The sequence below is a fragment of the Mucilaginibacter sp. SJ genome (assembly GCF_028993635.1).
In the GTDB taxonomy this organism is placed as follows: Bacteria; Bacteroidota; Bacteroidia; order Sphingobacteriales; family Sphingobacteriaceae; genus Mucilaginibacter.
The window spans coordinates 3,688,055-4,610,800 of record NZ_CP118631.1; the positions used below are offsets into that span (position 1 = coordinate 3,688,055).

Below are 922,746 nucleotides of genomic sequence, written 5' to 3' on the forward strand. Positions count from 1 at the left end.
CTGGTAATTTTTTTCGAGCCTTACCTTGATCCTCATGTACCATTCCAGTACAGGGCCTTTGTACAAATAATTATAAAACAGTTGTTCTTTATGATAGGCAGGCTGTTCAATTTCAGCACTTAGATTTTGGTATTCATCCTTAAAATAACGGCTGATGTTTTTGGTACGCTCCGCATAGCCTGTACCGAATGAAGCATCACCGGCAGCAATACGAGGCAGGTATTTTATAGTTATTGTGCCATTCTTCAGCAGGAAATCACCTTTGGTCATGTTGTAGCCGGTTCCGTGCAACATGATGGGCAGGATATCCATACCTAATTGCTCGGCCAAAAAGAAAGCCCCTTTATGAAAACGCTTCATTTTGCCATCAGGCGAACGGCTGCCTTCCGGGAAAATCACCATCGAGTATCCTTGTTTAACTTTTTCGGCCAGTTCTTCGATATTCTGCTCCACTCCTTCGGCCACTGGGAAGTAGCCCGCCATCCGCACCACTGCGCCAAATACCGGCGAATTCCATACCCAGTGATTGGTAAACAAGATCAGTTTAGGGTGCTGCATGATCAGTACCAGGATATCTAAAAACGATTGGTGATTGCTGATCACCACAGCAGGTTTCTCAAAACTGTCCTTGTTAACCACACGCTTACACAGGTTAGGCATAATGTACATCATCGACCAGCAAAACTTTGACAGGATAGCATGATAAACATATTTGCTCCTTGGCCCTTTAAACGGGTTGAGCTTGATAAGGAACAAGCCGATCAAGCTTGATAACAAACATCCGCTTACGAAGTAAGTGAAGGCAAAAACCGAGATTACGAAGCCACTCAAGGTCCAGGGAAATTGTTTTTTTCGCACCCGGTTTCTTATAAGGAGGTTAAACAAAAACGGGATCAGGATCTGAGCCATTACCACTACGCAAACTATGCCGATGATGGAGATCAACGCGATAGAACGCAAGGCCGGGTGTTTGGCAAAGATCAGCACCCCCAAACCCACAACCGTAGTAATGGCTGATAGAAAGATGGACGACTTGTATGACGATAAATTCTTTTTGCCCGTTTTATATTCCTGCAGCAATCCATCCATAATAAACAGGCTGTAATCATCGCCCAAACCAAATATCAGTGCCGATATAATGATGTTCACGATATTGAACTGAATGCCCAACAAGCCCATCAAGCCCAAAATCCAGATCCAGGAAATAAACATCGGAATAAAAGAAACCAACGTAAGTTCGATACGCCCGTAAGTGAGCAGCAATACCGTAAACACCAGTAATGACGACATCACCGCGATACTGGTAAAATCATTGTTGATGATACCAACAAAACGGTTTGTTAAGTATTGCTTATCGACAACGGTAACATTTGGCGAATTTTCGAACAGGTTGTACAATTTGGCTTTATCAGCTTGTGAGATCTTAACCAGTGTAATTACCCCTGCCCTGCCCGGTCGCTCGGTTATGTAATCATCCAACAAACTTTTGCGGATGCCGGCCATTTCATCCTGTCCAACCGGCTCAAAATTTTTATTGATGAGTTCCTTAAAATGGTCAAAAGCGGATGGTTTGAAACCTAAGGCAGCGCCTTCATTAACCAATACAGCCATTAACTGCTGTTTTTTTGCAGGTGTCCAGTAGTTATTCCAACGGGCAATGCGGGCTTTTTGCAGGGAATCGGAAATAATGAGCGATGATACACCGGAGTATTTTTTGACGATGTTTTTTTCTTTCAGTAATTCTATCTGTGCCGAGAGCTTTTCGTTAGTCCGGAGAGCATCATCCAATGTTTTGCCTTCGGCCAGGAAATAAACCGATTGCAGGGCGTATTTATTAATAGCGTTCAGTTTAGCTTCGGATGCTTTGAGTTTATCGGCCATGAAATTCATGCGGTTCATGTCCGTTTCAAAGCTTACGTTCCGGGCAGTATAGCTAAATACTACGGTAAGGATGACAATAGTCGAAATAATGAATTTATTATACTCTGGATTATAGGCCGATAGCTTATCAATCCACGAAAGCTGCGCTGTATGCTGATCTTGTTCTTTTTTGGAGGCGATAAAATGCGGCAGGAACACCAGCGAGCAAAACGAAGCGCCGATTAAGCTAAAGGCCGCAAACAGACCGAGATCTTTCAGCATTTCCGACTTTACAAATTCCAGGCACAAGAAACCGCCGATGGTTGTAAAACTCCCCACGGTAAGCGGCATAGCCAAATCGCGGATCACCTGCTCAATACTGCGGGTATGCCTGTAATGGTTAAACACATGCAGCGAATAGTTAACCGCAATCCCCAACACCACCGAGCCCGTACCCAAAGCTATTACCGAAATACTTCCCTTAACAAAATACACCACCGCCAGCGAAAACAATGCACCAAACAAAACCGGCACCAGGATCACCACCGGGGCCCGCTTTTTCCTGAAATAAAATCCCAGGAATACAATCAGGAAAACCACTGTAATGCCCTGCGTAAACATCGAATCCCTGCGTAATTGCAAGGCATTACCTACCGATACAGCTGTGGTACCAAAGTAACTGCAATTGATGATCTTGAAATTTTTTGCCTGCAGGCTATCAATAACCTGATCGATACCTTTAAGCATTACCGCGTTTTCGCCGGTATTATTGGGCGAGCATTTGGGGGTGATGAACAGCAGCAGGTTTTTATGATCTTTGGTCATCACGTAGCTATCGTACAGTTCAAAATTTTCGTCGTACTGCAGCTGCTGTAATTTTTTGAGGCCGAGATATGAGATGCCAACCGGGTCGCTGCTGATCATGCTTTTCAGCGCCAGTCCCGCTGGCGAGGTCAGCGTGCGCAAATCGCGGGCAAGAGTTTCTTTAACCTGATCCGAGCGGATCAACGTATCAATGTTTAGATAGTCACGCTCGGTAAGATAAATAGGCAAGTTTTTATTGATAGTGCCGAAAAGCGCCAGCACCAACCCGTCATCAACCTTTGCATTGATCTTACTTACATACCGTGGAAGTTTTTGCTGAACGGTTTCGGTAAAATTATCGGCAAAGGCGATAAGGCTATCGGGCTGCAGTTGTGTGGAATCTTTTAACGATACCATCACTATCAGCTTATCAACAAACTTGGAGTTTTGAAAAATATAGTTGAGTTTCTCTATCTTTTTATCCTTCGGCAGTATTTTGGAAATATCCTCCTCAAACCTTATCCGCGAAGCAAAAAAACCGATAAGCACAAAACTTAACGCAAACACAGTATAAAACAGTGGCTTGCGGATATTGAAATAATTATAGATGCCTACCAGGATTTTTTCCATGAATTACAGAGCGGGGACAGGCCTCCGCTTAAACAGCTTTAGTAACGCAAAAGTGAGCAATCCTGCTATAATACCTGCAAAAATTGCCAGCGAAATGCTGCCGTAAAGATATTGTTCCAAATGTCCGCCGATGGATTTAAGCGAAATTTTATCCAAAGGGATATCCACATCCTTTCCCCCCATCCAAAGGCTGCCGGTTTTGTAACTCAAAAAAATAATAACCGGGATCATGGGCGCAACGCTGATGTGGGCTGCCGTAACCACAATGGCTTTATTGAGCCTAAACAAAAAGGCCAGCGAAATAGCCACCAAAAGCTGAAAGCCCCAGATAGGCACAATCCCCATAAAAACGCCAAAAGCTACAGATTTAGCTTTTAACTGATGCGAGTGTTCAGGGTTAAAAAACAGGTTTTTGAGCATTAGCTTAGCTTTTTTTTTATCAAAAAGCGTCCTGAAAAAATCGCGGGGTTTGATGTATGCGAAAGTGATGATTACCAAAATAGTATTCAAAACGCTGATGCGTGAAAAATCCTGAAAGGGGCGAAAATGCGATACCCGTATTTCTTTCGGGGCATAATAAACCTTTACCGGAACCCAATCTATCTTGATGTTTTTCCAGGCGGCACGAACTATTACCTCAATTTCAAACTCGTATTTACGGGTGATAAATTTCGTGCTTTTTAACAGGTGAATGGGGTACAAACGGTAGCCCGATTGTGTATCAGGGCATTTGATCCCTGTCTCCACCCAAAACCAAAAGTTGGAAAACTTATGTCCAAAACTGCTTTTACCCGGCACCGACGATTGCTCCATATTACGCGAACCAATGATCAACGAATCCGGTTCCTGTTCCAGTTTTTCAATAAAAGCAGGCAGGTCGGTAGCAAAATGTTGCCCGTCCGAATCAATGGTGATAGCATGTTGATAACCTTGTTCAGTAGCAAATTCAAATGCTTTGCGTAAGGCCCAGCCCTTGCCTACATTCTGGGTATAGCTAACTAATTGTATTTGCGGGAATGATTGGATAATGGCAGGAGTACTATCGGTCGAGCCATCATTTACCACAATAATCTGATCGGTATAGGCCAACACATCGGTAATAACAGCGGCCAGCGTGCCCTGGTTATTATAGGTGGGTATAATAACGCATACCTGTAGTTGTTTAAACTTTGCCTGTAAAAGTTGTAAGTTATCCGTCATATAATCAATCGCACGTACCGGCTTCAGTCCAGGTTTTTATCAATGGGTTTTGTGGGTTTACGTTTAATGTTTTACAAAGTTATTCTTTCAGCTTAAATTAAACGTTAAATTTTTGTGTGGAAGTTATAAATCATGTCATTAAAAAAGCCACCCCTATGAGAGAAATTATGTAAATAATGCAGATCACCGAGTCGACAGAGCTTACCTTTTTGTTTTCGATCAAGTCGGTATCGCTATTCTTTTCCGGTACAACAAACTCCCGCCCCTGTATTTTTATACTGAAGTATCTTAAAAACTGAAAAAGCAACAATAGAGGCAACGTGTTAGCTAATGCAGCAAACAAATCCGCTTTATGTCCCTGCAATCCCTGGCTGTCTTTAAATGCTAAATACATAACCAGATGAACTACCCCAAAACATACCCAGATCAAATATGATGTAAAATTTCTTAACGAAACATATAACAAAATATACAGGCAAGTCTGAGTAAACACAGCGTAGCCAAAAACGGTTTCATTTTGAATTTTATTCCCGCCTTCAAAACAAAGCCATATAATATATAAAGTTATAGAAGCGTAAATTAAAAAGGTAGCTATTTCCCATCGTTTAAGGGCCTCGTAATGGATAAATGGCTTAAGTGCTTTAACTTTTTTCATTCAGCAATAAGGGCTGCAATCAAAACTATCATTTTTTTGCAATTATAAATAACAAATAGCTTTTAATAGGCTTCACAATACCTGCCGGCCGGAGGCCGTTTAATAATTGCCACTCGCCCGTTAGGCGAGCGGCGGCAATGTTGTTTTCAAATCCGAACATTTACCTTATTTTCGCCCTGATTTTGTGGAAAAGAGTAATCAAACCTTATTAAATAAAACTACTGTGCCCATACTACAGGTTGGAGGAAAAACCCTTACACTGGATGATTTTTACCAGGTAATTTTTAATAACACTGCAATTGCACCCAACGAACAGGCACTGCAAAAGGTAGAAGCCAGTTTTACTTTTCTTGGCAATTTTTCATCCAACAAGCTTATTTACGGCATCAATACAGGCTTCGGCCCGATGGCGCAATACAAGGTGAGCGATGAAAACCGCCTGCAATTGCAGTACAATCTCATCCGCAGCCATGCTTCGGGCGGCGGCGGTTTGATGCAACCCCAACTGGTGAAAGCCTTGATGCTTGCCCGGCTTAACAGCTTTATGCAGGCACACTCCGGTGTGCACCCCGAACTCGTAAACCTGCTTGCCGAACTCATCAATAAAAACGTCACCCCATGCATATTGGAACACGGCGGCGTAGGTGCCAGCGGCGACCTGGTACAGTTAGCCCACCTTGCCCTGGTTTTAATTGGCGAAGGCGAGGTGATTTACAACGAAAAAGTACAACCAACAGCTTCAGTTTTTGAACAGCTAAATATTAAACCACTGCAAATCCATATCCGTGAGGGACTGGCCATTATCAACGGTACTTCGGCCATGACCGGGATTGGATTGCTGAATATTATCCGAGCTAAAAAACTGCTGGGCTGGTCGGTAATGTTATCGGCCATGATCAACGAGGTGGTGGGTGCTTTTGATGACCATTATTCGCACGAGCTAAACAGGGTTAAACATCATACAGGTCAAAATGCTATTGCCGCGCAATTGAGGGAAATCCTGAAGGATAGCCAAATGACCCGCAGCCGCTCAGAGCATTTATACAATCCCGAAAATATTGATCAGGAAGTTTTTGAGGATAAGGTGCAGGAATACTACTCGCTTCGTTGTGTTACGCAAATTCTCGGTCCGGTGTATGATACAATTGCTCAGGCAGAAAGCGTGGTTGTAGATGAACTGAATTCCGTAAACGACAACCCAGTTATCGATCACGAAAACCATAACATCTTCCACGGTGGTAATTTCCATGGGGATTATGTTTCGCTGGAGATGGATAAACTTAAAATTGCCATTACAAGGCTTTCCATGCTATCAGAAAGGCAGCTGAATTATCTATTGAATGATAAGCTGAACCAGAAATTTCCGCCGTTTTTAAATTTAGGCGTATTGGGTTTCAATTTCGGAATGCAGGGTATGCAATTCACGGCTACCTCAACCGTTGCCGAAAACCAAACCCTTTCGTACCCCATGTACGTACACAGTATCCCAAACAATAATGATAACCAGGACATTGTAAGCATGGGCTGTAACGCGGCCTTGTTAACCAAAAAAGTGATCGATAACAGTTTCGAGGTGCTGGCTATTCAGGCCATGACCCTGCTGCAGGCTGTCGACTATCTTGATTGCGCAAACAGCCTATCCACCCAAACCAATAAAGTTTATACCGGCTTGAGGACAATATTCCCTACATTTATTGAGGATAAACCCAAATACCAGGATCTGCAACAAGTTAAAGCTTATTTTGAAATGGCCGAAATATTTCCTGCATTTATTAAACCTTTTAACACCAAAAATATCATATGAAATGTGCATTAGTAACCGGCGGCTCAAGAGGAATTGGCAGGGCCATTTGCTACAAAATGGCCGCTATGGGTTATTATGTACTGGTTAATTATAAAGGCAATATCGATGAAGCCAACAACACCCTCGCCCAGATCAGGGAAAATGGCGACGATGGCGAGCTGTTGCAATTTAATGTTGCCGACAAAAACGACATCCAGCAAAAATTAGGCGGCTGGATAGAAACCAATACCGAAAAGAACATTGAAGTTTTAATAAACAATGCCGGCGTTAAAGACGATGGCCTGATGATGTGGATGACCGACCAGCAATGGGATGGCGTAATAAACACCAGCTTAGGTGGCTTTTTCTACGTTACCCGTTTGGTTTTGAACAGCATGCTGGTAAAAAAGTACGGCCGCATTGTTAACGTGGTATCGCTTTCAGGGTTAAAAGGTTTGCCGGGACAAGTTAATTATTCGGCGGCTAAAGCGGGAGTTATTGGAGCAACTAAAGCGTTGGCGCAGGAGGTTGGCCGCAGGGGAATTACCGTAAATGCCGTAGCTCCGGGTTTTATTGCAACTGATATGACCGCCGGGCTTGATGAAAAGGAATTGAAAGCGATGGTGCCATTACGTAGGTTTGGCACTCCGGAGGAGGTTGCCCATGCTGTAGGGTTTCTGGCTTCGCCGGAAGCTGCTTATATTACAGCTGAAGTGCTTTCGATAAACGGTGGGCTGTATTCGTAAATAAAACGAAAACAAAGTAACCGCCGCCGCTCGGCTCCAGCCGAGTGGCAACTATCAAGCGGCCTCTGGCCGCCGAAGCGAAAGAAGGCCAGAGGCCTGGAAATAATCACCACTCGGCTGGAGCCGAGCGGTGGCAAATTTTGGAGAGTAATTAACTCTTAATATAAACTTAATTATAAGCTATTAAGATACAGGTATTTTAATAGCCGAAATTTGGAACATTAAACAGACGTAGCATATACAAAAACAGATTAAGTTCTATTTTTTTGTATTTTTATCACATTTTGTTGACTATGTACTATCAGTTTTTGCTCAAATATGAATAGGGTTGTGATAACAGGGATGGGTATCTATTCGTGTATTGGGAAAAATCTTGATGAAGTTAAGGAATCCCTTTATACCGGCAGGTCGGGCATTGTATATGATGCTATTCGTAAAGATTTTGGTTATCGCTCGGGCCTTACCGGTGCGGTTGAAAAGCCCAACCTTAAAGGTACGCTTGATCGCCGGGCGCGTATCATGTTGCCCGAGCAAGGCGAATATGCCTACATAGCCACCGTTGAGGCATTACAACAAGCAGGTATCGACGCCGATTACATCGCCCAAACAGATGTAGGCATTTTATACGGTAATGATAGTACGGCAAAAGCAGTTATTGAAACTACCGATATCATCCGCGAAAAAAAAGACACCATGCTCATTGGTTCTGGTGCGGTTTTCCAAACCATGAATTCCACCGTTACCATGAACCTGGCTACTATCTTTAAGCTTCGCGGGGTTAACTTTACCATCAGCGCGGCTTGCGCCAGTGGTTCGCATTCTATAGGCATGGGTTACCATCTTATCAAAAGCGGTATGCAGGACTGCATCATTTGCGGGGGCGCACAGGAACTAAGCCATTATTCAATGGGGAGTTTTGATGCGCTTTCGGCATTTTCTGTAAACGAATCAGATCCCTCCAAAGCTTCCCGCCCCTTTGATCGCGACCGCGACGGCCTGGTTCCAAGCGGCGGAGCAGCTACTGTGATTTTGGAAAGCCTGGAATCGGCCCTGAAACGAGGCGCTACTATTTTTGGCGAGATTGTTGGGTATGGTTTTTCATCAAATGGGGGGCATATTTCAAACCCAACGGTTGAAGGGCCGGTACGCTCGTTGAATATGGCATTAAAAGATGCCGGCATACAGGCTTCTGAAATTGACTATATCAATGCTCATGCCACCTCTACTCCTGCCGGTGATGCCAGCGAGGCTAAAGCCATTGATGAGGTTTTTGGCGATTATAAGCCACTGGTAAGTTCAACCAAATCCATGACCGGCCATGAGTGCTGGATGGCGGGCGCAAGCGAGATCGTTTATTCGATGCTCATGATGCAAAACTCATTTGTAGCACCAAATATTAACTTTGAAAACCCCGACGAGGATTCGGCGAAGCTCAATATCGCTGCTGAAACCGTCGAAAAAAATATAGATACATTCCTGTCAAACTCATTTGGGTTTGGCGGCACTAATTCGTCCCTGATTATTAAAAAATATAATTAAACCAGCCACTATGCAAATTGAAGAAATTATTGAAAGAATTAACAGCTTCCTGGCCGAAGAATTTGAGGTAGATGCAGATAAAATGCTCCCCACTGCAAACCTGAAAGAAACGCTCGACCTGGATAGCCTTGATTATATAGACCTTGTTGTAGTAATTGAAAGCAACTTTGGGTTCAAAGTAAAACCTGAGGATTTTACGGGTATTGTTACGTTCCAGGATTTTTACGATTATGTACTATCACGCGTACAACCTAAGGAGCTTGCATAATGCCCGCCTGGCAGGGAAAATCTAAAGGCAGTACCCTTGGCTATCGCATTTTTGTAAGCGTTTTAAAAAAAGCAGGTGTTAAGCCCGCTTATTTTATGCTGAGGCTTGTGGCGCTTTACTATTTCCTGTTTTCGTGGCAATCATCAAAAAGCACTTACTATTATTTCCATAAAAGGCTTGGGTTTAGTAAAGTCAGTTCTATTCTGAAGCTTTACCGAAATTATTACCTGTTTGGGCAAAGCATTATTGATAAAATAGTGATTATGTCGGGGATTCCCAACAAGTTCACTTTCAATTTTGACGGGATCGACAACCTACGGCAGATTGCCGCCATGAACAAGGGCGGATTACTGCTTAGCTCGCACATTGGCAGCTGGGAAATAGCAGGTGAACTGCTTGACCATATCAACACCCGCATTAACATTGTAATGTTTGATGGTGAAGACAAACAGATCAAGCAATACATGGATTCGGTAACCGGCGAGCGGAAAATAAACATCATCGTTATCAAAAACGACCTGTCGCATATATTTAAGATCAATGCAGCATTCCAGAACAACGAGCTGGTTTGCATGCATGCCGACAGGTTTATTGAAGGCAATAAAACCATAACAAGGGGGTTTTTAGGTGAGGACGCAAAATTGCCGGCAGGACCTTTTGTTATGGCCGAAAAGTTTAAAGTGCCGGTAACCTTTGTTTACGCCCTTAAGGAAAGCGCGCTGCATTACCACTTTTTTGCCAGCCCGGTAAAAGATTATTCGGGCTTGCCCAAAGGCGAAGGCATACAACAGCTGATAAACGATTTTATAATCAGCTTTGAAAACAAGGTAAAAACATACCCCGAACAGTGGTATAATTATTATAATTTTTGGCAATAGGCAATGACTATACCAACACAGGATATTTTAACGCTGATCCCCCAAAGGTGGCCCTTTGTGATGGTTGATGAACTGGTATCGTCAAACGATGACACCACGCAAACCACTTTGCTGGTACAGGCCGGAAACGTTTTGGTAAACGATGGTATTTTAAGCGAAGCCGGCCTGGTTGAAAACATTGCCCAAGCAGCCGCCGCAGGAGCCGGGTATGTTGCCCGGCAATTCGGCAAACCTGTAAAGCCGGGCTTTATAGGCGCTGTAAAAAACCTTGAAGTATTTGCCTTGCCAAAAGTTGGCGACACCATAGAAACCGAGGTAAAAATTGAGAACCGGGTATTTGATGTAAGCATCATCAAAGGAAAAATCACCTGCGAGGGCAGCACCATAGCCCAATGCGAAATGAAAATATTTATACAATCCCAACAATAATATCAACCATGAAAAAAACCGCAATTAAACTGAGTTTATTAATAGTTTTATTAACCGCCTTTTTAAAGCCCGTATCAGCCCAAACCAAAGCCGAGGTCTTTGACAAAAAAACACCCATCACCTGGCTGGGCCTGGATTTTTCGCAAATGAAATTCATTGGTTCAGAAGCTGCTTACAAAGGAGAAGTGATCAATGCTGAATTTGTTGGCAAATACATCCCGGCCTGGGCAAACTTCTTCATCATCGAACCAAAAAAATACAACCCGGCAAAAGCAGTTCATCGTGATACGGTTCATTTTGCAATGAACGTTACAGAAAAGGTAAACAACTCCCTTACCAAAAACTTTTTCGACTCAAACCCTGGCGATTTCAAAGTACTGACCGAAAAAGATATTGACGCGTTGGTTAAAAACTATGACTTTATGGGTAACAAGGGCATCGGCATGCTGCTAATTGTTGAAGGTATGGACAAAGGCCGTAAAGAGGCCGGTGCCTGGATAACTTTTGTAAACATGAACGACAAGACTGTACTATATACCGTTTTCCGTACGGGCAGCAGTTTTGGCTTTGGCTTTAAAAACTATTGGGCTCACCCATGGTACGAGATCCTGAAGGATTTTGGCAAAGATTTCGATCTGTTCAAAAACTACTAAGCCATCAGCATTTTGCAGCACTCGTTAACAAATACGATTGAGATAGAGGTCAAATTCAGCGATGTGGATATGCTGGGTGTGGTTTGGCATGGCAACTATATCCGCTATTTTGAGGATGGCCGCGAAGCTTTCGGCAGGCAATACGGACTGGGTTATATGGACGTGTATAACGCGGGCTTTATTGTACCCATAGTTAATCTGAACTGCGACTATAAACGTTTTTTACGATATGAGGACAAGGTGATCATCGAAACCATCTACACGCCAGCCCAATCGGCCAAGATCAATTTCAATTACCGGCTGCTCAAAGCAAAAACCGGCGAACTGATAGTAAAAGGCTCTTCCATGCAGGTATTTGTGCACCGCGATAATTTTGAGCTGCAGCTCACCAACCCGGATTTTTTTGTGGATTGGAAGCAAAAACAAGGATTAATATAACACAGCGCCCAGATGAAGAAGGTTTACCTTGTTGCCGATAATATTTACTCGCCCCTGGGCGCTACCACAGTGCAAAACTTTGAGCACCTCGTTAACGGCGTTACAGGTGTAAGGCAACATGATGATAAAGCCCGGTGTAACGAGCCTTTTTTCGCATCGCTATGTGAGAAAGGATATTTTCAAACCGATGAACATTTGACAAAATTCGAGCAGATGCTCATCGCTTCGTTAACCGAAACCTTGTATGGAGTTGATAAAAATATCTCCGACAAAAAAACTGTTCTGATCATTTCTACTACGAAAGGCAATATCAGCCTGCTGGAAACAGAGAAACCCGGTCCAGATTTGGAAGAGCGGATAGCCCTACATACTTCAGCCAAAAAAATAGCCAAACATTTTGGTTTCGTTAACGAGCCAATGGTAGTTTCACATGCCTGTATTTCCGGCCTTATTGCCATGATCACCGGGATGCGGCTGATCCAATCCGGGCAGTACGACCATGCGGTTGTTGCCGGAGCTGATGTGATTTCAAAATTTGTGCTTTCCGGTTTTCAATCCTTCCAGGCCGTTAGTCCGGGGTTGTGTAAGCCTTTTGATGCAGAACGTGACGGTATCAATTTAGGGGAGGGCGCGGCAACCGTTATTTTATCAGCAAAAAAACCAGAGGACGAAGTTATTGAATTGGTTTCGGGAGCTGTTAGTAATGATGCAAACCATATTTCTGGCCCATCACGCACCGGCGAAGAATTATATTACGCCATCGATAAAGCCATGAATGCTGCAGGTTTGAAGCCCGAAGATATCGACTTTATATCTGCCCATGGAACCGCAACAGTTTACAACGACGAAATGGAAGCAAAGGCTGTAACATTGGCCGGCTTGCAGGATGTTCCGCTTAATAGCCTGAAAGGGTTTTACGGGCACACTTTGGGGGCTTCGGGGTTGATAGAGGCCATCGTTTCTGCTCAATCGCTGAAGCAAAACATGATAATTCCCACAAAAGGCTTTAGCAAACAGAGCGGTGCTAACCCGGTAAATGTTTGCACCCAATTGATATCAAAACCGCTTAACAGCTGCCTCAAAATAGCCTCTGGCTTTGGGGGATGCAACGCGGCTATAATCTTAACCAAATCACAAAAGGATCTTTTATAATGAACACAGAACAGGTAGATGTATTGGTAATAGGCGCCGGTCCGGCGGGAACGGTGGCCGCTTCTATCGTACACCAGGCAGGCTTTAAGGTAAAAATTGTAGAGAAACAGCTTTTCCCGCGGTTTGTGATTGGCGAAAGCTTGCTGCCACGATGCATGGAAGCGCTAACCGAAGCCGGCTTTGTAGATGCCATAAGCGAAAAAGGCTTTCAGCAAAAAGCGGGTGCAAAGTTTGTGAAAGACGGTAAGATCTGCGACTACCAGTTTGCCGATCAGTTTACTCCCGGCTGGAACTGGACCTGGCAGGTGCCCCGTGCCGATTTCGACAAAACTTTAGCCGATACTGTTGAAAAAATGGGCGTTCCTGTTCATTACGAAACTACCGTTACTAATATTGTTTTCAACGGCCAAAACTCGGTAACTACTTTGGAGGATAAAGACGAAAATCAAGCAGAGATTTCGGCTCGTTTTATCATCGATGGCAGCGGTTATGGCAGGGTGATCCCAAAATTGTTCAACCTCGACAGGCCATCAACCCAGGTACCGCGTAAAGCCTTGTTCGTGCATACCATCGATAAAAAACGCTCTATGGCCGATGAGCCAAACCGCATTACTATTGTAGTACACCAACCGGGCGTTTGGATCTGGATCATCCCTTTTGCCAATGGTGTTACCTCACTGGGTTTTGTAGGCAATCCCGAATTTTTTAAACAATACGAGGGGACCGACGAAGAAATTTTGCGCGGGCTGATCGCATCACAACCTTATTTTGCTGAGCGTTTTGAGAATGTAGAATTTGCCTTTGCACCAAGGGTTCTCGAGTCATGGTCGGCCACAACCAGTAAATTTTATGGTGATGGCTTTGTGCTAACGGGCAATGTAACTGAATTTCTTGATCCCATATTTTCATCAGGCGTAACACTGGCTACAGTATCGAGCCAAACAGCCGCGCACCTCACGATCCGTACGCTTAAGGGCGAACAGGTGGATTGGGATAAGGAATATATGGAGTATATGATGCAGGGAGTAAACACCTTTCGCTCATACGTTACAGCATGGTATGAGGGCGTACTGGATACCATATTTTTTGCCGATAACCAGGATCCTCGCGTCAAAAGCATGATCTGCTCGGTATTGGCGGGTTACGTTTGGGATATGGATAACCCTTACGTAAAAAACCACGAAACAGCCTTGCACAAACTGGCCCGTACCATTACATTAAGAGATATGGTAGCCACTGATAACAGCTGAAAGCGGAACGCTCAAAGCTTAAAGCCTGATACATTTTATATAAATTGAACAAGCAGTATTACATATCATCTCATTGTACCATCAGCAGTAATGCTGTACGCCATGATGGCGCGTTGTTGTTTGAGGCGGAATATACTGATGTTCCCGGCTTTTTGTTATCTGCGTACCAGCTCATCGGTGCAAAATATCCCAAGTTTTATAAAATGGATAATTTGGCCAAACTGGGATGGCTTGCCGCCGAGGTTTTGTTAAGGGATTTTGATGCGGCCGGATATCAGTCAACAGACATCGGCGTGGTATTAACAAATACCAGCTCCAGCCTGGATGCTGATAAACGGTATTATGATTCGGTGCAGGACATAGCAAGCCCGGCGCTGTTTGTTTATACATTGCCCAATATCGTTATCGGGGAGATCTGTATCCGTCATCATTTTAAAGGCGAGAACGCTTTTTTTATTTTTGAGCAGTTTAATGCGGATTTTATAGCGGGCTACGTTTCCAATTTGCTGGACACCCAGCAATTGCAGGTCTGTATTTGCGGTTGGGTTGAACTGCTTGCTAATGAATATAAAGCGGTTTTGTTTTTAGTTGAGAAAGAAAAAAAAGAAGGCTCGATGCCTTTTACCATAGAAAATATTAATAAAATTTACAGCCCCCACCCAAACCCTCCCCGGAAGGGAGGGCTTTTAAAATAGAAGCGTTTTAAAGTCTCCCCTACCGGGGGAGATTTAGAGTGGGCTTAACACTTACAATATGGATAAATTAATGGCCGATCTGAAAGAGCAGATCATTGAGCAGTTAAACTTACAGGATGTGAAGCCGGAAGATATAGGCGACGATCAGGCGCTTTTTGGCGATGGCCTGGGGCTTGATTCAATAGATGCGTTGGAGCTGATCGTACTGTTACAGCAGAAATACAAGGTAAAACTTTCCAATGCTGAAGATGGCCCGAAAATCTTCCGTTCAGTACGCACCATTGCCGAATTTATTGAAAGCACTAAGACCCCGAACGCCTAAACAATGGAGCAACCTGTTTTTATAGCCGGCGTGGGGGTAATTTCGGCTATAGGTAATACCGTGGCCCAAAACCTGCTGTCGCTTGAACAGGAAAAAACAGGCATCGCCCCTATCCAATACCTGGATACCGAACACCGGGATGAGTTTCCGGTTGGCGAGGTTAAACTAAGCAATGATGAACTTGCGGAAATGTCGGGATTTAAACCGGGCATCAGTCGCACGGCTATGATGAGCTTAATTGCGGCTAAAGAAGCTTTAGCTGACACCGGACTTGCTAAACTTTCAGCTTTACGAACAGGCTTTATCTCAGCCAATACCGTTGGCGGCATGGATAAAACCGAAGATTTTTTCAGGGACTTTTTAGGCGATAACACCAAAGGCAGATTACGGAACACCTTTAACCACGAATGCGGAGCTATTACCAATTTGGTTGCCGATCAGTTGGACATAAGGCATTATGTAAGTACCATTAGTACGGCTTGTTCTTCATCGGCTAACGCCATTATATACGGGTCAAGGCTCATCAAAAACAATATGCTTGATGTTGTTATAGCCGGCGGCACCGATGCCCTCACCCGCTTTACACTGAATGGCTTTAATACGCTCATGATATTGGATCAGCAACCCTGCCAGCCTTTTGATGCCAACCGTCGCGGCCTTAATCTCGGCGAAGGGGCTGGTTATGTGTTACTGGTATCTAAGCGGGTAGCCTCATCGATTAAAAAAGAACTGTATTGTACCTTAAGCGGCTATCATAACGCCAATGATGCGTATCATCAAACAGCTTCATCGACCGAGGGTACGGGATCATTACTGGCAATGGAAGGTGCGCTTAAAAAAAGCGATTTACAACCTACCGATATCGGCTATATCAATTTGCACGGCACAGGTACGCAAAATAATGACAGTTCGGAGGGAGCAGCCATCAGCAGGCTATTTACCGGACATTCGCCAAAAATGAGTTCTACCAAAGCTTTTACGGGGCATACGCTTGGGGCAAGCGGTGGCATTGAAGCCGTATTTTCGGCTTTGGCGGTGCAGCGTGGGTTAGTATATCCTAATCTAAGGTTTGAAACGCCGATGGAAGGCCTGCCTTTTACGCCCGAAACCCGGTTTTCAAAACAACCGGATCTTAAACACGTGCTCTCAAACTCTTTCGGGTTTGGCGGTAATTGCTCATCATTAATATTTTCAAAACTATAGGTGATGTACATTAGGGCAGCAAGCAACATATCGCCTCAAAACACCTTCGGTAATCAGCCCTTTCTTTCAGAACTGGCAGAATATACCGGCGACAGGCTCACTTGTATCGAACCTGACTATAAAACCCTCATCGATCCGAAACTCCTCCGGCGCATGAGCCGCATCATTAAAATGGGCGTGGCTGCCGGCACTGCCTGTTTGCATGGAGCCGGAATCGATATACCGGATGCCATCATTACCGGAACAGCTTATGGATGTTTGGAGGATACCAATACCTTCCTGAGCAAAATGGTGCAGCAGAACGAGGAAGCGCTTGCTCCCACGGCCTTTATCCAATCCACCCATAATACCATCAGTGCGCAAATAGCCCTGCTGCTGCAATGCCATAATTATAATAACACCTTTGTAAACGGCGGGGCCTCATTTGAAAACGCCCTGCTTGATGCCATGATGCTTTTGTACGAGGGCGAAGCCTGTAACGTGCTGGTTGGCGGCATTGATGAGATCACCGTAAACGGCCACGTTATTTTGCACCGGATGGGCCTGTATCGGCGTGGGCTTACTTCAAATCTTGAGTTGCTTCAATCCTGGGGCAAAGGAACAATGGCTGGTGAAGGCGCTGCATTGTTCCTGCTATGTGATCAGTCATCAGGCAGCGACTGGGCTAAAATTGATGGGGTTTCCGGCTTTTATAAACCGCGCAACATTGCTGAAATCCAGCAACAGATCAGTAATTTCTTATCCGCCCAAAATGTTTGCGTTGATGATATTAGCCTGCTCATAACCGGCAAAAACGGCGATGTAAAAAATGACAGCATTTATCAGCAGATACAACAAGCTGTTTTTATCGAAACGCCTGCCATGGGCTACAAACACCTTTGCGGCGAATACCCAACATCGTCCGCATTTGCATTATGGCTGACGGCGAATATCCTCAAAACGGGAAGTGTTCCTGCGACCATCGGACAGGCGACAACACCTGTCAAAAAGATCCTCATCTATAATCATTACCAAATGATCCATCACTCGTTAATTCTGCTCTCGGCATGCTAAATTTCAGGAATACCAATATCGTATTTGGTTGTCTGCTGGTATTGCTGGTGGTGGCCGATCTGCTGTATGGAGTATCTTTATGGGCTTGTGTGGCTTTAGCTTTTGTGTACCTGCTCATCCTCTTTTACGGCTGTTATTACATCGGCTCCAACTTTTTTATACAAGTGATGTGTTCCGCAGAAACTGATAAAAAAATCATTACCATTACTTTTGATGACGGGCCGGATAGCGTTAATACCCCGCAAATCCTGAACATCCTGCAAAAGCATCATGTACCTGCCGCCTTCTTCTGCATAGGCAACAGGATAGCCGGTAAAGGGGCTGTTTTGAAGCAGATTCACGAGCAAGGCCATATCATCGGCAACCATAGCTTTTCCCATCATTTCTGGTTCGATCTGTTTTCATCTGCAAAAATGCTGGATGATATGAGATTGATGGATCAGGCTATGAAACAGGCGACCGGCTTAACCCCGCTCCTGTTCAGGCCGCCATACGGGGTTATTAATCCCAATCTTAAAAAAGCTGTTATCAAAGGAGGCTATGTGCCCATTGGCTGGAGTGTACGCTCGATGGATACGGTGATTAATGATCCTCAAAAACTTTTAAACAAAGTTGTGAGCCGTTTAAACCCCGGCGCGGTTTTCCTGTTTCATGATACAGGCGCCGCAATAATCTCGGTTCTACCCCTGTTTATTGAACAGGCTAAAGCACAGGGATATCAAATAGTGCGGCTGGATAAAATGCTAAATTTACAGGCTTATGCGTGAGATGATAAAAAATGATATTTCAGCTTTTAGCTCCCCTCTCGAGAGGGGGCGCGGAGGGAATGAGCGGGAGCAGGGGTGTGTTTTTGCGCTGTTTATTAACAAGTCGCATAAACACACCCCTCCACCCCTCTCAAGAGGGGAATCGCGCTGGCCCCTGCTTTTCAAATGGGTAATAATGTTAATGGTGATTGCTGGTTCGGCCATCACCGCTCAGGCCCAGCACGCAGGCTATACCCAGCTATCAGATCTCAGCAAATTCAAACAGCAATTTGCCGATGTTGCTGCAAAAATCAATAGCATTAAAAGCGATTTCACCCAGGAAAAAAGCCTGAGCATGTTATCGGAAAAGATCACATCGAAAGGCAAATTCTGGTACCGGAAACCCAATATGCTGCGGATGGAGTATACCCAGCCATTCAGCTATCTCATGATCCTGAACAAGGACAATGTGTACATTAAAGATGGACAAAAAGAAAACAAGGTATCCACCCGCTCCAACAAAGTATTTAAGCAGATCAACAAAATCGTTGTCGATTGTATACAGGGAACGGCACTCAATAGCGGCGATTTTAAATCGGCGGTATACGAAAACAAGGGCACCTATTTAGTTTCTCTATCCCCTGTCAATAAACAACTGAGTGACTTTTTCAAAACCATCGAGATCACTGTTGATAAAAAAGATTATTCGGTAAACACCATCGAAATGCTGGAAGGTACGGGCGATAGCACTACCCTGCATTTCACCAATAAAGAGATCAATGCCAATATCCCGGATGCGTTTTTTGCTATTAAGTAGCTGCCTGCTAATGCTGGCTGGCTGCTCATCGGTTTACAAAAACCTGAAGCCGACCGAAGGCAATGTACGCGAGATCAAAAAATTCGCGCCCGATTTTACCAATGTGCTTTATAAAACCGGGGTGGATGTAATTGGCGGGCATCATTTAAGCGGCCTGTTGCTGATTAAAACCCTACCCGATAAAAGCGTACGTATGGTATTCAGCAATGAGATGGGTTTTAAATTCTTTGATTTTGAATTTAAACCCGACGGCGGCTTCAAGGTGTATTATATCATAAAGCAAATGGATAAACGCCCGGTGATCATCACCCTGCAAAAAGACTTTGAACTGGTGATGATGCGTAAGCAAAACCCCGAAACAGGTTATATGCGCAAAGATGATAACTATCTGTATTATGTTTTCCCGCAGGAAAAAGGCGCCAACTATTACATCACCAATAAAACCGGAACAGAGCTAATCCGCATGGAACGCTCATCCGACAGGAAACCCGTGGTGCAGGCCATTATGCATGGCTTTCACAATGGCATTCCTGATACCATTGGCATCAGCCATAAAAACTTTAAATTTAATATCGGTCTTAAACGTTTGGAAAGATAGATGCTCAACAATACTTTTTTCAGTTTTACCACTCCCACAACTGATGGCGACTTGCTCAAAACAACCATCAGCCTTAACCCTGCGCATGATATTTTTAAAGGGCATTTCCCAGGCAATCCCATTGTGCCAGGTGTGTGCATGATGCAGATGGTCAAAGAGATTCTGGAAAATCAGCTCGGCAAAAAGTTGAGACTTGTTAAGGCTGATAATATCAAGTTTCTGTCGTTCATCAACCCTAATGAATATCCCCAGGTTGGGTTGGAGATAAAGATGAGTACCGTTGATGAGCAGGTTAAGGCAGATGCGCAACTGGTAAATGATGGTGTTGTGTTTTTGAAGTTTAAGGGGACGTTTAAATAAAAAATGTCATTGCGAGAAGCTGCTGGGGACGAGCGTTGGACGCGACGTGGCAATCTCGTAGCTATGCATAAATACATTGCAGGTTCGCTCTGCTTTCGACGAGATTGCCACGCTTCGCTCGCAATGATATAGTTTTATATTAACAGGCGAATATCAATTCTGCGCAACAGTCTTCGCACTTTTCCCTAACCTAATGGCTGCCAATAAATAGTAAAAAGCACCAAAGGCCGAATACCCTGCCAAATTTGCAATCCCCATATTAGGCGAGTGCGCCATTGCTATAAATGACACACCGGCAAGCATAGATTGCCCCCCACTTAATATCATTGGCCATTGGCCGCCAAACTCTTTACGTCTTTTTAAGCCCAATACCAATTGGATTAATCCTGTTAACAAAGCCCATCCGCCAAATACAATTAACGCGGCAGGCACTCCTTTGGTTATAGCAAAACCTACCGACAGGGTTGTAACGATGCTAATAGCAACGTTTACATATTGCGGTGTTACCGATGTTCCGTTGCCTTGATTAGCACGGATATCAAGGAATGTACCTACAACATCCCATAACGGATAGATCACAAGCAGTATGGTTGCTGCGGTAAATGAAGTTTTAGCCAATAACGATACCAATATTACCCAGGTAACTGAAAATGCTACCCTTGTAAAATAAAGCTTACGCAACTCGCGGGCTGTATTAGCCGCGGCTGAAGTTTCTATGATCAATGTTTTATTTGCTGACATGACTTTAAATTTTTATTTCGTTTTGTTTGATGAAGCAAAGTTGGGCACAAAACGAGACCGCAATTTTCACTTAGGTGAAAATTGGGAGGGGCAATTGTCAGCAGAGTTTCGTTTTTAAGGCTTTTGCTGTGATAGTCGCTTCTTGATGCGGGTAAGAGATGGGTTTTTAATGCCTAAATAAGATGAAATATGATATGCGGGAATGCGGCTTACGATATTGGGATGCTGCGTTATCATTTTCAAATAACGCTCTTCGGCTGTATTAAATAAAAACTCTTCGGTACGGGCTTGCGATTGGTTAAAGAATAATTCGGCAACCAGGCGACCGAAGCGTTGCCAGCCGGTTGGAGTGGAGTAAAGATATTGAAGATCATTATAGTTGATGGAGATGATCTCGGCATCTTCCATAGCCTGGATATAATATGCGCAAGGGTATTGATTGATAAAACTGCGGAATGATACCAGGAACTGCCTTTCCGAAAAAAAGTAGATGTTCTTTTCTTCCTGTGTTTCGGGGTGTACGTAGTAGATCCGGAACAGACCTTTGTTAATAAGCGCAAGATCGGTACATACAATGTTCTGCATGTTAAAAAAATCGCCTTTCTCAATTTTACGGGTGCGCCAATACGGCAAGCTAACCGCCACATCGTTTTCAGACATACCGGCAAAATTGCCAAGAAGTTCGTTTAATACCTGTTGCTTATCGGCCATAACTAACAAAGTGCAATAAGGTTAAATATCGGCACAAAAAATCATACTAATTTTCACCGGGGTTAAAAACAACTGATTTTATTTTCTTATTTTACAATCAAACTAAATTGAATAAAAAACAATCACTAAATCAATCAACACAATGAAGCATATAAATACATCTCCCCATGTTAGTGAGTTTGATAGAGATCACCCTGTTCCTGGCGGTTATTATATTGGCCGTTTCAGGTCCCCGGAAAAGAAAAAAGAAAGACAATAACATCAACACGGATGCCCTTCTGCGTTCCGAATACCACATTACCGAAAACGGGAAATTGGAACATGTAAGAAGTGATACATAACATCAACCCTCTTCACGGGATACCACTTTAAATAAAACAGAACCGCCGCTAAACAATTTGCGGCGGTTTTTTATTTAATTTACGGAATTATAAACCTCATCCCCGTCCCGGCTTGAAACATATCTGCAGCTTTTTATTTTTTAGTTTAATTTATAGCAGCCTGTTTGCGCAGATAAAAGTTAGCGGTAAAATTGTCGACAATTCTAAAGTTCCTGTGGCCTTTGCTGTGGTTAACCTGCAACAGCAAAATTCAGAGCAAACAAGGGTAGTGCAAACCGATTCCATCGGGCTATTTAGTTTTACTGACGTTGATAAAGGCACCTATCATTTAACTATCACCTTCACCGGCTATCAAAAAACCAAACTTAAATTAAACTTGCAACAAGATACCTCGGTATCTATTACCCTCGCTGATAATACCACACAGTTGAACGAAGTAACCGTAACAGCAGGCAAAGCCTCTGTTGAAAACAAGGGCGATAAGCTGGTTTACAATGTATCCACCAGTGCCACATCGGCAGGAGCTGATGTACTTACGGTTATTGGTCGCGTGCCGGGTATAAAAGTTGGTGATAATGACCTGAGCATTGTTGGTAAAGGCAGCGTTAAAGTTATGATGAACGAAAGATTGGTTCAACTGGCTGGAACCGATCTGCTCCGTTATCTGCGCTCATTATCTGCAAGCCAGGTAGGCAGTATTGAGGTAATTAAAAATCCGGGAGCTGCTTATGATGCTGAGGGCAACGCCGGATTGATCAACATCACGCTCAAACATAGCAAAAAACATGGCTATACCGGCAGCGTACAAATTAATGATAAGCAATGGATGCATAGCCCGGCCTCGGTTTATGGTACCAGCAATTACTGGTGGTTAAATGCCAGCGGCGATATTAACTACAATTCGGCCAAACTCTCCGCATATGCCAGTGTTAATGTTGACCATGACCACGAACTGGAGGGCTTTGAAACCGATATTTACTATCCTAAGCAAACCTGGCTGCAAACAGATACCGGCAACTATCGTTACCACAATTTAAACTTCATTGCCGGGGCCGATTATAGGTTTAGTCCAAAAGTAACTGCCGGGGTAAATTACCAGGGAGGTAAGAATACCTATGACGGATCCGACCATGTGAATAACCCCATCATTAACAACACTACCGGTGCTATCGATTCAACATTAAGAACCTATGCCACCTATCACCCGGTGGCTATCAGCAATGCGGTTAACCTGCATAGCACCATCAGCCTGGATACATCAGGTGCTAAACTGGTACTTAATGCCGACTATTTTAACTATTACCGCACCGACAGATCGGACTTTGAGAGCAACACTTACCTCGCTGACGGATCATTGAATGCAGCCAGTCGTAATCGCTACCATGATACCAATAAGCAGGACATCAACATTTATACATTCAAGGCCGATGCGCTTTTGCCAACCAAATATGCCCGCTTTGCTTTTGGCTGCAAACTGAGCTTTATCAATAATTACAGCAACGCTTTTTATTATAAAAAGGCAACCAACGATTCGCTAAAGTATGACCCGAACTTAAGCAATGAATTTACCTATACCGAAAATACCCAATCTGTTTACGGCAGCATAAACCGCGAGGATGGTAAATGGAAGTACCAGGCCGGCTTGCGGGCAGAGCACACCGAAACCAAAGGCTACTCGCACACGCTTAACCAAACTACCATTAATAATTACACAAGGTTGTTTCCATCAGCAACGGTGAGTTACCAGGCAGCTGTTAATCACAGCTTATCACTAAACTTTGGCAGGCGGGTTAACCGGCCAACTTTCTGGAATCTTAACCCATTCAAGAGCTTGTTTACAGCCTATAGCTATGGCGAAGGCAACCCCTATCTTCAACCAGAATATAATGCCAATTTTGAGCTTTCGCATACCTATAAAAACAGGCTTACTTCGGCTATATTTTTAAACGTTACCAACAATGGTTTTAACAACGTAACCATTGCCCGGCCAGATACTAATTTGGTTTATACCACGCCCCTTAATTTTATTAAAACTTACCGGGTAGGTATTTCCGAAAATTATTCGATACAATTGCTTAGCTGGCTTGATAATAATAACCAGTTCACTTTTTATCATACCGATGCAAAATCTGCATTGGCTGCAGTAAATGGGATCAATGGCTTCGGGGCGTATATTGCGACCAACAACAACCTCTATTTTAATGCCGATAAATCATTTTCAGGTGCAGTTAATTTTTGGTACCAGTTCCCGGAGGTAGATCATATAGGCAGAAGTGATGCTTACTACAAACTCGATCTTGGCATTAAAGCTTCGGTTTTAAAAAAGAAGGTTGATGTTTCATTTGTGATGAACGATATTTTCAGGAGCAGCGCGTCAGCTGTTACCACAACCGTTAACGGGGTAAGGCAAAAGTATACCAACTTCCAGATTAACAGATATACTTTGCTTGGCATCAGTTACCGTTTCGGCAACAGCCAAAATAAAACCGAAAAACAGGATACCGGTAACCAGGATGAGAAAGGCCGGATCCATTAAAAGCAAAAGGGAGCTCATGCGGACTCCCTTTAAACAATCACGAAACAAAAGCAAGGTTACATTTTGCCTGAGCTGTCTTTGCCCATTTTACCTTTACCCATTTTACTTTTTGACATTTTATCGTGGCTCATTTTGTCCGAACCCATCTTGTCTGATGCCATTTTATCATGGCTCATTTTGTCCTTGCCCATTTTATCAGTACTCATTTTGCCTGAAGCCATTTTATCGTGGTTCATTTTGTCTTTACTCATCTTGTCCTTTTTCATTTTACCGGTGTCGCTTAGCATAATAGTATTATGCACAGGATTTAATGTTTTAGCCTGTACATTAGCTGTAATGCCGGCAATAGCAAGGGTAGCGATAAGGGCGCCCGAAATAATTGATGTGATTTTCATGTTTGATTTTTTAGTTGATATTTGCCGCTTAGTCGGCTTGAAGCATGAAACCTTACAAAATATTTTGATTTTATTTAGAAAGCCATCCGGTAGGCCATCAATCAAAAAAATTGGTGAAATTCGTGCACATTCAATTTACGCATATTAAGATTATTTTATGACGATCAGCGAGGCGCAACAACTGGTAGATAACTGGATAAAAACAACCGGCATCAGGTATTTTAACGAACTTACCAATACCGCTATTTTAATGGAAGAGGTTGGCGAAGTGGCCCGGATCATGGCGAGGCAATACGGCGAGCAATCATTCAAAAAATCAGATACAGAAGTTAACCTGGCCGATGAAATGGCCGACGTTCTTTTTGTACTCATTTGCCTGGCCAATCAAACCGGCATCGACCTAACCGAAGCCCTGGAAAAGAACATGGAAAAGAAAAGCATCAGGGATGCAGAGCGGCATAAAAACAATGAAAAATTGAAGTGATTAAAATTAAATTCCACAATATTCAGTTAAACAAAATTAAATTTCGCTTGTTTTCTATTTAATATAATTTAATAAGGCAAAACTCGTTTAATCTAAAACAATTAAACAACCTTATTATGAAAACCTATTTTATACTGTCGGTAAGTTTTTTACTTGTACTGACATCCTGCGATCGTCAAAAAGAACAAAAAGCAACGATTGCCGAAGTGACGTTAGCGCCCGCTCCTCCTGCAGAAAAATCTGATATGGAAGCATTTAAGACACCGGCAGTTGTTGACGATAATCACGCTTCTGCCAATACAACAATTACCGACACCGCAAAAAAAATCATCAAGGAGGGAGACATACGTTTTGAAACCGGCAATCCGAAGGCGGCGAGGCAAAACATCGTTTCATCGCTCAAAAAATTAGGCGGTTACCTTGCCGAAGAAAATGAGACCAACAGCGGCGAAACCAATCAAAAGGAATACAGCCTCAAGATCAGAGTACCCTCTAAAAACTTTGATGCTTTTTTAAATGGCCTAACTTCCAGTGCAGATCATATCGACTCCAAAAACATTCATATAAGGGATGTAACTACACAATTCATCGACGTTAAGGCACAAATCAACAATAACAAACAGTTGGAGCAGCGTTATTTGCAGTTGGCTGCTAAAGCCACCAAAATGACCGACCTCCTGGCTGTTGAAGATAAGCTTGCCGCTATCCGTACCGAAATTGATTCGGCACAAGGGCAGTTGAACTATTTGAGCAGCCAGGTTAGTTATAGTTCGTTGGATATCAGTTTTTACACCCGGCAGGGTACCCTGGTAAACAACGGCAATGGTTTTGGCTATAAATTTAAAAACTCGCTGGGTACCGGCTGGGAAACCATGCAAAACATGTTCTTTTCAATAGTATCTCTGTGGCCTTTAATATTTGTTGCTTTAATTGCTTTCCTGTTAATCATCCGCTGGAAAAAACGGAGGAGACCAAATGTGTTAACAGAGGCATAAATAATATCCTTAAAGTTAATTTTATATTAAAATTATAAAAAGGAAAATACAAAAAGGTATTAACCGATGAAGATTTAATTAAAAGGGTAGAAACTTTATTAAATTATTTAATAAATGCTTGATAAGTAGAAATTTAACACCTAATTTTAAGCACCTAATTAATTGATCATGATCCGTGTACGGTCTAAAGTTGTACTGTTGGTTGCCCCCCATGTAGTTGGCCTTGAAGTATTGCCTAATAACAAGGTTTTTAAACATATTTCAACTGTTCCGGCTATTTTTCCATCCATACACGATATCAAACCCAACCTGCTCATACTTGATTACGACTATCTTGTTAAAGATATCGAAAAGATCCTCCGCCGTTTAAGTACAAACATTGCATACAAAAACATCAGGATCTGCTGCTATAAAAACAAATGGCACTCCAAGGTTGATCCTTTCCTGAAAACATTGGGCGTTGACCATATTTTTTATGCTGAAGATATGCAGGATGAAGTCACCAGGAAAAGCGCATTTGACGCCATTGGCAATGTTATACTGGACGGGACGTTTTTTAATTTATTAAAGCCGGTGCATTGAGTGCCCGTTTCTCTCAAATATCATTGCGGGCGCGGCGTGGCAATGACCTGTTTTTATTCTTATATCATGGCTCTTGTCATCCTGATTCTTGAGCCGCCTTGTTTCACCCTTAAATCACCACATCCCCCTCAAAAACCCTTACAGCCGGCCCTTCTAAAAAGATCTCCGTAAAAGCTCTGCCATCATAATCAAAACGGATATTAAGGTTTCCTCCTAATACTTTTATCGGGGTGGTAATATGCCCGGTTTGCTGTTTGTGCTGCGCCATGGCCAGGGCAACGGCAGTTACACCCGTTCCGCATGCAAAGGTTTCATCCTCTACCCCGCGCTCAAAGGTGCGTACAAAGTAGCCTTCCTTCATTGGTTCAACAAAATTTACGTTAATACCATTTTTACGGTAGGTAGCATTGTTGCGGATGGCACGGCCTTCCTGGTAAACGTTGCGCTGTTCAAGCCCGTCAACCAGTTTTACGTAGTGTGGCGAGCCGGTGTTGAGCACATAAGCATCGGCATCGGTATTAACTTCGTTTACATCGATCATTTGCAGGCTTACCCAATCGCCTTCGTCTGAAATTTTGGCATAATGCGGGCCATCTACCGCCAAAAATTCCGTTTCCGATTTAATAACGCCTAAAAATTTGGCAAAGGCCACAATACAGCGCCCGCCGTTGCCGCACATGCTGCTCGGCTGGCCGTCGGCATTGTAATAAATCATCTCAAAATCGTATCCGTCTTTGTTTTGCAATAGCATCAAACCATCACCACCGATACCGAAACGACGGTCGCACAGGCCCGAAATCAGCTTAGGATTATGATGATCAACGCGGTTATCGCGGTTATCAATCAAAATAAAATCATTGCCTGCGCCCTGGTATTTATAAAAATGTATCTTCACAATTATCCTGTTAATATCAGCCCCTTTAGTCTTCAACAAAACCCGTGCTAACAATTAAAATAGCCGATGTTTATGTATTTAACAAATTTTAACAAAAAACGGGATAACTAATCATTGATTATCTCGTCTATATGGTATTAAATTTGATCTGTAAAATAAGTAAACTTAATAATAAGAAAGGCAAATAATAAATGAAAAAGATTGGTTTAACACTAATAACCGCTTTTGTTGGAGGTGCGATGGCCTTAGGAGTATACAAGGTTATCGAAAACAAGTACTCTGACAACCTGAGCTTCGAAGACAAGCAAAAGGTATATTTTACAAGTAACCCGTCAACCCCGGTTTCATCAACTGGCGACCTGGATTTTACCCAGGCAGCGGCGGCAGCTACCCCGGCGGTGGTTTACATCCGCACCACCTACACTAACAAAGGCAGCGGCGGACAGGACCAACTGGAGCAAATGTTTGGCGATATGTTTGGTCAGCGGGTGCGTCCGCAAGGGCCGCAAATGGCATCAGGCTCCGGGGTTATCATTTCGCCCGATGGCTACATTGTAACCAACAACCACGTGGTTGAAAAGGCCGATAAAATTACCGTTGCCACTAATGATCACCGTACTTTCAGCGCCAAAGTTATCGGCACCGACCCAAGTACAGATCTTGCCCTCATTAAAGTTAGTGCTAACAACCTGCCAATTGTAAAATTAGGTAACAGCGACGATGCTAAAGTTGGCGAATGGGTTTTAGCTGTAGGTAACCCTTTTAACTTAACATCAACCGTTACAGCCGGTATCATCAGCGCCAAAGGCCGTAATATTGGTATCATTGGCAGCGAAAACAGTGATGACGACAACCCGTTCGGCCGTACCCGCAACCAGTCGACTCCTAAGCTGAACAAAGCTATCGAGTCGTTCATCCAAACCGATGCAGCTATTAACCCTGGCAACAGCGGCGGCGCCCTGGTAAACACCCGTGGCGAACTGATTGGTATCAACGCCGCTATCGCTTCACATACCGGCTCATACGAAGGCTATGGCTTTGCTATCCCGGTTAACCTGGCTAAAAAAGTATTGAACGATATCAAGAAATTCGGTACAGTAAAACGTGGCTTTGTAGGTGTAACTTTCACCGAGCTTAATCCCGACGTAGCCCAAAAACTCGATGTAACAACCACCAACGGTTTATACGTTAACGACCTTGTACCGGGCGGCGGTGCCGAGCAGGCAGGTTTACGCAAAGGCGATATCATTGTTAAGGTTGAAGGTCAGCCGGTTTATGAGTCATCTGATCTGCAGGAACGTGTAGGTCGTTTACAACCCGGCGATAAGATCAATGTTACTGTACTGCGCGATGGTAAAGACAAAGATTTCGCCGTAACGCTTAAAGGTGATGCCGTAGCACCATCAAACCGCATCGCGGCATCTAAATCGGCCGAAGAGCTGTTTAACAAATTGGGTGCAAGCTTCCACGCTTTAACCCCTGCCGAAAAAAACAGGCTGCATGTTAACGCGGGCGTACTGGTAACCCAGGTGCGTGAAGGTGGTTTATTTGACGCTGCCGAAATACCCGAAGGCGTTGTGATCACCAGTATTAACAAACTGCCGATTAGCAGTATCGAAGATATTGACAAGGCAATTGTAAAACCTATCCAGGGCAATATCATCATTGCCGGGATCTACCCCGATGGTTCGCACTTTAGCAGCGCATTTCCGGCTCAATAAGCTTTTTTAAGTGATTTTGCATACGGAAGCTCCAGTCTCTTTTGAGATTGGGGCTTTCTTTTTGTGGGGGTTTAAGGATCAAATGGGCCTTTTGTGGTAATTAACTTACATCGTCCGCTCTTGGCCGCGGGGGCCTTTACTTTACCTTAGATGCAAAGTAACCAAACATCAAGACAAAAAAATGCTTCCTCCCGCGGGCCATACTCCCCGGCCCGCTTTTTTGTCGGGTCAGCGCACTTTTGTTTTGGAGATTATAATAACTTTTTCCCCTAATTAAACCCAACGTCTTCATCTTATTTCTTGACTCTTACCGTCTTGCTTCTTTCCCCTTACTGTCTTGCTTATATCCCTTCCCGTCGGCAATTGAGCGGGCCACTGTTGGTCAGATACAACTAAGGCCTATTACCGGTCAACACACTTAAAACAAATTAATCCCAAAACTCCATCCAACCCAACCACTCCAATTCCTGTTATCACGGATAAAAGAATGGTGCAGGTCTCGCGCATAAGCGTAACCATCAACAGGCGCGCGCTGATCTGAATAAAGAAAATTTAACGACGGCCCTGCGAAAACGGAAAACCTGCGGCTTACTTTATATGTAAAATCAAGGTTGAATTTGTTAAGCTGATTGGTTTTTAACCATGTACCCTGATACAAATAGCTTGAACCAATTTCGGTGTTGATAGCCAAACGTTGTCCCAATCCAAACTCCCTACCGAAGCCTAATCCAAAAGAATATAGTTTGCTGTTGCCATCAACCCGCATAGCGCCCTGCCAAACGGTGTACAGTTTGCTGTTGCCGTTTTTGAAAGCGAGGTTAATGTTTTGTGTTTCGTTTGTGGAGATAGCCAGTTTATGATAACCGCTGTTAACAATATTCAGCAGCCCAATACTAAACCCTGATGAGGTATCGGCAATGTTTACCAGCGCCAATTGCACCCCGGTAAGGTGTTTGGCATAATTGAACAAGCCTGCCACTTGCAAACCACCAAATTTTTGCTGCGCGATATTGCCGATCCCGCCAAGTTGGAGCGCATCAGAATTTTTACCGGCAATATTGCCTATCGCCCCTAACTGAATGCCCCTGACTGATCCGCGGGTATGGTTGTAGAGCGTTGATAATTGCAAACCATTCATGTTTTGTTTTACGCTGTTATGGAGCAGGGCCAGCTGAATGCCCCGCACGTTACCCAGCACGTTATTGTACAAGCCGCCAAGCTGAATGCCATTTACTGAGCCGCCCACCACATTAAAGATCCCGGCTATTTGCACCGCGCCAACATCGCCTTTATCCAAATTGAAAATAATGCCCATTTCAAAGCCATCAACCCCGGCATTATAGCCGCCTACAGCATTGAGGGAAACCACATTTACTACCTGTCCGCCGAAGTTGCCGTGGGTGCTTACGCCCGGTATGGCCGAAGCCTGGAAGGGGGCTTGTGCAATTAACCCGCCGAGATTGGCCGCCTGAATCTGCTGTTTGGTGGAAAGGAACAACCTGCCCAGCGAAGTATTTTCGACACCCGAATAATCGTCACTAAGGATATACCCCAGCAGGCTGCGTTTTTTCTTCAGGGTGGTGTCGGTGCTCCTTACGTTAACATCTGCTAAAAAAGTAACCGTAGTATCCTTATAAAACTCTTTGCTTATTGTTAAGGTGATCGGCTGGCCTTCGTTGCGGACGGTCATATCAAAATGGCCTTCCTTGTCGGTCAATACCGATTGCAATTGTTCGTGCGAGTATACACTGGCATTAGGCAGGTTATGACCCGTTTGCTCGTCGGTTACGGTACCGCTGATGTTGTAGTTGTCGCCATCTGTAGCGGCCTTGTCTGTTACTATGGTGAGTTGTAAGGGCGCATATCTCAGGATAATAAAATTCTTTGTTTCACGGTACTCAAAGCGATAGCGAAGCATGTGGTCAAGCACTTCTTTAATCGTCCAGTTATCAGCATTGATGGTAACCAGACTGTCGGTTTTTACAATGTTGCTGTTGTACGAAAAGTAGAAGTTGCCTTTTTGTTCGATGGTTTTAAGCACCGTGCCCAGTCGCATTTCGGTTACATGGACGGATATGTTTTTGGAGAGGATGGAATCGGCATGAGCGGTTAAGGCCGAGAGAAGCAGCAGGCAGATGGCGTAGCTTAGGTAATGATGTAGCTTATACAACATAAATATCTAACGTGTATATTAAATTATGTCATTGCGAGTGAAGCGTGGAATCCCGCAGCAATTATTCCACCACATCATTGCCTTGACGGCTTCCAAACGGGCTGTCATGGGTAGCCCGTCGAAGTATGGCGGGCAGGCCTCTGCGCACGAGTCTTCGACAGGCTCAGACTGACAGGCCCTTTTTGTCATTTCACCTTCAGAGGCCCCGGATTTAAATCACTCAGTATGACAGCGCACCATATACAATATTTTACTTCAACACAACCCCCTTTTTCCCGCGCTCTACTTTGATCTTGAACGTTTCGGAGATCACAACCAATACCTGATCTAACGACTGATCTTTAAACACCGTAGTGATAGGCAGGTTGGCAATGGCTTTATTGCCGATAACAATGTGCGCCCCGTACACTTCGTTTAATGAACCTACCAGCTCATTTAGCGGGGTTTCATCGCAAACCAGTTCGTGGGTTGCATAGTAGTTATATAAACGTCCTTTGATGCTTTCTTTAGCCTGCAGGCCATCCTTGCCGGTAACCAACACCTTTTCGCCGGGGTTAAGGTTTACGCTTTTTTTCTTTTCGCTTACGTTAACTATGCCCGTTTCAACAATAACCTGCGTTTTGCCATTGCGGCTCTTTATATTGAATGACGTGCCAACCACCCTAACCGTTACACCGTTCACCCTAATTATAAAAGGTTTGGTTTTATCGGGCGTAACTTTAAAAAACGCTTCACCCAGCATAGTCACCGGGCGGATTTTGCCGGTAAATTTTTCTGGGTAAATAAGTGTGCTATGACTGTTCATGGTAACTACCGAACCATCGGGCAGGGTTTGCGCACGGGTTTTAGACTTGCTGTCTATCTTAACAAAAGCAATTGCCTTGTTATCATAATAATGACTTAGGGTTAGCCAGGCCACCGTGCAAACCAGCAGCAACGATGCAGCTATACCCACCCACCAGCTGGTTTTCATTTTGTGAATCTGTGCCGGTTGGGTTGGCGTTGTGACTGTATCGCTGATCCTCTTTTGCAGCCGGAGATAGGCCGCATCCTCATCCAGCGTTTTGGCAGAGGCAATTTGCCGGCTCTCATCCCAGATCAGTTTAAAATTATCATACTCCTGCCTGTTAGCCGGCGAATCCGCTATCCAGTTCTGTATAGCCTCCACCTCGGCGGGCGTAGCTTCGCCAACCAGGTGTTTCACCAGCAAATCATCATCTATGGGCATACCGGTATAGCTCATACAAACCAATTAATTAGTAACAATAAAATTATAGGTAAAAACTCGGCCAGTTTTTGGCGCATTACCCGCAGCGCCTTGCCCATCTGGTTTTCGATGGTTTTGATTGAGAGGCCCATCTGATCGGCAATTTGCTGGTATTTCAACTGCTCAAACCTGCTGAGTTGAAAAATGATACGGCACTGCTCGGGCAGTTCGCTCAGGGCTTTTTCAATGTGCTTTTGCAGTTCGGCCGAGAGCAGTTTTTTTGAGGCCGAATCATCGTTGCCAACCTGCTCCATCTCATCGGCATAATAAACACCAAAGTTGGCGCGCACCTTCTGGTGTTTTAAATAATTCAAACTTTCGTTATGTACCGAGCGGTACAGGTAAGCCTTGATACTGCCATCGGGTTTAAGCTGATCGCGTTTTTCCCAAATGCGGCAAAATACGTTTTGTACTACCTCTTCGGCCATTTCATCATCCTTTAAAAAAGTGTAGGCATAGGCATGCAGACTTTTAAAGTGATCTTTAAAAAGCCGTTCAAAAGCCTTCTGGCTTCCCTGTTTAATTAAACCAATGGCCGTGCTATCGCTGTATTCCACTTTTAAGGTGCAGATGTTAGCGCTAAAGATAGCTTGTTTGGCCGTTAAATTCATAGAGCCCAAATGTTAAAAAATCAATCAGGCCAGTTGAATCTGGATAGTATACAGCGAATGATGAATATCCACCTTGCTGCACACCCCGTTGGTATAGCTGTAAAAGTTATAGTTGCCATCGGGCAGGTCAATGCGGTACACGTGCGGGCTCACCTGCTTAACCTGCAAAAACTGCTGAAAGTTATCAGAGTATACCTGTGCCTGGTCGTTAGGCTCATGGCAGTACAGCAGCATCAGGTTGGCGGCTATTTGTTTTTGATCAACCGTTTTGCCGCATTTGCCTTCGGCGGTGGTTTGGTAGCCCGAGGCCACGGCTTTGGTTTGGCGGTTGCATTTTTCTGAACCATTGACATTTCTGCACACCTGCGAACTCATGAGCTTGCCATTGTTAAAAGTGCTCTCCTCCTGGATCTCCACCTTGATGCTGAAAATGAAGCGCATTTTTACCTCGGAGATCATTTTGAGGTACAGCTCATCGCCCTGGCGTTTTTGATACAGGTTCATGTGGCCAACCACCTTGCCGCTGTGCAGCACATTGTACTTAACCGTTTGTTCCTGCGCAAGGGCACCTACAGCAAGACACAATAATGCCACCACCATAGCCGCCCATTTTAGCGGACCGAAGATATTGAACGTTGGAAAAGTTTTATTTTGAAGAGCAGGCCGGATATATTTTTTAAATAACCAAATTATTAAAGCGGGTATCATGGGTTGTCATTTTAAAGTGATTGAATAAAGCTTTTAACGCGTTTACTTTATTACAACACTCTAAACTTTTACCCCTATGCCTTTGCATTATTTTGTTCGATTAATTAAATTACTACTATGCCTATATGAATTATATAATTTCAAATATATGTAAAAAAACGGGTGTCCCAATTTTTTGATTCCCCACAAAAAAATGAAAATAGCGCGCTGTCCTTTTTTGCGAAAATAAGCGTGTTCCATTTTTTGAGTGTGAAAACGCGAAACACATTTTTTATGAAACATACTGATAATCAAACAATTAATATTTCGACTGAAACAATGATAAAATACTGACAATCAATTACTAAAACTTTTAGGAGTGAAATATGGCCTTAATTGAGGCAGCGCCGGCAGAAGGATTTTTTTGGTAATTTTTTGATGTTTTTTAACGAAAATGGCTTTAGGCGATGTGGGTTGGTTGGGATGCTGACAATATAGCGCCACCAATTTTGTGAGGTTTAAGAGCTATTTTATACTAACCATTTTGCTGATGTCGGCAAAATGGTTAGCGGCTATTTGATATCTGCAACGGTTTGAAGAATATACATAAACGAAGCCAAATCCATTCCGTTATCAACGGCCTCATCTGTGTACTCCGCACTTTCAAATTCGTGGAAGGTATGGTCAAGTTCGTTATCCCATGAGCCGAAATGAAGGTCGGGCACTCGCCACTGATCTGCATAAAACCAGTGGTGGGATATGAGTTTCGAGCGGATTAAATCTTCCAATGCAGATAACTTAATATTTTGCGGGTTATCAAATACAGTGCTGTTGAAGTTTTTATAATTACCGCCATCGCGGTAGAGGTATTTGAACTTGATGTTGGGCACCCCGCAAGGTATACCGAATTTTGTTGTTTGTCAATCGGAGATAAGTGAACTTTTAGGGTTATCCAACAGCAAGCTTACCGCTCTCTTTCCAAATATAAGCCGGCATAGGCTCGTTCAATTGCCACTCAATGTTCATCGGTTTTGATCCGCTTGATTTTATAAAGTTAGCTTGTCCTAAAAACACGTACGACATAGTGAATCCAAACTCATCGTCGTTTTGCTCTCTCACAAAAAGCAAGATTTTCTTATCATCATCTTTATGGTTTATATAAGATAATCCTTTAAGCGATTCTGGAGATGTTGCATTTTGTGATTGCCAATGGAAAAGATATTCGTTTATGGCATAATCATCATAAAGAGTTGTTGGTGAATATTCTTTATCAGATTTTTTTAATGTTACAAAAAACGCTTCCGTATTTAATTCTTTATTTAATGCAACCCCCTCCCTGTTAGATGATGCTTTATCAAAGCTATGTAGTTGCATGGCTACTAAAATTTGGTCGCGATTATAACGACTATGTACTTGTAAAGGGAATGGGAAATCTAAAGCTATAGGTTTTTCTACAAAATCGACCCTACTTATTAGAATATCTATCACCTCTTGAAGTTCAGCAACCATGATTGGATTATTGCTAATTTGTAGCATACTTTTTTCGATAGAATCAAAGCCAGCGTCTGGCCCTGCTTTTTGCCAAACATCGTAATAGAACATTAAAAGCATTTGCTGCTGCACCGAATCCAAGCTATTGATAATAAATCTATTATCAATTAATGACTTAATAAAATGCAAGTAACTTACGGAATTACATTGCAATAGTTTTCTGGCGATAGATCCAGTTAAAACGGATTCATTAGGCTCGTCAAAGTTACTAATAGCTCCAGCCTCTGCGCATAGCCTTTTCCATCCAAGCTTTTTATTTTTATAAATTAAAGGGAGGTCAATATTCTGAATTCTAATAAAGTTTTTTAACGTTAATGGCAAGGCTATTTGCAAATGAAAGCTTCTGATTTTATTTATTAGTTGTGTTCTATTAAATCCTATTGCAGCTGTTATGTTTTTTAGAATAATTTCTTTTGCTTTCTTTTCGAGTACTATTGAACAGCCTAAAGGTAAATGAGGAAATTCATCTTCTATCTCAGTAATAATTGACGTATGCGTTTTACCAATAAGCGCTCTGAATTTGTGCTCAAAATCGTACTCCGGTCTTGAGTTTCCAACAAAGTCAAGAACGGTTAAGCAATCTTTGGTGTTGGCAAGACGCAAACCTCTACCTAATTGTTGAAGGAAAATAGTAAGACTCTCGGTTGGTCGTAAAAATAAAACGGTGTCGATTTCCGGAATATCAACCCCCTCATTAAAGATATCTCTCACAAAAAGGTAATTAATTTCTTTTCGTTTAAGCCGGGCTCGCAATTCATCCCGATTGTTGGATGTTTCAGATGTCAAATAGTCAGCCTTTAATCCCGCTAAAGTAAACTTCTCGGCCATATAGCGAGCATGATCCTGACTGACACAAAAGCCCACAGCCGTTACCTCGTTAATATCTGTTAGATATTTTTCGCAATTGGCTAAAATTTCGTTAACTCGCCTATCATCTTCAGTATAAAGCTTTGTAAGTTCATTTATCTCATATTTGCCGTTTTTCCACGATAGTCGTGACAAATCAACACTATCAGAAAGTGCAAAATATTGAAACGGAGAAAGTAGCTTTCTATTCAAGGCTTCGGGCAGCCTTATTTCTGCAGCTATTTCATCACAAAAATCCTTAAGCACATCTTCACCGTCACCTCGCTCGGGGGTTGCTGTTAAGCCTAACAAAATTTGAGGATTGAATTTTTCAAATATGGAACGATAGCTTGACGCAGGAGCATGATGTACCTCATCTATGATTATAAAATCATAAAAATCGGGCAACAGAGTTAAGTCTTGAATTTTATTATTAAGACTTTGCACAGACGCAAATACATATTCATAGTTAGTTGGCGTAATGCCATCTACCCACAAATCACCAAAATTGGAGTCTTTTAAAACATGCTGAAAAGTGTTTTGAGCTTGTTCAAGAATTTCTTTTCTGTGAGCTACAAAAAGCAAGCGCGCCCTTGGATTTGAGTTTTTAAACCGCTTATAATCAAAAGCAGAAATCACTGTCTTGCCGGTGCCTGTTGCAGCCACTAAAAGATTTTTAAATCTGTTATGAACAAATCTTTCGGCATGTAGCTTTTCTAATATTTCTTCTTGATAAGGAAATGGTTTTAAATCAAAGAAAGTTGTATTAGATTGCTTATCGTATGACTTTTGTTGTTTTAACGCTGTTTCGAGTTTGAGGGCATCTTTGCCTGGTATATAAGTCTCAAAATCTTTGTCAACCCAATAAGTCTCAAATGTTTTTTTGAACTTATCTATGATATGGCTGATTTCTTTAGAGGTTACTTTTAAGTTCCATTCCAGTCCGTTAGTAAGTGCTGATCGTGAGATGTTTGAAGAACCAATATATCCTGTGTTGAACCCCGTTTTTCTTAAAAATAAATATGCTTTAGCATGTAGGCGCTCATGATCAGAGTTATAGGATACCTTTATTTCTGTATTAGGCAATTTGGATAAGAACTCAATTGCTTTCACATCAGTAGCTCCCATATATGATGTGGTTATAATCTTTAACTTCTTGCCACCATAGGTAAATTCTTCCAATTCGTCTTTAAATATCCTGATCCCAGAATATTTTATAAAAGAGACTAACCAACAGATTTCGTCAGATGAAAGAATTTCTTTTTTTATTTCGCTTTCTAATGAAACGCCCACATTGTTACCTGTGAAAAGTTCACTCTGACTTAATCGGGTATATGGAGTAATTAGCTTTACACGCTCCTCTAATTTACTATGAGGATTATCTAACGTAGAAAATACAGCATTGAGAATTTTACCTTCATCTTCAATTAAATTACCCGTTAAACTAATATCGGGCAATGCGTTTATCAATAGGTCGATTATCTTATTTGATAATTCAATCTGTTTAAATACTTTATCATCGCCCTTGATCTCATTGAGCGCAAACTTTATAGTCTCAGATAAATAGATGCTGAGATATCTGGACGCTTCTTCTTTATCAAGTAATGTGCTTTTAACAAAAAAGGTATCGCTGCTAACGGTTTGTAATTTATTGGAAATGAGTTTTGTAATAAGCTGCTCATACAAGCCTAATTCAAGTGTCGACATTTAGGTTTCTATATAATATTTAACAATCGCCACATCCGCCTCCGCCCAATCCAAAGCTAATAATTCATCTTTAGGCAACCATTTAAAATCAAGATGCTCTTTTAACACAATCTGCCCCGAAGTAATTCTACAAACAAAGGGAATTAGCTGTATGGTAACGTTAGGATATTGGTGTGTATTGGCCGGCAAAGAGGCTACTATTTCCACATCCACATGAAGCTCTTCCTTAATCTCGCGGATGAGGCAGGCTTCGGCGGTTTCGCCGGGTTCAATTTTACCACCGGGGAACTCCCATTTTAAAGGCAGGCTCATGGCTGCGCTCCGCTGGGCAGCAAAAACAAGTCCGTCAGCATTAACAATGATAGCGCATGTTACTTTGATCACGTTTCTAAGATAAGAGTTTGGGGAAAGAAACAAGACGACAATGTGAAGAAGCAAGACAGCAAGAGTCAAGAAACAAGACAAAGAGGGAGAACACCCAAGATGGCAAAGTCGGGAAACAAGACAATCTGGGAGAAAGACACAAGAGGGCAAGAGTCAGGAAACAAGACAATAAAATGTTTAATAAAGGACAAAAGTTATTATATCTCCAAAACAAAAGCGCGCTGGCCCGACAAAAAAGCGGGCCTGGGAGTATGGCCTTGCGGGTGGAAGCATTTTTTTGTCTTGATTTTTTGGTTACTTTTTCATCAAGGAAAAAGTGACTGGCCTCCGCCCGGCCAGGAGGGCGACGATGTTTGTTAGTTACAACAAGGTTTAAACGTAATGATGTATACCAATTTACCACTCCTTTTCCACCCCACAAAACCAGAACTAAAATATGGAGTTTAGGGTGTATGCCCCAAAACAGCAAATTATATTCCTCGTTTATACCATGTATTTTATTTACCATGGCATAACTTTGGTATATCAAACGAATACATCAAACCATGAAAGCAATAATTTTAAAAGACTTTGGCGGGGTTGAAAACCTGGTACCTGCCGAAATACCTGTACCAACCATAGCTGCCGATGAAGTGCTGGTAAAACTGAAAGCCATCAGCATAAACCCTGTGGATGTTAAAACCCGCTCGGGAAAAGGCGTTGCAGGGCTTATTAAGGACGAGTCGCCGATTATTTTGGGCTGGGATATTTCGGGCGAGATCACCGAAGTGGGCGCGGATGTTACCGGCTTCAAACCCGGCGACGAGGTTTTTGCCATGATAGATTTCCCCAAAACCGGTAAAGCCTATGCCGAATATGTTAAGGCAAAAGCTAATGAACTTGCACTGAAACCAGCCGGCGTCAGTCATGAGGAGGCTGCGGCGGCTACACTTGCCGCGCTTACCGCCTGGCAGGCTTTCCACAGCAACGCGCCTGTTAACCCCGGCGACCGGGTATTGATCCACGCCGCATCCGGAGGGGTTGGTCATTACGCTGTGCAGATAGCTAAACATTTGGGCGCCTATGTTATTGCTACTTCTTCGGCTGCCAACCGCGATTTTGTGTTGGACCTTGGTGCCGATGAGCATATCGACTATCAGGCACAGCCCTTTGAAACCGCTACCAGCAATATCGATTTTGTGCTTGATACCATTGGCGGCGAATATATTGACCGCTCGCTGCAGGTGATGAAAAAAGACGGCACCATTATAAGCATCGTTTCCGGCATGAACGAAACCGTTACCCCAAAAGCCAATGCGCTGGGCATTAACGGCCACAACACCAGGGTAAAACCCAATGCCGAAAACATGGCCACCATTGCCGGTTTGCTGCAAAAAGGGATCATTAAATCGCACGTATCCAAAGTGTTTCCGTTTGAGCAAATGGCTGATGCGCATTTGCAGCTGGAAAGCGGGAGGACCGTTGGGAAAGTGGTGTTGGTGTTTTAAATAGCCTTAGTGGTATTTAACTAACATCGACCCGCTCAATCGCCGCGGGTTGGCTGTTACGTTTTTCGCGATTGTTTATTTTTTTTTGAGCTCAAGAGGGCTTCGCCGTCTGTCTTGACACAAAAGTAACCAAAAAGTCAAGTCGGCAGGAAGGCTTCTTTGCCGCACGGGCCTTTGCCCTGCAAAGCGGTCAGAACCACGGGCTGCAATATTTTGCCCCTGCTTTGCCCGCTCATAGCCTTCGCTTCTGCAAAAACTTGCTATGCCCCTGCAGCCGCACAAGGCCACCATTGTTCTGCCCGCTTTCGCCGAAGCTTACCTGCCGACGGGAGGGGGGAAAGAAGCAAGACAGTAAGGAGAAAGAAGCAAGACGGTAAGAGTCAAGAAATAAGATGAAGACGTTGGGTTTAATAAGGGGAAAAAGTTGTTATAATCTCCAAAACAAAAGTGCGTTGGGCCGACAAAAAAGCGGGCCTGGGAGTATGGCCTGCGGGGAGAAGCATTTTTTTGTCTTGATTTATTCGCAAGGTTGTTTTGCTTTGTAGGTGCTCATGAGCTCGCTCCGCTCGGTTTTTGGTTACTTTTTCATCAAGGAAAAAGTAACTGGCCCCCGCCCGGCCAAGAGGGCGACGATGTAAGTTATAAACCACTAAAGCCCTTTCCTAACCTCAACGCCCTCCCACCAATGAACAAATGAACTACTGAACAAATAAACCAATCAATCCAAATCCCCATTTCCAAAAGTATCTCCCTGATTAATATCACCGGTGTCGAAACCTTTTTTAAACCAGTACATGCGCTGGGCACTGGTACCATGGGTAAAACTATCGGGTTCTACATGGCCCTGTGCTTGTTTTTGTAATCGGTCGTCACCTATGGCGTTGGCCGCGTTCAGGGCTTCTTCAATGTCACCTTTATCAAGCACGTTTTTCATGGTTTTTTCGTAATGCGCCCAAACGCCGGCATAAAAGTCGGCCTGCAGCTCCAATTTTACAGAAAGCTTATTGTATGCGCGTTCGCTCAAACGCGACCGTGCCTGATCCATTTTTTGTGAGATCCCCAAAAGGTTTTGTACATGATGGCCAACCTCATGCGCTATTACATAGGCCTGCGCAAAATCGCCGGCGGCACCGAAACGGTTCTTCAACTCATCGTAAAAAGAAAGATCAATATATACCCGCGAATCGCCGGGGCAATAAAACGGGCCGCTTGCCGAACTGGCATTACCGCAAGCCGACTGTACATAGTCGCTAAATAGTGTTAAACGCGGCTTTTCATAAGTACGGCCCATGTCGTTAAACAGTTTTGTCCAGATATCTTCGGTATCGGCCAAAACTACGCGCACAAATTTCTTGCCTTCATCTTCGGGACCGTTATTAACGGTTTGCTCCTGCCGGGCCGGCTGGTTGGTTGCTACCTGGTTAAACAGCGCCGAAGGATCGACCCCTGTAAAAAAATAAATAGCGGCCGCTATAATACCAAGTACGCCACCGCCAATGGCTAACCTGCCGCCGCCACCGCCGCGTTCATCATCTACGTTATCGCTTTCGCGTCTGCCAAACCATTGCATATGCCCCCCGGCCCCCTAAAGGGGGGGCCCCTAAGCACAATAATAAAAAAAGGCCTCGTTTGTTTGAACGAGACCTAAAGTTTTTTACTCCCCTTTAGGGGAACCGGGGACGAGATTATTTCACAATCTCAAACACGGCCTGGATCTGGAAACTTAGTTTGATGTTTTTGAAACTGATATCCGAATCACCAACATTGCTATCTGCCGATGCTTTGAATGTCATCATATTGGCGGCATACATGCGAGGCTGCGGGAAGCTGCTGTTATCGCTTTCGGTAATATTGATAGCGCCGCCCAATTTTTCGCCAAGGGCAGCCAACAGGTAGGTTGCTTTATCGCGTGCGGCCAATAGGGCTTTTATTTTAAGGTCGCGCTTTAAATCGGCCATTTTTGAATAGTCGTAGCTTTCAATATTGGTAGCCTGAATCCCTTTAGGATCAATTTTCGACATGATTTGGTTAAACTTGTTCAGGTCGCGCACACGCAGGCCGTATTGTTTGCTGGCCAAAAAGTCGGGTGCTTTTTTCTTTTGATAGGTATTGTTCCAGGCAGATACATTGTTCACCGTAAAATCTGACGATGGAATGCCGGCGTCTTTAACGGCTTTTTCCAGCTGATCTTCCAGGTCGTTAATGGCAATGTGCTTTTTGCCGTCCATGTATTCCTGTAGTGATATGGTCACGTTTATAATATCAGGAGTAACCTCCTGCTCGGCAATGCCGGTAACTTCAATTTTACGCCTAAGGTCAACGTTTTGGGCAAATGCGCCAATGGTAGTTGCTAATAGTGCGGCAAGGATAAATAGCTTTTTCATGTGTATATTATTTGATGTTATGACTAAGGTAACGTGTATTTAGTTTAATGTGTAACAGCAAGGCTACAATTAATTGCTAAGCCACTGGTATGCTTGTAAATAAACCGGTGGGTGGTTTTGTTTGAGGGGTGAAGTTAATTCCCTCCCTGGGGAGCATAGTGTCGTCAATTATGGAATAAAAAGCGGGGGAGCGTGCGATTCCCCTCTTGAGAGGGGCGGAGGGGTGTGTCCTTGCTTTGATAAGCCGATTGCAGAAACACACCCCTGCTACCGCTCGTCCCTTCGCACCCCCTCTCAAGAGGGGATTTTCAAATCATTTGTTCAATCCCCTGCTTAAGTTGACGGCTATGCCTTCCGGGGGAGGCGCGTTGAAATGCGCGGTTGCAGGCAGGGGTTTCTGAGCTATCCGTTAATAAAAACATTCTACAGAAACCCCTTCCTACACCTTCCCCAGGGAAGGAATCGCACGCGCCCCTTCTTTTTATATCTCTTCAATACCCAAACCCTTTATCTTTTTAATAGTTATACTACAACGCACTAATTTATTTGGTTATGAGATCGATATGGAAAGGTTCGATAGGTTTTGGGCTGGTGAGCATCCCTGTTAAATTATATTCGGCAGTACAAACCAGCTCGCTTGATTTTGATATGCTGGATAGCCGTGATCATGCACGCATCCGTTTTCAGCGGGTAAACGAAAATACCCACAAGGAAGTCCCTTACGATAAAATTGTAAAAGGCTATAAGCTTGATGAAGATTACGTGATCATGGACGAACAGGACTTTGAGGATGCAGCCCCCGAAAAAAGCAAGGTGATTGAAATTGAAAGCTTTGTAGATATTGCCGATGTAAACCCCATGTTTTACGAAACATCATACTATACCGAGCCCGATACCAAAAACAACAAAGCCTATGCCCTGCTTATCCAGGCACTTACGCAATCAAAAAAAGCAGGGCTGGCCCGTTTTGTGCTGCGCAGCACCGAAAGCCTTTGTATCGTTCACCCGCTTAAAAATGTACTGGTAGTAACCCGCATCCGTTTTGGACAGGAGATCCGTGACACGGAAGACCTTAACCTGCCCGATAAAATTGAGGTAAGTAAAAAGGAACTGGATATGGGCCTCACCCTGATCAACCAGTACGCCGAAGATTTTGATGTGTCTAAATTTAAAGACGAGTATAATGATGAGCTGCTCAGGATCATCGAGGCCAAATCAAAAGGCAAACGCGCCAAAGTTAAAAAGCTTAAGCCCCGTAAAACAGGTAGCGATGATTTGTACGACCAGCTGATGGCCAGTTTAAAAAGCAAGAAAGGGGCTTAATGAAGCCGGAAGTACGGAGTTGAAAGTTTTAGGTCTGTAATTGAATTATTCCTCAAAAAGAGTCAACATGTGTTGTTTTCAGAACTCATGATTGGAAATGTTTGGAAAGCTGTTTTTTTAAGAAGATAAAATCCTTCAGACAATACGAATGAATTATCCTAATAATTAATTTTATTTTTAAAAGAATAAATTTTGGCTTTGTGTTTGTAGTGTTTATTTCACAAAAACATTAAAACATCTATCATGGCAACTACTAAAGTAAAAACACCCGAACAAACTAACGATGTGCAGGAATCGGCACTGAATGAATTATTTATTGATGAATTAAAAGACATTTACTGGGCCGAAAAACATCTTACAAAAGCACTGCCCAAAATGGCTAAAGCGGCAACATCCGATGAATTACGCTCGGCTATCGAAAACCACCTGGCCGAGACCGAACGGCAGGTGATTCGTTTGGAAGATGCATTTGCTTCTATTGGCCAAAAAGCGGTGGCTGTAAAATGTGAAGCGATGGCTGGCCTCATCAAAGAAGGTGAAGAAATTATATCAGAAACCGAAAAAGGCAGTATTACCCGTGATGCCGGTATTATTTCTGCAGCTCAAAAAATTGAGCATTACGAAATAGCGTCATACGGCACCCTCCGCACGCTGGCCGGTGTGCTGGGCTATGACCATGCGGCCGAATTGCTTGATTCAACCCTGCAGGAAGAAAAAACCTGCGACAGCCTGCTTACTCAAATTGCCGAAGCCGGTATCAACCAGGCATCAAAAGCCGAAAAAGCTTAACGTTTATTAGTTTTTTAAGAGCGGTCGTGGGGGAATTATTCCTCGCGGCCGTTTTTTATTTGAGCGTGTTGTTGCTAATCGATGAACTTAGTGCATAAGATTTTTCCTCGTTCATCGTCGAAATAACATGTCACTTTATATTAAGCAACACCAACGTTAATTACATATTAATTAAAGCATTTCCACAAACAATAAGCGGCAAACACGGTTTACCAACAAAAAACCGACGCCCTATGAAACAATTCCTCCTGGTACTATTCGCCTTTTTATTTTGCTTTTACGATGATGTTTTTGCCCAGGATAAATTAGATGGCGTTTATGCCGGATGCGAGTTTTCGCCAAGTCCGATATTTGGCGGAGGCATGAACAGAACTGACGTAGCTATATTGTTCAGACCTGATGGTACTTTCAATTCTTCGCTTAACAGTGCCGACTGGCAAACCAACGTGAGCGGGCATTACACCATAAGCAAAGGAGAAGTAACACTTAAATATACCAAAAGCTCGTCTGTTTATGGCATAACCAAATATGGAAGCCTTTCCAATTATGCACATGAACTGTTTAAACTTCAGGGGAACATTATACCTCCGGGCTATTACTCGTTCATCAGCGCTATGGGCGGTGGCGGCGCGGCCTATGGTACAACTTATGTAGGCGCTTTAAGCACACAGGGATTAAATTTTGATGGCAAGGGGCATTTTAGCAATTCGCGCTATTCGGGCTCGGTTGTAGCCGGCGAAAATGTTGGCGGTGGCAGCTCAAGCAGCCGGGACGGCAGTGGCACCTATAAAATAAACAAGGGGGTACTTACGCTTACTTATACCGATGGCCATACCGAGCTACACAGCTTTTTTTGTGATATGGGCGGTAAAACACGCATGGCTGTAGTTGATGGGCGGGTATTTTTTGTAGACAATGATGACAATACCACCGCTAACAATACCAAATCATCAACCGTGGCTAAAAAAACTTCCGAAAACTCCGCCACAAATACAAGTAATGCCACCGTGCCAAATGGAAAAACTCTGCTTTTAAAAGCCAATGCCGCCCATGGAGGCGACAAACTGAATGCATTGAAAACCGCCCGGTTAACGGGTTCCGTTTCGGGGTTAAAAGTTGTTGAGCTGATTGATATTCCCAATAACAAGGTGCGCGTTGAAATATGGAAAAACGGCAAACCGGTTTCGGTGCAACAAACCGAAGGCAGTAACGGATGGCAATGGAGCAGCGGCAACAAGTCCGATCTTCCGGCCAATAACGTTGCCGAGATAAAAACCGCCCTGTACACCGGGGTTATTGGGTTACGCAGGTCATCGCTTGATCAAATGCAGATCATCAATACACAAAAAATCCCCGATAATGATATGTATACGGTGCAATGCAGATTAAATGGCAACGAATACGTGTTTGCTATAAATAATCAGAACCAACTAATGGCTTACGGCTATAAGGTAGGCGACAAAACCCTGTTCGCGATGCTGTCAGATCTTCGGCCGGTACAGGGTATCACCATTCCGTATCGTGAGGCCACAACAAGCGGTCAGCAAAAGCTCAATATTCAATACGACAACATGGATGTAAACCCTGTTTTAGACGGGCAAAGCTGGGCGGTACCGGCCGGAAACTAAATTCTATTCAGGTAGATAATTTATTGGGCTTCAGGTACAGGTAATCATTCTTAAAATCGAGGATCATATTGAACCGTTTTAACAGACCGTTCCCCAAATAGTTAATCTCAAAACCCATCGGGTTTTTGCTGCTCAAAATAAGCGTTGGCACATTGGGAACCATGAACCCGTTAAGCCTGAACAAAGGGGCTTCCACTATTTTGATCTCATATTTTACCCCGCGCGGATCGCTGATGGTGGATGACTTGATGAGTTTAAGATCCCTGGGGAAATTATTTTTAACAGCCCATTCACTATCCAGGATCAATGACTGTTCGGATCCGGTATCCATAGAAAAATTGCCGGTGTATTTTTTGCCGCCTATTTCAAACGTACCGGTAACATATGGGAACGAATGGATAAACCCAATCTTCGAGCGTTTATAACCTTTTAAGTTTTTAGGCGTTTCATCGCGGATGATGATACGGTTGTTATCATAATCAACTTCTACCTGTTTACCCTCAAACAGGTTCCAGCCAAAGCGCCCGTCCATATCCCTTGAGGTTAGCCCGGTTGGTAATATCTCCTGGTTGCGCCAAACAACAGTGCCCATTTGTAGCTTCAGGGCTTTTTTCAATTCATTAAAGTTCGGTTTCGCCTTGCCGGCCAAAACATCAGCCTGGTTGGGCAGCAGTTTCGTTTTATTTAATATAGCATCCCGTGTTAAATGAAAATCAAATGAGCTTACATCAAAATGCAGGTTCAACGTATCGGTATCGTTCATAACGGCCTTTACCGCAATGGCATTATAAGCCGTAAGCTTAAAAGGGATCGTGTCGTTTTTGTTGAGATTGACTTGCTGTTCGTTTGGAGGCGGTATAGCGCTGGCAATTTGCGTATAACATGAATCCTTACCGTTAAGCAGGATAACGAAGTTATACCTTGTGCCGGGCTTAACCTTTACCCTTATCGAATCGATATCTGTATAAAATGTAACCCATTTAGTTTCCCGGGTTCTATCGGCAGTATAAACGTCCGGTCGTGTTTTTGGCGAAAGCGACCATGCATTTTTATCCAAAAATCCGCCGTCATTAATCGCTACTTTTTTGGAGGTGGCTTTGATTACCGGCAGTTTCGACTGGCCAAACACAAGCCCGGCAGGCAGCAGGAAGATAAGCAGCAGAAAATATTTCATCGTTTTTATGAGGTAAGGTGCCTAAAGATACACCGGGAATAAATCTTTACAAAACACAACGTTAAATGAACTGCATCTCCCCCTTAAAAAACACAAAATTTAAAACTTTTCAGTGGTCACAGTTATTATACTAATATCTATGAAAATCATTAATTAAAACAAAGTATTATGAACTCACTCCTGTATATCATTGCAGTCATCCTTATAATAGGATGGGCAATCGGCGTATTTTTTACAACGGTAGGCGGCCTGATCCACATTTTGCTGGTGATAGCTATTATCGCGCTTCTGTTAGGCGTAATCAGGCGGTCGACAGCTATATAAGGCTGCTAAAAATATAAAAACAGACAGGCTATCTCGAAAAGATAAGCTACCTGAACCTTGATTCGCTTGATTTGCAGATTGCCTGATAAAATCAGAAAGTCTTTAAATCAAATGGATCAGGGTTTTTTGTATACTTGTTTAAATCATCAGGGAGAAATCTTTAATCAGGAGAATCAAGGTTTGAAAAATATATACATTTTATTACTTATGGCAGTTGTAGCCACCATCAGCGCATGTTCGCCTAAAGTTCAACCCTTCGCTGCCACGAATAAAGTATACCACAACCAAACTGATTCATTAGTAGAGGTAATTAGCCGCGAGCAGCCGGCCATGCTGGTTGACAGCGCGGGGGGCGCCATTCCTTCTGAGTGGGTTGGCACCGTGAATTTCAACCTGCGCAAGCCCAACTATGTCATTATACATTACACTGCCCAGGATTCGGTTAAGCAAACCCTCAATACTTTTACCCTGGTAAAGCCACAGGTAAGTGCCCACTATGTGGTAAGTAAAGATGGCAAGGTTTACCACATGCTTAATGATTACCTGCGGGCCTGGCATGCCGGCATCAGCAAATGGGGTAGTATTACCGATATGAACAGCTGTTCCATCGGCATTGAGATAGACAATAACGGGCACGAGCCTTTTAATGAGGTACAGGTAAAAAGTCTGCTTGCTTTATTGGCTCAGCTCAAAAAAACCTACAACATTCCGCAGGCAAATTTTATCGGGCACCAGGATATAGCACCATTGCGCAAACCCGATCCGGGGCCATTATTTCCCTGGAAATTGTTAGCACAAAAAGGCTTTGGTCTTTGGCGCGAAGAACTGCTTGAACTTCCGCCCGATAATTTCGATTATGCTACCGCGCTTAAACTGATCGGTTATGATATCAGTAACCTCCCGGTAGCCATTGTTGCCTTTAAGCGGCACTTTGTACAAACGGATGAAACACCGGTAATGACTCAGCTGGATTTGAATATTCTTTATAACGTTTACAGGAAATATTAGCATTGACTTAACTGGATTTGTAAATACGAAATGGTATTAAGCAAAAAGGGGCTGTCAGTCTGAGCCGGTCGAAGACTCGTGCGCAGAGGCCCACCCACCATGCTTTGACTGGCTCAGCATGACACCCTATTTTAACTTATCATAGGTAAAGCATCATTTATAACAACATGCTTTTATTTAACTTTAGGGTGCCAACTCAATCTCAACATTACCGTGCAAATAGCGCCACATCCATTGCTTTCGGGTATTGTTAAGCACTATTTAATTATAGCGCATAATCAGCATGTTGCCATGAACTACCGTCTGTTTTCGGACGGCAACCCCGGAATGGTGTTTCATAGAAAAGAACCTTTACTCCAATACAACCAGCAACACACGGTTGCCAGCAAGCAACCCGGCAGTTTTGTTTACGGGCAAATAACCCGCTATAATGATATTATTTCGGCCGGTGAACTGGCTATGCTGATTGTGGTTTTGAAACCTAACGCTTTGCTACCATTACTTGGTGTAGCCGCAAATGAACTAAATGACAATACCGTATCATTAAAAGACCTCTTCGGGCAGGATGCCCTTGATTTGGAAGACCGCATTGCAAATTCCATTAACCTCGCGGCAGCAGCTACCCTTGCCGAACAATTTTTACTAAAAAAAATAGCCTCCAAAGCTAAACACGCAGGTATTACAGATCAGGCCATAAACATTATTCATGCAAACAAGGGTATTATCGGCATTAAAAACTTATTGGATGTGATGCCTGTAACCGAACGGCAGCTTGAGCGTAAGTTCAATGAGGAAGTTGGCATATCTCCTAAAAAATTCATTGATGCCGTTAAGTTTCAAACCTATCTTAAACAACTTCAAAAGCTATCTTCAATAAAAGAGCTAAGCTCATTGAGTTGTGCCTGCGGATACTATGACCAGGCGCATCTTAATAATTTTTTCCGGAAACATACAGGCCTTACTCCCCTTCAATACAAAGCCAATCATCATCTGTTGGCTATAAACTTTATGCCGCTCGTTTAAATTGCGTTTGTCGGTTTTTTACAATGCTTTTCGGTATGGCTCTGGTAGTTTTGAAAAAAGATGATCAGCGTATGGAAAACCTAACAATCGCCACTGCTCAATTTGAAAACAGAAGCGGTGATAAAGCCTATAATTTATCAGTTATTGAGCAAATGGCGGCGTCTGCCGCCGCAAAAGGAGCAAAAGCAATCGCTTTTCATGAATGTTCCATAACCGGCTACACCTTTGCCCGGAAACTTAACAAAGCACAGATGCTTGATCTGGCCGAAGAAATTCCGGAGGGACCGAGCATCGCTGCGTTAACCGAATACGCCCGACGATATGATATCGCCATACTGGCCGGTTTGTTTGAAAAAGACAAAGATGATAACTTGTTCAAGGCATATGTATGCGTTGACAAAACTGGGCTCATTGCCAAACATCGCAAACTACATCCATTTATCAATCCTCATCTTTTGCCGGGCACTGCGTATACTGTATTTGATTTATACGGATGGAAATGCGGAATCCTTATTTGTTATGATAATAATGTTATTGAAAACGTACGCGCAACCACCCTGCTTGGGGCGCAAGTTATTTTCATGCCGCACGTAACCATGTGTACACCATCAACCCGGCCCGGCGCCGGTTTTGTTGACCCGGAATTATGGAAAGACAAAGAAGCAAATGCTGTATTACTTCGCCAGGAGTTTGACGATCTTAAAGGCAGGCAATGGTTAATGAAATGGTTACCTGCCCGGGCATATGATAACGCAATTTATGCAGTATTCGCCAACCCGATAGGCATGGATGATGACCAACTGAAGAACGGCTGTTCTATGATCCTCGATCCTTACGGCGATATTATAGCCGAATGCCGATCATTAGACAATGAGCTTGTTTTGGCTGAGCTAACCGCCGATAAACTAACCAAAGCGGGTGGCTATCGTTACATCCAGGCCAGGAAGCCCGAACTATACGGGGATATTATCGGCCGTGAACATGAAAGCTTTCAAAAAGTGGTTTGGCTTTGATATTAGGCCTCAACAACTTGTGCTCATTTGTAATGAGTGCTAATGTGGTTTGTCGATTGCATCGCCAGTCGCGTTATAAACGCTAATCCATGTTAAGCACTCGTTGAAAACGAGCGCAAGGAATAAGAAATGCATAAAAAACGCCCCGGCATAGGAATTACCGGGGCGTTGTGCTTTTTACCCCCCCCTTTAGGGGTCGGGGGCTAATCAATCCACTCAAACTTAGTATAAGGCACAAGCACTTCCGGTACTTTAATACCTTTTTCAGTTTGGTTATTCTCTAACAAAGTAGCAACAATACGCGGCAAGGCCAGTGCGCTGCCGTTTAGCGTATGTGCCAACTGTGTTTTACCATCAGCATTCCGGAAACGCAGTTTAAGCCTGTTGCTCTGGAAAGTTTCAAAATTTGATACTGATGAAACTTCCAGCCAGCGTTGCTGTGCCGCGCTCCAGGTTTCCATATCATAAGTTAAAGCAGAGCCAAAGCCCATATCGCCGCCGCAAAGACGTAATACGCGATATGGTAAACCTAACTTCTGTAAAAGGCCCTGTACGTGGCTGCTCATCTGTTCCAATATCTCGTATGATTTATCCGGATGCGCAATAGTCACGATCTCCACCTTATCAAACTGGTGCAAGCGGTTCAGCCCACGTACGTGTGAACCATATGAACCGGCCTCGCGACGGAAACATGGTGTATGACCACAGTTACGCACCGGTAACTGATCTTCTTTTAATATCACCTCGCGGTACAAGTTGGTAATAGGCACTTCGGCAGTAGGGATCAGGTACAGGTTATCGATACCTACATGATACATCTGACCTTCTTTATCCGGCAATTGTGAAGTGCCAAAGCCAGAAGCTTCATTCACCATCAGCGGCACACTTACCTCGCTATAGCCTGCTTTTTCGGCTTCATCAATAAAGTAATTGATCAGTGCGCGTTGCAGCTTAGCGCCTTTGTTTTTATATACAGGGAAACCGGCGCCGGTTATTTTAACGCCGAGTTCAAAATCAATCAGGTTGTATTTAGCGGTCAGTTCCCAATGCGGTAGCGCATCGGCAGGCAGCTCAGGCTTTGTGCCGTTCTCCAACACTACCTCATTATCTTCGGGAGTTAGGCCTTTAGGTACCGAGCTATGCGGAAGATTGGGCAGCAATACCAGTTTTTGGTAAAGTTCTTCTTCGGTAATAGTAAGCAGGTCGCCGAGCTTTTTGATCTCTTCTTTCCATGCGCCGGTTTTGCCCTTAAGGCCTTCAGCTTCTTCTTTTTTACCGGCACGCATCAGCTCGCCTATTTGTTTTGCAGCTGCATTGGCCTCGGCCGAAACATTATCCATACTGGTTTGAGTGGAGCGGCGTTTGTCGTCCAGTTCAATTATTTCATCAACCAGTTGGGGCTGTTTAAAATTTTTTACAGCCAAACGTTCCAAAACCTGTTCCCGGTTATCACGGATATAACTAACTTGCAGCATTATTTTATTTTTTAGGCAAAGATATAAATAAGTCCATAGTCCATAGTCGATAGTCCATAGTAATTTACGTTAGGGGTGTAAACACCGGAACGATGAAGAGCCATGGGCCATCGACTATCAACTATCGACTCAAACAACATGAACAATCCCATAGGCAAACTGTACTTAGTCCCCACCCCGATAGGTAATTTGGAGGATATGACCTTCAGGGCTATCCGTGTGTTAAAGGAGGTGGACCTGATACTGGCCGAGGATACCCGTACCTCCGCCCCGATGTTGAAACACTTTGAGATCCATCAAAAAGTATTTGCGCATCATCAGCATAACGAGCATCAATCGAGTAACGAGATCATTAAGTTTTTACTGCAGGGGAAAAATATCGCGCTCATTTCGGATGCAGGCACACCGGCCATTTCCGATCCGGGCTTTTTCCTGGTACGGGAAGCTTTAAAGTTTAATATCGCTGTAGAATGCCTGCCAGGCGCTACGGCCTTTGTACCTGCCCTGGTAAATTCGGGGTTCCCTACGGATAAGTTCTGTTTCGAGGGATTTTTACCATTAAAAAAAGGCCGCCAAACCCGGTATAAGTTTTTGGCCGAAGAAGAGCGGACCATCATACTATATGAGTCGCCCCACCGTTTGTTAAAAACACTGGACGAGATGGCAACCTATTTTGGGGCCGACAGGCAGATCTCGGTATCCCGCGAGCTTACCAAAATGTTTGAAGAAACTGTTAGGGGCACTGTAGTTGAAGTAAAACAATACTTTGAAACGCACCCCATGAAAGGCGAGTTTGTAATGTGTGTGGCCGGAGCAACAGCTAAAACGGCAAAAGGGAAATATGAAAGGGATGAGGAAGAAGAGTAAAACTTCAACTCTCCCGCATGTCATTGCGAGGCACGAGGCAATCGCATGCTATACAGAATTGCTTTGCTTCCGTGCGATTGCCACGCTACGCTCGCAATGACATTTTACAATTTTAAATATAAGCGACAACAGCATAATTCTTGTCACTCTACATGAAAAAAAATCTACCATTAGCCATACTATCTGGCTTGCTTTTATGGATAGCCTGGCCGCCTACCCCCTATACTACATTTTTACTTTTCATTGGCTTTGTGCCCATGCTGCTGGCTGTAGAAAATATCATCAATGATGACAGACCCAAAAAAGGCAAACGGGTATTTAATGTAACTTTCATTGGCTTTTTTATCTGGAACTCATTATCTGTTTACTGGGTTTACAACGCGCTAAAGATGGTAGGCGAAGTTGTAGCTATTCCTATCACACTTATCCCCTATTCGCTGGGGCCGCTGTTAATGGCGACAGCTTTCTGGCTATACTACAGGTTGAGGCTCGTCGCCCCACGCTGGATAGCACTGATAGGTTTAATCTGTTTCTGGATCGGGTATGAATACCTGCACCAAAGCTGGGACCTTTACTTTCCGTGGATGACGCTGGGCAACGGCTTTGCCGTATCGCACCAATGGGTTCAATGGTATGAATATACCGGCGTATATGGCGGCACTATATGGATCTGGGCAGTGAACATCCTGGCATTTTTAATTTATACAAGCCTTCGCGAAGCTCAGACCAAACGCCACAGAATGGCACTGATTACGGCGATTGTATTTGTTGTAACAGCGCCTCTTGGCTATTCATTATCGGTTTATCATAACTATGTTGAAGAAGTAAACCCATCAAATATCGTTATCGCCCAGCCCAATATAGATCCGTACGAGAAAAATGGCACCATCCCCCCAGCTTTACAACTTGATATCCTGATCCAGCTTTCAAGACAGGCGGCGCAACCCAATACCGAATTTTTTATCTGGCCCGAAACAGCTATCCCCGCGCCTGTTTATATTAACGAAGAACAGATAGGCCAAAATGATTTTGTTAAGCAAGCCCAGCTTTTTTTACGCAAATACCCTAATGGCAACCTGGTTACCGGCGCCGAAACATACAGGCTATATAACAACAGGGCAACACCAACGGCAGTTCCCTCGCCATGGGGCGGCGACCAGTTTGCTGATTTTTACAGCACAGCCCTCAATATTGAAAATGGCGACAGGATTCAAACTTACCATAAATCACGGTTAGTACCCGGAGCCGAATCCCTGCCTTTTGGCGATGCGCTCTCATTCCTGAAACCTGTATTTGAACATTTAGGCGGCGCTACCGGCAACTACGCTCCCGAACAGGATGCAAAAGTACTGTATTCGCAAAGCGGTATCGGGGTAGATCCGGTTATTTGCTATGAATCGATATGGGGAGGCTATATTGCCCGTTCGGTTAAAAAGGGAGCACAGTTTATTGCCATTATTACCAACGACGGCTGGTGGGAAAATACCTCGGGCAAGGATCAGCATTTAGACTATGCCAAACTTCGCGCCATTGAAACCCGCCGCTGGGTTTGCCAATCGGCTAATACCGGTATTTCCGGGTTTATCAACCAGCGCGGCGATGTGGTTAAACATACCGAATGGTGGACTAAAACCTCGATCAAGCAAGATGTCAACCTTAACAGTGAGCTCACATTTTATGTTAAACACGGCGATTATATCCCCCAAGCCGGCAGTATATTTGCAGGCATTGGCATATTATTTTTACTGGGGATGAGATTGAGGAAGAAGCAAACCTTAACGGTTTGAAAACTCAACCCATAAATGGCTAATCAAGTACTGACAGCGTGGTTTTGATAATATCATCAAAAAAAGCCTTATCGGCGGTGGCTTTGGCTGACACCTGCATGCCCCTTACCGCATTCATAATGAACCGGGCCAGCGCAAGGGAATCCTGGGAGTTACGAATCTCACCGCTTGCCTGTCCTTTTTTTATGGCACTAAGAATCGCGTTTTCAAACTGCTGCTCATTCCGGCAAATCAGGTCCTTAACCTCAGCATCCAGCGACGCCAGTTCAATTTCGGCATTTACCATAAAACAACCTTTACGTTGCTCATCCTTTAACAAATCGCGCATGGTAAGCTCTAAAAGCTTTTTTATAGCATCTTTGGCCGACGCTGAATTATTGATAATATCACACATCTGGTTTCCACCTGCCTTTTGATAGCTATCCAAAGCTTTAATGTATAAAGCGTGTTTATCACCAAAAGTATCATACAGGCTCGAACGGCTTATACCCAAACCGTCAACCAAGTCTTGCATAGACGTGCCATTGTAGCCCTTATGCCAAAAAATGCAAACGGCCTTGCTCAATACCTCGGCTTCATCAAAATCTTTACTTCGTGCCATAACAGAAAAGCTTTACCCGTTTTGCAGGCAAAGCTATTCATTTTTAATTAATTGTTTAGTCTTATACCCCGTTTGTGCTTAACGGGCTTTACTGGCATAATTATCTTACCCCACCACTTGCAAGGATAATTTCGCCGGTTAACCAGCGTGAATCATCAGATGCCAGGAATACAGCAACAGGGGCAATATCATCCGGCTGACCGATACGGCCAAGCGGTGTAGTTTTTTCAAGCTCAGCCTGGAAATCGCTTCCTATAAAACCCGCTGTGTGTGTGCCTTCGGTTTCAACCATGCCAGGGTTAATAGCATTTACACGGATCTTTTTAGGGCCAAGCTCTTTTGATAAAACTTGTGTAATAGAATCAACCGCACCTTTAGTACCTGTATAAATAGCACTTTGCGGCGGAGTAATACGGGTTACCGTTGAGCTTATGTTAATTATGCTGCCGCCTTTATCGCCAAAGCTATTTACCGCTCCCTGGGTAGCAAGCAATAAGCCCAGTACATTGATATCAAACTGGCGGTGAAATTCTTCTTCGGTTACAACTTCTATCGGTGTAAATTGGTAAACACCTGCATTGTTCACCAAAACATCAACACCACCGAACGCCTCTTTGGTTTCGGCAAAAAGACGGTCAACGTCGGCCTTCTTTGCCACGCTGCCTTGTACGGCGATAGCTTTGCCGCCTTCGGCGGTAATTTCGGCAACCACTTTATCAGCACCATTTTTATCTGATGCATAATTTACTACTACTGCAGCACCTGCCGAAGCCAGACTTTTAGCTATACCTGCGCCAATTCCTTTTGAAGCTCCTGTTACTACTGCAACCTTGTTTTCTAATTTTTTCATTTTCTGGAAGATTAATTTAATTTTGGATCAATCGTTCCACAAATATAAACTCATTTTGGAACATTCATTCCTAAATTAATTTTTATTAGGCTGGGATGACAAATGGAGTTGGCTAATATGGCGGCGGCGCTAAAGACAGATAACCTACAAAACTGCGTTCCACGAAGAGTTAGGAATGGTGAAATATTGAATTATTTAAATCCGGGGCTGTAGAAGACGAAATGACAAAAGAGGGCCGGGTCAGTCTGGGCCTGTCGAAGACTCGCGCGCAGAGGCCTGCCCACTATGCTTCGACAAGCTCAGCATGACCCGATTCTAATTTTGTCGCGGGTATAATTCTGCCTACTCTTCTGTTGCCATTTCATTCCTCTTCAGAATAAAAGCCATCAGGTCATTTATAGGATGCTTAATGATTTTGCCGGTTTTTACACCGTGCAAGTGGCAGAGAGAGACAAGCTCTTCAGAAAATGAATAAGCTATGGAGCCCACAAAGTGGCATTTATACTTGTGGTATTCGGGGTACGATTTAATATTGGTTTCAATAAACTCCACCAGCCCATCAACCAGCATGGAGTGCCCGTATTCGGTAGTTTTTATTTCGCTTACAAACTTACTGAACGATGCCAGGTAGGTATTGGCATTAGGCTTTTGATACACATTTTTGATCACGATCTCCTTGTTCAGGTGGTAAGCCTTATCAAACTTCTGGCTGATATCATACGGCATATTACCATATAAAAAATCAGTGATCAGCTTTTTGCCAAACCAGGTGCCTGAGCCCTCATCGCCCAAAACAAAACCAAGGCCATGCTGTCCGTCGTAAATGTCTTCACCATCAAAAAAAGAGATATTACTACCGGTGCCCAGCACACAACAAATCCCTTTTTCCTGGCCACAGGTTGCATAAGCGCATCCCAGCAGGTCGCTGTCAACGCTGATGTAAGCTTTATTAAAATGTGTGCTCAGGGCGTTTGATACAATCTCATGCCTGTCGGGACTGCTGCAGCCTGCACCAAAAAAGTAAATCTCCGAAATCTCGGCAGCAAGCGCAACCATATCCGGGGCCTGTTCAAGGATGATACGGGCAATCTCTTTTTCGGTTAAAAAATACGGGTTTAGCCCGGCGGTAAGGAACGAACGGGTTTCCTGGTCTGAAACGGTCAGCAGCCAATCGGTTTTTGATGATCCGCTATCTGCAACTAAGATCATTGACAAATTTCTTCAAGCGCTTTAACAGTAAGTGGCTTATGAATAAACTGTGTAATATGCTTATTATCTTCCGAGTCCCTGATATCAGTAGGATCAAGCGATGACGATAACATATATATTTTTATCCCTTTTTTAGCGATATCCAAACCGGCAAATTCGTGCAGAAACTCAAACCCCGTCATTATTGGCATCCTGATATCTAAAAAAATAACGTCGGGGTTTACCGATCCGCTTTTTAACGACTCAATGGCCTCCATTGGCGATTGACGCACAATAATATTTTCGGCAAAGTTGCTACTTTCCAAAACCCGGCGCGTTATAAAGCTATCAATGTAGTTATCATCAATAAGCATACAGGTTTTGAAAGGGGCGGTCATGATTCAAAAATAAGTTTTTAAACTTATTATTAAAATATTTTTTATTTGATGTTAATGCTGTTTGTTATTTGTTTTAACATGATCTCGGCCTGCTTACTTTGGTATTGCGCGGCAAAGAATTTTGATTGCGCGTCAAGGTAATTGCGCTGTGCCTCCCTTACCTCAAGCGGGGTAATGTTACCTAACTTATATTTATCAAGCGTAATATCCAGGTTTTTTTTGTTAAGGTTTACATTGGCTTCTTCCAGTTTTACCAGGTCAAGGCCCGAAAGATATGCCACAAACAAGCTGTTGATCTGGCTTTCAATATCCAGTTTGGTTTGTTTGGCAGCAATGCCGGCATTGTCAATCTGGATCTTTGCATTCTTTTCGCGCCTGTTTTGGTTAAAGCCATTAAAAATGTTGATGCTTGCAGTGAGGCCGTAATTAAAGCCATGCACATTTTGCGACAAGGTAAACCCTGCCGGTGTTTTGCTGTTGGTAAAGGTATAGCCCGATGTTACCCCAACCTGCGGATACCGTGTAGCGCGCACCTGTTTAAGGTTGATCTCGGCAAGGCGCTGGTTTATTTGCGCCGATAGTATTGCCGGATTTTGCAGCTGCGCGTTGTTGAGCACATCAGCCAGCGCCAGTTTTTCATCAACTATAATAGTATCGGCTACAGAAAAATCGGTTTGCAGATCGCGGATCAGTAATTGGTTAAGCTGTATTTTAGCTGTCTTAAATTGCTGATACTGGATCACCAGGTTACCGGTATCCGTATTCAGGTTTACCTGGGCATTTAACACTTCCAATCGCGAAGCCCTTCCTACTGCAAACTTATCATTGGCAATACGTAACTGTGTGCGGGAAATGTCAATAGCTCCTTTTAATGCCTTGATCTGTTCGTTCTGACTGATCAGATTATAATAGGTATCGATAACGCCGGCCACTGTTCTTTGTATGGTATCCTGTAATTGCAGTACACCCAGTTTATCCATCTGTTTTAGCTGATCGTAATTTGCAAACATGGCAAAGCCATCAAAAATTGTCCAGTTAAGGTTTACCCCATAATTGTTATTGGAGTTTTTGGCATTACGGATATTGTTAACCGTACCATCATTACGGGTTTGCTTAGTTGTTTGGCGGCTGTTATTGTCGTTAAAGTCGCCGGTAACCACAGGCAAGATCCCTGCATTACCAAGTGTAACATTATTTGACGCTATGGTTGAGTTGTTTTGCGACAACTTAATATTGTAGTTGTTTTTCAGCGCTATTTCAACCGCATCTTTTAAAGTAAGTAAGGGCGCATCCTGCTGGGCCAACGCAATGGTTGATATCATTACAAAACAACAAACCAGGCAGGCTATTTTCTTGATCATCATATTATGTTACAGGTTTTCGATCAGTTTAGGTTCTCGTTGGTGCGGGTGACGGGCAGCTTCGGCCATTTCAGCTTCTGCAGCCAGGTCCTCAGGGTCGTGGTCATGGTCTTTACGGGTTTTAGCAGCCAGCAGCAGGTACATCATCGGAATAATATAAAGCGTTAACACCAATGAAAACAGCATCCCCCCCATAATCACAATACCTAATGAAACACGGCTTTTTGCACCGGCGCCCAGCGCAAACGCAATAGGCACAGACCCAAGCACCACGGCTAAGCTGGTCATTAATATTGGGCGTAAACGCGCCGTTGCCGCTTCAATAACTGCTTCGTATTTGGCTACGCCCTGTTCCATTCGTTGGTTTGCAAACTCCACGATTAAGATCCCGTTTTTAGTTACCAGCCCCACAAGGGTGATGATCCCGATCTCGCTGAAAATATTGAGGGTTTGATTAAACAACCACAGCGATAAAAATGCCCCCGAAATAGCCAGCGGCACAGTGAGCATCACGATAAGCGGGTCCATAAAGCTTTCAAACTGGGCTGCCAGTACCAGGTAGATCAGCAGCAAGGCAAAGCCAAAAGCAAAAAGAATGTTCGACGAACCTTCGGCATAGTCACGTGAGGGGCCGCTTAGCGCGGTACTAAAAGTATCGTCAAGTAAGCTTTTGGAGATCCTGTCCATTTCCTTGATACCATCGCCTACGGTATAACCCGGGGCAAGACCGGCCGAAAGCGTTGCCGATTTATAACGGTTAAAATGGTAGATGGCCGGAGGCGTGGCGCCCTCGGATGTCTTAACTACGTTATCCAACTGCACCAAAGTCCCTTTTGAGCTGCGTACATAAATTGATTTCAGATCAAGCGGCTGATCGCGGTTAGCGCGGTCAACCTGTGCTATTACCTGGTATTGTTTACCATTTATCAGGAAGTAGTCGAGCCGGCCGGCACTATAATATAGTTGCAGCGTTTGGGCAATATCATCAACCGAAACACCTAAGTCACGGGCGCGCGCACGGTCGGTAACCACGCGTAACTCGGGTTTAGTAAATTTCAGGTTAACATCCGTTCCCTGGAAAACCGGGCTTTTTGATACCTCGGCAAAAAACGTTGGCAGCACTTTACGGATCTTTTCAAAATCCTGGTTCTGGATAACATATTGCACCGGCAACGATGTTTTTGATCCGGAACCACCGCCGCTGATAGTTTGCTCCTGTACCACAATGGCACGGGCATCGGGCATTTTGCGTAGTTTACCATTCAGCCAGTCGGCAAGTTCCTGCTGAGTGCGCACACGTTTATCAGGAGCAACCAGCCCTACCCTTCCAAAGCCTGTATTTGAAGCACCGCCGCCGCCAAATGATGGCGAAACAATTTCAAGGTTAACATTAGCCTCCGGAATTGAATCCGCAACCAGGTTAGACACCTTATCCATATACCGGGTCATGTACTCATAAGTTGCCCCCTCCGAACCGGTAACGCTGTAACGGAGCAAACTACGATCATCAAGCGGAGCAAGCTCTGACGGAATAACATTTACCAGGATCCCGATGATAACGACAGATGCTGCCAGGATAACGAACGACACCCATTTGCGCTTCATAAACTTAATGAGCGATTCGGTATACGAGGTAGTCATGTTAATAAAAAACGGCTCCGTTTTTTCGTAAAACCTTGATTTTTTTTGGTTTTTACGGATCAGCTTTACGTTAAGCATCGGTGTTAATGAAAGGGAAACAAATGCCGATATTAACACCGCACCGGCTACCACCACCGCAAACTCGCGGAACAAACGGCCGGTGAAACCCTGTAAAAACACAATAGGTAAAAACACAGCCGCCAGCGTAACCGACGTGGATACTACCGCGAAAAAAATCTCGGCCGAACCTTCAAAAGCCGCTTTACGGATAGCCATTCCAGCCTCTACCTTTTTATAAATATTTTCCGTTACTACGATACCGTCATCCACCACCAGGCCCGTTGCCAGCACTATCCCTAAAAGGGTTAAGATATTGATAGAAAACCCGAAGATGTACATGATAAAGAAAGCACCGATCAATGATACCGGGATATCTATCAGCGGGCGGAAAGCTATCAGCCAATCGCGGAAGAAAAGGTAGATGATAATTACCACCAGTATAAAGGCCACGATCAGCGTTTCCTGCACCTCAGATATCGACTGGTTAATGAACCTTGTATTATCCAAAGCCACTTTTACCGAAATATCGGGTGGAAGGTCTTTTTTGATCTGTTCTAAACGGGTATAAAAATCCTTGGCTATCTGTACATAATTAGCCCCCGGCTGTGGTACCAGGGCCAGGCCAACCATCGGCACCCCCGATTCTTTAAATATGGTTTCCTCGTTTGCCGAGCCCAGCACAGCATAACCAATATCGCTCAGCCTGATCACCCTGCTGCTGTCGGCACGGATAATGAGGTTGTTAAAATCCTTTTCAGTTGCCAGTTTACCTAAGGCCCTGATGGTAACTTCGGTATTATTACCTTCAATTTTACCGGCAGGCAGCTCTACGTTTTCTTTAGCTAAAGCCGCACCGATGTCGGTAGCTGTAACGCCAAGTGCCGAAAGCTTGTTAGGGTCTATCCACAGGCGCATGGCATACTGGCGCTGTCCCTGTACGTTAATGGTACTTACACCGGGGATGGTTTGCAACCCTTCCAGCAGCACATTTTCCGCATAATCATCCAGCTGGTTGATGTTACGGGTGTCACTGCTCACGGTAAGGGTAATGATCTGGTCGGCGCTGGCATCGGCCTTGGTTACTACCGGCGGGGCGTTAATATCCTGCGGCAGCTGGCGCTGGGCCTGGCCCACTTTATCACGCACGTCATTTGCAGCGGTTTCCAGGTCGGCATCAAGGTCAAACTCAACGGTGATGTTGCTTTGACCAACCGAACTGGTTGACGATATGTTGCGGATGCCCGGAACACCATTAATGGATTTTTCGAGCGGCTCCGTGATCTGCGATTCAATTACATCGGCATTGGCACCGGAGTAACTGGTTGATACCGAAATAATGGGTGGGTCGACCGAAGGAAAATCCCTCACGCCCAAAAACTTATAGCCGATAATACCAAATACAACAATAACCACAGACATTACTGTTGCCAATACCGGCCGCTTAATACTTACTGAGGATAAACTCATATTGGTTTATTTAATAACTTTTAAAATTTTCAAAGGCACTTTTGGCCGCATTTGGATCAGGCCCGATACTACCACACTGTCGCCAGGCTTTAAGCCTTCAATAACCTGGATCTTTGTATCGGTTCGCAGATCTGTTTTTACCGGTTTTGACATGGCTTTACCATTGTGGTAGATCCAAACCAGGCTGCTTTTCAAATCGGGAATAACCGCCTCTGTTGGCAGCAAAATGGTTTTAGGAATTTGATCAAGCGTTAAATTGATCTTGGCAAAGCTGCCCGCGGTAAGTATTCCTTTAGGGTTAGGTGCCTTAGCGCGCACAGTAATAGTGCGTGAGCTTGCATCAATTGAAGGGTCAATGGCATATACCGTACCCACAAAACTCTCCATCGAGCTTTCTGTCTTGAACCTGATCTTACTGCCGGGGCCAAGTATAGAAAGGTACCTTTCAGGCACAGCAAAAGTTACTTTTGCCGGATCGATATTAACCAGATCGGCAATAGGCGATGATGGCGAGAGGTAACTGCCCGGGCTCACATTCCGTAAACCGATAGTCCCCGAAAAGGGCGCACGGATCTCGGTACGGGCAATCTGCGCCTTAATTACATTTGCGGCAGCTTTTAACGAATTTAATGATGTTAATGAAGTATCGTATTCCTCCTGGCTTATGGCTTCTTTTTGAAGCAACTGGCGGTTACGGCTTTCCTGTTGCTTTGCCAATGCCACCTGGTACTGGTTTTGCTGCAACGATGCTTCCAGGTCCTGGTTGTACACTTTAACCAGCAACTGGCCCTTTGTTACTTTAGTACCTTCATTAAAGTAGATCCCGGTAATATTACCTGCTGTTTGGCTTATCAGGCTTACCTTTTCATTGGCATCAATGGTGCCGGTAATATCAATAATGTTGTTTACGGCGGTATCTTTAACTATCATTACTTTAACCCCTACCGCGCCGCCGCCTTTTTTCTTATCGCCCTTGCCCGAAGCCATAGCCGCGGCCGATTTCTTTGCCCCTTCGCTAAAAAATTTATTGTAAATTAAATAGGCAACCAGCAGGGCCAGCGCCGTGTAAATAATATATTTCGTTTTCATACTTTGTTTAATCCGTGTGTGATTTAGCTTGTAGGGTTGTTTCGGGTGATACCAATGGTTTTAAATTTTTATGCATGCGGGTAAGTACGCTTTCAAATACCTGCATATCGGCTTCGGATATGCCTTCGGTAATATCCGCGTTGATGGCTTCAAATGTTTCGATGATCTGCGGAACGGCCAATTTTGCCTTATCGGTAACGCGGAGCAATTGCTGCCGCCTGTCGTTCGGGTTGTTTTCGCGGTAAACAAAGCCTTTTGCGGTAAGCAGGTTAATGATGCTTACCATGGCCGATTTATCCTTGCCCAGCAGGTTTGCCAGCGCGTTTTGGGTAAGTTGCCCGTCATGAAAGTAAATGAGCGAAAGTATATAATGGTACCGGGTAACATCCAGGTGAATGGTATGCTTTACCAGTACATTCAGATACAGTTTACCTAAGCGTATCAGCTTGCGCGAAATAGGTTCAATCAGTTCCATTTACTTAAAAATCGATGTAAAACTAATAGCATAATATCAACAATAGTTGCATGTATCAACCATTTTACAACGGTGTTTAGGGCGCTGTAAGGCCACATACATAACTGATTATATAATATTTTATAAATTGCGACCATGAAACTGACCAACCTACGCACGCTATTTTTTTTAACGCTTTTTATTATGAGTACTACCATCAGCGAGGCCGCCGCCAACGCTCAGATTACCTACAATGTTTCGTTTCCTGAAGCCCAGGCCCATTATGCTGATATTGAAATGCATATTACCGGCCTTCAGCAAAACACCCTTGAGCTCAAAATGCCGGTATGGACACCGGGCTCATACCTGGTGCGCGAGTTCGCAAAAAACATCGAATCATTAACTGCTGAAGCTAACGGCAAACCCGTTGCAGCACCCAAAATCAATAAGAATACCTGGCAAATTGTTACAAAAGGAATTTCGTCGGTAACGGTAAAATACAGGGTTTATGCTTTTGAATTTTCAGTACGCACCAGTTTTATAGATGCCTCACATGGCTTCCTTTCAACCACCGGCATCTTTGTTTACCCGGCCAATATGCAGCATTCACCCGCTGTTATCCACATCAAACCATATAAAAACTGGGATAAAGTTTCAACCAGTTTGGAAATGGTAAATAACGATCCGTTTACCCGTTTATCACCCAATTTTGATGTCCTGTTCGATTCGCCTATTGAAGTGGGCAACCAGGATGTTTTTGGCTTTGACGCATCAGGCGTTCATTATGAAATTTGCATGTATGGCGGCGGCAATTACGATAAGGAAAAATTAAAAGCCGATATCCACAAAATTGTGGACCAGGAAGCGGCCGTTTTTGGCGAAAACCCCAATAAGCGTTATGTATTCATTGTGCACAACCGCTTAAGGAACGGCGGAGGTTTGGAGCACTTAAGCTCAACTGTATTAGGGGCATCGCGCGATAGCTATGCTAATGATAAAGGCTACCAAAGCTTTTTGGGCCTGGTGGCCCATGAGCATTTCCATTTGTGGAATGTAAAGCGCCTGCGCCCTGTTGTGTTAGGCCCTTTTGATTATGACAATGAAAACTATACCACCAATTTGTGGATAGCCGAAGGTTTTACCGAGTACTACCAGGGTATCATTGTACGCCGTACGCAGCTGTTCCCGGTTCAGAATTATTTTGATGTTTTGGAGGGCGAGTTCAATGTGCTTGAAAACCTGCCCGGAAAGAATGTACAAACCCTTGCCGAATCAAGCTTTGATGCCTGGATCAAGGCTTACCGCCCTAACGAAAACTCTAACAATACCACGATATCATACTACAACAAAGGGGCAATCATTGGTATGATGCTCGATCTGGAGATCATCAACGACAGCAAAGGCAAATACTCGTTAGATGATGCCATGAAGTACATGTACACCCAGTATTATAAAATCAAAAAGCGCGGTTACACCGATGCTGAGTTTAAAGCTGCCTTTGAAAAATTTGCAGGTAAAAAACTTGATGATTTTTATGCCAGATACATCAACGGCCTAACCCCTATCGATTATAATAAATACTTAGGTTATGCCGGTTATAAAGCAGAGGATGAACTGGCCGATAAAAACGATGCTGCTTTAGGTATCACTACTACTACAACCGCAGCTAAAAAAATTATTGTTACGAGCGTGCAACGTGGTACTGCCGCTTATATCGATGGCATTAACGTAAACGACGAAATCACCGCTATTGACGGAACGCCGGTTACTGATGCTGCAACTATGATTAATGGTAAAAATCCCGGCGATAAAATTGAAGTTACTGTAACCCGCGACGGGCAAGCTATGACCTTACCGGTTACCCTGCTGAAAAGCAACCGCGTTAAATACAATATTGTTACCCTTGATAGCCCAACCGAACAGCAAATGGTTGTGAGGAGGAAGTGGTTAAGTATATAACATTGCTTTTTTATAAAGAAGGCCGGCTGAGCTGAAGTGCCCCCGAAAAGTTAGACACTATTTTGGGGGCAGTGTAAGCTGGCCTTCTTTGTTTAATGTTGGCGCCAATTAAATATTTATTAATTAAATTTGTATATGGAAACATTCATTGTACATCCTGAAAACAAAGAACAATCAGCCGCTGTCAAAGCTTTTTTAAAGGCACTCAAGATCAATTTTGAGAAGCATGAAACGGGTTTATACAATACCGAATTTGTTGAACAGGTGTTAGCGGGTGAAACAGCACGAAAAGCTGGTAAAAAAGGCGTTAGGGTAAACCTGAGCCACTCAAATATAAGCTAACTGGAGAGTGGTCAAGGCGCATAAACTCCGAACATCGTATTATCTATGATGTGGTTGATGAAACCATTAATGTTTACTCTTTACGAGGGCATTATGAATGATAACATCAATGAAACCGCGAAAAAGTTGGTCTTTTTTGTTAACCAACCCAATTGTCATCGTGAACCATGACGTAATTAAAATGGGTGTCATGCTGAGCCCGTCGAAGCATGGTGGGTGGGGCCTCTGCGCGCGTCCTTCGACAGGCTCAGGATGACAGGCCCTCTACATGTATCATTAAATCTTTAAAGTCCCACGGATTTAAACACACAGCATGACGGTGAAAGGTTAGCATTTTAGAATATCCCCGTCAACAAAAAAATCAAAATATTAAAGCATAAATTATATTTTTATAGCTTATGCCCTCTGCAACCTCATTAAAAAAAATACGCCCTATACAGCTTGTCGCTGTTATTTTTTTTACTGTATCCGGTGGCCCTTACGGCCTTGAGCCGCTATTAAGTTATGCAGGCGATCATGGCGCGCTAATCATCCTGCTCATAACCCCGTTAATGTGGGACGTCCCAGCCATATTTACCGTGCTTGAGCTTAACAGCATGATGCCTATTACCGGCGGCTATTACAAATGGGTAAAATATGCCCTCGGCACCCACTGGGGTTTTGTTGAGGGCTGGTGGACCTGGCTCTATACTTTTGTCGACCTTGCCATTTACCCGGTGCTTTTTGTGCAATACGCCGGTTTCTTTTTCCCTGAATTGCTAAATTTTCAGATTCCGGTTTGTTTAGTGATCATCTGGGCATCCGCCGGGTTAAATATTTTAGGCATTATGCCGGTGGGTAGGGTTTCGCTATTTTTAAGTGCTGCTGTACTTGCGCCTATTATATTAATGATAGCATTAGGTATTTATCACCACAGCGGACCGATGCACATCCCTGCCACTTCGTTAAAAGGGCTCAGCTTCCCGTCGTTTGGTATGGCTTTGTACACGGTAATGTGGAACTGCCTGGGCTGGGATAATGTAACCACCTATGCCGAAGAAGTTGAAAAACCCGTACGCTCATATCTTATTTCAATTTTTACAGCTTTTGCGCTGGTAATGGTGGTATACTTCTTTGCCATTTGGGTTGCCCAGCAATCGGGCATTAACCACGATACATTAACCGAAAATGGGTTTCCTGCATTAGGCGTATTGATTGGCGGGCACTGGCTTGGCATAGTAGTAGCAGCGGGCGGGATGGCCAGTACCCTCGGCATCTATACCGCTGTGTTATTATCGGTATCGCGCGTGCCGCAGGTAATGTCTGAAGATAATTTACTTCCAAAAGGTGTTAACAAACTACACTCTCGTTTTAAAACACCTTTTGTTTCCATCATCATTTGCTCCATAGTTGTGAGTTTTATGGTACTGTGGACCTTTGCCGATCTGCTCATCATTGATGTAACCGTTTACGGTGCAGGACTTTCTTTAGAGTATATCGCCCTCGTAAAACTTCGCGTCAAGGAGCCGATGAAAGAGCGGCCTTTCCGGATCCCGCTTGGCGTTACCGGCCTGTGTCTGGTTTTGCTGCTACCATTTATTGTTTACAGTGTAGCGCTTGGCGGGGCATTGAGCTCGACACCAAAAGCGCTTTCCGCGGCTATATTTGCACTGGTTGCATTATCAAGTGCGGAAGTGGCCTGGCAAATTATTAAACTAAGCAAGCCTGAGCTGAAGCAATAATAATACACGAATCAATTGGCCATCTAATACAATTAATTCCAACTTCGCAAATCGTGGTGCAGAAACAGGGCAATCGTTTTTAAAACAATTCGATCTGTTTTACAAATCTCACACTGAAAAATTTTCACACAAATGCTTTGCAAGCTGTCCACAATTAATCGAATTACACGAATCTCAAATTAATTCAATTCGTGTAACTCGATTAATACGTAAAAATTAGTGTGAAAATTTTCATTTATTGTTTTTCAATATACAACTGGTTAAAAGCTATTTCCCTGAGTGAGGAAAGAAAAATTCGTGCAATTCGATTAATTCGGAAAAATTTGTGGCGATAATTTCTTCAACGTTTCAATGATTGGATAATTGACGGGGATTTGCGTAAATTCGATCCTTTCCCGAAAACTCATATCATATGAAAATCAAACACCGATACCTGATGCTTATTGGTGGCCTTGCTATTTTTGCAGGCTGCCAGAATAATAAAAGTGTGCCGGCCGAAAAAGCTATTACCGCCGCCGAAATAAAGAAATACATTTCGGCTTTAGCCAATGATTCCATGATGGGCCGCAAACCTTTCACCGCCGGCGAAGACAAGGCGATCAAATACATTTCGGAGCAGTTTAAACTGGCCGGGCTCGAACCGGGCAACAAGGGCAGCTATTTCCAGGATGTGCCCATGGTGCAGATCACCAGTACGCCATCTCCTGTAATGGAAATAACAGGCAGTAAAACGCCGCTCAGCCTGCATGCCACTACAGATTTCGTAACCTTCAGCCGCCGCGAGGTTGATTCGGTAACGCTTAAAAACTCACCGCTGGTTTTTGCCGGGTATGGTGTTGTTGCTCCCGAATATCACTGGAATGATTATGCAGGACTTGATGTTAAAGGCAAAACGGTTGTTGTACTGGTGAACGATCCGGGATTTAAAAACGGCGATCCAACCTTTTTTAAAGGCGATACCATGACCTACTACGGCCGGTGGACTTACAAGTATGAGGAAGCCGCGCGGCAGGGTGCTGCAGGGGTGCTTATCATCCACCAAAAAGAACCTGCAAGTTATGGCTGGGAAGTGGTTTCCAACAGTAACACAGGCGCCAAGCTTTACCTGCAGCAAAAAGACAAGCATATGAACCGCTGCAAGGTTGAAGGCTGGATCACCGAAGATATGGGTAAAAAACTTTTAGCTGAAGTGGGCATAACCGGCGATTTCCGTGCATTGGCCCGCAAAAAAGATTTTAAGTCCATCCCGCTTAAGCAATCAGTTACTTTAACTATCAATAACCAATTAAAATATTCCACATCGCACAATGTGATCGGCACACTTAAAGGTAGTTCACAGCCGGGCGAATATATATTATACACCGCCCATTGGGACCACCTGGGCGTAGGTAAGCCTAACGCCAAAGGCGATAGCATTTACAATGGCGCGGTTGATAATGCCGACGGGGTTGCCGCTATTATCAGTGTGGCCAAAGCATTTAACAAGGCCAAAGAAAAGCCCAAACGCTCTATTGTATTTTTAGCTGTTACAGCCGAAGAGCAGGGTTTACTGGGTTCGGAATATTATGCTACCCATCCCATTTACCCGGTTAACAAAACAGTTGCCGACCTCAATATGGATGCCCTTGGCGATTACGGTGAAACCAAAGACATAGCTGTAACCGGCAAAGGCCAAAATGATTTGGAAGATTATGTTGACGAAATAGTAAAAGCACAAGGACTTAGCACTGTTGGCGACAGGCACCCCGGCTCTGGCAGCTACTACCGGTCGGACCATTTTAACTTCGCCAAGGTTGGTGTACCGGCCCTTGACATTAACAATGGCAGCATCAGCGCAATACATGATGGCAGCTACGGCGAAGCCAAACAAAAAGATTATGGCGACAACCGCTATCACCAACAGGCCGATAATTATACCGATACTATGGATGCCACAGGCATGGCACAGATAGCTAATATCCTTTATGAAGTTGGTACTAAGCTGGGCAACGAAACAACCTTCCCCGGCTGGAAAAACGGTTCGGAGTTTAAGGCGATAAGGGAAAAGTCGATGAAATAAAAAATGTTCATGTCATTGCGAGCGAAGCGTGGCAATCTCGTAGCCAATGCATGTCCGATCTGTATAGTTACGAGATTGCTTCGTCGTTCCTCCTACCCATGACATAATTAAAAATGGGTGTCATGCTGAGCCTGTCGAAGCATGGCGCGGTGGGCCTCTGCGCGCGTCCTTCGACAAGCTACCAGTCGAAGCATGGTGGATAGGCCTCTGCGCGCGAGTCTTCGACAGGCTCTGACTGACAGGCCCTCTTTTGTCATTTCACCTTCAGAGGCCTCCGGATTTTACCTCCTCAATGACATAACTGTTTAAAGTTCGTCCTAACAAAAAAATCCACCCCGTAACAGAAGGTGGATTTTTTTTGATATATAGTGAAACTATACCCTTAAAGGGATTTAGTTGCTCATTTTAGCTATGTTGAAGCTTTCGTAAGCCATTTGCCTGTTATAATCGTTGGCGATAGTTTTATAGTTGATCAGGTCGACAATGGTACCGATGAAACAAAAACCAGCTGTGAAAAAATAAAGGATACCCATACCGATCTGATCAGTCATGAAACGCTGTACACCTGATACACCAAGGAAACCGGCAAGCGTTGCAAACATGATATCCTGTGGGTTACGCCTTTTACTGGCATAAAATGACATAAAAGTGCGGGCCTGATCTTCTGTTAATGAGGCAGTGGCCTGTTGCAGAAATGTATATTCTTCGGGAGTGATACCGTCGAAAGACATATATGGATTTTGATAAGCGTTCATCTTAGTAAGTTTTTTAAAGTTTGTGATTGTTTTATGATATAAAGGTACAGCGCGCCCGGTAAAACGCCTAAGGGAGATAGGTTAGCGGAGATAAGTAGTCGGTGAAATGATGAGTTTTGGCGGTAAAAAGTGGCCTGGAAATCTTATCGATGATAGGAGTAGCAATAAAATGTCATTGCTGTAAGAAACCACCTGAGAAATCCCGGAAAAAACCGTGATGACGTATAAAGTATATTTTGGCGATAGTGCGCTGGGGCCGCGTTAGTGATAGGAGCGGATACCGGCCAATGTCATTAAGTTAAGAGATTGACAAGCTGCACCAGAGGTGCAAAAGGTTTGTAGAAACCATTTTGAATAGATTTTTGGTGTGCCAGCGGTACACAACTCCGGTGTTCCGTACCTCTGGCACGGTTGTTATCGGTATAATATTTTGCTACAAACCTGTTCCCCCTCTGGGGGATTTTCCTTAACTTAATGACATTGGGATACCGGCCTTGTGGCTAATGCCTGTGCAGTATGAGCGGATAGCACGCAGGCAACGCTCCAATTTATAATATCGATCAAAAACGCACCTAATTTAGGTAAGGCTCTTAAACTGATTCCTTTCCAGCAGCCTCGCTTTGGTAAGCACATAAATCCGGTTAAAGATCACGGCCACGGCAGGGATGCCAAGCCAGTGGGCACGGAACGAACTGCTGATATCGCCATGGAAAAGATAAATAATACTATGCCCAAGGCCACAGCCGGGACACCAGCCAATGCCCATTAGTTTAAGTGGGCACAGGGTAAAGTGCGATGCTTCGGTCGGCGAGGTCATCGCCAATGAAAGCATCGCCGCTATCCAGAACAACAGTTCAAAATATTTTGAAAAAAACCGCTTAATCAAGTTTGTTCGCTTTGTTGGTGAATAATAATGATACCGCGAAGGCGAGCAGTACCCCAACTATTAACGCACCAAAAATCCGTTCAGAAAAATCCTTTATGTTAGCACCCGCCGACGATACGTAGCTGATATAAAGTATTGAGCCGAAAACGGCGATGATGCCGCCTACAATTAATATTTTAAAGCTTTGAAAAAGGGCTTCCAAAAAGCCCATCTGGCCATTACACTCGTTTTTTCGATAACTCATGATACCGAAAAAAAGCCCGATAGCCGGTATAATAAATGAAAAGTATTCGACTGGGGCCACAACGTCTTTTTGCGGCATAACGCCAAGCCGTGGCATAGCAAAGATCCAGATAATACTTAGTACGCCGATGATACCCCCTGATAACACTGCATTCTTCATAATTATATAATTAAGATTGATTTATAAATCGGTATGCGCGTTTACATACATAAATTTATCATTAAAAAGTAAATAAGCCCTCATATTGTTTGCATTAATTTTTAGCCCAACGCTTTTTTATTTTGGCTTTTCTTTTTTGTTTATCTTTGCCGCGATTTGAACATCCGTGATATATTAGACAGATATAAGGCTGATGACCGGATAAAAGCGTTGGCTACCGCGCTTAACGCATCAAAAAATCCAAGGGTACAGCTACGTGGTTTGGTGGGATCAAGTGATTCGGCCATGGCGGTAGCATTGTATTTTTTGCAGCACAAACACATGGTATTTGTACTGCCCGACCGCGAAGAAGCAGGCTATTTCCAGGCCGACCTGGAAAACCTTACCGGTAAAGAAGCCCTGCTGTTCCCTTCATCATACCGCAAACCATTTGAATTTACCCAGCCCGACAGCAGCAATGTGCTTGCCCGTGCCGAGGTTTTGAACGAACTTAACCACAGCACCGAATATGGCCAGCTCATTGTAACTTATCCCGAGGCCCTGGCCGAAAAGGTGATCGATCGTTCATCGCTTGAAAAAAACACCCTCGAAATAGCTGTTGGCAATAAGCTCAGCATCGATTTTATCAACGAGTTTTTGATAGAGTATGATTTTGAGCGCGTTGATTTTGTATATGAGCCGGGGCAATTTTCCATCCGTGGCGGTATTGTTGATATCTTCTCTTTTTCGCATATGCTCCCCTACCGGGTGGAGTTTTTTGGTGATTTCATTGAGTCGATCCGTACGTTTGAAATCGAGAGCCAACTATCGGTTGAGCATGTTAAAAGCATTACCATTGTTCCCAACGTACAATCTAAATTTCTAACGGAGAATAATATCTCCCTGCTTGAATATGTTGAAGCAGGTACACAGGTGTGGATCAAAGACGTTCAGTTTACGCTGGACATTATCCAAACCGGTTATAAAAAGGCTGTAAACCTTTGGAAAGCCCTCTCTGCAGATGAAAAAGCACAAAACCCTGATTGGATAGACCCCAAATTTGGTTTTACCGACGAAAAGCTAATAGGCGATCAATTGCATGATTTCCCTGTGGTAGAGTTTGGAAAGCAGTTCTTTTACCATGACGCTACCACTATCAATTTTGATATGCGCCCGCAGCCATCGTTTAATAAGGACTTTACGCTGCTCATTCATAATTTCAAAAACAATGAGGCTGACAAGATAGAGAACTTCATCTTTACCGATTCGGCCAAACAGGTTGAGCGTTTATACGCCATTTTGGACGACCTGGACAAAACGGTAAAATTTACACCGGTAAGCATCTCCATACGCGAAGGCTTCATTGATCACGAGCAAAAGATAGCCTGCTATACCGATCACCAGATCTTTGACCGTTACTATAAATACAAAACCCGCAAGGGCTACCAACGTTCCCAAGCTATTACGCTCAAGGAGCTCCGTGACCTTAAACCAGGCGACTATGTTACCCATATCGACCACGGTATAGGCAAATATGCGGGTTTGGAAAAGGTTGATGTGAACGGCAAACAACAGGAAATGATCCGCCTGATTTATGCTGATAACGACCTGCTGTATGTGAACATTAACTCACTTAACCGCATCTCCAAATTCAGCGGTAAAGAAGGCTCTGTTCCCAAAATGAACAAGCTGGGTACCGACACCTGGGAACGTTTGAAGAAAACAACAAAAAAAAAAGTTAAGGACATAGCTCGCGACCTGATCAAGCTTTACGCCCTTCGTAAAGCCCAGCATGGCAACGCCTTTTCGCCCGATAGCTACCTGCAAACCGAGCTGGAGGCATCATTCCTGTACGAAGACACTCCCGACCAGGAAAAAGCCACTGCCGATTTCAAAAAAGATATGGAGTCGCCCCACCCTATGGACCGCCTCATTTGCGGCGACGTAGGTTTTGGGAAAACTGAAGTAGCTGTCCGTGCAGCTTTCAAAGCCGTTGCCGATAGCAAGCAGGTGGCCATTCTGGTACCAACAACCATCCTGGCGGCGCAACACTATAAAACTTTTACCGACAGGCTCAGGGGTTTTCCTGCCAACATTGATTATGTTAACCGCTTTAAATCAACCAGGCAGATCAAGGATACTCTGGAGAAGCTAAAAGAAGGGAAAGTAGATATTATCATAGGCACACATCGTTTGGTAAGCAAGGATGTGAAATTCAAAGACCTTGGCCTGATGATCATTGACGAGGAGCAGAAGTTTGGCGTATCGACCAAAGAGAAGTTGAAACAGATGCGCGCCAATGTGGATACGCTTACTTTAACGGCTACCCCAATTCCCCGTACGCTGCACTTTTCGTTAATGGGTGCACGTGACCTTTCTATCATATCAACTCCGCCGCCAAACCGCCAGCCGGTTGTTACCGAGCTGCACGTATTTAATGATAAGTTAATTAAGGAGGCTGTTGAATTTGAAATTGACCGCAGCGGGCAGGTGTTCTTTATCCACAATCGTGTTGCCGACCTGCCGCAACTGGGCGGCATGATCCGTAAGCTGGTTCCTAAAGCACGTATCGGCATCGCTCACGGCCAATTGGAAGGTGACGACCTGGAAGATGTAATGCTTAAATTCGTAAACCACGAGTATGATGTGCTGGTGGCTACAACCATTATCGAAGCCGGGTTGGATATTCCCAATGCCAATACCATCATCATCAACTACGCCCATATGTTTGGCTTGAGCGACCTGCACCAGATGCGCGGCCGTGTGGGCAGAAGTAATAAAAAAGCGTATTGTTATTTGCTAAGTCCGCCTTTGTCAACGTTAACCAGCGAGGCCCGCAAACGCCTGAGTGCCATTGAAGAGTTCAGCGACCTGGGCAGCGGCTTTAATGTGGCTATGAGGGATTTGGACATCCGCGGCAGCGGTAACCTGCTTGGCGCCGAACAAAGCGGCTTCATTGCCGAAATAGGCTTTGAAATGTACCACAAGATTCTCGACGAGGCTATACAGGAACTTAAAGACGATGAGTTTAAAGGCGTATTCCCCGAGGATAAGCCCCGCCCCTACATTTCTTTTACCCAAATTGATACCGACCTGGAGATCCTCATCCCCGATGAGTATGTAACCAATCTCTCCGAGCGATATAACCTGTATACCGAGCTTTCCAAACTGGAAAACGAGGTAGAATTACAAGCCTTTCAACAAAAACTGAACGACCGTTTTGGGCCTGTACCTGAACAGGTTAACGGGCTGCTTAATACCCTGCGGTTGCAATGGCTGGGCAAAGCAATTGGCTTTGAAAAGATCTCACTCAAGAAAAACGTTTTGCGTGGCTATTTTATCACCAACCAGCAATCAAGTTACTTTGAAACCGAGGCATTCCGTAATGTGCTCGACTTTGTGAAGAATAACCCAAGGCGCACTAATTTGAAAGAGGTTAAAAACACGCTCCGTTTGGGCATTGAGGGAATTGATAGCGTTGACGAGGCGGTGAGGATGCTGAGCGAGGTGGCGGGGATAATATAATCAACCCCTGTTGTCGTGGGGACACTACAACATACTATCTTTCTTCTCCCGCGTTGAACATATGTTTTGGATTAAACATTGCTAAAAAAAGTTGTCGTGAGGACACGACAACCGGGAGGGGAAAGGCATGGAAAATTGTACCCCGTTGCCGTGTCCCCGCGGCAACAGGTATGCAAAGGAACTTACATCACATCCATATAATGTATTAACCAATCAAACTTTTTATCCTCCTGCCCGTAAAACGAACATGATGAAAAGTAATAGTTATTTGGATCATCAGTTAAATTCCAATGTGCCTGTAATGGGTTGAGGTGAATGTAATCCAGCTTTTGCTCTAACATTTTCCGATCAAACACCCTTATGGGCAACGAGTTGGTTTGCCAAAACAGGTAGTTTCTGTTTTTAAATCCGTCTTAAACTTTACCAGTAAAGGGTTATCTGTCGCTCGCAACTCATGCAAAAACTGATGCCCCGTAAACTTCATAAAACTGGCAAATGGCTTTTCTTTGCCATTCATTTGCGATCCGGATCAAATCAAGTGGATGTGATTTGGCATGATTACAAAGCCATAAATTTCTATTTTCTTTTGCTTAACGAGATGAATCAGGCTATTTAAAACAATGTGTTTAAACTTATCGGATTGAAGCAGTGGAATCCACTTGTTGATTGTCGCGGTATAAAAATAGATCTCATCAAATTCCATTAAATAAACTTAATAAGAATTAGGGAATAATTGTATTTCAGGCATGTTGTCGTAAGGATACGACGGATATTATAAGCAGTAAAACACCGAAAACAATAAATATTCTTTTCATCGAAATACAGGCCACTTAAATATTACTGTTCAACCTATAACAATAAAGCTACCGATTTTCAAAGGTAGCTTTACTATAAAATAAGTCTCTCTGTAAATTAATAAACCGCTAAGCTGTAATTAAGCGTTTGTCCTTCTTCCAAAAACAAATTCGGCGCTTTTGCTTTATCCGAATCGTTGATAACGCCGTCGTTATTGGTATCTTTAAATTTCACTGAACCGATGGTCGCTGCAGGTGTTTGTTTAGGGCTGCTGTCAATATCGGCCTGGGTTTTAAAAATACCTATCGGAATCAGTCCGTTGTAATAGCTTTTCTGGGTTCCCTTTTCAGCAACAATGTAATACTCTCCTATATAGTCAACTACTGCAGTCGCTTTCCCTGACGCATCTGTAGTAAGTGTATATGAAGGTGCTTCCCCGGTATTGGGTTTATTTACACCATCATACAGTTTTACTGTTGCACCTGCCGATGCAGCGCCGGTTTGGCCATCAGTTATGGTAATAGCAACGGTTGAAGTACCTGGCCCTTTTTTATCACATGAAGAAAACAAAAACGATGCTGCTATGCAGCCTGATAAAAGTAAAGATGTATATTTCATAAATCCTAAAACGAAACAAGGGAGCTATTGTTTTAATCAGTTGTTAAAAAAATTACCCGTAATGTACTATGCCTCAATAGCAACTGTCACATTTCCTGTTCTGGTATGCTTATTCCTATCCTACTTTTTTATAAATATCCTTTAAATTACGCCCCAATTCTTTATAATCGAGACCATAACCTATCACAAACTCATTTTCAATTTCAAAGCCCACATACTTAAGTTCTTCGATCTTTTTTTGCAGGGAAGCAGGTTTTAATAATAACGAGCATAGCCTCAATGAGGCAGGCTCCCTTTCTTTCAATTTCTGGATTAGATAGTGAGCCGTATTGCCCGTATCAACAATATCTTCAATAATAAGTACATCGCGGCCCTTAATATCAACCGTTAAATCAATATCTTCCCGTATTTTTAGCGTACTGGAGGTGCCGCCATAGTATGATGCTAATTTGGTGAAGTTAATTTCGCAGGGAATGCTCACTTGTTTGATCAGGTCGGCTGTAAAAAGAAAGCTGCCGCTGAGTACCCCTATAAAAACGGGTACGCTATTATTATAATCTTCATTTAATTGTATGCCAATGGCTTTAACACGTTCTTCAATTTTTTCGGCAGTTAGTAGTATCTCAAATTCCAGATCGGCTATTTGTTTTGTCATTTGGTTTAGTTTGTTTTTTAAAGGCAGTATAGTTCCGCCGTTTACATTTAACCCCGGCGAAATTTGATTTTAAGCGCCTAAAATACTATTAATCACTTACAATAGCGTGAAAAATAATTGTGACATATAAGCTTATCTTTGCAGCCGAATGATTGACTATCAACTTTATACTTTGCCTAATGGTATCCGCATACTGTATAAGTACTGGCCATCGGCAATTACACATTGCTGCTTTATTGTAAACGCGGGATCGCGCGATGAAGCTCCGGGACAGGAAGGCCTTGCCCATTTTATTGAGCACCTGCTGTTTAAAGAAACCGAACGCCGTAACACCAGCCAAATCCTCAACAGGCTTGAGCTTGTTGGCGCCGATCTTAACGCTTATACCACTAAGGAATATACCTGCATCCACGCATCATTGCTTAACCAGCATCTTGACCGCACTATGGATCTTTTTGAGGATATATTATTTCATTCCACGTTCCCGGATGATGAACAGGAGAAAGAGCGCGGTGTCATTTTAGATGAAATAGCCTCCTATCTTGATCAGCCGGAAGAAGCCATACAGGATGATTTTGAAGAGCTGCTGTTTAAGGAGCACCCTATGGGGCAAAACATTTTAGGGACGCCCGAAACCGTTGGCAGGCTTAACGGGGACGACATCCGGGGGTTTATAGCGGCAAACTATAATACAACCGAAATGATCTTTGCTATACACGGCAATTATGAGTTCAGGAAACTGGTGGCCATGTCTGAAAAGTATTTCGGCCATGTGCCTTTAAATGAGCTTCAAAAAAATCGGGTAAAGCCCGTACAAAGTACGGGTAGTGTCCATATCGTTAACAAACCTATCTCACAAACGCACTGTATTATAGGCACACAGGCTTATTCATTGTCGCATGAGCATAAATGGGGCTTATTATTGCTTAACAATCTCCTGGGCGGGGTGGGCATGAGCAGCAGGCTCAACCTCGAGATCAGGGAAAAACATGGTATAGCATATACCGTCGAATCAAATTACACGCCTTTAACTGATACCGGCATCTTCTCTGTTTACTTTGGTACCGATACCGAAAAAGCGAACAAAGCTTCAAAACTCATTCATAAGGAGCTGAAAAAGCTGCGTGAACAAAAGCTGGGCACATTGCAATTGCACCAGGCCCGGCAAAAGTTTATCGGGCAAATAGCATTAGCGGAAGAAAACCGCATGAGCCTCATTATTGCCATGGCCAAAAGCATGATTGATTTTAACCGTGTTGACACACTCGAAGAGATCTTTGCAAAAATTAACCAGGTAAGTGCCGAGCAATTACTGACCATTAGCAATGAAATTTTTGATAATAACCGCTTGATCACTTTGCTATTTGAGCCTAAGCAATAATCCTTTATTTTTGCAAGATGAAGTATCCTATCATTGCCTACGGTGATCCTGTTTTAAGAAAGAAAGCAACAGCTATTGAGCCCGACGAGTATCCGCATATAAAAGAACTGGTTGAAAATATGTTTGAAACCATGTACGCGGCCCGTGGTGTTGGCCTGGCAGCGCCGCAGGTAGGCATGTCAATGCGTTTATTTGTTGTGGATGCCACCCCCTTTGATGATGACGAACCGGAACTGAAAGATTTCAAAAAAGCGTTCATCAATGCTACCATACTGGAAGAAACCGGTGAGGAATGGGGTTTTAACGAAGGCTGCCTGAGCATTCCGGATATCCGCGAGGATGTATACCGCAAGCCGGTTGTACGCATGTCATATTATGATGCAGACTGGAAACACCATGAAGAAACTTTTAAGGGCATGGCCGCACGTGTTATCCAGCATGAATATGACCATATTGAAGGCAAACTGTTTACCGATAAGCTAAGCCCGCTGCGTAAACGGCTTATCGAAAAGAAACTTAACGATATTTCAAAAGGCATGGTTGATGTTGATTATAAAATGAAGTTTCCCAACATTAAAAAAGGAAGATAATTCTTTACCCAAAGCATATGAAGAGCCGCTACACAGCGGCTTTTTCTTTTTGTATGTTTTTATAAATATTTAACTACGCCTGTAAAAATTACAATACTATACCACTGCATTAAACCAATCGGCGTAATTTCGGTCTTTGTTTTGGCATTTTTAATGCGTTATATTTACACAACCAATCATAAAAATCATAAACCAATGACTACCAGACGATCTTTTCTAAAAACTTCGGCGCTACTTTCAGCAGGCCTGTTGGCAGCTCCTAATTTGTTTGCATATGATAAAAAATATATAGGCTTACAATTATATACTGTGCGTGATGCAATGGCTGCCGACCCTGTTGCTGCATTGGCAAAGGTTGCCAAAACAGGTTTCACATCTGTTGAAGGTGCAACTTATACCGGTACCGAATTGTTTTATGGCATGCGCCCCGGCGATTTTGCAAATGTTTTAAAACAAAACGGCCTCATCATGCCAAGCGCGCATTACCGTTTAGGCGAAGAGCTGGTTAACGGCGAACAACAAAAAGGAACCATCATGAACGACTGGAAAAAAGCCGTTGATGACGCTGCCGAAGCCGGTGTGCAATACATGGTTTGCGCATATCTTTCACAATCTGAGCGCGGCAATCTTGACCATTATAAAAACGTGGCCAATATGCTTGATATAGCCGGCGAAACCTGTAAAGGCGCAGGTATCCAGCTTTGCTATCATAACCACGACTTTGAATTTATACAGGAAAACGGTAAATACCCATACGAGATCCTTTTGGAGAACACCGATAAAAACCTGGTAAAAATGGAAATGGACCTGTATTGGGTTAATAAAGCAAACCAGGATCCAATCGCCCTTATTGATAAACACCCGGGCCGTTTCCCGCTGTGGCATGTTAAGGATATGGACAAAACCCCTGAAAAGAAATTTACTGAAGTTGGAAACGGGGTTATCGACTTTAAAAAGATCTTTACCCAGGCTAAAAAATCGGGCCTCAAATATTTCTTTGTTGAGCAGGATGTTTGCCCGGGCGATCCGTTTGTGAGCATTGCACAAAGTATCAGCTATATTAAAAAGAACCTGGTGTAATATTGCTTTTACACTGATATCCTGAAGGCCTGCATTTAAAACAAATGGCAGGCCTTTTTTATTCTACAAGGGCAAATTGATTTATAACACATTTAACGGCAAAGGAAAATGAGCGCAACCATAATCAAATACCTCATAGTCATTTTGATGGCTTCGCTTCTTTTTGCCTGTGTTGCTGAAGCGCAAACCGATAAACAGCCGCTTCAGGTTACACAGCGGCATGTTACCTGCCTTTAAAGGTTGGGCGGGACCTGAAGCTCAATGATGAGCGGTTCTCTTTTTGCCCCTGTTCCTACGCTCCCTGAACCGGTTAAAGAAAATAAAAGCCAGCAAACAAAGCACACAACCGCAAATGCCATTCAGGCGCAGGCCATAATCGTTGCCCGGGTCTTTTCCGTAAATGGTTAAAAACGCAAACAATGCAATACCCAGTGTTTGGCCCAGTTTTACAAACAGGTATTTAACCGCAAAAAACATCCCCTCGCGATTCTCGCCGGTACGTTTAGCCTCGTTCTGTGCTATTTCGGCAAGTATTGCATTGGGCAAAATACCCAGCGAGGCCAGCGGAAACGATGCACTGATAACCAGCGTATAGATTTGCACCTGCGGTGTAAATGGAAGTTTGCCCAGGAAAAATATCGCTACAAAAATTAAACTCAGTAACCCGAACGAAAAAAGCACAATAGGTTTTTTGCCGATCTTTTGCGACAGGTAATTAACCAGCGGATAAAACAGCAGTGATACCAATACCATAGTAGCCATAAGCTCCCCGCCCATAGACTCGGGCAGATTTAATAACGATTTTAAAAAAAACAGTAAGCCGCTTGATATGATGCTTAATGCCATATAGTACGAAAAATCGGATATCAGGTAATATTTGAAATTCCGGTTTTGAAAGGTTTTTTGAATAGCCGGCAGCAGCGACAAATGCGAGGGGTGACCGTTTGAATACCGTTTTTCGTCAATAGCGAATACAGGTACGAGCATTACCAGCCCGGCAAATATGGCCAGCCCCCAAATGGTGTACTGTACGGAGGTATCGCGATTGGGGATACCGGCAAAGCGTTGTACCCAGTCGGCAAAGTTATTGACCATGGCCGATAGGATAATCCCTATTACAAAACCCACCTGCTGTAATGATGAAAGCTTAACCCTTTCGCTACCCGTGCGTGTAAGCTCGGGCAGCAGGGCGTTGTACGGGATAATATAGGCCGTAGCGCCCATAAAAAAACAGATGAGCGTAAAGGTAAGCCAGTAAGCGTTATGGATACTTTCGCCTTTTACCATGGGGTAAAAGGTTAATCCGCAAAATAAAGCGGCAGGTAAAACAGCCCATTGCATAAAAGGGATGCGCCGCCCACGACGGTTTTCGCTTTTATCACTTAGCGAAGCAATAAAAGGATCAAAAAAAGCATCCACCAACCGCCCGGATGCTGTGATTACCGACATGATATTGAACAGGCCAAAAAGCAGCAATTGAGGTACCAGCGTAGTAAGCCCGGCATTGTTTGGCGGCAGGTAAAAGTAAGGCAGCATCACAATGATAATATTGGTCATGATGCTCCATCCTATCATTCCGCAGGCATAAGCAAGCTGTTTGGAAAGTGGTAGTTTATTGGCCGGCATTTAATGCAATATGCAAATATTACATCAATATATAATGGCGGTTTACCATGCGGATTGAAAAACAATAAATAAAAAATTTTCACACTAATTTTTACGTATTAATCGAATTACACGAATTGAATCAATTTAAGATTCGTGTAATTCGATTAATTGTGAAGAGCTTGCAAAGCATTTGTGTAGAAATTTTCAGTATGAGATTAGTAAAACAGATGGAATTATTTTAAACGCGACTTCCCTGACCTGTTCTTTACAACCCTGCATAATAATCATAACCCTGTTCGGCCCAGTAATCCCGGGGGCGGTTATTGCTGAAAGTAATGCTGCCTATCCGTTTCAGGTTTTTGATGCCATATTTTACAGGAATAATGAGCCTTAGCGGTGCGCCATGCTTTGGAGGTAAGGGTTTTTCGTTAACCTCATAGGCCAGCAGGGTTTGCGGGTGCATAGCGCTTGGCATGTCAACGCCCACGTAATATTCCTTGTCGGGCGTTTCCATGCCAACATACTCAAACCGGGTTTCGGCATCAAGCTTAAAGTGAGCTATAAAATCGCTGAATTTTACACCGCCCCAGTGCGAAATCTGGTCCCAGCCCTCTACGCACTTAAAATCATAAATAATCTCCGTTTTAGGGAGCTTTCTTATTTCGTCAATACCGATATTCAAAACCTCACCGCTTTGTTTTTTTACCGACAATTTCCAGTTGTCTACATCAATCAAACCCTCCGAGCCTATATCACTGTTATGACGCACTACTTTGGCGGCCATTTCTTTAGGATAAGTTTTAACCCGGTTTTTATTGCTGTATAGCTGGCGAACCACCTTTTCATTGGCATTAAGCACCGCACGCAATGGCTTGTGGGCATCTCCTGTTATGCCCGGCACCTCATTGGGTGAAGTATACAACCAGCGCCAGCCGCCATATGCGGCACCTCCCAATACCAGGAAGCTGCCGAAGGAGATAAAATTGCGACGGCTGATCTTTTGCTCAACGGTAAGCTCCTTTTTGGGGCCTTTATTTTTGCTGAAAACCTTATTCAGTTTTTTCGTTAGTTTCATCGTTTTGAATTTGAATAGCGGGCAGTGGTTTTTCATCTATTACCTCAAACCCCGAGATAACCGATCTGAAGTTGTTCCAGCCGGCAAGTATTACCTGAACAACATGCACCAGGAAAAACAATACATAACCAATGGTGAGCACAAAATGCCAGATGCGGGCCAAATGGTAACCTCCGCAAATCCAGGCCAGGTAATTAAATTGCACCGGCTTATAAATAGCCAGTCCTGTTATCAGCGAGCCAAAGCCCATGACAATAATTGCTGTGTAGGCAATGCGCTGGGCTGCGTTGTATTTATTTTGAGGGGGAGCCATTTTGCGGATATGCAGGTCGTGCAAAACCACCAGCCAGGCTTCTTTAAACGAGTGCCGGTTTGGCACCAGCTCCCTCCACTGGCCCGATATTATGGTATATGTAACATACAGAAAGCCGTTCAGCGCAAAAAACCACATAAACAAAAAATGGAAAGCCATACCCTCGGCCAGCCGCCGGGGAATGTGCAGCGCATCATAAAAGCCCTGCGGAAAAAAGCGAATAAAAGTAACACCGAAGAGCGTGAAAGTGTAAGTATCATTGGCCCAGTAAATGAGTAGTCCGCTCCAGATCATGATGGTAAGGATGGGAAAGTTTACCCAATGCGTCCAGCGCATTAACAGCGGGTGTTTCTCTTTAATTATCTTCATCTAAATGCTCTTAATGCCATTCAACACAACTATTGTATGTTTTTATCTTGTTGCCCAACATCTGCTGTTATTTTGAACAGGCTTTTCGATGCTGCCAAAACAGCGCCGTTGCTTGTATTTTGCACAAAACCTATTACTTCCCATCCCCGGGCCTCAACCCCGGCAGGTAAAGCAATAGTTGCGCTGCCATTGTTTTTGTTTAAAGGCATGGTTTGCAGGTTTCGTACAATTTGAGCGTGGGCCAATGTCCGGCCGCCGTTTTCACCACGCTCAACTTTTACAACAGCTTGTTTTTGAACCAATGCCAATGATATCACACTACGTGCGTTCCCGGTATTGCCTTCAACTTTGTATTGTACCGAAGCTGTGTTATTCGCGTTAAGAGTAACACTTAAGTTTAATTGAACATTGCCGCTCCCCTGCAAGCCGCTTTTAATAGCACTGCCTAAACGCTCCTCCTGCGAGCCTACAAACTCCGTTTTACCATTAACCACAATTTGCGGTGTGTAAACCTGCGACAGGTTTAACCAACGCGCATATTCATTTTGCCGTTTGGAATAATCGGCACTGCTAAAAACGTCTTTCCAGCCCAGGCGGTTCCAGTAATCAACATGATAAGCCAAAATGTAAACCGGCTTATCCCCTATTTCTTTTTGAACTTTAGCTACCAGGTCATCGGCCGGCGGGCAGCTTGAACAGCCTTCGGAAGTGAACAGTTCTACCAAAGCAAAACCTTTACCATTAAACTTTAAATTATCGGCCTGGCTGGTTTTAGCTCCGCTTTTGCAATTTATAAATGCAACTGAAATGATTATTGCACCTATAACAAACGGCATAAACGCGAATACTTTGATCTTTCTCATTTCACTTAGATTAGATGATATACGTTTTTTACTGCTTTGTCGGGTTTATGAGGATAACCTTACAATAATTTCTTAGTTTTTGGCTGATATAAATATCGGCATAATAAGCTCAAATCAAGACATGTAGCGTAACTTAGTAATCAGCAGGAAGGCCTTGGATTAAAATAAAATAAATTTGAACTTATTTTGTAAGGATTAAGCCCCGCGCCCGACTAAACCTGTAATTGTATTAGCATTACCGCATTTCATGTTAACCGAAACTAATGTATTAAACCCCCATAAATGGGTTACCGCCTATGCCGATTACCTGTACATATACGCCATTGTACGCATCAATGATGAGGATACGGCCAAAGACCTGGTACAGGAAACTTTTTTGGCAGCCCTTGAAAAAGTGGACCGGTTTGAGGGCAAAAGCACCGAACGAACGTGGCTTACCGCTATACTTAAAAATAAGATTATTGATGTATACCGCAAAAAATCGTCTGGTTTGGCTATAGCTTCGGCTAATAAAGCAGCTCAGGAGCAGGATGATTTTTTTGAGGAAGACAATGGGCACTGGAAAGCTGAATATGCTCCTCAGCGCATCGCGGCAATGGATGATCAGGACCCATTGTTAAAAAAAGAGTTGAACGGCATCCTGCAAAAATGCCTGCAAAAATTACCTGCCCTGTGGAATGCGGTATTTACCATGAAACACATAGACGACGCGGCTACCGAAAATATTTGCACCGAACTGCATGTTAGCCAGGCCAACTTCTGGGTTATCATTCACCGGGCAAAAGTTAACCTGAGAGCTTGCCTTCAAAAAAACTGGAATTAAACCGAAATGAGCTATTTAAAAAAAATTATATATAACTGTAAAAAAGCTACTTTTCTCATCGAAAAAAAGCAGCTTAAACGGCTTAGCTTCCGAGAGGAAATGGAACTTCGCATTCACCTGGCTGGTTGCGGCGTGTGCGTATTATACAATAAACAAAGCCGCGTTATTAATGATATGGTGCAGCAGCTATTTCATAATTCGCTAAAAAACGAGCTGAAGCTTGATGATACTTTTAAAGCCGATTTGCAGGCAAGGATTGAGGAGGGATTGAGGTAATAAGATTTTTCACGAATGAGAAGAGCGAATTAAAAATTTCTACACGAATTATTTGCACATTATACACAATTATTCGAATTACACTAATTCAGGTTGTATCGCTTAAATAATTACTCTTTGCGATTCGAAAGATGGTTTACCAAAGTTTAGAACGATGCCAAGTTTAAGACCGGAAGCTTTCAGGTAGTTTAGTGTTTGTTTAAGATGCGGATCAATAATATTACCGCTGGTTTTTACTTCGAGTATGATGTTATCATAAACTACAAAATCGGCAAAAAAGTAGTGCTTTAACTCCTGTTCTTTATAGATTATTGTATAAGGTTTTTCACGCGTAAATGGAATATCAAGCCTGGTAAATTCTATTTCAAGGGCATCCTTATAAACAGCTTCAATGAATCCGTGTCCCAAAACTTTATGAACTTCATAACAAGCGCCAATTATTTTAAATGATTCCTCTTTAAATAAGATAGCCATACGTTGATAAGGTTTATTATACTTCGTTTAATCGAATGTATTGATTTTGATTTAACAATTCGTGTAATTAGTTAATTCGAATAAATTCGTGTAGAAATTTCTTTTCTATGTTATCAACAACTCTGAACCCATCCTTAATGATTATCCCTATCCTTCGTATCCATTATAATAGTTACCGGGCCATCGTTCAATAAGCTGATCTTCATATCGGCACCAAAAATGCCCGTTGCTATCTTTTTGCCAGTTAATGTTTCAAGCGTTTGAACCATTTGTTCATACATCGGGACAGCCTTATCCGGCTTAGCTGCCCTCAAAAACGACGGGCGGTTTCCCTTTTTAGTTTGGGCAAAGAGGGTAAACTGGGAAATCAACAGTATATCTCCATTAATATCGCCAAGGGCTCTGTTCATGAGGCCGTTCTCGTCGCCAAAAACACGCATGCCCGTAATTTTATTGGCCAGCCATTGCAGGTCTTCGGCGGTATCGGCATCTTCAATTCCTAATAACACCAAAAATCCGGCGGCTATTTCACCCGTTATCTTTCCGTCTACTGTGCAGCTTGCCTGGGTAACGCGTTGTAGTACAACTCTCATATTTTTTACACGAATTAATTTATGTTGGTCACAATTTAGGCGAATTTCACTAATCATCTACCTTATATAAAGTAATTCGTGCAATTCGATCAAATTCAAGTCATCATAAAAAGCATTCGTGTCAATTCGTTATCATTAGTGCAATTAGTGCTAATTCTATTCGTGTAATTAGTGCGTAATTAATTAAGTTCGCAACCGCTATTATGTATATCTAATTAATAGGATTTAAAATGAGTACAAAAAAAGGCTTCACTACCACCATATTACATGCCGACCGGCTTGGCAAACCCGAGCATGGTTCATTACATAAACCCATCCACACTTCTGTAACCTACGGGCACGAGGATGTACAGGACCTGGTTGATATTTTCCAGAATAAAAAAAGCGGTTATGCTTATTCGCGCCAGGGCAACCCTACTATTACCGCCCTGGAGCAAAAGGTAACCCAAATGGAACATGGGGTATCAAGTATCGCTTTTTCAACTGGTATGGCAGCTATTTCGGCAACGGTAATGGCCCTTATAAAAGGCACCGACCATATTGTGGCCAGCTCGTTCTTGTTTGGGAACAGCCGCAGTATTTTCCAAACATTTATTGATATGGGCATCAGCATTGATTTTGTTGATGCTACCTCGGTTGATAATGTACACGCAGCAGTAAAAACAAATACCCGCATGGTGTTTGTTGAAACCATTGCCAACCCGGCTACTCAAATTGCCGACCTTAAAAATATTGGCGATCTGTGCGAAGAAAAAGGCATTATGTACGTGGTTGATAACACCATGACCTCGCCATACCTGTTTAACCCGGTTAATGTTAAAGCCAGTTTGGTGATCAACTCGCTTACCAAATACATTGGCGGTCATGGCAACGCGCTCGGTGGCGCGGTTACGAATACCGGCTTGTTTGATTGGGCAAACTATCCAAACATTTTCCCGGGATTTAAAGCAGCTGTAAAACCAGAGAACCTGGGTATGACCCAGATCCGTAAGAAAGGATTACGTGACGCCGGCGGTACTTTATCACCCGAGGCCGCGCACACAATATCTGTCGGCGCCGAAACCCTGGCCCTGCGCCTTGACCGTGCCTGCAGCAACGCTTTGGCACTGGCTAAATACTTCGACAACCACCCGAAAGTTAAAAAGGTATTTTACCCGGGCGTTGAATCGCACCCTCAGCACGCCCTTGCCGGCGAGCTTTTTTCGCGTTATGGCGGTTTAATGAGCATCGAGCTTGATGAAAGTATCGACTGCCTGGCATTTTTAAACAAACTGAAACTGGTTGTAAAATCAAGCAACCTTGGTGATACGCGTACCCTGGCCATCCCTGTAGCGCAAACCATTTTCTTCGAGCTTGGAGCCGAACGCCGTGCTGAAATGGGCATCCCCGAAAGTATGATCCGCCTGTCGGTTGGTATTGAAGACCTCGACGATTTACTCGACGATTTCAAAACCGCTTTAGGCGAATAAATATTAGGCCTTGTGTTATCCACAAGGCCTTTTTATTGCCCCCGCCAACACCTTTCTTATTTACATTTTAAATAACTTTGATTAGCCATAGGGGCCAATAAATACTTGCCGAATAAACAGACTATTGTTGATGTGCTGGTGAAGGAAGCGGCGGAGAAGTAAGAGTATCAATAAAAATTTGTCATTTCGACCCTCGGGAGAAATCGTATGCATCACGCTGAGCAAACTATACAGAGCGGTTTACATGGCGAATAAGATTTCTCTTTCGCCCCGACACACCACCCACCTTTGCTCTATCGTATGATAAGAGTTGAGTTTTTTCCTGATTCTTGATTCTAACAGTCCTGACTCTTTCTTCCTGCCTCCTGACTCTAAAAGTCTTGATTCTCAAATCAGGCTCTTGTATCATTACCATTATAAATACTCAGGTAGCTTTCATAGCGGGACAGCGTTATCTCGCCCTCTTCCAAAGCTTCAAGCACAGCGCAGCCGGGTTCATTGATGTGGCGGCAATTGTTAAAACGGCATCGGTTCATCCGTTCACGCATTTCGGGGAAGAAATGGCTGAGCTCCTGTTTCTCTATGTCGATAACGCCCAATTCGCGGATGCCGGGGGTATCTATAATAAAACCGCCCTGCGGCAGTTCAAACATTTCGGCAAAGGTGGTGGTGTGCATGCCTTTGTCGCTCCAATCGGATACCATATGTGTACGCAGGTCCAGTTCGGGCAGCAACGCGTTGATCAGGCTTGATTTACCCACGCCCGAGTGGCCGGAAAACAAGGTAACCTTATCTTTCAACAGATCCTGCACCTGGCTGATATTTGTACCCTCAATGGCTGAAACTTCGAAACATGGGTAGCCGATATCTTCGTAAATAGCTTTATAATCAGCTAAAACCTCCAATCCTTCATCGCTAAAAAGGTCGAGTTTATTGAATACCAACCGCGCCGGGATATCGTAAGCTTCGGCAGTCACCAAAAAGCGGTCGATAAAACCGAGGGAGGTACGCGGAGAAGCCAGTGTTACTACCAAAATGGCCTGGTCAAGATTGGCGGCAATGATCTGGGCCTGCTTGCTCAGATTAATGGCCTTGCGGATAATATAGTTTTTGCGTTGTTGCAGGTTGGTGATCACGCCATCTTCCCTGTCGGGCTCCATTTCAAAATCAACCACATCGCCAACGGCAATAGGGTTGGTTGTGGTAATACCTTTAATACGAAACTTTCCCTTGATGCGGCAATCTATCTTTTGCCCATCGGGGGTTTGTACCTGGTACCAGCTTCCGGTTGATTTTGTAATTAATCCCTGCATGTTATCGAACTCCAAAAGTAGCAAATTTTTGATTTCGGATTTCGGATGTTCGATTTCGGATTTATTTAGTAGGATTAAGGGAAACGCTTAGCATTCTGTCAATTCTTTAATTCACCCAAATTCCCGTTCAGACAAAAAACATTCTGCTAATTCTCAAATTTTGAAAATTCTGATTCAGATAATAGTCGAAACACGATATTCCGTTTACAAAACTCTCAAAACACCGCTTAACTACTTGACAATTATTACGAAAATCATAATTTGTTAAATATTCCTTGCAAATCAGAAAATAATCTACTTACTTTACAGACATTATATATGACAATTTACAACACCATTTCTACAATTATTATTACCACCGGTATAAACCTCGGAGGAAGATAATCGTATGGTGTAAAACATAAAATGAAAGCCAAAAGAAAAACCTTCCTCCGCAAAGAGGAAGGTTTTTTTGTTACAGAACGATTACTAACCCATAAATGAAAGTTTTAAAATTCGGAGGTACTTCCGTTGGATCTGTAAGCAGCATCCAAACCCTGTTAAGCATCCTGAAGGATGAAGTAAAAAATGAAGAAAAGCCGGTGGTGGTATTATCTGCCATGGGCGGTGTAACCAACCTGCTTTCGGCCATGGCCGAAGATGCGGCAAACGGCAAAGAGTTTACCGCAGGCTTAGCCGAATTGGAGAAACGTCACTTTGATACGGTTAAAGCCCTTTTGGATGTGCAAAACCAAAACCCGGCGCTTACCCGTTTAAAAATTCACTTCAACCAGCTGGAAGAACTTTTACAGGGCGTGCTTACCCTTCGCGAACTTACCCCGAAAACGCGTGATCAGGTACTGGCCTTCGGCGAACGTTGCTCAACGCTGATGGTGAGCAAGGTTGCAGCCCAGCATTTTGGCGATGTGCTTTTTGTTGATGCTGCAGATGTGATCAAAACCGACAGCGCCTTCGGTAACGCTAAGGTAAATACCGAACTTACCGAAAGACTGGTACAAGGCCTGTATGCCGAAAACAAAGGCAAAACACTGATCGTTACTGGTTTCATCGCCTCAAACGACGCCGGGCAGACTACAACTTTAGGCCGCGGAGGTTCTGATTATACCGCGGCTATCTTCGGCGCGGCATTAAACGCGCAGGAAATTCAAATCTGGACAGATGTTAACGGTATGATGACCGCCGACCCGCGGATGGTGAAAAAAGCGTTCTCCTTAACCGAGCTTACTTATACCGAGGCTATGGAGCTTTCCTACTTCGGCGCCAAGGTGATCTATCCGCCAACCATGATCCCGGCTTTCCTTAAAAAGATCCCTATTGTTATCAAAAATACTTTTGAGCCGGAGTTTGAAGGTACCGTGATCCGTCATGACTGCAAGGCTTCTACCCTGCCAATCAAAGGAATCTCATCTATCAACAATATCAGTATCCTCAATTTAGAGGGCAGCGGTATGGTAGGCAAATCAGGCTTTAGCGGCCGCTTGTTCTCCTTGCTTGCCCGCGAGCAGATCAACGTGATCCTGATCACCCAGTCATCATCTGAGCATAGTATCACCTTCGCGGTACAGCCACAGGATACCGAAAGGGCTAAACAAGTTATCGAGCAGGAGTTTGAACTGGAGCTTGCCGCCAAAAAATTGGAGCACCTGGTTATTGAAAAGAATCTGGCCATCCTGGCCATTGTTGGCGAAAACATGAAACAAACCCCGGGCATGTCGGGCAAGTTGTTCCATGCACTTGGCCGTAACGGTGTAAACGTAAGGGCCATTGCTCAGGGTTCGTCAGAATATAATATCTCAGTGATCATCTCGGCCAATGATTTGTCAAAAGCATTGAACGCAGTACATGACGCCTTCTTTGTACAGCTCACCAAAACCCTGCATGCATTTTGTTTAGGTACCGGCAACATTGGTAAAACGCTTTTTAATCAGCTTAATGCCCATAGCGAATACCTGAAAGACAACAATGGTATCCAGGTTAAAATAGCGGGGATCAGCAATACCCGCAAAATGACATTCAACAGCGATGGTATCTCTTTAGACACCTGGCAGGATGTTATTCAATCGTCGCCTTACGAGGCAGATCTGCAGGGCTTTATCAACCGTATGAAGGAAATGAACCTGCCTAACTGTGTATTTATTGATAATACTGCAAGTCCTATTCCCATCGGTTTTTACGAGGAGGTTTTTAAAGCCAATATCTCGGTGATCACCTGTAATAAAATAGGTAACTCGGGCAGCTATCAGCAATACCGTATGTTTAAAGATACCGCCCGTGCGCATGGTGTCGATTTCTTTTACGAAACCAACGTTGGCGCTGGCTTGCCTATCATCAATACTCTTAAAAATCTGATGAACAGCGGCGACAGGGTGCAGCGTATCGAAGCAATACTTTCGGGCACTATATCGTTCATCTTTAATAACTTTAAGGGCGATGCTAATTTCCACGATGTGGTGAAAGAAGCGCAAGACAAAGGCTATACCGAACCAGACCCGCGTGACGACCTGAGCGGTAAGGACTTTATGCGTAAAATGCTCATCCTTGCCCGCGATGCCGGGTATGCTATGGAAGAGGCCGACGTTGAAATAGAAAGCGTACTGCCAAAAGCAAGCCTTGAAGCTAAAACCGTTGAGGATTTTTACAAAACCTTAAAAACCGAAGACGCTCATTTTGCCAAACTAAAAGATGCAGCCGAAAAAGACGGCAAAGTATTGCGTTACATTGGCAAGTTAGAGGACGGTAAAGTAACTATCACCCTGCAAATGGTTGATGAAAACCATCCTTTCTACATGCTTTCGGGCAGTGATAACATCATATCCTTCACTACCGACAGGTACCGCGAGCGCCCGCTGGTTGTAAAAGGCCCCGGTGCAGGTGCCGAAGTAACCGCCGCCGGCGTATTTGCTGATTTAATAAATGTGGGCGCTAATTAGTTTAAAAATCCCCTCTTGAGAGGGGGCGCGGCAGGAAAGCGCGTTAGCAGGGGTGTGTTATAGGAGCGATAAGTGGCATGCAGAATAACACACCCCTACACCCCTCTCAAGAGGGGAATCGCACTGACCCTCGCTTTTTTTGCTTCGGCATTAAACCAGAAAGCGACAAATAATAGTTTGATATTTTAAATAATGGAAAATACAATAAATGATTTAAAGAAGCCAACTCCGTCAGCCCCCCCTTTAGGGGGCGGGGGGGGAATTAAGGTTTTCGCCCCGGCAACTGTGGCTAACGTTGTTTGCGGTTTTGATGTGCTGGGCTTTGCGGTTGATGAACCTGGCGATGAGGTGATCATGCGAGTGACCGGCAAACCGGGCATTACCCTCAGCAAAATTACCGGAGATGATGGTCGCCTGCCGCTCGATCCGGCGAAGAATACCGTGAGTGTCAGCGTTCAGCATTATTTACAAAGTGTTGGCCGTACCGACATTGGTTTAGATATCGAACTGCACAAAAAAATGCCTATCGGCAGCGGATTGGGTTCAAGCTCGGCCAGTACAGTTGCCGGTTTGTTTGCTATCAAAACCTTATTAGGCGATGATTCCGACCCTATAGAACTGCTTCCTTTTGCTATGAAGGGCGAGGAAATGGCCTGCGGTCATGGCCATGCGGACAACGTTGCTCCTGCCCTGTTTGGTGGTTTTGTGCTGATCCGTAGTTATGAACCGCTTGATGTGGTAAGGCTGCCGCATCCTAAAAACCTGTGGTGCGCCATCGTATTCCCTGATGTGGATGTACCCACGCGTGAAGCAAGGCAAATCATTCGTAAAAACATCCAGATGAAGGATGCTGTAACCCAATGGGGCAATATTGCCGGCTTAGTAAGCGGTTTATTTATGCAGGATATCGACTTGATTGGCCGCAGTATGAAAGATGTGCTCGTTGAGCCGGTACGCTCTATGCTAATCCCTGATTTTTATAAAATGCGTGAAATGGCCATGGGACTTGGCGCGGTAAGCTTTGGTATATCAGGCTCAGGTCCTTCAGTATTTGCCTTTACCAAAGACGAAGCCACCGCACGAGCCATCACCCAAAAGCTGCAACAGCACTTAACCGGTTTAAAAATCGGATCCAATAGCTACGTGTCAACTATAAATGACGCCGGACCGAAGGTTTTGGGGTAGCCTTAAATCCTTCGCAATGACATCGATTAGATGAGCTCCAATAAACTTAAAAAATCCGAAATCGAACATCCGAATTCCGAAATCAAAAAATGAAACTCTACAGTACCAATAATACCCTATCTAAAGTATCGTTCAAAGACGCGGTTTTTAACAGTATGCCGCAGGATAAAGGCTTATACATGCCTTACAGCATCCCGCGTTTGGATGCTGATTTTATCAACAACCTTGATAAATATACACTGCCCGAAATCGCTTTTAAAGTAGCACAAAATCTGCTTGGCGACTCTATTCCGGAGGCCGATTTGAAAGCCTTGATCGATGATGCCATTAACTTCCCTGCTCCTATTGTAAAGCTGGAAGACAATGTATATGTCCTCGAGCTTTTCCACGGACCATCGCTTGCATTTAAAGATTTTGGCGCTCGTTTTATGAGCCGCGTAATGAGCTATTTCCTTGAACCCGGCGAAAAACAACTGGACGTACTGGTTGCCACAAGCGGCGATACCGGGGGTGCCGTAGCCCTTGGCTTTTTAGGCGTACCTAACACCCGTGTTACTATTCTTTACCCTAAAGGCAAGGTAAGCGGCGTGCAGGAGCAGCAGCTTACCACAAACGGCCAAAACATCCGCGCCCTTGAGGTTGACGGCACTTTTGATGACTGCCAGGCATTGGTGAAACAAGCTTTTGTTGATGAGGAATTGAATGCAAAATTCCGTCTTACATCTGCTAACTCTATCAATATTGCACGTTTGGTACCGCAAACGTTTTATTATTTCAACGCCTATGCACAACTGCTAAGGCAGGGCATTAAAAAAGTAGTATTCTCGGTACCGAGCGGCAACTTCGGCAATATAGGCGCTGGCCTGTTAGCCTGGAAAATGGGCTTACCTGTCGAAAAATTTATTGCGGCTACCAATGTTAATGATACCGTGCCTGAGTTTTTAAAAACCGGCGTTTATCAACCCAAACCATCAGTAGCTACGCTTTCAAACGCCATGGATGTAGGTAACCCAAGCAATTGGGTACGTATCGCCGACCTGTTTAAAAACGATACCGAGGCGCTTAAAGAACTGGTTGTTGGCTTTAAGTACGACGACGAGGAAACTGTAAAAGCTATCAACTGGGTATTTGATAACTATAATTATGTGGTTTGCCCACACACCGCTATCGCATGGCAGGCCCTTACTGATTATAAACAGGACCATGCTGCTATTGATACAGCCGGTGTATTCCTGTCAACCGCGCACCCTTGCAAATTCCCGGATGTTTTCAGCGATGAGGTTGCTGCTAAAATTGAAGTACCCGAGCAGGTAAAAGAACTGGAATCAAAAACCAAACTGGCAGTAGCCATCAGTAAAGATTTTGCTGATTTTAAAGGCTATCTTTTAGGGGTTAATTAATTTCAGTATTTTTAGCTGCTGGAAAACCAACAACTACCCGTTATTGCAGAAAACTGAGTAGGCCTGTCAGTCTGAGCTTGTCGAAGACTCGAGCGGAGAGGCCTACCCGCCATGCTTCTACAGGCTCAGCATGACACCCTTTTTTGGTCGTGAGAAAGCTACGCAATAACGGGCAGTTGAAATATGGCCGGCTTCAATACCGAAACATACAATGCTTAGCAAAACCTTGATATTTCCCTGCCTCCTGGCAGTTTGCCTAACCGCCTGCAGCCGTAAACAAAAGTTCGACCGTGATAAATGGGATGATGGAGATGGCCTTACGTTCGCTTATCGCCCGGGTATGGTTAATGACCTGATTGAAAGTAAGCAGCTTAATAATCTTAAATATCAACAGGTGATCCACTTACTCCACCGCCCTCAATTAAGCACTAAAGACAGCATGGTATACGACCTTGACCGAGAATACAGCAAAGGCAAATTGATTTATACCCAAACGCTTGTTGTTTTTTTGAAAGATTCGGTAGTTACCAAGGCCGAGGTTCATGAAACCCACGCAAATAAAAAATGATCAACACCATAATATTCGATCTGGGAGCCGTTTTAATTGACTGGAACCCGCATTATATGTATCGTACCCTGTTTACTGATGAACAGGAAATGATAGACTTTTTGGCTGATATCTGTACTTCCGACTGGAATGAGGAGCAGGATGCCGGCCGGTCCTTACAGGAAGGCACAGATCTGCTTGTTGCCCAATTTCCGGAACATGAGGCTAATATCCGTGCTTTTTATTCCCGCTGGATAGAAATGCTTGGCGAGCCTTTTCACGATACGGTAGAGATCTTCAAACAATTAAAAGAAAGCGGTAAATACAAAATCTACGCATTGACCAACTGGTCGGCCGAAACTTTTCCGATGGCCCGGGAGCGTTTCGATTTTTTAGGCTGGTTTGATGGCATTGTGGTATCCGGCGCCGAAAAAATGCGTAAACCCACCCTTGCCTTTTATCAAACGCTGCTTGATCGTTACCATGTAAATGCTGATGAGGCTTTATTTATTGACGATAATTACCGTAATATTTTAGCGGCAGAAAAGATGGGCATCAAATGCATCCACTTTACATCGGCCGAAGCTTTGGAGGTAGAATTGAAGGGGCTGGAAGTTTTGTAAATTATAGGGATGCAAGCGATTGGGTGGTCGCCTGCGAGGGCACAGCCTTCGGGTATAGGTACTATCCAACCGTCATTGCGAGGAACGAAGCAATCCCCAATAAGCAGGGGGCTATGCAGTTTCGCCCTGTACAGTTCGCGATTGCTTCGTTCCTTATAATGACGTGATCGTAAGTTATTGATTATTAGGTGTATCTTTTTTGATGAATTTTATAACATGGGCGTTGCCTGCGGCCCGGGCTTTCCGTTGCAAGTCCTCGCCTTTCCTGCCCGCAACCTCTCTACGCGCTCCGGGCTTTACACTGCAATCCCTAACGCGGCCCACGCGCAACACCGCTAAAATATATTTTACATGTCATTACGTTTTTTTTCAGGGCTTTCCTGATGGTTACTCGGGATGGTAAAAATGCCATTTATCCCTTCCTGCGTACATCTGTGATGAACGCACGTTTATGAACAATACGTATTTATTTCTGCGGGGTAACTATCCATGCTACAATTACTATAGCCAGTATCCCGCCTATAATCAAATAACTTAACGGGCGGGCAAAATTCAAAGTCCAGCCCGTGTACTTAATTCTTTTGGGCACAATGATCCGACTATCATCTTTGTTGTAATAAAATACGCCGTATTTATAATTATTACTATTCTCTGGAGGTTCCATCGGTATTTATCCAAATAACTCGCTACTCAAATACCTGTCGCCCCGGTCACAGCAAATAAATACAATAACGCCTTCTTCAAGCTCTTCAGCTAATCGTATTGCCGCAGATAGTGCACCGCCGCTGCTCATGCCTGCAAATACGCCTTCAACCTTAGCCATTTGTCGGGCCATTTGAGTAGCTTCTTCCTGCGAAATATCCATTACCCTGTCAACCCGTTTGGCATCAAAAATCTTGGGCAGGTATTCCTCGGGCCACCTGCGGATACCCGGGATGGAAGACCCTTCAACCGGCTGGCAGCCCACAATCTGAATATCAGGGTTTTGCTCCTTAAAATATCTTGAACAGCCCATGATGGTGCCCGTGGTACCCATCGCGCTTACAAAATGGGTGATCTTGCCTTCGGTATCCCGCCAAATTTCCGGGCCGGTAGTTTTTACATGGGCCATATAGTTATCCGGGTTAGCAAACTGGTTCAACAGAAAATACTCACCGGTAGCGGCTTTTTCTTCAGCATAATCGCGGCAAAGCTCTATCCCTTCAAGCAACGTAACTTTAGCACCAAAGGCTTCCATGGTAAGCGTACGTTCGCGGGTGGAGTTGGATGGCATCACCAGCTCTATTTCCAGATCAAACAACCTTGCAATCATAGCCAATGCAATACCGGTATTGCCGCTGGTTGCTTCAATGAGCTTAGTGCCGGGTTTAATATCGCCGCGCTCGATAGCACTCCTGATCATGTTGAGCGACGCACGGTCTTTTACGCTGCCGCCCGGATTATTGCCTTCCAGCTTGGCGAAGATCCGCACTTTTGGATTTGGGTTCAGCTTTTTAATTTCTACCATAGGCGTGTTGCCTATCAGGTCTATCAATGAAGCCATTATATATTTTTTATGGTAAATGTTCTATTTCTTGTGTCCGAACAATTTAATGCTCAATCTTTTCAGTACCCTGTGGTTAGGTGTGTGGTATACCCTTGAATTTGGCGGCAAACTCTTGGTGAGCCAAACGTTTCCTCCTACCACACTGTTGTGCCCGATGATGGTTTCGCCGCCTAAAATGGTAGCCCCCGAGTAAATCACCACATTATCCTCCACCGTCGGGTGTCGCTTGGTATTGGCCATACTTTTATCCACACTTAAAGCACCTAAAGTAACGCCCTGGTACAGCTTTACATGCTTACCTATTTTACAGCTTTCGCCAATAACAATACCGGTGCCATGATCTATATAGAAATACTCGTCTATTTTGGCAGCAGGATGAATATCTATCCCTGTTTTAGAATGCGCATATTCTGTAAGGATCCTTGGCAACAGAGGAATATCATCGATATAAAGGCTGTGCGCCACCCTGTAAAGCGAAATAGCATAAAAGCCCGGATAGGTACGGATCACTTCAAATTCGCTGCGAGCGGCAGGGTCGCCATTAAAAATGGCCTGGATGTCGGTATTCAGGACGCGGAACAACTCGGGAAGGCTTTCGAAAAATTTTTTGGCCAGCTTTGAAGTATCGCAATTGCTGCAGGCTTTAGTGGCGTGCATAATTTCGCACAGTTCGTCTTCAAGCCTAAAAAACTCATCCTTCAGTTCCTCAATCGAGGCATATTGTTGCCCGGTTTGTTCGGGATACAGCAAATGGATCACTTTTAGTGCCCATGCTGTAATTTCCTTGTTTGAAGGCACGGCCTCCAGCTTTTGCTGTTTAGCAAATATATGTTGATAAAAATCCTGACTCATGTTTTATGGTAGGGTTGTTTTGGGAAAACAACCAATAACAGTACAAGTTTATATAAAAGATTGTTGTTAATATGTAAAATGAGCCAGATAATTGATATTTGACTGTAAACATCAATGCCGAACCTATGAAAGATCAAATAATTGAAGCCGTAACGGCCTTGTTCAGCGGAGCTGATGAACGCGACTGGACCAAAGTTAAAAATGCACTTGCCGAAAATGTTGAGCTTGATTATAGCTCCATGACCGGAAACCCGGCAAGCCTTGTATCATCCAATAATATCGTAACGGCATGGCGCGGCTTTTTGCCCGGCTTCGAAAAAACCCATCATCAACTGGCCGATTTTTATGTCATGCAAAACGGATCGGTAGCGCTTGTACACTATTACGGCAAAGCCGAGCATTTTATTGGTGATGAGCTTTGGATTGTTGAAGGCACTTATGATACCGAGCTCATTGAAACCGATGGCAAATGGATCATCACCAAACATAAACTTAACCTCATTAAACAGGATGGCAATATGGATTTGCCGGCACTGGCGGCAGCGAAGGTATCTGAGCAGAGCTGAGGCAACAATAAACAATAACGTCAGGTTCGCTACTAAGCCGAAAAGGCTAAAGCAATTGAAGACTTACGAAGTTTTTTAAACTTCGTAAGTTTGGATTCTACAACAAAGCTTAACTATAACGAACCTTCTGCCATCCTATTCCGCCGGCTTAACCCAGCCTGTAAAATCACGGATATTATGATGATCAACAAGCCTGCGTAAAAGGATAAATTAAGTTGCCGGGATTCATTGAATAAAATCATTGCCAGTAAAATACTGTAAACAGGCTCCAGGTTAAAGGTTAGGTTAACCGTAAAGGCAGACATTTTCCTCAAAACCTCGGCCACCATAACATACAGCCCAACCGTGCAAAAAAGCGATAAAAGCAGCAAATAAATTACATCCAATGTGCCTGGCATTATCGTTTTTGAAGGAAAGAAGTAAAGATATAGCGGTGAGGCCAGTATCAGCGCGACAGATCCGGCCAGCATCTGATACAAGTTCATAACGGTTGAATCATACTTTTTAACCAGACGCTCGTTCAATATGGTATAAAGGGATGCCAGGAAAGATGATATTACACCGAGTATGATCCCCGTTCTGAATGAGGTATCAAAATGAAAGATCAGGCCAATACCCGCCAGCGTAAGCATACTTAATAGTAACTCGGTTATATTGAAAGGTTTTTTGTTGATAAGCGGAGACAGAAATGCAGTGAAAAAACTGGTGAGGCAATAGCAAACTACGCCTACCGAAACGTTGGAATATTTGATGCTGGCATAAAAAAACACCCAGTGAAAGGCAATTAGTAATCCAGCCCTACCCATTTCCGTTATGTTACTCCATGAGTACTTAAATTGCGGCTTTTTGAGCCACACAATAACAACCAGGAATAAAAAAGAAAATAGTGTACGGTAACAGGTGAGAAAATATTCATTTAATGAGACCAGCTTCCCAAATACGCCTGTAAAACCCGCCAGAATGACGGCTATATGTAATAGAATAAGTGTTTTTTTCATTTTTTGCTAAAATAAGATAGATCGGACAAACACAATGACTCATGCAATTGTCCGCATTGAATTAAATTGTTGGGAAAATAGTGTTGGAAAAAGCTCAAATACAGTTGCATAACAACTGGTTTTGATTAGCAAAAAAGAAAGATTGGTGGATCATTAAAAAAAGGCTCCGAGATAAGAAATGTCGGAATAAAGGATGTGAGGTTCTCCCCCGTGCCATATTTAATGTTTGTTGCTATCATTCGTTGATGAACCAAAGATAGAAAAAGTTTTGTTTTAACTAAGATTTGATATTTACGCCCGCGCAAAAAGAATGAACGCCGAACTCAAAATTGATACCGCCCACGGTAAAGGCACAGCCATCGGCCTTAAACTATTCCTTTAGCGTATACCCCATAATAGGTATAAAGAAAGCCGGGATAATTTAGGAAATTAGCATTTTATATTTACCGCAAAGCATGCTCCAGATAGTTTTATTAGAGGATAATTTACATTACCGGCGCGGGCTGGAACAGATTATTCATGATATGAGCGGCGTAACTTTAATTGGTTCTTATACCAATGCCGAAGCCGTATTAAAAAAAATTGACCAGCTTAATCCGGATATCTTTATCGTTGATATAAACCTTGAGGGCATGTCGGGCATTGAGTTTATACGGCGGGCCAAGCCTTTTGTCCCCGATGCCGAATTTTTGATGTGCACCATCAACGACGACAATACCAATATTTTTGAATCCTTAAAGAGCGGCGCTACCGGCTATATGCTCAAAGAATCTTCGGCCGATGAGATCAGAAATGCCATCACCGAAATCGCGGCCGGCGGTTCGCCCATGAGTGCCTATATCTCGCGAAGGGTCATTGCTTCATTCAATACCGACGCTGATAAACCGCCCGCCCCTGCCACCGAAAACCTCACCGAACGCGAGGTTGAAGTACTTAACCTCCTGGCGCGCGGACTCCAGTACAAAGAAATCGCCGATCGCCTTGATATCTCCACCGGAACCGTTAAAAAACACATCCGCAATACCTACATCAAACTGCAGGTTCAAAACAAAGTAGAGGCTATTAATAAATTCCGCGCAATCTGATATACCACTTTTTCAGTATTGCAGGCCTTAATGGTTAATGATAATTTAGCCTCATAAAGAAACTAAAAGGCCTTGTTAATATTAACTTCCCTGTTAGTGCCTTTTAAAGCCTAAACCTTATCACATAATTCGTTGCCTCCCGGCTTCGCATAGCACTTGTTATTCACCTTTGCACAATTCTGCCTAAAAGATCAATCCCACTTTAACAATCGAGTAGGAAGTAAGGGAGTGAAATTCTCCCTTACCGTCCGCTCACACCACCGTACGTACCGGTCTGGTATACGGCGGTTTGTCAGAATATAGATAACTGGTGTTTAGTTTTCCAAAAGTATCTGTTCTCGAACCCTGTGTATCCTAAGTTATTAAAGTACAGATTGTTAAGCGTGGTTTGCAGTATGGGGCTGTGGGCTACCCGACAGTATCCCTTACTGCTATTTCCCCACTCATAAGCTTTCCTTTTCTTAACGCCCAGCTTTATTAGCCGCTTCACCCTTGCTTTTGGTAGCTTCCATTGTTTCCATTGGCATATCCGTAAACGGGTTCGTACCAGTTCATCCAACATTCGCATCTGCGATTTTGCCGTGGCTATCCAAAAATAATTTATCCAGCCCATGATGACCGTCTCCAATTCTCTTATCTTTTCGGCTATTGGGTTCGGGTGCTTCCGCTCCGTATGCCGGCGAATCTTACCTTGAATCCGTTTTACCGTCAGATTCGATAGCCGTATCTCCCATTTTCCTTTGCTGCGATAGAAAGAGAAGCCTAAAAGCGTGCTTTTCGCCGGGGCGCTGACTTTCGTCTTTGTCCTGTTCACTTTTAGCTTAAGCTCCTTTTCTACGTACCGGATAATACTGCCTTCTACCCTATGAGCTGATTTCCAGTTCTTAAGGTAGATGCTGCAATCGTCGGCGTACCTCACAAAGCTGTGCCCGCGCCGTATAAGTTCTCTGTCCAGTTCATCTAACATAATGTTGGAAAGTAGAGGGCTAAGCGGTGAACCCTGTGGGGTGCCTTCCAATCGGACGCTTGAAACCCCGCCTTCCATAATACCGCTGCGCAGATAGCTGCCGATCAACGCAAGGATGCGTTTATCTTTTACCTTTCTTGATAGCGATCCCATGAGTTTGTCGTGGTTGACACGGTCGAAGAACTTTTCCAAGTCCAACTCTACTATCCTTGTTTTACCTTCATTGAGGTACTCCTGGGCCTGCATGACCGCCTGACGGGCGTTCTTGCCTGGCCTGAAACCGTAACTTGTTTTGGAAAACTCCGGTTCGTATTGCGGACTTAGCCATTGACTGATGGCTTGTTGAAGGAGCCTGTCGATTACGGTTGGTATGCCTAACATCCGGCGACCGCCTGTGGGCTTGGGGATTTCTACTTTCCGTACCGGGCTTGGTTGATAACTGCCCTCTAAAATACTTGTTTTGAGCGGACGCCAGTGCTCGTTCAGGTAGTCGCGAAGTTCATCGGTCTGCATACCGTCAACCCCACCAGCGCCTTTATTGCTCATTACCTGTTTCAGCGCTTTGCTGATGTTCCTGTAATCAAGTATTTCTTCGAGCATACTTCTTTTAAAAAAAAACATTTGTTTCCGGCTTACAGCCGCCTTGTTCGCATGTCGCACCTCAACTCCTCCTGCACTTTACTTTCGGCTTCCGGCCTATCCTCCTGCAGGCAGTTCGCTTATGGGGTTCCGTTGTTAGCGGTGACGACACAGAGCCATCAGCGTCTTGGCCAATTCTAACATGCAGTCCTTCATCCTTTTGTGAGACCTCTCCGCTTTGCGGAGCTCGTTTCGGAACTAATATGACGTTTGCTGACTTCTGCGCTTTACGAACTCGTCGTTACGCAGACCTCCCAGGGTAAGTGTGTCCGCTTTCCGTTCATGTAGCCTCTGCATTTACGTTATAGTATCCTGTACAGTGTCGGGCTTTTGCTTCTTTTGCAGCATCACCCATACTATCCCGCCTGATATGCAGTTTCTGTTCGTAGGCTCGAACTTTTGCCGCTGGCTTCCTTCAGATTTGTGTTCACACACTTTCTCCTTGCCTTAAGCTAAGACTTCCCACTGTAATGCGTCTTCGGGACTTGCACCCTATAGATGACACACGTGCCTGGCACACAAAAAGGGGCAAACAACCAATTGGTCATTTGCCCCTTCTTACTTTGTTCAAAACTATTTTGTGCAACCGGCACTACCGCCGGTTGCCTGTGCCTTAAAAGGCAATGTCTTAGTTTAAATACTTTGTGATATCCTCAGACAGCGGCGTGGTTTGCGACCTGAAACGGTGGATCAGCTTACCATTTTCGTCTATCAGGAATTTTTCAAAATTCCATTTGATATCGCCGGTAAAATCCGGGTTTGGAGCAGTTGTTAAATATTGGAATAAGGGATCAATATCCAAACCTAAAACACTAACCTTGCCGCTCATGGGAAACTTTACGTTAAAGTTTTCTTTGCAAAAGGTTTTAATGTCCTGGTTAGTGCCCGGCTCCTGGCCGCCAAAGTTATTGGCCGGGAAACCTACTACAACCAGTTTACCTTTGTATTGCTCAGATAATTTTTCCAGGTCGGCGTATTGTTTGGTGAAGCCGCATTTTGAAGCCGTATTTACGATCAATACTTTTTTACCTTTGTATTTAGCCAGGCTAAAATCTTTGCCATCAATAGTTTTCAGCTTAAAATCATATACTGAAGAAGGTGCGGTGGCAAATAATAAGGCGATGATGAGTGCCAGTGTTTTCATGGTTTTACAGTTGATTTTTATAATCTTATATAAAAGTAAAGCTAAAAATTTCTTTTAGCTAAGTACTCATCTTCTTTTTGTGTCATTTTTTGTTTTGTAACAACACTTTTATCAGTATAACCTAAAAGGTGCAGCGCGCCATGAATGATCACCCGATGAAGCTCATCTGTTTCACCGGTTTTAAATTTGGCTCCGTTTTCACGGATGCGGTCTATCGAAATAAAGATATCGCCAATAATATCCCCCTCAACTTCCGAATTATCAAAAGTTACTATATCAGTAAAAGTATCATGATCAAGGTATTGCTGGTTTATTTGCAACAGGTAGGCATCTGAGCAAAAAATATAATTAAGTTCTTTTAATTTAAAACCTTCGGTGATTACTGTATCCCTGATCCACTGTCTTAACTGCGCTTTTTGTTTTGGCTTAAAGGTTGTGTCTTCTTCAAAAAAATTAATCGCGGGCATCAGATCTTAAAATGAAGTTCAATTTCATTGCCCGAGGCGTTAAAAATACATTGATCGGCAAGGTGCTTAATGATAAACACACCGCGCCCGGTCAGGTTCTCGAGATTTTCGGGAGCCGTGGGGTCGGCAAGGTTATTATAGTCAAAGCCAGGGCCTTCATCGGTAACAGTCCAGATAACACGCTTGGATTCAACCTCGGCATTAACAATCACCTTTTTAGTCTCGTCCAGCCTGTTCCCATGCATAATGGCGTTAATAACCGCTTCGTTAAGACAAGTCATCATGTTGGCAAAAGTATCTTCCTCAACATGATATTTATCAGCAATTTCTTCTATCAGCTGCTCAAGCAACGTTATGCTCTCCGTTTTTGACGGTAGCTGCAACGTATATAGCTCACTGGTTTGAACATTTGCCTCTTCCATATTATTTGGCATTAAGTTGATCAAAGTAAGATTTTATTTTTTGTTTATAATACAAATTAAGTGCCGGAGATACCGTTCTGATCTGCTCCGTTTGCTTTGCTTTTTGTTGCTGGTACCCCTGCAGCGCTTTTATATATCCCGGCGGCAAATCTTTACCCGCATTGCTCTCTCGTTGCTGATCCTGATCTCGTTGCTGCTCGGCCTTTTCGGCCTCCAATAACCGGGTTTGTATTTGCTGCTGCCTTTTTAGCGCATCATCTGTAATCTTCCTGTTTACGAGATCACGTTCGGTTTGTTCCATTTCTTTCGAAATTTTATCCAAATTGCCTAATCCGCCTGTCCCGTCTTTATTTTCGTCCCTGTCAATTTGTTGCAAAGCCTGCCGTATCATCTGCTGCTGACGTGCCATTTTAGCAAACTGCTCACTCATATTACCGCTATTTCCTTGCTGGCCCTTACTCTGGTTGCCTTGTTGTTGCATCTGCTCCCTGGCCTTTTGCATATTTTGATTGAGCTGCTGCTGCATCTTTGCCAGCTGCGATATCGACTGTTGTTTGCCCTTGCCTCCCTTACCGCCTTTATTCATCATTTTTTGCATTTGCTCAAGGGCTTCGCTCAGCATCAGGGCCAGGTTATTCATGGATGTCATGGCGTATTGCTGGTTACGATTTGCCTCCAATGTACGCCTGTCGCCCAAAAACTCAAGGGCCTGGTCAATATGGTCGTTAATGCTTGCAATCTCCTTATTTACTGTCGATTGAATCTGCGGCACCCTTCTGCTGATGGCGTACAAGCTATCTTCGGCTGTTTTCAGGTTGTCTTTGATATCTTTTTGGTTTTGCGATAAAGTAACATATGATGGATCTGTAGGATTGGTGTTTTTAAGCGTTTGCATCAGTTTTTCCTGATTAAACGAACTATTAACCAAACTCTTTAACAATTCCCTAAGCTGCTGTGCATCAACAGCATTCTCTTTTGATTCGCCTTCGTCGCTATCCTTTTGCATTTTTGCGGCAAGCTCCTTCATTTGCTTTGCTGCCTGCTGCTGCGATTTTGACGCCTTTGAATTATCTTTTTTTTGCAGGTCGCCGGCACTTTGATCCATCTGCTGCTCAATATCTTTGGTTTCTTTTTCGGGGTTTTGATAGTCGGATTTACGTTCGGATTGCTCGTTGGCCTTCTGCAGTTCGTCAAAGCCTTTCTTCACATCCTGAAAATCCCGCTTCAGTTTATCCTGCTGTTGCTGCAGATTCTTCTGATCGGCACCGGGCTGTTTGGTTTGATCAGATAGTTTTTGCTGCTCATCGGCCAGCTTATTCAGCTGATCGAGATTTTGATTGAGCTTTTGCTCAAACTCCAGCTTTTTGTAAAGTTCCAGCACCCGGTCCAGCTCCTTTTTTAAGGATTTATTATCCATCTGCATTTTGGATAACTCATCACGGGTAGCATCTTTCTGTTGTTCATTTAACATTTGCTGCAGGTTTTGAAGCAACTCTTTTGTTTTTTGATCAAGTACGTTATTAAACAGGTCTTCTATCTGTTTTTGCTTAGCCCTGATCTCTTCGGTTTGCTGCTGGTTTTCCTGCCGGTTGTATAAATTCTTTTTATTATCGGCCTGGATATCTTTTACTAAATCTTCCAGGTCTTTCCGTTTTTGCATCAGGTCTTCCACCTGTTTTTTCTCATCAAACGAGAGCGTGTTTTTGTTCAGCAGGTTTTGATTTAACTTTTGCGCGTCACGTTCAACCTGCCCGGCCAGCTTAATAGCCGAAGCCATTTTTTCTTTTATGGCTTTCGAGCCGGCATTTAACTGCTGGTTAATCTCCTTGCTATCGGGGATATTTAGTGTATGCTTTGCTGTACGGGCTGTTTTATGCCCGGTCACGTCGTCGTTATCGGCGACCTCAAAAAAGTAGCTTACATGATCGCCGGGACTAATACCCATGTCCTTCAGGTTCCAGTAGTAAAAGAACCCGGCTTGTGTTTGGGACAGATCAGCATTAATCTTTTTGGTAAACTCCTTTGCTTTATTATTGCCTGAAGCCTCAATACTGTAATGAAACGTTAGCGCCGAAAAGCCATGATCGTCCTGGATCTTGCCATTAAAATAAAACGCTTTCATGCTTACCGAATCTGGCTTTTCATCAACAGTAATGGATGGCGCTTCATCGGCAACAATACTGATGCGATATGTGGCCGAGTCACTATAACTTACCTGTGTATTAACCGGTAAAAGTTTGTAAACCGAAGTTTTCAATATCCGCTCCCGGTGTTCAAACAGGTTTGGTCCATGTTGTACAGCAGGGTGGCTTTGCCCATTTATGTCAAACATCAAGGCACTGGCATTTTGGGTATGCAATTGCCAATTTACTGTTGTGCCGGCAGGAATAGTCAAATCACCGGCGTTAAGCAGTTTTTCATTTTTTTTACGGAGATAGGCCGGGTAATTCAGGTCAACATCAAAATGAAGCAAGGCCGGTTTTTGATTCACTTTAATTTCATAAACTGCCGAGCTAAACCCATTTCCCGAAAATTTAAACCGGGTGTTTTGCTGCAGGTTGCTGAACTGATAATGGAAGCGGCTAAGGCTCTCCTTATCAAGCTTAAAGGTATTTTCCCCGGTTTCAACATAAACATCGGCAGGCAATTTATCGCCTTCTAATTTAAGGTCGAGCTTTAAATCACTCCCCTGCACAACTGAAAGTGTTTTGTTCAATACAATAAACCTGAACGGAGCAGCAGGAACAAAATATTCGTTATGCCTGATCAATCTTTTAGTACTTTCGGTCAGTACCGATGGCGCCGCCAATGCAATGATGATAATTACCCCGAGCGGACCAAGTGCCCATTTTAAATATTTAGTGTTTTCTTTCAGATTGATAGCCGAAGGAAAGCTTACCGGTTTAAGCGCTTCTATCTTTTGGTTGATACTGGCCTCGATAAGCGCGCGGTGGTTTTCATCCTCTGACGCCAGCCTTTTAAGCTGCAGGGTATTGAGTAGCTTATCATGAACATCGTTAAAATGCCTGCCAATAATTTCGGCTGCTTCATCATGCGTTAACGTTTTACCTAATTTAAGCCAGGCCAATAATGATGGTAAAACCAGCCAGCAAACAAGCACTGTATTGAGCAAGATAAAAAAGTAAAAAAGGATAGTACGCAACAAGATGTTAAAATTGCCGAAATACTCGCTCAATGTGATAACCACGTAAGCCGTGAATAGGCCTGCTCCTAAAAATATCAATCCACGCAAAAAATTATTGAAATAATACTTCCGGATGAAAGTATTGATTTTGCCAAGCAAAAGTTCATAATTTTCTGTCGAGGCCATACTACAGGTGGAAAAACGTTAAATACACACGCTTTATTAAACGCAAAAGCCATGTATTATATATAATACGTGTTGGTTTAAGTTAAAAATTAAAGCAATAATAATAAAATGTTAATTGTTTATGACAATAAAAATTGATTCCCCCGCTTTATTGGGAAATACATGGTTTTAAAGAATGATGATGGGAAAAGCCTGGAGCAATCCTATTCCTGTTCTTCAACTGTTTCTTCTTCCTCAACCTCTGCGGATTCGAGCTTATGCAGCCAGATGCCGGCTATCCCGGTCATTGAATATGGAAATATAATTACTGCTATTGAAGACACCGCGGAAACTTTTTTCTCAAAAAGCAATTCAAAAAACGGGAGCATAGTAATTATCAGTATAGCTATAGTTAAAGCCTGTTTTATATAAAACGGAGCTCTCTTTTTTGATAAAGAGTATACGGCAACCCAAAATATAAAGGCAAAGGGAATAGTAATCAGCAAAACCATGTCTGCAAAAATGATGTAATCTTTTTGGATCTCTTCAATAAGACTAATTTCCGGGTTCTCGATAATAAACCATGACAGCACAAGGTGCAGCAATGGCGCTATGATCACCATCAGCAACCAAACTTTTAAGCTATATATAAATGACCTGTTCATAATTTAGCAAGCGCGCTAACAAGATACATAGCAGTCAATAAAATAACAAGGATACCCCGGTTCATAAACGGTACACAATTATCATTTAGCACAGCAATTATAACCATGATAACCCGGTAAATGCTTTTTTACATACAGATGGTGCGCTGCCATACCCGCCGATGTTAAAACAACGCTGATTTAAGGGCCACGCCATTAATTTAAAAGGGGGTACAGTAAAATATAAAACTGCTTTTTCATCCAAAAATTATATCTGCAACAGCAGAAATTTCTCTCCTAAAATAGCGCAGCAAAAATTTCGATTTTCAGCGGAAAAACGCAGGATTTGGACCACAAATAACAAGTACGATTATTTATTTTAAATTTCCACATTAAATTAACCCCGGGTTAATTGCCGCAATATAAATTAACATAAAAAAGGGTGTTTTCACGGATTGTTGAGCGTATAGTTAATTATTACCTTGCATTAATTTAGCCACGGCCCTATCATGACCATTCCGATCCAACTCGATAAATCCATATTGGACTACTTTAGTGTAGGTAGCTTTTGGCAAAATATTTTATTTTATGCCACTATATTTTGCCTTTTATATATTAACATTTTTTTAACCCGTCGAAAGAAAAGTTATAAGCTGCAGCCAGTTGGGGACTTACCTGACGAAAAAGATGAGTCTGCGCTGCCGTTGGCAGATAGCACCGGGCTCAAAACATACGCCGCTTTAAATAATGAAATAGCGACACTAAGAAACGAGCTTTCGGCACTTGGCGAAGAACTGGAGCTTTCGTACATGAAATCGGAAAGACTTAATGGCCAGTTATCGGAAATATTGGATAGTGTTGAATTAACAATGCCCTACGATCATACCCTTTGGGATTGGTCGCTGGATTTCAGCAGCAAAGAGATTACGCTTTCCGAATATGGGCTAAAGATCTTCGGGTTTCCCGAAAGCACAAAGCCAATTTTAAATGAGGCTATCGATATTATTGATCCCCGGCAACGTTCGGTGCTTATGGATGCGGTTGAAAACTCATTTAAAACCGGCGTCGATTTTTCAATAACCTGCCTTGTTCATCCATTAAACGGCAGCCGGCCAAAAGAAATAAAGGCAGCAGGCAGGGTTTATTATAACGAGTATGGAGCACCGGTAAAACTATCCGGGAAATTTTCAATTACCCATACCAAGCCACTAATGAAGAGGTGATTGTGCTTTACAGGTTCCGTTTCCAGGCGGATCTGCAAGTGTTCAATTTTTAAAAGTGTGAACACTCGCCATCTTTCCATAAAAAAATATCGCTGATTGTCAGATACTTGCGTTTTCGCTAAAATGCTTTAAAAGCCGACTTGAACAAACCGCCTTTGATAATCAATTGGTTATGAATTTTCATTTTTAAACGTTGAACACCTGGTTTTTAAAAATTGAACACTGACAAGATCGTGTCAGTTTATTTGGAGGGGATGGCCCGATGGCGAAAGAAAAAACAAGGGTGAAGTATTAGAAATTCACACCCTAATTTTACTTATTAATCAAATTGCACCAATCTTAAACATGTAGGATTTCCTACAAAAGCTGATTTCTATTTATCAGATGGATCCGAACTAAATTTATAACTTAGAAATCCATTGACTCTCAAATGAAAATTATATTAATTTCTGTAATAATAGTGGTCATAGCATTTATTTTAAAGGCTTGTATCAATACAACAGGTCAGCTTGCAAAAAACGCCACGCGTCCATCAAATGATAAGAAGCCTACCATTGCAAAAGAGAATGATAAACTAATTATTGTTAGCAATGTGCATCAGGAAGACGTTAAACGTGCATTAACGTCGTTTTGCAATATCTACAATAAAGACAGGTTCATAGCATTGCCAAGAGTTGCCACTTTGTCTTCAAATTCTTTTGCTATAACATTTCCTTATGATACAGACTTCATTACCTTCTGTTTTGCGATTAATTTTCTTAAATATCCTATTGATATCAAATGGCAATCAAAGGTGACAGCATGGGTTACAACGAAAGAAACTGACGACTGGATAACAGACAAAAGCAAAAACAAAAAGGTCATGCTCTTTCTCGCAGATGACGACAATGAATATGACAATGTTTTGATGACTACTGAAGATAACATTGGATATAAACTTGGCTTTGCTGTAGGTGAAGAAAAGCAACTGCTTTCAATGCCCAGAGAGCCATATAAAGCTCCCTCTATACAAATTAAAAATCTCGAAAGCCTACCGTTCGAAGACATCGAATAAAGAAAAGATAAAAGTTGGATAAGGAATTGTCAGAGAAAGCTATGCTTATTAAACCATTAAGAGTGTTAACAATTATTTATCAACCACACATCATTTAGTAGACACAAACAGGTCAAAAAATACTAACAAGAGATAAAAACAGCTTATAACGCTTAAAGAAAGCATTTGCATTTTGAAATATACTAACAACAATTATATTTGCAGCCCGGCCATACATTTATTTCGGGATGTAGCGTAGCCCGGTATCGCGCCAGCATGGGGTGCTGGAGGTCGTGGGTTCGAATCCCGCCATCCCGACATGAAAACAAAGATTAAAGAGCATATTTGAGAGGTGATTTTACCGATTGGATATGCTCTTTTTGTGTTTTAAAACATGAGGAATACAGAGGCTTTTCTCTCCGCTCATTGTTGTGCTCTATGCTGCCATATATTATGAATTTAATTGCCACATACCTAACAGCGAATATCGCAAAAGGTTACTTAAACAGACCTGAAAACAGGGAACTCAAACCCTCAAGGCCCCTCTAAATCCTCTTGCAGCATAGTATGACTCCGCCCCGTTGTGGTAAATAAATATGGTACCATAACGGTAATCGGCAAAAATGGCGCCGCCGAGCTTCCTGATATCGGCCGGTGTTTTGATCCAGCTTGAGGTTTTGGTATCAAACTTTCCAAGCTTTTGCAATTCGCGGTATTGGTCTTCATCTAAAAGTTCAATGCCCATATCCTTCGCCATTTCAACAGCGCTGTTTCCGGGCTTGTGTTCTTTTCTGGCTTCCAGCGCTTCATGATCGTAGCAAACACTTCTGCGGCCTTTGGGGCTTTCTGCAGCACAGTCGAAAAAAATATATTCGTCCGTATTTTTATCGTAAGCAACAACATCGGGTTCTCCGCCGGTTAATTCCATTTCATTAAGTGATTTTAGCTTTTCGGTATTGGCTTCCAGTTTGCCTTGTACCCGAGCCCATTCTATACCCGTGTGGCGGTTCATGTTTTTCTCAAAACGGGTTTTTAGTATGCCGATAAGTTCTTTCTGTTGTTCTGGTGATAGCTTCATATTTATTGCAGGTTATGGTTTATTGGTTTTCAGGTAATTCTTCAATTCCCCTTTTGAGAGGGGGCGCGTAGGACAGCGCGGTGGCTGGGGTGTGTTTATGCGATTGCCTTTTCAAAGCCCCCCCCCTACACCCCTCTAAAGAGGGGAATCGCACAGGCCTCCGCTTTTTATTCTTCAAAACGGGCTGTACTACAAATCATTCAATCCTTTACCATTAAGGATTTGCGGCATCCATTTTTCAACTCTTGCCTCGCGGGTCGAGGCTTGTTTGGGTTGGGAAAAATGAAGGAGATATGCTTTTTGCCGTCCGGGTGTTAATGCTTCAAATGCGGTTTTAAGGGCGGGTATGGTATTTAATTTTTGTTGAAACTCCTGAGCGACGGCAAAATCTTCCGTCTGCTTTAAATTTACTTTTAGTCCTGCCTTTTCCACCTCAATGGCTTCATAAATATAGGCTTTCAGGATACTTCTTTGTCCGGCTATTTCCCCGGCATTGGTAAACCTGATTTGCCGCGCAGCTTGTACGTTTTTGGTTTGCTGAATAAGGATGTTATGGGTATCACTTAATAAAGCTCCCTTGAAAAATAAAAGCGCGCAATATTCTTTAAATACATGGATCAAAACGATGTTGCTTTCCCGAAAGGTATAACAGGGACAGCCCCATTTTAATTCTTCGGTCAATCCGCAATCAAGAACAACCGATCTCAATTGCTCTACTTCTTCCTGCCACTTCCCGGCTTTATTAAAATAAAAATCAACTTTGGGGTTCATGTTGCTTATAATTGGTTATCCGAAGTTACTCTTCTTTCGGCAGGTCTGAAATACCATGATATGATTGTCAGTACCAGCAACAGCAATGCCGGAAATATTTCAGTCACCGCATTACCCGAGGCTATATGCGAAATTATTGCGCCCGACATGGCGAAGAAAAAGCCTGCGTAAGCCCATTCCTTTACTACCGGAAATTTAGGGGCAAGCACCGCTATAACGCCCAAAACTTTCCAAACACCCAATATCGTCAAAAAATAGTCCGGATAGCCCAAATGGGCCACGCTGTCCGCCCCTCCTGCCCCGGCCTTCGCTTTTAATAGCTGCACCATTCCTGTTGATATCATTCCTAAAGCAAGCCATATGGTGGCTATCCAATAAATAATTTTATTCCGTTTCATGATGCTGTATTAATCATTTTACTTAATACATCCTGTAACCTGTTGTGTGCCATGTTTATGCCATAGGCAAAAGGCAGCTTAAGCATCTGGTCCCTCAATTCGGGCGTTCGGTAAACCACATGCATATTGAGTTTGCTGGTATCGCCGGTAAGTTTTTCAAACTCCAGGAACTCGAGTTGCACATCAAACGGCGCGTTGTCCATTTCAAACGTACGGGTGATTTTTTGCCCGGGGATAAACTCATGAATTGTTCCATTGGCTTTGAAAACAACGTTACCATGCGGATCTTTTGTTTCAAATTGCCAACTGCCGTGCTTTTTATTTTCAAGCTTCAGCACTTTTGTTCCCATCCATTGCTCAACAATTTCGGGCTCCATATAGGCTTTAAAAAGCAGTTCCACCGGTAAGTCAAATACTCTTGTAATGGTTAAATCCTGTTTGCCGTTTTCAGCATCTATTTTTGTTTTTTGTTCCATGTTATTTGCCTTTATAATTTTTCATAATAGTTTCTAATTTGTTGAACCTGTCTTCCCACATCGCGCGGAACGGTTCAATGAAGTCGGCCACATCTTTCATTTTTTCTGCATTGATATGATAATAGATCTCCCTGCCGTTTTGCTCCTGTTTAAGCAGCTCGCACTCGGTAAGTATTTGAAGGTGTTTGGAAACGGTGGGCCTGGCGGTATCAAAGTTTGACGCAATTACACCAGCGGTCATTGCTTGTGTGGCAACCAGTAAAAGGATGGCCCTTCGGGTTGGGTCGGCTATGGCTTGAAATACATCTCGTCTTAAATTCATCGTGTAGCTATTTGACTACAAATATAAATGTAGCCATTTAACTACGCAAGTTTTTTGTTTATTTTTTTACGGAAATCTTTTTCGGATGGCGCTGAACATCAAGCCGGAATATCTGTCAAAAAAACATTAATTTATTTTCTGAACGTAATAAAACGGGCCGATTGCTTATTTTGTAATACATTCTTAACACGCCTTCGCTTAAAAAAGTGTAATTTTAGACCTTCTTAGCAAGGTTATACTACTGGTAACAGTAAACTATAATAATTTAATGGGTATGAATGCCATTCACAATAAAGATATTGGGACCAAACAAAAAGCGCTGGCCATTAATCTTAACCCCGAAATTTATGGCTCATTTGCCGAAATAGGTGCCGGACAGGACGTAGCAGCAAACTTTTTTAAAGCCGGGGCATCATCCGGTACCATAGCCAAAACCATGTCGGCCTATGACATGCTTTTTTCAGATGCCATTTATGGGGTACAGCAAACCCGCCGTTATGTAAGCGAACCGCGCCTGATGGCCATGCTTGGTCATGAATATGGCCTGATCATTGAGCGCCTTGGTACGCAGCGTGGTGACACTTCAACTTTTTTTGCTTTCGCGGATACCATATCGGCCCTCAATTACAACAAAACAAATGAAGGCCACGGTTGGATGGGCGTACGCTTTCAACTGGAGCCGAACGGGCAGTACAATGATGTGGTGATCCACGTTAAGCTGCTGGATAACGATAATAACCTGCAACAGCAGGCTGTGGGGATATTGGGTGTAAACCTGATGTATGCCTGCTTTTATTATAATGAGATTCCACCGGTATTCCTGCTTTCGCTGATGGATAATCTCTCGCGCGACAGGATCCAGATAGACATGATCCGCTTTGAAGGACCAAACTTTACCAAAGTTGATAACCGGCTCATGAGCCTTCATCTGGTAAAATACGGCTTTTCGGATGCGGCGCTATTTGGGCCCGACGGTAAAAACCTGCAACCATCCGAAGTTTTATACAAAAAGCACATCGTAATGGTGCGCGGCCGTTTCCGTCCGGTTATCAACGTGCATATGGATATGTTGAACACCGGTGTTAAGCAGTTTTTGCAGGAATCGGATGTTGATAAGGAAAATGTTGTTGTCGTTACCGAGCTTACCCTCCAGGCCCTTAAAGAACGTAACGCCGATATCAATGCCGATATAGACGAGAAGGACTTTCTCGACCGTGTAGATATCCTCGGCTCGCTGGGCCAAACGGTGATGATCTCTAATTTTCACGAGTATTATAAATTGGTGGCTTATCTTTCAAAGATCACCAAACTTAAAATGGGCGTGGTGCTTGGTTTCCCTAACCTGGAGTACATTTTCTCGGAAGAACATTATAAAGATTTGCCGGGTGGCATTTTGGAGTCGTTCGCTACCTTGTTTAGCCGTAAGGTAAAATTGTTTATATACCCTACCCTGCGCGATGGCGTGATCTGGAATTGCCTGCGTTTTTACCTTCCGCCACACCTGATTGATCTGTACCGCTACCTGATAGCCAACAATAAGATAGAAGACATCAGGCATTATAACGAAAATAACCTTAACGTTGAAACCGACAATGTGCTTGAGCTGATAAAACTGGGCGCCGATGGCTGGGAAGAGTTTGTGCCACCCGAGGTGGCTACGATAATCAAAGAGCGTCGCCTGTTTGGATATGCCTCCGGTTTGGAACCGGTAAAAACACTTGAAGCCCCTCCACAAGATGGTGATCGGACTGAAATTGATATAGCTTAAAAGCTAAAAGCAGAAGGCGAAAAGCCAAGAGCCGGGAGCTTGCTCTATATAAAAAGGGCTGGTGAATTATTTCACAGCCCCTTTTTTCACTTTACTCATGTATTCTGAATTACTACGGCAAAACAGAAGGTCTTTGTTCAAGTATGTACCTGATTCTTTCGCCCTGTCCAATTGTATCGGCTTTTGAAGAAAGGTCTTTACCGTTTAATTGCTCATAATTTACCACAACACTATTTCCCGACGAAGCGGTTTTAATCACTTCAACCGATTCAACATCCGAAGGGATCTTCGCGCCAAACCAATGATCGTCATCCTGTTGCTTCCAGGTTACTAATGTAAATACTTCATTAGCGCCAACTGTTTTGTTTCCGTCAATTGCCGATTTCAAAGCCAGGTCATTCCCGTAAAGTGTTGAGGCTGTACCTTTGGTCTTATTAACAAATGAGGTAATTACCTTGAGCCCATCCAGGTTATATTTCGGAGATGATGGCAGCGCGGCTTTGGTGTTGTATAATTCAACCGGTTTGTTATCGGAGCAGGCCGCAAACATTAAGCTGCATACAGCAAATAAACTATATAATGCTTTCATGGGTTTAGTGTTTAATTGGTTGGGTAAATACAAAATCCTCGGCAGCCATCGGCTTGTGGCAATTCATACATTCTGTGGTAAACATGACATTTGAACCGCCGTACGGCACCATCTTCGGGGTCTTAAACCTCGCCCAGCCCCAACCATAGGTAGATGCATATTTTTTATCGTCTTTTATCATGTACTCCACTTGTTTAAACTCGCCGGTATGGGTGGTCCCGTCCTTGTCCTGTAGTTGTGCCCAGGCCACTTTGGCAAATATGGCGCCGTTTGGCCATGGGTGGATCTTGTTTTCTTTGATCGCTTTAACGGCAATAACATTACCGAAGATTACGCGCAGGGTGTTATTATCAAAACGCTCGGTAGTACTGATGGGCTGCCAGTTTTTATAATCGGGGATGTAAGAGATGCCGTTGGCCGCTGTCGGCAATTTGCTTACTGCTGTTTTGTTTTTTTGCCAATGCTGATATTGCCTGTCGGCGGCATTGATAACCGTCGTATCGGCAGGCTTGCTGTGCACCATTGAAGCAAGATAATTCTTCAAAACAGCAAGATCGGCTGCGGATACTTTTGCGCCGGTATGAACAGCGGTATAACCCGGCAAAGGCATTGCTCCGGCTATTATCTGATTTACCGACTCCCAGAGTTTGCCTTTCTGATCGGCCGGCGCGAGCTTATTCCATTCGGAAAAATTAAGGTCGGCCCTGCCCTGTTTGATATGGGATGCCACCCCCCAGTAAATGGGAACTATTTTATCGTACCAGCGTAAATTGGTGTTGTTTGAATGGCAATCATAACAGGCACGTTGAATAATAGCCTTAACATCTGCCGGGGCTTCCAGGTCGCCCGTTACCGGCGGATTAGGAACATCCGGGCGCACAAACTGGATGCACAAAAAGCCTGCAAATAAAATCAGGATGATAAGGAACGCTTTTCGTTGATACAAGGGTTTTCTGTTGGTTTTCATAGCCATTCGGTTTGCAATGCAAAGAAAACTACAATCCTTTATAATAAATGTAACAATTAGTTGGGCGGGTGCAAATAATCGTTAAATAAGGAAAAAAGGAAGTTGAGACTACAAATAGCGTTGCTTTTGCGCTCATCCCCTTTGATATAAACAAGGACGTTTTTAATATTTGGTAAAATAGTAGTTTTGCAGCCATGAAGCTGTACATAAAAAACATGGTTTGCAGCCGCTGCAAAATAATGGTGAAAACCGAGCTGGAAAAAGCCGGGCTGCAGCCTGTTTCTGTTGAGCTTGGTGAGGTAGAGATTAAAGAAGCCCTCACCCCAATTCAACTTAAACGATTGGAAACATCGTTAAACACCCTTGGGTTTGAACTCATCGACGATCAAAAGAGCCGTATTATTGAACAGATCAAAACCCTCATCATTGAGCATGTGCACTACGCCGAAACACAATCGCCCTTAAAGCTTTCGGCGCTGCTTACTTCAAAACTTAATTATGATTATGGGTACCTGAGCAACCTGTTTTCGGCTGTTGAAGGCACAACCATCGAAAAATACTACATAGCCCAGCGTATTGAAAAAGTGAAGGAACTCCTGGTTTATAATGAACTTAGTCTTTCCGAAATCGCGTTTCAATTAAGCTATAGCAGCGTTGCCTACCTATCCAGCCAGTTTAAACAGATAACCGGGATGACACCATCTGCCTTTAAAGCCCTTCAGGGTAGTAAACGCACAAACCTGGAAGACATATAAAGCACGAATTTTTCGAATTGAAACGAATTACACGAATTTATTCCGCAATGGTTCGTGTAATCCGATCAAATTGTGGCCTGCTTTGCTGAGTGATTTAAATCCGGAGCCTCTGAAGGTTAGATGACAAAGAGCACCTGTCAGTCTGAGCCTGTCGAAGACTCGTGCGCAGAGGCCTGCCCGCCATACTTCGACGGGCTCAGTATGACACCCATTTTTTTACGTTGTCATGGGTAGCACTCGCGCTAACCTGTAAATCTTATAAATCATAACCATAATACCGTAATACCTTCCCTGCCGGCTCATGGTAATTTTGTATCAGCAAATACAAATTATCATGACACATACATATAATATCACGGGCATGACCTGCACCGGTTGCCTGGCTAAAGTGCAGGGCCTGTTACAGCAAGTTCCCAACATCGAAAAAGTTGAGATCTCTTTAGCCGAAGGTACTGCCGACATCACGATGAAAAAGCACCTGCCGACTGCCGACCTTAAACAGGCACTCGCCGCTTATCCTAAATACCAGCTTAGCGAAGCAGAGGTAAATCATCACCACTTGAGTACGACAGATGCTGCTGAAAACCGCACCTGGCTGCAAACCTACAAGCCGATCCTGCTCATTTTTGGTTATATTTTAGCAGCAGCAATAATTGCCGGAAGCCATACAGGCGGATTTAACATCACTACGGTCATGCGCGTTTTCATGAGCGGCTTTTTCCTGGTATTCTCCTTTTTTAAACTGTTGGATATCGCGGGCTTTGCCGATAGCTATGCCATGTATGATGTGGTGGCCAAACGCTGGGGCGGATGGGGCTACGTGTATGTTTTTGTTGAACTGGGTTTAGGCCTTGCCTTTGCACTTAATATTGCGCCGGTAACGGTTAACGCTGTTATGGTTGCGGTGATGAGCATAAGCCTGATTGGTGTGCTGCAAAGTGTTTTCAGCAAAAGACAGATCCGTTGTGCATGCCTTGGCGCGGTGTTTAATTTGCCCATGAGCACAGTAACCATTATTGAAGATGGACTGATGATTGTAATGGGTTTAGTGATGTTGGGAATGATGTAAGGCAGCCAGCAAATGTCATTTCAAGAGAGCGGAAGAGGGTTTCCTCTTCCTGTTCGTTGAAATGACATTTTTTTCGTACTTTAATCTAATGCAAAACACTGCACAATTCCTTCTACAAGATTGGTTTAATATTACTGGTCGCGGATTAGTTATCGCCGGACAGATTATTCGGCGAACAATTGCAGCCGGTGATTTCGTTTGCTTAAATGACGAGGTCGTCAAAATAAAAAGCGTAGAAATTGGCGACCAAAGTTCCGGCCAATTTTTTATTGGTTTGACCCTGGAAATAGAAAACCAAACCCCAATATTATCCTTACTCAAAAAATTAAAGGGAGAAAATTTCTTGATATTAACAGCGACAGCCGTCCATTAACCCGCTTACATCCTAAACCGCAAAGCAACCGAGCGTCCCAAAGCTTGCGCAAATTCGGGGTCAATTACCGGGCCTTCGCCTTTTTGTACCCATACACGGCGGGCGTCTTTTTGAAGGATTATTTTCTCACCATTTAACAGGATCTCAAGTTCGCTGGTGGTTGGGGTAATTGGCGAGGTATTAATTTGATACACGTGGTCGGTATCGTTAAAAGTTATTCTTAGTGGCAATCCCATCTTTATCTTCTCTACGGTAAACATACGTATCCCATGTTACAAAAGCAACAACAGGCGGCGGGCAATAACAAATTTCTACATTAACAGGTTAATTTACAGATCATTATTTTGCACATTTAATCAGGCCGCCAGCTGTAACTGAACCTTATGGATCAGGCTGTTCATGCCAAAAGGCTTGTGCAAAACATCATCCGGCGCCCCTTTTTGCGGTTCCTGTGCTTCGGTTTCTTCGTTTTCTGAACAAACAATTACACGAAGATTTTTAGTGGCCCGGTTCAATTTAATGAGCCGGCATAGCTCACGGCCGTCCATGCTTTTATTAACAATATCCAGGATCACCAGGTCGGGGTGGCATGCTTTTATAGTCCTGAAAATTTCATGGACATGGGTTGACGAGGCTACTTCGTAACCTTTGCCGAGCAAGATGTAGGTCATCACCTCTATCATCAGCTCGTTATCATCAATTATCAAAATTCGTTTTGCCATACACCCAGCCCTGCTTTCTATATCAATATTATGCAAACCGCATGCCACTGATTAACTTACAGTTAACTACTTGCCGTCCAGTCCGGGGGCCATTCCTGATCGAGCCCTCTTTTGTAATGATATTTTGACAATTATAGCCTTAATGTTTAAACACAATTGATCTGTTTTATTACATTTGGCCTATAGGAATAGATTTAGCGAGCGAAAATGGACAATATCAATATCAAAAAACTGGCAAAGGAACTCAATATCTCCACATCAACCATCTCGAGGGCCTTTAATGGAAACACTGATATTAATAAAGATACCAAAGAGCGGATTTTAGCCTACGCCAAACAACATAACTATTTGCCCAACCATTATGCCAGTAACCTCCGCGATAAAAAGACCAAAACCCTGGCTGTTATTGTTCCCGAAATAGCTAACGACTTTTTTTCGCAGGCTATCAATGGCATTGAAGAGGTTGCCCGTAAAAAAGGGTTCTACATTTTACTTTACCGCACCGACGACGTTTTTGAAAAGGAAGTATCGTTTGTAAATTACCTTAACAATGGTAAAGCCGATGGCATTATCATGTCGGTATCCGGCGAGGCAAGCGACCACAACTATCTGCGCCAGCTGGAAAAAAAGCATGTGCCTGTCGTTTTTTTCGACCGCGTTTATGAGGATATTGAGGCCGCCAAAGTAACTACTAACGACTATGACGCCAGCTTTGCCGCAACCGAACACCTTATTAAAACCGGGTGCAAAAAGGTTGCTTACCTGGTGGTTAACAAAAGTATTTCGATAGGTAAAGTGCGGATGCAGGGTTATATGGATGCGCTGGCTAAGCACAAGATCGTGTTTGATGATACCCTTGTTATTGATTGCAGCAACGATGAAAAGGAAAATTATAAGATTTTGAAAAAGGCCTTACAGATAATCAAGCCTGATGGTATTTTCAGTTCGGTTGAACGTTTGGCCTTTGCCACCTACTACGTTTGTAATGACCTTGGCATTTCGATACCTAACGATCTGAAAGTGATTAGCTTTTCAAGCCTCAGGGTAGCCCCGCTCCTTTCTCCTCCTCTTTCAACCATAACGCAACCCGCTTACGAAATGGGCGTAAAGGCAGCAACTTTACTGTTCGATGTGCTGGAAAACAACGGCTCCGCTCCTAAAAAGCAACATGTATTGAAATCAAAGCTGTTTATCAGGAAGTCGTCGTCGGGTTCATAGATCATGGTTCATAGTTCATAGATCATGGTTCATAGATCATAGTTAATGGCTAATGGAAAGAAGATTCGATTGGATTCATAGGTCATCATTGCTATGCATTCATGTCGATCACTAATTTACTCCACCCTTTATTTCCCGCGTTTTTTATCTCTTTTTTACGCTGCTCCATTACCTTTTTTATGCGCGAGCTGTAAGCCCAGCAGGTGCTTTGGCGGATAGAAAGAATTTCGGAAAGTTTATGTGACGAGATCTTACCCTTGGTTGAATACATCAGGAAAATCATATAAAAAGCTTTATTGATGGGGATCCGGGTATTTTGCAGTATGGTGTAAGCTATCACCGACTCTTCATAACCACATTTTGAACACCGGCGACTGTAAGGCAGGTGCCCGCTGCCATAATGTGTATTGCTGCATTTGCGGCAGGCATAACCGTGCTCCCATTTCAGGTCGGACAGGAATTTAAAACAGGTTTCCCTGTCGGGATAAATACGGCTAAACTCTTCAAAGTCAACTTCGGTGAGCATTACCCTATCGTGGGTTACTTTTTCAATATCATTATGCAGGATAATGTTGTCTTTTTCAAGGAGCACATTCATACGCGAGATCTCTTCGGCCTGTTGTTGCAGCAGCTCATTAACTGATTTAAGCTCCTCGTTTTGTTCCGCTATCATTGATGACTTTTCAACCAGCTCTCGGGTGCGCTCCTGCACCTGGGCTTCAAGGCTGCGGTTCAGGGTATCTTTCAGCTCTTCGTTTTGTTTCATCTGGGCTATAATATCCTGCTGGGCAACATCCTTTTCCTTTTTAAGGATCCGCACTTTATCCCCTATAGCAAAAGAGATGAACAGCATCTCCATAATAAAACAAATACTAAGACTGTAGTAATCAAACTCGGTAACAGGCAGCCACCAGATATTTAGTGCTATACAGCTTTTAATAACAAAGCCGGTAAGTAAAAACGTATACCCGATAACAAAGAACCGCGCCGGTTTGTATCCTTTTATCAACACATAACAGCCCGCATAAAAAGAAATGCACAGCGGCAAAAACTCGATGATCTTGTAGTTAAACCAGGCCATATTAATAGTAATGCAGGCCAGGAAATAAATGCACCTGAAAATGATCACCCACTTGATCACTTTATTTAAACGCGGGGCATTAACTTTTAAATTGAGCAGGCTTTGAGCAAAAAGGATGGCAAAAATACTGGCCGAGAACAGGGCGATACCATACGCGTAATTGTTCCAGCCGGGATAGTTTGGCCAGATGTACTGGTAAGCTATGCCATCGGCACACATTTCATAAAGGCCGATGCTGAGATTATAAATGATGTAATACAGGTATTGCACCTGGCGCATGGCTATGAACATCATGAAATTGTACAAGCCAAAAACCAGGATCATACCGTAAAAAACACCAAAGAAAAAATATTCGTCGAGCGCGTAACCAATAAAGCGGCTTACCGTACGCAATACCATGATCACATTAACCGAATGCCCCGAACGGATACGGATATAATAAACGTCATCTGGGCCCTGGTTGCTGTTGATATTAAAGCTAAAGTTTTTGTGTTTGTAAAAGCGCGCGGCAAAAGGACGACTGCTGCCAAGCGAGGTTGCCCGGTAAGCATTTTTAACGGGCGAATAAACGGTAATACTGTCGATAGTTTGATCAAAAAACTCCAGGATCCAGTTGTTGCTGGTGGCATTGGCCTTGCCAATTTTTATGCGGTACCAATAAGCCGAATTGTTGTGATGGGTAACGGGGGTTGGTTCATAGTTAACTGCGAATTTGCCTGCTAAGTAAGCGTCGCGAATATCATCGAGGCTGAGTTTTCCGGTTGTATCCTCAAAATATACTATCTGTTTATATTCAAAAATATGCTGGTTAACTTTGTCATTTATTTGAACCGTGGTTTGAGCTATGCCTGTTGAAAAGCATAAGCAAAACATTATAATACCGATAAAAAATCTCAGTAAAAGTTTAAACATAGGCTTGGGAAATGGATGTATTCCGCACCTGTAATGGTGGTTTCACTACAGGCGCGAAAGAAATGGTTGTTTGGTTAGCGTCAGGCCGGATACAATTATAATATTTTTATTTTTCTATTCCTATTAAAAGTACATTATACAGTTATTTAAAATGTTAATTTTTAGCTATTTGTTGTTAATATCCGGGCATTACCATCCATAAATAGTCACAGGCCCGTTTACTAAAGCTCCCGAAGCGGCTTTTCCATCTATTTTATATTAAAGGACTACGGCTAAAAAACAACAATAGCATTTTTTATCAGGAGTATTTTTAAAGTCCGGACGCGCGGCGTTTGACAATTTTATCCCTGTTAAAATTTGATTTATCAGATAACTTAACATGACTAATATATGAACCGCTATTGGTTATAACAAGCGTATATTTGTAGTGTTAGGGCATCAAAATATCGCTTCTTAAAAATCACGATGTGCTTCATTACCAAAACGAAAACTGTTGCCTGAAAGCTAAAAACTATAAAACCGATGCAAAGCGAACATTACAATACCGGGCTAAAAAAAAGCATATTCTTTTTATTGGCCCTGCTATTTACAGCAAGCTTAACCGTAAACGCCCAAAATATCCGGGTGGCGGCTGCTGCTAACCTGCAGCCGGTAATGGAGGTTTTACAAAAAGATTTTAAGCAAAAAACAGGAATTACCATTGATGTCATTATAGGCTCATCGGGTAAGCTGGTGGCTCAGATCAGCAACGGAGCGCCGTTTGATGTATTTTTATCGGCAGATATGACCTTTCCCGAAACGCTGTTTAAAAATGGTTTGGCAAAAGAAAAACCGGTAGTGTATGCCTCAGGCAGCCTGATCATTTGCAGTACGCAAAATATTGGTTTTGAAAACTGGGAACGCCTGCTGCTTTCGGCAAGGATAAAAAAAATCGCCATAGCAAATCCGGCTATAGCGCCTTATGGTAAAGCCGCCGAGCAATCGCTCAGGGATAAGGGGATTTTGGATGATGCCAAATCGAAGGCCGTTTATGGAGAAAGCATATCGCAGGTAAATACTTACATTACCACAGGCGTGGCCGATATCGGCTTCACTACCCAATCGCTGGTAAAGGAACTGGGAAATAAAACACCGCTGTTTTATATGGTCGTCGATCCCAAAACTTACGATCCCATACTGCAGGGTATCGTGATCCTGAAACACGGAGCGACTAATCCTGCGGCCGAAAAATTTTATAGGTACATTTTAAGCCCGGCGGCTAAAAGTATTTTTAAAGCGTATGGTTATAGGGTGCAATAATTTGTATTTTTATCGATGGACCTATCGCCCATATGGCTCACATTAAAATTAGCAGGCATCAGCACCTTGTTATTGCTGCTTATCGGGCTGCCATTTGCCTGGTGGCTTTCAAGAGGGCGGTCTTTTATCAAGATCGTTGCCGAAGCTATTATTACCATGCCTTTGGTGTTGCCGCCATCGGTACTGGGCTTTTATCTGCTGCTGGCTTTCAGCCCGCAGCATGGTTTAGGGAAATGGCTGCATGATACTTTTGATGTACAACTGGTTTTTTCTTTTCCGGGGTTGGTCCTGGCTTCGGTAATTTATAGTATGCCTTTTATGGTGGGACCTGTAAAATCTGCTCTGCAGCAATTGCCGGTTTCATTAGCCGAAGCGTCATACACATTGGGAAAAACCGAATGGCAAACTTTCAGATACGTTCTACTGCCCAATATTAAGCCGTCATTATTAACAGCCGCGGTTTTAACTTTTGCCCATACGCTGGGAGAGTTTGGCGTTGTGCTGATGATAGGCGGCAATATCCCCGGAGTTACAAGGCTGGCATCCATCGCGGTGTACGATTCGGTAGAGAAGATGGACTATGCCTCGGCCAATAATTATTCGTTGATTTTATTCTCCATTACGTTTATTTTGGTGATAGCTGTTTTTATATTCAATAAATATCAGGCGAAAGGCCCTTTAGCATGATCAGCGTAGATATTGAAATAAAACTGAAAGCCTATCATGGCGGGCAATTGCTGAAGATAAAACGGCAGTTTGTTTCCGGGAGCGTTACCAAAATTTGGGGGCCTTCGGGAGCCGGAAAAACCACATTGCTTAAAATGATAGCCGGTCTGTCATCGCCCCGAAAAGGGAAGATCATAGCGGACGGAATTACCTGGTTTGATGATGACCAACCGATCAACTTATCGCCGCAAAAAAGGCATATCGGCTTCGTATTTCAAAACTACGCCCTGTTCCCAAACATGACGGTGCAGCAACACCTGGAGTATGCCAGCAATGATACCGGCTGGATAAAGCGCCTGCTGCAATTGGGACAACTGGATAACTTTACCACTCACAAGCCCGATCACTTATCCGGCGGGCAACAACAGCGGCTGGCGATTTTGAGGGCATTGGCTACCAAACCAAAGCTGCTTTTAATGGATGAACCGTTTTCGGCACTGGATAGTAAAATGAAAACTACACTGATTGCTGAACTTAAGCTTTTACTTAAGCAATTAGGGGTTACTACTATTGTAGTAAGTCATAATTTGCAGGAGTTGGAAATGTTTGAAGGGGAAGTGATGGATTTTGATGATGAGGTTTAAATCTCTTATAAATATTTTTCGACTTGCGCTCGTTTTTAACCTACCGTGTACCCATATCTTTTAATTATTATTATGAATTAAAAGAAGATGTCATTTCGACGAACCTGTTGGGGAATGTGCGGATGTGGTAAGGAGAAATCTTATACGCCATGCAGGCCGCTATGCATGGCGTATAAGATTTCTCTTTCGCTTCTATGCTTAGGCCTGCCCAGCTCTATCGAAATGACATTTTTTTAAAGATATGGGTACACGGTAGGTTTTTAACGAGTGCTTAATGTGGTTTGGCGTTTGCAACGCCATTTCCGGCGCTTACGTTACAAACGTAAGCCCATTTTAAGCACTCATCACAGATGAGCGCAAGTTGTAGGATTAACAACCAAAATCTTAATGATTATTTACTACTACTCTTATCCCCATCAGATATCGACTTGATGAGGCTACCCCATGCCAGCGGGTTTAACAGCGGATTAGGAGTAAGGGAGTGCGAATTCAGGATGCTGGTGTGCATAGCCTGCGCATTGGCCGATTGTATTTCCTGGGCATCGCGGGGCAAAGTATTGTACAGGGCCGATAGGGTTGCCTTGCTGATATTTTTGCGGGCAATCTCCAAATCGTCGTCAGCAAGTTTTATAGCCAGGAAATCTTTTTTAAACTCATCTGTAGTGGCCCATGGAAACACGTGAAATGTAGGCAGGTTGATGATCTGCGCTTTCAGGGATACCTGGGTAGTATAACTTTCATTTGGCAGATTGGACGGGATAACCACTGTAACCGGGGCATAACCAACACAGGTGAAGCGAAGGGTATCGCGTTCATGTACTACAAATGAAAAGTATCCCTTATAATTTGATACGTTAATGATATTATGTGCCGAAGTATTGGTAATGGTTACATAAGGGATAGTGATCTTTACGCTATCGGCATTATGAGTAATACCGGTAAACTGCACAACGGGGCGGTCTTTGCTTTGTGCAAAAGCGCCCATTGAAACAAATAACAGCAGTAAACCAAATAAATATTTCATAAAACCATTAACTACTTAGCTCAACATATATTACGCTGCGCAGGCCAAAATAGTTTTTAAACTTCATCAAAAGTAAGTCATATCCCCTAATTGGACCGGGGATTTAACAAATCTTAACAACTACCTTAAATTTTCGGGAAGCACGGCATTGGGGTCATCAATGTCCGTTAGGTTTATGGCCTCAATGGCAGTAATTTCGGGCACAGCTTTTTTAATAGCCTGCTCAATACCTGCTTTAAGGGTCATGATACTCATTGGGCATGATCCGCATGAACCCAACAACTTTAATTTAACAACATTTTCAGGAGTTATCTCCTCAACAGAAACATTCCCCCCATCAGCCTCCAAATACGGACGGATAGTATCTAAAGCTGCTTCAACCTGATTTAATAAACTCATTTTTATTAATTTATAACGTTATGTAAAGTTATTAATTATTTACAATATTTTCTGCACTCAACGCTTTGGCATTTGATATGGCCACCTGCTGGGCAACACGCTCGGCCATTTTCACAAAGGCAGCGGTCATCGGGCCGTCTTCTTCAAGCACCGTTGGCTTACCGGCATCGCCCGAATCACTGATGCCTTTAATCAGCGGGATTTCGCCCAGGAACGGAACATCAAGCTGTGCCGCCAGTTTTTGTCCACCGCCTTTACCAAATATGTAATACTTGTTTTCGGGCAGTTCGGCAGGTGTAAAGTACGACATGTTTTCAACCACCCCCAGTATAGGCACATTAATAGCCGGCATCATAAACATACCAATACCTTTTTTTGCATCGGCAAGCGCTACATTTTGCGGCGTGGTAACAATTACAGCGCCTGTTACCGGGAAACTTTGCGTTACTGTAATGTGGATATCGCCCGTGCCCGGAGGCAGGTCGATCACCAGGTAATCCAGCTCGCCCCAGTCGGCATCATTGAACAGTTGTTTTACCGCGGTTGATACCATTGGCCCGCGCCATGGCACCGGCTGGTTAGGATCGGTAAAGAAACCGATAGACAGTAATTTGATCCCGTATTTTTCAATCGGCTCAATTCGGGTTTTGCCATCAACCTGGCTGGCCATTGGACGGGCGCCCTCCAGGCCAAACATAATGGGTACCGACGGGCCATAAATATCGGCATCGATCATCCCAACTTTTGCGCCCGATTTTGCCAGACCTAAAGCAAGGTTTGCCGCAACCGTTGATTTACCAACACCACCCTTGCCCGAAGCTACGGCAATGATATTTTTTACACCCGGAACCCCGGTGTTTTTTTGAGTAGTTACACGCGAGGTCATGTTGATATTGATAACGGCTTCTTTGCTTACAAAATGCAGGATAGCATTACGGCAGGCATTCTCAATCATGGCCTTAAGCGGGCAAGCCGGTGTAGTCAGGATCACCGAGAAGCTAACGTTGTTGCCATCAATATGAATATCCTGGATCATGTTAAGCGTTACCAGGTCTTTTTTCAGATCCGGCTCTTCAACATTGCCCAGTGCCTGTAAAACTTGTTCTTTAGTAATTGTCATAATATGAGGCAAATTTATGAAAACAGGTGGTTGATTAAGTTTATCAGGAAACAATTTGCAAAAACAACCGTTTGCAGGGGATAAGATTTAGTTTAGTTTTGGATAAAATTAACAAATGAAGCGCCTTAATCCTAAATATATACGCATAGCCGCATACATTCTCGTTCCCTTAATTCTTATTCTGCTTATCGGCGGATATGTTGCCTACTCAAAACGTGGAGCCCTGCTCGAAAAAGCCATCGACAAAGCTAAATTAAAAGCAAAGAGAGATTATAATTTAGATGTAAAAATAGGATCGGCAAAGTTCACAGGTCTCAGCACCGTTTCATTCTCGGATATCAGCATCGTACCAGATGGCCGCGATAGCTTATTGAACATCAAAAACTTTGTGGTAAGTGTACGGATAATGCCGCTGGTGCTTGGTGAGGTAAAACTATCAGATGTGGTATTGCAGGATGGCTTCATTAGTCTTGTTAATAAAAACGGCGTTAAGAATTTCGATTTCCTTTTCAAAAAGAAAAAGGATTCGACAGCCACCAATACCAAAACCGATTTGAGCCATCTTGCCGATAACCTGATCAACCAGCTGCTTTATAAGATCCCGGATAACTTATCGCTCCATAATTTCAGGATCAGTTTTAAGAGCGACAGTGATCAGCTTAAACTTTTAGCGCAAACAGCCCTGATCAAAGACGGGCAGCTGAGCTCAACCATAAAGGTTAATGACGGGGAAGCCACCTGGCATTTCGCCGGCAAAATGCATCCGTCGGATAAGGATATCGACGTAATGCTTTATGCAGATGGCAAAAAAGTAGAGCTGCCTATCATTGAAAAGAAATTTAACCTGAAGCTCAATTTTGATACGCTGCAAACCAAACTGACCGAGGAGGATCACAGCAGCGGTGAAACCAGGATCTCCGGCTCATGGTCGGTTAAAAACCTGCTTATTCGCCATCCGGGCATTTCGTCTACTGATATTGTATTACCTGCGGCGGCAATTGATGCAGATGTTAAAGTAGGCACTAATTATGTATCTATCGATAGTACTTCGCTCATCCATATAAAAAAATTAACCGCGCACCCATACGTTAAGTATACGCTTAACCCGGTAAAAATTTATGAGCTGAAGCTCAATACCGGCTGGCTTAATGCGGCCGATATTTTCGATTCGTTTCCTACGGGGATGTTTGACGCCCTTGACGGCATCCAGGTTGCGGGCAAGCTGAATTATCACATGAATTTTTACATGGATTCATCAAAGCCCGACGATTTGATATTTGATTCGGGCATGGATAAAGATAACTTCCGGATCCTGAAATTTGGACGCACCGATTTAACCAAGCTTAACAGCCCCTTCGTATATACACCGTATGAAAAGGGCAAACCAATGGCCCCACACCTGATAGGCCCCGAAAACCCGGAGTTTACGCCGCTGCAGCAAATTTCGCCCAATTTGAGAAACGCGGTAATGACGGCCGAAGATCCATCTTTTTACACCAATCATGGCTTCGTAATGGAGGCCATCCGTAAATCAATAGCTACCGATTTTAAAACAAAGAAATACAAACGCGGCGGCAGCGGGATCTCACAACAGCTGGTTAAAAACGCCTACCTGAGCCGGGAGAAAACCCTGTCGCGCAAAATAGAGGAGATCCTGATTGTATGGCTTATTGAAAACAACCGCATCATGACCAAAGACAGGATGCTGGAGGTTTATTTTAACATTATTGAATGGGGCCGTAATATTTACGGTATTGGTGAGGCCTCCCACTATTACTTTGGCAAGTCACCGTCTGAACTGAGTTTGGGAGAAAGTATTTACCTGGCCAGCATTGTCCCCTACCCCAAAGGCGGTTTGTACGCTTTTCAGCCTGACGGTACCTTACGACCGGGACTGCATGGCTACTTTAACCTGATTGGTAAACTGATGGCTATGAAGGGGTATACCGCCCGGGATACCAATGCTTATGGATTTTACGAAGTGCGGTTAAGGGAGAGCCTGCGCCGCCAGATTGCCCCTGTTGATACTGCTACCGCCGATAGCCTTATGAAACAGGGCGGAGCAGATGACGATGGTATTTTACCTGTTATTGAAGAGCCTGTAAAAAGGCCTAACTTTTTCCAGCGCCTTTTTGGTAAAAAAGATACCACCGAAGAAAAAGCCGAGGAAAAATTAAAACAAAAAGAACAAACGATAAAGGAACAGCTCAAAGCCCAGATAGAAGCACTGAAAGCCGAATATAAACTCAAGATTGACGCTGTAGATACCACCGGCGGCCGGACACGAAAAGAAGTACGGCAGGAAAAACGACGGCTGAAAGATGAAGAACGGGAAAAGGAAAAAGAATTGAAAGATAAGATGCCGTAGGCATTATCTTGTTCTATGCTTAGCTCCTGAAATTAGTACCGATTTCTTACTTTTGCCGTATGGGTATCACCAACTTAACGGCATTTTTGATCGCATCTTTCCTGTTCATTATTTCACCCGGCATCGATACCATTTTTATCCTGAATAAATCAATAGCACAAGGATATAAATCCGGTGTCTATGCAACATTAGGGATAACTACCGGCGTTCTGGTACACACTACCCTGGCCGCATTTGGTTTGTCGCTCCTATTATCGCAATCGGCTATGGCGTTTAGCTTTGTTAAATTTTGCGGCGCTGCATACCTGGTTTATCTCGGTATGGTTAAGCTTTTTTCAAAAGAGAGCATCGTGAAGGAAATTAGTCCGACTCAACACGCTTCCCCTAAAAAAACTTATATGTCTGCCGTGTTCACAAATGTGCTTAATCCCAAAGTAGCTATCTTTTTCCTGTCGTTTTTTCCGCAGTTCATCCAGCCGGCTTATATCAGCACCGCTACACCATTTATTTTCCTGGGAAGCATTTACGCATTTATAAGCCTGTTGTGGTTTATGGTACTCACTTTTTTTGCAGGCTCGCTTTCGTCCAGAATCCGTTCAAATCCTGCCATTAGCACCTGGCTTAATAAATTCTCGGCCATCGCTTTTATGTTGATGGGCATAAGAATAGCATTCACAAAACGATAATATCATTGTTTTAAATCTATTCCTGTCTAAATATATCTGCGCATATATAGCCTGTGGCCAAACCCTCTCCCTTTTCCTTAAAATTAATTGTGAAGTAAGCGTATCACAAAAAAAATTTCATCGCAACAGAAACGTTGCACAGGCCATTTAAACTAATTTTTGTCCTTTTTAACACTGTGACGCAAGCGTATTAAATAATACATAATACACTATAAATCAATTAATTATGAACATTTTTCTTGGTTGATCCGTTTAAATTACTGTAGATTTGTAATGCCAATTTTAAGCTACACATAGCCCTTCTTCATGGAAAACAGTATCGGTCGGGCGTATTTGCCCTGAGCAATGCTTTGATATTCTTAAGCAACAGTTAAATATTGTTACAAATATTGAATTGTTGCATAGGGGCTTATGTGATATTTTTTTGAATATCAAATCAACTAAATAAACAACTCAATGAAAATCAATTACCAATTAAAGCGGCTCGCAGTCCTCACCCTGCTCTCCGCCGCTGCTTTTTACTCCTGTAAAAAGAATGTAAACAACAACGAAGCGCCCGATCAAAAAACAAACGGCACCGTAGCGAGGGCCGCTAACGAAGTAGTGAACGCCTGGGTTACCACTGCCGATCAGTCAAAGCTTTTACAGGCACAAGCCAGTTTCAATTTCGCTGCCGATGCCGGTACCAATGCAACAACCATTACAGTGGACGAAAACCAAACCTACCAGGGAATAGACGGTTTCGGCTTTACTTTAACCGGGGGCAGTGCCGGACTACTTAACGGCCTCGGCGCCAACCAAACCAATGTGCTTAACGAGCTTTTCGGCACAGCTAACGGTCAGATCGGGATCAGCTATATTCGGATCAGCATCGGTGCTTCCGATCTTAGCTCAAGCGATTTCACCTACAACCAAACGGCCGGCGATTTTAACATGAACAACTTCAGCATCAGCGTCGAAAACCAGGACCTGCTACCGATTTTGAAAAAGATCATCGCCATAAATCCGTCTATCAAAATTATAGCCACTCCCTGGACAGCCCCTACCTGGATGAAGGTAAACACCACGGGCAATAACGGCTATACCGGCGGCAGCCTCAATACAGCAGCAGGTTATTATGACGCCTATGCCCGCTATTTTGTAAAATACCTGCAGGCCATGCAGACTCAGGGGATTACCATTGATGCCATTACCCCTCAAAATGAACCGCTTAACCCATACAATAACCCAAGTATGGTAATGCAGCCGAATGAGCAGGCCAATTTTATTAAAAACAACCTCGGCCCGCAAATCAGGGCGGCAGGCTTTCAAACCAAGATCATTGCCTATGACCACAATACCGACAGGATTGACTATCCCGAAACCGTGTTAGCTGATGGCGGCGCTAATCCCTATGTTGACGGTTCCGCTTTTCATCTGTATGCGGGCAATATCAGCGCCCTTACTGATGTACACAACGCCTATCCCAACAAAAACGTTTATTTCACCGAGCAATGGGTTGGCGCACCAAGCAATTTTGGCGGCGATTTGTCATGGCATGTTAATACACTCATTATTGGCGCTACCCGCAACTGGAGCCGCAATGTTTTAGAGTGGAACCTGGCCTCCGACCCAAACAACAATCCTCATACACCGGGTGGCTGCAGTACCTGCCTGGGAGGTATTACTGTTAGCGGTACTTCTATCACCCGTAATGTTGGTTATTACATTATCGGTCACGCATCGCGTTTTGTACGGCCGGGAGCTGTGCGGATTGCCTCTAATTTATCGGGCAGTATCCAAAACGTGGCCTTCAAAAATTCTGATGGCAGCAAGGTACTTATCGCGCTTAACAATGGCTCATCAAGCGTAAGTTTTAAAGTTAAATGGGGCGCGGAATCCTTTACTTACACTTTAGCCGCCGGCGCTGTAGCTACCTTTAAATGGACCGGCACCCAAAGTTCAGCATCAGGCCCGCCCATAGGTTCAGTCATCACCCTTAAAGGCTTTAATAACCTGTACGTAAGCAGCGAAAACGGCACGCAGGCCATGAATTGCAACCGCGCTACAGCATCAGCATGGGAACAATTTACCGTAGTTGATGCAGGTGGGGGCAAAATAGCATTGATGGCCATGAATAAATACGTATCGTCAGAAAACGGGACACAGGCCATAACCTGCAACCGCACAACTTTTGGCGACTGGGAAAAATTTGACTGGATCCCCACAAACGATGGCAAGGTTACCCTCCGGGGCAATAATGGCAAATTTATATCCAGCGAGAACGGTACACAACCCATGACCTGCACCCGTGCAACAGCATCAGGCTGGGAAGCTTTTGGTGTAAACCAATAACTACTTACGAAACCAATCAATTATTTACCAATACTATCATTATGAAACAACTTTTAAATTTTGCGAAGAGTGCCGCTACTGCATCGGCATTCATGCTTTTAATTTCGTCCTGCAGCAAGGATCTGAACAAAACCTCACCTGCCCTAAAAACAGCCGGTGAAACAACAGTATCTACAAGCACACCAAGGGCAGGCACACTGGTATGGAGCGATGAGTTTAACGGCACCAGTGTTAACACCAACAACTGGAATATTGATAACGGCAACCCCAATGTCAATAATGAAAAAGAATATTACCAGTCAGCAAACGCCACGGTGTCAGGCGGTTTCCTTACCATTACTGCCCGCAAGCAATCCGTTGGAGGCCAGCCCTATACATCGGCCAAATTGACTACAGCAGGTAAATTCCAGCCTACTTACGGTCGTATTGAGGCAAGCATTAAGCTGCCGGCAGTACAAGGTACGTGGCCGGCGTTCTGGATGCTGGGCGCAAACATCGGTACTGTAAACTGGCCGCAATGCGGCGAAATTGACATTATGGAGCAGGTAAACACCTCCAATACCATCTTGGGCACTATGCACTGGTACAACAACGGCGGCCACGTACAATATGGCGGCAGTACCACCACAACGCCAACAGGTTTCCACACCTACGCGGTTGAGTGGGATACCAACTCTATTCGCTGGTATGTGGATAATACGCTGTATGTAACCGGTAATATTGCCAATAATATCAATAATACCGGCGCATTTCATAATCCTTTCTTTATTATCCTTAATCTGGCCATCGGCGGCGATTTGCCTGGTAATACCATTAACGACGGCGCATTGCCTTGCAACATGGTGGTTGATTATGTACGGGTTTATGACCTGTCAGGTAGTAGTACAAACCCTCCAATCGGCCAAACCATTACTTTAAAAGGTTTTAATAACTTATATGTTAGCGGTGAAAACGGAACGCAAGCCATGAATTGTAACCGCGCCACTGCATCAACATGGGAGCAATTTACCGTAGTTGATGCCGGAGGCGGTAAAATTGCTTTAAGGAGCATGAGCAAATATGTAAGCAGCGAAAACGGTACGCAAGCTATTACCTGTAACCGCACTACCATAGGCGACTGGGAAAAATTTGACTGGGTGCCTACCACTGATGGTAAAATTACTTTCAGGGGCAACAACGGCAAGTTTATTTCCAGCGAAAACGGTACACAACCCATGACCTGTAACCGGGCAACAGCATCGGGCTGGGAGGCCTTTGGCGTAAACCAGTAATTTAAAATGATATATTTAGCCTGCTCTTTTTAAAAGGGCAGGCTTACTTGCTATATAAACCTGCCATGAAAAAATTTACCATCTTTTGCTTTCTGTGGTTAATAATAGGCTTGCATACATTATATGCTCAGTCGGCCGGGAGCAAATTGGAGTTTAATGTCACTGATGGCTATCAGCGTGAAAATTTTCACTGGTCGATAGCCGGCAATAGCAATGGTCAAAACCCCAATGTTTTTTCGGAGTTGAAATGGACAAAGATGGGCGGGCAAAGCATTGCCGCCTCATTACAGTGGAACGTATACCAAAAAATTTCTTTTTATGCCGATTATACTCGACAGTTTATAACCTCAGGTACGGTAAATGATGCTGATTACAGCACTGATAACCGCAGCAATAATACTTATAACGAAACTTTTGAAGCAGGTAAAGGGAATACGCAGAGCCGGGCGCTTGGTGTCGGGTACAAGCTGATTGATAATGAGCTATTTAGCTTTAGTCCTTACGCAGGATACAGCGATAACCGGCAATCCCTTTATTTATATGGTAGTGGTAACCGCTTTCCGAACTTGAACAGCAGCTACCAAACTAAATGGAAAGGCGTATTCATTAAAGCCATTGCATCTTTAAAACTTACTGAAAAGCTGAAGGCTAATGCCGATATCACCTATAACCAGGTAGGTTATAGTGCGCGGGGCAATTGGAACCTCATTACCACTTTTCAGCACCCGGTTAGCTATCGGCACCATGCTAACGGGTATGGCCTAAATATGAACGGCGCGTTGGCTTATTCAATCACAAATCACATAGCCATTCAGGCTGGTGGCGGATATCTGCATTGGCAAACCGGTAACGGTACTGATGAACTTTATCTTAACAGTGGCGAGGTGGATAAAACACAGATGAACGGGGCGTACAGAAATGGCTTTAGGGTATTTGGGGGCTTGAAGATTTCATTTTAATTATTTAAAAATCGCCTGAGTTCGGTGCTGCATTAATATAACTATCTATATTACAGTTAATTAAATGCTATATACAACTGTCTCCCCCCGGTTTATATCGCCGGCACGGCTATAGACCGCCGAAAAGGTTCCACGTGGCACATTGGTGCAATTACGGGCATAAATTAAATATTTATTTTGCTTTTTGTAAGGATGGTATTTATCATTTAAATGGCATCGGTGGTGGCGATGAATGAACTAAACAAATGACATCTGCATCACGTTACTACAATGATAATATTAACTTAATTTCCTTATTATCAATTATTTAATTATTATCCTTCTGCTTATCCGCCGCTTCCTTGGCAGCTTTCTCCTTTTGTTTCTGAGCTTCTTTGGCGGCTTTCTCTTTATCCTCCTGAATCTGCTCTTTTGCCTTGCGGATACTGTCCTGCCGCTTTTGTTCCAATTTCTTTTTCTTATTAAAGAACCCCCTCAGCAAAAAGTTATGCTGGGCCGCGGTCAAATCTTCATTAAGGGTGTTGGTAGTTTTGTGAACGGTTTTGATGGTAGTACGGGCCTGTTTAACGGTACCCTCCAGGTCGCGGGCCATTTTATCATTATTAAGCAGGCGCCCAATGCTGCCTTTCCCGCTGTTGATCTTGGCGACTATGCCGGTTAAATTTTCGGTTAATGATTCGGCGTTATCGGCCACACGGGTAAGTTTATTAATGATCCTGTCCACATCAACCGGGTTTATCGAACTTAAACGGCCGCCATCTTCAATCTCTTCGTGGCTTACAATACCACCTGGCGCTATCACCACCAGCTTATCCCCCATCAAACCATCACTGCCTATGCTAAGCTTCGAATCTTTTTTTATAAACTTTTTAACGCTTTTATTCAGTGTAAGATCAACCCTTACCGAGCTATCGGTTACGATATTGATAGATTGTACCACTCCCACATTAATACCCGCAAAGCGTACATTATTGCCCACCTGCAGGCCGCTTACATTTTTAAACCGGCCATAAACATGAAAGGTAGAATTGAACAGGCTCTTTTGGTTTCCTATTAAAAATACAGCTACCAACAGCACTGCCAATCCTAAAAAGGTGAACAGTCCTATTTTTATTTTTTGAGATGGTGTGGTTTTCATGCTGATACGTTAAAAAATGATCTGACCATTTCGTTGTCTGATTTTTCGAGCTCTTGGTACGAACCCTCGGCTATATATTTACCATCATCCATTACCAGGATCCTGTCGGCCGTAATGCGGGCACACTCCATATCGTGGGTAATAATGACTGATGATATTTCATACTTCCGTTGCAGCCGGTTAATCAGCTCACTGATCTCACGGGATGTTATAGGATCAAGCCCGGTAGTAGGCTCATCATACAACATAATTTCAGGGTTAACAATCAGTGTACGGGCCAGTCCTACCCTTTTCCGCATACCGCCCGACAGATCTGATGGCATTTTATCTATGGCATCAAGCAAACCAACTGCATCCAGCACCCCTTCAACCTTTTTATTAATTTCCTTCCGGTCTTTCAGCTTCAACACCCTGGTAAGCGGAAACTCCAGGTTATCCCTCACCGTCATAGAATCATATAAAGCCCCACCCTGAAAAAGGAAGCCTATCTTTATCCTAAGCTGTTTAAGCTCATCATCATCCATCGTGGTAACATCTTCACCAAATACTTCCAGGCTGCCGCCATCGGGCTGTAACATACCTACAACGCACTGAATAGTAACCGATTTTCCCTGGCCTGATTTCCCAAGCACCACGATATTTTCACCTTTTTTTAAGTCAAAACTGATATCTTTAAGCACCTGCTTTTTACCAAAGGATTTTTTGATCCCCTTGGCACGGATCACCACTTCTTTTTTTTGAGCTGATAGTTCCTTTTCGGCTTCAGTATGTTGGTTTGCTTCTTTCATCTCATTTATAAAATAACAAACTGGTGATCTGAACGGCTATCGCATCAATAATAAAAATCCACAACGAGGCAGTTACCACAGCCGAGTTTGCAGCTATGCCTACACTTTCAGTGCCTTTATCCGAGTGATAACCTTTATAACATCCCACAAAACCAACTGCAAACCCAAAAAGCACCGTTTTTGCAACTGCAGGCAGCAGATCCGAAAAATCAAGCGAGGCTATGCATTTATTGAAATAAAGGGAAAAACTGATGCTATCGGTGAAGTTGAGCGCCAGGAAACCGCCAAAAAGCCCAATAGCATTACCTATAACGGTTAACAACGGAATCATAAAGCTGGCGGCCAGTATGCGCGTTACCACCAAGTATTGGACCGGATTGGCGCCTGATACCTCCATAGCGTCAATCTGTTCGGTAACTTTCATACTGCCCAGCTCGGCACCAATACTTGAAGCTATTTTACCGGCACAGATGATAGCGGTAATCACGGGCCCTATTTCACGTACCAGTGATACCGAAAGAGTTTTAGGCAGCATACTTTCGGCACCAAGTTCAACCAGCGATGGCCTGAGTTGCAAAATAAGCACCAACCCCATAATAAAGGAGGTAATACCCACCAGCATCATTGACCGGTAGCCTATTTCGTAGCATTGCCTTACAAACTCCGACCATTCAAAGCCGCCGGCAAATATGTTGCGGAAAAAACGCGAGAAGAACACCACATAGTCGCCTATGCCTTCCAGCCATTTCCTCCATCCGCTTAGTTCCTGCTGTGCTTCCATCAGTGAATCTTAAATAATAGTAAACAACAACAAAGCAATGCTCAATTGTTTTTGAACTTTCAATAATATTCACTTTATGGATTCAGGTAAGTACTGATTATGACATCGGTACGTCAATGATCAGGAAACGGGATGGCTCTTGGGCTATAATTGTAAGTGAACTTGTATCATAAACGCCCAGCGCATCTTTTTTGTTTAAAACCTGGTTGTTTATTTTAGCCGCTCCATCTAACACAAACACGTAAGCGCCGTTGCCTTTGGTTTTGATATCATAATTTATTGTCTGCCCTGCCTCAAACTCGCCCATCGAAAATGTGGCATCCTGGTTTATCCAAAGTGTGTTTTCACTTCTTTCTGGAGAGATCAATGTGGTTAACTCATTCAATTTAAAACGGTCTTTAAAACTCATCTGATCGTAACGGGGCTGGATATTCCTTTCTTTAGGAAAAAGCCAGATCTGAAGTGTATTTGCCGCTTCTGTATGCGATGCATTGTATTCTGAGTGATATACACCGGTGCCGGCCGACATTACCTGCACCTCTCCCGCATTCACCACCCCGGTATTACCCATACTGTCCTTATGCTCAAATCCCCCCTTTAAAGGTATCGTTATAATTTCCATATTGTCATGAGGATGGCTGCCAAAGCCCCGGCCTGCAGCAATAATATCATCATTTAATACACGCAAAGCGCCAAAGTTCATCTTATCTGGATTATAATATGATGCAAAGCTGAATGAGAAGTTTGCTTTTAACCAGCCTATATCATTGTGTCCCCGTTCTGATTCGGGATAAAATATTGTTTTCATATTGCTTATATAATTACATGTTTAAACACACAATATTTATTCCACAATTTAATTATGCGTATTTTTGCGAAAAATCAATAAGTAATGGCAAAAAAAACTGTTATTGCAGGCTCAAGCGGACTTATTGGCAGTCATCTCCTGCAAATTTTATTGGAACAAGCCTATTATGATGAAGTATTGATCCTGGTAAGAAAAAAATTACCTGTTCAGCATCATAAATTAAAACAGCTTGTTATTGACTTTGAACAGCCCGAAACATACAAAAACGAGCTGAATGGCCACGCTTTGTTTTGCTGTTTAGGATCAACTAAAAAGAAAACGCCCGATTTGGCAGTCTATCGCAAGATAGATCATGATTATCCGTTATTACTGGCGCAACTGGCTAAGCAAAATGGAGTTGAGCAATATCACCTGGTATCGTCGATAGGTGCAGATATCAATGGGGTTAACTTCTATACCAAAACTAAAGGGGAAACTGAAGCCGATATAAGAGCTACAGGAATCCCGGCAGTACATATTTACAGGCCATCTTTTTTAGCGGGCGACCGACAAGAGAACAGGCCAATGGAAAAGTTTGTGAACGGCTTAATGAAGATTATAAATCCATTGCTTTTTGGCGGATGGAAAAAATACCAAAGCATTAAGGCATCTACTGTTGCCATGGCCATGTATCAACAATCAATAAAACAAGCGACTGATGTATTTATATACGAGTCGGATAAAATAAAACAACTATCGTGAGTACTTATCTTTCTGCCGAGAACCTTGGCCACCAATTTCATGACAACTGGTTATTTAAAAATGTAACCATAGGGATTAACCGCGGCCGTAAGGTTGCGCTTGTAGGCGTTAATGGTGCCGGCAAATCAACCTTATTAAAAATTTTAGGTGGTACTATAAAACCTACTGAAGGTAAGGTGGTACAGGCCCGTGACCTAAATATGGGTTACCTGGAGCAGGATCCAAATTTCAAAAATGCCGTTACCATCAGCGACTATATTTTTCATGCTGATGATGTGCAGCAGCAGCTCATCCGCAGGTATGAGGAACTGATGGAGAACGACCCGGAAAATACCAAGGCCATTGAAAAGGTAATGGAAGAGATGAGCGAGGTTGATGCCTGGGAGTACGAGTACAAGATCAAAACTATTTTAGGCCGGTTAGATATCCATCATCTCAATCAGCATATCACTACCCTATCGGGCGGACAAAAGAAACGCCTGGCCTTAGCCAAGCTGCTTATTGAAGACCCAGAAGTTTACATTTTAGATGAACCTACCAACCACCTGGATATTGACACGATAGAATGGCTGGAGAAATTACTCACTGAAGGCAATAAAACCATATTGATGGTTACGCACGACAGGTATTTCCTGGATAATGTGTGTAACGAGATTTTAGAGATTGACAGAGGAAAAATTCAACCTTACAATGGCAGCTACGGCTATTACCTTGAAAAGAAAGCCGAGCGTGAAGCAGCGGATGAAGCGGCATTTCAGAAAAACTCCAACCTGTTGAGGAAAGAGCTGGAATGGATGCGCCGCCAGCCCCAGGCACGTGGTACTAAGTCTAAAGCACGTATTGATGCTTATTACGACCTGGAAGAAAAAACAAAGAATGGCGGGATCCGTGACAAAGTCGAGCTGAGCGTTAAAACAGCGCGCCAGGGTAATAAGATCATGGAAATGGATCACCTGTATAAATCATTCAACGGTAACACTTATATCAATAATTTCAGTTATATATTTAAAAAAGGCGACAGGATTGGTTTGGCCGGTAAAAACGGTAGCGGAAAGTCAACCCTGTTAAATATCATTACCGGTGCCTTACAACCAGATAAAGGAACTGTAGTTAAAGGAGAAACCACAGTAATAGGCTATTTCCACCAGGCAGGCATTACTTTTAAGGAAGACGAACGCGTAATTGATATTGTAAAGAACGTAGCGGAATTTATTACCATGGCCGACGGTAAAACTATTTCAGCTTCTGCCTTGCTTACGCTGTTCCTCTTCCCTCCTGCCAAGCAATACGGTTTTATATCCAAACTAAGCGGTGGTGAAAAGAAACGCTTGCAGCTAATGAGCATCCTGATGAAGAACCCGAACTTCCTGATACTGGATGAGCCCACCAACGATCTGGATATCGATACGTTAAACGTATTGGAGGAGTTTTTGACCAATTACGGCGGTGTATTGATGATGGTATCGCACGACAGGTATTTGCTGGATAAGCTAACCGATCAGCTTTTCATCATGGAAGAAAAGGGCCATGTACGCATCTTTAATGGCAACTATTCATCATACCGTTTAGAGTTAGAAGAGGCAAAACAACAAGCTAAAAAACCTGCTCCTGCAGTGCAAACAACTGCTCCAGCGGCTAAAAAAAGCAAGTTAAGCTATAAAGAAGCCAAAGAGTTAGAAAATATTGAAGGTGAGATCAACACCATTGAGGCAAATATAAAAGATAAAAATGAACAATTAAACGCTTCAGGCATTGATCCTAAAAAGCTTGATGATCTATTAAAGCAAATAGATGTTTTAAATAAACAGCTGGACGATAAAAGCGCCCGTTGGATGGAATTAACCGAGCTAAACGAAGGATAATGAAAACATCGGATATTATAGCATCAATAGGTGTAATTATACTTTTAATAGCATTTCTGTTAAATTTAACTAAGAAACTGCCTACTGAAAGCAAGCTTTACAGCCTTTTAAATCTTATTGGAGCAGGCACATGCTGCTATGCCTCATATATAGTAAATTTCTACCCTTTTGTGGTATTAGAGGGCGTTTGGGGGCTTGTAGCCTTAATATCATTATTCCGGGTTCCACGTGGAACATCTGTTTAATTAAGGTAATTTTGCAACTAAATCTGAAACTCCAAGCAATAAGTTAAAAATAATAGAGAGGAAAATCAGCGTAAATAAATTAAAGTTCCACGTGGAACAAATCTTGAATTGAAGTACCATTAAGTCAAGATTAGACTTAAAACCTGCGACTCAAGACTTACCAAAAGTGGAACAAGGAGGATAAAATGTTTAAGAAATATAATGTAGTAGTAGTAGGTGCCGGGCATGCAGGCTGTGAAGCTGCCGCTGCCGCTGCTAACTTAGGTTCATCAGTTTTGCTGATAACCATGAATATGGGCACCATTGCACAGATGAGTTGTAACCCCGCGATGGGCGGCGTTGCCAAAGGACAAATAGTGCGGGAGATAGATGCTTTGGGTGGATATTCGGGCATTATAACTGATAAAACATCTATCCAGTTCCGGATGCTTAATCAATCAAAAGGTCCTGCCATGTGGAGCCCGCGTGCTCAAAGCGACCGTATGCGGTTTGCCGAAGAGTGGCGTTTATCATTAGAACGCACCCCTAACGTTGATTTTTGGCAGGATACTGTAACTTCGCTCCTGGTAAAAAACAATACAGTTACAGGTGTACGCACTTCTATAGGCATCGAAATTGAAGCGGATGCTGTTGTATTAACTAACGGAACCTTCCTGAATGGTGTGATCCATATAGGCGAAAAAAGATTTGGCGGAGGTCGTACAGGCGAAAAAGCTGCCACCGGTTTAACCGAGCAATTGGTTGAATTAGGCTTTGAAGCAGGCCGTATGAAAACAGGCACCCCACCCCGTGTAGATGGCCGAAGCCTTAACTACAGCCTAATGGAAGAGCAATGGGGCGACCCTGTAAGAGGAAAATTCTCTTTTACCGACGTGCCGTTTATAGAAGAACAACGTTGCTGCTGGATCACCTATACCAATACCGATGTACACGAAACTTTGAAAGAAGGCTTTGAAAGATCACCCATGTTTACCGGTCGGATCAAAGGTTTAGGTCCCCGTTATTGCCCATCAATTGAAGATAAGATCAACCGTTTTGCTGAACGCGACCGTCACCAGATTTTTGTTGAACCGGAAGGATTAAATACCGTAGAAATCTATGTAAATGGTTTCTCTACCTCCCTACCGGAGGATGTGCAATACAAAGCGCTTATCAAAATACCGGGTTTTGAGAATGCTAAAATGTTCAGGCCGGGTTATGCTATTGAATACGACTTCTTCCCTCCTACACAATTAGGCTTAACCTTAGAAACTAAACAGATCAGCAACCTTTACTTCGCCGGACAGATCAATGGCACTACCGGTTACGAAGAAGCAGCGTCACAAGGTTTCATTGCTGGGATCAACGCGCACCAAAAAATTAACGATAAACATGAATTGATCTTGAAAAGAGCAGAGTCATATATAGGTGTTTTGATAGATGACCTGGTAACTAAAGGCACCGAAGAGCCTTACCGCATGTTCACTTCAAGGGCAGAACATCGCCTGTTATTGCGCCAGGATAATGCCGATATCAGGCTCTCTCCTATGGGTCATGAATTAGGTTTGATCAGCGACGAGCGTTTAGAAAAGGTAAATCAAAAGGTAAAAAACTCTGATGATATTGTGGCGTATACCAAAAGCAAGTCCATCGATCCATCAACAGTTAACAACCTGATGGAAGAATTGGGTACGAGTCCGCTTGCGCAAAGCACCAAACTATTCAATTTGTTGAGCCGCCCACAGGTAACCTTTAATGAGCTTAAAAAAGCCGATGCTTCTTTAGCCGAGCTACTTTCGGCCTACGATAAAGAAACTATTGAGCAGGCTGAAATAAAAATCAAATATGAGAGTTATTTCATCAAGGAGATGGAGATAGTGGACCGGATGAAAAAAATGGAAGACCGTGAGATCAATCCAAATTTTGATTATCACACGTTGGTATCGCTCTCCAAAGAGGCGCGCGAAAAATTGATGAGGATAAAACCACGCACTTTGGGCCAGGCTTCAAGAATTTCGGGCGTTTCACCCTCCGATATTTCAGTTTTGATGGTTCATGTATCGAGATAAAACGTAAATATCTGATAATTAATTAATTATAAAAAGTCCTTTAAAATCAATTATTTTTAATTTTTAATAGTACTTCTCATAAAAACATAAAAATCGCTTATATCGCCTAAAAACTATGTTAAACACAAAAACGGCTATTTTTTACAAAAATTCAATACTGATTTTTATTGTTTTATTCATTTTTGGATGCGCAGCCCAACAACCTCCGCAAGGAGGGCCGCGCGACCAGACCCCGCCCAAATTGGTGAAGGCAATTCCCGGAAATAAAACCCGGAATTTTGCTGCCAAACAAATCGACCTGGAATTTGACGAATTCATCAAACTCACTAACGCTTACCAGGAAATCAGCATGAGCCCGGCCATGGAAAAGCAACCCGAGTATTCATCAAACAAAAGGAAACTAAAAATTGAGTTTAAGGACAGCCTTCAAAAAAATACTACCTACGTTATCAACTTTGGAAAGTCAATACAAGATGTAAATGAAAGTAACATCCTTAAAAATTTCACTTATGTTTTTTCGACAGGTAACCATATCGACTCCTTGAGCATCACCGGTTCGGTAACTAATACCCTCACCCAGGAAAAAGAGAAAGATGTACTGGTATTTATTTTCCCGGTGAAGCAGGACACACTCTTCGGAAAAAAGAAGCCGTCTATTTTTGCCCTCACCGATTCGTCAGGAAATTTCGCTTTGAATAATTTAAGGGAAGATGACTATCGCATCTATGCCTTAAAAGAAGCAAGTCCCGATAAAATTTTTAACCGCGATGAAGAGTTGATCGCCTTCCTGAAAAAACCCATTCATCTCCGGGCGGATACTTCTAATGTCCAGCTAAACTTATTCAAGCAAGATCCTGAAAAATTCAGGGTATCCGAAAAACGTTTTGATACTGATGGTAAGTTATTACTGGTATTTAACAAGGGGCTAACACAGCCGGCCATTAAAGTGATTTATCCTGCCAATGTGGATGATAGAAAACAGGTATCGTTTTCACGTACAAAAGATACAGCATCTGTTTATCTGCGTAATATGAACTTCGACTCGCTGCGTGTGGCCATATTTGACAAAGGCAAGCCTATAGATACCATCTATCAGCTTAAACGTAAAAATGAAAGCTTTACACGTGTTGTAACAACAAGCTATAACATGGGTAATGACAGTAAATTAAAACCCGGCGGCAATTTAGTGATCACGGCAAGCATCCCTATCGAAAACTTTGACCAATCGCAAATTACCTTAAACGAAGATTCTGTAGCTACAAGTGATTACACCATCCAAAAAGATACAGGCAACTATAAACTGCTAAATTTAAAATACCGATGGCGGGAAACCAGTAAATATGAGCTCATACTCAATGAAGGTGCATTGACGGATATTTACGGTGATAAAAACAAACGCCTGTCTAAAAAATTCCAGATCAATAAGCTGGATAATTATAGCCAGCTCACGGTAAAACTAACTGTGCCCGATACCGCCAAAGCCTATGTGGTTGAGTTATTAAGTGAAGACAAAAAATTAATTCAAAGCGACCCTATTACCAAAAATACCTCATTGGTATATAAAGGGATCCTGGCCGCTAAATACTATGTTAGGATCATTTACGACGAAAATAAAAACGGCAAATGGGATAGCGGTAATGTAAGGTTGAAGCGACAACCCGAAAATATCTGGCTAAATGAAAAGCTCATCACCCTGAGGCCAAACTGGGAAGCGGAGGAACCGGTGACTATTCCAAAAGAAAAGGTTACTCCTTAAACCAGCCCGAATACATGATATAATTTTGAGGCAGTTGCTTCAACATAGCCCTTTGCTCATCAGTAAGGGGCTTTATTTTTTTTGCGGGGACACCGGCATATAGATATCCAGATTCGCATATGGTGTTTTCCAGCACTACAGCGCCTGCAGCAATGATCACAAACTCATTTACAACCGCGTGATCCATCACAATAGCGCCCATACCTACCAACGTATGATCATACAAAGTACAGCCGTGTACAAGCGCCTTATGCCCAATAGAAACACTATTACCTATGTTGGTAGGCGCTTTTAAATAAGTAGCATGGATCACAGCACCATCCTGGATATTGGTATTATTGCCAATTTTGATGTAATGCACATCCCCCCTGATAACCGCATTAAACCAAACCGAGCAATTATCACCCATCACCACATCCCCCACTATAGTACAGTTTTCGGCAATAAAACAATCCTTACCCCAAACAGGGCTTTTATCTTTTACAGGTAGTATTACAGGCATATCTCTAATTAGTGAATTATTGATTTAGTGAATTAGTGATTTGAATAATTTTATTTATGTTTGGATATTATAAGCGAAAATAGCTCAGTCGGTAGAGCGTCAGTTTCCCAAACTGAAGGCCGCGGGTTCGAATCCCGTTTTTCGCTCAAATTTTTAAAGTCTCCCCTTCAGGGGAGATTTAGAGGGGCTAAAACACAGTATCCTTTACCTCTGCGGCATGATCAGGATAGTCAGTAGTATAATGTAATCCCCTGCTTTCCCTACGCAACATAGCCGATTTTACGACGATAAACGATACCTGTATCAGGTTGCGCAGTTCGCAAAGTTTTACGGAAAGCTTTGTTTTCTTATAGAAATCTTCAGTCTCTTCATATAATAATTTCAACCTGCGTAAGGCCCTATCCAGCCTGAAATCCGAACGAACGATACCCACATAATCATTCATCAGCTTCTGCATTTCGCGTACGTTGTGGGTAACCAGGATATCTTCGTTTGACAGCTGCACGCCCTTCTCATCCCAATCCGGGATATCATCGGGGATTACATTATTTTTAAAATTCTTAATTGCGTCCTCGTAGATCCTGTGTGCAAAAACCAACGCCTCCAATAACGAATTTGAAGCCAAACGATTAGCGCCATGCAGACCTGTTGACGAACATTCGCCGCAGGCATACAACCTTAATATAGACGACTGGCCAACATGATCAACCAAAATACCACCGCACATATAATGGCAGGCCGGCGCAACGGGGATCATATCTTTGGTCATATCAATACCAATTTCCAGGCATTTAGCATAAATATTAGGGAAATGGTTCAGGATATCTTTTTTACTGCGATGCCTTACATCTAAATAAACAAAGTCTTCACCCGATTTTTTGATCTCGGCATCAATAGCCCTTGCCGTTATATCACGGGGTGCCAAAGATTTACGCTCATCATACTCGTGCATAAATTCTTCGCCGTTAGTGCGCTTTAACACGCCGCCAAAACCGCGTACAGCCTCAGATATCAGAAAAGAAGGATATTCGCCCGGATTATACAAAGCTGTTGGATGGAATTGCATAAACTCCATATTACGTACTTTACCCTTAGCACGATAAACCATAGCAATACCATCACCGGTAGCGATGGTTGGATTTGTGGTAACCGCATAAATATGTCCGGCACCACCAGCAGCCATTACCGTAACTTTAGATAAGATCTTTTCGACGATCTTGGTTTCGGTATTAAATGCGTAAATCCCGAAACAGGTGATATCAGTACTTGATTTACCTACCAACTCGCCCAAATGGTGCTGCGTAATTAAATCAACCGCAAAATAATGTGTAAGTATCTCAATATTAGGGTTTTTATGAATTTCCTCTAAAAGTGAACGCTCTATCTCCCAGCCAGTTACATCTTTGTAATGTAACACACGAAACTCGGAGTGTCCCCCCTCTTTAGCAAGGTCATAAACACCCTCGTTTGTCTTATCGAAATTGGTTCCGTAATCAATAATCTCATTGATCCGCTCGGGTCCCTCTTTAACAACGGCTTCAACAACTTCGCGGTCGCAAAGTCCGTCTCCACTTATTAAGGTATCCTGGATATGCTTTTCAAAAGAATCTTCTTTTTTATCCACAACCACCGCAACGCCCCCCTGGGCATATTTGGTGTTGGATTCGTCTTCGTTAGATTTTGTAACTATCAGTACCTTACCGTGCTTCGCGGCTTTGAGCGCAAAACTTAATCCGGCTATCCCTGAACCCACTACAAGGAAATCAACATTTCGGGTCATATTTTAGATGAATGTGTGTAAAAGTAGTACTAATGTTAATAACAGCTGTATAACCTGTTAAGTTTATGTAAACAAAAAGTGAAAAATGGTTTACAGTGTGTATAACTCCCTTTCTCAGGTCGAATATCAATATTTTTTGAGCGACTTTTACGACGCTTTCATCATAAAGCTAACATTTTGTCAACCCTGAAAATATTAACATAAAACTTTTTCAAATAAAAATTGATTGTCATACCTATCTAAAAATCAGCGTTATTTTTGGTGGAAAAATGTGTATAAGTGTTAATAAATTGTGAAAACTAACTTTTAAAACAAAAATTACTCCGACTTTTGCACATTACCAACACCCTAATAAACAATAGTTCTTTTTAATTTAAAAATTAGTTGTTATTAATTGAATTGTGGAAATGAATACCTTCGAAGAAATAAATCTGAAAGGATACGTGGATGAAGAAATTAATCCGACGCTTGACCTTTTCGCCGAAATTGAAAAATTAAAAGAGCAAAAAAATGCGGTGATCCTGGCGCACTATTACCAGGATGGCGATATCCAGGATATTGCCGATTACATTGGCGATAGTTTGGGATTATCTCAACAAGCCGCCAAAACGGATGCCAATATCATTGTTTTTGCAGGTGTACATTTCATGGCCGAAACTGCCAAGATTCTGTCGCCAACCAAGAAGGTTTTACTGCCGGATATGAAGGCAGGTTGTTCATTAGCAGATAGTTGTCCGCCACACTTGTTTAAAAAGTTTAAGGAAAACTATCCCGATCACCTGGTGATCACTTATGTAAACTGTACGGCCGAACTGAAAGCTTTAACCGACATTGTTTGTACATCAAGCAACGCTGTGCAGATTGTAGAGAGCTTACCGAAGGATCAGAAGATCATTTTCGGACCTGATAAAAACCTTGGCGCGTACGTAGCCAAAAAAACCGGTCGCGACCTGGTATTGTGGAATGGGGCCTGTATGGTTCACGAGATATTTTCGAGAGAGAAGATCACTAAACTGAAAGAACGCCACCCGGGTGCAAAGCTGTTGGCACATCCTGAATGTGAGGACGTTATACTGGAAATGGCTGATTATGTTGGTTCAACAACCGGAATTTTAAAATATGCCGGCAGCCACCAGGACAAGGAATTTATAGTAGCGACAGAATCGGGCATTTTACACCAGATGCAAAAGGAAAACCCGGATAAAATATTTATTCCGGCACCGCCAAATAACAACTGCGCATGCAACGATTGCCCGCATATGAAGCGTAACACACTGGAAAAGTTATACCTGTGTTTAAAAAATGAAACGCCTGAGGTAACTGTACCACAGCATATCATTGAAAAAGCTGTAAAACCGATTGAGCGCATGCTTGAGATTTCGGCACAGCTGGGATTATAAGCGGGGATTTCACCGATTAAGGAGATTTCACTGATTTTTTGTTGGTGAGATTGTTCTTTGATGAAACTTATAAACCGGGTAATTGTGGAAAACCAGGAGGATTTTTATAGATTTCTTTTTTGGATAAAATGCCCCTGATGTGGTAAAAAGGCCAAAAATAAAAAAAATTTTCCCGCCAAAGGCGGATATTAGGTATGACGGTTGCGGCCCGAGAAATTGGGTTATCCACATTATTGTTAAGAAGTATAAAAGCTAAAGGGAAATTCGAGTATATATATTTGTCGTCCGTTTTTGGAGGGGAGAAATTTTTGGTGTGTATAGGCCCTAAAATTGTAAAAAAATTTTCCCGCCTTCGGCGGAAGATGTGAAACCGGGTTGCGGCCCGAAAAATAAGATCGGTGAAATCAAAGGTCATCGGTGAAATCGCAAAAACTATGTTTGAAAATCAGGATAGAACCAATTTAGAAGAACTTGGCGAGTTTGGCCTTATCGGGCACCTTACAAAAAATATTAAGCTTACCAACGAAAGCTCAAAAAAGGGCGTTGGCGATGATGCCGCCGTACTTGATTTTGCCGGCAAAAAAGTGCTGATAAGCACGGATATGCTGTTGGAAGGGATCCATTTTGATTTGGCGTACACACCGCTTAAGCATTTGGGTTACAAAGCGATACAGGTAAACTTAAGTGATATTTATGCGATGAACGGTATAGCGTCGCAGGTTACAGTGTCTATCGGCATGTCGAGCAAATTTCCGCTCGAAGCCATTGAGGAGCTTTACCAGGGGATCTATATCGCCTGCGAAAAATATAATGTGGATTTAATTGGTGGTGATACAACATCATCCAAGCAAGGTTTAGTGATCAGCGTTACCTCGATTGGCTACGCCGATGAAGCTGATATTGTATACCGCTATGGTGCCGAAGAAGGCGACCTGATCTGTGTATCAGGTGATTTAGGCGGCGCTTATACCGGCCTGCAACTGCTGGAGCGGGAAAAGCTGATCTACATGGAAAATCCTAATATTCAGCCAGATCTGGAAGGAAAAGATTACATTGTTGAGCGCCAGTTAAAGCCGGAAGCCCGCCGGGATGTGGTGGAACTGCTGAAAAGTATAGAGGTAAAACCAACCTCTATGATCGATGTATCCGACGGTTTGGCTTCCGAATTATTACACATCTGCAAGCAAAGCAACAAAGGGTGTAACCTGTACGAAGAAAAGATCCCGCTTGACCCTATGACATTTGAAACGGCCCGCGAATTTAACCTCGACCCTACTATTTGCGCTCTAAGCGGAGGTGAGGATTACGAATTATTGTTCACCGTAAAGCAGGCTGATTATGATAAGATCAAGTTTAAAATGGATATCAGCATCGTCGGTTATATCACCGAACCATCGGCCGGCTGTAACCTGATCACTAAAAGCGGTACCGTACATGAATTGAAGGCCCAGGGCTGGAACGCGTTTAAAAAATCCGAATAATGCTGCAGGATATTTTCGATAAATTTTACCTCAACAATCATCCCGATGGCAAGCCGCCCGGGGCTTTTGTGAAGGGAATTTTATTGCTTTACCTGGGCTTGCTGATCCAAACATTGAATAATTACCTGGACGGTTTCAATTTTTCGGCCATCCTGTTTGTTTTCGTAGCTGTAGGATTTTTGATCTTTGTTACCGGCGAAGGAAAGAAATGGGCAAGGATCATTCTTTCTGTTTTGATACTGCTGAATGTTTTTTTCCTGGGATCATCATTGTTATACAGTTTTGGAATTTTGCATGATAGTTCAGTTCCAAAAAAAAGTATTGAGATGCCGGTTTACCTCATCATTTTAACCCTCGCCGAGATCATTGTTGAACTATGGGGATGGGCGCTGATGTTTACCAAAGAGGCCGATTGGTGGTTTAACAGAAAAAATAGTTAATCATTTATAAGACTCTCGTAGCCACCGCTCGGCTCCAGCCGAGTGGTAACTATCTAACGGCCTCTGGCCGCCGTGAATAAGCATGGTGTATACAGGCCAGTGGCCTGGAAAAAATAGCCACTCGGCTGGAGCCGAGCGGCGGCGGAAAGACATAATTAAAAAATGTCATTGCGTGCGATAGCGTGACAATCTCGTAGCTGTGCTGTCCGGAATGCAAATCCGCCCTGTATGGCGACGAGATTGCCGCGTCGCTCCTCAACTAAAACCCTTTGCTGCTCCTCGCAATGAAATGATTTTTTAACTACTTACTCATCCCCTATATATTTTTGATCGATCTGCTTATCCGCTTTAGCGCCCAATTTTTTGATCTTTTCGGCGGTAGTAGTCAGGTTGCCCCTACCCTCTGATAGTTTATTGATAGCATTATTATAGGCCGATTGCGTTTGGTTGATATTTTTGCCAATGCTATCCATATCACTCAGAAAACCAACAAACTTATCATACATATCGCCGCTTAAACGGGCTATTTCCAATACGTTACGGTTTTGGCGTTCCTGTTTCCACATGCTGGCAATGGTGCGCAGGGTGGCTAATAATGTCGACGGACTAACGATCACAACTTTCCTGTCCCAGGCATAATTAAACAGCTCACCATCCAATTGTACGGCTATGCTGAAAGAGGATTCTATCGGTACAAAAAGCAACACAAAATCCGGCGAATTGATCTTGTATAAATCGTGATATTTTTTGGCAGACAGACCGGAAACATGTCCCCTAATGGATTCTACGTGAGCCTTGGCAAATAGTTTTCGGTCATCTTCAGTATCGGCGTTAACCAGTTTTTCGTAGGCTATCAGTGATACTTTGGAGTCGATAATGAGGTGCTTTTCATCGGGCAGATCGATGATTACGTCGGGTTGATATCTTGTGCCGTCGGGAGCTTGCATCGCAGCCTGGATGCGGTATTCCTGGTCTCTGACGAGGCCTGAGCGTTCCAGTACCCGCTCCAAAATTACCTCGCCCCAATTGCCCTGTTTTTTGTTATCTCCTTTAAGCGCTTTGGTAAGATTTTGGGCCTCGTCACTAATCTGTTTGTTGAGATCCATCAGCTGCGTGATCACCCCTTTCAGCGTGTTCCGCTCGGCCGCTTCCATGTTATAAACTTTCTCTACTTTATCTTCAAAAGCCTTCAGGTTTTCTTTTAGCGGGTTAAGGATAACATCCAAATTACTGCGATTGATATCGGTAAATTCCTTCGATTTTTCTTTGAGCAGTTTTTCGGCCACATTTTCAAATTCGCGTTGAAATTGGGTGCGGATCTGCTCTATCTCGGCCTTTTGCTCCTGCAGTTTTTCCTGCTGCGATTTATAGTAGGCCCGGGCGCTTTCTAATGATTGATTGGCCTGCGCCAACTGGGTGCGCTCGTATAAAAGCTCGTCAATAAGACGGTTCTTTTCCTCCTTTAAAAAGTTGGTAATGCTTTCTTTTTCAGTAACTAAACCGTTTGATTTCTCCTCGGCTTTGGCTAATAAAATTTTAAGCTGATCATGCTCATACCGGAGTTTGCTCAACTCATCAGCGGAGATCAGCTCAACTGCTTTTGGCCTTTTCAGGAATAAAAAAACAGCAATCAGCAGGATGATCAGGGATACAATTACTAATATAATACCGGTCATTTATTTGATAAAAATATTAGCAAAGTAAAGTATTAAAAACAACAAATGCTAATAAATTAATGCACCGGATGCACGGCAGAATCAGTATCACCATGAAGACTGGTTGTATCCGATGAATTAGTTATAGATGTGCTATCGCCGGTTGTTGACGTTTTTGCTGAATCGGCAGGGCCGCTGTGGCCTTTGGTTGCGCTGGTATCGTTTTGGCGATTATCTTTATCGGCGCTATGACATGAACTCAGGATTAGGCCTGTTACAAAAAACAAAACAAATAGTTTTTTCATAGGGGTGTTGTTTAGTGTGTTTAACAATGTCGTGTAGTGGAAGTTTCTAATATGCCTTAATGGCTATTTGCAAAATTTTTTAATGTTATCAGGTGCAAGCTTATTGCCAAGTGCCGAAGCTTTATTAAAATCGGCACAGGCGCCTGTGTTGTCGTTCAGCAAATGTTTGGCATAACCACGATTATTATAAGCGTCGTCATTTTTGGGGTCCAACAATAAAACCTGGTTGTAATCGGCAATGGCTCCTTTATAATCATTAAGGTTTCGTTTACATAGTGCACGATTGTAAAAAGCGTTTGAATACTGGGGATCGAGTTTTACTGCCATGTTATAGTCTAACATGGCATTTTTATAATCCTCAAGATCAAATTTAGCATTGCCCCGTTTTAAATAACCGTCAGCATCTTTAGGTTCTAACGTGATGTATTGTGTATAATCATCTATTGCAGCGTTAGGGTCATTCAAACCGTCCTCGGCTAACCCGCGGTTATAATAAGGGGCTGAAAATTTATTATCAATAGCAATAGCTTTGGTAGCGTCTTCTTTAGCGCCATAATAATCTTCCATATTTATTTTAGCTAAACTCCGGTTATTGTAACCATCAACATCGTCAGGTTCAAGATTGATATATACAGAATAATCAGCAATTGCGTCTTTATTAAGCCCAAGTTTTCGCCTTGCATTTCCCCTTGCGAAGTAAGCTTCTGAACGATCCGGCTCTTTTGATATTACAAGGTCAAGGTCTGCAATTGCACCTTTATAGTCTTTCGACGCATTTTTTGCGAGAGCCCTGTTGTAATAGGGATCGGTCTGTTTTGGATCAAGCGCTATCGCCCTGTTATAATCGGCAATTGCTCCTTTATAATCCTCAAGGTGTTTTTTGCAAATTCCGCGCTCAATAAAAGCATCGGGATCTTTGGAGTTTAAAAGGATTACCTGATTGTAATCAAGGAGAGCCCCTTTATAATCTTCTTTTTGCCGTTTGGACAATCCACGATTATAAAATGCATCCGCATTCCCTTTTCTTAATGTAATGGCTTTAGTATAATCAATAATTGCTTTATCATAATCTTTAAGGGCATAATAGGTACGGCCGCGATCAAAAAAGGTTTCTTCGGTTTTTACATCTATGGAAATACTTTTGTTCAGATCATTAAGCGCGTCTTTTAAATTATCAAGATTTAAATAAGCAGCGCCTCGTTTATGATAATAGTCGGCATTGTTTGGTTCTTCAGCGATAGCTTTAGTATAATATTTAATACTGCTGATATATTTTAAACTATCTGTGTTGGTTTGAGCTCCTGCCAGTAAGGGTATAAAAAGAGGAATAAAAAGCAGTTTTTTCATTTGTGTGATAAAGTAATTAAGCAGGATAAAAATAATATTTTATTTCAGAATCAGCTGGAAATAAGATGGAGCGAATTTTGTTCGCTGGTATAAATTAAGCATATTAACAAATAAAACCAATTATGAAGCAACTGATTTATGGGATATTGATAAGCTTGCTGTTTGTGTCCTGCTCAAAAAAGAGCACAGATCAACCACCGCAGCCCCACACTATAAAAGTTACGGTAAGCGGAGCAGATGCCTTTAATGTTTCATTATCCGAATATAAAACAACGGATAGCAGCCCTAAAATAGTTGATGCGAAAGCTATTACAAAAGGATCATCATACAGCTATACAGCTACATTGAATCAAAGCGACCAGGTAACCCTGGTTGTTGCATCAGACGTTAGCAATACCGTAACCTACAGAATTTATGACAATGATAAAATAGTTGTACAGGATACCGACAGGGAAGTGTTGACGCATGGCTCGGTTACCGTTACCTATAATGTCCCTTAACATAAATTATTGGGCTTTCTCTATCCTTAACCCCACATCGCTGATTTCATGAAGGGGGTTATCACGCATGTTTTGTTCTATCCGAAAACGGTAAACGCCTTTTGTGGGGAAATGATAATCTTTACGCAAAAGCACCTGGTAGCTGTACAGGTTACCTGATCCCTTGCCCAGCCATTCGCCATCGGGATTGGCCAGCTTTACTTCAAAACGCGTAGTATGCGTTTTTTTATCGGGCGAGATTTGATTAACCAATACAAATATGTTGGAATATTTATAGTTGCCCGTAACCCGTAAATTGAGATATTGATTATAGGCAACTTTTTCATCATCAACTTTAACATCAAAGTTTACGTGGTTAACGTACGACCAGTTATGATCGGCGATTTCGGTGTTGGTATCAATGATACTGTTAGGATCGATACAGGAACCGGCAAACATGGTTACCAATAACAATGCTGCCGGGTAAATGATATTTAAAGCCCGTTTCATTCAGGTTTTGCCTGTTGATTATTGTTGTTATTATTCCGGTTTGGGCGGTTTGGCCTGCGACGCCTGTTGTTATTACCGCTTCCTTCACCCTGTGGTTTTCCTTCGCCTTGTGGCCTCGGTTCACCCTGTGGTCTCGGTTCTCTCTGAGGTTTGGCTTCGCCTTGAGGCCGGCCCTCTCCCTGCGGTCTGTTTTGCTGCGGAGGTTTGTTACCCTGCGGCCTGTTGTTATTTTGCGGCTGCCGGTTTCCTTCAGGACGAGGCTGCTGGGCCGGTTTTTCCTGCGAATTACCCGATCCCTGCTGAGGCTGCTGATTAGCCGGTTTGCCCTCGGCTTGCGCCTGGCTTCCGGGTTTCTGGTTTTTATTGCGGTTTTTGTTCTTCTTTTTATTGTTGTTGCGTCGTTCGTCGAGGCGGGTAAGACTATCCTGGCCAACCACGTTTTCGTAATCGAGCGTTTTTGCCGCAGGTGTTTCAACTTCAACAATTTCACCGAGGTCTTCTGGGATCACACCATCTTTATTCTGCTGCTGAATCTCTTTAACCTTTTTTATTGGCAACGGTACCCATGATTCTTCTCCCGGGTAGCTAAACCACATTATTTTTTTAAAGATGTCGGTTTTCTGCAGGCGGGCATCCCCTTTTTGGGTTTTAAGGGTGTTTACATTATCAGGGATGTATTTTAAGGCATCCATGTAAGTATCCAGCTCGTAGTTGAGGCAGCATTTCAGCTTGCCACACTGGCCTGCCAGTTTTAGCGTATTTAACGACAGGTTTTGATAGCGGGCTGCCGAAGTAGATACCGTTTTAAAATCGGTAAGCCAGGTTGAGCAGCAAAGCTCCCGGCCGCATGAACCTATGCCGCCTAAACGGCTTGCTTCCTGCCTCATACCAATCTGCCTCATCTCGATACGGATGCGGAAAGTTTCGGCCATTTTCTTGATCAGTTCCCTGAAATCAACGCGGCCTTCGGCCGTATAATAAAATGTAGCCTTGGTTTTATCGCCCTGGTAATCCACATCGCTCAGCTTCATGCTCAGGTTAAGGTCAAGCGCCAGCTTGCGCGATTTATGCATGGTTTCCCATTCCATATCTTTGGCGGCTTTCCATTTGTCAACATCGGCAACGGTAGCTTTACGGTAGATCTTTTTTACAACATCGGCTTCTTTTACATGGCGTTTTACCATCTGCATGCGCACCAGTTCGCCGGTAAGCGAAACATGGCCAATATCATAGCCACCAGTGGTTGCTTCAACGGCCACCAGTTCGCCGGCTTCGAGGTAAATATTATCGTTGTTTAAATAAAACTCCTTGCGCGAGCCTTTAAACTTAACTTCAATAACCTGGAACGGCTTATAGTTAGTAGGCATGTCCATGTGGGCAAGCCAATCGTAAACATCTAATTTGCTGCAACCATTAGTAAGGCAACTGCCGTTACTTTTGCAGCCCGCAGGCGAACATCCGCCACCTGTTGAGCAACTTCCACATCCCATAATTAACTTGGCATATATTGATTCCCCGCAGGGACATTTTTATTTATTAGTATTTTAATAATTTGTAAAGATACATCTAAAAATAAGATTTTGGGGTTAGCGTTGCGCTCCACATGATAATGCGCCTTTTCCAGCTCATCAATAATCATTTGCGATTTGCCTATATTCAATACACCGCTCATTTTTTGAGCCGTGTCCAGTTCCTTTGCCGGTAAATGTACCAGGCTACCCGCTCCGGCAATGAGTAAACAGCACTCGCGGATGAAGCTGGTACCGTAACGCAAAAAGTTTTTTTGGTTTTCGCGCCCCATTTTGGCAAACTGCTCCACAAAAGCCATCACCTCTATGCCTTTATTGCCAAAGCAATAGCGCAGCCATTGTACAAACAGCTCGTGATAGCTTTTGTTATCCTGTTGCAGCATGGCCAGTGCTTCGGTCATGTTGCCATTGCTCAGGTAGGCAATTTCGGCAGCGGCTTCTTCGGTTTGGTGATGGGTGCTTATTAAATGTGCCTTAATTTCATCATACTCCAAAGCTGGTATTTTAACCAGCTGCGTACGCGATAATATGGTGTTCAGGATCTGATCCTGGTTTTGGGCAACTAACAAAAACAGTGTATTAGGCTGCGGTTCTTCAATAATTTTAAGCAGAGCATTCCCCTCTTTGTCGAGGTATTCGGGCAGCCAGAGGATCAGGATCTTATACTCCGATTCAAAAGGCTTAAAGCTTAGTTTTTTAATGATCTGGTGACATTCGGCAATATTGATATTGGCCTGTTTGTTTTCGGCATCCAGGTATCCGCGCCATATGTCCAGGCTTAAATATGGGTTAGCCGTTAAAGCGCCGCGCCATTGCTCAATAAAAGTAAGCGCTGTATCATCTTTATGTTTTGCAAAGAAAGGGTAAGAAAAATGCAGGTCGGGGTGCATCAGTTTCTGGTACTTCCGGCAGGAAGAGCATACCCCACATGAGTCACCGGGCTGCTTGTCTTCGCAGGATAGGTACTGCGCATAGGCAACAGCAAGCGCCAGGCTGCCCGATCCTTCGGGGCCTAAAAATAATTGCGCATGGCTTACCCGGTTCTCACTCACCGTGTTAAGCAATCGTTGCTTTGTTGCTTCCTGTCCTACTATTTCTTTAAACTGCATTTGGTGCAAAATAGTAATTTGATTTTAGATGTGAGATATGAGATGTGAGATTTGAGACAGAATGGCATAGCAGAGCGTCCTTACTTGATGGAAAGCAGGGAGTGACAACCATCATATTAAAAAAATCTCACATCTCATATCTCACATCTCATATCTTTACCAAATGAAATCTCATGTCTCACATCTCATACCTCATATCTAACATGAGAGTAATGGCATTTGATTATGGAACCAAGCGCATCGGCATTGCGGTTACCGACCCTTTGCAGATCATCGCGACGGGCCTTGATAACATCCACCCCAATAATATCATCGAGTTTTTAAAAAAATATCTGCAAACAGAACAAGTGGAGCGATTTATTGTAGGCGAACCGAAGCAGATGGATAATACCCCTTCGCAATCGGCCATTCATGTAAAAGGTTTTGTAAACCTGTTAAAGAAAACATTCCCCGAAATCCCTATCGAAATGGTTGATGAACGCTTTACCTCAAAAATGGCTTCAGCAACTATCGCTCAGAGTGGGATGAATAAAAAGAACCGGCAAAATAAGGAGCTGGTGGATACGATATCGGCGGTGATTTTACTGCAGAGTTGGATGGGGACGAGATTCTGAATGGTGTTTGAAATTATTATCCAAAACGGCTTTTGTGATGCGGATGATCATTTTCTCCATCCGGGGAAAATGGTATCAGATAAACTTAGAAGCGGTTTAAAACAAACAACCACATCATTTTGAGTTTAAAAACCCAGCGGATTTTTAAGGGGAAATGGCGTTATTGATTATTAAGTGTTTTTTTTAAATCTATTTTGTGATATGGGCGTTGCCTGCGGCCCGGGCTATCCGCTGCAAGTCCTCGCCTTTCCTGCCCGCAACCCATCCCGCGCTGTGGGCTTTACGCTACTATCCCTAACGCGGCCCCGCGCAACACCCTAAAACATAGCTTACACGTCATTACATTTTTTTTAGGATTTCCCTGATGGTTTCTCGCAGTAACTCTTTTTTATTAGTATTAAGATGAGTTTTTTTTATTGTAAGGATTTGTTAATCAGTTAGAAAAACGCATTTAAGCACCATTAAAAATAAAATTCGTAGTTTTGCAGGATGGATATTCTCCCTAATGCCTTACTGGCTTACTTAGATGACCATTGCGACCCGGAGCCGGAGGTGCTTAAAAAGCTCAACCGCGAAACGCATATCAAGGTGTTAAAACCTAACATGCTATCGGGGCATTACCAGGGCAGGCTGCTTAGTTTTTTAAGCAAAATGGTGCAGCCTAAGCGCATCCTGGAGATAGGTACCTATACAGGCTACTCGGCTATTTGCCTGGCCGAAGGTTTGGCCGACGACGGCACCCTCCACACCATCGAAGTTAACCGCGAAATGGAGGAGATCATCACTTCACATCTTAAACTAACAAATGTTGAAAACAAAATAAAGCTGCATTTTGGGCAGGCAGAGGCCATTATTGCTGATTTACAGGAAGATGTTTTTGATTTGGTGTTTATAGATGCCGATAAAAAGAATAATTATACTTACTTTCAATTAGTTTTTGACAAAGTCAGATCCGGAGGATTAATAATAATTGATAACGTTTTGTGGAAAGGAAAGGTGTACGGCACCGAAAAAGATGCCGATACTGAAGGAATCCGCAAACTAAATGACCAGATAGCTGTTGATAGCAGGATAGAAAAATTGATCCTGCCGGTACGCGACGGGCTGCTGGTTATCAGAAAAAAATAAATTATGAAGAAAATCTTACTGATTACAACACTGTTGATTTCAACATTAGCTGCTTCAGCACAGAAAAATACCTCACAATCTTACATTGAAAAGTTCAAAGATGATGCCATTAAGATCATGCACGAAACCGGGATCCCGGCAAGCATCGTTTTAGGTGTAGCCATGCATGAATCGGGCTGCGGCAACAGCACCATAGCACAAAACCTTAATAATCAGTTTGGAGTAAAAGGTTACAATACCGTAGTTTATACCAAGCACAACAAAAAAGTTCGCACCTCTTATAAAAGATACGATTCGGTTTTTGATTCGTTCCAGGACTTTGCACGTATCATGACCGAGCGCAAGCAGTTTAGCCACCTGGCCGACGCGCTTACCCATTATGATTATAAAGGATGGGCAAAAGGTATTCAGCGTGCCGGTTATGCCGGTAGCCGCAAATGGGCATCGCAGGTTTTAGGTATCATTAACAGGTATAACCTCAATGACCTGGATGAAAATCCGGCAAACCAAACGCAATTGGCCGACGCAACAACTAAACAGCAATAATTACGTTTATAAAATCTTAATTTGGCCCCTGGTTATATGCCACATAATAAGATTTAAGCCTCATGCGAAAAATTATATACCTGTTCATTGCTGTAGTCTGCTTTAGTTCATGCTCTGCCCGCAAAAAAACCACGACAGTATCAAACCGCGATGCCAAACGCAATAACAGTAATATCCAAAAGGCCAATAAGGATGCTATTGCCAATTACCGGTCGTATAATTCGTTAGAATATATTGACCGTTTTAAGTCCATCGCCATCCAGGAAATGAACCAGTATGGTATCCCGGCCAGTATCACCCTGGCGCAAGGCTTGTTTGAATCGGGCGCGGGCAATAGTGACCTGGCCAAATATGCCAACAACCACTTCGGCATAAAATGTACCAGCGATTGGACCGGCAAAAGTTATTATAAGGATGACGACAACGTGAATGATTGTTTCCGCGTTTATGATAATCCGGAAGACTCCTTCCGTGACCACTCGGCGTTTTTAAAACGTAAAAATTACGCTAAACTTTTTGAGCTGGATAAGAACGATTACGAAGGCTGGGCATATGGGTTGAAAAAGGCAGGTTATGCCACCAATCCTAAGTATCCGCAGTTGCTGATCAATATTATTGTAAAATATAACCTCGATCAGTACGACCGCCCCGAAGGCGAGATTGCTAAAATTAAACGGGAGGACCGTGTGTTATCGCAGATCAACGACAGCATTGGCAAACCCGTTCAGGATACCCTTTCCAAAACCCCGCCAGACGATAAGATCTACACCGTAAAACAAGGCGATACACTATACAACATATCCAAACGTTTTGGAATAACTGTTGATGACCTGAAAGCGTTAAACAGCATGAGTGACAATGGCATTAAAATTGGCCAGAAGCTTGTTGTCGTAAAATAGAGAGTCAAGACAACAAGAATCAAGAGTCAAGAGAATTTGAGATTAGTTATCACCGAATATTTATCTTGATTCTTGACTCCTGGTATCTTGGCTCTATCCTCCAAAGGTTAATTGTTGTTAAATTGTATGATCGCCCGCAGTACAACACGTATTTTTGCCCCCGCAATGAAATTGTGGATGCTCCTGATATGTTTTGTCCTGCCCGCGGCAACGGCTTTTGCCCAGCAAAAGACCGTTGATGGGGTTGTGTTTGATCAAGACAGCAAAGACCGCATAGCCAAAGTAAACGTTCAGAACATCACCACCGGCAAATCCATTTACAATACCTTTAAAGGCGAATTTAAAATAGAGGCCCAACCGGGCGATGTGCTTGTTTTTACAAAATCAGATCATCATCCCGATACTTTAAAGGTTCAAAACACGGAATCACTGGCCATATACATGAAACGCATGGCTATCCAGCTTAAAGAAGTTATCGTGCGTGATACCCTGCTTAACCCGCAAAAACGGCTGGCTGCAACCAAAAACGATTATACCAAAATCTTCGGCCCGCTTAATAATAAGGATCTGCTGAGCTTTGGGCCGGGTGGTGCCGGCTTAAGTATCGATGCGCTTTACAATTCATTAAGCCGCAGCGGCCGTAACGCCGCCCGCCTGCGCGAAACTATTGAAAAAGATTACCAGCAAAGTGTTATTGACTATCGTTTTAACCGAACTTATGTTGGCGCTATAACCAATTTAAAAGATCAGCAGCTTACCGATTTCATGGTGCGGTACCGCCCCGGCTATTATTTGGTGAAAACGGCAAGCGATTATGAATTTATAGCCTCCATTAAAACCAACCTCAACCGTTTTTTAAAGTATAAAAAACGACCGTATTCCCTTACGCCGCTTGTTACACCCGATGACAGCAAGAAGGAGCTTGGCCGTGAATAAGGCAGATAAACCTTAATACAAGGTTCATTTTAATATCTGGAAATTCCAATATTTTTGCCTAAAAGTCGTTTGCCAGACTAAACCCTGAAGCAACATTTTTGTTTATTGTGGGTAAAAAGGAGATTTTTGCTTTAATTTGTTTACTATGTTAAAAACAAAACCGGGATTACTAATACTCGCATTATCAGTCACGTGTGTTTTATCAGCAAAAGCACAAACAGATACCCTGAAAAAAGATAGTGTTAAAATAGACACTGCCGTACTTAATAAATACCGGATAAATTCCCGCAAAAACGCCATCCCCACCCGGGTTCGCCCCATACAGATCCAGCGCGAAATGGTACCTGTTACCATGCTCGATTACAAAGTAAACTACTGGAAAAAAGCCGTCACCTTTGGGTTAAACTTCAGCCAGTCGGCATTTAGCAGCAATTATGCGGCCGGTGGTGTAAGTGCAGTAGCATTGGGCTCCAATTTTATTTATCATACCGAATATAACAAGGCCCCATTTAGTTATGTATCAGAGCTTAACCTTACTTACGGGGTATCAAAAAACAAGGGCCAGGGCAAACGTAAAACGCAGGACCGCATTTATTTTGATAACAAAGTAGCGTCTCAACTATCAAAAAGCTGGTACTTTTTCGGGGCGTTAACTTTCGAGTCGCAATTTGATAAAGGCTTTAACTATATCGATAACGGTAACGGAACTTTTACCCAGGACTATATTTCTAATTTCATGTCGCCGGGCTATTTAACCGAATCTATCGGTTTTGAGTACAAGCCAACCGGTTGGTTCGATTTGCGTTTAGGCACTGGTACCGCAAGGCAAACTTTTGTACTGGATGATAAGATCCACATCAAGAAGCCCGATAACTACGGTGTGGATACGTTAAAGACCGTTAAAAATGACCTCGCATTCCAGGTTGTAGCGCTGTTTGATAAAGATATTGCCAAAAACATCCACCTTAATACGCGTTACGCGCTGTTTATCCCCTATGCTCAATCGCCTAAGTTCATCACACACCGTGTCGATTTGGTGTTATCGGCAAAGGTTAACAGACTTATCAGCGCAACAGTTAACGGCACTTTGCTTTACGATAAACATACCGCCTCCGCAGCCCAGGGCTATGAAGGTATTGGATTGGGAATGTTGTACCGGTTCCCGTAACTAATTCATAAAATATTATAAACAAAACAGGCTTCATTTTTATGAAGCCCGTTTTGTTTTAGTGAAGTATAAATGAGCTGCAAGTTAATGTGCCAAGTGGTTATTTAATATAGTTCAAAATCATACCTTTGTATCCTTATAAAAAAGATTAAAGTTTTTTAATATAATGTTTGAAAATCTTTCGGATAAACTCGACAGGGCGTTCAAGGTCCTGAAGGGTCAGGGAACTATTACTGAAATAAACGTGGCCGAAACCATGAAGGAGATCCGCAAGGCCCTTCTTGATGCCGACGTTAACTATAAAACCGCCAAAGCATTTACCGATGATGTGAGGCAAAAGGCGCTTGGTAATAATGTATTAACATCCATTTCGCCGGGCCAGCTGCTCACCAAGCTCATGAACGATGAGTTGACCAACCTGATGGGCGGTACTACTTCTGATTTGAGTTTTCCGGCAACGCCTACCATTATATTAATTGCAGGTTTGAATGGTGCGGGTAAAACAACCTTTACCGGTAAGCTTGCCAATTACTTAAAAACACAACGCAACAAAAAACCATTACTGGTTGCTGACGATATTTACCGCCCCGCGGCTATCGATCAGCTGGAGGTTTTAGGCCAGCAAATAGGTATCCCGGTGTATGCCAATCGCGACTCGAAAGACCCGGTTGCTATTGCCCGCGAAGGGATAGCACAGGCTAAACAGAACGGCAATAACGTGGTGATCATTGACACCGCCGGCCGTTTGGCTATTGACGAGGCCATGATGGTGGAGATTGAGCAGGTTAAAGACGCCGTTAAACCACACGAGATCCTGTTTGTGGTTGACTCTATGACCGGTCAGGATGCTGTGAATACCGCCAAAGTGTTCAACGATCGGCTGGACTTTACCGGTGTGGTATTAACCAAGTTGGATGGTGATACCCGAGGTGGCGCTGCATTATCAATCAAATCGGTTGTTAATAAGCCTATCAAATTTATTGGTACCGGCGAAAAGATGGAAGCGCTTGACGTTTTCCACCCCGATCGTATGGCATCGAGGATCCTGGGCATGGGCGACGTGGTGTCGTTGGTTGAACGCGCTCAGCAGCAGTTTGACGAGAAAGAGGCAGCCGAGCTACAAAAGAAGATCCGCAAAAATAAGTTCGACTTTAACGACTTTTACGGCCAAATCCAGCAGATCAAAAAAATGGGTAACATGAAAGATCTGATGGGCATGATACCGGGCGTGGGCAAAATGATGAAGGACGTTGAGGTTGATGATAATGCGTTTAAAGCGATAGAAGCCATTATTCAATCGATGACCCCGTTTGAAAAAGCTAACCCTGAAACCATTAATCAAAGCCGCCGTAACCGTATAGCCAAAGGTTCGGGTACCGATTTACAGGAAGTTAACCGCCTTATGAAGCAGTTTGATGATATGAAGAAAGTGATGAAGCAAATGAGCAACCCCGCAGCCATGGCCAACATGATGCGCAGGATGCCGAAGATGTAATGCTTAACATACCAGATAAAAAGAACGTCTCTTGCTAAAAGTAAGGGGCGTTTTTTTTGCCCCTGTGCTGACGAACAAAATGAACATATGTATAATTTATTATACACAATTTCACACTTTCTGGAGTCGGAAGTCATTAAAATGTCATTTACTGTGCAATGGCACTTACTTTGATTTACTACAGCGAACAGATGAGGGCTTAAGTTTACCCCTCCCTCATATATTAATAACTAAAAAACTAATCATGAAAAATTTAATTAAACCCGTTTTATTGACCGCCGCGTTATTTGCATTTAAAGTTGGTTCGGCCCAGGTTAATCTTGGAGCAACTACCGCAACTAAAATAGCTACGCGGGTAGCTACACCAACTGTGAATGCTGCATCTATAGCGCAAAAGGCGGTTAACACAACCTCAACCGTAACCAACCAGGCTGCAACACAAGCTCAGAATGTAGCAGCGCGGACAGCCGCTCAAACCCAGGCTACCACCAACCAGGCCGTAACAGGCGTTGCCGCCAGTGAGGCCGCTAATGTTAACAGCAACGTTGCCTCAACCGTAAATGCTACCGCAGGGACAACTGCTGCACAAGCCGGTGTTAGTAGCAATACCTCAGCCGCAGGTACTGTGAACGCAACCGGAGTAACAGCAACAGGCGAAAAAGCATTAACCACAAGCGAAGGTGCTGCTGCCGCTAACACTACCGAAAAAGTAAGCAGCAATGCTGCCGCTTTAAGGGCCGGCGCTACAACAACTACAGGTAAAACAGCAGTGGCCGCGGGTAATAGCGCCGATGCTGTTAGCAAAAATGTGAGTGTTACCTCGTCCGGTAACCTGAACAGCACAGGTAACGTGGCAGCGGGCTCTAAAAAGCTAAATGCCGGGTTCTCAAATAGCAGCGCTTCCAGTACTGCTGTAAAGGCGGGAAAGAAAAGCGTTACTGTTAAAACTTCGGGCAAGAGTTCAGCCAAGCTGAGCGCTGCCAAACAGTAATAGTATTTACATACATTAAATCAAAAGGCCGGTACCGGCCTTTTTGATTATCCGCACTTTTTTTATTCAACATTAGCCATGAAAAAACTTAAACTTATCCTGCTGCTGGCTTTGACCGGCCCTGCGGTTTGTGCCCAGCAAAAACCTGATACCGCGGCAAAAACAAAAGAGTTGTTTGTAAATGCGGGTTTGCAATATCTTTCAAACCTTACCTATGCCGGCCGGCGCGATGAAAGCAGTGTCCCGGTGCTTCTGCCCTCGGTTACATTAGTTAGCAAGCAGGGCTTTTTTGTAAGCGCTATCGGCTATTTTGATCTTAATGGCTCCAAATCTGGCACCGAAGGCCTTAGCGTTACACCGGGCTATGTTTTCGCGTTTGATGCAAAACGGTATTATGGAGGCAACATATCGGCCACTAAATATTTTATCACCAAGAGCAGCCCCATTATACTTTCTTCATTTAATGCCACGCTCGACGGGCAGTTGTATGCCAATCCGGATGATATTGTAAAATTTACCGCGGGCATCAGCTATAGGTTTAATAAAAATAACAGCAACGACGTTGTTAATACGGCCGAATTATCAAAAGAAATTTTTGCCCTGAAAACAGGCGCGGATAAAAAAAGCGGGCTAAAAGTTACTCCTACCGCCACGCTTTATGCCGGTACACAATCGTTCTACCAAACTTATTATACCGAATCGCAGGTTACCCGCTCTATAGAGCAGCCCCAGCAGCAAACACCTATTAATATCCTGTTTCCCAATCAGCCAAAGCAAGCTATTATAACGCAAACGGTAACGCAGCAAAACCAGCGCGAGGTAAGGCAATATAAGCTGCTTGCTTTCAGCGGATCGTTGCCTTTAACCTATACTATTAACAAGTGGCAAATCCTCTTTACGCCGTACCTCATTAAGCCATTTAACCAGGTTGATTATGTAAAAAACACCAAAATGAACGGGCTTTACTTTTTGTTCACCACAGGGGTTAATGTAACGTTTTAGCAATGTAAAAATGTGATAAACCATATAGCCGGGAAAGGCTGATAACAGCTTGTTTTTATTAGCTTTGTTGCAGTACAAAACAAACTGAACCATGGCTATGCGCAGGATATTTTTTGTTCTTTTATTGTTACCGGCCCTGTTTACCATGCCGGCATTTGCCCAGGTTCCAGGGGCGCAGATTGATGTTAAACATTATACGTTTGATATTAAACTTAATGACGCCGATAATAATATAAAGGGAAAGGCCACGGTTTCGATAAGGTTTTTGAACGGCGCCGAAGGGTTTAGCCTTGACCTCGTGAAAAAGAATGCTGCGGGCAAGGGCATGCTGGTATCGGCAGTAACCGAAAACGGGAAGCCGGTAAGGTTTACCCAGGACGATGAACAGCTAAAGATCAATACCCGTGCCTATAAAGGGAACACCCGCGATTATACGATAAGTTACAGCGGAACCCCGGCCGATGGGTTGATCATCTCGACCAACGCGTTCGGGCACCGTACTTTTTTTGGTGATAACTGGCCTAACCGGGCCCATAACTGGCTGCCCTGCGTTGATAATATTGCCGACAAAGCCACGGTTGATTTTATTGTAACCGCGCCCGATCATTACCAGGTGGTATCAAACGGCCTGCAAACCGAAGAAAAGCAACTCGACGGAAAGCTCAAACTAACCCATTGGGTTGAAGCCGTTGCGCTGCCTACCAAAGTAATGGTTATTGGTGTAGCTGAGTTTGCAGTTGACCGCCCCGGTGATGTTAATGGAATCCCGGTTTTTACCTATGTTTTTCCGGAAAGTAAAGGGGTTGGGTTTAAAAGTTATGCTGTAGCTAAAAACATTCTCCCCTACTTTATAAAAAATGTTGGCCCTTACAGCTACGAAAAATTGGCCAACGTGCAGTCGAAAACCATTTTTGGCGGCATGGAAAATGCCAGTGCCATATTCTACTTTGAAGAATCGGTTAAAAGTCCGGATATAGAAGAACTAATGGCGCATGAAATTGCCCACCAGTGGTTTGGCGATGGCGCCAGCGAGAAAAGCTTTGGCCACCTTTGGTTAAGTGAAGGCTTTGCTACCTATATGACCAATCTTTATCTCGAAAATAAATACGGGACCGATACCTTAAAAACACGCCTTATCGGCCAGCGTAAAAAAGTGCTGGATTTTGAAAAAGAGCGTTTAACGCCCGTGGTTGATACCGCTGTTAAAACAAAATTTATGCAGCTGCTTAATGCCAATAGTTACGAAAAAGGCGGTTGGGTACTGCACATGCTGCGGCGCAAACTGGGCGATGATGTTTTTTGGAAAGGGGTTAGAAACTATTATTCAAAATACCAGGGCAGCAATGCCAATACCGATGATTTGAGGCGGGTAATGGAACAAACCAGCGGCAAGGACCTGAAACAGTTTTTTATGCAATGGCTGCGCAACGCCGGGCACCCAAATTTGGCGGTTAGCTGGAAGTATAATGAAAAGGATGGTTACATTACCATAAATGTAACCCAAAACCAGACCTATGTTTACAATTTGCCGCTGGAGGTGTCTGTTGACGGGCAACTGTTAACTGTGCAGGTAAAAGAGAAATCGACAACAGCCCGTTTCCGGGTAAAAGCTAAACCGGCAGATGTTAAGGTGGACCCGAATATAAACCTGCTGGCATCGTTTGAGGAAAAGAAATAGAAGCGGTTTTAAGGGGGGATTTTGTGTCTTCTTTTCTTGTTATAGATAGTTATAAATTAAATATATTTTTTGATCGGTATGAAAAATATGGGCGTTGCCTGCGGCCCGTGCTATCCGCTCATACTGCACAGGCATTAGCCACAAGGCCGGTATCCGCTCCTATCACTAACGCAGCCCCCTGCACTATCCACAAGATAAATTTATGGCATAATAGCTAACCCAGCTACGCCGCTATCACCCTGTTGATCACCTTTTCCAGGTCTTCCAGGTCAAATGGTTTGGCTAAGTAACTTTGGGCGCCGGCATGGTTGGCCAGGATCTGGATATCGCTGTTTGCCGAAAAGTAAATTACCGGTATTTCTTTAAGTCCTTCGGTTTTTTTGAGGGTTTGCGTGGCAATGATCCCGCCCGAATCGGGGATCCAGTTATCCATCATGATCACATCTGGCAAAATGCCCGAAACCTTTTCAACAATGTTATTGCAGTCGCTAAATGTGTGCACTTCCCACCCTTGTTCCTCCAAAATATAACTGCAAATAGAAAGGATGTCCTCGTCGTCATCAAATATGACAATTTTTTTAGATGGAGTATTCATTGGATAGTTGTACGTGAATTTATAGAAATGTTTTCATAAAAACAAATGTTTTAAATTGCAAATTAAATTTGCGCAGTTAAACAAGACTTTATATCGCCCTGATTTAAATTAACCCCATGGGTAAACTACTTCTTAACCACTACAAAATTTAATTATTGACTTTGTAACCGATTAATTACTACGTTTTATTAAAAACAGTAATATTTTTACTCATCCAATTTTAACAGCCGTATTAATTCCTGTTATCCAACAAATAAACCTGTAAATCCTGTTTCATGAACATGCAAATCAAATCGATTTTATTGGGCGCCATGCTGCTTGGCCCGGCTGCTGCAATAAACGCGCAAACAAAGGCAAGCTTGTGGCTTACCCGGGCCGACAGATCGGCACTTTTTGAGCAGCAAAAGGAGCCGCTTATTTTTAAAACCGGGGAGCCCGGCGGCATCACTATTACTGTTAATGATAAGCAACATTACCAGCCGATAGACGGGTTTGGATTTGCATTAACCGGGGGCAGCGCTATGCACATCATCCGCATGAGTGCCGACAGCCGGGCCGCGCTGCTTAAAAATCTTTTTGCGGTTACAGGGAATGATATTGGTATCAGTTATTTAAGGCTGAGTATTGGTGCATCCGATCTGAATGAGAAAGTATTCTCCTATGATGATATGCCCAAAGGCCAGACAGATCCAACGTTAAAGCATTTTAACCTTGGCCCGGATAAAACCGATGTGATCCCGGTAATGAAACAGATCCTGGCAATTAATCCGGCAATCAAGGTATTGGGTTCGCCATGGTCGCCGCCGGCCTGGATGAAAACCAATAGTGATACCCGCGGCGGCAGATTAAAACCCGATTGTTACCCGGTGTATGCTAACTACCTGGTTAAATATATCCAGGCGATGAAGGCCAATGGAATTAATATTGATGCCATCACCATTCAAAATGAGCCATTACACCCTGGTAATAACCCCAGCTTGCTGATGGTTGCGCCCGACGAAGCCGACTTTATCAAAAACAATCTTGGCCCGGCGTTTAAGGCGGCAGGTATCAAAACAAAGATCATTGTTTACGATCACAACGCCGACAGGCCCGACTACCCTATTTCGATATTGAACGACCCGGCTGCCCGTAAATATGTGGATGGTTCGGGCTTTCACCTGTATGGCGGCGATATCTCGGCCCTTACCGATGTGCACAACGCCCATCCTGATAAAAACATTTACTTTACCGAGCAGATGACTGTTGAGCCCGAAAATCAAAGTACCATCAACATTGCCTGGCCGGTAAAAAGCCTGATTGTTGGCGCAACCCGCAACTGGAGCCGCAATGTACTGGAGTGGAACCTTGCCGCCGACTCTGAATATAAGCCCTATACCGACAGGGGCGGCTGCCCAATGTGCCAGGGCGCCGTTACCATTGATAAAAACCAGGTAAAGAAAAACATCGCTTATTATTCAATTGCCCACGCTTCCAAATTTGTACGTCCCGGTTCAGTACGTATTGCATCAAATAATATAGATACTTTACCTAATGTGGCTTTCAAAACCCCCGATGGCAAAAAAGTACTTATCGTGGCCAACACCGGCGATGGCGCGCAGGATTTTAACATCCAGTACCAGGGAAAAGTATTAGCTGTTAAACTTGATAAAGGTTCGGTTGGAACGTATATCTGGTAATATAAACCGGTTCAGGAAAAATTTAAATGCACAACAACATGTTAACATCGTTAATAAAAAACATAAAGGTAAGCTCAGGAATTAAAGTTTTGCTTGCCGCGGCTCCTGCATTATTTGTCTCGTTACAAGGCAATGCGCAAACAGGCTTTTTAAAAGCCGAAGGCAAAAAAATAGTTGATGAAAAGGGGCAGAATGTATTGCTGCGAGGGATGGGTTTAGGGGGATGGATGCTACAGGAAGGCTATATGCTGCACATTAACAAAGACAGCCGGCAGTATCGCATTCGCGAAAGGCTGGAAGAGCTGATGGGCCCGGCCGAAACCAGGGAGTTTTATGATACCTGGCTGGCCAACAATACGCGCAAAATTGATGTAGATTCGATGAAACGCTGGGGATTTAATTCTATTCGCCTGCCGATGCATTATAACCTTTACACCTTGCCGGTTGATAAGGAGCCCGTTGCCGGTAAAAACACCTGGCTGGATAAAGGGTTTAAAATGACCGACGATCTGCTGGCCTGGTGTAAAGCAAACCACATGTACCTGATCCTTGACCTGCATGCCGCTCCCGGCGGACAAGGCAACGACCTTAACATCTCCGACCGCGACCCGGACAAACCATCGCTTTGGGACAGCGAGGCTAATAAGCAAAAAACCATAGCCCTTTGGCGTAAACTGGCCGAGCGGTATAAAAACGAACCTTACATAGGCGCTTATGATATTATCAACGAGCCAAACTGGGGTTTTGACGATCCTCAAAATGATAAAAACGGACTGAAGGAAAAAACAAACGGTCCGCTAAGAAAACTGATGGTTGATATTACTGCTGCCATTCGCGAGGTAGATAAAAAACACATTATTATTATTGAGGGCAACGGTTGGGGCAATAACTATAACGGTATTTTACCCCAATGGGATAAAAACATGGTGCTGAGCTTTCATAAGTACTGGAATTTTAACGATCAGAAGTCTGTCGATCATATCGTAAAAACACGCGACCAGTATAATATCCCCGTATGGTTGGGCGAAACCGGCGAAAACTCAAATACCTGGCTTACTGAAGCTATCGGCTTGTTAGAAAAAAATAACATTGGCTGGTCATTATGGCCGTTAAAAAAATTGGGCATCAACAACCCGATGGAGATCCGTTCAAATCTGAACTATGATGATGTGGCGAGGTACCTGAACACCGGCAGGCATAAACCTAACGAGAGCAATACGTATAGCGGCACCCTTGAGCTGGCTACGTATGCTAAATTAGAAAATACCATTATCCATCATGATGTCATCGATGCTATTTTCAGGCAGCCGCATACAAGCGTTACCAAGCCCTTTAAAGCCAACAGAATTGGCAACGGCACCGTGATCAATGCTGTTGATTATGACCTGGGCCGCAACGGTTACGCTTATTTTGACACCGATACCGCCGACTATCATACTTCCGGTAAACCCGGTGTTGGGAACAAGGGACATGTGTACCGGAACGACGGTGTTGATATCAGCAAAGATTCTACGAAGTATGAAAGTTACTATGTAGATCATATTGAAACTAACGAATGGACACAGTACACAATACAGGTTAAAACACCGGGCATATACTCCCTAAGCCTCAAAGTGGCATCCGCCACCGATGATGCCAAGCTATCTGTTTTAGTTAATAATATAACCCAGGCAAAAGAAGTGGTAGTGCCCAACACCGGCGGGTTAAAAAAATGGCAGGTTATTGCTGTAAAAAACATTGTTTTAAAGGCCGGGAGCAACAAAATAAAGGTATTAGCTAACAACGGAGGGTACAACCTGCATTACCTGCAGTTTTGGAAAGGGAAGTAAATACAGGGGCACTACTTATTTAAACAGCCGGGGTATATATTATTTGCTCCGGCTGTTTATTTATCTAAGATGTTACAAATGATTTTTTTCCTTTACCGGCACAAATATGCAGGGTTTGCCTGCGGGCAATAGCTAATTGCACCTTCGGGTTTAACCCGTAATTTTTTAATATTATTTTCTGATAAAAAGGTATTGTAAATAACTGTTTTTATAGTTAAATTTATTATATCAATTATCAATGTCACCTAACATAGGGAGAAGTCGTTATGAAAAAACAAGCTACGATAGTTTGTCAGCCTGATAAGACTGAAACTACCCAACCACTACAGGTAAATTGCCCGCCATCTCATCAAAAAATGTATCGCGATCACACACATTGCGATCATGTGCATGGCAGGGTTAACAAATTTCCAATTGGCAGCAACCGCGGGCCATGCTTCTTTTAAGTTAACCGGCTATTTAATATAATAGTACAGTTAGCTGTATGGCTTAAAGTTTTGCAGGTAAACTGCTAAGCTGCATAACCCAATTTGCCCATGCCGGGTATCAGCCCCGGCTTCGCCGGCAAATGATTGTTTTGTATTGCACGCTATTAAACTCCAAATCAGCTGTTGTGTAGGCCAGCTTTATATTGGCCTACTGGTTAATGTATTTGTATTTTTTTCGTCCATCCTGTACTTCAATTGTTTTAATAGTACTTACCGGTATTGCTTTTTTCAGTGAAAGAATCCTTGACTGGATACCGATAACAGAATCCTGGATAACCCAGGTGCGGTCGAAGTAAAAGGTTGATCGCTTGCCATTGATGTCTGTAAAACGTATTTCAATAGATGGCCCGTTCTTTAACTTGTAAGGAGTTCCGTCTTTATCGAAACATTTAATCGAATCAATAGGATAAACACTATAGGTATGCTTATGCCCAAGGGGATCCTGGGCGGTAACCTGTCTTAAATTCACCGTCTCCAGGGTTGGCACCTGCTCCAGGAAAGTACCAACAGGCATGTAATAGGTTTTGCAGGAGCTTGAAAAGATAGTTAGTGCAGCGATAGTGGTAAGGAGTAAAGGTTTGGTTGTCATGTAGTTTATATGTTAAAAGCTTTTTAAGGCCATAATTTTTTCAGCGCTGTTTTAAGCAGTTTGTTACTGGCGCAAGTATGAAGGGCAGGCAAAGAGAGGGTGGCTACTTGGGCCTTATTGGTTTTTCTATAATTTAAGCCAGTAACGGATCGACTAATAAAATATCAACCAAGCCTGGTAAATCATAGTAATCCCGTGCGCTGCTGTATAAGTAATCTTCAGGTTTTTCTACAAATCCAGCCTCTACTGGATTGTTATGAATGTAATCTAATTTTTGATGCAATACTTTATGGTTAAACAGCATAATGGGATGATTGTCCTGTTGCCATAATTGAAACTTTAAGTTATTGCTATTTTTCGTTCCGGCGCGTTTCATCATCCATAAAAGCCATTCCTTTCGGCTTTCAATAGGATTGTTTTCAATTGTACTTCGTAATATGGCTGCGGTGTGTTTTTTCATATCACGCAATATATCCTCCAATTTATTACTGTTGCTTCCAATAATCATGTGAACATGACTGGTCATAATACACCATCCATATATTTCAAGACCCTTATGCTTTTGACAATGCCTCCAACTGTCAAGCAATACCTGTTTGTATTCATTTCTTATGAAAAGGTCTATCCAATACACAACAGAAAAGCTTACAAAGTATAATTTATCCTGATCGTGAAATTTGTATTTGGTACTCATATTTTCGAATATTTAGCACAAGTAGCCTTTTCACACTTGCCATCCCTTCATACTTGCGCCAGTGGGGGCTGATCTAATCATTCACTTCGTAATACTCATCATCTTCGTTCTCCTGATATTTTTTATAGTTTTTCATTGCAGATACAGCCGTTATAAAGTCGCGTTCTATTCTTATATCAAACTCTTCTTCTTCAAAAAACTTATTGCAATGAGGGCAGAGGTTATCTCCACTATACCCATAAACATTAACAACATTCAAATTAGCTTTGCCGATATCATTACCTCCCCAAATCAGTTTTTCACCCAGCTGATATACGAGTTGCCAGGTATCGCCAAAACGAAATTGAATAACAACCGGGCGTACCTGATCGCAGCTTCCACATTTTATTTCTGTTTTTAAAATATTAAAAGTCCCCATAAGAACGACAGTTACCCAGCCCAGCCCTCTCTATCCAAACTCCTGAAATGGATAGCCTCAGCCAAATGCTCCAGTTTAATTTCCTCACTTCCGGAAAGATCGGCAATGGTGCGGGATACTTTCAGTATGCGGTCATAAGCCCTTGCCGAGAGGCCGAGTTTTTCCATCGCTTTTTTAAGCAGGGTTTGGCCCGCCGCGTTGATTTTGCACAGGTCGCGGACCATTTGAGGGCTCATTTGCGCATTGGCATGCAGATCGGGACGGTTGCCGAAACGTTCTACCTGGATTTCCCTTGCCCTGATCACCCGTTCGCGGATGAGCTCGCTTTTTTCGGCAGCGCGGTCGGATGATAGTTCGCTGAAGTTAACCGGTGTTACTTCCACATGCAGATCTATCCTGTCCAGCAGCGGGCCTGAAATTTTGCTCAGGTATTTTTGCACCATACCCGGCGGGCAGATGCATTCTTTTTCGGGATGATTATAATATCCGCATGGACAGGGGTTCATACTTGCCACCAGCATAAAACTGCTGGGATAATCTACCGTAAATTTAGCGCGTGATATGGTTACCCGGCGCTCTTCGAGCGGCTGGCGCATTACTTCCAGCGCGCTGCGTTTAAACTCCGGCAATTCATCTAAAAATAAAACGCCGTTATGGGCCAAAGAGATCTCGCCGGGGGCAGGGTTGCTTCCCCCTCCTACTAAAGCTACATCGCTAATAGTGTGGTGAGGGCTCCTGAACGGGCGAATGGTTACCAGCGCATCGGCAGCGGCAAGTTTGCCTGCCACCGAATGGATCTTGGTGGTTTCTAACGATTCATATAAGCTCAATGGCGGCAAAATAGAGGGCAGCCTCCGGGCCAGCATGGTTTTACCTGCTCCGGGCGGACCGATCAGGATCACATTATGGCCGCCGGCCGCGGCAATCTCTAACGCGCGCTTAATGTTTTCCTGGCCTTTTACCTCGCTGAAATCACTATCGTAATTGCAAAGACTGTCGTAAAATTCTTCGCGGGTGTTTACTATTTCGGGCTTAAGCTCGGAGGTGCCATTAAAAAAGCCAACAACATCTTTAATGCTTTCAACACCGTAAACTTCAAGGTCGTTAACAATGGCTGCTTCGCGGGCGTTTTGTTTGGGGAGGATAAAACCTTTAAAGCCATCCTTCCGGGCCTGAATGGCAATAGGCAAAGCACCTTTAATAGGCTGCAGGCTCCCATCGAGTGAAAGCTCGCCCATGATGATAAATTTATCTAATAGCCCGGCGTCTATCTGGTTAGATGCTGCCATAATAGCAACGGCGATTGTAAGATCATACGCTGAGCCCTCTTTACGGATATCTGCAGGGGCCATATTAACCACAATCCGCTGGCGCGGCATGCGAAAACCATTTGTCTGTAAAGCAGTTTCTACGCGCTGCATCGATTCGCGAACCGCATTATCGGGTAGCCCAACAACAAAATAAGCTAATTTGCCGCCACTTATATTCACCTCAACTGTTATGGTAATAGCTTGTATCCCATAAACCGCGCTTCCAAAAGTTTTAACCAACACAGTGATAAAAGTTTAATTGAAGCGAAAGATATAGAATTTTGATGAAGTGATAAAGTGTCACTATATAAAACAAAAAACCCGCCGGTACCGGCGGGCCTTCTTATTATCACATTGTTTAATCTCATCGTAAAAACGTTCCGGCCTGGCAAACAACCAGCAGCATGGTGCAGGAAACAATCACACAAACCATCAGCATTATTGACCACGTATTAGGATTGTGTTTGCTAATGCGCGCAAAAGCGGCATTCACCTTTTTAAAGTAGCGGCTGTTCAGCAATACAAAATAATTAAGTACAAACGCGCCTGTGGCGCCCAGTAATATCATTAAGCCGGATACCGGACTTAACTGAAACCAGCCGGCGGTTAAAAATAACTGTGCAACACTTACTAAAATGGCCAGCAAAATGATCATCAAGAAGCTTGCTCCAAAAAGGGCGTTGGCTTTTGGCAATCCGCCGTGACCAAAGTTTTTAACATTCCACCTGTAAAACGTTACATAAATGGACTTGTAGGTTTCTGCTGCTTTCATAATGTTATGGTTTTAGGTAATTAATTCGGTACAAAATAATATTACTTGCACAATATTGGTTTAAAAACGAAACAGGCAAAATTTTATTGCGGATATGCTTGATTTTTATCGCATTTATATTCCTTTATTTGGTTTGATGTTTATATCACAAAAAAACAATGCGGAGAAAGAAATAATTTTATTCTGCATTGCCCCGGGAGAAAGAGCCGCTTTGGTAAAATCAATGTTACAATACCCAATATCCCCGCTTTTTGTAGCATATCAGGCAATATTAATGCTGCTTTCATGTTATTAGAGCACATTTATAGCATATAATGCTGCCGTGCAGGGTTATGGGTGTTGTGGTTAAGCAGGGGGAGCAGTTTTATGCTTTAAACGTTAAGCTTGATATTTGTCGAATACGCGTCTATCAAAAAAATTAACCAACATGCTAACATCTAAACCCTATAAAACCTCATGATTTAAGTTTCCTATTTACCACGGCCCTACATCACCTATAATACAATTTAATTAACCTTACCTGTCTGCACCTAAACCGGGATGAAAACCATCTTTCTTTCATTAATACTGTTATGCCTGTTTTCCGGGGCCTTTGCCCAAAAGGCCACAATAAAAGGGAAGGTCACCGATTCCCTGAATAAGCAAGCTCTTGAGTTGAGTACTGTTGCCGTTGTCGACCTGAAAGATACCTCGCTTATAGCTTATACCCTTAGTAAAAAGAACGGGGATTTTGAATTACAGCGCCTACCGGTTGATAAGCAGGTACGACTGGTTATTTCCTATGCCGGGTATCAAAACTTTATCCATAATTTTAATTTTAAAAAAGGCGATATAGTTGATCTGGGCAATGTTACCCTCAGCAGTAAGATGCTTAAGGAGGTGGTGGTACGTGCAGAGCGGGTTCCAGTCAAAGTAAAAAAAGATACCATTGAATTTGATGCTGCCGCTTTCAAAACCCGCCCCAATGCCGCCGTTGAAGAATTGCTTAAAAAGCTTCCCGGCGTACAAATAGATGGCGACGGAACCATTACCGTTAACGGGAAACAGGTAAGCAAACTGCTGATTGATGGCAAGCAGTTTTTTGGCTCGGACCCTAAGATCGCCACCAAAAACCTTGACGCGGCCATTGTTGCACAGGTTCAGGTTTATGACGACCGGGAAAACGATCCCGATCATTTGGTAAGTGAAACCCAGGTACAGAAGATCATTAACATCAAACTTAAAAAGGCCATTAAAAAAAGCGTTTTCGGCAAGGTATTCGGAGGTGTGGGTTCGCGCGACAGGTACGAGGCCGGCGGATTGTTCAATATGTTTCGGGATACTTTGCAGGTAAGCCTCATTGGGTTAAGCAATAACCTTAATCATACAGCTTTCTCTCGCGATGAGCTTAATGCCGAGGGTGGTTTTGACCGCAGCGGGGGTAACACATCCTTTAACGGCGGCCGAAACTGGGGCGGCGGCATTGAAAAAATTACGTCCGGAGGGTTTAACCTTAACCAAAACTATGGCGAAAAGCTAAAGCTTAACCTGCAATATTTTTATACACAGCGGAACAACAAAATTGAATCAGCCAATTTTCAGCAGCAGTTTCTGAAGGATACAACGCTGTTAACCCGTGCTTCAAGCAGCAGGTATGCAAACAATCATACGCACACGATAAGCGGACTTGTGGAGTGGAAGCCTGATACTATCCGCAACTTGCGCTATAATCCGTCATTAAGTTATAATTCTAATAATAGCAGCTCCTCGTCGTTGGGCAATACTTCAAATAATTTTGATATGCCAGTGAATAAATCGGTATCAGGCTCCGTGGGCGACTGGCATTCAACGCAATTTAACCAAAGCTTTTATTTTCATAAACGATCTAAGAACAAAAGCAAGGAGTCGTTCACTATCTCGCATAACCTGAGCATTAATCCTAACCACAATAACAATTTCAATAATAATGATGTAGTTAATTATCAACGCCCGGAATTATCAGATAGCTTGCATAGGTTATCTACCCGTACATCAAACAATGCTTCGGGCAATCTCGATTTTAGTTACCGATACCCGCTAACCAAAAAGCTTATTGTTGATGTCATCACATCGGGCATATATAATAAAACCAGCGACCAGGTTTTTACCTTCGACCGTAAAACAGGCGGCTTTGATTCGCTGCTCAACAATCAAAGTTCCGACCTTAAACGGGATCTGTGGACCGAGAACATTAAACCGGGGATCACTTATCAGCTCAATAAAAACACACAGATCATCGCCGGGCTTAACACCCAGTGGCAGCAGATCAATAACAATTTCGCGACCAGCAGGCTTGTTCAAAATTATTTTTTCCTGTTGCCAACAGTCCGTGTCGAAGCTTATGGAATATTCTTGAGTTATGAGCGCCGTGTTAACCAGCCGGGGGTATCAAACCTGCAGCCTATTACTATTGTTTATAGCCCGTTGTACAGCTACACAGGTAATCCAAATTTGATGCCCGGTATAAGCAATACCTATTACTTTAATTTTTTCAAATACTTTAATAACAGTCAGCTGGGTATTTACTCGTACGGCAACATTTCTTCGCAAAAAAACATGGCAATTACACAGCAAACCATTCGCTCAGACGGAGTGCAAAATAGTACCACCGTTAACCGCGACGGCAGGCCGAGCTATAATTTTTCAGTTGGTGTCTCTAAAGGGTTTAAAAAGATAAAAGACTGGCAGCTTGGCACATCAGCTAATTTTAATGGCAACTATTACCAAAACCTCAACCTGCTGAATAATATAGAAGGCTGGCAAAATACCGTTGTATACGGATTGCATGAAAATATTAGTGTTAACTGGAAAGATGTGATTGACCTGAATACCGGCTTTGGTTTTACCCAATCGAACTCTAAATATCATTATGACGATTTCAGGACCATCAGGGTAGGCTCTTACAATATAAGCAACAGCCTGGTGGTAAGGTTCCCTAAAAAAATCATCTGGGAAACCAGGCAGGATTTTAATTATAACAACCAGGTTGCGGCGGGTTTTAAAAAAGGGGTTAACGTAGTGAGTTCGTCCCTGGCCCTGCAAATGCTTAAAAAAGACCGGGGAGAACTTAAACTTTCCGTTTATGATCTCTTTAATCAAAACGTGAGCGTGTACCGTTACATTAACACCAATTCGGTTAACGATGTGCAAAACAACACACTGAAGCGATATTTCCTGGTTACTTACAGTGTTAAGTTCAATAAGTTAAGCACTAAGTAACAAAAAAAGCAGGTTGCTTTAAAGCAGCCTGCCTATGCTTTTAGAAAGATTCCCTTTTTGGGCAATGATTCTTTTATTAATACACGATGATCAGGTAACCTGTTTTATGTTTGGTTTCGTCTCCTGTTTTATAATTAAGCAGATAGAAATAAACACCTGGTAATTGGAGTTTGCCTGTTTTGTTCGAGCGTCCGTCAAATATCCGTGCATTGTTATCATAATTCCGGGCCTCGTATACCAGCGTCCCGCTCCTGTCCATAATCATCAGCTTATTATCGGGATGGGCATTGATGCCAGCAATCACCAGATGGTCGTTAATGCCATCACCATTGGGTGAGATCACCTGTTGAACCGTTACATCATCGTTAACAGGAACAATGCTTTCTGAGGAGGCGTAGCTTGTTGATAAATTATTTCCGGTGTTTACAATGCCTAACGACCCGGTTGCTCTGGTCGCTGTTATTTTGTATGTTTTAATTGTGGTGCCATCTTGCGCGGTAACCTTGGCGGTTATCACATTTGAACCCACGTTAAGGTGTACCGTAGCCGACCCTGTTCCCGGTGCTCCCGCTCCTCCATTGATGGAGATCATGCCGTTGGGTTCGGCAGTTGTAGCCATTACGTCAAGATCCGTTATAAAGTTAGCTACCGAGGCGGTGTAATTTGCCGTTGATGGGCTGAATGAAGGGCTTAACATACCCTGACTTATGCTTAATGAAGCAAGATTTGCATTGGCCGATGCTGCACGGGTAACAGCAAGGGTATAAGTTTTAGTGGTTACTCCATCCTGGGCGGTTACAATGATATTGGTGTTGCTGGTTCCTACGGGCGGATTTAGAATGATGTTACTGCCCGGGCTTATTGTACTGTGCAAATCGCTTGGTGTCGCATGCACGGCTACCGACCCTGTATTATTCGGAACAGCTATTGAATAGCTGGTAGTGGCCGTTGCAAACGCGGGTGTAAGGGAGCCTTCGCTTGTGGTTAGGCTTGCAAGGCCGGCATTTGTTGATGGCGGCATCACCGTTACCATCAGTTTATAAGTTTTGATTGTAGTACTATCGGTAGCCAGCACCTTCAGGGTAATGAGGTTTGTACCTGTTGTTACCGGTACATTTATGGAGTGGCCATAGGCTACAGCTGTTCCGTTTACGGTTACATATGCGTATTGATTATCAGCAGTTGGAGTAACGCTAACAGCGAGTGTTGCATAAGGTATGGTCGCTGTATAGTTGGTTGTGGTTTTTAAAAAAGCAGGGCTCAACGTACCCGGGCTGACTGTCAGATTACTCAGGTTTGCATTGTTGGTTACCGGCGGCCCGGCCCGGTTAATCGTAACTGTAACTGTTCGTGTCGCGCCCGATTCGGCTGTTACCAGAAGGCTGAAAGTATTGGCACCAAACGCAAGAGCATAGCTTTTGGTGTATATTTTAACCTGCTGCCCGCCTTGTATAGCAGTTGTAAAAGGAACCGATTGACCGTTTATGGTTATGCTTGCGGCATAAGACAATGGCTGAACAACTATTGTTGTTGTTGTTATGGTATAAGGAAGCGATTGTGTGTAGCTTGTGCCGGTATTGGTAAATGACGGCGAATAACTGCCGGTATACAGATCGAGGTATCCCAGGTAGTTATTGGTATCCAAAGCCCGGTTAACTGTTAGGGTATATATTTTTACTGTGGTGCCATTCTGCGCCGTTACTGAAATTGTAATGGTATTTGCTCCGGGGTTAAGCTGCAGAAACGGCGATACCTGACCTTTAGCTCCGTTGATCCGCACTACCGCGCCGGTATCTGAAGGGATGGCGGCGCTGATTTTTATTGATGTGGTTGTAGTTGGTACATCTATCGTGTATGCCGTTACCGATGGATCAAATGCTGGGTTAAGCGTTGGGATAAACGTTTTGGTGATTACCGTTAATGAGGCCAGATCGGCATTAGCTGAAGGTGCAGGGCGGGTTACATTGATCTTATAGGTTTTTACCGTGGTTCCGTTCTGTGCCGTTACTTTTACTGTGATTGTATTGATGCCTACAACCAGGCTGATATTACCCGAAGCAGTGCCTGAAGCAACCGCTGTTCCATTTACGGTTACCGTGGCATTGGCCTCACTTGTGGTTGGGGTTATTGTAGTGGCAGTCGCATTCACTGTTGAGGTATAGGTGGTAGTTGCTGACGCGAATGCAGGTGAAAGCGATCCGCCGCCAATAGCCAGGTTAGCGAGATTGGCGTTGGTTGATATCTGCCTGGTTACCACGAGGGTATAGGTACGTAATGTTACCCCGTCTTCGGCGGTTACTACCGAGGAGATCGTGTTGTCTCCCACTATCAGCGGAATCACCTGCGATTGTGTGCCTGATGCTACCGCTGTTCCGTTTACAGTGATTGTAGCCGCGGGATAATTTACCGTAGGGGTTACCTGGTAAAGCGATATCGCATTGGGTACCGTAGTTGAGTAGCTGGTTGTTGCCGGGGTGAAGACCGGGGTTAATGTGCCGTTGCTTACCGTGAAGTTAGCCAGGTTGGCGTCATGAGATAATGGCAGCCTAACCACGTTTACTTTGTAGGTTTTAACTGTGGTCCCATCCTGCGCGGTTACTTTTAACGTAATCGTTGTAGTGGCATTGGCCGTTAGCATGACCGCTCCCGATGCTGTTCCTGGTTGAACGGCTACCCCGTTTACCGTTACTGTGGCGTTGGCTTCACTAACTGTTGGTGTTACTGTTACCGATTGGGTTGTAGCGCTTACTGAATTGGTATAAACCGTTGTACCCGAAGCGAATGCCGGCGACAAGTTGCCGCTGCTTACACTAATACCCGAAAGATTGGCATTGCTGGATACCGGGCGGGTTACATTAATGGTATAAACTTGCAGCGTTGTTCCGTTCGGAGCGGTTACTACCACCTGGATAGGGTTGTTTCCCACTGTTAAGGGAACATAGGCCGATGGACTGCCCGAAGTTACCGGGTTGTTGTTTACGGAGATAACTGCACTGGCTTGGCTCGCTGTTGGCGTTACCCTAAACAGAGATACGGCATTGGCTACCGATACCGAATATGTGGCGGTACCTGGGGCAAACACAGGGCTCAATGTGCCGTTGCTGATTGTAAGTGACGAAAGGGTAGCATCTGACGGTGCGGCCCGTGTAATGAACAGCGAATAACTCTTGGTTGAAGTGCCATCAGGAGAGGTTACATTGACCAGTACCGCGTTTTGGCCAACCTTTAACGGGATAGCCGCTGATGCTGTGCCCGATATTTCCGGAGTACCGTTTACGGTTATTGTTGACCCTGCCTGTGTAGCCGATGGTGTTACCGTTAACGAGCTTACCGCATTGCCTGCCGATACCTGGTAGGAGGTAGTTCCTGTAGCAAATGCCGGGGTCATTGTGCCGCTGCTTAGCGAAAGGTTGCTTAGGCCGGCCTCTGATGAAGCCGCGCGCGTAACTGTTATTTTATAAGTTTTTATGGTACCGTCTTGCGAGGTTACCCGGGTGGTAATTAAGTTGTTGCCAACCAGCAACGGCAAACTTCCCGATTCGGCCCCGCTATTTACAGTTATGCCATTTACTGTTACGACCGCCGCCGCTGCACTGGTTGTAGGAACTAAAGTGATCGAGTTCACTTCAAAGCCGACAGAGGCTGTATAATTAGCAGTAATCGTCGAAAACGACGGGCTAAGCGTCCCGCTGCTCAGCGAAACTCCTGCGAGGTTCGCGTTTGCTGGCGTGGAGCTGGCCCTGACCACATTTACATTATAGGTTTTAGTTTTTGTGCCGTCCGGGGAGGTCACTACTATAGTGATGGCATTGCCGCCCGGGTTCAATGCAATAGCCTGCGATGAACCCGTACCCACGGCCGCTCCGTTTACTGTAATCGTTGCGCCGCTTATCGCACTTACCGGTACCAGCATCACCGAGGTTACGCTGTTGACCACAGAGGCCGAGTATGCTGTTGTGCCTTGCGCGAATGAAGGATTCAGCATGCCCGCGCTGAGGGCAAGGCCGCTTAACCCGGTACTGTCTGGCTGTATAACCGAAAGATTCACAATTGCTGTTACGCTATCAGCTATATTATGTCCGGTTACTGTGTAGTTTGCAGGGGCGCTCAGCACTGTTGGTGTTCCGCTAATAGTGCCTGTATTGTTGTTAAATGATAACCCTGCAGGTAATTGCGGAGCTATTGAATAACCACCATCAGGAGCTGTGATACCTGTAGAGGTGGCAGCCAAAGGGCTGATTGCCTTATTTAGAATATATGATTGCGGGCTCACATATTTAACCGTTGGTGGTAAAACATATTTTATATTTACGGTATAGGTTTGAGGGGCACCTCCACTTTGCGGAGTTACTACAATTGATATTGGGTTATTGCCCGGATTTAAAGCGATACTTGCCGAGGGGCAATCCGATGTCGTTGTTATGCCATTGATTTTTAATATAGACTGCGCATCGGCGGTAGTTGCTGTAATTGTAGCTGATGAGGTGCTAACGGGAGCTGAGTAGCTTGTTACCCCTGGTGAAAATACAGGACTTAACGTAGCCGAGCTTACTGACAGGCCCGAAAGCTGATTTGAAAGCACTTCAATATTGACCGTTGCCGAACCGCTTCCGGCAAGGTTGTAACCGGTCACAAGGTAATTGCTTGCTTGTTTGCTTTGTAAAGGAGTACCGCTGATAACTCCCGTAGCACTGTTAAAGCTTAATCCTGTCGGTAATTGATGATTTAAATAATATCCGCCTATCGGATTTAGTCTTAAGATAGTGTTGGCAATAGTAGAGACAAGATAAACTTTGCCTACTGTATCCGTAAATACATTTTCATAAGCGTCCAATTCATCCGATAAAAGCTGCGATGTTCCATCCGGGCGAAACATTGTTAAACCTGAAATGAAATAGAAGGCCTCCCAATTTGCTTCACCATTCATATTGTATCGATAATCGAATCTATAATCGTTCCAACTGAAAAAAATATTGTCGGAAGCATCAATAGCAAAACTATCAATATCATTGTGCTCCTGGAGCAGCTTAACAATGTTCTTCCCATCCGGGCTTATTTTAAGCAAGTAAACTCTCTGATCTTCAACATTGCTTTCCAATACATAAATATTTCCTTGGGCATTAACTACAAGATTAGTTATCAGGTTATCACCAAAGTTGGCGAAAACCATACTTCGGCCGTCAGGAGTTGTTTTGGTAATGGAGTTGTTCGATACAATGGTATAGCTATTGCCAAACGCATCCGTGTTTGAACCTTGTGTAAGTCCGTTATGCCAATTACTTTCCTTTATAAGCGTATCGGGCTTTGAATTATAAGTTGGATTGCTGGGGCCCGCACCTATAGGAACCAACGGTATAATAGTTTGATTGGTTGTATAGCTATTGGGTGTATGGTAATTAAAAGAGGGAATAGCGGGAAGCCCGACCTGCAAATTAAGGTTGGCAGACACGCTGCCATTGCTGTTATAAGCTGTAATAATATAATCCTTTGCTATTGATGTCGCTTTAGCGTCTCCGGCGATAACGCCCGTGTTGTTATTAAATGTAAGGCCCGGGGGTAGAAATTTATTGAGATAATAACCACCGGTCGGTTTAATTTCCTTTAATGTTTTGCTTGTAGCATCAACAATAAAAATATTCCCCTGCCCATCAATTGATATCCCCTCATATATATCAGAGCCCAATCCTAAATCAGGGGTTGTATTACCGGCGGAGGGGTACATTTGTATACCGCTATTTTGGGAAATGTAGATATTGTTTGTAGCATCAATAGCGATGTTGTGCCCAATAACTATTGGCATTGTAGTATAAATCTGGGCTTTTTCTTTTGTAATGAATTTGAGTAAATAAGTGACGAGTTCCGGATGATTAGTACCTACCGGATTTTCCCAAAGGTCGTCTGTATTTGGTAGTTCGTAAATATTACCTTGGTTATCAAAAGCAATACCTCGGGGTTGTGCATCTAATATCATCACTTTGGTATATGTGCCGGGCAAAAATTTGTATAGCACTTCGGCATTCGCATAAAGTGAGCCAGCGCTATCAAAAACCAAACTGGTTGCTGTTCTGTTCCCGGTACTTGTATAAATAGGTGTTGGTGCTCCACTGCCGGCTACTATCTTAACAATAATAGCCTTACCTGCATCGTTTAAAGCGCCGGCATAGATATTTCCCGAAGCGTCTATGGCAACGGATTGCGGTTTATTTAATGAAGCGATGGTAACCGGGGCTCCTCCGCCTGATGGTACCTTTTTTATTGCATTACTTCCGTAGTCTGCCACATAAATATTCCCCAATGCGTCAAGTGCAATACCTCTCGGGTCACTGAAACCTGTAGCTAATATTATAGGAGGGGCATAAGCCCTGGGCGAGACCCCGTTGCTTATCGGAGTTATAGGTGTTCCGTCATAATTTATCGGACTTACATAACTGAGTGTTGGAGCCTGTGCCCCGGCAGTTGAAAAAATGCCCGCCGACAATCCGATCGTAGCAATTAACGGAAAGGCCCAGGATTTAAAAAGGGTTTTTGCACAGTCAACTATTGAGGTGTCGTCCCTAAAAGATAGTGATAATGTTTTCATAAAAATAAGTTTAGGATATAATAAGAGGTTATCAGGTAGATGTACGGAATGTCAAAAATGCCCGCGCGCGATATTTTTCAGCGCTGAAAAACATCAACTAATATACTGAATATTAATTAAGTAGTTTCTATCGATTTAAATTATTTAAGGTTTTTTAACCATTGGTTACACTTGCTCATTAACAACGTCTTTAAATGCCAAATCTGGGTCTGTTTAACCTCCATTAACTTCGCTTTCATTTTGTAATTCAACGTTGCCGGTTTTTCTTTTATGGTGATGATGGTTAATCGAACCGGAAGTGTTAAGATCAACAGGTTAAATACTAAGTAAAAGCAGTGTAAGTAGTTAAAAACCTGTTAAAAGCAAGAGCCCCTTTTGAAACATCAAAAGGGGCTCTTGCTTTTAAGCCAGGTTTTTTGTTAGAAAGGGCCTGGACCTCCCCCACCAGGGCCTCCGCCATCGCGGTTGAACCTGCGCTGGCCGGGTTGCTGAGCCGGGGCCTTGCCTGCAAATTTTTGCAAACGAAGCGTGAATGTTAGCAGGTAGTAACGCCCAAGCCTGTTTACAGTAGATTGCGTAGTGATATTGCCATTTACAACCGATGTATAACCTGTGTTTTGGTTGAAAAGATCATATGCTGCCAAACGGATGGTGGCGCGGTGATCTTTCAAAAAGCGGCGTTCAACGTAAGTATTCAGAATGTTAGGGTTTTTAATACCAAGACTGGGGTCATAACCATAATTTACGGTGCGGGTAAAGTCATAGCTTAGGGTCCAGTCTTTCCAGAAATAATTTTTGCCGGCCAGCCCTAAATTTAACGTGCGGAAGTTTGAGCTGCCATCAATAAGCGTACTATGGATAGAGTTGGTTGTTTTATTGATGCCATAGCTGCTGCTTGCCTCTGCATCAATAACATCAACAATATTTACCCTGAATTTTAAACCGGGGGTAAAGTTGAGGTTTTTGGCTATGTTTTTTAATGGGGCAGCTGATGCGGCAACGTTATTGCTATCGATGCTATTTGAGAATGCCACGCCATTGGTGTAAGTTAAAGCGCTATTAAATTGCAGGGTAAATTTACGCTGGGCCCACGGTTTGGCGTATACCACATTGGCAGTGCCCGAATAGTAACCATCCGCATTTAAATAGTTGGTAAGATTAGTGCCCTCAAAGCTTTTTAGCGATGGATCTGCTGCTAACACGGCCTTACTAAATTTGCGGGGATAAGAAATAGTGTTTTGTACTATTTTATTTTGTGTTGCGGTAAAGTTGAAATTGGTAAAGAAAATGTCGCCGGTTTGGAAACTGAAATTGTTATATCTCAATGAAAAATTATTGGCAAGTTCCGGCTTCAGGTTAGGGTTACCCTGTACCGGGTAAAGCGCGTTTGTAAAATCAATAACCGGCTGCAGCTGGCTGAATGTAGGCTGGTTGCTCGATCCGTTATACAGAAAGTTTAAAGCTTTTCCCCTCGAAAAATTATAGCTGAAACGGGCGGTTGGGATCACGTTAAACGTGGTTACGTGCGTAGCCGAATCGTTTTTAAGATTGAGGCCGTTTAATGCCGCCGGTTGTACGCCAATACCCAAAGTAACGTTGTATTTCTTTTCAATAAAGCGGTAGTTCAGGCCAACACGGTTGGTTGTAAAATTGTATTTGTAGTTGTTGCTCAACCTGTCGTAATGGTCATATGTGTTGGCGGTACTAAGGGTATCGGTTTCCCTGTCGCTTGTGGTGTTTGAGCGGTTAAAGGCATAATTTAACTCCAGGTACCCCCGCTTGCTTAGGGGCTCAATGTAGGAGATGTTTGTACCAAAGCTGGTTACGCGGCTATCGGTATAGGTTTGCTGATTGGCAGGCGCCTGGCGGGGTGCTCCATCGGCATAATCATAAGTCGGGTTATCGAACTGCGATGTTTTTGACGTATTAGCGCTGATGTTAATGCTTAAGTTGCGGCCATGCCCGTTGAAGCGGTGGTTATACAAGGCGTTAATGCCATAGCTTGGCGTTGTGCCATCAGTATGCGACAATGAAGTATATGACGGATGTGCTATTCCATCAATAGTTGTTGATAAGGATTCGTTAGCATCAGTATTAGTGCTCAAATAGGTGAAGTTTGGTACAACTTTTAAGTAATTAATAGTATCGGGTTTCCACTCGAGGTTAAAATTAAAGCGATGGTTAATAGGGTTATCTGTTTGGTCGCTTTTTTGCGTACTTATACTTGGTGATTGAACGTTGTTGGTTTGGATAGATGAACTAATGGTGTTGGTAGTATTATCAGTATAGCTGTAACTCCCGTAAACAGATAAGCTTTTACCCCACTGATCGCGGAAGTTGGCACCGATGGCATGCGCGTTGGTGATACCGTTTGCACTGGTTGTGGAGCTGCTTGAGCCACGCAACGCGTTGCCCCTGCCGCCTCCGCCGCCGCCAAAACCACCACCTCCCCCGCCGCCCGATGTTGGGCTACCGTAAGTAAATGTATTTACGTTGGTATTGTTAATGGTACCCAATACGGCTATTTGTTGTTCATTATTGAAGTTGAAAAATTTCAGATCACCTATATAACGGTTGGCGTTGGTGACGCCGGGGTCTTTAGGTAAAAAATCCTCGCCGTCGCCGGCTGTGGCCTGGCCAAAGTAGCCATGGTTTTTATCTTTACGAATGGTGATGTTCAGGATCTTATCCGGTTCGCCGGTTTTAATGCCGGTGAGGTTGGCCTGGTCGCCGTAGTCGTCAATTACCTGGATGCTTTCAACCACATCGGCAGGCAGGTTCTTGGTTGCTGTTTTAACATCACCCCCAAAAAAATCTTTTCCGTTAACCCTTACTTTGGTCACCGATTTGCCCTGCGCGGTTACGTTGCCGTCTTTATCCACATCAACGCCGGGCAGTTTTTTTAATACATCTTCAACAGGGGCATTTTCGCGTACAGGATATGCGCTTACTTTATATTCGGTAGTATCTTCTTTTAATATTACCGGGTTAACACCTACAATGGTAACCTGGTTAAGCATATTGGTTTCGGTTTTTAAAACTATAGCGCCAAGATCAACCGGTTGGGTGCCGGCATCAAGCGAGTAATGTTTTTTAATTGCAGTAAAACCGATTGACGAAATGGTAAGTGTTAGTTTGTTGCCCTTTACCACCGGGAACGAAAATTTACCGGCTGCATCAGCGATAGCTATGGTGCTGTCGCCGCCGTTTGAAACCAGTTTAACACTGCTGCCTGGCAATGAAAGTTTGGTGGAGTCGACAATAGTTCCCTTTACCTCCCGCCCTGTTTGAGCGTAGGAACCAAAGGCAAATAAAAGAGTAAAACTTAAAATAAGAAATAGGGGTTTCATAAACGTTTTTTCGGCGTGCAATTATTGTTTTTGTGTGTATATAGACGCAATTAAACTGCAAATGTTCAACTTAAAATCTGGTAAAAGCCTAATCAATATATTATTGTTACACATCGGGCCTGTAATTGCTTATCAATCATATTATTGTTACAAATTATTATGCAAAAAAGGCCGGAATATCCGGCCTTGCGGTTGTTACAAAGATCAGTCAGTCAATTATAAGCGGCGGGATGTGCTAAATGAGCTACGTTTAGAGGTTTTGGGGTTTATTACGAATATGTGAATAATTAGTTTCAATATTTGTTGCAGCAAATACCAAATAATGCTATTGATGCGTTAATAATCCACACAGGAAATAAACTATTGTTTAAAATGAATTTATATGATAGTAACATTGTGGCATGAAATTTCGTTATACTTAAACCAAACATTGACCTATGAACAATATTAGAAATTCGCTGCATTCAAAAGTGCACAAATGGATCGATACGATCGGTTTTAGGCTGAATACATCACAAACAAACAGCAAAAGTCAGGTTACAACCAATCATTATTTTTTTGAAACCTTTAATTTTTTCGAAAAATCGAAGAAAAACAGGCCCGAGTTAACAAAGTTTTTATGCTTTGATGCTTACGGCGAAAAAATAAACGTGAAGTCGCTGCTTGATTTGCAGGTCGCCTTTTTTGAAAATATAAGCCAGCTTAAATAGGTAAATGACTTTTCATACCCTGCCGCATAGTTGTTTTAAGTCATCAGCGTTTTGTTAAAATAAATCCATAAATAAAAAATCCCACCCTACAAACAGGGCAGGATTTCAAGAAGGATTTTTAAGGGCCGTGCCAGATTAGTTTTCAACATTGGTACGTGGCCAGCAGTTCATGCTTCCTGTTTTTTCATTCAGTATATCCTGGTTAGCGGTGTTGATACCTTTAACCATCCCCCCTACAATATTTACAACCGGCCTTGTTGGATTAAGGGCTTCCTTTATCCTAAGGTGAAGGTCGGCATAATGAGCTGCTGTTATGGCATCGCCGCCTTTTGGCAGGCCGGTATCAATTTTCTTTAATTCGGCACGTACCATAGGCCTGATATCAGACAACGCGATGTTGATTGGAGTAAAGCCCCAGCTTGCCAGCTGCGCGCTTGATACACCCGGGAACGCGAAACTTGCATCTGTATTTAACAGGTTTTTCAGGTTTTCGATATAACCCCTTTGCAGGTTGCGCTGATAGCTGTCGGGCTTGGTTGTGCCGAATACGCCCGTATGCAAATCGGTTAGTAACTGCGCAACGGTATAGGCATTAGCGCCGTTTTTGGCTTCATTATCATACATCCGCGCCAGCCTTGAGGGATTTAGTTCATTGCCCAACAATGAAACCTGCATAGCCTTAATACGGTTTATCATAACGCCGTTATCAAACTTGGCCAATTCGGCTTTGTTAATTAGCCATAACGGGGTTGCGTATAATTGCTGGTTTAAAAATAAGGCGGCTTCGCGCTGGCGTTCTTTACTCACAAAATCATAAACCGCGCCTTTTTGATCATATGTTTTAAAGTTTTCGTTCATGCCGCCAATATTGGTGGTAACATGCCCCATATAACGATAGTACTGACCTAAAACCTCATTATATAATTCATTAAGATCGGCATAGTCCTCATCTTTTTTGTACGACCATTTTTCGAGGTTTGGCAAAATCCGTTTCAGGTTGGCAATGCCATAGGCGCTGGCTTTCATGGCATTATCGCCCAAATCTTCGTTTTGCAGGCGGGGGTCGATGGAGGTGCCCTGGCGGCCGAAATAGTAAACCGGGTTACCGGCGTTTTTGTTAGTCCACACGGCTAATGTTTCCTTTTCCTGCTCGGGCGTTTTATTGCCGGGGAACCAGGTATATCCCCATTTTATTGCCCAGTTATCATATTCGCCAATTTGCGGATACAGGTGCGTAACGCCATCGCCGGGTTGGGCTATGTAGTTAAAGCGGGCATAATCCATAATAGATGGTGCTGTACCATGTTTATCGGTAAAAGTTTTTGAGCGCAGTGAATCAACAGGGTAAGCGTAGCTTGAGCCAAAGTTGTGTGGCAAACCTAAAGTATGACCAACTTCATGCGATGATACAAAACGGATCAGCTCACCCATTTGATCGTCAGCAAATTGTGCATGGCGGGCTTTGGGGTTTACCGCTGCCGTTTGGATCAGGTACCAATCGCGCAATAGCTGCATCACATTATGGTACCAGCCAACATGGCTTTCCAGGATCTCGCCGCTGCGCGGATCGGCCACGTGGGGGCCGTAGGCGTTTTCTACGTCCGAAGCAAAATACCTGATCACGCTGTAGCGGGCATCCTCGGTGCTAAATTGAGGGTCTTGTTTTGCTGTTGGGGCTTCTTTAGCGGTTATGGCATTTTTAAAACCGGCGGCTTCAAACGCTTTTTGCCAGTCGTTTACGCCCTGTATTAAGTATGGCACCCACTTTTTAGGTGTAGCCGGGTCAATGTAAAATACAATTTGCTTTTTAGGTTCAACCAGTTCGCCCTTTGCATAAGCAATAGGGTCTTTAGGCTCTAATTTCCAGCGGTGGATATAAGCGGTAACCAGGGCTTTCTGCGCATTGGTGCCATAATCTGTTTGGCGCTGGCCAAAAAAGCCTACACGCGGGTCCATGATCCGTGCTTTCATTGGTATTTTGGGCAGCAAGAGCATGGAGGTGTTCAACTCAAATGTAATGGCCGCATTACTGTTATCGGTCGGGGACTCGCCGGCGCGGTAGGTTTTTAGCGTACGCGCCTCAACATTTATCGGGAAGCTTTTAATGGTGTCGATATACGAACGTGAGTTATCAACCCCCATGGTTTTATAAGCCTTTTTGATATCGTCAGACAAACCAATAGCGGCAATATCGCCGTTGTAAAAATCGGTAACATCAATTAAAACGCCGGTAGTGTCTTTATTAAAGGCTTTTACCTCAAAGGACGCCAGTATAGCATCAAGGTTTGAGTTTTTAACCGATTGGTACATATCGCTGGTGCTATCGGCACGCAACGAATAGCTGGGCACCCGGATAAACACCTGCTTATCGTGCTTTTCCCATTTCCAAACCTGGTTGTTGATTTCTTCGCCGCCGTACTGCTGGCCAAATGTTTTGAGGCCGCCCGGTGTTTTTACAAAGCGGGTAACCACCAGCATTTCGCGGTTAATTAATGAATCGGGTATTTCGTAGTAATATTTGCCATCAACCTTATAAGTATTAAAAAGGCCGCTATCAGCCTTTGTTTTAGCGGGGATAAGGTCGCTAAACTTTTTAATACCTTCCTTTTTGGGGGTTCCGGTTGTTGCTGTCGCAACGGTTCCGCCGGGCGTGGTAGTGGTTTTTAGGGTAAGGCTTTGGTTTGCAGCTTGCTTCCTGGCAGCGCAAGAGCCTGCCAAAACCGCAAGTGCCAATACTGAGCCGCGTAAATAAATACCCGGCAACGGATGTTTTTTCATTTATTAAAAATAGTTTAAACCGTAAACTTATATAAAAAACAGGGCTTTTTTAGCCGCAAAGTGTTTTATCAATAATAATTTTACAGGTATTATTAATTATATCCTGCGTTTTAATGTCAGTACAACTTTATCAACCCGTTTGTCATGGTACACCTCAAGCAGCAGGCTTCTATCGTCCTTTGATTTGAATATTTCATCAATATCCTGGAGGTTCATTCTTGAAACAGGTTTAAAATTTACCGATATGATTTCGTCGTCGCGCTCAAGGCCAATTTCATCGGCTGCCGAACCGGGTTCTACGCGGCTGATGACGATCCTGTCGAGGTGGTCGCCCGCGGCATAATACTCAAGGCCGCTCATGTCATGCTCAAACGGATCGTTATAGGTTGAGCCGGGTTTTAAATACATGGCGCTGTCCGGATAATCAAGAATAACGGTAAACCGCTTTAAGATCCCAACGCCGAGGTTTCCATCGCGCTTCACCGACAGGTTGGTTTGGTTATTGCTATCATCAGGAAATGAAGCTATTACTCTTTTCATCCTGAATTTACCCAAACTGAATTCGTCCATCCGGCTTATAAAGCCATTTATTGGTCCGTTTAGGCCGATGCCCAGGTTGGCTGAAGCAATAAATTTTTGCGGGAGGCCATAGGTTTTTATATAACGCTCAATTGATACCGGGTGGCCGGCCCCAAGGTCAACAACCAGCTTGGTTTTAATAGGTGCTATGCCTGGCATCATAACCCGCGCATGTACATAGGCCTTCCTGTCTTCGACAGACATGGGTATCTTATTCGCTTTTCTGAAAGGTTTAAGGTCTTTGGGCCTGCAAACGGTAACTACGCTGTCCTGGAAACTGATCTTTACAGCCAGGTTGTTAAAAAACTCGTAGCCCAATAAGCCATGAATAGGCATGCCTGCATAGCCCGAAAGGTTAAAAATATCTTTTTTTAATATGGCGGCTGCGACATCGTAGCTAACCAGCCCCGGTATGGCAATATCTAAGGTTGAGGTTACATAAGCTTCCGAATCTTCTCCTTCGCCAAGCCCCGGGATTTTTAATGTACGTTTGTTAGGAATACTGATAGAATCGGCTAATTTAGGATCGGTTATGATCATGAGGCCTACGCCGGTATCCAATATAAAGTTAAAGGGCCCTTTGTGGTTGATCTTAAGTTGAATGATCATCAGGTTTCGCTCCAGCTTGAACGGGATATTCACCTTTTTTTTACGTACATCAAGATCAAAGTACTGGGCCCGGGCTGTGGTTGTAAGGCAAAATGTTAACACAAATGCCAGCCACAATGCTCCCGGATGGCGTAATTTATAATATAACTTGTGTAACAAAGTGGTTATAGTTGGTATATTAAATTTACGAGATTTATTTGTTAAAAAATTATTTTATTATGCGAAAGTCAACAATTTCATTTCTGTTAATTGTTTGTGTTTTATCCCTTTGTTGTGATATTGTTTATGCCCGTTCCATAAAAAAACGGAAGGTTAAAAAGCTGTTTAAGCGTTCGCAGATTGTTAATGATCATTTTACCGGGTTTGCTCTTTATGACCTGGATGAGCATAAGATGATATATGAATTAAATGCCGATAAATATTTTACGCCTGCATCCAACACCAAGCTTTTTACTTTTTATACCTGTTTGAAAATGCTTGGCGATTCTATCCCGGCATTGCGTTATCAAACCCGCGGTGATTCGCTGATATTTTGGGGTACCGGCGATCCTTCTTTTTTACACAGCGATTTGAAAGGAATAAACGGGCTTAACTTTTTGAAGAACAGCAGTAAACACCTTTTTTATTCGCCCGGTAACTATACCGGTGAGTTTTTTGGTGCAGGATGGGGCTGGGACGATTACAATGATTATTACCAGGCCGAAATAACCGCCCTGCCAATTGAGGATAATGTGGCTCAGCTTTACGCAGATAATGACGGTAACATGCAGGTAAGGCCGCAATATCTAAAACGGTTTTTAAATGCCGATATTAATTATCGCCCGGGCCAGTTTAAAGTTAAGCGCGATTTTATCAGCAATAATTTTATGTACCCTGCCGGCGAGATACCCAAAAACTACAAACAGGAAATCCCATGGAAAACAAGCCTGCAATTGACCATGGCCCTGCTGCAGGATACGCTTAAAAAGCAGGTATCCTTATTGCAGGAACCAATGGCTGCCGATGCCCGGATTATTTATAATACCAATGCCGATTCCGTTTACCGGCGGATGCTGCAGCCGAGCGATAATTTTATTGCCGAACAATTGCTGCTGGTGTGCTCATCGGTAAAGTTTAATACCCTCAGTACCGATTCGGCGATCAATTACTCAAAAGCACATTTTTTGAATGACTTGCCCGATGTGCCGCAATGGGTTGATGGCTCGGGATTGTCGCGGTATAATTTGTTTACCCCCAGGGATCTTGTTGCCCTGCTGCTCAAAATTCAGGAGGAGGTGAAAGATGAAAGCCTGTTACATAGCATGATGCCGATAGGCGGCGTAGCAGGTACAATTAAAAGCGCCTATAAAACCGATAACGGGCAGCCTTTTGTTTGGGCAAAAACCGGGTCGTTAAGCAATAACCATAACCAAAGTGGCTACATAGTTACCCGTAAAGGCAAACGCCTGGCTTTTGCATTCATGAACAATAATTTTACCCGGTCAACCCGTGAAATAAGAGATGAGATGGTGAGGATCATGACGTACATACATGATAAGTTTTAATCCCTTTTATCGATCCCGAAATAAGTACCATAGCCGTTAACTTAAGAGGTTGCTTCAGCGTAAATGCTTCAAGATCCCCTCTCGAGAGCATAGCCGTCAATTTAAGGAGTAGTATAAAAATTTTTAAGAGCAAGAATCGGCCAACCAAACCTGACAGGGTTATTTAAACGCTTAAAAGCGGAATTATTTGACCATGGATTTCTTGATACCCTTGCTAAAAACACGGGAGTGATCAAACGTTTAAGGAAGATAAGCGGATCAGATCTTCTGGATACGCTGCTATTTGACAGCAATCAATCATTTAATGGCATGAGTATGCAGCTGATGTTAAGGCATTCACTTAATATATCAAAACAGGCTCTGCATCAAAAGTATAATGAAGGGCTGACGGAGTTTATCAAAGGGGCTCTGGAGCGACTTTTAGCGATAGAATTGCCTTGTAGAGAGATACAAGGGCTTGAGATCAACATCAAAGATTCCACACGTTTTGCCTTACCGGAGGCAATGGCGGATGTTTATCCGGGGACAAAAGGCTGCGGGATAAAAGCTGGCGCGGCCCTGCAGTTTGAGTTTGGGATCAAAAGTGGAAGTTGTGATATCAGGCTAACACCGGGCAATTGCAATGACCAGAAAGAAAGCCACCTCGATCAGCAGATGATTCGACCGGGTGTATTATACATGAGAGACCTGGGTTATAGCCATATTGCTTATATGAGCAACATTATCGAAAAGAAGGCATTCTTTGTCAATAAGTTAAGCCCCAAAACATCGATACACATTCTGCGTAATGAAGTATACCAGGAGCTGGACCTGACCGCTTTACAAAAATCAGGAAAAGCATTTGACGGTTTAGTTTATATTGGAAAAGACGAGCTACCTGTCCGGATGATTATTGAACCGGTAAGTGATGAAATAAAAAATAACCGGATAAGCCATACCGATAAATACAACAAAAAGAAAGGCCATCAGACAACAGCGCTTTTCAAGCTCAGAGCAGGCTTTAATTTCATTGTAACCAACCTGGATAGCACTTACAGTGCCGAACTGATCCGGAAACTCTATCATCTCCGCTGGCAGATCGAGTTGGTGTTCAAAGGCTGGAAATCATCGTTGAAGATCCATCAGATGCCTAAAGGAAATACCCACCGTATCACCTGTGCACTTTACAGCAAACTATTATGGGCTATGTTAAGCTGGAAGATAACAATGTCAATCGGTAAGATCGGCGAGGTAAGTATCCTCAAGGTACACAGTTTTATAGCATCAGGTATGCAGGAGCTAAGGCTGCAATTGTGGGGATTAAGCAGTAAGTGGCTGGATATGCTCGAACAGCTTCCGTTTTACAAACTGCTTAAAGAGCAGAAAAAAGGACGGCTCAAAACAGAGGAAATTGTAATAATTATTTGATAATCAATATATTAAATGCTATCTTTAGGTGTAAACAAAGAGAAAGGCAGAACCCTTTACCGATCTGCCTTTCAAAAAAATAGAAATAAAACTATGAGAGCAAAAATACATAAAGTTTGCCTTTACGGGCAAACTACGTTCTGCCCTCAATCTCAAAAAAACAAACTCTTTTTTATTGCTTTCGCTTAAATTGACGGCTATGCTCTCGAGAGGGGGCGGGTTGGAAAAGAGCGGGAGCAGGGGTGTGTTATACAAGCGATAAGTCGCGCGTAGAGTAACACACCCCTCCACCCCTCTCGAGAGGGGAATCGCACTTCCCCTCGCTTTTTAGGCGTTTTTCTCCTTAAGTTTAAGTTAACGGCTATGGAAACAAGTTAGAGATGAAAGGGGATAAAACCAGGAAGAGGTTTCGTGAAAACGAAACCTCTTCCTGGTTTATATCTATTCTTACCCTTTAGGGGCCAGTGGATTAACCTTTTACACGCTCAACGTAAGCGCCGGTAGCGGTATCAACCTTAACTTTATCGCCGATGTTGATGAATAGCGGTACACGGATCTCCGCGCCGGTTTCAACGGTGGCATTTTTCAAAGCACCGCTTGAGGTGTCACCTTTTACAGCCGGTTCGGTGTAAGTGATTTCCAACTCGGCCGAACCAGGGATAGAACCCATGATAGGCTCATCACTTTCAAAGGCAACAATTACGTTCATGCCTTCTTTCAAAAATTTAACCGCCGGGCCAAATAACGCCTTTGGTACGTTATGCTGATCGTATGTGGTGTTGTCCATTACTACTAATGAATCACCCTCGTCATACAGGTATTGATAATCATTGGTTTCAACGCGGGCTATGTCAACCTCTTCATCGGTACGGAAACGGTATTCAACCAGTTTACCTGATTTAACGTTGCGCATACGGGCCTGGTAAAACGCGCGTAAGTTGCCCGGGGTACGGTGTAAAAACTCCTCAACCTGAACTAATTCGCCGTTGAAGCGAAGTACATTTCCATTTTTAACATCTGATGCCTTAGCCATAAAATAATATTGAGGCGCAAACTTAGGAATTTGATTTGAGATTTTTAAACCTATACCATTTAAAATGCCGTTAATCTTTTAGCTATCAGCTATATCTATGATCTAACTTCTTTTGAAGACCCAAATATATAACCCAATATCGCAGTTAATATAGGTAATAACAAGTTTAATAAAATGGTTTTGCTTGTTTCAAGGACAAAGTCACGATAAGCTTTTTTCTCAGCGATAATAGTTGCTATAAGCTTTTCATCTTTGGAGGATGACAATCCTTTTAGAGCCCCTGTTGCATCAAGTTCCTTAACAAAGAAAAAAATGATCAAAAAAACTATAAACGTGAATATAATGCCAAATGCTATCTTGGCAAGGTCAAGCCCTGCCTGTTCAATTCCCGACAGGGGTTTTCCTGGCGGAGGCGGCTGCGGTGTGTCTTTAGTAACGCCGACCAAAGATACAGAAGTAATTCCGGCAACCTCCTGCACCTCTGGCGCAGCAGCTGGGGTAATTTGTTTTACACCACTTAAATCAACAGCTGGCATATTCGTTATGCTATTTTATTTTGCCGTTATTTTATCCAGAACCGGCATAGCCAACTGTTTAACATCCTCCCCCTTTTTATCAGTAGAAAGTATTACCCTGCCATTTTTTGCCTCTTCTACCGCCCAGTTCAAAATGGTTAGCGCCTCTGTTGTAATTTTTGAAGTTTTTAAGTCCCCTAAATTTTTACTTAGGTTTTTCATAAAATCATCGTCAATATTTAGTCTAATTTCCATGGCATTTAAATTTAACAATTAAATATACGGATAAATTTTGGATAAAAAAAGGAATTTTATAGGATATTTCTGGAGCTTCCAGACTTAACACCAATGCCATATCTAAACCTTATAATCCACAATACTCAATCTGTGCGTACAGAAGCCATACTCATGCTCCTGGTTGGAGCATACTATCGTAAGGCGACCGGCGGCAAATTGCTGTACAAGACTTAGATACCAATCAACGCCCTGGGTATCAAGGTTGGAGGTGGGCTCATCCAACATGAGCATGGGGGTATCGGCGCAAAAAGCAAGGGCCAGCTTAAGGCGCTGCTTCATTCCCGACGAGAAATATTTAATAAGCTTATTGGCACTTTTAGGCAGGTTAAGCAGCGCAATAACCTGCTCTTTATCTATCCCCGGCTTAAAGCTTTTAAATTTAAAATGAAAATCGATCATCTCGCTCATGGTAAACTCTTCTATCAGCTCAAGATAGGGAGCAGCAAGGCTTAAATGAGTAAAAACGGTATCTATTTCAACCGGCTTGCCTTCGTTAACAAATTCAATTTTACCTGTAGAAGGCGAAAGGCTCCCGTTTAAAACCTGCAGTAAGGTTGATTTCCCGGAGCCGTTGGGGCCAAGGATGGCATATGACTCGCCGGAAGTAAAGGTATAATCTACTCCCCTGAAAATCCAGTCGCGGTTAAAGCGGCGGCCGATGTTTTGGAGGGTGATGGTCATAGGGAGCTTATGGTTGATGGTTCATAGTTCATAGCCGAAGAACCTGATTTGTAGCTTATGGTTGATGGTTCATAGCCAAAGAACCTGATTTGTAGCTTATGGTTGATGGTTCATAGTTCATGGCCGGAGAACCTGATTTGTAGCTTATGGTTGATGCAATACAGAATCAGACAAGTGTGCGGCTATGAACAATGAACTATAACCCATCAACCGTTTAGGTATTCCCAAACCCTTTCATGATACCGCGTTGCGAGTTTTGGAGGAAGTTGATGATCTCATCGCGTTCTACACTTGGGGTAAACTCGGCCTCGATGATATCAAGCGCTTTGGTTACGTTATATTTTTTAAGGAATATGATCCGGTAGATCTCCTGGATTTCGGCTATTGTAGCGGCCGAAAATCCCCTGCGGCGCAAACCTACAGAGTTGATACCTACATATGACAGCGGCTCACGACCAGCCTTGGTAAACGGAGGAACGTCTTTACGTACCAGCGAACCGCCCGAGATCATGCTATGCGCGCCAATTTCAACAAACTGGTGCACTGCAGACGAGCCGCCGATGAAAGCGTAATCATAAACCGTAATGTGGCCTGCCAATTGCACGGCGTTGGCAACAATTACGTTATCGCCAATAACACAATCATGCGCTACGTGTACATAGGCCATCAGCAAACAGTTGCTGCCAATGGTAGTGGTATTTTTATCAAGCGCGGTACCGCGGTTAAGAGTAACACACTCACGTATAGTAGTGTTATCGCCAATAGTTACGGTGCTTTGCTCGCCTTTATATTTTAAATCCTGCGGCGGGGCGGATACTACCGCGCCGGGGAAGATCCGGCAATTTTTACCTATCCGGGCGCCATCCATAATTACGGAGTTGGAGCCTATCCAGGTACCTTCGCCAATTTCAACATCCTTGTGGATGGTAACGAATGGCTCAATTACCACGTTATCGGCAATTTTGGCCTGTGGATGGATGTATGCTAATGGCTGGATCATGCTTCAGATTCTTTTACTTTTACAATTTGAGCCATCAGTTCGGCCTCAACAACAACACGGTCGCCCACCATCCCTATACCTTTCATGGTAGCTATGCCTCGGCGGATGGGAGCAATAAGGTCGCAAATATAAATAATAGTATCGCCGGGAACTACCTTGCTTTTAAAGCGGGCGTTCTCAATTTTCAGGAACAGGGTAAGGTAGTTTTGCGGATCGGGAACCGTATTTAACACCAGGATGCCACCTGTTTGCACCATACCTTCAATTTGTAATACACCAGGGAAAATTGGCGCACCGGGGAAATGGCCTTTAAAAAACTCTTCGTTAATGGTTACATTTTTGCACCCTACAACGTGGCTTTTGGTAAGCTCCAGGATCTTATCAATCATCAGGAAAGGCTGGCGGTGAGGCAGCATGCCCATAATTTCAACCGTATCAAAAACCGGCTTGGCGTTCAGGTCGTAAGTTTTTACCTGCTTACGGCTTTTTTCCTTTTTGATGAGCGCTTTGATCTTTTTAGCAAAGGCAACGTTAGCCGCGTGGCCTGGTCTTGCGGCCATGATATGCCCTTTTAACGGCACGCCAACCAGCGCCAAATCGCCTATCATATCCAGCAGCTTGTGGCGTGCCGGCTCATTTTGATGGCGAAGTTCAATATTATTTAAAATGCCCTGCGGGGCAACATTGATATCCTTGCGGTTAAAAAGCTTGGCCAAGTGGTTAAGTTCTTCCTGGTCAACATCTTTGTCAACAACCACGATGGCATTGTTCAGGTCGCCGCCTTTAATCAGGTCATGCTTTAACAACATTTCCAGCTCATGCAAAAAGCAGAAGGTACGGCATGAAGCAATTTCTTTTTTAAACTCGCCAATGGTTGAGATACTGGCATGCTGGCTGCCCAGCACCTGCGAGTTATAGTCGACCATACAGGTAAAACGGTAATCATCCAAAGGCATGGCAACCATTTCAACCTTACGCTCAGGTTCAGAATAGTGAATATTGTATGGAATATGGTAATATTCGCGGTCGGCATCCTGTTCAACCAGCCCAATTTCGGTTATTACGTCAACAAACTGTATCGAGCTGCCATCCATAATGGGGGTTTCGGGGCCATCAAGATCAATCAGCAGGTTATCAACTTCAAGCCCAACCAAAGCGGCCAGCACGTGCTCAACAGTATTTACCGTAGCGCCGTTCTGGCTTATAGATGTTCCGCGCGAGGTATCGCTTACGTTATCAACATCGGCATCAATAATTGGCGCACCGGGAATATCAACCCTCCTGAATTTATAACCATGGTTTTCAGGAGCGGGATTAAAGGTCATTGTAACGCTTTGTCCGGTGTGCAAGCCTGTTCCTGATACCGAAACCGGCGCTTTAATAGTTCTTTGTTTAACGTTCATATTTAAATTTACAGGCTAAGGCTATTCGCTTGCCTTGCCTTTACGTAGTTCTTCAATCAATTTTTCAAGCTCATAAACCTTGCGATCAAGCTCGGGCAGCATTCGCAACTTCGCGTGGGCACGAAGGTAGTCTTTATATGGCATATTTGGAGAACCTCCCCAAGCCTTACCTTCTTCTGTGATAGAGCGATTTATACCTGTCTGGGCTGAAAACTGCGACCCATTGGCAATATTGAGGTGACCGGCAAAACCTACCTGGCCGCCAATCACAACCCTTTCGCCAATTTTAGTACTGCCCGATATGCCCGATTGCGCTGCAATCACGGTATGCGCCCCAATTTCAACATTGTGGGCTACCTGGATCAGGTTGTCAATTTTTGCTCCTTTGCGCACTATGGTCGAACCCATGGTAGCCCTGTCGATAGTGGTATTTGAACCCACTTCAACATCGTCCTCCAATATTACGTTACCAATTTGTGCAATTTTGGTGTAAGTACCGTCAGGGTTGGGTGCAAATCCGAAGCCATCGCTGCCTATCACGGCCCCCGAGTGTACTATTACATTGTTCCCGATAACGCAATCAAAGTAAACGGTGGCGCCTGCAAACAGTGTTACATTGTTGCCCAGGGTTACATTGTCGCCAATATTAACGTTGGAATAGATTTTACAATTATCGCCGATGGTTACATTTTGGCTGATGTAGGCAAACGCCCCGACATAAGCCCCCGTGCCAATCTGCGCCGTGGGATGAATAAAGCTTGGCTGTTCAATTCCTTTTTTATCCAGCCTGAAGGTGTTGTACTTATCAAGCAGGACAGTGAACGCGCTGTAAGCGTTCTCAACCCTGATCAGTGTAGCCTTTACCGGCTCCGTTAACTGCTGATCATTATTAACAATAACAATGGAGGCGTTAGTGGTATACAGAAACTGCTCATACTTAGGGTTGGCCAAAAAAGAAAGACTGCCGGCGCCGGCTTCCTCAATCTTGGCAAGCTGGCTAACAGTTGCTGAAGGATCGCCTTCCACAGTTCCGTTGAGCAGTAAACTTATATCATGAGCGGTAAATTGCATCGGGCAAATTTAAATGTTAAAATTGAAGCAACAAATTATTAATGAGTTATGAACAATGTTTAAGAAGTCGTAAGTCTTTAGTTATAAGCCAGAAGTCCAAAATCTTATTTTTCTTTTCTGACTTAAGACTTCCGACTTAGAACTTAAGACTACCCGGCAAGCAACTCCTTATTATAACACAGGATATATTTTTTCACCGTTTTGGCCAAAGCTACCAGGTTTGAGTTGTCGCTGGCGGCGGCAATATCCTTCACTTCGCCGTTCTTCATCAATATGCCAATGTTACCATCGTTTTGGTTGTAAGCGTTATTACGGATAGATGTAGTAAATACAAAGTAAGCCTCAGCGTCTTCATAACTAATACCATACTTTTCCATCGCCTTTTGGCGGAGGCTTTCAACAAAAGCTTCATCGGGGCATTCGTTGGTAATATCAACCCTGAAAAGGTTACGCTGCACCAGGTTTTTGCAAAGATGGGAAAGTACCAGGTCGGGATGATATGCCCACACTTTTACCGATGCCATAATATCGGTATCATCCAAACAGGCAAACGTTTCCAGGTGATGGTCCTCGTTCATGAAAGCATCACGGCTAATGCGGTTCTTTAAAAAATGCATCAGGGCCGGAGTAGCAAACAGGTTTTCACCCTGCGAGATCAATTCACGGCCGCGCCTGAAGATCTTGGTTAATACCTCCTCGCCTGCTATTACTGTTTTATGCAGATAAACCTGCCAGTACATGAGGCGGCGGGCTATCAAAAATTTTTCTATCGAGTAAATACCTTTTTCGTCAACAACTACATGGTCATCCTTAACATTGAGCATCTTGATGATACGCTCGGAGCTGATCACCCCTTCGGATACGCCGGTGAAGAAACTGTCGCGGTTAAGGTAATCCAGCCTGTCCATATCCAGCTGACTGGATACCAGCTGGTGCAGGAACTTACGCGGATAGGTATCATTAAAAATATTGATAGCCATGGTAAGCTTACCCTCAAACCGGGTATTAAGCTTATTCATTAGCATTGAGGAAATGTCTTCATGGGCGATACCATCAATAATAGTATTTTCCAAAGCGTGTGAAAATGGCCCGTGGCCAATATCATGCAATAATATGGCAATGGTAACCGCCTCCTCCTCTTCGGCAGAAATTTGATGGCCCTTGTTTCGGAGGGTTTCAAGCGCTGTATCCATCAGGTACATGGCACCCAAAGCGTGATGAAAACGGGTGTGCAATGCTCCGGGGTATACCAGGTGGGTCATGCCCAGCTGTTTAATATAACGCAGCCGCTGAAAGTATGGATGGGATATGAGGTCAAAGATCAGTTCGGTAGGGATACTGATAAAACCATAAACCGGGTCGTTAATTATTTTCTTTTTATTCAATGCCGCTTCTAATAATTGCAAAAATGTAAAACAAAGGTAAAATAAGCGCGTCAGGTTTGTTAAATTTTGTTAATACCTTTACTGAATAACAACAAAAGCATCTATTTGGGGTTTACAGTCTGAATCAGAATTTACAGAATTTTAGGATTCACAGAATGCGGAGACTTAGATTACGATATTTGAATTTGGGTTTAACCTTATACTGAATCATTCTGCTAATTTTCAAATTCTGAAAATTCTGATTCAGACGATTATTTAATATACATACTATGCAAGACACCACCATTTTATGGGCCGATGACGAAATTGACCTGCTAAGACCACATATACTTTTCCTGGGCGAAAAGGGCTACAAAGTAACCACCGTTACCAATGGCTATGACGCCGTTGACTCTTTTAAGAACAATTATTTCGACCTGGTTTTTCTTGACGAGAACATGCCCGGCCTTACCGGCCTGGAAACCCTGCAGCAGATCAAAAACATCAACAACGATGTACCTATTGTGCTGATCACCAAAAATGAGGAAGAGTACCTGATGGAAGATGCCATCGGTTCAAAGATAGACGACTACCTGATTAAGCCGGTACACCCCAAGCAAATTTTGCTTACTATAAAAAAACTGACCGAAAACAAACGCCTCGTTACCGAGAAAACGACCATGGCCTATCAGATGGATTTCCGCACACTGGGCATGACGCTTAACGAAAACCTGAGCCACCAGGAATGGGTTGACGTTTACAAGAAGCTGATTTACTGGGAGCTTGAGCTGGAAAAGCTGGAAGATGCTGGCATGCACGAGATCCTGACGCTGCAAAAGGCCGAAGCAAACATGCAGTTTTGCAAGTTTGTGGAGCGCAACTACCTTAACTGGATCAAAAACCCGGATTTGGCGCCAACCTCATCGCCTCAATTATTTAAAAAGAAGGTATTTCCTAAGCTGGAAGGCAAAGGTCCCTTGTTTTTTATATTGATAGATAACCTGCGGTATGATCAGTTTAAGATCATTAACCCTATTATTTCCGAATATTTCAGGCTGGAGGAAGAGGATACTTATTATAGTATCCTGCCAACGGCTACACAATATGCCCGTAACTCCATTTTTTCGGGGCTGATGCCTTTGGATATGGAACGCCGCTATCCATCTATGTGGCAAAACGATGAGGATGAAGGCGGCAAGAACTTGTACGAAGCCGAGTTTTTAGCCGATCACCTGAAACGTGTGCTGCGAAAGGATTGCAAACACTCATACCATAAGATCCTGAATATTGATGAAGGCCGGGCGCTGAACGAGTCGGTGAATAACCTCATGAATAACGAGCTTAATGTAGTGGTATACAACTTTGTGGATATGCTTTCGCACGCCCGTACAGATATGCAGATGATCCGCGAGCTGGCAAGTGATGATGCAGCTTACCGTTCACTAACCCTGTCGTGGTTTGAGCATTCGCCCTTGTATGACCTGTTGAAATACCTGGCTCAAAAACAGGTACGCGTTATCATTACTACCGATCATGGTACCATCCGCGTAAAAAATCCAAGCAAAATTGTGGGCGATAGGAATACCAACACCAACCTGCGTTATAAACAAGGTAAAAACCTGAATTATAATGCCAAGGAGGTTTTTCATATCCGCAACCCGCACGATGCCATGCTGCCAAGGCTGCACATCAGCTCAAGCTTTGTTTTTGCCAAGGAAGACAGCTATTTCGTGTACCCGAACAACTACAACCACTTTGTGAATTTCTATAACGAAACCTTCCAGCACGGCGGGATCTCGTTAGAGGAAATGATTGTGCCGGTGGTTACCTACGGGCCGAAATAGGGATAAAGGGGGCTTGTCAGTCTGAGTGTTTAAATCCAGCGGCCTCTGAAGGGGAAATGACAAAAGAGGGCCTGTCAGTCTGAGCCTGTCGAAGACTCGTGCGGAGAGGCCTGCCGCCATACTTCGACGAGCTACCCATGACATAATAATTTAAGCAGGTACAAGTTCCCTATTTAGTTCAAAGGCGAGTTTCTCTAATCGCCTTTGTTTCTGTTCCTTAATGATATTTTCATAGGCTTGCAGCCCTTTTTCCACAAAGTCGGCTCCTTTTACAATTAAACGCCAGTATTGAGCGGCCAGTTTTCTGGCCGTTGCTTTAATAGCTATTGCCGGACCTTTTCTGCTCCTTAATCTTCTTGCAAATGAACCCCAGCCGATATACTTGCTGTTCAATAATCCATGGGCCATTTGTTTGAATATTTGCCCGACGGCCGGTTTACCCTTACTTTTACTTTTGTTCTTTTTCCCTGAACGATCCTGGCCGGGAGATAAACCAAGCCAGCTTGTGAAATGTTTTTCACTTGGCCATCGGCTAAGATCCGAACCCACCTCTGTGTATAACTGTAACCAGTTGTAATCTGTAATACCCGGAAGTTTAGTTGCATCCTTACCATCAAATATTTTTAACAGATGATCTCCCAGGTTGTTGATATGAGGTTTGTTGTGACGGATCGCCTTGCGTTTTCCTTCGCTTATTCCCGGTGGCAGGTTCTTATCCCTGTTGATCCGTTGTAAAACACTATCAATCTGGCTGTCGCATTCCATTATCTGGCCTTGATAAAAACCATAAGCCTTATAGGCCTGACCTAATGCAAAAAGCCCTTGCGCTGTATAATGACCTTGCAGGGCTTTCAATAGCTCTTCCCCTTTATTCTCCCTGATCTTTTTATGGCAAAGTGAAAACAACTTATCAGGATCTCGCTCGCCTTGCAGTATCGCATCGATTAACGCCATCCCGCTTACTCCATGGACCTGGCTTAATACCTCCGGCAAACGGATATTCATTTCTATTAAGGCCTTCTGCATGTGCTGAACATGCATGGCCGCACTCCGAAGATGATCCTCACGAAGGCGCTGGTAACTACGCAATTCTTTGATATGACCTTCGGATACATAACAGCGGTTCAGCAAGCCATAACTATGCAATTGCTGTATCCACTGACAATCTTTTACATCTGTTTTCCTGCCTGGTAACTGGCGCGTCTGTCTTCCGTCAACAAGCCACACATCCAATCCCCCATCTAAAAGAATATCGTAAAGTACATACCAGTATACTCCTGTGGCTTCCATTGCCACTGTACTTACCTTATGCTCCAATAAATAGTTCTTAAGTGATACCAGATCACTGGTGAAAGTCTCAAACGAACGAACCGGCTGGCCTTCAAGACCCACAAATACCTTGCGGGCTCCAATATCTATACCTGCCGCATGAAAATGCATCTTTTCCATACTTATAACGCTTTTTAAACCGTGCCCGAAGGAGTTTAAAGAAAAGACAGGCTACCCATCGGACAAATCACCCACACAAGGGATCGTACCATACCTTCAGACTCTTGCTTCGGAACCATACTCAGCAACAGGCAATAAGCACTATAACTCGGTCGGCCACACTGCACGGTTCAGCAAATCTATGTCATTTCACCTTCAGAGGCCACGGATTTAAACACTCAGTATGACACCCGTTTGAAGTTGTCATGGGTAGCCTGTCGAAGACTCGCGCGTAGAGGCCAGCCCACCATGCTTCGACGCGCTCAGCATGACACCCATTTTAATAAAAAAAGCCATTGCCTTGTGCAATGGTTTTTTTTATTGTGTCGTTTAAAACTCCAACTCCAGCAACACCGGGCAATGATCGGAATGCTTAGCCTCCGGCAATATCGCCGCACGACGGATCTTATCTTCAAGCGGGGTGCTGGCCATGGCGTAATCAATACGCCAGCCTAAGTTTTTACCGCGGGAACCGGCGCGGAAGCTCCACCAGGTGTAATTATGCGGTTCTTTATTTACGTGGCGGAAAGTATCTATAAATCCACCCTCAATAAAGTTCTCCATCCATTCGCGTTCCTCCGGTAAAAAGCCCGATGAGTTGGCGTTTGATTTTGGATTGTGAATATCAATAGGGCGGTGACAAATGTTATAGTCGCCGCAAACCACCAGGTTAGGATGCTCCACTTTAAGCAGGGTAAGGTACTTGCCAAACTCATCTAAAAAGCGGTATTTAAAAACTTGCCGGTCATCGCCGCTTGAGCCTGATGGGAAATAAACGCTCATCACCGAAACCTCATCAAAGTCAACCCGGATGCAGCGCCCCTCACGGTCAAAATCAGGAATGCCGCAGCCGTATTCAATATGGTTGGGCAAAATTTTTGTGAAAATAGCCGTGCCACTATAGCCTTTCTTTTCGGCCGGGAACCAGTAATGCTGATAACCCATCTGGTCAACCAAACCCAAATCGGTCAATACATCGGGTGTTGCTTTAATTTCCTGTAAACAAACAACATCAGCATCAGTAGCCTGCAGCCAGGCCAGCCAACCCTTGTTTATTGCCGAACGGATACCGTTAACATTATATGTAAGTATTTTCATGTGGGATTTTGGATGTTCGATTTCGGATTTGATTTGAATTACGAAACTACAACAAAATTGCTCCATCTGCCGCGGGTTTTTAACCCGTGGTGTACCATGGTTTCAGCTTTCAGCTGAATTTGTATAAGCTGAAAGCTTACATTGTGCCAACCACGGGTTACGCTATCGCTAAACCCGCGGCAGTTTGGTTTATTTCTTCTCCGGAAAAAGAATGGCATCCAGCTGTTCACATTCTTTTTTGCTCAGCAATTCAACAGTCATAGGCACATCAGTGACAGGGCGGTCGTTAGCGGCTTTTTTAACGGCAGCAATACGATCTACCATATCAATACCTGTAACAACTTCGCCAAAAACAGTATAGTTTTGATCAAGATGAGGCGAACCGCCAACTGATTTATACCATTCTCGCTGAGATGCCGGGATTTTGCGGCCTTTAAGCCGGGTATTTTCCAGTGTATCCAGTTTGCCGTCGGTAAAGCGTTTGCCTTCCACAATATAAAACTGGCAGCCGCTTGATTCTTTTTTAGGGTTATCATCCCGTGCGGCAGCAAGTACACCGCGTTTATGAAACAGGCTGTCGCGAAATTCGGCCGGGATGGTATAGCCCACTTCGCCATTGCCCAGCTCGGCGCCGGGTGTGGCTTTTACAGGGTCTTTTGAATCCGGATCGCCGCCCTGGATCATGAAATTCTGGATCACGCGGTGAAACAGTGTGCCATTATAAAAGCCCTTTTTGGTTAACTTGATAAAGTTATCGCGGTGCAATGGCGTTTCATTATACAGGCGAATGATGCAATCGCCATATGCCGTATGGATCCGCACATATTGGTTTTTAGGCGGCCCGGCAAACGCGGTAGTAAGGGTTAATAACAGAATGCTTAGGGTAAAAAGTTTCTTCATAGACCGTTGATTTTTTTGATTTCGATGATTACGTTGATTTTTGACTGATGAAGATAGATTAATTGTTCCGAATGTTCTAATTCCCTCCCTGGGGAGGGGTGCGGCCGGCAAGTGTGATGGCAGGGAGGGGTTATACGCGATGCCAACAACAAGTATGAGAAACCCCTCCCTGCCCCCTCCCAGGGGAGGGAATCGCGCAATCCCTTGCTTAAAAGCCATTTACAAACACATTAACCCGTCACCAACCACTCACCTAATCAACCCAATAAACCACTCGCTACTCAGTCCCCTCCATCTCCTCAAAGTAATTTACAATAAGCGATTTCATCATCATTTCCTGTTCAAGCAGGGTATAGTTGGGGATTACTTTTACGCGTTTCCAGTGCGGCCAGCCATCCTGGTCAAGACCTTCGAGCTCGTAAAAGCCCATCATGCTCATTAAGCGGCAGGTTGCGATATGCATCAACTCTTCCTTTTGGCGTTTGCTAAACTTCCGCGGACCTTGCCCCAGCTCCTGTACCCCGATCAAAAAAAGCATCACCTTTATATCGGGTTTTTCATTATCAAAATCCTCAGCTATCCGCTGTTGCAGCGCATCCCATTTTTTATTGATCTCGGCAGGTGTCATATTTGGCAAAGATAGATTAGTTCATGGTTCATAGTTGATGGTTCATAGTAAAAATCTGGCAAATGGCTTTTTCCTAACAAACGCCAAAGCCATGACCTATCATTTTATGTTAGTTCATGGTTCATAGATGATAGTTCATAGTAAAATGTGCAATGTGGCCTTTTTCTATCAAACACTAAACCATGAACCATCATCTATGAACCATGAACACCACATTATTGTTACAATGTTGCATTAATATTCCCGTTTTAATACTTATTTTTGCCGTATTCCGTTAAAGGGATGTTGACTGTGAAAAAAAACCGCTTACATATTGTATTTGCGTGGCTGCTGCTTGTTTGCTTTGCGGCCGGGCAATATATGGTTTATTCGCACCAGCACGCCCTCATCAAGGGAATCACCAAACACAGCCATATGGCTGTTGGTCAGCAAACGGTTAAAGAAAAATGTTTACTGTGCGATACCATGCACCATACTGATGCTGTGGTTGTTAGCAACAGCTCATTTTTTATCCCTCTTGTAACTTCAGCTCATGCTTTTAAAGCCTGCGATTACAATTTTGTAAGCCTTGCGCTTATCCTTGCGGCCGGCCGGGCCCCTCCGGTAACTGCTTAACGTTACCCTATTCTTTCTTCAAAACATAGCCGTTGATCATAACGGTATTTATTGATTTTCTTAATCTTTCATCATGAAATTAAAGCTTATAAGCTTCATTATATTGCTGTTGGTGCAGGTTTCTGCATTTGCAGATGTTATTATTGTTAAAGGCCGGGTGGTCGACGCGCAATCAAAACAAACCTTACCGGGTGCTGTGATCACGATCCCCGAATTAAAAATATCTGCCATAACCGATCCTAATGGCGAGTTTTCCTTTAAATCATTACCCAACAGGGGCAGGTTCCTGTTTTCGGTAGAATATGTGGGTTATAAATCCCTTACCAAAATAGTTGACCTTTCGGCGGGCACTCCGCTGGTTTTTGAATTGCAGTCGAGCATTATCGAAACCCACGAGGTGGTTATTACCGGCACAGCTATCAGCGCTAATAATAAACAAAACAGTACATCAGTATCAGCTGTGGGGCGCGATGGCTTGTTAAGGCAGTCGACCAACCTTATCGATGCGCTCGCGCACCAGGTGCCGGGCATGTCGCAGATCACTACCGGCCCCTCGATTTCCAAACCGGTTATCCGTGGCTTAAGCTATAATCGTGTAGTTACTTTGAGTGACGGGGTTAAACAACAGGGCCAGCAATGGGGCGATGAACACGGTATAGAGATTGATCAATACAGCTCCGACAGAGTAGAGGTGCTTCGCGGGGCAGCTTCACTGCTATACGGATCGGACGCGCTTGGTGGTGTTATTAACCTGCTTGAACCACTTACCCCACCCGACGGGCAGATCAAAGGTGAGTTTTTAACCAACTACTCCACCAACAACGGCCTAACCGGAACTTCACTGATGCTTACTGGTAACGAAAACGGCCTGGTATGGCGTGCCCGCGGCAGCTACAAAAATGCCTACTCCTTTAAAACGCCCGATTATTATTTCCCTAACTCCGGATTTAATGAAACCGACCTGAGCGGCATGATCGGTCTTAATAAATCATGGGGCTACTCGCATATCAACCTCAGCTACTTTAAAAACAACATCGGCTTTTACGACCCGGAGCCTGATAATGGCCTCAACTTTTTGCATGACGATGGCACACCATTTACACATGATGAATACAAAAGCCGTACGCTTGAATACCCTAAGCAGGATATTCGCCATTATAAAATAAACTGGGATAACAACTTCATTACCGAAGGGGGGAACCTGAAAGTGAACCTCGGCTACCAGAAAAACCAGCGCCGCGAGCTCGACGGACCGGATCCTTCCCTGTTCTTTGATTTGAATACGTACTCGGGCGATGTAAAATATTATGTTACCGAAGCAAACGGGTGGCAGCCTGTTTTTGGCGCGAGTTCGGACATCGGCCATAGTTTAAACAAAGGCTCGGAGTTTTTGATCCCGGCTTATGATACTTATGGCGTGGGCGCTTTTGCATATATCAAAAAAACCTGGGATAAAAACACCTTTAATGCCGGTATCAGGTATGATTATCGCAAAAACGAGGGCAAAGGCCTGGTTGAGGATGGCGAAACCAAATTTACCCCTTTTACCAACAAATTTTCGAACGTAAGCGGTGCGTTGGGTTATACCCATGAGTTTAATGACAATCTGAATTTCAAGGCCAATGCCGGCTCGGCCTTCCGCGCGCCAAACCCGGCCGAACTTGGCTCCAACGGTGTACATGAAGGTACTTTCCGCTATGAAATAGGCAATCCTAACCTGGCGCCCGAAAGAAGTTACCAGGTTGACGCTACCCTGCAATACGACGACAAAATTGTAAGTGCCAGTTTAGGGATCTATGAAAACTACATCCATAACTATATTTACGCGTCGCACAAGCAGGGGGATGTGGCGCAGGCCGAAAACGAAAGCGGCAGCCTGAGCCAGTTTGATGTGTACCGCTACAACCAGGTTAATGCTAACCTGTATGGTGTTGAAGGTAACTTTACCCTGCACCCGGTAAGCTTCATCCATTTTGAAAATACTTTTGGCTACACTTATGCCCGCAATAATACGCTTGACAGGCCGCTGGCGTTCATCCCTGCCGGTACACTGAAAAACACGCTGCGTTTTGAGCCAACTATTAAAGGGTTGAAACAATCATACATTTCGGTAGGGATTGATAACTTCTTTAACCAGTACCGTTATGATTCCGCCTTTGAAACCGGCACCAAAGGCTACACGCTGTTAAATGCAGGCCTGGGCACAACGGTTAACTTTGGCAAACAACCAGTTAAACTGTATGTATCGGGTAATAACCTGGCCAACATCAAATACTATGACGCGCTTAGCCGTCTCAAACCCGGCCGGATAAGTTCGGAAGATCCGGAATTTGGTATTTATAATATGGGGCGCAATATTACCTTCGGTATTTATTTGCCATTGTCCATCAATTAATCATTAATAATGTTTCATATAAAAAGTCCTGCTGCCCGGCGGGACTTTTTTATTTTCCTGCCCCTCGCTTGGCGCACGTATTGTGAGACTGTCCGTGCAGGGATTACTTGTACCTTCCTGGTCATCGCCAGGTCAAACTCCCCTCTTAGAGGGTCGGGGGGCAAACATTTAGTTCTGTCTTCTGTATTTTTCTGTATGCGTAAAATACTTATACTTCTCCTCCTGGTATCTGCTGGCATGGCGGCAAAAGCCCAAGCCGATACGCTTTCTATTACGCTCGAAAATGTAAAATACCCGTACCCGGTTAGTTTTATGCCGATAAAAGTTGAAGGGCAGGATCTGCGCATGGCTTATATGGATGTAAAACCGGCTGCTCCAAATGGTAAAACAGTAATGCTTTTTCATGGCAAAAACTTTGGAGGCTATTATTGGACAGATGTGATCCGCGTGCTTAGTAACAAAGGTTACCGGGTGATTGTGCCCGACCAGATCGGCTTTGGCAAATCGTCGAAAGCATTTATTCATTATAGCTTTCATCAACTGGCAAGGTTTAACAAAAACCTGCTTGATAGCTTAGATGTTCAAAAGGTTACTTTAATGGGCCACTCCATGGGTGGGATGCTGGCAACCCGGTTCACGCTCATGTATCCCGGCAGGGTTGAAAAATTGCTGCTTGAAGATCCGATCGGCCTGGAAGATTATCGCACATTTGTTCCCTATGCAAGTGTCGAAGACGATTATAAAACCGAATTGAAAACCAGCTACGAGAGTGTTAAGAAGTATTATCAAACGTCGTACTTTACCACCTGGAAACCCGAATACGATTATTTGGTTGCGATTGGTGCCGGTGTAAGTAAAAGCGCCGACTTTCCCCGTTATGCCAAAGTAGCCGCGCTCACTTTTGAAATGATTTACGAGCAGCCGGTTTGTTATGAGTTCGGGCTCATTAAAGTGCCTGTGGTTTTGTTCATCGGCAAAGAGGATAAAACCATTGTAGGCAAGGCGCTGCTAAGCGAGGAGGAAAAAGCAAAACATGGACAATATAAAATATTAGGGCCCGAAACGGCTCAAAAGATCCCCGGCTGTAAGCTCATTGAGTTTGACAATTGCGGGCATATCCCGCATATTGAGGTTAAGGAGGCCTTTTTTAAATCCTTGACGGCGAATTTATAATTTAGGGATTTTGAGTATTTTTGAGCAAATGAAAGGGTGTTATGGAGGGTAGCCGCCGGGCGAGTTCCTAAAAAACCGTGATGGCGTATAAGATAGGCTTTAGCGATGATGTGCGGGGGACCGCGTTAGTGATAGGAGCGGATACCGGCCTTGTGATTAAGGCCTGTGCAGTATGAGCGGATAGCACGGGCCGCAGGCAACGCCCATATTAATATCGATCAAAAAAATATATTTAATAATCAATGATTTACGATCACGTCATTATATAAAGCAATCACACGCAAGCAAAGCGGCTCTGTATAGCATGCGGTTGCCACGCTGCTCGCAAATGACATGGTATAGAACAACATTATAACACGTGCAACTATCTGTAAATTCAACATCCCAATTACCGCAGGCTGCCGAAGCCATCCTGGCCAACTCGGCAGGGAATAAAATTTTTCTTTTTTATGGCGAAATGGGAGCTGGTAAAACAACGCTTATCAAAGCTTTATGCGAAGAACTTGGCGTAACCGAACAGGCAACCAGTCCGACGTTTTCAATTGTAAACGAATATACCGGGCGCGACAGCAGGATCTTTCATTTTGATTTCTATCGCCTTAAAAATCAAACAGAAGCATTGGATATGGGCTATGAGGAATATTTTTATAGCGATGCCTACTGTTTTATTGAGTGGCCCGAAAAAATTCCCGACCTGCTCCCCAACCGTTACACCAATATCCGGATCCGGGTTTTGGACAGCACCTCGCGCAGCATCAGCATGGAAAATTTTTAGTTTTATCATACATCGTTTTTTCTTATCTTCAACAGCCTTAAAAAAAACACATCATGAGTTCAGGGATATATAGCGGGTTTTCGGATATTGCCAAGCAAGCAATGTTGCAGCCCCAGGAGTCGTTGCTGGAGGTAAAAAGCAAAAAAAACAAGCTATACATCGGCATTCCCAAAGAGGTTTCCTTCCAGGAAAACCGCGTGCCCTTAACCCCGCTGTCGGTAGCGCTGCTGGTTAATAACGGCCACGAGGTGATGCTGGAGAGTAATGCCGGGCAGGCCGCCAATTTTTCGGATAAGGATTACAGTGAGCAGGGCGCGCAGATAGTATATGATACCAAAAAGGTTTACGAGGCCGATATCATTATCAAAATAGCCCCTCCTACCACTCATGAAATTGAGCTGATGAAACCCGGGCAGCTCCTGATCTCTACCCTGCAAATCGCTACGCTCAAGGCCGAAAGCATTCACGCGCTGATGGCCAAAAAGATCACCGCGCTAAGTTTTGAGCATTTGCGCGATGAGGGCAATACCCTTACGGTGGTGAGGGCCATGAGCGAAATTGTAGGTGCTACTTCCATACTTATAGCAGCCGAATATTTAAGCAATGTTTTTGAAGGCAAAGGCCTGATGCTGGGCGGCATAACCGGCGTTCCGCCAACCGAAATTGTGATTCTTGGTGCCGGAACCGTGGGCGAATACGCGGCACGCACCGCCATATCATTGGGTGCCGAGGTTAAGGTATTTGATCCGTCGATATACAAACTCCGCCGCCTGCAAAATAATATCGGCAACCGCGTTTTCACATCGGTGGTACAGCCTATTGTATTAGAAAAAGCCATCACCACCTGCGATGTGGCCATAGGCGCGCTCCGTGCCGAAGATGGCCGCAGCCCTTGCATTATTTCTGAAGCTACCGTTAGCCGCATGAAACGCGACTCGGTGATCATTGACGTAAGTATTGACCAGGGCGGCTGTTTTGAAACGTCCGAAGTTACCAATCACACCCACCCCGTTTTTCGCAAGTATGATGTAATTCATTATTGTGTGCCTAACATCGCATCGCGTGTAGCCCGTACCGCTACCTATGCGCTCACCAATATTTTTGCACCGATACTGCTTGATATCGGCGATATGGGCGGCATCAAAAACCTCATATGGCAAAAATCGGGGGTGCGTAACGCGGTTTATATTTACCAGGGCCAGCTTACCAATAAACACATTGGCGAGCGTTTCTCGATCCCCTGCAAAGACCTCGATTTGCTGATCGTATCGCACAGGTAAACAGCTAATATGAATTACCGGTATTTGATATTGCTGATATTTGTAGCGTGTACTTTGCGCGTTAATGCGCAGCATTATAAATATATCGACAGTGCAAAAATTTATGGTATTGCCCGCTATAAACTACAAGTTAAAGCAAATCCCGATAAACAGCTGGTTGAAATAAAGAAATATATCCCCGAAATTATCTTAGACCTGCGGTATGCTACCACGAACAATTTTATGCGCCGCCGTATGTACACAACGGCCAAAGCTTATGCAAGGCTCCCGGTTGTAAAAGCGCTTCAGCAGGTTGAAGCCGAATTAAAAATGCAGGGCCTTGGCCTAAAAATTTACGATGCCTATCGCCCCTATTCGGTTACTGTTAATTTTTATGAAATGGCCCCCGATACCAATTTTGTAGCCGACCCGCGCAAAGGCTCAAAGCATAACCGTGGTTGCGCTATTGACCTTTCCCTTATCGATATTAAAACCGGCAAAGAACTGGATATGCCAACCGGCTTTGATAGCTTTAGCCGTAAGGCCGGGGCAAACTATATGGATTTACCGCAGCAGCAAATTACAAACCGCGAATTATTAAAAACGATAATGGCCAAATATGGCTTCAGGGTGATCTCAACCGAATGGTGGCATTATGACTTTACGGGCTGGGAGAAATATGAGCTGCTGGATATTCCGGTACAGGCCCTCTAAATATTTTAAGCCCGTCCAAAACTCACAACTTTTATTTAAATCGCCCTACAAAAGGCATCAATATTGCTTAACCATTCACGAATAAGCATTAATCTACAAAAACACAGGCATGAAGTTTTTAAGCAAAGCATACTTTAAACAACTATGGAAGGTGTTGCTGGCATCGTTCACGGGCTTTTCAAAAGATAATGGCTTAAAATTAAGCGCCTCGCTGGCTTATTACACCGTTTTTTCAATTGCCCCTTTATTAATTATAGTAATATCTGTAGCCGGCCTGGTTTTTGGACAGGATGCCGCAACCGAGCGGTTGTACCCCGAAATTGTTCGTTATGTTGGCAAAACACCGGCAGCACAAATTCAGGATGCGTTAAAGCACCTTGCGCTATCCGGGAAATCGGGCATAGCAGTTGTTATTGGCGTGGTTACGCTTTTATTGGGCGCAAGCAGTATTTTTATCGAGATCCAGGATTCGCTTAATATAATCTGGAGGGTTAAAGCCAAGCCTAAAAGCGGCTGGATGCAATTGCTGAAAAACCGGTTTGTGTCCTTTTCGCTCATCATCAGCCTGGGCTTCCTGTTGCTGGCATCGCTTATTATCAACCTGGTTATAAGTGCCGTGAAGGATCAGATCCAGCATTTTTTTCCCGGTATCGATTCTTTTACGAAAGTATTTGTCCAGGTGCTAAACCTGGGCATTACCCTGGTGGTAATCACTACTTTGTTTGGCATCATATTTAAGTTTTTGCCCGATGTTAAAATCAAATGGCGCGATGTGCGCAGCGGCGCGGTATTTACAGCTATCCTGTTTATGATAGGACAGTACCTCATCAGCCTTTATATCCAATATACAGCGCAAGGGTCGGCATATGGTGCTGCGGGTTCTATTATTGTGATATTGGTTTGGATCTATTATACATCGGCCATATTGTACATCGGTGCCGAGTTTACCCAGGTATTTGCCGAGGCCAGCGGTAGCCATATCGAGCCCGCAGATTATGCCGTTCATGTTCAACAAACCGAGGTTGAACACCGCGTAAAAACCCTTCCACCTCAAAACCCCCAGCTTGAAGGGCATTTGAAAAAGGATGAGACAGGGAAAAAGGAGTAGGAAAGATTACGGTAAAAACGGGTATTATGCTGAGCATGACAACTTAAAAAAAGGGGGCATCCTGAGTGATTTAAATCCGTCGGACTCTGAAGAAAAATGACATCTGCGTCACGTCATTGCTGAGTTACGAAACAATCTCTTATAGGCAGACAAGGTGCTTAGTGGTATTGAACTTGCTTCGTCGCGCTCTTGGCCGCGCGGGGCCAGTTACTTTTGTCGCCACAAAAGTAACCAAAAAGGCTTGCAGCAGAGAGGCTTCTTTGCGCACAACCACTCCAGAACCCGTCGCGCCGGCCTTTGCCCTGCAAATCGGACAGAACCACGGGCTGCAATTATTTTGCCCTGCTTCGCACACAATGCCTCCGCTTCTGCAAAAACTTGCTATGCCCCTGCAGCCGCACCGCCCAGCATCATTCTGCTCGTTTTCACCCGAAGCTGATCTGCTGCGAAAAACCACATTTTTTATCTTGTCATGGGTAGCCCGTCGATGCATGGTGGGGTGGTCTGCGCGCGCCCCTTCGATAAACTCAGGGTGACAGGCCAATGCGGAGATAAAAACGGGTGTCATGCTGAGTAAATTAAATCCGGCGGCCTCTGAAGGTGAAATGACAAAAGAGGGACTGTCGGTCTGAGCCCGTCGAAGACTCGTGCGGAGAGGCCTGCCCGCCATACTTCGACTGGCTCAGTATGACACCCGTTTTTTAAGTTGTCATGGGTAGTTCCCGAGGCATGGTAGGCCGGGCCTCTGCGTATGCCCCTTCGATTGGCTGACATGAGATGTCGTAGAATCCAGACTTACGAAGTTTTCAAAACTTCGTAAGTCTTCCCCGGATTTGTCATTTGCACTAAACTATAAAAGGAAATGAAGATAAGATGCGTACAAATCAAATCCCGCCAATCCAAAATCCGTTTAATCCCGGTTCAGTTTTGCTACGATCTCATCCGCCGTCAATTTTTCCTGGACCCCGCTTGCCATGTCTTTAAATGTCAATAACCCCGTTTGCATTTCATCACCGCCGATAACCACCACATAAGGGATGTTTTTATTGTTAGCGTACTCCATCTGCTTTTTAATTTTTGCTCCGGCAGGATAGAGTTCGGTGTTGATATTGTTGCGACGGAGCTGCTGTAATAGAGGTAAGCTATAAAGTTCGCCTTCTTTATCGAAATTGCATATAAGCACCCGCGTGGTTTGGTTGCTGCCGGCCGGGAATAGGTTTAGCTCTTCCAGTACGTCATAGATCCTGTCAGCCCCAAAAGAGATCCCTGCGCCGGTAAGACCTTTTAAGCCAAACATGCCGGTAAGGTCGTCATAACGGCCACCGCCGCCGATGCTGCCCATATTTACTTCGTTGGTTTTCACCTCGAAGATGGCACCGGTATAGTAGTTTAAGCCGCGCGCAAGGGTAATATCCAATTCAAGCTTTGCGGTTTGAAGCGGACAGCGTTCTATATAGCCAAAAACGGTTTCTATTTCGTCGCAGCCTTTTAAACCAATCTCTGATTGGGCTAAAGCCCCGCGAAGGCTCGCCAGTTTTTCGGTGTTGTTGCCTTCAAGCAGGATAACAGGTTTTAGTTTGTCGATATCGGCATCGGTAAAACCTTTTTCGAGCAGCTCTTTAATCACGCCATCAAGGCCGATTTTGTCCAGCTTATCGATAGCTACAGTTAAATCAATGATGTTATCGGCTTTGTCTATAACCTGTGCAATGCCTGATAGTATTTTTCTATTATTGATTTTGATGCTGAAATCTTTAAGGCCAAGCTTGGTTAAAGCTTCATCATAGATCATGATAAACTCGGCTTCGTTCAGTAGTGAATCAGAACCAACTACATCGGCATCGCATTGGTAAAACTCGCGGTAGCGGCCGCGCTGCGGTCTGTCGGCGCGCCAAACCGGCTGCACCTGGAACCGCTTGAATGGAAAGGTGATCTCGTTTTGGTGTTGAACTACGTAACGGGCAAAAGGCACGGTTAGGTCGTAGCGCAGGGCTTTTTCGGAGATAGCAGACGCAACAGAATTAGAATTGCGTTCAATAAGTTTTTGTTCGTCAACCTTGGCCAGATAATCACCGCTGTTAAGTACTTTAAATATCAGCTTATCCCCTTCTTCTCCATATTTCCCCATTAAGGTCGATGAGTTTTCCATAGTTGGGGTTTCTATCTGCTGATAGCCGTATTTGCGGAAAACGGATTTAATAGTATCGAAAATATAATTGCGTTTCACCATTTCGGCGGGTGAAAAATCGCGTGTGCCTTTGGGTACGGATGGTTTAATGGATGCCATGCGGCAAATGTACAAAAAAGAGGATTATGCGGGGTTGTGCGTTTGCTTTGCATGTCTGTTACTAAGCATGCGGGCCACAAGCCGGGAGGCTTGCGGCAGCGATTAAAAAAGAAAAGCGGTTTCGCCTGCGAAACCGCTTTTCTTTTCCCCTTTTGCTAACGCCCGGCTCCAGCCGGGTGTTGACTATCAAACGGCCTCCGGCCGCCGAAGCCATGTTACGCAGGCCAGAAGCCAGGGAATAGTTGCCACCCGGCAGGAGCCGGGCAGCGGCGTAGTTTTTTTACTTATGCGTATGAAAACTCAAGCTTGTTGCAAAGCCAATAGTGACATAACCATAGCTATCTTCAAAAAACTGGTTGTAATCATCCTGTCCGCGGTAGCCTCCGCCAACCATAAGGGCGGCATCAGGCATAAACGGAAACTGGTAATAGTATTTCAGGCTTACATTTAAACGTTTCTTGAAATCAAAGGTTGAGTAATTATCGTACTTGTCGGCGATGTAAGTGAAGTCGAAGCGGATACGCTGCCAGTTTTGGTATACTTTTTTGTTCTTATCAATAGGGTCGGTATAGGCTTTGGCGAAGTTGTACATACGGCTACCATTAATGCGGATAAAGCCGTAATGATCTTTCAAGCCTTCGGATAAACCGAGGTTGAATAAACCGGCATGAACTTCTAAGCCCAGGTTATCATAGCGGTTGATGATGAGGTCTTTTTTATCAAAGCGTTTACCGCTGTAATAAGTTAAAGTATAAAAGTTGGTGGTGAACTTGCCGCTATCGCGGTTAAAGCTGCCGTCGGGATTAAGTGATGGTCCGCGTACGCCGTTGGAATGATGCGAGTAACCGAACGAAAAGAACTTTGGATTGTAAGTGTCCTCATTCACCCTGAAATACACCGTACCGCCCGGCATAAAACTTGGTGATTTTACCGGCGCGCCATGTGAGGCCAGCAGGCGGATCTTCACCCGTGGGGTAAACACAAAAAAGAAACGCGACTTCGGCGTGCTGAATAAAACGAAGTTAGGTGCCAGATCGGCAGTGAGCTGGGTTTTTATTTTGTTAAAGTAATCGTTTCCTCCTTCTGATACCCGCAGGTTTTGCTCGTAAATGTGATCAAATGCCTGGTTGATCAGCCGCTTTTTCATCAGTGCGCTGTCGGCTAATGTATCTGCCGGGGTAACGGAATGGCTATCTGCGGCCGCTTTTAAGCTATCGACAGCTATAAAAATAAACAGGGCACAAATTGCTTTTAATGCAAATACAAAATTGAAACGCGATGTTAAGCCGGACTTTTTAAAATCCGGTTTTATAAAATAAAAATTGATCAATGTAGTAAGTATTAGTTACCGATAATGTCTGGGTTGCAGATAATTATAGTTAGCCATATGTGTTAACATAGGGTTAATTATAATGGCGCAATATTACTTATTATAAGTTTTTTTGCAATCGGGCATATGTCAGCATTAAGTAAATGTATCGGCAATCGGCATCTTGTGACATTAGCCGGAAATTATGAATGTTTGTCGGCTGTTTCTGCGACTGATTGGGGGTATGTAACAGGGAAATTGTTGTAAAAAATATATGCTGGTAGAAAGCGTACGAATAAGAAATTTTTACACTAATTTTTTCAAATTAATCGAATTACACGAATTTTTCAATTGTATAAATTTGAGATTAGTGTAATTCGATTAATTGTGGTAAGTCGGCAAATAATTCGTGCGAAAATTTCTTACTGCGATTTGCAAATATTCAACCCGCGCGATTATGCAGAGTTTGTCTGCAGGCCTGCTACTCGTGACTTAGCAGACATTTTTTAAGCGCAGGCCCATTTTGCCCTTTGGGCAAAACAACACATATCAATCTGAAAATATGGTGGTGCTATTTTGTCAGTGCTTAGCATTGCTCAATCCGCTAATATGGAAAAACTTAAAAAACGGATAAAAAATCGCTGAAATATTCGCCGCCTCCTGTTCTGCATTTGAACCCCCTTTGATTATTCCTTTAAGTTTTATTTGTTGATAATCAAATGTTTAATGATGTTTCGCTCTGTTTTTTAGATGCCTGATTATCAATGTGTTTCATAAAAAAGCCGTTCCGCTGTTTCACTCTCAAAAAATGGAACAGTACTGTTTTTAAAAAAAATAACGGCCAGGGGTTTTTAAATTTTTTGTGGGGAATCAAAAAAATGGGACACCTCATTTGTTACAATCAGGTGCCTGCTCGATGTTATCCATCTACCATAAATTGTCCATTGTAACCAAGCTTTTACCTCAGTTTTCACAGGCTTATACTTTATTTTTGCGATAATCGTTTTAGCATTAAAAAAAAGCCAATATATTTAGCCCGACCTAAAAAAATGTTCACTTAATTTGCAATTAAAACGTTTTATCAAAATACGCCCTTAAACAGTTTTATACTTTTTAAGTCAGATACCTTGTACAAAGCAAAACAATGAAACCAACAGGAGCCGCCGCAACCAACCAACGCTATTTTAATGGCGGTTCTGATACTATAAAAACAACTATAATTTTATGAAAAAAATCATGCTTGGCCTGATGGCCATCCCGGCACTTTGCTTGTCGGCGTCGGCACAAACCAAGGGTTACACTCCCCTGTTCGATGGTAAAACCACCACCGGATGGCACACTTATCTTAAAAAAGACGTTACCGCCTGGAAAGTGGTTGACGGCACACTCCAGCTTGACCCCAAGGCCGAAGGCCAGGGCGATTTGGTTACCGACGGCGAATACGAAAACTATGAACTTGTTTTAGACTGGAATATCAGTAAAGAAGGAAACAGCGGCATTATTTTCGGCGTGCATGAAGATCCTCAATTTGGCGATACCTATTTAACCGGTATCGAAATGCAGGTGCTTGATAATAAAGATGCCAGCGATAACAAAAAAGCCAACCACCTTGCGGGTTCATTATATGATATGAAAGCCCCGTCAAAAGATGTAGCAAAACCTGCCGGCGAATGGAACAAAGTTAAACTGCGTAAAAAAGACGGTCAGCTTACTTTTTGGCTTAATGGAACCAAAATTGTTGATGTAAAAATTGGCAGCGAAGAGTGGGCGCAATTGTTAAATAACAGCAAGTTCAAAACCTGGAAAGGTTTTGCCGCCTATCCTAAAGGTCACATCGCATTGCAGGACCATGGCCATTTAGTTAGCTTCCGCAACATCGGCATTAAGGAGCTTTAATATTTTTGATGAACAGGGTACGGATATAGTGCCCTGTTCATATCTTTATACCATAACTTAAATTGTGTTAACATGCTCCAGGCATGTGTAATTTCTCTTCGTATAAGAAAGAAATTAACATGCTCCAGGCATGTGTAATTTCTCTTCGTATAAGAAAGAAGGATACTTTGATATAATATGAGCGATCTGCAAATTAAAAAATCATCAGCCACCTATGATGTGGTGATTGTTGGTTCGGGTGCCGGCGGGGGTATGGCCGGTTACGTTTTGGCTAACGCCGGGATAAAAGTTTTAATGCTTGAGGCCGGCGCTTATTTTGACCCCGCTAAAGATTCACAACAGTTAAAATGGCCATGGGAATCCCCGCGCCGCGGTGCCGGTACTACCCGTCCTTTCGGCGATTTTGACGCGGCCTATGGAGGCTGGCAAATTGATGGCGAGCCTTACACCACCAAAGATAAAACCGAGTTTTTCTGGTTCCGCTCACGGATGCTGGGCGGCCGTACTAATCACTGGGGCCGGATCTCATTAAGGATGGGCCCGCGTGATTTCCAGGCCAAAGACGGTCTTACCGACGATTGGCCAATCACTTATGATGATGTTAAGCCTTACTATGATAAGGTAGACCGTATGATAGGTGTTTACGGAACCAAAGAAGGTTTGGAGAATGAGCCGGATGGCATTTTCCTTCCTCCGCCAAAACCAAGACTTAATGAGCTGTACATAGTAAAAGGTGCTCAAAAAGCCGGTGTTAAAATTATTCCGGGCCGTGGTTCGGTATTAACAGAGGCTTTACCAGGCAATAAAGACCGTGGTGCATGTTTCTTCTGCGGGCAATGCGGTCGTAGCTGTAAAGTTTACGGCGATTTCTCGGCATCATCATGCCTGGTTATCCCGGCCATTAAAACGGGTAACTTAAAGGTGATTACCAACGCCATGGTACGCGAGGTGATTACCAATGCCGAAGGCCTGGCTGTCGGTGTATCATACGTTAATAAAGAAGATTTGCAGGAGTACCAGGTTAATGCGAAAACAGTTATCCTTGGCGCAAGCGCCGGCGAATCAGCCAGGATCCTGCTTAACTCAAAATCGGCCCAGCATCCGGGCGGTTTGGCTAACAGCAGCGGTGTTGTAGGGCATTATCTGCATGACTCAACCGGCTCAAGCGCAGGTGGTTTCCTTCCACAGTTGATGGACCGCAAGCGTTACAATGAAGACGGCGTTGGCAGTGTGCACATCTACTCGCCATGGTGGCTTGATAATAAAAAACTGGATTTTCCTCGCGGTTACCACATCGAATATGGTGGTGGTTTACACATGCCGTCATACGGTTTCAGCGGTGGTATCCAAAACATGAATGGTGTAGTGCCGGGCCGCGATGGTAAAATGAAAGAGGCCGGTGGTTATGGTGCATCATTAAAAGATGACTACCGTCGTTTTTATGGTACCCAGTTTGGTATGGCCGGTCGTGGTACTGCTATTGCCCGTTACGATAACTATTGCGAAATTGATCCTAACGTAGTTGATAAATACGGGATCCCGGTATTGCGTTTCCACTATAAATGGGCCCCTGATGAAATTAAACAGGCCAAACACATGCAGGAAACCTTCCAGGAAATTATGCACAATATGGGCGGTGCAATATACGGTCCGCCGCAAGGCCCTGAAACCAACTACGGTTTGGAAGCTCCGGGTAAGATCATTCATGAAGTAGGTACTATCCGTATGGGTAACGATCCTAAAAAATCGGCCTTAAATAAATGGTGCCAGGCGCATGATTGTAAAAACCTGTTTGTGGTTGACGCTGCTCCATTTGTGCAACAAGGTGATAAAAACGCGACATGGACAATCCTTGCGTTATCAATGCGCACTGCAGAATACATTATTCAGGAAAGAAAAAAATTAAACGTTTAACAAGCTAACATAACAATTTTATGAACAGACGTGACTCCCTTAAAGCCCTGGGCTTGGGTACACTTTCGGCAGGATTATTACTGGAGGCCTGTAAAACCGATACGAAAAAAGGCGCAGAAGAAACAACCACAGCAGCAGCCGGCGACGAAGTTGGTCGCCAGCCGTTTGAGGTTGAGCGGGATAAAAAACTGCATGCCGATAAATTTTTCACCGCTGCCGAAATGGCTGCCATCACTGTACTGGCCGATATCATTATCCCAAAAGATGAAAAATCGGGCAGCGCATCTGATGCCAAGGTGCCTGATTTCATCGAGTTTATTGTAAAAGATATGCCCGATCATCAAACCCCCATGCGCGGTGGTTTACGCTGGCTCGATTTGCAATGCCTTAACCGTTTTGGCAAGCCATTTACCGACTGCACTAAAGATCAGCAGATCCAGCTAATTGATATGATCGCTTACCCTAAAAAAGCCAAACCAGAAATGGCCCAGGGCGTAGCTTTCTTCAACCGCATGCGCGATCTTACTGCTTCGGGCTTTTTCACCAGCGAAATCGGGGTGAAAGATATTGGCTACGCAGGTAACCAACCCGGCAAATGGACGGGTGTACCTGATGACATCCTGAAGCATTACGGTATGGAAAATGTGAAGGCTTCGGCTTCGATGTAAGCAGCCCCACCCAAACCCTCCCCGGAGGGGGAGGGCTTAAAAAACTATTCTTGCGCTCGTTTGCAACGAGTGCTTAACCTGGGTTTGCGTTTATAACGCAAAGGCGATACAATCGCCAAACCATATTAAGCGCTCGTTACAAACGAGCACAAGTTTTACTTCAACTCCCAAGCCCCCACCCCAAACGCCGGCAAATTAACCGCCAGTTTTCCTCCCTTTGCTACCGGTTTTGCATCCCCAATAATATTAAGCGTATTTCCGTTGGCATCAATATTTGCACCGGTTTCCTTATCCGACAGGTTTATCGCCACCAGTATGGTTTGCCCAGCATCCTTCCTCATAAATGTAAAAACATGATCATTATCGTTATTGATAGTTTTGTAGCTGCCATCAATAAAAGCCGGGTTTGCTTTGCGAATGGCAATCATCCGTTTATAGTAATTCCATAATGAGTTTGGATTTTGTTTTTCTTCTTCCAGGGAGATCCCATCATTAGGCTTATCGTTATTGAACTGATCTTTCCAGGGCCCGGTTTGTTTATACCACAAGGCCATGCCTTTGCCTGTATCGCTTTTGTACCATTCAAAAGCTTCCCTGTCGGGAATTTCATTGGCATCGGTAGCGCCAAAATTTGCCGTAGTGCCGGTCATGCCCAACTCCTGCCCATAATAAATGGATGGGATGCCGCCTATCAGCAGGTTAAAAGCGCAGCCAACTTTCATTTTTGCCAAATCGCCTTTTACAGCATAGCTAAAGCGGGGCACATCATGATTTTCGATAAAAACCACCTGTTGCTTGCCGGGAGGCAGCATGGCCAGTGTTGAATCGGCATTGGCTAAAAGTAGCCTTTTATCAAACGACCGGATAGCAAAACACAGCCGTAACCCAAATACCCGGTCAACACCTCCATGTTCCAGATATTCGGTACCAAGACTAAACCAGTTGGCTTGTTCGGCAACTATTTTAATTTTAGGGTTGATGGCTTTTAGTTTGGTTAGCAAAGGGTTCCAGAAAGTATCGAATAAGTGTGGAAGGCGACCTTTGTTATCCAGGTCGTCCATCATATGATCAAGCCGGAAACCATCTACCCCGTCATCAAATTTACCATCGCCGTTGGGGTCTATCCAGTAGCTGAACAATTTTAGATTATAAGCATTTGAAGCATCGCTGTTGAGGTTTGCTGTCGTTATTTTGCGGGATACGCTGTCATAACCTGTTAGTCCGCTGAGGTTATATACTATGGTTGATGGCTTTTTGTTGTCCTTGTCATCCCATAAAATATAATCGCTGTATGGCGATTTTGGGTTTCCGAAGGCCTCCTTCCACCAGCGGGAGTCTTCAGTTACATACTGGGTTTCCATATCCATATAAAATTTCATCCCCCGGCGGTGCAGCTCTTTGATCAGTTTAAGGTAGTCGGCGAGGGAGCCATATTTCGGGTCGATCTTTTCAAAATCAATAGCAAAGTAATTATGATAAAAAACAGATTGATAAAGCGGGGTAAGCAATATAGACGTAACCCCGAGGTCCTGCAAATAATCAAGCTTTTGGCGGACGCCATTCAGGTCGCCGTGATAATCGCCATTACTATCGTAAAAACTTCGCTGAAATATATGGTAAATAATTTCGTTGTTGCCCGGCACACCCGTTTGAGCATTAACGCCGGGGGGAATTAAGCCAAACAATAAACAGCCCAGGATAAAAAGCTTATTTAGTTTCATGGTTTTTATAATTGGAGTTTAAAGTAACGCAAAGGGTTGACTATTAACAATAACTACAGGTGTGAAAAACTGGTGTATTTTATCCGGCAGCCCTTCAAAAACATTATCAAAAGCGATAAAAATCCCTTTGTGGGATAATATAGGCCACTTTTTGGACAATTTGCTAAAGTTTTAGAATCATGGCTTAACCTATTTTTGTTGCATAGGCTTGGCGTATCCGGCACTGCTGATATGGCAAGCTATGGTAATTGCTATTATTTGCATAACCAGTTTAAAGGCGTATGAAAAGCGTTTAACAAATACCCCAATTATGGCTATAATATGCAAGGCGGCTATTGCCAATGGAAAGGGTGGCTTTTCAGTCCAGGATATTGTGGTGAACGAACCGAAAGATGATGAAGTGCTGGTTAAAATAAAAGCAGCGGGACTTTGCCATACCGATCATGACTCGTTAAGCTGGGGAAAACAGCTCATTATAGGTCACGAAGGTGCCGGTATTGTGGTTTCGGTTGGAAAAAATATTAGCAGTGTACTACCCGGCGATAAGGTGATCTTAAACTGGGCCATGCATTGCGGCAAATGCTTTCAGTGCCTGGAGGGTAACCTGCATTTGTGTGAAGTAGCCTCGCCGGTTGCAGCCGGCGGTAATGGCTACACTCCGGGTCATGCAGGTCTTGAGGGCACAACATTTAATGGCGAACCAATTTTAAGATCTTTCAATATTGGCACTATTGCCGGATATACGCTGGTAAAAGAGTCGGCAGTGGTAAAAAATACTTCGGAAACCATGTCATTCCCTGCTGCAAGTATCATCAGCTGCGGGGTGATGACGGGCTACGGCTCAGTGGTAAATGCAGCCAGGCTAAAAGCAGGCTCATCAGCAGTTGTATTGGGTACCGGCGGTGTGGGTCTTAATGTGGTACAGGGTGCAAAGGTTGCCGGCGCAGAAAAGATCATCGCCGTTGATATTAATCCCCATCGCCTTGAAACGGCTGTAAAGTTTGGCGCAACCCACACCATCCTGGCTGCAAAAGATGATGCCGGCCTGCTTAAAGCCGCCGAAGAAGTAAAAAAACTTACCGGTGGCCGCGGGGCAGATTACGCTTTTGAATGCACTGCCATCCCCGAATTAGGTGCAGCCCCCTTAGCTATGGTGCGCAATGCCGGTACGGCCGTACAGGTAAGCGGAATTGAACAGGAAATCACCATTGATATGCGCCTTTTTGAATGGGATAAGATTTACATTAACCCACTTTATGGTAAGTGCCGCCCGCAAATTGATTTTCCGGATATAGCACAACATTATACCAGCGGGCACTTATTACTTGAAGAAATGATTACACGTACATATTCTATAAACGAACTTGATAAAGCTTTTGACGACATGCTGAAAGGCAGGAATGCTAAAGGGGTTATCGTGTTCGACTAAAAAAGCTCATGCCATTTAAAACAACAGAAATTTCCAATCCGCAATATGAAAGTAATCAGCTACGGTTTATAACTGTAAAAACGCCCAATTTAAAGGGCCGGGGTGATATTTGCGTATACGTTCCGGCCGGAGCCAATAAAAACGAGGTTTTACCCATTGTAATATTGCTGCATGGGGTATATGGCAGCGCCTGGAGCTGGGCCATGAGCGGGGGCGTTCATTTAAAAACCAATGAACTGATTGAAAAAGACGAATTGCCAAGAATGATATTAGCCATGCCGTCGGATGGGCTTTGGGGCGATGGCTCAGGTTATTTGCCCCATAGCGGCTTTAATTTTGAGCAGTGGATAGCCGATGATGTGCCTATGGCTGTAATGGAAAATATTCCCGGTGCAAAACAAAATTCACCGCTGTTTATCGCCGGCCTCTCTATGGGAGGATTTGGCGCTTTGAGGATCGGCGCAAAATACGGGCATAAATTTAAGGCCATTGCCGGCCTGTCGTCTATAACAAGCTTGCCGCAGATCAAACTTTTTGCCGGTGAGCCCTTAAAAACCTATGCCCAGGATATTGTAGCCGATGAAGATGTGTTTGCAACATTTAAAAAATACAGGCCACAACTGCCGCCTGTTCGGTTTGATTGCGGTACCAATGACCTGCTCATCAACTATAACCGCGATTTGCATAAAAAGCTGGATAAGGAGAAGATCCCTCATATTTATGAAGAAAACCAGGGTGGGCACGAGTGGTCATACTGGGCAAAACATATTATTTCAACGCTTAAATTTTTTGCCGGTAAGCTGTAGATAAGGCAGTTAATATAAACTAACGACTGGCTTGTAATGTGCGAATATCATTATTTTGTCAGTTTTAATTAGTCAGACATACCATTATTGCACTTAATAACGTTTATCTACTTTGTAGGTTAACGCCTGCAAATAGTGATAAGGTTTAGGTTTAAAGCCCCCAAGCAGCGAGTGCAAGGGGGCTTTTATTTTTACCGACAGGTTTTCTGCACAACAAAATTTGATATTTTCACCTATTTTAGTTTTTTGTTTGATATCATAAATGGGCGATCTGAAGAAAGAATTACATCAACTATGTATTAATTACGTGCGTAAAATTATGGAAGCCACAGAGCTTGCCATAGCCGATGCGCAAAAGGCATCAACCGATGATACCAAAAGCAGCGCGGGCGATAAATATGAAACCGGGCGCGAAATGATGCAGCAGGAAACCAACCGCAATATGACCCAGCTAAATGAAGCTAACAAGTTGCTGGTAGTACTAAACCGCGTCAGCACCACCGGGGTATCGATGCATGCCGAGTCCGGGAGTGTGATAGTTACCAATAATGGTAATTTTTACCTGGCTATAAGTGCCGGTGTTTTAACACTCAACGGCAAAACATATTTCGCGGTGTCGCCCGCATCGCCGATAGGCAATTTGCTTAGCGGTAAAAAAGCCGGGGATGAGTTTACGCTGAATGGCAAACGCTATCAGATTGAATCGGTAGTTTAGGGTTTTGCGGTTAATTTTGCTTCCGGAAAATAACTTTGATTACAGTAATATTTAAAAAATACCGGCTTGCCATTTTTTTCATATTTATTTTACAAAAACGCCATATTTTCAAAACAAAATGAATTGGCCTTTGTATTAATGGGTTGGCTGCCACCATTTATTTTCCCAAAACTGAAAAAAAAGTAAATTTTTTTAAAATAAAAGCACTCATTCACATAAACATGCAGTAATCATCAAATATCTATTACTATATTTGATGTTAACAAAACGTGGGTAATTAACAAAGCATGCCCATTAAAAACTAAATATTAATGAACATATTCGTAGGAAGCCTTCCTTTTACTTTAGGGGAAGCCGATTTAAAGCAGCTTTTCGAAGCTTATGGTGAAGTTAACTCCGTAAAAATTATTATTGACAGGGAATCAGGAAGAAGCAAAGGGTTCGGATTCATTGAAATGGCAGATGATGAGGCAGCACAACAAGCGATAAGCGGCCTAAACGGTTCTGAAGTTAAAGGAAGATCAATTGCAGTAAGCCAGGCAGAAGAGAAAAAACCAGGCGGCGACCGCAGAAGCAGTGGCGGTGGCTACGGTGGCGGTAACCGTGGCGGCGGCGGTTACGGTGGCGGCAACCGCGGTGGCGGTGGCGGCTATTCAAGAGATAACCGTGGCGGCGGCAAAAGCTGGTAAAAATATAACCTAAAGTAAAATACCGGGCTTTTAGGTCGGTATTTTACTTTAAGTATTGCATCTATAATCTACCTTCAGGAATAACAACTATTTAGGGATTTTTTGCCTACGCAAACCTCTATGCCCTATTATTACTCCGGACAGGTTCTTTTATCATTGCATTTTTTGTGGGAGCCTTACTTCAAATACAGTCCCTTGGCCAGGTTTTGAGTAGATATTGATTGATCCTTTAAGGGTTTCGATCAGATGTTTTACTAATGCCAGCCCAAAGCCAAATCCTGCTTCGCCGGTTGTTCCTGTTGTTGAACCTGCATTGCCTTTCAGTATTTTTTCGATACCTTTTTCATCTATACCAACACCACTGTCCTTCACCTGGATTTGCAGTATATGGGTATGGTCGTTCAGTTCGAGGCTCAGGTCTGCATTAACATAACCGCCGGCCGGAGTAAATTTTATGGCGTTTGAGATGAGATTCCCGGTTATTTGTAACAGTTTATTCCGGGCAAAGGGAATCCGCTCCGATTCGGATGAGGTTGTAACCGTAAGCAAAATGTTTTTATTGCGGGCTTGCGGAATAAAAAGCCGTTCAATTTTATCTTTAAATACCAGCAGGTTAAATTCCGCTCCATTGGATATGGGTTTATGATCATTTTTATCAGCACTCAGGATCTCATCTGCAAGCTCCAGTATCGACCGCCCGCTTTTATGGATCAGGTTGGTAAACTCCAGCACTTCTTCTATCTGGTTTGCCTCTCCCTGTTCGCTGATCAGCTGGGCGAGGCCGATGATCCCGCTTAAAGGTCCGCGGATATCGTGAGCTACCTTTTTTTGAATTTCGCTGGCTTCAGCAAGCTTACTTTTTAGTTTGTTAATTACTTTCAGGTCTTTTAACCTGCTTAGTATTTCATTAGCAATGATCTTTAAAAGTTCAACCTTTTCTGGTGTGAGTTCCTTAACGTTTTTATCAAGCACACATAAGGCGCCGATATTATGATCGTCGCCTACCTTTAGTGGTATGCCATAATAATATCTTAATTTGGGCCCGTCGGTTACATAAAATTTATCCCGGAAACGTTCGTCATTCCGCAAGTCTTCAACCTCAAAATACTCTCCGTCTATAATAGTATACTGACAAACCGAATCCTCACGGGGCATTTGTTCAATTTCTAAACCATGACCACTGATACTCCATTGCGTATAGGAGTCGATAAGGTTAACCAGCGAAACCTCCGTGCCGGTAACTTTGGCTGCCAGCTTGGCCAGGTCCTTAAAACTGTCTTTGTGTTCGGTATAATCAAGATCAAATTCCGAAAGGCTTAAAAGCCTTTCCATTTCATTGTCAGGGATTGGCGGAACAGGCATATTAAATATATATTGGTAATTGTTATATACGTGCTTTTACCCACATAAGATTCAGTGGATAATAAACAGGTGTGCATTAAATTTTAGGTAATTGTGTATACATTATCATAAATTTATGCCGGTTAATCACATTAGCCCCCGCAACTAAAACTATATTATCAACGTAATTGTTTTAATTGCACTTCTGCGTTAATTAACATAAAATTTGAACCCTATGAAAAAACTGCTCTTATTAACATTATTTATCGGCTTAACCACTATAACTTTTGCGCAGCGCAAAGTAGTTTGCTGCAGTAATCCATCGGCAACACAGCAGTTTGCCATGCTGGCCTCCAATACCCGGTTCAAAATGTCGCACAAAAATCCTTTGCCAATCCGCTTTCAAAGCAGTATAGGCGAGGCCATCACCTACAAAACGCCGGATGGTAAACAGGCATCAGCATTTTTCATGAAAGCCAAAAAGCCTGCTAATAATTATTTATTGGTGATACATGAATGGTGGGGCCTTAATGACTATGTAAAAAAAGAATCAGAAAAGCTATATAATGACCTGGGTAACGTCAACATTATTGACCTTGACCTATACGACGGCAAGGTAGCTACCACACGCGAAGACGCGGGCAAATTTATGCAGGCGGTAAATGACGACAGGGCCCGCGCTATAGTAAACGGAGCCATAGCTTATGCCGGCCCCAAAGCCCATATTGCTACTATTGGCTGGTGCTTTGGCGGCGGCTGGAGTTTGCAAACCAGCTTGCTTGCCGGTAAAAAGGCGGTAGCTTGTGTAATGTATTATGGCATGCCCGAGCAGGACGTAAATAAACTAAAAACCTTAAACGCCGATGTGCTGGGGAACTTCGCCAATAAAGATCAGTGGATTAACCCTAAGGTTGTAGCTAAATTTGATGCTGATATGAAAGCCGCCGGAAAAAAGGTTTACCTGCACCAGTACGATGCCGACCATGGTTTTGCAAACCCGAGCAATCCTATTTATAACAGCGATGCTACGAAGGACGCCTATGCAAATACGCTGGTGTTTTTAAAAGCAAGATTGAAGTAAACAAAATTAACCGTGTAGTGTTGTATGGGGCAAGCTTTAGCATGCCCCGTTTTTTTGTAACATTGCATAAAATTTATCTATTTGACACGCTCTGCTAAAAAGGTTGTTTCGTATCTTCTTAAGGCCGGTATATTGATAATTGCAGGGTGGTTTATTTACCGGCAGTTCAACAAAAAGAATAACGACCTAAAGCAGTTTGAACATTTCGCATCGCAAATAAGTACTACCCATGTTGTTATTGTTATGGGGCTGGTAGTTATGTTGATGTTTTTGAACTGGTTCCTGGAAGCGCTTAAATGGCGCTATGTAACCAAAACATTAATCAATATTTCTTTATGGGAAGCTGTTGAGGCTGTTTTTTGCGGCCTTACCTGGGCAGTAACCACACCAAACCGACTGGGCGAATATGGTGGACGTGTTATGTTTTTACCCCCTCGCAAGCGTATTCCGGGTATTTTTGCCATGGGTGTAGGCTCATTTAGCCAGGGTTCGGTAACCAATGTTTTGGGGGTAGTAGCCATGATCTGGTTTGTAGTCAATTTCATTCATGCCAATTTATTGCTGGCCTGGGGGGTAGTTGCTATCGGTGTTGTAATTGCAGCTATGCAGCTGATATTTTATTTTCATATTAACTGGGCGGTTACTTTGCTTGACAGGGTTCCGTTCATCAAAAAATATCACCGATTTTTTGAAGTAATGGGCCGGTATCACACCCACGAACTTATCAACATCATGGGGTTTAGCATTGCGCGGTATATCACGTTTTCAATGCAGTATTTCCTGGTTTTTCAGTTGTTGATGCCGCATATGGCTGTTGTACCCATGATGCTGATGCTGATGCTGTTTTTCGTGGTATCATCAGCTATCCCATCTCTTGATCTTTTTGATATTGGTGTACGCGGCTTTACTGCTTCGCACCTGTTTGTGTATGTGACCGATCAAAATATCGCCGTAATAGCCGGTGTATCGTCAATATGGCTTATTAATTTATTTATTCCTGCTATTTTAGGATCGTTGTTCGTTTTAAAACTCAAATTCTTTTGACCGCGCTGATTAGTATTATTTCATTATTTTCTATGGGGCTTTATGTGCTGTTGCTGATCTATCTCCGGATAGGCTGGGCAAAGGTCACCATCGCCCCGGTTATTGGCCAAACATTTAGCACCAAAGTTACCGTGCTTATTGCGGCCCGTAATGAGGAAGAAAAGATCCACCTTACCATTGAAGACATTTTAGCGCAGGATTATCCCAGGCACCTGGTGGAGATCATCATTGTTGACGATCATTCAACAGATAATACCGCGGCTATCATCAGCAGTTATGCGGCACAGGGCGTAAAGCTGTTGCAGCTTAGGCTTGGCGAAACACTTAACTCCTATAAAAAGAAAGCGATAGCCGAAGCCATTAAACTTTCAACAGGCGACTTAATGGTAGCAACGGATGCCGATTGCCGTATGGGTAATCAATGGCTGCGTACTATAGTTGGCTTTTATGAGCAGCATGACCTGGTGATGATTTCTTCGCCGGTAACTTATTTCCAGGAGCAATCGGTATTTGAGCGCATGCAAACACTTGATTTTTCATCGCTTATTGGTATGGGGGGGGCGTTTTTAGGTCATGGTTTTGCTGCCACCTGTAACGGGGCAAATTTTGCTTATCGTAAAGATGTATTTTATGAAGTAGGCGGTTTTACCGGCATCGATGACCTGGCCTCGGGCGATGATGAACTTTTATTGCACAAGGTTGGAGAACGTTATCCCGGCAGGATAGCCTTTTTAAAACGGCGCGAGGCAATTGTATATACCCACGCAAAGCCTAATTTAAAAGAGTTTATGCAGCAAAGGCGCCGCTGGGCATCAAAATCAACCAAGTATAAAAATAAAAAGATGGTGGCCTTTGCGCTCAGTATCTGGCTGTGTAATTTTATGCTATTGCTAACAGCCGTTCTGGGTGTTTTCGATAGCTGTTTCCTGAAATTGTTTCTGCTTACTATCGGAATTAAATATGCGATAGACTTGTTATACATGACACCGATCATGAACTTCTTAAAACGGCGTGAACTACTTTGGTATGTAAGTTTCGTTTTGCCGCTTAATATCCTTTATTTCGTTATTATCGGCTTTTTAGGGAAAAATAAGAAATATGCCTGGAAAGGCAGGATCGTTAAATGAGCCGAATTTAAGCTCAAAGCCCAAGGCTGAAAGCTTAAAGCTTAATGCTCAAAGCTATATCGGAAGTCAAAAGCCGGAGGCCGTTTGACTCAGCTGAAGACGATTTAAAGCTTTTAGCTTTCGGCCTTTTGCTTTTAGCTCCAAATCGCTTTGGCTATTTAAATGTAAAGAAAACCTTCGTTATTGCTAATTGCACCTATTTAAGCGATATTTAGCCAATACACATCAACTATTAACACCTTGGCCGAAATTACACCAGCAAAACGCACCTGGCGTGTTTTTAAGCGTAATAAAATTGCTGTAGCTGGGCTTGCATTTATCCTGCTCACCTTGCTTGTTGCAATATTGGGCTACCTCATCATGCCCGATGATACGCCCCTGGCCAATAATATGATCATACAGCTTAGTATAAAAAAGCCGGGTTCAACCTATATGATATTAAAGCTCCGGAAAGCGGAGACTGTTGATACTGTAAATTTGTTCAGCAGGATGCTGTATGGGCAGCCGTCGTTTTATAAAGAAGTTCCTGTTACGGGGTATCATTTCGTTAAAGATTCTATTTACGTTAACGGATATATCGGCGATGAAGATAAGCCCGAGAAAAAAGCCTACAATATTTTTGAAGTAATGACAGGGCAAAAGCCTGTTTATAAAAATGGGAAGATAGCTTTTAACTATAACGGGCAAGTAGTTGTCAGAGATGCTAATGAGGGTGTTTATCGAAGGTTTTGGGGGGCTGTTTACGAAGAAAACATCGGCTTTAAAACTTTTTGGCTTGGTACTGATGGCTATGGTAGGGATATGCTGAGCCGCCTGCTGCTGGGCACACGGATCTCGCTTGCTGTTGGTTTAATGTCGGTTATCATCAGTATGCTGCTCGGCGTAACTGTCGGTGCCGTAGCGGGTTATTTTGGAGGATGGGTTGATTCATCGTTAAGCTGGCTGATGAATATTTTATGGGCGCTTCCTGCCCTGTTGCTGGTGATCGCCATATCATTTGCGCTGGGAAAAGGCCTATGGCAAATATTTATAGCCGTTGGGCTTTCTATGTGGGTTGAGGTGGCGCGCCTGGTGCGCGGGCAGGTAATGGGCCTTAAACAGGTGGAGTACATTGAGGCCGCACGGGCATTGGGTTTTAGCAACAAGCGTATTATAGCTAAACATATTTTGCCCAACATAACCGGGCCAATACTGGTTTTGGCCTCCTCAAATTTTGCCTCGGCTATACTTTTAGAGGCCGGGCTTAGCTTTTTGGGTTTTGGCGCACAACCGCCTATGCCAACCTGGGGCGGTATGATCAAGGAGCATTATGGATATATTGTTATGGACTCAGCTTTTTTGGCTATCATTCCGGGTATGGCCATTATGCTGCTGGTTTATGCTTTTAACCTGGTTACCGTTGGCTTGCGCGATGCCTTTGATATAAAATCACAAAGTACTCGTATTTAAAAATTATTTCTTCTATTTTAGTCAGCGTACTTATATCAATATGCTGAATGTAGACGACGGTTCCGGCGAAGACGAATTGATCAGGCTTTTGCTCAAACGGCAGTCGGAGTTAAATTCTTTATTGGAAATTACGCGGGCCATAAACAAAAACACCGCTACTCCTATCCTCATTCAAATGCTGGAAGTTATCCTGCAAAACTATTTGCAGGTAGGTAAGCTGAGGTTTTTGATTGAAAAGGATGATAAATTTGCCTGTATAGCCAAGTATGGCGGCGACGTTGAATCGTCGGTAGTGCTGGCCCGTGCGTGTAAAAAGCTGAGTAAAGTTAAAGCGCCTATAGCTATTGCCGGACACCGCGACCCTCTCCTTAAAAAATACAATTACTTTATCCCGGTATATCACAAAAGCAAAGCACTTGCCTACGCCCTTATCGGCGATTTTAATACCTCGGGCGAGATGCTTAACAATGATCTTAATTTCATCCAAACGCTGATGAACGTGATCATTGTGGCGCTTGAAAATAAAAAACTTTTTCGCGAACGGCTGCAATCAGAACGTTTTCTGCGCGAGATGGAGCTTGCAGTAGAGGTGCAGAATATGCTGATCCCCATGCGTGAGCATAAAGACGACAGTGTGGAGATCGGGGCTAAGTATCTTCCGCATCAAAACATCGGCGGCGATTATTTTGATTTTATCCGCCTTAATGAGCATGAGTTTTTATGGTGTATTGCCGATGTATCGGGTAAGGGTATTTCGGCTGCTTTGCTGATGGCCAACTTCCAGGCCAGCCTGCATGCCTGGGCGGCGGTTGAGGGTGATTTGACCAATATTATTGACCGGCTAAATAAAATTGTACTCAGCAACACCAAAGGCGAACGGTTTATCACCTTGTTCCTTGCGCGATATAATCAAAAAAAGCGGCGGCTTAATTATATTAATGCAGGGCACAACCCAACTATACTTTATTCAGAAGGAGGGGCCATTCCGCTTAAACTGGGTACCACTATGATCGGTGTTTTTGAAGATCTGCCTTTTTTAAACGAGGGCGAAGTTGATGTGGAGCCCGGTAGCCTGATCTTTAACTATACAGATGGACTCATGGATTTTGAATCGCCCAGCACCAAAATATGGAACGAGGATAAATTACTTGATTTTGTGCTTGCGCATGGCGAGCTATCGCCCGATAATTTTAACCAGGCGCTGTTGGATTATTTAAGCAACGTTCATAAAAGCAAGCCTATTGATGATATTACCCTGCTTACGCTAAAAATTTTTTAAGCAAAGGATGCGTTAACCACATGTTGAAAAACTCATCATACTAATTGTTTTACTAACACGTTTACAACTCTTATTATATTTGCCGGATGTTATCAGCCAGGTACCAGTACGAATTTTTGGAAGCAGGATGCGATGAAGCGGGACGGGGATGTTTGGCCGGGCCTGTTTTTGCCGCCGCAGTTATTTTACCCCCTGATTTTGATCATCACCTGCTAAACGATTCCAAACAAGTTACCGAGGAAATAAGGTACCAGCTTCGTGCCGAGATTGAGGAAAAAGCGGTGGCTTATGCCGTGGCATCTGTTGATAACCTGGAGATAGATGAGATCAACATTCTCAACGCATCATTCCTGGCGATGCACCGGGCCATCGAAAAATTACATCTTGAACCCCAGTTTTTGATCATCGACGGCAACCGTTTTAAAAAGTACCGGAGCATTCCGCATGAATGTATTATTAAAGGTGATGGAAAATATTTCAGCATAGCGGCCGCATCTATCCTGGCTAAAACCTATCGCGACGATTATATGATGCAAATAGCAGCCGAACACCCGGAGTATGAATGGCATACCAATAAAGGCTATCCTACTACCAGGCACCGCGAAACCGTAATGAAGATTGGTTTTACGCCTTATCACCGCCGTACTTTCAGGGTAACCGATCCGCAGTTAAGTATTTTTTAATGAAGTTTTGAATACCACGTTCAGGATGGTATTTTTGTTAAAAACCAAATCCACCGTTTGAAGATCCTAATTTTAACACATCGTGTACCATTTCCGCAGAATGGCGGTTACGCTATTGTGGTTTGCAATACCATAAAAGGGTTGATTGCACTTGGACATGAAGTTGCATTGGTGGCTTTAAACGGGAAAAGATATCATGGCAGTGTACAAACAGACGAAGATGAGCTGATGCAGAAGATCAGGTACACATCGTATGACATTAACATCAATGTATCGGTACTTGATTCCATAACCAATCTGTTCAGCAAAAAATCAAATGATGTTGATCGTTATTACAATGCTGAATTTGAGAAACTCCTGCTACGCGAATTGCGCCAGACGGCATACGATGTTATCCAGTTTGAAGGCTTGTTTGTAACGCCTTACCTGGCCGCTATGCGTAAGCATACCAAAGCCCGGTTAATTTACCGGTCGCATAATATTGAACACCAGGTATGGATGAGGCTGGCACAACGAAAAACCGACCTGTTTAAGAAGTGGTACCTGCATTTGCTGGCCCGCCGGGTGAAAGACTATGAACTGCAGCAGCTTAATAAATTTGATGCCATTGCTGTATTTACCAATGAAGATAAAAAAACGCTGTTATCATACGGTGTTACCATTCCGGTTGATATTTTTCCGGTAGGTATTTCCCTGACCGATTATAAGCCGGACTATAATAAAACGGAGTTCCCAAGTTTGTTTTTTTTAGGTTCGTTAGATTGGATGCCCAACCGGGAAGGGATTGAGTGGTTTATAGAGAACTTTTATAAAGACCTTACCGAGGGCGACCTTCGCGTAAAATTTTATGTTGCCGGCCATAATATCCCCGATAGCTTTGATGAGTACGAAGCGATGGGAAAGATCTTTATACAGGGTGAGGTTGACGATGCTTCTGAGTTTGTGAATAGTAAGGCTATTATGGTAGTGCCCTTGCTTTCAAGCGGTGGCATGCGGGTTAAAATAGTAGAGGGTATGGCGATGGAAAAATGTATTATCTCTACCTCATTAGGTGCCGAAGGCATCAATTTTACCAATGGCACTAATATCCTTATTGCTAATAACCGGCAGGAGTTTTATGATGCCATTGAACGCTGTATTACCGACGAAGAATTTTGCCGTAATATTGGCCTCAACGCCCGCCGTTTAATTGAAGAACAGCACGATGTACATGTAATAGCACCGGGCCTTGTTGCTTTTTATCAAAGCCTGGACGTTGATTTACCTGAATAAGTGATTCCCTATGCCATTGTTGGTGTGACAACAATTTCTCCGCTGCTACCGCCAACTGAAAACTGCCACTGCCAACTGACCTACTGCTGTTGTTGCTGCTGCTGTTGAATGATCTCCATATATCGCTGATAGCTGTTTTTAGGAAATTCGGCTACCGCGTGCATGGCAGGCGATTCGTGGGTTTTATCCTCAAAAACAATGGTATCTGCATCGTCAACAATTACTGATACTTCCAGCTTGTGGCCGTAGGCGCCTTTATAAACACCTTTAACCGGCGAACAATCTGAAAAATTGCGCCCCACAGCCAGGCGTACGTGGGTTTCATTGGCAATACAGTTATTTGTAGGATCGATACCAAGCCAGCCGTAATCGGGCACAAACACTTCGGCCCAGGCATGGGTTGCCCCTTCGCCGCGCATAGCACTGCTATGGGTGCAGATATAGCCGCTTACATAACGGGATGGTATTTTAAGCTGGCGGAGCATCACCATTAAAATATGGGCAAAATCCTGGCAAACGCCGGCTTTAAGCTTCCATACTTCATCCAGTGTAGTTTCAACCGTAGTAACCCCTTTGATGTACTCAAAGTTTTTGTAAACCCAGCCGCAAAAACGAAGTGCTATCTGAAAGGGCGTTTCATCTTTACGCCGTTCCTGCTCAACTATTGCCTGTAGCTCGGGCAGGCCTTCAAAATATTCCTGCTTTAGAAAATCAATATAGGGTACCATGTATTGAAGCCGCTTAAGATCCTCCCATTGCTGCTCCGGAAAAATATCATTAACCGGAAGGGGGCGCTGTCGGGTAATGACAACCAGCTTTGAGTTTATAACCAGCATGTTGTGCTGGTTGCTGTAGGTGAAACTGCCAACCTCGTTGCCATAGTAATCGATATGAGTATCAACAACCGGGCTGCCTGTTATATTTAGCTCCTGTTTTACCACTTCCTGGTATTCATCTTTTATCGGGAACAGGATGATTTGGTTGGCGCTGTCGCGCACAGGGCCTTCATAGGTATATTTGGTGATATGTTGAATCTTAAATTCAGGCATTGTTTTAATTTTTTAATTTGAGGATTTGAAAATTTGAAAATGAAAAGATAGACCGGCATTTTCAAATCTTCAAATCAAAACATCTTCAAATTGTGATCATGAATTAGCAAAGTAATGTTGGTTTAATGAATTGCCTATGCCGTATAGCTCACTCCTGATCTGGGTGAGGAACAAGTGCAAGCCCTCCTGCTTGATACTTTTTACCGAACTATACTTTATGCGGCTTTGCAACCGGCCTATCTGAAACGACATTTCCCTGTAGTCATCGGCATTGCTGTCATTCTTCAATCTGTCGAAATAACGCTGAATATTATTTACCGAATAAATAACCGAGCGCGGAAAATCGTTGTTCAGCACAACCTGTTCCAAAACATTTTCGGCCTCAAAGCCTTCTCGGTATGTTTTTAAATACAGCTCGTAGCCACCCAATGAAAGCAGCAGGTGTTTCCAGTAAGTGGTATCAGTAAGCAGATCGGGGTTATCACTTATCGAGCTGAATTTAGTATCCAAAATATCAACCGACTGGATGGCCCGCTCCAGGTATTTGCCAATGTTCATAAATGCACGGCCTTCGCCGCGCTCCATAGTAATCTCCACTGTGCCGTAATAAAGCATTACTTGTTTTATCAGCACGTCCAGTACCCCTATCGGGTCTTCCCGGTGCAGGGCGCGTTCCAGCCGCGGATCTTTTACGGTGTGGTAATATTCATTCAGGCATTGCCAAAGGTCTTTGGTGATGTGCTCCTGTACACCGCGGGCGTTTTCTCGCGCCAGTGTAATGATGTTGAGTATGGAATTAGGATTGTTTTTCCCGGTAACCATATACTTTAAAACCGACCGGCTGTCGTTGTCCAGTTTTTCGGCTTCGCCGGCGTTTAGCCCGGCAAAAATCCTCATTACAGGTTCCCAGGTAAATTCCTGCACTGTATCCTGCGATGAGGCATAATTAATTTTGAGCATCCGCAGCATACCATCGCTGCGCTCAATATAGCGGCTTAACCAATAAAAACTTGCTGCAACCCTGCTTAACATATGATCTAAATTTCGGAATTCGGATGTTCAATTTCGGATTTACTTAGCTCCGCATCCTTCTTGTTTTTTATTTTGATTTAAAAGCCTTTTACCTTTCAGGCTAACACCCACGTGTCCTTACTGCCGCCACCCTGCGAACTGTTTACCACCAGTGAACCTTCTTTTAAAGCCACACGGGTTAGGCCGCCGGGGACTATTTCAATGCCATCGGGGCCGTACAGCGCGTATGGCCTTAAATCAACCCTGCGTGGCTTTAGTTCGCCCTGCATGTAACAAGGCGCCGCCGAAAGACTGATGGTTGGCTGTGCTATGAAATTACGCGGATCTTTCAGGATTTCCTTTTTATATTCATCTATTTCCTGCTCGCTTGCCGCATGTCCCATCAGCATCCCGTAACCGCCGCTGCCATTGGTTTTCTTAACCACCATTTTATTGAGGTTTTTAAATACCATTTCGCGTTCATCCGGATTGCCCAACTGGTGTGTTGGTACGTTTTTGAGTGTGGGTTCTTCGTTCAGATAATAGCGGATCATATCGGGCACATAGGCATAAACCGCCTTATCGTCGGCCACGCCGGTGCCTGTTGCATTTACTATGGCTACGTTTCCTTTGCGATAAGCACCCATAAGGCCTGCTACGCCAAGCATGCTTGCCGGGTTAAATACCAGGGGATCGAGAAATTCATCGTCCACCCGGCGGTAGATCACATCAACCTGTTGCAGCCCGGTGGTGGTTTTCATGTACACTTTATGGTTGTTCACTACCAGGTCGCGCCCTTCTACCAATTCAACCCCCATTAGCCGGGCCAAGGTGGTATGCTCAAAATAGGCCGAATTATAAATACCCGGCGTAAGTAAAACAATAGTTGGGTTATGGATCTGCCGGGGTGAAAGCGCCAGCAGGTTTTTATATAGTATTGACGGATATTCGGTAACGCTGCGCACACTGCATTGCGGCAGCAGGTCGGGAAATAGCCGCTTGGTGATCTCCCTGTTCTCGAGCATATAACTTACGCCCGATGGGGTGCGCAGGTTATCTTCGAGCACATAAAAAGTGCCATCTTCATCACGGATAAGGTCGATGCCCGAAATATGTACATAAATATCATAAGGCACCTGGAGCTGGTACATCTCGCGCAGAAAGTGCGGACACGAATAAATAATATCAATAGGTACTATGCCGTCCTTAACAATAAACTGATTATGGTATATGTCCTTCAGAAATAAATTAAGCGCGTTAAGGCGCTGCTTGATGCCACGCTCAACAAAAGCCCATTCATCGGCAGTGATGATACGGGGGATAATATCAAAAGGAAAGATCTTTTCAATGCCTTCGCCGCTGTTATAAACGGTAAAGGTGATGCCCTGGCTCATGAAAAGGCGCTTGGCAAGCTCCTCCTTTTTGTTCAGGTCGTCGGCCGATTCTTTCGAAATGTAGTCAATAACTTTACGGTAATGTTCCCGAACATTAGCGTCCAAGCCATACATTTCGTCCCAAACATTATCAATTGGGCTGTATTTGTCAAAATAAGCTGATTCTTCCATGAAAAAATTACAATAAATTAAAAATTGACAATCAGTTATCTTTCAGAATTGTAATTTATGAAGTGTTTTTGATAAAAAAGCAAATTATTTTGAAATTTTTGAATATATTTTAATCAAATTTTCAATTCATGGCGATTATCAAAAAATAATTCTTGTTTTTGTTGGGTCGTTAATATAAAACTGACGGGCTTTAGCGTATTAAACAAGGGCATGCAATTCTCCTCCCGCTTTCCTAAAATCCGAAGGGTTCATACGTCTGTATTTTTTAAAAATACGGTTCAGGTGGCTCTCATCATTAAAACCAAGTTCATTGGCAATTTCAACCATGCGCATGTTGCTGTGCAGTAAACGGTTCTCAATCAGCTTCAGTTTGTAATTGATGATATACTGCTGCATAGTTTCGCCGGTATGTTTTTTAAAATACTGGCCGAGGTAGTTTTCAGAGATTCCGGCTTTATCGGCGATGACTTTAGCTTTTAGTTTTTCGGGGAAGTAGATGTTGGCCTGGATGTATTGCAGGATATCAAGCGTTTTTTCTTCGGTATTCTCACTAACTTCATCGGGCATGCTCATAGCCACATTACGGGCGGCGATTACTATAACCGTATTGATATATTGCTGCAGGAGCGCTTTACTGTAAAGCCCTTTTTTTTCTTTTTCACTGATGATGGCCTGCATAATGGGTTTTACAACGGCCTTGTCTTCATCGGTTTTTAATATGCATCCCGGTGCCTGGCCTGCGTTTTTTAGCAGAAAATTGAGATGCTCGGTTGTTTCGCTGCTAAGGCCGCGATCTTTAATGTAAAGTGGGTTGAAGCGGATAAACAGGAACTGTGTTTCGGTTAGTATCTCAAAATAATGTGAATCATCAGGTGTAAGTAAAAACAGGTGACCGGGTTTATAGGTAAACTTGCTTTTGTTTATGCACTGCTTTCCGGTGCCGCTTATGATATAAATAAACTCGAAAAAGCTGTGTGAGTGTTCGCTGCGGGGACAGGCGCTGAGTGGTTCGCGCAAAACAACTTCAAAAGGCTGGTATAAATTATCTTTTACCATAGTGTAAATGTACAAATGTTACGAGGGATTGTACAAGGAATATGGCTGCCTCCTTGTATAATTTTGTATTGTAATTAAACAACAACACAATGGAAGCTCAAAATACAACAATGCAGGCCCTTATCGCTCCTGAAGCAAATGCGCCTTTCACAATAACCGTAGTTGACCGCCCAATTGCCTCCAAAGGCCAGGTACTGGTGCGTATTATAGCCAGCGGCGTCAGCGTATTGGATAATAAGATCCGTACCGGTAAAGGCGGGCATGCCAGGCAGCCGTTACCTGCCATTTTAGGGATGGACTTTGCCGGCATAGTTGAAGCAGTTGGTGCTGATGTAAATACTTTTAAACCTGGCGACGAAGTGTATGGTCTTGCCGGTGGTATTGGTGGGCTACAGGGTACTTACGCGCAATATGCTGCCTTTGATGCAGACCTGCTTGCCATTAAACCATCTCACTTAAGTTTCAGACAGGCGGCTTCGATGCCGCTTAATTTTATTACTGCCTGGGAAGGCCTTGTAGACAGGGCAAATGTGCGTGAGGGACAAAAAGTGTTGGTACATGGTGGTGCCGGAGGCGTTGGCCATTTAGCGGTTCAGGTAGCGAAAGCCTTTGGTGCGGATGTATATGCTACCGGCAGCGCGGCCCAGCAGCAATATATTGAAAGCATTGGCGCTACTTTTATCGATTACCGTGCCACAACGGTTGACGAATATGTGAACAATTATACTAACGGCGAAGGGTTTGACATTGTATATGATACCCTGGGCGGAGCTACTTTAGATGCATCATTTAATGCAGTACGTTATTATACCGGTCATGTGGTAAGCTGCCTGGGTTGGGGTGAGCATAAGCTGGCGCCCTTATCATTCAGGGGAGCTACATATTCCGGAGTGTTTACTTTGATGCCGATGCTCACCGGTAGAGGGCGCAAACATCATGGTGAAATTATGCAGCAGGCTACAAAACTTGCTGAGGCCGGCAAAATTGTTCCACTGGTGGATGAACGTACATTTACATTGGCTACCGCCAATCAAGCCCACGAGATCTTAGAAAATGGTAAGGCAAGTGGTAAGTTGGTGATTGACGTTGCGGAGTAAGGTGATTCGCTCTAAAATAAGTTACCTTTTCAGTTTTCAAAGTCCAGGCTTTTAAAACGGCCTGAATAACGGGCGGCTGATCAATGGCGAAAACGACCAGGGGATGGAACTTAAAATAACCAGCAGGGCAACGGTTAGCCAAATGGCCGTGGTTTTAAATTTGTCCTTATCAAGTGTTTTTCGTTTAGCTTTTGATGAGGCAATGGTGATCAGCGTAATGCCGATCAGCATCATGGTAACGTGCTCCATGCCAAAAAACCTGATCTGCCGCTCGTGTACCGCTTCTTTAAAATGGCTGATGAAATAATTGGCTATCGGGCTGATAAAATATAACCAAAGCCCAATAGTTAGCTGGATATGAGCAATGTTGGTGGTAATAACCCGTACGCGGTCATCAAATTTTGAATAGCTTTTGTCAGTAAGCCATCCGCTGTAAGCGCGATAAATGGCAAAAAGCAGGCTGGCTAAAACAAACCAGCGCGTAAGGGAGTGTAATGCTAAAATAAAAGCGTACATATATTATATGTATGACGACCGGCAAAGGAAAAGATTTTATCCGAAATAAAATTATTTTGATACCGATCCCCTTATATAAATTTCACCGGGCTTATCAGTTGGACGCCTTCCGGCAACAGGGCCTTTGCGGGTTTCAGACGTCAGCATCCATATGTTGATCGTTACATCCGGCGATCCATCTTTATTCTTTTTCCAGGTTAGGTTTATTTCGTTGATGTCCTGCGCCGAAATGAGCATACTTTCATCGTCAACAAAATAGCCGTCAACAGCAAACCTCACTTTACCGCTTACTCCAAACCTCCTTTTTATATCGTCAAAAGTATTTGTTTCAATTTTCACTCCTTTTTTAAGGGTTATCAATAAAACGCCAAACCTGCTTAGGTTAGCCAGGTTTGGAGGAACAGCCTCCCTGTCTTTCAAAACCGATAATGAAGTGATATCATTTGGATTTATATAGCCAAGACCGGCAATGATTTTGGAGTTAACAATAATTAATGGCTGCCGTTCTTTTGCACCAGGTAAATAGCGGTATAAGGAATCGGCAGGATACTTAGGCTGATAGGTTTTATACGTGTTTGTTGTGTCTTTAAAAGCAGGACTGTTATTCGGTTTAAACAAAGCTTTGCCTGTATCCGGCATTATCTGCAGCGGCGTTTGCGGCAGGGCTGCCTGGGCAAAAGCGGTAATTCCATAAAACAGACACACTAAAACAGTTAAAAGATTTTTCATGGTTGTAATTTTATGGATAAGATGCAGGCGCTGTGTAATTTCCATAAGTTAATCAAATTATTTATAACGGATTAGTGATCCACCATGTATTTCCGAATGGATCTGTTACCCCTGCGCTCCTGCCGTATGGTTGATCGGCCGGCGGCATAATGCTTTCGGCTCCGCTATCAAGGGCCTTCTGGTAAGTTTCGTCACAGTTTTCTACATATACAAACATACCTGCATTTTGCTGTTGGTAAGTATCGGTACAATCAGCAAACATGATGGTGCTGCCATTGATGTTAACCTCGGCGTGCATAATGGTATGTTCGTCGCGCATGGTTTTAAATTGTTCGGTTGCGCCAAAAACCTTTTGGGTAAACCCGATAAACTGAGCACCGTTTTTAACAATGAGGTAAGGCATAACAGCCTGGTAATTTTCGGGAATGTTTATTGTTGAGGCCATGGTAACTGGTTTTGATATTCTAAGTTACCAAATATCCAATTGATGTTTGATCATAATACAAGATCGGCCAGCGCTTCGTCGGTAAAGTTTATGGCTTCCATATATTATCAAGGTTAAGTTTGGTGACTTTACCTTGATGCTCTTGCTCAATTGATTTTTGCAGATGTTGAGCATTGGCTTCTGAAGAAAGCAAGTAAGCAGTATCATTCGCTATTTCGCTTGTTTTATAATCAACATGCAGGGCATCCAAAAAAATCCGGATAGCAGTTTCCTGATCTGCATTTGCAGGATGTATGGTTAATGTTGTCATATATCAAATATACCCCGTTTTTATTTTAACCGTCAAATCTGTCTAAAATACAACCCGATACAGCGCCTGCGAATAATGGGTCAAATCCGAAATCAAAAAAACCTAATTCCGAAATTCCCTTACAAGCCTTTAGTTATAGCCTCATAAACCACATCCTGAATCCTTGGCCTGATGTTAAGGCTCAACAGCTTACTGGCTACCGATGGGTTCACCCTGTTTGACAGGAATACATATACCAGGTTGTATTTAGGATCAACCCAGATACAGGTGCCTGTGAAACCGGTATGTCCAAAAGCCTGATCTGATGCCAGCTTTGAAGGATAATGTCTTTCGGCTATCGGATCCCAGCGGTCAAAACCCAGTCCGCGGCGGCTCACCGGCGATTGTTTGGAGGTGAACAGGTCAACAACCTCCGGTTTAAAATATTGAGCACCACCATAACTCCCCTTGTTTAAAATCATCTGGTATAATATGGCCACATCATTGGCACTGCCAAATAAACCGGCATGCCCGGCAACGCCGCCTAAAAGCGCTGCTGTTGGGTCATGTACATATCCATCCAGTAATGACATTCGGTACTCCTTATCATTTTCGGTAGGGATTATCCTGTCGGGCGTAAAGCGGTATAAGGGTAAGAAGCCTGCAGTTTGCATTCCCAGCGGGGTATAAAAATGCTGCTGTACATAAATGTTGAGCGGCACGGCAGTAATGTTTTCAACAACCTCCTGCATAAATAGCATGCTAACATCACTATATACATACTGCCCGCGCGTTTTTAACGGCGAGTTCAGCATATCGGGCAGCATTACATCTTTATAATAGTCTTTGCGCAGGTAATAATGATCAGATACCTTTGTTGGATAGGCGGCAGACGAATCGGTACTGTGATCAGTTGGCTTTACCTTTTCAAACGACTGGATATCGGGGATCAGGCCCGCCTGGTGCAACAGCACTTCGCGGATCCGGATGTCGTTCTTATTGCTTTTACGGGCAAGGGGAATATAATCGCCAAGGGTTTTCTCCAGGCTTAATTTACCCTGATCGGTAAGCTGCATGGTTTCCATGGTGGTTGCCGATACTTTGGTCATAGAAGCAAGGTCAAAAATGTCGGTCAGTTTGTCGGGTATTACATTATCATAGGTGTGATAACCGTAAGCTTTATTAAATATCACCTTACCATCTTTAGCAACCAATACCACGCAGCCGGGAGTGGCATGCTCACGGATAGCTTCCTGTGCTATCTTATCAATGCCCTGCAAATTGGCAGCATTTATACCGGCTTCTTCAGGAACGGTATATTGCAGTCTCGTTTTCTCAGTAGCAAAGCCCATCCCCATTTTATAAACGGCGCTATAGTTTTTCGCTAATTTTTGAGAGATACTTACCCCGCCGAATATAGCTTCGGCACTGTACATTGCCGATACCTGTGATACCCGTTCCGTCCAGATCACGGGGGCGGTTATAACATCAAGCTTGCCCAATAGCGAACCACTGCCAAAAGCCGCGACAATTATATTCTTGTTTTTTTGATTGGTACTGATAAAGTCAATCACATCCGGATTGCTTAAATCGGCATCATTTACCTGTACTATAATGGTATTGTAAAACTTCAGATCGGAAGTAAGATTGGCCAGCGTTTTATTACCCGAATAAGCGCCACCATCAAATAGCTGTACACTGTTATATTTATTAAGCAAGCTATCAAAAACGGCGGCGTACTGGTTATTGAAATGCACACTGGCAATTTTAAAATCCTCCAGCTTTTGCAGCGGCACCAGGTATGAGGCATTGTTAAGTAACACGGTGGAGTTGCCAACCAACCTTTCTTCGGCAATGAAGGCCTGCCCTGTTAACGGCGGATTTTGCGCGCAAGCGGTATTAAATAATGCAAACCCTAATAGTACTAAAGGAACACGGCCCCATTTATTTTTTATCATATACTTTAACTCCGTTTATATAGGTTTGGGTCACTTTGGTTGCCGGGATCTCGCTGCCTTTTACTTTCATAATATCTTTGTCCAATATCACGAAGTCGGCGTATTTACCGGGTTCAATGCTGCCTTTTTCTTTTTCTTCAAAATTGGCTTTGGCAGCCCAAAGGGTCATTCCCTTTAATGCTTCAATCCGGCTTAGGGCGTTTTCAGACTGAAAACCACCTTCCGGGAAACCTTTCAAATCCTTGCGCTCAACCGCTGCATAGAACGTATAAAGCGGATTAATGTTCTCAACCGGGAAATCGGTACCCAAAGGGATCCAACCGTTTTGCTTTAACAATTGTTTATAGGCATAAGCCGTTTTAAGCCGTTCGCGGCCCAGTCTTTTACCGGCCCAGTACATATCTGATGTCGCGTGCGTAGGCTGTACCGATGGGACAATACTGTATTGGCCAAACATATCCAGGTCTTGCGGTGATACTACCTGCGCGTGCTCGATACGCCACCTCAGGTCGTTTTTGCCTTTTAAATTAGTAGCATAAATCTTAAGCATTACCCGCACTGCCGAATCGCCAATGGCATGGGTACACATCTGGAAACCGCGGGCCGCTATTTTTGGAGCTATTTCTTCAAAATGCTTTGGGTTACTCAACAAAAAGCCGCTCCATTTGGCCGAGTCGGCATAGGGTTTTAGCAGGCAGGCCCCTCTTGAACCGAGGGCGCCATCGGCATAAACTTTAAAAGCCCTTACATTTAAACGGGGCGTTTTAATGATTCCCTTCTTAAAGAGGTAGTCATAATTCTCCTGTCGGTCGGCCAGCATCACATACAGGCGCATTTTCAGGTCGCCTTTATTTTGCAGCTCGGCAATGGTGTTTATCATGGTATAAGGCAGCCCGCAATCATCAACGGTAGTTAAGCCAGCGGCAAAACAATTTTTTTGCGCCGATAGCAGGGCTGTATCTATAATAGCGGCCGTAGGTTGCGGAATTTTACGGGTAACTATGCCTACCGCGTTATCAACCAAAATGCCGGTAAGTTTCCCGTTACTGGTTTCTATTTCGCCGCCGTTAATGGTTTGCCCCGGTTTAACACCGGCAATGTTCAGTGCGGCCTGGTTGGCTATGGCGGCGTGCCCGTCTACACGGCTAAGGATCACCGGCCTCATCGGGAACAGCGAATCCAGCTTTGCCTTATCGGGGAAATGTTTATTAGTCCAGTCGTTTTGGTCCCAGCCATTACCAATGATCCAGCCATCGGTATTACGTTCGGAATAAGCTTTTACCGAGTCAATAATTTCGGGCCAGCTATGGGTACCTACCAGGTTTACTTCCTGCAGGCCCATACCATATTCATAAAAATGGGCGTGGGCGTCAATAAAGCCCGGATAAACCGCGGCACCCTGCGCGTCAACCACTTCGCGGGCGTTGTATTTTTGTTCAAGGGAATCGGCATTGCCTACTGCAAGTATCTTTCCTCCGCTTACTACAAATGCGCTTGCTGTTGTAAAATTGCTATCTACGGTGTACACAACCGCGTTTTTTACCAGCATATCGGCATTGTATTCCTTTTGTTTGCAGGCTGCTGCCAGTAATAGCAGCGCGGGCAATAGTCTCTTCATAAAGTAATTGTATGTTTATTGTAATTGTATTAAACCACAAAAGTATATACAACTATCAAATCATAAAGTTATGCCTTCAAATATTTAATTTAGCATCGAAATAGAAATTGGAGGGAATTTTTTTTAGATGTCAGACATTATTCAGCTTTTACCGGATGCCGTTGCCAACCAGATTGCCGCAGGCGAAGTAGTGCAGCGACCGGCTTCTGCGGTAAAGGAATTGGTAGAAAACGCTATTGATGCAGGGGCCGACAAGATCCAGCTTATTATTAAAGATGCCGGTAAATCACTGATCCAGGTTATTGATAATGGCTGCGGCATGAGCCTTACCGATGCCCGCATGTGCTTTGAGCGTCATGCAACTTCAAAAATACGCAAGGCCGAAGATCTGTTTGCTATTCGTACCATGGGTTTCAGGGGCGAGGCCATGGCATCCATCGCCGCTATTGCCCAGGTAGAGCTGAAAACCCGCCGCCATGAAGATGAACTGGGCAGTTGTATAACTATTGAAGGCTCCGAAGTAATAAGCCAGGAGCCATGTGCAGCTAACGCGGGCACATCCATCTCCATAAAAAACCTGTTTTATAACACCCCTGCCCGCCGTAATTTTTTAAAGAGCAACCCGGTAGAGATGCGCCATATTATTGACGAGTTTCAACGTGTGGCCTTAGCACATCCCGAAATTTTTTTTACCCTTCACCATGATAGCCAGGAAGTTTATCATTTGCCGGGCACTACGCTTAAACAAAGGATAGTACACCTGTTTGGCAATAATTATAACCAGCGGCTGGTACCTGTTGAAGAAGATACAACTATTATTAAGTTGCGCGGTTTTGTAGGCAAACCGGAGTTTGCGCGTAAAACCCGCGGCGAGCAGTTCTTTTTTGTAAACAACCGCTTCATCCGCGATTCGTACCTTAATCATGCTGTAACAACAGCGTTTGAAGAACTATTGCCCGATGATTGTTTTCCGTTTTATGTGTTGTTCATCGATATCGACCCTTCAAAAATTGATATCAACGTACACCCTACTAAAACGGAGATCAAGTATCAGGACGAAAAGGCTATTTATGCCATAATCCGGTCGGCAGTGAAGCGGTCGTTAGGCAGATATAACATTACGCCCAGCCTGGATTTTGACCAGGAAAACAGTATCGAGCACCTGATCACCCCCAAACCGTTTGAGGAGATCATCGCCCCTACTATTTCCTTTAATCCAAACTTTAACCCATTTGCAGATAAAGCAGAAAAGCCCCGGCAGGAACATCCCTTTTTAAGGGAGAGCGGAGGTTATAAAAAAGACCCCATTCCACAAAACTGGGATACTTTGTATGAGATCAGCAAAAAGGAAACCCTTTTTCAGCACGAGATCCACGAGGAAAAAACCATAGCGGTTGATGAGCAGGATGTAAGTAAACCAAGCGAGCGGCAACTGTTCCAGATCCATAACCGGTTTATCCTGTCGCAAATAAAATCGGGCTTTATGCTCATTAACCAGCAGGCCGCGCATGAGCGTATTTTGTACGAACGCTTTTTACAGCAGCTGCAAAATCATTCGGGGGTGAGCCAGCAAAGCTTATTTCCGCAGTCGGTAACACTAAACGGTGCCGATTTTGAGTTATTGAAAGAGCTTTTGCCTGATATCCGGTCGCTGGGTTTTGACATTCGCGAATTTGGGAAAAACACTGTGGTAGTAGAGGGGATCCCGGCCGAACTGAACAACGTTGGTGAGCATGAGCTTTTAGAACATTTACTGGAAGGTTTTAAAAACAATATGGCCATCCTTAAATTAGATAAACGGGATAACCTGGCCCGGTCACTGGCCCGTAACGGCGCTATTAAATCAGGAACAAAGCTATCCCTGGAGGAAATGAACCAGCTTATCGACCAGCTTTTTGCCTGTGAATCACCTAACCAGGCATTGAATGGTAAGCCTGTAATCAGTACCTTTACTATGAACGAATTAATGGAACGATTTGAAAAATAGCCCCAGGCTAAATTATATATGAACGGATACAATCAATCGCCTTTTGCCAACCTTACACCTGTTGTTAAAAACCTGCTGATTATAAACATTATTTGTTTTATACCGGTTTTGATGTTTGATAAAGGGGTAAACGGCCCTAACCCCATTGCCGATAACTTTGGGATGTTCTATTTTAATTCGCCTAATTTCAGGGTATGGGAAATAATTACTTACATGTTTGTACATGGAGGTTTTGCACACATATTCTTTAATATGTTCGCTCTTTTTTCATTCGGCTCAATAGTTGAATACCGGATGGGATCGAAAAAATTTTTTAACTTTTATTTTATCTGCGGCATAGGAGCCATATTTTTTCAAATGCTTGTACAGGCTTACGAAGTACATGCGATAACCGGTGCTTTCACAATTGCCGATCCTGCTCTTGATCAATCTTACCTTGCTTTTGGTCAGCAGCAGGCAATAAAATTATACGGTATATACCATACGTCAATTGTGGGCGCTTCTGGTGCTATATTTGGATTATTGATTGCATTTGGAATGCTTTATCCTAATATGGAATTAATGATCATGTTTATCCCAGTGCCAATAAAAGCAAAATATATAATTCCAGTATATGTGGTATTGGAGCTATATCTGGGTTTTCAACAATTTGCAGGCGATTCAGTGGCTCATTTTGCGCATATTGGAGGAGCGATACTCGGATATATCATGGTTAAAATTTGGCGTTTACAATGACCAAACAATTTTTATTAATAACAGTAGTTATCTTTGTAATACAGCTTTTTTATGAGCACCCTTTGGCAAAATATCCACTACAAAATGCTGCGCTCCGGCAATAGGCTGAACCTGCTTATAGGCATTAATGTGATTGTTTTTCTGGCGATAAACATTTCGGCAATAGTTGAACAGTTACTAACGCATTTTGGGGGCAGTATCATTTTACTTTATGCCGATAAGTATTTAAACATGCCGGCATATCTGCCCGATTTGCTGAAGCGCTTTTGGACGCCTTTAACCTATATGTTCATGCATGCAGGTATACTTCATATCCTGTTCAACATGCTTTGGCTTTATTGGATGGGACAGATATTTGAAGAGTACCTTGGTAATAAACGTACTATAGGTTTATACTTAATGGGCGGCCTGGCCGGGGCTTTGTTATACCTGCTGGCGTTAAACCTGCTGCCTGCATTTACCAGTGCTAACGCTGCACAGACCAGTACTATAGTTGGTGCGTCGGCCAGTGTAATGGCCATTGTTGTGGCAACGGCCACCCTGTTGCCCAACTACACCATATCATTAATTTTATTTGGACCGGTAAAATTAAAATGGCTGGTATTTGTAATCCTGGTTATTGATTTTTTGGGTATAGTTGGTGCAAACGCGGGCGGCGAAATTGCACACCTGGGTGGTGCTTTAATGGGGTTTGTATATATTAAGCAATTGCAAAAAGGCCATGATTGGGTGGGCGGAATAGCCGGGCTGTTTAAACGAAAACCCAGGTTAAAAGTAGTTTCAAATAATATGGGCAAAAATGCCTCCGACTATCCGCGGCAGGAAGAGGTCGACCGCATTTTAGACAAAATATCGCAATCGGGCTACAATAGTTTAAGCAAACAGGAGCGGGAAATTTTATCGCGTGCAAGCAAACAGGAATAAATGATTAAAAAAAAGCAAAGTATTTTTAGCAGGGTATTGTTATGGATAAACCTGTTTTTCTGTTTTGCTTTATTAATAGGATATTTAGCTCCCTCGGTTGATCCGCGCAAGTATTGGTTATTCGCTTTCTTCGGCCTTGCCTACCCTCCTATACTGTTGGTTAATATAATCATGATGCTGTATTGGTTGCTGCGCAAGCGCTGGCAGTTTTTGTTTTCGCTGGTCAGTATTTTAATTGGCTGGGGAGTACTTAATAATAATATCGGGTTCAGATTTAAATCAAGTTTTTCGCTGCCCCCCGGGCTCAACGTTGTACATGTCATGACCTACAACGTGCATAACTTTAAACATTTTGGCTTCAATAACGATATATCAACCAAACATGAGATCCTGGAGATCATCAACAGCGAACAGCCGGATGTGATAGGGTTCCAGGAGTTTTATACCCGCAATAAAGGGCAGTATGAAACACGCGACTCGATCAACAAAATATTAGGCAGCAATAACTTTTACTTTGAACCTTTTAACTTTAATAGTAGAGAAGCCATTGGCATGGCTATCTTTTCGAAATTCCCTATTCTGTCAAGGGGTATGATCCGCCTTGCGGCCGACAGAACATCCGGCAACCAGTGCTTATATGCTGATATAAAAAAGGGGGATAAAATTTTTAGGTATTATAATATCCACCTGCAATCCATCAATTTTGACCCCGATGATTATAAATACATCGACAGTGTATCAAAAAAAGGAAAAACAGATATCAAATCAACCAAGCGCCTGGGGAGTAAGCTTAAAATAGCTTTTATGAAAAGGGCCGAGCAGGTTTTTAAAGTAAAGGCGCATGCTGCCCAATGCCCATATCCTTATATTATAGCCGGTGATTTTAATGATACCCCTTCGTCATTCGCTGTTAACCAAATGGCCAAAGGCTTAAACAATTCATTCCGCGAAAAAGGTTCAGGCTTAGGGCGCACATATAACGGCGACTTCCCTAATTACCAGATAGATTACATTATGAGCAGCCGGCAATTCTCAGTTTTCAACTACAAGGTGATCGAAAAAAAACTTTCAGACCATTATCCTTTACGCAGCGATCTCGTACTGAATTAACATAGGTCATTGCTCTTCGTTTGTAAAAATAAACCCGAAAGCCGGCAGGCAGTAACTTAAAATTGAAAAAATCGTAAGTTTGCGCTCATGCAACAAAATTTGTTTGTTTACAACACTTTAACCCGTAAAAAAGAGTTATTTAAGCCCATTAACGCGCCGCATGTTGGCATGTATGTTTGCGGGCCTACTGTTTATAGCGATGTTCACTTAGGCAACTGCCGTACTTATATATCTTTCGACCTTATGTTCAGGTACCTTACAGCTATTGGCTACAAGGTGCGCTACGTACGTAATGTGACCGATGCGGGCCATCTTGAAGGTGATGCAGGCGACGAGGGTGAAGACAAAATTGCAAAAAAGGCCAAGCTTGCACAGCTTGAGCCAATGGAAATAGTACAAAAATACACCGTTGGCTTCAGGGATGTGATGAGGATCCTGAACAACCTGCCCCCAAGCATTGAGCCCACAGCTACCGGCCATATCATTGAGCAGATAGAAATGGTAAAGGAAATACTTGCCAGGGGCTATGCTTACGAGGTGGATGGTACCATTTATTTTGATGTTGAAAAATATAACAAAAGCCAGGATTATGGCATATTAAGCGGCCGTAATCTCGAAGACCTTTTAAATAATACCCGTACACTTGGCGGTCAGCAGGAAAAACATGGCAAGCTTGATTTTGCCCTGTGGATAAAAGCCAAACCCGAACACCTGATGAAATGGCCTTCGCCATGGGGTGTGGGCTTTCCGGGCTGGCACCTGGAATGCTCGGCCATGAGCCAGAAATACCTGGGCAGCCACTTTGACATTCATGGCGGCGGGATTGATCTTGTGCCAACGCACCATACCAATGAAATTGCCCAAAACGTAGCTTGCTGCGGTACCAACCCGGCCAATTACTGGGTGCATACCAATATGCTTACGGTAAACGGGCAAAAAATGTCGAAATCATTAGGCAACAGCTTTTTACCGCATGAATTATTTAGCGGTGAAAACTCGATACTGAACAAAGGCTATAGCCCCATGACCGTGAGGTTTTTCATGCTGCAGGCCCATTACCGCAGTACGCTTGATTTTGGCAACGAAGCTATGGAGGCATCCGAAAAAGGGTTTAAACGCCTTATGAACGCCTTCACCCTGCTTACCGATGGATTAAAAACCTCTGCCACTACCGAAGTTGAAATAGCACCATTAATGGAGCGTTGCTATGCAGCTATGAACGATGATTTTAACAGCCCGGTTTTAATAGCCGAGCTCTTTGAAGCATCGCGCATTATCAATTCGGTATATGATGGTAAATTGAAAATTGATGCCGCTAACCTTGAGCAGTTAACCGCTCTTATGAATTTATTTGTGATTGATGTACTTGGTTTACAAAATGAGCAGGCGGCTAATGACGATCTGCCAAAAGTGTTAAACTTTATTGTCGATCTGCGCAGCGGTGCTAAGGCCAATAAGGATTATGCCACGTCAGATAAGATCCGTGATGGTTTATCACAGATAGGTTTCCAGCTAAAAGATAGTAAAGAAGGCACCACCTGGAGCAAAGCCTGATAACAGGGGGTATGGTTTTAAAGCGAGTTATAATAGCTGAATAATTTAGCTAAGGCAGCGTCGCTTTTAAAATCAACTTTGTTGGTTTTAATATACTCCTGCATTTTATCGACCTTGTCGCTCATTGCTGCAAGGATGGTTTTTTGCGACGGCCGGACCCTTGTCATTTGGTTATTGGCAAAAAGGTAATAGCTGTTGGCCATCATGAAGGTTTTGGAGGTTACCTGCGAAGCAAAGCCCGTTGATTCAAGTACCTTTTTCTTGTAATAACGGAGCAGTTTTACCCTTCCGTCTCCCACTACCTGGTAAAAAGTTTTTGAGGTTTGATCATCCACAGCCGGGAAGCCGCTGCTAAAGGTCATATCCGTTTGGTCACTTTCTTCAAGCGCAATGCCTTTTACTGAAAAACCTTTCACCGGGTCAACAAAAGCCTGCACAGATGAATCCCGGGGGCTCTTAAACAAAAGTTCATCCCCGTAAATATTATAGTTCAATATTGCATTAGCTGTTTTGCCGTTAACGAAATCAACAGTACCATTTAACCAGTTATCGGTAAGGAGGGGGCTGCCTTGTATGCCATCGTTGGTTTTAAGATAATATGGACGGCCGGTATAATCAGAAAGATATTGCGCTTTAGCTTTTATACATAGCAATAAAAGTACAAATAGGCAGTATAACTTATACTTTTTCATGAAAGCAATTTATATTGATTTAAACAAAAACAGATTAGTTGGGTTATGAAGTTAAGTGTTTTTTTATTCAACTTCATTATTAAGTAAATTTAAATATTTACGCATATTTTATATGATCAAACCCGCTCTCTGCAATTATTTGCCCATATCTTCGTTTCAGGATAAAACAAAAATAATGCAATTGTTAAATTATGTTATGCAGTTTAATGCATTTTGACTATTGCGTTTCCGACTTAAAATTTATTACTAAATTGCTCCCTAAAACCCGAATATAAATATGAAGAAAATAATATTAGCTGCTACATTTATTGGTTACAGTGCTTTTGCCCTGGCGCAGGACGCTGTTAATGTAAACAAGGTAGTTAGTGTTGAACAAGCTTTTGATAAGTTAGTTGAACGTAAAGGAATAAAAGATGGTTTCCTGGCAGTTGCCGATCCCGATGGCATCATATTTAAGCCCGATGTCGTAAAGATTGTTGATTTTTATAGTAAGATTGATAAACAGGCCGGCAAGCTTAGCTGGCAGCCCAAATTTGCCCGGATCTCGGCCAATGGCGACCTGGCGTTTACCGCGGGCCCCTATGTGTATCAAAACGGCAAAACTGATGATGATAAAGTGTTTGGCGATTATGTATCTATCTGGCGTACTAACGCCGATGGTAAATTAAAGCTACTCATCGACCTTGGTATCCAGCATCCTGAAGCTGAGGAAGAAGTCGTTACCGATTTTAAAGAACCCGATCCGGCGCACCGTTCAGGCCCAAGCAAGGATCCGTTCGGCGCCAAAAATGTTATTATTGGTACCGATAAAACATTTAATCATGGGTTAACATTATCGGCCATGGCCAGCTATAAGGAGTTTTTAAGCCCTGAGGGCCGCTATTATTTCCCCGGGTTTCCGCCAATGACCGGAACCGATGTGGTGATGAAGTTTATTAATAACGAAGCCATCAATATCACTGCCGAAACTACTGATGGTGGCCGCGCCGCGAGTAATGACCTTGCTTATACCTATGGTCACGCCCGCATTACCAAAGGCAATGTTGTAGGCAACTACAATTATGTAAGAGTTTGGGAAATTGACAAAACAAAAAAATGGAATATCCTTCTTGAGATTTTCTCACCTATTGAGAATGAATAACCATTGTCTGAATCAGAATTTGCAGAATTAAAGAATTTTCAGAATGTCATAAAAAAGGCCTTGCGATTAATTTGCAAGGCCTTTTTTATTCTGTTAATTTAAAAATTCTGTAAATTCTGATTCAGACAATCAAAACAACTGCTCAATAATATCAGCTGCTGATAAGCCTTCGGCTTCTGCATGATAGCTGCGCACTATACGGTGGCTTAAAATAGGTTTGGCTACAGCCTGCACGTCTTCAATATCGGGCGAGTATTTGCCGTTAAGTACCGCGTGGCATTTAGCCCCCAATACTAAAAACTGCGACGCCCTTGGTCCTGCGCCCCAGCTTAGCAAACGGTTAATTTGTGGTGTGGCAAACTCGCTGTTTGGGCGGGTTTTGGATACCAGCTTCACCGCGTACTCCATCACATTATCGGTAACCGGGATATTGCGCACCAGTTGCTGAAAATAGATGATTTGCTGGGCGTTTAATATTTTATTTACTTCTGCTTTATTAGAACTGGTGGTGTTCTTAACAACCAGCAGTTCTTCTTTAAATGAAGGATAGCTGAGGGCTACGTTAAACATAAACCTGTCCAGTTGAGCTTCGGGCAATGGATAAGTACCTTCCTGCTCAATAGGGTTTTGGGTAGCCAATACAAAAAAGGGCTGTGCAAGTTTGTGCGTTACGCCGGCCGCGGTAACCGCTTTTTCCTGCATGGCCTCAAGCAGGGCAGCCTGCGTTTTTGGCGGCGTACGGTTTATCTCATCGGCCAGGATAATGTTTGAAAAAACCGGACCGTGGATAAATTTAAAATTGCGGTCTTCCCCTAATATTTCAGAGCCAATGATGTCTGAAGGCATTAGGTCGGGCGTAAACTGGATCCTTTTAAAATCAAGGTCAAGCACCTGCGATACCGTTTGCACCAATAAGGTTTTTGCAAGTCCCGGGACACCCACCAATAAACAATGCCCGTTACTGAAAATAGAGATCAGCACAAATTTGATCACTTCATCCTGGCCTACTATTACTTTACCTATTTCGGCACGAATTTGCTGGTAGGCCTGTTTTAAAGCGTTTGCGGCTTCTACATCAGAGCTGTGTTGCATAAATTATTTAGATGATGATTTGGTTTTGGTTTCGGGTATTACGAGCGAGGGATTAGTATTTACCCATTTCTTCAACACATCATATGCCTGATATTCTTTATCAATTTTAATGAAAGTTTCCTTGCGGCGTTTTTCGAACCATTGAGATACAGTTCTGTTAACCTTATCATTATAGGCATATTCCTTAAGTTTAGGGAAATCCTGCTCTAAATTAGCTTTATGGGCATTTGTGGCCGATTTTAGCATCAATATTTTGTAGCTCTTTTTACCATCGGCACCGGTAAACAGGTCAGGTTTAGAAATGCTGCCGATTTTCATCGTGTCGGTAATAAGCGCCACTTTAGGATCAAGTTTATCGGTAGGGATAAATGTTGAACGGCTTTGTACGTCTTCGGCATTAAGCATCATACCTCCGTTGTATTTAGTGTCTTTATTGTCTGAGTAAAAGGCTGCGGCGCTCGAAAAATCAACGCTTACATTTTTATCTTTTACAAGCAAAGTGTAAATACTATCGGCTTTTGCTTTTGCCCTATCCAAACTGGCTTGGGTAACAATGGGTGTAATGAGAATATGCCTTACGTGAACCTGTTCACCGCGGCGTTCAATCACCTGTAAAAAGTGGAACCCAAAATCCGTTTCAAACACCGGGGAAATTTCACCAGCTTTTAACTTGAAGGCGTTTGCGGTAAATTCCTTCACAAAAGTGGTACGGTCGGCAAAACCAAGGTCGCCTCCTTCGGGCGCCGAACCCGGATCCTGCGAATAAAGCCTCGCCAATGTGCCAAAGTCTTCGCCTTTTTTAACACGCTGCCTTAACTCTTCGGCCTTAGCTTTGTAAAGGTCTTTTTCTTCTTTAGTTAACTTAGGCTGAAAAACAATCTCACCAACTTCAACTTCTTTATTAAATGAAGGCAAGCTGTCCTTAGGGATTCCATCGTAATATTTTTTAACATCCTGGGGGGTAACATTCAGTTTCTCGGTAATATGCTGCTGCATTTTTTGAGCAACCATCTGCTCCTTCAGGTCGGGCCTGATCTCATCTTTGTACTGGATAACCGAACGGCCTAAAAATGCTTCCAGTTTTTCCTGCCCGCCCGCGCGCTGCGTCATTTCGCGCATACGGCGGTCAACGTTGGCATCAACATCTTCTTCCTTTACTTCAATACTATCAATTGCGGCTTGCTGGGCAAGCAGTTTTTGGGTTAACAAAGTTTGTAAAATCCTGGCTTTAACAGATGGGTCAGGTTGGTTGCCCTGTACCAGGAAATTAGCGTATGACAGTTCAATGTCTGATAACAGTATCGGGCTGTTACCAACTACCGCTGCGATTTTATCAAGCGTTTTGCCGGGTGTGGGGGCAATAACCGAATCGGCCTTAACCAGTTTTTTTGCTGCCGTATCTGATGCTACCTGTGCCTTTGCAAATGTTATTGTTAAAATAAAACTTAGTACTAATACTCCTAACTTTCTCATGTAACGCTGTTATACTAAATAAAACGGGATAGTTAACCCGTTAAAAACTACGAATTTCGGTAAAATTTATTAATTATAACCGAACAAATATTTTCTGCAAAACCAACCGGCTATAATTGTGCTAATATGCCTATAAAGCTTGAAACCGTTTAACTACTTTTGGTTAAAATTTGTTAAAGTGAAAGTTGAGAACCCCGCCGCGTTTCGTTTTGTATTAGAGGATGAGCTTTACCTGCTCAATGCAGATAAACTGTTATATGATAAAATTACTGAATCCGAACCCGCCCCGGCAGTACCACAATCTCCTGTAACTGAAAATGCCAAACCGGCACCAGTAACCATTATCCCATCTTTAACTCCTGAACCTCAGGCTACAATAAAAACGCCGGTTGATGACTTTCAGTATCTCGGTAAAAACTTAAAGAACTTTTTGGTGCTAACATGGTATAAAAATACCGGGTTCATAATGGCCGAACATTTAACCGCCCTTGAAAACATCTTGAAACGTAAAGAACTTAGCCCCGATGACGTGGCGATATTCAATCTGGCAAATTACAGTGAAACTAAATTCAGCCAGTTGAAAACTTTTTTTAAACCAACCAAAGTACTTGTTTTGGGAGGAGACGCCCTGCCACAGGATATAAAGGTGCTTAAACCGAATAAACCGGTAACCTCAAACGGGATCACTGTGCTTTACAGTTATTCATTTGATGAAATGATGGATAATGTGGATTTTAAAAAAACCTTTTGGGAGTTGGTTAAAACATTATAAATAAAACACGCCACTAAGATATATGCAGCAATTAGTTTTTGCTACCAATAACCGCCACAAGCTTGATGAGGTTTCGGCCAAGCTCAATGGCGCCATCCAGTTACTAACCCTGAACGACATTGGTTGTTATGATGATATTGAGGAAACAGGTACAACTTTTAAAGCTAATGCTTCCATCAAAAGTCATCATGTGTATGCCGAATATAAACTTAACTGCTTTGGAGATGACAGCGGGCTGGAAATAGATGCACTGAATGGAGAACCGGGTGTTTACTCGGCCAGGTATGCGGGTGTCCATGGCAATCATGCTGCCAACATCAGTAAAGTGCTTGATAATTTGAAAGGCGAAACTAACCGTAAAGCCCGCTTTCGCACGGTAATTTCATTGATATGGAATGGCGAAGAGCATTTTTTTGAAGGCATTGCTGAAGGTAGCATCCGGCAGGGGTTAAGCGGGAGCGGTGGTTTTGGTTACGACCCCATTTTTGAGCCCGCAGGATACAACATTACCTTTGCCGAGATGAGCATGGAGGAAAAAAATGCCATCAGTCACCGGGCAAAAGCGATGGAGCAATTGATTACTTTTTTAAATGAAGCCGGTAAATAATCACTTTGGGACAATTAGCCTCAATTTAAATTTAGTACATTATAATACAGCAATTTATGGATTTTACAAGGTGCTTTTTTTATGAGCGATAAAACGTTTAACTAAATTATTCGATATTCGTAGGAAGAAACGAAACCTTACCGGTGCATGCCCCGTAAAATAGAGCTATAAGGAATAACCTATGAACATTATTAAGCAAATCGGTAAAATTTTATCGGAAAGGGATGATAACCCTAAGTTTATTAATAGCCTTAAAAAAGCTCGGGAGGCCGACCAAATTGCCGAATCAATCAGTAAAAGGCTAACTGAATTAGAAAAACGTACCCGTCAGCAGGCGATGAATTTATAATTACATACTTTGGCAGGATTTATGCTATTTATGCATAAAAATATACTGTCATGAAAAAGTTAATTCAGACCTCAATCGCAATCTTTTCACTTGTTTTGGTCATTTCGGCCTGCTCGTCAACCAAAAGCACAACTACGTCTAATGTATCGCGCGGTAAATTTGTTGGTACCTGGACCTGCAATAATGTAAGTTATGACGGCCTTGTACAAAATGCAGTACAGAGCGTATTTGATCAGGCGCCTCCCGAAGCCTTTGTTGGCAGCACGTGGAAGCTCACCAACAGCGGTAACGGTATCTACACTTTAACCAACGGAACATCGCAAACCATTTTCTGGTCGGTTTATAACGGTGGTACAACCGGTACCCAATTCCAGTTCAAAAAATTGTATGAAGGGGATAAAGCCAAAAACGTATCCGAGGGATATCGTTTGGATATTGCCAGCAACGATGGCTCAACCATGACCCTGAAATCACCCGTTACTGTAGGCAATAGCACCGGATATATTGTTTATTCGTTTACTAAAAACCCTTGATTGGAGCGGAAAGCCGAAGGCTTAAAGCTTTAAAATATCAAAGGGGTTTATCTGAAAAGATAAACCCCTTTTTTGTTGGAGCTTTCTCACAAAGCTTTATAACCGTGCCCGTTTTAAGATTGTCTGCAACAAATATCGACTTGCCATTGAGGTCGATTATGGTGCCGGGTAGTCGAGAGTAGGTTTATCGGAACTCATGCCGAATACGACGAAGCGGATGCAGGTTCAGTTTAAGCCAGACATTTTATATTACTCATCTTTATAGGTTTCTTCCCCCGGTGGGAGAGCTATAACTGTTTCTAAGCTCCACCATTAACATTGATGATACGAATATTTATGTAACAACTTTGTTAACACAATATATTGCCGATTTTAATTTATAATAAATAGGTTTGTTATTAACTGATCTTATAATTTATTGTATATGAAATTAAAACTACTCTTTTCGTGTTTAATTACGGCCGGTATTGCAGTACCGTCGTTTGCACAGGAACCTGTTGATGCAGCAATGGTTCAAAAAATAAGGGAAGAAGGCCTTAACCATTCAAAGGTAATGGAAACGGCTTTTTATCTTACAGATGTTTCGGGGCCAAGGCTTGCCAACTCTCCCGGCTTAAAGCGCGCCCAAAACTGGGCTGTTAATCAGCTTAAAACCTGGGGTATGGCCAACTCCAAATTGGATGCCTGGGGTAAATTTGGCAAAGGCTGGGAGGTTCAAAAAAACTATGCAGCTATCACAGTGCCCTACTATCATGCTATTATCGCCATCCCTAAAGCATGGACACCCGGTACAAATGGCTTGATCAAAGGCGAAGTGATGATAATCAAAGCCGATTCGGCAGCAGAGCTTGAGCAATATAAAGGTAAGCTGGCCGGCAAGATCGTGATATTTGATACCAAGGCACCAACAGAACGTACCTGGAAAGTGGATGCTGCCCGTTATACAGATGAGGAACTTACCGAAATGGCCAACGCAAAAGTTACGCCTGCCGGTCCACGCAGGAACGCCGTAGACCCTAACGCGGCCCAAATGGCCGCTTTCCGTAAGCTACGCGCTTTCAGGACTGCATTAAGCCAATTTTTGATTGATGAAAAAGCTGGCTTGGTGTTAAGCCAGGGCCGTGGCACCGATGGTACAGTATTTACCACCAACGGCGCTTCATACGCCGATACCGCAAAAGCGGTAGCACCCGAGCTTGAAACCAGCAGCGAAGATTACCAGCGCATTTTGCGCCTTATAAAAGGCGGCCAGCCGGTACAATTGGAAGCTGATATTAAAACCCAATTCATTACCGACGACCTGCAGGGCTATGATGTAGTTGCTGAAATTCCCGGAACGGACAAAAAACTGAAAGACCAGGTAGTAATGCTTGGCGGTCACCTCGATTCATGGCATGCAGCTACCGGTGCTACTGATAATGCAGCGGGCAGCGCGGTAATGCTGGAGGCCATGCGTATTTTAAAAGCGATTAACTTTAAACCCAAACGCACCATTCGCATAGCTTTATGGAGTTCGGAAGAGCAGGGCTTATTTGGTTCGCGCGGATATGTGGCCAATCATTTCGGCGATCCTAAAACGATGGAGCTTAAACCCGAACAAGCAAAGCTTTCGGCCTATTACAACCTTGATAATGGAACCGGCAAGATCCGTGGAGTGTATTTGCAGGGAGATTCGGCAGCGGCACCTATCTTTAAAGCCTGGCTTGAACCGTTTAAAGATCTTGGCGCCACCACGCTTACCATTCGTAATACCGGCGGTACGGATCATCTTTCATTTGACGCGGTTGGTATTCCGGGCTTCCAGTTTATCCAGGATGCTATTGATTACGGTTCACGTACCCATCATAGTAATCAGGACACTTACGATCGTCTTATTGAAGACGACCTGAAACAAGCCGCTACCATTGTTGCTTCATTTGTTTACCATACGGCACAACGTGCCGAAATGATCCCGCGCAAGGAGTTGCCAAAGCCACAACCGGCAAGGTAAAGCTGTTACGATATTATAAAAAAGCGATGCTCCCCGGCATCGCTTTTTTTGTTTGCGCTTTATAATGTTCGTCCTGCTTTGACTTAGTGTATTCATGGTTTAAACAGGAATGAGCCAATACGTGTGGAAAACACCTCGTTATTAGGTTATTTTCCTTAAATAGAAGGGGCTGCAGGCAGTTAATTTCCATAAACCATTTTAATAAATTAATTTTGTATGTTTAATGAGCCTATTTATAAAACCCCAAAAACCAGGGAAATCAACAGACGAAGAACTACTTAGTGATTATCGTACAAGCGGTAACCTAACAGTTTTGGGCAGCTTATATGAAAGATATATGCCCCTCGTTTATGGCGTTTGCCTTAAATATCTGAAAGATGAAGAACTGGCCAAAGACGCGGTAATGGGCATTTTTGAGGAGCTGGTTGATAAGGTTAAAATGCATGAGATTAACCAGTTCAGGAGTTGGGTGTATGTACTTGGGCGCAATTATTGCTTGATGCAGTTACGGAGCGGTAAAAAGGTGGAGTTGGTTAATTTAGATGAAGTTGTGGAATTTACCCCCTTTTTGCATCCTGATGATAATAACAGGGAGGAGGCTTTGAAAGCGTTGGAACGCTGCATAGCAGGGCTTACCGGCGGACAAAAACAAAGTATCGACCTGTTTTATTTAAAAGAGAAGTGTTATAAAGAAATTGCCGGGATAACAGGATATACTTTAAATGAGGTAAAGAGTTATATCCAGAACGGTAAGAGGAATTTGAAAATTTGCCTCGAACGGAACAGTGCATAGTAAAAAGGCAAATATACTGCAAATACAGAAGTATCTCAACGGAGAGCTTGATGCCCGTGCTATGCATAAACTGGAGATGGAGGCACTAAACGACCCTTTTTTGATGGATGCATTGGAAGGATATGAAAACGTTGGGACAAGTCAACAATTAAACCTTGCTGACCTTAGTTCAAGACTGCGGCAGCGTACCGGAGAAAATAAAGGCCGTGTAATACCGTGGACCGTTTGGCCCATAGCGGCTTCGGTTTTAATAGCATTAAGTTTGGGAGGCCTTTATCTTAACAGATCTCCTAAAGCTGAGCTGCAAGGTAATAACATTGCAGGAAACAAAAATTCGACCCCGCCCATGGCAGTTGCCGCCGATACCGTAAAGACCGGCGATACGGTTAAAAAAGCGAATACCAATACGCCCATACAGGCCCCATCAGTTGCAGTAAATAAAAAATCAAGACGGGCAAAGCAATCGGCTAATGCGCTTTATCAGCAGGAAATCTCCGCTGGCGACAATAAAACAGCTTCGAATGATGTTCCGTCTCCTGTGGGCAGCAATCCTTTAGCAGAGCCGGCAACTCCGCCCGCTGCTACTAAAGATAAAGTTGTTTTGAAAGAAGAAGGCAATTTAAGTGAGCGGATAGTAGCGGGATACACAGCTCCAATTGCCAAAAAAGATACAGTAAGCCCGGATGTGATAGCATTAAGAGCGAATACTACCGTAGCTAAATCAAAAGCCCCGCTGCAATTTAAATTACCCGGAAAGGTTGACGGCGTTACATCTTCACCAGCAACTGTTTTTGGCAGCAATAAAGCGGCGGCACAATCATTATACATTGCCGGCACTATTATTTCGAGAGATGACGGCTCGCCTTTAATTGGTGCGGCTATCAGGATCAAAGGCACCAACCGGAGCACGGTAACTGACGTTAACGGAAAATTCGCGCTAAGCTCTCCGGGGGATAAGGCTACGCTTGATGTGGTTTATATAGGTTACGAGCCGAGGCAGGTTAACGCCACACGCGGCGATAGTATTAAAGTGGCGCTTAAGCCCGATTCGAGGGCTCTTGGCGAGGTAGTTGTAACTAAAAAAGACGACGACAACGGTGAGGTAAGTGTAACTGCGGCACATCCGCAACTGGGCTGGGGCAGCCTGAAAAAATATTTACAAACCAATGCTGTACTGCCTGATGGTACTGCCGGCACGGTAACCGTAACATTTACTGTATTCCCGAGCGGCATCACAGATGAGTTTAGTATTAAAAAAGGCCTGAATGAAGCGGCTGATCAAAAAGCCATAGAGCTTATTAAAAATGGTCCCTCATGGGTTGGCAGCACTAATAATAAACCCGAGGTTGTTACCGTAAAGGTTAAATTCCAAAAGCAAAAATAATATGCCCAATAAAAAGGCTGCGTTGAATTAAGATCGACGCAGCCTTTTTGTATTTCTTTTCTCTATTTTATTGTCCGGTAGTTTTTTTCCTGTCAGCAAAAGCGAATACTTTTTGCAATAAAGGCGTTGTACGCGCGCCAAGATTTTGACGAATGTTAAGCTCTTCTTTGGCTATCTCCACAAATAAGCCGTCGATGGCCTTTTGGGTCACATAATCGCTGATATCAGGATTGAGCTTTGATACAAACGGAACCTTGTTGTAAGCCTGGGCTGCATCAGTATAGTATTTGGTAGCATTTACTTTGTTTAAGCTACCCTGGATAACAGGTTTAAACTGCAGGCTTAATTTCGCGGTAGTGGTACGTTTAAAATATTGTGTTGCCGCATCCTGGCTGCCCAATAAAATATTGGTAACATCCTGCAGGGTCATTTGCTTAATAGCATCAACAAAAATAGGTTTTGCCTGTTTTGCAGCATCTTCGGCTGCGCGGTTAAGCGAAAGGATCACATTATCACAAAGGCTGTTCAGACCAAGCCCGCGTAAGGTTTTCTCAGCCTTTTGCGCTTCGGGCGGAAAAAGGATCTTGATAGCGGCATTGCCAAAAAATCCGTTAACTGCCGATAGTTGGTCCGAGCTTTTACCGGTGCCTATTTCAAGGGCCTGTTTTAACCCGTTGCCTATTTCAAGCGACGTTGGTGTTCCCTGGTTTTGAATAGTAGCGTTAGCTACCTGGTTTAGCGTATCACAGCTGGTTAATGTAATTAAAGCTATTAGGATGGGGATAATGAGTAGTCTTGTTTTCATAGTAAGTAAAACTAACAAAATTACTGCCGGTTTGTTTATGCAAAAAAATGTAATAATGCAAATACACCGGCGGCAATCAGGGCCGAAATAGGTATGGTAATGATCCACGCCCAAACCAGGTTAATGGTTACGCCCCAGCGCACGGCCGATACACGTTTGGTTAAACCCACACCTATAATTGAGCCGGTGATAGTATGTGTTGTTGAAACCGGGATGCCGAAGCGCTCGGTAATAAATAATGTAATAGCACCAGCAGTTTCGGCGCTTACGCCTTCAAGCGGGGTTACCTTGGTTATTTTTGAGCCCATGGTTTTAACGATTTTCCAACCGCCCGACATGGTACCGGCAGCAATAGCTGAGTAGCAAGCTAACGGGATCCACTCAGGCATTACCGAGCCTGGCTTTATCACCTTTGAAGCGATAAGGCTTACATACAGGATCCCCATTACCTTTTGAGCATCGTTACCGCCGTGGGCAAAACTTAACGCCGCGGATGAAACCAGCTGCATACGCTTAAACCAGCGTTCGGCAGTGGCTGGTCTGGCAGCTTTGCATAAGTGTAATATCAATATGGTTACCACATAAGCTATAATTAAGCCAATAAAAGGGGCCAGTACGATGTAGGCAATAATTTTAAGCACATATTGCATTTCGACAGCCTGAAGGGCATTTGCTCCCATGTAAAGCGCATTAGTCATACCTGCGCCGGCAAAGCCACCTATAAGGGTATGCGACGAGCTTGAAGGGATGCCGAACCACCATGTAAACAGGTTCCAGGTGATGGCGGCTACTAAGCCTGCCAGGATCACGTGCAGGGTAACATAGTGCTCTAATACGATTTTAGATACCGTATTGGCCACCTTATGATCTTTTATAAAAAAGTAAGCTGCAAAGTTGAAAACCGCAGCCATTAACACAGCCTGAAACGGTGTTAATACTTTGGTAGATACGATGGTAGCTATAGAGTTTGCGGCATCATGAAAGCCATTGGTGTAATCAAACAACAGGGCGAGTACAACAATAACTACAAGTAGGGAAGTAACCATTTAGCTGGGGATAAGATTTACTTAAGCGTTTTTAACTAAGATTGACTCCATAACATTAGCTGCGTCTTCGCACATATCGGTAGCGGTTTCAAGGGCGGCTAATATTTCTTTGTATTTAATCAGGCGGATAGCATCCTTTTCATACAGGAACAAGTCGGCTACAGCGCGGTCAAAAACATAATCAGCCTGGTTTTCAACACTGTTTATCCTGATGCATGAATCGGCTATATTACGTACGTTCCTAAGGTCTTTCAGTTCTTTTACAGCTTTTTCCAAATCAATACTGGCCTGCAGTATCAGGTCAGATAGTTTACGGATATGCTCATTCAAATCATCTATCCTGTACAGGCTCATGCGGTTTGCCGCACCCTGGATATAATCAGCCACATCATCAATGGCTGTTGCAAGGGCGTGGATATCTTCACGATCAAAAGGTGTGATGAAATTTTTGCCAAGCTCCAGGTAAATCTGGTGAGTATATTCGTCGCCTTTGTTCTCAAGCTTGTCAATCTGTTTGTATAAATCCTCGCGGGTTGCAGGGTTGTTTGAGTTAACTGCTTCAACCAGTATGGTAGCCATGGCTACAACATTGGCCGCGGCTTGTTCAAACAGTGGGAAGAATATTTTTTTATCCTTGGGTACAAAATACTGGAATATACTGTTTAGCGACATAGTGATTTGAAATTGGTGTAAAGGTACAGTTAGTATGTTAAATTATTGTTAACTTTTTAACACGGGTAAATTCGGGAAAGGAATGGTTTGCTTAGCCCTTGCTAATGTAAAACCAAACGTTGAGCCAAGCCCTTCTGTACTGCGCACATTGATAGTTTGCTGGTGGGCTTCAATAATATGCTTTACAATAGCAAGCCCCAGCCCGGAGCCACCAATTTGCCTTGATCGGCTGCTGTCTGTACGGAAAAAACGCTCAAATAGTCTTGGTAAAAATTTCTCCTCAATACCTATGCCATCATCGGTAACTTCAACCAAAACCTGGTCATGCAGTACAAAAAGGCTTACCGAAGTGCTGCCTTCCTCTTTACCGTACTTAAACGAATTATCTATCAGGTTCACGAGCACCTGTCTTATTTTTTCCCTGTCGGCATTTACCACAATAGGCTCATCATACTTTTGCTTAAATATAAGTTTGATGTGGTACTGCTTGCCTTTGATCTCCAATGATTCAAAAACCTCTTTGATCAGGTCGTTGATTTTGAATTTGGTGTAATTAATAGGCATCTCGCCCGATTCAAGTTTGGAAATTTCATCAAGGTCTTTGATCAGGTAACTTAGCCGGTCAACATTTTTTGAAGCTTTTTCCAAAAACTGGCGGGCCATTTCCTTGTCGTCAAAATCATCATCCTGCAAGGCTTCAATGTAACCCTGGATAGCAAATAGCGGGGTTTTAAACTCGTGCGAGATATTGGATAAAAAGTCACGGCGAAATTTTTCCTGTTTGCGTAGCTCGTCTATCTCGGTCTTTTTCTGTTTGGCCCATTCCTTTACCTCCTGCTCTACATCGGCAATGGGGTTGGCGCTTACGTGTTCGCCAAGGGCATCCCTCAGGTCGCGGCCTAATTTCAGGTTATGGATCAGTTTATAAATTAACTTGATACGGGAGTAGATGTATTTTTCGATGAGGTAGTAAAAAACGAAGTAACTTACACCAAGGGCCACCGAGAAAGTAACCATTACATCGTACCATTTATGCTGAAAATAAAAGTTAACGGCCGAGAGCGTAATTGCCACGCCAAGCGAGGTTGTTAAAACCAGTACACGCAAATTCATAGCGTAAAGCTACGATTTATAGATGATTAACTCCCATCTGAAAGGCCAGCGCCATGTTAATTTAAAGTTATCAATTTGTGCTTTTTTCAATAATGCCAACAATTCGTGCCTTTTAAAACCACGCTTAACCGAAAGCGGACCATCATTTTGGGCCATGGCACTACGGGTAAAAACATGGGTTATAAACACTATGGCATGATATAAAAGCCAGTGACGGTGCAGGTCGGTAATGATAATTCCTTTTTGTGCCGAAGCTTGCATGTTTTTGATGAGCTTAATCCAGCGGTCATCATCAAAATGGTGCGTGAACAGGCTGCAAATGATCACATCCGCCGGTTTAATGAGATATGCTTCGTCAATAACATCGGCTTGGGTAAAGTTAATATTGCTATAATCCATCGCCTGTTGCCTGGCATAATTAACTGCAGCCGGAGCAGCATCAACGCCGTTTAAGTTAAGATCGATCTGTTTGCTTTCGGCCCATCTGGCAATAGCTATCAGGGTGTCCCCCCCGCCGCAGCCCCAATCACTTACCAAACAACCATTGTAAATGGGAAGCTTTTTTAAGGAGCCGATGATGCTTTTATGACCACCAAACAGGGCGTTCATCTTTCCCAAACCTTCAAGCACTGGGTTTATTTCGGCCGATGGCAGATCGAAATCATCCATGATCTCCGGGGTATCTGTACGGTAACTTAAATTGGGCATATATTATGAAAGCTAAAAGCAGAATGCACAAATCCAAAAGCTGATGATTTGATCATTAAAACTGTTCATCAATTTTGGTGAAATTTATTAACAAACTCTACAATACAATACGCTTGAACTATCCAAATGGTTGGCCGTGAGTTTTACTTATCAGGTATTGTGCTACAGAAGGCAGGTGATTGAGCGTATTTAAAGTAAGGGCCGTCATATTATCGTTGCCAAACAAACGCTGCAACTGCCTGCCAACCCAAAGCCTTTGGGCAAATTGTTTGTTCCAGCTATTGGTATAGTCCTGCTCAAGGTTGGCGCGCTTTTCCGGATTAAAACTGCCCGGCTTATAGTGTGTAATAATTTTTTCGGAAAGGATCTTGGCCGAATGGATGGCCATGGTCATGCCGTTACCGCAAAGCGGGGCTATCATCCCGGCGGTGTCTCCGCTCATCAGGATGTGGTTATCAACAGGCGCCTTTTTCTCAAAGGAGATCTCGTTGATCACCTCCGGTTTATCCAGTAAAAACCTGGCGTTACGAAAGATCTCATCGAGGTAAGGGTTCCTGCGGATCACGTTCTCTTCCAGGGCCTGTAAAGTACCATACTTTCGGAGGTCATCGCGATGGGCCATATAGCACATGCAATACCTGTCTCCATCGGTTTTGCTTACCCCGCAATAGCCGTCTTTGTAATTATTAAGCTGGATGAGATCGGTAGGGAAATCCATCTGTAAATGGAATTTTACTGCCAGGTATGGGCTGCGTTTATAAAAAAACGGTCGTTTAAGTTTTTGATCGAGATTGGAGCGTTTACCGAACGAGCCGATAGCCAACGGGGCTGTTAATGTTTCGCCGGGAGTTACCACTTCAAATTTTTCGCCAGCAAAACGAATATCCTCCACCCGTGTGCCGGTTAAAATATCAACCCCTTCGGCAAGGGCTTTTTTGTACAGGAAATTATCGAAAGTAAACCTGCTTAAACCAAAACCGCCCAAGTCAAGCTTTTGCGAAAGTTTGGTACCGGATGCTGCTGTTACCTCTAACCGGTTGATCCGGGCAACGTTTAGTTCTTCAAGGTCGATGCCCAACGACGACAAAAAAGGGATAACCTCGTTCGAGATATATTCACCGCAAACGCGGTGCATGGGATAGGTCTTTTTTTCGACAACTGTAACTTTAAGCCCGGTACGATTCAGCAATATGGCATTGAACAATCCGGCCAGGCCTCCTCCAATTACAATTACATCGCTCATATCGGCTTAGTGCATTTCAAGTATCATCCCCTCAACGGTTAAACCCGGCCCGAAAGCAAAACTCAGGATCTTCTGATCAACCAAATTACCCGCCTTCAGCATTTTATCCAGCACAAATAAAATAGTAGCCGACGACATATTGCCGTATTCCTGCAAAATCTGGTAGGCAAAGGCATTGCTTTCTTCGGGAAGTTCCAACGCTTCTTCAACCGCTTCCAAAATTGTGCGCCCGCCCGGATGAACGGCATAAGCGGTAATATCATCCATCTCAGTTTTGGCCTTTTGTAGAAAGCGTTGGGTAAGTGCTTTGATATGTTTTTTGATTTGTTTGGATACCCTGGAGGTAAGTTTCATTTCAAAACCGGTGTTGCCTACATACCAACCGATCTCATTGCGCGCCTCGGTAACAAATTCCGAATAGAAGTTTTTGAGTAAAAGGCAATTGCCACTGCCTAAACGGTTAGTCGTATTTTCGACCAAAACGGCAGCAGCCCCATCTGAAAATAGCGAATTAGCAACCCAGTTATCCAGCGTATTCACTTTTTGAAAGTGCAATGTGCAAAGCTCTACACTCACAACAAGCACTTTAGCGCCGGCATCGGCCCGGCAGATATAATCGGCCACTTTGAGGCCGTTTATGGCGCCGTAGCAGCCCATAAAGTTGATGCAGGTACGTTCAGTATCGCGGTTCAGCTGCAGCCGGTCGACAAGTTCGATATCAATCCCGGGCGCATGCATACCCGTACAGCTAATGGTTACCAGGTGTGTGATGCTGCCGGTAATATTATCTCCAAATTTTTGAAGACAGTTTTTTGCGGCATTTACAGCAATGGCGATGGCTTCCTTTTCGTAAAGCTTTAACCTTTTCTGTGTGTCAGGGAATGGTTCGAGCCCTGCTGACTGTTCAAAAAAAGTGAAATCGGCAGGATCGCGGTTGCCAAAATCGGGGATCACCGAATAGCGGTAATCAATCCCCGAATGGTCATAAATTCCTTTCAGCCGTGCGGCATTAGTTGCATCCAGCCCAAAGGCGTTCGCCATAAAATGGTAAATATCTTGCTGGGCAATTCGATTGACGGGATTTGCTATCCCGATAGCACTGATGCAACTCTCCATTAAAAATAATTAAACCGGTTTTATTTGCTGATCTCCGCCTCAACCAAAACGCTGGCCTCATTTGACAGGATCAAATTTTTGCCGCCGATGCCAAAATCTGTCCGCAATATCATGAAGCTTCCTTTCAGTTGAGCCGCGTTACCCGATTCGGTATACGTAAAAGGTATTTCAATCAACTTTGTTTTATCTCTAATAGTTACGTTAAAATTGCCCGTATAGTTGCTCCCGCCTTTACGTTTAAATGAAACAGATTTCATCGTGATTTTCGGGTATTTTGCCACATCAAAATAATCCTCACTTTTAAGGTGGTTATCCCGGCTTTCATTATCGCTGTTCACGGTATTTGAAGCAACGGACGCCTCAATATAGCTACCTGCCAAATCATTGGGTTTAAACCTGATATCGGCCTGTAAGCCGCTGAAGGTACCGGCCACGTTAAAGCCGAGGTTTTTAATCTTAAAGCTGATATCTGATTTGGTTACCGTTTGCGAGAAGCCGGCTGTTGCCGCGAAAATTAAAAGTGCTGCTATATAAATTTTCTTCTTCATGTTACATTAACGTTGTTTCCAAACATAATAATTTATGCGGTACAATTTTTTGCATTAAAGGTTGTAAGTTTATAACGTTACCCGGGCAACTTTTAGTTGCTTTTGGGAGTATTTACCAGCAAACGGCAACAATGAAATTTAAACAATTTATCCCCACCCGGTCGGCATTGGCGCATTTACGGTTTGTTTTCTCTGTTTTTTTGCTGCCGGTATACCTGTTTGCTTTTAGCCAGGCCGATACGGTAAAAACTTCAATTGCTGTTCTCGTGTTTTTCATCTGGCATTTTCTCGCTTTCCCGGCCAGTAACGGCTATAACAGTTATTTTGATAAGGATGAACATAGCATTGCTCTGTTAGCCAAACCGCCTCAAGTGGATATCAGCCTGTATTATTTTTCTATTTTGCTGGAGATAATGGCTTTTTTATTGGGCTTTATCATTAGCTGGGAATTTGCCTTTGCGGTGCTCATTTATGGTATTATGTCAAAGCTGTACAGCCATCCGGCTACCCGGTTAAAAAAATATCCAATCATCAGCTTTTTAACGGTGTTCATTTTCCAGGGATGTTTTATTTATTACACCACCTACACCGCTTTGACCGGTACAAGCCTGTTTGGTCATTGGGATTTAGGCCTGATTATTCCGGGAGCTATCAGCTCCTGCCTCATCGGGGCATCATACCCCTTAACCCAGGTGTATCAGCATGAAGAAGACGGCAGGCGGGGCGATAAAACGCTTAGTATCGTTTTAGGTTACAAAGGTTCCTTTATTTTTTCGGGCGTATTGTTTGCCGCGGGGATAGCCCTTTCTTACTGGTACTGGCACCTGGCTGGCATGATGCTTAACTTTTATTTCTTTATAGTATGCGCCGCACCGATATTTTTCTTTTTTAATTATTGGTTTTATAAAGTAGGGCAATCAACAACCAATGCTAATTTTAAAAACGCCATGCGTATGAATTTCATCAGCTCAGGTTGTATGCTAATCTATTTCGGGGTGCTGGCGGTGTTTAGTTGAGCGAGATTAAAATCAAAAGCGTCATTGCTTTATTAAGTATATTTTTGATTGATTTATGGATACGGGCGTTGCCTGCGGCCGGGCTGTACGCTCATACTGCACAGGGCATTAGCCTTAGGCCGGTATCCGCTCCCATCCCTAACGCAGCCCCATGCACCATCTTTAAAGATATATTTTAAACGTCATCATGGTTTTTTTCAGGCTCCCTGATGGTTACTCACAATGACGCTTCTTTGTTATATTTCTCCAACTACTTCTTCGCAGCCCAGGCATCCATTTTAGCTTCAAAAACAGCCATTGGCATGGCGCCGTCTTTTAATACCTGGTCATGAAATTCGGCGATATTGAATTTGCCGCCTAATTGCTTTTCATATTTGGTGCGCAGTTCGCGGATTTTGAGTGCGCCTATTTTGTAGCTCAATGCCTGGCCGGGAATAGCCATATAACGTTCAATTTCGGCAGTTGCACCTTGTTCGCTGATAGCTTCGTTATCCATCATATATTTAATAGCCTGCTCACGGGTCATTCCTTTGGTGTGGATGGCAACGTCGACAACCAAACGGATGGCACGGTGAATCTCATCGCCTAACGCGCCCATATACTGGTACGGATCGGTGTACAAGCCGAGCTCTTTCCCTAATGATTCGCAATACAGCGCCCAGCCTTCTACATAGGCTGTTTCCCCGCCATCAAAGCGGCGGAATTTTGGCAATGAAGCGTTTTCCTGGGTTAACGAAATCTGGTAATGGTGACCAGGAATTGCTTCATGAAGAAACAATGATTCCATGCCCGATGTGGTGTTAAACTTGGTGGCATCTAATATCGGCACGTAAAAAATACCGGGACGGGTACCATCTGCCGACCCCTGGTTATACTCCGCACTGGCCGATGCCGCGCGGAAGGCTTCGGTTTGCCTGATCTCGAAAGGGGTTTTGGGCACATGGTTAAACATTTTTTTCAGGTTTGGCTCCATGCGTTTATGAATGTTTTCAAAAGCATCAAGTACATCCTTCGGGGTTTTGTAAGGAGTAAACTTAGGGTCGGTTTTCATGTATTCGAAAAACGCCTTCAAATCGCCCTTAAAGCCGACACTGGTTTTGATGCTATCCATTAAGCCACGGATCCGGGCAACTTCTTTCAAACCCAATTGGTAAATTTCTTCAGGGGTTTTATCTGTGGTAGTTTGTTGTTTAACTAAATAGGTGTATTTAGCGGTGCCATCTGGCAGGGATGAAAAGCCCGAGGTTGCACGTGCGTGGGGCAGATATTGGTTTTTCAGATAATCGGCCAGTTTTTGATAGGTTGGGTTAACAATTTGAGTAATGGCTTTCTTGTAAGCCTCGGTCAGCTGTGTTTTATCCGCATCCGAAAAATCCTTCGGCATATTCTTAACCGGCCCGTAGAACAGGCTTTTTTCTACATCTTTTGATACCAGGTCCTGCATTTCGGGGATCATTTTAACAACTAACGATTTTGGCAGCACTACGCCTGTTTTGACGCCTTTGTTAAAATTGGAGATGGCGGTATCAGCCCAGATCTGGAAAGCAGATAAACGTTTCAGCCAGTCGTTATAATCTACAACCGTTTTAAAGGGCTGCGCGCCAGAGCCCGAGCCAAGCTGCCCCATGGTAATTGGCAGGGCATAAAACTGGTTAAAAGGCATGTACTCGAAATGGTATTTAAAGTTATCCAGGGCCAGTTGCACCTCGTAGGTAAATATATCGTATGATAGCTTGTCGTCTTCGTTCAGTTCAGCGCGGTCAAAGTTTTTCACTTTCGACAAGTAAACCGAGTTATAATCATGCGCCTTTTCCAGAAATTCAGCCGAACCATCGTTAGGTAGCAGGTCATTATAGCGCCTGTCCCCAATATAGGTGGCATTAAGCGGGTAGAGCTTTAAGCCGTCCTGGAAATAATCTTCAAAAACTTTGGCGAGGTCTTTATTGGCCGGGATGCCGCTGGCGGTGTCTGTTGATTTAGGTTGATTACAGGCCGCGAACGAACCTGCTATGAATAGCATGAGTAATATTTTTTTCATGAGGGTATTGTTTAAACGATAAAGCTAAGAAAAAGAAATTTAAGGGCTGCTTCGGTTGTTTGTACCCTAAGTTATGTTTACTTGATTATTTGCTCAATCGTCCACGGCTTCCTTACCATGAATGGCATCGGAGGTAATTTGCAACGAACGCAATATCAATCCTGCCATAAACTCATAAAACAGGTCCGGGTCACCACCATTACTTTGAATATCAGTGAGGTATCGATAGTAACTTTGCTTTTCGTTATCCTTAATATAAAAAGGAGGAAAGCCATAGGATATTAATATCAGGTTGGAAAGGATACGGGCGGTGCGCCCATTGCCATCATAAAAAGGATGAATGGTAAGGTAATCGATATGAAATTTAAGGGCGAGAATAACCGGGTGCTTTGCATCCTTTTGGTTTCGCTGGATCTTTTCTTTTTCGGTGTTCAACCAATTCACTAACCGGTGCATCCGTTCGGCAACTTCTGTATACGGAGCAAAATCATACCGTTCACCCTCGAAGTTGAACATATAGTTATCAACGTTTTTCCATTCGCCTATAAATCGTTGCTTTTCCGGATCTTCTTCATACATAATACCTTTATGTATTTCCCGGATTCTACTTTCAGAAACATTAAGTTCGCCTTTACCTATTTTCATGATCGTGCTGATCACCTTGTCATGATTACGGATCTCTATTACATCTTTAAGCGGTTTGTCCTGTACGTTGATAACCCCTACCATTACGGTTCGGGTTTCGCGTTTAGTAAGGCTGTTTCCTTCCATACTGTTAGAAGTGTAGTTCCACTCCAGCCGTAACTTGTAATTTATTTTGTTGAGTAGCTCTTGCGGAAGAGGGCCATGAGCATGTATGGCAGCCTGAAAGCTGTCAATTTGTTGTATTTTTTCTAAATAGCTCATGATTTCGTAATATTTCAAACTTACGAAGTTTTTAAAACTTCGTAAGTTTTGACAGGGTCCTACAGCCCCATTTCTTTCTTCAAAAATTTACCCGTGAAGCTGTTCTTCACCTTGCACAAACCTTCAGGTGTACCGGAGAACAGGATATTACCACCACCTGAGCCGCCTTCGGGGCCAAGGTCAATTACATGATCGGCCACTTTAATTACATCAAGGTTGTGTTCAATAACTAAAACAGTATTGCCTTTATCAACCAACTGGTTAAGCACACCTAACAGCACGTTAATATCTTCAAAGTGCAAACCGGTGGTAGGCTCATCCAGGATATAAAAAGTATTGCCTGTGTCTTTTTTGGATAGCTCGGTAGCCAGTTTAACACGTTGTGCCTCACCGCCCGATAATGTTGTTGAAGCTTGCCCTAAAGTGATATAGCCCAATCCTACATCGTTAAGTGTTTTTACTTTACGGTAGATGGAGGGGATGTGCTCAAAGAATGGCGTAGCATCCTCAATACTCATATCCAGCACATCACTGATGGATTTACCACGGTAGCGAACCTCCAGTGTCTCGCGGTTATATCTTCTGCCGCCGCATTCTTCGCATGGCACCTGCACGTCTGGCAAAAAGTTCATTTCAATCACTTTCATACCGGCGCCCTGGCAGGTTTCGCAACGGCCACCTTTTACGTTGAACGAGAAACGACCGGGTTTATAGCCCCTGATCCTTGATTCCGGTAGTGCCACGAACAGATTGCGGATGTCCGAAAACACCCCGGTATAGGTAGCCGGGTTTGAACGTGGCGTACGACCAATTGGTGTTTGATCTATCTCAATTACTTTATCGATATGCTCCAATCCCTCAATTTTTTCATAAGGCAGCGGTTGTTTCTTGGCCCTAAAAAAATGATGGTTCAAAATAGGATATAAAGTCTCGGTGATCAGGCTTGACTTACCGCTGCCCGATACACCGGTTATACCGATCAGTTTCCCCAAAGGGAAATCAACCGACACTTTCTTCAGGTTATGGCCGGTAGCTTTTTTCAGGCTCAGGGTTTTGCCGTTACCTTCTCTGCGTTTTTTGGGTATTGCTATTTCGCGCTCGCCATTAATGTATGATGTGGTGAGCGTATGCTTTTCCATTAATTGGGCTGGAGTACCTTCTGCAACAACCTGGCCACCATGTACACCCGCTGCCGGGCCCATGTCAATTACGTGGTCGGCCTCCAGGATCATATCCTTATCGTGCTCAACAACCAATACGGTATTACCTAAATCACGCAGGTTTTTAAGGGCGTTAATCAAACGCTCGTTATCGCGCTGGTGTAAACCGATACTTGGCTCATCCAGAATGTACATTACATTCATCAGTTGGGAGCCAATTTGCGTAGCCAGCCTGATCCGTTGCGCTTCACCGCCCGAAAGGGTTTTAGCTGTACGGTCGAGCGTTAGATAGCTCAAGCCAACATCCAGCAAAAACACAATACGTGCGCGGATCTCTTTCAGGATTTCCTTGGCTATAACATTCTGACGTTCGTTAAGACGATCTTCCAGGCCGTCAAACCAATCCTGCAAGTGGTTGATATCCATGCAGGCCAGTTCAAATATGTTTTTACCATCTACCTTAAAATGCAGCGACTCTTTTTTGAGCCTTGCACCTTCGCAAACCGGGCAGGTGCGGAGCACGCGATAGTTCTCCATATCGTCTACACCTTCATCATTGCGGCGTTCCTGCTGTTCTTCAAGCATGCGGATGATGCCTTCAAAAGTAATCTGGTAGCTTTGAACATTCCACTTGTTATATTCTACAGCGACACTCAATGTTTCAGGCGCGCCATTCAGGATCATATCCAACTGATCGCGGTTAAGCTTTTCGATAGGCGTTGAGAGCGAGAACTCATACTTTTTAGCCAGCGATTTCAATACCTGGAAGATCCAGGTTTCGCGGTATTCGCCAATAGGGGCTAAACCGCCGTTCATGATGCTCAGTTTCGGATTAGGGATCACTGAAGCTTCATCAACTTCAAAAATATAACCCAGTCCGTTACACTTTTCGCAGGCGCCATAAGGCGAGTTGAACGAAAATGTATTAGGCTGAGGCTCATCATATGAAATACCCGAAACCGGGTCCATCAGGTATTTACTATAATAGGATACATTATTATCCTTATCGGCAATACGGATAATGCCCTTGGCAATTTTCAAAGCCTGCTGAACGGAAGTATATAAACGTTTGCTGTCCTTTTCGCTTACCACCAGGCGGTCAACCACAATATCAATATCGTGGATCTTGTAACGGTCAACCTGCATTTTGGGCTCAACATCGGCGATAGCGCCATCAACCCAAACCTTTAAAAAGCCTTGTTTGCGGATGGACTCGAACAATTCGCGGTAGTGGCCTTTACGGGCTTTTACTACCGGTGCCAAAATATTAACCGGCTGCCCGTCAAATTTTTCGCTGATGGTTTTCAGGATCTGGTCTTCGCTCATGCGTTCCATCTTTTCACCAGTGGTGTACGAGTAAGCATCACCCGCACGGGCGAAGAGCAAACGCATAAAATCATAGATCTCGGTAATAGTACCTACGGTGGAGCGCGGGTTTTTGCTGGTGGTTTTTTGCTCTATAGCAATAACAGGGCTCAGGCCCGACACCTTATCAACATCCGGCCGCTCCATCCCGCCCATAAACTGGCGCGAATAGGCCGAAAATGTTTCCATATAACGGCGCTGGCCTTCGGCGTAAATGGTATCAAACGCCAGCGATGACTTGCCGCTGCCGCTCAATCCGGTAATTACCACCAGCTGATTACGCGGAAACGAAACATCTATATTTTTCAGGTTATGCACCCGGGCACCATAAACTTCAACTTCACTTTGCTCGCCCAGGTCAACAAGAGGTTTTGTACTCATACTTTATTTAAGGTTGAATTATTGAGTTAGCGAATTAGTGATTGAAATACCCCTAAAGGCTTATTTGTTAAACCGTAAAAAACGACGATTGTGATCTGGAAAGAAAAAAGAATTCACTAAATCACTAATTCAGTAAATCAATAATTAATTGTCAAATATAAGCAAAAAAGGCCGATCATCCACTGTGGATGACCGGCCTCAAAGTGCTCCGTAATGTAATCTTTTAATTAATTTACAGTATGATTACCTGCTGTTAATTAATTGCCAGCAACTGTGATGCAGGCGGGATGAGAAAGTAATTATCATACCCGTGCTCTTTTGGCTGCTCAATAACTGCTTTCATTGCAATTAGCTTGTAAACATATGAACCGGTTTCGCGGTTCAGCTTCATGCGAAAGTAGTTATCTTCTTTTTGCTTGTTAATGGCGCGCGCTAATTTGATCGAGCCATTGTTGTAAGCGGCAGCCGCCAGTGTCCAGCTGTTAAATTCATCGTATAGTTCTTTGATATACTTGCAGGCTGCAATAGTTGATTTGCGAAGGTTTTTCCGCTCATCAACTCCATGGCCCACTCTAAGTCCGTAGGTACGTGCAGTACCCGGCATAAATTGCCAAAAACCCGACGCGCCTTTTGGTGATGTGCCCGATTTTAGGCCCGACTCAACCAAAGGGATGTACTTAAAATCTTCCGGGATACCGTAAAACTTTAAAATGGGCTCGATGATCGGAAACCATAGCTCGGCTTTCCGGTGCAATACATTGCTCTGCACACTTTTAAAGTCGTGCTGCCTGAGCGATTTGTTGAGTTTACGTGTAACCCTTGCGTCATTAACTGGTAAAGCCTCATTGGCAAAGTTGTAAGCAACTGCCTTTGAGCTTTTGAGAAAAATAAAATCTGAGGTTCGGGCGCTTAAAGTTGCCGCTTTTGCAGCCTTTTCGATGATCGTTGTACCGAAAATATTAAGCTCTGAAATGAGAACCAGCACCAGTGTTACGGAGCACGTAAGTAAGTGTTTTTTAATCATTTCTTTTCCTATCATTTAACTATACATTTGGTAGAATGTGCTGCAAAGGTAGGCTATACAGATCACATAATCAAATACTTACCATTTTGCTAACTTTTTTAGAATTGGTTTTTGGTTCAAAAACGGCGTTTAAAACCGTTTAAACGCCGTTTTTGCAAGAGGATATTTTTTTGATCTTTTTAGATAAAAATTGGCAAAAAAGCGTAACTTTGACCCTCACGCTGCGAAAGCGCTAAACAAAAAATTATGGTATTTAAGAGACCAGCAGGTAGTCGCGACGACAAACCCGGAAAGTCGTCATCAAGGAGTCCAAGATCCGACGACCGACCAAAAAAATCAGCATCAACCCCAAAAGGTAAAGCTACTCCAAACGGAGAGAAAAAAATACTTTCCAGGCCGGAAAAAACATTCCAAAGCAACAGGTTCAGTGACGATAAGCCCAAAAGCAATTTTAGGGCCGGTGAATCATCTGGCGATAAAAGATCAGGAGCTAAGCCGAGGCCTTACTCTGGCAGGCCGGCAGCCGACAGCGACGACAGGCCAAAAAGAAATTTTGGCGGCAATAGCGCAGGCGAAAGGAAGTCATTTAGTGGCGGTCCGCGTAAACCTTACAGCGGCAGGCCAACAACCAGTGATAACGACAGGCCGAAAAGAAGTTTCGGCGGCGAATCACAAGGCGAAAAGAAATCTTACTCATCTCCGCGTACCCGTTCATCAGCAAGCTTTGAGGGCAAACCTAAAAGAAGCTTTGGCGGTGATGCAGGGGGCGAACGTAAATTTGCACCAAGAGGAACCGAGGGCGGTTTTAAAAAACGCGAAGGCGGCTTTAAAGAGAAATCACCATTTGGCGAAAGGCCGGCACACAGGCCGCATGACAGGGAAAACCAACAGGATGCCCCTAAAACCATGCGCAGCCGTAAAAATTCTCCTGCAAAAAAATCAGAAGACGACGGGCTGATCCGCCTGAACCGTTACATATCAAACGCTGGTATCTGTTCGCGCCGTAAGGCCGACGAACTGATTACCGCGGGCGTGGTATCTGTAAACGGCGAAGTGGTAACAGAATTAGGTACCAAAGTTGATCCGTTTAAGGATACTATTAAATATAACGGCGAAACACTGAAACGCGAGAAAATGGTTTATGTATTGTTAAATAAGCCAAAGGATTATATTACCACAACCGATGATCCGCAGGAGCGCCGTACCGTAATGCACCTGGTTGAAAAGGCAAGCCGCGAGCGTATTTACCCCGTTGGCCGTCTTGACCGTAACACCACCGGTTTGTTATTAATGACCAACGATGGTGATTTGGCCGATAAGCTATCGCACCCGCGTAACAGCATTACTAAATTATACCAGGTTGAATTAAGCAAAAGCTTAACCCAGGGCGACCTGAATAAATTAACTTTCGGTCTTGAGCTGGAAGACGGTGTAATTAAGCCCGACGCGGTATCGTACGTAGCCGGCGGTTCAAAACGTGAAGTTGGCATCCAGATCCACAGCGGCAAAAACCGTATTGTACGCCGTATGTTTGAGCACCTGGGTTACGAGGTGGTAAAACTGGACAGGGTGGTTTATGCCAACCTTACCAAAAAGGACCTTCCGCGTGGCCGCTGGCGTTACCTCGATGAAAAAGAAGTGATCCAGTTAAAACACCTGATGAAATAATAAGAGGCCCCGTTAAACAGCGGGGCATTTTTTTTGTCTATTTTGTTATCTTGCACAGCAAGATCTGTAAAGCTAAAAGCGGAAATGCATAAAGCTTAAAGCTGTATGATTGTCAGTATTTATTGCTATTTGGGAATTAATTTAATAGACCTTATATAATCAACCATGAAGAAATTTCTTTTGATCATCGCTATGCTTTCACCGGCGCTAACATTTGCACAAAATAAAAAAACAGGGCCTAAGACTTTCGACCTGGTGGTTGGTACTTATACCACAGGCAAAAGTAAAGGCATTGTGGTATACCGCTTTTATGCCGAAACCGGCAAACTGGCTTATCTCAGCGAAATTGATGGCGTAAACAATCCGTCGTATTTGACGTTAAGCGCCAATAATAAATTTATTTACGCGGTTAACGAACTGCCTAAAGGTGAGGTAAGCGCGTTTTCATTTGAGCCCAAAACGGGCAAAATGACTTTTATCAACAAGCAATCAACACTGGGTGCCGATCCATGCCACATCTCAGTTGATAAAGCACAAAAAAACCTGATCATAGCTAACTACTCAAGCGGCAACGTTGCGGTAATGCCTTTAAACAAAGATGGTTCGATAGCCAACGGGATGCAAACCGAGCATGATGGCGGGCATAGTGTAAACAAAGAACGACAGGAATCCGCCCATGCGCATATGGCTGTTTTTACACCCGACGAAAAATATGTGTTGTATAATGACCTCGGTACCGATAAAATAAATATCTACCGCTATCGCCCGTCAAAAGATCCCCGTATCGTACCGGCAACACCGGCCTTTGTAAGTGTTGCCCCCGGCGAAGGCCCGAGGCACCTGGAATTTTCGGCCGATAAAAAGACTGTTTACCTGGTAACTGAAATGGGATCGAACGTTATTGCGTTTGATTACAATAACGGCAAGCTGAAACAGAAACAATCCATTACCATGCTGCCAGATGGCTTTACCGGCCAAACTGCAGGTGCCGCTATTCATCTGTCGCCCGATGGCCGTTTTCTGTATGCTTCAAATCGTTTAGAAACCAACGAGATCAATATTTATGCGGTAAACCAGGAAACCGGCTTGCTTACTTTTGTAGCGCGCCAGTCCACCTATGGCAAAAACCCACGCGATTTTGCTATCGACCCAACTGGTAACTTCCTGATAGTAGCTAACCAGAACAGCGATAACATGTGGGTATTCAAAATAGACCAAAACACCGGCAAACTTGCCCAAACAGGTATCAGAGTTGATATCGGCAACCCGGTATGCTTAAAATTTACACCAGCTGAGTAAGCTGAAAGCCGAAGACTTAAAAGCTGAAAGCATTTTAGTCGCTTAACGCGGAGTGCCGGAAGCTCATTTACAGCAATAAAAAGAAAAGCTCAAAGCAATACCAATGCTTTGAGCTTTTCTTTTTATTTTATTTAATTACAACTTGCGTTTAACTTCTACGTTTTCGTAAGCTTCAACAATGTCGCCTACTTCAATGTTGTTAAAGTTGTTGATGTTCAAACCGCACTCGTAACCTGCGCTTACTTCTTTCACGTCATCTTTAAAGCGTTTCAGTGAAGCCAGTTCGCCGGTGTAGATCACCACGCCATCGCGGATGATGCGGATCTTGCTGTTACGGTTAATTTTACCATCCAATACCATACAACCTGCAATAGTACCAACCTTGCTGATCTTAAAGGTTTCGCGGATCTCAACGTTAGCCACGATCTTTTCTTCAAAGGTTGGTGCAAGCATACCTTCCATCGCCGCTTTGATCTCGTTGATCGCGTCGTAGATGATTGAGTACAGCCTGATATCAATCTGCTCAGCTTCGGCCAGTTTACGGGCACCGCCTGAAGGGCGTACCTGGAAGCCGATGATGATCGCGTCAGATGCTGATGCCAGCAATACGTCTGATTCGGAGATCTGACCTACCGCTTTCGAGATGATGTTCACCTGGATCTGCTCGGTAGACAGTTTCAGCAATGAATCTGACAAGGCCTCGATAGAACCATCCACGTCACCTTTAACAATGATGTTAAGCTCCTTGAAGTTACCCACTGCCAAACGACGGCCGATTTCATCAAGGGTGATGTGTTTCTGCGTACGTAAGCCCTGCTCACGTTGTAACTGTAAGCGTTTGTTAGCAATTTCACGTGCTTCAACTTCGCTCTCAAGCGCGTTGAATTTATCGCCCGCTGTTGGTGCACCCTGCATACCCAACACCTGTACAGGTGTTGATGGTCCTGCCGAATCCACACGCTGACCGCGCTCGTTGGTTAACGCTTTTACACGACCGCTGTAGCAGCCTGCCAGTATCGGGTCACCTACTTTTAAGCGGCCTGCCTGTACAAGGATGGTGGTAACAATACCACGGCCTTTATCTAAAGCTGCCTCAATAACAGTACCTACGGCACGTTTGTTAGGGTTAGCTTTCAGTTCGAGCAATTCGGCTTCAAGCAATACTTTTTCCAATAATAGGTCAACATTTAAGCCGGTTTTGGCCGAAATTTCCTGCGACTGGTATTTACCGCCCCACTCCTCAACCAAAATATTCATCGCCGATAATTGTTCCCTTACCTTATCGGCATTGGCACCCGGCTTATCAATTTTGTTGAAAGCGAAGATGATTGGCGCGCCTGCAGCCTGTGCATGGTTTATGGCCTCGCGGGTTTGCGGCATCACGCTGTCATCGGCAGCTATTACTATAATTACAATATCTGTAACCTGCGCACCCCTTGCACGCATAGCGGTAAACGCTTCGTGACCCGGTGTATCCAGGAAGGTGATCTTTCCTTTATTGTCAGGCAAAGTTACTTCATAAGCACCAATGTGCTGGGTTATACCGCCCGCTTCGCCGCCTATTACGTTGGTTTTACGTATAAAGTCGAGCAATGAGGTTTTACCGTGGTCAACGTGGCCCATGATAGTTACGATTGGTGCACGTGTCACCAGGTCGGCCGGATCATCGATCTGGTCAAGGTTGGCTTCTTCATCCTGCGGCTTCACAAATTCAACCTGGTAGCCAAATTCATCGGCCACAATTGAAAGTGTTTCGGCATCAAGCCTTTGGTTAATGGAAACGAACATGCCCAGGCTCATACAGGTAGATATGATCTGCGTTACAGATACATCCATCATGCTTGCCAGCTCATTTGCCGTTACAAACTCGGTAACCTTCAATACTTTTGATTGCAGTTCCTGTTCCATTGCCAGTTCTTCGGCACTTGCAGCAACATCATCACGTTTTTGACGACGGAATTTAGCACGCTGTGCAAACTTGCCCGACTTACCCGCACCGCTTAAGCGTGCAAGTGTAGCCTTGATCTGGTCTTGTATGTCTTTTTCTGAAGGTTCTTCCTTCGGTCCTGTATGTTGAGGCGGATTATTGCGGTTGTTCCTGAAATCCGGGCGGTTACCACCGCCATGACCTCCCTGGCCCTGGCCTGGACCGCTGTTTCCGGGTGCTCCGTGTGTACGGTTCCTGAAATCCGGGCGGTTTGGATTAATGGTACCACCACCGCCAGGCTGCTGACCTTGTTGCGGATGATTGCCACCACCGCCCTGCTGGCCATGCGGATGATTACCTCCGCCTTGCTGCGGGTTGCCCTGATTATCTTTGCGTTTACGTTTGCGTTTATGATCGGCCGCGTTATTATTTGAATTTGATGACGAAGCTACCGGGTTGCGTTTTGGCGCATTAACCGGCAACTGGATCTTACCAATAATGTTTGGCCCTGTTAAGCGCTCAGCTTTAGCACGGATCACATCCGGTTCCTGGCTTTCATCAACTGCTGGCGCTGCCGGAGTTTCTGGAGCAGCCGGAGGTGTTGCAACCGGTGCTTTTTCAGCAACAGGCGCTTTAGGCTCTTCGGCTTTAGGTGCTTCAGCAACCGGGGCTGCCGGTTTTGGCGTTTCAACCTTTGGCGGTTCAGGTACAACCGGAGCTACCGGCTGTGGCGCTTCAACTTTTGGCTCGGCAGGTGCCGGAGCCGGTGTTGGCGCAGGTGCCTGTGCAACTGGCTCGGGTTGTTTAACAACTTCAACTGGTTTTTCCGCAGGCTTCTCCGCCTGTGGCTTAGCATTCAGGTTGTTAAGGTCAATTTTTCCAACCACCTTAACACCAGGTAATACGTCATTGCGCTCATCAGAACGTGCAGGAGCTTGTGCTGCCGGAGCAGGCTCGGCCGGTTTGGGTTTTTCAACCTGCGGCTGTGCAAAGTGCCCTGTATTCTTGATCAGTATCTCTTCGTTCTCAAAATCGCGCGAACGGCGGTTCTCAACCGGCTTTTCAGGAAACTGTGCAGCAGGCTCTTCTTTCCTTATCTTTCCGATACTGATCTGCTTAGCTTCCTCCTTAATACTTTTGTCAACAGCAAATTCCTTTAACAGGGCATTGTACATGTCATTATCCAGCTTGGCCATAGGATGCTTGTCAACCTTGTATCCTTTGGTAGCTAAATAATCGACAAGGGTACCCATGCCAATGTTCAGTTCTTTTACTGCTTTAATTAATTTTATGGATTTGTCTTCTGACATTTAATATTACTTTCTCTGCTTATTTAGTGCAAAAATACGATTTTAATTTTGCTTATTCCGCTTATTCAAACTCCGCATTCAATATTGATAGCACTTCTTTTACTGTTTCTTCCTCTAAATCGGTACGTTTTACCAATTCACCAACGGTTAAGGCCAGTACTGATTTTGCTGTATCTAAACCAATACGTTTAAATTCATCAATGATCCAGCCTTCAATCTCGTCAGAAAATTCTTCAATGTCCACATCCTCGTCATGCTCATCAGCCTCACGGTAAACATCAATTTCGTAGCCTGTCAATTTTCCTGCCAGCTTAATGTTGTGCCCGCCACGACCGATAGCTAACGATACCTGGTCGGGTTTTAAATACACAGCCGCTGTTTTTTTCTCATCATCTAATTTAATAGAAGTGATTTTGGCAGGTGACAATGCACGCTGAATATATAGCTGAACGTTGTTGGTAAAGTTAATAACGTCGATATTTTCATTTTTTAACTCCCGTACTATACCGTGGATTCGTGAACCTTTCATACCTACGCAGGCACCAACCGGATCGATACGGTCGTCATATGATTCAACGGCAACTTTAGCACGCTCGCCCGGTTCGCGCACAATTTTCTTGATGGTAATTAAGCCATCAAAAATTTCCGGCACTTCAAGCTCAAACAAGCGCTGTAAAAACTCAGGCGCTGTACGTGAAATGATGATTTTGGGGTTGCTGTTCAGCATATCTACTTTTGATACAACAGCTTTAACGCTGTCGCCTTTCTTGAAGTAGTCGGCCGGGATCTGCTCCGTTTTTGGCAGTAACAGCTCGTTGCCTTCATCATCAAGAACTAAAGTTTCTTTTTTCCAAACCTGGTAAACCTCGCCTGTAACAATTTCACCTACGCGGTCTTTATATTTTTTGAAGATCTCGTCTTTCTCTAATTCCAGAATTTTTGATACCAGCGTTTGGCGGGCGGCTAAAATAGCACGGCGGCCAAAGCTTTCTAAAGTGATCTGTTCAATATAGTCATCACCAACTTCAAGGTCGGCGTCATACAGGTGTGCTTCGGCAAGTTCTATCTCCAGGTCATCATCTTCGCTAAAGCCATCTTCCATAACTTTACGTGTGCGCCAGATCTCTAAGTCACCGTTATCGGTGTTCACAATTACGTCGCAATTTTCGTCCGTACCGTACTTTTTCCTGATCATGCTCCTGAAAACGTCTTCCAGAACGCTCATCATGGTAGGGCGGTCAATGTTCTTGAAATCTTTAAATTCCTGAAAAGAATCAATTAAATTAATATTGCTCATTTTTTACTTAAATGATATTAAAACCTTTGTTTCTGTTATTTGGTCCATTGGGATAACGCTTTCTATAACCTGCGCTTTTTTCCCTTTTTCTTTTACTTTTTCTTCAATGGTGATGGCATCCTCTGTAAGGCCGGTTAATGTGCCTTCGCGTTTAGCCCCATCTTTCATTTTAATGCCCAGGTTACGGCCAACATTTTTGGCGTATTGCCTTGGCGACGACAGCGGATAGTCAATGCCCGGCGATGAAACCTCCAGATTATAAGCGGTTTCAATCACGTTTTCCTCTTCCAGATGGAAACCTACGTGCCTGCTTACCTGTACACATTCATCAATACCGATACCGTTATCGCCATCAAGCAGGATCACCAATTTACCGTTCGGGTGCATTTTAATATCCACTATAAACAGGTTTGGTTTATCTGCTATCTTCTCTTCTACCAGTTCTTTTACCCTTTTTTCAATATTCATTACCCACCGGTGTTTTTGACAGAATAATTTTGATTGATAAAATAAAAGAGGGGACTAATTGCCCCCTCTTTTATTAACGGTTGCAAATATAATCAAAAATATTAAATTTTCAAGCATATAGGTAGTTTATCGCTTAAAAATCAAATCTGTATAGTGCAAGGTGCCGGGTTTGCTGCGGCTTTTTATCAAATCGGTCAGCGTACTACCGGTACTGAAATCATAGTAACGAAAAAAATACGTTTGCTGTGTACTAAAGGCTGTATCCGGCGTAAAAATAACAACATTATCTTTAACGGTGTAACTACCCGGTTGTGCGGGCTGCAGGTTTCGCATACTGGTATCGGCGGGCATGCGGTAAACGGCCATGAGCGTTTCCCAGGCTTTGGCAGATGAATCACGGCTGATCTCGTTAATGACGGCCGGATCGAAACCGGTTATCTGCAATGCTTTTCCGTTATTAACTGTCTTAATGGTTACCGGTGTTTTGGTTGATGTTTCTGTACAACTGAATAAAAACATTAGCGGAAGTAATAAAGGAAAAAGTTTTTTCATTTGGCAAGATAGGTTATTGTAATAAAAAGCGATATATCCATTTGCTGAAGAAGCATGCATTATTATGGCTATATCAATAAGCATAGTTTGAGCCCGTAGGATACCTGTAAGGCTTGCGACAGTGGGGATGAAAATTGTCTTGCGCTCGTTGCAAACGAGCGCAAGTAGCACGACGGTTAGTCTTTTAAATTACTCTACTTCTTCAACGTCCCCTCAAATAATTTATAAAGGCGTTTATACTCATCGGCCCAGCTGCTGGGTTGTTCAAAGCCGTGGTCTTCCACAGGGTACGAGGCCAGCTCCCAGTTTTCTTTGTGCAACTCTATCAGTTTTTGAGTCAGGCGGATAATATCCTGGTAGTTTACATTCTGGTCTATCATGCCATGCAGCATAAGCAGGTTGCCTTTTAAGCCGCTGGCAAAATAAATAGGCGAACTTTTGCGATAGGCCTGTTCATCGGTAAAAGGCTCGTTAAGTATATTTGAGGTGTATTCATGGTTATAATGCGCCCAGTCGGTAACTGAACGGATGGCACCGCCTGCAGCAAAAACATCCGGTTCGGTAAACATGCCCATAAGCGTAATGAAGCCTCCATATGAACCGCCGTACAAACCGACATGTTTGGGGTTAACGCCATATTTTTCAACCAGCAATTTTACGCCATCAACCTGGTCGGTAAGGTCTTTGCCTCCCATGTGGCGATAGATCCCTGTCCGGAAATCCCGGCCGTAACCTGCGCTCGCTGTGTAGTCAATGTCCAGCACAGTATAACCATTATCGGCGAGCATGTTATTGAACATGTACTCGCGGAAGTAATAACTCCACGAATAGGTGACATTTTGCAGATACCCCGCTCCGTGTACAAATACAACTGCCGGCTTCGCAGGGTCGGTTTTTTTAGGCTGATATAAACGCGCATAAACATCGGTACCGTAACGGTTTTTAAAGGTGATGATCTCCGGGTCGCGCCATGGGTACGACAAGTATTCGGCCGAAACGGAGTTGGTTATTTTTACCGCTTTTGCACCGGGTTTATTGGCCTGGATATAAAGCTCCCAGGGACGATTTGAATAGGAATAGCGGATAGCCAGCCACTTTTCATCGGGCGAAAGTGTTACCTCGTTACCGCCTTTCATACCGGTAATTTTAACAGGGGTACCGCCGCTAACCGGGATGCTGTAAAAATGGGTAATGCCCGGATGATCGATATTGGCAGTAAAATAAAACGTCTTTTTATCCTGGCTTAACTGCAAAGTTTGTACTTCCCATTTGCCGCTTGTGAGTTGTTTTTTAGCACCGCTGGTTACATCAACCACATAAATATGCGAGTAACCGCTGGCCTCGCTCTGGTAATAAAAATGGTTATCATCAATAAAACCTGTATTCCCGGGATCATCAATGCCGGGGCCGCCAATCCATGCCTCATCCCGCTGCCGGTCAAGCAGGCTTAGTTTACCGCTTACCGGGTCTAAACGCATGATCCAGCAGTCTTTATTATCCTGTGCTGAGATAATAACCACCGCGTTGCTGCCGCTTTGGTTCCATAAAACGCCATCGATATTTACCGGCCTGTCGGCGTTTTCCTTTTGACGGGCTTTTAATTCATCGGGATAGTCTTTTAAATAGTCGGGCAGGTCTTTAATGCCGGGGATCTCTGATGTAATAACCGGGTAAACCGCTTCACGGCGCTTATCGTAAATAAAAGTCTCTGAGGTTGACGATGGACGGCCGACCTTTGAACGGTTAGGAATATCCTCTGTGAAGCCAGATGCGGTAACATAGTTAGGTACTATGGCATTTTGAACCCCGTCGGCACGTTTGGTAAGGCGATAGGTGATAAACCTGTTATCCGGACTGATCTGTACAGCGCTCATTCTTTTATCGCCATAGGCAATCTCTTTCAGCTTGTCGGGCTTAAGCAATGCTGTTTCTGTTGAATCTTTTTTATCGTCCTTTGCTTCCTTTTTGATGATCTCAAACAACTCAAGCTGCTGTTTTTTAAGCCATTGTTCCTGTTCGCCGGGTTTATCCTTACTTTTTTTATCGCTTAAAGCCCGTACAAAATTGGTTAGCTGTACCAGGCTACCGCCATTCAGATTAATGGAGAAAAGGTTATTATCTTCTTTGTAAATGATCTTTGTTTCATCACCGCTGAAAACAGGGCTGTCTTCCTGCGCTACGGTATTTGTTAGCCGGGTGGTTTTGTTGGCTTTTACATCGTATAAAAATAAATCGCCGTTTTTACTGAATACCTTTTGGCTATGCTTTTTGTTCCATTCGCCGTAACCGGCTGCCAGATCGCGCTGCTCGGGAATGCTGACTTTTTGTACCCTGTTGTCGCCGGGACTAACTGAATATAACCGGGTATTGCCCGAAGCGTCATCATCCCATTTAAAATAGATCTTTTTACTATCGTTAGCCCAACGGATATTGGACGGCGAAACCCCGATCCATTTAGGATCGCGCATGATTTTTTCGATGCTAAGGGTATCCAGCTTTTGGGCAAAGGCGCCCGTTGCCGGGATCAGGAACAATAAGCCTAACAGTTTTTTCATATCTCAATAAAGCATGCAATTTAACAGTTTGGCTAATGATTGTTATTTTTAAGCATTTTATTGTTACAAAATGGAACTGCAGGGCAACGGATTTTTATTGAGGGCGTGGCAACCGGGCGATGAAGCATCACTTCAAAAGCATGCGGATAACCCGAAAGTATCGGCTTTTTTGCGCGACAGGTTCCCGTATCCTTATACTATGAAGGATGCGCTATTTTGGGTGAACCTGGCCCAAAACCAGCAACCTTTAACCAACTTTGCCATAGTAGTTAACGGTGAAGCCTGCGGCGGCATTGGTGTTGAACTTTTTACCGACGAAAGCCGCATAACCGCCGAAATAGGCTATTGGCTTGGTGAAGAACATTGGGGAAAGGGCTTAGCAACCGAGGCTGTAAAACTGGTAACCACTTATGCTTTTGAACATTTTTCGCTATTGCGCTTAGAAGCCGGTGTGTATAATAGAAACACGGCATCCATACGGGTGCTCGAAAAAGCAGGTTATATTCAGGAGGCCGTACTACGAAGGTCAGTTATTAAAAATGGCGAGGTGATGGATAAATATATGTATGCTATTTTTAAGGATGAACAATTAAATTCACAGGATGCCTAATTTGTATATCATAGCAGGTTGTAACGGTGCCGGTAAAACCACGGCAAGCTATACAGTTTTGCCCGAATTGCTTAACTGTAATGAGTTTGTAAATGCGGATAACATCGCGGCGGGACTATCTCCGTTTAATCCGGAAAGTGTTGCATTCGAAGCCGGACGGATCATGCTGCAGCGAATTGATGAGTTGCTGAACCGGGAAGTTGACTTTGCCTTTGAAACAACGCTTTCAACCCGGAGTTATGTATCCTTGGTTAAAAGAGCCCGGCAAAAAGGATATGAAGTTACTTTATTGTTTTTTTGGTTGAGCTCTCCTGAAATGGCAATGGAACGAGTAGCTAAACGAGTGAGTAAAGGAGGCCATAATATCCCTGCCGATGTAATAGAACGGAGATATTACCGGGGAATAAGAAATTTGGTATCTTTGTATATACCTCTTTGTGATAAATGGGTTGTAATAAATAATATAAATACGGGCTCCCTGGTGGTGGCAAGAGGTTTCGGATCGTTAGAAGAAACAATAATAGAATCCGACGTTTGGAAAGTAATTTTAGATCAGGCAAATGACAACTAAAGCACAAAAAACGGGCATGGATGAGTTAGAGGCGAAAGTGCTTGAAGGCATGAAGCGGGCGAACCGTAAGCTGGTTGAAACCGCCGCAGCTAATGATGAAAGCCTCATCATCGGTGATAAAGACGGCAGTTTCAAAGCTGTACCCGCAAAAGAGCTTTTAAAAACCCTTCCTGCCAAATAACAATCACTTATAACTCTTTCCGCATTACATAATCGTTCATCCAGTATTTACCAATGGCTATATCCTCTTCATAGGCTATGGTAAACCCCATTTTTTCATAGAATGATTTGGCGTTATTGTACCTGTTGACGTTAAGTTCCAGCGTTTTCTTACCGGCATCTTTAGTTTTTTGGGCTACCTCGTTAATCAATACTTTTCCGTAGCCTTTGCCCTGGGTCTGCGGCAGGCAGTATAGCTTTTGCAGCTTATAAACCTCCGGGTTTTCCTCGCGGGGCGAATAGGCTGCAAATGCCACCGGATTGCCTTCTTCCTCCAGTAACAGGTAAGTTTGCTGATTTTCTTTAACCTGTTTGGTTATTTTCTCTGTCGAGTAAATCTCGCCAAGCATAAAGGCAATCTGTTCATGTTCAAGGATGGGACTATAGGTTACCCACCATGTTTTATCGGCAATATCACGGATAGTTTCCACATCATTTATAGTGGCTTTACGTATTGTATACATCTTCAAATTTAATTTTATGTTAATAAAGAAATGCCCGGTCAAAAGCCTTAAGTCTTAAGTTCGGAGTCGTAAGTCTGTTTTTTTGACTTCGAACTTAAGACTCAAGACTTCCGACTTCATACTAACTTCTTTCTTCCCAGATCATGCACAGGTGCAAAATGGTTTCAACCGCTTTCTGCATATCCTGAATTGATACCCACTCGTGCCTGCTGTGAAAGGCATGTTCGCCTGCAAAAATGTTAGGACAAGGCAAGCCCATAAACGAAAGCCTTGAACCATCGGTACCACCCCGGATACTGCATAACTTAGCTGTTAAGCCTGTGCGGTTAATGGCCTCCATAGCATAATCCACAATTTGCGGGTGCTGATCAAGCACACCTTTCATATTGCGGTATTGCTGGCTCACGGCAATATCAAACGTTGAGCCCGGAAATTTCTTCAATACATCAACAGCAGTTCGGCGGATAACCTCAACATGATCTGCGAGTTTATTTTCATCAAAATCCCGGATTATAAAATCGATAGAAGCGGTTTCCACATGCCCTTCCATACCTACCGGATGCACAAAGCCCTGCATTCCTTCAGTATGTTCCGGCGAAAGTTCATCAGGCAGGGCGGCAATAATTTGTCCGGCAATTTTAATGGCGCTTTCCATTTTGCCTTTTGCAAATCCCGGATGTGAGCTTACACCATTTATGGTAAGCCTTGCGCCATCGGCCGAAAAAGTTTCATTCTCCATATTACCCGCGCTTTCTCCATCCATAGTATAAGCGGCAAAGGCACCCAATTTGGCAATATCCACATGGTCAACACCATGGCCAACTTCTTCGTCGGGCGTAAACAGGATCCGGATATCACCATGTTTTATTTCGGGATGGCTGATGAGCTGGTAGCAGGCATCCATTATTTCGGCCACACCGGCTTTATTATCGGCGCCGAGCAGCGTGGTGCCGCTGGCTGTAATAACATCGTTACCCAACTGGTTCTTCAGATCGGTATGCTCGGCCATGCGGATCACCTGGGTGTTATCATCAGGCAATATTAAATCCTGGCCCTGGTAATTTTTATGTACAATTGGTTTTACATCTTTTCCGCTGCAATCGGGCGCGGTATCCATATGCGAGCAAAAGCAAATTACGGGTACCTTTTTATCAGTATTTGACGGAATAGTAGCATAAACATAACCGTACTCATCCAAATGCGCGTCGGCTATACCCATAGCCAACAGTTCATCAACCAGCAGCCGGCCAAGATCTTTTTGCTTTTCTGTTGATGGAAACGAAACCGAAGAAGGGTCTGATTGCGTATCAATGATAACATAGCGCAAGAAGCGTTCGGCTACTGTGAACTTAATGAATGAGCTAAAATTCATATAAAGCTTTTATATTAGTAGAAATTTGGGCGGTGGTTAATGCCATCTCCAGTTGTAAATATTGATTAAAATTATACATTGAAAAAATATTTTCTACTTTTTGTTTTGGCTTGCGCCACGTTTATGGCTAAAGCCCAAAGTGGTTACAACTATTATGAATGGGGCTTTGGCGGAGGTGTCAATTACGCACGCGGTTATGATGACCTTAAAAAGCAGGTTTGGCACCCGGGCGGCACGCTTAACTTAACCTATAACTACAGCCCGTATGTACCGATAGCCCTCGATTTTCATTTTGGGACCATTGAAGGCGGAGGGCTTACTCCAGCCACGGATCAATTTGGCCGTAAATCAAAAAATAATTTCCTGGCACTTGCCCTTCGTGCTGATTTGCAGATGGGAGAAATAATTGATTACGATAACAGTGGTGTTTTAAACGTACTTAAAAACTTTTATATAGGATCGGGCATCGGTGCGATAAAAAACAAAATGGCTTTTGTGCAGCGTTCAAACCCGCCGGGATATGAAAATCATGGGCCGGTTGGCGAAACAAGAGGTTTCGAGGGGAAAGATAAAAGTACTAACCTGATGATACCGCTAAGGTTTGGTTATGAATTTAAGATCTACGATGACTATGACCAGGTAGGTTACACCATAACATTAGGAATACAACATAGCTATACTTTTGGCGAAGGGCTTGACGGATACAATGACAACCCCCAGATTTTCAAAAACAACGCGGCCGACCAGTTTGTTCAATATAGCATCGGTTTTAAATATAATTTTGGCAATACGGTATCCTATACCAAGCTGGTCAGAAACTTCAGACGATGAATATAGAGGAACTGCGTGATTATTGTTTGCAAAAGCCGGGTGCAACGGAAGGCTTCCCTTTTGGTGAGGATACCCTGGTTTTTAAAATTGCCGAAAAGATCTTTCTGTTAACCGGTTTACAAACCGGCGACAGGTTCAATGTTAAATGCGATCCTGAATGGGCTGTTGAACTCCGTGAACGCTACCCCGAAGTGCAGCCCGGTTACCACATGAATAAAAAAATGTGGAACACCGTGCAAATGAACGGCGCTCTTACCCGAAAACAACTTTGCGAAATGATTGACCACTCATACAATGAAGTGGTTAAAAGCCTGCCGAAGAAAGTGCAGGCGGAGATAGCTGTATTATAAGCAAATTCATATTATACTCATGGGGCTATTCAGTTTTTTCGGTAAGAAGGATAACGGACAATTTGTATCGGAAGAAGCATTCAGTGAAAAATCGGCAATACAGCTTAACATGTTGCCGGTACTTATGGAAAAGCTCAGGGCGTTAAATGTTGACGAAGACAGGGAACTGATGCTTGAGTTTTTCTTTTACACCAATACCTATCAAAAGGCCGGAGCATTTGCGCAGGAATTATCCAATTTAAACTACCAGGTAAAATATGGCGTTTCTGAAGGGGATAAAAATCTATTCATTATTACCGGCTGGTCTGCTAAAGTAAAAATGCAAGATGCGGTTATAGCTTCATGGATTAGCCAGATGTGTAGCCTTGGTTATAAATTTGATTGTGAGTTCGACGGCTGGGGTACCACGCCCGATCAGTAATATTATTGTGTGCCGCACATCTAATTGGCATTCTTAAACTATATTTGAGCAACGTATTTACTTATGAAGATAGTTTTCGCTGCCCTTATTGCCTGTTTCGTTGCCTTATCTGCCCAAGCCCAGCTTACCCCATTTGAGCTAAGTAAGGATAAAAATTATACCGCAACCTACGCCCAGGTAATCGATTACTATCAAAAGCTTAACAAGCTGTATCCGCAGCAAATGAAGCTTATTAACTATGGTACAACCGATGTGGGCAAACCCCTGACACTGGTGGTCCTTTCAAAAGACAAGGTGTTTGATCCGGCTGTGATCAAAAAACAAAACAAAAGGGTATTGCTTATCAACAACGGCATTCACCCTGGCGAGCCGGAGGGCATTGATGCAAGCATGATGCTGGTGCGAGATCTGCTTAAAAACAACACGTTGCCAAAAGATGTGGTGATTTGCCTTATAGCGCTGTATAATATCGACGGTAATCTTAACCGCGGCCTGAGCCGTGTAAGCCAGAACGGCCCATCAGCCTACGGTTTCAGAGGTAACTATCGCAATCTTGATTTAAACCGGGATTTTATTAAGGCCGATAGCCGCAATGCATTAGCCTTTACACAGATCCTGACTACCTGGAAACCTGAAATCTTTTTAGATAATCATACCAGCGATGGTGCCGACTATCAATATGTGATGACGCTCATCGAAACCCAGAAGGAAAAGCAAAACCCCATCCTGGCCGAATATACTACTAAGACACTTACCCCAGATCTGTACGGCAAAATGAAAAAGAGCGGGTACGAGATGATCCCCTATGGTGCAGGCGAAGAAGGATTGCCTGATTCGGGCATAGTAAGTTTTTTGGAAACCCCGCGCTTTGCTACCGGTTTTGCCGCACAGCATAATATCATCAGCTATATTACCGAAACACATATGCTGAAGCCTTTTGACAAGCGTGTATATGCTACTTATGATTTTATGCAGCATCTTATTGAAATTAACCAGCGCGATGCTAAACTGATAGGCGAGTTGAAACGCAAGGCCGATGAAGAAGTAACACAGCAAAAAAACTTTGCTTTAAGCTGGGCGGTTAATAACAGTAAGGTTGATACCATCACCTTTAAAGGTTATGAAGCCGGCCATAAAACCAGTGAAGTGAGCGGACTGCCAAGATTGTATTATGACCGCAATAAACCCTATAAAAAAACCATAAGATATTACAACACTTATAAAGTTACCGCAACCGCCGATAAGCCGGTAGCTTACGTAATTCCGCAGGCATGGGGCAAGGTGATTGACCTGTTTAAGCTGAACGGAGTGCAAATGAAGCAACTGGCGCATGACACCACGCTTAACCTGCAAATGTATTATATAGCCGATCTGAAAACACCGGCCCGGCCATTTGAGGGCCATTACCTGCATACCGGCGTAAAACTAAACCCGGTGGATATGCCGGTTAAATTCTATACCGGCGATTACGTGGTGTATACTAATCAGCCAATAAACCGTTATATCGTGGAAACGCTGGAACCGCAAGGTGTCGACTCGTTTTTTGCGTGGAACTTTTTTGATTCGGTGCTGGGCGAAAAAGAGTATTTTTCGGACTATGTTTTTGAAGATATAGCCGCCGATCTGCTAAAAAAGGATCCATCGATTAGACAAAAACTGGATGATGCCAAATCAAAAGATCCGCAGTTGGCCAAAAATGCCGGGGCGCAATTATTCTTTGTTTACCGCAATTCGCCTTACTTTGAAAAAACTTTTATGCGCTACCCGGTAGGCAGGCTTTTAACAAATACTAAACTCGATCTTAAATAAATGGAAATTATACACACGGCCCCGGTGGCCAGCATCATTTTTGCAATAACAATCATTACTTCACTTTTAGCTTTTTCAAATAATAACCTTTATGGCCGCATGATGCTGCATCCTTACACCGTTTCGCGCGGAAAGGATATCCACACCATCATCACCAGCGGGCTTATTCACCGCGACTGGATGCATTTGTTTTTCAACATGCTGTCGTATTACTTTTTTGCCTTTGGGCTCGAGCCGGTACTGGGGCACGTTCAATTCGCCATACTGTATACTATAAGTTTAATATTGAGCGATATGCCAACGGTACTTAAGCATAAGGATCATTACAGCTATTATAGTTTGGGTGCGTCGGGCGCTGTAAGTGCGGTTATTTTTAGTGCTATATTATATAATCCGCTGGCCCGGATGGTGATATTGCCTATACCAATTCCTATCCCGGCAGTAATATTTGGCGTATTATATTTGGTGTATTGCCATTATGCGTCAAAATATTCGCGCGATCAGATCAACCATGACGCGCACTTTTATGGCGCACTGAGCGGCTTGATGATCACCATTCTATTTCACCATGAAATTTTGCCCGATTTTTGGCAGCAAATTACAATGGCAGTTTCAAATCTTGGCCATTAATAAAATCCCCATCGGCATTAAACAAATAGCTCATAGGTTTTTCGGGGTTCCTGATGATCTCTAACAGCAGGAACCCCCAATTTTTCCAAAAGTTTTCCAGTACCTGCCCGTAGGTTTTGTTCATCCAGTCATCAAATAGCGGCTTGCTGCTTGTGCCACGCAGGGGCAGGGCTTCTAAGGATATGGTGTCACCAATATGGAAAATATCATACTCAGGCAGGCGGTTAAACAAATAAGCCGAGTAAAAGAAGCGGGCGTTCAATTCTTCAAACTGAATGGGGTGCAATATATTATCTCCAATTTTATCCAAAGCTTCTTTATGATAACGGGCGTTGGCGCCGTTGTCCTGTAAACACAGAATGAACCCAAAGTCTTTAATCCTTAATGAAAATGTAAGCGTATTGATCTCATCGCGATAGCCAAAAACATTCTCAGCATTATCAACCTTAAATAATACCAGGCTATACGGCTTAAAACCATCAAACTCAACAGGTAGATTGAGGCTTTGCAGCATCATATGCAGGTTATTGAATTTATGGATAATGGATTGCGAAATATTAAACTCCTCGCCCTGCGAGTGCTGTAGTTTTATACCAGCCTGGATCTCGTTAAAGATTATTCCGTACAACAATTTGCCCGCCCACAGAAATAGCTTATCCTCGTCAAGTGCTTTTACAGCTTCATAGCCGGCATCAAAAGCAGCAGCAATTTCGTTTTCGAGCGGTTCAAGGTATAGCTCATTAACTTCGGCAGTGCAGGGCAGTTTCAGATCTTTATAGGTTGCCATGCTTTCGTCGAGCAACTTAAAAGGTTTATCTTCCAGTTCATAACGGCCCATGAGCCATTGCGGAAACACCTGGATCTGCTCCTCGGGCGAATTAAGGTTTTGCCCTGTAAGGAAACATTTATTGTTGCTGAAATTGAAATTAGTGAACGGTGAATAAATTTGTGCCGGCATGGCCGCAAAGATAAGCACGATTTTCATACTAAAATTTTAGCTTTGGTTTTTAACATGGAACTGACATATCAACCCTACGAGCTTCAGCTGAAGCATGCTTTTACGATAGCCAAATTTTCGCGTACCTCTACCCCGGTTATGCTGGTGCAGATCAGCCATGAGGGTAAAACCGGTTACGGTGAGGCATCAATGGTGCCTTATATGGGCGAAAGCCATCAGAGCGCTACCGAATTTTTGAGCAAGGTTGATATTGGCCGGTTTAGTTACCCTTTTGATTTTGGAGCGATCGTCAATTACCTTGATAGCATTGCTCCTGGTAATCCGGCGGTTAAAGCTGCTATTGATATTGCGCTGCATGATCTTGATGGCAAACTAAAACAACAGCCCTGCTGGCAATTATTAGAAAGCAAACCTGGGCTGATGCCGGTTACCAGTTTTACTATAGGTATTGATACGCCCGAAATGATCGTCAAAAAGGTAAAAGAGGCGGAGGGTTTTAAGGTGATTAAAGTTAAGCTTGGTCGCGATACAGATAAAGAATTGATCACAACCATTCGCTCGGTTACCGATGTGCCGCTTTATGTAGATGCTAACCAGGGCTGGACAGATCTGCAGCAGAGTTTGGATATGACCCATTGGTTGCACGAACAAGGCATACAATTGATAGAACAACCCATGCTCAAAACTGATCCCGACAGTAATGCCTGGCTTACCGAACGCAGCCCCATCCCCATTATAGGTGATGAAGCCGTTCAGCGTTTTGAAGATGTGGAGAAAGCTAAAGGTGTTTATACCGGGATCAATATTAAACTCATGAAATCGGCTGGATTGCATGAGGCTAAAAGGATGATCGACAAAGCCCGCGAGCTTGACCTGAAGATCATGATAGGCTGTATGACCGAAACAAGCTGTGCCGCTTTAGCAGGTTTAGCCATTGCCCCGCAAGCAGATTGGGTTGACCTTGACGGCCCCTTTTTAGTAAGCAATAACCCTTATGTAATGCCGGAATTTAGTGACGGAAAATACATACTAAACCACGATCCGGGCTTAGGGTTGAGATTTAGTTAAGTAGCTTTGATAACCATTCCAGGGCTTTCAGCTTTCGGCATTCTGCTTTTGGCTTTTTTTCAAACCATCCTTCCGTCCCATTCGTTATCCTGATACATCTAAATAAAAAACATTATGGACAAGTTAGAAATAAAAGGCGGATGGAACGAGTTGAAAGGCAAAATAAAACAAGCCTACGGCGACCTTACCGACGACGACCTTGCCTGGCAGGAAGGTAAAGACGATGAAACACTTGGCAGGCTCCAGAAAAAAACGGGCAAAACCCGCGATGAGCTGGTGAAGTGGATAAACAGTTTATAAAATTTGAGGAGCTCCGGGGACGGGGCTTTTTTTATTTAAATAATTTTGAAAGCTCCAGTTTAAAACCTGGAATTACTATTGAAGTTAGGTTTTCTGTTTTAAGCGCTTTCTGCTCTAAACTATAACCTTCATGAGTTAGCTTATACATATCGGCATTTTCCTGTACCGGATCTATAATGATATATTCTGCTACGCCGTATTTTTCATAAACATCCTTTTTTTGCCTTAAATCATAGTAAGCAGTAGGAGGAGAAAGGATTTCGATGATTAAATCTGGGGCTCCTTCTATCCTGTCTTTTACAAGGTCGGCAACCCTGCCTTCTTTTATATAAAGTATATCAGGCTGAAGTACATTGCCATCATCAAATTTTACATCCATTGGTGCGCTTACAAGAAATCCATTATCGTTTATACTGTCTAAAAAGTTAGACAACAACCGGATAATTTTAGCAGATAACTGTTGATGGATCGGGATAGGCGACGGCGACATAATTAAATCATAGTTGATCAACTGAAACGGCGCACCTTCCTCAAGCATCAAGTAATCCTCCACAGTGTATTTCTTTTTTTTATCAGCCGTCAGCATAAATCAAATATAACTAATTTCGCACAATGAAAAAAGCTTCTCCAACCATACTTGTTGTAAATGACGATGGCATTACCGCTCCGGGTATCAAAGCCCTGATGGATGCCATGGCCGAAATTGGCCGCGTTGTAGTAGTTGCTCCGGATAGCCCGCAATCGGGTATGGGGCATGCAATCACTATAGGCAAACCTTTGCGGCTTGACCAGGTTGACATTTACGAGGGCATTGAAATGTACCGCTGCTCAGGCACTCCGGTTGATTGCGTGAAGCTGGCAGTTAACAAGATCTTTAAAGGTAAAAAGCCAGATCTTTGCGTGTCGGGGATTAATCATGGTTTAAATAACTCTATTAATGTGTTGTATTCAGGTACTATGTCTGCTGCGGTTGAGGGAGCTATCGAAGGGATCCCATCTATAGGTTTTTCGTTAGATGACTATACATTACAGGCCGATTTTGAACCCTGTATTAAGTTTGTAAAAGGATTGGCCTTACAGGTTTTGGCCAACGGTTTGCCGCAAGCCAGTTTGTTGAACGTAAACTTCCCGAATGCTAAACACATTAAAGGCATTAAAATTTGTAGGCAGGCGGCCGCCAAATGGGCCGAAGAGTTTGATGAACGTGTTGATCCGCATAAAAGGCCTTATTACTGGCTTACCGGCGTTTTTCAGCTAAATGATGGCGGCGAGGATACCGATGTCTGGGCTTTGGAACAGGGTTATGCTTCGGTTGTGCCGGTACAGTTTGATATGACTGCACACCACGTTATCCCTTACTTAAATAACTGGAAATTCAACCTGTAATTATGCTAAACAAAAACGACGTATCCTTAGGCCTGCTCATCGGCGCTATACTGCCAGGTGTTAGCCTGTTTGTTTTTGGATTTCTGCTTAAAAATCAACTGGTTTTCATGCATAAGCCGGGCATTCCCTACTTTGTAGCTTTTGCTATCAATTTGTTTATCATCCGTTATTTTTATGGTAAAGGGGCCGATAAAACAGGAAACGGCATTGCCATGATCTCGCTTTTGTTTATGCTGGCCATATTCATTTTTAAATTGCAATCCTTATAATGAAATATTACCTGGTAGCCGGCGAAGCTTCGGGCGATTTGCACGGGGCTAATTTGATGAAAGCGCTCAAATCGCTTGACCCTGATGCTGAATTTCGCTTTTTTGGCGGCGACCTGATGCAGGCCGAGGGCGGCACACTGGTAAAGCATTATGCCGATATGGCTTTTATGGGCTTTGTTGAAGTGGTTGCCAACCTGCAAACCATTCTTAAAAATATGCGATCATGCAAGCAGGATATCTCGGCTTACCATCCCGACGTATTGATCCTGATAGATTTTCCCGGCTTTAACCTCAAAATAGCCGAATACGCCAAAGCTAACAACATGCCGGTTAACTACTATATTTCGCCCAAAGTTTGGGCCTGGAACCAGAAGCGGGTGTTAAAGATCAAACGCATTGTTGACCACCTATTTTGCATATTGCCTTTTGAGGTGGCATTTTACAAAGAGTGGGGAATGGATGTTGATTACGTAGGCAACCCTTTACTTGATGCGGTTTCGGCATTTAATCCTGACCCTCATTTCCTGCAAAAAAATAAACTTGGCGTAAAAAAAATTATAGCACTGTTACCCGGCAGTCGCAAACAGGAAATCAGCAGACTGCTGCCCGATATGATCCGGGCTTCGGCCTACTTTCCTGAATACCAGTTTGTAATTGCCGGTGCACCGGCTTTCCAGGCTGATTATTATGTACCTTATTTGAACGGAGCGGAGATCCCCGTTGTATTCAACGGCACATATGATCTGTTGAATCATGCCCATGCAGCTATTGTAGCCTCGGGCACCGCAACACTTGAAACCGCGCTGTTTAATGTGCCGCAGGTAGTGGTGTATAAAGGCGGGAAATTAACCATCGCCATAGCGCGCATGCTGGTTAAACTTAAATTTATATCGCTGGTTAACCTGATCATGGATAAAGCGGTAGTGAAGGAGTTGATCCAGGAAGAGTGTACGGCTAACAAGATAAGTGAAGAGTTAAAACTGATTGTCAATGATGCAACCTATCGCCAAAACATGCTCGATAATTACGACGGGCTTGATGTGCGCATGGGGCAACCGGGGGCATCAGCCAAAACAGCCGGGTTAATTGTTAAATATACTGAAGCAGATAGGAAATCATAGTAAATTCAGCGACTTTCTTAAAGTAAAAGACCATTATTGTTATACGCAATGACGCTGGAATATGCTATTTCGCCAGGTTGCTTTTAACGACAAGCTCAGGTTTCTATCTCTTTATCATCATTTTCTTCCGGTTTTAATTCAGATTGAATGATATCCTGTTCCAGCTTTTTTTCGTCTTTCTGGTTACGCCTGATGATCCAAACCAGCAAAATAATAACAGCAATAACTACAATTATTACTATGGGATAATTAACCTGGTCCATAATTTGTATTTATATAAGAGTATGTAATTTTACAGATAACAATACACCATACAGACAATCAGTCTTTAGTTCCTACTCGTGCAGGACAATATGACCGTAACGGATTTGTTCATCACCCGGTTAACGGTACTACGCGTAAATAGATGGTGCAATATGATGTTTAACCGCATCGGCCATTCGCCTGCCGCTTGATCCCAAATAACCGTTTCAGGCATTTCCTTTAGGTGACCAAAGTGTTAATATATTGTTATTTAATATTATACAAAGATAGCATTAAGCTTGCCCGGCTTTACAAAAAAATAGAGCCCTGTTTTTTGCAGGGCTCCACGTTTTCATAGGTGATGTTAGTACTCGATAGGTAGATGTATATATGTTGATCAAGCGGCAGACAGCGTTTGCTGTGCTGCTACCTGCTTGTTGTTGCTCAGGAACTGGGTTTTAGCCCTGTAGTTTTTCAGATCTTCCCTCAACAGTTCTAATAATTCGGCATCAAAACGTGCAAGTAATTTAGTTATTGCGGGTGTTGGTTTATATGCTTTCATAGGTAGATGTAGTGTAGGTGATTTTTTTATATTGAGTTTAAGCTGCCGGCGTTAAATAGGGCATTTTAGTTTTGATAGCTTTCAAGTCGCTCATGATGATGTTTTTAAGTGCATTATCAAAACTTGCTATTAGTTTGGTAGTTGATGTTTGTTTTTGCGTTTTCATGTTGTAGGTTTTGATGTTTTTTAATATTTTAATGTCGCTTCGTCGTTTTAGTCTTTCTTTTTTTCGTCCCCGTTTTCGGTGAGGTTATCGTGGCGGCGTTTAGCTTCTTTATATTGCCTTAATATTTGCTCCTCATCGCGTGGGTCTGAAGTTTTTGTCGGTTCCACAGGGTTTTCCCACTCTTTCTCTTCTTCAGGTTTAACCGCTTTGTCTTTTGCTTTCATAACAACTGCGTTTGATAAGTAACAATCTAAATCAATGCCAAACTTTTATCGAACGGCAAAAAACGTCATTAAAAGTTCAGATTTATTTTACGATAAAATGTAAATGGCTGTAATACAGCGGGGTTTTTTTAGAAGAAATTTTTACTTTTTTTGATCAATTCAATGCAGGCAACTATTCAAAGCAGATAAACAGGTATACGTTACCGAACATCAGTAGCAGTAGCGGACGATTTTTTGTAGTTTAACAAATGCACAATGATCACTATTACTGATAAGGCAGCTCCAATAGCACACACCCCATTCCACCCGTAGTTTTTCCAAACCAAGCTTGCGAAGAATGTGCCTAAAGCCCCGCCTATAAAATAAGACACCATGTACACTGTATTGATACGGTTGCGGGCTTCCGGGATCAATGCAAAAATAATAGACTGGTTGGAGATATGCGTTGCCTGCACACCCATATCCAAAAGGATAACCCCGATGATGAGCCCGATTATACTATGGCTCGAAAAATAGAATACAATAAAGGAGATGAGGATAAGCGAAAGTGTATAAATTGATAATTTGTATGCGTCCATTTTATCGCTCAGGCGGCCCATAAAGCCAACGGCTACCGCGCCGAAAGCGCCAACAAGGCCAAACATACCTGCTGCGGCACTGCCCTCGTTAAATTGCGGCTGTTTTAACAGGAATACCAGCGTTGTCCAAAATGCGCTGAAACCGGCAAAACATAAGGCTCCTCTGAATGCTGCCAATCTTAATTTAGGCTGGGTTTTTACTAAATGGATCAATGATTTCATCAATTTACCGTAATTGCCTTTATAATCGGGTTCAATTTCGGGCAAAAACAAAAATATCATGAACCAGATGAGCAACATTAACCCGGCAGCTATATAAAACATGCTTCGCCACCCAAAATGCTCGCCTATAAAACCGCTTAATGTGCGTGATAGCAAAATACCGATTAATAAGCCGCTCATTACAAAGCCAATCTTCTTCCCCCGTTCATGTGGCTTGGCTAAGTGGGCCGCCATTGGGATCAGCAATTGCGGAATTATGGATGATACACCCACCAAAAATCCTGCAATCATAAGTATGGTTACTGATGGTGCCATGGCGCTTGCTATTAATGATATGATCATGAGTACAAAATCTATCAAAATAAGGCGCTTACGCTTAAGCATATCAGCCAGGGGCACTATAAATAATAAGCCTGTAGCATAGCCAATTTGTGTAAAAAGCGATATCTGCTGCGCCTTTTTATCGCTCACGCCAAAAGTGTGCGCCATATCGGCCAGTAAGGGTTGGTTGTAATATATATTGGCTACCACCAAACCGGTAGCTATGGTCATGATCCATAAAGTTAATGGCGTAAGATGCGGATGTTGTTTTGCAGTATGCTTAGATGACATATTTTAAAAGGCAGTATTTTTTTGCTGCAAAAGTGTTAAAGCATCTTTAAAAAAAAGCCTTTGTAAAGTAATTTTTATCATGTAACTGCGTTTAGAACATAAATTGTTTTAGCGAACAATCGTTCTTTAAAGGGTTAAAAGCAGTATTAAGGCATGGAAAAAGGCACTTTTTTGTGTTTTTATAAGGAAAAACTGGCGATAATATTGCTTTAAACATGTTAGAGGTCTGGAAATTTAATTTTAATGCGGTTTTAAATCGTGATTTTCCTTAAAAAATCATTTAAAATTAAATTTTTGTAAACTTTGTAAATAAAATCACGTCTTTTTTAACTAAAGATGAATGAATAAATGATTATTATCAAATAATTTGAAAAAATTAGTAAATTAATAATGTTTTATTCTTATTTTTGACAATAAGATACCGGATGTCAGTGTAATTGATAAAACTTACAAAACAATTACAAAATATATTTTCCGGATATCAAAACTTAGTGTTACTTTTACACCGTATTAAAAATAACACAATACATAAAATAGTCTTCTCATAATTTAGGTTTATAATTGGTTAGTAAAGGCCCCTGCCCATCAGGGGCTTTACTTTTTTTTTAACAATTCCACTAATTCCCCTCCACTCAATTTACTGCTGATTAATAATTTATCACCAATGTGATTATTTTTATCCTTAAGTAAAATTTGAAAACATATAAAAACCTGGCTAACAAATAATTAACCAGAATTTATCGCAAAAATGCACCCCGATTTTATATCTTTATATATCACAAACTGCTTATATTCCTTTAGCCTAATTTTAACCTTATGAAAAAGCTCTTCCTGCAAAATCTAATGCTGCTTTTTTGTGGGTGTGTCTTGCAAGTAAATGCGCAAGGTACACCGCCCAAAGCGATTTTAACAGGCGACACCTGCGCCGGTAGTACGCTTACCGGTACATTTTCTTCAGGGGGGATCCTTGAACTGAAATGGTACCGTGATGCAGCCTTAATAGAAGCCCGTGGCAGATATGAGTCCATTGGGACGACTGTTGCCGGGGGCAAAAACCTAACTCAGCTTTACGACCCTAAAGGCATATACCTTTATAAGGGCTATTTGTATGTTGTACAAGGTCAAAGTGTGCAAAAATGGCTTCCCGGCGCATCTTCAGGCATTACTGTGGCCGGCGGAAATGGCAAGGGAACAGCGCTTAATCAGTTTTACTCACCTGTAGATGTTGTTATTGACGATGCCGGTTATTTATACGTATCTGACTACCTTACAAGCAGCATACGCAAATGGAAGCCAGGTGCAGCGGCAGGTACTGTAGTAGCCGGAGGCAATGGCTATGGTGCGGGAGCAAACCAGTTTAGCAATCCACAATCACTTTGCATAGATAGGTTTGGTAATATCTATGTTACCGATAGATGGAACCATCGGGTTCAAAAGTGGGCGCCCGGTGCTTCAACAGGAACAACGGTAGCGGGAGGAAATGGCAGAGGGTCTGCCGCCAACCAACTTTATGAGCCATCGGGCATTGGGATTGATTATGCTGGTAATGTATATGTATCTGATACTTATAATTACCGTGTACAAAAGTGGGCTCCGGGTGCAACAACAGGTGTAACAGTAGCTGGAGGCAATGGCCAGGGGCAAAATGCCAACCAATTGAGCGGTCCCGGTGAAATCAGTGTTGATTCGGCCGGTACAGTGTATGTTGTAGATGCCGGCAGGCGCATACAGCGCTGGGCACCTGGAGCAACTTATGGCGTAACTGTTGCCGGGGGGAATTATTACCCTGCAGGCACTCCCGATAGCAGCAAAACAAAGACTTTTTCTGGCCTTTATATTGATGCTAATAAACAAGTATACACATCCGAGCTATTTAAAGCCCGCGTAACAAAATTTAAAATCTCATCCCCATCAGGCTCAATAATACAAAACGCTTTGCCAGGGACTTATAAATTTGCAGCAACTAACTTTAGCAACTCCGTTTTTACGAGCGACCCAATCAGAGTTACTCCAATAGCGCCCTATCCTGCACTTGTAGGAGGACCTAACGACGTGGTTAAACACACCACAATAAAGTATGCGGTGAAAGACTTCCTTCCGGGGGCTACTTATACCTGGACCGTCCCTTTTGATGCCACAATAATATCAGGACAGGGAAGCCCTGTACTAACTGTAAAATGGGGGCTTAATAGTGGTAATATCGGTGTAACAGCTTCTAATTCTTGTGGCGTTTCAAAAACCAGAATAAAATATATTACTTCGGCCTGTTCAAGTGATGATGTTCCCCCTTATCCGGCATTAGTTGGCGGGCCTAATACAGTTAATAGAAGAAGTATCGTTAAATATGATGTAAAAAATCCTCCCGAAGGCACAATTTATTCATGGACAGTACCCGCTGATGTTAGTATAATTTCCGGGCAAAACACTCCTGTCCTGACCGTAACATGGGGTGATAATAGTGGGCCAATAACAGTTACCGCCATTAATGGGTGCTTTGCTTCTAAAACACGCACAAAAATCATTACCGTTGCAGATGCATTGGCACAAGCCAATAACAATGAACCGTTAGCAACCATTTATCCTAACCCAACCGTAAGCGGCGCCTCAGTTGCCTTTACCGCCGAGAAAGCAGTCTCTTATGAGCTTACTGTAACCAATATGGCTGGCAGATCGCTTTTGAAACAAAAAGGACGAGCCCAGCCGGGTAAAAACAAAGCCGATCTTAATATAAGCAATTTTAACCGTGGCATTTACCTCGTAAATATCAAATACGACGATAACAGCTCGCAGGTATTGAAACTGAATAAACAATAAGTGCTAATAGTTAATAAACAATAAAGCCCCCGGATAACAAGGTCAAGGGGCTTTGTTAGTTTAACTATTGCAAGGTAATAAGGCAGATGAGTATAAAATAAATTACAATAGAATTTCATTTTGATTCACAAAACTCTATATTTGCAACCCATCATGGGGGATTAGCTCAGCTGGCTAGAGCGCTTGCATGGCATGCAAGAGGTCATCGGTTCGACTCCGATATTCTCCACGTATTGATTGCCCGGCTTTTAGATTAATTTCTAAAAGCCTTTTTTTTGCGGGTACAACATAGGTACAACACTTTGCTTGAATTTTATTGAGATTTTCCAATCACAATCTGCGTGAAATGCGGAATTTTAAGATTTTTTTGGACAAAACGTTGTTGTGTAGCAGATAGCGTCTTGTCATTCGTGTCGTTAATAAATTAATTACAGACGCCCTTAATTGATGCTAGCGGCACAAGTACATTAATTTTCATATATCAATCACTTCTATCTGGTTTGAAAATGAATTTCACAATTCGGTAACCATTGCCGCCGCCCACGGAGATAGCGCCGGTAGCGTTTTTAACAATTTCGCAGATTTCTTCGACCGAAGTTGGACGCGCAATTTTACTAACCAAAACGGGATTCAGCCGGGTTACATCGTCAATAATACGCTCATCTGTTTTAAGGTGGGAGATCTCTTTACCTTCATCATTTTTCAAATAATCGGGCGCCGACCCGGGTACCGGGCCGTATAGGTTTGTCGTATAATCCCCTTTTTTGAAACCTAACCGCCAGAATAACCATAATGGCCCAAGCACGGGTATTAAAACAGTAAACAGCCAATAGCCTGAATAGCCCTGATCATGCAGGCGCTTAATAGAAGTAGCTATAATGATCCAGAATAATAAAGGATATAGGATAAACGTAGCACCTTCGCCAGCAAGCAATAACAAGTTGTACAACACGTAAAAAGTGCACCAGTAAAACAGGGAAGCCAGCCAAAAAGCTCCTTTTGATAAGCGGCCGTTAAAAGTAAATAGCAGATAGGTTACAGGTAGTTTTTGTTTCAGGCGCATGGATGGTCTTGGCAATACGCTAATATATCATTACTTTCAATTATAATTATAGCCGCGTATATAAATGTAACATGATACCCAGAGGTAAATTATATATCAGCTATAAGAATTTGGTTGAAGGCGCTTATTACTGCCTTACTGATCGCTTTCGCTCACCAGGGCCGGATGTTGATCAACGTACTAACGAAATGGTTTGCCTCTCGGTGAGAACTGGAATCGATCTGGTATTAAATGCTTTGAATTTTCCGCCGGGCTTCGAGATGATTGTTACTGATATCAATATCCCGGATATGTTCGCCATAATTAACTGGTACGAATTAACGCTTGTTCCCATCCCGGTTAATAAGTATACCTTAAATATGTCCCCGGCCCAGGTGGAAGCGGCAATTACACCTGCAACAAAAGCCATACTGATCACTCACCTTTTTGGCGGTATCATGGAAATTGAAGCGATAGTTGCCATAGCAAAAAAGCATAACCTCATTATATTTGAGGATTGCGCACAAGCATATGCCGGTAATTTATATAGCGGGAATCCCGCGTCAGACGTAGTGATGTTTAGCTTTGGCTTTATTAAAACCAATACGGCTATTAGCGGGGCGATGATCAAAATAAAAGACCCGGGTTTGTACGCTGAGGTTGTTGCGCAAAATGGGCACTACCATCAACAAAGCACTGCAGGCTATTTTAAAAAGCTTTTTAAAGCGCTGTTTGTAAAACTGCTCACCAATAAAGTTATTTATACCGGGTTTTATAATTTAGTAATGGCTTTGGGAAAGGACTTTGAACAGGTATTAGGTGGCTTTACAAAGGGCTTCCCCGGCAACGATATTTTTAGACAGATCCGGCATCGGCCTTCCACTCCAAATCAAAGGCTGCTCCGAAAAAAACTTGCTAACTTTGATCAAAATAGTATTACTAAAAGGATCCAATTAGCTAAAGATATTTTATCAAAGATCCCCGATAATTATAAAATTGGTTTTGACAACAAGAGGCATTCTTACTGGGTGATGCCTGTTGAAACCCATAATCCGGATGCACTGATCAAACACTTGCGTAATAACGGTTTTGATGCTTCGCAAAAAGCATCAAGCTTAATCAAGTTGAGCGAGGCGGGCGGCGTTCCCAAACCTGAAGAATTAGCATTAGACAATCTTGTTTATTTACCAGTATATCCCGCTATGAGCGCAAAAGACCGTAATAAACTAATACAACTAATAATCAATTTTTCGCACTAATCTCTTCTTATGCTGACAGGTTGTGGTGCTTTAACGTTTTCCGTAACTGGGCTTCAATTGCTTAACCATATCCCTGGCCGAAAGATATCCGTTTATTAATAAAAAATAGCCCGAACTACCCCACCCATCCAAATCCACTTTTAAAAAATATCATCAACAGCAATGAGGGTAAAATGCTTCAGCCGTGTTTAAGAGACAAATTTTAATAATCGTCTTAACAACACAAATGCTATGAAAGCAACATTCCTGATCTATCTTGTTATCTTTTTGATTTCGTTTAAATTTACTGCAGGCGCCCAGCAAAAAACGGCAACCAATGCCGATTCAGTATTTAAGCCCAAAATCGGATCATTTGATGCCGGTTACTCCTACTCGCCGTTTACCGTTAAAAATAAAAACATGAACATCAGGCAAGTGAATGCTTCGGTCAACGTACCGCTGATAAATAATTTCAGGGACGGAAAGCTTGATTTTTTACTTGCCGGCGTCAGTTACAGCGGGCTTTCCTTATCCGGAACAGGAAAATCATTCGGCGGTACCGATTTTTATTCTATTTCGGTACCCATCACTTTTCAAAAATCGTTTTCTGCAAAGTACGCGCTGCTGGTATCAGCAATCCCTACCTTATCATCCGACCTGAAAGATGTTTCGGGCGAAGACATGCTATACTCGGGCTTTGCCATGCTCAAGATCCGTAAGTCTAAAAACTTTTCCTACGCTGTGGGTGCGGGTTATTCAAGGCAGTTTTTTGGTACGATACTGCTGCCGGTTATCGGGATAGAATGGCAGATCAGCGAAAAACTAAGCCTTAGCGGCACCCTGCCCGTTTCCGAAAAATTAAAGTACCAGCTCAACGATAAAAGTATCATTGGTTTCAGCAGCGACTTTGGCATTGGCGGGGGCTCATACCGGTTGTCGAAAAAAACAGGGTCAAATTATTTACAGGTACAGCAGTATAAAAACACGCTTTTTTATAATTACCAGCTGGCTAAAAACTTTTCGGTACAAATAAGCGGAGGTTACAATTTTGTGCAGCAGCTTGACTTATACAATAAAGATCAAAAAGTTAACTGGGCACCATTTAACGACCTGAACAAACGCGTTCCCCTGGTCGAACTGAAAAAGACCGGCTTTACCGTCGAATCGGGGATCAGCTACCGGTTTTAACCCGGAGCCGGTGCAAGTATTCCTTATCAATGTATAACATCAATCAACCGCAGCAATGGAAACAACTATTAATTTAATGGTCGAGGTTTTTAAAACAAATGTTGAGGATCCGGCGCAGGCCGCAAAATTGGTGGGCCTGCTTCAAAAACGCATTACAAACAGCAGTGTAAATTTTGACCTGGAAGATTGTGATAAAGTATTGAGGATAGAGGGCCCGGAGGTTTCATTGCCATTGGTTGTGGGCATCCTTAAAGATTATGGCTACAAATGCCAGCCGCTCGAATAAACACAAAGCCCGGATTATAATCTTTGCATGCCTATTCGCTTGTCAAATAAACCCGAAGAGCTGTTAAAAAACAGATGAAACGCATCATTGAGAAAGCATCAAGGCAACCTGAAAAAAGCCGTTATGGCATGTAAAATATATTTTAGGGATATTATGTGTGGGGCCGCGTTAGGGATTGCAGTGTAAAGCCCACAGCGCGGGTTGGGATTGCGGGCGGGAAAAGCGAGGACTTGTAACGTAAAGCCCGGGCCGCAGGCAACGCCCAAATCTATAAAATCAATCGAAAAATATACTTAATAATCAATAGCTTACAATCATGCCATTATAAGGAACGAAGCAATTACCCACTCTAAAGCTCTCCCCGAAAGGAAAGACTTCAAAAGCGTTTAAAGTACTCTCCTCCGGAGAGGGTTGGGTGAGACTAATTGCTTCGTCCTCGCAATGACGGCTTTTTCAATAAGATTTTATCAAACCATTTTAAACTGCATCCAGGGCAATTATTTCAGTACAAAGCAGGAAGAAGGATGGGCCCTGTCGTTGTAAATATCGTTAAGCTGCGTTGGCCCCGAAACGGTATCAAAAACCATGATATTATTTTCGCCTGCTACAAAATGAGGCCATTGCTTATCATTAACCTGGCCCGGAGCTTTGCCTTTTATAAAGTTTATCCAGGTTTGGTGTATTTGGTTAGCCAGTTTTAGTTCTGTATCGTTAAAATTGTTTTGTTTAGGTAAAAACCAAACATAGCCTAATTCATCGGCATGGGTTGCACCGGTACCATCGCGCTTGTAATCAAAACGGTACATCCAAACGTGGCTGCCTGCCTGTGCTAATGTGTTAGCCAGCCGGTAGCTGTGCATCTGGTACATGTATTGGGTGAGTACTTTTATGGCAGCGCTATCTGCATTGCCGTTTTTAGCCTCACTTTCAAAATTCGATAAAATATAACGGTAATTATCACCAAACCAGCCATATAGCACCGTGCTGTCGAGGTGGTTGAGGCGTTTATCAAAATTCATAAACATTTTACTTTCAAACTTATTGGTACCGATCAGGAAGCGTACTTTATCATTTCTGTTTTTGAGGATATATTGATATGGATCCTGCGAAATCACCGCGCCATCTATCACCGGGCCAAAATAGTTGGTGCCCTGTGCCCCATTGCTGACTTTTGCCTGTGCTGCAATAAGTTTTTCGGCGGAGATTTTGAGGAGGTCGGCGGGTTTGCTAACTCCCAGCTCGGTCATTAGCCGCTGCCTGATGCCTTTAGCGGTAACAGAATCCCGGATGCATTGCACGGCGCCGCTTTCTAAAATCTGCTGGTTGAAATAGCCTTTGGATTGCGGTGTTGCCAACAGGGCACTGGTGAGTTTAGCGCCTGCCGATTCGCCCATGACGGTAACCTTCGAGGCATCGCCGCCCATCGCCGCAATATTTTGCCTGATCCATTTCAGCGCCATGATCAGATCGAGCAGGCCATTATTTCCGGATGATTGGTAAGCTTTGTTTACATCGCCCAAATACATAAAGCCGAAAACACCAAGGCGATAATTAATGGTAACGGTAACAACGCTGTCATCGTCGGCAAAAGCGTGGCCGTTCATCCCCATACCCGAGCCGCCTGTAAGCGAGCCGCCATGTACCCATACCAGTACCGGAAGTTTGGCATCCCTTGCTGTTGTTGGTGTATAAACGTTTAAAGATAGACAGTCTTCACTGCCTTTTAGTCCACCTGCGCCGCCGCCCTGTGATGCCGGGCTTCCAAATTTTTCGCATGAAAGCGTATCCTTCCACGAGGCCATTGGCTGTGGGGGCATAAAGCGCAAAGGGCCAACCGGTGGTTTAGCATACGGGATGCCTTTAAACACCAGGGTTGGCCCTTCTTCGATACCTTTAATCCATCCGCCTGATACCTTGGTTACAACTGTTTGGGCAGAGGTGGTAAAACCTAAAAATATGCCCAGTAAAAACGTGTAAACCGGTATCAGGCGGAGGGTATTTTTCATAAAATGGTTTGAACTTAATAAGTGGCAGCCAGCTGAAGCGCGTTATAAGCATTAACCACGCCGCCGGTTACACAAAGATCGGTAAACGGAACTTCTTTTTTTGTCTCCCCATCTTTAATCTCTACATTATGTGATATTTTCACTACCGATTTCATGATGATCTCCTTAACCTGTACAGCCGTTAATTTTGGATAATATGAACGGATGAGCGCCGCCAGGCCGGTTACAACCGGTGCCGCCATACTGGTACCATCATGCTCGGCATAGGCTGATTTTGGTGTGGTTGAATTGATGGCCACACCCGGTGCAAACACATCAACACTGGTTTTGCCATAATTGGAGAAAGATGCTTTCAGCGTTTCATCGTCTTTAGGGCCCGACGCGCCAACTTCTATCCAGGCACCGGCTATACCGCTTTTATCTTCATAAATACGGTTAGGGACGTTCAGTTCAACTTCGGTGTTGTTGTTGTCATTACCCGCGGCATGTACAAGCAACACATCCTTGCTTAACGCAAATTTTACTGCCTCGTCAACTGCTTTTTTATTGTACGAGTAACTTTTGCCAAAGCTCATGTTGATGACTTTAGCACCGTTAGCCGCAGCATAACGAATAGCGTTTGCTACATCCTTATCGCGTTCATCGCCGGTAGGCACTGTACGTACCGACATGATAGCTACATCATTGGCCACACCCATAACACCAAGGTTGTTATCCCTTATCGCTCCAATGATCCCGGCAACGTGGGTGCCATGATCAGCATCCGGGCCGGTTACGTCATTATTGCCATAAAAACGCTCATTAGCATTGTTATAGTTATCGCCCACGGTGTCCCTCGAATTGAAATTAAGGTTGAGGTGATAATCCAACTGCTCTTTAAAGTGAGTTAAGCCGCCGTTTACCTCTTTCTCCCTGAACTCGGCTACATTTTTAAACGAAGGCAGGGCGCTTACCAATACACGTTTAACATAGGCCTCGCCATTATCTTTAGGCTCAAATTTGGTGATATCATCAAGGCTTGGGTTTTGGTTGCCCAGCTTGGTCAGTACCCCATCAAGCAGGGTATTGAATTTATTGATCACCGTATAGGTTTGCTGTGCTTTGGCAACCTGCTTATCCATATCGGCTTTCATAGCGCTGTATGCTTTAAAATCGGCAAGGTCTTTCCCGGTAAGTTTAGTACTGTCAACATTGGCAAAGCGGGCGTTGTTGATCCGTACCAGCCGGGTTAGCTCCAGGTTATCATAATGTACATCTCCCTTGGCCGATCCTATAAAATCCCAGCCGTGCATGTCATCAGCATAGCCGTTTTTATCATCATCGTTTTTATTCGCGGCGGTTTCTTTCGGGTTATTCCAGATCACCTTTTTTAGGTCTTCATGATCAACATCAATACCGCCATCAATTACGGCTATCAGCACGGTAACGTGTTTTTTGCCTTTTAACAGTTCGTTGTATGCTTTTTCGGTACTGATCCCAAATACAGAATCGGTTTTAAGATCAAGGTTTTGCCAGTTAGGTTTAGTTTTTGGAGCCTCCTGCGCATAAGTGAACACAGGTAAGCAAAGCCCGGCTACCAGCACAAGCTTTTTAAGCGGAAAATTGTTTATCATTAATACTTTCAGTAATAGTTTATAAGTACAAAAACTCTAAAGTAGGTTTTTAATTGTTTAAAAAATGTGCGGGTTTGGTGATTTTAACACGTTTGCAGGGAAATTATTTTTCTGGTCACTCTACTTTTTGCTCAAAAATATGTTCAATTATAAATTTTGATTCTTCTACATATACTTTTTTCCTGATCAGTTCCCGTAAATCGTCGGTGGCACCATCCCTTATCTCATAGTTCTTTTCTTTGCAGGTTTTTATAAAACCTGTATATAATTGTTTCGCTTTGCCTGTTTCGCCTTTTGCAAGTGTGGCAAGCGCAATATTAAACATGGCGTAAGTGGCGTCATCCTGGTATTTCAGCGCCTTGTAAGAATATTTTATACAGTCATCAAACTTACCAGCGCAATAACATGACCACCCCAGGTTACCCAAGGCATTGGCATAAGTGCTGTCAATAGCTATTGCTTTTTTGGCGGCATCAATAGCTGCCAGGTAGTTACCCGATTGCGTATAGCTTAAATTGAGCCCTACGTAGGCGTATTTATAGGTCGGGTCGGCCTTTACTGCTTTCTGATGATAAGTTATGGCTGTTTCATATTGCTTTTTCTGATAGTAGCAGTCGCCTATCCTGTCGTATGGAAAAGGATATGATTTATCAATGCTGATAGCTTTTTGGAGATCTTTTATGGCATCATCCAATTTATCTGCGTAATAATAAGCGTCGCCGCGATCAACATAAAAAGTCCGTCGGTCGGGTTCCAGGTTGATGGCCTGTGTGTAAAGACTAATAGCTGTTTCGTATTCGTTTCTGTCGCAGTAAATATCGCCTTTCAGGTTATAACCATCACCATCGTCGGTGTTTTGGTTGATATGCTGATTGATAAAATAAAGGGCGCTATCAGGCATATCCATATTTCTGTAGCACCGGGTGAGGTTGTAGTAAGTCCAACTATAATTGGGCTTTAACTGTAACGTCAATCGCAGATCAGTTGCTGCTTCCTTATATTTTTCAAGGTCGATCAGACAGTCGGCCCGGTCATAATAAAGTACAAAATAGCCCGGGAAAAATTTAATGGCCTGGTTGTAATCAGCTACCGCCTTGTCAAGCTCATCAAGATTATAATAGCACTTAGCCCGCATCTGGTATGCATGGGCATACTGTGGCCATACCGCCAATATTTGATCACAATACGTTATACATTCCCGGTATTTATGCTCATCAAACAGCATTTCTGCTTTCATTGTGTTGGCCGAAATCAATTCCGGACTGTCTTTTAGCAACCGGTTCAATTCAGTGCCCACAGCCGATTTTCCTTTAAATGACGCGGTAAGTAATTTTAATCGTTTAGCAAAAACGGTATTAGGAGCATTTTTTAAAAAGCCGTCTAAAATTTTATCGGCATTTTTATCACCGGGCTGTGATGTGAATACCAGTTTAAAAAAATCTTTCCCCAGTTGTTTTTCCGCAGGCGAAAGATTGCTATTATCGGCAATATCCTTAACAAGGCTAAAAACTTCATAACCCTGATAGGGCATGATCCGCGTTACACCTTTTTGTAAGGTGATGTTTTTAATGCTTTTGGATAGTAACATCATTCCTTTATCAATGCTGTCTTGCCTGAAACAGGTGATAGCCTCTTTTAAATAGGATGCATAGTCGCTGATCTGGTAACCAGGTGCAGCTATTGGTACGGAATTTTTTTTACTGGAAGTATCCGCCGGTACTAAAGCACAGGTGGTTAAAGGGCCTAAAATAAAGAGCCAAAAAACAATTGATTTGCGGGATAAGGTCATGCCATAAAAATAGCATATCCGGTTAATATTAAAAAATGCAAATAGGTTCCCGGCTTAATCTTATTTACCCAGCTCAGCCCTTACCTTTTTTACCTCCGCCGCGGTAACCAGGCTGCTGTTATTACCAAAATTATTGCGGATATAGGTAAGTACCGCCGCGATATCAGCATCACTTAAAAAATTATGCTTGGGCATGGCGCTGTTGTAAGGCCTGTTTTTCACCTTGATAGGGCCATCGAGGCCATTAAGCAGTACCCTTATAGCGAGGTCTTTTTCCATAAACTTACCGCCGGTTACCCACTCCGATCCGCTAAGCGGCGGGATCATATTGCCATCGCCGCGGCCATTTTTTTGATGACAGTTGGCGCAATAGGTATTGTAAATTTTAGCGCCGCCTTTGAGCATGCCGGTTTGCAGATCGCTCTTTAAAACATCGGGCAATCTGAAACCCGGTAGTTTTTTACGGAGCTCCATTTTGGCAAGTTCGGCCTTGCCAAACCCGGCTTTGTTACCCGTGTAGGAAATTTTCCAGATCTTTCCTTCCTCTGTTTCGCTGATGTATAAGGAACCATCGGGCCCCGTGGCCAGCCCCATTGGCCGGTAAGCCGCGTCACTCACGCTTACTACCGTGTTTTTTCTGGTAAAGCCATCGGCAAAAATTTCCCATTGCCCAAAAGGTTTGCCGTTTTTAAAGGGTACAAAGCATACAAAAAAGCCGGCCTGCGGATAAGGCGATCTGTTGGTTGAACCATGAAAGGCAATAAAAGCCCCGTTTTTATATCTTGCCGGGAACTGATCGCCGGTATAAAAAAACAGGTCGTTGGGGGCCCAGTGCGCGGGGAATGCCATGATAGGCTGGGTGTATTTAGCGCCGTTGCCGGCTTTTATGCCATCGCCGCCATACTCCGGGTTCAGAAGTTTTTTCTTTTTAATAGGATCGTAATAATAGTATGGCCAGCCTACATCCGTGCCTTTTTTTACTTTAATAAACTCTTCGGCCGGCAGTACCGCGCTTTGCCAGGCGCTGAATATTTTAGGGAACTGCAGGCGCAGGTCGTCACGGCCATGGGCCACCACATACAGGCAATTATCGGCAGTATTCCAGTCCATAGCAACAACGCTGCGCATGCCGGTAGCATAGCGGATCCCATCAGTCTGTACCTGGTTAGGTTTGGCCTCATCAAACTGCCAGATACCCCCGTATTGTTTCAGCAGCGGGCAGCCCTTGATCCCTTTTGAACCGGGCACCCTGTTTTGCTCCTGGCAGGCGTTTGAGGGTGCTCCGAACGCCACGTACATATGTCCGGCATTATCAAAGGCCAGGGGTTTAGCATCATGTTCATGCGGGGCGGTAGCATCATGCAAAATCAATTCGAGCGGGGCATCGGGTACCAATGTTTGCGGATTTAATTTTGTTCGATAAACATTTGCCTCCGAGCTGAAGTACAGGTATCCTTTATGTACCCTCATGCCTGTGCCATAGGGGCCTTTGTCTTCATAATTGGCAAACTTTTTAATGATGTCTGCCCGGGCATCGCCGTTAGTATCACGCAGGGCAACGTTGCCGCCGATAGAATCGGGGAAGCGGAGTTTTACATAAATATCGCCATTGGTATTCACCGCGATATGACGTGCGCGGCCTTCCAGGCTATCTACCACCACAGCAGCTTTAAACTTGCCGGGCAGGAACAGGCCGCCATTGGTGGTGTCAGCAGCAGGCGGTACAGTGTTATGGCCTATATTTTTAAAACTGATAATCAACAGTGCACACAGCACCAGCATCACGCCGGTCATAGTTTTTTTGCTTTTCATTTGAGACGAACAGGTTATCTAAATGCAGGATTGGTATTAAACGGCAATGTCCTGCTATAAAAGCGATTTTGCAGGTAAATGTTTAGGAAGATTCATTTTTATTGGCTGAGAGACTAAATATTATAACATGGGCCGGATGTAAGGATATCATGTTATCCCAAAAAATCCTATCTTTTCAACAAAACAAAAGATCCATGCCCGAAACTCATCCCGAAAAAAACAAATTAGGCCTGTGGACCAGTACTTCGCTGGTGATTGGCAATATGATTGGTGCAGGCATTTTCCTGATGCCAGCGGCTATGGCTTCGTTCGGGAGTATTGGTTTGCTGGGCTGGGTGTTCTCGGCAATAGGCTCGTTCTTTTTAGCCCGGGTTTTCAGTAACCTGAGCAAGCTGTTGCCCCATGCTACCGGCGGCCCATATGCCTACACCCGCGACGGGTTGGGCGATTTCATTGGATTTTTAGTGGCCTGGGGATACTACCTTGCTGTGGCCTGTGCCAACGCTGCCATTACTATCTCGTTTGTGAGCGCCTTAAGTACCTTTTTTCCAATATTGGGAAGCAGCAGTGTTATTGCTGTGATTACCGGTTTATGTTCTATCTGGTTATTAGCTTATATCAATACGTTGGGCGTTGTTACCGGCGGCAAGCTGCAATTGGTTACCACCATTTTAAAGGTGTTACCACTGCTGCTGGTAGCTATCGGCGGTTTGTTTTTCATTAAGGCGGCAAACTTTAAACCTTTTAACGCCAGCGGCACCGGCATAGTCAGCGCCCTGCAGGCAACGGCTACCATGACCATGTTTGCTTTTATTGGTATTGAAAGCGCCACCGTACCTTCGGGCAGCGTGGCCAATCCCGAAAAAACGGTAGCCAGGGCAACTATGCTGGGACTGCTTATTACCACCTTCATTTATATACTGGGGAGTGTAAGTGTGATCGGCATTATCCCGGCGGCGCAGCTGCAAAAATCACTTACACCTTATGCCGATACCGCGGTGATCATCTACGGCAGCAGCGCCCGCTACTGGGTAAGCGCCGGTATTGCCATCGCCGCTTTCGGTTCGCTGAACGGGTGGACATTGCTACAGGGACAAGTGCCTTATGCTATTTCAAAAGATCAGCTTTTTCCGCCGATATTCAGCCGCACTAATAAAAAGGGTGTACCTTATATGGGTATTATCATCAGCAGTATTATGGTATCACTGTTCATGACCATGAATTATACCAAAGGCCTGGTAACACAATTTAAATTTCTGCTGCTGCTTTCGCTGTTGAGCGTTTTGATCCCCTATTTGTTATCGGCAGCGGCTTACCTGGTTATCCGGGTACGAAAAAGCCCAAAGGCAGGGGGCTGGGCCGGAGCTATAGCACTGGCTATGCTGGCTTTTGCCTATGCGCTTTGGGCTATTGCGGGAGCCGGGCAGGAGGCTGTTTATTACGGCTTTTTACTGCTGATGGCCGGGATCCCGTTTTATGTTTGGGCCGCATTTACCAAAAATGCGAATTAGTTTTTCTTAAATATTACAAAGCCCCTGCCTTGATCTCGTCAACTACTGCCGGATCAAGCAAAGTGCTGGTATCGCCCAGGTTCGAGGTATCGCCCTCGGCTATCTTGCGCAAAATGCGGCGCATGATCTTGCCCGAACGCGTTTTTGGCAAGCCGGTTACAAACTGGATCTTATCAGGTTTGGCTATCGGGCCAATGATACGTGATACCGTCATGATGATATCCTTGCGGGTAATGTCCTCATCGCCATGCTTATCGGGGCTCACCACATAGGCATAAACACCCTGGCCTTTAATATCGTGCGGATAACCCACCACCGCCGATTCCACCACGCTGCTATGCATGTTGATGGCATTCTCCACTTCGGCAGTGCCTATACGGTGACCGGATACGTTCAGTACGTCATCCACGCGACCGGTAATGCGGTAATAGCCATCCTGATCGCGCAGGCAGCCATCCCCGGTGAAATACATGTTTTCGTAAGTGGCGAAGTAAGTGGTGCGGCAGCGCTCATGATCGCCATAAGTAGTACGCAGCATGCCCGGCCACGGAAATTTGATACACAGGTTGCCGCTTACACCGTTGCCTTCAATCACTTTGCCGTTTTCGTCAACCAATACGGGTTGTACGCCAGGTAATGGTAAGGTGGCATACCCCGGTTTGGTTGGGGTAATGCCGGCGATAGGAGAAATCATGATACCGCCATTTTCGGTTTGCCACCAGGTGTCAACAATCGGGCAGCGGTTTTTGCCGATATTGTCATCAAACCAATGCCATGCTTCCTCATTGATAGGCTCACCTACGGAGCCCAATTTTTTAAGAGAGCTCAGGTCTTTATTATTTACGTTATCCAGCCCAAAACTCATCAGTGAGCGGATAGCTGTTGGCGCGGTATATAATATGTTTACTTTGAATTTATCTACGATCTCCCAGAAACGACCGCAATCAGGATAAGTTGGGATCCCTTCAAACATCAGCGTAGTAGCGCCCTGCGAAAGCGGGCCATATACGATATAAGAGTGACCGGTGATCCAGCCGATATCGGCAGTACAGAAATATACCTCGCCCTGGTTGTACTGGAATACGTTGGCAAAAGTATAACCTGTATAAACCATATACCCGCCGCAGGTATGTACCACACCTTTGGGTTTACCTGTTGAGCCAGATGTGTACAGGATAAAGAGCATATCTTCGGCATCCATCACTTCGGCAGGGCAGCTTGGGTTACCTTGTGTTTCCACTTTTTTGATCTCATCTTCCCACCAAACATCGCGGCCTTTGATCATGGATACCGGTGTGCGGCTGCGGGTAAGCACAATAACTTTTCTAACCGAACGACATTGTACCAAAGCATCATCAATCACAGTTTTGAGCGGCACTTCCTTATTGCCACGCTTGCCGCCATCGCAGGTGATCACGATGCTGCACTCGGCATCATTGATCCTATCGGCAATGGACTGTGCAGAAAAACCACCAAACACTACCGAATGGATAGCACCGATGCGCGCACAAGCCAAAACAGCAATAGCCAGCTCGGGGATCATGGGCATATAGATACAAACACGATCACCTTTTTTTGCACCGTTGTTTTTAAGCACGTTGGCAAACTGGCATACTTTATCATGCAACTGGCGGTACGTTAAAATGCGGTGATCCTCTTCCGGGTCGTTAGGTTCCCAGATGATAGCCGGTTTATCGCCAAGAGCTTCGAGGTGACGGTCGAGGCAGTTTTCGGTAATATTGAGTTTTGCACCCTGGAACCATTTGATTTTAGGCTCCTTAAAGTTCCAGTCCAGTACGGTGTCCCACTTTTTTTGCCATAAAAAATTATCGGCAATGCCGGCCCAAAACTGCTCGGGCTGCTCAACACTTTGCTGGTAAACTTTTTTGTACTCTTCAAATGATGTAATTTTCATCGGTTGGTTGTTTGGTTGATGAAGCTGTTCCGGGTTTAAATTGTTTGTTTTTTTGTTGCCCCGCACCAGTTTCATGCTGGTTTAAATGGTGGGCGTAATTTAATAATTTATGTGTGATGTATATATTAAAATTCTATCTTTTTAAAATTTTTTAAAAAGTAATTATTGAACGATTACAGGCTTTAGATTTTGGTATTGTTGTTGGGTTGTGCAAGGGGCGCGTTAGGGATAGAAGTGGAAAGCCCGCAGCGAACGAGGGAGAGCGTAGGGGCAAAGCGAGGACTTGCAACGGATAGCCCGGGCCGCAGGCAACGCCCAATATTATAAAACCGATTAGGAAAACATAATTAATAATTAACAACTTACAATCACATCATTATAAGGCACGAAGACAACCGACCGGAGGAAACTCATTAATACCTATAAACCAACCACCGGCCGTAATTATTTGCCCCGATTAACACCCCCGGCTTCTGCAAAAGTTGCTATGTCCTTGCAACCGAACATCTCCGGCATGTTCTGCCCGTTTTCACTGAAGCTGATCTGCTTGCCAATAATACACAACCGAATATCCTGTGATAATGTCCACAGCCGCCTAAAATTTTGTTACTTTTGCCCATATTGCTATACTAATTTATGAGCGAAGAAAGATCACTGAACTTTATAGAGGAAATTGTTGAGGAAGATTTGGCTGCCGGTAAAAACGACAACCGTGTACTTACCCGTTTCCCGCCCGAACCTAATGGTTACCTGCATATTGGTCATGCCAAGTCAATTTGCCTTAACTTTGGTTTGGCAAAAAAATACAATGGCCTTACCAACCTCCGTTTTGACGATACCAACCCCGTTAAAGAGGATGTTGAATATGTTGACAGCATTAAGGAAGATGTAAAATGGCTTGGCTTTGATTGGGCTAATGAGCTTTATGCTTCTGATTATTTCGATCAGCTGTATGCCTTTGCCGTTGAATTGATCAAAAATAACCTGGCCTATGTTGATGACAGCACAGCCGAAGAAATAGCCGCCCAGAAAGGTACACCTACCGAACCGGGTACGCCAAACCAATACCGCAGTCGCTCCGTAGAGGAAAACCTGCAGCTGTTTGCCGATATGAAGGATGGCAAATACCCCGACGGCGCGAAAGTACTGCGTGCCAAGGTTGACCTGGCATCGCCTAACATGCACCTGCGCGACCCATTGATGTACCGTATTAAACACGCTCATCACCATCGTACAGGCGATAAATGGTGTATTTACCCCATGTATGATTTTGCTCACGGGCAATCGGATGCTATTGAAGAGATCACGCACTCTATCTGTACGCTGGAGTTTGTACCTCACCGTCCGTTGTACGATTGGTTTATTGAAAAACTGAATATTTTCCCGTCAAAACAATACGAGTTTGCCCGCTTAAACCTTAACTATACGGTAATGAGCAAGCGCAAATTGCTGCAGCTGGTTAACGAAAACTATGTTGATGGCTGGGACGATCCGCGTATGCCTACTATCAGCGGTTTACGCCGCCGTGGTTATACCCCTGCTTCTATCCGTGAGTTTTGTGAGCGCATTGGCGTTGCCAAACGCGAAAACATGATAGATGTTGGCTTGCTGGAGTTCTGTATCCGCGAAGACCTGAACAAAACTGCTTGGCGCCGTATGGCTGTGCTTGATCCGGTTAAGCTGATCCTGGATAATTATCCCGAAGGCGGAACCGAAATAATGCACGGCGAAAACAACCCCGAAGTTGAAGGCGGCGATGGCGGCAGGGATATTCCATTTGGCCGTGAGTTGTGGATAGAGCGTGAGGACTTTATGGAAGTTGCGCCTAAAAAATTCTTCCGCCTGGGTATCGGGCTGATGGTTCGCCTAAAAAACGCTTATATCATTAAAGGCGAAAGCATTGTTAAAGATGCCGATGGTAACATCACCGAGATCCATTGCAGCTACCTGCCCGAATCAAAATCAGGCCATGATACCAGCGGCATTAATGTAAAAGGCACCATCCACTGGGTGAGTGTTGAACACGCCAAAACTGCCGAAGTAAGGTTATATGACCGTTTATTCCAGGTTGAAGACCCTTCAAATGAGGATGGCGACTTTAAAGATTATATCAACCCTAACAGCCTGCATGTATTGTCAACAGTATACATTGAGCCCGACCTGGTTAATGCCGAGTTGGGCAAGCCGGTTCAGTTTATGCGTAAAGGTTATTTTACTTTAGATAAAAACTCAACTGAAGATAAATTAGTGTTTAACCGTACCGTTACCTTGAAAGACGGCTGGGGTAAAAAGTAAGCTCTCGCCCCCCAGCCCCCTAAAGGGGGAGTTTGAAAATTTTAAAGCGGGTTGAGCCTTTGGCTCAACCCGCTTTTTTTAATTCCTGATCTTCGTTAGCGTTATGAAGTTTTTAATTCCCTCCCTCGGGAGGGGTGCGGCGGCGGTGTGTAGTGGCAGGGAGGGGTTAAGCACCTTGCAAAATCAACACTTATCGATGAAACCCCTCCCTACACCCTCCCAGGGGAGGGAATCGCACAATCCCCCGCTTTTATTATTACAAACGCTTGTCGTTACACCACGATGGCATAGCTTTAAGCTTTCTGCATTCCGCTTTTAGCTTCTAATTCCCTTTAAATTCAGCTTTCCGTTTTTCCATAAAGGCTGCTACGCCTTCTTTAAAATCTTTTGTGCCGAAGCATTTGCCAAACTCGGCTATTTCGGTTTCATAGCCGTTAACGCCATCGGTATAAGCGGCATTAATACTGCGGATAGCAGCAGCAAGCGCCAAGGGGGCACGGGATAGTATTTTATTCAGGATCTCTTCGGCTTTAGTTAATAGTTCTTCGGGGTTAACTACGTGGGTAACCAGGCCATATTGCAGGGCATCGGCGGCAGTAATCATATCGGCGGTTAGGATCATTTCCATCGCTTTGCCTTTGCCAACCAGTTGGGTGAGGCGCTGTGTACCCCCATAGCCGGGGATCAACCCCAAAGTTACTTCGGGCAAGCCCATTTTAGCATTGTCAGCTGCTATACGGATATGGCAGGCAATAGCCAGCTCAAGCCCTCCGCCCAAAGCAAAACCATTTACCGCTGCTATTACAGGCTTGCTGCCATTAGCTATTAAATCAAAAACTGCGGTGTGGCCAGTACGCGAAAGCTGTGCACCTCCTTCAATATTCAGCGCTGCAAACTCACTGATATCAGCCCCTGCAACAAATGCTTTTGGTCCGGCTCCGGTAATGATGATACCACCTACTTCCGGATTTTGGAAAGCGTCGGTAAAAGCGCTATGCAGTTCGGCCAGCGTATCCTTATTAAGAGCGTTCAGTTTGCTTTCGCGGTTAATGGTGATTAATTGAACGCGGCCCTTGTTTGTTATCAGCAAATTTTGAAATTCCATAGGTATTAGAAATTGCGGTGTTCATGTACCCAAGCGGTTATATATTTTACAATATCCTGCGTGCTGGTGCCAGGCGGAAAAAGCTCGCCAACACCCAGTTTTTGCAGCTCGAGCATATCTTCATGCGGAATAATACCACCGCCGGTAACCAAAACATCATCCATTTTTTTCTCTTTAATGAGATTAATGATGCGTGGAAATACCGTCATATGCGCGCCCGAAAGTATAGAAATGCCAATGGCGTCCACATCCTCCTGCAGGGCTGTATTCACCACCATTTCGGGGGTTTGGCGTAGCCCGGTATAAATAACTTCCATACCTGCATCGCGCAGCGAAGTGGCAATAATGCGCGCGCCGCGGTCATGGCCATCGAGCCCTACTTTGGCAACTAAAACACGGATTGGTCGGTTAAAGGTATTACTCATGAATAACCCATTGGTTTTTGTAAAAGTAATAAGAAAATTATGGAAGTTTATTTATGTTTCATGCAATGTAGGGAAACCTCATAATTCGATCCGTTTTACCAATTTTATATTAAAAAATTTCTACACAAATGCTTTACAAGCTCTCCACAATTAATCGAATTACACGAATATTAAATTGATTCAATTCGTGTAATTCGATTAATACGTAAAAATTAGTGTAAAATTTTTCATTTATTATTTTTCAATCCGCATGTGGTTAAAAGCGATCGCTCTGTCTCGCAAAGGCGCTAAGAAGCAATTTATTATTGTTTAATAGCTGGTGACTTCAAAAAGGCCGGACCCCTCCATAAAAGAAGAGCCCGGCAGATATAGTGATTAGGATTAGGCCAAGTTTAACGGTGCTATCTTTAAATAAAATTGCTTTAAGGTTTTTCATGTTTTGCAAATTAAAAGTACTTTGTATTTCAAAGTTTATGAATAAAAAAAATTACAGTTTTTGTTGTTTGATCAAATTTTCGAGGGCAAGGAGGTGCAATTTGAAGGCGGCCCGGCCTTTTTCTGACGCCAGGTAACGTGTATTTGGCTTGCGGCCGATGAAAGTTTTCTCTACCTGGATGTATTCTTCCTTTTCCAGCGCTTTCAGGTGCGATGCCAGGTTACCGTCGGTTAGGTCGAGCAATTCCTTAAGCGAGTTAAAGTCGTAGCTTTCATTAGCAACCAATACGCTCATGATTTGCAGGCGGATGCGGTTTTCAAAGGCTTTATCAAACTGATCTAATGATATCTTCACTTATCGTATCTAAAATGCATTACTGTACCATAAATAATGTGGAGCAGACCGAAACCCACACTCCAAAAAATTAAGCCGTAACCCGGCATTACAGCACACAGCAAACCTAATAAAATCTCCAATATCCCCAAGCTCCTAATACCCGAATATGTATAATGACTGCCTGCAACTAACGACATGCCATAAAATATCAATGTAGCAGGCGCCACAACACCATAATAACCACGATAAACAAGTATAATAGTAAATAAACCGCCGCTTACCAATGGGATTGCCATATTAATGAGCAGGCGTTTGCTGCCAGCGCTCCAAAATGGCTGACCGTTTTTTTTAGCTTTGCGTACCGATAACAAGATCCCCGTACCAATAGACAGTACAAGCACCGCAATTGCCACGATAAATAATTTTATGACCAGCAATTCTTCATTGTAAGTATGGCGCTCTCTGAGGGTAGTATACTCGCCCTGCAGCAAACTGTATCCTATGCCGGCGCCGGCGAAGGCATAGATGCCCGCCATCACACCCGAAAGGCCGCTAAGCGAAATAAACTTGGCCGAACGCTCCATCAGATCGCGGATGGAACTTAACTCTGCATGAATATCTTGTTCTTTCATCAAAAGTACTTTGTTGTTCAAAGTTATATATAAGATTTGATTTTGCAAGAGGGGGAGAGGAAAAGTTTATCGAATTATTTTATAAAGTATGGCTTCCCGTTCACCTAATTCATCTACATCATTCAAAACCCTAACTATGCCTTCCTTTTTTTCGAGGTTTGTGATATTAACTAAGTAGATATATGCTTCCCCGGGATTCGATTTAAATGTACTAAGTTCATTACTTGTGAGATATATTTCCCCTGTATTATTTACGTTCGATTTTACTTCTATAAATCTTACCTTTTTATTGAAATCACTATAAATATCAAACCCAGCGTTAGCGTTTATTTTAGAGGTATGGGTGATATAATTCAATGGTGAGCTTGCCCCAAGTTTCAATAGCCTATCTGCTTCGTAAGTAATAGCAATTTCTTCGCCTATAGCACCTATCCGTTTCTTAAAGTCTAATAAAATCTCCAATTCATCTTGAGTTATTGACCTTCTATTCTGCGCTTTTACTTTTTTTAGAAGCTTTGCTTCGATGGTTAAAAAGTTGGCATTATAGATATTATAATGTGGAAAAAAGGATTCAATCCATTGCTTGAATGCCTTTTGAATGTTTTTTGCTATTCCCTCATATGGCTCCCATTGTCTATTGACCACTTTCTCAATATGTTTTTGGGTTTTACCCCCATCAGTCTCACGCCGCTTTCCTGAAAGATAATCATCGCTTGTAATGTCCTTGAACGCACAAAATTTTGACAACCCGAATAAATGTTGTTCTCCTATAATTGCGTGGACAAAATATAAAGGTTTGTTTCCAACCATTTTTCTGTGATAAATGGGCTCCTTATTAAATTCAATTAAAGATTGAACCAATTCAGTTTCATCGCGGATAAATTTATAGGTTGTCATACACTAAATATCGGTGAAATAATATGTTAAATATGTAGGGTAGTGGTTAAATTTAATTTTCAGTATTTATTGAAAGTTTAAAATATATTGTATATTTGTTTCAGAAAACACTGAAAGTTATGAAAACGCTTAAGAACCACATGATCCTGTTTGATGCAGAATGCCCGATGTGCCGTGCTTATACCGGTGCCTTTGTAAAAACAGGGATGCTTGATCCTGATGGCCGCACCGTGTACCAGGAAGCACATGCAGGTACCTGCCCTGTTTATGACAGGCAACGGGCTGTTAATGAAATAGCCTTAATTAACCTGAAAAGCGGCGAGGTTACCTACGGCGTTAAAAGTCTGTTCAAAATAATTGCCAATACCTGGCCTGTATTTGCCCCCTTATTTGCTTTTAAACCATTCATCTGGCTCATGAGCAAGGTTTATGCCTTTATATCATACAACAGGAGGGTAATTATCCCCGCTGCTGAAACCGGCTTTGAATACCAGCCTACGTTTAAGCTGCATTATCGTTTATTGTATTTGTTGTTCACCTGGTTTTGTACCGGTTTTATCTTAACAGCCTATGCACACCTGCTTACCGGGATTGTTCCTTTAGGAAATCCTTATCGCGAATACCTGATCTGCGGCGGACAAGTCATTTTTCAGGGCGCAGCGATATGCAGTTTTGACCGCCGTAATCTGTGGACCTACCTCGGCAATATGATGACCATCTCTTTTGCGGGCAGCTTATTACTGCTGATCGGGTTGGTTGTAAATCATTTTTTTCAATTCGGTCCGCTGATTTATACCCTGTATTTTATGATTGTAGCGGGATTGATGTTCCTTGAACACATCCGCCGTACAAAATTGCTTGGGCTGGGCTGGGTGCTTACCATTACCTGGGTAACCTATCGTATCGTTTTATTATTACTTATTTTAAACCTTAACTGATCATGAAAGCTTATAAAAAAATCGTACTGGCCGGCGGCAATGGTTATCTCGGTACCGTGCTGGCCATATACTACCGCGATTTGGCAGACGAGGTGATCATCCTGGCCCGCAAACAAAAACCTGTTGATGGCAACGTACATACCGCTGTTTGGGATGGTGAAACCGAAGGGGGGTGGACGGTTCACCTTGCCGGTGCCGATATGCTGATTAACCTGTGCGGCAAAAATGTAAACTGCCGCTACACCGAAAAGAACAAGCGGGAGATCATCCGTTCAAGGGTTGTACCTACCGAACTATTAGGCAGGGTGATCCATAAGATGGAAAACCCGCCAAAGGTTTGGATCAATGTGACTTCTGCCACCATTTATCGCCACGCCGAAGACCGTCCGCAGGATGAGGATACCGGTGAGATTGGTTATGGCTTTTCTATTGATGTTTGCAACATCTGGGAAAGCGCTTTCTTTAAAACAGATACGCCCCATACCCGTAAAATTGCCCTGCGCATGGGCATTGTGTTAGGCCGAAGCGACAGTGTTTTTCCGCGGTTGCTTAACCTGGTTAGGTTTGGCCTCGGCGGCAAACAAGGCGATGGGCAGCAATACATAGCCTGGGTGCATGAGCATGATGTAGCCCGGAGCACCCAATGGCTGTTAGACCACCCCGAATTAAATGGTATATTTAACTGCACCGCGCCCGAAAGCACAAAAAACACCGATATGATGCACATCATCCGGCGGGCCTATGGCGCACCATTCGGCTTGCCCGCACCGCAGTGGCTGCTGGAAGTTGGCGCCATGGTAATCGGCACCGAAACCGAACTGATTTTAAAAAGCCGCTGGGTAATACCTAAACGCTTACTGGATAGCGGGTTTATATTTCAATACCCAAAAGCGGAGCATGCGGTGCATGATATTTTGAGTTTGAAGAGGTAGCGGGTTGCTCATGTGTCAACGCGTGATGAATTTCTTCAACACGGATGCTGTCGGGAGTCTGGGCTTTAAATAGCGAAACTTAATAAGCAGGTATTGGTAAGAATAGTTTTTACTATGAACTAAAACTACTTCAGCCCCTGATATACTTCGCTATCCAAAGTCGGAGACTTCAGCAGTGCAAACATTGCTGAAACATTTAGGGCTATGAACCATCAACTATGATCCATGAACTAAAAACTACTTCAACCAGTGATACACAATAAATGATGCGGTATAAGCCAGAGCGGTCATATAGGCAAACTGGGCAGCGGGCCAGCGCCAGTCTTTGGTTTCGCGATAAACAACGGCTACCGTACTGGCACATTGCATGGCGAAGGCGTAAAACATCATGAGGGAGAAGGCCACAGCCAGGGTGAACACCGGCTCTCCGGTTTGCGGATTTTTAGCCTCGTGCATTTTTTGCTGAACCGATTGCAGCTTATCGGCATCGCCCTCCACGCTGTAAATGGTGGCCATGGTGCCCACAAATACTTCACGGGCAGCAAAGGAGCTGATGAGGGCTATACCTATCTTCCAATCGAAGCCAAGAGGTTTAATAACGGGTTCAATAACATGCCCAAATACGCCGGCGTATGAGTTTTCCAGTTTTTCGGATGCGATAACCTTCGTCAGGCTATCCGGTGTCATGGTTTTAGTGTATTGCGGCTGGGCGTATTGTTTATCTATCTGCGCAAACCTGTCGCCGGGGCCGTATGATTTCATTACCCACAGGATCACCGAAACAGCAATGATCACTTTACCGGCCTGTAGTACGAACGTTTTTGAACGGTCATACATGGTAAAGATCACGTTTTTCCACCTTGGCATGCGGTAAACGGGCAGTTCCATAATAAAATAGCCGCGTTCGCGGGCTTTCAGGATAAACTTCATTACAAAAGCCACGATAACCGCCGAAAAGATGCTGAGCACATACATGGCAGTAAGCGCCAGGCCCTGCAGGTTAAAGATCCACCAAACATTGCGGTTGGGTACAACCAGCGCAATCAGCAGGGTATAAACCGGCAGGCGGGCTGAGCAGGCTACTAATGGAGTAACCATAATGGTGATCATCCTGTCCTTCCAGTTTTCGATGGTGCGGGTGCTCATGATAGAAGGTACCGCGCAGGCAAAACCGCCGATAAGCGGCACTACCGATTTGCCGTTAAGCCCTACCTTGCGCATCACCTTATCCATCATAAAAGTAACGCGCGACATGTAGCCTGTATCTTCTAAAATGGAGATGAGCGCGAACAGGATGGCGATCTGCGGGATAAATACCAATACCCCGCTCAGGCCGGCCAATACGCCGTCGATGATCAGGCTGCTTAGCGGACCGGCAGGCAGTATTTTAGCAGCGCCGGCCTGCAGCAAGATAAACAGGTCTTCGATGAGCGACATAGGGTAGGCCGACCATGAAAAGATAGCCTGGAATATGAACAGTAAGATGGCGAAGAAGATCACAAAGCCAAATACTTTATGGGTAAGGATCTTATCTATCTTGTTGCTTATGGTTTCGTCGTGCGCCGTTTCAGCTTTTTTTACCGTATCGTAAAGCAGGTCGTTGATGAAGTTGTAACGGGCGATGGTTTCTGTAGCCTGCGCCTTTTGCGAGTGGAAAGAATGCTCCTGCTCCAGTTGTTCAATCCGGTCGCTCTCGGCTGTTGAAAGGTAGCTCAGGGTTTCGTGCTGGTGGGCAAGCTGCAAGGCCACATAAGGATTTTCAACCTGCATCTCCCCTTTTATTTGCGCTATGATGTCCGGGGCGATGCTTTCAATATCAATAGTATCTTGTTGCAGTGGTACGCTGTTGGCAAAAGCAATGGCGCTTTTAAGCTTGTCAATGCCTGTATTTTTCCTGGCGGAGATAGGGACTACCGGAACGCCCAGTTTTTTGGCAAAAAGATCAATATTGATTTTGATGCCCGCCTTGTCCGACACATCGACCATGTTAAGCGCCACCACTACGGGGATCTTGAGGTCCGCAACCTGGGTATAAAGCAGCAGGTTGCGTTTTAAATTGGATGCGTCGAGGATCACCACAACCAGATCGGGCACCATGCCTTTTGATTTATCGGCCAGTACCGAAAATACGATGGATTCGTCTTTACTTTTGGGATAGATGCTGTAAGTACCCGGAAGGTCAATTATTTCGGCCGTGCGGCCGTCAGGCAGTTGGCAAAAGCCTGTTTTTTTATCAACAGTAACCCCCGGAAAGTTTCCGATTTTTTGATTTAACCCGGTTAATATATTAAAGAGAGTTGATTTACCGGTATTTGGATTTCCTACAAGTGCAACTCTTATATTGGTTTTCAACGCTTACAAACTACTGCAAAATGATGGTGGATGCTTCAAACCTGCGTAAGCTAAGCTGGTAGCCTGATACGCTGATGGCAATAGGATCGCCAAGAGGGGCGATGCGCGAAATGCGGACCTCTTCACCGGGTAAACAGCCCATCTCCATCAGTTTTACTGACATTTCAAGATCGGTAAATTCCTTTACAATACCAGTTTCGCCTATTTCCAGTTGTGAAAGCTTCATCATTTATAATATAAAACGTAGCAAATGTAAGCTTATTTATATTAAATCCAAATAAGATTTGCTATGATGTGCAGATTTTAAATGTGCAGGTGATTTTTGATTTGTAAATGACAATTCGAGATGCAGTTGTGAGGATTTAGATCTGCAGATTCCGGATCGGCAAAGCATATATTGGGTGCCTTCACTGACACAATTATGTCAGTGTTCAATTTTTAAAAAGGGGGTGTTCAACGTTTAATTTCTAAAAAATGCAAGTAGCTGATTATCAATGCTGATGTGTTCATGTTGGGTGCTTTGCTAATAGTTAGCAAAATTAAGTAGTTGATTATCAGTTGTGTTTTTTTGAAAATAATTGCCAGTGTTTACACTTTAAAAAATTGAACACCCGCAAATTGAATAGTAAATGTGCTTTGCTGATATAGATTTACCTGGCTAAGCCATCATTTGCACATCTGCACATCTGGAATCGGCAGATTTAATTTTCCCGAAATGCGGACAGCCGCAACCCTTATGGAAAATGCCGCATGATGAACCTGCTGTTAACAGCAGCGCGCCTAATAAAATAACCAGTTTATTTTTTTTCATTTTTTTCCAATTGCCTCAACAGTTAGCATTACACTAAAAATCCCCATACAAGCTCCAAGTACATCGCAAAAAAGATCGTTCCAGTCGCCGCTGCGCCAAGTAAAAACAGATGCCTGCAGCACTTCAATAAGCGCCCCGAAAAATACACTGGTTGCCCATATCACGAATGCCCTTGTATACGTAATCCGCCGTGGTTTTTGTTGCCTGATAACACCAAAACAAACCAGTACAATAAGGGTGAAAAACAAACCGCAGTGCGTGAGTTTATCAAAGCCCCTAAAAAACAGTGGGGATTTATCAACAGAATCAAGATGTACCGAGCAAATAATTAAAACAAATAAGGCCCACAAAATAGCGGGCCCATGATATTTTAAAAACAGCTTCATCTTATACGCCGATAACCGTTTTATAATCGCCGGCAGATAAAAGTGAGTCAGCATCGGCAGCATCAGCTACGGTGATCTTTACCATCCAGCCTTCGCCATATGGGTCGGTGTTAACCAGTTCGGGTTGGTTATTTAATGCCGGGTTAACTTCGGTTACGGTGCCGGCAACAGGCATAAACAGGTCTGATACCGTTTTTACTGCTTCAACGGTGCCAAAAACTTCGTCTTTAGCAACCTCTTTACCTAATGAAGTAATATCAACATACACAATGTCGCCCAGTTCACTTTGAGCAAATTCGGTGATGCCTACGGTAGCTACATTGCCTTCAACCTTAATCCACTCGTGGTCTTTGGTGTATTTTAATTCAGCCGGAAAATTCATGTCGTTAAATTTTGTGTGCTCAAAAATAGTAAAACTTTGGCTTTCGCAATTATTGATATGTAAATTATAAAATCATCATTTTCTATATGGCATAGTGATGATTTATCGGCGATAAATTTGCAATTAAAACTTTCTTTCAGCAGATGCCATCCAATCCTCCAGGGCCTTCCGTTGGTCTGCGTTGTTTTGCAGCCACTTTGCTCCCGCTGTTTTATCGGCGCTTAAGCCAATTAATTTAACCGCCGTTGAAAAGCTTTGAGATTGGGACAGTTTATAGAAAAAAGCTGCATAGTAATTCCAAAAGAAGGTTTGTCTGCCCGGCTTTTCACCAAGTTTGCCAACGGCCGTAAAAATGTTTTTCAACTGGGTTTCCAGCTGACCGCCAGAAACCGAAACGGCGGTGCTCAGGGTTTTATTGAGTAACAAGGTTTCCGGATCCGCTTTAGCTGCTTTCAGGTCGCCGCCTTTTAGTAAACTTTGCAGGTTGGTATAGGCTTCATCTGCACGGGGCCCTTCCGGGTCGAGCAGCAGGAAGCTGCACAGGCCCATCAATGCTGGTACCCTTTTGTTTTGGTGGAAAGTTACCAGTCCGTACAAGCGTTGGCTATTGGCATGTTTAGGATCAAGTTTAATAGCTTCAATGGCAGCCTGCTCGGCCTCGGCATATTTTTGCGCGCGGAAATACGCTATCCCCAGGTTAAAATACAGCGGCTGATAACCGGGCTTTAATTTGATCCCCTCTTTATAAGCGTCGGTGGCCTGTTGCGGCTGATGAGCGGTATCATAAATACTGCCCATTAATTCATAAGCAGGCCCGGTTAGGTCGCCGCCTGTTTTTATCACTTTGTTAAGATAAGGTACCGCTTCCGCACCCTTGCCCGATGCATTGAGGCTGAAGGCCAGCTGATAGTTGGCCTGCGCGTTATCTGGCTCGGCGGCAAGTGCCTCTTTATATTTTTCAATAGCTGCCGAATAATTTTTTTCGCTGTTAAGCTTAATGCCCTCCTTAATAATACTATTAACATCCGTATTTTGAGCATGCGCCAACCCTGTGCTAAGCACCAGAGCCATAATAAACAAGCATTTTTTCAACAAAATCATACTTAAACATACTAATTGTGCTAACTAACAGAAAATTTTAAAACTTTAATCAATACCTGCTGTATAATTTCTAATTTTCGCATTCGTTTAGTGTGAGATAAATTGATTTATGAGATTAGTGTACAAAAGCCTGGTAGTGTGTGCTGCCCCCCTGTTACTGTTAGCCTGTTCATCCAAAAATAAAAATAAAGACCAATCGCAGTCGCAGGTTGCCGCCAGGCCGCTTGATACCACGGCGTTGCTGGCCTACAATCCTAAAAATGCTGATAAAAAGATAGATGCCGTAATGCAGGAGCTGCATCGTACCCGCGGTTTTAACGGTAATGTGCTGGTGGCAAAAAAAGGAAAAATAGTTTATGAAAAAGCCATTGGCTGGGCCGACTACCTGCATCGCGACAGCCTGAAAATCGGTTCGCAATTTGAGCTGGCTTCGGTAACTAAAACTATGACATCAACCGCCATCCTCCTGCTGATGGAACGCGGCAAATTGAAGCTTGACGATGACGTTAAAAAGTTTTTTCCCGATTTTCCATACGATGGTGTAACTATTCGCTTGTTACTTACGCACCGCTCGGGTATGATGAATTATGTATATTTTATCGACGATATTTACCGGAAAAATCACCTGAACCAGCGCAAAGGGCTTACCAATGCTGAGGCTATGAAAATGATTGCCGATTATAAGCCAACGCGCTTCAACGAGCCCAATAAGCGTTTCCTGTATAACAACTCCAACTTTATGGTGCTTGGTTCCATCATTGAAAAAGTGAGCGGAATGAGCTATGCCCAGTTTATGCAGGAGAATGTGTTTAAACCGGCCAGCATGGCGCATACGCATGTTTACTCGAAGGCCGTTTATGATAAAATACCTGTTGATGTTGTGGGGCACGACCGCGGCCAGTGGCGTTATTCGGTAGTGCAAAACTTTTTGGACGGCCCTGTGGGTGATAAAGGCATTTACAGCACAGTTGGTGACCTGTTCCTGTTTGATCGGGCCTTAAGAGCAGGATTATTGCTAAAACCGGCTACACTTGATTCGGCATACGTGCCGCGTAACCCGATGGTGCACGGGCATTTCAGCTACGGTTACGGCTGGCGTACATTTACTGCACCGGGCGAGGAGGTGATTTATCATACCGGCTGGTGGCACGGGTTCAGGCATATTTATCTGCGGGATATGAAACACGACATTACCATAGTATTGCTCACCAACCTGGCCAACGGCAGTTTATTAAAGCTCGATGACCTGTTTAAAGCGGCTGGCATGCCTATTGTACGTAAAAGTGCATACAATGGCAATGGTGATACCAGTGATGATTAATGGGGTTGGAGAATGGTTTATTGGGTTGATTAGGTGAATGGTTAAATTTGCAATTAATCAACCACTCACCCTATCAACCACTCACTAAAAACTAAACAAAATGTTTGATAAATTAATGGAAGCCCAGCAAAAGGCTGGCGAAATGAAAAAACGTCTTGATGGCATCAGTGTATCGGGCTCGGCCGAGGGCGGCAAAATTGTTGTTAACGCTAACGCCAATAAAGTGATCCAATCAGTACAGATAGATCCTGATTTTTTAGCTGGTGCTGATAAAGAAGAACTGGAAGAACTGCTTGTAGTGGCTATAAATAAAGCGATTGAGCAAGCTGAAAATATTAACCAGAGCGAAATGGCAGCCATGACCCAGAGTATGTTTGGCGGCTTGGGCGGCCTGGGCAATATGTTTGGTAAATAAACCCGATTCGCTTAAGTAGGTATTTAAAGATATTTAAGCGTCATTGCGAGTAACCATCAGGGAAGCCCTGAAAAAGGCCGTGATGATATGTGAAATATATTTTAGCGATGGTGAGCGGGGGCCGCGTTAGGGATTGCAGTGTAAAGCCCACAGCGAGCGTTAGGATTGTGGGCAGGAAAAGCGAGGACTTGTAACGGAAAGCCCGGGCCGCAGGCAACGCCCATGTTATAAAACTGATCGGAAAAATACACTTAATAATCAATAACTTACAATCACGTCATTATAAGGTACGCAGACAACCGACCGAAGGGAGCTCATCAATACCTATGGAAAAACAAATTATAGTTATTAATAATCCCCGATTAGCAGAGCCGATCTGTATAGTTTGTGATTGCTTCGTACCGCGCAATGACGCTTTTCTTTCTATATCGCTTTTTACATTTTAAGGGTTTCACAGCACTATCTGTTCAAACGCCTATCTGTAACTTTTCTGCCATTAAAGCAAATCGCTGGCATAAGTGTTTACTTTTGATCAGATCATAAAATTACATTCTATGAAAACTACTTATTATGGCCAGTCGGCCCTTGAGATTGTAACTGGTGGAAAGAAACTGCTTTTCGATCCGTTTATAAGCCCTAACCCGCTGGCAAAGGATATTGACATTCACAGCTTAAAGCCCGATTATATCCTGGTATCGCACGGGCATGGCGATCATGTGGCCGATTTGCTGGAAGTTGCAAAAAGCAGTGGCGCAAAAGTAATTTGTATTGCCGAAATTGCCGGATGGCTTGGTACTAAAGGCATTGAAAATGTACATGGCATGAACATAGGGGGCGGTTTTAACTTTGAGTTTGGAAGGGTTAAAATGGTAAACGCGGTACATTCAAGCACCTTGCCTGATGGCTCACCAGGCGGTAATCCAGCCGGTTTTTTAATTTACGCCGAAAGAAAGGTTATTTATTTTGCAGGCGATACTGCCCTTACCTATGATATGAAACTACTGGCCGATGAAAATCTCGACTGGGCATTTCTGCCTATCGGCGATAATTACACTATGGGGGCAGATGATGCCATTAAAGCGTCGGCGTTCATCAATTGTAAAAACATCATCGGCATTCATTACGACTCATTCCCAGTTATCAAAATTGATAAAGATGAAGTAACCGAGAAATTTATCAAAGCTGGTTTGAATTTGAAGTTGCCGGCTATTGGTGAAACTATAGAGTTGTAAAAACACACCTAACGGTCATCCCGAACTTGTTTCGGGAACCCATAAAGCAGAGCCGCATGGCAGGTCGTAAACTCAGCATGTGGGGTGCTGAAACAAGTTCAGCATGATGATTATCAAACAGCAAAAGGCTCGATAATACCGGGCCTTTTGCTGTTTGATACCAAACCGGACTTACACTTCCGGTTTCCGACTAAAGACTTATTTCCTTTTCATCTTCATGGTGTCTTTTTTCATGGTGGTATCTTTTTTCATTTTCTTCGTTTTCTTCTTCTTGGTTGTATCAGTTTGCATAATGCCTTTTGACGGGCGAACCATTGTACCATGAGCGAAAACGCTGCTGAAGGAGATCGCTGCTAAAGCGATCATACATAGTGCCTTTTTCATAGTTGATTATGTTTTAGATGGTTAGTTCTATCTATAACAAATTAACTATGGTTTGTTTTTTTTATTTTTTAATTAAATAACTGTGCCGCTCGGTATTATAGCCCGTTTTTTTACTACAACAATACCGTCTTGTACAGTATGAGTGCCGTAATCACCATCTTCAAGCTTCTCGCCGCAGTTAATGGTTACATTATTACCGATGTAAGTATTTTTATCAATAATGGCGTTTTGGATATGGCAATTATCGCCGATGCCCATAATTGGCGAACCGCTTTCTTTACATTCGGCAATTTCCTCAAGGGTTTGATAATTGTCGCTGCCCATTACGTAACAGTTTTCGATAATGGTATTAACACCAATGCGGGTACGGATCCCTATTATAGAATGGGTGATCTGTTTGGCATTGATAATACAACCGTCGGCAACGATAGATTTTTCCATCAGCGTGCCTGATATTTTTGAGGGCGGCAACATGCGCGCACGGGTGTAGATCGGGTTTTTATCAAAAAGGTTAAACTTGGGGATATTATCGGTTAAACCCAGATTGGCCTCAAAAAATGAAGGGATAGTACCAATATCTGTCCAGTAGCCTTCGTATTGATAACTGGCTACGCGATGGCCTTCAATTGATTGCGGGATGATTTCTTTACCAAAATCGGTACGTTCGTTACCTTCAAGCAATTCATATAGCAATTTTCGATTAAAGATGTAGATACCCATTGACGCCAGGTATACACGGCCTTCAGCTTCCATTTCCGGACTAACCTCTGACGCCCAGCTTTCGAAATTGCTTTTAGGCTTTTCGATAAACGAGGTGATCATGTTGTTCTCGTCCGTTTTCAGGATTCCGAAGCCCGGAACATCGGCTGCATCAACCGGGATAGTAGCTATCGAAATTTCGGCATTGGTTTCGATATGATGGTTGATCATATCTTCAAAATCCATTTGGTACAGCTGATCGCCCGAAAGGATCAGTACATACTCAAACTCATGCACCGCCAAATGGTGTAAGCTTTGCCTTACAGCATCAGCCGTACCCTGGAACCAGGCCACGCTTGATGGTGTTTGCTCTGCCGCCAGGATGTCAACAAAAGCATCGCTAAAGCTGCTGAAATGGTACGTGTTTTTGATGTGCTTGTTTAACGAGGCCGAATTAAACTGCGTTAACACATAAATACGCGTAATACCCGAGTGCAAACAGTTTGAAATGGGAATATCCACCAAACGATATTTACCCGCAATTGGAACTGCCGGCTTTGACCGCGTTGCGGTAAGCGGTGATAAACGGCTGCCCTGGCCGCCACCGAGCACAATGGAGATTACTTTGGATGTCATAAAGTTAGTTTTAAGCTTTCGTATAGTTCAGTGTATTGTTGTGTTGAGCGAGCCCATGAAAAATCAAGTGTTATCATTTGCTTGCGGAGCTGCTGCATTTTTGCGCTATCCTGATAAAGTTGTTTTGCCCTGAAAACCGAGTGGCAAATATCCTGCACGCTGGCCTGTACAAAGCGGATCCCGTAGCCCCCCTCATCGCCGAAATCAATAACAGAATCTTTCAATCCACCAGTGGTACGTACAATTGGCATGGTGCCGTAACGTAGCGCATACAGTTGGTTAAGGCCGCAAGGTTCCACGCGTGATGGCATCAGCAGGAAATCGGCCCCGGCATAAATCAAGTGTGCCAATGACTCGTCATAGCCAATAAATACATTACAATGCTCAGGATATTTATTTTTAAGCTGAAGCAGCGCCAATTCGTTTTCCTTATCGCCGGCGCCTAATATGATAAAGTTTACTTCGCCTTCGTTTTCGAGCAGGCTGCGTTCAATAGCGGCAGGCAGCAGATCTGCGCCTTTTTCAACAACGAGGCGACCGATAAAGGTGAATAACGGTTTTTCCGGATCGAGCTCAAAGCGGTTGCAAATAGCTTCTTTATTAGCCCTTTTGCCTTTAGCCAATGTTTTAGCCGAAAATTTGGTCGGGATCATTGGGTCGGTTTGCGGGTTCCAAACCTCGGTGTCGATGCCATTCATGATGCCATAACCTTTTGCCCGCTCAATATAAAACAGGTACTCCAAGCCGTTTGAGTTGTAGGTAAGTTCCTCCAGGTAAGTAGGTGATACCGTGGTATAACGCCAGCTGCATTTAACCGCGGCGGCAAGTGGATTGATACCGCCGGCCCAGTCAAGCAAACCTGTTTTGGTCAGGTCGATTTCTGGCAATAAGGATAGCCTGTCCCAGCCGAAAGCGCCGTGGTACTGGCCGTTGTGTATGGTAAATATGGTTGGCGTATTGGCCAGCCTTGTATACAGTTTGGAATGATAAAGCAGGAATGGGACTAAACCGGCATGGTGGTCATGACAATGGATCAGATCGGGTGTTTGTTGCGAATAGCTGATCCAATCTAAAAATGCCAATTGAAAAGCCATGAACTGGTCGCGCTCATCAGGGTAACTGTAGATATTTTCCCTGTCGAGCAAGCCAGGAATTTTTACTAAATAAAGTTCAAAACCGAGTTTGTTTGTTTTCTCTTTCAATATCTCGAAGAAAAGTCGGCGATTACCGAGTAAGGTTGCAGCAGCAAACACAATTTCAAAGTCGTTTTCCTGGGTAAACTTACGATCGTAAAAAGGCATAACAACTGCAGCCTGCAAACCTGCAAGGTTCTGGTACTTAGGCAATGCGCCAACAACATCGGCAAGCCCGCCAACTTTAGCAACGGGATAGCACTCGGCACTCAAATGGTATATTTTCATTCAGGTTTTATTGGCTCAATTTAAGCAAAGATTACCAAAAGAGAAACCCGCGGCAATTAATATAGTTTTGTAAAATTTAGATTAAAAGCACTGAGATTTTATTACCGTTAAGATGCTATAGTTGTAAAAATGATAGGGAAAAGGGCAGGATTGAGAATAGCGGGAAAATAGGAATCAAAGGCTGTTGCTAATGGATTAGCCGCAATAGTATCTAAATTATGCCAATTGCGAGCGAAGCGCGGCAATCGCACGGAGACATGGCCGCTTTAACTTGCGCTCGTTTGTAACCTACCGCAAGGATCAAATTTTTAGAAGCACCCCCTTTAGGGGGCCGGGGGGCTAATGCGCCTCCAGCCAGTTTAATCCTGTTCCAATCTCCACCATAATAGGTACCTCGGTTTTGATGGCTGTTTTCATGTTGTGCATAATGATCGGTTTTACGATCTCTACCTCATGATTAGGCACGTCAAACACCAACTCGTCATGTACCTGCATGGTCATGCGGGCATCCAGCTTTTGGGCTTTGAACTCCCGGTGAATGTTGATCATGGCTATTTTGATCATATCGGCAGCCGAACCCTGTATAGGGGCGTTAATAGCATTTCGTTCAGCAAAACCGCGAACGGTTGCATTGGCCGAATTGATATCGCGCAGGTAGCGGCGGCGGCCCATCAAGGTGCACACATATCCGTTTTCGCGGGCGAAGTTCATGGTATCGCTCATGTATTGTTTAATGCCGGCAAACTGGATAAAGTATTGTTCAATAATTTCGGCAGCTTCTTTACGTGGTATGCCCAGGCTTTGCGATAAGCCAAAGGCCGACTGCCCGTAAATAATGCCGAAATTAACCGCCTTGGCGTTGCGACGCTGATCGCTGGTTACCTCGTCAAGCCCGATGCCGTAAACGTTGGCCGCTGTTGCCGTGTGGATATCGTGGTTATTGATAAAGGCTTGCATCATGTTAGGATCTTTGCTGATCTCGGCAATGATGCGCAGTTCGATCTGCGAATAATCCGCAGATACGATGGTATGATTGCTATCCCTCGGGATAAACGCCTTTCTCACTTCGCGGCCGCGCTCGGTGCGGATAGGGATATTTTGCAGGTTGGGGTTAACGCTGCTTAATCGGCCTGTTGCGGCAACAGCCTGGTTGTATGATGTATGTACTCTGCCTGTTTTAGGGTTCACCATCTGCGGCAGTGCGTCAACATAGGTCGACTTTAATTTTTGCAGCTGGCGGAAATCAAGGATATCGCGTACAATATCGCTCTTGGCAGCTAATGAAAGCAATACGTCCTCTCCGGTTTGATACTGACCTGTTTTGGTTTTTTTGGCTTTTGGGTCAAGCATCAGTTTTTCAAACAAAACCTCGCCCAGTTGTTTTGGTGATGCGATGTTGAATTTTACGCCCGCTTTTTCATAAACCGTTTTCTCGTATTGGGCAATGTCGGTTTCCAGTTGCTTGCTAAAATCGCGCAGTGTATCGTGGTCTATTTTTACGCCTTCGTACTCCATATCTGCCAGTACATAAATAAGCGGGTGCTCTATCTCGTTCACCAGTTTTTCGCCTTCAACCTCTTTTAGTTTAGGCTCAAAAACATCTTTTAGCTGCAGGGTGATGTCGGCGTCTTCGGCTGCGTATTCTTTAATTTTTTCAAAATCCACATCGCGCATATTGCCCTGATTTTTGCCTTTGGGCCCGATAAGTTCTGTTATGGAAACCGGTTTGTAGCCAAGGTAATTTTCCGACAGGATATCCATATTGTGGCGGGTATCCGGATCAAGGATGTAATGGGCCAGCATGGTATCAAACAGAGTTCCTTTCACTTCGATGTTGTACCATTTCAGCATCAGGATATCAAACTTAATGTTTTGCCCTATTTTGCCGATATTTTCATTTTCAAGCACTGCTTTAAATTCGGTAACAATGCTTTGTGCTCCCGCCTGGTCGGCAGGGACGGGTACATACCAGCCCTGTCCTGGTTTAACAGAAAACGACAGGCCTACCAGTTCGCAATGATTAGGATCGGTACCGGTGGTTTCAGTATCGAAGCAGATGGTTTGCTGCTGCGCTAATACTTTGATCAGTTCGGCGCGTTTTTCAAGGGTGTCGGCCAAATGATACTCATGCGGCGTATTGTTAATATTTTTGGCAGCGATGATCAGGTCCTCACGAATATCTTCCACATCAACCGTCATGGTGGTACGACCGGTTGCCGTTGGATTGCCAAAAAGATCGATCTGGGTTCCGGCCAGTTTCAGTTCAGTAATACTGAAATCATCACCAAATACACGCTTGCCTAAAGTACGGAACTCCAATTCGGCAAAAAGCGGCTCTAATAGTTCCTTACTTGGAGCGCATACTTCGAGGCCTTCTTCATCCAGCTCAACAGGTACATTTAGCAATATGGTAGCCAGTTTTTTCGACATCAGGCCCTGATCTTTAAACTGTTCAACGTTTTCGCGCTGCTTTCCTTTAAGCTCATGGCTATGCTCAAAGATGTTTTCCATCGAGCCATATTGTTTAATAAGGGCTTTGGCCGTTTTTTCGCCGATGCCCGGAATGCCCGGAATGCCGTCTACCGCATCGCCCCATAGCCCTAAAATATCTATCACCTGGTCAACACGCTCAATTTCCCATTTGGCCAGTATTTCTTTAACGCCCTGTATTTCCATCTCGTTACCCATGCGGGCCGGTTTGTAAATGAAAATATTATCTGATACCAGTTGGCCAAAATCCTTATCAGGCGTCATACAATAAACAGTGTAGCCCTTTTGCTCAGCTTTTTTTGCAAGCGTACCGATAATATCGTCGGCCTCGTATCCGTCGGAGGTGATAACCGGTATGTTAAAACCCAATATGATTTTTATAACATAAGGTAATGCCTTTGCCAAATCTTCGGGCATGGCTTCACGATGAGCTTTGTAGCCTTCAAAATCGGTATGTCGTTCAGTTGGTGCTTCGGTATCAAAAACCACGGCCATGTGGGTAGGGGCCTCCTTTTTCAAAACATCCAGCAGGGTGTTGGTAAACCCCATCATTGCCGAGGTGTTTAGCCCGGTTGAGGTAAACCGTGGTGTTTTACTTAAAGCAAAATGAGCCCGGTAGATAAGGGCCATGCCATCCAAAAGAAATAGTTTTTTCATCTTTTTATGATTTCACTAATTTTTATTTTCCGGGATTTCACCGATTGATTTGTGATTTCACAGATTTTAAAATGAGCGATAGTAAGTGATTTCATTATGATGCACTGATAAATTAAATGATCAATGCGGTTTTCTTGTTTCAAAAATACAATTAATGTTGACGAATAATCATCCCTTCCAATTCAAAATCAAACCGGTTAAATCCCAAACTACTTGAAACTACAAGCAGGGATATGATCATTCACCATGCCTGTGGCCTGCATAAAAGCGTAGCAAATGGTGCTGCCGAAAAATTTAAAACCGCGCTTTTTCATGTCTTTGGCTATCGCATCGGACTCGGGACTGGTTGCCGGTGTAACGTTAGAGTTGTTCATGATGGTTTTCCCTCCCGGCATAAAACTATACAGGTATTTATCAAATGAGCCAAACTCCTTTTGTATGTCTATAAACAATTTGGCATTGCTGATGGAGGTTTGTATTTTAAGACGATTTCGGATAATCCCTTCATCTTGCAGCAGGTGTTCAACATCTTCATCGGTAAAGGATGCCACTTTTTGCACATCAAAATTGGCGAAGGCTTTACGGTAAGCTTCTCTACGCCGTAAAATAGTGATCCAGCTAAGCCCGGCCTGTGCCGACTCAAGGATCATGAACTCGAAAAAAGTGTCATCGTCATGCACTTCTTTACCCCACTCCTGGTCGTGATATTTTATGTACAATTCGTCTGTTCCGGCCCAGGAGCAGCGGGTTAGGTCGTTGGTTTGATTGCTCATTATATTTGTCTTAGATAGGAATAAATGATTGAAAATTTGGTGATTTTTTGCTGATCTAACATGTCTATTATGTTTTTGATCTCAGGATAAGGAGTTTCTCCATCGGCCATGATAAAAATGCGCGATCTTCTATTATGTTTTTCAAATGTAGCTTTGCGTGATTCTTTTATCCATTCGGCTAATTCATCGAGCCTTAATCCCGGTTGATTGTAATAGCCTGTAGCGTTGTAATAACCCGAAATATATTTTTTGATTTGAGCCAATGGCGTCCCGATCACATCCGTTTCGCCAAATTTAGTTATCTCCGCAGGCGTGAAACCGGTATCGTATCTATCTCCCATTTGTTTTAGTGTTTCCTCTTGTATGTCCGCTGCATCAAACTTTAGCATTAGCTTTTGTTGTCCTACGAGTATAGTAGTTGTGTAAGTTTCCGGATCTGCAGTATTAAAACAATGGCCAATTGGCAAATTGATTAAAATAGGATAACGTATTGCGGGGCGCCCACTCAGCATAAGAAATAATAACACAACCAGCAGCAAGTTGAACATCGGAAACATGTCTACGTCAAAATGCTTTCTGCGGAATTTAGGTCTGTACATGGCGTGAAAAGGTTAAGTAAAGGATTAAACAACGGTATTACGAGGAGCGAATCCTATAATGCTAAACAGGAATTTGCTTCACTCCTTATAACGCCGCTGTTACGTACTTATTTCACTTCATTTAACTCATCCCAATACTCAACAGCCCTGCGGTAATGCGGGATAACTATCGAACCACCTACCAGGTTGGCTATCATAAAAATCTCGTTCATTTCATCATGGTTGACGCCGGCTTCGTGGCATTTGCCGAGGTGGTATTTAATACAATCGTCGCAGCGTAAAACCATGCTGGCAACCAGGCCGAGCATTTCTTTGGTTTTAACATCCAGTGCACCTTCGGCATAGCTGGTGGTATCGAGCGCAAAAAAGCGTTTAATGTTGGTATTGGCGGTTTCCATGATCCTGTCGTTCATTTTAGAGCGATAGTCGTCAAATTCTTCTACAAGTTTTCCCACTGTATGTTTGTGTTTGTTAATAAAAATTTAAGCTAATTAAGCTAAAATATTTAGCATTTAAAAGATTGGATTGCTATTTTTATGGCGTTAACCAAATTCTTTACACACTAATTATGGAAAGTTTATCACCTAACATTTTTGTAAACGATATTAATGCAACCATCAGCTTTTATGAACTGCTTGGTTTTAAAGTAGCCATGAGTGTACCCGAAACCGGACCCGATCTTGTTTGGGCCATGATGACTAACGGAAGCGTTACCATGATGTTCCAAACCTTTAGCAGCCTGGCCGATGATCTGCCTGAGATAAGCCGTACCGACGGCGGCTCATTACTGTTGTACATCAACCTGAAAAATATCCGTGCTTTTTTTGAAGAGATAAAGGATAAAGTAACCGTACTAAAAGGCCTCGAAACTACCTTTTACGGCGCTACCGAATTCTCCATAATGGATAATAACGGTTATGTGCTTACTTTTGCCGAGCATGAATAACCGAGGTTATCATAGAAATTAATAATTTAATTAAAATCGCCTTCTTTAGGGGGGATTTAGAGGGGCTTATGATCAACTTTAAACGTGCCGACCATATCCAGGTTTGCGTTCCGTTAGAACGGCTGGAAGAAGCAAGAATTTTTTATACTGACGTTGTGGGGTTACAGCAGATAGAACGGCCGGCCTTTAATTCAAAAGGCTATTGGTTTCAGATATCAGATATCCAGCTTCATTTAAGTACTGAAGATGCTTTGCCGCGCACATCGCGGCATACGGCCTTTGAGGTTACCGATATTGCAGAAGCCCGCCGGCACCTGGAAAGCCATGGCGTTGAGTTTTGGGAAGAACCTGTTCTTCCGGATCGCACGCGGTTTTCATTTATTGATCCATTTGGGAACAGGATGGAGCTGCTGCAGTTTACGGAATAGCTTTATTGTACTGCCGACGCCCGGTTCTTCTCCGCAGCTGTTAACACCAAACACAGACAGTAACGCCGGGGGTTAACAGGGTTAACAGAAATTTGAATGTGTTCGATTTGTTAGCTGATAGTCAGGCACTTAATAAAAACAGGGGTTAGCACGAAGATTTCTTTGCCGATGCCGGGCAAGGGCTGGGCGGCGGCGCATTTTGATTAAAGTGAGATATCACAGCGCCAGCTCTATCATAGGGTCCCAAAAAACTGTTTTAAAATTCTGCACCTGATCGTCAACTACTTTTACACCTTCGCTTTCCAGCATCCCGGCCATGCGGTTGCCGCCGAAATGGGCTTTGGCAGTTAACAAACCCTGGCGGTTTACTACCCTGTGTGCAGGTACCGGAGGCTTTACATTCCCGGCCGCCTGCATGGCCCAGCCTACCATCCGCGATGAGCCTTTGGTACCAAGATAGGCTGCAATAGCTCCATATGAGGTCACCCGGCCCGGCGGAATGAGCCGGGCTACCTGGTAAACTTTTTCAAAAAAATTAATATCTTCCATTAAGCGTTTTCGGTAAATGAAAACTTAAGGTAGTTAATGTTCTTGTTATCCTTTAAATATTTTTTCTCGTAGTAGGTTTTGATAGATAGCACCTCATCGGCATATGCTGAATTGTAGAGGTCTTCAGTTTTAACGTGCAGATTCAGCTTCAGCTCGTCAATTTTTTCGGCAGTGTAGGCGTGCAGTCCGTCGTTATCAGTTTTAAGGTTAACACAGCCGCCCGGTTTTAAGACGATGATATATTTATCTAAGAACCGTGGTGAAGTTAATCGCTTTTTCTCGCGGCTTAATTGCGGCTGCGGGTCGGGAAAAGTGATCCAGATCTCGTCTATTTCGCCGGGAGCAAAATAATCAAGCAGATTTTCGATCTGGATGCGTAAAAAAGCAACATTAGGCACACCGTCTTCAAGAGCAGTTTTGGCGCCGCGCCAAATGCGGTTGCCTTTGTAGTCGATACCAATGAAGTTTTTATTGGGGAACATCCGCGCGAGGTTCACGGTATATTCGCCTTTGCCACAGGCCAGTTCAAGCACAACCGGGTTCTCATTCTTAAAAAATTCAGCGGCCCACCGGCCTTTAAAGGGCTTGCCCGCATCTAATTGCAATACATTATTAAAGGTTTCAACCTCGGCAAAACGCCTTAACTTATCTTTTCCCACTTTACGTTTTTAAAATAAAGCGCAAAAATATTGAAATTATTTTAACACGAATGATTTGCGTGCCATAGAACAATTAAATCGAATTACACGAATTGGTTTAATGGATCTGTATAGCAAGTTTGAGAAATTCGAATATTAGCATTCGTGTAAAAATTATTATACGACAGCCCCGCCCACAGGCTTAACATATGGCTCAGGTTTATATGCAGCGTCATCTTTCTTTTTGGTGAACTTGGCGAAAAGCGCTTTTGCTTTGTCCCAAATACTGCTCACGGTATCCTCATTAACATAGTTTGAAGCCTTTTGTGATACCAGGCCAACCAGTGTTTTTACCAGAAAGTTGGAGTGTTTAAAAAGCGTTTTATTCAATGTAAGCGGAATCACGAACCTGGAGATGAGGTTGAGGATATCGGGATGGAAAAAACTGGTATTTTTTACACCATCGGTATCATTTGAACGCGGGAACAGCGTAAGCACAGTTGAAAATAAAGCAGACGGGCTGTTAACGCGTGCCTTCAAAGCCACCGATTGCTGTTTTTCAAGCGTTTTTAACCTGAATATTTCGGCTTGCAGATCGCTGATGTTGGTGATATGAAGATCCATGGTTTATCTTTTAAATATTTTTTGAATAAAGATGTTGATAAGCGGCCTTTCAAGGTGTCGTTTAAATATCTTGATAAACATGGCTATCAAAAAGTAAAGCACGGCAATGCATCCAAAACCCATCCAGTAGGAGTGTAAGATATCGGCAAGAAAAAAGCCTAAGGTAACACTTGCAAAAAGAAAAGCCAGTACCATGCTTATTACAGTCACCAAATCGGCAATGATGCTTGCTAATATGGAGGTACCACCTTCAATAGCTTCGTATTTTAAAAGTTTAAACCGGGTTTCGGCATACTCCTTTAACTGATCAACTATTGGGGGTACTGGTGGTTGAGTCTCTTTTTTATCTTCCATGGGTAAGGTTATATATCCCGGATGTTTTTTTATCCGCATCCGGGATTGGTGTTATACATGCTTATGCGTGCTCGAGGTCGTCCTGGTATTCTTCTTCGGCGCCTTTAATTTTCGACTTGATGTTTTCAACAACTTTGTCTTTTAAGCCAACCAGGTTGTCAATTTCGGCAGCCGCAGTATCTTTTATCGACTCTCCCAGGTTTTTTAATGATTCGGTAAGCTTGTCGCGGGTTTCATTGCCTTTATCAGGTGCAAACAAAATACCTAACGCTGCCCCTGCTGCTAAACCGGCAAGCAATGCAACAACTACTTTTGAGTTATCATTCATTGTAATATAATTAAAAGTTGAACATTTGATTAGTTACGTGTAAATATCCTGCCAAATATGTGCATTTGGCACAATTATTTTTATTTAAGTATAAATTAACTTTTATCAGCCAAATAAATTTTACCCTGTGTTCACAAAACTATTCAGGCTTGTACGGTATATTTTATACGCTGTTTATCCGTTCAAGCCTGTCGGCCGCCATGCGGTTTGTTTCATAAATTTCCATCAGCAGCAGGAAATAGGATAGCAGCACCGGGCCAAACACCAGGCCAAGAATCCCGAAAAGGGGAAGGCCTATAAAAACGCCTATTATTGAAATAATAGGGTGTGTGTTGGCAACGCGTTTGTTAATGACCATGCGCAAAAAATTATCAATATTGCCAATGAACAATAAACCATAAGCCAGTAAGGCTACTCCCTGCCAGTTGTGCCCCTGTGCAAACAATACAATGCTTGCCGGGATACATAGCGTTGGCGCCCCTACCACAGGTAAAAACGAAATAAAGATAGCGATAACCCCCCAAAAAATCGGGTCGGGGATGCCGAATATCCAAAATCCGTTGGCCAGTAATATTCCCTGTGTAAGTGCTATAATTCCCTGGCCTAAAACGTTTGAATAGGTAGAATCGCGCAGGGCATTGGCAAATTTCAATGCATGCTGCTCTCTGAATGGCGCATATTTCAATAACCCGGCCTCAAATTCACGTATTTGTGTAAACATGAAATATAGTATAATATACAATACCAGCAGGGTCAATATAGTGTTGGCCGCACTGCCCAGTATAGACGGGAAGAGGCCGGTGGCAAAAGTGCCTAATTTTTGTAAAGTCTCTTCGGCAAAATGAGGTTGATTAAGGTTAGCCCCGGCAAACGCATCAATTTTTGAAATCCATTGGTCAATAGGAAGATCTTTAAGGTTGATGCTTGAAATTTTGCCCACAACCATTATGCTTAGTGTTAAAAAAGGGATCACAATAACAATAAGCGATATAAAAATAATAAGCAGGGCTACTAAAGAGGGGTTCCATCCTCTATTTTCGGCAAGATTGATGTAAAGAGGGCGAAAAATGGTGAACAGCACTACGGCGCCAAGAATTGAGCTAAATAAGCTGCTGAGCGCATATAGTAAAAAACACCCAAGTATAATGATACTCGCCAGAATAATATTGTTGCGCTGCTTATAATTGAAGACTGACATGTAGGCTGTTGATTGATACTTGCTTAAACAAAAAAACGCCAAAAAGTTTTAGCGTTTCAAGCATTAATTGCAACGCCTTTAATTGGTATCGTTAAGCAGGGTATTGATCCGGATTGAACTTATTTCTATCGTATCCATGTAAAACAAACAATCTGATGTTGGATTGGGTATTTCATACCGTAATTGCTCAAGCGCCAGGTGAATGTTTGATAATTGATTTTTTATATCGTGCCTTAATTTACGCATGGCCTCAGCATCGTCCTTTTCTTCATGAGCCCCCATTTTACTTAAGGTTAATGGCCTTCATTTTATTATAAAGGGTTTTGCGGTCGATATTCAGGATCTCGGCAGCTTTGGTTTTGTTGAAATTAACTTCCCTTAACACCCTTATAATTGTTTCGTACTCGGCCTCGAGCGCGGCATTTTTAAGGTCGTGACGGGGTTCTTTAGCCTCGGGCGCTTCTACCGCATGCGCTGTGGTATGATGATGCTGGGTATAATGATTAGCCGTTTCATATGATAATTTATAGGTCGACATTTCAAGCGGCAAAGCTTTAAGCGTGATCTCATTGCCCTCGGCCAAAAGCGCTGCACGGCGGATCACGTTTTTAAGCTCGCGGATATTGCCCTGCCAGCGGTAATTCATAAAGCAATCCACAACCTCCTGCGAAAACGATTCCACGTTGCGCCCGAGCTCCTGGTTGGCTATTTTTAAAAAATGTTCGGCCAGTAATATAATATCATGGCCGCGCTCACGCAATGGCGGCATGTAAATGCTAAACTCGTTAAAGCGATGATAAAGATCTTCGCGGAAACGGCCTTTCTGGATCCCCTCCTGCAGGTTCTCGTTGGTGGCTATGATAATACGTACATCAAGATCTATCTCTTTGGTACTGCCTATTCTTTTGACTTTACGTTCCTGTACGGTACGAAGTAAAGCCGCCTGGATCTCGTATGAAAGGTTGCCCACTTCATCTAAAAATAAAGTACCTCCGTTAGCCATTTCAAAGTGACCTATTTTAGTATATAAAGCGCCGGTAAATGAGCCCTTTTCGTGGCCGAAAAACTCGCTTGCCGCGAGCTCCTTGGTTAAGGAGCCGCAATCCATTGCTATAAAAGGCTGGTTATGCCGCGGACTGTTGAGGTGAATGCTTTTCGCTACTGATTCTTTTCCGGTACCGCTTTCGCCTAAAATAATAACACTGTAGTTTGTTGGTGCTACCAGCTCTATCTGCCGGGCAAGCTCTTTTGACGCGCGGCTGGTGCCGGTTACAAAGTCGGCCGCAAAAACGGTTTTTTTTACGGTGTTAACTTTAGTTTTCTCAGGTAAAATAGCCGCCTGTGGCTCCTCGTCAATTTCAACCAGGGCGTGGTGAGTTTCAAGTGCCTTATTAATAGTATTTAATATTTCATCAGGATACAGCGGCTTGGTGATATAATCATAGGCCCCCATTTTAATAAGCTCAACCGCCATTTTAATATCTGAATAACCGGTGATGATGATAACCCCTGTTTTTGGATATTGAATTTTAATATTGCGGAGCATTTCGCGGCCGTCGGTATCTTCGAGCCTGAAATCACATAGTACAAGTTGATATTCACCATTTTTCAACGCTTCCATCCCCCCGGTACCGCTTGATGCCGTACTAACGTCAAACCCATTCCGCGTCAAAAACTTCGATAGCAATAACGCCACATTAACTTCATCATCAATGATGAGGATCCTTTTCATATTCAGCAATTATTGTGCGGTAAATGTAATATTACGTGTCAAAATACAAACAATGTGCTAATTTATACGATTTATTTAATTATAAAGGTTCATATCAACTAAAAAAACATAATAAAAAAGGGGAGCCCGAATGAGCTCCCCTTTTTATATCAAGGTATTTGTAGGGCCATATATTAAAAGCCGTACGCTACACGTAAACCTATAAAGTTAACTTTGCTTGCATCAACGCCGGTAGCATATTTGGTAGTTGCTTCATAGCGGATACCGGCATCAATAAAGCTGCTTGCACTTACCGGGAACTGAACACCAACTTGCGGAGCATAAACAAATGCAGTTGATTTATTAGCGCCAACGTCAGATTTGTTTAACAGGAATGCAGCACCGGCTTCGCCCTGAACATAAAAATTGCTGATAGGGAAGTATTTTAAACCTGCTTTAACCGGGATTAAATGAAAATCAGTTGCGTCAAGGCCTTGTACACCGCCGATGTCTTTTTTACCAAAGATGTTGTTGTAACCTGCGTTAACAGTAACAAATAACTGGTTTGAAAGAACCGGGATATCAGCCTGTACCGAACCGCCTAAATTCCACTTGTAGTTATCTTTGAAATCGCCAAGAGGAATGCCTGCGTCAACACCGATGCTGTAACGGATGCCGCTTTTAGTTGTAGTTGATGTTGTTGTAGTGGTAGTAGGTGTAGATGTTTGTGCTTTTGCACCAAATGCTAAGCCTGCAAATGCAAAGGCTAATGCTGAAACTTTGAATAAATTTTTCATAACTATTGTTGTGTTTTTGATATATGTTGTTTTAAACACACAGCAAATTAACAACACAAATCAGATGCGATTTTTCATCCAAAAGTCATGAATATTTAATCAATTGATTAATAGTAATTTATTTTTTGACCCTATGGGTATTTTAGTCAGGTTAGTGTAAAATGCAGTTGTAATTGCTGTTTTTTTGTCAAAATTAACCTTGGCTTAACATGTGCTTTTGGTTCGAAAAATGATGAATTCTGCGTGAAATTGGGCAAAACGGCTAAATGACCAAAAAATAATACTATAAAATTAGTTACAACATGCACCCGGTAATCATTACTGCCCGACCAAACAAAAAGGCCTAAGCAAATGCTTAAGCCCTTTTGTTGCCAAAATAATAACGAATATTATTCTTTAGTCTCCAATTCAGCAGCAGCCGGTTCATCAAGGAACCATGCTACCTCGCCGGATATGGAATCAATAAGTTGTGCCGGATAAAGCTCAATATCTTCATCATCTTCCAGGATGTGTTTTACAGCTTCGGCCTTACCGGCGCCATAAACTAAGAATGCTATTTGAGCCGCATCATTAATAAGCGGTGCGTTGAGGGTAATACGCCATACCTGTTGATCTTCCAGCCATACTTCTTTCACACCAGGCACACGGTCATGCAACACCGGTGTATAAGGGAATAATGACGCGGTGTGCGAGTTATCGCCTAAGCCTAACAGCACGAGGTCAAAGCTTGCCTCGCTATCATCAAAAAACGCCGAGATCACCTCCCAGTATTTGGCAGCGGCTTCGGCAGGGCCAAACGATGTCTCAACCGGAAAAATCTGCGCCGGACTGATCATCAATGGCTCAAACAACGCTTTTTTTGCCATCAGGTAATTGCTGTCCTTATGGTCATGCGGCACGTTACGCTCATCGCCAAAAAAGAAGAAAACTTTTTCCCAGTTCACCTGGTCGGCGTATGTTGTTGAAGCTAACAGCTCATATAGCTTTTTAGGTGAGCTGCCGCCCGAAAGCGCCACACTGAATTTGCCGTTTTTGTTAATGGCTTCGGTAGCCAGGGTAACAAAATGATCGGCCAGCCCGGTTAAAACTTCACCTTCCGTGTTATAGATATTCAGTTTCATCAGCTTTTTATTTTTTACCGTTTACAGGTAAAGTAAACCAATTATAGCCGTCGCGGGCAATTAAAGCTTCTGCAGCTTCAGGGCCCCATGAATCGGCCGAATAATTAGGGAAGTTAAGGCTCTTTTTATTTTGCCATGTGTTTAGTATCGGCATTACCAGTTCCCATGCTGCCTCAACCTGGTCACCACGCATAAACAGGGTTTGATCGCCCATCATGGTATCCAGTATCAGTGTTTCGTAAGCTTCAGGTGCCTGGTTGGTATAAGTACCTTTATAATCAAACACCATGTCAACGGCGTTTAATACCATATCAATACCGGGGCGTTTAGCCTGCACTTGCAAACGGATGCTCATCTCCGGCTGAATGCTGATGATCAACCTGTTTTGCTGCCAGCTTTCAGTAGCTTCGGCCGGGAAAATCTGGTGAGGGACATCTTTAAACTGGATGGTAATAACCGATGATGACTGGTGCATTCTTTTGCCTGTACGTAAATAGAATGGAACACCCTGCCAGCGCCAGTTGTCGATAAAGAACTTGATGGCCGCGAATGTTTCAGTATTTGATTCGGTGTTAACCTTTGGCTCCTCACGATATCCAGGTACTTCCCGGCCTTTCATCCATCCGCTGCCATACTGGCCCCTAACTGTCGAATTACGTACATCCTCGGCAGTAAATTTGCGCATTGCTTTCAGTACATCAACTTTGCGGTCACGTACCTCATCGGCGCTAAAACTGATAGGAGGCTCCATAGCCACGTGGCAAAGCAATTGCAGCAGGTGGTTCTGGATCATGTCTCGCATTGCACCTGAGCCATCATAATAATCGCCGCGTTCCTCAACGCCCAATTGCTCGGTAACTGAAATTTGTACGTGCTCAATATGGTTCCGGTTCCATAGCGGCTCCATAATGGAGTTGGCAAAACGGAAAGCCATGATATTTTGAACAGTTTCTTTACCCAGGTAATGATCGATACGATAGATCTGGCATTCATCAAAAATACTCTTTAATAACTGGTTCAGATCTTTTGCAGTTTCCAGGTCGTGCCCAAATGGTTTCTCAATGATGATCCTTACACGTTTTTTATCATCGGCCAATTTAGCTTTTGAGATGTTTGATGCAATGATGGGGAAGAAATTAGGCGCTACCGCAAGGTAAAACAACACGTTTGCCTTCGTTTTCCACTCGGCGTTGTGTTTTTCAATGCGTTTGCCAAACTCTTTGTACGTTTCAAAATCGTTAGCGTCTGATACCTGGTAATAAATATTGGCTGAGAACTCGGCCCATTTTTTATCATCGGTTTTGCCGCTGCGTGAAAACTGGTTAATATCGTTATGCAGGTTATCTCTGAATTGCTCGTCGGTTAGCTTGGTACGACCGGTACCAATAATGGAAAATTGTTTAGGCATCCATCCATCTAAAAATAGATTATATAGGGCCGGCGCAATTTTCCGGGAGTTCAAATCTCCCGTTCCACCAAAAATGATAAATATGGTAGGGTCTGATTTAGCTGTTGTGCTCATTGTTTTGTTTTAATTAATAGCGTCAATTAGTCGTTTGCCGGAGCCCATTGTGTGTGGAAGGTACCTTCTTTGCCAATCAGCTCATAAGTATGCGCGCCAAAATAATCGCGCTGAGCCTGGGTAAGGTTTGAAGGCATTCTTTCGCTGCGGAAAGCATCAAAATAGCTCAATGCCGAAGCATAGCCAGGGGCAGCAACACCGGCAGCAATAGTAGCTGATAATACTTTCCTGATGCCTGGTAAGGTACCGGCAACCAATGCCTGGATATCACTGTCAAGCAACAGGTGAGGCAATGCCTGATCTTTATTGTAAGCGTTGTAAATATCATTCAAAAATTCTGAACGTATGATACAGCCGCCTCGCCAGATCTTGGCAATTTCACCCAAATGAAGGTCATATTTATACTCTTCAGATGCTTTGGTAAGCAGGTGCATACCCTGTGCATAAGTAAGAATACTGGTAAAATAGAAAGCCTGCTCTAAAGCAACCAATAACTCCTCCTTATCGCCTTTAAGCTCGATAGGGTCGTTATAAAGTGCAGAAGCTTTTTCGCGCAGTGATTTGTATTTTGACAGGTCGCGCATGGATACTGATGTATCGATGGTTGGGATTGGGGTTACCAAATCCATAGCCACCTGCGAGGTCCATTTACCTGTACCTTTAGCTTTCGCTTCGTCTTTAATATCATCTAACAATAAATGATCGGTTCCAGGTGCTTTGTACTTGAAAATATCTTTGGTGATATCTAACAGGAATGACTGCAAACGGCCTTCGTTCCATTTGGTGAATAAATCGCCAATTTCGTCGTTACCTAACTTTAAGCCTTTTTTCAGGATCTCATAAGTTTCGGCAATTACCTGCATGATACCGTACTCGATACCATTGTGAACCATTTTAACAAAGTGACCTGATGCGCCCGGGCCAATGTAAGTAACACAAGGTTCGCCGTTAACTTTAGCAGCAATGGCTTCAAAAATAGGTTTCATTACAGCGTAAGCATCCTTATCGCCACCCGGCATCATGCTTGGGCCACGACGGGCACCCTCTTCACCGCCCGATACGCCCATACCAAAGAAATGCAGGCCTTTAGCCTCCAGTTCCTCAACACGACGGTTGGTATCAGTAAAGTGCGAGTTGCCGCCATCAATCAGGATATCGCCTTTTTCCAACAACGGGGTTAATTCTTCAATTACAGCGTCAACAATTTTGCCGGCAGGCACTAACATCATGATAGCCCTTGGTGTGGTAAGGCTTTGTATAAATTCTTTAACATCGGCAAAGCCCTTAGCGGCCCTGTCACCAGCTTCCTGGTTCAATGAATTTACTTTACCGGTATCTTTATCGTGCCCGGCAACCGCGAAGCCATGATCGGCCATATTTAGCAGCAGGCTGCGACCCATAACACCCAGGCCTATCATGCCAAAGGCGTATTTGTTTTCTGTTGCGCTCATTTTGTTTTGAGGTTTTCTTTTTTAAGAGTTTCTAAAATTTTCTTGGTGCTTTCGAGGCTGGTATGCTGAAAAGAACGGATCCCCAGTTTTTGGGCGGTATCAACAAACATCTTTCTGTCGTCAAAATACACGCATTGTTGAGGCGATACCTGGGCTATACCCATAGCTAACTGCCATATGCCGGGGTCGGGTTTGCGCATTTTTACTTCGCATGATGATACAAAGGCATCAAAACATTCGTGCAGTTTAAATTTACGTACCCGGTAGTCGTTCAGTTCCTTGCCTTCGTTGTTCACTGAAATAATACGGAAGCCACAATCTTTTTTCCAGTCTTTCAGGAATTGCAGCATAGGCAATTCAACAGAGGTAGAATAGATAAAATCCTTAAAATCTTCGCGTACAAAATCCCTCGGATGGTTAAATATTACCGTATCAAGGTATTCGTCGAGCGTGATACTGCCAATTTCATATACATTGAAAATGAAATTATGCAATGCGTTAACTTCGTCATAATCAAGGTTGAAACGTTTGGCCGCTTCTTCGCGGGCCTCATGTCCCCATCCGTTCGACAGCAGAATGCCGCCCACGTCAAAAAAAAGGATCTTCAGATCAGCAACTTCCATAGATGTAGTATTTTTAGTCGGAAGTCTTTAGTCGTAAGTTCGAAGTCAAAAAATAATTATTCCGACTCCGAACTTAAGACTTTCGACTTAAGACTTAGAACTTGATTACTTGTTTTTCTGTGTTTCGATGGCGTTCAACAACTTTTCAAATGGCTTGTTGAATTTCTCGATACCTTCGTCTTCCAGTTGCTGGGTTACAGCAGCAAGATCGATACCTAAAGAAGGTAGTTTGGCTAAGATCTCGTTAGCTTTATCTAAACCGGTTTCTAAAGTATTTGCAGCAACACCATGATCGCGGAAAGCGTCAACAGTTTCCAGAGGAACGGTATCAACTGTGTCCGGGCCAATCAGGGCTTCAACATATTTGGTATCTTTAAATGCAGGGTTTTTGCTGCCTGTACTTGCCCATAATAAACGCTGTGGCTGTGCACCTTGCTCGGCAAGTTTTTTCCACCTTTCGCTGCTGAATACCCTTTTATAAATTTCGTAGGCTTTTTTAGCTGATGCGATTGCGACCTCACCATACAGCTCTTTTTCGCCTTTTGCTTCAATGATCGGGTCCACAATAACGTCGATACGGCTCAGGAAGAAGCTGGCTACTGATGCAATGTGGTCGATTTTGTGACCTGCAGCTAAATGCTCTTCCAAACCTGCGATGTAAGCTTCGGTTACTTCTTCGTAACGCTTTAAACCAAACAGCAGGGTAACGTTGATGTTGATACCTTTTGCAATTGATTGCTGAATAGCAGCCAAACCTGGTTTAGTACCAGGGATTTTGATCATTACGTTTTCGCGGTTAACTTTTTTCCAAAGTTCTTCGGCTTGTTTAGCAGTACCTTCAGTATCTAAAGCCAGGAATGGAGAAACCTCAAGGCTCACATAACCATCAACTTTGTTTGATTCTTCGTAAACACCTTTAAACAGATCTGCAGCAGCCTGGATATCTTTAACAGCTATTTCAAAAAACAGCTTTTCGTTATCGCTTTCAGATTTAAGTGCGGCAATATCAGCATCGTAATCAGAACTGCTGCTGATAGCCTTTTCAAAAATTGCAGGGTTTGAAGTAACGCCGCGTACGCCGTCAACGTCAATTAATTGTTTAAGCTTTCCTGAAGAAATGATCTCACGGTCAATAAAATCAAGCCAGATACTCTGACCAAAACCATGTATCTGCGCTACGTTATTAGTTGCCATAATAGGGTTTGTTTTTTTGTTTGTTAATTATTTTGTTAAAAGCGCGATGAAGGTAGTAAAAATTGCTACCAAATCGGTCTATTATGTAAAGTTCTTAATAAGAATGTCAGTAATTGTAAGATTTATATCATACTTTGTTAACATTTCCGGGTTAAGTCTGCAGTTTTTAGCAGTAAATGCCGGTTTTTAGTCGTAAATTAGAATTAGCAAATCAAAAGTCTCATTTTCTTTAAGATTTCGGACTAAAGACATCGAACTTAAGGCTAAATCTAACTGTTCGAGGCCATGACAATATTCACATCAAAGCCGATAAAAAGCCCGCTCTCGATAACTCCCGTTATTGATTTAATATCTTTTTCAAAACTTTTACCGATCTCGGCAAACCTGGCATCCAATATTAGGTTGCCATTTTCTGAAATTATCGGGCCGTCTTTACCTTTTGCCGGACGGATGGCTATTTCGGTGGCCCCTAAACTTTTCAGCTCCTTTTCCACATAAGGCAATGCCTGCGGAAAAACCTCGATAGGTACCGGAAATTTGGACCCCAATTTATCAACTATCTTCGACTCATCAACTATAATATAACTTACTTCACTTGAGCTGATGAGCAACTTCTCTTTAAACATGGCCCCGCCACGTCCTTTGATCAGGCTTTTATCAGGATCAACCTCGTCGGCGCCGTCAAATAGCCAATCGGGTTTATATTCATATAAGGTTGTTACAGGCAAACCTAATTTGGCGCAGAACATAGAAAGCTCTACCGAAGTTGGGATAGCCTTTACATTTAGTTTTTCATCCTTTACCCTTTGGGCAATGGCTACCAGGGCCAGGTATGATGTTGAGCCCGAGCCAACACCTATAATATCGCCATCCTTAACTTTTGCTGCAATTTCGGCAGCTACCTTTTGTTTGCCTTCGATATTGATGATCTTATCGGCCCACTCCAGGTTATTTATCAGGTTGCTGTTCCAGTTCATTTTGGTTAGAATCAAGAAGTCAAGAACCAAGAGACAAGAAGAAAAACTTATCTTCTGACCGTTTGATTCTTACTTGTATATTTTTTAAATCAAGAGCCAGGAAAATCTTGATTCCTGACTCTTGATTTCTTGCCTCTATAAAAGAGCTTTTGCTTTTTTAACAACGTTATCAACAGTAAAGCCGAAGTGTTTGTACAGATCTTCGGCAGGGGCCGATTCACCAAAGGTGGTCATGCCCAGCATATCGCCTTCGTCGGTGATATATTTGTGCCAGCCCATTGGTGATGCCATTTCAACCGCTAAACGTTTTCTGCTTCCTTTAGGGAATACCGACTCTTTGTAAGCTTCGTCCTGTTTTTCAAACAGCTCCCATGACGGCATACTTACCACGCGGGTTGAAATGCCTTCGGCTTCCAGTTTTTCCTGCGCTTGCATAATTAGGGCTACTTCAGATCCGGTAGCTATCAGGATCAGATCAGGGCCTTTACTACCTTCTGAAAGTACATAAGCACCTTTTTCCAGGTTTTCAGCTTTACCGTATTTATCCTGATCAAGGATAGGTAAACCCTGGCGGGTGAATACCAGTACAGTTGGGCCACCTTTTTTCTCGATAGCAACACGCCATGCATGCGCGCTTTCGTTGGCATCAGCCGGACGGATCACGGTTAAGTTTGGTATCGAACGTAAAGAAGCCAATTGCTCAATAGGCTGGTGAGTAGTACCATCCTCGCCCAAACCAATACTGTCATGCGTATAAACAAAAATCGGGTTTATTTTCATGATGGCAGCCAGGCGGATTGGCGGGCGCATATATTCAGAGAACATCAGGAAGGTAGCACCGAATGGCAGCAAGCCTTTTGTTAAAGCCATACCATTTAAAGCCGAACCCATGGCATGCTCGCGGATACCAAAGTGGAAGTTGCGGCCTGCACGGTTTTCTGATGTAAATGAAAAGTATTCCTTCAGATTAGTTTCGGTTGATGGGGCAAGGTCGGCCGCGCCACCAATCAGGTTTGGCAATGCCGGCGCAATAGCGTTCAACACTTTGCCTGATGCCTGGCGGGTTGCCATTTTAGGATCTGAACCTTTAAATACCGGCAATTTATCTTTCCAGCCTGCAGGTAATTCGCCTTTAGCGGCGGCTTCATATTCGGCTGCTAATTCAGGGAATTTTGCTTTATAGTCTGCAAATAATTTGTTCCATTTTTCTTCAACTGCAGCGCCGCGTGCACCTTTTTTGTGATAGTAATCCAGCACCTCGTCAGGTACGTTGAATGATTTTTCAGGATCGAAACCGAAGAACTGTTTTACCAGTTTAATTTCTTCGGCGCCAAGCGGCGAACCATGTGAACCTGCAGTGCCCGATTTATTAGGGCTACCATAGGCAATCAGCGAGCGAACGCGGATAAATGACGGTTTCTGAGTTTCGGCTTTGGCATTGATCAAAGCCAGCTCAAGCGCATGGGTATCGTTTACGTCAGTAAGGTCCTGCACGTGCCAGCCGTATGCGCGAAAACGGGCGCTTACATCTTCGTTAAAAGCAATATCAGTGCTGCCTTCAATGGAGATGTGGTTGTCATCATATAAATAGATCAGGTTACCCAATTGCAGGTGACCTGCCAATGATGCCGCTTCTGAAGTTACACCCTCCATCAAGTCGCCATCGCTGCAGATGGTGTAAATATTGTAGTTGAACAGCTCAAAACCAGGTTTGTTGTAACGAGCAGCCAGGTGTTTTTGCGCGATAGCGAAACCTACGGCATTGGCAAAACCCTGCCCCAGCGGACCAGTAGTTACTTCAATGCCCGGAGCCAAACCATATTCGGGGTGACCGGCCGTTTTGCTATTTAGCTGACGAAACTGTTTGATGTCATCTAATGAAAGATCATAGCCCATTAAATACAAAAAGTTGTACTGTAAAATACAAGCGTGGCCCGCCGAAAGGATAAACCTGTCGCGGTTTGCCCAATCAGGGTTTTTAGGGTTGTAATTTAAAAACTTTGTCCATAAAACGTGGCCCATTGGTGCCAGCGCCATAGCTGTACCAGGGTGGCCTGAGTTTGCTTTTTGCACAGCATCGGCTGCCAATACCCTTACGGTATCAATCGCCAATTTTTCTATGTCTTGTTGGTTTTTCATTTTGTTATCAGGTATTGTAGTTAGTGTTAGTTTTTAATTTACTCGGTAGGGGTTGCAATTTTGCGCTTGGTTTTACTTTCGTCCTCACTGAGCCAAAGCCTTGCGCCGCCTTTTATACCATCGGCATTGGTAACTATTTTCATGTTTTTGTCGAGCTTAAAGGTAAGCTCGTCTGAATTGCCGCCGCCAATGTATAAAGTATCGTAATTGAATACAGTTTTCAATATTTTGAAAACCTTTTTCATGCGTTTGTTCCATTTCTCTTTGCCTTCTTTTTCTAAAGCTCTTTCACCTATATAGTTATCATAGGTAATGCCTTCTTTTATCGGGAGATGGGCCAATTCAAAATGAGGCAATAAATGACCGTCCATTAACAAAGCGGTACCAAAACCGGTACCCAGCGTTATGACCATTTCCAGGCCTTTACCTGCTACTACGCCAAGGCCCTGCATATCGGCATCGTTTACCACCTGTGTTGGTTTGCCTAATGCTTTTTCCAGTTTTTTGCTCAAATCAACATCTGCCCAGTAATCGGTACCCAGGTTAGGTGCTGTTTTAACAACACCGTTTTTTACATAGCCCGGAAAACCAACCGATATTTTATCATATGCCGGAAAATCCTTTACAAGGGTGTTGATAGCTTTGATAACATTTTCTGGGTTTGCCGGGGCGGGGGTAGCAATCTTGTCGTACTCCATTTTTAATTCCCCTTTTTTATTGAGGATAGTGGCTTTGATGTGCGAACCACCAATATCGATTGAAAGAACTCTTAACTGGGATGGTGTGTTTTTCATTTAGCGTAATTTATTTAGCTGGTTAGTTATTCTTGGTGAACCCCTTAGTTCCCAGCGCATAAATATCACATTTTAATAATATCAAATTGTTAAATAATGCGATAAAATCAATTTATCGGCCACATGCAACAAAAGTAAAGTTAGCGTTGCTTTTATTTACCAAACCAATTTTTAAAAGTATTTTACTTATGCGTGGCAAAATCAGTGCAATTAAGGTAAAATGTTAATAACATATATGGGGTTTATCAAATATCGGTGCTATTGCATTTAGATACGAGGCACCTACGGAGCCAAAAGCATTTTGTATTCAGTGCTATAAACACGATACTCCTACGGAGTTAAAAAAAATGATCTTAATACCCCATAGGGGTACCGTGTTTATAGACAGTGCTTAACCTATTTTAAGGCTCCGTAGGTGCCTCGTATATAAAGGCGATTATCATTAGTGCGCCTGTTTGTTTTTATCAAATCACCAATTTATTATTACCTGTTTTAAGCGTAAAAGTTTTCCCTTTCCACACAAAAATGCCCGACGTGCTTTGGGGAAGGGTAATATTGATGTTCCATTTTCCGTTGTTAAACAGGTATTTAGCAAGTATTTTTCCGTTAGGGTGAGGCACTTCACCACTGATATTTCTGATCAGGCCCAAATGCGGCTCAATTTTTATTTTGCTGAACCCCGGCGCGTACGTATCCACACCTAAAATGGTGCGGTAAAATTCAATGTTTGGACTTGCACCCCAGGCATGACAATCGGAGCGGTTATGGTCAAGGTCGGAGATTTCGGCCCAGGTGGTTAAGCCCATTTTGATATTATCCCGCCAGATGTTAAGCCAGTTTAAATAGTCATCGCCCAAACCACCCTTTACCATGGCCTGGTGCAGGTAATATTTAAAGTAGATAGTACATTTGGTGAGTGTGCTGTCATTCAATAGTTTTAAGCTGATATCATGCGCGTTAGCGTTGGTTACCATACCCGCCAATATTGCTATAGAATTGGTATGCTGCGAAAACAATTGCTTGTCCTCGGTATCGGCATAAAGTTTTTTGCCAGCATCCCAGTATTTACTTTGGATAGCGGTTTTCAACTGTGCTGCCTTTGCCTTATACATTGCAGCAAACGCTGGCATCCCCATTTTTACTTCCATTTCGGCTGCCTGCCGGTAGGCCCACATCAGCTGCAGGTCTAATATGGCCGATGTACCGTTAGCGCTTTTGGGCGCCTGGCCAAAATCCCAGCCCTTGTCGTTAACCCAGTCAACAAATGTCCAGTAAGGTGTGTCTTTTAAGGAGCCATCGGCCTGCTGATACTTGCTGAAAAAGTTGAGCACATCGCGCATGCCGGGCAGCTTGTCTTTAATAAATAAGCTATCGGGCCGGTACATCCAGTAATCATGCAGCATGCCGATATACCATAACGAAAAGGTGGAAATGATTTGCGGTGAGAACGAAGGGTGACGGCTCAGCGTGATCCCTTCCGCCAGGCGGGAATGATCCATCTGGTTGATGGCGTTGCGCACCAGGCGGTCATCGCCGCTATTATAAAAAGATACCAGCGCCTGGATGCGGGTATCGCCAACATATTGCAGCTGTTCGTAGTAAGGGCAATCGGTATAGGTTTCGCCGGCGCAAAGGCGGGCAGTGCGCCAGCCTATATCCAGCATTTGCTGCATTTCGGGATTTGGGGTTTCGAGTTTGGCATTCAGCTTAAAGGGATACCCTGTGAATGTTCCGTAGATATCGTCAATAATCAATGGCTCATCTTTGGTTGTTATTTTTACTTCGATATACCTGAAAGTGCGCCACGTTAAGGTAGTAAATGAATTACCGGAAGCGCCGTCAGCAATTATGCTGTCGCGCCTGCCAACAAAAATCTTTCCGTCTATATCGTTGCGGTTCCCTTTAACCGGGCCTTCCGGGCCGCTTAAACTTTTAAACAGCGATTCGGTATAAGTGATTCCAATACCGGCGTTTTTGCCCTTGCTGAAATTGAGCGTTAAATAGGCGTTGGTTAAATAAGTTTGATCGAGCAGTAAAGTAGCCGACGTATTAGCCGGGATGGCAATGGCTGTTTTAGTTGCGGGGAATGAGGATGGTACGCTGATGCCATCCACTTTTCTTAACACGGAGATTCTTTGTGGCGTCATTTCCATGGCGGGTATTGAGGATGGCACCAACATCCAGCCAAAGGCATTGGTTATTCCTTTGGGGTTCCCATTATCAATACGGATAGCGTTTTTCCAGCTATTGTCATCAAGCCCGGTCGTGCTCCAATCTTTTATAGATTGGTTTAAATCTACCCGCTCGCCCGGCCCTGCAACATAATAAGGATGCCAGCCGATACCGGTAATAGGCTGAAATGATTTATCACGGATACATTTCCAGGTTTTATTGGTATTGATGATTTCTTCATTTGGCGTATCGCCCTGCATAATGAAACCTGTTTGCAGCGAGATCTGCGCTTCGGGGCGGTAATCGCCATCGTTCCAAACTACGGCGGCTACAATATTTTTACCCGGCTGAAGATATGGTGCCAGATCAACCGTTTCATAATTCCAATAATAGGTATCTCCGCGGGCGGGGCCTAAGGAAACCAATGTTTGGTTAGCATATAATTTATAACGGTTATCTGCCGATATATGAACGACGAAAGAAGCAGGCTTAGCTGAAAGCTCAATGCTTTTCCTAAAGTAATAAACGCCATATTCTTTTAATGATTCCTGTGGAACAGTGATCCACGAGGCTTTCCACTGGTGTTTTAAAAGCGCCTGATTGATGGTTTGCGCATAGGAGGATGCTGTAATAAAAAGAAAACACAAAAAAAAGTAACGTTTAAAAGATGTCTTCATGAAATAGGGTGGTTTATAGGTGATTGGCAGTTGCCCGTACAGCTAAATTACAATTAAAGCTTTAATTTATATGCACTGACGGGCAGGGCTGATAATGGAATATTTCATAATTCCGTTATCTTTATTTTTTACAAACCTAAAACTATGGATGTATTAGCCGTCTTTTTATTAGTGGTGATCATTATTATAATGTTGAACCATAAGGGCAGTTTAAACAATAAGATCAAAGATCTCGAATTTAAAATATTTGAATTAAAGCGCCTGGTTGAACAGCTTAAGATAACCCGCATAGTTAGTGAAGACGTTAAGAAAGTGGAAGAGCCTGCGCCGGTAATCACTCCGCCTCCCGCGCCTGTTACCCCGGCAGAGCCCGTTCAAAAACCGCAACCGCCTGTTGAGGCCGAACTAAAACCTCAGCCGTCCAAACCACCGGTTATTGAAAGGCAACCCGAAGTTATTGAAGACAGCTTATCAATCATCAATCGCCCTATAAAAACCCGCGATTTTGAACCCGCGAAACCTTTTCAGCCCAAGCCATCTTTCTTTGAGCGCCATCCCGACCTGGAAAAATTCATCGGCGAAAACCTCATCAATAAAATAGGTATAGCCATCCTGGTGCTGGCCATCGGCTTCTTTGTAAAATATGCTATTGATAATGATTGGATAGGGCTGGTTGGCCGTGTAGGTATCGGAATAGCTTGCGGTGGTATTTTAATTGGTGTTGCACATGCGCTACGCAATAGTTATAAAGCCTTTAGCTCGGTGCTTGTAGGCGGCGGATTGGCCGTGTTTTATTTTACCATAACATTGGCATTTCAGCAGTTTCACCTGTTTAACCAAACTACGGCATTCATCATTTTAGTTGTGATCACCGTTTTTGCGGTGCTGCTTTCCTTATTATATGATAAGCAGGAGCTGGCCGTAATTGCATTGGTAGGTGGGTTTGCCAGTCCGTTTATGGTAAGTAACGGCAGCGCCAATTATAATGCCCTGTTTATTTACCTGCTGATATTAAATACGGGTTTGCTCATTATTGCTTATTACAAAGCATGGCGGGTGCTTAATATCGTATCGTTCGCTTTTACGGTGATCGTTTTTTCAACCGTTCTGTATACTCTTACGCCGCCTGCCTATCATTTCGGTTTTATTTATGCCAGTATTTTTTACGCGCTTTACTTTGTTATCAACATAGCGAACAACGTACGCGAGAACAAAAAATTTATCGCGTCCGATTTCAGCATTTTGCTTCTTAATACCGGGTTATATTTTGCAACCGGCCTGTACCTGCTTACCATGATGCATGACGAACAATACCGGGGTTTGTTTTGCGTGAGTTTGGCCGTGGTGAACCTGGTGCTGTCATTCATCCTGTTCCGCAACCGCAAAGTGGATACTAATATCCTGTACCTGCTTATCGGTATTACACTAACCTTTATTTCGTTAGCTGCCCCTATTCAATTGCACGGCAATAACATTACCATTTTCTGGGCATCGGAAACGGTGCTGCTTTATTGGCTATACCTGCGCTCGGGCATCAAGCTCATGCAGCTTACTTCTTTTTTACTGTGGGTAGCCATGTTGTTAAGCCTTCTTATGGACCTGTACCAAACCTACACCAGAACCGGTGAGGCATTGACCATCATAGCCAATAAAGGATTTATCACTATGCTATGCACTGCCGTAAGTTCATTCCTGCTTGCAGTGCTGGTTAAACGCGACCAATCCAAAAAAGCCGGTATCACTGCCTTTGGCGAACAGGTTTTTGGAGTTGCGGCTCTTATACTTTTATTTTTAAGCGGCTTACTTGAAATCAACCATCAATTCCTGAACCATTATCCGGATACTAACCTTAATATTTTATATGCAATGGTTTATACGCCCGTGTTTGTGTTTATTTATTATACGCTGTCGCCGAAAATACAGGTTATCAATTTTAGCAGCGATGCAAAATTTGTCATATTGCTCATCTGCTTAATTGTTTACCTGTTACTTACACCGCAATATTATTCCCTGCAGCATTTAATGCTTGAGGGACATAAACCAGCCACGAGCCATTTTATAGCGCATTGGATAGGCGCCGTATTTACAGGTTTACTATTTTACCGGGTGATCTGCCTGTGTCAGCAAAATATGAACGAAGACTTGAAAAAAGCATTTACCTGGGTACTAAGCGCCGGCGTTGTTTTGTTTTTAAGCTTTGAGGTAAGTTTAATGAGCAACCTGCTATTTTTCAGTAAAACAAATTCAATAGATAAAATAGAAACTGTATATGTAAAAACCGGCTTGCCGGTATTATGGGGACTCCTTTCCTTTGCGCTGATGTGGCTGGGCATGAGCTACAAGCTGCGGGTAATGCGTGTGGCTTCGTTAACGCTGTTCTCGCTTACTTTATTAAAATTATTTTTGTTCGATATTAAAAATATCCCGGTTTGGGGTAAAATAGCTGCTTTCTTTTGTTTGGGGGTACTATTGCTTATTGTGGCTTTTATGTACCAGCGAACAGCTAAAAAAACTATTGCCGATGATGAGGCCAAAAAAAATGAATAAGCTAACGCTTTTAACGCTGCTGCTTTGCGGGGCTATATTACCCGCATCGGCACAAAAAAATTTTAAATATAAAGCCGCGCTGCACAAGATTGACAGCACCGGCTTTTACCGTATTGGCCTACAGCCCGGTTTAGTAGCCAAGGCCAAACCCGATCTGTCGGACATTCGCATTGCAGACGCGAATGGTAATTTTGTGCCTTACATCCAGGCTGGCAGCCTGCCGCAAAAAAGCCAGCAAAGCTTTGTTGTTTTCCCGGAGATCAGCAACTCGCCAAAAACCGATACCAGCACGGTTTTTATCATAGAAAATAAAACCGGACTGGTGCTCGACCGACTCTGGGTCAGGCTGCAAAACACCGCTGTAAAACGTAAAGTAAACCTGCTGGGCAGTGATGATTTGAATCAATGGTTTGCCATCCAGGAAGATATCCCCTTGCAGGAAGCTGTACAAAACAGTGAAGGTACCTACCTGCAATCATTATCGTTTCCGGCGAGTAATTATCGCTATTTAAAAATCCAGGTAAATGATAAAAACAAGAATCCGGTTAAGTTTTTGGAGGGGGGCATTTATACTGAGTACGCATCGACAGCGCAAAGTTACACGCCTGTTGCGCCTTTAAACATCATCCGTGCCGATAGTAATAAAACCACCTTTATCGACATTAAGCTGAACGATAATTACCAGGTAAATAAGTTGCACCTCAATATCAGCGCGCCGAGGTATTATAAACGGAGTGTTACCGTTTACCAGTTTGTAAACAATGGCAGGGAGCTCTTGAGCGAAACCGAACTGTCATCAGATAAAACAACTGATCTGTTAATTGCGGCAAAGACCAACCACCTGTTAATAGAGATAAGCAACGGCGATAACCAACCGCTGAGCATCGGCGAGATCAAAGCGTTTCAATCCGACGAATATTTGATCAGCTACCTTGAAGCTAAGCAAAGCTACCGGTTCCTGGTCGGTGATCCCTCGGCTCAGGCCCCGGAATATGATCTTAAGTTTTTTGCTGATAGTATTGGAGGGAACACCCCAGTTATTAAACATGAGGCTGTTGTTAAAAATACCGGCTATGCAGTGGCAGCAAAACCTGCCAGGAAAGATTACACCATATTGATTTGGGTAGCTATTATTGTTTCGTTAGGGTTGTTGTTGTTGTTGACTTTGAAGATGACCAGGGAGGTGAAGAAAAAGGAAGAGGAAAGATAAAATTTACACACTTTAAATTTAGGATGAGATTGGGTGTAGAGGACTGTCCCATCCTGGGAGGTTGATACTTGAGAGCAAATAAGCGTCCTGAAAACGCAATTTGTCCAAAGTCAGAAAACAGAAAGGAAGCAAAGTTTTACAAACCATCGACCATGGTCTATGGACTATCAACTACAAAACCTTATCTTTGATGAGAGGTAAAAATTGGATAAAGTAAAAGTTTTAGAGAAATATCTACCGGCAGAAGCGGCCCCGCTCATTGCCCGGTGGATTGACTACTTCAAATGCGAATTTAAAATATCGCGCAACCGTAACAGTAAATTTGGCGATTACCGCTCACCGTATGGCGGCAAAGGTCACCGCATCTCGGTTAATTACGACCTTAACCCCTACGCTTTCCTGGTAACTACAGTGCACGAGTTTGCACACCTGCATACCTGGAACGAGCATAAGCAAAAGGCCAAGCCCCACGGAACGGAATGGAAAAACAATTTCAAAAAAATGATGCAGCCATTTTTTGAAAAAGAGATTTTTCCGGCCGATGTTAAAAAGGCTATTGTAAACTACCTGGATAACCCGGCGGCGTCAAGCTGCTCAGATTTGAACCTGTACCGTTCGCTGCGTAAATATGATCCCCCCAAAACATCCGAAGCAATTTTAACGGTAGAAAAGATCCCGCTTAAAGCATTATTTAAGCTAAAGGACGGCAGAGTGTTCCGCAAAGACGAAAAGCTGCGTAAACGTTTTAAATGTACCGAAGTGGCTACTAAGCGGATCTACCTGTTTAGCCCGGTAGCGGAGGTGGAGTTGATTGAAGGGGCGACGGCGGCGTAGTACTATATAACAATCGTCATTGCAGTAGGTACGAAGCAATCCCCGATTCACGTTCCATCAGGGTCTCTCGTTAGAGGACCCCGATGCCTTTGCCAAGCAGGTATGCCTTTTTTCATAAGATTATCAAGGTTGACAGTGGGAACATCAGGGTTCTCTAACGAGAGATCCTGATAGGACAGAATGACGGTTATTCCCTTACCTCTTTTTCATCTACCAACACCCAATCAATTTATTCCGTACTTTTACCGCATGGCAAAAGTTATATCATTTGTAAATAACCCTTACCAGGAAAATACTTATATTTTGTATGATGAAACCGGCGAATGCGTGATCATTGACCCGGGCATGTATACTGCACCAGAGCAAAACACTGTTGTTAGCTTTATCAAAAACAATAACCTGAAGCCTGTTATGCTGCTCAACACCCATTGCCATATCGATCATGTGCTGGGCAATAAATTTGTGTTCGACCAGTATGGCCTTAAACCCCGTTTCCACGTTGGCGAGTCGGAAGTGTTGGCGGCCGTAGTAGCTTATGCGCCATCTATGGGTTTTCTTTATGATGTATCACCAATGCCTGATGATTTTTTGACCGAAACCGGCACCATCCATTTTGGCAATACTACGCTGCATTTGATCTTTGCGCCGGGGCATTCGCCTGCTCATTTGTGTTTTTATGATAAAGAGGCTAAGATCCTGATAGGGGGCGATGTCCTGTTCAGGCAAAGCATCGGTCGTACGGATTTACCGGGGGGCAACTTTACCCAGCTGATAGATAATATCGAAACTAAGCTGTTTACCCTGCCCGATGATGTTACCGTTTACCCGGGCCACGGCCCCGAAACAACCATCGGCTACGAAAAACAAAACAATCCGTTTTTAACTTAGTTAACATCATAGTAACGTTTTACTGAGCATAAGCAAAACCTGAACGCATAATTCCCACACAATTGAACACCTCCATTTACATAGCAAAGCGTTACCTGTTTTCGGGAAAAAAAATGCATGCTATCAATATTATTTCGGGTATATCCATGTTGGGGGTACTCATTGGCAGCGCGGCATTGCTTATTATCCTTTCGGTATTCAATGGTTTTGAAAAAGTTATCCTTTCGTTATACAGCAACTTTACGCCCGAAATAAAGATAGAAGCGAAGCTTGGCAAAACCTTCAATCCCAATACACCTTATTTCGCGTCTTTGCACAAAGATGCCCACGTATTTTCCTTTACCCAGGTGCTGCAGGAAAAAGCCCTGATCAAATATGGTGACAAGCCATTTTTAGGCACCGTAATGGGCGTGAGCGATGATTTTTTGAAAAACAACCAGCTCGATAGTACCATAGCCAGCGGCTCATTCACGCTTAAAAGCGGCGATCAAAATTTTGCTGTTATTGGCGCTACCATACAGGGTAGCTTAGGTATTAATGTTCATGATGAGCTTTCGCCCATGCAGATCTATTCACCGCGGCGCGACGCGGAAAACTCGGTCAATCCTTTAAATGAATTTGTTGTACGCAGCATTAACCCATCAGGAGTGTTTGCTATACAGCAGGAATTTGATGATATAGCTGTAGCCCCCATCGGGTTTGCCCGCGACCTGCTTGACCAGCCGGTAAATGTTTCTTCACTTCAGCTTAATTTTAAGCGCGGCACCAATATCGACGCCATGCAAAAAGACATCCAGGATAAAATAGGGAATGATTTTACGGTAAAAAACCGCAAGGAACAAAACAGCGAACTTTACAAAACCCTTAATTACGAAAGCTGGGCGGTTTACATGATCCTTACCTTTGTGCTTATCATCGCAATATTTAATATCATTGGCTCGTTAACCATGCTGGTTATTGATAAGCGCAAGGACATAGCCATTTTAAGCGGGCTGGGCGCCAATAAAAATATGATCCAGGGGATTTTCTTTTTTGAGGGAATGATGATCACCGCTATTGGCTGTATTATCGGCATAACGCTGGGCATCATTTTTTGCCTGCTGCAGCAGCATTACGGATGGATAAAAATGGGGGCCAAAATGTCGGTGTTAGACTCGTATCCTATCGACCTTAAAATTAAGGATTTTGGCCTGGTACTGCTAACCGTTGGCGGCATTTCGGTAATAGCTGCCGGCATCAGCGCCCGTTTAAGTATTAAAGGATTGGATGAAATCAAACAGGATTTGTAAATTTGTTAAAATGGGTATGAGGTATATCAAAGTTTTTGTTTTGCTGCTTGTTGTTATTGCCGTTTACGCATGTAATAATGATGCCCATAAAAAAGATGGGGTTACGCTTTATAAAGGCTTGTATAGCGCAGGGCCCGAAATTAAATCATTTAAAGATTGCGACAGTGGCCAGGAGTTTTGGGCTGTTGACAGTTCGGCCCAACTGGAACTTCAGTATTCGCAGCTCAATTTCGAAAAACCCTACGAACCGGTTTACGTGGAGGTTGAAGGCATCAAATCAAAATCGGGCGATGTTGGCCGCGGGTCTGAATATGACAGTACCCTCGTTGTAAAAAAAGTAGTAAAAATAACCAAAGAGATCCCGCAGGACGTATGTAATTAACCCCCTGCCGCCATTGTTAATAAAAGCCTAAAACAATAACTTAGGCTTTTGCATTAAGCATTAAACACTCATCTGCCTTATCGGCGTAACTAACAACCCATGGAATCAAAACGTCAGCAAAAATTTGCCGGAGTAATACAGGAAGACCTTGCAGCTATTTTTCAGCGCGAAGGCATGAATTATTTGCCTAATACCCTGGTAACCATAACCAAGGTACGTGTAACGCCCGATTTGGCCATAGCCCGTATATTTTTAAGCTTTTTGGGCAATCCTAATGTGCAAACCGCTTTGCATACCATCAAATCGCACGCTTCGGAGATCAGGTACAAACTGGGCGCCCGCATCAAAGACCAGGTAAGGATCATTCCGCAGCTTGAGTTTTTTGTTGATGACACCAGCGAATACGTTGAACGCATGGACAAGATCTTTGATAAGATCAGTAAAGAGGAACGCCAGCCCGATACCGAAGAAAACTGATAACCACTGATGGACCGGCACACGCTGTTTGCTAATTACGTTAACAATCATCTCGAAGCCATTGGCAAAGTGGTTGATTTTGATGCAGATCATGACCGCCTTTACCATTTTGACCTTACCGCCGCCAATAAGGAATTGACGGCTGAGGTTATTAACAAGCCGTGGATGTTTAGCCAGTTAGTGAACCAAAAACTGCGCGAAAACAATTGCCGTTACGGCATTGGCGGGTATATGGAACACCGTACCATTTATGCCTTTAGCAGTCATTTTGACACAGATGATGAGCCCCGGCGCCTGCATTTGGGCGTCGATATCTGGAGCGACGCCGGAACGCCGGTATATGCCCCGCTTGATGGCATGGTACACAGTTACCAGGATAATAATACCATTGGCGATTACGGCCCAACCATTATTTTACAACACGACCTTGATGGCTTAACCCTTTACAGCCTGTACGGGCATTTAAGCCGTAAAAGCCTGGAAGGGCTTTCTGAAGGTATGCCTGTATCTAAAAACCGGCAAATAGCAACCTTTGGCAATGCCAATGAAAATGGCCATTGGCCGCCGCATTTACATTTCCAGCTTATGTTTGATATGGAAGGTAAACAGGGAGATTATCCCGGCGTAGCTAAGTTTTCAGAAAAAGAGATCTGGCAGAAAAATATACCTGACCCCGGGTTGATATTGAGGTTTCCGCAGGCGGTGAATGTAGGGTAGCCTCCATAGAGGTGCATAATTGCGCCTCCCTCACAATTCTTAGCTGGTGCAAGTTTTGTGTGATTGCAAATGCTGGGGTAACTTGTGCCTTCTGCTCTATGTAAACGTATAACAGGATTTAGCATTTAAACTGTAAACTTTTTTTAGGACGATACATTCGGAAAAGCACAAGTCATCCACGCTTATATCCCCCACACAATACTCATATCTTTGTTGAAGATAACGAACAGGACTAAGGGCAGCACTTTGACCGAGTCAATACTAAACACCGTTTATGGGATGTTGGGCGCAAGATAAATCTGTCTTTAGTTTCTTTTACCCAGCCAGAACAGTACTTAAGGAGATAGACATAGTTTATCATCCTGTATAAGGCTATGAGAAAAGGCCGTATAAGAGGTTCCTGTTTATATTTTACTTTTTAACAAAATCGCTTATGTTAAAGTATTCTCTTGGCATCGATATTTCTCAAAAAGATTTTCATGCCTGTCTCTCCGTTATTGATGCCAATCAACAAGTAAAAGTAAAAGCCAGCCACAAGTTTTCCAACCAGTCAACAGGGTATAAGGAATTGCTGGGGTGGATTAGTAATCACAGAAAGGAGTTAAACATTCCGCTATTTATTGTGATGGAAGCTACAGGGGTTTATTACGAGTCTTGTGCAATGTATTTGTTTAAGGCTGGATTTGAGCTTGCCGTAGTATTACCCAACAAAGCGAAAAAGTACATGCAGGCCCTGGGGCTTAAAACTAAGAATGACAAGATAGATGCCATCGGCCTTGCCCGTATGGGTGCCGAGCAATGCCTGGAATTATGGCAGCCTATGGATGATTTTTTTTATACGCTGCGCGCACTTACCCGCCATCATCAAAGTCTTCAGGAAGTGAAAACTAATATAAGCAATCAGTTGCATGCGGATGAACACAGCATTTACAGCAATAAAAAGGTAACAAAACAACTCAAAAAACTGATCTCGACTATAGAAAAAGAGATGTTGGAAATGAAACAGGAAATAGATAAGCAGGTTTTCAGTGATCCGGAAATTGCCAAGAAAGTAAAACATATAACCGATATAAAAGGGCTTGGTAATATAACCGTAGCAACAATCCTTGCAGAAACCAATGGCTTTACTTTATTCAGGTCTATTAGCCAATTGGTGAGTTTCTCTGGTTATGATGTGGTAGAAAATCAGTCAGGCAAGCGCACTGGTAAAACCAGAATCTCTAAAAAGGGTAACAGTCATATTCGGCGGGTATTACACTTACCTGCGTTTAACATGATCCGTTATGATGTTGGCAATTTCAGGAGTTTCTTTGATCGTATTCTTAAGCGGCATGGTCAGAAAATGAAAGCGTATGTTGCAGTCCAAAAGAAATTATTGGTACTTATTTATACATTATGGAAGAAAAATGAAGCTTTCAAAATTGATAAAGCTTCGACACAAAATATATCTGGAGAAAAGGAGACGGAGCCTTCTTTCGCTTAGCCCAGCGGGCTAAAATAAGTAGCCCGGCAAAAGCCAGGCTACACAAGATAGTCATCCGTCGACTGATCGCCGTATGCCTTCTTTCGCAAAGGCAAAGTTAAATGAAATATTATCGAAATAAACTTGTTTTTAATGACAGTACCTTGCGCCAGAAAAGGCGCTAAAAAGGGCCGACGACGGGATAACTTTTGCTTCCTGCTGTTATTTCTCCGTTAATACCGTAAACTTAAAATCAAGCGGTTCAAACAAGCGGATAAGCTCATCAATAAAAGTTTGCCCCCATTTTACATACATGAGGCCGAAGTTTTCAGAACGCTCCTGCAAACTGTCTTTCGGGAAGAGCTCGGCTTTAACGGCGGTGAGTTGCTCCAACCGCACACTATAATTCCTCTTTTCGGCACGGATCAGTTTCTTTTCAAGGCTATCCATGGCCTTTTTAAGGCGGGCCTGTACAGCCGCAGCTGATGGTGAAAGCGTAGGGTCGATCTTGTATGCGCGGAGTTTTATTTTCTCAAAAAGGTTTTCCATTTCGCGCCATTCTTCGGCGATGCTCAGGTTATGGCCGCTGTGCTTTTTGATCCAATAGGTTTGCAGGGCATCGCTTTGTTTAAACAGGTCTATAGCGTCAAGGTTCATACGTTCAACCTTGGCGGCCTGTTCTTTTTTGATCACCAAAGCCGAGTTGCGAAGGATGAGGATAGGGAAATCAATTTTATAATGATCAAAATTGGATTTCAACTCGAGCCAGTAAACTACCTCTGCCCCACCACCGATGTAGGCGATGTTTGGTAAAATACATTCCTGGTACAGCGGGCGCATCACCACATTAGGGCTAAAGCGTTCGGGATATTCGGCGATCTCCTTTTTCAGCTCAGCTTCAGTAAACCCGATTTCCGTATTGAGCACATGATAGCTGTCATTCTCGAAAACTATCCGCTCGCGAAGCTGGTCTTTCAGGTAAAAGAAATTGATCTCGCGCGGGTTAACCTGGATGTGTACACCAAGTTCATGCAGCTTTTGGTTGGTTTCGGTAATGTTTTTAAAACTGTGCTGACCGATGATGTCCTGCTCCATAACAGGCGCGAACTGTTTTTTAAACTCATGGTCATCGGCATCGATGATAACTAAACCATATTGTCCGAAAAGTGAATTAACAAGATATCTTGTAGCATCGGCAAGTTTATCAAATTTGGTATAGGCAGTTTCAACAATTTCGGCAAGGTCAGTAGCGTGACCTTCCATGCCTAAAACGCCTTTGTATTGGTTAAGTGCCTGGCGCATGCTCACCGGGTCGATACGACCTGTGGCTCCCGAAGCCTCATACCACCAGTGTACTTTTTTACCGCCAATGTTGGTATAGTTGATCTCGGCAAAGTCGTGGTCTTCGCTGGCCATCCAGTAAACAGGCACAAAATTTTTATCGGGATGGGCGGTTTTCAATTGCCGCGCCAGTTTGATAGCAGTTGCAATTTTATAAAGGAAATATAAAGGCCCGGCGAAGATATTCAACTGGTGGCCGGTTGTAATGGTATAGGTATTATCCTGTTTTAACAGCTCCAGGTTTTGGGCTGTAAGGGCAGTTGAATAAGTACATAATTTACCTGGCTCTTTGCCTAAACACTCGTACTGCTTAGTTAAAACACGTACCAGCACTTCGCGATCAGCAACTACCTTTTTGTTTTTCAAAAACCCGGCAAAACCGGCCATATCCGGGCGGTAACCATAAAAAGGCCGTAGTTCGGGTTTATTGTCGATGTATTCGGCAACTGTGCTTGAAAAAAAACCGGTGTCTTTATAACTTATACAGGATGCGTCCATTTTTCATTTCGGATTTGGGATGTTCGATTTCGGATTAGGCCTAAAACAAAACATCAGCAAATAAAATTAAATGCTGATGTCGAAATTAGATTATAAATCGCAAATCGCTTTACAGCCGACTGCAAATTAACATTATTTTACAATTTGTCCATAAAGGTCAAAGTCTTCGGCGCTGTCTATCTTTACGTTAACAAAGCTGCCAACGGTAGCATAATCAATGCTGGCATCAATCAAAACTTCGTTATCAACCTCGGGCGAATCAAATTCTGTACGGCCAACAAAATAGCCACCATCCTTTTTGTCAATCAGCACTTTATAAGTATTGCCAATCTTCTCCTGGTTCTTATCGAACGAGATGCCCTGCTGAATTTCCATAATGGCATCGGCACGCTCCTGTTTTACTTCTTCAGGTACATCATCAACCAAAGTATGGGCGTGGGTTTTTTCCTCGTGCGAATAGGTGAAACAGCCCAAACGGTCGAACTTGGTATCCTCAACCCATTGTGCCATCTCTTCAAAATCCTGCTGGGTTTCGCCCGGGTAACCCGTGATTAACGTAGTACGCATAGCAATGCCCGGTAGGCGGTCGCGGATCTCGTTCACAATATCAATGGTTTTTTGCTTGGTGATGCCCCGGCGCATTGATTTCAGCATGTTATCGGTGATGTGCTGCAAAGGCATATCCATGTATTTGCAAATATTTTCACGCTCGTTCATCACATCCAGGATCTCCATCGGGAAGCCTGATGGGTAAGCGTATTGCAGCCTGATCCATTCAATACCATTTACGTCAGATAAGCGACGAAGTAATTCATCAAGGTTACGTTTGCCATAAAGATCAAGACCATAATAAGTCAGATCCTGTGCAATCAGGATGAGTTCTTTTGTTCCGTTTTTAGCCAATTTCTTAGCATCCTCAACCAGTTGCTCAATAGGTGAGCTCAGGTGTTTACCCCTCATCAAAGGGATAGCGCAAAACGAGCACGGGCGGTTACAGCCCTCAGCAATTTTAAAATAAGCAAAGTGGGAAGGCGTGGTTAATAAACGCTCGCCAATCAACTCGTGTTTATAGTTTGCGCCTACAGTAGCTAATAAATTTTGCAGGTCGTTGGTACCAAAGTAGGCATCAACATTGGTAATCTCGGCTTCGAGTTCGGGCTTATAGCGTTCGCTCAGGCAGCCGGTAACAATCACCTTGCCTACTTTGCCCTGCTCTTTAAGTTCGCTGTATTGCAGAATAGTATCTATCGACTCCTGCTTGGCATTATCAATAAAGCCACAGGTATTAATTACTATAATATCATTTTTGCCTACCTTCTCGGCCTCATGCACCACATCAAACTGGTTGCCCTTCAACTGGCCCATCAATATCTCCGAATCGTAAATATTTTTTGAGCAACCTAACGTAACCACGTTAACACGAGGTTTAGTTTGCTTAGCCGCGGGGCGTGAAATTTCCTTTGTCTTCATTACTTTTAATTGATTTCAGTGATTTTTTTGATTTCACTGATTTCGTTTATACAGACAGTCTTTTTACTGAACAACTTACATTACCAAAGTTAATCAATAAGCCTGTTTTTATTTTACTTGCTTTTAAATAAGATAAGAGTTGTTTTTGGAAAATTACAGGCATGAAAGGCCCTGTTACAGCTTTTATTTCAAGAATGACTTTTCCCTCAATAAAAAAATCGCATCTAAATTCCCCAACACACTTTTCCTTAAAATATAATTCGAATTTCTTTTCTGTTTCGAAAGCTAAACTTTCCAATTGTAACTGATGTTGTAAGGCTTTTGAGTATACTTTTTCAATAAAGCCCGGCCCTAAATGTTTGTGAACCTCAAAACAACATCCTATTATTTTTTCGGTTAACGAGTCGTTTTCATAAGCCATAAATAACCTGTGAAATCAAAAAAATCACTGAAATCATTTAAAAAAATTAAGCTTTAAACAACGAATCAACAAACGCTTGTCTGTCAAATAACTGCAAGTGATCCATACCTTCGCCAACACCTATATATTTAACCGGAATCTTAAACTGATCTGATATTCCTATAACCACACCACCTTTAGCTGTACCATCCAATTTGGTTAGCGCCAGCGCGTTTACATTGGTAGCTTCGGTAAACTGCTTACATTGCTCAATGGCGTTTTGCCCGGTTGAGGCGTCCAGTACCAGCAGTATCTCATGCGGAGCACCGGGGATCACCTTTTGCATCACGTTCTTGATCTTGGTTAGCTCGTTCATCAGGCCAACTTTGTTATGCAAACGGCCGGCAGTATCTATAATAGCCACATCATCGCCATTGGCCACAGCCGAGCGAAGGGTATCATAAGCAACCGAAGCCGGATCGGATCCCATGGCCTGGGCAACAACTTTTACCCCAACACGTTCGCCCCAAAGTTTAATCTGGTCAACCGCGGCTGCGCGAAAGGTATCGGCAGCACCTAAAACAACCTGGTTGCCAGCCTGCTTTAGTTTATGGGCCAGCTTGCCTATAGTAGTGGTTTTACCTACGCCGTTAACGCCAACCACCATAATTACGTATGGCTTATGATCGCCATATTCAAAATTGCGGAAGTCGTTACTGTTGTTTTCGGCAAGCAGTTGCTGAATTTCATCTTTTAACAGGGCGTTCAGCTCGTTGGTGCTTACGTATTTATCGCGGGCAACACGTGCCTGGATCCTGTCAATGATCTTGAGCGTGGTGCTTACGCCAACGTCGGATGTAACCAGGATCTCTTCCAGCTCATCCAACACATCATCATCAACGGTTGATTTACCGGCGATGGCTTTGGTAATCTTTGAAAAAAAGTTATCCTTGGTTTTTTCCAAACCGGTATCAAGCGCCTGCTGTTCCTGCTGCGTGTTTTCCTTTTTCTTAAAAAAATCAAATAATCCCATGGTGATCAGAATTCTCAGAATTATAGAATTTTCTGAATTTAAATATGTTTTCAGAAATATCAGATATTAATTCAAACAGCATTCTGTCAATTTATTAATTCTGTAAATTCTGATTCAGATAACATTCAACAAAAAAAGCCCTCTCGTTAAAACAAGACGGCTTCAATATTTTAATCAAAGAGTGATTATATAGTTTTACCTGCAATTGCATCCTTAACTAAATCGTTAGGGACAATTTGCTCTTTGAATGAATAAGCACCAGTTTTAGGTGATTTATTCATGGTGATCACTTTTGAATATTCTTTGCCTTTACCTGCTACTTTCAGCGTTGCAACTACTTTCTTTGCCATGTTGTTTAATTATTGATTTAGTGAATTATTGAGTTGGCCATATCAAATTAAAACTTAATGAGCCAATCAATTCGGTCAACTAATTATTTAATCTCTTTGTGAACGGTTACTTTCCTCAAAACAGGGTTGAATTTTTTCAACTCTAATCTTTCAGTTGTATTTTTTTTGTTCTTAGTGGTGATATAGCGAGACATGCCTGGCATACCGCTTGTTTTGTGTTCGGTGCACTCTAAAATCACCTGAACCCTGTTGCCTTTTTTTGCCATTTTCTTTTTATGTTGTACGTGTCACCTCACGGCTTACGTAATTTTTCAATTTTATTATACTGCTAAACTTGAAAGCCAACTACTAAATGTAGCCTTTTTTAACAAATTTATTGATGCAGGCGGTAATACCGTTTTTGCTGATAGTTTTTACAGCAGAAGTAGATACCTTTAAGGTAATCCATTTATCTTCTTCAGGAATATAAAACTTTTTTAGTTTCAAGTTAGGATGAAACCTGCGTTTTGTTTTAACGTTTGAGTTTGAAACGTTGTTACCTACGATAGATCCTTTTCCTGTTAGATCACAAATTCTTGACATGACAAATATTTTTAATTATCAACCCTTTATCCAAAAAGAGTTTGCAAATATCAGACTTTTAAATCAAATATTCAACAGTGATTTGAAAAATTTTCAAAAAAGATTTGCAGCAGTGCCAGGCGCTTATCTATTTAGCTAATAACAGGTTATTCTTACCTGTGCTTACTGTTGTTTGAACTCGAATTGATGGAATTTGATCAATTAACAGAATGCTAAGCAAATTCGATGAATTCTTTTAATTTCATAAATTCGAGTTCAGACAAAATCGGCGAGTAATTGACCGGGTTTTTGAAAATCAATTACTTACGAATTAAGTAACAACTTTGCCACTTCCTCACCTACCAAGCTCCCCATCGCAACGCCCATGCCATTGCATCTCACGGCGCAAAAAATATTAGGCTGCACTTGTTTTACTATCGGGCTGATCTCCTGCCCGAAACCCATGATGCCGCTCCACCAATAATCAATCTCTACATTTTGGCCGGGGAGGACCATCTCGTTCAGATAGTTTATCAATTGCTGTTTAACTTCATCGGTATGGCCAAAATTCCAGGTTTCTTCAGCTTTATAATTGAGGTTACGGCCGCCGCCGAACAATACCCGTCCATCAATATTGCGGAAGTAGTAATAACCCTGGTTAAAATGATAGGTACCTTTAAGTTTTAACCCGGGAACACGCTTGGTAACCATTACTTGTCCGCGGCCGGGCACTACATCAAGCTGAGGATATAGCTGGCTTGCAAAAGCATTGGTAGCCAGGATCACTTTGCCCGCTTTAAAAATACCTTGCGAGGTACTTAGCCTGATGTGCTGATCTTCCTGCCCGATAACGGAAATACTGCAATTATTAAGTACCAATACGCCGAGTTGGTATGCTTTATATAAAAGAGCACGCATCATTTTGCCGGTATGGATCTGTCCTTCAAAAGGGTTGTATATGATATGCTTCACTTTATTGAAGCCAAAACCTGCAATTTTTTCATCGGCTACTGAATAAATGTCAGCATGGCCTATAGCATGTTGTAATAATTTGTTAAGGTGGTTTATTTGATCAATGCACTCACGTGCGCGGTTTTCCTCATGATCCATAAACAGTTCATGTCCGCCATATTGATAATAATCGATATTAGCGTCACCCAAATTTTCCCTTAAACGTTGCAGTCCTTTCCACTTGTAAGCTACCAAGCGCATGGCCTCCGTTTCTGATGAATGATTTATTGCTTCAATTTGCTCCGAAACTGTACCAAAACAGGCAAAACCAGCGTTTTTAGTACTGGCGCCTGAGGGTAAGAAGCCGCGTTCCAACACTAAAACTTTTAAGGTTGATTGCTGTTTTTTTAACTGAAGGGCTGCACTAAGGCCAACAAGTCCGCTGCCAATAATGATAACATCGGCGTTATCGGTAAAGGCTGTACGCTCCCAGTATGAGAATGATGGCTCCAACATGTTCAAAAATAGCTATTCGGGAAGCAAAAACTTTGAGGTGACCTAATGCTTTTAAACTTTTTGCTTAAAGCGGAATAGTTTTTGAACAGGCGCTGTAACGTTTGTAAGGTTTCAACCTACTTAGTTTTAACTTATATTTATCAATATCATATGAATCACATATCATTAATTATGGGATACATCGCGCCAAACTCGGCCTGGTTCCTGATGATTATTGTTGCCCTGGTAAGCTTTATTGTACAATGGCGGTTCAGGAGTAAATTTAAGCAGTATTCGGAAATTGGTTTAATGTCCGGTCTATCGGGCCAGGAAGTGGCCGTGAAGATGCTGCGTGCCCACGGCATATTTGATGTACAGGTTATTTGTGTAGAGGGGCAGCTTACTGATCATTATAATCCCGAAACAAAAACAGTGAACCTGAGTACCGATGTTTTTTACAGCCGCAGCATTGCCGCTGCCGCTGTCGCCGCACATGAATGCGGCCACGCCGTACAACACGCCGAAGCTTACGGCTGGTTAAGTTTCAGATCGGCTATGGTGCCCGTTATCAACGTGGCATCAACTATTACCCAGTGGACTTTGTTCATCGGCATTATGCTGTTATTCTTTTCAGGCAGCCCTTATGTTTTGGCAGTTGGTGTTGTCGCGCTTGCACTGGTTACATTTTTTAGCTTTATAACCCTGCCGGTTGAGTTTGATGCAAGTCGCCGGGCGCTGGCGTGGTTGGATAACAATTATGCTGTGGTACAAACCGGACAAGAACATGAAATGGCGAAAGATGCCCTTTGGTGGGCTGCCATGACCTATGTAGTTGCCGCGTTGAGCGCTTTGGCTACGCTGGTTTATTATGCTTCGTTTTTGTTTAACAGGAGGAATTAAGCTTCAAGAGGCGAGAAGTCAAGAGCCAGGAGGCAAGAAATCAAAAGTTAAAGAAGGAAGAACGAAATTAAGACGCAAAAAAAGCCCTAATCGACAATTCGGTTAGGGCTTTCTCTTTTTAAGTTTTCTTTTCTTGTTTCTTGAATCTTGACTTCCTGCCTCTACTTCATGATCCGTTCATTTAACAGGCCGAAACTTAATGTAATGTTCATGTTACACGGGTAGGTTTGGGTAAAATCATATATCATGAAAAAAATAGCAAGTGTATTTATGGTGCTTTTGATAGTGTCAGCAGCATCCGTTAAAACCTATGCACAAATCAGTATAGGTGTTTCTGTAAATATAGCGCCGCCCGTATTGCCAACCTATACCCAACCGCCCTGCCCTGTTGACGGGTATTTGTGGACACCCGGTTATTGGGCTTATGATCAGGACGGCGGATATTACTGGGTTCCGGGTGTGTGGGTGAGCCCGCCCAGGGTTGGTTATTTATGGACCCCAGGCTACTGGGGATTTGACGGAACGGTTTATGTTTTCCATGAAGGTTATTGGGGGAGACATATCGGGTTTTACGGAGGGGTTAATTATGGCTATGGTTACGCGGGCAGCGGCTATGTTGGCGGGCGCTGGGCCGGTAACTCATTTCAGTACAATACTGCCGTAGTTAATGTTAATAAAACAATTGTACATAACACCTACATCAATAATACCGTGATCAATAATCATGTCACTGTTAACAACAACAGCTTTAACGGACCGGGAGGTGTAACTGCTAAGCCGGGGCCACAGGAACGCGCAGCCGAAAAGGAAAGTCATATACAACCTACCTCTGATCAGGTTACCCACCGGCAGGTTGCGGTAAAAGACCCAAGCCAATTTGCAAAAAATAATAACGGGCATCCGGCAACCGCTGCGATGAACAAGGTCAACGGAAGCCGTTTTACCCCTGAAGGAAGCAGGGCGCAGCCATCATCAAGAGCAAATATCGGGGATGCCCAGGCACACAACGGTGCATCTCCTTCATCTGCTGATAATTCTGTTAAGGGCCACTTTCCCACCAGAAGGGCAAACGTCGCGGCAGTAAATAATGGTGGTAGTACAAGACCCGCTGCGCAGCATAGTAACAGAGCTCCCCGCAGGCAAGCTTCGGCTCCGCGCGAAGAAAGACCGCACAGGGAAAGGCAGCGATGAAGCCCAATCTTAATCTATATAACGAAAAGCCCTAACGGAATCACTCAGTTAGGGCCTTTTTATTTTCAAAATCTTGTTTCTTGAATCCCGTGGTCTTGACTCTCAATTCAACCTGTACGGCGCTATCAAATAAAACTCCGGAATTTGTACATTGAAATTTGCATTATCCAGCATGCGGATCATGTGGTATTCGCCTTTCATATTGCCCATGTCGGTTTTAAGGTTACAGCCTGATACGTATTCATGGGTATGGCCCGGCTCAATAACAGGCTGGAGGCCTACAACGCCTTCGCCTTCTACTTCGCGCTTCGCTCCGTTTGAATCAAATATATACCAGTGACGGCTCATCAACCTGATGGCGTAGTTGGTCATGTTTTCGATGCTTACCTTGTAGGCAAACATAAAATGATCGTTTGCCGGGTTTGAATACTCCGGCTGATATATGGTTTCGATGGAAACCTTAACACCCTCAGTTATAGTGGTAACCATGTGACAAGTATCGTTTATTTCAAATATATGGAAAGGGAGCAAATATTAAGCCATTTCGATGGCATATTTTTCTTCGATCTCGGCCAGGATCTGGTTAACTGATTCAAGATCAGCGGCGGTAACCAGGCGCATCCTGAACTCTTTAAAATGATCGATACCCTTAAAATAGTTAGAATAGTGCCTGCGCATCTCAAAAATGCCTGTTTTTGGCCCTTTCCACTCTATTGATTTGTGCAGATGGGCGCTGCAGGCCGCGATGCGCTCGGTAATTGTCGGCTTATCCAGGTATTCGCCGGTTTTAAAATAATGTTTTACTTCACGAAAAATCCATGGATAACCGATAGCCGCACGACCGATCATCATGCCGTCAACCTCATATTCCATCCGCCATGCGGCGGCCTTTTCGGGCGAATCGATGTCGCCATTGCCGAAAATGGGGATTTTTATCCGCGGATTTTTTTTGATATCCCTGATCAACGACCAATCGGCTTCGCCTTTGTACATCTGCGAGCGGGTACGGCCGTGTATGGTAAGTGCTTTGATCCCCACATCCTGCAGGCGTTCGGCAACCTCATAAACATTTTTAGTATTATCGTCCCAACCAAGGCGGGTTTTTACGGTTACCGGTAAATGTGTGGCCTCAACAACCGCTTTGGTCATGGCAACCATTTTATCAATATCCTGTAAAAGGCTTGCACCGGCACCACGACAGGCCACCTGCTTTACAGGGCAGCCATAGTTAATATCCATCAGGTCGGGACCAGCCAGCGTAGCTATTTCGGTAGCTTCGCGCATGTGGTCAATATCACTGCCGAAGATCTGGATGCCGATAGGCCGCTCGTATTCAAAAATATCCAGCTTTTGCCTGCTTTTTGCCGCATCGCGGATCAGGCCCTCGCTTGATATGAACTCTGTATACATCATATCCGCACCGTTTTGCTTACACACATAACGGAAGGGCGGATCACTCACATCCTCCATCGGCGCCAGCAAGAGCGGGAACTCCCCTAAATCAATATTTCCTATTTGTACAGACATCCTTATCTTTAGCCTGCAAAAATACGAATTTTACATCGAATGATAAAAGCCTCATACCAAAGCCCTCAGCCACAGGGAAGTCAAATAACACCGTTTTTACAATTTATAATACTAATTGCGCTAACTATAGGAATGCTAATTGTGTGCGGCTTAGTAGCTGCCGGAATTATTGGGGTGATATTTGGGTCACAAACACTTACCGATACTTTTACTTTTAATACACGGAACCCGCATGTTGGCGCTGCTTTATGGACACTGCAAATCATCAGCACTACGCTGCCTTTGTATCTTGCCCCTGTAATTTTTGCGCGCTTTATAGTAAAGGAGCCTGTAGATTATTTGAAGGTTACCCCCAAATTTCCGCCGGTGCTGTTACTGCTCATTTTGTCGATCATGATCTGCTCATCCCCGGTTATGGAAGTGCTGGTAAATTTTAACCAGAAACTGGCTCTGCCTGCACCATTAAAAAGCCTGGAAGATGCGTTACGTGCCATGGAGGCACAAGCCCAGAAGGCTACGGAAGCGATGCTGCAAATGAAGACTGTATCAGACATGCTTTTTGCAGTTTTAGTGGTTGGGTTATTAACTGCCATTGCCGAAGAGTTTTTATTCAGGGGATGTTTGCAAACCATCATGATCCGGTGGACACGAAATCCGCATGCGGCTATCTGGATTACCGCAATCCTTTTCAGTGCTTTCCATATGGAGTTTTTTACCTTTTTACCGCGTGTGGCGCTGGGCGTTTTTTTTGGCTATTTTGTAATGTGGAGCGGCAGCATCTGGACAAGCGTTTGGGCACATTTTTTAAACAATGCTACCCAGGTGGTGGTCCTGTACCTGTATTCGCAAAAACGCATCACCCTTGATCCTAACGATCAGCACGTATTTAATTATCAGAGCTATGCGTTAAGCGTGATAATTATTTTAATTTTGCTTTTTATGTACAGAAATACTGCTAAAGGAAAAAGCCCGCTGTTGAGTTAAATGGAAAAAAACTGGGTCAAAATTTTTACTTCAACTAATTTTTACCAATCAGAAATTGTTAAGCAAATGCTTACCGGGAATCATATTGATACCGTTTTGCTGAATAAACAGGATTCATCGCACCGCAACTTTGGCGAAATAGAAGTTTATATTCACCAGGAGGATTTTAGTAAGGCTATTGAGATCATGATCCTCAATCAAATTAATATATGAAACAACGTGCCATCACTGGCTTATTTTTTATTATCGTAATGATTGGGTCCAATTTACTGGGCCCTTATGTATTTAGTGTTTTTTACCTGTTATTGAGCCTGTTTTGCCTGCTGGAGTTTTACAAGCTGGTTAAACAGGGCGGTATGCAGCCCGAGCGTTTTACCGGTGCCCTTGCCGGCGTAATCATGTTCTTCTTTTTTGCGGCCAACTGCTATTTTCCGGCGTATAAATACATTATACTGCTGCCCATACTGCTTAGCTTTATTCCGATAGGCGAGTTATACAAAAAATCGACAGCGCCATTTACTAATATAGGTTTCACTTATTTGGGTTTGCTGATGGCTGTTGTGCCGTTCATGTTTTTCCATGCCATGGCTTTTACGCGGGGCGATGGGGTATTCAACTTTCACGTGCCGCTTGGCTTTTTAATTATGCTGTGGAGCAATGATACCGGGGCTTATCTGGTGGGCAGCAAATTTGGCCGTAACAAGTTATTCGAAAGGCATTCGCCCAAAAAATCATGGGAAGGCTTTATCGGCGGCATCCTGATCTGCGCTTTTGCGGCATATATTTTGAGCCGTTTTTATGTGGAGTATAACTGTTTTGATTGGATCATCATGTCACTTATCATCTCAAACTTTGGTACCATGGGCGATCTGGTTGAATCCATGTTCAAGCGCAGCCTTAACGTAAAAGACTCAGGAGGCATATTGCCGGGCCATGGCGGCCTGCTCGACAGGTTTGACGGCTTGCTAATGGCCGCGCCAATTGTATATGCATACCTGTACTTAATTTCAAATTAGTAGTTTTGTATTAAAACCTATAAATAAATGACCATACATAAAGAAGGCTATACCTCACTCGCTATTACTATCCTGTTCATTTTTGTTTTAAATGCACTGATCCAGTTTTACATGCCAACTGCGCATACCCTAAAATGGATAGTTTACATTTTTTCGGGTGCCTTATTTTTGATCATCCTGCAATTTTTCCGCAGCCCGTTCTTCGATATTGAAACCGCTGAAAATACTATTCTGTGCCCTGCCGATGGTAAGGTTGTAGTGATTGAAGAAACTGAAGAAACCGAGTTTTTAAAAGATAAACGTATTCAATTATCGGTTTTCATGTCGCCGGTTAATGTGCATGTTAACCGTAACCCTATTGCGGGCGTAGTAAGCTACTTTAAATATCATAAAGGTAAATACCTGGTGGCCTGGCATCCTAAGTCATCAACAGAGAATGAGCGTACTACCATAGCCATTGAAAACAGCAAAGGGGTAACTGTATTGTTCAGGCAGATAGCCGGTGCATTGGCGCGCCGCATAGTTTGGTATGTTAAACAAGGGGATATTGTTGAGCAGGGCCAGCAGTTCGGGTTTATTAAGTTTGGCTCGAGAGTGGATGTTTTTCTGCCGCTGGGCACTAAGATCCTGGTAAATATTGGCGATGTAGTAAAAGGCGGTCGTACCATTTTAGCCGAGCTGGTTGACGCGGAGCCTTTAAAAGAAGCTGCGAAACCCGATGCCATTGTTGTTCCTGAGCCACCTGCGGCACCGGTAGATCCGGCTGTTTTAGTAGAAGAAACGCCAACCATGAATAGCATTACGCCGGCTCCTTCGCTGGTGGTTGATCATCCTGAGGCCGTAGAAGGCCAGGCTACGGAAGAGGATACTGCAGAGAAAGCCACTAAGAAAAAATCATCTGCACCAAAACGCAAAAAAGCTGGCGATGATGCGGCTAAAGAAGCGGACAGCGAATAATTAGCGTACGTTATATAAGAAAGGCAGATGGGGTAAACTCTCATCTGCCTTTTTTAATGCCGGTAAGTTCATGTATTAACTTATTCACTATTAAATATAACTATTGTCATTTCGACGAACGGGGGGAGGGAAATAGTGATCACTGTCGCGGGTTTAGCGATAGCGTAACCCGTGATTCGGCATGATTGAAGCTTTCAGCTTCAATGGCATCTTAAGCTGAAAGCTTAAGCCATGGTATACCGCGGGTTACAAACCCGCGGTAGTTTACTTTGATAGCTTGCCTTTGCCTTCGTATTTGAAAATCAATAGATTAAGAGGATGGTTTTTCAAAAACCATCACATAGCAAAAGGCCTTACCGAAATTACTTCAGAAAGGCCTTTTATATTCTATAAACCGCTAAGCGGCTGGGTAAATTAAACGCGTTTTGATTTGATACGAGCTGCTTTACCAGTAAGGGCACGCAGGTAGTACAATTTAGAACGACGAACTTTACCAACACTGTTAACTTCGATTTTGTCGATGTTTGGAGAGTTAACAGGGAAGATACGCTCAACGCCAATGCCATTTGATACTTTACGCACAGTAAAAGTTTCGCTTACACCAACGCTGTTACGCTGAATAACAACACCTTGGTAAACCTGAACGCGTTCTTTATTTCCTTCTCTGATTTTATAGTGAACACTTACAGTATCACCAGCTTTGAAGGATGGAAGCTGCTTTTTTTCTACTGATTGCTCTTCAACAAATTTTACTAAATCCATGATTTTAAGCTCTTAATGCGATTTTTAGCCCGTAAAAATCGGATTGCAAGTATAGGGATTATTTTCAATAAATGAAAGCCAAATTTAAAAATTTCCACATTTAGTTTTTTTATTAACAACAGTTTGTGGTTTGTTCAAGTATTAACTGAATTTTTAATCAGTATTTCAAATATTGAAAGTTACAAAACACATATATAGTTGGAATATTTAAGTAAAATTTTACCTTGACTATTTATTTGACTTTTCATGCATCAATCAATTTATCCGGTTACCAAAGCCACAAAGATTGCCAAATGGTTGTTTTTTATTAACTTCATTCCCTCCCTTTTAGCCGGTGTTGTTGCAATACTTACATTTACTGCCCTTGTTTTAAGCCATTTTAAAAGCATTTACGATTGGGTTCTTATCGCTTTGTTATTGTTTGGACTGATGGCTCAGTATATTTACTATCAGCAGATGACCAATACGGATCATGTCACTAATCCATCGGGGTGGAAATACTCGATTGTCATCAACATATTTTTTATAATAGGGCATTTGGCAAACTTTATTAGCAATCCTTCATTGGTAATACTGATGGTTGTTTACCCTGCCCTTTTTCTTGCTATTAGCATCAAGGGATTAAAATTAATAAGGCATTCCGAGGTTTCACCTATTTCGTAATGCCGTAAACCCAGTTTTTTATTTTTTGATAACTTCCGGCACCGGCTTCTTCTCTGTAAAGAAAGCGATAAGCGTATACAACAACCCGATTAAAAGCAGGTTGAAGACAAAATTAATGAGCGTATCACTAACCGAATGCGAGCGTTTATCGATATCAATAAACGTAAAAACAGCATAAGTAAGTGCGATGATTAGTATGATCCAGCCAACAATGGATACAGGCAGGTAGATGATCCCTTTACGGGTAAACCAGTTTAATTTCATGATGATTAATTTTTGATGGATATGTTTTCTGTCATGGCGAAATTGATGAACGCGAACACAATGGCAAGGCTGATAAGGATCAATACGATGTTCCACAGTTTTAACCTGATGCTGATATTGAGCTCTTTTACTTTGCGCCTGTCGGGATCGATTTGCTTAACCTGCACATGAATAATGGAAAGCAGGTTGATAACTATGCAAACGATGGGCAGGATAAACAATACCAGCGGACCGATATAATCGATATAGGGCACTTTCTCCAACTGTACAATTGTGCTGAACATGGCACTGAACCAGTTTGCATTTAGGTGGAACTGATAGTATATAAATACACATATCAAAAAATAACAGGGTACTATCACCAGCCATACACCCAGGGCCGCCGAACGCCCGGCGTTCATGATGGCCATTTTCACCATGTCCTGGTGTTGAGATGGATTTACATCGGGTACTTTTAGATTTTCCATTTGCTTTAAAAATTCGTCTTGATCTTTCATGTTAATTACCCTTATAATGCATTAATTGGTTTTGGTTGCAGTGGTTAAAGCATGTTTCTTAATTTCTCCAGCCCGCGCGAAAGCAACGATTTTACCGTGCCTTCATTTTTATCCAGGATCTCGCTGATCTCGGTATTTGTTTTCTGTTCAAAATATCTTAAGGAAATAACCTCCTGGTATTTAATATCAAGCTTACGCAGGTTTTGACGGATCTGGTTGTAATCATTGTAAGCTTTCAGCTCCTGCTCCATTATCTCGCGCTCGTTGCCGGCATGGTCATGCAGCAGCTTTTCCATCTGCGGGTTTTCCAGCAGTTGCTGTAATGATTCCGGCTTGTATTTACTGCTGCGGTAATATTGATTAAGTTCATTGGTGGCAATGCGGTAAAGCCATGGCGACAGGCCTATCCCCCTCCATTTAAATGAACCTATCTTCAAAAAAGCTTTTAGGAAAGTTTCGGCTGCGATATCCCTTGCCAGGTCATAATCCCCACAGCGACGCATAATGTAGCCGAATACCGGTTTATACCAACGATCGAACACCTGCCCGAAAGCAGCCGGGTTAGTTCGGCATTGTTCAATAAGCTGGGCTTCGGTGTGGTTAGGGTTCATAACTGCAACGCCACTATAATGCAGTAAGCATTATTTGGTTGCAATCTAATTTAAGGAAAAGAACATTGTTAATATAACCGCTATGTTTTAACAAAGCGTTGAATTTTGAATAATTATATCCGGACATAGGCTATAAATTGGTATCATTGATATATGCCATATCATATGCGTTTTAATGTAAAGCAAAGCCCCTATTTCCTGTTTTCACCGTTCCTTGTTTATTACGTTTATCGTGTATTAAAATTTAAATATCCCGTATTATATGGTGATGAGCCCAGGTACGTTGGTTTTGCATCCAACTTAATTCATGGTTTTTACTCGCCCCCCGCGCCTGATATCAATTTATGGAGTGGTCCGGGTTATCCTGTTGTACTCATGCCTTGCGCCGCGTTGCATTTGCCAATTATTTGGTATCCTTTATTAAACGCGCTTTTCTTTTACCTGTCGGTAGTGTTTTTTTATCAGGCCCTGCGTTATGTGGTTAAGGAGAAACTGGCGATGCTATTTGCTATTATATGGGCATTTTATATTAATCTTTACCCGTTTTTACCCGCTATTTATACTGAGGTTTTTACTTCATTTTTAATAGTAAGTATTGTATACAGCATCACCTTGTATTATGTGAAACGTAAAACAAGGTACCTTGTACTTTCAGGTTTTCTGATTGGTTTCCTGGCCTTAACCAAAATCATTTTCGGTTATGTAATATTGCTTTGTTTGATTATCTGTTTGCTGTTAAGTATCATAAAGGCGATAAGAATATCTTGTATTAATGCGGTATATATCTTCGCTATAGCCTTGCTTACCACGGTGCCCTATCTTTCCTATACCCAACACCTTACCGGAAAGATTTTTTACTGGGGAAATTCCGGAGGGATGAGTTTGTACTGGATGAGTTCGCCTTATGATTTGGAATATGGCGACTGGAAGGCTCCCTATCTGTCTAACTCAATACTCCCGATGCCGTTTAAATCAACCGAAGGCGATTCGCTGCTGCAAGCAAATCATGCCAAAGAGATATCTTTTATTATGGCGCATCAAGGTGTTGAGCAGGATGAACTTTTTAAAAAAGCGGCAATCAGGAATATTAAATCCGCACCTAAAAAATTTGTAAAAAATTACTTCTACAACATCTCGCGAATGCTTTTTGATTTTCCTTATTCATATACCTATCAGGTTACTCAAACAATAAACAACATTATTACAGGGTCTTTGCTTTTGTGGGCTTCCGTTACATGTTTAGTGATAAGTGTAATTAACCGGAAGAAGATCATCTATCCGGTTAAGCTAACCATGCTGCTTTTTACGGTTTATTTTTTGCTTAGCGGCCTTGCAAGTGCTTACGTGAGGCAATTGGATGTTGTAGTGCCGATACTGCTTTTTTGGATAGCCTGTACTATTGATAAACTTCCAAAAATGAGCCTTAAGTTTAAAGAAACGGCTGCTTAATCTTTATCCAAAAGATCCGGCCGTCGTGCTTTTGTACGCTCTAACGCCTGCTCGTGGCGCCATTTTTCTATTTCGGGTGTGTTGCCTCCTAAAAGGATCTCGGGGACCTTGTGCCCGTTCCAGTCGGCCGGGCGGGTATAAACAGGGGCATCCAGCAGGTCGTCCTGGAACGAATCAGACAGCGCGGATGTTTCATCGCTTAATACGCCGGGGATGAGCCTCACTACGGCATCAACCAGTACGGCTGCGGGCAGTTCGCCGCCCGAAAGTACATAATCGCCTATCGAGATCTCGCGGGTAACGTAAATGTCGCGGATCCGCTGATCGATACCTTTGTAATGACCGCAAAGGATAATGATATTTTTTTTGATGGAAAGCTGGTTAGCGATAGCCTGATTGAGGGTTTCGCCATCGGGCGACATGAAGATGATCTCGTCATAATCACGCTCTGATTTTAATTTCTCAATACAAGCCGCAAACGGAGGGATGGTCATCACCATGCCGCTGCCGCCTCCGTAAGGGTAATCATCCACGCTTTTTTGCTTATTAGTGGCATAGTCCCGCAGGTTATGAACAACAATTTCAGAAATTCCCTTTTTCTGTGCACGCTGTAGAATAGAATGTGCAAAAGGACTTTCAAGCAAACCGGGTAAAACAGAGACGATATCGAAACGCATACTTTCTTCAGACTCAGGATAAAAGAATCAGGATGCAAGATTACTGAAAAATGTGCTGTCCCCGAAATTGTCTTGATTCCTGAGTCTTGCAATCTTGTTTCTGTGAGCTATCCTCTATGCTGATAGATCCCCCATAAATTCCCGGCGGGATCCGTGAAATGCGCGGTGATCTCCGGAAAATCTTTACCTATCGGTTGGGTTACGATACCGCCATTCGCTTCTACCAGATTGAGCGTTGCTTCTGCATCATCAACCATAACAGAGATCAGCAAGCCTGCCTTACCCATCGGTTCACGGCCGGTTACCCACATGCCGCTTACTTCGCCCACACCGTCGTCAAACGAGGCAAAGCCATGATTGTCGGTGCGAATATGCCAGCCGAAAACTGCCTGAAAAAACTTTGAGGATATGCTGATATCAGTAGCTGGAATCTCTATATAGCATATTTTACCGTTGCCGTAGGTGGGTTGCTTTGCCATGGGGCTATTGGGTTAAAGTTTTATGACGTTTGTTATGCTAAGGGTGAAATGACAAAAGAGGGCCTGTCAGTCTGAGCCTGTCGAAGACTCGCGCGGAGAGGCCTGCCCGCCATACTTCGACAGGCTCAGTATGACACCCATTTTAAGTTGTCATGGGTATGCACGAAGCATCTTCTTAGCCCTGTATAGCCGCTAAGCCCGGCGAAGAAGGTCCTTCACTACGTTCAGGACAAATATACCTTGAATCAAATTACCTTCTCAATCATCCACCGATGCCCGAAAGGGTCAATAAAGTCACCCTGGCGGTAACCATAGTCCCAGTCCGTTACTTCAGAAGCTATCTTTGCACCGGCTTGTTTCGCAGCTTCCATCACCGCATGTACGTCATCAACAAAAAGACCGATGGTAACACTGGTAGCCTTTGCGGTATCGGGGCAAAGTACAGCCGTTCGTTCGGTTTCTTCGTGCAGGTGGAAGATGGTACCATCTATCGATAGTTCGGATACATGGATGCTGCCGTCATCATTACTGAAACGCCTGAGTTCAACTGCACCTAATGCTTTAATGTAAAAGCTGATATCGGTTATACCATGCGGAATGGCTAACTGCGGCGCAAAAGTTGGTTTTGTTGCCATGGTTATATTGGTTTGATTAATCCTCGTCGTCTAACGAAAAAATATCCTCAACAGGTTTGCCAAATACGCGGGCTATTTTTAGGGCCAGCACGGTAGATGGCACGTACCTGTTGCTTTCGATGGTATTGATGGTTTGCCGCGACACCCCGATAAGCTCTGCAAGCTCGGCCTGGGTTATGTTTTTAATGGCCCGCTCAACCCTGATGTTATTTCTCATGCCTGCCCCTCTTCCTTATTGATGAGGCGGTTGATCTGGAAAATTTTCCACCTGAAACGCACAATGAAAAACACAAGCGGTACCAATAAATTTAAAAACAAAATATGTTCGGTGTCTTTACTTAATATTAAACTCACCACCAAAAGTATATAATTTACATAAATGGCCCACTGCAATGAATCAAGCCTGAGTTTAAAAATCTGTTCGTCTTCTATCCGTTCTTTGGCAAATGCAATAAAAAATAATCCTATGGCCATGAGCAGTGTAGTAGTCATGAAAAAGATGTGATGACTGTTAAACAGGTCGTCGCTTACCGGTTCGCCATGCATGCGGAACCCCATTTCTTTTTTAAAGATCACTATGGGGATATGGATCAGGAAAAGTGCAAGCCCCAAATACCTGAACCAGTGGGGAAATAGAAAACGTGATTTCATAATTGTAAAGTTTGGCTTACCAAAAGTAAAATAAACTTTACAAATATCAAGTATTTTTGACAAATATTTTTTAAAATTCCGTTAAATGAAAAATGCCCATGAGGGGACACGGGCATGGGGAGATCTTATTTCTTTAATCTAAAAGTCTTTACTCTCAAACTTAGCTTTCCAGGTAAATATCCAGCAAGCCTTCGGGCAGGTGGATGTAAATCTCACCGCCTTCAACATCAATTCCTTTAATGATCTCCAAGTTAAGCGGGAAAAGTACTTCCTTATTTTTGTACTGAACTGTGGCTATCAATTGCTGCGGATATTCCTGCACCGATAATATTTCGCCCAGTTCACCGTGGGTTTCATCTATAGCGATAAAGCCTTCCACGTCATTCAGGGTAAATTCGCTCTTTTTCTTTTTAGGTTTTAGCTTACCTGGCAGGTAGATATCCCGCTTTACCAGGGTGGATGCTTTTTCGATGGTGTTCACATCTTCCAGGTTAAGGTAAGCGTTGTTTTTTTGCAGGTATTTAATGGATGATACAAAATAAGGGATCATTTTCCCTGCAATATCAATAAACACCACATTAAATTTAATGGCTTCAATGCCATCAAAATCAACATAGATCTGTAATTCGCCTTTTAAGCCTTTGGTTTTTAGTACGCTGCCTATCCTGAAATGCTCTTCGGTTTTCATTTAAAAATATAATTAAACAATAATGGCGAAGCTGTTTGCCTCGCCATTATTCGGATTTAAGAAATCAAACGTATAGATTCAAGATAAAATGTTTTTCCTGCGTTCTGTACGCTCTCTTCAAAATTATTCTGCGCTTTCAGCTTCAGCTTCTGGTGCTGCATCTTCTGCAGGAGCTTCTTCTTCGGCAGCAGGAGCGTTTTTAGCGGCAATAGCAGCAGCTTTTTCTTCGCTCTTTTTAGCTTCAGCAGCTAAAGCGGCTTTGCGGGCTTCGTCTTTAGCAACATTAAGGCTGGTTTTTTTGCCGGTGATTTTGCCTTCTTTCTGGTCAAGCCATTCAGCAAATTTGGTTTCAAGTTGCTCTTCGGTTAAAGCACCTTTTTTAACACCGCCTTGTAAGTGTTTTTTGTACAGCACACCTTTGTATGAAAGGATAGCACGACAAGTATCGGTAGGTTGGGCACCGTTGTTAACCCAATCTAAAGTTTTGTCGAAATTGATGTCAATAGTTGCTGGGTTGGTGTTTGGGTTGTATGAACCTAAACGCTCAATGAAGCGTCCATCACGTGGAGCGCGTGAGTCTGCTACTACGATATAATAAAAAGGTTTGCCTTTTTTACCGTGTCTTTGTAGTCTGATCTTAGTTGCCATTGTAAATTTTTATGTATTCAACATTATCCCCGGAGTTCTTTCTGCGGGGATGCAAAGGTATTAATTTTTATTATAATTAAAAATGGTTGATAATTAATTATTTATAGTTGAGATGAGTGGTTGATTAGGTTGGCTGGTGAATAGCTGTTTTTGTAGGACATGATTTGATTTATTTAGCTGTTTTTTAAAACTTAACATGGCAATAATTTAAAAAAATCGGAACTTACCCGTCATGAGCATCAACAGAAAAATACGGATAGCTATTGATATGGATGAAGTTATTGCCGATACCATTGGCAAATTCATCAGCATGTATAAAGAAAGGCATGGTGAAGAAATAAGCCTGGGCAATATGGAAGGTAAGGAGTTTAGGGAGATCCTGCCGCCGCACTTGAGCGAAACCTTACGGGTTTATATTAATGAACGGGGTTTTTTCAGGGATATCCCGGTAATGCCGGATGCACAGGAAGTAGTGAAAGCCCTGCACGAAAAGTACGATGTGTACATAGCATCGGCCGCCATGGAGTTCAAGTACTCGCTGGAGGATAAGCAGGAATGGCTGGAAGAACATTTTCCATTTATTTCGTGGACAAACATTATTTTTTGCGGGCACAAGATTCTGGACGTGGATATCATGATCGATGACCGGATCAAAAACTTCGCCACGTTTAATGGCCGAAAAATCCTTTATACCTCACCGCATAACATGCTGCTTACCGACTATGAGCGGGTAAACGCCTGGAAGGAAGTTGCAACGAAATTATTGTAGTTGTTTGTTTATCATATAAATAGCCATATCTTTAAGTATTCACAGCTTGTTTATATGTTTAACCCCAACCCGGCTGCAACCGGAAATTGTACAATTGTTTTTGATATCGATGAACAGAAATACCTGTTTGTAAGTGAAAGCTTTTACAATCTTTTTGAAGTAAGCGCTGATCACCTTCGTCAAAATGTTGATTTTTTGATTGGGTTGGTAAAACCTGAAACTTTTGCCGGTGTAAAGCAACTTACTGAAGGGCTTGCTATGAACGAGTCAATCCAAATGACTTATTACCTGGAGGCCCGCCAAAAGCAGCTGACCGAAAAACGGACGCTTGCCACTGATGGCCTTACCGGCCATAAAATCATCTTAAGTAATATAACCTCTGCCCTCGATGGTGTTCGTACTCCGATCCCGTTCAGTAAGCCGGGGATGAACGAACAGTTCCTCAACTCGCTTATTGATTCGCAAACCAATTTCCTGGTAAGGATAGATATCAATGGTAGATTTAGCTTTGCTAACCGCCGGTTTTTTAAAACCTTTGGTTATGATGAGGGCGATATAATAGGTCATCATTTTTCAAAAACAACTATTCCGCAGCATGCACGGCTGTGCGAAGAAGTCTTTATGAACTGCATTAATAATCCCGGCAAGATCAACAGGCTTGTTCATAAAAAAAACGCTAAGGATGGCAGTCTTTATGATACCGAATGGGAATTTGTATCTATGACCGATGATAGCGGAGCCGTTGTAGAAATACAGGGCATAGGAAGGGACATTACCCTGCAAATGCAAATGCGCGAAGAAGCTTTGCAAATAAAAGACACCCTTGAAGCATTGATCAATAATACCCGGGACCATATCTGGGCAATTGACACTGAGCTGCGATATATGTATATGAACCAGGCCTATGTTGAACAGATAACCCATTTAACAGGTGTAAGGCCATATGAAGGGCAATACTCTTATAAGCATGAGGGATTTAGCAGCCAAATTATTGATGAGTGGACCGTTTATTATAACCGTGCTTTAAACGGCGAGCGCTATTCTATTGTCAGCGAAAGTATCGACCCGATAAATGGGCAGCGTTTATACTTCGAAGTTAGTTTTAACCCCATTTATACCACTGCCGGCGATGTTATAGGTGCAGGGTGTTTTGGCCATAATATCACCGATAGGCTCAAAATACAAAAGGAGCTTATAGGCCAAAATCAACGCTTAAAAAACATAGCTTCTTTAAGCTCACATGAACTACGCCGGCCGGTTGCAAGCATGCTGGGGCTTATCAGCTTAATGGACCATGAAGATTTCTTTAACCCCGAAAATAAGGAGATCATAGCGCACCTGTTTACCGTGAGTGCCGAAATTGACACCGCGATAAGGCTTGTTGTTGACAGCACCATTGCCAAATAAAACAGCCCCGGCTTGATTAAGGCGGGGCTGTTTTTATTATCGTTTTAGTTTAAATTACATAGAGAGCATTTCAACCAGTTTGATCATGTTTGGATCAATACCCTGGTGATGTTTAATAGCATGCTCAAACGGCGTATAAGCAATTTCACCATTGATGAGGCCTATCATTTCGTTGCGGTGCCCGTCTCTCAAAGCTTCAACTGCGGCAGCGCCAACACGGCTTGCCAATACCCTGTCCATACAGCTTGGTGCACCGCCGCGTTGTATGTGACCTAAAATAGAGATCCGGGTATCATAATTAGGGAACTTTTCCTGCACTAACCTGCCCACTTCAAACGCGCCCCCCGCATCTTCACCTTCGGCAACAATTACTATACGCGATGTTTTATCTTTACGGCCAAATTCAAGGCGGTTTAACAAACCTTCGAGCCCGGTTTTGCTTTCGGGGATCAGGATGGCCTCGGCACCGGTAGCAATACCTGTACGTAAAGCGATAAGGCCCGAGTCGCGGCCCATTACTTCAACAATAAATAAACGGTCGTGCGATTCTGCAGTATCCCTGATCTTGTCAACAGCGTCAACAACGGTGTTAATGGCTGTATCGTAACCAATGGTAAAATCGGTACCTACAAGGTCATTGTCAATTGTACCTGGTAAGCCAACCACCGGAATATCATACTCGCTGCCAAAAACTTTAGCGCCGGTAAAAGTACCATCGCCGCCAATGGCTACCAATGCGTCAACTTTATTTTTTACCAGGTGCTCATATGCTGCCTTACGACCTTCGGGTGTTCTGAACTCATCACACCTTGCAGTTTTAAGGATTGTGCCACCACGCTGGATGATGTTTGAAACGGATTTACGGTTCATGGTAAAAAAATCACCTTTGCCCATGCCGTCGTAACCACGGCGGATCCCCGTGACTTCAATTCCGTAATACATGGCGGCACGTACCACCGCCCTTATGGCAGCATTCATTCCCGGTGCATCGCCACCTGAAGTAAAAACGCCGATATTTTTGATCTGAGTCATTTTTTTGTTTTGATTATGAACGGGCTAACCTATTCATAACTAATTAGGGTTGTAAATATTGTTCATTATTCAAACACCGCGCCTAACCAATAAAACGCGGAATTTGAATTTTGCGCGAATTTACACTTATTTTTTTAACCCGATCTCTATTTTTTGTAAGCAGCTATGCCACTGTCTAAAAATTTAAGGTAGCTGGCTATGTCATAATTTGCAGGCGATGTAGGGATCTCGGCGCCCGACGCATCTTTAAGCAAGTTGCCATCACTATCAAGCATAACATATAACGGCTGCGAATTGGAGTTGAAGCGCTGTGCTTCCAGGTTGCTCCATTTACCGCCAAGCGTTGTAATCTTTTTACCACTGTAATCCGATACAAACTGTTCGGCAGCAGGTAATTCGGCTTTGTCGTCAACAACCAGCTGCAGCAATATAAAATCATTTTTCAAGCGGCTAAACACTTGCGGGTCCGACCATACATTGGCTTCCATTTTTCGGCAGTTTACACAGTTAAAGCCTGTAAAGTCAATCAATATCGGTTTATGCAGGGCTTTTGAAACCTGTAGCGCCTGGTCATAATCATACCAGGCATCCAGCCCCTTAGTTTTAATACGGGTGTAGTTTGCAGCATACTTGCGTTCGCCAATGCTTGCAGGTATAGCGGCCGACGGGTTTGCTGAAGCTGAACCCGAACCCGAGCCATCCGGAATGCTTGACAAGTTGAAATCCTGTGTAGCCTCGGGAGGTAAAAAGGCGCTTATCGATTTCAAAGGCGCCCCCCACAATCCCGGGATCATGTAAATAACAAAAGCAAACACAATAATGGCCAGGAAGGTACGGGGTATAGTGAGGAACTTTACATCACTATCATGCGAGAATTTGATTTTGCCAATCAGGTAAAGCCCGATCATCAGGCCAATGGCTATCCATAATGATAAAAATATCTCGCGGTCAAACCAGTTCCAATGGTAGGCCAGGTCAACATTTGATAAAAATTTCAACGCAAATGCCAACTCAAGGAATCCCAATACAACTTTAACGCTGTTAAGCCATCCGCCTGATTTTGGAAGTGTTTTAAGTGCCGAAGGGAATAAGGCAAATATGGTAAATGGCAAAGCCAATGCTAATGAAAAGCCAAACATACCCATTGCCGGGCCGAGCCTGTCGCCTTTTGAAGCCGCATCAACAAGCAGTGTACCTATGATAGGGCCTGTGCAGGAGAACGAAACAACAACCAGCGTTGCTGCCATGAAAAATATACCGGCAAGACCACCTTTATCCGAATTTGCATCCAGTTTATTGGCCAGCGAACTTGGTAGTGTGATTTCAAACGCGCCCAAAAAGGAAATGCCAAATACAATGAGCAGCAAAAAGAAGAAAATATTAAATATGCCGTTCGTTGCCAGTTCATTAAGTGCATCCGAGCCAAAAATAATAGAGATCAGTAAGCCTAACGTAACGTAAATTACGATAATTGATATGCCGTAGATAAGCGACTGCATGACAGCCTTGCTTTTGCTGCCGCTTTTTTTGGTGAAAAAGCTTACGGTTAAGGGCAGTAAAGGATAAATACATGGCAAAATTACCGCGGTGAAACCGCCAAGTAATCCCTCAATAAAGATTTGCCAAAGTGATTTTGGCTTTTCTGCTGTTTTTGATGCGGCAACGGGTGTCTTTGATACTTTAGTGGCTTCTGCCTTTTTTACGGAATCAGCTTGCTTTTTCCTGATGGCTATGCTGTCGGCAGCGGTGGGGATATTTGTAAATGTAACATCAGCAGCGGATACCGAAGTATCGGCCGCTTTTTTTTGCACAGCATGAGCCGGATTTGCACCGGCTATATTAAGGACAATCAGGGTAATTAATGTGATAAGCCCGGCGCGCAGGTAAGCACCTTTATTTAATAACTTCATGACTACTGTTAAGGTGTGCTGAATTATTTACCTAAAGGGATGGTGAAATCAACATCTTCGGGAGGCAGGCATTTCATATCGTTACAGGTCATATAGGTAAGTTTCCCTGTAACTGCTGTGGCTTTGGGCGATTTTAAACTTATTTTTTGGCTAAAAACAACTTCCTTTTCAAAGTAGCTAACATTCATGCTGAATGCTTTTTCATACTTGGTTACAGGGGTAGGCTCGGTAGTTTTACCAACAGCAGCATATAATTTTGATGGGGTAAAGTCAAATGAAGTTTTGATGGGGCCGCCATCTTTTACGGTTTGTGAGTAAATGTGCCAGCCGCTTTGTATTGTTGCTTTTAAAAATACTACTGCTTCTTTGTCATTTACCTTTTTTGCCGCGTATGACCACCTCACCGGCGATTCGATCTGAGCGTAAGCGCCAACGCTGATGATAAGCGCGGTTACCAATACCAATAGTTTCTTCATTTGTGCTTTACTTTATTATTTATTTAAAAATTTCAATTCTTTAAGGTTAAACTCTAATTGCTGTCCGTTAGTATCTTCAATAACCAGCAAGCCATTAGGCAGTACATTTTTTACACTACCGTCGAAAACCCTGTTGTTTGACTCAAAGCGTTTGACCTCGTTTAACCAGTACAGCCGGTTTAAGTAAGTATCTCTTACAAAATCAATTTGACCGGCCTTTAGTTTCAGGTAGTACACTTCAATGTGTTTGCAAATTTCAGATAATAACCGTGTTAAATCATAATCCTTTTGTAAGATTTGTTTGACAGAGGTGGCATTTGAGGCGCCGGGCGGAAAATTTTCCTGGTTTATATTTAAACCAATGCCAATAACCGAGTCTTTGAGCAGCCCGCTCTGTATAGTATTTTCAATGAGTATCCCGCCAAGTTTCCTGTCGGCATAATAAATATCATTAGGCCATTTTATTTTTAGCCTATCGCCTAAAATGAGTTGCAAGGCATCATGCACACCTAAACTTACCGCGCGGTTAAGGTCAAACTGGGCATCAACGGGTAAAAAATGGGGTTTTAATAAAAGGCTGAAAGTAAGGTTTTTTCCGGGTTCGCTATGCCAGGTATTTTGCTGCTGGCCCCGGCCGGCGTACTGCTCTTCTGCCATAATGACCGTACCTTCGGGTACTGGCTTGGAATTTGACAGTAGATTTTTAAGAAAACTATTTGTTGAGTCAACTTGTTTAATTGTTACTAAATTTTGACCAACAAATAATCCTGAAAATATGTTATTTTGCAAAGTGTAATAATTTTATACTCAAAAACGTTCAAAACTAATTCTTTTTGATGGTAAAAAACAAAGTGTTAAGTGAATCTGCCTATATTTCAGAGCTGGCAATACATGGTATCCAGGAAAAAAAAGGCAACGATATTATCAGGTTAGACCTTCGTAATATATTCAGTTCAGTAGCAGATTATTTCGTGATCTGTCATGCTGATTCGTCGACACAGGTAAAAGCTATAGCAAATAGCATTGAGGATGAAATTTTCAAAGCCACCCAAGCCGAGCCCTGGCGCAAAGAGGGAATTGAGCATGGCGAGTGGATACTGCTTGATTATGTGGATGTTGTGATCCACGTGTTCAGGACCGATAAACGTGAGTTTTATGGAGTGGAAGATTTGTGGGGCGATGCAGATATTAAATATTATAAAAGTGCATAAACATCCGTCACAAAAAGGCTCAACGCATAGTCTTACTGTTACCGCGTAAAATTTAAATTATAGATTGTAAGTTTGAGCTCGTAAAAAGAAATGAAAGATATTAAAGATTCTAAATCAGAAAATCCAAGACCTATCCGTAAAATTGTGAACAAGAAGCCCTCACCAAAACCGCCCAAATTCAATATCATGTGGCTATATGGTATTGTTATTTTGGCCTTTTTATTGATTCCGGCCTTGTTAAACGGCGGATCGGGCAAACCGGTTACTTTCCAGGAATTTGAGGCAAACATGCTTCGTACAAATGATGTTCAAAAAATTGTAGCTTATAAAAGCGGCGACCTGGTAATGGCCGATGTTTATATTAAGCAGCAAAGTTTGTCAAAACCATATTTTGTTAATAACACCTCTAAAGAAAAAAACTTTTTTAATACAAGTACCAGCAGCGGTCCGCAGTTTACTTTTACAGATGCATCATATGAGAGCCTGAAAAAGTCAATTGCCGATGCTCAAAAAGATGTACCTGATGATCAAAAAGTATCATTGCAATTTGAACAGGGACATGAAAGCCTGTTATCAAACTGGCTGGTACAAGGCGTTATCATGGTGATATTATTTGCCGGTGTATGGATCTTTATTATGCGCCGCATGAGCGGTGGTTCGGGCGGCGGCCCGGGCGGCCAGATCTTTAACATCGGTAAGTCAAAAGCTACCCTGTTTGATAAAGAGGCCCAGGTAACCGTTACATTTAATGACGTTGCCGGTTTGGAAGAAGCCAAACAGGAAGTAATGGAGATTGTGGATTTCCTTAAAAATCCTAAGAAATATACTAATCTGGGTGGTAAAATTCCTAAAGGAGCGCTGTTGGTAGGTTCGCCGGGTACCGGTAAAACCTTGTTAGCCAAAGCTGTTGCTGGCGAAGCGCAAGTACCTTTCTTCTCACTTTCGGGCTCTGACTTTGTGGAGATGTTTGTTGGTGTGGGTGCTTCACGGGTACGTGACTTGTTCCGCCAGGCAAAAGATAAAGCGCCATGTATCATCTTTATCGATGAGATCGATGCTATCGGTCGTGCCCGTGGTAAAAACAATATCGTAGGCGGTAATGATGAGCGCGAAAACACCCTGAACCAATTACTGGTTGAGATGGATGGTTTCGGTACCGATTCGGGTATTATCATCCTGGCTGCTACTAACCGCCCTGATGTACTGGATTCAGCTTTATTGCGTCCGGGACGTTTCGACAGGCAGGTGTCTATCGATAAACCGGATTTGATTGGTCGTGAGCAGATTTTCAAAGTTCACCTGAAACCTATCAAATTATCTGATGGTGTTGATGCCAAAAAATTATCGGCCCAAACCCCTGGTTTTGCCGGTGCCGAAATAGCCAACGTTTGTAATGAGGCTGCGCTGATTGCCGCCCGTAAAAACAAAGAGTCGGTTGATATGACCGATTTCCAGGATGCCATTGACCGTGTTATCGGTGGTTTAGAGAAGAAAAACAAGATCATCTCCCCGGAAGAAAAACGCATTGTTGCTTACCACGAAGCGGGCCACGCTATTGCTGGCTGGTTCCTGGAACATGCCGATCCATTGGTTAAAGTATCAATTGTCCCTCGTGGTGTTGCTGCCTTAGGTTATGCGCAATATCTGCCAAAAGAGCAGTTTTTGTATACTACCGAGCAATTGCTTGACGAAATGAGCGTATCAATGGGGGGCCGTGTTGCCGAAGATATCGTTTTCGGTAAAATTTCTACCGGTGCACTGAGCGATTTGGAGCGTATCACCAAACTTGCTTATGCCATGACCAAGATTTATGGCATGAACGATAGCGTTGGTAACGTATCATTCTATGATCCGCAGGGCGAGTACCAGTTTAACAAACCATACTCAGATACTACGGCCGAAATGATTGACGCTGAAGTACGAAAGCTGGTCGATGTGGTTTATCAAAAAACCAAAGACTTGCTGAATGCTAAACGTGATGGCCTTGAAAAGATAGCTCAGAAGTTACTTGAAAAAGAAGTGTTGTTCCAAAGTGATCTGGAAGAGATCCTGGGTAAGCGTCCGTTTGACGAACGTACAACTTATGATAAGTTTGTAAACGGCGAAGCCGCGTTAAATCCGGATGTGGATAACAATGCTATTCCCGACTCGCTGACTAATCCTGAACTTTCAAGAATAGAGAGCGAAGATCCGAAACTTTAATTTTTAAATTATAACACAAAGCCACCGGCAAAGCTGGTGGCTTTGCTTTTTTAGTTATGAGGGATATCACTACATCAAAAGAAAAACTGCTTAAAAAAATCAGGAAAGCACTTTTGGAGAAAAGGGATAATCCATACCCTCAACTGGAAGACCAGCCCCTTTATCCTGCAACGGATGAAATGCCCGAGGTAGTCTTCGCCGAACAGTTTACCAACGTAGCAGGCCAGTTTGTTTTTTGTGAGGATGAGCTGCAATTTATTGAAAACCTGCTTACCCTTGCCGAAGAACGTAAATGGCACAAAATTTACTGCTGGGAACCTAAGTTGCAGGAGATCCTGAACCAGTTTGAATACCCGCACTACGAAACTGATAAAGATTTTGAACAAGCCGAAGTTGGGTTTACCCTTTGCGAGGCTTTGATTGCCCGTAACGGCAGTATTTTGCTTTCAAACGGTAACATGGCCGGCCGCAGGTTAAGCATCTATCCATCGGTGCATATTGTGCTGGCTTACACTTCGCAAATGGTTATGGACTTGAAAGATGGTTTTAAACTCATCAAAACCAAATATGGCAACCAACTGCCATCCATGATCAGCACGGTAACCGGCCCAAGCCGTACCGCTGACATTGAGAAAACACTGGTATTAGGCGCCCATGGCCCTAAAGAGCTTTTTGTTTTTATGCTGGAAGGCTGACCGCTGATTTTTTTGATTACGATGATTTCGCTGATTTTTTCTGAAGTGCGATTTTTCGATTAGAGATTGATCTGATTTTTGCACCATCTGATTGCTGTTCCTTTCGCCTTTAACCTTTATCCTTTCACCTCTCTCCTCTCAAAACAGCTCTTCCAAACCACATTCCTCCAATACTATTCGTTCACTTTGATTTAGCTTGTTGTATTCCCATTTAACGAGGCGGATGTGGCCATCTGAGATTTCGATGCCTGTGATATCGCCATCATCGTAACAACAGCAGCCGCTGTTGAAATAGCTTGGATCGCATGCGCTAAAATCGGGAGCCACATCACCCTTCACTTGCCGGTTAAAGATCTGTTTATTTAGTTCATCGGCCAGGTTATCGTCTCCGGCTTTCCTTGCTTTCGCGATATCGTTATACAGTTTTTCGAGGTGGGTTAATGACCTGAATACCGGCTGATGTGTGTGCCCGGTTATCAGCAGCGTGTTTTTTTGCCTCTGGCTCCATTCATACATAATGCGGTTATGATCTGTTTTGAGCAGGTCATTATTTGCCGGGGTATTTATATTTACCTTCAGATATGCCTGGAAAGGTGCCCAGACATTGGATACAAACCATTTACTGAACCAGTTGCCGTCGCTTTGCAAATCGCCCTGGTGGCCATGCGTCATGAATATATTTAGTGGTTTATCATTAACTGTTGTTTGCAATACCGCTCCTTCATAGATCTTAATTACTTCATCATAAATTTGCTTTAATCCAACTGCCGCTAAAGGGTCATTGTCCCAAAACAGATCATGGTTGCCAAATATTTTCATGAATTCTTTACGTTGTATGAACCGTTTCTCGCTTTCAAATGTGACTTTGTTATGCTTTTTTATGGTGATGAACAGGTTTTCCCAAAGTTCCTCACTATCGCCAAGATTGATGTAGAAAAATTGCTGATCGTGGTAATAATCAAGTGCTGTAAGATAGTTTTTTTCGGCAAGGGCGAAGATATCCATATCGTCCCGCGCTCCCTTGTGTTGATCAGAAAAGATAATAAATTTACCTTTTTCTGCATCGAAAGGTATTAAAAGGCCTTTTTTACCCGACCCGGTTAGCAGGCTTTTGTATAACCGGTTCAGTGATCTGTTAACCCGTTTTTTATCTGGTCGTGACGAGAGCCTGTCGGCCAACCGGGCAACCGGCTTAGTTAACAGTTTTTGTAAAAACTTGCGCATAACTTTTTAACGTATGATATAGTGTATTGTGTTGTAAGTTGACAGTTACTTTTACCGTGTTTAAACGGGATATAATACAGTGAAATAACGGATAGGTTGTTTTATTATAATTAGTTAGATTAGGCCTGATTTAAAGACACCCTAAATTATATGGAACCTATTGACTTAAAAACAGCCAGGGAAATGGTAGCCCGCTACAAGCAAACCCGAAAAGCGGTTATTGACAAACATCATGAAGTTAATGATACGGAATCGACATGGCTCCCGATAGACAAACTGAAGGAATTTATTAATAATCTGCCGTCGGAAGCTACTGGAGTTAGGATACATTTTGGAGTGCATGATGCGGATCATAAAGATGCACCGCATCAAACATCGGTTGCCATAGTTGGTACAGTGGCAGGGAAAGGTGTGGATCAGCATATAGATGCTATACAGAGTGATGATGTGGCAAGCCTGGCGATAAGTGGGTTAGCTGCTTTAAAATCAAGCAAGGATTGCCCCCCAACGTGCCAATCCTGATAAATTTGTAGGCTGCATGAATGCTATTATATATTATTTTAGCATTCATGCTTGATTCCCTTTATTATGTAATGTTTGTGGCGGCTTTTATATGCTGTATATTCACATATAAGTCGCTTGACAAAAATTTTAAATGGTTTTTACCCTTTTTAGCTTTTGGGGTATTTTATAATTATCCGGCTATTTTTCAACTGCTTATTATTAACCATACCAACGCTTGGTGTAATAACTTCAATGACATACTGGAGTTTATTTGTTATACAATGTTCATCATGTCATTTGATGATCGGGCAAAACGAAAAAAACATGTATATATAGCAGCGGGTGTTATTATTGGGTTAACGCTTATTGATATATTTTTCATTCAGGGTTTTTGGCATAGAGCAACCATCGCGATAGTTATACAGAATATATTTGGCCTTTGGCTTGTTTGTGATTATTACTATAGATTATTGAATGATGATAATGACGAATACATAGAATTAATATCACACCCCCCGTTTTTGGCGATAACGGGGATTTTTTTCTATTATTTGGCAATGACATTTTATTACTCTTGTTTTAGCTTCATGGTGTATAAAAACAATTATCATTTTTATCTGATAGCAATAACATTGTTAGATCTTAACTCATTAATGCTATACGGCCTATTTTCATTTTCCTTTATATGCTTTTTCAGGAAGAACAATTTATCCTCATAATAATAGCGGGTACTGCTTTATTGCTTCTGTTAGGGGTGTTCATGGTTAGCTTTATGCTCATGTACCAAAAAAAACAGAATAAAAACCTGCTTGAACGCGAAAATTTGAAAGCTTCATTTAAACAGGAAATGCTTAAAACGCAGATAGAGATCCAGGAGCAAACACTAAACGATATAAGCCGCGAGATCCATGATAATATTACCCAGGTGTTATCATTTGTGAAATTGAACCTGGGCCTGCTTAACAATAGCCTTGATGATGAAAAAAAAGCCCGTGTAAATGAGAACCGCGAACTGGTTTCGCAAACCATTAATGATTTGAGGCACCTTTCAAAAAGCATGAGCTTTGAGCATATCAGCTCACAGGGGCTTATAAAAACCCTCGAAACCGAAACCGAACGTTTAACCCGCAGCGGTATCATCAATGTTATTTTTGCCGTTGAAGGTGATGTATATAGTTTAGGCGAGCAGCGCGAACTGGTGATATTCCGGATCTTCCAGGAAGCGATAAATAATACTTTGAAATACGCTAAGGCAGCTAACCTTAAAATCGGTTTGTATTATACTGCACAAATGTTTAATTTGCTCATCGAAGATGATGGTGCTGGTTTCAATACCGAAAAGGTTGATAATAAGGGCGGTTCGGGATTGCGGAACATTGAAAACAGGGCAGCTTTAGTAGGCGCGGACGTAATTATTGCCAGCTCGCCTGGTAAGGGTTGCCAGATAAAATTGTCGTTCAATCCCCTGGTACAACAAATTTATGCTAAAGGAACCCATTCAAATAGCCTTAGTTGATGATCATAAACTCTTCAGGAGCGGTATGGCTGCTCTTGTCACCAATTTTAAAAGATACAATATACTATTTGAGGCCGCAAACGGGCAGGAACTAATTGATACCATAAGCAAGGGCATAGTTCCTGATATCATATTGCTGGATATCAGCATGCCTGTTATGGATGGCGTTGAAGCCGCGCAAGTGCTCAGGGCTAAATATCCCGGTGTCAGGGTCATTATATTATCCATGTTTGAAGATGCCGAGAAGGTGCTGCTCATGGTAAAAATGGGTGTTAAAGGCTATCTGCTCAAAGATTCGGAGCCTCATGAAGTTGAAGACGCCCTTTTGAAAGTTGCGCAGGGAGAGCTTTATTACCCCGAGTTTGTAACCCGTCATCTGATCACCAATTTTAACAATAAATTAGAGAATATTAAGCTCAACCCGCGCGAAATCGAATTCCTGCGCCTTACCGGCACCGAGCTTACTTATAAGGAAATTGCCGAAACCATGAACATCAGCGTACGCACCGTTGATAGCTATCGCGACCAGCTTTTTGAAAAACTCCAGATCAAAAGCCGCGTAGGACTGGTTTTATACAGCATAAAAAATAAACTGATTGAATTGTAATTTGCTAAATTTATTAGCAAATTTGTTCGATGTCACATGAGGAAAATCCGGATTTTTTTAAGGGACGGGGGGCGCAGGTAAATACCCACAATAAGTTTCTGAAAAACAAGTATGTACTTGATCATATCGAGGGCATTGATGAGCCTTTGCTTGAAAATACCAACACACAGCTTTTTGAAGAAACGCCAAAGAAAATAGTAAGCGAATCAAATAGCCCCGATTTAAGCCATATGTATTCCATAAACCCCTACCAGGGTTGCGAACATGGCTGCATTTACTGTTATGCCCGTAACACCCATGAGTATTACGGTTTTAGCGCCGGGCTTGACTTTGAACGAAAGATCATTATTAAACCCAATGCCCCCCAGCTGCTTGAGCAATATTTCAACAAAAAAAATTACAAGCCGGTTTGCATCATGCTCTCCGGCAATACCGATTGTTATCAGCCTATTGAACGTAAGCTTGGGATAACGCAAAAACTGCTGGAAGTTTTTTGGAAGTATAAGAACCCGGTAAGTATCATCACCAAAAACAATGTTATACTGCGGGATATCGATTTGCTTACAGATATGGCCAGGCTGAACCTGGTGCATGTAAATATATCCATTACCTCCCTTAACGAGCAGCTGAGGCAAAAGCTGGAACCACGTACGGTAACTGCAACAGGCCGTTTGGCTGTGGTTCAAAAGCTTTCGGAAAAGGGCATCCCGGTAAGGGTAATGGCGGCACCGATCATCCCCGGGTTAAACAGTAATGAGGTGCCTAATATCATCAAAGCCGCGGCTGACAGAGGCGCTTTAGCCGCCGGTTTTACCATGGTGAGGCTCAACGGTAGTATAGCTGAAATTTTCAGCGACTGGATCTACAAGGCTTTTCCCGATCGCGCCGATAAGGTACTGAACATGATCCGCTCGACGCATGACGGCAAGCTGAATGACAGCGATTACGGTCGCCGGATGAGTGGTGAGGGTAAGGTAGCCGAATCTATTCACCAGATGTTCAGGATGGCTTGTAAACGCTTTATGGCCGACAGGCAGATGCCGGAATATGACTATAGCTTATTTGTGCCAAGGAAAGGGAAACAGACAAGTATGTTTTGAGGGGGAGTGGTTTATGCTTAAATTGGATTTTTGAATTTAAAGATAACGAGATGGTATTGACATTAAAAAACGGAGCATCCAAAAAGGAGATTAAAGCTATTGAAAAAAGATTTTTAAGAATGCTTCGGTTGCTGGTTTTAATGCAAGGAAGTACAAAGGGGTAGTTGCTTTAAATGAAGACGCGATGGTTATTCAAGACAAATTCAGAAATGAATGGAATTGAGAATTTAACTAACGTTAACATTTCTATGTAGCCACCTTTCAACCATAACCCCTATCCCTACTCCAATAACATAACATAACAAATCGCTCCATAAAAAGCCCTCGCCTAAAACGAGCCTGCCAAACCAGGTATGCCTCAGGTCATTTATCCAGGGCGCTTTGTAAAGCTGGCTAAACTCTATCGCGAAGCAAAACGCCAATGCTGCTACAACAGTAAACATAAGGGGCTTGCTAATAAACAGGAACCGCATGATAAAGTAAACCATGGCAGCCCATAAAATATCGCCTATAAATAAAGGGATAAATTTAAAGTGACGGGATAGCAAGCCGAAGATAATGGTTGCTATTGTTAATATAAAGTAGGTTATCCTGGTTTTAGGCATAGAATAAATATCGGCTAAATAAATGCAATAAAAAAGGCACCCATTGGGTGCCTTTGATATATTTAACTTTATAAATGGTTGCTTATGCTTCTTCAGCTTCCAAAGCCATTTGCTCGTCAACAAGGATCCGTCCGCAATGCTCGCAAACGATGATCTTTTTACGCTGGCGAATGTCTGACTGGCGCTGAGGCGGGATCTGGTTAAAGCAACCAGAGCATGAATCACGCTGAATGGTAACTACTGCAAGGCCGTTTTTAGCGTTTTGACGTAAACGGGTATAAGCAGTTAGCAAACGCTCTTCGATGTTTTGAGTAGCTTTTGCAGCCTGGGCGTTCAATTCGGTTTCTTCTTTTTCAGTTTCGGCAGTAATAGTGCCTAATTCTTCTTTCTTGGCGTCAAGGTCGGCCTGGCGGGCTTCCAGATCGGCCAATGCTTTTTCGTAAACCTGGGTTTTGTTGGTGATTTCGAAACCATACTCACGGATCTTCTTTTCACTCACCTGTATATCTAAGCCCTGGATCTCAATTTCTTTTGAGATAGCATCATATTCGCGGTTGTTTTTAACCTCGTTAAGCTGGCCTTCGTATTTTTTGATGTTTGCCTGAGCTTCTTTGATCAGGTTTTTACGGGTAACTATGTCATCTTCCACATCGTCAAGTTCACCTTTGATCTTTTGGATGCGGGTTTCAAGGCCTGCAACGTCGTCCTCAAGGTCGGCAACTTCCATTGGCAATTCGCCCCTTACCTGGCGGATCCTGTCAATCTTGGTGTGGATAGTTTGTAGCTCGTATAAAGCTTTAAGCTTTTGTTCTACGGTTTGTTCCATTAAATAAAATATTTGACGGGGTTTGTATTTACTTCTGTTAAACGGACGGCAAAGATAGGGAATTTTTTTCTAATTATTTCATACAATAATTGCTGCGTAAATTGTTCACTCTCAAAGTGTCCGATATCCGCGATAACTATCTTTCCTTCGGCATCAAAAAACTCATGATACTTGTAATCGGCCGTAATAAAAACGTCGGCTCCTGCGGCTATGGCATGCTTCAGCAAAAAGCCTCCCGAGCCGCCGCAAACAGCTACTTTTTTAACGTGCTTGCCTAATAATTTAGTATGGCGGATCACATGTGTGCGCATCTTATCCTTTACATGAAACAGGAAACTTTCCTCATTAAGCGGCATTTCCAACTCGCCTATCATGCCCGAACCAACCTGTTGGTGCTGGTTGGTTAAATTGTAAAGGTCATAAGCAACTTCTTCATACGGATGGGCCAGGATCAAAGCCATCAGGATCTTGCTCTCCAAATTAGCCGGATATACCGTTTCAATGCGGATCTCATCTTCCTTGTGGCGTTTGCCAACTTCGCCCACATAAGGGTTAGCGGCATCATTGCCTTTAAATGTCCCTGTTCCCTCTGCATTAAAACTAACCTCGCTGTAATTACCAATATTGCCTGCACCTGCTGCAAACAAAGCATCGCGTACGGTGTCGGCATGGTTTAGCGGAACGTAGGTAACCAGTTTTTTGATCAGGCTATGTTTGGGCAGCAGTATGCGGCTGTTTTTTAAACCTAAAGTTTCGCAGATGCGGGCATTAACACCGGTCATGATGCTATCCAAATTGGTGTGAATAGCGTATATAGCAATGCCTTTACGTATGGCTTTTTCAACCACCCGCTCCACATAGGTTTTGCCGTTGAATTTTTTTAATCCTTTAAAAACTATGGGATGGTGCGATATGATGACCTGGCAGCCGGTAGCGATGGCTTCATCAACCACGGCTTCAGTACAGTCAAGCGAAACCAAGGCCTGGCTCACCTCCTGATCCGGACTGCCGACGATCAGGCCCGAATTATCATAATCTTCCTGATAGTTGAGCGGTGCGAGGCTTTCAAGGTATGCGGTTAAGGCGGATAATTTCATATATACTGTTAAGCTAATCTATTAAATAAATCGTTCTTAAAGTAAAAGAAAAAAATAAAACAGTAAATTTGATATATGGGAATTTTAATTGCACATCCTGAAAATAAAGAAAAGTCAGATGCTTTAAAAGCTTTCATGAAGGCTTTAAAGATTCAATTCGAGGAAGAGAAATCCACATATGATCCGGAATTTGAAAAAAAGATAAAGCGTAGCAAAGATGATTTTGAAGCCGGGAGATATAAGGCGATCAAAACTGACGATTTATGGAAGTAGTTTATTCTGAAGAATCTCAGAAGGATATTCAATTTTGGAAGCGATCAGGAAATAAACCAATTCAAAATAAAATACAGCAACTAATTAACGCCATCGGTCAGGACCCGTTTAATGGTATTGGTAAACCGGAAATGCTTAAACATAATCTTACAGGATTATGGTCACGGCGCATAAACCAGGAACATCGGATAGTTTATGAAGTGTTAGAAGAGGAGGACTGTATAAAAATCCATTCAATGAAAGACCATTATTAGCCAAAGCCTTAGCTGCTCATTTTAGCCATCTGGTAGCTTTCATAAGCCATGTTTTTATTATACTCCAAAGTTATCGACTTATTGTTGATCAGATCTACAATAGTACCGATTCCACAAAAACCTCCCGTTAGCAGGTAAAGGATCCCCATACCAATCTGCCCTAAAACAAAACGCTGTATTCCGGCAACACAAACAAAGCCAAGTAAGGTAAACAACAAAATATCCTGCGAGTTTTTACGCTTGTTGCTGTAAACCATATAAAAGTATTTTTTTTGATTTTCGTTCAGATCGGGCGTTGCGTGCTGTAAAAAGCTCAGCTCCTCGGGCGAAAAACCTGCAAATGTATTATACGGATCCTGGTATGTGGTCATATTGGGTAAAGGCTTTATAATATTAATAAGTCAAATTTAAATATTTACCGCATTAAAACTATAGGTTAAAAAATGATTTAAAATTTCTTTTCCGATATGTAGGGGTAAACTCATGATTGGTTGTAATACCAGTATGAAAGTTTTAGTAACCGGGGCAACAGGTTTTATTGGCAGGCAGCTCACCTTGTCGCTGGCTATGCAAGGTTATGATGTTAAAGCCTTATGCCGCAATACCGGTCACCCGTATTTAATAAAGCATAAAAATATTGAACCGGTTACCGGCAATATCCTGTACCGGCAGAGCCTGGGCAGGGCCATACGGGGCTGCGAACAGGTTTATCATACCGCCGCCATTGCCAAAATGTGGTGCCGCAACCCCGACGATTACCACGAAACCAATGTTGTTGGTACCCGTAACGTGCTGGAAGTTGCGGCAAGTGCCGGCGTACAAAAAATAGTTTATACCTCTACCTGCGGTGTATGGGGCCCAACTGTTAAACACCCCATGAACGAGAACGATCCGCGGATTGCGGGCTTCCCTATTGCTTATGAGCGTACCAAATACCTGGCCGAGCTTGAGGTACAAAATTTTGCAAAGCAGGGGATGCACATCGTTACGGTAAATCCGTCACGCGTGTATGGCGAAGGCCCTGTTACAGAGAGTAACACAGTAGGTAAAATGGTATCGGCCTATTTATGCGGCAAATGGCGCTTTATACCCGGCAATGGCCAACAGGTAGCCAATTATGCTTTTTTAACCGACGTGGTTGATGGACATTTGGCGGCTATGAATAATGGAACCAGCGGCGAACGTTATATTTTAGGCGGAGAGGATATCAGCTTTAACGATTTTTTTAATACGATACATGAGGTATCCGGTAAACAACATCGCCTCATTCATCTGCCGTTAAAGGCTATTGAATTTTACAGCCATTTTGAAAAGCTTAAATCACAGCTTACCGGGCTGCGCCCTTTCTTTTTACCTGAGTTTGCCGAACGTTTAAAATACGATCAAAAATACAGCAGCAATAAGGCCATAACCCAATTGGGTTACCGGATAACACCTTTTACCGAAGGGATGCACAAAACAATTAACTATCTTAAACAAGCCTGAACATGACCAACCAAACTGCCATTATAACCGGGGCCAGCGAAGGTTTAGGCAAATCATTTGCCATTGAACTGGCATCGCGCCGCATAAACCTGGTACTGGTTTCATTGCCGGCTTCAGGTCTGCCCGAACTGGCATCTTTTATCCGTAAAAACTTTGAGGTTAAAGTAAATTATCTTGAAATTGATTTAACCCTTGCCGAAAGTTACCCGGCTATTTTTAATTACCTTAGTGATGAGCAAATTACCGCTCACCTGCTCATCAATAATGCAGGTTTAGGTAACTGGTCGTGGTTTGAAGATCTGAACATTGGGTTTTATAAAAAGCAAATTGAACTGAACGTGATTACACCTGTACTGCTTACACGCTTGTTCCTGGCCCAGGCCGATGTCTCAGCTACCTCTTATATATTGAATGTAGGGAGCTTAGGCGGCTTGTTTGTAGTGCCTAAAAAGCAGGTTTACGGGGCTACCAAATCATTTATCAGGTATTTTACCAAATGTTTGCAGCTGGAACTTCATGGCTCAAATGTGAAGATCAGCCTGCTTAGCCCCGGAGGCATCAACACCAAACCCGAGTTGCTGGTAATGAATAATAAGCTTAGAGGTATATCAAAGGCAACCATTATGGAGCCCGGGCACGTAGCACGTATAGCAGTGGATGGCTTGCTGAAAGGAAAAAAAGAGATCATCCCCGGTATGATAAACCGGATGCTTGTTTTATTAAACAGTTTGCTGCCTGCCGGTGTTAAAGACATCATTATAAGGCAGCGCCTGTCCACCATTATTAAAAGCTGACAGCATGATCATTTCAATACTTACCTACCGGCATATTAAAAACCTGTGCAGCTTTTTTAAGCGTACGCGCAATAGCTTTAAGCTTATTAATAACGAGCGGATCGTTATCCTTTCGGGCAGCATGCGCGGATTGGTATTGTATTTTGACAGGGATGCTTGCGAGGTTAAGACCGGCGACAGGGATTATATCAGCATTGATATTACCCGCGATTTCTCAGTCGAGATGCTGATGCGGATCCTGGTGAACCATAATATCATAACTCCGGTTTTGGAAGGTTGAAAAGGTGAAAGCAAATCCGCATCATCCCCGTAACATAAATGAACACCCGCTGTCCGTATCCGCACGATAGTATATTGCGAAGTTTTGTAAATCACTGATAGTTAGAGATTTATAATATTGGCATCATTTTGATTAGGTGTTGCCTGATAAAGCCGATATTATTATGCTGAAAAACTATATCAAAACCGCCTGGCGGAACCTTGTCCGCAATAAATTTTATTCGGTGATCAATATTGCCGGGTTAACTGCGGGCCTCGCCATTGGGATCCTGATCCTGCTTTGGGTTCAGGACGAATTTAGCTTTGATAGCTTTCATAAAAACGCATCTAATATTTACCGGGTAGAGCTTTTTGGTGGCACAGGGGCCAGCAAGCAGATCTGGCAAACTACAGTGGCACCGATGGGGCCGCTGGCTAAACAGGAACTGCCCGCTGTACAAAACCAGGTGCGCATAACTAATAACTGGTTTTTCTCCTTATTTAAATACCAGGATAAAATTTTTAACGAGCAGGCGGTAGGCTTTGCTGATCCCTCCCTGTTTAGTGTGTTTGATTTTCCGCTTATTGAAGGTAACAAGGCAAAGCCTTTTACCAGCGATAATTCGGTAGTGATTACAAAAAGAACAGCAAAAAAATATTTCGGTAATGAAGATGCTTTAGGAAAAGTTATTGTGGCCGATAATAAAGAGAATTTTACCGTATCGGGCGTTATTGATGATTTCCCGCTTAACTCAAGCATTAATTATGATATGATCATGCCTATGAGCTATCATATCAAATATATGTTTACCAACAATAAGGTTGATCTGAACCATGATTTCAGCAATTACGCTTATGAAACCTATTTGTTGTTGAAACCGGGTACTTCTTTAAAAAAGCTATCGGCCGATTTGAATAAAGTCCACCTGAAACGGAAGCCCGAAGATACCGATGCCGATTACCTCTTGCTGCCCGCAACTAAAATGCATCTTTATAATGCAGATGGTACCGACCGGGGGATTAGTACCGTACATATTTTTATTATTATCGCCTTAGTTATATTAGTGATTGCCTGCATCAACTATGTTAACCTTTCAACTGCGCGGGCCATGCTGCGCGCCAAGGAGATCAGCATGCGAAAGATCATCGGCGCGGCAAAAACACAATTGTTTATGCAGTTTGTGGTAGAAACGGCTTTGCTGTTTATCCTTTCGTCGGTTTTAGCGGTGTTGGTAATTTATAACATAATTCCTGTATTTAATGAAATTGCGGGTAAACAACTGGTATTTAATCTTTCCAACTATCATATCTGGTTTGTTATTGCGGGTACCATCACTGCTACACTTTTATTGTCCAGTATTTATCCGGCATTGCTGTTATCATCTTTTGAACCTTTAAAAGCACTTAAGGGTAAAATATCCAATGGCATTGGCGATGTGGTTTTCCGTAAAATCCTGGTAGTGGTACAGTTTACCTTTTCGGTAGTATTGATTATCAGTACCATTGTGATCACCAGCCAGCTTAATTACATCCGGTCTAAAAATTTAGGCTATGATAAAAGTCATGTGTTTGCTTTTTGGATGCGCGATATGAAAGATCATTATGATGCTGTTAAAGCCGAACTTTTGAAACAACCGGGGGTTGAAGCCGTAACGCGTTCAAGCGGCAATATTGTTAATAATGGTGGTATTTCCGGCGATAACGATTGGGATGGTAAAGCCGCCGGTCAAACGTTTATTGTACATCCCCAGGGAATTGATAAAGATTTTATTTCTTTTTTCAAGATAAAAATGGCTACAGGTCGCGGTTTTGATGGCTCGGTGAGTGATTCGGCTCATTATATCCTGAATGAGGCTGCAATTAAGGAGTTAGGTATGAAAGACCCGATAGGCAAACGTTTCAGGTTGCGTAAAACTGAAGGAACTATCATAGGTGTGGTAAAGGATTTTCACTTTGCAAGTATGCGTGAAAAAATTGGGCCGATGGTGTTTTTCTACGCCCCGGATACGTATGCTTCACTGTATATTAAAACAACCGGCGATGGTGCGCCAAAAGCCATAGCAGCTGCCGAAAAAGAGTTTAAACAATACAATGGGCAGTTTCCGTTTGGTTACACTTTCCTGGATGAAATATTCAACAAGCTTTACCAGGGCGAACAGCGGGAAGGTACATTGTTTAACTATTTTGCGGGGATAGCTATTTTAATCTCCTGCCTTGGCCTGCTTGGTTTGGCAGCTTACACCGCTCAGGTACGTACCCGCGAAATTGGTGTGCGGAAAGTTTTGGGTGCTACCGTAACAAATGTTGTTGCCCTCTTAGCAAAAGATTTTATTAAGCTGGTGCTTATTGCTATCGTTGTGGCTTTCCCGATTGCCTGGCTGGCTATGAGCCACTGGCTTGATGCATTTGCTTACCGAGTTGTCATAAGCTGGACAGCCTTTGTATTAGCTGCTGTGATTGCTGTATTGATCGCTTTTATCACTATCAGTTTTCAATCGGTTAAGGCCGCGTTGGCTAATCCGGTTGATAGTTTGCGGAGGGAATAATAGTTGGTTCAAATTGGTAGAGACTCGTCACATGCGTTTCCCGAATAGAAACCAGACTTACGAAGTTTTCAAAACTTCGTAAGTCTTCAGTAATGATTGATATGGAAATGTAGAGACGCATTATATGCGTCTTCCGAATGCAGGACCTGCAAATTGATTGCTTACCCGTTCTCATGGGAAACGCATATAATGCGTCTTTACTTTGAAAACTTAAAACAATTCCACCAACCGCTCTAAAGCCATTCCTCTTGATCCTTTGATCAGGATAGTTGAATTGGTAATAGGCTGTGCTTTCAAAGCAGCAATGGCATCTTCGGCAGTTTCATAAAACTTGTCCATGGTCCATGGTCCATGGTCCACGGACTGCGAAGCACCTAAAAAATCCTTTCCGATAAAGATCCGTTCATCAACAGGAGTATCCATAGCCTTTTTAATAACGGACGCATGTTCAACGGCTGCTTCCGGGCCCATTTCAAACATATCGCCCAAAATAAGCACTTTCCTTTTTGCTTCAATTTTGCCCACGTTTTCAATGGCGACAAACATGCTGCTTGGGTTGGCATTGTAATAATCGCAAATGAGGGTATTGGTAGCTGTTTGCACAATTTGCGAGCGGTTGTTTTTTGGCTGATAACCCTCGATACCGGCGTTAATCTCATTTGCAGATAAACCGAGATAGGTGCCGATGCATATCGCCACTAAAATATTAGGCAGGTTATAAGTACCCGTTAGCTGGGTTTTTACTTTATAGCTGTCGCCGGTTTTATTGTTGGTCCACTCCAAAGTGAGCAACGGAGAATTTTCCAACAGTTCACCACTAATAAGATTATCAATAGCATCGGTTCCGTAATACTCCACGTGAGGTAAACGACGGGCAGCAGCCATCTCCATTAAAACAGTATCATCGCTGTTTACAAAAACAACGCCACCTGCATTACTTGCTCCCCCCTCAGGGGGCAGGGGGGCAAAATAATCATACAATTCTCCTTTACCCTTCTTCACTCCTTCAACTCCGCCAAAACCTTCCAGATGCGCTTTACCTACATTGGTAATTAAGCCATGCGATGGTTGGGCAATACTGCAAAGCAGCTCGATCTCTTTTTGGTGATTGGCGCCCATTTCAATAACGGCCACTTCATGAGTGGCGTCAATGGTTAAAATGGTAAGCGGAACTCCTATATGGTTATTTAAATTGCCCTGGGTGGCCTGGGTTTTAAAATACTGCGATAATACGGCGTTGATCAGTTCTTTGGTAGTGGTTTTGCCGTTGGTACCGGTAAGTCCGATAACCGGGATGTCAAGCTGGCGGCGATGATGACGAGCTAAATCCTGCAAGGTTGTTAAAACATCCTCAACCAATAAATACTGTTCGCCCAGTTGGTATTCGGCATTGTCAATTACCGCGTAAGCTGCGCCGGCCTCCACTGCTTTTTGTGCAAAAGTGTTTGCGTCAAATTTATCGCCTTTGAGTGCGAAGAACAGACTGCCGGGCACAATCTTCCGGGTGTCGGTGCTAATTACGGGGTGTTTGACGTATATATCGTATAGTTGAATTGTTGTGATCATGCGTATTATAATGGCAAACGTAAATTAAAAGTACAATATCTTGCGCTCGTTTGTAACGATTGCTTAACGTGGGTTTGGCGATTGCATCGCCGGATTTGCGTTTTAAACTTTATCTTGCGCTCGTTTGCAACGAGTGCTTAACTTGGCTCGGCGATTGTATCGCCAGGCTTGCGTTTTAAACGCAAGCCCATTTTAAGCGCTCGTTGCAAACGAGCGCAAGGTTATTCTTTCAAACTTAACAAAAATTATTCCTACCTCTTCATCCAGTCTATCACAGCCCTGATTTCGCCGTAGCTGTAATCCTCTCCTAAAACCTCTTTCAATGGTGACAGTTTTTCTGCTCCGTAACTTTCAACAGCATCAGCAATAACAGCTATCTTTTTCTGCGGAACAATTTCGGTAATATCCAGATCGCCGTTTTGTACATAATAACTCAGGTGTGTTTCTATGGTAGCTGTGGTGAACCCGCGCTTGGCCGCTATTTCGGCAATGGTTTTCCCGGAGCGATATAGGTCAAACGTTTCGGCTTTAGTATCACTGCTTCGCGAAGAAGAGCTGGTTTGCCCCGGCGATTTCGCCTTCCGCTCCCGTTTAGGCGATTTATGTTTTATTTTTGAGCCGAGGCCCTTTTCGACACAATAAGCTTTCACCGGCTGCAGCAATTCCCGGCCGTAACGTGCCAGTTTTACATCGCCAAAGCCCGAGATCAGGCGCAGTTCATCAAGGCTTTGCGGCAGGTAAGTTGCCATTTCCAGTAAAGTAGCATCGGATACGATGACATAAGCCGGTACATTTTCACTCTCGGCAATGCCCCGCCTGACTTCCCTTAACCGGTTGAATAACGGAATCTCATAAGGCAGACTTTCTTCATGATGAACTTCTTCTACCTTTTCTATCTCGATAAACTCAACTTTTTGGCCGCCTTTTAATACAGCTGCGCTTTGTGAGGTAAGTTTTAATACCGGGTATTCATCGCCGGCGGTTTGCAGATAGCCCATGGTAACCAGTTCGCGGATGTGGTGCTGCCAGTCGGCCTTGCTGATATCCGCGCCGATACCGTAGGTTTTTAACTGCTTATGTTCCTCGCGGATCTTGTCGCTTTTTGACCCTCTTAAAAAATCAATCACATAGTTGGCTCCAAAGCGCTCATTTAACCGGGCTACGGCTGATAAAGCTTTTTGGGCGATCAATGTGCCGTCAAAACGTTTATACTCGGTAAGGCAAACATCGCATGAGCCGCATTTGGCCGGAAATTCTTCATCAAAATATTTCATCAGGTATTGCCGGCGACAGGAGAGCAGCTGGCAATATTTAACCATATCATTGAGCTTATTAAGCATGATGCGGCTTTGCTGCTCATTGCCTTCTACTTTGGCAAAAGCCTGCAATTTCATTGCATCGCCGGGCGAGTAAAGCAACAATGCTTCCGATGGAAGCCCGTCACGTCCTGCCCTGCCGGTTTCCTGGTAGTAGCCCTCAATGTTTTTTGGCAGATCAACATGTACCACATAGCGCACGTTTGATTTATTGATGCCCATACCAAAGGCGATGGTAGCGACAATGATTTTGATATCATCGCGCAAAAATGCTTCCTGGTTACGGGCTTTTATTTCGTTGCTTAATCCGGCGTGGTAGGCCTCTGCAGCAAAGCCTTCATCCTTTAAATCCTCGGCCAAAGCCTCGGTAGATTTGCGGGATAGGCAATAAATAATCCCCGACTCATCCTTATGTTCATTTAAAAAGGCGATGAGCTGTTTAAAGCTGTTCTTTTTAGGCGCTACGCGGTAAGTAATATTTGCCCTGTTAAATGAGGATACAAATATTGCCGGCTTATGAAGGTTGAGCTTTTCAAGGATATCTTTTTGCGTAAGCTTATCGGCTGTAGCCGTAAGTGCAATAACCGGCACCGACGGAAACTCTTCCTTAAGCCCGGCAAGCATTAAATACTCAGGCCTGAAATCATGTCCCCAAGAGGAGATACAATGTGCCTCGTCAATAGCTATCTGGGCTACTTTCAGCGTCTTTAAAAAAGGAATGAGTTTGTTCTCCTTATTTTCTTTGCTTTCGGCACTGAACAAACGTTCGGGGGCAAGGTAAAGTAGTTTGATCTCATTGTTTCGGAGCCGGTTTACCAGCACCCTCGTTTCCTCGGGATTTAACGACGAATTGAGGAAGGCCGCAGGGATGCCGTTAACGTTCAGGCTATCTACCTGGTCTTTCATCAGCGCAATAAGCGGCGATATTACAATGGTTAAGCCGTTGAGCAGCACAGCAGGCAACTGGTAGCACAATGATTTGCCGCCGCCGGTAGGCATCAGCGCCATTACATCCTGTCCCTTGAGTATATTTTGAATGATAGCCTCCTGCTCATGCCTGAAGGCACTATAACCAAAGTATTTTTGAAGGGCCTGGATAGGTGTCATGTTTGTTGATTGCAGATATGCAAATGTGCAGATTTCAGATTATAAATGTGCGGATTTCAAATGTGCAAATTTTAAATGTGTAGATTTTTTCTATCTTAAACTAACTGTAATTGTATTTTATCATTTGCATATCTGCACATCTGAAATTTGCACATCCGCTGAATTCGCACATCTAACAATTTGCCAATATTTTTCTGCATATTAGCTTATCTCTTTTCTCCTATTATATCTATTATTTATTTATGATAAAAAAACATTTACTCCTTTTTGTATTTATAAGTTTTTTTTGCTCGGCCTTTGCGCAAAAGATCCAATCGCCGCAGGAGTTCCTGGGTTATAAACTGGGTGAGCATTTTACCCCTCATTATCGTATCGCCGAATATTTTAGGTACGTTGCGTCGGTTTCAAAAAATGTAAAGCTACAGCAGTTTGGTACTACCAACGAGGGCCGGCCTTTACTTGCGATGTTCATCGCTTCTGATGAAAATATTGGCAGGCTGGAAGAGGTCCGCCATAATAACCTTAAACTGGCCGGGATTGAAAGCGGTAGTGGCAGCACTGCTATGCCTGTTGTTACCTGGCTAAGCTACAATGTGCACGGCAACGAGCCGGCCTCAAGCGAAGCCGCTATGTGGACTTTGTTTGACCTCGTTGATCCGGAGAATGGTACAACCAAGGCCTGGCTTAAAAATATGGTGGTTGTTATCGATCCATGTTTAAACCCCGACGGGCGCGACCGTTACGTTAATTTTTATAACTCTGTAGTTGGCGCTGCGCCTGATACCAACCCAACATCGCGCGAACACGTTGAGCCATGGCCCGGAGGCAGGGTAAACCATTTTTACTTTGACCTTAACCGCGACTGGGCATGGCAGCAGCAAAAAGAAACCCAGGCGCGCGTAGGTTTGTATAATCAATGGCTGCCGCAGGTACATGTTGATTACCATGAGCAGGGATATAATGCTCCGTATTATTTTGCCCCTGCCGCCGAGCCATACCATAAAGATATTACCCCATGGCAGCGCCAGTTCCAGATCACCATTGGTAAAAATAACGCCAAGTATTTTGATCAGAACGGCTGGATGTATTTTACCAAATATGAGTTTGACCTGTTGTACCCATCATACGGCGATACCTATCCTTTATATAATGGCTCTATTGGCATGACCTATGAGCAGGGGGGCATTAGTGCCGGTTTGGCTGTAGTTACCCGCAGTGGCGATACCCTTACCCTGGTACAGCGTGTAGCCCACCACCATTCAACAAGTTTGAGTACGCTGGAGATCGCTTCGCTTAATACCCAAAAGCTTTCGGATGAATATAAAAAGTTTTTTGACAACAGCCGGGCCAATCCCCCGGGCGAATACAAAACCTATGTTATTAAAAACGATAACAACAATAAAATTAACGCGCTGGCAAAAATGCTCGGCCGCAATGGTATTCAGTTTGGTTTTGGTTTAGCTAATAAGGCGGTTACCGGGTTTAACTATATTACCCAAAAAACAGAACAGTATAATGTTGGCGCTAATGACCTTGTGGTTAATGCCTATCAACCAAAAGCGGTATTGCTGCATGTATTATTGGAGCCTAAAACCTTTATCCCGGACTCTAATACTTATGATATTACAGCATGGTCGCTTCCATACGCTTATGGTTTAAAGGCCTATGGGTTAAAAGAATCATTTAAGCCTGCCAGCACCGAGTGGAGTGTGGCCGAACCTAAGCCTCTGGTAAATACACATGCTTACGCTTATGTATCGGCATGGCAATCGGTTAATGATGTGAAGTTTTTGGCTGCTTTGCTAAAAAAGAAGATTAAAGTGCGTTATGCCGAGAAACCTTTTGAAGCAGGGGGAAAACAATTTACAGCAGGTTCGTTAATTGTTACCCGTGCAGGCAACGATCTTGCTGATTTTGACCAGGTGGTTACTCAAACCGCTGCATCACTTAATCAGGAGATCATCCCTATTTCAACAGGCTTTGTTGATAAAGGATCGGATATCGGTTCGGATGCGGTAAGGTATATCCATCAGCCTAAAATAGCATTGATTGCCGGCGATGGCGTTAACTCGGAGGCAATGGGCGAGGTTTGGCATTTGTTTGAAGCGCAGATTGGATATCCGGTTACTTTAATAAGGTATCAGGATTTAGGCCGTACTAAATTGGGTGAGTTTGATGTTGTGATTTGTCCCGATGGTCGTTATGAGGATTTCCCTTCAGAGAAATTACAAAACTGGATCCGCGACGGAGGTAAGCTAATAGCGGTGGATAATGCCGTATCATTACTGGTTGATAAAAAAGGGTTTCTTATTAAAAGGAAGGAAGAAAAAAAGGAAGACAAGGATAAAGAAAAGGAAAAAGATAAAGCAGTTAAGCTGTACGGAGATCGTGACCGCCTGGCCCTTAGCGAATCCATCCCGGGAGCAATTTATAAGCTGAACCTTGATAATACCCATCCGCTTGGTTTTGGCCTGCCTGATTATTACTATTCGTTAAAGCTGAATGACGATATCTACGATCTTTTTTCGGGCGATGACGGCTGGAATGTGGGCACCATAAAAAAGGATGGCTATGTATCGGGCTTCGTTGGTGCAGAATCAAAAAAGAAGATCAACAACGGCTTGCTGCTTGGCGTACAGCCGATGGGCCGCGGTTCGGTTGTTTATATGGTTGATGACCCGCTGTTCCGTAGTTTCTGGGAAAATGGCAAGCTTTTGTTTAGTAACGCTGTGTTTATGGTGGGGCAGTAGTTCAGTTTGCAGTAGTTCAGTTTGCAGTAGTTCAGTTTGCAGTTTGCAGTAGTTCAGTTTGCAGTTTGCAGTTTGCAGTTTGCAGTTATCACCGGGTAGTTTGCAGTTTGCAGTTTGCAGTTTGCAGTTTGCAGTTTGCAGTTTGCAGTTTGCAGTTTGCAGTTTGCAGTTTGCAGTTTGCAGTTTTTGAATTAGCTGATTAAGTTACGATAATTGTTGAAAAGAAAAGCGCCGGATGATAAGCCCGGCGCTTTTCTTTGTGTGCCAGGCACGTGTGTCATCTATAGGGTGCAAGTCCCGAAGACGCATTACAGTGGGAAGTCTTAGCTTAAGGCAAGGAGAAAGTGTGTGAACACAAATCTGAAGGAAGCCAGCGGCAAAAGTTCGAGCCTACGAACAGAAACTGCATATCAGGCGGGATAGTATGGGTGATGCTGCAAAAGAAGCAAAAGCCCGACACTGTACAGGATACTATAACGTAAATGCAGAGGCTACATGAACGGAAAGCGGACACACTTACCCTGGGAGGTCTGCGTAACGACGAGTTCGTAAAGCGCAGAAGTCAGCAAACGTCATATTAGTTCCGAAACGAGCTCCGCAAAGCGGAGAGGTCTCACAAAAGGATGAAGGACTGCATGTTAGAATTGGCCAAGACGCTGATGGCTCTGTGTCGTCACCGCTAACAACGGAACCCCATAAGCGAACTGCCTGCAGGAGGATAGGCCGGAAGCCGAAAGTAAAGTGCAGGAGGAGTTGAGGTGCGACATGCGAACAAGGCGGCTGTAAGCCGGAAACAAATGTTTTTTTTTAAAAGAAGTATGCTCGAAGAAATACTTGATTACAGGAACATCAGCAAAGCGCTGAAACAGGTAATGAGCAATAAAGGCGCTGGTGGGGTTGACGGTATGCAGACCGATGAACTTCGCGACTACCTGAACGAGCACTGGCGTCCGCTCAAAACAAGTATTTTAGAGGGCAGTTATCAACCAAGCCCGGTACGGAAAGTAGAAATCCCCAAGCCCACAGGCGGTCGCCGGATGTTAGGCATACCAACCGTAATCGACAGGCTCCTTCAACAAGCCATCAGTCAATGGCTAAGTCCGCAATACGAACCGGAGTTTTCCAAAACAAGTTACGGTTTCAGGCCAGGCAAGAACGCCCGTCAGGCGGTCATGCAGGCCCAGGAGTACCTCAATGAAGGTAAAACAAGGATAGTAGAGTTGGACTTGGAAAAGTTCTTCGACCGTGTCAACCACGACAAACTCATGGGATCGCTATCAAGAAAGGTAAAAGATAAACGCATCCTTGCGTTGATCGGCAGCTATCTGCGCAGCGGTATTATGGAAGGCGGGGTTTCAAGCGTCCGATTGGAAGGCACCCCACAGGGTTCACCGCTTAGCCCTCTACTTTCCAACATTATGTTAGATGAACTGGACAGAGAACTTATACGGCGCGGGCACAGCTTTGTGAGGTACGCCGACGATTGCAGCATCTACCTTAAGAACTGGAAATCAGCTCATAGGGTAGAAGGCAGTATTATCCGGTACGTAGAAAAGGAGCTTAAGCTAAAAGTGAACAGGACAAAGACGAAAGTCAGCGCCCCGGCGAAAAGCACGCTTTTAGGCTTCTCTTTCTATCGCAGCAAAGGAAAATGGGAGATACGGCTATCGAATCTGACGGTAAAACGGATTCAAGGTAAGATTCGCCGGCATACGGAGCGGAAGCACCCGAACCCAATAGCCGAAAAGATAAGAGAATTGGAGACGGTCATCATGGGCTGGATAAATTATTTTTGGATAGCCACGGCAAAATCGCAGATGCGAATGTTGGATGAACTGGTACGAACCCGTTTACGGATATGCCAATGGAAACAATGGAAGCTACCAAAAGCAAGGGTGAAGCGGCTAATAAAGCTGGGCGTTAAGAAAAGGAAAGCTTATGAGTGGGGAAATAGCAGTAAGGGATACTGTCGGGTAGCCCACAGCCCCATACTGCAAACCACGCTTAACAATCTGTACTTTAATAACTTAGGATACACAGGGTTCGAGAACAGATACTTTTGGAAAACTAAACACCAGTTATCTATATTCTGACAAACCGCCGTATACCAGACCGGTACGTACGGTGGTGTGAGCGGACGGTAAGGGAGAATTTCACTCCCTTACTTCCTACTCGATTGGTGAATGAGCAACTGTAAACTACCCGGTGATAACTACAAACTGCCCACTGGCAACTGCCAACTAATTAGCTCCCTTCACCCTTCCTTTTTCGTCGTCGGCGCCGCTGCGGTGCTGACGCATTTTGATAGCGCTGTTACCGAAGTTATAGGTAAAGGTAAGGCGCATTACACGGGTATCATTCTTTTGTTTGATAACAAAGTTATTGTTTACCACCTGGCTGCTTAAATCATTACGACGGATGTTGAAGATATCATCGCATGAAGCTTTGATGTTGAATCTCTTTTCCATGAACGATTTGCTAACCCCCATATCTACCGAGTAGCGTGGCCTGATCTTGTAAATACCGTAGGTTAATGATGATTGGTAATCGCCGGTTACTTCAAAACGGTAGCCTGAAAACTTGAATGTTTGCGTGGTACGGCCCTGGAAAGCCCATTGCCCATCGTTAAACTTTTGACCGGCAAGGGTATCCGACTTAAAGCCCAGGTAAAACGCGGTTGCATTAACATTGCCTTCCCACCATTTGGTAATAGTGAATGGTGTATTGATGTTGACATTGTAACCGGTTTGGGTTTGCAGGTTTTGATGTGTTTCAAATGAGCGCTTGCCTTCGGTTAGTATCAGCTCGGTAATAGCATCGGTAGTATGGCTGTAACCAAAGCTTACATTGATAGTTTTATTATAAGTATAGTTAAGCTCAAAGTTTTGAGTGTATTGCGGGTTCAGGAACGCGTTACCCTGCGAATAGGTGTATGGGTCAAGATAATAGATAAAAGGGTTCAGGTCATCATAGCCGGGGCGATCGATACGGCGGCTGTATGAAAAGCTTACTTCGTTTTTATCATTAATGGTTTGGTTAATGAATACGCTCGGGAACAGGTTTAAATAGCTCCTCTTAACAGGCGTACTTCCAATCAGGTTACCTGTAGACCGGGTTTGTTCGGCACGTAAGCCTAATTGTACCGAGAATTTTTTGAATTGCTTATTCAGGTTCAAATAGCCGGCGTTGATTTTTTCGGTGTAAATAAAGCGGTTGGTACGTGTAGTATCATTAATATAAGCACCGTTGCTGAAGATCTGCGCTTGCAGATCGTTGTCGGTTTTAACGCTGCTGAATTTTACCCCGGCTTCCAGTTTGATGGTTTTGGTAAGCGGTTTGGTATAATCGGCTTTACCGGTATAGATGCTTATGGTTGACGGGGTTTGGTTACGCAGCATTTGTGGCGCATGCTGTACACTGCCATCCGGTAAAAAGTAATCGGTATTGTACATAGCATTTGAGTTATTCTTGAACTTCGAATAATCCAAATCAATGCTCAGCTCCTGGCCGCTGGTATCAAGCTTAAGCCTGTCGTTAAGGTTAAGGGCAAAGTTTTTATAGGTTTGCCTGATATCCGAAGTAGTGCGCAACGATGAATCTGGCACACCAAATTGCTTGCCGATAATTGTGCGGTTATCATTCAAATCTTTTTCGCTGTTTGAATAGCCACTTACCACAAAGCCGATTGTGTGTTTGGAGGTTAGGTCATAATCGGCACCTAAACGGTAGTTGTTATAATGGTTGATGCTTGGCAGGCTTGATTTCTGGTTGAAATAAGTTTTATTGCCAAGCGAATCGGTAATGATACGGTCAATGCCGATATCGTGACCGCGTTTGTTATCACCCCTGCTTAGTGAGGTAAATACGTTAAGATTGCCTTGTTTGTGGTTAAGGTTTAGGCTGCTGTTATCGCGCCAGTATTTGCTTTTGGCACCGCCTACAGTAATACTGCCGTTTGTGCCCGATTGTGTATTCTTTTTCAATTTAATATTGATGATCCCCGAATTGCCGGCCGCATCATATTTAGCCGATGGGTTGGTAATGATCTCGATAGATTTAATGGTGTTGCCATCAGTTGAACGCAGTAAAGTAGCCAGCTGCGCTGCTGTAAGATAGGTTAGCTTGTCATTGATCATGACAGTTACACCCTGTTTGCCTTTCAGGCTGATGTTATCGTCCTTATCAACGGTAACGCCCGGTGCACGTTCTAAAATTTCCATGGCTGTGTTGCCGGCCGCAAGTACACTGTTTTCAACGTTCATTACCGTACGGTCAATTTTACGTTCAATGAGGGGTTTGGTAGCAGTAATAGTTACTCCCTTTAATTCGGTACTGCCTGTGTGCAGGTTCAAAGCCGGAGCTGTAACCTGCGATGCATTTGCAGGCACACTAAAACTTTTGCTTACAGCTTTTTGATAACCAACAACTGATGCTTTAATGATATAATTACCCGCTTTTATGTTGGTAAAAACATAAACACCGGCATCGTTGCTTAACGCGCCTTTAACTACTGTTGAATCGGATGCGCGCAAAAGGCTTACTGTTGCGTAATCAAGCGGTTTGCCCTGGTCATTGACTAAGGCTCCCGATACCTTGGCGGCAGGTGCGGCCTGCTGGGCAAAGGATACACTACAGCTGATAGCAACAAGCAGGAGTGTATAACATATGTTGTGTATGGTAATTTTCATTTTTAGTGTTGTTTATTAAAATAAAGGCAATACAATGCCGGTAAAGAATTGCTTCTTTTTTGAAATTTGTAAATAAGCTTTTTTTAGTTTCCGGTGTGTTTTCCGGCGTTTGGTGTTTTAGTAGTTATGAGATATAGGCAATTGTTTTCATCGTGTTCATGTTTTTGATTTAAATTTTTGGCAAAACAATCCCACCTGGCTTTTAGGGCCATTTTTTGATTTTATTAAATTTATGTTGCCGGATTTTCCGGAAATGGTAATTGTGTTGCTTTTTACATTAAGATGCAAAAACAGGGGTGTTGGTTACAGATTATTTTCACTTTTTAATGGAGGCATTAAATTTTTTGCCATATCCTTAATAATCCGGAAGGTAATTGGCATTTCATTTTGGAGGGGAATGTTTGATTTAAGGTTGGTTACCCTGCTGTTTAAAAGCTGGTTACCGCTTGTTTGAAGAAGGAAATAGAAGGGTATAATAAGCCCGCTAAAAATTAGCAGGCTTATATATTTAAAAAGTGTTTTCACAGGGAGATGGTTTATTGTGCTTTTGCTGTATCTGCAGGACTTGCCGGTAAAGTATCCTGTTCCTGTTTGAGCGCTTTTAAGCTATCGGCCTTGAATTTGGCTGCCTTTATCGGGTCAACTTTGCATTCCAGCCCATTCGCGGTCATGATATAGGTGGCTGTGGTAATGCCATCACCCTCGCTTTTGCACTCATATATATTAAAGTTGATGTTGCGGTCGAGCTTTTGATCAATAATGATCTTAGCGTTAAGCGGTAGTTTTAGGGTTAAATGTAATTCCTGCCCGCGCCATAAAAAGCCTTTAGGCATTTCCAGGTGGCGATCGAAATTCAAAACAGAATCTTTTTGCTCAAAACGATAGGAAGCGCTGCGGGCGTTGATCAAGGCTTCTTCAAGATTGCTGCCGCGGGCACTGAAAGTCTCGACCAGTACAGGTTGTGGTACATCGCTTTTTTCAATATCGATGGTAACGTTCCGGTTTGGCATATCATCGCCGTTAAAGTCATCATCTAAAATGATCATGCCTTTAAAGCGCTCGTTTATTTTAAGGCGGGTACTGTCCTCGTTGCTTAGATACTTGGTATCATTCAGCTGCAGGTAATAGGTATTATTAGCCGTAGGTTTTAGTTTAACTGTTTGCGTAAACTTACCACCCTCACGAAAGCTGGCGGCCGTTTTTACGCCATAGTATGAAACCGCACCCAATGAGGCTAACCAGATACATAATAAAGTGGTACCTATCGAGCGGTTAAATGAAGCTTTTTTAAACAGGAAGCCTATTGTTGATAAAATGATAGCTAATAAAGGTATTGATAAAACTAAAAAACCGCTCGCCATAAAAATACCGTTGGCCTGGTGATTGGTTATATTGAACGGAAACAGGTTATAGATACCCATATTGCCTGCCGCAAACAAGGCTACAAGCGATACGATAAGCGCTATGGTCATGCCAAGGCAGGTTAATAAAACAGCTGCGGCCAATAGCTTGCCAAGTAAACTGCCGGTGCCTCTTAAAAAGGCGCCAAGATGTTCAAAGATATCGCTGATCAGATCGCGAACCTGGTAAATGAACGGTTTGGCTTCATGTTTAAAGTTTTGAAGATTTTCACGCACGGTGCTCAATTCTTCTTCAAAGTTCTTTTTAAAGCCTTTTAAGTCCTGCTTTTCGCCTTTCATGGCCATACGGTCGGCACGGGTAATGGCTTTAGGGACAACCATCCATAGTATTGTATATATAACAAGGCCCATGGCAGCAAAAGGCACCAGGATAACAAAGGCCAGCCTTACCCATGCAGGGTTAATATCAAAATAATTGGCAATACCGGCGCATACACCACTAATGAGGTGATCATCCGGATCGCGGAAAAGCCTGCGGCGCTCGGTGTTGTACTCAAATGGATTGCCGCCTGCAGCTTTGGTATCGGTTTCAGCAGTTTCAAAATCCTGTACGCTGCCCATCTGCTCCGTAACTTCCTTAACATCTGCTTCCACAATAACTTGCTTGGCATCGCGGGCCAGGATTTCGTTAAACATTTCGGCAATGCGGTTTTCAATGTCGGTTGTGATCTCCAGGCTATCGGCCGAAGTAGAAAAATGACGCTTTACATCCGTCATATAATTCTTCAGCACTTCGTAGGCATCTTCTTCAATGTGAAAAACCATGCCGTTTATATTTATGATAATTGTTTTGTTCATGATTATAGTGAGTTTGTAGGTTTTTCTATTTTCTGTCCCCGATAGCTGTTTGAACAGCAAATACCAGTTCCTGCCAGGTTTTATCTAATTGTTCAAGTACCGCGCGGCCTTCGTCCGAGAGCACATAGTACTTTCGGGGCGGCCCGGAAATTGACTCTACCCAGTTATAGGTGAGCAGTCCGTTATTTTTTAAACGGGTTAAAAGAGGATACAGAGTACCCTCAACTACAAGCAGTTGGGCTTTCTTAAGTTCAGCAATTATGTCTGATGCATATGTTTCGCCCTTAGCTATGATGGAGAGGATGCAATACTCCAGTATGCCTTTCCTCATTTGGGTTTGGGTGTTTTCGACGATCATAATACAAAGATATATGTTTTAGATTGTATTATGCAATACATAGTACTATAATTATTATTCTTTTAGCTGAAACTTGGCTTTTTGAAAAAAAAATGACGTTTTAAAAGAAATTACTTGACTTTTTGATAACGTAACATTACTTTTATGATTAATTAACTATTAACTGATCTTATTATTAACGAAATGAAAAAACTTCTACTCGTAAGTTTGTGCTTACTTGTGTTGTCTATGACGCAAGTATTCGCGCAAAACCGTACAGTTACTGGTACGGTTACGGCCAAAGACGACGGCCTACCCATTCCGGGAGTAACAGTAAAGGTAAAGGGTACAACAATCGGTACCCAAACCAACGCAGCCGGTAAATTTTCTCTCAGCGTACCGGCAAATTCAACGCTAACATTTTCCTTCATTGGATATGTATCCATTGACAGGGCGGTAGGCTCCGCCGGAACAATTAACATTGTCCTTGAATCTTCAAACAGACAGTTGGGGGAGGTTGTAGTAACAGGTGCTTTAGGTATTAAGAAAGCAGCAAGGGAAACAGGTTATTCATCAACCAAGATTGGCGGTAAAGACCTTACGCAATCAAACGTTGTTAACGTTGCGAACGGTTTGACCGCTAAGGTTGCCGGTTTAGCTGTGTCAACTATTGATAACAGTATTGACCCGCAGGTTAGAATTACACTTCGTGGTAACCGTTCAGCTTTGGGTAACAACACCGCGCTGGTCGTAGTTGACGGGGTGCCGATCCCTGGTGGTTCGTTATCGTCGGTTAACCCTAATGACATTGCTGATATTAACATCCTGAAAGGCGCAGGCGCAGCCGCACTTTACGGTTCGGAAGCTGCAAACGGTGCATTGATCATCACCACTAAACGAGGTACCAGCGATTCAAAACCCACTGTTACTTACAGCAACTCGTTTCAGGCTCAGCAAGTAGCTTACTTCCCTAAATTCCAAAATCAATATGGTATTTATGGCGGTGAAGGCCCTCCGTACGTTGACCCTATTACCGGTTTTTCATTGTATACCCCGTACGAAAACCAGCAGTATGGTCCGATTTATGATGGGCATATGGTTCAGGTTGGTTACCCGGCAGGCGGCCCTAATGGTCCCGTTCTGATGGTCCCTTACTCTGCACAGAAAAAGAATCCTATCGAGGCGTTCTTTAACACAGGTTTTATCGAGCAAAACAATATCTCTTTTGCTCAAGGCGATGCGAAAAACTCATTTTATTTATCTGCTCAAAATGCATATAGCAAAGGTGTGGTACCTGGCGATAAAAACAATCGTACATCAGTGAGCGTTCGGGGAGCAAAAACCTACGGCAAATTTAAAGCCGATTTCTCTGCTGAGTACACTCGTACAGATATTAGCACCTATGGAACAGGTTACAACGGTTCATTACTGTTTACCAACCTGATCCAGTGGCCGTCATTCTTAAACATTAAAGATTTTAAAGATTCAAACAACGGCACATTCTCTAATCCAAGTGATTTTTATGATGCTTATGCTATCAATCCTTACTGGATCACTGATAACTCAAGGATCAACAAACAAAGAGATGTATTCTTGTCCAACTTAAGATTATCTTACCAGGTCACAAATTGGATGGACGTGAGCTATACTGTTTCACATAATTTTGGTATCGATCAGGAAAAATACACTCGCCGCCAGGTAAACTTTACACCCTATAGCATAAGTGATCCGCTTGGTGCAGGTAGTGTACAAAGTACATTCCAAACAGGTGTTGCCCCCGGTATTGTGAGCGATTATTATCAATACGGCGACGGTACATCGAACTTTGGTGATGCTGATGGTTTTGCCCGTTTGCAAGGTGATGCTGCTATCAATTTGCACAAAACTTTTTTCAAAGATTTTAAAACAAGCTTATTATTAGCTAACACTATCCGTCAGCAATACCGTAAGGGTATGAGTACAGGAAGTAACAACCTGTTGATTAAAGATTTTTATAACATTAACACAATTGGCGGTGTTGTAAATGCTTCGGAGGCCGAAACTAAAATTCGCCAGGTTGCTTACTTCGGTGCTTTAAATATTGGCTACAAGGATTTCTTGTTTTTAGAAGGTACCTTAAGGAACGAAAGGGATTCTCGTTTGAATGCTAAAAACCGTTCATTCTACTATCCGTCGGGTAAAATTTCATTTATTCCTACTGATGCTTTCGACTTCCTGAAAAACAATAAAGTATTGAGTTATGCAAAAGTTTACGGATCAGTAAGCCGCGTGGGTAATATCTCGATCGGTGCTTACAGGCTGCAAAATACTTACGGCGTAACTTCTGGTTTCCCTTACGGTTCATTAGGTGCATTAACTGCAAGCACCATCAACTACAGTCCGAACCTGAAACCAGAATCGATCAATGAGATCGAGATTGGTACAGAGCTTTCGTTCTTTGATGGCCGTATCTCTGCAAAAGCTACTTATTACAAACAAAACAGTAAAAACCAAACTTTACAGATCAATACCTCGTCGGCAACAGGTTATTCGGCTGCTTTGATCAACGCAGGTGAGATTCAGTCAACCGGTACGGAGTTTGAGTTGATAGGAGACATCTTAACCAAATCAAAAAATAAAGTTGGTTTAAGGGTTGGCGGTAACTTGTCAATAAACGATTCAAAAGTGTTGTCATTATTGCCAGGTATTAATTCTTTACAAATTGGTAACAGCGTTTATGCCCAGGTTGGTCAGCCTTTCCCAATCTACAAAGGAACCGACCTTGTTCGTGACCCTCAGGGAAGGGTAGTTGTTAGCGGTACAACAGGTTTGCCTTCAGTTGATCCTACTCAGAAAAACTTTGGACGTACAACGCCTAAATACATATTAGGTGTTAATACACAAGTTAGCTATGACATCGTAACTTTATCAGGTGTAGGTGAGTTCCGCGGCGGGTATATCATCTATAACGGAGTGGGTTCAACTTTGAACTTCGGTGGTTCGTCATCAATATCTGCTGCTGCAGGCCGTTCACGTTTTGTATATCCAAATTCGGTTATCCAAACCTCACCAGGTGTGTATACGCCTAACACTAATATCACTGTGCCTGATGGTAACTACGGTTTCTGGCAAAGTTCGGCTTATAACACAGCCAATGGACCGAGGGTATCAAGTGCCGCATTCTGGAAGATTCGCGAGATCGCTTTAGCATTTGATCTTACCAAATTTATCCGTACTACAGGATTTATAAAAGGCTTATCCTTTGCACTAACAGGTCGTAATCTTGCTTTGTGGACACCGAAAAGCAATACATGGGGAGATCCTGAGTTTAGTAATTCTGTTGGTAACGATGCTGGTACTAACAGTGCGTCGCAAACGCCGGCAACCCGTGTTTACGGTGCTGACCTTCACGTAACATTTTAATTAGCTTAAAAGATAAAGAAATGAAAAGATATATATATATAATGGCAGGTCTGCTTACGGTCGGTATCTCCGGTTGTAAAAAGGACTTCTTAGACCTTGCAGTAAATCCGAATACCCCTTCGGTTACAACACCTCAATTCACCGTTGCGGGGGCTTTGAAAGTAGCGTCGGATATAGTTAATATAAATTATCCCCATTATGGGGTATGGGCAGGGCAGCTATCGCCAAGTGGTAACTATGTACCGAGCCCTACCTTACAGCAGTACCAGTTTACTACTGATAACTTCCAGGTATTTCAGCCGCTTTACTCAAACCTTACAAATTTTAATAATCTCGAAACTATATCAGCTGATGCTTCTTTGGCTAAGTTTAAAGCTATTGCAAAGATTATGAAAGCGTATGATTTTGAGCAATTGGTTGATAACTATAACAATGTTCCCTATACTGATGCTTTTAAAGCTTCAACATCTTTTTTTCCGAAGTATGACAAGGGTGTCGATATCTATGCTGACTTGATTAAACAATTAGATGCAGCAGTTGCCCTTATTGACGGTAATGCTTCCGCAATAAGTCCTGATGTTTCTGATATTGTATTTAAAGGAGATATGGCCAAATGGAAGAGATTTGCCCTTACTCTTAAACTTCGCTTAGCTATCCGCAGCAAAACGAAAGTGACTTTACCCGCAGCCGGAGATTCATATATGGGCACCATACAAGCAGTTACTCAGCCAGGCTATGCAAATAGTGATGCAGTTGGTGGTCAGCAAAGCCCATTCTGGAGAAGTTTTGGTTTTGATCAAAATGGCAATCCAACGGGAAACAATGCTTATTATCGTGCTAATGCTTTTGAAGTTAGCCTTCTTAAAAATACTAATGACCCACGTTTGAGTAAATTTTATGCACCTATAACCGGCGGGTCGGTAGTAGGTATCATATTTGGCGATGATGCCGCAATTCCAAATGCTGGAACAAGCGCCATCGGAACAGGATTACTTAAGTCAGCTACCCAGGATGGTGTTTTAATGTCTGCGGCTGAAGCATATTTCCTGCAAGCTGAAGGGGTTCAGAACGGCTATATAACAGGTGATGCTCAGGATCTTTATCAAAAAGGTATTGCGGCTTCGTTTGTGGCAGTGGGCTTATCATCTGCGGATGCCGCTACTTATTATGGTCAGGCAAAAAACAATGTTAGCTGGGCTGCAAGTACAAATAAAGAAGAGGCGATAATTACCCAAAAATGGATTTCATTAACAGGGTATGGTAGCCTTGAATCTTACAATGAACTTAGAAGAACTGGTTTCCCTTCAGGTGTTCCAAGATCTATTGATTCAAAAGCCATAGGTACTGGTTTGCCTACCAGGATTTTTTATCCAACATCCGAGTATCAGCAGAACGCCGACAACGTTGGTAAAGAAGGTACTATTAACCCATTCGGCTCAAAAATATTTTGGGCTAAATAATTAATAAGAGATCAATATGAAAAAGAAAATATATACAAAGCTAACGGGAATAATCCTGTTAGCGGGCGCAACTTTACTAAGTTCATGCTTGAAAGATAGCAGGTTTGAGGATTTTGGTGCTTCAAAGCCTATTGTTGAAATTCCCCTTAGTGGATTATCAAATTTCAGTAAGGATGCAATTACTGATGCCGGTGATACGATTGTTAAGCAATTTGCGGTTAATCTTGCTTCACCTTCAACATTGTCAACTGATTTAAATGTGACCTTAGCTGTAGATCAGTCTATAATTAATTCATATTATGCCCAGTCGGATAAATCGGTTACTTATCTTCAGATGCCTGCTGGCTCTTATGTTTTTACTGATACGAAAGTTACTATATCAAAAGGCACCCGCACAAAGGTTGTATCGGTAACTTTTTATAAAAACAAACTTGATCCGTCAAAAAGTTATATGCTTCCGATAAAGATTGCAGATGGAGGTGGACAGACAATCAGTGGTAACTTCAGCATAAAATACTACCATTTTATTGGTAATGATTTCGCAGGGACCTATAAACATCAGTTTACGAGAACCCCTCCAGCTGGTAACTTTACCTATGCCGACGGAGAAACATCAATTTTTCTTCCGGATTCACCAACTCAGTTTGAGGTTGCAGGTGGATATTATACTGGCGATATCCGTTATGTGGTTAACTTCACTAAAACAGGTACAGGTGCAAGTGCTACTTATTCGCATTTCGAATTATCTATAAACCCAGATGATGTTACAAGGATTGGAGATGCAGGTATTACTGTTACTGCAGCTCCCCAAATTGTTGGGTATGTAGAAAAAGAGTATACGTTTGCAGAAGCACTAAGTTTATTTGATACAAATGGTATCGTTTATAGTGTTCTTGGAGGTTCGGGTGCAAGAACCAATCTTGACCAATACAAGAAATAATATTATATTCTTAATCCGAATAATAAAAAGGGGGTTGTCTCGAAAAGGTTTGAGGCAACCCCCTTTTCTTTTATTTATTCGAGTAGATGATTCCTTTGTATAAATGATTTCACACAGAGCAACTAACAAAACCTCGAACGAAGTAGACTCAAAGTAAATTTGCTCTTTATAGCCTGGAATATCAATAAATGAAGGGGTAATACAAAATATGCAATAAAATCACCAGTAAGCCGGTAGGCTAATTTACCTTCAATGGCATTACCTCAAGCAATAATTATGATGAGTATAAGATGAGCCTGCGTATTATGTTGTGAAAGCAGGAGGCCAGCTGCAAAAGGTAGAATTGAAAAACAAGGCGATTAAAGCCGCATTTCCCACGGATGCGGATAAGGTAAAGAAATTCTTCTCGGATAATGTAGGAGATGTTGATGAAAATTACCTGAAAGCACTTGGGGATTATTTGAATTAATAACCCTAAATAAAACAAAGATCAGTCATGACCAATCTTTGTTTTATTTAGGGTTATTGTTGAATATATAAGCTCTTAGCTAACGTCAATAGTGTTTCCTGCGAAGGAGAAAGTAGTGCCATCATTTCTTGCTATTGTCACGTTAACAAGGTTTATCTGTGAATTGCTTGTTGTTGTATAAGTGCCCGTTACCGATTTCACATTGGGGCTACCTGAAGTTACATAACCAGAGGATCCATAAACTTCGTATATCACTGATGGATTGTTCGGATCATAAATGCCTCCTAACAGCTTACCTGCAGATGCTGGAGGCAGCGGTGCTGGTGTAGGATAATCAATTGACGCAAAAGCGAAATGAGAGCCTGTAGTAATCCTGATTAGCTTTCCCGATACCTGAACAAAGTGAGGGTCTGGATTGCCATCACTATATGTAGTTTTGATGTAACTTGATGCCTGTGGTATTGCTGAGCTGGGTGTATGTGATTGAATATATGAATCCAGGGCATTAATATAGGTAGTTACATCGCTGTTAAATAGTTGCCTTGCAGTAAACGTTGCGGTTGCAACACCTACAATAAAAAAGTCTTGACCGCCTGCGGTTGAGGTCGAAATTTGATTTAGGTCACCTACAGTGTATCCTCCTCCTGTGCAGGGGACACCATTTATCAGGTTGGGATATTGATCATGATTCCAGGTAGGGGTGGCCTGCATTTTAATGCTTACGCCACCCCAGTTTCCAATATAGGTATCAAAATTTTCTCCTGGTTGGCGGGCTAATAGTGTTAACTCACTATAGGTTCCAGGGTTAGTTGCGGCAACCCTTAATTTGTCTTTACTTCCGACCGAAGTTTGATTAACCTGTTTAAAAGAATCCTTCTGGCATGAGCTAAACCCTGCCATTAACAGCAGCATGCTCCATAATAGTTGTTTTTTCATATTGATTTGTGATATATTTTTTATAAATATATGATATCAATATGTTTCGCAACAATAGGTGTTTTAACGGTATTTGATAAATATTTAATTGATAGTAATGGAAATGGTTGCTCTAATGTTAAATTGATGCGATTATTTTTTATCAACACTATATTTCCCCGGGCCTATAAATATTAAGCCGGCAAACATAACAGCATCTTCAATGGCATGAGCGGCATCGCCCAGGCCACCGCCTGTACGTAGATGCGTTAACGCTGCAACTACAAGGGTTATAAAAATTAAGATACAAACCGGTCTGAATGCGAGCCCTATAATGAGCAGGAAACCGCCAAAGCATTCTGTAACTGCTGCAAGTAATCCCCAAACTACCGGCCAGAAATGGATTCCTACATATTTCATTGATTCGCCAATATCTTTCCAGTTTTGAGTACCGCCCATCAGTTTGGGGTAGCCATGATAGATAAACATAATACCAAGTCCGATGCGGATGATCAGTAACCCCAAGTTTTTGTAATTGCCTAAATTGCCTAAAAGTGCCATTTAAAGATATTTTGTTGATGTGAGGGCTTAAGGTAATAAAAATGTTGGAAGGTATTACAATAAGACTAATTCCTCCTTTGGGCGAGCGCTGGAATAACGATGGGGCGTCAATCCTCACACCACTGCTAAACGTAGTTCCCCCCGCCGACTTCTATGCGAGACCACGCGATTATGCGCTTTTTCTTATTTAAGTTGATGGCCACCCAGCTCCAGTTTGCCGACGATTTAGGTAACCCTATATGTTTATTAAATAATTGATATTCAGTAATTTGTGTTCGTATAATCGAAATTGTGTTAACCCTGTTAACCCCCCTGCAGCCCTAAGTTAACGGCTCTGTCATCTCAAGAAAAGAACCACGCTTGCTTACCTTTTTTATTGGGGCTTATAGCCGGTACTCCCCAATCTACCATATTCAAACTATTGTGCTTATATTACTATCTCCAAACAACCCATATGAAAGCATGCCTTATTTTATCCTTATGTATTTTTTCGTTGCAGACATTGGCGCAAAAAAACGCGCTGCGTCAGCAGGTAAATGCTAAGGCCGATGCTCTGCAGGAGCAGGTAATAACCTGGCGCCGCGATTTTCATGAACATCCGGAACTGGGCAATCATGAGGTGCGCACCTCGGCTATTATTGCTAAACATTTACAATCATTAGGTATTGAGGTAACAACCGGCATCGCTACTACGGGTGTAGTAGGGATCTTGAAAGGCGGGCATCCGGGTCCGGTTGTGGCTCTGAGGGCAGACATGGACGGTTTGCCGGTTATTGAGCGTACACCTCTGCCATTTGCGTCTAAAGTTAAAACTACTTATAACGGACAGGAGGTTGGCGTGATGCATGCCTGCGGACACGATTCGCACATGGCCATATTGATGGGTGTTGCGCAGGTGCTTTCGTCAATGAAAGCAGATTTGCACGGAACCGTAAAATTTATTTTTCAACCTGCCGAAGAGGGCGTTGAACCCGGGCAAAAAGGCGGGGCCGAGGAAATGGTAAAAGAAGGCGTACTGGAAAACCCCAAAGTGGATGTGGTTTTTGGGCTGCACATTAATTCGCAAACCGAGGTTGGCAAAATAACCTATCGTCCTGGTGGTACTATGGCCGGGGTTAATGATATGCAGATCATCGTAAAAGGACGGTCGGCCCACGGAGCTTATCCATGGTCGAGCGTTGATCCGATTGTAACATCAGCACAGATCATCAATAACCTGCAAACTATAGTAAGCCGCAATATCAATGTAACCGAAAACCCGGCGGTGGTAACTATAGGTGCTATAAAAGGCGGTAACCGCTCAAACATCATCCCCGAATCGGTTGAAATGCTGGGTACCCTCCGCTCCTTCACCCCTGCTGATGAAAAAATGCTGGTTACCAGGGTAACCGAAATTGCCACCAAAACAGCCGAAGCGCAGGGAGCAACAGCTACGGTGAAAATACCCTACAGCAACCACTATCCTGTAACTTATAACGACCCTGGGCTCACTCAAAAAATGCTGCCAAGCCTGCAGCAAACTGCCGGCGCTGCTAATGTACTATTACGCCCGCCGGTAACCGGTGCCGAAGATTTTAGCTTTTACCAGGAAAAGGTACCGGGCTTGTTCATGTTTTTGGGCGGTATGCCAAAGGGAGGCGATCCGTTGAAAGCACCATCACACCATACGCCCGATTTTTATATTGATGAAAGCGGCTTTAGTTTAGGTGTAAAAGCCTTGTGTAATATGACCATTGATTACATGAACAACAAGAAATAATATTCAGCACCCGATAACTCTTTTTAATTGCAGCTGAAACAATAGCGATCAAAAAGTATTTTTACAGCGGCTTATTCGTATATTGAACGGCCTTAATAGCATAGTGTGAAATTGTTAAGATCATGAAAAAGCATTTACTACCCCTTTTATGCCTGTGCATGTTTATGAGCAGTTTGCCTGGTATTGCAGCTTCGGCAAAAATGATGCTGCCTGCCGATACGGTAGCTAAATTAAAGCCCGAGGTGCGCCAGGTTGTTGAAACAGTAATAAAAGCTTCCGGCACTTTCAGTATCGAAGCGGTATCTGATCTTTACGCTCCTAATGCCGTAGTGGCCGATGAACAGCCTCCCTTTTCGTGGAACGGGCAACTGGCCGGTGTGCAATGGATAAATTCGGTACAAAAAGCGGTTAAGGATTTTAAGATCAGAGATTTTAAGGTTGATTTGCAGCGCATTAAAACTTTTCAGCAAACCGACGAAATAGTTTACCTCATAGCTCCTGTTGAATATACCGGCCTTGTAAATGGCGAGCATTTTGAAGAACAGGGGGCTTTTTCATTCGTATTAAGGATAGTGAGCGGTAAATGGCTCATTAAAAGCCAGGCCTGGGTACCGCGCAACGGCATGTAAAACACCTGTCTGTATTATAAACACTGCTACTTTTGCAATCTGAATTTAAAATTAAGGTTGACAAAATTTCCGCTTCAGCAAAGACGCGGGTTTTATTTATAACTTAGCTTTCATGAACGCTATCCTGCATATATTAAATGGCGATGCCGCGTTAGATGGTTTTGATCAAACCGGGCTCGACGGCGATGTTATGGTTTGGCGCGAAGTGTTTTCTGAAGGCCCTTTACAGGAAAATATCCTTTCAGGAAGTTTCTGGAGCGCGCGCCGCGATTGGATTGGGAGAACATTCGATGCCCCGGCAGATGAATATCAGCATAAAGTAATAGATGAACTGGGCAAATTAAACAGCCGGTATACCGAGATTAACCTGTGGTTTGAATTTGATTTGCATTGCCAGGTAAACCTGCTGGGCGTATTGGAAATGCTTTCGCTGAAAACCGATATGTCGGCCCCGGCCATTTACCTCATTTGCCTGGCCGATTGTGTTCAGTTTGATAATAAGAAAGGCCTGGGCGAATTAACCGGCGAACAATTTGAAGAATTGTATGATGCCCGCGAGCGCCTGAATGAATGGGAACTCGGCCTGGCCGCCGATGCCTGGAGGCTATACGTTAATAATGACCTCGCCGGGTTAGAAAAATGGCTTAATGAAAATACCTTTTGGGGCGGCCTTCCGCTGCTTAAGCCTGCACTAAAGGCACACCTTAAACGGATGCAAACCAATGCGGATGGGTTGAGCTATATCGAACAAAAACTACTGGATATTTATAATAACGGCGCTAACACCAAAACGGCCATTTACCACGCGTTTTGGAAAAATGAAAGCATTTTTGGCATGGGCGATAGTGAGATCGATATCTACCTGGATAAACTGAAAGAAAAAGGGTTGATAGAAATTTCAAATTAAAAAATGTCATTTGAGTGAGCGAAAAGGACTTGAGCATTAGGGCGAAGGAGAAATCTTAAGCGCCCTGCTTAACGCATTGCATAGTTGCAAAGCACTACGCATAAGATTGCTCACCCATTCCTCGTTTCGAATTGACAATTTGATCTCTTACGGAACCGTAACTGCTATCGTTGGCGACCTTTCACTCTCATTCTTCATCCTATCTAACGCTGTAACTACATAAAAATAAGTTTTACCCTTAATAACAGTATTGTCATCATATCCCAGCGTGGGATCATATTTGATTTTGAGAATGTTTTTAGGATTGTCGATGTCTATCTTTTCACCGTCGTTAAAGCGGTAGATCACATAACCGTAAACCGGCTCTTCGTCTTTAGCTAAAGTTGGAGCAAGCCACCTTACTGCTACACTTCTACCTACGGCTTTGGCCGTAACCTGTTGAGGGGCGTTAGGCGGTATCGAATCGCGCCATAGCATTACCGGCGGCAGTGCAGGGTATTGGTAATAATTGTCGCGGAGCGAGTCGGTAAAGCCAAGCGGGTTGCTGGTGAGCGAATTGGAACTAAAGTAAACACTGCCTTGCACCCTTGGGTTGTTGCGAATAAGTTCTATTTGCTGAGGTAGCTGAGCCGGGTTTCTGAAAGCTTGAACTTTGCGCTCGTTGATGCGATAAGCTGCCTGACCTACATATAAATGCCTGCCATAAGTATTGTCGCTCCACCAGTCGAGCAGCTTTTGAAAATCGGCGGCACGATTGCCTATCTGCCAGTAAAGCTGCGGGTTAATATAATCTATCCAGCCTTCTTTTACCCATTTGCGGGTATCGGCATAATTTTCATAATATGATGAGCCGCCATTGGTTTCGGAACCTTCCTCATTTTGTACTTTATTAGCCCAGATGCCAAAAGGGCTTACACCAAATTTCATGTTGGGATCATGCGCATGCACACTATCGGCAATCATATGTATCAGCAAATCGACGTTGTGGCGGCGCCAGTCTTTAATATTATCATAGCCCTCGCCGTATTTTTTAAATGTTTCCTCGTCGTTTATTTTTTGACCTGCAATTGGATAGGGATAAAAATAATCGTCCATGTGTACGCCGTCTATGTCGTAATTATCTACAACATCCAGTATTACCTGTACAATATAATCGCGCACTTCGGGCAGCCCGGGGTTAAAAGTTTTAATACCGCCGTAGGTAAAGAACCATTCAGGCTTTATTTTGGTAATATGCTGTGGACTAAGCGCTGCAAAGTTGCCATCAAAAGTGGCACGGTAAGGGTTAAACCAGGCGTGCAGCTCCATGCCGCGTTTATGTGCTTCGGTGATGGCAAACTCAAGCGGGTCATAGTTGGGGCTGGGGGCCTGGCCCTGTTTACCGGTTAAATATTTCGACCAGGGCTCACGGCTTTTGGCATAAAATGCATCGGCAGCGGGCCGCACCTGCAGCATAACCGCATTGATCCCGGTTTCCTGGTGCGAGTTTAGTATATCGATAAGCTCTTGTTTCTGCTTTTCTGACGGGGATTTAGAGTTGGTTGGCCAGTCGATGTTAACCACGGTGGCTATCCATACCCCCCTGAATTCGCGTTTAGGCTGCATTTTTACATCAACCGGTGCCGGTACAAGATCGGCCGGCTGCGCATTAACTGTTAAACTTGTAAACAGGATTATAATCAGGAGTATGAACCGTTGGTATATATGCATCAAATAGAATTAAATTGAAAGTTGCAAAGATATAAACTCATAACGTAGCAGGTTTATTATGAAGTATAAAAATTGAAGCCTTATTGTGTTTTAAACATTTTGTAGTTATTTTAGCCCAACGCCTAAAACAATTGATGTAATAATTTTTTAAAAAATCATATTTTTAGTGTTTTAACGTTCAATATGTTAACCATTAAGGATAAACGCATCTGTATATACTTGCAGGAAAGCGCTTTACATCAATTAACAGTTGATATTTCGTTAAAAACTAAACACTATGGCTAAGCTTTTGTTATACCACTTGCTTAACTATGCTAAAACTTAACATTTAATTGCTATGGAAAACCAATCTGGGCAACAACAACCTAAGAAAAACTCAAACGTCATTTATTTTCTTATTGTAGTAGTGCTTGCTTTATTGGGTACCGATGTGTATCTGTACCTGCAAAAAAACAACTCCGATAAAAAAATAGTTTATCAGCATGATGAGCAAACAAGGCTGCAAACCGAGCTCGACAGTCTTGAATCGCAGGTTGAACAGGTCACTGCAGGCAAAGCCAAGATGACCGCGGCACTAACCGCCAAAAACGATTCGTTAAAATCTACCATTAAAGTTTTGAGGGCTAAACTGGCCAAAGGTAAACTTACCGCACAAGAACTTGCCAAAGTACAGGAGGATGTAAAACAACTCCGTTATTTTGTAACCAAGTATACTGCCGACATTGATGAGCTCAAAAAACAGAACACATCGCTCACCACCGAAAGGGATACTTTAAAAACCAATTTGGCAACGGTTGCCAAAAAGGTGGATACGCTATCCAAACAAAATGAGGATCTTGGTGCTAAGGTGAAAGTAGCCCAGGCACTCAAGCTGGCAACATCAGATGTGGTGGCCTATAAAATAAAAGGCAGCGGAAAAGAGGTTGATGTAACCCGTGCAAACCCAGCCAAAAAACTGAAGATCAACTTCACTGTGGCCAGCAATACTCTGGCTACAAAAGCTATGCATGATATTTATGTACGCGTCATTGATCCAACCGGAAACCTGATTACAGCACCTGATTCAGGAACTTTCAGCGCCGATGGCCAGGACCTGCAATACACCTACAAAACATCCATTGATTTTAAGGATGATGGCACACAATACACCATCGACTGGATAAACCCAACCCTGCCATTCCAGAAAGGCACTTATACCATTATGCTTTATGCTGATGGCGGTACTATGGGCAAAACAGGCATTACACTTAAATAATCATCGGCACTAATTTTTCGAATTAGGTCGAATTTCAGGAATTACAAGAAGAGGCCCGGTTTGCGTAGCAAACCGGGCCTCTTCTTGTAATTGATATTCCAAAAGAAACGTTATTATAATAGTGATCATTACATTTTCATCAGCGCCGGGCTTATTCTTAAATAAACTTCAAACCCAACAGGCGTGCTACCATAAAGCGGCTTTAACGCCGATGGTGAAACATTGAGCGTAGCCTGTACACCGCCGGTAACATTGGTGTTTTTGAAGCTGCTTAAAATATGGTTTGCGCCCAGGGTTAAAGCATTGATATTAAAGTTGAGGTTAAGCGGGTAGGCATCGTGCATGTCCAGTTCTTCGGCGTCTTTTTGCACAAATTCATATCGGCCATAAACAGCGGTTTTATTGAGCTGTAAAGTATTCTCCAATAAAACGGACGGCTGCGTTTTATGATTGTCCGAATAATGGTTTTGTCCGTAAACCAGTGTAGTTGCTACATAGCTGTTTTTGCTTAACATTTTGGTATGGATGGCTGATGCAGTGAACCTGTTGACGTTTTGCCCCGGCTCAGTTTCTTCCGCGCTGTGGATCCATCCGTCTGATACCTGCAGGGCCCACTCTTTGGATGGATTATAGGATAAACGGGCCGAGTATGAGTCAAACCGCATTTTATCAAAATCATAGCGGTGCTCATCCGGCTCACGGCCGGTAAATATGGATCCTTCCAGCTTTACATTTTTGATACGGAAGCCCAATGTTGCGACACCAAAAGTGATATGTGTAGCATCCTGATAATGATGACCAAGCGGCGCATCGGGGTCATTGATGGCCGAAAGGCGGTGCATAAACACTGGCGGACCTAAAGCCGGCTCTCCCGGGTAACCGAAGGAGAGATAGAGATCAGCATCCTTAGCCACGCGCTGGGTATAAGCTACGCTCAACTCAGCAAAAAGATCATGCGGGTGCTGTTTGTCGACCAATTTTTGTCCTTTGTATGATTCGCCGGTTTGATAGAGTAGCGGGTAACCGCCATTGCCCACCAAAAAAGGATCGAACGAGAACATGGTATTAATGGAGAACAGCCCATTATTGCCTACTTTTCGCTGGGTCATGAACATAAGCCAGTTGGGTACATCAATCCTGTTACTGCCACCTCTCTTGCCCGAATTAAACAGGTCCTGGTTGTTATACCGCGCAAAAAAGCTACCATGTACCATGCTCATCCATTTTTTACCATGGATCATGTAGGCATACAGTGGCGTTTCATCAGGCACCCATGAAGTACCCGAACCATCGCGGTTCATGGGTAGATCACGCGAGAACTGGCTGGTCATATCATATGGTGCATAGGCGTATCCTTTTTCATATTGCCCATATCCATACCATCCATAACCATAGGTTTGGTGCTGTTCATGCGCATATTCTTTTTTGTGGTATCGCTCATCTTCATATCGTGATGGTGCTGGGCGGATGCGCCCACGGCAGCCAGGCTTAGGGCAACGAACACAATATATGCTTTCATAGTAGTGTAGGGTTAAAGATTAAAAAAGTTGTACTCCAGTCTGATGAGGTACATATTTTTAGTATTCCGTTGCATATCATTATAGATAGGTGTACGGTACGAGAAATCCAGCCGGCAGGTACTGTTAAAGATCAGTTGCAAAGCGGGTGCAACATCCAAATAACTTTCGCTATGCCCTGGGTTGGTTTTGCCCAGCAGTTCACAATACAAGTTTAAATTTACCTGCTTGTAGTCGCGATAATTACGTGGTAAAAGCAAATAGCCGCCAGATAAGGTATAAGCCGCGGCATTACGTACGCTATTGGTTGAAATTTCATAGTTCCCGCTGTTATTAAATGCCCGCAAATAGCTTGCCGAACCCGAAAGCGCCAGTTTATGCAGTAACTGAGTGAAAACCACCCCGCCCTGTGCTCCGCTGTTATCCCCTTCCAAAGTGATTTCACGGTTGATTACGGGATTGTTGATGCTTGATAGTTTTGCAAAAAATGCCCCCCTGAAATGCTTTTGAACGGTATCGATAGATAAAAAACGGTATTTAGCATACACACTTCCGCCTTCAAAATGTTGATTATTGCTGTAATAATCGGACATGTAAACCGAGCCGTGTACCATAAGGTGGCGATTAACGCCATACATGGCTTCAATAGTGCTACGGTTTTTATATGTTGGAGTAAAATACCCTTGATTTTCAACACGAATGCCCAATGAGCCGGTTGCCATATTGCTGGCCGGCTCTGTATTTACATACAACTCTTGTGCAAATAATGGGCAAGCCATTGTCAAAAGGCAAACAGCCAATATGATCTTCTTCATAAAAAATGATGTTAAATGAAGAACTTATATTGCTAAATGATAAACGCGACCACTTGCAGGGGCTGTGTCGGTAACCTGGCCAAGGTATTTCTTTGATACCGATTTGGGTGCGAAACCATTGTCAACCACGGTAAAGCTCACATCGCCGGTGAATGATTTATCGGCAGCGTTAAGCAGGCGGTAAGTATCGCCCCCGTAGTTAAATGCATTTTCAGCAACTTTGGTATTGGCAAAATTATAAGTGGCTTTTAAACTGTTAACCGAAAATCCAGAACCCTGAACCTTTTTGCTGATCTGCTCGAAATTTACCGGAACGTCATTTTTAAAGGTAATGAGGTAAGTGTTACGGATCAGATCAGTTTTGATTTCGCCAATAAAGGGCAGGGTGCGTAATGCTTTTTCGGTTGATTTGGCGCATAGTGCGCAGGTAAGGCCGCTAACCTGGAGTTCGGCTTTGGTAAATTGAGCTTTAGCTGCTGTTACAGAAAGCGCGAATATGATGATGAATATTTTTAAAGTTTTCATGTTGATCGTGTAATTAATTGTTAGAGAATAAACTGCTGATAAGGTTTACCGGGTTTAACAATTAACAGATCAAATGCGGAAAATACAGTTGCGGATAAATGTGGCGATACCCTGAACTGATGGATCGGGCGGGCCGCGGTCATAAAATTTGTCGGAAGAAGAAGATGGCAAGGCCGGAAATAGGCTATCGAACGACCAGCTTGGCAGTTCAAAGCCAAACATCTTTGCTAAAAAGGAAGTTGATTCGCCCTGGTGAGCGTCTTTTACTTTTACTTCAACCTGTTTATCCTTGCAGCATTTCATTTTGCCGCCTTTTTGGTCCATTTTGCAGTTAACAGCCGGGGCATCAATTTTTACAGATGCTACATAGTCGCCGCAAACATGGAAATTAAGAGCAAAGCCCAATACTGTAACCGTGTACAGCATAGTGAGTAATATCGCTCCTGATCTTTTTACCATACTGCAAAAGTAGGTGATTAACTTGTTGATTACAAAATGTTTTTATCAGTTGGGATAACACATTGTTTAACAAATGTGCAAATAGTGATTTTGGCATATACCAAAAAGCCCCGGCTTTGCGCCGGGGACTTCTTCTTTAAACTATTAACTGATCTTATTATTACGCGGTGTTACTGGGCAGCCTGTTTTGCCTGCTCCTTCATTTTTTCGTTTGCCACAATGGTGATCTCAACCCTGCGGTTTTGTGCGCGGCCATCGGCAGTTGTATTATCGGCAATTGGTTCGCTTTCGCCTTTGCCGGTCACTGTCATACGTGACGACGCTACATTGCCCGCAGCTAAGTATGATTTTACAGCATCGGCCCTTTTTACCGAAAGGGTTTGATTGTAACTGTCAGACCCTGTATTGTCAGTATGGCCAATGATAGTGATATTAGTTTCCGGATTTTTTTGTAACGAAGCTGCAAGGTTTTGCAGGTTAGTTTGCGCGGCAGGTTTCAAATCTGATTTATCGGTATCAAACAAAATACCTGAATCAAATTTAACCAAAATACCTTCACCTTCGCGGGTTACTGTGGCGCCCGGCACTGTTTGTTTAATTTCGGCAGCCTGCCTGTCCATGTTACGGCCGATAAAAGCACCTGCGGTACCACCTACAGCACCACCTATAATAGCACCTAAAGCGGTATTACCGGCAGCTTTACCAATAAACGCACCTACTGTACCACCGGCACCTGCGCCAATGGCAGCACCTTTTTGTGTTTTTGTAAGCGAATTACATCCTGAGCCTAATATGCCTGCTGTAGCTAATGCTATACCAAGGGTGGCTACTTTTAATTTAAGCGTTCTCATCGTACTTGTATAATTATGTTATACCGTACTTTTACAAAGCAGATGCCAAAAAAAGCTGATGGCAGTATTATGGACTGCTTCCTTAAAAAGAATATCCTCCATCAATCACAGCAACATTTTTTTAATGATAAGTAAAGTTAATTTCAATGAAGTAAAGAATGTGTGGGTATTGATTTTTGCAACACTGCCCGATTTTTAGTACAAAGCAGCAGTAAAACTTTTGCTACAGTACAATTTGGCATGCCTTTTTGCAGTTTTAGGAAATTACTATCAACGTAGCCGGGAAAATAAGTTTAAAGGTGCTTCCTTTATCTTTTTCAGAAATTACATTGATTTCAATATCGTGAAAGGCTGCTATTGATTTTACAATAGGCAGGCCCAGTCCAAAGCTATCTTGTTGTAATGACTGTCTGAATTTTTTAAAGCGGTTAAAGATCAGCGGGATGGCGTCTTCATCTATACCGATGCCGGTATCAGCTATACTGATCATATATTTATCATTTACGGCAATGCCTGTTACCTTAATACTGCCACTCTCATGATTGTATTTAATGGCATTGTTAATAAGGTTAAAAAACAGGTTAAAGAGTAAAAATTTATTGATGTTGACAAAATGCCAGTTGTCAGGTATCGACATTTCGTAGCTGATGTTTTTATCCTGCAGGCGAATGGAGATCTCATCATAAACCTCCTGTAATAGTTCGGATACCGATACCTTGTCTTCTTTTAAAAACTGTTCGTTTTCTATCTGGGAAATGAGCAGCAGCGTTTTCGTAATGCTCTTCAACCGGTTCAGGATCTTTTGCATTTCCAATAACCTGCCTTTAAGCTCATCGTTGATATCCTCCTCCTCAAACATATTCTCGATTTTTGACTGAAGAATAGAGATCGGTGTCATAAGCTCATGCGATGCGTTGGAAATAAACTCCCGCTCTTTATGAAATTTATCCGCAATGGTTTCAATCATGTTATGGATACTGATATCCAGGTGCTGAAAATCAGATGTGGTAGTACGTACCTGCCGGTAGGTATGAAAATTAGGGAATTTTTGCCCTACAAGCTTGGTTTTAATAATAAGCCGTAAAGGCTTAAGTACATAGGTTGAATATACCTGGTCGGCCAGTACGGTCAGCAAAATCATTCCCAGCAATACCTGGAAGGCTATATTTTGCAGCGGGACACTGGTTTCATCCAAAGTATCTACACTTTTGCCAATTTCCAGCAGGTAATTTTTGTTCTTAACCTTAAAGGTATGGCTTAATATGCGATACTCTAAAGTGTCTCCCTCACTAAAAAGGCGCTTACCCCTTTTTATAGTATCCAGAAAATAATCGGGATCAACCTCATCCAGGCTGATATATTCCTCTTTAAGCGGGAGGTAGCTGCCGTAGCCTTCGCCGTTTTCGATGTAGGTTTCAATGCCCTTGCTTTTTACAATTTGCAGCAGCTTGTTTTTTTGTTTGATAAGCTTGCTGTCGACATAATTACGGCTGATATTTTTGATCAATACAGGAACAAGCAATACAAACAGTATCACAATAACCAACTTGGAGATGGCGTTAAAAAGTGTAAGTTTTGTTCCTAATTTCAAATACTCAGGCGTTGATCTTTATTTTATAGCCCAAACCGCGTACCGTTTCCAGCCAGTCGGGCGGGGCAAAGGCATTTAATTTTTTACGGATATTTTTAATATGCGCGTCAATATAATTGCTGTCGTAATCATTGTTCACCACGCTGCCCCAGATATGCTCGCTCAGCTGCATGCGGGTAAGCGTACGGTTTTTATGTAAAATTAAATAGGCTATGAGGTCAAATTCTTTTTTGGTAATGGTATTAACAACGCTGTTGTAGTAGGATATAGTACGTGCGGTAAGGTCGATCAGGAAGCCGCCCAGTTCAACAATGTTATTTTTAACCCCAAACTTACGTCTGATGATGGCTTGCATACGGCTTTGCAGCTCAAGCAACGAAAAAGGTTTAGGCAGATAATCGTCGGCGCCAAGGTCGAGGCCTTTGATCCGGTCGTTGATCTCTGCACGGGCGGTGAGTATGATACATGCCGCCTCCGAATTAGTCTTTTTTGATTCCCTGAGCAGGTCAAGGCCGTCATAATCGGGCAGGCCCAGGTCTATCAATATAAAATCATACAGATTTGTGGCAATTTTTTCGGATGCCGAAGTGCCGTCAAAACAAACCTCGCAGATATAGTTATAGTTTGAAAGAAAAATTTCCAGTTCGTGGGCAAGTGCTGTTTCGTCTTCTATTATTAAAACATTCATGTATTATGACTAATAAAAAACGTAGTAAAAAGTTAAATTATAAAATGACTCGCGCCGGTTAAGCAATACTCCTTCTACGTTAACTGGGATAGAATATTTGTACGAAAATTCAAACGTATAATGCGGCCGGTTATAAGCCACCGGGATTTTGAAGCTGTAATTAAGCATGTTGAACCGGCGGTTACGGCTCGCATAACGCGGGTCATATTGTATAGAAATATTGGCGGCCTCGTCCCTGAAATGATGATCAAGTGAATAGCGCTGAACAAAATTCTGCGTGCCCAGGATAAAATTAAAGGAAGGGTTAAAGGAAAGAAAATCCTGGTCGTCAAAAATGCTCCAGCTGCTTTCCCAGTATTTTGAATTACTTACTGTTAAAAAAATATCGTTCGATTTGCCGAAAAGATAATCAAGCACGGCGCTTGTTTTCAGGTAATGCCAATCGTATGAGTTTTTAAAATTGATATCATTTGAGGACGCCGACTTGATAACCTGCGCTGCATCCCTGGCAAAAAAGAACCGGGTATAACTTGCAGAGCCGGAAAAAGCCTTTGAAAATTTATAAAAATACCCTCCGCCCAAATCAACCTCATCGACAGGGGCATAACCCAAAACCTTAAAAGCCGAGCCATATAAAAAGATACCCGACTTGGTATTATAAATCAGATCGGCAGTAACAAAAGGATATTTTACCGGGCCGGTACGACCAAAAAACAGCACGTCGCTGCCATAACTTACCCCGGCCGAAATTGACCGTTTACGAATAATGGTGTCAGAATCGGCTACTAAGGGATGCTTACCGGCAAAAAGGCGCAAATCAGTACCTGCACCAAATGCGGTACTGCTTGCAGCTATAAAAAAAAGTAAGCAAAAGTATTTCATCAATATGGTAAATTGTTTAACCTGTTTAACTGCCATTTCTCCTCGGTATTTCGGGCGGGCGTTCCATGCCTTCGGGCCGGCGCTGCCTTTTTGGTTTGGGCTTAGGCGGTACAGCATCGTCATCAACGGTAGCCGGTTTAGCCTGCCGCTTTGCTTTGGCTATTTCTTTGATTTTTTTCTTTTCATCCTCCAGTTGCTTCTTGGTTTTGGTAGTAGTATCAGCCGCTAATGAAGTATACGACAACACACCCGGATTTTTGTTACCGGCATGAGTAAATGCATCAATGTTTTTTGTAAGGGCATTGGCAAATGATATACGTGTTGCAAATATCAATAACAGGACAATATACGCAAACCACTTTATCATTGAGGAGAAGAAAAGGTAAAAATAAGGCTCAAATAAAGGTCAATTTAAATGTTTACACCAAAATGAGAAAGGTACAACAAATAACAATTCATTTGCAGGAGCACTTGTAAAAATGCCGATGCAAATGAATTATAACAGATCACAATTATGATGGAAGGTTTATGAGTGTACTTTAATGTTTGAAAGTCAGAGAACGATGTCTTTTGACGGATAAACCCGGTTTTGGTCATCAATAATAACGCAGGCAACCTGGTTAAGCTGATTGATCATGTATAAGCCGGCATTAACACCTATGGTGAGTATTGGCGTGGCCAAGGCGTCGGCAAATTCGGCGGTAGGGCTAAGGATGCTCACGCTTGTAATACCGCTAACCGGAAAACCTTTTTTAGGGTTAAATACGTTGGTGAATTTTTTATTGCTAATGCTTGCATATTTTTCGGCATTAACCGACGTAGCAAAAGCAAGGTTACTGATTTCCAAATCAGCAAAGGGTTGGCTTAGCTGGCTAATGTCGGCATCGGCAACAGTCCAGGGCTGCAGGTTTGGCTGTAAGCCCCATGCAAGCAGGTCACCGCCAAAATTGATCACGCCGCTGCTTACGCCGTTCATTTGCAACACAAATTTAGCCCTGTCGGCAGCGTAGCCTTTGCCGTTTGCGCCAAAACCTATGCGCATCCCTTTTTCTTTCAGAAAAACAGTTTGTTTTACAGCATCAAGCACTATGTTTTTGTAGCTGGCCAGCGGAAGCGTACGTTTGGCGGTTTTTACCGAAGCGTTTTCGGCAGGGGTTTCGTTAAACGCGTTGTCTGCCAGGTAAGTAATATCAAAAGCGCCGTAAGTAAGTTCTGATATTTGCAGTGCCCTGTTAATGAGCCTGAATGTTTCACCATCGGCTTTAACCGGGGCAACACCGGCATTACGGTTTATGTGGTTGATGCTGCTGTCATCGCTAAAAGCCGAAAGCAGTTTTTCAACCCTGTTAATTTCATCAATGGCAATGTCAATTTGCTCATCGGCCAGCAGGGGGTTATTGCCCACTACACTAATCTCAAATTTATCGCCCATTAAACGTATGTTGCGTTTGTAGACTGTTAAATTATCGGTTAAAGTTTTTATAGCCAGCATAATAATAATCTTTTAAGTATCTAAAAATGAACACACAATGCACCGTAAATTACCTTACGCGAGTTTGATCAATTACGCTACATCACTCCTTTACAAAAACTAAAGTAGCGGCGCTTTATGAAATTGAGATGAAAAAGGCTTTTTAATTAATATAATTAACTGATTTTGACATTTTTTAACACTTAAATGATAAAAAGAGTTAAAGCGGACAGAAGCGCTAACTGAAGAGGGCAGTGTTGAAGCAACATCGAAATAAAATATCTTTTTTCCTCTGCTTTTATAAATCTTCAGCAGGATATGGTGTTGAAGATCTTGAAAGTAATATAGTCCATATAAAACCTGATTATGTCCATTTATCAGCTTGTTTTATTATCGATAATTACGGACCAATTATCAATCAAAGAAAAGTTTATGAGAAAGAATCAAATCCTTTCAGCAATAGCTGTGGCACTGGCTTGCGCTATTTTGTCCTGTCGTAAAAATGCTGTGCCTCCTGCACAGCAGCGAGTGAATCAGCCAGTTATAAATTCCGTTCAAAGCGGGGGAAGCATAACTGTAGGAATAGGAAGCCCTCTCCAGAAGATTGACCTTATAGGGGCGGGTTGCTACTTTTATAGCGGGCATCTGGTAAACGGGATAACTAATTTTACTGATGCAAGCAACTGGCTTTGGCACGACCTTAATGTAAACGTTTTTAAAATTGTACTTAGAGCTGATGGAGTGGAGGATGTGAATGATAACACAGACCCGAATAACACAGATTTTTCTAAATTTAATTTTACCGGCAATTCTAACCTTGTTGATCAGATAACAGCGTTAAAGAAAGCGCAGCTTATAAATCCGGGAATCAAAGTCTGGGCTATTGTATTATCTCCGCCTAAATATCTGAAGACTAACAATAGCGTTAATAATGGAGGAACGCTTAATGCCAGTGTAACAAATGCTTATAGCGAATTCGGCGAATTTTTGTATGCTCATATTAAAAATCTAAAAGACAATGGAATAACTGTTAATTATTTGAGCTTAATGAATGAACCCGATTACCCGTCTTCGGGTATAGCATATGAATCGGCGGAGTTTACCACAGCTCAAGCCCAAAGTGTATATACAAGCACTGCCGGATGGCTTAAAACTAAATTACAGTCATTGAGTATCGCTGTACCTGTTTTTGCATCTCCGGATTGTATTGATGTAACCCATACCGGATCATATGTTTCGGGGCTTAACGCTTCGGGGAACGTAAACCTTTTCACTACTCATCAATATTTCAATAGTTCTGCTGCTAATTTTTCAGCAGCCTCTTCATCAGCGGGTGCAAAGGGCCTGTATATGACGGAGTGGCACGCGGGCTTTGGTATGGGAACCACACCGGATGAATTAACGGCCGCCCTTGACCTGGTTAATAAATTTCACGATGCTTTTAGGGGCGGAGCCAGGGGCTGGCTGTATTTTGAATGGGGTAATCCTGAAACTAATTTTGGCGGACTGCTGTATACTCCCTGGGGGGCACCGGCGGTACGAAAGAAAAACTACTACGTTTTTCAACAATATACGGCTAACCTGCTTAACGAAAATTATATTCCTACAACATTAGCCGGTATTACGAACTTTGGAGCGGATAACGTAAGCGCTTTTACAACCTCAAACAAGGCCGATATTAATGTAGTTAACTGGAATACCGATCCCCAAAACAGGGTTAGGCTGTACTTTGGCGGCAATATAAGTACAATAAGGATTTACAGGACCAGTGCAACAGAAAATAACGTGGCGGTTTGGAGCCAGGATAATGTGAATCAAAATTATTATGATGTTGATTATGCCGGAAAATCTTTCACTACAGTAAGGGTGACATGGTAATCGGGGCATGAATCTTCCCTTTTCACGTTCTATAGTCCGTTTTTTGGTAATTCAATTTAAGGTTTTCATAAACAAACGCCTATAGCCCGGTAAAAACCAGGCTATAGGCGTTTCAATAATTTGAGTAAAAATTTATTCCAGCGTTATTTGCCTCCTGATACTTTCTTCAAGCGAAATGAAGGTTTCGGTACGTTGAATCCCTCTTACGCCCTGGATCTGCTCGTTCAAAACTTCACGCAGGTGAGTGGTATCATGACATACAATTTTAGCAAAAATGCTCCATTCGCCGGTAGTGTAATGCAGCTCGACAATTTCTTTAATTGTTTTTAACTGCTTTACAGCTTCATTATACTGTGATCCTTTTTCGAGGTAAATACCCAGGAATGCAGTGATGTCATATCCTAACTTTTGCGGATCTACCTCAAGGCTGGCCCCTTTTATTACACCCATCTCCTCTAACTTTTTCATCCGCACGTGTATGGTTCCGCCAGAAACAATCAACTCTTTAGCTATCTCGGTGTATGGAGTGGTAGCATTTTTCATTAATATTGATAAAATCTGGATGTCAAGATTATCAATTTCTAAATTTTGAGCTTTTCTGTGGGACATAAATTTGAATATCTATATTGAAATACAAGTTTAATTAAAATTCGATTAAAAATAAAATATTTTTGTTGAAATATTTGCAAGAAATAGATAGTCCTATTAAATTTGTATCAAGCAAAAGGGAAATGCTTAATGTTCTTTAAAGTAAAAACAATGTTGGGTGGTGAAATTTTTGGCAGACACACCTCCTTGTCCCGGTGGCGGAGATCATGGAAAACCCGAAGCGGGCTAACCACTCTGTGAAGGTTCGAATCCTTCCCCAACAGCAAGTTTAAGTACAAAGTCAGAAGTTTTAAGTCAAAAGACTTAGAACTTCTGACTAACGACTTCAGACTTACAACACTGTAGGATGGTGAAATTTTTGGCAGACACACCTCCTTGTCGCGGTGGCGGAGAAATTGGGAAACTTTTAGCAATAAAAATAACCACTCCGTGAAGGTTCGACTCCTTCTCCTACAGCTCTTCTCATAATTTAGGTTTATAATTGGTTAGTAAAGGCCCCTGCCCATCAGGGGCTTTGCTGTTTTTATAGGTTTTTTAAACCGCATTCTCCAAAATATTAACATCATCCGGGTGTCTTCACAGGCAACCTGCCAAAAAAAAGCAGGAAAAGAAATAAACTTTCTGGATATGTTGGGCGCAGTAAAAAACCGTCAAAATTACAGTAAAAAATAATGTGTCATTTTTACACATTGGGTATTGTTTCGTAAAGATTTAGTTATAAATTTGGTAGGCAGCAATTTATTGCAATCGATTGTGGTATATTGCTGCTGTAAGTCCTGAAACCGATCCGAACACCAATTAACCCAATCTGCAATTAAGTCGATATGAAAAAAATCGTCCTGATGGTTCTTGTGGCATTCAGCTGCATTTACTTATCCTGTAACAAAACACGCCCCAATAAACCGCGCGTGCTTATCTTTTCAAAAACCATGGGCTTTCACCATGCATCCATCGATGCAGGTATAGCCGCTATCAAAAAGCTTGGCGCCGAAAATGGCTTTGAGGTAGACACTACAAAAAACTCGGCCATGTTTAACGAGGACACCCTCAAAAAGTATTCAACCGTTATTTTCTTAAGCACTACTGCCGATGTACTTGACTACAGGCAGGAAGCAGCCTTTGAACGTTATATCCAGGCGGGAGGCGGTTATGTAGGCATTCACGCCGCCGCTGATACCGAATATGACTGGGGGTGGTATGGTCGCCTGGTTGGCGCCTGGTTTTATGACCACCCGGGTATCCACGATAAAAACCCGAATGTACAGCCCGGCACTTATAATATAGTTGATGCCAACAACGATGCAACTAAAGATTTGCCTAAAGTATGGAAACGTACCGATGAGTTTTACAGTTTCCGCAAGCCATTGGCCGGGGATGTGCATGTGCTCATCACCCTTGACGAAAACAGCTACAAAGGCGGTAAACGTATGGGCAACCACCCCGCCACCTGGTATCATGATTTCGACGGCGGTCGTGCGTTTTATACAGCCATGGGCCATACCGACGAAAGTTATAAAGAAGCAGGCTACCTGAAAATGCTGCTTGCCGGTATTAAATATGCCATAGGCGAAAATAAAGAATTGGATTACAGCAAGGCTAAAACCCAATTGCCACCCGATGAAGATCGCTTTAAAAAAACACAATTATCAACCGGCGAGTTTTTTGAACCTACCGAAATGACCGTGTTGCCGAACCTGGATATTATGGTGATCCAGCGCCGCGGCGAGATCATGCTGTACAAGCACGATACCCAGAAGGTAAAACAGGTTGGTTTTTTTGATGTGTATTGGAAAGCCCATGTGCCCAACGTGAATGCTGAAGAAGGAATGCTTGGCCTGGCTAAAGACCCAAACTTTGAAAAAAACAATTGGATCTATATTTATTACAGCCCGGCTGATAGCTCGGTGAATCGCCTTTCGAGGTTTACTTTTAAAAATGATACGCTGGATAAAAAGACTGAGAAGGTTATTTTGGAAGTAAAAGCACAGCGCGATATCTGCTGTCATACAGGCGGTTCAATTGCCTTTGGTCCTGGCCCCGATAGAATGCTGTTTTTATCGGCAGGTGACAATTCGACCCCGTTTGATGAAAAGGGGCAGAAATATGTAACCAGCGGTTATGCCCCGGTGGATGACAGGCCCGGCCACTTACAGTTTGATGCACGCCGCTCGGCAGGTAATACCAACGATTTGCGGGGTAAGATCATGCGGATTAAAGTTAATGACGATGGTACTTATGATATCCCCGAAGGTAACCTGTTCCCGAAAGGAACGCCAAAAACCCGCCCCGAAATTTATGTAATGGGCGACAGGAACCCATACCGCATCTCGGTAGATCAGAAGAACGGCTACCTGTACTGGGGCGAAGTTGGCCCTGATGCTCATAATGACAGCCTTGACAACCGTGGCCCCATGGGTTACGACGAGGTTAACCAGGCAAAAAAAGCGGGCAACTTTGGCTGGCCGTATTTTGTGGGCGATAACAAGCCATACCATATTTATGATTATGCTACAGGCAAATCGGGGCCGACATTTGATCCTAAACACCCGGTTAATAATTCGCGTAATAACACCGGCTTAACCGATCTGCCGCCGGCACAGTCAGCGTTTATCTGGTATCCTTATGGCCCATCGGCTGATTTTCCGCAGGTTGGCGCAGGCGGCAGGAACGCTATGGCCGGCCCGGTTTATTATACAGACATGTTCCCGGAAGATACCCGCCTGCCTGATTATTATAATGGCAAGTTTTTGGCATACGACTGGATGCGCGGCTGGATAAAAGCCATCACGCTAACTCCTGAAGGCGATTTTGATAAAATGGAGCCATTCTTCCCCAAACTGAAAGTAAACTCCATGATTGACATGGAGGTTGGCCCCGATGGCAGGCTTTACGGCCTGGAATATGGCAGCGGCTGGTTCTCGCATAACCCCGATGCAGGCCTGTTCCGCATTGACTATATCTCCGGAAACCGCCCGCCCGAAATTTCATCGTTCAAGGCTGATAAAACTTCAGGTGTGCTGCCGTTTACAGTTAAGCTCGCAGTTAAAGCTCAGGATCCTGAAAAAGACAATGTTTCTTATACATGGAACCTGGGTAATGGTGTGACCAAAGAAAGTACAACGCCAACATTAAGCTATACTTACACTACTGCAGGCGATTATAAAATTATCGTTGAAGCAAAAGACGACAAAGGCATATCGAGCAAAAGTGCACCTGTTAGCATATATGCCGGCAATGAACAGCCAACGGTTACCATCGCTATTACAGGCGGCAACAAGTCATTTTACCTGCCTGGTGTGCCGTTCAAATATGCGGTTAACGTAACCGATGGGCCCGACACCAAAGCGGTAGATCCAAAACGCATTTACGTTGGGCTTGATTATATCGAAGGCTTCGACAAAGCGCAATCGGCTGCGCAGCATGAGCAGGGCGAGCCCGAAAACCGCGGCAAAACCCTCATGCTTACTATGGATTGCAAAAGCTGCCACAAAGAAGATGGCAAATCCATAGGCCCATCATTTGTTCAGGTTGCGGCCAGGTACAAAAAAGACCCTAACGCCATGGCTAAGCTTACCCAAAAGGTAATTAAAGGAGGGGCCGGCGTTTGGGGTGAAACAGCCATGTCTGCCCATCCAAACATTAAGCAGGGCGACGTTGATCAGATCATTAACTGGGTACTTTCGCTCGATAACAGCAGTCAAAAGCCATCGTTAGCGGCATCGGGCACTATCTTGCCTGCTCCGCCCGAAAAACAACAAGCGGCAGCGCTGGTATTATCGGCTAAATACACCGATGATGGCGGGAATGACATTAAGAAATTAACCGGAAGCAGCATAGTATCATTAAACAGCAGTACCTACCTGTTTAAAGGCACTGAGAAATTCAACGGGTTTACAGCCTTTAAATACAACGGTATTAATCTGATGATCTATCCGCCAACCGAAGGCTGGTTTGAGCTGGACAACATCGATCTTACCGGTGTACGTTCCATTAACCTTACCAATTTCTGGCAGGCACCGCCAAGCGCGCCGCTTAATTTTGAAGTAAGACTTGATTCGGAAACAGGTACACTTGCAGGCAAAGGCAGTATGCCGGTGCCGGGCAAAGATGCAAAAGGTGGCGCCGTTCATGTAACGCTTACGCCGGTAACGGATGGCAAAATGCACAAGCTGTTCTTTATTTATAAACCGGCAGGTAAAGCCGCTATGACAGCCGGTGTAACATCGGTAGTATTTAGTGCGAAGTAACCCGGCCTCCTCTAAATCTCCCCCAGAAGGGGAGACTTCAAAAAAGCAAAGCCCTCTCCTTTGGAGAGGGTTGGGTGAGGCTTATAATAAAATGGCCAGGCAGGTTAACCCGTCTGGCCATTTTACATTCCCAAAGTTCGTGTCCTCACGACCTTTATTCAAGCTTAAAAAATCTTAAAGCCCACACTCAGTGCCCAAAGATTCTGACGTTTGGCAAAGCTATCGCTAACTTTGGTTAAACCGCCTTCGTAACGCAAATCGGCAGTGATTGAGCCGATATCAACACCGGCACCGGCCTGGAAACCAATATTGCTTTTGTTAAAATCATTGAATGCATTACCTACGTTATTACTTACGCTGGTGCTTTGATCAAGCGTGTAAGTATAAATAGGCCCTGCCATAATGCGGAAGTTCAGGTCTTTTTGGCCAAATGACTTACCAATCAATAACGGCACATTGAGGTTAGTGAACCTTACTTTGCCGCTAAAAGCGGTGTTATTATCATTCGATTCAAATTTACCACCGGTGCCGCTCAGGTAAAGCTCTGGCTGTAAGTAAACGCCGTTGCCTACGCGGGCAAATAAACCGGCCTGGTAGCCAGTCAGGTTTTTGTCGTTAAAATTATCGGAGCCAATTTTTGAAAAATTGACACCACCCTTTACGCCTAAAGAAAATTGTGCTTTTGCACTGATGCTTACAGCTATCAGTAATACTGCACTTAATAGATACTTTTTCATACTTTTCGATGTTAAATGTAAAGCCGTAAACGCACATCATCCTTTAAAATTGTATACAGCCCTACGCTATTAATTTACTTTGGTTATAACCCGGCCCATATTTGAGCCGTATTAGGTATTATCAATACACGAGCCAAACAATTAACAGCAGCAACTTGGTATTTTTTATATTTTTGCTGAAAATAAATTGAACATGGCTGAAATCAGTATTACAAACAAGGATTGGGAACGCGTAAAAATTAAGATTCAACGTAAATACAACCACCTTACAGACGAGCAGTTGAAATACAGCGAAGGACAGGAAGAAAGCTTGATTACCAAACTGATGGACCTGGTGAACCGTGATCGTAAATATGTGGTTTTCACCCTGAAAAAGGCCCTGGTTAATATTGATACCAACCGACTGTAAAATAGACACTGCGGTTATACAAACTGGATAGCTTTTTTGTATTTTTATTTTTTTCGAGGATAAATGATGAAACAGGGTTTAGTGTTCAAAAAAGAATACAAAAGAGCAGGCTTATTTGCAGGTATTGCATTGCTGGCCGCGGGTATAGTGGGTTTTAATGACGACCTGTTCCAGATTTCGAAGAACCTTGATGTTTTTGCCTCTGTTTATAAAGAGGTTAATATCAATTATGTTGATGATATCAATTCGGCTAAGCTGGTCAAAACAGGTGTTGATGCCATGCTCGAGGGCCTTGATCCTTATACCGAGTTTGTGCCCGAATCGGAAATTGAAGACTATAAGCTGCATTACGTAAGTACCCAGTATGGCGGCATTGGTGCGAGTATTTTTTTGCGTAACGGTAAAGTATTTGTATCGGAAGTGTTTGCGGGCTTCCCGGCCCAAAAAGGAGATGTACACCCCGGGGATCAGCTCCTGAAGATAAACGATGTTGACCTTAACGGTAAAAATAATGATCAGGTGAGCCAGCTGCTTAAAGGCTCAAAGGGTGCTGCCATAAAACTGTTCATCAAACGCGATAATACACCTCAGCCATTTGAAAAGAACCTGGTCCGTGACGAGATTAAACAGCCTAATGTATCGTACTTTGGCATGGTTGATGGCAACATGGGATACATTAAACTGGATAAGTTCCTCGAAAATTCGGCTGCCGAAGTTACCAATGCGCTCATCGAGTTAAAAAAGAAAAATCCCAACGGCATCATCCTTGATCTTCGCTCAAATGGCGGCGGCATACTACAGGAAGCCGTAAAAATAGTGAATCTTTTTGTGCAGAAAGATGTGGAGATCGTATCGCAAAAAGGGAAGATAAAGGAAAAGAACTTTACTTATAGTACCATCAGCGCGCCGCTTGAACCTGATTTGCCTTTGGTTGTATTGGTTAACAGCCATTCCGCATCGGCAAGTGAAATTGTTGCCGGCGCCCTGCAGGACCTCGACCGCGCGGTGATCATCGGGCAGCGCAGTTACGGCAAAGGCCTGGTACAGCAAACGTTCAATTTACCATATAACAGCCTGGTAAAAATTACCATCGCCAAATACTATGTGCCTTCGGGCCGTTGTATCCAGGAACTGGATTATACCCACCGTAAGGATGACGGCAGCGTGGTAAAGGTAGCTGATTCGCTGATCCATGAATTTAAAACAAAAAACGGTCGTTCTGTTTATGACGGCAGCGGCATTTACCCGGACCTGTTTATCAAACAGGAAAAATTTGCTAACGTTACCCAGGCATTGGTGGGCAAACTGCTGATATTTGATTATGCCACCGTTTACCGCGATAAGCACGCTAAAATTGCCGACGCCCGTTCGTTTACGCTATCTGATGGCGAATACAATGACTTTATAAAATACCTGGCCGATAAAAACTATAGCTATACCACCACATCCGAAAAATTATTAACCACCTTAAAAGTTGAAGCCACTAAGGATAAACAGTTCAACGATATCCAGGCTGAGTATGAAGGGTTGAAAACCAAACTTATCGCCAGCAAAAAGAACGACCTTGTTCAACATAAAGACGAAATAAAACAAGTACTTGAAAACGAAATAGCGTCACGCTATTACTATGAAAAAGGCCGTTACGAAACCAACTTTAAATACGATAAGGAACTTGCACAGAGCGTAAAAACCATGCAGGATAAAGCCCAGCTGGCATCAATACTAAAAGGCGAAGGCAGCTATAAAGTTATCGGAAAACCTGTACTGGCCATGGCAGCTAAAAAAGCAGCCGATAAAGATGACGACGACGAATAGTTTTGATTATCAGTCGATTTTTTTTAACTAAAGCATTGTAACCAATTAGTTACCCGTTGCAACATGTAACGGGTTAAACTTTTATGCACGGTTATTGTCATACCTACAAATAAAACAATAACACAACATGAAAAAGATAATTTTAACAGTTGCTATTTTATTAAGCAGCTTAACTGTAAAAATAGCCGGCGCCCAAATAAGCTTAAATATTAATATCGGTAGCCAACCTGCCTGGGGCCCGGTAGGTTATGACCACGTAGATTATTATTACCTGCCCGATATTGATTCTTATTACGATATCAATGCCCACCAGTATGTTTATTTTGACAATAATGTTTGGGTTCATGGGGCCATGTTGCCGCCACGTTTTGGTAACTATGATGTATATCGCAGCTACAAGGTAGTAGTTAACGAGCGCACCCCTTGGGTTAGGAACGATGTTTACAAACGTAAATATGCTTCATACAAAGGCCGTCATGATCAGGTTGTAATTCGTGATAGCCACGATGAAAAATATCGTAACCATTGGGTTGAACGTAAAACCGTGCGCAGGGTTGACGTAAAACACAAATCAAACGGTAATAAACGCGGACATGATGGTCATGACAAACACGGCAATGGGCACCGCGATTAAGTTTTTGTATTGTTATAATTTTGATTGTTTTTATGAAGGACTGTCCTCTAAAAAGGACGGTTCTTTTTCTTTAAATCCCCGCTGTATCTTCAAGGCAGGCATAGCCGGCCTTCGGCACAAAAGTTGCCCCGTTATGTCACATTCCGGTTAACTTTAATAGTTTACCTGCATAGGTTAGCTATAAACGGACATTATATTCGTTACTTAGTTAACCGATTTATTGTTAAACGATTTAAATCAAATTACACTATGAAATACCGAATATCCATTTTGGCCCTGCTTGTAACAGCAGTATTAGGCCAAAGCTGCGTAAGCAGCAAAAAGTACAAAGAGCTGGATGCTAATTACACCCAATTGCAAAACAGCACCAAAGACCTGAGCATAAAATACCAAACCAGCGAACAGGCCCTTGCAGTAGCACGTAGCCGTAACAAAAGCCTTGAAGAGCAAATTGAGTTACAAAAAACAAATGTAGCCGCTTTGCAGGATGCCTTGAACAAATGTTTAAATTCAAGCAGCCAGGGCAATGTGAACATATCAAAGCTGGTTGATGAGATCAACGCTTCAAACCGCTACATACAGCAGCTGGTTAACGCTAAAAACAAAAGCGATTCGCTTAATATGGTGTTAACTAACAACCTTACCCGCTCATTAACTCCGCAGGAAACCCAGGATGTTGATGTAAAGGTGTTAAAAGGAGTGGTTTACATTTCATTATCTGATAACATGCTGTATAAATCGGGCAGTTATGAAATATCTGATAAGGCAGGTGCTACTTTAAGCAAGATAGCCAAGATCATTATGGACTATAGCAATTATGACGTGCTGATAGAAGGTAACACAGATAATGTCCCTATTTCGCAGAAAAATATCCGTAACAACTGGGATTTAAGTGCTTTACGTGCCTCATCAGTGGTGCAGGCCCTGCAAACCACTTACCAGGTTGATCCTAAACGTTTAACTGCCGGTGGCCGCGGTGAGTATAATCCTATCGCGGATAACTCAACCCCGACAGGTAAAGCGCAAAACAGGCGTACTCAAATTATCATAACACCAAAATTGGATCAGTTTATGGATCTGATAGGCAAAGCGCCAGCCGATCAGCCTGCGCCGCCTAAACAATAATTTTTAGTTTGACTATCAATATTTCAAGCCACCCGGTTAGGGTGGCTTTTTTTATGCGGTTATTTTCGTATGTTTTAGCAGACAGTATGGCAAGGGCTAAAACAGGGTGCCGGAAGGACCGGAAAGCTTTTATTTGTCATATAATTATTAACCAAATGATAACAAAATGCAGTTTTTTTAATTGAAAATATTGCTCATTTAATTAAGACGGAAAATAGCTAACGCTTGCTGTATTAGAATTAATTGAGCTTACTTCAACATACTATGGCTGCCATTACAATGGCATTTGTTTTGAATAAATGGAGCAACAGATATTAAGACAGGTTAAACCATGGGCTTTAACCATAGTCATATAAATATAACTTATTACACGCGTTATGAAAAAGATGATTTTATCGGCAGTTATTTTGTTAAGCTGCTTCACTGCAAAAATAGCTTCTGCACAGGTTAGTATTGGTTTAGGGATCAACATAGGCAGCCAGCCTGATTGGGGCCCTGTAGGATATGATTATGTAAATTACTATTACATGCCTGATATTGATGCTTACTACGATGTGCCAACCCATAATTATGTTTACTATGAAAACAACGTATGGGTACACCGCAGGTATTTACCTGTAAGGTATCGTAACTACAATGTTTACAGTGGCTACAAGGTGGTAATAAATGATCGTAACCCATGGATGCGTAACGCATACTACAGGAACCATTATTCTGGCTATCGCGGCCGTCACGACCAGGTGATTATCCGTAACAGCCGTGATGTAAGATATGCCAATCACTGGCGCGGTGGCGACCGCGGATGGCACGGCGGTAACCCAAACAGAGGCGGATGGCACGGTGGCGGTGATCATGGTCATGGTGGCGGTCACGGTGGTGGCGGCGGACATGGTCATGGCGGTGGTCACGGACATCACTAATAAACATTATTATATAGCAAATAGGCTTCCTGAAAAGGAGGCTTATTTTGTTTCCAGGGTATATCTATAAGTTAATTGGGGCCCGGTTTAAGGCATATTTACTTTCCAACCTTCAAATGGTTTGACCGTAGCACAAATGGGACTACCGTCTTTTGCTGTCCCCGAAAAGCTCGTTATAAGGAATGCCGCCGAATGATGACTAAGCTGGGTTATCATGTCCCAGGTTACTCCGGAAAGTGGAACTTTAACTCTGCGGCTCCAGCCTCCCACCTGCCCCGCATATTCACCAACGTCAATATACATGAACTGACTTGCGGGCTTCCCCTGTACATACGGCCCTGAAAATCGAGGTTCGTTAATCTTCTGCGGATCGCTTTTTAATTGGATCGTGAGATTAAATTGCATATCCAGCTCATCAGATCGTTGTGTTTGAATCGTTTCATATCTGTTTCCGCTACCCTTTTGAATTCCGAAATCTACCCCCACCGGGGGATTTTGCAGAATAATACAAAGTTGAATATCCATATACAATTATAATTAAAACCAATCTTCAAAAGTTTTATCCGGGGTATTTTCTTTTAAGCTGGGGTGCTACCTAACGTTCAGCATGTAATAAGCGTTTTACTTTTGCTTATGTTTGTATTTATCAAATTGATTACTGATGTATACGCTTTCGGAAGAAAACTATTTAAAAGCTATTTATCGCCTTGCATTACAAGGAAAGGATTTTAAAATCACGCCCACCGCCATTGCCGAATCATTGAGCAATAACCCAGCCTCGGTGGTAGATATGATCCGAAAGCTTACCGAAAAGCAATTGATAGAATATGATAAAAAAAATGGCGTAAGGTTAACCCAGCAGGGCTTAAAGGATGCTACATTAATTGTACGCCGGCATCGCCTTTGGGAAGTTTTTTTACTGGAGAAATTAGGCTATCACTGGGATGAGATCCATGACATTGCCGAAGAACTGGAACACATTAACGATGCCACCCTTGCCGACAGGCTGGACAAATTCCTGGGCTTTCCTGAATATGACCCGCATGGCGACCCTATACCTAAGGCGAATGGTAAAGTGCCCAAATCCTATTCCGTAAGCCTTTCTGAGCTTAAACCTGGTGCCCAAAGCCATGTTGCCGCCGTGCGTGACACCAGCAGTTCATTTTTGCAATACCTTCAACGGCTGAACATAGGTATAGGAACAAAAATTCAGTTGATTGAAAAAATTCCGTACGACAGTTCGCTGGTGATAAAAATTGAAAACCGCGGGGACACCACGGTTTCGCAAAAGTTTGGCGAGAATATATTAGTAGATTAAGCTTAAAGCAGAAAGCCGAAGGCTTAAAGCTTTGGAGAAAAAGAGCAGAATGTTTAAAGCTGCCTGTAAGTTAAAAAGCTTTTAGCTTTCTGCCTTCGGCTTTCAGCTCAAACTAAGGTTTCCCCGTTACTCTTGATGATTCGGCAAGTTCACCGTCAACGTCTACATCAAAGTAGAGGCGGTAGATCTCCCATTCATTTTTGGGTTTGTAAAACATAAACGTCATGCGGGCCGGTTGGCCTTCGTGTTTAAGCAGATAGCTGTACAGTACCAGGCTGTTTGAAGCCTTGCGTTGCATGATCAGATCCTTGCCGAGATATTTGCCTATTACACTTCGCATGGAATCTATTTTGACAATAATCCCGGTAAGCCGGGTTGAATCCATTTGCTTGTTGCTTTTAAAAATATCAATCACTGCGCGGGCTGTGCCTTGCTTGTCGTATTCTTTAAAAAACTTATCAATGAAGGTTTGTACCCCGGTTACCGGAGCCGCGGCCGGAGTTGCCGCCTGGGTTTGTGCCGAGGCAACATTGCCAGTGAATACCAGCGCCGATACAATAAAAAATAAGGGTTTAAATGCTTTAAAGTAGGTGTATCGCATGTTCAAAAATGTTAATTTTTAAAAGTAGGCATTTTTGTAAAAATATTTTTGGCGGCAGCGTAAAATTTTAGTCAGGTAATACAATAGCGGCCTTTTCAAATTCAAGAAAATAATAATCCTGCTTTAGTTTTTTATCAAGCGCGGCTTTGTCATCTTTGAAGGATGGAGCGCCGGATTCAAAATGCCATTGCCCGAGATATGTGAGTGTATTTTTATCAATCTTAAACACAATGCGGTGCAGGTCTTCCCGTTTGATGATGCCGCTATCCACTTTGTTTTTAAGGTTGATCTCAAAATCAATACCTCTAAAAACGGGCCTTATATTATTCTCGATTCCGTACCATTTGCTTTTTGAATAGTAAAAGTTTACTATTTCATATGTGCCCGGCTTTATAAAAAAGCAAAATGGGTTCTCTTTTCTTGATCTGAGTGGGGGCTTTACTTCAAATGAAAACACCTCGTTTGTTTCCAAATTTCTGACCCTGATCGTTTGCTGATAGCCTGTTTGCCAAAAGGTAAGGCGTTGGATAAAACTCCCGTAAATAATGGCTTGATTTTCTTTTAAAATAGTTCCGGGATCCACATACTCCAATGGGATTATTTTTGTTTTTTGCCCGTATCCAAACAGGCCTGCTAATAAAAAAATACAAGCAAAAAGGTACTTCATAATGATAAGGAACTTTAAATTTAGGTTGGGGGGGATGAAAAATAAAGAGCCCGGTATTCTCATATCGGGCTCTTACATATTTTATATTAAAACGATTACTTGGTAACGTACATTACTTCTTTAACTGCTTTGATCACCCTTTCAGGGTTTGGCAGGTATTCCTGGATCAAAGTAGGAGCGTAAGGAAGCGGAACATCGCCACCCATGATACGTAAGATAGGAGCATCAAGGTAATCGAAAGCGTCTTTTTGTACTTTAAATGCAACTTCAGTAGCAATTGAACCTAACGGCCAGCTTTCTTCAATAATTACCAGGCGGTTTGTTTTCTTTACCGATTCAATAACTGTAGCATAATCGATAGGGCGTACAGTACGCAGGTCGATCACTTCAGCGTGGATACCTTCTTTTTCAAGTTCGGCAGCGGCTGCAACAACCACTTTCATGATCTTGCCAAAGCCAACTAAAGTAACATCGTTGCCTTCTTTAACAACTTTTGCTTTACCCAGCGGGATATAGTAAGTTTCTTCAGGAACCTCGCCTTTATCGCCATACATTAATTCCGACTCCATGAAAATAACCGGATCCGGATCAAGAATAGCTGATTTTAACAAACCTTTAGCATCGTAAGGGTTAGATGGTACAACCACTTTTAGGCCAGGGCAGTTAGCATACCAGTTTTCAAAGCACTGGCTGTGCTGTGAGCTAAGCATACCTGCATTACCGGTAGGTCCGCGGAAAACAATTGGCACCGAGAACTGGCCGCCGCTCATTGACATCATTTTGGCAGCGCCATTGATGATCTGGTCGATAGCTACGAGTGAAAAGTTGAAAGTCATGAACTCGATGATGGGGCGTAAGCCGTTCATTGCCGAGCCGATGCCGATACCGGCAAAACCCAATTCAGAGATGGGCGTATCTATAACACGCTTTGCACCAAATTCGTCCAGCATTCCCTGGCTTACCTTGTACGCGCCGTTATATTCTGCAACCTCTTCACCCATCAGGTATATATTCTCGTCGCTGCGCATTTCTTCGACCATGGCCTCTCTTAGCGCTTCTCTGAATTGTATTTCTCTCATTATAGTAAAATGATGTTTTTTTGCGAACGCAAATATAAACACTAATGTGTTAAATGCAATTAACCGTGGTATTGGTTTGATTTTTAATACATATATTTTACATTTTCATCATCCTGCAGGAGTGCAAAATCCAAAGCGGAACTTGAAAAAACATAAATAAGTAATACATTAGTACCTAAACCTTATTATGCAGATGAAATTCCCGTCGATAAAAAACCTGGTGCAAAGCGCGGCAAATACCATCAAACGCTATCCTTTTGAAACATTCTTTGCTTTTGCCGGCACCATAGCTGCTACCGCGAAGATTGAGCTTGATAATCTTAATCGTGTAAGTGAAAACTGGTGTATGCGCGCTATCATGATAGCCAACCTCGGCTTTTTGCTTAGCCTCTCGGCTACCCTATATACCCAAAGTAAAAACTGGCAGAGCGGAAAAAAGATTCTCGTAAAAATAGCTGCAACAGTGATCGCTATTGCGCTGATCTTTATGATCAATCCACCCGAACGACAGGCGGATTATACGCGGTTCTTCCTGCTTAGCTTGGCATTTCACTTAATGGTAGCCTTTGCGGCCTTTACCGGCAAAGGGCAAATACAAGGGTTTTGGCAATTTAATAAAACACTCTTTTTGCGCATTTTAGCAAGTATGCTATACGGCGTAGTGTTATTTGCCGGCCTGGCTGCTGCAATCGGGGCCACAAACTTCTTGTTTAATTTTAAATTTGAATCGGATACCTACCAGGTTTTGTGGGTATGGATCACGGGGATGTTCACTACACTTTTCTTTTTAGCAGGAGTACCAATAGATACAGCAGTACTTAATGAAGATGAAAGCTACCCCAAAGGCCTAAAGATCTTCACCCAATATGTACTCATCCCGCTATCAACAGTATATGTACTCATTTTACTGGCTTATGAAATCAAAATTCTCATTGAATGGAAGCTCCCTAAAGGCCTTGTATCAAACCTGATATTAGGTTATGCCGTATTTGGCATATTATCGCTCCTGTTGGTATACCCCATCCGCGAGCAAAACGAAAATAAATGGCTTAAAACCTATACCCGTAGTTTCTACTTTTTGCTCATTCCTTTACAGATATTGCTATTTGTGGCCGTTGGTACAAGAGTATTTAGTTATGGCGTTACAGAGTTTAGGTATTTTTTGATAGCACTCGCTTTGTGGCTGCTGTTCATTTCGCTTTATTTTTTATTATTTAAAAAGCAGAATATTAAAATCATTCCAATCTCACTCTGTATACTAACCCTGCTTAGTATTTATGGGCCACAAAGTGCATTTACCATGAGTATGTATTCGCAAAGGGGTATGGTGATTAGCTTTTTTAAAAAGCATAATGGATTTAAAGATGGAAAGCTGATACTTGTTGATAGCACAAAAATCAACATGAAGGAAGGAAGCCTCGGCGCAAGCAGGCTCAGCTATTTCATTTATCATTACGACCTAAAGGGCTTGCAACCCTATTTTAAAAGAGATTTAAACATAGTTGCTGATTCATTAGCAAAACAAAAGGGGGAGTACAACAACCTGCTTGTTGACAGGGAGGGGTTAAGGACTTTAAAATATCAATGGGCAAAAAAACAATTGGGACTAGGCCGTTTCAGTGATTATTATTATCCCTTTGCCGAGACAACAACCGATTTTTCAGAGAGCGAAAGCTATATGTTTAGTCAAAAAGAGAATATCACGGTTGTTAAAGGATATGATATTGAACTTGCAAGCAACCTGGGGGCAGATACCGTGATTAATAACTATAATGGCATCACTATAAAGCAAGTTCATTTTGCCGAAACACACAGGTGCAGCTTAATGCTTAATAACGATATAGTTAAATTTGATCCCATTGAGATTGTGAATAAAATGATGACCGATACTACTACCCTCGAAAAATATCGTAGCAAAAAGAATAAAGATAACCTTTATATGCCAAAAGGCTATGAGCTGCCAGCAAATCTGATGCAGGTAACCAGACAAACGCCCGGTTATACTGTAGTATTTCAATTCAGCAGTATTTACTTTGATCGTTCAAAAAAAGGAAACCCAGATATAAAAAACTTTAGTGGAACATATCTCATCAAAATAAAGTAAACAGTCAGCTTATATCTTAATCCTGATATTGATTTTATCCAATAACCCCGTGAGCCATACCATTACAAAAGCAAATACAATGCATTTTATGAGGCCCCCAGTACCCTGGCTCAGGTATTCGGGGTAGCCAATCCTGCTCATTTCATATATTGGATAAAATAGGAAGGGCACTATGTAACAGGTAAAGGTGTTGGTGCCCGCGGGTTCTATCACCTTAAACCAGTTGTATTTATTTTTAACATCAACCAGGAAAATAAAGAAGGCATACACCACCAGGCTTATCCCGGTACAAATGAGCACCCATGAAGGGGTGTCGCGTTCTTTGGAAATGCCCCCGCTAAAATAGCGTACTATAAAGCCCAGGTTAAACAGGATGATAGCGATCAGGATCATGGCCACCCAAAGCATCTTCATTTCGTTATTGGCCTTGAGGCGCATATACAATACCGAAATAAATACCCCCGCCATGGTGAACGACTGCATGGCGCCGTTGCCGGCTATCCAGATATAGCCCTGCAGCTTGTCGATAAAATCAAGGAAGCCGAAATGCACATCCAGGTTAAAGAATATGAAGAACATCCAGGCCGCCAGCTGCACCCACAAATGCCCGTCGGAATAGTAATAGATAAGTGCGCAAAGCATGTATGACCAGCCTATCAGGCCTAAAATGCCCCACCAGGTAAAGTGAAGCCAGGTATGCCCGGGGTCGCTGGTACGATATAGCAACGCCATGCCGGCAAGTAACAATATGCCGAAGCCCTGCAACATATAGCGTTTAGTGGGTGATGTATCTTTACTGTAATCTAAAAAAATAAAGAAGAAGCTGAATGTAACCAGACTTTCCCAAACGGGTTTGGGTAACAAGGTTGTTGCTTCGTTGTAGGTTTCCATATTGGCATGGAAAAAACCTATAAAAATGAGCGCGAACGAGCGGCTCACTATCCGCGATAGTAGTTTGAAATTGTCGCCCTGCTTTAACCTGTTTTGAAAAGCAAAGGGAATTGAAAGCCCGACTATAAATAAAAACGCAGGAAAAATAGTATCGGCCAAACCCAGCGCATCAACATTTGAGCCCGCGTGTTTAAGCCATGTCGGGGTATTCGGAATGCCATCCAGGTCATTCACAAATATCATGAGGAACATTGTTACAGCGCGGAATGCATCTATTGAACGTATGCGGCTAAGAAAATTATTCATTCAGTGATGTAAATGCAACAAGCAGCGTAAATGTTTTAATTTAACGGTAATTAAATTGAAACATTACTATTACACGGCTTTTTTAATCTCTGTCGCGGCTTAGCTTGCTGAATAAAAGTGGATTTTCATTAAGTTCGAGCCCTTCCCTGCGGTTCTTTACAATGTGGATAGCTGTAAACAGCGCTTCGCGGAAGGAGACCTCCGAAGCCTGGTTTTTTCCTGCTATATCATACGCAGTTCCATGATCGGGCGAAGTGCGCACAAAGTTTAACCCGGCTGTAAAATTAACACCCGTTTCAAAGGCTATTTGTTTAAAAGGGATCAGGCCCTGGTCGTGATACATGGCCAGTACGGCATCAAACTGCAAGTAAGTGCCATTGGCAAAGAAACCATCGGCCGAGTACGGGCCAAATGCCAGGATATTGTTTGAGCGGGCTTCTTCAATAGCGGGTATAATGATATCTTTTTCTTCGCTGCCGATGAGGCCGTTATCGCCGGCATGCGGATTAAGCCCTAACACGGCAATTTTTGGCTTGCGCACCCAGAAATCATTTTGCAAGCTGTGGTTCATCAGTTTCAGTTTAGCCAATATTTTTTCGGCGGTAATGCTTTCGGCAATTTTTGATACAGGGATATGACCCGTAACCACGCCTACACGTAAAGTATCGCTTACTAAAAACATCAGCGATTCGGCAGCGCCATCATATTGCTGTAAATATTCTGTATGACCAGGAAAGTGGAATTTGTCGTTCTGGATGTTATCCTTATTGATAGGAGCGGTAACCAAGGCATCTATATAACCTTCTTTCAGGTCATATACAGCGCGCTCCAATGATTTGAAGGCATACTTGCCGCCCGCTTCCGTAACCTGCCCTATATCAATCTTTACATCCTCTTCCCAACAGTTGATCATGTTGGGTTTGCGGAAATGAGTTTGTGAAGGGTCATTGATCACCAAAAAATTAAGCTCATTAACCTGGGTTGCACGGCGGTGGAACGACGCCACCTTGGTATGCCCGTAAACAATAGGCGTACAATAATCATAAATCTTACTATCGGCCAAAGTTTTAATAATTATCTCTAAACCGATGCCGTTTACATCGCCAATGCTGATCCCAATTTTTAATTTATCGCTCATTATTTTTTTATGATTTCACCGAGTTTTATGATTTCACCGATTTTTTTAAGCGGTGATTTCAATATTTTAACAGTGATGATTATTAATGGTTTATAAAGCTAAACGACCTTTTGCCTTTTGCCTTTCGCCTTTAACCTTCAACTTAGGCAAACCTTTTACCTTTAACCTATCTTTACACCTGCAAATAAAAGATTTTAAGCTTATAGTTCCTGATAAAAGCACAAATATGATTTAATTTGCTCAAATATTTGATTAATAATGACATTGGTAAGGGCAAAAAAACATTTAGGGCAACATTTTCTTACTGATAAAAACATAGCAGCAAAGATAGTGGACAGCCTGAAACCCGAAGGGCGTTTCGGCCATGTGCTTGAGGTGGGGCCGGGCATGGGTGTATTGTCTGATTTCCTGCTGCAAAAAAGCGAGTACGAAACATCACTCATTGATATTGATACCGAATCGTACGATTTTCTGAAAAAAAAATACCCGCAATTAGGTGCCCGCCTTATCAATGCCGATTTTCTGGAGCTTGATTTTAAAAGCATTTTTCCCGAAAACTTTGCCATTATCGGTAATTTCCCCTATAACATCTCATCGCAAATACTTTTTAAGGTGCTTGACAACCGCCAGCAGGTGGTTGAAGTAGTGGGCATGTTCCAGAAAGAGGTTGCTGAACGATGTGCCGCCAAACCAGGCAGCAAGGAATATGGTATACTCAGCGTGTTTTTACAAGCCTACTATAAAGTGGAATACCTGTTTACGGTGAAGGCCGGTGTATTTAATCCTCCGCCCAAGGTGCTTTCGGCAGTGATCAGGCTTACACGAAACGATAAGCAAACACTTGATTGCGACGAGAAACTATTTTGGCAGATAGTAAAAGCGGGTTTTAATCAGCGCCGCAAAACCCTGCGCAACGCCATATCATCACTCATCAACAAAGAAAAATTGACTGATGAGCCTGTCCTCGATCTGCGTGCGGAAAGATTGAGTGTGGAGGATTTTGTTAAACTTACTAACGCGGTTTCAGCGAGCAGATAGGTAATTAAGGTTTTGCGCTCTCTAAATCTCCCCCGAAAAGGGAAGACTCACAATGACGCCTCTATATTTTTAACCTGCTACTAAAACCTGCAACTGCTACTAAAAAAATCAATGTTTATTTCCAAACCCAAACTCCCTGTATGAATTTGGTACGTCATCGGTATTGCTGAAGGCAAAGGTGAAAGTAGTGCTCCAGTTTTCATAATCGGCTTTTTTATCCTGCGATGGTTCAACATGGGTTGAACTAACCATATATACCCCCTCCCGGCTCAGTTTAAAAAATACCAGGCCATTGCTGTCACTCAATAATTTTTGCGGAACGATAGTGCCATTCAAAGTACGTACATATTGCATCACCACAGCATCCTTCATAGGTTTACCTTTAAAAAGCACCTGAGCGGTAACATCATCGCCATAGCTTGATTTATAGGGGTTTTGCTGTATTACAATTTCATACTCCTCACCCAGTGGTTTATCAAAGTCCTTACCGTTGGCTTTATCAACAGAAATAAGGGTTTTGCTTGACTGGTGATACTTTTCAACAAAGTATTGCTGGCTGCTGGCCCGGGCTTCTTCGGCCATTTTATCGAGGCCTTCGCTTTCAAGCGCCCTGATAAATTTATTCCTTTCCGATTCCGTTTCATCATCCCTTACCAGCTCAAAAAGTGCAAGCCCGGAGTTTTGCAGCTCATAAGTAAGCAGGCTGCTATCCGCAGCGTTACTGACTTTTGAAAGATCCGTTTTTTTCGAGCCTTCGTACAGCATAAATTTAGTTGCCTTTGCTGTGGCAAACTTAAATTCATTTTCGGGTTTAAACTCGTTGCCGCTCAACAAGTGCAGGTTAAGCTTATCGCCTTTGTGAACGTAAAAATTATGTGGCAATAAGAAAAAATCCTGCGAACTGGCTGCAAAGCCGATCATGAGCAGTAGTATAATGATGAAAATAGAGGTGCGCTTCATAGTTTTTGGATAGTATCACCAAACATACAAAGTTTTAAAAACTTCAGTAGTTTTACGTTATGATTTTTGACAGGAAAAACCTCGATAATGATACTTTGCTGGCATTTTATAAAAAATTGCTGTTTCCGCGCATGGTTGAAGAGAAGATGCTGATCCTGCTGAGGCAGGGCCGCATTGGCAAATGGTTTTCGGGTATTGGCCAGGAAGCCATAGCGGTTGGCAGCGCCCTGGCTATGAACGCCGACGAATATATTTTGCCTATGCATCGTAACCTCGGTGTTTTTACATCGAGAAATATCCCCCTGTCGCGGTTAATGGCGCAATGGCAGGGCAAACCTTCGGGCTTTACTAAAGGGCGCGACCGCTCCTTCCACTTCGGCACCCAGGAGTATAAGATCATTGGTATGATCTCCCATCTCGGTCCGCAGCTTGCCCTGGCCGATGGCATTGCCTTAGCGGATATATTATCGGGTAAAAAAAGATCAACACTTGTTTTTACCGGCGAGGGTGCTACCAGTGAAGGGGACTTTCACGAAGCACTTAACATAGCCTCTGTTTGGAAACTGCCGGTAATATTTCTGATCGAAAATAATGGCTATGCGCTTTCAACCCCAACCAACGAACAATATAATTGCCGCGAACTGGTTGATAAAGCTGTAGGCTACGGTATTGAAGGCCGCCGTATTGACGGCAATAACCTGCTTGAAGTTTATAACACCATAACCTCACTTAATAAAGCTATTCGTGAAAATCCGCGCCCTGTTTTGCTGGAATGTATGACCTTCAGGATGCGTGGCCATGAGGAAGCATCAGGCACCAAATATGTTCCCACTAATTTATTTGAGTGGTGGGCAGGAAAGGACCCGGTTACAAACTTTGAAAAGTACCTGATTACCGAAGGGGTTTTGTTTAAAGACATGATCTCTGTTATCCGTAAGGAGTTCGCCGCCCTTATTGAAACCGAAATTGAAAAGGCTTATGCCGAAACAGATATTATACCGGATGTGGCCACCGAAGCGCGGGATATGTACAAGCCTTACAGCTTTCCTGCCGTACAGCCAAAATCATCGCCGGTTACCAATAAGCGCTATATAGATGCCATTAGCGACGGGCTTAAACAAGCTATGCGCAAACACCCCAACCTGGTGATCATGGGACAGGACATTGCCGAATACGGCGGCGCATTTAAAATTACCCAGGGCTTTGTCGAGGAGTTTGGCAAAGCACGTGTGCGTAATACCCCCATTTGTGAATCAGGAATTGTTGGTGCAGGCATGGGGCTTGCCCTTAACGGCTACAAAGCCGTTGTTGAAATGCAGTTTGCAGATTTTGTTACTTGCGGCTTTAACCAGGTTATTAACAACCTGGCCAAAACGCATTATCGCTGGGGGCAGGGGGTTGATGTAGTAATACGGATGCCCGCGGGTGCAGGTACCGGCGCCGGCCCGTTCCATTCGCAAAGCAATGAAGCCTGGTTTACCAAAACCCCCGGCTTAAAAGTGGTTTACCCGGCTTTCCCGGCAGATGCCAAAGCCCTGCTGCTTACCGCTATTGACGATCCTAACCCGGTAATTTATTTTGAACACAAATACCTGTACCGCAGTATCAGCGCCGATGTGCCTGATAATGATGTAATGATAGAGATAGGCAAGGCTAATGTGATTAAGCAAGGCGAAAAAGCCAGTATTATCACATTTGGCCTTGGTGTACACTGGGCATTGGAGTATACAGACAAACATCCCGATCAATCCATAGAGATCATCGACCTGCGCAGTTTGCAGCCTTGGGACCAGGAAGCGGTTGAGGCCAGTGTAAAAAAAACGGGCCGGGTGCTGATTTTGCATGAAGATACGCTCACCAACGGTTTCGGCGCCGAAATTGCCGCCCATTTGGCCGAACATTGCTTTAAATATCTTGACGCCCCCATAATGCGCTGCGGTAGCCTCGATACGGCCATCCCCATGAACAAAGCTTTGGAAGACCAGTTTTTGGCCAAGGCACGATTGGAGGAAAGCATGGAACGCCTGTTAGCTTATTAGGCAGGGCCCTCGAGCTATGCTTTTAGAAGAAGCATAGCTATGGTTAATATTTTAAGCGTTTAAATTATTTTTCAATAAAAAAAGATTGTTCTGCGGGCACTGCCGTTTGCAGTTTAGGCTCATGGCTATTACCATATTGCCAGGCCACCACGGTAACTTTTACCGGGAAGCGGCTGTGCGGCGGAATAGCCGCAATATTTAATGTATTGCCTGATAATTCGACAGGGCCTTCTAATACATAAAAGCCTACAGGTGACTGTGCATCTGAGCTGGCGTGCAATTTGATTCCTTTTGCATGTGGCTTTTGGTTGGGGACCGGCAAAAATGTAATATGCTGTTCCTTTCCTGTTGCATTGTGTGGCGGCACAATCATCAGCGATTGCTGTACAGCAGGTTTATATTCAGCATCGCCCGGATGGGTAGCAGCAAACCATAATTCATAGCTATGCGGATTTTCCCAATAACCTGCTTGCGGATTTAACCTGAAGGTTGAATCATTTAACTTGATAACCGGCCCTGTAATCCGGTTGATAGTTATAGGAATATTCCCGGCAGCATGCCCTATAGCGGAGCCAGCCGGCATGCCAGCCCAAACAGGTAAGCGGGGGCTGCCTCCGGGCACCGTATCATAAAATGCGGCATGGAGTTTAAAAATGATCCCATCAGCGTCAGGTTCAAATTTCAGATTTACCTGCTGATGCGTATTACGCTGTTCAACCATTTGGCCATGCTGTACATAACCTATTAACTGTGGTTTTTGATTGCGATGTTTTGCCTGGTAGGTTATTGTTACCTGAGCCGTTTCTTCATCAAAATACCAAAAGGCTTTTGAAACATCGCCCTTATACCTGCCCACCGGTGCAGCATCCGCGGCGGGCAATTCATTATAGTGCCATTTATCAACCAACCAGCCGGTTTTTGTCGGATCGATATCAATCAATTTCGGAACAGTACCAGGCGGAACACTTTTTGGCAAGCGGTACTGCATGGCTTTTTTAATGTAGAAGGCCAGGTAGCCGATCTTTTCCCGCATGGCAGCAAAATGTCCCTGGGCTGGGTTGGATAGCATACTCAACGGCAGCAGCGGATGTTCCTGTCTTTCTTTTAATCCCTCATCGCTCCAGGTGTTGGCAGCTTCGTATTCGCCCATTGTTTCAAGGCAGGGAATATAATCCAGGTTTTGATCCTTACTCCAGATATCCGGAATGTAAGCATTTGTTGCATAAGGCAATTGCCCACTTACCGAGATGCAAGCCAGCGTGCGCGGGGGGGGGCCATACCCCGAAATTGTAGGGCGCGCTCGCAGCTGCTGAATGCCCAATGGGGATCACCGGTATTGTTTTCAATTCGCTGTAACCTGAAATATCAGCGAGCTTATTAATCAACGCGTTAAACTGATCGCCGGCGCCTAATCAATATTATTGCGTTTTTTTCATGTCAGATAGGATTATCCCCAGATAAGACAAATAAATTCAAGATTTATAATCATATAAAAAGCAATTAGCAGCAATACCAAGGAGGTTCGGATCTTCTTAAGAGATGGTATGTTACAGAGAGGTGAGAGTAGGTTACAGGAGTTAAAAAAGTGTGGTTTTGGCATGCGCGAACATGTGCCAATTGAACCGGACGCTTCTAACCGGCCATTGGCAGTCGCCAAGGTTGAATTTTGCCCAGGGTAGGTGTAGCGTTGTTAACTGCCCGACTTTTATTTTTTCTCAATAGGTAAAGTAATCGGAAACAGCACCATCCCTGCTTCCTGAATAAAAATAATTTAATAAGGACTTACGCAGCATTCGAAATATACTTCACCAGGCTTCTTTTGGCCACCGGCAGCAGCGTTTGCTCAAGCGGGAAAGTGATATCACTGTGAACATAGTAAACCGCAGGATTGGGCATAAACTTGTTACGATTAATGAGATGCAGTTTAATGCTTTCGGGGGTATTGGTGATGCTTTGCTCGTAGGCATCAATAAAAGCTACGTTAATGCCGCGGTATTTATCATCCTTGCCTTCAAAAATAGTGATCTGGTACTCGTAGATCCGGTTGGTTCGTTCCTTGCCGTTCTGTAACGAAAAATAACCGTGATAAGGCAGTAAAGGGATGATGCCTACCGGATCAATATTCACATGGCTTTCTACAAAATCATAAATATCCCTGCCGGTTTTTATAGCCGGGTCCATTTTGCCTAAGGCATAAGTAATGATCTGTTCTATTTCCTGCATGCTTTGATCATCCATAATGATCTTTTGATAAGTAAGCTTTACGGCATCGATATCAGCCTGTGTTAAGCGTTGCGGAAAAGCCTGCTGTAACAGCGATTTATTCTTTTTAAAATCGATGAGGTTGTTGTAATGGAATATCAGATCGGCCAGGTTGGGATATAACCGGCTGTTATCAAAGTGGCTGTTAATTTCCTGAAGGTAACTTAGCAGGATATATTTTTTGTATTCAAAATCAATATGACCTTCAATAAACCAGTTTGCGCCTAATTGCCTCATTTTTCCGCCTCCTTTTGATAGCTTAAATTAAACAAAAAACACCAACTTTGCAATATGCCCTATGGAACCCTTTATTTAATTCCCGTACCGCTGGCCGATGACGCCGCTGCAAAATCATTTACGCCATACCTTACTGATACCATAAACAGTATCAAGGAGTACATCGTCGAGAATGAAAAAACCGCCCGTCGCTTTTTAAAAGAGGCCGGCTTGAAAACCCCGCAAAGCGAGCTGATAATCCATGATTATGGCAAGCATAACCGCGACATGAGCAAGGCTGATTTTTTTAAAGGCCTGCAGGCAGGTAATGATGTTGGGCTGATGAGTGAAGCCGGCTGTCCCGGTGTCGCTGATCCCGGTGCCGGGATTGTGGATAAAGCCCATCGCATGGGTATTAAGGTTGTGCCTTTGGTTGGGCCAAGCTCCATTTTGCTGGCGCTGATGGCTTCAGGCTTCAGCGGCCAAAGTTTTGCATTTTACGGCTACCTGCCTATTGATAAAGTGCTTCGTGCTAAAAAGATCAAAGAGTTGGAAAATACAGCTGTTAAGCTTGATCAAACTCAGCTATTTATCGAAACGCCTTTCCGCAATAACCCCATGCTGGAGGAGATCCTGAAAACAGGCAATCCCAAAACCAAGCTTTGCATAGCCTGCGACCTGACCGCCGCAACCGAGTTTGTGCAAACCAAAACCATTGCCGAATGGCAAAAGAAAGTGCCTGATCTGCACAAGCGCCCAACCATCTTTTTACTCTATCACAGCAATAAATGACCATAAGCCAGCAGCATGCCCCGGTTGTAATAGTAGGCGCGGGCCCATCGGGTTTGATGATGGCCGCCCAACTTTTACGCTATGGTGTGCAGCCGGTAATTATTGACAGCAAGCGGGGACCAACCACACATTCAAAGGCACTTGCCGTTCAGGCACGGTCTATGGAGATTTACCGGCAGATGGGCGTTATTGATAAAGTGCTCAATGATGGTAAACGGGGAGGGGGTGTACAGTTTAACCAGGACGGTGAAGAGGTTGCCGGTCTTTCACTTGCCAATGTTGGTGAAACGCAAACCGCTTTTCCATTTATCCAGATGTATCCGCAGAGCAAAAACGAACGGTTATTACTGGATTTTATTACCCTCAACTGCTGCCCGGTATACTGGAACACATCACTACTGTCACTAAGTCAGAATTCGGATAAGGTAACACTCAGGCTGCAAAGCGGCGAGGAGAAACAAACCATTACCTGCGATTGGCTGGTTGCCGCAGATGGTGCCCATAGCACTGTGCGCAAGCGACTGAATGTTCCTTTTAATGGGGATACCTACCAGCATCAATTTTATTTGGCCGATATAAAAATAGAGGCTGACTTTGGCGATAAAGTTAACCTGTTCCTTTCAAAAAAAGGTTTCGCAGGCTTTTTTCCTATGCCTGATGAGCGAAGCTATCGTGTGGTTGGTAATCTGCCCGATGTGTTTGATAAAAAGGACGAGCTTCAAATTGAAGAGGTGTTACCGCATTTGCGGGATGTAACCCAACAACAGCTTATTGTTGAACATACCAACTGGTTCACTATCTACCGCCTGCATCACCGCATGGCCGATAAATTCAGAGAGCAGCGCTGCTTTTTAATTGGCGATGCCGCGCATATCCACTCGCCGGTTGGCGGGCAGGGGATGAATACCGGCTTGCAGGATGCCTATAACCTGGCCTGGAAACTGGCAGGTGTGGTTAATAACCAGCTTAAGGTATCGGTGTTAGATAGCTACGCGCAGGAAAGGATGCCTGTTGCAAAAGAATTGCTCAATACTACCGACCGCATTTTTAAAATGATCCTGTCGCGCAATTGGTTCATTAACTTACTAAAGAAATATTTGCTGCCTGTTGTTTTAAAATGGGCATGGGGGAAACCCAACCTTCGCGAAGCTTTTTTTAAACGGGTATCGCAAACCGGCATATCCTATCGCGACAGCACCATAAACCTTAACTTAAGCCCTGCCAGCCAGATCAAAGCAGGCGACAGGCTGCCTTATCTCAAAGTATTCGACGAAAAACGGGAGGTGGAAACCGATCTGCATGAATGGTGCAGTAAACCGGGTTTTACGCTCATCTGTTTAGGCAAGCTCAAAGAACTGGACCTGTTTACTATCGCCAAATGGATCACCCAAAACTACGGCGCCAATCTCAACTTTTTTTACCTGCCGCCATCAGTAAAAAATCAACATATTTTCGACGCCTTCGACATCAAAGCAAACCAAAAGAAGGCGCTTATCATCCGCCCGGATATGCATATCGGTTTTTTAAATGACGTAGTGGATATTGATATGATGGATAATCATTTGCTGAATGTGGTGGGGGTGAAGCCGATCATAGTACATGGTTCATAGATCATGGTTGCCTGCGAATTGTTCCTGCCTGCGTATTTTCGCGATGAACTATGAACCATCAACCATGAACTAACGAACCACCATCACCCAGCCGCTCATTACATTCCCATTCTTTAAATCTATCACATAATAATATGTTCCTGACGGGATACCCTGGCCGTTAGATCTGCCATCCCAGGCTTCAGGATAGCCTGTGCTTTTAAACACCAGTCCGCCGTAGCGGTTAAATACCTGCGTTGTCGAGGTTGGGTAAGTATTCAGCGCTTCTATCGCCCAGGTATCATTAACCCCGTCACCGTTGGGTGTAAAAGTATTGGGGATAACTACTTTTTTATAAACACGCACAAATACCTGGTCGGTTGCTTCATCGCCGCAGCCTGAGTTTGATACCACATGCAGGGTGTAGGTGATATCTTCCATTGGCGAAGCAGTAGGCGTAAGTTCAAGGCTACTGCTCAGGTTATCGGTCGGGGTCCAGTAATAGCTTACGTTGGTTCCTTTGGTACTGGCGTTAAGTGTGGTCGACTGACCCTGGGTAATGTACCTGTCGGGCCCGGCATTGGCCACAGGCTTTTTTATAACATCTACCTGTACTGTGGCTGTTGAGGTACACGTGCCGTTGCTTACTGTTACGGTATAAAGTGTATTGTCCGTTGGGCTGGCAACCGGGTTAGCGATGTTAGCATCCGAAAGGCCCGTTGCCGGCAACCATGAGTAAGTTGAGCCGCCGCTGGCATTTAACGTAACCGAATTGCCCTCGCAAATTGGCTCAACCGCATCAACAGCCGCAACAGGTTGGGCATTTACTACAACCGTCACTGGTACCACAACCTCGCAGTTAGAGGATGATTTAACCGTAACATGATACGTTCCTGCAGCAGCAGCGGTCACATTATTGATTGTTGGGTTTTGAATGGCTGATGTAAAGCCATTTGGCCCTGTCCATTGATAACTCACCCCGGTTGATGCACTTAACGTCAATGTTGTACCCGCGCAAACCGGTGTATTGGCTGTTGCCGTTGATTGAGGTGGTGCGCCAACCGTAAGTGTAAGCACATTTGATGCCGACCGGCAAAGTGCCGAATTGATGTTACCTGCCTGCGCCGTTACTGCCCGGTAGTAATAAGTACCAGCCACTGATGGCGATGTTATCTGGTAACTTGAACTGGTGCTGTTTGCTCCGGTAAGATCCGTCCAGGCACCATTCCCGTTTTTGTATTGCCATAAAACGGTATAGCCACTGGGGATGGTCGTACTGAGTGTATAGGTTTGCGGAACATCCGAACAGGCCGATGCTGTGATGGTTGAGCTTGAATTGTTGAAACTGGCCTCTATAACCGGGCCATAAGGTCTGAAAACAATATCATCAATGGCAAGGTCATTGGCAGGGGCACCGCCGGCGCTGTTGTTGATCATCTTGATCACCACATCGCCAACGCCTGCCGGCAGCGTAAAATTAAACGACTCCTGTACCCATTGATAATTGCTGCTGGTGCGGGCAATGGTGCCGGTATTAAAGCTTTGAATAATTGTTCCGTCGGTTTTTTCGATAGCGAAAGTGATATTTGGCGGGCTGATATCATTGCTTCTTAACAAATTCACCACCCAGGCCGAAAACTGGTAGGTGGTATTGGAACACAAACCGGTAATGGTGCGCTTATAAAAATAATCGGTTTTGGATACGCTGGCATTTACCACCATCATATAGCCGCCTGTATTGCCTGTATGGTCTGTGGCCGACCACCAGACATTGCCTGCACCCGCGGTAGTATTTTCAATGGTATAAGAGCCGTCGCTGGGGAAATTGGCACTGCTATACGTGTAACTGGTTGAGCCCGAATCGGCAGGCAAGGCACCCGAATGTGTTGAACTGCCCGAGCCAAAGGTGATGCTCACCACAGGGTCGCCAAGGCTTTGCGCATTTGTTTTTCGAACTGATAAAATGAGAAAAAAGCTGATTAGGGGGAGTAACTTTTTTGCTTCCAACGGAATACTGTTTTTAAAAAAGCGCCTGCATGTACTACTAACACACAGACGCTACTATCGCAACTATTATGAAAAGGGGTACTAATAAACCATTTATGGGGTTATAATTGGTTTATGACATAAATATGCGGGCAAAGCCGGTTTTCATCAATAATGTATCGATGAATAGCCGCTTTGTATTGGTGAATAAAAAAAGGATTAAAAAAGAGTTTAAAACGCCTGTAAATAACCAGGCATTTAGTACCTGATCCGTTTGGATAGCCGTAAACAGGGCAGCTCCACCAGGCGATAAAACAGGTAAGCAAAACTGATACTAACAGCAATACCTGTTAAAAATTCAAACGCCCTGAATCCAACTGTTTTTGGCAGGTGCATACCGATAAAAGCTACAAGACTGCTCCCAACAACATCATGGGTAAGGTATAGCGAAAAAGAGATTTTGGAAAAAAATGCAATAGCAGGGTGGCGCTTTAAAGGCAGTATTATAAGGACAAGTGCAAGAAGGCCGGTGACCATCGGAAGCCACCCTGCACTATAAAAACCAAAAGCGCTTACAGCTGCGCCATATATCGAAATTTCAGCCACCCCTTTTTTACCTGTTAGGTACAGGTAATATAATATCCCAAGAGCAAAAAACGGAAAAACGCTTAATAGGGTTGATCCGGGTACGGGTATAAATAAAGGCAGTAAGCAAATCAGGGGCAGGGAGATGACGCCCCACTTTTTTATAATAATCGGAAAGAAAATGCCGATGAACAGGTAATATTGAAACTCAATTCCCAGCGTCCAGTAAACCGGGTTCAAATACGGGCGACCAATAAAATTGTTGATATAAGCTAAGTGGGTTAATATGTTACTGATATCAGGCCGATAATTTGCATTTAATAAATACCCGGCTAAAATGGTTAATAATATGGAGGCTATGTAAGGAGGCTCAATGCGTGTTATTCTTTTTAAAATATATTTGGGGAACAAGGCCCAGCTATAATTTTCAGGAATAGCCCAGCAAATTATAAAGCCGGACAACAGGAAAAACATCTGCACACCCAGCCAGCCATAGCGCAAGCCTGGCAATGATTTGCCGCCAAGGTGAAACAAAGTTACCGCCAATGAAGCTATAGCCCTGATATAATCAACCTGCTGGATATGTTGTTTGGTCGTACTATCTGCTAATGTCATTTATGTAAAAGCTAAAAGGCGGAACGCACAAAACTTAAAGCAATTGATTAATTGTTATTGATAAGCCGATCATGAGAATTGCGTTCATTTTACTTCTGTTTCGACCAGTTGCGTGCAAAATCATTATAGCTTTCGCTTACCGGCAGCTCAACATTTGTAAGCCGCACCTTACGGTTTTGGATAGACCGGATCTTGTTGACAGGTACGATATAGCTGCGGTGAATGCGCTGAAATTTGGCGGAAGGCAATTTCTCCAATACCTTTTTCATGGGTATCAGCGTAAGGATGGTTTTATCATTAGTGATATGGATCTTGATATAATCCTCCATACTTTCAATGTATTCAATAGTGTCCAGGTCTATTTTAACCATGCGGTATTCGGAGTATACATACAGGCTTTCATCGGTTTCGGCATCGGCAGGCTTGTTTTTATATTTATAATAATCAACAGCTTTTTCAACGGCTTTGGTAAAGCGCTTAATATCTATCGGTTTTAAAATATAATCAAGCGCTTCCAGTTCAAAACCCTCATACGCAAATTTTTTATAGGCGGTAGTAAATATTACCATGGGTTTTGCCTGCAACGAGCGCACAAGGTCAATGCCGGTAACATCGGGCATGTTGATATCAACAAAAAGAAGATCTATTGGGGTGCTTTTTAAAAATTCGGCACCGGTTATAGCATCTTCAAAAGTATTAACCATTTGTAGTGCCGGGAAGCGTGATACATATTCGCTTATAAGCCTTAAGGCCAGCGGTTCATCATCAATGGCTATACATTTAAGCACCATAATTTAAGTTTGTAAAGTAAGTTGAACAATATACTCATTATTCAGACTGCTTATATTTAACAAATGCCTGCCGGGATATAAATGTTTCAGGCGCTGTTTGGTGTTGTTTATGCCTATGCCGGTACGCTGGTAATCACTTTTCTGCACACCAAAGATCCGGTTTTTGCAGTAAAATGAAATAATGCGCTCATGAATATTGATCCTGATATCTATAGCCGCAGGTTCGCGCTTGCTTACGCCATATTTAAAAACATTTTCAATAAAAGTCATCATTACGAGAGGGGCGATTTTTTTTTCGTCGATTTCTCCCCCTACTTCAAAATTTACTATTGTGTTTTTACCGATGCGAAGGCGCTGCAGTTCGATATAATCGCTGATGCAATCAATTTCGCTTTGTAGCGGCACGAAATCTTCGGTAACATCATCAGTAACATAGCGCATAATGTTCGAGAGCTTCATGATGCTATCAGCCGCATTATCATCTTTTATCGAAGCAAGCATGTAAATATTATTGAGTGTATTGAACAGGAAATGCGGGTTGATCTGCGCTTTCAGGAATGACAGCTCGGCGCTGGTTTTATCGGCTTCGGCACGGGCAGCACGCTGTTCGGTAAGCTGCCATTGCTGCACCGTTTTTGTGGCTGTGCTTAACGCCATGATCATCAGGAAAATAAACAGGCTGGTGCTATCCAGGGATTTCATAGGCCTGGTGCGGGGGCCGAAACCATTTCTTCGCTCCAATGAGTCTGGATGAAAATATGGCGGGTTGTCAAATCGGTGTGGCGTATCGGAGCCCTTATCGCCTAAGCGGGGCCGGTCAAATATCGGCGGGCCGGGCACCGTCATCCCGTTGTGCATTCTCCGGCCTTCGGTGCTGCGCAGCAAGTTGTCGAACGGGTGAAGCACATAAATGCATGCTAATAAAGCAATACAAATGATGCTATAGATCGCATATCGCTTTTTTAAAAAGAAATGAGGAATAAACAGGTAGGCATTGCTATAAAAAAGGGCGATATAAGTGATACAAAATACCCAGTAAGCCGGTTTTTGCAAAAAAGAAGTAATAGTGTTGTTGTACTGGCCCCGGGTATTTAAAAAAACCAGCGGAAAGGCCATGAACAGCAACCAGCCGGCAATATGTATAACAACCGAAAATACTTTAAAACGCGACATGATGTAAATGTAAGCAGGAAATCATAAGTCTTAGGTTAAAAGTCTATAGTTCTAAGTCACAAGTTAATAAGCATACAGGTCACACTTCAGACTTTCGACTTAGAACTTACCCATGAATAGTTTCACTCTTACCATAGTTCTGAATTACCTGGGCTTCATACTCCAGGAATTGTTTCCAGCGGGCTTCAACATCAATTTCTTCAGCGTATTTTTTGGCCAGCCGAATAAACATGGAGTAGTGGGTTGCTTCGCTTACCATTAGTTCGTGGTAAAAGGTGGCCAACTGTTCGTCATTAATATTTTCAGACAGTACTTTAAAGCGTTCACAGCTCCTGGCTTCTATCATAGCCGAAAATAGCAGCCTGTCAATCAGCTGGGCTTCGCGGCCACCGCCTGTGATGATAAATTTTCTGAGCTCGTTCACATAGTTATCCTTCCGCTCGCGGCCGAGGATATAACCGCGTTCCAATATAATATCATGTACGCGTTTAAAATGATCCATTTCTTCCTGCACCAGCAGGGCCATTTCCTGTACCAATTCGCTCAGGTTGGGATTTTGAACAATAAGCGTAATGGCATTGCTGGCTGCCTTTTGTTCACAAAAAGCATGGTCGGTCAAAATTTCTTCAATATTGCTCTCTACCACGTTTTTAACCCAAAGCGGATCGGTAGGCAACTGCAGTTTTAAGATGGTTTTCTCACTCACAATACAAAGATAGTTTTTTGGAGCTGAAAGGTTAAAGGCGAAAGTTAAAAGGTATTTTTACGGTGGAGATTAAAAAATGAAGACCATCTTTGTGGGACAGTCTTCGTTGGTAGCATTTGGCCCGGCATGAATACCGGTTTCCGTGTTCAGCACATAGTAAACACCTTATGTATGTTTTGTTGCGGTGATTTCAGCATGTGCCGTCAGATAATTTTTGATATTGCCATCTTATTCAAAACAACTTGCTGCAAATCGTGCGATTTATCTTTAAAACATGCAGACAATAACAGTAAAGTTTTCTATAGCATTAGTTAAATCAACTAAAACTAAGCAGATCAATTGTAAATACCAAAACCGAATTTGCGGGGATGCTTCCGGCTGCACTGTTGCCGTAGCCTTCTCTTGAAGGGATCACTAAAATAATTCGACCGCCAGTTTTTACATACGGCAGGCCCGATTGCCAGCCTTTGATAAGCCCCTGCAGGCTTTGGTTAATGGTGCCCGAGTCAAACGTAGTTCCATCCAATAGTTTGCCGGTATAGGTTACTTTAACGGTCGATTTAATGGTTGGATTTGCACCTGTTCCCTGGGTTACTATCTTGTAATAAACACCAGAGCCATCAGCTGTAGCATGAAAAGCAGTATCAGTACCAATATAAGCTTTGATAGCGGCATCATCCGTGGCTGCCTGTTTTGAAGCATCGAATTTGTCTTTTGAGCACGAGGAGAGGATCACCAATGGGGCGAATACGAATAATAGAAATTTCTTCATTAGTTAATAGTTCTGTTTCTGTTTGGATTAATTTGACGCGCAAAAGCTACAGAACGCTACAATAATTGAACTTATTTTGGGAAGATTAGTTAAATTCTGTTAAATCGACAGTGAACACCAATACCGAATTTTCGGGGATGCGGCCTACGCCATTGGCACCATAGGCAAGGCCCGAGGGTACAATGAGCAATACGGTGCCGCCCGCTTTTACTAACGGGATGCCTATTTGCCAGCCTTTAATCAAACGGTCTAATGAGCTTGAAAAACCGCTCGCTTTATCAACTACCATATCATTTAACAGCGCTGCGGTATAATTTACAGTGACCAACGAATTTTCGTTAGGGTTCCTCCCCTTGCCTTCGGATAAAACCTGGTAATAAATACCGGAAGGGTGTTTCTGCACTTTGATCTGGGGGTTGGCCTTCAGGTAAACGTGGATCAGCGAATCATCTGTTTTGGCTTGTTTAGCCCGGTTTAATTTCGCTGAGTTATCACATGATATCATCAGTGTAATAATAACCGCGCTTAGCAATAAAATGTATTTTTTCATGATGGAGGTCCAAATAAAAGCCCCCTTTGCAATAAAGGAGGCTCAATTTATGTTTTGGGTTGATTAAACCGTTGTTTTTATTTTTAGCTCGGTCATTTGTGCTTCGGCAATGGTTGATGGTGAATCGATCATCACATCGCGGCCCGAATTATTTTTAGGAAATGCGATCACATCGCGAATTGAATCCAAACCTGCAAATATCGATGCCAAGCGATCGAAACCAAATGCGATACCACCATGCGGAGGTGCTCCATATTCAAAAGCATCCATCAAAAAGCCAAACTGTTTTTGTGCTTCCTCCGGCGAGAAACCAAGGTGCTTGAACATCAATGATTGCAAGCCGCGGTCGTGGATCCGGATAGAGCCACCACCAATTTCGGTACCGTTGATCACCAAATCATAAGCATTGGCACGTACAGCTCCCGGTTCGGTATCCAACAGGGCAATGTCTTCGGGTTTTGGCGAGGTGAACGGATGGTGCATAGCATGATAACGGCCACTTTCTTCGTCCCACTCCAGCAACGGGAAGTCAACAACCCATAGCGGCGCAAAAGTATTTTTATCGCGCAGGCTTAAACGGGTACCCATTTCTAAACGTAGTTCGTTCAGTTGTTTACGCACTTTATCAGCGCCACCGGCCAGGATCAGCATTAAATCGCCTTTTTCGGCATTGAAAGCAGCAGCCCAGTTGGTTAACTCGTCTTCACTATAAAATTTATCAACCGATGACTTCAGGGTGCCATCCTCATTGTAGCGGCAATAGATCATGCCGGTTACACCAATTTGCGGGCGTTTTAACCACTCGGTAAGCTCATCAACCTGTTTACGGGTATAACCTGCGCAACCTTTGGCGTTGATGCCAACAACCAGTTCTGCATTGTCAAAAATGCTAAATCCTTTGCCTTTAACAATATCATTCAGCTCAACAAACTCCATCCCAAAACGCAGGTCGGGTTTGTCTGATCCGTATAAACGCATAGCATCTGAATACAACATGCGCGGCAGTTCAACCAAATCAATACCTTTTACAGTTTTGAACAGGTGACGGGTAAGGCCTTCAAAAATATTGAGGATATCTTCCTGGCTTACAAACGAAAGCTCACAATCAATCTGCGTAAATTCAGGCTGGCGATCGGCACGTAAATCTTCGTCCCTGAAACATTTTACTATCTGGAAATAACGGTCAAAACCGCTCACCATCAATAACTGTTTAAAAGTTTGGGGCGATTGCGGGAGGGCGTAAAATTCACCTGCGTTCATGCGGCTTGGCACCACAAAGTCACGCGCGCCTTCTGGGGTCGATTTGATCAGTACCGGGGTTTCTACCTCGATAAAATCAAGCTTATCTAAATATTTACGCACTTCCTGCGCCATCTTATGACGAAGCACCAGGTTGTTGCGGATAGGGTTACGGCGAAGATCGAGGTAGCGATATTTGGCACGCAGTTCCTCGCCGCCATCGGTTTCGTCCTCAATCAGGAAGGGCGGCAGCTTGGCCGCATTAAGCACTTCAATATTAGTAACAGCGATTTCAATTTCGCCGGTTGGGATTTTGGTATTCTTGCTGGCACGTTCAATTACATCACCGGTAACTTTGATCACAAACTCACGACCAAGCCCGCGGCTTTTTTCGCGCAGGGTAGCATCTGTATCTGTGTTAAATATCAATTGGGTTAAACCATAACGGTCGCGCACATCGATAAAAGTGGTACCGCCCAAATCGCGCGATTTTTGTACCCAACCGCATAAAGTAACGGTTTGGCCTAAATGGCTGATATTTAATTCGCCGCAGGTATGAGTTCTAAGCATAGCAATGTTTTATAAAAGTCTGCAAAAGTAGGGTTTTAGTTGGAAGTCTGGAAGTCCGAAAGTTGGAAAGTCCGAAAGTAACAGTATTCTTTCTGCATAATCTATAGGATTACTGGCTTTTGAGTGCAGATATTCAGCTTTCGGACTTCCTGACCATTGACTTTCGGACTTAAATCCTATCTTTGCCTCATATAATTCTCAAGGGGTGCCTTGCTTTGGTTGCAAAACAAACTGCAGATTGTTTTACCAAACTGAAAGACGGGCTGAGATCATACCCAGGGAGTAAGTCAATAAGTACTAAGTTTTAAGCCTTAAGTCAAAGCGACTTTGGACTAACGACTTCCGGCTCACGACTTCCCCCCACACCTGATCCGGATAATGCCGGCGGAGGGATAAAGGTAAATAAGTTAAGTGTACTGCCGCGTTACCCTGGCGCGCAGATGGTTTAACTCAATTTTTGTTTTACAACATTTTGAAAAATTTATTTGTGGCTGTTATGGCCCTATTGTTGCCTGTTATGGCATCGGCCCAGCTTTCCATTTCAGGAAAAGTGACCAATCAATTCGGCGAAGCGCTGCCTGGCGCAACTGTTACTATTTTAAACCCACAGCAAAGCACTGTTACTGATGCTACAGGTAAGTATAGTTTTAACGATCTGAAAAAAGGCAATTATACCGTAAAAGCCAGTTATATTGGCTATCAGTCTTTAGTAAAAAACGCTGTTCTTAACACAAACTTAGCGCTTAACTTTTCTTTAGGATCCGGTACGCTCAATGCGGATGAGGTTACTATAACCGCCACCCGTGCAGGCAAAAACTCACCAACGGCTTTTACTAACCTCGGCAAAAAAGATCTCGAAAAAAACAACTTCGGCCAAGACCTGCCTTACCTGCTTAACCAAACGCCATCAGTGGTAATCAACTCGGATGCAGGTACGGGTATAGGTTATACAGGGATCCGGATCCGCGGGTCAGACGCATCGCGTATTAATGTAACCGTTAATGGTATTCCTTTAAATGACGCGGAAAGCCAGGGCGCATATTTTGTCGATCTGCCCGACTTTGCATCATCTATCAACACCCTGCAAATCCAGCGTGGTGTGGGTACCTCAACCAATGGAGCAGGTGCCTTTGGCGGTAGTATCAACGTACAAACCGCTACTCGCAGGGATACCGCTTATGCTCAGCTCGATAACTCGGCAGGTTCATATGGTTCATTAAAAAATACCGTAAGCGTAGGTACCGGTCTGCTTGGCGGCAGGTTCAGTATCGACGGCAGGTTATCGCGCATCCGGTCTGATGGGTATATCGCCCGAGCGTCATCCCGGTTAAAATCCTTTTTTGTAAGCGGGGCTTATTATGGTGATAACAGTACTTTAAGATTAAACGTGTTCTCGGGCCATGAGCGTACCTACCAGGCCTGGAACGGCGTAGCCGATTATGTAATAGGCGATGATAACCGCCCGGATAGCCGCACTTATAACGAACTGGGCGATATGGGTAACGGCGCGTTTTATAAAGACCAGGTTGACGATTACTTGCAAAACCATTACCAGTTGCTATACGATAAAAAGTTTTCGGATAAACTGTCGTTCAGCGGGGCCCTGCATTACACTCATGGCGAGGGTTACTACGAAGAGTACAGGAAAGGTGATGCTGTAAGTAATTATGGTTTATCACCTGTTATTTATGGCACCGATACCATTTCAACCACTAATCTTGTTCGCAGGCTGTGGCTTAATAATGATTTTTATGGTGTTACTTATGCTTTAAAATATCAGCCTACTACCAAACTGAACTTCAATCTTGGCGGCGCCTATAACGAATATAAAGGTGCGCATTATGGTAATATTATTTCTGCCGAAGAAAGCATAGGCGTTGGTCCTAACTATCAATACTATCGGGATGATGCCAAAAAGAAGGACTTTAATATTTTTGGCCGCGCCGAATGGCATGTAGACAAATTTTTGTTGTATGCCGATATGCAATACCGCCACATTAATTATTCGTTCTTCGGTATCGACAAAAACCTGAATAATGCCCAGCAAACAGCGCAGTTAAACTTCTTTAACCCTAAAGCAGGTGTTACTTACCAGTTTAATGAGCACAGTAATGTGTATGCCTCCTTTGCGGTGGGCAACCACGAACCCAACCGCGATGATTATGTTGATTCGCCTCCGCAAAACCGGCCAAAATCCGAAAACCTGAAAGATTTTGAGGCTGGCTACCGCTTCAGCTCACCTGTTTTTAGTGGAGAGTTGAATGGTTTCTACATGCTATATAAAAATCAGTTGGTATTAACTGGCTCATTGAATGACGTAGGCAGTCCGGTGCGTACCAATGTAAAGGACAGCTACCGCGCAGGTTTGGAATTCAGCGGAAAAGTGAAAATCACTGATCAGTTAAACTGGAGCGCTACCGCAACCCTCAGCACTAACAAGATTAAAAACTATCACCAGTTTTTCTCTAATTATGACGACGGCTCGCTGGTTGAAGAAACATTTGCCAAAACTGATATTGCCTACTCGCCGTCATTCACGGGTTCAAGCGTAATCAGTTATAGCCCTGTTAAAGGCGGGGAAATTGCTTTCATCAGCAAATATGTAGGTAAGCAATACTTAGATAATACCATGAACCGTAATCCCCAAGGTTTTGGGATAGCACCTGATAATGGAGCTAACCCTTACGCTGCCAATCGCCTGCTGAACAGCTTTTTTGTGAACGATGTGAGGTTGCGGTATAGCTTTAGCGTTCGCTCGGTTAAAAACATAACTGTTGGCCTGCAGGTTAATAATATCTTCAGCGAGAAGTATGAAAACAATGGTGCTACCTACCCGGATATTGAGGGCGGACACGTAATTAATTACAACTATTACTTCCCGCAGGCGCCGCGAAACTTTATGGCTTCGCTGAGTCTGGGATTTTAAATGAGCACTAATTTATATCGACACTAATTTTTACGAATTGGATCGAATTTCACGAATTTGAAAATTAGGATATGCAACACTGGCTCGACCTGTTTATTGAACAAATAAAGGAAACTACCTGGCTGCAATGGCTTGCCGTTGCGTTGGGTGTTACCGAGGTGCTGCTGGCCCGCGTAAATAACATATGGTTGTACCCGGCAGGAATACTGGGTACGGCCATATCCATATTTCTGCTGATGGAAGTTCATTTGTATGCCGAATCGGTGTTGAACGGCTATTACATTGTAATGAGCGTTTATGGTTGGATCTACTGGGTAAAGAAACGGAACGAGCCGCCGGTAAAAATTACCTACTCCACCAAAAATGAATGGATAATAAGTTTGGCGATCAGCATTGTGGGATGGGTAGTGTTTTACTACATGATCAAAAACCTGCCGGCCAAATATTTCACCCCATCTAACGTACCTGGTTGGGACGCTTTGGTATCTTCGACCGCCTGGGCAGGTATGTGGTTGCTGGCACGCCGTAAAATGGAGAATTGGATTTTTTTGAACATTTCCAATTTTTTCGCGGTGCCGCTTCTGTTTTACAAAAAGCTGCCTATGTTTGCCATGCTTACCATCTTCTTGTTTATTATAGCGATATGGGGATATTTTGAGTGGAAGAGACAGGTAGAGGCAGAGCGGTTGGTGGTTGAAGATTAGAGGTTAGGAAAAATGTTCAATGGCCAGGTTGTACCAGGTGTTCAATTTTAAAAAGTGTAAACACCCGGCGTTTTTTGAAAAATAAACATGATTGATAGTCAGTGCTTTACGAATTGGTTAAAATTCAATTTTAATCAAATTGAACGCCTTGGTGCTGGTAATCAGTACTTTGTGTTTTTAAGGAGCCGAAACATTGAACACCCGTTTTTCAAAAATTGAACACTGACAAAATACTGTCAGTATCTTTTGTTATCACTGATGGTAAATTGAGTATTATCTGTTACGCTTTAAGCTTTTTGCTTTCAGCTTTAAGCTAAATAAAAATGCATCCATCACAAAATTTAAAACCCGAATGGGTTGATATCATACGGAAAGCAGCTCCTGCAGCTGAGCAGGCCGGCAAGTTGCAGTCCGATCAGCTGTCGCTTATTTATGAGCAGGGCTGGTTTAAATTTTTAGTGCCGAAAGCTTATTCCGGGTTGCAATTGGCGTTGCCGCAAATGGTACGGCTGGAAGAAAGTTTGGCCTGGGCCAATGGCAGTTTGGGTTGGGTGGTAACTTTATGCAGCGGCGCGGGCTGGTTTGGCGGATTCCTGGATCCGGCTTTAGCTGCAGAGATCATGACCGATCCTCAATTGTGCCTGGCAGGTAGTGGTGCATCAACGGGTACGGCTACCATCAGCGGTGACGGCTATATCATTAATGGCACCTGGAAATATGCCAGCGGTGCGCATCATGCAACCCACATCACCGCAAATTGCATTATTAAAAACGGCGATGAAACTGTTTTGAATGATGATGGCGAGCCACTGATATTACCTTTTATTTTTGATAAAAAAGATGTGCATGTTTTCCCCGCCTGGAAATATGTTGGTATGATGGCCACCGGGAGTGACGCTTATGAAGTAAAAGACCTTTATGTTGATAAAAACCGCTGTTTTAAGATCGATCCGCAATATACGGTTGTAAATGAACCTTTGTACCGTTACCCGTTTTTGCAATTGGCAGAGGCTACACTTGCCGCCAATCTTTCGGGCCTCGCAATTCATTTTCTTGACCTGTGCGGACCGGCGTTTGATGAACGGATGAAAAACCCGCGTTTAACCGACCCTCAAAAAGGATACATCCAACAATTACTGGCCGATCAAATCATTTTACTCAATGAAGTCCGTGCAGAATTTTACGAGGCTGTTGATAACTCGTGGAACAACTTTGAATCAGCCGATAATAATGGCTTACATGAAGTAAGTTTAATGAGCCGGAAGCTGGCCAAAGTTTCGCGCGAAAGTGTGGATAGGCTTTATACCTACTGTGGTTTATCTGCCGCCAACCCGGATACGGAAATTAACCAGGTATGGCGTGACCTTCATACCGCAGGGCAGCACTCCTTGCTTACGTTTGAGTCGTAAAATTATTAAAGGTGCGTTAAGGATGGGAGCGGATACCGGCCAATGTCATTAAGTTAAGAGATTGACAAGCTGCACCAGAGGTGCAAAAGGTTTGTAGAAACCATTTTGAATAGATTTTTGGTGTGCCAGCGGTACACAACTCCGGTGTTCCGTACCTCTGGCACGGTTGTTATTGGTATAATATTTTGCTACAAACCTGTTCCCCCTCTGGGGGATTTTCCTTAACTTAATGACATTGGGATACCGGCCAATGGTTAATGCCTTGTGCAGTATAAGCGTACAGCCCGGGCCGCAAGCAACGCCCATATTTATAGGTTAATTTTTAAATATGATTAATAATCAATGACTTGTGAGTGCTATCATTAGGAGCGAAACAATGACAATTCTTGATTATGCTGTTTTATTAAACTATTTTGTCAGGTATTTTTCAGGCGATCTGCTTATCTAAACCCATCTCAACTTAAAACTGTCAAAAAAATTATCCTCTATTTAAAAAAAATTTTTCACATACGTGCAACGTTGCAAAATGCCTTGCGTCTATTAACCTGAAGCCGGTCACGAATTTGGAAGCAATATATATTGATAAACATTACAACCTGGTAATTGAGTGTAAGCAGGGAAGCAAAAAAGCCTGTTATGAGCTTTACCGTTTGTATTCGAAAGCTATGCTGAACGTGGCCTTTCGGATAGTGGGCGATATTGCTGAAGCAGAAGATGTGCTGCAGGAAGCTTTTGTGGATGCCTTTGCCAAGCTGAAGGATTTTAGGCAGGATACCACATTTGGCCTCTGGCTTAAGCAGATTGTTGTGAACCGGTCGATCAACCTGCTGCGCAAACGCAAGCTGGAACTGGTTGAACTGGAAGATGGACATCTTGAAAATATTGCCGATGACGAGAGCTGGGACGATGAAGACCTGCAGTACCAGGTTGCCAGGGTAAAAGAAGGTATGAACCAGTTGCCCGATGGCTATCGCGTGGTGATATCATTATATCTGCTTGAAGGATATGACCACGAAGAAATAGGACAAATATTGAACATATCAGAAAACACATCAAGAACCCAGTTTTTGAGAGCTAAAAGAAAGTTAATTGAAATTTTAAACAGGAAAGGAACAGTATCATGAGCAAGCGATTTGAAGATTTCATGCACGACAATAACGAAGAATTTAACGAAATAGAACCATCGGCAGATCTGTGGGGTAAAATTGAGGCGCAGCTCAATTTTTTGGACCAGGAGCAGGAGCAACCAAAAAAGCGCGAAGCAAAGACTTTTTCGCTGGGCTTCGTGCTAAAAGTGGCCGCATCGGTGATCATCATAATGGGCATGGGTTTCGGCATATATATACAAAGCCAAAAAGGCGCAAAAGGCGTTGACCTTGCCGCTATTAACCCCGAGTATGCACAACAGCAGGTGCGCTATGCATCGCTTGTTGAAACCAAGCTTACCGAACTTAAGTCAGCATCTAAAAATGATCCTCAGCTATACAAGGAGTTCAGCGCCGAGATAGCCAAGATGGATTCCACCTATAAAAAACTAAACAGTGATTTAGCCACCAGCCCTAACCAGGAACGTGTTTTACGTGCAATGATCCGGAACCTGCAAATACAAACCGAGGTGCTAACTCAGCAATTAAATGTAATTGAACAGTTTAACCAGATGAAAAAGGAACAAAACAATGAAACCAAAAATATTTAGTCCGGCCCTGCTTACGCTTATTGTCCTGGTAACCATAAGTACAGCAAACTTTGCACAGGTAAGCCCTGCGGCACCGCCTGCGCCGGTAAAACCTCAATTACCGCCCACGCCGCCGCCTGCTGCCGGGTTGACCGTCGAGAATTGGACTTCGGTAACCGACAGCAAAGAGTATCAGCAAAAAATGAAGGAGCTGAACGCCAAAATGCGCGAACTGCAAAAGGAAATGACCAACCTGCGCGTGCAGCAACAAAAGCAATTGCATCTTAAAATGCAAAATATGCTGAAGCTGAACAAACAGCTTGCTTTTAAGTTCAAGGACAGCATGAAGTTCAAAAGCTTCGACTCTTTGAAGTTTAACATGAAGTTTAAAGGGTTTGACAGCTTGAAGTTTGCCGATAAATTTGAGATGCTTAGCCCTAATATTAACTTCGGTTTTAAAAACTTTGATCAGAACTTTAGCTACAGTTATGATGGTGATGAGCACTATGAAAAGCAGGTACAAAACGGTGATATAGTTGAGAAAACAAAAAGCTATAGCAAAAGCTATAATGTTGATGGTAACGATGTGATTAACATTGATAACAAATTTGGCAAGATCACGGTAATTACCTGGGCTAAAAGCGAGGTTAAGGTTGATGTACAGATCAAGGTTGGGGCCAATGATGAGGATAAAGCTCAGAAACTGCTTGATAACGTAACTATCAGGGATAGCAAAGATGGCTCGGGTGTATCGTTCAAAACTTACATTAATCAAAACGATGATGATAACGGCAGCTGGGGCAACCTGTTCGGTAAGAAAAACTCCGTGCGTAAAATGGAGATCAATTATACCGTTTACATGCCCGCCAAAAATCCCCTTACTATCACCAACAAATATGGCAGTACCGAGTTGCCCGACCTGAGCGGTAAGCTTAATATCAATAACTCATATGGCAGCCTTAACGCCAAATCTTTAAGCAACCCAGCTTGCCAGATCAGGGTTAAATATGGCAGTGCAACCATCGGCACCCTTACCGGCAGCGATTTGGATGTAGCCTATGGCAGCCTTAACCTTGGCGATTGTGATAAACTCAATGCTGATGTAAGCTATGGCTCGGCGAAAATTGGCCGTATTACCACATCAGGTAATATCAACGTTAAATTCAGCGGGGCGTTAAAGATTGGCGAGATTGATAAAAATGTGAAAAACCTTTCGGTTAATTCGTCCTACTCAAGCGTAAAACTGGGAGTGAGCGACGGCCAGAATGCCGATTTTGATATCACAGTGCACTACGGTAGTTTTAACTATGGCGGCCATGATGTTAACATCACCAGCAAAACCCCTGCCGATGGCGAACGTGGTTTTAGTCCTACCAAAACTTACAAGGGCCATTTAGGCAAAGGGGGCAGTGACAGAACCATTACCATCAGCACCAGCTATGGCAGCGTGAGCTTTGATTAAAAATATGTTAAATGTAAAATAAAAAACGGCGTATCGTAACTGTGCGCCGTTTTTTATTGAATAGCCCGTTGTTGCAAATCTCCCGTATCGCTCATAGCTTTGGAGTAAACATCTTACCCATGCACCAGGATAATGAAAAGCAGATCTTCAATACTCTTTATGATCAATACAAGCACCTGGGCTTGCCGCTTGAGCTGATAAAACATACTGATTTTACGGTTTTTAACCTGAAGGATATCAATCAGCCAATGCCGTTTAAATCGCCGTTGAGCAGGCTTAACTTTTTTGTCTTTGCCTTCATTAAAGATGGGAGTGGTGATTATACTATTGATGAGCAAAATCATAAACTGCAGCCCCGTGCTATTTACTTTACCAATCCGGGCCATTTTCGTTCGTTTAATTGGGAGCGTATTGGCGATGTATACCTGTTTACACTTAGCGAATCGTTTTTGAAAGAAAACGTACACGCCAATATTTTTGATGAGTTTCCTTTTCTCCTGGCCGAAACGTTTCCGGCCCGCGTACTTACTCCCGAAGTTTTTGAGGAGTTTGATATTTTATACCACCAAATCCTGAAAGAGTACAATTCAGATAGCCCATATCGTTACCGGATCATCGGTAACCTGTTTGTGGTGGTGCTGCTAAAATTCAAAGAATATTTCTGGAAGGATTATAACCCGATATATGAAGGTAACCGGAGCTCGGAAATTGTAAAAAACTTTAAACGCCTGCTTGAAAAACATTACCGCGACCTGAGCAGCGGCGTAGCCGAGCAGGCTTTCAGGGTGCAGGACTATGCCGACGCGCAAAGTCTTCATCCCAATTACCTGAGTAATGTTATCAAAATAAAAACCGGCAAAACCATCAGCAACTGGATTACCGAAAAAACTATAACTGAGGCCAAGGCCCTCTTGCAGAACTCAAAACTCTCTATTAAAGAAATTGCTTATCGTCTCGGCTTTTCTGAAGCTACCCATTTCAGTAATTATTTTAAAAAGCATACGGATATGTCGCCGGTGTTGTTCAGGAAGGGGCATGCGGGGATATAGCTAATATCGCCGGGAATCCCTGTTTTTATAATCTCATCAGAACAGGTTGTTTTTGTGGAGACGCATAATTGCGTCTTCCATATGCAATTTAATGTAAAGGTCTCAGTCCTGCTGAGTAAATTAAATCCGGAGCGGATTCTGAAGGTGAAATGACATCTCCACCATCGGTCATGCTGAACTTGTTTCAGCTAAGTATACTTCATGCGGCTTATCCTGTGGGTTCCCGAAACAAGTTCGGGATGACGCCATTTTTTAAAGTTGTCATGGGTAGACGCAATTATGCGTCTCTACATTCATGATTAATCTGCTCATCACCCAATCTTAGATATTCGTATGTAATGCTTTGATATGTGTATCATTCAGGTGCCTCAACCTTGCCACCTTTGTATCGTCAATCAACGACAACAAAACATAAATAAAATAACAAAGGAAACCATGAACACATTAGCATCAAAAGTAGTATTAGTAACCGGCGCCTCAAGAGGCATCGGTGCAGCAGTAGCACACAAATTAGCAGCTGAAGGCGCTAAAGTAATTATCAACTACGCAGGCGGTAAAAAAGCTGCCGACCAAACAGCAACCTCTATCAAACAACAAGGCGGCGACGCCATTGCCCTGCAGGCCGACGTAAGCAAAGCCGATGAAGTAGCAGCCATGTTTGACGCAGCGATAGCTCATTACGGCAAAATTGATGTACTGGTAAACAACGCCGGCATCATGATCACCAAATTAATAAAAGACACTACCGACGAGGATTTTACCCGCCAGTTTGATATCAACGTTCGCGGAACATTTAACACCATGCGCGAAGCCGCAACCAAACTGGCTAACGGTGGCAGTATCATCAATTTTTCATCAACCACTACCCGCGTTATGATGCCAACTTACGCTACCTATGTAGCCACCAAAGGCGCGGTGGAGCAATTAACCCGCGTATTTGCCAAAGAAGTGGGCGCAAGGGGCATCAATGTAAACACAGTATCTCCCGGTCCAACAAATACCGAACTGTTTACCAAAGGCAAACCACAGGAACTGATCGATCGCCTGGCATCATTATCTGCTTTTAACCGCATCGGCGAACCTGAGGACATTGCCAAAATAGTAACCTTCCTGGCAAGCGACGACGCCAAATGGATCTCTGCGCAAAATATCGGTGCAAATGGTGCAATGGCTTAAGCCCCCTAACCCCCTGAAGGGGGAATGATAGATGCAAGAAAGTGAGAGCCAGGAAGCAAGAAGCCGAGAGGTAAGAAATCGAGAATCAAGAGGCAAGAAATAAGACAATAATCACAGAATCATTAATCAAGCATCGGTGAAATCAAATCCCATCGGTGAAATCAAAAAAAATAATCATGAACTCATTAAGTAATAAAGTAGCAGTAATAACCGGCTCGGCCCGTGGTTTAGGTAAAGCAATTGCAGAACGTTATGCAGCATTAGGTGCCGATATCGTGATCAACTATTCGCGCGATAAAGCATCGGCGGATGAAGTGGTCAGCAACATCAAAGCGATGGGTGCAAATGTAATAGCTGTACAGGCCGATGTAAGTAAAGTGGCTGATATTGAAAGGCTTTTTAAAGAAGCTAAAGAAGCGTTTGGTAAAATAGATATCGTAGTAGCTAACGCCGGTATCGAACTGGTGGAAACCCCGGTAACTGGTTTTACCGAAGAACAGTTCGACCGTGTGTTTGGCATTAATACAAAAGGCACTTATTTTACTATGCAGCAGGCAGCCAAAAATGTTGAGGATAACGGCCGCATTATTTACATAGCCTCAAGCACCACCTCGTTCCCTGTACCCGGAATGGCTGTGTATGGCGGCAGCAAAACTACGCCAAGGTATTTGGTTGATATCCTTTCGAAAGAAATTGGTCACCGTGGTGTAACAGTTAACTCTATCATACCATTCGCTGTTGATCATTCAGGTATCTTTGCCGAAGCTGATAGTTACCCCGCGTTAAGAAAACAATTGCTTGACAGTTGTCCGATGGGCCGCCTGGCCGAAGTTGAAGATGTGGCCAATGTGGCCGAGTTTTTCGCCAGCGATCTTTCATCATTCGTAAATGGTCAGCACTTGCTGGTAAACGGCGGCGCGACAAATTAATGATGAGTTTAGTAACATAGGATAGCGGCTTATAGTCATAGCTATATGCTGCTACCTGCATTTAAAATTAAAAAAGTAGCATTATTTGATTATACATCTACCATGTCATGAAAACGCTTAATCATTATATCATATACGGCACATTAATTACTTCTGCTGTTAACGCACAAGCTGCAAAAACACGTGCTGCAACTATCCAAAACATCAATACCATGAATACCGAAAAGTTAAGTAACCAGGTAGTGAAACAAGCCATTGAAGCCCTGCAAAGCGGGGATAAACAAGCCTGGTTTGCTTTGTTCACCAGCGATGCCCAGCTTTTTGATGATGGTAATAAAATAAATTTCAAAAGCTTTTTTGAAAAGGCTTTAGGCCATGAACGTTTTATCAGTATCGATAAAATTGAGCAAAACGGCCTGCACCTCTACGGCAAATTTCACAGCGGCCAGTGGGGCGATTTCAAAACCTATTTTAAGTTTACGGTTGATGTCGATGGTAAGATCAGTAAGCTGGAAATAGGACAGGCTGGTATTGAAGTCTGAATCGACTTATTCTCTACACCAACGTCATTATAAGGTACGAAGCAATCCCCATTTAGCAGGTCCGCCCTGTACAGTTTGGGATTGCTTCGTACCTTATAATGACGTGATCGTAAGTTGTTGATTATTAAGTATGTTTTTTTGATCAATTTTATAACATGGGCGTTGCCTGCGGCCCGGGCTTTCCGTTGCAAGTCCTCGCCTTTCCTGCCCGCAACCCTTCTGCGCGCTCCGGGCTTTACACTGCAATCCCTAACGCGGCCCACGCGCAACACCGCTAAAATATATTTTACATGTCATTACTTTTTTTTTCGGGGCTTCCCTGATGGTTACTCGCAATGACGTTTTTATGGCAATTTTGATATCTCTTTCCCTGATATTTGTATCATGCAACAGCAACTTATAGCCAGGTTACAGCAGTTAAAACCTATCCCGGTTGATGATCAGGAGCTCATACTAAAAGCCTTTGAGCCAATGAAATTTAAAGAAGGGGATACGCTTTTGCAGCTGGGGCATGTAGCAAGACAGCTCTTTTTTATTACCAACGGCATACTGCGTATTATGGCGCGAAATGAAAAGGGGAATGAGGTTACTTATTTCTTTTTAAAGGACAATCAGTTTTGCACCATTCTGTACAGCTTTAATAACAACCTGATGGCTGATGAAAGTATCCAGGCGGCCTGCGATACGGAACTGTTGGCTATCAGCAAAAACAACCTGCTGGCTTTATATGAAAAGCTCCCTTATCTCAAAGAAATGATCGATCAGATTTCGCAGCACACGCTTATGGAGAAGATAAAAACGCGGAATACCTATCTTGGTTACGACTCCTCGGAAAGGTACCGGTTGTTTTTAGAGCGCCAGCCTGAAGTGGCCATGAAAGTGTCACTGACCGATATTGCGTCTTACCTGGGTGTAACGCCTCAATCATTGAGCCGGATCCGCAAAAATATTCGGTAGTTAGGTTTTTTGTCGTCTGTTTAGATGACTTAGAAGAGAGAAATTGACATCAATAAAATCTATATAAAACAAAAACAAAATAGCTATTATGAATACAGTTAAAACAGGATGGATAGGATTAGGTAAAATGGGCGTTCCAATGTCGCAGCAATTGATTAAAGCCGGATATCCGCTCAGTGTTTATAACCGAAGCAAGGATAAGGAAGAGGCGTTTAAGGCACAGGGCATTGGTATAGCCGCTTCGCCCGCCTTATTGTTGAATGCTGCTGATGTTGTTTTTATCATGGTATCAGACGATAAGGCCATTAATGATATTTTTCATGGTGATGAAGGTTTACTTGCCGCAAAAGTAAGCGGCAAAATAATCATTAACATGAGCACAGTTTCCCCTGCTATCAGTAAGGAGATGGCATCGGCCTGTAAAGAACAGGGCAACCATTATTTAGATGCTCCGGTATCAGGCAGTGTCAAACAAGCGGAAGATGCTGCGCTTGTTATCATGGCAGGAGGCGAGGCGGGTGCATTTGAGCAGGCTAAACCTATCCTCGAAAAAATGGGTAAACTGGTTATGCTGGTTGGTGGTACCGGTGCAGGTAACGCGGCTAAGCTGGCCATTAATACTTTGCTTGGTATTGTTGCACAGGGCCTTGCCGAAACAGTGGCATTGGCACAACAAAATGGCATTGAAGCCGAAGCACTCACTACGCTGATCAGTAACAGTGCCCTGGGCAGCCCGTTCATCAAAATAAAAGGCGATGCCATTGTTAACAATAACTACCAGGCTGCTTTCGCCTTAAAACATATTGCTAAAGATTTGCGCCTGGCTAAAGACCTCGGTTTGGCTACCCCACTTGGCGAAACTGCTTATCAAACCTACCAGGCCGCCGAAAAAGCTTTTGGCGAAGAAGATATTATTGCGGTGATGAAGCAGGTGGGAAAGAGTGATAAAAAAAAACCATAGATATAAATAAAAGATGATGTCATTTCGATGAAGCAAGGGGGATTTGTGGGGTCGCGCTGAAGAGAAATCTTATACACCACGTTAGATTAATTGTGTTTTGCATAAGGTTTTTTGTTTGGGGTGTCTTGCCCTCGCTGTTTGATGCAAATGAGTGGCAATTGATATTAGTCGATTACACTTTGATTTAAAAATTCCCAGCCCGGATTAGTTGACTCAATTAAGGCAATTTTCTTTTCTCGGCGCCATTTTTTGATCTCCTTTTCCCGGGCTATGGCGTGTTCAATGTGGGTGAAGTGTTCGTAGTAAACTAAATGGTAACAGTAGTATTTGCCCGCAAAAGATTTATTAGTTCCTTTATTTTCGAGATGTTGTAAAATCCTTACGCTTATATCATTGGTGACTCCGATGTACAACACAGTTTTGCCTGGGTTAGTAGTGATATAGACGTAATAATTATGATTCCACATTTCTAAAGGTAGGTATTTTGTAACAGGAAGATTGTCATTTCCATAGAGGTATAGTGGGATTTATAAGATAGTTTAGCGGATTTGCAGGGTGTATAAGATTTCTCTTTCGCGCGGCGCTCATATCCCTCCATGCTCTATCGAAATGACAATTTTTTTATTTGTTTAAACTCCCTACTCCAAAACTATCTTCTGATGCTGATAGGGGATCTCAACATGATGAAAACCATGCGCCTTTATTTTCCCGGCAAAATGCTGCTGCACATCGTACTCGCCGTGAACAAGAAATACGGTTTTTACCAATGCGGGGTCCTGGCAAGAGATGAAATGGAGCAGGTCGTCATAATCGCCGTGGGCGCTCATTGATTTAATGGAGCGGACCTCGGCTTTTACCTCATACATTTCACCAAAAATATGTACCTCATGATCGCCTTTTAATAACCGGCCGCCCAATGAATTTGGCTCAGCATACCCGACCATTAAAATAGTGTTCTTTTGATTATTGATATTGTTTTTAATGTGGTGCTTTACCCGTCCGGCCTCGGCCATGCCCGATGAGGAAATGATGACGCAGGGCCGCGGATCGTTATTCAGCGCCTTTGATTCCTCGACACTTTCAATAAAGCGCAAACCCTTAAACCCAAAAGGATTGGCATCGGTTTTCAAAACTTCCTGCACATTTTTATTATAAACCTCGGTGTGGTTCATCAATACTTCGGTTGCTTTTTCCGATAGCGGGCTATCTACATAATAAGGAACATCCGGCAGGATGCCTTTCAGTTCCAGGCCGTTTAAGGCGTACAGTAATTCCTGCGTACGGCCAACGCTGAATGCCGGTATAATCACCTTGCCATTTTTTACTTCGCAGGTTTGTTTAATGATCTCCAGCAGTGACTCTTCAATTGGCCCCAGCTCTTTATGCAGCGAATCGCCATAGGTTGATTCCAGTAAAATATAATCAGCCTGCTCAAATGTTTGCGGGTTTTTCAACAGCAGATCGTCATAACGGCCAACATCGCCGCTAAAAGTAATGTGGGTATCCCTGCCGTTTTCTGTAGCGGTAATATGCACTGCCGCGCTGCCCAGAATATGCCCGGCATCGGTAAAGTTGAATTTTACGGCAGGGGTAATTTCAAACTCTTCGCCATATTCAACAATTTTGAACAGGCGAAGGGCCTCCATTACATCCTCTTCGGTATATAAAGGACTAAGCAACGGCAAGCCTTTGCGGATGCGGTGTTTGTTACTATACTCGGTATCCTGTACCTGGATCTTCGCCGAATCGAGCAACAGGATGCGTGTAAGGTCCATCGTTGCCGGTGTGCAATAAATGTTCCCCTCAAACCCTTCGGCAACCAGCCGCGGAATTAAACCGCAATGGTCAATATGCGCGTGCGAAAGGATCATGTGCGTTACGCCTTTGGGATTAAAGCCAAAATGTTCGTTCATTTCTTCAGTTTGCTCGCCCAGTCCCTGGAACATGCCGCAGTCTAATAATATGCTGGTACCGTCGTTTAAGCGGAGTAAATGCTTGCTGCCGGTTACGTTACGGGCAGCACCATGGAAGGTTATGTTCATGTATAATTAGATGTGATCAACTTAACGAAGATGGTGATTTAATGTTTAATAAATTAATAACTAAAAATTTAGTTGCAAATTTAAAATACATCGCTTACCTTTATTTTACCAATAAGCACATTAATACACGAGGTATTAATATTTAAAGTACACACATGGAAATTAAAGAGTTAACCCGCGCCGAAGAACAGATTATGCAAGTACTTTGGCAATTGAAAAAAGGGTATGTTAAAGACGTTATCGACCAGTTGCCCGAGCCCAAGCCCGCCTACAATACAGTGTCGACAATTATCCGCATCCTGGAAACCAAAGGTTTTGTTGGCCATACCGCGTTTGGCAAAAGTCATGAATATCACCCGGTGATTAGCAAAGAGCAATACCAGAACTTTGCTGCCGATAAATTGCTGAGCGGCTACTTTGACAACTCTGTTAACCGCATGTTTTCATTTTTTGTAAAAAAGGAAAAGATTGACTTGAAAGAGGCCGATGAGATCATGAAACTGATTGAAAAACTAAAAGAAAAATAGTTATGAACTGGTGGCAATATTTATTACTGGTAAACATATACCTGGTGCTGTTTTACGGGTTTTATGTACTGTTGCTTCGTAAAGAAACCTTTTTTCAGCTTAACAGGCTTTACCTGGTAAGTGCCGCCCTGTTATCATTTATGATACCGGTTATACAGGCTAACTGGGTGCAAAACCTGTTCATTACCCAACAGGTAAAATATACCCTGTACAGCAGTCCGGTGCTGGTTTATAATTTTAAACCGATAGAAGAATCGCCTGTTAGCATCGGGGAGGTACTGCTGATCTTATATCTTGCAGGAATTGTCTTTTTATCGGGCAAATTGATCTGGCAGCTGTTTAAATTAAAGAAGGTGATCAGCCAGCCGGTATCTGCCGTGTCATATTCCTTTTTCAAAAAAGTAAAGCTAAATGCCGATGGGGAGGAGAATGCGGCTATAGCAACACATGAGGATGTGCATGCCAGGCAATGGCATTCGGCCGATGTGCTGCTTATTGAACTGGTGATGATTGTTAACTGGTTTAACCCGGTAGTATATTTTTATCGCAGGGCAATAAAGCATATCCACGAGTTTATTGCCGACAGGCATGCTGTTGAAGCCGGAACCGATAAGGCTGATTATGCCATGCTGCTTTTAAGCCAAACATTCCATACGCCAACGAATGACCTGGTTAATTCGTTTTTTAATAAAAGCCTGCTGAAAGAGCGCATCATCATGCTGCAAAAAAGCAACTCGCACCGTATGGCACTCATTAAATATGGGCTTTCGGCGCCGCTGTTTATTTTGATGATGATCCTCTCCTCGGCAACCATTAATAACAGTGATACCATTACGGTGATAAACACCAGGGCCGATAAAGTATTTTCAACTCCGGCCAGTAAAGTAACCGAAATAACTATTGACGGGCCGGCTCAAACAGAAGAACGGCCGGTTGCAGATCGCGATACTACGCCGGTTTATACCTCGGTTGAGCGTGTGCCCGAGTTTCCGGGCGGGCTGGAAGCTTTTGGCAAATTTCTGTCAACTAATATCAAATATCCGGCCGCAGCCCGCGAGCAAAAGATCCAGGGCAGGGTGATCATCACTTTTGTTGTTGAAAGGGACGGCTCGCTTTCAAACCAAAGAGTGGTAAGGGGCATTACCGGCGATCTTGACAATGAGGCCTTGAGGGTGATGAAATTATCGCCGCAGTGGAAGCCTGGGATGCAGGGCAACCGCACAGTGAGGGTGCAGTATTCGGTACCGATTAATTTTGCTCTCGCAGCAGATGAAGTTAAAGTTGATAAACCGGTAACTTCCGCGCCGGCCCTCAAGGGCCAGGTAGTATCCGGTCCTGTATTTACATCGGTTGAGCAGGTGCCCGAATTCCCGGGAGGTATAGAGGCATTTGGCAAGTTTTTGGCAACAAACATCAGGTATCCTAAAGTGGCCCGTGATAATAATGTTCAGGGCCGGGTGATCATAACTTTTGTTGTTGAGGAAGATGGATCGCTATCAAATATGAAGGTGCTGAGGGGTATAGGCTCAGGTTGCGATGAAGAAGCAGTACGGGTGCTTAGCATATCGCCGGCATGGAAACCGGGCATACAAAACGGAAAAAAGGTGAAAGTGCAATATTCCGTTCCGGTAAGTTTTGCGCTGGCCGATAGTAAACCGGCAAAACCCGGCGAAAATAAAACCGGGGTTGTTGTAAACCCAACCAACGATAACCAGGTAATTTATACAGGCAAGGTGGTTGTGGATACCACAAAGTCTCATATACTCCTTAGAGATCGGTATAATGGTAATTTAGCACCTTTAGTTATTATCGATGGGGTAGCCCAGGCTCAGGGAACACCTTTAAATAGGATCAATCCGAATGATATTGAACAAATAAATGTGTTAAAAGATAAAAACGCTGTTGCTATTTATGGGGATAGGGCTGCAAATGGTGTTATATTGATTACTACAAAAACAGCTGCGAAAAAGAAGACGGCCGAAGGCGTTCCTGTAAAAGTTGCTAATTAATTTAATATTTGTTTAAGCTACAGCTTTTTATTTATGGAGAGTGAGGCAGCAACAGCGGGAAGTATTTTTAACAATCGGCAAAAAACATGTATTTTTGCCGGATATGACTCGCAATAGCCGGCTAAATCCTACTCTTTTTTCAACGCGATATGTACATTTAACAAAGCTGCGTAATGCAACTTTAAAAGTAATGCAGGATTTAACTGCCGCTGATAAAAACCTTACCCTTATTGATTTTGGTTGCGGAGATATGCCCTATAAATCGGTTATTGAGCCAATGGTTGGCAAATATATAGGGGTCGATCTGGATATTAACCCCCTGGCCGATTATCATATTGATTACGACAGCAAAACTACGTTGCCCGATAATTTTTGCGATATTATTCTTTCCAACCAGGTATTGGAACATGTTGACTCGCCCCATAGCTATCTTTCAGAAGCATTGCGAATTTTAAAGCCGGGGGGCAGTATTATATGCACTACGCATGGCTATTGGTATTATCACCCCACGCCGTATGATTATTGGCGATGGACAAGCGCCGGTTTGCGTAAAACCATTGAAGCCGAAGGCTTTAAAATAACTTCATTTCACGGTATCATGGGCCTTGCAGCAAGCGGAATCCAGCTTTTTCAGGATGCCATATTGCTAAAACTGCCCAGGCTTTTGGCTCCGCCATTCGCGTTTGTGATGCAGGGTCTTATCCGCTTGTTCGATAAGATCCACTCGCAGCCGCAGCGCGACCGTGATGCCTCGCTTTATGTGGTTATCGCACAAAAAAATGTGGACACGGTGTAATGGAGCAATTTAACCTTTGTATCATAAAGCCTAATAAAGATGCTTTTTCTGAAACTTTTATTCAGGAACATATTAACCGTTTGCCAGGCGATAAAAAAGTCCTTTATGGGGGCGCGTTCCCAGTTTATGATCACATGGGTAAATACCTTATCCGTACCAAACTTGGTTTGATATGCTATCTTTTACAAAAACGCCTGTTAAAAAAACAAAATATCGGCATCCGTAACCGGGCGCTTGTAAGGTATTTAAAGCAGGAAAAAATAGACGTGGTTTTTGCCGAATACGGTATGGTCGGCGCTATGGTTACCGAAGCATGCCGTATTGCCGGAATACCGCTGGTAATTCATTTTCATGGCGCCGATGCTCATCACAAACAAACGGTCGAAACATATTATAACTTGTACCAAAAGGCATTTCAATATGCCAGCGCTATTATAGCCGTATCAGGCGATATGGTGGAGGCCCTAAAAAGTTTAGGAGCCCCGGCCGGTAAGATCCATCTTGCATCCTGCGGTGTTGATACCATGCTTTTCCCGCAGCTTGATATTTCAGGCACCGGTAAAAATTTCCTTTCGGTAGGGCGTTTTGTCGAAAAAAAATCACCATCATCTATCGTCAAAGCATTTCGCATAGTGAGCGAAAAACAGCCGGATGCTAAATTAACTATGGTGGGAGACGGGCCGTTGTTTGAAGAAACAGAAAGTTTTGTAAAGCGGTTGGGACTGGAAGATAAAATATCCCTCAAAGGCGTTTTAAAAACAGATCAGATCAGGGAACTGATAGGCCAGTCGCGCTGTTTTGTACAGCATTCTGTTACCGCTGACAATGGTGATAAAGAAGGCACACCGGTTACCATACTGGAAGCCGGTTCATCAGGTCTGGCTATTGTGAGTACACAACATGCAGGCATCAAAGAAGCCGTAATTAATGGCGAAACCGGTTACCTGGTGCCCGAACATGATATTGAAAGCATGGCCGCATATATGAATAAAATTGCGGAAGATATTCAGTTAGCGTCTGAACTTGGCGCCAGGGAAGCGGCATACATCCGCAAAAATTATGATATCCATGATAGGATAAATACGTTAACGAACATACTTAAGCAAGCAATAAAAAAAAATTAACATGTTAAAGAAACTGATGCATTCGGTTATTAAAAATTTAGGCTATGACCTGGTTAAGCCAGATCCACGCCTTGTTGTTGATGGCCTGCCTGCCGATTTTGATAAAGCAACGCTCGATACTTATCACAAGGTAAAGCCTTATACAATGACCACGCCCGAACGTATTGCATCATTATGCAATGCGGTAAACTACCTGGTAAAAAACAACATTCAGGGCGACTTTGTTGAATGCGGCGTATGGCGCGGAGGCAGCACCATGGCGGCTATTGATACATTGATTAAAGCAGGTGATACCAAAAGAGATATTTATTTGTACGATACTTTTGAAGGTATGTCTGAACCTACCGAGCTTGACAAGGTTTTTACCGGCACAGGTGCAGATGAACTGATGAATAGCAGCCAAAAGGAAGATCCAACGTCGGTATGGTGTTATTCGGCCCTGGAAGAAGTGCAGGCCAATGTTGGCACGCTGAAATATCCAAAGCAATTGGTTCACTACGTAAAAGGCAAGGTTGAGGATAGTATCCCCCAAACCCTGCCGGGTAAAATTGCCCTGCTAAGGCTTGATACAGATTGGTACGAGTCAACTAAACATGAACTGGAACATTTGTATCCGTTATTAGTACCCGGAGGTATCATCATCATTGACGATTACGGCCATTGGGAAGGTGCACGTAAAGCTGTTGACGAATATATTGAAAGCAATAAATTACCGTTGCTGTTAAACAGGATAGATTATACCGGCCGGATAGGCGTTAAGTACTAATTACCCCCCCCAAATGGGAATCGTTAAAAAACAGGTTTATAAAAATACGATGGTGTCATACGCTGGTATGGTGATAGCGTATATAAACACCATTCTGCTGTTCCCTTTTTTTATAACCAATGAGCAGTATGGGCTTTATAACCTGCTCATTAATATGTCGGTACTGTACTCGCTGGTTGCGTCTTTTGGGATACCCGGGGTTATAGCTAAATATTTCCCCTTTTATCGCACGGCCGACCGTAAACACAATGGCTTTATCCACTGGACAGCCGGATTGTCGCTGCTGGGTTTTGTGGTATTAACCGGTTTGTTCGTTTTATTACGACCGGTTATCCTGCCTGCGTATATTAAAAATTCGCCGTTATTTGTAAAGTATTATTACTACCTCATTCCACTGGCTTTTTTTACCGTGGTTTTTAATTACCTGGAGGTAACCGGCAGGATAATTTATAAAACTATTTTTTCCAGTTTTTTACGTGATGTGCTGGTTAGGCTCATAACAACGGTTTTATTGGTAATGATGGCGCTTAAATGGCTGAATTTTGATGGCTTTATTGTGTTATACATAGCGTCATGGGGGGTAATATCAGCCTTATTAATGATTAGCTTATTTATATCGGGTGAGTTTTCGCACAGGTTAGATGATCTGAAATTTAGTAGTATAAAGAAGAGCGAGGCCCTGAATTATGGGTTGTTTACTTTTATATCTGTTGCCATTTATGTGTTTTTGCAAAAGGTTGATGTGGTTATGCTGAGCTCCATGGCCGGTGATGCCATTCAGGGGGTTTACAGTTGGTATTTCAATATTGCAGTAGTGATCAGCGTTCCTGCCCAGGCCCTCAGCCGCACTACCTATCAAATTGTAGCCGATTCATGGAAATCAAAAGACATGCAGAATATTGCCGGCGTGTACCGCAAAACATCCATCATACAAATGGTAATTGGCTGCCTGCTTTTTGTCGGGATCATCATCAATAAAAATAATTTGCTTGGTATTGTGCATGACCCCGAAAAGAGTGCTCAATTTAATGTAATCATAATTATTGGCCTTGGCTTTTTGGTTGATATAACCGGCGGACTGAACACTTACATTGTAACCACTTCGCACAAATATAAACTGGTAACTTTATTTATCCTTTTTGCCAGTGTTTTTAGTATCGGGCTCAATTACCTGCTCATACCCCACTATAAGGGCATGGGGGCGGCAATAGCCTATCTTGTTACCATGATATTGCTGAATTTCTGTACCTGGTTTTATATTAAATACAGGTTTAAAATGCAGCCTTTTGACCACAAGCACCTTTTAATCATACTCATCTCGGTGGCCAGTTTTTTTGCAGGAAAATACTTTTGGCTAATGCCGAACCTGTACCTGGACATTGCGGTGAGGAGCAGTATAACTGCACTGGTATACATTATAATTACCTATTACTGCCATATCTCGGACGATCTTAATGAAAAAATAGATTCCATATTAAGGAAGGTAAAGGTGCTTTGGAATAAATAACAGACTTTCAGTTGGTTAATCTGCTATTGTAAATAGAATTTTTATTGCTATAATTGGGCAATAATTAATGCTGTTGAAACCTAATGCCTAATCCTGTCACAAAATTATTTCTCCTGCTTCTTTTTGGCGTTTTTTTCACTCCGTTTGCCGGTTTGGGACAGATATCGAAACCACAATGGGTTGATGATATTGGTGGCTCTGATGCTAATTCCATTCCATCGGCTGTAAAAATTGATAAGCAAAATAATGTTTATGTAACCGGTCTTTTCAGTGGTACTGTTGATTTTGATCCAACCCCGACAGGTGTTTATAATCTTTCAACTGCAGGAGGCATTAATGATTTTGATATATATGTAGCTAAATATACTCCGGCAGGTAAGCTTATCTGGGCTAAGAGCATGGGGGGCGGAGGTATCGACCAGGTTAACTCCATGACCATTGATAATAATGGCAACCCTACAATAAGCGGACAATATGACTCAAACTTTATGGATGCCGATCCGGGGAACGGGGTTTTTACGCTTACGAATAATGGTGATAAGGATGAATTCATTATTCAGCTTACTACCAATGGTGCATTTTCCTGGGCCAAATCTATAGGAGGAGGGGCCACCGATTACGGAGGGAAAATAGTTGCGGATAGTCAGGGGAATGTTGTTGGTGTATCCCAGTTTCAGGGTTCGGTAACCGTAGGAGGGCAAACCTACAGTGCACCGGGAGGATTCTCGGGTATGGCGGTAAAGTTTAGTCCAACAGGAAACCCGGTGTGGGTATTAAATCTGGCAGATGCAGTTAATAGCGAAGCTCATAATTGCGCCATTGATGCAAATGATAATGTAATTGTATCCGGTGTTTTTTCAAGCACGGTTAATTTTAATCCTTTAGGCACCCCTTATAATATTAATGCTAATGGTGCTTCTACTTTTATTGCCAAGTACAATAAAAATGGCATCTTGATATGGGTTAAAACAATTGCAGGCAGCGTAACCAGCAACAACACCAATCTTTGTGTAAACTCAAAAAATGAGATCTATATTGATGGGCCTTTTTCATCACCTCTTATATTTAATACGGGGATAAGCCTTTCTCCTCAAGGCCAGCGGGATATATTTCTTGCAAAGTTCAGCGCGGCAGGCGATCTGCTGGCTGCAAATGATGTTGGGGGCACCTATGCCCATATCTACAATTATGGTATCGTAGCCAGTAAGAATGATGACATCTATTTGTCCGGATATTTTGATGGGACAATTGATTTTGATCCTTCCTCGACTTCAGTTGCTCCTGTTTCTTATCATGGGAATCAAGATCTGTTCCTGGCAAAATATGATTCGGATTTAAATTATAAATGGGCCTTTAGTGCAGGCAGTCCTAATTGCAGTAATACATTAGGACGTAACGTTGAAATAGACAATAACAACGATGTATTATTGGTTGGTTCGTTTTGTTCTACTGTTGATTTTGATGCCACAACCTGCAGCGACCTTATGCTTACCGCGAAAAGTACCGCCAGGGATAGTTTTGTAGGAAAGTATGTTCAGAGCACGGCAACAGCAAATTTAAAAATAACGGCTTTTTCCATTCCCGGTCAAAGTATTCCGGCTGTTATTGATCAGTCAAAACTACTCATTACAGTTACAGTACCCGCTGGTACTGATGTAAAAGCGTTAAAACCTAATATAACTGTTCCGGGTGGGGTAACATTAAGTCCGGCATCGGCAGTTGCAGAAAATTTTACGGATCCTGTAAGCTATAAACTCACCGGCAACAATTGCAACTCACTTAATTACACAGTGAAAGTTGTTTTTGCGACCAATACTGTTAACACGAAATCAATCTGCTCCGGTGCTGCTACGGTTTTGGTCGGAAATGTAGTGGCTCCGGTGCCTGGTAGTTATGTGTGGCAGATAAATAATAACAATAGCTGGGTAAATGCTCCTGGTACAATAAATAATAAAGACTATGCCACGTCGGCGTTAACAAATAATACTGCTTTAAATATAGTATACAGTTTGCGCAGGCAAACTAATACCGGCGGAACAATAGCTTATGATTCATACTACGATGTAACCGTGCAGCCGGCAGCAGCCATATCCAACAATGTTGTCACTGCTCCTGCAGTTGCCACCTTTTGTTCATCGGCAGATGCAGCTGTTATTACAGGCAGCACGCCAGCCGGTGGCAATGGCACCTATACTTACCAATGGCAAAAATCAGCAGATAATACAACCTTTACTGACATAACGGGTGCAACTGCAAAAAATTACGATCCGCCTGCTACTAATATTACGACCTATTATCGCCGTATAGTTACCTCGGGTACTTGTACCTTACCGGTAACGGGTACTGCCGTTATTATAAAGGTTGAGCCTGTACTGGCAGCTAACAGCATCACGGCTCCAGCTGTTAATCTATTTTGTTCGGCCACTGATGCCGCGATTATCACCGGCAGTACACCAACAGGAGGGGATGGCATATACACCTATCAGTGGCAAAGCTCTGCGGATAACATAACCTTTACAGCTATTAACGGAGCAACTGCAAAAGATTACGATCCGCCGCTTGTAAGTGTAACAACTTATTTTCGCCGGTTAGTTGTTTCGGGAGTTTGTACCGCGCCATTAGCAAGTAATATTACCAGTATTCAAATCCAGGGTACAACACCTGTAATTAACAACCTGATCACGGCCCCGGCAGCTGTAACATTTTGCGTAAGCGGCGATCCGGCGGTTATAGCCGGTAATGTACCATCGGGAGGAACCGGGGCATTTACTTACCAGTGGCAGTCATCTGCAAATAATATAACTTTTATCGATATAGCCGGCGCAACAGGACAAAGTTATGATCCGGGGCCCGTTAATACTGATACTTATTACCGCCGTATTGCATCATCAGGTAGCTGTGTTCTGCCTGTGGTAAGTAATGTTGCCGGGGTAAAAATGCTGCCTGCCATTGCCGGTAATACAATTGCCGCCCCTGCCATAACCACGTTTTGTGCCAATGGCGATCCTGCACCCATAACAGGAAGTGTTCCGACGGGAGGCGATGGTACTTATTCCTATCAATGGCAAAAGTCAACCGATAATATATCGTTTACAGATATATCCGGGGCAGTGGGAAAAAATTATGACCCCGGCGTCATAACAGCAACAACTTATTACAGGCGTTTGGTTACCTCGGGTTCGTGTATTATGCCACTTGCAGGCAATACAGTAATAGTAACGGTCGAAACAGCAATAGCAGGCAATAATATAACAGCACCTGCGGTAACTTCATTTTGTATCACCGGTGATGCATCAACTATAACCGGAAGAAACCCAACGGGTGGTAACGGGGTATTCAAATACCAATGGCAAATTTCCACCGATAATACCGTTTTTAAGGATATTCAGGGGGCAACGCTGAGAGATTATGACCCGGCGCCTGTCAATGTCAATACTTATTATCGCCGTAAAGCGTTGTCAGGCAGCTGTATTACACCGTCGATTAGTAATGTGGTGCGTATTATTATCCTGGCTGTTCCGGCTACTCCTGTGTTTGCGGGTACTCCGCCTGTAATTTGTCCGGGTGCTTCGGCAACTATAGTTATCAGTGCCCCGCAGACCGGGATTATCTATAACTGGTATAGTTCTTCAGCAAAAGATAACCTGCTATTTAGCGGTACATCATTTCCTACGGGGACACTAAACACAGCAACAAGCTATTATGTTGAGGCATCTAATGGCATCTGCAGCAGTGCCCTCGCTCCAATACAGGTAAGCATGGCGCCAATACCAACTGCCCCGGCATTGGTTGAAAACCCCGTTAGGGTTTGTGCAGGTTTAACAGCCACGCTTAAGATCCAGAACCCGCAGACAGGCTTTACCTATAACTGGTATAGCAACGCTACCACCGGAGTGCTTCTATATACCGGGATTAGTTTTACCACGCCTGTACTCACAGGTGGGGCTACCTATTATGCCGAAGCCGTAAATGCAGCTGGCTGCGCATCCGGCACCCGGACTGCTGTTAATGTCAATACCATCGCATTGCCGCAAATAGCCGTTAACAATACAGCCATTTGTCCCGGTACTACGGCAACGTTGACAGTATCAAGCAGTGACGGTGATAATACTATATTATGGTATACAAGCGCTTCGGCCATAACACCTGTTTATACGGGGAACTCCTTTACTACACCAAGTCTGAACTCATCAACCAGTTATTATGTAGGGGCTGTAAATGCCGGTAATTGTGGTACAATTGTACGCACAAAGGTTGATGTTACCATGTTAAAGCAATTGGACGCTCCTGTTGTGAGCGTGGATGCTACCACCAATTCAAGTATTGCTTTTAAATGGAATGCTGTAGAGGGTGCTACCGGTTACCAGGTAAGCATTGATAACGGGCAAACTTATAGCCAGCCAAGCTCAGGTTCCAATGGCTTAAGTCATACCGTTAGCGGGCTGCAATTTAATGAACAGGTTACTATACTGGTGCAGGCGCTCGGCGCCTCATCATGCCAGCTAAGTGGCAGTTCAACTGCTGTAACAGGCACGGCCATTAGTCCAAATGGAAGTCAGATTTATGTGGCAAACACTTTTACGCCTAATGGCGATGGCAATAATGATATAGTTTATGTGCATGGTGAAGGTATAAAAAGTATTGCATTTTATGTTTACGACCAATGGGGCGAACTTATTTTTACTTCTGCAGATATGGGTAAAGGATGGGACGGATATTATAAAGGCACCCGGGAGCCTGTAGGTGTGTATGTATATTACGTAAAGGCGGTAACAAATAGTGGACTGCAATTGAATAAAAAAGGAACAATTACGCTGTTACGATGAAGAAACGGATCCTCTTAGTTACAATATTACTCCAGCTTGCGTTTGCCGGGTTACTGAAAGCGCAGGTTGATCCGCATTTTTCGCAGTATTATGCTTACCCTTTATGGCTTAATCCCGCGCTTACCGGGGCTTTTGACGGCGAGACGCGCTTAACGGGTAATTTTAAAGATCAATGGGCAAGTGTCGGTAATGGCTACAGGACTGTAGGGGTATCTGCAGATTTTAAACCTAACGATAAAGTTGGCCTCGGGTTAAATATTATAAACCAGGCAGCAGGTGCAGCAGGATACAATTACTTTGCCGCTTATGGTTCATTTGGTTATGGTATAATTATATCCGACGATGAAACGCAGCATCTGAACTTTGGGGTACAGGCTGGAGTTATAAACCGGAGTTTTGATCCAAATAAAATTCAGCTGGATAATCAATATAACCCCGGAATGGGCGGCTTTGATCCAACTCTTCCCGGTTTTGAAAATTTTGTTAACTCTGGGGCGACAGTGTTTGATGCCGGCGCGGGTATATTTTATTACAATAGCGATCAATTCACTGCTGCTAATCCTTTTTTAGGGTTAAGTCTTGCCCATTTAACTAATGCAAAAGATCCGTTTGCTACCGAAGGGATTAACAGCCGTTTATCGGTAAGGCTTAATATTCATGGCGGGGTGCGAATAAAGGCATCTGACTTTTTTGATGTTACACCGCATTTTATTTATATAAAGCAACAGAAAAATCAAATTCGGGCAGGCGGCGTATATTCCGAACTTAAGTTTTCCGATAACAACGCGCTTATTCTTGGGGCTATGCTACGGTTGCAGGATGCAGCGGCGGCCAATGTGGGCTATCGTTTTAATAATATGACAATTGGGGCAAGCTATGATTTTAATACTTCGGCATTGCGTACCGCCACTGCAGGGCAGGGAGGATTTGAGTTATCCATAAGTTATATTTTTTCACGTCGCCCGCCTAACCCGGCACAGGTTTGCCCACACATTTAAAAGGTTGAAATTTGTAATAGCTTCAATTGCAGTAAAGTATAGTTTAAAATTTTTTGATAATGTGAACATTATAATTAATTGTATCGTAGAAGAGATTAAGATACCGTTGTAATGTAACGTTATTGATAAACCTGGATTAACAATAAAATAATTAATAACATAACTGATTGGGTTAACTCAACGCTGACTGGCGTTGAAATCGTTTGGTTAGTGATTAAAATATTTTGAAAGTTTAGTAATATGAAAGATAATTATTATCATTATCCGTTAATTTAAGCTATGCACCCTAAACCTGCACCTTTATATAAAATAATATTATGGGCAATATTTTGCCTGGCTTTTCTCCCGTTGGCCGGTTTTAGCCGGGCATTTGAAATTCCCATGCCCGTTAACACAGAGCTGCGATCTGTTGAACCACGGTTTACTCCGTACCATATTACGGTTGCTCCCCTGCAGGCAATTACCATTTGCTCCGCCGCTGCGGCTGTACTCAACGGAGATGTAAAAACTCCGGTACCTGACAGTTATCTATGGCAAATAAATAACAACGGGAACTGGGTAAATGCACCGTCGGCAAATACTCAAAAAGATTATATCACATCTTCGTTAACAAATACATCTGCTTCAAGTATTGTATACAGCCTGCGCCGAAGGATCTCTACCGGTGGTGTAGTGGATTTTGATTCTTATTATGATGTGACTGTAAGGCCGATAGCAGCGGTAAATAACAATACGATAATAGCGCCAACCGTTACCCAATTTTGCTCAACAGGCAATCCAACAGCTATTACAGGTAGTGTACCCGGAGGGGGCGATGGTACATTTTCATATCAATGGCAATCATCCGCGGATAACGCAACATTTAATGATATTCCGGGTGCTGTATCAAAAAACTATGACCCGCCGGTGCTAAACAATGATACTTATTATCGCCGTATGGTTTCTTCCGGTGCATGTACAACTCCGGCGCTTAGCAATGCTGTGCTCCTTAAGGTTTCAACACCTCCACCTCCTCCATCGCCTACGGCATCGGTAATAACTATTTGCCAGGGAACCCAGGCTACGTTGACGGTTGGCTCACCACAGGCCGGATTTACATATAACTGGTATGATTCGCCGGCTAAAACCACCGTGCTCGCTACGGGAACTTCATATACTACGCCTGTTTTAAGTGCTGGCAAAAGTTATTATGTCGAAGCATCAAACGGCACTTGCGGCAGCCAGTTAGCAACCATACAGGTAAAGGTTACCCAGGCGCCTGCTGTGCCTCAGTTTTCTCAAACAACGGTTACAGCCTGTATGGGCTCAACAGTGACCCTTAGCGTGCAAAATCCGCAAAGCGGCGTTATTTATAATTGGTATAGTACTGCAACTGATGCCAATATTTTGCATACCGGCAGCACCTGGGTATTGCAAAATGTAACGTCAGCAGTAACTTATTATGTAGAGGGACTTAGTTCAACAGGTTGTAGTTCTACATCACGCGGAAAGATAAGTTTAACTGTTAAGCCCGTGATAGCGGTAACCAATAACCAGATCACAGCCCCCACAGTTACTGATTTTTGTGTAACCGGTAACCCCTCGGCAATTACGGGCAGCACGCCTGCCGGTGGTGACGGTACTTTTTCATACCAATGGCAGTCATCTGCCGATAATGTAACCTTTGCTAATATTGCCGGGGCTACATCAAAAAACTATGACCCGCCGGTATTAAGTAAGGGCACTTACTACCGCCGTATAGTATCATCAGGTACCTGTACAACCCCCATGGTGAGTAACGTGATCAGTGTTCAGGTTTTAACACCTCCGCCTGCACCGTCGCCCGTAGCATCGGGCCTAACCATTTGCCAGGGAACCGCAGCTACGTTAACGATTAGTTCGCCGCAGGCCGGGTTAACTTACAACTGGTATGATTCGCCTGCTAAAACTACAATACTTGCCACGGGTACTACCTACAAAACACCTGTTTTAAACGCAGGCAAAAGTTTTTATGTTGAGGCATCTAACAGCGCCTGCAGCAGTCCTTTAACAACAATACAGGTAACCGTTTCGCCATTACCGGCGGTGCCGCAATTTACGCAAAGCACTGTTAGTGTTTGCTCCGGCTCCACAACAACAATTACCATACAAAACGCGCAAAGCGGTGTTGTTTATAACTGGTACGGCAGCGCAACCGATGCTAATATTTTACATACCGGAACCAGTTATACAATCAGCAACGTAACAGCGGCAACAACCTATTATATACAGGGTGTTAACGCTGCAGGATGCGGTTCCTCGGCCCGGGGGGCGGTTAGCGTAGCTATCATTCCGTTGCCGGTGGTTACAATAAGCAGTTCGGGAACATCTGTTTGCCCCGGCACCAGTGCTACATTAACCGCTTCAGCATCAGGCGGGGCAGTTATTTCATGGTATGATGCGCCGACGGGCGGAAACCTGCTTGCCCAGGGCAATACATATGTTACAGCTAACTTAACATCGGCAAAAAATTATTATCTGGAAGCAACCAACAGCACCGGGTGCAACAGCAGCGGAAGAGTGACGGTGCAGGTACAGATGACCAAGCCGCTTGAAGCGCCTGTGGTAACGGTTGGTGAAGTTACCTCATCAAGCGTAGCTTTTGAGTGGAGCGCGGTAAGCGGAGCTACCAGTTACCTGGTAAGTACCAACAACGGTTTAACCTATACCGCGCCAAGTTCGGGCAGTAGCGGTTTAACGCATAAAGTGAGCGGCCTTGGTCTAAACGAGTCTGTAACCATTACAGTTAAGGCTTTAGGAGCGTTATCATGTACGCTTAGCGAAGCTTCGGCCGCGGTTACTGCCGCCACCATCGATAATAACAATATAATATATGTAGCCAACAACTTTACCCCCAACGGCGACGGAAATAACGACATCATTTATGCACATGGAAAAAATATAAAAACACTTTCCTTTAATGTGTATGATCAATGGGGACAATTGGTTTTTACATCAACCGATGTTAACAAAGGATGGGATGGTTATTATAAAGGCTCATTGATGCCCGTGGGTGTATACGTATACTATTTAAAAGCTGCAATGAATAACGGGGCGCAATTGAATAAAAAAGGAACAATTACGCTATTAAGATGAAGAAACTAATACTCATTATTACAATAGCGCTGCAGTTTGCAGTTGCAGGAACGGTGAAGGCGCAGGTTGATCCGCATTTTTCACAATATTACGCTTACCCACTTTGGCTCAACCCGGCGCTTACAGGCGTTTTTGACGGGGATACACGCTTATCTGCCAACTACCGTGACCAGTGGGCAAACATCAGCAATGGCTACCGCACAGCGGGGGTATCGGCCGATTTCAAGCCAACCGATAAGGTGGGCATAGGCTTTAATATCCTTGATCAAAAAGCAGGCACTGCCGGGTATAATTATTTTACAGCTTATGGTTCATTTGGTTATGGCATAACCCTGTCAGGCGATGGTAATCAGCGGCTGCATTTTGGTTTGCAGGCGGGTGTTATCAGCCGCAGCTTTGATCCGGGTAAACTCCAGTCTGATAACCAGTACGATCCGAACAGCGGCTTCGACCCTAACTTGCCCAATTTCGAAAATTTTGGTTATTCGTCAAAAACGGTATTTGATGCAGGCGCCGGTATCTATTATTACAATGCCGATCCGATGAATAAAGCCAATTTGTTTGGCGGGCTTAGCATTAACCATATCAATGATGTAACAGATCCTTTTGCCGCTGGCGGTATCGCCAGTAAATTGCCCATGCGGTTTACTGCACATGGCGGTGTGCGTATAAAAGCGTCTGATTTTTTTGACCTGATCCCAAACGCAGTTTACGTTAAACAAGGCAAAGGTGAGATTAAAGCGTTCGGATTATATTCTGAACTTAAGTTTGCCGATGATAACGGCCTGGTACTCGGTGGTATGGTCCGGGTGCAGGATGCTGCAATTGCCAACGTTGGTTACCATATACGCAGGATGATGATTGGTGCCAGTTATGATTTTAATACTTCAGGGCTTCGCGCGGTTACATCTGGCCGCGGCGGTTTTGAACTATCAATAAGCTATATATTTAGTCGCTACACTGATTCTCCGGCCCCAATTTGCCCAAGGATATAATATGAAAAAACTATTACCTTATTTCTTACTATTGTTTTTTCCGTTGGTTTCATTTGGACAGGCGAAAAACTACAGGGCACTGGCCGACACTGCCTTTAACAGGCATGAGTACTATACTGCCGCGTATTATTACAAGCATATTGCCGATGGTACAACCGATGAACCAAAAAGCAGTGTGCCGCGTTCATCAGCTGTAAAAAAAATCAGTTCAAAAAAGGCTGAGACTAATCAATACATCATTTATCGCCTGGCCGAATCATACCGCCTGTATAAAGACTATACTGATGCTACCATATGGTATGCCCAATTGGCTAAGGAAGCACCAACTGCCCAATATCCGTTAGTACCGCTTTGGTACGGCATCTGCCTGCAGGCAAACGGAAAGTATAATGAAGCTTTGGTCCAGTTAAAGCAGTTTGCAGGCAACGCTCCCGATCCGCAGTATGCCGCTCTCGCTAAAAAAGAAATAATCTCGTGCGAATATGCCTTGAAGCAATTGGAACACCCACGCGCCGTTGATGTATCAGCTTTGGTGTTTTTAAATAAAGACCAGGGCGACTACGCCCTTACCGTTAACCTGGGCAGGTATTGGTTTACCTCATCACGCCTGGTTGATAAGGATAAGCTTTATACCAACAGGGTTTACAGTTCGGCCATCCTTGACTCAACTAAAGCGCTTGCCACAAACTTTAACGCGTTTGATAAAGAAGGACAAATTGAATACGCTACACCTGCGCTTGATGGTACCGGCACCAGGATGTACCTTACCCGCTGGTATAAAAAGAACGGGAAAACAGTATCTGCCATTTATTTTAGTCAACTGGTAAGCAGCATATGGCAGCAGCCGGTAAGGCTCAATAATACTGTTAATGCCGAAGGCTATAATTCCAAGCACCCTTTTGTTAGCGCTGATGGCCGGCGATTGTTTTTCTCATCCGACAGGCCCGGCGGTGAAGGCGGCGACGACATTTGGGAAAGTAACCTTGATGATGCCGGGCAGCCGAAAACTGTAAGTAACCTGGGCGATGCGGTAAATACAGCATATGACGAACAATCGCCATATTATGACAAGGCAGATAAAGTGTTGTTTTTTAGCTCGAATGGTTTTACCGGTATGGGCGGCTTTGATGTTTACCGCAGCGAAGGAGATTTTGGCCATTGGTCGGCCCCGGTTAATTTAGGTTACCCGGTTAACTCATCTAAAGACGACTTGTACTATAGCCTTGATCCAACCAATCCAAATAAATTTTACCTGAGTTCGGCACGCGGTTCTGACTGCTGCTTAAGCCTGTTTACCGGGCAGTATAAGTTTTTATATATCAGTGGCCGTGTAATTGATTGCCGCACTAACGGTGGTATGGCAGGAGCAAGGGTAATTCTTAAAGATCCCGACGTGAAAATGGGTTTGGCTGTTAAGGTAACCGATGCCAAAGGCGATTATGTTTTCCAGGTAAAGGAAAAACTGCCAAGGTATAAACTGGAGATTTCGCAAAAGGGGTACTTTACCAAAGTTATTCCTGCACCGATAGTAAAGCCGGGTATTGATACGCTCATTAACCCCGAAATTTGCCTGCAGAATTATAAGATCAATGTTCAGATAACTATCGAGAATATTTATTTTGATTTTGGTAACGCCCATCTCCGGTCCGAATCATTTGATACGCTGGATAAACTGGTGGCCATCATGAACGATAACCCTAAAATTAAGATCGAGCTTGGCTCGCATACTGACGGAATAGGCACCGACGCGGCGAACATGAAATTATCGCAGGCCCGTGCGGAGGCTTGTGTTGATTACCTGTTACTGCAAGGCATTAAGTCTGCCCGTATTACAGCCCGCGGCTATGGCAAAAGAATGCCCGTTGCCCCAAACAAACTACCAAATGGCAAAGATAACCCTGAGGGCAGGCAACTTAACCGCCGTACCACATTTACGGTAAAATCGGCAGAATAAAAACAAATTATTTTATTTGTTTGCAATCGGAAGGTTATGGTATAATTTTGCCTTGCAAATTAAATGCCCGCTTAATGCAAGGTGTTTAAATTGCAATACCTGATCTGCTGAAATTATACCATGCAAAATCTTGCCCCGATAGCTCTTTTTGTTTATAACCGGCCCGACCATACCCGCCGTACCATCAGTTATTTGCAGCAAAATTTACTGGCCGATGAGTCGCGCCTGTATATTTTTTGCGATTCAGCCAAAACTGATGCCGATAAGCCAAAGGTTGAACAGGTGAGGCAACTGGTAAAAGATGTAAGCGGTTTTAAATCGGTAAAAATTATTTTGCGTAATCATAATCTCGGTCTGGCCGAATCCATCATCAGCGGGGTAACACAGTTGGTGTATGAATATGGCAAAGTGATTGTTTTTGAAGACGATCTGTTATCTTCCCCCTATACCTTGCAGTATTTCAATGACGCATTAACAAAATATGCAAACCAGGAACAGGTAATGCATATCGGTGCCTATATGTACAATCTGCATGACAAAAAACTGCCCGAAACATTCTTTTATCGTGCAGCCACCAGCTGGGGCTGGGCAACCTGGGCCCGCGCCTGGAAAAACTTTGAACCCGATGTTGATAAGCTGATTGATCAGTTTGATACGCTGAAAATAGCCCGGTTTTCGATAGAAGGTAAAATGAATTTTTGGAAGCAGATAGAGCAGTTTAAGGCCGGTAAAAATAATTCCTGGGCCATTCGCTGGTATGCCTCTATCTTTTTGAAGAACGGGTTGACGCTGAACCCTTCACAGTCGCTTATTCAAAATATAGGCCATGATGGTACTGGCGTGCACTCCAATAAAGAGGATATGTACCATGTGCAAATGGCACGCAAACAGGTAACGCAATTTCCCGACATCATAGAGGAGAATGAAGAGGCTTATAAAGCGATAAAAAATTTCCTGGCAAACAGAAAAGGTACCTTGTTGCAGCGGATCAGAAGGTTCATGAAGCAGCAGATGGGGCGATAAGCTATTTGGAGCGTTTACAGCGCAAGTGTATAGATGCATGTGATGCCTCGCTGCGTGGGAATAATCAATTTGAACTCCCCGCTTAAACCGGGAAGCAGAATTTCCCCATCAACACTGCCGGGTTAACGCCGATCCTGATCGGCTCACCGCATAAGGCTTCATTAGCTAATAAAGCAAATAATATAGCTTCTTTGGCGTCGGGGTTAATCCCAAGTAAACTGCTATCTTCTATTGTCGCTTGGGGCAATAGTTTTTTTAATTCCCCAATAACAAATGGATTTCGCGCCCCGCCGCCGCTGGTAAAAATTTTAATATGGTCCCCTGCTATATTTTCCTTAACAAAACCGGCTATGGATGCCGCGGTGAAGGCGCTTAGGGTACAAATAAGGTCTTCACCACTAACTTGCCCGGTACCTGACCGTTGCTGTGCTTCAGCAACTATGGCAAGATTGAACAGTTCTGGTCCGGTGGTTTTGGGGGCATTTTCTTTAAAAAACGGATGGGAGAGGAGCGCCGTTAATAGATCTTTATTTACCCGCCCCTTGTAAGCGATGACCGAATCCTCATCAAAAGGCTTATCAAAATATTTTCGGCAGGCAGCATCTATGAGTGTATTGCCGGGGCCAATATCTGTGCAGAGCACGCGGTTAAAATCACCGTCGCCGGGAAGCCAGGTTAAATTAGCAATGCCTCCTATGTTTAACAGCACCCGGTTTTGGCCGGTTTTATTGCTCAATAATACATCACCATATAAAGCCAGCGGAGCGCCTTCTCCTCCGGCAGCAATATGCTTTTGCCTGAAATCGCTGATGGTTAATATGCCGGTTTTTACGGCGATATGATCGCCGTCGCCAATTTGCAGAGTAGCGTTACCGTAGTTTTTATGCTGATGTAAACGCTGGGGGGCATGGTAAATAGTTTGACCATGACTGGCGATAAAATCAACCTCTTGCGGGTCGACTTTCCATTGAGCAAGTGCCTGCAATATCAGTTCGGCGTGATAGCTGCCGATATAAGCGTTAAGTAAAGTTACCTTTTCAAGATCTGCATTGCGCCGGGCAAACACCTGTTGAACTTCCTGCTTAAAACTATCCGGATAAGGGATTGTGATAAATTGCATCAGCTCAAAATGAGTGCTTAAACCATTGCCGGTAAATTTGCACAGGGCAATGTCAAGCCCGTCCAATGAGGTGCCGGACATTAGGCCGATACCCGTTTTTGATGGTTTTTGAGCGATGCTAAACAGGTGTTGCAGGTTATGGTTCAATGGTATCATGGGCTTAAATTACTATTTGTACGGCAACCCGCAAAAGTTGGGGTAAATGCATTTAATATTTTAGTGACGATGATTTGTTGTTAATATAGCAACGAATTAAGATAATGATATTGGCAAACTATCAGTATCAAATGATACTTGTTTTATGGCCTGATGCCGGTTAAACGGGCCAGGTTTCATCAGCACTTGCTTTTGTCAATAACAGGGGTAAACGTTTGGACGTGTTAATTGCTCGAAAATATCAGTTTAGTGTAACCCATGGCAGTGTTTAAACTATTGATTATTAATGTTTTGTATTTTAAAGATTTGAAATGTGTTAACCCGTGTTAACCCCATTTAGATTGGTTAACACCATCGCAAAAGTTAAAATAATAACGGCGCTATGTAAATATCTGATATATTTGTTTTGAACAACTAACCTCATTTTCATTTCCTAAGATTCATGGCACGATTAAATTTATTGGAAGAGACACGTTACGAGAAGTTACCGGTAAGCGTATACAACAACCAACAGGAAGCCTCGGTAGCGGTAGCGAACCGGATAGCAGATCTGATCCGCGCGAAACAAGCCAAAGGCGAAAAAGCGGTATTGGGGCTTGCCACCGGTGTAACCCCGATAGGGGTATATGCCGAACTGGTAAGGCAGCACAAAGAAGCAGGCTTGAGCTTTAAGAATGTGATCACTTTCAACTTGGATGAGTACTACCCAATGAAACCCACAGCAGCACAAAGCTATGTAACCTTCATGTACGAAAACCTGTTCAGCCATATTGATATAGATAAAGCCAATGTGCACATCCCGGATGGTACACTGGATAAAGAAGCCGTAGCAGGCTACTGCCTGGCTTACGAAAAGCAGATAGAAGAACTTGGCGGCTTAGACCTTCAGATCCTGGGTATCGGTCGTACAGGTCACATCGGCTTCAACGAGCCGGGTTCTGCACCAAACTCAGGAACCAGGATGGTAACGCTTGACGACCTGACGAGGAGTGATGCTTCAAGGGATTTTGGTGGTAAGGCGAATGTGCCAACCAAAGCCATTACCATGGGGATCGGTACCATCTTCAAAGCCAGGGAAATCATCTTGATGGCCTGGAACAAGAAGAAAGCACCGATCATCAAAAAAGCGGTGGAAGGCGAGATCTCGGGCGAAGTACCTGCAACCTACCTGCAATTGTCACAACATGTAGAGTTTGTACTGGATGCAGATGCAGCGTCAGAACTGACCAGGTTTGATACTCCATGGCTGGTAAAAGATTGCGTGTGGGATAATCAGCTAAAAAAGAAAGCGGTGATCTGGCTTGCCAATGAGGTTAACAAACCGGTACTGAAACTAACCGAAGAAGATTACAATAACCACGGCATGGCACAACTTGCGGTAGAGCAAGGCCCTGTGTATAATATCAATATTGATATTTTTAACCAAATTCAGCATACCATCACCGGCTGGCCGGGTGGTAAACCGGATGCGGATGATTCTCAAAGACCGGAAAGGGCACTGCCTGCTAAAAAACGCTCAATCATTTTCTCACCTCACCCTGATGATGACGTGATCTCGATGGGCGGTACATTTATCCGTTTGGTAGACCAGGGACATGACGTACACGTGGCTTACCAAACATCAGGCAATACCGCCGTTTGGGATGATGATGTGCTAAGGTACATGGAATTTGCGATCGACTTTACAAAAAGCATTGGCGAAGACACAGCTCATCTTCAAAAATCATATGAAGATATGCGTGCCTTCTTCCCAACCAAACAACCAAACGAGATCGACACCCAGGAGATCAGGAATGTAAAAGGCTTTATCAGGAAAACCGAGGCTATCTCTGGTGCAAGGTATGCAGGCTTAGAGGATGATCATATCCACTTTATGGCATTGCCGTTTTACGAAACCGGTAAAACCAAAAAGAACTCGGTAGGTGAGGAAGATATTCAATTGACTATCGACCTGCTTCAAAAAGTAAAACCACAGCAGATCTTTGCTGCCGGTGATTTTGCCGATCCTAATGGTACGCACTTAGTATGCTTCAAAATCATCTTAGCTGCACTGGAAAGATTAAAAGGTAAAGAAGCCTGGGTAGAAGATTGCTGGCTGTGGATGTATCGTGGAGCATGGCATGAGTTTGAGACTTATGAGATAGAGATGGCAGTACCATTGTCGCCACAGGAGGTGATCCGCAAGCGTAACGCCATCTTCAAGCACCAGTCGCAAAAGGACAGGCCTGTGTTTCCGGGCGATGATGCAAGGGAGTTCTGGGTAAGGGCAGAAGACCGCACCCGCGACACCGCCCAGCGCTACGACCGCCTTGGTCTTGCTGAATATGAGGCTATGGAGGCGTTTAAACGATATATGTTTTAAGGATTTGGATTGAACCCTATTGTCTGTGGAAGCGGACAATGGGGTTAATAATTGGAGGCCTTGTGCGATTCCCTCCCTTGGGAGGGTGTAGGGAGGGGTTTCATCGATTAGCCTTGTTTTTGACAGGGTGTATAAACCCCTCCCTGCCAATGCACATTCCAAACGCACCCCTCCCTTGGGAGGGAATTTCTTTAATGTAACCTATGACCTCAACCATAACCGAAAAACCAAAACGCCTTCTTTCCCTTGATGTATTCCGGGGTATTACCATCGCCATGATGATCCTCGTCAATGACCCTGGCGACTGGGGGCATATCTATGCACCGCTTGAACATTCTAAATGGAACGGTTGTACACCTACCGACCTGGTTTTTCCTTTCTTTTTGTTTATGGTTGGCGTATCGGTTATATATGCCATGGAAAGTAAAAAGGCTGCGGTATCGCACAGTAAACTCATCCTGAAGGCGCTGCGCCGTACCATGATCTTGCTGCTGATCCCCTGGATAACTCAACTGACCTTGCACCCCGATACAGGGCTGGCTCATTTACGTTTGCCGGGTGTGTTGCCGCGCATAGCCCTGGTGTATTTCATCAGCACAGTACTTTATCTCAAGACATCACAAAAAACGCGCGACTGGATTTTTGCCATCGCACTTATCGGTTATTTTATCATCATGACCTTTATCCCTGTACCGGGTGTAGGCTATGCCAATCTTGAGCCTGAAACCAATATGGGGGCATGGATAGACAGGCTGGTATTTACGCCCGATCACCTCTGGCGCGAATCGCATACCTGGGATCCGGAAGGTTTGCTGGGAACTATTCCCGCCGTTGCCACAGCCCTGTTTGGTATTAGGGTGGGCAGCTGGCTAAAACGTAGAGACCGCGATGACAATATCAAAACTAACTGGATGTTTGTTTACGGAATAATCGCGGTTATAGCAGGCTTGTTTTGGGACTTGTTTTTCCCCATTAATAAAGCCTTGTGGACAAGCTCCTTTGTGCTTTATACCGGCGGCCTGGCAACCATTGGGCTGGCTTTATGCTACTGGCTTATTGACATACAAGGGTACAAACGCTTTACTTATCCCTTTGTGGTATTTGGTACCAATGCTATAACAGCTTATGTATTGTCGGGCTTTATTCCGCATTATATGGGGATGATCAAAATAAACGGCTCGTCTATTTATCAAACTTTTTTTGCGCCTTATCTTTCACCTGTAAATGCTTCATTGATAAGTGCTATATTTACGGTGCTCATTTTATGGGTAGTGATGTGGGTGTTCTACATCAAAAAGATCTTTATCAAAATTTAATATGAACCTAAAACTTAAACTTATCGCATTAACAGGAATCATCCTGTTTTCTTTTTCAAGCTTAAAAGCGCAAACAACCACTCAAACTATTACCCAATCACATTTAAAGGCCGCTGAGCAATTGTTAATTTCTATTGGTATAGATAAACAGTTTGGCGGAATGATGGATAATATCATTAACTCCACAAGTAGTCAAATGCCTGCAGAGCAGCGTGCCAAATTCATTGATGTGATGAAAACCTTTATGAGCAAATATTTTACCTGGGATTTGCTTAAAGATAAGATGGCAGCTATTTATGCTGAAGAATTTACTGAAGATGAACTTAATCAGATTTCTGTGTTTTATAGCTCACCGATAGGGCAAAAAGTAAGCTCAAAATTGCCTGCGTTAATGCAAAGGGGGATGATGGTTGGCCAGAATGCCGTTGCAGAACATAAAGATGAACTAACGCAAATGATGCAGGATGCTTTTGGTTCTTCTAACCAGGCTCCGGCTAAAAAGCCGGCCTCAAAATCAGCTACAAAACATTAATTTTCATAACAATACTTTGTAACTAAGATTTTCGTTTTGCATCTTAGTACCCTGACTATTTAAACTTTATAATGAACCTGAACAAATACGTTCCGCTGGCCCTATTGGCTTTAACACTTTCGGGCGGAAGTGCTTTCGCACAAGTAAAAAAGAAACCTGTTCCGTCGCCTAAAAATAAACCGGGCACCCAGGCCATTGCTGCCAAGAGCGATATATTACCGGTTGACAAGGATGTGATCATTGGTAAATTACCCAACGGCTTAACTTATTATATCCGTGCCAATGTTGAGCCTAAAAGCAGGGCCGAACTTTACCTGGTTAATAAAGCCGGTTCGGTTTTGGAAAATGACGATCAGCAGGGCCTGGCCCATTTTACCGAGCACATGGCTTTTAACGGCACACGCGATTTTCCAAAAAACCAGATGGTTGACTACCTGCAAAAAGCAGGCGTGAAATTTGGCGCCGATTTAAACGCATACACCTCGTTTAACGAAACCGTGTATCAATTACCTCTGCCAACCGATACCGTCAGCGTGTTTGAAAAAGGCTTTAATATACTGGCCAACTGGGCCGGGTATGTAAGTTTTGATCCTGCCGAAATTGATAAAGAACGAGGCGTTGTTTTGGAAGAAGAGCGCCTTCGTGGCAAAAATGCCCAGGAACGTTTACAACAACAAACATTGCCCGTACTGCTTAACAACTCAAGGTATGCACTCCGCTTGCCGATAGGAAAGGAAGATATCCTGAAAAACTTTAAGCCGGAAACCATCAAAGCTTTTTACCAGGATTGGTATCGCCCCGATTTGCAGGCTGTTGTTGCCGTGGGCGATTTTGACCCAAAACGTGTTGAGGCACTCATTAAACAAAACTTTTCACAGCTTAAAAACCCGGCCGCCGAAAAGCCGAGGACAAAATATTCCGTACCTGCAACACCGGGTACCGCGGTAAAGATTGTAACTGACCCCGAGTATCCATACACTGTAGCGCAGATCATAGTAAAACATCCCGGCACAGTTACTAAAACTACCGGCGATTACATGCAGCAGGTAAGGGTGCAGTTATTTAACCAGATGCTTAATTCGCGCATAAACGAGTTGCTGCAAAAACCTAATCCGCCGTTTTTATATGGCCGTACCAGCTATGGTAATTTTATTGGCGACCAGGATGCTTATACTTCACTGGTTGTCGCCAAACCCGGCGAACTTGAAAAAGCGGTTAAAGCCGTAGTGGCTGAATCTGAACGCGCCCGCAAATTTGGTTTTACCCTTACCGAACTGGAACGTGCTAAGCAGGATGCACTGGTTGGTATTGGGAATGCTTACCGGGAGAGGGATAAAACCCCTTCGGCAAATTTTGTACGTGAATACCAGGCTAACTTTTTAACCGGCGAGGCTATCCCCGGCATCAGCTATGAATACAATTTTTATATAGGCAATATCTATAAAGTAAGCCTGGCCGATATGAATGCTATGGCCGGTAAATTTATCAGCGATCAAAACCGTGTGGTGGTAGTACAGGCCCCGGATAAAGAAAAAGCTAATTTGCCCGACGAGAAAACCTTGCTGAACTGGATTGCCACAGGCGGGCAAAATGTAACTGCCTATATTGATAATGTATCAAGTGACCCGCTGCTGGCCAAAGTTCCTGAAGGTACTAAAGTTGCTAAAGAAGAAACGGATGAAGCCCTTGGAACAACCACGCTTACTTTAGGCAATGGTTTAAAGGTGATCTTAAAACCTACTGAATATCGTAATGATCAGATCCTGATAAACGGTTACGCTTTTGGCGGTACATCACTGGCAAGTGACGATGAATTTACGTCGGCAAACCTGGCTTCATCTATTATCAGCGGTAGCGGTATAGCGCAGTTTAACCAGGGCATGCTTGATAAAAAGTTGGCCGGCAAAAACCTGAGTATTTCGCCGTATATCAGTGAGTTTGCGCAGGGCATTTCGGGAAATACTTCGCCCGCCGATTTTGAAACAGCCCTTCAGCTGATTTACCTGTACTTCACCCAGCCCCGTAAAGACAAAGACATCTGGGATGCCAACATCGATCAAACCAGGTCGGTATTGAGTACCCGCGGGCTTGATCCCGGAAGTGTTTACCAGGATACGGTATCGGCTGTATTAAGTAACTATAATTTCCGTGGTATGGTAACTACCTTACCAAGGTTAAATGCGGCAACACTTGATAAAGCTTACGATTTTTACAAAAAACGCTTTGCCGACGCCAGTGGTTTTACCTTTACCCTGGTGGGTAATTTTAACGTGGAAACAATTAAGCCATACCTGGAACATTACCTTGGCGGTTTGCCCTCAACCAACAGCAAGGAAACTTATAAAAACATGAATATTGAGCCGCCTGCAGGTTTGATCACCAAAACGGTGAATAAAGGGGTAGGTGATAAAAGCACGGTACAATTGGTTTTTAGCGGCGATTATGATTACAATGAAGCTAACAATATACAGGTAGATGCGCTGGAAGAAGTACTGAACATTAAACTGATTGAACGGTTACGTGAGCAGGAAAGCGGTGTATATGCTCCCGGAGTGAGGGCCGGCTACCATAAAATTCCGGGAGGCCGTTACACTTTTACCATATCTTTTGGTTGCGCACCCGAAAATGTGGATAAGCTGATCAACGCTACCATGGAGGAGATAGCCAAAATTAAACAGAACGGCGCCTTACCGGCAGATATCCAGAAATTTGTTGCCGAAGAAGCCCGTTCAACCCAGCAGCAGCTTAAACAAAATGTTTTCTGGGCGGGATATCTTGCCTCAACATCGCAAAACGGTGAAAACCCGGACCAGATCCTGGGGCATGTAAGCAGCCTTGAACAAATAACCCCTCAAAGCACTAAAGATGCCGCCAATAAGTACCTGAGCGGTAAAAATTTGATTAAACTGATATTGATGCCCGAAAAGAAATAAGGATAGTCGATATCATAATAAAGAAGGTCTTTCCGTTTCGGAAAGGCCTTCTTTATTATATAAAACGGGTCATGCTGAGTGATTAAATTCGTGGACTCTGAAGATTAGATGACAAAGAGGGCCTGTCAGTCTGAGCCCGTCGAAGACTCGTGTGCAGAGGCCTGCCCGCCATACTTCTAGGGCCTACCCATGACATGTTTAAAGCAAGTTCTTCGTCAGCAGGTAAGCTTCGGACGAAAACGGGCAGAACAATGGTGGCTCTGAGCGAAGGAAAGGGCATAGCAAGTTTTTGCAGAAGCATTGGGCACGCGGGGCGAAGCGGGGCAAAATAATTGCAGCCCGTGGTTCTGGCCGTTTTGCAGGGCAAAGGCCGGGCGATGGGCATTGGGTTGCCTGAGCGAAAAGAAGCCTCCCTGCTGACTTGATTTTTTGGTTACTTTTTTATCAAGAAAAAAGTAACTGGCCCCGCGCGGCCAAGAGCGCGACGATGTAAGTTCTTAGAATAAAGATTTTTACCTGCCTGTCGGAGATTGCTTCGTGCCTTATAATGACGTGATCGTAAGTTGTTGATTATTAAGTGTATTTTTTCGATCAGTTTTATAACATGGGCGTTGCCTGCGGCCCGGGCTTTCCGTTGCAAGTCCTCGCTTTTCCTGCCCGCAACCCCTCTACGCGCTCCGGGCTTTACACTGCAATCCCTAACGCGGCCCACGCGCAACACCGCTAAAATATATTTTACATGTCATTACGTTTTTTTCAGGGCTTCCCTGATGGTTACTCGACGTGGTTGAGATGTCATTTCCCCTTCAGAATCCAACGGATTTTAATCACTCAGTATGACGCTATTTTTTAAGTTGTCATGGGTAACTTGTTTCATCACCCCGCGAGAAAGGTAGTCGATTTGCTTAGCAAGGGTGCTTAGCGCGTGAGGGGTTGAAATAAGTTCCGTGACAATAGCGTATTAAGCATGTTTAGATATTGTAGTATCATTGGCTTTATGTACTACCACACCAACGCAACGGCCGCTGCTATCTATTTCAAAAGAAATCCCTTTACCCGGATCGGTGTAAATCTGCACCTTGCTGCCATTGTTGGTATAGGTAGAGGTTGGCTTTAATGCATAATATTTTTGAACATCCTGTTTGGTTGAACCTACCCCTACGCCCTCGCCGGTTTTAAACCGCGGCGATGTTATGAGGATCTTTTGTATGTGACTTATTGATTCATCCTTACCGCCCATGTTGCGGTGCGAAAAAACAGCGGTACGGTAACGGGTAATATCATGTTTGGCAAACCAGACCATCAATGAACTGCCCATGGCCGCGTCGGAGCTATCAGGCTTGCCCAATTGCTTTATCACATTTTGAACATCATCATTTAAAATAATATGTCCAATGCCTTTACCGGGAGTTATCAGCCAGTCTGATTCGGGGACATTGACGGTGCCGGTATCCGATGCGATAGTATGATGAATGGTGGTGTCGTTTTTATCCGGGAGATGCTGCCCCTCGGTATCTTCAGGTACTTTATTGGTATCGGCTAAAGTTGTTTCTTTTTTTGAGTTATTGCCACAGGCTAAAAGGCATATGGCGATCGAAATGATTATTAAGCTATTTCTGATCATAAGAGTATAACCAATTTAATAGTTATTTTGTTGGCATGTTTGGTTCACCTATAACCAAACAACAAAAATTTTGTTAACAGGATAATGACAAGCAAAGGCCAACAGGTTATACAGCAATGGTACACGGAAAAAAGCTGGGAGCAGTTCCCTTTCCAGGCTGAAATGATGGAGGCATACCTTGGCGGTTATTCAGGCTTGTTGAATGCTCCCACAGGTAGTGGTAAAACTTTTGCCTTGTTCCTGCCTTTTCTGGCAGGGTTCATCAACACACATCCCGATACCTATAAAACAAAACAAAATAACGGTTTGCTGATGCTTTGGATAACCCCTTTAAGGGCGCTTACCAACGATATCCGCAAAGCCATGCAGGAAGCCTGCGATGAGATTGGTTTACCATGGCGTATAGCCACCCGAACCGGGGATACCCCCGCTGCCGAAAAACAGGCCCTCAAAAAAAAGCTGCCCGAAGTGCTGCTCACCACGCCGGAAAGCTTGCACCTCATGCTGGCCCAAAAGGAATATCCTAAACTGTTCAGTCAGCTGCAGGTGGTTGTGATTGATGAATGGCACGAGTTATTGGGTACGAAGAGGGGAGTGCAGGTGGAGCTGGGTTTGTCCAGATTAAAGCACCTCACCCCAACCCTCTCCAAAGGAGAGGGAGCCGAAAAGTTAGATACTAAAGTAAAAGAAAAATATCCCGGCTATCATACAACCGATGCTTTGAGCTGGCAGGCAAATATTGATAATGCAAAGTTTATGCGTCATCAACCTACCGAAGCGGAAAATATTTTGTGGCAATTATTGAGAGGTAAAAGGACGGGATATAAATTCAGGCGGCAACATCTTGTGTTGAATTATATACCAGATTTTATCTGCCTTGAGAAGAAATTGATTGTTGAGGTTGATGGAGGATATCATAACAGCATAGAACAACAACATTTAGACGAAGAAAGGACAGCATATTTAAATTCACAGGGATATACCGTGCTGAGATATACTAATGATGAAGTGTTGCAAAATCCTGAAAAGGTAATTGATTCCATTAAGCAATATTTAGAAAAAAGCTCCCTCCCCCTCGGGGAGGGTTGGGGTGGGGTGAAAATCTGGGGCATCTCCGCAACTATTGGCAATCTTGAACAGGCCGCCGAAGTTTTATTAGGGAATGATTTTCCGTCGGAACAGGTTAAAATGGTGCGCGCTAACCTGGAGAAGAAGCTGGATATCCGGTCTATTATTCCACAGAATATTGAGAATTACTCCTGGGCTGGGCATATCGGTTTAAAGCTGCTGCCCGAGGTGATGGAAATAGTTGCCAAAAGTAAAACCACACTGATATTTACCAATACCCGCTCTCAATCGGAGATCTGGTACCATGCCATTTTGGATAATTACCCGGAATATGCAGGCATCATGGCTATGCACCATGGCTCATTGGATAACGAGCTGCGCAACTGGGTAGAAGCCGCCCTGCATGCCGAAGCGCTAAAACTGGTGGTATGTACTTCAAGTTTAGACCTGGGGGTTGATTTTCGCCCTGTAGATACCGTTGTACAGGTTGGCAGTCCCAAAGGTGTTGCCCGTTTTATGCAACGCGCAGGGCGAAGCGGGCACCATCCGGGAGCGACATCTCTGGCTTATTTTGTACCCACGCACTCGCTCGAGTTATTGGAGGGCGCGGCGCTGAAGGAAGCTATTAAGGATAAGATTTTTGAAAGCCGCGATCCGATGCTGCTCACCATGGATGTGCTGATCCAGTACATGGTGACACTGGCCGTGTCTGATGGTTTTTACGCCGACGAACTGTTTGAGGAGGTTAAAACCACCTATGCCTTTGCTGATCTGAGCAGGAACGAATTTGGTCAGCTACTTGATTTTATCACCAGCGGCGGCAAAACGCTTGCCCAGTATGATGAATTTTTAAAAGTTGAGGTTGAAAACGGATTGTATAAAGTAAATAGCCGCAGAGTAGCAATGCGCCACCGGCTGAGTATTGGCACCATTACCAGTGAATTAAGCATCCGCGTAAAATGGCTCAGCGGTGGTAGTTTGGGTACTATTGAAGAGTCCTTTGTATCGAAGTTAAAACCCGGGAATACCTTTTGGTTTGCGGGTCGTAGTTTGGAGTTTGTGCGCGTGAAGGAAATGACGGCCTACGTTAAAAAATCCAACTCCACCAAAGGCATCATCCCGAGTTGGAACGGGGGGCGGATGCCGCTGTCATCACAATTGGCGGCTGTGTTCAGGCTTAAACTGGATGAGGTGGCGCATGGCATCGAAAAAGATGTGGAAGTTAAAGCTTTGAAACCGCTTTTTGATTTGCAGCAGCAATTATCGCACCTGCCGCAAAGCCACGAGTTTTTGATCGAGTCGTTTAAATCAAGAGAAGGGCACCACTTGTTGTTTTATCCTTTTGAAGGGCGATTGGTGCACGAAGGCATGGCATCGCTGCTGGCTTATCGCATCAGTAAAATAAGACCTGCCAGTTTTTCCATTGCCATGAATGATTATGGCTTTGAATTGCTCACCGACGAAGACATCCCTATTGAGGAAGCATTGGAGGATACCGGCTTTTTTTCGATAGATAACCTGATAGATGATATTCAGCACAGTTTAAATGCCAATGAAATGGCCCGCCGCCGTTTCAGGGATATAGCACATATCGGTGGCTTGGTATTTACCGGCTATCCGGGTCAGCAGGTTAAGAATAAACATTTGCAGGCATCAACTTCATTGCTGTTTGAAGTCTTCAGCGAGTATGAGCCGGATAACTTACTGGTACGCCAGGCCTATAATGAGGCTTTGGCCTTTCAATTAGAAGAGTTCAGGCTAAGGGCTGCTTTGCAACGGATCCAAACACAAAATATCATTTTGAAAGTGATTGAGCGACCAACACCTTTTGCCTTTCCGATCATGGTTGACAGCCTCGGCCGGGAAAGACTAACTACTGAGACCATGGAAGAGCGCATAGCCAAAATGGCCCGCAGCTACGGCGCCGAAGGTGTTCCCGAACCTGCAGAGCGGAAAAGCAGAAAGCCGGGAATTACAAGGAAGAAAGGGTTTTAAATAATGAAAAGCAAAAGCAGGCCAGCTGTATGCAAAGCAAACCGGTGGCCCCTCTTTTTTCTATCTTTTTACCCTATCAAAATCTCCCGTTCCACGCGTATCTCCTTTAAAAAATATTCATCGTGCGATACAACGATGAGCGTTCCCTGGTAATCGTTAATAGCTGCTGTTAAAATTTCGATGTTTTGGATATCGAGGTTATTGGTGGGCTCATCCAGGATGATCATATCCGGTGCCTGGTTGCTGATGGTTAACGAACAGATCATCAGCCGCATTTTTTCGCCACCGCTCAGGGCGCTGCACGGTTTATCCCAATACTCCTTAGTAAACAAAAACCTGTTGAGGCGAATTTTGATGTCATGTTCCTGCAATATGCCCGAATTATATTCTTCCGCCTGTTCATAAACACTGAGCTTGTTATTGATGAGTGAATAATCCTGGTCGATATAAATGGCTTTAACCGCCGCGCGTTCAATTGTGCCCGATTGTGGTTCCAGTGAGCCCAGCAGCATTTTTATCAGCGTTGTTTTGCCCGAGCCGTTTGCTCCTTTGATCACCAGCCTTTCGCCGCTGGCGATTTGAAAACTTAACGGCGACTTCCAGAGCTGCTGATCCCCGTATCCAAAGTCGAGGTCCTTAGCACTAATCAGTACCTTCCCTTTATGAAGTGCCGAATTGTCAAAGCCCATCTTCATTTTATCAATATCCGGCAACCATGTGCGTAGCTGGCTTAGTTCCTGTGCGATAGCATCAGTTTTTTCGGCATGGACACCCTTCATCTTCGAGGTGCTTTTTTCGGCGCTGTTTTTAAGCGTTTTCATCATGATAGTGGGCACACCGGCTTTTTCCTGTTTCTTTTTACCGCGGGCATCCAGCTTTTGCTGCCGTTCAATCGATTCCCTTTCTGTGTCCTTAGCCTTGCGGAGCGCTTTCTCCCTGCTTCTTACATCCTGGTTCAGGGCATCGCTCTCCATCATTTTTTGTTCGGCATAAAAATCGTAATCTCCGCCGTAAACGGTTATGCCCCGCTTGCTAAGTTCGCAAACCGTATTAAGTAAGTTGAGTAAGGTACGGTCGTGACTAACCACCACCAGCGTATTATTGGTTGATTGGATATAATTATACAACAGTTCCCTGCTTGAATTATCCAAATGGTTGCTCGGCTCATCCAGCAAAACTATTTCGGGGCGATGAATGGCGATGCCTGCTAAAAATACTTTCGTTTTTTGCCCGCCGCTAAGTGTTCCCATTTTTTGCGACAGGTCAATATCCCTAAGTTGCCAATGGATAAACGCTTCCTGGCAGCGCTCCTCAATAGCCCAGTCGTCATTGAGCAGGGTCATATTTTCGTCGGTAACATTGCCTTCAAGGATCTGCTTTAAGGCGTTTAGTTTATTGGCTATTTGCAGGGCTTCGGCAATGCTAAACTCGTTGTACTGTCCAAAAATCTGGGGCACATAATATGGCTTAGAAGTAGTTTTTACTACGCCGCTTGCGGGTTGTAAGTTTCCGGCTAATATTTTAAGCAGGGTTGATTTCCCCGTGCCGTTGTTGCCTATGAGGGCTATTTTATCATTTTTATTGACTACGAGATCTATACCGGCAAATAAAAGATCACGGTTAGGGTGTATATAAGTGATATCGTGCAGAATAAGCATAATTTCTTTCTTTAAGCGTGAATAATTACAGCGTACGTTGTGGTAACGGCGCTGTTTATTTGTCCTGAAAGAAATTATTTATCACATAGAGGGATTGGTTGTTTACCGGGGCAAAAATAATAAAAATGGTTGAAATGTAATGAAAGCGATATTCATTCCTCTTTATACCATAATACTTTTAAAATAAAAAAGCCTTCAAACTTCAGTTCAAAGGCTTAGTTCTATATCAATCCTCCGACAAAATTATTTGCCGATCTTCAGCACCTTAAAATCTTCAAACGTTACATCAAAGCTTTGTTTGCCGGGTGCCGCCGCAACCATTCCTATCATCGCTTTTACATTGGGCGGGAAGTAAGCCAGGCGGAGCATATCATATTTTTCACCATCGAACGAATATTTGATCTCTACGAAATCACCTTTCCGCAGCAATTTCAGCCAAACAGATTTGGGGCTGTCATGCCTCGGCACTACCGACCAGTCTGAAACTTCGCGGGTAACCACGGCGCTTACGTTTTGCACGCCGTCAACATATTCAATTCCGGTTTTTATCCAGTTTTTGTTATCTATCCTTACCATTAACCCGGCCTGGTGAAACAGCTCTTTGTAGGCCCCGGTAATTTTTACGCTGGCTTCAAAATCGCCTTCCTGTTCGGTAAAATAAAATGGACCGTTATCCCTGATAAAGCCATAATGTGTTACCCGCCAGTAGTCGGTTGCGGGGTCAACGGTCATGTGCAGCGTACTGCCTTCTATCAATGATTTTTGGGGTTTACTGTACCACTGCATACTGTTTAAGTTTTGTGCGAAACCAAATTTGCTGAGCAGGGCAAATAAGGTTAAAAAGGTTAGTTTTTTCATGAAGGTAAATTTATGACAATAAAGAATGAAGATAGTTTTAGGCTATAAATTTTTGTTTGGCCGGCCTTATCACACCACGCCTCATAAGGGCCAAAGAAGGCGTGATATTTATTAATTGTTAAAATATACTTAACTTAGTATTAAACAACATAAGCAAAATGTATGTCGAAGAACAAACTGCCACTTTATGCTATAGTTGAATTACTGATGCGCGTTACCGGCATTAATCCCCAAATTGGGAATTATAAAAACCATGCGGAACGCGGTGACCAGGTAGTTGTTAAAACAAGTAACGGCACTATTCAACTTTCAAGAGCCCTTGTTTTATCCCAGTTTCATAGGCCCGAAGACATTGAGAAACGCGATTTGGAATCCCTGGCTTCAAGGTTTAGAAGGAAGCTGAGCAGAGCAAACAGCTGAAAAGAAAAATCAGCCCCAAATCAAAGCAATATCCACATGGAATGTTTGTAATCTTTCGCAAACCCTGAATAATTGTTTGACTGTGGGCGAACCGTCAATTTTTCGGAACAGCAGGCCATATAGCTAAAAATTCAAGAGATTTGTTTCTTAAAAGATTTGCTTATGAACCTCGGATTAGATCAAAAGGTAGCTGTTGTATTGGCGGCAAGTAAAGGATTAGGGAAAGCCTCGGCAATGGCTTTATCAGCAGAAGGCGCGAAAGTCATCATCGGTTCCCGGAACGCGGCAGAACTTAACGAGGCCGCAGAAGACATTAGCTCAAAAACGGGCAATGAAGTGTCCTGCTTCCCGGTAGACGTCAGCGATAGCGGGCAATTGACTTCGTTTATAAATCGGGCGGGCAGCGTATATGGGCGGATAGATATATTGGTTAATAATGCCGGCGGGCCACCGTTCGGGAAGTTTGAGAGCTTTGACGACACACAATGGCAGCAGGCCTATGAACAAAACATGCTCAGTTTTGTCCGGACATCCCGGTTGGTATTACCGTTCATGAAAACGGCAGGCAGCGGCCGTATTATCAATATCGTTAGTGGTTCGGTCAAGTCCGTATTGACCAACTCGGTACTGTCTACCGCAATGCGTATGGGCGTAGTTGGTATGGCAAAAATGCTCGCTGACGAATTGGGCGTTTATGGAATTACCGTTAATAATATCGCGCCGGGCCTTATTCTGACAGATCGGATCAGGCACACATTGCCCCGGGACGTGGACCCCGAAGAGGCAATTAAGGAAAAAGCCAAAAGTATTCCGCTCAAACGCATTGGCAAGCCGGAAGAGTTTGCAGCCCTGGTAGCATTCCTTTCGTCTGCCCAGGCAGCATACATCAGCGGGACAACCATTCAGGTAGACGGAGGCGCCAGCCGTGCTATTTTTTAAAGGGTGTTCAGAGATCAAGCAGATAAGCCCCGCAAGTAAAACCTAATTAAACTTTTGTTCTTACATAAATATCCCCAAACCCTGTACTTATGAAATCGTTACTCGCAATGAAGCTTTTCATCCCGGCGGGTAACAGCCATTTTTCCATACCCCACTGCATGCTTTCATTTGAACTGTAGTTGCATTCGATATTGGGGTTGTATTTAAGGATCTGGTCAATGCATTGAATGGCTCGTTCCGTTTGTTCGGGCACGGTATATTCAAAGCTAATCATTTTTACAGGTCGGGTTAACCCTTTCAACACTTCCAGCTCATAGCCTTCAACATCAATTTTTATAAATGACGGAAGGCCAAATGTTTCAATCAGTTTATCAGCTGTCGTTATTTCCAGGTTTATAGGTTCGTCCCAGGTGTAGCCATCAAACCGGCCATCCTTAACAGAATCTATCCATTCTTCTGAAAATGATGACAATACGGATGTACTTGAAACATAAAATTTTTTTACCGTTTCCACAGCACCAAGACCTTTACCCACAACGGCGATCCTTTTACCAAACTTTTGTTTAAGATATTTGTAACAGTTTTCTTGCGGCTCCACAGCGACAACCTTTGCCCCTATGGCCAGCAGGGGTAAAACCCTGTTACCCATATTTGCACCAACATCAAAGCAGATATCACCGCTTTTTATAAACATTGAATAAAACCTGCTCCTGAACTCCGCTTCGTCGCTTGCAACCTTATCGGCCTCTCTTTGTATCCTGGATGGAAATATTTTTCTAAGCTGTAAGCGAATATCTGCACCTAACAATTTTTTTATCAATTCTCTCATTAATATGTTGGGTTTAAATACTGATTGCAATTTAAAGCTTTTTCTCCAATGACTTAATGAGAACTCAAGCGGCGAAACTTCCTGTTTTCCTCCAATAGCAATATTAACGCAACCTATTTGTATGCAATTGCCGCGCTTGATGGCCCGGTTAATGGAATAATTGAAGTTGATTTAAACCCGGCAATATTTGCCCACCTGTTAAAGTCGGCAAATGTGTAATCAAATCCCGTACCTGTTTCAATAAGCATATTCAAACTCATCATCATTCCAAAAACATTTTGCTTTCGCTCATCATCTATTATGTTTTCGATAGCTACAAATGCTCCGTTGGCGGGGAGCGCGTCATAAGCTTTTTTCATTAATGATATTTTATTTTCCTCATCCCAATCATGCAGGATATTTCCCATTACAACAACATCTGCATTGGGTATGGGCATAGTGAAGAAGTCGCCGCTTGCTGTTTTTACCTGGTCGGATAGCCCGAATTGCCGGATAGTAGTGTTTGTAACGGGCTCAACCGGCGGCAGGTCAAAACTGGTGCAATGCATATGGGCATTATGTCTGGCAACCATCAATGAAAGCAGCCCTGCCGAACCGCCTACATCAATCAGCGTTTTATATTTGGTAAAATCAAATTTTTGAGCAAAGGCCATAAAGTTCCCCATTTGAATGCCACTCATTGCGTTAATAAACTCTTTCAATTTTTCAGGATCTGAATATATTAAATCAAAAAAGTCATCGCTCTTTTTTATTTCGTTTTGCGGAAGCCCGGTAAGCAGCCCTTCGCCCAGGCTACCCCAAAACGTATATAAGCGATTGTTCATCATTTCGAGGATGCCTCCAATATATGATGGCTTATTTTTATCTAAAAATGTATCTGTGTCCGGCGTATTTGAATAAATAGCGGAATCCAAAATGCCTTGACGCTTTAAAAAGCCTAACACGGTTAAAGCGTCTAAAAAATCATAAACATTCCTGTCGGTGCATTTAAACCCTAAAATGTTTTTGATATCGTTGGCTTTCATGGTTTTCCTTTCGGCAAGCCTGGTGAACAATTGAAAACTTACGGCGGTTAAAAGGATTTTTGAGGGCCAAAAGCCGGTGCCAATTTTCATAATGTTTTCGGGTGATGGCTGGTTAGGTTGCTGTTCCATTTTTTTTCTATTAAATATCGGTTAATAAATTGGTTTGCGCCTTCCGGCAAATTCTACCCGGGCGGGCGAAATTAATTATCTAAAATACAGGTATTTAATTTAAGAAGAAAGAGGGATTGATAATTGTAAAGAATGTATTTATTCGTTAACCCTTTAAAGGGCTTCTTTCTTATGGCAGCTTCAGCGTCTTAATTGTTCTATTTTTTTATTCAAAGCCTGTTTTACTGTTTTGGCACCGGTTAGTTGAGCCGCCTGACCGTAATGCTCAATCGCTTTATCAACATCTATCGTTTCATACAAATAGCCCAATAATTTGTGATAGTGATCGCTATCAATCAGTTTTAGTTTCTCTGTCTCCCGTATAGCTTTTTCATGTCCGTAAACCCTGGCAATGGCAAATGCCCTGTTCAATGCGGTTACAGGTGAGTATTCTATTAAAATAAGCTGATTATAAAGTTGCAAAATATGTTGCCACTTATCGCGATCTGCATGTTTGGTATGCCAATAGGCGATACCCGCTTCGAGGTGATATTTTGAGGCTTGATTACCCTGACAGGATTGTACAAAATAGTAATTACCTTTTTCAATGAGATCTTTATTCCACAGCTTTTGATCCTGTTCGTCATAAAGAATAATTTCGCCACTATTGTTGGTACGTGCTTCAAGCCGCGAGCTTTGGTAACACATCAGGGCCAGGAGCGCTTTGGTTTGTGTTGTATCGGTTAACGGGTTTGCTGTCAGGATAAGTGTTAGCCTTATGGCTTCTGCACAGAGTTCATTCCTGATCAGCTGATCATTTGTTTTTGAAAAATAACCTTCATTAAATAACAGATACAATGTTTTAAGTACGTTATCTAAGCGAAACTTAATATTGGATTCGGTTAATACCCCGATCTGGAAATGGCTGTTGCGAAGGCTGGTTTTGGCCCGGTGCAAGCGTTTTTTTATAGTCTCTGTCCTGGTCAAAAAAGCATTGGCGATTTCTTCTATGGTAAAACCGCAAAGGATCCGGAGCGCCAGGCAGATCTGGCTCCCGGTAGAATTACCCGGGTCACAAACTGCAAAGATCATGGCCAACTGGCTGTCTCCAATAGGCTCACTCCCGAATTCAACATCTGGTTCCGGTTCCGCCGTGTTCTGTTTAATGTTGGCTGCAATTTTCGTATCAAAAAGCGTAGCACGTTTAAAATGATCTTTCGCCTTGTTTTGAGCAACAGTATAAAGCCAGGCTACAGGGTTTTCAGGAACACCGGCGATGGTCCAGCTTTCAGACGCTTTAAGGAACGTTTCGCCGATGACATCTTCTGACATTTCAATATGCTTCAATCCAAAATGGCGGCACAACACAGCAATCATCTTAAGGTATTCCTGCCTGTAAAGCTCAGTCAATAAAGTATTATTGTTCAATCGCGTGGCCTCCAATATCGCTAACGTTTTAAAACTTCCCTGATTTCAACGTTTCCTCCAAGCTTGAAGATCGGACTATCTTTAACCAATTCAATCGCTTCATCAATTGTTTCTGCCCTTATAATAACATAGCCTACTATAAACTCCTTAATTTCGGTATATGGCCCATCGGTCACTACGCCACCAGCCCGTATAGTTGCCGCACTTCCCGAAAACGGTAATAGAGAATTGCCATGGTCTACCAGCTTATTTTGAGCGGCAATACCAGCCAGCCAGTTCAGTCGTTCCTGTATCTGTTCGGGTGTCGGCTTAAAGTCCTCAACATCTTTCATCCTGAAAATCAGCATAAACTCTTTCATATCTGTAACTAAAGGTTTTGTATAATGCTTTCGTAGTCGACTCTGAAATTTGGCTCGGCAGTACCCTCAACTCTGTAGGTGCAAACGTCGGTAATTCCGGCATAGGCACTAAATACTGCTTTTATATATGATTCGATAAACTCATACTCCCTGGGCCAATATGCCAGTCTTCCGCCGGATGCTATAGCCAAATATACCTTTTTGCCGGTTAGGCAGCCTGTTTTTGTGCCATCCGCATTAAACTTGTAGCTGACACCCACGCGTACCAACTGATCGAGCCAGGCTTTTAAAAGAGAAGAGATCCCCAGGTTATGCATAGGCGTACTTATGACAATGATTTCAGCCTCGTTCATCTCGTTGAAAATAGCGTTGGCGTAGCTAAGCAATCTTTCCCCTCTCTCGTCAATCATCTCCGGAAATTTATAGAACTCCCAGATCAATGCCTCATCCAAAAACGGCGGAGGTACTTTGGCTAAATCCCTTTCTACCACCTTGTCGATTTCACCTTTATCGATGAGCTTATTAATGATTGCTGTGCTGAGGCACCGGCTGTACGACAACGCTCCGCGCGTACTTGAAATAATGTGTAATGCACTTTTCATAGTTTATTGTTTGTGCTAATGACGATCGGCTTTGGCAAATGGGGACATGGCATGACAATTTCTTGCGAAGAACGAATTGTGTAATAAGGCGGGCTTCTATTGCCTAAAATTATATCAGTATTTGTTGGAGTACCGCTCCGGATGAAGGAGTACTGCCGATTTGAGCAGGGCTTCCGGCAAAAGATGATAAAGCATTGCTGCAAACTGCTATGAGCCTGTTCGTCGACACAATCACCTCATTCATCGTCACATTGACACAAAAAATACGCGGATTTGTTCCCTCATTAAACAAACTTTTTAAATTATGAAAAAGCTATTTTTATTTACCGCAGCCCTAAGCCTTATGCTCTTTTCCTGTAAAAAGGATAGTACCAATAATGGGGGTACCGCCCACGTGACCGTAAAGATGACCGATGCACCCGGCGCTTTTGATGCCGTAATCCTGAATATCAAAAGTGTGATCATTGTAACCGACAAGGGCGAACAAACGCTCAATGTGGATGGAGGCGCGGTTGATATCCTGCGGTTCCGTTCGGGCCGTGATACTGTGCTGGCCGACCAGGATATCCCCGCAGGGACCATCCAGCAGGTGCGCCTGGTGTTGAACGACAGCGGTAACCGTGTGATTGTAGCCGGAGTATCATATGACCTGACCACGCCAAGCGGCCAGACCTCCGGCGTGAAGCTGAACGTTCATGATAAGCTTACCGCCGGTATTGCCTATACTATGCGTTTGGACTTTGACGCCGCGCAATCCGTTGTACTTACCGGTAACGGCAAGTACATCCTCAAACCAGTGATCCGCGCAATTGCCACTGCCGCTTCGGGTGCGCTGACCGGTGTGGTTAGCCCGGCAGCATCTTCACCGAAGGTATATGCTATTACGGGTGCCGACACCATTGGCTCAACTACAGATGCCAGCGGTAAATATTATTTCCCCGGCCTGGCAGCGGGCAGTTACCAGGTGAAATTTGTTCCGGTTAGCCCCTATGCAATCAAAACATTAACCAACATTTCGGTAACAAACGGCACCGTCACCGATATGGGAACAGTGAACATTACCCAGTAATCCTGGTTTATTATTAAAAGGAAACAGCGGAGATTCAGCGGATGGTTAGATGATCTCCGCACCATTAACCTATATCTTGTAAAAAGCCTTTGATCTGAAGATTTAAGGCTTTTTACTGATAATTAGGCCTCAATGAGGATATTTTCTAAGCAATATTTCCTAAATTGAGCTATTCGCTATTTATTTTTTGATATAGATGGACTGCAAATCTTCAACATTGGTATAGTCAAACGCGGTCCAATAGTGTCTCTTCATACTTCCTGCCATAATTCTATGTCTTTCGCTTATCTTTGCGCGCAATTCAATATTAGCATACAGTGATCAATGTCAACAACATTTCCGTTTCATTTGGCGGAACCACCTTATTTAGCGACGTAACCTTCTCTATCAACGAGAACGATAAGATAGCCCTGATGGGTAAGAATGGCGCAGGCAAGTCGACCATCCTCAAGATCATCGCCGGTGCGGCCAAACCTACTACCGGCAATGTAACCGGACCAAAGGACGCGGTAATAGCGTATTTGCCGCAACATTTGCTTACCCAGGATAACGTTACCGTTTTTGAGGAAACGATGAAAGCTTTTGACGAGGCTAATCAGATGCAGAAAGAACTGGACGAAGTGAATGAGCAGCTGAACATTCGTACCGATTACGACAGTGACGACTACATGAAGCTGATTGAACGGGTATCGGAACTGAGCGAAAAAGTTTATTCGCAGGAGGAAGTGAATTATGATGCAGAGGTGGAAAAGGTGCTGAAGGGTTTAGGTTTTGAGCGTAAAGACTTTACCCGCCAAACTTCCGAATTTTCGGGCGGTTGGCGCATGCGGATCGAACTGGCCAAAATTCTGTTGAAGAAACCGGATTTGATATTACTGGATGAGCCTACCAACCACATGGATATTGAAAGTATACAATGGCTGGAAGACTTCCTGGTAAACTCGGCAAAGGCGGTGATGGTTATCTCCCACGACCGCACTTTTGTTGATAACATCACCAACCGTACCATCGAGGTTACCATGGGCAGGATCTACGATTATAAAGCTAAATACACCCATTATCTCCAGTTGCGTGCCGACCGCCGGGTACATCAATTAAAAGCATACGAAGAACAACAGCGTTTTATAGCCGATAACCAGGAATTTATTGACCGGTTCAGAGGCACGTACTCCAAAACTTTGCAGGTACAGTCGCGCGTAAAAATGCTCGAAAAGCTCGAGGTTATCGAGATCGATGAAGTGGATACTTCGGCATTGCGATTGAAATTTCCACCATCGCCGCGTTCCGGCCAGTACCCGGTAATGGTTGAAGACCTGACAAAAACCTATGGTGACCATGTAGTGTTCCAAAAGGCAGCCATGGTGATTGAGCGGGGCGAAAAAGTGGCTTTTGTTGGTAAAAACGGTGAAGGCAAATCGACCATGATTAAAGCTATTATGGGCGAGATTGATTTTGAAGGAAGTTTAAAAGTAGGTCACAATGCCAGGATCGGGTACTTTGCCCAAAACCAGGCGGCTTTATTAGATGAAAATCTAACGGTATTTGAAACCATTGATCAGATCCCTTTGAGTGATGGCACGGTAAAGATTAAAGATCTTTTGGGTGCATTTATGTTCAGCGGCGATGATACCACCAAAAAGGTTAAAGTACTTTCGGGTGGAGAAAAGACCCGTTTGGCCATGATCAAACTGTTGCTTGAGCCCGTAAACGTGCTGATCCTGGATGAGCCAACCAACCACCTGGATATGAAGACCAAGGATATCATTAAAGATGCCCTAAAAGATTTTGACGGAACGCTAATCCTCGTATCCCATGACCGTGATTTCCTGGACGGGTTGGTGAAAAAAGTATTCGAATTTGGTAATAAACGCGTCCGTGAACATTTTGAAGATATCAAAGGGTTTTTGGCTTATAAAAAGATGGATAGCTTGAAGCAGATTGAGCAGGGGTAAAGCCTGCATAATTAATTATCTTTTAAGGACTCTATGTGACTGGAATTATAAATTTGTAAAGGACGATCAAATTCCTTGTCCCAATTCGTCTGTTTAGCTCCTAAGCTGTTATAATGGAAAATTTTACGCTTATTGCCTTGCATAGTTAGTAAGACGGACACCCAAGTTATATGGTGTCCCTGCGTTTGCACCATCAAAAGTTGCCAATAGAGTTTATTTGGCAAGTTGAATCGTATGGTAAATTTGGTCACTTTAGTAATATTCCCTACAACTAAGCTGCTGCCATATATTTTCACTGTATCCAGCCTATTGATCTTAGGTATCGTTAACTCTCCGGCGTTCTTACTCGTACATGCTGAATCTAATACTAATTGCCCTTTGAAATACGTGTTCGGACAGTTAAGATCTCTTGAATAATTATTAAAATAGACGCCAACATTTGGAATGGATATATCTGATAGATTAGCAATATTAAATTCTCCTGATCCGGTACCATCGGGTATAATTATGGCCTCGCAATAACCGTCACCACCGGTAAGATTGTCGTTTAAAGTTTTGGTAGCATTAGCTACTGTAGTAATTAATTTCTTACTCGAAGAGTTAACGCTTTTTTGAATACCAACACTTAAAGTCAATTGCTTATCCAGCTTTTGAAGACTTGTTTTTTGCCCGAATAAAATTTTATTATTTCCCTTTATTAGGCTTCGAGATGTATCGATAGCAATGTTGAGCGAATCAATTATTGCGGTAGCTGTATCTAAAGTCCGATTTTGAAGTTGTACATACCTGCTATTCCACACGCTGGCACTATCCGCATTTCGCTTTGATTCTTGGTAGGCAGCACTTCCTGTACAAAAACTCAGTACCGCGCCAACAATCGCAATTCCTAAAACAGCTAAATCTGCTTTGCTTCGTTCTTTGGTATATGAAAACCACGCAGTAATTAACACTAAGAAGGTGGTTAGTATAAGCGAAAAATAAAACTGGAAAGGCGTCATTGTATTAATCTATTTTTCAGAATCGTAATCAATAGTTCGAAAATCGTCGGTTTTAAACACTCGAGTAAACTTTGTCTTTGCATCGTAGACAAATAAATAGTTAGCTGTCCTACCAGCGTAAATTAATCTATTATCAAGCGTAATTTTCCTATTTTCTTTGGTGAGTATTACTTGGTGCAGATGCCCGTCAGTTTTTTGCAGCAATTCGTAACTGGCCCAGCTGTCGAAAACGCCAAACCAAATAGATATCGCCAATATGGCTAATAAAGGATTCATTTTAAAATAGTCGTTTCCCTCATTTTTTGCTCGTAATCCCACCAAGACATACACTATCACCCCTATGATTAACCACCAGTGTTTTAAAAAAAAATTGTAACTCATTATGATTGAAAGGGTAGGTACATTTTTATATCCCCAGTAAATTAAAATCCCGTAAAACAAATAAAATAGCCAAGGAAAAGTGAGCCGCTCCCATTGTTTAAGTGTCTGTGATTCTTGTATTTCCGAGGCAACTCGCATAGTGCCATAATTTAATATCCACCATATAACCGTAGGCTCAAGCATTATTATTTCGCCGGCTTCACAGTACTGAAAAATTGGAACATGTAAAAAAAGTACGTAATAAATGTAATTGCGAGTTAATGAGAAAATAATAGCCAAAGCTATCACCGCCGCTGTAAGATCCGCAATATCTTTAAGTTCAAGTTTATATCTGCTGCCTTTACTTTCCTGATTATTCATATTTGATAAAGTTTAGACTATAAAATTAACCTTTCCTGGCCTTTATTAAAACACCGCAGCGCCCTCTTTCGGGGCCATGTTTGAAGCGATATAAAACTGGTTTAATAACGGGAAAGGCGGCTTAAGTTTTTATTGTCGTTTAGCATCATGTTACTATCTCCGATTTGAGCCGTGACACTGGTGGAAAATGATCCATTTAATTTATGGTCATTGTTTATCACCGAACTACTTCAAAGATCCAATAACGTCAAAAGCCTTCAGACTTCTGTCTAAAGGCTTTTGACTTAAAGCGTGGTCCCGACGAGAATCGAACTCATATCTAGAGTTTAGGAAACTCCTATTCTATCCGTTGAACTACGGGACCGTTTAAAAATCAGCCTCAAAAAAGACCGATCTTTTATTTAGTTTGCAAAGGTGCAATTTTTCATTGAAAAATCACACCCTAAAATTCAAAATTTAAAAACTGCTCATTTGCGCATCTTCGCACCTGAAGTCTGCACATTTAACGAATTACTGCGCCATTGTGGAAATCTTCAGTAGGGGCAACAAAGCTTAGCTTGCCTTCGCTGTTTTCGGCCATCAGGATCATGCCCTGTGATACAATGCCTTTGATCTCCCTCGGCTCCAGGTTTACCAGGATGCTCACTTTTTGACCGATGATGTTCTCCGGCTCATAATATTCGGCAATACCCGATACTACGGTGCGCTCGTCGATACCGGTATCAATGGTTAGTTTCAGCAGCTTTTTGGTTTTGGCAACCTTTTCGGCAGCTAAAATGGTACCGGTGCGAATATCCATGGTGGCAAAGGTTTCGTAAGTAACGTTTTCCTTTGCGGGCAGCACATCGGCCGATTTTGGTGGAGCTACTACCTTTTTATCTGCAAGTTTTTTAAGCTGGGCTTCTATCACATCGTCCTCTACCTTTTCAAACAACAGCGCAGCCGGGTTCAACTGGTGACCGTTGTTGAAATACATTTCCTGCTCATAAGCAATTGGCTCATTTGGCAGGTTAAGCATGGTAATGATCTTCTTAGCTGTAGCCGGTAAAAACGCCTGCGCAGCAGTAGCCAGATGACCAATCAGCACCAAACAGTTATGCAGCGCTTCTTTAGCAGCGGCAGGGTCTGTTTTAATGGTTTTCCATGGTTCTTTTTCGGTCAGGTAGCGGTTACCTAAGCGGGCCATATCCATTACGGCCTGTAAAGCCTGGCGGTAGCGGTAAGCTTCGAGGTTTTTCTCTATCTCGTCATAATATTCGCCGATGCCGGTACTCAGGCTGTCGTCGGTAAATGCTATTTTGTCAGTATCAGCCTCAATTTTACCATCGTAAAATTTGTGCATCAATATCATTACGCGGTTCACAAAGTTACCTAATATGGCTACCAGCTCATTATTTACCCGGGCCTGGTAATCTTTCCAGGTAAACTCGCTGTCGCTGGTTTCGGGTAGGATGGAGGTTAGCACGTAACGTAACTCGTCCTGTTTGCCCGGAAATTCTTCCAGGTATTCATGCAGCCAAACTGCGTGGTTACGTGAGGTAGAAAGTTTATCGCCTTCTAAATTCAGAAACTCGTTGGCCGGCACGTTTTGCGGCAAAATATATTCGCCGTGCGCATGCAGTATCGATGGAAAAATAATACAATGGAATACGATATTATCCTTACCGATAAAATGCAATAAGCAAGCGTCATCCTGCTCATCGGCCTGCTTTTTCCAGTATAATTTCCAGTCTTTTTTGTTGTCGATGGCCCATTGTTTGGTAGCCGAAATATAGCCAATAGGCGCATCCATCCATACGTAAAGCTTTTTGCCTTTGGCTTCGGCTAATGGAACGTCAATGCCCCAGTCAAGGTCACGGGTCATGGAACGCGGTTGCAGGCCCGATTTTAGCCATGATTTGCACTGGCCAAAAACGTTTACTTTCCAGCTGCCTTCTTTGGCGTCAATCCACTGCTCCAACCATGGCTGGTATTTATCCAAAGGCAGGTACCAGTGTTTGGTTGATTTAAGCACCGGGGTTTTACCACTCAGGGTCGAGATTGGGTTGATGAGGTCGGTAGGGCTAAGGGAAGTACCGCAGCGCTCGCACTGGTCGCCGTAGGCGTTTTCATTGCCGCAGTTAGGGCAGGTGCCGATGATGTAACGGTCGGCCAAAAATTGTTGGTAGTCCTCGTCAAAATACTGGTCGGAGAATTTCTCAACAAACTCGTCCTTTTCGTACAAGTTCAGGAAAAACTCCTGGCTTAGTTCGTGATGAATGGGCGATGAGGTACGGTGATAAATATCAAAAGCTATCCCGAACTCTTCAAAACTCTCCTTTATCTGTTTGTGATATTTGTCGATGATAGCTTGCGGAGTAGTATCCTCTTTTTTGGCTTTGATGGTAATGGCTGCGCCATGCTCATCCGAGCCGCATATATACACTACATCCTTTTTTTTTAGCCTTAAATACCGCACAAAAATATCTGCCGGCAGGTAAGCGCCCGCCAGGTGACCAATATGTAAGGGGCCGTTGGCATAAGGCAGGGCCGATGTAATGGTGAATCGTTTATATTTGTTGAGTTGTGACATTAAATATCGCCTTGGTAAATAGTGTGCAAAGATAATTCATTTAGGTCGAAAAAATACCTGAACCATGATGCTCATGATTTAAGGATTTCCTGATTTTATCTTTAATTATCAAGGCAATCGTTCAATCTTTAAAAATCATGGTTCAAACTCAACCCTCATACCTCAAAAAAGGCGATAAAATAGCCATCACCTGCCCTGCAAAAAAACTACCTAAGCCTATGACCGACGCCGTGGAATTGCTACAAAGCTGGGGACTGGAAGTTGTTTTGGGAGATACTGTAGAAGCTTCATTTCATCAGTTTGCCGGTGATGACGATTTTAGGGCTGCCGATATGCAGCGTTTTATTGATGACAACAGTATCAAAGCCATCATTGCTGCCCGGGGAGGCTACGGAACAGTCAGGATGATTGACAAGGTTGATTTCAGTCGCTTTGCACAAAATCCAAAATGGCTTATTGGCTTTAGCGATATAACCCTGTTACATACTCACCTGTTCACTAATTATGGTGCCCAAACTATTCACGGGCAAATGCCGGTTAATATCCCTGATGCATCCAAACATTCGATCGATACTTTACGAAGAGCCTTATTTGGCGAAGAATTGAGTTATGAATTTACAACACATGGTACCAATAAGTCCGGCGAAGCCACCGGCGTTATTGTTGGCGGTAATTTATCCCTGTTGGTAGCAGCAGCAGGTTCGGTGTCCGACCTGGATTATAACAATAAGGTTCTCTTTATTGAAGATGTCGGCGAATATCTTTACTCGGTAGATAGAATGCTGCGCATGTTGGACAGGGCGGGTAAACTAAAAAAACTTGCAGGTTTGGTGGTAGGTGGTTTTACGGATATTAAAGATAATGATATCCCTTTCGGTCAAACCGTTTCGCAAATAGTGATGGACATAGTTAAAGGATACGACTACCCGGTATGTTTCGATTTCCCGGCCGGGCATATTCCGGATAATAATAGTTTGGTGTTGGGGCGAGAGGTAGGGCTGCAGGTGGATGAAAAGCAGGCGCGGTTGTGGTTTAAATAGCCCATAACGTGATTTCAAAAAAGATGTCATTTCGACGAACAGAGGGTTGGATGTGTAAGGGGTGAGGAGAAATCTTATACGCCATGCATAGCGGCCTGCATGGCGTATAAGATTTCTCTTTCGCCCCGCCGCTCAAGTCTGCCCTTGCTCTATCGAAATGACATTTTTTTTGTTTTTGGGGATGCTCCCCCTTTAGGACCCCCGGGGGCAAACCAATTTGCTTATCAGTAGTTTATATATCATGGCTAAAAAACCGCTGCTTGAATTTACAGATAGAGGGATTTACTGCGCGCAGGGCAAATTTTATATCGATCCATGGAAGCCGGTTGATGATGCTGTAATAACCCATGCCCATGCTGATCATGCTTATTGGGGGCATAAACATTACCTTGCCCATCATCTTTCGCGCGAGGTTTTATTGTACCGACTTGGCGAAATCAACCTGCAAACGGTTGAGTATGGTGAAATAATACACAAGAATGGTGTTACTGTGTCTCTCTTCCCGGCAGGTCATGTAATAGGTTCAGCGCAGATCCGGGTTGAATACAAAGGCGAGGTTTGGGTAGTATCCGGCGATTACAAGGTAGAAGATGATGGGATCTCTACTCCGTTTGAGCCGGTTAAATGCCATCACTTTATTTCAGAGTGTACTTTTGGGATGCCGGTTTACCAATGGAAGCCGCAGGTACAAATTTTTAACGAAATCAATAGCTGGTGGCGTAATAACCTTGATAACGGACTGGCCACCGTATTGGTGGGTTATTCTTTAGGAAAAGCACAACGAATATTGCAAAACCTCGAACTGTTTAATGGCAAGGTTTATACTCATGGTGTTATCGAAAATACCAACGAAGCCCTGCGCCGTAATGATGTATTGTTAAACCCAACCGAGCGGATAACCGCCGAAAGTTCAAAAGAAGAGGTACGCAAGGGCATTATTATAGCGCCACCCTCATCGGTAGGTACGCCCTGGATGCGGAAGTTTCAGCCTTATAGTTTTGGTTATTGCTCCGGTTGGATGGCGATCCGCGGGGCTAAACGCCGTCGTGCCGCCGACAGGGGTTTTGTTCTGTCCGATCATGCTGATTGGGACGGTTTGATTAGTGCTATCGACGCTACTGGCTGTGAATGCGTTTATCTAACCCATGGATACACAGCCACTTTTTCGAGATATCTAAATGAGATTGGTTTTAATGCCCGTGAGGTACATACATTGTATGGAGGAGAAGAAGACCCCTCCAACCTCCCCGAAGGGGAGGCTCCAAGCGCCGGAGAACCAGAAAAGGAAGTCCTCTCCTTTGGAGAGGATTTAGGTGAGGCTGGAGGGGCGTCATGAAAGCCTTCGCCCAGCTCTTTCTTTCGCTTGACGAAACCAACAAAACCAACGAAAAGGTTAAAGTATTAAAAGACTATTTTAATACAGTGCCCGATACCGATAAAATGCACATGCTTGCTTTGTTTACCGGTCGCCGGCCAAAGCGGCAGATCAATTCAACGCTTGTACGAAACTGGGCCATCGAGGCATCACACATCCCTGCCTGGCTGTTTGAGGAAAGCTATCATGTAGTGGGAGATTTGGCAGAAACTATGGCGCTGCTTATGCCTCAAAGTGACGCAAGCAGCAGCAAAACGCTTACCGAATGGATAGCCGAGATCAATGCCCTTAACGATAAAACCGAAGAGCAAAAAAAAGAATGGCTGATGGATTCATGGGCCATGCTGGATAGCCAGGAGCGCTTTGTTTTTAACAAACTGCTTACCGGCAGTTTCAGGGTTGGGGTATCGCAAAATCTGGTAATCAAGGCGCTGGCGGATATTTCCGGACTCGAACCCGCAGTACTTACCCATCGCATTATGGGGAGCTGGCTGCCCGAAACTTACCAGTTTTCGCAATTGATGGCGGAGCAGGATGCCGAAGCTAATATCTCCCGGCCTTATCCTTTCTTCCTGGCCTATCCTATCCAGGAAACGTCCGAAAAACAAAAAACTCCCGCTGAAGTAGGGATCGCCCTCGGTGATGCATCCGATTGGCAGGCTGAGTGGAAGTGGGATGGGATCCGTGCGCAAATGATAAAGCGTAATGGGGAAATATTTATCTGGAGCCGTGGCGAAGATCTGGCTACTGAAAAGTTTCCTGAGCTGCATCTCTTTTTAAATGCCCTTCCCGATGGTACGGTGATTGACGGCGAGATCCTCAGTTTCCAAAATGGCTTGCCTATGCCGTTTAACGTGCTGCAAACGCGTATCGGCAGAAAAAACCTCAGCAAAAAAATTCTGGAAGAAAGCCCGGTAGCCGTTATTGCTTATGATTGCCTGGAACATAAAGGCGAAGATATCCGCTATAAATCCCAAACTGAAAGACGGGAAATTTTGGAACAGTTACAAACAGAGACACGATATTCCGAAGTGTTCCGTATTTCATCGCTGATTCAGTTTGAAAGCTGGGAGCAGCTTGGAAGTATCAGGGAACAGTCGCGCGCTATGATAGCCGAGGGGATCATGCTGAAACGCAAAAGCGCGGCCTACCAGGTAGGCCGCCGCCGGGGGGATTGGTGGAAATGGAAGATCGATCCGCTATCGGTGGATGCTGTGATGATCTATGCCCAAAAAGGTCATGGCCGCCGGGCCGACCTGTATACAGATTATACTTTTGCCGTTTGGGATGGCGACAAGCTGGTGCCTTTTGCCAAGGCTTATTCGGGCCTTACCGACGCGGAGATCAACAAGGTTGATTATTTTATAAAACGCAATACCATCGAAAAATTTGGTCCCGTGCGTACCGTAAAGCCCGAGTTAGTGTTTGAAATAGGTTTTGAGGGCATCAATAAATCCACCCGTCATAAATCGGGCATAGCATTGCGTTTCCCGCGGATATTGAGGTGGCGGCATGATAAACCCAAAGAAGAGGCTGATACACTGGAAAGCTTAAAGGCATTACTGGGCGAATAAACACTATAATTTAATACCTTTGCGGCTTCAATATTAAAAAAACCTAACTATCAATAAACCAATATGATTGTAATCAGCAGTTTTCAGGAGTTTGAACAGCAGGTTGGCAACGACCTTGGCGTATCATCATGGCACACCATTACGCAGGAGCAGATCAACAAATTTGCCGATGCAACGCTCGATCATCAATGGATCCATACCGACCCGGAGAGGGCAAAAACTGAAAGTCCGTTTAAGTCAACCATTGCACATGGCTACCTTACACTTTCACTTATCCCTCACCTATGGAAAGAGATCGTAAAGATCGAAAACCTGAAAATGGAAATTAATTACGGTATCGAAAACCTTCGTTTTGCACAACCGGTGCTGGTTGATAATGAAGTACGATTAAAGGTAAAGCTGACCAGCTTGCTTAACCTTCGTGGCACAACGAAATCCACCATGGCCATCGAACTTGAAATAAAAGACCAGCGCAAACCGGCTTTCACCGGCGAAGTTGTGTTTTTATATCATTTTATTGGGTAAGCCCACACTTATTAATCGCCCGTCATTGCTGTAAGGTACGAAGTAATGATGGGCGATTTAGATTTACGGAGTTACCTGTACAAGCTCTTGCTCTCAATAAATTTCAATACCTGATCTGGTACAAAAAACTGCACGTTCTTTTTTTCGGCTATTGATTTGCGGATAAACGTTGCCGAAAGTTCCATAAGCGGCGTCATGGTGATGGTAACCGAAGGATGATCGGCCAGTTCGGCATTTTCATACCCAGGGCGCGGATACACGTAAATGCGATAATCGCGCAGGATAAGCTTATAGTTTTTCCACTTATGCAGCGAGCCAAGATTATCTGAACCCATGATGAGGGCAAATTCATGCTCGGGATATTTCTCCTTTAAATGGGCAAGGGTATCAATGGTATACGATGGCTGGGGCAACTTCAGCTCAACATCGCTCACACTAATATTGGTTGCATTATCAGTAGCCAGGCGGGCCATCTCCAATCTGTCATAAGTATTGATCAGATCGCCATATTTTTTTAACGGATTCTGGGGCGATACCACCAGCCACACCTTATCAAGCGTGGTATGGTTTGCCATATAATTGGCAATAATCAAATGCCCTATATGTATAGGATTAAATGAACCAAACAGTAAGCCTATCTTCATGTTGTGCCCCTTACCCCTAAAGGGGAAATTAAAAATTTTGTAGATTAAATGCTCCCGGTGTACAAAATGAGTTTTTTGCACTCCCCCTTTAGGGGGCCGGGGGGCTAATAAAGTTACTCACCAATTCCTCTGCCTCTGCGCAAGCCGTTTCAAGATCGTAATTTTTGAGTATAATATCAAATTGCGGAGCGTATTTAAGCTCTTTTTCTGCTTTGGCAAAGCGTTCTTTCAGTTTTTCTTCGCTATCGGTGCCACGGCCGGTCAACCTTTCAATTAAAACCTCAAGCGATGGCGGTTGTACAAATATGGCCAAAGCCTGGGGGCCGTATTTACGCTTAAGGTGCAGGCCACCCTCAACGTCAATATCAAATATTACCGTTTTGCCTTTTGCCCAGATGCGCTCAATTTCGGTACGGAGCGTACCATAAAAAGTACCGGTATAAACCTCTTCAAATTCAACAAACTGTTTTTTGGCAATGCGGTGCAAAAATTCCTCTTTGCTTATAAAATAATAGTCCTGCTCATGCACTTCATCGCCCCGGCGCTCACGCGTGGTGGCCGAAATGGAAAATTCAAGCTCAGGGATCTTCCCCAGCAAATGGTGTACTATAGTGGTTTTACCAGCGCCCGATGGAGCCGAAAATATAATGAGTTTACCGTTTTGGCTCATAGTTTATAGTTCATGGTTCATAGCTGGTTATAGTAATGGCGTTAATCCATGAACTATGAACCATCATCTATGGACTTTACAATACGTTTAACAGTTGTTCTTTAATTTTTTCAAGCTCTTCTTTCATACCAACTACCAGTTTCTGAATGTTGGCATCATTGGCTTTTGAGCCTAATGTATTGATCTCGCGGCCAATCTCCTGCGAAATGAAGCCCAGTTTTTTACCGTTCGCATCGGCATTTTTAAGGGTTTCAATAAAATACTCGCAATGGGCTTTGAGCCTTACCTTTTCTTCGGTTATATCAAGCTTATCAATATAGTAGATCAACTCCTGTTCAAACCGGTTTTGATCTATAGCTTCGCGGCTTGCGGCTTCGGCTAAGAATGTATTAAGGCGCTCCCTAATCAAAGGAACACGTTTTGGATCTTCCAGTTCAACAAGCTCAAGGTTTTTTAATATGGTATTGATACGACCTTTGATTTCCTGTTCAATAACATTACCTTCCTGAGCCCTGAAGTCCTGGAAAGCGGCCATCGCCTGCTGAAAAGTTTTTTCAACGGCTTTCCACTCATCTTCGGATATGGTATCTTCTTCGTATTTAACAACTTCGGGTAAGCCCAATGCCAGCTGAAGCAGGTTGCCGGTTGGCTCGCCGAGCTCTTCGCTTACTGATTTTAGCTGGTTGTAATAATGTTTGAGCAGATCTTTATCAATGCCTGCCGCTTTTACTGATTGACTTACCTGCTCGGTGTTAATAGATAAGTTAACTTTACCGCGCTCGATGAGTTTACTGCAGTCATTACGCAGCTGAAACTCTTTTTCGGCAAAAATCTTCGGTAAACGAAGCGATAATTCTAAAAATTTGCTGTTCAGGGATTTAACCTCTACGGTGTATTTTGTACTGCCCGAATCAAAACTGGCAATTCCATACCCTGTCATGGATTTTATCATGCGCAAAGATAGCATTTTAGTTGGAGGTTAGAGATTGGAGATTAGAGGTTAGGCTATGTCGGATTTCGAATGTTCGATTTCGGATTTGAAATAAATTCAGTATCGAGAATTGAGAGGATTCATCGCTCAAAAAAGGAAAGGACTAACCTCCAATCTCTAACCACTAACCACCAAAGCGCAGCCCTTTAACACTTTTTCACATTTCAAATAAAATACAGTTCCTATATTTACGTTCAATTATCACTGATGCGCAACTATTTATACCTGCTTGTAACAGGCTTTCTATGCCTCATTACCGTTCATGTTTCGGCCCAGGAGTTTACGGTAAAGGGTGTTATCTCAAAAAAGGTGACCAATGAGCGTGTAGGACAGGTTTTTGTTAAAGACCTGAATACCAAAACATTGATACTTAGTGATGATGTTGGCTGGTTTAGCATAAAGACACGTGTTGGCGATACCCTGCTTTTTTCCCGCGATGATTATACCCCTCAAAAAGTAGTGGTGCTGAACAATAGCGACATGCCCGTTTACATGCAGCCCATTATAAAACTTGACGAGGTAAAGGTTGTTGGCCAAACCAAAAGACAGGAGATAAACCAGGTATTGAGCGATTATAAGAAACAGGGGACTTATTATAATGGCAAGCCTCCCGCGTTATCTTTTTTGAGTAACCCCGTAACCGGTCTTTACGAGCTTTTAGGAACAACTCCCAATCGCGCACGCCGCTTTGCTCAAAATGCCCAAAGCGAATTGGAGCAGGCCGAAATTCACAAACATTACAACATCCCATTTGTGAAGCAGTATACAGGCCTCACTACGGATAGTCTTGCCCGTAAGTTCATGAATTATTATACGCCTACCTATAAGGATATCAAAGCCTGGACAGATTATGACCTGATTAAGCATACTATACGGGCATATGAATATTACAAAAACAGCAGTGATAAAGAAAAGCTCGAAAAGCTAAACAGCCCAACATTCATCGTGCCCGATTCAACTGTTAAATTGGGTGAAGGGCCGGTAGAACTTAAAAAGGAAAAGAAACTGCCCCTTTAAATCGTTAAAATACTTTGAATCAGATGCCCAGGGCTTCGCATGCTTTTTCGGCGGCAAGTTTTTCGGCGTTCTTTTTACTGAATTCTTTGCCCGATCCCATTACCTCGCCGTCAACGCTGGCCTGTACGGTGAAAAGCTTGGTACTTTCACCATCCTGGTTGGTTACCAGTTCAAAAATAATGTCGCGGCCATGGCGCTGGCACCATTCAATAAGCTTGCTTTTGAAGTTAGTTTCCGTTTGCTCAAGCGTATGAATATCAATATGAGGTTTTATGATATGATTGATCAGGAAATTTTTGGTAAAGTCATAGCCTTTATCCAGATAAACTGCGCCAACCAGGGCTTCAAATGCATCGCCAAGCAATGACCCCTGCCTGCTCGAGTTAAGCATACGGTTGTCATACTCAATCAATTTATCAAAGCCAAGTTTTTTTCCGAGTGCATTAAGGTTTACCCGGCTTACTATTTTTGAGCGTAATTCGGTCAAAAAGCCCTCATCTTCATAAGGGTATAATTTAAAAAGTACTTCAGCAACAACACTGCCCAGTACGGCATCGCCCAAAAACTCCAGGCGTTCGTTACTGTTTTTCACCCCCTTCTTGATGTTTTGGGCTACCGATTTATGACGGAAAGCCATGCGGTATAAAGACAAATTGCCCGGCACAAAACCGAGCAAATTCTTTAAAATTTTAACATACTTTCTGTTGGGTGATATATAAAGCTTGTAGAACCGACTTATAGGCATCAAACCACAATTAATCTTCGTACTTTTTAAATATTACAGAAGCATTGTGTCCGCCAAAACCAAATCCATTGCTTTGCACTATATTAATATCGCGTTTTTGAGCGGTATTGAAAGTGAAATTGATCTTAGGATCAAAAGCCGGATCATCCGTAAAGTGATTAATGGTTGGAGGGATGATACCATGTTTTAATGCCAGTATCGACGCAATAGCTTCAACCGCGCCGGCAGCACCAAGTAAATGGCCTGTCATTGATTTGGTTGAGCTAATATTGATACGGTAAATATCATCACCAAACACATCCTGTATTGCTTTAATTTCCTGCGGATCACCGATTGGGGTTGATGTGCCGTGAACGTTCACATAATCAATATCGGCAGGGCTAAGGTTGGCATCTTCGAGAGCAGCGCGCATTACAAACGCGGCACCTAAGCCATCGGGATGAGGTGCTGTCATGTGATAGGCATCGGCGCTCATGCCGCCACCCACCATTTCGGCGTATATTTTAGCGCCGCGGGCTTTTGCATGCTCTAACTCCTCTAAAATGATAGTACCTGCTCCTTCACCGGCCACAAAACCATCCCTGTCCAGATCAAACGGACGTGATGCCGTTGCCGGATCATCGTTTCGGGTTGATAATGCGTGCATGGCGTTAAAACCACCTATGCCGGCTTCGTTGATAATGGCTTCAGAACCACCGCTGATGAACATGTTAGCTTTGCCCAAACGGATATAATTAAATGAATCTATCAGGGAATTATTTGATGAAGCACATGCCGAAACAGTAGTGAAGTTGGGGCCGCGCAAACCATATTTAATAGATATATGGCCGGGGGCTATATCAGCAATCATTTTAGGGATGAAGAACGGGTTAAAACGCGGAGAGCCATCACCTTTGGCAAAGGCTGTCACCTCGTCGAGGAAAGTTTTTAACCCCCCAATACCCGAGCCCCAGATAACGCCAATACGGCTGGTATCCAGTTTTGAAAAATCTAATCCTGCGTCTTTTACGGCTTCTTCGGTTGAAAATAAGGCGTATTGTACAAAAGGATCCAATTTGCGGGCGTCTTTACGGCCCAAAAAACCATCCGCGTCAAAGTCTTTTACTTCGCAAGCGAACTTAGTTTTGAATTTTTCGGTATCAAAACTTTTAATCAAGGCAGCGCCACTTACTCCATTGATCAGTCCGTTCCAATAGTCTGAAACAGTGTTACCAATAGGAGTAAGTGCTCCAAGCCCGGTTACTACAACTCTTTTAAACTCCATTTAATCCAGTTAAGGAGTTTTATTTAACGTTTTTTTCAAGGTAAGCAACTGCCTGGCCAACAGTACCAATAGTTTCAGCCTGATCGTCAGGAATAGCCACGTTAAATTCTTTTTCAAACTCCATGATTAATTCCACGGTGTCTAACGAGTCGGCACCAAGATCATTGGTGAAACTCGCTTCTGGCGTAACTTCACTTTCGTCAACACCCAGTTTTTCTACGATAATAGCTTTTACTCTTGAAGCGATATCAGACATAGTCTTTATAGTTTAATGATTAATAAAAATTCAGTGCAAAGAAAAATAAATTCTGTCAATAAACAAATCTAAAACTTTTACAATATAAATCTCTAAACAAAATTTTATTGAAACGGTTTGTATTAGTAATTTTGACGGCGTAAAAGTAATGATTTTGAACAGGAAATTTTTAAAGTTTGAGATCGATTTTGATTTTGTGCTCATTGCAGTAACAAGCTCACTTAAAGATTACCGGGTTTGTTTTCTTATAAACAAGTACTTGAATTTTAATTTCGTAAAAACCGATGACCTGGAAGTAGATATTTACCCCGGGGCCGAGCCTGTTTTGTTTTCATTATACCGCTACAGTTGGGAAACCACCGAAACAGACTTCTTCTTTATAGGCAATAAAGGCTCAGATGGCTACCTGGTGCCTGAAATAAAAAGTGCCGACTATTTTTTAATGATCCGCAACTATATAGATGATAATGAGCTTGATATGATCATTTCATCGCTTAATAAAATACCAGAAATAGTTGCAGCTGTAAAGATTGACCCAAAAAAAATAAAATCACGGGAAAATCTTTTATTTTAGCGCCGAATTTAAAAAGATGTTGGTTTTACAATCATTAAATACCCTCCAGTTTTAACCCGAATAATATGGAACTATACTATAATCGTACAAAAATTGTTGCCACCATGGGGCCGGCATCAGCTAAAAAGGATGTTTTATTAGCGATGATCAAGGCAGGTGTCAACGTTTGCCGTCTTAATTTTTCGCACGGTAAGCCTGAAGATCATAAGGTAGTGATCGATCTTATCCGTGAAATTAACGAGCAATACAAAACCAACGTAGGTATCCTGGCCGATTTACAGGGCCCAAAGATCCGCATCGGGCTGGTAAAGGACGGCGGTATTCATTTAGTTAACGGAACGCACATTAAAATTACCACTCACGAATGCATTGGTAACGATGAGCAGATTTATATTACTTATGATACCTTCCCGCAGGATGTACAGGCAAACGAAATAATTTTGCTTGATGACGGTAAGCTGCAGTTAAGGGTTATTGAAACCAACAAAATTGATACAGTTATATGTGAGGTTGTTCACGGTGGTATTTTAACATCACGCAAGGGTGTTAACCTGCCTAACACCAAAGTGTCTATCCCAAGCTTAACCGAAGAAGACCTGATTAACCTTGAATTTGCCCTTAAACAGGATGTTGAATGGATCGGTCTTTCTTTTGTTCGCACAGGCGAGGATATTATTGACCTGAAACGTATTATAGCCCGCAACGGTTCGGCGGCTAAGGTGATTGCCAAAGTTGAAAAGCCGGAAGCTATTGAAAATATTGATGCCATTATTGCTGCTACAGATGGTGTAATGGTTGCCCGTGGTGACCTTGGTGTTGAAATGCCGCTTGAAGAAGTGCCATTGCTGCAAAAAATGATTGCCCGTAAATGCCGCGCTGCTTCAAAACCGGTTATCGTAGCTACCCAGATGCTGGAATCAATGATCACCACACCACGCCCAACCCGTGCCGAAGTGAACGACGTTGCCAACTCTGTACTTGACGGTGCCGATGCGGTGATGTTAAGCGGCGAAACATCAGTTGGTGAGTTCCCGGTTATTGTTATTGAAACTATGGCCAAAATTGTACGCAATGTTGAAGAATTAGGCTATCCGTTTAACGCTCCGAAGCAAGCAACAGTTAAAGACCCTTCTTCTCCGGATTTCCTGATCAATGCACTTTGCGAATCTGCCGTACATATTGCTGAGCAAAGCAATGCGGTAGGTATCGTTTCCATGACAACTTCAGGTTATACTGCATTTGAAATATCAAGCCACAGGCCTAAAGCCAGCACCTATATATTTACATCAAACAAGCAGCTATTGAATGCGCTTAGCCTTGTTTGGGGAGTGAGGGCGTATTATTATGATCAGTTGGAAAGCACTGATCAAACCATTGCCGATGTTAATGACACTCTTAAAGCCGAAGGCCTGATTAAAACAGGCGACGTAGTTGTTAACACCGCGTCTACCCCCATAATTAAACAGGGTAAAACTAATACGCTTAAATTAAGCGTTGTGGAATAAGGTTATTTAAAATCTTACTTTTAATGAAGAAGGCTCGCCGGGATAACTGGCGGGCTTTTTTGTTGGCGGGATATTTTAATCAAAATCATATATTCAAAAGGTAATTTATAAATCGCTATGTCTTTACCTTACAATCAGGCACTAAAAACTATTCTTGAACGCAGGCTTCATGAAAATTTGTTAGATGGATATTATGGAGGCGTTTTTAATCAGGATGGAGATAAGCTTTATGCACTAACCTGGGTAAAGCTCTCGTCTGTTGACTATGAAAATTATGAGTGGCATCATGAACAGCTAAACGGCTATTCATCAAGTTATCACGATTATGAAAAAACTAAGAAAATGGTGGATTTAAACTCATGGCAAAGCAAACCTCTTCGTGAATGTATTGATGAAGGCATTTACAAATATTTTTCAATATCATTTATCGGGATATGCTTTGAAGGCGAATGGTTTATCATGCCAAGTCTTGCCTTTTATGGAGATCAGTTGACCGAGCCTGAATTGAAAATGTATAAAGAGAGAGGTATTACTACAGGTGATATTTGGCAAAACGCCCTGTTTTATCCTGAAAAAGTGTATCAATTAGCAGGATACGAAAAAGCAGAGCTATTACCAACATCTATTGAGTTCAAAGACCAGCCATGGATGGTATCAATAATTAAACAGCAAAAGAAGGAACGCGTAAACATGGCCTATGTTCGGTATATTAATGAAGAGTTTTTAGAACCCTTTTTTAGTAAGTTAAAAATATCGGATCCTGAAAATTATCGGGAAGCCGTGCAGCTCAGGTACGGTTACTCAATGATTTTCCCTCAGCATAAAAAATACACATTATTTTGTGCTCATATCAAAAACAGCCAGGATAAGTGGCGGTTACAATATTTTTTATTTGAGAACCAATCCCGGAGGTTTTATAAATGGATTTATTTTAGCAATCCGGCAGAATGTGATTTTTCATTTGCTTACGGCGATCTGATCATTGACAACCTGAAGCAAATTTCCAGTTGGGATCAGGAAGGCTACCTTGATTCATCGTGCACCATGGATAACGAAATATTCTGGAGTGAATATGTTTTTAAGTTAACCGCTGATAACATCTATTTATATCTTGAGGAAATATCAATTATTTAATCCCTTCATAAAAAACAATGCCGGCTACCCGAAAGTAAACCGGCAAAGCACAATTAAAATCAGGCATAATTCAGGTTTAAGTTGAAAGGCTGATTTCTCTTGCTATCCTAAAAAATAAAAGGTAGATGCTTCTTCAAAATGAAATTTATCCGCGTTTATAAAACCTGTTTGAGCACCTGCTGCAGCGGTAGCGTTTTACCCGAAGCCGCGGAAGCAACAGTTTAACAATAGCGGCTCTTTTTATCCGGTCGCAAAATTTGTTTTTGCATCTCGGGCATATTGCATCAGGTGCTTTGCCGATAGTTGGTATTCTATCGGTTGGGTTGTTAAGGGTACGGAGATTATCCTCATTAAAAGTCACAGTCATTATATTAGGGGATGATTGTATCTCACAAAGCTGCCTAAAAGCGATATAATAAAACTGCCATTTAGCTTTATAAAACCGCCATTTGGGGCAAAAGTCATCTCCTGGAGATAAAAGATCCCCTAAAACTAAAAAGACAATTAAAAGATAATCAACCGTAAGGTTTAAAGCAACTCATTAACGTCGCGGCCATAATGCTCCTTAAACAATTTACCGAAGTACGCCGGGGTATCAAACCCCGCGGCATATGATACTTCGGCAATTGTGCGGTACCTGCCGCTTTCGATAGCTTCGCGTGCTATTTGCAATTTAATGGCGCGGATGTATTTATTAGGCGTAAGTCCGGTAATTGATTTTATGCGGCGAAACAATTGCCGCTCACTGATCGCCAGTTCATAGCTCAGGGCGGCAAGGGTAAGATCGGTTTTGCCGAATCCGGACTTTTCACGCAGCGGAGAATTTTTAGTACAGGTTCTATAGCGGGCCGGGATTGACTTTGAGCCCGTGCAGCACAACTGCATAAAATGATCACACAAAAAGGGATGATCCTTCGGAAAAGATGAATAGGGTAAATTGTAATAGGGGGGCATGATATTGAGGCCCAAATTACAATTTTATCGGCGCCCGGAATTACCTTACTTTGAAATAAATTTCCTTATAAACAATCTTTATCCAAAGTGTTTTTCAGCTTATCCGTTTTAAATCAATAGTTAAAATTGCCTGTTTGGTCGTTAATATTACACCATTAAAGCTATGCCAGCTTATGCTATAATTGATTACTTTAGCGGCTGATATCGTTATAAAATTGACCATGAAACACTACGGACTAATTGGTTTTCCGCTTTCTCATTCATTTTCAAAAAAGTTTTTTACCGAAAAATTCAAAACCGAAGGTATTACAGATGCAAGGTATGATCTTTATCCTATTGAGCATATCAAGGACCTGCAGAACCTGCTTGATGAACATCCGGATATTTGCGGTCTTAATGTAACCATTCCTCATAAAATAAACGTGCTGCCTTTTTTAGATTGGATAGAGCATGACGCCCGTACAGCCGGCGCCGTAAACTGTATCAGGGTGACTGCCGAAAGCCCGATTGAAGCCGCATTTTCGGGCGAGATAGGGGTTAAAGACCATGATTTCAGACTGGAAGGCTATAATACCGATATTTATGGGTTTGAGGAATCATTAAAGCCTTTAATTGGCGATGGCAATGATGACGCCCTGGTTTTGGGCGATGGAGGTGCCGCAAAAGCAGTAAAATGTGTACTGGAAAATTTAGGTATCACCTATAAAGTTGTTACCCGCAAGCCAACACACCATGCGGATAATATTTTGTTTAAAGATCTGCAGCCACACCATATCTTACAGCACAAACTTATCATCAATACAACTCCTTTGGGTACCCATCCTAATATTGATGAATGCCCGCCTATACCTTATGATTTTATTGGCGAAAATCATATTTTGTACGACCTGATCTATAATCCTGAAGAAACCCTGTTTTTAAAACATGGCCGCGAGCGCGGCGCGGTCACTAAAAATGGCTATGAAATGCTGGTTTTACAGGCCGAAAAATCGTGGGAGATCTGGAACTCAAAGGAGAAACATCCATGAAGTATGTAAGTTTACTGGCAGCGGCGCTATTGCTTTTGGCGGCATGCAGCGGCAATCATGATTACGCGCCTAAGCCCCGCGGCTACTATCGCATAGCGTTCCCAAAAAAAGAATACCAGGATTATGCTCCCGGTTGTCCGTATGCTTTTACATATCCCAAATATGCTATTATTGAACCGGATAAAAAGCGGGATGCCAAACCTTGCTGGATAAACATGCAGTTCCCGCGGTTTAATGCCACGCTGCATTTAAGCTATCAGCCCATCACCTCAAAAAAAGAGTTTAACCAACTGGTGGAGGATGCCCGCACCTTCGCCTTTAAACATACCGTAAAAGCCACATCCATTGACGAAGGCATCATCCATTATGCCGATAAGAAAGTTTATGGCATTTATTATACAATAGACGGCAATGCCGCTTCATCGGCGCAGTTTTTCCTTACAGATAGTGTGCATAATTATATACGGGGAGCGCTATATTTTAACACTGAACCCCGGCTCGACTCCATACAACCTGTGCTTAGTTTTATAAAGCAGGACATGGCGGTGATGATTAAAAGTTTTAAGTGGAAGTAGAAGCCAAAAGCCAGACAACAAGATAATAGAAGCAAGACTTTAAGAGCTGGATATTTTAACCATGCAAAATTGCTATATAGGTATTGAAATAGGCGGAACCAAACTGCAAATAGTTTTGGCCGATGATAGCTTTATTATCAACAGGACGTTTCGTTTTGCGGTAGACAGAGCGTTGGGCGCCGCAGGGATCAGGGGGCACATTGCCCAAACCATTACCAATATTTCAAAAGAGTATATCATTAAAGGGATAAGCATCGGTTTTGGCGGACCGGTTGACCGGGGGACGGGCAGTATTGCTAAGTCGCACCAGTTAAGCGGGTGGGACGCATTTAACATTTCGGGCTGGTTGAAGCAGGAGGTTAATGTACCGGTTATTTTGGAGAATGATGCTAATGTAGCTGCCCTTGGCGAGGCATTAAAAGGGGCCGGGCGTAATTATGAACATGTATTTTATGTAACTCTTGGCAGTGGAGCAGGCGCCGGAATGGTCATTAACGGCCAAATTTATCACGGGGCAAAACCCGGGGAAGCGGAGATAGGGCACATACGCCTTAACCGCGAAGGCCTTACGCTTGAAGATAGCTGCTCGGGCTGGGCGGTTGATAAAAAGATCCGTACAGTAATCGCTCAAAAGCCCGATGGTAAACTGGCCCAACTTTGTGCGGGTGTAAATGGGGGAGAAGCTAAAATATTACTGACCGCTTCGGAACAGGGAGATGCAGGTGCGCTGAAAATATTGAATGATACCGCTGCCGACCTGGGCTTCGGCTTATCACATGCTGTACATCTTTTTCACCCTGATATTATAGTGTTGGGCGGAGGCTTATCTTTATTGGGTGAGCCCTTGCGCATTCGGGTACAAGAGGCCATGCAAGCTAATACCATGACCCTGTTTTTACCTGGCCCAGAGGTTGTAATAGCCGAATTAGGCGAACTGGCAGTACCCGTTGGGGCAATTGAAAACCTGAGGAGGCATATAGGTTAATTCAATTTCCCTTCCGGATAGTTTCTCGCAATTTCAGAAAATCATTCCACCTGAATAGGCCTGTCTCTATAGTAACCATCCCGACCAGGATGAAAATAGGGTTTAGCTATCCCCTAAAACTTATTGTTCTGTTTCCGCCAAATTTACAAACACGCAGATGGATCTGTTGTTAATAATACAGCGGCGTAATACTGCTATTAATTAATAAACAATGAAACTCATCAAATTCAATAAAATAGGTACTGATATCCGGTTGCATACCGAAAGCCTTGCTCATATGGGGTTTAGGAAAATATTTGAAGGCATCGATCAGCTTAAAATAAAAAACGGCGTTGATAAACTCGGCCTTGAAGGTTTTATTAACCAGTGCGCTTGTCTTGCAGCAGGTTCGGGGGCTATGGCGGGCAGCGGGGGTATGTTTACTCTCGTAGCAGGGATTCCATTTGATTTCATCAATTTGATCACCCAGCAGTTTAGGGCTATTATGGGCATTATGTATTATTACCGGGGCACGTATGATAATGGGTTCGACGATTTCATGTCGTTAGTGGCAACATCAGTAAGGGTGGAAGCCGGCGTGGCTATCACCAAATCCATGATGGAAGGCATTGCCGAAAGGATGCTGATGATATTAGGCACCCGCACTGCCGAACGCCTGGTTCCGGTTGTAGGCGCGGTTATTGGCGGCACGGCAAATTACCTGTTTATTAAACGCATGGCCGAACAGGTGAAACGGATGCAAAAGGATTTTGTGGTTATTGAAGTAGGGTAGGACACCTAAGCGCAAAGCAGGCATATGCCTTTAACTTTAGGCTTTCAAAACTACAATGCTATCAGGTAATTCCAGATTGAACTAAGGGTTGATAATATACCTGAGTTGAATGAGTCCGCTTGAAAATTGCTCGGCACCAAGCAGTACCAGGTTAATGCGTTCTTTTATATTTGTAAAAAGTGGTTTTCCACTACCTAAAATTACCGGGTGTACTGACAGTAATAATTCAGAGATTAGATTTTTTTTGATAAACGCTTCAACAAGTTCTGCCCCGCCAAACAACCAGATATCGCGTCCCTCCTGGCTCCTGATTTCTTCGATCCTGTTTTTAAAATCAGCAGATCTCAGTATTTCAACATTATCAGCTTGCGGGTCATGAAGTGTATCCGAAAACACATACATTTTCATGGCAGCAAACATTTTTGGATCGGTACGCATGATCAGCTCATAACTTTTGCGCCCGATGAAGATGGCATCACAGGCTTTAAAAAAGTCGGTAAGGCCATAATCCTGGTCGTCAAAGCACCAGTCGTACTCACCATTAGGCCCCTCAATATAACTATCGAGACTAACAGCGACGTTTAAGATTATTTTACGCATAGCACTATTCTTCGGGTGTGTTGTTCATTTCCTGCCATTGCTTGCTAAATGATTTATCAGCCACGCGCGGCATTTCGCGTAAATGGCCCCAGGTACGTTTAAAGAATGTTTTAAGCAGGAAGTTTTTCATGCCGCCGCCAAAAAAATCGGTAAGCTTGCGTTTAAGCATTCCCTTTTTCCAGATGGCCCAGCCCCAGCGTTCTTTATTGGTAACCAGGTTTTCGTTAACCGCATCGCGGCGGTTAAGGAGCAACATTTTATGGATGTCGATCTTAACCGGGCAAACCTCGGTACATTTACCACACAGGCTTGAAGCATAGCTCAGGTGTTTAAAATTTTCCATCCCCTGGGTATGCGGGGTAATAATAGAGCCTATCGGGCCACTGTAAGTGGTGGCATAAGTGTGGCCTCCAATGTTTTTATAAATGGGGCAACCGTTAAGGCAGGCTCCGCAACGGATGCAGTAAAGGCCTTGCCGCTGGTCTTTTTTTGCCAGCAGATTGGTGCGGCCATTATCCAACAGCACTACGTACATTTCCTCAGGCCCGTCGGTTTCATCCGGTCGGCGCGGACCGCTTAATATGGTATTATAAACAGTAAGATTTTGCCCGGTGCCATGAGTAGACAGCATCGGCCAAAACAAGTCCAGATCAGTAATGGAAGGGATGATCTTCTCGATCCCCACAATGGCAATATGGATTTTAGGGAATGTAGTACAAAGGCGCGCGTTGCCTTCATTTTCGCTGATGGCGATGCTGCCGGTATCAGCTAACAGGAAATTGGCACCGGTGATACCTACATCGGCCTGTACATATTTTTCGCGGAGCAGCTCGCGGGCTTTCAGGGTAATTTGTTCGGGCGTTGCATCAATGGGGGTGCCAAATTTTTCGTGGAAAAGCTTCGCGATATCTTCCTTGCTGAGGTGCATAGCCGGGGTAACAATATGGTATGGCTTTTGGCCTAACAGCTGCACTATATATTCACCTAAATCGGTTTCAAGCGATTCGATTTGATTGCTCTCTAAAAACTCGTTCAGATGAATTTCTTCGGTAACCATCGATTTGGATTTCACCACGGTTTTGGCGTTGGCCTTTTTGATGATGTTCAGGATTTCACGCTGGGCCTCTTCTACATCATTAGCCCAGATCACCTTGCCGCCGCGTTTCTGAAAATTGGCCTCAAACTCCGGGAGGAACTTATCCAGGTTTTCCATCACCTTCCATTTAAGCACATGGCCTTTCTTTTTGGCATTATCTAAATTGATAATGCGCGAAAGGCCCCGCGATACCGCCGTATTGTACCGGTCAATATTGAAGTTGATGATGCGACGGTGATCGGCATCAAAAGCCTTCTCTTCCGATTTTACCAAAAATTCTTCAGCGGTTGCTCCCATATATGCGAAAGTAGGATTTTTGTTTTATTTTTTGGGTGAGTGGTTGATTAAGTTGATTATGTGAGTGGTTGTTTTTTTCTGGTGAGTGGTTGATTGGGTTGATTAGGTGAGTGGTTGTTTTTGAACAGATAATATGTTAGAAAGTTCTAAATTTGGTGAGTGGTTGTTTTTGGGCAGATAATATTTGAAATTTTCCTAAAACAAAAGAGGCGCATCACATGCGCCTCTACAAAAATATTCTTAAACGGGTTAGCTAACTACTCACTTAATTAACCCCATCAACCACCCACTATTTCCCTCCGGCAGCAGCTGCATCCACTACAGGGCGTTTATCGCGGTTGGCAAGCTCCCATCCGGTGTAAAATACCAGTTGAGCGCGTTTGGCCAGCAGCGGGAAATTGATCTTGCTTACTTCGTCGCCGGGCTGGTGGTAATCAGCGTGTACACCGTTGAAGTAGAAGATGATTGGTACGCCATGTTTTGCAAAATTATAATGATCGCTGCGGTAGTAAAACCTGTTTGGATCATTTGGGTCATCATACTTATAATCAAGTTTTAGTTTTGTATAAGTATTGTTTGCATTCTCTCCAATTTCATGCAGTTCTTTGCTTAGCATGGCCGACCCGATGGGGTACACATAATTTGCGGAATCGGGTTTGCCGATGTATTCTTCGCCAACGCGGCCAATCATATCAATGTTTAAATCGGTAATGGTATTAGCCAGCGGGAATACAGGATGGTCTGAATAATACTCAGACCCTAATAAACCTTTCTCTTCGCCAACGTTACCTAAAAACAGGATGCTACGGCGCGGACCATGGCCGTCTTTTTTAGCTTTAGCGAAAGCGCGGGCAATTTCCAGGACGCCGGTAGTACCCGAGCCATCATCGTCGGCGCCGTTGTTTACTTTATCTTTAGCCTTTTCGTCGGGGTTTAAACCGATGTGATCATAATGGGCCGAAAATACCAACACTTCATCTTTCAGATCAGTACCTGGCATATAGCCTAACACATCAACCGCTTTTACATCATTTTTTGTAGTAGCGTAGTTTATAACCACGTTGTTTTTAATGTCTGTTGCAGGAGTAGCAGATGTTGCTGAGGCAGATTTAAGATCGGCATAAGTTTTGCCGGTTGGTTTTACCAGTTCATCAGCTAATGCGGCAGTGATGTTAAACACAGGGGCATTGGTGTTTGCCGGTTTAGCTGCGTCATCTTTAATAGTTAGCCGCGGACTTGTTACGCTTTTTCCAAAGCGGGCCAGTGCGGCTGCAATACCGGGGTTAGCAGCTAATATAATAGCCGGATTTTTGCTTTGTAAGTTTTTTACAACCTTCATACGGGCATTGCTCATGCGATAGCTGGTATTTGGTGTAGCTCCTGCTTCGGGCTTATCTTCGTTGATCCAAAGTACAATTTTACCCGCCAGAGCAGTGCTGCCTATTTCGGCATCGGTACCGTAGCCAACAAAAACGATATCACTTACAGATGTACTTTTATCAGGAAACGCGCCACCTAAGTAAAAATCGGTACCATACTCAAATGATTTACCATTAACGGTGAATGCTGTTACTTTTAACGCATTTTCGGTAAGAGGAACATCAAAAAAGTACGATCCGTTAACAGGAGCCTGAAGTCCTAATTTTTTAAACTCGGCGGCTATATAGTTAGCCGCTTTTTCGGCACCTGGTTTACCCGTTTCGCGGCCTTCAAAGGCATCCGAAGCCAGGATGCTCAGGTGCTTTTTCGCATCTTCAGCAGTTATCAGCCCGGCATATTTCATTGCCGTGGCATTCTGCTGGGCACAGGCCGTCGTTGCCGAAGCCAGCGCAATGAGCAATAGTGGTAATTTATTCATTCTTTTAGTTAATAGTTCGTTGTTAGTTGATGGATCATGGTTAATAGATCATAGCCATCAGTCGGAACAAAACCAACTAATCTCTGATCTCTAACCTCCAATCTTCGGCTTAAGCACAGGCTATCTTTTCCACACGGTTAGCATGCCTGCCGCCTTCAAATTCAGTATTTAAAAAAGTAGTTACTATGGCCTTCGCTTCTTCGGGGGTAACAAAGCGGGCAGGTACGCAAACTATGTTAGCGTTGTTATGGCTGCGGGCCAGTACTGCTATTTCTTCTTTCCAGCAAATGGCTGCGCGGATGCCCTGGTGTTTGTTGGCAGTTATGGCAACGCCATTGGCTGCACCGCAAATCAGGATCCCAAGGTCGCATTCACCGCTTTCAACGGCATTCGCTACAGGATGTGCAAAATCAGGATAATCAACCGATTCGGATGAATAGGTGCCGAAATCTTTTACTTCGACAGAAGACAGTGCCTCTGTTAAAATTTGTTTGTAATCATACCCGGCGTGGTCCGAACCGATAGCTATTTTTAATCCTTGCTTCATTTATCAAAAGTATAACGTTTTATCACTTTTTAAAGGTAAGTAATTTGTTATAAACCGGCCAATTTGTAATGCTCAAAAAAAGGAACTACTTACCCGGAAAATATGCGAGTCTCGCTTTTTTGTTGTTTTCGTTCAATAAAAAAGCATGCTGCCGGTTTAAAGAAGGCAATTATGCTTTATCAAACTCCTGTTCTTTTTTGATCTTCCGTTTTTCAACAAGACCGGCTACAATTATACTAACCTCGTACAACACAAACAGCGGGATACTAACTACGGTCATGGTAAGCATATCAGGGGTGGGGGTAACCACGGCGGCTATGACCAGGATCACCACTATAGCATAACGGCGGGTTTCCTTCATGAACTTAGGTGTCATGACACCCAGGTTGGCCAATATGTACACGATGATAGGCAATTGGAAAACCACGCCTGTAGCCAGGGTAAGGGTAGCTACTGACGAGATATAAGAATCGATATCAAACAGGTTTTGGATAACCGAACTCACTGTATAACTCGACAGGAAATTAATAGACATCGGTGTGATCACGAAGTAACCAAAAGTGATACCTAAAAAGAAAAGCACACAGGCATAAAACACAAAGCCGGTTGCGGCTTTACGCTCGGCGTCATGCAGGGCCGGCTTAATAAACCGCCAGATTTCCCATATCAGGTATGGGACGCCCAGTGTGATGCCGATAATTAATGCTGAGTTGATTTGCAGGGTAAACTGGCCCGCCATTTCGGTATTAATAAGTTTGATGTTTACTTTGTCAATGCAAAAACCATCACGGTGCAGCGCAGCGCCGATTTTGCAAAGCATCCGGTAAGTCCAGAAGGTTGACTTACTTGGACCCATGATAATGGTATCAAAGATCCAGTCGTAGTAGTAAAAAACAACAGCGGTAAATATTACAATTGCTACCGAAGCTCTTACGAGGTGCCATCTCAGGGCTTCGAGGTGATCAAAGAACGACATTTCTGCCTCTAACGTTTTCCCTTTATCCTTTATGGCCTTGATGATCTTGTTCTCGCTCATTGTAATATATACCGCTGTATCAACGCTATAGTGCTAAATACGTTTTATAGTATGAAGATAGTTTGAATTTATTTTTATAATTCAAATGTATCCATAAACTTGGTGGTAAAGTTACCAGCGCGGAAGTTAGGATCCTTCAATAATTTTAAATGGAATGGAATTGTAGTTTTCACGCCTTCTATCACAAACTCGCTCAATGCACGCTCCATGGTGCTCAAAGCTTCATCGCGGGTTTGGGCCACGCAAATAACTTTAGCAATCATTGAATCGTAGTTTGGCGGGATAACATAGCCTGTATATACATGTGTATCAATACGTACGCCATGACCACCCGGAGAGTGGAAATTGGTTATTTTACCCGGCGACGGACGGAAACCATTAAACGGATCTTCGGCATTGATGCGGCATTCAATGGCATGCATTGTTGGCTCGTAATTTTTACCTGAGATAGGGATTCCTGCAGCTACCTTAATTTGCTCTTTGATCAGGTCGAAGTTGATCACCTCTTCGGTAACCGGGTGTTCTACCTGGATGCGGGTATTCATCTCCATAAAGTAGAAGTTGCGGTCTTTATCAACCAAAAACTCTACAGTGCCGGCACCTTCATATTTAACAGCTTTGGCGCCTTTAATAGCTGCCTCACCCATTTTTTTACGGAGTTTTTCGGTCATGAAAGGGGAAGGTGATTCCTCAACCAGTTTCTGGTGACGGCGCTGGATAGAGCAGTCACGTTCAGAAAGATGGCATACTTTGCCAAACTGATCGCCCACAACCTGAATTTCGATATGGCGCGGGTCCTGAACATATTTTTCAAGGTATAAGCCATCGTTGCCAAAGGCTGCACCTGATTCGGCACGGGCCGAGTCCCAGGCATTCTCAAACTCTTCGTCTTTCCAAACAATGCGCATCCCGCGGCCGCCACCACCTGCAGTAGCTTTCAATATAACAGGATAACCTATTTTATTGGCGATAGCAATACCCGATTTTACATCGGCAAGCAACCCATCAGAACCGGGAACAATAGGCACACCGGCCTTTTTCATGGTATCCTTAGCCGAAGCTTTATCACCCATCTGGTTGATCTGCTCGGCAGTAGCACCGATAAATTTGATACCATACTCAGCACAAATGGCAGAGAACTTAGCATTTTCAGACAGGAAACCGTAACCCGGATGGATCGCATCGGCATTGGTTAGTTCGGCAGCCGAAATGATATTAGGAATATTTAAATAAGAATCGCGGCTTGGCGGCGGACCGATACAAACGGCCTCGTCGGCAAAGCGAACATGCAGACTGTCGCGATCTGCAGTTGAATATACAGCTACCGTTTTAATACCCATTTCCTTACAGGTACGGATAATACGAAGGGCGATTTCGCCACGGTTAGCTATTAATATTTTTTTAAACATAAGTATATGTTAGTTAATGGTTGATTGAGTTAAGTGGTTGATTAGGTTATCAAACACTTAATAAGCTTAAACAATGAAAGGTTGATTTTAAAGCAGTAAAACCACTCACCTAATCAACCATTCACCTAATCAACTTAACAATTAAACTGGTTCTACTAAAAACAGGGGTTGATCGTACTCAACAGGTGAGGCGTTGTCAACAAGGATTTTTACCACACGGCCCGAAACTTCTGATTCAATTTCATTGAACAGTTTCATAGCTTCAATGATACATACTACAGAACCTGGCTTGATTTCATCGCCAACGTTAACAAACATAGGCTTATCAGGGCTTGATGAGCGGTAAAAAGTACCGATCATAGGCGATTTAACGGTAATGTATTTCGATGTATCCGGAGCGGCCGGTGCAGCAGGCTCAACAGGCGCAGGAGCCGGTGCAGTTGGTAATGCCTGTGTAACAGGTTGCGTAACTGCCGGAATAGTGGCATGAACCACTGTAGGTTGCACCTCGTTGGTTTTTATGGTGATCTTAAAATCTTTTTGCTCGATTGATACTTCGTTCACGCCCGATTTGGAAACAAAGCGAATAAGGTCCTGAATTTGTTTAATATCCATGTTGAAGGATTAATTGGTTTTGGACAAAGTTTATATCTAAGTTATAGTCAAATGTGCAGATATGCAAATGTGCAGATATGCAGATTATTATGTTGATTAATTAGTGAACGGATACTATAAATAGCCTGTTATTTACATTGTTCATAAGCAGATAACAGGTGCTTCTTAAGGATGTTTTAATTTTTTGATATGTGAAATATGCTTTTCAATAAGAATTTGCACATCCGCACATCTGAAATCTGCCATCCGAAATCAATAAGCCCATTTTAAATAAACTGAACCCCAGGTAAAGCCACCGCCAAAGGCTGCTAAAATGAGGTTATCCCCTTTTTTAAACTTGCTTTCCCATTCCCACAGGCAAAGCGGGATGGTGCCGTTGGTAGTATTGCCATAGCGCTCGATGTTAACGATCACTTTATCTGAGCTGATACCTGTACGGTTTGCCGTAGCATCAATAATACGCTTGTTGGCCTGGTGTGGTACCAGCCAGGCAATATCATCACCGGTAAGGTGGTTACGTTCCATTACCTCGTGCGCTACATCGGCCATATTGGTTACTGCAAATTTAAACACGGCCTGGCCTTCCTGATAGGCGTAGTGCTCTTTAGCATCAACTGTTTCATGGCTTGCCGGTTTCAATGAGCCGCCGGCTTTCAGGTTTAAGTACTGACTGCCCGAACCATCGCTTTTTAAAATAGAATCGATAACGCCGTTGCCTTCTTCATTTGGTTCAAGCAATACCGCGCCGCAGCCGTCACCAAAAATGATGCAGGTAGCACGGTCCTGGTAGTTAATAATGGCCGACATTTTATCGCCGCCAACAACCAGCACCTTTTTATGTTTGCCGCTTTCAATAAATTGAGCGCCTGTGGTTAAACCGTATACGAAGCCTGAACAGGCTGCCTGCAAATCAAATCCCCATGCGTTTTTAGCACCAATTTTATGCGCTAAAAGGTTTGCTGTAGCCGGGAAGATCATATCGGGGGTAGTAGTACAAAAGATGATAAGATCGATCTCCTCGGCACCGATGCCGCGTTTTCTGAGCAGCTCGGTAACGGCAGGGACCGCCATATCAGATGTAGCAAGGCCTTCGCCTTTTAATATGCGCCGCTCTTTGATACCGGTACGGCTGGTTATCCATTCGTCATTTGTATCAACCATCGTTTCCAGTTCCTGGTTGGTTAATACATAGTCGGGAACGTAACCATGTACTGCGGTAATAGCGGCATGAACTTTACTCATCTTTATAAAATTACTGGAATGCTTGTTTTATTTTATCAACGAGGTTACTCTCCACCATGTTCCTTGATAAAAGGACCATGTTTTTTATCGCCTCGGGGCTCGAGATGCCGTGACCAACAACAACGGGGGCATTTACACCCAATATGGGGCTACCACCGTATTGTTCATAATTAAATCTGTCAAAAAACTCGTCCTTTAGCTGTTTCTTCCGCGTTATAACATAGAACGATTCGGCAAGCTTTAATATTACATTGCCGGTAAAACCGTCGCATACATAAACGTCGGCGCTTTCACTGAAAAGATCGCGTCCTTCAACATTACCTACAAAGTTAAACAACGATGTAGCTTTCATTAATGGGTAGGTGGCCTGGCTAAGGATATTACCTTTTTCTTCTTCTTCGCCGATGTTCATGAGGGCAACACGCGGGTTGCTGATATCGTAAACTGCCTGTGCAAATAAACTGCCGAGTACACCGAACTGAACAAGCACATCAGGCTTACAATCAGCATTGGCACCTACATCCAACAAAATACCCAAACCGCCTTTAAGTTTGGGTACAATAGTAGTCATTGCCGGGCGTACAACACCCGGAATAGTTTTTACGCTGAACATGGCACCAACAAGCATGGCGCCGGTATTGCCAGCTGATGAGAATGCCTGGATTTCGCCGCTTTTTAACAGCTGGAAACCAACTGATATGCTCGAATCAGGCTTCTGAACAATAGCTTTGGTAGGGTGCTCACCCATGCCAATAACTTCGGTTGTATGTACAAACTCGAAGTTATCAGGGCTTACACCATTTTCCTGAAGAATACTTACTGTAACTTCCTTATCGCCAATAAGTACCAGTTTCTGGTCGGCAGATAAAGTTTTATACGCTTCGATAGCTCCTAAAACAGCTGCTTTGGGAGCGTAATCACCGCCCATAATATCTAAGCCAATCTTCATTTTCAGAAAATTAAACTTATGCTACTGCTGCTTTCTCAATAAGAACTTTACCGTTGTAGTAAACATTACCATCAACAGTATATGCCCTGTGCGGCAAATGCACAGCGCCTGTAGTTTGGCAGGTAGTTAAAGTTGGAGCTTCCGCTTTGTAATGCGTTCTGCGTTTATCTCTCCTTGATTTCGAAAATTTCCGCTTTGGATGTGGCATAATATCCTAATATTAATTATTTATTCATTTTCCTGAGCGCATCCCACCGTGGGTCTGTTTGCTCACTTTGTTCACCATTTGCCGAAAAACTATTTAATTTTTCAAGCGTTTCTTTATCGCAATAAGGGGTTTCACCCTCGTTGTCGCAAACCGATATAAACGGCACTGCAACGTTAATGTATTCGTAAATCAGCCCGGCTACATCAATCTCATGATCGTTTTTGCCAAGGGTGATGATCTCCTCGTCTTCATCTATCAATTCATCGCTGAACTTAGCTATCTGCTGTTCAGTAATATCAACCTGCTGGGGCAGTTGCGATAAACACCTGTCGCAGGTAGTATCAATTGTGCCGTCTATTTTAAAATTCAGGATCAGCATTGTTTCCTGCTTATCCAGTTCAACCTCACAGTGCAGGGTTGCTTTTTTAACGAGCGAATATTCAAACTCATCAAAAAAGTCATCCTGTATGTCATACTCAAACTGGTGTTTCCCAAGTTTAAGCCCCGTAAAGGGAATCGAATATTTTTTAAGCGATTTCAATGAGCAACAATTAGCCCGCAAATGTAGAGAAAAATACCATAACTGGAAAGTGTTTTTTTATTTTGCCCCTTTGGGAAGGTTAAAGGTAAAAGGATAAAGGTAAAAGGTTGGGATACAGTGATTTTTACGCAACGCAAAAATCACTGTTCTATCTTTATGGAATTAGTTTGATAAAACCTCGCCCTTCATTTTTGAGGCAATTTGCAGCGCTTTGTATGCATTGACTATACCTCCGGTTTTGGATAGCGTTGTAAAATCAACCTTTTCGGTTTTGCTGCCGGGCTTTAATACCATGGTGCCCCTTAGCGGTGTAGCCGAGCTTAAAATAGCCTCTTTTACCTGCTTAGCACTCAGGGTTGGATAGTACTCCAATATCAAAGCCGCTATGCCTGCCGTTATTGGCGATGAAAAGCTGGTGCCATCTTCGGTATCAATTTCAGCATCGGTAGTAATGGAGGTAACTTTTACCCCCGGCGCAAAGATATCCACGCTTTTTTTACCATAATTTGAAAAATCACCGGCAAGGTTTTGCCCCATCCTGGGCCCCGACGCACCAACGCTGATCACGTTATCAGCATCGCTCGATGAGCCATCTAAAAAAGTATCATTTGGGAATTCGGGCTGAGCATCCATATCCTGGTTATCATTGCCGGCAGCCATCACTAATAAAACATTCTTTGAGGCAGCATATTTGAAAGCGGCATCTACCCATTCCTTATGCGGCGAGATCTTTTTCCCGAAGCTCATGTTAACCACCCTGGCGCCGTTATCAACCGCGTAGCGTATAGCATTGGCTACATCTTTATCATATTCATCGCCATTGGGGATGGCCTTAATGATCATCAGTTTTACATTATCGGCCACGCCATTGATACCATAATTGTTGTTACGCACCGCGCCAATGAGCCCGGCCACACCGGTGCCATGTGCCGCATCCGCAAATTTTACCAGGTTATTGCCATATGGTTTGCCATCCATAGTATCAGGGTCGTCGCCCACAATGCGCTTACGTGAAGTAAGATCCGGCGATACGTCGTTATTGAGTTTTGCAAGATATTCGCTCAGGTCTTTAATGATCTTGGCATTGGTAGAACCCACTCCCTCCTGCGAAAACACCGATTCCCAAACATATTTGCTTTGGCTTAGGGTGTCATTAGTGGCTTTAACCTTAACAAGATCGGCCTGGGTAAAAGTGCCGTTGGCCGGTAAATTAAGACCGCGCTTAATATACCCGCTGGTAACCATCAATGCGTTCATTACCGGCGAAAGCTGGCCGATTTCGGTATTGGCCTTGTTTACTGTTGAATCATAAACCGTTTTAACACGCAGCCAGTAAGCATATTCTTTTTTATTGGTAGCGGCCGAATCTGTAACCGAGGCATATTTACCTTTTAATTTATTGTACTCTCGTACCTCTTCCGTAGTTTCGGTAAAGTCGGCTTTACCACCCGGGCCGCCCAAAAAGTTCCATCCGTGTATATCGTCAACGTAACCGTTATGGTCGTCATCAATGCCGTTTCCCGGGATTTCCTTTTTATTTACCCATAACACCGTTTTTAGGTCCGTTTGCAGGGTGTCGGCACCGCTGTCAATAGTTGCGACGAGAACAGGCTTGCTTTTTTTACCTTGTACAAACATGTACGCTTGCTTTAAACTGATGCCATAAAAGCCGCTCTCCTTTAAATCAAGCAGGTGCCAGGCTTTTGGCGGGGCGGGTTCAGCCGCAGGTATTTGCTGTGCCGACGCCGGTAAATTAACTAATAATGCTGCTGCTAAAGAGGTTGCGCTTACGTACTTACAAAATTTAAACATGAACTTGTTTTATAATGTCTTATTTTAAAGACTCAATGAATCGTTTTTAATTTTTATTTAATTATTGCTTTTACGTGTTATCTAACATTAATGTTAGTCATCATTTTTGGCGTTGCCTTCGGCCGGGCTATCCGCTCATACGCCTGCAGGCGTTACGCTCAATGCCGGTATCCCAATGTCATTAAGTTAAGGAAAATCCCCCAGAGGGGGAACAGGTTTGTAGCAAAATATTATACCGATAACAACCGTGCCAGAGGTACGGAACACCGGAGTTGTGTACCGCTGGCACACCAAAAATCTATTCAAAATGGTTTCTACAAACCTTTTGCACCTCTGGTGCAGCTTGTCAATCTCTTAACTTAATGACATTGGCCGGTATCCGCTCCTAACGCTGTCTGAGCTCGAATTCTATAGAATTCAAGGAATTTATCGAATGCAAAGCAATTCATTAATTCATTTAATTCAGTTAAGACGTTGAAAAAAATCAACGCAATCAGCGAAATCAAAAAAATTAACGGTGGGTTGTTAATAAATGTTAAATCTGTTAAGCTAAAGCGTTATTAAACGATATTTATAAGCAATAAACTTTTACCTTTAGGGTGGGTTTCTTATTTTCGCAGAAATATGATATTAACTTGAGGGGGGATAGTGGTCTCAAATCTCACGTCTGATATCTAACATCTAACAAAAGTAAATGGAAGAATTTGAAGCAAGCGCATCCTCTAAAAAGACAAAAACCATCTACATTTCAACTGTATTTGGTATTGCCATGGTGCTGTTAATGGTAGGGCTGCTGGGTTTAATACTGGTGTACGCTAAAAATATTTCGAGCTATGTTAAAGAAAATATCGTGCTTAATATTTTTGTTGATGATGCCGCCCACGAAAGCGACGTATTGCAACTTCAAAAACAGTTGGATGGCAACGTAATGGTAAAACAAACCCAATACGTAAGTAAAGAGCTTGCCGCCCGCAACCTGCAAAAAGACCTTGGCGAAGACTTTGTAAAGTTTTTAGGTTATAACCCGCTATCGCAGTCAGTTGATGTTTACCTGAAAGCGGAGTATGCCAACAACAAGGATATTGAAAAGTTTAAAGCCGAATTGCTGAAAAACCCATTGATAAAAGAGGTTAAATACCAGCAATCGCTGGTTGATCAAATGAACCAGAATGTAACTACCATCAGTTTGATCATCCTTACCTTTGCCGGTATCTTTGTGGTGCTTTCGGTAGCGCTGATTAACAATACCATCAGGCTGGCCATTTATTCGCAGCGTTTCCTGATCAAATCGATGCAGTTGGTTGGAGCTACAAAAGGGTTTATCCGCAAGCCTTTTTTATTATACGGAATCTGGCATGGGTTATTAGGCGGTTTAATCGCGATTATCCTGTTGATAGGTACGCTGTATGTAGCTTATGATAATGTACCCGACCTGGTGTTTTTACAAAACTATACCGAGTTTGGCATCGTGTTTTTAGTTGTTGTTGGCCTGGGTATTTTTATATCAGGCTTCAGTACCTTTTTAGCGGTTAACAAGTTTTTACGTTTAAAGATATACGATCTGTACAGATAGAGGTTAAAGGCGAAAGGGTAAAGCTGAAAGGCTTGATCTGGACTTTCAATCACTAATTCACTAAATCAATAATTCACTCATTAAAAAGATATATGGCACAAAAATTTAAACCAGCCGGCCCTGTAAAAACAACTGCTGCAACATCGCCGGCAGCCACCGGTGCTGCAAAAGCCACCACGCCTGCACAACCGGTACAATTTATATTTGATAAAAGTAATTACCGTATGCTGATCATCAGCGTGGCGGTTGTGGCCTTCGGTTTTGTGCTGATGTCGGGCACAACTGATATTTACAGCACCACTAAAATTGTCATTGCTCCAATAGTAGTTTTGGGCGGCTTTGCCTTGGGTTTCTTCGCTATTCTTAAAAAGCCTTCGGCTAATTAATCCATTACCTAACTCATTTTTACAGCAGGTGTGCTTAAAATAAAGCATACCTGCTGTAATACCCTCTACCTCAACCCCCTGACCCCCTAATGAATCTCATCCATGTTATTATCCTTGCAATTATTGAAGGGATAACTGAATTTTTGCCTGTATCATCAACCGGGCACATGATCATTGCCTCATCAGTAATGGGCATAGCTGCCGATCCTTTTGTTAAGCTTTTTACTATTGCCATACAGCTGGGCGCCATCTTATCGGTAGTGTTCCTGTACTGGAGAAGGTTCCTGCAATCGGTTAATTTTTATTTAAAGCTGTTTATCGCTTTTATACCTGCGGCAATATTTGGCGTATTGTTTAGCAAAAAGATAGATGCTTTATTGGAAAGCGCGCTTACCGTGGGTATTACCCTGTTTGTTGGCGGCATTATTTTATTGTTTGTTGATAAATGGTTCAACAAGCCGGTGATTAAAGAAGAAAAGGATATCAGCAATTTAACGGCACTTAAAATAGGCTTTTTTCAGTGTTTAGCTATGATCCCGGGTACATCACGTTCGGCTGCTACTATTGTTGGTGGTATGGCACAAAAGCTAAGCCGCACCGCAGCTGCCGAGTTTTCATTCTTCCTGGCGGTGCCTACAATGTTTGCGGCAACTGCAAAAAAACTATATGATTTCCATAAAGAAGGGCACGTATTTACCGGCGAAGAAATTAAGTTACTGGCCATAGGTAATATCATTGCTTTTATTGTTGCCATGCTGGCTATTAAAACATTCATTACTTTTCTTGAGCGCCGTGGCTTCCAGATTTTCGGCTGGTACCGTATCGTGGTTGGAGCTGTTATTATAGGATTAATTTTGAGCGGGCACCAATTACAAACGATTTAAGCATTTAAGTATATCACATTAATTTTGCCGCGCCGGAATCATTCTCATATCAAAAGAGATTGATCCGGCGCAGTAATTTATAGCTTGTCAGGCAATAGGGCCGAAAATCGTACCTTTGCGAAAAATCGGATAAATTGATCCGGTGTAAATAAAAGATTTGAAGAACACGTATACAAAAATAGAGGAATTTGCTGAGGGTCAGCTCCTGCTGGTTAATAAACCGTATCAATGGACAAGCTTTGATGTGGTTGGCAAACTCCGCAATTCATTTAAGCCGCTTAAGCTGAAGGTTGGCCATGCGGGCACGCTCGATCCATTGGCTACCGGCCTGTTGATCATCTGCACCGGTAAAATGACCAAGCAGATCGATACTTTCCAGGCCGAAGAAAAGGAATATACCGGGACCATGGTATTGGGTGCAACTACACCCTCGTACGATATGGAAACAGAACCAGATAAAAGTTTCGACATCAGCCAACTCACCGAAGAAATGCTTCGTAACAATTGCGAACAGTTCATTGGCGATATCCGGCAATATCCGCCGGCACACTCTGCCATAAAAGTTGATGGCGAGCGTTTATATGAAAAGGCGCGCCGGGGCGAGGATGTGGAACTGAAGCTGCGTAATGTCACTATAACCGAATTTGAACTAACCCGTATTGATTTGCCCGAGGTTGATTTCAGGGTGGTGTGCAGTAAGGGCACTTATATCCGTTCGCTCGTGAATGATTTTGGCGCGGCTTTAGGCAACGGGGCCTATCTTTCAAAACTAAGGCGTACACGCAGCGGTAACTTCAGCATTGAAGACGCATGGGAAGTAATGGAACTGGTAAATACGGTGAGGGAATTAAAAGTATCAGATGTACATACAGCGCGGTAAAGGAAATTTACAAAGCTCAAACACTCCGGTTATTAATCCCATCGACTAAAAATTAACTTTGTGTTTTACTCATATAATGAGGGTTTACAATAATATTGACGAATTTACAGCGGTAAACAATGCAGTAGTCACCATCGGTACATTTGATGGGGTACACATAGGCCACCGTAAAATTATATCAGGAATTAAGGAACTGGCCGAAAGCACAGGAGGCGAAACGGTGATCCTTACTTTTTTTCCGCACCCGCGCATGATCCTGCACCCGGAGGATGAGAGCATAAAACTGATAACCACCATTGCCGAAAAGGCCGAACTAATGGAACGCCTCGGGGTTGACCATCTCATTATAACCCCTTTTTCAAGGGATTTTTCCAATCAATCTGCCGAGAGCTATATCCGCGATGTGCTGGTTAATAAAATTGGTACAAAAAAAATAGTAATCGGCTATGACCACCGCTTCGGTAAAGACAGGCAGGGCGGCTTTGAAGACCTGCAGCGCCTTAGCCCTGTGTATGGCTTTGATGTGGTAGAAATTCCCGAACAGGACATCAACGAGGTAGCCATCAGCTCAACCCGCATTCGTAACGCCCTGTTAAGCGGCGATATTCACTTGGCTAATGCCTTTTTAGGCTATCCTTTCTTTATTACGGGAAAGGTTGTCCGCGGCGATCAGATCGGTCGCCAGCTTGGTTATCCGACAGCCAATATCGTGGTTGAAGAAAAATATAAGCTTATTCCATGCGATGGCATTTTTGCGGTAACAGTAATTATAGCCGATCAGAAGTATAAGGGGATGGCCTACATCGGCAGCCGCCCTACGGTTAATGGTCTTACACGCAACATCGAGGTAAATATCTTTGATTTTAACGAAGAGATCTATAATCAAGCTATCCGTATGGAGTTTCACCATTACATCCGTGGCGATGTCAAATTTTCATCCCTCGAAGAGTTAAAAGTGCAGCTTGCCCGGGATAAAGTAGATGTTTTAAACCTTGATTTCTGAACCCTGATGTGCTTGATTTGAGGATTACCTTGAATTTGGTATCGATCGATATCGGGCAACCCTTAAATCAAGAAAATCAAGGTTTTAATGCTTGAAAAACGACAGATAAACCTGTTTCACAATATGATACATCGCGAAAGCGAAAAATAAAATAGCTATGCTGGTATTGATAAGCCTGGTACTTAGCGCAAATCGTTGCTGTATATACCTGGCAAATTTGGCGTAGATAAACAGGCACAAAAAAGCGCCTGCTGCCGAGCCCATGCTAAAAATAACGAGGGCTACCCGGCCGTCGAGGATCCATTCATGCGTAATAAGGTAGGTGCCGGTCACCATCCAGAAGGGTACCTGCATAGGGTTTAAAAAGCCTAATAAAATACCATATTTGATACTGGCATGCTCTGAATAATTGGCTTTAGGAGGCTTATTACGATGAATCCAGGTGATGTATCCCATAACGCCGAACAACACTACCATTATCCAGTCGATAACTGTATTGAGTTGCAACTGCCCTGAAAGCCAGCGGGCAGCATGCATAATGAAATAGGTAAAGAAAAATTCAACAGCCGAAAAAGCGGTTATAAAGCGTATAGCCTCTTTTATTCCACGGTTTATGGTAATCTGTACTAAAGTTAGGTTTATGTTGCCAGGGGGAATATAGCCTATAAAGTTGGCTATGATCCCGATGAAGAATGTTAAAAATATCATCGCAGCAAAGATAGGTTGTTAATTGGAGTTGGCAAACTTCAGATTTGCGGATGTGCAGATTTTAAATTTGCAGATGAAAGCTGCAATAATTCCACCACTCTAATTCCTCAATTTGCATATCTGCACATTTAAAATTTGCACATCTATAATTCTTACATTTGCAAACTTTAACTTGTTAACATGCCAACAAAAAAAATAGTTTCGTTACTACCGGCCGCTACCGAAATAATTTGTGCTTTAGGACTTGAAGAGAATTTAGCGGGCCGTTCGCACGAATGCGATTTTCCGGCATCTGTTAAAGAATTACCCATATGTACCGAAGCTAATTTTCCGGATGGTTTGAGCAGTGGCGATATTGATGTAAAAGTGAAAGAGATCCTGGCCGATGCGCTATCGGTTTATAGCGTAAAGCGCGAACAAATTAAAACCCTTGCGCCGGATGTGGTAGTAACCCAGGCCCAGTGCGAGGTTTGTGCGGTATCATTAAAAGATGTTGAAGAAGCGCTTGAAAACTACCTGGATAAACAAGCTCAAATTATATCACTGCAACCCAATAGCCTCGATGATATTTTTAATGACATTGCCAACGTTGCCAACGGGCTAAATGCACAGCAAGCCGGTGCCGAATTAATCGAGAGTTTGCAGGAGCGCGTTGATATCATCAAGCACAAACTGAAGTTTATCGACAGTAAACCTACGGTTGCCTGCATTGAGTGGCTTGAACCTTTAATGATTTCCGGCAACTGGGTTCCTGGCCTGGTAGAAATAGCAGGCGGAACGCCCGTTTTGGCACAGGAAGGTAAGCACTCGCCTTATATTGAGTGGGATGAGATCCTACAGCAGGACCCGGAAATTATTGTGGTGATGCCTTGCGGGTTCAGCATTGAACGTACCATGCGGGAGATCAACCTCCTTCTGGACCACCCGGGTTTTGCATCCCTCAAAGCGGTAAAAAACGACAGGTTTTATATTGCCGATGGCAACCAATATTTCAATCGTCCCGGCCCGAGGATTGTAGATTCTATTGAGATCCTGGCTGAAATTATCCGCCCTAAACAATTTATATTCGGATATGAGGGTGAGGGGTGGATTAAGTTTTCGTTGTAAAATACTGCCGCAGGTTTAGCGATAGCGTAACCTGTGGTGAACCATTACTGAAGCTTCCAGCTTAAGTAAAATAAGTGGAGCTGGAAGCTTCAATCATGCCAATCACGGGGTACGCTACGCTAAACCCGCGACAGATAAATGCTTGTTTAAGATTTAGTACTTTAGACTAAAGACTTCTTAAAATTACTTATTAAAATAATTTAAAAAGTAATATATTTACCTGTCTGCTATCTCCCAGGCACAGGGTCAATTATGAACAAAATTTTTACGCTGGTGGTTATCGCCGCGGTTTTTGTATGCAGCGGTTTTAAAATTAATGATGATAAAAAACCGAACGTAACCAACCTGCACCTCACCTGGCAGGTAATGGATAATAACTATCAAAATAAAAACCAAGCCCTCACCGCACTGGTGATTGCCAATAAAAGTCATGAGGTTTTGCCTGCAGGGGGATGGAAGATCTACTTTAATTCCGGGCGTGGTTTTACCAAAACGGCCGTTAGCAATAACGCCCTGATTGAACAGGTTAACGGCGACTTATACAGCATAACCCCCACATCCGGCTTCAAAGACCTGAAACCCGGCGAAACTTCCCGCATTGAATTTGTGTGCGATGACCCTGTGGTAAACATAACCGATGCGCCTGAAGGGCCATACCTGGTTTGGGATAACGCCCCTGAAAAAGGCTATTCTTTCGGCTCATATGATATTACCCCATATAAACCAACTTACCAGGGCTTAATAACCCCCGAAATTGTTTATGACAGGAATAAAACAGTTACCGATATTCCTGCTGATCAATTGGTAAAAGTTTTCCCTACACCGGTTAGTTATAGCCCGGGCAGCGGCAGTTTTTCGTTCGCTGCTGGTGTTCAGGTTTCGTCGGCCGATACGCGGTTCAGCAAAGAAGCAGCGGTTCTAAGTAATTATATTGCCGGCATCTTCGGAAAAAAGGAAACAGGAAAACCGGGTAAAGTTATTTCATTTGAATACAAAGCCGGTTTGGGCAATGAAGCTTACGAGCTAAGTGTAAAACCAGCTGCCGTGGTTATCCGCGCATCTGCAAATGCCGGCATCTATTATGGCATCCAGTCATTCAAAAGCTTGATCCCGGCGGGCGCTTTAGCTAAAACACCGTCTTCGGTACAAATTCCCTGTGTGGAAGTTGCCGATGCGCCCCGTTTTGGATACCGTGCCGTAATGCTGGATGTAGCCCGTAACTTTCAATCAAAACAACAGGTGTTGAAACTGCTGGAAGCGATGAGCCTGTACAAGCTTAATGTATTGCACCTGCATTTAACAGATGACGAGGGCTGGAGAATAGAGATCCCATCGCTGCCGGAGCTTACTTCTGTTGGCTCAAAGAGGGGCCATACACTTGATAGCAAACACCACCTGCCACCGTCGCACGGCTCTGGTCCGGAAGTTAACAATCCTTTCGGCAGCGGTTATTATACTAAGGCCGATTATATCGAGATCCTGAAATATGCCAACGACCGCCATATTACCGTAGTACCTGAAATTGAAACACCAGGGCACGCCCGCGGAGCTATTAAAGCAATGAATGCACGGTATGACCGACTGATGGCCGAAGGTAAAAAGGCCGAAGCTGAAAAATATTTGCTGTATGATCCCAATGATAAATCTGAGTATCGCTCGGTACAGTACTGGAACGATAATGTGATCGATGTATCGCTCCCTTCAACCTATAACTTTGTGGAGACTGTGGTTAATGACCTCATCAGTACTTATAAAGAAGCAGGCGCGCCGTTATCAACCATTCATTTCGGTGGTGATGAAGTACCTGCCAATGTATGGGAAAAATCACCGGCTTATGCGGCGCTTAAAGCTGCACATCCCGAAATACAAAGCACCAATGATCTTTGGTATTATTTCTACGGTCGTGTTAATGAGATCTTAAAAGCAAAAGGTATCCGCCTTTCGGGTTGGGAAGAAATGGCGCTTCGTAAAACAACCCTCGACGGTCAGCCGGCTTACGTACCCAATCCGGATTTTACCAAAGAACACTTACAGGTTGATGTTTGGAACAACGTATTAGGCGGAGGGCAGGAAGATCTGGCCTACCGTTTGGCTAATGGTGGTTACAAGGTGGTGTTAACCTGCGTTACCAACCTGTATTTTGATATGGCCAATTACAAATCATTTGACGAGCCTGGTTATTACTGGGGCGCGTTTTTAGGCATTGATAAATTTTTCTCGTTTATCCCCTATGATTATTTTAAAAATGCCGACGTTGATAAGCAAGGCAACCCGATAAACAGGAACATTTTCATAGGCAAACAACGCCTTACTGATTATGGTAAAAGCAATATCGTGGGCTTGCAGGGCGCGCTGTGGGCCGAAACAGTGAAAGGCCCGGAAAGAATGGATTACATGATATTTCCGAAGCTGCTTGGCCTGGCCGAACGTGCCTGGGCGCACGACCCGGCATGGGCCACCGAAAAAGACCCTGTAAAAAGTAAAGAGGCATACCAGGCGGCCTGGTCAAATTTCCTGAATGTGTTAGGTAAACGTGAACTGCCCCGCCTGTCTTATTATAACGGTGGCTATGATTACCGTGTGCCTAAGCCAGGGATCAGCCTGCAGGATGGTAAATATTTTAGTAATGTAGAGTTTCCAGGGTTGACTATACGGTATACAACCAATGGTAAAGATCCTGATGTTGGGAGTAAGGTTTATACAGGCCCGGTTAATTACAATGGTGGCGTTATAAAATTCCGCGCTTTTGATCCGAAAGGGCGGGGAAGTAATGTGGCTGAGGGAGGAAGTAATAATCTGAATCCGTAGTTTCAGTTTGCAGTTTTGGGTTTGCAGTTTGCAAGTCAGAAAAAGGTCGCCGCCACTCGGCTCCAGCCCATAGCCGTTAACTTAAGGAGAAAAACGCCTAAAAAGCGAGGGGAAGTGCGATTCCCCTCTTGAGAGGGGTGGAGGGGTGTATCACTCTACGTGCGACTTATCGCTTGTATAACACACCCCTGCTCCCGCTCTTTTCCAACGCGCCCCCTCTCGAGAGGGGAGTTTGATGCGTTTACGCTGAATTAACTTCTTAAGTTAACGGCTATGGGCAGGGGCCGGGCGTTTGCGAAGATGTGTAACCCCTGTTTTTTATATGTAGTTTATTATTAGATATTTATATTTAAATATTCGGAATTGTGTTAACCCTGTTAACCCCACCACCGCCGCCTGGCTCCAGCCGAGCGGCGGCGGTTTTTCTATTTCAATTCCGGAAATTTAGCTGCTTCAAAAATACTTTTCTCAGTTGCTGCCTTTTCAACATCCTGCCATTTACGCGGCGCATCTATGGACAGGATAGTACCGCTGTCTTTACCTATTTGCACGTCATCTTCAATACGTACCCCTATGTTCCACCATTTTTTATCACAGGGGCTGCCGGCAGGGATATAAATGCCCGGCTCAACGGTAATCACCCAATTCTCTTCCAAATTACCGCGACCGCCTTTGTCATGCACATCGAGCCCTAAATGGTGCGAGCAGCCATGCGGATAATATTTACGTACTTCTGAAGCGTCCTTAATAATACCAAGCTTAATTAATCCGGCGGATAATACTTCTACCGATTTTTGTTCAAGGCTTGCATAAGGAACTCCCGCTTTACACAATTTAAAAATCTCTTCCTGCGCATCGTATACCAATTGGTAAATAGCTTTTTGCTCCTCGGTAAATTTGCCATTAGCCGGTACGGTACGGGTAACATCGGCAGAATATCCGTGGTATTCCGCGCCAACATCCATCAGCAGCAACTGGTTATTGATTTTTGTGGCCGAGTTTTCTTCATAATGCAGGATACAGCCATTTGCGCCTGCGCCTACAATCGGCGGATAGCCTTCGTCTTCGGCACCATATCTTTTGTGTACATAGGTCATGATCCCTTCAACCTCGCGCTCACTCATGGCCGGTTTAACCGACTTCATTACCTCCAAATGCGCGAGGCTTGAAATCTCCACAGCCTTTTTTAATACCGCCAGCTCTTCCGGTGTTTTTACGCCACGAAGCCTGCCGGTAAATTCAGCAAAGCCGGTATTGTCTCCATAAGCTGCTGCAATTTTTGCCTTAACATCTGCAAGTGTAACAGAATCAGGTTTGGCTACTAATTGCTGAATAATGGGGTTATTTTTATGGTCCTCATCTCCAAATTTATCTTTAAAATAAGCCATGAAGCGGCCAATGTTTTGAGGAGTGGCCATTCTTGCTATCATATTAAGATCACCAATAACCTGCCTGCTGGTTTCCGCTATGCCCGCTTTAGTTTTAAATGATGCAACAAGTTTTTTTAACTCCCCGGTCGATCCATCTCCGGTAACATCCTCGGGGAGCACGTCATAATACACATTGGCAAACTTTTTAAAATCAACGGGGAATTTCGCGAAATCCTCGCTGTTGTAAGCCCGCTTAAAACCAAGCTGCGATTTAGCGCCCTCAACGCCTAAACGCCTGCCTGTCCATTGCTCACGACCGGCATCCCGGTGACGTACAAATAGCACCTCGTTATAGCTGCTGTCGCCCACAGCCTGCATCTCTTTAAATACCAACAACACCGAGTTGGGCTCTTTATATCCCGAAAAATAATACAGGTCGGGATTAGGATGGTATACATAGTTAACATCATTTGAAAACACCTGCTCAGGGTACGAGAAGATCACCGCTACCGAATTGGCGGGCATCAGGTTGCGGAGCGCCTGGCGTCTTCCGGCATGAAACTCTTTGCTTAAATAATCGGTGGGCAGGTTTTCGGCGGTTTGTCCGAAACAGCGGTTGCTGCCAGTAAGGGCAAGTAAAATTACTAATGCCCGAAAAATTGATCGCGTCATAATGATAAAGGAATAATGTCAGTCAAAAAAACGGCTTAAGATACTAAATATCAGGGATTATCATGCTCACCCTTTTAGGGGAAATACACGATGGCAAATGAAAAGATTTCAGATGTGCAAATTAGCAAGGACAATATCAACGCTGAAACCACAATGGCGGAGGAAACTTACGAAGTTTTTGAAACTTCGTAAGTTTTGCCAACGATCATATGCATTGCAAACTCCCTCTTAGGGGGGTAGGGGCTATTTAATCTTCCTTGCCGTTACACCTTCATTGGTGATTTTTACCGGCAGGATCCTGCCATCCTTGTCAAAGTACATCTTATCGATGCAGGTAACGCGGTGGTTGCCATCAGTTTCGGTTAAGGGGCGGCGGTGGTAAACAATATACCATTCGTCCTTACCCGGCACCTGGATCACCGAATGGTGGCCTGCTCCTGTAGCAATATTCGGGTCCTGTTTTAATATTGTCCCGATACGGTTAAAAGGACCAAACGGCGAATCGCCGATGGCATAAGCTACGCGGTAATCCGGGCCGGTCCAGCCGCCTTCGCTCCACATAAAATAATATTTGCCTTTGCGTTTAAACATCACCGGGCCTTCAACATAATCTTTGGGGGTGATCAGTTTATAGGTTTCTCCGTCTTTAAACGGCTCGATACCTGTAAAGTCGTTTTTTAGCTTTACGATATTACATTGGCCCCAGCCGCCGTAGATCATATAATACTGACCATCGTCATCTTTAAAAACAAACTGATCTATAGGTTGGGCTTTGTTGATGATCTGCCCGATAAGCGGTTTGCCCAAAAGGTCTTTGAACGGGCCTTCAGGTTTATCGCCAACGGCAACACCTATACCGCCAACTTCGTTGTTGTTCTGAATATCGTTAGCGCCAAAAAAGATATAGTATTTACCGTCTTTTTCGGTTACAGCGGGGGCCCACATGGCACGTTTAGCCCACTTTACAGCGGCAGTATCGATAATGCGGGGATGCTTAGTCCAGTTAACCAGATCGGGAGATGAAAAGGCATCCATAAATACCTGGTCGTTATATTTAGCCGAATAGGTAGGATAAACCCAGTATTGTTTATTGAAGATCTTAGCTTCCGGATCGGCATACCAGCCTTGAACAATTGGATTGCCGGATGTTTTTTTCTCCTGCGCTAAAGCGTTGTTATCAGATGTGGAAAGTGCCACACCTAATGCTGCCAGTAAAACCAGTTTTTTAGGAATGATCATTGGGAAAGAGATTTTTGGTCTAAGATATTAAAATAGATAAAACGTTTTAGTAATGAGACACGAATTTATTCGATTTAATTAAATCTAAACCAGAATGATATTCCTGAAAACTCTTTTAGTTACCGGTATTCTGCTGTTTCGGCTTCTTTCTTCCCCAGCGGCGATTAGGTTTCTTTTTAGCATCACCTTGTGCCGGTTCGGGCTTCAGGGGTTGTATCGTGGCCAGTTCATCCGGCAGCGCCATAAGCTTGATAGGCTTTTCAATCAGTTTTTCAATGTTTTTAAGCTTGCGCTCGTCGCGGTGGTTAACAAAAGTGATAGCGGTACCGGTGGTGGCTGCGCGGGCCGTACGACCGATACGGTGGATATAATCTTCCGGATCGCCGGGAACATCGTAGTTAATCACCAGGTCGATACCCTCTACGTCGATACCGCGCGAAAGGGCGTCGGTACCGATGATAACCGGTAATTGCTTGTTTTTGAACTTAAGCAGGATCTCTTCACGCTCCTTCTGTTCCAGATCGGAATGGAACGACATGGCGTTGATCTTGATGGCTTTAAGCTCTTTGTATAATGCTTTAACAATTTCTTTGCGCGAAGCGAAGATGATGATGCTTGTAAATGCCGAATCTTTAAGGATATGCTGTACCAGCGGCGTTTTTTGCTGATCATGCACCCGGTAAACCTGCTGATCGATCCCTACAGCCGGTTGCGAAATAGCGATATTGATCTGCTCCGGATCTTTCAAAATAGCCTTGGCCAATGAACGGATGCGCCCCGGCATGGTGGCCGAAAATAACAGCGTTTGCCTCTCCTTAGGCAGATAACTGATGATCTTCATGATATCATCCGAAAAACCCATGTCCAGCATCCGGTCGGCCTCATCAAGTACCAAATGGGTAAGGTGGTTAAGCTTCAGTACGCCTGATGTAAGGTGGGCTATCAGTCTGCCTGGCGTAGCTACAATAATATTTACATTATTTTGAATGCCTCGGCGCTGTTGTTCGTAAACAATGCCGTCGCCGCCGCCAAAAACAGCAATAGAGCTGATGCCGGTAAAATAGGCAAGGCCTTCAACCTGCTGATCTATTTGTTGGGCAAGCTCGCGGGTTGGGGCAAGTATGAGGGCACTGGTATGGTGTTTATTTGTTTTGCTGATGCTGTTTAAAACAGGCAGCAGGTAAGCGCCGGTTTTACCGGTACCGGTTTGAGCGCAGGCAATCAGGTCGCGCCCTTCCATAATGGCCGGGATGGCCATAGATTGTATGGGTGTTGGGTTTACGAAGCCCATGCTTTCTACACCTTCAAATAATTGCTCGTTAAAATTAAAATCCTGGAAAGTCACTATATCTTATAAGTAAATTATGCAAGGTATAAAAATTTAACGGTAAATGAGGGTTTTAGCATAATTGAGCTATTGTTAAAGGGTCAAAATAAATCTGGTCACCCTTTAATGACACTCAACTTACCTGTACAATCAATTCAAAAATATATTTTTGAAAACCTATGAATATTATCACTCAAACACCACGCTTGCTGATCCGTGAATTTACAGCCGAAGATGAAGAACTTTCTGCCCTTATAGACGCCGATGACCGCCTTACCCAATATGTAAAGAAACGTACTCCTCAGGAGAGTAAACAGGTTTTCAAAGATACGCTGAAGGAATACCAAAATGGATCGGGACTGGGGAGATGGGGGATTTTCAATATTGCCGATAATGATTTTATTGGCGTTTGCGCCCTCAAGCCAAGTGATTATGACAAGAGCCGCATTGAACTGGGCTACCGCCTGCACCTTAAATACTGGGGCCACGGTATAGCTACCGAACTGGCCGAAGCACTGATCAGTTATGGTTTAAAGAATATAGGGCTAAAAGAGATTTGCGCCGTTACCCATCCTCAAAATGCGGCATCACAAAGGGTGCTGATTAAAGCTGGCTTTGTATGGGAAGGGATTGTGTTTTGGTATGGGGAAGATGTGCCGTTTTTTAGGATAGGTAAATAACCTTTTGTCATGTTGAACGGAGTGAAACATCTTTTCCGCCCGGCAAAATCGCGATGCATTGTGAAGAAGATCTTTCGTGCCTACCCTTGACAACTTAAAAGGGGTGTTATACTGAGCTCGTCGAAGTATGGCGGGCAGGCCTCTCCGCACGAGTCTTCGACAGGCTCAGAGGACCTCTCTTGTTATTTCCCTTTCAGAGCCTACGGCTTTAAATCACTCAGGATGACAAAATCAGATTTACCTCAAATCCTTTATAATATCCCTACACCCGTTTTCGATCAGCTCAAAAACAAGTTCAAACTGGTTATCGTCATAATATGGATCGGGGACAACCTTATCACCTAACAGAAGCTTTACTTTAGCAGCCTGTTCTTCGTTGCGGGCCATGTCAAGCACATCGCTCAGGTTATTGCGGTCCATCACAAAAATATGGTCGAACTCGTCAAAGTCTGTGCGCTTAAACTGGCGGCAAATCTGTTTGCTGATATCAATGCCATGGTTCCGTGCTGCGCGGATTGAACGTCTGTCGGGCGCTTCGCCAACATGCCATCTCCCGGTACCCGCCGAATCAACATCCCAGCCGAGTCCATTTTCATCTGCCAGGTGCTGCATAACCCCCTCTGCCAGGGGCGAACGGCAGATATTGCCAAGGCATACCATTAGTATTTTCATTGTTTAGTTGATTGGGTGAGTGGTTGGATTAGGTGAGTGGTTTCTCATGTTGAAAATCGACCGGTATGCAACCGCTCACCTAATCAACCCAATAAACCACTCACTCAAAAATTATCCAAATATCTGGTTCAGCAAACCGGCCAAACGTACGCCGGCTTTAACCATTTGCTGATTAAGGGTAGCTATATGATTAAAGTTGTATTTGTAACCAAGTTTATCACCGGTTTTAGTTTCGGCGTATAGCTTATCAGCCATCTGGTTGCTTTCGTATATCCACTGGCTCATTGGCGCTTTTTGTAATTCGGTGCGCTGAGCGGCTGTTGTGTGGTTTATCATCGCGGTATACTCGGTGTAGCTTAATTGCTGAAGGTCAATCAGCTCGCTGTCCCAAACCGAGTGCAGGTTGCTGTCTTTACCAAACCATTGTACCTTTACATCGTTACCTCCCTTATCACTCAGGTGACCGGTGTGCAGCGGCTGGTGCACATCCTCAACAATATGGATCAGCATGCGCAGGTAAAGCAGCTTGTTGGTTTTGGTAGTAGTTTTCTTTTTAAGTTCGGCCACCAGGAAATTCATCTTGGTATAGGCATCGGTAATCGTGTCGGCCTTTAAATAAGCCTGCAGGTCCGGATAGCTGTAAGCTTTTTCCAGGTTGATAAAATGCCAGTTATACAGGTAATTGTAAGTTGGGTCTGATTTAATAAAATCGGCCCAGTTGCTGGTGATGGCTATCGACTCATTACCCAAAATAGCTTGAATAGCTTTGCGGGCTTTTGGTGTTAGGTAGCTATCGGCTATCTGCCCGCAAATGCGGTGACCATTAGTGCCCCAGGCCATGCTTTGCAGTGGGATATAAAATATCGCCACCAGCAATAAAAGTTTTTTTAAGGTTTGTGTTTTCATTACAATGGTTTTGGAATGCAGCTCGTTCTTTTTATTAAATGTGCGTTAATAGGTATTACGTTGGATGTGCTTATAAACCTGATCAGCGAATCGCCTTGCTTATGAACCTTAAAATATTCTTCATAATCGCCAAACCTGAAACAGCCCTGTTCATTTTTATACGAGCCATCGGCATTACAAAACTGCCCTTTGATATGCAGGGTGTCCTGCCTTTGCGAATAAGTTCCCCGGATATACTCATCCCAGTGGCCTTTGCTCATACAGGTATCAGCTCCGTAGTTAACCTTGCTAACGGTACTGATCTTCAAAAGAAATGAATCACAGCTGAATTTAATATCATATAGCGAATAGGTTACCAGGCTTTTTTGCGCAGGTATTGAGTCCTGTTTCCACTCTCCCTGTAAATAGCCCTCACCGGGTGTTTGCTTATCCGGGTTCATGGTACAAGAGCTGAAAGCTGAAAGCAGAAGGCTGAAAGCTATGAGGCGAAAGACTTTTTTTAAGCTAAAAGCTAAAAGCGGAAAGCCCAAAGCGAAAGGCTTAAAGCAGAAAGATAAAAAGCGAAAGCTATAGCGTTTTTGCATAAGCGAAAAATAAAAAAGCCCCTCTCCATCCGGAGAGGGGTTTGGGGTGAGGCTTATTTCAAATTGCCTATCATATTTTCGGGGCGAACCCACTCGTCAAACTGTTCGTTGGTTAGTAAGCCTAAACCAATAGCAGCTTCGCGCAGTGAACTGCCGTTTTTAAGTGCTGTTTTAGCAATTTTTGCCGCGTTTTCGTAGCCGATGTGCGGGTTAAGCGCAGTTACCAGCATTAACGAGTTTTCAAGGTGTTTTTTGATGCCATCATAATTAGGCTCAATGCCTACAGCGCAATGATCATTGAACGACACGCAGGCATCACCAATTAACCTTGCCGATTGCAGGAAGTTTGCCGCCATAACCGGTTTAAATACATTCAGCTCGTAATGGCCGTTTGAACCACCGATTGAGATAGCCACATCATTACCCATAACCTGTGCAGCTACCATGGTAACAGCTTCGTTTTGGGTTGGGTTAACTTTACCCGGCATAATAGATGAACCCGGCTCATTATCCGGAATGTGAATCTCCCCAATGCCCGAACGCGGACCGGAAGCCAGCATCCTGATATCATTAGCAATCTTCATTAATGAAACCGCGATCTGTTTCAAAGCGCCATGACTTTCTACAATGGCATCGTGAGCGGCAAGGGCTTCAAATTTATTTTCGGCTGTGATGAATGGCAAGCCGGTAAACTGAGCAATGTACTCAGCAACTTTTACATCATAACCTTTAGGTGTGTTAATGCCTGTACCTACAGCGGTACCGCCAAGGGCAAGTTCTGAAAGGTGATCAAGCGTATTGCGCAATGCTTTTAAGCCGTGGTTCAATTGCGATACATAGCCTGAAAACTCCTGGCCTAAAGTAAGCGGGGTAGCATCCATTAAATGGGTACGACCGATTTTTACTACTGATTTGAAAGCTTCAACCTTAGCCTGCAAGGTATCGCGCAGTTTCTCGATGCCCGGGATAGTTACATCAATCAGGATCTTGTATGCCGCGATGTGCATAGCTGTTGGGTAAGTATCGTTTGATGATTGTGATTTATTCACGTCATCATTAGGGTGAATAAAGGTTTTGCCTTCGCCCAGTTTATTGCCTTGTAATACGTGTGCACGGTTAGCAACAACCTCGTTCACGTTCATGTTTGATTGCGTGCCCGAGCCTGTTTGCCAGATCACCAGCGGAAACTCCGAAGCAAGTTTGCCTGCCAGGATCTCATCGCACACCTGTGCAATCAGGTCGCGTTTTTCGGCCGGTAAAACACCTAAATCGGTATTGGTAAAAGCGGCAGCCTTTTTCAGGTACGCGAAAGCGTCGATAATTTCCTTTGGCATTGATGCTTCCGGACCAATTTTAAAATTGTTGCGTGAGCGTTCGGTTTGTGCTCCCCAGTATTTGTCGGCAGGTACCTGTACCTCGCCCATGGTATCGTGTTCGGTTCTGAAACTCATGGTATTAAATTTTGCAGGGGCAAAGTTATGTTTTTATATGATGCGGGGGAATGCAGGGTGTAAACTTTTTGATAGGATAAATATATAAAGCCAAGCACAGGGAAACTGCTTTTAACCACATACGAATTGAAAAACAATAAATGAAAATTTTTCACACTAATTTTTACGTATTAATCGAATTACACGAATTGAATCAATTTAAGATTCGTGTAATTCGATTAATTGTGGAGCGCTTGCAAAGCATTTGTGTTGAAATTTTTCAGCATGAGATTAGTAATAAAGAGCGAATTATTTTAAATGCTCTTTCCCTGTAGCCAAGCACAGGGAAAGAGCATTGCGATTTTTACTATGCCGGTTTAAAAATTGACATAAAAATCCTAACAATCCCAAAATCCTAAAAATCATGGTTCAGATATGGGCGATGCCTCCGGCCTGGCTTTCCGCTCATACGCCTGCAGGCATTATGCTCGTGGGCCGGTATCCGCTTCAATCCCTAACGCAAATTGGGGTTCAATTGAGCAGTTCTATTTATTAAATCATGGCTACCACTTCACATCCTCAATTTTCACAACCTTGTAATCAAAGCCCAACCTTTTAGCGTTCTGTTCAACAGTTTGATCAAAACCGGCTTGCTTACGGCGTTCATTTACACCTGCCGCGTCTTTTATCGGCCAAACATAATAGCCAACTTTTTGACCGTTGCGCAATGGCTTAGATGTAGCCTGCGAACCGTAGATTTGCTCTTTACCTTCATACATCAGCTGCCTGTCGAGCATCATGGCGTACAACCTGAAAGGCAGTTCTTTGTTTTCGGCAGCGGTTTTCATGAGGGGCATGTACTGATTTATTTTAGGTGAGTGCTGGATCACGTACCAGGCTGCCTCATTGGTTGGTTCGCCAACAAGCGATTTGCCGGGATAGCCGTATTTTGCAAATACACCTTCAATAAAAAGGAGGTTAGTTGAATCGGCCTGGCTTTGGAGTTTCCAATAATAACCGATAGCTGCTTCAGGTTTCACCGGTAATGTTTTTAACAACGAATCTTTTTTATTGGGATCCATTAAGTAGGTTAATGTCTCCCGATATTTCTGATCAAGAACCAGCACACTATCAAGCTGCCTCTTCAAAACAGGGTTAAGCTTTTGCTGCGCAGATGCAGTGGCTGATGATAAAAGCAACAAAGCGATGATCAGGTTTTTCATGGTAAATAAGGTTTAAGCAAATAAACGCAAAAGTCTGTATCACAAGTATAAGCTATCCGCCTTTTCAAACAATTTTTTATTGCATTCGGTGGCACCTAACGAATAATTGAATCGCGAAAGTGCATACAGCAGCGGCAATTTGGCCGGCGCTATTTCGTTTTGCTGCAGATCAGTGAGCCAGTCGGCTCCGTCAAACTCCGTACGATATTTTTTTTCGAGACGTTCATAGATCCTGTAGGCATCGTCATGATCAAGCCACTCGGGCTTGATATACAAGCCGGTTAAGTCGCCCATTTTTTTGCGCTCTTCTGCTTCTGCAGTATCGGCGCTGCCAAATACAAAATAAAAATACAACCACAAGGCCAGGCCAATGGCCCCGATTAACAAAGCGGTTGAATCCCTTTCGCTAAAAAAGAAGATGAAAGCAATAAAGGCTATGATCACCGAAAGCATGCGCGCATAGCCGGCAATGATGCTTTGATGGTTGAGCGGAATATTAAACCCGTTGCGGCTTCGCCAGGCCGACCGGGTTACCAGCATGGAGCTGGTTGGGAACAACGGAATGCCAATAACCACAAATTTGGTCTCTATCCACTGCCCGTTAACCTCATGCACTTTGCCCAAAAACAATGATCCTATTAACATATCAGGTATAATTTAGTCGCGTTATTATAAACCACAACTTATAAAAGTGCTTTTAAACAAATGTTAAATATTTATTAAAAACTAAATATTAATAAATAGCACCCCCATCACTTTCTGGTTTTTATTTTACAAATAAGAAAATCAAACTTAATTAACTAAAAAATGTTAACTGTAAAAACAAATACATAAACACTACTATGAAAAAGTTAAGTTTAATTGCAATGATGGCCCTGGCGGCATTATCATTCCAGGCCTGTAATGGCGGAGCAAAAAGCGGCAGCGGCGACAGCACAGCAGCTGCAACAACTGACACTGCCGACAGTGCCAACAAAGTAAAAGACACAACTACCACCGGTGCTACAGGCATTGCCGTTACCGCCGATGATGCAAAATTTGCAACTGAAGCGGCCAATGCCGGCTTAGCCGAAGTTGCTGTTGGCCAGTTGGCCAGCGAAAAGGCAACCAATGCCAAAGTAAAAGATTTTGCTAAAATGATGGTTACTGACCACAGCAAAGCAAACGACGAACTAATGGCCATAGCCAAAACTAAAAACATTACCCTGCCATCGGCACCTGATGATGAGCATCAGAAAATGAAAGCCGACCTGGCAGCCAAATCAGGCGCTGATTTTGACAAGGACTACGTTGATGCCATGGTTAAAGGCCATAAAAAAGTTGAATCACTGTTTGAAGATGCTTCAAAAAATTGCAAAGATGCCGACCTTAAAGCCTTTGCAGCTAAAACATTACCTGTTATCCAACACCATTTAGCCGAAATTGAAGCTATTCAAAAAGGCATGAAGTAATCAGCTATTGATTAATTCAAGACAGAAAAAGGGAGATGTAACAATCTCCCTTTTTCTGTTTAATTCCCTTGTACAGGTGTGGCTAAAACGATACTTTTAACACAGCAAAATCTATTTTAATATGTCGAAACCAATAGTAACCGGCCTCATGGCCTATGGAATGTCGGGCAGGATTTTTCATGCCCCGTTTTTAACTACCAATCCGGGCTTTACTTTTAAGGCCCTGGTTGAGCGCCATGAAAAAAAAGCCGGCAAAAAATACCCGGATGTGATGAGTTATGATAGCATCGACCAACTGCTTAACGACGATGAAATAGAGCTCATCATCGTTAATACCCCTAACAACACCCACTTTGATTATGCTGTACAAGCTCTAAATGCCGGTAAACATGTACTGATTGAGAAGCCCGCAGCTGTAACCTCAAGCGAGGTGAAAGCGCTGTATGATCTGGGTAAAAAGCTTGATTTGAAAGTGATGATCTATCAAAACCGCCGGTATGACAGCGGTTTCCTTTCGGTAAAGGAGGTGATTGAAAGCGGCAGGTTAGGTGAGTTGATCGAGGTTCATTTCAGGCTGGACAGGTACCGCATGGCCATCGGTGCAAAACAATTCAAGGAAACGGCGGGCGTTCCGGGCGGCGGCCTTACCTATGACCTTGGCGCCCATTTGGTTGATAATGCCATCAGTATTTTCGGCAGGCCGTTGAGCTATGAAAAAACCACCGCTGTATTCAGGCCAAACTCGCAGGTTGATGATTATTTCAATATCCACCTTAAATATCCTAATCAGCTTAATGTATACCTAACCTCGGGGTTGCTCATTGCCGAGCATACTTACGGCTTTGTGGTGCATGGCACATTAGGCAGCTTTGTTAAAATGCGTACCGATGTACAGGAAGCGCAGCTTGATGCCGATATGATGCCAACCGATGAAGGTTTTGGCATCGAGCCCGAAGGCAGCGACGGTAAACTGGTGCTTATGGGTGCCGACGGGCAAAAGACCGTGGAGTGGATAAAGTCACCCAAAGGTAATTATAATGGCATATTTGATGCCGTGTATCATACCGTGCGCGAAAATGCGTTATTCCCGGTAACTGAAGAACACATCGCCTGGCAAATTGAATTGCTTGAAAGCTAAAAATGTTGTAACTATGCTTATTAAATGCTAATTAATATAATGAAGAAACTGTATTTACTGCTTTGTCTGATTATTGCCGCCGGGTGCAGCCAGGCACAAACACCGCCTGCTAATTCCGGCTTGCCGCCATATCACATCCTCACTACAGACAGTGTTTACGTTACTCCTGCCAACCTGAAAAAGAACAAACCGGTAATGGTGATCTATTTTTCGCCCGATTGCAGCCATTGCCAGCACCTGATGTATGATCTGAAACCTGAGCTGCCCAAATTAAAAAATGTGCAGATAGTGATGATCACCTTTATGCCGATGCTTAAAGGGATCCAAACTTTCCAGCGCGATTTTGATCTGGCTAAATACCATAACATTACTATCGGCACCGAAGGCTACACCTACCTGGTACAGAAATTTTATAGTGTACAAACAACTCCATACATCGCCATTTATGATAAGTATGGCAAATTATTTCAAACTTATCCCAAAGTACCTAAGATCCCGGTGTTGATGGAAACCATTAAAAAAGTATAAAGTATTTTCACTTTAAAATAAAGCCGGTTAAACCACATTAAGTTTAACTGGCTTTATGTTTTCAATATTCGTCCCATCAGGGTCTCTCACAGAGGATCCTGATGTATACGCCATGCAAGTTCGTTGTTCTAACTCTTGAACGCCGCAACCCTCAGGGCCCTCTGCGAGAGACGCTGAGGGGGACATCAAATCAATAGTCAAATTGGGGTGATTTTCATAAGTTGAACCCCTCCGGGGCTCAGGTAAGGGGTGTGACGTTATTTCTACAAACCTTTTCCCCTCCCGGGGGATTTTACAATTTAATAAACATATATTAATTGCTGATGGATAGGTGCACCAGAGGTGCAAAAGGGTTGTAGCTCGTAAAGTGATAGAATATCCTTTGCCCCGGAGGTCCAAAACACAACGCCTTGCTGTTTAAGCGGCAAGTTTTGTGGGTAAACTTAAATCTGCGAGAGACCCTGAGGGAACACAAATCAGTGTAATCGGTGAAATCAAAAATCAATCGGTGTAATCCCCAAAAAATCAAAACCAATCAACGGTACCGATTACGCTTCATAATAGTTACCTTTGCGGCCAATATTTAAGTTGACAATGAAGAATACCGCATTAACCGATATCCACGTAAAAACCGGTGCCAAAATGGTTCCATTTGCCGGTTACAATATGCCCGTTCAATACACCGGTATTAACGCCGAACACGAAACCGTGCGCAAGGCTGTTGGTGTTTTTGACGTAAGCCACATGGGCGAATTCATTTTAAAAGGAGAGAACGCGCTTGACCTGATTCAGCGGGTAACCAGTAACGATGCCTCAAAATTATACGATGGCAAAGTGCAGTACTCATGCCTGCCCAATGAAAATGGTGGTATTGTTGACGATCTGCTGGTTTACCGTATCGACGAGAAAACCTACATGCTGGTGGTTAATGCCTCAAACATTGAAAAAGACTGGGATTGGATCTCAAAATATAATACCAATGGTGTTGATATGAAAAACATATCTGATCGTACGTCACTATTGGCTATCCAGGGCCCTAAAGCTGCCGAAGCCTTGCAAAGCCTAACTGAGGTTGACCTGGTATCGATGGAATACTACACCTTTAAAAAAGGAACTTTTGCGGGTGTTGATAATGTGCTAATATCAGCTACAGGCTATACAGGTGCGGGCGGTTTTGAGATCTATTTTGAAAACCAATATGCGGAGCAGATCTGGAACGCCATTTTCAAAGCCGGCGAACCATTCGGTATTAAGCCAATTGGTTTAGGCGCACGTGATACCTTACGTTTGGAGATGGGTTTCTGCCTTTACGGTAACGACATTGATGATAACACCTCACCGCTTGAAGCCGGTTTAGGTTGGGTAACCAAATTCAATAAAGAATTTACCAACGCCGAAGCCCTGCAAGCCCAAAAACAAGCTGGTGTGAGCCGCAAGCTGGTAGGTTTTGAAATGATAGACCGCGGCATCCCCCGTCATGATTATGTTATTGTTGATGCGGATGGCAATACTATAGGTAAAGTAACCTCGGGCACTCAATCGCCATCCTTGCAAAAAGCTATTGGTATGGGCTATGTAGATACCGCTTTCGCCAAAGAAGGTACCGAGATCTATATCAGCATCAGGGACAATAAAATTAAGGCGCAGATTGTAAAACCACCGTTTTATAAATAGGGCCCCTAACCCCTGAATGGAGGAACGCTTTCAAACTCCCCTCTCGAGAGGGGGCGCGGAGGAAAGAGCGGTTGCAGGGGTGTGTTGTACATCGTTTATTGGTGCATATTAACACACCCCTGCACCCCTCTGAAGAGGGGAATCGCGCAGCCCCAGCTTTTTATCTCTTTGTTATAATTCATTAATTTAAATTAAAAAATGTCTGAAAATACAACTATACAAACTCCCCCTTCAGGGGGCCGGGGGGCACACGTTTGCCTAACCCCTGCATTACTGCCGCTTTTTAATGTGGAAGACTACATTGTAGTGGTTATTGATATTTTCAGGGCAACATCATCTATTTGTTATGGTATTGAAAACGGTGCTGAGGCTATTATACCGGTATCACAAGTTGAGGAATGTGCCGCGTATAGAGAGAAAGGGCTGGATTACCTTCTTGCGGCCGAGCGCGACGGATCGGTAGTGGAAGGGTTTGATTTTGGCAACTCGCCATTTTCTTACACTAAAGAAAAAGTAGCCGGTAAAACAATAGTGTTAACCACTACTAACGGCACACATGCGCTGCATTTATCGCGCAGCGCAAGAAAAATTGTTATCGGTTCGTTCCTGAACCTTACTGCCTTAAGCAACTGGCTTGATAGGCAATACGAAAATGTGCTGCTGGTGTGCGCCGGCTGGAAAAACAATTTCAATTTGGAGGATACCCTGTTTGCCGGCGCCTTAATTGAGCAGTTAAAAGATAAAGGATTTGCACTGGACGATGCCGCGATAGCTGCCAATGATCTTTTCCAGGTTGGCAAAAACGATATCAACGGGTATCTCAAGAAAACATCTCACGGCGAACGCCTGAAAAAATTAGGCATCGAAAAAGATATCGAGTTTTGCTTACAGGTTGATTTGACAGCCGCCATTCCTGTTTTGGAAGGGGAGAAGCTGGTGAAGTTGGTGGTATAAAAGCGTCATCAGAGGTATACGACATCGAGCGGAGGGTTGTCAGTCTGAGCATGTCGAAGACTCGCGCGTAAAGGCCCTACCCACCATGCTTCGAGGACCTCAGCATGACGACCTTTTTATTACGTCATTGCACGAAGCAATCCCCGATTAGCAGGGCCACCCTGTACAGTTTGGGATTGCTTCGTTCTTTATAATGACGTTATCGTAAGTTATTGATTATTAAGTATGATTTTTGATGAATTTTATAACATGGGCGTTGCCTGCGGCCCGGGCTTTCCGTTGCAAGTCCTCGCCTTCCCGGCCCGCAACCCCTCTACGCGCTCCGGGCTTTACACTGCAATCCTAACGCGGCCCACACGCAACTCCGCTAAAATATATTCTTCATGTCATCACGTTTTTTTTTCAAGGCTTCCCTGATGGTTACTCGACATAAATTCTTAATGCTCCCGACCCGAAAGAGCCGGCGTAAGTAAGCTCCCCCTTTAGGGGGCGGGGGGGGCAAACTCCACAAGCGCCTTTTCTATCCTGCTGATCGTTTCTTCTTTACCAAGCAGGGCAACAATATCAAATACGTGCGGACCAAACTTACCACCTACCAGCATAATTCGGAATGGCAGCATCACATCACCCACTTTCAGGCCTTTTTCTTCGGCAAGGGCTTTGAACTTAGCTTCAAGGCCATGTGCTTCAATAGCTGCTTCGTTAGTTAGCAAAGCAATGAACGCGTGATAAAACGCTGTTTTGGCATCAGTCCATTTAGGTTTTACCGCGTTAAGGTCATACTCCTTAGGTTGCTCAAAAAAGAAACCTGCCTGCTGGTAAAAATCAGGAAGTAATACAACGCGATCTTTGATTAAAGTGATAACCTTAGTCAGGTATTCATTAGCGCTAACAGTAACACCACTATCAGCAAATACTTTTATAACATCTGACTTCAGACTTTCGACTTCAGACTTCTTAATCCACTCGGCATTGAACCATTTGGCTTTTTCAAAATCAAACTTGGCGCCCGATTTATTGACACGTTCTATCGAGAATTTTTCGATCAGCTCGTCAAGCGTAAAAATCTCCTGCTCGGTACCGTCGTTCCAGCCCAAAGTTGCCAGCAGGTTCAGGAAAGCTTCCGGTAAAAAACCTAATTCACGGAAACCAGGCGTCAACTCGCCTGTTTTTGCATCAAACCAGTTCATGGCATACACCGGGAAACCCAGTCGGGCGCCGTCGCGTTTGCTCAGCTTGCCATGGCCATCCGGTTTCAAAATCAGCGGCAGGTGTGCCCATTGGGGCATCTCAGCCTTCCAGCCCAGGTATTCCCAAAGCAGCAAATGTACCGGGGCCGAAGGCAGCCACTCTTCGCCGCGAAAAGCATGCGTGATCTTCATCAGGTAATCATCAACCACAACGGCCAGATGGTAAGTAGGCATGCCATCGGCTTTTAATAACACTTTATCATCAACCAGGCCGGTTTCAAAGCTCACATATCCGCGAATCATATCATTGAAACTTACGTTTTCACCCTCCGGCATTTTAATGCGGATCACATGCGGCGTACCTGCATCAAGCAAAGCATCAACCTCGTGCTGAGGCAATGAAAGCGAGTTTCTTAAGGTATGGCGATAGGCCAGGCCGTACTGAAAATTGGGGATCTCCTTCCGGTTTTTGTCCAGCTCTTCGGCGGTATCAAAGGCATAATAAGCATGCCCTTCCATAACCAGGCGTTCGGCATATTCGCGGTAAAGTGGTTTACGCTCGCTTTGGCGATATGGCGCGTAAGGGCCGCCGGCAACCGGGCTTTCGTCGGCCTGAAGACCGCACCATTTAAGGCAGTCTAAAATATATTCTTCGGCACCTTCCACGTAGCGGGTTTGGTCGGTATCTTCAATTCGTAAAACAAAATCGCCTCCATGCTTTTTGGCGAATAAATAGTTGAACAACACGGTGCGTACGCCACCAAGGTGTAAACCACCTGTAGGACTCGGCGCAAAACGGACTCTTACTTTTTTATCGGTCATGATGGTGGCAAAGATAAGAGGGAAAGTCCATAGTCCATAGTCCATAGTCGATAGTTCATAGTATTATTTAAGGGTGGCTATGGTTATTAGTCGATGGTCGATAGTCCATGGTGATACTTGAAACATACCATGGACTATCGACTATGGGCTATGGACAATCTCTCCCCAACAAAAATTATATTTTACAAAGCAATTTTACGTTATTTGGGCTGTGCCCAGCATGAATCCATATCAACAGAAAAAACGTTGGAAATATTTACTCCTTGCCTTTGCAGTAGTAATTGCCAGCGGTTCATTATTTTACACCAGTTACCTGGTACGTAACATTTCAAAATCTGAGCGTACCCGCGCGCAGGTTTGGGCAATGAGTATGAGGCAGTTACTAAACTCAGACGATGACGACTTTTTTAACTATGTATATGCCGTACGTGACAGTTTAACGGTGCCTGCAATTATTACCGATGAAAAGGGCGATATCATTTTGCAGCGCGGACTGGATACCACCAAAACATTCATTAAGCTTGAAGCTGAAAATAATAAAAAGAAGAAATACGACCCCACCTATTTTAAGGAAGAACTGCAATACATGAAAGGCCAGCATGCGCCCATAAAGTTTAAAGTTTTGGACGAGGATAATTATGTTTACTATAAAGATTCGGCGCTGCTTACACAGCTGCGTTTATTCCCTTATGTGCAGCTCACGGTAATTGCTATATTTTTATTGATGGCGTATACAGCCTTCAGTTCATCACGTAAATCAGAGCAGGACCAGGTTTGGGTTGGTTTGGCCAAAGAAACTGCTCATCAGTTGGGTACGCCTATATCATCGCTTATTGCATGGATTGAGCTGATGAAGGAGAAATTTAATGCCGAAGACGATGTGTTGGTGGCCGAAATGGAGAATGACGTAAAGCGCCTTGAAATTGTGGCCGATCGTTTTTCAAAGATTGGCTCCAAACCGGTATTGGACGAGCACGGAGTTTATGCCGTGGTGAAAGATTTTGTTGATTACTTCAAGGTACGTGTTAGCAAAAACATCAGTTTTGAAATGACAGGTAATCCTCACCTTAGGGCCGGGCTTAATATCCCCCTGTTTGACTGGGTATTGGAAAATTTGCTGAAGAATGCCGTTAATGCCATTGAGGGTAAGGGAAGCATTAAGGTTGAGATTAGCGGCAATAAAGTTAAAAACCAGATTTTTATTGATGTCACAGATACCGGCAAAGGCATCTCCCGTTCTAAATTTGATACCGTTTTCCAACCCGGGTATACCACCCGTAAACGCGGCTGGGGATTGGGCTTGTCGCTCACCAAACGTATAATAGAGAATTACCATAATGGGCAGATCTTTGTGAAAGATTCGGAAATAGGTAAAGGAACAACCTTCAGGATAGTATTAAAAAACACGCGCAATGATAACAAAACCAAAACCAGGTGATTATTCGCCATTTGCAGCGGGATATGTGGGCCTTGTTGGCGACAATGATGTAATTAACATGCTTGAACAGCAAATGGACAGCAGTTACCAGCTATTCAGTAATTTAACCGACGAGCAGGGACTGTATACCTATGCACCCGGTAAATGGACGGTTAAGCAGGCATTGGGCCATATGATAGATACCGAACGTACCTTTGCCTATCGTGCCCTCGTGTTTTCGCGCAATCATATCGAATTACCGGGTTTTGATCAGGATATTTATGTTAACAATACCGATTTCAACCGTCAGAATATAAAAGACCTTGCCGAAGAGTTCCGTGCATTGCGCCAGGCAAACCTCTATATGATTAAAGCATTCAGCGATGAGCAGTTAAATCGTAACGGCATTGCCAGCAACCATTTGTTTACTGTTGCAGCATTTGTATTTATGCTGGCCGGGCATGAGCGCCATCACTTAATTTTATTTAAAGAGCGGTACGGGATAGGGTAGATATCACATTATATAGCACGTAGTAGCAAGTGGCAAGATCCTTCTTTTCAGGGAGAAAGACGGCAAGACGGTTAAAGATAAAGGCTTACGAAGTTTAAAGAACTTCGTAAGCCTGAGTTCCGCGATTTGCGGGGGTAGAAGAAAAACCGTAGCTATTTTCTTATTTTTCTTTGTACAATTCTTCTTTATCCAGCACTTCTCTTTTTTCGATTCGGTATGATAAAAACAAGCCGGCCCCTCCAAAAATAGCGATCAATGAAACGTATAAAAAGAAAACATCATCATCAAAACTATTGAATATGCCACGGTTTAAAACATAGGCTAAAAATAAACCTATACCTGAGCCAATGAGCAGCAAGCCCCATTTTAAATTTTGGTAAGGAGCCGACTGTGGTTTATAACTCCTCGGATCCATGTTTCGTTCTATCATTGCTAATTTCTCCCGTTTGTTTAAGTAAACGATGCCGAAGATCATCGCGAATAAGCTGAGGGGGATTATTATTCCGGCTAATACGCCTAATTGTCCAGGTCCCATAATATTTGTTTTTTTAATTAAGTAATACTGTTTTTTCTCTCTGTAAATACGCCATTGTGGTGTATTTGTAAACTATGACCACACGTTTTTTAAACAGGTTACACCCAATTTTTAATTTTTATTCATTAATTTTTATTTCGCTTTATCATTGCATATTTTAATTACTTTTATATCAGGAATAAAAACAAAACCCGAACGTTATCACAATGAAAAAAACACTCTTTTTCTCGCTTTTAGCGATACTAATCTCATTTAAAACATTTAGTCAGAATACATTTCCCGCAACCGGAAACGTCGGTATTGGAACTACATCACCTGTACGGCCTTTACATATAGCAGGTAACGGCATACGTATAAGTTCCAATTCCACCTCCACTTCTTATACCGATATTCTTGATGTAACCAATCAATTCGTACTTAATAAAGCTTCGTTAAGCGGTAATACCATGGTAGACATTAATCCCGTTCCATCTGATACTATTAGTAATGCTTATATCCGTTTCTTCCGGGGAAGCAAAACTACGGGTGGGGTATATCTTCAACTATGCTCGGGAAATGGCACCTATACAATTAATACAAACCTTTCGGGCAATGGTGCCAACAGCTATATCAATGCTTTAGCCGGGAATTTAGGTATAGGAACCACCTCTCCACATAATAAACTTGATGTAAATGGCACTATACATTCCAAATCAGTTTTAGTTGACCTTAACGGTTGGCCCGACTTTGTCTTCGAAAAAGAATACAAAATTCAGTCGTTGAGCTCCCTGGAAAAATACATTGAACAAAACCATCATTTGCCGGGGATACAGTCTGCTAAAGAAATTACGGAGAAAGGATTAGATTTGGGAGAAACCAACAAAATACTTACCCAAAAAATAGAAGAGTTAACGCTTTATTTAATAGAGAGCGAAAAAAGGCAAAAAAACCTTGAAGCTACTGTGAAACAATTACAGAAACGTGTAAATACATTGAAGGTGATCAAAAAGAACGGATCACGTAAATAACATCCTGACTGCTGACCAACAGGGGCATAATATTTTCTGCCCCTGTTGGTCACTTCAATTTGCCTTCGCCAAATTTAAAGTATCCGCAATTTATTAACTTTGCCTTAATGATAAGTGCGGCTACTCCTTTTAACCTGCTGGGGCAGGATCTTTTATTACTACCACAAAAAGCTGTTTACTGGTATCAGCAAAAGACCCTGATAATTGCCGATGTGCATTTGGGCAAGGTTGGACATTTCCGCAAGGCGGGCATAGCAATACCACGGGATATGGAGCAAAGCGACCTGGCCGTACTCTCCGATCTGATCTATGAGTATAAACCGGAAAAGTTAATTTTTTTGGGCGATCTGTTCCATAGCGATATGAATAACGATTGGGATTGGTTTATCCTTTGGCGCAGCCAGTTCCCCGCGTTGCAGATCATGCTGGTCCGCGGCAATCATGATATCATTGCAGATAAGCATTATCATAACCTGAATATCGAGCTGCACGACGAATTGTTGATCGGCCCTTTCCTCATGATGCACCATCCGCTTGCCAATAACCAGGAAGAAAAAGCGGGTTACGTTTTTTGCGGGCATATCCACCCCGGGGTAAATTTAAGCGGCCGGGCACGTCAAAGCATTACATTGCCGTGCTTTGCCTTTGGCAATAAACAGGGCATTTTACCATCCTTCGGAAAATTTACCGGGCGGGTAGCTATCCGGAGCCTTCAAAACGACAGGATCTTTGCCGTTTTGAAAGATAAAGTTGTGGCTATAGCCTGATTTTCATCTCCAAAATGCACTAAATTCATCAATTTCCCTGTCATCGTATTGTATTTGGATGTTGAATACCAGGACATTATTTTAGATTGATTCTAAATAGCTTTTTGGTCTCCAATAAGCCAAAACCTCTTCTATGTTTTGTTATTTAATAAATACTTTTGCCTAATAAATCCAATTCATAATGAGCGAATTCAAACAAACCTTAAACTCGTCGCTGGGCAAAAAGCTGATCATGGCTTTAACAGGCTTGTTTCTGTGTACCTTTTTAATTGTGCACGTAGGCGGCAACCTGTTGTTGTTTAACAACGATAACGGTTTCAGTTTTAACGTGTATGCCAACTTCCTTACGCATTTTCCGCCTATTGAAGTTATAGCATACCTGTTGTACCTTTCCATTTTAGTGCATGCACTATACGGTTTGATCCTGACTGTCAAGAACCGTAAAGCCCGCCCTGTACGCTATGCGGTAGCGGCAAAATCTGATGCCTCATGGTCATCAAAAAACATGGGCCTGCTTGGTTCAGTCCTGTTCCTGTTCATCGTTATCCACATGGGCGATTTCTGGTTCCGTTACCACAACGACAAAACCATGGGCTTTAAAGAGTACCGTACCGATCTGGCAACCGGCGAAACAAAGGTTAGCGATTACACACCGGCCAATGCCGAATTCAGCCACTCGGTATCAACCGAAAACAATGTGGAAGTTGTAAGGGTAAAAGACCTGCACGCGCGTGTTGCTTACAGTTTCAGCAACATTATCTACGTTATATTTTACGTAATAGCCATGGGCGCTGTAGCATTTCACTTGTTACATGGTTTCCAGAGCGCGTTCCGTACGCTGGGCTGGGTACACCGTAAATATACACCGGTAGTTTACTTTATTGGTACATGGCTGTTTGCAGTTATCATTCCGCTGCTTTTTGCCGCCATGCCGGTTTATTATTACTATTTATCAACCCAGGGAGCTCACTAAGTTAGCTGGCCCAAAGCCACAAACATAAATACAAAGAAGAGATGACATTAGATGCTAAAATTCCTCAAGGCCCATTAGCCGAAAAATGGAGCAAGCATAAATTTGATCTGAAGCTGGTTAACCCCGCCAACAAGCGTAAATACGATATCATCATTGTAGGTACCGGTTTGGCAGGCGCTTCGGCAGCTGCCACTTTAGGCGAGCTGGGTTACAACGTTAAGGCATTTTGTTTCCAGGACAGCCCCCGCCGTGCACACTCTATTGCTGCACAGGGTGGTATCAATGCCGCTAAAAACTATCAGAATGACGGTGACAGCGTTTTCCGTTTATTTTACGATACCATTAAAGGTGGTGACTACCGCGCCCGCGAAGCCAACGTTCACCGTTTGGCCGAGGTTTCGGTAAACATCATTGACCAGTGCGTTGCACAAGGTGTACCTTTCGCCCGCGAATACGGCGGCTTGTTAGACAACCGTTCATTCGGTGGTTCGCAGGTATCGCGTACATTTTACGCGAGGGGCCAGACAGGACAACAGCTTTTATTAGGTGCCTACTCTGCCCTTAACCGCCAGATCCATGCCGGTAAAGTGAAAATGTACACCCGTCACGAAATGCTTGACGTGGTAACTATCGATGGCCATGCCAAAGGTATTGTTACCCGTAACATGCTCACCGGCGCTATCGATACCCATGCAGGTCATGCGGTGTTATTGTGTACAGGTGGTTACAGCAACGTATTCTACCTGTCAACAAACGCAATCGGCTCAAATGTAACGGCAGCCTGGAGGGCACACAAACGAGGTGCTTTCTTTGGTAACCCTTGTTATACTCAAATTCACCCAACCTGTATCCCGGTAACCGGTGATCACCAGTCTAAGTTAACACTGATGTCTGAGTCGCTGCGTAACGATGGTAGGGTATGGGCTCCAAAAACTGTTGAAATTGCCGAGCAACTGCGCAAAGGCACATTGAAGGCGGACCAGGTTAAAGAAGATGACCGTGATTACTTCCTGGAGCGTAAATATCCCGCTTTCGGTAACCTTGTTCCCCGCGACGTGGCATCACGTAACGCCAAAGAAATGGTTGAAGAGGGCAGAGGCGTAGGTGGTTCCGGTTTTGCAGTATTCCTTGACTTTGCCGATGCTATCAAACGTTTAGGCGAAGAAACCGTTAAAGCTAAATACGGTAACCTGTTTGATATGTACATCCAGATCACGGATGAAAACCCATACAAACAACCAATGCGTATTTACCCTGCGGTACACTATACCATGGGTGGCCTTTGGGTTGATTATAACCTGAGCACTACCATTCCTGGTTTATATGCTTTGGGCGAGTGTAACTTCTCAGACCACGGTGCTAACCGCCTTGGTGCATCTGCACTGATGCAGGGTTTATCAGATGGTTACTTCGTGATCCCTTATACCCTTGGCGATTACCTGGCTAAAATTGGCCCTAAAAAGGTTGATACCAGCCACCCGGCGTTTGAAAAAACCAAACAGGACGTCATTGCTCACGTAAACAAATTATTGTCGTTAAAAGGAACTAAAACCACTAACGAATACCACCGCGAACTTGGCCACATTATGTGGGAGTATTGCGGCATGGCCCGTACAGATGAAGGTTTGAGAAAAGCCAAAGGTTTGATCCAGGCATTGAAAGCCGATTTCTGGAAAAACGCGATAGTAACCGGCGAAAATGAGGAAGTAAACGCTTCGTTAGAAAGAGCTGGTCGTGTAGCCGACTTTATTGAGCTTGGCGAGCTGATGATCGACGACGCTTTAATGCGTAAAGAATCATGCGGTGGCCACTTCAGGGTTGAATCACAAACACCAGATGGTGAAGCGCTTCGCGATGACGAAAACTTCGCGTTTGTAGCTGCCTGGGAGTTTAAAGGTGAAAATCAGCCTGAAGAATTGCATAAGGAACAGCTGACATTTGAAGCAGTTCATTTATCACAACGTAATTACGCATAGTTAGTGAATGGTTGATTAGGTGAGTAGTTGATTAGGTTTCCTATCCAACAAAAACCACTCTCTTAATCAACCATTCTCCCAATCAACAAAAACAACGATAACTCAAATCTAAAACAAAGATGAGTAACGGAAATATGAACCTGACGCTTAAAGTATGGCGTCAAAAAAATGCTCAAACCCCGGGTAAATTCGTAAGCTATAAAGCTGAGAATATTTCTCCCGACATGTCGTTCCTTGAAATGCTCGACGTGGTTAACGAAAGCCTGATCCACAAAGGCGATGAGCCAATCAACTTTGACCACGACTGCCGCGAAGGTATTTGCGGGATGTGTTCATTATATATCAACGGTCACCCGCACGGCCCAAAACGCGGTATCACTACCTGCCAGCTGCACATGCGTACCTTCCACGATGGTGAAACCATCACTATCGAACCATGGCGCGCTCAAGCATTCCCAATTGTTAAAGATTTAGCGGTTGACCGCTCTGCTTTCGACAGGATCCAGCAAGCCGGTGGCTATGTTTCGGTAAATACCGGCGGTGTACCTGATGGTAACGCTATCCCAATCCCTAAGGTTATTGCTGATGAAGCTTTTAACTCGGCTACCTGTATTGGTTGCGGAGCCTGCGTTGCTGCCTGTAAAAATGCCTCGGCTATGTTGTTCGTATCGGCTAAGATCACTCAGTTGGGCTTGTTACCTCAAGGTCAGCCGGAGCGTTACCGTCGTGTGCAATCAATGGTTGCCCAGATGGACGAAGAAGGTTTTGGCAGCTGTACCAACACCGGTGCCTGCGAAGCCGAGTGCCCTAAGGAAATTAAATTGACTAACATTGCCCGCATGAACAACGACTATTTTAGCGCGAAACTGTTCAGGGAAGAAGAAGTACATGAGCAAGGTCATTAATTGATCTTTCTGTTAGGATATAGTAAACGGCCCGGCTTGTCCGGGCCGTTTTATGTTTTACTCAGAAGTTTTTAAAACGGGTTAAAATAAAGTAGGACAATAAAAACGCTCTTGGGTTTTTGGGGAACAAGCACGCAGATTTGTTTGATCCGGCTCAAGACTTAGAACTCGGGACTTTTCGGCTTATTCTTCTCCCACCAGCTTAAATACCATCCCATCCATGTCTTCAGAGATCCTGATCTGGCAAGCCAGTCTGCTTGCAGGTGGAGCATAGGGCAGCGTATCCAATACGTCGAGCTCGGTATCCGTAGCAGTAAAATATTCCTCGGGACCTTCTATCACCTGTACGTGACAGGTGGCACAAAGCGCCATACCACCGCAGGTGGCCAGTATATCGTACTCAGATGCCTTCAGTACTTCCATCAGGCTCAGGTTTATGCCTTCCGGAATTTCAACGGGCCTGCTGCCTCCGTCGCGGTCAATTATGGTTAAATTTATCATAGCTAAAAAGCGCTTACACCGTAAACGGTGGTGTATTTAAAACTCAGTTTTTGCTCGGGGTAAACATATTTGAAAGCACTTTGGGCCATTAAGGCACTTTCATGAAAACCGCATAAGATCAGCTTAAGCTTACCGGGATAAATATTGATATCGCCAATGGCATAAATGCGTTCAATATTGGTGCTGTAATCAACTGTATTTACCGCGATGGCCGATCTGTCGATATTCAACCCCCAGTCGGCAATAGGGCCAAGTTTGGGGCTAAGGCCAAATAACGGAATGAGGTGATCAGCTTCAATATGGCTTACCTGTTGGTCCCGGTCAAGGAGGGTAATCTCCTGCAAACTATCATTGCCGGTTAAAGCAACTACATTTGATTTAAGGATCAGGTCGATCTTGCCTTCCCTGGCCAGTTCAAATACCTTTTCGGCACTATCAGGTGCTCCGCGAAAAGTATCGCCCCGGTGAACAAGGGTAACCCGTTCGGCTACATTGCTCAGGAAAATAGCCCAGTCCAGGGCAGAATCGCCGCCACCTGCAAGCACTACTTTTTTATCACGGAAATGTTCGGGATTTTTCACCATATAGGCTACACCTTTTCCCTCAAAATCTGTAAGTCGGTCAATTTCCGGTTTGCGGGGTTCAAAACAGCCAAGGCCGCCGGCAATTACTACCACCTGACAATGAACGGTTGTGCCGTCGTTGGTTATGATATTATAAGATCCGTCATCATTGCGTTGCAGGTTTTCTACCCGCTCGCCCAAACTAAAGGTGGGGTGAAACGGGGCTATCTGCAGCATCAAATTATCCACCAGTTGCTGTGCGGTAACATCAGGATAGCCGGGAATATCATAAATAGGTTTATGCGGATAGATTTCAGAAAGCTGGCCGCCAACCTGTGGCAGCACATCAATAAGGTGGCAGCGCATTTTTAGCAGCCCGGCTTCAAAAACAGCAAATAAACCAACAGGTCCCGCGCCTATAATGCAGATATCGGTAGTAATTTTTTCCATGTATGATCGCCTTTGATTCAGCAATCAAATTTGCCGCTAAACTAACTGGCGATCAAATGATATAAAGTAATACAGGATTACTTTAAGTTATAATTGGCAAGGCAAAAACGTTTGAAAAGCTCAATCAATTTACTGTGTTTGCCATGCAATTGAATGAACTGAAAAGTGCGGAAGATCTCTAATCCTTTAACATCAATAATGGTTAGCTCGTTGTATTTTAACTCGCTTACTACCGATTGGATGGAGAGAAATGTTGCTGTTTCTGAGTATAAAAGGTATTGTTTTATGGCGATACTGCTCTCCAGTTGAATCTCGATGTTCAGGTCTTTAGGGTTGATTTGCACGGCGGCCAGGGCATTGAAGATAACATCCAGCGTACCGGATCCGGCTTCCCTTAAAACCAGCGGGATGGCGGGCAATTGTTTGGGGGTGATCTCGGTCTTTTTGGATAACTTATTGTTAGCACTGGTCACCAATACAATTTCATCTTTAATAAAATCGGTATAGGATAATTGCGGCGAATGGGCAGCTCCTTCTACAATGGCAATATCTATTTTTTCGGCTAATACCAGCTGCGAGATCTGATCGGTATTGGCCTGGATAAAGTTGAAAGTAACCTTGGGATATGTTTTTTTGAACATGGCCAGCAACTTGGGCAAAATAGTTTGCGCCACGGTGGTGCTGGCCCCTATGTGCAGTGTACCGGCTTCCAGGTTGTTAAGCTGTGCCAGTTCAGTTTCCAGGTCGGTATAGGTTTGGAAAATCTTTTCGGCATATTTTTCAAGGATCTTGCCGGCGGTGGTAAGGGAAATATTATTGCCGTTTCGTTTAAACAGCTGTACACTGAGTTGTTGCTCCAGTTCCTTGATATGTTTGGTGACCGCCGGCTGGGTAATAAACAGTTCGGATGCAGCTTTGGTAAAGCTTAACCGCTGTGCTACCGTATAAAAAACCTTCAGCCTGAAATCAAATATCATTGAGCCAATTTAGGAATAAATAGTTTATCCGGCATGTCATTGTTGTGAGTAAGTATCAGGGCAACCTGAAAAAAATAGTTATGACATAAGGAATTTATTTTAAGGATGTTGTGCGAGGGCAGCGTTAGGGATTGCAGTGAAAAGCCCATAGCGCGTGTTGGGATTGTGGGAAGGAAAAGCGAGGACTTGTAACGGAAAGCCCGGGCCGCAGGCAACGCCCAAGCCTATAAAACAGATCAAAAAATACACTTAATAATCAATAACTTACAAATCAGGTCATTACGCAACATGGCAATCGCATACTATACAGGGCGGCTATGCCTCCGTGCGATTGCCAGGCTGCTTAATGACATAATTAAAAAATGGGGTCATGCTGAGCCTGTCGAAGCATAGCGGGGTGGGGCTCTGCGCGCGTCCTTCGACAGGCTACCCATGACAACTTCAAACGGGTGTCATACTGAGCTCGTCGAAGTATGGCGGGTAGGCCTCTCCGCACGAGTCTTCGACAGGCTCAGACTGACAGGCCCTCTTTTGTCATTTCCCCTTCAGAGGCCGCTGGATTTAAACACTCAGGATGACAACTTAAAACGGGTGTCATACTGAGCAATGTCATTAAGTTAAGAGAATGTCATTAAGTTAAGAGATTGACAAGCTGCACCAGAGGTGCAAAAGGTTTGTAGAAACCATTTTGAATAGATTTTTGGTGTGCCAGCGGTACACAACTCCGGTGTTCCGTACCTCTGGCACGGTTGTTATTGGTATAATATTTTGCTACAAACCTGTTCCCCCTCTGGGGGATTTTCCTTAACTTAATGACATTGCATGCTGAGCCCGTCGAAGTATGGCGGGCGGGCCTCTCCTCACGAGTCTTCGACGGGCTCAGACTGACAATCCCGCCTTTGTCATTTCACCTTCAGAGGCCCCGGATTTAAACACTCAGGATGACAAGCCCTCCACACCTATTGTCATTTCACCTTCAGAGGCCTCCGGATTTTACCTACTCGCGGACGAAATAAAGTTACACCGATGTGCTTATTTAATTTGTAGCCAATTGCGGGCTGGCATTCTTACGTTTCAGGATCAAAGCTGCTATCAGCGCAATCACCAGGCCAACGGGCAATATCTCCATATAAGTAAGCACGATTACGCCGAGGGGGCTTTTGTACATATTAACATAACCGGCCATGCTTGCTTCCTGTTGCTTAAGTTCGGCAGCCGTAGCACCATGGGCTTTGGCTTCCCTTAAAACATGGGCGACGTATTTGGTCATAAAATCGGGGTAAAAGTTATAGAACTCTATTAACCACACAATCACATAAACTGTTGAGGTGATCAACACAATGTAAAGGCCGATCATAAAAGCTTTGCCGAAACTAATTATGCCTTCGTTGTATTTGTCACGGTAATTTTTGATGGCTACAAATATCAGCGAAAACGCCAGCAACATGGAGCCATAGCCCACCCACATGTTGCCCTGAAAGTTGGGGTTGTTATAGCAAAGGGCTCCCGAAATTCCCCCGGTAGCGGCGATGATGAGGCCGGAGATTGATCCAAAAACAAATACATTCTTTTTCATATCGTTTATATTTTGATAGAACAAATTTGGCTTGTCAGAAACTTTTCCGGCTCATACTTTAGGGTGATTTTTAAAAATATGCTGCCATTAGTACTAAAGTATGAAGCGGGTTAAGGAATAATGCTGAGCCGCTTCCCCATTTCTACGGCCTGAGTGCGGCGTTTAACTTCCATTTTTTCAAACACCTTTGCCGAATGTGTTTTGATGGTATTCAACGATACAAATAAGCGCTCTGAAATTTCCTGGTTACTTAACCCTTCGGCCATTAATTGCAAAACATCAAGCTCGCGTTTGCTGAGGCCAAGCTTTTCCACTTCTGTCTGGTTAATGATAAATTCAGGTCCGTTATTTACATAAACCTGTTTTTCTACAACAACTGTTTTGGGTTTGGTAAGTTTAAGCGCCAGCCAAATTCCTAATACGGTAAAAAATATTGCCATTGCACCCATGTAAATTTCATAGGCATTATCAACAATGATCAGTTTAAGTTCAAGCCATTTCAGCAAAAACAACAGCAGAGCGAGTGCTACCGCGTATAGTATGGTATGTTTGTTTTTTGCCAATAAATTTGAAGCCATGTTATGATCACCGATTTATCTTAAAATTAGGATTATTTAAGATAAAGCAGAAAAGCACACAAAACAAAAAAGCGGAAAAACATCCCGCTTTTAAATTTATGATCTGTCAAGGTAATCCCTTAATCCTGAAAGCCCTGGTTTCGTTTATTCATCAGCTTTAGCGGCGTCTTTCCTGGCTTTTTTATCAGCTTTTAATTTTGCATAGGCTTTTTGTTGTTCGGGGGTGAAAATCTTGTTTAAGCCGGTGGCCGTGCGTTGTTTGATCTTTTGATCGGCCAGGTGGCTGGTTTTTTTATCCTGTTTCAATTTTTTCAGGCTATCGATACTTGTTGCCTGGGCAAGCAGGATAACGTTCACTTTTTTTGCCTGATCGGCAGTAAGTTTTAAGTTTTTTTGCAGGTGCTCGGTTTTATTGGCCGCTTTTTGAGCAGGTGTTTTTTCAATCTTTTTTTGTGCGTAGGCTGCGAAGTTTAGTCCGCAGGCAAGGGCCAGCAGCATCAGTAGTTTTTTCATATTTTTTTATTTTTTGCAGATAATTAATTTATTGACAATATAGATGAGTTTTAGTTTAAATGGATATACATATAAGTTTCTTTGACAATTAAATTAAACCAAAGGGCTTTTTTATGGTCATACTGGTGCAAAAGTTAAATTTTTAATTTAATAACCCGGATACTATGAAAAAGGCTGTTAAGTACTGGTGTGGCTTTGTTGTGTTGTTGTGTTTGTTTACCGTATTTACTGCCTTTTTGCCGGGCTATCCTATTGCAAATTTAAAATTTCCTTATAAACAGGCGGGTTTAACACCCGAACAGGCCGCGGCTCATTTACTGAGCCGTTTTACTTATGGGGCAACCCCGGGCGAAGTAGAAGAAGTATCCAAAATCGGCCCTGAAAAGTGGTTTGCCCAACAGCTGGACACCCAACTCCCGGATGATTCCCTTAATCAACGCTTAAATAAATACGATGCCTTAAAACTGAGCAATACAGAAGTTGTTGCCCAATACCCCAAAGGCGCGCAGGTTTTGCGAATGGCTGTAAGGGATGGTATAGTTAACAAAGATTCGGTAAAAACAGATCGCAAAGCTTATCGCGATCAGCTACAAAACTACATGCAGCAAAATGGACTAAAGCCCGAGCAGGAGCTGTTACGCCAATTCATCAACCAAAAAATATTAAGAGCTGCTTACAGCAATAATCAATTACAGGAAGTAATGACCAGCTTCTGGTTCAATCATTTCAATGTATCTATAGTGAAAAATGACTGTTCGCAATATATCCCCGCTTATGAGCGCGATGTGATCCGTCCGAACGCGTTAGGGAAGTTTAGTGATCTGTTATTGGCCACTGCCAAATCGCCGGCCATGCTATATTACCTGGATAATTTTAGCAGTTCGGGGAATAAGGACAATATGGAGCAAGGTAACAGGCCGATCCGCCGCCGGCTGATGCAGCAAATGCAGGGTGCGGATACAGGTCGTTTTGCCAATATGCCCAAACTAAACAAAGCAAAAAAAGCACAGGGGCTTAATGAAAATTACGCCCGCGAGGTGATGGAACTGCATACCCTTGGCGTTGACGGCGGCTATACCCAGCAGGATGTTACCCAGGCGGCTAAAGTGCTTACCGGCTGGTCGGTTTATCCGATGGGTACTTACGGACAAGCAGGCCAAAAACTCATGAACCGTATTGGGGATGAAAAACTGCAAAGCCGCGGTTTTGTACATGAGGGCGATTTTCTGTTTAACCCTAACAAACATGATAATGGCGAAAAGACGGTATTAGGCCATCATTTTGCAGCCGGAGGCGGGTACGAGGAGGGCGTGCAACTGCTTAATATGCTGGCACATCAACAAGCTACGGCAAGGTTTATAGCAAAGAAAATAGCTGTGCGCTTTGTGAGCGATAACCCGCCGCAAAGCCTTATTGATAAAATGGCCCGCACCTTTATGAATAAAGATGGTGATATTAAACAGGTATTGATCACCATGGTTAATGCGCCTGAATTTTGGAGCGCCGCAGCCGTAAGGGAAAAAACAAAATCACCCTTTGAGCTGGCCATCGGCTCGGTGCGTTCATTGCATGCCGATATTACCCAGCCTTACCAATTATTTAACTGGATCAATAAAATGGGCGAAAAAATGTACTATTACCAGGCCCCTACCGGCTTCCCCGATAAAGGCCAATACTGGATCAATACCGGCGCGCTGCTTAACCGTATGAACTTCGGTTTGGCGCTGGCATCGGGCCGGATCCCGGGTGTAAAGGTTGATCTTGCAGCACTCAATAATCATCACGAGCCCGAAAGCGCCCAGGCCGCACTTGTCACCTATAGTAAAATCATTATGCCGGGCCGTAAGCTTGATGAAACTATTAAACGGCTTACACCTATGCTTAACGATCCCAAACTTATGGAAAAGGTTGGCGAAGCCAGTGCCAAAACTCCTGCAGCAACCGCGGTGCCGGTGGCTGCCAGTGATGAGATGATGGATCAGCAGGCGGGTTTAAAAGGCAAACGAAAGAATAATTTTATAGCGATGCAAAGCACCTCCGGCAATAATTCTATGCTGGCGCAGGTGGTTGGCGTTATCATTGGTTCACCCGAATATCAAAGGCGTTAATTGCAGGAGGATTTAAAAATGGTATCAAGAAGAGGCTTTTTAAAATCGGGCGGACTGGCCCTTTTAGGTGTAGGGTTACTGGGCGGTATACCCGGTTTTTTAGCTGAGGCAGCCGCGAGCGAAAAAATCTTATCGCCCTATAAAAAGAAAAAAGCGTTGGTATGTATCTTTCAGCGGGGGGCTATGGATGGCCTGATGGCTGTTACCCCCTTTACCGACGATTATTTGAAAGCTGCCCGGCCAAACCTCTTCATGTCGGCTGCCAAAAGTGGTACAGGGAATCCGCTGATAGACCTGGACGGGCGTTTTGGTTTGCACCCTGCCATGAAGGCCTTTGAACCCATGTTTCGCGAAAAACGTTTGGGCATTGTTCACGGCATCGGTTCGCCCAATAATACCCGTTCGCATTTTGATGCGCAGGATTATATGGAATCGGGTACTCCATTTAATAAAGGCACCTCAAGCGGCTGGCTTAACCGGGCTGTGGGTTTGCTTGGGCATGATGCGCTTACACCATTTACGGCCGTGAGTATGACATCGGCCATGCCACGTTCTTTTTATGGCGACAACCCCTCGGTAGCCATCAGCAATTTGCAGGATTTTGCCATTCAAATGCGGGGCAATCCTGCCGGAGCCAATATCGCGGCCAAAAGTTTTGAAGACCTGTATGATCAAACCGCATCGGGCTTACTGAAACAAACCGGAAAGGAAAGTTTTGAGGCTATGAAAATGCTGCAGAAAACCGATGTTAAAAATTATACACCTGCCAATGGCGCTGTTTACCCCAGCTCGGCATTGGGCAATTCGCTGAAACAAATAGCCCAGCTCATTAAAATGGATGTGGGGCTGGAAGTTGCCTTTGCCGAATCAAACGGTTGGGATACCCACTTTAACCAGGGAACCGAAAACGGCATCTTCGCCCGTAATGTTGCCGACCTAAGCAACAGCATAATGGCCCTGTGGACCGACCTGGGCACCTGCCAGGACGATGTTACCATAATGACCATGACCGAGTTTGGCCGTACCGTACGTCAAAACGGGACTGGTGGTACCGATCATGGCCGTGCCTCATGTAACTTTGTTTTAGGTAATGATGTAAGCGGCGGGTTAGTGTATGGCGATGTAAAGCCGCTCGCCGTTGAAAACCTTGAAGATGGCCGCGACCTTGCGGTAACTACCGACTTTAGAAGTGTGTTCAGCTCAGTAGCTGATAAGCATCTTGCGATAAATAATGATCATATACTGTTTCCCGATTGGAAAGGGGATAGGGTGAATGTAATGAAGGGATAAAAGCATACAGCCGCGGTTTTGGCGATAGCGTAACCCGCGATTGGTATCCCCGAAGTTCCCAACGTCAGCTCTTTAACTTGCCCAAGTTGGGCGATAACGTAAATCGGTCTAAAACCGGGCAAAGCATTTTGCCTGCGAAAGCAACAACTTTTAGCCATAAAAAATGGTGGCGCTGTTTTGTCAGTATTTTTTTTCCAAAACCTTTCAGGTTTATTTTTGCTCAAAAAACATCAAAAAACCGGTAGCATAAAAGCCTTCGAAAAAGCACTGTTGAAACATTAACTGTATATTCTTTAAAGTTTTAATCATTGATTGTCAGCTATTTGACTATGTTTCACTAAAAGTGTTAAAGCATTGATTATCAGTGATAATAGTGTTTTAATGCGTTTCGTGTTTCACTCTTAAAATTTGGAACATGATGTTGTTTCTGAAAAAAGGGCCTGGGTGTTTTTCCAATTTTTTATGGGGAATTAAAATTTTGGGACACCACATTTGTTACAATTAATTGGCATGGAGACAAGATGCTGTGCTAAGCGGTAATATTACAACAAGGCCTGAAATAGGATTCTGCAACTGTACCTGCCTGCAACGTGCGTTAATCAGCCGTAAATGTAAGATTCAATGAAACGGCTATCTCATCGGTAACAACTGTGTTTTTTACGGCCGAAAAGAAATCCCATGCTTCCTGTTTGGGCTGCATATCGATTTTCCATTTAAGGCGGTCGATAGTTGTATTTGCCTTAGCGCTGATGATATCGTTCTTTTTAATGACAGTTGCCATAAATTCGATGGGGTTGCTGATCCCTTTTATGGTAAGGTTGCCGGTCACTTTAAAATTGGTTGATTGGCCAACGCGTGTAATTTCTTTAACAACCATGGTTGCTTCCGGGTATCGGTCTGTTGCAAAAAAGCCTTCTTTTTTCAACTCTTCATCTACCTTTTTATTCCCGGCCGCATCGGCATGATCAGTACTGCGCATGGTGTTCATATTCAGGCTAAAGGCACCGTTTTTAGGTTCGCCGGCAGCCGTATACTCCAGGCTGCCCGATTTAAAAAGCAGATAGCCGTAATGGCCACCCATGGTTTTGCGTGTATCCCATAAAACTTTACTTTTTTTAATATCTAAATGGTAGGTTTGCTGTGCAGCGGCCGGGAGCAGGGCCATGGATAGCAACAGGATAATTGCGTATTTTTTTAACATAGCATAATTGATTTATTTGGCAAACCTACTCAGCTTCAGCGCGTTTGTTATTGCTGATATTGTAAATAAAATTGTAAACTTTGTAAATTAAATCTCCAGGAATATGGCCGGTTCCAAACTACCAATGAATAAGACAACCAAACGCTTGCTGGGGCTTGGTTCCCTGCTGCTCATGACCCTTTTATGTGTGGCTTTCAGCTTTACCGGTAAGGATGACTTTGATATGGCCCGGCAGGAAATTCTGCTCCGGAAAATTGGACATGAGGTGCTATTATATTCGGGTGATAGTACGTCGAGGGTGATGCCGGTACAAAAGATTTCCGAAAATGAGTACCAGTTACGATTTGAGAATGAATTTTCTTTTCAGCCCGATTCGCTTGTGAAAGCAATTAGCAGTGCGCTGGCAAAGGACAACCTGGCTAACGACTATATCGTGAATGTTCTAAATTGTGAAGGGAACAGTGTGATATTTGGCTATGCTATCTTCAAAAATAAAAAAGACAACATAATGCCCTGCTCGGGGCGGAAACAGCCTAAAAGCTGTTACGTGATCAACCTCAAATTTAAAAGCCGGGGATTGAATATACCGCAAAAAGACTATTTGATTGGCGGGATACCCTTATTGGCATTTATCGGGCTTGTAATTTCAATGTCGGGTAAAGGCCGGAAAAATACAGTTATAAACAGCCCCGCCCCGGAGCATGGTTTTAAAATGGGTAATATTATATTTAACCCGGCCAGGCGGCAGCTGCAAAGTGCCGGAATGATAACCGAACTTACTTTAAAGGAAAGTAAACTGCTGCTCATCTTTGCCCGGTCGCCAAATGTGATTATTGAAAGGAGCAGGCTTCAAAAAGAGATTTGGGAAGACGAGGGAGTAATTGTTGGCCGGAGCCTTGACATGTTCATATCAAAACTGCGCAAAAAACTGGAGCATGATCCGGCTATTAAACTGGTGAATATACACGGCAAGGGATATAAGCTGGAAATTAACGGGTAAATACAAGCTTCGCTGCATCTCTGCACAGATAATCCAACTGTCTAATACTATAACGTGGTTTTTATAAATGATTTTTAGCGACGATAAACGTTGTCAAGTTTTTCGTCAAAAAAATAGCCGATTTATCGCATCCAGGTAAATTTCGATACGATTTTGAAAGGCTCTTCCTTAATTCACTATTTTTGGATGCCGGCCAGCTTTACCTACGGATAAATAAACATCCAAAGAAAAGCCTAAAGGTGTTACATTGATAATCATTTGCTAAAAACGCCCTGCATCTTCAGCGCTTTATTAATCACCATAATTGAAAAACAAAATGAGTAAAATTACAGTAAAAGACGGAACCGAAATTTATTACAAGGACTGGGGAACCGGGCAACCGTTAGTTTTCCATCACGGCTGGCCTCTATCTGCCGATGACTGGGATGCCCAGATGTTCTTTTTTCTTGAACAAGGTTATAGGGTGATAGCCCATGACCGCCGCGGCCATGGACGTTCAAGCCAAACCGCCACAGGTAATGAAATGGATACCTATGCAGCTGACGTTGCCGAGCTTGTTGAGGCGCTTGACCTGAAGGGTGCAATCCACATCGGTCACTCTACGGGTGGTGGAGAGGTTATCCACTATGCTGCAAAATATGGAAAAGGACGTATCGCCAAAGCTGTGCTGATCAGCGCGGTTCCTCCGGTTATGGTTCAAAGCGAGAGCAATCCGGATGGTGTTCCGATTGCAGTATTTGACGGGATCCGCGAAAGCACGGCAACACAAAGGAACCAATTTTACCAGGATCTGACTATTCCGTTTTACGGCTACAATCGTGAAGGCGCTAAAGTTTCACAAGGCATCAGGGACAACTGGTGGCGCCAGGGTATGATGGGCGGTATAAAAGCACATTACGATTGTGTTAAAGCTTTTTCGGAAACAGATTTTACAGAGGACCTTAAAAGTGTAGATATTCCCGTACTTGTTTTACACGGGGAAGATGACCAGATAGTTCCGTTTGCAAACTCGGCGCTAAAATCTATAAAGCACCTGAAAAATGGTAAATTGATCTCTTATCCGGGTTTCCCGCATGGTATGCCTACTACCGAGGCTGCAACCATCAACAAAGATCTTTTAGCTTTTATTAAAGAATAATATAGATAGTTATTTTATCAAATAACTATTACTAACTCGACTGCCCGGAAAAGGCAGTCGAGTTTATCTAATGTTTTTTAGTAAATTATATTAAAGAATAGTTTAAACACCATATGCAAGTTATTCCACCGGTTCCATTTTTAATTTATCCTGTGTTTTAACTTTAACTATCTCAAGTATCGTTGTATCCTCTACAGCGTTTGTGTCATCATTATGCTCGTGAAAATCAGCCATTTTTCTGACCCTGATCATATCACCGGCCCCCCGGCTAATTTTTTCCAGATATTCTTCTTCCGACCGGCAGTAATAATGATTTATTTGAATCTTATCTACACTCACATCTGAAAACGCACCTACCACCGGCTCAAAGTTTTCATTTACCGCAAACTTTTCGTCCTTGTAAAAAAAATAATGGGGGTTATCACATTTGTCGGCAAACTTTGGCTGAATGATACATTTAGTATGCCGGTTTTTTGGGAAATTTGTTTCCGATCGTAATACAAAGCTCTCCAATTGTGGTTTATTAGTTCGTTTTTTATGGCCGCTTGAACCAAATATAAGCCAGTTAACATTTAGGCCGCCATATTCTTTATAATCTTCAAGAAACCCGGACAGATTGTATGGATATGTTTTGGGAACAATAAATTCATCCATATCAACAAATGCCATCCATTGGGTGGATTCACCAAACCTTTTAACACAGTCGGTATAAGCATTCATCTGTTGCCCCTGCCCTTTTATTTTTCTAACAGTTACATAGGAGCTTAACTTCAGTTTCTTCAACGTCTCTTTAACGGAAATTTTACTCTCGTTATCGTAGAGATAAAAATGTTCTACTCCAATTAATAAGTAATAATTTATCCATTCTTCAAGGTAAGCATTTTCGTCTTTTATGATGGCGCAAATAGTGAGCTTGTAGTTCTGCTTTGATTTTGTAAAATATTTTAGGGCATGCATAGATATACAGATTAGTTTGTGAATAAGGTTTAATTACCGGTTAACTTGTTGTGCAAGGGCTTATCAGGTATTTATTGTATCGCCGGGCAAATCTTTTTGCAAAATTCATTTTTGACAAGTCTTTACCTTAGTTCGCAAACGAAGACAAATCGTCATAATTGGCAAACATGATTTGGAATAGCAGAAACCAATACTTTTTACCTTGTTTAATAACGCGTGATATAGTTTTTCAATATAATTTTTGTCGGCACACATCAGGCTATGATATCCCTCCATATTACCGGATAATAAAATATTAGTATTTATTAATTACGATAAAATTTTCGTTAACGCTACATGCTTTTTGAGGTAATTCACCCTTTATGTCAATTTTCCCGTTGCCTTTAAAATTTGGGCGGTAATGTCATTATTGATGATCTGATATTAATTGTTTCCCGGCGACTATTTAAACTGCAAAACCTTGTTTTTGAAGCAAGAAACTATAATACTGATTAAAGAAAATGAAAGCTGTTTGTAACACAATTATGTTATTGGGTATAAATTCCAAAGATATAAAAACATATATACAATTGTAAAGGCTTCTTCCCCGTCCTTCTGTGATAATACAAAAAATCTGGTTATCTGCCGGTTATGCCTGTTTTAGTGCGGCCGCAAAAAGGCATCAATATTGCTTGAAGTTTTCTTCAGAAATATATCGTATAAGTTAACTCCGATGGGTTAAATATGTTAAAAAGTGAATGCATTGTAATTATTCGTTAAAAGTTTACGTTAATACAAAGTAATGAACAAAAGTTTACTACCTATGACAGACACCCCTCTTGTTTCTATTGTACTGTGCACATACAACGGAGAGAAGTACCTGCGTCAGCAATTGGACACGTTGATTACACAAACTTATGAAAACGTTGAAATTATAGCAGTTGATGACTGCTCTTCAGACAGCACATATCGTATTCTGCAGCAATATGCAGCCTTGCATCCCCGGATTCATGTTTATAAAAATGACCATAACATTGGATTCGCTAAAAACTTTGAAATAGCTTTTGGCTATTCAAAAGGCGAACTCATTGCTTTTTGTGATCAGGATGATTTATGGCACCCTGAAAAGATCGAATTACAGGTAAATGCAATAGGTGATAACCAGCTTATTTATCATGATTCGGAGTTTATTGATGAACATGGCAAACGTTTTTGTTATTATAACTCGGAAGTTGTTAATGAAAGCGGGAGTAATTACAACTACAAAATGTCGGATGTTTATAATTTTTATAAAGGCAACGATCCGGAAGTTTTCCTGCTGCAAAATTGTGTTTCCGGCCATGCAATTATGGCGCGACGTGATTTGCTGAAGCACGCCCTGCCTTTTAATAAAGAGTTTTATCACGATTGGTGGCTCAGTTACGTTGCTGTAAATATTGGTACTATAGATTTTATACCAAAGTGCCTGGTTAAGTATCGTCGCCATGCAGAAAGTAGCACCGTAAAGGATAGAAAGGCGGAAACTAAAGGTCAAAAGCTAAAACAGGATATCAAATGGATAGCTTATTGTTTAAAATTTAAGTCAAACAAGAACCCTAAATTTGTAAAAAGGCTGCATGATCTTTATAGCGGCTATACCAGCCATTTTTTGTCGCTGCGTTTATGGTGGCTTCTTAAACAAAATGCCCATAAACTATATTACTTAAGCAAGCGCAGTGAAATATCACAACAACGCGACGTAAACCGGTTTATCTGGGGTGTGAGGTCTCGCGATTTTTGGTATACGCATATCAAAAAGAAGCCGGAAAAAGTATTCAACATTTGAGTTTCATGCTTTGGTGGTAGCCCGCTTGGTATTGAAATGTTTATTATTTTTGGATGATGCATCCGGAATTTGAATCATATCTGAGAAGGAGCGACCTGTCTGAAGAGGCGGTCCGCCGGGTCAGTGACCTGGCGGTGGAAAGAAAGTTGCGCCGTAACGAGCTCCTTTTTAGCGCAGGCGAAATTTGCCGGCACAAGGTATTTGTTGTGAGCGGGTTACTGCACACGTTTAATATTTCGGCTGGGGGCAATCAGCATATCCTGCAATTTGCACCGGAAAACAGCTGGACGCTTGATGTTGAAAGTTATGACCGGCAGGTGCCCTCACAAGTGAGCATAGGAGCAGTAGAACCCAGCACGATACTCTGCTGGCAAAAAAAAGATTTCGATATGTTACTGGCAGAGGTGCCGCAACTGAAAAAATTCGCCGAAGGCCTTATTGCCCGTAATATCCATTACAGCCGAAAGCGGATCCTGATTTCATTAAGCGCAACGCCCGAAGAAAAATATGAGGATTTTGTGCATACTTTCCCCGACTATCTGGCTCGTTTGCCCCTGCGCATGATTGCCGCTTATCTTGGCATCTCCATAAAAACCCTTACCCGCATCCGCCATGCGCAACTTCAGCGCTAATTGAAATTATGGTCAGCTGACCATCTTTAGCATGATTTTATTGGAGAATTTTGTATCAAATAAAATCATTGACTTATGCGTGTATTTGTAACCGGAGCCTCAGGGTTTGTAGGCTCAGCAATAGTAAAAGAACTTTTAGGGGCGGGCCATAGGGTACTTGGTCTTGTCCGTTCAGATAAAGGCGCTGAACAATTAGCATCAACTGGTGCTGAAGTATACTCTGGCGACATCAACGACCTGAAACTTATTCAACAAGGCGCTGCCGCTTGCGATGCTGTAATCCATACGGCCTTTAATCATGATTTTTCACAGTTTAAGGCCAATTGTGAGGCCGACCGAAAGGTGATCGAAGCCCTGGGCAATGCATTGGCCGGAACAAACAAACCTTTAGTTATTACCTCCGGAGTAGGGCTTTTGAATTATGGCCGGCTGGTTACCGAAGATGATGAACCGCCTGCAGCATCAGATGTTATTCCGCGCGTAGCTTCAGAAGAGGCCGCTGCGGCTGCGGCCGCAAAAGGTGTAAAAGCTTATACGGTGCGCCTGCCGCCGAGTGTGCATGGTGAGGGCGACCATGGTTTTGTACCGATGATCATTAACATGGCCCGGGAAAAAGGAGAATCGGCCTATATAGCTGAAGGGAGCAATCGCTGGCCTGCCGTTCACCGTTCAGATGCCGCGGTTCTATATCGCCTGATCATAGAAAAGCAACCTGAGCTTCGTGTGTTTCACGCGGTAGCCGAAGAAGGTATCGCCTTTCGCGAAATTGCCGAAGCAATTGGTCAGGGTTTGCATTTGCCTGTACTGAGCAAAACAGGTGATGAAGCGGCGGCACATTTTGGCTGGTTTTTGCATTTTGCGTCATTGGGTTGCCCTTCATCCAGCGAAAAAACACGTGCGGCCTTAAATTGGCAGCCTAAAGCTACCGGGTTAATTGAAGATATGGGAGCCGCTGGTTATTTCCGGCAATAACATTGACCAAAACTTTTAGTTTACTCAAAGAACAGAAGCCGTCGTATATTTTTGCGATGGCTTTTGTTCTTTGGTCATTGGGGGGGGATGAGTATTAAAAAAACCAAGCCTAAGTAACCAAACCACGGATAACTTCATAATAAGCATCACTCACCGGCAATTCAATACCTGTTAATTGCACTTTACGATTCTGTAAGGATCTTATTTTACCTACCGAAACAATATAACTGCGGTGAATGCGCTGAAATTTTGCAGAAGGCAGCTTTTTCAATACCTCTTTTAATGGCATCAGCGTAAGTACAGGCTTGCCGTTGGTTAAATGAATCCGGATATAATTTTCCATGCTTTCAATATACCCGATGGTGTTCAAATCAATTTTTATAACCCGGTATTCCGATTGCACATACAGGTTTTCGTCTGTATCTTTCGGTTTTTCGTTTGCCCGGTTCTTATATTGATAAAACAAAAGCGCTTTTTCCACCGCCCTGGTAAAACGTTCAAATTCTATTGGTTTTTCAACAAAATCTATTGCCTCTAACTCAAATCCTTCATAGGCATAGTTCCGGTAGGAAGTAGTAAAAATGATCATGGGTTTTACCGTCAGCGACCTTGCCAGGTCAATGCCGGTGATATCAGGCATATTGATATCCAAAAAAACCAGGTCGACCGCTGTGCTTTTCAAGAATTCGGCCGCTGAAATCGCGTCTTCAAATGTTCTGATGAGTTGCAGGGTTGCAAACCGCGATACATATTCACCAATAAGCCTTAACGCTAAAGGCTCATCATCAATGGCTATACATTTTAATATCATGCTTAAGTTTGTAAGGTTAACTGAACAATATACTCCTGGTTATCACTGCTGATATTTAATATATGCTTGCCGTTATACAAATGCTCTAAACGGTGGCGCGTGTTTTTGATCCCTATGCCGGTGCCGGTTTGTTCGCTGTTATTTGAACTGAAAATCCAATTCTTACAATAAAAAAACAGGGTTGTTTCGCGGATAGCCAGTTTGATTGTGATCGTTGATCTTTCATGTTTGCTAACACCGTATTTGAAAATATTTTCAATAAAGGTCATTAACAACAGGGGGGCTATTTGCTTTCCGTCAATATCGCCATCTACCTCAAAATCAACAATGGTAAGGCTGCCTGTGCGTAAACGCTGCAATTCAATATAACTGGTAATACAATCAATTTCGCGCTGCAGCGGGGCAAAGTTTTCGGTTATATCTTCCGTAACATAGCGCATAATTTTTGAAAGCCTCATTACGCTGTCGGCCGCATGATCATCCTTCGTTAAAACAAGCGTATAAATATTGTTCATCGTATTGAATAGAAAATGGGGGTTGATCTGCGCTTTCAAAAAGGAGAGCTCGGCAGTTGCTTTATCTGCTTCAGCCCGGGCAGCCCTTTGCTCGGTAAGCAGCCATTTCCGGATGACCTTAGTAGCTCCGCTAAAGGCAAGAAGTGTAAAAAATATAAAGAAACTGGTAATATCCAGCGGCTGTTTAAATGGCGACCTGCTTAAAGGCCTGTCCTGATAGGATGGCAAACCGGAGCCTTGCCCCGGTGCTTTGCCCGGCTGACTTTCACTGCCGGGCTGAATGAAGGATGTATATCTTGCCGGCTGGCCGCCGGTACTCTCTTTTTCATGGATATGAAGCAACCGGTCAAATGGGCGGATACAAAATACCCCAAACAATAAAATAAATGCAACAAGGCTATAGGAAACGTATTTTTTATTGAGCAGCAGCCACTGAACAAAAAAAGTGTTGCTGTAAAAAACGATCATAAAAGTAAGTCCGAACAACCAGTAGTCGGTGTTGTGCAAAAGGATCATGATATCGCCAAACCCGCTGCCGCTATGCAAAAAGATCAGCGGGATGGCCATAAGCGTTATCCAGCCGGTTAAATGCAGGGTGATCGAGATCGTTTTAATTCGAGACATGCAGTAAAGTAACACAATCGGCTTTTACAGAAGAATAAACAATCGGCGACCGGGCTAAATGTATAGATGAAATACCCATACAATTAACTTAAAGGAGCCCACATGAAATAAACGTCAGAAAAAAGGCCTTGATTTGAAACATGGTGATCCGTTCATCATTAAAAAAAGGCCGTTCATCTATGGACACCGTCTTAAATTAAAGTTTGCCATTACGTTTACACGGGGAAAAATACCCGCACGTTTATTCTTAATCAGCAGAATATTCGCCAGGTAATTGATAGCATGAAACTTAAAATATTTGTCTTAAGCATATCAATATTATTGAGTAACGCAAGGCTGTATGCGCAGCAAAAAACTATCTCGGGAACGGTTATTGACAGCGCCACCCGCATGCCGGTTAATGGTGTTACCGTTGTTTTAAATCCGGTAAACCAAACAGCTATTACCAGCGAAACCGGATACTTTTCTTACAGGAACGTGGGGCCGGCGGCACTGTCCCTTACAATTACCGCCGTGGGCTACCAAAAAAAAGTTATTCCACTTACCGGGTATGGCCTTAAGCCCCTGATATGCCTGAGCCCAAAACAGACCTTATTAACCGATGTGGTGATCACTGCTAATAACCCGAACCCTTATAAAGCCATCAGCGAAACAGATATAAAATTACGCGGGGTTTCTAATTCGCAGGAAGTGCTGCGCATAGTTCCGGGCCTGTTTATTGGCCAGCACCAGGGCGGCGGTAAGGCGGAGCAGATTTTTTTGAGGGGATTTGACAATGATCATGGTACCGACATCAATATGAGCGTTGATGGTATGCCGATCAATATGGTATCGCAGGCGCATGGACAGGGTTATGCAGATAGTCATTTTATCATCCCCGAAACGATTGAAAGCACCAATTATCAAAAAGGCATGTATAATGCAGAAAAAGGCGACCTCGCCGTGACCGGATTTGTGAACTTTAACACAGCCAACGCGATCAGTGCTAACCAAATCAAAATAGAAGGCGGACAGTTTAATACATACCGGGTATTTGGCATGGTCAACCTGCTCGGCGAAAAAGCTAAAGTCAATAACCAGTCCTGGTATGCCGCTTCAGAATACCGCTACAGCGATAGTTATTTTGATAACCCTCAACACTTTAAGCGTTTCAATTTTTTCACCAAATATCATGGCAGGTTAAACGCTGATAATTGGCTAACGGTTAGCACTTCTGCTTTATCGAGTGCATGGAAAGCATCAGGCCAGATTCCGGAAAGCGCGGTAAACGAAGATGTCGTTGGTTTTTATGGTGCGCTTGATCCCAATGAAGGAGGTACAACATCGCGCATCAATGTAAATGCACAGCTTTTAACCGGGCTTTCAAATCATGACATCCTCGAAAATCAATTTTATTATTCGCGGTATAAATTTGATCTGCATACCAATTTTACGTTTTACCTGGCAGATACAGTTCATGGTGATGAGATCCGTCAACGGGAATCGCGCAATTTGTACGGCTATAACGGCAGTTACCTTCATGAAGCCTACATAGGCAGCACCAGGCTGACAACGGAAGCAGGGATCAATATCCGGCTGGATATAACCAAAGGTTCCGAACTGTCTCATACGGTCAATAACTTTACGGTTATCGATCCAATTAAATTGGGTGACATTACCGAATTGAATGCAGGGGCTTATCTGAATGAAATGTTCCGGTTCAGCTCAAAGTTTTCCATGAATGCCGGTTTAAGGTTCGATCAGTTTTATTACCGGTATAATAATAAACTGGCTACCGACAGCACACTTAACGGTATCGGTATTTATACCGCCAATAATAATGCAGTGAGCCCCAAATTGAATTTTTATTACCAGGTTAATGACAAAACCCAGCTTTATTTATTAACCGGGAAAGGTTTTCACTCCAATGATACACGGGTGGTTGTAGCTCAGGGAGGGTTGCAAACTTTGCCCGCAGCATACGGTGCCGATTTGGGCACAGTATTTAAACCTGCCAAAAACCTGTTATTTAACGCTGCCTTATGGTACAGTTACCTGCAAAAAGAATATGTATATGGTGGTGATGGCGGTTCGGTAGAGTTTAGTGGCCGTACCCGCCGCATTGGTTTTGACCTGTCCGGACGTTACCAGCCACTCAAATCCTTGTATTTTGATGCGGATGTAAATTACGCACACGGGCGCTCGCTGGATGACCCGGCAGGGGCAAACTATATTCCTTTAGCACCTGTTTGGAGCAGCACGGGTGGCATAACTTATATTTTTAAATACGGCTTTAACGGAAGCCTGCGCTACCGGTATCTTGGCGACCGCGCAGCAAATGCCGATTACAGCCTGATTGCCAGGGGCTATTTCATTAATGACCTGGTATTGAATTATACCCGGCCCAAATATGAAATTGGCTTAACCATAAATAATCTGTTCAATGTAAAGTGGAAGGAAACTCAATTTGAAACAGTTACCCGGTTAAAAAACCAGGCGCCTGTTGATGGAATAGCTTTTACAGCAGGAACAAAGTTCGCAGCTCTGGTACATCTCAGTTATTTCTTTAAATAATTCCTATTCGGGGAAGCTTTAGATGGAATTTTTGTTATGGGTTTGAGGAAGGGATTGCCTTTAAAAAAATAAAAGCCTCCCAACCTTGCGTCGGGAGACTTTCAACCTAAACCTTATCACAATTAAACCGGTAAGTTTACCAGTTCGTGAATCTTATTACAATCCCTGTGCCAAAAATTGAAACTTTTTAAATTTTTATTTAATGTATCCTTGTTGATACATTAACAATAGGTTAAAGGGGAGTTCCCTTTACAAAATGTGTGCAATTAAGTGTCAAAAAGACACCATGGTTTTTATTGGCATACAGAAAACTGAACACTTTATGCCTCTTTTGCAGCTTTTTTTCTACGCAGATAACTGTCAGTTAAAAATAGCGCCAAAATTACATCAAACACGAAAAAACTTTTCATGAAAGCGCTATTGAAAATGGTGTTGGCCGCGGGCAATTTAAAATCTGCAGGTAGTTTAATGTTTACAACACTGAACGGATTTCCTGAAATTTGTACATTTGAAAGGGTGATTGCCAGCAGGGCCAATATACTTAGCACAAAAAAGGCCGCAATACCGAGTATAATCTTTTTATTTATAGTTGATTTTAGAGGTGCCAGTGCCTGATCTGCCCTGATAGCTTCCATTACATTATAGGTAAAGGCCATTGATGGTTCATCAAGTTCCAGGTTTGCAAATTCCTGGTTTAGCACAAGCAACTCGGTGTACTTTTGTTTGTACAGTTCGTCTTCCTCAATAAGCCGGGCAATGGCTTCCTGCTCAGCCGGTGTGCAGGTACCATCAATATAGCTCCAAAGTTTTTCTTCGATGGTGTTCATATCAGTTCTTTTACCTCGTGTTTTAAATTGCGCTCCAGCTTTTCTTTCAAACGCTGGCGTGCCCTAAATAGTTTAACCTTAACGGTATTTGTTTCAATACCCATTGTTTGGGCAATTTCTTCTAACGATTGCTCCCCTTTATAAAACAGGGTAATAATAGTGGCATCATCGGGCAGTAATTGCTCAATTGCCTGGTTCAGGTAATATGACCGCGATTTATTTTCTGCGTTGTTGGTATCATATGCCGATTCATGGCTCTCAACCTGCACAAATGTACCTTCATCATCAATCGAATCGGTATCCACCCGTTTCTTTCTTAAAAATGTCATAGCTGTAGTATAAACTATACTATATAGCCATGTACTAAATTTCGACTGCCCCTGGAACGAAGCCAGCGAGCGGTAAGCTTTCACAAAACAATCCTGCGCAATCTCCTCAGCATCTTCCCGGCCCTTTGCAAAACGCATGGCCAGTGTAAAAACAAAACGTTGGTGCCGTTTAACCAAGTCAGCGTACGCGAACCGGTTACCAGCCAGGGTTTGCTCAATAAGTTCGATATCTGAAAGCTTGCTCTGCATTATATAACCGCTGTGACCACACTTTTACAGACCAGGTTACACCTTTATGTAAATATAATTTATTTTGATGGTAATAGATATGGTATTAGGTGATTGCGCGTGGGGCGCGTTAGAGATTGCAGTGTAAAGCCCGCAGCGCGTATAAGGGTTGCGGGTAGGAAAGGCGAGGACTTGCAACGAAAAGCCTGGGCCGGAGGCAACGCCATTGTCTGAATCAGAATTTACAGAATTTGATAATTGACCGAATGCTAAACCAATAAAACAATCCTTAGTTTATTTAGCTCAGGTATGATATTAAAAGAAATCCGAATTCGAAAATCCCAACTCGGAAATCAATCATTGCGTTGCCTGCGGCCGGGCTTTACGCTCATACGCCTGCTGGCATTACGCTCCCGGCCGGTATCCGCTTCAATCCCTAACGCACATTTTGGTGCAATTTAGATTCTGTTGTTTAAACTCAATAATCCAAATATGCTCCCTTTTATTCGTAACATACGCCCCAGTATTCAATCTCATAATTTTGTATTTTTACATTTATAAAAGGGATATTGTACGTTGATGGATGAAAACAGGCTAAATATTTTAAATAGCTCAAACAGGATGCTCAGCAAGCTTCAGCTGCTGTCGGTATTTTTTGAAGATGAACTCATTTATAAGATCTACCTGCGTACCCAGGTTATCCATAAGCTTTTTGAAACCAATCCCGAAATCGATATCAACAAGCTGGAACTTTTTCATGTGCAATTTACCACCAGTCTGGTCGACCTGCTCCGCAAGATCAAAAAGAACAACGAGAACAATGTAAGCCTTGTGCTCGACGAGATCCAGCTTACCCGGGAGATGATTGATAAGATAGACGACAATATACTCACCGAGCAGGATTTCAAAATTGACAGGCAAAGGCAGGCGCTGAAAGTGAACCTTTCATTACGGAAGCTTTACCAGGTACTTTCAGACAACTCGGCTGATTATCCCTTCTCCAAAAACATCAATGCCTTCAGCCTGCGCTATGGTTCCGATTTTTTTTATAGCATAACTCCCGAACTGTATAATGAACTTGTGCAGCATAACTATAATGATACCTATCATAATAACTACGCTACTATTCAGCGTAAGCTGATGGGGGTATTGTTAAAACGCGAGTTCCGTACAGAGTTTTACTGTGGGTTAAAAGCCGGTAACCTGATACTGGAAGTGTATAAATTTATGGATGAAGACAGGCACTTTTTATTTTCGCCTGCCAATAATTTATTCCTATTTTGCGATGTTACAAAGCTTTCGGGCATCGAGCATAATAACAATCTGTCAAAAAGGGAAAAACTGATGCATGAGCTGCAGGACAAAATTGATAAGCTGCAAAGCGATGTAGTGACCATGAAAGCTTACATGCCGCCCGAAATAAAAAGCCTGTTAGCCGAAAACTATAAAAAGATAGCCGACATCAACTTTTTACAAAGCCTGAGCGATGTGGATGTGCAGGCCAATATTTTAAAAGCAATGCTTAATACCGATATTATATAATTTATGGAGTTTTTACATTACCTGCTTGGCCCCGACCTTAAGGCCGGCCTATTGATTGTCCTAAACCTGATTGTTATTGAGAGCCTGCTCTCCGTTGATAATGCCGCCGTACTGGCAACCATGGTACTTGACCTGCCCCCGCATCAGCGGAAAAAAGCATTACGTTATGGTATTATAGGGGCATATGTTTTACGGGGTGTTTGTTTGTTTTTAGCGGCATGGCTGGTATCTGTTTGGTGGCTGAAACCACTTGGAGGCCTTTATCTGATATACCTGAGTTTCAATTATTTTAAAGGCAAACTAAAAAAGGCCGACAGCGATACTCAAGAAGAAACGGTTGATAAAAACAAAAACTGGCTTTACCGTTCAACCGTTGGTTTGATAGGTAATTTGTGGGCAACCATAGCTTTAGTGGAGCTGATGGACCTTGCCTTCTCCATTGATAACGTTTTTGCAGCTGTTGCATTTACCGACCATAAGATGTTAATTTATATTGGCGTGTTTATCGGGATCCTGGCTATGCGATTTGTTGCCCAGGCTTTTGTAAGACTGATGGAAAAATTCACTTTCCTGGAAACTGTAGCTTTTATCGTGATTGGCGTACTGGGGATTAAACTGGCCTCATCGTTATTCGTACACCTTTATCCGGAAGCGGGATTTTCAAAATTGATGGAAGGAGAAAGCGCTGATATTTTCACTTCGGTGTTTACTGTAGCCTTATTTATCATTCCGGTATTAACGTCACTGCTGTTCAACTTTCCTAAAAGGCATACCATTGAACCCAAAGTAGCTGAAGCTGCAGAGGATGTGCTGGATAAACAGTAGGTCAGTTGGTAGTGGCAGTTAGCAATAGCAGCAGTAAAAAGCGCAGAGCTCGTGCGATTCCCTCTCTTGGGAGGGTGTAGGGGGGGCCTGAACATTGTATGACTTTACAAAGCGGATAACCCCTCCCTGCCACAACACCGCCAGCCGCACCCCTCCCTTGGGAGGGAATGAAAACATTAATGACTTGATATATAAACTAAATGTTCTTAAATAAAACAATAGCTTCCATTTTCGGCATTGGTTTTTTAAAAGGCGGGGGTACCTACGCCGCTATAGTTACCTGCGGTTTTATCTGGCTGTTGTGGCAGAGTCCGGCATTGCAAAACCCATGGTACCTGCTGGCTATTACCATATTTGTTACCGCGCTTGGCGTATTTGTAGGAAATAAGGTTGAATCCGACTGGGGCGAAGACAGCTCGCGTGTGGTAATTGATGAGGTTGCCGGAATGCTTATAGCTATGCTTTTTATCCCGCCTAATTTTTACTTCCTTTTAGCGGGACTGGTATTGTTTCGTTTTTTTGATATTGTGAAACCGCTTGGCGTACGCAAAATGGAAGATCTTGGCGGCGGTTTGGGTGTAATGATGGATGATGTGCTGGCTGGTGTTTATTCCAATATCCTGCTTTGGATAGGATATTTTGTGTGGGTGAAGTTTGGAGCACATTAATAAAAAGCGCGGGTTTGTGCGGTTTCCTCTTCCGGGTTTAAATTAACTCATAAAATCAAATATGTTGTATAGCTTACTTTGGTTAAGCCCCCCTTGAGGCTTATATCACACAAATAACTCTTTCAAAATAAAATTAACCCTCAGATCAGTTAATCAGCAGCTTATACCCCCGTCCGTGTACGTTGATGATCTCCACGTTAGGGTCGTCTTTCAGATACTTACGGATCTTACTCAAAAATACATCCATACTCCGGCCGTTAAAGTAATTATCATCATGCCAGATGTTCAACAGGGCTTCTTCGCGGGTAAGCACTTCGTTTTTATGCACACACAGCAGGCGCAGTAATTCAGCCTCCTTGGTGGATAGTTTTTGCTGGTTGTCTGCTGTCATGATCATCTGGGTTGTATAATCAAACGTATATTTCCCAATTTTAAAGGAGGTTTGTTTCTCCTCTTCCTTTTTGCCAATATTATCCGTACGCTTTAACAGCGCATTTATACGAAGCAGTAATTCCTCAATGCGGAAAGGCTTGGTGATATAATCATCTCCACCCAAATTAAAGGCCTGGGTTTTATCTTCAATCATGCCTTTGGCCGTCGCAAAAATAATAGGTACCTGGGCATTGATTTTACGGATATCCTTACCAAGTGTAAAGCCGTCCTTTTTTGGCATCATCACATCCAGTATCAGCAGATCATATGTTTGTTTGGTAAAGGCGCGTAGGCCTTCTTCGCCATCCTTACATAAAACCACATCAAACTTACCTTTCAATTGCAGGTAGTCCTGCAGTAACAGGCCCAAATTGGCATCATCCTCAACCAGTAGTATTTTCTTCATATATTTTCCAAGTTCGGAAGATTTTTTAGTCCGGAAGTCCGAGGTCGGAAAGTCCGTAAGTTGTTTTTATATTGAGACAGTGTCTGAGTTTATCTTTCGGACTTCCCGACCTCGGACTTCCGACTTAAGAGTTACGCCACTGCAAACTTCAGCTCAAACTCCGAGCCCTTCTCTTTTTCTGATTTCACGCTTATGGTGCCGTTCAGGCGTTTTACTATGGTATTAACATAGCTTAAGCCCAGGCCAAAACCTTTAACGTTGTGCACGTTGCCCGTAGGGATGCGATAAAACTGTTCAAATATCTTTGATTGCTGGTCGCGGCTCATGCCTATACCCTTATCAGCTACTTTAATAACAATCTGCCCGTTTTTAACAAAAGTACTTATAGTTATATCAGGCGCTTCGTTGCTGTATTTAATGGCGTTATCAACCAGGTTGTATAATACGTTTGAAAAATGCAGTTCATCGGCAATGATATAGGCTTTTTCGGCATCAAGGTGCAGTGTGGTTTTAGCATTGCATTTTTGCAGTTTGAGCGCCATACTGTCAAGCACTATGGTAACCATCTCATTTACATCAACCGGTTTTTTATCCAGTTTAAAATCGTTACGCTCAATGCGGGCAATGTTTAATACGCGCTCGATATGACTGCCTAAACGGGCATTTTCTTCAAAAATGATGTTAGCTAAACGGGCTACCCGGCTTTTATCTTCGGCAATTTCATTATCCCGTAAAGCTTCACTGGCAATCATGATGGTTGACACCGGGGTTTTAAACTCGTGGGTCATGTTATTGATGAAATCGATCTTCATTTCCGAGATCTTTTTCTGCCTCAATATTGAAAATATAGTATAACCGAAGCAAAGGATCAGCACCATGGTAAGGCCGCCGGTTGTAGCCATAGTAGCAGTCATATTGCTTAAGATCAGCGAGTTTTTTTGCGGGAACGAAAGCCTGATCTTCCCGGGGTCATTGATCACCTCTTTGGTGAAAATAGGGGTTTGATAAGTATTTGCCGCCACAAATACGGGCAGCTTTTCGCCCTGGTTGTCGCTTGCATTTGAAAATATCAGCGAGTCGCTGTTGGCGGTTGTAACTTCGTAGCTGAAAGGCAGAAAAATGCCTTTATTATGAAGCTCAAAACGCAGTAACGAGTCTATCCAGAAAGGGTTGATCCGTTTGTTCAACGGTTCGCCCGATTTACGGTATTCTTCGGCCAGGTTTTCGATAACAGTTGGCTTATTGCTCAAACTGTTAGCCTTTTCAAGCGAATCGGTCTCCAGCATTTTTTTTATCTGTTGAACTTGCCGCTCCTTTTGCTTACGGGTTTGTTCCTGTACCCACAACGGATTGATGCGCGGTACTGAGATCATTTGTTTGCCAAACTGAGGATCGACGTAGACATACCTCAGGGTATCATACTTATGAAGTTTTTTAGGATGACCTACCCTGCGGGTAATACGGGTATGCACTATCTCGGGCGTAAGTTGCTCATGTACTACACCAAACTCGTCTGTATATTCCTCAACACGTACTTTAAAATCAACCGTACCTTCTGTTTGTAGTAAGCCGTTAAGCTCATCATCCATTTTTTTACGCTGGATCATGCGTTGTAAGCTGTCACGGAGTAAAGCAATCCGCTTTTCGCGGGCAGTAGAATGCTTTTTTTCTTTAGGTAACCCTGTTACTTTTATGGTGCTGATACCCGTTTCTTCATTATCGGTACTGATGGCTGCTTGCTGGGTTTTGGTTTTCAAAAAGTTATTTGCATCCTGACGGGTAACTTTATCTACTACGTTGTTCATAGCCTCCCTCACCTGGCGGTCGAACGAATCGGACTGCATCTGGTATGATTGCCTTAGAAAATAAAATTGCATAGCCATTACGCCCAGCAGCGCAAAGCTCATTAAGCCAATAATTAAACCTATGCTCCTTTTCTTCATTTATTAACAAACAAAATTATCCTAAATCCGCACACAAAAATTGCATTTAACAAAATTTAACAAATGTAATTAATATTAAAGCGTTGTTTTCTACGGCATTATTACGTTAATCTTGAAGCCTTTTTAAAAAGAGTAGCAAATATTAGTTGTACAATTAAAAAATCAATCGTAATATTGCGATTGATATGGGCCTTACAAAAACAGAAATATTCACAGATGAGCAAAACGCATTGGCAACGATGCTGAAAGCGTTGGCGCACCCTGCCCGCATTGCCATCCTGCAATATTTGATCAAAACGAATGCGTGTATCTGCGGTGATCTTGTGGATGAACTTGGTTTGGCACAACCAACAATTTCACAGCATTTAAAAGAGCTGAAAAATGCCGGGTTAATACAGGGCACCATTGAGGGCGTAAGCGTATGTTATTGTATCGAACCAAAAGCCTGGGAAAAACTGGAAAATCAGTTGGGCCTGTTTATGCAGTCGTACGGTAAAGCCAAAACCTGCTGTTAAAAAAATTTGAATAAATCAATCGTAATATTACAATAAAACAAGTAAAGGAGAACGAAACCATGAACAAAGCAGATAGCCTGAACTGGAGCCAGTTCACAGAAGAACTGGTAAAGAACCCCGATCTGAATTTGCAGTTCCAGTATGCGGAAAAAAAATGGGTAGATGCCTCTTACCACATCACCGAGATCAAACAAGCCCCGATTGTTTCTGTTGATTGCGGCGGTGTTATGAATAGCTGGACAGAAATTATCGTACAGCTTTGGGAGCCTGAAAACGAGCAACAGGAAAGATCGATGAAAGTAAGCAAGGCCTTATCTATTGTGGCCATTGTCGAAAAATCACTTCCGCTTAACCCGCTTGGAACGGTTAAAATCGAATTTGGAAATTCGGAATTTGACACACGCCAAATGTTCCCTGGTGAATTTATCATCGATGGCGGAAACCTGATCGTTGACCTGCGCCCGGATGCTGTTCAATGCAAAGCCATCACAAGAGGGGGGAGCTGCGGCACAAATGATAAAGGCGAAGAATGTTGCACCCCTGCACCAGCAAAACAAAAAGTTGAATTAAAAAACCTTGCTGTTGCTGTTGCATGCTGTGCACCAGGTTCAGGTTGCTGCTAAAACCAAACGATTTCTATAACTTGTCACTTTAAAACCACAATGATGCAAATACGACCGATGACCGCCAGAGATTGGGAAAGCGTTATGTATATCTACCAGGAAGGGATTGCAACAGGCAATGCCACGTTTGAAACGAGCGCACCAGATGGCCCTGCATGGGATAAAGCACACATGGAAAAACACCGTTTTGTCGCGGAAATTGATGGCAAAATTGCCGGATGGGTTGCGTTAACGCCTGTTTCAAGCCGTTGCGTTTATGCGGGTGTTGCCGAGGTAAGTGTTTATGTCGGTACAGCCTATCAGGGGCGAAAAGTCGGGTCGGCTTTGCTCGAAAAACTGATCAGTGATACCGAAGCGGAAAATATCTGGACGCTACAGGCCGGTATTTTTCCTGAAAACACTGCAAGCGTTGCTTTACATGAAAAGCACGGGTTTCGGCAGATCGGTTACCGCGAAAAAGTCGGCAAAATGAACGGTACCTGGCGTGACGTATTACTATTGGAAAGAAGAAGTAAAATTACAGGGATCAACTAAAGGAGAGAACATGAAGAACATTTTAGTACTATGCACGGGTAATAGCTGCCGTAGCCAGTTGGCCGAAGGTTATTTACGGTTTTATGCCGGAGGGAAAGCAAATATCTACAGCGCCGGGATCGAAACACACGGCGTTAATCCCAAAGCCATACAAGTAATGGCCGAAGACCATATTGATATTTCAAAACACACGTCAAACCATGTGGATGAGTATTCGGCCATTCCGTTTGATATGGTGATCACTGTTTGTGATAACGCCAATGAGGCCTGTCCGTTTTTCCCGGGCAATGTGAAGCGCTTCCATCAAAACTTTCCCGATCCTGCAAAAGCGACAGGTACACCGGATGAGATCATGGATAAATTCCGCGAGGTAAGAGATATGATAAAAATCTTTTCAGCGAACTTTGTGAAAGAAAATTTAGCATGAGGTTAAAGGATCTGAAAAATAAACAGGCGAGAGCTTTTTTATTTCACTAATCAATCGTAATATTGCAATATGGGAGTGACAAAAACAGCAAATTTTACGGATGCACAAAATGAGCTGGCAATAATGTTAAAAGCATTGGCGCACCCTGCCCGTATTGCAATTATTGAACACCTGGTCAAGGCCAATGAATGTATCGGAAGTGATCTGGTCGATCTGCTTGGGCTCGCGCAACCTACCATTTCCCAACATTTGAGAGAATTGAAAGACGTGGGGATCATAAAAGGAAAAATAGAAGGCACCAGTATGTGTTACTGTATCAACAATCAAACCTGGTCAAAATACAGAACGTTACTTGCCAGGTTTTTTGTGGAGGTAAATTGTGATGATAGCTGTTGCTGAGCTTTTTTTGCGAATATCAATCGCAATATTGCTTTAATGTAATAATTCATTAAATAAGATCTGTTTTAATATGTACTTCACATTAAAACATTAACTATACAGTAAATCACATGTCAGCAAACAACTGCGCCCCGGTGGCCGAACGTAAAAAATTAGGTTTCCTTGATCGTTACCTAACCCTCTGGATTTTCCTTGCTATGGCAATTGGCGTAGGGATTGGCTATTTCATCCCTTCAACTTCCGGGTTCATCAATTCCTTTTCAAGCGGAACAACTAATATCCCCCTGGCTATTGGCCTGATCCTGATGATGTACCCGCCGCTTGCCAAAGTTAAATACGAGAATATGGGGCAGGTTTTTAAGGACACCAAAGTACTAAGTGCTTCCCTGGTGCTTAACTGGATAGTTGGCCCGATACTGATGTTTATGTTGGCAATCACTTTACTGCGTGACCATCCGGCTTACATGGTCGGTTTGATACTGATTGGCCTTGCCCGTTGCATCGCGATGGTGGTGGTGTGGAATGAACTGGCCGAGGGCAATCGCGAATATGCCGCCGGGCTGATCGCTTTGAACAGCATCTTCCAGGTTTTGTTGTACAGCGTTTATGCTTACCTGTTCGTTACGGTATTGCCGCCATTATTTGGCTTGCGGGGACTGGCCGTCAATATTACTATTGGCGAAATTGCAAAAAGCGTTGGTATCTATTTAGGGATACCGTTTGCCGCCGGTGTTATCAGCCGTTATTCCTTAATCAAAATAAAGAGCGAAGAATGGTTTCAAACCAAATATGTGCCGTTCATTTCCCCCATAACGCTGATCGCCTTACTATTCACTATTGTGGTGATGTTCAGTCTCAAAGGCAACCTGATCGTTCAAATTCCTCTGGACGTTGTCCGGGTCGCAATACCGCTGGTGATCTACTTCGCTATCATGTTTGTGATCGCCTTTTTCCTCGGTAAATCGTTTGGTGCCGATTATTCAAGAAGTACGTCGATAGCGTTTACTGCCACCGGTAACAATTTCGAGTTGGCGATCGCCGTAGCAATCGGCGTATTCGGCATTAATTCCGGTGAAGCGTTTGCCGGGGTTATCGGACCACTGGTAGAAGTGCCTGCGCTGATCGCGTTGGTAAACCTTGCTTTTTACTTCCGCAAAAAATATTACACTTCTAAAACTTTAACTGCTGTAGAATAATGAAAATAGCTTTATTCTCTGATATCCATGCCAATCTTCCGGCTTTGGAAGCCTTTTTTACCGATGTGGCAACCCGGAATACCGATGCCATTTATTGCCTGGGTGATCTTGTTGGCTATAACATTTGGCCTAACGAGGTGATCGATGAAATCCGTAAACGCGGCATCCCTACCATAGCTGGTAATTATGACTTTGGGATTGGCCGTCACAGCGATGATTGCGGCTGCGCCTATAAGACTGACGAGGAAAAGGCTTTAGGCAAAGTATCCATCGCTTATACCAACGAGGTTGTAAAAGACGAACAACGGGCTTATTTGCGTACCCTGCCCGCTCATATCCGTTTGGAGTTTCAGTTAAATAACGACCATCTTAATGTGCTGTTGGTTCATGGTAGCCCCCGCAAGGTGAACGAGTATCTGTTTGAAGACCGCGACGAGAAAAGCCTGATCCGTATTATGGAGCAAGCGGATGCGGATATCATGTGCTTTGGGCATACGCATCAGCCTTATCACCGGATCCTGCCATCGGTAATAACCGAAGATCCCCATTACCGCCATGCAATCAATATCGGTTCGGTCGGCAAACCAAAGGATAAAGACCCACGCGGCGGCTATGTACTGTTGCTTATCAATGAAAACAGCTCGATCAAAGATAAAGACAGCGTACAGGTTGAGTTTATCCGTTTTGACTACGATATCGAAAAAGCGGCCAAAGCGGTTGAAGACAGCCCGCTCCCGAATGAATATGCAGATATGTTACGCAAAGGGTAATCGATGAAAATAGCTTTATTCTCTGATATCCATGCCAATCTTCCGGCGTTGGAAGCCATGCTTAAAGATTTGGATATACGTTCCGTCGATGCTGTTTATTGCCTTGGTGATCTCGTTGGCTACAATGTTTGGCCGAACGAGGTGATTGCTGAAATCCGCAAGTGCAATATTGCAACGCTTGCAGGCAACCACGATCTTAAGATTAAAAAACTGATAACAAACGGGCAAAGTTTAAGCGAGCCAGGTAAAAACTACGCCTATCATTTAATCGATGCTGATGGCAGGAAGTATCTTGCCTCACTTCCCGCTCATATCCGGCTGGAATTTAAATTAAATGACGATGCGTTAAACATCGTACTGGCTCATGGCAGCACCCGAAGTGTTGACGAATACGTTTTAGAAGATACGGATGAAAGTTACGTGTTAGAAATGATGAGTGAAGTAAATGCTGACATTTTATGTGTCGGCCATTCGCACAAGCCTTATCATCGTATACTCAAAACCAATGATAACAACAACTACAGGCACGTTATCAATTTGGGTTCTGTCGGCAAGCCGAAAGATGGCAACCCTGATGGCTGTTATGTGATTTTAACGCTTAGCGAAATAAGTTCTGCTTCTGATCCAAACAGCATTCAGGTTGAATTTATACGTGTTGCTTATGATGTTGAAAAGGCTGCGCAAGCAGTTGAACAAAGCCTGCTACCTGATGAATTTGCAGACCGGCTAAGAAAAGCTTATTAAGTTTAATGTTTAAAGCAAAAGTTTATAAACAACAAAAGGCCCTTCATCAGGACCTTTTGAAATATCTTGCTTATTCTTTTCTGTTTAGAATGGCAGATCGTCATCATCGGCCGATGAGCTGATATCAGCTGAAGGAGCTGCATATTGCGGTGCGGCAGGCGCGTTGTTAGCAGCAGCCAGCGGCGTAACCCTCCATAACTGCAATGAGTTAAAATAGCTTTTTTTGCCGGTTTTATCTGTCCATGGGCGACCTTTAAGATTAAAAGAAACCTCTACATCATCCCCAACCTTTACGTTATCCAGTAAATTGCAACGATCCTGTATAGCTTCAAACTTTAAATATTCAGGGTATTGAGGGTTCTCAATATATTCAAGTATAAGTTCGCGTTTTTTAAGTGAATCGGTTACTTGCTGAGTGGCCGACACTTCATGTACCTTACCTTTAACTTCCATAATTAGTCTTCAAATAATTTAAAATGTAAAGTTAATAGTTAAGAAATTAAAATAGGGGCTTTTTAATTCTTAATTTTACCGAATTAATATGCAAGTTTTCCACACCGAAAGTAAAATCATAATTACATGTAACAAAAGGCTTTCAACCTACCTGCAACGGGAAGTTGAAGCTTTAGGCTATGAGCCGGTTCGTGTTTTCCCCACAGGGGTCGAACTAAAAGGTACCGTTACAGATACCATTCCGCTTAATTTAAACCTGCGCTGTGCAAGCCAGATCCTGTATTCGTTAAAAACTTTTACCGCCCGCGACCCGAAAGAACTTTATGATGGGTTGGTAACCATTGAATGGGAAAAGCTGATTGATTTTACCGGGTATTTCTCGGTATCATCAAATGTAAATAACGAGCACATCCTTACGCCGCTGTTTGCCAACGTAAAGGTAAAGGATGCCATTGCCGACAGGATCAAATCTATCAAAGGCATCAGGCCGGATTCGGGCCCGGAGGTTAATAAAACCCTGGTACATCTTTACTGGCAGGATGACCGCGCTGAAATTTTCCTGGATACATCGGGCGAAACACTGGCCAAGCACAGTTACCGTAAAATACCGGGTAAAGCACCAATGCTCGAAGCTTTGGCAGCATCAACCATTATGGCTACTAAATGGGATCTGAAAAGCACGTTCATTAACCCTATGTGCGGTTCGGGCACCCTGGCAATTGAAGCAGCATTGCTGGCTACTGACAAATCTCCGGGCTTGTTCAGGATGAATTATGGTTTTATGCACATATTGGGTTACGATGAAACCGTGTTTTTTGCCGAACGCCGCAATTTAAAAGATAAAGCAAAAAAAGAAACCGGCTTTAAGATCATTGCCACCGATATCTCTGAAGACGCGGTTGACATCGCCCGCAAAAATGCCAGAACGGCCGGTGTAGAACATTTGATCGATTTTGCCGTTTGTGATTTTGAAGATACCGGGGTTCCGGCAGAAACTGGTGTAGTAATGTTTAACCCCGAATACGGTGAGCGTTTGGGCGTACATACTAAGCTCGAGATCACCTATAAGCGTATAGGCGATTTTCTGAAAAAGAAATGCCTTGGGTATAATGGTTATGTTTTTACGGGCAATCCTGACCTGGCCAAAAAAATAGGCTTGAAGGCAGCCCGTAAAATTGAATTTTATAATGGTAAGCTTGATTGCCGCCTGTTTGAGTATGAATTATACCAGGGCAGCAAACGCGAACCGAAAGAGGAAAATTAAATGAAAAAGATCTTGTTATTTATAACACTTATTTTATCATCAGTACTGGTTAAGGCACAAGCACAATTGGCATTTCCGTTTCAGGGCGGCAGCCCTATCATGAACCGCTTTTTTAAAGACAGCCTTGTTGTATCACCCGAAATCATTAAAAAGAAAGCAAGCGGAACAGCGGTGTTTAAGTTTACCGCTGATGAAAAAGGCGTGATCAAAAAAATAATTGTTTACTATGCGGATGATGCCATACTGGTATTACCCATCATTGAGGCGCTAAAAAAGTCAAACCATAAATGGATCATCCCCGATCACGAAAAACTGCATGATTTTATTTTACCGTTTTCCATTAACTTTAATGCCCCGGCAAATACAAGCAATGCTACTATAAAGGCGGCATTTGATTATTATAGCAAACGCAAGCCAATCATATCTTATAACCAGGTACCGCTTGAAACGGCTACTTTATTGCCCACAGTAATTGTTAGTTACAATTTAGGCGAGTAGTTTTTTTTAAATAAAAAGGAATTTGAAAGCGACAGACTTTGCGGTCTGTCGCTTTTTTTGTCTTTATTATTAATTAATATGGTTGTTAAAACCTATGTATTTATACTTGCTGTTACAAGGGGGTGTTAATTTTTAATTAAAAAAGTATAAAATATCAGCCTTTCAATTGGTTAGCCATTAAAAAAATTAAAAATTTTGAAATCCATAACCCCATTATTTTCGTTATTTATAAACGAATTAATATGTAAATGGATGAAAGATGCGCTAAATTTCAAAATCAAGGCCATTGCTGCCAACATAAGGCATACAAGGGAAGGACTGAATTACACCCAGGAGTACCTTGCCGCCAAGCTGGGTATATCGCAAAACGCGTATAGCAAAATTGAGTTAGGCTATACAAAAATAACCGTCGAAAGGCTTTTTCAGATCGCCGCTATTTTGGAGATTGAAGTTGCCGAACTCATCGATACAGAAAAAATAGCTGCTGCTTAACGTTTTATACACAACCCGGTTGTTCTGTCTTTTGCTTAGTATCTTTGCAAAAGATGGAACATAATAAACTCATTGAAGCCACTGCAAATTTTGTGCGCAATACGCTCAGGGACGCCGAAGGTGGTCACGACTGGTGGCATATTCACCGCGTTTGGACAAACGCGAAACTCATCAACCAAACAGAAAAAACCGATCAGCTGGTAGTTGAACTTGCTGCCCTGCTGCATGACATTGCCGACAGTAAGTTTCATAACGGCGATGAAGAGATTGGTCCGCGTACTGCTGGCAACTACCTGCAAAGCATGAATGTTGATACCGGTGTTACTGAGCATGTGCAGCAGATCATCAGGCATATGTCGTTCAAGGCCAGCTTTGATAAAAAGTCCTTTCATTCGCCCGAACTGGCTGTAGTACAGGATGCCGACAGGCTGGATGCCATTGGAGCCATCGGCATTGCCCGCGCCTTTACCTATGGAGGTTTTAAAGGCCGCGAATTGTACAATCCAGAGATCCTGCCCAACCTTAACATGACCAGGGAAGAATATAAAAACACTACCGCCCCAACTATTAATCACTTTTACGAAAAGCTATTATTACTTAAGGATAAAATGAATACTCCCGCCGGTAAAGCAATTGCCGAACAAAGGCATACATTTATGGAGGATTATTTAAAACAGTTTTTTGACGAATGTGGTTCAAGTTAACGTGAAAGCTTACTTTTGCGCCAAAATTGACAGCCCATGAAAAAACTTATACTTACTATAATACCCGTATTAATTACCGCCGTTGCTTTGGGGCAGGATACAGTTAAACGTCAGCGGTTCAACTTCCATTTCCAGCAAACGGTAATTACCCAATACAAACCATCGTTTCATGCCGATTATAACGGCGATAACAGTTTACTTACCAAAGAAGAAACACAAAGCTCAATTACCACTACGCTTTTTGGCGGTGCAAGGCTCTGGAAGGGCGCCGAAGCCTATTTTAACCCCGAACTTTCGGGTGGATCAGGCCTGAGCAAAACGCTTGGTGCGGCAGGTTTCCCTAATGGCGAAACTTTTCGCGTAGGCGGCGCGGAGCCGAAGATCTATATCGCTCGCTTATATTTTACCCAAAACTTTGAATGGGGCAAGGATAAAGACACCATAAGCGATGATGCCAACCAGTTAGCCGGTTTAAAAAGCAAGCGTTACTTTTCGGTTACCGTAGGTAAATTTGGTATGGCCGATTTTTATGACGGCAATGAATTTAGCCATGATCCGCGTACGCAGTTCATGAACTGGAGCTTAATGGATAACGGCGCATGGGATTATCCCGCCAATACCCGCGGGTATGTTATGGGGATCCATACCGAATTAGGGCAACCTAACTGGACCTTGCGTTTTGCCTTTACCATGTCAACCACTACCGCCAACGGAGCTATCTGGGATCAGAAAATTGGTAAGGCAAACACCCAGACCTTAGAATACGAAAAACGCTATACACTTAACGGCCAAAAAGGTACCTTCAGGGTCTTAGGTTTCCGTAACAATGGCAAAATGGGGGATTATCGCCTGGCGCTTGCGCAAAGTCCCGTTGCCCCCAATGTTGATACCACACAAGCTTATGGCAGGCACAAATATGGTTTCGGCATCAGCGCCGACCAGTATCTGACCAAAGATTTTGGGGTGTTTGCCAAAGTGAGTTATAATGATGGTAGGACCCAAACATGGTATTTTACCGAGATTGACCGTTCATTGAGTTTTGGCGGCGTACTTAAAGGAAGTTCATGGAACCGCGGCGATGACGAACTGGGCCTTGCTTTTGTAGCCAACGGCATCTCAAACGCCCATCGTGATTATCTTGCAGCCGGCGGCTACGGTTTCATCATAGGCGATGGCAAGCTTAATTACGGCACCGAATTTATTGCCGAACTTGATTATAAAATAAACGCATATCAAAAAAAGTTCTGGCTTACACCCGGTTACCAGTTTTTGCTAAACCCGGCCTATAATAAGGACAGGGGTCCGGTAAATGTCTTTTCGTTAAGGGCACATGTAGAGTTTTAAACATAAAAAGGCCTCGTCACATATATTATGATGAGGCCTTTTTGTTTATATATAAGCTAAAAGCAGCATGAGCAAAACTTATAGCTAATAGCTTGATTAGTGTTATCCCAATTGTTAACCGATTGCCTGTCTGATCTTCTCGGCGGTGGCGTTAAATTGTTCGGGGGTGAATTTTTGTTTGGGGAGCGAAAAGTTAATACTGCTCATATCATTCATTGGTATAAGATGGATATGCGCATGAGGCACATCAAGGCCCATAACAGCTACACCAACCCGGGGGCAGGGAACGGCCTTTTTTAAACCGAGAGCTACCTTTTTGGCAAATAGCTGTAAGCCCGCATAAGTATTATCGTCCAAATCAAAAAGATAATCAACCTCCTTCTTTGGGATCACCAGCAGGTGACCTTCCGTAAGCGGAAAAATATCCAAAAAAGCCAGAAATTCATCGTTCTCGGCCACTTTATAAGCGGGGATCTCGCCTGCAACTATTTTTGAAAAGATGGTCATTATTGGTGAGTGGTTTATTATAGATAGTGAATGGTTGATTACGTTGATTTGGTGAGTAGTTGATTTTGTTAGATAATTAGATTGGGTGACCATTTCTTTAATTTCTTAACCGTTCACCTAATCAACCACTCACCTAAATTAATTACCTGCTTATTTCCAGGATCTCGAATTCAATTTTACCTGCAGGGACGGTGATCTCGGTTTTTTCACCAACCTTTTTGCCAAGCAGGCCTTTAGCTATCGGCGACGCTACCGAGATTTTACCGGTTTTAAGATCGGCTTCACTCTCTGATACCAGCTGATAACTCATGGTAGCTCCGTTTTTCAGGTTCTTGATCTTTACTATCGACAATGCAAGCACCTTCGATACATCAAGTTTTGATTCATCAAGCAGGCGCGCATTGGCCAGTGTTTCCTGCATCTGGGCTATTTTGGCCTCATGTAAGCCCTGCGCTTCTTTAGCCGCATCGTATTCGGCATTTTCCGACAGATCGCCTTTGTCACGTGCCTCAGCAATAGCTTTTGATATATCGGCACGGCCGGTTGTTTTTAATCTCTGTAGTTCTTCTTTTAATTTCTCTAAACCATCTTTGGTATAGTATGATACCTCTGCCATAACGCAAAAATTAATTAATATTATTACTGTTAATCAACCAAAAAAAACCGCCCTTCCCTGTTTTAAGAAAGGACGCAATGCTTATAAAAGCAAACAAGACTATGTAAGCCCTCTGCTTACATAGTCTTGCGTTTTGGTAATTAACGAAGATAAGTGATTTAAGTTTTATTATCCAAATTTTTAAGAGGGGAATTTTTTTGTTACATTATTACACAATGCCTTGTTATTCATTGGTAAAGTTGGAGCTAAGTATACACAAACAGGATTATCGGAATAATATGGTCAATTATACAGTTTCCGCGTATCCTCATTGCAATCAAACCTGATCTCATTTTTTATTCGCTCACTTAGCACATTATTGTTCTTTAATATTTCAACAACATGTTTCCGGCACATACCGCAGTTGTGTTTATCATAAAGTGCCTCCAATGGCTCCCGGCATTCCGGAGTTTTATTGGCATAATAGATATTAGTAATGTCAATTATCAAACCCTCTAATTCAATGCCTTTATTGCTGTTTGCTATGAGGGCAGTCAACAGTTTATGATCTCCCTTTTTATAATTTTCTTTTAAAAGCTCAACAAATAATGTTGGATGTTTACCAATAGCAATTTGTTTTAAAGCAAACTCCCTGATGCTTTTATTTTTAAAAAGGCCAAGCGCTTGAATAGCGAATGTCACAACTCTTCTGTTCCTTGCCGGATGTTTACAAGCCAAATCAAAAAGAAATTCTTTCTCAAGAGGAAATGGATGCTTTGTAAAAATTTTAAGTAATTTTTCCCGGTTACTTTTCTTTCGTTCAATTATTAGTTGCTGACCGATTGATTTAAGTTCGGTGCTTTTTAGTTTCCTATTGTAAAACCAAAGTTGGCTTTGTCTCAACAGCGTTTCCTCAACTATATTTTTATAAACGGGTTCCGGTGGTTTTACCTTTGTGGCACGCTGTGCCATGTTTTCCCTCACCGAATCGATGTAGATCTTTATAAAGCGATTTTGTTTGGCACTGATACCCAGTTGCGCCCAGGTGTCGGTTTCCGGGTTTTCTTTTTGAAATTGATTAATGAGGTCCTCGTCCTGCCAGTCTTCCGGATCTGCTTCAAGGCGTTTGCCAAATTCTTCGGCAATAAATTTCAAGCCTTCAATACCATCAAGTTGTATAATGTCTGAGGTACCGGCCCAATCCGATCGCCAAATAGGATTGTGAACAAAGGCATCGTAAATAGTTTTCCGGGCTTCGGCATCATCTTGTCGGGCAAACATTTTAGCCAGGCTGAAAAGCTGTGTCAGTGTCCAGGTATCTTTCTGAGGTTTTAGCAGGGCTTTTAATACTGCTTTCTTTATTTTGTCTTTTTTCCCCGAAAGGCCGATAAGTTCAAAAAGATATACCCCTCTGCTGCCTTCGCATTGTCCGTCGTACGAGAAGTTTTTGACGCAGGCTTTGATGATCTCTCCCGAAAAATCAATACCGGGATAGCGTTGCAGTAGTAAATACGCTTCGCCGGTTCCCCGTCGTATGGCGCTTTTAAATTTTTGTTTGATAAGGTGGGTTTCTTTCATTAAAATATAGGTAGCAATTTAATTAATCTGGAGTTTCGTATCCTTTTGTTTTATGGTATCCGCTAACATTTCAAGCCTGGCTGTCTCATCAGTTTCTTAAGCGGGGTGTTTAAGACTTCCCTACCTAAATGTATCTGGCAGCGTTTATTATCCCGGGGTTTTACCTATGCATTACTTTCCGTTGGCCTTCTTCACCATAAAATCCAAAGCGGTTTTATCCGGCAAAGGTTTTGCGCCCGGCTTCTCACCCAATATCATTATTTTATTATAACTTGTTGTATAAGCCGGCCATGCAGGTACGCCTTTCCCGTTCGGGTTACCGGTTTTAACAAAATTAGCCCAGTAAGTGCTCATGGTATTGGCCAGTTGCTGATCGACAGGTTCCCATGGCCGGTTCAGGAATTTGAGGTTGTCATAGGCATAAGCAACCTCGCCGGTATGGAAAGCGCCGTATTTAACAAAATCGGCAGTGGCTGGCAGGCGGCGGGTAAAACGGTAAACATAAATTTTAGATTTCCCTTTTTCATTTTGCACATTGGCCCAGGTATAATTCTGCATCCCGAAGATCTGATCACGGTTTATCCGTGTTTGGGAGGTCGCGGCTTCCTGGTCTGAACCCGCCGGATATAGTTTTAAAAATGCATCAGCATCGGCACCATATTGGCTTTTTATCATCTTTTTATACTCTTCAGCAGTTTTTGGCGGACCTACAAAAGCGTCGTCTTCGTTCCAGCCGGTAAGTACAGGCACATCGTTTTGTTTATGCTCATTAAAAATATCAGCGATGGTTGCGGGTAAAACATAGCCATCAATAACCGGGCGGCTTTGGCCTTTGCCAAGCAGTTCGGCAGCGGGTTTGCTCCTTAGTTCGGCAATGGTGCTTGCACCCAAGGCAGTCGTTATTTTTACACCGGCTGCCTCTGCTTCCCGCAACCCGCCTGATCCTTGCTTACTAATAAAACTGGCCCCGCTTTCGGCAATTGCGCCACTAAACAGCCCTTTACCTAATGGCGATGCCACCAAACAATTTACACTCATGGAACCTGCCGACTGCCCCGCTATGGTAACCTTATCCGGATCTCCACCAAAAGCCGCTATATTCTGTTTTACCCATTTTAATGCAGCCAGCTGATCCATTAAGCCATAATTTCCTGATGCATTATGCGGCGACTCCCTGGTTAATTCGGGATGCGCGAAGAAACCAAAAATCCCGACGCGGTAATTAATAACCACAAATATGATCCCCTTTTTAGCCATCGCCTCGCCATCATAAATGGGTACGCCTGCTCCGCCGCTTACAAAACCACCGCCGTAAATATAAACCAGTACGGGGCGTTTTTCTGACAACGTTTTAGCGGCAGTCCATACGTTCAGGTACAGACAATCTTCGCTGATGGGCTCATAGGGGATCAGGAACTCGCGGGTGTAAACACCAAAGGGGTCTGGTTTACTCTGCATTGGGCTGGCCGCAAATTCGGTACATTTTTTAACGCCCTCCCAGGGCTTTACCGGTTGCGGTTCCTTCCAGCGTAAATCACCAACCGGTGGCGCTGCAAAGGGAATACCTTTATAAATACGCACATCGCCCGCCTGGTTGGTTAAGCCTGATACTTTACCTGCGTCAGTAGCAACAACATCAAGATTTTTATTTTGAGCGATGACAGAACAGCACAGCAGCAAAAGCGGCAATAAAAGGATGCGTTTCATTGATTATAGGTTTAATGATTGGTTTGCTAAACTTACAAAGTTTTGGGCATTTTGTAAACATAGCCCCACCCAAACCCTCCCCGGAAGGGAGGGCTTTAAAGTCTCCCCTTCCGGGGGAGATTTAGAGGGGGCTTCTGTAACAATCCCCTATAATTAACAAAAGCATCACATTGCATTTTAAATGCTTTGCTGATATTTGGCGAAATCAAAAATCTTTTTTCGCGATGAAGTTTAAACATCTGCTGCTTATTTCCCTTTCCTTCGCTACCGTTTCGGTATCGGCCCAAAAAAAGAAAACTACAACGGCTGCCCCGGCATCTGCATCAATTCCACGCCCAAAACTGGTTGTGGGTTTGGTGGTTGACCAAATGCGCTGGGATTACCTGTACCGCTATTATGACCGTTACCAAACCGGTGGTTTTAAGCGCATGCTTAATGAAGGCTTCACCTGCGAAAATACCAATATTGACTATATCCCAACGGTAACAGCTGCCGGCCATACCTGTATCTATACCGGATCCATCCCCGCCATACATGGCATAGTGGGTAACGATTTCATTATCCAGGCTACGGGTAAATCCATGTATTGCACCGACGACAGCACGGTGGTAGCCGTTGGCAGCACTTCAAAAGCAGGGCAAATGTCGCCCCGCAACTTGCTGGTTAGCACGGTTACTGATGAATTGAGGCTGGCTACCAACTTTCGCTCAAAAGTTATCGGGATAGCATTGAAAGACCGTGGCGGCATCCTTCCCGCGGGCCATTCGGCCAACGCTGCTTACTGGTTTGATGATGCCAGCGGTAACTGGATCACCAGTACTTATTATATGAATGACCTGCCTGCCTGGGTTAAAACTTTCAACGGCCAAAAAATTGCCGAAAAATACCTGAAGCAAGATTGGAACCCGCTATACCCTGTTGATACTTACATACAAAGCGCACCTGATAACAGCGACCGTTATGAAGGTAAATTTGCAGGCGCCGCTACACCTACTTTACCGGTTAAAACTTCCGAGCTTTATAAAGGCCGTATCGGTATGATCCGCTCAACACCTTTCGGTAACACCATGACGCTTGATTTGGCTAAAGCGGCTATTGAAGGCGAAAAACTGGGTAAAAACACAGTAACCGACTTTTTAGCGGTGAGCCTTTCATCAACAGATTATGTTGGTCATCAGTTTGGCCCTAACTCGGTTGAGGTTGAAGATACTTATTTAAGGCTTGACCAGGACCTGGCCGCGTTTTTTAATTATTTAGATGCAACTGTAGGTAAAGGCAATTATTCGGTTTTCCTGAGTGCCGACCATGGCGCTGCCCACAACCCTAACTTCTTGAAAGACCATAACATCCCGGCAGGTGTTTGGGATGAGGGAAAAGCTGCAAAAGAAATGAACACGATGATCAGCGATAAATACAAAGTGGATAACCTGATCATCAGTATGGATAATTACCAGGTTAATTTTAATAACGCGGCCCTTGCAAAAGCAGGCGTTAGCGAAGAGCCTATAAAGTTAGATTGCATCGCATACCTGAAGAAACAACCAGGCATTGCCTATGCAATCGACCTGCAAAAAATACAGGAAGCCAACGTTCCTGATGAGCTTCGCAGTATGATCATCAATGGTTATAATGCCGAGCATAGCGGTGCTATCCAGATCATTCTGAAACCAGCATGGTATACCGGTCATGGCACAAACGATCGCGGGCCAACCGGTACTACACACGGTACCTGGAACCCTTATGATTCACATATCCCATTGGTATTTATGGGCTGGGGCATTAAGCATGGTAGTTTGACCCGCCAAACACATATGACAGATATTTCGGCTACTTTAGCATCGCTACTGCATATCCAGGCCCCTGATGGTTGTGTGGGTAAAACTATCAGCGAAGCACTGAAAAACTAAGTTTAGTAGTCTGAAGTTAGGAAAGTCCGAAAGTTTACAACACAAAACTTTTGGGCTTTTCGGTTTAATAATTAAAAACTTTCCGACTTTCGGACATCACCGACTTTCGGACTTAATAAAATGAAAAAATACATTTCTAAATTTCATTATCTTACAGATGACCTGCCTGGTTTTAGCCATGTACAACAGGTGCAGATGGCTTGCGGCGCGGGTGCAAACTGGGTACAATACCGTTGCTTTACCAAACCCGAAGATGAGCTGATTGATGAGATAAACGAGATAGCCGAAATTTGTGACGACTGGGGTGCGACCCTGGTCATCGCTAATCATTACGATTTGATTGACCGCGTTGACGCGCAGGGTGTGCATATAGATGATAGTGATGCTGATCTGGCCAGTATCCGCAAGATTATCGGCCCGGATAAAACTCTTGGGGTATCAGCGGCAGGTGCTGATGAATTATTGAAATTACAAAGTACCGGAGTGGTTGATTATTATGTTTACGGGCCATTTGCATCCATTAATACAGAGGATCCTGTTGGGCATCACCCGCTTGGTTTTAACGGATATCGCCAACTGGATAAACTGGGCATCAGTATACCGGTGATAGCAGCAGGTGGCATCCAACCGGATGATGTGGAACCCTTGCTTCAAACGGGAATCGATGGTATTGCGATATCATCAGCCATGAACCTTGGTGCTGATCCTGCTGAAAGGGTTAAGGAGTTTTATAGGAAAATGTATTAAATTCCCCGATGCATATCTTATATAAAGAGGATACTGACTATCTCAATAAATTGTTAAATCTACCTGCAGGCGACGATGAACAGGATTGGGATATTGAATTGGCTGATCCGGCAAGATTAAGCGAGTTTTTGGCTACATATAAGGCATATGATTTTAAATTATCCACAAGAAAAGCTTTTTTAGCTTTAATAATCGCCTCCTATGATATTTTGCTGCGATACGACTCCGATGATGACGATTTTTATTGGACATCTATAAAAAGAATAATGGATCCGAAAAAAAGCGAACATCTTGCATTGTTAGAATATTGGGCATTAGATGCTGTTGATGAAAATGATGTTTTTCCTGTTACACCGCGAATAAGGGCTTATTTAAATCAACAATAAATGTTAGAATTTTTACTAATTCAGAAATGTGCCCCTCTTGTAATGTTCTACCGTCATAAAACTTTGATTTGGTTTCAGCAATCAATAAAAACCCCATCTTTATATTTTCATTTAATATTCATCTGTTCCATCTACATTAGCAATGTCATCACATCATATAGTTCGCGAAAAACAGGAGCCTGCTTTACTGGTTTTAAGCATGGATACTTTTGATGAGGAAATGCTGGGGCAGTTGCTGGAGTGGAGCCCGACCGTGATCTGCACCGCCAACACCGCCGAAAAGCTGGATGCATCAGGGATTAAAATCGACTGGATAATAAGTGATGGTGATTCGGGTGATTTGCAGTCGGACGTGAAGGTGATGCCTTCGGGAGGCGACAATGCGGCAGGCGCAGCTTTAAAATACCTGGTAACGCATAATTACCCGGCGGTCAATGTAATTACCGATGTGCTGGACCTGAAAGATTTTTTGTTTTATGCTGATAAAATAAACCTGGTGATTTTTAGGGAGCGGCAAAAGATCTACCCGGTTAATTCGGGCTTCAGTAAGTGGAAACCCGCGGGTGAGTTCATTGAAGTACTTTCGCATCCGTCGGGCTTACAAATAAGCGGGCTTGAAGCCACAAGCACTAATAGGTATAAAACCACCCACGATGGTTTTTTTACCCTGCAGTTTGAGCAACCTTTTTTGTTTATTGCCGAGGATATAGCGTAGCGAAAACAATAACCGGTACGTATAGCTGGTATTGGTTCGCTTTTTGAGTGAAAAATAATTAAAAACGCGTTAAACCGTTTAAACATTTAATAGTCTATATATTTATATCAGCAAAAAATACCATGCTGATCTGTTAAAAAATCTTTCATCATGAAAAGGACATATAAAAATCTATTAACAATTGCATTGGGGGGCTTATTGAGCTTATCCCTGGCATTCAATGCTGATGCACAACGTGGCGGCGGTTCTCGTGGCGGCGGTGGCGGAGGAGGCGGTGGTTCAAGACCGTCAGGCGGTGGTGGCGGAGGCGGTAGTTTTTCCCGTCCTTCCGGTGGTAGTTTTTCCCGCCCCTCAACTTCATTTAATGGTAGCACACGCGGCGCTATCGCGGCTCCGCAACGGAGCTATGGAACCGACTCCCGCAGCAGTGTGGGTACTTCTCAACAACGCAGTTATGGCGGTCGTGATTACGCAGTAAGGCCCAATGGCACATCTGTAGCACCCCAGCGCAGTTATGGCAGCACCGGCCGTACCGTATATAACGGTAGCCGCAGTTATACTACTGTAGACAGGCGCGCTTATAATGGCGGTCGCGGTACTTATTACAGAGGTGGTTCATATGCATACGGTGGTCGCAGGGTTTATCCCGGTACTTACCATTACGGTGGCCGCGGCGGTTATTTTGGCAACCACTACTATTATCCATACCGTAACTACTACAATTCCTTCTATTATCCGCGTTTAGGTTTTAGCATAGGTTTCTTGCCATATGGTTACTATCCTTTCTGGTGGGGCGATTACCAATATTTTTATAGCGATGGTTTGTACTATCGTCAATACAATGACCAGTATACCGTTGTTGAGCCACCAATAGGGGCCGAGATTAAAACCTTGCCTTCAGGTGCTGAGTCAATCATGATCAATGGCGAACAGTACTACGAGTTAAATGGTGTTTACTACCAGCCATACACCAAAGATGACGGCTCAACTGTTTACGTTATTGCAGGTAAAGATGGCCAGTTAACTACTGATCAGGGCAACGGCGATGGCAGCAGTGTTGATCAGGGCCCGCAAATTGGTGACATTGTAACTCAATTGCCACCGGATTGCCGCAAGATCAAGATCAATGGTGAAAAGCTGTTTGTATCTCCTGATGGTTACTACTACCAGGAAACTCAGGACGACGGCAATAAAGCTTACAAAATTGTAGGCACTCCATCTGATGATCCTGAAAATAACGACAGCGATCAAAACCCTAACCAACAGTAATTAATAAAAATTCAATATATATTTATAAAGGCTGCTTCCGTAATGGAGGCAGCCTTTTTTGTTTGTATAATATAGCATTTCAAATTAATGCAAACCTTTTTTAACTGCAACAGGTAGTATATTAAGTAAAACTTAAAATTTACCATTATGCAAAATCATGATCATCGCGCTATAATTCAAAAATTATTGGATTGCGCTTTAGCCTGCGAACACTGTGCTACCTCATGCCTGCACGAAGAAGATGTTAAAATGATGACCGGCTGCATTAGTCTTGACCGGGACTGCGCTGACATATGTGTCCAGGGAGCCCGCCTATTGCAAAGAGATTCAGTTATTGCTCACCAATACCTGGTTTTATGCGAGGAGATCTGCCGTCTTTGCGCTGCGGAGTGCGGTAAACATCAGCACGATCATTGCCAGGAATGTGCCAAAGCCTGTATCGATTGTGCTGAGGCCTGCCACGCACATCATGAACCTATTACGCAGGATTGAGGTATGTTGAGTGATTAAATGCGATGGCCTTTGAAGGAGTGATGACAAAAAGAAGGCCTGTCGGTCATACCGTCGAAGGATAACATGTTGTAGACCCAGACTTACGAAGTTTCAAAGACTTTGTAAGTCTTCAACCGTTTGTTATTTCCCCTTCATAGCGCACCGACTCCAAAATTCAGAAGTACAGGTCTTCCTGAATAATTACCGCCCCTTCGTTTGAATAAACCAATCTTATAAATTACTAATTTTTTTAGGATTTAGCGTTTTCTTTTCTGAATTTTACTTTTATGAATAACCTCCCGCCATTAGCTGAACGTATGCGCCCCAAATCGCTTGATGATTATGTTGGGCAAAAACATCTTGTTGGGCCGGGAGCGGTGCTGCGCAAAGCTATTGAGTCGGGTTCATTGCCGTCGATGATATTTTGGGGACCACCGGGAGTAGGTAAAACTACATTGGCTTATATTATTTCACAATCATTATTCCGCCCTTTTTTTGCTTTGAGTGCTATTAACTCGGGCGTAAAAGACGTAAGGGAGGTGATAGAAAAAGCATCGTTGTTAAAGAAACAAGGCGAGGTACTGCCGATATTATTTATCGATGAGATCCACCGTTTTTCCAAATCGCAGCAGGATTCATTATTGGGGGCTGTAGAGCGGGGCATTGTTACGTTAATAGGCGCAACGACTGAAAACCCATCTTTCGAAGTGATCTCGGCTTTGCTGTCGCGTTGCCAGGTGTATATTTTACAGCCGCTATCCGAAACCGATCTGATCGACCTGCTGAACAAGGCTATGAAGGAAGACGTAATCTTAAAGGATAAAAGCATCACCATAAAAGATTACGAAGCTTTGCTGCGCCTTTCGGGAGGGGATGCCCGTAAGCTGCTCAATATTTTTGAGCTGTTGATAAATGCTTTTGACACGCCGGAGATAATAATAACCGATGAGGTTGTATTGGAACATGTACAACAAAACATGGCGTTGTACGATAAAACCGGTGAGCAGCATTACGATATCATTTCGGCTTTTATCAAATCCATGCGGGGCTCTGATCCCAACGGTGCAGTTTACTGGCTGGCGAGGATGATCGTAGGCGGTGAAGACCCTTTGTTTATTGCCCGCCGTATGCTGATCCTTGCATCCGAAGATATTGGCAACGCTAACCCCAATGCCTTGCTGCTTGCACAAAGTTGTTTTGAGGCGGTTAATAAGATTGGTATGCCTGAATCGCAACTGATATTATCGCAGACGGCTATTTACCTGGCAACATCGCCCAAAAGTAATTCGGCTACAACAGCTATTGGTGCGGCTATAGCATTGGTGCGCCAAACCGGCGATTTACCGGTGCCGCTGCACTTACGTAACGCACCAACCAAATTCATGAAAAACATAGGCTACGGCAAGGATTACAAATACGCCCATAGCTACGAAGGTAATTTTACCGACCTTGATTTTCTGCCGGATGCTATCCGCGGAACAAAAATTTACGACCCCGGTAACAATGCGCGTGAAAACGAATCAAAAGAAAAGTTAAGAAAACTTTGGGGCGATAGGTATAAATACTAACTTAAGCATTGCTTTATAGAGGCTGTTAATTAATATCATATAACGAATTGACCAATATTAATTAATTTATAACTTTAGGCTTTGCGCACCGTATCTGTAGCTTTTATATAGAACATTTATAGCTTTGGACTTTGTGCATTCTGCTTTTAGCTTTATAAAACCTATACCTTAACCTTTAACTGTCTATACGTATGATCACTACCTTTCTCGGGCACGAACTTAAAGCTTTCTGGCGGTCAAAAAACACAGGTAAAAGTATTGCTATCCGTGTGGTGATGGGCTTACTTATCCTTTATCTTTTTGGATGTATTTTGCTTGCCGGTTTGTTTTTGAATGAAATTTTGGGCCAGGTTTTTCCGCATGATGACATAGTGGTTTCTTTTTGCGGTATCATCCTGCTTTATTTTTTGTTTGACCTAATGATGCGCATGCAATTGCAGGAGCTGCCAACGTTAAGGGTGCAGCCATATCTTCATTTACCTATAAAAAGGAATACGGTGGTCGGCTATCTGGCCTTTACGGCCATGCTCTCGGTTTTTAACCTGTGGCCCATTATACTTTTTGTACCTTTTATTCTAAAAGTAATCCTTACCGATTCGGGTGCTTTGTCTGCGCTGGCTTTTATATTGGCTATTATCGGTTTCATGCTTTTCAATAACTACATGGCCTTGTTTATTAAACGCAAAGCCAATCTTAACGGTTGGGTTTTCCTGGTGTTCGCAGCGGCGCTCATCCTTATTATTACCGGCGATTTCAGATTTCACCTGTATTCGGTACGTAATATTTCCTATCAATATTTTGGCCATTTGCTCAATAAACCGGTGTTGGTATTGCTGCCTGTTGTGCTTGCTGCAACCATGTATTACATCAATTTTGCCTACTTAAAGCAAAACCTGTACCTCGAAGAGCTGAGTTCACGCAAGGCATCGGCTTATAAAAGCAGTACGGAGTTTCCGTTGTTAAACAGGTTTGGTAAAGTTGGCGACCTTGTCGCAAACGAGCTGAAGCTGATCTTCCGTAATAAGCGGCCACGATCGGCATTGGTTATGGGGTTGTTCTTTATGTTTTACGGGCTCATATTTTATACCAACAGCCATTACGGACAAACCTGGTACATTTTTGTGGGCATGTTCATGACTGGTATTTTTATTATCAGTTATGGGCAGTTCATGTATAGCTGGCAGGGCGCTCATTTTGATGGCCTGTTAGTGAGCAAAATTAATTTCCGCGATTTTTTAAAGGCAAAATACCTGCTGTTTACCATGGTATCAACCGTGGCTTTTATATTGACTACGCCTTATGCTTATTTTGGCTGGCGCATTGTTTTGGTACATTTTGTAATGTACCTGTGGAATATCGGCATCAACACAACCATTGTACTGTTTTTTGCTAACCGCAATGCCAAACGGATAGATCTGTCAAAAGGCGCGTCGTTTAATTGGGAAGGGGTGGGGGCAACGCAAATGCTTATTTCGTTTCCCTTGATGATCACACCGTATATTATTTATCTTCCGTTCTCACTGTTCAAACACGCGGACATCGGCCTGGCCATGCTGGCTGTTACAGGGATCATATTCATTTTAACCCGCGATTTTTGGGTTAAAAAACTGGAGGAGGATTTTATACAGAAACGTTATACCGTTGCCGAAGGCTTCAGAAACAAATAACCATGATTGAAGTAAGAAATTTAAAAAAAGTTTATAACGGGATTACCGTTGTAGATGTACCCGCCCTGCAAATTAACAAAGGCGAAAGCGTTGGCCTTGTAGGTAATAACGGCGCAGGCAAAACTACGTTGTTCCGGATGGTGCTCGACCTTATTCGCGCCGAAAGTGGCGAAATCCTTTCAAACGGAGAAACTGTAGCCGGTCATGAGAAGTGGAAAGATTACACCGCTGCTTATCTTGATGAAGGTTTCCTGATAGACTACCTTACACCCGAAGAATATTTTTATTTTATAGGAGGGCTGCATGGTCATAACCGCACATATGTTGACGAGGTGTTAGTTAGCCTGACCGATTTTTTTAATGGCGAGATCCTGAAGAAAGGGAAGTACATCCGCGACCTGTCAAAAGGTAACCAATGCAAAGTTGGTGTAGCGGCCTGCCTGTTGCAGGAACCTCAATTGCTCATGCTGGACGAGCCCTTTGCCAATATCGACCCAAGCACCCAGTTCAGGCTTAAAAACCTGCTGAAAGATCTGAACAGGAATAAGGGTGTAACTACCATAGTATCCAGCCATGATCTTAACCACATCACTGATGTGTGCGACCGGATCCTGCTGATGGAAAAAGGCGTGATCATTAAAGATATTGCAACCAGCTCATCAACGTTAAATGAGTTGGAAGCGTATTTTGGCGTTGAGGTCGCTCCTCCCGCTCCTTAAAGGAAGGGCCTGCCTTCAAGCCCTCCTTTTTAAGCATAAACAAAAAACGCATTGCCGACAGCAATGCGTTTTTTGTTTAAAATCTTCTTTTGAAAAGCGCGCGTGCATATAAGCACTCCCTTTAGGGAGCGGGTGGGGCCTGGATTAGATCATCCGTCAGCTTCTCAAACTCGTTGATAAACTCGGTATAGTGGTCACCTGTTCCCGGGCCGTTGAAACCAGTATGGATCTTTTGCACGTCGCCGTTTTTGTCAATAATAATGGTAGTGGGGAAACCAACCACTTTTGATAACATAGGCAGGCTTTGGGCGGTTTGTTTTTTATCGCTGGTATAGCCGGTCACCAACAGCGGGTAAGGTACTTTAAACCTGTCTTTTACCTGCTGCAGCGCTTTTTTTGATTTTTCAAAATCTGTGGTGCGTTCATAAGCCAAACCTATCACCTCAACTCCTTTGTTGTGGTATTTTTTATAATAGTTAACCATATAAGCCGTTTCGTCCATGCAGTTTGGGCACCATGAACCCAATATCTGCACAATTACCACTTTGTTCCTGAACCTGGCATCATCAAGCGAAACAGTTTTGCCATCAAGGTCCTTAAAGCTGAAAGCTATTTTTTTATACCCCGGTTTCAATGAAGTGAGTGAATATGCATCGGGCAGTTGGGCGTTTTCATCCTTTACAGCGGTCCAGGATTGAACTGCCGAATAGCCGGCGTAAAATTTACCATCGGTAATGGTTTTATCATCACCGATAGTAGCGGTAAAGGTATAGGCATGGCCTCCGTCGAAGGTTGATAAGTAGAGTTTATTGCCATTCATCGTTCCTTCTAAAAAACGATAGTCGCCCGTGGTAGTTAAGAATGTACCGGTAAGTTTGGTGCCATCCTGTTTAAACTCGCCAACGGTGGTATCGCGGCCCTCGCCTTCGCCAAACACCGCCGACCAGCGGCCTGTGATATTAAATGCCGGGTTTTCAGTATTCTTAAAAAAGCGCCATGAAGTATTAGGCCGGCCGCTGAACGGAACAAGGAGATCATTATCCGCCAGGTGCCTTACCCAGTTGCCGTTAAGGCTATCTCCATTAAGTTTCAGCTTAAATTCCGAATTGAACAGCGGCATATGGATAAAAACGGAATCGCCTTTGGTAGCAACATCCGTTACTTTGAAATGCTCGGCACCGTTAATGATAGCTAATTGTTGTTTACCACCGCTATTGTTGACCTCGAAATTAAAAGGGATTTCGGTGCCTGATTTAGTTTTAAGCGCACCGCGCCACACACCGGTTTTTAGTTTGGTTTGAGCCAAGCCGGTTTGCAGAAATAGTAATCCGCAAATACCGGCTATAATATTTTTGAAAGTCATACTTAAATATATAGTCTACTTAATCTATATACTTTCAAAGGTATAAAAACAGCGCCGTTATTTCAACAATCCGCGCGAAATGACAATTCTTTGAATTTCAGATGTTCCTTCGTAAATCTGGGTTATTTTTGCATCCCGCATCAGGCGTTCAACGTGATATTCTTTCACATAACCGTACCCGCCATGAATTTGCACCGCTTCGGTGGTGGTGCGCATAGCTACTTCAGATGCATACAGTTTTGCCATTGATGATGCCTGGGCATAGGGTTTTCCATGATCTTTAAACCATGCCGCTTTAAGGCACATCAACCGTGCTGCCTCAATTTCAGTAGCCATATCGGCCAGCTTAAATTGGATAGCCTGATGGTCGGCAAGCGATTTACCAAAAGTTTTGCGGTCCTTAGCGTATTGCACTGCAAGTTCGTAAGCACCTGAAGCAATACCTAAAGCCTGCGAAGCAATACCTATACGACCACCATCCAGTACGTTCATGGCAAACTTAAACCCAAAGCCGTCTTCGCCAATGCGGTTCTCTTTAGGCACTTTAACATCGGCAAACATCAGCGAGTGGGTATCCGAGCCGCGGATGCCCATCTTGTTCTCTTTAGGGCCAACAGTAAAGCCCGGCATTCCTTTTTCAACAATAAAAGCATTGATACCATGGTGCTTTTTTTCGGCGTTGGTTTGTGCAATTACAATATAGGTAGATGCGCTGCCTCCGCTGGTGATCCAGTTCTTAGTACCATTAAGCAGGTAATGATCGCCCATATCAATGGCTGTAGTGCTTTGTGACGTAGCATCAGAGCCGGCTTCCGGCTCCGAAAGGCAGAAAGCGCCGATGCATTCGCCTTTGGCCAGCGGTACCAGATATTTTTGCTTCTGTTCTTCGCTCCCATATTTCTCCAATCCATAGCATACCAGCGAATTATTCACAGAAACAATTACTGACGTGGATGCGTCAATTTTTGAAAGTTCTTCCATCACCAGCACATATGATATGGCATCCATGCCAGCGCCGCCATATTGCGGAGATACCATCATGCCCAGGAAACCCAGTTCACCAAGTTTCTTAACCTGTGCGGCAGGGAATTTTTGCTGTTCGTCGCGTTCAATAACACCTGGCTTCAATTCGGTTTGCGCAAAATTGCGCGCAGCCTGGCGAATCATTTTTTGTTCTTCGGTCAGTTCAAAATACATGGGTATAATTAAAAGCATAAATATATAAAAATTACTATGCATGCATAGTAATTTTTATAAACAAAAAAAGAGAGCTTTTTTTGAAGCTCCCTTTCCCCTAATTAATTTAAACTATTGATTAAACCCAAAACAAAGAACAAAAAATCTCAACTTGGGCGTCTGAGAATTCAATTTAATTTTTCACAGGTAGATGTTACTAAATCTTTTATTTTTTCACAGATGATACAGGGCGAATAGCTATATACAAATCCTTTGCCATAATTATAAAATTGTGGCATTAATATTTCATGTTTAAACGTTAGTCGCCCATTTTTATAAAAGAATAATATCTGTATATAAAATGTAATGGTGTTATTTTATATTTAGCTTGCACAAAAAATACAAAGTATCATATTAGCCGATCCAGTCATGCTTTTAACTGATTTTGAATACCTTAACGACACTAATAGCGCATTTAAACGCAAAGTTGCCTTGCAGATTAAAACCTTACGCAAACAAAATCAGGTTACGCAGGAGAAGTTTTTTAACGAAACGCACATAAATATTGCCCGGCTCGAATCAGGTATTATTGATATCAGGTTGGAAACACTTCGTAAAATTTGTTATTATTTTAACGTTTCCTTAGCAGGTTTTTTCCAGGAGATATAATAAATTATCATATTTTAAAAAATAAGCTGTCCTAAATTCTATTTTACCATACAGTTGTTGTATTTTAATTCATACACACACCTAAAAAATGAACAGAAAAACCCAATCCTTATCCATAGTTGCCGCCGCGCTTGGCATCTTGCTTAGCGCCTGTAGCCAAACCGACAAAACAAAAGCTTACGAAGCCGGCGACCCAGTGATCCATAATATGGATACCACCGTAAAACCGGGCGATGACTTCTTTAAATATGCCAACGGAACCTGGCTTCGCAAAAATCCTATTCCGGCGGCGTACGCTGCCTGGGGCATCGGCAATGTTGTGCAGGAAGAGTTGCGCGACAAGATGAAAAAGATCAACGAGGATGCGCTTGAAGCTAATGCCCCGAAGGGCAGCAACACCCAAAAAATAGGCGATTTTTATTTCAGCGGGATGGATACCGTTAACATCGAAAAACAGGGGCTTGCACCACTGAAAGATGAACTGGATAAAATTGACCGGATAACGGATATCAAAAGCCTGGTTGAGGAGTTCGCACACTTACAAAGGATTGGCGTTACACAGCCTATCGGCGCTTATGTTGGGCAGGATGCTAAGAACAGTGCAAAGATGGCTTTGGGTTTATACCAATCGGGCATTGGTATGCCTAACCGCGATTACTACTTTAATAAAGATGCGCATAGCGTAGCTATCCGTACCGACTATCAAAATAATTACCTGCCCGCCATATTTAAACTGGCAGGTCTGCCTGCCGATAGGGCAACTGCGGCCGCTAAGAAAACTTATTCGCTGGAAACTTTCCTGGCTGATAGCAGCCGTAAACTGGAAGACCTGCGCGACCCATACCATAACTATAACAAAATGACGCTTGCCGCCCTTAGCAAGCTGGCGCCGGACATTGATTGGAAACCCACTTTTGAAAAGATGGACTACAAAAATTCCGATACCGTAATTGTTGGCCAGCCGGAGTATTACAGGGCGCTGAACAAGGCACTAAAAGTTTATTCGATAGATGACTGGAAAAATTACTTGCGCAAGAGCCTGGTCACTGCTTTTGGGCCATACCTGAGCAACCCGTTTGATCAGGAAGTGTTTCGGTTTTATGACAAGGTGATTTATGGCAGTACAGCCCAACTTCCCCGCTGGAAAAGGGTGCTGGACACAGAAAACGGCCTGATGGGTGAGGTATTGGGACAGATTTTTGTAAAAGAATATTTCCCCGCAAAAACAAAGGATCGTTACGTAAAACTGGTTGAAGAAATGCGCACCAGCTTTAAAGAGCATATTGAAAAGCTGGATTGGATGAGCCCCGAAACCAAGGAGAAAGCTTACTACAAATTGTCAAAAGTTGTCCCTAAAGTTGGTTATCCGGATAAATGGAAGGATTTTTCAACACTGGAAATTAACCGGGGCCCTTACGCCCTCAACGTATTGCGGGCAAACGAATGGTGGCATAATTTCAATGCAGCTAAATTAGGCAAACCTGTCGACCGTACTGAATGGGACATCACGCCTCAAACCTATAATGCTTACTATAACCCGTCAAACAACGAGATTGTATTGCCTGCCGGCATTTTTACCATTCCCGGTTACAAGGATGAAAATATTGATGATGCCGTCATTTACGGCTATGCTGCCGCCTCAACCATTGGCCACGAAATGACCCACGGTTTTGACGACCAGGGCCGCCAGTTTGATGCTGCCGGAAACCTTAAAGCCTGGTGGAAACCGCAGGATTCGGTAAAATTTAGTCAACGTGCCAAAATGCTTATCGACCAGTTTAATGGTTACAGCATTTATGGTTTGCATGTAAATGGCAAAGCTACTCAAGGTGAGAACATTGCCGACCTCGGCGGCATTGTAATAGGTCTTGACGCGTTCAAAAAAACACAGCAATATAAAGAGGGTAAACTCATTAACGGGTTAACACCCTTACAGCGCTATTTTTTAGGATACTCATTAGGCTGGCTTACGCAGGACAGGAAAGAATCACTTTCGAGTCAGATCCTAACCAATGAACATGCGCCCGGTTTTATGCGTGTTAACGGGCCGTTTACCGATGTGCCTGAATTTTACGAAGCTTTTCATATTAAGAAAGGTGATAAGATGTGGATAGATCCGGATAAACGAGTGAAGATATGGTAGGGTAGCGCGGTAACAATTTGGTTGGCCGTTACATGGCCAAAGTTTTATGGTGTTAAAACAGACACGAAGCAAATCCAACCCATACAGGGCGACTGTAAATCGGGATTGCTTCGTGTCTTATAGTTGTAGTTGTATAAGTGTAAGTTGTTAATTGTCATTCGTAATATGTATTGTAGCCCCTTTTTCAGGATAGTCCTGGGGGCTACTCCTCATGACGTCCTAACGGTTCCCTACAATATAAACTTCGTGCTTAGGAAATTGGAATCATTGTCGTTCACAATTTCGTTGATGATGTTTTTGTTGGTTTCGGTCATTTTAGTGGTAACTAATGAGCGGATTGAGAACGACCTTAATGCATCATGTACCGAAAGTGTACCCTCGGCACTGTCCTTGCGCCCGGTGAACGGAAATACATCCGGACCGCGCTGGCACTGACTGTTAATGTTTACGCGGCTTACTAAATTCACAAAGGGGTCGATCAGTGACGAAATTTCCCTGGCATCATTACTGAAAATACTCACCTGCATACCATGTGGCGAATCTATCTGGTAAGCGATAGGCTCCTCAATATCTTCAAACGGAATTACTGGGATCACCGGTCCAAATTGCTCTTCGCGGTACAGTTTCATGTTTTCATTAACCGGGTAAACTATGGCCGGGAAAAAGAACGAAGCCGATGTTTCACCTCCGTTTTCGTTAATCACTTTTGCGCCGTTGGCTAAGGCGTCATTTACAATATCGGTCAGGTAAGCCGGTTTATGAGGTTCGGGGAGCGGGGTAAGTTTTACGTCCTTTTCCCAGGGCAGTCCGAATTTAAGTTTGGCAACGGCTTCGCTTAATAGTTTTAAAAACTCATCGGCAACGGCTTTATGTACAAATATTACTTTAATAGCGGTACAACGCTGGCCGTTAAATGACAGCGAACCTAAAATACACTCGCTCACAGCCTGCTGCAGGTCGGCATGTTTGGTAACTATGGCTGCGTTCTTGGCATCCAGACTTAAAACAGCTCTTAAGCGATTAATTTTAGGGTGACGCTTTTTCAAATCATTTGCTACTTTGCTTGAGCCGATGAAAGCCAGCACATTCACCTTGCCCGATGACATCAGCCCGGGTGTTACCACTGCGCCCCTGCCATAAATGGTGTTCACCACTCCTTTAGGGAATGATTCCTGGAAGGCTTTTAGCAATGGGTAATGTAGTAGTGTACCGTGTTTAGGCGGTTTAAATAAAATAGTGTTCCCCATGATCAGCGCGGGGATCAGCGTAGTGAAAGTTTCGTTTAACGGGTAATTAAACGGCCCCATGCAAAGCACTACCCCCAGGGGCGAACGACGGATCTGGGCCACCAGCCCCTCGGCCATTTCAAAGCGTGACGACTGGCGGTCGATATCTTTTAACGCGTCGATGGTGGCATTGATGTATTCAATAGTACGGTCAAATTCTTTAGCCGAATCAGCATATGATTTGCCTATTTCCCACATCAGCAGTTTTACCACCAGCGTACGTTGTTCGCTCATTTTGTAAATAAAGCGCTCCATACATTTAATACGGTCGGCAATGCTCATGGTAGGCCATTCGCCGCGGCCATTGTCATAGGCTTCAAGGGCGGCATCCAGGGCTTCAAAAGCTTCTTTTTCGGTGCAAACCGGGTAGGTACCTATGAGCTTCCGGGTAAAAGTACCGTCCTCTGCCCAAAAACCGACAGGTGAGTAAACTTCACTTACTTCGCCGTTCCACGGTTTCATTTCGCCACCGCTCAGGTATTCGCGCTGGTGTACTTCTTCAATCTGGAATTCGGGGGGAATATTATTTTCATCAATAAAAATTGAACTGAGCTGGGTTTTAAAACTCATATTTTTTCAAGGGTTTGATTTCCCTAAGATAAAAAAAGCCTGCTTTAACAAGCAAGCTTTATGTGTTATAATGTTTATTGATTTTTAATAGCCGAAGGCATTATCGATGGTTCCGCTTTACCTTCTGAAAGAATTGTCTTTTGAAGCCTTTTCTTTATTTGTTCGATGCACTCTTGTCTTTGACTCCCGGTTTCCTGCTTCTTATCAAAATCCTGGTTTAGGGAAATTAACGCCACCCGCGGCCAGCTCTTTAAGCATTTGTTCCTGCAGGTTTATTTTAGCGTTGAGGAAATCGGCAGGATCAACCCAAACATTAATGGTAAACCTTACACAATCGTTATCCAGGCTGATAACGCCCACCCGTGCGGCCGGATCGTGAAGGATATCTTTATTGGTATTTACTACACCGGTCATGATGGCCTTCGCCTTTTCTATATCATTGTTATAGCCTACCCGCAATTCAAAATCAAGACGGCGACGGCCCTCGCGCGTTATGTTTACAATGACCTCGTTAAATAGTTTGCCGTTAGGGATAATGACAGTTTTGTTATCGGCAGTAATAAGCACAGTATAAAACATCTGTATAGATACCACCCTGCCATCCTGGCCCTGGGCTACAATACTGTCATCAAGCTCAAAAGGTTTTAACAACAGGATAAGTATACCACCCGCAAAGTTTTGAAAGGTGCCCGACAGCGCCAAACCGGCTGCTACCGAAAATGCGCCGATAATGGTGGTGAAAATGCTCATTTCCAGCCCTATGATGTTCATTACCCAAATAATGAGTAAAACATATAAAGCTGTAATGGTTAGGCTTAAGAAAAATGGCTGTAGTGATGAATGAATGCCACGCTTCATCATACGCATGCGCAGCCTTGCACGCAAAAACTTAATAAACCATAACCCAATAAAAAATATGATTAGTCCACCTACATAATTAGGGCCGCGGTTAATAAGCCAATGGTGGAACTCAGTGTAAAATTCGTCCAGTTTCATAACTGGGCGCAAAGTTAATAATTATCTATTAACTGTACAGGGAAACGAAGAGCTCGGGGCCCTTAAACAACACCCACTCAACCAGGGTGCTTTGTATTTGTTTTGTTTTTTGAGATAGACGTTTCATGACCTGCATTATTCAAATCCTGTGCCTGATTAGTGCTGTATCAGATTTGTTATGCAAAACTACGTATTACTACACCCTGGGGTTTTGAAATTTTAATCAAATGATTAATTAATGACTGTTGCTTTACCTTTCTATGACTATAACAGGCTCTTTTAAAGCACAAAACCCTGTATGCAAAAGCATACAGGGTTTTGAAGGTATATAAGTTTCTGTACACCCCCTTCAGGGGGCTTGGGGGCTCTTACATCATGCCGCCCATGCCGCCGCCCATTGGTGGAGCGCCTGCTTTTTCATCTTCAGGATCGTCAGCTAATACTACTTCAGTAGTTAACAACATGGAAGCGATTGAAGCAGCGTTTTCTAAAGCTACACGACTTACTTTAGTTGGGTCGATAACACCTGCAGCAATCAGGTTTTCGTATTTATCAGTACGTGCATTGTAACCAAAGTCGGCAGTGCCTTCTTTAACTTTTTGCACGATGATAGAACCTTCGATACCAGCATTTTCGCAGATCTGACGTAAAGGCTCTTCGATAGCGCGACGGATGATCTGGATACCAGTGTTCTCGTCTTCGTTATCACCTTTAAGATCAGCTAAAGCAGCAACCGCGCGGATAAAGGCAACACCACCACCTGCTACAATACCTTCTTCAACAGCGGCACGTGTAGCGTGTAAAGCGTCGTCAACACGGTCTTTTTTCTCTTTCATTTCAACTTCGGTAGCAGCACCTACGTAAAGTACAGCAACACCGCCAGATAATTTGGCTAAGCGCTCTTGTAATTTTTCGCGGTCGTAATCAGAAGTTGTTGATTCGATCTGAGATTTGATCTGGCTTACGCGGCCTTTGATCTCTTCTGCAGAACCAGAACCATTGATGATGGTAGTGTTATCTTTGTCGATAACGATTTTTTCGGCAGTACCTAAGTAGCTAAGGTCAGCGTTTTCTAATTTGTAACCTCTTTCTTCAGAGATCAAAGTACCACCGGTAAGGATAGCGATATCCTCTAACATAGCTTTACGACGGTCACCAAAGCCAGGAGCTTTAACAGCAGCAACTTTCAGTGAACCACGGATCTTGTTAACTACCAAAGTAGCTAAAGCTTCGCCGTCAAGATCTTCGGCAATGATCAATAATGGTTTGCCGGTTTGTACTTGTTTTTCAAGGATAGGAAGCAATTCTTTCATTGAAGAGATCTTCTTGTCGTAGATCAGGATGAAAGGATTTTCTAATTCGGCTTCCATTTTATCAGCGTTAGTTACGAAGTAAGGAGAAAGGTAACCACGGTCAAACTGCATACCTTCTACAGTTTTAACTTCGGTTTCAGTACCTTTTGCTTCTTCAACAGTGATCACACCGTCTTTGCCAACTTTTTCCATTGCTTCAGCAATTAACGAACCGATAACCTCGTCGTTATTTGCAGAGATAGCAGCAACTTGCTTGATTTTGTTATTGTCTTCACCAACAGTTTGTGACTGCGATTTCAGGTTTTCAACAACCGAAGCAACAGCTTTGTCGATACCGCGTTTCAAATCCATTGGGTTTGCACCGGCAGCCACGTTTTTAATACCTGCGGTTACGATAGCCTGAGCCAAAACGGTAGCAGTAGTAGTACCATCACCTGCAATATCGGCAGTTTTTGAAGCTACTTCTTTTACCATTTGTGCGCCCATGTTTTCAAGAGCGTCTTTTAATTCAATTTCTTTAGCAACAGTAACACCGTCTTTAGTGATAGCCGGTGAGCCGAATTTTTTATCGATAATTACGTTACGGCCTTTAGGACCTAAGGTTACTTTTACTGCGTTAGCAAGGATATCAACACCGCGTTTCAGGGCGTCGCGTGCTTCAACATTGTATTTAACTTGTTTTGCCATGTTTTTAATTATTGAATTATTGATTTAGTGAATTTGCGATTTTGAATTCACCATCAATAATTATTTTTTGATTGTTTTGTCTGTTTTGAACTAACGAGTTTGAAAAGGAATAAATCACTAATTCAATAACTCACTAATCCACTAATTGATTAAAGAACCGCGTAGATGTCTGATTCACGCATAATTAAGTACTCTTTACCTTCATAGGTAATCTCGGTACCGGCATATTTGCCATATAAAACCTGGTCACCAACTTGTACGGTTAAAGGCTCATCAACTTTTCCCTGTCCAACAGCAACGATGGTTCCACGTTGAGGTTTTTCTTTGGCAGTATCAGGAATGAAGATACCTGAAGCGGTTTTCTCTTCGGCTGCTGCAGCTTCCACTACAACCCTATCGCCGATCGGTTTAATGTTTAATGACATAGTTATAACTGTTTATTTTATTTAAGTTTTTCAGCCCGATACGCAACATCAATTATGCCAAGCGGGTATTATGGCAAGTATTGACAGGCTAAACTGTTTTAATGTCAGCAAAAGGTTATTTGCGTTTTGTGGCTTAACAATTTTTTAACCCAATGGTGTCAGGTTGTCAGTATGACTTAGGGATGACGGTAGAAATCTGGAGTGATGTAAAATACTGTGTCAATGAAAAACAGAACGCCATTATTTGAAAGCACATTTTCATCATGCAAGTCCTCAAAAATTAACCCTACATCATTATTGTAATAATCATTATTACGTTTGTTCAAAAAACCGTTGTATCTCAAAAAGTCTTTTACAGCGTTAAGATCAGTTGGTTCTGAATTTAAAATAAACTCCTGCATGACAACAGCATGTAGCGCGCCATCAATTTCTTTAAATCCAAGAAAAGTATAAGCAGTGGCTGGAAAGAAATAATTGTGGATGAGCAAGCTATTGAAATAATCCAACCACGTTTCGTAAAAGATTCCTGCATTAGTTTTTATTACATGCTCATCGTCAAATTGATAGACTTTTTGCTCAGCACCTTCACTTATAAAATCAGTTTTATGAATTGCCGGCTCGTAAAAGAGATTCTCTTTTTTTGCAAAATTTATGAGTGCTGTTGTTTCTTCACTTTTGAGATGCTGCTGTTTCTCAAGTTTGAAGCTTGTTTTTTCATTTGCTCTAAGGAAACTTTGGGTTTTTTTGAGTTGATTTCCTCGGCCAACCGGTTCATCTCCGAGAATGATATGTTGTAATTCATCTTTAACGTTTTTCATTCATAATGAATGTTCAAAAATACTGTTTATTAATCAATTAAAAAATAAACGCCAAAGCGATACTGTGCCTGTTTTAAATAAAGCGGGTACAACTTACGCCGTTTTCCTCACAGCTGATAACTTCTTCACTTCATCCTTAGCCTTTGCAAACCATACTTTATTGCTTTTTCGCTCAACCGGACTTAACTGCGGCTGCTCATTGAGCATATCCGTAAAAATCTGCCAGGCATCTTCATCGCGGCCGGCACGGGTAAGGAATAAACCATATTCATAACGTGGCTCAAAATAAGAGTAACGACCCTTCATCAATTTAAACTCATTTTCGGCCTGCTCTTCCTGGTAAGTAAACTCAAGCGATTTGGCATACAGGATGTGCGCTTTTGAGCGGGCAAATTGTGGTAGCTTATAAAGCTTTTTAGCAATCGGGATAACCTCATTGTACTGGCCTTTTTCAAAATAAGCTACAATGAGCTGCGCCATTACGTGCTCGTTTTCGACAAAGGCACCGGTGAGACTGTTTTGATATATTTCGAGTGCTTTATCGGTAAGCCCGGCGTCCAGATAGGCATCTGCCAGTTTAACACGGTTGGCAAAAGTATCGGTAAACCTTACTTCATCTTCAAGGCGTTTAATTTTGGCCCCGGGGTTTATTACCGCCTCAACATTTATTTTAGGCGCACGGATGCCGCGATTGGAAAGTATTTCGCTGTAGATATAATACAGACTGCCAAACACGGGTATGATCAAAAGTATCCAAAGCCACTTTTGCTGGGTACCACGCCGTAAGCTATGTATAATACAAAAGCCTTCTAATATTAATATAAGATAGTAATAACTGCCGCCACCGAAGAACATGCCCTTTTATGATATAAGATTTAGTAATACCCAAAAATAGCGAAAATACAACTGCAAACAAGGGTGTTTATAGCTGTAAAATGATTTTTTTGCTAATTGTTTGAGTATTGGATAAACGGGATTAATCGGCAGGTAAATAAAAAGGCCACCGGCTATTGTTACCGGTGGCTTTGCGTTAAAATAGCCCTAATTGTCCCTGATCGTCCATGTCGATATCATCGGGGTTAGTGATCTCAAAATCGATCTTTTTAGGTGGCTTTGGCGACTCTTCAGATTGGTCGGCTGGTGTTGCCGGCCCGGCTTCCTGAGAAACTACGGGCTCATCTTCATTTGTATCTGTTGATGCAGGAGTATCCTCTTCGTTGGTGTCGGTTTCGGCAGTTTTAGTTGCCTGGTTAATGCCATCACTTATCAGCTCAACTGATTTTACCGGATGTTGTGAAAGGCGGTTGCCCATGGCTTTCATTCCTTTTACATCAATAACATCTGCTAAATTCAGTTCGAGGGTTTCAGGTGTTTGATCTTTGCCTTTCAAGTGCGTCATGCTGATTACCGGCGCGGTGTGACCGATCAATACCATTTTTGATCCGGCTTCTTCACTGATCAGGCTTACCTGCTTACCAACTGCTATGTTTTCAAAAGAGAAACGCTTAACAAGATAGTTTTTGGATTTACCCTCGATGTGCACTATCGAGAATACCGCCTGCGGCTCATACTTTTCGATAAGGATCATCTTATCATCAAAGTGGTTGTTAAGATCAAAGCTGCTTAATTCATAAACGCCATTGCTGAGCACGGTGAGAATGCGGTCGTCACCATCAAATTCGCCCAGGTATTTGCCGCGGCCATCTGCGTTCAGGCGCTTCAGGATATCATCATACCAGATCTTACGTCCGGCCAGCGTTGACACACCCTTGCTTTTCAGTATGATTTTTTTAACCGGGTATTTGGTAATGATATTACCCATCGAACCGCGGCCTTTGATAGCTATAGATGCGAAATCTTCATCAAACTGTAGTTTTTTAAGTTTGGAATGAGGTTTAAGCTGTACGTTCACCACCTCGGCTTCGCCGTTAGGGTTAGCGGTAAAGTATAATACTTTTGAGCCTTTGGTGCCTTTGGTAAGGTCATATTCCTTATCACGGGTTACCCCAACTACCGAGAAACGTTTGATATAACTGATACCGCTTTCGCCATCTTTATATATCATATTATAAACGGTGCGTTCGTCATTCTTTTTAAATACGGCAACGTGGATGATGTCCTTACCCACAAAAACCTTGTCCTGCACTTTGGTGATCATGCATCGCCCATCACCTCTGAAGACAATGATCTCGTCAATGTCTGAGCAATCGCCGACGTATTCAACCGAATCATCTTTTTTCAGGCCAGATCCAATAAAGCCGTCGGCCCTGTTAACATATAGCTTGATATTAGCCAATGCTACCTGTGCAGCTTCAACCTTATCAAAGGTGCGCAGTTCGGTTTTGCGCTCCCTGTCCTTACTATATTTATCCTTCAGTTTTTCGAACCAGGCAATAGTATATTCGGTAAGATGTTTCAGGTGATGTTTTACCTGTTTTATTTCATTTTCGAGCGCCTTCATCTGCTCATCCGCTTTTTTAACATCAAAGCGGGTGATGCTGCTCATAGGTTTATCTATCAGCTTTTTATAATCCTCGGGTAGGATGGTGCGGTAAAACTGCGGAAAGAACGGCTCAAACAAGCGGTTCAACACTTCCAGCACCACTTCAAAATTACCGGAGTTTTCGTAGTCCGGGTTTTTATACATCCCCTCCTGGATAAAGATCTTGAGTAAGGAGCTAAAGAAGATCTTTTCCATCAAATCTTTCAGCCTGATCTCCAGCTCCTGTTTGAGCAGATCTTTGGTAAAGAACGTGCTTTCGGTAAGCATGTCGTTCACACTCATGAAGCGCGGTTTATCATCCTGTATCACGCAGGTATTTGGTGATATAGATACCTCGCAATCGGTAAAAGCATAAAGGGCATCGATAGTTACATCGGGAGATATGCCTGGTGCCAGATGAATGATGATCTCAACATCCTTAGCGGTATTATCCTCAATTTTTTTGATCTTGATCTTACCCTTGTCATTGGCCGAGATCACACTATCTATCAGGCTGCCGGTAGTGGTGGTAAAAGGTATTTCGGTAATAGCGAGTGTTTTTTTATCGCGCTCGATAATTTTTGCCCTTACCCGTACTTTGCCACCACGCTGCCCTTCATTGTATAAAGAAGTATCGGCCATGCCCCCCGTCGGAAAATCAGGCATGAGGTTAGGACGCTCACCTTTCAACACAGCGATAGACGCGTCGATCAATTCTATAAAATTATGTGGCAATATTTTGGTAGCCAAACCTACCGCAATACCTTCGGCTCCCTGTGCAAGCAGCAAGGGGAACTTTACCGGCAGGGTAATAGGCTCCTTGTTACGGCCATCATAGCTGGCCTGCCAAACGGTGGTATCCGGATTAAAAACAACATCGAGCGCAAATTTTGATAAACGGGCTTCAATATAACGCGGTGCCGCCGCCGAGTCGCCGGTTACCGGGTCGCCCCAGTTTCCCTGGCAATCAATCAGCAGGTTTTTTTGACCAATCTGCACCATGGCATCACCAATAGAAGCGTCACCATGGGGGTGATATTTCATGGTGTTACCGATAACATTGGCGGCTTTGTTAAAACGCCCGTCGTCCATTTCCTTCAACGAATGCAGGATGCGGCGTTGTACGGGTTTTAAACCATCGTTGATATGCGGAACGGCCCGGTCGAGAATTACATAGGATGCATAATCAAGAAACCAATTTTCATATAACCCATCGAGTGAGGTAACGGTGTGTAGTTTTTCTTCATTAGGGTTTGGTGTATCGTTTTGATGCAGATCTTCACTCATTATTCAATAAAAACTTTTGGATTGGTAAAGATACGGATTATGTGTTGATGTGCAGATGAAGTGAACCACATTTTAATGTGTTGTTTATGTTGATTTATAACAAAATTGTTACGTTTGGATAGACTTGCAACAATTACTAATCACATGCGTAAAAATTGTTAATGCCACAAATAATTAATTGATATTGTCGTTAAAGAGCAGCGGTATTTGAATACGGGAGGGTGTTGATTAATTAATTTGTTTATATATTTACCTATGGTGCTTTAACCAGGTTTTTTTCCTGGCTGCCCCTTAAATGAAAACTATTTTGAAGTTAAACCGGCCCTTATTGCTTATGGCTTTATCATTGCTATGCTTTACAAAAAGCATGGCCCAGATAAAAGCCCGGCCTTTATATGCTCAAAATAACAGGAAGCATACCGGTGTAAATACTAAGCCAGGTTATTCAAAATCGAAGCCCGTTACAGACCAGTTTAAGGAATTTTCCAGGCTTTTGGCCCAGGCCAATGTAATTTACACCCCACCCAGGGGTTTTAAAGAGATTCCGGCCCCTAATGATGAAGATTTTTCATTTGACTACGCATTGCAACTACCGGGGCAGGATTTTGAAGTCTGGTTCCAGGTAAAATCTCAGAAACAAAACTATACCAGCTATGAACAGGGGCAGTATGATATTGACCGCGAAACCGAAAACCCCGACTCGATATATATAAATATGAGCAGGGCGCACGCCATTGCTTTTTCCGGAGAGCGGGATAACTTTATGCGGAGCATACCGGTTAACGTTTTAAACAGGTATAAAGCTGATGCAGGTAAGTCATACCTGTTAAACCTGCTCGATTTGCCTGCTACCAAGCATTATAAATACGCGCTGCTTATCGCATTGCAGCGTAACCATACCGGTACCATTATGGCCGTTTGTTTTACCAATGATAAAGGCCCCGAGTTTTTTAAAAATGTGGATAGGGCAAGTAATTGTTTGAAGTTTAAGCCGTAGAGACCTTGGCGATGTAATAATCGAAGTTCACCTTTTGAGAGGGGGCGCGATGGAAGCGAGCGATAGCAGGGGTGTGTTTCTGCGGTAGACTTGTTGAAGCAAAACACACCCCTCCGCCCCTCTCAAGAGGGGAATCGCACATCCCTCCCTTTTTCTCCCCAATGTTAATAAGTTGATATCTGCTTCCCGGTAATTCAGACGGGAAGTTTTATTTTTGCAGTTAGGCGTATTTTACGCTGTTTAATTTTCTACTTTATATACATGGCAGAACCAGTTAATTATAGTGAAGATAGTATCCGCTCCCTCGATTGGAAGGAGCACATCCGTTTACGTCCCGGTATGTATATTGGTAAACTGGGCGATGGCTCTGCTTATGACGATGGTGTATACGTATTGCTCAAGGAGATCATAGATAACTCGATAGATGAGTTTGTAATGGGATCAGGCCGTACCATTGAGGTGAACATGAGCGACCATAAGGTATCGGTACGTGATTATGGCCGCGGTATCCCTTTGGGTAAAGTGATCGACTGTGTATCCAAAATAAATACAGGCGGCAAATACGATAGCAAGGCATTTCAAAAATCGGTAGGTTTAAATGGGGTGGGTACCAAAGCGGTTAACGCGCTTTCCAACTCATTTACAGTACAGTCATACCGCGACGGCCGCACCAAACTGGCCGAATTTGCCAAAGGTGAGCTCATTCGTGATGAGAGTGAAAAAGATACCACCCAGCGTAATGGTACCGCTATCAATTTTATACCCGATGATACCATTTTCAGGCATTACAGGTTTATCCCGGAGTTTGTAGAAAGTATGATCTGGAACTATGTGTTCCTCAACGCGGGCCTTACCATCAACTTTAACAATCAAAAGTATTTTTCGGAGCGTGGCCTTTATGACCTGCTCACCCGCAATACCGATGCTGAAACTTTACGGTACCCAATTATCCACCTTAAAGGCGAAGACATTGAGATAGCCATGACCCACGGCCAGCAATACGGCGAAGAATACTACTCATTTGTTAACGGTCAAAATACTACCCAGGGCGGTACGCATCAGGCGGCGTTTCGCGAAGCTGTGGTAAAAACGGTGCGCGAGTTTTATAAAAAAGAGTTTGATGCATCGGATATCAGGGCTTCAATTGTTGCCGCCATTGCCATAAAGGTGCAGGAGCCGGTGTTTGAATCGCAAACCAAAACTAAGCTGGGTTCACAAAATATTGGTCCGGAAGGCCCGTCTGTGCGCGGTTTTATTAATGATTTTGTTAAGAAAGAGCTTGATAATTATCTGCATAAAAACACAGAAGCTGCTGATGGCTTGCTAAAAAGGATCCTGCAATCAGAACGGGAGCGTAAGGATATTGCCGGTATTAAAAAACTGGCCAACGAGCGTGCAAAAAAAGCATCATTGCATAACCGTAAACTGCGCGATTGCAAAGTGCATTTTGACGATACGCACGAACGTAAACAGGATACAACGTTGTTCATTACCGAAGGTGACTCGGCCAGTGGTTCTATCACTAAATCGCGCGATGTGATGACCCAGGCTGTGTTCAGCTTAAAAGGTAAACCCCTTAACTGCTTTGGCCTAACCAAAAAGGTAGTTTACGAAAACGAAGAATTTAACCTGCTGCAACACGCCCTGAACATTGAAGATGGTCTTGATGCTTTACGGTATAACAACATTGTAATAGCTACCGATGCCGATGTGGACGGGATGCACATCCGCCTGTTGCTGATGACCTTCTTTTTGCAGTTTTTCCCCGACCTGGTGAAGGCCGGTCATGTTTCCATATTGCAAACACCGTTATTCCGCGTACGAAATAAAAAGGAAACCATTTATTGTTACAGCGATGAGGAACGCCGTAACGCAATAGCTAAATTGGGTAATAAACCCGAGATCACCCGCTTTAAAGGTTTAGGTGAGATCTCGCCTGAAGAATTTGGTTTGTTTATTGGTAAAGACATGCGGCTTGACCCGGTAATATTAAGAGATGCCAACGTTAAGGCACTTCTTGAATATTTTATGGGCAAAAACACCCCAGCCCGTCAAATGCATATCGTTAATAACCTGCGGGTTGAAAAGGATGATGAAACCATTAACCCGACGATAGCTGAAAAAGCTGAGACTGAAGAAGAATTGCCGGTGGCAGTATAAATTAAGAACCTTGATTTGCCTGATTGGAGGATTTCCCTGAAATGCGTTGCATAAGGAAAGACTTTAATCAGGCAGTTTTTATCACGGGAATCAAATAATCCTAAAAATCAGGGTTCTTATTGAAAAATTTCCTTATCTTGTTTCCCCCGATTTTTTAACAAGGGTTGATAATATATGATAAGTCACGAAATTAAAATAGCCTTTGACGAATATGAGTCACTGGCCGATCTCCATAAAGCCGACAGGCAGCTGTGCCTTGAAGCACAGAAAGCGTTAAAAAATTCCCATTCTCCATATTCCAAATTCCGTGTTGGCGCGGCACTTCGTTTGCAAAGCGGTAGAGTTATTTATGGCAGTAACCAGGAAAATGTTGCCTATCCATCAGGTTTATGTGCCGAACGTGTAGCATTGTTTAACTGGGGAGCCAACCATCCCGACGATCCTATTGAGGCTATGGCGGTAACCGCGCATTCAGATGATTTTCCAATAGTAAAGCCAATTACCTCTTGCGGATCATGTTTACAGGTTTTAGCTGAATGCGAAAAGCAGCAAAATCAATCAATAAAAATTATATTGCATGCCGAAGATGGACCGGTTTGGATCATCAAAGGCATTGAAAACCAATTGCCGTTTTTATTTTTTGAAGAACGCATAGCTACCCCATAATGAAACTGAAGTTTTTTTTACTCTTCATCGGTATTGCATTCAGCGCCGGTGTATCGGCGCAACAGGGCTTCCCGTTTGATAATGAGATCAGGGCATTTAAACACCAGGATAGCCTGAGCTTTCCAAAAGCAGGTGGTATTTTGTTTATCGGCAGTTCGTCTATCCGCATGTGGACTGATCTGGAGCAACGTTACGCTGGCAAGCCGATCATCAGGAGAGGGGTAGGCGGTTGTGAATTATGGCAGGTAGCAGACTATTACACGCCATATATCCTGTTTCCTTATAAGCCACGCAAAATTTTTATTTATGCCGGCGAAAACGACATTTCGGCCGGTAAGTCGGCACAGACTGTGGTAGCTTCGTTTGCAAAGCTTTGGGAGCTGATCCATCAAAAATTACCAGATACCGAGGTCTATTTTATGTCGATTAAACCGAGCCCGGTGCGCGCTAAATATTATGATGTGGTTTACGCCGCGAATGAGCTGGTGAAAAGCTATCTGAAGGGTAAACCTAAAAGTTATTATGTTGACCTCGTTCCGGCTATTTACAAACCGGGTACAACAGTCCCGGATTCAAGTTTGTTTAATAACGATTACCTGCACCTCAACAGCAAAGGTTATGACAAATGGCAAAAAGTGCTTGACCCGCTGGTGAAATAAATAAAAAAGGCCCCGCACCAACGGGGCCTTTACCTACTTACATATTAAACACTAAACTAAAACTTGCTTATTTAAAAACGCTGTACACGTTTGTGATTTTCCAGCCGCTGCCGGTGTTGGTAACGGTTACATAATTGCTGCGGGTAAAGTCGCTGTATTTCATATCAACTTTTACTACCGCAAGGTCATTGTTGCTTTCAACAATTGAGGTGCTGGTAACGCAATCCTGCTCGGTATTTTTGTTGGCTTTTAATAAGTCAACTACTTCGGTTTTGCTAAAACTTAATACTTTGGTACCACGCAGCATGCTGAATTTTGCCGACTGATCTACCACTTCGCTAAAACCTTGTATTTTACCACGGGTCATGGCATCTATATAAGTGTTGATAGCGTAGTTTTTGGTTAAATTGTCACCTTCTATTTTATCTGTTGCTTTTGCAGCAGTGCCTATAACTAATAAGGCTAAGCCAAGCATGATTGATTTTAAAGTTTTCATATTGTTGCTTTTTAGGTTCTTAATTTTTAAATTGTTTTTATACTCATAAGACATCGGTACCATGCATTACGTTACAGCCGATGCAACTAAATATGACGATTTAACAAACATTTAACATTTTCGCATATTTTTTAGGCATAATGGTAACAATATGCCGTTAAATAATACTTATGGTTGATTTTAATACTATTATATTACAGTTTGCCGAACAGGGTGAAAAAACAGGGTGGACATACATTGAAATCCCGGCCGATGTGGCACAGGATATGAAACCCGGGAATAAAAAATCATTTCGTGTAAAGGGTAGGCTTGATGAGTTTGAGGTGCGCGGTATGGCCCTGATGCCTATGGGCGAAGGAAATTTTATCATGGCTTTGCGAAAAGAGATCTGTAAAGCCATCCACAAACATCGCGGCGCTATGCTCCGGGTGCGCCTTGAACCCGATGATGATTTTAAATACATTATTCCCGATGATCTGTTGGAGTGCTTTGAATATGAACCTGAGGGTGGCGAGTTCTTCAACAGCCTTGCCGAAAGCCACCGGGGATATTTTATTAAATGGATAGAAAGTGCCAAAACTGAAGTCACCCGCGCTAACCGAATAGCCAGCACTGTTAATGCCATGGTGCGCCGGATGGATTATGGGCAAATGCTGCGCGCCCAAAAAAAAGCAAGGGAGTAAATGTGTAATGTATCAACAGTAATAAATTGGGCGATTAACGATTATTAATGGAAATCTCTTCATTTAAACTTAACGGTCGTATTTGGATAGAAATAGGCGAGGAAAAAGTACTTGGTCATGGTCGCGTTGAGTTACTTGAGCGGATCCATGCGTCGGGCTCCATCAGGCAGGCCGCGTTACAAATGAAAATGTCATACAAGCAGGCCTGGGATTTAGTTAACCACATGAACGATGGTTTTAAGCAGCCATTGGTAATTTCAAAAAGGGGAGGAAAAGGCGGCGGGGTGGCCTTGCTTACACCATTTGGGCAAGAGATTATATCTCAGTTTAAAGATCTGCAGCAAAAATTCTTTCAATTTTTAGAGGAAAACAGCAAAAAGTAAAAGTTTTTGCTGTTTTATCATCAATGAATCGAAGATCAACATTGATAGCGGATTGATTTATCGAATCTATTCCGCATTTTTGCGTTATACTTTTTAAAACATAACGATAGTTATTATATGAAAAAACAATTACCCGTTTTAGCTCTGTTTTTTATTGTTTTAGTAATGTTTGGCCGTGACAAGGCTGCTGCTCAATCAGCAGATACGAGCAAGCGTGTTTTTAACCTTGGACAGGTAAATATCGTTGGCCTAAAAGATAGCGTAAGGTCAAGTAAGCTCAATATCCACACCCTTAATTTGTATAACCGGTATGATGTTTCTCATGCGCTCAACCTGTTGCCTGGTGTTATCCTTACCGCGGTAGGGCCGAGGAATGAATTGGCTATTAACGTTCGCGGTTTTGATATCAGGCAGGTACCCGTTTACCTGGATGGTGTGCCGCTTTATGTGCCTTACGATGGCTATGTTGACCTTGCGCGGTATAATACCTTTAATTTATCAGAAATCATTGTATCCAAGGGATATTCATCTGTGCTGTTTGGCCCCAATGCCGAAGGCGGTGCTATCAACCTTATCAGCCGTAAACCCGCTAAGCCATTTGAATTGAATGCCGTTGCCGGTTACCTGAGCGGTGGTTACAGGCTTAATACCAATATTGGCGGTACTTTTGGTAAATTCTATTACCAGGTTTCAGCCTCGCAATTAAAACGTGACTATTTCCCGCTTTCTTCAAAGTTTACGCCTGTTAAAAATGAAGGCGGCGGTCATCGCGATAACTCATACAGCAATGACGTTGACCTGAGCGGTAAAATTGGTTTCACCCCAACAGCATCACAAGAATACGCCGTTGGTTATACTTATCATCATGGTACAAAAGGTACGCCTGTTTATGCAGGAGATGATACCCAAAACTCTTTGTTTAAAAACCCGCGCTATTGGAAATGGCCAAACTGGGATACCCGCGGCCTGTACTTGTTGAGCAATAATAAACTTAACAGCACTAACGTGATCAAAACCCGTTGGTATTATGATCGGTTTAAAAACGAGATTGATAGCTACGATAATGCATCATACAATACTATCACCAAGCCTTATGCCTTCAGAAGTATTTATGATGATTATACTTTAGGCGGCAACGTAACCTTTGAAAATACCGATCTGAAAAATAACAACTTCAGTGTAGCGGCTCATTTTAAACAGGATGTGCACCGTGAACACAATATTGGTGAGCCAACCCGCCGCGATGCCGACAACAACTTTTACATTGGCGCCGAGGATACCTATCATATAACACCGGCCTTGAAAGTAAACGCTGGCGTAGCTTATAACGACAGGCGCAGCACTCAGGCCCAGCAATACACTAATAGTACTATCAGCGATTTACCTGCCAACAGCAACGGAGCCTGGAATGTTCAGGGCTTAATTCAATATGATATTGATAATGCCAATTCGTTAAGTTTTTCGGTAGCGCGCAAAACAAGGTTCGCTACTATTAAAGACCGTTATTCTTACAAATTTGGCACAGCTATCCCTAACCCTGATCTGAAAGCCGAAGACGCATTGAATTATGATTTAAGCTATCATTCGCTTATTGGTGGTAAACTATCGATACAGGCATCGGGTTTTTACAGCAAAATTAATAACAGCATCCAGACTGTAAATAACGTAGCCGTTGACCCGGTAACCAAAGCAAACCAATCTCAGGTGCAAAATGTGGGCCGTGCCGAGTATTACGGTGCCGAGTTTGCGGTTGGTTATCCAATTATTCCGCAATTGAAGGTTGACGCTAACTATACTTTAATAGTACGTAATAACCTTTCAGCCCCGAAAATTCATTTTACTGATGTACCTAAAAATAAAATATTTGCATCCTTGCAGTATTCGCCGCTTGCCAAATTGTATTTCCTGGCATCTGAAGAGTACAACTCAAAAAAGTACAGCACCAGCTACGGTACAATATCAGGTGCATTTTATTTAACCAATGTAAAAGCGCACATTACATTGGTTAAGGGCTTTGCTATTGAAGGTGGTGTAAATAACCTTTTCGACAGGAATTATACCCTGGTTGAAGGTTATCCCGAAATGGGCCGGAATTACTTTGCTAACCTGATTTTTAACTACTAATTTTAAGATAGGTTTTGTAGAAGTATTAGATAACAATAAGTGTTTGTCATTCTGAATAGAAGAAATCGAGATAAGTGAAGGTGGAACGACATTAGGTGTTGAGGGGCTGTCATGCTGAGTGTTTAAATCCGTGGCCTCTGAAGGTGAAATGACATAGATTTGCTGAACCGTGCAGTGTGGCCGACCGAGTTATAGTGCTTATTGCCTGTTGCTGAGTATGGTTCCGAAGCAAGAGTCTGAAGGTATGGTACGATCCCTTGTGTGGGTGATTTGTCCGATGGGTAGCCTGTCTTTTCTTTAAACTCCTTCGGGCACGGTTTAAAAAGCGTTATAAGTATGGAAAAGATGCATTTTCATGCGGCAGGTATAGATATTGGAGCCCGCAAGGTATTTGTGGGTCTTGAAGGCCAGCCGGTTCGTTCGTTTGAGACTTTCACCAGTGATCTGGTATCACTTAAGAACTATTTATTGGAGCATAAGGTAAGTACAGTGGCAATGGAAGCCACAGGAGTATACTGGTATGTACTTTACGATATTCTTTTAGATGGGGGATTGGATGTGTGGCTTGTTGACGGAAGACAGACGCGCCAGTTACCAGGCAGGAAAACAGATGTAAAAGATTGTCAGTGGATACAGCAATTGCATAGTTATGGCTTGCTGAACCGCTGTTATGTATCCGAAGGTCATATCAAAGAATTGCGTAGTTACCAGCGCCTTCGTGAGGATCATCTTCGGAGTGCGGCCATGCATGTTCAGCACATGCAGAAGGCCTTAATAGAAATGAATATCCGTTTGCCGGAGGTATTAAGCCAGGTCCATGGAGTAAGCGGGATGGCGTTAATCGATGCGATACTGCAAGGCGAGCGAGATCCTGATAAGTTGTTTTCACTTTGCCATAAAAAGATCAGGGAGAATAAAGGGGAAGAGCTATTGAAAGCCCTGCAAGGTCATTATACAGCGCAAGGGCTTTTTGCATTAGGTCAGGCCTATAAGGCTTATGGTTTTTATCAAGGCCAGATAATGGAATGCGACAGCCAGATTGATAGTGTTTTACAACGGATCAACAGGGATAAGAACCTGCCACCGGGAATAAGCGAAGGAAAACGCAAGGCGATCCGTCACAACAAACCTCATATCAACAACCTGGGAGATCATCTGTTAAAAATATTTGATGGTAAGGATGCAACTAAACTTCCGGGTATTACAGATTACAACTGGTTACAGTTATACACAGAGGTGGGTTCGGATCTTAGCCGATGGCCAAGTGAAAAACATTTCACAAGCTGGCTTGGTTTATCTCCCGGCCAGGATCGTTCAGGGAAAAAGAACAAAAGTAAAAGTAAGGGTAAACCGGCCGTCGGGCAAATATTCAAACAAATGGCCCATGGATTATTGAACAGCAAGTATATCGGCTGGGGTTCATTTGCAAGAAGATTAAGGAGCAGAAAAGGTCCGGCAATAGCTATTAAAGCAACGGCCAGAAAACTGGCCGCTCAATACTGGCGTTTAATTGTAAAAGGAGCCGACTTTGTGGAAAAAGGGCTGCAAGCCTATGAAAATATCATTAAGGAACAGAAACAAAGGCGATTAGAGAAACTCGCCTTTGAACTAAATAGGGAACTTGTACCTGCTTAAATTATTATGTCATGGGTAGCCTGCCGAAGGATGGGCCTCTGCACACGAGTCTTCGACAGGCTCAGACTGACAAGCCCTCTTTGTCATCTAACCTTCAGAGTCCATGGATTTAATCACTCAGCATGACAGTCTTTTTTAACCGTAGAACCCAGACTTACAGTTTTCAAAACTCCGTGAGTCTTCGTAAAGTAGTCTTCAACCCAACATCGTCAGAAGAATAGCGTGAGAAAAAGTCATATACAGTATAAACGATTACCTTTCCCGGGCACGGGTAAGGTCTGGTTTGTACCGTGTCTTTTACTTGTTGTAACGGCCTTAACCGCTTATATCGGTACAGAACCGGTTGGGCCCATAGGCGATTATGTATTTAATTACCCGGCCAATTTTGGCAACAGGATCAATGTACCTGCCAATAATCCCACTACCCGGCAGGGTGTTTATTTAGGTCGATTACTTTTTTACGAGCCTAAACTATCTGCAACCAATACTATATCATGTGGTAGTTGTCACCAGCAGGCAAAGGCATTTACCGATGGCAGGGCTTTAAGTATTGGTGTCAACAATGGGTTGGCAACGCGCAATTCCATGTCATTGGCTAACTTGCTATGGGCACGTAAATTCTTTTGGGACGGGCGGGCTGCAAGTCTTGAAAAGCAGGTCGCTTTCCCACTAACCAATCCGCATGAAATGGGACAGGCTGTGGAAGTATCGGTCCAAAAACTGAACAGCACTAAACTATATCCCGGCCTGTTTAAAATTGTTTATGGCGATAGCACAATAACCGGTGAGCGCATAGCGAAAGCGATAGCCCAATTTGAACGTACGCTGATTTCCGCCAATTCCCATTATGATCAATACCTGCGCAATGCATATAAACCCACTGATGATGAACTAAAAGGAATGGAACTCTTTAACCGTGGCCCAGACCCGAAAAAGGGAATCCGCGGAGCAAATTGTACCCATTGCCATGGCGGCCCTAAAACCTATCTTGAACTTTTTCATAACAACGGACTTGACAGCATTTCAAAAGACGAAGGCATGGCGGCATTCACTGGTTTGGTTACCGACAGGGGGCGTTTTAAAGTGCCAACCCTTCGCAATATTGCCTTAACCGCGCCATATATGCACGATGGCCGTTTTAAAACGCTCAACGAAGTTGTTGACCACTACAGCGAACATATTAAACAATCTGTATCACTAAGTGCTTTTTTGCAGGGCGAATCAAACGAAGTGGGTGGGAAGTCGTTAAAGTTATTGCCAAAAGAAAAAAAACAACTGATAGCTTTTTTGAATATGCTTACCGATTCTACCTTTATAAGGGATAAGCGCTTTGCCGATCCACATCAATTAACAAAAAATTAAACATCACGTCCATGAAAAAATATACCCTTATACTGCTGCTATTGATAGCCGGTTTAACAACCCAGGCCCAAACAAAAGAAGCCGTAGTAAAAGTAACCGGAGAGGTAACAAACCCGCTTACCATTGGCAATGCCGATCTGCAGCAATACAAGCAAACAACAGTTACCCGTAAAGACCGCGACGGAAAAGACCACACCTACTCAGGTGTGATAGTATCAGAGATCCTGGCAAAAGCCGGTGTTACCTTAGGTCCGGATTTGCGCGGTGAAAACCTGGCCAAATACCTGTTGGTAGAAGCCAGTGACGGCTACCAGGTGCTTTTTGCCCTTGCCGAACTGGACAAAGGTTTTACCGACCGCGCTATTATCCTTGCTGATAAAGTTGATGGCCAACCCTTAGTCCCGGCTGATGGGCCATTTCGCATCATTGTTCAGGATGAAAAGAAACCTGCGCGTTGTATAAAGCAGGTTACTGGGATGAAGGTGATGTTTGCGAAGTAAGCTGCAATTTAATCCTACTCCACTTCTTCCATCAGGGTATTAAACATCACAAACTTTTCGTTAAATTTTTCCTGGTGGGTAGCCTGAAATTTGTGCAGGTGGTTCATGTAAAACTGCTGAAAATGCTCAATGCTATCAGCATTGTATTGAATACAGTAGGTAACCCCTTCGTTTGGCGAATCAATAACAGTCAGGATGCGGTACGAACTGAAATGCCCGGTAGCCATGATAGCCGGGATATGGATGGTTTTGATATAACTAAGCCATTCGTCATGAATGGTTTCGTCAATTATTATGGTATCGTTGTATACAATCATGTTGTAAAATTAGTTATTTAAGTTGATTGGGTGAATGGTTGATTTAGTGAGTAGTTGATTACGTGATTGGTTGGCACACTCAGAACAGCAGCAATTTAGACAACTACTCACCACTTAACCTAATCAACCACTCACCATATTTAAGACGCATCCGGTTTATCGCCCCTTAATATTCTGAAACGTTTTCGGGCTTCGTTGATCCAGAGGCTGCCGGGATAATCGGTTATGATTTTCTGGTAGTAGTTCCTGGCAGTGGTTTTATCGTTTAGCCTGTTTTCATAAATATCGCCTAACATAAATACGGCATCGTCGGCCCACAGGTCGGCGGGATGTTCTTCAAGTATTTTTTTCAGCAGGGGTACCGCGCCGGCATAATCCTTCTGCTGGATCAGGATGCGCGATTTCGACATCATGATATCATCCTCTAAAGCATTATTCGGGAACTTTTTACCAATGCTGTCCAATATCATTACTGCCCTTTCGGGCCTTTGGGCAAAGATCTGCAGATCGGCCCGGGCGTACATTTTAAGCGCTGCCCCACTGCTATCGGCAGCAAGGTTATCCTGTATCAGCAACAACAGGTTAAGCGCATCATTTGCTATTAATTGAGATGTGGCAACCTTCAGCACATCCAACTGGCCCTTTGCCCAGGTAAAATCGCCGGTGTAGTAGGCCATTTTCGCATTTCTGAATAAAGCATCCTGCCCGATGGCTGTAGCCGGGAAATCTTTCTCAACCTGGCTGTAAAGCAGGGTGGCTTCCCAGGGTTGGTTGTTAAGCAGGTAAATATCGCCTAAATCAAGCTTACAATCGGCTAACAGGTTTGGCCTGATATCATTTAGCCTGGTAGCTTCTTCCAGCAGTTTTTGGGCGTCCTTAAGTTTGTGAAGCTTAAAGGCTTGCAGATTGGCCAGCTTTTGCATGGCAAAGGCGGTACTGCTGTTACGGCCAAATTCGGTGAGCAGGTCGTTATAATCCTTTTCAAGTCCAAGCAAATCTTCGGGCAGGTATTTGCCCGATGTTACTTTCAGGTTCTTAGTGTTGATTAATTCAATCTTTGAGGGGATGTATAAGGACGTTGTTTTCCCTTTGCTGATAATATATTCATAGCCGCGGATGGCTTCGTCATAAGCTTCATTGGCAATGAAGGTACGGCAAAGGTCATAGATGCTGTTACCATCGTCATTTTGCCGGCGACTTAAGGCAAGTGCCTGGTTAAGGGCCAGATCAAATTCTTTTTGCTGCAGGTATTGCCAGGTAAGCAGATCAGCATAAATGGTTTGCTGCGGATCTTTCTGAATGCGCCTCAGCAAAGCTGTTTTAAGCATATCATAATCGGCGCTACCCTCGTATACATTTGAAAAAGCGTTTTCGGCCTGGTTTATAAAATTGGGGTTTTGGGGTAAAAAGTTCAGGTATTCGTCGGTGAGGGATATTTTGTCGCGCTTAAAACGGTAAAGGTTAATAAGCTCATAAGTAAACATGTTATCATTTTTAAGCAGTTTCCGTCCCTGCTGAAAAATTTTGATCGCATAATCAGTATTAGCGCTTTGGTAAAACTGGGATGCCAGGGCAGCTATTTCACCCTGGTCGGCCGGGAGGCTTTTGATCAGGTCGTCATAAATAGCGTCGGCTTTGGCCATATTGCCTTCCTGTGTGTAAATGTTACCCAGCATTATAGCATACTGGTGGTCATCAGGATGGCGGCGGATCAGTTTTTTGGTGATGCTTTCGGCTTCATCAAATTTCTTAAGATTGAGCAGTGTATTTACGTATACACTGTAATAGTTCTCGTTGTTTTGCTTGTATAGCTTTTGATAAATTTCGAGCGCTTTTTGCGGTTCGCCGTTAGCATTGTATTGCTTGGCCAGCAACAGTTCATTGTCCTGTGCAAGCAGCCTGCTGCTAAAGCAAAAAGCAAGAATAATAACAATATATAAAACCCTCATCTGTTCAAAAATAATCAATTAATAGGATTGCTTAAGCCGGTTTGCCATATTATTTATATAACGGTATATAAGGGTAAAATTGTAGTGACATCTTGATAACATCGAACTTATTTATCTAATTTGAGTACGTGAATAAAATAGGATACTTGTAGCTATGTTGAGCCGGGCCAGATTTTTTCTTATTGTGAGTTGCATCATCGCTTTCTTTTCCTGCAACAGGAGCAAGGTAAGGCAAATACCTATTATTGACTTTTTTAAAACACCCGAAAGGAGCTTTTACCGAATTTCGCCCGATGGTAAATATGTTTCATACCTTAAGCCATTTAAAGATAAGCAAAACATATTTATACAGTCATTAGCCGATGGCAAGGAACGGATGGTTACTCAATTTGAGGACTATTCAATCAGAGGTGATTATTTCTGGACATACAATAACCAGCTTGTTTTTTCGCAGGATCTTATCGCTACCGATTCGGTTAAAATGTATGCCTTTGACGTGGCTGCCAATAAAAGCCGCACTATATTATCGCTTGGTAATGTAAGGATAGGGTTGGTTAACCGCAACCGTCAGCAACCCGATATCATCACCATTAAAACCAATGAACGCGATCCGGGTAATTTTGATATTTATCGCCTTAATGTAAAAACCGGCGAAATGAAGACTTATCTGCTTAACCCGGGTAATATTACCGAATGGTTTGCTGATGCCGATGGCAGGATCAGGCTGGAAAAGGCATCAGACGGGGTTAATGAAACCATTTTATTCCGGGAGGATGAGGATAAGCCTTTTAAACCTGTTATCGAAAACAATTTTAAAAATACGGTGAGGCCAATAGCTTTTACCGGGGACAAAAATTATTTCTACGCGCTTTCGAACGTTAACCGCGATAAAATGGCCCTTGTTGAGATCAATGCCGAAAATGGAAAGGAAGAACGGACAATTTTTAGTTGCAGTAAGGCCGATATTACCAGCTTTGAATATTCAAGGAACAGGCGGCGTATTGAGTTTACCGGCTGGGATGAGGCTACCCCCCGTAAACATTTTCTTGTACCTGATGTTGAGCAAATGTACCAAACCATTAAGCAACAGCTTAAAGGCAATGAGATCAGAGTGGTTGACCGTGATAGTTCCGAGAATAAATTTATTCTCAATACCTATACCGACCGTAACCCCGGCTCATATTATCTTTTTGAAAAAAGCAGCGGCAAGTTAACTAAGCTAAGCGAGATCAACTCAAGCCTTGTACCGGCAGAGCTATGCGCCATGAAGCCTATATCATACCAGGCACGCGATGGTTTGCTGATCAATGGCTATTTAACGCTGCCCCATGGCAATAAAAATGAAAATTACCCGGTAGTAGTGATGCCTCACGATGGTCCCTGGGGGCGTGATACCTGGGGATATGATGACCAGGTACAGTTTTTGGCCAATCGTGGTTATGCGGTTTTTCAGGTTAATTACCGGGGATCAACAGGATATGGCAAAGCATTCAGAAGTGCGGGATATAAACAGGTAGGAGGCAAGATCCAGGATGATATTACCGATGGCGTTCGCTGGCTCATCCAAACCAAAATTGCCAACCCTAAAAAGATTGCCATATTTGGTGGTCGTTTTGGCGGGTTTTCGGCACTTTATGGAGTATCGTTCCACCCCGAACTGTATAACTGTGCTGTTGTACAATACGGGCTCATCAACTTTTTTACCTATATCAAAGATGCACCGCCATTTTTTAAGCCATATTTAAAAATGACTTACGAAATTGTTGGCAACCCCGAAACTGACGCAGACCAGTTGAGGGCGATATCGCCGGTTTTTCATACCGATAAAATTAAGGTTCCTTTAATTATATTCCAGGGTGCCAAAGATCAGCGGGCCAATATCAGTGAGCTTAACCAGTTTGTGCGTGAGTTGCGTAAACGGAACGTAGATGTAAAATACTTTTTAAAACCCAACGAACGGGCATATTTCAGGAATGAGCACAACCGCATGGAAATGTATGCCGAAATAGAGAAGTTTTTGGATAAGAATATGCGGGTTAAACCATAAGCCGACATGGCAGTACAGAAAAACGCTTACCGGCAAAATTTTACACTGATCACCATATTCCTGGTATTCATATCCATAACTTTTGTGGTTGCTTTGTTTATATCTTACAACCTTACTGCCAAGTATGTTGAAAATGAGTTTTCCTCAAAAAAGGTAGAGGTACTGGAACAAACCATTAAGCCTTATTATGAGTTTTTTCAGAATAAGATTCCTGAAATAACCTCTTACCAGGGTTTTCTTGATTCGGCATCGGCAGGTAAATATGCAGCCTCTGTTTTTCATGATTATAATTTTGTGCGCCGGGTTATTTTTTATGATGCCCTCATTGGCGGCAAAACTACGATGACCGTGCGCAAAAATAATTTGAACATAGCTGCTAAGGCGGTTTATCAGTATTGGCACGTTAATGACAAGGTGTACGGGGCCGAGCAGCGGAGAACAGTCAATGAAGATGATTTCAGAGAGATGGCTATTAAATTAAGTAATTATATAGCCTTTTCAGATACATCACGTGTATCAAGCCAGGATGAACTTTTTAAAGCTTTTTGGGATGTGAAACCCGACAAGATAAGTTATACCAATGTTCTAAGGCGCGAGGATGTTCGTATTTATCGTGACATGCAAATGCTGGGTAACAGCAAAGGTGCTTCATACAAGCAAAACATGATGACCTTTTACCTCGACCCGTACCTGATCAAGGTGAAAAATACGCATCCCGAGCTGTACGAAAATGTATCCATTCAACCAGTAGTATATGATCCTATTGACAGTGAGGGCGATAAGCTGATAACCGAGGTGTCATTGCCGGTTGCTTTTTCTGATTATAAGCTGTTCTTTAGTTCGGCACAGGGCTATTTAACTGCCGAAATTAACCGCCGCTTTATGCCCATCGGAGCTATTGTATTGTTAATGACCCTGTTTTTAATGCTGATAGGCTGGCTTATTTACCGTAACCTGAACGTGAATATGAAACTGTTCAAGCTTCAGTATGATTTTATTAACAACTTTACCCATGAGTTTAAAACACCCGTAAGCGTAATTAAAATAGCCGGCTCAAATTTGCGCGGCGATGGTGAGCTTACCGAAAGGCAACGCCGCCATTACGGCAAGATACTGGATGAAGAAGCTGATAAGCTGAATGAGTTGATGAACAAACTGCTTTCATTTACACAGATTGAAAATAAATCCATTACGCTAAAAGAGGAAGAAATTGATATAGAGAGCTTTATTGGCCGGTATATTGATACCTTTAAAATAAAGTATGCTGATTTTAATATTAAATTTAAAATCAACAGGGTTGAAACTTTTTATACCGATCCGGTATTATTAGGGAGTGTTTTTCAAAATCTTATTGAAAATGCATACAAGTATTCGCACCCTCAGCAAAAGGAGTTGTTCATCAATATTTCACAGGAAAAGCGCAATATTGTGTTTTCGTTTGCTGACAAGGGGATAGGGATACCAAAAAATGAACTGAATAACGTTTTTAAGAAGTTTTACAGGATAGAGAACCAATACAATCAAAACGGGAGCGTTGGCCTGGGTTTGGCATTTTGTAAAGAACTGGTTAATTTTATGAACGGCGAAATAACCGTTTACAGTAAGGTTAATGAAGGTTCGGAATTTATAGTTACGCTTCCATACGAAAATTAAGATATGAACAAAGAAATTAAAATTGCGCTGGTTGAAGATGACGAGAACCTGCGTTTCCTGGTTTCAGAGCGTTTGCAATCAGAGGGTTACAAGGTACTGGAAGCCGGTAATGGTAATGAGGCCGAAACCATGATATTGGCCGAGCAGCCTGATATTGTACTGTTAGACTGGATGCTGCCCGGCAAACCGGGCTCGGAAGTTTGCGGCAATATTCGCGAAAAAGGGTTCGATAAACTCATCATTATGATGACCGCCAAAGCCCAGGATGTTGACAAGATAGAAGCCTACAACTTTGGTGTGTCTGACTATATCACCAAACCCTATAACATGGACGTATTGGTGGCACTGATTGAAAACAAAATCAAGTTCTCACTTAACAGCGAAAAGCCTGAATCATACCGGTTTGCCAACATGGAGCACCTGCCTAACACGCACCTGCTTATCCGCGATGGAAGAAAGATAGAGCTGACCATTCTCGAAAACAGGATCCTGCTTTATTTCCTCAAGAACAAAAACAAGGTTATCAACCGCGAGGAGCTGATGATGGAGGTTTGGGGTTATAACGCCGATGTAAATACCCGCACCCTGGATATGCACATCGTTCGCTTGCGTAAAAAGATTGAAACCAATGCTGATTCGCCGCAGTACTTACAAACAGTAAGGGGGATTGGGTATAAGTTTGTTTATAATCAATAGTTTTCAGTTTTGAGTAGGCGGTTTGCAGTTTTGTTGAGCCTCTTAAATAGCCGTCGTTGAGGTACGAAGCAGTCCTAAGCTATACAGAAGGGCAGGCTTCGTACTTTAGTTGGAAGGTTAATTTATTAATACAATGATCCTCTTAAAATCAGCTAATGTTGCAACAATAGTTTTTCCATGAATAGGGATTTCAAGCAAAAGCTTATCTCCTGTAACGAAGTAATCAGCATTCGAGATTTGACACAACGCAAAAAGGTAATCATCTTTAGGATCACTGACTACGTTTTCTATATTGGCCAATTCGAAATCTTTAGTAACTAATTTATAAAATTGTAAAAATTGACTTGTATAGCTTTGAGAGAAGTATTTCCTGAATTTTGGGCGCAGCAATACGTTAGTTAACTCTTCCTGAAGATTTTTACAGGTTGCTATCGTTATTTTATTTTTTTGAAGAGAGGAGATAAAATCTAATTGTTGGTTTAGCGCAAGCGAGATCCAGATATTGCAATCAAGAACAACAATCATTTGGATTTGGCTCTAACTGCACGTACTTCTTCTGTAATTTCATCCATAGAAGGTTTTTTACCAGGCTTTACCATATTATTTAGTTCTGCAGCAAGTTTAAAACTGTCAGTTTCAATTATTGCCCCCAATTCTTTAAGTAAAGACTTAATCAATTTTGATTTTTTTTCGGGAATCTGTATCATCAATCTTTCCATACTCAAATATAACCAATTAAGTCTGGTGTAGATAATACTCTAAATATTCTGTTTTATTTAGTATATGCTCTCCCCACAATAAAATCCCCAAAAAAGGTTTTATCCCCAATCACATTGTATCCCGCAGCATTAAAATGTTTTTCGATAGCTGGCAGCTTACTTGCTTCTATCCCGCAAAGTAACCTGAAAAAAACAAACATACTTTTGAGCAACACGTTTTGCCACCAGCGGCCGGTAAGCTGAAAATCGGCATTGAGCCAGAGGCCACCGGGTTTGAGCAGGTTGTGTAAATGACTGAAAACACTATCTACTGTTTCACCCAAAAAATTATCGAAAAGGAAAGGCGTGATAACTACGTCAAAGCCGGCAGGAAGCTTTACGTTTTCAACTGCATCATTAATAAAGGTCACCTCGTTTTGCCCGGTTTGTCTTTTTTGCGAGAGCGCAATCATATTGGCCGAAATTTCAACGTAAGTGACGTTTAAACCTGCCGGATGTATTTTGGCAAGCTCTTCCAGGATCCAGCCTGTTCCGCCGCCGGCGATGAGGATTTTACTTTTTGGTGGAATAAAGCCTAATAAATAAACCTGCGCGTTTATCAAAGCTTTGCCGTAAACTATTCTTGAAAGCCGGTCATAAAACCATGCCGAGTTATTATAATTGGCAGCCATGGTTTAGTGAAGAAAATATTTAACAGCGTTAAATACTACTACAATTACATACTGTAAAATCAGTACGCCATCCATATAAAAAAAGTAATAATACTCGTTTTTTTCCCAGGCCGATCTGAAGATGAGCCAGCCGGTAAGGAACATAGTAAGTGTGAGTGCAAAGAAATCAAGGCTAAAGCCATTTTGCCTGAACAGGAACATGAGTACAATGTAGCCGGTGAGCAATACCTGGCAAAACAGATAAGCATTTTTTTCGCCCCAAACTACCGGGATGGTCTTAAGGCCTACTTTACGGTCGTCGAAAAGATCCCTGATATCGAAAGGTATTGTAAGCGCACCTATAAACAAAAAGCGTTTAGCTATGAGTATTGTAGTATCGCGCATGCTGATATCGGTTAGGTGATTATGCATTGATTCCAATACAGGGAACAGTACACAGCTCATTGTCCATACCAGGGTTATTAAAAACGGTTTTAAACCGGGGATATTTCTTAAACCAAATTTATGATCGCCTACACTGAATAATGGTAAACCATAACCAAATGATAAAACGCTCAGAAATATGAGCAGGATCTTTGATTCGGTGGTGATAATAAAGAACAGCGGGATCAGGGACAGCAGCGAAACTATAGTAAAGGTCACCATCAGCCTATAGTGTGCAAAAAACCATCGCACCCTTTTGTAAGGCGACCGTTGTGGTTTAGTTGGACGGGTGATGAGGATACAAAAATTATAGATACCCAGGGTTGAAGTAAATAACAAGCCCAATACAGGGAACACAGGTTTTGATCCTATTAAGTGAAAGGTTAACAACGCCTGTGCTACAGCACAAAGCGACATGAAAATATTACTGAAGAGCAGAAAATCTAATACAGACTGTAGTAATTTCTTCATCGGTAAAAGGATAGCAGCTTCTGCCTGGATCTTTTAGGAAACTGGTAATGAGGGATCGCGGCCTGCTTTTAATGTAAATATCGTAATCTCCGGCAATATTCCAACCCTGCCGGTTAAACCAACAAAACCAAAGCCTACATTTACATATAATTGTTGTTTGTTTTCCCGGTAATGACCAGCCCATTCATTATAAACATATTTTATAGGGCTATATTGAAAATGCGGGGTACGTACGCCAAATTGCATGCCATGGGTATGCCCGGCAAACATGGCATCAATTTGTGGGTATTTAGGTAATACCTCGGCCCGCCAATGCGATGGATCATGCGAGAGCAGGAGCTTTACCGGCAGTTCATCGGTGTTTTTTATGGCCAGGTCCATACGCCCATATTTGGGGAAGCGGCTGTATTCACTCCAGTTTTCGATACCTAAGATCCCTATTTCTTCTCCGTTGATTTTTAGACGACGGTTTTCGTTCCTGAGCAGGTTCCAGCCCATATTTTTATGGGTGCTTATCAGGTCATCATGATTTTTCTTTTTATCCGCCGGGGAGTTCCAGTCGCCATAGTCGCCATAATCATGGTTACCCAGGGTTGAAAAAACACCAAGGGGGGCTTTTACTTTAGTGAAAATATCCTGGTAGCTGGTCATTTCCGATGCTTCATCGTTAACCAGATCGCCGGTAAAAAATATCAGGTCAGGTTTTTCTTTCAGCAGCATTTCAACACCACCGAGCACCGCCTTTTTATTATAAAAGCTGCCTGAATGAATATCTGAGATCTGCCCGATCCTTAAGCCATCAAAGGCCTTTGGCAGATTAGGCAGATACATAGTTTGATAGCGTACATGATAATCATATGAACCTTTGGGCATAGCCCTTGTAATAGCAGCCAGGGGAACGGTTGCGGCAAGCAAGCCTGCTTTTAAAAGAAACTCGGAACGGGGAATGGTATCAATATTAGTAGCGGTTGAAATGATAGGAGCAGTTGGGATAGGAATTGAGGTAGCAGTTGTTTTCCTTTTCGGTGCAATTTTTCGCCTGATATCATCGGCAAAAATGAATGGTATAAAAGTAAATTTACAGATGAACAGGATAAATGTTACCAGCAAACAGGCTGCGCGTACACCCGTACCTGCTATGGTAATATAACCGGCAGTTAAAAGCGCGGCCACACATAAGGCCGAAAGGCTCCAATAAAAAATGGCGAATGCTTTTGATTGAAGCAATCGCCATTTTTGAAATGCGCCGCGGATACCGTATAAAACATACCGGTCGGCCAGCAGCTCAATTATGATCCAGAACAATATACTTAGCGCTTTAAAGATCATATAACGCAATATATTTTAGTACCGGTCGTCGTCAATATCAAGGTCGTCGTCATCGGGCTGCAAGTTAAATAAACTGTTAAACATATCCGAAAACGCGAAACCATTATCCAGGAAACCTTTGTTCAATTGTGAAAATTCCGACAGGCCGTGAAGTACAAATTCCATCAGCAGCAATTGCTGGCTTTCACCCAAATGCGGGTGGATCTTTTTTACAAGGTCCTTCAATCCCACAACTTCTTCCAGGGCTTTTTTGTATTCCTGCATGGGCATATCATCAACCAAAGCTACATTGTTGCCATCGCCAAACCAGTTAATGATAGCTGCATACGGGTTAGGGGCTTTGGCTTTCTTGGCCTTTTCCGGGTCAGGGAAAAACGATAGCAGTAAACTTTTGATGGCTTTACCTATCAGGATATTGGCCACTTTGCCCGGCCCTTCCAGTTCGCCTTCGTAAACCAGCTCAATTTTACCGGTAATGGCGGGGATCACACCTAAAAAGTCTGTGATACGTACAAATGTTGTTTTTTCGTGGTTGATGATCATCCTGCGCTCTGCATTACTGATCAGGTTTTCATAGGCCGAAATGGTTAAACGCGCCGATACACCCGATTTTTTGTCGATATATTCAGAGTTACGGGCTTCAAAAGCAATTTGTTCTACCAGGTTCTTAACTAAACCATCAGCTTCAATAGCGATACGCTGATCATCGGTAAGAGATGCTTCCTGTTGCGTGATCTTACGTGAAATTTCAACCGAACGCGGATAATGTGTAAGGATCTGGCTTTCTATACGGTCTTTAAGCGGTGTTACTATCGAACCACGGTTAGTATAATCTTCAGGATTCGCGGTGAACACAAACTGGATATCCAATGGTAAGCGCAGTTTAAAACCACGGATCTGGATATCTTTTTCCTGAAGGATATTGAATAGTGACACCTGGATGCGAGCCTGCAGGTCGGGTAACTCATTGATCACGAAAATGCCACGGTGTGCACGTGGGATCAAGCCGAAGTGGATCACACGCTCGTCAGAATAGGTTAATTTTAAGGTGGCAGCTTTGATTGGATCAACATCACCAATTAAATCGGCTACGGTAACGTCAGGGGTAGCCAGCTTTTCGGTATAACGCTCAGAGCGGTGGATCCAGCCGATGGGGGTATCGTCGCCTTTTTGTGTGATGATGTTATGACCATACCAGGAGATGGGGTTATAAGGGTCATCAAATAACTCTGATCCTTCAATATATGGAATATACTCGTCAAGCAGGTTAACCAGCAAACGGGCTATGCGGGTTTTTGCCTGGCCGCGTAAGCCTAACAGTAAAATGTTGTGACGTGACAGGATAGCAGTTTGCAGATCAGGGATAACAGTATCTTCAAAACCGATGATGCCCTCAAAACCGCCTTCGCGCTTTTTAAGCTGATCGATAAGGTTAACACGTAATTCATCTTTAACCGAACGGCTTTTATAGCCTGTTTGCTTTAACTGGCCGAGGGTTTTTATATCTAATAATTTACTCATGTTTTCAATTAGGGAATTTGACAATTTGATAATTTGAAAATGGACATATCAAAACATCTTCAAATTATCAAATTGACTAATTTTCAAATAATAATTTACCTCACAGTCCTTCTTCTGTTCCTGATATAATCCTCAAAAATGTACTCACCAAGGCCATTCAGGGAACTGTAAAAGGCTTTGCCTCCGTTTGTTTCTGTGAATTTACGAACAAACTGCTGCAAATAAGGGTCTTTAGCTATCATAAATGTGGTAATAGGTATTTTTAGTCTCTTACACTGGGCAGCCATGTTGAGGGTTTTGTTAACCACTTTCCTGTCCAAACCAATGCTGTTTTTATAATACCTGGTGCCTTCCTTTAAGCAGGTTGGTTTGCCATCTGTAATCATGAAAATTTGCTTATTGTGCGTTTTACGGCGGCGGAGCAGATCGGTAGCCAGCTCTAAACCTGCATAAGTATTGGTATGATAAGGGCCAACCTGCAAGTAAGGCAAATCCTGCAGGGTTATTGGCCATGCATCGTTCCCAAACACAACAATATCCAGCGTGTCCTTAGGATATTTGGTGCGGATCAGTTCGGCAAGCGCCATAGCTACTTTCTTGGCCGGAGTTATCCTGTCTTCACCATAAAGGATCATGGAGTGCGAAATGTCGATCATGAGTACAGTTGAAGTAAGGGTTTTGTAGTCCATTTCCTCTACTTCAAGGTCGCGCTCGGTCATCATGAAATCGCCTATGCCGTGGTTAACCTGGGCGTTGTGTATAGACTGGGTCATATCTATCTGGTCCAGGCTGTCACCAAATTCAAACTCGCGGCGTTCGGCATTTTTTTCATCGCCCTGGCCTGATTGCGGCGAGCGGTGGTTACCTTTCCCAGATTTTTTTAGCTTGCCAAAGATCTCTTCCAGGGCAGATTGCCTGATGCTTTGCTCTGTTTTTGCCGTAATCCGGAACTCGCCATTCTCATTATTTTCGTCAAGATAACCCTTTTGCTTTAGTTCATCGATGAAATCGCCCATGCCATAATCATCGTTGGTAAGGTTATATTGTTTATCGAGTTCGTTAAGCCAGGCTAAAGCTTCGCCTGCATCGCCCGATGTATAGTTGAGCAACTCAAGAAATAATTTTAACAATTCGTCAAATCCGCCTTTAGGGATTTGGTTGGGCTTAAATTTGGAAAATCCAAAACCGCGCATATTTTGTCCTTTCTGTACATAAAGGAACGGAATATTTTTAGGAAAAGTTTCGCTGCGGAAGTGATAAAATAAATTGTTAGTTAAGTATGACAATTAGATTTTGGATTTCGGATATCCGATTTCGGATTTATTTAATAGCAGCAATAGCCTGTTTAGCCAAATCCGAAATCCCAATTCCCAAATCCGAAATTAAATATACGCCAAACTATTCAGTAGCTCAGGCGGATATACCGGGTTGGCGCCTCGCTGGCTGGCTACGTATGACCCAACGGAGCAGGCTTTATCTACCACTTGCTGCATAGGTTTTCCTGAAAGGAGGCCGGATACAAATGTTGCCAGGAAGGCATCGCCGGCGCCTACCGTGTCAGCAACTTTTACCGGGCAGCCAGGACTGTCATAAAATTCATGGTCGTGCCATACCAGTGCACCATGCTCGCCGCGGGTTACGCAAATGGTTTGGCTATGATATTTGGAACGGAACTCGCCAATTTGATCGCGCAGGGAAGCATTGCTGCCACCAATGAGCAGGTTGGCTTCTTCCTCGTTCATTTTCACCACGTCGGCCCGGGCCACCAATGTTTCAATAGTTGACAGGGTATAATGCGGCGGGCGAAGATTTACATCAAATATTTTTAGCGCCGGGGTTTCATCGAGCAGGTTTAACAATGTTTCGCGGGTAGTAGCGGTACGGCAAGCCAAACTGCCAAACACAATGGCCCTGGCTGCCTGGGCCGCTTTGGTAAGCATGACTGACGGTTCAATGTTGTCCCATGAAACGGGTTGGGGAATAATATAAGTGGCGGTATTGTTTTCATCAAGCTGTACGGTAACCTCACAGGTTGGAAATTCGTCGTCTTGTTGAATCAGGTCCGAATACAGGTCATTGCTTTTTAAAAAGCCTATCAGTGCATCGCCCGAATTATCCATACCCACTGAGCTCGCAAACGCTGTTTTTACACCTTGCTGTACCAGATGCCGGGCCACGTTCATGGGTGCGCCACCGGCCTTTTTTCCGTCGCCAAAAGCATCCCATAAAACTTCGCCGAAGCTCAATACCTGATTTCTCATAGTTGATTTGTTTTTTTACTGCCGATGAAAACCAAATATACTGTATTAAGTTGAATTTTATTTTGCGTTTGATCCATGATTTTAGTCATTGTTCGGATTAATGATTTACTTTGCCGATATAACACCGGGCAATCTGTTAATCGGGCAAATCGTGGTTCAGAAAATTGTATACCTTTATTATATGAAAAGAATACTACTGGGTTTTGTGTTTATGCTTGCTGCCACATGGTGCTTTGGGCAGAACAGGCAAGCCATCCTGAAGGTAATGCATACACAGGAAGAAGCCTGGAACCGTGGCGATATTGAAGGATTTATGACAACTTACTGGAAATCTGATTCGCTGGTTTTTGTAGGGAAAACAGCCCCCACCTATGGTTGGCAAACAACGCTTGAGCATTATAAGCAAACATATCCTGATAAGGCTGCCATGGGGCAGCTTGCTTTCAACATTATACAAATAAAGGTACTTGATAAAGCTAACGCCTTTGTTTTAGGCGGATGGAAATTAACCCGTGAAAAAGACACGCCTGGCGGCTATTTTACACTATGGTTCAGGAAAATTAAGGGCGAGTGGAAGATAGTTTGTGATCACACTTCGTGAGGAGATTAGTGGTTAGAGATAAGAGGTTACAAAAAATTAAGTGTTAATTTAATATTGCTGGATGAAAAGAGGTTTGATAATTGGGAAGTTTTTGCCGTTGCATATAGGCCACATGACTTTAATTGGTTATGCACTTGATCACTGTGATGAACTTATGATTGTTATCGGTGCCAGCGATGATGAACCTATTCCCGGGGATGTGCGGTTGCGCTGGCTTGAAAAAACTTATGCTGATAATGACAAGGTTAAACCTGTATTGTTAAGTTATGATGAGGCTATGCTTCCAGGAGCCGATTCGATAGAAAACATGTCGAGGCTTTGGGCCAGCTATCTTAAAAAGAACTTACCGCACATTGATGTAATATTTGCCTCAGAGCCTTATGGTGCTTATATGGGGCGGTTTTTAGATTGTGAAAGTGTTATTTATGAGGAGCCATGCAAAGTTGTACCGGTGCAGGCCGCAAGAATAAGGGAGGAGCCTAATTTGTACCTGCACCTTTTACCCGATGCGGTTAAGGAATACTACAAAAATCAGGTTGAATAATTGGGCCTGTCTTTATTGATCTTTGGAAACCCAGGCTTTCTTGAATTCGGAAGGGTTTTTACCAACTATTTTGTTGAAAAGTTTATTGAAGTAGGATAGGCTTTCAAAACCTACGGCATAGCAGGTTTCAGTTACATTTTTATCCTGCATCAGCAGGTTTTTGGCTATGTCAACCCGGTATTGGTTTACAAAATCGGTAAAAGTCATTTTGGTTTGTTTTTTGAAATAGCGGCAAAAAGCTGCTGTAGTAAAATTAACTTTAGCCGCCACCACATTTACATCGGGCTTAAGGTTGTAATTATTGCCAATATATTCATAAACGGCTCCCATCCTGATCTTGTCTTTTAAAAAGAACTGCAGGTTTAGCCCGTCATTATTTAAAATAATGAACTCGTTTGAACCGGCCAGGATATTAAAGATTTCCATCAATCCCATTAATTGTTGAAATGAGCTCATTGCCGGAAGAAGTTTTAGTTTCTGTACTGCTAAAGTCCTCGTTTCGCCATAAAAAGCAATACCGTTAGCTGCCCGTTTGAAAAGCTGCTCGATGGTCGAAAATTCGGGCGTGATGCCTATAGCCGTCCCCATAAAATCTTCTTTTAGCTGCACCACTATCTGGTGATATTCACTCCGGAGACGATAATCAAAGTTGAGATGGGGGAGGTTACTGCCAATAAGTACAAGATCGTGCTGGGTATAACCAGAGATATGCGATCCAACATGCCTGATCCCGGCATCGGCCTCAACATACACCAATTCATATTCGGGATGATAATGCCACAAAAAAGTATTCCTGAGTCGTGGCGAAAACAGCTTGAACGATTTGCCCGGTTCAAAGTCAACCTTCTCTAACTGGATCTTATCCATGCTGCATTGAATATTATGCTTTAGTAAAGATAATTAAATGGTCAATGCAGAACAAATTTTGGTCATTGTACAGAATAAGTCACCTTCACTGTCGACCTAAATTTGAATTATAAATCAAAGCAAATTATGAAGACCGAAAATGCAACCATGACCATGGCACCCGCAAATGCCCATAAAGAGATCCCCGGTAATCCATCAACTGCAAAATCGAGCCAAATGGGCTTGAATAAACGAGCTAACAATGAACCGTTAAAAGTATTAAATGAGGCCGACTGGAAATTTTGGATTGAGAATGGCTACGTGATCATAAAAAATGCCGTACCTAAAGAGCAAGTTCAAAAACTTGCCGATTACTTGTGGCAATATGAGGGTAAAGACGCAAATGACATGGAAACCTGGTATAAACGGCCCAATGCCCAAATGCAAATGAGCGAGTTGAACAATACCGGCATGGTTGAAATTTATAATCAGCAATTTATGTGGGATAACCGCCAGTATCCTAAAGTTCATGCGGCTTTTGCTGATATCTGGGGTACGGAAAAGCTATGGGTAACTATCGACAGGGCAAATCTTAATTTTCCGCTACGACCCGGTTTTGAATATAAAGGCTTCATTCATTGGGATTACGATCCCGAAACCAAGCCTCAGAATGTACAGGGTGTACTGGCCCTTGCCGATCAGACGGATGAAAACATGGGCGGCTTTCAATGCATCCCCGAGTTATATCGAATTTATGATACCTGGAAATTAACCCAGCCTGATGATCGTGATCATTACAAACCCGATACCACCGGATTTGAAACGGTAAAAGTGAAACTGGAAGCCGGTGATCTGCTGATATTTAATAGTTTGCAACCACATGGTATCCGCCCGAATACCAGTGTAGATAAAGTGCGTATAGCTCAATATATATCGATGGTGCCCGCACAGGAAGACAATGAAGAATTAAGGCAGTGGCGCATCAACAGCTGGCAAAGCCGTGAAGCTATGCAAGGCTACGCCTTCCCCGGTGATCCGTTGGAACGAGAAAAGCAAAATCCAGTAGCTGAGCTTAGCGAGTTGGGTAAAAAGCTATTGGGATTGGAGCGCTGGTAATATCCAACCCCGATGCTCATGTCTCCACTCGCATTTGCAAGCAAAGCGGCTGGCCGGGAGGACACGGCCTTGGGGTATAAATAAAAATAGCGATGGATTTTATCCGTCGCTATTTAATATCATGACTAAAAACGTAAGACTTTCGACTTTAAAAAGGTTTCCCCGCAGCCAGCTCCCTATTAGCCCATTTAACGGCCAGTCCTTCGCGGTATTTAGCATACTTGCCTTTGAACATCATTTTTAAAGCACTGTCAACACCACCTTTAACGGCCAGGTTATACAGGCTTGCCGCTTTACGGCTTATGCTGGCATCCCATGCGCGAAGGCTCAGGGAGTATGAACCATCAACATATTTCATCCAGTGCCAGTAGCCGGTTGGCATAAACAGGGTATCGCCATGTTCCAGGAACACCTCAATGCCTTCCACGCCGTCAAGTGCCGGGAATTTTTTGACATCAGGATTTAGTACATCATAATCCTCCAGTGCATAGGTAGCATTGGGGATACAGTACAGGCGGCGTTTCCACTTGTTTTCAAACAGGATCACATGTTTACGCCCTCCAAAATGGGTATGGAAAATATGCGGAAGATCAATATCGTAATGTAAAAAAGTAACCGAGTTTGAACCGCCGAAAAACATGGCGGGCATGCTTTCCAAAAAGCCACCCATCAGGTCTTTAGGTAATACGATATCATCCAAAAGCTGCGGCGCTTGCTTAAATATGTTAAAGAAAAATATCCTTAACTCGGTTGGTTTACTGCGGATGAGGTCGATATATTCGTCAAAAGGCATTTCAGTTGCCGACGAATTGATGGGCTTTGACGGATCGGCCTTTGAATTATCATATAATGGCACTACTTTATTGCCAACAACCTGCTTTAAATATTCGGGTGTCCATTTTTCGCGGGCAGGCCAGCTTTTGGTAAGCCCTTTAATAACCAGCGGGCGACGGGGGTCTAAATAATTCTTCTTAAAGTCTTCGGGAGAAATATTTTCAACCGTATCGATCGGGTTAAGAATGAAGCACATAATAGTTTATTACTTTAGGGGGATTACGCTTATTTTAAAATAAAGTTACAATATTGTTTCTTACTCGTTTAAAAGCATTCAAAATAACGAAATAAACCCCAAAGTAGTATAAATATATCTTAATATTATGGCTTGCCTGCTACAAGGGCATTGTTAGCGCGTTTGATAGCCAGGTTCTCCTTCCAGTCCATATAACCCTTTTTAAAGCGTGCTTTCATTAGGTTGTCAAACTTGCGTTGTACAGTTAAGTTATACAAACTTTTGGCTTTAATGGCCCATGATTTATCCCAGGCGCGTAACGATATCGAAAATGAACCGGCGAGGTATTTCATCCAGTGCCAGTAACCGGTTGGCATAAACAGGGTATCGCCATGCTCTAAAATGGCTTCTTGTCCTTCAATGCCGTCAAGTGCCGGAAATTTGGTGAAATCGGGGTTTTCAATATCATAATCTTCTAAAGCATAGGTAGCAAAGGGGATGCAGTACAGACGTTCGGTCCATTTCTGATCGAACAGCATTACATGTTTGCGGCCATTAAAATGTGTATGGAAAATGTGCGCAAGGTCGATGTCGTAATGTAAAAATGTTACAGAACCGGCACCGCCGAAAAACATATTGGGGTATTTATCCAGGAAACCACCCATTAAATCAGATGGCGAACGATAATCCTCCAGTAGTTTGGGTGCATGTTTAATTGGGTCGAACAGGAAAATCCTTAAATCGGTAGGCTGTTTTTGGATAAGATCGATATAATCGCCAAACTTCATTTCGGTTGCAGATGCATTAATAGCTTTGGAAGAATCGGCCTTTGAACTGTTATAAAGCGGAACGGTTTTATCTCCAACTACCTCTTTCAGGTATTCAAAAGTCCATTTTTGCAGGGCGGGCCAGCTTTCGGTAGCTTTGCGGATAATAAGCGGTTTACGCGGATTTAAGTAATTGTTAACAAAATCCTCTTTGCTTATATTGTCTACACTATCAATAGGTGTAAGCGTTATACTCATTTTCACAAATTAATTAACGAGCAAAATTAATTCTTTGTAAATAATATGTAAACGATTTGTGCCGATTTTGAAATTGTGCTGACAGTTGTATTTTAGTTGCAGTAGCAATACGGAGCTGCAGTGGCAGTAGGAAGTTGCAGGTGCAGTTTCATGGAGTGTAATCAAAAAAGTATATTTTGCCTATCTTCCTCTAATCAGTGTACCGCTTGTACAACTGCCACTGCCGGCTGCTTCTGCCATTACAAACTGCAACTGGCTTAATTAGGTTTCAAAACCGAATTAACTACCTGGATAACGCCGTTGCTTTGGGCAACATCGGCTATGGTGATGAATGATTTGCCACCTTTTTCGTCAATAAGGTAAAGTTTTGCCCCCTGCGACATCACAGTAAGCGTACCACCGCTCAATGTGTTAAGCTCCAGCTTGCCTTTACCCTCTTTTACTTTGGTTAACAGGTCGGCCGAGGTTAATTTGCCGGGCACCACATGATAAGTAAGCAGTTTAATAAGATTAGCCTTGCTTGCGGGTTTCATCAGGTTGTCAACAGTGCCGGCAGGAAGCTGGGCAAAAGCTTCATTAGTAGGTGCAAAAACGGTATACGGACCGGCTGCTGATAGGGTAGGTGCCAACCCGGCAGATTTAATAGCGTTTACGAGCGTAGTATGGTCTTTTGAGCCGGATGTGTTTTGTACGATATTTTTAGCAGGCGACATGACGGTACCGCCCACAGTTTTTTGGGCGAAAGCTTTTGGGGCTATGGTAATAGCTATAAACGATAGAGCGATAATGAGTACTTTTTTCATAATTGCAGGTATATAAAACAATACGATTTGATAAATATAAACAGTTTTTAAAATCAATTTGCTTTGTAACAAAGTACTGACTTTAAAAAACCTCAAAGGTTTAGAAAAATAATCCGGCGGCAATATGATCGGCATACAGTTTACCTGTTGCGCTAAGATAAATAACATTATCTTTTTGTATGATCCATTCCCTGTCGAAATATTCGGCGGCAGCTTTGAGTATTTCGTCTGATGCACCTTTGGCTATCTGGTTGAGCTTAACCAGTTCAAGGCCCCAGATTGTGCGTAATGAGGTCATGATATATTCATTCAGGCGGTTCTTTTCGGTTAGCTCCTCGGTTTCGGCCTGTAGTTTTCCGGTTTCAAGCGCCTGCATATATTTCGCGTTGTTAGCGATGTTCCATTGGCGGGTCTCTCCATTGTAAGAATGGGCCGAAGGGCCGATTCCCAAATAGTTTACCCCTTTCCAGTAATTTGAATTATGACGGGAGTATTGGCCAGGCTTGCAAAAGTTGGAGATTTCGTAATGTTCAAACCCATGTGCCTGCATGGCATCCATCAATACCATAAACTGTTCGGCACTTTGATGTTCGTTCATGGGGGGCTGCTTCTTTTTGTTGATGAAGGCCGCCAGCGCAGTTTGCGGTTCAACTGTCATGGAATAGGTAGATACGTGCGGAACGTTAAGCTCAAATACCTTGTCCAGGTTTTGCTTCCATTTGGTATCACTGAGCATGGGATAACCGTAAATGAGGTCGACCGTAATGTTTTCAAAACCGGCGTCCTGGGCGCGTTTTACCGATGATTCGGCTTCCTGCCCCCGATGTACGCGGTTCATCCAAACCAAATCCTCATCAAAAAACGACTGGATCCCTATGCTGAAGCGGTTAACCGGTGTTTGCCTAAGGGCTTTGAGTTTGTCCGGTTTCAGATCATCGGGGTTAGCCTCCAGGGTTATTTCGGCAGTGGACGATACCGTGTGGAGTTCGGTTACCGTGTTGATGATCCTGCTGATTTGATCACCATCCAAAACAGAGGGGGTGCCGCCACCGAAGTAAATGGTTTCGATGGTTTCACCGCTGAGGTAACCTTTTTGCAGTTTGATCTCACTGATCAAGGCATGCAGCATTTCATCTTTGTACTTTAACGATGTGCTAAAATGGAAATCGCAATAATGGCAAGCTTGCTTGCAAAAAGGGATATGTATGTAAATGCCTGCCATGCGGCAAAGGTAACGCAATTATATTTTTTGAATAAAATAGAAACTTTCGGAAAAGTCGCTTTGAAGCAGTCGGTTTTATTATAAGGTTGGTGGAGAGAAAATCCTATACGAAATGTTTTAGTAGGCCGAAATTAATATAGTTACATCAAATTAAACGTTTTTTGTATCTAAGTATTCGTATAATTCAATCTGCATTTTGTTTTTTTTAAAAAGATTTTACAGTTGTAGCACCCCACGTCGTATCTGCCGAGGCATTATAGCCCGGATTCGAGTTTGTTGTTCCTCCAAATAGCGTGCCTGTAAGAATCGTTTTTTGATTTGTGGTTAGTTTTATATTAGTAATAACTTTTGAAGCTATTAGGTTTTTACTTTTATCATACGCGCTGATGGTTAACGTAAATGGCGAAATGGTATTTATAGTTAAAAAGTCTATCATGAAATTTGGTTTGCCTACTGAAGTATCAGCTACAGCATAATCATATGATCGTTTGTTAAGAAGCGGATCGGTGGCGGTATCGGTTTGCATGGTAATTAAATTGTAGCGCCAGTAGCTTTTTGAAAATGCTAAGGTTATATGATCAAGGTTTGTAGGGAGTTTATCTTGAATAATCACTTTCAGATCGGCAACTATCCTGTTTAACTGAAAATTAACTGTAATATCTGAATTGCCAACCGTAAATGTTTGTTGGCCTGCAAAGCAATCAGACCATGGTAACCCGCCATAAAGACCATAATATGCACCATTATCTTCGACAGTTAAATTACTTTTGCCTGCTATACCTTTTACGTAAACAGAAGAACCCGAAGAAAACTTATTGGTTATGATCATTGATGAAAATGTCTTTTTACCAAAATGAAACTCTTTTCCGGCAAAATTTACATATAACGTATCAATATAATTTTTTAATAATCCGGGATCAGAAATAACAGCGTCGGTTTTAATGCGGCTGTTGTTTGAGCTTATAAGCTGTTGCGAAAAATCGGCGCTGGTAATATTTATTTTTACCGTATGTAAAGTACCTGTTGCCGGTTGCGCCGGTTTATCTTTACTACAGCCTCCAATAAATAATATGATAGCTGACAACAGAAGGAAAGTATAATTTTTCATGAGATTTTTAATGTTGATTAAAATGGTATTGTGGTACTTCCGTCCCAGTCAGGATTAATTGATATTGTAATATTGCCATTTTGAGAGGTCGAATAATTATTGAATACCTGCCCACTTAACAAGGTAGTTTCATTTCTCACAAAAGTTACATCATCTACACTCACCCCCGCATACTTATTCATGCTATTGGCGGCAGTTTCAACACGAATGCTTACCGATCCTGGGCGATATGCAAACACCAATGCCGAGGTAACAGTAACATTTGCATGTCCAATTTGGGCGGGCGTAAACGAAATTCGAGTAGCTGAACCATTGCCGTAAAAAAGAGAATCTTTTGCAAGGGAATAATAATATGCATATGCACTAACGCTTATAAGAACCCCTGTCACATCGGATGGAATAGTATCCGAAAACCTAATTTGTAGTTTTGATGCAACTCGTTTAAGTGTTACAGATTGTGTTACGCTTGTGTCGGTTACCGTAATATTTAACTTTTTATAAAAAAAATCATCATGATACATTGGGTTTTGAATATTTGCAGTAGAGAGTTTAGCAAATGAGGCTGGGATAACTGTGGTTGGCATCAAATCAAATTGTCCGGCTTCGAAAATTATGGTATAACTACCTGCTTTAAGATAATCGGCAATAAGACCAAAATTGGTTACCGAATCACGCTGTTGGACAATTCGGTGTACCAGGTCGCCGTTACTGTCATATACAAGATAATTCAGGTATTTGAAATACGAAGTTAGCAGGGTCGCGTCATTTAGTTGTAGCTTACTATTTGTTTTTATTCCCGCTTCAGCGTTACCGATGGCAAAATTGATCTTATATTCCTTGCCGGTATTGTTACCCGTGTTATTGTCCACTGGTTTTTTCTGTGCGTCCTTCTTACACGAAAAACAGAGTATCGCGAGAAAGGTGACAGGGAAAAGGTATCTCATATAGGAAGTTTTCTTATAAAGATACAGAATTAAATATAAATATCTCCTAAAAAAATTACATCATAGGAAGTTACGAAAAGATAAAGCAATTGTTGTTTATAACTGAAAGATTAAGATGTTTGTAGCAATAACAGCGTAACCTGTTTGCAATTGAATTTTTAAAGTAGTAGAGGCTTAGCTCTCAAAGATCGATCTTGAAAACTTTTTTTACCGGCATTCGTGTTTAAATAAAAAATATTAATTGATAAAATTCTGGTTCAGATAATTACCCTACTTTTGCAAAAAATAATAAGCCCTTTTTAAGCTTTGAGGATCTGTTTGGTTATTTGGTGTTGCCTGCTGTTTTTATTGAATTGTACTGCTGCTTTTGCGCAACAGGATTCAATAGTGGCTGATACGCCTTTAAAATCACCAACACGCGCTTTTCGTCCCGGCAATTCGGTGCTTGATTCGGTGGCTTATGCCATGCAAAACAGAGATAAATTTATTGCAGACTCTATTGCTATGCGTTACCTCAGGGTGCCCGATGCGGCCATGCGTGCCGAATATGCCGATAGCGTTTTTGCCCGCGAATTATATCATGGCTACGGCTTTCTTGATCTTCATTCCAGGTCAAAGAGCAGGGTCATGGAGGGGCATAACCGCCCTTCGCGTGACCCCTGGGTTATTGTGCTCATTATTGCTATGCTGTTGTATACAGCTATCCTTAACCTTGCCCTGGGCAAAGATGTCAGCAATGTATTTGCCTCTTTTTACAGCAAACGCGTACTTTCGATAGCTGGTAAAGAAGAGAGCCCGGTTAGTTCGTGGGCTTTCCTGGGCTTGTTTTTGTTATTTTGTGCTACGTTCGGTTTGTTTTTATATCAATTGGCTGCGTACAAAGGCGTTTATTATAAAATAGCGGGGAGCGGCCTGTTTACTTTTCTTACCGTAGTCATTATTGCATTATTTTCGCTCAAGTTTTTAATACTCAAGTTTTTAGGATTTGTGTTTGATATTAATAAGCTGGTGAGCGAATACCTTAATATTCTGCATCTTACCTATTTTAATATCGCGTTTGTTTTTTTGCCCGTGGTTATTTGTTTCAGCTTGCTTGGTGCACAATACATTCCTGTACTACTTACAGTTACGCTCATTATCATCATCATAATTTTTATATGGCAATACATCAGGAGCAGCGTAAATATAATTTCTACCTTTCGATTTCATAAGTTTTATTTATTTACGTATCTTTGTGCCCTCGAAATTTGCCCTGTTTTGATTTTAATAAAGGCATTGAATATTAAAATTTAGGTTATTAAAAGCACTGAATTGGAAGATAGAAAGAAAAAGGTTAAAAGCATACTGGTTACTTTGCCTAAGCCCGAAAATGATAAAAATCCTTATGCCGAGCTGGCTAAAAAGCTTAACCTGAAAATTGATTTCAGATCATTTATTCATGTTGAGGGTGTGCCCGCAAAGGATTTCAGAAAAGAGAAGATTAACTTAGCTGATTTTAGCGCTGTGATCTTTACCAGTCGTAATTCTGCCGATCATTTTTTTCGCATATGCGAGGAGATGCGCTTTGAGGTGCCTGTTGAAATGAAATACTTTTGCCTTTCAGAAACCATAGCGCTTTACCTTCAAAAGTACATTCAGTACCGTAAACGTAAGATCTTTTTTGGCAAGCAAACCGCTGCTGACCTGGCAGAGGTTTTGAAAAAGCATTCGTCGGAAAAATTCCTTTACCCATGCTCGGATGTCGCTGCCGAAGAAACGCAGCGTTTTTTGCTGGAGAACGGTTATAACTTTACCCCAGCGGTGCTTTTCCGCACGGTTTGCAGCGATCTTTCTGACCTCGCCGATGTGTTTTACGATGTTATAGCATTTTTTAGCCCGTCAAGTATACAATCGCTGTATAAAAACTTTCCCGATTTTAAGCAAAACAATACACGCATCGCCGCTTTTGGGGCGACTACTCATAAGGCAGTGCTTGAGGCTGGCTTAATTTTGGATATACCAGCTCCAACCCCCGGCGCGCCATCAATGACAATGGCTATTGAGCAGTATGTTAAGCTTGTAAACAAATAAATTGGAAATTTATTTAACCAGGCTGCAACTTTTTACCATATTTACCCGTATAACCGCTAACTAATTGTCATGTTAACAATTGGTTAGCGGTTTGTTAATTATATAGCGTTTTGTATGGCATTGAGAAGATAAGTACACAGTTTATCGGTTCAAGAAGCCAAATTATCGTTTTTTATAGCTTACATTGCGTAAAATGTAATATATTCGGACGTTGCATTGTGTTATAGTTATATAACTGATTTTGATTGTAAAATGAAGCAGATCTACTTTTTAATAATTGTTTTAGCAGGTGGTATATTAAGTGGTTGTGGCCGCGGAGGCGGTGACCGGGGGGAAGTGGTAGGGGTTCCTGCAAGATCATTCAGGGCCGAAGTGCCTTACGGAATGGTTTATATTCCGGGTGGCAGTTTCCTTATGGGGCAAACTGATCAGGACGTAACCTTTGCCCAGATAGCCCAAACTAAACAGGTTACTGTTTCTCCATTTTTTATGGATCAAACCGAAACCAGCAACAGTCAGTACAAAATGTTTGTGAACTGGGTCCGCGATTCGATAGCCATTACCAATTATATCAACGATAATAAGTATTTCATTCAGCCCAAAGGTGGCGCCGGTAATAACAATGGCGGTAAAAAATTCATCAACTGGGAGTTTGTAAAGAAAAACCCTATCTGGAGCAGCAAAGGCAACCAGGCAAACAATACTCAAAAATTGCAGGGTATGTACTACCAGGGCGATGACCGTGTGTTTGACCGTAATGAGGTTGACGTTCGCTTACTTAAATATAACTACGCTTTGTTTACCCTGCGTGATGCTGCAGATCATCATAACGATAAAACAAAACATCGTTCCGATTTCATTGTTCGTGACACCGTGGCGGTATACCCGGATACGCTTGTTTGGTTAAGCGATTTTTCATATGCTGCCAACGAGCCTATGGTTGAAAGTTATTTTTCACATCCCGCATTCCGTAATTACCCTGTTGTAGGGGTAACCTGGAGGCAGGCCAGAGCTTACAGTGTATGGCGCACGCGCTATAATGATGCTTATAAAGATAAGCGCCGTTTACCGCACCGTGCACCTTACAGTTTGCCTACGGAAGCCGAGTTTGAGTACGCGGCACGTGGCGGCAGGATAGGTACCGATTATCCATGGGGAGGGCCTTACATCAAAAATGCAAAAGGTTGTTTACTGGCTAACTTTAAGCCGGGGCGTGGTAATTATACCGATGACGGCGGCGCGTATACTGTGCCGGTACGTTCATACTTCCCTAATGATTATGGTTTATACAATATGGCAGGTAATGTAGCCGAGTGGACATTATCCGCCTTTGACGAATCAGCGTCAACATTTGTACACGACCTTGCACCAACATTCAATTACGAAGCTAAGTCTACCGACCCCGAAATATTGAAACGTAAAGTTGTACGCGGGGGCTCATGGAAAGATATCGGATATTTTCTTCAAAACTCAACCCGGACCTACGAATATCAGGACACCGCTAAATCATATATCGGTTTCCGCTGCGTCACCAAATATTTAGGGCGCGACATTACAGATAAACGCTAATCAAGAGTTAGTTAAACGCAAGCAAATCAAATTAAAAAATAAAAGTTTACTTCTGAATTATTATGGCTGGAAAGAAAAAACCTTACGGAATAGGCAACATCGTATCATGGGGTGCTACTGTGGTGATTATAGGGTTAATGTTTAAGATTTTGCATTGGCCCGGTGCCACTTACTGGATAGCAGGGGGACTTATAACTGAGGCTATACTGTTTTTTATATTAGGATTTCAGAGAGAAGATAAAGAAATTAACTGGGCACGTGTGTATCCTGAATTAAATGAAGACTTTCAGGGAGAACTTCCAAAAGCAACTGTAAGGAGCGTCGGTAATACAGGCCCTTCAACAACTGCTGCGCTGGATAAAATGATGGAAGATGCAAAAATTGGCCCGGAGCTGGTACGCAGCCTTGGTGATGGTTTACGTACATTTGGTGATAAGGTAGCCGCTATATCACGTGTTACCGATGCGGGGGAAGCTACTATAGCTTTTACAAGCAAAGTTAAAGATGCAACCGCAAGCTATGAAAAACTAAGTGTTTCTTTTGAAAAGGCATCGGCTAATTTAACAGAAATGGCTAACTCAAATGTTGATTCAAAAGCTTACCATGACCAGGTTACCCAATTAGCTAAAAACCTGTCGGCACTTAACGCGGTTTACGAGCTGGAATTACAGGATTCAAGCGCGCACTTAAAATCAATGAATAAATTTTACCAGAACCTTTCGCTTACCATGAACAACTTCAATGAATCAATGGATGATTCAAAACAGTTTAAGGAAGAGGTAGGTCGTTTGGCTAAAAACCTGGCATCATTAAACGCCATTTATGGCAACATGCTTACAGCTATGAACCAGCCGCGTGTTTAATATAATTAATTAATTGATTACCAGAAAAGATTTATAATAGATGGCCGGAGGTAAGGAAACCCCAAGACAGCGAATGATAGGTATACTATACCTGGTACTATTGGGCCTCATTGCCCTTAACGTACCGGATAGCCTGTTGGACGCGTTTAAGAATATTACAAATAGTTTGGATGCATCAACCAGGAATGTTAATACTGGTTTGCAAAACACATACAGCGCTTTTGAGGCTACAAAATTGAAGGAACAACCTGAAAGGGCTAAACCTATTTATGATAAAGCTAAACAGGCAAGTGCTATTGCTGCAGAACTAAATACCTACATTGAACAGCTAAAAGCGAAGCTGATTCAGGAAGGCGGCGGGATTAACCCGGAAATTGATGACGTTGATGCCCGGGATAACCTGGATATATCGCCCCGTATCATGATCAATCAAAAAAATGGGGAGAAACTGAAAGCTAAAATTGATGAAACCCGCCAAAGGTTAATGGTAGCTTTGGGTAAAGACAGCGCAGGCGTGCAGTTTTCACTAAATACCATAGCGCCTAAACCGCATGGGGATGTTAGAAAATCATGGCAGGAAGCTAACTTTGGTGATGGCATACCTTTAGGCGCGGCCCTCACTACTTTAGCCAAAATTGAAGCTGACAGCAAAAACGCTGAAAACGAAGTAGTTAAGAAATTATTGGGTAAAATTGATCAAGCCCAGGTTACGCTCGATAAGTTTAGCGCAGTAGTGGTAGCTCCGAGCAGCTATGTGATAGCCGGACAGCCATATACTGCCCAGATCTTTTTAACCGCTTACGATTCAAAATCAAATCCAGATATTACTGTTAATGGCAGCAGGGTATCTGTTACAGATGGTAAGGGGAATTATACCATTACCGCGAGCGGAGAAGGAAAACATACCGTAGAAGGTTTTATCACGGTTAAAAACAATACAACCGGTAAAAATGATTCTTATCCTTTTAAGCAGGAATATACAGTTGCAAGACCTTCGGCAGTTATTTCTCCTGATAAAATGAACGTACTTTATATCGGTGTACCGAATCCTATTTCGGTATCCGCGCCCGGCGTAGCAGCCAGCGACTTAAACGTGCATTTTAGCGGTGCCGGTTCTCTTAGTGGTTCGGGGGGGCATTACACAGCTATTGTAAACAGCATAGGCAAAGCTACAATTTCTGTTAGTGGTGCAAAAGGAGCGGTATTGGGCTCAACACAGTTCCGTATCAAAAGGATCCCTGACCCTAAGCCACAGTTTGCAGGTAAAAGCGGAGGTAACACCAGTTCGGCTAATATCAGGGCACAGGACAGGCTTTTTGCCCAGTTGGATAACTTTGACTTTGATGCTAAATTTAACGTAACGCACTTTACTATGCTGGTTGTAAAACCGCGCCAGGATGCCATTATTTTATCAGGCTCGGGCGGTGAATTAACCGGCGCGATGCGTAGTGCTTTGAATACGGTTACACCAGGAACTACTGTTATATTTAAGGATATCGTTGCGGTAGGCCCTGACCATTCACCGAGGTCACTTGACCCGATTGTATTATCCGCAAATTAAACGCGTATGAAAAAGAGAATTTTAGTTGTTATCCTGTGCCTGGCTTGTGTAAGCGCTTATGCGCAAAAAAAGCGTACCAAGAGGCCGCCGGCAAAAAAGACAACCACCGCCAGGCAAACAACTCAGAAACCTGTACAGGTTCAGCCGGATAATGTTACCAGCCAGCAGCCCCTTGATACTGCAAGTAAAATTGCTGCGAAACCTTTTGACAGACCGCTTGACGGCTATTACAAAAAGAACAATATTTTAAACGCCAAGGTTACGCCGTATCCTAACTTGCGTGAAAATGATGTAGCATTTGCCAAACGCGTTTGGCGCGAAATTGATGTACGCGAAAAGATGAACCAGTACCTGGCTTCACCCAAAGGCCGTTTAATTGATGTATTGCTTGACGCCATAGCCAAAGGCGAGCTTACAGCATATGACCCAACTCCGGGAAAAAAGGATGATCCCAATGGCGATGGTTTTACTACTCCTTTAACAGGTGCACAGGCCCGTGGCCGTTTAGCATCTGACAGCAGCGTGGTTGAAAAGCGCGATAAGGATAATAACGTTATATCATCTACGCTTGTTGCAGGTGAGTTTAATCCTGATAGCGTACTTAAATTCCGCATTAAGGAAGATTGGATCTTCGATAAACAGCGCTCCGTATTTGAGCCCCGGATTATAGGTATTGCTCCCCTGGTTAAACCTAAAGGTACAGGTACACTTGACATTGATTTTCAGCCTGCTTTTTGGATTTATTTTCCTGAAGCACGTGCGGTACTTGCAACTAAAGAGGTGGTTAGCCGTAACAGCGATGCCACGGGCTTAAGTTTTGACGATGTATTTATAAAACGCATCTTTACCAGTTATATCGTAAAAGAAAGCAACGACAAAGACGAGCGTATAAAAGATTACGCCCAGGGTATTGATAAGCTTTACGAATCAGAAAGGGTTAAGAAGTCCCTTCTTGACTGGGAGCTTAACCTTTGGCAGTACTAATACATTAAGATTAAACAAGATTTAAGACAGGCGATGAATTTTTCATCGCCTGTTTTGTTAAGACCCGTTTTCTCGTAAAAACGGCTAAGATTTTTCGTCGCGCCTTCTGCCGTGCTTATTGGCCGGTAAACATTTGATAGGATAGTTATTGTTTATCCCCTTTTCATATGCGATTTTCACCCCAGGCCTGACCAATCGCTTACTCCTTTCTACCAACTCCCCCAAAATTCCGACCAACGCCTGAAATAGGGATAAATAAGGCGTTTTTCGGGTTTGCCGAGTGCTTTTGAGATTTTGTCTATATATATCTACAGCTGGTATAACACTTTTTAGTGATCAAAATATATGTTGTTCATTTGATCATTGAAAACAACAACACAACATATTTAAAACATTAAAACCTTACGATCATGAAAACCTCAATAAAATTATCAGCCTTATTTGTATTATTAACTGCAGGTGTATTTGCTACCACATTAGCCAAAGCCGACGAAGGCAAAGCCGATGTTACCCCTAAAGCCAAAGAAGTTGTAAGCTTTAAGGCCCTTGACCACGACCGTGGTTTGAAAGTGAACTTTGCAAAAACTGAAAATGGAAAGTCAGTAGTAAAAGTTTACAATAAAGACAATGAGCTTTTATTGAAAGACATTGTGCCAAGCAAAACCGATGTAAGCAAAGGTTATGTGTTAACCGGTTTGGAAGATGGTGAATACACTATGGAGATCACTACCGACAAGCAGGTAGTTAAAAAATCAATTCATGTTTATCAGGATGGCGATCAAAAATCATTTTACATCGCTCAGTAATAAAAATCACAACATCAATATATAAAGAAGGCCTGGTTGATTGAACCAGGCCTTTGTTATTTTAGGCGTAGTAATCTGGGAGCTATCCTTGCTTAATTTCTGCTCCTGTATTAAAATACGTCAATATGGCTTTGGCCTGTTTAAGATTTACTACTTCGAGCAGCATTTCCTCGTTAGCTTCGCGAATCTTCTTTACCGATTTAAAGTATTTAAGCAGCTTTTCGGCTGTGGTTTTGCCTATGCCCTCTATCAGCTCAAGTTCTGTTACCAATGTGCCCTTATCGCGCTTTTTACGGTGGAAAGTGATCCCAAATCGGTGTGCCTCATCGCGCAGGTGCTGGATCACTTTAAGGGTTTCCGATTTTTTGTCGAGATACATGGGGTACTGATCGTTGGGATAATAAAGCTCCTCCAGGCGTTTGGCAATGCCTATCACGGTTACCTTTTTATCTATACCCAATAACTTAAGGCTATGCATGGCCGATGATAACTGGCCCTTACCTCCATCAATCACGATCAGCTGTGGTAATTCTGTTCCTTCATCCAGCATGCGGCGGTAACGGCGGTGTACAGCTTCTTCCATAGTGGCAAAGTCGTTAGGGCCTTCAACGGTTTTTACGTTAAAATGCCGGTAATCTTTTTTGGAGGGCTTTCCATCCTTGAACACTACAATGGCCGATACCGGGTATTTGCCCTGGAAGTTAGAGTTATCGAAACATTCAATATGGCGTGGCAGCTGGTTCATGCGCAGATCTTTCATCATTTGCGTGAGCAACCGTTCGGTGCGGATCTCGGGGTTCAGTTTCTCGTACTGGTCAATCTTTTCCTTCTTAAAGAACTGTACATTCTTTTGCGAAAGGTCAAGTAATTTGCGTTTTTCGCCCAGTTTTGGCACCGTGAATTTGATGTTTGGATGGTCCTCAAGATCGATATCAAACGGTACGATGATTTCCTTGCTGTCGCTGTTATAACGGCTCCTGAACTCGGATATGGCCAGTGTAAGCAACTCTTCGTCACTTTCATCCAGTCGCTTTTTTAGTTCGATGGTTTGTGTTTGGATGATGGTACCATTCATCACCTTCAGGAAGTTTACGAATGCCAGTTTTTCCTCTGACGCAATGCTGAACACATCCACATCAGTAATAGATGAATTAACTACAGTGGATTTGCTCTGGTAATTTTCAAGCAGTTCGAATTTGCGTTTAAGCCGGTGCGCCAGCTCAAAATTCATTTCCATGGCAGCGGTTTCCATCTCATTTTTTAAACGGCGAAGAACTGCACCGATCTTCCCGTTCAGAATATCCTTGATCTCTTCGATGCTGTTATCGTAGTCCTCTTCTGTTTGATAGTTTTGGCAAGGCCCTTTACAGTTGCCCAACTGGTATTCCAAGCAAACCTTAAACTTACCTTTATCAATGTTTTCGCGGGTGAGCTGCAGGTTGCAGGTGCGCAAGGGATAAGTTTCCTTAATAAGCCCTAAAATGTTATGCATCATGCTTATCGATGCATAAGGGCCAAGGTATTTGGATCCATCTTTTATAATACGGCGGGTCCAGAAAATACGCGGGTAATTTTCGTTTTTAATGATAATCCATGGATAGGTTTTATCATCCTTAAGCATTACGTTGTAGCGGGGCTGATGCTTCTTGATCATGCTGTTTTCCAGCAGCCAGGCATCAACCTCGGTGTCAACAATAGTAAAAGTTATAGCACGGATCTTGGATACCAACACCCGTGTTTTAGCATTGATATGAATATCCTGGTTAAAGTACGAGCCAACACGATTGCGCAAGTCTTTAGCCTTGCCAATATATATCAGTTCCTGCTCACTATCCCAGTATTGGTAAACCCCGGGTTTGTGAGGGATGTTTTTTAAAGCAGCCCTGTAATCAAATTGGTTCATTAGTTCACTGGTTCATTAGTTCATTGGTCTGTCTGGTGATTGCATTCAGCTCTACCAATAGAACTCAGTTTATTCTTTATTACTCTGCCTTCTCATTACCGTCCCGCTTGCCAATGAATTTAAGGTAAGCATTTAACTTGAGATGAATGACCTGTAGCTTTTCAAACAGATCGTCGAATTGTTCCTCAGTTATCAGGTTTCTTTTCTTTGATTTCTGAAGCCAGCCTTTGGTTTCCAAAATTGAGCCTCTACTAAAATAACAGAAATTGCGGTTTTCTTTATAGTGGTACCTGCCGTAACCCTCCGCTATATTCGCACTGATTGAATCAGCAGAGCGCACTATTTGTTTTCCAACGGTGTCTTTAGTGAAATAGTCCCATTCGCTTACAATAAACCAAATCTCATCACTGAAACTATCAGCCAATCTATAAACTTCTAAGTCTTCGAGAGTGTGATGACTCATGCTATTAAACTATTTACCAATGAACTAATGAACAAGTGAACGAATGAACCATTAAAACCCTAATTTCTTATCTACCTCAGTAGTTCCCTGTTGCTGCTGGTTATAGGCTCCGCAATCCAATATGATGCTAACTCCATTTGCAGGTGCATCAAAATCAACGTTCTTTTTGATGCCTAAAGCCGCATTGGCATATACCTTTTTCATGTACATGGCAAATATAGGCAGGGCACTATTGGCACCTTCGCCCAGGCGGGTGCTTTGGAAGGCAATGTCACGATCTTCGCAACCTGTCCATAAGCCGGTAACCAACTGTGGGGTTATACCTATAAACCAACCGTCGGAGTTATTTTGGGTTGTACCGGTTTTACCACCTATTGGGTTTCGTAAACCATATTTATAGGTTAACCTTGAACCGGTACCATCTTCAATAACTCCTTTAAGCATATAGGTCATTACATACGCCGTTTGCGGGTTCATGGCTTGCACTACGCGCGGAGTATGGGTGTACAATACGTTGCCGTTTTTATCTTCAATGCGTAAAATATAAGTAGGCTCTGTCCAAAGGCCGTGGTTGGCAAAAGCGGAGTAAGCGGCCGTCATCTCAAAAACCGAGGCATCAAACGTACCTAAGCATATAGAAGGATAAGGCGGAACATTGGTTGTGATGCCCATCTTCTTGATTAGTTCAACGACTGGCTCTGGCTTAACCTCGCCCATAACGTGGGCCGTAACCCAGTTTTGTGAGTGTGCTAATGCCTGCCTTAAAGTAATAAAGCCCGGCAAAGTTTCGGACGGCGAAGAGCGCGGGCACCATGGCGCGCCATAACCACGAATGGTGTCTGGCACATTATTAATCTTCATGCATGGCGAGTAACCGTTATCAATAGCTACGGCATAAGTAAATGGTTTGGCCGTTGAGCCCACCTGGCGGGTGCCGTTCTTTACCTGGTCATATTTAAAGTGCTCAAAATTGGTGCCGCCAACCCATGCTTTAACATACCCGGTTGTTGGGTCCATGCTCATGAGGGCGTTACGCAAAAGCATTTTACAGTAGATAATACTGTCAATTGGCCTCATCATGGTATCGATATTGCCGTGCCAGGTAAAAAGGTTAAGCATGGTTTTGGTCTTGAAGTTTTCTTCAATCTCCTCGTCAGATTTTTCCTGTTGTTTCAGTTGTTTGTACCTGTCAGATTTTTGCATGCCCTGATCAAGCAAAAATTTGAAGTTGTGGATGCTTTTATAAAGGTTACGGCCGCGCCAGTGATCATTGAACTGGGCCTGCAGGTCTTTCATATAATCACGCTGCGCATCCTCCGCATATTGCTGCATGGTAGCATCAATGGTGGTATATATTTTTAAGCCGTCGCGGTCAAGATCATAAGGGGTGCCATCCGGGCGGTTAATATTCTGTTCTTTAAAAATCTTTTGAAGTTCTTTCTTCAATACCGAACGGAAGTATGGCGCCAGTCCGTCAAAATGATTGTTCTGGTGAAAATCAAGACCAAGTGGCTTGCGTTTATATTCTTCAACCTGGCCTTCGCTCAGGTAATTTTGCTCGGCCATACGGTTTAGCACCAGGTTGCGCCTTTTAAGTGCGTTATCCGGGTGGCGGATAGGCGAATAAATGCCGGGGCCGTTAACCATGCCTATTAACAGGGCAGCCTGATCGGGTGTTAGTTTATCTGGCGTAGTGTTAAAATAAGTGCGCGCGGCCGATTTGATACCATAAGTGTTATAAGCACCAAAGTCGACTGTGTTAAGGTACATGGTTAGGATCTCTTCTTTGGTGTAATGGCGTTCAAGCTTAACAGCTGTAACCCACTCCTGCAGTTTTTGAATGATCCGCTTAAATGGATTGGCAGATCGCTCTGAAAAAAGGTTAAGTGCCAGCTGTTGTGTTATGGTACTGCCACCCTGTTTTTGCCCGATGAGCAAATGCGCAAAAATAGTAAAGCTTCGGCCAAAATCAATGCCTGAGTGGTCATAAAAGCGTTTATCCTCGGTGGCAACCAACGCGTTAATTACATTTGGTGACAATTCGCGGTAAGTAACGTTTGAGCGGTTTTGGATATAATAAGTCCCCAATACCTGTTTGTCGGATGAGATGATCTCCGTAGCCTGGTTGCTCTTGGGGTTTTCCAGGTCGCGGAACGAAGGCAGCTGACCAAACACATCAAAAATAGTGAGTGTTATCATCATAACTACAAAAGCGAAAAGGCCAAGCACAATTCGCCATATGTACCAGTTGTATCTTCTTATATCTGCAGGCTGGAGTTGATTTTTCGAGTTAAACCTTGTGTTAGTGGTTCTCATTTTCTAATAAAATTTCTGATAGTAGTCAAAATAACTATCCAATATACTTTGGGTTGCTAATTTATCCAGATTTTCTTTGGTAATGATAAAAATGCTGTATTTATCCTTTGGAACCTTCATAATATCGGGTAGCAGAGGTACAATGGTACGTGCATAATCTTTAGCATCGGCAAGGCTGTAAAAACGGCCAACGTATATCAGCTGGTTATTTTCGCCAACGCTTTTAACGTGGTGGATCACTTCGCTGCGGGTGTATCGTGTACGGTTAAACTGCCCTACTCCAAAACGTGTAGAAGCCAGATTAGTTGTACCACTGGATACATTTATCACAAAGTAATAGTTGCTGCTGTCGCGCTTGCTGAATATGTAGTTTACCGCAGTTGTATTGTTAATGGCGGCCGGGTGAACCGTAGCCACAGTATCTTTTTGTTTGGGTGCCGGCTGCGTGGCTATATCCCTTGAAGTATCCGGCATTTGATGCTGCGGTAAAGGGATCTGGCCTGCGGCAAGTTGTTTTGGTTGTTGAATTGCAGCCTGCTGAATTTGTGGTGCCGATGTTTTAGCCCCGGCTATTATACGCGTGTCCCGTTCGGGCAGGCGCTCCTGGGGAGTTACATTTTGTGCCGATGGCGTATATGGCGGACGGTATTCTGTTTGTTTTTGATATGCCACCGGTGGGGTAAAAGGGATCTCGTTAGGATCATCATTAAATAATACCACCGGACGCGCGGCTATTTCGGCCTTGTTTGAATCGATATAGGCCAGGTGTTGGTTTACAAGTGGAGCGATGAGTTTATCCTGCGGATATTTTGCGGCGATTAACTGCAGATCGGCTTGGAATGGCGGCAACTTTTCCATATGCCCGGCAGCGATGGCTTTCAGGTAGTATAACTGCGCTGCATACCGGTTGTCAGGATATTTGTTAAGCAAATCATTTGCTTTCTCAATCACTTTTGCGTATTGCTTTTGAGCATACTGATCGTACACTTCGTTATAAAAGCCGTTAAATTCAGCATCTACATCGGCCAGCTTGCGGGCATAATCCGGATCGAGAATTACTTTAGCAAATACACTTTCCGGATACTCTTTAAGCAACCTGTTTTTGTAATCATTTGACTTTACAGCGTCTATATCGACATAAAGCCTGTACAGGTTATAATAAACTGAAGGCTTATCGTTGCTTTGAGGGAAACGTGTAAGCAGGGTTTCGTAAGTGGCAATAGCTTCCTTTTTATCTTCCAATACATCGCGATAAAAATTAGCCATTTCAAAATAAGCGTTGTAGATCTTGAAATTGGATTGCTGCAAAAGGGCAGGAGTAAGGGGCAGGTTTTTAACAAGATCCTGCCTAAAGGTACCTGCCGATACATGGGTAGTATTATAAGCTGCGCTACCAACAGGGGCATCCGGATCATTAACCTGTGAACCGCCAATGCCGGCATTGGCGGTTGGTATACCTGTATTTGAACGCCTGCTGCGGCGCCAGTTATCCTCCAGCTTACGGTTGCCCCATAAACGCTTAAAGTCGTTATAGCCCTGGCTTACGGCGCTGTTGTTGTAAAAGTAAAATGTACTACCGCTGTTTTTATTGGAGGAAGGTGAATTACTGTTCCTGTCGAAGGTATTTGGCATAGTGCCGTTATTGACATTGGCAGCGGCACCGGTGGCTTCTAAAGCGGCCTGTTGCTGCTGACGTGTTTTGCGGGCTACCATTTCATCTATACGGGCATCGCGGGTTTTATCATCCAAAGCGGCAAGCATTTGCAGGGTATCCTCGCGTGAGATGGTTTCAAGCAGGCGGGTAAGGATCTGCAGGTTATCAGCCTTTTTGCGGATGATCTGATAACCGGGATAATTTGTCGACAGGTTATTGAGCGTACTGTCATAATAAAGCCTGGCATTCACGTAATCGGCCTTGTTTTTAAAGTCGATGTCGGCAATACGTAAATACGAAAGGCCTTTTTGGTTTTGATTTTTGGTGCTTACCCGCACCGATTTCTTGTAACTTTTCAGGGCGTTGTCGATTTCGCCGGCTTTAAACTGCTGTTCACCAATCTGGTAATAGATCTGGTCGTAAAAATCAGTATTGTCTTCATTCTTAAGCAGGGCACGTAATAGGTCGATCTTACTGGCCTTAACACCGTTTTGATTGTCGCGGATGCGGATCCGGTTAAGGTTGGCATTAAATGCCATTTCAAAACTGGCGTTGCTTTTAACTATGCGGGTATAGCTTTCATAGGCATTGGCCGGCTTGAGGTTAAGCTCCTGTAATTGGCCCAGGATAAAGATCCAGCGGAGTTTGAGATTGCTGACATAACTGTATTTAATGGCCAGTTTAGCCATCTCTTCGGCTTCGGCATAGTTTTGGGTTAAGATATCATATTGCAGCTTGGTGGCGTAAACATCGGCAGTAACATTTTTTTTAGGGTTGATATCCTGTATGGCCGAATCAATTACCAGTTTAGCTAAAGGTAACTGGTTAAGGTACATAAGCCCGCGGGCTTTCCATACCAAAGCCTCCTGTTTTAAATTAGCTTGCTTGCCGAATGAACGGGTTACATAATTACAATACTCAACAGCATCAAAATAATTAGCCTCCAGGTAACGGGATTTGCCCAGTACCAGGTAAGCGTCACCCAAATAATGGCTTTGTTCCTTAATACTGATGATCTTGTTGGCTTTTACAATAGCTTCTTCCAGGTCCTTATCAGGCGTACCTGTTTGTGCGGTAGTATCAGGATAAACATTTAAAATTTCGCTGTAGGCATCAGGAAAAGATGCGGCATAGCTTTCCTGCTTGAGCCGTAAAATTTCATTCGCATTAAATAGTATGTTGTAATGGGCGGTCAGGTTTTGCATGGTGCGGTTAAAGCCGCTTTGTTTTTCAAGCGAACAACCGGCCGCTATCAATGTAACTGCAAACAGAAAAAAAATGCTGGTGTTTGGTTTATAGGATGATGATAATCGCCTCAATGCAATACGGTAGTTTAAAAAGCCTTGCTAAAATACTAAAGATTATGCAATAGGTTTAATAAATTTGCGCATGGCCGAAAATGAAGAAAATAACGAAGATGAGGTAGGCAAGCCTTTAAGCGCCTATGCTAAATACAGCAGCATCGGTTTTCAGATGGTGGTTATCATCGGCATTTTTACATTTGCCGGTTATAAAATTGATGAAGCCGGCAAGCATGATGTAAAATGGGCTACCGCCATACTCGCCCTTATCGGGGTATTCATTGCTTTGTTTATCGTTATCAGATCTGTTAAAAATTGAAACTGCACACTGTTATTTTATCGTTCCTGCTGTTTGCAGTTATCATAGCTGTGCCGCCATTGCTGTTAAGCAAATCAACCCATGGCGCCTGGCTCGATCCTCATTTCTGGATGATGTTTGCTTTTATAACCGGGCTCACATTTATCACCATTGTTTCCATATTGATGGTAACCAAAATCAACAAGGAAATATATGCTCAAACCTTCCTCGGGGCAACCATGATCAAGCTTTTGATCTGCATGTTTTTTTGCCTGTTTTTTTTACTTAAAATCAAAGTAAATGGGGTGATATTTGTTGCGAATTTTTTTTACGTATATTTCTTTAACCTCGCCTTTGAAATTTACGGTTTGTTACGTACCTTGCGCAACCAAAAATTAAAGTAAAAATCTCTCTGCTAATGGATTTTAGCCATATTTTGAACTCAAAAAAAATTACCTTAAGCATCATTTTAGGCGTTTTTTCGCTGTTTGTAACGTTAAATGCTAACGCTGTACAAGAAAAAAATGAGTCATCAACAACTGTTGAAAGTAAAGAAAAGGAAAAATTTGACCCTAATGAAGCCATCCTTGAACACATTGCCGATTCGCACTATTTTCATATAGGTGGTAAGGTTGCTATTGGTTTGCCTGTTATACTTTATACAGATGGCGGACTGGAAGTATTTTCGGCTTCTGAATTTGAGCATGGTGAAAAAGCCCACCAGGGTAAATACCACAATTATGCTTTAGTTAAAGACAAAATTAAAGTTGTTGGCGCCGATGGTACAACCGTTGATGAAACCGCTAAGATTTTTGATCTGTCAATTACCCGCAACGTGTTTTCCATGTGGATGTCGGTAATATTGCTGATCATCATATTTGTTAGCGTAGCAGGCTCGTACAAAAAGCGCGCAGGTAAAGCGCCTAAAGGTTTGCAATCATTATTGGAGCCGCTTATCCTGTTTATCCGTGACGAAGTAGCATTGCCGAACATCGGTTACAAATACGCGCGCTTTATGCCGCTGCTGTTAACCATGTTCTTCTTTATCCTGATCAATAACCTGATTGGTATGGTGCCGTTTTTTCCCGGAGGTTCAAACCTTACCGGTAATATTGCCGTAACCATGGTGCTTGCTGTTATTACCCTTATCGTGGTTAATTTTAATGGTAACAAATACTATTGGAAACACATTTTTGCACCTGACGTTCCGTTTTGGCTTTACCCTATCATGTGGATAGTTGAGCTTGCCGGTATCATTTCAAAGCCTTTCGCGTTAATGGTGCGTTTGTTTGCAAACATCATGGCAGGCCACGTTATCGTATTGGCATTGATCTCTTTGATTTTTATATTCCAGACACTTTGGGTATCTCCGGTATCAATAGCTTTCGCTTTGTTTATCGATGTGCTTGAGTTGCTGGTAGCTTTCCTGCAAGCATTCATCTTTACAATGCTTACCGCGTTGTTTATTGGCAGCGCTGTTGAGGAGCATCATCATTAATAATTTGTAATTAATAATAACACTATATTCATTTAAATTTAAAAACAATGGTTGGAAGTATTGCTGCATTAGGTGCAGGTTTAGCAGTTATCGGTGCTGGTATTGGTATCGGTCAAATCGGTGGTAAAGCGATGGAAGGTATCTCTCGTCAGCCGGAAGCTGCTTCAAAAATTCAGACTGCCATGATCATCGCTGCTGCACTTGTTGAAGGTGTTGCTCTTTTCGGTGTGATCGTTGCGCTTTTGGGTAACAAATAATTTTACCCGAAAAAAATAAAAACCGGGTGGTGTAACGGTTGGTTACACACCGGTTTTTACTTGAATGAATAATGTTAATTAGAACTATAGTCACAACAATAATATAAAAGATGGATTTAGTAATGCCTGATTGGGGTTTGGTTGTATGGACATCCGTAACCTTTTTATTCTTACTTATTTTACTGAGGGCATTTGCCTGGAAACCGATCATGGCCGCCATTGGCGATCGTGAGCGTTCAATTGAAGATGCGTTATTGAAAGCAGAAGCTGCCAAAGAGGAAATGAGCCGTTTAACCAATGAAAACGAATCATTGATTAAACAAGCCCGGGCCGAACGTGACCTGATCCTGTCTGAAGCCCGCAAAGCTAAAGAGCAAATCGTATCTGATGCTAAAGAAGCTGCACATAAAGAAGGTGCACGTATGATTGAGCTTGCCCGTGTTGAAATCAACAACCAAAAAGCTATTGCTTTGGCTGATGTTAAAAACCAGGTAGCTACTTTATCTTTAGAGATTGCTGAGAAGATCCTTCGCAAGCAATTTGAAGATCAGCAGCAACAAGACGAATTGGTTAGCCAATTATTGAAAGAAGTGAAGTTATAAGAATTCGGATTTGGGATTTCGGATTTATTCCGGTATCCGCTAACCAGTTTAAATTCCGAAATTGAATATAAAAATTCCGAAATCGAAAATTCGAAATCCGAAATTAGAAAGAAATGTCAGAAATAACAGTAGCATCGAGATACGCCAAATCACTTATCGATCTTGCGCAGGAACAAAACATTGTTGATGCGGTGAAGGCAGATATGGATCTTTTTTTACATACTTTAAAAGGAAGTTCTGAACTGGCCGCTGTTTTGGCTAACCCTATTATTTCACAAGCTAAAAAGATCAATGTTCTTGAAGCTGTGTTTGGTGATAAGGTAAATAAAGCCAGCATTATGTTTTTTAAGCTGATGATAAATAAAGGTCGTGGCGAGGTTTTGTATTTTACTGCCCAGGAATATATCAACCTTTTCAATATTAAAAGGAATATTACCAAGGCTAAAGTTACATCAGCTACAGCATTATCTGATGCCAATAAAAAGACGCTGGTAGATGAATTGCAAAAAGCTATTGGTGGCACTGTAGTGCTATATACTAAGATTGATCCGTCATTGATTGGCGGATTTGTGCTTAACGTAGGCGACAGGCAGGTTGATACCAGCATTGCTGCAAGCCTTAAGAAAATGAAAAAAGAATTTGCTGCAAAGGCATAATTAATAAGTATTAAAAGTAAAACTCTAAATAAATTTTAAACAATGGTAGAGGTAAGACCAGACGAAGTATCAGCAATTTTGCGTCAGCAGTTGGCCGGCTTCAAGTCAGAATCTGAATTAGAAGAAGTGGGTACTGTACTCCAGGTGGGTGACGGTATCGCACGCGTTTATGGATTAACTAAAGTACAGTCGGGTGAGTTGGTTGAGTTTGGCACAGGATTGCAAGGCATCGTACTTAACCTTGAAGAAGATAACGTGGGTGTGGTATTGTTAGGTAAATCTGACGATATTAAAGAAGGTGATACCGTTAAACGTACCAACAGGATTGCATCAATCAACGTAGGCGAAGGTATGCTTGGCCGTGTTGTTGATACCTTGGGTGCACCTATCGATGGTAAAGGGCCAATTACAGGTCAAACTTACGAGATGCCGCTTGAGCGTAAAGCTCCGGGTGTAATCTACCGTCAGCCGGTAACCGAGCCATTACAAACCGGTATCAAAGCTATCGACGCGATGATCCCTATCGGTCGTGGCCAGCGTGAGTTGGTTATCGGTGACCGTCAAACAGGTAAAACTGCGGTTTGTATCGATACCATCATCAATCAAAAAGAATTTTATGATGCAGGTAAACCTGTAATCTGTATATATGTAGCTTGCGGACAAAAAGCATCAACTGTTGCTAACATCGTTCGTACGCTTGAAGAGAATGGCGCTATGCCTTACTCTATCGTAGTTGCTGCTAACGCTTCAGACTCTGCTACCATGCAGTTCTTTGCTCCGTTTGCAGGTGCAGCTATCGGCGAGTACTTCCGTGATACAGGCCGTCCGGCTTTGATCATCTATGATGACTTGTCAAAACAAGCTGTTGCTTACCGTGAGGTTTCCTTGTTGTTACGTCGTCCACCGGGCCGTGAGGCTTACCCGGGTGACGTATTTTACCTGCACAGCCGTTTATTAGAGCGTGCCGCTAAAATCAACTCAAATGATTCTATCGCGCAGCAAATGAACGACCTTCCTGAGTCTATCAAAGGCATCGTTAAAGGTGGTGGTTCATTAACAGCACTTCCAATCATTGAAACACAAGCTGGTGACGTATCTGCATACATCCCAACCAACGTAATCTCGATCACTGACGGTCAGATCTTCCTGGAGTCTAACTTGTTCAACGCGGGTGTTCGTCCGGCTATCAACGTAGGTATCTCTGTATCACGTGTAGGTGGTAACGCGCAGATCAAATCAATGAAGAAAGTTGCCGGTACTTTGAAACTTGACCAGGCTCAGTTCCGTGAGCTTGAGGCTTTCTCAAAATTTGGTTCTGACCTTGACGCTTCAACCAAAAACGTGTTGGATAAAGGTATCCGTAACGTAGAGATCCTGAAACAAGGTCAATACTCACCGGTAACTGTAGAGAAACAGGTTGCTATCATTTACTTAGGTACTAAAAACTTAATGCGTAACGTGCCGGTAAATAAAGTAAGGGAATTCGAAACCGAATTTACCGATCAGTTAGAAGTTCGTCACCCTGAAGTTTTAGCTGCCCTTAAAGCAGGTAAATTTGACGACCAGCTTACCGGCGTACTGGAAACAGTAGCTAAAGAGCTGTCAGCAAGGTATTAATTTTAGATATGAGATGTTAGATGTGAGATTTGAGACTTTTCTCTTTCCCGCATCTGACATCATTATAAATTAGATAAACAGATTGAAAGTGCAGATGTGAGGCTATCTCAAATCTCATATCTCAAATCTCACATCTCAATAAAGAATGGCTAATTTAAAAGAAGTAAGAAACAGGATCAAGTCTGTATCATCAACCCAGCAGATCACCAAGGCTATGAAAATGGTTTCGGCTGCTAAGTTGAAACGTGCTACCAACGCTATTATTCAGCTGCGCCCTTACGCAAGTAAGTTGAAGGACCTGCTGGCTAACTTATCTGCAAGTTTGGAGGATAACACTTCTCCATACCTTCAGGAGCGTGAGCCGGTACGTGTATTGGTAGTTGTGGTATCATCAAACCGTGGTTTGGCCGGCGCTTTCAATACTAACGTTATTAAAACTGCCAATAATCTTATTGCCGAAAAATATCCTAAGCAACTTGCTGCCGGTAACGTATCTATCGTTGCCATCGGTAAAAAAGCCCAGGAGTTTTATCAAAGGCGTAAGTATAACGTAATTGGTAATAACAATGACCTGTACTCGGACCTTAACTTCGAAAACGCTTCAAAAATTACCGAAGCTATTATGCAGGGCTTTGTTAACGGCGATTATGACCGTGTGGAGCTGGTGTATAACCACTTCCGTAACGCGGCTGTACAATACCTGATCACTGAACAGTTATTGCCAGTGCCAAAAGCCGAAAAGAAAGAGGAAGTAAAAGCAGCTAATGTTGATTATATCCTTGAGCCATCACAACAGGAAATTGTTGAGCAACTGATCCCTAAAAATATCAAGATTCAACTTTACCGCGCTGTATTGGATTCAAACGCATCTGAACATGGTGCCCGTATGACAGCGATGGATAAAGCAACCGAAAATGCAGGTGAGCTTTTGAAATCATTGAAACTTTCATACAACCAGGCCCGTCAGGCAGCCATCACTACCGAGCTTACCGAGATCGTGAGCGGTGCTGCAGCCCTTTCAGGCGGTAACTAAGTTTAAGAGTACTTTTATATAGAAAAGGCTTTCCGGAAGGAGAGCCTTTTTGGGTTTTGATATTTTAGAGTTAAATTTGAAACTGGTCGAAGTTTAGCGATAGCGTAACTTCGTCCTAAAATGAAGCAAGCATTCTGCTTGCGAAACCCAATACCTAAATTTATATTCGTATCGATGGGCCGTAAATACGTTTTTCACGAACACGATCAACTTTATTTTGTAAGCTTTGCTACGGTAAATTGGATCGATGTTTTTGTACGGCGAATTTATTGCGATATTGTAGTAGACAGCCTTAAATATTGCATCGAAAATAAAGGCTTGGAGTTGTATGCGTGGTGTATCATGTCCAGCCACGTGCACCTGATCATAAGCACAGAAAAAGGCAACCTGTCAAATATAATGCGCGACCTAAAAAGGCACACTTCTAAAGCTATTTTAAAAGCGGTTGCCGAAAATCCGCAAGAGAGTAGACGCGAATGGTTATTATGGATGTTTGAAAGAGCTGGAATACATAATGCCAATAATGAACATTATCAATTTTGGCAACAAAATAATCATCCTATTGAATTATCTACTCAGCAAATGATAACGCAGCGATTAGATTATGTGCATAATAATCCGGTTGAATCCGGTGCGGTTGATTATCCTCCAAATTATTTGTATAGTAGTGCGAAAGATTATTATTTGGATGAAGAGGGAGTACTGCCTGTTATAAAGTTAAGCTGAAAGCTTAACACATTTTAGGTCGAAGTTACGCTATCGCTAAACTTCGACCAGTACTGAATTGCTGTTAGGCCTGGCAAACATTTGGGTATTTATAGTGCTGCCGGCAGTTTTATAGGTGCTCTACCGCTATTATAAGCGTAAACACCCAACCTGGTTCGCCGGCGGCATAAAATCATAAAAACTTTATAGCTTTTTCGGTAAACATTTCTATTTTTGCGCAAACATTAAAAATCGGTACCATGGAATCAATGGAAAATGCTAACGCAGAAGGTCACTACAAATTATTAACTGTAGCTATAATTATCGGTATGGTAGGTGTTTACCTGCGTTTTGCCGGCGATGCCAATTCAGGCTTCATGTATACTTCTATCTCGAATGTTATCATGATCATTGGTATCCTGATTGCTTTAAAATGCGTTTTCTCAATCATGAAGTAATCCCGCAACAGGGAAATTGATATTAAAAAAGCGCCTTCATTTTGAAAGCGCTTTTTTTGTGCCTTTTATTTGGGGTGATATCCCGATTCGTTCAGGAGCTTTTGGGCATCTTTATCGGCCATCAGCTGGGGTAGCGTTACGTCAGGGTGCTTGTCCATATATTTCCTTACTATCTGCCAGCCCGTCCACACAGCAAGTTTCGGCGCCGAATCATTCTTCTCGCCAAGGCCGGGGGTAAAAGGGGCTTCGGTGAGGTACTTTTGAATTTTCTGATAATCGGTTTCGTATAGCAGGTTTTGTTCTAAAAAGTACCCCCAGATCTTGCCTTCAAATTCATTGCACCATTTTAATTGCTCGGTAGTATACCGGATCTTGGTACTATCGGCCACATCAGGTAGTACCCTGTCCATAAAGTACATGATCTTGCCGTTATAGATCATTTTATTAAGCAGGGCTTTATCATTGTCATCTTCCGGGAACATGTCCTCTCGTGCCATGCCTTCAACCACGCGGGGCGTAATGTTATCAGGTGTAAACCATTTGGAAAGATAATGCGGAAAAGCATTGGTAAGCGAAGGATAAAAACGCGAATCCGTACCCAGAAACAAATCTATCCCGACGCCGAAGTAGCCATCACCAATGGTAGTTTGTGCCTGGAAACCAGAAATATAAGCATATACCCGCGGGAGAGGTTTTTGGGGGTAATAATATTTAATGTATTTAAAAGCTTCGGTAAGGCTGGCGTTCTGCCGGTCCATATTAGGGAAGGCGGCATCGGCGTCGTGCTTGAGGTCGTTATAGGCTTTGCCCGCAAACACCTCGCGGAGGGCTTTAAAATAGGTGGTATCCTTAGTACTACCAACCTGTAAAATGCGTTCGATAAAATCAGGGTAAAAACTGCCGTATTGTTTTTGCAGGTAGGAAGCTTGCAAGGTCATCGGTTTATTGTGCATTGCATCAAAATCATGATCAAACCGCTCAATTTTTACATTAACGTTGATATTGCTTACATCAATTTTTTTGTTGCGGGTACAGCTGCTTAATATCAGGCCGATGGAAAAAATTAAGTAAATTTGCTTTGCTATATACCGGGTAGGGTTCATCTTTATCCTTTAAGGCAAAAGTAAATTTATTTGCATTAATGTTGCTACTATTGTTAAGTCAATAGTCGGTAGTCCTAAATCGAAAGTCTTATTTTTTGACTTTATACTAAAGACTTGCGACTTAAGACTAAAATATACATATACTATGAAAATCGCGTTAGCCCAGCTCAACTATCACGTAGGTAATTTTGAATCGAACACCAATAAAATCATCGATCATATCATCAAGGCAAAAAATAATGGCGCCGACCTGGTTGTATTTGCCGAACTATGTGTTTGCGGCTATCCCTCACGCGATTTTTTAGAGTTTGATGAATTTATAGGCTTATGCGATGAAGCGGCCAAAAAGATAGCCGAAGTATGTGTAGGTATTGCCTGTATCATAGGCTTGCCAACCCCTAACCATAAACCCGAGGGTAAAGACCTGAGCAACTCGGCCTATTTTATTGAGAACGGCGAAGTGAAGGCATTAGTAAACAAAGCCTTGCTGCCTAATTACGATGTATTTGATGAGTATCGTTATTTTGAACCTTCAACAGAATTTAATTGTATTGAGTTTAAAGGTAAGCGGATAGCACTAACCATTTGCGAGGATCTGTGGAATACCATCGAAAACCCGCTGTACATTACCCGGCCAATGGATACCCTCATTCATCAAAATCCGCACCTGATGATCAATATAGCAGCATCACCTTTTGCTTATAACCACGATGAAGAGCGTATCGAGATCCTGAGTGATAATGCCAGTCGTTATAAACTGCCGTTGTTGTATGTTAACCATGTTGGCGCTCAAACCGAATTGATATTTGATGGCGGTTCGTTGGTGTTTGATAATACAGGTAAGCTAATTGATGAGATGCCGTATTTTGAGGAAAGCATGGCTTATTATACATTAAATGAAGATAACACGCTAAGCTTTGATCATCCGGCAACGATAAAAACTGAGCGGCCGGGTGATATCGAGCAGATCTATCAAGCTGTTATCCTTGGCATCCGTGATTATTTTTATAAATCGGGCTTTAAGCAGGCAATTTTAGGTTTGTCGGGCGGTATTGATTCGGCAGTAGTGTGCGCTTTGGCTGCAGAGGCGCTGGGGCCGCAAAATGTGATGGCTGTATTACTGCCTTCACGGTTTTCAACAGATCATTCATTAAAAGATGCGCAGGATTTGGTTGATAACCTTGGTTGCAAACACGAAATAGTGCCCATTAAAAGCATTACAGAGGCCTTTGAAACAGCGTTAAATCCGCAGTTTGATGGCTTGCCTTTTAATATCGCGGAGGAAAATATCCAATCGCGCAGCAGGGCTGTTTTATTAATGGCGATGTGCAATAAGTTCGGGTATATTTTGCTGAACACCAGTAACAAAAGCGAAGCCGCTGTAGGCTATGGCACTTTATATGGCGATATGTGCGGCGGTATTTCTGTTATTGGCGATGTTTACAAAACCCAGGTTTTTGAGCTTGCGCGATATATTAATCGCAATAAGGAGATCATACCGATCAACTCCATCGTTAAACCGCCATCGGCTGAGTTAAGGCCCGATCAAAAAGATACCGATTCGCTGCCCGAATACGATGTGCTCGACAAGATCCTGGCCGAGTATATCGAAAACCGATGCTCATCGGCCGAGATTATCAGGATGGGATATGACGAGGCAACCGTTCGCCGGGTTATCAAGCTCACTAATTCGGCCGAGCATAAGCGTTATCAAACACCGCCTATTTTAAGGGTATCGCCAAAAGCATTTGGTATGGGCCGGAGGATGCCTATTGTAGGTAAATACTTGTCGTAACAGATAAAATTTCACTCTTTAATTGTCAAGTTTACGAATATTGTAAAGCATGGTTCGTTTTGTTTTAGTTAAGGTTGATTTTTCTTAAAATTGCCTATCTTTCAAACCAATGATCAAACTTTACACAATTATTTCTTTTTGCCTTTTGCTGTTATTTGCTGCAGGCGATGCTATGGCCCAACAGCCTTTGATCAGCGAAAAGAACAGGCTTCAGCTTAACGATATTTCGCAGCAATCGTTCACCAATTATAAGGCGTCGCATGACAGGGCGCTCTCTTTAGCTACAACACATGGATGGACATTATCCCGCCGTACAAAAAACGGCAACCTGGTCACCCTGCAAGGGGTTAACAAATTGGGTTTCCCGATATACCTTATAACACACAACAATACAACAGCGGCTGCTACCACCGGTACAAATACGTTGCAGCCCGGTGGTTCATTAGGTTTGAACTTATCAGGATCGTCAGATTTTTTGACCAATAAGCTGGCCATTTGGGATGGCGGAGCGGTTTACAAAGCTCATCAGGAATTTGCCGGTAAAACCATCACCCTAAAAACTACCGAACCGGTCAATGACCATTCATCGCACGTAGCCGGTACCATGATAGCCAAAGGCATTTACGCGCCGGCCAAAGGCATGTCATTTGGAGCAACAACCCTTCAGTCATATGATTTTAATAATGATGAAGCCACCATGAGTGCCGCTGCTGCCAATCTTCTACTTTCCAATCACTCATACGGGGTAGTAACGGGTTGGGATTATAATGATTCGGCCGGCCGCTGGGAGTGGAATGGTTTACCTGGCGACACGGTAGATTACAACTTTGGTTTCTACGACTCAAAAACAGCCAACTGGGATAAGATAGCTTATACCGCCCCATATTACCTCATTGTTGAATCGGCAGGTAACGAGCGTACAAGTAATGGCCCAGCAGTGGGTGAAACCTACTACGGCTACAAAAGCAAAACCGATCAAACTTTCGTGAACAAAGGCGCCCGCCCTGCCGGCATCAGCAATAATGATAGCTATGATATTATAAGCACCAGCGGCAACGCCAAAAACATACTTACCGTAGGCGCAGTTTACCCGCTATTGTACGGTCCTAAAAACCGGAGCGATGTAGCCATAGCGCCGTTCAGCAGCTGGGGGCCAACAGATGATGGCCGCATTAAGCCGGATATTGTAGGGGATGGTGTTAACGTACTTTCGGTAGGGGTTGATAATACTACTTCATATGCTACTTTATCAGGCACCTCAATGGCTGCCCCTAATGTTACAGGTTCGCTTTATTTGCTGCAGGAATACTATGCCAAACAAAATGGAGGAACATTTATGCGGTCGGCCACATTGAAAGGATTGGTTTGCCATACGGCCTTCGATGCCGGCAATGTGGGGCCTGATTATATTTATGGCTGGGGATTGCTTAACATGGCCGAAGCTGCACAAGCCATAACCAACAATGGCGGTAAAAGCATAGTAAGCGAAAAAACACTTACACAAGGACAAACACAAACCTATAACGTAATAGCATCCGGTAACCGCTTACTGGCAGCAACCATATCATGGACAGATCCACAAGGTACGGCAACTACCGAAGGCGTGATCAACAGCCGGACTCCCAAATTGGTGAATGACCTCGATATCAGGGTAAGTGACGGCACAACAACTTTTACTCCCTGGGTACTTGACCCCAATAAGCCTGGATTTGCTGCAACTAACGGAGATAACATCAGGGATAACATTGAACAGGTATATATCCCTAATTCGGTTCCCGGCAGGGCTTATACTATTACGGTATCACATAAAGGAAGCTTATCATCCGGGTCGCAGGCATACTCGCTTATTGTTACCGGGGTTGGGGGAACTGCTTACTGTGCTTCGGCTCCGCTCTCAAATGCCGACTCAAAAGTTGATAATTTAAAACTCGCTAATATTGATAATACCCCGGCCGCAGGCTGCACAAGCTATTCGGACTATACCAACCTTACCGTACGGCTTGAGCAGGCTAAAACGTACCCCTTGAGCATCACCCTTGGCACTTGCGGCAACAATTTTAGTAAAGCTGCAAAAGTGTTTATAGACTGGAATGCTAACGGTGTGTTTGAAGATAATGAGCTGGCAGCAACAACCGGTATCGTTAACGGAACCGGTACTTATAATACCAACATTACCGTGCCGGGAACAGTAATTGCCGGGGCTTATAGCCTGATGCGGGTTGTGCTTACAGAAACCGGCGATGCATCAACCATTAAAGCATGCGGCAGCTATGCCAAAGGCGAAACCCAGGATTACCGGGTGCAATTTCTGCAAACCAGTATTGACGCTGGCGTTATTTCAATTGTTAGCCCGGGCAGCAGTGGTTCGTGCTCGGCGAGCACACCTGTTACAGTGAGGCTTAAAAATTTTGGCAACGCGGCTATAAACAATATCCCGGTAACGGTTACTATTACCAATGCCAATAATGTTACAACTACTTACAATGAGATCTATAAGGCATCATTGCCCGCATTGGCCGAGGATAACTTTACCTTCAGCCAGGAGTTTAATGCGGTTGCAGGGGCATCCTACACTATTACCGCTACCAGCAAACTTACCGGCGATCCGGTTAGCAGCAATAATTCGGTTACAGCCAATATCGTCATTAATTCGCCGGCAACTATTGGCGATCTGAGTGCTTATTATTGTTCCACTACCAATCAATACGAATTATTTGGCACTGGCGACGGTACTGTACTATGGTATCAGAATGCAACTGATGAACTGCCGATAGCCACCGGCAGTGAAGCGTTAACAACCCTGGCGCCGGTTAATAATACTTACTATGCAGGCGTTAATGATTTTACCGGAACAATTGGTCCGGCTACTAAAAGCGTGTTTACGGCTGGTGGTTATAATCAGTTTACCCCTTATGTAACTGTAAACACTAAGGTGCCGGTATTAATTAAAAGCGCACGCCTTTACATTGGTAATTCGGGGAAAATAACATTTAATGTATCCAATGCTAACGGGCAAATTGTATCGTCGGTTACCATAAACGCTGTTGCAACCCGTACAACCCCTCTGGCAGGCGCACAGCCCGATGATCCTAACGATCAGGGACAGGTGTATGATTTAAACCTGTCGTTACCAGGTGCCGGCAATTACCAGATCTCGGTTGATTTTGCTGATCAGGCTACAATATATCGTAATAACGGAGGGGTAACAGGTTACCCGTTTAAGATTGGTAATATATTTAGCATTACCGGTAACAGCGCTACTGCAACCAATGGCGATACAACCGCCTATAAAGGTTACTACTATTATTTTTATGATATGAAGGTGCAAAGCCTGGGCTGCGCATCGGCCGTACGTAAGGCGGTAACGTTGAGCAAGCCGCTTATTACCCAAACCAATAACACACTTAACTCAAACTTTACCGATGGCAACCAGTGGCTGTTAAATGGCAATGTAATAAGCGGGGCTACCGCTGCAACTTATAACCCTGTACAAAGTGGAAAATACCAGGTGCAGGTTACCCTGGCCAATGGCTGTGTGGCGCAATCAGATAATTATGTTTACGCACGCGAAGGCAGGGCCGGGAATAAAAATGAAATTGGGTTGAGCGTGTTCCCGGTACCGGTAAGTACCGATTTAAACGTGGTATTTGCGGCTAAAGAAGCCACCACCATGAAATTATCCCTCATTAATGCTTTAGGTGAAGCCGTTTACCAGGGCGGGCAGCAAAACATTGATCAGGGTAATTACAGCACTATTTTGAATGTTAGCAGGCAAACGCCGGGAGTATATGTGCTTAGGGTATTACTTGGACAGAAGGTCTATTCGCAAAAAGTTATCATCACCCGTTAGGCAGGTGATGATAATCTCTTTTATTTTTTAGAAGGTATACTTCAATCCCAGTCCGGGTGCGATATCAAAAAATGGCCCTCTTGCCAGTTCAAGTCGCGGATTAAGGTCAAGGCTGATAGCAATTGGCGCATTAGGGATAACATATTCCAAACCGATAACAGCATCGGCACCTATCAGGATGTGTTTGCCGTTGTAGTATTCGTCGTCGCCGCCAAAACGTTTGTAATAGCCATTGCCTACCGAACCGAGGTGACCACCAAAGCCATAATAAAAGCTCAGTTTATCAACATTAAAAGCTTGCTGGTTTAATTCATACAAGCCGGTTAATACCACGCCATGATCGCGGATGCCCAGGATGCCTTCAAGCGCGGTGCCTTTATCCATAAAATATTTAACAGAGGGGCCAACTTCGTATGCGCCAAATTTTAAACCTACTGCTGTTTTATAGTCTTGAGCCTGTGAGTTTTTGCTGATCAATAAAAAGGATACGGAAAATAATAAAAGGTACGTTAATTTTTTCATGCAGATGAATTTAATGATTGACAATAATGTAGCTGTAACAAAAAAGTGACCAGCTTGTTTAGCTCGATTTTAAGCTTTCTTATTTCATGCAAATAAACGCCGGAATTGCCTTTTTATGGTATCCGCGTATAAAAAACATTGTGCTTTGATTGGTATTGAATTGGTTTTCAATAGAAAAGAATGGTTCCGGATTGTTAAATTAAGTACCCAAATAAGCTATTTTAGTGAAAATTAAATTGCTGTAATGACTATAAACCGCCTTAAAATAAATAATCTGAAATGCCAGGTCCTGTTTTTATCCGTAATATTTTTTGTTTTACCGGGATGTGCACCAAGGCAGCTCGGGGTCAATAACAGCGGTCAGTACCGTAACGGAATGGTAGTTTGCGCATATCCGGATGCCGCACAGGTGGGGCTTGATATATTGAAGAGAGGAGGTAATGCAGTTGATGCCGCCGTAGCGGTGCAATTTGCTTTGGCAGTCACTTTGCCCGAAGCCGGGAACATAGGTGGCGGCGGTTTCATGGTTTACCGTGCCGGTAACGGTAAAACAAGCACACTTGATTTTAGGGAAAAAGGCCCGGGTGCAGCTAATGTTAATATGTATCTTGATTCGGCAGGTAATGTAATCCCCAATATGAGTTTGTATACCCACAAAGCATTGGGCGTGCCGGGATCAGTTGATGGAATGATTGAGGCTCATCATAAATACGGCAAACTGAAATGGGCCGATTTGATTGAACCGGCCATTAAACTTGCCCGCAATGGTTTTAAAATAACCAAACATTTGGCCAGCGATCTTAACCGTACCGCTCAACAATTTAAAAAGCTAAACCCGGGTAAAAATTATTTGATAAAGGACGGGGAATGGAAAGAGGGTGATCTACTGGTACAGGAAGACCTGGCCAAAACATTTGAACAGATCCGTGATAAAGGCCGTGACGGTTTTTATGACGGGCCTGTTGCGGATTTGATTGTTGATGAAATGAAACTGGGGAATGGCCTTATCACGAAAGCTGATCTCAAAAACTATCATGCTGTTTGGCGTGATGCAATCGTTGGTAAATACAAGGATTACAAGATCATTACCATGCCGCCGCCTTCAAGCGGGGGGATTGCTTTATTGCAATTGCTGAAGTCAGTTGAGCCTTATCCGCTGAAAAGATGGGGCTACAATCAGGATTCTACCATCAGGCTTATCGTGGAGGCCGAGCGCCGGGTATACGCAGACCGTTCCAAATACCTTGGCGATCCGGACTTTTATAAAGTGCCGGTTGATAGCCTGCTCCAGCCGGCTTATATCACATCGCGCATGAAAAGCTTTAGCTGGGATGCTGCTACGCCAAGTGCCAGTATCCAACCAGGCTCATTTGTTGGTTATGAAAGCGACCAGACCACGCATTATTCCATTGTGGACAGGGAAGGCAACGCGGTATCCGTTACTACCACGTTGAATGATAGCTTTGGCTCAAAGATCTTTGTAGGCGGGGCGGGCTTTTTGCTGAATAATGAAATGGATGATTTTAGCTCCAAGCCTGGTGTGCCAAACATGTACGGGCTGGTTGGTGGCAAGGCTAACAGCATTCAGCCTGGCAAGCGGATGTTATCATCCATGACGCCCACTATTGTTGAAAAGGACGGCAAGCTGTTCATGGTAGTAGGAACCCCCGGCGGCTCAACTATTATTACCTCTGTTTTCCAAACCATACTCAATGTAATTGAATTTAATCAGAACATGCAGCAGGCTGTTGCTTCAAAGCGTTTCCACAGCCAGTGGCTTCCCGACGAAGTAACTATTGAGAAGGACGGTGTTGACAGTACTACAGTTGGCAAGCTACAAAGCAAAGGATATAAGATTGTAACCACCAAATCCATTGGCCGCGTTGATGCTATCCTCAAAACTAAATGGGGCTATTACGAAGGCGGGGCCGACCCGAGAGGGGATGATACCAAGATGGGTTGGTAGGTTAGTTCACTGGTTCATTAGTTCATTGGTGTTTGGTGAGGATGCGCCTGCATAATTTTCAGCTGTACAGTACCAATGAACCAGTGAACAAATGAACAAAGCCCTTGCGTAATCAATAAGCATTTCTTACGTTTGGTATGCATGCATAATAATGTAAAACACCAGGAAACTATCGACTATTTTATAAAGATAGTGTGGCAAACCATGGCTAACCGTTACAACCAGTTGGTGACGGAGTTTGGCTTTACACAGTCAATAGGTTACCTGCTCATTAATATCGACGAAAAGGAAGGTACTACCGTATCGCAGGCTGCTGCCTTGCTGGGGCTTAAATCAACCAGCTTGTCGCGCATGCTTAGTCAACTGGAAACCACCGGGTTGATATATCGTGAAAGCAACGAGGGCGATAAGCGTTCGGTTAAAATTTACCTTACTGCGTTAGGTAAAGAAAAACGACACCAGGCCCGTGTAATAGTACGCCAGTTCAATAATTACCTCGATGCTAACATCAGCGAAGCCGATAAACAACACCTCATCGAAACGCTTAAAAAGCTGAACAAGCTTACCGTTAACTATAAACCCTGATTGGTCATTTTGCTTCGCGTCATTGCGCTGCGCTGTCATTGGGTCATTATGTTGCGCGTTATTATGCTACGCTGTCATTTTGCTTTGCAGTCATCGAGGCATTTACTTCGTGTCATTAATCATTATGCTTGGAGTCGTTAAGTTATCGACAGTATGCCAGGCAATCACTTAATGACCAAATGATAAAATGACCGCGCAGCGCCCACACTTTTACTTAAAATCGAGCGTTTTACCTTCGAAATATCCCTTATCGGGTGTTTTAAACGGTGCCTGCTTTTTATTAATTGTTAAAAAGTGTTAAGCTGCCGTTTTTCTATTTTAAAAGAATAAATTTGCCTTTTGAATTGATGAACAGGATACTGTTAGTTTTACTGCTGTTAAGCACCATTGTTTTTGGATGTGTTAAATCATCTGTTGACCCTGCTGTACAATACCGGGCACAGGCCGCTATTGATGATAAGATCATAAGCGACTACCTTGCTGCCAATACATCGATAAAGGCGAAGCGGGTGGATACAACAGGTGTTTATTACATAGTAAACGATGGAGAAGGAGGAACAGGTAATGTGCTTTACACCAGTTCGACACAGGTTACAGTTGGTTATACCGGCAAAATACTAACATCGGGTGTTGTATTTGCCCAAACGGATCAGTTTCATCCTACCTATATATTGGGGGGGGTAATAAAAGGCTGGCAGTTGGGTATCCCGCAGATCAAACCGGGAGGTAAGGTACGGTTGCTGATCCCATCGCGTTATGCTTATGGGCCATATGCGCAGGATTCGATACATTTGCCGGCAAATTCAGTGCTTGATTTTCAAATTCAGCTGTATAACGTAACCAATTAATAAAGCCAGATAAAAGGACAATATAGGCCGGCCGGCAATAGCTTTAGGCGGTTAAAAAGACAAATTATAATAAATGAAACAAACTATTTTTACGCTCTTAGTACTTATCTCTATAGGCCTTATATCATGCCGGAAAGACAGGAACGATCCGGACATTAAGCAATATGACGACACCCAGATCAAGAATTATATAGCGGCAAACAGCATCACTGGTATGTTACGAGATACTACCGACGGTGATACAACCGGCATATACTACAAGATTCTTTCACAAGGCCGTGGTACACCGATGGATTACTCAGATCAGATCTCATTTGTATTTACCGTTCGCACGCTCGATGGTAAGTTTGTATCTGTTGACTCGCTTAATACAAACCATTTTTACGGTTACCTGGGACATGTTAGCAACTCACTGCCCAAAGGTTTACAGACAGCTATCCACAACCTGATAAAATATAAAGGTACGGCTGCAAGGGTGATCATCCCATCTCATTTGGCTTATGGCGTTAACGGTTACGGATCGGGCAGCTCAAGCAATGCAAATACCCATATCGGAGGTAACCAAAGTTTGGACTATTATATTAATGTGGTTTCAAACCAGGAGCTGTATGATGACGCTATTATTAAAAATTATATCAAAACCAAAGGGCTTACCGGATTTACCAAAACGGCCGATGGTGTATACTACAAAGTAGGAACACCTGGTACTGGAACAGACGAAATAACTAATGATTCATACATCACCACGGCTTATACTGGTAAATTTTTGAATGATAATATATTCGATACCCAAACTTCTTATTCCCAAACCGTTGGTAGTCTGGCAACGGGAGTTGGTAAGGCATTGAATGGCCAAACAGCCGGCGTTGTTATATCAATGATAATACCATCAAGGTTTGGTTACGGTACTGCAGGCAGTAGTACCGCGATTGGCCCCAACGTTGTGCTTTACTTTGATTTTACAATAGCTACAGTTAGTAACTAATATTACTTGGTTAGCACTTTTTTAAACGGCTATGCACCTTTCGTGTTTGGGCGGCATGATCAACAATGGATTTTGAGTGTTTGCTGAAATTACCATATCATAGAATTTACTTTGTGTTATTACTACTTATCATAACTGTCCACTTAAACAAGCTGAGGAACAGTTGATTATAACTTAGTTCTTTGACATTTTTGTAATCTATTCTTTTAAGTAGTTCTTTACAGGAGTTTTATCCAGTAACGATATGCCAATTACCTGTAACATTTCGTAGGTTGAACGGCCTGTTTTCAGGTCTTCTGCAACGATTGCCACCAGACAATAGGCGATAATTGCACAGTAGAGTTGAATGCGAACCGCATTTTCAGAGGTACCCCAAAAGGATTTGATCTTAAGATGCTGTTTTATCCATTTAAAGAACAATTCTATTTGCCAGCGATTTTTATAAAGAAGCGCTACCTGAGCCGCTGTTACTTCCATATTATTGGTCAGGAAAACGAACGTTCTTTCGCTTTCCTTATCATAATACTTTACCCTTCGCAGTTTTTCCGGGTAATCTTTGGCAGTATAAAAGCCAGTCAACCTACCTGTCTGATCGCATAGCACTCCGATGGATTTGTCAACTTTGGCAGAATATAGCCTGCGATATTTCAGGCTTGATTTAGCCCATATCACAAAGTAAGCCTTTCTTTGAGTAATGGTATATAACCTGGAAAAGTCAACATAGCCACGGTCAAAAATATAATAAGCACCTTCTTCATAGGTAATGTGATCCATAGCATTCACATCGTTTACCGAAGCTGAAGTGATGTGTATAAAGGCTGGTATTTGGGTGGTAATGTCAAAAAGGGTATGAATTTTATGCCACCTTTGGCTTTACGAAACTTTGCCCACCAAATACACTCAGGCAGAGATCTATGGTAGATGAATCAAACGCATATATCTTGCCTTTTACCTCAAAATCTTCATTAGCGCCTTTACTTCGGGCGATGCTGATCAAGTGATAAGCATACTCCTCGAATATCTTGCTGTTCCGAGTTTCGTTGGTTTTGGCAAGGTTGCTTCGGGTTACGCTTTTTCCAAGACCTAAATGATATGATTTTTTACTATGGGCTTCCAATGTAATGATTAGATCGCGCAAGCTATCCCGGTTAGTAAGCTGACCAGACAGCATACATAACAACTGGTTCCAACACGAAAAGTGTCTCACATACTTATCTCCCTCATACTTCTTCACGATCCCATCAAATACACGCTGTGGAAGAAATTCTAATAATTGTGAGAAAACATATTTGCCTTGATTCATACCATGCCGGTTGACCGACTAACTTAATCAATTCAAATCGTCACGCTATTAATGAGCACTTAACAATAGACTATCAATAACTTCAAAGAACTATTTTTATTTTTTAATGGACACTAATGACTATTTATTAATATTAAATAATAATAAAATATGATGAACTTTTTTTTTGCTTAAAAAAGCATGAAAAAGATTTATTTAGTTCTCTTATTTGCCTTGATATCAGGACTGTCCAACACTGTAAAGGCCCAAACAATGGTAACTATTTACCAGTATTATAATGCAACACATCACAAGCACTTTTATACTAACAACCTAAACGAGCTTGGCCCTAATGGTAGTGGAGGGTTTGTTTATCAAGGTTCTATCGGACAGTTAAGTTCCAATTTTAATAATACTGCGGTTTATAGGTTTGTTAATCCATCCACAGGGGCACATTATTATACTACCCATGGTAATACTTATCCTGCTGGATTCCAACTGGAAGGTGTATTGGGCTATTATCAAGGATCGCCAGCCTATCCAACCATTCCTGTATACGAATTTTATAGCTCGACTAACTCAGACTATTATTACTCACAAAGCCAGACTGATCTCAGTGGGTATATATTGAACGGTATATCGTTTTATGTATATTAAGGTTGAGATATTATTTATTTAGCCAGCGCTTTTTTAAACGCTGCTAAACAACGGTCGCGGGCTTTGCTGTGATCAACAATGGGTTTTGGATATTTGCTGAAGTCGGCATATTCCGGAACCCATTTTTTTATGTATTTAAGTTCCGGGTCAAACTTTTTGGTTTGGGCATCGGGGTTAAAGATCCTGAAGTACGGCGCCGCATCGGTACCTGAACCTGCAGCCCATTGCCAGCCGCCTACATTGCTTGCCATTTCATAATCCAACAGTTTACGGGCAAAATAGCGTTCTCCCCATCGCCAGTCAATCAGCAGGTCTTTGCTTAAAAAGCTGGCTACTATCATACGCACGCGATTGTGCATAAAGCCGGTTGTATTCAGTTCGCGCATCCCTGCATCAATGATTGGGAAACCGGTTTCGCCTTTGCACCAGGCATCAAACTGTTTTTCATCGTTTATCCAATGGATGCGGTCATATTCCGGCCTGAAAGCATGGTCCATCGTATGAGGGAAATGATGTAATATCATCATATAAAATTCGCGCCAGATGAGCTCATTAAGCCAGGTTTTATCATCATGACTGTAGGCCGTAGCTGCCAACTCCCGGATGCTTACGGTACCAAAGCGTAAATGCATGCCAATATGTGAGGTGCCTTTAATGGCCGGGAAATCGCGCTGCTCTTTATAATCTTTAATTACACCTTCATAACTTTTGTCGGGCAAGGGCATACCGCTTTTTTTAAAGCCCATTTCTTTTAACGATGGGATAGGAAATGCTTCGGTTTGATAAAGATTTTTAAGATATTTTTTTGTTGGATAGGCCTTTAAATAAAATGGCTTTAGAATACTGTACCATTTACGCTGATATGGAGTGTAAACGGTGTAAGGCTTGCCATCGTCTTTTATAACTTCATCCTTTTCAAAAATTACCTGGTCTTTATAGGTTTTAAGGGGGATGCCACGTTCTTCAAGCTTTGCGTGTACCTCATCATCGCGTTTAGTGGCGTAAGGCTCGTAGTCATGGTTGGTATAAACCCCGGCAATATTATATGTTTTGATGAGCTTGTCCCAGGCATCTGCGGCTTTGTGGTGCAATACCATCAGGCTGCTGCCGTGTTTATGCAGTTCGGCACTTAAGCTTGCTATGGTTTGATGAATGAACGTAACACGTGCGTCGTCTTTGTCTTCAAGTTTTTCTAATATTTCTTTATCGAAAATAAAAACGGGCAAAACCGGGTTCCCGCTTTTGAGGGCATGATAAAATCCCGCATTATCATCAAGCCGCAAATCGCGGCGGAACCAGAATAAAGTTACCGGTATTTTATGACCCATATATCGCGCTTAAAGCAGCCTCCAGGTTAGTAAATTTAAATTTGAACCCGGCGTCCTCAATTTTTTGTGCCGATACTTTGGTGCTTCCTAACACAATACTGCTCATCTCGCCCAATAAAAGTTTGAGCACAAAGCCCGGCACATTTGGCGCCCACAATGGTTTATGTAATTGTTTGGCAACGGCCTGGGTTAATTGCTTATTGGTGACAGGATTTGGTGCAACCATATTGTAAACGCCGCTAAGATCCTTGTTTTCGATCCCTAATAGATACATATCTACCACGTCCTGCCAGTGGATCCAGGGTACCCATTGTTTACCGCTGCCAATGGGCGAGCCAATATATAGTTTTATAGGTTTTGCAAGGGTTGGTAATGCACCGCCATCTTTATCCAGTACTACACCAGTACGGAATTTCAAAATTCGAACCCCAAACTTTTCCCCCTCATCAACAGCTGCTTCCCATAAAACGCAACATTGGGATATAAAATCCCTGGCCGGAGCGCTTGTTTCATACATCAGTTCATCCCCACGGTCGCTGTAATAACCAATGCCTGATGCGGAGATAACTGAAGTAACCTGATGCTGTTTGCGTTTTAGCAGATCATACACCAGATCAATTGATTTTACGCGACTATCGATCAGGTCTTTTTTACGGGCATCGGTCCAGTGCTTGTCAGCAATGCCCGAGCCGGCCAGATGCACGATGGTATCAACCCCGTCGATACAATGCTCATCAATGATGCCTTTGTTGATATCCCATACAAATGTCTTTACCTGCGGATTGTTACCGGCTTTTCTGCTTAAATGACTTACGGTATAACCCTTAGCCAATAATGCTTTGGTGAGATGCGTGCCCAGTAATCCTGATCCTCCGGTTAATAGTATACTTTTGCCCATAATTTGTCGATAGTGTTTTTGCCTGATACGCTATTGCTATGGACTATGGTCTATCGACTATGGTCCCGGCTTTTTCTTTATAATTAACAATCTCCCTTGCCATGCCCTTAAATATAAACAGGTGAAAGGGCCACATGGCATACCAGTAAAGGCGGCCCCACAGGCCGTTGGGCCTAAAGGTAGCTACCTGACTTAAACTTTGCTTACCATGGCGTTCAATTATTTTAAATTCAAGCCATGCTTCGCCCGGCAATTTCATTTCAGCGTACAGGAGGAGGCGTTTGTTTTCGCGGTCGGCCAGCAAAACCCGCCAAAAATCAATTACATCACCAGGGCTTATATCAATATTGCTTGTGCGCCCCCGGCGCGAGCCAACACCACCAAAGATCTTATCCAGGAAACCGCGGATGTTCCAAATCCAGTCCCAATAATACCAGCCGCGGTTGCCGCCTATAGAAAGCACATTGGTAAACACTTCGTTGGCCGGGCGTTCAAAATGCATTTTTACTTTGTATTCCTGCGTGCCGTTTTGAGGTACCTTGATCTGGTCCATAAAACAGGGATTAAGGTAACCCTGGTTAAAAGCATCTTTCCAGCTGGAAACGATGGAGTTTTGCTCAATTTTAACAAAGGCAAGCTCAAGACATTCTTTATAAGTAAGGCATTTACGTGGCACAACCTCATCAATATTATGATCATGCATAATGGTTTCGTTCTTCATGCTGTTTACAAGGCTTTGAGCAAGTGTAAAGCTTGTAGAAGTAACAAAATACAGCCAATACGATGATATTTTAGGAGACAGGAAGGGTATGGTTATAATATACCTTTTCAGCTTACGTACCTCAGCATAAGTAAGCATCATCTGCCTGAAAGAAAGGATATCCGGCCCGCCTATATCAAAGGCCCGGTTGTAAGATTTTTCATTTAGCATTACACCTTCCAGGTAACCAAGTACATCGCGGATGCCAATGGGTTGGGATTTGGTATTGACCCAACGAGGAACGGTCATCACAGGAAGCTTTTCGGTAAGGTCACGAATGATCTCGAACGAGGCACTACCCGAACCGATGATAATAGCCGCCCGCAAAACGGTTAAGGCTGCTTTGCCTTCTTTCAGTACATCCTCCACATGCCGTCGTGATTCCAGGTGGCGCGAAAGATTTTCGTCGTTGGTAATCCCGCTTAAAAATATGGTTTGTTTGCACCTGGTTTTATCAAGTGCCTTTACAAAGTTATGGGCCGAAAGAGCCTCGAGCGCGGCAAAATCCTGTGTTTGCGCCATGGAATGCACCAGGTAATAAGCTGCATCGAGATCTTCAGGAAATGCTTCGATATTTGACTCTTTAAGCAGATCGCCGGTAATGAGGGTGACTTTACCGCTAAAATCGCTATGCTCATGAAAACGACGTTTATCACGTATCAGGCAAACTACGTCGTGACCGTTCTCCAGTAAAACCGGGATAAGCCGTGTACCTATATAGCCGTTAGCACCAGCAAGCAAAACCTTCATGCATAGTGAAACAACAAAAAAGGCAGGCGGTTTTAAGCTAAACGCCTGCCTTCATAATAAATTAATAAATAGCTATATCCTATATGTTTACACTATCTGTAACCACTACTTTGCTGCACAGTGGCTTAGCGTATTCTTCGGCAAATATCACATGGGTAGGGTCAACCTGGTAAGCCTCCTGAGCTTCGGGCGAATCAAATAAGATCAATAGTGATAAATCATATGAACGGTCGATCACATCGCGGTTGGTATCGGCCGGTATGCCGATATGTATATCGCGGATGTGCGGAATAAGAAGGAGGATGTTAAGCCCTTCGATAAGTTTATCTTTATCGGCTTTGTTTTTAAGCCAGAAATGTACGTGGTGGACGAAGGTGTTTTTTAGTATTGGCATGTGTTTGTATAGTTGTTAAGTTTTCGTTTCTGAATTTTTGAGAACCTATTTTAATTTGGATTACTTCACCTAAATCCCCTGCAAGGAGAGGCCTTTAAGACGAATAATTTACTCCCTCTCCTTTGGAGAGGGGCGGGGTGAGGTTTTAATATTCCAACACCACATGCGGTTTAAAAGTATCCGTTTTAACTTTAGCCTTTAACTCATGTAAAATATTATAAAGCCCAAAATTGGTGCGGTTTACATAAATAAAATGTTTAACGCCGCGGGCCTGTTTAAACTCGGGCATTTTAGATATACGCTCGCCAAAACCATACAACTGATCAAAAAACGTAGTTTGGCCAAAATCGAATGTATCGGTAATATATGGCTGCGCGAACAGGCTAATCATCTCTTTATACTGGGTATAATAAAATTCGATCTGCGCCGGGGTATCTCCTTTATGGATCATATCCAGCTGGCGGAATGCCTTGATGGTTTCCTCCTTGTTATCCAGTAAATTGGTTGATGTAAGGGAAAAGAAGGGATAATAAAAATCCTCGGGCATTTCCTTAATGCAGCCAAAGTCAATGACCCCAAGTTTACCTGCTGGTGTGATCATAAAATTGCCGGGATGCGGGTCGGCATGCACGGCCCGGAGCTCATGTTGTTGAAAGTTGTAAAAATCCCACAAAGCCTGACCTATCTGGTTGCGAAGATCCTGCGATGGATTGGTGGCCAAAAACTCTTTCAGGTGTTTGCCTTCCAGCCAGTCCATGGTGATAATTCGCTTACTGCTTAGCTCGGGGTAATAATTAGGGAATACCACATTTTCAAGATTGGCACAGGCTTTAGAAAACTCAACAGAACGGCGTACTTCCAATTCGTAATCAGTTTCCTCGAGCAGGCGTTCTTCAACCTCTTTCATGTAAACATCCAGTTCCTTCTCGCTCATGCCCAGCATCCTGAAGGCAAAAGGCTTAACAAGTTTCAAGTCAGACGAGATAGAATCGCCTACACCAGGGTACTGGATCTTAACTGCAAGCTTTTTGCCATTTAGCTCCGCCTGGTGAACCTGGCCTATCGAAGCTGCATTGGTTGAGCGGATATTGAATTTATCAAAAATCTGATCGGGGTTTTTACCAAAATACTTCCTGAATGTTTGCACAATAAGTGGTCCCGAAAGCGGCGGCGCATTGTATTGCGATTGAGTAAACTTATCAACATAAGCTTGCGGCAGCAGGTTTTTATCCATGCTGAGCATTTGCGCTACCTTGAGCGCGCTACCTTTAAGCTCACTTAATGATTGATAGATATCAGCGGCATTATCCTCGTTCAACTCCGATTTATCCAGATCAGGGTTGAATAGCTTTTTGGAGTAATGCTTAATATAATTGCCGCCAATTTTAATGCCTGTTTTTACAAATTTGGCCGACCGCTGTACTTTGGTAGTGGGTATGCTATTTTGTTCGGGAGCCCCCTCTAAATCTCCCCCGGAAGGGGAGACTTTCTCTTTATCTTCCATATTATTTTAAAATCCCATCTTATCCTTTATCCCACCATTTTGCACCAAAAACTTACCATATTCAAAAAGGTTATCGATAGGTGAGCGTTGAAAAAGATCAAAAGTTACATTAATGCCTTTTTCGATGGCCTCATCGGTTTTCTCAAAGCCTGCCGAGTTATCGTTGATCCAGAAGTTAAGTACGAAGACAAACTGGATCCATAACGCGTCTTTATACTTTTTGGAGAAGTATTTACGATCGCTTAGTTCGGTGCTTTCAATTCCTTCCTTCAAAATCTCATCTGCAAAGCCCTCAAAAAGGTCTTTCAGCAGACTGAATACCCTGGGCGTAGTAAAACCTTTGGGCTGCTTTTTAATGCTGTAAACCGCGAAGCTGCGGCTGCTTTTCAACAACTCAAAAAAACCGTAAAAAAATGATAAAGCTTTTTCACGTGCTGTATAGCCTTCCCAAACTTCCTGTGCACGGATCTCGGCCAGTGTTTTGGTGGCAAAACCAGCCCAAATGCCCTGCTCAACCGCCTCAAACGAACCGTAGAACTGGTAAAATTCGGCTTCGCTCATTTCATTTTGCTTAGCGAAGATATAAACCGACTTAGGCTGTTCGCCTTCGGTTAATACATAATCGATATACGCGGTCTGGATGCTTTCGATAGTTGCCATGTTGATTGGGATTTAAGCCTCACCTAAATCCTCTCCAAGGGAGAGGACTTTTGAATTGATATGTTAAAATTTAAAAGTCTCAATTAATCATATAAACTCCCTCTCCAAAGGAGAGGGCCGGGGGTGAGGCTATAAAAACTGCTCCACCACCTGTTGCAGTTGTCTGGCCTGCACTACACCGCTTTGGCGCCATTTGCTTTGCCCTTTTTGAAAAATCATAAGCGTTGGTACGCTTTGTATGCGGTAAGCACTGGCTGCTGCAGGGTTTTTGTCGATATCTATTTTGATGATCTTTACTTTATCACCTAACGCTGTTTTAACATCGTGCAGTATAGGTGGCATCATTTTACAAGGCCCACACCACTCGGCCGAAAAATCGACCAGCACCGGTGTTTCTGATGCTATTATTTCCTGGAAATTTGCCATAAGTATTTTGTTAGTTGTTCATGGTTCATGGATGATGGTTCATAGTTTTCAGGTTGTTGCTACTGAAGTCTGTTAATTACTACTAATCATTGCTATGAACTATGATCCATGAACTATACGCTACTTCAAATTTAACCATTAACCCGCGTAAAAGTTTAGTGTATTAATGATGAACCCTCATCTATGAGTTATATTTACTTTATGCAAACAAAACTAAGCACTTACCTATTCCTGGTACTCTTTGCGCTCCCTTTTGCGGGTGTGGCCCAGGACGCTGTTATACCGCTGTGGCCAAAAGGAGCACCGGGCTTTGAAAGCCGCCGCAACGAGCCAGAGCAGGCTAAGGACTATTGGGTTAAAAATATCCATAATCCATCACTTACTGTTTTTGTGCCGCCGAAGGATAAAGCTAATGGCGCCGCGGTGGTGATATGCCCGGGCGGTGGCCATCGTTTGCTGGTATACACTGCCGAAGGCGTTGATCCTGCAAAATATCTTAATACTTTGGGTGTTACCGTTTTTGTACTGAAATATCGTTTGGGCAGGGATACACTATCGCCATACAAAATTGATGTACATGCCAAACAGGATGGCTACCGCGCTATGCGGCTCGTACGCAGCAAAGCGGCAGAATATGGGGTGGATACAACCCGTATCGGGATGATGGGCTTTTCGGCCGGGGGCGAAGTGGTTGATATGGTGGCGTATGGCGAGGGCAAAGGTGATTCGAAAGCGCCCGACCCGATAGACAGGCTAAACGCCCGCCCGTCGTTTTTGATCCAGATTTATCCGGGACCGCTTTATATCCCTGATAAATTGCCCTATAATGCCCCACCGGCGTTTTTATTGGCAGCTAATGATGATGTTTGCTGTTCGCCACCGGTAATAAAACTTTTGCAGCGTTACCGCGAAGCAAAGATACCGGTTGAGGTACATATTTATACCCAGGGCGATCATGGCTTTAATATGGGTTACCGCTCAAAGCTGCAAAGTATTAGTACCTGGCCGCAGCGTATGGCCGACTGGCTAAGCGACAATAATTATTTGCATCCCGCCGTGGCAAAAAGGATGAAACTTCATTAAGCGTTCAACAGAAAGGAATAAAAAAGAGAGGCATATGCATGACTTAACAGCATAGCCTCTTCTTTTAACAATAGCCCTTATTGTACCCCTACGTTCGGGACTAATGTATCTTGTAACAGCTTTCGGTAAAAGCTGTGCGTTTTGACGCGGCATAAACTACGCGGTTGTGCAGCTGATAACCACTGATGATGCTTTTCATCATCCGCTCCAGGATTACGCCGGTTTGGTTGTCAATTACATATACCCCGTTGGTATTGCTGTTGGTATAGCCGCCGGTAATGGCGCTTTCAAAAATCACCGTCGTTGTTTTGTCAGTAAGTTTATCTACCCAAAAAGTGTTTTTAGTTTTTTGCCCGTTCACAATTGTTGAGTCGGCCCAGGTATAGCCGGGTTTAAGTGATTGGGTTATCACAAAATCGGCCAGCAGCCCAAGAGTTGTGCCTTTTACAATTTGCTCCTGCTGTAAACCGGTAAAGGCTGTCAGTGTATCATTTGTAAATTGAAGCGCCGGATCGGTAACATCAGTTACGATTCCATTTTTATTGATGCTTACCGAAGCAACTTTACCGGCAATGTTGTTAAGAGCTTTTGCTATTACCGAGCTGTCATTAGCGGGCTTGTCTGAACTATACTCCAGTTTTTTACCCATGGCATCAACCGTATCGGCAATGTGTTTGGTGGTAACTGCAAGGTTAAACCCCTGGCCGGTGGCGTCAATAACATCATACACTTTGGTAGTTGATGAAAAGCTGTTGATGTTAAACTTTTGATCGCCGCGCTGCAGTACGGTGTTTGAACTTAAAAAGGAGGTGCGCTGAAACTGATCGCCTTTTTTAAAGGCAAATGTACGGTGAGCCGTTTGCGCGCTGCTTAAAGCTGATATGCCGGTAAGCAGTACTGCTAAAATGGTCTTAAGCTTTGATATTTGCGGTTTCATGTAATTTTTAATTTAAATGAGAACAAGTTTTTTAATCCACGGCAGTTAAATTTAACTGCCGTGGATTGGTCCTGATTAATGCAACGGTTTTAAACCCGGTATTGGCGGCACTGGCGGAATCGGTGGCACTGGCGGAATCGGCGGTACCGGCGGTATTGGTGGCACTGGCGGAATCGGCGGTACCGGCGGTATTGGTGGTACCGGCGGAATCGGCGGCACTGGCGGAATCGGCGGTACTGGTGGAATCGGCGGCACCGGCGGTATTGGCGGCACCGGTGGAATCGGCGGTACCGGCGTTATTGGCGGCACCGGCGGAATTGGTGGTACCGGTGGAATGGGCGGCACTGGCGGAATTGGTGGTACCGGTGGAATGGGTGGTACCGGCGGGATCGGTGGCACCGGTGGAATCGGCGGTACCGGCGGGATTGGGGGCGGTACATTCCAATCCGATTGATTGTTTCTGCTCTGTGCAGAGGCCCGATTGGTACTTATGGCCAAAGTTGCGGACGCGACTAATGCTGCTATGATTATCTTTTTCATAGATTTTATATATTTTAATGAATAATTAATTTTTTTACTGGGAAAGAATTATCGTCGGTTTAGGGAGAGCGGGTAACCGATAGAGAATACCATATTGGCCTTATCATTGGTATACCGTGTAAGGTTTGCAACCCCCACCGCTAAACTTAAAGGCACGGGGAATGGCCTGACGCCTGCCGAAATACCGAGGTTCATACCGGTCCATTCGGCATTTACGTTTACGTGCTGAATAAGCTCGTAGGATATGCTGCCAAACACAGCGGTGCCATGTTTTCCTTTGCCTGCAGCAATATCTTTCGGGCTTTTTTCATAAAACCTGCCGCTCCCGATGCCAATTGTATAACTAAGCCTGGAACAGCCTGGCGTTAATGATTTAATAGTTTGCACAGCGTGGCTTACAGCCATATAAAAGGTTGAGCCAGACGCATCTGATTGTCTTACATCCGCAAACATTTGCAATGCGCCGGCCGAGATACTTGTTCCTGCAAATAATTTGCGGCTTATAATAAAGTTCCCGGAAAAATTCCTGAGCCTGTGCACATCAGTCATATTTAAACTGGCGGCAAAGTTTATTGCTTTTACTGGGTTGCCAACACAGGCGCCTACCGAGGCAATCAAATCGGCTTTGTTATCACGATATACTTCGGGATAAGTGGCGCCAAGGCCACCAAAAAGGTAAGTGCCGTATCCGCCAAAACCCGATGGTATTAAAATGCCGCCGGGGGCATCGCTGGGGTATAGCTCACTTTGCGCTTGTGTGGTTTGCAGGTTTGTTTGAGGCATAGGCGCCAGGAAATCATCTATTTTTTGCGTAAGTTCTTTTTCGAACTGGTTTTGACTGAAAGCGGCTTGTGCACTTAAACATAGTGCAGTAACAACACAGCCAATAAGTATCCGCATATTGGTTTTGAAAATCATGTTAGTAAACAGGTTAGGTAATGGTATTAATAATTGTAGTAAACAGATCAGCACTATCCGGCAATGATCTAATGTAGGTAATTTGCCTGCAAAAAAACAACGGACAATCTTTTGTTTTCAGATAAAATAACCCGTTGAACAGGGGGGAGGATGACTGTCATAATAAAATTTAACGTGCTGCTGTTTGCAGGCGTTACACCAGAGGTACATAATTGTGGCTTTTTCATTGTGATTTGATTGTTTTTATATCACAAGTTTACGGAGCCCCGGAAGGGTACACAATACAAAGTAGTTTGTATTTTGAATATATAAGAAAAGAAAGTGTATAAAATGCAAATCCCCTTCAATACATACGCAAAGAAGGGGACAGTGTCGTAAAAATTATAATTGCAGTTCTATTTCTTCTCATCCAACACAACCCACCTGTTCACGGTATTATTCAATCCTTCTATAACAACTTTATAAAATTTGGAAGGCATATTTTTAACATCAACCAGCACATGCTCATTAGTAACCGGCACAGTAGCTAACAGCTTATAATCATCGGCCTTACCTTCTTTAAAAGTGTTATCGGCTGCTAACCAAACCTTAACACTGCCTTTAGGGTCAAGCGCTTTCCATGTGATATCCAATGAGCCCTGCACATAATTGGCAGCAGGTTCTGCCACTGATAGCGGACCGATAAGCGAGATGCCATCCATCTCACGTTGTTGTGCTTCGGGTACTTTTACATTTAAAAAACTATTGATGGAAGGCGTTATATCAACAATACCCGGGGTATAGAATTTAGCATAGTTATTAAGCGGGCGGTAGCTGGTAACCATCCAGGTTGAGCGCTGGCGGGTGCTTTGACCGCCATGGTTTTTACCGGTTGCTTCGTCGCGGCCATGATCTGTTGTGATAAAAATCAGCCAGTCTTCTTTAAAATGTTGCTTCCGGTATTGTATTGCTGCCCAGATTTTGCCTGCCTGGGCATCCATTTTTTCAATAGCATCATAATATTGCGGGCTATCGCCGTATTTATGCCCCATATCATCGGTATATTCCAGGTATACCCATGAAAGGTCGGGAGCTTTATCTTTAATACAATCTGCTGCCGCTGCTGCTACCTGCTCATCTATCAGGCGCATATAGTTCCCGGCTTTATCATGCGGAAATTTAACGGTATCCAGTTCATAACCATCATAAACATAATCGGGATGGATATTACCTGCTTCAGGGAGTTTATCGCCAATCAGCTTGGTGCGGTTATCTGTCCAGCTGCTAAATACGGCTGTTTTTTTATTGGGATAAGCGTTTTTAAACATCCTGAATATATTCCAGTAATTATAGTTGGGCGCCTTAATATCGTTGCCCCAAACGTTGTGTTTGTTAACCCAGGTAGCAGTAAGTAAACTGTTATAACCATTTGCCGATATGGTTGGCGTTTGCGAATAACCGCCTTTTTCGCCGCCAACATGCGCACGGAGGTAGGTACCCTGCTTGGCTATCAGTTTCAGGTTAGGGGTATTCAATTTTTCAATAACATCTGCGGGGATGCCATCAGCAATGATAAAGACTGCTTTGCGGGTTTGGGCGGCGGTATTCAGCCTCGCCAATATCAGGAAGACAAAAGCTGCGGTTTTAAGTAGATTTCGCATCGGTACAAGTGAGTGTTTTTTTGAAGGACTAAATTACGGTGTTTTAAAAGTACAGGAGTTAAAAAATTGTTATGCTTTTTGGGCCGTTAAATTTTTAACGAGCTGTAGCGTAAATGATTTACAGGCCGTAATGTAATTATAAACCTATCAGCCATGACGCGCAAACTAACCTTACTTTGTTTTGGAATTTTAGCCATAACCGCCTGTAAAAAGGGAGGTATCAGCCCTGTTAATAAAGATCCGGGTAAAGACCTGGTGCTTTCCGCAACCGAACAGCAACAGATTGGACCCGGTAATGCTTTTACCTTAAAGCTTTTCAGCGCTAATGTAAATAGCCTTGACGCGGATAAAAACCTCATCATTTCGCCATTAAGCGTAAGCTTTGCCATAGGGATGACCAGTAACGGCGCCAGCGGGCAAACCCTTACAGATATCCGCAAAACCATGGAGTTTAGCAGTTTTACCGAAGATCAGGTTAATAGTTACTATCATAATCTCATTACAAACCTCCCCGATCTCGATCCAAATACTACACTTAAAATAGCCAATTCCATTTGGTATGCTAATAATTTTACGGTGCTGCCGGCATTCCTGAAAACCAATACCGATTTTTATAATGCCGAAGTAAAAACCCTCGATTTTAGCAATGAATCAGCATCCCTAACTACTATTAATGGTTGGGTAAGCCAGCAAACTAATAGCAAGATTCCAAAGATCCTTGATAAAATTTCGGATGGGGCCCGGATGTACCTCATCAATGCCATTTATTTTAAAAGCATATGGAAAACCCGTTTTGATGCGAAAGAAACCTTTAAGGCGCCATTTCGCTTGTCAAATGGCGGCACTGTACAAGCTGATTTTATGACCAATAGCCATGCCGACTTTAAAAGCGCGTATTATAATGGTACAAACGTGGTTGAACTGCCTTATAGTAACAGTAAATACAGCATGATATTGATGATGCCCGATGAAGATATAAAAAGCTTTGCGCAGGGCCTTGATTCAAATAAATGGAATTTACTGATGGGTAAACTCACCGCCGGTAAATCGGACATTACCATGCCCAGGTTTAAATTTAGCTATGATATTACGCTGAATGATATTTTAAAATCATTAGGGATGAGCATTGCCTTTAGCGATATGGCTGATTTTAGTCGCATTAACGCGGGTGGCGGCCTTACTATATCCGAGGTAAAACACAAAGCATATATTGATGTGAATGAAGACGGTACCGAAGCCGCGGCGGTAACATCTGTTGGGATAGTGACCACGGCAGCCCCACCAACTCACGTTTTTAATAAACCTTTCATTTTTGCGATACGTGAAATGAAAACCGGGCTGATACTATTTGAAGGGATCGTGAGAAACCCGGCGCTGAGTGAATAAAGTGTGCTGGGGGTATATGTTACAAGCTTTCACAAATAGTAATGGAACTTTCAATTGTAAAACACTTAGATTTACGATTGACTTAAGACCTGCTATTCAAAACATCGGCAGTGGTAAATTCTTCAGTGTGAAGTGGTTGTTTGTGATTGGAGATTAGGGTTAGTTTTTTAACACTTAGTATTTTACCTTCGAACTCTGGTTAAGACCGTCAATAATATCAGTTATCTCTTTATTGAGCGAATCAATAGTGCTTTGTGAAACTGGCTGCTTCCCTTCAATCTGCTTATAATAAAGGTTATAGCTTTTAATCCGCAATTCGCAGTATTGTTTTAATGTGGCATCCCGTTCTTTGTAAACATCAGGAAGCGGGAGCGAGTCGACAGCATTGAGAAGACTGATGTTCTCCTGCCAATAATATAATCCACGGTCTTTAAGCTCAGAGAGTAAAAGCTCTTTGGTGGTATCTTTAGGCATACTCATTACTTCTAAGGCCATTGATTCTTTTATGGCGAAATCTTTCATTTTAGTTTCGTAAATGCCAACTACATTAGGAATCATGCGGTAAACCACTATACTGCCACCTAATGTAACAACAGCAATAAGCATGGTAACTATTAGTTCTGTCCCTTTTTTATCCGGCTGGATAATGCTTGGATAATACAGATAGCCAATTGCAAACCCGCTAAGTAAGCCACCTACATGTGCCGCATTATCAATACCTGATTTAGTGCCATACAACAGGTTAAATCCTACAAATAACGCTATGCTTATCAAAAGCTGCTTGCGTACAGATTTATCAATTACATTGGTAGTGAGCAGAGACAGGAACACCCCGTACATACCAAATATAGCACCTGAAGCGCCTGCACTAACACTAAAGCCGTTATATGATATGCTTGTAAGGCTCGCCACCAATCCTGTAAGGAGATACGCTGAAGCAAATTTCAGCTTACCGAGCACCGGCTCAAGCAAAACGCCTATATATATTAGGGCATACATATTCAGTGCAATATGGAAAATTCCAATATGAAGAAAGATATTGCTAATCAATCGCCACCATTGGTTGTTCAGGGTCATTGGTCCGTAGTCGGCACCCCAGCTTAACAGATCTTTTACAGAGGGTTCAAAAAAGGATATTCCGCATATCACCATAATAACGAATATGGCTACATTGATATAAATGATCAAAGGAGTTATAACATAACCTTTTTGAGGAATAAAAAAGCCAAGGAATTTTAAAAGGTTTTGTTTAGTTGATGGCAGAGGAGCATTCAGAAGATCATCTGCTGCCGATTCAAATATAGGAGCAAGTTCGGTCAGTTTTTCTTCCACCTGATCATCTGTTACTGATGTTTGGAACTGGCCGAGCGTTTCAATAAAAGTATCTACATTTTCTTGATTTAATTTGGCCCAGTCATTGAGTTTTCCATCTGCATTTTTACTGATTACCAATGCGGTATCCTCCTTAATAATAAGGCGAAACTCCTGAATTGGGGTTAGAAAGCCTCCATCCACCATCGCTATGAAACCGTTTTTTCCGGTATAAATGATATTCCATTGAAGATGCCGGGCGGTTTCAATTGCTATAGCGAGATAGCGTTTTTGATCCAGGCCATCGAGAGTGGTTTCTTTGTGAAAAGAAGGAGTAAAGCTGAATGCCATAAAGTTTAGGACGTTTTATTGTTAAAGATGGCGATAAATTTGTTGTCTCTCCAAAAAAACAACACATACACAGTAAATTACTGACCTGTTTTGGTTTTGTATGTTAAGATAGACATAATTAAACAGGGTTTGGGTCATCGAATTTTTTGCGCAATCATTTATAAAACGAACTCAAATATATTAGTCTTCATCACTAATCTCTCCCAAGCTACCTTACCGGCTTCGGAAACACCGGTAAACTTTCATGTCCATCTGCATCAACCGACTGTACCGCGAAGAAATAATTATCCTTTGAATAATTCAACGTGGCCGAAGTATCTGTAACGTAGAATTTCTTTTCCCAATAGGGGCTGATGGTTTCACGCATCAGTATATAATAGCCTGCAGGCTTTTTACCGGTAGCGGGAGCTTCCCATTTCAGTTTGGTTTTATTGGTGAGATCGCTTGTCATGACGCCTACATTTTGCGGCTCGGCAGGGGCCGAAGCAAGATTGGCCAATACTGCAAGGTTCATGCGGGCTACTTTTTGCACATAACTAAAATCAACAAAATCGGGCAGGTCGCCGTATTCAACACCGTTTTCGGTGCGAATGTTCTGGTGCTGGCGGTTAAAGTTTTCATTCATTTCGGTAAACCTTACTGCCGTAAAACCCTGCTCTAAAAATGGCAGGTGATCACCGCCACGCAGGTAACGGTCGCGCCTATAAATAAGCTTCACATCCAGTTGATCGACATAGCGCTCTCCAATTTCTTTAGTGTAACGCGCCAGTTGTCTCGAGGGACTATCATTTTCCCCTCCTAATGATTTCAAAGCTGCCACTTGTTTGTCGGTAGCTGCGGTAGGTACGCCATCGCTGAAAACACGCACGCTGCGGTTATCTTTCAGATCGGTTTCCATGCCGTAAGTATTGCCGACGATATCATTATTCAGCATGGCATCTACATTCCAGTTTTCGGCTTTAGCCCGTTTGGCAACATTGGCCGAGCCGTACAAACCCTGCTCTTCACCAACCACAGTCATAAAAATGATAGTAGCCGGAAAAGACCGTTTAGCCATCACCCTGGCCAGTTCCATAGAAAGGGCAGTACCCGAAGCATCATCATTGGCGCCGGGTTCAACACCATTGGCATCCATCACGTCATTGATGCGTGAATCATAATGTCCCGATACCAGGTACACCCGTGTATCATTAGCATCTGTTCCTTTCAGTGTGGCCAGTACGTTTTTGAGTTTGATGGGTTTATCAATCCGCGTGCCCTTTGGCTGTGTGAATGTGTCAAATTGAACCGTCATCCTTCCGTTTGATTCCGAAGCATATTTCTCCATCTCGGCCTTGATCCAGTTTCGTGCGGCGCCGCTGCCGGTGGTTTTGCTGGTGGTATCACTCAGCGTGTGCCTGCTTTTAAAGCTAACCAGTTTGCGGATGGTAGTTTCAATGTTTTTGGCTGATACTTCATTAACCATTTGCTTAATGCCAGCGTCCTGTTTTACGATGGTTTGTGCCGTGGCGGGCAGGGTTAGGATGAGGAGGATGAATGGGAGGAGGTGTTTCATATGATGAATGTCTGAAACCCGAATTTATGGAATTAATGAATTTGCAGAATGAAACATATTGTAATAATCACGTGATGCGATTCAGTTAATTCGCGAGTTTAAATTTGCAGGTTCAAGGTAGTAACATTGATCACAGGATGTTTTTAGTGTAACCCTGTCTCTTTTATAAGCATCTGATTGTCAGATTGATATTGAGAAATATTCGAATTTGTGTTAACCCTGTTAACCCCTGTCGTTTCTTTTTGTGGCCAGTGTGATCACACTGCCAAAGGCAAAACGAGAGGATGTGTTTCATATGGTATGGTAGTAATTTTTTTAATGTAGGAGGCTATATCATAAATCATGGTACAGCCTTTTTCTTTTGATAGAAAGTTAAGAATTATTTGCCAACCCTGGCTTGCAAATGTTGTGGATATCTTGCTCCAACTATTTCGATGTCTTTAAGGGCTGATTCTACTTTTTGCAGATCTTCAGTGGTAAGCTGGACATTTACAGCAGCTACGTTCTCTTGTAAACGGTGAAGCTTAGTAGTCCCGGGTATCGGTGCGATCCACGGTTTTTGGGCGAGAAGCCAGGCAAGCGCAATCTGGGCAGGTGTAGCGTTTTTCTCGGTTGCTATGCTTCTTACCAAGTCTACCAGTGCCTGGTTGGCTTTCCTGTTTTCTTCTGAAAAACGGGGAACGATGTTTCTAAAATCGCCTTTATCAAATTGAGTAGTTTCGTTGATCGCCCCGGTTAGAAATCCCTTACCCAGCGGACTGAATGGCACAAACCCGATACCCAACTCTTCAAGCAGTGGAATGACTTCCTTTTCCGGCTCCCGGTAGAATAACGAATATTCGCTTTGTAGGGCAGCTACCGGTTGTACCGCATGTGCTTTGCGGATGCTTTCTATACCAGCTTCTGATAACCCCCAATGCCTGATTTTACCTTCTTTAATGAGTTCCTGAATAGTCCCTGCCACATCTTCCATTGGCACATCTGGATCTACCCGATGTTGGTAAAACAGGTCTATATAATCAGTATTCAAATATCTCAGCGAGTTTTCGGCCACCTGCCTGATCCTTTCAGGACGGCTATCAAGGCCTTTGGTCGCATCACCACCGGTAAAACCAAATTTGGTGGCGATTACTATTTTATCCCTGAATGGAGCAACTGCCTTACCAAGCAAAGTTTCATTGCCACCCTGACTGTATGCTTCGGCGGTATCAAAAAAGGTTACACCTAAATCATAAGCCTTTCGGATCAGTTCAACCGCTTCTTTTTCATTTGTTGCCGGGCCATAGCCAAAGGTCAGTCCCATACAACCCAATCCTAAAGCCGACACCTCTAAGCCGTTTTTTCCTAATATTCTCTTTTCCATAATTTTATTTAATTTAAGTATTCCAACTGGACAGGTACAAAGGTCAGGGGTATTTTCCATGAAGCGCTTATACCAATCATGGTATTACCTACCAATTTTACCGATAGGCGGTACTTCATATTTTTAAAGTGCATGATGTCGTTAACTTTGCAGTAACAAACGAGAAAAAAATGGAAGAGTTAGTAAGATTTGAAACGGTTAAGGCTTATAATGATTTCAATAACAATGAAACGCTTCACCCATTGGTGAGTGTGATCGACTTCTCAAAGGCCAACCCACGTCAGAAGTATAAAATGTATTTCGGTTTGTACGTAGTGATCCTGAAAGATGTGAATTGTGGAGACCTGCAATATGGCCGTGCTACCTACGATTATCAGGAAGGCACTTTGGTGTTTTTTGCTCCCGGCCAGGTAGCGGGTGTGCGGAGTAACGAGCTGTTCCAGCCGCAAGGGTATGCATTGGCATTCCACCCAGACTTTATTAAAGGCACTACACTCGGACGCCAGATCCACGAATATGGCTTTTTTAGCTATAACATGAGCGAAGCGTTGCACATGTCCCAGCGCGAACGTCAAATCGTATTAGATAGCTTCAATAAGATACAGTATGAACTGGAGCATGCTATTGATAAACATAGTCGCAAACTGGTGGTTAGCACGATAGAATTGTTTTTGAATTATTGCGTACGCTTTTATGACCGGCAGTTCATTACCCGCGAAGATGTACATAAAGGCATTCTTGAAAAGTTTGAAACCCTGTTAAACGGTTATTTTGGTTCGGAAAAACCGCAAGAAATCGGATTGCCAACGGTCGCCTATTGCGCTGACGAACTAAACTTGTCTGCAAATTACTTTGGGGAGTTGATCAAAAAAGAGACCGGCAAATCGGCGCATGAATATATTCAGGCTAAAGTAATTGACCTTGGAAAAGAGAAAATATTTGACCCTAACAAATCCGTAAGTGAGGTAGCTTACGAACTTGGATTTAAATATCCGCAACATTTTACAAGGCTTTTTAAAAAACAGGTGGGTAACACGCCTAATGACTATAGAAATGTAAACTAACAAGCATGTAAAATCCCTTATGGATTTTAGAAATATTTATCGGTAAACTTCGGTAGTACTGATAAAAAAGCGGAGAGGGGGATTTGTTTTAACCCTAATTTTCTGCGCTTATTCGATATCTTGAATGGTTTTCAATTTCGTACTCACCGAATTACTCACCACTTTTTATTTATAAGTATATAGCTGCAAATGCTATATTCAAATGTACAAAAAAGGGAAAAAACAATTCTTTTTTATTCATGAAAACGTTCGTTCGATTTCTATGATTTAAGGCCCTCCAGCCAGACGTACATCCTTAAATCAGTAAATTGTCTTTTAAAAAACCATTAAAGTCCCTAAAACCCGTTGGAATGCAATAATAGATCTTAAGCCTATTCTATACTTTGAAGTAAATTTCTCGAGAAGCTTCTTTGGCAGAGTTTTATTATAGAGCTCAGTAAATTGGATGTTCCGGAGCCATTGATCACAGCGTTCCGAAAAAAGGTCAGTGCATTCGGTTACACTTTGACCATGCTAATTCCTAATTTTAATATCTCGGTGTAACACTAATTTTTAAGGGAAATTACTTATAAAAAATACTGGTCATAACTTATAAAAGATATAAGAGTATTATTTAGTTGAAATTAAATGCTGAATAATTTACCATTTGTAAATTATAATAAAACATGTATTTTTATCATGTATGAAAAAATTATAATTCATAATTCAAAATACTTTTTGCACACAACCTATTTAACCTAATCCCTAATCACATTAATATGAAACCATCTCAAAGCAATTCTAATCTATAAACCATCTCCATTCCTGATTTTAACTTATTCGCTCGCGTTAGTGAATTGGAAAAAACAAAATCGAAATAAATCGTCCTAAAAATAAAAATGAAAAAAAACTTATTATCACTCGCAATAATGCTTTTGGGCTGCCATTTTTCTTACGCCCAGTGGACTACAGTTGGCACTGTAACAACCACTATCAACACTGTTGGCATTGGTACAACCACCCCTGCTTACCCATTTCATTTATACAATACTACAGCCCGAAGTACAAATAGTGGAGGCTCTGTTGATTTCGGCCTCGATTCGTACAACAATAACCTGGTGGGCTCACGCTTGTATTTCGGGCGCTCCCGCGGCACTTTAGCTACTCCTTTGGTAGTACAAGACGGAGATTACCTTAGCCTTCTTGATTTTTATGGTCATGATGGCACTACGGCGCAACGTGCAGGACAGCTTATTTTTAAGGTTGACGGAACCCCTGCAAGCGGCGTTGTTCCTGGGGCATTCCTGTTTACAACTGTAGGCTCGGATGGCGTCAATGCCGAGCGGATGCGGATCAGTTCGGGTGGTAATGTAGGTATCGCTGCTCCAACCCCTATTTCTACTTTCCAGGTTAATAGCGGCCCTTACAAGTTTTCTGCAGGGCCCTGCCCCGGCGGCGATTTGCATTATGGAACGGCTTATATCGGCTTTAACGCTGCGCGTATAGGGCGCGGCAACTCTGCAAACTGGACTATTGAAGGAGACGGTAGCCATAATGGTGGCGGTGTAATTTACTCCGATGTTTCCGGGAATGTATATGTAGCCCCTGTACCTTCAGCCGGCACCGCTACCCGTACGCTGACCGATCTTGACATCAAGAATAACATCACTTTTCGCGTTGACGCCAATGGGACAACCTACGCCAAAGCAATAACCGTAACAACTACCGGCTGGCCCGACTATGTTTTCAAAGCACCCTATCAATTACCATCTTTATCAGAAGTTAAAACTTACATCGACCAGAATCAGCATTTGCCCGAAATACCTTCAGAACAGGAAATCGCCAAAGAAGGGCAGAACCTTGGTGAGATGAACAAATTGCTGCTTAAAAAAGTGGAAGAACTGACTTTGTACTTAATAGAACAAAATAAACGGATAGAAAAACTTGAATCACAAATAAATAAATCTCATGAATAAATAGACGTTTTAAAGTAGTGTTATTTTTGTTGGGCTTAATTACACTACCCGGCTTAGTGCATGCGCAATACTCATATGAGCATGTTGGAGGCACCGGCAGGGTATCTTTATTAGTTGGCAGTCTTCCGCCGGATAACGATTCTAATGCTGCCAAATTGCAAATAGATGTTTTTGGCGGCGGTTGGGGCTCAAATAATACGGGCGTAACTCCTACTATGTAGGTAAACGAGGCGGCATAATTATTCACCAGATAACCAATGGTAATGCTATGATTTAAAAGATCATTTGGGAAACACAAGAGTAACACTCACCCCCGATCCGGCAGACCTTACACAGCAAACAGCAAAGCTACTTCAGCAAAACAAGTTCCTGATATACTTGACAGGAGAATTGTTCCCGCAGTTCCTTTCCGATCGCAGCCAGAAATCATAATCTGTGATGAATTGATGATCGACCTTGCGCAGGCTGATATCAGTTAAATCATAACGCTACTTCAGAAAACGTTGGGTATGGCTCAACAATATCTTATATCGGCTCAATGTACCCTTTGTCGCTTCTTTGCCTACCAGCTTCTTGAACCGCTTGTTGTGTTCTTCAAATACTTCAATCAGCATTTTGGGGCTTTCTTCCTTACCCATAAAACGGTTTTTCAGGCTTTCAGCTGTGATACTTTCCTGCGCTTTTATCATCGCACCATGTGCGTCGTCAACCTGTGCCCTCAGGGTATCAAGATAGTTGTTGAAGGTTTTAACATGTTCTTTAGTTCCCTTCATCCGGCCGGCGGAAGGCATCCATTGCGATGGTTCGCACTCGCGACCCGATGTCAGCTCTGACCGCTTGCCGTTCACGGTGATACGCATGTACACAGGCACGGGACCTGTTTGATAGTTTCTTGATCTCTTCAAATAAAAGAGCACACTGAAAATTGTCTTCATAATGACTCACTGAATGGTTAAACAAATATCGGTTTGCGGCCATTTTCTGACAAGATGTTCAATTTTTGAACTGGTTGCAAATCAGTGTTTTAACTATGTTTTGGTGAGTCAATCAAATGATTGACCTGACTCACCGAATTACTCACCGGATATATGTGAAATGGTGAGTAAATTAGCTTGTTGGTTAAAAATCAAAAGCCTGATTTCGTGCGAAAAATAGGCTTTTAGTCAATTTTGGTATGAAAATCAGCGGAGAGGGAGGGAAACGGACTATAGGCTTTTTTAAGCTTTTTAGGCCTATTTTGGCTGTTTTTTATTTGCGGTGCCACAAAATTGCCACAAAATATTAAGCCTAATAAATTTCCCTGAAATATCTTCAAAAGCTTCCTGCACGGAAGCCGACTTAATTTAAAGAACGATATAATTCGTAATGATTATTTATACAAAAATAGTGAAAAGTTTACTGTCACTTACTTGGTGCTCTTCTAATTTGCATTAATTATTTTATGTTGTGAACGTAAAACTCGCCATTCACCTACTGCAATTTCTGATTCAAACTCTGTAAAAATAGTTTTTGGGTTTTCATTTACTCTAAAGAATTGTATCAACTCATGAAGGTGTTGGTTATTAACAGATGTACCTTTGTTTATAAATGTTGCCATATCTGTGACTGGAATGTCTATTTCATTAGTTATTGGTACTGGCATAGGCTTATGCGTAATCAATAAACCATCGATAGTAAAACCCTCGATATTTAATGTTCCAATATTGTTTACTTTGCTAAGTATTTCAACGTAATTTTTTATTTGTGTCATACCTTTTTTTAACTCATTCATTTTATAATTGACCTCAGACGCGGTGATTAGCCCTATAAAATGTTTATAGTCTATTACGCAAGCACATTTACGGACAGTGTCAATAATAATAAGGTCAGGATGTACCTGCTTGCCTTCATACTTAATCACCTTCTCCAGATAGGAAGTCCAGTTGCTGAAATCTGTTACTGAAGAATATAATTTATTAAGGTTAAACTTTTCAATGCGATTGATTAACTTATCATATATTTTCTTTTTTGATCCTTTATTTAGGGCTCCTAAAATCATTCTTGATGGTTCTAGCTGAGAGAATAGGTTGGGCAAAACATAGTATGTGCCCGATGAAGAAAGGACAAACGGCTGAATGGTGACGCTGGTATGGAAATTATTGGGATTAAAAGTCAAGTCCAATATTATAGCCCTAGTCACATCTGTTGATAGCCCGGTAATAGTTGATGCCAACTTTTCAAATTTCGGGGGACTTAGATATAAGGGATTTGAGCCAAAAGAAAGATTTTGCCCTTTTTTTGCGTCAAGGACTGCCTCTATCCAGCGGATAAAATGAAAATTTAGAAAAAATAACGCATAAAATTGACGAAGTTCTTTTAGGCTATACCCACCAAGTTCGGTCGTTTCCTGTAGCTCAGGGAGTAATACTTCGCTCATTTTTGCATATAGCAAAGGATAAGATTTTGAATGTCTTCCTTTACTCCAGTCAATGTGATTGGCAATAGGAGGTTGCGAAAAATCTATATCTTTTATCCATTCTTCAAATTCGTTATCCATTTGCTCATGGGGATAACTTAAATAAACTACTTGCATCCGTTCAGCATACAATAGCTGTTTATCGTAGATGCTATAATAATCATAGTCTTTTGGATTGAGAAACGTGATGCTCTTGTTTTTTTCATCAAAAATGGCCGATTTGATTCCTCTAGACCAAGTAACAAATTCCTGCGCGATCATATGGTAGCCCGTACCCCATCCTAAAAAATCGGCAGCCATTTCCTGTAACTGCCGGGGAGATTCATCAGTAATATCCTGAAGAACCGGTTGCTTTTGTTTCCGCATCCACCTGATACAATGGCCAATTCCATGGATCATGTTATTTAAGTAAACAGATACATTATGGGCGTCATAGCCATTTGCTATTAGGTTATCTCTATGCCTTTCGGTATCTCCATAGACTTGCAACAAGTAAGGTATGACGATAGCTTCAGAATATCGAAAGAATGCGTAGTTAACATGAGCTTCATCCAATACTTCTAATTCGAACGTTCTTATTTTCTCATAATCCTCCATGTATTAAGAAATAGAGTCCTTAACATTTTTTAAATTTAATAGTACGCTTTCCAAGTTGTCTATGATTTCGCTTATCAGTACATCCGGTTCTGGTAAATTGTCTAAATCAATAGATTTAGTATCTCTTAACCAAGAAATGTCAAGATTTACTTTATCTCTCGCCAGGATTTCTGCATGAGTAAATCTCCTCCAACGTCCTTCTTGATTATTATTTCCCCAAGTTTCTTTTCTTTTGGTTTGTTTATAACACTCAACAAATGGTAGAAGACTTTCAAAGCTCAATGGATTTTTCTTTGGGGTGTGATGAACATTTGTCCTGTAATCGTAGAACCAAATTTCATCCCGATTAGGTTCTTTAGTCGGTTTTACCTTATCAAAAAACAAAACATTAGCATTTACACCTTGAGCATAAAATATACCCGTTGGTAATCTCAGAATTGTATGCAAATGAACTTCTTCTATCAGTTTTCTCCGAATTATCTCGCCAGCGCCACCCTCAAAAAGCACATTATCTGGTAAAACGACTGCTGCTCTACCTTCTTCGCTTAGCATACTTATTATATGCTGTAGAAAAGCGAGCTGTTTATTACTAGTTGTGATCCAGAAATCCTCCCTCAGAAAATAGCCCTCTTTTTCTGCCAATTTCACATCATTTGTCGGAATATCACTGCTGCTTTTTCCAAAAGGAGGATTTGCTAAAACTATTTTCACCTTCTTTTCAACCTTAGATTTTAAACTGTCAGTAACTTGGATATCAGGAGTCTTTTTTAAATCGCCTACACCATGTAAATAAAGGTTCATCAAACAAAGGCGTGCTGTAGCTTTTTCAATTTCCCAACCATGAAAAGCATCAAACTTTATAAAGTCATGTTCATCCTGAGTTAGCTCTTGCCTATTCAGAAAGTCTAGAGCTCCTAAAAAAAAGCCCCCTGTACCACAAGATGGGTCTGCAATCGTTTCTAAAGGCTGAGGTTGAACACATTCAATTATTGCCTGTATTACAGAACGTGGTGTAAAATATTGTCCTGCACCACTGTTTTCAGCATTCTTTTGTAATAAAGATTCATAAATCTCACCTTTGATATCATATCCAGTCGAAGTCCAGTTTTCTTCATCAATCAAATTTATAAGCTTATGTAGTTTTGCAGAATCATGAATCTTATTTTGTGCACCTGAAAAAATTTTCTTTAGCATTCCGCCTGTTTCAGCCAAAGTCTTTAGAATTTTTTCATATTGATCTAACAATTCTCCTCCCTTGTAAACTACAAGATTATGCCAATCACAAATGGCTGGTAGACTATATTTGCTTGTATTTTCGTCCGCCATTTTCAAGAAAAGTAAATAGGTCAATTGTTCTAAGTAATCATTGTATCCCAAACCATCATCTCGCAACGTGTCACAAAACGACCATATTTTTTGAACTAAGTTGTTTGTTGTCATAATGTCCGTACTAAATTTTTTAACCAAGAATATCCATCAAGTTCAGAGTAAACCATCAAACAAGCTTTTGCTGTACTTGTGTATGACTTTCTTTCAGAATCTACTAATTTTATTAATTCTTCAAAACACTTCCTCACCATCGCTTTTTTTACTGCCGGTAGTGAATTATCTATGTTTCTTTTTGCATCTTTAATTTGGGACACGCAGTCATCCCAAACAATTTTCCTTGCTGTATTGAGTTGATCCAAGTCCAAATGATAATAAAATATAGACTGCTTAACTCTATCAATTTCATCATTTTCTGTAGTCGCTGGAATAGGTATTCCCTTGTCGAAAGTAAGTAATGAAACATCTACGGGGTTTGTTGGATCTAAGAGTATAGGCTCTTCACAGCTTAGATTTTCCTCGTCGTTAGCCACTCTTCCTAACACTAAGTCAAGCGGGAAATAATCCCCTTTGCCTTTTACATCCTCACAGTCACCAAGGCGATCTCTCCTAAGTTTGTTTGCCAAGGCACCAGCTAATCTATAATTATCCCAATCATATGCCTTCCACCAATAACCGGTTTCCTTATGAACTAATGACTTACTTTTTGTATTGTTATAATCGATTTTCTGTTTTGCCTTATTCTTTGGTCGAAAATGATCTACTTCAAAATCACCGTTTCCTATTGGCGCTTCAGAGTACCAACACTTATTGTGAGAAAGAGCTAACATATCTGCCTGGAATAGGTTCCAATCTGGATGACCAGTAATATAAGTTTTTCTATCGGCTATGCTTAGGTTAGCCATATTATTCAAATGATTTTGCCTAATAGCATCCCACCCAATATCTATTGCTGTCTGCTCTAGGTTACTGTTGTCAATATACCTCATGCCTTTTTCTCTTCTTTTGAGATTTCATCAAGAACTTCTCGAGCAATCTTGTCCAATTCCTCTTCTTCCTCCTTGGTATACTTGCGATTAACAAATGCATCACTTTCACTGGTCAATTGTAGGAATTTATTATATCTGCTATCTGCAGTATCATCATCAAATCCTATCCGATCAAAATATTTTTTCAGACGTTCAAATTCCAAACGATCATCTTCGGCAAGTTCTCCATTACTTATTTTTGCTTGCAAATATCGTTTCTGGTTTAGAAGGTCCTCTAGTTTCTTGCTAATAAGAGACGGTATCCCAAATAATTCACTTGTTAAAATTTTAGATACGCTCATCTCTCTCGGACTAATAAATGGATTAAATGCTTCTGTCTTACCTTGATCATTCTTTTTAAATATTTGAACTTGGTTTTTTTTGAGATTTCCAATTACCAAAGGATCATGTGAGCAAAATATGATTTGAGTACTTGCTTGTCGTTTTACTACTGTATCTAAATAATCCAGATATTTCCATTTCCACATAGGATTTAAATGTGTGTCGGGCTCATCCAACAAAACGAGAGATTCTTCGTCCTTTGTGAATTTTAACAATCCTAATACGGTTAAAAGTTGTTTTTCCCCCTCACTTAGCTCACTCATTGCCAATTCGCCGCTGACACTTTCTTTTCCAACTGTTATTTTAACATCATGAAGTAAATCTGAAATATGAATACTTTCTAAAGCATTAAATAACTCAATCTTATTTCCGTATCGAGTATCAACTAACTTTTTAAAGTCTGCTAAATCTTTAATAAAAAGGTATTTTCTATTTTGTGTTTCTGCCTTTTTATAACTGACATTAATTCTTGCCTTTTCTTCTATAGGAGCAAACGAAAATTCATATAAATCATCAAGCAATTTTCTTACTAAGCCATCAGCTCCCCAGAATAAATCGTCTTTCATTTTTGCTTGTGCCCAAGCCGGTTCCTTAAGCATAAAAAGTGCTGAACCAAAGTCAGTAATTTTTAGCTCTTCCCTTAAAAATTGTAGAGTTTCATCAGATTGATCAGGAAACAAGTAAAAGGCAATTAATGCGAAGTTTGCATGTATATTTTGTGCCAAAAATATTCTTCGTATAGTGCTAAATTGCTCACTTCTTAATTATCTGGTCATAATATAATTTTTGGTGAGGTATATACAAGTCATTTAACCTATCGCTGATTCCCGAATAATAAATAAAAATGTGTCTGGGTAAATAATGATCGACATTTTTGGTGAATTTTGTTGTCTCAGATTCGTTATTTATTCTAAATAAATACTTCCCCTTTTCGTAGGTTATATCAATGATGTTACCACGACACTCATATTTAATTGAATAATCAAAAGCTGGTATTTGCTTTTTGTTGAAGTTATATGTGAGATCTAAATCTCTAAAAATAATAACTAAGGCTTCCATGAAGTTTGATTTTCCAGTAGCATTTAAGCCCAACAAAACCGTTTCCATTGCCTTTTCGTCAATATTTATCTTAAAATCATTAAGATTTTTAAATGTAGTTTTGATATGTACTTTATCGATTCTCATACCTTTTTGTTATCATGATTAAGTGAAAGAAATCCTTTCTTATTTTCTAAAATAAGATGTTGGACTTTTTTTAATTCAGCATAAAACTTTTCAATGTTATCTGAATACATGCTTTGTTCCCAAACTTCTTTGGCAGCTAATGGCAACTTCGAAGATTCTAGCACTTCGATAATACCTTTATTTACTTTATTCATTTTTTTCTTTTTTGGCCGCTGTTTTCTACTTTCCTTAAGGTTAGTATAGTATTTTTCCTTTTCAAGGTATATTGCTTCTATTAATTCTTTTACAGGTTTCTCATTTAGGTATGGAGGAATCAGATTGCCGCTAAAAGCCTTTAGTAAAATACTTTGTTTAAGGAATAAAATATTCTGTATGGCAAGTCGAATGTTTTTTATTGTGAAATCATAGATGCTAAGATGTGAATCAATGGTTTCCACAATCTTTAACTGATCTTCAATTGGACAAATCGGGATCGGAAGTTCTGATAAAATAGAGATGTTTATTGAAGCAAGATTAGTAGTCTGCTTTCCATTTTCATAAAAATATTTTTTGGCTGCTTTAGTTCGAGAATAGTAAGATATAAACGTTGGGTCAAAATCGCTTGACGTTACACGAGCTCGAAAAATGTGATTTTGATGAATACAGTTTTTAATTTCTTCACGCCAAACAGTCCCCCGACCTAGCTTATCCCTATCACCTCCCTCTGTATATAATACGTCTCCATAAAGCAAGCGATATTTTTCTTTGTCTGAAGGAACAACTTTAATAGTTTTTACATCTGTTAGATCAAGATAACCGTCTTGCACATTTGCGACCCTTAAGTACGGTACTTCTACAGTCTCTTTTCCGGCAAGATTCTTTCCCTTCGTTACTCCGCCACTTATAGCACAAATTTCTTTTAACCTAACAAACCCCTTATCTATATTATTAAAAGACCAATGTAGTAATGCGTGTTGATAGATATTCAGTTGAGCCTGTATTTCGTTTAACCGAAAAAGGCCATTGTCTAATTCACTAAAAAGTTCTTCGATTTTTTCTACAATGTGCGCCTGCTCCTTTAGTGGCGGCAAGGGTACCCTAAGTTTGCCCAATATTTCAGAATTTACATGGGGGATACCCGTACCCTTCGTGTTTTTCTGAATAAAATCATTTTTTAAAAGCAAATAATAATACAAGTAGCTGCTTTCGACAATAAATGGAGTGATTTTCATTATTGTTGAACCAAGAGCACCTTCTTGACCTTTAAATGTCAAACCACTTCTTGCCCCATCCCAAACCATGGCCAATGACTTCTTATCAATCATTGTTGACTCTTCAGGATAACTAAACTGCCGGATTACGCTTTTCTCAAATCCTTCGATATCTAAATAAGGAACCGCCCCTTCAATTGCCTGTTTAAACAAGCTTGGCTTTTTCCCTTTGGAAAGTACGACAATATCCCCGAAATTGACCTCCGCCCAACTTTTTGGTAATTGATATGTATTCGATTCTTTGTTCATTTTATATTTTTTCCAGTAGTTCTTTTTTTACAAATTCGTAAGCGTAATTAATGTCATAAGATAAACCTGGTTTTAATAGACCCTCCATATCTGCCAAAAAATCTTTATCTAATATTTTCTTTTCCATGTTTTCAAGAAATTCTTTCTGTGTTACACTGTTATCCTCTTCCTTCATATAAAAGTTCCATGCTTCAATAATTACATTCGGGTCAACATTACCCTTAGTTATCGCAAGCCACATATCAAACAGATCCCTTCCTTTTCGTCTCTGATAGAGAGCACGCATTTTGGTACCTAATAACTCAGCTAACTGATATGATGATATCAAAACTTCTCCTGTGTACCAATCAGACTCCATAGCATATTTTACATCCTGTATGCCAAAAATAGTATGGTGCTCACGGCAATTAACTTCAACTTTTAATCTTAACGGAATTCCTCCTTCTGATTCAAAGCGATATATCAATGTGTTATTATGTTGTTTTTGTTTACGTATTGGTTTATCACCCAAAAAAGATAATACCTCACGAAGCTTATCCATAATTGGTCCGAATGGCTCAGCAGTGATTTGCACTAAATCTATATCTTCAGAATACCTTGCGGCAGGCGACAGATACAATTTGTGTAAAGCCGTTCCGCCTCTAAACGCCAACCTCTCTTTTAAATACTGATTACTAAAGATTGACATTAAAGCCCGCTCAATTACCAGATCTTGTTCTACCTGAAAATCCTCCTGCCAAGGAGCTTTTTTACGCCATGCGGTTATATATGCCTGAGGAATCATAAATCAGTTTCTATTTCTATATTCTGAACAACTTTCCAATCATTACCAGTTATCATCTCAGGCTTTTCTTTTTGTGGTCTTAATAATACAGGGAAATAATTCACTGTTTTTAAATAATCTTTTATTGGCTCGCTTAAATCTGGCATATTTAAAATCTCTTCAAGCAGAAAGCCTAAACGTTGAACCGCAGTAATAGGAGAATACCGTTTAACGAGATCAAGCATTTTCTCGGCATCAATGCTTTCACAGAGTTCTTCCAAAACTGTTGCAACTCTATTAAGACCGCCTGCCTGTTCAAAATAATTCACCAGATCCAATGCGGTTAACTCCGGTGATGATACGTTTATATACCCTGTATCAACCTTTTTTTGAACTATATCGCCTTTGAACCATTCCTTCTTTATATAGAAATTTATCTTCAGGTTATCATTATTGATATTCCTTAAACTTGGTTTCATTGTGATTACAGAAAAAGATTGGGGTTGCTGGTGGGCGGCTCCATAATAAGATGCTGCATTTAACAGACCTATGTAATAATCTTTCCCTAAAAATTTCATCAGTTCTGCAATAAATAAGGATGGAGGAAGAATGCCTTTATTACGATATTCTGGCGTAATGACTACATAAAATTCATTTCTTATTAAAGCAATTTCTTTCTTCTTTTTAAGTCGCTGTAGCGCTTTCTTAATTGCCTCATCGGACTGTTCAAATTTATTTCGTACTTCCGGCAATGAGAAAGCATACCTTCCATTAGAACGTAGTTCATTAATAAAGTCCTCTAAATAACCATATTGTCCAGCCATCTAAGTTTTTGTTTGATATAAGGGATGTTTTTTATCCCTTATTGCAGATGTAAACTTATTTAATGTTTTAATTGAAAACAAGTTTTTGCTAAAAAAATTAGACAAAATCAGTAAAGAAGGGATTTGTGGCACATTTTCCAAACCCAAAAGTGCCATTATTCTGCCACAAAAAATTTGAGCGCTTTTGAAAGATTTGTGAATGGCTATAAACGAAAATGCCTTTAGATACATCATAAATAGGTATTTAAAGGCATTTTAGGGATGAAAAAAGGTTTAATCTCTAATTTGATGGATTCGAACCCTCGAACCTCAAAATGAATTTAATTGTAGCTGATTATCAATTAGTTATATGATTTAATAAGACATAAAAAAACCGAACTTTTGGGTTCGGTTTTATTTCGCGGAGAGGGAGGGATTCGAACCCTCGATACCCTTTTGGAGTATACACACTTTCCAGGCGTGCTCTTTCGACCACTCAGACACCTCTCCGTGTAAATGTGGATTGCAAAGGTAAAATTTTTGCCCTTACTATCAATAAAAAAGCGAAGCCCGTTTTAACCGGCTCCGCTTTCACAAAAACTTAACTCTACTTATAAAAATTGCACTCGCACAGGTATGACAATTATGGTGTGCTTTGGTTTAATTTGAGTAAAAAATATTAGGCTGCAATGCAGATACATAATTTTAGCTTATGTTTGCTCCGCACTGTCACATGGCGGTGGTTAACATAAAATACTGTTTTGGTTGCAATGCTGAGCATCAACGACATTAAAAAACCTATTGCTGCTGATATTGATGCGTTTGAGGAGAAATTCAGGAACTCAATGAAGAGCTCCGTTCCGCTGCTTGACCGCATCACGCATTATATTGTAAAGCGTAAAGGCAAGCAGATCCGCCCTATGTTCGTGTTCTTTTCGGCCAGTATTTGCGGTGGCATCAATGAGGCTACGCATCGCGGGGCGGCGCTGGTTGAGCTGTTGCATACAGCATCACTTGTGCACGATGATGTGGTTGATAACTCCTACCAGCGCCGCGGCTTTTTCTCTATCAACGCTTTATGGAAAAATAAGATAGCTGTTTTGGTGGGCGACTACCTGCTGTCAAAAGGTTTGCTGCTTTCTATCGATAATAACGACTTCCAATTATTGCGCATCGTATCCGACGCTGTTAAGCAAATGAGCGAGGGTGAACTGATGCAAATTGAAAAGGTACGCCGCATGGATATTGGCGAACCTGTTTATTATGAGGTGATCAGGCAGAAAACCGCTTCGCTTATTGCATCCTGCTGTGCCTGCGGTGCTGCGTCGGCAGGGGCCAGTGACAAGGTGATTGAAAAAATGCGCCTCTTTGGCGAGAAAATAGGCATCGCCTTCCAGATCAAGGATGATATGTTTGATTTCGGCACTGATGATGTGGGTAAGCCGTTAGGTATCGATATCAAAGAAAAAAAAGTCACCCTGCCGCTTATTTACGCCCTGGCCAATTGCAGCAGTTCAGAAAAAAAGAGGGTGATCAACCTGGTGAAGAACCATAATGAAGACCCTAAAAAGATTGCCGAGATCATCAAATTTGTGAAGGATACCGGGGGCTTACAATACGCCGAAACCCAGATGAAAAAGTACCAGGAGGAGGCTTTCGAAATCCTGAACACTTTTCCCGACAGTGATTCGCACCGCGGGCTGGAGCAACTGGTTAGGTTTACTACCGAACGGGACAAATAATCAATTTTATTGCTGCGTATAAATAACTGGTTTTTTAAAGATGCACTCCCTATCTTTATCACAACCGGTTTTTACACTTATGACAGCTACAATCCCTACATTGTTTGAATGGGCGGGTGGTACACCTGCTTTTGAACAGCTTTTCAACAAGTTTTATGATAAGGTTTTGGCCGATGAGCTGCTGGAACCCGTATTTAAGCATATGTCGCCCGAACACCGGGTGCATGTGGCGCATTTTGTGAGCGAAGTATTCGGTGGCCCTAAAACTTACAGCGAAACTGAAGGCAGCCATTATGCCATGATCAATAAACATTTGCAAAAGCATTTAACCGAAGCGCACCGCAAGCGCTGGATTGAACTGTTGCTGCAAACTGCCGATGAACTTTCACTGCCCGATGATCCGGAATTTCGCTCAGCTTTTATGGCCTACCTGGAGTGGGGTACGCGGATAGCAGTGCTGAACTCCCAAACAGATACTACTACGGAAAGTCCGGATACGCCTATGCCAAAATGGGGTTGGGGCGTACCGGGCGGACCATACATCCCCTTAAATAATAACACGGGTATGTAAAATGACCGGTGTACCAGGTCGGCATATCATAATTACTACTCTTTGGGCGTTTATGTTCGGGTAAACTTATTAACTTCGTAAATGCAGTCCATACAATCCCTCTTCCCCAAAATAGGTTTTTTTTCTATCCTTGATGTATTGCTGGTGGCGCTGATCATTTACCAGTTGTATAATCTTATCAGGGGAACCATTGCAGCTAATATTTTCATTGGTTTCGCAGTGATCTTTGCCCTCAATTTTGTGGTGAAGGCTTTGGATATGAAACTGCTTACCATTATCCTGGGCAAATTTGTTGATGTGGGGATCATTGCCATTATCGTCGTATTTCAGCAGGAGGTAAGGCGGTTTTTATTACTGGTGGGTAAAAACGCTTCGCTACAACGCAATAAAGCCTGGTGGCAATATTTCTTCGGAAAGTCGGAAGTGGAGAAAAATAATTATGCCCGGATCAAGCCTATTATTGATGCCTGCAAAAGCCTGAAGCAAACCCGCACCGGGGCGCTCATTGTTTTCGCCAAGTATTATGACGAACAGTTTTATCAAAACAGTTGCGAGGTGGTGGAGGCCAAAATTTCAAAACGATTATTGGAAAGTATTTTTCAGAAAACCAGTCCGCTACATGATGGTGCGGTGGTGATTTCGGAGAATAAGATTAAATCGGCAAGTTGTATTTTGCCGCTTACCGAAAAAACTGATCTGCCGGCGCAGTTCGGCCTGCGCCACAGGGCAGGTATTGGTGTTACAGAGGCAAATGAGGCCACGGCGATCATTGTATCTGAAGAAACCGGTGAGATCTCATATGCCAAACAAGGCCGGATTAAAATGAATATCAGTTTTGCGGAATTAGAGAAAGTTTTGAATAAGGATTTTTAAGATAATGATTGTTGACTGGCGCAGTCTTGTGTGCAGGATAGTGCAGGGCTGACATGTGACGTCGCGATTAATGTCTCCCCCCCAAAAGATCTACGGAGTAACCTTATCTTTTTTAACTCCTACAGTATCCGGATTAACAATATCTATCCTTTTAATGAGCATATGATATTTCATTCCCGGCTGGTCTGTTTTAACAATAGGCATATTATCTCGTGAATAGGTTTTAACAACCGGCATCCGGCTATACACGGTTACATTATCAACAAGTTCACGGGTATTTAACAATGTGCTGCTATCATTTAAAAATCCATTTTTCGGAAGTACCGGGATTAGTTTAGACAAGTTGCTGTCAGGCTTTAATGGCTTCAGGTTAAAAAGTTTATCGACAGAGTTATTATTATCCGGGGTTTTATTAAGACTTTGTGCTTTAAGCTGGCCGGCGCAGGCTATTAGCATAATAAAAAATACGGCTTTTTTCATGGCGATAATATTTTATACTAATATACCTATCATTCAATAATATTAAAATGTTAAATAATGTTATAAAATGTTAAATGCTTTTGAATTGTACTCAAATACCAAAGCCGTAAAATGATAGATTTTATTACTTTTGTTGAAAATTTAAAAACCGATGAGCGAACTCATTAAAAAACAAGTGAACGATGCAAAGGCCCTGATGGAAAAGGCCATTGACCATGCAGATAGCGAATTAAATAAAATACGTGCAGGTAAGGCAAGCCCTTCATTACTTGACGATATCAGGGTTGATTACTATGGTACCCCAACGCCATTAAGCCAGATAGGCAGTGTTAACACTCCTGATGCCCGTACCATTGTTGTTCAGCCCTGGGAAAAATCATTGTTAAACCCTATCGAAAAAGCTATTAAAGAAGCTAACTTAGGTGTTAACCCTCAAAACGACGGTATTATTATCCGTATCAATGTACCGCCGCTTACTGAAGAGCGCCGTCGTGATTTGGTTAAAAAAGCTAAAGCCGAGGCTGAGACCGGTAAGGTGGCTGTTCGTAACATCCGTAAAGATGCCAACGAAAAGATTAAAAAATTAAAATCTGAAGGTGTTTCTGAAGACGAAATAAAAACAGGCGAAGCTGAAGTTCAAAAACTTACTGATGCTTACATTGCTAAAGTTGATCAGCTTTCAGAAGCTAAAGAAAAAGATATCATGACGGTTTAATATTAACCTTATGTCAAATTAAAAGGGAATGAGCTACTTAGCCATTCCCTTTTTTTATGTTTGCTGTTGAAACATGAATGTATTAATCTCTTACTTAAAAAAACACCGCTGGATAGTTGTATTTGCACTTTTCCTGGCGGCAATGAATATAGGCTTCTCCCTGCTCGACCCATGGATAACCGGGCGTATTGTTGACCGTGTTATTGAACAACGCAGTAAGCTACAATATGACGCATACCTTAACCAGGTGCTGATGCTGGTTGGCGCTGCTATTGGTGTTGCCATGGTATCGCGTATAGCTAAAAACTTCCAGGATTATTTTACCAATATCATTACCCAAAAGGTAGGTGCTGAGATGTATGCCGATGGTTTAAAGCACTCGCTTGAGCTGCCCTACCAGGTATTTGAAGACCAGCGGAGCGGCGAAACTTTAGGCATATTGCAAAAGGTGCGTTTAGATTGCGAAAAATTTATTACCTCCTTTATCGGGATACTTTTTGTGTCGCTCATCGGAATGGTATTTGTTATCGTTTACTCGGTGAGCGTGAGCTATAAGGTTACCCTGGTATATTTCGCCGCGATACCCATCATCACTTTTGTGAGTATGGCCATGAGCCGGAGAATTAAAAAAATCCAAAAGACGATCGTAGCCGAAACAACGGCGCTTGCTGGTTCAACAACCGAGTCGTTAAGGAATATAGAGCTTGTAAAAAGCTTGGGTTTGGCAAAACAGGAAATAGCAAGGTTGAATAATACTACCTACAAAATTCTCGACCTGGAACTGAAAAAAGTGAAGTATGTACGCAGCATGAGCTTTGTACAGGGTACTACCGTAAACTTTGTGCGCAGTGTGATGGTTGTAGTACTGTTAATGCTTATCTTCAAAGAGACTATCTCTCCGGGTCAATATTTCAGCTTTTTATTCTATTCGTTCTTTTTATTTAACCCATTGCAGGAGTTAGGCAATGTAATCCTTTCCTGGCGTGAGGCTGAAGTTTCCCTTGGTAACTTTAACCGGATATTGAGTATTCCTATTGATAAAAAGCCCGAAAAACCTGTATTGCTTGAAAAAGTGAATATCTTAACATTTAATGACGTTAGCTTCAAACACTTAACCGCAAATCGTAACGCGCTTAACCATATCAGCTTTGAAACCAATTCGGGCGAAACGATCGCTTTTGTTGGCCCTTCGGGTTCGGGTAAAACTACGCTCGTTAAATTATTGGTAGGTTTATATCAGCCCTTGCAAGGAGATATTTTATACAACGGCACATTAAGTAAAGAAATCGACCTTGATCAACTGCGCGAAAAAATAGGCTTCGTAACCCAGGATACGCAACTGTTTTCGGGTACCATCCGCGAGAACCTGCAGTTTGTACGCCCGGATGCTACCGATGAGGAATGTATGGACGTGCTGCAGCGTGCTGCATGCCAAAGCCTGCTGGCCCGTGCCGATAAAGGTTTAAGTACCGTAATTGGCGAAGGTGGTGTAAAAGTATCAGGCGGCGAAAAACAGCGCTTGTCAATAGCCCGTGCTTTATTACGCCAGCCGGATATCCTGGTATTTGATGAAGCCACTTCATCGTTGGATTCCATTACAGAGGAAGAGATCACCGAAACTATCCGTAACGTATCTGAAAAAGAAAATCATATCACCATCCTTATAGCTCACCGCTTATCAACCATTATGCATGCTGATAGCATTTACGTATTGGAGAAAGGCCGTATTATCGAATCGGGTAAGCATGCCGATCTCATTTCCCAAAAAGGTTTATACTATGCTATGTGGAGACAACAGATAGGAGAGAAGGATACGGTAGATGCGTTGGATTAAAAGACTCACCTGCCGTCTTCACGCAGGCCAAGCCAATGTTTGCCTGATATGATGAAATACTTAGCGGGTGAGGTGCTGAAACAAGTTACCCAAAAATGGGTGTCATACTGAGCCCGTCGAAGTATGACGGGCAGGCCTCTGCGCACGAGTCTTCGACAGCCTCAAACTGACAAGCCCTCTTTGTCATCTAACCTTCAGGGGCCGCAGATTTATACACTCAGCGCGACCTTTTTTATAAACAAACGAAGCCGATCTTGAAAACATCGGCTTCGTTTGTTTTACCCCCAATCTGTCATGCCGAATTTATTTCGGCACCCTACAGGAAGGCTCAACTATTGCTTAGCTTGCTTAGATATTTTTATTTTCAATCATCCTGAAAAACTCATCGCGATAGGTATCGCCTACAGGGATGATCTTGTCGCCTATCTGGATGCGGCTCCGTTCAATACTGTCTATTTTGTTGAGGGCTACGATGTATGATTTATGTACACGTACAAAATGTTTCTCGGGCAGCGCATCCTCCATCTTTTTCATGCCCTGCAGGGTAATAATGCGCTCGGCAGAGGTAAAAATGCTGATGTAATCTTTCAACCCCTCAATAAACAATATATCATGCAGGTATACCTTCTGAATCTTATGTTCGGTTTTTACAAAGATAAAATCGGTTGAAAAATCATCCTGCTGCACGGGTTCGGCCTGCATCACTACCTGTGGTTTGGCTGTAACCGGCTGGATAATACTTTGTGCTTTTTGTACCGATTTAAAAAAACGATCAAATGCGATAGGCTTTAACAGGTAATCAACCACATCGAGCTCATAACCTTCAAGCGCGTACTGCGGATAGGCTGTAGTTAAAATAACCTTGGCTTTGCCATTGGCGATCTTCAAAAACTGGATGCCGGTAAGCTCGGGCATCTGAACATCTAAAAATACAAGGTCGGCTTCGGCCGCCTGTACCATGGTAAGCGCCTCGATGGGGTTGGTTGTAGCTTTAACCAATTGCAAAAAAGGCATCTTGGAAATATAGTCTTCCAAAATATGCAGCGCCAAAGGCTCATCGTCAACTACCAAACATCTGATCATAGCGTAAAAATAATGTAATAATGGTTATCTTAAATTTTTTAATGTGCTGTTTTGTTATAACGGCGTCAATTCAACCGATTTATACCAGATTTCGGCTCCCTCCGATTGTAGCAGGATGCGGCCATGCGATAATGAGGCTATTCCCCAGTTTACCAAATGCCCGTTAACATAATGTTCAATCTGGTTGCCGTTGCAAATAATTTCGATGGTGTTCCACTCGTCGCGCGGATTTTCAAAATTGGCGGTTCGGTAAACACGCTGCTGGTCCCACTCAATGGCCGATTTGTTTGGCGTAACCACATTAGTATGTTGCACGCACCAGATATCGCCGCAATCACCCTCCTGGATCTGGCATTCTATTGATCGGGGCCAAACGATGTCTTTATCAGTTTCGCCAAAATGATATAAAATACCCGCGTCGCGTACCCCCTTTTCGCGCGGGTGATATTGTTTGCTCCCCCATTTAAACACCACTTTCAGGTAGTAATTGTCGTACGATTTTTGGGTGGCCATATAGCCAAAGTATTTACCCATTACATGCACCATGCCGTTTTCAATGGCAAAGTTATTGTGTACATCGTTATCCTTACCGAGTGTATCCAGGTAGGTATACCAACCCTTTTTATCCTTGCCGTTTAACAGCTTTTGAACACCACGTTCCCTGATCCAGATATTGCGGAATGATACCGGAAACTCATGCTCTTGCAGCAACAAGGGTAAGGCGAAGGCGTGTTTTTGATATTTGGGCTGACCAACATGTGCCACTGTTCCTTTTATAGCTACATGGTTTTGTACCAGTATGCCATTGTGTAATACGGTAATGTAGGCCGGTGTTTTAACAGAACTATCGATATTAAAGCGTGGGGCGGTATAAATGATATCATACTTTTGCCACTGGCCCGGTTTAAGCGAGGCATTTACCTGCGGCACATACTGTTTGTAAACAGAACCGGCTTGCCCGTTTGAGTAGGTGCGGTTTTTATAACTGTCGAGGATCTGCAGCTCGTAGCGGCTTTGCATAATTACGCCGCTGTTGCCGCGCTCCTGGCCGTTGCCTTTAACAACGGCTGGTGTGCGCCATTCAATATGCAGCTGGCAATCGGCAAAGTTTTGTTTGGTAATGATGGAGCCGCTGCCCGGTTTAACAGTTACAATACCATCCTTTACTATCCAGCCCGGTTTGTTACCTTTCTGATCTGTCCATTTGTCCAAATTTTTGCCGTCAAACAAAATAATAGCATCAGATGGCGGTTTGTTGCCGGTGCCCGGTAAAACTACTTCAGGCTCAGGGTCCCAAACTTCGGTTGCTTTAGGATTGGTTTGTGCAGATGCAGTAATGGCCGATGCTGCAAGAAACAGGGCTGGGAGCAATTTTTTCAAACAGGTCATGGTTATAATAGGTTATAACTATAAATCTATTGATAATTCGCAGGTATAAGTATATTCTTCGTCCCTTATTTTTAAAGAGTACCTGTTCGGGTAAAGCAGGTTGAGCCGGCGCTGTACATTTATCAAACCAATTCCACCTACAGCATCACGGTTATTGTTATGTTTTTTGTTTTGGATGTAGAAATGCAGTTTACCATCCGCTACGTTAATAAGTAGCTTTATAGGCGAATTGATATCATTTGCAACGCCATGCTTAAAAGCGTTTTCGATAAAAGCGATCAGTAGCAAAGGTTCTATTTTTTGATCAGTGATATTGCCATCTACCTTAAAATCAATAAATGCTTTGCTGCCAAAGCGGATCTTTTGCAGGTCGATATAGTTTTGCAGGTACTGGAGCTCTTTACTCAGGTCAACCTTGTTTTCGTTACATTCATATAACATGTAACGCATAATTTCCGACAGCTTTAAGATAGCTTCGGGCGTGGTTTCCGAACGCTGATAGGCCAGTGAGTAAATGCTATTTAAGGAATTGAACAGGAAATGCGGGTTGATCTGCGATTTCAGAAAAGCCAGTTCAGCAACAAGGCGCTGATTTTCCAGGTCGCGCTGAATGCGTTCGTTCAGGAACCAGTCTGTACTGAACTTAAGTGCTGTGCTTAGGAAAACAAATATAAGACTGGTAAAAATACTGCTGTAAAAATAAGTAGCAAAACTGGTTACATGACCTTTTTGATGTACTAATACAATGTCTTTGAATATTAACCCTACTCCATATTTACCTATGCCATATATTATTATGCTGACCAGTACAGCTGTGGCATATTCCCAGTACCGTTTTTTATTAAGGAAATTGGGTATATAAACCAGGTAGTTAAGGTAAAAGAGGCTGATGTTGATAGCGGGATAAAGCAAAAAGATCACCAGCAACTCTTTGGTACTGAGCTGCGCATCGTTTAGCCTTGCCAAAAAAACAAAAAAGGATATAATGCCCGTCCAAAAAAACAGGTGCCAAAAAATTATCCAGGCAGTTTTTATGCCTGTTCTGGATTTCGGTAATGGTAATGAAGCCTCCATTCGCTGTTTTAAACCCCCTTCTTTATTAATGGTGTGGCATCTAATTTAATATTTTGATGTTAATATCGTCCTGTTATTTATATATAGCTACCCTTTTTTTCGATGAACTGGCTTTTATTATCGATGAACCGGTTAAAAGTGGTAGAAGTGCGTTCATCTATAAACAAAGTGTGTTGGTCTAAATGATTTTAGCAGGTTATTTTTTTAATATTCCTTTGTTGTATAAAATCACCACTCACAATGAAAACGCTTATCAAAAATTCAAATCCTTTTATCATGTTATTGATCCCGGTAATGTTTGCCCTTATTTTGGGTGTAAGCTACCAGTTCGAGCAAAAAAAGGAAACAGCAATAATTGGCCGCACAGCAGTACATGCTACCTCATTGTTTCACAAAGGTTTTGTAATGGTTAAAACTGTTTGCTCAATAGCAAAAAACAATAACATATGGTAATTACTACCGAAGGCCTTTCCTTCACCTTTGGTAAGCAGCAGGTGGTTAAATCACTGGCGCTGCAAGTTCCGGAAGGAAGTATATATGGTTTTCTCGGTCCCAACGGTGCCGGGAAAACCACTACTATCAAACTCCTGCTTAACCTGCTAAAACCCGATGCAGGTAACATCCACATTTTTGAGCAGGATATCAAAACAAACCGCATCAGCATACTTTCGCAAATAGGTTCGCTTATTGAGCAGCCTGCTTTATACCAGCATTTAACCGGGAGGGAAAATTTATTGAACAGGGCCTTATTATTGCAGGTGCCTGCTCAGCGCGTTGAAGACATGCTTGACCTGGTACAGCTAACCGCCGCTGCCAATAAAAAGGCCGGGCAATATTCATTAGGGATGAAGCAACGCCTTGGTATTGCGCTGGCCCTGCTGGCCGACCCTAAATTGTTGATTTTAGATGAGCCTACCAACGGCCTCGATCCAAACGGTATTATCGAGATCCGCGAGCTGTTGAAAAAGCTTGTGGCCAAACATGGTAAAACTGTTTTTATATCGAGCCACCTGCTGGCCGAAATTGAACGGATAGCCACACATGTAGGCATTATTAATAATGGCGCAATGCTTTTTCAGGGCAGTGTTGCCGACCTGCAGGCCATCAGCAAACCACTGGTGCGTGTTGATGCCGAAAATACCGTTGATGCCGCCAACCTGTTAACCCGCAATCATATTAACGTTACCGAAGTAACCGACGAATATTTACTGGTACCCTACATCTCCAAACATCAAATGGGCGACATCAACGCCCTGCTCAATAAAAACGGGCAAACAGTTTACAGCATCAGTAAACAGCAAAAAGATCTGGAAAAACTATTTTTAGATATCACCCAAAGCGCCTAAGCCATGAAAGGATTTATACTGTCATTCCGTTCGGAGTTTTACAAGAGCCGTAAAACGCTTGGTTTTTGGGCTTCCATTATATTGCCTTTGCTTATATGTATTTTGCTGTTTGTGGGGTTTTATACCAAAAGTGAAAAGTTAGTGTCAATGCCGCCGATGATGCTTTGGCTACAGTTTGCTGGCGCCATTTTGGGTATCATGGGCTCGTTGGTATTACCCATGTATAGCATATTTATAGCATACTCCGTAAATAGTATCGAACACCGGGCCGATACCTGGAAAACCTTGTTTAACTTGCCAATTCCCCGCTGGTCGGTTTATGCGGCTAAGTTTTTTTATGCGGCTTTCCTTGTATTTGTTTGTCTTTCATTATTTGTGCTGTTCACTATCGGTTTTGGCAATTTACTAAGCATAGTAAAACCAGAGTTACGGTTCGACGATTTCCACATGGAAAAAGAGCTGGCACAGATCTATTTTAAATTGTTTTTATCATCGTTAGGGATCCTCTCCATCCAGTTTTTACTCAGTTTATTTTGGGCCGATTTTTTAAAGCCGATGGGCATAGGTTTTGTGTGTACCATAGCAGGGGTTATCCTGGCTTCAAAAGGCTGGGAGTATAGCTACCTGTTTCCCTATGCGCATCCCATGGCTGCTATAAGCAGCATGTTAAAGAACAATCACGGCGATCCTTCTAACCGGTTACAAATAGATATTTTTACTAAAGATGTATTTGTAAGTATGGCTATTGCCCTGGTAGTCTTTATTCTTGGATATTTTATTGTGCAGCGTAAGAGTGTGAAGTAGTTGTTAGTGATTAGAGGTTGGAGATTAGTTTTTAGTCTGCTTGTTGTTTTAGGACAATGCGCCTTCTTTGCCAGTTTAATTGCTTCAACATACTCATGATACCAGTTTTAAATATTCGGTGTTGTTTTTAAGCATGGTAATGCCTTCTTTATAAGTCATATAATTAATTTTTTTACATTGTTTATTAAGTTTGCTTACGCGATAAAGGAGCTTCCAATGCCTGATGATCTCGTACCAGGCGAAGAATATAGAATGCTTGGGATCATAAATATGGGTTGGTTCGCTGCCGGCTCCGTTCAGTTCTATAATGGATAGATTTTCGCCGCGGCTTAGCTCAGTCCATGTGTTATACATTACATCCAGCCGGCCAAAATAAAACCCGGGGATCTGTCGGCATATGCCATCTATCGCCTTCGTCAATTCATCGGTAATGAGGTGACTAAGGTCAATGAATTTAGCACCCCTGGCATGGTTACCATAAGGTACCAGCGTTTTTGATTCGCCAATAGGTAAAACCTGTTTCAGTTTATCGCCATAGGTGTCTATCAATACCGGCAATTGCAGCAGGTAGCGGGGCTCTTTGATAATGAGCTCCATCATGGTATGTTTGGCATCGCCGGTTAGGGCTAAAAATTCTTTGCCAACTATACCGGTTGTCTGGCCTTTGGCTTCACCAGGTAAGCGGTAATAAAATATGCCTACTTCGCTTTTGTACTTAATATATTCCTGCACCAGGAAATCAACCCTGATCTGCTGGGTATATGCCAGCAATTCTACTTCGTTATGTATCAGTTTAACCTGTACGCCTCTGCCACCAACGTCCGGTTTGGCGATTAAAGGATAATCGAAATTTTTATACTTTATGACCGATTTGATCTGCCCAAAATCTGTTCCTGTTTTAAAAAGGATGGTTTTTGGATAATATTGTTGAGGGATGAGTTTATAGATACTGGCTTTGCTTTCCAATGTAAAACCACCATTTTCAATCAGTGGATTAGCCGTGCTGAAAAAGAAAAACGAGCGCGCTTTAAAACTCAACCAAAACCAATAGAACATGATAGGTGCGTAAAACATATTGAGCGACCAGTATTCCCAGTTGAAAAGCCTGATCAGAAATCTTCTTAAACCAAAAAAAGGGGGCAATGCAACAGGCCTATTGCTATTAGCTTCTATAGCAAGATCATGCACATACTCATTGCCATCCTTCAAATCATGATAGGTCATAGTGATGTTTTGAGAGCTTACGTTAATATTGGTAACGCTTACAGTTTTCATTTTACCACCGCGGTTTATTACCAATGCATCGTTATCATCACCTTCGCCGGCATGGTGGTGAAAATACAGGATATCTTCCACCTTATCCGGATTGGCTGATTTATGCCAGTTATTAAACCAATTGATGCGTTTGGTGGCTGCCACCTCATCATACAAAGTGGCCGATGACCAGATATGTGCGTCCTTGCCATCCAGCAATTTGACATGTTTTCGCTCGCCATCCCAGCGGCACTCATATAAACTGCCTTGTGCATAAAGCACTAAAGTGAAGGGCTCAACAGCTATAAGATCAATGTCCTGATAAAAAAGGAAAGGGTTCTGTGCATTGATAATATCCATTAGTACCAGTCCACGGCTGGTTTTATAGGGCGGTATGGCTTTGTGTTTTACAAAGGCGCCGTTTAACAGCACAACAATATCGCCATTGTTTTTTGCGGCTATCCAGCTGCCATTACGGTCGGCATCTTTAGGATATAGCAGCGTGTAATTACCATTTTGGTACGTACGCGGTGCAACGGCCTTGCCCCGGTTAATATTTTCGTCGCGGTTGGAGGTAAGCTGGAACCCGCTTTTTGTGGGAACATAGGTTACTGTGCACATGCCTTACGGTACTTAAGTGTTGACGCGGCAACGCCAAATTCATCAGGAATAACTACATTGGATATAGCGTTTACGCCAATACGGATCAGGGCCATATGATGAACGGTATGTTCCAGGTTATAAACCAGCTCGCGGTAATAATTTGAAAATACCTGTGCCGAATGTGCTTCGCATTCGCCGTATCCGGCTTGTAGCATTAATTCTTTATCGGGCTTTTGAATGTTCGCCCCTACCTGGAGAATGGTTGTGATGGCAAAATCTTTATCGGCCTCAATGGCTTTATTGCGGACGCGTTTATCGTAATCAACCATGCCGGTTTCGTAACCTTTATTCAGTTCAATAAAAAACTCAAGAACATGACGGGTGTGCTGGCCGATACTTGATTGCGACAGCAGTTTTACCGGTTGGGTGTATTGTAAAGGACTTAATTCGTCAATTACATATTGTAGTTGCTCCAACAGATTGGAGATAGGTTCTTTCAATTGCATAATGCTAATTATTAGCAGTGGTTTTTGATTTTATTAATGAAGAAAAGGGATAAGGTTTAAAACCTCTTTCCTGAAAATGTAAAGCAGTATGGCTGATGTTGTAAACACAATAGTTGCCAGTATAAAAAGCTGACCGCCATCGCCCTGTACCACGATCCCCAGTTTAGTAAGATGAAAAAATATGGCACCAGCCATTAACCCTACGGCTATCAAAGCGCCTATGCCGGTAGTGCGGGGGATAATGATCAGTGTGGCGGCTGCCAGTTCCATACTGCCAATGCCAATCCTGCCCCAGGGCTCCATACCCAACTTGGTAAATATGTAAACCGATTCGGGGGCGGCAGTGAATTTGAAGAACAAGGTTTGCAGCATGATGATAGCTGCTACAAGGCGCAGGGCCCAAACCAGTATATTAAATTGTGTGTAAGTCATGATATTGAATGGCGTGTTTTCTGAAATTTATGCTTGTAGAGGTGTTTCCAGGTTTTGGCCCACTTTGATAGCGGCCATAACAATACCCCTGGCTACCTCTGCTTTGCTTTTAAGCGGGTATGCCTGGAACAGGAAATCGCGGTTTATGATGGTGATCTTGTTGGTATCGTAGCCAAACGCAGCGCCTCCGTCCTTTACAGAATTGAGTACTATCAAATCGAGATTTTTACTGTAGAGTTTTTTGAGGGCGTTTTGTTCTTCGTCGTTAGTTTCAAGAGCGAAGCCGACTGATACCTGATCATTACGCTTGATCTTACCGAACTCAAAGGCGATGTCGACATTTTTAACCATTTGCAGGCTAAACTCCTGGGCCGACTTTTTCATTTTTTGAGCATGTACTTGTGCCGGCTTGTAATCGGCTACGGCAGCAGCGAAAATTGTGATTTGAGCTGCAGGGAAATATTGTTGACAGGCCGCATACATTTCGTCAGCCGAGTTAACATAGATAACTCTGAGGCTGCTGTGAGATAAACTGATGTTTACCGGCCCCGAAACTAAAATCACCTCAAAGCCCTGATTTAAAAAAGCCCCGGCAATGGCATAACCCATTTTGCCCGACGAATGGTTGCTGATGAAACGTACCGGATCAATAGCCTCACGGGTAGGGCCGGCGGTGATTAGTACTATAGGTTTGCTGGTGCTTGTCATTTTTGTTTATTGGTATTGTACTTGTTTTTTTAAAGCATAGGCTTGTGCGATTCCCCTCTCATTCCTCCACGCCCCCTCTCAAGAGGGGATTTTTATATAGTGGATTACTTTTGCCCCTTTACCTCAGGCCACTTCTCGTCAGCCGTTTTAATGAGGTTTGCCTGGTCTTTGGTCCACAGTTCTTTCACCTTATCGTTGTAGTTGAAATAAAGCTTGTCGTTCAGTACTGTCCAGGTATCAGTTTGGGTTGGGGCCTTGTGACCCTGTGAGGTGCCATAAGCGCAGTAGCCGCCGTACTGTGGGGCATACTTTTCAGGGTCGGCTTTAAACGCTTCGAGGTTTTCATTGCCGGAGAAAAACCAGGTAGCTTCTTTCCATTTATATTGAAATTTCTCTGAGCCTTTTACCGGTTTCGATTCTTTGAAAAACGCAACCGGGTCATAACCTTTAATAGCCTTGCCACCCGGGGCAAATATTTCTGATTGCTGGGCATAGGCCTGAACTGCGGTAACAAATGCGAGTGCCGCGATAATTAATAAACGTTTCATTTTTATGGTTTTAGATTGGTCTTATAATGGATTATTGAAGGCAGATCAATGAACGATCTTAGCCCAGTTGGCGTCGGCTTTGGCTTTCAGGTTAGTCTCGTCCTTGTTCCATGATTTTTTTGTATTATTAAAAAACTTGTTATAAAACACATACAGCTTGCCATCAACAAGCTTGAAGGTTCCCGGATCTATCTCCACCTTTTGGCCGGTAGCGCCCATGGCGTAAGCACACCAGCCGCCGTATTGTGGCTCATACTTGGCGGGATTAGCTTTAAAAAGGGCCCTGTCCTGAGTGGAAGCGAAGTAATAAGTAACGCCATCGTTTGCAAGGGAGATTTCTTTTTTGCCCTCTACGGCTTTTTGCTGGGTGAAGTAGGCAACTGGGTCATAGCCTTCGAGAGCCAGGCCGGTTTTATCTAAATTGAAGTGCTTTTTACGAACGTTTGTCTGGCTTTGTGCCGAAGCTATGCTTACAGTAAATACAGTAGCTAACAATAAATTGAATAATTTTTTCATGATTGTGTTAAACTTGATGTTTGATTTTTCCTCCTTTGTCGGGGCGGGCCATCAAACCTTACAGTGAATCAGAAAAATATTTAAACGGGGGAGCGAAGGGATTTATAAGGGAAGTGAAATAGGTTTAATTTTTGTTTATCGGTCGTTTTTTGCTGACCTGGGCTGATGTTAATTCTGAAGTTTATCTATTTTGCTTTGAATAAGGACGTTATCAGCAGGCGTTTTTATCAGCGTTAGTGCTTTCTCAAAGTTTAGTTTTGCCTGTTCATTGTCAATGCCGGTGTATAATTCGCCAAGCAGGGTATAGTAAAACTGGTTTCCGGTGAGTTTCAATTTTTCAGCCTCAATAATGGCTTCTTCGGGGCTGTTGGCTTTGGCAAGCGCAAAGGTGCGGTTGAGTGCCGCTATAGGGGAGTATGCTATTTGCAGCAGGCGATTATAAAGCTGCAATATGTTTTCCCATTTTTGTTTGGAATCGGTTTTTTGAGTATGCCAGTAGGCTATGCTGGCTTCAATATGGTATTTTGATAATTGAGTACCGGTAGTGGCAAGGTTTAAATAAAAGGCACCTTTGGCTACCAGGTCATAGTTCCAGAGGTTGGTGTCCTGATCTTCATATAAAATTAGTCCGCCGTTTTGATCTGTGCGGGCTTCAAACCTCGAGGCATGAAAATACATGAGCGAAAGCAATGCATTTACCGGCGGTTTGTTGGTGCCTTCGTTTTCAATAAGCATGTGGCAAAGGCGCATGGCCTCAAAGCAAAGATCTTTACGCAAAACCTGGTTATCACTAACTGAATAATAACCCTCGCTAAACAACAGATAAATAGTAGTGAGCACGTTTTCGAGCCGGTTATCAATTTCAGCCGGACCAGGCATTTCGATTTCTATTTTTTCATTGCGGATCTTTTCCTTAGCCCTGAACAGGCGTTTGTTAATGGTTTCTTTATTGGTCAGGAAAGCTTCAGCCACTTCATCAATTCCGAAACCGCAAAGGATCCGTAACGAAAGCCCGATCTGTGCCTCGGGCGGGATGGCAGGATGGCAAATTGCAAACATCATTTGCAGCTGGCTGTCGCTGATGTTTTGGAGTGAAAGGTCGATTTCCGGTTCATAGGTCTCCCCGGTTTGTATTTCCGGGGATACTTTGTTTTCAAAAATGCTATTACGTTGCAAATGATTTTTCGCCTTGTTTTTGGCTACGCTACACAGCCAGGCGGTTGGATTAGGCGGAATGCCTTTATAACTCCAGGCCTGGGCTGCGGTAAGGAAGGTGTCGCTGGCGATGTCCTCGGCAGTTTCCATCTGATTAAACCCAAAGCGGCGGCACAGTACCGATACTATTTTGCGGTACTCGGTGCGGAATAGATGGGGAATGATTTCGGGGTTTTGCATGGGGCAAATGGAAAAATGTCATTGCGAGCGATAGCACGGCAATCTCGTAGCTGTGCTTCGCCGCTTTGCATATCTCGCAGGCATAACTACGGGATTGCCACGTCGCGCCGGATACTCTTTTGCCCGAGCTGCTCCTCACAATGACATGATTTATAAAATTATCCTTAATGCACCCCATCATTTTTGGCAACCTTCCGTACTTCAACGGTATTGCCATCGCCCTGTAAAACAGGGCAGCCTTTGGCAAACTCCACAGCTTCCTCAACCGATTCGGCTTTTACAGTGATGAAACCGCCTATCGTTTCTTTGATCTCGCCGAAAGGGCCATTGGTGACTACGCCGCCGTGACCTACAATTTTGGCATCGGCAAAGGGCAAGCCAGTGCCACTCACAAATTTGTTTTGAGCAGCTATGCCGCCAATCCAGTCCATAGTTTGTTTCATCCAGATTTGGATCTGTTCGGGAGAAGCCACTTTGGTGCCGTCCTCGTGCCTGAAAATTAAAACGAATTCGTCCATCTTTTTAAATTTTAAAGGTTAATAAATATATGAATTACACCTCTATATCAAATAGGAATGGCTGAATAGGACACGGCGGGTAATATTTATTTTGAATTTGAGATGTTCAATTTCGGAATTTTTCTGAACCGGGTAATTTTTTGAATTACGGAATTCATACAATTAAGATGAAAAATTCAATAATGTCTTTCCATCGATTTAATCAGGAAGGCTGTTTTAAGAACGGAAGCGGATACCTGCCATATGGTTAAGGCCTGTGCAGTATGAACGCACAGCCTGGACCGCAGGCAATGCCATGAGTTAGAAAAGCGGCTCTTGCCTATTATCCCAAAAGAAGAGAATATCGATCTGATCTTTCTTTATTTGGTAAAATACAGAACAATTTTTATGAATAAAGCCCTTTCTTATTTGAGCTGAGTTTTTTATCCCTTGAAATATGAGTGGTGATATACTAATTATATCAATTACTTTAAGAGTTCGCTTTTCAAAGTCTTTGACTACTTTAGAACCCCATTGTTCTTGTAATTGCGATTTTATAGCATCAAATGATTCAAGTGCACTTGAAGAAAAAACTATATTATAGCTCATTCAGATATCGTGAGCCGTTTTTTAAATTCTTCCAAACTTATACTGCGTCCAGCCTCAATATCTGCCTGCCCTTTAGCAATACCTTCGATTACATGAGGTGGTAATGTTTCTTCTTCTTTTTTTTCGAAAGGAATATTTAGCGCCTCAAAAAATGCCTTCATAACTTTTTCCTGGGCTTTTGAGGGGTATACAACGTATGCTTCCATATTTAAAGTTATCGCAAAATATCGTCAAAACCAAAAAAGACCATTTGCGTAAGCAGATGGTCTTTTTTATTTTTTGATCCCACACCTTTCAGTGGGCCGGTCGTCTATCAAACTTTGATCTCAACCTCAACACCGCTTGGCAATTCAAGCTTCATCAGGGCATCTACAGTTTTTGAGTTAGAGCTGTAAATGTCTAATAAGCGTTTGTATGAGCAAAGTTGGAATTGCTCACGTGCTTTTTTGTTTACGTGTGGTGAACGTAATACGGTGAAGATTTTCTTTTCGGTTGGTAACGGAAGTGGTCCGCTAACTACAGCGCCTGTTGGCTTTACTGTTTTTACGATTTTCTCGGCAGATTTGTCTACCAGGTTGTAATCGTAAGATTTCAATTTGATCCTGATTCTTTGGCTCATTGTTAATTAATTTTTGTGATTTCACCGATTAAAGTGATTTCACTGATTTGATTTTGAACTACCCTAAGAGCTATTTATTAGAGTAATTACTGAATTATTGATTTATTGAATTACTGAATTAGTTATTAGTGCTTTGGAATTCACTAAATCACTAATTCAATAATTCAAAATTGATTATTAGTCGATAGCAACTTGTTTGCGGCCTTTTGATTTGGCAACAACTTCGTCCTGTACGTTACGAGGTGCATCAGCGTAGTGGTCAAACTCCATAGTTGAAGTTGCACGGCCCGAAGTGATAGTACGTAATTGAGTTACGTAACCAAACATTTCAGAAAGTGGTACCATAGCTTTGATTACCTGTGCACCGTTACGGGTGTCCATACCTTGCAACTGGCCACGACGACGGTTCATGTCACCGATAACATCACCCATGTTTTCTTCAGGGGTTAAGATCTCGATTTTCATGATTGGCTCAAGCAATACCGGTTTACATTTTGGCAATGCTTCGCGGTAAGCAGAACGGGCAGCGATCTCAAATGATAACGCGTCCGAATCGACTGCGTGGAATGAACCATCAATCAAACGAACTTTTAAGCTTGTAAGCGGGTAACCTGCAAGTACACCATTGTCCATAGCGGCTTTGAAGCCTTTTTCAACAGATGGGATAAACTCACGTGGGATTGAACCACCAACAATCTCGTTAACAAACTGCAAGCCTTCTTTGTTATCGTCGGCTGGAGAGATAACAACCTGAATATCCGCGAATTTACCACGACCACCAGTTTGTTTCTTGTAAGTTTCACGGTGTTGGATAGTACCGGTGATAGCTTCTTTGTAAGCTACCTGAGGAGCACCCTGGTTAACTTCCACTTTAAACTCGCGTTTTAAACGGTCCATCAAAATATCCAGGTGTAACTCACCCATACCAGAGATAACTGTTTGACCAGTATCCTGATCTGTTTGTACGCGGAAAGTTGGATCCTCTTCTGCCAGTTTACCTAAAGCGATACCTAATTTATCAACGTCGGCCTGAGTTTTAGGCTCAATTGCCAAACCGATAACCGGCTCAGGGAATACCATCGACTCAAGAACCAACTGATGTTTCTCATCGCAAAGGGTATCACCTGTTTTGATATCTTTAAAGCCTACTACCGCAGCAATATCACCTGCACCCACGTTAGGGATAGGGTTTTGCTTGTTAGCATGCATCTGGAAGATACGGCTGATACGTTCTTTGCTTTCTGAACGCATGTTGTACACGTATGAACCTGCATCAAGGTTACCAGAGTAAACACGGATGAAGCACAAACGACCTACAAACGGGTCGGTAGCAATTTTAAATGCTAATGCTGCAAATGGTTCTTTTACATCTGGTTTAACCAAAATTTCGGCACCGGTGTCAGGGTTAGTACCAACAACACCTTTTGAATCAAGAGGTGAAGGCATTAACTCCATTACATAGTCGAGCATGGTTTGTACACCTTTGTTTTTGAAAGATGAACCGCAAGTCATCGGGACGATTTTACCGGCCAAAGTAGCCTGACGTAAAGCGTCTAAAACTTCGCGCTCAGTGATGGTTGTAGGATCTTCAAAGAATTTCTCCATTAAAGAGTCATCAAACTCAGCAACCGCTTCCAATAATTTCTCTCTCCACTCAGTAGCTTCGTCGAGCATATCGGCAGGGATAGGCACTTCGGTAAAGGTCATACCTTTATCATGCTCATTCCAAACAATACCACGGAAGTTGATCAAATCAACCACACCTTTAAACTGGTCTTCAGCACCGATAGGTAACTGCAATGGGATAGCAACGCTGCCCAACATTTCTTTAACCTGTTTTACCACGTTTAAGAAATCGGCACCAGAACGGTCCATTTTGTTAACGAAACCAATGCGCGGAACGTTGTAGTTGTTAGCCAAACGCCAGTTAGTTTCTGACTGAGGCTCAACACCGTCAACCGCGCTGAATAAGAACACCAAACCATCAAGTACACGTAATGAACGGTTTACCTCTACGGTAAAGTCCACGTGACCCGGGGTATCAATAATGTTCATGTGATAGTTATGGTTACGGTATTTCCAGTTTACGGTTGTTGCAGCCGAAGTGATGGTGATACCACGCTCCTGCTCCTGGGCCATCCAGTCCATAGTAGCGGCACCTTCGTGTACCTCACCAATTTTGTGGCTTACACCAGCATAGTAAAGGATACGCTCGGTAGTGGTAGTTTTACCAGCATCAATGTGAGCGGCAATACCAATGTTTCTTGTATATTTTAGATCTCTTGACATGTCAATTATTGAATTATCGAATTAGTGAATTAGTGATTGAATAAAAACGTCTGGGCTTAGGCCTATTGTATCTTCAATTGTTAATTCAATCCTTTTATTTATTTTTTATGGGATGAATTGCCGAAATAATGAATTATTGATTAGTAAAATGTTACCAAATCAATAATTCACTAATTCAGTCATTCACTAATTAAAATCTGAAGTGTGAAAACGCTTTGTTAGCCTCAGCCATTTTGTGCGTATCTTCTTTCTTCTTAACAGCGGCACCTTCGCCTTTAGCTGCTGATATGATCTCGCCGGCTAATTTCTCCATCATGGTTTTTTCACCACGACGACGTGCATAGCTGATTAACCATTTCATACCTAAAGCTATTTTACGCTCAGGACGAACCTCTGTAGGTACCTGGAAGTTAGCACCACCTACACGGCGGCTTTTTACTTCAACAGCGGGCATTACATTGTTCAAAGCTTTTTTCCAGGTTTCTAAGCCGTTTTCGCTTGTTTTTTTCTCAACAATTTCAACAGCGTTGTAAAAAATAGAGTATGCGGTTGATTTTTTACCATCATACATCATGTTGTTTACAAACCTTGTTACCAAAGTATCATTGAACTTTGGATCAGGAAGGATAATTCTCTTTTTTGGTTTTGACTTTCTCATTGCTTTCTATCCTCCTTAATTATTTCTTTTTACCTTTTGTTGGCGCTGCTGCTACCTGACCTGGTTTAGGACGTTTGGTACCATATTTTGAACGGCGTTGGTTACGGCCAGCTACACCTGATGTATCCAGTGCACCACGGATGATGTGGTAACGTACACCTGGTAAGTCTTTAACACGACCACCACGGATCAAAACGATAGAGTGCTCCTGTAAGTTGTGACCTTCACCAGGGATATAAGCGTTTACTTCTTTACCGTTGGTTAAGCGCACACGGGCAACTTTACGCATTGCTGAGTTTGGTTTTTTAGGGGTAGTGGTGTACACACGGGTGCACACGCCTCTTCGCTGTGGACAGCTGTCCAACGCTGGTGACTTACTCTTGTCAACCAGAGCTACTCTACCTTTTCTAACTAATTGCTGAATAGTAGGCATTTCTTGCTTTTTTGTCTAATTATTTTATCCCGCATTTCGGGACTGCAAAAGTACGAACATTATTTTTGATTTTCAAGTAGTTGTGTGAAAGTTTTTTTAGGGGGAAGTCTGAATCAGAATTTACAGAATTTGAGAATCAACAGAATGAAAGTTCAACGGATAACGAGTAAATTCTGATTCGGACAAGAAAAAATCCTGAGAATCCATTAATCCTAAAAATCACGGTTCAGACAAAATCAGCGAAATCAACGTAATCATCCTTTAATCAACGGTATAAAAAAAGGGCCGGTCACCGATGTGACCTGGTTTAGGAAACAGCGGGCCGGCCCGTAATACTTTATATAATGGTTTAATCAGGGAGCTTATTCTTTTACCTTATTCCAGGTATCGCGGTTAAAAGCCAATACCTTGGTAGGGTTGCCGCTCGCATCTTTAGTGAATTTTAAAGGAAAGCCAAACGCCTGATTTAAAAATAACACTTCAGACAATGGTTTAAAATTAATTTCCTTGCCATCCCATGATTGTTTGAGCGTTAATCCGTTGGGTATCGCGGTTATAGTCAGAAAAAGATCAGTCCTCTCATCCGACTGATATTTGCCTGCCAAAACTTTTATTTGTTCGGGTTTCAGTTGTACTTCTTTAGGTGGGGTATAGCTGTTTATCTTTGCCCATATTTGCCTGCCACCTAAGGTGATCTGGTTTATTTCACCGGCGTCATTTTTTGAAAATACAATAGGGATTTTTTCATCACCATCATCATCTAAAAATTCAAATTCAAGATCTGATTTGCGGGTTAGAGTTAGCTTTTGATCTCCGCCAAGCTGTTGGGCAATTAGTTTATCACCATCTGCTGTTATTTTATATACTCTATACTCGTTATCCTTTTGCTGATAAATGCCTTCAAAAGCTTTGAGCTGGGTATCGGCAATAATTATTGTTGGCGACTTTGCAATTTTTGCGATAACCGGTGCAATGCCTGAGCCCGTCAAAGCAAATGCAGCTATAAATGCAAACCTGCATATATAGCCCGTGATAATTTTAATGCTGGTCATTTTGATAGGTTTATAACGTTGAACCAAATCTACGAAAAATGATTTGGGAAAATCAAATTTTACAGAATTAAATTTTGATGATATTTATTTTTACTGTTTTAAATTCTGATTTTTATCTATTTTTCATTTAAAACCATAATAAAATTCTGTGCCGAATAAATCAGATGGGCATAAAAAGAGCGCCGGTAAAACCAGCGCCCTCTTTCATCACTCACTAAACTACTTATGGAAAACTTAAATTAACAATTCTTAATAACCGCGGTCGTGATAATGACCGTGATCGTCACCGTTATGGTAACCATTATTATAGCCGTTGCGGTACCTGTGATGGTGACCATAATCTTCACGAACAACGCAACCTGAGGTTACGGATACTACTGCTGATATTAATAGTGCCAAAGCAACAAATTTCCTTTTCATGGTGTAAAATCTTTAATCATCATCTATATTGAAGATGTACACATATATGACTGATAGAAATGGAAAAGGATTAATTGGGGGATTAATTTGGAGAGAAGAGAACTATTTGTTGTCAATGATGCTGGTTATAATCATCAAACCAACCCCATACTTTCCCGATACTCTTGCTGAATGATAAGCAAACAATTAGCACACAAACACCCGTCATACAGTTCGCTTACATATTGCACCTCGTTAATAGTGAGCTGCACGGTACTGCACTGGCACTTGGTGAATGAATTGGCTTTACATTCAAAAGCTGTTTGGCAGCGTTCGCAACGGATGATTTCGTGTTTGGGCATTTTGTTTGGTCGATGGTTAATAGTCCATAGTCCATGGAAAAAGTTTACTAAGTTACCTAACCGCGGGATAGCTTGTAAAATATGAATGTCATTAAAATAAAAAGTCCATGAACCATAGCTTTTTGGCTATGGTCCATGGACTATCGTCTATCGACTAAAAAAAACTTACGCCGAGCAAGTCACGCAGCCTTCTTCCATTGAGCAGGTTGGACCTGCCGGAATTTCGTCGGCAACGGCGTCAACAACGGCCGGGATAACCGGATCCATGTTTTTACCGCCCTGGTTTTCAACTGTAAATTTAACCGCTTGCGATGCAGCTTGTGTACGCAGGTAATACATACCTGTTTTCAAGCCTTTTTTCCATGCGTAGAAGTGCATTGAAGTTAGCTTCGAAGCATTTGGCGAGTTGATGAACAGGTTCAGTGATTGTGACTGGCAAATGTATGCACCCCTGTCGGCAGCCATATCAATGATGCTGCGCATCTTGATCTCCCAAACAGTTTTGTACAATGCTTTGATATCAGCAGGAATCTCAGGAATTTCCTGGATTGAACCGTTTGCGCTGATGATCTTATCTTTCATGCTGGTGCTCCACAAACCAAGGTTTACTAAGTCACGCAGCAAATATTTGTTTACTACAATGAATTCACCGCTCAATACACGGCGGGTGTAAATGTTTGAAGTATAGGGTTCAAAGCATTCGTTGTTACCTAAAATCTGTGATGTTGAAGCAGTTGGCATCGGTGCAACTAATAATGAGTTGCGTACGCCGTGGTTCATTACATCTAAACGCAGGTTTTCCCAATCCCACCTGCCGCTTTCTGGTTTTACACCCCACAGATCGAACTGGAATTTACCTTGTGACAATGGTGAGCCTTTGAATGTTTCATAAGCGCCATCTTTTATAGCCATATCTTTTGAAGCTGTCATTGCTGCAAAGTAGATGGTTTCGAAGATCTCGATGTTTAGTTTTTTAGCTTCATCACTTTCAAACGGCATACGCAGTTGAATGAAAGTATCAGCCAAGCCCTGTACACCTAAACCGATAGGACGGTGACGTAGGTTTGAGTATTCAGCTTCTTTAACCGGGTAGTAGTTGCCATCAATGATCCTGTTAAGGTTGATAGTTGCCTGGTAAGTTACTTCGTACAGTTTATCATGATCAAAAGCACCATTGTTGATGTAACGTGGTAATGCTAATGAAGCCAGGTTACAAACAGCTACCTCGTTTGCATCGGTATACTCGATGATCTCGGTACAAAGGTTTGAGCTTTTAATGGTACCCAGGTTTTGCTGGTTTGATTTACCGTTGGCAGCATCTTTATATAATAAGTATGGCGTACCGGTTTCAACCTGTGCATCAAGCACTGCAAACCAAAGTTCCTGTGCTTTTACTGTACGACGCTGACGGCCTTCTTTTTCGTATTTAACGTACAGCTCTTCAAATTCTTTGCCCCAGCAATCGGCTAAGCCCGGTGCTTCGTGCGGGCAAAATAAGCTCCAGTCTTCATTGGCTTCAACGCGCTGCATGAACAGGTCAGATACCCAAAGGGCGTAGAATAAGTCGCGGGCGCGCATTTCTTCTTTACCGTGGTTTTTACGCAGATCCAAAAATTCAAAGATATCAGCATGCCATGGCTCTAAGTAAACAGCAAAAGCGCCTTTACGTTTACCACCGCCCTGATCAACATAACGTGCAGTATCATTAAATACACGCAACATTGGAATGATACCATTGCTTGTACCGTTGGTGCCGCTGATGTATGAACCTGTAGCCCTTACATTGTGGATGCTTAAACCAATACCACCTGCACTTTGTGAAATTTTGGCAGTTTGTTTCAATGTATCATAGATACCTTCAATGCTGTCATCTTTCATGGTTAACAGGAAACATGATGACATTTGTGGTTTCGGCGTACCTGCATTAAATAAGGTAGGCGTAGCATGCGTAAACCAGCGCTCGCTCATTAAATGGTAAGTTTTGATAGCGCTTTCAATATCGTGTTTGTGGATACCCACCGATACACGCATGAATAAATGTTGAGGGCGTTCGGCAATTTTGCCGTCTATCTTTAGCAGGTATGATTTTTCGAGGGTTTTAAAACCGAAGTAATCAAAACCAAAATCGCGGTCATAAATGATGGTACTGTCAAGCAGCTCGGCATTTTCTTTAATTACCTCATAAACATCATCAGCGATAAGCGAGGCATCTTTACCTGTTTTCTTGTCAACATACTCATGCAGGAGGCGCATGGTTTCAGAAAACGATTTGATGGTGTTTTTGTGCAGGTTTGATACCGCGATACGTGAAGCTAACAAAGCATAATCAGGATGCTTGGTGGTTAATGAAGCGGCGGTTTCGGCAGCCAGGTTATCCAGCTCGGAGGTGGTTACGCCATCAAATAAACCTTCAATTACCTTTTTAGCCACATCAATGGGGTCAACTAATTGAAACCCATAGCACAGTTTTTCAATACGTGCGGTGATCTTGTCAAATTTTACGGATTCTCTTCTTCCGTCTCTTTTTACTACAAACATTTTGCCCCTCCTTTTGCCCCGTTAAAAGCGAAGCTTTTTTAGTTAATATTATTGTGATTTGATTATTTTCTGAACCTTGATTCTGAACCCTGATTTTCCTGATTTGATGATTTCCTGATGTAATGATCAGACCTAATCTCTGATCTCCAACCTCTAATCTCTTAAATCAACCTCTAATCTCTAAAACTAAAAATCATCATCAAGCGAAAAGCTTTTGCTTTCGGCCGATGCGTTCAGTACGCCACTTTTTTGATAATCGCCTACACGCTTTTCAAAAAAGTTGGTTTTGCCCTGTAACGAGATCATTTCCATGAAATCGAACGGATTGGTTGCGTTATAGAATTTATCGTAACCCAGTTCGCTCAGCCACCTGTCGGCCACAAACTCAATGTACTGGCTCATCAGTTTGGCATTCATCCCTATCAGATTAACAGGTAATGCCTCGGTTATGAATTCTTTTTCTATCTCTACCGCGTCGGTAATGATTTTGGTAACCTGTTCCTGCGGTAGTTTGTTTTCAAGCATGCCATATAATAAGCAGGCAAATTCACAGTGCGAGCCTTCATCGCGCGAGATCAGCTCATTGCTGAAAGTTAACCCCGGCATCAGGCCGCGTTTTTTAAGCCAGAATATGGAGCAAAAGCTGCCTGAAAAGAAGATCCCTTCAACCGCCGCGAATGCAACCAAACGCTCGGCAAAGTTGCCATTGTTGATCCATTTCAATGCCCACTCAGCTTTCTTACCAACACATGGTACGGTTTCAATAGCATGGAAAAGGCGATCTTTCTCGGCGGGATCTTTTACGTAGGTGTCTATCAGCAGGGCATAGGTTTCAGAGTGGATGTTTTCCATCATGATCTGGAAACCATAAAAGCAGCGTGCCTCGGGCAATTGTACTTCGCTCATGAAGTTTACCGCCAGGTTCTCGTTCACGATACCATCGCTTGCGGCAAAAAAAGCGAGTACATGCGAGATAAAATGTTTCTCGCCCGAATTAAGACTTTCCCAATGTTTGATATCGTCTGATAGGTCGATTTCCTCGGCAGTCCAGAAGCTGGCTTCCGCTTTTTTATACATCTCCCAAATTGCGGGATACTTGATGGGAAGGATAACAAACCGGTCCTTGTTTTCCCGTAGTAATAATTCGTTTTCCAAACTCATTGGTGTCTACTTTATTAGTTTCTTTCTTCAATCAGGTATTCAGACACGAAAGCAAGCCCTACTTTTCAATAAAGCTTTAAATTTTGATGCCTTCGGATTTATTCCTTAGCAACTGTATTGTGTAACTTTCTGACAGCCAGTTATTTAATTAGAAGTTGACGAGTGCGTCCGGCTGCCGGCTGAATGCCTTTTTATTACCTTGCTGAGCAAAGTTAATGTTTGAGTTGTGTAGTTGTGAATGATAGTTTTTCACAAACCCCCGAGTTATCCACACTTTATCGGCACTTGTTATATTGATGAAAAATTAATGGACTTGAAAACAGCTGATTAAAAATTTGATTGAAATTTACAGGCCTTTATACTTGCGGATTACGATAATTTAACATTATAAATTACTTGACTTAACACCGACAATTATTGCCAATAATGAAATGCTTTTGCTTGCAGCAGGTATCAATATTTAAATGCGAAATTAAAAGGTCTCTGCAGGTCGGTATGTGGAAAACAATTACGCCCGTTAATCATGAACCAACGGGCGTATTCCTGAAAGTTTTACGAATTATTTTGCTTCCTCAACCGGAACAAATTTCATCGATACTGAATTTACACAATGGCGGGTGTTTTTAGCGGTCATGTACTCGCCCTCAAACACGTGGCCCAGGTGAGCGCCGCAATTTGCACACAGGATCTCTACCCTGCGGCCATCAGCGTCTACTTCGCGGCGAACAGCTCCTTCAATCTCATCGTCAAAACTCGGCCAGCCGCAAAACGACTCAAACTTATCTTCCGATCGATACAGCGGCGCATCACAGCGTTTGCAAACGTATAAACCTTGCGCCTTATTGTTCAGTAACGAGCCGGTGAACGGCCTTTCGGTACCTTTGTATAATATTACCCTTTCTTCTTCGGGCGTTAATTGATTGTACTCCATATTTTTTTGTTGGGATTACACAGATTTTTGATGATCTCAGCGATTGGGAAACTCCATCCGGTGTTTTGACCTATCATAAAGATACGACAATTTAGACCGATATAGTGTTTTGCAGGCTGATGTTTACACTGGTTTGACGGGATTTTAGATGTGCAGATGTGCAGATTTCGGATGTGCAGATTGCTGAAAACATGTAGCTACAAGGGGCAACTGAAAGCCTGCGGCAGAGGTTTAATATCCCGCATCCAGTTTTTTTAACAGATCGAGCCCTTTATCCCATTCGCCATAACCTGCTGATACATTGATATGGCCTGCATCACCCATACTAACTATCTCACTTCCCCAACTTTTTGCAAATAACAGGGCTCGTTCCGGGCTTACGTAGAAATCATTGTTACTAACCACCGTTATTGATTTGAATAGCAGTTTGCCTGATGGCATCGGCGTAAAGCCACTTGTGCCGGTTGGATAGCTATCCGCTTCGGTATCGCTCGGTGCAACCAGTAATGCACCCTTTATTGCAATGTTATATTGTTTTGCCCACGAGGCTATGGCAGCACAAGCCAGGCTATGACCAACTAAGATTACGTTTTCCGGATCATAGCGGTTTACATAATCATTTATAGTTTTTATCCAATCGCTGCAAACCGGGGTTTCCCAATCCTGTTGTTCAATACGGGTAAAATTGAACTGCTTTTCCCAAATACTTTGCCAGTGTTGTGAACCTGAATTGCCCAATCCCGGGTGTATAAGAATATCAGCGTTGAAAACCATAGTTTCGGTAAGATGTTAAATAACCTAATAAATGAAAGCTCAATATAGGGATTTTAACCCTCGGTCATGAGTTTGAACTACCTTCAGCCACCTGTTTAATCACTTTATTCCTCTTTACCAACAATTGTGTCATGTAGCTTGAGAGGAACAGAAAGTTTACCGCTTCTCCCAATATTCCACCCGGCGATTCGAACGTGAAAATATCCCGCATCATGGTTTGGTTAAGGATAGGATAAAAATAATGCTCATGCGTAAAGTTTTTGAAAGCACCCTCAACCTGGATATCGGTAAAGTAATTTGGATATTCCATTTCGGTGATCTTTGAGGTAAGGTTTTGCCATATGCCGAAATGCTTTGCCCGCCAGGTAACAGTTTCGCCGAGTTCAATCAAGCCGGTTGTACGCCCGGCAATAGCTCGTTCGCCAGTATGTTTTGTTGACTCTACATGTACATCAATGTTACGGGCAATGTCAAACACTTTTTCAACAGGCGCATTAATATGGGTAGCAAGCAGAATTTGTGATGGCATTTTTTGTTGGGATTACATTGATTGATTTATGATTACAACGATTTTTTGATTACAAAGGGTAAGCTGATTTTCTTATTTTGATTTGGTAAAAGGCTATAACCAAATCAAAATAATCAATCTAATCTTGAAATCGGTGTAATCATTCTAAAAATCGGTGTAATCCCAATAAAAAATTAAAACTCCGCGTTCTTAGGGAACCTTGGGAAAGGGATCACATCGCGGATGTTGCCCATGCCGGTAACAAACAGCACCAAACGCTCAAAGCCTAAACCAAAGCCGGCATGCGGACAAGAGCCGAAACGGCGGGTATCCAAATACCACCAAAGTTCCTCTGTAGGGATGCCCATTTCGTTCATGCGTTGTTCTAACTTATCTAAACGCTCCTCGCGCTGTGAGCCGCCAACGATTTCGCCAATACCGGGGAACAGGATGTCCATGGCGCGTACGGTTTTGCCGTCGTCGTTCTGTCGCATGTAAAACGCTTTGATCTCTTTCGGGTAATCGGTCAGGATCACCGGTTTTTTGAAATGCTTTTCAACCAGGTAACGCTCATGTTCACTTTGCAGGTCGGTTCCCCAGCCTTCAACAGGGTAAACAAACTTTTTCTTTTTGTTTGGTGTCGATTCTTTCAGAATGTCAATCGCCTCGGTATAGGTTAGGCGCTCGAAATCGTTATTTAAGCAAAACTGCAGTTTTTCCAGCAGCGTCATTTCTGAGCGTTCATTTTGCGGTTTGGTTTTTTCCTCTTCAGTTAGCCGCTGGGTTAAAAATTCAATATCATCGGCATTTTTATCCAAAGTGTACTTGATCACGTATTTCAGCATGTCCTCGGCAAGGTCCATGTTATCAACCAGATCGTTAAACGCTACTTCCGGCTCAATCATCCAAAACTCGGCCAGGTGACGTGTAGTGTTTGAATTTTCGGCACGGAAAGTTGGGCCGAATGTATAAATATCACTCAGGGCCATAGCACCAAGCTCACCTTCCAGCTGGCCGGATACAGTTAAGTTAGTAGCGCGACCAAAAAAGTCCTGTTTAAAGTCAATCTCGCCTGTTTCGGTTTTCGGAATGTTATCCAAATCGAAGTTGGTAACGTGGAATGTTTCGCCAGCACCTTCGGCATCTGAAGCGGTAATTACGGGTGTATGCAGGTAAACGAAGCCCCTCTCCTGGAAAAACAGGTGTACAGCAAATGCCAGACTGTTACGTACCCTGAAAATAGCGCCGAATGTACTGGTACGGAAACGCAGGTGAGCATTCTCCCGCAAAAATTCAAGGCTATGCTTTTTAGGCTGGATAGGATATTTTTCGGGATCGCTGTCGCCTAAAATTTCAATCTCGGTCGCTACAACTTCAACTGTTTGGCCTTTACCTAAAGATGCGATCAGTTTACCTTGAACACTAAGTGCCGCGCCAACGGTGATGCGCTTAAGCAAAGCTGGGTCGGTATTTTCAAAGTCGACAACTACCTGGATATTATTATTAGTTGAGCCATCATTCAAAGCAATAAAACGATTTGAACGGAATGCACGCACCCATCCTTTAACTGTTACATCAATTTCGGTTTGCTGGCTTTGCAGCAATGCTTTGATCTTGGTTCGCTGACTCATAAATTGTAATTCTGTATAAACTTGTATAAAAGTGTATAATTTTTAGAGTCGCAAAAATACAATTAATTATGAAAGCGTACTTTGAAACATGAGCTAAAAAACATCAGCCGGTTAATAGGGAAAGATAGGAGAAAGGGTGGAAGTGGAAAATGGAAGCCGTGATTAAAAGGGCCGGGAACCTAAAGTGTTCCCGGCCATCTCTTTTTTCAAACCTACTTGCCTGATACCATAATAATGGTGTCTTGGCGGTTTACGCTCGGTGCCGACTGGCCGTTAATCATAATAATTGTGTCTTTGGTTTTATTCAATGACTGGTTAAGGATACTTTTTTTAGTACTCACACCATCTTGTTTTGGTGCTACGCCAGTTTTTTGGCAACCCACAAGTAATATGAATGATACTGAGGCGATTAGTAAAAGAACTTTTTTCATAAAACAAATTTACAACTAATACGAATGATAATTAGCCTTAGTTACAATTAATGTAAAAGTTAATATTTGAGTTTAGCTTTAAACTTGCCCTCGCTAAAAGTAACCTTGTCCGGGTGGCTTTCGATTTGGCTATCAATTACTTTCAGAAACCTGAGCTCAAAATATCCCTGCAGTATTTTATCGGCCTGGTTGTATGAAATTATAGTTACCGAACTAAGATGGCTTGGGTCGGGTTTGTATCCGGCTAACAGCGAGCCGTTTTTTGTAATGCGGTAATAGTTTTCGTTTGCTTTGAGGGTATAATACCCAACGCCATCAAACACGATTTTAAAACCCACCTGCTCTTCTTCGCCTTCAATGGTACTTTTTGCTGATACGGTAATGGTATCACCCATTATATTTGAACCGGAAGGGTTAGCCTCCCATTTGATGCTGTTTTTTTGCGCAAGCATAAAATCAGGTATCACCGGAAAATTACAGCAGTCTTTTTTTTTGCAGGCTGAAAAAAGCAGGGCCACGGCTATTGCTAACATAAACCGGTGATATTTCATTGCTTTACTGATGACAGGTTAATAAATTGTACAGGAAATATAAAGATATTTAAAAGTAAGGCATATTATACAGGCTTTCAGTAAGTTTGCCGCTCATATAATTCTACCGTGCTATGAATCCCAAAGTGAGCCTTGTTATTGGCATTTTGTGTATTTCCTTTTCGCCGATATTTGTAAAGCTTGCCGGGGTATCGCCAATAGGATCGGCATTTTACAGGGTGTTTATAGCCTGGGTTTGCCTTGCCCCATTTTGTGTATTTAGGCAAAAACTTAAGATAGATAAAAAGCAATTGCTTATTTCTATAGCCGCGGGTATGGTTTTCGCGCTTGATATTGCAGTATGGAATATTTCGCTCTTAAAGATCAGCGCCACCGTATCAACCCTTATTGCCAACCTTGCCCCGGTTTGGGTGGGCCTGATGAGCTTCCTGTTTTTAAGAAAGCGATCGGGTCTGTTATTCTGGATAGGCACGCTCATTGCCATCGCCGGTATGGTTGTTTTGGTAGGTTATGAACACATTTTGCACATGGAACTTAATGCCGGCATACTGCTGGCTATACTCGCCAGTTTTTTTTATGCTACCTATATCATGATCACCAAAAATATTATGGCCGGTATTGATGTGTTTAGTTTTATGTTTTACAGTATGCTGAGCGCCAGTATTTTTTTGCTGGTGATCAATGGATCTACGCATAACGATATTGTTCATCTTTCATTAAAAGTATGGCTTTGCTTTATAGGTATGGGGCTTGTTTGCCAGTTGGCAGGCTGGCTTACCATCAATTACTCGTTACGTTATCTGGAACCAACCAGGGTTTCCATTGCTTTATTAAGCCAAACGGTTTTTGCCGGGCTGCTTGCCGCGTTTTTACTTCATGAGCGTTTGGGTTTTAACGAGATTGTTGGCAGCATAATTGTATTGGCCGGGATAGCGGTAACATTTTTGAAACCCCGAAATCAAAAAGCTGATGCCTTGGTTTAAAAGAGTTTAAGCGTAATCCAAATGAACCTATACCATACCATGATTTTAATATCATGGGTCCGCTTTGGTTGCGACGATCGAAGTACGATTGTATAGTTTTATCAGCTTTCCAATAATTTAGCCATACTTAATGTTAACCCCTGCTTTTGTTAAGTGGTTGATTTTGAGCTTTGTATCTTGTTGTTATTGAATTTCTGTTAACCCTGTTAACCCTTCATCGCGGTAATGAAAGGGGCATATATTTCAGGATTTTACTTAAAGTATTAAACAGTAAACTTGCCTCTCGAGGAGATTGAATTTTAAACCGCTCGTTATCAAACAAAACCGTATTTTAACGTTTTCGAATTACGGGCAACGATCTATCTTCCCTACATTTGCATTTTACTGATGATCCAAAAATCCACTATCGACCGTATTATGGAAGCCACCGACATTGTGGAGGTGATAGGGGAATTTGTGCAGTTAAAAAAACGCGGGGCTAACTATGTAGGCCTTTCGCCTTTCGCGAATGAGCGTACCCCTTCGTTCACGGTATCCCCGGCAAAAGGTATTTTTAAAGATTTCTCAACAGGAAAGGGCGGTTCGGCTGTTACGTTTTTAATGGAGCTGGAAAAGTTCAGCTATCCCGAAGCATTAAAATGGCTTGCAAAAAAATACGGCATTGAGGTTGAAGAAACCGTTGAAGCTCCCGAAAACAGGGAAGAGGAACTGCGCCGGGAAAGCCTCATGATCGTATCGGCATTTGCCGCTAAGTTTTTTCATGAAACCATGCTTGATACGGAAGAAGGTCAAAGCATAGGCCTCAGCTATTTTAAGGAGCGCGGCTTTACGGCTGAAACCATAAAAAAGTTTGAGCTGGGCTATTCGCCCGATCAATGGGAAGCTTTTACCGGCGCCGCCATCAGAAATGGTTATAAAGAGCAGTTTCTGGTTGAAAGCGGTTTGTCGGTAAAACGGGACAACGGCGCTTTGTATGACAGGTACCGCGGCCGGGTGATGTTCCCAATCCACAGTTTTACCGGGAGGGTAATTGGTTTTGGCGGCCGTACATTAAAAAAAGATAAGAACGTAGCCAAGTATGTTAACTCGCCCGAGTCTGAGATCTACCATAAATCAAATGTACTTTACGGGCTTTACTTTGCTAAAAAGGCTATTCGTGAGCAGGATAACTGTTACCTGGTAGAAGGTTATGCCGATGTACTTTCGGTACACCAGGCAGGGGTTGAAAACGTGGTGGCTTCATCAGGTACATCGCTTACTACCGAGCAGATTAAGCTCATTGCCCGTTTTACCAAAAACATCACCATATTATATGATGGCGACGCGGCCGGGATCAAAGCCTCATTGCGTGGTTTGGATATGATCCTGGAGGAAGGTCTTAATGTAAAAGTAGTGCTGTTTCCGGATGGGCATGATCCTGATTCATTTGTACAATCGAAAGGGTCAAGCGCTTTTAAAAAGCACATCGAGGAAAATAAGAAGGACTTTATCCTGTATAAAACCCAAATCCTGCTCAAAGAAGTTGGAAACGACCCGATAAGAAAAGCCGACGTAATCCGCGAGGTGGTTGAAAGTATCGCAAAAATTCCTGATAGCATTAAGGCATCGGTATTTATAAAAGAGTGTAGCGGTTTATTACAGATAGACGAGCGTGCCCTTTTATCCGAGCTTAATAAAATGCGCACGGCTAAAGCTAAAAAGGACGAGCAGCAGCGACAGCAGCAAAATAACAGGTTTGCGGAAATGCCCGATGAACCTCATTTTTTTGATGAGCCTGTTGAGCCCGAAAAGCTTGCTGCTAAAGAGGAAACCTCGCAGGAAAAAGAAATAGTACGCCTGCTGTTGCTTTACGGCAATAAGATCATTGACTGGGACGGAAATTCAAATACATATATAGGCCCGTTCATTATTGCCGAATTAAGCGACGTAACGTTTGATAATCCCATTTGTAAATCGATAGTTGACATTTACAGAAGCGATGTGGAAAATGGTAATCTTCCGGATGATGCTGCATTTATTCATCATGCCGATAAGGCTATCGTTAACCTTACCGTAGATATATTGGCGACTAAGTACAGTTTGAGCGAAAACTGGTACGAGATGCATAAAATTAAGGTTAACGAGGAGCAAGAAAATATGAGAGCGACCATATTGGGGGGCATATTCCACCTGAAGCTTCATAAAGTTAAAAAGATATTAGATGAAGTTGTATCTGAGCTAAAAACTGCGCAAAGTGCCGAAGATCAGGATAACCTGCAAATAAAATATCTCCGCATGAAAAAGGTGGAGAAATCAATCTCGGATTTTTTAGGCACTGTAATCACCCGGTAATGGCCCAACACCTCGAACTTGGTCGTACCGGCGAAACATTAGCCAAAGCCCATCTCGAAAATGCAGGCTACGAGATCATTGATGAAAACTGGACTTATGGAAAAGCCGAGATCGATCTTATTGCTTATAAAGACAAGGTTATTATATTTACCGAAGTAAAAACCCGTACGGGCAACAGCTTTGGCGAACCGGAAGATTTTGTTGACAATCGTAAGCAGAAATTATTGGTTGAAGCTGCTGATGAATACATTTACCACATGAACCACCAGGGCGAAGTGCGGTTTGATATCATCGCCATATTGTTTGACCGCAGTGGAAATTATATACTAAACCATATAGAAGATGCGTTTTGGCCTTCGGCCACATAACACTTATGAATAACAAAGTAAAACTATTTTTTGCCGCCTTTGCCTTAACGGCTTTGGGGTACTACGGCTGTAAACACAAACCTGATAGCTCGGCTACAGACTATACCATAACGCCAGATGCCGGCGCAAACTACAAAGCCGGCGACAAGATCGACATCAAAGTGGGCTATCCCTCGGGCAGTAAAGTCGATTCGGTAGTTTACCTGCTCGATTCGGCAAAGATCGCTTCCAGCAAAGATACTGCAGGCATCAGCCTTAAAACTGATACCATTGGCTTAGGCATCAGGATGATCACGGCTAAAGTTTACGAAGGCGGTAAAAGTAATGAGGTATCAACCAATATCCTGTTATTAGCAGCAAAAGCCCCTGCCAGGTACACTTATAAAGTTGAAAAAGTTTTCCCTCATGATACCGCTGCCTATACTGAAGGTTTGCAGTATGTTGACGGCGTTTTATACGAAAGCACCGGCGACTATAAACATTCATCCATCCGCAAGGTTGATTTGAATACCGGGAAAATTTTGAATCAAACTAAACTTGATGAGAAATATTTTGGCGAAGGCCTCTCGGTTATTGGTGATAAGGTAGTACAGCTTACCTGGAAGGAAAAGGTAGGGTTTGTGTACGATAAAAATACATTGAAGTTGCTTAACAACTTCACCAACAACGTTGGCCCCGAAGGTTGGGGGATGTGCTATGACGGGACAAAATTATACATGGATGACAGCACCAACCGGATCTGGTTCCTTGACAAGAATGATTATCACCAGATAGGCCACATTGATGTATGTGACGATAAACAACAGATAGATTCGATCAACGAATTGGAATACATCAACGGTAAGATCTATGCTAATGTATATCAAACTGATAGTATATTGGTGATCAATCCTAAAACCGGAGCTGTTGAGCAGGTGATTGATATGAAAGAGATTTATCCGGTAGCAAGCCGTCCGCAGGACAGGGATTGGAATAACAACGTACTAAACGGAATTGCCTGGGATGCCAAAGGTCAGCGCCTGTTTGTAACCGGCAAAAAATGGCCGCATCTGTACCAGGTTAAGTTTGTGCCGGTTCCGTAGCCGCGCCCCCTGCCCCCCCTGAAAGCGGAACCATAGTTTGAAGAATATTTTTATAATGCGAAATGCCCGGAAAATCCGGGCATTCCGCATTATAGTAGTATACTGCCGCGAGTTTAGCGGTAGCGTAACTCGTGGCTGATGGGATGTAAGCTGAAAGCTGAAGTCATGCTCAACCACGGGCTAAAAGCCCGCGGCAGCCAAAATCTTCGTCAGAAAGTTTATACATATACAGAGTAATAAAGTTGCATCTTTAACGAATAATTACTCTTTGATTTCGCAACTAAATAATATCTTTAGTCAATTAATTTATTCCTAACCTAATCATTTAAACATGTTTCAGAATGTATTTTCCTTTGAAGGCCGGATCCGCAGGACAGAATACGGGATTAGTGCTATTATCTATTTTATTTGTTATTTAATAATTATTGGCATTACAGAGGCCAGTGAGGGAACGGGAAAGATGATATTTATAGCATTTATTCCACTCCTTTGGTTTTTTTGGTCGCAAGGTGCAAAACGTTGTCACGATTTAGGCAACACCGGCTGGTACCAGATTATTCCTTTTTATTTTTTATGGCTTTTATTTAAAGAGGGGGACTTGGGTGAAAATGAATATGGCGATAACCCTAAAGGTTTAGGGCCTTCATTTGATCCGGCCGATTATCAAAGTCCCTTTCCGCCGCCACAAAGTCAATCAACAGAAAGTTATTCGGAAACAAAAGAATAAATTATTTAATAAAAAACTACGTGAGTTTAGCGTTGACGTAACTCGTGGGGAACATAGGACTTCCATCAGCTGAAAGCTGAAACGATATTAAACCACAGGCTGAAAGCCTGCGGCAGCGTACAAACAACAAACGCCCGGAAAATCCGGGCGCTTTGTCGTTTAAATATAAAACTCCCCCTTTAGGAGGCCGGGGGGCATTACCTCCAGGCTTTATATTGATTGATCAGGCCATTGGTTGATGAATCATGGCTGCTGATCTCTGCATTATCTTTCAGCTCAGGAAGGATTTTGCCGGCAAGTTGTTTACCAAGCTCAACACCCCACTGGTCAAAGCTGTATATATTCCAGATAATACCTTGTGTGAAGATCTTGTGCTCATACGCAGCTATCAGCGCACCTAAGGTGTATGGGGTGATCTTTTTAATCAGGAATGAGTTTGTTGGGCGATTGCCTTCAAACACTTTAAACGGAGCGATTTTAGCAATCTCTTCTTCAGATTTTCCTGCGGCTTTAAGTTCTTCAATAACCACCTCTTCAGTTTTACCGTTCATTAAAGCTTCGGTTTGGGCAAAGAAGTTTGAAAGCAGCATGTTGTGGTGCTCGCCAAGCGGATTGTGTGATTGTGCCGGAGCAATGAAATCGGCAGGGATCAGTTTAGTGCCCTGGTGAATCAATTGATAAAAAGCGTGTTGGCCATTTGTTCCTGGCTCGCCCCAAATGATAGGACCGGTAGAGTAGTCAACATCTTTACCATTGCGGTCAACATGTTTACCGTTACTTTCCATATCCCCCTGCTGGAAATAGGCAGAGAAACGGTGCAGGTATTGGTCGTAAGGTAAAATAACATTGGTTTCGGCCTCAAAGAAGTTGTTATACCAGATACCAATCAAGCCCATAATAACCGGGATGTTTTGGTCAAACTCGGCAGATTTGAAATGGTTGTCAGTCGCGTGAGCACCCGCAAGCAAATCGGCAAAGTTTTCAAAGCCAATGCTCAGGGCAATTGACAACCCGATAGCGCTCCATAAAGAGTAACGACCACCTACCCAATCCCAAAACTCAAACATATTTTTGGTATCGATACCAAATTTTTCAACGGCTGCTGCATTGGTTGAAAGGGCAGCGAAGTGTTTAGCTACATCGGCCTCGGTAGCACCACTGGCCAGGAACCAGTCGCGCGCGCTGTGGGCGTTGCCCATTGTTTCCTGAGTAGTGAAAGTTTTTGAAGCTACCAGGAACAGCGTAGTTTCTGGATCAACTGCTTTCAGGGTTTCAACTATATGTGTGCCATCCACGTTACTTACAAAGTGGAGGTTCAAATGGTTTTTATATGCTTTTAATGCTTCGGTAACCATTACCGGACCCAAATCAGAGCCACCTATGCCGATATTCACTACGTCAGTAATAGCTTTGCCGGTATAACCTTTCCACTCGCCGGAGATAATGGCTTCGCTGAAGGATTTCATCTGGTCAAGCACTTTATTTACATCAGGCATAACATCTTTACCATCAACGTAAATAGGGGTATTGCTGCGGTTACGCAATGCGATGTGTAACACCGGCCGACCTTCCGTAACATTGATTTTCTCGCCCGAATACATGGCGTCTATCGCCTCTTTTAGTGAACACTCCTTGGCCAGCTGTATCAATAAAGCAATGGTTTCATCATCGATACGGTTCTTCGAATAATCGAGCAGGATATCCTCAAACTGGATCGAGAATTTATTAAAGCGCTGGTCATCAGCATCAAACATTTCCTTCAGGCTTTTTGATACAATATCGATGTAATGATCTGTAAGATATTTGTAAGCCTGGGTTGTTGTAAAATCAGTAGTTGGCAGCATAATTGTGTTGTTTTTCAACAAAAGTAAAAAGTTAATTGAAAGGTAACTGTTAAATAAAATAATAGTCTGGCATAGTGTTAATTAAACACGGCCGGCATAGTGTTTACTTTACACCAAAAAATTATGAGAATTACAAAGAAATTACAAATATATTTTGAAGTTTAAAATTTTTATTTAATATATTTGTATCGATGGTAATCAAATAAGGAATTTATCATCAATTTGTAAATTTACTTTAAAAGCACGTATTACTATGTTTGAAAAACTGTTTTTGCTTGTAAAAGATAACGCCGGGATGGCTGTTATCAACAACCCGGTGATCCCTGCTAAATATCATGAGGCAGTGATCAATGAAGCTTCAAGTTCAATCATTGAAGTGTTAAAAGGCCAGCTTGAAAGCGGCAAGGTGAAGGAACTTATAAAGTACTTCCAGTTTTCGGGTAGTTACAACAATTCATTAGTATCGAGCATAACCAACCGCTTTGCCAATAAGCTTAACACTTTTTACAGTATTGATCCGGAGCATGCTTTAGCTGCTGCAAAGGCTTTGATTCCAACAGTAATGAATGAGCTGATCAAGGAAACAAAAAGCGGCGAAGCCAAAGAATTTGCTTTGGGTACCATGCTAACTAAACTGAACGGTAACCGTACCGATCTGAACCCGCTTGTGAACAACCTGATGGTTGCCTAACATACCATTACATCTGCCTAATGAACGGGCCTGCCGATTGTCAAACAATTTGCAGGCCTTTTTATTTATAGCAATTTTTCAAATTATATATATTTGCCGCATGACTAAAGAACAAGTTCAGGATTTAAGGGATAGAGTAACTTCCCTGAGGAGGCATCTTTGACATTGATAAGAAGCTGGAACTACTACAAGAGGAACAGGAAATAACTATTGGTCCGCATTTTTGGGATCATCCCAAAGAGGCCGAAAAGGTACTGGCATCTATTAAAGTTAAAAAAGTATGGACGGATGCTTTTCAGAAGGTAGTATCGGTTGTTGATGACGCTGGTGTGCTTTTTGAATTTTACCAGGGCGGCGACGCTACCGAGGCTGAAATGCAGGAGCAATATAATGCAGCTATAAAAGCCGTAGAAGAGCTTGAGTTTAAAAACATGCTTTCGGCCGAGGAAGATCAACTAAATGCGGTGCTTCAGATCACGGCGGGTGCCGGTGGCACCGAAAGCTGCGACTGGGCTGGTATGCTCATGCGTATGTACATTATGTGGGGCGAAAAGAACGGCTATAAAGTAACCGAGCAAGATTACCAGGAAGGCGATGTGGCCGGCGTAAAAACCGTTACCCTGCAGTTGGAAGGCGAGTTTGCTTATGGTTACCTAAAAGGCGAAAATGGTGTACACCGCCTGGTGCGTGTATCTCCGTTTGATGCCAACGCCAAGCGTCACACTTCGTTTGCTTCGGTGTATGTTTATCCATTGGTTGATGATACCATTGAAATAGAAGTAAACCCGGCAGATATTGAGTTTGAAACCTTCCGCTCGGGCGGTGCCGGTGGTCAGAACGTGAACAAGGTAGAAACTGCCGTGCGTTTATACCATAAACCATCGGGCATTATCATCAAAAACCAGGAGTCGCGCTCGCAATTGCAGAATAAGGATAATGCTATCCGCTTGCTGAAATCACAGTTATACGAAATTGAGATGCGCAAACGTATGGAGTTGACCAATGCTATTGAAGGCAACAAAAAGAAAATAGAGTGGGGTTCACAGATCCGTAACTATGTTTTGCACCCGTACAAACTGGTTAAAGACCTGCGTACCGACCACGAAACTTCAAACGCAGCAGCAGTGCTTGACGGTGACCTGAACGATTTCCTGAAAGCCTACCTGATGGAATTTGGCGGACCAAAGACGTAATTAGAATAGGTAGCTGTCATGCTGAGCCCGTCGAAGCATGGTGGGCAGGCCTCTCCGCGCGAGTCTTCGACAAGCTCAGACTGACAGCGCTTTCCTTATAGTTTAAAAAACGGAGTATCATTTCTGATGCTCCGTTTTCGTTTTCGGGAGATTAATTGTATTTTGGACACATCCAATTTTTACATTTAATAAATATGAGATCCATCTTATCTGCCTTAGTTTTGACAGCTATAACATTTGCTTCCGTTGCACAGGAAAAACCGATGCCGCTTTATCCCAAAGGAGTTCCCAACTCAAAAAAGGCCCCGGCAGCCTACGTTGAAAAAACAGACAACAGGAGCTGGATCACTTTGGTAACAGAGCCAACATTAACGCCCTATCTGCCAGAAAAAGGTAAGGCCAATGGTGCCGCAATTGTTGTTTGCCCGGGTGGCGGATATTCCGGGCTGGCTTCGGATCATGAAGGAAAGGCCGTAGCACAGGCTTTTGCCAATATTGGTGTTACTGCGTTTTTGCTAAAATATCGCTTGCCAAGTGATGATATTATGGTTGATAAATCTATCGGACCATTGCAGGATGCACAAATGGCCATATATACCGTACGCAAAAATGCTGCCGAGTGGAATATTAACCCTTCAAAGATAGGAATTATTGGTTTCTCGGCCGGCGGTCACCTGGTTTCAACTGAAGGTACGCATTTTGATAAGCCGGTTATAGAGGATAAAGAAAACATCAGCGTACGTCCTGATTTTATGATGCTGATCTACCCTGTAATTTCTTTTGGCGAATATGCCCACGTTGGTTCAAGAGAGAACCTGATAGGTAAAAATCCTTCGCCCGAGCAATTGGATCTTTACTCAAACGAAAAGCAAGTAACGGCCAATACGCCGCCTACATTTTTGGTACATGCTGAAGATGATACGGTAGTGCCTGTGCAAAACAGTCTGTTGTTTTATGATGCGCTGTTGAAAAACAAAGTAAAGGCCGAAATGCATCTTTTCCAGGAAGGCGGTCATGGTTTCGGGATGAACAACTGGAAAAATAAAGGCAAATGGTTTGAATGGGGTGCCGCGTGGCTGGAGGAGAATGGATTTTTGAGCGGGAAATAATTGTGAACGCCTAATTTCTTCTTCTGTAAAACAGTAGGCTAATTTTATTGTTGAGGTAAACAGTCTTTTTTTGAAAGCTTGAAGTTCGACCTTAATGATGATTTTATGTTGAAAAGAATACTGTTAGCAGGGGTGTTTGTTGCCGGTGCCTGCTTTAATGTTATCGCCCAATCAATCAAATATAAAAGCGTATCTAATCAGGACCTTACATATGTTTTAAATAATCTGCAAAAACGTTATGTATATACTGATCACAAAACGCTGAATATTGCCGTGTACCTTGTAGCCGATCAGCAGGGTGACGTTGATGCCCCTGCAGATTGTAAAACGCCCGGCTCTATTTATATAGCGGTGTCAGAAGTTAAGCCTCAGCCTCAACAGTATGTTTATAAACTGAACCCAGTTTGTGATCCCAAGTTTGTTAATTGGATCAAATCAAAAAAAATGTATAAGATAGCATTCAGCTACGGGGCGTCGGCTAAAAGGAAAACAGCTACTATTGGAATTACGTTGAAGAAGCTGGTGGTGGAGTAAATTTGTTGGCGACAATACAAAAATGCTTAACAGTTTCTTAAATTACATGATAGAACCAAAAATCCGTAGCTGAAAAACCACTTTTGCTTATAATATAAGATACAACACTATTTACTTCCGGGGCTTCGTCTAAAACGAGTTCCTCGGTATCCAAATCTGTAACCATAATGTACTCGATATAAGCTTGCCCCTTTAAAGCTATTTGTACATCATCCGACTGATCTGTGGTGATAAAAATCAATGGATATCTTCTCCATATATATCCAATGATTTTGCTTGACAGTGATATTGAAGCTACTTTTTCATCATCATCTTCGCAATATGATACTTCATATCCTTTGCTGCCCAAATGTTCGAGGCAGTAAAAGAACTCATATATGCTCCAAAGAACATCATCTTTGCTTATGGCTTTCTTAATGATGTTTGTTATGTTTTGCATTATGTCGAACACGTGAATTTAACTAATATCCATTATCCCAACAATTTTATCTACGTCAAAAGTGAAAATTGAATGCCCTTTCAGATTTAACTCATCACCTTTCTTTAATCCATTTGGCAGGTCGGCGGCTAAAATTGCGTTATAGTCAATAGCTATTTCGGTTTTGTTGCCGGTGTGTTTAAATGACCGGATAATTTGCTCGCGGCGTTCAAAAAGCTCAGTTGCCTGTTCGGCCTGGCTCCTGAATGCTGCTATGCCATCAAGCTCCATATCCACATCACCGTTTGATATGTTTTGAAATTTAACGGATGGTGCGAGGTTTTTAAGCATGTCTTCAACATCAAAGTTGTTATAGGCCTTTACATAATTGGTGATGATAAGTTCGCGTTGCTGCATAAGCTAAAGATAATGATTATGCCAGCGTATAAACGATCTGTAAGGGATTATTTAATCATTCCCAAATTCGGCACATAAGCGCCGCCTACAGGCAGCAAAAATCCATTTACTGTTACTTGATGGCGTTCTATTTTATCAATTTTATTTACAGCGACAATAAACGACCGATGGATCCTGATAAACTTCTCAGCCGGCAGTAGCGCCTCAACTTCAGTGATGGTCATACGGGTAAGCACTTTGCTGTCCTTTAATATAAAATTTACATAATTACCTGTAGCTTCTAAATGGTAAATGTCATCGAAGTTAACGCGCACCTGCTCATAGCCGGTTTTCAGGAATATGTAATCCTTAACCTCGGCAGTGTTCCTAAAACTGTAAAGTTCATAAGCTTTGTTGCAGGCTTTTATGAACCGGGTAAGCGCGAAGGGTTTCAATAAATAGTCTACCGCGTCCAGTTCAAAGCTGGTAACAGCGTGTTCGGTGTAGGCGGTGGTAAATATTACCAGCGGTTTTTTATTGAGACAGGTTAACAGATCGATGCCCGAAATATCGGGCATCTTAATATCCAGGAACAACAGGTCCACAGGTTCGCGCTGCAGATAGTCCATTGCTTTAAAGGCATCGGTAAACTCGGCCTTGAGGTCAACAAAAGGCACTTTTGCAGCATGCGAGCGGATCACATCAAGTGCTATAGGTTCGTCATCAATGGCTATGGCAGTAATCAAAGCTTATTGCAATTGTATGGTTAAATGTATGAAAAAATCTTTCGCACTTTCGCGGATCACCAATTCGTGTTTGTTAGGGTATAAAAGTGCCAGTCGCTGTTTAACGTTCTCGAGGCCGATGCCATTGTTGTATTTTTCGGTGTCGTTAACTACTTTGGGGTGGATGCTGTTATGCACATCAAAGTAAAGTGTATTTTCCCTGGTTTGCAGGCTGATGTTGATGTGTGACGGTTCGCGCAGGCTGATGCCGTGTTTAAATGCGTTCTCAATAAAAGGGATCAGCAACATTGGGGCTATCTGCAGGGCATTAACATTCTCTTCAATTTGCAGCGCGATGCTGATGTCCGGCGAGGTTTGAGTGCGCAATTTTTGCAGGGCGATATAGTTATTAAGATAATCGATCTCGCGAACCAGTAAGATCTTTTCCTGCATGTTTTCCTGCAGCATAAAACGCATCATATCGCCGAGGCGCTGAATACCTTCTGCTGTACGTTCGGAGTTTTCCTGTAAGGCGGTTCCGTAAAGGGTATTAAGCGCGTTAAAAAGGAAGTGCGGATTGATTTGTGAGCGAAGGAAATCCAGATCGGCCGTAGAACGGCCAAGGGCAGTTCTTAGGTAAGTGATCTCCTGGTTACCCGCCAGTTTGCGTTTGTAAACTATCCAGGCAAATGGGGCCGTAATCAGGATTTGTATCCCACAGTTAAAGCCAAAAATAATGAATACGGGATCCTTTTGGTCGAAAATAAGTGCGGTTATAAAACCTATCGGAATTCCGATAATGATCATAATACCGGCAACTTTAAGCAGGTAATTAAAAATACCGTGGTTTTTGGCAAGTGTTTGAGGTATTAAACTATAAAATGATAGGGCATAAATACCAATGGCTGTTGGACCTATAATTACGCAAGTAGTGATCAGCTCTATTGGGCCGTCAACAAGTGCCATTAAAAACACAATGATCATCAAAACAACGATAGCAATGATGCAATCATGAGTAAGCACCCGGTATTTTGCCTGGATCTTGTCGACATTCCCTAACAGGAAACTTGCCGAATATTTGATCATGCTGTAAAAAGTAAGCATCATCATTACCCATAGCGCATACAATACATTTGTTTTGAAAACGATGTTGTACACATAATCGGCTGATCTGTGGTAAAAGAGGTATCCTTTTAACCAGGTATCGGTAATGCCGAACAATCCCCAGAGGACGATAAGCAATGCTAACCCTAAAATGATATTCCACACTACCTGCTTTTTCCCGGCAAGTGCAGGAATGATCACAAAGTTCCAAAGTAAAAAAGCTCCGTAATAGCCGGTATACCTAAACACCTGCGGAAAGAAATAGTATTTAGAGTAGGAGTAATGCAGGTGATAGTTATTAAACATATACCTGTATGGGGTCCATATTTCGTTGTCGGCACTGTTGGCTACTTTAGCTAATAGCAGCATAACGGCAAAAGCGTAAATGGTGCTTGCGGCCCAAAATTCAATTTTGCCAAGGTTAAGGTTTTTTTTCAGGAGATCGTTCATCGTATTTTGAATTATGCCCGCAAGGTATAATGCACAATACTACTGAATAAATGAATGGGATGAAACCGGGATTTGGTGTGATGGGTTTGGTTTTTAGCGGCAGTCGTTTTTAGTAGCAGTAGCAGTTTTTAGTAGCAGTTGTTTTTTAAGATGGGTTTGGTCTAAATTACTGCTGCCGCAACTGCCACTGGTTTTACAGCAACTGCTATTTAAAGCTGGCAACTGCTACACCCCCGGATTATCCATTATTTCCAACAGCTCATTCAACTCCCTTACCTTCTCGGCCGAGCCAAGATTTTCATAGGCACTGATGAGGTTACGGATAACACGTTTGATGATATCGGTATTGGAGCAGGGCTCGTAAAATTGCTTATCAAACTTAAGGTTAAGCTGTTTCAGGAACATATCCACATCGCGCCTGCCGAACAGGAAACCTTTATTAAAGGCGTTGATATAAAACAGGATCCCGCTTTCAAACTCGCTTTGCATACTCTCGTCAAGATAGGCGAGGATAAAATGCTGGGGAAGGTTTACGCCGTAAACAGGGATATCCAGCTTTTGTGCGATGATAGAATAGATAATCGCCAATGAGATCTGGTTGCCTTTTTTAGTTTCCAATACCTGGCTCAGATAGCTGTTTTGTGGATCGAGGTGATTGGCTGTATTACCGCTGAAGCCGTAGATATTGTAAAATACATGGTTAATGAGTTTGACTTGCTCTTTTGGACTGGCCTCGTTCATCATCTGGATCCAGATATCTCGTTTAATAGCTTCTATCTGGTTAATTACCTTTTGCTCATCGAGGTCGGGATATTGATAACGGTTAATGATCAGGATGCCTTGCAGCAGATCAAACGCACCGCTTTGGTTCCAGAGTTTTAAATCGTTTTTAAGATTGCTGAACTGAATTTCATGAACCAGGTTGGCAATACGTTCCTGTAGGATAGGGTCAAAAGCCTGCTCAAACGCCGATTCAAGATACATTATAGCCTCGGCACCATATGAAAACAATTTGTTATACACATGTTCATAAATCTCGCTGTCCGGATCATCCAGCAGGCGGATCAATGAATTTACTTCAGTTGGATTTATCATACGCTGTAATGCTAAAATACTAAACCTTTTCTATTTTTACAGCGATGTATAATATAAGGTATGGGCTTAATTACCTGCGGCACCGTTTTAGGGCTAACAACAGGCACGGCATACACTCTCCATTTGTTTACAAGCTGATTGATATGGTTATTTACGATTATCGCGACCAAAAAGTATACCGCGGAATTGAAGAGGTCTTTCATAAACAACATTCTGACAAGCACATGATAAAAAGCATGCCGCTTAAAGTTTACAAACTGATTTACCGTCTCGTAGTTTATTTTAAGCCCACAACTGTTTTTTTTGCTGATCATGAGGATTGTATTACACCATCAATAGTTGGCAATGCTATTCCAACTGCTGAGATCATAGATGTAAAATATCCTGCCCAAGCCCGACAGGCTGACATGATTTTTGTGGACACTGCCAGGCATGATGCAACAGAATGCCTGGAAAAAGTAATGCCCAATATTGACCATGATACTGTACTGATCTTTTCAGGGATCCATCGTACACAAAATATAAAACAGGCTTGGGAGCGGGTAAAGATTGATAATCGGGTAAGGGTAACCATTGATCTTTTCTATATCGGCCTGGTGTTTTTTAAGCCGGGAATGAGTAAGGAAGATTTTAAGGTGAGGTATTAACCGTTGGTTAGTTCATGGTTAATAGATCATAGTTCATGGCCGAAGTGTGGTTGTATTAAACCACTCAATCCATTTACGATAATTTGCTATGAACCATCAACTATGAACTTAAAGATCAAAACGACTGCCCCAATCCAATATAAAAACCGGTTAATCTTTTCTCGTCAGGGATTTTCTGGCCTACACCATAGTCAATACGTACAGCAAGTCCTTTTTCAACATCAAAAAAGTAACGGAGGCCACCGCCGTAGTTGGGTTTTAGTTCGGATGTGCTGAAACTGCTTTTGAAAACTTCGCCGCTGCCAATAAAGCCTGCAAAACCTATGCGGTCATTTAACCGATAGCGCAATTCGGCCTGGCCGGCCAACATATTTCTGTCGCGGAAACGGCCATTGTAATAGCCGCGCATCAGCTCATCACTACCTAAACCGGGCAGCAGATAAAACGGTGATGTACTACCCGTAAGACTCTGTTCCTGTACATCGAGGCCGAGAACCCATTTAGGTGCCAGCAAAAAAAACTGGGAGTATTCGATATTAAAGAAGCCGCCTTTATAATCATTATTGCTGAACATGCCGTGTATAGCCTGAAAATAGGCGTTTACAATGAGCCCTTTGGTGGTGTAAGTATTATTATTTCTGTTATCGAATGTAATGGTTGGGCCTATGTAGGCACTTGGGCCGCCGCGGCGGTATTCAACGCGAGGATCGGTATAAAATATACCTGTCTTATCATCGTCTCTGAATTTGTAATCCCAGGCGCCGCCTGTTATCCCGGCGTACAGGTTATTGGAGATCTTTTTTTCGGCAGTAAAATTCACCTTGAACCGTTTTTGACCAATCCTGTCGGAGTTAGCCTTTAATGTATTGTTACCGATGCCGTAAAAGTCAAAAGGGAAATTGATATAACCGATTCCGGCAGTTAGGTGATAGTTGTTTCCGGGCGTCCAGTAACTGGTAGTAAGACTTAAACGGCTCTGACCTTTTGTGGTAACAGAAGCATAGCCAAAAACATTGGATACCCGGGTATTGAGTTTTGAAGTATCGGTATAAAAAGAAAGAAGGCCCGCGCCGCCAACTTCAAGGCCGGTTTCGGGGGCAGAGCTTAATACAGGCAAAATAACAAAACTGCTTTTGCGTGTGGTATCTTTATCGAAATACATTCGCTTTACAATGCGGGAGATTTGTGAAAAGGCACTGGTTGAAAGAGCGCAGACCAGTATTAAGGTAACAAGTTTCTTCATAGATGTTTGCCGTGGCTAATATAACCCATTTTGTTTTATAAGGTTCTGCGAACGGACGTTTTTAAAATTATGATGACAATACGCCGAGGGGGTAGGGGACAGGATGATAATTTTAGGCATGAAATGGTTATAAAAAGATAAAGTTTCATTTAAAATTCAATTTAACTAAAATGTCTACTTTTGCGGCTGAAATTTTATTGAAATATTATGAGCACTACAAGAGGACCTATTTCGCAGTTTATTGAAAGAAATTATCTGCACTTTAACGCCGCGGCATTAATGGATGCAGCTAAAGGCTATGAAACACACCTTGAAGAAGGCGGTAAAATGATGGTAACCTTGGCCGGTGCCATGAGTACAGCCGAGCTGGGTATTTCACTGGCCGAGATGATCCGCCAGGATAAAATTGCTATTATATCATGTACCGGCGCTAACCTTGAAGAGGATATCATGAACCTTGTGGCGCACTCACACTACAAAAGGGTGCCTAACTACCGCGACCTGAGCCCCCAGGAAGAGTGGGATTTGCTCGAAAACCACTATAACCGTGTTACCGATACCTGCATCCCGGAAGAAGAAGCTTTCCGCCGTTTGCAAAAACATATCCACAAAATATGGAAAGATGCTGATGACAGCGGTGAACGCTATTTTCCGCATGAGTACATGTACAAAATATTATTAAGCGGCGAGTTGGAGCAATACTATGAGATAGATCCTAAAAACTCATGGATGCTGGCTGCTGCCGAAAAGAACCTGCCAATTGTGGTGCCGGGATGGGAAGACTCAACCATGGGTAACATCTTTGCTTCATACGTAATTAAAGGCGAGCTTAAAGCTTCAACCATGAAAAGCGGTATCGAATACATGGCATGGCTGGCCGACTGGTATACTAAAAATTCATCGGGGAAAGGCATCGGCTTTTTCCAGATAGGTGGCGGTATAGCAGGCGACTTCCCTATTTGCGTTGTACCTATGCTTTACCAGGATATGGAGATGCATGATGTGCCTTTCTGGAGCTATTTCTGCCAGATCTCCGATTCAACTACTTCGTATGGTTCGTACTCCGGTGCAGTTCCAAACGAAAAAATAACCTGGGGCAAACTGGACATTCACACACCTAAGTTTATTGTAGAGAGCGATGCTACGATTGTTGCACCGCTTATTTTTGCCTGGTTATTAAAACAATAGATAAAATTTTATAATTAAAGTTGGATAATAATTATTCCCCAAAAATGTCAAATGACATTAATATGCATTTAGCAGCGTTTAAACGCAGTTTTTTGTCTATTTAGAACGATTATAAATTATAGGTTGGTGTCATTTATGTGTCACCGATAGTGTATAAAATTATACTTTTGTGCCTGTAAATATCCGATGAAACATACATCTTACAACAGTTTCAATCATTAATATAAAAATTATTTAGCATAAATACACTGTATGAGAAGTTTCTCATTGATTCTTAAACAATTCTCAAGGTCGGTTTTACTGATTGCCGGGTTTGCTTTTTGGAGTTTATCAACTGCGTACGCGCAAACTGACGCTGCTAAAGGCGAGGCCATTTTCAAATCAAAATGTACTACCTGTCACAAAATCGACACCCGTTTAATTGGTCCGGCGTTAGGCCCTCAACTTACTCAGGAAACTGATGATAAATATCTTATCCAGTGGATCCAGAATAACCAGGCGCTGATTGCTGCTAAAAACCCTAAGGCGCTCAAAATTTATAATGAGTATAACCAGTCGGGTATGACCGTATTCGCTGACCTTAGCGATGCTGATGTAGGTAATATCATAACCTACGTTCGTACTACCTGGAAAACTATGCAAAGTCAACCTGCTCCCGGTGGTAACGTTGCAGCCGGTGCTGCAAAAGTTGAAAGCGGCCCAAGTGATATGGTTGTTTACGGTTTGATTGGTATCATCGTTATCGCCTTCATTGTTATCCTGGTATTGAACAGGGTTGTAGGTTCTTTAGAGCGTATCCTGCTTAAAAACAAAGACCTTATTATTGAGGACGAAGTTGTTACTCCGGAAGGTGCTGTAGCAGTTGATGCTAAAAAGGAATTCATCGCCAAGATCCTTAAAAACAAAAAACTGGTATTCTTTATATTGGTTGCCGGTACTGTGGCGATGTGCAGCTGGGGTTGGGTTACTTTATGGAACACCAACGTTCACCAGGGTTACCAGCCGGTGCAGCCTATTAAATACTCGCACGAGTTACACGCCGGTATTATGAAAATTGATTGCCAGTATTGTCACACAGGTGCATACAAGTCAAAAAATGCTTCTATCCCTTCATTAAACGTGTGTATGAACTGCCATAAGGTTGTTAAAACCGAATCGGAAGAGATTCACAAGATTTATGACGCTTTGGGTTACGATCCAAAAACACAGAAGTATGACAGTACCGCGGCTAAACCAATTCAGTGGGTGCGTATCCACAACCTGCCCGACTTAGCCTACTTTAACCATTCACAACACGTAAAAGTTGGTGGTATTAAATGTCAGCAATGCCACGGCCCGGTACAGGAAATGAAAGAGGTTTACCAATACTCTCCGCTTACCATGAAATGGTGTATCCAGTGCCACAAACGTACCGAAGTTAACGGTAAAGGCAATGCTTACTATGACAGCATCCTGGCTGCACACGATAAGATCAAGAAAGGTGAGAAAGTTACAGCCGCCGTATTGGGTGGCATCGAGTGCGGTAAGTGTCACTATTAATAAAAAGAATTTAGCATTACAGTTTATACAGCTTAAATGGACAGCAATAAAAAATACTGGAAAGGTTTAGAAGAACTAAACAGAACACCAGAATTTGTTGAGAAAAATAAGAACGAATTTGCAGAGCCAATTCCTATCGAGGAAGTGCTTAGCGGATCTGGTTTATCAGCTAAAACTCCACGTCGTGACTTTTTAAAGGCACTTGGCTTTGGTGTTGGCGCAGTTACATTGGCAGCTTGTCAGAAAGTGCCGGTGCATAAATCAATTCCGTACCTGATCAAACCTGAAGAGGTTACCCCGGGTGTGGCTAACTATTACTCTTCAAGCTATGAAGGTCAGGCTATTTTGGTTAAAACCCGCGAAGGTCGCCCTATTAAAGTTGAAGGTAACCCTAATGACGTGTTTTCAAAAGGCGGTTTAAGTGCTCAGGCTCAAGCTTCGGTACTTGATCTGTATGATGTTAACCGTTTAAAAGATCCTAAATTAAAAGGTAGCGAAGCCGGTTGGGCAGAGGTTGACGCTTATGTAATGAAAGAGCTTGCAGCTGTTGCTGCAGCAGGTAAAGGTATCCGTTTGGTTACTTCAACTGTATACAGCCCTTCAACATTAGCAGTTATTGCCGAGTTTATCGCTAAATACCCTACTACAAAACATATCAATTATGATGCGGTTTCATACACCGGTATCATTCAGGCAAATCAAAACAGTTTTGGTAAAGCAGTATTGCCTCACTATAACTTTGATAAAGCCGATGTAATTGTAAGCTTTGGGGCTGATTTCTTAGGTACCTGGATCTCTGGCGAAGAATTTACCCGCCAGTACGTATCTAACCGTAACAGCAAATCGCTGGCAAACAAAAAAATGTCTCGTCACATTCAGTTTGAAACTGGTATGAGCATGACCGGTACTAATGCCGATGCCCGTATCACTACCAAACCATCTGAAATTGGCGTTGCATTAATAAACCTTTACAACGCAATCTCTGGTACTACTTTACCAGGTTCAAAAGCAACCGGCAGCAAAAAAGTTGATACTGCTATTCAGTTAGCCGCTAAGGAATTAGTTGCTGCTAAAGGTAAAGCGTTGGTTGTTTCAGGTTCAAACGATGTTGCTACACAAGTACTGGTTAACGCCATCAACTCATTGTTAGGTAGCTACGGTACTACTATCGATTTAGATAACCCATCAAAACAATACGCCGGTAACGACGCTGCATTTGTTGAGTTTGTAAACGAAGTAAAACGTGGTGATGTTGGTGCTGTATTCTTCCTGAATGCTAACCCGGCTTACGATTACTATAAAAATGATGAATTTAAAGCGGCGTTGAAAAACGTTCGTTTAAATGTATCATTTGCCGATCATGAGGATGAAACAGCTTTATTAGCTACTGTTAATGCTCCAAATCACCATTATTTGGAGACATGGGGTGATGCTAACGCTGTTGAAGGTTACTACACTGTAGTTCAGCCTACAATTAACCCGGTTTACAACACCCGCCAGGCAGAGCATAGCTTACTGGTTTGGATGGAAAACCCAATAAAAGATTACTACACTTACGTACGCAAAACCTGGGATTCAGGTTTGTTGGCAAAAGGTGGCTTATCTGGCCAAAAAGGTTGGGAAACCCTTTTACAAACAGGTATGGTGATAGCTGCTCCGGTAGCAGCAAGCGCTTACAGCTTTAGCCTTGACCTTGCCGGCGTAACGCAAAAAATATTAACCCAGAGCAAAGCTGTTGCTGCAGATGGCGACAAATTTGAATTGCAGCTTTATGTTAGCCAGGCTATAGGTGACGGTAAACGTGGTAATAACCCATGGTTACAGGAACTTCCTGACCCGGTTTCGAAAGTTACCTGGGACAACTTCGCTGCCATGTCAATTTCTGATATGAAGAAATTGAAACTGGAAGAAGGCGATGTGATCAAAATTGATGCTAATGGTTACTCTGTTGAGTTGCCGGTATTAGCTCAGCCAGGTCAAACACAAGGTACTTTGTCAGTTGCTGTTGGCTATGGTCGTACAAATGCTGGCCCGGTTGGTAATAACGTTGGTAAAAACGCCTTCCCATTCTTTAGCTTAAGCAATGGTACTTTCCAAACAGCTGCTGTAGCGTCATTCAAATCGGCCGGTTACAAATCGCCGCTTGCACAAACACAAACCCACCACTCATATGAGGGCAGGAGCGTTATCCGCGAGGCAACTTTTGTTGAATACAAAAAGAACCCGGCAGCAGGTAGCGGTAACGAGCATGGCCGTAAAGATTACAATGGTGAATCTCTTTGGGACAACCATGATCGTCCTGTTTACGACTGGGTAATGGCTATCGACCTTAACGCTTGTACCGGTTGCGGTGCCTGCGTGGTTGCATGTTCTGCAGAAAATAACATTCCGGTTGTAGGTAAAGATGAGGTTTCACGTCGTCGTGAAATGCACTGGATCCGTATCGACCGTTACTATAGCTACAATGACCACGGCAACAGCGAAGAAGCAGTTACCAAAGAAAAGGAAATTGATAAGCTTGAAAACTTCGACAATGTATCAGTTGTACACCAGCCAATGCTTTGCCAGCACTGTGACCACGCACCTTGCGAGACAGTGTGCCCGGTATTAGCTACCGTTCACTCGTCTGAAGGTTTAAACCACATGGCTTACAACCGTTGCGTAGGTACACGTTATTGCGCTAACAACTGTCCGTTCAAAGTACGTCGCTTTAACTGGTTCAACTACTGGAACGACGCACGTTTTGATAACTACCTGCAAGGTGAACATACACAATTAGTACTTAACCCAGACGTAGTTACACGTTTCCGTGGTGTTATGGAAAAATGTTCAATGTGTATCCAACGTATCCAGGCTGGTAAACTGAAAGCTAAAATTGAAAAACGCCCGCTTAAAGATGGCGAAATCAAAATGGCTTGTCAGCAAACATGTTCTGCCAACGCTATCGTGTTCGGTAACAGAAATGATCCTAACTCTGAAGTTTCAAAAGCACTTGCAAGCGAAAGAACTTACTACGTGCTTGAAGAACTTAACGTACAGCCAGGTATTGGTTACCAGACAAAAGTTAGAAATATAATAGAAACTGAAGCTCAGGCATAAATTTTTATATACAGAGATTAAGATATATGGCATCTCATAGTGAATCAATAATAAGGGAACCGTTAATTACGGGTAAGGACATCACGTATAAAAAAATTACGGATGATGTATTACGCCCTGTAGAAAATATGCCGGGTAAAGCCTGGTGGATCGGCTTTAGTGTAGCCTCGCTTGGCGCCTCGCTTTGGGTTTTCGCTATCAGCTGGACCTTCTGGTTCGGTTTGGGCGAATGGGGCCTGAACAAAACAGTAGGATGGGCATGGGACATTACCGGTTTCGTATGGTGGGTAGGTATCGGTCACGCCGGTACGCTTATCTCGGCGGTATTGTTGCTGTTCCGTCAAAACTGGCGTAACTCCATCAACCGCTCGGCCGAGGCGATGACGATTTTCGCCGTAATTTGTGCGGCTACTTATATCGCCGCTCACATGGGCCGTCCATGGATGGCTGTTTATTCATTACCGTTGCCAAATCAATACGGCTCGTTATGGGTAAACTGGAACTCACCGCTTATCTGGGACGTATTTGCGATATCAACATACTTCTCGGTTTCATTGGTATTCTGGTATACAGGTTTATTACCCGATATCGCTACCATCCGTGACCGTGCAGAAGGCATCCGCCGCCGTATCTATTCGATACTGTCATTCGGCTGGACAGGTTCAGTAAAAACCTGGCAGCGTTTTGAAACAGTGTCATTGATCCTGGCAGGTGTTTCAACCCCACTGGTACTTTCGGTACACACCATCGTATCAATGGACTTTGCAACTTCATTGGAACCAGGATGGCACACCACCATCTTCCCTCCATACTTCGTTGCCGGTGCGATCTTCTCGGGTTTCGCCATGGTACAAACCCTGTTGCTTATTGCACGTAAGGTTTTAGGCTTGGAAAACTACATCACCATGTTCCACATCGAATCAATGAACAAGATCATCATGTTAACAGGTTCGATAGTAGGTGTGGCTTACTTAACAGAGTTGTTCATCGCTTTCTACTCACAAAACGAGTATGAGCAATATGCTTTCGCAAACCGTATCGCCGGTCCGTACTGGTGGGCTTACTGGAGCATGATGACCTGTAACGTAATCACTCCGCAGTTGTTCTGGTTCAAAAAGATCCGTACCAACATTCCGCTGTCATGGGTATTATCAATTGTGGTTAACATCGGTATGTGGTTTGAGCGTTTCGTAATTATCGTTACCTCATTGCACCGCGACTTTATACCATCAAGCTGGGCTATGTTCTATCCAACCTGGGTTGACGTGAGCGTGTTCATCGGTTCAATTGGTGTATTCTTTACCATGTTCCTGTTGTTCATCAGGGTATTACCTTCAGTGGCTATGGCCGAGGTGAAATTACTGCTGAAAAGCTCAAGCGAGCAGGCTAAGAAGAAACTTATGGACGAAGGCCATGTTGTACCTGCCGAAGCAGAGTTTTACATCGCTTCGCTGGAGAAATTTGATAGTGTTGAACAGTCTGAATACTTAAAAGCATAATACTAATGAGTAGCACTAAATATATATTAGGCGTTTTTGATGATCCCGATGAAATGATGCACGGGATTGATAAGCTGCAAAAGAACAGCGTTCCTATTTATGACGTTTATACGCCTATGCCTATTCACGGCATTGAGGCTAAATTAAATATCAAGGATTCGCGTTTAGGTTATGCGGCATTTATGTTCGGTTGTTTGGGCGGTACTATTATGTTCAGCATGGTTTACTATATGCTGGTTCATGACTGGCCTATCAACATCGGTGGAAAAAACTTTTTTGCTATCCCGGATTTTATCCCGGTTACATTTGAGTGGACTGTATTGTGGACTTCGTTCGGTATGACATTTACTTTCTTCTTCGCAAGTCACCTGTTCCCGGGTCGTGCCCCAAGGGTAATGGACCTGCGTGCAACTGATGATAAATTTGTAATTGCAATTAATGCTAAAGGAAACATTCCTCACGACGATATAACTAATTTACTAAAAGAAGCGGGCGCTACAGAAGTTAAGCATAACGATAGAAAATATGTTAGCTATGAATAAAATTAAAATATTAGGAACAATAGTTACTATTATCGCAGCTTCGATAGTATTTACATCGTGCAAGGATAAAAGAAGCACCGGTTGGGAGTATGCACCTAATATGTACGAGCATTTGGCATACGATCCGGATCAAAAAAATAATAATTTTAAAGATGGTAAAACCGCTCAGTTGCCGCCTGCGGGAACTATACCGGTTGGCTTTACCAAATTTGATTATCCAAATACCAAAGAAGGTTATGAATTAGCCAGTGTCGAGGTTAAAACGGTACTGGCCCAAACCCAGGCTAATTACGCCGAAGGTAAGATTTTGTTTGAGCACTTCTGCTCACCTTGCCACGGTGTCGATGGTCAGGGCGATGGCTTAGTGGTACAGCATGGTTATCCGGCCCCTCCATCATATTCAAAAGGCCAGTCATCGCGCGGTGGCAACATGAAAGACCTTACAGACGGTAAAATTTATCATACCATCACTTACGGTGTAAATGCAATGGGGTCATACGCTTCTCAGCTTGCTCCCGAAGAACGCTGGAAAGTGATCATGTATGTTCACCATTTACAAACCTTATAAGAAAAAGATATTAATGAAGACTCATAATAATTTTGACGGGCAATATGAATTTGTCGGCAAAGCCAAAACATGGAGCTTGATATGCATCGTGATTGGTTTGGTTGCCATACTGGGTGGCTTTGCGCTTGGCTATACTGAGCGTACATTTGCCAACCTGTTGCTAATGACCTATTACTTTGCTGCGGTTTGTATGTGCGGTATTTTCTTTTGCGCTGTACAGTATGCTGCACAAGCAGGTTGGTCTGCTTCAATGATCAGGATTCCTCAGGCTTTCGGCAAGGTTTTGCCAATTGCTGCAATTACACTAATTGTAGTAGTGATCGCCGGGTTTTCATTAACTCATACAATTACCAGCGAAGAAGGCAAGCAGGTTGTTGCCCCTTATTTATATAAAATTTGGGCGGCTGTTGGTGTCACTGATCCTCATAGCGAAAATTACAATGCTGTTATAGCAGGTAAAGCTGGATATATGAACAAAGTTGGATTTGTAATCCGTTTGATTTGTTTCCTGGGTTCATATTGCATATTTGGTCGTTTATTGGCTAAATATTCTGAGGCAGAGGACGAAGTTGGTGGCATGTTCTACTATAAAAAGAGCTTCAACATGTCATGCTTGTTCCTGGTGATTTTTGGCTTTACAACGCCAATATATGCTTTTGATACTATCATGTCATTAGAGGCCGAGTGGTTTTCTACCATGTTTGGCTGGTATAATTTTGCTGCCATGTGGGTAGCTGGGTTGTCAGTTATCACACTTACATTAATCAGGTTAAAACGTATTGGTTACTTTGAATGGGTTTCAGAAGATCATATGCATAGCTTAACCAAGTTTATCTTCGGTTTCTCTATCTTCTGGACCTACGTTTGGTTTGCTCAGTTCCTTTTAATTTATTATGCTAACATACCTGAAGAAACAGTATACTTCTTTAAAAGGTGGGAACCTGAATTTAAGCCATGGTTCTGGATTAACATTGTTGTTAACTTCCTTGCTCCTTTATTGGTATTCATGTCTCGTGATTCTAAACGTGTTTACCGTACAGTTGAAATTATGTGTATCATCCTGATTGTTGGTCACTGGCTTGATTATTTTATGATGATTATGCCTGGTACCGTTGGTCCAACTTCATCATGGTTAACTGAAATAGGCCCTATTGAAGTAGGTGTATTTTTAGGCTTTGGAGGTTTATTTACCTTCACTGCAATGACAGCTTTAACCAAGTTCAAATCGTTGGTTCCTAAAAAACACCCGTTCTTACAGGAAAGCCTTCATCATCACATATAATAATTATTACATTTGCACCAAAATACAGAATACCAAACAGCTTACTAAAATGGGATTCAGAAAACTAATAAATTCTAAAAAACTACTATCGTTCTTCGCTGCGTTTATGCTTCTGGGCACAAACCTGCTGATGGCGCAAACTGCGGCCGCCGGTGCGGCCCAGGAAGAAGCCCCTAAGGTTGACTGGACCGGGGTGGCGTATTATGTTGCTATATTTTTCCTTATTTGCTTGGGCGTTGCTATTGTTGGCAAGATCCTTAAGATCTACGATCTTACCTTGAAAATGCAGGGTAAAAAAGGCATCAAATGGAACAGCATAATGGCGGTGATTTGCATCATTTTCCTTGTTGTTGGTCTTTATGGCGCTTACTGGTCATTTACCGAACAAGGTAGCATGACTTTACCTGAAGCTGCTTCAGCCCATGGGGTTAAAATAGATGAGATGTTTACCGTCACTACTGTTTTAACAATGATAGTGTTTTTTATTACCCAGATTTTGCTATTTGGATTCCTGTTTCAATACCGTCATTCTGATAAACGCCGTGCACACTTCCTGCCACACAATAATACCATCGAAAAAGTTTGGACAATTGCCCCTGCTATTGTGTTGACTATCCTCGTTGTGTTTGGTTTCTTTACTTGGCAGAAGATCATGAATAGTGAAAATCTTAAGGATGATATCAATATCGATGTAACCGGTCATCAGTTTGCCTGGGAATTACGGTACCCTGGTAAAGATGGTATATTAGGCCCTAAAGATTTTCGTTTGGTTACAGGTGCAAACAATTTGGGTGTTAACTTCAAAAAGAAAAGCAGTTTTGATGATTTAAAGGTAGATACTATGTACTTACCGGTTAATAAATCAATCAGGTTAAATATCCTTGCACAGGATGTGATCCATAGCGTTTATATGCCGCACTTCAGGGTTCAGTTGAATGCGGTACCTGGTTTACCAACCTTCTTTAAATTTACCCCGACTATTACTACCGCAGAGATGCGCACAAAATTAGACGACCCTAAATTTGAATATACCCTTTATTGTAACAAAATATGTGGTGGAAGCCACTACAACATGCAAAAAGTTGTACGTGTTGTTTCTGAAGCCGAATATCAGTCATGGCTGTCAAGGCAAAAGCCTTACCTTAATGATGCTTTAAGAAAAGAGCTTCATTTCGCGGCAGCAAACAATGAGCAAAGCGGTGCTTCAACAAATAGGTTAGCGTTAAATAATTAATAAAGATAAGAAATAGAGATATGTCAACATTAGCAGTTCACGACCACGCAGGAACCCACCACGACGAACACGGTCACGAACACCACCATGACCAATCATTCCTGTCTAAATATGTATTTAGCATGGACCACAAGATGATTGCCAAGCAATTCCTGATTACAGGTATTACTATGGCGGTTATCGCAATGATTTTGTCAATCCTGTTTAGGATCCAACTTGCTTACCCTGATAAAACATTCCCGCTGTTAACAACTTTGTTAGGTCGTTTTGCACCTAACGGACGTATTAGCCCCGATTTTTACCTTGCTTTGGTTACCATACACGGTACCATCATGGTATTCTTTGTACTAACTGCCGGGTTGAGCGGTACTTTTGCCAACTTATTAATTCCCTTGCAGGTAGGTGCACGTGATATGGCTTCTCCATTCATGAACATGCTTTCATACTGGTTCTTCTTCTTGGCCAGCGTTATCATGTTGTCATCTTTCTTTGTACAAAAAGGCCCTGCCAGCGGTGGCTGGACAATCTATCCCCCGTTATCAGCATTGCCAAAAGCAATGCCGGGTTCAGGTGAGGGTATGACCCTTTGGCTGATCAGTATGGTATTGTTTGTTGCGTCATCATTAATGGGCGGTATCAACTACGTGAGTACCGTATTAAACATGCGTACAAAAGGGATGGACCTTTGGAAAATGCCTTTAACTATCTGGGCTTTATTTCTTACCGCTATATTAGGTATCCTTGCTTTCCCGGTTTTAGTTGCCGGTGTAGTATTGTTGATATTTGATCGCAGCGTTGGTACAAGTTTCTATTTATCTGACATCGTATTAAACGGCGTACAGCAACCATTTGAAGGTGGTAGCCCGATCCTGTTCCAGCACTTGTTCTGGTTCCTTGGTCACCCGGAGGTATATATCGTGATCATGCCTGCGATGGGTATCTCATCTGAGGTAATGTCGGTAAATTCACGGAAACCGATCTTCGGTTACCATGCGATGGTTTATTCTCTGATCGGTATCACTGTATTATCGTTCATTGTATGGGGCCACCACATGTTTGTTACCGGGATGAACCCGTTCCTTGGCGGTGTGTTCATGATCACTACATTGATCATTGCGGTGCCATCGGCGGTAAAAACATTTAACTGGTTAGCGACGCTATGGCGCGGTAATATCAGGTTTACACCTGCTATGTTGTTCGCCATCGGCATGGTATCATTCTTTATCTCTGGTGGCTTAACAGGTATCTTCCTGGGTAACGCTGCTTTGGATATCAACTTACACGACACTTACTTTGTTGTTGCCCACTTCCACTTAGTAATGGGTTCTGCAGCTATATTTGGTATGCTTGCTGGTGTTTACCACTGGTTCCCTAAAATGTTCGGCCGTATGATGGACGAGAAATTAGGTTACCTGCACTTCTGGTTAACGTTTATCTGCGCTTACCTGGTATTTTTCCCTATGCACTTTATGGGTCTTGACGGTGTACCGCGAAGGTACTATGCGTTCACGGAATTTGCTTCAATGCAAAAATGGTTAACGATCAACACATTTGTAACCTGGGCTGCTATTATCGCTGCACTTACACAATTCGGTTTCCTTTATAACTTCTTTGTGTCAATATTTAAAGGACAAAAGGCGACTCAAAACCCATGGGAGTCAAATACACTGGAGTGGACTACCCCTGTTGAGCACCTGCATGGCAACTGGCCGGGCGAAATCCCAACTGTTTATCGTTGGCCATATGATTACAGCAAACCGGGAGCCGAAGAGGATTACATCCCTCAAACTGTTCCTTACTCGCAAACAATGAGCTCAAACCTTCCTCATGATTTTGAAGATAATCCTGCAGGTTTGGAAGAACTTAATAAGTTTACAAGTACACTGAAAGCAAACGAACAAGTAAAATAAATTAATACTTATCTGATCTTTTAGGGTACCGGTTAAGTCTTAAGTTGGAAGTTTTGAGTCCTAAGTTAAGCAGCTTTGAACTTAAAACTTGGAACTTCCGACTTAATAAGGTACCCTAAATTTTTAGAACTATTTAGATGAGCACAGCCGCAAAAAATAGGTTTCAAAAGATCAATATTACAACCATTGTTCTGCTCTTTGTTTTGATTCTTGCCGGTGGTGTTGTACGTAGCTCAGGTTCAGGCATGGGATGCCCCGACTGGCCAAAGTGTTTCGGAAGGTATATTCCGCCTACCGATGTGAACGATCTTCCGAAGGATTATAAACAGAAATACGTAGCCAAGCGGGTTGAAAAGAACCAGCGTTTTGCAAAAACGCTTGATGTATTTGGATACAGTGATCTGGCTAAGCGCATCCGTGAAGACCGGTCTATTCTTGTGCCTGAGGAGTTTAATGCAGGCAAAACATGGACTGAGTATATAAACCGCCTTATCGGTGCTTTATCGGGTCTTTTCTTGCTGCTTTCGGTGATATTCTCTTTCAGCTATTGGAAAACAGATAAAAGAATAGCTATTCTGAGTATTTTCAACCTGGTGCTTGTAGGTTTCCAGGCCTGGTTAGGCTCAATTGTAGTTTCAACTAATTTAATAGCCTGGATAGTTACTGTACATATGCTTTTGGCACTGGCCATTTTAGCAATTTGTATTTACACCTATCATGTGGCGAGAATCTCAGGAAAGAACACATCAGGCTCATCGCCTTTGGTTTACATTATAACGCTTGCTGCGTTATTTATAAGCATCCTGCAAATAGCCTTTGGTACAGAAGTGCGTGAGAAGATAGATGCGGTTGCTAATCATTTTCAGGGCGGTTACCGTAAAGATTGGATCACCAATGCCGGCGAGATATTTCAACATCACAGAGACCTGGCGGTTTTGGTGCTGGTGCTGAACGTAGCCTTATTTGTTTTGATCCGCAGAGGATTTAACAGGCATTCCATCCAGCAACAGCTGATGAGTTTTACATTTTTAATGATCACGTTACAGATAGTTACCGGGATCTTGTTATCATATCTCGCTTTACCGCCGGTTGCCCAGGCAGCACATATCGTATTGGCGAGTTTAATATTTGGAGCGCAATTTTATCTGCTTTTGAATTTATTTAAAGGTGTTAAGGGTAGGGAGGTAAGCAGGTGAAATGGGCTGATTTTTCGAAACTGATTAAAACGAGACTTACCTCTTTGGTAGTGTTTTCGGCGTCAATATCATTTTTAATAGGGAGCCGTGCCAATGGCCATATTGTTTGGATTGATTGGGTAAAGCTTATTATAGGTGGTTTCCTGGTTACATCGGCAGCTAATGCTTTTAACGAGATCATCGAAAAAGATCTTGATAAGCTAATGAAGCGTACAATGGACAGGCCAATCCCTTCAGGCAAAATGACTACCGGGCAGGCATTGGTATTGGGTTTGGGCATGGGTATGGCAGGTACTTATTTGTTAGGCAGCTTAAACCTGTTAACCGGCTTACTATCTGTATTTTCAATTTTATTGTATGCATTTGCATATACGCCTTTAAAACGCAAGTCGGGAATTGCGGCAGTTTTTGTTGGTGCTATCCCCGGAGCATTGCCGCCGCTTATTGGGTATGTAGCTGCACAAGTGCACGGGAGGATCGATGAAATAGCTTTGATCCTGTTCTCTATCCAGTTTATCTGGCAGTTTGTTCATTTCTGGGCTATTGCATGGGTTTTGGATGATGATTACAAGCTGGCAGGTTTTCGCTTGCTGCCCTCAGGCAAAAGAGATTTAACAAGTGCGGTAATTACATTTATATTTGCCATTGTTTTGGTCCCCGTAAGTTTATTGCCAACCTTTTATGGTTACGGTGGTTACTGGGTAGGCGGTGTATCACTGATATGCAGCCTGATATTTTTATACCAGTCATTTATGCTGCTGCGTACAAGGCAAATACCCGAAGCGCGTAAATTAATGTTCGGCTCGTTTTTTTACTTGCCGGTAGTTCAGATAATGTTTTTAGTAGATTTTATAGTTAAGTGAGATGATGGCAAGGATGGAACAAGATAACGACAGGCTGAACCTTGGTGCCAAAAAGTTTAATATGTGGATTTTCATATTCACGTCGTTTATGCTTTTTGCGGCTTTTACCAGTGGCTTTATCGTTTATTCGGGCGGTAGCGGTCATGGCTTAAACGTGATTATGCCGCAATCGTTTTTGTATAGTACTATTGTTATAGTATTAAGCAGCGGCACGTTGTTTTTAGCGTCGCGGGCTGCTAAGGCATTGCAGTTTGACAAACAGAAGCTGTATTTATGGATCACATTAGGTTTAGGACTGGCATTTTTTGTCCTGCAGATCTACGCTTGCTATGTGTTGACCTACAAAATGCAGATCTATTTTGTTGATCCTAATGCTTCGCGCTCGTTTGTTTACGTTTTTGTCGGCGCGCATTTAATACACATTTTTGCCGCCTTGTTATTGCTAATAAATACACTTATAGGTACATACCGTAATATCCCTCAGGTAAGGAATATGTTTAAGATGGAACTAACTTCCATTTTCTGGCATTTTCTCGATATTATATGGATTTATCTCTATGTTTTTTTACTTTTGAATCATAATTAATACACCCATAGATTAGTACAGATGAGTACAACAGTTTCACAAATTGACGAAGTAAAAACTTCGCCCTGGTCGGGAGGAAGATCCCCGTTCAACGTGGAGTACGGAAAAATAATGATGTGGTTTTTCCTCCTTTCGGATGCGTTTACCTTTTCATCATTATTGATAGCTTACGGTTCATTGCGTTTCAGCGCAAGCGTATGGCCAGGTGCGGATAAAGTTTTTCAATCAGTACCCGGATTAGTTGATAGCGGTGCACCGCTTGTATTTGTGGGTTTAATGACCTTCATCCTCATTGCGAGTTCTGTTACTATGGTATTGGCTGTAGAGGCGGGCCATCGTAATGCTAAAAAAGAAGTAGTAGGCTGGATGATAGCTACAGTGATAGGCGGTTTCATGTTCCTTGGTTGCCAGGCTTTGGAATGGGGGCATTTGCACCATGAGGGCTTCTGGTGGGGAAGTGTTCCGCCTGCCGAAGAACTTAAAAAGTTATTTACCGGCGGTACCGAAGCTGTGCAGCATATGACTTCGCAGGAGTTTGCTAACCTCTTCTTTACCATCACAGGTTTCCACGGTTTCCACGTATTTACAGGTGTTATTATCAACATTATTATTACAGTAAACGTGTTAATGGGCACATACGAAAAACGCGGCAGTTATTTAATGGTTGAAAAGGTTGGTTTGTACTGGCACTTTGTAGACCTTGTTTGGGTATTCGTATTTACATTCTTTTACTTAGTTTAAAAATATTTATCATATGTCAGCAGAATCGCACGAAATTCATCACGATGGTGATCATGAAACCATGAGCAGAAAGCGGATATGGCAGGTTGCAGGTATCTTAACTGTTATTACCTGTATTGAATTCTTTATCGCGCTTGTATGTGTGCCTAAAGGAATTCTTCCGATACAGTATGCCAACCCTGTATATATCGTTTTAACCTTGCTTAAAGCATTTTATATAGTTGCATATTTCATGCACTTGAAGTTTGAGAAAATGGGTCTCATATTGTCAATAGCAATTCCGGTAATATTTATAATCGGTTTAATCCTGGTACTTACAAACGAAAGCCACCACTGGGTTGACCTGAGGTAATGAACAAGGCTTCTATATTAAAAAAGATCCTGATCCTGGTACTCATATTAGCGGTACCGGGATTTTTATATTATTTACTTACCGCTAAAGGTAAAAACAGGTATAAACCGCTTGCAGTTTTCGGGCCCAAGGTGGTTGCAAAAACAGGGCATAAGTTTCACGGTAAATACATTCCAGATACCATTTATCATACCATTCCTGATTTTAATCTCACCGATCAGGAAGGAAAACCGGTTACGCTGACCACACTGAAAGGAAAGATCTTTGTAATTAACTTCTTTTATAAAAACTGTCCTACCGTTTGCCAAACCATCAATAAAAACATGAGTTGGTTGGTGGGTACTTATTATAAAAACAAGATGGTTTATTTTTTAACCATCAGCATAGATCCTGAACGCGATACTCCCGGGGTACTTAATAAATACCTGCAAACTTTTAAGCCCGAATCAAACCGCTGGCTGATGTGCAGTGGCGATACCTCATCTGTTTACAGCTTTGCCCGCAACGGTCTTTTTGTTAATGCTGCAAAAGCCGGTAACGATTTTATTTACAGTGATGATTTTGTGCTGATTGATCAGGAGCATCGTATCAGAGGATATTATAAGGCTGCTGTAACCCCCGAGGTTAACCGCCTTAACGACGAGATTAAAGTGCTGATAGCTGAAGAGCTGCGTAAAGTTGATAAACCCCTATATTAATTAACTATGAGCGATAAATTTATAATCCGCTTTGTTGCGGGTGTTACCATATTTGTAATTGCCGTTGTTGTGTTGCTAAACAGGCACCTTATTCCCGGTCCGGCAGTTGCTCCCGCGTTTACCCCATATTTGCCGATGCTAAACGCGGTACTTAACGGCACCTGTACTGTGTTGCTGCTTTTGTCGCTGTATCAAATTAAACAAGGTAATATAACCTTACATAAACGCCTTAACATTGTTACCTTCTGTTTGTCATCGTTGTTCCTGGTATCCTATATCCTGTTCCATTATTTGATGCGTAATGAGATCAAGTATGGTGATATTAACGGCGACGGAGAATTATCGGAAGCAGAACGGGCTTTGGCAGGTTGGTTGCGAACAGTATACCTGGTCATCTTGTGGCCCCATATTATACTTGCGGCAGCGGTTTTACCGTTGATATTACTAAGCTTTTATCGTGGCCTGCAAATGCAGGTTGAAAAGCACCGCAAGCTGGTACGCTGGGCATTCCCGATATGGTTGTATGTTACGGCAAGTGGCGTGGTGGTTTACTTAATGATTCGTCCGTTTTATCATTTTTAATTTATAATTAGTTAAATTTGTACCTATGAAACAAGGTTTTAAAGTTGTCCTTTTTGTAATGGTTCTCGGCTTTATGCTGATTGCCCGCCAACCTGTAAAAGCCCAGTGTGCGCAGTGTGCCGCTACGGTTGAAACCAATGCTCAAAGCGGTAGTTCAAAAACAAGAGGTTTAAATAACGGCATCCTGTTTTTATTGGGCGCTCCTTATTTTGCGGTTGCATTAGGTGGTTACATCTGGTATAAAAAATACCGCCGTAAAGATGTAAAGCTTGACATGCGTCCCGAAAAACTTAATCTGAATTAATAGACAATTGCGGTTATAAGTGGCCGCTTTTGTAACCTTATAAGATACTTATCGTGTCTCAAACACCAAAGTCATGGGCTATGCTTAAATGTAAATGTCCGCGCTGCAGGCGCGGCGATATGTTTAAGGGTAGCCCTTACAGTTTCTCCAATAAAATAAATCTTAACTGCCCGCATTGTAATCTTTTTTTTGAGATCGAACCCGGTTACTTTTACGCGGCCATGTATGTGAGTTATGCTCTGAATGTTGGCGAGGCCCTGGGAATAGCGTGGCTTACTTACCTGGTTACCCATAACCAGGAATCGCCCTGGTTATATCTTGGTACTATAATTTTAGGGTGTTTTTTCCTTGCTCCTGTAAATTTCAGATATTCGCGTGTGTTTTTGTTGTATTGGTTATCACCCAAAATACATTACCAAAGCTATTTAGATACCGATGATATACCAGGAAACTATTGACTTTTTAAAAGATCTCGCCGAAAATAATAACCGTGAATGGTTTGCCGCCAATAAGGATCGTTACGATAAGGCCCGTGAAAACGTAATTGATTTTACATCGAAAGTGCTTGACGGTGTACGCAAAATTGAGGCAGGGATGGACGAGAACCTTGATGCCAAAAAATGCGTGATGCGCATTTACCGCGACATCCGTTTTAGTAAAAATAAAGCACCTTATAAAAATAACTTTGGGGTAAGTTTCCCAACCTCCGGCTTAAAAGGCGGCGGTGTTGAATATTACCTGCACATCCAACCGGGTAATTCATTTATCGGTGGCGGATACTGGATGCCGGAGGCGCCACGTCTGAAAGCCATTCGCCAGGAAATAGATTATAACGCTGCCGATCTGAAAAGAATCATCGACCAAAAGGAGTTTGTTAAGCTATTTGGTGATTTCAGAAAGCAGGAGCAGCTTAAATCGGGACCGAAGGGATACGAACCCGATAATGAAAATATCGACCTGCTAAAGCTTAAAAGCTTTGTAGCCTGGCATAAGCTGGAAGATAAAGAGCTAACGACCCCTGGTGCGGAAAAGCTGGTTGCTGATGTATGCAGCATGATCCATCCGCTTAATGTATTTTTGAAGAACGCCTTGGCTTAACACAATTTATAACCCTCAATATACAATGAAAATTAGATATACATTTTTAACCGTTGCTGTATGTTTAACAATGTACTCGTGCAAGGTAATGTCTCCAAAAGCATACAAAAGCCTTGTTGCCGAACGCGACTCATTAGCTAACCGTACAACAAACCTTGAAGGTCAGCTTGCACAGCTGCAGGCTGATACAGCCCGCCTTCACCGTCAGCTTGCCGACCTGCGCAATAACAACAATGTGCTGAACAGTAACCTGGACGCAACATCCTCAAAAGCAAACGAATTAGCTGCACAAACCAGTAAACTGGCAGCCGATCTGAAAAAACGCGAAGCTCGGTTAAAGGAAGTGGAGGATATTTTGAAGAAACGTGATGAGGCTACTAACGCCCTGAAAGATAAATTGCAGAAGGCATTATTAGGCTTTCAGCAAAGCGGCTTAACAGTTGATATCAGAAATGGCAAGGTTTATGTGTCATTAACCGACAAACTATTATTCCCATCGGGCAGTATTATTATTGATGATAAAGGAAAGGCCGCATTAAAGCAACTTGCCGCAGTGTTGAATAAGGAACCGGATATTAATATGGCAGTTGAAGGGCATACGGATGATAAGAAAGTAAAGAACCTTGGCCAGATTAAGGACAATTGGGATTTGAGCGTTTTACGTGCTACCTCGGTAACCCGTTACCTGACCGAAACAGAAAATGTTGACCCGCACAGGCTTACCGCAACTGGTAAGAGCGAGTTTCAACCTATAGACGCAAATGCTACAGATGAAGCCCGTGCAAAGAACAGACGAATAGAGATCGTGCTTACTCCTAAGCTCGATGAGTTATATAACCTGATCACTAAGTAACAAGAAGCTCCCGGATAACCACCGGGAGTTTTTTGTTGATGGCATTTCTTCTTTTTATTATAGAGGTTCAAATTAAATTTGTAATTATATAAGTACTTATATAAATTGCATCATGAATTTATATCAAAGCTTAGGGTATCTGGTTTTAGGCAGTCGTTTGAGAAGGCTAAGCGAAGCTTTTTTATCTGAAGTTAATCGGGCCTATCAAACTGCGGATATCGATTTTGATGCCAGCTGGTTTCCTGTATTTTATTTGCTGTCAAAAAATGATGCTTTATCTATCAAAGAGTTAAGTGAACAGATAGAGGTATCACACCCGGCTGCCAGTCAGCTGATCACTAACCTTAAAAAGCGGGGACTTGTAAGTACGGATCCCTGTAGCGACGATGGCAGACGGCAACTGGTTACACTTACTGCGGAAGGACGTGAGTTGCTAAAGCAGGTTATACCTGTTTGGGATGCTATCAGCCTGTCGATGGTTGAACTCGTTGCTAAAGACGAAACTACAAAACAATTACTGCCGGCCATAAGCGCACTTGAAAATACTTTCAGGCAAACCAAGCTGGCCGATAATATCGTTGAAAAACTGAATACCAATTTAAAAGCCGCCGGCAATGACTGATATATTTAATTACGGCACCGACCATCTTACAATAGGTATTTGTCTTGATATAGCAGCAGGCAAAACCCAAGGCATCATTAACAAAGAAGCCGCCGATTTGGTCCAAGCCTCATGGCGTGAGGTGGAAAAGATTGTGCATAGCCATCACCCGGTTTATGGGATTAATACCGGTTTCGGCCCGCTGTGTGATACCCGGATCTCGGAAGAAGATGCCAGTTTGCTGCAAAGTAACATCCTCAAAAGCCATAGTGTAGGTGTGGGGAAACCTATCCCGCAGGAAATTGCCAAACTCATGATGATTACCAAGGTACAGGCTTTGGCGCAGGGTTATTCGGGCATTGCGCTTACTACGCTCGAGCGAATCATCTGGCATATTGACAATGATATCATCCCGGTAGTTCCGGAAAAAGGCTCGGTTGGCGCTTCGGGTGATCTGGCGCCTTTATCGCACCTGTTTTTACCATTAATTGGTTTGGGAGAGGTGTTTGAAAATGGCGAAAGGGTGCCCGCTGGAAAGCTTTTAAATAAGCACAGTTTGCAGCCTTTATTGCTTGGCCCTAAAGAAGGGCTTGCCCTCATCAACGGCACACAGTTTATCCTCGCTTTTGCAGTTAAAGCTGTGCAGCGCCTGGATGATGCCTTGAACCGGGCCGACCTGATTGGTGCCATGTCATTAGAGGGATTGATGGGCTCTATCCGTCCTTTTGATGAGCGGCTACACCAAATCAGACCATTTAAAGGCACGAGGATGGTAGCACACCGTTTGTTTACCTTGCTTGATGGGTCAGAAATCAATTCGTCGCACGTAAATTGCGATAGGGTACAGGACCCATATTCGTTGCGTTGTATGCCTCAGGTACATGGCGCATCGCGTAATGCATGGCTGCACCTGAAAGAGCTTACTGAAATTGAGCTCAATTCGGTTACAGATAATCCGGTTATTTTTAATGCCGATGATACCATTAGCGGTGGTAATTTTCATGGGCAGCCACTGGCTTTGCCGCTTGATTATGCAACCACAGCAGCGGCAGAAATTGGTAACATTGCCGACAGGCGCTGCTACCTGATGAGCGAAGGCCGTTACGGTTTGCCCAAACTGCTTACGCATGATGCCGGGCTTAATTCGGGCCTGATGATCCCGCAGTATACCACTGCCGCCCTCGTTACCGAAAATAAAACCCTGTGTTTCCCGGCCAGTGCCGATAGTGTGCCAACCTCACTTGGGCAGGAAGACCATGTGTCTATGGGCTCCATTAGCGGGCGCAAACTGCACCAGGTGATAGATAATATTGAATACATCCAGGCTATTGAGTTGCTTTACGCTGCACAGGCTATGGATTTCCGCAGGCCGTTAAAATCAACCCCGGTTATTGAAGCTTGCCATCAGTTGGTAAGGCAACATGTTGATTTTATACAGGATGACCGCGTTTTTGCTGTTGATATTAACAGCCTGCACAAACTGATTACGGATGGCTCCCTGCTGAAAACTGCAGATGAAGCTGCTATTGCTCACCAAATAGATTTAAGTCATGACGAGTTCGGAATTTATTAAAACCTACGCTAATCACCCGGTGTATAAAGCGCCGCGTGGTATGCAGCTTCATGCCAAAAGCTGGCAAACCGAGGCTCCGCTCAGGATGTTGCTTAATAACCTTGATGGCCAGGTAGCCGAAAACCCGGATGAGTTGGTAGTTTACGGAGGTATCGGCCAGGCTGCCCGTAACCCGGAGGCGCTCCGCAAAATTATTGAGTTGCTACTGGAGTTGGACGAATATCACTCGCTGCTGATCCAGTCGGGCAAACCGGTAGGGATTATTCGCAGTCACCCCGAAGCGCCGAGGGTCTTAATTGCCAACAGTAACCTGGTACCTGCCTGGGCCAACTGGGAGCATTTTAATGAGCTGCGCGAAAAAGGATTGATGATGTACGGGCAGATGACCGCCGGAAGCTGGATCTACATCGGTACGCAGGGTATTTTACAGGGTACCTATGAAACTTTTGTGGAATGCGGCAATCAGCATTTTAATGGCGACCTGACAGGGAAGCTCATTGTAAGTGCCGGTTTAGGGGGAATGGGCGGCGCTCAACCCTTGGCTGCAACCATGGCCGGTGCCGTGTTTTTAGGTGCTGATGTGGATGCGTCCCGGATTCAAAAACGTGTTGATACAAAATATATCGACCGGATGACGGATTCGTATGATGAAGCCATCTCCTGGATAAAAGAAGCTATCGCCAAAAAGGAAATACTTTCGGTAGGATTAGTGGGCGATGCCGGTGATTTGCTCGAAAAGCTATTGAAAGATAACCTCATTCCTGATATGCTTACGGATCAAACTTCGGCACATGATCCACTGAATGGCTATATTCCTAATGATCTCTCATTAAATGAAGCTGCTGCCTTAAGAAAGGACGATGCTGTGGAATATAAACGGCGTTCGCTGAAAAGCATGGCAAGGCATGTAGGATTGATGCTGGATCTGCAAAAAAGAGGGGCAATTACTTTTGACTATGGCAACAACCTACGCGAGTTTGCCCGACAGGGAGGTGAAGCAGATGCTTTTAATTTTCCGGGTTTTACGCCGGCATATATCCGTCCCCTGTTTTGCGAAGGGAAAGGACCTTTCAGGTGGGTAGCACTATCCGGCGATCCGGAAGATATTTATACTACCGATCAGGCGCTGATCGAGGCTTTTCCAGATAATAAACCACTAATTACCTGGCTTAAAAAAGCAAGAGGGAAAATTGCTTTTCAAGGATTGCCTGCCCGCATTTGCTGGCTGGGCATGGGCGAGCGTGAAAAAGCCGGGCTGATATTTAATGAACTGGTAGCATCAGGCAAAGTAAAGGGCCCGATAGTGATCGGTCGTGATCATTTGGATTGCGGCTCTGTGGCATCACCCAATCGTGAAACCGAAGCAATGTTAGACGGCTCGGATGCAGTATCCGACTGGCCGCTGCTCAATCTGATGGCCAATGCATCAGGTGGTGCAACCTGGATCTCGTTCCACCACGGCGGCGGGGTAGGCATGGGCTATTCCCAGCACGCCGGCATGGTAGTATTGGCCGACGGCAGCCATCGCGCAGCAACCTGCTTGAAACGGGTATTGTACAATGATCCGGCTATGGGTATCTTCAGGCATACTGATGCTGGATATGATAAAGCTGCAGAATGGGCAGATAAGTTTGGGTTGAAAGTGTGGTAAAGCATAATATGTACAAAGGTCATTTCCGAGTAATTAAAATCCGCGGCCTCTGAATGAAAGGTAACATATGCCTACCGTCATGCCGAATTTATTTCGGCATCCCATAGGAAAGGTGGCCACTTTGCTTAGCATGGCCGCTTAACGAGTGGGGGGCTGAAACAAGTTCAGCATGACCTTGATTTTTATTATGTCATGGGTAGATACGAAGCACCCCGATCTAAGATAGAACGATGAGAAAATTAATAGGTCCGTTTACTCAAATACTGCCTTTAACAGGCTTATCGCTTAAAGGTGCCCTGAAAGATGAGCAATTGCACATAATTGCCAATGGTGGCGTGCTGATCGAAGATGGATTGATATTGGCTGTTGATGATTTTGAAAAGCTCCGGAAAAACTATCCATCGGCACAAATAGAAGAAATTACCGGCGATCATGTTTTACTGCCAGGTTTTGTGGACTGCCATACGCATATTTGTTTTGCAGGTAGCAGGGCGAAGGATTATGCCATGCGTAACGCCGGTAAAAGTTACCTGGAAATTGCGGCATTGGGCGGTGGGATCTGGGATTCTGTTACTCAAACCCGTGCTGCTACTGAAACTGAATTAAGCAATTTACTGGCAAAGCGGATTGCCCGTCATTTAACAGAAGGCGTAACCACTATTGAAGTAAAGAGCGGTTACGGATTGTCAGTAACTGAAGAACTCAAGCAGCTAAAGGCTATTCATCAGGCTGCAAACAAAACCCATGCTCATATTGTACCAACCTGCCTTGCCGCGCACATTAAACCGAAAGATTTTGATGGTACTGAAAGTGAATATCTGAAGTATCTGTTAAATGATTTATTGCCGAAGATAAAGCAACAGGATTTGGCAAGCAGGGTGGACATTTTTATTGAGCAAAGTGCTTTTAATACCAGCGATGCGCTGTTTTACTTAAGCAGGGCCAAGCAAATGGGCTTCGAGGTTACTGTTCATGCCGATCAATTTACAACCGGAGGTAGCGAGGTTGCTGTTAAAGCCAGAGCTGCTTCGGCCGATCATCTGGAGGCAAGCGGAGATTATGAGATAAAATTATTGGCCAATTCAGATACCGTTGCTGTAACTTTGCCCGGCGCCTCGTTAGGCTTGGGAATGGGATATGCCCCTGCCCGGCATTTGCTTGACGCGGGAGCTTGCTTGGCTATTGCCAGCGACTGGAATCCCGGCTCGGCCCCAATGGGTGATCTGCTAATGCAGGCATCGGTAATGGCGGCAGTTGAGAAATTAAATACTGCTGAAGTTTTTGCAGGTTTAACCTATCGCGCAGCACAGGCTTTAAAATTAAATGACCGCGGCGTATTAACCAAAGGTAAGCTTGCCGATATGCAGGCCTATCCATGTAACGATTACCGCGAAATATTATATCATCAGGGAAAACTAAAACCGGTCCGCGTTTGGACGGCAGAAAATAACGATTAAGCAGGTTTTGCAATTTGCTTAGCTACCAATGAACCATTGAACTAATGACCAATGACCAAATTAATAGAATGCGTACCCAATTTTAGCGAAGGTGTTAACCTCGATATCATTAAACAAATAACAGATGCGGTTGAGTCTGTTGAAGGAGTAAGGTTGCTTAATGTTGATCCGGGAAAGGCTACTAACCGGACTGTGGTAACTTTTGTAGGCGAACCGGAGAAAGTGATTGAAGCCGCTTATCGCGCCATAAAAAAAGCCGGCGAGTTAATTGATATGAGCAGGCAAAAAGGCGAACACCCAAGGATGGGCGCAACAGATGTTTGTCCGCTGATCCCGATCAGTAATATCACCATGGAGGAAACTGCTGAATATGCAACGCAGCTTGCCAAACGCGTTGGAGAGGAGTTACAGATCCCGGTTTATTTATACGAGGCTGCACAGCCCAACAAAAGCCGGAGTAACCTATCGGTGATCCGTGCAGGCGAGTATGAAGGTTTTTTCAAGAAGATAAAACAACCGGAATGGGCACCCGATTTCGGTCCGGCGGAGAATGACGTTAAACGCGGGGCAACGGTAATTGGGGCAAGAGATTTTCTGGTGGCTTATAACGTTAACCTGAATACTACCTCTGTCCGCAGGGCAAATTCTATTGCTTTTGATGTGCGTGAGGCTGGCCGTACCCTGCGCGAGGGAGATCCGATTAACGGTAAAATAGTATACGACGAACATGGTAAAGCTAAGACCATTCCGGGTTCATTAAAGGCGGTAAAAGCTATCGGCTGGTATATTGAGGAATATGGTGTTGCGCAAATTTCGATGAATTTGACCAATATTAACATTACTCCGGTACACAAGGCGTTTGATGAAGTGTGTGACAAAGCTGCTACACGCGGTATCAGGGTAACCGGTAGCGAGCTCGTGGGCTTGATCCCCTTGAAGGCGATGCTTGATGCAGGCAGATATTTTTTAGAGAAGCAGCAACGCTCTATAGGAGTAAGCGAAAAAGAATTGATCAGGATTGCTATCAAATCAATGGGACTGGATGAACTTTCGCCGTTTAAGCCTGAGGAACGGATTATTGAATATTTACTGAAAGATAAAGCCGACAGCAAGCTCATTAATATGAGCCTTACCGACCTGGCCGATGAAACTGCCAGCGAGAGCCCGGCACCGGGTGGTGGTTCGATATCAGCAGCTGTTGGTGCTTTAGGAGCTTCGCTGGCTACCATGGTGGCTAATCTTAGTTCACATAAAAAGGGTTGGGACAGCCGTTGGCAGGAATTTAGCGACTGGGCGCAAAAAGGTCAGCAATTTAAAAATGAACTGTTAGCATTGGTTGATCAGGACACAACAGCCTTTAACCAGATCATGCAGGCGTTCGCATTGCCAAAGTCAAATGATGAGGAAAAGGCAGCCCGTGATAAAGCCATTCAGGATGCCACCCGCTATGCTATTGAAATTCCCTTTAAAGTAATGGAGGCCGCTTTGGACAGCATGGAGGTAATTAAAGCAATGACATTGAACGGTAACCCCAATTCCATAACCGATGCCGGTGTGGCCGCCCTTTGTGCCCGTACAGCGGTATTAGGCGCATTCATGAATGTAAAGATCAACGCTTCGGGTTATAAAGATAAGAGCTATGTAGTTGACGTTATTTACCGTGGCAATGAAATTGAACGGAAAGCGATTGCGCTTGAAGCGGAGATTATTGAATTGGTGAATGAGAAAATAGGGTTGGAGTAGTCGAAGCTGCTTCCAAAACGTCATTTTAAGACAGACTTACGAAGTTTTTAAAACCTCGTAAGTCTTATAGAGAACTTAATGGTAGGTTTGAGATTTAGTGTATCACACCAAATACTCAAACAAGGTCTGGTCTTTATTCAGTTCGATAACATTAAAACGGTGCGCGTGCATCCGTTGTAACAAGGCCGGATAATCTTCAGCATTTTTTAGCTCGATACCTACCAGTGCCGGGCCGTTTTCTTTCTCATTCTTTTTAATGAATTCGAAACGGGTAATATCATCACCGGGGCCTAATACACTGTTCACAAACAGTTTCAATGCTCCCGGACGTTGCGGGAACCTTACAATGAAGTAATGTTTCAGGCCTTCGTACAGCAGTGATTTTTCTTTGATCTCCTGCATGCGGGCAATATCATTATTACCACCGCTGATGATACAAACTACCTTTTTGCCCTTGATCTGCTCTTTACAGGCATCAAGCGCAGCTACAGATAACGCGCCGGCAGGTTCAACCACTATAGCATCCTCATTGTAAAGTTTGAGTATGGTGGTGCAGATTTTGCCTTCGGGCACCAATAACATATCATTCAGGATCTCTTTACAAATGTTGTACGTTAATGCACCAACGCGTTTAACTGCGGCACCGTCAACAAAACGGTCTATCTCATCTAAAGTGATGGGTTTGCCGTGATTGATAGCACCCAGCATTGATGGGGCTCCTTCAGGCTCAACTCCTATCAGGTGGATATCAGGTTTGTTGTTTTTGAGATACGTACCTGTGCCTGATGCAAAGCCGCCACCACCGATGGGCATGATAGCTACTTCAATGCCGGGCAGGTCCTGCAGTATTTCAACGCCTACGGTTCCCTGGCCTTCAATAACGCGATAGTCATCAAAAGGAGGAATGAAGGTCATTTTGTTTTTTTCTGTATAGATCAGTGCTTCGGCCAGGCAATCGTCAAACGTATCGCCGGTGAGCACTATTTCTATATTACCGTTGCCAAACATGGCGGTTTGTTTAACCTTTTGTTTGGGGGTAATTTCGGGCATAAAAATTACACCTTTGATATTCTTTTTATTGCACGAAAAGGCTACGCCCTGGGCATGGTTACCAGCGCTGGCGCAAACCACGCCGCGGCTCAACTCATCGTCATTTAACTGACTGATCATGTTGTATGCACCGCGCAACTTATAGGAGCGAACAACCTGCAGGTCTTCGCGTTTTAAATAAACCTCACACTCGTATTTGGCCGAAAGTCCGGCGTTATATTCCAGCGGAGTACGTTTCACAACGTCCTTTATCCGCTGGTATGCCGCTTCAAAATCAAGCTGGCTTTTTGTATCAGTTTCCATTGTTAGTTTTTTACCAGTCGGTGGGCCATTAGGCCTTGCAAATCCTGGTCATTGATGTCAAGCTTGCTATCGGCAAGCGTTAAAAAGTTATTGTAAACAAAAGCAAGTTCTTCCTTATCCAGCGTATATCCTAAACGCTCCAGATGGAATTTCAGAGCATGCCTGCCGCTACGCGCGGTTAGCACTATTGTGGCGCTCGGAAAGCCTACATCTTCAGGACGAATGATCTCATAGTTTTCACGCATCTTCAGGAAGCCGTCCTGGTGAATACCAGAACTGTGTGCAAAGGCATTTGCACCTACAATAGCTTTATTAGGCTGTACCGGCATCCGCATTTGCGTACGGATCATCTGGCTCAATTCATAGAACTTTTTAGAGTCGATTTGAGTATGCAAGCCTAAAGTATGGTGTGTTTTGAGGATCATCACCACTTCTTCGATAGAGGTATTACCTGCACGCTCGCCGATACCGTTAATGGTACCTTCAATTTGGCGGGCACCATTTTGTAAACCGGCTATTGAGTTGGCAGTAGCCAGGCCAAGATCATTATGGCAATGCACCGAGATGATAGCCTTATCAATATTTTTAACGTTTTCTTTCAGGAATTTGATTTTGCTACCATACTGATCGGGCAGGCAATAACCGTTAGTATCCGGGATGTTCACTACGGTAGCGCCTGCAGCAATAACAGCCTCAACCATTTGCGCCAGGTAAACTACATCAGCCCTGCCTGCATCTTCAGCATAAAACTCAATATCCTCGACAGATTTTTTGGCGTATTTAACAGCTTCAACGGCACGCTCCAGAATTTCTTCGCGGGTGCTGTTGAATTTATGCTTGATGTGCATATCAGACGAACCGATACCCGTATGGATACGCGGGCGTTTGGCATATTGCAGAGATGCTACAGCAGCGTCAATATCGCCTTTGTTGGCACGGGTAAGTGCGCAAACGGTAGGTTCTTTAACGGCTTTTGAAATTTCAACAACGCTTTGGAAGTCGCCCGGACTTGAAACCGGGAAACCTGCTTCAATAATATCCACGCCCAGTAGTTCCAGTTCCTTAGCTATCTCAATCTTTTCGGGGGTTGTTAACTGGCAACCCGGTACCTGCTCGCCATCGCGGAGCGTGGTATCAAAAACATAAACGCGGTTGGGATCGTGTAACATATCGTTTTATTTGGATTTGAGATGTCAGATATGAGATTCATACCCTTCATCAGTGTTTTAATTAGATTTGAGATGTTAGATATGAGATTTGAGACCCTTATCTTATCCATCTTTTATTTATATTTTTATTTCACTTGAGATTTACAATCTGTTAGAGGAAACTAAAATTTAAGTTAAGCAAAAAGTCTCATATCTAAGTCCTACTTTTTAATGGCAATAAATCTTAACCTTTTATAATCGGCATACCATTGGCCGTTTTCGTTATAAAAAGGTTCAAGCTTTTTAGTGATCTCGGCCAGGATTTGTTCTTTCTCATCCTCGGGAATGCCTTCTAAAAACTGAGCACCAAACATGGTTATCCATTTGGCTACACCTTGGTCGCCATCCTGAAGCGGGGTTTTGCGGTCATAGTGAATAACGTAAGCAACCCTAAAACCATGTTCTTCCAATTTGGTAGCATATTCCCCAACTGAAGGGAAATACCATACTTTGGTATCAGCTTTTTCATTGTAACCATGGTTATGCAGCACCAGTTTGGTAGCCTCAATCAAACGCTCAACATTACCTTTACCACCCATTTCAGCAACAAACCTGCCGCCCTGTTTAAGGCTGTTGGCTATGCTGTGAATAGCACCATTGGCATCAAGTACCCAATGTAGTGCTGCATTTGAAAACACAGCATCATACTTTTCTGTAGTGTGAAAATCAGCAGCGTTCTCTACCGCGAAGTCTACATCAGGATAAAGCTGTTTAGCTTGGGCTATCATTTCGGGCGAGTAATCGGTACCTTTTACAATAGCGCCTTTATCCTGAATTTGTTTAGTTAAATGGCCTGTACCACAACCCAGGTCAAGGATGCGCTCACCGGGTTTCACATCCAGCAACTCAAGCACATCCTCTCCATATTTAAATACAAAGGCATGCTTTTGGTCGTACAAATCAGCGTTCCATTTCATTGTTTTATATGATTACACCGATGTTTTTTGATTACACCGATTTTTGTTTATGCCGAGATTATAGGGGTGAATGGTGATTCTACCAATACATTGCCTAATCTCTAACCTCCGGTCTCTAATCTCTGTCTATAAATATTCCAGCACTTTTTGGCCCATTGCCGTAGTGCCTAAAATTTTGGCTTTGTCGGTATTGGCATCAGCAATATCACCGGTGCGGTAACCATCTTTCAGCGCTTTATCAATAGCGTCTGTTATCTTTTTAGCTTCTTCTTTAAGGCCGAAGCTTATTTCAAGCATCAGGGCTACAGATAGGATAGAGGCCATCGGATTTGCTTTATCCTGACCTGCAATATCATGTGCCGAACCGTGGATAGGCTCAAAAAATCCTGTGCCATCACCTACCGAAGCTGAAGCCAGCATACCCATTGAACCTGCAATTTGTGATGCTTCGTCGGTAAGGATATCGCCGAACAGGTTGGCAGTTAATACCACATCAAACTTCTTAGGGTTTTTAACCAGCTGCATGGCCGCATTGTCAATAAACATGTGTTCGGTTTCAACGTCAGGGTATTGTTTGGCAATTTCCTGCACTACCTCGCGCCATAAGCGTGAAGCTTCCAACACGTTTGCCTTATCAACAGAGCATAATCTTTTACCGCGTACACGGGCTGCCTCGTAAGCTTTGATAGCAATACGCTCAACTTCGTAACGTGAATAGATCATCAGGTCGGAAGCGGTATTGCGGTCTTCGCTGCGTTTTTTCTCGCCGAAGTAAACGTCGCCGGTCAGTTCGCGGAAGAAAAGGATATCGGTACCTTTCAGGATCTCAGGCTTAAGGCTTGATGCATCCAAAAGCTCATCAAACAGCATAATAGGGCGCAGGTTGGCATATAAACCAAGCTCTTTACGGATCTTTAATAATCCTTGCTCCGGACGCACTTTAGCCGACGGATCATTGTCATATTTGATGTGACCTATAGCGCCAAACAGGATAGCGTCGCTTGCTTTAGCTTTAGCCAGTGTTTCATCGGGCAGCGGATTACCGGTTGCCTCGATACCCGCGTGGCCCATCAGGGCTTCATCGAAAGTAAATTCGTGGCCAAAATCCTGACCGATTTTTTCTAAAACTGCTTTACCCCAGGTAGTAACCTCAGGGCCTATCCCGTCGCCGGGTATTACTAATATGTGTTTTTTAATTCCCATAACCCTAATCTCTGCCTGTGGCAGCGGTTTTTTGTTTTTATAGATGTTTTATTTATTCGGGTTTTACGCCGCGAACTTCTTTTAGTTTCATCACCATTTGCTCGGCCTCGTTTTCTACCCATTCGGTATACTCGTCAATGGCCTGCAAGCGCGATTCATCATCAATGTAGCCTTCCTCAACCATTTGCTTTGATTGAGCTACCTTTGCCCAGATGCCTGCTTTGCCTTCAAAGTTATATTCGCCTTTGTGGTAAACCTCATCTGCGTTAAATACTTCAATGTTGGTAAAACCTGCTTCCTGCAAATATTCAGGCAGATCTTCGGCAATATGATTGTTCATACCTGCATCGCCCCGCCACCTTAAAAAAGTAGCATAAAAGCGCTGCATACTTGCCGGTGGCTGCGGCTGCCATTGCAAAGCCTCGTGGTTATAATCCAAAATGGATACTGTACCACCGGGTTTTAACAACGAATACATTTTTATTAAAGCCTCAACCGGGTTGTTTAACCATTGCAGCACACGTGCCGAAACAATAAGATCATACTTTTCCTCCGGCTCAAAGCTGAACAGATCGGTATAAATGAGCCCCATATTTTGAACCGAAGCATAAGTTTCCTTACCGCTCTGGACAAAATATTCGGTATTATCAATGCCTGTAACATGACCAGTTTCGCCAACCAATGCAGCAATATCTTTAGAGATAGCGCCTGTGCCACAACCCACATCCAGCACCTTCAGGCCGGGCCTGAGCAATGGGGCAAGGGTTGAATAATCATTCGCTAAACTCCGTTCGTCGAATAACTTGGCAGTACCTTTACCTTCTCTCTGGATATGTTTTTGTTGGTTCATTAGTTCATTAGTTTGGTCCATAGTCGATGGTCCATAGTCCATAGTGTTTTATCCATGGCCTATGGACTATCAACCATCAACTATTTTGCTTCCTCAAACTCCTCAATTTTGCCTTTTTGGCTCAAGATGTAGTCGATATCATCGTAGCTATTAATTAAACAGGCTTTTTTGTAAGGGTTGATCTCGAAGCTTTCTTTTTCGCCTGTTGATGAGATGGTGATGGTCTGGCTTTCCAGGTCAATCTCAACCTCGGCTTTATGATCGGCATAAACTGCGTCGAAGATCTTTTTCAGAAAATCATCGCTCACCTGTACCGGCAGTAGGCCGTTGTTAAGTGCGTTTCCTTTAAAGATATCGGCAAAAAAGCTGCTCACAACTGCGTCGAAGCCATAATCAGATATAGCCCATGCAGCGTGCTCGCGACTACTGCCGCAGCCAAAGTTTTTGCCTGCAACCAACACTTTACCACTAAAGTTTGGATCGTTAAGCACAAAATCAGCTTTGGGGGTATCATTGCCCTCATACCGCCAATCGCGAAATAAGTTATTGCCAAAACCATCGCGGGTGGTAGCCTTCAAAAACCTTGCAGGGATGATCTGATCCGTATCGATGTTTTCGATAGGCAAAGGCACTACTGTGGTTTGAATGTGTTTAAATATTTTAGTCATCTGAATCAGAATTTACAGAATTTTAGAATTTACAGAATGCTTGTGTTATTTGCAAAATGCTAATCTTAAACTCAGTTTCTATGTTATTCAATTTAGTTTAATGTTATATTTTGGATTGAAGATCAATTTATATTGGAGACTTTGGCTACCAAAGTTTATCAGCAAACCTATCGGGAAATCATAAGCAACGGTATAGTTTTTTGCTTGTGCTAAGTGCACATCTTCCAAATTAATGATCGCTTTTAATTCAACCGATAGCTTTCCCTCAACTACAAAATCGGCTCTTCTTGTTCCAACTTCAATCCCTTCATAAAATATCGTATGTTCTAACTCTCTTGCAAAGCTTATTCCTGCTTTTTCAAATTCGATAGCTAAACAACGTTGATAAATTACTTCCTGAAATCCGTTGCCCAATGTATTATGAACGCGCATCGCACAACCAATAATTTTGTACGTGAGCGTATCTTTTTCCATCTGGTTAATCAGAGTTTACAGCTATGCTTTTTTAAATTCTGTTAATTCTCCAATTCTGCAAATTCTGATTCAGACAGCATCGACCTGATATCCGTAACCACACCCGTAATTGCACTCGCAGCCGCTGTTAACGGACTGGCAAGGAAAGTACGGCTGTTTGGCCCTTGTCTTCCTTCAAAGTTGCGGTTTGAGGTTGATACGCAATATTTACCCGCAGGTATCTTGTCCTCATTCATGCCAAGGCATGCACTGCAACCAGGTTCTCTTAAAGGGAAACCGGCTTCGTTAAATATTTTATCGAGGCCTTCGGCTATGGCTTGCTGTTGTACTTGTTTTGAGCCGGGAACTACCCATACGGTAACATTATCGGCTTTGTGTTTACCTTTTACAAACTCTGCAACCTGACGCAGGTCTTCAATGCGCGAGTTGGTGCAGCTGCCGATGAACACGTAATCAATTGGTTTACCCAATAGCGTTTCGTCATCGTGCAGGCCCATGTAATCAAGGGCTTTTTTATATGACCCCTGTTCTTTGGCTTCAAATGAAGCAGTTTCAGGAACATGTTGTGTAACACCGATGCCCATACCCGGATTTGTTCCGTAAGTGATCATCGGCTCAATATCTTCAGCTTTAAAGGATAATACCTCATCAAAAGATGCGTCAGCATCAGAGTATAAAGTTTTCCAGTAAGCAACTGCTTTGTCCCACTCTTCGCCTTTAGGGGCAAATTCGCGGTCTTTTACGTAATTGATAGTGGTTTCGTCGGGAGCAATAAGTCCGCAACGGGCGCCCATTTCAATACTCATGTTACAGATGGTCATACGGCCTTCCATGCTCAATGAGCGAATGGTATCGCCTGCATACTCAACAGCATAACCGGTACCGCCGGCAGCCGAGATCTGCGCAATGATGTAAAGAATAATATCTTTTGCACCAACGCCTTTTTGCAATTTGCCGTTTACTTCAATTTTCATGCGTTTTGGGCGCGACTGAAGTAAACATTGGGTAGCCAACACCTGCTCAACCTGAGATGTACCTATGCCAAAGGCAATAGCACCAAAAGCGCCGTGGGTTGAAGTATGGCTGTCACCGCAAACATAAGTACCACCCGGACGGGTGATGCCCAGCTCGGGGCCTATAACGTGAACGATACCCTGGTACGGGTGGCCTAAGCCATATAGCTCAACTCCAAACTCTTTACAGTTTTTGGTGAGCATATCTACCTGGTAGCGTGAAAGTTCTTCTTTAATGGGTAAGTGCTGATCAATGGTTGGAACGTTGTGATCGGCAGTGGCCACAGTTTGTTTTGGCCTGAAAACAGGCAAGCCCCTCTGACGCAAGCCATCAAATGCCTGCGGACTGGTTACCTCGTGAATGAAATGTGTATCAATATACAAAATATCCGGGAACCCCTCGCTGCTGCTGACGACGTGCGCATCCCAGATCTTATCAAATAATGTTTGTCCCATTTTTATTTAGTTTTAAGTGGCAGTAGCAGTTGCAGTATGGTTTGCTGTTTGCCCTTAGTTTTAAGTGGCAGTAGCAGCGGCACTTGCAGTGTTTTTACTGCTACTTTAAACTGCTACTACCACTAATATTGTTGAAGTAGACAGTAACAATCACAGCGGCTTTACTGCCACTAAAAACTGCTACTGCCACTAATACTACGCTTCTACAACCTGGTTTTCAGGGCGTAAGCTGCGTACGGTTTTGCCTGCTTGCCATAATTCGCTTTCGCGTAATTCTTTCAATTCGGCATCCAGTTTTTCGCGGTAATCTGGCTGGCTGTTTGAATCGATAGAACGTTGTGATTCTTTACCAGAAGCAACGCTTTCGTAAAGCTCTTCAAATACCGGTTTAGTAGCGTCACGGAATTTTTTCCACCAGTCAAGCGCGCCGCGTTGAGCAGTAGTTGAGCAGTTAGCATACATCCAGTCCATGCCGTTTTCTGCAACAAGTGGCATTAATGATTGGGTAAGCTCTTCAACAGTTTCGTTGAATGCTTCAGATGGAGAGTGACCTTTGCTACGCAATACATCGTACTGAGCAGCAAAGATACCTTGAACGCAACCCATCAAAGTACCACGCTCGCCGGTTAAATCGCTGTATACTTCTTTTTTGAAGTTAGTTTCGAATAAGTAACCGCTACCTACAGCGATACCTAAAGCGATAACACGATCAAAAGCTTTACCGGTAGCATCCTGGAAGATAGCGTAGCTTGAGTTTAAGCCACGGCCTTGCAGGAACATACGGCGTAATGAAGTACCTGAACCTTTGGGAGCAACCAGGAACACGTCAACATCAGCAGGAGGTACGATACCTGTTTGCTCGTTGAAAGTGATACCAAAGCCGTGAGAAAAATACAATGCTTTGCCTGGAGTTAAGTGTTTTTTAACAGTTGGCCATACTGCGATTTGGGCTGCATCGCTCAATAAGTAGCAAATTACAGTTCCCCTTTCCAGGGCTTCTTCAATTTCAAAAAGTGTTTCGCCCGGTACAAAGCCATCGCTGATAGCTTTATCCCAAGTTTTAGTGCCTTTACGCTGACCAACAATTACGTTGATACCATTGTCTTTTTGGTTCAGGGCCTGGCCCGGACCTTGTACACCGTAGCCAATTACCGCTACTACTTCATCTTTTAATACTTCCTGAGCTTTTGATAAAGGGAACTCTTCGCGGGTTACTACGTTTTCTTCAGTGCCGCCGAAATTTAGTTTTGCCATTGTTTTTTGATTTTTGTGATTTCACCGATTAGTGGTGATCTCACCGATTTTATTTGTATTGAGTAATTTATTTTCTTTTGTGATTACACTGATTGTTGGGTGATTACACCGATTTTGACCGTTGACGGGTTTTGATGACGTTGATTAAGACTTACGGCTATGAACCATGATCTATCAACTATGAACCAACTCAACTAATCTCTATTCTCCAATCACTAACCTCTCCGCCTTCGGCTGGATTACATCGTAAACACCTTCTCGCCCTGGTTAAGGTATTCATTTTCAATTACCTCTTCACCTGGTTCAAGCCTTTCAAATTCGCGCAGTTTGCTGTTAAAGCCTTCGCTATCTTTAATGATAGCAACGCGGGCGCTTCGTACAAACTCAATCAGGCCGTAAGGTTGTAGTATGTTGATCAGGTTATCTGTTTCTTCACGGTGACCGGTGGTTTCAAACACGGTATAGTCCTTACGGATCACTACCGCGCGGGCACCGTTTTCGCGCAATAAACGCTCAACGCTAACCTTCTCTGCAATTACATCGGTTGATACCTTATATAACGCTAATTCCTGCCAAATCACATCTTCGTTAGTATGATAGTATGCCTTTAATACCTCAACCTGTTTTTCAATCTGGCGGGTAAGTTTACGCACTACCTCTTCATATTCGTTAATTACGATATTGAAGCGGTGAATACTGTCAATCTCCGATGGAGAAGTGTTCAGGCTATCGATATTGATTTTACGGCGTGTAAATATAATAGCAATCCTGCTTAATAAGCCAATTTGGTTTTCGGTATATATGGTGATGTTAAATTCCTGTTTTTTTTCTGCTTCGCTCATGATTCAAATTTTTTAAGTCCACTCCAAAGGAGAGGATTTAGGTGAGGCGTTTTATTTTAACCTGATTTCGCTTACACTGCATCCCTGTGGTACCATCGGGAACACGTTGTTCTCTTTGGTAACCATTACTTCTAAAAGGAATGATCCCGGAGTGTTCAGCATTTCATTTAATGCTGCATTTAAATCGGCGCGGTCATCAACCAGTTTGCCGGGGATACGGTATGCCGCAGCTAATGCTACAAAATCCGGGCTTTGAATATCAACAAATGAGTAACGGCGAGAATTGAACAGCTCCTGCCATTGCCTTACCATGCCCAGGAAGCGGTTATTAAGGATAATGATCTTTACGTCAACACCGCTTTGCATAATGGTACCCAGTTCCTGGCAGGTCATCTGGAAGCCGCCATCGCCAATAATAGCTACCACAGTGCGGTTTGGTGCACCAAATTTAGCGCCTATAGCAGCCGGAAGTGCAAAGCCCATGGTACCTAAACCGCCGCTGGTTACGTTGCTGCGGGTGTTATTGAACTGCGCGTAACGGCAGGCTACCATCTGGTGCTGGCCTACATCTGTAACAATAACAGCTTCGCCTTTGGTGATCTCGTTAAGCTGTTTGATCACCTCGCCCATGGTCATTTCAGGGGTGGTTGGGTTAAGCTCGTTATGGATAACGGCCTCAACTTCCTGGCGGGTATAATCGTTAAATTTAGCCAGCCATTCAGGATACTCTTTCTTTTCGATGGCTTTGGTCAACAATGGAAGGGTTTCCTTGCAATCGCCCCAAACCGGTACGGTTGATTTTACGTTCTTGTCGATCTCAGCAGGATCAATATCCAGGTGAATAACTTTGGCCTGTTTAGCATATTTATCCAGGCGGCCGGTTACACGGTCGTCAAAACGCATACCTATGGCGATCAAAACATCGCACTCGTTGGTTAACACGTTAGGACCGTAGTTGCCGTGCATGCCCAACATACCTACGTTCAACGGGTGATCTGAAGGGATTGCGCCTGCGCCAAGTACTGTCCATGCTGCAGGGATGCCACTTTTTTCAACAAAGGCTTTAAATTCCTGCTCGGCGCTGCCCAAAATAACACCCTGACCAAACAGGATGAAAGGTTTTTGAGCGCTATTGATCAATTCGGCAGCCTGCTCAATATATTGCGGACGAACAATCGGTTTCGGCCTGTAGCTGCGGATATGATCACAGGGTTTGTAGCCTGCAAAATCAAACAATTGAATTTGCGCATTTTTGGTAATGTCGATCAATACCGGACCTGGCCTGCCGCTGCGGGCAATGTAAAATGCCTTGGCAATAACCTCCGGAATTTCGGTAGCATCGGTTATTTGATAGTTCCATTTGGTAACCGGGGTAGTAATATTGATCACATCAGTTTCCTGGAAAGCATCGGTACCTAAAAGGTGCGCGAATACCTGACCTGTGATACAAACCAATGGGGTACTATCAATCTGGGCATCGGCCAAGCCTGTTACCAGGTTGGTAGCGCCGGGGCCGCTGGTGGCAAATACCACACCCACTTTGCCCGATGTGCGTGCATAGCCCTGGCCTGCGTGAATGCCGCCTTGTTCGTGACGCACCAGTATGTGGTTCAGTTTATCATTGTAATCAAACAAAGCATCGTAAATGGGCATGATGGCGCCGCCCGGGTAACCAAAAATGGTATCGGTACCTTCGGCTATCAATGCTTCCAATAATGCTACCGATCCAGAAACGTTTACGGTTTCGGTAGCGGCTGGCGCGGTTAAGGTTTCTTGTGCAGTTTCCATACCTGTGTTTTTTATATTTATAGCACTTTTTTGTGGTGCTAAACTGATTTATTCTATCTGTCTCTAATTTGCTAAAATGAACGGGCTTAGTTTGTGTTCACTTTATTCATTCATGGCTTTTTTAACGAGCCATTTTGTTCATTAATTATTCGTCGGTAACGCAGCCTTCGGCAGCGGTAGTTACGTTTTTAGCGTAACGGTATAACACACCCTTGGTAACCTTCAGCGCCGGTTTTTGCCATGCGGCACGGCGTGCGGCTATTTCTTCTTGCGGCAGCGAAACGTTTATAGTATTGGCAACAGCATCAATATTAATGATATCATCGTCTTTTACCATCGCTATAAACCCGCCATCGTAAGCCTCGGGTGTGATGTGACCGACGACGAAGCCATGCGTACCGCCGCTAAAGCGTCCATCTGTAATTAATGCAACTGAACTACCCAAACCGGCACCGAATATGGCTGAGGTTGGTTTTAGCATCTCCGGCATGCCTGGCGCGCCTTTAGGGCCTACATTGCGGATCACCACAACATCACCTTTTTTAACACGGCCGCTCTGGATCCCTGCAATCAGTTCAAACTCGCCATCGAACACACGGGCTGGACCGGTGAAACGCTCGCCTTCTTTACCGGTGATCTTGGCAACACTGCCGCCTTCGGCAAGGTTTCCGTACAAAATTTGCAGGTGACCGGTAGCCTTAATAGGGTTTTCAACAGGTTTGATGATCTTTTGATTTTCAAACTCCAGCGCAGGTACATCCGCAAGGTTTTCGGCTATGGTTTTACCGGTAACTGTAAGGCAATCGCCATGCAGCCAGCCCTGCTCCAGGCAGTATTTCATTACAGCCGGAACACCGCCAATGTTATGCAGGTCTTCCATCATGTATTTACCGCTTGGTTTCATATCGGCCAGCACTGGGATCCGGTTACTTACCGCCTGGAAATCATCCTGGGTTAATTTAACGTTAACGCTTTTTGCCATTGCAATCAGGTGTAATACCGCGTTGGTTGAGCCGCCCAATACCATGATCACAACAATGGCATTTTCAAATGCCTCGCGGGTCATGATGTCTGATGGTTTAATATCTTTTTCTAACAATACCTTGATGGCTTTACCGGCTGCAAGGCATTCGGCTTTTTTATCTTCACTCAATGCGGGGTTTGACGACGAATATGGCAAACTCATACCCAACGCCTCAATAGCGGCAGCCATAGTATTAGCTGTATAAATACCACCGCAGGCACCGGCGCTTGGGCAGGCATTTTTAATAACACCCATGAAATCAACATCATCTATCTGGCCGGCAATCTTTTTGCCCAAAGCCTCAAATGCTGATACTATGTTCAAATCTTCACCTTTCCAGTGGCCAGGTTTAATAGTACCACCGTAAACCATGATAGAAGGGCGGTTTAAACGGCCCATTGCCATGATAGAGCCCGGCATGTTTTTATCACAGCCTGGCAGGGTGATCAGGCCATCATAATACTGGGCACCGGTTACAGCTTCAATTGAATCGGCAATGATATCGCGGCTTACCAATGAATAACGCATACCTTCGGTACCGTTGCTCATGCCATCGCTTACGCCAATAGTGTGGAATATCAGGCCCACCATATCTTCGTTCCAGATACCCTGTTTAACCAGCTTTGCCAGATCGTTCAAGTGCATGTTACAAGTATTGCCATCGTAACCCATGCTGGCCACGCCGACCTGTGCTTTACGCATATCGTCGTCGGTTAAGCCAATCCCGTAAAGCATGGCCTGCGCGGCAGGCTGCGTTGGGTCTTGGGTAAATGTTTTGCTATACTTGTTCAATTCTATAGCGTTGGTGGTATCTGATGATGAACTCATTTTATTAGATATGTAGACAGTTTTAGTATTTAATTTTGTTGATGATACTGGTTTACTTGGTATCGAAAATCAATATATGTAAGGTAGCCATCGCAGAAGGCAATAGCAATAGTTGCTACTGATTTTTTGAAATAAGTATTTTATTTTAATGTTTTTTATTTTATAAAATTTAATTCGTTTAAATTTTAAAATAAAGATATAAAATTTTTAATGAAATATACCAAAGTTCAAAACGGTATTCGGTATGTTTTTTATGCATGCATAGTAAGTCGTCAATTTTCTGCCTGAAATGGGCGGAAGGTCGATTATGATTGAAAATAGAGGTTCATTTATAAAGGTGTGTACACGATTAAGAGCGGATGCTTAAACCTATGTCTGTAATCAAAATCACCCCACAAAAAAACGCCCGGATAATGATACCCGGGCGCTTTATGTAAAGTTATAAGTAGCGCCTATTTGTGCTGAATACCTTCAGCCAAAACAGTTACTTTATTGTTTAACGCTTCAACAACACCGCCTTTAATAAAAAACACTTCTTCTTTAGCTGCACCACCGCGTACGGTAAGTTTGCCATCCTGAAGGGTGGAAATAATAGGGGCGTGGTTGTTCAGTATTTCAAATAATCCCAAAGCACCAGGTAAGGTTACCGAGGAGGCCTCGCCTTCGTAAACTTTTTTATCGGGAGTAAGGATTTCTAATGTCATTTTTGTTGAGATGTGAGATATGAGATATGAGACGTGAGACTTTGCTTGTCTTGATCTATATCTTATATCTCTTGTTCTTATATTTAAAGATGAGATATAAGATTTAAGATCACAATCTCAAATCTCATATCTCAAATCTCATATCTAAGCGTTAGCTTCAGCCAACAGCTTTTTGCCTTTTTCGATAGCATCATCAATGCTGCCAACTAAGTTGAAAGCTGCTTCAGGGTACTCATCAACTTCACCATCCATGATCATGTTGAAACCTTTGATGGTATCTTTGATGTCAACCAGTACACCTTTTAAGCCGGTGAACTGCTCGGCAACGTGGAACGGCTGTGACAAGAAACGCTGAACACGACGTGCGCGTGATACAACTAACTTATCTTCTTCAGAAAGCTCGTCCATACCAAGGATGGCAATGATATCCTGAAGCTCTTTGTAACGTTGTAAAGTTTCTTTAACACGTTGAGCTGTATTGTAGTGCTCATCACCTAAAACAGCTGGGCTAAGGATACGTGAGGTTGAATCCAATGGATCCACTGCAGGGTAAATACCAAGCTCGGCAATTTTACGTGAAAGTACAGTGGTAGCATCTAAGTGGGCGAAGGTTGTAGCCGGCGCCGGGTCAGTCAAGTCATCCGCAGGTACGTAAACGGCCTGTACTGAAGTGATTGAACCACGTTTGGTTGAAGTAATACGCTCCTGCATGGTACCCATCTCAGTTGCAAGCGTTGGCTGGTAACCTACTGCTGATGGCATACGGCCTAATAGTGCTGATACTTCTGAACCTGCCTGGGTAAAGCGGAAGATGTTGTCGATAAAGAAAAGGATATCACGACCTTTACCATCTTCATCACCGTCACGGAAATACTCGGCAATAGTTAAGCCTGAAAGGGCCACACGTGCACGTGCACCCGGCGGCTCGTTCATTTGACCGAACACGAATGTTGCTTTTGAATCTTTCATGGCTTCGGTATCTACTTTAGATAGGTCCCAACCGCCTTCTTCCATTGAATGCATGAAAGCGTCGCCATATTTTATAATGCCTGATTCAAGCATCTCACGTAAAAGGTCATTACCTTCACGTGTACGCTCACCAACACCTGCAAATACAGATAAACCTGCATAAGCTTTCGCGATGTTGTTGATCAGTTCCTGGATCAATACTGTTTTACCTACACCGGCACCACCAAACAAACCAATTTTACCACCTTTTGCATAAGGCTCTAAAAGGTCAATAACTTTAATACCTGTAAAAAGCACTTCAGTTTCGGTAGATAGGTCTTCAAACCTTGGAGGGGTTGCGTGAATAGGACGACCATTTGATTTGTCAAGATCAGCGATACCGTCGATAGCATCACCTACCACGTTAAATACACGGCCTTTGATGTTATCGCCTACCGGCATTTTGATAGCAGCTTCGGTATCCAATACCTTCATTCCGCGTAACAAGCCGTCGGTCGAGTCCATCGCGATAGCACGTACACGGTCTTCGCCTAAGTGCTGCTGAACCTCTAAAATAACTTTTTGGCCATTGTCTTTAGTGATCTCTAATGCGTCATAAATTTTAGGAAGATGAGCGTCATCAGCGAAACTTACGTCGACTACCGGACCAATGATCCTTGAAATTTTTCCAATGTTTGGCATATATAACCTGGTGTTTTTTAAAAAATGCTTTTACTGAACAGCAACATACATCATTTGTAACAGGAATGTATAAGATGCTATTTCAGAGGCGCAAAGTTAAGATTTCTATCCAATTATTTAAATAGTGTACTAAGTTTTTTAAAGGATAATTTCAACATTGTTAATTGTTTGCCTTTATTGCACGAAAGTCAATACAATTTTGCCTGTATGAGTACTACTTTCCATAAGCTTATGAGCTTCGGCTGCCTCGCAGGCATCAAAAGTTTTGTACACTATGGGCCTGATTTTTCCCGATAATAACAATGGCCATATTTTTTGTTCAAGGTTTTGGGCGATGGCTACTTTGAAAGCTGTTTCCCTGTTGCGTAACATTGATCCGGTAATGATCAATCTTTTTGCCATCACTTTGCCCAGGTCAAGTTGTGCTTCACGCCCGTTTATCGCGTTGATCATCACCAACCTTCCTTCAATCGACAATGAGTCGATATTGCCCGGCATGTAATCGCCGCCTATCATATCCAATATCACATTAACACCAGCGCCATTGGTGAGTGCTTTGATCTCTTCTTTAAAATCAGCGGTTTTATAGTTGATGGCTTTATTAGCTCCAAGCTGCTCACAAAAGCTGCATTTATCATCGGAGCCGGCCGTTACATAAGCGGTACTGCCCAAAGCTTTGGCCATTTGAATAGCTGCAACGCCAATGCCGCTTGAGCCACCGTGTACCAATAGCGATTCGCCCGGTTTAAGGGTACCTCGGTCAAACACATTACTCCAAACGGTGAAAAATGTTTCGGGCAGGGAAGCAGCTTCAGGGAAACTTAAATTGGCAGGAACAGGCAGGCACTGGCCTTCGGGCGCTTTACAATATACGGCATAACCACCGCCTGTAACGAGTGCGCAAACTTTGTCGCCCGGTTTCCAACGGGTAACCGCTTCGCCAACTTCGGCAATGGTACCGGCCACTTCAAGTCCGGGGATATCCGCAGGAGCAGTGTCAGGCGGGGGATAATTGCCTTTACGTTGAAAAACATCGGGCCGGTTAATGCCCGCCGCCATTACTTTTATCAATACTTCGTTATGAGTGATAACAGGCCTTGGTCTTTCCATAAGCTGTAAAACTTCCGGGCCGCCAGGGTGGGTAATCACTATTGCTTTCATAGATTAAATATCAGTATTATTAACCGTTATAAAGATTTGAATGTTTGTTAATAGTAAATGGCACCAGTAATTTTCAGGGAATTATATACTGTCTATATATTATTTATAAGTGTTCTTTCGGCTTTAGGGTTTGCGCTTTCTGCTTGTAGTTTTTATATAAATTGACATTAGAATTATCGGCAAAATTAGAAAATGAGATTTAAATACGATTTATTTGCAATATAAAACAAGTAAATACTTATGTCATTACAGATCGGCCAGCCGGCTCCTCAATTCATTTTAATTTCATCAGATTTAAAAAGCGTGTCATTGGCCGATTTTAAAGGCCGTAAAGTAGTTATCCACTTTTTCCCTTTAGCGTTTACAGGCGTTTGTACCACGCAGCTTTGCACCATGCGCGATAGCTTTGGATACTATGATGGTTTAAACGCTACTATATTGGGCATTTCTGTTGATTCGCCTTTTACTTTAGCTAAGTTTAAAGAAGAGAATAATTACCAGTTCGACCTCCTTTCTGATTTTAATAAAGAAGTATCAACAGCTTACGGCGCTATTTATGATCAGTTTGTGATGGGCTTAAAAGGTGTATCAAAACGCGCGGCCTTTGTAATTGACGAAGAGCAGAATATCATTTATGCGGAGGTGCTTGAAGATGCCGGTCAACTGCCAAATTTTGAGGCTATTACCGAAATTGTAAAATAATTTGAATAAAAGTTTGCAGCGAAAGTTTAAAAATCTATCTTTGCATTCCATTTCGGAAAGCACTCGTAGCTCAATTGGATAGAGCATCTGACTACGGATCAGAAGGTTAGGGGTTCGACTCCCTTCGAGTGCACAACAAAGCACTGCAGCCCGGGATTTTTCCACCGCTGGTGCAAATTAACTGTAAGCCTTTCTGTTGTATTACCGAAAGGCTTTTAATTTATCAAGAGCATGCTAAATCTGGTTTTGTTTGGCCCTCCCGGAGCCGGGAAAGGTACTCAGTCGAAAAAACTTATTGAGAAATACGATTTGATCCATCTTTCAACCGGAGATTTGTTGCGTGGTGAAATTGCGCAGGGTACAGCCCTCGGTTTGGAAGCTAAAAAGCTAATGGATGATGGTAAACTGGTTCCTGACGAAGTAGTTATTGGCATGATCAGTAATAAGCTTGATGCCAACAAGGGAGCCAAAGGTTTTATTTTCGATGGTTTTCCACGCACAGTTGCACAAGCCGAAGCTTTGGATCAGTTACTTGAATCAAAACAATCGGCTATTTCGGGCATGATCGCTCTTGAAGTTGGCGATGATGAGCTGGAGCGCCGTTTGTTAGAGCGCGGCAAAGAATCTGGAAGACCGGATGATGCCAACCCCGAAGTGATCCGCAAACGCATCAAAGAATACAATGATAAAACTGCCCCGGTAGCAGGTTTTTATCAGCAGCAAGATAAGTTTACAAGCATTAACGGTGTGGGCTCGGTTGATGAGATTTTCGACGCGATCGTCGGTGTAAACGAATCATATAACTAATAGTCCGTCCGAAGTCTTTAGTCCGGAAGTAAGTAAAGTCCGCAGGTTAGGAAGATTAAAATTCTTAACTTTCGGACTTTACTTACTTTTGGACTTTTCGTCTAAATAAAAAATTATGTCGCAGGGTTCTAATTTTGTTGATTATGTGAAGATCTGTTGCCGCTCAGGCCACGGAGGTGCTGGTTCTGCCCATTTGCATCGTGATATATTAACTTCAAAAGGCGGTCCCGACGGCGGCGACGGCGGCAGGGGAGGCCATGTTATTGTAAAAGGTAACGCCCAACTGTGGACCATGCTACACCTTAAATACCGTAAACATGTAATTGCTGGTGACGGCGATTCGGGCGGCAGCTCATTGCGTACGGGTAAAACCGGTCGCGACGAAATATTGGAAGTGCCCCTTGGTACAACCGTGAAAAATGCTGAAACAGGTGAAGTACTTTTTGAAATAACCAAAGATGGTGAAACCAAGATTCTTACTCCCGGTGGCCGCGGCGGTTTGGGTAACTGGCATTTTAAAACATCAACCCAACAAACCCCACGCTTTGCCCAACCCGGCGAAGATGGCCGTGAGGACTGGAATATCCTCGAACTAAAAGTGCTGGCTGATGTTGGTTTGGTAGGTTTCCCTAACGCAGGTAAATCCACCCTGCTTTCGGTGGTATCGGCTGCCAAGCCCGAAATTGCCGATTACGCTTTTACCACACTGGTGCCTAATTTAGGTATCGTATCATACCGTGGCGGCCGTTCATTTGTAATGGCCGATATTCCGGGCATTATAGAAGGCGCATCACAGGGCAAAGGTTTAGGATTTAGGTTTTTGAGGCATATTGAGCGCAATTCAGTATTGCTGTTTATGGTACCTGCTGATACATCGCGCAGTATAAAAGAAGAATACAGCATCCTGCTGCATGAACTGGAAGAATACAATCCGGAACTGATGCACAAGCCTCGTGTGTTGGCCATAACCAAAACCGACATGCTCGACGATGAGCTGCAGGCTGAAATGAAAAAGGAGATCCCCGATGGGATCTCCTCTATATTTATATCATCTGTGGCCCAGAAAAATATCGATCAGCTAAAAGACTTGCTCTGGAAAGAGATCAACGCCAGCGTTATTTAGCCTCCCACAAAATGTAGTCATTACTCAACATCGTCATTTTAAAGCCGGTATAGCCAGGAAAGCATTTGCGCATGATAGTTGATTTTGGACCGATGTAATCGGCGGGCAAAACTATGTACAGCGGGCCGGCGTGCCCATTATATACGTAGTCATCATAATCGATAGCCACTTCAGCGCCAATGGTTTCAACGGTTATAGTGCGGTTGCGTTCAATTTCCAGGCTCAGATCAGGGCTGTTAAATACAAAAATGGCGTTGGTGTTTTGCTTATCCAGGTTGCGGATATAGTTTAACGATGGCTGATCGATAAATAACTGTGCTATCCCCGAATATCCCCTTGCGCCGATATTTTTATTTTGAAAGTAGCTTGGCACAAAGTATTTGTAGCTCGAGTAAGCTATTACAAAGCATATAAAATAAAACAGGTATTTATAACCAGGTTGCAATCTGCTTATCAGGTAAATGATGCCGGGCGCGGCGATAAGCCCGATGAGCCTCAAATGCCTTGCTTCATACGAAATATTGGCCTGTCTCAAAAATGATTGTCCGAAAAATAACACCGATACCACGTAAAAAACCACCAGTAGCAGCGCATAATTTTTGTGAGGCACCTTTTTTACAGTAAACCAGATCAGTAAAATACTTAATACAGCACAGATCAGCACAATTATCACCCCCCAAAAGTAAGTAAACATAGGAGGGTCATCATGGAATAAAAGGCCGTTTGTAAGGTCATCTATCGAAAAAGCGGTTAATATTGGCGAAGCCAAAGGAAAGCCAAAAGTTTCCCAAACCAGCTTCATACTTCCGGTTATCGATGAGGGGTTAGCACCTTTTGAAAGATAAAAATGATAGATCATAAATAAGGATAATACCGCAGGGACTCCTATCCATATGCCATTTTTTATCCAGCCAATGATGTCCTTTGTTCCTATAGAAAACCTAAGCCATAAAAAACAGCAAGTGGCGGCATACATCCATAAAAATGACGATTTGCAAATGAAGCCTAATATTCCACCTATAAAGAGAAATACAGCCAGTTTCCAGTTAGTTTTTTCAATGGCTATGCATCCGTATAAAAACCAGCCGGTGTATCCAAAAAGTAGTACTTCGCCCCCGTTATAGAATACATAGGGCGTAAAAAAGGATAACTGAATTACAATGAACAGCACGCTTAAAGTCGAGATCATTGGCGTAAAGCCAGCTTTTTTAAAGAAGTAATAAAACCCGAAAATGCCCGATAACGAAAACAGCAAAGTTACTATTGAAGAAGCGCGACCAGTGTTGACACCGAAGATAAGCTTAAAAAAATAAGGCACCAGGTATTGCCCCGGCGACCACCACGCTAAAAATTCGGACGTATTTTTGCTGATATCATTCTGATCTGGCTTTACGCTGATGTTAAACGCCGAGCCCAATTCCATTGAGCGCATTACCTGGAAGCCCTTGCTGGGGTCGGGGTAAATGGCGGCTGGGGCTATGATCAGCATAATGCCCATGATTAAAACAATCCCGCTGATAACCAATAAAATGATTTGGTGGGTTTGTAGTTTCTGTTTCAGCATATAATTATTTAAAGCAGATGATGTTTAAGTTTTAACTGATTTCCCGTTCCCTGATCTTTACCGCCGGGTTGCCTTGGTAGATGCTGTACGCTTCCATGTTTTTTGTAGCGATAGAACCGCTGGCCAATACCGCGTGCGACGCGACCGTTACGCCCGGATTTACCATAGCCCTGGCACAGATCCACACGCCGTCTTTCAAAATTATGCCTTTGGTTATCAAATCAAAGGATGTTTTTTTGTAATTGTGGCTGCCCGTTAACAGCACAGCCCCCTGCGACAGGCAAACATGTGCGCCGATATAGATGAGCACTAAACTATCTATCCATACATTCTCACCTATCCAGCTTTCATCGCCGATATGCAGGTTCCATGGATATTTGATGTTTACGCAAGGCTTAATAGTTACATTTTTACCGATCCTGGCACCAAATAACCTCAGTAAAAATACTTTGAATACGCTTGAGGGTATAATGCTTGTTTTAAAGAATATGGCATTACAGTAATACCACAAAATGCGTTTTAAAACATTGCCACCCGGATGATAAGGATAATTATTATAAGTTGAAAGGTCAGTTTTGAACATCAGGGCCGGTAAGCTTATCATTACGTTTAATCCAAATATACAGGCTAAATGCTATAATAATGTAAAGAAGTATATTAAAAATGGTATGGTGATCAACTATCCGGTTTGCCTTTTTCGACCAGAAGATGGCCAGCAAAACAAAACGCATTACATTTAAAAATTCGATAACTAAAATGCCTGAAATGAGGAATACCAATTTTGACCGCCACGGAGATGGATAGGCCAGCACAAAGGCCGAAAAGAAGCTGATCAACCCTAAGCCGAGACAACTGTATACAATAGCCAGTGTCCCTTTACCTGCAACCAGTAACTCGAAATTATTATCAATAGCAGCGTAACCAAGCCACTTCAGGATCATGACACTACAATCCAATAAAACCTGTCTCAAACCCGCAATATAATTCAGGTGTTCGGCTAAAAAGGCGTTATAATTTCCGCCGGGGCTGGTGATGCCAAAAAAGAGAATATTAAAGCTGTAAAATACAGCAAACAACAATATAAACAGCAACATGAACCGTATTGCCGGGTTATTTAAAAAAACAGGCTGTTTCATTATTTTTTGCTCTCCTTTCGTAACTCATAAATTTTAGCATCAATCAAAAACCTGAACCAAAAACCCTGTAAAAAATGGAATACCAGCCCGGTTTTTCCATCTAAAAACCCCAATTTTATAAAGTATCTTATAGTAAAGTAAATTACAGGCCTTACAAATAAAGGAAACGCCTCGTATCGTTTTTTCATATATCGGCGGCGCTCCATCGGGTTACCAAATAACCGTGGACGTACCAGCTTGCCGTTATCATCAACAACCGGGGCATTTTGCTGTTCAACAAGGTATTGAGCCTCCAGTGTTGCCCAATGATTATGCCGGGCAATGAAACTGGTAAGCGAATCGGTTATTACGTCAATAATATCAGTTTTAAGTACCTGTGTTTTACCGGTAACTTTAAAATGCTGATCATAAAATTTTTCTTCGCAATGCCCGAAGCCGCGCCTGAACAGGTTGGCGTGGTATGTTGGATAGTGGCCGCCATGTTTGATCCATTTGCCCATAAATAGGGTACGCCTGCTGATGAGGAAACCGTTGGTTACCGAATCTACGGGATTGTTGAAAATATTATTCAATTGTGCTGCAAGCTCAGGTGTTACCCTGTGATCGGCATCAAGATTAAGAATCCAGGTGCCGGTTAAAGGAAGATTGTCCAGTGCCCAGTTACGCTGGGTTGCATAATTTTCAAACGGATGGCTGAAGACGTTTTGCGTGTACCTTTGGCAAATAGCCAGTGTGGTATCCGTTGAACCTGAATCAACAATATAGATATTGGCTTTTAGCGCCGCCGCGCTTTGCAGGCAGTCGCCAATGTTCTTTTCCTCGTTAAAAGTTAAAATAATAATATCAAGGCTCTCGCTCACTTGAGTTTGGCTTTAATGATCATGCTCATCCAAAAATAGGGGAACCTGCCGCAGCCCCTGAATGCTGTTACCTCAAATCCATGTTCGTTGAGGATTTGTGTCAGCGTTTTAACCGACCAAAATTTGATATGCCCGCCCTGCCATAAAGGGCTGATATGCGTGTCCCATTTATTTAAAATACTCAAAAACAGGTTTTTTAAATAACCATGATAAGGCGTTGAGATGATGAGCTCACCTTTTGATTCGCTTAAAACATCCCGGCAAAGGCGTATAAACGTGTAGGGGTCGTACAAGTGCTCAATAACCTCAGTTGATATAATGGTATTAAACTGCGTATCTCTTAATGGCTCCGGTAACCCTTCAACCGAAAGGTCGTGAACAAAAAACCTGCCGGGATTTATTTTATCGGCAATGGCAATGCCTGGTTTGGATGCATCGATACCGTAAGCGTTAAATCCCCCGGCCAATAAATAATTTACCAGGTAACCATTACCGCAGCCAAGGTCGAGGATACTACTGTTGGTATCCTTATTTAATAATGACATAAGCGGTTTCTGGAGTTCCTTGAATACATGGCAGGGGCTTGCGTCGGGATAATCGTAATCTTTATAAGCGCTCATGCGGTGGTTATTTGCGGATTTATTTTTTTATATTTTTTCATTAAGGTAGCTCTTTCGAAATCATATTGATCAGTTGCGTAATTCAAACCTCTTTTAAAATTTTAGAACTTAACAATACCTTATGAATGAGCAGCATACTGATATAGCTCCAGAAGATAGTATTGAACAAGAACTCAAAACTGATGCCGCGCCACATGATCTGAAACAGGCCCGAAAATATAAGTGCTGTGCCTAATATATATCCCCCAAAAAGTTTTTCGGCTTTAACGGCTATTAGCTGTGCGAGGGCGCCGTAAGCGAAAAGGAAAATAAAGATACCCCAATCACCTCCTGAAAGATACGCATCAACGATGTAGGCGGGTTTGGCTGATACAGTAGAGTTTCGGTTAACCACCCCGGCATCATAAACGCGCTGCATGATCATGGCTTCGGTAATTGGTTTGGAGGGCCAGAAGATCCGCGGCACCAAAGCAATAGCCGATTGTTTAACAAGGTCCAATCCATAAAAATCCACATTTTTAGGGGTCGACTGTACAAAGCGGGTGAACATATCGATCTCGCTTAGGCGGTATACCAAAAAATCCCAGTTAGTTTCATCAACATCGCTGTTATCACTATTTAATGCTGCGTCAAGGGCCAGTTGTGAGGCTTCGTCGCTATCGGCATCTCCATTCCACGCATTGGCCCGGAAAATATGGTTATATGTTGGTAAAACCGTAAATAATAAAACAATGATAGGGACAAAAGTGATGGTTACTAATTTTTTATAGGTAGGATATAGGAAGATGCCTAAAACCAGTACGCTGATAATAATAGGTTCTTTAAACCCCGATGTAAGCGCCTGGTAAAAGTTAAAGGCATATAATAACAGGCAGATGAGCGTATTGGCCCCTTTTTTTAGTGGTATGGCAAAGGCCAGTGCCAATGTACCTGCAATAAAGCTCAATGAGCTAAACTGGTAATAAAATTGGGAAAGGCCTGGTATCTTAAGAAATAACAGCGAAAGCGGAAAACTGATAATTGCCGACATCATGAGCAGATTTGCCAGCCTTTCGGTTTCGATATAGTATTTTTTAGTTACGGGATAGTTCATGAAAATAAGTATACCCATCACAAATGAAGCATGCCCAAGGCAGTAATAACGCTGGCATTGGGCAATTAAGCCCAGGGCATCTTTATCATTTAACGTATGAACAAACACGTGCTTGAAATTTTCATAGCCGAGGGTATTCATAAAATAAAAGATGGATGTGCTGCACATGTACCCCGCAAAAATTATCTGGATGATAAATAAGGGCCTCATCAACTGTTCGGCCATGGGGCGGTCGTTGGGGATTGGACGTACCCAGCCGGTAAGTGTTATGATGAATATAAAAAATGAGCCACCCCATGCAATAAAATAGGATAACACACTATCACTTTTACATGCCAGTGCCAGCAGCCATGGTATAAACAACACAATATATCGTTCTATCGATTTGCTGTTTTGCATTTACTAACTAATGTTGTGTTATTTATAAATTGGCCTTAGTTTTTTGTCAGTTCTCAATAAATGAAGAAAGAAACTTCACTCATGATTTCCGACGTGGTACTATTGACTTAACACTAATTGTTCAATCGCCTCAACCTGTTTGCCAAAGCTCCACTCCTCAATTATTTGTTTGGAATGTTGCCCCATTGTAAATAAAGCGGTTTTATTATACAGTAGCAATGTTTTTAATTTGCTTTTAAGATCGGCGTTATCACCGGCATTAAAGACTAACCCGTTTTTTTGGTTTTTTACCAGATCGGTACCGGCGCCAACCTTGTTTGATATCAATATAGCTTTGCCGCAGGCCATGGCTTCGTTTACGGCCAGTCCCCAGGTTTCACCGGTACCTTTTGATGGGAGGCAAAAAATGTCACAAGCCTGGTATACTACAGGCATGTAAAGCTGATTTTGAAAGCCAATAAAGTGAACATTTTTATGTCGATTAGCCTTGTTTTTTAGTTCTGTTTCTAAAATGCCGTTTCCTGCGAACAGCAGATGGGTGCCCGGCTGTGTTATGTCAATAAATGCTTCAAGCAGCGCCAGCGGGTTTTTCTTATGCTCAAACTTGCCTGCAAAAAGCAGGAGTTTTTCATCATCAGATACGCCTAACTGTTTTCGCAGGGTAAGGGCTTCATTGGTCCTGTCTTCGGCAAAGCGATCATTATCTACAGCATGCGGTGCAAAAAACAACTGTGTTTCTTTTAAACCGCATTTTTTAAAATAAGCCATGTTGTTTGATCCGGCATATAGCGCATAATCAATATGACGGTAAATCCGCTTTAAAAACAGGCTTCGCAATACAGATTTGATACCACCTGTATCATCAAGTAACGTTGAATCGCCCCGGAAAATAACAGGTACCCTGCCTTTAAAATATTTGAGGATTTTGAGATGGCTTTTGTAAAACCAGCCGTACACCATAATGACATCGGGCTGCCAGCTATTTATTTGACTGATAAGATCAGGATTATCAATCCCTTTTGAATGGTGCGAGCCAGGATCGGCCGAAATGTTTTTTACCCACTCATAAGGATAACCCTCAAGGAGCGGAAGGTTCCAAGTGATAGTTTTACCAAAGCCTGGATCAAATTTTTGCGTGCCGCCTTCGCCCCAGGTATAAAATACCATAACGTTTATTTTTTGCCGTTCATACAGCAGCTTAAATACCGGTGCATAGTACTGTATGGGATGAGTAATAACTATGGCTAAATTTTTCATTCAGATGGTCTCGCCCATTACATTAACACTTTTTGCGTTTTGAAGGCGGTGGTTTATCATTTCAATGTCTCTGCAGTAGATAGTATTGTATGCGCCGAAGGTATCCAACCCGGTTAAAACGCGTTTGAAAGGATCATAGGCAACGGCCTTAAAACCTTTTGACAGTAACAACTTGTGAATATCCTGATCGCTAAAACCGTACCGGCCGCCGCTACCGTTAAGTTCGATAATAATGGCCTTTAGCAAGGGCGAATCAAGGGTAGATCCCATTCCTTTAAGCACTTCGGTCTCAAAACCTTCCACATCTATCTTGATAAGAGCGGGTTTGTATGTTTCCGATAATGAATCAATAGTGATTATAGGTAGGATAACAGTGTTTTTGCCTTTCTCATCTTTAGTAATAACATGGTTTCCGGTATCTTCATCGACCGAAAATCTGATCTCGCCCGCTGTTGCGCCGGCGCCGGCATTAATGAGCTTTACTTTGTCCTGCAAATAATTAAGCCCGATATTGCTATTTAAAATATCAAAAGTTGCTTTAACAGGTTCAAGTGTAACACTATTAGCTTTGGCTATGCCGGAAGCCAACAGCGTATATGAACCTACATTCGCGCCAATGTCAAAAAAGACATCGTCCGGCCTTAAAAAATGAAGCAGAAAGGCCATGTCATCAAATTCATGTAAACCCGTGTATATATTACCGGTAATACCGCTCAGCCCCTTTGCTGCATAAAATTTAACATCACCAACAAAAGGTTTTATAATGAACTTTGATCTTGAAAACCTTGACTGTACCTGCCACCAGGCAAACCGCCATAAGGCTTTTGCCGGATGTTTTTTTCCCAAAGGATGCTTTAAAATAAAGCCGACAGTTCGTTTAATGGCGTTCATAAATAATTTTATCAAATAAACGGCACTGCGCCAGTGTCATTTCACGTGCCGAATATTTTTTGATGGCTTCAGCATGATAATCAACGGCTTGGAAATTACCCTTGATTAATTGCTCAAAAAACATAAATAGGTTTTCAGAGGTAACGTCATCATAGTTATAAACATGTTCTGCACCGTACTGCCGCATGATAGGTATAGCAGAACTCGCAACATTAAATATGGCCAAAACAGGCTTTTTTGTGAGCAGGTATGGGAATATTTTTGATGCTGTGTATTTAGGATCATCTGACCCGGGTATAAAAAGCGCGTCAGCCTGCTGCAATGTAAACAAGGTTTTATAGTAGCTGATGCGGTCGGTAATTTCAACAATATGTTCTTCCATGTCATATTGTTTTGCCAGGGGAAGTATAGTAAAGACCCCTTGCCCTGCAGGGGCATAACTGGTACCGATGAAGTAGAGTTTGATTTTGTCAAACTGCTCTTTATTTGTATTCAATCCGGTTCTTAAGGCGTCAAACACCGGACTGATGGCCTTGTGAAGGTCCTTCCCCCCGCGACCGATATATACCACATTGATAAAGCCGTCATCAAGCAAACCTGCAAAAAACTTTTGGTTAGCTTTAGCTATTTGCAGGTCGGGTTCAAATGCTCCGAAGGTTATGGTAGCGGCCGGAACCTTTTGGATTACCGGATAACGTAATTTAAGCTCATCAAGGTAGCCGGCAGATACACTGATCAGCCCGGACGCGTTTTTTATGGCAATGGGCTCCAGGTATTTATTTAAACGGTAAGCGAACCAATATTTTGGCGGCCGATCGCTTTTAGGTTTGTTGATATAATAATCGGAATGCCAGGGATCCTGCATGTCAATGACGTAGGGAATACCGAATCGCTTTTTCCAGTAAGCACCCAACGTACAAACCGGAAACTGTGTGGTTGAGAAATAAATAAGATCAAATTTGTTGTCCTTCAGCAGGCGGTTAACCGTTTTGCGGTAATACCATAACGAGCGGATGGCAATACTGCCCAACCCAACTTTTGAAGTGAGTGCCTTGCTGAGCGCTTTCACTTTGTGAACTTTAATGTCCGGGGGGAGACTTTGCAGCAACAATTCGTCTTTTGCTATGTCGGTATACTGGTCATCAATAGTCACCACTTCGGCTTCCCAGCCGCAGGCTGCAAAATAAGGGAGGCTCATCCTCACACGCTGCATATCCGCGGCATTTACCGGCGGGAAGTATGGCGAAATAATGAGGAGCTTTTTATTCAATTGTTATACTTTTTGAACAAGGTTTAAAAAGGTACGGCTTTCGGTTTCCCAGTTTAATGCTGTTTGGCCAAGCTGGTAGTTTTGTAAACGGGTTTGGTATAAAACATTCGGGTTTTGGAGGTAAAAGCTGATACAGTCCGTTAGTGATTGCAGGTTGCTTTTTTGGTACAGTTTTCCGGTATCCGGATATTGCTCCATAAATAATGTTTGCGCCTGTGTATCGCTCACAATCATAGCCAGACCGCATTGTATGTAGGTAAAGATCTTATTGGTAAGGCAGATGTCCCTGTTTAAAGGAATGCCTGTTTCGGTGGCTATGCCAATATCAAACCGGCTCGCGAAATCGAAAATCTCGCCTGCACCAATAGGCTCATGAAACCAAAGCTGATCATCATTTAATTTAAGTTCTTTGGCAAGGCTCAACAACGCAGATCTGTAAATTTCATTGCTACTACCTAACAAGTGTAACCTAACATGGCCATTGGTAGCAGCCATAGCTTTAATTACATTTTCCAATCCTCGTTCGGGACCTACCGTTTGCGAAAACCAAAACAGTTTTAATGGCTCATTGACTTTATAATTTTGGATGATGGGCAGCGCTGTCTTAGGAAACACATTGTTTATCACAACAGGCTTTAAATAGTGGTATTCGCGTTGATAACATTCAGCAATGAGCGGGCTGGCAGCAGTAAAATAATCAACATGGGGAAAGTATTTTTCCTCAATGTATTTATTGAGCTTGTAACCCTCATTATGAGTTGATGCAAACTGTCCCGAATGCAAATCTTCCGCATCGTAACCAATTTTCACGTTGTAATGTTTTGCTGCCTGTATGGCTGCGGGTAAGGCGCCGAGGTTATGGGCGATATAAAGATCTGTTTTTATTTTTTTAGCTATAGACAATGCTTCGGTATGTGTGCGGCTGATAGCGTTCTCAGGTATATCGAAATGCCGGGTATATTTAAATAGCAGCGTACTTAACTTTTGGCGAACGCGGGTTTTAAGGTAGGTTGCTTTTTGTGTCACCGGATCGCCACCGCAATAAATGTACATACCGGGATATTTGGATGTCAAAGCTTCATCGGTTTTTTGGGCCCATTGCTGGTAAAAACAGCAGATCACTTTAACACTATAACCAAGCTTGTGCAAAGTTTCGGCTTCCTTCACGAGGCGAGGGTTAGTAGTTGGCTGGCCGGTAGTTATAAAAGTAACGTTCTTCAATTTTTGCCCTGTGCCCGTTGGTATAATTCTTCGTATTGTTTGGCCAGTACACCGGCACTGAATTTTTGTTCGGCTACCCGCCGGCAGCTGGCCCGGTTGATTGAGTCAATACTGTTAATGGCCGTTATCATGTCGACTTCCGTGCCGCATACAAAGCCATTTGACCCGTTAGTGACTATCTCCGGTATTGCGCCGCGATTAAAACCGATAACGGGTGTACCGCAGGCCAGTGCTTCGGCCATTACAATACCAAAGGGCTCATCCCAGGTTACCGGCATCAGCAAAGCTTTTGAGTTACGAAGCAAGTCATTTTTCTGACGGTTATTGACCGGGCCTATGTACTTGATCTGCTCGCCATCAATATGGGGTTTTACCTGTTCACTAAAATATTGCTGGTGTATTGGCTCATTGGGTACATTCCCTGCTATCACCAGTTTTTGATTTGTTTTTTTTGCAGTGTGTATGGCAATAGCTGTCCCTTTTTCATGCTGGATCCGGCCTAAAAAAGCGAGGGGCGCATCATCGGGAACACCTGCATTAAAATTGTAGTCGTTTATATCAACCCCGTTATAAATAGTGGTTACATCAGCAAATGCATTGATTTGATTGGCTATGTAATTGCTGCAAGCCGTAAATTTCAATGTGTTTTTATGAGCGATATTTACCGCCTTTTTAACCTGTGATATGGTAGGCGGCAGCTGATAAGACACAATCTTGGGAATACGGCTTAACATTAGCAACGCAATATTGCTCATACGACCGAAGGTATGTACAATATCAAAATGCTGAAAAGCAATCTTTGATGTAAGCCGGTTAATTTTCACCAGATCTTTTACCCCATAATGAGCCGATTCACGGTAACCAATGAGTTTACAGCCTGGCTGCGAATGTTCATTGGCATACAGGGTAATATCGTGGCCTTTTTTTTTAAGCTCCTGGATCAGCATAAAAACAACGCGTTCGATACCGCCGTATTGCTCGGGGGGCACAGGGATTAGCGGATTTACTATAATGGCTATTTTCAATTTGCTGGGTACACCGGCGTAACGGTAAGCTTAGGTGCCAAAAATGGTCTTCTTTATTTTTTTTAGTGATGACGGAATAGCGTGGTCGTTCAAGGCCCTTTGTTGTCCGTTGATCCTAAGTTTATCCCTTTTTTCTTTATTGCTGAGCAACTCTGTACCTTTTTGTACCAGTTCATCAACCGTGTGGTAAACGTTAATTTCGTTATCGGTATCATAAAGCTGGTCAATGCCTTCGCAATATTCGGTAAGGTAACAAGCGCCAAGCATGGGTGCTTCTATATCACGCAACCGGGAATAGGTTAGCGGTTGCGTGTGTGTACGTTTAAACGTTGGTACCCGATTAATACCTAAAGTAACCATACTACTTTGAGTGATGTTGATGTACTCATCAAAATCCGGGCTCGGGAATATATGATCGTCGGCAACCGGGATTACAGGAAATTTGGTCAGTTGCTGAAGTCCCTTAATTGCTAAGCCGGAAAAGCCCTGCTGTTTTACGAAGTTAACCTGGTTAATAAGTTTTTGATAAGCAGAACCAGGAACAAATACCGGAGCTGCACTTTGTGCTAACCATCCGGCTCCGCGAACGCTTATCGGCAGACCTTTTTGAATGGCCTGGCCTAACAGGTTTTCCCGCAGGATGTCTTTTGAACCGATAAACGATACTCCCGGTATTTCATGAAGCAGGGTCCGATACCTTAATTGGGGTTCAACCCACATCGGCATCGGTAAGTTGATATGCTTGACCCTCGCCTTCCTGTACATAGATAAAGCCTCATGCTCAGGTACCCAGATCAAATCAAAGATCCTGAACTTTGCGGGTACTGCTTTAAATTCCCGTACGCTATCGCAATAAAAATTAACACAGGGGATGCCCATTTTCCTGATCTGTTCTATTGCCTCTGCAAGTATTTGTTTGGGATACAGGTAGCTTAAAAAAATGTCTATATTTTGCCGGTTGGCTTTGATATAATTGATTGTTGCCTGCCAGCTCCGTTCCTGCCAGTTTTGCAAAGCAACTGAACCTTCCTCATAAACCAGTCCTTCGGCCCAGTCAACCTCCGGCGCTTCAATATAGCTCATCCCTGCCTCAACAATACCGTTTTTAATATAATGCTGCCAAAAACGATATGAAGGTACAGGATGTGGTCTGCTTACTTTATCCTGTAAAAATGAAAGCAGTATGCGCATGGATAAACTATCTGCCAAATAAAACTTTAAATTTTTGTGTTAATTTCCAACCGATAAGCCGGTTTAGCATTTTTGTGTAACCGCCTGCCGGATATTTAGCTTTTGAACCGCCTAACTCATCAATACATTGTTGGGCTTTGTTTATAATATCGGGATAATGAGGATAATACGCATAAACAAAGTTTTGCAGGCAATCGGCAACAGCGGCTCTTACTCTTGGGCTATTTTCATGCTGAAGCATATATCTTGTACCTTCATAAATAGAGGTAAAAGCCGACTCAATTGCCCGCCTGGAAGTTAACGCAGACAACGAATTGCTTATACCACTCCGGTAGTACAACACCGCGTTTTGAGCAAAGCGAATCTCACTTGCTTGTAACAACACGCGTGTAATAAATTCAAAATCATTTACAAGGCTCAACCGCTCGTCCCATAAACCCGATTTTTCAAGCAAGGGCCTTGGGATTAGCCATAAGGCGCATTGCATCATGGCTTGTTTGCCATCCATGGACGATACCAGCCAGTCAATGGGTTTACAATCCTCCCTGATGAGATCTTCATTTACTTTAAAGGAGCTAATGTCATCGTTATAAAAACGACCCCAGGCTGCTGAGGCTACTACATCATCGTTATCTCCAATCCGTTTAACCTGTTCTGCAATATAACCGGGCGAGATAACATCATCGGCATCCATAAACTTGATAAACCTGCCTTTTGAAAGACTGAAGGCTTTATTTGCAGCCGTGCACTGCCCGCCGTTTTCCTGGTGGTAAATGCCGATGCGGGGATCTGTAAGTTGCTTGAGTATAATGGATGTATCATCTGTAGAACCATCGTTAACAATAATGAGCTCCCAATTGGTGTAGGTTTGCCCGGCTATGGACCGAACGGCTTCGGCAATATATTTGCCCGCGTTATATGCCGGCATGCAAACAGAAACTAAAGGATTCGTTTTTTCCACTCTGAAGTAAAATAAGGCAGTTTGGCCTTAAAAATATAATGACGGACGATATCAGGCTTGTCAGGGTTGGGCTTGTCGTCGTAAAAGATGCGGTATAATTTTTCATCAAGTGCCAGGGCGGTTTGATGATACAACACATAACTCATGAGTGTTTGTTCAACTTGTGCCGGACCTGCATTGGGATAATGCAACAGCAACAGTTTGGCTTTTTCTTCAAGATCGGCATAGTCAATTTTATCATTATCATAAGCAACAATGCCGCCGTTTACTTTTTTTATACAGTTAATGCCATATTTATCACGCAGCACATCCTCGCTGTCTACAAAATAGGAGTCTGCCAGTTGCTCTTTCATGTAAACCGCCGTTTTGTGCTGATAAGCCTCTATGATTTGGACTGGTTTGCCGAAAAAAATCATATCGCTATCCATGTGGATTGTCCATGAAGGCGAAGTATGAATATCAATCAACCGGCGAAAAAACGGATGCCAGTTACGCAAATGCCGTAACGTTGGAAATGTATGTTGTGGTAAAACAAGGTCGAGATGTTGTAATACCCGTTGCTCGGATATGGCCTCAACACCCGGCAGTACTTTATTTATAAAACTGATATGCTCATCGGTAAGCGTCCCGTCCGAATATAGTCTGATGCCCAATTGGCCATTTAGGTATCGGGCCAGAGTATAAGCACAAAAAATAGTTTGATGCCAATATTTTTCCCCTGTGAGGAAACTTACTTTCAGTATTTTACCTGTTGATAATTTAACAGGCGGTAACTTTAAGGCGGCTTTTTTCATTTGCTGCTCACCCCGCTGCATGTTCAGCCAGCCCATCGGTCCGAAATGACTGATATGATACCTTACCGAAAAGGTTGGTTTAAAAAAATACTTGTATGCTATTTTACCTAATGACACGGGCTATAAAAAATGTTTCCAGGCTTGTTTAAAATAACCTTCTTTTGAAAGGTCTACATAGTGATGAAGAATGCCTGTTTTGTTTTTTATCTGATCCGGGCCAGGATTAACTATATAATCTCCGGCTTTTAAAACAGCAGCATCAGTGTCGCCTATTATCATGGCCGATAACGCCTGCTCTAAATAGTAAGAAGTTCCTTCCTGCTCCTCCAGTGTTTTAACCCAGTTTTCCAGCTTGTCCCAGTCAATAGCTTCGCTTTTTAAACCGATAGCCCCCACATTAAGCAACGGTTTTACTGGTGCACCGGTCAGTTGATCCATCAATTGCCGCGAATATCCATAAGCTTCTGTACAATCAATCATGTGCAGAGGTTGTTGCGGGGCATAAAGCCAGGTAATTATTTCCCTGGGTTCATGCCAAAAAAGCATGTCCGAATCCAGTACCAGTTTCCAGTCATCGCCTGGAATGGTGTGCACATCGGTTAGTTTTTTAATGTGAGGATATACTGCTCTTTTTTTATGCAGGTACGGATAACGTGCTTCGGGCAACGTGTTTTGCAGGTTTTCACTGATTTGCGCCACTGTAATTACCCGTGCGCCGGGCAGCTGTTTTGCTACCCTTTCCATCAGTGCAGCATTAAAGCTGCCGTCATCAACCAATGTGAATTTAAATTGCGCAGCAGATGACTTAATTAATGATTGGATGCAGTAAAGCGTTTGGTACAGGTAGTTTTTACCTGTTAAAAAGTAAATCGGCAACCCATTGGTATGTGAAATTACCGGCGGCAGCTCAACAGAGCGCTGTTCCATCTCTCTGCAGCCATTCATCATGCTGCGATAATTGAGATAACCACCAAAACGCCTGAACTTCTGGAGTTGTGAACGTGGGTTACGGTATAAAAAATTAATCGCCTGTTGTAACAAGGAAAGCTATAAATTAAACAACGAGTCGCGCCAGAATAAATGTCGGACGTTTGCGGTATAATGCCGGCCCACAATGCCATTTTTTTTCATAGGCCTAATCTGTTTGCTATCCTGGTGATCGTTTTTTATAATCTCTGTTGTCCGGGGTATTCCAATTGATGAACTTGCTATATGAGCAAAAATAGTTTGTTCGGTAAAATAATGTACATAGTTACTTACATGAAACAATAATTCCTCCAGCCGAAAGTCTTCGTAAATTCTGGGCTCATAAATAATTAATAAGCCCGAATTGAAGGTATAAGTATCATAGAGGTTATTACCGTAGAAATTCAGAACGCGGTCATCATAAGTTGAGTTTCCCCCCTGGCTTCCGCCGCAAACAAACCCGCCATGTTCGGGGAATATATTTGTTAAAATCCTCGTAAAAAAGTATGTCACTGTCTATCCATATTACAGGTTGGACTTCGGCCTGATGAAGTATCACGGCCAATTTTTTGCCAAGCACATGGCTCTCGGCATAATTTAAAAGATTGATCCTGTTTTTGTCCTGATGATATACCGCGCTTTGCTGCCAGTGGTTAACAATAAGCTCACCCGGCCAAAACCTGAATTTACTTTTGATTTCTTCCGGAGATAACGATCCGTTTAGGAATCTCTTCCCAATATTTTGCAATAGAATAAGCGGACAGGCGCGTCATATCTATGATACTTTTGCCGGTCATCATAAGTACAGTATAAGCCGCTGATGCTTTGGGCTGCCCTACAGCAAGGGGCTTATATTCAAGCAAGCTCCTGTAAAGTAATGGTAAGCGATAAGCCAGTGAGTTGCTTATTTTATTGATCATTTATACTTGTTTTTATAAGCCCGTCATACATACCGCAGGCGCCCTGCCATTTTATATATGCCGCAGCGTTTTTCCAGGCTTTATAGGTAACCCAGGCTTTAGCTTTTCGCAATGAAGCTCCCGATTTTGTGATTTGTTGCCATGGGTTTATACCGTGGCTTTGCAGTAGCTGCACCCACGATTTATTGGTATTGTTAAGCAAACGTGCAAGGTAACCTGCTTGCATGCGTTGAGCAGGAATAATATGTTGTAGTATAAGCTGAGGGAAATAACCAACCTGCCAGCCGCTTTTAAGGATCTCGAGCACAATATCGTTATCGCCGCCGGAGCTTAAGGAGTTGGCAGTCCTGTCGCTGAGGTTATTTTTGCCCTGTGTTATTTTTTCCATATAGGATGATAGCGCTTCGCGTTTTATAACCATCCCTGCACCTATGGGCGCAGCAGTTGGATATTCATTATTCCATGCGGATGTGACAGGGGTATCGCCAAGGTCGCGCAGGGCCAGGCTTCCGTAAAACTCACACAGCCATTCGGGCGGGTCAGTTTCAAACAGTGGGATTGATTTACCACCTATAGCGCCCATTTGGGGATTTTGGCCAAATATGTTGAGGGCTTTTTCAAGATAGCCGCTTTCAATCATATTATCATCATCAACCATTACTATGATATTGCCCGTTGATTCATTGAAGCCCTTAAGTCGGGCATAAGTTAACCCTTGCTTTGTTTCATCTGCAATTTGGGCCGCAGGATGCCAGCTTAAGTTAAGTTGCTGCCGGAAATTGTTGGATGAATTATTGTCGACGATGATTAACTCCCATCGATTGGCAGGCAGTGATTGGCTTTTTAAGGCCGAAAGCGTTTGCCGTAATCTTGTCGTATCCGGATTATAAGTAGGGATGATGACGCTTAACTCAGTCATTATATAAGATATCGGCAGGCAAAGGTTTGTCAATTAAAGCCAACTGTTCTATTACAGCCGCCTCAACTGTGCCGGGCAAAATCATTTGCATGCACTTTTTATCGTAATGGCAGGTATTATGTAACCAGCATGGTGAGCATTCAACCGCAGAATATATGTTTTTAAAACTGATATACCCTGATTGGCCAGGTCTTTCACGCCCACCATATATGATTACCGACCGGCAGTCGACTGAGCGTGCCAGATGCATCATAAACCCTACGTGTGATACTAAAAGGGCGGCATTACTTAATATTGCTGCTGTTTGCCGGATAGTAGTTTTCCCGCGCAGATCGATAACGTTTTTCAGCGGTGCATCTGTTTGAGAGCCTAACTGGATGAATTTGTGGGTTTGGCAAAGCAAATCAACAACCTGTTGGTATTTTTTAACGTCCCATTCTTTATTACCCATTGGGAACAATGCTGCTGAGCCGGATGTTGTTATTACGATATGGTTTTTTGCCCATTGCGCGGCTTTCAGTTCATTAGCAGTTAAAATTAAAACGGGCTTAAGATCTATTTTACCTTTAAGCTGTAAATCATCGGCCATTTTTAAAATGATATGCTTTTCGGGTATTTCGTCGCCGTCGGTTTCGGGATGATAAACTGTGTATTTTGGAAAAACAGTTTTTACGTTGAAGGCTTTAAGAAGCATACCCGATAATAATGTCCCAAAAGGTAAAATAAGTTTGATATTCGGATTATGCTCAAAGAGTTGTTGTTGGTTACTTTTTATCCAGATATTTTTATGCCTGCGCCCGTAGAGTTCCCGACTTAATACAGTGAGCAGCAGGTTATCGCCCAGTGATTCGCCAAAAGCAATGATATAGGATGGTATACCGTATTTATAAAAGTAAAGCAGTGTTGATTTTATAGTTTTGATTCGGTTTTTCAAAATATTGCTTTGAGGCTTCCAAATATCATCTCACTTTTTCAGGCTCCAGTACATCATTCTTAAAAAAGTTTTAAACCTGAATGGGATGCTGAGTCCGTTTAAACCGGTTATGTAGTATAAAATGTTGAACCACGCAAACGTTATGCTTTGTTTTTCCTTCGCCAGCCACAGGCAGCAGTAAATTGATTGCTGCAAACATGTAGCTTTATCATTGATATAGCCGAGGGCTGTATGTGTTGACAGAAACTTATAATGATAACCGAAAAAACGATAATCATAAGTTGATGAGCTTAAACCAGCCTCGCCAAAGAACGCTATATCCAGATCGATGTATCGGGTTTTAAATACTGGGTTACAAAATACTTTCAACGTTAAATGGTAGTCTGCAGCCACCTTAAACTTTATGTTGTATTTACCGGTGTAATTAAATATCCCGCGTTTATAAAAAATGCCCTGGTGATGAATGCCGCGTGATAATACTTTATTAATAGTATCATCCGCATATTTTGTATTTGATGTAGTACCTGTTACATTACCATATACAAGATCGGCAGGTTCATTTTGGATGGCCTGATAAACCTGATCCAACACTGTGGAGCTGTTGAAAGTATCATCGCCACCCATAAAGTAAAGCCATTGACCGCTCGCCATATCAATTCCTTTGTTCATGGCATCATAAACGCCCCTGTCGGGTTCAGAAATGAACTGGATATTAACCTTATCTGTTTTTTTTAAATTGTTGACGATATATTGTGTATTATCATTTGAGCCGCCATCAACCAAAACCAGCTCGTAGTTTTTGAAAAATTGGCCGGTGATGCTATCAAGAGCTTGCTGTAAAGTGCTTTCACAGTTATACAGCGGCATAATAAGGGAAAAGAATGGCTTCAATTAAGGTTTGCTGTTAACACCTTGTTGGCTTCATTTACCCAGGTATCCAAGCCTTGCGGGTTCCAGTGCGAATCGCTACGGTAGAATAGATTGCGCTTGTCGGCTTTGAAAGCTTTATATAATGGTATTATAGGAAGATCAGTTTTTTGTTCAACTCTTTCCAACAAGTGATTGTAGGGCATTCGTTTATCATCATAAACAGATACCGCATTAGGGATCACTGAAAGAAAAACTTTTTTAAAGCCAATAGCCCGATAATAATCACGTGCAATATCCAGGTTGCGGACTATAGAATCTAACGCATGCTCATTCTTATATCTGAAGGCCGATTGCATATTATTGGTGTCGATGGTGACATAAAAAAGTAGCCTCTTTTTATCAGAGCTTATTACCACCCCATTTGCTATACGATCAAAAAGCTTATAATTTAATGATGCTTTTGCCTCTTTAAAAGGAGTTGTCAGTTTATTATCAAAAAGAATGAGCTCGAGGTTACGGCTTAAGTCCTTATTAAAGATGATCTTGTTCAGGCGCTCAAAAAGTGATGTGGGAGGTGGTTGACCTGGTGCCGGGGCAGGCGTATTGCTGAAGTTTACACCGCTTTTGATATCGTTATTTGTCCAGCGAATTTCATCGGTTTTGTCGATATCATAGTCGTTAAGATTACGTTCTGCAAACTCCATCATTAGGTAGTTTTGTTTAGTACTATCCAGTTTAATTGGGCCGAAAGAGAACCGGCGATCGAGGAAAATCACGTTATCAAATGCATCAAAAGCACCGGAAAGTATCTTATCAGCCAAAAAGCTGTCTCCTATTATGTATAATACTCTATTGGTGTTTTGCCTGCCGGGTTTGTAACCATATTGTTTAAAAGGTTCGAGTTTAAATTTGTACTGGGACAGATAGCAAACACCATACAAATCGCCGTAGCGCCACCTGTCTGAATGTACTAATGCGGCTTTGTACAGGGCGCTTTCCTGTATCATTTGTGGATTCAGGTGATCAAAATATTTTTCAAACTTTATTTTATTAATGAATGACTGGTTCATGGCGCTACCCAGCAATACAAGACTAATAAACAAAATGAACAGACCGGTAATCTTACGCTTCAAAACTGGAAATAAATAAACTGTGCTTCATTAAAGATTCCTAAGAAGTAGCAGGCAAGCGCTAACCCGCTTATAAGCAATAACTTGCTGGTGTTTGAATAATCTTTTGCTTTTCGCAGATAACTTTCACCCAGTAGCAGTGCAATGATGATGAAAGCACAGTACCAAACCTCATGTACCGGCATCAGGTTGCTGGCCGAATAGGCAAAGCTGCTGCCACTGAGTATTTTAGTTAGGATATAAAAAGCATCGGTTACGGTACCTGCCCTGAAGAATACCCAGGCGAGGCAAACCAGGTTAAAAGTGAAAAGCCATTTCAAGAAGGTAAAGCCTTTGATGCCGATATCGTACTTGTTGAACAATTGGTAAGCAACCAGCAGCAAACCATGAATCAGGCCCCAAACAAGATATTTCCAGTTGGCGCCATGCCACAGGCCGCTTATCATAAATACAATAAGCAGGTTGATGCAGGTTACCCGGAAATTAATCTTGCTGCCCCCCAGCGGGATATACAAATAATCACGAAACCAGGAGGAAAGGGAGATATGCCAGCGTTTCCAGAAATCAGAAACATTGGAGGCAAGATAGGGAAAGTTAAAATTCTGCATCAGCTCGATACCCAAAACGAGGGCTGTGCCAATGGCTATATCCGAATAGCCGCTAAAGTCGCAATAGATTTGGAAGGCAAAAAAATAGGTAGCCACAAGCAGGTCAAGTGCCGAATGACCATGCGGGTTGTTAAAAACCGGGTCGACGTAAAGGCCCAGCCTATCGGCAATCACCACTTTTTTAAACAGGCCCATCGTCATAAAAAATAAACCAGTTATCAAGTTACTGCTTCGGAAATTGTTGCCCCGATGTAACTGGGGCAAAATATGCTGGGGCCGTTCAATTGGGCCTGCTACCATTTGCGGGTAAAACATTACATACAAGGCATAAAGGCCAAAGTGACGCTCGGCGGGCTGATTGCTCCGGTAAACCTCAATGGTATAACTCATAGCCTGGAACGTATGGAACGATAAGCCAATTGGCAATATAAAATCAAGCAATGGTAATTGCGGGCCATGGAATGTGTCAGATAGCAAATTCAGGTTTCCGGCCAAAAAGTTGAAATATTTATAAAAGGCCAATACACCGATATTGGTGACTAGGCTTAAAATGAGGTAAAAACTGCGGGTTTTGCCTGTGGCTTTTTCTATCAGGATGCCGGCACAATAATCAACAATAATGGTGAAAAGAATGATGAGGATGTATACCGGCTTAAAGTACATGTAAAAGTAGCTGCTTGCGGCTAAAAGCCACATCCATCTTAATTTATGCGGCAGCAGGTAATATGTAATGGTTACAATTACAAAAAATACAAGGAACAACAGGGAGTTAAAAAGCATTTAAAAAAGCAGATATATAATTTAGTTCACAATAATTTTGACGTCAGCACCTGATTTAGCTTGCATTATTAAGAATTGATATTGCCTTATTACGGATAATTATAGGATCGACATTGTTTATATTCAGGTTGGAGTTGCGCTTGTATAAATCGTTCAATAACGCATAATTATCTTTATTGTTAAACTCTTCAGAAGGAAAAAACGTGTATATATTGTTTGCTATGCTTAAGGGATAGGGAACAAAACGACCGAAATGGTTGCCGTTGGATATACAAATTGCGGTAGTTTGTGTACCCGCAGCAATATGTATAGCACTGGTATCATTTGAAATTAGTAAATCTGCATTGTTAATCAGTTCAATTAGTCCAAGAAGGTTAGTTTTACCGGTTTTATCTTCAATTTTATCTTTGTTTTTTGATTGTGATATTATTTCCGTGGCCAGGCATGAATCTGCAGATGAGCCCGCAATTGTAACGGTAACTTTAAATGTTGAATTTGTCATTATGGAATCAATCGCCGTTGCAAATAAATTTGTTCCCCATCTTCTATACCCCTGGCCCGCACCTGGAAATATTACCAGTTGCAGAGCCCTTTTTTCGGTTGGCTTACTTTTGGTTGGCAAATTTAAGGAGGTATCAATTCTTTGACCTGTAAGGGTTTCGGTAAATTTGTGATTTCTTAAGTATTCAAAATAATCAGTTCCGGGAACATCTACAATACTGTCATAAAATTTATAAGAGCGTTTTAATTCTTCTAATGATTCCATATTAGTATAATCGCCGCTGCTGCAAATCTTTTGTTTGGCTCCAAGTTGGGATATAAACTCGTCAGTGTGAAAAACTCTTGAATGAACCGGATTGATTAAAATATCAAATGCCTTTTTTTTAATGGCAAACGACAACCTTATTTTTTCATTTATATTATAAATTATTGACGGCGTTATCCAGATAAATTCATCAATAACATCTTTATCATATGCCTCGGCTATATCTTTAAATCCTATATTCCCAAGGAGCGTCAGTTTATAGCCTTTAAATTTTGGTGCGTGTTTGATACATCTTATATAGTTTCTGAAAAGAATGTAATCGCCAATAGCATCAAGTCTTACAATTAAAATCCGGTTACTTTTAAAAGGAAGAGACGTTTGGTTAAAGAAATGGAATAAGATCCTCAGGATCTTGTTTGTACTTCTTTTTAGTAACATCATGAGTAATATCCCAATACCTTATATAATCTGGTCCTGATCCTGTTAAAAAAAACAATTTTCTTCCATTCATAAACAGTGCCGTGAGCATCTGCTCCCCATATTTTCTGATGATCGGCCTCCCATTGCGCCTTCATTTTTGGCGAATGAGTTTTGGCCTGGTCATGCACGTTGGCAACGGAAAGTGGCTCTTTGATTAATGCCCTGCTGTGTCCTTTTACCAGCCTGAGCCATAATTCAAAATCAAGGGAGCAATGAAGCTCCTCCCAAACGGGTTCATGAATGGCGGCGCTCCAAAAAGTGGAGGGCTGCACAAGGCTCGGAATCTTGATAAAATAATCAATAAAAGGCAATACCCGCGTTGTGGTTGTTTTGCCGGACACAACATTGTAGTCGTTCCCGTAACCGTATATAAAATCTGCATTGGTGCTCATGAATTTATTTAACACCTTATGGAAAACGCCTTTAAGATAGTAATCATCACTATTGATCCAGGCGTGGTACCGGCCCGATGAAAGACTGAACCCCTGATTAATGGCATTGCTTTGGCCATTATCTTTTTCGCTTTGATAATAGCTAAGCCATGGGGCGTATTTTTCAATAATTTGTTTGGATTGATCGGTACTGCCGCCATCGATGATGATGTACTCCAGGTTGGGATAGTTTTGCAGAAGCACAGCCCTGATGGTTTGCTCCAGAAAACCGGCCTGGTTATAGGAGGGCGTTACGATGGTTAGCTTAGGCCAGTTTATTTTATGATCAAAAACAGCCGGGTCAACCTGCTCGTCCCAGGGCCAGCCGGTTTTGCCAGCCGGAGGTGGGGGTAACTTGTGCAATAGTCCGTTTTCGGTACCGGTTACTATGGGCAGGGGCAATTGCACGCCTTTATTGATAAAGTTTGAACGGTATGACTGAAGATCGGGAAGGTTCATGTTTTTTGTTCAGTCAATGATC

General features: G+C 43.1%; 848 protein-coding genes, 7 tRNA genes and 1 pseudogene (2 of these 856 only partly in view). 409 read left to right on the forward strand and 447 right to left on the reverse strand.

Annotated features, from left to right (window positions below; translation table 11 throughout):
- The 3 genes from MusilaSJ_RS14795 to MusilaSJ_RS14805 form a co-directional block, all read right to left on the reverse strand.
- Positions 1 to 3,294, reverse strand: partial view of a trifunctional MMPL family transporter/lysophospholipid acyltransferase/class I SAM-dependent methyltransferase gene (locus MusilaSJ_RS14795; protein ID WP_274985731.1) — the 5' portion only. Its footprint begins 561 nt before the window's first position; only the first 3,294 of its 3,855 coding nucleotides appear in the window; its start codon is at positions 3,292 to 3,294; its stop codon lies off the left edge, out of view.
- 3 nt (positions 3,295 to 3,297) lie between these two features.
- On the reverse strand, positions 3,298 to 4,494 hold the full coding sequence (locus MusilaSJ_RS14800) for a DUF2062 domain-containing protein (protein ID WP_274985732.1): 1,197 nt from the start codon (positions 4,492 to 4,494) through the stop codon (positions 3,298 to 3,300).
- 130 nt (positions 4,495 to 4,624) lie between these two features.
- Positions 4,625 to 5,149: a hypothetical protein gene (locus tag MusilaSJ_RS14805; protein WP_274985733.1), complete on the reverse strand. Its 525-nt coding sequence runs from the start codon at positions 5,147 to 5,149 to the stop codon at positions 4,625 to 4,627.
- 223 nt (positions 5,150 to 5,372) lie between these two features.
- Here MusilaSJ_RS14805 and MusilaSJ_RS14810 point away from each other — a divergent pair, with 223 nt between their 5' ends.
- From MusilaSJ_RS14810 to MusilaSJ_RS14895, 18 genes are all read left to right on the forward strand, one after another.
- Positions 5,373 to 6,953 carry a flexirubin biosynthesis tyrosine ammonia-lyase FlxA gene (locus tag MusilaSJ_RS14810; RefSeq protein ID WP_274985734.1) on the forward strand — a complete coding sequence of 527 codons (1,581 nt, stop codon included), beginning with the start codon at positions 5,373 to 5,375 and terminating at the stop codon, positions 6,951 to 6,953.
- Entirely contained in the window at positions 6,950 to 7,678 is a 729-nt protein-coding gene (fabG, locus tag MusilaSJ_RS14815; protein ID WP_274985735.1) for a flexirubin biosynthesis SDR family reductase FlxB, read from the forward strand. The genes MusilaSJ_RS14810 and fabG overlap by 4 nt, the downstream gene beginning before the upstream one ends.
- Before the next feature lie 318 nt (positions 7,679 to 7,996).
- Positions 7,997 to 9,217 (forward strand): beta-ketoacyl-[acyl-carrier-protein] synthase family protein, encoded by a 1,221-nt coding sequence (locus tag MusilaSJ_RS14820; RefSeq protein WP_274985736.1) that lies wholly within the window; start codon positions 7,997 to 7,999, stop codon positions 9,215 to 9,217.
- Positions 9,218 to 9,227: 10 nt separating this feature from the next.
- Entirely contained in the window at positions 9,228 to 9,485 is a 258-nt protein-coding gene (locus MusilaSJ_RS14825) for an acyl carrier protein (protein WP_274985737.1), read from the forward strand.
- Positions 9,485 to 10,363, forward strand: a complete 879-nt coding sequence (locus tag MusilaSJ_RS14830; protein WP_274985738.1) for a lysophospholipid acyltransferase family protein — start codon at positions 9,485 to 9,487, stop codon at positions 10,361 to 10,363. The genes MusilaSJ_RS14825 and MusilaSJ_RS14830 overlap by 1 nt, the downstream gene beginning before the upstream one ends.
- Before the next feature lie 3 nt (positions 10,364 to 10,366).
- Positions 10,367 to 10,792 carry a hotdog family protein gene (locus tag MusilaSJ_RS14835; RefSeq protein ID WP_274985739.1) on the forward strand — a complete coding sequence of 142 codons (426 nt, stop codon included), beginning with the start codon at positions 10,367 to 10,369 and terminating at the stop codon, positions 10,790 to 10,792.
- 8 nt (positions 10,793 to 10,800) lie between these two features.
- A complete protein-coding gene (locus tag MusilaSJ_RS14840; RefSeq protein ID WP_274985740.1) occupies positions 10,801 to 11,445 on the forward strand; it encodes a hypothetical protein in 645 nt (214 codons plus the stop codon).
- Positions 11,446 to 11,457: 12 nt separating this feature from the next.
- Positions 11,458 to 11,883, forward strand: coding sequence for an acyl-CoA thioesterase (locus MusilaSJ_RS14845; protein WP_274985741.1), 426 nt, complete (start codon positions 11,458 to 11,460; stop codon positions 11,881 to 11,883).
- A gap of 12 nt (positions 11,884 to 11,895) precedes the next feature.
- Positions 11,896 to 13,035: a beta-ketoacyl-[acyl-carrier-protein] synthase family protein gene (locus MusilaSJ_RS14850; protein ID WP_274985742.1), complete on the forward strand. Its 1,140-nt coding sequence runs from the start codon at positions 11,896 to 11,898 to the stop codon at positions 13,033 to 13,035.
- Entirely contained in the window at positions 13,035 to 14,285 is a 1,251-nt protein-coding gene (locus MusilaSJ_RS14855; protein ID WP_274985743.1) for an NAD(P)/FAD-dependent oxidoreductase, read from the forward strand. The genes MusilaSJ_RS14850 and MusilaSJ_RS14855 overlap by 1 nt, the downstream gene beginning before the upstream one ends.
- 44 nt (positions 14,286 to 14,329) lie before the next feature.
- On the forward strand, positions 14,330 to 14,980 hold the full coding sequence (locus tag MusilaSJ_RS14860) for a hypothetical protein (RefSeq protein WP_274985744.1): 651 nt from the start codon (positions 14,330 to 14,332) through the stop codon (positions 14,978 to 14,980).
- Positions 14,981 to 15,038: 58 nt separating this feature from the next.
- Positions 15,039 to 15,302 carry an ApeE family acyl carrier protein gene (locus tag MusilaSJ_RS14865; RefSeq protein WP_274985745.1) on the forward strand — a complete coding sequence of 88 codons (264 nt, stop codon included), beginning with the start codon at positions 15,039 to 15,041 and terminating at the stop codon, positions 15,300 to 15,302.
- Between the two features lie 3 nt (positions 15,303 to 15,305).
- Positions 15,306 to 16,505, forward strand: a complete 1,200-nt coding sequence (locus tag MusilaSJ_RS14870) for a beta-ketoacyl-[acyl-carrier-protein] synthase family protein (RefSeq protein WP_274985746.1) — start codon at positions 15,306 to 15,308, stop codon at positions 16,503 to 16,505.
- Positions 16,506 to 16,508: 3 nt separating this feature from the next.
- Positions 16,509 to 17,558, forward strand: a complete 1,050-nt coding sequence (locus MusilaSJ_RS14875) for a beta-ketoacyl synthase N-terminal-like domain-containing protein (protein ID WP_274985747.1) — start codon at positions 16,509 to 16,511, stop codon at positions 17,556 to 17,558.
- On the forward strand, positions 17,552 to 18,325 hold the full coding sequence (locus tag MusilaSJ_RS14880) for a polysaccharide deacetylase family protein (RefSeq protein ID WP_274985748.1): 774 nt from the start codon (positions 17,552 to 17,554) through the stop codon (positions 18,323 to 18,325). The genes MusilaSJ_RS14875 and MusilaSJ_RS14880 overlap by 7 nt, the downstream gene beginning before the upstream one ends.
- Positions 18,326 to 18,500: 175 nt before the next feature.
- The gene (locus MusilaSJ_RS14885) at positions 18,501 to 19,121 is read left to right on the forward strand and encodes a flexirubin biosynthesis/transport protein LolA2 (RefSeq protein WP_274985749.1); all 621 of its coding nucleotides are present in this window, start codon (positions 18,501 to 18,503) and stop codon (positions 19,119 to 19,121) included.
- Positions 19,099 to 19,719 carry a flexirubin biosynthesis protein LolB2 gene (locus MusilaSJ_RS14890; protein ID WP_188834150.1) on the forward strand — a complete coding sequence of 207 codons (621 nt, stop codon included), beginning with the start codon at positions 19,099 to 19,101 and terminating at the stop codon, positions 19,717 to 19,719. The genes MusilaSJ_RS14885 and MusilaSJ_RS14890 overlap by 23 nt, the downstream gene beginning before the upstream one ends.
- Complete coding sequence (locus MusilaSJ_RS14895) at positions 19,720 to 20,079, forward strand: ApeI family dehydratase (protein WP_274985750.1); 360 nt, start codon at positions 19,720 to 19,722, stop codon at positions 20,077 to 20,079.
- A gap of 153 nt (positions 20,080 to 20,232) precedes the next feature.
- Here MusilaSJ_RS14895 and MusilaSJ_RS14900 read toward each other — a convergent pair whose 3' ends face one another.
- Together MusilaSJ_RS14900 and MusilaSJ_RS14905 are read right to left on the reverse strand one after the other, a co-directional pair.
- A complete protein-coding gene (locus tag MusilaSJ_RS14900) occupies positions 20,233 to 20,820 on the reverse strand; it encodes a DUF308 domain-containing protein (protein WP_274985751.1) in 588 nt (195 codons plus the stop codon).
- Between the two features lie 114 nt (positions 20,821 to 20,934).
- Positions 20,935 to 21,531 carry a Crp/Fnr family transcriptional regulator gene (locus MusilaSJ_RS14905; RefSeq protein ID WP_090533545.1) on the reverse strand — a complete coding sequence of 199 codons (597 nt, stop codon included), beginning with the start codon at positions 21,529 to 21,531 and terminating at the stop codon, positions 20,935 to 20,937.
- A 453-nt stretch (positions 21,532 to 21,984) separates the two neighbouring features.
- On the opposite strand from MusilaSJ_RS14905, the gene MusilaSJ_RS14910 reads away from it, so the two are divergent.
- Complete coding sequence (locus MusilaSJ_RS14910; RefSeq protein WP_274985752.1) at positions 21,985 to 24,408, forward strand: TonB-dependent receptor domain-containing protein; 2,424 nt, start codon at positions 21,985 to 21,987, stop codon at positions 24,406 to 24,408.
- Between the two features lie 56 nt (positions 24,409 to 24,464).
- Here the strand turns inward: MusilaSJ_RS14910 and MusilaSJ_RS14915 are convergent, their stop codons facing one another.
- Entirely contained in the window at positions 24,465 to 24,803 is a 339-nt protein-coding gene (locus MusilaSJ_RS14915) for a hypothetical protein (protein ID WP_274985753.1), read from the reverse strand.
- Between the two features lie 157 nt (positions 24,804 to 24,960).
- On the opposite strand from MusilaSJ_RS14915, the gene MusilaSJ_RS14920 reads away from it, so the two are divergent.
- The 3 genes from MusilaSJ_RS14920 to MusilaSJ_RS14930 all read left to right on the forward strand — a co-directional run bounded on the left by MusilaSJ_RS14920 (position 24,961) and on the right by MusilaSJ_RS14930 (position 26,864).
- A complete protein-coding gene (locus MusilaSJ_RS14920; protein WP_274985754.1) occupies positions 24,961 to 25,287 on the forward strand; it encodes a nucleotide pyrophosphohydrolase in 327 nt (108 codons plus the stop codon).
- A gap of 116 nt (positions 25,288 to 25,403) precedes the next feature.
- Positions 25,404 to 26,282, forward strand: a complete 879-nt coding sequence (locus MusilaSJ_RS14925; RefSeq protein ID WP_274985755.1) for a DUF4349 domain-containing protein — start codon at positions 25,404 to 25,406, stop codon at positions 26,280 to 26,282.
- Positions 26,283 to 26,450: 168 nt separating this feature from the next.
- Positions 26,451 to 26,864 (forward strand): hypothetical protein, encoded by a 414-nt coding sequence (locus MusilaSJ_RS14930; protein ID WP_274985756.1) that lies wholly within the window; start codon positions 26,451 to 26,453, stop codon positions 26,862 to 26,864.
- Between the two features lie 109 nt (positions 26,865 to 26,973).
- Here the strand turns inward: MusilaSJ_RS14930 and dapF are convergent, their stop codons facing one another.
- On the reverse strand, positions 26,974 to 27,759 hold the full coding sequence (dapF, locus tag MusilaSJ_RS14935) for a diaminopimelate epimerase (protein WP_274985757.1): 786 nt from the start codon (positions 27,757 to 27,759) through the stop codon (positions 26,974 to 26,976).
- Positions 27,760 to 27,950: 191 nt separating this feature from the next.
- On the opposite strand from dapF, the gene MusilaSJ_RS14940 reads away from it, so the two are divergent.
- Positions 27,951 to 29,480: a Do family serine endopeptidase gene (locus MusilaSJ_RS14940; RefSeq protein ID WP_274985758.1), complete on the forward strand. Its 1,530-nt coding sequence runs from the start codon at positions 27,951 to 27,953 to the stop codon at positions 29,478 to 29,480.
- A 418-nt stretch (positions 29,481 to 29,898) separates the two neighbouring features.
- Here MusilaSJ_RS14940 and MusilaSJ_RS14945 read toward each other — a convergent pair whose 3' ends face one another.
- The 7 genes from MusilaSJ_RS14945 to MusilaSJ_RS14975 all read right to left on the reverse strand — a co-directional run bounded on the left by MusilaSJ_RS14945 (position 29,899) and on the right by MusilaSJ_RS14975 (position 38,706).
- The gene (locus tag MusilaSJ_RS14945; RefSeq protein ID WP_274985759.1) at positions 29,899 to 31,653 is read right to left on the reverse strand and encodes a carboxypeptidase-like regulatory domain-containing protein; all 1,755 of its coding nucleotides are present in this window, start codon (positions 31,651 to 31,653) and stop codon (positions 29,899 to 29,901) included.
- Positions 31,654 to 31,903: 250 nt separating this feature from the next.
- On the reverse strand, positions 31,904 to 32,896 hold the full coding sequence (locus MusilaSJ_RS14950; RefSeq protein ID WP_274985760.1) for a FecR domain-containing protein: 993 nt from the start codon (positions 32,894 to 32,896) through the stop codon (positions 31,904 to 31,906).
- Positions 32,893 to 33,531, reverse strand: coding sequence for an RNA polymerase sigma-70 factor (locus tag MusilaSJ_RS14955; protein ID WP_274985761.1), 639 nt, complete (start codon positions 33,529 to 33,531; stop codon positions 32,893 to 32,895). The genes MusilaSJ_RS14950 and MusilaSJ_RS14955 overlap by 4 nt, the downstream gene beginning before the upstream one ends.
- 24 nt (positions 33,532 to 33,555) lie before the next feature.
- Complete coding sequence (locus tag MusilaSJ_RS14960) at positions 33,556 to 34,239, reverse strand: DUF6134 family protein (RefSeq protein WP_274985762.1); 684 nt, start codon at positions 34,237 to 34,239, stop codon at positions 33,556 to 33,558.
- Between the two features lie 551 nt (positions 34,240 to 34,790).
- The gene (locus tag MusilaSJ_RS14965; RefSeq protein WP_274985763.1) at positions 34,791 to 35,108 is read right to left on the reverse strand and encodes a hypothetical protein; all 318 of its coding nucleotides are present in this window, start codon (positions 35,106 to 35,108) and stop codon (positions 34,791 to 34,793) included.
- A 58-nt stretch (positions 35,109 to 35,166) separates the two neighbouring features.
- Positions 35,167 to 38,322, reverse strand: a complete 3,156-nt coding sequence (locus MusilaSJ_RS14970) for a DEAD/DEAH box helicase (protein ID WP_274985764.1) — start codon at positions 38,320 to 38,322, stop codon at positions 35,167 to 35,169.
- The gene (locus MusilaSJ_RS14975) at positions 38,323 to 38,706 is read right to left on the reverse strand and encodes a (deoxy)nucleoside triphosphate pyrophosphohydrolase (RefSeq protein ID WP_274985765.1); all 384 of its coding nucleotides are present in this window, start codon (positions 38,704 to 38,706) and stop codon (positions 38,323 to 38,325) included.
- A 545-nt stretch (positions 38,707 to 39,251) separates the two neighbouring features.
- On the opposite strand from MusilaSJ_RS14975, the gene MusilaSJ_RS14980 reads away from it, so the two are divergent.
- On the forward strand, positions 39,252 to 40,193 hold the full coding sequence (locus tag MusilaSJ_RS14980) for an NADP-dependent oxidoreductase (protein ID WP_274985766.1): 942 nt from the start codon (positions 39,252 to 39,254) through the stop codon (positions 40,191 to 40,193).
- A gap of 718 nt (positions 40,194 to 40,911) precedes the next feature.
- On the opposite strand, the gene ypfJ is transcribed toward MusilaSJ_RS14980, so the two are convergent.
- Together ypfJ and MusilaSJ_RS14990 are read right to left on the reverse strand one after the other, a co-directional pair.
- Positions 40,912 to 41,763, reverse strand: a complete 852-nt coding sequence (ypfJ, locus tag MusilaSJ_RS14985; RefSeq protein ID WP_091173189.1) for a KPN_02809 family neutral zinc metallopeptidase — start codon at positions 41,761 to 41,763, stop codon at positions 40,912 to 40,914.
- A gap of 115 nt (positions 41,764 to 41,878) precedes the next feature.
- Positions 41,879 to 42,577 (reverse strand): SIMPL domain-containing protein, encoded by a 699-nt coding sequence (locus MusilaSJ_RS14990; protein WP_090533514.1) that lies wholly within the window; start codon positions 42,575 to 42,577, stop codon positions 41,879 to 41,881.
- 552 nt (positions 42,578 to 43,129) lie between these two features.
- On the opposite strand from MusilaSJ_RS14990, the gene ku reads away from it, so the two are divergent.
- The 3 genes from ku to MusilaSJ_RS15005 all read left to right on the forward strand — a co-directional run bounded on the left by ku (position 43,130) and on the right by MusilaSJ_RS15005 (position 46,317).
- Complete coding sequence (gene ku / locus MusilaSJ_RS14995) at positions 43,130 to 43,900, forward strand: non-homologous end joining protein Ku (protein WP_112656457.1); 771 nt, start codon at positions 43,130 to 43,132, stop codon at positions 43,898 to 43,900.
- Positions 43,901 to 44,143: 243 nt separating this feature from the next.
- Entirely contained in the window at positions 44,144 to 44,689 is a 546-nt protein-coding gene (locus MusilaSJ_RS15000) for a YciE/YciF ferroxidase family protein (RefSeq protein ID WP_090533509.1), read from the forward strand.
- A gap of 233 nt (positions 44,690 to 44,922) precedes the next feature.
- Positions 44,923 to 46,317, forward strand: a complete 1,395-nt coding sequence (locus tag MusilaSJ_RS15005; RefSeq protein ID WP_274985767.1) for a hypothetical protein — start codon at positions 44,923 to 44,925, stop codon at positions 46,315 to 46,317.
- 7 nt (positions 46,318 to 46,324) lie between these two features.
- Here the strand turns inward: MusilaSJ_RS15005 and MusilaSJ_RS15010 are convergent, their stop codons facing one another.
- Positions 46,325 to 47,491: a hypothetical protein gene (locus MusilaSJ_RS15010; protein WP_274985768.1), complete on the reverse strand. Its 1,167-nt coding sequence runs from the start codon at positions 47,489 to 47,491 to the stop codon at positions 46,325 to 46,327.
- Between the two features lie 168 nt (positions 47,492 to 47,659).
- On the opposite strand from MusilaSJ_RS15010, the gene MusilaSJ_RS15015 reads away from it, so the two are divergent.
- From MusilaSJ_RS15015 to MusilaSJ_RS15030, 4 genes are all read left to right on the forward strand, one after another.
- Positions 47,660 to 47,815 (forward strand): lmo0937 family membrane protein, encoded by a 156-nt coding sequence (locus MusilaSJ_RS15015; protein ID WP_139160049.1) that lies wholly within the window; start codon positions 47,660 to 47,662, stop codon positions 47,813 to 47,815.
- A gap of 207 nt (positions 47,816 to 48,022) precedes the next feature.
- Positions 48,023 to 48,823, forward strand: coding sequence for an N-acetylmuramoyl-L-alanine amidase (locus tag MusilaSJ_RS15020; protein ID WP_274985769.1), 801 nt, complete (start codon positions 48,023 to 48,025; stop codon positions 48,821 to 48,823).
- A gap of 213 nt (positions 48,824 to 49,036) precedes the next feature.
- A complete protein-coding gene (locus MusilaSJ_RS15025; protein ID WP_342457006.1) occupies positions 49,037 to 49,846 on the forward strand; it encodes an AraC family transcriptional regulator in 810 nt (269 codons plus the stop codon).
- A gap of 35 nt (positions 49,847 to 49,881) precedes the next feature.
- Positions 49,882 to 50,859 (forward strand): nitrilase family protein, encoded by a 978-nt coding sequence (locus MusilaSJ_RS15030; RefSeq protein WP_274985771.1) that lies wholly within the window; start codon positions 49,882 to 49,884, stop codon positions 50,857 to 50,859.
- Between the two features lie 203 nt (positions 50,860 to 51,062).
- On the opposite strand, the gene serS is transcribed toward MusilaSJ_RS15030, so the two are convergent.
- Positions 51,063 to 52,334, reverse strand: coding sequence for a serine--tRNA ligase (gene serS, locus MusilaSJ_RS15035; protein ID WP_274985772.1), 1,272 nt, complete (start codon positions 52,332 to 52,334; stop codon positions 51,063 to 51,065).
- Positions 52,335 to 52,472: 138 nt separating this feature from the next.
- Here serS and rsmI point away from each other — a divergent pair, with 138 nt between their 5' ends.
- Together rsmI and lnt are read left to right on the forward strand one after the other, a co-directional pair.
- Entirely contained in the window at positions 52,473 to 53,201 is a 729-nt protein-coding gene (gene rsmI, locus MusilaSJ_RS15040; protein ID WP_274985773.1) for a 16S rRNA (cytidine(1402)-2'-O)-methyltransferase, read from the forward strand.
- Between the two features lie 152 nt (positions 53,202 to 53,353).
- The gene (gene lnt, locus MusilaSJ_RS15045; RefSeq protein WP_274985774.1) at positions 53,354 to 54,988 is read left to right on the forward strand and encodes an apolipoprotein N-acyltransferase; all 1,635 of its coding nucleotides are present in this window, start codon (positions 53,354 to 53,356) and stop codon (positions 54,986 to 54,988) included.
- Positions 54,989 to 55,007: 19 nt separating this feature from the next.
- Here lnt and MusilaSJ_RS15050 read toward each other — a convergent pair whose 3' ends face one another.
- The 8 genes from MusilaSJ_RS15050 to MusilaSJ_RS15085 all read right to left on the reverse strand — a co-directional run bounded on the left by MusilaSJ_RS15050 (position 55,008) and on the right by MusilaSJ_RS15085 (position 64,118).
- Positions 55,008 to 55,589 carry a TetR/AcrR family transcriptional regulator gene (locus MusilaSJ_RS15050; RefSeq protein WP_274985775.1) on the reverse strand — a complete coding sequence of 194 codons (582 nt, stop codon included), beginning with the start codon at positions 55,587 to 55,589 and terminating at the stop codon, positions 55,008 to 55,010.
- Between the two features lie 100 nt (positions 55,590 to 55,689).
- A complete protein-coding gene (locus tag MusilaSJ_RS15055) occupies positions 55,690 to 56,439 on the reverse strand; it encodes a glucose 1-dehydrogenase (RefSeq protein WP_091173618.1) in 750 nt (249 codons plus the stop codon).
- A gap of 342 nt (positions 56,440 to 56,781) precedes the next feature.
- Positions 56,782 to 57,648, reverse strand: a complete 867-nt coding sequence (locus MusilaSJ_RS15060; RefSeq protein WP_274985776.1) for an N-acetylglucosamine kinase — start codon at positions 57,646 to 57,648, stop codon at positions 56,782 to 56,784.
- Positions 57,645 to 58,025 (reverse strand): response regulator, encoded by a 381-nt coding sequence (locus MusilaSJ_RS15065; protein WP_091176071.1) that lies wholly within the window; start codon positions 58,023 to 58,025, stop codon positions 57,645 to 57,647. The genes MusilaSJ_RS15060 and MusilaSJ_RS15065 overlap by 4 nt, the downstream gene beginning before the upstream one ends.
- Positions 58,026 to 58,066: 41 nt before the next feature.
- Positions 58,067 to 59,389, reverse strand: a complete 1,323-nt coding sequence (locus MusilaSJ_RS15070) for a TolC family protein (RefSeq protein WP_274985777.1) — start codon at positions 59,387 to 59,389, stop codon at positions 58,067 to 58,069.
- 6 nt (positions 59,390 to 59,395) lie between these two features.
- A complete protein-coding gene (locus MusilaSJ_RS15075; protein ID WP_274985778.1) occupies positions 59,396 to 62,554 on the reverse strand; it encodes an efflux RND transporter permease subunit in 3,159 nt (1,052 codons plus the stop codon).
- Between the two features lie 6 nt (positions 62,555 to 62,560).
- Positions 62,561 to 63,643 (reverse strand): efflux RND transporter periplasmic adaptor subunit, encoded by a 1,083-nt coding sequence (locus MusilaSJ_RS15080; protein ID WP_129569507.1) that lies wholly within the window; start codon positions 63,641 to 63,643, stop codon positions 62,561 to 62,563.
- A gap of 7 nt (positions 63,644 to 63,650) precedes the next feature.
- Positions 63,651 to 64,118: a MarR family winged helix-turn-helix transcriptional regulator gene (locus MusilaSJ_RS15085; RefSeq protein WP_274985779.1), complete on the reverse strand. Its 468-nt coding sequence runs from the start codon at positions 64,116 to 64,118 to the stop codon at positions 63,651 to 63,653.
- Between the two features lie 183 nt (positions 64,119 to 64,301).
- On the opposite strand from MusilaSJ_RS15085, the gene MusilaSJ_RS15090 reads away from it, so the two are divergent.
- The 5 genes from MusilaSJ_RS15090 (at position 64,302) to MusilaSJ_RS15110 (ending at position 70,178) form a co-directional block, all read left to right on the forward strand.
- A complete protein-coding gene (locus MusilaSJ_RS15090) occupies positions 64,302 to 66,056 on the forward strand; it encodes a M61 family metallopeptidase (RefSeq protein ID WP_274985780.1) in 1,755 nt (584 codons plus the stop codon).
- 135 nt (positions 66,057 to 66,191) lie between these two features.
- Positions 66,192 to 66,398: a DUF2683 family protein gene (locus MusilaSJ_RS15095; protein WP_274985781.1), complete on the forward strand. Its 207-nt coding sequence runs from the start codon at positions 66,192 to 66,194 to the stop codon at positions 66,396 to 66,398.
- A gap of 20 nt (positions 66,399 to 66,418) precedes the next feature.
- Positions 66,419 to 66,499, forward strand: a complete 81-nt coding sequence (locus tag MusilaSJ_RS15100; RefSeq protein WP_274990456.1) for a type II toxin-antitoxin system RelE/ParE family toxin — start codon at positions 66,419 to 66,421, stop codon at positions 66,497 to 66,499.
- 297 nt (positions 66,500 to 66,796) lie between these two features.
- Positions 66,797 to 68,119, forward strand: a complete 1,323-nt coding sequence (locus MusilaSJ_RS15105; RefSeq protein ID WP_274985782.1) for an APC family permease — start codon at positions 66,797 to 66,799, stop codon at positions 68,117 to 68,119.
- 412 nt (positions 68,120 to 68,531) lie between these two features.
- Positions 68,532 to 70,178: a M28 family metallopeptidase gene (locus tag MusilaSJ_RS15110; protein WP_274985783.1), complete on the forward strand. Its 1,647-nt coding sequence runs from the start codon at positions 68,532 to 68,534 to the stop codon at positions 70,176 to 70,178.
- A gap of 392 nt (positions 70,179 to 70,570) precedes the next feature.
- On the opposite strand, the gene MusilaSJ_RS15115 is transcribed toward MusilaSJ_RS15110, so the two are convergent.
- The 3 genes from MusilaSJ_RS15115 to MusilaSJ_RS15125 all read right to left on the reverse strand — a co-directional run bounded on the left by MusilaSJ_RS15115 (position 70,571) and on the right by MusilaSJ_RS15125 (position 72,222).
- Entirely contained in the window at positions 70,571 to 70,933 is a 363-nt protein-coding gene (locus tag MusilaSJ_RS15115) for a TM2 domain-containing protein (RefSeq protein WP_091210286.1), read from the reverse strand.
- Between the two features lie 577 nt (positions 70,934 to 71,510).
- Positions 71,511 to 71,819 carry a DUF2752 domain-containing protein gene (locus MusilaSJ_RS15120; RefSeq protein WP_274985784.1) on the reverse strand — a complete coding sequence of 103 codons (309 nt, stop codon included), beginning with the start codon at positions 71,817 to 71,819 and terminating at the stop codon, positions 71,511 to 71,513.
- Positions 71,812 to 72,222, reverse strand: a complete 411-nt coding sequence (locus tag MusilaSJ_RS15125; RefSeq protein ID WP_274985785.1) for a DUF4199 domain-containing protein — start codon at positions 72,220 to 72,222, stop codon at positions 71,812 to 71,814. Before MusilaSJ_RS15125 ends, MusilaSJ_RS15120 begins: the two co-directional genes overlap by 8 nt.
- A 156-nt stretch (positions 72,223 to 72,378) precedes the next feature.
- On the opposite strand from MusilaSJ_RS15125, the gene mfd reads away from it, so the two are divergent.
- Positions 72,379 to 75,726 (forward strand): transcription-repair coupling factor, encoded by a 3,348-nt coding sequence (gene mfd, locus MusilaSJ_RS15130; protein WP_274985786.1) that lies wholly within the window; start codon positions 72,379 to 72,381, stop codon positions 75,724 to 75,726.
- A gap of 912 nt (positions 75,727 to 76,638) precedes the next feature.
- Here mfd and MusilaSJ_RS15135 read toward each other — a convergent pair.
- The gene (locus MusilaSJ_RS15135) at positions 76,639 to 77,139 is read right to left on the reverse strand and encodes a hypothetical protein (protein ID WP_274985787.1); all 501 of its coding nucleotides are present in this window, start codon (positions 77,137 to 77,139) and stop codon (positions 76,639 to 76,641) included.
- Positions 77,140 to 77,254: 115 nt separating this feature from the next.
- On the reverse strand, positions 77,255 to 77,794 hold the full coding sequence (gene hpt / locus MusilaSJ_RS15140; protein ID WP_274985788.1) for a hypoxanthine phosphoribosyltransferase: 540 nt from the start codon (positions 77,792 to 77,794) through the stop codon (positions 77,255 to 77,257).
- 151 nt (positions 77,795 to 77,945) lie between these two features.
- Here hpt and MusilaSJ_RS15145 point away from each other — a divergent pair, with 151 nt between their 5' ends.
- The 4 genes from MusilaSJ_RS15145 (at position 77,946) to MusilaSJ_RS15160 (ending at position 81,082) form a co-directional block, all read left to right on the forward strand.
- Complete coding sequence (locus MusilaSJ_RS15145) at positions 77,946 to 79,175, forward strand: M16 family metallopeptidase (RefSeq protein WP_274990457.1); 1,230 nt, start codon at positions 77,946 to 77,948, stop codon at positions 79,173 to 79,175.
- 17 nt (positions 79,176 to 79,192) lie between these two features.
- The gene (gene def / locus MusilaSJ_RS15150) at positions 79,193 to 79,765 is read left to right on the forward strand and encodes a peptide deformylase (protein WP_091176101.1); all 573 of its coding nucleotides are present in this window, start codon (positions 79,193 to 79,195) and stop codon (positions 79,763 to 79,765) included.
- A 195-nt stretch (positions 79,766 to 79,960) separates the two neighbouring features.
- Positions 79,961 to 80,845, forward strand: coding sequence for a sugar phosphate isomerase/epimerase family protein (locus tag MusilaSJ_RS15155; RefSeq protein WP_274985789.1), 885 nt, complete (start codon positions 79,961 to 79,963; stop codon positions 80,843 to 80,845).
- Positions 80,846 to 80,953: 108 nt separating this feature from the next.
- Positions 80,954 to 81,082 carry a hypothetical protein gene (locus tag MusilaSJ_RS15160; protein WP_256337577.1) on the forward strand — a complete coding sequence of 43 codons (129 nt, stop codon included), beginning with the start codon at positions 80,954 to 80,956 and terminating at the stop codon, positions 81,080 to 81,082.
- Between the two features lie 21 nt (positions 81,083 to 81,103).
- Here the strand turns inward: MusilaSJ_RS15160 and MusilaSJ_RS15165 are convergent, their stop codons facing one another.
- The 4 genes from MusilaSJ_RS15165 to MusilaSJ_RS15180 form a co-directional block, all read right to left on the reverse strand.
- Positions 81,104 to 82,471: an MFS transporter gene (locus tag MusilaSJ_RS15165; protein ID WP_274985790.1), complete on the reverse strand. Its 1,368-nt coding sequence runs from the start codon at positions 82,469 to 82,471 to the stop codon at positions 81,104 to 81,106.
- 247 nt (positions 82,472 to 82,718) lie between these two features.
- Positions 82,719 to 83,528 carry a molybdopterin-dependent oxidoreductase gene (locus MusilaSJ_RS15170; protein ID WP_274985791.1) on the reverse strand — a complete coding sequence of 270 codons (810 nt, stop codon included), beginning with the start codon at positions 83,526 to 83,528 and terminating at the stop codon, positions 82,719 to 82,721.
- The gene (locus tag MusilaSJ_RS15175) at positions 83,503 to 84,210 is read right to left on the reverse strand and encodes a cytochrome b/b6 domain-containing protein (RefSeq protein ID WP_274985792.1); all 708 of its coding nucleotides are present in this window, start codon (positions 84,208 to 84,210) and stop codon (positions 83,503 to 83,505) included. The genes MusilaSJ_RS15170 and MusilaSJ_RS15175 overlap by 26 nt, the downstream gene beginning before the upstream one ends.
- A 29-nt stretch (positions 84,211 to 84,239) precedes the next feature.
- Positions 84,240 to 85,073, reverse strand: a complete 834-nt coding sequence (locus MusilaSJ_RS15180) for a DUF1223 domain-containing protein (protein ID WP_274985793.1) — start codon at positions 85,071 to 85,073, stop codon at positions 84,240 to 84,242.
- A gap of 247 nt (positions 85,074 to 85,320) precedes the next feature.
- Here MusilaSJ_RS15180 and MusilaSJ_RS15185 point away from each other — a divergent pair, with 247 nt between their 5' ends.
- Complete coding sequence (locus tag MusilaSJ_RS15185) at positions 85,321 to 85,896, forward strand: sigma-70 family RNA polymerase sigma factor (protein WP_274985794.1); 576 nt, start codon at positions 85,321 to 85,323, stop codon at positions 85,894 to 85,896.
- 6 nt (positions 85,897 to 85,902) lie between these two features.
- A complete protein-coding gene (locus tag MusilaSJ_RS15190; RefSeq protein ID WP_274985795.1) occupies positions 85,903 to 86,172 on the forward strand; it encodes a hypothetical protein in 270 nt (89 codons plus the stop codon).
- Positions 86,173 to 86,274: 102 nt separating this feature from the next.
- On the opposite strand, the gene MusilaSJ_RS15195 is transcribed toward MusilaSJ_RS15190, so the two are convergent.
- On the reverse strand, positions 86,275 to 86,646 hold the full coding sequence (locus MusilaSJ_RS15195; protein WP_274985796.1) for a GxxExxY protein: 372 nt from the start codon (positions 86,644 to 86,646) through the stop codon (positions 86,275 to 86,277).
- Between the two features lie 134 nt (positions 86,647 to 86,780).
- Positions 86,781 to 87,239, reverse strand: a complete 459-nt coding sequence (gene dtd, locus MusilaSJ_RS15200) for a D-aminoacyl-tRNA deacylase (RefSeq protein WP_274985797.1) — start codon at positions 87,237 to 87,239, stop codon at positions 86,781 to 86,783.
- 230 nt (positions 87,240 to 87,469) lie between these two features.
- Here dtd and MusilaSJ_RS15205 point away from each other — a divergent pair, with 230 nt between their 5' ends.
- On the forward strand, positions 87,470 to 88,708 hold the full coding sequence (locus MusilaSJ_RS15205; protein WP_274985798.1) for a cystathionine gamma-synthase family protein: 1,239 nt from the start codon (positions 87,470 to 87,472) through the stop codon (positions 88,706 to 88,708).
- Positions 88,709 to 89,100: 392 nt separating this feature from the next.
- Here MusilaSJ_RS15205 and rsgA read toward each other — a convergent pair whose 3' ends face one another.
- A complete protein-coding gene (rsgA, locus tag MusilaSJ_RS15210; protein WP_274990458.1) occupies positions 89,101 to 90,021 on the reverse strand; it encodes a ribosome small subunit-dependent GTPase A in 921 nt (306 codons plus the stop codon).
- Between the two features lie 479 nt (positions 90,022 to 90,500).
- Between rsgA and thrA the strand changes: the two genes are divergently transcribed.
- The 5 genes from thrA (at position 90,501) to MusilaSJ_RS15235 (ending at position 96,706) form a co-directional block, all read left to right on the forward strand.
- Complete coding sequence (gene thrA, locus MusilaSJ_RS15215; RefSeq protein WP_274985799.1) at positions 90,501 to 92,951, forward strand: bifunctional aspartate kinase/homoserine dehydrogenase I; 2,451 nt, start codon at positions 90,501 to 90,503, stop codon at positions 92,949 to 92,951.
- A 192-nt stretch (positions 92,952 to 93,143) separates the two neighbouring features.
- The gene (locus tag MusilaSJ_RS15220) at positions 93,144 to 94,136 is read left to right on the forward strand and encodes a homoserine kinase (protein WP_274985800.1); all 993 of its coding nucleotides are present in this window, start codon (positions 93,144 to 93,146) and stop codon (positions 94,134 to 94,136) included.
- An 89-nt stretch (positions 94,137 to 94,225) separates the two neighbouring features.
- Entirely contained in the window at positions 94,226 to 95,536 is a 1,311-nt protein-coding gene (gene thrC, locus MusilaSJ_RS15225) for a threonine synthase (RefSeq protein ID WP_274985801.1), read from the forward strand.
- Positions 95,537 to 95,747: 211 nt separating this feature from the next.
- A complete protein-coding gene (locus MusilaSJ_RS15230) occupies positions 95,748 to 96,104 on the forward strand; it encodes a hypothetical protein (RefSeq protein WP_274985802.1) in 357 nt (118 codons plus the stop codon).
- On the forward strand, positions 96,101 to 96,706 hold the full coding sequence (locus tag MusilaSJ_RS15235) for an HAD family hydrolase (RefSeq protein WP_274985803.1): 606 nt from the start codon (positions 96,101 to 96,103) through the stop codon (positions 96,704 to 96,706). Before MusilaSJ_RS15230 ends, MusilaSJ_RS15235 begins: the two co-directional genes overlap by 4 nt.
- A gap of 466 nt (positions 96,707 to 97,172) precedes the next feature.
- On the opposite strand, the gene MusilaSJ_RS15240 is transcribed toward MusilaSJ_RS15235, so the two are convergent.
- The 3 genes from MusilaSJ_RS15240 to epsC are packed head-to-tail and all read right to left on the reverse strand — an operon-like array spanning position 97,173 to position 99,104.
- On the reverse strand, positions 97,173 to 97,370 hold the full coding sequence (locus MusilaSJ_RS15240; protein ID WP_274985804.1) for a DUF5808 domain-containing protein: 198 nt from the start codon (positions 97,368 to 97,370) through the stop codon (positions 97,173 to 97,175).
- Positions 97,371 to 97,376: 6 nt separating this feature from the next.
- Entirely contained in the window at positions 97,377 to 98,249 is an 873-nt protein-coding gene (gene cysM, locus MusilaSJ_RS15245; protein WP_274985805.1) for a cysteine synthase CysM, read from the reverse strand.
- Positions 98,250 to 98,273: 24 nt separating this feature from the next.
- On the reverse strand, positions 98,274 to 99,104 hold the full coding sequence (gene epsC, locus MusilaSJ_RS15250) for a serine O-acetyltransferase EpsC (RefSeq protein WP_274985806.1): 831 nt from the start codon (positions 99,102 to 99,104) through the stop codon (positions 98,274 to 98,276).
- Positions 99,105 to 99,229: 125 nt separating this feature from the next.
- Between epsC and MusilaSJ_RS15255 the strand changes: the two genes are divergently transcribed.
- Entirely contained in the window at positions 99,230 to 99,670 is a 441-nt protein-coding gene (locus MusilaSJ_RS15255; RefSeq protein WP_274985807.1) for a nuclear transport factor 2 family protein, read from the forward strand.
- Positions 99,671 to 99,783: 113 nt separating this feature from the next.
- Here MusilaSJ_RS15255 and MusilaSJ_RS15260 read toward each other — a convergent pair whose 3' ends face one another.
- Positions 99,784 to 100,668 (reverse strand): DMT family transporter, encoded by an 885-nt coding sequence (locus MusilaSJ_RS15260; RefSeq protein WP_274985808.1) that lies wholly within the window; start codon positions 100,666 to 100,668, stop codon positions 99,784 to 99,786.
- Between the two features lie 455 nt (positions 100,669 to 101,123).
- On the opposite strand from MusilaSJ_RS15260, the gene MusilaSJ_RS15265 reads away from it, so the two are divergent.
- On the forward strand, positions 101,124 to 101,753 hold the full coding sequence (locus tag MusilaSJ_RS15265) for a response regulator (protein ID WP_274985809.1): 630 nt from the start codon (positions 101,124 to 101,126) through the stop codon (positions 101,751 to 101,753).
- 292 nt (positions 101,754 to 102,045) lie between these two features.
- Here MusilaSJ_RS15265 and ltrA (MusilaSJ_RS15270) read toward each other — a convergent pair whose 3' ends face one another.
- From ltrA (MusilaSJ_RS15270) to MusilaSJ_RS15295, 6 genes are all read right to left on the reverse strand, one after another.
- On the reverse strand, positions 102,046 to 103,320 hold the full coding sequence (gene ltrA, locus MusilaSJ_RS15270) for a group II intron reverse transcriptase/maturase (protein ID WP_274985539.1): 1,275 nt from the start codon (positions 103,318 to 103,320) through the stop codon (positions 102,046 to 102,048).
- A gap of 667 nt (positions 103,321 to 103,987) precedes the next feature.
- Complete coding sequence (locus MusilaSJ_RS15275; RefSeq protein WP_091174940.1) at positions 103,988 to 104,503, reverse strand: glutathione peroxidase; 516 nt, start codon at positions 104,501 to 104,503, stop codon at positions 103,988 to 103,990.
- 41 nt (positions 104,504 to 104,544) lie between these two features.
- On the reverse strand, positions 104,545 to 104,970 hold the full coding sequence (ybeY, locus tag MusilaSJ_RS15280; protein WP_274985810.1) for an rRNA maturation RNase YbeY: 426 nt from the start codon (positions 104,968 to 104,970) through the stop codon (positions 104,545 to 104,547).
- Complete coding sequence (locus tag MusilaSJ_RS15285; protein WP_274985811.1) at positions 104,970 to 105,392, reverse strand: ATP-binding protein; 423 nt, start codon at positions 105,390 to 105,392, stop codon at positions 104,970 to 104,972. Before MusilaSJ_RS15285 ends, ybeY begins: the two co-directional genes overlap by 1 nt.
- A 1-nt stretch (position 105,393) precedes the next feature.
- Positions 105,394 to 108,723, reverse strand: coding sequence for a DUF4175 family protein (locus tag MusilaSJ_RS15290; RefSeq protein WP_274985812.1), 3,330 nt, complete (start codon positions 108,721 to 108,723; stop codon positions 105,394 to 105,396).
- A gap of 203 nt (positions 108,724 to 108,926) precedes the next feature.
- The gene (locus MusilaSJ_RS15295; RefSeq protein ID WP_274985813.1) at positions 108,927 to 109,367 is read right to left on the reverse strand and encodes a hypothetical protein; all 441 of its coding nucleotides are present in this window, start codon (positions 109,365 to 109,367) and stop codon (positions 108,927 to 108,929) included.
- 488 nt (positions 109,368 to 109,855) lie between these two features.
- Between MusilaSJ_RS15295 and MusilaSJ_RS15300 the strand changes: the two genes are divergently transcribed.
- From MusilaSJ_RS15300 to MusilaSJ_RS15310, 3 genes are all read left to right on the forward strand, one after another.
- Complete coding sequence (locus MusilaSJ_RS15300; protein ID WP_274985814.1) at positions 109,856 to 110,569, forward strand: hypothetical protein; 714 nt, start codon at positions 109,856 to 109,858, stop codon at positions 110,567 to 110,569.
- Positions 110,570 to 110,999: 430 nt separating this feature from the next.
- Positions 111,000 to 111,623 (forward strand): hypothetical protein, encoded by a 624-nt coding sequence (locus MusilaSJ_RS15305; protein WP_274985815.1) that lies wholly within the window; start codon positions 111,000 to 111,002, stop codon positions 111,621 to 111,623.
- A gap of 223 nt (positions 111,624 to 111,846) precedes the next feature.
- A tRNA-Pro gene (locus MusilaSJ_RS15310) sits at positions 111,847 to 111,920 on the forward strand.
- Positions 111,921 to 112,128: 208 nt separating this feature from the next.
- On the opposite strand, the gene MusilaSJ_RS15315 is transcribed toward MusilaSJ_RS15310, so the two are convergent.
- From MusilaSJ_RS15315 to MusilaSJ_RS15335, 5 genes are all read right to left on the reverse strand, one after another.
- Positions 112,129 to 112,680 (reverse strand): DUF4256 domain-containing protein, encoded by a 552-nt coding sequence (locus MusilaSJ_RS15315; protein ID WP_274985816.1) that lies wholly within the window; start codon positions 112,678 to 112,680, stop codon positions 112,129 to 112,131.
- A 189-nt stretch (positions 112,681 to 112,869) separates the two neighbouring features.
- On the reverse strand, positions 112,870 to 113,451 hold the full coding sequence (locus tag MusilaSJ_RS15320; RefSeq protein WP_274985817.1) for a YdeI/OmpD-associated family protein: 582 nt from the start codon (positions 113,449 to 113,451) through the stop codon (positions 112,870 to 112,872).
- 5 nt (positions 113,452 to 113,456) lie between these two features.
- Positions 113,457 to 113,849 (reverse strand): DoxX family protein, encoded by a 393-nt coding sequence (locus MusilaSJ_RS15325; RefSeq protein WP_274985818.1) that lies wholly within the window; start codon positions 113,847 to 113,849, stop codon positions 113,457 to 113,459.
- Entirely contained in the window at positions 113,846 to 114,325 is a 480-nt protein-coding gene (locus MusilaSJ_RS15330; RefSeq protein WP_274985819.1) for an SRPBCC family protein, read from the reverse strand. Before MusilaSJ_RS15330 ends, MusilaSJ_RS15325 begins: the two co-directional genes overlap by 4 nt.
- A 1-nt stretch (position 114,326) precedes the next feature.
- The gene (locus MusilaSJ_RS15335) at positions 114,327 to 114,647 is read right to left on the reverse strand and encodes an ArsR/SmtB family transcription factor (RefSeq protein WP_090532792.1); all 321 of its coding nucleotides are present in this window, start codon (positions 114,645 to 114,647) and stop codon (positions 114,327 to 114,329) included.
- Between the two features lie 274 nt (positions 114,648 to 114,921).
- Here MusilaSJ_RS15335 and MusilaSJ_RS15340 point away from each other — a divergent pair, with 274 nt between their 5' ends.
- Positions 114,922 to 116,415: a TonB-dependent receptor gene (locus tag MusilaSJ_RS15340; protein ID WP_274985820.1), complete on the forward strand. Its 1,494-nt coding sequence runs from the start codon at positions 114,922 to 114,924 to the stop codon at positions 116,413 to 116,415.
- 112 nt (positions 116,416 to 116,527) lie between these two features.
- Here MusilaSJ_RS15340 and MusilaSJ_RS15345 read toward each other — a convergent pair whose 3' ends face one another.
- Together MusilaSJ_RS15345 and MusilaSJ_RS15350 are read right to left on the reverse strand one after the other, a co-directional pair.
- Positions 116,528 to 117,004, reverse strand: coding sequence for a hypothetical protein (locus tag MusilaSJ_RS15345; protein ID WP_274985821.1), 477 nt, complete (start codon positions 117,002 to 117,004; stop codon positions 116,528 to 116,530).
- Between the two features lie 4 nt (positions 117,005 to 117,008).
- Positions 117,009 to 117,971 (reverse strand): heme-binding domain-containing protein, encoded by a 963-nt coding sequence (locus MusilaSJ_RS15350; RefSeq protein ID WP_274985822.1) that lies wholly within the window; start codon positions 117,969 to 117,971, stop codon positions 117,009 to 117,011.
- 194 nt (positions 117,972 to 118,165) lie between these two features.
- Between MusilaSJ_RS15350 and MusilaSJ_RS15355 the strand changes: the two genes are divergently transcribed.
- From MusilaSJ_RS15355 to MusilaSJ_RS15365, 3 genes are all read left to right on the forward strand, one after another.
- Entirely contained in the window at positions 118,166 to 118,726 is a 561-nt protein-coding gene (locus tag MusilaSJ_RS15355; protein WP_274985823.1) for a helix-turn-helix domain-containing protein, read from the forward strand.
- A gap of 334 nt (positions 118,727 to 119,060) precedes the next feature.
- The gene (locus MusilaSJ_RS15360; RefSeq protein ID WP_274985824.1) at positions 119,061 to 119,795 is read left to right on the forward strand and encodes a heavy metal translocating P-type ATPase; all 735 of its coding nucleotides are present in this window, start codon (positions 119,061 to 119,063) and stop codon (positions 119,793 to 119,795) included.
- An 88-nt stretch (positions 119,796 to 119,883) separates the two neighbouring features.
- On the forward strand, positions 119,884 to 120,168 hold the full coding sequence (locus MusilaSJ_RS15365) for a hypothetical protein (RefSeq protein ID WP_274985825.1): 285 nt from the start codon (positions 119,884 to 119,886) through the stop codon (positions 120,166 to 120,168).
- Between the two features lie 5 nt (positions 120,169 to 120,173).
- Here MusilaSJ_RS15365 and MusilaSJ_RS15370 read toward each other — a convergent pair whose 3' ends face one another.
- Positions 120,174 to 120,428, reverse strand: coding sequence for a hypothetical protein (locus MusilaSJ_RS15370; protein ID WP_223266306.1), 255 nt, complete (start codon positions 120,426 to 120,428; stop codon positions 120,174 to 120,176).
- Positions 120,429 to 120,524: 96 nt separating this feature from the next.
- Positions 120,525 to 120,890, reverse strand: a complete 366-nt coding sequence (locus tag MusilaSJ_RS15375; protein WP_274985826.1) for a response regulator — start codon at positions 120,888 to 120,890, stop codon at positions 120,525 to 120,527.
- 207 nt (positions 120,891 to 121,097) lie between these two features.
- Between MusilaSJ_RS15375 and MusilaSJ_RS15380 the strand changes: the two genes are divergently transcribed.
- Positions 121,098 to 122,108 (forward strand): LacI family DNA-binding transcriptional regulator, encoded by a 1,011-nt coding sequence (locus tag MusilaSJ_RS15380; RefSeq protein WP_274985827.1) that lies wholly within the window; start codon positions 121,098 to 121,100, stop codon positions 122,106 to 122,108.
- Positions 122,109 to 122,199: 91 nt separating this feature from the next.
- On the opposite strand, the gene MusilaSJ_RS15385 is transcribed toward MusilaSJ_RS15380, so the two are convergent.
- On the reverse strand, positions 122,200 to 124,062 hold the full coding sequence (locus tag MusilaSJ_RS15385) for a 7TM diverse intracellular signaling domain-containing protein (RefSeq protein WP_274985828.1): 1,863 nt from the start codon (positions 124,060 to 124,062) through the stop codon (positions 122,200 to 122,202).
- A 561-nt stretch (positions 124,063 to 124,623) separates the two neighbouring features.
- On the opposite strand from MusilaSJ_RS15385, the gene modA reads away from it, so the two are divergent.
- Genes modA through MusilaSJ_RS15400 form a run of 3 tightly spaced genes read left to right on the forward strand, consistent with a single transcriptional unit; the run spans position 124,624 to position 126,710 of the window.
- Positions 124,624 to 125,400 carry a molybdate ABC transporter substrate-binding protein gene (gene modA, locus MusilaSJ_RS15390; RefSeq protein WP_274985829.1) on the forward strand — a complete coding sequence of 259 codons (777 nt, stop codon included), beginning with the start codon at positions 124,624 to 124,626 and terminating at the stop codon, positions 125,398 to 125,400.
- A 15-nt stretch (positions 125,401 to 125,415) separates the two neighbouring features.
- On the forward strand, positions 125,416 to 126,087 hold the full coding sequence (gene modB, locus MusilaSJ_RS15395; protein WP_274985830.1) for a molybdate ABC transporter permease subunit: 672 nt from the start codon (positions 125,416 to 125,418) through the stop codon (positions 126,085 to 126,087).
- Entirely contained in the window at positions 126,084 to 126,710 is a 627-nt protein-coding gene (locus tag MusilaSJ_RS15400) for an ATP-binding cassette domain-containing protein (RefSeq protein ID WP_274985831.1), read from the forward strand. Before modB ends, MusilaSJ_RS15400 begins: the two co-directional genes overlap by 4 nt.
- 391 nt (positions 126,711 to 127,101) lie before the next feature.
- Here the strand turns inward: MusilaSJ_RS15400 and MusilaSJ_RS15405 are convergent, their stop codons facing one another.
- The 3 genes from MusilaSJ_RS15405 to MusilaSJ_RS15415 all read right to left on the reverse strand — a co-directional run bounded on the left by MusilaSJ_RS15405 (position 127,102) and on the right by MusilaSJ_RS15415 (position 129,253).
- Positions 127,102 to 127,734, reverse strand: a complete 633-nt coding sequence (locus MusilaSJ_RS15405; RefSeq protein ID WP_129571791.1) for a hypothetical protein — start codon at positions 127,732 to 127,734, stop codon at positions 127,102 to 127,104.
- Between the two features lie 120 nt (positions 127,735 to 127,854).
- Positions 127,855 to 128,133: a NifU family protein gene (locus MusilaSJ_RS15410; protein WP_090532767.1), complete on the reverse strand. Its 279-nt coding sequence runs from the start codon at positions 128,131 to 128,133 to the stop codon at positions 127,855 to 127,857.
- Between the two features lie 31 nt (positions 128,134 to 128,164).
- Positions 128,165 to 129,253 carry an Mrp/NBP35 family ATP-binding protein gene (locus tag MusilaSJ_RS15415; protein WP_090532765.1) on the reverse strand — a complete coding sequence of 363 codons (1,089 nt, stop codon included), beginning with the start codon at positions 129,251 to 129,253 and terminating at the stop codon, positions 128,165 to 128,167.
- Positions 129,254 to 129,368: 115 nt separating this feature from the next.
- On the opposite strand from MusilaSJ_RS15415, the gene MusilaSJ_RS15420 reads away from it, so the two are divergent.
- From MusilaSJ_RS15420 to MusilaSJ_RS15440, 5 genes are all read left to right on the forward strand, one after another.
- Positions 129,369 to 131,621: a biosynthetic peptidoglycan transglycosylase gene (locus MusilaSJ_RS15420; protein WP_274985832.1), complete on the forward strand. Its 2,253-nt coding sequence runs from the start codon at positions 129,369 to 129,371 to the stop codon at positions 131,619 to 131,621.
- A gap of 59 nt (positions 131,622 to 131,680) precedes the next feature.
- On the forward strand, positions 131,681 to 132,307 hold the full coding sequence (locus MusilaSJ_RS15425) for a LysE family translocator (RefSeq protein WP_274985833.1): 627 nt from the start codon (positions 131,681 to 131,683) through the stop codon (positions 132,305 to 132,307).
- Between the two features lie 456 nt (positions 132,308 to 132,763).
- Positions 132,764 to 134,641, forward strand: a complete 1,878-nt coding sequence (locus MusilaSJ_RS15430) for a glycoside hydrolase family 30 beta sandwich domain-containing protein (RefSeq protein WP_274985834.1) — start codon at positions 132,764 to 132,766, stop codon at positions 134,639 to 134,641.
- A 41-nt stretch (positions 134,642 to 134,682) separates the two neighbouring features.
- A complete protein-coding gene (locus MusilaSJ_RS15435) occupies positions 134,683 to 135,912 on the forward strand; it encodes a family 16 glycosylhydrolase (RefSeq protein WP_274985835.1) in 1,230 nt (409 codons plus the stop codon).
- Positions 135,913 to 135,977: 65 nt separating this feature from the next.
- On the forward strand, positions 135,978 to 136,871 hold the full coding sequence (locus MusilaSJ_RS15440; protein WP_274985836.1) for a hypothetical protein: 894 nt from the start codon (positions 135,978 to 135,980) through the stop codon (positions 136,869 to 136,871).
- A gap of 307 nt (positions 136,872 to 137,178) precedes the next feature.
- Here MusilaSJ_RS15440 and MusilaSJ_RS15445 read toward each other — a convergent pair whose 3' ends face one another.
- From MusilaSJ_RS15445 to MusilaSJ_RS15460, 4 genes are all read right to left on the reverse strand, one after another.
- Positions 137,179 to 138,009, reverse strand: a complete 831-nt coding sequence (locus MusilaSJ_RS15445) for an MlaD family protein (RefSeq protein ID WP_274985837.1) — start codon at positions 138,007 to 138,009, stop codon at positions 137,179 to 137,181.
- Positions 138,006 to 138,797 carry an ABC transporter ATP-binding protein gene (locus MusilaSJ_RS15450; protein WP_274985838.1) on the reverse strand — a complete coding sequence of 264 codons (792 nt, stop codon included), beginning with the start codon at positions 138,795 to 138,797 and terminating at the stop codon, positions 138,006 to 138,008. Before MusilaSJ_RS15450 ends, MusilaSJ_RS15445 begins: the two co-directional genes overlap by 4 nt.
- 1 nt (position 138,798) lies before the next feature.
- The gene (locus MusilaSJ_RS15455; protein WP_274985839.1) at positions 138,799 to 139,578 is read right to left on the reverse strand and encodes an MlaE family ABC transporter permease; all 780 of its coding nucleotides are present in this window, start codon (positions 139,576 to 139,578) and stop codon (positions 138,799 to 138,801) included.
- A gap of 97 nt (positions 139,579 to 139,675) precedes the next feature.
- Positions 139,676 to 140,386 carry a pirin family protein gene (locus MusilaSJ_RS15460; protein ID WP_274985840.1) on the reverse strand — a complete coding sequence of 237 codons (711 nt, stop codon included), beginning with the start codon at positions 140,384 to 140,386 and terminating at the stop codon, positions 139,676 to 139,678.
- Between the two features lie 84 nt (positions 140,387 to 140,470).
- Here MusilaSJ_RS15460 and MusilaSJ_RS15465 point away from each other — a divergent pair, with 84 nt between their 5' ends.
- The 5 genes from MusilaSJ_RS15465 to MusilaSJ_RS15480 all read left to right on the forward strand — a co-directional run bounded on the left by MusilaSJ_RS15465 (position 140,471) and on the right by MusilaSJ_RS15480 (position 147,038).
- On the forward strand, positions 140,471 to 141,127 hold the full coding sequence (locus tag MusilaSJ_RS15465; RefSeq protein WP_274985841.1) for an oxidoreductase: 657 nt from the start codon (positions 140,471 to 140,473) through the stop codon (positions 141,125 to 141,127).
- Positions 141,124 to 142,989, forward strand: coding sequence for an ABC-F family ATP-binding cassette domain-containing protein (locus MusilaSJ_RS15470; protein ID WP_274985842.1), 1,866 nt, complete (start codon positions 141,124 to 141,126; stop codon positions 142,987 to 142,989). Before MusilaSJ_RS15465 ends, MusilaSJ_RS15470 begins: the two co-directional genes overlap by 4 nt.
- Positions 142,989 to 143,234 carry a CBU_0592 family membrane protein gene (locus MusilaSJ_RS28105; RefSeq protein ID WP_446725116.1) on the forward strand — a complete coding sequence of 82 codons (246 nt, stop codon included), beginning with the start codon at positions 142,989 to 142,991 and terminating at the stop codon, positions 143,232 to 143,234. Before MusilaSJ_RS15470 ends, MusilaSJ_RS28105 begins: the two co-directional genes overlap by 1 nt.
- Positions 143,235 to 143,419: 185 nt before the next feature.
- Complete coding sequence (gene mnmG, locus MusilaSJ_RS15475) at positions 143,420 to 145,282, forward strand: tRNA uridine-5-carboxymethylaminomethyl(34) synthesis enzyme MnmG (protein ID WP_274985843.1); 1,863 nt, start codon at positions 143,420 to 143,422, stop codon at positions 145,280 to 145,282.
- A gap of 115 nt (positions 145,283 to 145,397) precedes the next feature.
- Positions 145,398 to 147,038, forward strand: coding sequence for an Ig-like domain-containing domain (locus MusilaSJ_RS15480; RefSeq protein WP_274985844.1), 1,641 nt, complete (start codon positions 145,398 to 145,400; stop codon positions 147,036 to 147,038).
- Here MusilaSJ_RS15480 and MusilaSJ_RS15485 read toward each other — a convergent pair.
- A complete protein-coding gene (locus tag MusilaSJ_RS15485) occupies positions 147,028 to 147,540 on the reverse strand; it encodes a gamma carbonic anhydrase family protein (RefSeq protein ID WP_274985845.1) in 513 nt (170 codons plus the stop codon). The two genes, MusilaSJ_RS15480 and MusilaSJ_RS15485, sit on opposite strands and share 11 nt — an antisense overlap.
- Before the next feature lie 73 nt (positions 147,541 to 147,613).
- Between MusilaSJ_RS15485 and MusilaSJ_RS15490 the strand changes: the two genes are divergently transcribed.
- Positions 147,614 to 147,686, forward strand: a tRNA-Gly gene (locus MusilaSJ_RS15490).
- A 41-nt stretch (positions 147,687 to 147,727) separates the two neighbouring features.
- On the opposite strand, the gene nadB is transcribed toward MusilaSJ_RS15490, so the two are convergent.
- Positions 147,728 to 149,320, reverse strand: a complete 1,593-nt coding sequence (gene nadB / locus MusilaSJ_RS15495) for an L-aspartate oxidase (RefSeq protein WP_274985846.1) — start codon at positions 149,318 to 149,320, stop codon at positions 147,728 to 147,730.
- A gap of 407 nt (positions 149,321 to 149,727) precedes the next feature.
- Between nadB and nadA the strand changes: the two genes are divergently transcribed.
- The 3 genes from nadA (at position 149,728) to MusilaSJ_RS15510 (ending at position 152,641) form a co-directional block, all read left to right on the forward strand.
- Positions 149,728 to 150,720: a quinolinate synthase NadA gene (gene nadA, locus MusilaSJ_RS15500; RefSeq protein ID WP_274985847.1), complete on the forward strand. Its 993-nt coding sequence runs from the start codon at positions 149,728 to 149,730 to the stop codon at positions 150,718 to 150,720.
- Positions 150,721 to 151,154: 434 nt separating this feature from the next.
- Positions 151,155 to 152,201, forward strand: coding sequence for a thiamine-phosphate kinase (gene thiL / locus MusilaSJ_RS15505; protein ID WP_274985848.1), 1,047 nt, complete (start codon positions 151,155 to 151,157; stop codon positions 152,199 to 152,201).
- Positions 152,201 to 152,641, forward strand: coding sequence for a hypothetical protein (locus MusilaSJ_RS15510; protein WP_274985849.1), 441 nt, complete (start codon positions 152,201 to 152,203; stop codon positions 152,639 to 152,641). Before thiL ends, MusilaSJ_RS15510 begins: the two co-directional genes overlap by 1 nt.
- A gap of 305 nt (positions 152,642 to 152,946) precedes the next feature.
- Here the strand turns inward: MusilaSJ_RS15510 and rmuC are convergent, their stop codons facing one another.
- From rmuC to MusilaSJ_RS15525, 3 genes are all read right to left on the reverse strand, one after another.
- Positions 152,947 to 154,317 (reverse strand): DNA recombination protein RmuC, encoded by a 1,371-nt coding sequence (gene rmuC / locus MusilaSJ_RS15515; protein ID WP_274985850.1) that lies wholly within the window; start codon positions 154,315 to 154,317, stop codon positions 152,947 to 152,949.
- A gap of 56 nt (positions 154,318 to 154,373) precedes the next feature.
- A complete protein-coding gene (locus MusilaSJ_RS15520) occupies positions 154,374 to 154,601 on the reverse strand; it encodes a hypothetical protein (protein WP_274985851.1) in 228 nt (75 codons plus the stop codon).
- 63 nt (positions 154,602 to 154,664) lie between these two features.
- Complete coding sequence (locus tag MusilaSJ_RS15525; protein ID WP_274985852.1) at positions 154,665 to 155,948, reverse strand: tetratricopeptide repeat protein; 1,284 nt, start codon at positions 155,946 to 155,948, stop codon at positions 154,665 to 154,667.
- 122 nt (positions 155,949 to 156,070) lie between these two features.
- Between MusilaSJ_RS15525 and MusilaSJ_RS15530 the strand changes: the two genes are divergently transcribed.
- Positions 156,071 to 156,448 (forward strand): hypothetical protein, encoded by a 378-nt coding sequence (locus MusilaSJ_RS15530; RefSeq protein ID WP_274985853.1) that lies wholly within the window; start codon positions 156,071 to 156,073, stop codon positions 156,446 to 156,448.
- Between the two features lie 6 nt (positions 156,449 to 156,454).
- On the opposite strand, the gene MusilaSJ_RS15535 is transcribed toward MusilaSJ_RS15530, so the two are convergent.
- The 3 genes from MusilaSJ_RS15535 to MusilaSJ_RS15545 are packed head-to-tail and all read right to left on the reverse strand — an operon-like array spanning position 156,455 to position 159,575.
- Complete coding sequence (locus MusilaSJ_RS15535; protein ID WP_274985854.1) at positions 156,455 to 156,937, reverse strand: gliding motility lipoprotein GldH; 483 nt, start codon at positions 156,935 to 156,937, stop codon at positions 156,455 to 156,457.
- Positions 156,934 to 158,427 (reverse strand): regulatory iron-sulfur-containing complex subunit RicT, encoded by a 1,494-nt coding sequence (gene ricT / locus MusilaSJ_RS15540; protein ID WP_274985855.1) that lies wholly within the window; start codon positions 158,425 to 158,427, stop codon positions 156,934 to 156,936. The genes MusilaSJ_RS15535 and ricT overlap by 4 nt, the downstream gene beginning before the upstream one ends.
- 2 nt (positions 158,428 to 158,429) lie before the next feature.
- Positions 158,430 to 159,575: a DNA polymerase III subunit gene (locus tag MusilaSJ_RS15545; RefSeq protein WP_274985856.1), complete on the reverse strand. Its 1,146-nt coding sequence runs from the start codon at positions 159,573 to 159,575 to the stop codon at positions 158,430 to 158,432.
- 203 nt (positions 159,576 to 159,778) lie between these two features.
- Between MusilaSJ_RS15545 and ruvX the strand changes: the two genes are divergently transcribed.
- From ruvX to MusilaSJ_RS15595, 10 genes are all read left to right on the forward strand, one after another.
- Positions 159,779 to 160,189: a Holliday junction resolvase RuvX gene (gene ruvX / locus MusilaSJ_RS15550; protein ID WP_274990459.1), complete on the forward strand. Its 411-nt coding sequence runs from the start codon at positions 159,779 to 159,781 to the stop codon at positions 160,187 to 160,189.
- A 489-nt stretch (positions 160,190 to 160,678) separates the two neighbouring features.
- Positions 160,679 to 161,317: an O-methyltransferase gene (locus MusilaSJ_RS15555; protein ID WP_274985857.1), complete on the forward strand. Its 639-nt coding sequence runs from the start codon at positions 160,679 to 160,681 to the stop codon at positions 161,315 to 161,317.
- A 3-nt stretch (positions 161,318 to 161,320) separates the two neighbouring features.
- A complete protein-coding gene (locus MusilaSJ_RS15560; RefSeq protein ID WP_090532703.1) occupies positions 161,321 to 161,863 on the forward strand; it encodes a glycoside hydrolase family 73 protein in 543 nt (180 codons plus the stop codon).
- A 62-nt stretch (positions 161,864 to 161,925) separates the two neighbouring features.
- Positions 161,926 to 162,762 (forward strand): glucosaminidase domain-containing protein, encoded by an 837-nt coding sequence (locus tag MusilaSJ_RS15565; protein WP_274985858.1) that lies wholly within the window; start codon positions 161,926 to 161,928, stop codon positions 162,760 to 162,762.
- 126 nt (positions 162,763 to 162,888) lie between these two features.
- Positions 162,889 to 163,698: a peptidase associated/transthyretin-like domain-containing protein gene (locus MusilaSJ_RS15570; protein ID WP_274985860.1), complete on the forward strand. Its 810-nt coding sequence runs from the start codon at positions 162,889 to 162,891 to the stop codon at positions 163,696 to 163,698.
- 145 nt (positions 163,699 to 163,843) lie between these two features.
- Positions 163,844 to 164,866, forward strand: a complete 1,023-nt coding sequence (locus MusilaSJ_RS15575) for a DUF3078 domain-containing protein (protein ID WP_274985861.1) — start codon at positions 163,844 to 163,846, stop codon at positions 164,864 to 164,866.
- Positions 164,867 to 165,032: 166 nt separating this feature from the next.
- The gene (ffh, locus tag MusilaSJ_RS15580; protein ID WP_274985862.1) at positions 165,033 to 166,361 is read left to right on the forward strand and encodes a signal recognition particle protein; all 1,329 of its coding nucleotides are present in this window, start codon (positions 165,033 to 165,035) and stop codon (positions 166,359 to 166,361) included.
- A gap of 244 nt (positions 166,362 to 166,605) precedes the next feature.
- Positions 166,606 to 167,352 (forward strand): hypothetical protein, encoded by a 747-nt coding sequence (locus MusilaSJ_RS15585; protein WP_274985863.1) that lies wholly within the window; start codon positions 166,606 to 166,608, stop codon positions 167,350 to 167,352.
- A gap of 78 nt (positions 167,353 to 167,430) precedes the next feature.
- Positions 167,431 to 168,354: a hypothetical protein gene (locus MusilaSJ_RS15590; RefSeq protein WP_274985864.1), complete on the forward strand. Its 924-nt coding sequence runs from the start codon at positions 167,431 to 167,433 to the stop codon at positions 168,352 to 168,354.
- Positions 168,355 to 168,451: 97 nt separating this feature from the next.
- Entirely contained in the window at positions 168,452 to 170,032 is a 1,581-nt protein-coding gene (locus MusilaSJ_RS15595; protein ID WP_274985865.1) for a M1 family metallopeptidase, read from the forward strand.
- Positions 170,033 to 170,255: 223 nt separating this feature from the next.
- Here the strand turns inward: MusilaSJ_RS15595 and MusilaSJ_RS15600 are convergent, their stop codons facing one another.
- Entirely contained in the window at positions 170,256 to 170,627 is a 372-nt protein-coding gene (locus MusilaSJ_RS15600; protein WP_090532688.1) for a response regulator, read from the reverse strand.
- A gap of 275 nt (positions 170,628 to 170,902) precedes the next feature.
- Here MusilaSJ_RS15600 and MusilaSJ_RS15605 point away from each other — a divergent pair, with 275 nt between their 5' ends.
- Both MusilaSJ_RS15605 and MusilaSJ_RS15610 read left to right on the forward strand, forming a co-directional pair.
- On the forward strand, positions 170,903 to 172,306 hold the full coding sequence (locus MusilaSJ_RS15605) for a glycoside hydrolase family 30 protein (RefSeq protein ID WP_274985866.1): 1,404 nt from the start codon (positions 170,903 to 170,905) through the stop codon (positions 172,304 to 172,306).
- 38 nt (positions 172,307 to 172,344) lie between these two features.
- Positions 172,345 to 174,135 (forward strand): cellulase family glycosylhydrolase, encoded by a 1,791-nt coding sequence (locus MusilaSJ_RS15610; protein WP_274985867.1) that lies wholly within the window; start codon positions 172,345 to 172,347, stop codon positions 174,133 to 174,135.
- Positions 174,136 to 174,771: 636 nt separating this feature from the next.
- Here the strand turns inward: MusilaSJ_RS15610 and MusilaSJ_RS15615 are convergent.
- The 5 genes from MusilaSJ_RS15615 to MusilaSJ_RS15635 all read right to left on the reverse strand — a co-directional run bounded on the left by MusilaSJ_RS15615 (position 174,772) and on the right by MusilaSJ_RS15635 (position 178,406).
- Positions 174,772 to 175,212 (reverse strand): hypothetical protein, encoded by a 441-nt coding sequence (locus MusilaSJ_RS15615; protein WP_274985868.1) that lies wholly within the window; start codon positions 175,210 to 175,212, stop codon positions 174,772 to 174,774.
- A gap of 133 nt (positions 175,213 to 175,345) precedes the next feature.
- Positions 175,346 to 175,906: an REP-associated tyrosine transposase gene (locus tag MusilaSJ_RS15620; protein WP_274985869.1), complete on the reverse strand. Its 561-nt coding sequence runs from the start codon at positions 175,904 to 175,906 to the stop codon at positions 175,346 to 175,348.
- Between the two features lie 73 nt (positions 175,907 to 175,979).
- On the reverse strand, positions 175,980 to 176,324 hold the full coding sequence (locus MusilaSJ_RS15625; RefSeq protein ID WP_274985870.1) for a hypothetical protein: 345 nt from the start codon (positions 176,322 to 176,324) through the stop codon (positions 175,980 to 175,982).
- Between the two features lie 11 nt (positions 176,325 to 176,335).
- Positions 176,336 to 177,877 (reverse strand): YifB family Mg chelatase-like AAA ATPase, encoded by a 1,542-nt coding sequence (locus tag MusilaSJ_RS15630; protein ID WP_274985871.1) that lies wholly within the window; start codon positions 177,875 to 177,877, stop codon positions 176,336 to 176,338.
- 121 nt (positions 177,878 to 177,998) lie between these two features.
- Entirely contained in the window at positions 177,999 to 178,406 is a 408-nt protein-coding gene (locus MusilaSJ_RS15635; protein ID WP_176626232.1) for a hypothetical protein, read from the reverse strand.
- A gap of 540 nt (positions 178,407 to 178,946) precedes the next feature.
- Here MusilaSJ_RS15635 and MusilaSJ_RS15640 point away from each other — a divergent pair.
- The gene (locus MusilaSJ_RS15640; RefSeq protein WP_274985872.1) at positions 178,947 to 181,643 is read left to right on the forward strand and encodes an outer membrane beta-barrel protein; all 2,697 of its coding nucleotides are present in this window, start codon (positions 178,947 to 178,949) and stop codon (positions 181,641 to 181,643) included.
- Between the two features lie 76 nt (positions 181,644 to 181,719).
- Here MusilaSJ_RS15640 and MusilaSJ_RS15645 read toward each other — a convergent pair whose 3' ends face one another.
- Together MusilaSJ_RS15645 and MusilaSJ_RS15650 are read right to left on the reverse strand one after the other, a co-directional pair.
- Entirely contained in the window at positions 181,720 to 188,223 is a 6,504-nt protein-coding gene (locus MusilaSJ_RS15645) for a cadherin-like beta sandwich domain-containing protein (protein WP_274985873.1), read from the reverse strand.
- A gap of 419 nt (positions 188,224 to 188,642) precedes the next feature.
- Positions 188,643 to 191,573, reverse strand: coding sequence for an outer membrane beta-barrel protein (locus tag MusilaSJ_RS15650; protein WP_274985874.1), 2,931 nt, complete (start codon positions 191,571 to 191,573; stop codon positions 188,643 to 188,645).
- 437 nt (positions 191,574 to 192,010) lie between these two features.
- On the opposite strand from MusilaSJ_RS15650, the gene MusilaSJ_RS15655 reads away from it, so the two are divergent.
- Positions 192,011 to 192,283 (forward strand): hypothetical protein, encoded by a 273-nt coding sequence (locus tag MusilaSJ_RS15655; RefSeq protein WP_274985875.1) that lies wholly within the window; start codon positions 192,011 to 192,013, stop codon positions 192,281 to 192,283.
- 135 nt (positions 192,284 to 192,418) lie between these two features.
- Here MusilaSJ_RS15655 and MusilaSJ_RS15660 read toward each other — a convergent pair whose 3' ends face one another.
- Together MusilaSJ_RS15660 and MusilaSJ_RS15665 are read right to left on the reverse strand one after the other, a co-directional pair.
- Positions 192,419 to 195,061: a zinc-dependent metalloprotease gene (locus MusilaSJ_RS15660; RefSeq protein ID WP_274985876.1), complete on the reverse strand. Its 2,643-nt coding sequence runs from the start codon at positions 195,059 to 195,061 to the stop codon at positions 192,419 to 192,421.
- A 96-nt stretch (positions 195,062 to 195,157) separates the two neighbouring features.
- Entirely contained in the window at positions 195,158 to 196,408 is a 1,251-nt protein-coding gene (locus MusilaSJ_RS15665) for an aspartyl protease family protein (RefSeq protein WP_274985877.1), read from the reverse strand.
- A gap of 59 nt (positions 196,409 to 196,467) precedes the next feature.
- Between MusilaSJ_RS15665 and MusilaSJ_RS15670 the strand changes: the two genes are divergently transcribed.
- Positions 196,468 to 197,793 carry a D-alanyl-D-alanine carboxypeptidase/D-alanyl-D-alanine-endopeptidase gene (locus MusilaSJ_RS15670; RefSeq protein WP_274985878.1) on the forward strand — a complete coding sequence of 442 codons (1,326 nt, stop codon included), beginning with the start codon at positions 196,468 to 196,470 and terminating at the stop codon, positions 197,791 to 197,793.
- Between the two features lie 150 nt (positions 197,794 to 197,943).
- Positions 197,944 to 199,200 (forward strand): IS4 family transposase, encoded by a 1,257-nt coding sequence (locus tag MusilaSJ_RS15675; protein WP_274990445.1) that lies wholly within the window; start codon positions 197,944 to 197,946, stop codon positions 199,198 to 199,200.
- Between the two features lie 469 nt (positions 199,201 to 199,669).
- On the opposite strand, the gene efp is transcribed toward MusilaSJ_RS15675, so the two are convergent.
- The 8 genes from efp to MusilaSJ_RS15715 all read right to left on the reverse strand — a co-directional run bounded on the left by efp (position 199,670) and on the right by MusilaSJ_RS15715 (position 206,585).
- On the reverse strand, positions 199,670 to 200,233 hold the full coding sequence (efp, locus tag MusilaSJ_RS15680) for an elongation factor P (protein WP_090532660.1): 564 nt from the start codon (positions 200,231 to 200,233) through the stop codon (positions 199,670 to 199,672).
- A gap of 95 nt (positions 200,234 to 200,328) precedes the next feature.
- Positions 200,329 to 200,769, reverse strand: coding sequence for a hypothetical protein (locus MusilaSJ_RS15685; RefSeq protein ID WP_274985879.1), 441 nt, complete (start codon positions 200,767 to 200,769; stop codon positions 200,329 to 200,331).
- 15 nt (positions 200,770 to 200,784) lie between these two features.
- Entirely contained in the window at positions 200,785 to 201,003 is a 219-nt protein-coding gene (locus MusilaSJ_RS15690) for a hypothetical protein (protein ID WP_109611062.1), read from the reverse strand.
- 102 nt (positions 201,004 to 201,105) lie between these two features.
- Positions 201,106 to 201,726, reverse strand: a complete 621-nt coding sequence (locus tag MusilaSJ_RS15695; protein ID WP_274985880.1) for an ABC transporter ATP-binding protein — start codon at positions 201,724 to 201,726, stop codon at positions 201,106 to 201,108.
- A gap of 214 nt (positions 201,727 to 201,940) precedes the next feature.
- Positions 201,941 to 202,726, reverse strand: a complete 786-nt coding sequence (lpxA, locus tag MusilaSJ_RS15700; RefSeq protein WP_090532656.1) for an acyl-ACP--UDP-N-acetylglucosamine O-acyltransferase — start codon at positions 202,724 to 202,726, stop codon at positions 201,941 to 201,943.
- Positions 202,723 to 204,129, reverse strand: a complete 1,407-nt coding sequence (locus tag MusilaSJ_RS15705; protein ID WP_274985881.1) for a bifunctional UDP-3-O-[3-hydroxymyristoyl] N-acetylglucosamine deacetylase/3-hydroxyacyl-ACP dehydratase — start codon at positions 204,127 to 204,129, stop codon at positions 202,723 to 202,725. The genes lpxA and MusilaSJ_RS15705 overlap by 4 nt, the downstream gene beginning before the upstream one ends.
- A gap of 21 nt (positions 204,130 to 204,150) precedes the next feature.
- The gene (gene lpxD, locus MusilaSJ_RS15710; RefSeq protein ID WP_274985882.1) at positions 204,151 to 205,200 is read right to left on the reverse strand and encodes a UDP-3-O-(3-hydroxymyristoyl)glucosamine N-acyltransferase; all 1,050 of its coding nucleotides are present in this window, start codon (positions 205,198 to 205,200) and stop codon (positions 204,151 to 204,153) included.
- A gap of 149 nt (positions 205,201 to 205,349) precedes the next feature.
- Positions 205,350 to 206,585, reverse strand: coding sequence for an HD domain-containing protein (locus MusilaSJ_RS15715; RefSeq protein ID WP_274990460.1), 1,236 nt, complete (start codon positions 206,583 to 206,585; stop codon positions 205,350 to 205,352).
- 269 nt (positions 206,586 to 206,854) lie between these two features.
- On the opposite strand from MusilaSJ_RS15715, the gene porX reads away from it, so the two are divergent.
- On the forward strand, positions 206,855 to 208,408 hold the full coding sequence (porX, locus tag MusilaSJ_RS15720; RefSeq protein WP_274985883.1) for a T9SS response regulator signal transducer PorX: 1,554 nt from the start codon (positions 206,855 to 206,857) through the stop codon (positions 208,406 to 208,408).
- 150 nt (positions 208,409 to 208,558) lie between these two features.
- Here porX and MusilaSJ_RS15725 read toward each other — a convergent pair whose 3' ends face one another.
- The 4 genes from MusilaSJ_RS15725 to MusilaSJ_RS15740 form a co-directional block, all read right to left on the reverse strand.
- Positions 208,559 to 209,857 carry an IS110 family RNA-guided transposase gene (locus tag MusilaSJ_RS15725; RefSeq protein ID WP_274985884.1) on the reverse strand — a complete coding sequence of 433 codons (1,299 nt, stop codon included), beginning with the start codon at positions 209,855 to 209,857 and terminating at the stop codon, positions 208,559 to 208,561.
- 369 nt (positions 209,858 to 210,226) lie between these two features.
- On the reverse strand, positions 210,227 to 210,994 hold the full coding sequence (locus MusilaSJ_RS15730; protein WP_176626213.1) for an exodeoxyribonuclease III: 768 nt from the start codon (positions 210,992 to 210,994) through the stop codon (positions 210,227 to 210,229).
- Between the two features lie 189 nt (positions 210,995 to 211,183).
- Complete coding sequence (locus tag MusilaSJ_RS15735; protein ID WP_274985885.1) at positions 211,184 to 211,894, reverse strand: peptidylprolyl isomerase; 711 nt, start codon at positions 211,892 to 211,894, stop codon at positions 211,184 to 211,186.
- Positions 211,895 to 212,171: 277 nt separating this feature from the next.
- Positions 212,172 to 212,522 (reverse strand): hypothetical protein, encoded by a 351-nt coding sequence (locus MusilaSJ_RS15740; RefSeq protein ID WP_274985886.1) that lies wholly within the window; start codon positions 212,520 to 212,522, stop codon positions 212,172 to 212,174.
- A gap of 291 nt (positions 212,523 to 212,813) precedes the next feature.
- Here MusilaSJ_RS15740 and MusilaSJ_RS15745 point away from each other — a divergent pair, with 291 nt between their 5' ends.
- From MusilaSJ_RS15745 to MusilaSJ_RS15775, 7 genes are all read left to right on the forward strand, one after another.
- Entirely contained in the window at positions 212,814 to 213,137 is a 324-nt protein-coding gene (locus tag MusilaSJ_RS15745) for a DUF2946 family protein (RefSeq protein ID WP_274985887.1), read from the forward strand.
- A 73-nt stretch (positions 213,138 to 213,210) separates the two neighbouring features.
- On the forward strand, positions 213,211 to 215,532 hold the full coding sequence (locus tag MusilaSJ_RS15750; protein WP_274985888.1) for a TonB-dependent receptor: 2,322 nt from the start codon (positions 213,211 to 213,213) through the stop codon (positions 215,530 to 215,532).
- Between the two features lie 195 nt (positions 215,533 to 215,727).
- The gene (locus tag MusilaSJ_RS15755; RefSeq protein WP_274985889.1) at positions 215,728 to 216,705 is read left to right on the forward strand and encodes an alpha/beta fold hydrolase; all 978 of its coding nucleotides are present in this window, start codon (positions 215,728 to 215,730) and stop codon (positions 216,703 to 216,705) included.
- 358 nt (positions 216,706 to 217,063) lie between these two features.
- Entirely contained in the window at positions 217,064 to 217,480 is a 417-nt protein-coding gene (gene tsaE, locus MusilaSJ_RS15760; RefSeq protein WP_274985890.1) for a tRNA (adenosine(37)-N6)-threonylcarbamoyltransferase complex ATPase subunit type 1 TsaE, read from the forward strand.
- Between the two features lie 53 nt (positions 217,481 to 217,533).
- Positions 217,534 to 218,760, forward strand: a complete 1,227-nt coding sequence (locus MusilaSJ_RS15765; protein ID WP_274985891.1) for an alanine dehydrogenase — start codon at positions 217,534 to 217,536, stop codon at positions 218,758 to 218,760.
- A 9-nt stretch (positions 218,761 to 218,769) separates the two neighbouring features.
- Positions 218,770 to 219,453, forward strand: a complete 684-nt coding sequence (locus MusilaSJ_RS15770) for a M15 family metallopeptidase (RefSeq protein ID WP_274985892.1) — start codon at positions 218,770 to 218,772, stop codon at positions 219,451 to 219,453.
- A gap of 109 nt (positions 219,454 to 219,562) precedes the next feature.
- Positions 219,563 to 220,561, forward strand: coding sequence for a YihY/virulence factor BrkB family protein (locus tag MusilaSJ_RS15775; RefSeq protein WP_274985893.1), 999 nt, complete (start codon positions 219,563 to 219,565; stop codon positions 220,559 to 220,561).
- Positions 220,562 to 221,471: 910 nt separating this feature from the next.
- Here the strand turns inward: MusilaSJ_RS15775 and hisS are convergent.
- A complete protein-coding gene (gene hisS, locus MusilaSJ_RS15780) occupies positions 221,472 to 222,848 on the reverse strand; it encodes a histidine--tRNA ligase (protein ID WP_274985894.1) in 1,377 nt (458 codons plus the stop codon).
- A 280-nt stretch (positions 222,849 to 223,128) separates the two neighbouring features.
- On the reverse strand, positions 223,129 to 224,178 hold the full coding sequence (locus MusilaSJ_RS15785) for a hypothetical protein (RefSeq protein WP_274985895.1): 1,050 nt from the start codon (positions 224,176 to 224,178) through the stop codon (positions 223,129 to 223,131).
- Between the two features lie 1,203 nt (positions 224,179 to 225,381).
- Between MusilaSJ_RS15785 and MusilaSJ_RS15790 the strand changes: the two genes are divergently transcribed.
- The 3 genes from MusilaSJ_RS15790 to MusilaSJ_RS15800 all read left to right on the forward strand — a co-directional run bounded on the left by MusilaSJ_RS15790 (position 225,382) and on the right by MusilaSJ_RS15800 (position 228,635).
- Positions 225,382 to 226,053: a 3-keto-disaccharide hydrolase gene (locus MusilaSJ_RS15790; protein ID WP_274985896.1), complete on the forward strand. Its 672-nt coding sequence runs from the start codon at positions 225,382 to 225,384 to the stop codon at positions 226,051 to 226,053.
- Between the two features lie 177 nt (positions 226,054 to 226,230).
- Positions 226,231 to 227,967, forward strand: coding sequence for a GMC oxidoreductase (locus MusilaSJ_RS15795; protein WP_274985897.1), 1,737 nt, complete (start codon positions 226,231 to 226,233; stop codon positions 227,965 to 227,967).
- Between the two features lie 20 nt (positions 227,968 to 227,987).
- The gene (locus tag MusilaSJ_RS15800) at positions 227,988 to 228,635 is read left to right on the forward strand and encodes a gluconate 2-dehydrogenase subunit 3 family protein (protein ID WP_274985898.1); all 648 of its coding nucleotides are present in this window, start codon (positions 227,988 to 227,990) and stop codon (positions 228,633 to 228,635) included.
- A 155-nt stretch (positions 228,636 to 228,790) separates the two neighbouring features.
- On the opposite strand, the gene MusilaSJ_RS15805 is transcribed toward MusilaSJ_RS15800, so the two are convergent.
- On the reverse strand, positions 228,791 to 230,356 hold the full coding sequence (locus tag MusilaSJ_RS15805) for an alpha-amylase family glycosyl hydrolase (RefSeq protein ID WP_274985899.1): 1,566 nt from the start codon (positions 230,354 to 230,356) through the stop codon (positions 228,791 to 228,793).
- A gap of 310 nt (positions 230,357 to 230,666) precedes the next feature.
- On the opposite strand from MusilaSJ_RS15805, the gene MusilaSJ_RS15810 reads away from it, so the two are divergent.
- From MusilaSJ_RS15810 to MusilaSJ_RS15825, 4 genes are all read left to right on the forward strand, one after another.
- Complete coding sequence (locus MusilaSJ_RS15810) at positions 230,667 to 231,785, forward strand: Zn-dependent alcohol dehydrogenase (protein WP_274985900.1); 1,119 nt, start codon at positions 230,667 to 230,669, stop codon at positions 231,783 to 231,785.
- An 8-nt stretch (positions 231,786 to 231,793) separates the two neighbouring features.
- On the forward strand, positions 231,794 to 232,591 hold the full coding sequence (locus MusilaSJ_RS15815; RefSeq protein WP_274985901.1) for an alpha/beta hydrolase: 798 nt from the start codon (positions 231,794 to 231,796) through the stop codon (positions 232,589 to 232,591).
- A gap of 319 nt (positions 232,592 to 232,910) precedes the next feature.
- Positions 232,911 to 233,306: a 3-oxoacyl-ACP synthase gene (locus MusilaSJ_RS15820; protein ID WP_274985902.1), complete on the forward strand. Its 396-nt coding sequence runs from the start codon at positions 232,911 to 232,913 to the stop codon at positions 233,304 to 233,306.
- Positions 233,307 to 233,617: 311 nt separating this feature from the next.
- A complete protein-coding gene (locus MusilaSJ_RS15825; RefSeq protein WP_274985903.1) occupies positions 233,618 to 233,995 on the forward strand; it encodes an RNA-binding regulator in 378 nt (125 codons plus the stop codon).
- A 153-nt stretch (positions 233,996 to 234,148) separates the two neighbouring features.
- Here MusilaSJ_RS15825 and MusilaSJ_RS15830 read toward each other — a convergent pair whose 3' ends face one another.
- Positions 234,149 to 235,357: a sensor histidine kinase gene (locus tag MusilaSJ_RS15830; protein WP_274985904.1), complete on the reverse strand. Its 1,209-nt coding sequence runs from the start codon at positions 235,355 to 235,357 to the stop codon at positions 234,149 to 234,151.
- A gap of 214 nt (positions 235,358 to 235,571) precedes the next feature.
- On the opposite strand from MusilaSJ_RS15830, the gene MusilaSJ_RS15835 reads away from it, so the two are divergent.
- The 7 genes from MusilaSJ_RS15835 (at position 235,572) to MusilaSJ_RS15865 (ending at position 243,271) form a co-directional block, all read left to right on the forward strand.
- Complete coding sequence (locus MusilaSJ_RS15835) at positions 235,572 to 236,417, forward strand: dienelactone hydrolase family protein (RefSeq protein ID WP_274985905.1); 846 nt, start codon at positions 235,572 to 235,574, stop codon at positions 236,415 to 236,417.
- A gap of 81 nt (positions 236,418 to 236,498) precedes the next feature.
- Positions 236,499 to 237,461 (forward strand): lysylphosphatidylglycerol synthase domain-containing protein, encoded by a 963-nt coding sequence (locus MusilaSJ_RS15840; RefSeq protein ID WP_274985906.1) that lies wholly within the window; start codon positions 236,499 to 236,501, stop codon positions 237,459 to 237,461.
- A complete protein-coding gene (locus MusilaSJ_RS15845) occupies positions 237,458 to 238,588 on the forward strand; it encodes a glycosyltransferase (RefSeq protein ID WP_274985907.1) in 1,131 nt (376 codons plus the stop codon). The genes MusilaSJ_RS15840 and MusilaSJ_RS15845 overlap by 4 nt, the downstream gene beginning before the upstream one ends.
- A 240-nt stretch (positions 238,589 to 238,828) precedes the next feature.
- A complete protein-coding gene (locus tag MusilaSJ_RS15850) occupies positions 238,829 to 240,037 on the forward strand; it encodes an ABC transporter permease (RefSeq protein WP_274985908.1) in 1,209 nt (402 codons plus the stop codon).
- A gap of 40 nt (positions 240,038 to 240,077) precedes the next feature.
- Positions 240,078 to 241,316 carry a PP2C family protein-serine/threonine phosphatase gene (locus tag MusilaSJ_RS15855; RefSeq protein WP_274985909.1) on the forward strand — a complete coding sequence of 413 codons (1,239 nt, stop codon included), beginning with the start codon at positions 240,078 to 240,080 and terminating at the stop codon, positions 241,314 to 241,316.
- An 86-nt stretch (positions 241,317 to 241,402) separates the two neighbouring features.
- Positions 241,403 to 241,999 (forward strand): ribonuclease HII, encoded by a 597-nt coding sequence (locus tag MusilaSJ_RS15860; RefSeq protein WP_274985910.1) that lies wholly within the window; start codon positions 241,403 to 241,405, stop codon positions 241,997 to 241,999.
- Between the two features lie 57 nt (positions 242,000 to 242,056).
- Positions 242,057 to 243,271: a glycosyltransferase family 4 protein gene (locus tag MusilaSJ_RS15865; protein WP_274985911.1), complete on the forward strand. Its 1,215-nt coding sequence runs from the start codon at positions 242,057 to 242,059 to the stop codon at positions 243,269 to 243,271.
- A gap of 80 nt (positions 243,272 to 243,351) precedes the next feature.
- On the opposite strand, the gene MusilaSJ_RS15870 is transcribed toward MusilaSJ_RS15865, so the two are convergent.
- The 4 genes from MusilaSJ_RS15870 to MusilaSJ_RS15885 form a co-directional block, all read right to left on the reverse strand.
- Positions 243,352 to 244,320, reverse strand: a complete 969-nt coding sequence (locus MusilaSJ_RS15870) for a transglutaminase family protein (protein WP_274985912.1) — start codon at positions 244,318 to 244,320, stop codon at positions 243,352 to 243,354.
- Positions 244,321 to 244,416: 96 nt separating this feature from the next.
- A complete protein-coding gene (locus MusilaSJ_RS15875; protein ID WP_090532596.1) occupies positions 244,417 to 245,352 on the reverse strand; it encodes an alpha-E domain-containing protein in 936 nt (311 codons plus the stop codon).
- A gap of 95 nt (positions 245,353 to 245,447) precedes the next feature.
- Positions 245,448 to 246,896: a circularly permuted type 2 ATP-grasp protein gene (locus MusilaSJ_RS15880; RefSeq protein ID WP_274985913.1), complete on the reverse strand. Its 1,449-nt coding sequence runs from the start codon at positions 246,894 to 246,896 to the stop codon at positions 245,448 to 245,450.
- A gap of 198 nt (positions 246,897 to 247,094) precedes the next feature.
- Entirely contained in the window at positions 247,095 to 247,952 is an 858-nt protein-coding gene (locus MusilaSJ_RS15885) for an AraC family transcriptional regulator (protein WP_274985914.1), read from the reverse strand.
- An 89-nt stretch (positions 247,953 to 248,041) separates the two neighbouring features.
- Between MusilaSJ_RS15885 and MusilaSJ_RS15890 the strand changes: the two genes are divergently transcribed.
- The gene (locus MusilaSJ_RS15890; protein ID WP_274985915.1) at positions 248,042 to 249,049 is read left to right on the forward strand and encodes a zinc-dependent alcohol dehydrogenase family protein; all 1,008 of its coding nucleotides are present in this window, start codon (positions 248,042 to 248,044) and stop codon (positions 249,047 to 249,049) included.
- A 51-nt stretch (positions 249,050 to 249,100) separates the two neighbouring features.
- On the opposite strand, the gene MusilaSJ_RS15895 is transcribed toward MusilaSJ_RS15890, so the two are convergent.
- From MusilaSJ_RS15895 to MusilaSJ_RS15920, 6 genes are all read right to left on the reverse strand, one after another.
- Positions 249,101 to 249,565 (reverse strand): hypothetical protein, encoded by a 465-nt coding sequence (locus MusilaSJ_RS15895; protein WP_274985916.1) that lies wholly within the window; start codon positions 249,563 to 249,565, stop codon positions 249,101 to 249,103.
- Positions 249,566 to 249,616: 51 nt separating this feature from the next.
- On the reverse strand, positions 249,617 to 250,294 hold the full coding sequence (locus tag MusilaSJ_RS15900; protein WP_274985917.1) for a hypothetical protein: 678 nt from the start codon (positions 250,292 to 250,294) through the stop codon (positions 249,617 to 249,619).
- Between the two features lie 61 nt (positions 250,295 to 250,355).
- Complete coding sequence (locus tag MusilaSJ_RS15905) at positions 250,356 to 250,739, reverse strand: VOC family protein (RefSeq protein ID WP_274985918.1); 384 nt, start codon at positions 250,737 to 250,739, stop codon at positions 250,356 to 250,358.
- A gap of 88 nt (positions 250,740 to 250,827) precedes the next feature.
- On the reverse strand, positions 250,828 to 251,049 hold the full coding sequence (locus tag MusilaSJ_RS15910; RefSeq protein ID WP_274985919.1) for a DUF2683 family protein: 222 nt from the start codon (positions 251,047 to 251,049) through the stop codon (positions 250,828 to 250,830).
- A 119-nt stretch (positions 251,050 to 251,168) separates the two neighbouring features.
- Positions 251,169 to 252,986 (reverse strand): serine hydrolase domain-containing protein, encoded by a 1,818-nt coding sequence (locus tag MusilaSJ_RS15915; protein ID WP_274985920.1) that lies wholly within the window; start codon positions 252,984 to 252,986, stop codon positions 251,169 to 251,171.
- Entirely contained in the window at positions 252,973 to 254,604 is a 1,632-nt protein-coding gene (locus MusilaSJ_RS15920) for an amidohydrolase (protein ID WP_274985921.1), read from the reverse strand. The genes MusilaSJ_RS15915 and MusilaSJ_RS15920 overlap by 14 nt, the downstream gene beginning before the upstream one ends.
- Before the next feature lie 127 nt (positions 254,605 to 254,731).
- Between MusilaSJ_RS15920 and mutL the strand changes: the two genes are divergently transcribed.
- The 5 genes from mutL to cysS all read left to right on the forward strand — a co-directional run bounded on the left by mutL (position 254,732) and on the right by cysS (position 260,914).
- A complete protein-coding gene (mutL, locus tag MusilaSJ_RS15925; RefSeq protein ID WP_090532576.1) occupies positions 254,732 to 256,591 on the forward strand; it encodes a DNA mismatch repair endonuclease MutL in 1,860 nt (619 codons plus the stop codon).
- 18 nt (positions 256,592 to 256,609) lie between these two features.
- Complete coding sequence (locus MusilaSJ_RS15930; RefSeq protein WP_274985922.1) at positions 256,610 to 257,326, forward strand: rhomboid family intramembrane serine protease; 717 nt, start codon at positions 256,610 to 256,612, stop codon at positions 257,324 to 257,326.
- Positions 257,327 to 257,377: 51 nt separating this feature from the next.
- Entirely contained in the window at positions 257,378 to 258,250 is an 873-nt protein-coding gene (locus tag MusilaSJ_RS15935) for a rhomboid family protein (protein ID WP_274985923.1), read from the forward strand.
- Complete coding sequence (locus MusilaSJ_RS15940) at positions 258,251 to 259,360, forward strand: endonuclease/exonuclease/phosphatase family protein (RefSeq protein WP_274985924.1); 1,110 nt, start codon at positions 258,251 to 258,253, stop codon at positions 259,358 to 259,360.
- 87 nt (positions 259,361 to 259,447) lie between these two features.
- The gene (cysS, locus tag MusilaSJ_RS15945; protein ID WP_274985925.1) at positions 259,448 to 260,914 is read left to right on the forward strand and encodes a cysteine--tRNA ligase; all 1,467 of its coding nucleotides are present in this window, start codon (positions 259,448 to 259,450) and stop codon (positions 260,912 to 260,914) included.
- 17 nt (positions 260,915 to 260,931) lie between these two features.
- Here the strand turns inward: cysS and MusilaSJ_RS15950 are convergent, their stop codons facing one another.
- A complete protein-coding gene (locus tag MusilaSJ_RS15950) occupies positions 260,932 to 261,606 on the reverse strand; it encodes a hypothetical protein (RefSeq protein ID WP_274985926.1) in 675 nt (224 codons plus the stop codon).
- A gap of 277 nt (positions 261,607 to 261,883) precedes the next feature.
- Between MusilaSJ_RS15950 and MusilaSJ_RS15955 the strand changes: the two genes are divergently transcribed.
- Positions 261,884 to 262,747 carry a Cif family virulence factor gene (locus MusilaSJ_RS15955; protein WP_274985927.1) on the forward strand — a complete coding sequence of 288 codons (864 nt, stop codon included), beginning with the start codon at positions 261,884 to 261,886 and terminating at the stop codon, positions 262,745 to 262,747.
- 129 nt (positions 262,748 to 262,876) lie between these two features.
- On the opposite strand, the gene MusilaSJ_RS15960 is transcribed toward MusilaSJ_RS15955, so the two are convergent.
- Entirely contained in the window at positions 262,877 to 263,839 is a 963-nt protein-coding gene (locus MusilaSJ_RS15960) for an AAA family ATPase (protein ID WP_274985928.1), read from the reverse strand.
- A 3-nt stretch (positions 263,840 to 263,842) separates the two neighbouring features.
- Positions 263,843 to 265,312, reverse strand: a complete 1,470-nt coding sequence (locus tag MusilaSJ_RS15965; RefSeq protein WP_274985929.1) for a peptidylprolyl isomerase — start codon at positions 265,310 to 265,312, stop codon at positions 263,843 to 263,845.
- Between the two features lie 178 nt (positions 265,313 to 265,490).
- On the opposite strand from MusilaSJ_RS15965, the gene MusilaSJ_RS15970 reads away from it, so the two are divergent.
- The 7 genes from MusilaSJ_RS15970 (at position 265,491) to MusilaSJ_RS16000 (ending at position 271,740) form a co-directional block, all read left to right on the forward strand.
- Positions 265,491 to 266,084 (forward strand): hypothetical protein, encoded by a 594-nt coding sequence (locus tag MusilaSJ_RS15970; protein ID WP_274985930.1) that lies wholly within the window; start codon positions 265,491 to 265,493, stop codon positions 266,082 to 266,084.
- A 22-nt stretch (positions 266,085 to 266,106) separates the two neighbouring features.
- Positions 266,107 to 266,691, forward strand: a complete 585-nt coding sequence (locus tag MusilaSJ_RS15975) for a non-canonical purine NTP diphosphatase (RefSeq protein ID WP_274985931.1) — start codon at positions 266,107 to 266,109, stop codon at positions 266,689 to 266,691.
- Between the two features lie 181 nt (positions 266,692 to 266,872).
- On the forward strand, positions 266,873 to 267,040 hold the full coding sequence (locus MusilaSJ_RS15980) for a hypothetical protein (protein ID WP_274985932.1): 168 nt from the start codon (positions 266,873 to 266,875) through the stop codon (positions 267,038 to 267,040).
- Between the two features lie 50 nt (positions 267,041 to 267,090).
- Entirely contained in the window at positions 267,091 to 267,573 is a 483-nt protein-coding gene (locus tag MusilaSJ_RS15985; protein WP_091169207.1) for a hypothetical protein, read from the forward strand.
- Positions 267,574 to 267,997: 424 nt separating this feature from the next.
- On the forward strand, positions 267,998 to 269,563 hold the full coding sequence (locus tag MusilaSJ_RS15990) for a M28 family metallopeptidase (RefSeq protein WP_274985933.1): 1,566 nt from the start codon (positions 267,998 to 268,000) through the stop codon (positions 269,561 to 269,563).
- A 223-nt stretch (positions 269,564 to 269,786) separates the two neighbouring features.
- The gene (locus tag MusilaSJ_RS15995; RefSeq protein WP_274985934.1) at positions 269,787 to 270,356 is read left to right on the forward strand and encodes an RNA polymerase sigma factor; all 570 of its coding nucleotides are present in this window, start codon (positions 269,787 to 269,789) and stop codon (positions 270,354 to 270,356) included.
- A complete protein-coding gene (locus MusilaSJ_RS16000) occupies positions 270,349 to 271,740 on the forward strand; it encodes a carboxypeptidase-like regulatory domain-containing protein (RefSeq protein ID WP_274985935.1) in 1,392 nt (463 codons plus the stop codon). The genes MusilaSJ_RS15995 and MusilaSJ_RS16000 overlap by 8 nt, the downstream gene beginning before the upstream one ends.
- A gap of 67 nt (positions 271,741 to 271,807) precedes the next feature.
- Here MusilaSJ_RS16000 and MusilaSJ_RS16005 read toward each other — a convergent pair whose 3' ends face one another.
- The 8 genes from MusilaSJ_RS16005 to MusilaSJ_RS16040 form a co-directional block, all read right to left on the reverse strand.
- The gene (locus MusilaSJ_RS16005) at positions 271,808 to 272,545 is read right to left on the reverse strand and encodes a DUF4197 domain-containing protein (protein WP_274985936.1); all 738 of its coding nucleotides are present in this window, start codon (positions 272,543 to 272,545) and stop codon (positions 271,808 to 271,810) included.
- A gap of 35 nt (positions 272,546 to 272,580) precedes the next feature.
- A complete protein-coding gene (locus tag MusilaSJ_RS16010) occupies positions 272,581 to 273,591 on the reverse strand; it encodes an inorganic phosphate transporter (protein WP_274985937.1) in 1,011 nt (336 codons plus the stop codon).
- Between the two features lie 21 nt (positions 273,592 to 273,612).
- A complete protein-coding gene (locus MusilaSJ_RS16015; protein ID WP_274985938.1) occupies positions 273,613 to 274,263 on the reverse strand; it encodes a DUF47 domain-containing protein in 651 nt (216 codons plus the stop codon).
- A gap of 48 nt (positions 274,264 to 274,311) precedes the next feature.
- Complete coding sequence (locus MusilaSJ_RS16020; RefSeq protein ID WP_091169237.1) at positions 274,312 to 275,376, reverse strand: sensor histidine kinase; 1,065 nt, start codon at positions 275,374 to 275,376, stop codon at positions 274,312 to 274,314.
- Between the two features lie 9 nt (positions 275,377 to 275,385).
- Positions 275,386 to 276,084, reverse strand: a complete 699-nt coding sequence (locus MusilaSJ_RS16025; RefSeq protein WP_274985939.1) for a methyltransferase domain-containing protein — start codon at positions 276,082 to 276,084, stop codon at positions 275,386 to 275,388.
- Positions 276,085 to 276,202: 118 nt separating this feature from the next.
- Positions 276,203 to 277,327, reverse strand: coding sequence for an NAD(P)/FAD-dependent oxidoreductase (locus tag MusilaSJ_RS16030; RefSeq protein WP_274985940.1), 1,125 nt, complete (start codon positions 277,325 to 277,327; stop codon positions 276,203 to 276,205).
- A gap of 6 nt (positions 277,328 to 277,333) precedes the next feature.
- Positions 277,334 to 278,443, reverse strand: a complete 1,110-nt coding sequence (locus MusilaSJ_RS16035) for a type III polyketide synthase (RefSeq protein WP_274985941.1) — start codon at positions 278,441 to 278,443, stop codon at positions 277,334 to 277,336.
- 20 nt (positions 278,444 to 278,463) lie between these two features.
- Entirely contained in the window at positions 278,464 to 278,991 is a 528-nt protein-coding gene (locus MusilaSJ_RS16040; protein ID WP_274985942.1) for a YceI family protein, read from the reverse strand.
- 131 nt (positions 278,992 to 279,122) lie between these two features.
- Here MusilaSJ_RS16040 and MusilaSJ_RS16045 point away from each other — a divergent pair, with 131 nt between their 5' ends.
- Positions 279,123 to 280,007 (forward strand): UbiA family prenyltransferase, encoded by an 885-nt coding sequence (locus MusilaSJ_RS16045; protein WP_274985943.1) that lies wholly within the window; start codon positions 279,123 to 279,125, stop codon positions 280,005 to 280,007.
- Between the two features lie 250 nt (positions 280,008 to 280,257).
- On the opposite strand, the gene MusilaSJ_RS16050 is transcribed toward MusilaSJ_RS16045, so the two are convergent.
- The 4 genes from MusilaSJ_RS16050 to MusilaSJ_RS16065 form a co-directional block, all read right to left on the reverse strand.
- Positions 280,258 to 282,045: a DUF885 domain-containing protein gene (locus tag MusilaSJ_RS16050; protein ID WP_274985944.1), complete on the reverse strand. Its 1,788-nt coding sequence runs from the start codon at positions 282,043 to 282,045 to the stop codon at positions 280,258 to 280,260.
- A 93-nt stretch (positions 282,046 to 282,138) separates the two neighbouring features.
- The gene (locus MusilaSJ_RS16055) at positions 282,139 to 282,969 is read right to left on the reverse strand and encodes a Fic family protein (protein WP_274985945.1); all 831 of its coding nucleotides are present in this window, start codon (positions 282,967 to 282,969) and stop codon (positions 282,139 to 282,141) included.
- A 41-nt stretch (positions 282,970 to 283,010) separates the two neighbouring features.
- Complete coding sequence (uvrA, locus tag MusilaSJ_RS16060; RefSeq protein ID WP_274985946.1) at positions 283,011 to 285,857, reverse strand: excinuclease ABC subunit UvrA; 2,847 nt, start codon at positions 285,855 to 285,857, stop codon at positions 283,011 to 283,013.
- A gap of 253 nt (positions 285,858 to 286,110) precedes the next feature.
- Positions 286,111 to 286,881 carry a lytic transglycosylase domain-containing protein gene (locus MusilaSJ_RS16065; protein WP_274985947.1) on the reverse strand — a complete coding sequence of 257 codons (771 nt, stop codon included), beginning with the start codon at positions 286,879 to 286,881 and terminating at the stop codon, positions 286,111 to 286,113.
- A gap of 246 nt (positions 286,882 to 287,127) precedes the next feature.
- On the opposite strand from MusilaSJ_RS16065, the gene MusilaSJ_RS16070 reads away from it, so the two are divergent.
- Together MusilaSJ_RS16070 and MusilaSJ_RS16075 are read left to right on the forward strand one after the other, a co-directional pair.
- Positions 287,128 to 288,549 carry a pseudouridine synthase gene (locus MusilaSJ_RS16070; protein ID WP_274985948.1) on the forward strand — a complete coding sequence of 474 codons (1,422 nt, stop codon included), beginning with the start codon at positions 287,128 to 287,130 and terminating at the stop codon, positions 288,547 to 288,549.
- Between the two features lie 165 nt (positions 288,550 to 288,714).
- A complete protein-coding gene (locus tag MusilaSJ_RS16075) occupies positions 288,715 to 289,848 on the forward strand; it encodes a lactonase family protein (RefSeq protein ID WP_274985949.1) in 1,134 nt (377 codons plus the stop codon).
- A gap of 135 nt (positions 289,849 to 289,983) precedes the next feature.
- On the opposite strand, the gene infB is transcribed toward MusilaSJ_RS16075, so the two are convergent.
- The 5 genes from infB to MusilaSJ_RS16100 form a co-directional block, all read right to left on the reverse strand.
- Positions 289,984 to 293,085 (reverse strand): translation initiation factor IF-2, encoded by a 3,102-nt coding sequence (infB, locus tag MusilaSJ_RS16080; RefSeq protein ID WP_274985950.1) that lies wholly within the window; start codon positions 293,083 to 293,085, stop codon positions 289,984 to 289,986.
- Positions 293,086 to 293,146: 61 nt separating this feature from the next.
- Positions 293,147 to 294,382, reverse strand: a complete 1,236-nt coding sequence (gene nusA, locus MusilaSJ_RS16085) for a transcription termination factor NusA (RefSeq protein WP_090532515.1) — start codon at positions 294,380 to 294,382, stop codon at positions 293,147 to 293,149.
- 3 nt (positions 294,383 to 294,385) lie between these two features.
- Complete coding sequence (rimP, locus tag MusilaSJ_RS16090; RefSeq protein ID WP_112655583.1) at positions 294,386 to 294,850, reverse strand: ribosome assembly cofactor RimP; 465 nt, start codon at positions 294,848 to 294,850, stop codon at positions 294,386 to 294,388.
- Between the two features lie 126 nt (positions 294,851 to 294,976).
- Positions 294,977 to 295,402 (reverse strand): hypothetical protein, encoded by a 426-nt coding sequence (locus tag MusilaSJ_RS16095; RefSeq protein ID WP_274985951.1) that lies wholly within the window; start codon positions 295,400 to 295,402, stop codon positions 294,977 to 294,979.
- A 194-nt stretch (positions 295,403 to 295,596) separates the two neighbouring features.
- Complete coding sequence (locus MusilaSJ_RS16100) at positions 295,597 to 297,957, reverse strand: prolyl oligopeptidase family serine peptidase (protein WP_274985952.1); 2,361 nt, start codon at positions 297,955 to 297,957, stop codon at positions 295,597 to 295,599.
- Positions 297,958 to 298,027: 70 nt separating this feature from the next.
- Here MusilaSJ_RS16100 and MusilaSJ_RS16105 point away from each other — a divergent pair, with 70 nt between their 5' ends.
- Genes MusilaSJ_RS16105 through MusilaSJ_RS16115 form a run of 3 tightly spaced genes read left to right on the forward strand, consistent with a single transcriptional unit; the run spans position 298,028 to position 299,319 of the window.
- Complete coding sequence (locus tag MusilaSJ_RS16105; RefSeq protein ID WP_274985953.1) at positions 298,028 to 298,567, forward strand: GNAT family N-acetyltransferase; 540 nt, start codon at positions 298,028 to 298,030, stop codon at positions 298,565 to 298,567.
- Positions 298,560 to 299,138, forward strand: coding sequence for an ATPase (locus MusilaSJ_RS16110; protein ID WP_274985954.1), 579 nt, complete (start codon positions 298,560 to 298,562; stop codon positions 299,136 to 299,138). The genes MusilaSJ_RS16105 and MusilaSJ_RS16110 overlap by 8 nt, the downstream gene beginning before the upstream one ends.
- The gene (locus tag MusilaSJ_RS16115; RefSeq protein ID WP_274985955.1) at positions 299,128 to 299,319 is read left to right on the forward strand and encodes a DUF8506 family protein; all 192 of its coding nucleotides are present in this window, start codon (positions 299,128 to 299,130) and stop codon (positions 299,317 to 299,319) included. The genes MusilaSJ_RS16110 and MusilaSJ_RS16115 overlap by 11 nt, the downstream gene beginning before the upstream one ends.
- 7 nt (positions 299,320 to 299,326) lie before the next feature.
- Here the strand turns inward: MusilaSJ_RS16115 and MusilaSJ_RS16120 are convergent, their stop codons facing one another.
- A complete protein-coding gene (locus tag MusilaSJ_RS16120; protein ID WP_274985956.1) occupies positions 299,327 to 299,821 on the reverse strand; it encodes a GNAT family N-acetyltransferase in 495 nt (164 codons plus the stop codon).
- A gap of 121 nt (positions 299,822 to 299,942) precedes the next feature.
- Positions 299,943 to 301,193 carry a peptidase T gene (gene pepT, locus MusilaSJ_RS16125; protein WP_274985957.1) on the reverse strand — a complete coding sequence of 417 codons (1,251 nt, stop codon included), beginning with the start codon at positions 301,191 to 301,193 and terminating at the stop codon, positions 299,943 to 299,945.
- Between the two features lie 78 nt (positions 301,194 to 301,271).
- On the opposite strand from pepT, the gene MusilaSJ_RS16130 reads away from it, so the two are divergent.
- From MusilaSJ_RS16130 to MusilaSJ_RS16150, 5 genes are all read left to right on the forward strand, one after another.
- Positions 301,272 to 302,024, forward strand: coding sequence for a hypothetical protein (locus tag MusilaSJ_RS16130; RefSeq protein WP_274985958.1), 753 nt, complete (start codon positions 301,272 to 301,274; stop codon positions 302,022 to 302,024).
- A complete protein-coding gene (locus tag MusilaSJ_RS16135) occupies positions 302,021 to 302,374 on the forward strand; it encodes an MmcQ/YjbR family DNA-binding protein (protein WP_274985959.1) in 354 nt (117 codons plus the stop codon). Before MusilaSJ_RS16130 ends, MusilaSJ_RS16135 begins: the two co-directional genes overlap by 4 nt.
- 19 nt (positions 302,375 to 302,393) lie before the next feature.
- Entirely contained in the window at positions 302,394 to 302,795 is a 402-nt protein-coding gene (locus MusilaSJ_RS16140) for a ribonuclease E inhibitor RraB (protein ID WP_274985960.1), read from the forward strand.
- A gap of 63 nt (positions 302,796 to 302,858) precedes the next feature.
- Complete coding sequence (locus MusilaSJ_RS16145; RefSeq protein WP_274985961.1) at positions 302,859 to 304,604, forward strand: M14 family zinc carboxypeptidase; 1,746 nt, start codon at positions 302,859 to 302,861, stop codon at positions 304,602 to 304,604.
- Positions 304,605 to 305,234 (forward strand): rhomboid family intramembrane serine protease, encoded by a 630-nt coding sequence (locus MusilaSJ_RS16150; RefSeq protein ID WP_274985962.1) that lies wholly within the window; start codon positions 304,605 to 304,607, stop codon positions 305,232 to 305,234.
- Here MusilaSJ_RS16150 and MusilaSJ_RS16155 read toward each other — a convergent pair.
- Positions 305,203 to 306,219: a hypothetical protein gene (locus MusilaSJ_RS16155; protein WP_342457007.1), complete on the reverse strand. Its 1,017-nt coding sequence runs from the start codon at positions 306,217 to 306,219 to the stop codon at positions 305,203 to 305,205. The genes MusilaSJ_RS16150 and MusilaSJ_RS16155 overlap by 32 nt on opposite strands.
- A 27-nt stretch (positions 306,220 to 306,246) precedes the next feature.
- Here MusilaSJ_RS16155 and MusilaSJ_RS16160 point away from each other — a divergent pair, with 27 nt between their 5' ends.
- Both MusilaSJ_RS16160 and MusilaSJ_RS16165 read left to right on the forward strand, forming a co-directional pair.
- Complete coding sequence (locus MusilaSJ_RS16160; RefSeq protein ID WP_274985963.1) at positions 306,247 to 307,260, forward strand: dipeptide epimerase; 1,014 nt, start codon at positions 306,247 to 306,249, stop codon at positions 307,258 to 307,260.
- A gap of 114 nt (positions 307,261 to 307,374) precedes the next feature.
- A complete protein-coding gene (locus tag MusilaSJ_RS16165; protein ID WP_274985964.1) occupies positions 307,375 to 307,560 on the forward strand; it encodes a CsbD family protein in 186 nt (61 codons plus the stop codon).
- Positions 307,561 to 307,591: 31 nt separating this feature from the next.
- Here MusilaSJ_RS16165 and MusilaSJ_RS16170 read toward each other — a convergent pair whose 3' ends face one another.
- The gene (locus tag MusilaSJ_RS16170; protein ID WP_274985965.1) at positions 307,592 to 308,146 is read right to left on the reverse strand and encodes a Uma2 family endonuclease; all 555 of its coding nucleotides are present in this window, start codon (positions 308,144 to 308,146) and stop codon (positions 307,592 to 307,594) included.
- A 26-nt stretch (positions 308,147 to 308,172) separates the two neighbouring features.
- On the opposite strand from MusilaSJ_RS16170, the gene surE reads away from it, so the two are divergent.
- Genes surE through lpxB form a run of 3 tightly spaced genes read left to right on the forward strand, consistent with a single transcriptional unit; the run spans position 308,173 to position 310,336 of the window.
- On the forward strand, positions 308,173 to 308,946 hold the full coding sequence (gene surE / locus MusilaSJ_RS16175) for a 5'/3'-nucleotidase SurE (protein WP_274985966.1): 774 nt from the start codon (positions 308,173 to 308,175) through the stop codon (positions 308,944 to 308,946).
- Between the two features lie 2 nt (positions 308,947 to 308,948).
- Entirely contained in the window at positions 308,949 to 309,215 is a 267-nt protein-coding gene (locus MusilaSJ_RS16180; RefSeq protein WP_090532473.1) for a hypothetical protein, read from the forward strand.
- Positions 309,215 to 310,336 carry a lipid-A-disaccharide synthase gene (gene lpxB, locus MusilaSJ_RS16185; protein ID WP_274985967.1) on the forward strand — a complete coding sequence of 374 codons (1,122 nt, stop codon included), beginning with the start codon at positions 309,215 to 309,217 and terminating at the stop codon, positions 310,334 to 310,336. The genes MusilaSJ_RS16180 and lpxB overlap by 1 nt, the downstream gene beginning before the upstream one ends.
- A gap of 95 nt (positions 310,337 to 310,431) precedes the next feature.
- Here lpxB and MusilaSJ_RS16190 read toward each other — a convergent pair whose 3' ends face one another.
- The 5 genes from MusilaSJ_RS16190 to MusilaSJ_RS16210 all read right to left on the reverse strand — a co-directional run bounded on the left by MusilaSJ_RS16190 (position 310,432) and on the right by MusilaSJ_RS16210 (position 312,943).
- Positions 310,432 to 310,599: a hypothetical protein gene (locus tag MusilaSJ_RS16190; protein WP_274985968.1), complete on the reverse strand. Its 168-nt coding sequence runs from the start codon at positions 310,597 to 310,599 to the stop codon at positions 310,432 to 310,434.
- 377 nt (positions 310,600 to 310,976) lie between these two features.
- Positions 310,977 to 311,141: a hypothetical protein gene (locus MusilaSJ_RS16195; RefSeq protein ID WP_274985969.1), complete on the reverse strand. Its 165-nt coding sequence runs from the start codon at positions 311,139 to 311,141 to the stop codon at positions 310,977 to 310,979.
- A gap of 37 nt (positions 311,142 to 311,178) precedes the next feature.
- Entirely contained in the window at positions 311,179 to 311,307 is a 129-nt protein-coding gene (locus tag MusilaSJ_RS16200) for a hypothetical protein (protein WP_274985970.1), read from the reverse strand.
- 47 nt (positions 311,308 to 311,354) lie between these two features.
- Positions 311,355 to 311,531, reverse strand: a complete 177-nt coding sequence (locus tag MusilaSJ_RS16205; RefSeq protein WP_189549084.1) for a hypothetical protein — start codon at positions 311,529 to 311,531, stop codon at positions 311,355 to 311,357.
- A 200-nt stretch (positions 311,532 to 311,731) separates the two neighbouring features.
- Positions 311,732 to 312,943, reverse strand: coding sequence for an MFS transporter (locus MusilaSJ_RS16210; protein WP_274985971.1), 1,212 nt, complete (start codon positions 312,941 to 312,943; stop codon positions 311,732 to 311,734).
- A gap of 816 nt (positions 312,944 to 313,759) precedes the next feature.
- On the opposite strand from MusilaSJ_RS16210, the gene MusilaSJ_RS16215 reads away from it, so the two are divergent.
- The gene (locus tag MusilaSJ_RS16215) at positions 313,760 to 315,757 is read left to right on the forward strand and encodes a PKD-like domain-containing protein (protein ID WP_274985972.1); all 1,998 of its coding nucleotides are present in this window, start codon (positions 313,760 to 313,762) and stop codon (positions 315,755 to 315,757) included.
- 155 nt (positions 315,758 to 315,912) lie between these two features.
- Positions 315,913 to 315,986 (forward strand) — tRNA-Ala (locus MusilaSJ_RS16220).
- 252 nt (positions 315,987 to 316,238) lie between these two features.
- Here the strand turns inward: MusilaSJ_RS16220 and MusilaSJ_RS16225 are convergent.
- Positions 316,239 to 316,820 (reverse strand): DUF805 domain-containing protein, encoded by a 582-nt coding sequence (locus tag MusilaSJ_RS16225; RefSeq protein WP_274985973.1) that lies wholly within the window; start codon positions 316,818 to 316,820, stop codon positions 316,239 to 316,241.
- A gap of 71 nt (positions 316,821 to 316,891) precedes the next feature.
- Between MusilaSJ_RS16225 and MusilaSJ_RS16230 the strand changes: the two genes are divergently transcribed.
- From MusilaSJ_RS16230 to MusilaSJ_RS16240, 3 genes are all read left to right on the forward strand, one after another.
- Positions 316,892 to 318,058 (forward strand): DegT/DnrJ/EryC1/StrS family aminotransferase, encoded by a 1,167-nt coding sequence (locus MusilaSJ_RS16230; RefSeq protein ID WP_274985974.1) that lies wholly within the window; start codon positions 316,892 to 316,894, stop codon positions 318,056 to 318,058.
- Between the two features lie 231 nt (positions 318,059 to 318,289).
- Positions 318,290 to 319,225: a DUF6268 family outer membrane beta-barrel protein gene (locus tag MusilaSJ_RS16235; protein WP_274985975.1), complete on the forward strand. Its 936-nt coding sequence runs from the start codon at positions 318,290 to 318,292 to the stop codon at positions 319,223 to 319,225.
- Between the two features lie 55 nt (positions 319,226 to 319,280).
- Complete coding sequence (locus MusilaSJ_RS16240; RefSeq protein WP_218117190.1) at positions 319,281 to 319,511, forward strand: hypothetical protein; 231 nt, start codon at positions 319,281 to 319,283, stop codon at positions 319,509 to 319,511.
- A gap of 497 nt (positions 319,512 to 320,008) precedes the next feature.
- Here MusilaSJ_RS16240 and MusilaSJ_RS16245 read toward each other — a convergent pair whose 3' ends face one another.
- The 4 genes from MusilaSJ_RS16245 to MusilaSJ_RS16260 all read right to left on the reverse strand — a co-directional run bounded on the left by MusilaSJ_RS16245 (position 320,009) and on the right by MusilaSJ_RS16260 (position 326,731).
- Positions 320,009 to 321,517: a carboxylesterase/lipase family protein gene (locus tag MusilaSJ_RS16245; protein ID WP_274985976.1), complete on the reverse strand. Its 1,509-nt coding sequence runs from the start codon at positions 321,515 to 321,517 to the stop codon at positions 320,009 to 320,011.
- A gap of 14 nt (positions 321,518 to 321,531) precedes the next feature.
- Entirely contained in the window at positions 321,532 to 323,130 is a 1,599-nt protein-coding gene (locus tag MusilaSJ_RS16250; RefSeq protein ID WP_274985977.1) for a S8 family peptidase, read from the reverse strand.
- 115 nt (positions 323,131 to 323,245) lie between these two features.
- A complete protein-coding gene (locus MusilaSJ_RS16255) occupies positions 323,246 to 324,919 on the reverse strand; it encodes a tetratricopeptide repeat protein (RefSeq protein ID WP_274985978.1) in 1,674 nt (557 codons plus the stop codon).
- A gap of 60 nt (positions 324,920 to 324,979) precedes the next feature.
- Positions 324,980 to 326,731: a PQQ-dependent sugar dehydrogenase gene (locus tag MusilaSJ_RS16260; RefSeq protein ID WP_274985979.1), complete on the reverse strand. Its 1,752-nt coding sequence runs from the start codon at positions 326,729 to 326,731 to the stop codon at positions 324,980 to 324,982.
- 194 nt (positions 326,732 to 326,925) lie between these two features.
- Between MusilaSJ_RS16260 and MusilaSJ_RS16265 the strand changes: the two genes are divergently transcribed.
- Positions 326,926 to 328,242: an amino acid permease gene (locus MusilaSJ_RS16265; protein ID WP_090532403.1), complete on the forward strand. Its 1,317-nt coding sequence runs from the start codon at positions 326,926 to 326,928 to the stop codon at positions 328,240 to 328,242.
- 13 nt (positions 328,243 to 328,255) lie between these two features.
- Here the strand turns inward: MusilaSJ_RS16265 and acs are convergent, their stop codons facing one another.
- Positions 328,256 to 330,157, reverse strand: a complete 1,902-nt coding sequence (gene acs, locus MusilaSJ_RS16270; protein ID WP_274985980.1) for an acetate--CoA ligase — start codon at positions 330,155 to 330,157, stop codon at positions 328,256 to 328,258.
- Positions 330,158 to 330,793: 636 nt separating this feature from the next.
- Here acs and MusilaSJ_RS16275 point away from each other — a divergent pair.
- Entirely contained in the window at positions 330,794 to 332,452 is a 1,659-nt protein-coding gene (locus MusilaSJ_RS16275; protein WP_274985981.1) for a glutamine--tRNA ligase/YqeY domain fusion protein, read from the forward strand.
- A gap of 322 nt (positions 332,453 to 332,774) precedes the next feature.
- Here MusilaSJ_RS16275 and MusilaSJ_RS16280 read toward each other — a convergent pair whose 3' ends face one another.
- The 5 genes from MusilaSJ_RS16280 to MusilaSJ_RS16300 form a co-directional block, all read right to left on the reverse strand.
- Positions 332,775 to 333,557, reverse strand: coding sequence for an enoyl-CoA hydratase/isomerase family protein (locus MusilaSJ_RS16280; RefSeq protein WP_274985982.1), 783 nt, complete (start codon positions 333,555 to 333,557; stop codon positions 332,775 to 332,777).
- Positions 333,558 to 333,562: 5 nt separating this feature from the next.
- A complete protein-coding gene (locus MusilaSJ_RS16285) occupies positions 333,563 to 333,982 on the reverse strand; it encodes a cobalamin B12-binding domain-containing protein (RefSeq protein ID WP_090532397.1) in 420 nt (139 codons plus the stop codon).
- Positions 333,983 to 334,469: 487 nt separating this feature from the next.
- Positions 334,470 to 334,772, reverse strand: coding sequence for a winged helix-turn-helix domain-containing protein (locus MusilaSJ_RS16290; RefSeq protein WP_274985983.1), 303 nt, complete (start codon positions 334,770 to 334,772; stop codon positions 334,470 to 334,472).
- Positions 334,769 to 335,386, reverse strand: coding sequence for a hypothetical protein (locus MusilaSJ_RS16295; protein ID WP_274985984.1), 618 nt, complete (start codon positions 335,384 to 335,386; stop codon positions 334,769 to 334,771). The genes MusilaSJ_RS16290 and MusilaSJ_RS16295 overlap by 4 nt, the downstream gene beginning before the upstream one ends.
- Positions 335,387 to 335,452: 66 nt before the next feature.
- Positions 335,453 to 336,283: a protein NO VEIN domain-containing protein gene (locus MusilaSJ_RS16300; RefSeq protein WP_274985985.1), complete on the reverse strand. Its 831-nt coding sequence runs from the start codon at positions 336,281 to 336,283 to the stop codon at positions 335,453 to 335,455.
- Between the two features lie 119 nt (positions 336,284 to 336,402).
- Here MusilaSJ_RS16300 and MusilaSJ_RS16305 point away from each other — a divergent pair, with 119 nt between their 5' ends.
- Positions 336,403 to 337,221 (forward strand): DCC1-like thiol-disulfide oxidoreductase family protein, encoded by an 819-nt coding sequence (locus MusilaSJ_RS16305; RefSeq protein ID WP_274985986.1) that lies wholly within the window; start codon positions 336,403 to 336,405, stop codon positions 337,219 to 337,221.
- A gap of 2 nt (positions 337,222 to 337,223) precedes the next feature.
- Positions 337,224 to 338,153: a TIGR01777 family oxidoreductase gene (locus tag MusilaSJ_RS16310; protein ID WP_274985987.1), complete on the forward strand. Its 930-nt coding sequence runs from the start codon at positions 337,224 to 337,226 to the stop codon at positions 338,151 to 338,153.
- 237 nt (positions 338,154 to 338,390) lie between these two features.
- Here the strand turns inward: MusilaSJ_RS16310 and feoB are convergent, their stop codons facing one another.
- From feoB to MusilaSJ_RS16340, 6 genes are all read right to left on the reverse strand, one after another.
- The gene (gene feoB / locus MusilaSJ_RS16315; protein ID WP_274985988.1) at positions 338,391 to 340,505 is read right to left on the reverse strand and encodes a ferrous iron transport protein B; all 2,115 of its coding nucleotides are present in this window, start codon (positions 340,503 to 340,505) and stop codon (positions 338,391 to 338,393) included.
- Between the two features lie 10 nt (positions 340,506 to 340,515).
- Entirely contained in the window at positions 340,516 to 340,731 is a 216-nt protein-coding gene (locus tag MusilaSJ_RS16320) for a FeoA family protein (protein ID WP_090532383.1), read from the reverse strand.
- A 432-nt stretch (positions 340,732 to 341,163) separates the two neighbouring features.
- On the reverse strand, positions 341,164 to 341,316 hold the full coding sequence (locus tag MusilaSJ_RS16325) for a hypothetical protein (protein WP_167516302.1): 153 nt from the start codon (positions 341,314 to 341,316) through the stop codon (positions 341,164 to 341,166).
- Positions 341,313 to 341,702: a VanZ family protein gene (locus tag MusilaSJ_RS16330; protein ID WP_274985989.1), complete on the reverse strand. Its 390-nt coding sequence runs from the start codon at positions 341,700 to 341,702 to the stop codon at positions 341,313 to 341,315. The genes MusilaSJ_RS16325 and MusilaSJ_RS16330 overlap by 4 nt, the downstream gene beginning before the upstream one ends.
- Before the next feature lies 1 nt (position 341,703).
- Positions 341,704 to 342,084 (reverse strand): glycine cleavage system protein GcvH, encoded by a 381-nt coding sequence (gene gcvH, locus MusilaSJ_RS16335; RefSeq protein WP_090532379.1) that lies wholly within the window; start codon positions 342,082 to 342,084, stop codon positions 341,704 to 341,706.
- Between the two features lie 123 nt (positions 342,085 to 342,207).
- Positions 342,208 to 343,155, reverse strand: coding sequence for a tetratricopeptide repeat protein (locus tag MusilaSJ_RS16340; protein ID WP_274985990.1), 948 nt, complete (start codon positions 343,153 to 343,155; stop codon positions 342,208 to 342,210).
- A 139-nt stretch (positions 343,156 to 343,294) separates the two neighbouring features.
- Between MusilaSJ_RS16340 and MusilaSJ_RS16345 the strand changes: the two genes are divergently transcribed.
- The 3 genes from MusilaSJ_RS16345 (at position 343,295) to MusilaSJ_RS16355 (ending at position 346,153) form a co-directional block, all read left to right on the forward strand.
- Positions 343,295 to 344,506 (forward strand): serine hydrolase domain-containing protein, encoded by a 1,212-nt coding sequence (locus tag MusilaSJ_RS16345; RefSeq protein WP_274985991.1) that lies wholly within the window; start codon positions 343,295 to 343,297, stop codon positions 344,504 to 344,506.
- Positions 344,507 to 344,606: 100 nt separating this feature from the next.
- Positions 344,607 to 344,921 carry a YbaB/EbfC family nucleoid-associated protein gene (locus MusilaSJ_RS16350; protein WP_274985992.1) on the forward strand — a complete coding sequence of 105 codons (315 nt, stop codon included), beginning with the start codon at positions 344,607 to 344,609 and terminating at the stop codon, positions 344,919 to 344,921.
- Positions 344,922 to 345,475: 554 nt separating this feature from the next.
- Positions 345,476 to 346,153: a metal-dependent hydrolase gene (locus MusilaSJ_RS16355; RefSeq protein ID WP_274985993.1), complete on the forward strand. Its 678-nt coding sequence runs from the start codon at positions 345,476 to 345,478 to the stop codon at positions 346,151 to 346,153.
- 198 nt (positions 346,154 to 346,351) lie between these two features.
- Here MusilaSJ_RS16355 and MusilaSJ_RS16360 read toward each other — a convergent pair whose 3' ends face one another.
- The 7 genes from MusilaSJ_RS16360 to MusilaSJ_RS16390 form a co-directional block, all read right to left on the reverse strand.
- Positions 346,352 to 346,537: a hypothetical protein gene (locus tag MusilaSJ_RS16360; RefSeq protein ID WP_274985994.1), complete on the reverse strand. Its 186-nt coding sequence runs from the start codon at positions 346,535 to 346,537 to the stop codon at positions 346,352 to 346,354.
- Positions 346,538 to 346,609: 72 nt separating this feature from the next.
- Positions 346,610 to 347,872, reverse strand: coding sequence for a glucose-1-phosphate adenylyltransferase (locus MusilaSJ_RS16365; RefSeq protein ID WP_274985995.1), 1,263 nt, complete (start codon positions 347,870 to 347,872; stop codon positions 346,610 to 346,612).
- Positions 347,869 to 349,293: a glycogen synthase gene (locus tag MusilaSJ_RS16370; protein ID WP_274985996.1), complete on the reverse strand. Its 1,425-nt coding sequence runs from the start codon at positions 349,291 to 349,293 to the stop codon at positions 347,869 to 347,871. Before MusilaSJ_RS16370 ends, MusilaSJ_RS16365 begins: the two co-directional genes overlap by 4 nt.
- A gap of 339 nt (positions 349,294 to 349,632) precedes the next feature.
- Positions 349,633 to 352,440, reverse strand: a complete 2,808-nt coding sequence (polA, locus tag MusilaSJ_RS16375; protein ID WP_274985997.1) for a DNA polymerase I — start codon at positions 352,438 to 352,440, stop codon at positions 349,633 to 349,635.
- Between the two features lie 209 nt (positions 352,441 to 352,649).
- Positions 352,650 to 353,213, reverse strand: a complete 564-nt coding sequence (locus tag MusilaSJ_RS16380; protein ID WP_274985998.1) for a DNA-3-methyladenine glycosylase I — start codon at positions 353,211 to 353,213, stop codon at positions 352,650 to 352,652.
- Entirely contained in the window at positions 353,213 to 353,812 is a 600-nt protein-coding gene (locus MusilaSJ_RS16385) for an ExbD/TolR family protein (RefSeq protein WP_274985999.1), read from the reverse strand. Before MusilaSJ_RS16385 ends, MusilaSJ_RS16380 begins: the two co-directional genes overlap by 1 nt.
- 107 nt (positions 353,813 to 353,919) lie before the next feature.
- Entirely contained in the window at positions 353,920 to 354,267 is a 348-nt protein-coding gene (locus tag MusilaSJ_RS16390) for a carboxymuconolactone decarboxylase family protein (RefSeq protein WP_274986000.1), read from the reverse strand.
- A 113-nt stretch (positions 354,268 to 354,380) separates the two neighbouring features.
- Here MusilaSJ_RS16390 and MusilaSJ_RS16395 point away from each other — a divergent pair, with 113 nt between their 5' ends.
- Positions 354,381 to 354,758 (forward strand): VOC family protein, encoded by a 378-nt coding sequence (locus MusilaSJ_RS16395; protein WP_274986001.1) that lies wholly within the window; start codon positions 354,381 to 354,383, stop codon positions 354,756 to 354,758.
- Positions 354,759 to 354,826: 68 nt separating this feature from the next.
- Entirely contained in the window at positions 354,827 to 355,186 is a 360-nt protein-coding gene (locus tag MusilaSJ_RS16400) for a VOC family protein (RefSeq protein WP_274986002.1), read from the forward strand.
- A 216-nt stretch (positions 355,187 to 355,402) separates the two neighbouring features.
- On the opposite strand, the gene MusilaSJ_RS16405 is transcribed toward MusilaSJ_RS16400, so the two are convergent.
- From MusilaSJ_RS16405 to MusilaSJ_RS16490, 18 genes are all read right to left on the reverse strand, one after another.
- The gene (locus MusilaSJ_RS16405) at positions 355,403 to 355,735 is read right to left on the reverse strand and encodes an MGMT family protein (RefSeq protein ID WP_274986003.1); all 333 of its coding nucleotides are present in this window, start codon (positions 355,733 to 355,735) and stop codon (positions 355,403 to 355,405) included.
- Positions 355,735 to 356,394 carry a tRNA (guanosine(46)-N7)-methyltransferase TrmB gene (gene trmB, locus MusilaSJ_RS16410; RefSeq protein ID WP_274986004.1) on the reverse strand — a complete coding sequence of 220 codons (660 nt, stop codon included), beginning with the start codon at positions 356,392 to 356,394 and terminating at the stop codon, positions 355,735 to 355,737. The genes MusilaSJ_RS16405 and trmB overlap by 1 nt, the downstream gene beginning before the upstream one ends.
- Positions 356,395 to 356,550: 156 nt before the next feature.
- Positions 356,551 to 356,997 (reverse strand): hypothetical protein, encoded by a 447-nt coding sequence (locus tag MusilaSJ_RS16415; RefSeq protein ID WP_274986005.1) that lies wholly within the window; start codon positions 356,995 to 356,997, stop codon positions 356,551 to 356,553.
- Positions 356,998 to 357,000: 3 nt separating this feature from the next.
- Positions 357,001 to 357,351, reverse strand: coding sequence for a phage holin family protein (locus tag MusilaSJ_RS16420; protein WP_167516304.1), 351 nt, complete (start codon positions 357,349 to 357,351; stop codon positions 357,001 to 357,003).
- 61 nt (positions 357,352 to 357,412) lie between these two features.
- The gene (locus tag MusilaSJ_RS16425; RefSeq protein ID WP_090532345.1) at positions 357,413 to 357,679 is read right to left on the reverse strand and encodes a YtxH domain-containing protein; all 267 of its coding nucleotides are present in this window, start codon (positions 357,677 to 357,679) and stop codon (positions 357,413 to 357,415) included.
- Positions 357,680 to 357,842: 163 nt separating this feature from the next.
- On the reverse strand, positions 357,843 to 358,877 hold the full coding sequence (locus MusilaSJ_RS16430) for an AI-2E family transporter (protein WP_274986006.1): 1,035 nt from the start codon (positions 358,875 to 358,877) through the stop codon (positions 357,843 to 357,845).
- A gap of 78 nt (positions 358,878 to 358,955) precedes the next feature.
- Positions 358,956 to 359,159, reverse strand: a complete 204-nt coding sequence (locus tag MusilaSJ_RS16435) for a hypothetical protein (RefSeq protein WP_090532342.1) — start codon at positions 359,157 to 359,159, stop codon at positions 358,956 to 358,958.
- 1 nt (position 359,160) lies between these two features.
- Positions 359,161 to 360,609, reverse strand: a complete 1,449-nt coding sequence (locus MusilaSJ_RS16440) for a sigma-54-dependent transcriptional regulator (RefSeq protein WP_274986007.1) — start codon at positions 360,607 to 360,609, stop codon at positions 359,161 to 359,163.
- A gap of 173 nt (positions 360,610 to 360,782) precedes the next feature.
- Positions 360,783 to 361,385: a hypothetical protein gene (locus MusilaSJ_RS16445; protein ID WP_274986008.1), complete on the reverse strand. Its 603-nt coding sequence runs from the start codon at positions 361,383 to 361,385 to the stop codon at positions 360,783 to 360,785.
- Positions 361,386 to 361,774: 389 nt separating this feature from the next.
- On the reverse strand, positions 361,775 to 362,506 hold the full coding sequence (gene pgl / locus MusilaSJ_RS16450) for a 6-phosphogluconolactonase (RefSeq protein ID WP_274986009.1): 732 nt from the start codon (positions 362,504 to 362,506) through the stop codon (positions 361,775 to 361,777).
- Between the two features lie 7 nt (positions 362,507 to 362,513).
- Positions 362,514 to 364,028 carry a glucose-6-phosphate dehydrogenase gene (zwf, locus tag MusilaSJ_RS16455; RefSeq protein WP_274986010.1) on the reverse strand — a complete coding sequence of 505 codons (1,515 nt, stop codon included), beginning with the start codon at positions 364,026 to 364,028 and terminating at the stop codon, positions 362,514 to 362,516.
- A 26-nt stretch (positions 364,029 to 364,054) separates the two neighbouring features.
- Positions 364,055 to 365,479, reverse strand: a complete 1,425-nt coding sequence (gndA, locus tag MusilaSJ_RS16460; RefSeq protein WP_274986011.1) for an NADP-dependent phosphogluconate dehydrogenase — start codon at positions 365,477 to 365,479, stop codon at positions 364,055 to 364,057.
- Positions 365,476 to 366,102, reverse strand: a complete 627-nt coding sequence (locus MusilaSJ_RS16465; protein ID WP_274986012.1) for an HAD family hydrolase — start codon at positions 366,100 to 366,102, stop codon at positions 365,476 to 365,478. Before MusilaSJ_RS16465 ends, gndA begins: the two co-directional genes overlap by 4 nt.
- A 105-nt stretch (positions 366,103 to 366,207) precedes the next feature.
- Positions 366,208 to 367,296 (reverse strand): transaldolase, encoded by a 1,089-nt coding sequence (gene tal, locus MusilaSJ_RS16470; protein WP_274986013.1) that lies wholly within the window; start codon positions 367,294 to 367,296, stop codon positions 366,208 to 366,210.
- 269 nt (positions 367,297 to 367,565) lie between these two features.
- On the reverse strand, positions 367,566 to 368,273 hold the full coding sequence (gene rpiA / locus MusilaSJ_RS16475; protein ID WP_274986014.1) for a ribose 5-phosphate isomerase A: 708 nt from the start codon (positions 368,271 to 368,273) through the stop codon (positions 367,566 to 367,568).
- Between the two features lie 135 nt (positions 368,274 to 368,408).
- On the reverse strand, positions 368,409 to 370,412 hold the full coding sequence (tkt, locus tag MusilaSJ_RS16480) for a transketolase (RefSeq protein WP_274986015.1): 2,004 nt from the start codon (positions 370,410 to 370,412) through the stop codon (positions 368,409 to 368,411).
- Positions 370,413 to 370,450: 38 nt separating this feature from the next.
- Entirely contained in the window at positions 370,451 to 371,206 is a 756-nt protein-coding gene (locus MusilaSJ_RS16485) for an ROK family protein (RefSeq protein ID WP_274986016.1), read from the reverse strand.
- A 464-nt stretch (positions 371,207 to 371,670) separates the two neighbouring features.
- Positions 371,671 to 374,055, reverse strand: coding sequence for an alpha-L-rhamnosidase-related protein (locus MusilaSJ_RS16490; protein WP_274986017.1), 2,385 nt, complete (start codon positions 374,053 to 374,055; stop codon positions 371,671 to 371,673).
- 144 nt (positions 374,056 to 374,199) lie between these two features.
- On the opposite strand from MusilaSJ_RS16490, the gene MusilaSJ_RS16495 reads away from it, so the two are divergent.
- The 9 genes from MusilaSJ_RS16495 to MusilaSJ_RS16535 all read left to right on the forward strand — a co-directional run bounded on the left by MusilaSJ_RS16495 (position 374,200) and on the right by MusilaSJ_RS16535 (position 383,882).
- Positions 374,200 to 376,602, forward strand: a complete 2,403-nt coding sequence (locus MusilaSJ_RS16495) for a DUF2339 domain-containing protein (RefSeq protein ID WP_274986018.1) — start codon at positions 374,200 to 374,202, stop codon at positions 376,600 to 376,602.
- Positions 376,595 to 377,812, forward strand: a complete 1,218-nt coding sequence (locus MusilaSJ_RS16500) for a hypothetical protein (RefSeq protein WP_274986019.1) — start codon at positions 376,595 to 376,597, stop codon at positions 377,810 to 377,812. The genes MusilaSJ_RS16495 and MusilaSJ_RS16500 overlap by 8 nt, the downstream gene beginning before the upstream one ends.
- A 204-nt stretch (positions 377,813 to 378,016) precedes the next feature.
- Positions 378,017 to 378,646, forward strand: coding sequence for a SprT-like domain-containing protein (locus tag MusilaSJ_RS16505; RefSeq protein WP_090532317.1), 630 nt, complete (start codon positions 378,017 to 378,019; stop codon positions 378,644 to 378,646).
- A gap of 249 nt (positions 378,647 to 378,895) precedes the next feature.
- Positions 378,896 to 379,534: an MBL fold metallo-hydrolase gene (locus tag MusilaSJ_RS16510; protein WP_274986020.1), complete on the forward strand. Its 639-nt coding sequence runs from the start codon at positions 378,896 to 378,898 to the stop codon at positions 379,532 to 379,534.
- Positions 379,535 to 379,596: 62 nt separating this feature from the next.
- The gene (locus MusilaSJ_RS16515) at positions 379,597 to 380,823 is read left to right on the forward strand and encodes an FtsX-like permease family protein (protein ID WP_274986021.1); all 1,227 of its coding nucleotides are present in this window, start codon (positions 379,597 to 379,599) and stop codon (positions 380,821 to 380,823) included.
- Positions 380,824 to 380,839: 16 nt separating this feature from the next.
- Positions 380,840 to 381,205 (forward strand): hypothetical protein, encoded by a 366-nt coding sequence (locus tag MusilaSJ_RS16520; RefSeq protein ID WP_090532839.1) that lies wholly within the window; start codon positions 380,840 to 380,842, stop codon positions 381,203 to 381,205.
- Positions 381,206 to 381,304: 99 nt separating this feature from the next.
- Positions 381,305 to 381,682 carry a 30S ribosome-binding factor RbfA gene (rbfA, locus tag MusilaSJ_RS16525; protein ID WP_090532309.1) on the forward strand — a complete coding sequence of 126 codons (378 nt, stop codon included), beginning with the start codon at positions 381,305 to 381,307 and terminating at the stop codon, positions 381,680 to 381,682.
- 9 nt (positions 381,683 to 381,691) lie between these two features.
- Entirely contained in the window at positions 381,692 to 382,399 is a 708-nt protein-coding gene (locus MusilaSJ_RS16530) for a peptidoglycan DD-metalloendopeptidase family protein (RefSeq protein ID WP_274986022.1), read from the forward strand.
- Between the two features lie 433 nt (positions 382,400 to 382,832).
- Entirely contained in the window at positions 382,833 to 383,882 is a 1,050-nt protein-coding gene (locus MusilaSJ_RS16535) for an IS110 family RNA-guided transposase (RefSeq protein ID WP_274986023.1), read from the forward strand.
- A gap of 201 nt (positions 383,883 to 384,083) precedes the next feature.
- Here the strand turns inward: MusilaSJ_RS16535 and bshC are convergent, their stop codons facing one another.
- From bshC to MusilaSJ_RS16575, 8 genes are all read right to left on the reverse strand, one after another.
- Positions 384,084 to 385,700, reverse strand: a complete 1,617-nt coding sequence (gene bshC / locus MusilaSJ_RS16540; RefSeq protein WP_274986024.1) for a bacillithiol biosynthesis cysteine-adding enzyme BshC — start codon at positions 385,698 to 385,700, stop codon at positions 384,084 to 384,086.
- 132 nt (positions 385,701 to 385,832) lie between these two features.
- Positions 385,833 to 387,170, reverse strand: a complete 1,338-nt coding sequence (rimO, locus tag MusilaSJ_RS16545; RefSeq protein WP_274986025.1) for a 30S ribosomal protein S12 methylthiotransferase RimO — start codon at positions 387,168 to 387,170, stop codon at positions 385,833 to 385,835.
- A 46-nt stretch (positions 387,171 to 387,216) separates the two neighbouring features.
- Positions 387,217 to 387,591, reverse strand: a complete 375-nt coding sequence (locus tag MusilaSJ_RS16550; protein ID WP_274986026.1) for a GxxExxY protein — start codon at positions 387,589 to 387,591, stop codon at positions 387,217 to 387,219.
- Between the two features lie 46 nt (positions 387,592 to 387,637).
- Positions 387,638 to 388,603 carry a signal recognition particle-docking protein FtsY gene (ftsY, locus tag MusilaSJ_RS16555; protein ID WP_176625877.1) on the reverse strand — a complete coding sequence of 322 codons (966 nt, stop codon included), beginning with the start codon at positions 388,601 to 388,603 and terminating at the stop codon, positions 387,638 to 387,640.
- A 185-nt stretch (positions 388,604 to 388,788) separates the two neighbouring features.
- Positions 388,789 to 388,953 (reverse strand): DUF4295 domain-containing protein, encoded by a 165-nt coding sequence (locus tag MusilaSJ_RS16560; protein ID WP_090532298.1) that lies wholly within the window; start codon positions 388,951 to 388,953, stop codon positions 388,789 to 388,791.
- Positions 388,954 to 389,036: 83 nt separating this feature from the next.
- Positions 389,037 to 389,219, reverse strand: coding sequence for a 50S ribosomal protein L33 (gene rpmG, locus MusilaSJ_RS16565; protein ID WP_022830075.1), 183 nt, complete (start codon positions 389,217 to 389,219; stop codon positions 389,037 to 389,039).
- Positions 389,220 to 389,301: 82 nt separating this feature from the next.
- Positions 389,302 to 389,535, reverse strand: a complete 234-nt coding sequence (rpmB, locus tag MusilaSJ_RS16570) for a 50S ribosomal protein L28 (RefSeq protein WP_022830076.1) — start codon at positions 389,533 to 389,535, stop codon at positions 389,302 to 389,304.
- 303 nt (positions 389,536 to 389,838) lie between these two features.
- Complete coding sequence (locus MusilaSJ_RS16575) at positions 389,839 to 390,981, reverse strand: NAD(P)/FAD-dependent oxidoreductase (protein ID WP_274986027.1); 1,143 nt, start codon at positions 390,979 to 390,981, stop codon at positions 389,839 to 389,841.
- A 150-nt stretch (positions 390,982 to 391,131) separates the two neighbouring features.
- Between MusilaSJ_RS16575 and MusilaSJ_RS16580 the strand changes: the two genes are divergently transcribed.
- Positions 391,132 to 391,860 carry a zinc metallopeptidase gene (locus MusilaSJ_RS16580; protein WP_274986028.1) on the forward strand — a complete coding sequence of 243 codons (729 nt, stop codon included), beginning with the start codon at positions 391,132 to 391,134 and terminating at the stop codon, positions 391,858 to 391,860.
- 246 nt (positions 391,861 to 392,106) lie between these two features.
- A complete protein-coding gene (locus tag MusilaSJ_RS16585; RefSeq protein ID WP_274986029.1) occupies positions 392,107 to 393,051 on the forward strand; it encodes a YXWGXW repeat-containing protein in 945 nt (314 codons plus the stop codon).
- A gap of 102 nt (positions 393,052 to 393,153) precedes the next feature.
- Here the strand turns inward: MusilaSJ_RS16585 and apaG are convergent, their stop codons facing one another.
- Together apaG and dusB are read right to left on the reverse strand one after the other, a co-directional pair.
- Positions 393,154 to 393,540, reverse strand: a complete 387-nt coding sequence (gene apaG, locus MusilaSJ_RS16590; protein ID WP_243484687.1) for a Co2+/Mg2+ efflux facilitator ApaG/CorD — start codon at positions 393,538 to 393,540, stop codon at positions 393,154 to 393,156.
- A 45-nt stretch (positions 393,541 to 393,585) separates the two neighbouring features.
- A complete protein-coding gene (gene dusB, locus MusilaSJ_RS16595; protein WP_274986030.1) occupies positions 393,586 to 394,578 on the reverse strand; it encodes a tRNA dihydrouridine synthase DusB in 993 nt (330 codons plus the stop codon).
- Between the two features lie 39 nt (positions 394,579 to 394,617).
- On the opposite strand from dusB, the gene MusilaSJ_RS16600 reads away from it, so the two are divergent.
- From MusilaSJ_RS16600 to MusilaSJ_RS16615, 4 genes and pseudogenes are all read left to right on the forward strand, one after another.
- Positions 394,618 to 395,562 (forward strand): CPBP family intramembrane glutamic endopeptidase, encoded by a 945-nt coding sequence (locus tag MusilaSJ_RS16600; RefSeq protein WP_274986031.1) that lies wholly within the window; start codon positions 394,618 to 394,620, stop codon positions 395,560 to 395,562.
- The gene (locus MusilaSJ_RS16605; RefSeq protein ID WP_091167115.1) at positions 395,563 to 395,775 is read left to right on the forward strand and encodes a putative signal transducing protein; all 213 of its coding nucleotides are present in this window, start codon (positions 395,563 to 395,565) and stop codon (positions 395,773 to 395,775) included. It begins immediately after the preceding gene.
- Positions 395,772 to 396,578, forward strand: a complete 807-nt coding sequence (locus MusilaSJ_RS16610) for a phosphatidate cytidylyltransferase (protein ID WP_274986032.1) — start codon at positions 395,772 to 395,774, stop codon at positions 396,576 to 396,578. The genes MusilaSJ_RS16605 and MusilaSJ_RS16610 overlap by 4 nt, the downstream gene beginning before the upstream one ends.
- Positions 396,579 to 396,605: 27 nt before the next feature.
- Positions 396,606 to 397,259 (forward strand): annotated as a pseudogene (locus MusilaSJ_RS16615) (phosphatidylserine decarboxylase family protein); the annotation flags it as partial.
- Positions 397,260 to 397,949: 690 nt separating this feature from the next.
- On the opposite strand, the gene rplS reads toward MusilaSJ_RS16615, so the two are convergent.
- A complete protein-coding gene (rplS, locus tag MusilaSJ_RS16620) occupies positions 397,950 to 398,297 on the reverse strand; it encodes a 50S ribosomal protein L19 (RefSeq protein ID WP_090532282.1) in 348 nt (115 codons plus the stop codon).
- A 246-nt stretch (positions 398,298 to 398,543) separates the two neighbouring features.
- Here rplS and MusilaSJ_RS16625 point away from each other — a divergent pair, with 246 nt between their 5' ends.
- Complete coding sequence (locus MusilaSJ_RS16625) at positions 398,544 to 398,960, forward strand: hypothetical protein (RefSeq protein WP_274986033.1); 417 nt, start codon at positions 398,544 to 398,546, stop codon at positions 398,958 to 398,960.
- An 18-nt stretch (positions 398,961 to 398,978) separates the two neighbouring features.
- Here MusilaSJ_RS16625 and MusilaSJ_RS16630 read toward each other — a convergent pair whose 3' ends face one another.
- Genes MusilaSJ_RS16630 through MusilaSJ_RS16640 form a run of 3 tightly spaced genes read right to left on the reverse strand, consistent with a single transcriptional unit; the run spans position 398,979 to position 400,332 of the window.
- Positions 398,979 to 399,224, reverse strand: a complete 246-nt coding sequence (locus tag MusilaSJ_RS16630; protein WP_274986034.1) for a hypothetical protein — start codon at positions 399,222 to 399,224, stop codon at positions 398,979 to 398,981.
- Positions 399,225 to 399,229: 5 nt separating this feature from the next.
- Complete coding sequence (locus MusilaSJ_RS16635; protein WP_274986035.1) at positions 399,230 to 399,721, reverse strand: hypothetical protein; 492 nt, start codon at positions 399,719 to 399,721, stop codon at positions 399,230 to 399,232.
- Between the two features lie 44 nt (positions 399,722 to 399,765).
- Entirely contained in the window at positions 399,766 to 400,332 is a 567-nt protein-coding gene (locus tag MusilaSJ_RS16640; RefSeq protein ID WP_274986036.1) for an RNA polymerase sigma factor, read from the reverse strand.
- Positions 400,333 to 400,497: 165 nt separating this feature from the next.
- Between MusilaSJ_RS16640 and MusilaSJ_RS16645 the strand changes: the two genes are divergently transcribed.
- A complete protein-coding gene (locus MusilaSJ_RS16645) occupies positions 400,498 to 401,781 on the forward strand; it encodes an ArnT family glycosyltransferase (RefSeq protein WP_274986037.1) in 1,284 nt (427 codons plus the stop codon).
- On the opposite strand, the gene trmD is transcribed toward MusilaSJ_RS16645, so the two are convergent.
- The 7 genes from trmD to MusilaSJ_RS16680 form a co-directional block, all read right to left on the reverse strand.
- Complete coding sequence (gene trmD, locus MusilaSJ_RS16650; RefSeq protein WP_274986038.1) at positions 401,778 to 402,458, reverse strand: tRNA (guanosine(37)-N1)-methyltransferase TrmD; 681 nt, start codon at positions 402,456 to 402,458, stop codon at positions 401,778 to 401,780. The two genes, MusilaSJ_RS16645 and trmD, sit on opposite strands and share 4 nt — an antisense overlap.
- Positions 402,459 to 402,565: 107 nt before the next feature.
- The gene (locus MusilaSJ_RS16655) at positions 402,566 to 402,937 is read right to left on the reverse strand and encodes a VOC family protein (RefSeq protein ID WP_274986039.1); all 372 of its coding nucleotides are present in this window, start codon (positions 402,935 to 402,937) and stop codon (positions 402,566 to 402,568) included.
- 245 nt (positions 402,938 to 403,182) lie between these two features.
- Positions 403,183 to 403,572, reverse strand: a complete 390-nt coding sequence (locus tag MusilaSJ_RS16660; protein ID WP_274986040.1) for a VOC family protein — start codon at positions 403,570 to 403,572, stop codon at positions 403,183 to 403,185.
- A 16-nt stretch (positions 403,573 to 403,588) separates the two neighbouring features.
- Positions 403,589 to 403,789 carry a helix-turn-helix transcriptional regulator gene (locus tag MusilaSJ_RS16665; protein WP_274986041.1) on the reverse strand — a complete coding sequence of 67 codons (201 nt, stop codon included), beginning with the start codon at positions 403,787 to 403,789 and terminating at the stop codon, positions 403,589 to 403,591.
- The gene (locus tag MusilaSJ_RS16670) at positions 403,786 to 404,223 is read right to left on the reverse strand and encodes a hypothetical protein (RefSeq protein ID WP_274986042.1); all 438 of its coding nucleotides are present in this window, start codon (positions 404,221 to 404,223) and stop codon (positions 403,786 to 403,788) included. Before MusilaSJ_RS16670 ends, MusilaSJ_RS16665 begins: the two co-directional genes overlap by 4 nt.
- 160 nt (positions 404,224 to 404,383) lie before the next feature.
- Complete coding sequence (gene rimM / locus MusilaSJ_RS16675) at positions 404,384 to 404,911, reverse strand: ribosome maturation factor RimM (RefSeq protein WP_274986043.1); 528 nt, start codon at positions 404,909 to 404,911, stop codon at positions 404,384 to 404,386.
- 123 nt (positions 404,912 to 405,034) lie between these two features.
- The gene (locus MusilaSJ_RS16680; RefSeq protein ID WP_274986044.1) at positions 405,035 to 405,559 is read right to left on the reverse strand and encodes a 30S ribosomal protein S16; all 525 of its coding nucleotides are present in this window, start codon (positions 405,557 to 405,559) and stop codon (positions 405,035 to 405,037) included.
- A gap of 232 nt (positions 405,560 to 405,791) precedes the next feature.
- Between MusilaSJ_RS16680 and MusilaSJ_RS16685 the strand changes: the two genes are divergently transcribed.
- Positions 405,792 to 406,328: a 5' nucleotidase, NT5C type gene (locus MusilaSJ_RS16685; protein ID WP_274986045.1), complete on the forward strand. Its 537-nt coding sequence runs from the start codon at positions 405,792 to 405,794 to the stop codon at positions 406,326 to 406,328.
- A gap of 54 nt (positions 406,329 to 406,382) precedes the next feature.
- Positions 406,383 to 407,735: a PAS domain S-box protein gene (locus tag MusilaSJ_RS16690; RefSeq protein ID WP_274986046.1), complete on the forward strand. Its 1,353-nt coding sequence runs from the start codon at positions 406,383 to 406,385 to the stop codon at positions 407,733 to 407,735.
- A gap of 54 nt (positions 407,736 to 407,789) precedes the next feature.
- Here the strand turns inward: MusilaSJ_RS16690 and pfkA are convergent, their stop codons facing one another.
- The 4 genes from pfkA to MusilaSJ_RS16710 form a co-directional block, all read right to left on the reverse strand.
- The gene (gene pfkA / locus MusilaSJ_RS16695; protein ID WP_090532241.1) at positions 407,790 to 408,767 is read right to left on the reverse strand and encodes a 6-phosphofructokinase; all 978 of its coding nucleotides are present in this window, start codon (positions 408,765 to 408,767) and stop codon (positions 407,790 to 407,792) included.
- A gap of 146 nt (positions 408,768 to 408,913) precedes the next feature.
- The gene (locus MusilaSJ_RS16700; protein WP_274986047.1) at positions 408,914 to 410,677 is read right to left on the reverse strand and encodes a protein-disulfide reductase DsbD family protein; all 1,764 of its coding nucleotides are present in this window, start codon (positions 410,675 to 410,677) and stop codon (positions 408,914 to 408,916) included.
- A 23-nt stretch (positions 410,678 to 410,700) separates the two neighbouring features.
- Positions 410,701 to 411,153, reverse strand: coding sequence for a protein-disulfide reductase DsbD domain-containing protein (locus MusilaSJ_RS16705; RefSeq protein WP_274986048.1), 453 nt, complete (start codon positions 411,151 to 411,153; stop codon positions 410,701 to 410,703).
- Positions 411,154 to 411,168: 15 nt separating this feature from the next.
- Positions 411,169 to 411,942 (reverse strand): biotin--[acetyl-CoA-carboxylase] ligase, encoded by a 774-nt coding sequence (locus MusilaSJ_RS16710; protein ID WP_274986049.1) that lies wholly within the window; start codon positions 411,940 to 411,942, stop codon positions 411,169 to 411,171.
- A 47-nt stretch (positions 411,943 to 411,989) separates the two neighbouring features.
- On the opposite strand from MusilaSJ_RS16710, the gene rsfS reads away from it, so the two are divergent.
- The 3 genes from rsfS (at position 411,990) to MusilaSJ_RS16725 (ending at position 415,261) form a co-directional block, all read left to right on the forward strand.
- Complete coding sequence (gene rsfS / locus MusilaSJ_RS16715; RefSeq protein WP_091167167.1) at positions 411,990 to 412,364, forward strand: ribosome silencing factor; 375 nt, start codon at positions 411,990 to 411,992, stop codon at positions 412,362 to 412,364.
- 90 nt (positions 412,365 to 412,454) lie between these two features.
- A complete protein-coding gene (gene ftsH / locus MusilaSJ_RS16720) occupies positions 412,455 to 414,566 on the forward strand; it encodes an ATP-dependent zinc metalloprotease FtsH (RefSeq protein ID WP_274986050.1) in 2,112 nt (703 codons plus the stop codon).
- A gap of 56 nt (positions 414,567 to 414,622) precedes the next feature.
- Positions 414,623 to 415,261, forward strand: coding sequence for a LutC/YkgG family protein (locus MusilaSJ_RS16725; protein WP_091167171.1), 639 nt, complete (start codon positions 414,623 to 414,625; stop codon positions 415,259 to 415,261).
- A gap of 138 nt (positions 415,262 to 415,399) precedes the next feature.
- Here MusilaSJ_RS16725 and MusilaSJ_RS16730 read toward each other — a convergent pair whose 3' ends face one another.
- Positions 415,400 to 416,485, reverse strand: a complete 1,086-nt coding sequence (locus MusilaSJ_RS16730; protein WP_274986051.1) for a metallophosphoesterase — start codon at positions 416,483 to 416,485, stop codon at positions 415,400 to 415,402.
- A 150-nt stretch (positions 416,486 to 416,635) separates the two neighbouring features.
- Between MusilaSJ_RS16730 and MusilaSJ_RS16735 the strand changes: the two genes are divergently transcribed.
- The 4 genes from MusilaSJ_RS16735 to MusilaSJ_RS16750 all read left to right on the forward strand — a co-directional run bounded on the left by MusilaSJ_RS16735 (position 416,636) and on the right by MusilaSJ_RS16750 (position 420,212).
- Positions 416,636 to 417,007 (forward strand): hypothetical protein, encoded by a 372-nt coding sequence (locus tag MusilaSJ_RS16735; protein WP_274986052.1) that lies wholly within the window; start codon positions 416,636 to 416,638, stop codon positions 417,005 to 417,007.
- 667 nt (positions 417,008 to 417,674) lie between these two features.
- Positions 417,675 to 418,505 carry a sensor histidine kinase gene (locus MusilaSJ_RS16740; protein ID WP_274986053.1) on the forward strand — a complete coding sequence of 277 codons (831 nt, stop codon included), beginning with the start codon at positions 417,675 to 417,677 and terminating at the stop codon, positions 418,503 to 418,505.
- A gap of 25 nt (positions 418,506 to 418,530) precedes the next feature.
- Complete coding sequence (locus tag MusilaSJ_RS16745; RefSeq protein ID WP_274986054.1) at positions 418,531 to 419,112, forward strand: response regulator; 582 nt, start codon at positions 418,531 to 418,533, stop codon at positions 419,110 to 419,112.
- A gap of 29 nt (positions 419,113 to 419,141) precedes the next feature.
- Complete coding sequence (locus tag MusilaSJ_RS16750) at positions 419,142 to 420,212, forward strand: PA0069 family radical SAM protein (RefSeq protein ID WP_274986055.1); 1,071 nt, start codon at positions 419,142 to 419,144, stop codon at positions 420,210 to 420,212.
- Positions 420,213 to 420,439: 227 nt separating this feature from the next.
- Here the strand turns inward: MusilaSJ_RS16750 and MusilaSJ_RS16755 are convergent, their stop codons facing one another.
- From MusilaSJ_RS16755 to MusilaSJ_RS16765, 3 genes are all read right to left on the reverse strand, one after another.
- On the reverse strand, positions 420,440 to 420,817 hold the full coding sequence (locus tag MusilaSJ_RS16755; protein ID WP_274986056.1) for a ribosomal maturation YjgA family protein: 378 nt from the start codon (positions 420,815 to 420,817) through the stop codon (positions 420,440 to 420,442).
- An 82-nt stretch (positions 420,818 to 420,899) separates the two neighbouring features.
- Positions 420,900 to 421,643, reverse strand: a complete 744-nt coding sequence (locus MusilaSJ_RS16760) for a zinc ribbon domain-containing protein (RefSeq protein ID WP_243484745.1) — start codon at positions 421,641 to 421,643, stop codon at positions 420,900 to 420,902.
- Positions 421,643 to 422,740, reverse strand: a complete 1,098-nt coding sequence (locus tag MusilaSJ_RS16765; protein ID WP_274986057.1) for a Nif3-like dinuclear metal center hexameric protein — start codon at positions 422,738 to 422,740, stop codon at positions 421,643 to 421,645. Before MusilaSJ_RS16765 ends, MusilaSJ_RS16760 begins: the two co-directional genes overlap by 1 nt.
- A gap of 75 nt (positions 422,741 to 422,815) precedes the next feature.
- Here MusilaSJ_RS16765 and MusilaSJ_RS16770 point away from each other — a divergent pair, with 75 nt between their 5' ends.
- Both MusilaSJ_RS16770 and MusilaSJ_RS16775 read left to right on the forward strand, forming a co-directional pair.
- Positions 422,816 to 423,013, forward strand: a complete 198-nt coding sequence (locus MusilaSJ_RS16770) for a DUF2683 family protein (protein ID WP_274986058.1) — start codon at positions 422,816 to 422,818, stop codon at positions 423,011 to 423,013.
- Entirely contained in the window at positions 423,004 to 423,267 is a 264-nt protein-coding gene (locus MusilaSJ_RS16775; protein WP_274986059.1) for a Txe/YoeB family addiction module toxin, read from the forward strand. Before MusilaSJ_RS16770 ends, MusilaSJ_RS16775 begins: the two co-directional genes overlap by 10 nt.
- Positions 423,268 to 423,275: 8 nt before the next feature.
- Here MusilaSJ_RS16775 and MusilaSJ_RS16780 read toward each other — a convergent pair whose 3' ends face one another.
- Positions 423,276 to 423,638 carry a TM2 domain-containing protein gene (locus MusilaSJ_RS16780; protein ID WP_274986060.1) on the reverse strand — a complete coding sequence of 121 codons (363 nt, stop codon included), beginning with the start codon at positions 423,636 to 423,638 and terminating at the stop codon, positions 423,276 to 423,278.
- Between the two features lie 133 nt (positions 423,639 to 423,771).
- On the opposite strand from MusilaSJ_RS16780, the gene MusilaSJ_RS16785 reads away from it, so the two are divergent.
- From MusilaSJ_RS16785 to MusilaSJ_RS16800, 4 genes are all read left to right on the forward strand, one after another.
- A complete protein-coding gene (locus tag MusilaSJ_RS16785) occupies positions 423,772 to 424,752 on the forward strand; it encodes an NAD-dependent epimerase/dehydratase family protein (RefSeq protein ID WP_274986061.1) in 981 nt (326 codons plus the stop codon).
- Positions 424,753 to 424,754: 2 nt separating this feature from the next.
- Entirely contained in the window at positions 424,755 to 425,546 is a 792-nt protein-coding gene (locus MusilaSJ_RS16790; protein WP_274986062.1) for an SDR family NAD(P)-dependent oxidoreductase, read from the forward strand.
- Between the two features lie 4 nt (positions 425,547 to 425,550).
- The gene (locus MusilaSJ_RS16795) at positions 425,551 to 425,826 is read left to right on the forward strand and encodes a hypothetical protein (RefSeq protein ID WP_274986063.1); all 276 of its coding nucleotides are present in this window, start codon (positions 425,551 to 425,553) and stop codon (positions 425,824 to 425,826) included.
- A 163-nt stretch (positions 425,827 to 425,989) separates the two neighbouring features.
- Positions 425,990 to 428,350: an ABC transporter permease gene (locus MusilaSJ_RS16800; protein ID WP_274986064.1), complete on the forward strand. Its 2,361-nt coding sequence runs from the start codon at positions 425,990 to 425,992 to the stop codon at positions 428,348 to 428,350.
- A gap of 210 nt (positions 428,351 to 428,560) precedes the next feature.
- On the opposite strand, the gene MusilaSJ_RS16805 is transcribed toward MusilaSJ_RS16800, so the two are convergent.
- Complete coding sequence (locus MusilaSJ_RS16805; RefSeq protein ID WP_274986065.1) at positions 428,561 to 429,916, reverse strand: UDP-N-acetylmuramoyl-tripeptide--D-alanyl-D-alanine ligase; 1,356 nt, start codon at positions 429,914 to 429,916, stop codon at positions 428,561 to 428,563.
- 251 nt (positions 429,917 to 430,167) lie between these two features.
- Positions 430,168 to 432,339, reverse strand: a complete 2,172-nt coding sequence (gene recQ / locus MusilaSJ_RS16810; protein WP_274986066.1) for a DNA helicase RecQ — start codon at positions 432,337 to 432,339, stop codon at positions 430,168 to 430,170.
- Between the two features lie 242 nt (positions 432,340 to 432,581).
- On the opposite strand from recQ, the gene MusilaSJ_RS16815 reads away from it, so the two are divergent.
- Together MusilaSJ_RS16815 and ltrA (MusilaSJ_RS16820) are read left to right on the forward strand one after the other, a co-directional pair.
- Positions 432,582 to 435,089, forward strand: coding sequence for a M14 metallopeptidase family protein (locus MusilaSJ_RS16815; RefSeq protein WP_274986067.1), 2,508 nt, complete (start codon positions 432,582 to 432,584; stop codon positions 435,087 to 435,089).
- Between the two features lie 818 nt (positions 435,090 to 435,907).
- Positions 435,908 to 437,182, forward strand: a complete 1,275-nt coding sequence (ltrA, locus tag MusilaSJ_RS16820) for a group II intron reverse transcriptase/maturase (RefSeq protein ID WP_274985539.1) — start codon at positions 435,908 to 435,910, stop codon at positions 437,180 to 437,182.
- 147 nt (positions 437,183 to 437,329) lie between these two features.
- Here the strand turns inward: ltrA (MusilaSJ_RS16820) and MusilaSJ_RS16825 are convergent, their stop codons facing one another.
- From MusilaSJ_RS16825 to MusilaSJ_RS16835, 3 genes are all read right to left on the reverse strand, one after another.
- A complete protein-coding gene (locus MusilaSJ_RS16825; RefSeq protein ID WP_274986068.1) occupies positions 437,330 to 439,777 on the reverse strand; it encodes an outer membrane beta-barrel family protein in 2,448 nt (815 codons plus the stop codon).
- A 536-nt stretch (positions 439,778 to 440,313) separates the two neighbouring features.
- A complete protein-coding gene (locus MusilaSJ_RS16830) occupies positions 440,314 to 441,996 on the reverse strand; it encodes a PspC domain-containing protein (RefSeq protein ID WP_274986069.1) in 1,683 nt (560 codons plus the stop codon).
- Between the two features lie 25 nt (positions 441,997 to 442,021).
- Positions 442,022 to 442,354, reverse strand: coding sequence for a PadR family transcriptional regulator (locus MusilaSJ_RS16835; RefSeq protein WP_090532189.1), 333 nt, complete (start codon positions 442,352 to 442,354; stop codon positions 442,022 to 442,024).
- 228 nt (positions 442,355 to 442,582) lie between these two features.
- On the opposite strand from MusilaSJ_RS16835, the gene MusilaSJ_RS16840 reads away from it, so the two are divergent.
- From MusilaSJ_RS16840 to MusilaSJ_RS16855, 4 genes are all read left to right on the forward strand, one after another.
- Positions 442,583 to 445,735, forward strand: coding sequence for a SusC/RagA family TonB-linked outer membrane protein (locus tag MusilaSJ_RS16840; RefSeq protein ID WP_274986070.1), 3,153 nt, complete (start codon positions 442,583 to 442,585; stop codon positions 445,733 to 445,735).
- A gap of 20 nt (positions 445,736 to 445,755) precedes the next feature.
- Positions 445,756 to 447,195, forward strand: coding sequence for a SusD/RagB family nutrient-binding outer membrane lipoprotein (locus MusilaSJ_RS16845; protein WP_274986071.1), 1,440 nt, complete (start codon positions 445,756 to 445,758; stop codon positions 447,193 to 447,195).
- A 16-nt stretch (positions 447,196 to 447,211) separates the two neighbouring features.
- Positions 447,212 to 448,135, forward strand: a complete 924-nt coding sequence (locus tag MusilaSJ_RS16850) for a DUF1735 domain-containing protein (RefSeq protein WP_274986072.1) — start codon at positions 447,212 to 447,214, stop codon at positions 448,133 to 448,135.
- A 310-nt stretch (positions 448,136 to 448,445) separates the two neighbouring features.
- Positions 448,446 to 448,604 carry a hypothetical protein gene (locus tag MusilaSJ_RS16855; RefSeq protein WP_274986073.1) on the forward strand — a complete coding sequence of 53 codons (159 nt, stop codon included), beginning with the start codon at positions 448,446 to 448,448 and terminating at the stop codon, positions 448,602 to 448,604.
- Positions 448,605 to 448,679: 75 nt separating this feature from the next.
- Here MusilaSJ_RS16855 and MusilaSJ_RS16860 read toward each other — a convergent pair whose 3' ends face one another.
- Together MusilaSJ_RS16860 and MusilaSJ_RS16865 are read right to left on the reverse strand one after the other, a co-directional pair.
- The gene (locus tag MusilaSJ_RS16860; RefSeq protein WP_274986074.1) at positions 448,680 to 449,540 is read right to left on the reverse strand and encodes a hypothetical protein; all 861 of its coding nucleotides are present in this window, start codon (positions 449,538 to 449,540) and stop codon (positions 448,680 to 448,682) included.
- A 132-nt stretch (positions 449,541 to 449,672) separates the two neighbouring features.
- On the reverse strand, positions 449,673 to 450,080 hold the full coding sequence (locus tag MusilaSJ_RS16865; protein WP_274986075.1) for a DoxX family protein: 408 nt from the start codon (positions 450,078 to 450,080) through the stop codon (positions 449,673 to 449,675).
- Between the two features lie 454 nt (positions 450,081 to 450,534).
- Between MusilaSJ_RS16865 and MusilaSJ_RS16870 the strand changes: the two genes are divergently transcribed.
- The 3 genes from MusilaSJ_RS16870 to MusilaSJ_RS16880 all read left to right on the forward strand — a co-directional run bounded on the left by MusilaSJ_RS16870 (position 450,535) and on the right by MusilaSJ_RS16880 (position 453,375).
- Complete coding sequence (locus MusilaSJ_RS16870) at positions 450,535 to 451,839, forward strand: amidohydrolase (protein WP_274986076.1); 1,305 nt, start codon at positions 450,535 to 450,537, stop codon at positions 451,837 to 451,839.
- Between the two features lie 122 nt (positions 451,840 to 451,961).
- Positions 451,962 to 452,468, forward strand: a complete 507-nt coding sequence (locus MusilaSJ_RS16875; protein ID WP_112656106.1) for a Cif family virulence factor — start codon at positions 451,962 to 451,964, stop codon at positions 452,466 to 452,468.
- Between the two features lie 112 nt (positions 452,469 to 452,580).
- Positions 452,581 to 453,375 (forward strand): DUF1835 domain-containing protein, encoded by a 795-nt coding sequence (locus MusilaSJ_RS16880; protein WP_274986077.1) that lies wholly within the window; start codon positions 452,581 to 452,583, stop codon positions 453,373 to 453,375.
- A 147-nt stretch (positions 453,376 to 453,522) separates the two neighbouring features.
- On the opposite strand, the gene MusilaSJ_RS16885 is transcribed toward MusilaSJ_RS16880, so the two are convergent.
- The gene (locus MusilaSJ_RS16885; RefSeq protein WP_274986078.1) at positions 453,523 to 455,085 is read right to left on the reverse strand and encodes a glycoside hydrolase family 10-like protein; all 1,563 of its coding nucleotides are present in this window, start codon (positions 455,083 to 455,085) and stop codon (positions 453,523 to 453,525) included.
- Between the two features lie 337 nt (positions 455,086 to 455,422).
- Here MusilaSJ_RS16885 and MusilaSJ_RS16890 point away from each other — a divergent pair, with 337 nt between their 5' ends.
- A complete protein-coding gene (locus tag MusilaSJ_RS16890; RefSeq protein ID WP_176625787.1) occupies positions 455,423 to 456,340 on the forward strand; it encodes a DUF8428 domain-containing protein in 918 nt (305 codons plus the stop codon).
- 128 nt (positions 456,341 to 456,468) lie between these two features.
- On the opposite strand, the gene MusilaSJ_RS16895 is transcribed toward MusilaSJ_RS16890, so the two are convergent.
- The 11 genes from MusilaSJ_RS16895 to MusilaSJ_RS16945 all read right to left on the reverse strand — a co-directional run bounded on the left by MusilaSJ_RS16895 (position 456,469) and on the right by MusilaSJ_RS16945 (position 465,160).
- Positions 456,469 to 457,671, reverse strand: coding sequence for a hypothetical protein (locus MusilaSJ_RS16895; protein WP_274986079.1), 1,203 nt, complete (start codon positions 457,669 to 457,671; stop codon positions 456,469 to 456,471).
- The gene (locus MusilaSJ_RS16900) at positions 457,668 to 457,859 is read right to left on the reverse strand and encodes a hypothetical protein (RefSeq protein WP_274986080.1); all 192 of its coding nucleotides are present in this window, start codon (positions 457,857 to 457,859) and stop codon (positions 457,668 to 457,670) included. The genes MusilaSJ_RS16895 and MusilaSJ_RS16900 overlap by 4 nt, the downstream gene beginning before the upstream one ends.
- Positions 457,860 to 457,871: 12 nt before the next feature.
- Positions 457,872 to 458,672: a hypothetical protein gene (locus MusilaSJ_RS16905; protein ID WP_274986081.1), complete on the reverse strand. Its 801-nt coding sequence runs from the start codon at positions 458,670 to 458,672 to the stop codon at positions 457,872 to 457,874.
- A gap of 24 nt (positions 458,673 to 458,696) precedes the next feature.
- Positions 458,697 to 459,197 carry a heavy-metal-associated domain-containing protein gene (locus MusilaSJ_RS16910; RefSeq protein WP_112656116.1) on the reverse strand — a complete coding sequence of 167 codons (501 nt, stop codon included), beginning with the start codon at positions 459,195 to 459,197 and terminating at the stop codon, positions 458,697 to 458,699.
- Between the two features lie 69 nt (positions 459,198 to 459,266).
- Positions 459,267 to 459,656: an HYC_CC_PP family protein gene (locus MusilaSJ_RS16915; RefSeq protein ID WP_274986082.1), complete on the reverse strand. Its 390-nt coding sequence runs from the start codon at positions 459,654 to 459,656 to the stop codon at positions 459,267 to 459,269.
- A 170-nt stretch (positions 459,657 to 459,826) separates the two neighbouring features.
- Positions 459,827 to 460,507, reverse strand: a complete 681-nt coding sequence (locus tag MusilaSJ_RS16920) for a YiaD family glycine zipper/OmpA-like lipoprotein (RefSeq protein ID WP_274986083.1) — start codon at positions 460,505 to 460,507, stop codon at positions 459,827 to 459,829.
- Between the two features lie 256 nt (positions 460,508 to 460,763).
- Entirely contained in the window at positions 460,764 to 462,098 is a 1,335-nt protein-coding gene (locus MusilaSJ_RS16925; RefSeq protein ID WP_274986084.1) for a sensor histidine kinase, read from the reverse strand.
- Between the two features lie 4 nt (positions 462,099 to 462,102).
- The gene (locus tag MusilaSJ_RS16930) at positions 462,103 to 462,786 is read right to left on the reverse strand and encodes a response regulator transcription factor (RefSeq protein ID WP_110586191.1); all 684 of its coding nucleotides are present in this window, start codon (positions 462,784 to 462,786) and stop codon (positions 462,103 to 462,105) included.
- 9 nt (positions 462,787 to 462,795) lie between these two features.
- The gene (locus MusilaSJ_RS16935; protein WP_274986085.1) at positions 462,796 to 463,704 is read right to left on the reverse strand and encodes a hypothetical protein; all 909 of its coding nucleotides are present in this window, start codon (positions 463,702 to 463,704) and stop codon (positions 462,796 to 462,798) included.
- Positions 463,694 to 464,035, reverse strand: a complete 342-nt coding sequence (locus MusilaSJ_RS16940) for a hypothetical protein (RefSeq protein WP_274986086.1) — start codon at positions 464,033 to 464,035, stop codon at positions 463,694 to 463,696. Before MusilaSJ_RS16940 ends, MusilaSJ_RS16935 begins: the two co-directional genes overlap by 11 nt.
- 186 nt (positions 464,036 to 464,221) lie before the next feature.
- Entirely contained in the window at positions 464,222 to 465,160 is a 939-nt protein-coding gene (locus MusilaSJ_RS16945) for an FAD:protein FMN transferase (protein ID WP_274986087.1), read from the reverse strand.
- A 411-nt stretch (positions 465,161 to 465,571) separates the two neighbouring features.
- On the opposite strand from MusilaSJ_RS16945, the gene MusilaSJ_RS16950 reads away from it, so the two are divergent.
- Positions 465,572 to 467,017, forward strand: coding sequence for a glycoside hydrolase (locus MusilaSJ_RS16950; RefSeq protein WP_274986088.1), 1,446 nt, complete (start codon positions 465,572 to 465,574; stop codon positions 467,015 to 467,017).
- A 132-nt stretch (positions 467,018 to 467,149) separates the two neighbouring features.
- On the opposite strand, the gene MusilaSJ_RS16955 is transcribed toward MusilaSJ_RS16950, so the two are convergent.
- Positions 467,150 to 467,626: an Lrp/AsnC ligand binding domain-containing protein gene (locus MusilaSJ_RS16955; RefSeq protein WP_090532141.1), complete on the reverse strand. Its 477-nt coding sequence runs from the start codon at positions 467,624 to 467,626 to the stop codon at positions 467,150 to 467,152.
- 151 nt (positions 467,627 to 467,777) lie between these two features.
- Here MusilaSJ_RS16955 and MusilaSJ_RS16960 point away from each other — a divergent pair.
- Both MusilaSJ_RS16960 and MusilaSJ_RS16965 read left to right on the forward strand, forming a co-directional pair.
- Positions 467,778 to 467,889: transfer RNA gene (locus tag MusilaSJ_RS16960), tRNA-Asp, on the forward strand.
- A gap of 561 nt (positions 467,890 to 468,450) precedes the next feature.
- Positions 468,451 to 471,873, forward strand: coding sequence for a ThuA domain-containing protein (locus MusilaSJ_RS16965; protein ID WP_274986089.1), 3,423 nt, complete (start codon positions 468,451 to 468,453; stop codon positions 471,871 to 471,873).
- 164 nt (positions 471,874 to 472,037) lie between these two features.
- Here the strand turns inward: MusilaSJ_RS16965 and MusilaSJ_RS16970 are convergent, their stop codons facing one another.
- A complete protein-coding gene (locus tag MusilaSJ_RS16970; protein WP_274986090.1) occupies positions 472,038 to 472,610 on the reverse strand; it encodes a porin family protein in 573 nt (190 codons plus the stop codon).
- 193 nt (positions 472,611 to 472,803) lie between these two features.
- Here MusilaSJ_RS16970 and MusilaSJ_RS16975 point away from each other — a divergent pair, with 193 nt between their 5' ends.
- From MusilaSJ_RS16975 to MusilaSJ_RS16995, 5 genes are all read left to right on the forward strand, one after another.
- Positions 472,804 to 473,019: a hypothetical protein gene (locus MusilaSJ_RS16975; RefSeq protein ID WP_090532134.1), complete on the forward strand. Its 216-nt coding sequence runs from the start codon at positions 472,804 to 472,806 to the stop codon at positions 473,017 to 473,019.
- A 63-nt stretch (positions 473,020 to 473,082) separates the two neighbouring features.
- A complete protein-coding gene (locus MusilaSJ_RS16980; protein ID WP_342457008.1) occupies positions 473,083 to 474,834 on the forward strand; it encodes a S41 family peptidase in 1,752 nt (583 codons plus the stop codon).
- 127 nt (positions 474,835 to 474,961) lie between these two features.
- The gene (locus MusilaSJ_RS16985) at positions 474,962 to 475,468 is read left to right on the forward strand and encodes a hypothetical protein (RefSeq protein WP_274986091.1); all 507 of its coding nucleotides are present in this window, start codon (positions 474,962 to 474,964) and stop codon (positions 475,466 to 475,468) included.
- Positions 475,469 to 475,717: 249 nt separating this feature from the next.
- Positions 475,718 to 476,593 (forward strand): OmpA/MotB family protein, encoded by an 876-nt coding sequence (locus MusilaSJ_RS16990; RefSeq protein WP_274986092.1) that lies wholly within the window; start codon positions 475,718 to 475,720, stop codon positions 476,591 to 476,593.
- A gap of 377 nt (positions 476,594 to 476,970) precedes the next feature.
- Complete coding sequence (locus MusilaSJ_RS16995; protein WP_274986093.1) at positions 476,971 to 477,513, forward strand: hypothetical protein; 543 nt, start codon at positions 476,971 to 476,973, stop codon at positions 477,511 to 477,513.
- 87 nt (positions 477,514 to 477,600) lie between these two features.
- Here MusilaSJ_RS16995 and MusilaSJ_RS17000 read toward each other — a convergent pair whose 3' ends face one another.
- The gene (locus tag MusilaSJ_RS17000; RefSeq protein ID WP_274986094.1) at positions 477,601 to 478,038 is read right to left on the reverse strand and encodes a DUF5990 family protein; all 438 of its coding nucleotides are present in this window, start codon (positions 478,036 to 478,038) and stop codon (positions 477,601 to 477,603) included.
- 136 nt (positions 478,039 to 478,174) lie between these two features.
- Here MusilaSJ_RS17000 and MusilaSJ_RS17005 point away from each other — a divergent pair, with 136 nt between their 5' ends.
- On the forward strand, positions 478,175 to 478,831 hold the full coding sequence (locus MusilaSJ_RS17005; RefSeq protein WP_090532127.1) for a metal-dependent transcriptional regulator: 657 nt from the start codon (positions 478,175 to 478,177) through the stop codon (positions 478,829 to 478,831).
- 112 nt (positions 478,832 to 478,943) lie between these two features.
- Here the strand turns inward: MusilaSJ_RS17005 and MusilaSJ_RS17010 are convergent, their stop codons facing one another.
- The 3 genes from MusilaSJ_RS17010 to MusilaSJ_RS17020 form a co-directional block, all read right to left on the reverse strand.
- Complete coding sequence (locus tag MusilaSJ_RS17010; RefSeq protein ID WP_274986095.1) at positions 478,944 to 479,432, reverse strand: hypothetical protein; 489 nt, start codon at positions 479,430 to 479,432, stop codon at positions 478,944 to 478,946.
- A 67-nt stretch (positions 479,433 to 479,499) separates the two neighbouring features.
- Positions 479,500 to 480,099: a hypothetical protein gene (locus MusilaSJ_RS17015; protein WP_274986096.1), complete on the reverse strand. Its 600-nt coding sequence runs from the start codon at positions 480,097 to 480,099 to the stop codon at positions 479,500 to 479,502.
- A 95-nt stretch (positions 480,100 to 480,194) separates the two neighbouring features.
- Positions 480,195 to 481,178, reverse strand: coding sequence for a pyruvate dehydrogenase complex E1 component subunit beta (locus MusilaSJ_RS17020; RefSeq protein ID WP_274986097.1), 984 nt, complete (start codon positions 481,176 to 481,178; stop codon positions 480,195 to 480,197).
- 187 nt (positions 481,179 to 481,365) lie between these two features.
- On the opposite strand from MusilaSJ_RS17020, the gene MusilaSJ_RS17025 reads away from it, so the two are divergent.
- On the forward strand, positions 481,366 to 483,282 hold the full coding sequence (locus MusilaSJ_RS17025) for a DUF4153 domain-containing protein (RefSeq protein ID WP_274986098.1): 1,917 nt from the start codon (positions 481,366 to 481,368) through the stop codon (positions 483,280 to 483,282).
- 9 nt (positions 483,283 to 483,291) lie between these two features.
- Here MusilaSJ_RS17025 and MusilaSJ_RS17030 read toward each other — a convergent pair whose 3' ends face one another.
- Both MusilaSJ_RS17030 and pdxA read right to left on the reverse strand, forming a co-directional pair.
- Complete coding sequence (locus MusilaSJ_RS17030) at positions 483,292 to 484,479, reverse strand: DUF5009 domain-containing protein (RefSeq protein ID WP_274986099.1); 1,188 nt, start codon at positions 484,477 to 484,479, stop codon at positions 483,292 to 483,294.
- Between the two features lie 82 nt (positions 484,480 to 484,561).
- A complete protein-coding gene (pdxA, locus tag MusilaSJ_RS17035) occupies positions 484,562 to 485,617 on the reverse strand; it encodes a 4-hydroxythreonine-4-phosphate dehydrogenase PdxA (RefSeq protein WP_090532117.1) in 1,056 nt (351 codons plus the stop codon).
- A gap of 258 nt (positions 485,618 to 485,875) precedes the next feature.
- On the opposite strand from pdxA, the gene rsmA reads away from it, so the two are divergent.
- Positions 485,876 to 486,655 carry a 16S rRNA (adenine(1518)-N(6)/adenine(1519)-N(6))-dimethyltransferase RsmA gene (gene rsmA, locus MusilaSJ_RS17040; protein WP_090532116.1) on the forward strand — a complete coding sequence of 260 codons (780 nt, stop codon included), beginning with the start codon at positions 485,876 to 485,878 and terminating at the stop codon, positions 486,653 to 486,655.
- A gap of 108 nt (positions 486,656 to 486,763) precedes the next feature.
- On the opposite strand, the gene MusilaSJ_RS17045 is transcribed toward rsmA, so the two are convergent.
- A complete protein-coding gene (locus tag MusilaSJ_RS17045) occupies positions 486,764 to 487,615 on the reverse strand; it encodes a DUF4198 domain-containing protein (RefSeq protein ID WP_274986100.1) in 852 nt (283 codons plus the stop codon).
- Between the two features lie 59 nt (positions 487,616 to 487,674).
- Here MusilaSJ_RS17045 and MusilaSJ_RS17050 point away from each other — a divergent pair, with 59 nt between their 5' ends.
- Entirely contained in the window at positions 487,675 to 489,654 is a 1,980-nt protein-coding gene (locus MusilaSJ_RS17050; protein ID WP_274986101.1) for an alpha-ketoacid dehydrogenase subunit alpha/beta, read from the forward strand.
- A gap of 64 nt (positions 489,655 to 489,718) precedes the next feature.
- On the opposite strand, the gene MusilaSJ_RS17055 is transcribed toward MusilaSJ_RS17050, so the two are convergent.
- Positions 489,719 to 490,885 (reverse strand): hypothetical protein, encoded by a 1,167-nt coding sequence (locus tag MusilaSJ_RS17055; RefSeq protein ID WP_274986102.1) that lies wholly within the window; start codon positions 490,883 to 490,885, stop codon positions 489,719 to 489,721.
- 551 nt (positions 490,886 to 491,436) lie between these two features.
- Positions 491,437 to 492,153, reverse strand: a complete 717-nt coding sequence (locus MusilaSJ_RS17060) for a hypothetical protein (protein WP_274986103.1) — start codon at positions 492,151 to 492,153, stop codon at positions 491,437 to 491,439.
- Positions 492,154 to 492,207: 54 nt separating this feature from the next.
- Here MusilaSJ_RS17060 and MusilaSJ_RS17065 point away from each other — a divergent pair, with 54 nt between their 5' ends.
- Both MusilaSJ_RS17065 and MusilaSJ_RS17070 read left to right on the forward strand, forming a co-directional pair.
- On the forward strand, positions 492,208 to 492,924 hold the full coding sequence (locus MusilaSJ_RS17065; protein ID WP_274986104.1) for an SAM-dependent methyltransferase: 717 nt from the start codon (positions 492,208 to 492,210) through the stop codon (positions 492,922 to 492,924).
- Positions 492,921 to 494,534 (forward strand): FAD-dependent monooxygenase, encoded by a 1,614-nt coding sequence (locus MusilaSJ_RS17070; RefSeq protein WP_274986105.1) that lies wholly within the window; start codon positions 492,921 to 492,923, stop codon positions 494,532 to 494,534. Before MusilaSJ_RS17065 ends, MusilaSJ_RS17070 begins: the two co-directional genes overlap by 4 nt.
- Before the next feature lie 69 nt (positions 494,535 to 494,603).
- Here MusilaSJ_RS17070 and MusilaSJ_RS17075 read toward each other — a convergent pair whose 3' ends face one another.
- The 8 genes from MusilaSJ_RS17075 to aspS all read right to left on the reverse strand — a co-directional run bounded on the left by MusilaSJ_RS17075 (position 494,604) and on the right by aspS (position 503,500).
- Positions 494,604 to 496,520: a T9SS type B sorting domain-containing protein gene (locus tag MusilaSJ_RS17075; RefSeq protein ID WP_274986106.1), complete on the reverse strand. Its 1,917-nt coding sequence runs from the start codon at positions 496,518 to 496,520 to the stop codon at positions 494,604 to 494,606.
- A 237-nt stretch (positions 496,521 to 496,757) separates the two neighbouring features.
- A complete protein-coding gene (locus MusilaSJ_RS17080; protein ID WP_274986107.1) occupies positions 496,758 to 497,699 on the reverse strand; it encodes an acyltransferase family protein in 942 nt (313 codons plus the stop codon).
- Between the two features lie 89 nt (positions 497,700 to 497,788).
- Positions 497,789 to 498,490: a LytR/AlgR family response regulator transcription factor gene (locus MusilaSJ_RS17085; protein WP_274986108.1), complete on the reverse strand. Its 702-nt coding sequence runs from the start codon at positions 498,488 to 498,490 to the stop codon at positions 497,789 to 497,791.
- Positions 498,491 to 498,493: 3 nt separating this feature from the next.
- On the reverse strand, positions 498,494 to 499,663 hold the full coding sequence (locus tag MusilaSJ_RS17090; protein ID WP_274986109.1) for a sensor histidine kinase: 1,170 nt from the start codon (positions 499,661 to 499,663) through the stop codon (positions 498,494 to 498,496).
- Positions 499,664 to 499,769: 106 nt separating this feature from the next.
- Positions 499,770 to 500,369, reverse strand: a complete 600-nt coding sequence (gene miaE / locus MusilaSJ_RS17095) for a MiaE family protein (RefSeq protein WP_218134403.1) — start codon at positions 500,367 to 500,369, stop codon at positions 499,770 to 499,772.
- A 316-nt stretch (positions 500,370 to 500,685) separates the two neighbouring features.
- Entirely contained in the window at positions 500,686 to 501,141 is a 456-nt protein-coding gene (locus MusilaSJ_RS17100) for an FKBP-type peptidyl-prolyl cis-trans isomerase (RefSeq protein WP_274986110.1), read from the reverse strand.
- 85 nt (positions 501,142 to 501,226) lie between these two features.
- A complete protein-coding gene (locus MusilaSJ_RS17105; RefSeq protein WP_274986111.1) occupies positions 501,227 to 501,691 on the reverse strand; it encodes an FKBP-type peptidyl-prolyl cis-trans isomerase in 465 nt (154 codons plus the stop codon).
- Between the two features lie 63 nt (positions 501,692 to 501,754).
- Positions 501,755 to 503,500: an aspartate--tRNA ligase gene (gene aspS / locus MusilaSJ_RS17110; RefSeq protein ID WP_274986112.1), complete on the reverse strand. Its 1,746-nt coding sequence runs from the start codon at positions 503,498 to 503,500 to the stop codon at positions 501,755 to 501,757.
- Between the two features lie 472 nt (positions 503,501 to 503,972).
- Between aspS and MusilaSJ_RS17115 the strand changes: the two genes are divergently transcribed.
- The 12 genes from MusilaSJ_RS17115 (at position 503,973) to MusilaSJ_RS17170 (ending at position 517,290) form a co-directional block, all read left to right on the forward strand.
- Positions 503,973 to 506,426: a TonB-dependent receptor gene (locus tag MusilaSJ_RS17115; RefSeq protein ID WP_342457009.1), complete on the forward strand. Its 2,454-nt coding sequence runs from the start codon at positions 503,973 to 503,975 to the stop codon at positions 506,424 to 506,426.
- Positions 506,427 to 506,497: 71 nt separating this feature from the next.
- A complete protein-coding gene (pnuC, locus tag MusilaSJ_RS17120) occupies positions 506,498 to 507,130 on the forward strand; it encodes a nicotinamide riboside transporter PnuC (RefSeq protein WP_274986113.1) in 633 nt (210 codons plus the stop codon).
- Between the two features lie 323 nt (positions 507,131 to 507,453).
- Complete coding sequence (locus MusilaSJ_RS17125; protein WP_274986114.1) at positions 507,454 to 508,539, forward strand: acyl-CoA dehydrogenase family protein; 1,086 nt, start codon at positions 507,454 to 507,456, stop codon at positions 508,537 to 508,539.
- 563 nt (positions 508,540 to 509,102) lie between these two features.
- Positions 509,103 to 509,663, forward strand: a complete 561-nt coding sequence (locus MusilaSJ_RS17130) for an RNA polymerase sigma factor (protein ID WP_274986115.1) — start codon at positions 509,103 to 509,105, stop codon at positions 509,661 to 509,663.
- A complete protein-coding gene (locus MusilaSJ_RS17135) occupies positions 509,660 to 510,235 on the forward strand; it encodes a hypothetical protein (RefSeq protein ID WP_274986116.1) in 576 nt (191 codons plus the stop codon). Before MusilaSJ_RS17130 ends, MusilaSJ_RS17135 begins: the two co-directional genes overlap by 4 nt.
- A complete protein-coding gene (locus MusilaSJ_RS17140; RefSeq protein WP_274986117.1) occupies positions 510,216 to 511,676 on the forward strand; it encodes a DUF4097 family beta strand repeat-containing protein in 1,461 nt (486 codons plus the stop codon). The genes MusilaSJ_RS17135 and MusilaSJ_RS17140 overlap by 20 nt, the downstream gene beginning before the upstream one ends.
- Positions 511,677 to 511,795: 119 nt before the next feature.
- Entirely contained in the window at positions 511,796 to 512,725 is a 930-nt protein-coding gene (locus MusilaSJ_RS17145; protein ID WP_274986118.1) for a helix-turn-helix domain-containing protein, read from the forward strand.
- 435 nt (positions 512,726 to 513,160) lie between these two features.
- Positions 513,161 to 513,901 carry an SDR family oxidoreductase gene (locus tag MusilaSJ_RS17150; protein WP_274986119.1) on the forward strand — a complete coding sequence of 247 codons (741 nt, stop codon included), beginning with the start codon at positions 513,161 to 513,163 and terminating at the stop codon, positions 513,899 to 513,901.
- A 176-nt stretch (positions 513,902 to 514,077) separates the two neighbouring features.
- Positions 514,078 to 514,830: an SDR family oxidoreductase gene (locus tag MusilaSJ_RS17155; RefSeq protein ID WP_274986120.1), complete on the forward strand. Its 753-nt coding sequence runs from the start codon at positions 514,078 to 514,080 to the stop codon at positions 514,828 to 514,830.
- 107 nt (positions 514,831 to 514,937) lie between these two features.
- A complete protein-coding gene (locus MusilaSJ_RS17160; protein WP_274986121.1) occupies positions 514,938 to 515,372 on the forward strand; it encodes a nuclear transport factor 2-like protein in 435 nt (144 codons plus the stop codon).
- 384 nt (positions 515,373 to 515,756) lie between these two features.
- Positions 515,757 to 516,329, forward strand: coding sequence for a Crp/Fnr family transcriptional regulator (locus MusilaSJ_RS17165; protein WP_274986122.1), 573 nt, complete (start codon positions 515,757 to 515,759; stop codon positions 516,327 to 516,329).
- A gap of 88 nt (positions 516,330 to 516,417) precedes the next feature.
- Positions 516,418 to 517,290, forward strand: a complete 873-nt coding sequence (locus MusilaSJ_RS17170; RefSeq protein WP_274986123.1) for an NAD(P)-dependent oxidoreductase — start codon at positions 516,418 to 516,420, stop codon at positions 517,288 to 517,290.
- A 164-nt stretch (positions 517,291 to 517,454) separates the two neighbouring features.
- Here the strand turns inward: MusilaSJ_RS17170 and MusilaSJ_RS17175 are convergent, their stop codons facing one another.
- Entirely contained in the window at positions 517,455 to 517,757 is a 303-nt protein-coding gene (locus MusilaSJ_RS17175; RefSeq protein WP_274986124.1) for a GIY-YIG nuclease family protein, read from the reverse strand.
- 171 nt (positions 517,758 to 517,928) lie between these two features.
- On the reverse strand, positions 517,929 to 519,332 hold the full coding sequence (locus tag MusilaSJ_RS17180) for an MBL fold metallo-hydrolase RNA specificity domain-containing protein (RefSeq protein WP_274986125.1): 1,404 nt from the start codon (positions 519,330 to 519,332) through the stop codon (positions 517,929 to 517,931).
- A 155-nt stretch (positions 519,333 to 519,487) separates the two neighbouring features.
- Here MusilaSJ_RS17180 and MusilaSJ_RS17185 point away from each other — a divergent pair, with 155 nt between their 5' ends.
- The 12 genes from MusilaSJ_RS17185 (at position 519,488) to MusilaSJ_RS17245 (ending at position 538,971) form a co-directional block, all read left to right on the forward strand.
- Positions 519,488 to 519,859, forward strand: a complete 372-nt coding sequence (locus tag MusilaSJ_RS17185; RefSeq protein WP_274986126.1) for a BlaI/MecI/CopY family transcriptional regulator — start codon at positions 519,488 to 519,490, stop codon at positions 519,857 to 519,859.
- Positions 519,860 to 519,861: 2 nt separating this feature from the next.
- Positions 519,862 to 521,868 carry a TonB family protein gene (locus tag MusilaSJ_RS17190; RefSeq protein ID WP_342457010.1) on the forward strand — a complete coding sequence of 669 codons (2,007 nt, stop codon included), beginning with the start codon at positions 519,862 to 519,864 and terminating at the stop codon, positions 521,866 to 521,868.
- A 190-nt stretch (positions 521,869 to 522,058) separates the two neighbouring features.
- Positions 522,059 to 522,664, forward strand: a complete 606-nt coding sequence (locus MusilaSJ_RS17200) for a class I SAM-dependent methyltransferase (RefSeq protein ID WP_274986127.1) — start codon at positions 522,059 to 522,061, stop codon at positions 522,662 to 522,664.
- Positions 522,664 to 523,788 carry a glycosyltransferase gene (locus tag MusilaSJ_RS17205; protein ID WP_274986128.1) on the forward strand — a complete coding sequence of 375 codons (1,125 nt, stop codon included), beginning with the start codon at positions 522,664 to 522,666 and terminating at the stop codon, positions 523,786 to 523,788. The genes MusilaSJ_RS17200 and MusilaSJ_RS17205 overlap by 1 nt, the downstream gene beginning before the upstream one ends.
- Before the next feature lies 1 nt (position 523,789).
- Complete coding sequence (locus MusilaSJ_RS17210; RefSeq protein WP_274986129.1) at positions 523,790 to 524,554, forward strand: TylF/MycF/NovP-related O-methyltransferase; 765 nt, start codon at positions 523,790 to 523,792, stop codon at positions 524,552 to 524,554.
- A gap of 13 nt (positions 524,555 to 524,567) precedes the next feature.
- Positions 524,568 to 526,061: a lipopolysaccharide biosynthesis protein gene (locus MusilaSJ_RS17215; RefSeq protein WP_274986130.1), complete on the forward strand. Its 1,494-nt coding sequence runs from the start codon at positions 524,568 to 524,570 to the stop codon at positions 526,059 to 526,061.
- A gap of 83 nt (positions 526,062 to 526,144) precedes the next feature.
- The gene (locus MusilaSJ_RS17220) at positions 526,145 to 530,887 is read left to right on the forward strand and encodes a DUF8696 domain-containing protein (protein ID WP_274986131.1); all 4,743 of its coding nucleotides are present in this window, start codon (positions 526,145 to 526,147) and stop codon (positions 530,885 to 530,887) included.
- Positions 530,884 to 531,885 carry a PorP/SprF family type IX secretion system membrane protein gene (locus tag MusilaSJ_RS17225; RefSeq protein ID WP_274986132.1) on the forward strand — a complete coding sequence of 334 codons (1,002 nt, stop codon included), beginning with the start codon at positions 530,884 to 530,886 and terminating at the stop codon, positions 531,883 to 531,885. The genes MusilaSJ_RS17220 and MusilaSJ_RS17225 overlap by 4 nt, the downstream gene beginning before the upstream one ends.
- 279 nt (positions 531,886 to 532,164) lie before the next feature.
- Positions 532,165 to 534,999: a T9SS type B sorting domain-containing protein gene (locus tag MusilaSJ_RS17230; protein WP_274986133.1), complete on the forward strand. Its 2,835-nt coding sequence runs from the start codon at positions 532,165 to 532,167 to the stop codon at positions 534,997 to 534,999.
- Positions 534,996 to 535,994 (forward strand): PorP/SprF family type IX secretion system membrane protein, encoded by a 999-nt coding sequence (locus MusilaSJ_RS17235; protein WP_274986134.1) that lies wholly within the window; start codon positions 534,996 to 534,998, stop codon positions 535,992 to 535,994. The genes MusilaSJ_RS17230 and MusilaSJ_RS17235 overlap by 4 nt, the downstream gene beginning before the upstream one ends.
- A 1-nt stretch (position 535,995) precedes the next feature.
- Positions 535,996 to 537,948: an OmpA family protein gene (locus MusilaSJ_RS17240; RefSeq protein ID WP_274986135.1), complete on the forward strand. Its 1,953-nt coding sequence runs from the start codon at positions 535,996 to 535,998 to the stop codon at positions 537,946 to 537,948.
- 120 nt (positions 537,949 to 538,068) lie between these two features.
- A complete protein-coding gene (locus MusilaSJ_RS17245) occupies positions 538,069 to 538,971 on the forward strand; it encodes a glycosyltransferase family protein (protein ID WP_274986136.1) in 903 nt (300 codons plus the stop codon).
- A gap of 82 nt (positions 538,972 to 539,053) precedes the next feature.
- On the opposite strand, the gene MusilaSJ_RS17250 is transcribed toward MusilaSJ_RS17245, so the two are convergent.
- Positions 539,054 to 540,247, reverse strand: coding sequence for an anhydro-N-acetylmuramic acid kinase (locus MusilaSJ_RS17250; protein ID WP_274986137.1), 1,194 nt, complete (start codon positions 540,245 to 540,247; stop codon positions 539,054 to 539,056).
- A gap of 442 nt (positions 540,248 to 540,689) precedes the next feature.
- Between MusilaSJ_RS17250 and nagB the strand changes: the two genes are divergently transcribed.
- The 4 genes from nagB to MusilaSJ_RS17270 all read left to right on the forward strand — a co-directional run bounded on the left by nagB (position 540,690) and on the right by MusilaSJ_RS17270 (position 547,390).
- On the forward strand, positions 540,690 to 542,609 hold the full coding sequence (nagB, locus tag MusilaSJ_RS17255; RefSeq protein WP_274986138.1) for a glucosamine-6-phosphate deaminase: 1,920 nt from the start codon (positions 540,690 to 540,692) through the stop codon (positions 542,607 to 542,609).
- A 203-nt stretch (positions 542,610 to 542,812) separates the two neighbouring features.
- The gene (locus MusilaSJ_RS17260) at positions 542,813 to 543,925 is read left to right on the forward strand and encodes an acyltransferase family protein (RefSeq protein WP_274986139.1); all 1,113 of its coding nucleotides are present in this window, start codon (positions 542,813 to 542,815) and stop codon (positions 543,923 to 543,925) included.
- A 1-nt stretch (position 543,926) separates the two neighbouring features.
- Positions 543,927 to 544,457, forward strand: a complete 531-nt coding sequence (locus MusilaSJ_RS17265) for a DUF2059 domain-containing protein (RefSeq protein ID WP_274986140.1) — start codon at positions 543,927 to 543,929, stop codon at positions 544,455 to 544,457.
- A gap of 71 nt (positions 544,458 to 544,528) precedes the next feature.
- Positions 544,529 to 547,390: a M16 family metallopeptidase gene (locus MusilaSJ_RS17270; RefSeq protein WP_274986141.1), complete on the forward strand. Its 2,862-nt coding sequence runs from the start codon at positions 544,529 to 544,531 to the stop codon at positions 547,388 to 547,390.
- A 961-nt stretch (positions 547,391 to 548,351) separates the two neighbouring features.
- Here the strand turns inward: MusilaSJ_RS17270 and MusilaSJ_RS17275 are convergent.
- The gene (locus MusilaSJ_RS17275) at positions 548,352 to 549,014 is read right to left on the reverse strand and encodes a hypothetical protein (protein ID WP_274986142.1); all 663 of its coding nucleotides are present in this window, start codon (positions 549,012 to 549,014) and stop codon (positions 548,352 to 548,354) included.
- Between the two features lie 84 nt (positions 549,015 to 549,098).
- On the opposite strand from MusilaSJ_RS17275, the gene MusilaSJ_RS17280 reads away from it, so the two are divergent.
- A complete protein-coding gene (locus MusilaSJ_RS17280; protein ID WP_274986143.1) occupies positions 549,099 to 552,077 on the forward strand; it encodes a ligase-associated DNA damage response DEXH box helicase in 2,979 nt (992 codons plus the stop codon).
- A 68-nt stretch (positions 552,078 to 552,145) separates the two neighbouring features.
- Here the strand turns inward: MusilaSJ_RS17280 and abc-f are convergent, their stop codons facing one another.
- Both abc-f and MusilaSJ_RS17290 read right to left on the reverse strand, forming a co-directional pair.
- Positions 552,146 to 553,735 (reverse strand): ribosomal protection-like ABC-F family protein, encoded by a 1,590-nt coding sequence (gene abc-f / locus MusilaSJ_RS17285; RefSeq protein WP_274986144.1) that lies wholly within the window; start codon positions 553,733 to 553,735, stop codon positions 552,146 to 552,148.
- Positions 553,736 to 553,978: 243 nt separating this feature from the next.
- Positions 553,979 to 554,593 carry a DUF1349 domain-containing protein gene (locus tag MusilaSJ_RS17290; protein WP_274986145.1) on the reverse strand — a complete coding sequence of 205 codons (615 nt, stop codon included), beginning with the start codon at positions 554,591 to 554,593 and terminating at the stop codon, positions 553,979 to 553,981.
- Between the two features lie 162 nt (positions 554,594 to 554,755).
- Here MusilaSJ_RS17290 and MusilaSJ_RS17295 point away from each other — a divergent pair, with 162 nt between their 5' ends.
- Entirely contained in the window at positions 554,756 to 555,013 is a 258-nt protein-coding gene (locus MusilaSJ_RS17295; protein ID WP_274986146.1) for a hypothetical protein, read from the forward strand.
- Between the two features lie 162 nt (positions 555,014 to 555,175).
- Positions 555,176 to 555,952, forward strand: a complete 777-nt coding sequence (locus MusilaSJ_RS17300) for an SDR family oxidoreductase (protein WP_274986147.1) — start codon at positions 555,176 to 555,178, stop codon at positions 555,950 to 555,952.
- A 46-nt stretch (positions 555,953 to 555,998) separates the two neighbouring features.
- Here MusilaSJ_RS17300 and MusilaSJ_RS17305 read toward each other — a convergent pair whose 3' ends face one another.
- From MusilaSJ_RS17305 to MusilaSJ_RS17325, 5 genes are all read right to left on the reverse strand, one after another.
- A complete protein-coding gene (locus MusilaSJ_RS17305; RefSeq protein ID WP_274986148.1) occupies positions 555,999 to 556,781 on the reverse strand; it encodes an FkbM family methyltransferase in 783 nt (260 codons plus the stop codon).
- 113 nt (positions 556,782 to 556,894) lie between these two features.
- A complete protein-coding gene (locus MusilaSJ_RS17310; protein WP_274986149.1) occupies positions 556,895 to 557,935 on the reverse strand; it encodes a methyltransferase in 1,041 nt (346 codons plus the stop codon).
- 180 nt (positions 557,936 to 558,115) lie between these two features.
- Positions 558,116 to 559,357, reverse strand: coding sequence for an RNA polymerase sigma factor (locus tag MusilaSJ_RS17315; protein WP_274986150.1), 1,242 nt, complete (start codon positions 559,355 to 559,357; stop codon positions 558,116 to 558,118).
- 5 nt (positions 559,358 to 559,362) lie between these two features.
- A complete protein-coding gene (locus tag MusilaSJ_RS17320) occupies positions 559,363 to 559,701 on the reverse strand; it encodes a YciI family protein (protein WP_274986151.1) in 339 nt (112 codons plus the stop codon).
- Between the two features lie 8 nt (positions 559,702 to 559,709).
- Positions 559,710 to 560,303, reverse strand: a complete 594-nt coding sequence (locus MusilaSJ_RS17325) for an FMN-dependent NADH-azoreductase (protein ID WP_274986152.1) — start codon at positions 560,301 to 560,303, stop codon at positions 559,710 to 559,712.
- A 304-nt stretch (positions 560,304 to 560,607) separates the two neighbouring features.
- On the opposite strand from MusilaSJ_RS17325, the gene MusilaSJ_RS17330 reads away from it, so the two are divergent.
- Both MusilaSJ_RS17330 and MusilaSJ_RS17335 read left to right on the forward strand, forming a co-directional pair.
- The gene (locus MusilaSJ_RS17330; protein WP_274986153.1) at positions 560,608 to 561,372 is read left to right on the forward strand and encodes a DUF4382 domain-containing protein; all 765 of its coding nucleotides are present in this window, start codon (positions 560,608 to 560,610) and stop codon (positions 561,370 to 561,372) included.
- Between the two features lie 317 nt (positions 561,373 to 561,689).
- Entirely contained in the window at positions 561,690 to 563,324 is a 1,635-nt protein-coding gene (locus MusilaSJ_RS17335; protein WP_274986154.1) for an ABC-F family ATP-binding cassette domain-containing protein, read from the forward strand.
- 11 nt (positions 563,325 to 563,335) lie between these two features.
- Here MusilaSJ_RS17335 and MusilaSJ_RS17340 read toward each other — a convergent pair whose 3' ends face one another.
- From MusilaSJ_RS17340 to metG, 4 genes are all read right to left on the reverse strand, one after another.
- Entirely contained in the window at positions 563,336 to 564,322 is a 987-nt protein-coding gene (locus MusilaSJ_RS17340; RefSeq protein WP_274986155.1) for a hypothetical protein, read from the reverse strand.
- A gap of 9 nt (positions 564,323 to 564,331) precedes the next feature.
- A complete protein-coding gene (locus MusilaSJ_RS17345) occupies positions 564,332 to 565,063 on the reverse strand; it encodes a hypothetical protein (RefSeq protein ID WP_274986156.1) in 732 nt (243 codons plus the stop codon).
- A gap of 292 nt (positions 565,064 to 565,355) precedes the next feature.
- Positions 565,356 to 565,427 (reverse strand) — tRNA-Arg (locus MusilaSJ_RS17350).
- Positions 565,428 to 565,565: 138 nt separating this feature from the next.
- Positions 565,566 to 567,635 carry a methionine--tRNA ligase gene (gene metG / locus MusilaSJ_RS17355; RefSeq protein WP_274986157.1) on the reverse strand — a complete coding sequence of 690 codons (2,070 nt, stop codon included), beginning with the start codon at positions 567,633 to 567,635 and terminating at the stop codon, positions 565,566 to 565,568.
- Positions 567,636 to 567,772: 137 nt separating this feature from the next.
- On the opposite strand from metG, the gene MusilaSJ_RS17360 reads away from it, so the two are divergent.
- The 4 genes from MusilaSJ_RS17360 (at position 567,773) to MusilaSJ_RS17375 (ending at position 572,149) form a co-directional block, all read left to right on the forward strand.
- Positions 567,773 to 568,675 carry a S66 peptidase family protein gene (locus MusilaSJ_RS17360; protein ID WP_274986158.1) on the forward strand — a complete coding sequence of 301 codons (903 nt, stop codon included), beginning with the start codon at positions 567,773 to 567,775 and terminating at the stop codon, positions 568,673 to 568,675.
- A gap of 241 nt (positions 568,676 to 568,916) precedes the next feature.
- Positions 568,917 to 570,011, forward strand: a complete 1,095-nt coding sequence (locus tag MusilaSJ_RS17365; RefSeq protein WP_274986159.1) for a ligase-associated DNA damage response exonuclease — start codon at positions 568,917 to 568,919, stop codon at positions 570,009 to 570,011.
- Complete coding sequence (locus MusilaSJ_RS17370; RefSeq protein ID WP_274986160.1) at positions 570,008 to 571,624, forward strand: ATP-dependent DNA ligase; 1,617 nt, start codon at positions 570,008 to 570,010, stop codon at positions 571,622 to 571,624. The genes MusilaSJ_RS17365 and MusilaSJ_RS17370 overlap by 4 nt, the downstream gene beginning before the upstream one ends.
- Positions 571,625 to 571,687: 63 nt before the next feature.
- Positions 571,688 to 572,149: a MaoC family dehydratase gene (locus tag MusilaSJ_RS17375; protein ID WP_090534746.1), complete on the forward strand. Its 462-nt coding sequence runs from the start codon at positions 571,688 to 571,690 to the stop codon at positions 572,147 to 572,149.
- A gap of 71 nt (positions 572,150 to 572,220) precedes the next feature.
- Here MusilaSJ_RS17375 and nadD read toward each other — a convergent pair whose 3' ends face one another.
- The 3 genes from nadD to MusilaSJ_RS17390 all read right to left on the reverse strand — a co-directional run bounded on the left by nadD (position 572,221) and on the right by MusilaSJ_RS17390 (position 574,415).
- A complete protein-coding gene (nadD, locus tag MusilaSJ_RS17380) occupies positions 572,221 to 572,793 on the reverse strand; it encodes a nicotinate (nicotinamide) nucleotide adenylyltransferase (protein WP_274986161.1) in 573 nt (190 codons plus the stop codon).
- An 88-nt stretch (positions 572,794 to 572,881) separates the two neighbouring features.
- Positions 572,882 to 573,463: a guanylate kinase gene (gmk, locus tag MusilaSJ_RS17385; protein ID WP_274986162.1), complete on the reverse strand. Its 582-nt coding sequence runs from the start codon at positions 573,461 to 573,463 to the stop codon at positions 572,882 to 572,884.
- A gap of 76 nt (positions 573,464 to 573,539) precedes the next feature.
- The gene (locus MusilaSJ_RS17390; protein WP_229701771.1) at positions 573,540 to 574,415 is read right to left on the reverse strand and encodes a YicC/YloC family endoribonuclease; all 876 of its coding nucleotides are present in this window, start codon (positions 574,413 to 574,415) and stop codon (positions 573,540 to 573,542) included.
- Positions 574,416 to 574,661: 246 nt separating this feature from the next.
- Here MusilaSJ_RS17390 and MusilaSJ_RS17395 point away from each other — a divergent pair, with 246 nt between their 5' ends.
- Complete coding sequence (locus MusilaSJ_RS17395; protein ID WP_274986163.1) at positions 574,662 to 575,471, forward strand: hypothetical protein; 810 nt, start codon at positions 574,662 to 574,664, stop codon at positions 575,469 to 575,471.
- Between the two features lie 19 nt (positions 575,472 to 575,490).
- Here the strand turns inward: MusilaSJ_RS17395 and rnc are convergent, their stop codons facing one another.
- Genes rnc through MusilaSJ_RS17410 form a run of 3 tightly spaced genes read right to left on the reverse strand, consistent with a single transcriptional unit; the run spans position 575,491 to position 577,736 of the window.
- On the reverse strand, positions 575,491 to 576,216 hold the full coding sequence (gene rnc, locus MusilaSJ_RS17400; protein ID WP_274986164.1) for a ribonuclease III: 726 nt from the start codon (positions 576,214 to 576,216) through the stop codon (positions 575,491 to 575,493).
- 10 nt (positions 576,217 to 576,226) lie between these two features.
- On the reverse strand, positions 576,227 to 577,480 hold the full coding sequence (fabF, locus tag MusilaSJ_RS17405; protein WP_129567831.1) for a beta-ketoacyl-ACP synthase II: 1,254 nt from the start codon (positions 577,478 to 577,480) through the stop codon (positions 576,227 to 576,229).
- A 19-nt stretch (positions 577,481 to 577,499) separates the two neighbouring features.
- Entirely contained in the window at positions 577,500 to 577,736 is a 237-nt protein-coding gene (locus MusilaSJ_RS17410) for an acyl carrier protein (protein WP_031266521.1), read from the reverse strand.
- 148 nt (positions 577,737 to 577,884) lie between these two features.
- Between MusilaSJ_RS17410 and MusilaSJ_RS17415 the strand changes: the two genes are divergently transcribed.
- The 3 genes from MusilaSJ_RS17415 (at position 577,885) to MusilaSJ_RS17425 (ending at position 580,949) form a co-directional block, all read left to right on the forward strand.
- A complete protein-coding gene (locus MusilaSJ_RS17415; protein ID WP_274986165.1) occupies positions 577,885 to 578,310 on the forward strand; it encodes an IPExxxVDY family protein in 426 nt (141 codons plus the stop codon).
- Between the two features lie 65 nt (positions 578,311 to 578,375).
- Positions 578,376 to 579,815: a pyruvate kinase gene (gene pyk, locus MusilaSJ_RS17420; protein ID WP_112651752.1), complete on the forward strand. Its 1,440-nt coding sequence runs from the start codon at positions 578,376 to 578,378 to the stop codon at positions 579,813 to 579,815.
- A gap of 117 nt (positions 579,816 to 579,932) precedes the next feature.
- On the forward strand, positions 579,933 to 580,949 hold the full coding sequence (locus MusilaSJ_RS17425) for a hypothetical protein (protein WP_274986166.1): 1,017 nt from the start codon (positions 579,933 to 579,935) through the stop codon (positions 580,947 to 580,949).
- A 528-nt stretch (positions 580,950 to 581,477) separates the two neighbouring features.
- Here the strand turns inward: MusilaSJ_RS17425 and MusilaSJ_RS17430 are convergent.
- Positions 581,478 to 581,903, reverse strand: coding sequence for a helix-turn-helix domain-containing protein (locus MusilaSJ_RS17430; RefSeq protein WP_274986167.1), 426 nt, complete (start codon positions 581,901 to 581,903; stop codon positions 581,478 to 581,480).
- Between the two features lie 221 nt (positions 581,904 to 582,124).
- On the opposite strand from MusilaSJ_RS17430, the gene MusilaSJ_RS17435 reads away from it, so the two are divergent.
- The 4 genes from MusilaSJ_RS17435 to MusilaSJ_RS17450 all read left to right on the forward strand — a co-directional run bounded on the left by MusilaSJ_RS17435 (position 582,125) and on the right by MusilaSJ_RS17450 (position 585,263).
- Positions 582,125 to 582,931, forward strand: coding sequence for a shikimate dehydrogenase family protein (locus MusilaSJ_RS17435; RefSeq protein WP_274986168.1), 807 nt, complete (start codon positions 582,125 to 582,127; stop codon positions 582,929 to 582,931).
- Complete coding sequence (gldD, locus tag MusilaSJ_RS17440) at positions 582,928 to 583,506, forward strand: gliding motility lipoprotein GldD (protein WP_274990464.1); 579 nt, start codon at positions 582,928 to 582,930, stop codon at positions 583,504 to 583,506. The genes MusilaSJ_RS17435 and gldD overlap by 4 nt, the downstream gene beginning before the upstream one ends.
- 61 nt (positions 583,507 to 583,567) lie before the next feature.
- Positions 583,568 to 584,491, forward strand: a complete 924-nt coding sequence (locus MusilaSJ_RS17445; protein ID WP_274986169.1) for an ROK family protein — start codon at positions 583,568 to 583,570, stop codon at positions 584,489 to 584,491.
- A gap of 211 nt (positions 584,492 to 584,702) precedes the next feature.
- Positions 584,703 to 585,263 carry a hypothetical protein gene (locus MusilaSJ_RS17450; protein WP_274986170.1) on the forward strand — a complete coding sequence of 187 codons (561 nt, stop codon included), beginning with the start codon at positions 584,703 to 584,705 and terminating at the stop codon, positions 585,261 to 585,263.
- An 81-nt stretch (positions 585,264 to 585,344) separates the two neighbouring features.
- On the opposite strand, the gene MusilaSJ_RS17455 is transcribed toward MusilaSJ_RS17450, so the two are convergent.
- The 12 genes from MusilaSJ_RS17455 to MusilaSJ_RS17510 form a co-directional block, all read right to left on the reverse strand.
- On the reverse strand, positions 585,345 to 585,863 hold the full coding sequence (locus MusilaSJ_RS17455) for a dihydrofolate reductase family protein (protein WP_274986171.1): 519 nt from the start codon (positions 585,861 to 585,863) through the stop codon (positions 585,345 to 585,347).
- A 4-nt stretch (positions 585,864 to 585,867) separates the two neighbouring features.
- Positions 585,868 to 587,256 carry a LutB/LldF family L-lactate oxidation iron-sulfur protein gene (locus MusilaSJ_RS17460; protein ID WP_091173030.1) on the reverse strand — a complete coding sequence of 463 codons (1,389 nt, stop codon included), beginning with the start codon at positions 587,254 to 587,256 and terminating at the stop codon, positions 585,868 to 585,870.
- Between the two features lie 289 nt (positions 587,257 to 587,545).
- The gene (locus tag MusilaSJ_RS17465; protein WP_274986172.1) at positions 587,546 to 589,114 is read right to left on the reverse strand and encodes a M28 family peptidase; all 1,569 of its coding nucleotides are present in this window, start codon (positions 589,112 to 589,114) and stop codon (positions 587,546 to 587,548) included.
- 109 nt (positions 589,115 to 589,223) lie between these two features.
- Positions 589,224 to 589,661: a ribose 5-phosphate isomerase B gene (rpiB, locus tag MusilaSJ_RS17470; protein WP_274986173.1), complete on the reverse strand. Its 438-nt coding sequence runs from the start codon at positions 589,659 to 589,661 to the stop codon at positions 589,224 to 589,226.
- 169 nt (positions 589,662 to 589,830) lie between these two features.
- The gene (tatC, locus tag MusilaSJ_RS17475; protein ID WP_274986174.1) at positions 589,831 to 590,697 is read right to left on the reverse strand and encodes a twin-arginine translocase subunit TatC; all 867 of its coding nucleotides are present in this window, start codon (positions 590,695 to 590,697) and stop codon (positions 589,831 to 589,833) included.
- Between the two features lie 74 nt (positions 590,698 to 590,771).
- Entirely contained in the window at positions 590,772 to 592,106 is a 1,335-nt protein-coding gene (accC, locus tag MusilaSJ_RS17480) for an acetyl-CoA carboxylase biotin carboxylase subunit (protein WP_090534775.1), read from the reverse strand.
- Between the two features lie 141 nt (positions 592,107 to 592,247).
- Positions 592,248 to 592,721 carry an acetyl-CoA carboxylase biotin carboxyl carrier protein gene (gene accB / locus MusilaSJ_RS17485; protein ID WP_274986175.1) on the reverse strand — a complete coding sequence of 158 codons (474 nt, stop codon included), beginning with the start codon at positions 592,719 to 592,721 and terminating at the stop codon, positions 592,248 to 592,250.
- 252 nt (positions 592,722 to 592,973) lie between these two features.
- A complete protein-coding gene (locus MusilaSJ_RS17490) occupies positions 592,974 to 593,963 on the reverse strand; it encodes a beta-ketoacyl-ACP synthase III (protein ID WP_274986176.1) in 990 nt (329 codons plus the stop codon).
- Positions 593,964 to 593,973: 10 nt separating this feature from the next.
- Positions 593,974 to 594,912: a phosphate acyltransferase PlsX gene (gene plsX / locus MusilaSJ_RS17495; protein WP_090534780.1), complete on the reverse strand. Its 939-nt coding sequence runs from the start codon at positions 594,910 to 594,912 to the stop codon at positions 593,974 to 593,976.
- Between the two features lie 16 nt (positions 594,913 to 594,928).
- Complete coding sequence (gene rpmF / locus MusilaSJ_RS17500) at positions 594,929 to 595,120, reverse strand: 50S ribosomal protein L32 (RefSeq protein ID WP_090534782.1); 192 nt, start codon at positions 595,118 to 595,120, stop codon at positions 594,929 to 594,931.
- Positions 595,121 to 595,136: 16 nt separating this feature from the next.
- On the reverse strand, positions 595,137 to 595,661 hold the full coding sequence (locus tag MusilaSJ_RS17505) for a YceD family protein (RefSeq protein WP_274986177.1): 525 nt from the start codon (positions 595,659 to 595,661) through the stop codon (positions 595,137 to 595,139).
- Between the two features lie 162 nt (positions 595,662 to 595,823).
- On the reverse strand, positions 595,824 to 597,473 hold the full coding sequence (locus MusilaSJ_RS17510) for a S8 family serine peptidase (RefSeq protein ID WP_274986178.1): 1,650 nt from the start codon (positions 597,471 to 597,473) through the stop codon (positions 595,824 to 595,826).
- Positions 597,474 to 598,167: 694 nt separating this feature from the next.
- Here MusilaSJ_RS17510 and MusilaSJ_RS17515 point away from each other — a divergent pair.
- The 5 genes from MusilaSJ_RS17515 to MusilaSJ_RS17535 all read left to right on the forward strand — a co-directional run bounded on the left by MusilaSJ_RS17515 (position 598,168) and on the right by MusilaSJ_RS17535 (position 602,199).
- Positions 598,168 to 599,046, forward strand: coding sequence for a cell division protein FtsX (locus tag MusilaSJ_RS17515; RefSeq protein ID WP_110586228.1), 879 nt, complete (start codon positions 598,168 to 598,170; stop codon positions 599,044 to 599,046).
- Between the two features lie 92 nt (positions 599,047 to 599,138).
- On the forward strand, positions 599,139 to 599,432 hold the full coding sequence (locus MusilaSJ_RS28015) for a DUF3098 domain-containing protein (RefSeq protein WP_342457012.1): 294 nt from the start codon (positions 599,139 to 599,141) through the stop codon (positions 599,430 to 599,432).
- Positions 599,433 to 599,521: 89 nt separating this feature from the next.
- Positions 599,522 to 600,316, forward strand: a complete 795-nt coding sequence (locus tag MusilaSJ_RS17525; RefSeq protein WP_274986179.1) for an undecaprenyl-diphosphate phosphatase — start codon at positions 599,522 to 599,524, stop codon at positions 600,314 to 600,316.
- Between the two features lie 148 nt (positions 600,317 to 600,464).
- On the forward strand, positions 600,465 to 601,196 hold the full coding sequence (gene truB / locus MusilaSJ_RS17530) for a tRNA pseudouridine(55) synthase TruB (RefSeq protein WP_446725146.1): 732 nt from the start codon (positions 600,465 to 600,467) through the stop codon (positions 601,194 to 601,196).
- Between the two features lie 76 nt (positions 601,197 to 601,272).
- The gene (locus MusilaSJ_RS17535; protein ID WP_274986181.1) at positions 601,273 to 602,199 is read left to right on the forward strand and encodes a bifunctional riboflavin kinase/FAD synthetase; all 927 of its coding nucleotides are present in this window, start codon (positions 601,273 to 601,275) and stop codon (positions 602,197 to 602,199) included.
- An 84-nt stretch (positions 602,200 to 602,283) separates the two neighbouring features.
- Here MusilaSJ_RS17535 and MusilaSJ_RS17540 read toward each other — a convergent pair whose 3' ends face one another.
- Positions 602,284 to 602,907 carry a LysE family transporter gene (locus tag MusilaSJ_RS17540; protein WP_274986182.1) on the reverse strand — a complete coding sequence of 208 codons (624 nt, stop codon included), beginning with the start codon at positions 602,905 to 602,907 and terminating at the stop codon, positions 602,284 to 602,286.
- Positions 602,908 to 603,087: 180 nt separating this feature from the next.
- On the opposite strand from MusilaSJ_RS17540, the gene MusilaSJ_RS17545 reads away from it, so the two are divergent.
- Both MusilaSJ_RS17545 and MusilaSJ_RS17550 read left to right on the forward strand, forming a co-directional pair.
- Positions 603,088 to 604,014: a cobalamin-binding protein gene (locus tag MusilaSJ_RS17545; RefSeq protein WP_274986183.1), complete on the forward strand. Its 927-nt coding sequence runs from the start codon at positions 603,088 to 603,090 to the stop codon at positions 604,012 to 604,014.
- Positions 604,015 to 604,266: 252 nt separating this feature from the next.
- Positions 604,267 to 606,822 carry a family 20 glycosylhydrolase gene (locus tag MusilaSJ_RS17550; protein ID WP_274986184.1) on the forward strand — a complete coding sequence of 852 codons (2,556 nt, stop codon included), beginning with the start codon at positions 604,267 to 604,269 and terminating at the stop codon, positions 606,820 to 606,822.
- Positions 606,823 to 607,247: 425 nt separating this feature from the next.
- Here the strand turns inward: MusilaSJ_RS17550 and MusilaSJ_RS17555 are convergent, their stop codons facing one another.
- The 3 genes from MusilaSJ_RS17555 to MusilaSJ_RS17565 all read right to left on the reverse strand — a co-directional run bounded on the left by MusilaSJ_RS17555 (position 607,248) and on the right by MusilaSJ_RS17565 (position 611,448).
- Positions 607,248 to 608,864 (reverse strand): aminopeptidase P family protein, encoded by a 1,617-nt coding sequence (locus MusilaSJ_RS17555; protein ID WP_274986185.1) that lies wholly within the window; start codon positions 608,862 to 608,864, stop codon positions 607,248 to 607,250.
- 243 nt (positions 608,865 to 609,107) lie between these two features.
- Positions 609,108 to 610,103, reverse strand: coding sequence for a glycoside hydrolase family 43 protein (locus MusilaSJ_RS17560; protein WP_274986186.1), 996 nt, complete (start codon positions 610,101 to 610,103; stop codon positions 609,108 to 609,110).
- 115 nt (positions 610,104 to 610,218) lie between these two features.
- A complete protein-coding gene (locus tag MusilaSJ_RS17565) occupies positions 610,219 to 611,448 on the reverse strand; it encodes a DEAD/DEAH box helicase (RefSeq protein ID WP_274986187.1) in 1,230 nt (409 codons plus the stop codon).
- 161 nt (positions 611,449 to 611,609) lie between these two features.
- Here MusilaSJ_RS17565 and MusilaSJ_RS17570 point away from each other — a divergent pair, with 161 nt between their 5' ends.
- Positions 611,610 to 612,110, forward strand: coding sequence for a GNAT family N-acetyltransferase (locus MusilaSJ_RS17570; RefSeq protein ID WP_274986188.1), 501 nt, complete (start codon positions 611,610 to 611,612; stop codon positions 612,108 to 612,110).
- Positions 612,111 to 612,347: 237 nt separating this feature from the next.
- Here the strand turns inward: MusilaSJ_RS17570 and MusilaSJ_RS17575 are convergent, their stop codons facing one another.
- The 6 genes from MusilaSJ_RS17575 to MusilaSJ_RS17600 form a co-directional block, all read right to left on the reverse strand.
- A complete protein-coding gene (locus MusilaSJ_RS17575) occupies positions 612,348 to 612,782 on the reverse strand; it encodes a low molecular weight protein-tyrosine-phosphatase (RefSeq protein ID WP_274986189.1) in 435 nt (144 codons plus the stop codon).
- 111 nt (positions 612,783 to 612,893) lie between these two features.
- Positions 612,894 to 613,688 carry a S1/P1 nuclease gene (locus tag MusilaSJ_RS17580; protein ID WP_274986190.1) on the reverse strand — a complete coding sequence of 265 codons (795 nt, stop codon included), beginning with the start codon at positions 613,686 to 613,688 and terminating at the stop codon, positions 612,894 to 612,896.
- Entirely contained in the window at positions 613,688 to 614,272 is a 585-nt protein-coding gene (locus MusilaSJ_RS17585) for a fumarate hydratase (RefSeq protein WP_274986191.1), read from the reverse strand. Before MusilaSJ_RS17585 ends, MusilaSJ_RS17580 begins: the two co-directional genes overlap by 1 nt.
- A gap of 53 nt (positions 614,273 to 614,325) precedes the next feature.
- Positions 614,326 to 615,723, reverse strand: coding sequence for a class II fumarate hydratase (gene fumC, locus MusilaSJ_RS17590; protein WP_274986192.1), 1,398 nt, complete (start codon positions 615,721 to 615,723; stop codon positions 614,326 to 614,328).
- A 542-nt stretch (positions 615,724 to 616,265) separates the two neighbouring features.
- Complete coding sequence (locus MusilaSJ_RS17595) at positions 616,266 to 616,925, reverse strand: DUF6624 domain-containing protein (RefSeq protein ID WP_274986193.1); 660 nt, start codon at positions 616,923 to 616,925, stop codon at positions 616,266 to 616,268.
- Between the two features lie 39 nt (positions 616,926 to 616,964).
- Positions 616,965 to 617,570 carry a hypothetical protein gene (locus tag MusilaSJ_RS17600; protein WP_274986194.1) on the reverse strand — a complete coding sequence of 202 codons (606 nt, stop codon included), beginning with the start codon at positions 617,568 to 617,570 and terminating at the stop codon, positions 616,965 to 616,967.
- A gap of 197 nt (positions 617,571 to 617,767) precedes the next feature.
- Here MusilaSJ_RS17600 and MusilaSJ_RS17605 point away from each other — a divergent pair, with 197 nt between their 5' ends.
- The 5 genes from MusilaSJ_RS17605 to MusilaSJ_RS17625 all read left to right on the forward strand — a co-directional run bounded on the left by MusilaSJ_RS17605 (position 617,768) and on the right by MusilaSJ_RS17625 (position 622,670).
- Entirely contained in the window at positions 617,768 to 618,376 is a 609-nt protein-coding gene (locus MusilaSJ_RS17605) for a DUF4142 domain-containing protein (protein WP_274986195.1), read from the forward strand.
- Between the two features lie 121 nt (positions 618,377 to 618,497).
- Entirely contained in the window at positions 618,498 to 619,514 is a 1,017-nt protein-coding gene (locus MusilaSJ_RS17610; RefSeq protein ID WP_274986196.1) for a Gfo/Idh/MocA family oxidoreductase, read from the forward strand.
- Positions 619,515 to 619,553: 39 nt separating this feature from the next.
- On the forward strand, positions 619,554 to 620,042 hold the full coding sequence (locus MusilaSJ_RS17615) for a TlpA family protein disulfide reductase (RefSeq protein WP_167516314.1): 489 nt from the start codon (positions 619,554 to 619,556) through the stop codon (positions 620,040 to 620,042).
- A 594-nt stretch (positions 620,043 to 620,636) separates the two neighbouring features.
- On the forward strand, positions 620,637 to 621,716 hold the full coding sequence (gene gcvT / locus MusilaSJ_RS17620) for a glycine cleavage system aminomethyltransferase GcvT (protein WP_274986197.1): 1,080 nt from the start codon (positions 620,637 to 620,639) through the stop codon (positions 621,714 to 621,716).
- 198 nt (positions 621,717 to 621,914) lie between these two features.
- A complete protein-coding gene (locus MusilaSJ_RS17625) occupies positions 621,915 to 622,670 on the forward strand; it encodes a 2-phosphosulfolactate phosphatase (RefSeq protein ID WP_274986198.1) in 756 nt (251 codons plus the stop codon).
- Positions 622,671 to 623,152: 482 nt separating this feature from the next.
- Here the strand turns inward: MusilaSJ_RS17625 and gltX are convergent, their stop codons facing one another.
- The gene (gene gltX, locus MusilaSJ_RS17630) at positions 623,153 to 624,727 is read right to left on the reverse strand and encodes a glutamate--tRNA ligase (RefSeq protein WP_274986199.1); all 1,575 of its coding nucleotides are present in this window, start codon (positions 624,725 to 624,727) and stop codon (positions 623,153 to 623,155) included.
- Between the two features lie 175 nt (positions 624,728 to 624,902).
- Here gltX and MusilaSJ_RS17635 point away from each other — a divergent pair, with 175 nt between their 5' ends.
- Entirely contained in the window at positions 624,903 to 626,120 is a 1,218-nt protein-coding gene (locus MusilaSJ_RS17635; RefSeq protein ID WP_274986200.1) for a sensor histidine kinase, read from the forward strand.
- Positions 626,095 to 626,610, forward strand: a complete 516-nt coding sequence (locus tag MusilaSJ_RS17640; protein WP_274986201.1) for a DinB family protein — start codon at positions 626,095 to 626,097, stop codon at positions 626,608 to 626,610. Before MusilaSJ_RS17635 ends, MusilaSJ_RS17640 begins: the two co-directional genes overlap by 26 nt.
- Before the next feature lie 160 nt (positions 626,611 to 626,770).
- Here the strand turns inward: MusilaSJ_RS17640 and MusilaSJ_RS17645 are convergent, their stop codons facing one another.
- Positions 626,771 to 627,145: a DUF6249 domain-containing protein gene (locus MusilaSJ_RS17645; RefSeq protein ID WP_274986202.1), complete on the reverse strand. Its 375-nt coding sequence runs from the start codon at positions 627,143 to 627,145 to the stop codon at positions 626,771 to 626,773.
- A gap of 206 nt (positions 627,146 to 627,351) precedes the next feature.
- Here MusilaSJ_RS17645 and MusilaSJ_RS17650 point away from each other — a divergent pair, with 206 nt between their 5' ends.
- The 5 genes from MusilaSJ_RS17650 to MusilaSJ_RS17670 all read left to right on the forward strand — a co-directional run bounded on the left by MusilaSJ_RS17650 (position 627,352) and on the right by MusilaSJ_RS17670 (position 632,773).
- The gene (locus MusilaSJ_RS17650; protein WP_274986203.1) at positions 627,352 to 628,152 is read left to right on the forward strand and encodes a hypothetical protein; all 801 of its coding nucleotides are present in this window, start codon (positions 627,352 to 627,354) and stop codon (positions 628,150 to 628,152) included.
- A 107-nt stretch (positions 628,153 to 628,259) separates the two neighbouring features.
- Positions 628,260 to 628,919 (forward strand): ligase-associated DNA damage response endonuclease PdeM, encoded by a 660-nt coding sequence (gene pdeM, locus MusilaSJ_RS17655; protein WP_274986204.1) that lies wholly within the window; start codon positions 628,260 to 628,262, stop codon positions 628,917 to 628,919.
- A gap of 181 nt (positions 628,920 to 629,100) precedes the next feature.
- Positions 629,101 to 629,892 (forward strand): succinate dehydrogenase cytochrome b subunit, encoded by a 792-nt coding sequence (locus MusilaSJ_RS17660; RefSeq protein WP_090530615.1) that lies wholly within the window; start codon positions 629,101 to 629,103, stop codon positions 629,890 to 629,892.
- A gap of 41 nt (positions 629,893 to 629,933) precedes the next feature.
- Positions 629,934 to 631,868 carry a fumarate reductase/succinate dehydrogenase flavoprotein subunit gene (locus MusilaSJ_RS17665; protein WP_274986205.1) on the forward strand — a complete coding sequence of 645 codons (1,935 nt, stop codon included), beginning with the start codon at positions 629,934 to 629,936 and terminating at the stop codon, positions 631,866 to 631,868.
- Positions 631,869 to 631,987: 119 nt separating this feature from the next.
- Entirely contained in the window at positions 631,988 to 632,773 is a 786-nt protein-coding gene (locus MusilaSJ_RS17670) for a succinate dehydrogenase/fumarate reductase iron-sulfur subunit (RefSeq protein ID WP_274986206.1), read from the forward strand.
- A 183-nt stretch (positions 632,774 to 632,956) separates the two neighbouring features.
- On the opposite strand, the gene MusilaSJ_RS17675 is transcribed toward MusilaSJ_RS17670, so the two are convergent.
- The 6 genes from MusilaSJ_RS17675 to MusilaSJ_RS17700 all read right to left on the reverse strand — a co-directional run bounded on the left by MusilaSJ_RS17675 (position 632,957) and on the right by MusilaSJ_RS17700 (position 637,931).
- A complete protein-coding gene (locus tag MusilaSJ_RS17675; RefSeq protein WP_274986207.1) occupies positions 632,957 to 633,274 on the reverse strand; it encodes a 2Fe-2S iron-sulfur cluster-binding protein in 318 nt (105 codons plus the stop codon).
- Positions 633,275 to 633,276: 2 nt separating this feature from the next.
- Positions 633,277 to 634,287, reverse strand: coding sequence for an NAD(P)/FAD-dependent oxidoreductase (locus tag MusilaSJ_RS17680; RefSeq protein ID WP_274986208.1), 1,011 nt, complete (start codon positions 634,285 to 634,287; stop codon positions 633,277 to 633,279).
- A 77-nt stretch (positions 634,288 to 634,364) separates the two neighbouring features.
- A complete protein-coding gene (locus MusilaSJ_RS17685; RefSeq protein WP_218117180.1) occupies positions 634,365 to 635,264 on the reverse strand; it encodes a LysR substrate-binding domain-containing protein in 900 nt (299 codons plus the stop codon).
- 1,036 nt (positions 635,265 to 636,300) lie between these two features.
- Positions 636,301 to 636,840, reverse strand: coding sequence for a DUF4199 domain-containing protein (locus MusilaSJ_RS17690; RefSeq protein WP_274986209.1), 540 nt, complete (start codon positions 636,838 to 636,840; stop codon positions 636,301 to 636,303).
- A gap of 110 nt (positions 636,841 to 636,950) precedes the next feature.
- The gene (locus MusilaSJ_RS17695) at positions 636,951 to 637,418 is read right to left on the reverse strand and encodes a response regulator transcription factor (protein ID WP_274986210.1); all 468 of its coding nucleotides are present in this window, start codon (positions 637,416 to 637,418) and stop codon (positions 636,951 to 636,953) included.
- A gap of 144 nt (positions 637,419 to 637,562) precedes the next feature.
- Entirely contained in the window at positions 637,563 to 637,931 is a 369-nt protein-coding gene (locus MusilaSJ_RS17700) for a hypothetical protein (protein WP_274986211.1), read from the reverse strand.
- Positions 637,932 to 638,095: 164 nt separating this feature from the next.
- Here MusilaSJ_RS17700 and MusilaSJ_RS17705 point away from each other — a divergent pair, with 164 nt between their 5' ends.
- Both MusilaSJ_RS17705 and MusilaSJ_RS17710 read left to right on the forward strand, forming a co-directional pair.
- Positions 638,096 to 640,039: a DUF1800 domain-containing protein gene (locus MusilaSJ_RS17705; RefSeq protein ID WP_274986212.1), complete on the forward strand. Its 1,944-nt coding sequence runs from the start codon at positions 638,096 to 638,098 to the stop codon at positions 640,037 to 640,039.
- 18 nt (positions 640,040 to 640,057) lie between these two features.
- Positions 640,058 to 641,329 (forward strand): DUF1501 domain-containing protein, encoded by a 1,272-nt coding sequence (locus tag MusilaSJ_RS17710; protein ID WP_274986213.1) that lies wholly within the window; start codon positions 640,058 to 640,060, stop codon positions 641,327 to 641,329.
- Positions 641,330 to 641,924: 595 nt separating this feature from the next.
- Here MusilaSJ_RS17710 and MusilaSJ_RS17715 read toward each other — a convergent pair.
- Positions 641,925 to 642,530 (reverse strand): YceI family protein, encoded by a 606-nt coding sequence (locus tag MusilaSJ_RS17715; RefSeq protein WP_274986214.1) that lies wholly within the window; start codon positions 642,528 to 642,530, stop codon positions 641,925 to 641,927.
- 124 nt (positions 642,531 to 642,654) lie between these two features.
- Here MusilaSJ_RS17715 and MusilaSJ_RS17720 point away from each other — a divergent pair, with 124 nt between their 5' ends.
- Both MusilaSJ_RS17720 and MusilaSJ_RS17725 read left to right on the forward strand, forming a co-directional pair.
- Entirely contained in the window at positions 642,655 to 643,530 is an 876-nt protein-coding gene (locus tag MusilaSJ_RS17720) for a winged helix-turn-helix domain-containing protein (RefSeq protein ID WP_274986215.1), read from the forward strand.
- 316 nt (positions 643,531 to 643,846) lie between these two features.
- Positions 643,847 to 644,668 carry an alpha/beta fold hydrolase gene (locus MusilaSJ_RS17725; RefSeq protein WP_274986216.1) on the forward strand — a complete coding sequence of 274 codons (822 nt, stop codon included), beginning with the start codon at positions 643,847 to 643,849 and terminating at the stop codon, positions 644,666 to 644,668.
- A gap of 120 nt (positions 644,669 to 644,788) precedes the next feature.
- On the opposite strand, the gene MusilaSJ_RS17730 is transcribed toward MusilaSJ_RS17725, so the two are convergent.
- Positions 644,789 to 645,625, reverse strand: coding sequence for a glycosyltransferase family 92 protein (locus MusilaSJ_RS17730; RefSeq protein WP_274986217.1), 837 nt, complete (start codon positions 645,623 to 645,625; stop codon positions 644,789 to 644,791).
- A 781-nt stretch (positions 645,626 to 646,406) separates the two neighbouring features.
- Here MusilaSJ_RS17730 and MusilaSJ_RS17735 point away from each other — a divergent pair.
- The 3 genes from MusilaSJ_RS17735 (at position 646,407) to MusilaSJ_RS17745 (ending at position 649,033) form a co-directional block, all read left to right on the forward strand.
- Positions 646,407 to 647,429: a glycosyltransferase family 2 protein gene (locus MusilaSJ_RS17735; protein WP_274986218.1), complete on the forward strand. Its 1,023-nt coding sequence runs from the start codon at positions 646,407 to 646,409 to the stop codon at positions 647,427 to 647,429.
- Positions 647,430 to 647,482: 53 nt separating this feature from the next.
- On the forward strand, positions 647,483 to 648,061 hold the full coding sequence (locus MusilaSJ_RS17740; protein ID WP_274986219.1) for a Crp/Fnr family transcriptional regulator: 579 nt from the start codon (positions 647,483 to 647,485) through the stop codon (positions 648,059 to 648,061).
- Between the two features lie 75 nt (positions 648,062 to 648,136).
- Complete coding sequence (locus MusilaSJ_RS17745; protein WP_274986220.1) at positions 648,137 to 649,033, forward strand: SDR family oxidoreductase; 897 nt, start codon at positions 648,137 to 648,139, stop codon at positions 649,031 to 649,033.
- Positions 649,034 to 649,142: 109 nt separating this feature from the next.
- Here MusilaSJ_RS17745 and MusilaSJ_RS17750 read toward each other — a convergent pair whose 3' ends face one another.
- Both MusilaSJ_RS17750 and MusilaSJ_RS17755 read right to left on the reverse strand, forming a co-directional pair.
- Entirely contained in the window at positions 649,143 to 649,844 is a 702-nt protein-coding gene (locus MusilaSJ_RS17750) for a LytR/AlgR family response regulator transcription factor (RefSeq protein ID WP_274986221.1), read from the reverse strand.
- A 2-nt stretch (positions 649,845 to 649,846) separates the two neighbouring features.
- Positions 649,847 to 650,983, reverse strand: a complete 1,137-nt coding sequence (locus tag MusilaSJ_RS17755) for a sensor histidine kinase (RefSeq protein WP_274986222.1) — start codon at positions 650,981 to 650,983, stop codon at positions 649,847 to 649,849.
- Between the two features lie 282 nt (positions 650,984 to 651,265).
- Between MusilaSJ_RS17755 and MusilaSJ_RS17760 the strand changes: the two genes are divergently transcribed.
- Positions 651,266 to 653,536: a TonB-dependent receptor gene (locus MusilaSJ_RS17760; protein WP_274986223.1), complete on the forward strand. Its 2,271-nt coding sequence runs from the start codon at positions 651,266 to 651,268 to the stop codon at positions 653,534 to 653,536.
- Between the two features lie 320 nt (positions 653,537 to 653,856).
- On the opposite strand, the gene MusilaSJ_RS17765 is transcribed toward MusilaSJ_RS17760, so the two are convergent.
- Together MusilaSJ_RS17765 and MusilaSJ_RS17770 are read right to left on the reverse strand one after the other, a co-directional pair.
- Positions 653,857 to 654,363: an anti-sigma factor gene (locus MusilaSJ_RS17765; protein WP_274986224.1), complete on the reverse strand. Its 507-nt coding sequence runs from the start codon at positions 654,361 to 654,363 to the stop codon at positions 653,857 to 653,859.
- Positions 654,360 to 654,941 carry an RNA polymerase sigma factor gene (locus MusilaSJ_RS17770; RefSeq protein ID WP_274986225.1) on the reverse strand — a complete coding sequence of 194 codons (582 nt, stop codon included), beginning with the start codon at positions 654,939 to 654,941 and terminating at the stop codon, positions 654,360 to 654,362. The genes MusilaSJ_RS17765 and MusilaSJ_RS17770 overlap by 4 nt, the downstream gene beginning before the upstream one ends.
- A 600-nt stretch (positions 654,942 to 655,541) precedes the next feature.
- Here MusilaSJ_RS17770 and MusilaSJ_RS17775 point away from each other — a divergent pair.
- The 3 genes from MusilaSJ_RS17775 (at position 655,542) to MusilaSJ_RS17785 (ending at position 657,955) form a co-directional block, all read left to right on the forward strand.
- The gene (locus tag MusilaSJ_RS17775; RefSeq protein WP_274986226.1) at positions 655,542 to 656,462 is read left to right on the forward strand and encodes a hypothetical protein; all 921 of its coding nucleotides are present in this window, start codon (positions 655,542 to 655,544) and stop codon (positions 656,460 to 656,462) included.
- A gap of 3 nt (positions 656,463 to 656,465) precedes the next feature.
- The gene (locus MusilaSJ_RS17780) at positions 656,466 to 657,287 is read left to right on the forward strand and encodes a MeeY/MeeF family manganese export membrane protein (RefSeq protein ID WP_274986227.1); all 822 of its coding nucleotides are present in this window, start codon (positions 656,466 to 656,468) and stop codon (positions 657,285 to 657,287) included.
- A gap of 200 nt (positions 657,288 to 657,487) precedes the next feature.
- The gene (locus MusilaSJ_RS17785; protein ID WP_274986228.1) at positions 657,488 to 657,955 is read left to right on the forward strand and encodes a phosphatidylglycerophosphatase A family protein; all 468 of its coding nucleotides are present in this window, start codon (positions 657,488 to 657,490) and stop codon (positions 657,953 to 657,955) included.
- A gap of 145 nt (positions 657,956 to 658,100) precedes the next feature.
- Here the strand turns inward: MusilaSJ_RS17785 and MusilaSJ_RS17790 are convergent, their stop codons facing one another.
- Together MusilaSJ_RS17790 and MusilaSJ_RS17795 are read right to left on the reverse strand one after the other, a co-directional pair.
- Positions 658,101 to 658,793, reverse strand: coding sequence for a response regulator transcription factor (locus MusilaSJ_RS17790; RefSeq protein ID WP_090531325.1), 693 nt, complete (start codon positions 658,791 to 658,793; stop codon positions 658,101 to 658,103).
- A 131-nt stretch (positions 658,794 to 658,924) separates the two neighbouring features.
- Complete coding sequence (locus MusilaSJ_RS17795) at positions 658,925 to 660,736, reverse strand: sensor histidine kinase (protein ID WP_274986229.1); 1,812 nt, start codon at positions 660,734 to 660,736, stop codon at positions 658,925 to 658,927.
- 185 nt (positions 660,737 to 660,921) lie between these two features.
- Here MusilaSJ_RS17795 and MusilaSJ_RS17800 point away from each other — a divergent pair, with 185 nt between their 5' ends.
- From MusilaSJ_RS17800 to MusilaSJ_RS17835, 8 genes are all read left to right on the forward strand, one after another.
- A complete protein-coding gene (locus tag MusilaSJ_RS17800; RefSeq protein WP_274986230.1) occupies positions 660,922 to 661,251 on the forward strand; it encodes an ArsR/SmtB family transcription factor in 330 nt (109 codons plus the stop codon).
- 59 nt (positions 661,252 to 661,310) lie between these two features.
- Complete coding sequence (locus MusilaSJ_RS17805; RefSeq protein ID WP_274986231.1) at positions 661,311 to 661,874, forward strand: DUF6428 family protein; 564 nt, start codon at positions 661,311 to 661,313, stop codon at positions 661,872 to 661,874.
- A gap of 39 nt (positions 661,875 to 661,913) precedes the next feature.
- Positions 661,914 to 662,408 (forward strand): GNAT family N-acetyltransferase, encoded by a 495-nt coding sequence (locus tag MusilaSJ_RS17810; protein WP_274986232.1) that lies wholly within the window; start codon positions 661,914 to 661,916, stop codon positions 662,406 to 662,408.
- A 10-nt stretch (positions 662,409 to 662,418) separates the two neighbouring features.
- Positions 662,419 to 662,835: an arsenate reductase ArsC gene (locus tag MusilaSJ_RS17815; RefSeq protein WP_274986233.1), complete on the forward strand. Its 417-nt coding sequence runs from the start codon at positions 662,419 to 662,421 to the stop codon at positions 662,833 to 662,835.
- Positions 662,836 to 662,904: 69 nt separating this feature from the next.
- Entirely contained in the window at positions 662,905 to 663,234 is a 330-nt protein-coding gene (locus tag MusilaSJ_RS17820; RefSeq protein ID WP_274986234.1) for an ArsR/SmtB family transcription factor, read from the forward strand.
- A gap of 110 nt (positions 663,235 to 663,344) precedes the next feature.
- The gene (gene arsB, locus MusilaSJ_RS17825; protein WP_274986235.1) at positions 663,345 to 664,430 is read left to right on the forward strand and encodes an ACR3 family arsenite efflux transporter; all 1,086 of its coding nucleotides are present in this window, start codon (positions 663,345 to 663,347) and stop codon (positions 664,428 to 664,430) included.
- Positions 664,430 to 665,200, forward strand: coding sequence for a metallophosphoesterase family protein (locus tag MusilaSJ_RS17830; protein ID WP_274986236.1), 771 nt, complete (start codon positions 664,430 to 664,432; stop codon positions 665,198 to 665,200). Before arsB ends, MusilaSJ_RS17830 begins: the two co-directional genes overlap by 1 nt.
- Positions 665,201 to 665,203: 3 nt before the next feature.
- Positions 665,204 to 665,944, forward strand: a complete 741-nt coding sequence (locus MusilaSJ_RS17835; RefSeq protein ID WP_274986237.1) for a metallophosphoesterase family protein — start codon at positions 665,204 to 665,206, stop codon at positions 665,942 to 665,944.
- Positions 665,945 to 666,028: 84 nt separating this feature from the next.
- On the opposite strand, the gene MusilaSJ_RS17840 is transcribed toward MusilaSJ_RS17835, so the two are convergent.
- The gene (locus MusilaSJ_RS17840) at positions 666,029 to 666,397 is read right to left on the reverse strand and encodes a DUF3127 domain-containing protein (RefSeq protein ID WP_274986238.1); all 369 of its coding nucleotides are present in this window, start codon (positions 666,395 to 666,397) and stop codon (positions 666,029 to 666,031) included.
- 88 nt (positions 666,398 to 666,485) lie between these two features.
- On the opposite strand from MusilaSJ_RS17840, the gene MusilaSJ_RS17845 reads away from it, so the two are divergent.
- From MusilaSJ_RS17845 to MusilaSJ_RS17865, 5 genes are all read left to right on the forward strand, one after another.
- Positions 666,486 to 667,661: a THUMP domain-containing class I SAM-dependent RNA methyltransferase gene (locus MusilaSJ_RS17845; protein ID WP_274986239.1), complete on the forward strand. Its 1,176-nt coding sequence runs from the start codon at positions 666,486 to 666,488 to the stop codon at positions 667,659 to 667,661.
- Positions 667,662 to 668,159, forward strand: a complete 498-nt coding sequence (locus MusilaSJ_RS17850) for a hypothetical protein (RefSeq protein ID WP_274986240.1) — start codon at positions 667,662 to 667,664, stop codon at positions 668,157 to 668,159.
- Between the two features lie 252 nt (positions 668,160 to 668,411).
- A complete protein-coding gene (locus MusilaSJ_RS17855) occupies positions 668,412 to 668,651 on the forward strand; it encodes a type II toxin-antitoxin system RelB family anti-toxin (protein ID WP_274986241.1) in 240 nt (79 codons plus the stop codon).
- Positions 668,652 to 668,704: 53 nt separating this feature from the next.
- Positions 668,705 to 669,355: an HD domain-containing protein gene (locus MusilaSJ_RS17860; protein ID WP_274986242.1), complete on the forward strand. Its 651-nt coding sequence runs from the start codon at positions 668,705 to 668,707 to the stop codon at positions 669,353 to 669,355.
- Between the two features lie 36 nt (positions 669,356 to 669,391).
- Entirely contained in the window at positions 669,392 to 670,699 is a 1,308-nt protein-coding gene (locus tag MusilaSJ_RS17865) for a carbohydrate porin (RefSeq protein WP_274986243.1), read from the forward strand.
- 114 nt (positions 670,700 to 670,813) lie between these two features.
- On the opposite strand, the gene MusilaSJ_RS17870 is transcribed toward MusilaSJ_RS17865, so the two are convergent.
- From MusilaSJ_RS17870 to MusilaSJ_RS17885, 4 genes are all read right to left on the reverse strand, one after another.
- Positions 670,814 to 671,209, reverse strand: coding sequence for an HIT family protein (locus MusilaSJ_RS17870; protein WP_274990466.1), 396 nt, complete (start codon positions 671,207 to 671,209; stop codon positions 670,814 to 670,816).
- Positions 671,210 to 671,348: 139 nt separating this feature from the next.
- Positions 671,349 to 671,822, reverse strand: coding sequence for a transcription elongation factor GreA (gene greA / locus MusilaSJ_RS17875; RefSeq protein WP_090530524.1), 474 nt, complete (start codon positions 671,820 to 671,822; stop codon positions 671,349 to 671,351).
- Positions 671,823 to 672,104: 282 nt separating this feature from the next.
- On the reverse strand, positions 672,105 to 673,379 hold the full coding sequence (locus MusilaSJ_RS17880) for a hypothetical protein (RefSeq protein ID WP_274986244.1): 1,275 nt from the start codon (positions 673,377 to 673,379) through the stop codon (positions 672,105 to 672,107).
- 171 nt (positions 673,380 to 673,550) lie between these two features.
- Positions 673,551 to 675,086, reverse strand: a complete 1,536-nt coding sequence (locus tag MusilaSJ_RS17885; protein ID WP_274986245.1) for a carboxylesterase/lipase family protein — start codon at positions 675,084 to 675,086, stop codon at positions 673,551 to 673,553.
- Positions 675,087 to 675,310: 224 nt separating this feature from the next.
- Between MusilaSJ_RS17885 and pafA the strand changes: the two genes are divergently transcribed.
- The 9 genes from pafA to MusilaSJ_RS17930 all read left to right on the forward strand — a co-directional run bounded on the left by pafA (position 675,311) and on the right by MusilaSJ_RS17930 (position 684,556).
- The gene (pafA, locus tag MusilaSJ_RS17890; RefSeq protein WP_274986246.1) at positions 675,311 to 676,993 is read left to right on the forward strand and encodes an alkaline phosphatase PafA; all 1,683 of its coding nucleotides are present in this window, start codon (positions 675,311 to 675,313) and stop codon (positions 676,991 to 676,993) included.
- Positions 676,994 to 677,113: 120 nt separating this feature from the next.
- Complete coding sequence (locus MusilaSJ_RS17895; protein WP_274986247.1) at positions 677,114 to 677,740, forward strand: thiamine phosphate synthase; 627 nt, start codon at positions 677,114 to 677,116, stop codon at positions 677,738 to 677,740.
- Between the two features lie 8 nt (positions 677,741 to 677,748).
- Positions 677,749 to 678,126 (forward strand): hypothetical protein, encoded by a 378-nt coding sequence (locus tag MusilaSJ_RS17900; protein WP_274986248.1) that lies wholly within the window; start codon positions 677,749 to 677,751, stop codon positions 678,124 to 678,126.
- A 142-nt stretch (positions 678,127 to 678,268) separates the two neighbouring features.
- Positions 678,269 to 678,841: a thiamine diphosphokinase gene (locus MusilaSJ_RS17905; protein ID WP_274986249.1), complete on the forward strand. Its 573-nt coding sequence runs from the start codon at positions 678,269 to 678,271 to the stop codon at positions 678,839 to 678,841.
- 150 nt (positions 678,842 to 678,991) lie between these two features.
- Entirely contained in the window at positions 678,992 to 680,110 is a 1,119-nt protein-coding gene (locus tag MusilaSJ_RS17910) for a DUF6515 family protein (protein ID WP_274986250.1), read from the forward strand.
- A 147-nt stretch (positions 680,111 to 680,257) separates the two neighbouring features.
- Positions 680,258 to 680,602, forward strand: a complete 345-nt coding sequence (locus MusilaSJ_RS17915; RefSeq protein WP_274986251.1) for a four-helix bundle copper-binding protein — start codon at positions 680,258 to 680,260, stop codon at positions 680,600 to 680,602.
- 287 nt (positions 680,603 to 680,889) lie between these two features.
- Positions 680,890 to 682,170: a replication-associated recombination protein A gene (locus tag MusilaSJ_RS17920; protein WP_274986252.1), complete on the forward strand. Its 1,281-nt coding sequence runs from the start codon at positions 680,890 to 680,892 to the stop codon at positions 682,168 to 682,170.
- 191 nt (positions 682,171 to 682,361) lie between these two features.
- Complete coding sequence (locus MusilaSJ_RS17925; RefSeq protein ID WP_274986253.1) at positions 682,362 to 683,837, forward strand: DUF5687 family protein; 1,476 nt, start codon at positions 682,362 to 682,364, stop codon at positions 683,835 to 683,837.
- Between the two features lie 2 nt (positions 683,838 to 683,839).
- Complete coding sequence (locus MusilaSJ_RS17930; protein ID WP_274986254.1) at positions 683,840 to 684,556, forward strand: ABC transporter ATP-binding protein; 717 nt, start codon at positions 683,840 to 683,842, stop codon at positions 684,554 to 684,556.
- Between the two features lie 121 nt (positions 684,557 to 684,677).
- Here the strand turns inward: MusilaSJ_RS17930 and MusilaSJ_RS17935 are convergent, their stop codons facing one another.
- Together MusilaSJ_RS17935 and MusilaSJ_RS17940 are read right to left on the reverse strand one after the other, a co-directional pair.
- Positions 684,678 to 685,919, reverse strand: a complete 1,242-nt coding sequence (locus MusilaSJ_RS17935) for a peroxiredoxin family protein (RefSeq protein ID WP_274986255.1) — start codon at positions 685,917 to 685,919, stop codon at positions 684,678 to 684,680.
- Between the two features lie 57 nt (positions 685,920 to 685,976).
- Positions 685,977 to 687,116, reverse strand: a complete 1,140-nt coding sequence (locus tag MusilaSJ_RS17940; RefSeq protein WP_274986256.1) for an acyl-CoA dehydrogenase — start codon at positions 687,114 to 687,116, stop codon at positions 685,977 to 685,979.
- 408 nt (positions 687,117 to 687,524) lie between these two features.
- Between MusilaSJ_RS17940 and MusilaSJ_RS17945 the strand changes: the two genes are divergently transcribed.
- Both MusilaSJ_RS17945 and MusilaSJ_RS17950 read left to right on the forward strand, forming a co-directional pair.
- Complete coding sequence (locus MusilaSJ_RS17945) at positions 687,525 to 687,764, forward strand: helix-turn-helix domain-containing protein (protein WP_090530481.1); 240 nt, start codon at positions 687,525 to 687,527, stop codon at positions 687,762 to 687,764.
- An 88-nt stretch (positions 687,765 to 687,852) separates the two neighbouring features.
- Entirely contained in the window at positions 687,853 to 689,907 is a 2,055-nt protein-coding gene (locus tag MusilaSJ_RS17950) for a M13 family metallopeptidase (protein ID WP_274986257.1), read from the forward strand.
- A 230-nt stretch (positions 689,908 to 690,137) separates the two neighbouring features.
- Here the strand turns inward: MusilaSJ_RS17950 and MusilaSJ_RS17955 are convergent, their stop codons facing one another.
- The 7 genes from MusilaSJ_RS17955 to MusilaSJ_RS17985 form a co-directional block, all read right to left on the reverse strand.
- Entirely contained in the window at positions 690,138 to 691,763 is a 1,626-nt protein-coding gene (locus tag MusilaSJ_RS17955; RefSeq protein WP_091171655.1) for an NADP-dependent glyceraldehyde-3-phosphate dehydrogenase, read from the reverse strand.
- Positions 691,764 to 691,967: 204 nt separating this feature from the next.
- Positions 691,968 to 692,759 (reverse strand): mechanosensitive ion channel family protein, encoded by a 792-nt coding sequence (locus MusilaSJ_RS17960; RefSeq protein WP_274986258.1) that lies wholly within the window; start codon positions 692,757 to 692,759, stop codon positions 691,968 to 691,970.
- A gap of 368 nt (positions 692,760 to 693,127) precedes the next feature.
- Positions 693,128 to 694,759, reverse strand: a complete 1,632-nt coding sequence (gene groL / locus MusilaSJ_RS17965; RefSeq protein WP_274986259.1) for a chaperonin GroEL — start codon at positions 694,757 to 694,759, stop codon at positions 693,128 to 693,130.
- Between the two features lie 149 nt (positions 694,760 to 694,908).
- A complete protein-coding gene (groES, locus tag MusilaSJ_RS17970; RefSeq protein WP_090530466.1) occupies positions 694,909 to 695,184 on the reverse strand; it encodes a co-chaperone GroES in 276 nt (91 codons plus the stop codon).
- 176 nt (positions 695,185 to 695,360) lie between these two features.
- Complete coding sequence (locus MusilaSJ_RS17975; protein ID WP_274986260.1) at positions 695,361 to 696,002, reverse strand: putative polyvalent protein kinase domain-containing protein; 642 nt, start codon at positions 696,000 to 696,002, stop codon at positions 695,361 to 695,363.
- Between the two features lie 93 nt (positions 696,003 to 696,095).
- Entirely contained in the window at positions 696,096 to 696,857 is a 762-nt protein-coding gene (locus MusilaSJ_RS17980) for a hypothetical protein (RefSeq protein ID WP_274986261.1), read from the reverse strand.
- A gap of 175 nt (positions 696,858 to 697,032) precedes the next feature.
- Positions 697,033 to 699,771 carry a DNA gyrase/topoisomerase IV subunit A gene (locus MusilaSJ_RS17985; protein WP_274986262.1) on the reverse strand — a complete coding sequence of 913 codons (2,739 nt, stop codon included), beginning with the start codon at positions 699,769 to 699,771 and terminating at the stop codon, positions 697,033 to 697,035.
- A 367-nt stretch (positions 699,772 to 700,138) separates the two neighbouring features.
- On the opposite strand from MusilaSJ_RS17985, the gene MusilaSJ_RS17990 reads away from it, so the two are divergent.
- The 4 genes from MusilaSJ_RS17990 (at position 700,139) to MusilaSJ_RS18005 (ending at position 704,253) form a co-directional block, all read left to right on the forward strand.
- Entirely contained in the window at positions 700,139 to 700,768 is a 630-nt protein-coding gene (locus MusilaSJ_RS17990) for a hypothetical protein (RefSeq protein WP_274986263.1), read from the forward strand.
- A gap of 261 nt (positions 700,769 to 701,029) precedes the next feature.
- Positions 701,030 to 702,928, forward strand: coding sequence for a DNA topoisomerase IV subunit B (locus tag MusilaSJ_RS17995; protein WP_274986264.1), 1,899 nt, complete (start codon positions 701,030 to 701,032; stop codon positions 702,926 to 702,928).
- A gap of 174 nt (positions 702,929 to 703,102) precedes the next feature.
- Positions 703,103 to 703,594, forward strand: coding sequence for a cytidine deaminase (locus MusilaSJ_RS18000; RefSeq protein ID WP_274986265.1), 492 nt, complete (start codon positions 703,103 to 703,105; stop codon positions 703,592 to 703,594).
- Entirely contained in the window at positions 703,594 to 704,253 is a 660-nt protein-coding gene (locus MusilaSJ_RS18005) for a GDSL-type esterase/lipase family protein (RefSeq protein WP_274986266.1), read from the forward strand. Before MusilaSJ_RS18000 ends, MusilaSJ_RS18005 begins: the two co-directional genes overlap by 1 nt.
- A 67-nt stretch (positions 704,254 to 704,320) precedes the next feature.
- On the opposite strand, the gene MusilaSJ_RS18010 is transcribed toward MusilaSJ_RS18005, so the two are convergent.
- Entirely contained in the window at positions 704,321 to 704,749 is a 429-nt protein-coding gene (locus tag MusilaSJ_RS18010) for a nuclear transport factor 2 family protein (RefSeq protein WP_274986267.1), read from the reverse strand.
- 170 nt (positions 704,750 to 704,919) lie between these two features.
- On the opposite strand from MusilaSJ_RS18010, the gene MusilaSJ_RS18015 reads away from it, so the two are divergent.
- The 6 genes from MusilaSJ_RS18015 (at position 704,920) to MusilaSJ_RS18040 (ending at position 711,436) form a co-directional block, all read left to right on the forward strand.
- Positions 704,920 to 705,432 (forward strand): YdeI/OmpD-associated family protein, encoded by a 513-nt coding sequence (locus MusilaSJ_RS18015; protein ID WP_274986268.1) that lies wholly within the window; start codon positions 704,920 to 704,922, stop codon positions 705,430 to 705,432.
- A gap of 47 nt (positions 705,433 to 705,479) precedes the next feature.
- Entirely contained in the window at positions 705,480 to 705,815 is a 336-nt protein-coding gene (locus tag MusilaSJ_RS18020; RefSeq protein ID WP_274986269.1) for a winged helix-turn-helix domain-containing protein, read from the forward strand.
- Positions 705,816 to 705,932: 117 nt separating this feature from the next.
- Positions 705,933 to 707,939: a TonB-dependent receptor plug domain-containing protein gene (locus tag MusilaSJ_RS18025; protein ID WP_274986270.1), complete on the forward strand. Its 2,007-nt coding sequence runs from the start codon at positions 705,933 to 705,935 to the stop codon at positions 707,937 to 707,939.
- A gap of 336 nt (positions 707,940 to 708,275) precedes the next feature.
- Entirely contained in the window at positions 708,276 to 709,574 is a 1,299-nt protein-coding gene (locus MusilaSJ_RS18030; protein ID WP_274985884.1) for an IS110 family RNA-guided transposase, read from the forward strand.
- 222 nt (positions 709,575 to 709,796) lie between these two features.
- Entirely contained in the window at positions 709,797 to 710,936 is a 1,140-nt protein-coding gene (locus MusilaSJ_RS18035; RefSeq protein WP_274986271.1) for a cytochrome-c peroxidase, read from the forward strand.
- A gap of 11 nt (positions 710,937 to 710,947) precedes the next feature.
- The gene (locus MusilaSJ_RS18040; RefSeq protein ID WP_274986272.1) at positions 710,948 to 711,436 is read left to right on the forward strand and encodes a molybdopterin-dependent oxidoreductase; all 489 of its coding nucleotides are present in this window, start codon (positions 710,948 to 710,950) and stop codon (positions 711,434 to 711,436) included.
- Between the two features lie 14 nt (positions 711,437 to 711,450).
- On the opposite strand, the gene MusilaSJ_RS18045 is transcribed toward MusilaSJ_RS18040, so the two are convergent.
- The gene (locus MusilaSJ_RS18045; protein ID WP_274986273.1) at positions 711,451 to 711,753 is read right to left on the reverse strand and encodes a DUF4286 family protein; all 303 of its coding nucleotides are present in this window, start codon (positions 711,751 to 711,753) and stop codon (positions 711,451 to 711,453) included.
- Positions 711,754 to 711,893: 140 nt separating this feature from the next.
- Positions 711,894 to 713,702 carry a tetratricopeptide repeat protein gene (locus MusilaSJ_RS18050; protein WP_274986274.1) on the reverse strand — a complete coding sequence of 603 codons (1,809 nt, stop codon included), beginning with the start codon at positions 713,700 to 713,702 and terminating at the stop codon, positions 711,894 to 711,896.
- A gap of 184 nt (positions 713,703 to 713,886) precedes the next feature.
- Here MusilaSJ_RS18050 and MusilaSJ_RS18055 point away from each other — a divergent pair, with 184 nt between their 5' ends.
- The 3 genes from MusilaSJ_RS18055 to MusilaSJ_RS18065 are packed head-to-tail and all read left to right on the forward strand — an operon-like array spanning position 713,887 to position 718,098.
- A complete protein-coding gene (locus tag MusilaSJ_RS18055) occupies positions 713,887 to 715,749 on the forward strand; it encodes a S9 family peptidase (protein WP_274986275.1) in 1,863 nt (620 codons plus the stop codon).
- 6 nt (positions 715,750 to 715,755) lie between these two features.
- Entirely contained in the window at positions 715,756 to 717,402 is a 1,647-nt protein-coding gene (locus MusilaSJ_RS18060) for a sensor histidine kinase (protein WP_274986276.1), read from the forward strand.
- Between the two features lie 3 nt (positions 717,403 to 717,405).
- Entirely contained in the window at positions 717,406 to 718,098 is a 693-nt protein-coding gene (locus tag MusilaSJ_RS18065) for a response regulator transcription factor (protein ID WP_090530416.1), read from the forward strand.
- 117 nt (positions 718,099 to 718,215) lie between these two features.
- Here MusilaSJ_RS18065 and MusilaSJ_RS18070 read toward each other — a convergent pair whose 3' ends face one another.
- From MusilaSJ_RS18070 to MusilaSJ_RS18105, 8 genes are all read right to left on the reverse strand, one after another.
- Positions 718,216 to 718,623 carry a putative toxin-antitoxin system toxin component, PIN family gene (locus tag MusilaSJ_RS18070; RefSeq protein ID WP_274986277.1) on the reverse strand — a complete coding sequence of 136 codons (408 nt, stop codon included), beginning with the start codon at positions 718,621 to 718,623 and terminating at the stop codon, positions 718,216 to 718,218.
- Complete coding sequence (locus MusilaSJ_RS18075; RefSeq protein WP_274986278.1) at positions 718,620 to 718,817, reverse strand: hypothetical protein; 198 nt, start codon at positions 718,815 to 718,817, stop codon at positions 718,620 to 718,622. The genes MusilaSJ_RS18070 and MusilaSJ_RS18075 overlap by 4 nt, the downstream gene beginning before the upstream one ends.
- Before the next feature lie 53 nt (positions 718,818 to 718,870).
- Positions 718,871 to 719,488: a class I SAM-dependent methyltransferase gene (locus tag MusilaSJ_RS18080; RefSeq protein WP_274986279.1), complete on the reverse strand. Its 618-nt coding sequence runs from the start codon at positions 719,486 to 719,488 to the stop codon at positions 718,871 to 718,873.
- Positions 719,489 to 719,491: 3 nt separating this feature from the next.
- Positions 719,492 to 720,382: a UbiA family prenyltransferase gene (locus MusilaSJ_RS18085; protein WP_274986280.1), complete on the reverse strand. Its 891-nt coding sequence runs from the start codon at positions 720,380 to 720,382 to the stop codon at positions 719,492 to 719,494.
- Between the two features lie 33 nt (positions 720,383 to 720,415).
- Positions 720,416 to 721,711, reverse strand: a complete 1,296-nt coding sequence (locus MusilaSJ_RS18090; RefSeq protein ID WP_274986281.1) for a metallophosphoesterase — start codon at positions 721,709 to 721,711, stop codon at positions 720,416 to 720,418.
- Positions 721,712 to 721,726: 15 nt separating this feature from the next.
- Positions 721,727 to 723,232 (reverse strand): sigma 54-interacting transcriptional regulator, encoded by a 1,506-nt coding sequence (locus MusilaSJ_RS18095; protein WP_274986282.1) that lies wholly within the window; start codon positions 723,230 to 723,232, stop codon positions 721,727 to 721,729.
- 95 nt (positions 723,233 to 723,327) lie between these two features.
- Positions 723,328 to 724,425, reverse strand: a complete 1,098-nt coding sequence (locus MusilaSJ_RS18100; RefSeq protein ID WP_090531322.1) for a vWA domain-containing protein — start codon at positions 724,423 to 724,425, stop codon at positions 723,328 to 723,330.
- Between the two features lie 189 nt (positions 724,426 to 724,614).
- Positions 724,615 to 725,493: a carbohydrate kinase family protein gene (locus MusilaSJ_RS18105; RefSeq protein ID WP_274986283.1), complete on the reverse strand. Its 879-nt coding sequence runs from the start codon at positions 725,491 to 725,493 to the stop codon at positions 724,615 to 724,617.
- A 181-nt stretch (positions 725,494 to 725,674) separates the two neighbouring features.
- Between MusilaSJ_RS18105 and MusilaSJ_RS18110 the strand changes: the two genes are divergently transcribed.
- Together MusilaSJ_RS18110 and MusilaSJ_RS18115 are read left to right on the forward strand one after the other, a co-directional pair.
- A complete protein-coding gene (locus tag MusilaSJ_RS18110; protein WP_274986284.1) occupies positions 725,675 to 726,094 on the forward strand; it encodes a YybH family protein in 420 nt (139 codons plus the stop codon).
- 61 nt (positions 726,095 to 726,155) lie between these two features.
- Positions 726,156 to 726,638: an adenylyltransferase/cytidyltransferase family protein gene (locus MusilaSJ_RS18115; RefSeq protein ID WP_274986285.1), complete on the forward strand. Its 483-nt coding sequence runs from the start codon at positions 726,156 to 726,158 to the stop codon at positions 726,636 to 726,638.
- Between the two features lie 12 nt (positions 726,639 to 726,650).
- Here MusilaSJ_RS18115 and MusilaSJ_RS18120 read toward each other — a convergent pair whose 3' ends face one another.
- Positions 726,651 to 727,505, reverse strand: a complete 855-nt coding sequence (locus tag MusilaSJ_RS18120) for a helix-turn-helix domain-containing protein (protein WP_274986286.1) — start codon at positions 727,503 to 727,505, stop codon at positions 726,651 to 726,653.
- Positions 727,506 to 727,631: 126 nt separating this feature from the next.
- Between MusilaSJ_RS18120 and MusilaSJ_RS18125 the strand changes: the two genes are divergently transcribed.
- A complete protein-coding gene (locus MusilaSJ_RS18125; RefSeq protein ID WP_274986287.1) occupies positions 727,632 to 728,600 on the forward strand; it encodes a phytanoyl-CoA dioxygenase family protein in 969 nt (322 codons plus the stop codon).
- Positions 728,601 to 728,748: 148 nt separating this feature from the next.
- Here the strand turns inward: MusilaSJ_RS18125 and MusilaSJ_RS18130 are convergent, their stop codons facing one another.
- The 6 genes from MusilaSJ_RS18130 to MusilaSJ_RS18155 all read right to left on the reverse strand — a co-directional run bounded on the left by MusilaSJ_RS18130 (position 728,749) and on the right by MusilaSJ_RS18155 (position 734,636).
- Positions 728,749 to 729,630 (reverse strand): cupin-like domain-containing protein, encoded by an 882-nt coding sequence (locus tag MusilaSJ_RS18130; RefSeq protein ID WP_091215547.1) that lies wholly within the window; start codon positions 729,628 to 729,630, stop codon positions 728,749 to 728,751.
- A gap of 125 nt (positions 729,631 to 729,755) precedes the next feature.
- Positions 729,756 to 730,634 carry a cupin-like domain-containing protein gene (locus MusilaSJ_RS18135; RefSeq protein WP_274986288.1) on the reverse strand — a complete coding sequence of 293 codons (879 nt, stop codon included), beginning with the start codon at positions 730,632 to 730,634 and terminating at the stop codon, positions 729,756 to 729,758.
- A 257-nt stretch (positions 730,635 to 730,891) separates the two neighbouring features.
- Positions 730,892 to 731,437: a fasciclin domain-containing protein gene (locus MusilaSJ_RS18140; RefSeq protein ID WP_274986289.1), complete on the reverse strand. Its 546-nt coding sequence runs from the start codon at positions 731,435 to 731,437 to the stop codon at positions 730,892 to 730,894.
- A 100-nt stretch (positions 731,438 to 731,537) separates the two neighbouring features.
- Complete coding sequence (gene hemW / locus MusilaSJ_RS18145) at positions 731,538 to 732,659, reverse strand: radical SAM family heme chaperone HemW (RefSeq protein ID WP_274986290.1); 1,122 nt, start codon at positions 732,657 to 732,659, stop codon at positions 731,538 to 731,540.
- Between the two features lie 205 nt (positions 732,660 to 732,864).
- The gene (locus MusilaSJ_RS18150; protein WP_274986291.1) at positions 732,865 to 733,767 is read right to left on the reverse strand and encodes a DUF6562 domain-containing protein; all 903 of its coding nucleotides are present in this window, start codon (positions 733,765 to 733,767) and stop codon (positions 732,865 to 732,867) included.
- Between the two features lie 17 nt (positions 733,768 to 733,784).
- A complete protein-coding gene (locus MusilaSJ_RS18155) occupies positions 733,785 to 734,636 on the reverse strand; it encodes a DUF6562 domain-containing protein (RefSeq protein WP_274986292.1) in 852 nt (283 codons plus the stop codon).
- Between the two features lie 423 nt (positions 734,637 to 735,059).
- On the opposite strand from MusilaSJ_RS18155, the gene MusilaSJ_RS18160 reads away from it, so the two are divergent.
- The 7 genes from MusilaSJ_RS18160 (at position 735,060) to MusilaSJ_RS18190 (ending at position 742,564) form a co-directional block, all read left to right on the forward strand.
- A complete protein-coding gene (locus MusilaSJ_RS18160; protein WP_274986293.1) occupies positions 735,060 to 736,004 on the forward strand; it encodes a DUF4271 domain-containing protein in 945 nt (314 codons plus the stop codon).
- Between the two features lie 18 nt (positions 736,005 to 736,022).
- Positions 736,023 to 736,781: a uroporphyrinogen-III synthase gene (locus MusilaSJ_RS18165; protein ID WP_090530369.1), complete on the forward strand. Its 759-nt coding sequence runs from the start codon at positions 736,023 to 736,025 to the stop codon at positions 736,779 to 736,781.
- A gap of 252 nt (positions 736,782 to 737,033) precedes the next feature.
- On the forward strand, positions 737,034 to 738,350 hold the full coding sequence (gene porK, locus MusilaSJ_RS18170; protein WP_274986294.1) for a T9SS ring complex lipoprotein PorK/GldK: 1,317 nt from the start codon (positions 737,034 to 737,036) through the stop codon (positions 738,348 to 738,350).
- A 62-nt stretch (positions 738,351 to 738,412) separates the two neighbouring features.
- Entirely contained in the window at positions 738,413 to 739,213 is an 801-nt protein-coding gene (gene porL, locus MusilaSJ_RS18175; protein ID WP_090530363.1) for a type IX secretion system motor protein PorL/GldL, read from the forward strand.
- A 40-nt stretch (positions 739,214 to 739,253) separates the two neighbouring features.
- Positions 739,254 to 740,774 (forward strand): type IX secretion system motor protein PorM/GldM, encoded by a 1,521-nt coding sequence (gene porM, locus MusilaSJ_RS18180; RefSeq protein WP_274986295.1) that lies wholly within the window; start codon positions 739,254 to 739,256, stop codon positions 740,772 to 740,774.
- Positions 740,775 to 740,780: 6 nt separating this feature from the next.
- Positions 740,781 to 741,758: a type IX secretion system ring subunit PorN/GldN gene (gene porN, locus MusilaSJ_RS18185; RefSeq protein ID WP_091171862.1), complete on the forward strand. Its 978-nt coding sequence runs from the start codon at positions 740,781 to 740,783 to the stop codon at positions 741,756 to 741,758.
- Between the two features lie 410 nt (positions 741,759 to 742,168).
- Positions 742,169 to 742,564: a hypothetical protein gene (locus MusilaSJ_RS18190; RefSeq protein WP_274986296.1), complete on the forward strand. Its 396-nt coding sequence runs from the start codon at positions 742,169 to 742,171 to the stop codon at positions 742,562 to 742,564.
- A gap of 82 nt (positions 742,565 to 742,646) precedes the next feature.
- Here the strand turns inward: MusilaSJ_RS18190 and uvrC are convergent, their stop codons facing one another.
- The 4 genes from uvrC to porW all read right to left on the reverse strand — a co-directional run bounded on the left by uvrC (position 742,647) and on the right by porW (position 750,219).
- Positions 742,647 to 744,467 (reverse strand): excinuclease ABC subunit UvrC, encoded by a 1,821-nt coding sequence (gene uvrC / locus MusilaSJ_RS18195; RefSeq protein ID WP_274986297.1) that lies wholly within the window; start codon positions 744,465 to 744,467, stop codon positions 742,647 to 742,649.
- Positions 744,468 to 744,546: 79 nt separating this feature from the next.
- Positions 744,547 to 744,930 carry a four helix bundle protein gene (locus tag MusilaSJ_RS18200; protein WP_274986298.1) on the reverse strand — a complete coding sequence of 128 codons (384 nt, stop codon included), beginning with the start codon at positions 744,928 to 744,930 and terminating at the stop codon, positions 744,547 to 744,549.
- A 51-nt stretch (positions 744,931 to 744,981) separates the two neighbouring features.
- A complete protein-coding gene (locus MusilaSJ_RS18205; RefSeq protein ID WP_274986299.1) occupies positions 744,982 to 747,246 on the reverse strand; it encodes a transglycosylase domain-containing protein in 2,265 nt (754 codons plus the stop codon).
- Between the two features lie 3 nt (positions 747,247 to 747,249).
- Positions 747,250 to 750,219, reverse strand: a complete 2,970-nt coding sequence (gene porW / locus MusilaSJ_RS18210; RefSeq protein ID WP_274986300.1) for a type IX secretion system periplasmic lipoprotein PorW/SprE — start codon at positions 750,217 to 750,219, stop codon at positions 747,250 to 747,252.
- A 70-nt stretch (positions 750,220 to 750,289) separates the two neighbouring features.
- Here porW and MusilaSJ_RS18215 point away from each other — a divergent pair, with 70 nt between their 5' ends.
- From MusilaSJ_RS18215 to MusilaSJ_RS18260, 10 genes are all read left to right on the forward strand, one after another.
- Entirely contained in the window at positions 750,290 to 750,520 is a 231-nt protein-coding gene (locus MusilaSJ_RS18215; RefSeq protein ID WP_274986301.1) for an AtpZ/AtpI family protein, read from the forward strand.
- Positions 750,517 to 750,903: a hypothetical protein gene (locus MusilaSJ_RS18220; RefSeq protein WP_274986302.1), complete on the forward strand. Its 387-nt coding sequence runs from the start codon at positions 750,517 to 750,519 to the stop codon at positions 750,901 to 750,903. Before MusilaSJ_RS18215 ends, MusilaSJ_RS18220 begins: the two co-directional genes overlap by 4 nt.
- Before the next feature lie 14 nt (positions 750,904 to 750,917).
- Positions 750,918 to 751,997: a F0F1 ATP synthase subunit A gene (gene atpB / locus MusilaSJ_RS18225; protein WP_274986303.1), complete on the forward strand. Its 1,080-nt coding sequence runs from the start codon at positions 750,918 to 750,920 to the stop codon at positions 751,995 to 751,997.
- A 47-nt stretch (positions 751,998 to 752,044) separates the two neighbouring features.
- Positions 752,045 to 752,254, forward strand: a complete 210-nt coding sequence (atpE, locus tag MusilaSJ_RS18230) for an ATP synthase F0 subunit C (RefSeq protein ID WP_110585792.1) — start codon at positions 752,045 to 752,047, stop codon at positions 752,252 to 752,254.
- A gap of 110 nt (positions 752,255 to 752,364) precedes the next feature.
- Positions 752,365 to 752,856: a F0F1 ATP synthase subunit B gene (atpF, locus tag MusilaSJ_RS18235; protein ID WP_176625293.1), complete on the forward strand. Its 492-nt coding sequence runs from the start codon at positions 752,365 to 752,367 to the stop codon at positions 752,854 to 752,856.
- 113 nt (positions 752,857 to 752,969) lie between these two features.
- Complete coding sequence (gene atpH, locus MusilaSJ_RS18240; protein WP_274986304.1) at positions 752,970 to 753,512, forward strand: ATP synthase F1 subunit delta; 543 nt, start codon at positions 752,970 to 752,972, stop codon at positions 753,510 to 753,512.
- 42 nt (positions 753,513 to 753,554) lie between these two features.
- The gene (gene atpA / locus MusilaSJ_RS18245; protein WP_112653231.1) at positions 753,555 to 755,129 is read left to right on the forward strand and encodes a F0F1 ATP synthase subunit alpha; all 1,575 of its coding nucleotides are present in this window, start codon (positions 753,555 to 753,557) and stop codon (positions 755,127 to 755,129) included.
- A 145-nt stretch (positions 755,130 to 755,274) separates the two neighbouring features.
- On the forward strand, positions 755,275 to 756,162 hold the full coding sequence (gene atpG, locus MusilaSJ_RS18250; RefSeq protein WP_090530320.1) for an ATP synthase F1 subunit gamma: 888 nt from the start codon (positions 755,275 to 755,277) through the stop codon (positions 756,160 to 756,162).
- A 174-nt stretch (positions 756,163 to 756,336) separates the two neighbouring features.
- Positions 756,337 to 756,888 (forward strand): REP-associated tyrosine transposase, encoded by a 552-nt coding sequence (locus MusilaSJ_RS18255; RefSeq protein WP_274986305.1) that lies wholly within the window; start codon positions 756,337 to 756,339, stop codon positions 756,886 to 756,888.
- 239 nt (positions 756,889 to 757,127) lie between these two features.
- Positions 757,128 to 757,325 carry a hypothetical protein gene (locus tag MusilaSJ_RS18260; RefSeq protein ID WP_274986306.1) on the forward strand — a complete coding sequence of 66 codons (198 nt, stop codon included), beginning with the start codon at positions 757,128 to 757,130 and terminating at the stop codon, positions 757,323 to 757,325.
- A 65-nt stretch (positions 757,326 to 757,390) separates the two neighbouring features.
- Here MusilaSJ_RS18260 and gldB read toward each other — a convergent pair whose 3' ends face one another.
- Entirely contained in the window at positions 757,391 to 758,428 is a 1,038-nt protein-coding gene (gene gldB / locus MusilaSJ_RS18265) for a gliding motility lipoprotein GldB (protein ID WP_274986307.1), read from the reverse strand.
- A 145-nt stretch (positions 758,429 to 758,573) separates the two neighbouring features.
- Here gldB and MusilaSJ_RS18270 point away from each other — a divergent pair, with 145 nt between their 5' ends.
- The gene (locus MusilaSJ_RS18270; RefSeq protein WP_274986308.1) at positions 758,574 to 760,223 is read left to right on the forward strand and encodes an NAD+ synthase; all 1,650 of its coding nucleotides are present in this window, start codon (positions 758,574 to 758,576) and stop codon (positions 760,221 to 760,223) included.
- Positions 760,224 to 760,332: 109 nt separating this feature from the next.
- Positions 760,333 to 764,073 carry a S8 family serine peptidase gene (locus tag MusilaSJ_RS18275; protein WP_274986309.1) on the forward strand — a complete coding sequence of 1,247 codons (3,741 nt, stop codon included), beginning with the start codon at positions 760,333 to 760,335 and terminating at the stop codon, positions 764,071 to 764,073.
- 27 nt (positions 764,074 to 764,100) lie between these two features.
- On the opposite strand, the gene MusilaSJ_RS18280 is transcribed toward MusilaSJ_RS18275, so the two are convergent.
- Complete coding sequence (locus MusilaSJ_RS18280; protein ID WP_112653225.1) at positions 764,101 to 764,595, reverse strand: hypothetical protein; 495 nt, start codon at positions 764,593 to 764,595, stop codon at positions 764,101 to 764,103.
- 244 nt (positions 764,596 to 764,839) lie between these two features.
- Here MusilaSJ_RS18280 and ggt point away from each other — a divergent pair, with 244 nt between their 5' ends.
- The 4 genes from ggt (at position 764,840) to MusilaSJ_RS18300 (ending at position 768,979) form a co-directional block, all read left to right on the forward strand.
- Positions 764,840 to 766,561: a gamma-glutamyltransferase gene (gene ggt / locus MusilaSJ_RS18285; RefSeq protein ID WP_274986310.1), complete on the forward strand. Its 1,722-nt coding sequence runs from the start codon at positions 764,840 to 764,842 to the stop codon at positions 766,559 to 766,561.
- Between the two features lie 141 nt (positions 766,562 to 766,702).
- Positions 766,703 to 767,146: a MarR family winged helix-turn-helix transcriptional regulator gene (locus MusilaSJ_RS18290; protein ID WP_090530294.1), complete on the forward strand. Its 444-nt coding sequence runs from the start codon at positions 766,703 to 766,705 to the stop codon at positions 767,144 to 767,146.
- A gap of 347 nt (positions 767,147 to 767,493) precedes the next feature.
- Positions 767,494 to 767,994 carry an FKBP-type peptidyl-prolyl cis-trans isomerase gene (locus tag MusilaSJ_RS18295; RefSeq protein ID WP_274986311.1) on the forward strand — a complete coding sequence of 167 codons (501 nt, stop codon included), beginning with the start codon at positions 767,494 to 767,496 and terminating at the stop codon, positions 767,992 to 767,994.
- Positions 767,995 to 768,067: 73 nt separating this feature from the next.
- Positions 768,068 to 768,979 (forward strand): FKBP-type peptidyl-prolyl cis-trans isomerase, encoded by a 912-nt coding sequence (locus tag MusilaSJ_RS18300; RefSeq protein WP_274986312.1) that lies wholly within the window; start codon positions 768,068 to 768,070, stop codon positions 768,977 to 768,979.
- A 198-nt stretch (positions 768,980 to 769,177) separates the two neighbouring features.
- Here the strand turns inward: MusilaSJ_RS18300 and MusilaSJ_RS18305 are convergent, their stop codons facing one another.
- Entirely contained in the window at positions 769,178 to 769,834 is a 657-nt protein-coding gene (locus MusilaSJ_RS18305) for an IS4 family transposase (RefSeq protein WP_274990467.1), read from the reverse strand.
- Between the two features lies 1 nt (position 769,835).
- Positions 769,836 to 770,282: a DUF4372 domain-containing protein gene (locus MusilaSJ_RS18310; RefSeq protein WP_274986313.1), complete on the reverse strand. Its 447-nt coding sequence runs from the start codon at positions 770,280 to 770,282 to the stop codon at positions 769,836 to 769,838.
- Between the two features lie 180 nt (positions 770,283 to 770,462).
- On the opposite strand from MusilaSJ_RS18310, the gene MusilaSJ_RS18315 reads away from it, so the two are divergent.
- Positions 770,463 to 770,918 carry a hypothetical protein gene (locus tag MusilaSJ_RS18315; RefSeq protein WP_274986314.1) on the forward strand — a complete coding sequence of 152 codons (456 nt, stop codon included), beginning with the start codon at positions 770,463 to 770,465 and terminating at the stop codon, positions 770,916 to 770,918.
- Positions 770,919 to 770,932: 14 nt separating this feature from the next.
- Here the strand turns inward: MusilaSJ_RS18315 and MusilaSJ_RS18320 are convergent, their stop codons facing one another.
- From MusilaSJ_RS18320 to trxA, 7 genes are all read right to left on the reverse strand, one after another.
- On the reverse strand, positions 770,933 to 772,246 hold the full coding sequence (locus tag MusilaSJ_RS18320; RefSeq protein WP_274986315.1) for a cryptochrome/photolyase family protein: 1,314 nt from the start codon (positions 772,244 to 772,246) through the stop codon (positions 770,933 to 770,935).
- Positions 772,236 to 773,144, reverse strand: a complete 909-nt coding sequence (locus MusilaSJ_RS18325; RefSeq protein ID WP_274986316.1) for a TIGR01777 family oxidoreductase — start codon at positions 773,142 to 773,144, stop codon at positions 772,236 to 772,238. The genes MusilaSJ_RS18320 and MusilaSJ_RS18325 overlap by 11 nt, the downstream gene beginning before the upstream one ends.
- A gap of 43 nt (positions 773,145 to 773,187) precedes the next feature.
- A complete protein-coding gene (locus MusilaSJ_RS18330; RefSeq protein ID WP_274986317.1) occupies positions 773,188 to 774,654 on the reverse strand; it encodes an SDR family oxidoreductase in 1,467 nt (488 codons plus the stop codon).
- Positions 774,655 to 774,733: 79 nt separating this feature from the next.
- Positions 774,734 to 775,048 (reverse strand): Dabb family protein, encoded by a 315-nt coding sequence (locus tag MusilaSJ_RS18335; protein ID WP_274986318.1) that lies wholly within the window; start codon positions 775,046 to 775,048, stop codon positions 774,734 to 774,736.
- Between the two features lie 145 nt (positions 775,049 to 775,193).
- Complete coding sequence (locus MusilaSJ_RS18340) at positions 775,194 to 776,552, reverse strand: ABC1 kinase family protein (RefSeq protein ID WP_274986319.1); 1,359 nt, start codon at positions 776,550 to 776,552, stop codon at positions 775,194 to 775,196.
- Positions 776,553 to 776,558: 6 nt separating this feature from the next.
- Positions 776,559 to 777,212 (reverse strand): TetR family transcriptional regulator C-terminal domain-containing protein, encoded by a 654-nt coding sequence (locus MusilaSJ_RS18345; RefSeq protein ID WP_274986320.1) that lies wholly within the window; start codon positions 777,210 to 777,212, stop codon positions 776,559 to 776,561.
- Between the two features lie 129 nt (positions 777,213 to 777,341).
- Positions 777,342 to 777,638 (reverse strand): thioredoxin, encoded by a 297-nt coding sequence (gene trxA / locus MusilaSJ_RS18350; protein ID WP_090530271.1) that lies wholly within the window; start codon positions 777,636 to 777,638, stop codon positions 777,342 to 777,344.
- A gap of 201 nt (positions 777,639 to 777,839) precedes the next feature.
- Between trxA and MusilaSJ_RS18355 the strand changes: the two genes are divergently transcribed.
- The gene (locus MusilaSJ_RS18355) at positions 777,840 to 778,721 is read left to right on the forward strand and encodes an alpha/beta hydrolase (RefSeq protein ID WP_274986321.1); all 882 of its coding nucleotides are present in this window, start codon (positions 777,840 to 777,842) and stop codon (positions 778,719 to 778,721) included.
- A gap of 100 nt (positions 778,722 to 778,821) precedes the next feature.
- Here the strand turns inward: MusilaSJ_RS18355 and MusilaSJ_RS18360 are convergent, their stop codons facing one another.
- From MusilaSJ_RS18360 to MusilaSJ_RS18375, 4 genes are all read right to left on the reverse strand, one after another.
- Positions 778,822 to 779,658, reverse strand: coding sequence for a DUF6263 family protein (locus tag MusilaSJ_RS18360; RefSeq protein ID WP_274986322.1), 837 nt, complete (start codon positions 779,656 to 779,658; stop codon positions 778,822 to 778,824).
- A 31-nt stretch (positions 779,659 to 779,689) separates the two neighbouring features.
- On the reverse strand, positions 779,690 to 780,103 hold the full coding sequence (locus MusilaSJ_RS18365; protein ID WP_274986323.1) for a hypothetical protein: 414 nt from the start codon (positions 780,101 to 780,103) through the stop codon (positions 779,690 to 779,692).
- A 143-nt stretch (positions 780,104 to 780,246) separates the two neighbouring features.
- Positions 780,247 to 781,116 (reverse strand): hypothetical protein, encoded by an 870-nt coding sequence (locus MusilaSJ_RS18370; protein WP_274986324.1) that lies wholly within the window; start codon positions 781,114 to 781,116, stop codon positions 780,247 to 780,249.
- Between the two features lie 395 nt (positions 781,117 to 781,511).
- Entirely contained in the window at positions 781,512 to 782,756 is a 1,245-nt protein-coding gene (locus tag MusilaSJ_RS18375; RefSeq protein ID WP_274986325.1) for an alkaline phosphatase family protein, read from the reverse strand.
- 153 nt (positions 782,757 to 782,909) lie between these two features.
- Here MusilaSJ_RS18375 and MusilaSJ_RS18380 point away from each other — a divergent pair, with 153 nt between their 5' ends.
- Entirely contained in the window at positions 782,910 to 784,142 is a 1,233-nt protein-coding gene (locus tag MusilaSJ_RS18380) for a serpin family protein (RefSeq protein ID WP_274986326.1), read from the forward strand.
- Between the two features lie 174 nt (positions 784,143 to 784,316).
- Here the strand turns inward: MusilaSJ_RS18380 and MusilaSJ_RS18385 are convergent, their stop codons facing one another.
- The 3 genes from MusilaSJ_RS18385 to MusilaSJ_RS18395 form a co-directional block, all read right to left on the reverse strand.
- Positions 784,317 to 785,804 carry a rhomboid family intramembrane serine protease gene (locus MusilaSJ_RS18385; RefSeq protein ID WP_274986327.1) on the reverse strand — a complete coding sequence of 496 codons (1,488 nt, stop codon included), beginning with the start codon at positions 785,802 to 785,804 and terminating at the stop codon, positions 784,317 to 784,319.
- A 208-nt stretch (positions 785,805 to 786,012) separates the two neighbouring features.
- A complete protein-coding gene (locus MusilaSJ_RS18390) occupies positions 786,013 to 787,359 on the reverse strand; it encodes a M28 family peptidase (protein ID WP_274986328.1) in 1,347 nt (448 codons plus the stop codon).
- 379 nt (positions 787,360 to 787,738) lie between these two features.
- Positions 787,739 to 788,722, reverse strand: coding sequence for an aldo/keto reductase (locus tag MusilaSJ_RS18395; RefSeq protein ID WP_274986329.1), 984 nt, complete (start codon positions 788,720 to 788,722; stop codon positions 787,739 to 787,741).
- Positions 788,723 to 788,892: 170 nt separating this feature from the next.
- Here MusilaSJ_RS18395 and MusilaSJ_RS18400 point away from each other — a divergent pair, with 170 nt between their 5' ends.
- The 3 genes from MusilaSJ_RS18400 to MusilaSJ_RS18410 all read left to right on the forward strand — a co-directional run bounded on the left by MusilaSJ_RS18400 (position 788,893) and on the right by MusilaSJ_RS18410 (position 791,962).
- Positions 788,893 to 789,786 (forward strand): helix-turn-helix domain-containing protein, encoded by an 894-nt coding sequence (locus MusilaSJ_RS18400; protein ID WP_274986330.1) that lies wholly within the window; start codon positions 788,893 to 788,895, stop codon positions 789,784 to 789,786.
- A gap of 878 nt (positions 789,787 to 790,664) precedes the next feature.
- Positions 790,665 to 791,741: a hypothetical protein gene (locus tag MusilaSJ_RS18405; protein ID WP_274986331.1), complete on the forward strand. Its 1,077-nt coding sequence runs from the start codon at positions 790,665 to 790,667 to the stop codon at positions 791,739 to 791,741.
- A gap of 17 nt (positions 791,742 to 791,758) precedes the next feature.
- Positions 791,759 to 791,962, forward strand: coding sequence for a hypothetical protein (locus MusilaSJ_RS18410; RefSeq protein WP_274986332.1), 204 nt, complete (start codon positions 791,759 to 791,761; stop codon positions 791,960 to 791,962).
- A 132-nt stretch (positions 791,963 to 792,094) separates the two neighbouring features.
- Here MusilaSJ_RS18410 and MusilaSJ_RS28110 read toward each other — a convergent pair whose 3' ends face one another.
- The 11 genes from MusilaSJ_RS28110 to MusilaSJ_RS18460 form a co-directional block, all read right to left on the reverse strand.
- Positions 792,095 to 792,211, reverse strand: coding sequence for a phage integrase SAM-like domain-containing protein (locus MusilaSJ_RS28110; RefSeq protein ID WP_446725147.1), 117 nt, complete (start codon positions 792,209 to 792,211; stop codon positions 792,095 to 792,097).
- Between the two features lie 18 nt (positions 792,212 to 792,229).
- Positions 792,230 to 792,646, reverse strand: a complete 417-nt coding sequence (locus MusilaSJ_RS18415) for an Arm DNA-binding domain-containing protein (protein ID WP_274986333.1) — start codon at positions 792,644 to 792,646, stop codon at positions 792,230 to 792,232.
- 515 nt (positions 792,647 to 793,161) lie between these two features.
- Positions 793,162 to 794,793: a hypothetical protein gene (locus MusilaSJ_RS18420; RefSeq protein WP_274986334.1), complete on the reverse strand. Its 1,632-nt coding sequence runs from the start codon at positions 794,791 to 794,793 to the stop codon at positions 793,162 to 793,164.
- Between the two features lie 3 nt (positions 794,794 to 794,796).
- Entirely contained in the window at positions 794,797 to 796,233 is a 1,437-nt protein-coding gene (locus MusilaSJ_RS18425; RefSeq protein ID WP_274986335.1) for a class I SAM-dependent DNA methyltransferase, read from the reverse strand.
- Positions 796,230 to 797,108: a hypothetical protein gene (locus MusilaSJ_RS18430; RefSeq protein ID WP_274986336.1), complete on the reverse strand. Its 879-nt coding sequence runs from the start codon at positions 797,106 to 797,108 to the stop codon at positions 796,230 to 796,232. Before MusilaSJ_RS18430 ends, MusilaSJ_RS18425 begins: the two co-directional genes overlap by 4 nt.
- Positions 797,105 to 798,214 carry an AAA family ATPase gene (locus tag MusilaSJ_RS18435; RefSeq protein WP_274986337.1) on the reverse strand — a complete coding sequence of 370 codons (1,110 nt, stop codon included), beginning with the start codon at positions 798,212 to 798,214 and terminating at the stop codon, positions 797,105 to 797,107. The genes MusilaSJ_RS18430 and MusilaSJ_RS18435 overlap by 4 nt, the downstream gene beginning before the upstream one ends.
- 28 nt (positions 798,215 to 798,242) lie before the next feature.
- Positions 798,243 to 798,674, reverse strand: a complete 432-nt coding sequence (locus tag MusilaSJ_RS18440; protein WP_274986338.1) for an AAA family ATPase — start codon at positions 798,672 to 798,674, stop codon at positions 798,243 to 798,245.
- On the reverse strand, positions 798,671 to 800,173 hold the full coding sequence (locus tag MusilaSJ_RS18445) for a restriction endonuclease subunit S (protein WP_274986339.1): 1,503 nt from the start codon (positions 800,171 to 800,173) through the stop codon (positions 798,671 to 798,673). The genes MusilaSJ_RS18440 and MusilaSJ_RS18445 overlap by 4 nt, the downstream gene beginning before the upstream one ends.
- Position 800,174: 1 nt before the next feature.
- The gene (locus MusilaSJ_RS18450) at positions 800,175 to 800,957 is read right to left on the reverse strand and encodes a nucleotidyl transferase AbiEii/AbiGii toxin family protein (protein WP_274986340.1); all 783 of its coding nucleotides are present in this window, start codon (positions 800,955 to 800,957) and stop codon (positions 800,175 to 800,177) included.
- A complete protein-coding gene (locus tag MusilaSJ_RS18455; RefSeq protein ID WP_274986341.1) occupies positions 800,954 to 801,760 on the reverse strand; it encodes a type IV toxin-antitoxin system AbiEi family antitoxin domain-containing protein in 807 nt (268 codons plus the stop codon). The genes MusilaSJ_RS18450 and MusilaSJ_RS18455 overlap by 4 nt, the downstream gene beginning before the upstream one ends.
- 401 nt (positions 801,761 to 802,161) lie before the next feature.
- A tRNA-Ser gene (locus MusilaSJ_RS18460) sits at positions 802,162 to 802,249 on the reverse strand.
- Positions 802,250 to 802,509: 260 nt separating this feature from the next.
- Between MusilaSJ_RS18460 and MusilaSJ_RS18465 the strand changes: the two genes are divergently transcribed.
- The 3 genes from MusilaSJ_RS18465 (at position 802,510) to cdaA (ending at position 804,925) form a co-directional block, all read left to right on the forward strand.
- Positions 802,510 to 803,481 carry a polyprenyl synthetase family protein gene (locus MusilaSJ_RS18465; protein WP_274986342.1) on the forward strand — a complete coding sequence of 324 codons (972 nt, stop codon included), beginning with the start codon at positions 802,510 to 802,512 and terminating at the stop codon, positions 803,479 to 803,481.
- Positions 803,482 to 803,560: 79 nt separating this feature from the next.
- Positions 803,561 to 804,052 (forward strand): group II truncated hemoglobin, encoded by a 492-nt coding sequence (locus MusilaSJ_RS18470; protein WP_274986343.1) that lies wholly within the window; start codon positions 803,561 to 803,563, stop codon positions 804,050 to 804,052.
- Positions 804,053 to 804,133: 81 nt separating this feature from the next.
- Positions 804,134 to 804,925 (forward strand): diadenylate cyclase CdaA, encoded by a 792-nt coding sequence (gene cdaA, locus MusilaSJ_RS18475; RefSeq protein WP_090530839.1) that lies wholly within the window; start codon positions 804,134 to 804,136, stop codon positions 804,923 to 804,925.
- A 90-nt stretch (positions 804,926 to 805,015) separates the two neighbouring features.
- Here the strand turns inward: cdaA and MusilaSJ_RS18480 are convergent, their stop codons facing one another.
- Entirely contained in the window at positions 805,016 to 805,405 is a 390-nt protein-coding gene (locus MusilaSJ_RS18480) for a hypothetical protein (protein WP_274986344.1), read from the reverse strand.
- A 151-nt stretch (positions 805,406 to 805,556) separates the two neighbouring features.
- Between MusilaSJ_RS18480 and frr the strand changes: the two genes are divergently transcribed.
- Positions 805,557 to 806,120 carry a ribosome recycling factor gene (frr, locus tag MusilaSJ_RS18485; protein ID WP_090530830.1) on the forward strand — a complete coding sequence of 188 codons (564 nt, stop codon included), beginning with the start codon at positions 805,557 to 805,559 and terminating at the stop codon, positions 806,118 to 806,120.
- A gap of 73 nt (positions 806,121 to 806,193) precedes the next feature.
- The gene (locus MusilaSJ_RS18490) at positions 806,194 to 807,954 is read left to right on the forward strand and encodes an ABC transporter ATP-binding protein (protein WP_274986345.1); all 1,761 of its coding nucleotides are present in this window, start codon (positions 806,194 to 806,196) and stop codon (positions 807,952 to 807,954) included.
- 348 nt (positions 807,955 to 808,302) lie between these two features.
- Here the strand turns inward: MusilaSJ_RS18490 and MusilaSJ_RS18495 are convergent, their stop codons facing one another.
- Genes MusilaSJ_RS18495 through MusilaSJ_RS18505 form a run of 3 tightly spaced genes read right to left on the reverse strand, consistent with a single transcriptional unit; the run spans position 808,303 to position 811,392 of the window.
- Positions 808,303 to 809,037 (reverse strand): LytR/AlgR family response regulator transcription factor, encoded by a 735-nt coding sequence (locus MusilaSJ_RS18495; protein WP_274986346.1) that lies wholly within the window; start codon positions 809,035 to 809,037, stop codon positions 808,303 to 808,305.
- A 54-nt stretch (positions 809,038 to 809,091) separates the two neighbouring features.
- Positions 809,092 to 810,417: a 3-keto-disaccharide hydrolase gene (locus MusilaSJ_RS18500; RefSeq protein WP_274986347.1), complete on the reverse strand. Its 1,326-nt coding sequence runs from the start codon at positions 810,415 to 810,417 to the stop codon at positions 809,092 to 809,094.
- A gap of 27 nt (positions 810,418 to 810,444) precedes the next feature.
- Positions 810,445 to 811,392: a sensor histidine kinase gene (locus MusilaSJ_RS18505; protein ID WP_274986348.1), complete on the reverse strand. Its 948-nt coding sequence runs from the start codon at positions 811,390 to 811,392 to the stop codon at positions 810,445 to 810,447.
- A 348-nt stretch (positions 811,393 to 811,740) separates the two neighbouring features.
- Between MusilaSJ_RS18505 and MusilaSJ_RS18510 the strand changes: the two genes are divergently transcribed.
- The 3 genes from MusilaSJ_RS18510 to MusilaSJ_RS18520 are packed head-to-tail and all read left to right on the forward strand — an operon-like array spanning position 811,741 to position 813,650.
- The gene (locus tag MusilaSJ_RS18510) at positions 811,741 to 811,953 is read left to right on the forward strand and encodes a hypothetical protein (protein WP_090530816.1); all 213 of its coding nucleotides are present in this window, start codon (positions 811,741 to 811,743) and stop codon (positions 811,951 to 811,953) included.
- Entirely contained in the window at positions 811,947 to 812,846 is a 900-nt protein-coding gene (locus MusilaSJ_RS18515; RefSeq protein ID WP_274986349.1) for an ABC transporter ATP-binding protein, read from the forward strand. Before MusilaSJ_RS18510 ends, MusilaSJ_RS18515 begins: the two co-directional genes overlap by 7 nt.
- Before the next feature lie 3 nt (positions 812,847 to 812,849).
- A complete protein-coding gene (locus MusilaSJ_RS18520; RefSeq protein ID WP_274986350.1) occupies positions 812,850 to 813,650 on the forward strand; it encodes an ABC transporter permease in 801 nt (266 codons plus the stop codon).
- A gap of 93 nt (positions 813,651 to 813,743) precedes the next feature.
- Here MusilaSJ_RS18520 and MusilaSJ_RS18525 read toward each other — a convergent pair whose 3' ends face one another.
- From MusilaSJ_RS18525 to MusilaSJ_RS18640, 24 genes are all read right to left on the reverse strand, one after another.
- A complete protein-coding gene (locus tag MusilaSJ_RS18525; RefSeq protein ID WP_274986351.1) occupies positions 813,744 to 815,525 on the reverse strand; it encodes an NRDE family protein in 1,782 nt (593 codons plus the stop codon).
- Positions 815,513 to 816,013, reverse strand: coding sequence for a hypothetical protein (locus tag MusilaSJ_RS18530; protein WP_274986352.1), 501 nt, complete (start codon positions 816,011 to 816,013; stop codon positions 815,513 to 815,515). The genes MusilaSJ_RS18525 and MusilaSJ_RS18530 overlap by 13 nt, the downstream gene beginning before the upstream one ends.
- Before the next feature lie 33 nt (positions 816,014 to 816,046).
- Positions 816,047 to 816,445 carry a DoxX family protein gene (locus MusilaSJ_RS18535; protein WP_274986353.1) on the reverse strand — a complete coding sequence of 133 codons (399 nt, stop codon included), beginning with the start codon at positions 816,443 to 816,445 and terminating at the stop codon, positions 816,047 to 816,049.
- A gap of 27 nt (positions 816,446 to 816,472) precedes the next feature.
- Positions 816,473 to 817,153 carry a phosphopantothenoylcysteine decarboxylase domain-containing protein gene (locus MusilaSJ_RS18540; protein ID WP_274986354.1) on the reverse strand — a complete coding sequence of 227 codons (681 nt, stop codon included), beginning with the start codon at positions 817,151 to 817,153 and terminating at the stop codon, positions 816,473 to 816,475.
- Between the two features lie 104 nt (positions 817,154 to 817,257).
- Entirely contained in the window at positions 817,258 to 817,701 is a 444-nt protein-coding gene (locus MusilaSJ_RS18545) for a YHS domain-containing (seleno)protein (protein ID WP_274986355.1), read from the reverse strand.
- Between the two features lie 45 nt (positions 817,702 to 817,746).
- A complete protein-coding gene (locus MusilaSJ_RS18550) occupies positions 817,747 to 818,217 on the reverse strand; it encodes a YHS domain-containing (seleno)protein (RefSeq protein ID WP_274986356.1) in 471 nt (156 codons plus the stop codon).
- A 168-nt stretch (positions 818,218 to 818,385) separates the two neighbouring features.
- Positions 818,386 to 819,612 (reverse strand): RNA polymerase sigma factor, encoded by a 1,227-nt coding sequence (locus MusilaSJ_RS18555; protein ID WP_274986357.1) that lies wholly within the window; start codon positions 819,610 to 819,612, stop codon positions 818,386 to 818,388.
- A gap of 164 nt (positions 819,613 to 819,776) precedes the next feature.
- Positions 819,777 to 820,130, reverse strand: coding sequence for a YciI family protein (locus MusilaSJ_RS18560; protein WP_090530252.1), 354 nt, complete (start codon positions 820,128 to 820,130; stop codon positions 819,777 to 819,779).
- Between the two features lie 300 nt (positions 820,131 to 820,430).
- Positions 820,431 to 820,718, reverse strand: coding sequence for a type II toxin-antitoxin system RelE/ParE family toxin (locus MusilaSJ_RS18565; RefSeq protein WP_274986358.1), 288 nt, complete (start codon positions 820,716 to 820,718; stop codon positions 820,431 to 820,433).
- Positions 820,715 to 820,924 (reverse strand): DUF2683 family protein, encoded by a 210-nt coding sequence (locus MusilaSJ_RS18570; RefSeq protein WP_274986359.1) that lies wholly within the window; start codon positions 820,922 to 820,924, stop codon positions 820,715 to 820,717. Before MusilaSJ_RS18570 ends, MusilaSJ_RS18565 begins: the two co-directional genes overlap by 4 nt.
- A 107-nt stretch (positions 820,925 to 821,031) precedes the next feature.
- Complete coding sequence (gene rpsJ / locus MusilaSJ_RS18575) at positions 821,032 to 821,337, reverse strand: 30S ribosomal protein S10 (protein ID WP_022830652.1); 306 nt, start codon at positions 821,335 to 821,337, stop codon at positions 821,032 to 821,034.
- A gap of 177 nt (positions 821,338 to 821,514) precedes the next feature.
- Complete coding sequence (fusA, locus tag MusilaSJ_RS18580) at positions 821,515 to 823,626, reverse strand: elongation factor G (RefSeq protein ID WP_274986360.1); 2,112 nt, start codon at positions 823,624 to 823,626, stop codon at positions 821,515 to 821,517.
- 190 nt (positions 823,627 to 823,816) lie between these two features.
- On the reverse strand, positions 823,817 to 824,284 hold the full coding sequence (gene rpsG / locus MusilaSJ_RS18585) for a 30S ribosomal protein S7 (protein WP_022830654.1): 468 nt from the start codon (positions 824,282 to 824,284) through the stop codon (positions 823,817 to 823,819).
- Between the two features lie 19 nt (positions 824,285 to 824,303).
- Positions 824,304 to 824,717 (reverse strand): 30S ribosomal protein S12, encoded by a 414-nt coding sequence (rpsL, locus tag MusilaSJ_RS18590; RefSeq protein ID WP_073405808.1) that lies wholly within the window; start codon positions 824,715 to 824,717, stop codon positions 824,304 to 824,306.
- A 362-nt stretch (positions 824,718 to 825,079) separates the two neighbouring features.
- Entirely contained in the window at positions 825,080 to 825,769 is a 690-nt protein-coding gene (locus MusilaSJ_RS18595) for a hypothetical protein (RefSeq protein WP_274986361.1), read from the reverse strand.
- A gap of 249 nt (positions 825,770 to 826,018) precedes the next feature.
- Positions 826,019 to 826,189, reverse strand: a complete 171-nt coding sequence (locus MusilaSJ_RS18600; protein WP_274986362.1) for a hypothetical protein — start codon at positions 826,187 to 826,189, stop codon at positions 826,019 to 826,021.
- A 134-nt stretch (positions 826,190 to 826,323) separates the two neighbouring features.
- The gene (locus tag MusilaSJ_RS18605; RefSeq protein ID WP_274986363.1) at positions 826,324 to 826,530 is read right to left on the reverse strand and encodes a cysteine-rich CWC family protein; all 207 of its coding nucleotides are present in this window, start codon (positions 826,528 to 826,530) and stop codon (positions 826,324 to 826,326) included.
- Between the two features lie 165 nt (positions 826,531 to 826,695).
- Entirely contained in the window at positions 826,696 to 829,068 is a 2,373-nt protein-coding gene (locus MusilaSJ_RS18610) for a ribonucleoside-diphosphate reductase subunit alpha (RefSeq protein ID WP_274986364.1), read from the reverse strand.
- Positions 829,069 to 829,254: 186 nt separating this feature from the next.
- Positions 829,255 to 830,229 (reverse strand): ribonucleoside-diphosphate reductase small subunit, encoded by a 975-nt coding sequence (locus tag MusilaSJ_RS18615; protein WP_176625252.1) that lies wholly within the window; start codon positions 830,227 to 830,229, stop codon positions 829,255 to 829,257.
- A gap of 559 nt (positions 830,230 to 830,788) precedes the next feature.
- Complete coding sequence (locus MusilaSJ_RS18620; protein WP_274986365.1) at positions 830,789 to 831,160, reverse strand: methionine-R-sulfoxide reductase; 372 nt, start codon at positions 831,158 to 831,160, stop codon at positions 830,789 to 830,791.
- A 231-nt stretch (positions 831,161 to 831,391) separates the two neighbouring features.
- On the reverse strand, positions 831,392 to 831,934 hold the full coding sequence (locus tag MusilaSJ_RS18625; protein WP_274986366.1) for an RBBP9/YdeN family alpha/beta hydrolase: 543 nt from the start codon (positions 831,932 to 831,934) through the stop codon (positions 831,392 to 831,394).
- A 64-nt stretch (positions 831,935 to 831,998) separates the two neighbouring features.
- Positions 831,999 to 832,463 (reverse strand): SRPBCC family protein, encoded by a 465-nt coding sequence (locus MusilaSJ_RS18630; RefSeq protein ID WP_274986367.1) that lies wholly within the window; start codon positions 832,461 to 832,463, stop codon positions 831,999 to 832,001.
- 173 nt (positions 832,464 to 832,636) lie between these two features.
- Positions 832,637 to 834,073 (reverse strand): asparagine--tRNA ligase, encoded by a 1,437-nt coding sequence (asnS, locus tag MusilaSJ_RS18635; RefSeq protein ID WP_274986368.1) that lies wholly within the window; start codon positions 834,071 to 834,073, stop codon positions 832,637 to 832,639.
- 490 nt (positions 834,074 to 834,563) lie between these two features.
- Positions 834,564 to 835,037: a hypothetical protein gene (locus MusilaSJ_RS18640; RefSeq protein ID WP_274986369.1), complete on the reverse strand. Its 474-nt coding sequence runs from the start codon at positions 835,035 to 835,037 to the stop codon at positions 834,564 to 834,566.
- Positions 835,038 to 835,168: 131 nt separating this feature from the next.
- Between MusilaSJ_RS18640 and MusilaSJ_RS18645 the strand changes: the two genes are divergently transcribed.
- The 5 genes from MusilaSJ_RS18645 (at position 835,169) to MusilaSJ_RS18665 (ending at position 840,546) form a co-directional block, all read left to right on the forward strand.
- Entirely contained in the window at positions 835,169 to 836,038 is an 870-nt protein-coding gene (locus MusilaSJ_RS18645) for a DMT family transporter (protein ID WP_274986370.1), read from the forward strand.
- Positions 836,039 to 836,425: 387 nt separating this feature from the next.
- The gene (gene dnaG / locus MusilaSJ_RS18650) at positions 836,426 to 838,369 is read left to right on the forward strand and encodes a DNA primase (RefSeq protein ID WP_274986371.1); all 1,944 of its coding nucleotides are present in this window, start codon (positions 836,426 to 836,428) and stop codon (positions 838,367 to 838,369) included.
- Positions 838,369 to 838,737, forward strand: a complete 369-nt coding sequence (locus MusilaSJ_RS18655) for a YraN family protein (protein ID WP_274986372.1) — start codon at positions 838,369 to 838,371, stop codon at positions 838,735 to 838,737. Before dnaG ends, MusilaSJ_RS18655 begins: the two co-directional genes overlap by 1 nt.
- A gap of 5 nt (positions 838,738 to 838,742) precedes the next feature.
- Entirely contained in the window at positions 838,743 to 839,819 is a 1,077-nt protein-coding gene (locus tag MusilaSJ_RS18660) for a glutaminyl-peptide cyclotransferase (RefSeq protein WP_274986373.1), read from the forward strand.
- Between the two features lie 331 nt (positions 839,820 to 840,150).
- Positions 840,151 to 840,546 carry a DUF805 domain-containing protein gene (locus tag MusilaSJ_RS18665; RefSeq protein WP_274986374.1) on the forward strand — a complete coding sequence of 132 codons (396 nt, stop codon included), beginning with the start codon at positions 840,151 to 840,153 and terminating at the stop codon, positions 840,544 to 840,546.
- 197 nt (positions 840,547 to 840,743) lie between these two features.
- Here the strand turns inward: MusilaSJ_RS18665 and pgi are convergent, their stop codons facing one another.
- The gene (gene pgi / locus MusilaSJ_RS18670; protein ID WP_274990468.1) at positions 840,744 to 842,390 is read right to left on the reverse strand and encodes a glucose-6-phosphate isomerase; all 1,647 of its coding nucleotides are present in this window, start codon (positions 842,388 to 842,390) and stop codon (positions 840,744 to 840,746) included.
- 253 nt (positions 842,391 to 842,643) lie between these two features.
- Here pgi and MusilaSJ_RS18675 point away from each other — a divergent pair, with 253 nt between their 5' ends.
- From MusilaSJ_RS18675 to MusilaSJ_RS18690, 4 genes are all read left to right on the forward strand, one after another.
- A complete protein-coding gene (locus MusilaSJ_RS18675; RefSeq protein ID WP_274986375.1) occupies positions 842,644 to 843,081 on the forward strand; it encodes a hypothetical protein in 438 nt (145 codons plus the stop codon).
- 100 nt (positions 843,082 to 843,181) lie between these two features.
- Positions 843,182 to 844,274 (forward strand): peptide chain release factor 2 gene (prfB, locus tag MusilaSJ_RS18680; RefSeq protein WP_274986376.1). Its coding sequence is split into 2 segments (ribosomal slippage): positions 843,182 to 843,241 and positions 843,243 to 844,274, totalling 1,092 coding nucleotides; the frame shifts between segments, so codons are not numbered across the junction.
- Between the two features lie 194 nt (positions 844,275 to 844,468).
- Complete coding sequence (locus tag MusilaSJ_RS18685; protein WP_274986377.1) at positions 844,469 to 845,383, forward strand: alpha/beta hydrolase; 915 nt, start codon at positions 844,469 to 844,471, stop codon at positions 845,381 to 845,383.
- A gap of 105 nt (positions 845,384 to 845,488) precedes the next feature.
- A complete protein-coding gene (locus MusilaSJ_RS18690) occupies positions 845,489 to 845,917 on the forward strand; it encodes a hypothetical protein (RefSeq protein WP_274986378.1) in 429 nt (142 codons plus the stop codon).
- Between the two features lie 37 nt (positions 845,918 to 845,954).
- Here MusilaSJ_RS18690 and MusilaSJ_RS18695 read toward each other — a convergent pair whose 3' ends face one another.
- From MusilaSJ_RS18695 to MusilaSJ_RS18715, 5 genes are all read right to left on the reverse strand, one after another.
- Positions 845,955 to 846,356, reverse strand: coding sequence for a hypothetical protein (locus MusilaSJ_RS18695; protein WP_274986379.1), 402 nt, complete (start codon positions 846,354 to 846,356; stop codon positions 845,955 to 845,957).
- An 18-nt stretch (positions 846,357 to 846,374) separates the two neighbouring features.
- Positions 846,375 to 846,752 (reverse strand): nuclear transport factor 2 family protein, encoded by a 378-nt coding sequence (locus MusilaSJ_RS18700; RefSeq protein ID WP_274986380.1) that lies wholly within the window; start codon positions 846,750 to 846,752, stop codon positions 846,375 to 846,377.
- Positions 846,753 to 846,799: 47 nt separating this feature from the next.
- Positions 846,800 to 847,477, reverse strand: coding sequence for a LytR/AlgR family response regulator transcription factor (locus MusilaSJ_RS18705; protein WP_218117177.1), 678 nt, complete (start codon positions 847,475 to 847,477; stop codon positions 846,800 to 846,802).
- A 3-nt stretch (positions 847,478 to 847,480) separates the two neighbouring features.
- Positions 847,481 to 849,010, reverse strand: a complete 1,530-nt coding sequence (locus MusilaSJ_RS18710) for a sensor histidine kinase (RefSeq protein WP_274986381.1) — start codon at positions 849,008 to 849,010, stop codon at positions 847,481 to 847,483.
- Between the two features lie 225 nt (positions 849,011 to 849,235).
- On the reverse strand, positions 849,236 to 850,105 hold the full coding sequence (locus MusilaSJ_RS18715) for a transglutaminase family protein (RefSeq protein ID WP_274986382.1): 870 nt from the start codon (positions 850,103 to 850,105) through the stop codon (positions 849,236 to 849,238).
- Positions 850,106 to 850,149: 44 nt separating this feature from the next.
- Here MusilaSJ_RS18715 and MusilaSJ_RS18720 point away from each other — a divergent pair, with 44 nt between their 5' ends.
- Positions 850,150 to 850,752 (forward strand): O-methyltransferase, encoded by a 603-nt coding sequence (locus MusilaSJ_RS18720; protein ID WP_274986383.1) that lies wholly within the window; start codon positions 850,150 to 850,152, stop codon positions 850,750 to 850,752.
- 115 nt (positions 850,753 to 850,867) lie between these two features.
- On the opposite strand, the gene MusilaSJ_RS18725 is transcribed toward MusilaSJ_RS18720, so the two are convergent.
- Positions 850,868 to 851,995 carry a BamA/TamA family outer membrane protein gene (locus MusilaSJ_RS18725; RefSeq protein ID WP_274986384.1) on the reverse strand — a complete coding sequence of 376 codons (1,128 nt, stop codon included), beginning with the start codon at positions 851,993 to 851,995 and terminating at the stop codon, positions 850,868 to 850,870.
- A 207-nt stretch (positions 851,996 to 852,202) separates the two neighbouring features.
- On the opposite strand from MusilaSJ_RS18725, the gene MusilaSJ_RS18730 reads away from it, so the two are divergent.
- The 25 genes from MusilaSJ_RS18730 to ftcD all read left to right on the forward strand — a co-directional run bounded on the left by MusilaSJ_RS18730 (position 852,203) and on the right by ftcD (position 879,154).
- Positions 852,203 to 853,183, forward strand: a complete 981-nt coding sequence (locus tag MusilaSJ_RS18730; RefSeq protein ID WP_090530168.1) for a deoxyhypusine synthase family protein — start codon at positions 852,203 to 852,205, stop codon at positions 853,181 to 853,183.
- A gap of 252 nt (positions 853,184 to 853,435) precedes the next feature.
- A complete protein-coding gene (locus MusilaSJ_RS18735) occupies positions 853,436 to 854,722 on the forward strand; it encodes a c-type cytochrome (RefSeq protein ID WP_274986385.1) in 1,287 nt (428 codons plus the stop codon).
- A gap of 36 nt (positions 854,723 to 854,758) precedes the next feature.
- Complete coding sequence (locus tag MusilaSJ_RS18740) at positions 854,759 to 857,821, forward strand: TAT-variant-translocated molybdopterin oxidoreductase (protein ID WP_274986386.1); 3,063 nt, start codon at positions 854,759 to 854,761, stop codon at positions 857,819 to 857,821.
- 26 nt (positions 857,822 to 857,847) lie between these two features.
- Entirely contained in the window at positions 857,848 to 859,320 is a 1,473-nt protein-coding gene (gene nrfD, locus MusilaSJ_RS18745; RefSeq protein ID WP_274986387.1) for an NrfD/PsrC family molybdoenzyme membrane anchor subunit, read from the forward strand.
- Positions 859,321 to 859,325: 5 nt separating this feature from the next.
- Positions 859,326 to 859,862 (forward strand): DUF3341 domain-containing protein, encoded by a 537-nt coding sequence (locus MusilaSJ_RS18750; RefSeq protein ID WP_274986388.1) that lies wholly within the window; start codon positions 859,326 to 859,328, stop codon positions 859,860 to 859,862.
- Positions 859,846 to 860,430: a c-type cytochrome gene (locus MusilaSJ_RS18755; RefSeq protein ID WP_274986389.1), complete on the forward strand. Its 585-nt coding sequence runs from the start codon at positions 859,846 to 859,848 to the stop codon at positions 860,428 to 860,430. Before MusilaSJ_RS18750 ends, MusilaSJ_RS18755 begins: the two co-directional genes overlap by 17 nt.
- A 13-nt stretch (positions 860,431 to 860,443) precedes the next feature.
- A complete protein-coding gene (locus tag MusilaSJ_RS18760; protein WP_274986390.1) occupies positions 860,444 to 861,712 on the forward strand; it encodes a quinol:cytochrome C oxidoreductase in 1,269 nt (422 codons plus the stop codon).
- Between the two features lie 49 nt (positions 861,713 to 861,761).
- The gene (locus MusilaSJ_RS18765; protein WP_274986391.1) at positions 861,762 to 862,946 is read left to right on the forward strand and encodes a cytochrome c oxidase subunit II; all 1,185 of its coding nucleotides are present in this window, start codon (positions 861,762 to 861,764) and stop codon (positions 862,944 to 862,946) included.
- A gap of 20 nt (positions 862,947 to 862,966) precedes the next feature.
- On the forward strand, positions 862,967 to 864,856 hold the full coding sequence (locus MusilaSJ_RS18770) for a cytochrome c oxidase subunit I (protein ID WP_274986392.1): 1,890 nt from the start codon (positions 862,967 to 862,969) through the stop codon (positions 864,854 to 864,856).
- 137 nt (positions 864,857 to 864,993) lie between these two features.
- Positions 864,994 to 866,052: a COX15/CtaA family protein gene (locus MusilaSJ_RS18775; RefSeq protein ID WP_274986393.1), complete on the forward strand. Its 1,059-nt coding sequence runs from the start codon at positions 864,994 to 864,996 to the stop codon at positions 866,050 to 866,052.
- A complete protein-coding gene (cyoE, locus tag MusilaSJ_RS18780; protein ID WP_274986394.1) occupies positions 866,049 to 866,915 on the forward strand; it encodes a heme o synthase in 867 nt (288 codons plus the stop codon). The genes MusilaSJ_RS18775 and cyoE overlap by 4 nt, the downstream gene beginning before the upstream one ends.
- A 1-nt stretch (position 866,916) precedes the next feature.
- Positions 866,917 to 867,501, forward strand: a complete 585-nt coding sequence (locus tag MusilaSJ_RS18785) for a cytochrome c oxidase subunit 3 (protein ID WP_342457013.1) — start codon at positions 866,917 to 866,919, stop codon at positions 867,499 to 867,501.
- Between the two features lie 21 nt (positions 867,502 to 867,522).
- The gene (locus MusilaSJ_RS18790) at positions 867,523 to 868,242 is read left to right on the forward strand and encodes a cytochrome c oxidase subunit 3 (protein ID WP_274986395.1); all 720 of its coding nucleotides are present in this window, start codon (positions 867,523 to 867,525) and stop codon (positions 868,240 to 868,242) included.
- Positions 868,243 to 868,255: 13 nt separating this feature from the next.
- Entirely contained in the window at positions 868,256 to 868,594 is a 339-nt protein-coding gene (locus tag MusilaSJ_RS18795) for a cytochrome C oxidase subunit IV family protein (RefSeq protein ID WP_090530131.1), read from the forward strand.
- Positions 868,594 to 869,292, forward strand: coding sequence for an SCO family protein (locus MusilaSJ_RS18800; protein ID WP_274986396.1), 699 nt, complete (start codon positions 868,594 to 868,596; stop codon positions 869,290 to 869,292). The genes MusilaSJ_RS18795 and MusilaSJ_RS18800 overlap by 1 nt, the downstream gene beginning before the upstream one ends.
- Before the next feature lie 6 nt (positions 869,293 to 869,298).
- Positions 869,299 to 869,874, forward strand: coding sequence for a DUF420 domain-containing protein (locus MusilaSJ_RS18805; protein WP_274986397.1), 576 nt, complete (start codon positions 869,299 to 869,301; stop codon positions 869,872 to 869,874).
- A gap of 25 nt (positions 869,875 to 869,899) precedes the next feature.
- Complete coding sequence (locus MusilaSJ_RS18810) at positions 869,900 to 870,178, forward strand: CAMCR motif-containing small membrane protein (protein ID WP_274986398.1); 279 nt, start codon at positions 869,900 to 869,902, stop codon at positions 870,176 to 870,178.
- A 53-nt stretch (positions 870,179 to 870,231) separates the two neighbouring features.
- Positions 870,232 to 870,636, forward strand: a complete 405-nt coding sequence (locus MusilaSJ_RS18815; protein WP_274986399.1) for a DUF983 domain-containing protein — start codon at positions 870,232 to 870,234, stop codon at positions 870,634 to 870,636.
- Complete coding sequence (locus tag MusilaSJ_RS18820) at positions 870,614 to 871,276, forward strand: DUF2461 domain-containing protein (protein WP_274986400.1); 663 nt, start codon at positions 870,614 to 870,616, stop codon at positions 871,274 to 871,276. Before MusilaSJ_RS18815 ends, MusilaSJ_RS18820 begins: the two co-directional genes overlap by 23 nt.
- A 25-nt stretch (positions 871,277 to 871,301) precedes the next feature.
- On the forward strand, positions 871,302 to 872,129 hold the full coding sequence (locus MusilaSJ_RS18825; RefSeq protein ID WP_274986401.1) for an OmpA family protein: 828 nt from the start codon (positions 871,302 to 871,304) through the stop codon (positions 872,127 to 872,129).
- 112 nt (positions 872,130 to 872,241) lie between these two features.
- Positions 872,242 to 872,751, forward strand: a complete 510-nt coding sequence (locus MusilaSJ_RS18830; protein WP_274986402.1) for a MarR family winged helix-turn-helix transcriptional regulator — start codon at positions 872,242 to 872,244, stop codon at positions 872,749 to 872,751.
- The gene (gene hutH, locus MusilaSJ_RS18835) at positions 872,744 to 874,303 is read left to right on the forward strand and encodes a histidine ammonia-lyase (RefSeq protein ID WP_274986403.1); all 1,560 of its coding nucleotides are present in this window, start codon (positions 872,744 to 872,746) and stop codon (positions 874,301 to 874,303) included. The genes MusilaSJ_RS18830 and hutH overlap by 8 nt, the downstream gene beginning before the upstream one ends.
- Positions 874,281 to 875,954 (forward strand): urocanate hydratase, encoded by a 1,674-nt coding sequence (gene hutU, locus MusilaSJ_RS18840; protein WP_274986404.1) that lies wholly within the window; start codon positions 874,281 to 874,283, stop codon positions 875,952 to 875,954. The genes hutH and hutU overlap by 23 nt, the downstream gene beginning before the upstream one ends.
- Before the next feature lie 230 nt (positions 875,955 to 876,184).
- Positions 876,185 to 877,411, forward strand: a complete 1,227-nt coding sequence (gene hutI, locus MusilaSJ_RS18845) for an imidazolonepropionase (protein ID WP_274986405.1) — start codon at positions 876,185 to 876,187, stop codon at positions 877,409 to 877,411.
- Between the two features lie 51 nt (positions 877,412 to 877,462).
- Complete coding sequence (ftcD, locus tag MusilaSJ_RS18850) at positions 877,463 to 879,154, forward strand: glutamate formimidoyltransferase (RefSeq protein ID WP_274986406.1); 1,692 nt, start codon at positions 877,463 to 877,465, stop codon at positions 879,152 to 879,154.
- 102 nt (positions 879,155 to 879,256) lie between these two features.
- Here ftcD and ilvA read toward each other — a convergent pair whose 3' ends face one another.
- The 15 genes from ilvA to MusilaSJ_RS18925 form a co-directional block, all read right to left on the reverse strand.
- Positions 879,257 to 880,507 carry a threonine ammonia-lyase IlvA gene (gene ilvA / locus MusilaSJ_RS18855; protein ID WP_274986407.1) on the reverse strand — a complete coding sequence of 417 codons (1,251 nt, stop codon included), beginning with the start codon at positions 880,505 to 880,507 and terminating at the stop codon, positions 879,257 to 879,259.
- Between the two features lie 2 nt (positions 880,508 to 880,509).
- Positions 880,510 to 881,676, reverse strand: coding sequence for a 2-isopropylmalate synthase (locus tag MusilaSJ_RS18860; protein WP_274986408.1), 1,167 nt, complete (start codon positions 881,674 to 881,676; stop codon positions 880,510 to 880,512).
- 200 nt (positions 881,677 to 881,876) lie between these two features.
- Positions 881,877 to 882,632 carry a class I SAM-dependent methyltransferase gene (locus tag MusilaSJ_RS18865; protein ID WP_274986409.1) on the reverse strand — a complete coding sequence of 252 codons (756 nt, stop codon included), beginning with the start codon at positions 882,630 to 882,632 and terminating at the stop codon, positions 881,877 to 881,879.
- Positions 882,633 to 882,758: 126 nt separating this feature from the next.
- Positions 882,759 to 883,829, reverse strand: coding sequence for a 3-isopropylmalate dehydrogenase (gene leuB, locus MusilaSJ_RS18870; RefSeq protein ID WP_274990470.1), 1,071 nt, complete (start codon positions 883,827 to 883,829; stop codon positions 882,759 to 882,761).
- A gap of 58 nt (positions 883,830 to 883,887) precedes the next feature.
- Positions 883,888 to 884,727 (reverse strand): methyltransferase domain-containing protein, encoded by an 840-nt coding sequence (locus MusilaSJ_RS18875; protein WP_274986410.1) that lies wholly within the window; start codon positions 884,725 to 884,727, stop codon positions 883,888 to 883,890.
- A gap of 38 nt (positions 884,728 to 884,765) precedes the next feature.
- Positions 884,766 to 885,353: a 3-isopropylmalate dehydratase small subunit gene (leuD, locus tag MusilaSJ_RS18880; protein WP_274986411.1), complete on the reverse strand. Its 588-nt coding sequence runs from the start codon at positions 885,351 to 885,353 to the stop codon at positions 884,766 to 884,768.
- An 87-nt stretch (positions 885,354 to 885,440) separates the two neighbouring features.
- Positions 885,441 to 885,827 carry a GxxExxY protein gene (locus MusilaSJ_RS18885; RefSeq protein WP_274986412.1) on the reverse strand — a complete coding sequence of 129 codons (387 nt, stop codon included), beginning with the start codon at positions 885,825 to 885,827 and terminating at the stop codon, positions 885,441 to 885,443.
- 41 nt (positions 885,828 to 885,868) lie between these two features.
- Positions 885,869 to 887,296 carry a 3-isopropylmalate dehydratase large subunit gene (gene leuC, locus MusilaSJ_RS18890; RefSeq protein ID WP_274986413.1) on the reverse strand — a complete coding sequence of 476 codons (1,428 nt, stop codon included), beginning with the start codon at positions 887,294 to 887,296 and terminating at the stop codon, positions 885,869 to 885,871.
- A gap of 195 nt (positions 887,297 to 887,491) precedes the next feature.
- Positions 887,492 to 888,550 (reverse strand): ketol-acid reductoisomerase, encoded by a 1,059-nt coding sequence (gene ilvC / locus MusilaSJ_RS18895; protein ID WP_274986414.1) that lies wholly within the window; start codon positions 888,548 to 888,550, stop codon positions 887,492 to 887,494.
- 239 nt (positions 888,551 to 888,789) lie between these two features.
- On the reverse strand, positions 888,790 to 889,392 hold the full coding sequence (gene ilvN, locus MusilaSJ_RS18900; RefSeq protein WP_091213124.1) for an acetolactate synthase small subunit: 603 nt from the start codon (positions 889,390 to 889,392) through the stop codon (positions 888,790 to 888,792).
- Positions 889,393 to 889,443: 51 nt separating this feature from the next.
- Positions 889,444 to 891,180: a biosynthetic-type acetolactate synthase large subunit gene (gene ilvB, locus MusilaSJ_RS18905; protein ID WP_274986415.1), complete on the reverse strand. Its 1,737-nt coding sequence runs from the start codon at positions 891,178 to 891,180 to the stop codon at positions 889,444 to 889,446.
- A 145-nt stretch (positions 891,181 to 891,325) separates the two neighbouring features.
- On the reverse strand, positions 891,326 to 893,032 hold the full coding sequence (ilvD, locus tag MusilaSJ_RS18910; protein WP_274986416.1) for a dihydroxy-acid dehydratase: 1,707 nt from the start codon (positions 893,030 to 893,032) through the stop codon (positions 891,326 to 891,328).
- A 452-nt stretch (positions 893,033 to 893,484) separates the two neighbouring features.
- The gene (gene atpC, locus MusilaSJ_RS18915; protein WP_176625191.1) at positions 893,485 to 893,736 is read right to left on the reverse strand and encodes an ATP synthase F1 subunit epsilon; all 252 of its coding nucleotides are present in this window, start codon (positions 893,734 to 893,736) and stop codon (positions 893,485 to 893,487) included.
- A gap of 144 nt (positions 893,737 to 893,880) precedes the next feature.
- Complete coding sequence (gene atpD / locus MusilaSJ_RS18920) at positions 893,881 to 895,386, reverse strand: F0F1 ATP synthase subunit beta (RefSeq protein WP_114936270.1); 1,506 nt, start codon at positions 895,384 to 895,386, stop codon at positions 893,881 to 893,883.
- A 174-nt stretch (positions 895,387 to 895,560) separates the two neighbouring features.
- Complete coding sequence (locus tag MusilaSJ_RS18925; protein ID WP_274986417.1) at positions 895,561 to 896,547, reverse strand: NAD(P)H-quinone oxidoreductase; 987 nt, start codon at positions 896,545 to 896,547, stop codon at positions 895,561 to 895,563.
- A 240-nt stretch (positions 896,548 to 896,787) separates the two neighbouring features.
- Here MusilaSJ_RS18925 and MusilaSJ_RS18930 point away from each other — a divergent pair, with 240 nt between their 5' ends.
- From MusilaSJ_RS18930 to obgE, 4 genes are all read left to right on the forward strand, one after another.
- Positions 896,788 to 897,249: a redoxin domain-containing protein gene (locus tag MusilaSJ_RS18930; RefSeq protein ID WP_274986418.1), complete on the forward strand. Its 462-nt coding sequence runs from the start codon at positions 896,788 to 896,790 to the stop codon at positions 897,247 to 897,249.
- Positions 897,250 to 897,308: 59 nt separating this feature from the next.
- Positions 897,309 to 897,382, forward strand: a tRNA-Arg gene (locus MusilaSJ_RS18935).
- A 98-nt stretch (positions 897,383 to 897,480) separates the two neighbouring features.
- Complete coding sequence (locus MusilaSJ_RS18940; RefSeq protein WP_274986419.1) at positions 897,481 to 898,056, forward strand: adenylate kinase; 576 nt, start codon at positions 897,481 to 897,483, stop codon at positions 898,054 to 898,056.
- 115 nt (positions 898,057 to 898,171) lie between these two features.
- A complete protein-coding gene (gene obgE / locus MusilaSJ_RS18945) occupies positions 898,172 to 899,179 on the forward strand; it encodes a GTPase ObgE (protein WP_274986420.1) in 1,008 nt (335 codons plus the stop codon).
- On the opposite strand, the gene MusilaSJ_RS18950 is transcribed toward obgE, so the two are convergent.
- The 24 genes from MusilaSJ_RS18950 to MusilaSJ_RS19065 all read right to left on the reverse strand — a co-directional run.
- Positions 899,172 to 900,743 carry a hypothetical protein gene (locus MusilaSJ_RS18950; RefSeq protein WP_274986421.1) on the reverse strand — a complete coding sequence of 524 codons (1,572 nt, stop codon included), beginning with the start codon at positions 900,741 to 900,743 and terminating at the stop codon, positions 899,172 to 899,174. The genes obgE and MusilaSJ_RS18950 overlap by 8 nt on opposite strands.
- A 31-nt stretch (positions 900,744 to 900,774) precedes the next feature.
- Positions 900,775 to 901,347, reverse strand: coding sequence for a putative colanic acid biosynthesis acetyltransferase (locus MusilaSJ_RS18955; RefSeq protein ID WP_274986422.1), 573 nt, complete (start codon positions 901,345 to 901,347; stop codon positions 900,775 to 900,777).
- Positions 901,313 to 901,879 carry an exosortase Y gene (xrtY, locus tag MusilaSJ_RS18960; RefSeq protein ID WP_274986423.1) on the reverse strand — a complete coding sequence of 189 codons (567 nt, stop codon included), beginning with the start codon at positions 901,877 to 901,879 and terminating at the stop codon, positions 901,313 to 901,315. Before xrtY ends, MusilaSJ_RS18955 begins: the two co-directional genes overlap by 35 nt.
- Positions 901,879 to 902,739: a glycosyltransferase family 2 protein gene (locus MusilaSJ_RS18965; protein WP_274986424.1), complete on the reverse strand. Its 861-nt coding sequence runs from the start codon at positions 902,737 to 902,739 to the stop codon at positions 901,879 to 901,881. Before MusilaSJ_RS18965 ends, xrtY begins: the two co-directional genes overlap by 1 nt.
- Positions 902,736 to 903,359 carry a class I SAM-dependent methyltransferase gene (locus MusilaSJ_RS18970; protein ID WP_274986425.1) on the reverse strand — a complete coding sequence of 208 codons (624 nt, stop codon included), beginning with the start codon at positions 903,357 to 903,359 and terminating at the stop codon, positions 902,736 to 902,738. Before MusilaSJ_RS18970 ends, MusilaSJ_RS18965 begins: the two co-directional genes overlap by 4 nt.
- Before the next feature lie 82 nt (positions 903,360 to 903,441).
- On the reverse strand, positions 903,442 to 904,851 hold the full coding sequence (locus MusilaSJ_RS18975) for an exosortase Y-associated Wzy-like protein (RefSeq protein WP_274986426.1): 1,410 nt from the start codon (positions 904,849 to 904,851) through the stop codon (positions 903,442 to 903,444).
- A 99-nt stretch (positions 904,852 to 904,950) separates the two neighbouring features.
- Complete coding sequence (locus MusilaSJ_RS18980; protein WP_274986427.1) at positions 904,951 to 906,108, reverse strand: glycosyltransferase family 4 protein; 1,158 nt, start codon at positions 906,106 to 906,108, stop codon at positions 904,951 to 904,953.
- Positions 906,109 to 906,999 carry an FkbM family methyltransferase gene (locus MusilaSJ_RS18985; protein WP_274986428.1) on the reverse strand — a complete coding sequence of 297 codons (891 nt, stop codon included), beginning with the start codon at positions 906,997 to 906,999 and terminating at the stop codon, positions 906,109 to 906,111.
- Positions 906,986 to 908,269, reverse strand: coding sequence for a glycosyltransferase (locus MusilaSJ_RS18990; protein WP_274986429.1), 1,284 nt, complete (start codon positions 908,267 to 908,269; stop codon positions 906,986 to 906,988). The genes MusilaSJ_RS18985 and MusilaSJ_RS18990 overlap by 14 nt, the downstream gene beginning before the upstream one ends.
- Before the next feature lie 3 nt (positions 908,270 to 908,272).
- Complete coding sequence (locus tag MusilaSJ_RS18995; RefSeq protein WP_274986430.1) at positions 908,273 to 909,490, reverse strand: glycosyltransferase family protein; 1,218 nt, start codon at positions 909,488 to 909,490, stop codon at positions 908,273 to 908,275.
- Positions 909,487 to 910,515, reverse strand: a complete 1,029-nt coding sequence (locus tag MusilaSJ_RS19000) for a glycosyltransferase family 4 protein (RefSeq protein ID WP_274986431.1) — start codon at positions 910,513 to 910,515, stop codon at positions 909,487 to 909,489. Before MusilaSJ_RS19000 ends, MusilaSJ_RS18995 begins: the two co-directional genes overlap by 4 nt.
- Positions 910,516 to 910,545: 30 nt before the next feature.
- Positions 910,546 to 911,706: a glycosyltransferase family protein gene (locus MusilaSJ_RS19005; RefSeq protein WP_274986432.1), complete on the reverse strand. Its 1,161-nt coding sequence runs from the start codon at positions 911,704 to 911,706 to the stop codon at positions 910,546 to 910,548.
- Positions 911,707 to 911,713: 7 nt separating this feature from the next.
- A complete protein-coding gene (locus MusilaSJ_RS19010; RefSeq protein WP_274986433.1) occupies positions 911,714 to 912,634 on the reverse strand; it encodes a glycosyltransferase family 2 protein in 921 nt (306 codons plus the stop codon).
- An 11-nt stretch (positions 912,635 to 912,645) separates the two neighbouring features.
- Positions 912,646 to 913,578 carry a hypothetical protein gene (locus MusilaSJ_RS19015; RefSeq protein WP_274986434.1) on the reverse strand — a complete coding sequence of 311 codons (933 nt, stop codon included), beginning with the start codon at positions 913,576 to 913,578 and terminating at the stop codon, positions 912,646 to 912,648.
- Between the two features lie 3 nt (positions 913,579 to 913,581).
- Positions 913,582 to 914,502 (reverse strand): hypothetical protein, encoded by a 921-nt coding sequence (locus tag MusilaSJ_RS19020; RefSeq protein ID WP_274986435.1) that lies wholly within the window; start codon positions 914,500 to 914,502, stop codon positions 913,582 to 913,584.
- Positions 914,503 to 915,113: 611 nt separating this feature from the next.
- Positions 915,114 to 915,347 carry a hypothetical protein gene (locus tag MusilaSJ_RS19025; protein ID WP_274986436.1) on the reverse strand — a complete coding sequence of 78 codons (234 nt, stop codon included), beginning with the start codon at positions 915,345 to 915,347 and terminating at the stop codon, positions 915,114 to 915,116.
- The gene (locus tag MusilaSJ_RS19030) at positions 915,337 to 916,266 is read right to left on the reverse strand and encodes a glycosyltransferase (protein WP_274986437.1); all 930 of its coding nucleotides are present in this window, start codon (positions 916,264 to 916,266) and stop codon (positions 915,337 to 915,339) included. Before MusilaSJ_RS19030 ends, MusilaSJ_RS19025 begins: the two co-directional genes overlap by 11 nt.
- The gene (locus tag MusilaSJ_RS19035) at positions 916,259 to 917,200 is read right to left on the reverse strand and encodes a glycosyltransferase family 9 protein (protein WP_274986438.1); all 942 of its coding nucleotides are present in this window, start codon (positions 917,198 to 917,200) and stop codon (positions 916,259 to 916,261) included. Before MusilaSJ_RS19035 ends, MusilaSJ_RS19030 begins: the two co-directional genes overlap by 8 nt.
- Positions 917,201 to 917,230: 30 nt before the next feature.
- Positions 917,231 to 918,091 (reverse strand): glycosyltransferase family 2 protein, encoded by an 861-nt coding sequence (locus MusilaSJ_RS19040; RefSeq protein WP_274986439.1) that lies wholly within the window; start codon positions 918,089 to 918,091, stop codon positions 917,231 to 917,233.
- On the reverse strand, positions 918,088 to 919,203 hold the full coding sequence (locus tag MusilaSJ_RS19045; RefSeq protein WP_274986440.1) for an alginate O-acetyltransferase AlgX-related protein: 1,116 nt from the start codon (positions 919,201 to 919,203) through the stop codon (positions 918,088 to 918,090). Before MusilaSJ_RS19045 ends, MusilaSJ_RS19040 begins: the two co-directional genes overlap by 4 nt.
- Entirely contained in the window at positions 919,200 to 920,588 is a 1,389-nt protein-coding gene (locus MusilaSJ_RS19050) for an MBOAT family O-acyltransferase (RefSeq protein WP_274986441.1), read from the reverse strand. Before MusilaSJ_RS19050 ends, MusilaSJ_RS19045 begins: the two co-directional genes overlap by 4 nt.
- A 55-nt stretch (positions 920,589 to 920,643) precedes the next feature.
- Entirely contained in the window at positions 920,644 to 921,795 is a 1,152-nt protein-coding gene (locus MusilaSJ_RS19055) for a glycosyltransferase family 9 protein (protein WP_274986442.1), read from the reverse strand.
- Positions 921,792 to 922,724, reverse strand: a complete 933-nt coding sequence (locus MusilaSJ_RS19060) for a glycosyltransferase family 2 protein (RefSeq protein ID WP_274986443.1) — start codon at positions 922,722 to 922,724, stop codon at positions 921,792 to 921,794. The genes MusilaSJ_RS19055 and MusilaSJ_RS19060 overlap by 4 nt, the downstream gene beginning before the upstream one ends.
- Positions 922,725 to 922,733: 9 nt before the next feature.
- Positions 922,734 to 922,746: the end of a glycosyltransferase gene (locus MusilaSJ_RS19065; RefSeq protein ID WP_274986444.1), read on the reverse strand. Its footprint extends 1,133 nt past the window's final position; the window shows 13 of its 1,146 coding nt (coding positions 1,134-1,146); the start codon falls outside the window, past its right edge; the stop codon is at positions 922,734 to 922,736.

Bases quoted from the DNA above. Each gene is read 5' to 3' on its own strand.
- MusilaSJ_RS17165 (WP_274986122.1), top strand. From the start codon at position 515,757: ATGCAACAGCAACTTATAGCCAGGTTACAGCAGTTAAAACCTATCCCG.
- MusilaSJ_RS16970 (WP_274986090.1), bottom strand. From the start codon at position 472,610: ATGAAAAAGTATCTATTAAGTGCAGTATTACTGATAGCTGTAAGCATC.
- MusilaSJ_RS15435 (WP_274985835.1), top strand. From the start codon at position 134,683: ATGAAACAACTTTTAAATTTTGCGAAGAGTGCCGCTACTGCATCGGCA.
- MusilaSJ_RS15765 (WP_274985891.1), top strand. From the start codon at position 217,534: ATGAGTTCAGGGATATATAGCGGGTTTTCGGATATTGCCAAGCAAGCA.
- MusilaSJ_RS18985 (WP_274986428.1), bottom strand. From the start codon at position 906,999: ATGAACGCCATTAAACGAACTGTCGGCTTTATTTTAAAGCATCCTTTG.
- MusilaSJ_RS15520 (WP_274985851.1), bottom strand. From the start codon at position 154,601: ATGAAAAAACTATTTGTTTTGTTTTTTGTAACAGGCCTAATCCTGAGT.
- MusilaSJ_RS16255 (WP_274985978.1), bottom strand. From the start codon at position 324,919: ATGACCTTATCCCGCAAATCAATTGTTTTTTGGCTCTTTATTTTAGGC.
- fabG (WP_274985735.1), top strand. From the start codon at position 6,950: ATGAAATGTGCATTAGTAACCGGCGGCTCAAGAGGAATTGGCAGGGCC.
- MusilaSJ_RS15075 (WP_274985778.1), bottom strand. From the start codon at position 62,554: ATGAGTTTATCCTCAGTAAGTATTAAGCGGCCGGTATTGGCAACAGTA.
- MusilaSJ_RS17430 (WP_274986167.1), bottom strand. From the start codon at position 581,903: ATGCCCCCCTATTACAATTTACCCTATTCATCTTTTCCGAAGGATCAT.
- MusilaSJ_RS16550 (WP_274986026.1), bottom strand. From the start codon at position 387,591: ATGGCTTATGAAAACGACTCGTTAACCGAAAAAATAATAGGATGTTGT.
- MusilaSJ_RS17025 (WP_274986098.1), top strand. From the start codon at position 481,366: ATGCAGATGAAATTCCCGTCGATAAAAAACCTGGTGCAAAGCGCGGCA.
- MusilaSJ_RS16405 (WP_274986003.1), bottom strand. From the start codon at position 355,735: ATGGAAGATATTAATTTTTTTGAAAAAGTTTACCAGGTAGCCCGGCTC.
- MusilaSJ_RS17170 (WP_274986123.1), top strand. From the start codon at position 516,418: ATGAATACAGTTAAAACAGGATGGATAGGATTAGGTAAAATGGGCGTT.
- MusilaSJ_RS17190 (WP_342457010.1), top strand. From the start codon at position 519,862: ATGAACTGGTGGCAATATTTATTACTGGTAAACATATACCTGGTGCTG.
- MusilaSJ_RS14955 (WP_274985761.1), bottom strand. From the start codon at position 33,531: ATGAATTTAACGGCCAAACAAGCTATCTTTAGCGCTAACATCTGCACC.
- MusilaSJ_RS18955 (WP_274986422.1), bottom strand. From the start codon at position 901,347: ATGATAAGCTTACCGGCCCTGATGTTCAAAACTGACCTTTCAACTTAT.
- MusilaSJ_RS17750 (WP_274986221.1), bottom strand. From the start codon at position 649,844: ATGATATTAAAATGTATAGCCATTGATGATGAGCCTTTAGCGTTAAGG.
- MusilaSJ_RS15090 (WP_274985780.1), top strand. From the start codon at position 64,302: ATGAGTACTACCATCAGCGAGGCCGCCGCCAACGCTCAGATTACCTAC.
- MusilaSJ_RS14915 (WP_274985753.1), bottom strand. From the start codon at position 24,803: ATGAAAATCACATCAATTATTTCGGGCGCCCTTATCGCTACCCTTGCT.
- arsB (WP_274986235.1), top strand. From the start codon at position 663,345: ATGTCAGCAAACAACTGCGCCCCGGTGGCCGAACGTAAAAAATTAGGT.
- MusilaSJ_RS16325 (WP_167516302.1), bottom strand. From the start codon at position 341,316: ATGAAAAAAAATAAACTGGTTATTTTATTAGGCGCGCTGCTGTTAACA.
- MusilaSJ_RS18830 (WP_274986402.1), top strand. From the start codon at position 872,242: ATGAATTTATATCAAAGCTTAGGGTATCTGGTTTTAGGCAGTCGTTTG.
- MusilaSJ_RS15650 (WP_274985874.1), bottom strand. From the start codon at position 191,573: ATGAAACCCCTATTTCTTATTTTAAGTTTTACTCTTTTATTTGCCTTT.
- def (WP_091176101.1), top strand. From the start codon at position 79,193: ATGAAGTATCCTATCATTGCCTACGGTGATCCTGTTTTAAGAAAGAAA.
- MusilaSJ_RS14980 (WP_274985766.1), top strand. From the start codon at position 39,252: ATGAAAGCAATAATTTTAAAAGACTTTGGCGGGGTTGAAAACCTGGTA.
- MusilaSJ_RS17785 (WP_274986228.1), top strand. From the start codon at position 657,488: ATGTTCTTAAATAAAACAATAGCTTCCATTTTCGGCATTGGTTTTTTA.
- MusilaSJ_RS15895 (WP_274985916.1), bottom strand. From the start codon at position 249,565: ATGTACGCTTTTATTTTAGCATTACACTCCCTTACGCGCTGGTTTGTT.
- MusilaSJ_RS17895 (WP_274986247.1), top strand. From the start codon at position 677,114: ATGAAAAAATACATTTCTAAATTTCATTATCTTACAGATGACCTGCCT.
- MusilaSJ_RS16430 (WP_274986006.1), bottom strand. From the start codon at position 358,877: ATGTCAGTCTTCAATTATAAGCAGCGCAACAATATTATTCTGGCGAGT.
- MusilaSJ_RS15425 (WP_274985833.1), top strand. From the start codon at position 131,681: ATGGGTATCACCAACTTAACGGCATTTTTGATCGCATCTTTCCTGTTC.
- MusilaSJ_RS15385 (WP_274985828.1), bottom strand. From the start codon at position 124,062: ATGTTTTGCTTATGCTTTTCAACAGGCATAGCTCAAACCACGGTTCAA.
- dusB (WP_274986030.1), bottom strand. From the start codon at position 394,578: ATGTCTGTACAAATAGGAAATATTGATTTAGGGGAGTTCCCGCTCTTG.
- MusilaSJ_RS17945 (WP_090530481.1), top strand. From the start codon at position 687,525: ATGCTTTTAACTGATTTTGAATACCTTAACGACACTAATAGCGCATTT.
- porK (WP_274986294.1), top strand. From the start codon at position 737,034: ATGAAGCAGATCTACTTTTTAATAATTGTTTTAGCAGGTGGTATATTA.
- MusilaSJ_RS14855 (WP_274985743.1), top strand. From the start codon at position 13,035: ATGAACACAGAACAGGTAGATGTATTGGTAATAGGCGCCGGTCCGGCG.
- MusilaSJ_RS15165 (WP_274985790.1), bottom strand. From the start codon at position 82,471: ATGCCGGCCAATAAACTACCACTTTCCAAACAGCTTGCTTATGCCTGC.
- MusilaSJ_RS16100 (WP_274985952.1), bottom strand. From the start codon at position 297,957: ATGAAAAAACTGTTAGGCTTATTGTTCCTGATCCCGGCAACGGGCGCC.
- MusilaSJ_RS17310 (WP_274986149.1), bottom strand. From the start codon at position 557,935: ATGGAACAGCAACCTAACCAGCCATCACCCGAAAACATTATGAAAATT.
- MusilaSJ_RS17240 (WP_274986135.1), top strand. From the start codon at position 535,996: ATGAAAAAACTATTACCTTATTTCTTACTATTGTTTTTTCCGTTGGTT.
- MusilaSJ_RS16795 (WP_274986063.1), top strand. From the start codon at position 425,551: ATGATCATTTCAATACTTACCTACCGGCATATTAAAAACCTGTGCAGC.
- nadA (WP_274985847.1), top strand. From the start codon at position 149,728: ATGAATACCTTCGAAGAAATAAATCTGAAAGGATACGTGGATGAAGAA.
- MusilaSJ_RS17650 (WP_274986203.1), top strand. From the start codon at position 627,352: ATGAAAAAAACACTCTTTTTCTCGCTTTTAGCGATACTAATCTCATTT.
- porX (WP_274985883.1), top strand. From the start codon at position 206,855: ATGCAAGACACCACCATTTTATGGGCCGATGACGAAATTGACCTGCTA.
- MusilaSJ_RS16765 (WP_274986057.1), bottom strand. From the start codon at position 422,740: ATGAAATTATCCGCCTTAACCGCATACCTTGAAAGCCTCGCACCGCTC.
- MusilaSJ_RS16415 (WP_274986005.1), bottom strand. From the start codon at position 356,997: ATGGATCTTCATATCACCAACATCAGCGATCTGCAAGCCGAAATATTC.
- MusilaSJ_RS16285 (WP_090532397.1), bottom strand. From the start codon at position 333,982: ATGAGTAATACCTTTAACCGACCAATCCGTGTTTTAGTTGCCAAAGTA.
- modB (WP_274985830.1), top strand. From the start codon at position 125,416: ATGGACCTATCGCCCATATGGCTCACATTAAAATTAGCAGGCATCAGC.
- MusilaSJ_RS16495 (WP_274986018.1), top strand. From the start codon at position 374,200: ATGGATGTATTAGCCGTCTTTTTATTAGTGGTGATCATTATTATAATG.
- MusilaSJ_RS15000 (WP_090533509.1), top strand. From the start codon at position 44,144: ATGGCAACTACTAAAGTAAAAACACCCGAACAAACTAACGATGTGCAG.
- MusilaSJ_RS15330 (WP_274985819.1), bottom strand. From the start codon at position 114,325: ATGGAACAAAAAACAAAAATAGATGCTGAAAACGGCAAACAGGATTTA.
- MusilaSJ_RS15695 (WP_274985880.1), bottom strand. From the start codon at position 201,726: ATGACCATCACCCTCCAAAACATCGGCCGCCGCTTTAACCGCGACTGG.
- MusilaSJ_RS17975 (WP_274986260.1), bottom strand. From the start codon at position 696,002: ATGAAAAACGTTAAAGATGAATTACAACATATCATTCTCGGAGATGAA.
- MusilaSJ_RS16560 (WP_090532298.1), bottom strand. From the start codon at position 388,953: ATGGCAAAGAAAGTAGTTGCAACGCTGAAAGTAGCAGGTAAAGGCAAA.
- obgE (WP_274986420.1), top strand. From the start codon at position 898,172: ATGTCGCAGGGTTCTAATTTTGTTGATTATGTGAAGATCTGTTGCCGC.
- MusilaSJ_RS14875 (WP_274985747.1), top strand. From the start codon at position 16,509: ATGTACATTAGGGCAGCAAGCAACATATCGCCTCAAAACACCTTCGGT.
- MusilaSJ_RS16320 (WP_090532383.1), bottom strand. From the start codon at position 340,731: ATGAAGCTTTCACAACTGGAAATAGGCGAAACTGGTATTGTAAAGGAA.
- MusilaSJ_RS15835 (WP_274985905.1), top strand. From the start codon at position 235,572: ATGAAAAAACTGCTCTTATTAACATTATTTATCGGCTTAACCACTATA.
- MusilaSJ_RS18790 (WP_274986395.1), top strand. From the start codon at position 867,523: ATGAGTACAACAGTTTCACAAATTGACGAAGTAAAAACTTCGCCCTGG.
- MusilaSJ_RS16195 (WP_274985969.1), bottom strand. From the start codon at position 311,141: ATGAAAGCATATAAACCAACACCCGCAATAACTAAATTACTTGCACGT.
- rpmG (WP_022830075.1), bottom strand. From the start codon at position 389,219: ATGGCAAAAAAAGGCAACAGGGTTCAGGTGATTTTAGAGTGCACCGAA.
- MusilaSJ_RS18355 (WP_274986321.1), top strand. From the start codon at position 777,840: ATGCAAACAAAACTAAGCACTTACCTATTCCTGGTACTCTTTGCGCTC.
- metG (WP_274986157.1), bottom strand. From the start codon at position 567,635: ATGTCACAACTCAACAAATATAAACGATTCACCATTACATCGGCCCTG.
- atpD (WP_114936270.1), bottom strand. From the start codon at position 895,386: ATGCCAAACATTGGAAAAATTTCAAGGATCATTGGTCCGGTAGTCGAC.
- MusilaSJ_RS16635 (WP_274986035.1), bottom strand. From the start codon at position 399,721: ATGAAAGATCAAGACGAATTTTTAAAGCAAATGGAAAATCTAAAAGTA.
- MusilaSJ_RS18380 (WP_274986326.1), top strand. From the start codon at position 782,910: ATGACGCGCAAACTAACCTTACTTTGTTTTGGAATTTTAGCCATAACC.
- rpmB (WP_022830076.1), bottom strand. From the start codon at position 389,535: ATGTCAAGAATTTGTGATCTAACAGGAAAAGGATCTATCGTAGGTAAC.
- MusilaSJ_RS15545 (WP_274985856.1), bottom strand. From the start codon at position 159,575: ATGCAGTTTAAAGAAATAGTAGGACAGGAAGCAACAAAGCAACGATTG.
- MusilaSJ_RS15445 (WP_274985837.1), bottom strand. From the start codon at position 138,009: ATGAAAACCACACCATCTCAAAAAATAAAAATAGGACTGTTCACCTTT.
- MusilaSJ_RS17800 (WP_274986230.1), top strand. From the start codon at position 660,922: ATGGGCCTTACAAAAACAGAAATATTCACAGATGAGCAAAACGCATTG.
- apaG (WP_243484687.1), bottom strand. From the start codon at position 393,540: ATGGTTACCACTATAACTGAGGGTGTTAAGGTTTCCATCGAAACCATA.
- MusilaSJ_RS18930 (WP_274986418.1), top strand. From the start codon at position 896,788: ATGTCATTACAGATCGGCCAGCCGGCTCCTCAATTCATTTTAATTTCA.
- ruvX (WP_274990459.1), top strand. From the start codon at position 159,779: ATGAGAGTAATGGCATTTGATTATGGAACCAAGCGCATCGGCATTGCG.
- MusilaSJ_RS18655 (WP_274986372.1), top strand. From the start codon at position 838,369: ATGGCCCAACACCTCGAACTTGGTCGTACCGGCGAAACATTAGCCAAA.
- MusilaSJ_RS15190 (WP_274985795.1), top strand. From the start codon at position 85,903: ATGAGCTATTTAAAAAAAATTATATATAACTGTAAAAAAGCTACTTTT.
- hutU (WP_274986404.1), top strand. From the start codon at position 874,281: ATGACGAGTTCGGAATTTATTAAAACCTACGCTAATCACCCGGTGTAT.
- MusilaSJ_RS16530 (WP_274986022.1), top strand. From the start codon at position 381,692: ATGGACCGGCACACGCTGTTTGCTAATTACGTTAACAATCATCTCGAA.
- MusilaSJ_RS15240 (WP_274985804.1), bottom strand. From the start codon at position 97,370: ATGGAACCTCCAGAGAATAGTAATAATTATAAATACGGCGTATTTTAT.
- MusilaSJ_RS17685 (WP_218117180.1), bottom strand. From the start codon at position 635,264: ATGATATTTGATTTCAGGCTGAAGGTTTTTTATACGGTAGCACAGCGG.
- MusilaSJ_RS18010 (WP_274986267.1), bottom strand. From the start codon at position 704,749: ATGAAAACTTTAAAATCAATCATGCTTGGCTTAGCCTTATTAGTTATA.
- MusilaSJ_RS17515 (WP_110586228.1), top strand. From the start codon at position 598,168: ATGGAAGAATTTGAAGCAAGCGCATCCTCTAAAAAGACAAAAACCATC.
- MusilaSJ_RS17065 (WP_274986104.1), top strand. From the start codon at position 492,208: ATGCCCTATGGAACCCTTTATTTAATTCCCGTACCGCTGGCCGATGAC.
- MusilaSJ_RS14870 (WP_274985746.1), top strand. From the start codon at position 15,306: ATGGAGCAACCTGTTTTTATAGCCGGCGTGGGGGTAATTTCGGCTATA.
- thiL (WP_274985848.1), top strand. From the start codon at position 151,155: ATGTTTGAAAATCAGGATAGAACCAATTTAGAAGAACTTGGCGAGTTT.
- MusilaSJ_RS18800 (WP_274986396.1), top strand. From the start codon at position 868,594: ATGAACAAGGCTTCTATATTAAAAAAGATCCTGATCCTGGTACTCATA.
- MusilaSJ_RS17180 (WP_274986125.1), bottom strand. From the start codon at position 519,332: ATGAACATAACCTTCCATGGTGCTGCCCGTAACGTAACCGGCAGCAAG.
- MusilaSJ_RS17365 (WP_274986159.1), top strand. From the start codon at position 568,917: ATGGCTAAAAAACCGCTGCTTGAATTTACAGATAGAGGGATTTACTGC.
- MusilaSJ_RS16685 (WP_274986045.1), top strand. From the start codon at position 405,792: ATGAGCATCAACAGAAAAATACGGATAGCTATTGATATGGATGAAGTT.
- MusilaSJ_RS18335 (WP_274986318.1), bottom strand. From the start codon at position 775,048: ATGCCAATACTAAAAAACACCTTCGTCCACCACGTACATTTCTGGCTT.
- ilvC (WP_274986414.1), bottom strand. From the start codon at position 888,550: ATGGCAAAACTAAATTTCGGCGGCACTGAAGAAAACGTAGTAACCCGC.
- pgl (WP_274986009.1), bottom strand. From the start codon at position 362,506: ATGAAACTGAATATCTATAACACGGAAGGTGAAGTTTTAACCGGGCTG.
- MusilaSJ_RS15275 (WP_091174940.1), bottom strand. From the start codon at position 104,503: ATGAAAACACTGGCACTCATCATCGCCTTATTATTTGCCACCGCACCT.
- MusilaSJ_RS18520 (WP_274986350.1), top strand. From the start codon at position 812,850: ATGAAAGGATTTATACTGTCATTCCGTTCGGAGTTTTACAAGAGCCGT.
- MusilaSJ_RS15585 (WP_274985863.1), top strand. From the start codon at position 166,606: ATGAAAAATTTAATTAAACCCGTTTTATTGACCGCCGCGTTATTTGCA.
- MusilaSJ_RS16015 (WP_274985938.1), bottom strand. From the start codon at position 274,263: ATGTCGCTAAACAGTATATTCCAGTATTTTGTACCCAAGGATAAAAAA.
- MusilaSJ_RS18615 (WP_176625252.1), bottom strand. From the start codon at position 830,229: ATGAGTTTGGAAAACGAATTATTACTACGGGAAAACAAGGACCGGTTT.
- MusilaSJ_RS17725 (WP_274986216.1), top strand. From the start codon at position 643,847: ATGAGTAAAATTACAGTAAAAGACGGAACCGAAATTTATTACAAGGAC.
- MusilaSJ_RS16890 (WP_176625787.1), top strand. From the start codon at position 455,423: ATGGAAAACCAATCTGGGCAACAACAACCTAAGAAAAACTCAAACGTC.
- MusilaSJ_RS15345 (WP_274985821.1), bottom strand. From the start codon at position 117,004: ATGAAAGCATTATATAGTTTATTTGCTGTATGCAGCTTAATGTTTGCG.
- MusilaSJ_RS18770 (WP_274986392.1), top strand. From the start codon at position 862,967: ATGTCAACATTAGCAGTTCACGACCACGCAGGAACCCACCACGACGAA.
- MusilaSJ_RS18765 (WP_274986391.1), top strand. From the start codon at position 861,762: ATGGGATTCAGAAAACTAATAAATTCTAAAAAACTACTATCGTTCTTC.
- MusilaSJ_RS18275 (WP_274986309.1), top strand. From the start codon at position 760,333: ATGATCAAACTTTACACAATTATTTCTTTTTGCCTTTTGCTGTTATTT.
- rsmI (WP_274985773.1), top strand. From the start codon at position 52,473: ATGAACAATCCCATAGGCAAACTGTACTTAGTCCCCACCCCGATAGGT.
- ltrA (WP_274985539.1), top strand. From the start codon at position 435,908: ATGCTCGAAGAAATACTTGATTACAGGAACATCAGCAAAGCGCTGAAA.
- MusilaSJ_RS16535 (WP_274986023.1), top strand. From the start codon at position 382,833: ATGTTAAAGTATTCTCTTGGCATCGATATTTCTCAAAAAGATTTTCAT.
- epsC (WP_274985806.1), bottom strand. From the start codon at position 99,104: ATGAGTCAGGATTTTTATCAACATATATTTGCTAAACAGCAAAAGCTG.
- MusilaSJ_RS18740 (WP_274986386.1), top strand. From the start codon at position 854,759: ATGGACAGCAATAAAAAATACTGGAAAGGTTTAGAAGAACTAAACAGA.
- MusilaSJ_RS17525 (WP_274986179.1), top strand. From the start codon at position 599,522: ATGAATCTCATCCATGTTATTATCCTTGCAATTATTGAAGGGATAACT.
- MusilaSJ_RS18020 (WP_274986269.1), top strand. From the start codon at position 705,480: ATGGAAATCTCTTCATTTAAACTTAACGGTCGTATTTGGATAGAAATA.
- MusilaSJ_RS15575 (WP_274985861.1), top strand. From the start codon at position 163,844: ATGTTAAAAACAAAACCGGGATTACTAATACTCGCATTATCAGTCACG.
- MusilaSJ_RS16945 (WP_274986087.1), bottom strand. From the start codon at position 465,160: ATGCTGGCTATAAAAACTTTAACCGATAATTTAACAGTCTACAAACGC.
- MusilaSJ_RS17990 (WP_274986263.1), top strand. From the start codon at position 700,139: ATGGCCCAGATAAAAGCCCGGCCTTTATATGCTCAAAATAACAGGAAG.
- MusilaSJ_RS16065 (WP_274985947.1), bottom strand. From the start codon at position 286,881: ATGATTAAAAAACACTTACTTACGTGCTCCGTAACACTGGTGCTGGTT.
- MusilaSJ_RS18620 (WP_274986365.1), bottom strand. From the start codon at position 831,160: ATGGAGTACAATCAATTAACGCCCGAAGAAGAAAGGGTAATATTATAC.
- MusilaSJ_RS16035 (WP_274985941.1), bottom strand. From the start codon at position 278,443: ATGGAGAGTTGCATCAGTGCTATCGGGATAGCAAATCCCGTCAATCGA.
- MusilaSJ_RS16725 (WP_091167171.1), top strand. From the start codon at position 414,623: ATGAGGGATATCACTACATCAAAAGAAAAACTGCTTAAAAAAATCAGG.
- MusilaSJ_RS17560 (WP_274986186.1), bottom strand. From the start codon at position 610,103: ATGATCATTCCTAAAAAACTGGTTTTACTGGCAGCATTAGGTGTGGCA.
- MusilaSJ_RS18300 (WP_274986312.1), top strand. From the start codon at position 768,068: ATGAAACAAACTATTTTTACGCTCTTAGTACTTATCTCTATAGGCCTT.
- MusilaSJ_RS17390 (WP_229701771.1), bottom strand. From the start codon at position 574,415: ATGATAAAATCCATGACAGGGTATGGAATTGCCAGTTTTGATTCGGGC.
- rpiA (WP_274986014.1), bottom strand. From the start codon at position 368,273: ATGAACTGGAACAGCAACCTGATAAATAACCTGGAGTGGGCCGATAAG.
- MusilaSJ_RS15605 (WP_274985866.1), top strand. From the start codon at position 170,903: ATGAACATGCAAATCAAATCGATTTTATTGGGCGCCATGCTGCTTGGC.
- MusilaSJ_RS16370 (WP_274985996.1), bottom strand. From the start codon at position 349,293: ATGAAAATATACCATTTGAGTGCCGAGTGCTATCCCGTTGCTAAAGTT.
- MusilaSJ_RS18315 (WP_274986314.1), top strand. From the start codon at position 770,463: ATGAAAAAGATTTATTTAGTTCTCTTATTTGCCTTGATATCAGGACTG.
- MusilaSJ_RS18130 (WP_091215547.1), bottom strand. From the start codon at position 729,630: ATGTGCTTCATTCTTAACCCGATCGATACGGTTGAAAATATTTCTCCC.
- MusilaSJ_RS16180 (WP_090532473.1), top strand. From the start codon at position 308,949: ATGCTAAACAAAAACGACGTATCCTTAGGCCTGCTCATCGGCGCTATA.
- gcvH (WP_090532379.1), bottom strand. From the start codon at position 342,084: ATGAATTTTCCGGCTGAATTAAAATACACCAAAGACCACGAGTGGATT.
- MusilaSJ_RS15955 (WP_274985927.1), top strand. From the start codon at position 261,884: ATGAAGAAAATAATATTAGCTGCTACATTTATTGGTTACAGTGCTTTT.
- MusilaSJ_RS17020 (WP_274986097.1), bottom strand. From the start codon at position 481,178: ATGAGAGAAATACAATTCAGAGAAGCGCTAAGAGAGGCCATGGTCGAA.
- MusilaSJ_RS15935 (WP_274985923.1), top strand. From the start codon at position 257,378: ATGAGCACCCTTTGGCAAAATATCCACTACAAAATGCTGCGCTCCGGC.
- MusilaSJ_RS15885 (WP_274985914.1), bottom strand. From the start codon at position 247,952: ATGGTAAAAGATAATTTATACCAGCCTTTTGAAGTTGTTTTGCGCGAA.
- MusilaSJ_RS15485 (WP_274985845.1), bottom strand. From the start codon at position 147,540: ATGCCTGTAATACTACCTGTAAAAGATAAAAGCCCTGTTTGGGGTAAG.
- MusilaSJ_RS17695 (WP_274986210.1), bottom strand. From the start codon at position 637,418: ATGGCTTCAAATTTATTGGCAAAAAACAAACATACCATACTATACGCG.
- MusilaSJ_RS15830 (WP_274985904.1), bottom strand. From the start codon at position 235,357: ATGCCTGTTCCGCCAATCCCTGACAATGAAATGGAAAGGCTTTTAAGC.
- MusilaSJ_RS14805 (WP_274985733.1), bottom strand. From the start codon at position 5,149: ATGAAAAAAGTTAAAGCACTTAAGCCATTTATCCATTACGAGGCCCTT.
- MusilaSJ_RS15155 (WP_274985789.1), top strand. From the start codon at position 79,961: ATGACTACCAGACGATCTTTTCTAAAAACTTCGGCGCTACTTTCAGCA.
- MusilaSJ_RS16840 (WP_274986070.1), top strand. From the start codon at position 442,583: ATGACGCAAGTATTCGCGCAAAACCGTACAGTTACTGGTACGGTTACG.
- MusilaSJ_RS16305 (WP_274985986.1), top strand. From the start codon at position 336,403: ATGAAAACGCTTAAGAACCACATGATCCTGTTTGATGCAGAATGCCCG.
- MusilaSJ_RS18025 (WP_274986270.1), top strand. From the start codon at position 705,933: ATGAAAAAACAATTACCCGTTTTAGCTCTGTTTTTTATTGTTTTAGTA.
- MusilaSJ_RS18660 (WP_274986373.1), top strand. From the start codon at position 838,743: ATGAATAACAAAGTAAAACTATTTTTTGCCGCCTTTGCCTTAACGGCT.
- MusilaSJ_RS18810 (WP_274986398.1), top strand. From the start codon at position 869,900: ATGAAACAAGGTTTTAAAGTTGTCCTTTTTGTAATGGTTCTCGGCTTT.
- MusilaSJ_RS18565 (WP_274986358.1), bottom strand. From the start codon at position 820,718: ATGAGCTATAATATAGTTTTTTCTTCAAGTGCACTTGAATCATTTGAT.
- MusilaSJ_RS18750 (WP_274986388.1), top strand. From the start codon at position 859,326: ATGAGTAGCACTAAATATATATTAGGCGTTTTTGATGATCCCGATGAA.
- MusilaSJ_RS18360 (WP_274986322.1), bottom strand. From the start codon at position 779,658: ATGAAACCGCAAATATCAAAGCTTAAGACCATTTTAGCAGTACTGCTT.
- MusilaSJ_RS16780 (WP_274986060.1), bottom strand. From the start codon at position 423,638: ATGACCACATACCAGGATCCGTATAATACATTTGCAGGTTTTTCGCCC.
- MusilaSJ_RS16845 (WP_274986071.1), top strand. From the start codon at position 445,756: ATGAAAAGATATATATATATAATGGCAGGTCTGCTTACGGTCGGTATC.
- MusilaSJ_RS16380 (WP_274985998.1), bottom strand. From the start codon at position 353,213: ATGAGCAATCAAACCAACGACCTAACCCGCTGCTCCTGGGCCGGAACA.
- MusilaSJ_RS17675 (WP_274986207.1), bottom strand. From the start codon at position 633,274: ATGATAAATTTAACCATAATTGACCGCGACGGAGGCAGCAGGCCCGTT.
- MusilaSJ_RS18395 (WP_274986329.1), bottom strand. From the start codon at position 788,722: ATGGAAAAGAGAATATTAGGAAAAAACGGCTTAGAGGTGTCGGCTTTA.
- MusilaSJ_RS17840 (WP_274986238.1), bottom strand. From the start codon at position 666,397: ATGGAAGTTAAAGGTAAGGTACATGAAGTGTCGGCCACTCAGCAAGTA.
- atpG (WP_090530320.1), top strand. From the start codon at position 755,275: ATGGCTAATTTAAAAGAAGTAAGAAACAGGATCAAGTCTGTATCATCA.
- MusilaSJ_RS16880 (WP_274986077.1), top strand. From the start codon at position 452,581: ATGAACGCTATCCTGCATATATTAAATGGCGATGCCGCGTTAGATGGT.
- MusilaSJ_RS28105 (WP_446725116.1), top strand. From the start codon at position 142,989: ATGAAAACATCGGATATTATAGCATCAATAGGTGTAATTATACTTTTA.
- MusilaSJ_RS18940 (WP_274986419.1), top strand. From the start codon at position 897,481: ATGCTAAATCTGGTTTTGTTTGGCCCTCCCGGAGCCGGGAAAGGTACT.
- MusilaSJ_RS14885 (WP_274985749.1), top strand. From the start codon at position 18,501: ATGTTAATGGTGATTGCTGGTTCGGCCATCACCGCTCAGGCCCAGCAC.
- accC (WP_090534775.1), bottom strand. From the start codon at position 592,106: ATGTTTAAAAAAATATTAATAGCTAACCGTGGCGAAATCGCCCTTCGT.
- MusilaSJ_RS16115 (WP_274985955.1), top strand. From the start codon at position 299,128: ATGACAACTAAAGCACAAAAAACGGGCATGGATGAGTTAGAGGCGAAA.
- MusilaSJ_RS18110 (WP_274986284.1), top strand. From the start codon at position 725,675: ATGAAAAGAATACTACTGGGTTTTGTGTTTATGCTTGCTGCCACATGG.
- atpF (WP_176625293.1), top strand. From the start codon at position 752,365: ATGGATTTAGTAATGCCTGATTGGGGTTTGGTTGTATGGACATCCGTA.
- MusilaSJ_RS15375 (WP_274985826.1), bottom strand. From the start codon at position 120,890: ATGGCAAAACGAATTTTGATAATTGATGATAACGAGCTGATGATAGAG.
- MusilaSJ_RS15685 (WP_274985879.1), bottom strand. From the start codon at position 200,769: ATGCCAGCTGTTGATTTAAGTGGTGTAAAACAAATTACCCCAGCTGCT.
- MusilaSJ_RS18950 (WP_274986421.1), bottom strand. From the start codon at position 900,743: ATGCTGAAACAGAAACTACAAACCCACCAAATCATTTTATTGGTTATC.
- MusilaSJ_RS16575 (WP_274986027.1), bottom strand. From the start codon at position 390,981: ATGTTGGAGCCATCATTCTCATACTGGGAGCGTACAGCCTTTACCGAT.
- MusilaSJ_RS15790 (WP_274985896.1), top strand. From the start codon at position 225,382: ATGAAAAAAATCATGCTTGGCCTGATGGCCATCCCGGCACTTTGCTTG.
- MusilaSJ_RS17545 (WP_274986183.1), top strand. From the start codon at position 603,088: ATGCCAACAAAAAAAATAGTTTCGTTACTACCGGCCGCTACCGAAATA.
- MusilaSJ_RS16200 (WP_274985970.1), bottom strand. From the start codon at position 311,307: ATGAAAACGCAAAAACAAACATCAACTACCAAACTAATAGCAAGTTTT.
- MusilaSJ_RS18625 (WP_274986366.1), bottom strand. From the start codon at position 831,934: ATGGTTTTCAACGCTGATATTCTTATACACCCGGGATTGGGCAATTCA.
- MusilaSJ_RS17425 (WP_274986166.1), top strand. From the start codon at position 579,933: ATGTCTTTACCTTACAATCAGGCACTAAAAACTATTCTTGAACGCAGG.
- MusilaSJ_RS15660 (WP_274985876.1), bottom strand. From the start codon at position 195,061: ATGAAAAAACATCCGTTGCCGGGTATTTATTTACGCGGCTCAGTATTG.
- MusilaSJ_RS17775 (WP_274986226.1), top strand. From the start codon at position 655,542: ATGCTCAGCAAGCTTCAGCTGCTGTCGGTATTTTTTGAAGATGAACTC.
- MusilaSJ_RS15950 (WP_274985926.1), bottom strand. From the start codon at position 261,606: ATGAAAAAGTATAAGTTATACTGCCTATTTGTACTTTTATTGCTATGT.
- MusilaSJ_RS15005 (WP_274985767.1), top strand. From the start codon at position 44,923: ATGAAACAATTCCTCCTGGTACTATTCGCCTTTTTATTTTGCTTTTAC.
- MusilaSJ_RS15860 (WP_274985910.1), top strand. From the start codon at position 241,403: ATGTTATCAGCCAGGTACCAGTACGAATTTTTGGAAGCAGGATGCGAT.
- MusilaSJ_RS16135 (WP_274985959.1), top strand. From the start codon at position 302,021: ATGAATATAGAGGAACTGCGTGATTATTGTTTGCAAAAGCCGGGTGCA.
- MusilaSJ_RS15010 (WP_274985768.1), bottom strand. From the start codon at position 47,491: ATGAAATATTTTCTGCTGCTTATCTTCCTGCTGCCTGCCGGGCTTGTG.
- MusilaSJ_RS17225 (WP_274986132.1), top strand. From the start codon at position 530,884: ATGAAGAAACGGATCCTCTTAGTTACAATATTACTCCAGCTTGCGTTT.
- MusilaSJ_RS17600 (WP_274986194.1), bottom strand. From the start codon at position 617,570: ATGTTAATAGGATCATTGTTTTTGGGCAAAGTGCATGAGGTTAACGGG.
- MusilaSJ_RS15450 (WP_274985838.1), bottom strand. From the start codon at position 138,797: ATGAAAGAAGCAAACCAACATACTGAAGCCGAAAAGGAACTATCAGCT.
- MusilaSJ_RS16350 (WP_274985992.1), top strand. From the start codon at position 344,607: ATGTTTGATAAATTAATGGAAGCCCAGCAAAAGGCTGGCGAAATGAAA.
- MusilaSJ_RS15255 (WP_274985807.1), top strand. From the start codon at position 99,230: ATGAAAGATCAAATAATTGAAGCCGTAACGGCCTTGTTCAGCGGAGCT.
- MusilaSJ_RS14920 (WP_274985754.1), top strand. From the start codon at position 24,961: ATGACGATCAGCGAGGCGCAACAACTGGTAGATAACTGGATAAAAACA.
- MusilaSJ_RS16605 (WP_091167115.1), top strand. From the start codon at position 395,563: ATGGAAAAAAACTGGGTCAAAATTTTTACTTCAACTAATTTTTACCAA.
- MusilaSJ_RS15725 (WP_274985884.1), bottom strand. From the start codon at position 209,857: ATGGAAAAGATGCATTTTCATGCGGCAGGTATAGATATTGGAGCCCGC.
- MusilaSJ_RS16160 (WP_274985963.1), top strand. From the start codon at position 306,247: ATGGAACTGACATATCAACCCTACGAGCTTCAGCTGAAGCATGCTTTT.
- polA (WP_274985997.1), bottom strand. From the start codon at position 352,440: ATGAAAAAACTATTTCTTTTGGATGGCATGGCCCTTATCTACCGGGCT.
- MusilaSJ_RS17185 (WP_274986126.1), top strand. From the start codon at position 519,488: ATGGAAATTAAAGAGTTAACCCGCGCCGAAGAACAGATTATGCAAGTA.
- MusilaSJ_RS16210 (WP_274985971.1), bottom strand. From the start codon at position 312,943: ATGTCATCTAAGCATACTGCAAAACAACATCCGCATCTTACGCCATTA.
- MusilaSJ_RS16815 (WP_274986067.1), top strand. From the start codon at position 432,582: ATGATAAAAAAACATTTACTCCTTTTTGTATTTATAAGTTTTTTTTGC.
- tal (WP_274986013.1), bottom strand. From the start codon at position 367,296: ATGGCAACTAATAACGTAGCGCAGATACATGGTTTTGGTCAGAGTATC.
- MusilaSJ_RS15510 (WP_274985849.1), top strand. From the start codon at position 152,201: ATGCTGCAGGATATTTTCGATAAATTTTACCTCAACAATCATCCCGAT.
- MusilaSJ_RS18645 (WP_274986370.1), top strand. From the start codon at position 835,169: ATGAATCCCAAAGTGAGCCTTGTTATTGGCATTTTGTGTATTTCCTTT.
- MusilaSJ_RS15875 (WP_090532596.1), bottom strand. From the start codon at position 245,352: ATGTTAAGCAGGGTTGCAGCAAGTTTTTATTGGTTAAGCCGCTATATT.
- MusilaSJ_RS17140 (WP_274986117.1), top strand. From the start codon at position 510,216: ATGAAACCAAAAATATTTAGTCCGGCCCTGCTTACGCTTATTGTCCTG.
- ftcD (WP_274986406.1), top strand. From the start codon at position 877,463: ATGACCAAATTAATAGAATGCGTACCCAATTTTAGCGAAGGTGTTAAC.
- MusilaSJ_RS17980 (WP_274986261.1), bottom strand. From the start codon at position 696,857: ATGTTCTTCGGTGGCGGCAGTTATTACTATCTTATATTAATATTAGAA.
- MusilaSJ_RS18690 (WP_274986378.1), top strand. From the start codon at position 845,489: ATGTTGAAAAGAATACTGTTAGCAGGGGTGTTTGTTGCCGGTGCCTGC.
- dtd (WP_274985797.1), bottom strand. From the start codon at position 87,239: ATGAGAGTTGTACTACAACGCGTTACCCAGGCAAGCTGCACAGTAGAC.
- MusilaSJ_RS16885 (WP_274986078.1), bottom strand. From the start codon at position 455,085: ATGCATATATACCAACGGTTCATACTCCTGATTATAATCCTGTTTACA.
- MusilaSJ_RS15910 (WP_274985919.1), bottom strand. From the start codon at position 251,049: ATGACAACATTAACCATACATCCTGCAAATGCAGATCAGGAAACTGCT.
- MusilaSJ_RS16980 (WP_342457008.1), top strand. From the start codon at position 473,083: ATGATGAAACAGGGTTTAGTGTTCAAAAAAGAATACAAAAGAGCAGGC.
- MusilaSJ_RS16310 (WP_274985987.1), top strand. From the start codon at position 337,224: ATGAAAGCTTATAAAAAAATCGTACTGGCCGGCGGCAATGGTTATCTC.
- MusilaSJ_RS14900 (WP_274985751.1), bottom strand. From the start codon at position 20,820: ATGTCAGCAAATAAAACATTGATCATAGAAACTTCAGCCGCGGCTAAT.
- MusilaSJ_RS17300 (WP_274986147.1), top strand. From the start codon at position 555,176: ATGAACCTCGGATTAGATCAAAAGGTAGCTGTTGTATTGGCGGCAAGT.
- MusilaSJ_RS15975 (WP_274985931.1), top strand. From the start codon at position 266,107: ATGCAGCAATTAGTTTTTGCTACCAATAACCGCCACAAGCTTGATGAG.
- MusilaSJ_RS18720 (WP_274986383.1), top strand. From the start codon at position 850,150: ATGTATAATATAAGGTATGGGCTTAATTACCTGCGGCACCGTTTTAGG.
- MusilaSJ_RS17460 (WP_091173030.1), bottom strand. From the start codon at position 587,256: ATGGGAGCAACCGCTGAAGAATTTTTGGTAAAATCGGAAGAGAAGGCT.
- MusilaSJ_RS16640 (WP_274986036.1), bottom strand. From the start codon at position 400,332: ATGAACCCTAACCACACCGAAGCCCAGCTTATTGAACAATGCCGAACT.
- MusilaSJ_RS18980 (WP_274986427.1), bottom strand. From the start codon at position 906,108: ATGAAAAATTTAGCCATAGTTATTACTCATCCCATACAGTACTATGCA.
- MusilaSJ_RS16365 (WP_274985995.1), bottom strand. From the start codon at position 347,872: ATGACATCCAAAGTAATCTCCATTGTGCTCGGTGGCGGCCAGGGCAGC.
- MusilaSJ_RS19005 (WP_274986432.1), bottom strand. From the start codon at position 911,706: ATGCGCATACTGCTTTCATTTTTACAGGATAAAGTAAGCAGACCACAT.
- MusilaSJ_RS17995 (WP_274986264.1), top strand. From the start codon at position 701,030: ATGGCAGAACCAGTTAATTATAGTGAAGATAGTATCCGCTCCCTCGAT.
- MusilaSJ_RS17740 (WP_274986219.1), top strand. From the start codon at position 647,483: ATGATGCATCCGGAATTTGAATCATATCTGAGAAGGAGCGACCTGTCT.
- MusilaSJ_RS16355 (WP_274985993.1), top strand. From the start codon at position 345,476: ATGAAAACTACTTATTATGGCCAGTCGGCCCTTGAGATTGTAACTGGT.
- MusilaSJ_RS17060 (WP_274986103.1), bottom strand. From the start codon at position 492,153: ATGAGGCAATTAGGCGCAAACTGGTTTATTGAAGGTCATATTGATTTT.
- MusilaSJ_RS16965 (WP_274986089.1), top strand. From the start codon at position 468,451: ATGAAAAAAATCGTCCTGATGGTTCTTGTGGCATTCAGCTGCATTTAC.
- ricT (WP_274985855.1), bottom strand. From the start codon at position 158,427: ATGGGATGTGGAAGTTGCTCAACAGGTGGCGGATGTTCGCCTGCGGGC.
- MusilaSJ_RS15740 (WP_274985886.1), bottom strand. From the start codon at position 212,522: ATGACACCTGCCGAGATCAATAAAAAATGGGATGCGCTGCAACAGCGG.
- MusilaSJ_RS17955 (WP_091171655.1), bottom strand. From the start codon at position 691,763: ATGAGTTTTAAAACCCAGCTCAGTTCAATTTTTATTGATGAAAATAAT.
- MusilaSJ_RS17770 (WP_274986225.1), bottom strand. From the start codon at position 654,941: ATGCAGAGCAAGCTTTCAGATATCGAACTTATTGAGCAAACCCTGGCT.
- MusilaSJ_RS15915 (WP_274985920.1), bottom strand. From the start codon at position 252,986: ATGATAAAAAATAAATGGGGCCGTGTTCCTTTAGTACTATTAGGGTTT.
- MusilaSJ_RS15625 (WP_274985870.1), bottom strand. From the start codon at position 176,324: ATGGGGACTTTTAATATTTTAAAAACAGAAATAAAATGTGGAAGCTGC.
- MusilaSJ_RS17455 (WP_274986171.1), bottom strand. From the start codon at position 585,863: ATGCGTAAAATAATCTTAAACGTCGCTGTTAGTCTCGATAGTTATATT.
- MusilaSJ_RS17605 (WP_274986195.1), top strand. From the start codon at position 617,768: ATGAAAAAGTTAAGTTTAATTGCAATGATGGCCCTGGCGGCATTATCA.
- MusilaSJ_RS15775 (WP_274985893.1), top strand. From the start codon at position 219,563: ATGAAGTTTTTAAGCAAAGCATACTTTAAACAACTATGGAAGGTGTTG.
- MusilaSJ_RS17915 (WP_274986251.1), top strand. From the start codon at position 680,258: ATGCAAAATCATGATCATCGCGCTATAATTCAAAAATTATTGGATTGC.
- MusilaSJ_RS17810 (WP_274986232.1), top strand. From the start codon at position 661,914: ATGATGCAAATACGACCGATGACCGCCAGAGATTGGGAAAGCGTTATG.
- MusilaSJ_RS16680 (WP_274986044.1), bottom strand. From the start codon at position 405,559: ATGGCAACTAAGATCAGACTACAAAGACACGGTAAAAAAGGCAAACCT.
- MusilaSJ_RS18205 (WP_274986299.1), bottom strand. From the start codon at position 747,246: ATGAGAACCACTAACACAAGGTTTAACTCGAAAAATCAACTCCAGCCT.
- MusilaSJ_RS17030 (WP_274986099.1), bottom strand. From the start codon at position 484,479: ATGAATAATTTTCTTAGCCGCATACGTTCAATAGATGCATTCCGCGCT.
- MusilaSJ_RS15295 (WP_274985813.1), bottom strand. From the start codon at position 109,367: ATGAACAGGTCATTTATATATAGCTTAAAAGTTTGGTTGCTGATGGTG.
- MusilaSJ_RS18040 (WP_274986272.1), top strand. From the start codon at position 710,948: ATGAAAAAATATACCCTTATACTGCTGCTATTGATAGCCGGTTTAACA.
- MusilaSJ_RS16330 (WP_274985989.1), bottom strand. From the start codon at position 341,702: ATGAAGCTGTTTTTAAAATATCATGGGCCCGCTATTTTGTGGGCCTTA.
- MusilaSJ_RS18640 (WP_274986369.1), bottom strand. From the start codon at position 835,037: ATGTTAGCAATAGCCGTGGCCCTGCTTTTTTCAGCCTGCAAAAAAAAA.
- MusilaSJ_RS17290 (WP_274986145.1), bottom strand. From the start codon at position 554,593: ATGAAAAAACTAACCTTTTTAACCTTATTTGCCCTGCTCAGCAAATTT.
- gndA (WP_274986011.1), bottom strand. From the start codon at position 365,479: ATGAGCGCAACAGAAAACAAATACGCCTTTGGCATGATAGGCCTGGGT.
- MusilaSJ_RS16190 (WP_274985968.1), bottom strand. From the start codon at position 310,599: ATGGACCAGGTTAATTATCCCATAGTAATAATTGTAGTTATTGCTGTT.
- hisS (WP_274985894.1), bottom strand. From the start codon at position 222,848: ATGGCATCCATTAAACCATCCGTACCCAAAGGCACACGCGATTTTTCA.
- groES (WP_090530466.1), bottom strand. From the start codon at position 695,184: ATGTCATTAAACATTAAACCGATCGGCGATAGGGTTGTAGTGGAAGCT.
- MusilaSJ_RS18120 (WP_274986286.1), bottom strand. From the start codon at position 727,505: ATGGATAAGATCCAGTTAGAGAAGGTTGACTTTGAACCGGGCAAATCG.
- MusilaSJ_RS16105 (WP_274985953.1), top strand. From the start codon at position 298,028: ATGGAACTGCAGGGCAACGGATTTTTATTGAGGGCGTGGCAACCGGGC.
- ku (WP_112656457.1), top strand. From the start codon at position 43,130: ATGAGATCGATATGGAAAGGTTCGATAGGTTTTGGGCTGGTGAGCATC.
- infB (WP_274985950.1), bottom strand. From the start codon at position 293,085: ATGTCAGAAGACAAATCCATAAAATTAATTAAAGCAGTAAAAGAACTG.
- MusilaSJ_RS17340 (WP_274986155.1), bottom strand. From the start codon at position 564,322: ATGACGCCTTTCCAGTTTTATTTTTCGCTTATACTAACCACCTTCTTA.
- MusilaSJ_RS15370 (WP_223266306.1), bottom strand. From the start codon at position 120,428: ATGTTTACCGTAGAGAAGATAAAGATGGGATTGCCACTAAGAATAACT.
- ilvA (WP_274986407.1), bottom strand. From the start codon at position 880,507: ATGGAAACTGATACAAAAAGCCAGCTTGATTTTGAAGCGGCATACCAG.
- MusilaSJ_RS17690 (WP_274986209.1), bottom strand. From the start codon at position 636,840: ATGAAAAAGAATGTATTTGTTTTTGGATCAATCTCCGGCCTCATCATC.
- MusilaSJ_RS17465 (WP_274986172.1), bottom strand. From the start codon at position 589,114: ATGAATAAATTACCACTATTGCTCATTGCGCTGGCTTCGGCAACGACG.
- MusilaSJ_RS16395 (WP_274986001.1), top strand. From the start codon at position 354,381: ATGGAAAGTTTATCACCTAACATTTTTGTAAACGATATTAATGCAACC.
- MusilaSJ_RS15115 (WP_091210286.1), bottom strand. From the start codon at position 70,933: ATGAACGCTTATCAAAATCCATATATGTCTTTCGACGGTATCACTCCC.
- MusilaSJ_RS18375 (WP_274986325.1), bottom strand. From the start codon at position 782,756: ATGCGAAATCTACTTAAAACCGCAGCTTTTGTCTTCCTGATATTGGCG.
- MusilaSJ_RS15940 (WP_274985924.1), top strand. From the start codon at position 258,251: ATGATTAAAAAAAAGCAAAGTATTTTTAGCAGGGTATTGTTATGGATA.
- MusilaSJ_RS18530 (WP_274986352.1), bottom strand. From the start codon at position 816,013: ATGCAATTGAAAGAACCTATCTCCAATCTGTTGGAGCAACTACAATAT.
- MusilaSJ_RS17920 (WP_274986252.1), top strand. From the start codon at position 680,890: ATGAATAACCTCCCGCCATTAGCTGAACGTATGCGCCCCAAATCGCTT.
- MusilaSJ_RS18685 (WP_274986377.1), top strand. From the start codon at position 844,469: ATGAGATCCATCTTATCTGCCTTAGTTTTGACAGCTATAACATTTGCT.
- MusilaSJ_RS15735 (WP_274985885.1), bottom strand. From the start codon at position 211,894: ATGAAGAAACTTTTTACCCTAAGCATTCTGTTATTAACCCTTACTACC.
- trxA (WP_090530271.1), bottom strand. From the start codon at position 777,638: ATGGCAAATTTCCAGGAAATAATAGCATCAGAAACACCGGTGCTGGTC.
- MusilaSJ_RS18535 (WP_274986353.1), bottom strand. From the start codon at position 816,445: ATGACTTACACACAATTTAATATACTGGTTTGGGCCCTGCGCCTTGTA.
- MusilaSJ_RS14960 (WP_274985762.1), bottom strand. From the start codon at position 34,239: ATGATACCCGCTTTAATAATTTGGTTATTTAAAAAATATATCCGGCCT.
- thrA (WP_274985799.1), top strand. From the start codon at position 90,501: ATGAAAGTTTTAAAATTCGGAGGTACTTCCGTTGGATCTGTAAGCAGC.
- MusilaSJ_RS17765 (WP_274986224.1), bottom strand. From the start codon at position 654,363: ATGAACACCATCGAAGAAAAACTTTGGAGCTATATTGATGGTACCTGC.
- MusilaSJ_RS17375 (WP_090534746.1), top strand. From the start codon at position 571,688: ATGATTGTAATCAGCAGTTTTCAGGAGTTTGAACAGCAGGTTGGCAAC.
- MusilaSJ_RS16900 (WP_274986080.1), bottom strand. From the start codon at position 457,859: ATGAAAGCATATATTGTGTTCGTTGCCCTAAGCCTGGCTGCCGTGGGC.
- MusilaSJ_RS15410 (WP_090532767.1), bottom strand. From the start codon at position 128,133: ATGAGTTTATTAAATCAGGTTGAAGCAGCTTTAGATACTATCCGTCCG.
- surE (WP_274985966.1), top strand. From the start codon at position 308,173: ATGAAAAAAGCTTCTCCAACCATACTTGTTGTAAATGACGATGGCATT.
- MusilaSJ_RS18970 (WP_274986425.1), bottom strand. From the start codon at position 903,359: ATGAGCGCTTATAAAGATTACGATTATCCCGACGCAAGCCCCTGCCAT.
- MusilaSJ_RS17490 (WP_274986176.1), bottom strand. From the start codon at position 593,963: ATGAGTAAAGTTCATGCCGCTATTACCGCAGTACATGGTTACGTTCCC.
- MusilaSJ_RS15460 (WP_274985840.1), bottom strand. From the start codon at position 140,386: ATGAAAACAATATTTTATCCCGAATCAGAACGGGGACACAATGATATA.
- MusilaSJ_RS19030 (WP_274986437.1), bottom strand. From the start codon at position 916,266: ATGACTGAGTTAAGCGTCATCATCCCTACTTATAATCCGGATACGACA.
- MusilaSJ_RS17345 (WP_274986156.1), bottom strand. From the start codon at position 565,063: ATGAATAATCAGGAAAGTAAAGGCAGCAGATATAAACTTGAACTTAAA.
- MusilaSJ_RS17640 (WP_274986201.1), top strand. From the start codon at position 626,095: ATGATAACAAAACCAAAACCAGGTGATTATTCGCCATTTGCAGCGGGA.
- MusilaSJ_RS14880 (WP_274985748.1), top strand. From the start codon at position 17,552: ATGCTAAATTTCAGGAATACCAATATCGTATTTGGTTGTCTGCTGGTA.
- MusilaSJ_RS18675 (WP_274986375.1), top strand. From the start codon at position 842,644: ATGTTTGAAAAACTGTTTTTGCTTGTAAAAGATAACGCCGGGATGGCT.
- MusilaSJ_RS18795 (WP_090530131.1), top strand. From the start codon at position 868,256: ATGTCAGCAGAATCGCACGAAATTCATCACGATGGTGATCATGAAACC.
- MusilaSJ_RS16025 (WP_274985939.1), bottom strand. From the start codon at position 276,084: ATGCCCAATTTAAGTTACCGTACAGATACCCCGGAGATCATGGATGAT.
- MusilaSJ_RS18455 (WP_274986341.1), bottom strand. From the start codon at position 801,760: ATGGCTGGACAATATGGTTATTTAGAGGACTTTATTAATGAACTACGT.
- MusilaSJ_RS15320 (WP_274985817.1), bottom strand. From the start codon at position 113,451: ATGAACCCCAAAGTTGATTTTTATTTTAATAAAGCCGGGAAGTGGCAG.
- MusilaSJ_RS15480 (WP_274985844.1), top strand. From the start codon at position 145,398: ATGTTAAACACAAAAACGGCTATTTTTTACAAAAATTCAATACTGATT.
- MusilaSJ_RS18015 (WP_274986268.1), top strand. From the start codon at position 704,920: ATGGTTGATTTTAATACTATTATATTACAGTTTGCCGAACAGGGTGAA.
- MusilaSJ_RS16975 (WP_090532134.1), top strand. From the start codon at position 472,804: ATGGCTGAAATCAGTATTACAAACAAGGATTGGGAACGCGTAAAAATT.
- MusilaSJ_RS18525 (WP_274986351.1), bottom strand. From the start codon at position 815,525: ATGTGCACAGTAACCTATGTTCCCACAAAAAGCGGGTTCCAGCTTACC.
- atpH (WP_274986304.1), top strand. From the start codon at position 752,970: ATGTCAGAAATAACAGTAGCATCGAGATACGCCAAATCACTTATCGAT.
- MusilaSJ_RS17735 (WP_274986218.1), top strand. From the start codon at position 646,407: ATGAACAAAAGTTTACTACCTATGACAGACACCCCTCTTGTTTCTATT.
- MusilaSJ_RS17720 (WP_274986215.1), top strand. From the start codon at position 642,655: ATGAATAAGACAACCAAACGCTTGCTGGGGCTTGGTTCCCTGCTGCTC.
- MusilaSJ_RS16445 (WP_274986008.1), bottom strand. From the start codon at position 361,385: ATGAAAAATTTATTCAAAGTTTCAGCATTAGCCTTTGCATTTGCAGGC.
- MusilaSJ_RS16735 (WP_274986052.1), top strand. From the start codon at position 416,636: ATGGAACCTATTGACTTAAAAACAGCCAGGGAAATGGTAGCCCGCTAC.
- MusilaSJ_RS15730 (WP_176626213.1), bottom strand. From the start codon at position 210,994: ATGAAAATACTTACATATAATGTTAACGGTATCCGTTCGGCAATAAAC.
- MusilaSJ_RS18070 (WP_274986277.1), bottom strand. From the start codon at position 718,623: ATGATTGTTGTTCTTGATTGCAATATCTGGATCTCGCTTGCGCTAAAC.
- MusilaSJ_RS17885 (WP_274986245.1), bottom strand. From the start codon at position 675,086: ATGAAACGCATCCTTTTATTGCCGCTTTTGCTGCTGTGCTGTTCTGTC.
- MusilaSJ_RS15205 (WP_274985798.1), top strand. From the start codon at position 87,470: ATGAGTACAAAAAAAGGCTTCACTACCACCATATTACATGCCGACCGG.
- MusilaSJ_RS16300 (WP_274985985.1), bottom strand. From the start codon at position 336,283: ATGACAACCTATAAATTTATCCGCGATGAAACTGAATTGGTTCAATCT.
- MusilaSJ_RS17905 (WP_274986249.1), top strand. From the start codon at position 678,269: ATGTCATCACATCATATAGTTCGCGAAAAACAGGAGCCTGCTTTACTG.
- MusilaSJ_RS16670 (WP_274986042.1), bottom strand. From the start codon at position 404,223: ATGAAATCACGTTTTCTATTTCCCCACTGGTTCAGGTATTTGGGGCTT.
- MusilaSJ_RS18885 (WP_274986412.1), bottom strand. From the start codon at position 885,827: ATGGAAAAAGATACGCTCACGTACAAAATTATTGGTTGTGCGATGCGC.
- MusilaSJ_RS15135 (WP_274985787.1), bottom strand. From the start codon at position 77,139: ATGAAATATACATCTTTACTTTTATCAGGCTGCATAGCAGCATCGTTT.
- MusilaSJ_RS17585 (WP_274986191.1), bottom strand. From the start codon at position 614,272: ATGCAAAAACGCTATAGCTTTCGCTTTTTATCTTTCTGCTTTAAGCCT.
- MusilaSJ_RS15080 (WP_129569507.1), bottom strand. From the start codon at position 63,643: ATGAAAACGAAATATATTATTTACACGGCGCTGGCCCTGCTGGTTGCC.
- rpsG (WP_022830654.1), bottom strand. From the start codon at position 824,284: ATGAGAAAGTCAAAACCAAAAAAGAGAATTATCCTTCCTGATCCAAAG.
- MusilaSJ_RS15800 (WP_274985898.1), top strand. From the start codon at position 227,988: ATGAACAGACGTGACTCCCTTAAAGCCCTGGGCTTGGGTACACTTTCG.
- MusilaSJ_RS16770 (WP_274986058.1), top strand. From the start codon at position 422,816: ATGGGAATTTTAATTGCACATCCTGAAAATAAAGAAAAGTCAGATGCT.
- rsfS (WP_091167167.1), top strand. From the start codon at position 411,990: ATGGTAAAAAACAAAGTGTTAAGTGAATCTGCCTATATTTCAGAGCTG.
- MusilaSJ_RS17835 (WP_274986237.1), top strand. From the start codon at position 665,204: ATGAAAATAGCTTTATTCTCTGATATCCATGCCAATCTTCCGGCGTTG.
- MusilaSJ_RS16250 (WP_274985977.1), bottom strand. From the start codon at position 323,130: ATGATAAACAATTTTCCGCTTAAAAAGCTTGTGCTGGTAGCCGGGCTT.
- MusilaSJ_RS15285 (WP_274985811.1), bottom strand. From the start codon at position 105,392: ATGGAAGAGGCAAATGTTCAAACCAGTGAGCTATATACGTTGCAGCTA.
- MusilaSJ_RS15265 (WP_274985809.1), top strand. From the start codon at position 101,124: ATGCTCCAGATAGTTTTATTAGAGGATAATTTACATTACCGGCGCGGG.
- MusilaSJ_RS14890 (WP_188834150.1), top strand. From the start codon at position 19,099: ATGCGTTTTTTGCTATTAAGTAGCTGCCTGCTAATGCTGGCTGGCTGC.
- MusilaSJ_RS15995 (WP_274985934.1), top strand. From the start codon at position 269,787: ATGAGCCTATTTATAAAACCCCAAAAACCAGGGAAATCAACAGACGAA.
- MusilaSJ_RS16730 (WP_274986051.1), bottom strand. From the start codon at position 416,485: ATGCGCAAGTTTTTACAAAAACTGTTAACTAAGCCGGTTGCCCGGTTG.
- MusilaSJ_RS17445 (WP_274986169.1), top strand. From the start codon at position 583,568: ATGCAAAATTGCTATATAGGTATTGAAATAGGCGGAACCAAACTGCAA.
- aspS (WP_274986112.1), bottom strand. From the start codon at position 503,500: ATGCTTAGAACTCATACCTGCGGCGAATTAAATATCAGCCATTTAGGC.
- MusilaSJ_RS15905 (WP_274985918.1), bottom strand. From the start codon at position 250,739: ATGGCCTCAACAATAAACATTCCCGAAAATTACCAGGCTGTTATGCCT.
- MusilaSJ_RS15825 (WP_274985903.1), top strand. From the start codon at position 233,618: ATGAACATATTCGTAGGAAGCCTTCCTTTTACTTTAGGGGAAGCCGAT.
- MusilaSJ_RS16660 (WP_274986040.1), bottom strand. From the start codon at position 403,572: ATGGCAACAAAACCAACTTTTGCGCCGCAGTTAGCCATTCCGCATGGT.
- pfkA (WP_090532241.1), bottom strand. From the start codon at position 408,767: ATGACTCAGATCAAAAATATCGGCGTTTTTACTTCAGGTGGCGATGCA.
- MusilaSJ_RS15105 (WP_274985782.1), top strand. From the start codon at position 66,797: ATGCCCTCTGCAACCTCATTAAAAAAAATACGCCCTATACAGCTTGTC.
- MusilaSJ_RS16585 (WP_274986029.1), top strand. From the start codon at position 392,107: ATGAAAAAAATAGCAAGTGTATTTATGGTGCTTTTGATAGTGTCAGCA.
- MusilaSJ_RS15420 (WP_274985832.1), top strand. From the start codon at position 129,369: ATGAAGCGCCTTAATCCTAAATATATACGCATAGCCGCATACATTCTC.
- MusilaSJ_RS18150 (WP_274986291.1), bottom strand. From the start codon at position 733,767: ATGAAAAATTATACTTTCCTTCTGTTGTCAGCTATCATATTATTTATT.
- pyk (WP_112651752.1), top strand. From the start codon at position 578,376: ATGGAACTATACTATAATCGTACAAAAATTGTTGCCACCATGGGGCCG.
- MusilaSJ_RS16280 (WP_274985982.1), bottom strand. From the start codon at position 333,557: ATGGAATTTCAAAATTTGCTGATAACAAACAAGGGCCGCGTTCAATTA.
- MusilaSJ_RS17550 (WP_274986184.1), top strand. From the start codon at position 604,267: ATGAACAAAATTTTTACGCTGGTGGTTATCGCCGCGGTTTTTGTATGC.
- MusilaSJ_RS17105 (WP_274986111.1), bottom strand. From the start codon at position 501,691: ATGAAAAAATACATTTTATTGCTAAGCGCGGTTATTATTACACTGATG.
- MusilaSJ_RS15195 (WP_274985796.1), bottom strand. From the start codon at position 86,646: ATGGCTATCTTATTTAAAGAGGAATCATTTAAAATAATTGGCGCTTGT.
- MusilaSJ_RS19060 (WP_274986443.1), bottom strand. From the start codon at position 922,724: ATGAACCTTCCCGATCTTCAGTCATACCGTTCAAACTTTATCAATAAA.
- MusilaSJ_RS17370 (WP_274986160.1), top strand. From the start codon at position 570,008: ATGAAAGCCTTCGCCCAGCTCTTTCTTTCGCTTGACGAAACCAACAAA.
- MusilaSJ_RS15565 (WP_274985858.1), top strand. From the start codon at position 161,926: ATGCGAAAAATTATATACCTGTTCATTGCTGTAGTCTGCTTTAGTTCA.
- MusilaSJ_RS17305 (WP_274986148.1), bottom strand. From the start codon at position 556,781: ATGAGAGAATTGATAAAAAAATTGTTAGGTGCAGATATTCGCTTACAG.
- MusilaSJ_RS16150 (WP_274985962.1), top strand. From the start codon at position 304,605: ATGGAAATTATACACACGGCCCCGGTGGCCAGCATCATTTTTGCAATA.
- ggt (WP_274986310.1), top strand. From the start codon at position 764,840: ATGACTATAAACCGCCTTAAAATAAATAATCTGAAATGCCAGGTCCTG.
- MusilaSJ_RS17360 (WP_274986158.1), top strand. From the start codon at position 567,773: ATGGTTCAAACTCAACCCTCATACCTCAAAAAAGGCGATAAAATAGCC.
- MusilaSJ_RS17660 (WP_090530615.1), top strand. From the start codon at position 629,101: ATGAGCGAATTCAAACAAACCTTAAACTCGTCGCTGGGCAAAAAGCTG.
- MusilaSJ_RS17450 (WP_274986170.1), top strand. From the start codon at position 584,703: ATGAAACTCATCAAATTCAATAAAATAGGTACTGATATCCGGTTGCAT.
- MusilaSJ_RS17090 (WP_274986109.1), bottom strand. From the start codon at position 499,663: ATGTCGCGTTTTAAAGTATTTTCGGTTGTTATACATATTGCCGGCTGG.
- MusilaSJ_RS16485 (WP_274986016.1), bottom strand. From the start codon at position 371,206: ATGAAAAACACACCATCCCAGTTAAGAGTTCTTTCAATCGATATTGGT.
- MusilaSJ_RS16145 (WP_274985961.1), top strand. From the start codon at position 302,859: ATGAAGATAGTTTTCGCTGCCCTTATTGCCTGTTTCGTTGCCTTATCT.
- MusilaSJ_RS18000 (WP_274986265.1), top strand. From the start codon at position 703,103: ATGATAAGTCACGAAATTAAAATAGCCTTTGACGAATATGAGTCACTG.
- MusilaSJ_RS16120 (WP_274985956.1), bottom strand. From the start codon at position 299,821: ATGTATACAATACGTAAAGCCACTATAAATGATGTGGAAACTATCCGT.
- MusilaSJ_RS17320 (WP_274986151.1), bottom strand. From the start codon at position 559,701: ATGAAAGAGTTTATGCTGATTTTCAGGATGAAAGATGTTGAGGACTTT.
- MusilaSJ_RS17880 (WP_274986244.1), bottom strand. From the start codon at position 673,379: ATGAAAGAAACCCACCTTATCAAACAAAAATTTAAAAGCGCCATACGA.
- MusilaSJ_RS18260 (WP_274986306.1), top strand. From the start codon at position 757,128: ATGGAATCAATGGAAAATGCTAACGCAGAAGGTCACTACAAATTATTA.
- MusilaSJ_RS18560 (WP_090530252.1), bottom strand. From the start codon at position 820,130: ATGGACGAATTCGTTTTAATTTTCAGGCACGAGGACGGCACCAAAGTG.
- MusilaSJ_RS15030 (WP_274985771.1), top strand. From the start codon at position 49,882: ATGGCTCTGGTAGTTTTGAAAAAAGATGATCAGCGTATGGAAAACCTA.
- MusilaSJ_RS14840 (WP_274985740.1), top strand. From the start codon at position 10,801: ATGAAAAAAACCGCAATTAAACTGAGTTTATTAATAGTTTTATTAACC.
- MusilaSJ_RS15170 (WP_274985791.1), bottom strand. From the start codon at position 83,528: ATGAAACTAACGAAAAAACTGAATAAGGTTTTCAGCAAAAATAAAGGC.
- cysS (WP_274985925.1), top strand. From the start codon at position 259,448: ATGCAACAAAATTTGTTTGTTTACAACACTTTAACCCGTAAAAAAGAG.
- MusilaSJ_RS15655 (WP_274985875.1), top strand. From the start codon at position 192,011: ATGAACAATATTAGAAATTCGCTGCATTCAAAAGTGCACAAATGGATC.
- MusilaSJ_RS18550 (WP_274986356.1), bottom strand. From the start codon at position 818,217: ATGAAAAAATTATTCAATTTATTGTTAGCTACTGTATTTACTGTAAGC.
- MusilaSJ_RS18215 (WP_274986301.1), top strand. From the start codon at position 750,290: ATGGCCGAAAATGAAGAAAATAACGAAGATGAGGTAGGCAAGCCTTTA.
- ftsH (WP_274986050.1), top strand. From the start codon at position 412,455: ATGAAAGATATTAAAGATTCTAAATCAGAAAATCCAAGACCTATCCGT.
- MusilaSJ_RS18050 (WP_274986274.1), bottom strand. From the start codon at position 713,702: ATGAGGGTTTTATATATTGTTATTATTCTTGCTTTTTGCTTTAGCAGC.
- MusilaSJ_RS18440 (WP_274986338.1), bottom strand. From the start codon at position 798,674: ATGAGAATCGATAAAGTACATATCAAAACTACATTTAAAAATCTTAAT.
- MusilaSJ_RS18510 (WP_090530816.1), top strand. From the start codon at position 811,741: ATGAAAACGCTTATCAAAAATTCAAATCCTTTTATCATGTTATTGATC.
- MusilaSJ_RS15300 (WP_274985814.1), top strand. From the start codon at position 109,856: ATGACCATTCCGATCCAACTCGATAAATCCATATTGGACTACTTTAGT.
- MusilaSJ_RS16400 (WP_274986002.1), top strand. From the start codon at position 354,827: ATGATCAACTTTAAACGTGCCGACCATATCCAGGTTTGCGTTCCGTTA.
- MusilaSJ_RS15990 (WP_274985933.1), top strand. From the start codon at position 267,998: ATGAAATTAAAACTACTCTTTTCGTGTTTAATTACGGCCGGTATTGCA.
- MusilaSJ_RS18755 (WP_274986389.1), top strand. From the start codon at position 859,846: ATGTTAGCTATGAATAAAATTAAAATATTAGGAACAATAGTTACTATT.
- MusilaSJ_RS15305 (WP_274985815.1), top strand. From the start codon at position 111,000: ATGAAAATTATATTAATTTCTGTAATAATAGTGGTCATAGCATTTATT.
- MusilaSJ_RS18545 (WP_274986355.1), bottom strand. From the start codon at position 817,701: ATGAAACGTTTATTAATTATCGCGGCACTCGCATTTGTTACCGCAGTT.
- MusilaSJ_RS18345 (WP_274986320.1), bottom strand. From the start codon at position 777,212: ATGGCAACTATCGAAAGCATCCAGACCGCGTATATCGATTATGTATTA.
- MusilaSJ_RS17555 (WP_274986185.1), bottom strand. From the start codon at position 608,864: ATGACGCGATCAATTTTTCGGGCATTAGTAATTTTACTTGCCCTTACT.
- MusilaSJ_RS15260 (WP_274985808.1), bottom strand. From the start codon at position 100,668: ATGAAAAAAACACTTATTCTATTACATATAGCCGTCATTCTGGCGGGT.
- MusilaSJ_RS17715 (WP_274986214.1), bottom strand. From the start codon at position 642,530: ATGTTAAAAAAATACGCAATTATCCTGTTGCTATCCATGGCCCTGCTC.
- MusilaSJ_RS18115 (WP_274986285.1), top strand. From the start codon at position 726,156: ATGAAAAGAGGTTTGATAATTGGGAAGTTTTTGCCGTTGCATATAGGC.
- MusilaSJ_RS16260 (WP_274985979.1), bottom strand. From the start codon at position 326,731: ATGAAAAGCAAAAAAACTATGACCGGCGTGATGCTGGTGCTGTGTGCA.
- MusilaSJ_RS15645 (WP_274985873.1), bottom strand. From the start codon at position 188,223: ATGAAAACATTATCACTATCTTTTAGGGACGACACCTCAATAGTTGAC.
- ilvB (WP_274986415.1), bottom strand. From the start codon at position 891,180: ATGGAAACTGCACAAGAAACCTTAACCGCGCCAGCCGCTACCGAAACC.
- pepT (WP_274985957.1), bottom strand. From the start codon at position 301,193: ATGAATTTTAGCTCATTCATTAAGTTCACAGTAGCCGAACGCTTCTTG.
- MusilaSJ_RS17985 (WP_274986262.1), bottom strand. From the start codon at position 699,771: ATGAGTGAAGATCTGCATCAAAACGATACACCAAACCCTAATGAAGAA.
- MusilaSJ_RS17935 (WP_274986255.1), bottom strand. From the start codon at position 685,919: ATGACTTTCAAAAATATTATAGCCGGTATTTGCGGATTACTATTTCTG.
- ffh (WP_274985862.1), top strand. From the start codon at position 165,033: ATGTTTGAAAATCTTTCGGATAAACTCGACAGGGCGTTCAAGGTCCTG.
- MusilaSJ_RS18775 (WP_274986393.1), top strand. From the start codon at position 864,994: ATGAGCACAGCCGCAAAAAATAGGTTTCAAAAGATCAATATTACAACC.
- MusilaSJ_RS14825 (WP_274985737.1), top strand. From the start codon at position 9,228: ATGCAAATTGAAGAAATTATTGAAAGAATTAACAGCTTCCTGGCCGAA.
- acs (WP_274985980.1), bottom strand. From the start codon at position 330,157: ATGAAAATTACATCATTTGAAGAGTACAAAAAAGTTTACCAGCAAAGT.
- nusA (WP_090532515.1), bottom strand. From the start codon at position 294,382: ATGAGCAATATTAATTTAATTGATTCTTTTCAGGAATTTAAAGATTTC.
- MusilaSJ_RS17610 (WP_274986196.1), top strand. From the start codon at position 618,498: ATGTCGAAACCAATAGTAACCGGCCTCATGGCCTATGGAATGTCGGGC.
- MusilaSJ_RS16155 (WP_342457007.1), bottom strand. From the start codon at position 306,219: ATGAAAATCGTGCTTATCTTTGCGGCCATGCCGGCACAAATTTATTCA.
- MusilaSJ_RS18465 (WP_274986342.1), top strand. From the start codon at position 802,510: ATGCTGAGCATCAACGACATTAAAAAACCTATTGCTGCTGATATTGAT.
- MusilaSJ_RS16750 (WP_274986055.1), top strand. From the start codon at position 419,142: ATGTCACATGAGGAAAATCCGGATTTTTTTAAGGGACGGGGGGCGCAG.
- MusilaSJ_RS15755 (WP_274985889.1), top strand. From the start codon at position 215,728: ATGCGTAAAATACTTATACTTCTCCTCCTGGTATCTGCTGGCATGGCG.
- MusilaSJ_RS16625 (WP_274986033.1), top strand. From the start codon at position 398,544: ATGCATCAATCAATTTATCCGGTTACCAAAGCCACAAAGATTGCCAAA.
- MusilaSJ_RS18310 (WP_274986313.1), bottom strand. From the start codon at position 770,282: ATGAATCAAGGCAAATATGTTTTCTCACAATTATTAGAATTTCTTCCA.
- MusilaSJ_RS15705 (WP_274985881.1), bottom strand. From the start codon at position 204,129: ATGAACGTTAAACAAAGAACTATTAAAGCGCCGGTTTCGGTATCAGGA.
- MusilaSJ_RS15220 (WP_274985800.1), top strand. From the start codon at position 93,144: ATGGAAAATACAATAAATGATTTAAAGAAGCCAACTCCGTCAGCCCCC.
- MusilaSJ_RS16775 (WP_274986059.1), top strand. From the start codon at position 423,004: ATGGAAGTAGTTTATTCTGAAGAATCTCAGAAGGATATTCAATTTTGG.
- MusilaSJ_RS17100 (WP_274986110.1), bottom strand. From the start codon at position 501,141: ATGAAGAAATTTCTATTATTCGTATTCGCCCCATTGGTGATCCTCTCC.
- ltrA (WP_274985539.1), bottom strand. From the start codon at position 103,320: ATGCTCGAAGAAATACTTGATTACAGGAACATCAGCAAAGCGCTGAAA.
- MusilaSJ_RS16425 (WP_090532345.1), bottom strand. From the start codon at position 357,679: ATGAATGATAACTCAAAAGTAGTTGTTGCATTGCTTGCCGGTTTAGCA.
- MusilaSJ_RS17160 (WP_274986121.1), top strand. From the start codon at position 514,938: ATGAAAACGCTTAATCATTATATCATATACGGCACATTAATTACTTCT.
- uvrC (WP_274986297.1), bottom strand. From the start codon at position 744,467: ATGAACCAATTTGATTACAGGGCTGCTTTAAAAAACATCCCTCACAAA.
- rplS (WP_090532282.1), bottom strand. From the start codon at position 398,297: ATGGATTTAGTAAAATTTGTTGAAGAGCAATCAGTAGAAAAAAAGCAG.
- MusilaSJ_RS17085 (WP_274986108.1), bottom strand. From the start codon at position 498,490: ATGGTGCTTAAATGTATAGCCATTGATGATGAACCGCTGGCCTTAAGG.
- MusilaSJ_RS16865 (WP_274986075.1), bottom strand. From the start codon at position 450,080: ATGGCACTTTTAGGCAATTTAGGCAATTACAAAAACTTGGGGTTACTG.
- MusilaSJ_RS16095 (WP_274985951.1), bottom strand. From the start codon at position 295,402: ATGAAAAAACTTTTTCCTTTATTACTTCCGCTAATGTTTTTATTCAGT.
- MusilaSJ_RS15365 (WP_274985825.1), top strand. From the start codon at position 119,884: ATGCAAAACACTGCACAATTCCTTCTACAAGATTGGTTTAATATTACT.
- MusilaSJ_RS16420 (WP_167516304.1), bottom strand. From the start codon at position 357,351: ATGGAAGATAAAAAAGAGACTCAACCACCAGTACCCCCAATAGTTGAT.
- rnc (WP_274986164.1), bottom strand. From the start codon at position 576,216: ATGCCTATAAGTCGGTTCTACAAGCTTTATATATCACCCAACAGAAAG.
- MusilaSJ_RS14970 (WP_274985764.1), bottom strand. From the start codon at position 38,322: ATGTCGACACTTGAATTAGGCTTGTATGAGCAGCTTATTACAAAACTC.
- MusilaSJ_RS16915 (WP_274986082.1), bottom strand. From the start codon at position 459,656: ATGGTAAAAAGATCAGGAGCGATATTACTCACTATGCTGTACACGGTT.
- accB (WP_274986175.1), bottom strand. From the start codon at position 592,721: ATGGATATTAAACAAATTCAGGACCTTATTCGCTTTGTTTCCAAATCG.
- MusilaSJ_RS17395 (WP_274986163.1), top strand. From the start codon at position 574,662: ATGCGCAACTATTTATACCTGCTTGTAACAGGCTTTCTATGCCTCATT.
- MusilaSJ_RS18030 (WP_274985884.1), top strand. From the start codon at position 708,276: ATGGAAAAGATGCATTTTCATGCGGCAGGTATAGATATTGGAGCCCGC.
- rbfA (WP_090532309.1), top strand. From the start codon at position 381,305: ATGGAATCAAAACGTCAGCAAAAATTTGCCGGAGTAATACAGGAAGAC.
- MusilaSJ_RS18825 (WP_274986401.1), top strand. From the start codon at position 871,302: ATGAAAATTAGATATACATTTTTAACCGTTGCTGTATGTTTAACAATG.
- MusilaSJ_RS17925 (WP_274986253.1), top strand. From the start codon at position 682,362: ATGATCACTACCTTTCTCGGGCACGAACTTAAAGCTTTCTGGCGGTCA.
- fumC (WP_274986192.1), bottom strand. From the start codon at position 615,723: ATGAGTTTCAGAACCGAACACGATACCATGGGCGAGGTACAGGTACCT.
- MusilaSJ_RS18105 (WP_274986283.1), bottom strand. From the start codon at position 725,493: ATGAGAAATCAGGTATTGAGCTTCGGCGAAGTTTTATGGGATGCTTTT.
- MusilaSJ_RS18385 (WP_274986327.1), bottom strand. From the start codon at position 785,804: ATGGCATTCAGCTTTACTCCTTCTTTTCACAAAGAAACCACTCTCGAT.
- MusilaSJ_RS18470 (WP_274986343.1), top strand. From the start codon at position 803,561: ATGACAGCTACAATCCCTACATTGTTTGAATGGGCGGGTGGTACACCT.
- MusilaSJ_RS18555 (WP_274986357.1), bottom strand. From the start codon at position 819,612: ATGCAAAACCCCGAAATCATTCCCCATCTATTCCGCACCGAGTACCGC.
- MusilaSJ_RS18445 (WP_274986339.1), bottom strand. From the start codon at position 800,173: ATGAACAAAGAATCGAATACATATCAATTACCAAAAAGTTGGGCGGAG.
- MusilaSJ_RS18725 (WP_274986384.1), bottom strand. From the start codon at position 851,995: ATGAAGAAACTTGTTACCTTAATACTGGTCTGCGCTCTTTCAACCAGT.
- MusilaSJ_RS18540 (WP_274986354.1), bottom strand. From the start codon at position 817,153: ATGACAAGCACCAGCAAACCTATAGTACTAATCACCGCCGGCCCTACC.
- MusilaSJ_RS16275 (WP_274985981.1), top strand. From the start codon at position 330,794: ATGAGCGAAGAAAGATCACTGAACTTTATAGAGGAAATTGTTGAGGAA.
- MusilaSJ_RS17175 (WP_274986124.1), bottom strand. From the start codon at position 517,757: ATGTGGAATCATAATTATTACGTCTATATCACTACTAACCCAGGCAAA.
- MusilaSJ_RS18045 (WP_274986273.1), bottom strand. From the start codon at position 711,753: ATGATTGTATACAACGATACCATAATAATTGACGAAACCATTCATGAC.
- MusilaSJ_RS17790 (WP_090531325.1), bottom strand. From the start codon at position 658,793: ATGAAGAAAATACTACTGGTTGAGGATGATGCCAATTTGGGCCTGTTA.
- ilvN (WP_091213124.1), bottom strand. From the start codon at position 889,392: ATGAGCGAAGCAGAAAAAAAACAGGAATTTAACATCACCATATATACC.
- rsgA (WP_274990458.1), bottom strand. From the start codon at position 90,021: ATGCAGGGATTAATTACAAAATCAACCGGAAGCTGGTACCAGGTACAA.
- MusilaSJ_RS15400 (WP_274985831.1), top strand. From the start codon at position 126,084: ATGATCAGCGTAGATATTGAAATAAAACTGAAAGCCTATCATGGCGGG.
- MusilaSJ_RS15055 (WP_091173618.1), bottom strand. From the start codon at position 56,439: ATGAAAAAATTAGAAAACAAGGTTGCAGTAGTAACAGGAGCTTCAAAA.
- pdxA (WP_090532117.1), bottom strand. From the start codon at position 485,617: ATGAGCGATAAATTAAAAATTGGGATCAGCATTGGCGATGTAAACGGC.
- lpxD (WP_274985882.1), bottom strand. From the start codon at position 205,200: ATGCAATTTACCGCTCATGATATAAGTTTACTGCTCAACGGAACTGTG.
- pdeM (WP_274986204.1), top strand. From the start codon at position 628,260: ATGATAAGTGCGGCTACTCCTTTTAACCTGCTGGGGCAGGATCTTTTA.
- MusilaSJ_RS18060 (WP_274986276.1), top strand. From the start codon at position 715,756: ATGGCAGTACAGAAAAACGCTTACCGGCAAAATTTTACACTGATCACC.
- MusilaSJ_RS18325 (WP_274986316.1), bottom strand. From the start codon at position 773,144: ATGGGCAAAAGTATACTATTAACCGGAGGATCAGGATTACTGGGCACG.
- MusilaSJ_RS18290 (WP_090530294.1), top strand. From the start codon at position 766,703: ATGCATAATAATGTAAAACACCAGGAAACTATCGACTATTTTATAAAG.
- MusilaSJ_RS17215 (WP_274986130.1), top strand. From the start codon at position 524,568: ATGGGAATCGTTAAAAAACAGGTTTATAAAAATACGATGGTGTCATAC.
- pafA (WP_274986246.1), top strand. From the start codon at position 675,311: ATGAAGTTTAAACATCTGCTGCTTATTTCCCTTTCCTTCGCTACCGTT.
- MusilaSJ_RS17645 (WP_274986202.1), bottom strand. From the start codon at position 627,145: ATGGGACCTGGACAATTAGGCGTATTAGCCGGAATAATAATCCCCCTC.
- MusilaSJ_RS17330 (WP_274986153.1), top strand. From the start codon at position 560,608: ATGAAAAAGCTATTTTTATTTACCGCAGCCCTAAGCCTTATGCTCTTT.
- nadB (WP_274985846.1), bottom strand. From the start codon at position 149,320: ATGACCCGAAATGTTGATTTCCTTGTAGTGGGTTCAGGGATAGCCGGA.
- MusilaSJ_RS14905 (WP_090533545.1), bottom strand. From the start codon at position 21,531: ATGGCCGATAAGCAACAGGTATTAAACGAACTTCTTGGCAATTTTGCC.
- MusilaSJ_RS17595 (WP_274986193.1), bottom strand. From the start codon at position 616,925: ATGAAAAACCTGATCATCGCTTTGTTGCTTTTATCATCAGCCACTGCA.
- MusilaSJ_RS16920 (WP_274986083.1), bottom strand. From the start codon at position 460,507: ATGAGAACGCTTAAATTAAAAGTAGCCACCCTTGGTATAGCATTAGCT.
- MusilaSJ_RS18480 (WP_274986344.1), bottom strand. From the start codon at position 805,405: ATGAAAAAAGCCGTATTTTTTATTATGCTAATAGCCTGCGCCGGCCAG.
- MusilaSJ_RS18715 (WP_274986382.1), bottom strand. From the start codon at position 850,105: ATGATAAATCCAACTGAAGTAAATTCATTGATCCGCCTGCTGGATGAT.
- MusilaSJ_RS18065 (WP_090530416.1), top strand. From the start codon at position 717,406: ATGAACAAAGAAATTAAAATTGCGCTGGTTGAAGATGACGAGAACCTG.
- MusilaSJ_RS16170 (WP_274985965.1), bottom strand. From the start codon at position 308,146: ATGCTGACGGCTGATAAAAAAAAGAAATACACTGTGGAGGATTACTTG.
- MusilaSJ_RS18760 (WP_274986390.1), top strand. From the start codon at position 860,444: ATGAAGACTCATAATAATTTTGACGGGCAATATGAATTTGTCGGCAAA.
- hpt (WP_274985788.1), bottom strand. From the start codon at position 77,794: ATGACAAAACAAATAGCCGATCTGGAATTTGAGATACTACTAACTGCC.
- MusilaSJ_RS17000 (WP_274986094.1), bottom strand. From the start codon at position 478,038: ATGGATATTCAACTTTGTATTATTCTGCAAAATCCCCCGGTGGGGGTA.
- MusilaSJ_RS16825 (WP_274986068.1), bottom strand. From the start codon at position 439,777: ATGAAAATTACCATACACAACATATGTTATACACTCCTGCTTGTTGCT.
- MusilaSJ_RS16140 (WP_274985960.1), top strand. From the start codon at position 302,394: ATGGGGCTATTCAGTTTTTTCGGTAAGAAGGATAACGGACAATTTGTA.
- MusilaSJ_RS18100 (WP_090531322.1), bottom strand. From the start codon at position 724,425: ATGCGCGGTTTTGGATTTTCCAAATTTAAGCCCAACCAAATCCCTAAA.
- MusilaSJ_RS17535 (WP_274986181.1), top strand. From the start codon at position 601,273: ATGAGGGTTTACAATAATATTGACGAATTTACAGCGGTAAACAATGCA.
- MusilaSJ_RS16050 (WP_274985944.1), bottom strand. From the start codon at position 282,045: ATGAAAAAAATATTACTCATGCTATTCATAGCAGGTTCGTTCGCGGCC.
- MusilaSJ_RS16740 (WP_274986053.1), top strand. From the start codon at position 417,675: ATGCTTTTTCAGGAAGAACAATTTATCCTCATAATAATAGCGGGTACT.
- MusilaSJ_RS18665 (WP_274986374.1), top strand. From the start codon at position 840,151: ATGTTTCAGAATGTATTTTCCTTTGAAGGCCGGATCCGCAGGACAGAA.
- MusilaSJ_RS16345 (WP_274985991.1), top strand. From the start codon at position 343,295: ATGAGATTAGTGTACAAAAGCCTGGTAGTGTGTGCTGCCCCCCTGTTA.
- MusilaSJ_RS18875 (WP_274986410.1), bottom strand. From the start codon at position 884,727: ATGGACTATGGACCATCGACTATGGACCAAACTAATGAACTAATGAAC.
- rimP (WP_112655583.1), bottom strand. From the start codon at position 294,850: ATGAATATTGAAAAAAGGGTAAAAGAACTGGTAGAAGAGAAGATAGCA.
- MusilaSJ_RS18085 (WP_274986280.1), bottom strand. From the start codon at position 720,382: ATGAAGAAATTACTACAGTCTGTATTAGATTTTCTGCTCTTCAGTAAT.
- MusilaSJ_RS14865 (WP_274985745.1), top strand. From the start codon at position 15,039: ATGGATAAATTAATGGCCGATCTGAAAGAGCAGATCATTGAGCAGTTA.
- MusilaSJ_RS17950 (WP_274986257.1), top strand. From the start codon at position 687,853: ATGAACAGAAAAACCCAATCCTTATCCATAGTTGCCGCCGCGCTTGGC.
- MusilaSJ_RS17210 (WP_274986129.1), top strand. From the start codon at position 523,790: ATGTTAAAGAAACTGATGCATTCGGTTATTAAAAATTTAGGCTATGAC.
- MusilaSJ_RS17570 (WP_274986188.1), top strand. From the start codon at position 611,610: ATGAATATTATCACTCAAACACCACGCTTGCTGATCCGTGAATTTACA.
- MusilaSJ_RS18280 (WP_112653225.1), bottom strand. From the start codon at position 764,595: ATGAAAAAATTAACGTACCTTTTATTATTTTCCGTATCCTTTTTATTG.
- MusilaSJ_RS15060 (WP_274985776.1), bottom strand. From the start codon at position 57,648: ATGATCTTAGTTGCAGATAGCGGATCATCAAAAACCGATTGGCTGCTG.
- MusilaSJ_RS18700 (WP_274986380.1), bottom strand. From the start codon at position 846,752: ATGCAGCAACGCGAACTTATCATCACCAATTATGTAAAGGCCTATAAC.
- MusilaSJ_RS18270 (WP_274986308.1), top strand. From the start codon at position 758,574: ATGAAAATCGCGTTAGCCCAGCTCAACTATCACGTAGGTAATTTTGAA.
- MusilaSJ_RS17245 (WP_274986136.1), top strand. From the start codon at position 538,069: ATGCAAAATCTTGCCCCGATAGCTCTTTTTGTTTATAACCGGCCCGAC.
- bshC (WP_274986024.1), bottom strand. From the start codon at position 385,700: ATGGACGCATCCTGTATAAGTTATAAAGACACCGGTTTTTTTTCAAGC.
- MusilaSJ_RS14940 (WP_274985758.1), top strand. From the start codon at position 27,951: ATGAAAAAGATTGGTTTAACACTAATAACCGCTTTTGTTGGAGGTGCG.
- serS (WP_274985772.1), bottom strand. From the start codon at position 52,334: ATGCTGCAAGTTAGTTATATCCGTGATAACCGGGAACAGGTTTTGGAA.
- MusilaSJ_RS15230 (WP_274985802.1), top strand. From the start codon at position 95,748: ATGCTTAGCAAAACCTTGATATTTCCCTGCCTCCTGGCAGTTTGCCTA.
- MusilaSJ_RS18450 (WP_274986340.1), bottom strand. From the start codon at position 800,957: ATGATTCCTCAGGCATATATAACCGCATGGCGTAAAAAAGCTCCTTGG.
- gldB (WP_274986307.1), bottom strand. From the start codon at position 758,428: ATGAACCCTACCCGGTATATAGCAAAGCAAATTTACTTAATTTTTTCC.
- plsX (WP_090534780.1), bottom strand. From the start codon at position 594,912: ATGAAGATTGGCTTAGATATTATGGGCGGTGATTACGCTCCCAAAGCA.
- rpsJ (WP_022830652.1), bottom strand. From the start codon at position 821,337: ATGAGCCAAAGAATCAGGATCAAATTGAAATCTTACGATTACAACCTG.
- MusilaSJ_RS18390 (WP_274986328.1), bottom strand. From the start codon at position 787,359: ATGAAACACCTCCTCCCATTCATCCTCCTCATCCTAACCCTGCCCGCC.
- pgi (WP_274990468.1), bottom strand. From the start codon at position 842,390: ATGCTGCCAACTACTGATTTTACAACAACCCAGGCTTACAAATATCTT.
- MusilaSJ_RS18600 (WP_274986362.1), bottom strand. From the start codon at position 826,189: ATGAAAAGGAAATTTGTTGCTTTGGCACTATTAATATCAGCAGTAGTA.
- MusilaSJ_RS15525 (WP_274985852.1), bottom strand. From the start codon at position 155,948: ATGAAAAAACTGCTTTTTATTCCTCTTTTTATACCCTTACTGGCAGGA.
- MusilaSJ_RS17855 (WP_274986241.1), top strand. From the start codon at position 668,412: ATGAAAGATGCGCTAAATTTCAAAATCAAGGCCATTGCTGCCAACATA.
- recQ (WP_274986066.1), bottom strand. From the start codon at position 432,339: ATGACACCTATCCAGGCCCTTCAAAAATACTTTGGTTATAGTGCCTTC.
- MusilaSJ_RS17705 (WP_274986212.1), top strand. From the start codon at position 638,096: ATGAAAAAGGCTGTTAAGTACTGGTGTGGCTTTGTTGTGTTGTTGTGT.
- MusilaSJ_RS17755 (WP_274986222.1), bottom strand. From the start codon at position 650,983: ATGTCTCGAATTAAAACGATCTCGATCACCCTGCATTTAACCGGCTGG.
- MusilaSJ_RS16990 (WP_274986092.1), top strand. From the start codon at position 475,718: ATGAAATACCGAATATCCATTTTGGCCCTGCTTGTAACAGCAGTATTA.
- MusilaSJ_RS17155 (WP_274986120.1), top strand. From the start codon at position 514,078: ATGAACTCATTAAGTAATAAAGTAGCAGTAATAACCGGCTCGGCCCGT.
- MusilaSJ_RS16655 (WP_274986039.1), bottom strand. From the start codon at position 402,937: ATGGCAAAGCAACCCACCTACGGCAACGGTAAAATATGCTATATAGAG.
- MusilaSJ_RS18200 (WP_274986298.1), bottom strand. From the start codon at position 744,930: ATGAGTCATCACACTCTCGAAGACTTAGAAGTTTATAGATTGGCTGAT.
- MusilaSJ_RS14950 (WP_274985760.1), bottom strand. From the start codon at position 32,896: ATGAGCTATACCGGTATGCCCATAGATGATGATTTGCTGGTGAAACAC.
- dnaG (WP_274986371.1), top strand. From the start codon at position 836,426: ATGATCCAAAAATCCACTATCGACCGTATTATGGAAGCCACCGACATT.
- greA (WP_090530524.1), bottom strand. From the start codon at position 671,822: ATGGCAGAGGTATCATACTATACCAAAGATGGTTTAGAGAAATTAAAA.
- leuC (WP_274986413.1), bottom strand. From the start codon at position 887,296: ATGGGACAAACATTATTTGATAAGATCTGGGATGCGCACGTCGTCAGC.
- MusilaSJ_RS15985 (WP_091169207.1), top strand. From the start codon at position 267,091: ATGAAAAAGTTAATTCAGACCTCAATCGCAATCTTTTCACTTGTTTTG.
- MusilaSJ_RS15290 (WP_274985812.1), bottom strand. From the start codon at position 108,723: ATGGCCTCGACAGAAAATTATGAACTTTTGCTTGGCAAAATCAATACT.
- hutI (WP_274986405.1), top strand. From the start codon at position 876,185: ATGAGAAAATTAATAGGTCCGTTTACTCAAATACTGCCTTTAACAGGC.
- MusilaSJ_RS18925 (WP_274986417.1), bottom strand. From the start codon at position 896,547: ATGAAAGCAATAGTGATTACCCACCCTGGCGGCCCGGAAGTTTTACAG.
- MusilaSJ_RS17205 (WP_274986128.1), top strand. From the start codon at position 522,664: ATGGAGCAATTTAACCTTTGTATCATAAAGCCTAATAAAGATGCTTTT.
- ypfJ (WP_091173189.1), bottom strand. From the start codon at position 41,763: ATGCAATGGTTTGGCAGACGCGAAAGCGATAACGTAGATGATGAACGC.
- MusilaSJ_RS15640 (WP_274985872.1), top strand. From the start codon at position 178,947: ATGAAAACCATCTTTCTTTCATTAATACTGTTATGCCTGTTTTCCGGG.
- MusilaSJ_RS17070 (WP_274986105.1), top strand. From the start codon at position 492,921: ATGACCATAAGCCAGCAGCATGCCCCGGTTGTAATAGTAGGCGCGGGC.
- MusilaSJ_RS17730 (WP_274986217.1), bottom strand. From the start codon at position 645,625: ATGCATGCCCTAAAATATTTTACAAAATCAAAGCAGAACTACAAGCTC.
- MusilaSJ_RS16745 (WP_274986054.1), top strand. From the start codon at position 418,531: ATGGCTGCTCTTGTCACCAATTTTAAAAGATACAATATACTATTTGAG.
- trmD (WP_274986038.1), bottom strand. From the start codon at position 402,458: ATGCGTTTCGATATCGTCTCTGTTTTACCCGGTTTGCTTGAAAGTCCT.
- porM (WP_274986295.1), top strand. From the start codon at position 739,254: ATGGCCGGAGGTAAGGAAACCCCAAGACAGCGAATGATAGGTATACTA.
- MusilaSJ_RS17845 (WP_274986239.1), top strand. From the start codon at position 666,486: ATGCAAGTTTTCCACACCGAAAGTAAAATCATAATTACATGTAACAAA.
- MusilaSJ_RS16600 (WP_274986031.1), top strand. From the start codon at position 394,618: ATGATAAAAGCCTCATACCAAAGCCCTCAGCCACAGGGAAGTCAAATA.
- MusilaSJ_RS18080 (WP_274986279.1), bottom strand. From the start codon at position 719,488: ATGGCTGCCAATTATAATAACTCGGCATGGTTTTATGACCGGCTTTCA.
- MusilaSJ_RS28015 (WP_342457012.1), top strand. From the start codon at position 599,139: ATGGCACAAAAATTTAAACCAGCCGGCCCTGTAAAAACAACTGCTGCA.
- rpsL (WP_073405808.1), bottom strand. From the start codon at position 824,717: ATGCCTACTATTCAGCAATTAGTTAGAAAAGGTAGAGTAGCTCTGGTT.
- MusilaSJ_RS18420 (WP_274986334.1), bottom strand. From the start codon at position 794,793: ATGGAGGATTATGAGAAAATAAGAACGTTCGAATTAGAAGTATTGGAT.
- MusilaSJ_RS17415 (WP_274986165.1), top strand. From the start codon at position 577,885: ATGATTTTGAACAGGAAATTTTTAAAGTTTGAGATCGATTTTGATTTT.
- MusilaSJ_RS15805 (WP_274985899.1), bottom strand. From the start codon at position 230,356: ATGAAACTAAATAAGCTTTTTATCCTGGGCTGTTTATTGTTTGGCTTA.
- MusilaSJ_RS16905 (WP_274986081.1), bottom strand. From the start codon at position 458,672: ATGAAGAAGATCATATTGGCTGTTTGCCTTTTGACAATGGCTTGCCCA.
- MusilaSJ_RS17820 (WP_274986234.1), top strand. From the start codon at position 662,905: ATGGGAGTGACAAAAACAGCAAATTTTACGGATGCACAAAATGAGCTG.
- MusilaSJ_RS18340 (WP_274986319.1), bottom strand. From the start codon at position 776,552: ATGGAAGATAAAGAGAAAGTCTCCCCTTCCGGGGGAGATTTAGAGGGG.
- MusilaSJ_RS16070 (WP_274985948.1), top strand. From the start codon at position 287,128: ATGGTATTTAAGAGACCAGCAGGTAGTCGCGACGACAAACCCGGAAAG.
- MusilaSJ_RS16030 (WP_274985940.1), bottom strand. From the start codon at position 277,327: ATGAGCGATGTAATTGTAATTGGAGGAGGCCTGGCCGGATTGTTCAAT.
- MusilaSJ_RS16165 (WP_274985964.1), top strand. From the start codon at position 307,375: ATGGACAAGTTAGAAATAAAAGGCGGATGGAACGAGTTGAAAGGCAAA.
- MusilaSJ_RS17900 (WP_274986248.1), top strand. From the start codon at position 677,749: ATGCATATCTTATATAAAGAGGATACTGACTATCTCAATAAATTGTTA.
- MusilaSJ_RS17275 (WP_274986142.1), bottom strand. From the start codon at position 549,014: ATGATCAGAAATAGCTTAATAATCATTTCGATCGCCATATGCCTTTTA.
- MusilaSJ_RS15930 (WP_274985922.1), top strand. From the start codon at position 256,610: ATGAACGGATACAATCAATCGCCTTTTGCCAACCTTACACCTGTTGTT.
- MusilaSJ_RS15125 (WP_274985785.1), bottom strand. From the start codon at position 72,222: ATGAAGAATGCAGTGTTATCAGGGGGTATCATCGGCGTACTAAGTATT.
- modA (WP_274985829.1), top strand. From the start codon at position 124,624: ATGCAAAGCGAACATTACAATACCGGGCTAAAAAAAAGCATATTCTTT.
- MusilaSJ_RS17145 (WP_274986118.1), top strand. From the start codon at position 511,796: ATGCACCAGGATAATGAAAAGCAGATCTTCAATACTCTTTATGATCAA.
- MusilaSJ_RS17010 (WP_274986095.1), bottom strand. From the start codon at position 479,432: ATGCGATACACCTACTTTAAAGCATTTAAACCCTTATTTTTTATTGTA.
- cysM (WP_274985805.1), bottom strand. From the start codon at position 98,249: ATGGCTTCATTGATAGACCTGATAGGCAACACGCCTATGGTAGAAATT.
- MusilaSJ_RS15620 (WP_274985869.1), bottom strand. From the start codon at position 175,906: ATGAGTACCAAATACAAATTTCACGATCAGGATAAATTATACTTTGTA.
- MusilaSJ_RS17270 (WP_274986141.1), top strand. From the start codon at position 544,529: ATGAACCTGAACAAATACGTTCCGCTGGCCCTATTGGCTTTAACACTT.
- MusilaSJ_RS18490 (WP_274986345.1), top strand. From the start codon at position 806,194: ATGAATGTATTAATCTCTTACTTAAAAAAACACCGCTGGATAGTTGTA.
- MusilaSJ_RS17260 (WP_274986139.1), top strand. From the start codon at position 542,813: ATGACCTCAACCATAACCGAAAAACCAAAACGCCTTCTTTCCCTTGAT.
- MusilaSJ_RS18610 (WP_274986364.1), bottom strand. From the start codon at position 829,068: ATGTTTGTAGTAAAAAGAGACGGAAGAAGAGAATCCGTAAAATTTGAC.
- MusilaSJ_RS18730 (WP_090530168.1), top strand. From the start codon at position 852,203: ATGAGCACTACAAGAGGACCTATTTCGCAGTTTATTGAAAGAAATTAT.
- MusilaSJ_RS14835 (WP_274985739.1), top strand. From the start codon at position 10,367: ATGACTATACCAACACAGGATATTTTAACGCTGATCCCCCAAAGGTGG.
- MusilaSJ_RS15180 (WP_274985793.1), bottom strand. From the start codon at position 85,073: ATGAGAAAGATCAAAGTATTCGCGTTTATGCCGTTTGTTATAGGTGCA.
- MusilaSJ_RS17700 (WP_274986211.1), bottom strand. From the start codon at position 637,931: ATGAAAAAACTACTGATGCTGCTGGCCCTTGCCTGCGGACTAAACTTC.
- MusilaSJ_RS16935 (WP_274986085.1), bottom strand. From the start codon at position 463,704: ATGGCAGTTAAACAGGTTAAACAATTTACCATATTGATGAAATACTTT.
- MusilaSJ_RS16215 (WP_274985972.1), top strand. From the start codon at position 313,760: ATGAAAAAGCTCTTCCTGCAAAATCTAATGCTGCTTTTTTGTGGGTGT.
- MusilaSJ_RS18695 (WP_274986379.1), bottom strand. From the start codon at position 846,356: ATGCAAAACATAACAAACATCATTAAGAAAGCCATAAGCAAAGATGAT.
- asnS (WP_274986368.1), bottom strand. From the start codon at position 834,073: ATGAGTCAGCGAACCAAGATCAAAGCATTGCTGCAAAGCCAGCAAACC.
- MusilaSJ_RS16950 (WP_274986088.1), top strand. From the start codon at position 465,572: ATGAGAAAGAATCAAATCCTTTCAGCAATAGCTGTGGCACTGGCTTGC.
- MusilaSJ_RS16700 (WP_274986047.1), bottom strand. From the start codon at position 410,677: ATGAAGTTATTAAATAAAGGTGCTTACCTGCGCGCCGGGCTTATCACA.
- MusilaSJ_RS15325 (WP_274985818.1), bottom strand. From the start codon at position 113,849: ATGAAACGGAATAAAATTATTTATTGGATAGCCACCATATGGCTTGCT.
- MusilaSJ_RS15555 (WP_274985857.1), top strand. From the start codon at position 160,679: ATGGATATTCTCCCTAATGCCTTACTGGCTTACTTAGATGACCATTGC.
- MusilaSJ_RS17865 (WP_274986243.1), top strand. From the start codon at position 669,392: ATGAAAAAACTTATACTTACTATAATACCCGTATTAATTACCGCCGTT.
- hemW (WP_274986290.1), bottom strand. From the start codon at position 732,659: ATGGCAGGCATTTACATACATATCCCTTTTTGCAAGCAAGCTTGCCAT.
- mnmG (WP_274985843.1), top strand. From the start codon at position 143,420: ATGTTTAAGAAATATAATGTAGTAGTAGTAGGTGCCGGGCATGCAGGC.
- MusilaSJ_RS15870 (WP_274985912.1), bottom strand. From the start codon at position 244,320: ATGCCTGAATTTAAGATTCAACATATCACCAAATATACCTATGAAGGC.
- MusilaSJ_RS15465 (WP_274985841.1), top strand. From the start codon at position 140,471: ATGGCAAAAAAAACTGTTATTGCAGGCTCAAGCGGACTTATTGGCAGT.
- MusilaSJ_RS15340 (WP_274985820.1), top strand. From the start codon at position 114,922: ATGAATGCCATTCACAATAAAGATATTGGGACCAAACAAAAAGCGCTG.
- MusilaSJ_RS15920 (WP_274985921.1), bottom strand. From the start codon at position 254,604: ATGAAGAGACTATTGCCCGCGCTGCTATTACTGGCAGCAGCCTGCAAA.
- MusilaSJ_RS16110 (WP_274985954.1), top strand. From the start codon at position 298,560: ATGCCTAATTTGTATATCATAGCAGGTTGTAACGGTGCCGGTAAAACC.
- MusilaSJ_RS15085 (WP_274985779.1), bottom strand. From the start codon at position 64,118: ATGGAACTGATTGAACCTATTTCGCGCAAGCTGATACGCTTAGGTAAA.
- MusilaSJ_RS15815 (WP_274985901.1), top strand. From the start codon at position 231,794: ATGCCATTTAAAACAACAGAAATTTCCAATCCGCAATATGAAAGTAAT.
- fabF (WP_129567831.1), bottom strand. From the start codon at position 577,480: ATGGAGTTTAAAAGAGTTGTAGTAACCGGGCTTGGAGCACTTACTCCT.
- xrtY (WP_274986423.1), bottom strand. From the start codon at position 901,879: ATGAAACAGCCTGTTTTTTTAAATAACCCGGCAATACGGTTCATGTTG.
- MusilaSJ_RS17665 (WP_274986205.1), top strand. From the start codon at position 629,934: ATGACATTAGATGCTAAAATTCCTCAAGGCCCATTAGCCGAAAAATGG.
- MusilaSJ_RS18075 (WP_274986278.1), bottom strand. From the start codon at position 718,817: ATGGAAAGATTGATGATACAGATTCCCGAAAAAAAATCAAAATTGATT.
- MusilaSJ_RS16940 (WP_274986086.1), bottom strand. From the start codon at position 464,035: ATGATAAAGTGGTTTGCGTATATTGTCCTGTTATTGATATTTGCAACA.
- MusilaSJ_RS15015 (WP_139160049.1), top strand. From the start codon at position 47,660: ATGAACTCACTCCTGTATATCATTGCAGTCATCCTTATAATAGGATGG.
- MusilaSJ_RS16645 (WP_274986037.1), top strand. From the start codon at position 400,498: ATGCGTTTTAATGTAAAGCAAAGCCCCTATTTCCTGTTTTCACCGTTC.
- leuD (WP_274986411.1), bottom strand. From the start codon at position 885,353: ATGACTAAAATATTTAAACACATTCAAACCACAGTAGTGCCTTTGCCT.
- ilvD (WP_274986416.1), bottom strand. From the start codon at position 893,032: ATGAGTTCATCATCAGATACCACCAACGCTATAGAATTGAACAAGTAT.
- frr (WP_090530830.1), top strand. From the start codon at position 805,557: ATGAGCGAACTCATTAAAAAACAAGTGAACGATGCAAAGGCCCTGATG.
- lpxB (WP_274985967.1), top strand. From the start codon at position 309,215: ATGAAATATTACCTGGTAGCCGGCGAAGCTTCGGGCGATTTGCACGGG.
- MusilaSJ_RS18865 (WP_274986409.1), bottom strand. From the start codon at position 882,632: ATGAAATGGAACGCTGATTTGTACGACCAAAAGCATGCCTTTGTATTT.
- MusilaSJ_RS16075 (WP_274985949.1), top strand. From the start codon at position 288,715: ATGAAGAAATTTCTTTTGATCATCGCTATGCTTTCACCGGCGCTAACA.
- MusilaSJ_RS16490 (WP_274986017.1), bottom strand. From the start codon at position 374,055: ATGAAGACATCTTTTAAACGTTACTTTTTTTTGTGTTTTCTTTTTATT.
- atpC (WP_176625191.1), bottom strand. From the start codon at position 893,736: ATGACATTAGAAATCCTTACTCCCGATAAAAAAGTTTACGAAGGCGAG.
- ftsY (WP_176625877.1), bottom strand. From the start codon at position 388,603: ATGGGATTATTTGATTTTTTTAAGAAAAAGGAAAACACGCAGCAGGAA.
- MusilaSJ_RS18430 (WP_274986336.1), bottom strand. From the start codon at position 797,108: ATGAGGTATATTGACAACAGTAACCTAGAGCAGACAGCAATAGATATT.
- MusilaSJ_RS18090 (WP_274986281.1), bottom strand. From the start codon at position 721,711: ATGATCTTTAAAGCGCTAAGTATATTGTTCTGGATCATAATTGAGCTG.
- rpmF (WP_090534782.1), bottom strand. From the start codon at position 595,120: ATGCCACATCCAAAGCGGAAATTTTCGAAATCAAGGAGAGATAAACGC.
- MusilaSJ_RS18400 (WP_274986330.1), top strand. From the start codon at position 788,893: ATGGAAGAGTTAGTAAGATTTGAAACGGTTAAGGCTTATAATGATTTC.
- MusilaSJ_RS18405 (WP_274986331.1), top strand. From the start codon at position 790,665: ATGAAAAAAAACTTATTATCACTCGCAATAATGCTTTTGGGCTGCCAT.
- MusilaSJ_RS16665 (WP_274986041.1), bottom strand. From the start codon at position 403,789: ATGAGAAATAACATCAGGGTTGAGCGGGCCATTAAAAACATAACCCAG.
- tatC (WP_274986174.1), bottom strand. From the start codon at position 590,697: ATGAGCGAGAACAAGATCATCAAGGCCATAAAGGATAAAGGGAAAACG.
- MusilaSJ_RS15635 (WP_176626232.1), bottom strand. From the start codon at position 178,406: ATGAAAGCAGCAGAAACCTACAAGTCCATTTATGTAACGTTTTACAGG.
- MusilaSJ_RS17930 (WP_274986254.1), top strand. From the start codon at position 683,840: ATGATTGAAGTAAGAAATTTAAAAAAAGTTTATAACGGGATTACCGTT.
- MusilaSJ_RS17230 (WP_274986133.1), top strand. From the start codon at position 532,165: ATGCACCCTAAACCTGCACCTTTATATAAAATAATATTATGGGCAATA.
- MusilaSJ_RS19025 (WP_274986436.1), bottom strand. From the start codon at position 915,347: ATGATCAATAAAATAAGCAACTCACTGGCTTATCGCTTACCATTACTT.
- MusilaSJ_RS17200 (WP_274986127.1), top strand. From the start codon at position 522,059: ATGCAGGATTTAACTGCCGCTGATAAAAACCTTACCCTTATTGATTTT.
- MusilaSJ_RS16520 (WP_090532839.1), top strand. From the start codon at position 380,840: ATGAGGTATATCAAAGTTTTTGTTTTGCTGCTTGTTGTTATTGCCGTT.
- MusilaSJ_RS17805 (WP_274986231.1), top strand. From the start codon at position 661,311: ATGAACAAAGCAGATAGCCTGAACTGGAGCCAGTTCACAGAAGAACTG.
- MusilaSJ_RS17125 (WP_274986114.1), top strand. From the start codon at position 507,454: ATGCATCCATCACAAAATTTAAAACCCGAATGGGTTGATATCATACGG.
- MusilaSJ_RS17135 (WP_274986116.1), top strand. From the start codon at position 509,660: ATGAGCAAGCGATTTGAAGATTTCATGCACGACAATAACGAAGAATTT.
- MusilaSJ_RS15890 (WP_274985915.1), top strand. From the start codon at position 248,042: ATGGAAGCTCAAAATACAACAATGCAGGCCCTTATCGCTCCTGAAGCA.
- MusilaSJ_RS17940 (WP_274986256.1), bottom strand. From the start codon at position 687,116: ATGTATTTTGAACTGACCGAAGAACAAAAAATGATTCGCCAGGCTGCG.
- MusilaSJ_RS16360 (WP_274985994.1), bottom strand. From the start codon at position 346,537: ATGAAAAAGGCACTATGTATGATCGCTTTAGCAGCGATCTCCTTCAGC.
- MusilaSJ_RS16230 (WP_274985974.1), top strand. From the start codon at position 316,892: ATGATACCCAGAGGTAAATTATATATCAGCTATAAGAATTTGGTTGAA.
- MusilaSJ_RS14830 (WP_274985738.1), top strand. From the start codon at position 9,485: ATGCCCGCCTGGCAGGGAAAATCTAAAGGCAGTACCCTTGGCTATCGC.
- MusilaSJ_RS14800 (WP_274985732.1), bottom strand. From the start codon at position 4,494: ATGACGGATAACTTACAACTTTTACAGGCAAAGTTTAAACAACTACAG.
- MusilaSJ_RS17830 (WP_274986236.1), top strand. From the start codon at position 664,430: ATGAAAATAGCTTTATTCTCTGATATCCATGCCAATCTTCCGGCTTTG.
- lnt (WP_274985774.1), top strand. From the start codon at position 53,354: ATGAAAAAAAATCTACCATTAGCCATACTATCTGGCTTGCTTTTATGG.
- MusilaSJ_RS15810 (WP_274985900.1), top strand. From the start codon at position 230,667: ATGGCTATAATATGCAAGGCGGCTATTGCCAATGGAAAGGGTGGCTTT.
- hutH (WP_274986403.1), top strand. From the start codon at position 872,744: ATGACTGATATATTTAATTACGGCACCGACCATCTTACAATAGGTATT.
- MusilaSJ_RS15050 (WP_274985775.1), bottom strand. From the start codon at position 55,589: ATGGCACGAAGTAAAGATTTTGATGAAGCCGAGGTATTGAGCAAGGCC.
- MusilaSJ_RS17580 (WP_274986190.1), bottom strand. From the start codon at position 613,688: ATGAAAACACAAACCTTAAAAAAACTTTTATTGCTGGTGGCGATATTT.
- MusilaSJ_RS18140 (WP_274986289.1), bottom strand. From the start codon at position 731,437: ATGAAAAAAGTACTCATTATCGCTCTATCGTTTATAGCTATTACCATA.
- MusilaSJ_RS18320 (WP_274986315.1), bottom strand. From the start codon at position 772,246: ATGGGTCATAAAATACCGGTAACTTTATTCTGGTTCCGCCGCGATTTG.
- MusilaSJ_RS15600 (WP_090532688.1), bottom strand. From the start codon at position 170,627: ATGAATACTCCATCTAAAAAAATTGTCATATTTGATGACGACGAGGAC.
- MusilaSJ_RS15880 (WP_274985913.1), bottom strand. From the start codon at position 246,896: ATGGAAGAATCAGCTTATTTTGACAAATACAGCCCAATTGATAATGTT.
- MusilaSJ_RS15750 (WP_274985888.1), top strand. From the start codon at position 213,211: ATGAAATTAAAGCTTATAAGCTTCATTATATTGCTGTTGGTGCAGGTT.
- MusilaSJ_RS18330 (WP_274986317.1), bottom strand. From the start codon at position 774,654: ATGAAGGTTTTGCTTGCTGGTGCTAACGGCTATATAGGTACACGGCTT.
- MusilaSJ_RS15610 (WP_274985867.1), top strand. From the start codon at position 172,345: ATGTTAACATCGTTAATAAAAAACATAAAGGTAAGCTCAGGAATTAAA.
- MusilaSJ_RS16240 (WP_218117190.1), top strand. From the start codon at position 319,281: ATGGAAACAACTATTAATTTAATGGTCGAGGTTTTTAAAACAAATGTT.
- MusilaSJ_RS19050 (WP_274986441.1), bottom strand. From the start codon at position 920,588: ATGCTTTTTAACTCCCTGTTGTTCCTTGTATTTTTTGTAATTGTAACC.
- MusilaSJ_RS15185 (WP_274985794.1), top strand. From the start codon at position 85,321: ATGTTAACCGAAACTAATGTATTAAACCCCCATAAATGGGTTACCGCC.
- MusilaSJ_RS18295 (WP_274986311.1), top strand. From the start codon at position 767,494: ATGAACAGGATACTGTTAGTTTTACTGCTGTTAAGCACCATTGTTTTT.
- MusilaSJ_RS18125 (WP_274986287.1), top strand. From the start codon at position 727,632: ATGAAGACCGAAAATGCAACCATGACCATGGCACCCGCAAATGCCCAT.
- MusilaSJ_RS17410 (WP_031266521.1), bottom strand. From the start codon at position 577,736: ATGTCTGATATCGCTTCAAGAGTAAAAGCTATTATCGTAGAAAAACTG.
- MusilaSJ_RS16295 (WP_274985984.1), bottom strand. From the start codon at position 335,386: ATGAAAGAACAAGATATTCATGCAGAGTTAAGTTCCATCCGCGATCTG.
- MusilaSJ_RS15855 (WP_274985909.1), top strand. From the start codon at position 240,078: ATGCTGAATGTAGACGACGGTTCCGGCGAAGACGAATTGATCAGGCTT.
- nrfD (WP_274986387.1), top strand. From the start codon at position 857,848: ATGGCATCTCATAGTGAATCAATAATAAGGGAACCGTTAATTACGGGT.
- MusilaSJ_RS16755 (WP_274986056.1), bottom strand. From the start codon at position 420,817: ATGCCTAAAACCAGGATAACCTACTTTATATTAACAATAGCAACCATT.
- MusilaSJ_RS17280 (WP_274986143.1), top strand. From the start codon at position 549,099: ATGACAAGCAAAGGCCAACAGGTTATACAGCAATGGTACACGGAAAAA.
- MusilaSJ_RS16985 (WP_274986091.1), top strand. From the start codon at position 474,962: ATGAAAAAGATAATTTTAACAGTTGCTATTTTATTAAGCAGCTTAACT.
- atpB (WP_274986303.1), top strand. From the start codon at position 750,918: ATGGATTTTAGCCATATTTTGAACTCAAAAAAAATTACCTTAAGCATC.
- zwf (WP_274986010.1), bottom strand. From the start codon at position 364,028: ATGAGCACAACAGCTAAATCAGACCCTACCATATTTATCATTTTTGGT.
- MusilaSJ_RS16235 (WP_274985975.1), top strand. From the start codon at position 318,290: ATGAAAGCAACATTCCTGATCTATCTTGTTATCTTTTTGATTTCGTTT.
- MusilaSJ_RS17670 (WP_274986206.1), top strand. From the start codon at position 631,988: ATGAGTAACGGAAATATGAACCTGACGCTTAAAGTATGGCGTCAAAAA.
- MusilaSJ_RS18595 (WP_274986361.1), bottom strand. From the start codon at position 825,769: ATGACCAGCATTAAAATTATCACGGGCTATATATGCAGGTTTGCATTT.
- MusilaSJ_RS17540 (WP_274986182.1), bottom strand. From the start codon at position 602,907: ATGATATTTTTAACATTCTTCATCGGGATCATAGCCAACTTTATAGGC.
- MusilaSJ_RS16705 (WP_274986048.1), bottom strand. From the start codon at position 411,153: ATGAAGAAACTATTGGTATTGGTAACCGCGCTTATCATCAGCGTTGGC.
- MusilaSJ_RS16800 (WP_274986064.1), top strand. From the start codon at position 425,990: ATGCTGAAAAACTATATCAAAACCGCCTGGCGGAACCTTGTCCGCAAT.
- atpE (WP_110585792.1), top strand. From the start codon at position 752,045: ATGGTTGGAAGTATTGCTGCATTAGGTGCAGGTTTAGCAGTTATCGGT.
- MusilaSJ_RS16760 (WP_243484745.1), bottom strand. From the start codon at position 421,643: ATGGAACAAACCGTAGAACAAAAGCTTAAAGCTTTATACGAGCTACAA.
- MusilaSJ_RS15595 (WP_274985865.1), top strand. From the start codon at position 168,452: ATGCGCAGGATATTTTTTGTTCTTTTATTGTTACCGGCCCTGTTTACC.
- MusilaSJ_RS15235 (WP_274985803.1), top strand. From the start codon at position 96,101: ATGATCAACACCATAATATTCGATCTGGGAGCCGTTTTAATTGACTGG.
- MusilaSJ_RS18805 (WP_274986397.1), top strand. From the start codon at position 869,299: ATGAGCGATAAATTTATAATCCGCTTTGTTGCGGGTGTTACCATATTT.
- MusilaSJ_RS18515 (WP_274986349.1), top strand. From the start codon at position 811,947: ATGGTAATTACTACCGAAGGCCTTTCCTTCACCTTTGGTAAGCAGCAG.
- MusilaSJ_RS16850 (WP_274986072.1), top strand. From the start codon at position 447,212: ATGAAAAAGAAAATATATACAAAGCTAACGGGAATAATCCTGTTAGCG.
- MusilaSJ_RS16205 (WP_189549084.1), bottom strand. From the start codon at position 311,531: ATGAAAGCAAAAGACAAAGCGGTTAAACCTGAAGAAGAGAAAGAGTGG.
- MusilaSJ_RS18190 (WP_274986296.1), top strand. From the start codon at position 742,169: ATGAAAACCTCAATAAAATTATCAGCCTTATTTGTATTATTAACTGCA.
- MusilaSJ_RS18975 (WP_274986426.1), bottom strand. From the start codon at position 904,851: ATGCAAAACAGCAAATCGATAGAACGATATATTGTGTTGTTTATACCA.
- gcvT (WP_274986197.1), top strand. From the start codon at position 620,637: ATGAAGAATACCGCATTAACCGATATCCACGTAAAAACCGGTGCCAAA.
- MusilaSJ_RS15020 (WP_274985769.1), top strand. From the start codon at position 48,023: ATGGCAGTTGTAGCCACCATCAGCGCATGTTCGCCTAAAGTTCAACCC.
- MusilaSJ_RS18370 (WP_274986324.1), bottom strand. From the start codon at position 781,116: ATGATTTTCAAAACCAATATGCGGATACTTATTGGCTGTGTTGTTACT.
- MusilaSJ_RS17960 (WP_274986258.1), bottom strand. From the start codon at position 692,759: ATGAAACTGGACGAATTTTACACTGAGTTCCACCATTGGCTTATTAAC.
- fusA (WP_274986360.1), bottom strand. From the start codon at position 823,626: ATGTCAAGAGATCTAAAATATACAAGAAACATTGGTATTGCCGCTCAC.
- MusilaSJ_RS17015 (WP_274986096.1), bottom strand. From the start codon at position 480,099: ATGAAGTACCTTTTTGCTTGTATTTTTTTATTAGCAGGCCTGTTTGGA.
- MusilaSJ_RS18570 (WP_274986359.1), bottom strand. From the start codon at position 820,924: ATGGAAGCATACGTTGTATACCCCTCAAAAGCCCAGGAAAAAGTTATG.
- MusilaSJ_RS17250 (WP_274986137.1), bottom strand. From the start codon at position 540,247: ATGATACCATTGAACCATAACCTGCAACACCTGTTTAGCATCGCTCAA.
- MusilaSJ_RS15590 (WP_274985864.1), top strand. From the start codon at position 167,431: ATGAAAAAACTTAAACTTATCCTGCTGCTGGCTTTGACCGGCCCTGCG.
- MusilaSJ_RS15455 (WP_274985839.1), bottom strand. From the start codon at position 139,578: ATGGAAGCACAGCAGGAACTAAGCGGATGGAGGAAATGGCTGGAAGGC.
- nagB (WP_274986138.1), top strand. From the start codon at position 540,690: ATGGCACGATTAAATTTATTGGAAGAGACACGTTACGAGAAGTTACCG.
- MusilaSJ_RS16895 (WP_274986079.1), bottom strand. From the start codon at position 457,671: ATGACCAGCCAGTTCTCGCGTGATCTACCCATGAACCGCGATGGTTCG.
- atpA (WP_112653231.1), top strand. From the start codon at position 753,555: ATGGTAGAGGTAAGACCAGACGAAGTATCAGCAATTTTGCGTCAGCAG.
- MusilaSJ_RS17635 (WP_274986200.1), top strand. From the start codon at position 624,903: ATGAATCCATATCAACAGAAAAAACGTTGGAAATATTTACTCCTTGCC.
- MusilaSJ_RS15315 (WP_274985816.1), bottom strand. From the start codon at position 112,680: ATGAAGCTATCACCAGAACAACAGAAAGAACTTATCGGCATACTAAAA.
- rmuC (WP_274985850.1), bottom strand. From the start codon at position 154,317: ATGACCGGTATTATATTAGTAATTGTATCCCTGATCATCCTGCTGATT.
- MusilaSJ_RS17850 (WP_274986240.1), top strand. From the start codon at position 667,662: ATGAAAAAGATCTTGTTATTTATAACACTTATTTTATCATCAGTACTG.
- tkt (WP_274986015.1), bottom strand. From the start codon at position 370,412: ATGAAAAACCAACAAGACATAGAAAAATTGGCGATTGATACCGTAAGG.
- MusilaSJ_RS16385 (WP_274985999.1), bottom strand. From the start codon at position 353,812: ATGTACAGACCTAAATTCCGCAGAAAGCATTTTGACGTAGACATGTTT.
- MusilaSJ_RS17760 (WP_274986223.1), top strand. From the start codon at position 651,266: ATGAAACTTAAAATATTTGTCTTAAGCATATCAATATTATTGAGTAAC.
- MusilaSJ_RS16020 (WP_091169237.1), bottom strand. From the start codon at position 275,376: ATGAATTTGCGTGTACTGGTTTTAACAACCTCGCTTGGCGTGGCAATT.
- groL (WP_274986259.1), bottom strand. From the start codon at position 694,759: ATGGCAAAACAAGTTAAATACAATGTTGAAGCACGCGACGCCCTGAAA.
- MusilaSJ_RS16465 (WP_274986012.1), bottom strand. From the start codon at position 366,102: ATGGAAGTTGCTGATCTGAAGATCCTTTTTTTTGACGTGGGCGGCATT.
- MusilaSJ_RS16870 (WP_274986076.1), top strand. From the start codon at position 450,535: ATGAAAGCATGCCTTATTTTATCCTTATGTATTTTTTCGTTGCAGACA.
- MusilaSJ_RS17220 (WP_274986131.1), top strand. From the start codon at position 526,145: ATGCCTAATCCTGTCACAAAATTATTTCTCCTGCTTCTTTTTGGCGTT.
- MusilaSJ_RS17780 (WP_274986227.1), top strand. From the start codon at position 656,466: ATGGAGTTTTTACATTACCTGCTTGGCCCCGACCTTAAGGCCGGCCTA.
- MusilaSJ_RS18630 (WP_274986367.1), bottom strand. From the start codon at position 832,463: ATGCCATCACAAATTCTGCTTGCTACCCATATTAATGCGCCTGTTGAA.
- uvrA (WP_274985946.1), bottom strand. From the start codon at position 285,857: ATGAGTACAAAACCTCTTGTTGACCTGGGCGAGCAAAGTGAAGTTGAA.
- MusilaSJ_RS15670 (WP_274985878.1), top strand. From the start codon at position 196,468: ATGCGAAAGTCAACAATTTCATTTCTGTTAATTGTTTGTGTTTTATCC.
- MusilaSJ_RS17265 (WP_274986140.1), top strand. From the start codon at position 543,927: ATGAACCTAAAACTTAAACTTATCGCATTAACAGGAATCATCCTGTTT.
- gmk (WP_274986162.1), bottom strand. From the start codon at position 573,463: ATGAGCCAAAACGGTAAACTCATTATATTTTCGGCTCCATCGGGCGCT.
- MusilaSJ_RS16245 (WP_274985976.1), bottom strand. From the start codon at position 321,517: ATGAAAAATACCCTCCGCCTGATACCGGTTTACACGTTTTTACTGGGC.
- MusilaSJ_RS15560 (WP_090532703.1), top strand. From the start codon at position 161,321: ATGAAGAAAATCTTACTGATTACAACACTGTTGATTTCAACATTAGCT.
- MusilaSJ_RS19055 (WP_274986442.1), bottom strand. From the start codon at position 921,795: ATGATGTTACTAAAAAGAAGTACAAACAAGATCCTGAGGATCTTATTC.
- MusilaSJ_RS16040 (WP_274985942.1), bottom strand. From the start codon at position 278,991: ATGAAGAAGAAAATTTATATAGCAGCACTTTTAATTTTCGCGGCAACA.
- MusilaSJ_RS15160 (WP_256337577.1), top strand. From the start codon at position 80,954: ATGAGCGCAACCATAATCAAATACCTCATAGTCATTTTGATGGCTTCG.
- MusilaSJ_RS18820 (WP_274986400.1), top strand. From the start codon at position 870,614: ATGATATACCAGGAAACTATTGACTTTTTAAAAGATCTCGCCGAAAAT.
- MusilaSJ_RS16010 (WP_274985937.1), bottom strand. From the start codon at position 273,591: ATGGTTACTTCCCTACTTGTAGTTATTGTTGTACTCGCCCTGTTGTTT.
- MusilaSJ_RS15615 (WP_274985868.1), bottom strand. From the start codon at position 175,212: ATGACAACCAAACCTTTACTCCTTACCACTATCGCTGCACTAACTATC.
- MusilaSJ_RS17050 (WP_274986101.1), top strand. From the start codon at position 487,675: ATGATTTTTGACAGGAAAAACCTCGATAATGATACTTTGCTGGCATTT.
- MusilaSJ_RS15070 (WP_274985777.1), bottom strand. From the start codon at position 59,389: ATGATGATCAAGAAAATAGCCTGCCTGGTTTGTTGTTTTGTAATGATA.
- MusilaSJ_RS15415 (WP_090532765.1), bottom strand. From the start codon at position 129,253: ATGACAATTACTAAAGAACAAGTTTTACAGGCACTGGGCAATGTTGAA.
- MusilaSJ_RS18605 (WP_274986363.1), bottom strand. From the start codon at position 826,530: ATGCCCAAACACGAAATCATCCGTTGCGAACGCTGCCAAACAGCTTTT.
- MusilaSJ_RS18735 (WP_274986385.1), top strand. From the start codon at position 853,436: ATGAGAAGTTTCTCATTGATTCTTAAACAATTCTCAAGGTCGGTTTTA.
- MusilaSJ_RS15900 (WP_274985917.1), bottom strand. From the start codon at position 250,294: ATGAAAAATCTTTTAACTGTTTTAGTGTGTCTGTTTTATGGAATTACC.
- mutL (WP_090532576.1), top strand. From the start codon at position 254,732: ATGTCAGACATTATTCAGCTTTTACCGGATGCCGTTGCCAACCAGATT.
- MusilaSJ_RS16435 (WP_090532342.1), bottom strand. From the start codon at position 359,159: ATGGGGGCTCATGAAGAAAAGGACGATGCTGAGGCCATGCGTAAATTA.
- nadD (WP_274986161.1), bottom strand. From the start codon at position 572,793: ATGAAGATAGGCTTACTGTTTGGTTCATTTAATCCTATACATATAGGG.
- MusilaSJ_RS18785 (WP_342457013.1), top strand. From the start codon at position 866,917: ATGATGGCAAGGATGGAACAAGATAACGACAGGCTGAACCTTGGTGCC.
- MusilaSJ_RS17710 (WP_274986213.1), top strand. From the start codon at position 640,058: ATGGTATCAAGAAGAGGCTTTTTAAAATCGGGCGGACTGGCCCTTTTA.
- MusilaSJ_RS14925 (WP_274985755.1), top strand. From the start codon at position 25,404: ATGAAAACCTATTTTATACTGTCGGTAAGTTTTTTACTTGTACTGACA.
- MusilaSJ_RS15430 (WP_274985834.1), top strand. From the start codon at position 132,764: ATGAAAATCAATTACCAATTAAAGCGGCTCGCAGTCCTCACCCTGCTC.
- MusilaSJ_RS16790 (WP_274986062.1), top strand. From the start codon at position 424,755: ATGACCAACCAAACTGCCATTATAACCGGGGCCAGCGAAGGTTTAGGC.
- MusilaSJ_RS15095 (WP_274985781.1), top strand. From the start codon at position 66,192: ATGGAAACATTCATTGTACATCCTGAAAACAAAGAACAATCAGCCGCT.
- MusilaSJ_RS17910 (WP_274986250.1), top strand. From the start codon at position 678,992: ATGAAAAGGACATATAAAAATCTATTAACAATTGCATTGGGGGGCTTA.
- MusilaSJ_RS15965 (WP_274985929.1), bottom strand. From the start codon at position 265,312: ATGAGAAAGTTAGGAGTATTAGTACTAAGTTTTATTTTAACAATAACA.
- MusilaSJ_RS15980 (WP_274985932.1), top strand. From the start codon at position 266,873: ATGAACATTATTAAGCAAATCGGTAAAATTTTATCGGAAAGGGATGAT.
- porN (WP_091171862.1), top strand. From the start codon at position 740,781: ATGAAAAAGAGAATTTTAGTTGTTATCCTGTGCCTGGCTTGTGTAAGC.
- MusilaSJ_RS16510 (WP_274986020.1), top strand. From the start codon at position 378,896: ATGGCAAAAGTTATATCATTTGTAAATAACCCTTACCAGGAAAATACT.
- MusilaSJ_RS14895 (WP_274985750.1), top strand. From the start codon at position 19,720: ATGCTCAACAATACTTTTTTCAGTTTTACCACTCCCACAACTGATGGC.
- MusilaSJ_RS16500 (WP_274986019.1), top strand. From the start codon at position 376,595: ATGAATAAGCTAACGCTTTTAACGCTGCTGCTTTGCGGGGCTATATTA.
- rpiB (WP_274986173.1), bottom strand. From the start codon at position 589,661: ATGAAGCAAGGATTAAAAATAGCTATCGGTTCGGACCACGCCGGGTAT.
- lpxA (WP_090532656.1), bottom strand. From the start codon at position 202,726: ATGATCCAGCCATTAGCATACATCCATCCACAGGCCAAAATTGCCGAT.
- MusilaSJ_RS17045 (WP_274986100.1), bottom strand. From the start codon at position 487,615: ATGAAGCGCACCTCTATTTTCATCATTATACTACTGCTCATGATCGGC.
- MusilaSJ_RS15570 (WP_274985860.1), top strand. From the start codon at position 162,889: ATGATCGCCCGCAGTACAACACGTATTTTTGCCCCCGCAATGAAATTG.
- MusilaSJ_RS17575 (WP_274986189.1), bottom strand. From the start codon at position 612,782: ATGAAAATACTAATGGTATGCCTTGGCAATATCTGCCGTTCGCCCCTG.
- MusilaSJ_RS16860 (WP_274986074.1), bottom strand. From the start codon at position 449,540: ATGAAAAAACAACTATTATGGAGCATGCTGCTGTTAATGGCAGGGTTT.
- MusilaSJ_RS17680 (WP_274986208.1), bottom strand. From the start codon at position 634,287: ATGGAAAAAATTACTACCGATATCTGCATTATAGGCGCGGGACCTGTT.
- MusilaSJ_RS14850 (WP_274985742.1), top strand. From the start codon at position 11,896: ATGAAGAAGGTTTACCTTGTTGCCGATAATATTTACTCGCCCCTGGGC.
- MusilaSJ_RS16690 (WP_274986046.1), top strand. From the start codon at position 406,383: ATGTTTAACCCCAACCCGGCTGCAACCGGAAATTGTACAATTGTTTTT.
- MusilaSJ_RS15110 (WP_274985783.1), top strand. From the start codon at position 68,532: ATGAAAATCAAACACCGATACCTGATGCTTATTGGTGGCCTTGCTATT.
- MusilaSJ_RS17080 (WP_274986107.1), bottom strand. From the start codon at position 497,699: ATGACATTAGCAGATAGTACGACCAAACAACATATCCAGCAGGTTGAT.
- MusilaSJ_RS18425 (WP_274986335.1), bottom strand. From the start codon at position 796,233: ATGACAACAAACAACTTAGTTCAAAAAATATGGTCGTTTTGTGACACG.
- MusilaSJ_RS16440 (WP_274986007.1), bottom strand. From the start codon at position 360,609: ATGAAAAGGATCCTCATCATTGATGATGAAGTTAATGTGGCGTTATTG.
- MusilaSJ_RS17860 (WP_274986242.1), top strand. From the start codon at position 668,705: ATGGAACATAATAAACTCATTGAAGCCACTGCAAATTTTGTGCGCAAT.
- MusilaSJ_RS14820 (WP_274985736.1), top strand. From the start codon at position 7,997: ATGAATAGGGTTGTGATAACAGGGATGGGTATCTATTCGTGTATTGGG.
- MusilaSJ_RS16045 (WP_274985943.1), top strand. From the start codon at position 279,123: ATGAAATTTAAACAATTTATCCCCACCCGGTCGGCATTGGCGCATTTA.
- MusilaSJ_RS16835 (WP_090532189.1), bottom strand. From the start codon at position 442,354: ATGATCGTCGAAAACACCCAAACCCAAATGAGGAAAGGCATACTGGAG.
- MusilaSJ_RS14990 (WP_090533514.1), bottom strand. From the start codon at position 42,577: ATGAAAAAGCTATTTATCCTTGCCGCACTATTAGCAACTACCATTGGC.
- cdaA (WP_090530839.1), top strand. From the start codon at position 804,134: ATGCAGTCCATACAATCCCTCTTCCCCAAAATAGGTTTTTTTTCTATC.
- MusilaSJ_RS18255 (WP_274986305.1), top strand. From the start codon at position 756,337: ATGGGCCGTAAATACGTTTTTCACGAACACGATCAACTTTATTTTGTA.
- MusilaSJ_RS15335 (WP_090532792.1), bottom strand. From the start codon at position 114,647: ATGAATTTAAGACGAGATGTATTTCAAGCCATAGCCGACCCAACCCGA.
- efp (WP_090532660.1), bottom strand. From the start codon at position 200,233: ATGGCTAAGGCATCAGATGTTAAAAATGGAAATGTACTTCGCTTCAAC.
- MusilaSJ_RS16955 (WP_090532141.1), bottom strand. From the start codon at position 467,626: ATGTCCCACAGAAAAGCTCAAAATTTAGAAATTGATAATCTTGACATC.
- MusilaSJ_RS15530 (WP_274985853.1), top strand. From the start codon at position 156,071: ATGAAGCAACTGATTTATGGGATATTGATAAGCTTGCTGTTTGTGTCC.
- MusilaSJ_RS16995 (WP_274986093.1), top strand. From the start codon at position 476,971: ATGAAAAAGATGATTTTATCGGCAGTTATTTTGTTAAGCTGCTTCACT.
- MusilaSJ_RS16265 (WP_090532403.1), top strand. From the start codon at position 326,926: ATGCCCGAAACTCATCCCGAAAAAAACAAATTAGGCCTGTGGACCAGT.
- pnuC (WP_274986113.1), top strand. From the start codon at position 506,498: ATGCAACACTGGCTCGACCTGTTTATTGAACAAATAAAGGAAACTACC.
- MusilaSJ_RS15405 (WP_129571791.1), bottom strand. From the start codon at position 127,734: ATGAAATATTTATTTGGTTTACTGCTGTTATTTGTTTCAATGGGCGCT.
- MusilaSJ_RS17745 (WP_274986220.1), top strand. From the start codon at position 648,137: ATGCGTGTATTTGTAACCGGAGCCTCAGGGTTTGTAGGCTCAGCAATA.
- MusilaSJ_RS15175 (WP_274985792.1), bottom strand. From the start codon at position 84,210: ATGAAGATAATTAAAGAGAAACACCCGCTGTTAATGCGCTGGACGCAT.
- MusilaSJ_RS17005 (WP_090532127.1), top strand. From the start codon at position 478,175: ATGTATACGCTTTCGGAAGAAAACTATTTAAAAGCTATTTATCGCCTT.
- MusilaSJ_RS15380 (WP_274985827.1), top strand. From the start codon at position 121,098: ATGGACAATATCAATATCAAAAAACTGGCAAAGGAACTCAATATCTCC.
- MusilaSJ_RS16580 (WP_274986028.1), top strand. From the start codon at position 391,132: ATGAATCACATATCATTAATTATGGGATACATCGCGCCAAACTCGGCC.
- MusilaSJ_RS16340 (WP_274985990.1), bottom strand. From the start codon at position 343,155: ATGGCTCTGGTGCTTAGCACAGGGTTGGCGCATGCTCAAAATACGGAT.
- MusilaSJ_RS15065 (WP_091176071.1), bottom strand. From the start codon at position 58,025: ATGACCGCCCCTTTCAAAACCTGTATGCTTATTGATGATAACTACATT.
- MusilaSJ_RS18710 (WP_274986381.1), bottom strand. From the start codon at position 849,010: ATGAACGATCTCCTGAAAAAAAACCTTAACCTTGGCAAAATTGAATTT.
- MusilaSJ_RS16910 (WP_112656116.1), bottom strand. From the start codon at position 459,197: ATGAAAACTTTAAAAATATTCATCATCATATTCGCGCTTTCTGTAACA.
- MusilaSJ_RS17235 (WP_274986134.1), top strand. From the start codon at position 534,996: ATGAAGAAACTAATACTCATTATTACAATAGCGCTGCAGTTTGCAGTT.
- MusilaSJ_RS17615 (WP_167516314.1), top strand. From the start codon at position 619,554: ATGAAGAAACTGTATTTACTGCTTTGTCTGATTATTGCCGCCGGGTGC.
- MusilaSJ_RS15355 (WP_274985823.1), top strand. From the start codon at position 118,166: ATGAAGCTGTACATAAAAAACATGGTTTGCAGCCGCTGCAAAATAATG.
- MusilaSJ_RS15535 (WP_274985854.1), bottom strand. From the start codon at position 156,937: ATGAAACGGGCTTTAAATATCATTTACCCGGCAGCATTGTTATTGGTA.
- MusilaSJ_RS15960 (WP_274985928.1), bottom strand. From the start codon at position 263,839: ATGCAACACAGCTCTGATGTAGAAGCCGCAAACGCTTTAAAACAGGCC.
- MusilaSJ_RS17325 (WP_274986152.1), bottom strand. From the start codon at position 560,303: ATGAAAAGTGCATTACACATTATTTCAAGTACGCGCGGAGCGTTGTCG.
- MusilaSJ_RS17815 (WP_274986233.1), top strand. From the start codon at position 662,419: ATGAAGAACATTTTAGTACTATGCACGGGTAATAGCTGCCGTAGCCAG.
- MusilaSJ_RS18495 (WP_274986346.1), bottom strand. From the start codon at position 809,037: ATGATCAGATGTTTGGTAGTTGACGATGAGCCTTTGGCGCTGCATATT.
- MusilaSJ_RS16785 (WP_274986061.1), top strand. From the start codon at position 423,772: ATGAAAGTTTTAGTAACCGGGGCAACAGGTTTTATTGGCAGGCAGCTC.
- gldD (WP_274990464.1), top strand. From the start codon at position 582,928: ATGAAGTATGTAAGTTTACTGGCAGCGGCGCTATTGCTTTTGGCGGCA.
- MusilaSJ_RS16930 (WP_110586191.1), bottom strand. From the start codon at position 462,786: ATGAATGTTTTAATAATAGAAGACGAAACAGCACTTGCCCACGAACTG.
- MusilaSJ_RS16830 (WP_274986069.1), bottom strand. From the start codon at position 441,996: ATGAACAAAACAATTATCATAAATATAAACGGCATGGTTTTTCACATT.
- abc-f (WP_274986144.1), bottom strand. From the start codon at position 553,735: ATGCTTATTCTGCACGATATCACTTATATACACCCTAACCGTGATCTT.
- thrC (WP_274985801.1), top strand. From the start codon at position 94,226: ATGAAACTCTACAGTACCAATAATACCCTATCTAAAGTATCGTTCAAA.
- MusilaSJ_RS16005 (WP_274985936.1), bottom strand. From the start codon at position 272,545: ATGAAAACAAGACTACTCATTATCCCCATCCTAATAGCTTTAATTACA.
- MusilaSJ_RS16225 (WP_274985973.1), bottom strand. From the start codon at position 316,820: ATGCGCCTGAAACAAAAACTACCTGTAACCTATCTGCTATTTACTTTT.
- MusilaSJ_RS17150 (WP_274986119.1), top strand. From the start codon at position 513,161: ATGAACACATTAGCATCAAAAGTAGTATTAGTAACCGGCGCCTCAAGA.
- MusilaSJ_RS18860 (WP_274986408.1), bottom strand. From the start codon at position 881,676: ATGTTACACGATCCCAACCGCGTTTATGTTTTTGATACCACGCTCCGC.
- MusilaSJ_RS15820 (WP_274985902.1), top strand. From the start codon at position 232,911: ATGGAAGCCACAGAGCTTGCCATAGCCGATGCGCAAAAGGCATCAACC.
- MusilaSJ_RS15770 (WP_274985892.1), top strand. From the start codon at position 218,770: ATGAATTACCGGTATTTGATATTGCTGATATTTGTAGCGTGTACTTTG.
- MusilaSJ_RS16875 (WP_112656106.1), top strand. From the start codon at position 451,962: ATGAAAAAGCATTTACTACCCCTTTTATGCCTGTGCATGTTTATGAGC.
- MusilaSJ_RS16610 (WP_274986032.1), top strand. From the start codon at position 395,772: ATGAAACAACGTGCCATCACTGGCTTATTTTTTATTATCGTAATGATT.
- MusilaSJ_RS17625 (WP_274986198.1), top strand. From the start codon at position 621,915: ATGTCTGAAAATACAACTATACAAACTCCCCCTTCAGGGGGCCGGGGG.
- MusilaSJ_RS15795 (WP_274985897.1), top strand. From the start codon at position 226,231: ATGAGCGATCTGCAAATTAAAAAATCATCAGCCACCTATGATGTGGTG.
- rimO (WP_274986025.1), bottom strand. From the start codon at position 387,170: ATGAAGACAAAGGAAATTTCACGCCCCGCGGCTAAGCAAACTAAACCT.
- MusilaSJ_RS16805 (WP_274986065.1), bottom strand. From the start codon at position 429,916: ATGATCACAACAATTCAACTATACGATATATACGTCAAACACCCCGTA.
- MusilaSJ_RS17435 (WP_274986168.1), top strand. From the start codon at position 582,125: ATGAAACACTACGGACTAATTGGTTTTCCGCTTTCTCATTCATTTTCA.
- gltX (WP_274986199.1), bottom strand. From the start codon at position 624,727: ATGGACTATGGACTATGGACTTTCCCTCTTATCTTTGCCACCATCATG.
- MusilaSJ_RS19010 (WP_274986433.1), bottom strand. From the start codon at position 912,634: ATGCCGGCATATAACGCGGGCAAATATATTGCCGAAGCCGTTCGGTCC.
- MusilaSJ_RS18135 (WP_274986288.1), bottom strand. From the start codon at position 730,634: ATGAGTATAACGCTTACACCTATTGATAGTGTAGACAATATAAGCAAA.
- MusilaSJ_RS15350 (WP_274985822.1), bottom strand. From the start codon at position 117,971: ATGAAAACCAACAGAAAACCCTTGTATCAACGAAAAGCGTTCCTTATC.
- MusilaSJ_RS16630 (WP_274986034.1), bottom strand. From the start codon at position 399,224: ATGAAATTAAACTGGTTTACCCGTAAAGGGATCATCTACCTGCCTGTA.
- MusilaSJ_RS17795 (WP_274986229.1), bottom strand. From the start codon at position 660,736: ATGAAGAAAAGGAGCATAGGTTTAATTATTGGCTTAATGAGCTTTGCG.
- ybeY (WP_274985810.1), bottom strand. From the start codon at position 104,970: ATGCCCGCGATTAATTTTTTTGAAGAAGACACAACCTTTAAGCCAAAA.
- MusilaSJ_RS14930 (WP_274985756.1), top strand. From the start codon at position 26,451: ATGATCCGTGTACGGTCTAAAGTTGTACTGTTGGTTGCCCCCCATGTA.
- MusilaSJ_RS14945 (WP_274985759.1), bottom strand. From the start codon at position 31,653: ATGTTGTATAAGCTACATCATTACCTAAGCTACGCCATCTGCCTGCTG.
- MusilaSJ_RS15360 (WP_274985824.1), top strand. From the start codon at position 119,061: ATGACACATACATATAATATCACGGGCATGACCTGCACCGGTTGCCTG.
- MusilaSJ_RS17295 (WP_274986146.1), top strand. From the start codon at position 554,756: ATGTCGAAGAACAAACTGCCACTTTATGCTATAGTTGAATTACTGATG.
- MusilaSJ_RS15690 (WP_109611062.1), bottom strand. From the start codon at position 201,003: ATGGAAATTAGACTAAATATTGACGATGATTTTATGAAAAACCTAAGT.
- MusilaSJ_RS17510 (WP_274986178.1), bottom strand. From the start codon at position 597,473: ATGTTTAAATTTTGTAAGTACGTAAGCGCAACCTCTTTAGCAGCAGCA.
- rimM (WP_274986043.1), bottom strand. From the start codon at position 404,911: ATGAAAACCGAAGAGCATTTCAGGATAGGCAGCGTACTAAAAACCAAA.
- MusilaSJ_RS15440 (WP_274985836.1), top strand. From the start codon at position 135,978: ATGAAAAAATTTACCATCTTTTGCTTTCTGTGGTTAATAATAGGCTTG.
- porL (WP_090530363.1), top strand. From the start codon at position 738,413: ATGGCTGGAAAGAAAAAACCTTACGGAATAGGCAACATCGTATCATGG.
- rsmA (WP_090532116.1), top strand. From the start codon at position 485,876: ATGACATTGGTAAGGGCAAAAAAACATTTAGGGCAACATTTTCTTACT.
- MusilaSJ_RS18095 (WP_274986282.1), bottom strand. From the start codon at position 723,232: ATGAGTAAATTATTAGATATAAAAACCCTCGGCCAGTTAAAGCAAACA.
- MusilaSJ_RS18005 (WP_274986266.1), top strand. From the start codon at position 703,594: ATGAAACTGAAGTTTTTTTTACTCTTCATCGGTATTGCATTCAGCGCC.